We start from the raw sequence: 906,333 nt of genomic DNA on the forward strand, positions 1-906,333 counted from the left end.
GCGAAGGCCGTCACATCCGCCGGGTCGGCGACGATGCGGTTACGGGGACAGGGCACGCCCAGTTCACCGAGGCGGGCCCGCATCACGCCCTTGTCCTGGGCGTGGACGAGCGCGTCGGGTCCTGGGCGGACGGGGATGCCGTCCGCCTCCAGGGCGCGCAGATGCTCGACCGGGACGTGCTCGTGATCGAAGGTGATCACGTCGCAGCCGCGGGCGAACGCGCGGAGGGTGGCGAGATCGCGATAGTCGCCTATCACGACATCACCGACCACCTGTGCCGCGGAATCCTGCGGAGTGTCACTGAGGAGCTTGAAACGGATACCGAGGGGGATGCCCGCCTCGTGGGTCATACGGGCGAGCTGACCGCCGCCGACCATGCCGACTACCGGGAACGTCACCCTCACAGGGTATCGGGGGCGGGCGGCGGCGGAACCAGGGTGTACGGAGGGTGACATCCGCTTTGATCGCCGTTGATCGTTTTGCGGCTTGTTTCCACCGCTCGGCAACCTCTTCTGTATCTTCTTGCCCACGGGTCGGGTCCATCGACGGCGATGTCCCCGGGCATGCGGCACGACCGCTGGTTAGCATGATTGAAATGACGCTGTCAACGAGACGGGACTGAGCTCTCACTATGGGTGAACGCGGCGGAGCGTTGCGTGGGCAGCTGCACCAACTGGTGCGCGAGGTCGCCAAATTCGGGGCGGTCGGGGGCCTCGGGGTCCTGGTCAACCTCGCGGTCTTCAACCTCGTCAGGCAGACCACCGAGATCCCGGTGGTGCGGGCGTCGATCATCGCCACGGTGGTCGCGATCGCCTTCAACTACGTGGGCTTCCGCTACTTCACGTACCGGGACCGCGACAAGACCGGGCGCACCCGGGAGCTCTCCCTCTTCCTGCTGTTCAGCGTGATCGGTCTGGTCATCGAGAACGGCATCCTCTACGCGGCGACGTACGGCTTCGACTGGGACGGGCCGCTGCAGAGCAACTTCTTCAAGTTCTTCGGCATCGGGGTCGCGACGATGTTCCGCTTCTGGTCGTACCGGACGTGGGTCTTCCGGCACCAGCCGGAGCCGGTCGCGGTGGCGGAAGCCGCGGCGGAGGCGCCGGCGGGTGCGGAGACGGTACTGGCGCCGCCTCCGGGTGTACGGTCCGCCGCGCCGGGGCGGTCCTCGGCGGACCGGCTGGCGCCGCGGCGCTGACGAGCGCGGTTCGGTGGCGGCGGGGGCCGGGGGCGGCTCAGCGGACCGTGGGGGGCTCGTCCTCCTGCTTGCGCGCCACCCGGCTCAGGAAGAGCGCGAAGACCGGCGGATGCTGCTGGAGCAGCTCCAGCCGGCCGCCGTCCGCCTCCGCGAGGTCCCGGGCCACGGCCAGGCCGATGCCCGTCGAGTTCCGGCCGCTGATCGTCCGCTCGAAGATCCGCGCGCCCAGGTCGGCGGGCACCCCGGGGCCTTCGTCGGTCACTTCGATCACGGCCTGGTTCCCGACCACGCGGGTACGGATCGCGACCGTACCGCCACCGTGCATCAGTGAGTTCTCGATGAGTGCCGCGAGCACCTGCGCGACCGCGCCCGGCGTACCGACCGCGCGCATGCCCGTGCGGCCGGAGCGGACCACGGCGCGGCCCGCACTGCGGTAGGCGGGGCGCCACTCTTCGATCTGCTGTTTGACGACCTCGTCGAGGTCGAAGGCGAGCGCGGAGCCCTCCCGTGGATCCCGCGCATTGGTCAGCAGCCGCTCCACGACGTCCGTCAGCCGCTCCACCTGCGTCAGCGCGATGCTCGCCTCCTCCTTCACGGTGTCCGGGTCGTCGGTCGCGGAGATCTCCTCCAGCCGCATCGACAGCGCGGTCAGGGGGGTGCGGAGCTGATGGGAGGCGTCCGCGGCGAGACGGCGCTCGGCGGTCAGCATCCGGGCGATCCGCTCGGCACTGGAGTCCAGCACATCGGCCACCCGGTCCAGCTCGGGAACGCCGTACCGCCGGTGGCGGGGGCGGGGGTCACCGGAGCCGAGCCGTTCGGCGGTCTCCGCGAGATCCGTCAGCGGGGAGGCGAGCCGGTCCGCCTGGCGTACGGCGAGCACCACGGCGGCGACCACGGCGAGCATCGCAACGGCGCCGGTGATCAGGAGGGTACGGCCGACCTCCTCGTAGACCGCGGAGTACGGCTCCTCGACGGTGACGGTCTGGCCGTGCTCGCCCGACACCTCGGCGCGGATGACCCGGCCGGACGGCTTCTTGCCCACGGCGAAGGGGGCCTGGCCGGAGAGCTCGATGACCGCGTACCGCTCGATACGGCTCTGCTCCTCGACGATCTCGGGCGTGATCGTCTGCTCCTCGATGATCTTGCTGTCGAGGAAGCTGACGAGCTGGACCGCTTCGGCTTCGACGGACTGCTCGGCGGTGGAGGTGATGGTGCGGGTCTCGACGAGGACGAGGGAGACGCCGAAGACGGCGATGACGACGAGGACGACGGCGAGGGTCGAGTTGATCAGTCGTCGACGCACGGTGCCCTCCGGGCGGGTCGTGGTTTCAAGGGCCGGGCCCCCGAGACCCTATCCCTCCGGGGGTGGGGGTGGGGCTTGCTTGTGGGGGTGCGCCGAACCCCACGAGGGGGCGTTGCCTGCCGGGGCGCGGGCGCCTGGTCGGCGGGAGGCGTCCGGCCGGGGTCTGTCGATCGCCGGCTGACCGCCGCGGGGTGCCGGCGCACCTGGGCCGGCGGCGTGGGGCGGCGAGCGCCCGGCCGCGAGCGGTCCGCTGCCGACCGCCGAGCCGCCGGTGGGTTGCTCGCGCAGTTCCTCGCGCCCCTGATTGGCCCCCTGCGCCTGGCGGCGCGGGGACCCCGGCTCCTCAACGGGCACGGAGAGCCCCGTTGGGGGCGCTGGGGGTCCCCCATTGCCGAAGGCATAGGGGGCGGAACTGCGCGACCAGCCACCCGGAACGGTTGGGCGGCAACGGTCAGCTCCCGGCCGGGCGCTCGCCGCCCCCGTCACGGGCCCGGGGCGCAGAAGCCCCCATGGCGCGGCGTGGCGGACCCTGAGCCGGGGGCCCTGCCGGGCGGGCTAGTTCTTCTCGAAGCGGAAGCCCACGCCACGGACCGTCGCGATGTAGCGCGGATTCGCCGCGTCGTCGCCCAGCTTCTTGCGGAGCCACGAGATGTGCATGTCCAGGGTCTTGGTGGACGACCACCACGTGGTGTCCCAGACCTCGCGCATCAGCTGGTCGCGGGTGACGACGCGGCCCGCGTCGCGGACCAGGACGCGGAGGAGGTCGAACTCCTTGGCGGTGAGCTGGAGCTCCTCCTCGCCCATCCAGGCGCGGTGGGACTCGACGTCGATGCGGACGCCGTGGGTCGCGGGCGCGGGTACCGGTTCCGTGGCGCCGCGGCGGAGGAGGGCCCGGACCCGGGCGAGCAGCTCGGCGAGGCGGAAGGGCTTGGTGACGTAGTCGTCGGCGCCCGCGTCGAGACCGACGACGGTGTCCACCTCGTCGGCGCGCGCGGTCAGCACCAGGATGGGCACGGTGTGGCCCTCGGCCCGCAGCCGGCGGGCGACCTCCAGACCGTCCATACCGGGCAGGCCCAGGTCGAGGACGACCAGGTCCACCCCGCCCGCGAGCCCCGCGTCGAGCGCGGCCGGACCGTCCTCGCGCACCTCGACCTCGTATCCCTCGCGGCGCAGCGCGCGCGCCAGGGGCTCCGAGATGGATGCGTCGTCCTCTGCGAGCAGTACACGCGTCATGGGGCGATGGTAGTCCGCAAGGGGGACGCAGAGGAGCGTGATCCGCAGTCCCTGCGGGTCACAGGTTCGAGGCGGGCAACAACCTTTGAATCGGTGATCACGTTCCGGGTTCTCCTGTGATCCATCTCTCAAATCCTTCCTTATGGGCAGGTGTCATGTCGTATGGTGTCGAGTACGCCTGTAGCACTATGCGGAGACCTTTGGCCTGCCGAGCAGCAGCCCAGGGGTCTTCTCTGTGTGTGAGGACCGGGACACCGGTCCGCCGACAGTGAATGACCTGTGGACCGGGCCCCGGGCGCAATGACGCGACCGGGGTGTGGATCCCGGTGCGGACACGTCCCCGCCTTCGGCCCCCACGCCGGAGCGAACCCCTCGGGCGTGGGGCGGGACGCTCTCCCACCGGTGCCGGTCACCCCCCACCGGGCGCACTCCCGCGGACCCCGCGGCGCGTCCCGAACGCAAGGAACGACCATGGCGTCAAGCCTGACGAAGGCTCCGGGCGGCTCTGCCGAGACCGAGAAGACCTTCCTCGGCCACCCTCGTGGCCTGGCCAATCTCTTCATGACCGAGATGTGGGAGCGCTACAGCTTCTACGGCATGCGGGCGCTGCTCGTGCTCTACCTGGCCACCGAGGTGGCCGACGGCGGGCTCGGCATGAAGGACGCGACCGCGGTCGCGATCTACTCCGTGTACAACGCCATGGTGTACCTGCTCGCCCTTCCCGGCGGCTGGCTGGGCGACCGGGTCTGGGGCGCCCGCAAGGCGGTGGCGATCGCCGGCATCGTGATCATGACCGGTCACTTCCTGCTGGCCGTGCCCGCGCAGTTCTCGTTCTTCCTGGGTCTGGCGTTCATCGCGGCCGGTTCCGGTGTCCTCAAGGCCAATATCTCCACGATGGTCGGCCATCTGTACCCGGACAAGAACGACTCGCGCCGTGACAGTGGCTTCACGATCTTCTACATGGGCATCAACCTGGGTGCCTTCGTCGCGCCGCTGACGATCGGCGCGGTCGGCCAGAAGGTGAACTGGCACCTCGGCTTCGCGCTGGCCGGTGTCGGTATGGCGATCGGTCTGCTCTTCTTCTTCCTCGGCTACCGCCATCTGAACGAGGAGTCCACCCGGGTCCCGAACCCGCTGCCCGCCTCCGAGCGGACCGCGCTGGTCAAGAAGGGCCTGATCTGGCTGGGCGTGGCCGCCGCCGCGTACGCGGTCGTGGGCCTGTCGGGCAACTTCCACATCGACTGGGTGCTGTGGCCGCTGACCGTCCTCGGTCTGGTGCTGCCGGCCTGGTACCTGTTCCGGATCCGCCGCGACAAGGACCTGACGCCGGTCGAGCAGGGCCGGATGACCGGCTACATCTGGTTCTTCGTCGCCGCCGCCGTCTTCTGGGCGATCTACGACCAGGGCGGTTCGGTCCTCACTCTGTTCGCCAAGAACGACACGGAGACCGCGCTCTTCGGCTTCGACTTCCCCGAGAGCTGGTTCCAGTCGCTGAACCCGCTCTTCGTGATGGCGATGGCCCCGCTCTTCGCGATGCTGTGGGTGTGGCTGGGCCGCCGTAACAAGGAGCCCAGCACCGCGTCGAAGTTCGCCACCGCGCTGCTGCTGATCGGCGGCTCGTTCTTCGTGATGATGCTGGCCCAGGGCGTGGCCACGGGCGAGACCAAGGTCTCCCCGATGTGGCTGGTCTCGGTGTACTTCATGCAGACCGTCGGTGAGCTGTGCCTCTCCCCGGTCGGTCTGTCGCTGACGACGAAGCTGGCGCCGGAGAAGTACTCCTCCCAGATGATGGGCGTCTGGTTCCTCGCGGTCACCGCGGGCAGCTCGGTGATCGCGCTCCTCCAGCTCATCGGGGCGCCGACGGGTACGGAGGCATGGTTCGCCAGCCAGGGCGCGCTGGCCCTCCTGGCCGGTGCGGGCATCTTCATGTACCGCCGGAAGGTCAAGTCGCTCATGGGCGGCGTGCACTAGCGCACTGATGCACTGACGCACTGAGTGCAGGACATACGGCGGAGCCCCCGGCGGATCTCAGGATCCGCCGGGGGCTCCGCCGTCGTACGTCCGGGACCGGTGTCCGACCGGTCAGTCGCCGTAGATCGCGTCGATCTCCTTGGCGTAGTCCCGCATGACGACGGCCCGCTTCAGCTTCAGCGACGGCGTGAGATGGCCCGACGCCTCGGTGAACTGGGATTCGAGGATCCTGAACTTGCGGACCGACTCCGCCTTGGAGACGGCGGCGTTGCCGTCGTCGACGGCCTGCTGGATCTCGGCGAGCAGCACCGGGTCGTCGCGGAGCTGGGCCGCGGTGACCCCTTCCGGTTTGCCGTTCTGGGCGGCCCAGCGCGGCAGGAACTCCTCGTCGATGGTGACCAGCACGCCGACGAACGGCTTGCCCTCACCGACCACCATGCACTCGGCGACCAGGGCATGGGCCCGGATCCGGTCCTCGATGACGGCGGGGGCGACGTTCTTGCCGCCGGCGGTGACGATGATCTCCTTCTTCCGGCCGGTGATGCGGAGGTAGCCGTCGGCGTCGAGGGTGCCGATATCGCCGGTGTGGAACCATTCGCCGGACATGACGGCGGCGGTGGCCTCGGGGTTGTTCCAGTAGCCGGTGAAGATGTGCTCGCCCTTGAGGAGGATCTCGCCGTCCTCCGCGATCTTCGCCCCGGTGCCGGGGATCGGCTGGCCGACCGTGCCGATCTTCTGCCGGTCGAGCGGGTTGAGGGTGGTGGCCGCGCAGGATTCCGCGAGTCCGTAGCCCTCCAGAACGAGGATGCCGAGGCCGCGGTAGAAGTGGCCGAGGCGCTCACCGAGGGCGGCGCCGCCGGAGATGGCGTAGCGGGCGCGGCCGCCGAGGGCGGCGCGCAGCTTCCCGTACACCAGCTTGTCGAAGAGCGCATAGCGCAGCCGCAGACCGAGGCCGGGCCCGGACGGATCGTCCTGGGCGCGGCTGTGGGCGATGGCGGTGTCGACGGCCTTGTCGAAGATCTTGCCCTTGCCGGCCGCCCTGGCCTGGGCCCGGGCGGAGTTGTAGACCTTCTCGAAGACCCTCGGTACGCCGAGGAGGTAGCTGGGCCGGAAGGCCGCCAGCTCCGCGGAGACGTCCTTGAGGTCGCTGACGTGGCCCAGTTTGACCGCGCCCATCAGCGCGCCGATCTCGACGACCCGGCCCAGGACATGGGCCTGCGGGAGGAAGAGGAGTACGGAGGCGTCGGCGGAGAACATCTCCGGGTTGCGGCCGATGATGTTGCCGCACTCCGCGAGGAAGTTGCGGTGGGTCAGCTCGCAGCCCTTGGGGCGGCCGGTGGTGCCGGAGGTGTAGACGATGGTGGCGAGGGAGTCGGCGTCCGCGACGGCGGCCCGTTCGTCGACCCGTTCGTCGGTGACGTCGGTGCCCGAGCCGGTCAGTTCGGCGACCGCGCCGGCGTCGATCCGCCAGAGGTGCTTCAGCAGCGGGAGCCGCTCCCGTACGCCCTCGACCACGGCCTGGTGTTCCGCGGTCTCCACGATGCAGGCGACGGCGCCGGAGTCCCCGGTCACCCACTCGACCTGTTCGGCGGACGAGGTCTCGTAGACGGGTACGGAGACCGCTCCGGCGAACCAGATCGCGAAGTCGAAGAGGGTCCATTCGTAGCGGGTGCGGGACATCAGGGCGATCCGGTCCCCGGGCTGGACACCGGCGGCGATCAGGCCCTTGGCCACCGCACGGACCTCGGCCAGGAAGGCGGTGGACGTGACGTCGCGCCAGTGGCCGTGCTCCTTGCGGGCGAGGACGGCACGGTCCGGGTACTCGGTGGCGTTCCGGATCGCGATGGCCGTCAGATTGCCGTCCGACGGCACGTCGTACAGGGCCGGAACGGTGAACTCGCGCACGGTTCTTCCTCCTTCTCGGCGACGCTGTGGTGTCGGCTGAGACGCATCGGAAGAACCGGGTCCGGCGGGCTCGGACGCTACCAGCCGCTTGCGGACGCTACCAGTGGGTAAGGGAGGCGGTACAGATGCCGGACCGCTGGACTTTTCCCAAGGACCCAATATGTTTCTTGTGTCATGAAGGGGATGGTTGTGCCCGCTCTGCCGCATGGCGCTCCCCCACCGTACGGACCCGGCGGACCGCCGTCGGGCGGTGACGCGGCGGGGCGCCGGAGGCCGGGCGCGCCGGACCTGCGCGCGGCCGGGCGCTTACCCTTCGAAAGCCTTTCGTGCCGCGGACCACCGCCTCCGGGCAGGTGGTCCGGTGTTTCACGGGTCCCGGTGTCAGACCCGCTGAAGCGCCCAGGGTTTCCGCTGCCGTCGTACGGCCGCACCCGGCGGACCCGGGAGGAGTGGTGGGGCAGTCCCGGTGCGGGACCCCCGCCCGGTACTCACCGGTCCGGCCGCCGCGGTCGACGCGTACGGCGTCTTCCCCCCGCGGGCTCGTCGTCCACCGCTTTGGAGCACGGCCTCCGTCCCTCGGGCTCCGAGGGTGCAGGAGGGCTCTGTCTCGGCCCGACCAACCACCCGGTCCAGCACAGGAAGCACTCGACCGAGAGGCACCACGTTCATGCGCAGCGATACCTGGAACTCCCCATCCCCCTTTCCCGGCTTCCCCGGTTCCACCGGGCGCAACCGCCATCCCCTGGCTGCGTTGCGGACCAAGGCCGGTTACACGCACGGCGAGTACGCACAGCTGATCGCCACCACCCACGCCGAACTGGGGTTCGGTCAGATGGCCGCCCGCCGTGAGAAGGTCTCCCGCTGGGAGGCCGGGCGCGCGGTGCCGGAGCGCACCGCGCAGCTCGCCATCGCGCATATCCACGCCGTCCCGCAGGAGGAGGTCCTCAGGCTCGACTGGCCCGACTGGCTGCACCTGGCCAACGGCGACACCCGGCAGCTGGAATTACCGTGGACCCGTGCCGCGGTCCCCGAGGCCATTCTCGATGCGGTCGCCGGCCGCAAACAGCTTCAGCAGGAGTATCTGCTGGCCACCGGGTGGGCCGCCCGGTCGCTGGTGAAGAACTGGCTGGACGCGGTGAGCGAGGAGGTGTCGCTGGCTCCGACGGTCCCGCTGCGCGGGGTCGTGGGCCGGATGCCGCCCGCCGAGGCGGAGAGCGCCGAACCGGGTTCCCTGCTGGAGGCCTGTACCCGGCTGCGGACGCTGCACCAGTTCGCGGCCAAGTTCTCGGCGAGCTGGCTGGCCCCCGCGACGGAGCTGGAACTGCGGCATCTCGCCGACCACTTCCTGGCTTCCCCGGAGGCCCTGCACACCGGCCGTGAGGTCCTGGTCCTGGCCGCCGAGGGGCTGTCGGTCTGCGGTTTCATCGCCCGGGTGCAGGGCGAGCACGTCAACGCCCAGCGGTTCTACGTCGCCGCGCTGCGGTGCGCCACGGCCGCCGCCGACCCCGAGGTGGCCGCCGCCGTGCTCACCATGCACGTGGGCCAGTACCTCGACCTGGAGATGCACGAGGAGGCCGCCGAACTGCTGGCGGCGGTACGGGAACTGCTCGACCGCCATACGAACGGGACGGCCGACCCCGCGCTCCAGGCACTGCTGTACGCCCAGACCGCCCGGATCCACGCCCAGCGCGGGGACGATATGGGCCGGGTCCGGGCGATGGCGGCGGGGCGGCGGGCGCTCAGCACCCCATCGGCGGCGGGGCTGCCGATCCTGCCGCTGCGCTCCGAGTCCTGGCTGAGCTGCATCGACGCGGTGTCGCTGCTGGACATGCACCAGCCGGAGCGGGCGCTGCGGCATTTCGACCCGCTCTTCAGCCGCCAGGGCCCGGGGCTGAACCTGCCGCCGGTGGTCCGGGCGATGTATCTGCTGCGGGCGGCCGAGGCACAGCTGACGCTCGGTGATCTGGTGGGCGGAGCGGAGTCGGAGGCGAAGGCATCGGCGCTGCTGGGCGGGGTGCAGGCAGCCGCGGCGGAACGGATCCGGGTCGCGCTGCGGGCCGCCCGTCACGAGCGGCGCTGAGCCGCGGCGGGGGTGGTACGGCTCCGCCGTGCGGCGCCCCCGGAGCAGGAGCGCGGTCCGCCGGACGGGTCCGGCGGAGCCCGGGACCGTGCGGGGCATGACGCTCGCACGGTGAGGCGAACGGAGTTCCGGGGAACGGGAGACCGATGCGGGTCTTCCGGTGGTCTTCCCGGTGGCAGTACGACGGCCTGCGGCCGCCCGGCACAGGGGACGGTGCCGGGCGGCCGCAGGGCGTCCGGGTGCGGATACGGCTCCGGCCCGGGTCCGGTCCGGTCCGGGCCGCGGGGCGGTGCGGGTCCGGCCGCCGGTGGCGGAAAACAGTGTGCTCCCGGTGTGCTCCGTGCGGCGCTCGAAAGGCGAGGCACAGGCGAGGCACACCGTGCCATATGGCGAATCCGGAAACGCTGCGCCAAGACTTTATGTGCCCGAACCGGTGAACTCGGCTTCCGTCTTTGGTGGACTGAACCATTGTCGACTTCCTGCGGAACCCGGTACGGAATGGGCGGCACGATGCTGTTTTCCACGACCACCGACCGGGCTGGAGTTTGTTCATGAGCCGTTCTGTCCTCGTCACCGGAGGAAACCGGGGAATCGGTCTGGCCGTGGCCCGCAGGCTCGGCGCGGCGGGCGACCGGGTGGCGGTGGCCTGCCGGTCGGGCCGGTCTCCGCAGGAGGGGTTGCTCGGGGTGGCCTGCGACGTCCTCGACCCGGCCTCCGTCGACGAGGCGTTCGCCAAGGCGGAGGCCGCGCACGGGCCGGTCGAGGTGCTGGTGGCCAATGCCGGGATCGTCCGGGACGGGCTGCTGATCCGGATGACCGACGAGGATTTCCAGACGGTGCTCGACACCAATCTGACAGGGACGTTCCGTGTGGTCAGGCGGGCGGCCCGGCAGATGGTGCAGGCCCGGACGGGCCGGATCGTGATCATCTCGTCGACGGCCGGGCTGAGCGGGGTCGCGGGCCAGGTGAACTACGCGGCGTCCAAGGCGGGGCTGATCGGGCTGGCCCGTTCGCTCGCCCGGGAGCTGGCGCCGCGCGGGGTGACCGCCAATGTGGTGGCACCCGGGCTCACCGACACGGCGATGGCCGAGGCGCTCAGCGATGCCCAGCGTCGGCGGATCGTCGGACAGATACCGCTGGGGCGGATGGCCGACCCCGACGAGATCGCCGCCGCCGTGCAGTTCCTGGCGTCGCCCGGGGCCTCGTACATCACGGGTGCGGTCGTCCCGGTGGACGGCGGCATGGGAATGGGGCACTGACATGGAGGGGCCGGAAAAACCCGGGGAATACCCGGCCGGGACCGGATACCGGGGCAGCACCGGAACCACAAACGGAACCAGAAACGGAACCCCAGCCGGAAGCACAAACGGAACCTCGGGCAGAAGCCCTGTCGAGCACTGGTACGGAGTCGGGGACGGGCCCGGACAGGGATACGGAACGGCCGGGAATCCCGGGCCGGGAAGGAACGGCCCCCGCCGCCGGCCGAATAGGCGGGACCGGGGCACCGGGTGCCGGAATTCCCCGCTCCGGCGGCTTGACCGGAATCCGCCGACCGGGCCCGGCAGTAAACGGAATTCAGAGATCCGGGCCGGGGGCGGTTCCCGGCCCGCCCGGTCGGCCGGATCCGTCCGGTCCGTCCGCCGGGACGACCTCCGCTCCGTACCGACGCCAGGAGGCAACGGATGACACCCACCACCGAAGCGGCGGACCGCACCCCGCGGCCCGTCGTCCTCACCGGGATGGCGGTGACCACGGGGTACGGGCACGGGGTCGACGCCCTGCGCGAGGGGATCCGCTCCGGCGTCCCCGCGTTCACCCCCGTGACCCGGTTCGACACCGGCCGCTACCGGGTGGGCATCGCCGCCCAGGGCCCGGCCGAACTCGACCTGGACACCGAGCTGAAGACCCTGGCCGAGGAGGCCTGCAAACAGGCCGGGCTCTCCCCCGCCGAACGTGCGGAGAGCCTGCTGCTCGCCGCCCGGCACGCCGACCCCGCCGTCTCCCGGCTGCCCCGCGCCGAACAGCGCGAACGCCCCATCGGCGATACCGCGCGGTGGCTGGCGCAGGAGTGCGGTTTCGAGGCTCCGGGCCGGACGTACATCAACGCCTGTGTCGCGGCGGGCGCCGCGGTGGCCGAGGCGGCCGTGCTGATCGCGACCGGCCGCCGGGACCGGGTGGTGGTCGCGGCCGGGCATCTGGTCGACGCCGAGTCCTTCACCACCTTCGACGCGGGCCGGGCCCTGGCGGCCGACGGCAGGCTGCGGCCCTTCAGCGCCGGGCGCAAGGGTCTGCTGCTGGGTGACGGCGCGGGCGTGGTGGTGCTGGAGGCGGCCGGCAGCCGCAGCGGAATGCGCCCGCTGGCCCGGCTCTCCGGCTGGGGCATGGCGGGCGACGCCCACCATGTGTGCCAGCCGCATCCGCAGGGACTGGGCATGGCCCGCTCCATCGAACTGGCGCTGCGCCGGGCCGGGCTCGGCCCGGGCGACCTCGACTACGTCAACGCGCACGGCACCGGGACCCCGTACAACGACTCGGCCGAGACCGCCGGAATGCACCGGGTGTTCGGCGAGCTGGCGGAGCGGATCCCGGTCAGCTCGACCAAATCGCTGACCGGGCACGCCCTCCAGGCCGCCGGAATGGTCGAACTCGTCATCACCGTCCTGACCGTCGGGACCGGTCTGCTGCCGGTGAACTCCGGCTATCTGGGGCCCGACCCGGACTGCCGGCTCGACCTCGTCCTCGACACCACCAGAGAGCGGGAGGTCCGCCATGCCGTCAGTCTCAACTCCGCCTTCGGCGGCGCGAACACGGCGCTGGTGGTGAGCGCACCATGACCAGCGCCCCCACAGCCACGACGACCGCCGCCCTCCCGACCGCCTTGGCCGACGCCGCCACGGCCGCGGGGCTGACCGTGCTGGCCCGGGCCGGCTGGGATCCGGCCGAGCGGCCCGGCGGCCCGCCGAACCTCCCCGGCTTCACCGCCTCCTCCTTCGGCCCCCTCTTCGCCCATGTCGCCGACCGCTGTCTCACCGCCTTCCACGGCACCGCGCCCGCACCCCCCGAGGACGGCCGGGACACCGGTCTGGTGCTGGTCTCCCGGCTGGGCGACATGGCCACCGAGACCGCGGTGACCGGCTCCGTCGACCGCGGCACCAAGGCGTCGCCGCTGCTCTTCTACCAGTCGGTGCCCAGCGCCGTGCTGGGCGTGGTGTCGGCCCGCTGGGGGCTCGGCGGCCCGGTGATCTGCATCAGCCCGGCCGGGGACCCGTGGGCCGAGGGGCTGGAGCTGGCGGGGCTGCTGGCCGAGGACGGCAGCGCCCGGGACGTCCTGGTGGTGCTGGTCGAACTGGGCGTCGACGAAGGCGAACCCGACAGCGCGGAAGCGCTGCTGGTCCGGGCCGCCGCCGCGGCCCCGGGCGCGGAAGGGGTGGCGGAATGAGGGAGCGCGCCGTGGAGTTCCCGCTCTCCTCCGAGATCGCGCTGCTGCGCCGGTCGTGGTGGCTGCACGACGCCCGCTGGTACCAGGCGGTGAAGACCCGCTTCGGCCAGGAGGCGGCCAACGAACTGAACGCCGAGGTCATGCGGTTCGTGGCGCGCCGGGTCGCCACCCTCTACAGCCGCCGCAAGCCCACCCCGCCCGACAGCGGGCCGCGCGAAGTGGCCGCCGTCCTTCAGGAGCTGGCCGGGCTGATGTTCACCCGGGCCATGGTCCGGCTGGACGCCACCGAGTTCGACGAGGCCGACGGCGTCTGGGAGACCGAGGTCAGCGAGCACTTCGCGCTGAAGATGCTGGCCGCGAGCCGCTCCCTGGAGGGCTACGACTGCCCCTGTCTCGACCTGCGGGCGGGCTGGTTCGAAGGCATCGGCGTCACGGCGGACGACGAGGTCGTGGCCTGTATGCGCGAGGGCGCCGAAACCTGCCGCTTCCGCGCCTGTCTGAAGACCGCGAACTGACGGCGGCCGCGGTGGACGGCACGGAGTGCCGCGTACCGGGCCCGAGACCGCCGACCGAGACCACCGACCGACCAGGCATCGTGAGAGGAGCCGTGTGATGCCGACCGAACGAAACCGCTGCCGGACTCCGGCGCCCCCGGCCGGGGCGGCCGGTCCCCGGCGTCTGGTCGTGGCGCTGACCGGGGCCACCGGTGTGGTCCTCGGCATCCGGCTGCTGGAGGAGTTGCGGCAGCACGACGACGTCGAGACCCATCTGGTGATGAGCCGCTGGGCGCGGGCGACGCTGAAGACGGAGAGCGATCTGACCGCCCGTGACGTGGCCGCGCTCGCCGATGTCGCCTACTCCCCCGAGGACCAGGGCGCCGCGATCTCCTCCGGCTCCTTCCGGACCGACGGCATGGTCGTGATGCCGTGCAGCATGAAGACCCTGGCGTCCATCAGGACCGGCTACGCCGACGGTCTGATCACCCGCGCCGCCGATGTCACCCTCAAGGAGCGGCGCAGGCTCGTCCTGGTGCCCCGGGAGACCCCGCTCGGCGAGATCCACCTCGACCATCTGCTGACCCTGTCCCGGATGGGTGTGGTGGTGATGCCGCCGGTGCTGACCTTCTACAACCGCCCGTCGTCGGTGGACGACATGGTCGACCATCTGGTCGCCCGCGTCCTCGACCAGTTCGGCATCGCATCGCACCGGGCCCGCCGCTGGCAGGGCATGCCCCCGGCCCGCCCGGCCGGACCGGAGGCCGGGCCGTTCGTCCGGCCGTTCGCCGCGACCCCTGGAGGGGCGTCATGAAGCACCTCACCGATCTGCGGGCGTACCTCGACGCCCTCGACGCCCTCGGCGATCTGCGGACCGTCGACCGGACCGTCAGCGCCGACCTCGAAGCCGCGGCGATCACCCGCCGCTCCTACGAACTGCGCTCCCCCGCGCCGCTGTTCACCTCCGTCGCGGAGGACCGGATCGGGATGCGGCTGTTCGGCGCCCCGGCCGGGGTCGGCTCCCGGCCCGATCTGCCGCTGGCCCGGATCGCCCTGTCGGTGGGGCTGCCCGCCGATACGGGCGCGGCGGAGCTGGTGGACCATCTCGTACGGACCCGGGACGCGCCGCCGGTGCCGCCGGTGACCGTGCCGCGGGAGCAGGCGCCCTGCAAGGAGAACGTCCTGCTGGGTGCGGACGCGAACCTGGACCGGTTCGCGATCCCCCGGATCCACGAGGAGGACGGCGGCGACTACCTCAACACCTGGGGCGTCGTGATCGCGAAGACCCCGGACGGCTCCTGGACCAACTGGTCCATCACCCGCATCATGCGCCTCGACGGGCGGCGGATGACCGGTCTGGTCGTTCCGCCGCAGCATCTGGGGCTGGTGTGGGAGCAGTGGGCGGAGCGCGGCGAGCCGATGCCGTACGCACTGGTGCAGGGCGGCGCCCCGGCGATCCCCTTCGTCGGCGGGATCCCGCTGCCCGAACGGGTCGACGAGGCCGGCTACATCGGCGCGCTGCTCGGGGAGCCGCTGGAGCTGGTGCGCTGCGAGACGGTCGATCTGGAGGTGCCCGCCGGTGCCGAGGTGGTGATCGAAGGGCATCTGTCGGTGGGCCGGGACAGTCTGGAGGGGCCGTTCGGCGAGTACGCCGGATACGCCTCCACGCACACTTCCCAGCAGCCCGTCTTCTCGGTGGAGGCGATCACCCACCGGAACGAACCGGTGTGGCCGCTGGTCGCGGAGGGCCGGCCGCCGGACGAGTACCACACGGTCACCGGCACCGGGCGGGCGGCGAAGGTGCTGCACGCGCTGCGGGCCGCGGGGCTGCCGGTGACGACGGTGTGGGTGCCGTTCGCGGCCGCCATGCACTGGGCGGTGGTGACCGTCCCGGAGAACTGGCGCTCGGTGCTGCCGGGTGCCGACAGTGCGGAGTTCGTCCGGCGGATCGGTGAGGTGATGCACAACGGCGGCGGCCCCAGCGCGATGCTGCCCGTCACCTATGTCCTGGACGACGACATCGACCCGGCCGACGACCGCGATCTGCTGTGGGCGCTGGCGACCCGGCTCCATCCGCGCGACCGGCGGCAGTTCTGGGACGGCCGGGTGCTGCCGTTCATGTCGTGCTTCTCGCCGGAGGAGCGGACGGCGATGCGCGGCCCGAGCGTGCTGGTGGACGGGCTGCTGCCGGCCTGGGGCGAGGGGCGGCTGCGGCACGCGTCGTTCGCGCAGGCGTATCCGGAGGACGTACGCCGGAGGGTCGTCGAGCACTGGGACGACTGACGCCGCGTCAGCCGGGCCGCCCTTCGCACCGCCGCACCCCGCACCGGCACCGGCACCGGCACCGGCCCGTGAAGTCCCCCCGCTCCCGCGTTCCGTGCCCCTCCGGGGCCTTCGACCGAAGGAAGCGATATGCCACTCGACACCGGATGCGTCGGTACGACGTACCCACCCGCCACGCCCTATCCCGTGGAGCCGGAGACCATCCGCCGGTTCGCGCGCGCGGTGGGCGATCCGGCACCCGTCTACACCGATCCGGAAGCCGCCCGGGCCCTGGGCCATCCGGCGGTGCCCGCCCCGCCGACCTTCCCGTTCGCCGTGGTCGCCCGGGCGATGGAGGAGGTCTTCCGGTACGAGGACATCGGCTTCGACCCCACGTATCTGATCCACGGCAACCAGCGCTTCGAGTACACCCGGCCGGTCCTGGCGGGCGACCGGCTGGTGACCGTGCTGGAGATCACCGGGGCGCAGCGGCTGCGCGGCCGGGACGTGCTGACGCTCCGCGCGGATCTGGCGGACGGCGACGGGAGCCATGTCGTCACCACCCATATGACGTTCGTGGCGCTGAGCGCCGTGGAAGGAGGTGAACCCGCATGACCACGGACACGGCAGGGGCGAGGGCTTCCGCGGTGGATCCGGCCGGGGACGGAGACGGTACGGAGCTGCCGACGCTGACGGTCACCCTCACCCGCTCCGATCTCGTCCGCTACGCGGGCGCCGCTGAGGACTTCAACCCGGTCCACTGGAACCCGCGGGTGGCCCGCGAGGCCGGACTGCCCGATGTCATCGCCCACGGCATGCTGACGATGGCGATCGCCGCCCGCGCGGTCACCGACTGGACGGGCGATCCGGGCGCGGTCGTCGAGTACCGCACCCGGTTCAGCCGGCCGGTGCCGGTCCCCGACGACGCCGGGGGCGCGCTGGTCGAGGTCGGCGGGCGGGTCGCGCGGTGGCTCGGCGACGGCCTGGTCCGGATCGACCTGACGGTCACCTGCGGCGGTACGAAGGTGCTGAGCGAAGCCCGCGCGGTCGTCCGCCTGCGGGCCGAACCGCCCCCCGTACAGGACTGACAGGACCGGCTCGACCGACAGGCCGCCCCTCCCCCACCTTCCCTTCTGCCCGTGCACGGCGATCCCGAACGGAGCCCCAGGACGGATGAGCACTTCCCCGGTGTCTTCCCCGGTCTTCCTGCTCGCGCCCCGCTATGTGCTGGGCGAGACCGAGGAGCCCTATACGGCCGTGCCGGACCTCGCGGGACAGGTGGCCCGGTACGGCATCCCCATGGCGCCCGGCACCTGGGGCTGGGGCAGCTTCTTCCGTACCTCCCGGGACACCGCCGACCTCGCCGTCGCCAGCGGGACCGCGACCCTGGCCGCGGCCGGGGCGGATCCGGAGACGGTCGACGGGCTGATCGTGTGCAGCAGTTCGTTCCCGGAGGGCGTCGACGACCACGCGGGGCTCGTCGGGGCGGTCCTGCGCGGACTCGGGCTGGCCCGGACCGGCTTCACCTGCGGGGTGACGCTCAACCGCTGCAACAACCTGCTCGCCGGGCTGCGGGTGGCGGAGGCCCTGGTCCGGTCGGGGAGCAACCGGCTGGTGCTGGTGGTGACCACGGACCGGGTGCTCGACGAATCCCAGCGGCTGGAGAAGTTCGCCCTGTTCAGCGATGGCGCGGCGAGCTGTCTGGTGGGGGCGGCGGAGCAGGGTCCGGAGCGGGAGCGGCTCAGGGTGCTCGCCACCGCGTCCGCGCAGGACCCGGAGGTGCTGGGGCGGCTGGACCGGATCGACGCCCGGCTCTCGGTCGCCGTGAACGAGCGGCTGGAGCGGGCGGCGGGCGTCCCTCCGGAGAAGGTCACCGCGCTGCTGCCGGCCAATCTGGTGCGGCCGCTGATCACCATGAAGGAGCGGCAGGCCGGGTTCGGCCTCGACCGGATGCGCACCGGGAACATCGAGCGCCTCGGGCACTGCTTCGCCGCCGATCCACTGATCAACCTGGCCGATCTGCTCGCCACTGGAGAGGCGGCGGACGACGGGCTGTATCTGCTGGCGTCCAGCGTGCCGGGGGCCCGGCACGGCGTACTGCTCCGCAAGTGCCCCTGACGGGAAGGGTGTGCCGGACCATGCACCGACACGGACAGCACGACACGTACAGAACCGGGAGAGCGGGCGGGCCGGACGGCGGTGACGTTCCCGGGGACGGTGCCGGGGCCCCGGCCGCGCTGCTGCGGCTGGCCGGGGACCCCTTCGAGCTGGGGCGGCAGCACGGCGCCGCGCGGGCGGCCGGGCTGCGGGCGTTCCTCGACGACGGGCTCGCCCGGATCAACCACCTCCTCGACACCCCGGTGACGACGGCCGGTCTCGGGCCGCTGATCACGGACTTCCGCCGGGAGATAGAGACCGCGGTGCCGGAGCTGGCGGAGGAGATCCGGGGGCTGGCGGCGGGCGCGGGCATCAGCCATGAGCAGGCGCTGCTGCTCCAGTTGCGGCGGGAGATCACGGGCTACCGCGATATCCGCCGACCGGGCGGCGACTGCACGACCTACGCCCGGGTCGATCCGAACGGGCCGCATACGGTGCTGGCGCAGACCGTCGATCTCAGCGGCGATCTCGACGACCAGAGCAGGCTGCTGTCCATCGACCGGGCGGGTGGCTCGCGCCGGGTGCTGGTCCTCAGCTTCGGCGGGCTCCTCGGCTATCTGGGGATGAACAGCGACGGTCTGGCCGTCGGCATCAACCTGGTCCTCGGCGGCCGGTGGCGGCCGGGGCTGCCGCCCTATCTGGCGGTCCGCCACGTCCTGGACAGTGCGGGCTCGGTGGACGAGGCGCTGGGGGTGCTGGAGGGGCTGAAACTGGCGAGTTCGCGGTCGCTGACGCTCTGCGATCCGCGGGGCGCGGCGTGTACGGAGTTCCTCGACGGGCGGATGCACACGGTCCGGGCGCTGCGGACCGTGCACACGAACCACTTCCTGCACCGGGAGTTCATCCCGTACGACAAGCTGAACGTGTTCGCCCGCAATTCGTCGCTGCGGCGGCTGGAGGCGTGCTCGCTGCGGCTCGACGCCCTGCCGGAGGCGGCGCTGCCGGGGGACCATCTGGCGCTGCTGTCGGCGCCGCCGGTCTTCGTGCCGGGCAACGGCAACATCCGGCGGGAGCGGACGGTCGCGATGGTGGCCATGCGGCCGGCCTTCGGCGATCTGCATCTGCTGGGCTCGCGGCCGTCGGAGACCCCGCGGGTCTTCAGCGCGCGGGCGCTGACCGGGACGGCCGGGTCGTGAGCGCGGCTGTCCGGCCGCCGCGGGCGGCGGTGGAGTGCCGGCTGATCGACCTGCACGCGGCGGGCGCGGGCGGGGACGATCCGGCGGCGTGGTCGGTGCTGTCGGAGTCGGAGCGGGAGCGCGCCGACCGCTTCCGGGATCCGGCGGCGGCGGTGGTGTACGTCCGGTCGAGGGCGGCGGTCCGCCGCACCCTGGCCGGGGTGCTGGGCGGCAGTGCGGCGGGGGTGCGGCTGGCGGTGGAGCCGGGCGGGCGGCCGGTGCTGCCGGAGCATCCGGGGTGGTACGTGAGCTGGTCGCGGTCGGCGGGGGTGCTGCTGGTCGCGGTGCGGCACGGCGGGCCGGTGGGGGTGGATGTGGAGCTGGTACGGCCCGTGGGCGCGGGCGGCCGGGTGCTGGGCACGGTCTATCCGGATGCGGCCGCGCTCGGCGGGCTGGACGATCCGGAGGCGTTCTTCTCGGCCTGGACCCTGCTGGAGGCGGCGGTCAAGGCGTCGGGGCGGGGGCTGGCGCGCGGGGGCCGCGATGTGCGGCTGGTCCGCCCGCCCGGTTCGGCGCGGTGTGCCCTCGGCGGCATCCGGGGTACGGGCGGGGCGGTGTGGCGGGGCCGTACGGACCGGCTGGCGGTGGCGTCCGCAGGTCGCGGGCCGCGCGCGGCGGGCCCGTTGCCGCGGGTGATGACGGCGGTGGTGACGTGCGGTGCGACGGAGCCGCCGCGGCCGGTGGGGGTGGCCCAATGACGGAGAAGGCGGAAGGGGTACGGGTCTCCGGGGCACCCGGAGACGCCCAGCGCCCCGGCCCGGAGCGCCCGGCGGGCTCCCGCGTCCGGGACCCGGGTCCCGGACCGGATGCCCTCGGCCCGGGCCGCCGGGCGGACCACCCGGCGCCGCCGGCGGGCGACCCGGCCGGGGGCGGGAACGCTCCGGTCGCGGGCGCGGGCGGCACGTCCACCGCCGGGGAGTCCACGCCCGGCACCGGACCGGAACCGTCTTCGACGGCAGCCCGCCGTCCGGGCGCTGAGCCCACCGGCCACAACTCCGGAGGCCGGGGCGCCGGAACACCCGCAGCGGCGTCCGGCCGCCTGAGCGGGGCCGAGGGCCGTCCGGCCGGTGAACCCACCCGGCAGGGCCCCGGCGCCGGGACCGATGCGGGGTTGCTGGCGCCCGTGTGGGCCGGGACGCCGGTGGAGGGGGTGACCTCGGACGAGGCGTGGCTGGCGGCGATGGTGGAGTTCGAGGGGGCCCTCGCCGATGCGCAGGCCGAGCTGGGTGCCGTACCGCACGGGGTGGGGGACGCGGTGCGGGCGGCCGGGGCGGGCGGCGGGCTCGACCCGGTGGCGCTGGCGCGGCGGGGGCGGGAGGCCGCCAATCCGGTGGTGTTCTTCGTGTCCCGGCTCACGGAACTCGTCGCCGCCGCCGATCCGGAGGCCGCCCGGTACGTCCACGCGGCCTCCACCAGTCAGGACGTCCTGGACTCGGCGGCGATGCTCGTCGCCCGGCGGGCCCTGGAACTGCTCCACGGCGATCTGGGAAGGATCCGTACGGCGCTGGCCGCACTGGCCCGGGCGCACCGGGACACCCCGGCCGCCGCCCGTACCCTCACCCAGCACGCCGTGCCGACCACCGTCGGCCTACGGGCGGCCGGCTGGCTGACGCTCGCCTCCGACGCCCACGACCGGGTGGGCGCCCTGCTGGCGCGGGGCCTGCCGGTGTCGATGGGCGGCGCCGCGGGCACCCTGGCCGCCTACCACGACCAGCTCCGCACGGCCGGGGCGGCCGGGGACCATCCCGAGCTGCGGCTCGTGGAGCTGGTCGCCGGGCGGCTGGGGCTGGCCGCCCCCGAGGTGCCGTGGCACGCCGTCCGTACCCCCGTCGCCGAACTCGGCGCCGTACTGTCCCTGGCCGCGGGCGCGCTCGGCAAGTTCGCCGCCGATGTGCTCGTGCTGACGCGGACGGAGATCGGTGAGGTCGTCGAGCCCGCCGCCGCGGGCCGCGGCCGGTCGTCGGCGATGCCGCAGAAGCGGAATCCGGTGCTGAGCACCCTGGTGGCGTCGGCCGCCCGGCAGGTGCCGGTGTACGCGCTGGTGCTCCAGCAGTCGGTGGTCGCGGAGGACGAGCGGTCCGCGGGCGCCTGGCATGCGGAGTGGGAGCCGCTGCGGCAGTGCCTGCGGCTCACCGGCGGCGCGGCGCACACCGCGGCCGAACTCGCCGAGGGGCTGGCCGTCTCCGTCGACCGGGTGCGCGCCAACACCGCGCTGACCGGCGCCGGGCTGGTGGCCGAGCGGCTGTCGGTGGCGCTCGCCGCCGATCTCGGCCGGACCCGGGCCAAGGAGATCGTGACCCGGGCGGTACGCGGCACGGAGGACGGCATCCCGCCGGTCGAGGCGCTGCGGCTGGCCCTCGCGGAGGCGGGCTGCGCGGACGAGGTGTCCTTCGCGCCCGGCGAACTCCTCGACCCCGCGGGCTATCTGGGCGCCGCCGGGCCGCTGGTGGACCGGGCGGTCCGCCGGGCCGCCGCACCCCCGCCGGATCCGGGCCCGGCCGGGCCCGTACCGCACGAACAGCACCCACCGCACGTATCAGAGCACGACGAGGACGACGAGGATTCGGAGACCGCAGATGATGATCAGTGAAGACCTCCGGCAGAAGGTGCTCGCCGACGCGGCGCTCGGCGCGGGGAACGTGATCCACCGGCTCCCGCTGTACGGCCGCTCCCTGGACGAGGAGGTGCTGTGGCTCGACGGCACCTGGCGGGCCCCGGACGGCAGCCGTCCCGAGGTGCTGACCCTGGGCGGACTGCACGAGGTGGTCGCCGAGTACGCAGGTTTCTACACCCGGGCCGGGGTGCGGGCGAAGGACGCGGTCGCGATCGTCTCGACGTCCATCACCGACTTCGCGCTCAATCTGATGGCGCTGACCGGTATCGGCGCGATCGCCTCGCTGGTGAACGCGAACATGCCGGCCGAGACGCGCCGGGAGTACATCCGCCGTCAGCGGGTGGTCGGCATCATGACCCGCGAGCCCTGGCACGCGGATCTGCTGGCGCATCTGGACGACGACGAGCCGCCGCTGTTCGTGGCGCTCCAGTCGGAGGTGGAGCCGGGGAACCGGGAGCACCGCCCGGCCGCCTACCCGTTCCGGCACGCCCCCGGCGACCCGATCCTGATCTCCCACTCCTCGGGCACCACCGGCATCCCCAAATCGGCGTTCCACACCCACGAGACCCTGTTCCACGGCGCGCTGAGCAGGCTGGCGGACGGTCTCGACTGCTCCACCCGGAAGCGGCTGCTGGCGCTGCCGGGCCACCATGTGTCAGCGATGTCGAACACCCTGCTGGGGCTGACCCTGGGCGCGCCGGTGGTGCACTACACCGACCCCAGCGGGAAGGCCGTGCTCGACGGTATCGAGAAGCACCGTCCGACGATCGTCTTCGGCTTCACGCACACCTTCACGGAGATGGCGGCGGAGGATCTGACCGACCGGGACCTGACCAGTGTGGAGGCGTACTACGCCTCCGGCGACGCGGCCCACGCGGTCCACATCCGGCGGCTGCTGGACAAGGGCTACCACACGGCCACCGGTCCCGATCTGAAGCCGAAGAAGGTCCCGGGCGCGATCTTCATCGACATGTTCGGGTCGACCGAGATGGGCTATGTGCTCTTCGACTTCGTGCACCGGGCGGGCGGTCCGGTGATCGGCCGCTGCATCGGCCGCCCGATGCGGTTCGCGCAGGCCGCGGTGGTCGGGGAGGACGGTTCGGTGCTGCCGCCCGGGCAGGTCGGCCGGCTCGGAGTGCGCTCCAAATCGCTCACCCCCGGCTTCTGGAACGACAACGTCCGCTGGCACAAGCAGTGGCTGGGCGGCTACTTCCTCACCGGTGACCTGGCCTACCGGGACGCCGCGAACACCTTCTACCACCTGGACCGGACGACGGACGCGATCCGTACGGAGGAGGGGTTCGTCTACAGCGCCTACACCGAGGAGGTGCTGCTGCGCGAGTACCCGGAGATCCTCGACTGCACGGTGGTCGGACTGGCCGACGAGGGCGTGGAGTTCGGCTGGGAGGACGAGGGCGTGGCGACGGTGTACGCCCTGGTCAACCTGGTCGAGGGGGCGGAGGCGCCGCAGGATCCGACGGCCTGGATCAACGAGGCGCTGGGCCGGGCCGGGCTGCCGCGGGTGGCGGGCGCGGCGATCGTCACCGAGGACACCATCCCCGTCGGCATCACCGGCAAGGTCCTCAAGCGGGTGGTGCGGGCCGAGGCCCGGAAGCTGATCGGCGGCTGCTGATCCGTCCCGTACGACCGCGGCAGCGGGCCGGGGCTCGCCTGGCCTGTCCCGTACGACCGCGGCGGCGGGGCGGGGCTCCCCCGTCCCGTCCCGCGGCCCGAACTCCGGGCGTCCGGAAGGAGACTCTGCAATGAGCGTCGACTACGACGTGATCGTGATCGGAGCGGGGAACGCGGGCCTGTCCGCCGCCGCCACGCTCCAGCGCGGCGGGCAGCGGACGCTGCTGCTGGAGCGCCACAATGTGCCGGGCGGGGCGGCCACCACCTTCGTCCGGGGGCGTTTCGAGTTCGAGGTGTCGCTGCACCAGCTCGGCGGGATGGGCGGGCCCGCGCCGCTGCGGCAGGTGCTGGACGAGATGGACGTGACCCGGCGGGTGGAGTTCATCGAGGACGACCAGCTGTACCGGACGGTGGTGCCGGGGGTGCTGGATGTGACGCTGCCCGCGGACTGGCAGGGCATCACGGAGGTGCTCGACAGCCACTATCCGGGGCAGCGGGCGGCGCTGGCGGCCTTTCTGGAGCTGGTCCGGGACGTCGGGCTGTGGCAGCTCACCGCCCGCGGCAACCTCCACCGGATCGACGCGGAGATCGAACGGCTGACCGGAATGACGGAGGTCCGGCGGCACGGGCTGCGGTCGTTCCGGGAGGTCCTGGACGACTTCTTCACCGACGAGCGGCTGAAGTTCGTCCTGGCCTCGTACTGGTCGTACAACGGGCAGTTGCCGTCCCGGATGTCGTTCATGGACTTCTCCCGGATCCTGGCGCTGTTCGTGGAGACCAAGCCGTACCAGGTCGTCGGCGGCAGCCAGGCGCTGTCGTACGCGATGCTGGAGTCCTTCACCGAAGCGGGCGGGACGGTCCGCTTCCATACGGCCGTGGAGCGGATCGTCACCCGCGGCGGCCGGGCGGTCGGGGTGCGGCTGGCGGACGGTGAGACCGTGTCCTGCAAGGTCGTGGTCTCCAACGCGCCCGCCACCACCACCTACACCCGGCTCCTCGACCCGGCGGACGTGCCCCCGGCCGTCCTGCGCGATCTGGGGTCGCGGCGGATGGGCGTCTCGGCGACCGCGCTCTATCTGGGGCTCGACGCGCCCGCCGCCGAACTGGGGTTCACCACCGCCGCGAACTTCGTCCACACGGATCTGGCGGAGGAGACCGTGGCCCGGGGGATGCGCTCCCTGGACCCGGCGCCGTTCATCCTGGCGAGCTGCTACGACGTCAAGCCGAACGGCGGCGCGCCGCCCGGCGCCACCCAGCTCAATCTGATCACCCTCCAGTACACGGATCCCTGGGACGCGGTGCCCGTCGCCGACTACCAGCGGGCCAAGTACGCGTACGCCGAAACCATGCTGGAGCTGCTCAAGACGGTCGCGCCCGAGGTACGGGACGTGATCGAAGAGGCCGAGATCGCCACCCCCATCACCATGAAGCGCTATCTGAGCCAGCCCGGGGGCGCGATCTACGGCTTCGACCAGGACGTCACCGACGGCTGGCTGTTCCACGACGACGACATCAAACCCAATGTCCCCGGGGTGGTGCTGGTCAGCAACTGGGTCACCGCCGGTGGCTACAACTCGACCATCGTGACCGCGGCCCGGATGTGCCGCCGGCTGCTGGCCGTCCTCTGAACCGCCGCCCTGTCCCCTCATCCGTCTCATCCGTACTGTCCGGCTCCGGGAACGAGGTCCACTGATGCCACCGTCCGTCAATCCACTGGCCCGGCTCTTCGACGGGGCCGACGAAGTCGTCGAGGAGATCGAACGGCGGGCCGCGGCAGCCGAGAGCGCGGCCGTACGCCATCCGGACGACGCCTGGGCCGAGGCCGCCGCCTACCATCCGACGGGGCTCGCGCTGACCGTGTCCGAGGTCGTCGAGGAGACCGCGACGGCGAAGACCCTGCGGCTGCGGGCCTCCGGCGGCGGCCCCCTGCCGGCCTTTCTCGCCGGGCAGTACATCAGCCTGACGGTACGGATCGGGGAGCTGGTCACCAGCCGGGCGTTCTCCATCTCCTCATCGCCCGCCGAACGGCACCACTACGACCTGACCGTACGGAGGCTGCGGGGCGGTCTGGTGAGCAACCACCTCCTCGACACCACCGTCCCCGGGGCGGAGTTCACCAGCGACGGACCCATCGGGACCTTCTTCCACGACCCCCTGTTCCACGGCGACGACCTGGTGTTCCTGGCGGGCGGCTCGGGGGTGGCCCCGGCGATGAGCATGATCCGTGACGTTCTCGACCGCGGGCTGAACCGCCGGATGACGCTGGTGTACGGCTCGAAGCGGGCGGACGACGTGATCTTCCGCGAGGAGCTGGACCGGATCGCGCGGGAGCGCCCCGATGTGCTGACGGTCCACCATGTCGTCTCGGAGCCGGAGCCCGGGTGGACGGGGGCCGTGGGGCCGCTGGACGCCGCCCTGATCGACGAGCTGGCCGGCCCGTTGAACGGCCGGATGACGTATCTGTGCGGTCCGCCGGGCCGGTACGCCCAACTTGTCGGGCAGCTGCGTTCGCTGGGGCAGCCCCGCCGCCGGATCAGGCTGGAGGCCAACAGCGTCGCCCTGCCGCCGCCCGCGGACCCCCGCTGGCCCGCGGGGGCCGATCCGGCGGGCACGGTCATGGTCACCGTCCGGGACCGCAGCTTCGAAGTGCCGCGCGGACGGCCGCTGCTGGACTCGCTGGAGGACAACGGGCTGCGCCCGCAGGCGTCGTGCCGTTCGGGCGAGTGCGCGCTCTGCCGGGTCAGGGTCTGCTCGGGCGAGGTCTTCCATGCCGAGGAGGCGCGGCTGCGTGCCTCGGACCGCCGGTTCGGATACGCGCACGCATGCGTCGCCTATCCCCTGGAGGACGTGGAACTCGACTTCTGAGTTTCCCGGGACACCCGGGAAAACCGGGACACCCGAGAAACCCGGAAAACCCGCCACCGGAAACATAAAGCCATAAAACTTAAAAACAATCGCATACCTCTTGGTGTCCCCGCGGAAATATGCTTTGCTTGACTTCTGGCCGGATCGTTGAATCCAGGGAATGAATCAACCCCCTCGGGGATTCCCTTCCGCGCCCTTCACGGGGATTTCCTCGATAGCTCCCCGCTGCGCCAAAAACTTCGAATAGGAGGCTTATCCATGTCCTCTGACCTGCGTAAAGTCATTGTCGATGCACTGCGCGACATGCATTTCGAGGTGTCTTCGGTCACCGATGAAACCCCGCTCGGCGACGGTGGACTCGAACTGGAATCCCTCTCCGTCGCCGAGCTGGTGATGCAGCTCGACAACCAGGGCGTCACCTTCTCCGACGAGGAGATGGAGACCCTGCCCAGCCTGACCTTCGGGGAATTCGTGGCGGAGGCCGCGCGCCGTTCGGCCGGATAGGAGAAATCCACGGGCGAGCACGGGAACCACCCGAGAAACAGCGGGACAACGGGAATCGACGGGACCGGACGGACGAAGGAGAGACGACGATGCCGGAGCAGGCGGGCGCGATCTGTGTCGTGGGCCTCGGTCCGCGCGGCCTCGCGGTGTTCGAGCGGCTGTGCGCCAACCACCCTCCGGGGCGGGCCCTTGCGGTCCATGTCGTCGACCCGTACCCGCCGGGGCCGGGGCGGACCTGGCGGACCGGGCAGTCACCGCATCTGCTGATGAACACGGTGACCTCCCAGGTCAGCCAGTTCACCGACGACAGCGTGCCGTGCGCGGGCCCGGTGCGGCCGGGGCCCAGCCTGTACGACTGGCTCCGGCGGCCCGGCACCGGGGACCGTCCCGGGCCCCGGGCCGAATGGGCGGAGCCGGAGCACCTCGGACCGGACGACTACCCTTCCCGGGCCCGCTACGGCCGCTATCTGGAGTGGGTCTTCGGCCGGCTGGTGGCCGAAGCCCCGGCCGGGCTCACCGTCACCGTCCACCGGGCCACCGCCGTCGCGCTCGACGAGGACACCGGCGGCCAGAGCCTCACCCTCGACGACGGCACCCGGATCACCGGCCTCGACGCCGTGGTGCTCACCCTCGGCCACGGCCCGGCGGAACTCTCCGGCGAGGAGCGGGAGCTGGCCGCGTACGCCCGGGAGCACGGGCTGCGCTACCACCCGCCTGCCAACCCCGCCGACCTCGAAACCGGCCTGGAAGCCGTCGAATCCGGGGAACGGGTCGCCCTGCGCGGCCTCGGTCTCGCATTCTTCGACCTGATGGCGCTGCTCACGGAGGGCCGCGGCGGCAAATACGTCCCCTCCCCCGCGCCCGAGGGCGGCCTCCAGTATCTGCCGTCGGGCCATGAGCCCGTGCTGTACGCGGGATCCCGGCGCGGAGTGCCGTACCAGTCCCGCGGGGAGAACCAGAAGGGCGCGGCGGGCCGGCACGAACCGCTGTTCCTCACCCTGGACGCGGTCCGCCGGATCCGGGCCCGCCCCGGGGCGACGTTCCGGCGGGACGTCTGGCCGCTGCTGTCGGCGGAGGTCGCCACCGTCTACCACCGGGCGCTGGTCGCCCAGTGGGCCGACGCACCCACCGCCGACCGCTTCCTGGCCGAGTATCTGGCCGCGCCCGCCGCCGGACGGACCGCGGTCCTGCGCCGCTACGGGGTCCGGGCCCAGGACGAATGGAAGTGGGAGCGGGCCGAACGCCCCTGGGGCCGCCGGGTCTTCACCGACCCCGGGAAGTTCAACCGGTGGCTCGCCGCCCATCTCCGCGAGGACGTCCGGCACGCCCGCGGCGGAAACCTCGACGACCCGCTGAAGGCCGCCCTCGACGTACTGCGCGATCTGCGCAACGAGGTACGGCTCGCGATCGACCACGCGGGCATCACCGGCACCTCCTACCGCGACGAGGTCGTCCGCTGGTTCACCCCCCTCAACGCCTATCTCTCCATCGGCCCGCCGCCGTCGCGGGCCGAGGAGATGGCGGCCCTGATCGACTGCGGGCTGCTCACCGTCGTCGGCCCCCGCACCCGGGTCCGCCGGGACCCCGGCGGGGCCGGTTTCCTCTTCGGCTCCGACGCGGTCCCCGGCTCCCAGATCCGGGCCACCACCCTGGTGGAGGCCCGGATCCCCGACCCCGACCTGCGGCGGAGCACCGATCCGCTGCTGCGCCGGATGCTGGCGGCCGGCCAGTGCCGCCCGTACCGGATACCGGATCCGGACCCGGGCAGCGAGGGCGGTGACGGGTACGAGGGCTACGAGACCGGTGGTCTGGAGGTCACTCCGCGGCCCTACCGGGTGGTGGACGCGGCGGGGGTGCCCCATCCGCGCCGGTTCGCCTTCGGGGTGCCGACGGAGAACGTCCACTGGGCGACGGCGGCCGGGATCCGCCCCGGCGTCGGCTCGGTGATCCTGGAGGACGCGGACGCGGTGGCCAGGGCGGTGCTGGGGCTATGAACGACACGGTCACCAGCTTCGACCCCGAACTCCTCGAACTCCCCTTCTACGACGACGGGCACCGGCGCCTGGCCGGCGAGATCGGCGTCTGGTGCGACAGCTACCGCGAACTGTGGGACACCGTCCGGCGGACCGACCCCGACGAGGCCGGGCGGCGGCTGGTCGGAGTCCTCGGCGAGGACGGCTGGCTCTCCGGGCTCGACCCGGCCGCCGCCCCGTCCGGACTGCCCGGTGACATCCGGGCGCTCTGTCTGGCCCGGGAGGCCCTCGCCTACGCCGAGGACCTGGCGGACTTCGCGTACTCCATCCAGTCCCTGGCCGCGACCCCGATCATCCGGCACGGCACCCCCGAACAGCAGAAGCGGTTCCTGCCCTCGATGGCGGACGGCTCGCTGATCGGCGCCTTCGCGGTCTCCGAACAGGAGGCCGGATCGGATCTCGCGGCGGTCGCGCTCGCCGCCCGGCGCACCGGCGGCGGCGACTGGGTCCTCGACGGCCACAAGGCGTGGATCGCGCACGCCACGATCGCCGGACTGTACGTGGTGATCGCCCGCACCGGCGAAGGCCCGGGCCCGCTGGGGCTGACCGCCTTCCTGGTGCCCGCGGGAACGCCCGGGGTGCGCGTCGGGCAGAAGCTGGACGCGATCGCCCCGCGCTCCTTCGGCCATCTCGTCTTCGAACACTGCCGGCTGCCCGCGGACGCGGTCCTCGGCCGGCCGGGCCGGGGCTTCGTGGTCGCCGTCGAGCTGCTGGACCGGTTCCGGATCACGGTCGGCGCGGCCGCCTGCGGCTTCGGCCGCCGGGCCGCCGACGCGGCACTCGCCCGAACCCGGAGCCGCCGGGCCTACGGCGGCACCCTGTACGACCTCCAGCTGGTCAAGGCCCGGCTCGCCGATATGGAGATCGGGCTGAACGCGGCCGCCCTGCTGGTGGCGCGGGCCGCCTGGGAGTGCGACCGGGGCAGTCCGGGCTTCGGACGGCACGCGGGCATCGCCAAGGTGCACGCCACCGAGACCGCGCAGCGGGTCGTGGACGAGGCGGTCCAGCTCTTCGGCGCCGCCGGGGTCGTCAGGGGCGGCGTACCCGAGCGCCTCTACCGGCAGATCCGCTCGTTGCGCATCTACGAGGGCGCGAACGACGTGCTGCGGCTGGCCGTCGCCGACGCCCTCGACAACCGGCGGGCCGCACTGGCGGGCTGACGGCCCGGCACCGGAACCCCTGTCCGGAACCCCTGTCCGGAACCCCTGTCCGGGACCACCGCCGGGGACATCCACCGATGCGAAGGAGACGACGTTGTTCACCGCGTTCATCGCGTGCACCGCGTGCACCCCGTGCAGGGCAGCCAGCCCGTGCCGCCCGGCCGACGCGCCCCGGCCCGGCGAGGAGCAGCACTGATGGCGAGTCTGCCCGGGCTGTGGCTGCGCCACGAGACCCGCCCCACCGAGTCCCGGACCCCGCTGGTGCCCGCCGACGCCGCGCAACTGGTGGCCCGGGGCGTGCGGATCACCGTGGAGGAGTCGCCGCAGCGCGCCGTCGAACTCGGCGAGTACGTCCGGGCGGGCTGCGAGACGGCGCCCGCGGGCAGCTGGCCGACGGCCCCCGGCGACACCTACGTCCTCGGACTCAAGGAGCTGCCCGACGAACCGTACGCGCTGCGCCACCGGCACATCTTCTTCGGCCACGCCTACAAGGGCCAGCCCGGCGCCCGGGCCCTCCTCGGCCGGTTCACCGCGGGCGGCGGCGCCCTCCTCGACCTGGAGTACCTCACCGACGACGAGGGGCGCCGGGTGGCGGCCTTCGGCTACTGGGCGGGCTATGTCGGGGCCGCGCTCGCGGTGCTCCACCGGCGCGGGACGCTGAAGACCCCGCTGCGGACCATGGACCGGGTCGAGCTGGACGGGCTGCTGCGGGCCGGGCTGCCCGAGGAGTCCGGCGGCGGCGAGGCGCTGGTGATCGGGGCACTGGGCCGCAGCGGACGGGGCGCCTGCGATGCACTGGAGACCGCCGGGCTGACCCCGGTCCGCTGGGATCTGGCCGAAACCCGCGATCTGGACCGGGCGGCGCTGCTGCGCCACGGTCTGCTGGTGAACACGGTGCTGGTGACCCGCCCGGTGACACCGTTCCTGACCCCGGCGGATCTGGACGCCCCCGGCCGACGGCTCTCGGTGCTCTCGGACGTCACCTGCGACGCGGGCTCGGAGTGCAATGTCCTGCCGGTGTACGACTCCGTCACCTCGTGGGAGCGGCCGGTACGGCGGCTGCGCGGCGGGCCCCCGCCGCTGGACCTGATCGCCATCGACAATCTGCCGTCGCTGCTGCCCGCCGAGGCGAGCCGCGGCTTCTCGGCGGATCTCTGGCCGCAGCTGCTGAACCTGCCCGGGCCCGGGGCCTGGGGCAGCGCTCCGGACTGCCCGGCCTGGTCGCGCACGCTGCGCCGGTTCACCGAGGCCGTACTCGCCGCCCGTGTTGAGGAGGAATCCCGTGAACCGTGAACCGCGCAGCCGTACCCCCGAAACCCCGCCGCCCGCCCCCACGAGCGGTGTCGTCCACTGGGTGGGGACCGGTCTCTCCACCGGCCGCAGCGGGCTCGGTCTGCTCTGCGACCGGGCCCGGCAGGTGGTGCTGTGGGACCGTACGGCCGACCGGGCCGCCCGCCGGCTCGCCGCCCTCGGGCTGACCGGCCGGGCCGGGGCCCGCGGGCTCGAACCGGGCGCCCTGGCGGCCGCCGTGGGCCCCGGCGACGTGGTGGTGTCGATGCTGCCCGCGGCCGAGCACCCGGCGCTGCTGGACCTCGCGGCCGGGCGCGGCGCCCATTTCGCCTGCACCAGCTACACCTCGCCCGAACTGGACCGGGGCGCCGCGGCGGGCGCCGGGCGGGGTCTTGTGGTGCTCACCGAGGCCGGGCTCGACCCGGGCATCGACCATCTGCTGGCGCACGCCCTGGTGGACCGGGCCCGGCAGGCGGTGGGCGACCGGGCGGCGACCGCCGTCTTCACCTCGTACTGCGGCGGCCTCCCGGCCGTGCCCAACGATTTCCGCTACCGCTTCAGCTGGGCCCCTTACGGGGTGCTGGCCGCCCTCGGCACCCCGGCGCACTACGCCGAGGACGGCGCCTGGCGCACGGCCCGGCACCCGTGGCTCGCCACCCGGACGCTGACGCTGGCCGGGGAGGACTTCGAGGTCTACCCGAACCGCGACAGCGAGCCGTTCGCCGCCCAGTACGGCTTCCCGGACCACTGGCGGCTCGGCGGCTTCGTCCGGGGCACCCTGCGCAATGCGGGCTGGCGGGCGGCCTGGTCGGAGGTGTTCGACACGGTACGGGCCGGGGACGAGGGCCGGACCAGGGCGCTGGCGAAGCAGCTCGCGGAGCGGTATCCGACGACGGAGGCGGACCGGGACCGGGTGGTGCTCCATGTGGCGCTGGAGGTCACCGACCCGGACGGGACGCCCCGCTGGCGGGGCTCCCGGCTGCTGGACCTGACCGGGACGGCGGCGGAGAGCGCCATGGCCCGCTGTGTGTCGCTGCCGCTGGCGCTGGGGGTGGTACGGGTCCTGGACGGGGCGCTGCGCCCCGGGCTGAACCGGGCGGCGGAGACGCCCGCGGAGGCCGCCGCCTGGCTGGAGGCGCTCGCCGGACACGGGCTGACCGCGGCCGCGGAGGAGTCCACGGCCGCAGGCAACCCGGGCACCTCCAGCGCCCCCGACGTCTCCGGCGGCACCGCCGATCCGCTACGTCCCGCGTCCCGCACCGAGCGCGGTGCCCCGCCCGAAGGAGAGGTCCCCCATGGCGCATGAGCCCATACGCTCCGGTCCGGCCCACTACCGCTGCCTGGGAGTGGGCGCCGGGCCGGCCAATCTGAGTCTGGCGTCGCTGCTGCACGGACGCCCGGAGGTGAACCACCTCTTCGTCGACCGCAAGGAGCGGTTCACCTGGCACGACGGGCAGCAGCTGCCCGGGAACACCCTCCAGGTCTCCCTCTTCAAGGACCTGGTGACCCTGGCCGACCCGGGGAACCCGTACTCGTTCCTTTCGTACCTCCACGAGCACGGCAGGCTGTACCACTTCCTCAACGCGCAGTTCGACGCCGTCCCGCGCTCCGAGTTCCGCAACTATCTGGAGTGGGCGAGCCGGGTCAACGGCAACGTCGTGTTCGGGGAGTCCGTCCAGGAGGTGTCCTTCGACGGGGTGTTCACGGTCGTCACGGACCGGCGGACGGTCACCGCGGACAATGTCGTCGTCGGGGTCGGCAGCCGGGCGTGGGTGCCGCCCCGGGCCCGTGGCACGCTGGGCCCCACCCACTTCCACGTCAGCGACTACGCGACGGCAGGCCGCGATCTGTCCGGCCGCCGGATCGTGGTGATCGGCGGCGGCCAGTCGGGGGCGGAAGTCTTCCTGGACCTGGTCTCCCGCCCCGCCGGTGAGCTGCCGCGGCGGGTCTCGTGGATCTCCCGCCGGGACAACTACTTCCCCATCGACGATTCGCCGTTCACCAACGACTACTACATGCCGTCCTACGCCGACTACTTCTACGGTCTGGACCGGGAGACCCGGCACGCCTTCAACGAGCGGCACGTCCTCACCAGCGACGGCATTTCGGAGAGCACGCTGCGCGATGTCTACCAGCGCGTCTACCTCCACCGCTTCGTCGAGGGCAACGTCGACCTGGTCGGGCTGCACCCGGGCCGCGAGGTCCTCGACGTCGCCCCCGGCGTCTACGGGGGCTGGCAGGTGTCGGCCCGCCACAACGACCATCCGGACTCCACCGAACTGTTCGAGGCGGACGTGGTGATCTGGGCGACCGGCTTCCGGCCCACCCCGATGGACTTCCTCGCCCCGGTCGCGGACCGGCTGGAGCACGACGGCGACGAACTGCGGATCGACGAGGACTACGCGGTGTACTGGGACGGCCCCGAGGACCGGCGGATCTTCGTCCAGAACGCGGCGCGCGGCCAGCGCGGCCTCGCGGACCCCAACCTCAGCCTCAACGCCTGGCGGAGCCGGCGGATCGCGGACCGGCTGAGCAAAGTGGCGGGCAACGAGCAGATGCCGTCGTTCATCGAGTGGGCGTCGAAACCGGGCCCCCGCGCGGGAGGCGCATCGTGACCGGGCCCGGCGCCCGGCCCGGGCCCACAGCCCGTACGGACGCCTCGGCAACGGGCACATCGGCAGGTGAGACGGACGTGGCCGTGGTGGGCGCCGGGGTGATCGGCACCCTGATCGCCCGGGAGCTGATCGCCGCCGAACCCGGCACCTCGGTGACCGTCCTGGACCGGGAGCTGATCGCCGGTGGCGCCTCCCGCCGCTCGGCGGGCCTCCACTTCCCGCGCGGCGCGTCCCCCGCGGTACGGGCGATGGCCGCCGAGAGCCAGCGGTACTGGGCGGAGCTGGCCGCGGCCCGGCCGGAACTGCCCGTACACCCGCTGCCGATGACGGTGGTCGCGTCCCGCGGCGCGGAGGCCGAACTGCGGGAGGCGTATCTGCCGGAGGCCGGTCTGCGGCCGGCCCGGGGACTGCCGCCGCAGCTCACCGCGGTGCCCGAGGGGTCGGCCTGCTGGACCGGGGAGGGCTGCCAGTACGCGGACGTGCCCGCGCTCACCCAGGCCGTCGCCGCCGAACTGCGGCCCCGGGTCCGGTTCCTCGAAGGGGTGGGGGTGACCGGTGTCGCCCCGGGCCCGGCGGGAACCGTACTGACCCTGGGCTCCGGCGGGACGCTGACCGCGGCCCGTACCGTGCTGGCGCCCGGCCCCTGGACGGCGCACCCCGCCTGGCGGGAGCTGCTGGCGCCGCTCGGGATCCGGGTGAAGAAGATCGTCGCCCTCCATCTCGAACTGCCGCCGTCGCCGGACGACGGCGCGATCGTCTTCCACGACGAGGACGCGTTCCTGCTGCCGTACCGGCACCGCGGGCACTGGCTGTTCAGCTACACCTGCCGGGAGTGGGACGTCGACCCGGACGCCGTGGACCCCGGGGTGTCCGCCGTCCACCGCGCCGAAGCCGTCGCGGTGCTGCGGCGGTACGCGCCCGCTCTCGCGGACCGCTGTGTGTCGGGCCGGGTGTTCTGCGACGCCTACAACCCGGCCGGAGGACCGCTGGTCCGGCCGCTGACCGGCGACGGAACGCTGCTGTTCGCGGGCGCCGCCGGGGGCTCGGGCTACCGGCTGGCCCCGGCGATCGCCGCGGAGACCGTACGCCTGCTGACGAAACGGCCCGCGGGCCGTCCCCCGAGCACCGCCGACCTCTCCCCGAACCGGAACCAGGGGCCATCATGATCATCAGCCGTTATGACGAGAGTGTGCTGCACGAAGCGTTCGGCATCGGGATGAGCGGTGTCGAGGGGCTGGGGGTCGGCGCGGGCTGGGGCCGGGTGGCGCCCGGGCAGTCGTCGGCCGCCCACCAGCACGACGAGACCGAGTTCTTCGTGATCGTCGAGGGCCGGGGCGAGTTCACCGTCGACGGCCGCCGCCACCCCGCCGAACCGGGTGTCCTCGCCCTCTTCGAACCCTTCGAGACCCATGTCCTCACCAACACCGGCTCCACCGACCTGGTCTTCCTCACCCAGTACTGGCGGGACGCCCGACGGGCCGTCGTCTCCTCCGGCGACCGGCGGCGGACGGCCTTCGGGGACCGGCCGGTGTTCGTGTTCTCCACCCCGCCGACCCCCAACGGCGATCTCCATCTGGGCCATCTCTCCGGCCCCTATCTGGGCGCCGACGCCTATGTCCGCTTCCAGCGGATGAACGGCACGGACGCCTGGCATCTGACCGGCAGCGACGACTACCAGAGCTATGTGGTGGACGCGGCCCGGGCCCGCGGCGAGAGCCCGGCCGAGACCGCCGCCCACTACAGCGCCGAGATCCGCCGCACCCTCGCCCTGATGGACATCGTCCCCGACCAGTTCACGGTCACGGACACCGCGCCCGGCTACCGCGACGGGCTGCGGGACTTCTTCTCCCGGCTGGTCGCGTCGGGGCGGGTGTCCGTCTCCGAACGGGACGCCCTCTTCGACGCCGTCACCGGGGACTATCTGTACGAGGTCGACGTCAGCGGCGGCTGTCCGGGCTGCGGTGCGGGCACCGGCGGCAATATCTGCGAGGAGTGCGGCGAGCCCAACACGGTCGCGGACCTCACGGCGCCGCGCTCCGCGCTGTCGGAGGCGGAGCCGCTGCGCCGCCCGCAGGCCCGCTGGTCGCTCCCGCTGCACGATTTCGGTCCCGAGGTCGCCGAACACCATCGCGCGGGCCGGGTCCCGGCCCGGCTCCGGGAGCTGGCGGCCCGGCTGTTCGCCCGGCCGTCGCTGGACGTCCCCGTCAGCCACCCCGCCGACTGGGGCGTACCCCCGGCCGAACAAAGCACCGGTGCGGACGGCACCGACGGGACCGACGGGCAGGTCGTCTGGGTCTGGCCGGAGATGAGTTACGGATTCCTCCACGGCATCGAGGCCCTGGGCGGCCGCGTCGGCCGGGAGTGGCGGGCCGCCGCACCCGACGCCGACTGGAAGATCGTCCACTTCTTCGGCTACGACAACAGCTTCTACCACGCGGTGCTGTACCCGGTGCTCTACCGGCTCGCCCACCCCGGCTGGCGGCCCGATATCGACTACCACGTCAACGAGTTCTATCTGCTGGAGGGCGCCAAGTTCTCCACCAGCCGACGGCACGCGATCTGGGGCAAGGAGATCCTGACCCCCGAATCCGTCGACGCCGTCCGCTACTTCCTCGCCCGCACCCGGCCGGAGGAGGAGCGCACCGACTTCCGGCGCGCCGCCTTCGAGCAGACCGTCGACTCCACCCTGATCGGCGGCTGGCAGCGGTGGCTGGGCGGGCTCGGGGAGCGGATCGCGAAGGAGTACGGCGGCAGCGCACCCGACGCCGGGACCTGGACGCCGGAGCACTCCGCGTTCCTGGCCCGGCTCGGCGCCCGGCTCGCCGCCGTCACCGGCGCCCTGCGCTCCGACGGCTTCTCCCTCAACCGGGCGGCCGCCGAACTCGACGGGATCGTCGAGGACACCCGCCGCTTCTCCCGGCAGGAGTCCCCGACCGCGCACGACGAAGCGTGGCGCTCCGAGTCCCGTACCGCGATCGCCCTGGAACTGGCCGCGGCCCGGCTGCTGGCGCACACCGCGGTACCCGTCATGCCCCGCTTCGGAGCGAAACTGGCCGCGGCCCTGGGCCTGCCGGAGCCCGCCGACTGGCCCACCACCGTCGAACTCGTCCCGCCGGGCGCGGAGATCCGCCTCGCGGACACCGTGTTCTTCCACCCCGCCACGGCGCCCGGGGAGGGTGACCGATGACGGAGGGAACCCTGGGGCGGATCGTCTCCGGCCCCCCGGACCGCGGCGGGCACATCGCCTTCGCCCGGCTGACCCGTACGGAACGGCTCCCCCTCACCGAGCTGTACCGCCGCTCCGGGCTGGTCGCCCGGCTCCTGCTCGACCACGGCGTACGGCCCGGCGACCGGATCGGGATCCTCGCCGCCAACGGCCCGGAGTGGGTGCTGCTCGACCTGGCGGCGCTGCGGATCGGGGCGGAGACCGCGGGCTTCGAACCCGGCAAGTTCACCCCCGGTGGACTCGTCGCACGGTACGGCCTGCGGCTGCTGTTCACCGACCGGCCCGAGGCGGCGGGCGTACCCGGGGCCGTATCGACGGACGAGGTCGCGGCCGCCGCGGACGGGCCCGGCGACGGCGGCCCGCTGCCGCCCGTCACCTGGGGGCCGGAGTCCGTCACGACCGTCAAGTTCACCTCCGGCAGCACCGGCGAGCCCAAGGGCCTCGGAGCCACCGCGGGCAGCGTCGACAGCTCCCTCCGGGCCGTACAGCAGATCTTCCACCACGGGCCCGGGGACGACCTCTTCGTCTTCCTGCCGCTCTCCCTGCTCCAGCAGCGCTACTGGGTCTACTCGGCGCTGCTGCACGGGCACGATGTCACCGTCTCCACCTACGAGGCGGCGTTCGCGGCGCTGCGCCGGGTGCGGCCCACGGTGGTGATGGGCGTGCCCGCGTTCTTCGAGACCGCGAAACGGCAGATGGAGAACCGGCTCCGGCGGTCCGGCGCCACCGGCGGACAGGAGCTGCGGGACGCGGGCCGGGCCGTGTTCGGTGACCGGATCCGCTATCTGTGGACGGGGTCGGCGCCCGCGTCCCCCGGCGTGCTGCGCTTCCTCACCGAAGCCGGACTGCCGATCTACGAGGGGTACGGGCTCAACGAGACCTGCATCGTCACCAAGAACCACCCGGGGGCCCACCGGGAGGGCAGCGTCGGGCAGGTGCTGCCCGGCAAGGAGGTGCTGATCGGGCCCGACGGCGTCGTCTCCGTCCGCAGCGACCACCCCGTCAACGACCACTACGCCTATGCCGCCCCCGGCGACTCGGAGAAGATGTTCCGCCCCGGCGGTGTCGTCCGCACCGGTGATCTGGGCCGGGTCGACGAGGACGGCTTCCTCTGGATCCAGGGCCGCGCCGACGACGTCATCGTCCTCGACAACGGGAAGAAGGTCGTGGTCCGGCCGGTGGAGGAGGCCCTGCGGGCCGATCCCGCGGTCGCCGAGTGCGTGGTGTTCTGCCCCGGACAGACCGAACTGGTCGCCGTGGTCTCCCCGGCCGCGGTCCCCGCCGACCGGACCGCGATCTCCGCCCATCTGGAGCGGACGAACGCCCGGCTCGCCGCCGACGAACGGATCAGCCGGGCGGTCGTCGCGGACGAGCCGTTCTCCATCGGCAACGGCCTGCTCACCTCGCAGTACAAACCGAGACGTGCGCGGATCCTCGACGCCTACCGCGCCGCCGTCCACGACCCCTCGGAGGGAATCCATGCCCGTTGACCTCGCGTCCCTCGAATCCACGGCCCGGGAGCAGCTCTGTGCCGTACTGCTGCGGCCGCCGGCCCCCGCGGCACTCGACCTCGACGCCGACCTGGTCGGCTCCTACGCACTGACGTCGCTCAACAAGGTCCTCTTCCTGACCGAGCTGTGCGAGGCTACCGGCGTCGACCTCGCCCACTTCACCGAGGACGACCTCGAAGGGATGCACACGCTGCGACACGTCACCGAAGCACTGGCCCGACACTCGACCGAGGGGAATCCACAGGCATGAGCTGGGCGGAACAGGCGCCGGCCGTTCTGGAGAACGCGTACGTACGTCTCCACCCCGTGACCGAGGACGACCGCGAGGGCGTCCGGGCGGTCGCGATGGACCCCGCCATCTGGCGGTACTTCGTGGCCGCCGTCCACGACGACAACGATTTCAAGGTCTTCTTCGACACCGCGCTCGCCGACACCGCGGCCGGGCGCCGGATCGTGTTCGTCGTCACCGACAAGGAGTCGGGCCGGATCGCGGGCAGCATGTGCTACGGCAATCTGGCCGAGGCGGACGCCCGGCTGGAGATCGGCTGGTCGTGGCTGGGCCGCGATTTCCGCGGCAAGGGCGTCAACCGGCAGGTGAAGTGCCTGCTCCTGGAGCACGCCTTCGAGCGGCTGGGCGCGGAGCGCGTCGAGTTCAAGACCGACGTCCTCAACGAGCAGGCCCGGCGCGGGCTCGTGAACATCGGCGCGACGGAGGAGGGCGTGCTGCGGTCCTTCAACTACATGCCGGGCGGGCGGCGCCGGGACGCGGTGTACTACAGCATCCTGAAGGCGGAGTGGCCGGGCGTGAAGGAACGGCTCACCGCGGCGGACTGACCCGGCCCGGCCCCGGCCGCCCCCGCACCGGCCTGCACGGCACAGCACAGCACAGAACAGCACGGCACAGCACGGAACAGCACGACAGTCACCGGCCGTGCGCCGTACGGCCGGTCCCGACCTCCGAGGAGGCGTCCCCCTCGTGTTCGACTCCCTGCTTCTGAAGAAGTTCAACAGGATCCGCGCCCGGAACCTCGGCTACGAGTCCCCGCTGACCGGCTGGGACGCCTTCGTCGACTCCTCGGAGTACGAGGAGCGGACCTTCCGCGACGGCGAGGAGCTGAACAAGGTCGTCGAGGCGTCGTACGTCGACTTCATGGGCGGGCCCCGGACGGTCGCCGCGATGGGCCGGTTCGCCCGGCGCTTCCCGCGGACCGGGACCCGGATCCTGTCGCTGCTGACGCCGCATCTGTTCCGCTGGCTGGTAGGGCCCATGGAGCGGACGGGGCCGGACCGGATGCGGATCACGAACTGCACCTTCCTGACGAGTACGTCGCCCGGAATGTGCCACCGGCTCTGCAAGGTCCCGACGGAGAAGTACTTCACCGAGAAGGTGTTCATCCCGCTGACGCTGGTGCCCGATGTGAAGGCCGCGACCTGCGAGGTCACCTTCACCCCGTACACGCCTCCGGAGCGCCGCGCTCCGGAGGCGTGAACGGCGGCGCCGTTCAGCGGCGGCCGCGGAGCCTCGCCCACGGGGTGAAGGTGAAGACGGCGCCGCCCAGCAGGACCACCGATCCGGCGACGAGGGCGAGGGCGCGCAGGGTGCCGTGGTCGCCGCCGCCGGTGTCGGCGAGCCCGCCGCCGCTCGTGGTGGGCCCGCTGTCACCGCCGCCGGTGGTGGTGCCGCCGTCCTGCTGCTGCGTGGCCAGTTCCAGGGAGACGGCGGCGGTGCCCTTGACCGTGCAGGGGATGACGATCTTCTGGCCGCCGAGGGTGACGTCGATGGTCAGCTTGCCGGGGCTGAGGGTGGACCGGCCGGTGGCACCCGGTTGGTACGTGCCCTTCAACTCACCGATCCCGACGGGCTTCCCCGCCTGGACGGGTTCCTTGTTGGGCTCTCCGACGACGGTGACCGTCCCCCGGTCGGCGCCTTGGACGACGACGTTCATGGAGCCCTTCATGGCGCCCGCGGGCAGCGGGGCGGGGCTGTTCATCACGGAGTCGCCGGTCTTGACGGTGAGCGCGTAGTCGCCGCCCTGTTTGCGGGCGTTGACGGTGATCGGGGCCTGGATGCTCGCCGGGCCGGGGGGCGTACAGGTGTAGGTGGTCCGGACGGTCTTCCCGGGAAAGTCGACGGGCCCGGTACCGCCGCCGGTGCTGCCGCTGCTTGTCGTGGAACCGCCCGTACTGCCCCCGCTCGTCGTGGCCCCGCTCGTACTGCTCCCGCTCGTCGTGGCCCCGCTCGTACTGCTCCCGCTCGTCGTGGTCCCGCCGGAACCGGAGGTCGTACCCCCCGAATCCGTACCACCCCCGCCCGCGGTCACTCTGATCCTCGCGGCGACCGGCACGGTCTCCTTCGGGGCGCATTTGGTGTCCGTGGAGATGGGCCGGTTGACGTTGATCGTGTACTTGTCGGGGGTCAGGGTCAGCTCCCCGGCCGTCCGGAGTGTCAGCTTCGCCTTCATATCGGAGAGCACCATGGGGCTGTTCTTCGGGATCGCCGGGTTCTGCCGGGGCCCCTCCACGTTCAGCGTGCCGGTGGCCGCCCCGCCGAGCGTGATCGTGCCGCTGGGTTTGACGGTGTCCTTGCCGAGGTCGAGGACGTCGGGGTTCTTGGACGCGGCCTGGACGGTCTTCCAGACGATCTCCACCTCGTCGCCGACCTTCGCCTCCGCGGGCGCGGTGATCAGCGCCTTGGTGGTGCCCCGTACCGGTGGCAGCCCCGAGATCGCGGGCGGGATGCACTCCGTGGCGTACGCCGCCTCGGCGGCCCCGGCGGGCCCCGCGGTCAGCACGAGCCCCGCGCCGCCGAGCATCAGCGCGACCGCGGCCGCGCTCGTCCTCCGTCGACTGCTCACGATGGTCCCTTCGTCGTGGGTCGGGTACTGGACGGTGCGGAGTCGGGGGTGAACCACGGCAGGGCGCCGGGTACGGGTTCATCGGCGGCAGGGGCGGCCGGGCGCCTGCGGCGGAACAGGGCCGAGGCGGCGGCGCGGTGGCGGCCGGGACTGGTCGCGGCGGGGGCGGCCGGGCGGAACCGGTCGACGACTGCCATGCCGGTACGGAACAGGGCCGCGGGGACGACGACCGCGAGCAGCACCCAGAAGAACGTGACGCCCCACGGCCGTCCGACCGCCCACGGCTGCCCGGCGATCACCTTGCCGCCGTAGCGGACGGAGACCTCGTAGTCGCCGTGGGCTCCGGCGGAGAGTTCGACGGGCAGTTCGACGAGTGCCTTCCCGCCGGGCGGGATCGTGCCGCGCCACTGCCGCTCTTCCCACTGCGGTGCGTAGACGCCGTGGGAGGTGCCGAGGTCGAAGACGGGGTCCTTGACCGGGGTGGTGCCTAGATTGCCGACGGTGAAGACGAGCCGCCGCGACGGCGGGGCGCCGAAGAACACCAGGACACCCGAGTCCCCTTCGAGGCGGGTGGTCGCCAGGACGGCGAGGCGCCCGGTGCCGGCCGGTTCCGGGAGGGGGGCGGTGGGGTGTCCGGTGATCGCCAGTTCGGCGTCGGCGGTGGCGCGTTCACCGGTGGCCGCGGCCACGTGGACGACGCAGGGGCAGGGTTTCGGCGGTGCGGCGACGGCGAGCCGGAGGCTGAAGGCGCCGCGGGCGTCGGTGGTGACGGCCCGGCCCGCGGCGTTGGCGCAGGAGTTGGTGCCGCCGATCATGTTCTGGCCGCAGACGAGCAGGGTGAGCAGGGTGGCGGGCCGCCAGCCGGTGCCGCTGACGGTGAGTTCGGCGCCTTGGGCGGCGCGGGGTGCGGAGAGCGTCACCGCGGGTTTCTCCCGGGCGGCGGCGGGCGCGGCGCCGACGGCTGCGGCGACCAGCAGGGCGAGCAGGGCCGACAGGGCGCGCGTGGTCACGGGTTCGCCTCCGTCGCTCGCGGGCGGGTGCGGGAGCGGCGCAGGCGGCGCATCCCGACGAAGAGGAGCACGACCGTGCCGGTGAGGGCGGCGGCGAGCGCGGGCCGGGATACGAGGGTGGTGGACGCGGTGGCTTCGGCGCGGGTGCCGGGCCCCGCGGTGGCGGTGACCTGGACGGAGACGGAGTCCAGGAAGGGGCGTTCGCCCCAGGTCTCGGTGCGGGTGACGCGGTGGCCGGGGCGGAGTTCGGCGGGGGTGGTGCGGGCGGTGCGGCGGTGGGCGGTGCCGAGGAGCCCGTCGGCGGAGAGTTCCACCCGGGGCCGCAGGACGGTGTTGCCGCGGTTGACGAGGGTGTAGCGGACGGTGGGTCCTTCGGTGCTGACGTCCTCGACGGAGAGCGCGGCGACGGCGGGGCCGGTGATCCGGAGGTGGAGCCGGACGGCGGCGGTGCGTCCGGCGGGGCGGGTCGCGGCGGCGGTGACGGCCGTGGTGCGTTCACCGGGTGGTGTGCCGGGCGGGACGGTGACCGTCAGGGGGATGTCGGCGCGGGTGCGCGGGGGCACGGTGACGGTGGTCGCGGCGAGCGCCACCCAGGCGCCGGTCCCGAGCCGGACGGTCAGGGGTGCGGTGCCGGGGTTGGTCAGGGTCAGCCGGTCCTCCAGTACGGCGCCGGGCGCGCCCTCCGCGTAGACGTACGGCCGTCCGCCGCCGGGCGCGGGCGCCAGGGTCCAGTCGGGGGCGGCGTGGGCGGGCGTGCCGAGGAGACCCGGCAGCAGGACCGCCAGGGCGGCCGTGCGCAGGCGGGCCGCCATGGTTCAGGCGGCGGTGCGCCGGGCGCCGCGGCGGGTCAGCCAGAGGACTCCGGCGACACCGGTGAGGACGACGGTTCCGCCGAGGGTGGCGAGGGCGGCGGCGGAGTCGAGGGGCCCGGTCCTGGGAAGTTCACTGCCGCCGGCTGCACTGTCCTGCTCCCCGCCCCCACCGGCCGCCGTCACATCGAGTTCCAGTGCGGGCCCGGGGTTGTTGGTGGGTTTGCAGAGCGTCTTGGTGCCGAGGGCCGTGATGGTCAGTTCCCCGGCGGTGAAGGTGACCTTGCCGCTCTTCTCCGGGGTCCAGGTCCCGGTGAGCCTGCCGATGGTGATGGGCGAGTTGGCGGGCACCGCCTGCGGATTGGGCACCCCCTTGACGGCGACCTGCCCGGACCCGGCCCCGCCGACGGTGAGCCGGGCGCTCGGATTCATGGCGCCCTTGCCGAGTTCGATGGGGCTGGACGAGACGCCCTTCTCGAAGGACATGGTGATCCGGTAGCCGCTGCCGCTCTTCTCGGCCGTGATGCCGACGGGCGAGACCGCGCTCTTGACGCCGATGGGCGTTTCGCAGCGGTAGTTCACGTCGACGACGGCGGCCCGTGCGGCGGGGGCGGCGAAGAGCACCACCGGCCCGGCAACCGCGGCGACCGCGAGAGCTGTCCGTATCCGGTACATCACCTCGTGCCCCTTCCAACAGAACTGACGGAACATCAGATCGCCGGTCAAGGTACGCCCGGCACCCGATGGAAGGAAGACACAGAGCGCGCCTTGTTGACGCGCCCTCCAAAAGAATCGTTCCGACGTTCGGAAGTTGCAGCGATGGGAGCGGATCCATTCCGTCGCCGGAGGAGATCAGGCTGCACCGGCCGGGACAGGCCCACATCCCGGACACCGACCAGGAGCCATAGGCGGCTCCCCGGGTCAAGCAAGGAAGAGAGAGGCCCGCTCGTCCAACTCGTTGGCTGCGGTGACGCCGCGACTCTTGAACTGGGCGAGACTTTTACGCATGTCCTGCACCGCGCGGCGGGTCCGCACGGACCGTACCCCGGCCATGCTGTCGAGGGCCCTGCCCCAGGTGCTGCACGCCTGCTCGATTCCGCCCTCGGCGAGTTCCATCTTGGCCTGTGCGACGAGGTCGAGCGCATGGATGCGGGCGTACGTAGTGGACGGCCTGCTCGCAGCGGCTGCCGCATAATTCTCGGCGGCACCCCTGCGGTCGCCGAGCCGGGAGAAGACTTTCGCCGAGCGGGAGTTGACCGTGGCGCGGGCCGGGCCCCAGGAGCGCGCCCAGTACGGCATGTCGTCACTGTCGGCCGCGTCGAGGAGATCCCGGGCCCGTTGGACAGCCCGCACGGCGGGGCGACGCTGGTTGGTCGCGGCCAAGCCGTGAGCATGGGTGACGGTGAAAAGGGCTTCGGTCGCGGCATCCAGGCGGCCGACGACGCGTGACAACGCCGTCTCGGACAGGGCAAAGGTCTGAGAGGGATGCCGGAGCTTCATGCCCTGCTGGGCCAGGGTCCGCAGGACGAACGCGTCGTGGCCGACGATCCCGGACTCGACGGCGAGGGCGTACGACTGGTGGTAGTACCGCTGCGCGAGCCCCTGCTCCCCGGCGTCGTAAGCCTTCCATCCGGCGAGGTGCACGCCGACCGCCGCTGCCGACAGCATCTGCCGACGGTCCTCGTGGGTGCGGAACGAGCCCCGGCACAGGGCAGCCACGTCGGAACTGAGGTACTGGATCAGAGCGGAGCGTCCGTGCCGGCCTCCGTGGCGTTCGTCGATCTCGGTGAACATGCTGATCATGTCGCGGACGGCGGCGACCTCGGCGCTCCCGGCAACGGCGCCGCGGCGGACAGCGGCTGTGCGCTCGGCTCCCTCACCGACGTACTCCAGCGGCAGGTGCATGGCAGCAACGGAATATGCCGAGGTGGCAAGGAATTTACGACGGTCCAAGTCAGCCCTCCACACCCGCGCGAGGACACGCATCGGGTCGGGGCCGATGATCAGCCCGAGGCCCGGATCGGATTCGTCCATCGACCGTAACCCGAGTTCGGCAGGGGAGTAGATCCGTCCCGTCTTGCGGAACAGGGCCTCGCAGACGAACGCGGCGGTATCGCCGTCGGGTTCAGCCCCCCGCAACCACTTGTGCACCGTCGAGGGGTTCGTCCTTAGATGCACTCCGACTTCGGCCGCTGCCCGAACCACACCGCGGGCGAGTGCGTCGAACGTCATACCTGCGTCGGTGATGGCTGCCTCTAGCTGCCGGTTCGTCACGGCATTGGCCATGGCCTGTCCCTTTCTCAGTACCGGGTGGCGGTAAACACGGTAAAGACGCCGGACGCTTCTCAGCGGAGACTTCGGAAATCGAACGCCGGTTGACTTGATGTCGGCCGCCCTGGCCCGAGCCGATGCGGCTCGGGGCAACCCCCGGGTGGCTGAATCCGAATGCTGCCGCCCTGACGGCCCCCGCCGTCCGGAATCAGCAGCCCTTGCGACCGGGAGAGCGGGCCGTGACAACCCACCAACCGATCAGAAGCGTACCGATCGTGCGGCCCACGACGGTTTCGCTGCCGTACGAGCCGCAGTCCGCCTCGGCGGCCCGCCGACTCGTACGCGACGTACTCGCCGACTGGGAACTGGAGCACTTATCCGATGACGCCGAACTCGTCGTCACCGAACTGGTCTCCAATGCCACCAAGACCGGATGCCGCACCTCCATGCTGGTCAGCGCGGCACGGGTAGACAACCGGGCCGGCCGGGTCGTGCGGTTCGCGGTGCGGGACGGCTCCCGTACCCTGCCGGTCCTGATCCCCCGGGCAACCGGCGACTCCGGCCGGGGCCTGGCCCTGGTGGACCACCTCGCCGCGTTCTGGGGCGTCGACATGGAGCCCCACGGCAAGACGATCTGGGCCGACCTCCGGGTGGATCGGACGTGAGCGCCCGGCACCGGGGCGAGCAGCGCGACTCTCTCGGCGACGCCCTGACCGCCCTGGGGATCCTCGGTCACACGATCGCCCTCGGTCTGTTGACCGACCTGATCGTGAACCACGACCGGGCTGACGCCGTGGAGCGTGCTCCCTCGGCCGCCGCGCCGGACAACCCGGCCTTCTGACCGCCCCTGTTCTCCCCGCCCGCGCCGCCGCCTACAGCCTGCCGGACGGAATCCGTCGCACCGAAGGAGCTTCGCCATGCCACAAACCGCCGCACCGCCCCCGGAAGGCCCGCAGCCTCCGCCGTCGTGCCCGACCCCGTCCGTCACCATCGCGTTCAGTGGGCCGGACAACGTGGGCAAGACCAAGCAGATCGGCATCCTGGCTCGCAGGATCGGCCCGGCGGCCTGCGCCACGGGTCGGCTGGACGACTACGACCCGCGCTGGAACGCAATCAAGACCGCGGGCATGGGTGCCTGGTGGTTCGGACGCGGGGCAATCGAGGAGGTAGCCGATGTCCTGGCCTGCTCCTACCTGGAACGTTCCCGCCGGGGAGTCACCGCACCGGTACGACTGGTGGACCGGGGCATCCCCATGCTGGAAGCCTCCCTCGCCGCCACAGTCGCAGTACGCGAACGTCTGACGGCGGACCAGGCCGCCGACCGGGCACGGATCCTCCTGGAGCCCCTCCGCCGACCTACGGGCGGCGGAGGCCGTCGAGCACGGCATCGTGCTGCTCCACGACGAGGACCTCGCAATCGGAACCTCACGCAGCCTCTCCCACGAGCGACATGTCACCCCGTCCTATGCGGACTACCAGCGGCACCTGCACTTACAGATGCACCGTCTGACCGGTGAGGGCAGGTGGGGGAAGGCGGTCGTGATCGGTGAGCGCCGGGTGATGGCCGTGCAGGACGAGATCCGCCGACACCTGCACCCGCTCACACCCCTCGTCCCGCCCGGGGCGCTGGCGGGCTTGCGGGTCGTAGCCCTTGGGGGGATGTCGGAGAGTGGCAAGAGCACGGCCGGCGAGTACCTGCGGAACCGGCACGGATACGGCCGTCTCAAGATCGGATACCTGATCGAAGATGCGGCCCACCGGGCAGGCATTGCCGACCCTTACCAGATCCCGTCCGTGGTTCGGGCCGAGCTGCTGGTCGACGGCCTCGACCGATACTGCGCGGCCCACCACTTCCTGAACCAGGTGACCATCGAATCCCTGCACGACCAGGACGCGGCCTCCGAGCTACGGCGGATGCTGGGCGGCCAACTGAACATCGTCTACCTGGACACCACCCCCGAGCTCCGGGCCGAACGCGGCACCGCCGGGCCGAACGACGTCGCGGCTCGCGACGTGGTCAAGGCCCGGCGAGGGGCGGCCCAGATCGCCTCCTTCGCGCACGAGGTCATCGACAACAATGGCAGCCGCCTGCAACTGGAACGACGACTCGACGGGATCGCGCTGGCCCACCGCCGTCCACCGCGAAAGCCGACCACCGTGCCGGTGAACGCGCTGGGCTTACCCGTGCACCTGGAGTCCTATCTGTCCGCGCTGCTGGACCGCACCACAGTCCAGCAGCCACCCGTAATCGACCTGCTCGCGGTTACCGGCAGCGGTGCGCGCGGCAAGTACCAGCACGGCTGGTCCGACCTGGACGTTTTCGTCATCGCCGGCCAGGACAGCATCCCCGCCCTCCGCCGGGCTCTGGCCGAACTGGAAACCGAACTCGGCGGGGTCAAGCTCGGTCTCACAGTGCTGACCGAGGACGAGTGCCGCACCGGCGCCGTCACCTCCCGGCTGCTGCACGTTCTCGCCTTGATCGGTTCGGGCGCTCTTGCCCCGCTGTGGTGCCGTCCCGGCCTGGCTCTCCCCGTCCCGGACGCTGCCACCGACGTCGCCGCCGCCGTCGAGTCCGGGGTGCAGGCCGCTGTCGAGATCCGCCGCCAGCTCCTCAAGGGCGCCACGGACCTGCGGGCCCTGTTCAAGATCACCGCACTGCTGGCCAAGGTGATGCTCCGTTTCGAGGGCACCGAGTGCGCCTCGGACAACGACGCCCTGGCCGTCTTCCTGGACCGCGACCCGGCCGTTGAAGCCGCCCTTGGGCTCGAAGCCCGCGAGGACCGGGACAAGGCGGTGGAGCTGGCCACCATCGTGCTCGGCCACTGGCTGGCCACCCTCGCCCTCCCCACGAGCCGCGCATGAACTCCCCTGCCGCTCCGCGGCCGGTCTTCCGCAAGGCCATGGACCCGGCGAAGGCCGACGCCGAGATCCGAGGCTGGCAGGCCGTCGCCCGCGTCCTGCCGGTGCCCGAGTTACTGGGCCGCACTGAACTCCCGGACCGGCACCTGGTGGCCTACGAGGACGTGTTTGCAGGCGGCCGGTGCAGCTCTCTGCTGGGCGATCTCATCGCCACCGCCGACCGCGACCGCAAGGCCCTGCCCAAGCTCACCACGCTGATCGACGCCGTCTGCGACAGCTGGTTGGCCGGCATCTCCGACACGGGCCGGGCCGAGCCGCTGGAAGCCTGTGTGCCCGGCCTCTACCTGGACCGCATCCGTCCCGGGGGCCGGATCGACACCTGGTACCTGTCCGACCGTCTGAGCGTCCCGGCACCGCGCACCGGCACACCGATCCCGCTGAGATCCCTCACAGGCCACGACTTCGTCGTCAACACCATTCCGCTGCAGTTCGACCTCCCGGCCGCTGTTCGGCAGGCACGGGAGACTCTCACTCCGGGCAGCCGCTGGACCACCGCTCTCACCCAGGGCGACCCGACAGAGCCGAACATCGCAGACCCGCTGTGCTGGCTCGACTTCGAGTACGCCGGCCGGAACGCCGTTGCGGGGGAGATCGCCGTCCTCCTCTGGTATCTGCTCGGTATGGGCGGCTGGCTCGTGCCGACCTACCAGCCGGACATATACGACCGCACTCTGCCGCTCCACCTGCCGCCCATCGCCACCCCTCGGCTGGAACACTACGGCTACGACGAGCGCCACCACCGCCTGGAGATCCGCTACAGCTGGCTGGTCGGGACCGGGCGCCAGGCAGCGATCGCCCGTCTGCTGGAGCGCGTGCGGACCGACCTCGCACCGGCCTCCGGTCTCGGATCGGAACGCCTCCTCTCCCAGCTCCGGCACTTCCTCACCGTGCGCATACTCGGGGTGGTCCCGCCCTGCCTCCTGAGCGGCGACGACTTGCTCCTGCTGCTGGCCAAGCTGGCGGAGATCCAACATCCCGACACCGTCGGTGGAGTCTTCACCCATACCCGGCCCGTCCTGACGACCGGCCCCGGCGATTGGACAGTTGATGACGACAACCACACGGTTTGACCGGTCCATTGCCGTGCTCCCGCTCCAGGGCAGGGTCGCGCTGGTCACTGGTGGAGCCACCGGCATCGGCGCCGCAATCAGCCGGGCTCTGGCAGCCGCCGGGGCCGATGTCGCCGTCAACCACCTCGCCCAGATCTCCGAGGCACGGGCGGTCCTCGGAGATGTACACCGCGAGGGGCGCACAGGCATCGAGGTCAGTGCCGACCTCACCGACCCCGACGCCGTCATTGCGCTGGCCGATCAGATCGAATCGGAGCTCGGCCCGATCGGTGTCCTCGTCAACAACGCGGGCACTTACCCTCGTACCCCGTGGGACGAACTCGGCGAGGACCAGTGGGCCCGCGCCATCGAGTCCAACCTGACGATCCACTACCGCGCCTGTCGGGCCGTCATTCCCAGCATGGCTGACCGCCGATGGGGCCGGATCGTCAGTATCGGCAGCATCAACGCCCGCGCCGGGCGCCCAGGACTGACCGCCTACAGCACCGCGAAGGCCGGACTGATCGGCCTCACACGTTCACTGGCCAGGGAACTCGGTCCCGCCGGAGTCTGCGTGAACACTGTCCTGCCCGGCGCCATCCAGGTCGAAGCGGAGAACTGCCTGCCCGCCCACCACCGCGCCCGGCCTCAGGACCAGATCCGCCGCCAATGCGTCCAGCGCCGGGGACGCCCGGAGGACGTCGCCGCCGCGGTCGCTTTCCTCGCCGGCCCCAGTGCGTCCTTCGTCACCGGCCAGTCGTTGCACGTCGACGGAGGCTGGCTCCTCCACTGACCGGACCGTCCCCACCGAACAGAAAGCAGAGCACCACCATGCAGAAGCGAGTCCGCGCCGTTCTCATCACCCCGAACGACACCATGCTGCTGATCAAACGCGTCCGCCCCGGCATCCCCGTGTACTGGGTAACCGTCGGAGGCAAGGTCGAGCCGGCGGATGCCTGCCCTGATGACGCGCTGCGGCGCGAGGTCCGCGAGGAGATCGCCGGCGAGGCCGAGATCGTCGGTCTCCTCCACACCATCGAGACCGAAGACGAGCGACAGGACTTCTACCTGGCCAGGGTCGAGAAATGGAACTTCGACGACCGCACCGGCCCCGAGTTCAGCCAGGAAGGCCGGGGCGAATACCTGCTGGAGGAGATTCCCCTGACCACCTCGGCCGTCGACGCCGTCAACCTCCTCCCCCGGCAGTTCGCCGCCGTACTGCGTGAGGCGATCGCACTTGGCGAACTGCTGACCTGACCCCGCTGACCCCGGCGGTCGGGCCGCCGGAGCCCGCGCCCGTCGACCCGGGCCGGGAACCGGCCTCACCGGGGCGGCCTCTCCGCAGGCGCCGGTGCACCAAGAGCGCTCAGCTTCCGGGCCGCGCCAACAGGCCCTCGACCAGATGTTCCAGCGCATCCACCGCCTCCGCGCGCGCCGCATCGGGGTCGTCCGCGTGGGCCACCATCAGGGCCGCCTCGTCCAGGGCGCCGAGGAGGATATGGGCCAGGGGCGGTACGGGCCTGGGGGGCATCGCCCCGGAGGCCATCGCCGACTCCAGGGCCGCCGTGACCACCCCGAGGCCGTGCTCCTGGCCGATCTCGCGCCATCGCCGCCAGCCCAGCACGCCCGGCGCGTCCAGCAGCAGGATGCGCTCCACGTCCGGTTCAGCAAAGGCGTCGAGAAAGGCGCGCGCACCCGTCTTCAGCGCCTGCACCGGATCCGCCGCGGATGCCGTGATCCGCCCGGCGATCCGCTCGGTCAGCTCCGCCTCGACCGTCTGCACCGTGGCGTCGAACAGATCGGTCTTGTCGCGGAACTGGTGGTAGAGCGCACCCCGGGTCACCCCGGCGGCCCGGACGATCTCCTCGGTCCCCACCCCCGCGTAGCCGCGTTCGGCGAACAGCGTCCGGGCGGCGGAGACAAGAGCCGCCCGGGTCGCCCGGGACCGCTGGGTGTGCTTGGTGCCGGTCGGTTCCATCCTGCCCCCTTGAGTTCCGTACAGTCTGCATGCCACTGTACGTACATACAGTCTGTATGTAATTTTGACGCGAGGGGCGCAGCCATGCCACAGCTCACGCTCGACCAGGGAACCGTCCACTACCGGGACACCGGTGAAGGCGAGCCGGTGCTCCTTCTGCACGGCTACCTCATGGACAGCAGACTCTGGGAACCCGTCGTCGAACGGCTCGCCCCGGACTTCCGGTGCATCACTCCCGACCTGCCCCTGGGCGCCCACCGCATCCCGATGAACCCCGGCGCGGACCTCAGCCTGGCGGGGATCGCCCGGATGGTCGTCGATCTGATCGCCGGGCTCGGTCTGCCCCGGGTGACCCTGGTCGGCAACGATCTCGGCACGGCCGTCGCGCAGTTGGTCGCCGCCCGCCACCCCGAGCGGATCGGCCGTCTCGTCCTCACCAACGGCGAGTGCTTCGACAACTGCCCCTCGCCCTGGTTCAGATCACTCGGCCCCGCCTCCCGGGTGCCCGGGCTGCTCGCCCTGACCTTCCGGGGCCTGCGGTTGCGTGCGGTCCGCCGGATGCCCTTCGCGTTCGGGCTGCTGACCAAGGGTGCACTGCCCCATGAGCTGATCGACGACTGGCTGGGGGCCTTCTTCACCGACCCCGGGGTCCGGCGGGACTGCATCAAGGTCACCCGTGGGATCGTCCCCACGGCCCTGCTCGAACCGGCGGTGCGGCTCGCCTTCTTCGACCGGCCCACTCTGCTCGTCTTCGCCCGCGAGGACCGGCTCTTCCCGTATGCGCACGGCGAGCGGCTGGCCGCGCTCGTGCCCGGCGCCCGGCTGGAGACGGTTCTCGACAGCCGGACCTGGCTGATGCGCGATCAGCCCGAGCTGACGGCCCGGCTCATCGGGGACTTCATCCGCAGCACCCCCGTGGACGCGGCACCGGCGGAGATGAGCTAGACCACAGGAACGCGGTCTAGGACATCGCCAGTTCGGCCCAGACCGTTTTGCCGGGGGCGCCGGGGGTGCGGACGACGCCCCAGTCGAGGCAGAGGCGCTGGACGATGAACATGCCGTGGCCGCCGGGGCGGCCGGCCCGGTGCGGGGTGCGGGGGGCCGGCTGGCCCGCGCCCCCGTCGGAGACCTCCAGGCGCAGCACCTTGCCGTCGCAGGCGACCCGCAGTTCGTCGGGGCCCTCCGCGTGCAGGCAGGCGTTGGTGACCAGTTCGGAGACGACGAGGAGTACGTCCTCGGCGGCGGCCCGGCGGTCGGCGGATGCGGCGGGCAGCCAGCCCCAGTCGTAGAGCGCCTGGCGGGTGAAGTCGCGGGCCAGCGGCACGATCCCGGCGGCGCCGGCCAGCGCCAGCCGCCGCACCTGGCGCACGGGGCGGGCAGCACCGTGCGGTGCCGTGTCGTACGGCGCGGTGGGGGCGCTGCGCCCCCCGGCGTCGCTCGGCTCGGGGCCGAGGTCGCCCGGCTGCGGCCGGGTGGTGCTCATCGGCGCTTCACCTCACCCAATCACCAGATCGCCTGCTTGCTGGACATCAGAGTGCCCGACGGCGCACGCTCCGTGCGGGACCTGTGGAAACTCTTCTGCCCCGCGGATCAGTGACAACACTCACCCGTGCCGTCGAAGGAAAAACCTGCGGAATCGCGCGGGAGGTGCTGCTCAGCGGCCGAGGGCCGCGTCGACCGTCTCGTGGAGGGTGAAGACCGCGCCCGCTCCGGTGATCTCCAGCACCCTCGCCACCACCGGCTGCATCGCGGCCAGATGGACTCCGCCGCCGGCGGCCTCGGCTTTGAGCCGGGCGGTCAGCAGGACGTTCAGTCCGGTGGAATCGCAGAATTCGAGCTGCGAGCAGTCGAGGACGAGCCGGGAACGCCCTTCGGCGAGGGCTTCGTCCAGCGGGACGCGGAGCAGTTCGGCCGTATGGTGATCCAGCTCACCGGCCGGTGCGATGACCGCGCTGCGGCCCTCGGTCCTGACCTCGACCCGGAGGCGGCCCTGACTGACGCCGCCCGTGGCGGTACCGCGGTCCATGTACGCCCCTTCGCGCCTGTGATGTGCCCCGAACCTTACGCCTTATTGGCGCGCGCCAGCCATGCGGCACCCCCCAGAAAACTCAACAAAACAGACATAAGCCTCAATTAACATTTGCATCCACCCGGGATAACCGGGTAGGGCTTGTAAGGACAACGCAACGGGACCGTCCCACGACCGGCATTGGAGGCGCCGCTCACCGCAGCTCGCACTGGGCTTCGGCAGCCACATGCCGAGAACGATGGAGGAGACGCATGTCACCCCGGCTCGACGCAACGGTTACCCCCACCACCGCCACGTCGGCACAGGAAGCATCCGTAACACCGACCGCAGCAACGGCCACCACGGCGGCGCCCGGCACGGATCCCGTGCCCCCGGTGGCCACGGAGACCGCCGCCCCGCAGGACCCGCTCGCCGATCTCGACCTTCCCGAGGTCCCCTTCGACGAGGTCGCTCCGCTCGACGCGCGAGCCCTGTCGAAGACGCTCTTCGCCCGCCTCCAGGAGCTGGAGGAGGGCACCCACGAGTACGCATACGTCCGCAACACCCTCGTCGAACTGAACATCGCCCTGGTCAAGTTCGCCGCCTCCCGCTTCCGCTCCCGCAGCGAGCCGATGGAGGACATCATCCAGGTCGGCACGATCGGCCTGATCAAGGCGATCGACCGGTTCGAACTGGCGCGCGGAGTGGAGTTCCCCACCTTCGCGATGCCGACGATCATCGGCGAGATCAAGCGCTTCTTCCGGGACACCAGCTGGTCCGTCCGGGTGCCGCGCCGCCTCCAGGAGCTCCGCCTCGACCTCGCCAAGGCCGGTGACGAACTGTCCCAGCGCCTCGACCGCTCCCCCACGGTCGCCGAACTGGCCGAGCACCTCGGGCTCTCCCGCGAAGAGGTCGTGGAGGGCATGGCCGCGAGCAACGCCTACACGGCGAGCTCGCTGGACGCCCAGCACGAGGAGGACGACAGCGAGGGCACCCTCGCCGACCGGATCGGCTACGAGGACCACGGTCTGGAAGGCATCGAGTACATCGAGTCCCTCAAGCCCCTCATAGCAGGACTGCAGCCGCGGGACCGTAAAATCCTGTCTCTGCGCTTCGTCGCGAACATGACGCAGTCGGAGATCGGTGAGGAACTCGGCATCTCCCAGATGCATGTGTCCCGGCTGCTCTCCCGCACGCTGGTGCGGCTGCGCAAGGGACTGACGCTGGAGGAGTGACGCCGGAGACCGTCCGGCGCCACGGCCGCCGGACGGCACGGCGCGGAGCCACCCGCTCCGCCCCCGACGCGCAGGGCCCCTCCCACCCGGGAGGGGCCCTGCTCCGTCGTTGTCCGTTCGTCATTGACGGAGCGCCCGCAGTGGTCCACATTGGCGACGGGTTCTTGGGGGGACGGAAATGGCTCAAGGGGAGGGCCGGCCTTCGTCCGTTTCATCCTCGGCGCCGTACGCGGCGATCGAGGAGATGATGCGGGCCAGGCTGGGCCGTGAATGTCTGTACGTACCGTCGTGCCGGCTCGGCATGTACCTGGCGCTGCGGCACTGGGTGAAACCGGGCGGCCGGGTGCTGATGGCGCCGGTCAACGACGACGTCATCTTCTTCGTCGTGCTCGCCGCCGGACTCCGTCCGGTGATGGCCCCCGTCCACCACGAGGACGGCTCCATCGACATGGCCGCCATCCCGGACTCCACCTGGGAAGGCCTGTCCGCCGTCCTCACGGTCAATATCTACGGCAACCCCGACCCCGTCATGGAGCTGCGTTCCCGCTGCCATCTGATGGGCATCCCGCTGATCGAGGACTGCGCCCACGCCATCGGCACCAGCGTCGGCGGACGGCTCGTCGGCACCTTCGGCGAGGCGTCCACCTACAGCCTCGGCAAGCACCTCGGCGCCCGAACCGGCGGCATCCTGTCGATCGCCGACCCGTCGCAGCGCCGCGCCCTCGAAGCCGCCAGGGACGAACTGCTCTCCTCGGGAAGCTTCCTCTCCGAGCTGGCGTACGGCATCCGCCCCTACCTGGAGACGGCGGTACGGGGACTGCGGCTCACGTCGTTGGCGTGGGCCGTGGTAAGGATGCTCGGGATGGAGGAACGCGGCCCCGAGATCCGGATGCCGCTCCGCGCCGCACGGCTGGTGGAGGCCCTGAACCACACCCCGTCGCTGCTCCCCTTCAACGACTGGGTGAAGGTGGACATGCACGACTACCGGATGCGGCCCGGCCCCCTGCGGCTCCGCCGCACGGAACGCATGCTCGCCGAACTGGACACCCTGCTGCGGGCCTACCGCGAGGGGACGGCGAAGCTGCTGGCCTCCCGCTGGGCGATCAGCCGGCCCGGCCCCGTACAACCGCTGTTCCAGGTGCCGCTGCTGGTCGAGGACCGGGAGGGGACCAGGGAGCTGCTGCACCGCAACCGGATCAACACCGGCTATCTCTACGACCCGCCGCTGGACGTGTACGCCGCCGCCTTCACCGAGCACTCCCGGACCCCGGAGGCGGCCGAATGGTTCGGCCGGCACGCGATGCCCGCCGACCCGCTGAAGGCGGACCGGATCCTCAAGGTCCTCGACAAGGCCGGGGTGGCCCCCGCGCCGCCGTTCTCCCCCCGCCAGGTCACCCGGCACCCGCTGTCGACCGGCCGCAAGGTGCGGCGGCCGTCGTCGCGCACCCTCACCACCGAGGCGTTCAGCACCTTCCCCACGTTCCCCGAGGCACCGGCCGCGCCCGGCCCCGTCTCCGTCCCGGCGGACCCCCCCGACACCTCAGCCCCGGGCGTCCCGCCCGGCTACCACGAGCAGTCCACCATGCAGCTCCGCGCGGCCGATCTGTTCCCCGAGGACCACACGGTGCAGATACGGACCCCGGCCGCCCCGGGTCACTTCCCGGGCGAGCCGCGTGCCTGACACCGACACCACCCAACTGCGCATCCCGCCGGACCCTTCCGACACCATGATGCTGCGCCGGGTCCCCTGGTCCGCGGCCGTCTCCGCACCGCACCGGCCGCCCGCCGGGAAGGGCGAAGGCGACGGCGACGGCAGCGGTACGGAGGAGGACAGCGGCGGCGACTCCCTCTTCCGCAACGCCTACGCCCTGATGCTGTCGACCGCCGTGTCGGCGGCCCTCGGGCTCGGCTTCTGGCTGGTCGCCGCCCGCTTCTACTCGAAGGAGGCCGTCGGCGAGGGCTCCGCCGCCATCGCCGCGATGCGGCTGCTGGCCTCGGTCGCCGCCACCACGATGATCGGCGCGGTGGTGCGGTACGTGCCCCGCGCCGGGCGCCGCACCGGGCCGCTGGTGTGGCGGATGTACGTCGTCGCCTCCGTCGTCGTCGCGGTCTCGTCGACCGGCTTTCTGCTGACCCTGCCGCTGTGGGGCGAATCGTACGAACCACTGGGCGGGCTCTGGCCCGGACTCTGCTTTGTGCTGTCCTGCGTCGGCTGGGCGCTGCTCACCCTCCAGGACGGGGTGCTCACCGGGCTGCGCCAGGCCTTCTGGGTGCCCCTCGGCAACGCCGTGTTCTCCATCGGCAAGCTGCTGCTGCTCGCCGCGTTCGCGGGCGCGCTGCCCGTCCTCGGGATCTTCGTCTCCTGGGGCGCCGCGATCGCCCTGTCGACGGTGCCGCTGGCCTGGCTGATCTTCCGGAAGCTGATCCCCCGCCAGGCCGCCGCCGACCGGGACCGCGAACCGCCCCGGCTGAAGGAGATCGGCCGCTTCCTCGCGGGCGACTCGGTCGGCGCGATGTTCTCCCTGGCGATGATCAACCTGCTGCCGGTGATGGTCGCCGTCCGCTTCGACTCCACCCTCAACGGCTACTTCTACATCGCGTACACCGTCGGCGGCACGATGGAGTTCATGGCCATCAACATGGCCTCCTCGCTGACCGCGCACGCCTCCCACAGCCCCGAGACGCTCGCCGCCGGGGTGCGCGGCGCGCTGCGCCGGATGGCGCTGCTGCTGGTGCCGGTGGTCGGGATCCTGGTGCTGTTCGCGCCGCTGATCCTGGCCCCCTTCGGCTCGTCGTACGCGGAGAACGGCACCACCGTGCTGCGGCTGCTGGCCGCGGCGGCGCTGCCCCGGGTCGCGGTCGAGCTGTACATCGGGGTGCTGCGGGTCCAGGGCAGGACCGGCATGCTCGCCGTCGTCCAGGGGCTGATGTGCGCCATGGTGCTCGGCAGCGCCGCGATGCTGACCGGCCCGGCGGGGATCGCGGGCGCGGGCTGGGCGATGCTGCTGTCCATGCTGGTGATGGCCGTGGTGGTGGCGCCCGGTCTGCGCGGCGCGCTGGCGGGCCGGGAGCCCGAGCCGTCGAAGCTGTGGACGCGGCTGGTCGCCCGGGGCGCCGCGAAGGAGGCCGAGTACGGCACGGACTGGGCGCGGAAGACCGCCGAGCGGCGGGAGCGGGTGGCCCGGGACGAGGAGGAGTACGGCGCGGCCGCCTACGGGTGGAGCGGGCACGATACGGCGACTCCCGCGTTCGGCATCCCCGTCTTCGTACCGCCCGAGCCGAAGGAGACCACGCCCGTCACCGGCCCGGCGGCCCCGGCAGGACCCACCGAATCGCGGATCGCGCTCGCCCTCTGGCTGCTGCTGGGGCTCGCGGCGACGCTGTTCTGGGGTCCGCTGCTGTCCGCGCCCGACCTTCCCGCGGCCCAGGTGCTGTCCGGCAAGGAGCTGCTGAAGGCCCTGCCGCCGCTGACGGTGACCGCGGTGGTGCTGCTGATCGTGGTGCACAGCGCCGCGCTGTCGCTGCTCCGGCCGCGGACCGGACTGCTGTCGGCGGCGATGCTGATGACGTTCGCCGCCCTGCACACCGCGCCCGCCGCGCTGGGCTGGGAGCCGGAGCCCGCGGACGGCGTCCTGTACGAGACGGTGGCGCGCTTCCTGGGGGCGGCGGCCGGTTTCGGGGACACCGAGGGCCTGTTGCGCTGGCTGCCGACGGTCGCGCAGTTGCTGCTGCTGGTGGCCGTGATGGCCGTACTGCGGACCCTGACGGTGCCCGAGCCCGCGCAGTGGGGGATTCTGTGGGTGCTCACGGTGTGCGGCTGGGCGCTCCAGCGTCCGCTGGCCCCGGTCGCGCTGCCGCTGTACCTGGCGGTGGCCGTCCTCGCCGCGGTGCTGGTGTGGCGGGCCGTACGACGGCCCCGTGCCCCCGCCGCGGCCTTCGGACGGCCGGACGCGCGGGCGGGCGATTGACGTGTCGGAGCCGACGATGACGACGGCGGCACACCGCGGGCGGCCGTAAGACCGTGCCGTACCGAAGCCGTACAAGCCGTGCCGTACCGAAGCTGTGCCCGATAGCTGTGCCGTACTCCCCGAGCTGTGCCGAACTCTGAGCAGGACCGAGAACCATCCGAGGTGAAGCGTGCGACGACCACCCACCGAATCCGGCAGACCGGTGCCGCAGCCGGGTCCCGGCCGTCCCGACCCCGGCGGTCGGCGCCGGCGGGACGGCGGAACGGCGGGAGCCGGGGTGGACCAGCCGACCATGGGGCTCTCCGTGGCGGGTCTGCGCGCCGCGGTCGCCGCCGCGGCCCCGGCGGGCGGTGAACCGGGCGGGCCCCGGCGGCCCGGCCGCCTCCCCGGGGTGGAGATACCCGACCGCCGCACGCTGATCACCCTGGGCGGCCCGCTCGCCGTCGCCCTGCTGCTGTGGGCAATCGCGGTGGCGACCGTCGACGTCTCCGACCTCTCCGCCTTCGGCCTCACCAAGGAACTCCCGCTCGTCTACTGGCTGGGACTGGCCGTGCTGACGGGCGGCTTCTGGCACTGCGTCCGCGACCCCCTGCGCAGCAACCTCTGGCCGCTGGCGTACACCGTCGGTCTGCTGGTCTTCGAACGCGCCACCCAGGCCGTGGTCTATCCGACGCCGCTGTACGCCTGGGCCTGGAAGCACGACGCCGTCATCGAGCACCTGATCGACGCGGGGCGGCTCCAGCGCGGCCCCGAACTCGCCGAGATGGCCGTCTACGACCAGTGGCCCGGCTTCTTCGCCGCCCAGGCCGCGGTGGTCAAGCTGACCGGGGCCGAGAACGCGCTGGCGTTCATGGCCTGGTGGCCGCTGCTCTCCAGCCTGCTGATGGTGCTGCCGCTGCTGCTGATCTACCGCACCTTCACCCAGGACCGGCGGCTCGTCTGGACCGGCGTGTGGATCTTCTCCGTGGCGAACTGGGTGGGGCAGGACTACTTCTCGCCGCAGTCGATGGCGTTCCTGCTCTACCTGGGGGTGATCGCGGTGGCGCTGCGGCGGGCCGAGGCGCCCGCGCCGGGCCGCCGGGCCCGGCAGATCGTCTGGACCGCGCTGCTGGTGCCGCTGATCGCCGCGATCGTGGTCTCCCACCAGCTCACCCCCGTGATGCTGGTGGTCAGCCTGGCGGCGCTGTGCGTGATGGGCCGCTACCGCGACTGGACCCTGGTGATCGTCCTGGTCCTGGTCTTCGCCGCCTGGAACCTCACCGCCTCGCTGCCGTTCCTCCGCGAGGCCGTGCCCGACATGATCAAGTCCTTCGGCGATGTGAGCAGCAATCTGGAGCGGGGCTACGGTTCGGTGCCGACGGGCAGCGGGGCGCTCTTCGCCTCCTGGGCCGCGCGGATCCTGTCGGCGCTGGTGGTCCTGCTGGCCGCGGCCGGGGTCTTCCTCGGCGGAAAGCCGCTGCGGACCCGGGCCCGGCCGCTGCTGCTGCTCGCCGGGGTGCCGCCGCTGCTGGCGATCGCCAACGGCTACGGCAGCGAGATGATCTTCCGGGTGCTGATGTTCATGCTCCCGTTCCTGGCGTTCTTCGCGGCCGCGGCGCTGCTGCCGGTGACCCGGGCCGCCGGAACCTCCCGGGCCGCCGCGGGCGCCGACCGGCCGCGGCCCGCGACGGGCGTACGGTACGCGCTGGTCCCGGCCGTGGTGCTGACGGTGCTGACCGCGCTGTTCGTCCCGAGCTACATGGGCAAGGACCGGCTGAGCTACTTCCCGCCGGACGAGGTGAAGCTGGTCAAGGACCTGCTGCGGACGGCCCCGAAGGGCTCCATGGTGGTCGCGGCGCACCGCAACTACCCGGCCGCCTACGACCGGTACTGGGACGTGAGCCACTACTGGTTCCTCGACGACGCCAGGTTCCACGTGGACCAGATCGTGAAGGAGCCGGCGAAGACGCTGGCGAGTGATATGTCCGGGGTCCGGGCGCCGGGTGAGGCGTACTTCCTGTACACGCGCGCCCAGGTGGCGAACTCGGAGATGAACGGGCTGCTCACGGTCGAGCAGATGCAGAGCATCGAGAAGGACGTGGCGGCGTCGCCGCTGTTCGAGAAGGTCGCGAGCAACAGCGCCGGGGCCGTGTACCGGTTGAAGAGCTCGGCGGGGAGGGCGTCATGAGACCCGGCAACGGTTGGGACGACGAGGGCGACGGGGCGTCGCGGCGGCGGGATCAGGATCCGGATCGGGATCGGGATCGGGATCAGCGGTACGGCACGGGTGACGGCGACGGGGCGTCGCGACGCCCGGAGCGGGCCCCGGAGCGGGATCCGGGGCCGTACGGGACGGACGGAGGCGGCTGGTTCGCCTCCGGCGCCGGCGGCGGGCCCGAGGGCTCCGCCCGGTACGACGGTACGGGTCCCGGGCCCGGAATCCTGCCGGTCCCGCCGCGCGCGCCCGGCCGCAGGCGCCGCCCGGAATCCGCGCCCGGGGTCGGCAGCGGCACCGGCACCGGCACCGGCACCGGAGAGACGCCCCGGGCCGACGGCCTGCCCGTGCCCGGATACGGCACCGGGGCCGGGACCGGGAACCTGCCGGGCACCGCGGCCTCGCCCGGCCGACGGCACCGTCCGGGGTCCCCGCCCGGTGACGCAGAGGTCTCCAGGACCACCGGCCCGCCCACACCCGCATACGACACCGGGGCCGGGGACCTGCCGGGCAACATGCCCGTGCCCGGGGACCAACCCGCAGCCGCATACAACACCGGGGACGGGGATCTGCCCGGCGCTACGGCCGCGCCCGGCCGACGGCGCCGTCCGGGGTCCCCGCCCGGGGCCGGGTCCGACGCCGGGGACCTGCCCGTGCCCGGCCCGGAGGCCCGGCCGCAGTTCGGTCCCGGGTCCTCACCCGGGTACGGCGCCGGGGACGGAACCCCGGCCGACAGCCCGCGCGCACCCGGCCGCCGACGCCGCCCGGGGTCCCCGCCCGGTGACGCAGAGGTCTCCAGGACCACCGGCCCGCCCACACCCGCATACGGCACCGAAGCCGGAGACCTGCCGGGCAACATGCCCGCGCCCGGGGACCGGCCCGCAGCCGGATACAACACCGGGGACGGCAACCTGCCGGACACCACACCCGCGCCCGGCCGCCGACGCCGCCCGGGGTTCCCGCCCGGGGACGGGTCCGTCGCCGGGGACCTGCCCGGCCCCGAGGCCCGGCCGCAGTTCGGGTCCGGGCCCGCATCCGGCGACGGAACCCGGGCCGACAGCCCGTTCACGCCCGGCGCCGGGCCACGGCGGAACCGGCGTGCGGACCGCTTCGGCGCCGGGACCGGCGAGGTCCCCGTACCGCCGCCGTACACGCCCCCGGCACCCCCGGCGCCCCCCGTACCGCCCGTCTCTCCCCCGCCGGAGGCGACCCCGCGCCGCGCCCGCCGGGCCGCCCGCCCCGCGCCCCTGCCGGGTGAAGGGCCCGGCACGGCACCCTTCCCGGCGCCCGCCGCCGCCCCCCGCTCCCTCCCCCGGGAGTCCCCCGCCGTCCGGTTCGGGCCGGTCGCCGCCGGGCTCGTCGCCCTGCTCGCGACCCTCCTCCCGGACGGGAACCCGCTGCGCTGGCTGCCCGTCGTGCTGTTCCTCGTCGCCGGTCCCGGTATCGCCGTCCTCCGGGTCTGCGAGCCCCGGCTGCGCCGGGACAGCGCCGTCGGCCCCGAGGACGACTGGGAGCACGGTTTCAGCCGCGACTCCGACCGGCTCGAACTGCTGATGCTCGCCGTGTTCCTGAGCGTCTCCCTGGTTGTGCTCGGCGCCACCGCGCTGATCGCGCTGAAGTTCTTCAGCGGTACGGGTCTGCTGCTCCTCCTCACCGGCACCACCGCGGTCGCCGCCGCATGCCCGAGGCTTCCCGAGGGCAGACATCGGTACGAAACCCCCGCAACACCACCCCAGGAGGGGTGAATCCGCCCCGGCAGGGGCGGCCCGGACACCGAGGGAAGGCCGATCAGCGCACGTGATGAACCACGGAAGGCTGTGGGCACTGTCCACAGCCCTCGTGGGGGCTCTGCTCCTGGGCTTCGTCGCCCTGGAGGACACCACCCCGCGCACCGACGCCCGCCCGTCCCCCGATGCCCCCGAATGCCGGGTGACGGCGAAGCTGGTGCCGCCGTGCGGTGCCTGGTTCGGGGCGTACGTCCGGCACGAGAAGCCGGATCTTGAGGAGAAGGTCCTCGCCTACGAGAAGCGGATCGGCCGCAAGCTGGACATCGTGTACGCGTACCACGACATGTCCACGGACGATCTCGAAGGGCAGCTGGTCACCGAGCAGGAGCGGAAGGTCGGGCAGGAGCGGATGCTGCTGCTGTCCTGGGAGAGCAAATGGTGGGGCGGTACGGACGCCCAGCAGCCGCGCTGGACCGATATCGCCTCCGGCGCGTTCGACGAGAGCGTGATCGACGTCCAGGCGCGGCGCATCAAGGAGTACGGGAAGCCGCTGTTCCTCTCCTTCGATCTGGAGATGGACACCCGGATCCCCGACGACGGCACCCCGGAGGAGTTCACGGCCGCCTGGCGGCACATCCACGACCGGTTCCGGGAGCTGGGGGTCACCAATGTGGTGTGGACCTGGACCGTCACCGGCTATCCGGGCTACAACGAGCTGGTCCCGAAGCTGTATCCGGGGGACGCGTACGTCGATTGGATCGCGTACAACCGCTACAACTACTACCGGTGCCACGACACCGATTGGGTCTCCTTCGGGGAGACCCAGCGCGATGTCCACCGGTGGATCCGGGAGAACATCTCGGACCGCAAACCGCTGATGCTCTCCGAGTTCGGCTCGGCGGACGATCCGTCGCGGCCGGACCGGCAGGCCGAGTGGTACGCGGAGGTCCCGTCGGTGGTGAAGGAGCTGGACGGGGTGCACGCCGCGCTCCAGTGGAACTGGCGCGACCCCGGCCCGTACTGCGATCTCTCCCTGGCCCGTGACTCGTCCTGGAAGAGCCTGGGCGACGCCGTCGCGGACCCGTTCTTCCGGCAGAACCGCCCCTGGTAAAGCCACCGGGCCGCTGGGCCTCAGCCCGCGAAGACCGGTCCGCGGACGGCCGCCCTGGCCCGCCGGTACCAGCGCCAGCCGGCCGTTTTGAACGATTCGGGGAACGGCGCCACCGGCACCCCGGTCCCGGCGAGCCACGCCTCGACGTCGGCGACCGTATGCGTCCGGCGCACGATCAGCCGGGCGATGCGGTAGGTGTCGTCGGTCTGGGAGCTGAGCGCGTGCCGGACGGCGACCGCGGAGGTGTAGCCCGCGCGCAGGGCGGCCTTCCGCACCCCCCGGCTGCTGTAGCCGTGCGGATAGGCGAGATGGGTCACCTCGTGCCCGAGGAGGTCCTCCAGCACCGCGCGCGGTTCCCGCAGTTCGCGTTCGAGGGCGTCCCGGCGCAGGGTGTCGAGCTGGGGGTGGGTGACGGTGTGGGTGCCGATCTCCATGCCGTACTGCTCCAGGAGCGGCACCTGGTCGAGGGTCATCATCGGCGCGGGCGGCAGCAGGCTCCGGCCGCCGGGGGTGATCGCGCCCGTCGTCAGATAGGCCGTGGAGGGCAGGGAGCGCTCCGCGAGCGCTTCGGCCGTCGGCCCGGGCAGATCGGCGAAGCCGTCGTCGATGGTGAGGATGACCGGCCGTTCGGGCAGCGGCGCGCCGGCGGTGAGGTGGGCCACGAACGTGCCGACGGTCACCGGGGTCCGCCCGGAGGCCACGACGGCGTCGAGTTGGGCGGTGAACTCCCGGGGCGTGACGGTGAACTCGGCGATCCACGCCGGGGGGTCGTCCATGACGGCGTGGTACAGCAGGACCGGAATATACGGTCTGCCCGGCGTCGTCGGGTCGTTCATGGCTGCTCCTTGCCCCGTGGCTCCCACGGCGGCCGTACGCCCCGCACCCTGCGGCGCGCCCTGGCATAGCCGAGGGGTCCGGCGAGCATGCCCCGCCGCTCCAGCTTCGACAGCTGCCGTGGCCACGGATAGTCGTGCGTGCCGTGCGCCCCGGGCACGGCCCCGGCGCCGGAATCCCGGTGCGGACGCGGCTGGGTGTCCGCGGGTACGGAGTCCCGGTGTGCCGTGATCGTACGGGCGTGGGCCAGGCCGCGGGGCAGTTTGCGCAGCAGCGACGGCAGCAGGGAGGGGTGCCGGACCAGCAGGGCGGTCAGATAGGCGGTGAGCCCGGCGCCGTAGCCGTACGCCTGGTTCGTCAGGTCCTGCCAGGTCTCGCGGTGGTGGTGCCAGACCAGTGCCTCGGGGCTGTAGCGCAGCCGGTGGCCTGCGGCGAGGACGCTGACGAAGGCGTAGAGGTCGTCGCCGCCGCGGGCGGGGGTGCCGGTGCCGGTGGCCGGGTCGAAGCCCCCGGCGGCGCGCAGGGCGGCGGCGCGGAAGGCCATGTTGGCGCCGGAGCCGAAGCTGCCCGCGGTGAACGGGAACAGCGGTTCGTCGGCGGGCGGAAGCGCCGGATCGTACGTCTTGGCCGCGAAGCCCTTGGCGAAGCCGCCGTGGCTCTCCAGCAGGATCTGGGCGGGGGTGCCGAGCAGGGCGGGGAGGATCAGGCCGGTGGTGCAGCCGAGCCGGGGGTCGTCGGCGAAGGGCCGGGTGAGCGCGGTCAGCCACTGCGGATCGGCGATGACGTCGTCGTCGGTGAAGGCGACGATCTCGCCGTCGGCGGCGGCCACGCCCCGGTTGTGGGCGATCGCGAGTCCGGGCACGGGCTCGGTGACGTACCGCACGGGCACGTCCCGGTGCGCGTACTTCTCGACCAGATCCCGGGTCGCGGTGGTCGCGGGCGCGTTGTCGACGACGACGATCTCGTAGTCGGGGTGGTCCTGTTCGAGGAGGGAGTCGAGGGCCCGGGCGAGCTGGTCGGCGCGTTCCCGGGTGGCGACGACGACGCTGGTACGGGGCGGGGTGCCGGTGGCGTCCGGGGCGGCGGGCAGTCCGGTGCGGGCGAGCCGGGCGCGGGCATGGGCAGCGACGGCGTCGGCGGGGTTCTTGCCCGCGGGGACCGTGCAGACCACGGTGGCGACGGGCCTGCCGTGCACCCGGACCAGGGCGTAGACGTCGTCGCCGCTCTCGATGGGCACGGCGGGCGGCAGGGCGGGCCCGAAGGAGACGACCTCGCCGTCGGGTCCGGCCAGGTCGAGCTGGGCGACCCGGATCGGGGTCGGCGGTGCGGGCGCGGCGGGGGCGGCAGGCGGCGGGGGCTGGGGTGTCACGGGTGCGGGTTCTTTCTTCGGTTTCTTCGGTACGGGGCCGCTCGGCGCGGCGGGGTGTCCTGCGGACGGCTCCGGGGGTACGGCGGCGGGGCCGGGTGGTCCCGGTCCGTCGTCCGACGGACCCGGCTCGGACCGCGCCCGGGCGGTTCGGCCTCCGGTCCCGAGTGACGCCTCCGGGGCGGAATCCCGGGCCGGTCCCGGGCCGGAATCCCCGGCCCGGTTCCAGGGCTCCGGCCCCGGCGGCATCGACCGGCGCGCAGCGTCCGGTCCCTGCCCCGGGGACCGGACCACAGGTCCCGGACCGGGATCCGGGCCGGACGGCCCGCCGGCCGGAGGGCGGCCGCCGCCCCGGGCGCCCGGGCGGGACCCGGCCCGCCCCGGACCGAGGCCCGGCCCGGCATCCGGCGGGACCATATGCGTCGGTCTCATCCCCCTGGCCTCCGCGTCAGCGGCCCGCGCGGCCCGCGCGGAGCTTCCCGAGGCCGTTCAGCGTGCGCTGTGCCTGCGCCGCGAGCTTCGGGCGTTCGCGGACGAAGCCGTGGGCGCGGCGCGGCGGCTCGCGCAGCAGCCAGTGCAGCGCGGCCCCGGGCCCCGGCCGCAGTACCGCGCCCTCGTGGACCCGGAGTTCCCCGGTGTGCAGCGAATCCTTGTACTCCGCGTCGCCGCGCCCCAGGTCGAGCAGGCCGATCCCGGCCGCCGCCGCGCCCTCCGCCATCCGCAGATGCAGCACCAGGCCCGGCGAGTACTTGGCGAACGCCGGGTCGTAGGAGGGGAACCAGCAGGCGAGGAGGGTTTCGGAGCGGAGGCCGAAGTGCGCGGCGACCGGGCGGTCGGCCACGTACAGCACGGACAGCACTCCGGAGCAGCCCGGATCGTCGGAGGCGTGCAGCCGCCGGACGAGTTCGGCGATCCACTCCCTGGCGAAGCGGTCGCCGCGGCCGGTGCGGCGGTACTGCGCGGACTTCCACTCCATGAGCGTCGCCAGCGCCGCCGGGTCGCGTTCGTCGAAGACGAAGCGGACCTCCCCGGCCTGCCGGGCGAGTCTGCGCTCCTTGGCGAGGGTGGTTTTGAGGAACTTCGGCGCCCGGACCCGCAGCACGTCCTCGTAGGCCGGATAGCCGCCGGAGACGTCGATCACCGGCGAGCGAAAGGATTCGGCAGCGGGACCGGAACCGGCGGGGACGAACAGCTCCTGGCCGTCCTCCAGATTGTCGAACTCGAACACCGAGAGCCCGCAGGCGGCGAGCAGCTCGCGGCCGGTGAGCCCGAGACCGGGGGCGAGCACCGCGCCCTGGCAGTCGGAGACGCCGAGGCCGACGGCCCGGCCGCGGCCGAACGCGGAGCGTTCGAAGGGCAGGAACCCCACGGGTTCGGCCGCTTCGCCGTCTCTCCACAGAACCGCCACGCGGGTCTCCGGCCGGACCCGGCCGACGGCCAGGGTGAACCCCGGCTCCATGAAGGGACTGGCGGGCGCCCCTTCGGCGATCATGGCCCGGCGCAGTGCCCGCCAGGCCTCCAGTTCGCGCTCACCCAGCTCGGCGGGTGTCACTATCCGGACACGGACACCACGCGCGGTTCCGGTGGCGGTTGCGCCCGGCGCGTCGACGAGGCTCATCGGACCCCCGGCCTCCCCTGAGTTCTCCCGGGACAGGACGGTACCGGGCCATTGCCGACAGGATAGACAGCCCCGGCGAGGTGTGCCGTTGCTGTGAAGACTTGGGGAGGACGTTACCCCCGGGAAGTCCGTTTCCTCCCCGGGGTGGGGAACGAGCGCGCCCCGGCTTGACCAACTGATATTCGAACACGGTCGGTTGATCGTAGGATTCTTACGCTTCCGTCCCCCTGCGGGAGTCCGACGTGTCCGGGAAGGACTCTGTCTCCAGTGACCTCTTCAGCGCTCGTCGCCCATATACGTCAGATACACCAGATGCGCCAGATGCGTCCGGCATTCTCCGCGTCCGCACCGCTTTGCAGTCATGTACCCGGCTTCATGGATTCACCGGCGCCGGGCCGCAGATGGTGAGCCGGGACACCCGGGCGACCGCCCGGACCCCTTCGCCCTCTCCTTCCCCTTCTTCTTCCGCGTCCCCTTCTTCCCCTTCTTCCCCTTCTTCTTCGCCTTCGGTACGGACTCCGGTCTGGTGGCCCCTGCTGACCCTCGTGGCCGTCGCCGCGGCGGCTGCGGGCGCCGCCGAGTACACCCCCGTCGACTGGCGCCGGATCGTCACGGGTGCCGCCGCGGGCGCCGCGGTGCTGCTGTTCTTCTGGGTGCTGCTGCTGGCACGGCTGCTGCGCCGGCAGCGCCTCCGTCACGCCGCGGACCGGCGCACCGACGAGGCGCGCGCCGCCGAGGTGGCGCATCTGGCCTCCGTACGGGTCCCGGCGATCGCCGAGCGGCGGCGCGAGGGCCGCGGGCTGGACGACGTCCCTGGCCCCCTCTCACCGGCCGCCGACACCGGTGAGGACTTCGCCGCCGCGCTGGACCTGATCGTCGCCGCGCTCGGCTCGGACGAGGCGGTCCGCCGCGAGCGGGCGCTGCGCGACGCGGTCCAGGCGGCCTTCGAGTCCGTCGCCCGCCATATGCACGCCATGGCCACGGTCCAGCAGCAGGTGCTGGACGAGGTGGAGCAGAGCATCGAGGACCCCGAGCTGATGTCCGGGGTGATGAAGGCGGACCACGCCGCCGCGCAGATGACCCGCAAGGCGCAGACGCTGCTGGTGATGTGCGGGGTGTGGCCGGCCCGCCGGGAGAACCGCCCGGTGTCGCTGTACGACTGCGTGCGCGGCGCGCAGTCGCGGATCGTGGAGTTCGCCCGGGTCGAGGTGCACGGCGGCCAGTCGCTGTACGTCGTACCGCCCGCCGTCGAGGGCGTGATGCACGCGATCGCGGAACTGCTGGAGAACGCCACCGTGTTCTCGCCCTCGCGCACCCAGGTCGTCGTCACGGTCCGGGAGGTGGGCTCGGGGGCGGTCGTGGAGATCGACGACGCGGGGCTGGGGATGGCCCCGGACGTCCTGGACCAGGCCACGGCCAGGATCCGCGACGAACTCGACCTGGCGAACCTGGGCGCGGTGCCGAAGCTGGGGCTGGCGTGCGTCGGCCGCTGGACCCGGGAGCTGGGGTTCAGCGTGGAGCTTTCGGCGGCCTCGGCGTACGGCGGGACCCGGGCGGTGGCGTTCCTGCCGTACCGGCTGCTGACCGAGCCGCTGTCGCACTTCGCACAGGGCGGTACGGGCGCGGGCGCGGGCGTGGGCACGGGCGCGTACGGCCGGGGTCCGGGTGCCCGGGAGGCCGCGGGGTCCGGGGCGGGGGCCGGGATGTCCGCGGGCCGTGCTCCGGCGGCGTACGGCGCCCCGGAGGTCGGCGGGCGCTCCGCCCGTACGGCCTATCCGTACGGCAACCGCCCGCCGGAGGCGCGTTCCTGGGGCGTGTCGGACGGTCCGGCCGGGGACACCCGGGCGGCCCTGCCGCGCCGCCGCAGCAGGCGGGGCGCGGCGGTCGAGGCGGCGGCCCAGCAGGCGCTGGGCCCGCGGGTGCCGCCCGCCGAACGCCCCCTGCACCCGGCGCCGCAGCCCCCGATCCCGCCCGCGCCCGCGATGCCGGAACGGGCCGCGGGCTGGAGCCCGGAGGATGCGCGGGCTTCGGTGGCGAACGTCCTGTCGGGCACGCGCCGGGGCCGGGCGACGGTCGCGGAAGCGCGGGAGCGGGCCCGGGCGGAGGCGGAAGCATGGCCGGGGACGGGGCCGGGCGACGACGGGTACGGGGACGCCGGTTACGAGGAGGCCGCGCCCGCCGCGTACGAGCCGCCGTACGACTCCCGCACCCACCACACGTACAACACGACCTACGACACCTCGTACGACCCCCGTACGGACGGCGGCGCACCCCGTCCCCCCGAACCAGACGTCCATCATGGAGGCAGACCGTGACCGGGTTCATTTCGACACTCCCCGACGTGGGCTGGATGCTCAGGCCGTTGATCGAAATCCCGGGTGTCCGGCACGCCGTCGTCGTCTCGGAGGACGGCCTGCGGCTGGGCCACGCCTCGGCGCAGCGGCTCCGCGGCCCGGTCGGTGAGCTGAGCGTGGCGCAGGCCGAATCGCTCTCGGCGGCCTGCGCGGCGATGAACATGACGGGCAGGTCCACCGCGTCGCTGCTGTTCGGCGCGGGGGCCGGCATGCGGCAGCTGATGCTGGAGTCCGAGCACGGCTTCGTCCTCTTCTCGCAGGCCGGGGTGGGCGCGCATCTGGCCGTGGCGACGGGCACCGACGCCGACGTCGGCCTGGTCGCCCAGCAGATGCAGCTGCTGGTGGCCAAGATCGGGGCGCACTTGAGCAGTCAGCCGAGGGACCCCGTGGCCGACACACGATGACGGACCTTCCGGAGGAACGCCCCGGGCAGGGTCCGGAACAGCGGACCACCCCGGCGGTCAGGCCGTATGTGATCACCCAGGGTCGCGCGGGCACCGGTGCCGAACCGCTGCCGTGGGAGACCCTGGTGATGGCGACGGATGCCGCGTTCCCCGCGTCCCTCCAGCCGGAGCACCACATGATCCTCCGGCAGTGCCAGGGGCTGCTCTCGGTCGCCGAGGTGGCCGCGTACCTCGGGCAACCGCCCTCCGTGGTGCAGGTACTGCTGGCCGACCTCGTCGACTGGGGCCTGGTGGTGCTCCGTCCCCCCATTCCGCCGGCCGACCGCACCGATGTGACCATGCTGAGAAAGGTCCTCCATGGCCTCGAACACCGTCTCTGACCCCCGGGACCGGGACACCCCCGGTGAGCGGGGCCCGGGACACGGCCCGGGACACCGGAGCCAGTCCGCTCCCGCCGCCCTTCCCGCTCCTCCTCCTGCCCCCGCCGACGGCGACGCTCCCGGGAAGTACGTCCCGGCGAGCGTCAGGGGCGCGGCCAAGATCCTGGTCGTCGGCCCGCTGGGGGTCGGGAAGACCACGCTGATCGGCACGGTCTCGGAGATCAAACCGCTCTCCACGGAGGCGGTGATGACCCAGGCGGGGGCGGAGGTCGACACCCTGGTGCGGGCCGGGAAGACCACCACGACCGTGGCGCTCGACTTCGGCCGGATGACCATCGACGGCGCGCTGGTGCTCTATATCTTCGGCACGCCGGGGCAGCAGCGGTTCCTGCCCGCCTGGCGGGAGCTGGCCCGGGGCGCGCTCGGTGCGCTGGCGCTGGTCGACACCCGTAACCTGGCGGCGTCCTTCGACGCGCTGGGCAATCTGGAGGATCTGGGGCTGCCGTTCGCGGTGGCGGTCAACGACTTCCCGGGCAGCCCGCGCTATCCGGAGGAGGAGCTGCGCGGGGCGCTGGACCTGCTGCCGGGCACCCCGCTGGTGTACTGCGACGCACGGGACCTGCGGTCGTCCGTGGGGGCGCTCATCGCGCTGCTGGAGCATCTGATCGACGACGACGCCCCGGGCCGGGACACGGCCGCGGGCGGCCCTCGGTGACCTATCCCCCGCAGCATGCCTACCCCGCGTCCCGTACCCCCGGCGGCCGGTGTCCGGTGGCGCCGTCGCTCTACGGTCCGGAGCCGGACGGCAATGCGCTGCCCGCGTTCTACGAGGAGCTGCGGCGCGAGTACGGGCCGGTGGCACCGGTCACGGTGGCGCCCGGGGTCCCGGCGTGGCTGGTGATCGGGCACCGCGAGGTGCTCCACCTCACCCGTGAGGAGGGGGACTTCTCGCACGATCCGCGCCGCTGGTCGCTGCTGCGGGAGGGGCGGGTGCTGCCGGAGTCTCCGATCATGCCGCTGGTCGGCTGGCGTCCGGCACTGCTGTACGCGGACGGGCAGCAGCACCGGCGGATGCGGGCGGCCGTGTCGGAGGCGATCGCCCGGATCGACGGCCATGAACTGCGGCGCAGCGTACGGGCGACGGCGGAGGAGCTGATCGTGTCGTTCGCCGCGCGCGGGGAGGCGGACCTCGTCGCCCACTATGCGCAGAAGCTGCCGTCCCAGGTGATCATCCGGCTGCTCGGTCTGGACGAACGCACCGGCCAGCAGCTGATCTGGGCGATCACGGGCACGGTCGCGGCGAACGCGGACTCCGTGAACGCCAGCCGGCGGATGGGGGCGATCCTCTCCGAACTGGTCGCCGAGAAGCGGTCCCGTCCGGGCGATGACCTCACCTCCACCCTGCTGGGCCACCCCGCGCGGCTCACCGACGAGGAGGTGGTGCACAACCTGGCGGTGATGTTCCTGGCGGGCAACCACACGACGGTGAACTGGATCTCCGCGACGCTGCGCGTACTGCTCTCCGACCCGGCGTTCCGCTCCTCCCTCGCGGGCGGCCATCTGACCGTGGACGACGCCCTGGACCTGGTGCTCTGGCGCCACCCCCCGACCCAGCACTTCCCGGCCCGCTACGCCACCCGCGACCTCACCCTGGGCGGTCGCGCGATCCGCGCGGGCGACATGCTGCTGCTGGGCCTGGCGGGCGCCAACCAGGACCCGGCGATCCTCCCGCCGGACGGCGCCCCGGTGGTGGGCAACCGCTCCCATCTGGCATTCGGCGCGGGCCCGCACGCCTGCCCGGCCCAGGACCCGGCGCGCCTGATCACCCGCACGGCGGTCGACACCCTCCACCACCGCCTCCCGGACCTGCGCCTGTCCGTCCCGGAATCCCAGCTGACGTGGCTCCGCTCCCCGTGGAGCAAGGGCCTGGCGGCGCTGCCGGTGAGATTCGGGCCGAGGCGGTAGCGCCGGATCCGCGAGACCGGTCAGCTTGGCCGGTACGCCCCGTGCGCCACCGCACGCCCCCACACCGCAACGAAGGCGTCCCGGCACAGCCGGACCACGGCGGGATCGGTGACGGCTTCCTCCCCGGTCATGGTTCCGTCGCCCGCGAAGTGGTTGAAGAGGACCGTCGTACCGTCGAACAGCCAGAAGTCATTGCCGGGGAGCGCGATGTCGGACGCCTGCCGTCGCGGCAGCCAGCGCACGTCCTCACCGGCCTTGAGGTTGTGTCCCGCGGTCAGTTCGTACTCGTACCGTACGTAGGCGGAGACGGGCTCCGAGACGATGCGCGCCCGGTGCACCGCAACCCCACGGTCCACGCCTGACCGGACCAGCTCAATCCACCAGGGCCAGCGCTCCGCCGGATCGAACCGGTCCCCGCGCACCCATTCCCGGTAGTCGTCGTCCAGCCCGTAAGCGTCTCGCATCTCCAGGTGGTGAGCACTGCGCCGGGCGCCCCGGAACAGCTCCTCGAACCGTGACTCGGACACCGTGCACCTCCGGGAGAAGCCTGCGCGATCGGCAAGGACAACGAGTCCTTGCCCCGCCACGGACCGAGTACGCAGCTCCCGGATCCGACACTCGGGCCAGAGATCCCCGAACCGCACCCCGCTGACCCGGTGATCGAAAAGCGACCCACCGGGACCGATGAGTTTCGGTACGGTCCCCGGTCAGAGATCATGACTGGCGCACCACCCGAGGGTGGGCCGGACCCGAGACCCCGAGGAACCACAGATGCGCACTCTGATCAGCACCGCCTTCATCTCTCTCGACGGTGTCGTGGAGGCCCCGGGCGGCGAGCCCGGCTACCGGAACTCCGGCTGGACCTTCAAGCACACCGACTTCCTGCCCGAGGCCTTCGCCATCAAGGGCCGCGAGCAGGACGAGGCCACGGCCATACTGCTGGGCCGCACCAGCTACGAGGCCTTCAGCCAGGTCTGGCCGACGATGGAGGAGTTCGCGCAGTACAAGGAGATGCCGAAGTACGTCGTCTCCACCACCTTCGGCGAGGGCGATCTGGTGTCCAACTGGGGCGAGACCACGATCCTGCGCTCGGTGGACGAGGTCGCCGCGCTCAAGGAGACCGACGGCGGCCCGATCATCGTCCACGGCAGCGCCACCCTGAACCACGCCCTCTCGGACGCCGGTCTGATCGACCGCTACCACCTGCTGGTCTTCCCGCTGCTCCTGGGCGCGGGCAAGCGGCTCTTCAGCACGACGGACAAGGACGTCCAGAAGCTGCAGCTGGTCGAGCACGAGGCCTACGCCAACGGCCTCCAGCTCAATGTCTTCGACGTCGTCCGCTGACCGGCAGGTCCGGAGGCAGCGGGCTGCCTCGTCCCAGGGCGTCCGCAGATGTCAGGAAGCCGAGAGCGCCAGGTCGGGCATCCACGGATGCCGCAGGTACTGGCCCTCGGCGGAAATGTGCAGGGTAAAGGTATCCGGGGCCGGGTTCTCGGCCGCGTCGTAGGCGTCGAGGGTGCGCTCGATGAGCTGCCACAGCTTGACCGGCCCCCCTTCCCGCACGTCCCAATGGCCGTCTGTGGGGGTGAGGGTCGCAGCGGACCCGGTGGCAACGTCGACCAGATGCACCACGTCACCGATGGTGATCATCTGGGCGGTGGGTACGGCACTCTGCGCGAGGAAGCGGAGATGAAACGCTTCCTCACTTGCGGCATTGAGCCGATCGGGGCTGTGCCGGGCCGTGCGGGCCGCTTTCGGCAGGTCGGAGGTCCAGTGGGCGGGGTTGCCGAAGGCCGGAGCGGCATGGGTGCGGGCCGACATGAACGAGACGGTGCCCGGTAGGAGCGGGCCCTGGGCGGTGCCGTCCCCGTTCACGGTGAGCAGCACTCGGGCGTATCCGTACAGCCAGCCGGAGAGGGTGAGGAGGATCTTTCCGCCGGGGCGGGTCTGGGCGATCAAAGCGGGTGGAACATGGCGGAAGGAGCAAGCGGCGACGACGCGGTCGAAGGGGCCTTCGGGCCAGTATCCGTAGAGGCCGTCCGACGTGGCCAGCGTGGGCGTGTAGCCGAGGCCGTAGAGGGCGTTCGCCGCCTGTTCGAGGCGGTGAGGGTCGACTTCGACGCTCGTGATGCCGGCGGAGCCGAGGCGCTCACAGGCGAGCGCGGTGGAGTAGCCGGTTCCGGTGCCGATTTCCAGGATCGTCTGCCCCTCGGTGACATCGGCGTCCGCCCACATGCGCAGGACCAGGGACGGCAGGGTGGACGAGGAGGTGGGGGCGCCGCCATGTCGTACGGCGGGCTGTGCCCAGTCCGGTTCGTCGTTGTCGAATTGCGTGATCAGGGTTTCGTCGGCGTAGGCGGCGCTGAGCCACCGGACCGGGTCGAGGTCGGCCGTGACGGGCTCCCAGACCGTGAGCCCATGTACGTCGACCCGGTCGGCTGGAAGGTAGAAACCGGGAACGAAACGGTGCCGCGGCACCGTTTCCACGGCAGCCCGCCAGGCCGGATCGAGGGCTCCTCTGTCGGTGAGGATCTTTGCCATGTCCGCGCGGAGGCGTGCAGCCTCGGTCTCCAGATCGGCGGGCGTCATCGTGCCTCGTCTCCTTTCGTGCTCAGGATGTCGGCGAAGGCCTCGGCGTACCGGACCGCGTTCTCCACCCAGCGGACCGGCACCGGCGCGTAGGTGATCCGGCCGCACCGCAGACAGTTCGCCGTCAGCGGGCACGGCGCGGGACCGGTGAGCGCGGTCGCCATCACGGATACGTTTCCGGCGGTACGGACAGCTCCGCCCAGACGTACTTCCCGGGCCCCACCCGGTCCTCCACCCCCCACCGGTCGGCCAGCTCCGCCACCAGCCACAGCCCGCGCCCGCCGTCCGCGTCGGGCGCGGGCATCCTCAGCGAGGGCCGTCCGGCCCCGGTGTCATGGACCTCGATGCGCAGCCCGCCGGGGGTGCGGGCGCACCGGGTTTCGATCTGGCGCCCGGCCGCCGCACCGTACCGAACCGCGTTCGTCACCAGCTCGGAGAGAACCAGGGTGGCGGAGTGCTCGATGGCCGAGAGCCCCCAGCCCGCGAGCGCCTTGCGCAGCCCGAGCCGGGCTCTGCCGACGCTCCGGGCGTGGCGGTTCCACCGGGCGATCCATGTGCCGCCGCTGCAAGGCCCGTTCATGTCTGCGCCGCTCCTCTGAGTACCCGCACAAAAGCGGAGGAACCTCTATCAACTAACCGGAATCATCTGATCCTTAGTCGGATCAGGTGAATTGCACTGCACTTGATGGTTCCAGCATGAGGGTGCGGCGTTAGCTTCACCAGGTCGGAAGCAGTGACACCAAGGGGGTGTCACGAGGGGAGACGGCCATGGGGCGACGCCACGACAACTCCGGAGCAGCAGCGACGTCGGCGGCACTCTTCGGGGAGCTGTTGAGACACCACCGCGAGCGGGCGAACCTCTCACAGGAGCAGCTCGCGGCCCGGATTCCGTGCGACCGGTCGCTGGTCACGAGGGTGGAGGCGGGTACGCGGGTGCCTCAACTGCCGTTCGTCACCCGCTGCGACGAGCTGTTGGGTGCGGACGGGATGCTGGTGTCCCTCTGGTCGCGGGTGAACTGGTATCCCCAGGTGGACCATCCGGACTGGTTTCGTCGGCGGGCCGAGATGGACGCCCAGGCCGAGGCCGTACACGTCTACCAGAGTCAATTCATGCCGGGCCTGCTGCAATCCGACGACTACGCCCACGCCCTGCTTGCGCCGACGCTGGGCGCGAAGTTGGCCCGGGACTTGACCACAGCCCGGCTGAGTCGGCAGCAGCGCTTCTTCGTTCCCGACGGCCCGTTGCTGTTCGTCGTTCTGGACGAGAGCGCACTGCGGAACGTGGTCGGCAGCCCATCAATAATGCGGGACCAGTGCGCGTTTCTGCTGGCAGCAGGCAAACGGCCGAACATTCGCATCCAAGTGGCCCCATCCGAAAGCCCTCTGGACCTTCCTGCGGCATCCTTCTCGATGATCACGTTGCCCGGGGGTGAGCGGTGGATCTACTCCGAGTCCCTGGACCGGGGGCACTTCAGCAACGATCCGGCCGTCCACACCCGTCACGCCCGAACCTATGATGTGCTCAGGGCCGACGCCCTCTCCGCACTCGAATCCGCGGCTCTGATCACCGGCTTCATGGAAGGGTACTCAGGGGATGGACAACGGCTTCACCTCGGAAACCTGGGTCAAGAGCAGCTACAGCGGCCCCAACGGCGGCGACTGCGTCGAGGTGGCCCACGTATCCGGGGACACCGCCGCCGTCGCCGTACGTGACAGCAAGAACCCCGCCGGCCCCCGTCTCCACCTCACCCCCCGGGCCTTCGCCGGCCTCGTCGAGTACGCCAGAGGTGCCTCACTCTGAGGCGCGGGGCGTCTGCGACCTGGAGCTGTGGCCCAGTTCGCGGCCCAGGCCGAAGTAGTGGCGGAAGTTGTAGACGAGCGGGCTCCAGGCCACAGGCTCGATGTACTGGGTGCCGGGCACCGTGATGCCCGGTGCCGCGTGGACCCGCACGACATGCGCCTCGACGATCAGGAACTCTCCCTCGCCGTCGTACCGCACCGCCGCCGCCCTGGCCTCCATCTGGAGGGGACACTCCGCGACCCGCGGCGGGGCGATCAGCTCCGAGGGGACGGGCGTGAGGCCGGCGGCGGTGAACTTGTCGGGCTCGTGGGTGACCCGGCCGCGCGGGTCACCGGGAAACGGCGGGCGGCCGGTCAGTCCGCCCAGCAGCTCCACCTGCGGCCACAGCTCGGGGCCCGGCAGGCCGACGGCCAGGTCGCGGCGTCCGGCGAGCAGATTCTCACCGGTCCGGCCGTCGGGGCCCAGCCCGAGGACCAGCGTCTGCCCGAGCGCCCAGGCGGAGGAGATCGGTGCGAGGTTGTCCGTGCCGTCCTCGTTGCGGGTGGTGAGCAGGGCGACCGGGGTGCCGAAGTAGAGGATGCTGGGCGTGATCACCCGGGTGGCGGCGGCGGACTCCGGGAGTGCAGTTGTTTCCATGGCCCGAACCGTAGGCACGCGGCGTTTCGGCAGGCGCCGAAGTATCACGGGGAGAGAATCGGTGGATGGACCCCCGAGAATCCGGCCGCGACCTCGCCGCCGTCGCCTCCCTGCTCGCCGACCCCACCCGGGCGGCGATCTGTCTGGCGCTGCTCGACGGGCGGTCCTGGAGTGCGGGGGAACTCGCCCGGCATACGGGTGTGGCGCCGTCGACCGCCACCGGGCATCTCCACCTCCTGGTCGCCGCCGGACTGCTGGCGGAGCAGCGCCAGGGGCGGCATCGGTACGTGGCCCTGGCGGGCCCGGACGTCGCGGACGTGGTGGAGACCCTGGCCGCGCTCGCCCCGCAGTCCCCGCGGCCCGCGCCCCGGTCGCTGCGGTCCGCCCGCACATCCCGGGCCCTCGCCCGGGGCCGTACCTGCTACGACCACCTGGCGGGAGAACTCGGCATCGGCATCACCGACGCACTGGCCCGCCGGGGCCTGCTCGACGACCGCGGCGGTCTGGCACTGACCCCCGACGGCCGGGCATTCCTCACCGGCCTGGGCATCGACCTTCCGGTCACCCGCAGACCCGCGGTGCGGTCCTGTCTCGACCTCACCGAACGCCGTCCGCATCTCGCGGGCGCGGTCGGCGCCGCCCTCTGCCGTCATGCCTTCGACGAGGGCTGGATCACCCGGATCGACTCGACCCGGGCCGTCGCCGTCACCGAGGTCGGCGCCCGGGAGTTCCGCCGCCACCTCGGGCTCGAAACGGCGAGCGCCCGTACGGCCGCCTGACGGGGACGGCCGTACGGGCGCTCAGCGGCTTTACGTCAGGCCGAAGGAGCTGGCCTGGTCGTTCATCGCATTCCCGACATACGACGTGTCGGCGGTGTAGAACTGGCGCGCGCCCTGGAAATAGGCCGCCGAGAACAGTTCGACATAGCAGTTGCTCGCGGTCTTCAGCGAACTGGTCCGGTCATTGAAGTTGACCTGGCTGAGGTTGTCGTGATGCCCGTTCCAGAAACCGTCGTCCCGGCATCCACCGGGGCCGTAGTTGATATAGGAACTGCCACCGTAGTTGGCGTCCTCGAAGAGGATGACGCGAATGTAGTTCGCCTGATTGGCGGCCCCGAATGAACCCTTCTTGGCGGCCGAGGACTTGATGGACGCGTTGAGCTTGTTGATGAACTGCTTGTCCTTGCCCGCCTTCGCCTGGGTCGGGACGTCGGTGACCCGGCTGCCGGTCACGGCTGCGACAGCCTCGCGGAAGGTGCCGTAACAAGTAGTCGTCTGCGTACCGGAATTATTGATGCAGTGGGACTCTCGCTCCGCCTGGGGAGCCGCCACGGCCGTCGCCGGTGACATCAGAACGCCCGCGCACGCAGCGGCCACCAGTCCGGTCACAGCAGTTCTTACTCTCAAGGCTTCCTCATTTCTACAAAGGTGCGGCCAACACTCTTAACCGGTACGGCCGTTCACCCGGCGGTCCTTTCGGAACAGGAGAGGGAGTCACCACCCGGAAGGTTGCCTCGTGGTGCGGGAATCCGCCTCACATCAGCATTCAAGGATCCGGGTCGACCCATTTCCATCGGACCGGAACCGAAACGGACGAGGCTGCATCCGCACCGCTCCGGACGCCCGTCCCGACCACCGCAAGCCGCGGCCGGAGCTGCCACGGCCCGACGGCACGGTGAAGGTGCCGACCAACCTCCCCCGTAACGGACCGTTATGCGATGATCCGCTCATTCGTTCGTCTTGGAGTGCGGAAAACGGGGGTTCGCTCAATGACGGAGCTGCTGCGGGGTGCCATCTGCCCGATCCCGGTCGCGTCGCTGCGCATCGGGGTGATGCCGGAGTTGCCGGTCGGGGTGACCCTGTCCACGCCGGACGAACCCTCCGGTAGTGAGAACGCGTTCTGGGTCACCGACGAGCAGCCCGTGCACCCGTCCGGTGCCGTACGTCTGGTGGGACCGCACGACGGGGCACAGTGGCTCCAGGTCGATGTCCCCTGTCTGGACGGGGCGGTCGACACCGTCAACATCATGGGGCTGGCGGGGCCGGGCCTCGCCGAAGCAGCTATCGGGGTGGTCGCCCCCGACGACTCCCTCATCGCCCGGCACACGGTCACCGGCGCCCCCGAAGGGGACGGCCTCTTCCTGGGGCAGCTCATCCGCCGCGACGGCTCCTGGTCCTTCCGCGCCGTCGGACAGTGGCTGACGGCCGAAGCAGAGACCACGACCGCGACCGCCGAAGAGACCGAGACCGAACCGGAGACCGAGCCGGAGACCGAACCCGCCCCCGTGCCCCGGGCGCCCGACGGGTCCTGGCAGCCCGGCGCGGTCTTCGAGCCGTACACCGTCGAAGGCCGGGGCAAGGACGTGATCAACGCGCCCGCCTGGCTGCCGCCGGGGCTCGTCGTCGTCGAGCTGCAGTCCGACGACAGCAAGGGATACGCCGCCGTACGCAGCCTCGACCGGTCCAACAAGACCTCCTCCCTCTTCAGTTCGAGCAGCACCCGCAAGAGCCGCCACCGCGCCGTCACCGAAGTCCCGGTGCACGGGCGGCTGCGGCTGCTCGTCGAGGACGAACGGGCCTGGACGCTCCGGATCCTCCCGCTGTCCGCCGCCGAACGGCTCGACGGCACGGTCAAGGGCCGGGGCAATGACGTCTTCCTGTACGACGCACCGCTCGCCGACCTCACCTGCCGTTCCGACGGCCACCACTGGATCCGCCTCCACCGGAACGCGAACCGGAAGAACTACGACAGCCTCAGCGGCGACAGCGAGGAGACCAATCCGCTGCCGGACGGGCGGTTGCTGCTGACCATCGACTGCGAGAAGGCGTGGGAGCTGAAGGTCACCCCCGTCGAGGACGCCGGTGAGCGGACCGCCGACGACTCCGGGGGGAAGCCCGAGCCCCGACTCCGCGCCAAGGGCGAAGGGGAGGCTCCGGAGCCGCTCTACGCAGGGTCCGGCGACACCTGGCCCTTCGCCCACTTCGAGACCTTCACCACCGAGGGCAAGGGCGAGCAGGTGGTGTCCGCTCCCGGCGGGCTCCCCAACGGCCCGGTCCTGGTCCAATTCGAGGCCGCCGGGAAGCGTTCGTACACGAGCATCTACTCCCTCAACCGCTGGCACAAGGACGAAGACAACCTCCTCAGCTCCGAGGTCATGAACCCCTGCCACCTCTTCCTCGCCGAGGAGCCGCCGATGCGGCGCCTCCGGATGCGGGTCACCGACCAGAAGTACGAGAGCAACCCGCGGCCGTGGACCGTGCGGATCCTGCCGGTCACCGCCGCCCCGCGGCTCGATGCCGCGCCCCGGCAGGGCCGTGGCCATGCGGTCTTCCTCTACAGCGGACCGCTCGCCGATCTGCGGCTGCGGACCGTCGAGGGCGACGAGCACTACGTCCACGTCCGGGCGTACGAGAACGCGGACACCAGCGAGTCCGGCACCTGGCACTCCGTGCTCTCCGGCGACGGCGGAGGTACCGCCCCGCTGCCCGCCTGCAAGGTGCTGCTGGTGGTGCAGACCGACGCCCGCTGGGAGATCGAGGCCCGGCCCGTCACCGACTGACGCGGTGGGGAACAGAGAGACCGAAAGGTGAGGAGCAGGAGATGACGGACCTTCTCAAGGGAGCGAACTCCTTTGTGCCGTCGGTGCCGTTGCGGGTCGGAGTCATGCAGGGGCTGAACGCCTCCGTGCTGCTGGTGACCGCACAGGGACGGGTCCGGGGCGGCGCCGACCTGGTGTTCCAGGGGCAGCCCGGGCACCCGTCCGGCGCCGTACGCCATCTCGGGCCGCACGACGGCGCCGACTGGCTCCAGGTGGACCTGCCCGCGGTCGAGGCCGGGGTGGACCGGATCGTGATCGCCGCATCGTCCGGGGGCGGGCCGCTCGGCACGGCCGCGCCCACGGTGGCGGCGTTCGCGCCCGACGGCACGATGGTCGTCCGGTACGCCCTCATCGACGCGACCACCGAGACCGCCTGCGTCCTGGGCGAGTTCTACCGGCGGGCCGGCGGCTGGAAGTTCCGTGCGGTGGGGCAGGGCTGGGACGACGGACTCGCCGGGCTGGCCGCCGACCACGGCCTGGAGGCCGCCCGTACGGGAGCCCCGCCCCCGGTCCCCGCGCCCATACCCCCGCAGCCCTTCCCGCGGTCCGCGGCCCCCGTCGCCCCCGCCTTCGCCGCGCTCCTACGGCACCCGGCGAAGACCGGATACGAAGCCGCCGCCGCGCAGGTACAGCAGGTGCAGCAGCTCCGCAGCGGGCCGCCCGTCCCCCCGGCGCCCGCCCCCGCAGCGCCCACCGCCCCCGGCGGCTGGGACTTCGGCGCCGAGTTCCAGCCCTACGCCGTACAGGAACGCGGCAGCCAGGTCGTCACCGTGCCGTCGAACGTGCCGCCCGGACCGGTGATCGTCGAGTTCGAGACCAGCGGTGACGACTACATCTGCGTCTACACCCTCGACGACCGGAACAAGGACGCCGACCTCCTCGTCAACACCACCCTCAGGGACCCGCGGCACCGCGCGCTCGCCGTCGCCCCCGAGGGCCGCCGCCTGAGGATCAGGGTCTCCTGCGAACGGCGCTGGACCCTCAAGGTCCTGCCGCTGAGCGCCGCCGCGCTGCTCGACGGCCCGCTGGAAGGCCGCGGCGACGACGTCGTCCGCTACACCGGACCACTGGCCGACCTGGTCTTCCGGGCGAAGACGGACAGCAACGTCACGGTGTACGGCTACGAGGTCGGGGACGGCGGGACCGAGCTGCCGGAGAACGACATCCTGCTGGTCAACGAGATCGGCAAGGTCCGCAGCAGCAGTCCGATGCCCCCGGGGCCGCTGCTGTTGAAGCTGAGCGCGGACGGCACCTGGACCATGCGGGCACGGCCGGTGTAACCCGCGGGCGGCGCCCGGACTGCACGGTAAGCGCCGATCGCGGACACTGGCCCCGTACACCGCCGTACGCCCACCCCGCCGGAAGGACAGCCGCCATGAGCAGCACCACCCCCGCCGATTCCGGCGCCGCCCCCGTCATCGCCGTAACCGGGGCCTCCGGGCGGCTCGGCGGCCGGGTCGCCAAGGGGCTCGCGGAGCGCGGGGCGGCGGTCCGGCTGATCGGGCGGGATCCGGCACGGCTGCCCGAACTGACCGGGGGCAGCAAGGCCCGGATCGGGTCGTACGGCGACGAGGAGGGCGTGCGGCGGGCCTGCGACGGCGTCGGGACCCTCTTCCTGGTCTCCGGTCACGAGGACCCGGGCCGGGTGCGGGAGCACCAGATCGCGGTGGACTCGGCGCTCGCGGCCGGGGTGGAGCGGGTGGTGTACGTGTCGTTCCTGGGCGCCTCCCCGAAGGCGACGTTCACCTTCGCCCGCGACCACTGGTACACCGAGGAGTACATCCGCGGCTCGTCCCTGCGGTACACGTTTCTGCGGGACAGCTTCTACCAGGAGGGGCTGGCCGGGATGGCGGGGGCCGACGGGGTGATCCGGGGCCCGGCGGGGCAGGGCCGGGTGTCGGCGGTCTCCCTGGACGATGTGGCGGACGCGGCCGTCGCCGTACTGCTCGGCGAGGGGCACGACAGCGCGGTGTACGACCTCACCGGCCCGTCGGCGCTCACCCTGGCACAGGCCGCGGAGCAGCTCTCGCGGTTCTCCGGCCGGACGGTGACGTACGTACCGGAGAACCACGACGAGGCGTACGCCTCCCGTGCCTCCTTCGGCGCCCCGGAGTGGGAGGTCGAGGGCTGGGTCAGCTCCTACGAGGCGATCGCGGCGAGCGAGCTGGCCCTGGTCTCGGACGCCGTGCCCCGGCTGACGGGGCGCCCGGCGCAGTCGTTCGCGGAGTTCCTGGAGGCCCGTCCGGAGACGTACGCGCATCTGCGCTTCTGACATCCGGCGGGCCGCCGGGTTACCGAGGGGCCCCGGTGCGCGGGGCGTCCGGGACCGTGGGCTGCGTCCGAGTTCGGCTCCGAGGCCGAAGTAGTGGCGGAAGTTGCAGACCAGGGGCCCGGCCGGCCCAGCCCTCTGACCACTTCCGGCGCCTACACCCTCGGAAACGGTTGAATTCGACACGACCGACAGAGTGCGGAATGGTTATCGGGCCAGTTGGCCGGCCATCCCAGCCATTCCCTCCCCGGCGCCGCACCCACCTCCCCCTGCGTGAAGTTCCGCTTCCCCGAACATCGGCAGGCCAGTTCCTGCTCACCCCTTGAAGCGGAATTCCCCGCAGTAGCACGCAATCTCTCCCCATGACCCTTCAGGCGTGATACTCGTTGCCCTGGAAAATGCGGTTCCATAGACTCTCGGCAAGCCCGGAGATAAATCCCCGGGTCGGGCATTTGCAAGCCCACGCACCAAAAACGGAGGACGAGACACCTGTGCAGCCACATGTTCATCGACGGATAATCGCCGCGACCGGAACCGCCTTAGCGATATCGCTGATGGCGATTCCGCAATCCGCCCAGGCCGAAACCGGAACCGAGGAGCCGGCCGAGGTCTCCGCGCCGATCGGCCCCGGCCCCCATGAGCTGGCCCTGGTCCCGGAGGTCGTCGAAGGCGAGCCCCCTCCCGTATCCGGAAACAGCGCAACGAAGTGCACACCCAACGGCGACACCTGCCAGATCCTCAAAGGCTCGGGTCTCAGGGTCGACAAGTGGTGGAGCACCGCGTACCAGTTCCCGGCCGACGGACGAAAGTGCAATATCCTCGCCACGTTCAAGTACAACACGACACATCCCTCGGGACCCAACGTCTGGGCCGTCGCCATCTTCCCGGGTTGCGCGACCGCACGCCCCGGAACCTTCATCAGATGGAAGACCGATGACGTGGGACCTGTTGTCTTCAGCAGGAACACCCATGTCAACGTGTCCTGGACCAACGGCTTCGGCACCACTCCGAACGCCCACGTTCACCGCTGATCCATGATCCCGGCCATGCCGCCGCAACAGTGGCGGCATGGCCGGAACTCTTCGCCGTTTCATGGAAAAGTGAAACAATGGCGACCATGGCGAAAAAGGTATCCATCACCGGTGAAATCGTTCCGAGGACTCTGCCGAGGGAAATGATGAGGAAGGTCGCGCATCTCCCGGGCGTCTTCCACATGATCACGTGGGCCGACGCGTCCGTCCCCCTGCTCCGCAATCGGATCGGCGCTCTGGTGGACGGCCCCGCCAAGCGCGACCGTACGCCTGCCTGAGGCCGTCGAATCCGGGGCGCGGACCAGGGCAAGGGGAGCAGGTCGTGTCCGCTCCCGGCGCGCTCCCCAACGGCTCGGTCCTGGTCCAGGTCGAGGCCACCGGCAAGCGCTCGTACACGAGCATCTACTCCCTCGCGGTCGTTCGCGGAGTTCCTGGAGGCCCGTCCGGAGACGTACGCGCATCTGCGCTTCTGACGCCCGCCGGAGCCCGCCGGGGAAGCTCAGGTGAAGTGGTAGCCGTGCAGGTCGGTGATCCGGTCATAGCCGAGGCGCCGGTAGAGCGCGTTGCTGGTGGGGTTCGCCGGGTCGGTGTAGAGGACGACGTCCGTGGCGCCCGCGGCCAGCGCCGTCCTGCTGATCTCGGCCGTCACGGCCGCCGCATAGCCGCGGCCCCGGAGCGGGGCCGGGGTGTAGACGGGGTCGATCCGGACCATGCCCGCGACCATCGTCGTCGCGGCGGCTATCGAGGCGGGGGTGCCGTCCGGGGTCTCCCAGAAGGTGAAGTGCCGGTCCGCGAACCGGGTCCCGGCCCAGTTGCCGCTGTCGGGTACGGGAGTCTCCCCGACGCTCTCGCAGAACTCGCCGCACATGCGGATCACGTCCCCCAGGTCCGGTCCGCCCGCGCGGCGGCCCCGGCCCGCCGGGAAGGGATCCGGCGGTGTCAGCTCCCCGAGGCGGTAGAGGTGCCACCGCTGGTGGAGCACCGCCGTCGCGCCCGTATGCCGCTGCCAGGCCTCGGTGAAGGCGTCGGCGGTCCCGTCCTCCGCGGTGATTCCGGTGAGCGTGAGACCGAGGTCGGCCAGGTACGTGGCGAGGGTTCCGGCCTGCTCGGGCGAGAGCCGGGTGACGCCCAGACGACGGGTCGGCGGACGGTAGAGGACCGCACGGACCTCGCCGTCCGCCGTCTCCAGCCGACCGAGGAGGGTGGCCTCGGTGCCGGATTCCGGCTTTCGCAGTTTCTCTATGGTCGTCAGCGGGGTGTTGTGGAGAGCGGGGCGGGAGCGCAGGAAGTCTCCGGCCCGGTCCAGGAACTCCTCGACGTCTTCGGTGAGGTGCCATTCTTCGGATCGCATGCCACATGATCACCGACGATGCGGGGGCCCGGAGGTTCAGTACGGCTCCCGGCTTCCCTTCTCGGCGACGGTGACGGCGACGGCCCGGAGGGATCCGGTCCTGACGATCCGGCCCTCGTCGAAGGCATGCCGGCCGAGCGCCGCACCCCTCTGCGGGCATCCGGCTCCGGCCGAGCCGCCGCTCTCCGGTTCCGGCGGCGCCTCGTCTCCGCTCAACGAGCTTCCCGACGCGCCCTGTTGAGCTCCGGAAAACCTGTTGACCGGGGGCGGCGGGAGCATGAGAGCGTCGCCCTCGGCGGCATCAACGGGGGACGGTGGACGTGACCGGTACGGATGTGACGCGCGGTCTGCGGGCTGAGGACATTCCGCCCGGTCAGGGGCTGTGGACGCCGGACTTCCGGCTGTTCTTCACCGCCCGCACCGCCTCGCTGCTGGGGGACGCGATGCTCCCCGTCGCGATCACGGCCGCCGTGCTGCGGGCGGGATACGGAACGAGCGGGGTGGGGTATGCGCTCGCTGCGCTCGTCGCGCCGTTCGCCGCGCTGATCATTTTCGGCGGGGTGATGTCCGACCGCTTCGGCGCCCGGCGGCTGATGATCATCTCCGATGTCGCCCGGCTGGGCTCCCAGGGAGTGCTTGCGCTGCTGTTCCTGCTGGGCACACCGCCGTTGTGGCAGATCCTGGCGCTGCTGGCCCTGATCGGTGCGGGCAGCGCGCTCTTCCAGCCGGGTGTCGCCACCGTCACCCCGCTGATCGCCCATGACGTGCAGAAGGCCAATGCCACGCTGCGGGTCGCGGAGTCCGTCGCCGTGGTCATCGGGCCGTCCGTGGCCGGCCTCCTGCTGGTGGTCTCCTCACCGGCGGTGGTGGTCGGCGTCGACGCTCTGACCTACGCGGTGAGCGGCGTCTGCCTGCTCCGGCTCCGTTCGGTCCCGATGGGTCCGGCCGGACGGGCCGGCGCGTCGACGTTCCGGGCCGATCTGGTGGAGGGCTGGCGGGAGTTCCGGGCCAGGACCTGGCTGTGGAGTGTCATTGTCGTCTTCATGCTCTGGCAGCTGGCCGGGGCCGGGCCGACCACGACCCTCGGCAACAGCACACTCGTCACCGACCACGGGGCATCGGTGTTCGGCCTGGTCATGTCGTCCCTCGGGGCGGGAAGCGTCGTGGGCGGGCTCGTCGCGATGAGGTTCCGCCCGCGGTATCCGCTCCGGGCCGGCGCCCTCTCCATGGTCCTCTGGGTGCCGATGCCGCTGAGCGTCGCCCTCGGCCTTCCCGCGCCGCTCATCGCGGTCTGCTACGGGGTGAGCGGCGTGGGCATGGCGTTCTGGGTCGTCATGTTCCACACGAGCGTGCAGACGCATGTTCCGCACAACGTCCTCGGGCGGGTGCACGCCTATGACGCGGCCGGTTCGCTGGTGATGAAGCCCGTCGGGCAGGCGGTGGCCGGCCCGCTCGCGCTCGTCGTGGGGACCGTGCAGCTGCTGTACGTGTCCGCCGCCATGGCGCTGGTCGTCAGCGCCCTGCTGCTGGCGATCCCGGCCGTGCGCGGCCTGAAGCGCGCGCCGGGCATGCCCTGACGGAACCGGGAAGAGGCGCTCAGGTCAGGACGCCCGCCCGCCACACCTCCCGGACCAGCGGCACCCCCGGCCGGTAGGCCAGATGGACATGGCTGGGGGCGTCCAGCAGGACGAGATCGGCGCGGGCGCCGACCGCGATCCGGCCGATGTCGCTGCGGCGCAGCGCCGCCGCGCCGCCCGCGGTCGCGGACCAGACCGCCTCGTCGGGCGTCATGCCCATGTCCCGTACCGCGAGGGCGATGCAGAACGGCATGGACGAGGTGAACGACGAGCCGGGGTTGCAGTCCGTGGAGAGGGCGACCGTCGCGCCCGCGTTCAGCAGGCGGCGGGCGTCCGGCCAGGGCGCGCGGGTCGAGAACTCGGCGCCGGGCAGCAGGGTGGCGACCGTGGTGCCGTTTGCCAGGGCGTCGACGTCGGCGTCCGTCAGATGGGTGCAGTGGTCGGCGCTGGCGGCGCCCAGTTCGACCGCGAGCTGTACGCCGGGGCCGTGGCCGAGCTGGTTGGCGTGGACGCGCGGGACCAGCCCCTTCGCCGCTCCGGCGGTGAGGACGGCCCGCGCCTGGTCGCCGTCGAAGGCGCCCTTCTCGCAGAAGACGTCCACCCAGCGGGCGTGCGGGGCGCAGGCGTCGAGCATGGGGCCGGTGACGAGGTCGACGTATCCGGCGGGGTCGTCGGCGTACTCGGGGGCGACGATATGGGCGCCGAGATAGGTGGTCTCCTCGGTGTGCCGGGCGGCGATCCGCAGCGCGCGGGCCTCGTCCTCGACGGTGAGGCCGTAGCCGGACTTGGTCTCGAAGGTGGTGGTGCCCTGCCGCAGCGCCTCGGTGAGATAGCGGGTGACGTTGGCGTCGAGTTCGTCGTCGGTCGCGGCGCGGGTGGCGGCGACCGTGGTCCGGATGCCGCCCGCCCGGTAGGCGTGGCCGGACATCCGGGCGTTGAACTCGGCGGTGCGGTCGCCCGCGAAGACGAGGTGGGAGTGGGAGTCGACGAAGCCGGGGATCGCGGCCCGGCCCCCGGCGTCGTACCGTTCGTCGGCCTCGGGCGCCCGGTCCGCGGGGCCCGCCCAGACGAACCGGCCCCCGGCCATGACGACGGCGGCGTCGGGGAGCAGCCCGAGGGGGGTGGCGGCGTCGCCGGTGCCGGGGGTGTTGGTGACGAGGCTGCCGATGTTGGTGACGAGGGTGGTGGGGGCGGGAGTGGGGTTCACGGGGTTGCTCCGTTCATTCGTGGGAGGGGCGGCGGTACGGCGGCGGTATGCGCCGGGGCGCGCGTACCGCCCGTACCGCCTGCACCGGGCGCGCCGCCGTCATCTCGTCACCGCCGCGATCGCCCGCGCCAGCTCCCCCGCCGTGTCCGGTACGGTCCGGTGGACTCCCCCGGCGACCACGGTCCGGCCGCCGACCACCACGTCGCGGACGTCCGCCGCCGTCCCCGCGAAGACGACCGCTTCGGCGGCGAGCCGGGGCACCGGGCCCGCCGTCCGTACGGTGTCGAGGGCGACGGTCGTGAAGTCCGCGGGCGCGCCGGGCTCCAGTCGGCCCGCGCCGGGGCGGCCCAGCGCGGCATGCCCGTCCCCGGCGGCGGCCCGCAGCAGGGCGGCGGCCGTCCAGTGGCCGCGGGTGCGGGTCCGCAGCCGTTCGTCCAGCTCCATCGCGCGGGCCTCTTCGAGGAGGTCGATCACGGCGTGGCTGTCGCTGCCGAGGCTCAGGGGGCTGCCCGCCCGCTGGAGCGCGGCGGCGGGTCCGATGCCGTCCGCGAGGTCGCGTTCGGTGGTGGGGCACATGCAGACGCCCGCGCCGGAGCCGCCGAGGATCCGGATGTCGTCGTCGGTGAGATGGGTGGCGTGGACGGCGGTGGTGGTGGGCTTCCAGAAGCCGTGGCGGTCGAGGAGCGCCGTCGGGGTGACCCCGTGGACCGCGAGGCACGCCTCGTTCTCGGCGGGCTGTTCGGAGAGGTGGACATGGACGGGGACGCCGTCGGTGCGTTCCGCGAAGGCCGGGTATCCGTCGCTCTCGGCGAAGGCGCGGACCGAGTGGACGGCCGCGCCGACTGTGACGCGGTCGCCGTCGGCCCGCTCCCGGAGCCGGGTCCACCGCTCGTACCAGGCGTCCGCTGAGCCGTCGCCGAACCGGATCTGGGGTCCTTCGAGGGGCCGGTGGCCGTCGGCTGTGAGGCCGCCGTGGAGGTAGACGGTGTCCAGGAGGGTGATCCGGACGCCCGCGTCCCGGGCGGCTTCGATCAGCGCCTCGCCCATGGCGTTGGGGTCGGCGTACGGGGTGCCGTCGGGGCTGTGGTGCAGGTAGTGGAACTCACCGACCGCGGTGATGCCCGCGAGCGCCATCTCGGCATAGGCGGCGCGGGCGAGGGCGTGGTACGTGTCGGGGGTGAGCCGGGCCGCGACCCCGTACATGACCTCGCGCCAGGTCCAGAAGGTGCCGGAGCCGGTCTGGACGGTGCCGCGCAGGGCCCGGTGGAAGGCGTGGGAGTGGGCGTTGGCGAGCCCGGGGAGGGTGAGTCCGCGCAGCGGTACGGCGCCGGGCGGCGGCGCGTCGGGTCCGGGCCGTACGGTACGGATCAGCCCGTCGCTCCCGGTGTCGAGCACCACCCCGGGCTCGACCCGGTCCCCGAGCCACGCGTACTCGGCCCAGAAGGTCCGGCCGCCGGAGGACGGGGTCAGCGGCTCCCGCATGCCAGGCCCTCCAGTACGTCCGCCAGGGCCAGGACCCCGGCCGTGCAGTCGTCCTCGGACGCCGACTCCGCCGGGGAGTGGGAGACGCCCGTCGGATTGCGGACGAAGAGCATCGCGGTCGGTACGGAGCCGGAGAGGATGCCCGCGTCATGGCCCGCGCCCGTGCCGAGGACCGGGACGGAGCCGCCGAGCAGTCCGGCGAGTTCGTCGCGCAGGGCGTGGGCGAACTCGACGACGGGGGTGAAGGACTCCCGTACCAGCGTCACCTCGACGCGGTCGTGCGCCGCGCGCTCCCGGGCGGCGGACTCGACGGCGGCCACCACCTCGTCCAGCACCTGCGGGTCGGCGGCGCGGGCGTCCAGCCAGCCGCGGACCAGTGACGGGATGGCGTTGACGCCGTTCGGTTCGACCGCGACCCGGCCGAAGGTGGCGACCGCGCCGGTGTCCTCGGCGGCCCGGCGGGCGGCGAGCACGGTCGCGGCGAAGCCGAGCATCGGATCGCGGCGGTCGGTGATACGGGTGGTGCCCGCGTGGTTGGCCTCGCCCGCGAAGTCGAAGCGCCAGCGGCCGTGCGGCCAGATCGCGGAGGCGAGGCCGATCCGGTCGCCGGAGAGGTCGAGGGCGCGGCCCTGTTCGATGTGGAGTTCGACGAACGCGCCGATACGGGAGAGCCGTACGGGGTCGGGGCCGATGGCTTCGGGGTCGTAGCCCGCGTTCTCCATGGCCTCGGGCAGGGTGACGCCGTCCGCGTCCTGGAGCCGGTACGCGGCCTCCCTGGTGAGCACACCGGCGGTGAGGCGGGAGCCGGTGCAGGCCAGTCCGAAGCGGGCGCCCTCCTCGTCCCCGAAGTTGACGATGCCGACGGGGCGGCGGAACGCGGCTCCCCGCAGCCGGAGTTCGTCGAGGGCGGCGAAGGCGGAGACCACGCCGAGGGGCCCGTCGAAGGCGCCGCCGTCCGGTACGGAGTCCAGGTGCGAGCCGGTGACCACGGCGTTCCCGGCGGTGGGATCGCCCAGCCAGGCCCACTGGTTGCCGTTGCGGTCGGTCTCGTACGCGAGTCCGCGGGTCTCGGCCTGCTCCTGGAACCAGGTACGGCAGTCGGCGTCGGCGCCGGTCCAGGCGTGGCGCCGGTAGCCGCCGGTACGGGTATCGCGGCCGATCGGGGCCAGCTCCTTCCACATGGTGTGGAAGGAGGGGCCGACTGGGGATGCGGTCATGTCCGGTCCCCCTCGCCGGATTCCGCTGGGCCCCCGAGGTCCCCGCCTTCGCGCATCGGGATCCGTACCCCCTTCTCCTCCGCGACCGTCTCCGCCGTCCCGTACCCCGCGTCGACGTGCCGGATCACGCCCATCCCCGGGTCGTTGGTCAGCACCCGCCGGATCTTCTCCCCCGCCAGGGCCGTACCGTCGGCGACGGTGACCTGTCCGGCGTGGAGGGAGCGGCCCATGCCGACGCCCCCGCCGTGGTGGAGGGAGACCCAGGACGCGCCGGAGGCGACATTGACCATGGCGTTCAGCAGCGGCCAGTCCGCGATGGCGTCGGAGCCGTCGAGCATCGCCTCGGTCTCGCGGTACGGGGAGGCCACCGAGCCGCAGTCGAGGTGGTCGCGCCCGATGACGACCGGCGCGGCCAGCTCCCCGCTCGCGACCATGTCGTTGAAGCGTTCCCCGGCGCGGTCCCGCTCCCCGTACCCCAGCCAGCAGATCCGGGCGGGCAGCCCCTGGAACCGGACGCGTTCGCCCGCGAGTTTGATCCACCGGGCGAGGGATTCGTTCTCCGGGAAGAGGTCGAGGACCGCCCGGTCGGTCTTCGCGATATCGGCGGGGTCGCCGGAGAGTGCGGCCCAGCGGAACGGGCCCTTGCCCTCGCAGAACAGGGGCCGGATATAGGCCGGTACGAAACCGGGGAAGGCGAACGCCCGTTCGTATCCGGCGAGTTTCGCCTCGCCCCGGATGGAGTTTCCGTAGTCGAAGACCTCGGCGCCCGCGTCCTGGAAGCCGACCATCGCCTCCACATGCCGGGCCATGGACTGGCGGGCCCGGTCGGTGAATCCGGCCGGGTCCTTCGCGGCGGCGTCCGCCATCTCGCCGAAGTCCAGCCCGGCGGGGAGGTAGGAGAGGGGGTCGTGGGCGGAGGTCTGGTCGGTGACGATATCGACCGGGGCGCCCTCCGCGAGCAGCCTCGGGAGTATCTCGGCGGCGTTGCCGAGGAGTCCGACGGAGAGGGGGCGGCGGGCGTCGCGAGCCTCGACGGCCAGCTTCAGCGCCTGCTCGACGGAGTCGGCGCGGACATCGAGATAGCGGTGGGCGATCCGGCGTTCGATGGCGCGCGGATCGCAGTCGACGCAGATCGCGACGCCGTCGTTCATGGTGACGGCGAGCGGCTGGGCGCCGCCCATACCGCCCAGTCCTGCGGTGAGGGTGATGGTCCCGGCGAGGGTGCCGCCGAAGCGTTTCGCGGCGACGGCGGCGAAGGTCTCGTAGGTGCCCTGGAGGATGCCCTGGGTGCCGATGTAGATCCACGAGCCCGCGGTCATCTGCCCGTACATGGTGAGGCCGAGGGCTTCGAGGCGGCGGAACTCCTCCCAGTTGGCCCAGTCCCCGACGAGGTTGGAGTTGGCGATCAGGACCCGCGGGGCCCATTCGTGGGTCTGCATCACACCGACCGGGCGGCCCGACTGGACGAGCATCGTCTCGTCGGCCTTGAGGGTGGTCAGGGTGCGGACCATGGCGTCGTAGGAGCGCCAGTCACGGGCCGCCTTGCCGGTGCCGCCGTAGACGACGAGCCGGTCGGGGTGCTCCGCGACCTCGGGGTCCAGATTGTTGGCGAGCATGCGCAGGGCGGCCTCCTGCGGCCAGCCCGCGGCGGTCAGTTCCGTACCGCGGGCGGCTCGGACGGGCCGGGGCCCGGGTCCGGGTGCGGCTCCTGACATGGTGTGCCTCCTGTTTCCCGCTGGGGGCCCGGCGTCTCCGGCCCCGGGGCCACTGCCCTGCTCCGACTCGAACTATTCACATCCTGATCTCATGAATAGGCCTAGTCAACAGTCGCGCCCGGCCACCGGCGGATGGTTGGCTGAACCACATGACTCTCGAAGGACCTGAACGCGCCCGCCGCCGGGACGCGGCCGTACGCGCCGCCGTCGAACAGGGGCTGCTCGACGGGGACCAGATGGTCGCCGCGCTGCTCGACACCGCCGGAATACGTGCCTCCGCCGCCGCGCTGCGGTCCGCTTTCGCGGCCGTGACGGACGCACCCGTCCTGCACGCCTTCGCCGTGAAGGCCGCGCCGCTCGTGCCCGTGCTGACCCTGCTGAACGCCGAGGGCATCGGCGCGGAGGTGGCGAGCCCGGGCGAACTCGCCCTGGCCCGGGCGGCCGGGATCCCGCCGGAGCGGACCGTGCTGGACTCCCCGGCCAAGACCATGGCCGAGCTGCGCGAGGCGCTGGCGCTGGGCATCGCGCTCAACGCCGACAACGCGCAGGAGGTGGACCGGCTGGACGGTCTGGTGGCGGCCGCGGGGGCCGGCACCGTACCGCCGCTGGGTCTGCGGGTGAACGCGCAGGTCGGCGCGGGGGCGATCGGCGCGCTGTCGACGGCGACCGCGACGTCCAAATTCGGTTTCGCGCTCCAGGACGAGGGCGCCAGGAAGGCGCTCGTCGGGCTCTGCCTGGACCGGCCGTGGCTGACCCGGCTGCACACCCACTCCGGTTCGCAGGGCGTGCCGCTCGCCCGGATGGTCGCGGGCGTACGGGAGGTGTACGCCCTGGCCGAGGAGATCAACGCGGCGGCCGGGCGGCAGCAGATCGACACGATCGACATCGGCGGCGGACTGCCGGTGAACTTCGGCTCCGACGAGGAGACTCCGTCGTACGCGGAGTACGCCCGGCTGCTGCGGGCGGAGGTCCCCGGGCTGCTGGACGGGCGGTACGGCCTGGTCACCGAGTTCGGCCGGTCGCTGCTGGCCAAGCACGGCCTGATCCTCGCCAGGGTCGAGTACGCGAAGGTGTCCGGGGGCCGCCGGATCGCCCTGACCCACGCGGGGGTCCAGGTCGCCACCAGGACGGTGTACGACCCGGATTCCTGGCCGCTGCGGATCGCCGCCTACGACGGCACGGGCCGGCCCAAGACCGGGCCCGAGGTGGTGCAGGACGTGGCGGGACCGGCCTGCTTCGCCGGGGATCTGCTGGCGCGGGAGCGGGCGCTGCCGGAGCTGGCCGCGGGGGACGTGGTCGCCGCGCTGGACACCGGGGCGTACTACTTCTCGAACCACTACGGCTACAACAGCCTGCCGCGGCCGGGGGTGTACGGCTTCCGGGAGACGGGGCCGGACGGGCGGGTGTCGTTCGCGACCGTACGGGAAGCACAGACGGTGGCGGAGATCGTCGCGGAGTCGGGCGGGGCGCACCGGGACGCGCTGCTGTAGGCGCGGGGCTCGGCGGGGCGGGCACTCTATCGGTCCCGGGCATGTTCCGTTGGAAAATGCCGCAACTCCCGCCGGGGCCCACCACGTTGCGTAGTGTTCTGGTCACTGTCGTGCCGTGGCGCGCGGACCCGCGCGCGGGGAGGAGACGACTGGTGGCAGCCGAGGAGAACGTACTCGACGAACTCAGACGGCTGAGACTGCGCATGCCACAGCTCACCGGGGCCCTCGCGGCAGGCACCAACGGCCTGGTGCTCGGGGCCGACGCGGGGAACCCGGAGGGTGTGGCCGCGCTGACCGCCGCGGCGCTCGGGGTCTGCGTCCGGCTCACCGAGGCGGGCGGCCAGGGCCGGTTCCAGGAGCTGCTGGTCCGCGGCGAGCGGGGGTACGTCGCCAGCTATGCGGCGGGCTCGTCGGCGGTCCTGACCCTGCTGGCCGGGCCGCGTGTCAACATCGACCGCCTCCACCGGGAGGCCCGCCGCTCCGGCGCCCGCATCGGCGACCTGCTCGACGGGCGCACGCACCGCGCGTGCCCGGGCCCATGAGGGGCAGGCGCCGCGAAAGGCGGCCGACCTCGACGAACGCGAGCCGCGAAAGGCAACGGGCCGTGACGATCACGCACCGCGGAAGGCGACCGGCCGTGAGGGGCAGGCGCCGCGGAAGGCGGCTTGCCCTGACGGTCGCGTGCCGCGGAGGGCGACCGGCCCTGACGGTCCTCCGCTGCGGAAGGCGGGTCCGATGACCGCGGGAGGGGGTCTGGGCGACCGCCGCGCGGACTGGGTGGACCCCCGCTACGGGGAACTGGCGGAGCACGTGGACCGCGAGATCAGCCGCGCGTTCCGCAGACCCGACCCGACACCGTGCCCCGAATGCGGCGCGCTGGGCGTCCACGTCCTGCTGACGGAGGGCACCCGGGGGCCGGTCTCGGTCCCCTGCCTGGCGTGCTGAACGGCGGCGCCGCCGGGACGGCCGGCGGGCGCACGGACCGGCCCCGGGGAGCAGGCGGAAGGGGTCAGCGGCGCTTCGGCGCGGCCGTCCGGCGGCGGGCGCCGCCCGGGACCGCGTCGCCCGCGGCGATGCCCGTCGTACGGAAACCCTTCGCCTGCTTGCCGACCGGGCCGCGGGACATCCAGTCCGTACGGACCCAGAGCAGCGTCTCGGTGTCCCGCTCCCGGCGGCCCAGCCAGAGCGCCTTCGTCCACAGGCCCGCACCGGCTCCGGCCAGCAGCAGGCCCAGCGTGCCGGGCAGGGCGAAGGAGCTGACGACCGCCGCGGCGAAGGCGCCGAGCAGCCACCAGCGCAGGGCCCGGCGGCGCAGCTTCAGCGTCACCGCCCGGTCCTGGAGGACGTCGGAGCGCCCGGCGCGGGTCGCCGCGTCCGCGAAGTGGGTGTAGCGGCTTCGGCGGGCGACGGAGGTGACCGCCAGGGCCACCAGGAACAGCGCGGCCCCGGCCAGCAGGCCGATCCGGCGGCCCGTCAGACCGGGCACCAGGCCGCCGACGGCCGCGCCGAGCAGCCCGAGCCACCACAGGGGCGCCGCTCCCGCCCGTACGACGACCGCCACTCTCGCCAGCGACTGCGCCCCGCGTCCCACTCCGTACCCCTTCCACCGCCGTGCCTCTGCCGTTGCTTCCGGGGGAGGTTAGCGGCGGTTTCTGAGCGCCGCCTGAGAACGCCGGTTTGCCCCTTTACTGCCCGCCGGGCTATTCCACGAAGAGGCCGCGGGCCGCCGCGCCCGAGTCGAACTCCTCCAGCCGCGCCTGGGCGTCCGGCAGCTCGTCGCACATGGCCTCCAGCAGCACCCGGCCGAGCAGCATGGGGGCGCAGGCGGTGTCGAAGGAGAGGCCGGTGCCCACGGCGGCGGGGATCAGCACCTCGCTGACGGCGGCGACCGGGGCGAACGCGGAGTCCGCGACGGTGACGACGGTCAGCCCGGCGGTACGGGCGTGCCGGAGGGCGTCCACCACCTCGCGGGGGTGGCGGGGCAGCGCGAAGCAGAGCAGGGCGGTGGCGCCCGCGCGGCGGGCGTGGTCGATCCGGTCGGTGAGCAGGGAGCCGCCCTCGTCGAGGAGGCGGACGTCGGGGTGGACCTTGGCCGCGAAGTAGGCGAAACCGCGGGCCTGGGCGGCGGCGGCCCGCAATCCGAGGACGGGCAGCGGGCGGGAGGCCGCGAGGAGCCGGGCGGCGCGGACCACGGGCGACGGGTCGGCGAGGAGTTCGCCGAGGTGCTTCAGGTTCTCGATTTCGGCGCGGACCGCCTGCTGGTACTCGTTGAGGTCGTCCCCGGCGGGACCCGGGCCGGGCGGGACGATCTCGCGCAGATACTTGCGCAGCGCCGGATAGCCGTCGAAGCCGAGCGCGACGGCGAACCGGGTGACGGAGGGCTGGCTGACCCCGGCGACCTCGGCCAGCTCCACACTGGACAGGAAGGGCACGTCGGCGGCGCGGCGGACCATGCTGTGGGCGATCCGCCGCTGGGTGGGGGTGAGCCGGTGCCCCTCGAAGAGCTGCTGCAGCCGCGCGGCGGGACTGCCCGTCGCACCCGTCGCACCCGTCGTGCCCGTCATGCCCATGGTCCTCGTCTTCTGCTGGTCTCGTGGCGCGCGGATCCGTCCGGGTGCCCGCCGCGCCGCCGCGGTCGCGGTCCATCATGGGCCGCCGGGCACCGGTGATGCGGCCGGACGGCGGGATCCGGACTGCGTGATACGGGCTCCGCCGACCAGCGGGCCGGTCCCCGCACCCGCTCCGCTATTCAGCCACACCCCCCACTGAATGACCATATACAGCAGCCCGGCCGGGTACGGCACGGGTACGGTCCGGGCCCGGCCTTCCGGGAGCCCCGCCCGGGAAGACGGGGGTTACCCCCACTGACGCGTGCGGGGCGGGAACGTAGCGTGGTGGGCATGGAAGCCCGCGACCCAGAGCTGAAAAGAGAACTCGACGCGACGCTGCACGCGCGCCGCGAACTGGGCGAGGAGTACGAGTCCGCGCTCGTCGACTCGTTCCTGGAGAAGGTGGAGCAGCGTGTGGACGGTACGGTCGACCGTCGTGTCCGCAGACAGCTGGCGGAGCAGCAGATGGTCGTGGCGCGCGGCGCCCGCCCCCAGCAGCCGGTCGACTCGAACTTCGGCGAGCGGTTCGGCTTCGGGATCATCTCGATGATCCTGGCGGTGCCGCTGACTGCGATAGGCGTGGTCAACGCCGGGTTCAAGGGCCTGGTGGTGGCGTGGCTGGGCATTGTCGGGGTGAACTTCGTCCATGCGGCCCGGGGCAGCTTCCCGTGGCGCCGCCGGTCGGACGGGGACCGGGGCAAGGACGGTTCGGGCTCCGGCTGGGAGGGCTGACCGGCACCCGCCCCGGCACCCGGGCCCGGTCCCGGCACCCCTGCTTCGGGGCCGTTCACGGGTGGGAGGCGCGCCACCGGTCCCCGTACGAGCACGGGCGCCGTACGGGAGCTGTGAGAAGTACGCGGGGGCCGCCGCACACCCCGGGCCGCCTGCCCGGGGGCGGGACGACGGCGGTCCCCGCGTAGGACGCGGCCGGACCGGGCCGTTTCCGGCCGGTCACCACCGCGTCGGGCGCCTACGGGTCCGGGAGCCGCTCCGGAGGATCCAAGACGCCGGCTTGGCGTCGGCGGGGGCCCACCTGGCCAGGCCCCCGAGCCGACACCTCCACTCTCCCCGATCAGTGTTAACCGGGTGCTGCGGCGGTGTGAAAGCCGTGTTCCAGCCCGGTGAACCGGCCCGGCGGATCCCCGGGTACGGCACCGGCCTCCCGCTGCCGCCTCCTGCTACTTCGCGCCGTCCGCGAGGAAGGAGAGCAGGTCCTGGCGGCTGACGACGCCCATGGGCTTCCCCTCCACCAGCACGATCGCCGCATCCGCCGCGCTGGCGCTGTCGCTCAGCACCGCCATCAGGTCCGATACCGGCTCCCCGGAGCCGACCTGCGGCAGCGGGGCGCTCATGTGCTTCTCCAGCGGGTCGGTGAGGACGGCCCGCCCGGTGTAGAGGGCGCCCAGCAGCTCCCGCTCCACCACCGAACCGATGACCTCGGCAGCCATCACGTCCGGATGACCGGCGCCCGGCTTGACGATGGGCATCTGGGAGACCGCGTACTCCCGCAGCACGTCGATCGCCTCGCCCACGGTCTCCTCCGGGTGCATATGCACCAGGCTGGGGATCTTCCCGCGCTCCTTGTGGCGCAGGACGTCGCCGACGGAGGCGGCGGGACCGGCCTCCTCCAGGAACCCGTAGTCGGCCATCCACTCGTCGTTGAAGATCTTCGACAGATAGCCGCGCCCGCTGTCGGGCAGCAGGACGACCACCACGTCGTCGGGGCCGAGCCGCTCCGCGACCCGCAGCGCCGCGACCACGGCCATCCCGCAGGAGCCGCCGACCAGCAGGCCCTCCTCCTTGGCGAGGCGGCGGGTCATCTGGAAGGAGTCCTTGTCGGAGACGGCGACGATCTCGTCCGTCACCGTCGCGTCGTAGGCGGTCGGCCAGAAGTCCTCACCGACGCCCTCGACGAGGTACGGACGGCCCGAGCCGCCGCTGTAGACCGAGCCCTCCGGGTCGGCGCCCACGATCCGGACCCGGCCGTCACTGGCTTCCTTGAGATAGCGGCCGGTGCCGGAGATCGTGCCGCCGGTACCGACGCCCGCGACGAAATGGGTGATCTTTCCCTCGGTCTGTTCCCAGAGTTCGGGACCGGTGGTCTCGTAGTGCGAGCGGGGGTTGTTCGGGTTGGAGTACTGGTCGGGCTTCCAGGCCCCCGGGGTCTCCCGGACCAGCCGGTCGGAGACGTTGTAATACGAATCCGGGTGCTCGGGGTCGACTGCGGTGGGGCAGACGACGACCTCGGCACCGTAGGCCCGCAGCACGTTGATCTTGTCCGTGGACACCTTGTCCGGGCAGACGAAGATGCACTTGTAGCCCTTCTGCTGGGCCACGATCGCCAGGCCGACCCCGGTGTTTCCGCTGGTCGGCTCCACGATCGTGCCCCCGGGCAGCAGGGCGCCGCTCTCCTCCGCCGCTTCGATCATGCGCAGCGCGATCCGGTCCTTGACCGAGCCGCCGGGATTGAAGTACTCGACCTTGGCCAGGACGGTCGCCCGAATGCCCTCGGTCACGCTGTTCAGCTTCACCAGCGGGGTGTTGCCGACCAGGCTGATCATCGAATCGTGGAAGCGCACAATTGTTCTCCGGGATCTCCGACTGAGGGGTGCTGAAGGGCAGCCCATTGAGGGTGCGGTAAAGCGTATGCGGAGGTGACGGTGATTGGGCGGTGCCGGTTACCGGGCAGTTAGCTCTTTGACGACAGGAGGTGGGCGGTGTCGGGAGCGAGAGTGGCACGGCGGATCGCCGCGGGCGCGGCCTACGGCGGGGGCGGCGTCGGCCTGGTCGGTGTCGCCGCGGTGGGTGTGCTGCTGGCGGAGGTCCAGCTGGCGAAGCGCTCGGTCGGCGGTGGTGTCGCCCCGCTGCCGCCGCGCGGCGACGGGCTGTACGGCCTGGCCTTCGGACGGTCCCGGCCACTCTTCCTGGGACTGCTCGGCGACTCCACGGCGGCCGGACAGGGCGTGCGCCGGGCCGGACAGACCCCGGCGGCCCTGCTGGCCTCCGGTCTGGCCGCGGTCGCCGAGCAGCCGGTGGACGTGGTCAATGTCGCCCTGCCGGGGGCCCGCTCCGACGATCTCGACCGCCAGGTGACCCTGCTGCTCTCGGACACCTCCCGGCTGCCCGACGTCTGCGTGATCATGATCGGGGCCAATGACGTCACGCACCGGATGCCGCCGACGGAGTCCGTCCGGCATCTCGCGGCGGCGGTCCGGCGGCTCCGTACCGCGGGCGCGGAGGTGGTCGTCGGCACCTGCCCGGATCTGGGCACCATCGAGCCGGTGTACCAGCCGCTGCGCTGGCTGGCCCGCCGGGTCTCGCGCCAGCTGGCCGCGGCCCAGACGATCGTGACGGTCGAGCAGGGCGGCCGGACGGTATCGCTGGGGGATCTGCTGGGGCCGGAGTTCGCGGCGAATCCGCGGGAGATGTTCTCCGTCGACAACTACCACCCCTCGGCGGAGGGGTACGCGACGGCGGCCATGGCGATGCTTCCCACGCTCTGCGCGGCCCTCGGCCTCTGGCCGGAGCCGGACCGGCCGGACGCATCGCGGGACGAGAGCGTCCTCCCGGTGGCCCAGGCGGCGGCCACCGCGGCCAGGGAGGCGGGCACCGAGGTCACCCCGTCCCGCGCCCCCTGGGCCCTCCTCAAACACCGCCGCCGCCGTCGCCTCCCGGAGGAGTCCGCGGCGGCCGGGGAAGCCGGGGAAGAAGCGGAATCCGCCGGGCCCGCGGCCGGTCGCCCCGGCGCGGCCCCCTCCGCCCACCGGTCGGGCTTCCGGGTGCACCGCCGCTGAACCCGGAGCATGCGGTGAGCGGGCGCTTAGAATTGAGGTGACCGTCACACTCCGGCACCCGTGACCCTGTGGCTACCTAGCGGTAGCTTCCATCCCGTCCGCCCTCTTCACCTGGAGCCGTGATGCCCGAAGCCGTCATCGTTTCCGCCGCCCGCAGCCCGATCGGCCGGGCCTTCAAGGGCTCCCTGAAGGAGCTGCGGGCCGATGATCTGACCGCGACGATCATCGGGGCCGCCCTGGCGAAGGTGCCGGAGCTGGACCCCGCCGAGATCGACGACCTGATGCTCGGCTGCGGTCTGCCCGGCGGCGAGCAGGGCTACAACCTCGCGCGGATCGTCGCCGTCCGGATGGGCCTGGACCAGCTCCCGGGCTGTACGGTCACCCGCTACTGCTCCTCCTCCCTGCAGACCTCCCGGATGGCGCTCCATGCCATCAAGGCCGGCGAGGGCGACGTCTTCGTCTCGGCCGGGGTCGAGATGGTGTCGCGCTTCACGAAGGGGTCGTCCGACGGCCTGCCGGACACCCAGAACCCGGTCTTCGCCGAGGCGCAGGCCCGTACCGAGAAGGTCGCGGAGGGCGGCGCCGACGGCTGGCACGACCCGCGCGAGGACGGGCTGCTGCCCGACCCCTATATCGCGATGGGCCAGACCGCGGAGAACCTGGCCCGCCTCAAGGGCGTCACCCGCCGCGAGATGGACGAGTTCGGCGTACGGTCGCAGAACCTCGCGGAGGCGGCCATCGCGGCGGGATTCTGGGAGCGCGAGATCACCCCGGTGACCACGCCCGACGGCACGGTCGTCAGCGCCGACGACGGCCCCCGCGCGGGCGTCACCCTGGAGGGCGTCGAGGCGCTGAAGCCGGTGTTCCGGCCGGACGGCCTGATCACCGCGGGCAACTGCTGCCCGCTGAACGACGGCGCCGCCGCGCTGGTGATCATGAGTGACACCAAGGCCCGGGAGCTGGGGCTGACCCCGCTGGCGCGGATCGTCTCCACGGGCGTCTCGGCGCTCTCGCCGGAGATCATGGGGTACGGCCCGGTGGAGGCGTCGAAGCAGGCGCTGGCCCGTGCCGGGCTGACGATCGGCGATATCGACCTGGTCGAGATCAACGAGGCCTTCGCCGCGCAGGTCATCCCCTCCTACCGGGACCTCGGGGTCGACCTCGACAAGCTGAACGTCAACGGCGGCGCGATCGCGGTGGGCCACCCGTACGGAATGACGGGCGCCCGGATCACGACCACCCTGATCAACAGCCTCCAGTTCCACGACAAGCAGTTCGCGCTGGAGACGATGTGTGTGGGTGGGGGGCAGGGAATGGCGATGGTGCTGGAGCGGCTGAGCTGAGCGGCAGCGGAGGGTAGGGGTCGTCCGAGGAACGAGGACGGCACCTGCCTGCAGCGAACGCGAAGCTCAACGCGACCAACTAAACCGGCGGATGAGCTGAGCGGCAGCGGAGGGTAGGGGTCGTCCGAGGAACGAGGACGGCACCTGCCCGCAGCGAACGCGAAGCTCAACGCGACCAACAAAACCGGCGGCTGAGCTGAGCGGCAGCGGAGGGTAGGGGTCGCCCGAGGAACGAGGACGGCACCTGCCCGCAGCGAACGCGAAGCTCAACACGACCAACAAAACCGGCGGCTGAGCTGAGCGCGGAACCCGGGAAAACCTGCGGAGAACCGGCGGGGAAGAGTTCGCGCCGGAATCGGGCAAAGGCCCGGTTTCCGGCGCCTTCCCTCTCCGGGACCGGAAAATGAGGCACGTTCTCCAGCCGTGATAGAAACAGCCCCAGGCTGTGATCTAACCCCTCCCTCTGCTACATTTCCGCAGGTCAGCAACGTCTGCACGGTAAACCCCGGGCCAAAAGTCCTGTCCAATTCGTGACGTATTGCACTGACAGGACCGGCATCCCCCTTGCAAGCTGATGTAGGAAGTCGGGGGTGTCGACGAAACCGGGAGTACGTCAGTGAGCGCTCTGTCACTTGCTCTGCTGCTGACCACGGCCGCTGCCACGGTCGTGGGCGCCGCGTCCCTGCACGCCGCCCGCGGCCTGCGCCGCCAGGTCACCGCCCTGCGCACCGAGCTGTCCGCCGCCACCGTCGCCGCCCGGGCCACCACGGCCGCCGCGACCGCCGCCGCTTCCGTACCGCAGGCACGGCACACCCCGGCCGCCGAGATACGCGCGGCCGTCGCCGAGGCACTCGCCGAGGAGCGTGAGCGCGAACTGGCGGAGGCCAGGGCGTTCTGGGCCGCCCAGGAGGCGCGGGACGCCGCCGATGCGCCCGCACCGCTCGTGGGCGGGGTGTCGGCGCCCGCTCCGGCCGGCGCTCCCGGCGACGAGCTGCCCTTCTACGTACCGCGGCAGGCGGATCTCGTGGGCCTGGAGGCCCTGGAGGCCGTCGACTACGACATGGCGGAGGCGCTGGACGAGCTGGCGGACCTGGCCGATATCGCCGACGGGCCCGACGCCCTCGACGCCACCGACGCCCTCGATGCCACCGAGTATGCAGAGGACTCCCCCGAGCTGGCCGCCGCCCGCCGCCGGCACCCTTCGCACCCCGATTTCGTCCCGGCGCAGTCGCCGGTCTCCACGGACCACGAGCGCACGGTGGCCCGGCTGGAGGAGCTGGCCGACTCCGGGACCGAACTGGCCGACGTACGGCCCGGACCGCTCGGCACCCTCGACGTGTACGTCTTCGTGGACGGTACGACGCTCTGCATGACCCCCGGCCACCGGGAGACCGCCGAACGCCTCGCGCAGGCCCTGCGCGACGGTGACACGCCCTTCCTGCTGGGCGGCTCCGGGGTCTCCGGGGCGTACGCGCTGACCTTCCTCTGCGGTGACGAGCCCGTCTACATCCTCGCGGACCGGGTCATCGCGTCCCTCTGAGCCGGCCCTCACGGCCCTCACGGCCCTCAGGGAAAGGCGCGGCGCTTCGCCGCGACGATCAGTGCCACGGCCTCGTCCAGGTCCGCCGCCCCCGCGGCGGCCCCCGCGGACGGGGCCGTTCTCAGTGCCTCGGAGAAATCCGTTCCGGCCACGAGCAGTTGGTCCGCGACCGCGAACAGTCCCGCGTCCGGCAGGGTCCGCGGCGGCCGGGCGGGCTCTTCCAGGAGCTGGGCACGCCGTGCCAATTCCCTGGCCAGCCCGAGGCCTTCCGCCGCCGCACCGCGCGCGAGGCGGCTCTGCGGGGCCGCGCGCAGGGCGTCGGCGAAGCGGTCGAGGGCATCGAGCAGGGGGGTCGTATCGAGCACAGCGCAGCCTATGCACACTCCGCGGACTGTTGCCAATACGCGAACCCTCGGGCACGGTGTCGGGAAGGAGCACACGCGCAACGCGTCCGGAGGCGCCCATGTCCCCAGCCCCTGTCTTCTCCGAAGAGACCCATCGGAATCTGCTCTCCCGTATCCCCCATTGCACCGGCCGTGAGATCGCGGAATGGCTGCACACCGTCGAGGAAGGCCCTTCTCTCCTCCGTTTCGAGGAGAAGGTGAGCTGGCTCCGGAGTGAGCACCACCTGTCGTACGGCCATGCGAAGGCGATCATCCACGAGTACGACCTGCGGCGGGCCGCGCGCAGACTGCTGTAGACCGTGGCCATGGAGCGGGACCCAGGAACCGATGGAACGGATAGAGCGGACAACGGGGGAAACGGAAAGGGCCCGCAGGCGCGATGCCCGCGGGCCCTTCGTCACCGGCCGGGTGCGGTACCCGGCCGGTCCGTCATCGGATGATCAGGGACTGATCAGTCGTCGCCCTGGAGGATCGACAGCACCCGGAGCATCTCCAGGTAGATCCACACCAGCGTCATCGTGAGGCCGAAGGCGGCGAACCAGGCCTCCCGGCGCGGAGCGCCGTAGGTGATGCCGTCCTCGACCTGCTTGAAGTCGAGGGCGAGGAAGCAGGCACCGAGGATGATGCCGATGACACCGAAGAGGATGCCGAGGCCACCGCTGCGCAGGCCCAGACCGTCGCCGCCGCCGATCAGGGCGACGAGGAGGTTGACGGCCATGAGCAGCATGAAGCCGATCGCGGCACCGATCACAAAGCCGTAGAAGCGGCGGTTGACCCGGATCCAGCGCATCTTGTACGCGACCAGCACTCCGGCGAAGACCGCCATCGTGCCGAGCACGGCCTGGGCGACGACGCCCGGGCTGATGTAGGTGCTGACGGCGTTCGAGATCACACCGAGGAAGACGCCCTCGAAGGCCGCGTAGGCGAGGATCAGCGCCGGGACCGGCTTGGCCTTGAAGGACTGGACCATCGCGAGGACGAAGGCCACCAGCGCGGCGCCGATCGCGATGCCGTACGACTTGCCGAGGTTGTTCTCGTCGACCGGGAGCAGCATCCAGGCGAGCGCGGCGGTGACCACGACGGTACCGAGCGTCATCGCGGTCCGCGAGACGACGTCGTCGATGGTCATCGCGCCGGAGCGCGTCGGCTGACCGCCGTCGACCGGTGCGGTGGTCGGGGCGTACGGGTTGGTGGCGTACGGGTTGCCCGTGACGGTGCCCTGGGCGTACGGGTTGGTTCCTACGGCGGCGCCCCCGGCCTGCGGCTGCGCGTTGAAGCCCGCCATGCCGTTGTCGCGGCTGAACCCCCGTCGCGAGAAGACCGGGTTACTGCTCCTCATTTCACTCCTTCATGGCCGCCCTGCGCGGCCTTAGCGACAAGAGTAATCGGAGGGCAAAGATCCGGCCCTCGTGCCAACGGAGGATCTTTCCGGATCGTGACCCTTTTCTCAGATCGTTTTGACCTGCCGGGGGCCCTTTCGGTGCCGTACGGCGGCATGCCGTGCCACCGGGCCCGGCAGACGGACCGGCCGGGGCGATCACACGGACGGGTCGCGGTGATCGCACGGACCTGCCGGGGGCGATCGGGGGAGGCGGCCGGGCGGGTCCGGCGGGGTGCGGACAGGGCGGCGGCAGGGGCCCGCGGACGGAGCGGCGGGCCCGGCGGCGCGGGGCCGGCCGGACCGGGGTTCGGCCCCGGCTGACCGTTCGGAATTCAACGAGTTTTCCGCTCCCCGAGGGCGGCTGTGCCCGGAGCCGGACTCGAACCGGCACGCCCTCGGAAGGGGCAGCGAGGTTTAAGCTCGCCGTGTCTACCGTTCCACCATCCGGGCCTGGCGAGCGGCTTCGCTACGGGGGATGAGCCTAGCCTCGGACGACCCGTCAGCGGCCGTGCCATGGCCCGATGTTGTCTGATTTCATTACCGTCTGAAAGAACGTCAGTGCAGGTCAGGGCGGCGCGTCTGTACATGTCCCGACAGATGGTCACTCTCACGACTTCATGCGATTGACGGAAAGTCGACGCCCGTGCCCCTTACCGGCGCACGGCCGTCCTCGCGGTGCCCCGGAAGTGCGCCGCGCGCCCCCCTGCGTCTCTCCTGTGTCTCCGCTGTATCCCTCCTGTGTCCGCCCGACGGCCGACCGGCCTCGGGGGCGGGGTCATACCCAAGGAGGAGAACCGGGGCCCGGGGTGCGACCCAAGAGGGCCCCGGGAACGGGCACCGGGACTGACGTACGGGTACCGGGGCAGGCGAGACGATATTGACGTCCCGATCGACATCGAACAGGAGCCTCCCCTCGTGACCACCATGCACCTCACCCACCGCGCGGCCGCCGTCGCCGCGCGCGCCACGGACCTGTCCAAGGTGTACGGACAGGGCGAGACCCAGGTGGTCGCGCTGGACAAGGTCAGCATCGACTTCCGTCAGGCCGAGCTCACCGCGATCATGGGCCCCTCGGGCTCCGGCAAGTCCACGCTGATGCACTGCGTGGCCGGCCTCGACACCTTCAGCGCGGGCTCCGTCCGGATCGGGGACACCGAGCTGGGCAGCCTCAAGGACAAGCAGCTCACCCAGCTCCGCCGGGACAAGATCGGCTTCATCTTCCAGGCCTTCAACCTGCTGCCGACGCTGACCGCCCTGGAGAACATCACGCTCCCCATGGACATCGCGGGCCGCAAGCCGGACCAGGCGTGGCTGGAGAACGTGATCAACATGGTGGGTCTGTCCGGGCGCCTCGGCCACCGGCCCACGCAGCTCTCCGGCGGCCAGCAGCAGCGCGTCGCCGTCGCCCGTGCGCTGGCCTCCCAGCCGGAGATCATCTTCGGTGACGAGCCCACCGGAAACCTCGACTCGCGCTCCGGTGCCGAGGTGCTGGGCTTCCTCCGCAACTCCGTCCGTGAGCTGGGCCAGACCGTGGTGATGGTGACCCACGACCCGGTGGCCGCCTCCTACGCGGACCGGGTCGTCTTCCTGGCCGACGGCCGGATCGTCGACGAGATGCTCAACCCCTCCGCCGACGGCGTACTCGACCGGATGAAGGCCTTCGACGCCAAGGGACGGACGAGCTGACCCTGGCCGCCTCCCCGCCCGGCTCTCACCACAGGACTGAATGACAATGCTCCGTACCGCACTGCGCAATGTTCTTGCGCACAAGGCCCGGCTGCTGATGACCGTGCTCGCCGTCATGCTCGGCGTGGCCTTCGTCTCCGGCACCCTGGTCTTCACCGACACCCTCGGCAACGCCTTCCGCAAGCAGTCCGCGAAGGGCTTCGAGAAGATCGCCGTCCAGGTCGAAAGCCCCACCCGGGGCGAGGGCGACACCGAGACCGGCCTGCCGGCCGGCGCGCTGGCCCGGATCCAGGGCCTGCCCCAGGTCGCGGAGGCCACCGGCCGGGTCACCGGCTTCGCGGGCGTCGCCGACCAGAAGGGCAAGCTGATCGGCAACGGCTGGTCCAACACCGGCAGCAACTTCGCCCCCGGCAAGGACGGCAAGGACCCCTCCTACGACTTCACCGAGGGCAACGGCCCGGCGAACGCCGGGGAGATCGCCCTCGACAAGGACACCGCGAAGAAGGGCAAGTACCAGGTCGGCGACACCGTCCGGGTCGCCACCAGCGGCCCCGTCGCCGAGTACACCCTCTCCGGCGTCTTCACCACCGAGCTGGGTTCGGTGAGCGCGGGCGGCAGCATGGTGCTCTTCGACACCGCCGTGGCCCAGAAGCAGTATCTGAAGCCGGGCCTCTACAGCACCTTCACCGTCACCGCCAAGGGCTCCGCCACCGACGATCAGGTCCTCGCCGCGGTCAAACCGCTGCTGCCGAAGGACGCCGACGCCGAGACCGGCACCAAGCTGGCCGACGACGAAGCCGACATGATCAAGCGCGAGCTGAGCGGCCTGAGCACGATGCTGCTGGCCTTCGCCGGGATCGCGCTCTTCGTGGGCATCTTCCTGATCGCCAACACCTTCACCATGCTGGTCGCCCAGCGCACCCGTGAGCTGGCCCTGATGCGCGCCGTCGGCGCCTCCCGCCGCCAGGTCAAGCGCTCGGTGATCCTGGAGGCCGGCCTCGTCGGCGTCCTCGCCTCCACCGTCGGCTTCGGCCTCGGCCTCGGCCTCGCCGTCGGCCTGCGCTCGCTGATCGGCTCCATCGGCGCCAAGATCCCCAACGGTCCGCTGGTCATCTCCCCGACCGCGGTGATCTCCGCGCTCGCGGTCGGTGTGGTCGTCACCGTCCTGGCCGCCTGGCTGCCCGCCCGCCGGGCCGCGAAGATCCCGCCGGTCGCCGCCATGAGCAGCGTCCACGCGGTGGCCTCCGCCAAGTCCCTGCTGATCCGGAACATCATCGGCAGCGTCATCACCGCGGGCGGCCTGGCGCTGATCGGCGCCGGTGCCGGGTCGAGCGACGGCAGCACCGGCCGGATCATGATCGCCGTGGGCGCGTTCTTCGCCCTCATCGGTGTGATCGTGCTGATCCCGCAGCTCTCCCACCCGCTGATCGCCCTGGTCCGCCCGCTGCTGGTCCGCTTCTTCGGGGTCTCCGGCAAGCTCGCCGCGCAGAACGCAGTCCGCAACCCGCGCCGTACCGGCGCCACCGCCTCCGCACTGGCGATCGGACTGACCCTGGTCACCGGTCTGACCGTGATCGGTGTGACCGTCGGCCAGGCCATCGACCGGATGACCACCGACAACATCCGCGCCGACTATCTGGTCTCCATGTCCAGCGGTACGCCGCTCGACGTCTCGGCCGTGGACGCGCTGCGCAAGGCCAAGGGCGTCGAGGGCCTCTCCCGCAAGCAGATCGGCTCCGCGGAGGTCAAGGGCTCCGAGCAGATGATCACCGGGGTCGACCCGGCGGACTTCGACAAGGTCTTCAGCATCAAGACCCTCTCCGGGTCCCTGGACACCCTGAACCAGGGGCAGCTGGTGGTCGAGGAGAAGACGGCGGAGAAGCAGAAGTACAAGGCCGGGGACCAGCTGCCGCTCGTCTTCGAGCGCGACGGCAAGAAGACCACCAAGACCCTGACGGTCGGTGCGGTCATCGCCGAGAACGAGCTGTTCTCCTCCTACGTCGTCGACCACAAGGTGCTCGACCCCTTCGAGGAGAAGCCCTACCTCCCCGAGGTGTGGGTGAAGATGGCGGGCGGTGAGACCAAGGCCAACGAGCAGGCCCTGGTCGACTCCCTCGGCAACAACCCGGCCATGAGCGTCATGGACAAGCAGGACATCCGCAACTTCTTCGGCGGCATGATCAACACGATGCTGAACATCATGTACGGTCTGCTCGCCATGGCGCTGATCATCGCGATCCTCGGAGTCGTCAACACCCTGGCGATGTCGGTCTTCGAGCGTCAGCAGGAGATCGGCATGCTGCGGGCGATCGGCCTGGACCGGCGCCGGGTGAAGCGGATGATCCGTCTGGAGGCCGTGGTCATCTCGGTCTTCGGCGCGGTGGTCGGCGTCGGCCTCGGCTCCTTCCTCGGCTGGGCCATCGGCGAGACCTTCCGCAGCTCCATCCCCAACTACGAGCTGGTGATCCCGTACGGCCGGATCGCGATCTTCCTGCTGCTGGCCGGAGTGGTGGGCGTGCTGGCCTCGCTGTGGCCCGCCCGCAGCGCCGCGAAGCTGAACATGCTGACGGCCATCAAGACCGAATAGCAGCACCGAGCAGTCGCCGGGCGGTACGGCGCAGGGCCCCGGGATCCCAGGATCCCGGGGCCCTTCCCGTACATCCGGGGCCTTCCCCTGCCTCAGTTCCAGGTACGGGTCCTCAGCGGCAGGCCCGAGGCGCCGTCGGCCGGGGTCCGGACCGCGAGGACCTGGTTCACCCCGATCCGGTTCCGTTCGAAGGAGAGCGCGGACGCGGCCATATAGAGCCGCCAGACCCGGGCCCGGCCGGGCGAGGTGAGCCGTACCGCCTGCTTCCCGCCGTCCTCCAGCCGCGCCACCCAGCGGCGCAGCGTCAGGGCGTAGTGCTCCCGGATCGACTCCACGTCCCGCACCTCGAACCCGGCGGACTCCAGGGCCGTCACCGTGGACCCCAGCGGCGACAGCTCGCCGTCGGGGAAGACGTAGCGGTCGATGAACTCGTCCACGTGATAGGCCGATTCGTCGGCCTCGGGGCGGCGGGCAATCTGGTGGTTCAGCAGCCGTCCGCCGGGCTTCAGCAGCGTGTGCAGCCGGGCGGCGTACTCGCCGTAGCGGACCGCGCCGACGTGCTCCGCCATCCCGATGGACGAGATCGCGTCGTACGGCCCGTCCGTGACGTCCCGGTAGTCCTGGACCCTGATCTCCACCCGGTCCGTCAGTCCGGCCTCCGCGATCCGTTTACGGGCGTAGGCGGCCTGTTCCCGGGAGAGCGTGACGCCCGTGACGTACGCCCCGTACTCCCGGGCCGCGTGGATCGCCATCGAACCCCAGCCGGAGCCGACGTCCAGCAGCCGGTCGCCCTCCCGCAGTCCGAGCTTCCCGGCGACCAGGTCGAGCTTGGCGTGCTGGGCCTCCTCCAGGGTGGTGACGCCGTCGCCCCAGTAGGCGCACGAGTAGACCATGGACGGTCCGAGGACCAGCTCGTAGAAGTCGTTCCCGACGTCGTAGTGGTGGTGGACGGCCCGGCTGTCGCGGCGCCGGGTGTGCGAGCGGCCGCGCCGGTGGCGGTCCTCCTCCGGGGGCGGCGGCGGGGGCGGGAGGAGCCCGCCGGTGAGGAACAGCTCCCGCACGGCGGACCGGACCCGGGGGTCGCGGAGCTGCCGCAGTCCGCCGGGCCGGGGAGCGGCGCCGTCGGCCGGGGTCACGTCCCACACCACCCCGGCGAGCCGGTCCAGCGCCGTGTAGAGGTCGCCCTCGATATCGAGGTCTCCCGCGACCCAGGCGCGGGCGAGGCCCAGCTCGCCCGGCCGCCAGAGCAGCCGCCGCAGCGCCCGGCGATGCCGTACGACGAGGACCGGCCCGCCGGGCGGCCCGGACTCCGAACCGTCCCAGGCCCGGATCCGCAGGGGGAACGGGGCGTCCAGCAGGGATTCGGCGAGGGCGGCCAGCTTCGGCGCGACCGGGGTCATGCACACACCTCCGTGGGGTCCCGCGTCCGGTGTCCGCGGACGCTGGATTGCCGGGTCGTCGTCCGCCACAACAACCCGCCTACGGTGGGTGCTTCCCCGCTCGTCCGCCGGACGACCGGAAATGGGCCCTCCGGCCACCCCTTCGCACCGTGCCGAAGCGTCCGCATGGCCCCCTGGGTCGTCTCTTTCGGATCTTGCCGGGCTCGCGTGCCCTGGCACGCCCGCTCGCCGCGTTGTCGTCAGTCGCCGACGCTCCGCGTGGACTCCCTCCTCCGCCTTGCGATCGAACGCACCAGACCCCGCTCACTCATCCGGCCTGATCCGAAAGAAACTCCCTGGTACCCGCCCGTGCGGGCGCCCCGGAACCCACGGCACGCGGGTACGACAGAGGGGCCGCCCGCACCACGGAGGCGGGCGGCCCCTCTGTCAGGGTGCCGGTGAAGAGGCCGGAGTCAGGAAGCCTTGGCCTTCTCGGGGGCCGCGGTCGCGGCCGGCGCGGGCGCCGGCTTGGCGGCCTCGTAGAACTCCTCGCGCGGGGACTGGATCGCGCCGAGCGACACGACCTCGCGCTTGAGGAACATCTGGAGCGTCCAGTCCGCGAAGACCCGGATCTTCCGGTTCCAGGTCGGCATGGCCAGACCGTGGTAGCCGCGGTGCATGTACCAGGCGAGACGGCCGCGGAGCTTGATCTTCATCTTGCCCATGACGATCATCGCGACGCCCTTGTGGAGGCCGAGGCCGGCCACGGCGCCCTTGTTGGCGTGGCTGTACTCCTTCTGCGGGAAGCCCCGCATACCGGAGATCACGTTGTCGCCGAGGACCTTGGCCTGGCGCAGCGCGTGCTGGGCGTTCGGCGGGCACCAGGCGTTCTCCACCCCGGCCTTGCGGGCGGCCACGTCCGGGACCTGGGCGTTGTCGCCCGCGGCCCAGATGTAGTCGGTGCCCTGCACCTGGAGGGTGGTGGAGGTGTCCACATGGCCGCGGGGGCCGAGCGGCAGGCCGTAGCGGGCCAGCGCCGGGTTCGGCTTCACACCGGCGGTCCACACGATGGTGTTGGAGTCGACCTCCAGGCCGTTCTTCAGCACCACGTGGCCGTCGACGCAGGAGTCCAGCGACGTCGAGAGGTAGATCTCGATACCGCGGCCCTCCAGATGCTCCTTGCCGTAGGCGCCGAGCTTGGGCCCGACCTCGGGGAGGATCTTGTCGGCGGCGTCGACGAGGACGAAGCGCATGTCCTCGCGCTTGACGTTGCGGTAGTACTTGGCCGCGTCCCTGGCCAGGTCCTCGACCTCACCGATGGTCTCGGCACCGGCGAAGCCGCCGCCGACGAAGACGAAGGTCAGGGCCTTGCGGCGGACCTCTTCGTCGGTGGTGGAGTCGGCCTTGTCCAGCTGCTCCAGAACGTGGTTGCGCAGGCCGATGGCCTCCTCGATGCCCTTCATGCCGATGCCCTGCTCGGCGAGGCCGGGGATCGGGAAGGTACGGGAGACCGCGCCGAGCGCCACGACGAGATAGTCGAAGGGCAGCTCGTAGGCCTCGCCGACGAGCGGGGCGATCGTGGCGACCTTGCGGTCCTGGTCGATCGTGGTGACCCGACCGGTGAGCACCTCGGCCTTCGGCAGCACGCGTCGCAGCGGTACGACGACGTGCCGGGGCGAGATGCTGCCGGCGGCGGCTTCGGGGAGGAAGGGCTGGTACGTCATGTACGAACGGGGGTCGACGACCGTGACGGTCGCCTCGCCGTAACGCATCTTCTTCAGAATGCGCCGGGCCGCGTACAGGCCAACGTACCCACCGCCTACGACGAGGATCCTGGGACGCTCCGTGGTGCTCATGCCATCGAGTATCCACCCCCTTCCGAGGGGGTGCTCGTGAGCCCCTTCACAAGAACTGCGGGTACCTCTGCTACACTGCGCGGCCCCCGTGATCCAGATGACACCCCGAAGAGGGAACCCGGCCGGTGGTCCAGTCGTTGGGAACCCGCCGTGAGCTGGACGCTTGGGCCCGGCCGAGGCGATTGCCCCCCATCTGGTTCACACGCCCGAAACAGGCCGAAGTCCCCTTTGTAAGGGTCCCGTCGGGCCCTTGGACCGGACGGAACGGGCCTTTCGGCCCCCCAGGGCCCCCATCAGGCCCTTTTTCCTTGTGAAGAACTTCACGAACTTGCTGTACGGGCCCCCGCGCGGCGCTGCGGGGGCCCGCTTTATACGAGCCTTATGCCGGATTTATACGAGGGACCAGGCGATGCCGTCGAGGATGTCGTGCTCGCTGACGACGACCTCCCGGGCCCCCGTCCGCTCCATGATCCCGAGCAGGACCAGGGCACCCGCGACGATGACGTCGACCCGGCCGGGGTGCATCACCGGGATCGCCGCGCGCTCGTCGTGCGTGGCGGCGGCGAGGGTACGGGTGATCCCGGCGACGGTCTCGAAGGGGATCCGGGAGTGGTGGATGGCCTCCCAGTCATAGCGGTCGAGCCCCAGCGCGATCGCCGCGACCGTGGTCACCGAACCGGCCAGCCCGACCAGGGTGGCCGCGCTCCGCAGCGGAACGGTCTCCTCGGCCAGGTCGAGGGCGGCCTCGACGTCCGCGCGGACCGCCGCCAGCTCGGCCTCGGCCGGCGGATCGCTGCGGATGTGCCGCTCGGTCAGCCGTACGCAGCCGATGTCGACCGAGCGGGCGGCCGCCACGTGCTCGCGGCCGGTGACGAACTCGGTGGAGCCGCCGCCGATGTCGACGACCAGCCGCTCCTCGTGGCCGGGCAGCTCGCGGGTGGCGCCGGTGAAGGAGAACTCCGCCTCCTGCGCCCCGGTCACCACCTCGGGCTCGACACCGAGGATGTCCAGGACGCCCCGGACGAACTCGTCGCGGTTCTCGGCGTCGCGGGAGGCGGAGGTGGCGACGAAGCGCACCCGCTCGGCGCCCAGCTCCTCGATGACGGCGGCGTACTCGCGGCAGGCGGCGAAGGTGCGCTCCAGCGCCTCGGGCGCCAGCCGTCCGGTGCGGTCCACGCCCTGGCCGAGCCGGACGATGGTCATCCGCCGGTCCAGTTCGGTGAGCACCCCGGTCCCGGGGTCGAGATCGGCGACCAGCAGGCGGATGGAGTTCGTACCGCAGTCGACGGCTGCGACCCGGGTCATGCGGAGGGCTCCGCGGCCGGGGTGCAGGGGGTCACGCACGGGCCCTTGGCCCACCACTCGGGCAGCATCGCGATGGCCTCGTCGCCCAGCGGGTTCACCCCGGGCCCGGCGGCCAGGGAGTGGCCGACCAGGACGTGCAGGCACTTCACCCGGTCGGGCATACCGCCGGCGCTCGGGAAGCCCGTCAGCTCCTCGATCTCGTCGCGGCGGGCAATGTAGTCCTCGTGGGCCGCCCGGTAGGCGGCGGCCAGCTCGGGATCGGCGGCCAGCCGCTCACTCATCTCCTTCATCACGCCGTTGGCCTCCAGCGTGCCGATCGCGGAGGCGGCACGCGGGCAGGTCAGGTAGTAGAGCGTGGGGAAGGGGGTGCCGTCGGGCAGCCGGGGCGCGGTCTCGACCACATCGGGCAGTCCGCAGGGGCAGCGGTGGGCGATCGCGCGCAGCCCGCGCGGCGGCCGCCCGAGCTGCTCCTCGAAGGCCGCGATATCGGCGTCCGTGGGGGCGGTGTGCTCGGTGGTGGGAGGAGGGGTTTCCATGCCTGCCTTGGGTCCGGGTCGTGCCTGCTGGTGCTGCTGTTGCTGCTCTTGTCGGGGGGGCGGTACGGGACGGCCTACTCGCGGTCCGCGGTGTCGACGCCCTCCCAGACGTTCGAGTACCAGGGCCGGTCGGCCGAGCCCTGGTCGGTGCGGCGCTTCTCGGCCGCCTCGGGGTCGATCATCGTATAGCCGGTCTCGCCGGGCTCCACGTAGTGCAGATGCTCCCGGGCCAGCTTGCGGATGTACCGGTCGTCCTGGAGCCGGGCCTTCTCGTCGCGCAACCTCTCGACCTGCTCCTCCGCGTCCTTCCGCCGCTCCTGCTGTTCGGCGATCTCACCGCGCTGGGAGACGTACTGCCGCATCGGGTAGGCGAGGGCGACGACGAGGGAGCAGACGATCAGGGCGAGGAAGGCGGCGCGGCCGGTGAGCCGGGAGCGGCGGGCCTGGCGCTTGTTCTGGGAGCGGTAGACCCGGGCGGCGGTCTGCTCGCCGAGCAGACGCAGCCGGGTCGCCGTGGAGAACCGGTCGCCGCCGGATCCGGCACTCTTCCGGGCCATGCCGTCCGCCTCCCCTGCTCCGTGTGTACGTGCGCACGTCCCCGGACACGGTACGGGACCGCGGCCGGGGACGTGGCGTACGACGGGCTGGCGAACCCTACGGGCTCGGTCGCCCTGGGATTCTGAGGGAATCAGCCCTTGAAGCGGGGGAAGGCGCTGCGGCCCGCGTAGACGGCGGCGTCGTCGAGGATCTCCTCGATACGCAGCAGCTGGTTGTACTTGGCGACGCGCTCGGAACGGGCCGGGGCGCCGGTCTTGATCTGACCGCAGTTGGTGGCGACCGCCAGGTCGGCGATGGTGACGTCCTCGGTCTCGCCGGAGCGGTGGGACATCATGCACTTGAAGCCGTTGCGCTGGGCCAGCTCGACGGCGTCGAGGGTCTCGGTCAGGGAGCCGATCTGGTTGACCTTGACCAGGAGGGCGTTGGCGGAGCCCTCCTCGATACCGCGGCCGAGGCGCTCCGGGTTGGTGACGAAGAGGTCGTCGCCGACGATCTGGACCTTGGAGCCCAGCTTCTCGGTGAGCGCCTTCCAGCCCTCCCAGTCGTCCTCGAACAGCGGGTCCTCGATGGAGACCAGCGGGTAGGCGGCGACCAGCTCCTCGTAGTACGAGGTCAGCTCGGCGGCGGAGAGGCTCTTGCCCTCGAAGTGGTAGGCGCCGTCCTTGTAGAACTCGGAGGCGGCGACGTCGAGCGCCAGCGCGATGTCCTGGCCGGGGGTGTAGCCGGCCTCCTTGATGGCCTCCAGGATCAGGTCCAGGGCGGCACGGTTGGAGTCCAGGTTCGGGGCGAAGCCGCCCTCGTCGCCGAGACCGGTGGAGAGACCGCGGCCCTTCAGCACCTTCTTGAGGGTGTGGTAGACCTCGGTGCCCCAGCGCAGCGCCTCGGAGAAGGACTCCGCGCCGATCGGGGCGATCATGAACTCCTGGATGTCGACGTTGGAGTCCGCGTGGGAGCCGCCGTTGAGGATGTTCATCATCGGAACGGGCAGCAGGTGCGCGTTCGGGCCGCCGAGGTAGCGGAAGAGCGGCAGGTCGGAGGCCTCGGAGGCGGCGTGCGCCACGGCGAGGGAGACACCGAGGATGGCGTTGGCGCCCAGCGACGACTTGTCGGGGGTGGCGTCCAGGTCGAACATCGCCTGGTCGATCAGGCGCTGCTCGGTGGCGTCGTAGCCGACGAGCTCCGGGCCGATCTGCTCGATGACGGCGAGGACGGCCTTCTCCACGCCCTTGCCGAGGTAGCGGTTCGGGTCCCCGTCGCGGAGCTCCAGGGCCTCGAAGGCGCCGGTGGAGGCACCGGAGGGCACGGCGGCGCGGCCGGTGCTCCCGTCGTCGAGGCCGACCTCGACCTCGACCGTGGGGTTCCCCCGGGAGTCGAGGATTTCCCGGGCTACGACGACGTCGATGGACGGCACGAGCATCTCCTTCTGGGATGTGACGCGTGGGGTGCGGGTCTCTTGAGCCTTGCGCCAAGAGCCTAACCGGACGGGGGGCGCCGCCCCGCCGATGCCCGCCCCCTGGGACGAAAAAGAGTGCGAAGAACTGCGGTGGTGGGCAAAAGCCGCGTTCCTACCGATGGGTAACAGTTCTCAGCTGGGCATCTGCTCGCTCAGACGGGTGCACGGGGGCGGTTTTCCGGGGCCGTACGGAGCAGTCGGGGGCGGCAGACGGAACCCCGGACCGGCGCGTACGGGGGAAGCGCGCCGGCCCGGGGTGCGGGGGGTCGGACCCGTGGGGGGGGTGGACCGCAGGGGGGAGCCGCGGTCCGGGGTCCGGGAGGGGGCAGGTCCGGTGAGGGACCGGCCCGGGGGTGCGGTTCGTTGGGGAGCCGCAGGTCCGTCAGCCGAGGTGGAGCTGCTGGCCCGGGAAGATGACGTCGGCGTCGTCGACGGTGTCCTTGTTCAGCTCGAACAGCTTCTGCCAGCCGCCCTCGACCTGCTCGGCCTCGGCGATCTTGCTGAGCGTGTCGCCGGACTTGACCTCGTACTCGCCGTCGCCCTTCTCGAAGCCCTTGGCCGGAGCCGCGGACTTCGCCGGAGCCGGGGCCTGGGCGCGCTCGGAGCGGGTGGTCGGAACCTCGGCGCGCTCCTGCTTCGGCTGGGCGGGCTGGGCCTGCTGCTTCGGCTGCTCCTGCTTGGGCTGGGCCGGGGCCTGCTCGGCGGCGGCACCGCCGTACGGGGTGTTCGAGAGGCCGACACCGCACTTCGGCCAGGCGCCCTTGCCCTGGCCCGCCAGGGTCTTCTCGGCGATTTCGATCTGCTGCGCCTTGGTGGCGAGGTGCGCATTGGGGGCGTACTTGGTGCCACCGAAGGCGGCCCAGGTGGAGCTGGAGAACTGGACGCCGCCGTAGTAGCCGTTGCCCGTGTTGATGGACCAGTTGCCGCCGGACTCGCACTGGGCGACCTTGTCCCACTCGGCGGCGGTGGCGGCGGAGGCCGAGGTGGCGCCCATGATCGGGGCGGCGACGGCGACGGTGGTGATGCCTGCGAAGGCGGCGAAGCGGGCGGCCTTGGACGGGCGGCGGTGCTTGCCCTTGCTGGAAAACAGCATGGAGGTTCTCCTCACCGACGCCTACGAGGTGAGCTGTCGGGTTCGGGCGCAGTGAGTTGCCCGGCCGTACGACCTGCGTCGTACGGCTTCACCCCAAGCCGGTCGTCCACCGCCCTCACGGGCTTTCGGACGGGACCGGCACAAACCTGGGTCCCCCGCTCCTGCCTTCGGCGCTTTCGCGACGACAGTTCCCCCCGACCGACGGCAGGATTCGGCGTGACGGTCAGTGGTGCCCGCTTTGGCGAGCGGTCCAGACCGTAGTCACAGGCGTCCCGCTTCTTCAACGACGGAACATCGTGGGCAAATCGCCCATCCCACCCCTCCGGAAACTCGCGTTTTCGCAGGTGGCGTGCGGAATGCGGGATTCCGGAAGAGTGGGGACCACGGCCGGACCGAAGAGACTCATGTCTCACTTACACAGAAAGGGACATATCCCAGCAAAATAGGGCGTCAATTTCGATGCTCCGGAGGCTACTTCGCCTGGAGATCAAGGCTCTGGCCAGGGAGGATCAGATCGGGATCAGCTCCGACCAGCTCCTGGTTGGCCTCATAGAGCGCCGGCCAGCCCCCGGGGACCTTCTTCTCTTCCGCGATGGACCAGAGGTTGTCGCCGGAGCGGACCGTGTACGTACCGGAGGGCTGCCCGGCTTCGCCCGTACCGTCCGTGGTGTCGGTCTTGGCCGGAGTGCCCGTACCGCCCTGATCGCCCTGGTTCAGGGCATCGGAACGGGCATCGGTCTCGGACCGGGAGGTCCGGTCGGGGCCGGAGGCGCGGGACGGGTCGGCGGTTTCGGCGGGCGGGGTGCCGGTGCCCTCGGGGGTGCCGGTGCCGGTCGCGCCCGAGGGGGTCTCCTTGGCGGTCTCCTCCGCGGCGGGTGCGCCGCGGTGCTTGCCGACGCCCTCGGCGGGCTTGGCCGCCGTCTCCTTCTTCTCCGCCTTTCCGGCGGAGGGGGAAGGGGACGCGGCGGCGTCCGGCGCCTTCTCCCCCGCCTTGCGCGGCTCCGCCGGGAGGTCGCCCGCCTTCGCCTTGTCCGCCGGGCGTCCGGCGGCCGGACCGCTGGGCACCGGATCGGCGCCGCCCGGGCCGGTCGCGGTGCCCGCGGCACCGCCGAGGCCCGACGCGATCCCGCAGGACGGCCACGCCTTGGGCCCCTCCGCGGCGAGCACCTTCTCCGCCACGGCTATCTGCTGGGAGCGGCTGGCCAGATCCGGCCGGTCGGCGTACTCCCGGCCGCCGTAGGTGTTCCAGGTCTCCTGGGAGAGCTGGAGCCCGCCGTAGTAGCCGTTGAGGTTGTTCACGGTCCACTGCCCGGCGCTCTCGCACTCCGCGACACGGTCCCAGGTTGCGGAGTCGGCGGCGGACGCCGAGGTGGCGCCGAGGAGCGGGATCGCAATCGCGGACCCCGTCACCCCCGCTGCGACGACCAGGGCCGGGGCCTGGCGAGGACGGCGATGTCGACCATTCCCGGAGAGCATGCGGTGCTGCCTTTCGCGTGACGGCTGAGACGGGGGTGAACGTAGCCGCACTCGAACGTCTGTCACAAGTCGATGCAGCGGAGATCACGCGCACATCACGAATATGACGGGCCGTCAATTTCAGCGGGCGTGAACTCCACCGGAAGGGTGCGCAGTCCACGCATGATCAGGCCGCCGCGCCAGCGCAAATCGTGATGATCCACCGCCAGTCGCAGGTCGGGAAGGCGGCGCAACAGGGTGGCGATCGCGGTCTGTCCCTCCAGCCGGGCGAGCGGCGCACCCAGGCAGTAGTGGATGCCGTGCCCGTAGCCGAGGTGCTGATTGTCACGCCGCGCAAGGTCCAGAACGTCCGGCCGGCCGAACCGCTCCGGGTCCCGGTCGGCCGCCGCCAGCACCACGAGCACCGGATCGCCCGCGGCCACCTCCTGACCGCCGATGGTCAGCGCTTCGGTGGCGTACCGCCAGGTCGCCATCTCCACCGGGCCGTCGTAGCGCAGCAGCTCCTCCACGGCCGTCACCAGCAGCGAGGTCTCCCCCGCGGCGAGCGACTCCTGGAGCCGGGCGTGCTGCACCGGATGGCACATCAGGGCATAGAGCCCGTTCCCCACCAGGTTGATGGTCGTTTCGAAGCCCGCGAACAGGAGGACGAAGCACATGGCGACGACCTCGTTCTCGGTGAGGTGCTCGCCGTGGTCGCTGGCCCGGATCAGACCGGAGATCAGATCGTCCGTGTCCTCGTCGCCGAGGTTCTCCCGCTTGCGGTGGATCAGCTCGGCGAGATAGCCCCGGATCCGCTTCACCGCCCGGGCCACGCCGCCGCGCGGTCCCCCGCCGTGACGGATCATCATGCCCGCCCAGTCCCGCAGATCGTCCTGGTCCTCCGGGGGCACGCCCAGCAGATCGCAGATCGCGTAGATGGGGAGCGGGAACGCGAACTCGTGGATCAGGTCCGCGCTCCCCCGCGCCGCGAACCCGTCGATCAGCCGGTCGGTCAGCTCCTGCACCCGCGGCTCGAACGCCGCGACCCGGCGCGGTGTGAACGCCTTCGCCACGAGGCGGCGGAGCCGGGTGTGGTCGGGCGGGTCGATGTTCAGCAGATGCGTCATCAGCCCGGCGCTGCGCTCGCCCGGGATGCCGGTCTTGCCGCGGGCGTGCGCGGGTTCGTCGTGGTGCACGGGGTTCTTCGACAGCCGGGCGTCGGCGAGTGCCTGCCGGGCATCGGCGTACCGGGTCACCAGCCAGGCGTCGACGCCGCTGGGGAGGGTGGTCCGGTGCACGGGCGCGTGTTGGCGGAGCCAGGCGTAGGCGGGGTAGGGGTCGGTGGCGAACTCCCAGGTGAAGAGTTCGGGAGCGGGCCCCGGCCCGCCGGTTTCATGGGGGTTGCTGCTCACCCCATGACGCTATCCCCTGCCGGGGCGCCGGGCCGCGGGCCCCTCGGGGGTATCCGCCTTCCCCCTCCAGGGTGGCTCAGGTGAAGGCCCTCGGGGGCGCGCCCCGCCTCCCCCTCCAGGCCGGTCAGGTGGACACCTTCAGGGGTGGGCCCGTCTCCTACCAAGACGGCTCAGGTGGAGCACCTAGGGGCGCGGGGAACTGCGCGAACGGCCCACGACGGCCCGCGGTCGACGGTACTGCCGGACCGGCAACGGTCTCCCTTCGCTGTACGGCGAAGGCGGCGGCCCCCCTGGCGGGGAATCCGTAGGGGTTGCTGAAGCGCGGTCCACCGCGGGCCGTCCCGGGTTGCTCGCGCAGTTCCCCGCGCCCCCAAGCACTTCGCCTCAGGCCTTCTCGCGGAAGGCGGGAGCACCCTGGGCAGCCCTGCCGGGGCTCTCGGTAGGAGGCAGGCGCGCCCTCAAAGACCTCCGCCTGGTCCACCCTGTGGAAGGCGGGCACGCCTAGGTGCTCCTTCTGAGCCCACCCGTGGGCGACGGGCACCCGGGGGCCCGGGTGTCTACGGGGCAGCGTGCTCCTTGGTGCGGATCGCCGCGTGGTACGCGCGGGCCGCCGCCCGCAGCGCCGCCTCCGGGTCCGCCCCCTCCGCCTCCGCCGCGACCGCCAGCGCCAGCAGCTCGTACCCGACGCCCTCCCCCGCCGGCAGCGGCACGTCGAGTCCGGCGGTACGGACACGGGACGCCAGCTTCGCCGCCAGCGCAAGGCCCGGCTGCCCCAGCGGGATGCCGTCGGTGACCGAGTCCCGCGCCTTCTCCTCCGCCTTGGTGCGCAGCCAGATCCGCCGTACGTCCTCCGGCGTCGCCGCCTCCTCGTCACCGAAGACGTGGGGATGCCGGTGGATCAGCTTCTCCACGATCGTCGCGGCGACGTCGTCGACGGAGAACGGCTCCGCCGGGTCCTCCTCGGCGATCCGCGCGTGGAAGACGACCTGGAGCAGCACGTCGCCCAGTTCTTCCCGCAGCTCGTCGCGGTCGCCGTGTTCGATCGCCTCGACCAGTTCGTACGCCTCCTCGATGGCGTACCGGGCGAGGTCCTGATGGGTCGGTACGGACGACCACGGGCATACGTCGCGGATCCGGTCCATGATCTGGACCAGGTCGAGGAGCCGGGCGCCGGGCAGATCGTACGAGCCGGGGAGCAGCTCCAGATCGGGCATTCCGCCGCGGCCGGATCCGGCGAGCCGGGCGAGGCCGTCGGTCAGGGCCCGGTCCCCCTCGCCGGAGACGAGGACGACGGCGGTCGTCCCCCCGGCGCACAGCTCCACCAGTTCCCGCGCTCCGGGGTCCGCGATGTCCACGTCCACCCCGGCGTCGCGCAGATACGGCAGCTGGGGGTGGCCGGGGTCGGCGCAGAGCACCCGGCCCGCCTCGTGCAGGGCGCGCCACGCGGGCCAGGACAGCAGTCCGGGGGCGACCCGGTGGCTCGTGGTGAGGAGGACGATGCGCCCGGCGGAGGTATTCGTGGTGGTCACCCCTCGAACCTACCCCGGGCGGGATCACCCCCGGCGGGCCCGGCCGCCCCGCGGCGTCAGGCGGTCGGCACCTCGTTGGCCGGCGCCGGCTGCTTGGTGAGCTGGGTGATCCACGGCGCCTTGTAGTCGCCGAGGACCAGCTTCTGGTTGTCCCAGGTCCCGTAGCGGGGGTTCACGTCGATGTCGAGGGACTTCGCGGCGGCGGTGAAGACCGCGTTGAGCTTCTGCTGCCCGTCCGGGGTGTTGGCGGCGCCGATGGACTCGGCCAGTTTCCCGATCAGCACTTCGCGTTCGACGACCCCGTCGACCTGGTCGGGGGCGACCCCGCGCTGCTGGAGGAAGGTCGCGGCGAGGGCCTGCTCGCCGCCCGCCTGCGCGGTGTAGGCGGCCTGGGCCTGCTGGAGCTCCTTGCGGGTGACGGTGATGCCCGCGTCGTCGGCGGCCTTCTTCACGACCCGGTCGACGATCAGGTCGAAGAGCTTGGCCCGGCCGAGCTGTCCGGTGTCCGCGATCATCTGCTGCCCCTCGGGGGCCTTCGCCTGGGCGGCGCGGACGTCCGCGACCTGGGCCTGGAGCGTGGACACCTCGACCCGCTGGCCGCCGATGACGGCGGCGGCGCCCGGGTGGGCCTCGCTGCCGCAGGCGGTGAGAAGGGGTGCGGCGGCGAGCAGTACGGCGGAGACGGAGATCGCGGTGCGACGACGGCGGTGCAAAGGAGCCTCCAGACGAGGTTTGTGCGACGAGTCACAAAGTCCTGCGGTGACCGATGGTAGGCAGTCGGCGGGGCGGGGGCCACTACTTCACCGCGACTGTTTTGGTCCAACGAGACGCCCGATGCGGGAGATACGGACGATGCCGCCCGGAACCCGGGACCCGGGCGGGCCCGGCATCTGCACCGGCACCGGCACCGGCACCGGCACCGGCACGGATTCACCGGCCTGCGGCCGAACCGCAGCGGACGCCGGTCGGCTCACCCCGGCCGGTCCGCAGGTGCAGCGGCCCGCGCAGGTCCGGAGGTCCGGAATCCCGCCGCGGCAGCGGCGTCAGCGGCGCTCGGAGGAGCCCACCGGCTCGGACGGCTCCTGCTCGCCGCGCCCGCCCGGCTCCGGGCGGAGCATGATCATGCGGGAGACCACGAAGGTCGCGGGGATCGCCGCGGCGGCCGCGATCAGCGGTGCGTACCGGTCGTCGAATTCCAGCACGTCCACCAGCAGATAGACGCCGCTGGTGGTGACCGTGAAGTTGGTGAGGTTGGAGAGCGGGAAGAGGAAGAACTTCCGCCACGTCGGCCGGGTCCGGTAGGTGAAGTACGTGGTGAGGAAGAAGGAGCCGACCATGCTGAGCACAAAGGCCAGGATGTGCGCGGCGACGTACGGCAGCACGTTCAGCAGCAGCAGGTACAGGCCGTAGTAGGTGCCCGTGTTGACCGCACCCACGAGGGCGAAGCGGACCAGCTGGCCGCGGATCGTCGTCTTCTCGCCGGTCACTCGGTCTCTCGGTCTCTCGGGTGGCTCAGGGGCTGGAGCCGGGTGCCGCGCCGCGGCGGGCACGGCCGCTCCCCGGGAAGCGTACGGCATGACGGCCCCCCGGCCCGGACCCCGCGGGGCGGGCCCCGGCAGGCGTCAGCGGTTGAACTGGCGCTGGCGTTCGAGGGCCCGGCGCAGTTCGACGGGGAGCTGGTGGTACGGCCCGTGGACGCGCTCGGTGTCGTACAGCAGGGCCTGCAGCTCGTGCCGGGCCCCGGCGTGGTCACCGACGGCGAGCAGCAGGTTCCCGATGCGCTGCCGGACGTCGAAGGCGCGGCCGGTGTCCCCGGCGTGCTCGTAATAGGGGAGGACCGCGCGGTACTCGGCGATGGCCGCGGCGGCCTCTCCGAGCTGTTCCAGGCACTGGGCGGCGTCGTGGCGGAACTGGAGGGTCTGGGGGTCGGCGGGCCCGGCCTCGGCGGCCCGGTCGTCCGCGAGCCGCCGCAGTTCGGGCAGGGCGCGGCGGTACTGGCCGTCGTCCATCAGGGTGGTCGCGTACTGCTTGCGCAGGATGCGGACGACCGGGGAGTGCTCGCCGTGTTCGGCGGCGGCGGCCGGGAGGATGCCGCCGAGGATGTCCACGGCGCGGGTGATGCTGCCCTCCCCGAGGGCCTTCTTCACCTCGTCGACGGCGGCGGCCACATCGGGTCCGCGGCCGCCGTGCGGTGCGGCCTCGGGGGGCCGGGGCGGGGGCGGCGGGGTGACGGCGGCCCCGGCGCGGTCGGGCCAGGGGGCGTGCGGGCGCAGGAAGGGGCGGGTGGGGTCGAGGGGTCCGCCGGGGTTGCCGTGCCGGGGCAGCAGCGGTGCCAGCGCCGCGTACACCTCCTGCGCTCCGGAGGGCCGGTGCTGGGGGTCCTTGGCGAGCAGCCGCAGGACGAGCTGTTCCAGGGGTTCGGGGATCTCGGGGCGGACCCGCCGGACCGGCAGCGGGGGCTCGTAGAGATGGCGGTGGAGCACGCCGAGCGCGGTGGAGCCCGCGAAGGGGACGTTTCCGCTGAGGAGTTCGTGCATCAGCACACCGAGGGCGTAGAGATCGGTGTACGGGCCGACGGCGCCGCCCATGGCCTGTTCCGGGGCCATGTAGGCGGGGCTGCCGATGGGGGATCCGGTGTGGGTGAGGCGGGTGGTGTCGGTGTCGATGACGGAGGCGACACCGAGGTCGAGGACGGTGACCGTACCGTCGGGTTTGACCATCACGTTCCGCGGTTTGAGGTCGCGGTGGACGATCGGGACGGCGTGGACGGCGGCGAGCACCGCGCAGAGCTGGGCGGCGACGCTGACGGTCCACTGCCAGGGGTACGGCTCGTGTTCGGCGAAGTGGTCGGCGAGGTCGGCGCCCTCGACGTACTGCATCACCAGGTACAGATCGTCGCCGTCGCTGCCGGCGTCGTGGACGGTGACCAGACCGGGGTGGGTGACCTGGGCGGTGACGCGGCATTCGCGGACGAAGCGGCGGCGCATCTCGTCGGCGCCGGTGCCCTGGGACATGCGGTCGGGGCGGAGGAGTTTGACGGCGACCCGGCGGTCGAGGCGGTCGTCGTAGGCGGTCCAGACCTGGCCCATACCGCCCTGGCCGATGACGGTGGAGAGTTCGTACCGGTCCGCGATGACACGTCCGTTCACGGGTTCTGCTCCCGGCGGTCCTTGCGGAGGTAGTCGCTCAGCTCGTCGAGTTCGGCGCGGACCTGGTCGATCCGGGGCGCGGGCCCGGCCGGTGCGGGGGGCACCGGATTCACGCGGTGCGCGGGGTGCGCGGGGTTTACGGGGTGCGCCGGGTTCACCGGGGGATATCCGTAGCCGGGGCGCTGGGGCGGATAGCCGTAGCCGGGGGCGGCGGGGCCCTGCGGGGGCGGGCCGAATCCGTAGCCGGGGCCCGCGGCCGGGCCGCCCTGGTAGGGCTGCGCGGACGGCCCCCGCTGCCGCTCCGCCTGGAAGCGCGCGTCGACGACGAGGTAGTAGACGGCGACGGTGAGGGCGACGGTGAGGAGTCCGAGGCCGGTCAACAGGTCGACGGTGTTGCCCTCCGTCGAGTCCGGGTCGGAGCCCCAGAAGCCGACGGTGACGAACAGGCCCATGGTCACCAGGCAGCAGACCACGAACAGCAGCCAGTCGACGCCCCGCCGCAGGAGGAGGGCGATCCGCAGCATGGTGAGCCAGGCGAGGGTGCCCCAGGAAGCGACGGCAAGCAGCACAAAGAAGATGCGCAGCATCACGACCGACGTTGTCGAACGCGGTTTCGCACGCGGTGGGCCGTAGCCGGGGCCGTGCATTCCTGCTCCTGGGGACGAGGGCCTGGTACGGACGAGGGTATACACCGGCGGCGGCACCGTCCCGGGGTATCGGGGCACGGAGTGCCGGGCCGGGCCGCGCTGTCGGTTCCGGGCGGCCGCCGGGGCGCCGGGGCGGGCCCGGCGGGAGTTACTGCCCGCGTTCCGGTTCGACCGTGCCGTCGGTGAGTCCGTCGTACAGGCCCTGGACGAGCTGCTCCCCGAGCCGTCCGGCGAGCCGCAGGGCGTCCTCGAAGGCGGCCAGGGCGCGGAACCGGTCGCCGTAGCGGCGCTGGTCGGGGAGGGGGACCCGGGGCAGTTGCAGCCTGCGTACGTCGAGCCGGGTCGCGGTCGATGCGTAGCTGCTGGCCTGCCGGGTGTTGGCGGTGCCGCGCAGGAATCCGGCGAGGAACCAGGGGTCGAGGGCTTCCGGTGCGGGGCGCAGGAGCTGGAGGTTGCGGCCGAGTACGGCCCCGGCGGTGGTCTCGTCGACGACGCGGACGACGGAGGCGCCGCCGAGTACGGGGATGACGACGTCTCCGGCGCGGGTGCGGACGGGCTCGTCGTCGGGGGTGTCGGGCAGGACGCCGGTCGGCGGGGTGCCCGCGATGACGTCGTGTTCGGTGAGGACGGTGTCCCGGGCACCCTGCGGGGTGCGGCCGTGGTGGCCGCCGCCGGGCAGGGCGGAGCCGGTTCCGGCGCGGATGGTGAGGGCGCCCGCGCGGGCGAGTTCGCCGACGGTGGTGGAGGGCCAGGGCGCCGGGTGGGTGGGGGCGGCGGGTGAGGGCGTCAGCTCGCCGGTGAGGCGCAGGGTGTCGGTGAGGCGTTCCCGTACGCGCTCCAGCTCACCGGCGTCGCCGCCGGTGGCGGCGGGCGGCACATGGCGGGCGGGGGCCAGGTCGACGTCGTCGTCGAGGAGTTCGATGACGGGGACGGCGCGGCTGATCCCGGCCCGGTCGGCGCTTCCGTCGGCGCTGCCGTTCTCGTCGAAGGGCTGCCAGATGTCGAGGACGGTGTTGTGCACGGCCTGCCAGTCGACGCGGTCGCGGCCGCCGCCGGTGCCGCCGATCTCGACGGTGTCGACGACGAGGAGTGCGGCGGGGGGCAGCCGGCCGGGTTCGGGCCTGCGGAGCACCCAGAGGTGGAGCGGGATGCCGTACGGCGGGGCGGCGCCCGCGGGCAGGGCGATGACGGCCCGCAGGGCGCCCCGGCGCAGCAGTCCGGCGCGGATCCGGCGGCCTGAGCGGCGGGAGGCGGCGGCGGGCGGCATCAGCAGGACGGCGGTGCCGCCGGGCCGGAGGCGGGCGAGGGCGTGCTGGACCCAGGCCAGTTCGGATTCGGTACGGGCCGGGAAGCCGTACTCCCAGCGGGGGTCGTACCCCAGCTCGTCGTGGCCCCAGTTCCGCTCGTTGAACGGCGGATGGCAGAGCACGGCGTCGGCGTGGGTGTCGGGGAAGGCGTCGGCGCGCAGGGTGTCCCCGGCGCGCGCGGCGACGGTCACCGGGGGTTCGCTGTGGAGGGCCAGCCGGAGTGCGGTGAGGGCGGTAAGCGCGGGGTCGCTGTCCTGGGCGAGCAGGGCCGCGGGGTGTTCCACGGCGCGCAGCAGGGTGCCGGTCCCGGCGGCGGGGTCGAGCACGGTGGCGCCGCGGGCGGTGTCCGGGGGTACGGCGAGGGCTGCCATCAGGGCGGCGGGCCCGGGCGGGGTCGGTGTGTACTGGCGGATGTTGGCGTCGAGGAAGCGGCCGAGGAGGAACTCGTACGTCTGGCGCGGTCCCAGTTCGGCGGCGAGTTCACCGACGGAGCGCAGGAAGGGCATGGCGGCGGGGGCCGGGGTCCGGCCGCCGCGCAGGGCCGGGGCGAGCGCTTCGAGCCGGTCGTCGCCGAAGCGCTGGGCCAGGAGCTGTTCGACGGCGGTGGGCAGCAGTTCGGCCATCCGCCGGTCGTCTCCGGTGATCAGTTCACGCCAGAGGGCGGGCCGGTCGCGGACCAGGAGGAGGACGACACCGGCGCCGGTGAGATCGGCGGCGGCGGTCGCGGGGTGGTCGGCCAGTTGTTGCCAGACCCGTTCACGGAGCGGGACTTCGGCCAGTTTGCCCTGGTCGCGCAGCCAGCGTTCGACGTCGGAGAGCGCGAAGGAGGGGCTGGTCTCGGTGCCGCCCACGGGCTTGGGGAAATCGGGATGGCGGCGGCGCCAGTTGCTGACGGCGGCCCGCCCCACCCCCGCGAGCCGGGCGATTCCGGCCGCGGTGACTTCGCTTGCGCTCTCGGGCACCTGACGGCCTCCGTGATGATCCGTTCCGACGGTCCTCGGAACCGGCTGTTGTGTCGCCGATCATACCGAGCCCCACACGAGAGCCCCCTTCACATGGAGCAAAAACCACTTCAACACTTTTCCTGTTGACTCGGTTCACAGGCTCTGTTCTTATTGACCCAGCACTTCACGGCCGCCTCGGTCCGCCTGGAGCGCGGCGTGAACACCGCCGTTCCTGTTCGTGTTCGGCGCCGCTCGTCGTTGATCCGCCACCACCACCCGGAAGGGCACGCCCATGCCGTATGACACCCAGCAGCCTCCGCTCGGCGCGACGGCCCGCGCGGCCCGCTCCGCGACCGACCCCGACTGGGAGCCGGGAGCGGAGCCGGGGTGGGGCGGCGCTCCGGGCCGGGGTCCGGCGGCGCCGTAAAGCAGGGCGGGGGTGCGGCGAGTACGGGGGTCCCGCCGCGCCCCGCCCTTCCCTCACCACCACCACTGTGTTGCCGTTGCCACGATCGGGAGAATCACCATGCCGCTTCTGCCTCACCACCGCCGTCGCCCGATCGCGGTGACGGCCCTTGCCGCGGCGCTCGCGCTGACCGCGACCGGCTGCCTCGGCGGTGACGACAAAGCGAAGGGCCCCTTCGACGGCAAGCCGGACCGGGAGATCATCGACACGGCGATCGCGGCCACCAAGTCCGCCCGGTCCCTGACCCTCACCGCGGAGGGGTCGATAGCGACGACCCGGGCGAAGAAGAAGGAACCGATGAAGTTGCGCGTCGCCGTCCACCAGGGCGGCCGGTGCAGCGGCACGATGTCCGTCGCCGGCCAGGGGAGTGTGGAGTTCGCCGGCAACGGCAAGGACACCTATCTGCGCCCCGACGAGCAGTTCCTGCGCTTCCATTTGAAGCAGCCCGACGAGGACGGCCCCGGCGTCTCGGGCCCGGAAGCCGACGGCGTCGTCAAGTTGATGAAGGGAAAGTGGCACAAGGCGGACCCGGCGGAGCCCGACTCCAAGGAATTCACCGAGTTCTGCGATGTCGACAGCCTGCTGGCGGACTTCGGCTCCGGGACCAGCGCCGGGGTGAAGCAGGCCGGTGAGGCCGCGGTGGACGGGCGGAAGACGCTCAAGTTCACCCAGGGCGCGAAGAACGAAGAGGAACTGCACGTCGCCACCGAGGGCAAGCCCTATGTCCTCAAGCTCACGGGCGCCCCCGAGGACGAGAAGGACGGCGAGCTGATGACGGCCGTGCTGTCCGACTTCGACAAGGCCCCGCTCCCGAAGATCCCGGCCCCGGCCGAGATCGTGGACCCGGACAAGCTGGGCTGAGCGGAGCCGTAGGAGACCGGAAGGTCTCGCCATGGACGGGAGCGGGGTGCACCACGACGGGGAGGTCGTGGTCCACCCCGCTCTCCCGTGTCCGGCACGGGTCAGCCCCCGCTCAAGAGCCGCACTGCTTCAGCATCATGTTCCGGTCCGGGGCCGTGACCGGCAGCGCGTACTCCTTCGCCACCTGCGCGAACCGCACCGCGTACGCACAGCGCACCCCCTTGTTCGGCGGCAGCCAGGACGCCGGGCCGGAATCCCGTTTGGCCTGGTTGGCCCGGCCGTCGACCGGCAGCAGATTGAGCGCGTCATTGGCGAATCGTTCCCGCTTGTCCGCGGGCCAGCGCGCGGCGCCCATCCGCCAGCCGTACGCCAGCGGCACCACATGGTCTATCTGCACCTCGGCGGCCTTCGCCTTCTTCCAGACGATGTCCTTGCCGGTGTACGGATCGGCGAGGGTCATCGCGACGACGACGCAGTCCGAACCGTCCCGGAACCGCAGTTCCCGCCCGTCGCGGCGGAGGAGGTCGTTCCGGGTGTCGCAGCCGTTGCGGGCCAGCGGCACGCCGTCGGCGGTATCGCTCCAGGCCCGGCCGAACTTCTCCCGCTCGTAACCCGTCCCGGGCCCGCGGCCCTTGGTGGCCAGCGACCCGATCAGCTTCCGGGCCGCGGCCCGGTCCCCGTCCGCGACGGGCGCGAGCCCGGGGCGCGTACCGTCGGGATTGGCGAGCGGCCCGACCGCGCCGGGTCCGCTCCCGCGCGCCCCCTCCGCATCCGGCGACGTATCGCTCTCGCATCCGGTGAGCAGCACGGCCGCGCCGAGCAGGGCGATCGCATACGTTATGGGGGTCTTGCGACTGTTCTCCACCTCCGCAGCGTACTGACGGCGGCAGCCTGGTGACGCCCCTGGCAGCGGCATTGTCGGTGCCCCGTGTCACGATCGGACCGAGCACATATCAGGGGCGGGGCAGGCACGGTGACGCGCCGGCCCCCAGGGGAGGGACAGCACCATGGGCGCCTGGGACATCGGACCCTTCGACAACGACACGGCGGCCGACTTCTCGGGCCACCTCGACGACGCGGAGCCGGAGCAGCGGGAGGAGCTGATCCGCCGCACCCTCACGGAGGCCGCGAACACGTCCGTATCGGACTACCTCGACAGCTACGAGGGCAACCGCGCGGTCGCCGCGGCGGCGCTGGTCGCGGCGCAGTGCCCGGAGGGCGAGACGGTCGACCCGAGCTACGGCCCGAAGAAGCCCGTCCCGGTCCTCTCCCCCGACCTGCGCCCCTTGGCGGTCGCGGCTCTGGACCGGATCACGGCCCCGGATTCGGAGTCCGCGGACCTGTGGGAGGGCGAGGACGCGGTGGAGTGGCGCAAGCAGGTGGCCGGGATGCGGGCGATCCTGGTGGCGGAGCCCGCGCAGTAGGGACGGGGAAGGGCCCGGCGCGGTTTCTCCGCCGGGCTCCGTCGCGCGCCCGTGCGCAACTCCTCGACCCCACCTTTGCATATTGACCGGGCTGCGCGACGCCGGAAGCATGGCCGCGGAGTGACCGGCAACAGGAGAGGAAGCCATGGGCGGGCCGTTACAGCAGAGTTCCGGAGAGAATTCTCTGCTCACAGGCGAGGATTTCGGACGCCTTTTCGATACCTTCGAGCAGACGGCGTTCCGTCTGGAGACCCTGGACGAGTACGACGTCGAAGAGGAACGCGAAGAGATCGCCCGGTTCATGGCCGGGGAAGACATGGGCCCGGAGTGGGCAGACAACCCTTGGGTACGGTCGATGACCGACAAGGGCAAACAAGTCTCCCGCGTTCATGTGCTGAAGTCTCCGCTCACCGACTACCTCCGGTACGAGCTGTCCGCCTACCCCGGGAACATCACCGCCGGGGAGACCATCGGCATCATCGACCAGTCGGAACAGACGGTCTCAGGACTGCCCGGGCACGATTTCTGGCTTTTCGACGACCGGCATGTCTACCGGATGCACTACACCGAAGCCGGAGCGTTCATCGGCGGTGAGCTGCTGCCGGTGGAGGTACTCCCGGAATACCGGGGATATCGCGACCGGGCTCTGGCCGCTGCCGTGCCGTTCGCCACCTACTGGGAGCGCCACCGCTGACGGAGTTCCCGGGGAGCAGTCGCGCAGGGCTCTGCGGAACGTATCCCGTGAGCCCTGGGCGAAACGTCAGATGCCGGTCTTGGTGGTGATCCAGGATCGGTAGGCACCGGTGTTGGTGTAGACGGACGGGTACCTTCCGTTGCAGCTGCTCACACCCCAGCTCACCACGCCGATCACCCGGCCGTTCCGGGCCAGCGGGCCGCCGCTGTCGCCCGAGCACGCCGACAGGCCGGCCTCCCTGTCGAAGGTGCAGAGGTGGTTCACCAGGCTCAGGTTCTGGCCGTACCAGCGCAGCCGGCATTCGCTCATGGCCAGGACGGTCACCGTGGCCTGCTGGAGCATGTTCGGTGATTCACCACTGCCATTGCGTCCCCAGCCGGTCAGCGTGGCACTGCTCCCGGCGGGAACCTCCGGCGAGTCCGGGAGCGCGATCGGCTGGACCAGCGAGGTGAAGGCAATCGGCGTGCTCACCTTCAGGAGCCCGATGTCGTTCGGCGTGCCTGCGGCATTGCCGTTGTAATCCTCGTGGCGGATGGTTTCCTGCACGGGATATGCGGTGCCCAACGGGGCCAGGGTGTTCGACCCCACCACGATGCGCATTCTGCTGGCGGGTGAATCCAGACAGTGGGCCGCGGTCAGCACCCACTGGGGTCCGATGATCGACCCGCCGCAGCTGTGGTACCACTGGCCGCCGCTGAGGCGCTGCAAGGAGACCTGGTACGGGTACGCCCCCGCCGGGGCATCCGTCCCGCCGACCACCTGGACAACCGGCGGCTCCGGTTCCGCCGACGCCGTACCCGCTCCTCCCAGCAGACCGGAGGCCAGCAAAACGCCCACCAGAGCCGAAGCTATCCGTCCGAACCAGCCGCCCGTTCGTGCCATGCGCACTCCCCTTCCCGCCGCGTCTCAGCCCGGGCCGTACCCCCACCAGCACACGAACAGACCGTTCCAGCGGCGAAACCACACAACAGAGGTACGACAGGTGACCGATTACGGGTCGAGCTCCTCGTCCGGAGTGGGCCCGGCTCCGTGCTTCAGCGCGCACGGCGGGCAGGCGTAGTACACGACCGGGGGCCCACTGGCCCGCTCGACTGAGCCGACGGCGACGGGTATGCACGTCTCGTTCCCGCAGTGGACGCACCGGGCACCGAAGGGCTCCGGCGCCTGAGACAGGAGCGCGTCACGTGTCATCCGTACACCTCTCTCCGTCCCTGCCGCCGTCACAGCGAGGGCTGCGATTCGGGCCGGTGGCCGAACTCCTCATGTCGGCGGCGGAGAACACGGCAGTCGGCGGCACGGGAGTGGTCACCCGCGCGTTCCGCCCGCTCCTCCTCGTCCGCCAGCTCGCGGCAGGTCTCGCACGCTGTGGTTTCGGAGTCCGTCATGCGGGCTCTCCTTTGCTGCTGCGCTGGTTGGCCTCGGCCACGGCCGGGGCGAGGACATCGGAGGCGGTCGCCGGCCGCAGGTCGTCGGGGTGCGCGTCCCATTCGCATCCACCGTTCAGCGGGCGCAAGTAGTAGCGGGACCCGAACCGGTCCATCACCCGGCCGATCCGCTTCAGGGCCGTATCCCTCACGGTGTCTCCGATCCGCGGCTTCCAGGGGGCGGTGGATTCTTCGGTGCGCGCAAGGTCATGGGCAGCGGGCATGACCGCTCCTTTCCGTAGCGTTTCCACTACACGGAGCTTCAGAGTTGCCTAGAGTGAAAACTCCTTCAACTTGCGCCAAGCGAAGGAAGGGACGGTTTGTTGCGCCATGAATCTCAAGGAACTGAACCCCGAGAGCAGCCCGCAAGCGGCATTCGGCGCCCGATTGCGCAGCGCGCGAGAAGCACGCGGCTGGACGCAGGAGGAGCTTGCCGAGCGGACCGACTACTCCAGTCAGCATGTCTCCGCGGCCGAAACCGGCCGCAAACCGCCGACTCTGCGGTTTTCGAGAGGTCTTGATGTCGCCTTCGGATTCGAAGGGACAACCGAATCATTCGAACGCGCTTGGGGCGAACTCCGGAACGGTGTGCTTCTGGAGGGGTTTCCGGAGTTCGTCGGCTACGAGTCGCGTGCCGTGGAAATCCGGCTCTACGAGATCGGGATCGTCCCGGGTCTGCTGCAGACGCCGGAGTACGCCCGCGTACTGGTCGACGCCGCTGTGCAGCGGGGCAGCATCACGCCGGAGTTGGCCGAGGAACGGATCTCGTTCCTCACGGAACGGCAGACGGCACTGATCCGCCCCCGGCCACCGATGGTGATCGTGGTGATGGACGAGAGCTGCATCCATCGGCAAGTGGGCGGCCCTGCGATCATGGGCGCACAGCTGGACCGGCTGGTCCAGTTCGCCGAGGCCCCGAACAGCATGGTCCAGATCGCGCCCTACGCCATCGGGGAGCGCCGCCCGTTCAACTATCCGCTGACCGTGCTCACGCTGCAGGACCGGTCCGTGGTCGCCTATGCGGAGTCCCAGACTCAGGGCCACTTCGACCGCCATGCGCCTTCCGTACTGCCGCAGTTGACGGCCTACCATCAACTACAGGCCGTCTCAGCCTCACAGGCGGAATCCGTGGCCATGATCAACGAGGTACGAAAGGGCATCCCGTGACGTCCACGACCGAATCCCCCCGCTGGTTCACGTCCTCCTACAGCGACAACGGAGGCCAGTGCGTCGAGGTGGCCGCCAACCTCGCCATAACCGACGGCATCGTCCCCGTCCGCGACTCCAAAAACCCCACCGGCCCCGCGCTCGCGCTCCCGACAAGTGCCTTCGCCACCTTCGTGGAGGGCATCAAGAGCGGGGACCTGGACACCGTCTGAGGAAGGGGCTCGCCATGACCGAACCGCAGTTCTTCACGTCCTCGTACAGCGACAACGGCGGCAACTGCGTCGAGGTCGCCGCCAACCTCGCCATAACCGACGGCATCATCCCCGTCCGCGACTCCAAAAACCCCACCGGCCCCGCCCTCGCCCTCCCCGCGAGCGCCTTCGCCGCCTTCGTCGCGGGTGTCAAGCGCGGGGAGTTCCGGGTCGGCTGACCCCGTACGCGTACCGCAGTGACACGGCCCCGCCGCCCCGGATCCCGGGGCGGCGGGGCTTCACCGTGTCAGTCCACGATGATCTCGAAGGACACCCGGGCCTCCTGGTCCTCGGTGGCGGCAGTCACCAGGAACGCGCCCTGGACGCTGCCCGCCGTGAGGGCGGGGGCGGTGGCCCGGCCGTCGGCGTCGGTGACCACGGTGGCCGTGGTCGCGCCGCCGGGGAAGGTGAGCTTGTCACCGGGGGTGGTGAAGGTGATCGTCGCCCCCTCCACCGGACGGAAGTCCGAGTCGAGCGCCCGGGCCGTCAGGGCCTGGGCAACCGGCTGGCCGGGGGCGACGTGCTGGCTGTCGCCCGCGACGGCCCGGAGGTAGTTGACGGGTACGGCGGCCGGGGCCGCCATGGAGGCTGCGGCCGGGGTGGCCGTCGACGGAGCGGCCGCCGCGCCGAGGAGCAGGGCGCACGCGGTGGCTGCCACAACGGCCGTGAGGCGGGCCGGTGGTCTGTACATCTGGGTGGGCCTTTCGGTGGAGTGGGGGTCAGCAGACCCGGAACGACTTGAGCCCGTGCCAGGTCCCACCGCCGAAGGGGGCGATCGGAACCTCGGCTCCGCCGTAGTTGGGCTGGGGGTATCCGCAGTAGCGCAGCAGCGTGTTGTTGGTGTTCGAGTCCGCGCTGGCGATGCTTCCTCCGCCGCTGAACTTCAGCGCGCCGACGTCGGGGACGTCGGTACCGGGCAGCACGGCGAAGGAGAACCACTTGTGCTGTGCGGCGTGGTAGAAGCAGAACCAGCCGACCGGGCAGGACGGGCCGTTCTCACCCTGCTCGTTGAGGATGTAGACACCCGGCGGGTTGGTGGCCGCGGCCGCCGCGTCGGCGGTCGGCAGGGCGATGAGCGCGAGGGTCCCGAGGGTGACCCCGGCGCGCCGGACGAGAGTGGCGACAGGGGTCACTTCTTGGCCTCCAGGGGCGGGAGCGCTACGGCCCAGTCGGCCTTGCCGACACCGGGCACCTCGACGGTTACCGGGCCCACGCGCTGGTACCGCTGGGCGGGGGTGTCGCAGCCGAGGATGCGCTCGTAGTAGCCGGTGACCTTGACGATGTCCAGGCCCACGTAATAGGTGAAGCCCTTGCCGGGATCGACCTTGTAGTGGACCTGCGTCTCCTTTTCGATGGAGTTCGTCTGGGTCATGTTGAAGCTGTACCGGGTGGTCAGCGTGGTGTTCATCTCGGCGAAGAACGCCTTGAAGCCGGCGGTCACCTCCAGGCCGATCTCCATCGAGTGGCTGAAGGTCCGGGTGAGGGACTCCTTCACCGTCTCGGTCCGTTCGAGGTCGACGTTGCCCGCACGGTTGTCGTAGACGAACTTGTCCGCGACTACCCGCTCGTGGATGGGCTCACCCACCTGGTCGAAGTGCCACTGGTCGTCGCACTCCACGTCCCACGGCTCGGCGGCGGCAGGCGCGGCGGGCGTCAGCAGGGCTGCCGCCAGGGCGCAGATGCCCAGCGCGGTACGGGAGCGGCGGAAGCCCGCGCGGGGACGGTTCACGAGTTCCACGGCGACCCCAGCAGTGACATCGAGGCGGCCTTGTCGGCCGGATCGGTGGTCCAGAAGACCAGGGAGTTGGCGTTGGCGAGCTGGAGGTCGGCGGAAACGGTCTGCTTGGATTTGATCTGCCGCCAGACCAGGTTGTACGTGGCCTTCATGCCTGCGACACAGGCGTTCCAGTCGTCCGCGGTTCCGCTGTCGCAGTCGTAGATCACCACGGAGATGTCCCGCTGCGCGCGATTCGTGTTGGTGAAGGTCAGGCGCTGGAACTCCTCGCCGTCCCGCGTCACTCGGCAGGTGCCGATGGTGCCGCCGGTCACGGCGAAGGTCGTGGGGGTGGTGCACGTCGGCTCCGCGACCACCGCTGCCCGGCCCCCGCCCGGAGACCCCGAGGCGGAGGCGGGCGCGGCACTGATCAGAGTGGTGACGCACAGCGGTACGGCCAGGAGCGCGGCCGTACGGCCGCCACGTTTTGTCCGCGCAGCGGACAGCAATCTGGACATGATCCTCCCAAGGGGAAGCGGGGTGGGCGATGGGCTCCGCGCGACAACGGCCGGTGCAAAAGGCATCCCGGCCGTCCGGTCGTCGCGGACGCCGATCAGAAGAACTCACCACCGATCACAAATGATCATGACGCGGCCGTGCGAACACCCGGATGGCCCGCACCTGTTCCCCGGGCGGCTCCATACGAAGGGGCCCGTACGGCCGCCCGGAAGCGGTCGTACGGGCCCCGGAAAAACCCTTCTAGCTGCCCAGAATCGTGGTCAGGAATTCACCCGTCCACGCCAGCAGCTCCCTTCCCACCACCGGCTTTCCGCCGATCTTGCCGGTCGTCGGGCGCGGGACCAGGATCTGGTTCATGGCCGGCTTCACCACCGTCCGCGGATAGAGCCGCATCAGGCGCAGCTCCTGCGATTCCCGCAGTTCCACCGGGGCGAAGCGGATGTTGTTGCCCTGGAGGACGATCTCGCCCACGCCGCAGGCGCGGGCCAGCATCCGCAGACCGGCGACGAGGAGGAGGTTCTCCACCGGCTCGGGCAGCTTGCCGTAGCGGTCGGTCAGCTCCTCCCGTACCGCCTTGACGTCCTCCTCCGAATTGGCCGCGGCGATCGACCGGTAGGCCTGGAGACGGAGGCGCTCGCCAGGGGCATAGTCATGCGGAACATGCGCGTCGACCGGGAGTTCGATCTTGACCTCCAGCGGGGGCTCCTCCTCCGCGCCGCCCTCCAGGGACGCCCGGTAGTCGGCGACCGCCTCGCCCACCATCCGTACGTACAGATCGAAACCGACGCCCGCGATATGGCCGGACTGCTCGCCGCCGAGGAGATTGCCCGCGCCGCGGATCTCCAGGTCCTTCATCGCCACGTACATGCCCGCGCCCATCTCGGTGTGCTGGGCGATGGTGGCGAGGCGTTCGTGGGCGGTCTCGGTGAGCGGCTTCTCCGGCGGGTAGAGGAAGTACGCGTACCCCCGCTCCCGGCCCCGGCCCACCCGGCCGCGCAACTGGTGCAGCTGCGACAGTCCGAAGTTGTCGCCGCGCTCCACGATCAGGGTGTTGGCGTTGGAGATGTCGATACCGGACTCGACGATCGTCGTCGACACCAGGACGTCGAACTTCTTCTCCCAGAAGTCGACGACGACCTGTTCGAGTACGTTCTCCGACATCTGGCCGTGGGCGGTGGCGATCCGCGCCTCCGGCACGATCTCCCGCAGCCGGGCCGCCGCCCGGTCGATGGACTCGACCCGGTTGTGGATGTAGAAGACCTGGCCCTCGCGGAGGAGTTCGCGGCGGATCGCGGCGCCGATCTGCTTCTCCTCGTACGGGCCGACGAAGGTGAGGACGGGGTGCCGCTCCTCCGGCGGGGTGGTGATCGTCGACATCTCGCGGATGCCGGTGACGGCCATCTCCAGGGTCCGCGGGATCGGGGTCGCGGACATCGTCAGTACGTCGACGTTGGCGCGGAGCTTCTTCAGCTGCTCCTTGTGCTCGACGCCGAACCGCTGCTCCTCGTCGACGATGACCAGCCCGAGGTCCTTGAACTTGGTCTCGGACGAGAACAGCCGGTGGGTGCCGATGACGACGTCGACCATGCCGTCCCGCAGTCCCTCCAGGGTGGCCTTGGCCTCGGTGTCGGACTGGAAGCGGGACAGGGCGCGGACGTTCACCGGGAACTGCGAGTACCGCTCGGAGAAGGTGCCGAAATGCTGCTGCACCAGCAGGGTCGTCGGGACGAGGACGGCGACCTGCTTGCCGTCCTGGACGGCCTTGAACGCGGCCCGTACCGCGATCTCCGTCTTGCCGTAGCCGACGTCGCCGCAGATCAGCCGGTCCATGGGGACCGACTTCTCCATGTCCTCCTTCACCTCGGCGATGGTGGACAGCTGGTCGGGGGTCTCCGCGTACGGGAAGGCGTCCTCCAGCTCCCGCTGCCAGGGGGTGTCGGGGCCGAAGGTGTGGCCGGGGGCCGCCATCCGGGCCGAGTAGAGGCGGATCAGATCGGCGGCGATCTCCTTGACGGCCTTCTTCGCCCGCGCCTTGGTCTTGGTCCAGTCCGCGCCGCCGAGCCGGTGCAGGGTGGGGGCCTCGCCGCCGACGTACTTGGTGATCTGCTCCAGCTGGTCGGTGGGGATGTAGAGCCGGTCGCCGGGCTGGCCGCGCTTGGCGGGGGCGTACTCGACGACGAGGTACTCGCGGGTCGCGCCCTGGACGGTCCGCTGCACCATCTCGATGTAGCGGCCCACGCCGTGCTGCTCGTGGACGATGTAGTCGCCGGTCTCCAGGGTCAGCGGGTCGATCGTCTTGCGGCGGCGGGTCGGCATCCGCCGGCCGTCCTTGCCCGCGGCCTTCTGGCCGGTGAGATCGGTCTCGGTGAGGACGGCGAGGCGGAGCCCGGGGTCGATGAAGCCGTAGTCGATGGAGCCGGTCGCCACCTGGACGACTCCGGGGGCGATCTCGGTGAGGTCGGTGTCGAGCCGGGCCGGGACGCCCTCGCCGCCGAGGACCTCGACGGTGCGCGCGGCCGGGCCGTGGGCCTCGGTGACGAAGACCGTACGCCAGTTGTCCGCCAGCCAGCCCTTGGTGTCGGCAAGGGCGCGGGCGGTGTCGCCGCGGTACGAGTCCGGGGCGTGCATCCCGAGTTTGACGGTGTCCTCGGACAGCTCCTCGTCGGCGGCGAAGGGCGCCACCGTCCACCACATCATGTCCAGTTCACGGGCCCGGTCGCGGACGTCCGCGATGCTCCACAGCGACGCGGCGCCGACGTCGATGGGCGCCTCGCCGCCGCCCGCGGTCGCGGCCCAGGAGGCGTGGAGGAACTCCCGCGAGGTGGCGACCAGGTCGGCCGCCCGGGTCCGGACCCGCTCGGGGTCGCAGACCAGGGTCATCGCACCGTCCGGGAGGACGTCGAGCAGCAGCTCCATATCGTCGACGAGGACCGGCGCAAGGGACTCCATGCCCTCGACCGCAATCCCCTCCGCGATCTTGCCGAGGAGTTCGCCCAGCTCGGGGTGGGCCTCGGCAAGCGCGGCGGCCCGCTCCCGGACCTGGGGGGTGAGCAGCAGCTCACGGCAGGGCGGCGCCCACAGACCGTGCTCGGCAACCTCCAGCGACCGCTGGTCAGCGATCTTGAAGTAGCGGATCTCCTCGATGTCGTCGCCCCAGAACTCCACCCGGAGGGGGTGCTCCTCGGTGGGCGGGAAGACGTCCAGGATGCCGCCGCGGACGGCGAACTCGCCGCGCTTCTCGACCAGCTCCACCCGGGAGTACGCGGCGGCGGCGAGCGCGTCGACGACCTCGTTCAGATCGGCCTGCTCGCCGGTGCGCAGGGCCACGGGAACCAGCTCGCCCAAGCCCTTGACCTGCGGCTGGAGTACGGAGCGGATCGGGGCGACCACAACGGAGACGGGCCCTGTGGCCGGGTCGTCGGCGGAGGGGTGGACCAGCCGGCGGAGCACGGCGAGCCGACGGCCCACCGTGTCGGAGCGGGGCGAGAGGCGCTCGTGGGGCAGGGTCTCCCAGGCGGGGTACTCGGCCACGGAGTCCTCGGGCAGCAGGGAGCGCAGGGCCGCGGCCAGGTCCTCGGCCTCGCGGCCGGTCGCGGTGACCGCGAGGACGGTCCGCCCGGCGTCCCTGGCCAGCGCGGCGACGGCGAAGGGCCGGGCGGCGGGCGGCCCCACCAGATCCACGTGCATCCGTCCCGCGCCACGGGCGGCCTCGACGGCCTCGGCGAGCGCGGGGTCACGTACGACTGCGTCCAGCAGACCGTGCAGGCTCATGAAAGACGTTCCATCCCGGTGATGCGATCCGACGGGTACGGGCAGCGCTGCGGCTAACGGGCAACGCGAACGACCCGGCACGTGCGACGGGCCGGGGTCTCCCCAGCCTACGCCCGCGCTCCGGGCCCCGCGCGCCCGGCGACGGGGACCGGCCACGGTCCGTGACGGGTTGCTGACGACGTCCCGCAGGCCCCGGCAGCCCAGGGCGTCCCACGGCCCGGAGGCAGCGCGGCAACGGGCCCGGTGGCCGAGCGGAATGCTCGGTCACCGGGCCCGGTCACTGCCGACACCGCCGGGGGCTACTCGCTGGCGATCGCGTTCAGGACGTTCATCCGGCCCGCGCGGAACGCCGGGACCAGCGCCGCGAAGAGGCCGACGAACGCGGATCCGACGAAGACCGTGACGATCGTGGGCCAGGGGATCTCCAGGACCCCCAGTCCTTCGAGCGCCAGCAGCTTCTGCGCCGCGGTGCCCCAGCCCATGCCGAGACCGAGGCCGAGCAGTGCGCCGAAGAGGGCGATGACCACGGACTCCAGGCGGATCATCCGGCGGAGCTGGCGGCGGGAGAGTCCGATGGCCCGCATCAGACCGATCTCACGGGTCCGCTCCACCACCGACAGCGCCAGGGTGTTCACCACACCGAGGACGGCGACGACGATCGCCAGGGCCAGCAGACCGTAGACGAGGTTCAGCATCTGGCCGACCTGGTCCTTCAGGTCCTCCTTGAAGTCGGCCTGGTTGGAGGCCTTGTACTGCGGATACGGCTCCAGGGAGGTCTTCAGCGCCTCGTACGCCGCCTTGGCCCGGCCGTCCTTCGCGGAGGCGAAGAGCATGAAGTTCTGCGGCAGCTTCTCCGCGGGTATGTGGCTGCGGGCGGTCTCCGTGCTCAGGATGATCGCGCCCTGCTCCATGGCACTGTCGTCGGAGGTGATCGCCCGTACGGTCAGCTTTGCGGGCTGCGCGCCGCTGAAGGCGACGGTCAGCTCGGAACCCAGCTTCAGTCCGTGCTTCTCGGCGTACTCCTCGCCGACCGACAGGGAGTCCTTGCGGTAGGCGTCCGACTGCTTGCCCGCGACCATCTTCTTCCGGAGGTCCTTGGCGTACGTCGGGTCGGTGGCGACCAGCGTCATCTTCGCGGAGGTCCCGTCAGGGGCGGTGACCTTGGCGGGGATGTCGCGGTACTCGGTGACGTAAGCGATGCCTTCCGTCTTGCGCACAGCCTCCAACGCCTTGGGCACGACCGGCTGGCCCGGCTGCGCCTGGATGATGAAGTCCGCGCCCACCGACTTGTCCAGCTCCTCCGTCGCGGAGGCCACCATCGACGAGCCGACCACCGAGAGGCAGGCGACCAGCGCGAGCCCGATCATCAGCGCGGCGCCGGTGGCACCCGTACGGCGCGGATTGCGCAGGGCGTTGCGCTCGGCCATCCGGCCGACCGGGCCGAAGGCGCGGAGCACCACCACGCTGAGGGCGCGGACGACCACACCCGCCAGCAGCGGGCCGATCACGATGAAACCCAGCAGGGAGAGCACCACACCGCCGGCGAGGATCATGGAGCCCTCGGACGCCTTGTCGGCCTGGGTCGCCGCGATCAGACCCAGGGCACCGCCCGCGGTGAGCAGCAGCCCGACGGCGGCCCGCACCCAGCCGGACTTGCCGTCGGCCGGGACGCCGGTCTCGCGGAGCGCGGCCATCGGGGAGATCCTGCTCGCCCGGCGGGCCGGAACGTACGCGGCGACGATCGTCACGACGACTCCGAGGACCACGCCGACGACCGGGGTCGTCCACTTCACCGTCAGATCGTCGGTGGAGAGGTTCATCCCCATGCTGCCCATCAGCTTCATCAGACCGACGGCGATACCGACACCGGCCGCGACGCCGAGGGCGGAGCCGACGATGCCGAGCAGCACGGCCTCGATGAGAACGGAGCGGTTGACCTGCTTGCGGCTGGAGCCGATGGCCCGCATCAGGCCGATCTCACGGGTGCGCTGGGCGACCAGCATGGAGAAGGTGTTGACGATCAGGAAGATGCCGACGAGGAGAGCGATCCCGGCGAAGCCGAGCATCGCGTACTTCATGACGTTGAGGAAGGAACCGACGTCCTTGCGGCCCGCGTCGGCCTCCTCGTCCGCGGTCTTGAGGTCGTAGCCCGCGCCGAGGGCGGCGATGAGGTTCTGCTTGGCCCGGACATCGGAGACGCCGTCCTTCGCGGTCACCGCGATCTGGGTGAAGAGGCCTTCCTTGCCGAGCAGTTGGCGCTGCGCGGTGGCGGTGTCGAAGACCACCATGGCGGCACCGGGGTTGGTCACCTTGAAGGCCATGATCCCGCTGATGGTGGCGGTGAAGTCGCCGTCCACCGTGATGGTGCGGATCGGGTCACCGATCTTCAGCTTCTTCTTCTTGGCGGTGTCCTTGTCCACCATGACCTGCGTGGGGCCGCGCGGGGCCTGTCCGGAGCTGATGTCGAAGGTCTTCAGATCGACCTTGGTCCAGTTGCCCGCGATGGTGGGGCCGCCGCCGGTGGCGCCGATGTTCTTGTTCTTCTTGTCGACGATGGTCACGGCCGTGGTGTGGACCATGCCGATGGCTTCCTGGACGCCCTCGGCCGAGCCGGCCTTCTCCACCAGCGACGCGGGCAGGGTCTCGGGGCGGCCGGTGGCCGGGGCGTCTTCGTCCTCCTCCGCCTCCTTCGGGGAGACGGTGACATCGGACGAGGTGACCGCGAACAGCTTGTCGAACGTCGTGTTCATGGTGTCGGTGAACACGAGGGTGCCGCAGACGAAGGCCACCGACAGGAGCACGGCTACCGCCGACAGCGCCATCCGCCCCTTGTGGGCGAAGAAGTTTCTGAGGGACGTCTTGAACATGGTCACGAGGTACGCCCCCGGGCGTCGAAGTCCTTCATACGGTCCAGCACGGCCTCGGCGGTGGGCCGGAACATCTGGTCGACGATCCGGCCGTCCGCGAGATACAGCACCCGGTCCGAGTACGAGGCGGCCACCGGGTCATGGGTGACGATCACGATCGTCTGACCCAGCTCGTCGACCGAGCGCCGCAGGAAGCTCAGCACCTCGGCACCGGCGCGGGAGTCCAGATTTCCCGTCGGCTCGTCCCCGAAGATGATGTCCGGCCTGGCGGCCAGCGCCCGGGCGACGGCCACGCGCTGCTGCTGTCCACCGGAGAGCTGCGTCGGCCGGTGCTTCAGCCGGCCGGCCAGACCGACGGTCTCCACCACCCGGTTCAGCCAGGCGCCGTCCGGCTTGCGGCCCGCTATGTCCATGGGGAGCGTGATGTTCTCCAGGGCGTTGAGCGTCGGCAGCAGATTGAACGCCTGGAAGATAAAACCGATCCGGTCCCGGCGGAGCTGCGTCAGCTTCTTGTCCTTCAGGCCGGTGATCTCCGTGTCGTCCAGGTAGATCTGACCGGACGTGACGGTGTCCAGCCCGGCGAGGCAGTGCATCAGCGTCGACTTGCCCGAACCCGAGGGGCCCATGATCGCGGTGAACTGCCCGCGGGCGATGTCCACGTCGACCTGGTCGAGGGCGACGACACGGGTCTCGCCCGAGCCGTAGGCCTTGACGATCTGCCGTCCGCGCGCGGCGACGGCCGAACGCTCTCCGGTGGCCCCGTGGGGCGAAATGGTCGTGGCCGTAGTCACGGTCGGTCTCCTCGATCGGTGAGCGGTCTGCTGTCGCCAACTGCCTTCGTGATGAGTCTGTCGGCGGAGCGGCGTCGGCGCGCTGGTGCGAGTCACCGTGTTGATGCGGGGGTTTACCCCACCCCCGTGCGCCGTAAGACCAAGTTAAAGACCGGAGGCCGGAGGGTTCGTCGTCCCTCGGAACGAATGCGGCAGGCCGTGCTCTAGGGCGCTACCCCTAGGGCCTCTCCACCCAAGGGTGGAGGCGCCCCCTAGGAGGACGGGCCGCGGATGCCGGGGTTACCCGGGGCCGGGTGTGGGGCGCGCCGGGCGCCGTGCCGGGCGGCGTGCGCCGTGTCTTGTCCGGGGAGCGCCGTGCCCGGCGGGGCTGTGTTCCGGCTGCGGGCCGGATGTGGCTTGTCGCGCAGTTCCTCGCGCCCCTGGGTTACCTGCCTCGCCGCCCCTGGAGAGTAAAGCTCCCGCGGCAAACAGAGACCCTTGGGCACCTGATCATGTCGGGATCACGTGGGAGGGGGGTGCAGGGTCGCCCCCGCAGTGGACCTGCGACAAGACCGGACGCGCTTCGGGGCAGTGCATCGCAGGCCGCGAGGAGGTGAGCCCGGAGGCCACCGACCCAGCCGCACCCGACAAGGTCGGCGACCTACGCCACGGAGTGACGCGACTCGACCGCCGGAGAAACCCGCAGCCCCCGGGCCGGGTGCCCCCAAGCCCCCCGGGCCGGGTGCCCCCGAGGGGCCCGGCTACTCCCCAGCCGGAGGCGTCACCGTCGGGAGGGTGTCCTGGAGGAGCTTCAGCGGGGCCAGCGCCTCCTCGCGCTGCGTCGCGTGCGCCGACAGGATGCGTTCCGTTTCGCGGGTCACCGCCTCCGCCTCCCCCTGCGCCCCCGCCCGCAGCGCCTCCGCCCGCGCCTCCGACTCCTCGTTCGTCCGGCGCGCGTACTCCTCCGCCTCCGCCAGCTCCCGCTCCGCCTCCCGCAACAGTGCCTCCGCCCGCTCCTCCGCGCCCGCCCTCCGCTCGTCCCCCGCGGCCGCCCGGCGTTCGGCGTCGCGGTCCACCTCCGCCCAGCGGTCGGCCTGTTCGGCCTCCAGCGCGGCGAGCATGTGCTCGGAGCGTTCCCGCATCGACTCCCAGACGACCGTCGCCTCGGCGCGCGCCGCGGTGGCGTCCCGGCGGGCGTCCATCAGGAGCCGGCCGCCCGCGGTCCTGGCGGCGGTGGTGAGGCGCCGGGCGTGTTCCTCGGCCTCGGCCAGTACGGCTCCGGCCTCCGCTCCGGCCTCTTCGGCGAGGCACCGGGCCGCTTCCTCCGCGTCACCGGTGGTGCGTGCGGCTTCGTCGCGGGCCGAGGTGCGGACGTGGTCGGCGGTCTCCCAGGTGACCGCGAGCAGTTCGCGGGCGGGGGCGCCGAGGGCTTCGTACGTCTGCGGCGGGGCGTCCTGCGCGGTCTCGCGCAGCCGGGTGAGGTCCGCGTCCATCCGCCGGGCGAGCACGGTCAGCCGGGCCACCCGCTCCCAGGCGGCGTCGCGCTCGCCGGAGAGCGTGTCGAGGTGCTCATCGGCCTGGTCGGGGCGGTAGCCGCGGCGTACGACGTCGAAACCGCGGGCGGAGACCGTGGGCGGTACGGAGGGCGGGGCGGGCGTCGAGGGAGGGTGTGGCGTGCGGGCTTCTGTGATGGTCATCCTGCGACCCCTTCGTCTCCCGTGACCGATGACATGACGAACAGCACGAACAGTTCACATATCATCCGCGATACGGACTAAGTGGTCACATGACGACACTCGGAACGGCCGTCAAGGGGACCGAAAAGACGAACGGGGCGCCGGTTCCGGAGAACCGGCGCCCCGTTCAAGGCGCCTCGCAGAAAAACGTACGACCGCTACAGCAGGCCGTCCCACATCTGTTCCAGCAGGACCGACCACCAGCTCTCCGGCGAGGCCAGGGCCGCCGGGTCGAGGGCGGCCAGATACGCCTGGAAGTCGACGGTCCAGCGGCCCGCCTGCTCCGGGTTGAGCCCGTACCGCAGCCGCCACATCTGCCCCAGCAGGGCCATGCAGCGGACGAACTCCGGCAGTCCGGTGTTGACGAACTGCGGCGCGGTCGGCGCTCCGCCCGGACCGGCTTCGACCGGGACGGCCACGATGTTCGCCGTGCCGTACTGCACGCAGATCGCCCGGCCGAAGTCGCTGCCGACGACCAGGTACGAGTTGGCGTCCGGCGCGGCCTGCACCTGCCGCTGGGCGGCGAGTTCGGCCAGGGTGGGGATGACCGGCTGGGCGGGCTGGGCCCAGAAGAAGGGGTTGAAGTCCCCGGGCAGCCCGGCGTACACGAGGGTCGCGGCGACGACGTCCGGTACGCCCTGGCGGGAGACCGCCCGCTGGTCGAAGCGGAGGATGCCCTGCGGTCCGAAGGCGTTGAGCAGCTCGTGGGCGACGCCCTGCGGCGGCACCGGCGGCGCGGCCTGGACCTGCGGCAGCGGAACCCGGACCGGCGCGGGCCTGGCGGGCCCGTCGGCGACGTGGTGCAGCTCTCCCTGGTGGGTGATCAACTGCCGCATGCCGTCCTGCCGTCCGGCGTGGTCGCGGCCGTACGGGGCGATGCTGGTGATCCGCGCCTGCGGCCAGGTCTCCCGGATCATGCGGGCGCAGTAGCCGCCGGGCAGCTCGCAGGACTCCAGCTCGGTGTGGAGCCCGAGCACCTGGTTGGGCGGGACGTTCATGGCGCGCAGCTCGTGGAGGATCTGCCACTCCGGGTGGGGAGTGCCGGGGGCGCTGCGGCGGATGATCTGCGCCTCGGAGCCGTCGGGGGCGCGGTAGCGCAGGACGGCCTGGTAGCCGGGGCCGACAGTCGGCACGCCGGACGGCTGCTGGGGGTAGCCGTAGGCACCCGGTGCGGGCGCGCCCGGTGCCGGGGGCGGCGGGCCGGGGGGCGCGGGCGGACCGGCCATCGGGGGCCGTCCGGGCGCCGGGGGCGTACCGGGGGATCCCGGCGGCGGAGGCGTGGCACCGGAAGCTCCGGCGACACCAGGGGTGCCGGGAACACCGGGTGCGCCCGGGGGCGGTGGGGGCGCGCCGGGGCCGAGCGGGTTCGGCCCGGCGAGCATGGTCGCCGCGTGGTGGACCTCTCCCCCGGGCCCCGGGGGCGCGGGCGGAGGGCCGGGCGGCGGAGTCGGGTCGGGGGTCACCTGGGAGACGAGCTGGGTGGGGATGTATCCCCCCACCGACTGCCCGGACTGTCCCGGTTGGCCGGGCGGACCGGGGGGCGGCGGCGTCGTCGGAGTAGTCGGGGTAGCCGAAGGGCCGCCGGGGCGCCGCGGGGGCGCGGCCTTGGCGGTGGCGGCATCGGCGATATCGGCGGCGCCCGCCGCGGGACGTACCAGGGGAGTCGCCGGAGTCGGGGTGGCTCCCGGCAGCGGTCCGGGCGGTCCGGGCGGTCCCGGAGGTACGGGCGGGGGCGTGGCCGAAGCCGGGGTTTCCGCTACGGAGGGGGGTGAGGCGGGCGTGGCAGCGACGGGCTTCATCGCGCTCTCGACGGCTGTGGGCGGGAGTTGGCTGCCGCCCTCCATCAGCGCGGTCGGCAGCTCGGCGTCGGCCGCGTCCCCTTCGGGATCGGCGGGCGATTCGAGCACGGTCACGGGCAGCGGTACGGACCCGTCACCGGCCCCGGCGGCCGGACTGCCCTGGCTGGGCGTGGGCCAGGCACTCCCGGCGGTGTCCGCGGGGGTGTCCCCGGGGCGGGCGGACGGGGTGCTTCCGCCCCCTGGAGCACCAGCACCCGGAGCACCGGCACCCGGCACGGCGTCCGCAGGCCCGGCCCCCGTACCGGCACCGGCACCGGCGGGCACAGCACCCGGAACGGTGTCCTCCGGCGGCGATGCGTTCCCGGTTCCGGAGAGCGGTACGCGGCCCGGCGCGGAGTCGCCCGGCGCAGGCACGGCCCCGGCCACGCCCCCGGGACGGGGAGCGGACCCCGGCACCGCATCGGCGGGTACGGCTCCCGATGCACCCGGTACGGCGTCCTCGACGGCGCCCCGGGTGTCCGCGGCACCGGCGCCCGGCACGGCATCGGCAGGCGCAGGCCCCGGCACCGCGTCGGCGACAACGGGCACAGGACCGGGCGACGGGGCATCACCGGCCGTATCCCCGGCACCCCCGGCATCCGGCACAGCACCCGGCCCGGGAGCCGCGCGGTCCGCGGCCTCCTGGAGCCACTCCGGCGGGGTGATCAGGAACGACGTCTGGTTCAGGTCGATCCGCCGCGGGCGCTCGGGCGCGGCGGGCGGCGGTGCGTCGGCAGGGCCGCCGTACTCCTCCTCGTACCGCCGGATGACCTCACCGACCGGCAGTCCGGGCCAGAGCGTGGTCTCCCCGCCGGCCCGGGCGATGACCATCCGCTGGTTGCCGCCGCCCGAACGGACACCGCCCTCGCGGTCCTCCGCCCACACCACGAACCCCAGGTCGAACTCCCGTACCCGCACCTCGCGGTGCTGGTAGGCGGGGACATCGCCGTTGATCCACTCCTCGGCGCGCTCCTGCGCCTGCGCGAACGTCACCATCGCCGCGTCACTCCCCATCCGGTGCATCGGTCGCGGACACGGGCACGGCCCGGGCGAAGCCGCCGTCGACCATCAGGCCCGCCACGGTCTCCAGCTCGGGCGGACTGCCCGCGAGCCGCCCGAGGAAGGCGTCGAAATCGTCGCCGCAGGGCTGGAGCAGTCGCTCCACCCGCTGGTCGGCGGGCTCGCCGTCCCGGTCGCGGATATCGTCGTACGCGCAGAACCGGACCGAACCGGTCGCCGTGCCCCGTACCTTCAGGGCGAGCAGCCCGCCCTGGACGTAGGCGATGCCGAGGTAGTCCTTGGTGAGGTGGTCGCGCAGGCACTTGTTGACATAGACGAGATCGTCTCCGACGGCCGCGTCGCGGATCGTGAAGAACGGCTGGTCGACCAGGAGCCCCAGTTCGGGGTCGAGGGCCGGCCCCACGGGGGCGCAGCCGCCCGCGGCCTTCAGGAAGTCGCGGTAGGCCCCGGGAAGGCGGTAGCCGAGGTCCTCCTCGACGCCGAGGAGTTGCGGTTCGGCGACGGCGGTGCCCCGCCGGGGCAGGCGCAGATGGGCGGGGCGGGTCTCCTGGAGCGGGCGGGTGCCGCGCTTTCCGTGGTCGACGGCCGCGGTGGCGAGACCGCCGTGGTGCCGCAGCAGTGCCTTGACCTCGACCGGTATCAGCTCCATCCGGCGGCTGCCGCGGACGTGGTGCCAGGTCCAGCCGTGCGGGGTGGCGACGGGGGACAGGCCGTCCCAGAATTCGTGGCCGTCGGCGTGGAGGGCGGCGTTCGCCGATACGTAGTCCGTCAGGCGCAGCTCGTCGATGCCGAAGCCCTCGGGCGGTTCCGCGATCTCCGCGGCGGCGCGGGCGTACGGGGAGAAGTCCGGGTAGCCGTCGGCGTCCACGCGCACCCCCCGGGGATGGCGGGCGGCCCGGACCGGATCCGGGAAGTGCACGACCTGACCGGCGTAGGCCGCGTTCGGCGGCCCGGCGGGCAACTGGGCATCGGGGCCCGGGGACGGGGCCCCCGGCCCCTGCCGACCTGTCGTCCCTGTCGTCATGGGATATGCGCCCCCTGCTGGCTACTGACTGTCCGGGACAGCCTATGCGGTGGGGTCGGCGGCGTCGCCCGGCGCTTCCCGGCCGCTGCCGTACCGCTGCGCCGGTCCGCAGGGCGCTCCGCCGGGCCGCCGGGATCCGTGCCCGACCTCGTCGCAGATGCTCACCAAGTGTCACGACCGAGTGACCGAACGCCGACGGGAAAGCACGTTTCATCGCCCCAGCTTCCCCAGTAAGCACAGCATTTGGCAGGCTGTTACCTGCTCGGGGGGAGTGCACTGGAGGGACCACGGCACCATGCACACAGCGCAACCGTTTACACAGAGCAACACGGGTGATCCTCGTCTCAGCTGGAGCAGCGACGAGGGAACGCACACACCGGTGCTCGGTCACCGCCGCGACGGCATTCTGCCGACGGTCGCGGCGGCGCTCTCCGTTCGCGGTACGGTCCTCACCTCCACCGCCGCGAAGGCGGACCGCGCGCCGGTCCTGCACCCCCTCGTACAGGACTTCCTCGACACCCTCACCAGCAGCCAGCGGGAACGATTCACCGGACGCTGCGCCGAGGCCCTGCTGCTGTCCCGGCAGCTCACCGAGGCCGACGGGAAACGCTCCAGACGGTCCCAGCGCAAGCCCATGACGTACGGCGAGGCCAAACGCGCCCTGAAGAACGCCCGGCTGACGGCGCGCCGGATCCGCGAGGACGGCGACCCGCTGCACGGCAGCTACGCACCGCCGTGCCGGTCCTGTACGGCGATGCTCGACCACTTCGGCGTACGCGCCGTCGATCCCACCGCCCCCGAGAACGGCTGACCCTCCGCCCATGTCCGACAGACTGAGTACGACACGCTTCCCCGTCGGCGTCGACGCCGCGCTCCGGAACGCGGGCTGGCTGCCCGGCCGCTGGGACATCAAGCTGGCCGAACACTGGGCGGACACGCTGCGGGCGTACGAGTCGCCCGCGGGGCACCGGCACGCGGTGTTCCCGGCGGCGGTCGAGGCCTGGGCCGAATTCGGCGGGCTGCGGATCTCGGCCCCGGCGCCCGGCCGTCAGGTGGCGCCGCCGGATCTGCGGATGGACCCCCTGTACGGGCTCCACCTCGCCCGCACCCTCGGCGATCTGGGGCGCGCGCTGGACACGGAGCTGGCGCCGCTGGGCGCGGAGGGGGAGGACCAGGCGGTCCTCGCGGTGGATGTACGGGGGCGGGTGTACAGCGTGGACCACACGGGCGACTGGTACGTGGGGGCGAGCGTGGACGCGGCGCTCACCCATCTGCTCTCGGGCCGCGTCCCGGACCGGCTCGCCCCGGAGCACCGCGCGCCGGGGTAGCCGGGCCTGGAGCGCCTCCCGCCGCGGGGCAGCGGGACGCCCGAGGGGCCTGGAGGCGGCTCACCTGTTGCACCCAGGTGCGGATGGCCCAGGAAGCGCCGTGCCTGGCGGGGCTGTGCTCCGCGGCTGCGGGCCGGATGTGGCTTGTCGCGCAGTTCCTCCCCCTATGCCTTCGGCAATGGGGGGACCCCCAGCGCCCCGTTTTGCCCTTACCCGCCTTGAAGAGGTGCGGCCCCTGGGACTGGGTCCCGCCCTGCGGCGGGGATAAAACGGGGCCCTCGTGACTGTGGGCAAGTCGGGGTCACGTGGGAGGGGGGTGCAGGGTCGCCCCCGCAGTGGACCTGCGACAAGCACAGCTCGCCGGAGGGCAGTGCATCGCAGGCCGCGAGGAGGTGAGCCCGGAGGCCACCGACCCACCCGCACCCGGCAAGGCCGGTGACCTACACCACGGAGTGACGCGACCCGACCGCCGGAGAAACCCGCACCCCGGAGCCACGATGACTCCGGCTTCTTGAGCCCCGCCGGCGATTGAGGCGCAGGAGCAGCCCGCACCCCGCGGGCAACCGAGCCCCGGGCCCCGGGCTACCCCACAGCGGGAGGCGCAACCGTCGGGAGGACCGCCGAGACGCGGAAGCCTCCCGCGTCCGTCGTGCCCGAGACGAAGACGCCGCCCAGGCCGTGGACCCGTTCCCGCATGCCCACCAGGCCGTTGCCCCCGCTGGGGAGGTCCGCGCCGGGGGCGCCGCCGCCCGCCGCGTCCGGGGCGCCGTTCTCGACCTGCATGGCGACCTCCTCCTCCCGGTGCGCCAGCCGGACCAGGACCTTCGCCCCGGCCGCGTGCTTGTGGACGTTGGTCAGCGCCTCCTGCACCACGCGGTAGGCGGTCTGCTCGACCTCGGGGGCGTAGCCGCGGGCCTCGCCGTGGACCAGGTACTCGACGACCATCCCCGCCTGCCGGGACTGGCCCACGAGGCCCTCGACGTCCGCGATGCAGGGTCCGTCCGTGTCGCTGCCGGCCGCCGCCGCTGCCGCCGCGGCCGCCGCGACGCCCACCGCGGCCAGCGGTACCACCGCGCTCCGGGGCCGGTCGGCCTCGCCCGCCCGCAGCACCCCGAGCATCTCCCGCAGCTCGGTCAGCGCCTGGCGCCCCATGTCTCCGACGAGGGCGGCGTTCTTGACGGCCTTCGGGGGGTCCTTGAGCGCGACGGCCTGGAGGGCGGCGGCGTGGACGACCATGAGGCTGACCCGGTGGGCGACGACGTCGTGCATCTCGCGCGCGATCCGGGTGCGTTCTTCCGTACGCGCCCATTCGGCGCGCTCCTCCGCGCGGTCGGCGAGGAGGGACAGTTCGGCCTCCAGGCTGTCGGCACGCTCCCGGAGGCTCTCCATCAGCCGGCGCCGGGCGCCTATGTAGAGGCCGAAGAGGACGGGTGGCAGGGACAGGCCGACGGCGACGAAGGAGGACATGGCGGGGACGAACCAGGCGCCGGGGTCGCCGAAGTCCTCCGGCGCGTCCCGTACGTCCTGTGCCATCTGGACGTAGGCGACGATGAACATGGCGACCAGCGACATGCTCGTCAGCGTGGCCGTGATCCGCTTGGGGATCTCGGACGCGGCGAGGGTGTAGAGGCCGACGAGGGTCATCAGCCAGCCCATCTCGGCGGGCGTGATCGCGATGCCGACGAGTACGACGGCGATGGGCCACCGGCGCCGTACGACGAGCACGGATCCGGCCAGCACTCCGAACAGCACCCCGAGCGGCAGCGGGGCGCCCGCGCCGTTCGCGAATCTCGCGCCTTCGAAGGCGCACTCCACCGCGGATACCAGGGCGAGCCCCACGTCCAGCGCGGCGCTCCGCCGGCGTTCCCACCACCCCCGGACGCGGGGCTTCGTGCCCTCGGCGTCCCGGTGTGCCCCCGTTATGGTCATGCCGTCCACCCTACGGGCGGCGGGCGCCGAACACCCGGGGTGTTTTCCGCGATTCCCGGGGATACCGGGGCCCCCGGGCCGGTTCCGGCCGCCCGCCGCGACCGGGCGCGGGGAGCGGGTGCCGGAGCCCGGCGGGGCCGGTGCCTAGGGGCCGGAACCCGGTGCCGTCAAGGCCGGATCGGGGCGGGCTGCGGGACAGGCCGGGGATCGGGCGCCTTACACCGTCGCGGGGGAGGCTGCCCGTACGGCATAGTAGGGGCTGCCCAGGTGCTCCCCGGTCATGAGACCCGTATCACCTCGGGTTGGCGATCCCAGGTCGTCTAATGGCAGGACAAATGGTTTTGGTCCATTGAATGAGGGTTCGATTCCTTCCCTGGGAGCCGTAACCGCCGCGGGAGCCTCACGGCATCCGCAGGCAGGGGGCGCGGGCCCCGGCCGTGACGGCCGGGGCCCGCGTCCGTTTCCAGAGGTTCCGGAGCTTCCGAGGGTTCCGGGTTCCGGAAGCCCGTACCGGAACCGCTCCGAGCCACGCCCGGGAACGCGCTCGGGAACGCAGCCCGGACATTTCGCCACGGCGCGCACCGCCCGGCGGCTCTTGGGCGGATCTTGGGTTTCCCTGGTCATTTCGCTGGTCAGACGCCCCGGTATCCTTCGGATGTCCACCACCCGAAGCCGAAGGGCATACCCGTGAGCGCCAACCGCCCGGCAGCCGTCGTCGTCCTCGCAGCGGGTGAGGGCACCCGCATGAAGTCCAAGACCCCCAAGGTCCTCCATGACATCTGCGGGCGGTCCCTCGTGGGCCATGTCGTCACCGCGGCGCGCGAGCTGGACCCCGAGCACCTCGTCGTGGTCGTCGGCCACGCCGCGGAACAGGTCCGGGGCCATCTGACGGAACGGTACGCCGGTACCCGTACCGCCTTCCAGGCCGAGCAGAACGGCACCGGGCACGCGGTCCGGATCGCCCTCGAAGAGCTGGGGCAGTCCGTTTCGGGCACGGTCGTCGTGGTCTGCGGCGACACCCCGCTGCTCTCCGGCGAGACGCTGACCGCGCTGGCCGCGACCCACGCGGGCGACGGCAACGCGGTGACCGTGCTCACCGCCGAGGTCCCGGACTCCACGGGTTACGGCCGGATCGTGCGCGACAGCGCGTCCGGCGCCGTGACCGCGATCGTGGAGCACAAGGACGCCTCCGAGGACCAGCGGGCGATCCTGGAGATCAACTCCGGGGTGTTCGCCTTCGACGGGCAGCTGCTCGCGGACGCGCTGGGGAAGGTCCGTACGGACAACAGCCAGGGCGAGGAGTATCTGACCGACGTCCTCGGCATCCTGCGGGAGGCCGGGCACCGGGTCGGGGCGTGCGTCGCCGCCGACCACCGGGAGATCCTCGGCATCAACAACCGGGTCCAGCTCGCCGAAGCCCGCAGGCTGCTCAACGCACGGCTGCTGGAACGTGCGATGCTCGCCGGGGTGACGGTCGTCGACCCGGCGTCGGTCCAGGTCGATGCGACCGTCGTTTTCGAGCCGGACTCCATCGTCCACCCGGGCACCCAGCTGCTGGGGGCCACCCGTCTCGCCGAAGGCGCCGAGGTGGGGCCCAACACCCGGCTCACGGACACCGTCGTGGGCGCGGGCGCCCGGGTCGACAACGCGGTCGCGGACCGCGCGGAGATCGGAGACGGCGCCTCCGTGGGGCCGTTCGCCTATCTGCGTCCGGGCACCAGGCTCGGAATGAAGGCCAAGGCCGGTACCTATGTCGAGATGAAGAACGCCACGATCGGTGAGGGCACCAAGGTCCCCCATCTGTCGTATGTGGGCGATGCCACGATCGGTGATTTCACCAATATCGGCGCGGCCAGCGTCTTTGTGAACTACGACGGTGAGGCAAAGCACCACACCACGATCGGCTCCCACTGCAAGACCGGTTCGGACAATATGTTTGTGGCTCCTGTCACGGTCGGGGACGGCGCCTATACCGCGGCCGGCTCGGTGATCACCAAGGACGTGCCGGCCGGTTCGCTGGCCGTCGCACGGGGCCAGCAGCGGAATATCGAGGGCTGGGTGGCCCGCAAGCGGCCGGGGAGCGCCGCTGCGCAGGCTGCCGCGGCGGCGTCGGACAAGGCGCCCGTCGAGAACTGACCGGAAACGGGTGCGCCAAAGACGGCGTACCGTGATACGTGCACACATTCGGCTGGCTCGCGATTTCCCATGTCCGCGGCCAGAGAACACCCTCTGAGGAGACAGTGCTGTGACCGGGATCAAGACGACCGGCGAGAAGAAGCTCATGCTCTTCTCCGGCCGCGCCCACCCCGAGCTGGCCGAGGAAGTCGCGCATCAACTGGGTGTCAGCCTGGTTCCGACCAAGGCTTTCGACTTCGCGAACGGCGAGATCTACGTCCGCTTCCAGGAGTCCGCGCGCGGTGCCGACTGCTTTCTGATGCAGAGCCACACGGCTCCCATCAATAAGTGGATCATGGAACAGCTGATCATGATCGACGCTCTGAAGCGGGCCTCCGCCCGGAGCATCACCGTGATCGTGCCGTTCTACGGCTATGCCCGGCAGGACAAGAAGCACCGCGGCCGTGAGCCCATCTCGGCCCGTATGATCGCCGACCTGATGAAGACCGCGGGCGCCGACCGCATTCTCACGGTCGATCTGCACACCGACCAGATCCAGGGCTTCTTCGACGGCCCGGTGGACCACCTGTTCGCCCTGCCGGTGCTGGCGGACTACGTGGCCGCGAAGGTCGACCCGTCGAAGCTGACCGTGGTCTCCCCCGACGCCGGCCGGGTCCGGGTCGCGGACCGCTGGTGCGACCGGCTCGGCGCGCCGCTGGCCATCGTCCACAAGCGGCGCGACAAGGACGTCGCCAACCAGGTGACCGTCCACGAGGTCGTCGGCAACGTCGAGGGCCGGGTCTGCATCCTGGTCGACGACATGATCGACACCGGTGGCACGATCTGCGCCGCGGCCGACGCGCTCTTCGCCAACGGCGCGGAGGACGTCATCGTGACGGCGACGCACGGTGTGCTCTCCGGCCCGGCGGCGGACCGCCTGAAGAACTCCAAGGTCAGCGAGTTCGTCCTGACGAACACGCTGCCCACGCCGGGCGATCTGGAGCTGGACAAGATCACGGTGCTGTCGATGGCGCCGACGATCGCCCGCGCGGTACGCGAGGTCTTCGAGGACGGTTCCGTCACCAGCCTCTTCGAGGAGCAGGCCTAACTTTTAGGGCTCGGTTCGCCTCCGGGGGGCTTTAGTCGTCGTCTTCAGTCGATCGTGCTCGACCGCTCGTTCCTCGCGGCCTGCGCGCGTTCTCCTTCCAGACCACGACGCCCCCCTTCGGCTCACTCGCCATAGGTTCACCGGGGCTAGCCCTCGGGGTCGGGCGGGTCCGGGTCAGTGGATCAAGGGGCCGTGTTCTCCGTTTCGGGGAGCACGGTCCCTTCGCGTAGACTGCTGGGGTTGCTCGGCGAGGGAGGCCGTACCGGAAGCGGTACGGCGGTCCGTTATCGACGCGCTCTTCGCATCAGGCGTAGCAGGCCGTTCGCGGCCGGGTGACCATCCGTATCCGTCTGTTGTGCGAGGAGTGCACATGTCCGAGGTGAAGCTCGCCGCGAGCATCCGTACCGAGTTCGGCAAGGGCGCCGCCCGCCGCGTCCGCCGTGACAACCGGGTTCCCGGTGTCCTCTACGGCCACGGCACCGACCCGGTCCACCTGACCCTCCCGGGCCACGAGCTGCTGCTGGCGCTCCGTACCCCGAACGTCCTGCTCTCCCTCGACCTCGAGGGCAAGAACGAGCTGGCGATCCCGAAGGCCGTGCAGCGCGACCCGCTGAAGGGCCACCTGGAGCACGTCGACCTGCTGCTGGTCAAGCGCGGCGAGAAGGTCACGGTCGAGGTTCCGGTCACCGCCGAGGGTGAGCTGGCCGCGGGCGGCAACCTGCTGGAGCACGTGCTGAACACGCTCTCCGTCGAGGCCGAGGCCACCCACATCCCCGAGGCCTTCACGGTCTCCGTCGAGGGCCTGGAGGCCGGTGCCTCCGTCCTCGCCAAGGACATCGCGCTGCCGTCCGGCGTGACCCTGGCCATCGAGGGCGACACGGTCGTCCTCCAGGTCCTGGCCGCGCAGGCCGAGGAGCCCGCCGCCGAGACCGCCGAGGGCGAGGCGGCCGCGGAGGCGTAAGCACTCCCGGCGTCACTGCTTGTACGGTCGCCGCCCGCACCCCGCCGGGGAGCGGGCGGCGACCGCGTTTCCCGGCCCGGGCGCCCGATGCACCGCAGCCGGGCCCGCCGGGCCCGCGCCCACGCCGCCCGCCTCCGCTGTCCCCCGTGTTCCCGGACGCTCCGGATACGGCCCGCCCCGCCTCCCGCCACCCCCGACGGAGAGAATCACCCCATGACGACCACCGACGCGACGACCGGCACCAACGCCCCCTGGCTGATCGTGGGTCTCGGCAACCCCGGCCCCGGCTATGCCGCCAACCGCCACAACGTGGGCTTCATGGTCGCCGATCTGCTCGCCGACCGGATCGGCGGCTCCTTCAAGCGCGGCCAGAAGGCCCAGGCCCAGATCGTCGAAGGCCGGCTCGGCAGCCCCGGGCCCGGCAGCCGCCGGGTGGTGCTGGCGAAGCCGATGTCGTACATGAACCTGTCCGGCGGCCCGGTCACCGCACTCCGGGACTTCTACAAGATCCCGGTGGCGAACATCGTCGCCGTCCACGACGAGCTGGACATCGACTACGGCGTCCTGCGGCTGAAGATCGGCGGCGGGGACAACGGCCACAACGGCCTGAAGTCGATCACCAAGTCGCTGGGCCCCGAATACCACCGGGTGCGGTTCGGCATCGGCCGCCCCCCGGGCCGGATGCCGGTCGCCGACTTCGTTCTGAAGGACTTCTCGGGCGCCGAGCGCAAGGAGCTGGACTACTTCGTCGACCGGGCGGCCGACGCGGTGGAAGCCCTGGTCATCGAGGGTCTGGAGCGGGCGCAGAGCACGTACAACTCCTGACGGATCGTCAGAGCAGGGGGGTCCGCCGGGGACGACGGTTGACGCGGTGTGCCCCCATGGCCAAAGATCCGGGCTCATGCCGTCCGTGAACCGCGCGCTCCTGGGTGCCCTCCGAGCCGCCATGGGAGCCGTCGCCGTGCTGCTGCTGGTGGCCGGATTCCGGGCCTCCTGGGACTCCGCCCAGCATGTCGTCCTGGCCAAGGGCCGTGAGCACGGCACCCTGACCGTCGCCGACTGCGGCGAGGACACCTGTACGGGCCCCTATGCCCCGAAGGCCCCCGCACCGGCCAGGACCGGGCTGACCATCGAGAAGTCGATCGCGGTCGAGAAGGGCGCGGTGCTGAAGGTGGTCCTCAAGCCCGGTACGAAGGAACTCGTCCGCACCGGCCCGGCGGGCGCCCTCCACGCCTGGCTCCCGTTCGCGGGCGCGCTGCTCCTCGCGTCGATCGTCATCGCGGGCGGTTTGGCACTCCCCCGGGTGGCCGCGGCGACGGCCGCGACGGGGGCGGCGATCGCCGTGGCGACGTTCACTCTGCTGTAGGGCGGACCGGGGGGAGCGGAATCTCCAGGTCGATCGCAATCTCGTAAGGGACATCCAGTTTGAGCCGGTCGCGGTGCATTCCCGCGTGCACATAGCTCCTGGTGGTTTGATCCAGCTCGAATACATGGACCACCGGCTGCTCGTTCCCCGTCTGCTCCACCCGCCAGAAGTGCGGAATGCCGGCGGCAGCGTACTTGTGCGGCTTGGTGTCCCGGTCCCTCGACATCGACTCGGGTGAGACCACCTCGATCGCAAGAACGACGTCCGAAGCCTGGAAGCGCGATTGATTCATGGCCGTCAGAGCCTCGGCCCGGATCACAGAAACATCGGGCTCCGGTCCGTTGCGCCGGTCGATGATCACGGTCATCTCCCTGACGATCCAAAGATGCTCCGGCAGCGTGAGCTGGAGCCCGTTCTCCAAAAGCTTGATCACCGCATAGTGGAAGTAACGCTGCGGACTCACCAGAACCAGACTCCCGTCGATCAACTCCGTATGCGGCGGGAGGCCGGGCAGCGTCAGCAGATCATCCACGGTGTATCCGTCCAGGGGCGGCACAGGCCAGTGCTGCACGGGCTCAGCAGTCATCGTTCCTCCCATGGACGGGATCATGGCCTACCCCGTCCACGGTAGCCGGACACTTCCGGCTCCGTCCCCCCATCGGGTGGCGGAGCCGGAAGCGTCTTGACGGACCGTGGCCGGAGGCCGGTGTCAGCCGGTGTTGCGGAGGCCCGCGGCGACGCCGTTGACCGTCAGCAGCAGGGCGCGGGCGAGCAGCGGATCGGGGTCTTCGCCGCGGGCCGCGGCCTCGCGCTGGCGGGCGAGGAGGGAGACCTGGAGGTACGAGATCGGGTCCAGGTAGGCGTCGCGGATGGCGAAGGTCTGCTGGAGCACCGGGTGGGAGTCGAGGAGCCGCTCACCGCCGGTGATCCGGAGCACCTCGCGGACGGTCAGCTCGTGCTCGGCCTCGATGTCCCCGAAGACGTGCTTCAGCTCCTCGGGGACCAGGGTGTCGACGTAGTGGCGGGCGATCCGCAGGTCCGTCTTGGCGAGCGTCATCTCGACGTTGCCGAGGAAGTTGCGGAAGAAGTGCCACTTCTCGTACATCTCCTCCAGCACGGTGTCCAGACCGGCCTCGCGGAGCGCCTTGAGGCCCGAGCCGACTCCGTACCAGCCGGGGACGATCTGCCGGGACTGGGTCCAGCCGAAGACCCACGGGATGGCCCGCAGCCCGTCGAGCCCGGCCCCCGAGTCGGGGCGGCGGGAGGGGCGGGAGCCCAGGTGGAGGTCGGCGAGCTGGTCGACCGGGGTGGAGGCGAAGAAGTACGCGGGCAGGTCCGGGTCCTCGACGAGGCTGCGGTACGCCGCGTGGGCCGCGTCCGACACGGTGTCCATCGCCGCGTCCCAGCGGGCCAGGGACTCCACCGACTGGCGGGGGGCGGTGTGCAGCGCGGACGCCTGGAGGGTGGCGGCGACCGTCAGCTCCAGGTTCTCCCGGGCCAGCGACGGGATCAGGTACTTGTCGGAGATGACCTCGCCCTGCTCGGTCACCTTGATCTCGCCGTCCAGCGTGCCCCACGGCTGGGCGAGGATCGCGTCGGCGGTGGGGCCGCCGCCGCGGCCGACGGTGCCGCCGCGGCCGTGGAAGAGCCGGAGCCGTACCCCGTGCCGGTGGGCGACGTCGCGCAGCCGGCGCTGGGCCCGGTGGATCTCCCACTGGGAGGTGGTGATGCCGCCGAACTTCGACGAGTCGGAGTAGCCGAGCATGACCTCCTGCACATCGCCGCGGAGCGAGACCAGCCGGCGGTAGGAGGGGTCGGACAGCATCTCGTCGAGGATGACGTCGGCGGCGCGCAGCTCGTCCGTGGTCTCCAGCAGCGGCACGATGCCGATCTTCGCCCAGCCGCCGTGCAGGTCGAGCAGTCCGGCCTCGCGGGCCAGGACGGCGGCGGCGAAGACGTCGTCCGCGCCCTGGCACATGGAGATGATGTACGACTCGATGACCTCGGGCCCGAAGCGTTCGAACGCCTCGCGCACGGTGTGGAAGACCCCGAGCGTCTTCTGCCCCGCGGCGTCCAGCGGTGCCGGGGTGGGTGCCAGCGGGCGGCGCGAGCGCAGCTCCTTGGCGAGCAGCTTCTGCCGGTAGTCGCGCGGCATGTCCGCGTACCGCCAGGACTCCTCGCCGAGCCGGTCGAAGAGCTGGCCGAGGGCGTGGTGGTGGGCGTCGGCGTGCTCGCGGACGTCCATGGTGGCGAGCTGGAGCCCGAAGGCGGCCAGGGTGCGGATGGTGCGGTCCATCCGGCCGTCGGCGAAGAGCCCGCCGCGGTGGGCGCGGAGCGACGTCTGGATGAGGGTGAGATCGGCCAGCAGGCCCGCGGTGCCGAGGTAGTCGCGGCCGGGCTCGTGGGCGGTGCCCTTGGCGAGTCTGGTACGGGTGTTCTCCAGCTTCTGCTGGATGCAGGTGGCCTTGAGGCGGTACGGCTCCTCGGCGTTGAGCCGCTTGTAGCGGGGGCTGATCTCCGGCAGCAGCTCCAGATCGGTGTCCAGCGACGCGAGGAGTTCGTCGGTGGCCCCGGCGTAGCGGATGGAGTTGGAGAGCAGCCCGCGCAGCGAGTCGACGAGCGCGAGGGCGTCGGTGATGCCGTGCTCGTGCTGGAGGATCAGGACGTCACGGGTGACGGCGGGGGTGACGTTCGGGTTGCCGTCGCGGTCACCGCCGATCCAGGTGCCGAAGGTCAGCGGCCGGGTGCCGGCGGGCAGCTCGACGCCGACCCGCTCCAGTTCGGCGGCGAGGTCCTCCAGGACGTCCCCGACGGCGTTCGCGTGGAGTTCGTCGAGGTAGTAGATGGCGTTGCGGGCCTCGTCGGCGGGCTCGGGCCGGACCACCCGCAGTTCGTCGGTCTGCCAGACGAGGTCGATGTTCTCGGCGAGCCGCAGATCGCAGCGGCGCCGCTCGGCGGGCCCGCCGGACCCGGCCCCGTCGGCCTCCAGCAGCTGGGCGATCCGCCGGAGCTTGTTGAGCACCGAGCGCCGGGCGGCCTCGGTGGGGTGCGCGGTGAAGACGGGCCGGACGTTGAGGTTGCGGACGGTGGCCGCCAGATGGTCGGGGTCGGCGTCCTTGAGCCGGTCGGCGGTACGGGCCAGCAGCCCGCCCTCGGCGGCGCGCCGCTCGCGCATCTCCCGGCCGCGGTGCACCTGTTCGGTGACGTTGGCGAGGTGGAAGTAGGTGGAGAAGGCGCGGACCAGCTTGCCGGCGGTCGGCAGGTCGATATCGCCCAGGAGTGCTGCGGCCGCTTCCCCGTCGCTGCGGGTCAGGGCGCGTACGCGCTCGACGAGGTCCAGGAGGTCGGGTCCCTCCTGACGGACGATGGTCTCGCCCAGGAGGTCGCCCAGTCGGCGGATGTCGGCCCGGAGTTCTGCGCTGGCCGTGGGTGTCTGGTCGGCACTGCTCACAGGTGCTGCTCCTTGCGGTGTTTGAGCACGTCTGGAGGGGTTCTGGAGTCGGCGGACCGCGCTGTCCGGCAGCTCCCAGGATAGGTGTCCGCCGCCCCGGTGCCGCTAGGAGGGGCTCTTGCCCCCGGGCCGTGCGCTGCCATACTTACGTCGCCGTAGGTTACGCAGCCGTAGCTCGACCGGACGACGGCTCGACCGCGGACACACCGCTCACTCCTTCACCCCCCAGGGGACCCTTCATGACGACTAGCCCCGACCTGCTCGACGACGTCCCGGGCCCGGGCACCCCACCGGACGAGGAGCCCGGCGACGGCTCCGCCGCGGGGAGCGCCCCCGGCGGGGAGTCCGGCGCTCTGCCCTCCGCGACGCTGGGCGGTGACGAGAAGCGGACCCTCGAACAGATCGCCCTGATGCTCTTCATCGCCGTCCCCTTCCTGGCGCTGATCGCGGCGGTGCCGCTGGCCTGGGGCTGGGGGGTCAGCTGGCTGGACCTCGGGCTGCTGGTGTCGATGTACTTCATCGCCTGCCACGGCATCACCGTCGGCTACCACCGCTATTTCACCCACGGCTCCTTCAAGGCGAAGCGGCCGCTGCGGATCGCGCTCGCCGTCGCGGGTTCGCTGGCCGTGGAGGGTCCGGTGGTCCGCTGGGTCGCCGACCACCGCAAGCACCACAAGTTCTCGGACGCCGAGGGCGACCCGCACTCCCCGTGGCGGTACGGCGAGACCGTGCCCGCGCTGATGAAGGGCCTGTGGTGGGCCCATATCGGCTGGATGTTCGACGAGGAGCAGACCTCGCAGCACAAGTACGCCCCGGATCTCATCAAGGATCCGGCGATCCGCCGCGTCTCCCGCCACTTCGTCTTCTACACGCTGCTCTCCCTCTCCTTCCCGGCCGTGGTCGGCGGTCTGGTGACCTGGTCCTGGTGGGGTGCCTTCACCGGTTTCTTCTGGGGGTCGCTGGTCCGGGTCGCGCTGCTGCACCATGTCACCTGGTCCATCAACTCCATCTGCCACGCGGCCGGGAAGCGGCCGTTCCGATCACGTGATCGGTCGGGCAATGTGTGGTGGCTGGCGGTGCTGTCGTGCGGCGAGTCCTGGCACAACCTGCACCACGCGGATCAGACGTCGGCCCGCCACGGAGTGCTGCGCGGCCAGGTCGATTCCAGTGCGCGGGTGATCCGCTGGTTCGAACAGCTCGGCTGGGCGTACGACGTCCGCTGGCCCAGTGACGACCGGATCGCCGCCCGGCGGGCGACGTCCCCCGGGAACGCCGAGGCCGTCGACACGGCATGATGGACGACGTGGCGACCGAAGGCAGCAGTACCCATACCCAGATAGACGCAGCGAACGCGGCGGGCCCGGCGACTGCGGCGGGCGCCGCGAAGAGCCGGCCCTCGGCGCGGCGCGGGCGCCGGGTGCGGATGACCGGCGCCGAGCGCCGCGAGCAGTTGCTGGACATCGGTCGCACGCTCTTCGCCGAGAAGGGTTTCGAGGGCACGTCGGTGGAGGAGATCGCCGCGAACGCGGGGGTGTCCAAGCCGGTGGTGTACGAGCACTTCGGCGGCAAGGAGGGCCTGTACGCGGTGGTGGTCGACCGCGAGATGCGCCAGCTCCTCGACATGGTGACGGGCGCGCTGACCGCCGGGCATCCGCGGGAGCTGCTGGAGCAGGCGGCCTTCGCACTCCTCGACTACATCGAGACGTACACGGACGGTTTCCGGATCCTGGTCCGGGACTCGCCGGTCGCCCAGTCGACGGGCACCTTCGCCTCGCTGATCAGCGATATCGCCACGCAGGTCGAGGACATCCTGGGTCTGGAGTTCAAGCATCGCGGCTTCGATCCGAAGCTGGCGCCGCTCTACGCCCAGGCGCTGGTGGGGATGGTCGCCCTGACGGGTCAGTGGTGGGTGGACGCCCGGCGGCCCGAGAAGGCCGAGGTGGCGGCGCATCTGGTGAATCTGGCCTGGCACGGTCTCGACGGTCTGGAGCAGAAGCCCCGGCTGATGGGCCACCGCAAGAGCTGAGAGGGGCGGCGGGCCCTGCATGAGGCCGGCGTGGCGATCCCGTACCGCCCGGCCGGTCCCGCCCGGCCCTGTAGGGCGGTCGCGGGGGGGGCTCGGCCGGTCCGCCCCGGCGCCGGACCGGGCGGAGCAGCGACCGGCGGGCTCCGTCCGGGACGATCGGCCCGGCGGACCGGTCGGTACAGGGTCCGTCCGGTCACGGGCCGGTCGGACCACCAACAGGTCAGGGGCGGGTCAGGGGCGGTCAGAGCACCGGCTTTGTCGCGACCGCGAAGATCCGGCGGAACGGGAACACCGTCCCCCGCGGCCCCGGCGGATACGCCTCCCGCAGCAGATCCCGGTACTGCCCGAGGAAGGCGCCGAGCGCCTCCTCGTCGTCCCCCAGCTCGGTCAGCACGGGCCGCAGCGTGGTGCCCTTGACCCAGTCCAGGACCGGATCCTCACCGCTCAGAAGCTGGTGGTACGTGGTCTCCCAGACCTCGGCCGCGCAGTCGAGGCCGGTCAGCCGCTCCAGATAGTCGGCCGGGGCCAGCACATGGGCTGAGCCCCGCCAGTGCTCACCGATCCGGTCCCGCCACTCCGGCCGCCCGCACAGGGTGCCCAGCAGGGTATGGCTGGGTGCTCCGTGGTTGCCGGGGACCTGGAAGGCGAAGGTGCCGCCCGGTGTGAGGGCCGCGGTCCAGCGGGCGAAGGAACCGGCGTGGCCGGGCACCCACTGCAGCGCCGCGTTGGAGACGATGAGGTCGTACGGCCCGTCGGGCGTCCAGTCCACGGCGTCGGCTGCCCGGAAGTCGAGCCGGCCGCCGCCCGGGGTGGGCCCGGCGTGCTCCTTCTCGGCGAGGGCGAGCATCTCGGGCGAATGGTCGAAGCCGGTGATCTCGGCGGTGGGCCAGCGGTCGGCCAGCAGCGCGGTGACGTTCCCGGGCCCGCAGCCGAGATCGGCGATCCGGGGCGGCCGGCCTTCGGCCGCCGGGGCGGCCGGATCGGGGATCCGGGCGAGCAGGTCGAGGAAGGGGCGCGCCCGGTGACCCGAATGGCGGAGGTACTGGCGGGGGTCCCAGATCGGTGCGGAATTCACGGCGCGGCTCCCTCACGGCAACGGACGACAGCAGCAGGGCGGGCGTCCCGCCCGTCCCTGCCCCACCATCCACCACATTATCTCTTGACGTCAAGAGACTTCATATCGAGGGACCCTCTACACTGATCGTCATGGAGGACGAGGTCGATCGACTGGTCGCAGCTTGGCGCCGCGAGCGCCCGGACCTCGACGTGGAACCGCTTGAGGTGCTCAGCCGCGTCTCCAGACTGGCCCGCCATCTGGACCGGGCCCGGCGGCTCGCCTTCTCCGAGCACGATCTGGAGCCGTGGGAGTTCGACGTACTGACGTCGCTGCGGCGCGCGGGTGCGCCCTATCAGCTCTCGCCGGGACAGCTCCTCACCCAGACCCTGGTGACCTCCGGCACGATGACCAACCGGATCGACAGACTGGCCAAGAGGGATCTGGTGGAGCGGCTGCCGGACCCATCGGACCGGCGCGGAGTGCTGGTCCGGCTGACCCCCGAGGGGCGCGATCGCGCGGACCGCGCGCTCGCCGGGCTGCTCGCCCAGGAGCGCGCGATCCTCGCGGAGCTGTCCCGGGCGCAGCGGGCGGAGCTGGCCGCCCTGCTACGCCAGTTGACCGCCCCGTTCGACAACATTCCCGGCTAGTCCGCCGGAGAGCTTCACCGCCGGATCGGCGGGGCCGACCCCGGCCCGGCGGGCGAGCGCCACGGCTGCGAGGGTGGAGTGCACCCCGAGTTTGCCGAGGACGTTCTGCATATGCGTCCGGACGGTGTGCGGGGAGAGGAAGAGGCGCTCGGCGACCGCCTTGCGCCCCAGTCCCGCGACCATGCACCGCAGCACCTCGCGCTCGCGCGGGGTGAGCGACTCCACCAGCCGTTCGCTCTCGGTGCGGTGCTTGCGCGCGGCGGTCAGCTCCCGCAGGACGCCGGTGAGCAGCGCCGGCGGCAGATGCGTCTCGTCGCGCAGCACCCCGCGGATCACGGCGAGAAGTCGCTGGAGTGAACAGTCCTTGGCAACCCAGCCGGAGGCGCCCGCCTGGAGGGCGAGGGCCGCGCGGCGCGGATCGTCCTTCTCCGCGAGGACGACGCAGCGGACCGCGGGCTGGCCGGATCGCACCCCCGCGACCAGGCTCAGTCCGTCCACAAGACCGTCCAGCGCATCGCCGCCCTCGTCGGGCACGGCGCGCGGGACCGGCGCCCTGGCGCCCGGCCCGGGAGCGACGGCGGCCCCCAGGTCGGCGTCGACCAGCATCACGTCGAACGGCCGCCCGTCGGCGACCGCGCGCTCCAGACATCGCAACGCGGCAGGCCCGCTGCCCGCGGCGCCGACGTCCACATCGGGCTCGGCAGCCATGGCGGCGGCGAGCGACTCGGCGAAGATTCGGTGGTCGTCCACCACCAGGACCCGGATACGGATCACAGACACACCCCCTGTGTCGGAGGACGGCTCGGTGCGAACAGAGCGCCCGAGACGGACTGTCAGCCTCGCCCGGCCGTCGCCGTGCTGTGACTGAAATACCCCACCCCGGGCGTCGTACCCCGCTGTCTCGTCCCCTGATCAACACCGGCCCCCACCGGCGTTGAGCATCAGAGTACGGACGGCGGGCAGAAGCGGAAGCGTATTTGCAGAACTGATGACCAGCTCTGGGGAATGAGTTGTACCTCGAAGTTACTCAGGGGTTGGGTGGGAAGGATGGGGAGAACGGTACACGGCGGAGCCCGGTCGGGCACGGGGTGACCATCGCAGGGCAAGGGCCCGTCCGTCGAGAACCGGAAGCCGCCCGTTCGGCCGGATCCGGTCCCCGGGCCGGATCCGGGGAGCCCCGCCCGGCCCGGTGCGGCCGACCGTCCGGGGGTGTCAGACGAGGGCCCGGGTACGGGCGAACTCCCAGGCGTCGGAGACGATATCGGTGAGTCCGGGGCGGGCCGGGGTCCAGCCGAGCCGTTCGCGGGCGACGGTCGCGGAGGCGACGAGGACGGCCGGATCCCCGGGGCGGCGCGGTGCGAGCGTCTCGGGCACCGGATGCCCGGTGACCTTCCGTACGGCCGCCACGACCTCGCGGACCGAGAAGCCGCTGCCGTTGCCGAGGTTGCAGATCAGCTGCTCGCCGGGGCGAGCCGCGGCCAGCGCCAGTACATGCGCCTCCGCGAGATCCGCGACATGGATGTAGTCGCGGACGCAGGTGCCGTCGGGGGTGGGGTAGTCGTCGCCGTAGACCGCGATCGACTCGCGGCGGCCGAGGGCCACATCGAGGACGAGCGGGATGAGGTGCGATTCGGGTTCATGGCGCTCGCCGTGCCCGCGGTACGCCCCGGCGACGTTGAAGTAGCGCAGACAGACCGCGGCCAGGCCGTGGGCCCGCGCCTCGCCGCCGATCATATGGTCGACGGCGAGTTTGGTGGCGCCGTAGGGGCTGGTCGGTGCGGTGGGGTCGGATTCGGTGACGGGGCTGCGGACCGGTTCGCCGTAGGTCGCGGCGCTGGAGGAGAAGACGAGCTTCCGGACTTGGGCCGCGCGCATGGCGGCGAGCAGGGCGATGGTGCCGCCGACGTTGTTCTCCCAGTACTTCCCGGGGTCGACGACGGACTCACCGACCTGGGAGTACGCGGCGAAGTGCAGCACGCCGTCGAAGGACGGGTCCAGCCAGCGGGCCGCGTCCCGGATGCAGCCCTCGACGAGGACGGCGCCCGCGGGGACGCCGTCGCGGAAGCCGGTGGAGAAGTCGTCGAGGACGACCACCTCGTGCCCGGCCGCCAGGAGCCGACGGGCGACGGCCCCGCCGATGTAGCCCGCGCCCCCGGTGACGAGGTACTTCCGTACGGGGGTGGGGGTGTTGGGGCCTTGGGGGCTTGCGGTCATGTGCTCGTCGCCTCTCGCGGTCGCCGGGCCGCGGGCCGGGGCGGGGCCCGGGGCGGGTGGGCGTCCACGCATCCCACGGGGCCGGTTCCGCGGGGCGCAGGCGCGCCGGTCGGTCCCCGCGTTTCACCCGTGGGTGTCCCCGGGGAGCCCCCGGGCCCCGCGCCGGGGCCGCGCCCGGGGCGGGGCGGCCCCGCCGGGGCAACGCCTATGGCCCAGCCGGGTGCTGAGCTTCGCGGCCTCGGCCCGTGGGTGGCCGTTCGCGCAGTTCCCCGCGCCCCCAAACCCCCCTGCATCGCCCGCCAACGGGACCGGCGCCGCACAAAGGGGCTGGAGCCGAGTACCTAGGGGCGCGGGGAACTGCGCGACAAGCCACCCACGGGCCGCGGCCGCAAACGTCAATACCCGGCTGGGCGGGGGGCGCAGCCCGTGCGGCGGGGCGCTTGGGGGACGGGTACCCCCGGGCGGGGCGCCACGCGGGGGCGCCCGGGCTCCGGGGCGGAGCAACGGGCCCCGGGGGCAGGGCCCCGGGACCTACCCCCGCCTCAGCGGAGCGCCGCGCGGTCCAGGAGGCCCGTGCGGGCTGCCAGCGCCGCCGCCTCCAGGCGCGAGCCCACGCCCAGCTTCATCAGCACCCGCTGGACATGCGTGCGCGCCGTGCTCGGGGCGATGCCCATGCCCGCCGCGATCAGCCGGGTGTCCTCACCCTCCGCGACCCGGACCAGCACCTCCACCTCCCGCGGGGTCAGCAGCCGCAACAGCCGCTGGCCCTCGTCGTCCGGCTGCGAGACCGGGTTGAGCAGCTCCGCGAAGGCCCCCTGGAGCAGGGCGGGGGCGACCACCGCCTCCCCCGCGCGGGCCTTGACCATGGCGCGCTCCACACCCTCGATGCGCTCGTCGTGACGGACATAGCCCGCCGCGCCCGCCGCGAAGGCCGCCGCTATGCCCCAGGGGCTCGGCACCGGCCCCAGGACCACCACCGCGACCTGGGGGCGCTCCCTCCTGATCCGGACGATCGGGTCGAAGACGCCCGGCTCCGCCGGGGACGCGGTCCCCAGAAGGCACACCTCGGGCGCCCGGGTGACCACCAGGTCCGCCGCGCCCGCGACGGGCGCCGTCGCGGCCAGCACCCGGTGTCCCCGTAGTTTCAACGCCGAGGCGAGCGCCTCGGCGTGCAGTCGGTGATCGTCGACCACCATGAGCCGCACGCCCATCGAGCAACTCCCATCCCCCCGGTGCAACCTGCCCCGGCAAGCTACACGCCAGTTCGACAACGTGTGCCCCGAGTCGGCAGAAGTACCCAAGACTGCCGAATGTGCCGCGCATCAGGGTCACTTATGACCATGGCATGACCGCCGCATGACCAAAAGGCGGCGGCCCGGTACGGGAACTCCCCGTACCGGGCCACTACTGTTCCGCGAATCAGGCTTCACCGCAGCAGTACCCGGGGGGCTCTAGGGCGAAAACCGGTCGCGTTTTCAACTTTCTGTCGTAAATGCAACCGCCAGATAACTTTTGTACGTGGAAGTGCCCGCGCCGCTCATCAGTTCCTCGCTCAGATAGAGCCGCCCGTCGGCATAGAGATACTCGGAGCCGCCCACGAGGAACTTCCGCTCCTTCTCGACGGACTGCTCGTCCGACGGATTCTCCATCAGCAGCGTCGCCGTGAGGGCGGTGCCGTCGAGGCTGACGACCTGGCCGCCCTTGCGGTACGGCGGCTGCTTGTAGGCGATCACGGCATTGCCGTCCATCCGCAGCGGCAGGATCGTGTAGCCCTCGCCCGCATCCGCGCGACCCGGCAGCGGCTTCCCGGTGGTCAGGTCGTACGACACGATCTCGTTCGTCCGCCCGTAGCCTCCGCCGCTGCCCTCGTGCGGCGAGGTCGCCAGATAGAGCCGTCCGTTGCCGACGGCGACGTTGCTGCACGATTCGACGTCGGTGGCCCCGCAGCGCGCCTCGAAGCGGTCGCCGGTCGCGGAGACCTTCGCCAGCAGTCGGCCGCGGTCGTCGATGGAGAAGAAGTCGGAGATCCCGTACTTCCCGGTGTCACCGACGTCCGCCGCGACGACCAGCGGCTTGGTGTTGACGATGCTCGCGTAGTCCACGCCCTTCGGCATCTTGTACGAGAACTGGGGGCGTCCGCTGACCGGGTCGACCGGCTGGATGGTCAGCTGCTCGTTTCCGTAGGTGCCGCAGGCGCGGACCGCGACGAGCGCGGGCCCTCCGGCGTAGCCGCGGTCCTCGCAGTCCGCGTCGGACGAGGTCGGCTTCCAGCGCACGGCACCGGTGTCGAGATCGAAGGCGGCGCCGCCGCTGAGGCCGCCCGCGGCGACCGTGGTGCCGCTGAGCGTGACCTCCTCGAAGCTGATCGGCCGGTCGCCCCGGAGGGGGGAGGTGACGGACTTCCGCCACAGCAGCTTGCCGCTCGCCAGATCGACGACGCCGACTTCGGAGCACTGCTGGTAGCGGCCGGTGCCCGAGGCGGCGCGGGGTGCGGGCTCGAAGAGGATCGCCGTCTTCTGGTCGGCCGACTTGTGGCGCGAGGCACCGCAGGTCTGGCCCGGGAGCGGGATCCGCCAGAGCACGGTGCCCTTGTCCCGGTCGTAGCCGGTCAACTCGTGCACACCGGGCTTCACGAACGCCTTGTCCGTGACCCAGGAGCCCTTGAAGGAGGACACCTCCTTGTTCGCCGGCTGGTCCAGGGTGAAGGCGAGCCGGGACGCGGTGTCCTCGGGGACCTTCTCCGTACCGCCGCCGCCCTTGCCGCCGCTCTTCCCGCCGTCCTTCCCGCCCTCGGTGCCCCCGCTGCTCGCGGTGGTTTCCTTCTTGCCGGTGTCGTCGCCGGTCGCGGCGTACAGCACCCCGCCGCCGACGATCAGGACGACGGCGGCGGCCGCGGCGATGACGATCTTCGCCTGGGTGCCGAGCTTCTTCCGGGGCGGCTGCGGTCCGCCCGGGGGCACGGCGCCCTGGGGCTGGGTCGGATAGCCGTACGGGGCCTGCGGGACGCCGTAGCCCTGGGGCTGCGCCGGGTAGCCGGGCGGCGGCGGGGGTCCCCATGCGCCCCCGGGCTGCGGAGCCTGCTGCGGATAGCCGTAACCGGCGGGCGGCGGCCCCTGCGGCGGGCCGAAGCCGCCCGGCGGCGGATCCACGGGCGCGCCGAAGCCGCCGCCCTGCGGGGGCGGTCCGGACGGCGGTGGGGGAGGAGGAGGCGGCTGACTCATGACGGAACACCTCGTCGGCGAGGAGAAGCAGGAACGGAAAGAAGGGAGGGAAGGGAGGGCGGGAAGGGAAGGAGAGAAAGGGGGAGAAAGGGGGCAACTGCGCGAGCAGCGCGAAGGGTGAAGACGGGCGGCGGGGGCGGGACCGACGGGCCCGCCCCCCTGGCGGTCAGGGGCCGAACGCCAGCATCGTCGGGGTCTTCAGTTCTTCCCTGTCGTTCGCCGCGCTCACCCGGCGCGCCGCCAGATAGACGGAGCCGGCCTCGTAGAGGACGTTCACCGAGTAGAGGGAGTTCTCGGTTTTGGCCGCGGACCGGGGGTGGCGCAGCAGCGTCTTCGGCGGACCGCCCGCGGGGGCGATCGACGCGACGGCTCCCCCGGAACCGTACGACGGCTCCCGGTAGACGATCAGATTGCGGCCGTCCATGCGCACCGGCACCGCGGCGGTTTCCCCGCCGGAGGGCGCCCGCCATGTGGGGCGGCCGGTGTTCAGGTCGAAGGCGACAATCTGGTTTCCGCCGCCGCCGGTGCCGCGGACGGGCTCGGTGGCCAGGTAGAGGGTGTTCGGGTCGGCGACGACGCCCTGGCAGCCCTCCAGATTCTGTCCGAAGATCACGAAGGAGCCGCCGCAGCCGACGCGGAACTTCTCCTTGCCGCCCGCGATGGGGGCGCGGAGCGTGCCGTCGGGCTTGAGCGCGACGACGGTCCACGATTTGGGCTCGCGCTTGACGAGGGAGACCACGACGGGGTCGGCGGAGTAGACCTTGTCGATCTCCCAGCCCGCGGGTGCGTTGAACGTCCAGCGGGCCTTGCCGGTGGCCGGGTCGATCTGCTGGAGCTGGTGCTTGGGCTTCTTGTAGTCGCCGGTGGGGCAGCTCACCGCGGCCAGCAGCCGGGCGCCGCCCGCGTACGCGAAGGGCTTGCAGCCGCTCCGGGGCCCGGTGAAGAGCTGCTTGCCGTCCTTCAGGGAGAAGCCGTACGACACCCCGGTGGCGCCCGCAGCGAGGGTGTTGCCGCTGATGGTGAGGGTGTGGTCGGAGAGTCCGAGGAAGCCTTTCTCCTCGGGGATCTGAGCCTTCCAGATCACCTTGCCGGTGCCGAGGTCGATGCTCCGCAGATCGCGGCAGCGGGCCCCCGAGCCGATGCGGTCCTTGATGCCGACGACGATCGTGCCGCCCGCGGACGGGCGGGGTGTCGCGGAGCAGATCTCCCGCTCCAGCGGCACGGTCCACTTCTTGCCGCCGTCGGTGGCCGAATAGCCGACGACCTGCTTGTACATGGCCTTGGCGATGGTGCCGCCGTAGCTCCACGGGCCGTGGACCTCGGCGCCGCCGCGCGGCAGGTCGACGTCGTTGCGGGTGACGAAGAGGGCGCGGGCCTCGCCGGGCGCACGGTCGGCGTTGAGGTCGTCGGCGCTCGGGTCGCGGTCCGTCTCGCCGCCCCGGCCGCCGGTCGCGGTGCCGCCGCCGTCGTTGTCTTCGGGTGATGCGCTGTTCGTGGGGGCGGGGGCGGTCGGTTCACCGGTGCTGGTCTTCCGGCCGTCCTTGCCGTCGTCGCTGCCGACGACGGCGTACGTACCGGCTCCGGCGACGAGGAGGGCGGCGACGCCCGCGGCGATCAGGATCGGCGTGCGCCGTTTGCCGGGGCCGCCGGGCGGGGGCGGGGGGACCGAACCGTACGCGAACGCCTGGCCGCCGTGCTGCGTGCCGCCGGCATACGGGCCGGGCTGCGTGCCGCCGGCGTACGGGCCGAACTGCTGGGCGCCCGGGTACGGCTGGGCGGCGCCGGGCTGGTGGTACGGCCCCGGAGCCCCGCCGTCACCGGCGCCCTGGCCGGTGCCGTACGCCGGGAAGGGACCGCCCTGCGCCGGGCCGGGCTGCCCGGGCCCGGTGCCGTACGCGGGGAACTGGCCGTCCTGCGCCGGGGGTACGGGCGGCGGTCCGGGCGGCGGTCCGGGCGGCGGCGGGGGTATGTACGGCGGCCCGCCGCTCCCGGCGGCGGGCACCGGCGGCTGCGCCGGACCCCCGCCCTCATACGGGTCCCGGCCCTGGTCCTGGCCCTGTTCCTGACCCTGCTCCGGATATCCGTAGCCGGACCGGGGATCCCACGGGGAACCGGTGTCCTCCGGCCACGGCCGGCTGGGCGGCTGAGACATTCAGCGCATCCCCCTTCGTGCGTCCGTAGGTCCGGCGGCCTCCCCCGTGATTCCGGGACGCGCACGGCGCGCCGACGGCCGGCGCCCGTGTCCCGGAAGGAGCGTTCCGAACCTGGAGCCGCGGCTTCGCGGCAGTCGAGCGGAGCCTCTTTCTATCACTCGGGTCAGTTCCCGAAAGGGGCCGGTCCGCCCCCGTCACTGGGCCGACCGGCTTGTGACGGCGCCGTGATGAAGACCGCGGCCGGGCCTCCCCGGCCCGGGGGCGGCGGGCGCGGCTCAGACGTCCTCGGCCAACTCCATCCAGCGGCCTTCCAGTTCCTCCCGCTGCCCGGCGAGGGCCCGCAGTTCGGCGTCGAGCCCCGCGACCCGTTCGAAGTCGGTGGCGTTGGCGGCGATCTCGTCGTGGACCGCCTTCTCCTTCTCCGCGAGCTTGTCGAGCTGCCGCTCGATGCGCTGCAGCTCCTTCTGCGCGGCCCGCAGCTCACCGGCCGACCGGGTCTTCGTCTCCGGTGCCGCGGCGGCGGACTTCGCGGGGGCGGGCGCCGGGGCGGCGGACTCGACGGCGTCGCGCCGCCGCTCCAGGTACTCGTCGATACCGCGCGGCAGCATCCGCAGGGTCTTGTCCCCGAGCAGGGCCAGCACCCGGTCCGTGGTCCGCTCGACGAAGAACCGGTCGTGCGAGATGACCACCATCGACCCGGGCCAGCCGTCGAGGAGGTCCTCCAGCTGGGTGAGGGTCTCGATGTCGAGGTCGTTGGTCGGCTCGTCGAGGAAGAGGACGTTCGGCTCGGCCATCAGCAGCCGCAGCAGCTGGAGCCGGCGGCGCTCACCGCCGGAGAGGTCGCCCACCGGCGTCCACTGCTTCTCCTTCACAAAGCCGAACTGCTCGCACAGCTGCCCCGCGGTCATCTCCCGGCCCTTGCCGAGGTCGACACGGTCCCGGATCTGCTGGACGGCCTCCAGGACCCGCAGCTGGGCGGGCAGCTCGGTGACGTCCTGGGAGAGATAGGCCAGGCGTACCGTTTTGCCGACCGTGACCCGCCCGGCGGCGGGCTGTGCCTCGCCGTCGGTCTCGGCGGCCTCCGCGAGCGCCCGCAGCAGGGACGTCTTCCCGGCGCCGTTCACCCCGACCAGACCGATCCGGTCGCCGGGGCCGAGCTGCCAGGTCAGATGCTTCAGCAGTACCTTCGGCCCGGCCTGGACGGTCACGTCCTCCAGATCGAAGACGGTCTTCCCGAGCCGGGCGGACGCGAACTTCATCAGCTCACTGGTGTCCCGCGGCGGCGGTACGTCCGCGATCAGCTCGTTGGCGGCCTCGATGCGGTAGCGGGGCTTGGAGGTACGGGCGGGGGCGCCGCGCCGCAGCCACGCCAGCTCCTTGCGCATCAGGTTCTGCCGCTTGGCCTCCTCGGTGGCGGCGATCCGCTCCCGCTCGGCCCGGGCGAAGACGTAGTCGCTGTAGCCGCCCTCGTACTCGTAGACCGCGCCGCGCTGCACATCCCACATCCGGGTGCAGACCTGGTCGAGGAACCAGCGGTCGTGGGTGACGCAGACCAGGGCGGAGCGGCGGTTCCGCAGATGCTCGGCGAGCCACGCGATGCCCTCGACGTCGAGGTGGTTGGTGGGCTCGTCGAGGACGATCAGGTCCTGCTCGTCGATGAGCAGCTTGGCCAGTGCGATCCGGCGGCGCTCACCGCCGGAGAGCGGGCCGATGACGGTGTCGAGGCCCTCGGGGAACCCGGGCAGCGACAGACCGCCGAACAGGCCGGTGAGGACGTCGCGGATCCGGGCGCTGCCGGCCCACTCGTGGTCGGCGAGATCGCCGATGACCTCGTGGCGGACGGTGGCCGCCGGGTCGAGGGAGTCGTGCTGGGTGAGGACCCCGGTCCGCAGCCCGCCGCTCTGGGTGACCCGGCCGCTGTCGGGCTCCTCCAGTTTGGCCAGCAGCCGGATGAGGGTGGTCTTGCCGTCGCCGTTGCGCCCGACGACACCGATGCGGTCCCCTTCGGAGACGCCGAGGGACACGGAGTCGAGCAGGGCACGCGTTCCGTACACCTTGCTGACTGCCTCGACATTGACCAGATTGACGGCCATTTTTCTCCCGAGTAGGGGCGGGTGGATCGACCTACCAGGGTAGTCGGGCCGCGGCGGCCCCCGCGGCGGCCGGTCGGCGCCGCGGGCAGGGGCCTCCGGGCCGGGGACCGGCGGCCGGGCCGGTCCCCGGAGGGGGCGGGCTCAGATCACCGGGGGGCGGCCCAGCCGGGTCATGCGCCACACGGTCCGCCAGCGCATCGGGCGGCGCGGCGGGCAGGGCGTCCTGACGCCTTCGGCGAAGCCGCCGAACCAGGCCCGCAGACCGCTCGCGGACCGGGTCCGCAGCAGCGTCAGCGCGGTCCACACACCCAGATAGAGCGGGACCAGCAGGGCCGGGAGGTGGCGTTTGGCCAGCCAGACCCGGTTGCGGGCCACCATGCGGTGGAAGACGGCGTGCCGGGTGGGCGAGGTCCAGGGGTGCCGGAGGACCAGAGCGGGCTCGTAGAGGATCTTCCAGCCGTGGTCGAGGGCCCGCCAGGCGAGGTCGGTCTCCTCGTGGGCGTAGAAGAACGCGTCGGGCCAGTCGCCGGTCTCGTCGAGCATCTTCATGGAGATGCCGTGGCCGCCGCCGAGGAAGGTAGTGACATAGCCGCGGCGCATCGGGTCGCTCGCCCGCAGCCGCGGGACGTGACGGCGGGCGGTGCGGCCCTGCTCGTCGGCGATCCGGAAGCTCACGACGCCGAGGGCCTCGTCCTTCTCGTACAGCCCGACCAGCGTGGTGAAGACGTCGGTGTCGATCAGCAGCCCGTCGTCGTCGAGGTCGACGAGGATGTCGACGTCCCCCAGTTCGCGCAGTTTCGCGATGGCCGCGTTGCGTCCGCCGGTGACACCGAGGTTCTCGGGCAGTTCGACGCCGGTGACCCCGTCGGGGAGCGGCGGCAGGGACACGCCGTTGCCGACGACCACGATCCGGCTCGCGGGGGTGTCCTGCTTCGCGACCGATTCGAGCAGCTCCCCCAGTTCGGCGGGGCGGTTGCCCATGGTCAGAATCGCGACGCCGACGCGTGGTTGACGCACCAATGAACTCTCCACTCATCAAGGGTGATGCGTTCGGATGCTAACCGTTGGCGGCCCGGGGCCGGACATGCGGAGGGGCTCCACCGGCCCGGCAGGCCGGTGGAGCCCCTCCTGTGCGCAACGGCGCCCGCGGTCAGCGGGTGCCCGCGACGCCTTCGAAACCGCCGCCGGACGTGGTGTCCGTGGCCCAGCCGAAGGCGAGGCCCGAGGCGTAGGAGTGCGCCGTCTCCGCGAAGCCGTACACCTCGCCCGCCGCGAAGATGTTGTGCGGCTCGCCGGAGGCGACGTACTGGCCGCCGCCGCCCGCGGTCACGGGCTCGTGCGCCTGCGCGGGGGCCGCGACGGCTGCCAGGGCCAGTGCGGCACCGGCGGTCACCAGCGCCTTGCCCAGGATGCTCTTCATGAGTTCCTCTCCGAGCCCGGTCATCGGAACGGGGCTCGGGCCCAATCGACCACGGGGCGGCGGGTGCTGACGGCACCCCACACCGGGCGCGCCGCGCCGATCACCCGAAAAGATTCCGGCGCGGTACGGCCCATGGACGCACGCACGTCCGGAGGGTGTACCGCGTCCGGAGGCTGCCGGGGCCGGTTCCGGGGCGGCCCGGGGTCAGCGGACGGTTGCTCCCGGCGCGGGCGACGAGGCCGTACGGGCCGTACGGCAGGTGCCGGAGGCCTCCAGTACGGCGGCCACGGATACGGCCGACTCCTCGTCCTTCACCAGGAACGCGGTCGTCGGTCCGGAACCGGAGACGATTCCGGCGAGGGCGCCCGCCCCCAGGCCCGCGTCGAGCGTCGCGCGCAGCGCCGGGCGGAGTGAGAGCGCCGCTGGCTGGAGGTCGTTGGCGAGCACGGCGGCCAGCGCGGGGGCGTCGCCCGAGCGCAGGGCGGCGAGCAGGGCCGGGGACGCCTCGGGGGCGGGGACGTCCGTCCCGGCGGTGAGCCGGTCGAACTCGCCGTAGACCGCCGGGGTCGACAGTCCGCCGTCGGCGAGCGCGAACACCCAGTGGAAGGTGCCGCCGGTGTCGAGCGGGGTGAGCCGCTCGCCGCGGCCGGTGCCCAGGGCGGCCCCGCCGACGAGGCTGAAGGGGACGTCGGAGCCGAGTTCGGCGCAGATGTCGAGGAGTTCGGCGCGGGGGGAGTCCAGACCCCACAGGGCGTCGCAGGCGAGCAGGGCGCCCGCGCCGTCGGCGCTGCCGCCCGCCATACCGCCCGCGACGGGGATGTCCTTGGCGATGTGGAGGTGGACGGCGGGCTCGATGCCGTGGCGGGCGGCGAGCAGCAGGGCGGCCCGGGCGGCGAGGTTGGTGCGGTCCAGGGGCACCTGGTCGGCGCCGGGGCCCTCGCAGGTGACGGTGAGGGTGTCGGCGGGACGCGCGGTGACCTCGTCGAAGAGGGAGACGGCGAGGAAGACGTTGGCCAGGTCGTGGAAGCCGTCCGGGCGGGCGGCGCCGACGGCGAGCCGGACGTTGACCTTCGCGGGGACGCGGACGGTGACGGACCCTGCGGGGCTCATGCGGTCACTCCGGCGGGCTTGGCCTCGGCGATCCGGGCGAACTCCTCGACCGTCAGGGCTTCGCCGCGGGCCTGCGGCGAGACGCCCGCCGCGACCAGGGCCCGCTCGGCGAGCGCCGGGGAGCCGGCCCAGCCCGCGAGGGCGGCGCGCAGGGTCTTGCGGCGCTGCGCGAAGGCCGCGTCGACGACGGCGAAGACCTCGCGTTTGGTCGCGGTCGTCTTCGGGGGCTCCCGGCGGACCAGGGAGACGAGTCCGGAGTCGACGTTGGGCGCGGGCCAGAAGACGTTCCGGCCGATCGCCCCGGCGCGCTTGACGTCGGCGTACCAGTTGGCCTTGACGGAGGGCACCCCGTACACCTTGTTCCCCGGATCGGCGGCGAGCCGGTCGGCCACCTCCGCCTGCACCATGACGAGGGTCCGCTCGATGGTCGGGAAGCGGTCGAGCATATGCAGCAGTACGGGTACGGCGACGTTGTACGGGAGGTTGGCGACGAGCGCGGTGGGCGGCGGCCCGGGCAGCTCGTCCACGAGCATGGCGTCGGAGTGCACCAGCGAGAAGCGGGGGGCCCGCTCCGGCATCCGGGCCAGGATCGTGGCCGGCAGGGCGGCGGCCAGCACGTCGTCGATCTCGACGGCGACGACCTGCTCGGCGGCCTCCAGCAGGGCGAGGGTGAGGGAGCCGAGCCCGGGGCCGACCTCGACGACGGTGTCGTCGGGCCGGACGCCCGCGGTGCGGACGATCCGGCGGACGGTGTTCGCGTCGATGACGAAGTTCTGCCCGCGCTGCTTGGTGGGCCGCACACCGAGCGCGGCCGCCAGTTCGCGGATGTCGGCGGGCCCGAGAAGGGCATCGGGGCTCCCGGCCGCCCCGGAGTCTCCGGAGACGCCGGAATCGCCGATTCCGTCGGTGCTGTCGGGGGCGTCGGGCTCAGTGCTGCTCACCGCTACAGCCTAAGCCTCCACGGGGGCGGACCCGTCCCGCCGGGGCGGGCCCACGCGCCCTTCAGATCTTGACCACACAGACGCCGGGGCCGCACAAGGCCGACAGGTCCTCGGGGTCGGAGGTGAGAACCGTCACCGGAGGCGGCGACGCCAATGCCGTTGCGGCGACGATGGCGTCGATCGCGTACTTGTGTCCGTGCAGCCCGGCATCAGCGAGAAGCTTGCTCGCGTGGCGGGCGATGGTTTCGGTGGGCGGAACCACGTTCGCTCGGGAGACTGCGTAATCGAACCGGGCCTGATGCGTCCTGGGGTCTCGGGCTTCGACGAGCGTCACCGAACTGATGACGACGCGTATGTCTTCCGCTTGGGCGGCACCCAGCCACTCCATGAGTCCGGGCGCACGCTGGACCATCTGGGAAAGACCCTCGCAATCGAGGATGACCGTGCCGCTCACGCTGCGTCTGCCGAGGCACTCGACTCGCCGCGGAGGATGGCCCGTTTGGCCTCGACTGCCGCCGGGTCGAGCGGCCCGTTGACTGCTTCGGCGTCTTCGATGAGTTCGCGAAGCCGTTCACGTTCCAGTTGACGCTGCACCAGGGCCTCGACATAGGCGGACATGCCTCGCCTGCCGGTTCGGGCCTTGAGCGCTGCGATTGTGCCTTCGTGAAGCGAGACCGAGACGGGCCGGATGGGCCCTTCACCGGGATTCGGGGGGTATCCATGGCTCCAGTTTAACAAAACCCTTAGTAACTTGAGATGGAAATACACCCCCTACAGCCGACGGCCGCAGTGCGGCCAGGGGGCCGCGCCGCGTTGGACGTAGAGCTTCTTGGCGCGGAAGGTCTGCTCCGACGCCGGGGCGTCCTGGGGGCGGCCCCGGCCGCCCAGGGAGCGCCAGGTGAAGGGGTCGAACTGGTAGAGGCCGCCGTAGGTGCCCGAGGGGTCGACCGCGTCCGGGCGGCCGCCGGACTCGCAGCGGGCGAGGGCGGACCAGTTGAGACCGTCGGTGCCCGCGACCGACCGGGGCAGGGGGCGGGTGCCGTAGCGGATGCGCTGGGTGACCGGGCGGCGTACCAGCTCCTCCGCGACCTTCCGCGGCTTCTCGCGGACGCCGTTCACCGTCCGCAGGGCGTACGTCACCCTCCGGGTGCCCGGGCGGCCCTGCTGGACGACGGTCTCCGTGCCCGCGAAGGCGCGGGGGTCCGCCGTGCGCACGGTGCCGTACGGGACGGGCTCCTCCCGCACCTGCCGCGAGCCGGTGATCCGCAGCACCGTGATCGTCTGGCCGTCCCGCGGGAAGGCGTCGAGCGGTACGGACGCGGTGTCCTCGCCGTGGAGCGCGATGCCCGCCTCCGCGAGGGCCTGGGCGACCGTCGCCGCGTTCGTCCGCAGGGTGCGGGCGCGGCCGTCGGCGAGGACGGTCACCGCACGCTCCGTACGGACGTCGAGGGCGAGCCCGGCGCGGGTGATCCCGGCGGAGCGGGACGCCGACAGATAGGCGCCCTCCGCGCGGACGCCGAGCTGCCGCAGCGCGTCCTCCACGGTCTCCGCGGTGGTCCAGATCGTGCGGCGGCTGCCGTCGAGGGTGAGGGCGATCGGCCGGCCGTACCGGACGACGACCTCGTCGCCGCTGGCCAGTGCGGCCGCCGGGCCGGGCGCGACGATGTCGTGGCCGCCGACGGCCACCCCCTCGGCTTCGAGCAGCTCCCCGACGTCGTCGGCGAAGGTGTGCAGGGTGCGCGGTACGCCGTCGACCGTGAGGCGGACGGCCTTGTCGCTGACGAGGAAGGCGGAGGTGCCGCCCGCGAGGAAGACGACGACGAGGGCCTGCGGGAGCAGCTTCCGCAGCAGCTCGGTCCGGGCGGGGCGGGCCCCCGCGGGCCGCCGTCGCCGCCGGCCCCGGCCCGGGGCGAGGGCGGGGGCGGGGGCGGGAGCCGGTGCGGGCTCGTCGGGCGCCGGTCCGTCCCGGTCGGTGTCCGGCCCCGGGGCCGCGGTGGGCGCGTACTGCCCCGGTGCGTCCCGCAAGGCGTCCGGGTCCGGGTCCGACCGTTCGGGGGCGGCACGGAAGGCGTCCGGGCCGGGATCCGGCCAGGCCGGTACAGCCCGGAACGCGTCCCGGTCCTGCTCGACGGAGCCCGGCCATCCCGGCGCACCCCGGTCCGCAGGCGTAGCCACGCTCCAGGGGCCGGTCCGGGGGCGGGGGGTGCGGCCGCCGGTTCCCGTGTCCGCCGCGACCGCATAGGCCCAGGTACCGGGCAGCGGTTCCGGGCCGCCGGACGTGTCCCGGCCCGCCGCCCCGCTCCCGTACCGCCCGGTGCTCGCGCTGGTCTCTTCGCTCACGACGCGCTCCGTCCGACGCCCGCTCTGTGGTGCGCCGGGACGCTAGCCGAGCCGCGATCACTCTCCAAAGCCATCCGGTCACACCGTGTGGCGAGTCGTGCGCGCGCCGACCCCGTACGGGCTACGGAGCGTTACCGGTCCGTGATCCTTCAGTAGCCGAAGGCCTCCGCCGTATTGGCCGCCACCGCCGCTGCCAGCGTGTCCTCGTCGAGCCCCTTCACCACGGCCATCGCCCGCAGCGTGACCGGAATGAGATACGGGGCGTTAGGCCGTCCGCGGTACGGCGCGGGCGTCAGGAAGGGCGCGTCGGTCTCGACGAGGATCAGCTCGCGCGGGGCGGCGGCGAGAGCGTCGCGCAGCGGCTGGGCGTTCTTGAAGGTGACGTTCCCCGCGAAGGACATGTAGTAGCCCGCCTCCGCGCACACCTTCGCCATATCGGCGTCGCCGGAGTAGCAGTGGAAGACGGTGCGTTCGGGCGCGCCCTCCTCCGCCAGGACTCGCAGGACGTCCGCGTGGGCGTCCCGGTCGTGGATGACCAGCGCCTTGCCGTGGCGCTTGGCGATCTCGATATGGGCGCGGAAGGACCGCTCCTGGGCGGCGATGCCGTCCTCGCCCGTACGGAAGTAGTCGAGCCCGGTCTCGCCGACGGCCAGCACGTGCGGCAGGGCCGCGAGCGCGTCGATCTCGGTGAGTGCGGCGTCGAGGGCGGCGTCCCCGCCGGGGGGCCGTACGGTCTGCCGCGGGCCGCCGTTCCCGGGGTCGCCGAGGACGATCCGGGGGGCTTCGTTGGGGTGGAGGGCGACGGCCGCGTGGACGGCGTCGTGCGCGGCGGCGGTACGGGCGGCCCAGCGGGAGCCCTCGATATCGCAGCCGACCTGGACGACGGTGGTCACTCCCACGGCGGCCGCCCGGGCCAGTGCCTCATCGACGGTGCCCTCCTGCATGTCGAGGTGGGTGTGCGAGTCGGCGACGGGGACCCGGAGGGGCTCGGGCAGCGGCGGCGGGGCGGACTTCGAACTCATGGACGCGATCCTACGGACCGGGCGAGACGGCGATCCGGCCGTCCGGCCGTCCGGCCCGGTCCGTGGACCGGGCGCGGCGGGTCCGGGGGTCCGGACCCGCCGCGCCCGTGAACCGGATCCCGGGGCGGGCCGCCGGGAGGGTGGACCCGGCGGCGCGGGGCCACCGGATGGTGTCACCACCTTCCACGGCCGCCCGGGTTCCGGGTCCGGGTTCCGGTATCGCCCCCCGCCGGGGACGGTCCGGCTCCGGACGGCGGACGGAGCCGGACCTCCGGAGCACGGCCCCCGCGGCGCCCCGGCGCAAGCGGGCCGGCGGGCTACCGGTTGCGGTGGTGGCGGAAGGGGTGGAGCAGATCCGACAGATGCCAGTGGTGGGATTCCTGGTGCGGTGGGTCCGGCTGCGGCGGCAGGGCGCCCGGGTCCGTCACCGGCTCCAGGCGGTAGTCCGTCGCGCCGATCGGCCCGGCGATCGGGACCGTCCGCTCTTCGACGACCCGGCCGGAGCGGCCCGCTCCGGCGGCCCGGTCCAGCACGGACGACACCTGCCCCGCGCGCATGATCCTGACGACGTGCCCCCCGCAATTGCCGCATGTGGGGCTCGACAGCGGGGACGGCACCCGGACGCCGTCGGCCCGGTAGACCACGTACTCCCGCCCCTCCGCGTCGAGGTGGTGTTCGATCTCGTACGCCTGTTCCCAGCCGTGTCCGCAGCGCATGCACGCGAAGGCATACGCCTCGTGGACCCTGGCCGCGCCGGTGATCTCACTCATGCCAGCTCCTCTCCACTGATCCAGTGGACGCCCATTCCGGCGGGAGCGCATCAGAGCCTGTCGAAAGATGGAGCGGACTTGGGACTTCCCATGCCGGGGAGCCCCCGGACGCGGTCCCCGCTTTGCCCTTCCAGGTTAGTCCTTTACCGACCCCGGACCCGGGCCCGTCAAGGAGCGCCGGGGACCGCCGGGGACCGGTCAGCGGTTCTCGTTCTTCGCCGCCACCACCGCGTCGAAGACCTCGCGCTTGGGCACCCCGGCCTCGGCGGCGACCGCCGCGATGGCCTCCTTGCGCCGCTCCCCCGCCTCCTCCCTGGCCCGCACCCTGGCGACCAGCTCGGCGGGGGTGAGGTCGCCGGGCCCGGGGGCCGGGGCGCCCTCGACGACGACCGTGATCTCACCGCGTACCCCGTCCGCCGCCCAGGCCGCAAGATCGGCCAGGCCGCCGCGCTTGACCTCCTCGTACGTCTTGGTCAGCTCCCGGCAGACGGCGGCACGCCGGTCGGCGCCGAAGACCTCGGCCATCGCGGCGAGGGTCTCCTCGATGCGGTGGGTGGCCTCGAAGTAGACGAGGGTCCGGCGCTCCTGCTCGTTCTCGCGGAGCCTGGCCAGCCGTTCGCCCGCCTTGCGCGGCAGGAAGCCCTCGAAGCAGAAGCGGTCGACGGGCAGTCCGGAGAGCGCGAGCGCGGTCAGCACGGCGGACGGGCCGGGGACCGCGGTCACCCGGATGTCCGCCTCGACGGCGGCGGCGACGAGCCGGTAGCCCGGGTCGGAGACCGACGGCATGCCCGCGTCGGTGACCAGCAGCACCCGGGCGCCGCCCGTGAGCGCCTCGACCAGCTCGGGGGTGCGGGCGGCCTCGTTGCCCTCGAAGTAGGAGACGACCCGGCCCGTCGGCTGGGCGTCCAGGGTCTGGGTGAGCCGCCGCAGCCGCCGGGTGTCCTCGGCGGCGACGATGTCCGCGGTGCGCAGCTCGGCGGCGAGGCGGGGCGGGGCGTCGCCCGGGTCGCCGATGGGCGTCCCGGCGAGGACGAGGGTTCCGGCAGTCGTTCCGGTGGCCGGTCCGGCGTTCTGAGTCACCCGTTCATTGTCCCGTGCGGCGGCGGGGACACGGCCACAGGGGATGTCCCTACGATGGCGCGGTGACCAGTACCGCGCCATCGCCCCTGAAGCGCGGGGCCGACGACCCGCCGCCCCCCGCCGCCTGGCCCGCGCGTCTGCGGCGCTTCGGATACACCCCGCGGACGGTGATCGGGCTGCGGGAGCGGCTCGTACCGCCGTACGCCCGGCCGTCCGCGAAGATCTGGCCGGTACTCGGTGTCCCCCCGCACCGCGTCGAACCGCTGCTGCGGATCTCCGCCTGGGCGGGCCCGCTGCTGGTCGCCCTGTTCGCCGGGGTGATCCGGTTCTGGAACCTGGGCAAGCCGCATGCGGTGATATTCGACGAGACGTACTACGCCAAGGACTCCTGGGCGCTGATCAACCAGGGGTACGAGGGCAACTGGCCCAAGGACGTCGACAAGCGGATCCTCCAGGACCCGTCGTCGGTGGCGATCCCCGTCGATCCGGGGTACGTGGTCCATCCTCCGGTCGGCAAGTGGGTCATCGGCCTGGGCGAGAAGCTGTTCGGTTTCGAGCCGTTCGGCTGGCGTTTCATGGTGGCGCTGCTCGGCACGCTGTCGGTGCTGATGATCTGCCGGATCGGCCGGCGGCTGTTCCGCTCGACGTTCCTCGGCTGTGTGGCGGGTCTGCTGCTGGCGGTGGACGGGCTGCACTTCGTGATGAGCCGTACCGCCCTGCTCGACCTGGTGCTGATGTTCTTCGTCGTCGCGGCCTTCGGCTGTCTGCTGGTCGACCGGGACCGGGCCAGAGCCCGGCTGGCGGGGGCGCTGCCGGTGGACGCCGACGGGCTGCTGCGGCCGGACGCGACGGTGGCGCGGACGCTGCGGCTCGGCGCGCGGCCCTGGCGGATCGCGGCGGGCGTGATGCTGGGCCTGGCCGCCGGGACCAAGTGGAACGGTCTGTACATCCTGGCCGCCTTCGGTCTGCTGACCGTCCTGTGGGACGTGGGCGCGCGCCGTACGGCGGGCGCGGTGCGGCCGTACGCGGCGGTGGCGCGGCGCGATCTGGTGCCCGCCTTCGTGGCGACGGTGCCGGTCGCGGTGGTGACGTACATCGCCACCTGGTCCGGGTGGATCTTCACGGACAAGGGGCATCTGCGGAACTGGGCGTCGACGGGACCGGGCCGGGAGACCGCCTGGCCGTTCCTCCCGGACTGGCTGCGCAGCCTGTGGCACTACGAGACCGAGGTGTACGAGTTCCATGTGAACCTGACCTCGGGCCATACGTACCAGTCCAACCCGTGGAGCTGGATCGTGATGGGCCGCCCGGTCTCGTACTACTACAAGGATCCGAAGCCGGGCACCGGCGGCTGTCCGGCCGAGACCAGCGGCAACTGCGCCTCCGAGGTGCTGGCGCTCGGCACCCCGCTGCTGTGGTGGGCCGGGTGCGCGGCGATCGTCTACGTGCTGTGGCGGTGGCTGTTCCGGCGCGACTGGCGGGCGGGCGCGATCGCCTGCGCCATCGCGGCGGGCTGGGTGCCGTGGTTCTTCTACCAGGAGCGGACGATCTTCGTCTTCTACGCGGTGGTCTTCGTGCCGTTCCTCTGTCTGGCGGTGGCGATGCTGATCGGGGCGATCCTGGGGCCGCGGGGGGCGACCGAGTCCCGGCGGGCGGTGGGCGCGATCGGCGCGGGTGTCCTCGTCCTGCTGATCATCTGGAACTTCATCTACTTCCACCCCCTGTACACGGGTGCGGTGATCCCGATGAGCGAATGGCAGGACCGGATGTGGCTGGACACCTGGGTGTAACCGGCCCGACCGGCCCCGGTGGTTCGGCCGGACCGGGTGCAGAGGGCACGCATATCACCGGCGGTCCGCGTGATGCTTGGTCCCGGCCCCGTAACAGAACAGCCGTTCGGCTTCCGTTGCGGCCTACTGTCTGAGGGCACGCAACGGGGATTCGAGGAGGGCGCGGAGCATGCGCAGCGGAGCGAAGACCGCCGTCGTCGGCGGGGTGTTTCTCGTCGTGGCCGGAGGAGTCGCGTACGGAGGCTGGAACCTCTACGAAGGGATCAGCGGCGACGGCACGGGGAAGCAGAGCGCCAAGCGGACCGGGCCGCCGAGCCCGGAGGAGATCGACGGGACGGCGCGGGACTTCCTCGCCGCCTGGGCCAAGGGCGACGCGGAGACGGCCGCCGGGCTCACCGACAACGCGGCGGAGGCGCGGGCGCTGATATCCGGCTTCCGTACGGAGGCGAAGGTGTCGGCCGCCGAGATCGTTCCGGGGCCTGCGGTGGGCGCGGCGGTGCCGTACACGGTGCAGGCGACGGTGGTGCACGAAGGGGTGAGCAAACCGCTGACGTACCGGTCGCAGCTGACGGTGGTACGCGGGCAGACCTCGGGCCGGGCGCTGGTGAACTGGCAGCCCGCCGTCGTCCATCCGCAGCTGACGAAGGGCGCGAAGCTCACCACGGGCCCGGCGTCCGCCCCGCCGATCACGGCGGTGGACCGCAACGGCCGGGAGCTGTCGAAGGAGCAGTACCCGTCGCTGGCGGCGGTCGTCGACGGGCTGCGGAAGCGGTTCGGCGAGGCCACGGACGGCAAGCCCGGCGTGGAGCTGATGGTGGAGTCCGCGAGTGAGAGCGTGCCGGACCGGACGCTGCTGGTGCTCGCCCCGGGGAAGCCGGGCAAGCTGAAGACCACGATCGACGCCCGGGTGCAGGCCGCGGCGGAGAAGGCGGTGAAGGGCTACGGGCAGGCGTCGGTGGCGGCCGTCCAGCCCAGTACGGGCGAGATCCTGGCGATCGCCAACTCGCCCGCGGGCGGCTTCAACACGGCGCTGATGGGCGCCCAGGCCCCCGGGTCGACGATGAAGATCGTATCGGCGGCGATGATGCTGGAGCACGGTCTGGTGACCGGCGCGGACAGCAAGGTGGAGTGTCCGAAGACCGTGCAGTGGGACGGCCGGACCTTCGAGAACCTGAAGCAGTTCGAGGTGCCGAACGCCACCTTCCGGCAGGCGTTCGCTCGCTCCTGCAACACGACCTTCATCAAGGCGATCAAACCGCTGACGGAGAAGGGTGTCGCGAGCTCGGCCCTGGGCGATACGGCCCGCAAGTACTTCGGCATCGGGCTGGACTGGAAGACGGGCGCGTCGACGCACGACGGCAATGTGCCCGCTTCGTCGGGTACGGAGACCGCCGCTTCGTACATCGGCCAGGGGAAGATCACGATGAACGCGCTGAACATGGCGTCCGTGTCGGCGACGGTGAAGAACGGCGCCTTCAAGCAGCCCACGCTGGTGCCGCGGTCGGTGAACGACGCGGACTTCGCGACGGCGGAGCCGCTGCCCCCGGCGATGGCGGACACGCTGCGGTCGCTGATGCGGGCGGACGCGAGCGGCGGATCGGGCAAGCAGGCGATGGCGCCGGTCGGCGGCGACAAGGGGTCGAAGACCGGTTCGGCGGAGGTCGGCGACCAGGCCAAGAGCAACTCGTGGTTCACCGGGTTCGCCGGGGATGTGTCGGCGGCGGCCGTCGTGCAGGCGGGCGGCCGGGGCGGGGTGGCCGCGGGGCCGGTGGTGGCGAGCGTGCTGAACGCGCGCTGAGCGGATCCCGGGCCGGTGGTGCGGGTGCGGGTCCCGTCCTCCGCCGGGGTTCCCTTCGGGTACGCCGGTCGCGGCGCGGCCCGCCCCGGCACGGGGGCAATTCGGGTCGCCCCCGCCGTCCGGGCGCCAGTAACGTGCCCGGGCATGAGCACTCATGACAGCACCGCATCCGACGCCCATCCCCGTTTCGCCGCCGCGCTGAAGGAGTTGGGGCTCGACGTCCCGGTACGCCGCTTCCCGGACGCCACCCGGACCGCAGCCGAGGCGGCGGCCGCCATCGGCTGCGACCCGAGTGAGATCGTCAAGTCGCTGATCTTCGCGGCGGACGGGGAGCCGGTGCTGGTGCTGATGGACGGGGCGTCGCGGGTGGACGTCGAGCGGGTACGAGCCGAGCTGGGGGCCGGGACAGTCAAACGCGCCGACGCCGATCTCGTGCGGGCGACGACGGGGTACGCGATCGGCGGGGTGCCCCCCTTCGGGCATCTGACCCGGACCCGGGTGCTGGCGGACCGCGGGCTGCTCGCCCACGACGTGGTGTGGGCGGCGGCCGGGACCCCGCACACGGTCTTCCCGCTGGACCCCGGGGCGCTCGTCGAGCACGCGGGCGGCACACTCGTCGATGTGCGGGAGCGTACGGAGTAGCGGCACCGCCGCCGGGGTTCACAGGGTCCGCCGCAGGGCGCGTTCGCGGCGCTCCGCCACGTTCGAACCCGATTCGCGGCGGGCCGTCCGGCGCAGTACGACCGGCGCCACCAGCAGCCCCAGGGCCGCCCAGAGCCCCAGTACCCCGGCGGCCTCCCACAGCCGCCAGGAGCCGTCGATCTCGGCTGCCGCCGCCTCGTCGGGCAGGAAGACGGAGCGCATCGCCAGGCCCAGCCAGTAGACCGGGGTCGCCTGGGCGGTCCACTGGAGCCATTCGGGCAGTGCGGTGACGGGGTGGAAGATCCCCGAGATTGCGATCATGCCCAGGACCGGGAGCTGGACCAGGCCCTGGGCGCGGGCGGAACCGGCGAGGGAGCCCAGGACGGCGCCGACCGGCAGGGTCGCCAGCATGCCGAGGACCAGGGCCCAGAGCAGGGTGAACCGGTCGCCGGTGCCGTCGACCGCGAGGCCGTCCACCAGGAACAGCCCGGGGACGAGGAGGATCGCCAGATCGGCGAGGAGCCCGCCGCCGACGGAGACCACCTTGCCGGTGATGAAGCCGCGGACGCCGTAGGGGGTGGCGCGGGCCCGCAGCAGGGTGCCGTCCTCCCGGTCGGCGGTCAGGATCTGGCTCATGGCGACCATGCCCATGGCGATGTTCATCCCGAAGATGCCCGGCAGGGCGAAGGTGGCGAACGGGATCCCGTCGGCGCCGGACTCGCGGTCCCGCAGGAAGAGCAGGACGGCCAGCAGCAGCACGGGCCAGAGGAAGTGGGCGACGAGGTCGGCGCCGTTGGTGAAGGACTGGCGCAGTTCGATCAGGCCCCGCTGCCATCCGGCGCGGAACGCGGCGCGGCCGGGCCGCGCCGCGGGCCCGCGGGCGGCTGCGGATACCGGGCTCACCGGGCGCCCCCGGGCCCGCCGGGGAGCCGCTGCCCGGTCTCTTCGGCGCGGCGGACCAGGGCCGTGTACGTATCGGCGAGGGACGCCCTGCGGACCTCCAGCTCCCCGAGGTCGTCGCCGTGGCGGTGGAACAGCCGCCGGGCGAAGGCGGTGGAGTCGGAGGTGGCGGCGATGTGCCGCCGGCCGCCCGCCGTCCACCGCACCTCGTCCTCGACGGCGTACCGGCGGGCGAGTTCGGCGGAGGTGCCGTCGGCGACGATCCGGCCCCCGGCGAGGACGAGGATCCGGTCGGCGAGCCGGTCCGCCTCGTCGAGGTCGTGGGTGGTGAGCAGGACCGTGGTGGCGTGCTCGGCGGCGAGCCGCCGGACGAGGGTGTGGAACGCGGCCCGGGCCTCGGGGTCGAAACCGGTGGTCGGCTCGTCGAGGAAGAGCACCTCGGGGCGGCCGACGAGTCCGACGGCGACGTCGAGGCGGCGCCGCCGGCCGCCGGAGAGGGTACGGATCTTCCGGCCCGCGTCCCCGGTGAGGCCGACGGCGGCGATCAGATCGTCGGCGTCCCAGGGCCGGGGGACGGCGGGGGTCGCGTAGGACGCGTAGTACGAGCCGAGGTGGGCGAGGAGTTCCCGTACCCGCCACTTGCCGTGGTCGCGCCAGGACTGGAGGACGATCCCGGTACGGGCCCGCCACCGTTCGCCGCCGAGCGCCGGGTCGGTGCCGAGGACCTCGGCCCGTCCGGCGGACCGGGCCCGGAAGCCTTCGAGGATCTCCACCGTGGTGGTCTTGCCCGCGCCGTTGGGGCCGAGGAGGGCGAGGACCTCCCCGCGGTGGGCGCGGAAGGTGACGTCGTGCAGGACGTCGTGGGTGCCGTACCGCATCCGCAGCCCGGCGACGTCGAGGACCACGGGCGGCTGCTGCCCGGGTTCCCAGTCCTGTCGTTCGTTCATTGCACTGCCCTTCTCTTCACAGTGCGCTGAAAGCTACGTTGCGTTCCCTCCCGGTCAACACCTTCCAGGGGTCCGTATTCGGCACCAAGCAGCCTTGTGCGGCGGATTGTTGCAACGGCCTTGCCGGTGAACGCATCGGGCCTTCCCGGCCGTACGTTGCAATGGGCTGTGGGTGAACGCATACTGGCGCCCGGCGGGAAAGGGGTGGTGTCCGGTGCCGGGAGGGAGACTGACCGAGGACGAGCGGCGGTCGATCGCGGGCTGGCTGTCCGAGGGGATCGGGTACGCGGAAGCGGCGCGGCGGCTGGGGCGGCCGACGTCCACGGTGAGCCGGGAGGTCGCCCGCAACGGCGGGCCGGGGGCCTATCGCGCGGACCATGCGCACCGGGCCACGGCCTGGCGGGCCCGCCGCTCCGGCAGCCGTACCGCCGCGGCGTCCGGCGGCGGCCGGGGCGCGGAGTCCGGGGAGGCCCGGCTCTTCTGGGAGCAGTTCGCGGCGGCGATGGCGGCGACCGGGCTGCCCCGGATGGCCGCCCGGGTGCTGACCGAGCTGTTCACCACGGACACCGGGAGTCTGACGGCCGCCGAGCTGGTGCACCGGCTGCGGGTCAGCCCGGCCTCCGTCTCCAAGGCGGTCGGCTATCTGGAGGGGCTCGGCACGATCCGGCGCGAACGGGACCACGGTGGACCCCCGGCGCGACGGCGGCGCGACCGGTACGTCCTGGACGACGATCTGTGGGTCTCGGCCTGGACTTCGGGCGCGGACTCCACCGCCCGGTGGGCGGGGACCGCGCTGCGCGGCGCGGAGCTGCTGGGCCCGGAGACGCCCGCGGGGGCACGGCTGCAGCAGACCGCGCTGTTCTTCCAGCGGCTCGCGGCCGATATGGATGCCGGGCCGGTTCCGGCGGCCGACGGCGACCGGGTGCTGACCGTGCTCGCGGCCCTGGTCGAGGCGGGCGGCCCGCGGACCACGGACACGCTGGCGGCGGCCCTGGGCTGGCCGGAGGGACGGGTCGCGGCAGCCGTGGCGACCGCCGTACGGCATCCGGAGCTGACCGATCCGCTGGCGCTGCGGGAGGCCGCCCCCGGGCTCTGGACGGCGGCCGCCCGGCCCGGCCGGCTGAGCCCGTCCCAGCAGACGGCCCTGACAACAGACCAGGCGGACCAGGCGGACCAGGCAGCGCAGGCAGCCCCGACGGCCTCGCGAAGGGCGTGAACCCCTCTCGAACGCGTGGCCGCGCCGCCCGTTCGACGGGATCGTGCGTTCGAGCGCGGCTCGTACCGCCCGTACGCTTCAGGCCAGTTGACGTACGCTCCACGGCGTGCACGCCCCGGCGCAACAACAATGTGCGCATGCCTGATGACTGGAAGCGACGGATCGACCGGCTGCACGAGAATCTGGTGAAGCTCGACGACCCGGCGGCCTGGGTGACCGAGGCCGACGCCGTCGAGGCCTCGTACCGCTACCCCGATCTCCTGGTGCGCGGCCCGGCGTTCGGGCTCGCCGCGCAGAACACCGGCGGGCACGGTGAATCCCCCGGGGCCGCGGCGCAGCCCTGGTGCGACGGCGGGGAGAACGGCACCTGGCGGCTGCTGCGGCCGGTGGCCAGCGGCACCCCGCAGGAGGCGCGGGACAGCCTCAACTCCTTCCTGTGGTTCCGGGCCAAGGACGAAACCGGTGATCCACGGGTGCGCCGCCGACTCCTCGACGCGGTCGGCATCCTGGAGAACGAGCCGGTGAACGAGGTCGAGGTGCTCGGCTGCCGCTACCGGGTGGTCCGCGCCGACGGGTTCGCCCGCCGCGGCGACGAGGGCATGGAGCCGCCGCGGCCCACCGACCCCGACCCGGGCCACGACCACGCGTGGGAGAGCGACCGCCGCCGCCGGTGGCCCGAAGTCGGCCTCGTCATCGACCCCGACCGGGAGGAGGGGCTGATGGCGGGCGCGATGAAACTGGGCCTGCGGTCCTTCACGTACAGCGGCACCCTCTACCCCGACCAGGTGCGCCGGGACTCCGAACTGGCCGTCGAGCACTACCCCGAGATCGCCCTGTTGCCCGTCGGTTTCAGCCTGGCGGAGCTGGCGGACGGCCGGTGGACGCCCCGGGGCGCGCTGCTGCCGTCGCCGCACGACGCCCGGCGGGCCCTCTTCGACGGGATGAACGAGTTCTGGCCCGTGATGTACCGCTTCAACGCGGCCGAGCGGGCGGCGCACGCCCTGGCGGCGGCCGAGTTCAGGGCGGCGGGGCGGGCGGACGAGGCACGGGTCGGGGACACCCTGTACCGGGTCTGCCGCATCGAACGCGCGATCCGCTGCGGCCCGGACGGCCCCGAGACCCCGCGCGCCTCCGACCTCGACAGCTGGGGCCCGATGAAGCTCCACCCGACGATGGACGACGACGGGACGCTGCACTACGAGGAGGGGTGAGGGCCCGGCCCCGGCGGGAGCGGGGGCGGGGCGAAGGGGAGAATGCGGGGATGATCCGTAAGACGAGGCTCGTCCACCGCGAGGCGGACGGCCGCCGCATCCCGGGCACCTGGCGCCATGCGTTCATCAACAACGGCGGCCGGTACTTCCTGACCGATCTCTTCATCTACGCGGACGGCATCGTCGACGCGTGGGAGCCGGTCACCCTGGAGGAGTTCGAGCAGAAGCTGGCCTCCGGCTGGGTGGCGACGGAGCTGCCCGAGGGCGGCCGGGCCTCGGGACACCATCTGGCGGAGTGGACGTTCGGGACGCCCCGCACCTGGCATACGGCGGAGCAGCTGCTGGCCGAGGTCCGCGACACCGTCGACGAGCTGAACGGCCGCCCGGACTCGACGGACCGCTGTCTGGCCGCGGTCGACCGCTTCATGGCCGACCGCACGGAGGCCAACCGGCTCGCGGTCCGGGAGACGTACTACGCGATCCCGGAGACCGTGCGCCACTACGCACTCGGCGATATGGACCTCAAGGACTGGCCGCTGCGGATCCTGGCGGCGGGTCCCGGCGGCACGGACGAGGTGGCGGAGGAGGAGGTCGGCCGGGAGGACTACGAGGAGGCGATCGCCTACTTCGCGGACGGCGCGGGGTGGGGCCCGGCCGCCGGGCCCGCCGCCGACGCATGCCCGCCGTCGCTCCATGTCCCGCACTGCTTCCCCGCGGCCTCGGACACTCCGGACAAGACCGCGCTGCGGAACACGTACCCGGCGCCGATCGTCTACGAGGGCACGGTCCATCCGACGGTCGTGCACGCCTACTGGGCGCTGTCCACCCTCGATCCGGCGGCCCGCGCCGCGATCACGGCGGCGGACAGCCCGTTCACCGCGAAACGCCTGGGCGAGGAGGCGGTACGCCACGGGGACTGGGAGCGGACCCGTACGGCGGTGCTGGGCAGGCTGCTGCTCGCGAAGTTCACCCAGCATCCCGAACTGGCGGCCGTACTGCTCGCGACCGGGACCGCGGCGATCCTCTACGACGATATGGACGACCCGTTCTGGGGCGACAACGGGGGCCGGGGCCGGAACTGGATGGGCCGGCTGCTGGAACTCACCCGCGCGGAACTGCCCGCCCCGGCCGGGCCGGAGCCGGTACGGCGGGCACCGGCTGGTAGGTGAACGCCATCCGCTCCGTAAAGCCCGGCTCGCGGCGGGCCCGGCAGGTGGTGCAGTACCAGCGCCACTGATCGGGCCGGTCGGGGGTGGCGGTCGTGGTGTCCTTCCACAACCACGGCCGCGCGGGGCAGGTGGGGCACCTCGGGGGCTCAAGTCCGGCCATGGCGCGCAGCGTAGCCACGCGGACGGGGCGGGGCGGGCACCGTTGCCCCGTCCGGGTGAGGGCCCACCCTCGAAAATTGGGTAAGGAAAGCGTAAAAACTGCTGGTACTGTCCAAGGTTCGGCACCCGACCCCGCTCAAGGATCCCGCATGACCATGCCCACCCCTCCCGGCGACGAGAGCTCCACTCCCCCGGCCCCTCAGCCGCCTCAGCCGTGGGCCGAGACCCCGCCGCCCTGGTCCCGGCACCCCGCCCCGCCGCGGCCGCCCCGCAACGGAATGGGCGTCACGGCCCTGGTCCTCGGCATCATCGGGATCATCCTGGGCCTGGCCGTCATCCTCTTCTGGCTGTCCTGGCTCCCGGCCCTGCTGGCGCTGATCTTCGGCATCATCGGCGTGAGCCACGCCCGCAAGGGGACCGCGACCAACAAGGGCATGGCCCTGGGCGGTGTGATCATGGGCTCGGCCGGTCTGCTGCTCTCCATCGGCGGCGGTCTGCTGACCGTGTTCTTCGTCAACGAGGCCAACGACACCGCCGAGGACCGGATCCTGCAGATCGAAGCCTCGGCCGAGGCCGAGGACCGCGAGGCGAAGAAGAAGGAGGCGGCCGCGGCCGCCGCCCGGAAGCTCTCGTTCGGCGAGCCCTTCCTCTTCGAGAACGGTCTGAAGGTCACGGTCCACAAGCCGAAGCCGTACGCCCCGGACTCGTTCGCCAGCGGCCATGCGAAGGGCAACAAGGCGATCGAGGTGACCGTCACCGTCCTCAACACCAACAAGGTACGGATGTCCCTCGAATCCGGCCTGCCCACGGTCTACGACACCGAAGGCGCCGACACCGAGATGATCATCGACGCCAGTGACCGTCTGAAGTTCATGAACGACTTCGTCCTCCCCGGCAAGCAGGCCGTCGGCCGCTACGCCTTCTCCCTGCCGCCCACGGCGGCGACCACGGCCGAGGTGGAGTTCAACCCCTCGCTCGCGGACCTGGACGGCGCCCGCTGGTCGGGCTCCCTCTGATCCTTCGGCCTCCGAACCTCGGCGTCCCCCGGTGCCTCGCACCGGGGGACGCTTCGTTGTGCAGCCGCGAGGCGGGGCCGGGCTCAGTCCAGGATGCGGCCCCCGTGGTAGCGCAGCTCGTACGCCCGTATCCCCGACGGAACCGTGATGTGCTCCACGCCCCGGAAGCGGGTCACATCGCCCGTCGTCTCGTCCGTGTACGTCAGTCCCTCGACCGTGTACCGGAAGCCGCCGAGGAACCGGCCTTCCCGGTAGAGCGCGGACAGCGACGCGGTGACGACCCGGCCGGCCACCCCCGCGTCGATATCGTCGTGGAGGACGTACCCGTAGTAGTTCATGCCCCACAGCGGGCGGTCGCCGAGGTGGACCGTCTCCTGGCCGAGGAAGTCGGTGCCGCCGAAATAGCTGTCCCGGTAGACCAGTTCGCCCTCGCGGTACTCCAGATCGTGCGACGAGACGCGGACGGAGGGGATCTTCCCGCCGCCGCCCGCGTAGGTCGCCGCCTTCGCGCGGACCACGAAGGATTCCAGTGCGGCCGGTTCCATGCATTCCATGCCTGTCGTACTCATGAAGACCGTTGTAACCGGCCGGTCCGACAAACGAGAGGCTAGCCTTCCACTTCCGCTGTGATCTCAGCGAACATCCGGTTCACCGCCAGCAGTCCGCCGTCCACCCGCAGCACCGTCCCGGTGATCCAGGACGCGTCCCGCGACGCCAGGAACGCCACCGCCGCCGCAATGTCGTCCGGTTCACCGACCCGGCCCAGGGGGTAGGCGCGGCTGCCCAGGGCCGAGAGGACGGCCTCGCGGCCGTCCCAGTTCGCGGTGCGGATCGTGCCCGGGTTGATCTGGTTGACCCGGACGCCGCGCTGGGCGACGTCCCCCGCCAGGGTCCGCGTCAGCGATGCCAGCCCCGCCTTGGCCGCGCTGTAGGCGTGGTTGCCGAAGTCCGCCTCCGCGTTCACGGAGCCGATGTTGACGATCGCGCCCCGGCCGTCCGCCTCCGCCAGGCGCGGCAGCGCGGCCCGGGCGCAGCGGACCGCCCCCATCAGGGTGATGTCGAGGTCGAGCCGCCAGGTGGTGTCCGGCTCGTCCTCGAAGGCGTCCATGTCCAGTGAGCAGGCGAACGCGTTGTTGACCAGGACGTCCAGCCGGCCGAAGGTGTCGACGGCGAAGGCGACCGCCGCGTCCGCCTGCGTCTGGTCGCCGACGTCGCACACCAGATGGGCCGCGCCCGGTATGTCCGCAGCCGTCTTCGCCACTGCCTGTTCGTCGATATCGGTGAGCAGCACGCGTGCGCCTTCGGCCGCCAGCCGGCGCGCGGTCGCCGCGCCGATGCCGCGGGCCGCGCCCGTGATCAGGACCCCGTAACCCTCGAAGCGATTCATAGCGCCGAACGTACCGCTCTGACCAGCGCTTGGGCACGGGGATCCGCGGTCACTCCCTTGCGGAGCCCGTTGGTGACATAGCCGAAGGCGATGCCCGCATCCGGGTCGGCGAAGCCGAGGGAGCCGCCGCGCCCGGGGTGGCCGAAGGAGCCCGGGCCGAGCAGGGGCGCCGCCGGGCCGTGGAGCATGAAGCCGAGGCCGTAGCGGGTGGGGACGACGAGGACCCGGTCGGGGCCCGCGGACTCCTCGGTGCGGGCCAGGGTCAGCGTCGCGGGCGCGAAGAGCCGGGGACCGCCGTCGACCGCGCCGATCGTCGACGCGTAGAAGCGGGCCAGCGCCCGGGCCGTGGAGATCCCGCCGGACGCGGGCAGTTCGGCGGCCCGGTACTCCGGGGCGTTCTCGTCCGGCAGCGGGGCGATCACCCCGAACGCCCGGCGGGTCAGCGAGTCCGGGTCCCGGTAGGCGTCCGCCACCGACCGTTTGGGCCGCAGCGTCAGCCCGCCGCTGCGCACCGGCGGCGGCTCCTCGACCGGCCCGATCCGCCCGACCCGGTGCGCCTCCTCCGCCGGGAGCCCCAGCCAGAAGTCCAGGCCGAGGGGGCGGGCGATCTCCTCCGCGACCCAGCGGCCGATGCTCCGGCCGGTGACCCGGGGGACCAGTTCGGCCAGCAGCCAGCCGTAGGTCTGCGCGTGGTAGCCGTGGTCCGTGCCCGGCTGCCAGGCGGGGGCCTGTGCCGCGAGCGCCGCCGGGCCGCTGACCCCGTCGATCGCCTCGGTCGGGGTCAGCGGGCGGTCCAGGGCGGGGAGCCCGGCGCGGTGGGAGAGGAGATGGCGGACGAGGACCCGCTCCTTGCCCGCCGCCTTGAACTCGGGCCAGTAGGTGCCGACCGGCGCGTCCAGGTCGATCCGGCCCCGCTGGTGCAGCAGCAGGACGACGGCCGCGGCCACGCCCTTGGTGACCGAGCGGACGATCTGCGCGGTGTCGACCGCCCACGGTGCCCCGGGCGGGGATCCGGATGGAGATGCGGATGGAGATCCGGGCGGGGCGCCGGGCGGGGTCCCGGCTTCGGAGCCGGAGGCGTCTCCTGCTCCCGCGGGGCCCGGCCCGCCGTCGACGTCCCGGGTCCCCGCCCACAGGTCGACCACCTTGTGCCCGTCCCGGTAGACCGCGACCGCCGCGCCCCGCTCCCCGCGCTGTTCGAAGTTGCGCACGAATGCTTCCCGTACCGGCTCGAAGCCGTCCGCCACCGTGCCCCGTACGTCCGTCATGGCCCCGCCCCTCCGCTTCGCCGGCTGCGTCCGTCCTCCATGGTGCAACGTCGGCCCGCGGGGAAGACTTCCAGGTCAGTCGGGGCGGGCGGGGAGCGGGGCGACGGCCGCCGGGTCGAAGCCGTACGGCAGTTCCAGCCGGTGCGCCCGCAGCAGGGCGCCGTCCGCCAGCAGTTCGCGGGTCGGCCCGTCCGCCGCGATCACCCCGTCGCCGAGCACCACCGCCCGCGGGCACAGCTCCAGTGCGTACGGCAGATCGTGGGTGACCATCAGCACGGTGACGTCCAGCGACCGCAGCAGTTCGGCGAGTTCACGGCGGGACGCCGGGTCGAGGTTGGAGGAGGGTTCGTCGAGGACGAGGATCTCCGGCTCCATGACGAGGACGGTCGCCACCGCGACCCGCCGCCGCTGTCCGAAGGACAGGTGGTGCGGCGGCCGTTCCGCGTGGGCGGCCATGCCGACGCGTTCCAGCGCGGCCGTGACCCTCCGCTCCAGTTCGGGTCCGCGTACCCCGGCGTTGGCCGGGCCGAAGGCGACGTCCTCCCGGACGGTCGGCATGAAGAGCTGGTCGTCGGGGTCCTGGAAGACGATGCCGACGCGGCGTCTGATCTCCGCGAGACGGCCGCGTTCGACGGGCAGCCCGCCGACGGCGACCGTGCCCGCGCCGCCGCCGAGGATGCCGTTGAGATGGAGGACGAGGGTGGTCTTCCCTGCGCCGTTGGGGCCGAGGAGGGCGACGCGTTCGCCGCGTCCGACCGTCAGATCGACGCCGAAGAGCGCCTGGTGGCCGTCGGGATAGGCGTAGGCGAGCCCGGCGATGTGCAGCGAGGGCGGTACGGCGGTGGAGGTCACAGGGGGTTTCCTCCCAGGAGGCGGACGGCGAGCGCGGCGGCGGGCAGGGCTGCGGCGTACGTCCACTGGGCCCGGGTCGCCGCGGCATCCGGCCTGAGTGCAGGCATCGTGCCCGTATAGCCCCTGCTCAGCATCGCGAGATGCACCCGCTCGCCGCGTTCGTAGGTACGGATGAAGAGCGCGCCCGCCGTTTTCGCGAGCACGCCCCAGTGGCGGGGGCCGCGCGCCTCGAAACCGCGCGAGCGGCGGGCGACCGCCATCCGCCGCAGATCGTCGGCGACCACATCGCCGTAACGGATCATGAAGGAGGCGATCTGGACCAGCAGCGGGGGCAGCCGGAGCCGCTCCAGGCCGAGGAGCAGGGCGCGGATCTCGGTGGTGGCGGCGAGCAGGACGGAGGCGGCGACGCCGAGGGTCGCCTTGGCGAGGATGTTCCACGCGCCCCACAGCCCCGGTTCGCTCAGCGTCAGTCCGAGGACGGTGACGCGCTCCCCCGGCCCTGCGGGCACCGTGAACGGCAGCAGCAGGGCGAACACGACGAACGGCGCCTCGACGAGCAGCCGGGTGAGTACGGTCGCGGGCGGGATCCGGGCGACGGCGGTGACGGCGGCCAGCAGGGCGGCGTACAGGACGAAGGCCCAGACCGCCCCGCCCGGCGTCGTGACGACGACGAGGACGAAGCAGAAGACGGCGACGAGTTTGCAGTGCGCGGGCAGGGCATGGACGGCTGAGCGGCGGGGGATGTGGAGCCGGTGGGTGGGGCTGTGGCGGTGGCCCGCGCCCATGCCGGGGTCAGTCCCGCCCGGCCGGGGGTGCGGCGGACGGCCCCGGGGGTTCGAGGGGTGCGGAGGGGTCGGGAGGCGTCGGTACGGGCCGCGGGGTCCCGGTCGCGTCCGGGGTATCCGCCCTCGGGGACGGCACGGTTGCGGCGGGCCCGGCCGCCGACCGGGAAGCGGGCCCCGCAGTCCCGGTGCCGGACCCGGCGAGCCCGGCGGCCGACCCGGAATCCGCGGCACCCGGCTCCCCGGGCCCGGTCTGCCCGGTGGCTGCCCGCGCGTCCGGGCGCGGGGCGCCCGCCCGCGCGGAGCGGCGTGCCGACGCGGCACGGAGGAGCAGGGTGCCCGCGACGACCGTCGCGCCGACGCCGATGACGCCCGCGAGCCCGCCCGACAGCCGGTCGTCCGCGATATCGGCGACGCCGTAGTCCGCGAGCGGCCAGTCCACGGTCGCGTGGTCGTCGGCGGAGTCCGCGAAGCCCTTGTCGATGGCGACCCGCTCCAGGCCGTCGGGGCTGGCTGAGGCGTAGAAGGAGACGAAACCGGCCAGTACGACGGCGACGGCGAGGCCGGTGAGCGCGACGGCCCGGGACGGGCGCCGCGGGGCGGGCCGGGGGCCGTCGGCGGGCGGGGCGGTGGGCGCGGCGGGTAGGTCTGTGAGTTGCCCGCCGACCCGCAGCTTCAGCGGTACGGCCACCCGGTCCCGGGCCCCGTACACCAGGTCGGGCCGGACGGCGAGCACCGCACCGACGGTTGCCGTGGTGATCAGCGCCTCCCCGATGCCGATCAGGACGTGCACGCCGGTCATGGCGGCCAGCACGGTGCCGAACGGCACGTCGGTGGTGCCGCCGATCCCGTACAGCAGGGTGAAGGCGACCGCGGACACCGGTACGGAGACCAGCGCGGCGACGAAGGTCGCGGCGGTGATCGCGCTCCGGCGGCGCGGCAGCACCGCGAGCAGCCCCCGGAACAGTCCGTACGCGACGACGACGGTGACGACCCCGATCAGGGTGATGTTCACACCGAGCGCGGTGAGGCCGCCGTCGGCGAAGAGGACGCTCTGGAGCAGCAGGACGACGGCGAGGCAGAGCAGACCGGTGTACGGGCCGACGAGGATCGCCGCCAGCGCGCCGCCGAGGAGATGTCCGCTGGTCCCGGCGGCGACCGGGAAGTTCAGCATCTGTACGGCGAAGACGAACGCGGCGACGAGTCCGGCGAGGGGCGCGGTGCGCTCGCCGCCGGGGTCGGCGCCCGCCCCGGGGGCGTCCGTCTCGCGGCGGGCCCCGCGCAGACCGGCCGCGACGGCGGCGACCGCCACGGCTCCGGCGGCGGCCGACACGGGTGCGTTGATGAAACCGTCGGGAACATGCATGGCGGGCTCCGGATCGGAAAGGCGACGGATGGAGCGGACGCGCGGACTGCGACGGGCAGCACTGATTGTGCTCTTCTGCGCATGGCTTGCAAGAGCGCCTCCTGCTCAAGAAAGGGCAAAGCGCCATCGAACCCTCGACCAAAATATGGGACATTAGAGGGCAAAGAAGACGTTGCGAGGAGCGAACGATGTCCGCCACCACCGTCGAAGATCACGTCTGGGGCCGGATCGTCACCGACGCTCCCCAGTACCGGCCGGTCCGCGTCTCGATGTCGTACGAGCCGGAGGGGGATCCGCGGGCGGTCCGGTTCGCCTTCCCGGGCGGCACCGGATGGACCTTCCCGCGGGAGGTCCTGGAGAGCGGGCTGCGGAAGCCGGTGCGCAGCGGTGATGTGGAGGTCTGGCCGTGCGGCCGGGCGCAGGCCGTCGTGGAGTTCCACTCGGCGGAGGGCGTGGCGGTGGTGCAGTTCGACTCGAACGTGCTGAACCGCTTCCTCCAACACACCTACGCGGCGGCGGTCGGCGGCAGCGGCGCAAGTACGGAGCCGGGGGCGGGGACCGCACAGGCAGGCACGGCAGGCGCTGCAGGCACGGAAACGGAACCGGCGTAGGCCGGGTGGTGCGGGTCGCGCAGAGCGGCCCGCGAGGCGCTACGGGTTCCCGCCGCCGGACCGGGTGGGCCACTCGAACGGCGTAACGCGACCGGCGGCGTCCGACGAAGCCGCCGGGACCCGGCCCGGGCCCGTACCCCCGACCGAACCGGCCGACCGGCGGCACCGCGTAGTACCAACGGCCGACGGGCCGCACCCCCGCGGGGGTGCGGCCCGTCGCCGCTCAGCTCCGGAGTCCGGTCCGGACTCCCGTCCCGGCGCCCCCCGGAGGGGGCGCGGCGCGTCAGACGCCGACCAGGCGCCGGTCCTCGTCCGGGTCCTGCGGCCGGTGGGCCAGCTCCTGCTGGAGCTTCTCGCCCTCCACGTCCACGTTCGGCAGCGCCTTGTCCAGCCAGCGCGGCAGCCACCAGGCCTTCTCGCCGAGCAGGGCCAGCACCGCCGGGACGATCGCCATCCGGACGACGAACGCGTCGAAGAAGACCGCGATCGCCAGGCCGAAGCCCATCATCATGACCATCTGCTCGCCCGCGCTCATGAAGCCGGCGAAGACACCGATCATGATGACCGCGGCGGCGGTCACCACCCGGGCCCCGTCGCGGAAGCCGGTGACGATCGCCTCGGCCGGGCGCTCGCCGTGGACATGCGCCTCGCGCATCCGGGTGACGAGGAAGACCTCGTAGTCCATGGCCAGACCGAAGACCACACCGATCATGAAGATCGGCATCATCGACATGATCGGGCCGGGCTGTTCGACGTTGAACAGGCCGGACATCCAGCCCCACTGGTAGACCGCGACGACCGCGCCGAGCGCCGCCACGACCGAGAGCAGGAAGCCGAGCGCCGCCTTCAGCGGGACCAGGATCGACCGGAAGACCAGCACCAGCAGCAGGAACGCCAGTCCGACGACGAGCGCCAGATACGGCACGAGGGCGTCGTTCATCTTCTGCGAGAAGTCGATGTTCAGGGCGGTGGCGCCGGTGACCAGGACCACCGCGCCGGTGTCGGCCTTGAACTTCTTGCTCTCGCCGCGGATCTTCTCGACCAGCTTCTCCGTCTTCACGGACGACGGCCGGTCCTCGGGCACCACGTTGATCATGCCGGCGTCACCGGCCTTGTTCAGACCCCCGGCGACGGAGGCGGCCACACCGTCCATCTTGCCGATGGCGGCGGCGACCTCGTCGACGGCGGCCTTCGGGTCCTTGCTGTCCTTGACGTCGGCGACGAGGGTCAGCGGACCGTTGAAGCCCGGGCCGAAGCCGTCGGAGAGCAGGTCGTACGCCTTGCGCTGGGTGGATGCCGGGGAGGACGAACCCTCGTCCGGCAGGCCGACCTGGAGCGAAGCGGCCGGGATCGCGATCAGACCGAGGCCGATCACGGAGGTCAGCAGGACGGCGACCGGGCGGCGCAGCACGAAGCTCGCCCAGCGGACACCCGCCTTCTGCTTTCCGCCCCGCGTGCCCTGGTCCAGGTCGCGGCCGGCCTTGCGGGCCTTGCGCATCTTGCGGCCGAGGATCTTGTCGCCCGCGAAGCCGAGCAGCGCCGGGATCAGGGTGATTGCGATGACCACGGCGATGACGACGGTGCCCGCGGCGGCGAAGCCCATCTTGGTGAGGATCGGGATATTGACGACCGCGAGTCCGGCCAGGGCGATGACCACGGTCAGACCGGCGAAGACCACCGCGGAGCCCGCGGTGCCGACGGCCCGGCCCGCCGCCTCCTCGCGCTCCCGGCCCTCGGCCAGTTCGGCGCGGTAGCGGGAGACGATGAAGAGGGCGTAGTCGATGCCGACCGCGAGGCCGATCATCATCGCCAGCATGGAGGTGGTGGTGCCCAGGTCGAGCACGTTCGCCAGGGCGGTGATGGTGGAGATGCCGACGCCGACGCCGATCAGCGCGGTGAGCAGCGGCAGACCGGCGGCGATCAGCGAGCCGAAGGTGATGACCAGCACGATCGCGGCGATCAGGATGCCGATCATCTCGCTGGAGGCGGCGTGCTCCTCGGCCATCGTCGCGTCACCGCCGAGTTCGACGGTCAGCCCGGCGGACCGGGCGTCCTTGGCGACGTCGGTCAGCGATTCCTTGCTCTTGTCGGCCAGCTCCATGGAGTTGACCTTGTAGCTGACCGAGATATAGGCCGTGCTGCCGTCCTCGGAGACGGCGTCCTCGGCGTACGGGTCGGCAACCGACGAGATCTCGGTGGAGCCCTTCTTCAGAGCCCCGATGACCTCGTTGACCTCGGTCTTGTTCTTGGCGTCGGTCATCTTCTGGCCGGCCGGGGCCTTGAAGACGATCCGCGCGGTGGCACCGTCGGCGCCGCCGCCCGGGAACCGCTCCTCAAGAAGGTCGAAGGCCTTCTGGGATTCGGTGCCGGGCAGGGCGAAGCCGGGGTCCTTGGGCGTGGCGGCGGAGGATGCCGCGACACCGGCGAATACGAGGAGGGCCACCCATATCAGGGCGACGAGCTTGCGGCGCCTGAAGGCGGTCCGCCCGAGTTTGTAGAGGAACGTGGCCACGAGGGCGTTCTCCCGTTGGTGAGACGAACAGGGCAGGGGGAGTCGGCCCGACGGACGAGAGCGGCGCGCGTCAGGTACGGGTGCTGCTGGTGGTACGGGTCGTGCCGGTGGTGGATCCGGTGGTGGTGGATCCGGTGGTGTCGCTGATGGTTCAGGTGATGCTGGTGGTGCTGGTGGTGCTGGTGGTGCTGGTGGTGCTGGTGGTGCTGGTGGTGCTGGTGGTGCTGGTGGTGCTGGTGGTGCGCAAGCGAATGGGGAGGTGGTGGGGAAGAGTCCGCGGTGGTCCGGGGTGGGAGTCCGGTTCCGCGGAAGTCCGGGAAAGGCGGGGAACCTCTCGGGGCTGGGGACGCCTCGGGTTCATCACCTGGTGATGGGCCGCCCCGGAGGTGGTCGGCGGGTGAGGGCGGCACCACGTCGTACCGCCGTGGGATCCGGGCGCCCGGGCCCGGCGGGGGGCCGGATCATCGGGCCTCCAGCGCGGGCAGGACGACCGCGTCGACGTACCGCGTCATGAAGTCCACGGTCGGGATCCGGTCTTCGATCATCTGGACGGCGAAGAACAGGCCGAAGAGCATATGGGGCACGAACTCCCTGGCCGGGTTGGACGCGCTGATCTCGCCCCGCTCCACCGCCCGGTCGATCACCGTCCGCAGCGCCGCCTCTTCCGGTGCGATGACCTTCGTGCGGAGCGCGTCGTACAGATCGGGGTTGGTGTGGACCGCGTGGACCAGGGCCCGCAGCAGTGCGGAGTCCTTCTCCATCTCCTTGGCGTTGGTCTGCGCCAGCATGGCCCGGAAGTCACCGCGGAGACTGCCGGTGTCGACCTGGTTCGCGCCGGGGCCTGCGCCGTGCTGGAGCGCGGTCGCCACCAGCTCGGGCTTGCTGTGCCACTGCCGGTAGAGCGTCGCCTTGCTGGAGCGGGTCCTGGCCGCCACGGCGTCCATCGTCAGGGAGTCGTATCCGACTTCACACACCAGTTCGAGCACGGCTTCGAACAGTTCGGCCTCGCGCTCGGGGGTCAGTCGGCTGCGGGACATCGGTCGCCCTCCCTTCCACTGGTCCGCCTCGGCCGCCGCCGGGGTTCTCACCACGACCGTTCCAAACGAAACGGTTTCGTACTCCCATGAGGGTAGGCGACGCCCCGAGCGAAACGTCTCCGTTTCGCTTGTGGCTTTCCTCACCCGGTACGGACTCAACCGTGCCCCTCCGAATCGGGTTCGTCCCGGCCCACGAGTTGCCCCGGGCCCGTCGGGTGGAAAGCATTGGGGGGTGAGCGACGACGTGGCGTACCTCCGATACCCGCACCTCCACGACGACTTGGTGTGCTTCGCCGCCGAGGACGACCTCTGGGTCGCGCCCCTCGCCGCGGCGGGCGCCGAGCCGGGCCGCGCCTGGCGGCTCACCGCGGACCGGACCCGGATCGGACATCCCCGCTTCTCCCCCGACGGCGGTCTCATCGCCTATACGACCTGGCGGAGCCTGGACCCCGAGATCCATATCGTGCCGGTGGCGGGCGGCGAGTCCCGACGGCTGAGCTACTGGGGCTCCTTCGACACCCGGGTCTGCGGCTGGGGGCCCGACGGTCATGTCCTCGCCGTCTCGTCGCACGGTCAGCCGTTCTCGTACTTCTCCTGGGCGTACAGCGTCCCCCTGGACGGGGAGCCGGGCGGCAGGCTGCCGTGGGGGCCGGTGTCGGACATCGCGGTCACGGACGTCGACGGCGAGCGGCGCACCCTGCTGCTGACCGGGAAGCCGCCGCACGAACCCGCCGCCTGGAAGCGCTACCGCGGCGGGGCGACGGGCCGCCTCTGGCTGCACGGGAAACGGCTGCTGGCCGGACTGGAGGGCCATCTCGACTGCCCGATGTTCGTCCGCGGCCGGATCGCCTTCCTCTCCGACCACGAGGGCATCGGCAATCTCTACTCCTGCCGCCCCGACGGCTCCGATCTGCGGCGCCACAGCGACCACGACGCCTTCTACGCCCGGCACGCCTCCAGCGACGGCGAACGGGTCGTCTACCAGTGCGCGGGCGAGCTGTGGATCGTCGACGATCTGACGGTGCCGGACGCGGTGCCGCGCCGGGCCGCGGTACGGCTCGGAGGGCCGCGCACGGGCCGGAGGACGTACCAGATCCCGGCCTCCGACCATGTGAACGCGATCTCGGTGGACGCCACCGGACGGGCGAGCGCGGTATCGGTACGGGGCAGTCTGTACTGGCTGACGCACCGCGACGGACCGGCCCGTACGATCGCCGACCGGCCGGGGGTACGGGTGCGGATGCCGGTCATGCTGGGGACCGGCGGCCGGGTGGCGTATGTGACGGACGCGGGCGGCGCGGACGCGGTGGAGATCGCCTATCTGCCGCGGGCGACCGGGGAGCGCGAGCCGCGCACCCTGGCCCCGGGGCAGCTCGGGGTGGTGCGGGAGCTGGTGTCGGACCCGCAGGGGAACCGGCTGGCGGTGGCCTCGCACGACGGCCGGCTGCTGCTGCTGGACGCGACGGACCCCGAATCTGCGGAGTCGGAGGCGGGGGGCGGGGACGGGGCTGCGACGACTGCGGCTGCGAGCGGTGAGACGGACGGGGCGGCCGAGGCGGCCGAGGCGGCCGGCAGCGGGACCGACGCCGACGGGGACACCGGTGGGGACGAGGGCGGCGCGGATGTCGTCCGTCTTGTCCGCTCCCTCAACGGCCCCGTCGCCGATCTCGCCTTCTCCCCCGACGGCGCCTGGCTCGCCTGGTCCCAGCCGGGCGTGGGCCGCAGTCTCCGCCAGATCCGCATGGCGCGGATAAAGGACCGGACGATCATCGACGTCACCAACGGCCGCTTCGAGGACGAGAACCCGGTCTTCACCAGCGACGGCCGCTATCTGGCCTTTCTCTCCTGGCGCGGTTTCGACCCGGTGTACGACGTCCACACCGGGGACCTCTCCTTCCCGCTGGGCTGCCGCCCCTATCTCGTACCGCTGTCGTCGGCAACCCCGTCACCCTTCGCGCTGCTGCCCGACGGACGCCCGGCGGCCGGTGGTCTCGACCCGCTGAACGAGCCGGACACCACACCGTCCGCCGCGGGCGGGGACGGCTCCGGCGACGACACCGGCGCCGACACGGATACGGATCCGGGCGCGGCCTCCGGACCGCACACGGTCGTCGTGGAGACCGAGGGGCTGGAGAGCCGGGTGACGCCGTTCCCGGTGGCCGCCTCCAAGTACTCGGCGCTCCATCCGGTCAGCGGCGGCGGGCTGGTCTGGCTGCGCTGGCCGATCTCGGGCGCCCTGGGCGAGACCTTCGTGAACCCCGCGGACACCTCGGGCCGCCCCACCCTCGAACACTTCGACATCACCAAGGCCCGCCGCACCGAACTGGTCGACCATCTCGACTGGTTCGCGGTCAGCGGCGACGGCACCCGGCTGGTCGTCGTCGACGAGGGCGAGCTGCGGGCCCAGCCGGCCACCGAGTCCGGCGACGGCGACGCGACGGTCTACATCGACCTGCGGCGGATCCACCACGAGGTGGAGCCGCCCGCGGAATGGCGGCAGGCGTACGCGGAGGCGGGCCGGCTGATCCGCGCGTACTTCTGGGATCCCGGCATGAGCGGCGTCGACTGGGACGGGATCCTCGACCAGTACCGGCCGCTGCTGGACCGGGTGGCGTCCCCGGACGAGTTCGCCGACCTGCTGCGGGAGGTCGTCGGCGAGCTGGGCACCTCGCACGCGTACGTCACCCCCGCCCGCCGCAACGAGGGCCCGCCGCACTACCAGCGGCCGATGGGCCTGCTGGGGGCGAATCTCGTCCGCCGGGACGAGGGGTGGGTGGTGCGGCGGATCCTGCCGGGCGACTCGTCGGACTCCAAGGCCCGCTCCCCGCTGGCGGGTACGGGCATCCGCGAGGGCGCCGTCCTCACCTATGTCGACGGCCGCCCGGTGGATCCGGTGGCGGGCCCGTTCCCGATGCTGTCGGCGGCGGGCGGTACGACGGTCGAGCTGACGTTCCGTACGGCGAACGGCGTCTCGGGCCCGCCGGGCACGGCCGCGGCCTCCCGGCGCGTCGCGGTGGTCCCGCTGATCGACGAGCGGCCGCTGCGCTACCAGGACTGGGTCGCCAAACGCCGGGGGGTCGTACGGGAGCTGAGCGACGGGCGCTGCGGCTATCTGCACATCCCCGATATGGGCGGTTCGGGCTGGGCCCAGTTCAACCGGGACCTGCGCCTCGAAGTGTCGCGCCCGGCGCTGATCGTGGACGTCCGGGGCAACGCGGGCGGGCACATCAGCGAGCTGGTGGTGGAGAACCTCACCCGGAAGATCATCGGCTGGGACCTCACCCGGGACGCCGAGCCCGTTTCGTACGCCTCCAACGCCCCCCGCGGACCGGTCGTCGCCCTCGCGGACGAGGCGACCTCGTCGGACGGCGACATGATCACGGCCGCCTTCAAACTGCTGGGCATCGGGCCGGTGGTAGGGACCCGGACCTGGGGCGGGGTCGTCGGCATCACCGGGCGGCACCGGCTGGGCGACGGGACCGTCATCACGGTGCCGATGAACGCGGCCTGGTTCGACGGCTACGGCTGGTCGGTGGAGAACCACGGCGTGGAGCCCGATCTGGAGGCGCTGAGGACACCGCTGGACTGGGCGGAGGGCCGGTTCGCGGGGCTGGACGACGCGGTACGGCTGGCGCTGGACATGCTGGAGAAGCGCCCGGCGGCGGCTCCCCCGGGCTACGGCGACGTCCCGGACCGCAGCCGCCCGCCGCTGCCGCCGCGGCCGGGCGGCTGACCTTCCCGTACGGGACCTGGGCCGCCGGTTTCACCCGAATGGACGTCCGAAAGCCGGAATACCCGTGCGGGACACGCCCGTTGAACCCTCCATGACCTTCACTTCGGATTCTGGGAAGCTCGGCCGCGTCGGCGTCTGGACGATACTGCTGCGCGCGGCCCCCGGCGCCCCCGCCCTGTCGGCGGAGCACGCGGAGACCGTCGCCGAACTGGACGAACTGGGTTACGGCACGCTGTGGGTCGGCGGCAGCCCCTCCCTGGCGGAGGTCGCGCCGGTGGTGACCGCCGCGCGCCGGATCCGGGTCGCGACGGGCATCCTGTCGATCTGGCAGCACACCGCGGAGGAGGTCGCCGCGGACACGGCCCGTATCGAGGAGTCCGCGCCGGGCCGGTTCTTCCTGGGACTCGGCGTCAGCCATGAGAAGTTGACCCCACAGTACGCCAGGCCGTACGCGACGATGGTGGAGTACCTCGACGCGCTGGACGCGGCCCCGGTGCCCGTCCCGGCAGAACGGCGGCTGCTGGCCGCGCTGGGTCCGAAGATGCTCGCCCTCTCGGCCGCCCGGGCCGCCGGGGCCCACCCCTATCTGGTCACCGCCGGGCAGACGGCCGAGGCCAGGGAGATCCTGGGCCCGGACGCCGTCCTCGCGCCCGATCTGAAGGTCGTGCTGGAGCCGGACCTGGAGCGGGCACGGGAGATCGCCCGCGAGGGTCTCGCGCTGTATCTGCAACTCCCGAACTACCTCCGCAGCTTCGAACGGTCCGGGTTCACGGCGGCGGACTTCGCGGACGGCGGCAGCGACCGGCTGCTGGACGCGGTCTTCGCTCTGGGCGACGCCGACCGGGCGCGGGAGCGGATCCGGGAGTATCTGGACGCGGGCGCCGACCATGTGGCGCTGAACGTGATGACCGCCGATCCGGGCACCCTGCCGCGGCGGCAGTGGCGCGAACTGGCGGAGGCGCTGGAACTGGGGTGAGGGGTGAGGCGGCGAGGGCGGGGGGCTCGGGTCGAGGGGTACGGGGCCGGGGCTCGGGTGCCGGGCGGGGACTCGGTTCGCGAGGTACGGGGCCGGGGGCGGCGGGGCCCTCCGGGGCTCGGGTGCAGGGGGCAGACCTGGGCCGGGGCGGACCTGGGCCGGGAGCCGCGGGGCGTCAGCCCGGGCCCGGGCTCCGTCCCGTACCCTCGCCGGATCCACCGTCCGCCACCGCGCGCTTCACCGGCGCGCGTTCGGCTTCGTCGGCGGCTCCGCCCGCGCCGACCAGCCCCCTCCGCACGCTCCTCAACCGCTCCTCGAACCGCCGCATCTCGCGTCCGGCGGCGAGCCCGGTGAGCGCCGGGAGGACCCCTCGTACGGGCAGCGTCCCGCGCAGCCACCCCTGCGCGTACACCTGGGCCGAGCGGCGTTCGATACCGGTGACGAGGCGTTCCACGGCCGGGCCCGGCGGATAGGTGCGGTTCGCGGGCCACGGCAGGCGCTGCCGCAGTTCGCGCATCACCTCGTCCGCGTCCGCGCCCCGGACCATATCGGTGTCGGTCCACGACAGATAGCCGACCCCGACCCGGACGCCCCGGTGGCCCACCTCCGCGCGCAGGCTGTGCGCAAACGCCTCGACGCCCGATTTCGCGGCGCAGTACGCGGTCATCAGCGGGACGGGCACGACGGCCGCGAGGGACGCGATCTGGAGGAAGTAGCCGCGGCTCGCCAGCAGGGCGGGCAGAAAGGCCCGGCAGGTGATCGCGCTGCCGATCAGATTGACCTCGACCACGCGCCGCCAGGCGGTGAGCGCGGGATCGTCGTCGGCAAAGGTGCCGCCCAGGGCGACGCCCGCGTTGGCGACGACGGCGTCGACCCTTCCGAACCGTTCGGCAACCTCGGCGGCGACCCGGGCCATGGCGTCGGCGTCGGTGACGTCCGCGTACCACCAGGCGCCCTCGGTGTGCAGCCGGGCGCAGACGTCCCGGAGCCCGTCGGGTTCCAGGCCGACGAGGGCGACGCGGGCACCGCGCGCGGAGAGCTTACGGGCCAGCAGTGCACCGATGCCGCGGGCGGCGCCCGTGACGACCACGACCTGCCCTTCGAGGCCGGTGCCGCGCCCGCCGGACCACCGCCGGGCCGCGGGGCCGGTGCCGCGCCCGCCGCTCATGCGGTGCTCTCCTTCTCTCCCGCGTCCCCGACCGGGGCCTCTTCCCGTCGCAGGGTCGCAGCGGGGGCCGGGCTCTCCGGGTGGCCGGGGCCCAGGAACTGCGCCACCAGTGAGCGCAGTTGCGCGGTGACATCATCGGGCCGCTCGACGGGTGTCATATGCCCGGCGCCGTCCAGGACGACGAGTCCGCGGCAGTCGGGCAGGTTCGCGGCGAGGCGGTGGGAGTGCACGGGCGGAGTGAGCCGGTCGGCGCTGCCGACGAGGACGACCGCGGGCAGGTCGAGCACCCGTACGGACTCGGTCAGGTCCAGGGTTTCGAGCACCTGGGCCCAGGCGGCGCGGGGGATCCGGGGGCAGGCGTGCACGATCCTGGCGCAGGCGGCGACCTGCGCCCGGGTGGCGGCCGGGCTCAGGGCGACGCGGCGCAGCACCGGCAGGCCGAGCGGGGTGACCGGTCCCAGGGGCAGCGGGGACCGCAGGACGGCCCGGGTCGCCCGGGTCCGCGGTCCGCCGCGCCGTCCGGGCAGGACGGTGCACTCCTCGACGAGATGGGAGGCGGCGGTACTGCACAGCAGCAGGGCCGCGGCGTGCTCGATGAGCGCGGGCCGGCCCGCCGCGGCCACGATGGTCATGGCGCCCATGGAGTGCCCGGCGACGACGGCCTGTTCACCGGGGGCGAGGACGGTGCGGAGCACGGCTTCGAGATCGTCGGCGAGGACGCCGGTGGAGACCCGGCCCATGGGGGTGCGGCCGTGGCCGCGCTGGTCGTAGACGACGACGCGGAAGTCGGCGGACAGCGCCCGGATCTGGGCGTCCCAGAAGCGGGTGGAGCAGGTCCAGCCGTGGGAGAGGACGAGGGCCGGGGCGTCACCGGGGCCGTGGATCTCGATGTGGAGGGCGGTGCCGTCGGCCGATTCGGCCGTCGTGATCCGGGGGTCCCGGGCCGGGTCCGGGGCCGAGTGGTTGCGGTTCCTGCTCATGCGGCGGCCTCCGGGGCGGGCGCGGTGGTGGACGGCACGGCGGCCGAACCGGAACGGCCCGGGGCGGCGGGGGCGGTCGGGGCGGTGCGGAGGATCTCGTACTCCCCGAGGTCGACTTCGCGCAGCAGCCTGCGGAACTCGCCCGTGGTGCCGGGCCAGAGGGTCGTGTTGCGGCCGAACCGGTCGAGGTACCAGCTCCGGCAGTTGCCCGTGTTCCAGATGCTGTGCTCCAGGCGCCGTTCGACGAAGTCCCCCCAGGAGGCGACCGCCTCGGGCCGGGGGGCCAGTGCGGTGGGCCCGCCGAGGATCCGCAGCTGGCGCATGAAGTCCGCCAGATAGTTCAGCTGAGATTCGATCATCAGGATCATGGAGGAGTTCCCGAGGCCCGTATTGGGGCCGATGATCGTCAGGAAGTTGGGGAAGCCGTCGACGGCGATACCGCGCAGCGCGCGCATGCCCTGGCCCCAGCTTTCGGCGAGGGTCGTCCCGCCCGCGCCGACGACCCGTTCGGCAACCGGCAGGTTGGTGACCCGGAAGCCGGTGGCGAAGACGATCACGTCCGCCTCGGTCGCGGTGCCGTCGTCGGCGATCAGGGTGGAACCGCGGACCTCGGCCAGCCCGGATGCCACCACGGTGGTGTTCGGCCTGGTCAGCGCCGGATAGTAGTCGTTGGAGAGCAGGATCCGCTTGCAGCCCATGCGGTAGGAGGGCGTGAGGGCGGCCCGGAGCGCGGGGTCCTTCACATGCCGGGCCAGATGGGCGCGGGCGATGGCCTGGGCGGCGCGCAGCTCGCCGGTGCCGCGGGTGAAGGCCCGTACCTGGAGTTCGCGTACGGCCCAGAGCGCGCCCCGGCGGGCGGCGGCGGTCAACGGAACGTGCCGGTGCAGTAGCCGTTCGGCCGCGGTGATGGGCCGGTCCAGCTTGGGGAGCACCCAGGGCGGGGTGCGCTGGAAAAGGGTGAGCGCGGCGGCCGCGGGCTGGACCCGGGGCACGATCTGGGCGGCGGAGGCTCCGGTTCCGACGACGGCGACGCGTTGGCCGCTCAGCTCGGTGCCGTGGTTCCAGCGGGAGGAGTGGAAGACCTCGCCGGGGAAGCCGTCGAGCCCGGGGACATCGGGGACGACGGGGTCGGAGAGCGGGCCGGTCGCGGAGACGACGACATCGGCCGTGAAGTCGGCGCCGGTCGTCTCGATGCGCCAGAGCAGGGCGGCACCGTCCCAGGTCAGACGCTGTACCTCATGACGGAGGCGAAGGTGCGGCCGGATGCCGAAGACCTCCGTCACATGCTCGGTGTAGGCGCGGATGTCCGACTGCCGCGAGAAGGCGCGCCGCCAGTCGGGGTTGGGGGCGAAGGAGTACGAGTAGAGGTGGGACGGGACGTCGCAGGCGGCGCCCGGATAGGTGTTGTCGCGCCAGGTGCCGCCGACCGCGTCGCCGCGTTCGAGGACGACGAAGTCGGTGATGCCCTCCTGGCGCAGGCGTACGGCGGCGCCGAGCCCGCCGAAACCGGAGCCGACGATCGCGACCCGGACGTGCCGGGGCGGTCCGGCCCCCTCCTTCCGCTGCTCCGTGCCGTGGTGCGCCTGCCGCTGCCGGTCCATATCGCCTCCTGGGGCGAACGTACGTAAGGGCGTCGTGCATGTGGTGCGATCGCGCGGATCACGCGTGTTCTGTTGTACCGAGCCGAGCCGAGCCGAGCCGCGCTGTGGCATGGGCCGTGCCGTACCGTGCGTGCTCGCGTACCGGCCGTCCGTCAGCAGAGTCCCATCTCATCGCGCCAGTAACCGCTGGCGCAATGGGAGAATAGGGCAGGGTCCTACCGGGCGGTAGCCCGGCCGTGCGGGGAAACCGGAGGGCCGCCGCGGGGCCGTCATAGGCTTCGCCCGTGGCAGATGGACGCGAATACCGCATGGCGGAGCTGGCCGAGAAGGCCGGGATCACGGTACGCACCGTGCGCTTCTACCGTGAGCGCGGACTGCTGCCGCCGCCCCGCAGGGAGGGCCGGATCGCCTGGTACGACGACCATCACCTGGCCCGGCTGCGGACGATCGCGGCCCTGCTGGAGCGCGGCCACACGCTGACCGGTATCGCGGATCTGGCGGCCGCGTTCGAGAGCGGGCGGGACGTCCGGGAGATCCTCGGCCTCGACGGGCCCACGGAGCAGACCCCGGTGCGGCTCACCCCGGAGGAGCTGGCCGACCGCTTCGAGGGGAGGTTCACCCCCGAGGATCTGGCCACCGCGCTGGAGCTGGGCTATCTGGCGGTGGACGGGGAGGAGATCGTGCACCTCAGCCGGCAGCTGCTGGAGGTGTCGTCGGCGCTGGTGCGGGAGGGCGTACCGCTGTCGGCCGTACTGGCGGCGGCGCGGCGGATCCGGGTCCACGCGGACGCGCTCGCCGAACTCTTCGTCGGTATGGCCCGGGAGCATGCGGTGGGCGGGGCGCAGGACCCGGCCGCCGGGGTCGACAGGCTGCGCCCGCTGGCGAGGAGCGTCGTGGACGCGGAGCTGTCGATGGCCCTGGACCGGGCGCTGCGCACCTGACCCGTCGGCTCTGCCCCTACGGCTGGAAGACGGCTGTCACCGGAGCGTGGTCGCTCCAGCGCTCGGGGTGGCTGTCGGCCCGTTCGACGTATGCCTTAACCGCGCGGCCGGCCAGCCCGGGGGTGGCGACGAGGAGGTCGATGCGCCAGCCGGTGTCGTTGTCGAAGGCCCGGCCGCGGTAGGACCACCAGGAGTAGGGCCCCTCCTGGTCCGGGTGGAGGGCGCGGACCACGTCGACGTATCCCGCCTCCTCGTACACCCGGGTCAGCCACTCCCGCTCCTCGGGCAGGAAGCCCGAGCTCTTCCGGTTGGCGCGCCAGTTCTTCAGATCGGCTTCCCGGTGGGCGATGTTCCAGTCGCCGCAGACCACGACCTCCCGGCCGTCCGCCGCCGCCCGGGCCCGCAGGTCGCGCAGATATGGCAGGAACTCATCCATGAACCGGTACTTTTCGTCCTGCTTGTCCGTTCCGACCTCGCCGGACGGCAGATAGAGGCTCGCGACGACGACACCGGGGAGGTCGGCCTCCAGATAGCGCCCGCTGCCGTCGAACTCCGCCGAGCCGAAGCCGGTCCGGACGGCGTCGGGCTCCCGCCGGGTGTAGAGGGACACCCCGGCACGCCCCTTCACGGAGGACGGCGCGTGCGCGGTGAACCAGCCCTCCGGGCTCCGTACGCCCTCCGGGAGCTGCTCCGGTTCGGCCCGCACTTCCTGGAGGCAGACCACGTCGGCTCCGGTCGCGGCGAGCCATTCGACGAAGCCCTTCTTGGCGGCCGCGCGGAGGCCGTTCACGTTCACGGAAGTCACGGTCAGCATCCCGGCAGCCTAACCCGGCGCACTGACAGCCCGGCCTCTCCCCGGCCGCCGCCACCACCCGGGCCCGCCCCGCCACCGGGGACCCGAACCGTACGATGAGCTGCATGAACATACGACAGGTGGGCTTCGACCACCCCGACGCCGTACGACTCAGCGACGAGGTGCTGCTGGAGTACGTGGAGCGGTACGGCCCCGAGGACAACGGCGACGCGACCCCTCTCGACCCGTCCATGTTCGCCCCGCCGCAGGGGCTGTTCCTGATCGCCTACGACGAGACGGGAGAGCCGCTGGCGACCGGTGGCTGGCGCGCCCAGGACGACAATCCGGAGGGCTATGCGGACGGCGACGCGGAACTGAAGCGGATGTACGTCGTCCCGCAGGCGCGCGGCCGCGGGCTGGCCCGCAGGATCCTGGCGGCCCTGGAGGACGACGCGAAGGCCGCGGGCCGGAGCCGGATGGTGCTGAGCACGGGCTCGGAACAGCCCGAGGCGATCGCGCTCTACGCCTCGTCCGGCTATCTGACCGCACCCACCACTTTCGGCCACTACCGGGACCACGAAGACGTCCGCTGCTTCGCCAAGCCCCTCGCCTGATCCGCCCCTGCACCAGGCTGCCTCCGGCCTCTGCCGTGTGCCGTGGCGGCCCGAGGCACGGACCCGCCGGAGGGCCCCCGGCCCTGAGACCCTGCGGCCCTGCCGCGCCTCCCGCACCGGGCCGCCCCCGCAGTGGCCCGGCGGCGGGGCACTGTGACGGCCGGGCGGCTCAGTCCCCGGCCGGGCGCAGCGGTCTGCTCGGATGCACCTCGCGCTCGACCCGCGGCAGGATCTCCGGAAGGTAGACGTCCTGGATGGCGGCGCCGGCGTCGTGGGCCTCCCAGTGACCGCGGCTCGCCCAGCGCTCGACGAGGACGAAGCATCCCGGCTCCTCCTCCGACCGGTACGCCTCCCAGCTCAGGCAGCCGTCCTCGGCGAGGCACATCGGACGCATCCTGGTGAGCGCGTCCGCGACCGCCGGTATGTCGTCGCCCGCCCGCACCCGGATGATGACGATGAGATCGAACACGTGCCGTCCCCCGCTTTCCTGTCTTCCTGAACTTCCCCGACGTTCCGGGCTCCCCCGACGTGCCCGGGCGTGCCCGGCCTTCGCGGGGCTGCCCGCCCGGCGGGGCGCCCTTTCCTGCTCCCGCTACGCCCGCAGATAGGCCAGTACCGCGAGCACCCTGCGGTGGGAGTCTTCTGCGGGTGGCAGGTCGAGCTTGGTGAGGATATTGCCGATGTGCTTGCCGACCGCGGCTTCCGTGACCACCAGCTCACGGGCGATCGCCCCGTTGGACCGCCCCTGCGCCACCAGCGCCAGTACCTCCTTCTCCCGTGCCGTCAGCTTCTCCAATGGATCCCTGCGGCGTCGCAGCAGCTGCCGGACGACCTCGGGGTCGACGACCGTGCCGCCGTCCGCGACCTTCCCGAGCGCGTCGACGAACTCCTCGACATGACCGACCCGGTCCTTGAGGAGGTAGCCGACGCCCGAACCGTCGCCCGAGTCCAGCAACTCGGCCGCGTACGACCGCTGCACATACTGGCTGAGCACCAGCACCGGCAGCCCCGGCCGCAGTTCCCGCAACCGGACCGCGGCCCGCAGCCCCTCGTCGGTCAGCCCCGGCGGCATGCGCACATCCGTGACCACGACATCCGGTGCATGCCCGGTGGCGGCCGCGAGCAGCGCCTCCGCATCCCCGACGGCCGCGACGACCTCGTGGCCGCAGCGGGTGAGCAGAGCCGTCAGACCGTCCCGGAGCAGCACGCTGTCCTCGGCCAGCACTACCCGGAGGGCTCGGTCCACTCGCACGGGATCTCCACACGCAACAAGGTCGGCCCACCTGGCGGGCTGGACAGGGAGAGTCTGCCATCCAGTACGGCCACCCGGTCCGCGAGCCCGGTCAGCCCCGTACCCCTCCGCACCGCGGAATCCGCACGGGCCCCGGCACCGATACCGACACCGGCATCCGCACCCGCGGCCCGGGGGGCCGCGTCCGGGTCCGGTCCGACCCCAGAACCGGCACCGGCACCGGCGCCCGTCGCCGCTTCCGCGCCGCCGCACCCGTCGTCGCGTATCTCCAGCCACAGCCGGTCCACCAGATATCCCCCGGTGATCACCGCCCGGGAAGCCCCGCTGTGCCGGTCCACATTGGTCAGCGCCTCGCAGACGACGAAGTAGGCGGCCGACTCCACCGGTTGCGGCAGCCGCCCCGGAAGACCCAGCTCGATGTCGACCGGCACGACCGCCCGGTCGGCCGCGTCCGCGACGGCCGCCGGAAGGCCGTAGTCCGTGAGCACCTTGGGGTGGATTCCGTGGATCAGCTCCCGCAGTTCACCGAGCGCCAGGCCCGCCTCCGTATGTGCCGTGGCCAGTTGCCCGGCGAGCGGCCCCGGCGGGGCGTCCAGCCGGGCCAGCCCCAGCGTCATCGTCAACGCGACCAGCCGCTGCTGGGCGCCGTCGTGGAGATCGCGCTCGATACGGCGGCGCTCTGCCTCGAAGGCGTCGACCAGCCGCGCCCGTGAGCTGGTCAGTTCGGCGACCCGCACACCGAGTTCGGCGCCTCCGGGCTCGCGCGGGGCCAGCAGCAGTCTCGCCGGCTCGGCGCGGGCCGCCGCGTACACCCCCACCGCGTAGAGACCGGCGGCCAGCAGCAGCACCCCCAGCGCGGCGACCGCGAACGCCACCGGCCACGAGGTGACCGTCCACTGCTTCAGCACCGACGCCTGCGCACCGCCCCCGGCCGTCGCCATCAGCACCGGCACCGCGGCGAGCCCCGCGGGCACCCCCAGGGCCAGCACCACCACCAGGGCGTCCAACGGCCACAACAGCCCGGCGAGCAGCACCGCATAGCCCAGTTCACGCCAGGTCGCCCCCTCCCGGTACCGCGTCCGCACCCAGGCCCACAGGCCGGGCGTCTCCGGCTCCTCGTGCGGATCGGCCACCGGCGGACCGCCGACCAGGGCGAGCCTTCTCCGCTCCCAGCGCCCGACCGGCAGCCCGGCCAGCCCGAGCGCCGGGAGCAGCGGCAGCCCCACCACGACCACCGCTCCCGCGCCGGCGACCACGACCGCCAGGGTCAGCCCGACGAGCACGAGCACGCCCACGACGGCGCCCGTGAGCACGTACAGCACGGCGCGCCACGGCCACACCGAGCGGAGAAAGCGGGGACAGGCGACCGCCTGCCAGAGGGTTCGATCAGGCATACGAGAACGGTAGGAGGCCGGGCCGTCACCCCGCCATGCCTGTGGACAGAGCCTCCCGACACCCTGTGGACAGACCCCGGAAGGTAGGGCAGGCCCTACCCCGGAACTCGGCCCTGCCCTCCTGCGCTCCCATGCGTCCGCCGGGTTGGCTGAACCCATGACGACCAGCAGGAATACCGGCGCGGACCCCCGCCGCCGCAACGGCCGAAGGCCCCCGGGGCAGCACCTCGCGGACCCCGCCCACCCCACCGATCCGATCATCACACCGGCCTGGGGCTCCATGGATTCCGGACACGCCGCCCCCGACCCCGACCGTGCCCCCGGCCCTGCCCCCGCCCCCGTCCTCCGGCTCCGCTCCGTCTCCCGCATCCACGGCTCCGGCGACCGCGCCGTCACCGCGCTCCACAATGTCAGCCTGTCCTTTCCCCACGGCTCCTTCACCGCCGTCATGGGCCCCTCGGGCTCCGGTAAATCGACCCTGCTCCAGTGCGCGGCCGGGCTCGACCGCCCCACCTCCGGCTCGGTCCGCCTCGGCGCCACCGAGCTGACCGGCCTCGGCGAACGGCGGCTCACCCTGCTGCGCCGCAGCCGTATCGGCTTCGTCTTCCAGTCCTTCAACCTCCTGCCCGCGCTGACGGCGGAGCAGAACGTGGCGCTGCCGCTCCGCCTGGCCGGGCGCAGACCCGGGAAGGAGGACGTGCGGGCGGCGCTCGACCGGGTGGGCCTCGCGGACCGGGCACGGCACCGGCCCGCCGAACTGTCGGGCGGTCAGCAGCAGCGGGTGGCGCTCGCCCGGGCCCTGATCACCCGCCCGGACGTCCTCTTCGGCGACGAGCCGACCGGCGCCCTCGACACCCGGACCGGCCACCGGGTCCTCGGCCTGCTGCGGGAGACCGTCGACCGGGACGGCCGGACCGTGGTCATGGTGACGCACGATCCGGTCGCGGCCGCCCGCGCCGACCGGGTGGTGTTCCTGGTCGACGGCCGGATCACCGGCGAACTCGCCACCCCCGATGCCGAGTCCGTGGCCGCCCGGATGACGGGCCTGGAGGCAGCCGCGGCACGGAAAGCGACAGCACAGTGCTGAGCATCGCACTGCGGAGCCTGCGTCTGCGGTGGACCGGTTTCCTCGGCACCTTCACCGCCCTCGCACTCGGCACCGGGATCATCACCACCATGGGGCTGGCGCTGGCGGCAGCGGCGGACGCCCCGGTCCAGGGTCCGCAGCGGTTCGCGAAGGCGCCGACCGTCGTCCGGCCGGTGGACGAGCTGTCCGTCCGTACCCCTGTCGGAATCCGCACCGCGCCACTCGCCCACCCCCGGCCCCTCACCCCCCGCCAACTCGTGCAACTGGCCGCGCTCGGCCGCACGGTCGTGGACCGCTCCTTCCCGGTCCGGATCGGCACCGGCCCCGAAGTCCTCACCGGCCACCCCTGGTCGACGGCGGCCTTCGCCCCGTACACCCTCACGTCGGGGCGCGCACCGAAGGCCCCCGGCGAGGTCGTCGTGACCGGCACCCGGGCCCGGCCCGGTGAGGTCCTCCGGACGGCAGCGGGCCCGGTCACGGTCGTCGGCACCGTACGCGACCTGGGTTTCGAGGACGCCGTCTTCTACACCGACCGCCGGGCCGCCGCGCTCTCGCCGCGCGTCGACCACGTGGTCGTCGACGCGCCCCCGGAGGCCGTACGCGCAGCGGTCGCCGTGATCGCACCCCGTACCGCCGACCCCGGCTCACCCCCCGCACTCCGAGTCCTCACCGGTGCGGACCGCCGTCTCGCGGACCCCGATCCGGACCGCGAGGAACAGGCCGTCGTCGCCCTGTACGCGCTGCTGGGCACGGCCGCCGGAATCACCGGTTTCGTCTCCGTGCTGGTCACCGCGTCCGCCTTCGCGTTCGCCGTGGTCCAGCGGCGCAAGGAGTTCGCCCTGCTGAGGACGGCGGGCGCCACCCCGGGCCAGATCCGCAGGATGCTGTTCGCCGAGGCTCTCGCCGTGGGAGCGGTGGCAGCCGCGGCAGGCTGTCTGCTGGGTTCCCAAGGCACCCCGCAGCTGGCCCGCCATATGGTGGCGAACGAGGTCGCACCGGTCTGGTTCACCGGTGCCGTCACCGCCACGGGCAGTGTCTGGCCCTACCATCTCGCCTTCTGGACCGGTCTGGTGGTCGCGTTCGCGGGCGTCGTCGCCGCGTCATGGCGAGCCGGCCGTACGGATCCGCTGGAGGCGCTGCGCGACGCGTCGGCCGACGCCCGTACACCTCCGCGGGGGCGGTACGCCGGGGGCGTCCTGGTGCTGGCGGCCGCGGCCGGGACACTGGCGTACGCCCTGGTGAGCGACCCCGGCGAACTGCTGCACCGCAAGACCTACACCAGCCGCCCGCTCCTGCTGATCACCGCGTTCGCGCTGCTGGTCCCGGCCTTCGTGCGGCCGCTGGCGAGGCTGCTGACATGGCTGCCGGCCCGGCGGCCGGGTGCGGGCGGACTGCTGGTGCGCGCACACGCGTCGGCCCGGGTGCGGCGTACGGCGGCGGTGGCCGCGCCGGTCCTGGTGACCGTCGCCCTCGCGGGCTCACTCCTCGGCACCGTCGCCACCCTCGACGGGGCACGGGCCGCCGAGATCCGCTCCCGTACCGCCGCGGACCACATCCTCACGACCACCGCCTCCGGCGGTTTCGCCGCGGACACGGTGGACCGGCTGCGGGCGGTGCCCGGGGTCCGGGTCTTCCCCTCGGCAGCCTCCGCGGTCTTCGTACGGGAGGAGGGCGCCGCCCTGATCCGTTCCGACGCCCGCGCCACCGACCCCGCGGCCCTCGCCGCCACCGTCCGTCTGCCGCTCGTCGCGGGCGACGCCGGCCGTCTCGACGACCGTTCGATCATCGTCGACGACGCATGGGAGCAGCACACCGTCGGTGACACGGTCGACCTGTGGCGGGGCGACGGCTCCCGGGCCACCCTGCGCATCGCGGCCGTCATGCGCGCGGGCACCGGCGACAACGGCGTATACCTCACCCCCCGTAACGCCCCCGGATCCGCTGTCGACCGCATCGACGTCGCCATCACCCCCGGCGCGGACCGGGCGGCGGTCGGCGAGGCACTGCGCCGGACGGCCGCGGCGATCCCCGGCACCGAAGTACGCAGCCGTACGGAATGGGTGGCCGCGGCCCGCCCGGAACCGGACCGGCGGACCCTGGCGGGCTATGCCGTGGTGCTCGGTATCGCCCTCCTCTACACCGCGATTTCACTCGCCAATACGCTGCTCATGGCCGCCCCGGAGCAGACCCGTGAACTGGCACTGCTCCGGCTCACCGGGGCGACCGGCCCCCAACTGCTGCGGCTCGCAGCCGCGGAGGCGGTAACGGCGGTCGCCGTCGGCGCGATCCTCGGCGCGGTGGTGACGGCTCTCAATCTGGCCGGGATACACGGCGCTCTGGCGGTGCTCGGCGTACCGCACTCGCCTCCGGACATCCCCTGGGAAGCACTCGGCGCGACGACGGCGGCGTGCGGACTGATCGCTGCGGGGTGCGCGGCGGCCACTGCGGCGGTGAGCCTGCGCGGACCGGTGGTGCGCCCCTGACCGTAGGCCCCGGATCCGTACACCTCGGACCGTACGCCCCCGACCCACACGCCCCGTTCTGTACGCCCTGGACCGTGCGCCCCGGACCGGTCGCGCCGCCGGACCACCCCTGATCAGGCGGCCGAGACCTCGGACCGTGCCTCCCGCTGCGAGCCGCCGACCGCCAGCAGCCCGGCGAGGGCGCTGCGGCTGTCCTGAAGCACGGCTATCCGGTCGTCGAGACCGCGGAGCTGCTCCTCCAGCGCCCCCGCGGCGCACCCGTGCACGGCGGGCCCGGGGCCCTCCACACAGGGAAGCACCTCCCGAATGACCCGGGTGGGCAGCCCCGCGTCGAGGAAGGCCCGGATATGGCCGACGACCTCGGGAGCGTCGTCGGCATAGCTGCGGTGGGTGCCCACGCGCCGCGGCGTCAGCAGCCCCTGCTCCTCGTAGTACCGCAGAAGCCTCGGGCTGACCCCGGTCAACCGGGCCAGTTCACCGATCTTCATGCTCATGCCGTACCAGCCCCCGTCCGTCCGATGCCGCACCGGCGTGACGTACACCACTCCGCTTGAATCTCACACCGGTGTGAGGTCCTACCTTTCCAACATGACTACCGAGCCGAATAGTTCCCCTGGTTCCCCGTATCTCACGCATCTCAACGGGCGTCCGGCCACGGCCGGGGAGCTGGCGCCGCTCGCCTTCGCGGGCCATGCCCACTTCACCGCCATCCAGGTGCGCGACGGCCGGATCCGCGGCCTCGACCTGCATCTGGACCGGCTGCGGTCGGCCTCCGATGAGCTGTACGGCCGGGCGCTGCCGGACGACCGGATCCGCGAACTGCTGCGTGCCGCCCTGGCCGGGGGCCCCGCCGATCTGTCGCTGACGGCGACGGTCTACTCCCGGGAGGGCGAGTTCACCCCCGCCGACCCCGGCGCCGAACTGGACGTCCTGGTGTCCACGTCCCCGCCCGCGAACGGCCCCGGCGGACCGCTGAGCCTGGCGACCGTCCCGTACGAGCGCCCGCTGCCCGGCATCAAGCACGTCGGTGAGATCGCCAAGACGTACTATCCGCGCCGGGTCGCCCGGCTCGGCTTCGACGACGCCGCGTTCCTCGACGGCAAGGGCCGGTTCAGCGAGGCATCCATCTGGAATCTGGTGTTCTGGGACGGTACGTCCGTCGTCTGGCCGGTCGCGGAGATACTGCGCGGCACGATGCTGGGCACCGTACGGAGGCAGCTCGACCGCCTCGGTGTCCCCCAGACCGACCGGGAGGTCACCCCCGCCGATCTGCCGTCCCTGGCGGGCGCGGCGGTCATGAACTCCTGGACCCCCGCGGTCCCGGTCCACCGCATCGACACCACACCCGTCCCGGCGGCCCCCGATTTCACCGCCCTGCTCCGCCGCGCCCACGAAGCGGAACCGCCCGTCGCCCCCTGAGCACGGTTCCGGCGGGCACTGTTCACCCGACCGTGCCCGAAGCCGGTGCGACCGCGGTCCGCGCATAGTGTTCGGCGATCTCGTCGCTGGTGGTCAGCCAGGTGCCGGGATGCCCGGCGACGTACTCCAGGGCCTCGTCCAGATACCGGCTGCGGAACGGCTGGCCGATGACGAAGGGGTGCAGGGCCAGCGCCATCACCCGGCCGCTGTCGGCCGTGGAGTCGGCGTGGAGACGGTCCAGCTGGTCCTTCACGATCCGGACGAAGTCGGGGCCGGTCATGCCCTTGCTGACGAACAGCCCGATGTCGTTCAGTTCGACCGAGTACGGCACGCTGAGCATGCCCGGCACGTTCAGCCGGTACGGCTGGTCGTCGTTGGTCCAGTCGAGGACGTACGAGAGTCCCAGCTCGGCCAGGAGCTCCGGGGTGCGGAAGGTCTCGGTCAGCGCGGGCCCCATCCAGCCGCGCGGCCGCCGGCCGGTGGTCCGCTCGATCGTGCCGACGATCTCCGCCAGGACCCGCCGCTCCTCGTCGGCGGTCAGACCGGCGTGGAAGGTCGAGTTGTCCCGGCCGTGGGCCAGCCACGCCCAGTCCCGGTCCCGTCCGGCCTCGACGAGCTGCGGATACCGCTCCCCGGCGGCGGAGTTCAGCAGGGCACTGGCCCGGATGCCGTGGCGGTCGAAGCTTTCGATCACCCGCCAGATGCCCACCCGGGGCCCGTAGTCCCGCCATCCGTAGTTCAGCGGATCCGGCACCAGCCCGGCCGTACCCGGAAACGTACTGGTCGAAGGCGCGTCGAGCAGATAGTGCTCGACGTTCAGGCCCACATAGAAGGCGACCCGGGCACCACCCGGCCAGCGGAGCGGTTCCCGCTCGGTGATCGGGCTGTAGTCGTAGAGCTTCTGATCCGTCATCACGGCACACCTCGTGCAGGTCGGGACCCGTTCCCGGGCCGTCGCGGCTTCCGGCACCTAGACTCGAACCCTCACATCAATGTGAAGGTCAACCCGCCCCGGAATGAGGTGGATCACATGCGGATCGGAGAGCTGTCGCGGCGTACGGACACCTCGCCCAGGCTGCTGCGCTACTACGAGGAGCAGGGCCTGATCGCCGCCGCCCGTTCCCCGAACGGCTACCGCGACTACGAGGACGGCACGGTGGACCGGGTGCTCCAGGTCCGCGGCCTTCTCGACGCCGGACTGCCGACCCGCATCATCCGCCGCATCCTGCCCTGTCTGGGCACCCCGCGGACGATCTACTTCCCGGACCCGACCCCGGAGATGCTGTCCACGCTGGAACGGGAGCGCGACCGGATGACGGAGCGGATCGCCGTACTGAGCCGTAACCGGGACGCCATCGACGGCTATCTGACCACGGTCCGGCGGAACGACGCCGCGAACGCTACACCGGCAGGGCGCCCGGAGGATGTCCGTACCGGCGGCCGTACGGAGTGAGGGCGAGAACGCCGGAGCCGGTGACCGTGGTCCGGGCGCCGAGGGAGGACGGGTCGACCGAGAGCCGGGCGGCGACGACCGTGGCCCGGCACGTCCGTCCGCGTAACTCCCCGCGGCCGGGCGGCTCGTGCGCGGGCCGGTACCCGTACTCGGCACCGTGCGCGGGCCCCTGGTCCGCGCCCCGTACGGCGTCGAACACGTCGTAGTAGCGCACCACTTCCGCGCCCTGCGCTATGCACCACGCGGTCCAGGCGCCGCCGCAGCTCTCCCCGTACCACTGGGCGGCCCCGAACCGCTCGCCCAGGGCCGAGCAGCGCGCCCGGACGATCTCCCGCACCGGCCCGCAGCCGGCCCCGCAACCGGCGTCCCACCGGATATGCCGCCGGTCGTCCGACGAATGGCCGAAGACCAGGGTCCAGCCGTCGAGCCCGGGGCTCACGAAGACCCGGGCCGAGGAGGGGCACTCGGCGTCCCGCGTCCGGCTGTGCCGGTCCCGGCTCCAGGCGGCCGCCCCGGTCCGCAGGGTGACCGGCTCCGCGTCCCCCAGCCCGAAGGCGTCGAGCACGGCGGACTGGTCGAGCGTCGGCAGCGCGTACCAGAAGCCGCAGAGGGCGAACGGCTCCGGCACCTCCGTCCGCAGTTTGATCCGCCGCAGCCGCCGGACCGCCGCCAGATCGGCCGGATCCAGCGCCCCGGGACCGCCGATCTCGGCCAGCGCCTCCAGCGCCCCGGCCCGCACCCACGGCCCTCCCGCGGACGCCCGCCGCACCCGGCGCAGCACGGGCACGGCACCGCACCCGATCCCCTGGAACGCCAGCACCGCCCGGCGCCGCACACCGGGATCGGCGTCCCCCAGCAGCAGCGTCAGCCGTTCGCTGTACGCGACGGCAGCCGCGCCCCGCCGCTGGAACTCCACGAGCGCGTTCTCCCGCACCCGGGGATCGGGATGGCCGAGCAGCAGCGCACAGGCGTCCAGATCGCCGCAGGCCATCCGCGCGAGAGCCCCGGCCAAGGTCTCCCACGCCCCACCACCCCGTCCCCGCTCCATGCCGCGCACCCTAACCGCCCCCACTGACACCAGGACGTCCCGAGGCCGGGAGCTCCGGAAAACCGGTGACCTGTATGGTGACCCGGTGGTGGGCGCAGCGGTCGGTGACGAGGGGGCGAAGGGCCGGCGGATCCGCGGTCTGGACGCCGGGGAGCGGCGGACCAGACGCCGCGAGGATCTGCTGGACTCGGCCCTGGACCTGTTCTCCGCCCAGGGCTACCAGGACACGTCGATCGAACAGATCTGCAAGCACGCCTATGTCGGGACCAAGAGCTTCTACGAGGTGTTCACCGGCAAGGAGGCCCTCTATCTGGCGCTGCTCGACCGGATCGTCGCGGATGTGACGGGTCGTCTCGTCTCGGCGCTCGAAGCCCTGGAGCAGGGCCGGGACGAGCGGGAGGCCGCCCGGTCGCTCATCCGGCTCTTCGCGGATGCCTTCGTGGACGATGTGCGGGTGGCCCGGGTGACGTTCGGCGAGGGCCGCGCGGTGACACCACCGGCCGAGGCACACCGCCGTCGTAACCGGCGGATGGCGGCCTCGTTCGTCGAAGAGGCCTGGCGGCGGCTCGGCGTGGCGACGGGTCCGCAGGTCCGTGTGGTCGCCATGGGGCTGATCGGCGGCCTCTTCGACATCATCTCCGACTGGCTGCTGGACGCGGACACCGAACGCCCCGCCGACCGCAGGTCGCTCCAGGAGGGCCTCGACCGCTTCTACACGGCGGTCAGCTCCGGACTCGCCTCCTCCTGAAGCACTCCCCACTGAAGCACTCCCCACTGAAGCACTCCCTCCCGAAGCGCGCCCCGGGGTCGGGGTCCATCGGCACGAGTTTTTTGGAAACGGCTCCTTGTTCCTAACAAGTGCCCGTGCTCTACTTCCGGGTAACCCTCCTCGAACAGGGAGTTGCCCCCATGGCCAAGCTCCGCACGTTCCTGACAGCGCTGCTGCTGTCCGTCCTCGCGTCCACCACTCTCGCCCCGACCGCGGCGGCCGCCGCTCCGCCGCGGTCGGGGTGGAACGACTGGTCCTGCCGTCCCAGCGCCGCCCACCCCGAACCGGTGGTCCTCGTCCACGGCCTCGGCGCCAACGACCTGGTCAACTTTGCGACCCTGGCCCCCACGCTCCGCTCGGCCGGCTACTGCGTCTACTCGCAGACCTACGGCAAGACTGTGCTGGGCGGACTGTCCGGCGGGCTCGCCCCGATGGCGGAGAGCGCCGCCGAGGTGGGCGCGTTCGTCGATCGCGTACGCACCGCGACCGGAGCGGCGAAGGTCGACATCGTCGGCCACTCCGAGGGCAGCACCGTCCCGGCGTACTACCTCAAGTACCTGGGCGGGGCCACGAAGGTCGACGACTTCATCGGCTTCGGGTCCAACTTCCGCGGCACCACCCTGAACGGCCTGGCGACCCTGGCCGCCGCCCTGAAGCTCCAGGGCCTGCTGACCGGCGTCGGCTGCGGAGCCTGTACGGACTACCTGCCCGGTTCGACGTTCCTCGCCAAGCTGAACGACGGCCCCGTGGCCGTACCCGGGCCGACGTACACCAGCATCGTCACCCGCTACGACACCGTCGTCACGCCCTACACGAGCGGCCTGCTCACGGGCGACAACGTCACCAACATCGTGCTCCAGGACAAGTGCCGCTGGGATTCGGCCGGCCATCTCGGTCTGGCCGTCGACCCGAACGTCGCCCAGCTCGTCCTGAACCGGCTCGACCCCGAGAACTCCAAGCCGTTCCGGTGCCTCCCCTTCACCACGCTCGGCATCTGACCCACAGCCCGTGCCCCCTCGGAAGGAGGTCCGCCTCCCGAGGGGGCACGACCCCTCCGTAGGCCGTCCTTCGCCGGGTGTCAGGCCAACAGCCGGGCGAACGCGGCCATTTCGTTCTCCGGGTCCACCACGGGGTGGATCACCAGTTCGTCGACCCCTGACTTCGCCAGCGCGTCGATCCGCTCGACGAGCTCGTCCCTGGTGCCGACCAGGCCGAATCTGTCGACCAGGGAGGGCACGATGAGCTCGCGGTCCTCGGGGGACAGCCGTCCCAGATAGTTGCGGTAGAGCGCCTGATGGAACCGGGGATCGGCGGGATCGGTGCCGCGCAGCCGGAGCAGACGGTCGACAGCCGCGGCCTCTTCCAGCGGGAAGGCCTCGCGGAAGTCGGGGTTCTCCGCGCTGAGGATCAGTGCGCACAGCGCGATGTGGCCCATCGAGTCCTTGACGGGATCGCCGTAGCGGTCCTCGCCGTCGGCAAGGATGTGCACGGAGGTCATGAGGTACGAACGGGACTGTTCGGCGCTTCCCGCGTCCCCCGCCGCCGCCTGCCGGGCCCGGCCGAGGGCGGACCAGGCGGCGGGGTCGTGCATCCCGAAGGAGATCAGTCCCGCGCCGAGCCGCCCGGCGACCGCGGCGGCCTTCAGGCCGAACGCCGCCACCACGAACTCCACGGGAGCCTCGGTGTCGACATACGGCCCGACGTGCAGGAATCGCACCCTGCTGGACCGGGGCCCCTCGCGGTAGTCCGCCTCGCGGCCCGCAGTGAGTTCCTGCAGTGCGGCCGTGAACGACTCCAGCTCCGCCATCGTCGTGGGCCGCATGCCGAGCGTCCGGCGCGCCGTGTTGCCGGTGCCGACCCCGCAGACGATACGGCCGGGGGCGAGGGCGTTGAGGCTGCTCACGGCCGCCGCCGCGGCGGGCGCGGAACGCAGTGCCGGTGAGGTGACACCGATGCCGAGCCTGATCCGGTGGGTGGCCTTGGCGCAGAGCGCGAGACTCATGAACGGATCACCGTGAACCATCGGTGTGTCGTACACCCAGAAACTGTCGAAGCCGAGTTCCTCCGCACGGACGGCCAGGTCTTCCACACCCGGCTTTGCCGTCATGACGATTCCGGTCCGCATGGCGACTCTCCTCGCCGTCGAGTGAGCTGGCAGGGCCGCTCCGGCCGCAGTCCCCTGTGGTCCGCGGTCGGGATCAGGGCCGTTGAACCGGGCCGATGCCCCCGCCGTGGAGATCCCTTGCCGGGCTACCGGTGATGGTGCCCCGATGGGTGTGGCTTCAGTCCCACCAGAAGTCCCAGGCGTGGCTGTCGACGAGTCGCTCGGCATACGAGGCGAGGCTCTGGGCGAGGGAGTTCTGCCAGATGTTGTCAGGGCAGAACGCGAAGTGCTCGGCGGCGACGAGGAGGGCGTCCTCTTCCCGTATCGGAGGGGTGGCAATGCTGAGGTGCAGGGTGTCGAACCCGACGGCGACCACTCGTGCCCCGAAGCGCTGTTCCCAGGTCCGCAGCACGGCGGAGAACTTCGCGGTGTCGTTGTCGTAGTTGACGGGCCCTTCCCATCCGGCGACGGCGAGCGCGTCGGCGCCCGAAGCGGCAGCAACCAGTCCGAGCCGCAGGTGCGGCCGGAGGGAGCCGAAGAACCCCGCGTACTCGTCGGCCTCCTTGCCGGGATCGGCCCCTGCGGGACGGCCGGGCGCAAGACCGGGCCACCGCTGCCCGAAGGGCGCGGTGACGGCCGCCCGCCCACCGGCCGGGAGCGCTTCGTCGCCCTCCTCGTCGGCGGTGTGGTCCCGCCACCACTGCGCAAGAAGCCCGGCCGGGTCGTGGGCCTCCGGCGAGGACATGTCTTCGGGAGACAGTTCGCCCGAGGCCCAGGGCCGGAGTTCGCTGTCGTCGGGATCGCGGGAGTCGAGCAGAAGGGGCCACAGCCCGGTACGGGCGTGCTCGGCGCGTATCCGCGCCCACAGCCCCGGGGCGGCGGGGCCGTCACTCAACCAGAGGGCCCCCTCGCCGCCCTGGGCGGAGGCGACCGGCCGACCGGGCGGCAGGGGGGTGTCGAGGAGCGTACGGGGATCGAAGGTCACGCACGGATGCTAAGTCCGGGGTCCGACACTCGGGTGCGGACGGCCGGTTCGGCCGGTCGTTCAGAGGTCGGCCACGAGAAGCCGGTAACCCGCATCAAGAGCTTCACGGTCGAGCAGATCGGCATGGCGCCGGTGCCACCGGCCGGAGCCCAGGCCGTCGGAGAGCCGGGCCAGACCCGGCTGAAGGATCTCGTCACCGGCCTGGGCGAGCAGCGAGATCCCGGCCCGCACGATCGGGGCGCCGGGTACCGGCGTAGGTCGTACCGATGGTGTTGTAGGTCGCCACAACGCGCAGTATGCGCTTGGCGGCAGGGCCTGAACGGGGTTACGGCTCTTCTCCGCCACGGTGGGATCGCTTTCCGCCGCCCGAGCGGTGGTGGCACCGGCTGTCGTGGCGACCATCCACCGCGGTCGTTCCCGGCTCCCACGGTCGGAGATGCCGGTGATACGCCTTGTTGGCAATGCGCCAGCCGCTGTCGGCCCGGATCAGCAGGAAGACGTCGGTGAACGTGTCCGCGCCGTGCGCGAGTGTCATGGTGGCGGTTGCGACGGTGCCGTGGACATCGGCGGAGTCGATACGGCGGGTGCGTGCCTCCTCGTCCGGGGCCGGCCGGCCCGGGAAGAGGGCGCAGTACTCGTCCAGGTGCCAGGAGACGAATGCGCCGTCCCGGATCCCTTCGATACGGGCGGTGGGAAGGAACGCGCCCCGGAAGTGGGCGGGATCGCCGGTGGCGTGTCCTCGGACGTAGGCGCGGAGCGGTTCCAGTACGGCCTCCTCGACGGCGGGGACCGTGGCGGCGACGGCAACATCGGCCTCCGCACCGGCCGCGGTGAGGGCCAGGCCCGTCGCGCTGTGCAGCGGGAGGTCCGACGCGGCGGCGAGCAGAGCCATGTCCTTGGCGAGCGCGCCGATCGTGAACTGGGTCGTGGCTGCGACCGGCTCACCGAGGAGGAAGGGGCGCTTACGAGCCACGAGCCCGCCGAGCTGGCCGAGTTCGAGGACGTCCAGCACCTGGTCACGGGGCAGTCCGAGGGCATCGGCCTGCCGCAGGGAGTCGCGCAGCGCCAGGACGGCTCCGGTGAGGCTGTTGTTGGCAATCAGCTTGAGGGCGGCGGCGGTGGCGGCGTCGCCCAGGGGCCGGACGGTGCCCAGCGTCTCCAGGACGGGCCGAACGCGGCCGAGCGTGCCCCGGTCCGCGGCGGCGAGGATCTCCAGCGCACCGGCGGCGGCCGCCGGGACCGAGCCGAGCAGGGGCGCGTGGACGTACGCCGGGCCGAGCCGCCGGGCCAGCTCCGCTGCCTCGGCGGGCGCGATGGTGCTGGTGTTGAGCACGATCGTGTCCGCCCGCAGCGAGCCGTGCACGCGGTCGAGGACTTGGCGGCAGGCCGCACCGTCGAAGAGCGCCAGGACGACGAGGTCTGCCCGGGCCACGGCCTCGTCCGGGTCATCGGTCGTCTTGACGGTGTCTGCGGTACGCCCCGAGCGCGTCCAGCCGACGACGTCCCGGCCCTGGGCAGCCAGACGCGTCGCGATGGCGCCGCCCATACGCCCCAGGCCGAGAACAGCGATGGTGTGCGGTGTGCTCATGCAGGCGACAGTGGCGCACCTCAGGCAGTGCGACAAGCGCAGATCTGGCAGCTCTGCCCTGCATCACCCGCATACCACCTGGTCATAATGGCTTCATGGACCTGATGGTGTGGCGTGCCTTCGTCACCGTATGCCGGGCCGGATCGCTTTCGGCCGCTGCGGCCGAGCTGAACCACACGCAGTCGGCCGTCTCCCGGCAGATCGCCGGACTGGAGCGGCAGCTCGGCGTGCCACTGGTGGAGCGCCATGCCCGCGGTGTCCGCCCGACCCCGGCCGGTGAGGTTTTCCGGCGCCATGCCCTGGCCACGCTCAACGAGGCCGACCGCGCCGTCCGCGCGGTACGGGACCTCCGTGACGGGGTGTGCGACCGGCCCCTGGCCATCGGAGCGACGCCGTCCCTCGCCGCGGGAGTCGTCCCCGAGGCCGTACGGGACCTGCTGAAGCAGACCGGTCCGGTGCGGTGGAGCCTGCTCCCCGGCCTGAGCGCGCAGCTGCACAGCCGTGTGGTCGCCGGCGACCTGGATATCGCCGTCGTCACCGACGCCCCGCCGGGGCTGCCCGCCGATCCGCGGACCGAACGCCGACTGCTGGGTCTGGACGAGATGGTCGTCGTACTCCCGACCGCCCACCCCCTGGCCGGGCCCGGACCGGTGCCCATCCAGGCGCTCGCCGACCAGGTCTGGGTCGAGGACAACGAAGGCTCCGCGACACTCCTGCGCCAGCACGCCGCCCGCGCCGGAGTCGCCGCACGTATCGACCTCACCGCGGCCGACCTCCCCGGCAAACTGGCCTTGGTCGCCACCGGCCACGCCATCGCGCTGATCCCCGGCGTGCTGACCCGGGCACTGCGGGCCGACGTCACCACGATGCCGCTGGTCGATCCGCCGACCCGCGGCATCTACGCCATCACCCCGCGCCGCGACCCCCACCCCCGCGCGGCACCGCTGCTGGACCAGCTCGCTGCGTTGCTGTAGAAACAGCGGATCCGTCGCCCGCCGGACCACCGCCGCGCAGCGGACCCGACGGGCGATGGCGGCCGGATCTCGCGCGGCAGGGCGAACGGACCTGTCAGAGCTGCAACTTGAAGCCCACGTGCGAGCCCGTGAAACCCAAGCCCTCGTAGAAGCGGTGGGCATCGGTGCGGGCCGAGTCCGAGGTGAGCTGCACCAGTTGGCAGCCCTGGCGACGGGACTCGTCGACGGCCCACTCGATGAGCCGGGCGCCGAGGCCCTGGCCGCGCGCGGAGCTGTGGACCCGTACGCCCTCGATGACCGAGCGGGTCGAGCCTTTGCGGGACAGCCCCGGAATGATCGTGAGCTGGAGGGTGCCGACGACCTCGCCGCCACGATCGGCGACGACCAGCAGCTGGTTCGGATCGTTTTCCAGTCGCTCATAGGCCGACCGGTAGGGAGTCAGATCGTCCGGTGACTCACGGGTGGCGCCCAGCGCGTCGTCCGCGAGCATGGCAACGATGGCCGCAATGTCGTCCCGCACAGCGAGCCGGATGCTGAAAGTGGTCATACGGCGCATGCTAACCAGACGCCCCCTGCAGCAACCGGCTGCCCGACCAGATGCGAATCCAACCCGTTCCGACCCGGTTCACCTCGGAAAGCGCCCAGGCGGCAAACTCACGAGCCCGGTGAGCGTTGGATAGCCCACAGGGCTGGGCCGCCTCGAAGCCGAGGTCCGCGGCGCCCTCGGAAACGACGAAATCCCGCCCGATCTCAACGATCTGACGGGATTTCGTTACCACTCCTGAGCCGACTCAAGAACGGCCTTGCTGTGGGATGTTCACGAACGCCCCTGACCAGGCACTCCAGAGGCGGATGAAGATCGCTTCCCAGACTGCCGGAGATCGTTTCCCACTCCGGCGACAGGGGCGTCCTCCGCTGTCAGAGGCAGAGGCGAGGATGTGCGGCATGACGACTGCGGGTAGCTGGACGCTGCTGATCGAGCCAAACGGCTACCTCGGAGTCACCGAAGATCGAGCCCCTGCCGGCTTCTGCCGGCACAAGGTGGATTTCTCACTTCGTCAACATCAACGCCGTCGGCACATTCCTCTGGGCGGTCGGGATGCTGTCATCTTGATGGCGGGCCGGGGTCCGCCCCGGTAAGTTGGCAATCTTCGGGCGGTGCCAACCCCCGGAGTCCTCGAAGGCGAACGTCCATGATGAACCTCGACCGGTCCCGAGCCCGACTTCGCCTCGACGCCGCATTGGATGGCCTGGCAGCCACCTTTGGTGGGATGACCGCTCACCCCGGCGAGCACAACTGCGAATGCCACTGGGGCAGTGCGGAAGACCTCGCCCAGCTCAAGGTGGCGGACACGGAGCTGGACCCCGACCTCCTGCAGCGCACATGGGCGGCCATCGACTGGAGCGATCACGCATCCGTCCTCCGCAGGATTCTGCCCCAGTTCGCGACGACCCTCGTCAGCGGCCTCATCGAGCCTCCCTTCGGCATGGAAAGGGTCGGGCGCTCGTTCGCACTCGGCCACTGGCAGCAGTGGCCTGCTGAACAGGCCGCGGCGGTCGAGGAATTTCTGCACGCCTGGTGGGCGCACACGCTCACCGATCCGGATCCCGCCGTACCCGCGTACGAGGTCCTCGTACTGAGCGCCGAGGCATCGGGCGCGCTGAGTCCGTGGCTCCACACCTGGGAAGCACTGATCGGACCCGCGGCCGACCAGCACTTGGCCGAAGCGGCGGCACAGTGGGAGTACGAACTGCTCGGTGACCAACTTCCCTGGGACGCTTGGGAGAACGGGGAAAAGATGCGCGCCGAGCTGACTGTCTGGCTGGCCCGCCATGCTCCAACCCGGCTACGTGCCATCGGTGCATCCGAAGAACTACTCCACCGGATACGGCTGCTCGGGGTCACCGGCCCTGACCGCTGGGAGGACCCGCACTGGCCCGGCCACCGCCGGTAGAGACCCGGACGGTGATCACCCGCAAGTGGCACACCACCACCGAGGTCGCCGCCATGCTCGCCTTCGTTCTCTCCAAGACGAAGATCCGCGTCCTCGCCGGTGAGATCCGCTCCGTGAAGGTCGGACGCAACCGCAGGATCCTGGCTGCCCGGGTCGACGACTATGTTCGGCGCGTCACCGCAGAAAAAAGCACCTGGGCGCTCAAGATCCAAAATGGTTGCTGTACTTTGCTGCTTGCACAGCCAAAGAGCCCCCGGCGGGAATCCCCGCCAGGGGCTCTGAGCTGCTGTGGACCTGAGGGGATTCGAACCCCTGACCCCCTCGATGCGAACGAGGTGCGCTACCGGACTGCGCCACAGGCCCTTGCAACGAGTGAAACCTTAGCACCCCGATCGGAGTGCTTGGAAATCCGTTCCTTCGCAGGTCACTCGTTGGCTGCGCGGGGGCGGTCGTCGTCCGCGTACTGGTCGAAGAGGGGGGTGCGGCCGTGGTCGCGCGAGGGGCGGCGGGGTGGGGGTGGGGGGGCCGCGGAAGGTGGTGTGGGGTCCGCCGTCGACGAGCGGGCCGAGCTCCAGGTCTCCGGGTCGTTCATGTCGATGCCGCTCGTGGCGCGCGGGGCGACCGGGGCGGTGACGTAGGTGGGGAGCGGGACGGGGACCGGGTCCCAGCTCTGGCCGGAGGCCGGGCCGCGGTCGCGCTGCTGGTCCACCCATTCGGCGTGATCGGTCTGCTCGACGAGGGCGCGGCGGCCCGCCTCCTGGGGGGAGACCGGGGCCGGCTCGGGCTCGGGGCGGGGCTCCGGGGCCGCGGGCTCCGGGCGGGGGTCGGCCGCCGGGGGCTGGTGGCGGTGGTGGCGGGTCTCGCGCAGGCGCTGGGCCGCGGCCTCCGCCCGGCGCCGGTCCATGACCACCACGAAACGCCGCCGCTCCTGGGTGCGGAGGTAGGCGATATAGGCGCTGAGCATCACCGCGGGTACCGCGGGCGCCCACAGGAAGCCGAGGCCGCCGACCGCGGCGACGACGGAGCCCGCCGTGAACGTCAGGAAGAGCAGCACCGTCGTGCGCCGGCGGCGGGCCAGCGCCTTGCTGCGGCGGGCGCGCTCGGCGGCGGCCCGGCTGGGGCGCGGCCGCGGGCGGCGGGCCGGGATCCGGTCGGCCTGGTCCTGGGCGGGCCGGGGCGCCGGATCCGGTGCGGGCCGGGGCGGCTGCGCCGGGTCCGGAGCCTGGGCCCGGACCTCGGTGCGGGGCGCGGCGAAGGCCCGGACGTCCACGGTGCTCAAATGCTCCGTGGCCGCGTCCGGGTCGACGTCGGATTCGGGCTGCTCCGGGCTGCGGTCCAGCAGCTCCTTGGCGTACCGGCGCTCCATCGCCCCGCGTCCGGACAGCAGCCGGATGGCGGTGGAGAAGCGTTCCGTCGGACGTGCCTCGTTCAGCTCGTCCTGCCTGCGGAGCCACATCGGCACCAGGTAGGCGGCCCAGGCCCCGACGATGACTGCGTAGATGAGGCCGCTGCTGCTCACGGTCACACCGTAGAGGGATTCTCGCAAGGACATCCGCCAATTGGGCCGGTGTGTCGCCCGATCCCGCTGATATGACTGACTTTTTTTGCGATTGTTCGGATCATCACACGGCCCAAGGGAGATTGAATTCGAACAGATTTTTCATTTGTGAGGCGTCTCGGGACGGGTGCGGCGGTGCCAGCGGCTGAGCAGGCCCTCCGGGACCTCCTCCGCGGTCAGCGCGAACACGAGATGGTCCCGCCAGGCGCCGTCGATGTGGAGATAGCGGGGACGGAGTCCCTCCTCGCGGAATCCGAGTTTCTCCACGACCCGCCGGCTCGGTCCGTTCTCGGGCCGAATGCACACCTCCATACGGTGCAGTCCGACCGTGCGGAAGCAGTGGTCCGTGGCCAGTGCGACGGCCGTCGGCATCACTCCGCGGCCCGCGACCTCGCGGTCCACCCAGTACCCCACGTGCCCCGAGCACATGGACCCCCAGGTGATCCCGGCGACCGTCAACTGGCCCACCAGCCGCCCCTGGTACTCGATGACGAACGGCAGCATCCGGCCCGCGTTCGCCTCGGCCCGCAGATGGCGCACCATCTGGCGGTACGTCGGACGCTGTGCGAGCGGCGCGCCGGGCGCGGGCGGCGGGATCGTGGCCTCCCAGGGGCGCAGCCAGTCGCGGTTGCGCCGGTTGACCTCGCGCCAGACGCGCTGGTCGCGCAGCCTTATCGGGCGGAGGACCACATCGCCGTCCGCCAGGACCACCGGCCAGGGGGCGTTCAGCTCCGACTCCCTGAAGGTCTGGTGCCGTCCCGGTGTGCCACGGACGGGTCCGGGGCCGGGTCGGGGCCCGGGGTGGTGTGGTCCGCGCCGCGGAGCTGGTCGACCGCGTGCGGCAGCACCTTCTCCAGCACGGCCAGGCCGTCCCGTACGCCACCGGGCGAACCCGGAAGGTTCACCATCAGCGTACGGCCGGAGACACCCGCCAGGCCTCGGGAGAGGGCCGCCGTCGGGACCTTCGCGGCGCCGTGGGCGCGGATCGCCTCCGGGATGCCGGGGATCTCGTAGTCGAGGACCGCGCGGGTCTGCTCGGGGGTGCGGTCGGTGGGTGACAGGCCGGTGCCGCCGGTCGTGAGGATCACGTCGTACGCTGCGGCGATCCCGTCGCGCAGCGCCCGGCCCACCGGGTCGCCGTCGGGGACGACCAGCGGGCCGTCGACCGTGAATCCGAGCGCGGCCAGGCCCGCCGCCAGCAGCGGGCCGCCGCGGTCCTCGTAGATTCCCGCCGACGCCCGGTTGGACGCGGTGATCACCAGGGCGCGTCCGCGGGGGGCCGGGGCGGGCTCCTCCGGAGCCGTACGGTCTGCGGGGTGGGCGGGGTGCGCATGGCTGCGGACCTCGCCGCCGCGGCTCACGGCCGGCTCCAGTCGCCGGACTTCCCGCCCGTCTTCTCCTCCACCCGTACGTCCGTGATCACGGCCGCCTTGTCGACCGCCTTGACCATGTCGACGACGGTCAGCGCCGCCACCGTGACCGCGGTCAGGGCCTCCATCTCCACGCCCGTGCGGTCCGTGGTCTTCACGGTCGCGGCGATCTCGACCGCGTCGTCGGCGACCGCGAGCTCGACCTTCACTCCGGAGACCGCCAGCGGATGGCAGAGCGGGATCAGCTCCGGGGTCTTCTTGGCGCCCATGATGCCCGCGATCCGGGCCGTGGCCAGTGCGTCGCCCTTGGGGACGCCCTCGCCGCGCAGCAGCCCGACCACCCGGGGCGACACCAGCACCCGGCCCGAGGCGCGTGCGGTCCGCGCGGTGACGTCCTTCGCCGAGACGTCGACCATACGGGCCGCCCCCGACTCGTCGATATGCGTGAGTCCGCCGGCTTCTGTACTCATTCGCTGTTCGCCGCTCCCGGTCCGGGCTGGGGGTGTCGGTGGGTGTCGTCACGGCGCGTACGGGCCCGTGTGCGCAGCCACCGTACCGTCAGAGGCGCCTGGTCAGCCCAGGAGGACCACCTCGACGTCCGCGCCGGGTTCGAGGGAGGTGTCCGCCTCGGGGACCACGATGAGGCAGTCGGCGTGGGCGAGCGCGGCCACCAGATGGGAGCCCGTGCCGCCGACCGGGGTGACCGCCCCGGCATCGGGGTCGTACGTCCCCCGGAGGAACTGTCTGCGCCCTTCGGGCGACCGCAGCGGCGCATCGGCCTTGAGCCGGGCCCGCACCCGGGGCCGGTGGACGTCCGGCATTCCCATCAGGGTCCGGATCGCGGGCCGGACGAACAGCTCGAAGGAGACGTACGACGACACCGGGTTGCCGGGCAGGGCGAGCAGCGGGGTGTGGTCGGGGCCGACGGTGCCGAAGCCCTGCGGCTTGCCGGGCTGCATCGCGAGCGTACGGAAGTCGACCCCGCTGCCCGATCCACTGCCCGGCCCGCTGCCGTCGTCGCCGCCCTCCGTCTCACCGACTTCCGAGAGCGCCTCTTTCACCACGTCGTACGCCCCCACGCTCACTCCGCCCGTGGTGACGACGAGATCGGCGCGGACGAGCTGGTCCTCGATGGTGGCCCGGAGGATTCCGGCGTCGTCGGTGACCGCGCCGACCCGGTAGGCGATGGCTCCCGCGTCGCGCGCGGCGGCGGCCAGCGCAAAGCTGTTGGAGTCGTAGATCCGGCCCTCGCCGAGCGCCTCACCGGGCTGCACCAGCTCGCTGCCGGTGGAGAGGACGACCACCCGCGGGCGGGGCCGCACCCGCACGGCACCGCGGCCGATCGCGGCCAGCAGCCCGATCTGGGGCGGTCCGAGAACCGTGCCGCGGGCGAGCGCGAGGTCTCCGGCGCCCACATCGCTGCCGCGCTCGCGCACATGCGCGCCCGCAGCGGCCGGGCGGTGGATCCGGACCTCTCCGCCCGCCGCCGCGGGCTCCGACCCGGCCGGGAGCATGGTCGTCGCCGCACCGCCGCCCGTACCCCCGTCGGTCCACTCGACGGGGACGACGGCCTCGGCTCCCGGCGGCAGCGGCGCGCCCGTCATGATCCGCGCGGCCTCGCCGGGACCCACGGCCGGCAGGTCGGCGCCGCCCGCGGCGATATCGCCCACGACCGTCAGCACGGCGGGGAACTCCTCCGTCGCGCCCTGGACGTCGGCGACCCGCACCGCGTACCCGTCCATGGAACTGTTGTCGAAGGGGGGCAGGGCGACGGGCACGGTGACGTCCTCGACGAGGACGCAGCCCTGCGCGTCGGCCAGGTGCAGCTCAATCGGGTCGAGCGGCCGGATCGCCGCGAGAATGTCCTCAAGGTGGTCGTCGACCGACCAGATCGTGCTGCTCAACGCGCTCAATTCGGCTGCATCTCCTCGGTCACATAGCTCCGGAGCCAGTGCCGGAACTCCGGTCCCAGATCTTCACGTTCGCACGCGAGTCTGACAATCGCCCGCAGATAGTCCCCGCGGTCGCCGGTGTCGTACCGCCGCCCCTTGAAGATCACCCCGTGCACGGGGCCGCCGATCTTCTCGTCCCCGGCCAGTTTCTGGAGGGCGTCGGTCAGCTGGATCTCGTTGCCGCGGCCCGGTTCGGTCTCGCGGAGTATCGCGAAGACGGCCGGGTCGAGGACGTAGCGGCCGATGATGGCGAGGTTGCTGGGGGCCTCGGACCGCTCGGGCTTCTCGACGAGCTGGGTGACGCGTACGACGTCGGATTCGGCGGTCGTCTCGACGGCGGCGCAGCCGTACTGGTGGATCTGGGCGGGTTCGACCTCCATGAGGGCGATGACGCTGCCGCCCTCGCGCTCCTGGATCTCCACCATGCGCGCGAGCAGCGGATCGCGCGGGTCGATCAGGTCGTCGCCGAGGAGTACGGCGAAGGGCTGGTCCCCGACGTGCGGCGCGGCGCACAGCACCGCGTGGCCGAGGCCGCGCGGATCGCCCTGGCGGACGTAGTGCATGGTGGCGAGGTCGCTGGACTCCTGAACGGTCTTCAGCCGGTGCTCGTCGCCCTTGCGGGAGAGCGCCTCCTCCAGCTCGTAGTTCCGGTCGAAGTGGTCCTCCAGCGGGCGCTTGTTGCGCCCTGTGATCATGAGTACATCGGAGAGCCCGGCGGCAACGGCTTCCTCGACCACATACTGGATCGCCGGTTTGTCGACGACAGGCAGCATCTCCTTGGGAGTGGCTTTGGTGGCCGGGAGGAAGCGCGTACCGAGGCCGGCGGCGGGAATGACCGCCTTGCTGATCCTGGGGTTCGACTCAGTCATGCCCGGCACAATATCCGGTGCATATGCGGGGAAGATCAGGCTCCGGTTGAGTTCTCGCTGGTTAAAGCGCATACGAGGGGTTTGTGAGCGGCGAATGAGGCATGAACGTTCCGGTGGGCTGTCCGAAAACGGAGCGGGTACGGGCGGGGCAGCGGGCGCCCCGGCGGAGGGGGGTCGGGAGCCTCGGGAAGTAGGAGAAAGCGGGGGTGTGGGGGGTGTCAGAAACGACAGTGACACCCGGGACTCCAGGGAAAGCGGAACCGGTAGCCCAGCCGCGCATCCCGCCGCTTCCGCCCCGCCCGCGGACGGGAAGCGGGCCCTCCGCCGCACCCTGCTGGACGCCCGCGCCCGGCTCACCCCCGAGGAGACCGGGGCCGCCGCCCGCGCCCTGACCCGGCACGCCCTGGAGCTGCCCGAGCTCACCGGCGCCCCGACCGTGGCCGCGTACGTCTCCGTGGGGCGTGAACCCGGCACCCGCGCTCTGCTCGACGCGCTGCGCACGCGGGGCGTACGCGTCCTGCTGCCCGTCCTGCTCCCCGACGACGATCTCGACTGGGGCGAGTACGAGGGCGCGGACCGGCTGGTACGCGCCGGACGCGGGCTGCTGGAGCCGGACGGCCCCCGGCTCGGGCCCGGCGCCGTACGGGAGGCGGAGGCCGTACTGCTGCCCGGGCTGGCCGTGGACGGGCGCGGGATGCGGCTGGGGCGGGGAGGCGGTTCGTACGATCGCGTACTGGAGCGGCTCGCGGCCGTCCCCGTACCGCCGTGCCTGGTGGTGTTGTTGTACGCGCACGAGGTGGTGGCGCAGGTACCGGAGGAGGCGCACGACCGGCCCGTGCACGCCGTCGTCACTCCGGACGGCGTACGGCGATTCACGCGCGCCTGAAACGGAGGCCCGCGCGCGCCGCGGCCAGGGGTGCGGAACGGCGCGGGGCCCCGGCCGTGATCCCGGCCGGGGCCCGCGTACCGCATCTCCGGGCGTCAGCAGCCCCGGGGAATCCGGTTACTGCTGCGATTCCGTCGTTTCCGCGGAGTCCGGTGCCTCCGCCGAATCCGTCGAATCGGGTGCTTCCGATTCTTCCGACGGGACGAGGGTCAGGGTGTCGACCGTGTTCTCCTCCACCGCCTTCTCGGTGAAGGACCAGTCGAGCAGCTCGCCCTTGGCCCATTTGTCCGTCTGGTCGGTGTAGTGCGCGCTGTACGCGTGCCCCGACGCACCGGTCAGGTTGATCCAGCGCGACTTGTCCCAGTCGCCGACGTTGACCACCATCCGCATGGACGGCACCCAGACGACCTCGTATCCGGAGGCAGCGTTCCAGCCGGTGGCGTTCACCGTCGCCTCGCCGCCGCCCAGATTCCACGGGCCGCGGTTCAGCAGATGCTGGAGCAGGCCGGGGCCCTCCTTGCCGAGCGTCTGGTTCTTCAGCGTCAGCTGGTGCAGCCGGCCCCAGTTCCAGGTGTCCATGTCCTTGCCCAGCTCGGCCGTCAGCTCCCAGCGGGCGTCCTCCATGGCCCGGGCGAACAGCTCGTCACGGGTCTTGGTCGCCTTGTCCGTACGGCTGGCGGGCGAGGTCCACCAAGGGTTGTCCTCGTCCTTGTAGATGCTCTGGACCACCTCGAACCAGCGGTCTCCGCCGTCCGGCTGCGCCGAGTCGCCGTCCCGCTCGCCGCACTCGATGACCGGTTCGATCCGGTCGTCGGGCCCGGTCGCACCGGCCGGGGCAATGCTCAGGCAGTCACCCTCGGCGCGCAGCTCCTTCGGCAGCTTGTTGCCGAAGGCGAGCTTGAGGATGTTGCGCCAGACGGCGTTGAAGTACGCGGCGGCGGCCGAGTCCGGCTCCTGGCTGTAGTCCCAGCCCTCCAGCAGCTTCTGCGCCTCGCGGACGTTGGGGTCCTTGATGTCGAGCTTGATGAGGATGGGGTTCAGCAGCGAGGCGATCTCGCTCCTGTTGTCCATCTGCATCGTCCGCATGTCCTCGGTGGAGATCTTTCCGCCGTCTTTGATCTTCTGCTCGATCATCTGGTTGATGCGCTGGCTGCGGGCGCCGTATCCCCAGTCCTTGGTCAGCAGATGCGGGTACGACTCGTCGATGACGGCCTGGTTGGCGGTGACGATGTAGCCGCGCTCCGGGTCCTCCTCGTACGGCATCTCCTCGAAGGGGACGGGGTCCTTCTTCCAGTAGTACGCGGGGTCCCAGCCGGGCGCCGGACGGGTGCCGTCGCCCGTGGCGCGGACCGGGATCCGTCCCGGGGCCTGGTAGCCGATCTTGCCGGTCTTGTCGGCGTAGATCAGGTTCTGGGACGGCACCTCGAAGTTCTTGGCGGCCGCGCGGAAGGTGCGGAAGTCCTTGGCGCGGTTCAGGGCGAAGACGGCGTCCATGGACTTGCCGGGCCGGAGCGCGGTCCACTGGAGGGAAACGCCGTAGCCGGTGGCGCGGTCGGGGGCTTCGTCGTCGACCGGGGCCTTCACGCCGACGTTCTCCAGTTCGGTGGAGCGGTCGGAGATCAGGGGGCCGCGCTTGGTCTCCCGGACCGTGATCGTCCGGGGCTTGCCGCCCGCGACCTTGATGACCTCCCTGCGGACGGTCAGCTTCTCCTCGCGGTCCTGCTTGGTGTCGGTGACGTAGCTGTCACCGGAGACCTTCTCCAGATAGAGGTCGGTGACGTCGGCACCCAGATTGGTCAGACCCCAGGCGATGTCCTGATTGTGTCCGATGATCACACCGGGCATACCGGAGAAGGTGAACCCTGCGGTGTCGAAGGTGCAGGTGCTGGAGAGCTTCCGGCAGTGCAGGCCCATCTGGTACCAGAGCGACGGGAGCTGGGGGGCGAGGTGCGGATCGTTGGCGAGCAGCGGCTGGCCGGTGGTCGTGAAGCGGCCGGAGACGACCCAGGAGTTCGAGCCGATGCCGTCGCCGTTGGGGCCCAGCAGGGCGGGGATGCCGTCGAGGCTCTCGGCGATACCGGCGAGCTGGGTGTTCACACCTTCGACGGCGTCGGCGGCGTCGGTACCGCCGGTGAAGCCGTCGCCGGGGCCGCTGTTGCCGACGAGACCGGAGCCCTCGCCCGTACCACCCTGTCCGGAATCGGAACCGGATTCGGTGTTACCGCTGCCGTTGCCGTTGCCGTTTCCGCTGTCGAGCTGGGAGCCGCTGCCTTCGTTGTTGTCGCCGTCGCGCTTGTTGTCGGAGGGGTCCGCCTTCGGGTCGAAGACGCCCTCGGACTCGTCGACGGCGCCGTTGCTCATGATCGGCTTGTTCGTGCCGTGCCGATAGGCCGGATACAGCTGGTTGATCTGCGGGGTGTCCAGACGGGACTCCATCAGAGCGCGGTCGATCTCGTCCTGCATATTGCCGCGCAGGTCCCAGGCCATCGCCTTGAGCCAGGCCACCGAGTCGACCTCGGTCCACGGCTCCGGCTTGTAGTCGTTGGTGAGGGCGAGGGCCGCGTACTCGACCGAGAGCTCCTTGCCCTCCTTGCCCTTCAGATAGGCGTTGACACCGTCGGCGTACGCCGTCAGGTACGCCTTCGTGTCCGCCGAGAGCTCGGTGTCGAACTCCTTCTGCGCGACCTTTCGCCAGCCGAGCGTACGGAGGAAGGCGTCCGTCTTGACCTGCCCGGAGCCGAACATCTCGGAGAGCCTGCCGGCCGTCATATGACGCCGTACATCCATCTCCCAGAAGCGGTCCTGCGCCTGGACGAAGCCCTGGGCGCGGAAGAGGTCGGCGTCGCTGTCCGCGTAGATCTGCGGGACGCCGTAGTCGTCGCGTTTGACCTCGACCCGGCCCTCAAGGCCCGGAATGTCGATCTCGCCGGTCGTCTGGGGGAAGGAGGCGCGGACGGCGTCGACGCCCCAGTAGCCGCCGTAACCGATGCCGCCGAGCAGTGCGAGCACCAGGACGATCACGAGCAGGCGGCCGCGTCGCCCCTTCTTCTTCTTGGGGGAAGAGGCCGTTGTGTTGGAGGGCATCGCTGTCCTTCGAGGCGCAAGCTGGTCCTGGAGTGCTGGAGCAACCATAGGCGCAGCGGCCCCACGCCCCCGACGCGGTATCCGTCAGTGCCCGACCGGAGCGCCACCTTGCGCCCCATTCACGGCAGTTGGCGAACGGGAACAACTATGTGGTCACAGGCGTCAAGAAAACGTTAAAGATTAGGTAAGGTAACGAAGTGTCGCCGCCCGGAATCACCGTCCGGCACGTAGAGGCGCGAAGGGAAGGATCGGCCACTGACTGTTCACGACCTCAACGAGCTCCTGTTCAGCGGCGCTCTCGTCCTGCTGATCGCCGTCGCTGCGGTACGCATCTCGTCCCGTAGCGGGCTCCCCAGCCTGCTGCTGTATCTGGGCATCGGGGTGGCCATCGGCCAGGACGGCATCTTCAATGTCACGTTCAACAACGCCGAACTGACGCAGGTCATCGGTTATGCCGCCCTTGTGGTGATCCTTGCCGAGGGCGGCTTGGGCACCAAATGGCAGGAGATCAAACCTGCGTTGCCCGCGGCCGTCGCCCTGTCGACCGCCGGTGTCGCGGTGAGCGTGGGCATCACGGCTGCCGCGGCGCACTATGTCGTCGGTCTGGAGTGGCGTCAGGCGCTGATCATCGGTGCGGTCGTCTCGTCGACGGACGCGGCGGCAGTCTTCTCCGTGCTGCGGAGGGTGCCCCTGCCGTCGCGGATCACCGGTGTGCTGGAAGCCGAGTCCGGCTTCAACGATGCGCCCGTGGTCATCCTGGTCGTCGCCTTCTCGACGGCGGGACCGGTGGACGACTGGTACGTCCTCGTCGGGAAGATAGCGCTGGAGCTGGCGATCGGCGCGGGCATCGGCCTCGCGGTGGGCTTCGTCGGGGCCTTCGGGCTGCGGCATGTGGCGCTGCCCGCGTCCGGTCTGTACCCGATCGCCGTGATGGCCATCGCGGTGATCGCGTACGCGGCCGGGGCGATGGCCCACGGCAGCGGCTTCCTCGCCGTCTATCTGGCCGCCGTCGTCCTCGGGAACTCCGGGCTGCCGCACGCCCCGGCCAGCCGCGGTTTCGCCGAGGGGCTGGGCTGGATCGCGCAGATCGGGATGTTCGTCCTGCTGGGTCTGCTGGTCACCCCGCACGAACTGGGCGACGACCTGGTCCCGGCGCTGCTCATCGGTCTGGTGCTGACGATGGTGGCCCGGCCGCTGTCGGTGCTGTTCAGCCTGATTCCGTTCGGCATTCCCAAACGGGAACAGGTGCTGCTGTCCTGGGCCGGGCTGCGCGGGGCCGTGCCCATCATCCTGGCGACGATCCCCATGGTGTCGGGGGTCGCGGACAGCACCCGCGTCTTCAACATCGTCTTTGTGCTGGTCGTCGTCTACACCCTGGTGCAGGGGCCGACGCTGCCGTGGCTGGCGCGGGCCCTGAAGCTGGGCCCGGGCGCGCCCTCCGATCTGGGCATCGAGTCCGCGCCGCTGGAGCGGCTGCGGGGGCATCTGCTCTCCGTCGCCATTCCGGAGGAGTCGAAGATGCACGGTGTGGAGGTCGCCGAGCTGCGGCTGCCCGCCGGGGCTGCGGTGACGCTGGTCGTCCGGGACGGGAAGAGCTTCGTACCGCTGCCGTCGACGGTGCTGCGGCGCGGGGACGAGCTGCTGGTGGTGGCGACCGATCCGGTACGGGACGCGACCGAGCGGCGACTGCGGGCCGTGGGCCAGGGCGGCAAGCTGGCGGGCTGGCTGGGGACGGCGCGCTAGGCAAGGGGGTACGGGGGCGGTACGGGGGCTGCTGAGGCAGCCGGAAGCGGTCGGCCACCCAGGCCCGACCGCTTCCGGCGGGCGGGTGCGGTCGGTAGCGGCCGCGCCCGCCCGCCTTGCCCGGCCGGGAACAGCCGGGCAAGACCGGGAACCGCCCGGCAAGGCCGGGAACGGCCGGGCAGCCGGTACGGCCGGGGTGCGAGCCGCCGGAAGCGCACCCGCCCGGCTCCGGAAGGCGCTGTTCCGGGTGCCTCCCGGAACGAGCGGCTACGATGAGGGCACACCTTTGATCGACCACCTCTGCCTGACGCAGAGCTGGCGCGACCGTATGGCGGCCGCGGTGTCTCGGACGTCCCCGCTGTGGACCGGGCCCCGGTATCTACCGCAGTTCTGCGCGAGTGGACAGCTCTCGGCGGCCCCATAAGGCTCACAGCCCGTGGGAGCCGCTACCAGGCGGCAGAAAGGCACGGACCGTGGACTCCGCGGTCACCGACACCGGCGACGGCCGCCCTCAGGGCCCGACCGGCCGCCCCGGCGGCGGAAATGCCGACACCGCCTCCGGCAACACCACCGGCAGCCCTTCCGGCTCGCCGAAGGACGGCGGCCGTCCCGGGTACGGGCAGCTGCTGCGTACCCCCGGCGTCTGGACGTTCCTGCTGCCGGGCTTCGCCGCCCGGCAGCCGTTCGCGATGCTGACCATCGGCATCATCCTGCTGGTCCAGCACACCACCGGTTCGTACGGCAGCGCCGGCGCGGTCGCCGCGGCGGCCGGTGTCTCCATGGCGCTGTTCGCGCCGCAGAGCGGCAGGCTGGCCGACCGCTTCGGGCAGCGGGCCGTCCTGCTGCCGGGTGTCGTCGTGCATGCCGCGTCCGTCTCCGCGCTGATCGCCCTGGCGCTCGCCGACGCTCCCTTGTGGGCGCTGTTCACCGCGGCGGTCCCGACGGGTGCCTCCGTACCGCAGATAGGGCCCATGGTCCGGGCCCGGTGGGCGGCCAAGCTCGACGGATCGCCGCTGATGCCGACGGCTGCGGCGTTCGAATCGGTGACGGACGAGTTCACCTTCGTCGTCGGCCCGGTGCTGGCGACCGCGCTGTGCACCGGAGTGCACCCGGCCGCCGGTCTGATCGCCGAGGGCATCCTGACCCTGGTCGGCGGCCTCCTGTTCGCCGCTCAGCACCGTACGCAGCCGCCCGTCCTCCGGCCCGGCGGTGCCACCGGTACCACCGGCGGAGGGCGTGCTTCCGCGCTCTCGGTGCCCGGTGTACGCGTCCTGGTCGTGGCCTTCCTCGGTATCGGCTCCGTCTTCGGCGGTATGCAGGTCTCCCTGACCGCGTTCACCGAGGAGATCGGCAATCCGGGCGTGAACGGCGTCCTGTACGGCATATTCGCCGCGGGCAACATGCTGGCCGGGATCGCCTGCGGAGTCGTCGCCGCGAAGAACGGGCCGCTGCGGCGCATGGTCATCGGGTACGTGGGCCTGGCCCTCAGCGTCTCCGTGCTCTGGTCGCTGCACTCCGTGATCCTGCTCGGCGCCTTCGGCCTGCTGGTCGGGCTCTGTATCGCACCGGCCCTGATCAGCGGATACACCCTGGTGGAGAGCCTGGTGCCGGCTTCGGCACGTACCGAGGCGTTCACCTGGCTGACCGCGGCCGTGGCGCTCGGGCAGGCGGTCGCGGTGACCTCGGCGGGGCAGCTGGCGGATGCGCACGGCGCGAGCGCGGGATTCCTCGTTCCGCTGGTGGGAACCGTACTGGCGCTGGCCACCCTGCTGGCGCTGCGCACCCGCCTGATGCCCGGCGGCGGACGGACCGCGGGGCGGATAGCGGCCCGCGGAACGGCCCCGGAGGCCAGTGGCGAGGATCACCGCTCGCCGGTGCCGGTGGACTGAAACGTTGGAATAGGTCACTATAGACCGTCGTTAGCACTCACTGAGTGAGAGTGCCAGGAGGAAGACAAGTGCCGACCTACCAGTACCAGTGCACCGAATGCGGCGAGGGCCTTGAGGCGGTGCAGAAGTTCACCGATGACGCCCTGACCGTATGCCCGAGCTGCGACGGACGCCTGAAGAAGGTGTTCTCCGCGGTCGGCATCGTCTTCAAGGGTTCCGGTTTCTACCGGAACGACAGCCGCGGCGCGTCGTCGAGCTCGTCCCCGGCGACCTCGTCGAAGGGCTCCGGCTCGGAGAAGACGGCAGCGTCCTCCGGTTCTTCGGACTCCTCCGGTTCCTCTTCGTCCTCCTCCGCTTCGTCCTCTTCCTCGTCGTCGGCGGCGTCTTCGTCTTCTTCGTCGTCGTCGACCGCGAGCACTTCGGCCGCCTGAGGCCGTACGAGAGGCTCCTGGACCCCGTCCGCCGTGTGCGGCCGGGGTCCTTGCCGTACCCCGGGCCGCGGGTCCCGGGCTCCGGTTCCATGGCGGATTTCCGGGGGTTCCGGCCCGCCCGCGCGTCGATAGTGTGATCGGTATGGCGAACACCAACGCAGAGATCGGCGTGATCGGCGGCTCGGGGCTGTACTCCTTCCTGGAGGACGTCACCGAGGTGACCGTGGACACGCCGTACGGCAGCCCGAGCGACTCTCTTTTCCTGGGCGAGGTGGGCGGCCGGAAGGTCGCCTTCCTCCCCCGACACGGCCGGGGTCACCGGATTCCGCCGCACCGCATCAACTACCGCGCCAATCTGTGGGCACTGCGGTCCGTCGGCGTACGGCAGGTGCTGTCGCCCTGCGCGGTGGGCGGACTGCGCCCGGAGTACGGGCCGGGCACCCTCGTCGTACCCGATCAGCTCGTGGACCGTACGAAATCCCGGACCGAGACGTACTTCGACGGGGAGACACGGCCGGACGGCGCCGTGCCGAACGTGGTGCACACGACCTTCGCCGATCCGTACTGCCCGGCGGGGCGGGCCGTGGCGATGAAGGCGGCGCGCGGCCGCGACTGGGAGCCGGTCGACGGGGGCGCGCTGGTCGTCATCGAGGGGCCGCGGTTCTCGACCCGGGCCGAGTCCCGCTGGTTCGCGTCCGAGGGGTGGTCGATCGTGGGGATGACCGGGCACCCGGAGGCGGTCCTCGCCCGCGAGCTGGCGCTCTGCTACACGGCGCTGGCACTGGTCACGGATCTGGACGCGGGAGCGGAGACCGGTGAAGGCGTCTCGCACACCGAGGTGATGCGGGTCTTCGGCGAGAACGTGGGGCGGCTCCGGGAGGTGCTCTTCGACGCGGTGGCGGCGCTGCCGGCGGAGGTGGAGCGGGACTGTCTGTGCGTGGGCGCGCACGACGGCTGGAACCTGGGGATCGACCTGCCCTGACAGGGCGGGACGGGGTCGGGTCGGATCGGGGTACGGGCTCGCCGGATGCGGGCCGCCGGGCGGGCGGCGGGACACGGGAATGGTGGAGGAGTGGGCCGGTGGGGGGTGTGTGGGTGAGGAAGTTGTCCACAGTCGGCGGCCTGTCCACAGGCGTCAGCGGGATGCCGGCGGAAGGCGGATCGTGAGGGCATGCGGCCGGTGACGGCCGGGTCCGGTCTTCGACGACAGGCGGTGCCCGACGATGTCCGTTCTCCCTCCTTCCCCTTCCTCCTCGTCCCCGTTCTCTCCTCTTTCTCCTTCTCTTTCTCCCTCTCCTACGGGGTCTTCGCCTTCGAGGTCTTCGCCTTCCGGGTCTCCCCCGCATCCCGCGGGCTCGTTCCTTCCGCCGCCGTCCGTCCCGGGCCCCCGGAGCGTGCCGGAGTTCCCGCCCCTGCGGGTACGGGGCGGGACGCACCGGCTCCGGAGGGCGTTGCGGCGGCGCGGGCGCGTGCTTGCGGCCGGGCTCGCGGTGGTCGCGGCTGCCGTGGCCGCATCGGGTGCCCGGAGCGCTGTGGGGACGGACGGTGCTCCGTCGTCCGCCGGTGCGGCTGCGCGTGGCGGGCCGGGGGCCGTGGGGACGGCCGGACCCCCGGTGCGGATGGTGTCGGCTCCCGTGCGGATCGCCGATGCGGAGACGGTACGGCTGCTGCGCCCCGGCGACCGGGTCGATGTGATCGCGACGTCCGGCCCGTCTTCCGGGCCGGGCTCGGGGCCCGGTCCGCGGGCGGGCGCGGGCTTCGGGCCGGACAGCGGGACGGACGCCGGAGCGGAAGACCGGGCGGACCGTCGGACGGGCGATGCCCGGGTGGTGGTGTCCGGTGTGCGGGTGACCGCGGTTCCCGAGCCGCCGGAGGGGCCTGAAGGGCTTGAAAGGCTTCAAGGCGACGGCGACGGCGGGGCGCTGGTGGTGCTCTCCGTGCCACGGGCGTCGGCCGCCGAGCTCGCGGGTGCCGCGGCCACCTCCCGTCTCGCGGTGACGGTGTGCTGACGGCAGCGGGACGTGCCCTCGCGTACGGCACCGCCCCTGCTCCGTCCCTGCAGGCGGCCCCGGTTCGTACTGGCGTACCTTCGTTGCGTCTCCCGGTCACCCGGAATTGGACAGCGCGACCACTGTGTGCCGTAGGTTGCGGAGCGCTTAGCTCCGAATACCGCGTTCGCAACGAAAGGCTCAGTGGTGACCGAGAAGAAAGTCAGCGTCCTGGAGGGCTTCAAGACCTTCCTGATGCGCGGCAATGTGATCGACCTGGCGGTTGCCGTCGTCATCGGCGCGGCGTTCACCCAAGTGGTGAACTCCGTTGTGAAGGGGATCATCAACCCTCTGGTCGGCGCCTTCGGCACCAAGGACCTCGACGCCTACAGCTCCTGCATCAAGGGCACCTGCCAGGTGGTGAACGGCGAGGTGCAGGGCATCAAGATCCTCTGGGGTTCGGTGCTCGGCGCGACGCTGAGCTTCCTGATCACGGCCGCGGTCGTCTACTTCCTGATCGTCTACCCCCTGGCCAAGTACCTGGCCCGCAAGGCGGCCCGGGACGCGGCGAAGGAAGGCGCGAAGGAGGTCGTCGAGCTGTCGGAGCTGGAGGTCCTCAAGGAGATCCGCGACGCGCTGGTCGCGCAGTCCCGGGGCAACGGGACGGCGGGCGGATCTGCGGGGCGGCCCCTGCCGTAGCCGGTCTGTCGGCCGGAGGTCTCCGGGCTGCGGGTCAGAGGTGGTGGGGCGGCTTCTCGTCGAAGAAGCGCGCGAGGTCGTCGGCGCTGCCGCCCGCCGGAGGCCGCTCACCCCACCCGCGGTCCGTGTCGTCCGAGGACTGCCGGTCCAGCGGATCGTCGAAGATCAGGGCCGGGGCAGGGTTCGTGCGCCCGGGGTTCTTCGCGTCTCGCGGGCCGGGGGCGGGGGCGGTGCTCATGTCTCCAGGGTACGGCGGGTGGCGGTGGGCGTCAGCGGTCCTTCGGGCCCAGCGCCCACAGGCCCAGGACGACGAAGAACGACAGACAGAGGAAGGCCACCCCCCACCAGGCGGTTCCGGTGCGGCCCGCCATCCAGGCGTCGACGACCACGGTCAGGCCCCACAGCTGTCCGGCGACTGCCGTCAGGACGAGGACCAGACGTGCGGTGAGCCCCGCGGCCCGCTCCGGGTCCTGCTCCCCGCCGGCGCCGGGCCCCGGGCCGGTGTGGCGGATCCGGGGGTCCGTCCAGCCGCTGGTCGGTCTGATCTGCGGATACCGCTCCCGGACGGGCCGGTTCAGCCGGGGGTCCGCGCTCCCCGGACGGTACGAGGGCATGGGTGGCGGCCGGTCGTCGGGTCCGGGGGGCGGTCCGGGGGGCTGGGGGGTTCCGGCGGGTGTCATACGCGGTCCCTCGGGGGTACCGCCCCGGGGCAGCCGATCTCCAGGGCCCGCTCGGGCGCGATCTCGGCGAACTGGCGGCACCAGGCGTCCTTGTCGCTCTCCCCCGAGCGCGTGGTGGCGAGGGCCCAGATGCTGCCGTCGAGATCCTCGGTGACGATGACGCGGGGCAGCGGACGTGGCGGCGGACCGGCCGTGACCTCTCCGGTGCGGACGTTGAAGACCCCTTCGTGGCAGGGGCAGAGCAGCTCGCCTTCCTGACCGCGGTCGGCCCGGAACAGCACGGCGCAGGCGAGGTGCGTACAGACCGCGGAGTAGCCGACGAGGGTGCCGTCCGCGAGCCGCACGGCGACGGCCCGGTCCTCGTCGCCGGGGTAGGTGAAGGCGAGGGACTCGCCGGGGGCGAGCGTGTCGGCGATCTTCCGGGGCTCGGGGACCCCTTCGACGTCGTTGTGGCGGTGGAGGATGCCCGCGGCGACTCCGATGCCGCCGAGGGCGAGGCCGCCGGAGACGGTGGTGACGATCCGGAGGTAGTCGCGGCGGGTGGTGAGGGCGTCGGCCGCGATCCGGTCGTGCAGGGCCTCCCTCGCACCGCCCGGGACGCCTTCCGGCGGGCCGCCGGGCCCTTCGCCGCCGGAGCCGGGCGGAGCGCCGCTGTTCCCCGGCGGGCTTCCGGGTGGTCCGTCGCCGGGGCCCGAGGGCGGGGGCGCGGTCAGGCTCATCGGGGGTCCGCCTTCCGTACGTCGACTCCGTTCACCTCGACGACGGGCAGCCCGCCCGGGAGGGGGCGGCGGCCCCGGTCGGCGGGGACGACGGTGGCCACCCCGGTCCGTACGGTCGTGCCGCCGAAGGCGAAGGCGTCCACGACCTCGACGCCGGGCCGTTCGGCGCGCAGCTCGTCGAGGGTGCCGTAGAAGAGGGCCCCGGTGGGACAGACGGTGGCGCACATGGGGGCGAGTCCGGCGGAGGTGCGGTCGTAGCAGAGGTCGCACTTCATCTGGAGCTTCGCCGCGAGGTCGATCTTGGGGACGCCGAAGGGGCAGGCGTTGACGCAGTTGGCGCAGCCGATGCAGCGGGAGGTGTCGGCGGTCTGTACGACCCCGTCGACGGTGACCAGGATCGCGTCGGCCGGGCACACCTCGGCGCAGGGCGCGACGGGGTCCTCGCAGTGCATGCAGACGGTGGGAAGGGAGGCGACGGAATGGCCCTCGTCGGGGTAGTCGAGGTGGATCATCGACTTGCCGCGGTGCGAGTCGCATTCGCGGCAGGCGGAGACGCAGGCCTGGCAGCCGATGCAGCGGCCGGGGTCGATGAAGATCGTTCTGCCCATCATGGCGGGCGTCAGCTCCTCTCCGCGGTGCCGCGGCCCTGGGGTGCCGTGGGCGGCAGGGGATCGGTCCGGGCGGCCTGGGCCTTCGGGGGGTATGCGCTGCGGCCGGGCGGAGTGGGCGGCGCCGGGACCTCGTCGAGGTGTTCGGCGCGTTCGAGCCGGCAGGCGCAGACCTTGTACTCGGGGATCTTGGAGCGGGGGTCGAGTGCGGCGTTCGTCAGGGTGTTGGCCGCGGTGGGGATCGGCCAGTGGTACGGGACGAAGACGGTGTCGGGCCGGATCGCCTCGGTGACCAGGGCGGGCAGGACGGTGGCGCCGCGGCGGGTGACGACCCGGACGGGGTCGCCGTTGCGGAAGCCGTGCGCGGGGTGCAGTTCCACCCAGGGGCGCGGGGTCTGCTCGACCAGGGCGCCCAGTCTGCGGGTCTGGTTGCCGGACAGGAAGTGGGCGACGGTCCGGCCGGTGGTGAGCGACAGCGGGTATTCGTCGCTGTACGGATCCGCCGGCGGCCGCCACTCCACCCGCTGGAGGTGGATCAGCCCGTCCGGGTGGTGGGTCCGGCCGTCCTCGAAGAGCCGGGGCGTGCCCGGATGGTCGGTGGTGGGGCAGGGCCAGGCGATACCACCGGTCTCCTCCAGACGTTCGTAGGTGATGCCGTAATAGTCGTTGACCGTTCCGGCGGAGGCGATCCGGAGTTCCTCGAAGACGTCACGGGAGCCGGTGAAGGCGAACTTGTCGCCCGCGCCCAGCAGCTGGGCGAGGCGGCACATCACCCAGGTGTCGGTGCGTACTCCGGGGGGTGGTTCCTGGGCCTTGTTGTGTTTGACGACCCGGGCTTCGGCGTTGGCCATCACGCCTTCGTCCTCGGCCCAGGTGGTGACCGGGAGGACGACGTGTGCGTTGGCGGCGGTCTCGGAGAGGAAGAAATCGCATTGGACGTGGAAGTCGAGGGTGTCGTAGGCCGCTGTGACGGCCGGCAGGTCCGGAAGGGAGACGAAGGGGTTGTTGCAGATGCCGAGCAGACCGCGGATCTCACCGCGCCGCATCTGGTGGACCATTTCCACCATGGAGGTGCCCGCCCGGGGCAGTTCGGCCTCGTCGATGCCCCAGATCCGGCTGATCTGGCGGCGGTGCTCGGGATCGTTGATGGAGCGGCCGCCGGGCAGGAGGTCCGACTTCTGGCCGTGCTCCCGGCCGCCCTGTCCGTTGCCCTGGCCGGTGAGGGTGCCGTATCCGGCGCCGGGGCGTCCGATGTTGCCGGTGGCGGCGCAGAGGTTGATGACGGCGAGGCAGTTGTCCACGCCCTGGGTGTGGTGTTCGATACCGCGGGCGTGCCAGGCCATGGCCTTGTCGGCGGTGCCGAAGACCCGGGCGACCTCGGCGATCTGCTCGGCCGGTACTCCGCAGATCTCCGCCGCCCGCCGGGGCGGGCAGTCGGCGGCCGCGGCCCGGGCCTCCTCCCAGCCGCTGGTGCGCGTGGCGAGGAATGCCTCGTCGGTGAGGCTTTCTTCGACGACGACGTGCAGGACGGCGTTGAAGAAGGCGGCGTCCGTGCCGGGCCGCAGTGCCACGTGGATGTCGGCGGTACGGGCCACCGCGGTCTCGCGGGGGTCGACGACGATGAGCTTGGCCCCCCGGTCGCGTGCTCCCCATACGTACTGGGTCAGTACGGGGAAGCACTCCCCGACGTTGGCTCCGGCGATCAGCAGACAGTCGGTGAGGAGGATGTCGGAGAAGGGGTTGCCGGCCCGGTCGATGCCGAAGGCGAGTTTGTTGGCGCCCGCGGCGGAGACCATGCAGAGACGGCCGTTGTAGTCGACGTGCCGGGTCTTCAGGGCGATCCGGGCGAACTTGCCGACCAGGTAGGTCTTCTCGGTGAAGAGGCTGGCCCCGCCGAGCATGCCGAAGGCGTCGTTGCCGTGGCGGGCCTGGACGGCGCGGATCCCGGCGGCGGTGACGGAGAGGGCTTCGTCCCAGGAGACTTCCCGGAAGGGTTCGTCCCGGGAGCTGCGGACCAGGGGCGCGGTGAGCCGGTCGGGGTGGTTGACCTGCTGGTAGGCGTTGATGCCCTTGGGGCAGAGCCGCATCCGGTTGATGTCGTGGTTGCGCGGCTCGACGCCGAAGACGGTGCCGGTGCGGTCCACTCTGAGATATATGCCGCACTGCACCCCGCAGAAGCAGCAGTGGGTGGGGACGAGGGTCTCGCCGTCCCGGGCGCCCCGCCAGTTCCCGGCGGGCAGCCCTCCGGCGTCCCGGAAGGCGGTGGTGCCCGGCGGTGCGAGCGCCGGGTCCAGCGGCAGACGGTCGTCCGTGGCGGGCGGGCGGGGGGCGCTGGTCACCGGAAGCCCTTCTTGACCTCGGAGAGGTATGCGGAGCCCCGCAGGACCCGCTTGCAGCGGGGGCAGTACTCGGCCCAGTCGCCGAAGTCGAGTTCCAGATCACGCAGGGTGCCGCGGACGGTGTCGATGGACGGGGTGGTGTCGACGGGCTCCGAGCAGCGGCGGCAGACGAGGACCTCCGCGTCCTGTCGGGCCGTGTACTTGACCAGTTGCATACCGACGGCGGCCGGCCGCTGGACGATGTGGAAGAACTTGCCGAAGGGGATGTACACCAGCGTCAGCACGACCACGGCCATGTGCAGGACGGCCAGGAACTGGTATCCGCCGCCGTCGAGGAAAAGCGACGAGAAGGTGAGGAGGAGACCTGTGACGGCGATGACGATCAGGGCGATCAGCGGAACGAGATCGTAGGCGAACCGCTGCCCGGCGACGGTTCCCCGGTTTCTCGTGCGGCGCCACAGGAAATAGGAGGCGCCCGCGATGACCAGGACGGCGGCGAGGTCGAGGCCGTGGAACATGATCCAGCCGAAGGCGCTGAGGGCGTTGAAGCCGAGGACCTTGAATCCCCAGATCCGCATCTCGTAGCCGGGTCCGGAACCGCTGGCCGAGGTGAAGGTGAACCAGCCCCAGGTGAGGGGGAAGGTGATCAGAGCGGCGAGTACGCAGCCCCAGAACATCGACTGGTGGGCGATCCACCGGGCCCGGGAGCGGGCGCCCAGGAACTTCTGGAAGCCGAGGTAGGTGGCGATCATCCGGGGCACGGCGGTGGGCGCCCGGCGGAAGTTGGCGACCGAGAAGAAGGCGCGCCATCCCTGACGGAAGAGGCGGTGGGCGCCCGGGGAGGAAATCCAGACGGTGTAGCGGTAGGCCACACCGAAGGCGAGGAAGACCGTGGCGACGGCATAGGGAAGGAGGGCCGAGTCGAAGTTGTGCAGCATCCTGCTGCCGAGCACGATCGCCAGGATCAGCAGCCCGGAGACGATCGCCCCGACGAGCACGGCACGTGCCGCCACGGACCCGGACGTCTCGGGCGGGCGGGGGGAGAGGGAGGGGGGAGCCCCCCGGGGAGGTGGGTCGTCGGGAGGCGGCGGCGGGGCGGTCACGCGGCCACCGTAGGCAGCACCGGTGGAATGCGCCCTTTGTGGCAGATTCCTGTCAGGCGGTGGGGTGACGGCTTAGGCCAGTCGGCCCGTGCCCCGGATAGGGAGGGGGCCGGGCGCGGGAAGGGCCTCGTATGACGATGCCCCCTGCCGGAGACGGCCCCGAAGACAGGTCCGGGTCAGAGGCCGGTGGCGGGGCGGGCCCCGGGTCCGGGTCCGGGTCCGGGTCCGGTGCCGAGGCCGGGACGGGGTCAGGTGCGGGGGCCGAGCCCGGGGCCCGACCCGGAGCCGAAGCCGGGGCGGGGCCAGGGGCCGAGGCAGGGGCGGGTGGCGGGGAGTCCGGGGTGCTGCCAGGGCACGGGGTTGCGCCCTGGCGGCGCATGCTCCCCCGCCGTACCGACGAGCCGCACCGTGCCGCGACCCCGCTGGAGCTGTTCTTCGACCTCTGCTTCGTCGTGGCCGTGGCGCAGGCGGGCGTGCAGCTCGTGCACGCGGTCGCCGAGGGGCATATCGCGCAGGGCGTCGCCGGGTACGGGTTCGTCTTCTTCGGGGTGTGGTGGGCGTGGATGAACTTCACCTGGTTCGCCTCCGCCTACGACTGCGACGACGTGCCGTACCGGATCGCGACGCTGGTGCAGATCGCCGGGGTGCTGGTCTACGCGGCGGGGGTCCCGCGGGCGTTCGACGCGAACGACTGGAGCATCGCGGTCGCCGGGTATCTGATCATGCGGCTCGCGCTGACGACGCAGTGGCTGCGGGCCGCGGCTTCGGAGACCGGCGAGGCACGGCGTACGGCGCTGCGGTACGCCGGGGGGATCGCGCTCTGCCAGCTGGCGTGGGTGGCGCTGCTGTTCGCGCCGGACGACACCAAGCGGTGGCTGTTCCTGGTGGTGATCGCGGGCGAGCTGGCGGTGCCGCTGTTCGCGGAGTTCCGGCACCGGACGCCGTGGCATCCGCACCACATCGCGGAGCGGTACGGGCTGTTCACGCTGATCGTGCTCGGGGAGACGATGTCGGCGAGCACGATCGCCGTCCAGTCGGCGCTGGACGAGCACAAGGCGGTGGCCGAGCTGCTGCCGCTGGCGGCCGGGGGCCTGCTGATCATCTTCTCTGCCTGGTGGATCTACTTCGCGGTCCCGGAGCACGAGCATCTGACGTCCAACCGGCGGGCGATTCCGTGGGGCTACGGCCATGTGCTGGTGTTCGGTTCGGCCGCGGCGATCGGCGCGGGCATGGAGGTGGCCGTGGAGCACGCGGTCGGCCAGGCGCGGGTGTCGGACGCGGCGGCCGCGGCCTCGGTCACCGTGCCGACGGCGGTCTTCCTGCTGACGGTGTGGCTGCTGCACTCCCGGCATTTCAAGCGGGGTGCGGCACAGCAGTCGGTGCTGCCGCTCGCGGCAGCGGCGGTACTGGGATGCACCTTCGGCGGTGACTGGGCGGTTCCGGCGGCCGGTCTGGTGGCGGCGGGGGCGGTGGCGGTCGGGGTGGTGCTGTCGGAGCGGACGCGGGGCGCGGCGCTGCCCGCGTGATCCCGCGTGATACGGAGACCCCATGAGTGATGCGAGTGATGCGACGGGCGTACGGGACGGGCTGACGGATGTGGCCGGGCTGCGGGTGGGCCATGCGGAGGTACCGGGCCCGGGGGCGTTGAGCGGAACGACGGTGGTGCTGGCGCCGGAGGGGGGTGCGGTGGCGGCGGTGGACGTCCGCGGCGGCGGCCCGGGCACGCGGGAGACGGATGCGCTGGACCCCCGCAATCTGGTGCAGCGGGTGGAGGCGGTGGTGCTGACCGGCGGCAGTGCGTTCGGGCTGGACGCGGCGGGCGGGGTGATGGCGTGGCTGGAGGAGCGGGGGCGGGGGGTGCCGGTGGCGCCGGGCCGGGTGGTGCCCGTGGTTCCGGCGGCCTGTGTGTTCGACCTGGGGCGCGGCGGGGACTGGGGTGCGCGGCCGGGGGCGGCGACGGGCCGGGCCGCGGTGGAGGCCGCGGAGGCGTCGGGCGAGGGCGCTCCGGTGGCGGAGGGGAACGTCGGCGCGGGCCGGGGTGCGGTGGCCGGTGGGCTCAAGGGGGGTGTGGGGACGGCGAGTGCGGTGCTGCGGGGCGCGGGGGCGGACGGTGCGGATGTGACGGTGGCGGCGCTGGTGGTGGCGAATGCGGCGGGGTCGGTGGTGGATCCGGCGACGGGGGTGCTGTACGGGCAGTACGTGCACGGGACGGGCGGCGGTGCGCCGGGGGCCGCCGGTGCGGGGGCGGAGTGGATCCGGTTCCCGGAGCCCGCGGTGCACGCGGCGGCGCTGCGGCGGCTGGAGGAGGCGCGGGAGGCGAGCGGTCCGCCGCCGTTGAACACGACACTGGCGGTGGTGGCGACGGACGCCGATCTGGTACGGGCGCAGGCGCACAAGCTTGCGGGTACGGCGCACGACGGTATCGCGCGCGCCGTACGTCCGGTGCATCTGCTGAACGACGGCGACACGGTGTTCGCGCTCGCCACGGGGGCGGTCGCGCTGCCCGCGGAGAGTCCGCTGGCGCTGAACGGTGTGCTGGCGGCGGGCGCGGACGTGGTGTCGCGGGCGCTGGTGAAGGCGGTGCTGGCGGCGGAGTCGGTGGCGGGTCCGGGCGGGGTGTATCCGGCGTACCGCGATCTCTACCGGTAGCCCCACCGCAGCCGTCGTACGCCCGGCCGAGGACATCAACTGACATGCCAGATATGCACCGTTGACAGCGGGCGGGAACTTCCCCAAGAGTTCCTACGTTTTCGGTAAGGCTGGACGCGGTGTCGGAAGCAGGGGCTACTTTTAGCAATCAACGTGTTACTTGTGGCGACGGCCAGGAGACCCACTTTGAACGATCCGTACGAGACAACCGAGACGCACCTCGCGCGACTCCTGGGTCGGGCGCTCAACTCCTTCGACCTGCCGGATGCGACGGTCGAGAGACTGTACTCGGCTCTGGCTCACGCGAGTTCGCTGCACTCTTCGCACCACAGCGCGGATCTGGACCGTGCCACGTACCGTCATGCGTATCTGCTCGCCGACGGTTCCTCGGTGGTGCTGTGGGAGCTGGTGCACAATTCGGGGCCCGGCAGTTCGGAGCAGCACGAGGTGTACGCGGACGAGTCGGAGGTGCGGCTGGCCGCTTCCCGGCTGCCGTCGGGCTTTCCCGGTTTCGCGGACCCGGGTCCGGCCGGCCGTCCGGATGCGGGTTTCGGTGCCGTCCGCGGTTCCGGCAGGGGCGGCGGGCACGGCAGCCCGGGCGCGGGGGCCGTTGGTGCGGGTGCTGCCGGGGCCGAGGCGTCCGGTGGCGAGTACGGCGTACCGGACGCGGCGGACCGGGGTGCGCTCGGGCCCGCGGGTCTGGGTTCCGATCCCCTTCAGGGCGGGGATTTCGGTCCCGTCCCCGGTCCGGGGTTCGACAGCGATATCGACCTGCTCGCCGGGCTGCTGGCGGCGCCGCCCGCCCCGCTTCCCCGGATGTACGTCCCGGACAACTCCGCCGACCACGCCCGCCGGGTGCTGCGCCGCGCGGAGAATGCGGACGGTCCCGGTCCGGAGACGGCGGAGTTGCTGCGCAGCGCCTTCGCCCACCACATCACCCAGGTCTTCGGCCGTCAGTGCCGGGTCGGTGACCGGGAGGCCGGGTTCACCCTCTACGAGCATGCGTTTCTGCTGATCGACGGGGCGGAGGTCTCCCTCTGGGAGGTCGAGCACACGGCGACTCCCGACGGCAGGCATATGTGCGAGGTGTATGTGTCGGAAAGTGATGCGCGAGGGGCGATGGAATCGCGCGGGCGGGGTCGTTCGGTGCCGCGCGCCGGTCTCTGACAGAGCTTCCCGCATCCCGTCCCGGTGCAGGCAAGGGCCGAGGGCCCCGGGGTGTGTCTCCCGGGGCCCTCGGTTCGTTCTGTTGCTGCCAGTGCCCTCAAGGACTACTGCCCCGAGGACTGCTGCTTCAGGGGGTCAGCGCGGTTTCCCTGACCTTCTCGGTGTTCGCAGCGGCCTGCGGGTCCCCGGCGTTCTCCTCCGCCCCGGCTCCGGTGGCCGTGTCCCGCGGCTCGCCGGGGAGTTCGCCGCCGCCGCCCTCCAGATGCTGGGCCGGGCGGGCGGGCAGCGCGAACATCAGCAGGAAGATCACGCCCAGGACCGCGACGATCCACCACAGCGACCCCTGGAAGGCGTCCGAGAAGGCGGTTCCGGTGGTGCTCGGGGTGAGCCGCTCCTCGTCGATGGCGCCGAAGAAGACGACGGCGACCAGTCCGAGTCCGAGGGCGGTGCCCATCTGCTGCACGGTGCTGATCAGCCCGGACGCGGATCCGGCGTGCTCGCGCGGTACGCCGGACAGGATCGCGTCGGTCAGCGGGGCCACGATCAGGCCCATTCCGGCGCCCATCAGGACCAGCGGGGCGATCATCTGCCAGGTGGTGATGGCGGTGCCGTAGCGGTCGGCCTCCCAGATGTAGAGCAGAAGTCCGGCGATCATCGTCAGCGCACCGGCCTGGAGGACCTTGCGGCCGTACTTCGGTACCAGCTTCTGGACCGAGATCCCCGCCGCGACCGAGACGGCTATCGAGAACGGGACGCCCGTCAGCCCGGCGCGCAGCGCGCTCCAGCCCAGACCGGTCTGCATATAGATCGTCCAGACCAGGAAGAAGACACCGAGGGCGAGGCCGAAGACGAGCTGGACCGAGATTCCGGCGGCGAAGGACTTGACCGAGAAGAGGGAGAGTTCGATCAGCGGTGAGCCGTCCTTGCGGGCCTTGTACCGCTCGTAGGCCACCAGGGCTCCGAAGACCGGCAGGCTGCCGGCCATGCAGACGTAGCCCCAGACGGGCCAGTCCAGCTCATGGCCGCGGGTCAGCGGATAGACCAGCATCAGCATGGCGGTGGTGACCAGGACGACGCCGACGAAGTCGAGCCGGAGCGCCTTCGGTGCCTTGGACTCGGTGATGTACTTGCGGCCCAGGATCAGCCCGGCGATGCCGACGGGCAGGTTGATCAGGAAGATCGGGCGCCATTCGAGGCCGAAGAGGTTCCACTGGGTGAGCAGGGCGCCGAGGAGCGGTCCGGAGACCGCGCCGAGTCCGACGATGGCGCCGAAGAGTCCGAAGACCTTGCCGCGTTCATGGGCCGGGAAGGTGGCGTGGACGATGGAGAGCACCTGGGGGACCATCAGGGCCGCCATGGCGCCCTGGAACAGCCGGGCCGCGATGAGCATCTCCGGGTTGGCGGCCAGACCGCAGAGCGCGGAGGCGACGGTGAATCCGCTGATGCCGATGAGGAAGAGGCGCTTGCGGCCGTAGATGTCGCCGAGCCGACCGCCCGTGATCAGACCGGCCGCGAAGGCCAGAGCGTATCCGGCGGTGATCCACTGGATGGCGCCGAAGGACGCGTCGATGGTCCGCTCGATGCTGGGGATCGCGATATTGACGATGGTGACATCGACGAGGTCCATGAACGCGGCCGTCATGATCACGGCGAGGGCGATCCAGCGGCGCCGGTCGGCCTCTCCTCCGGCGGCGTTCTCACCGGCGGTGGGACCGGAGAGGCCGTCGGACTCGTCGGCCGGGGACTCCGGTGCACTGCTCTGGGCTGGCTTTGAGGTCATGTAAGGACAGTAGGAGGCCACTAGGACAAAAGCAGTCCTAGTTGGGGTCATCCTGGGAAACATGACGGACACTCCAGTACGCCTGTTGAATCTTCTCTCCCTCCTCCAGACGCCGCGCGAGTGGCCGGGCAGCGAGCTGGCCGACCGGCTCTCGGTGAGCACCCGGACCATCCGCCGGGATATCGACCGGCTGCGGGATCTGGGCTATCCGGTGGAGGCCACGAAGGGTGCGGTCGGTGGATACCGGCTGGTCGCGGGGGCGGCGATGCCTCCGCTGCTGCTCGACGACGAGGAGGCGGTGGCGATCGCGGTGGGGCTGCGGGCGGGGGCGGGGCATGCCATCGAGGGCGTCGAGGAGGCGTCCGTACGGGCTCTGGCCAAGCTGGAGCAGGTGCTGCCGAACCGGCTGCGGCACCGGGTGTCGGCCCTGCAGAACGCGACGATCCCGCTGGTCCGCGGCGACGGGGCGACGATCGACCCGCGGACGCTGACCGTGATCGCGGGTGCGGTGAGCGGGCGGGAGAAGCTGCGCTTCGGCTATCGCGCCGGGGACGGTGCGGAGACGAAGCGGCTGGTGGAGCCGTATCGGCTGGTGTCGACCGGGTGGCGCTGGTATCTGGTGGCGTACGACCTGGGCCGGGAGGACTGGCGGACCTTCCGGGTGGACCGGGTGTCGGAGCCGTTTGCGACGGGGGCGCGGTTCGAGGTCCGGGAGCTGCCGATGGGCAGTGGGGCGGAGTTGCTGAAGGCGACGATGTCGAGGCGGTCGCGGAACGAGTACGACGTGGAGGTGGAGTTCGAGGCACCGGCGGAGTTCGTGGCGGCCCGGCTGCCGGCGCATCTGGGGGCGCCGGTACCGACCGGGGACACGAGCTGCCGGCTGCGGCACCGCTCCACGGACTCGGTGGAGTGGCTGGCGGTACGGCTGGCCCTGGTGGACTGCGAGTTCACCGTCCGTGCGCCGGTCGAGCTGGTGGAGTACGCGAGGGATCTCGGCGCCCGTCTGACGCGGTCCACGGCGGTCTGAGGGGAAGCCCGCGCCGGGACGGTACGCCGACGGGCCCGCGCGGCACGGCACGGCGCGGGCACGACACGGCGCGGCGCGGGAAAGCGCAGGCACGGAAAGCGCAGACGCGGGAAAGGACCGGCACAGCACGACACAGCACGGACCGGCGCCGGCAAGCACCGGCGGGCGCGGACAGGACCCGTGGGGACCCGCGCAGGGAAGGACCCCGAGGCCGGGGGGAGGGCCTCGGGGTCCGCTCGGTGGGGGCCTGTTCGGCCCCGGGTGGCGGGGTCCCGCCCACGGGACGCGCCGCCGGTCGGGCGTTGGTACGGGCGGTGGTACGGCGTCCGGATGACCGGCCGCCGCCCCGGTCCGCTACGCCGGTACGGCCTACGCCGCCTCGTCGAAGCCCGTGTCCCGCGCCATGCGCTTCAGCTCCACCAGCGCGTGCTTTTCGATCTGGCGGATGCGCTCCCGCGTCAGGCCGTGCTCCTTGCCGACCTCGGTCAGGGTGCGCTCCCGGCCGTCGACGATTCCGTACCGCATCCGGATGATGGAGGCGGTGCGCTGGTCGAGCTGTCCGATCAGATCGTCGAGGCCTTCGCTGCGCAGCAGCGTCAGCACGGACTGCTCCGGCGAGATCGCGGAGGTGTCCTCCAGCAGATCACCGAACTGGGTCTCCCCGGCGTCGTCCACGGCCATGTTCAGGCTGACGGGGTCGCGGGCCCAGTCCAGGACGTCGGTGACGCGCTCGGGGGTGGACCCCAGCTCCTGCGCGATCTCGGCGGCCTCGGGCTCCCGGCCCTTCTCCCGGTTGAATTCGCGCTGCACCCGGCGGATCCGGCCCAGCTCCTCCACCAGGTGGACGGGGAGCCGGATGGTGCGCGACTGGTCGGCTATGGAGCGGGTGATGGCCTGGCGGATCCACCACGTCGCATAGGTGGAGAACTTGAAGCCCTTCGCGTAGTCGAACTTCTCGACCGCGCGGACCAGGCCCGCGTTCCCCTCCTGGATGAGGTCGAGCAGCGGCAGTCCGCTGCGCGGATAGCGGCGGGCGACGGCGACGACCAGCCGGAGATTGGAGCGGATGAACTCGTCCTTCGCCCGCTCGCCCGCGGCGGCCAGCGCCTCCAGCTCCTCGCGCCCGGCTCCGCCCGCCTCGCCCTCCACCTCGCCGTCGAGGATCTGCCGGGCGTAGACCCCGGCCTCGATGGTCTGGGACAGCTCGACTTCGCGGGCCGCGTCGAGCAGCGGCGTACGCGCGATTTCGTCGAGATACATGCCGACCAGGTCGCGGTCGGCGATTTCTCCGCCGGAGGCGCGAGCGCTGCTGGCCCGGCCAGTGGTCCCCTTGGTCTCGGACTGGCGACGGGCGACGGCACGGGTGGCCATGCGAGCTCCCTTGCTGAGTAGGTCGCGACACCCTTCCGGGTGCCCTGCTTCCGATGGAATCAACGATTGCAATCCGGACAGAATTCCCGTGGGGCCCGGCATTTTTTATGATCTTGCAGTACCCTGTCCGGCCACATGAGGAGGTTGCATGATCCGCTCCGGGCGGAAGCCAACAGAGCTGCAGGTCAGAGCGGGTAGGGAGGGTGATCTCGCGGAGCTGACCGCGCTCTACAACCACTATGTCGTGGAGACACCCATCACGTTCGACACCGCTCCCTTCACCACCGAGGAGCGGCTTCCGTGGTTGCGCTCCCACCCTGAAGACGGCCCTCACCGTCTTCTGGTTGCCCGGGACGCCGGAGAGGCCCTGCTCGGCTATGTCACCACCAGCCCGCTGCGGCCCAAGGCCGCGTACGCGACCTCGGTCGAGGTCAGCATCTACTGCGCCCCCGACGCGGGCGGCAAGGGCGTGGGCACGGCGCTGTACGAGCAGCTGTTCAAGGAGCTGGAGGGCGAGGACGTCCACCGGGCGTACGCCGGGATAACCCAGCCGAACGCGGCGTCGGAGCGGCTCCACACCCGCTTCGGATTCCGCCCCGTGGGGACGTACACGGAGGCGGGCCGGAAGTTCGGCCGCTACTGGGACATCACCTGGTACGAGAAGCACCTCGGCCCCGGCACGGCCTGACCCCGGCCCCCTGCACCCGCCGGGCGGCCCTGCCGCGCCCGGAGACGTAGGACCGAAGGCGGGGGCCGAGTGGGGCCACGGCCCGTTACGGCCCCCGCGAGGCCCCGCCTAGGGTCCGGACCATGACGACCCAGCCTCCCGGAACCTCCCCCGCCCCGGACGACGACCACCCCGTCGCCAGCGGTCGGACCACGCCCACGGGCATCACCGACACGGGTACCGCCGACACCACCGGCATCCTCGACGAGGCCCTCGGACGCATCCATGTCTCCGGCCCCGAGCGCAACGGCTGGCTCAGCAATCACGCCCCGATGGCCGTCGAGGCCCTGGTCCACCACGGCAGCTCCGCCACGGTCCACCGCTGGCTGGACCGCTACCGCGACAACCTGGAGGAGATGCCGGCCCCTTACGCCCCGATCACCGCCGGCACCTGGCGCGAAGCCCTCGGCGACCCCCGCCGCATCGCGGACTGGGCGCTCCACTTCGAGCGGGAGACCGCGGAGCGGCCGTGGCGCGAGGTACTGGCCGAGTGGTGGCCCCGGCTGCTGCCGGGCATCGCGGGGGGTGCCACGCACCCTGTGATCCGGGTGGGTCACGCCGTACGGACGCTGCTGACGACCGAGGAGACCGCGCCCCGGCTCACGGAGTTCGCGCACGCCCTCGGCTACTGGACGGCGCGCCACGCCCCGCTGCCGGACGTCCTGCGGTTCACTGACTCCCCCGCGGCGGCGACCGCGGCGCTCGGCGCGGTCGCGCCCGTACCGGACCAGTCCGGCGGCATCGTGTCGCGGCTGGCACAGCTGACCGAACTTCCCGGCTGGGCGGGCGCTCCCGCCTCCCCGGAGGAGGCGGAGGCGCGGCTGCGCGAGCTGGTGACCGCGGCGGTGCACCGGTACGCGACCCACGGCCACGCCGAGCCGGTGATGCTGGTCCACGCGGCGACCGCGCCCAATGCCGTACTGCGGACGCTGCCCGCGCTCCCCCGGGAGCTGTGGGCGCCGAGCCTGGGGGCGGCGTGGGCGGCGTCGGCGGCCGTGACCGCCGTGTACGTGCCCGCGGGGCTGGCGCCGTGGGAGGGTACGGCCGCGGACCGGACGCCGGAGGAGATCTTCGAGGCCGCCGCGGCCCACGGCGACGACCACACCGTCAAGTTCACGGACACGGCGCTGGACATCGGGGACGCCGGGGCGCTGACGGCCGCGGTCCGCTCCGTCGAGCTGAACGAGCCGTTCCTGTAAGCCCGCACCGGCACCCCCACCCGCACCCCCACCCGCTTCGGCTCAGCCGAACTGCAGGGACCTTTTGGCGAGCCCCCACCAGAAGCCGTCGATCACACTGCGCCCCCGGTCCAGCTCGCCCTCCGACGCGCCGAGGGCGACGAACAGCGGTGCGAAGTGTTCCGTACGGGGGTGGGCGAGCCGCCCGGCCGGCGCGGCGTGCTCGAAGTCGAGCAGCGCGTCGACATCGGCGGCGGCGAGCGCCTCCCGCCCCCAGTCGTCGAACTCGACGGACCAGCCCGGGATGCCGTCGTGCCGGAGGGCGGCGAGGTTGTGGGTGAAGAATCCGCTGCCGACGATCAGCACGCCCTCGTCGCGGAGCGGTGCGAGCCTGCGCCCGATCTCCATCAGCCGCTGCGGGTCGAGCGTGGGCATCGACACCTGGAGGACCGGAATTGCGGCGTCCGGATACATCTCGACCAGCGGTACGTAGGCGCCGTGGTCGAGCCCCCGGTCCGGCACGTCCTGGACCGGCGTACCGGCCCGGCGCAGCAGTTTCCGTACGGATTCAGCGAGGGCGGGCGCACCGGGGGCCGCGTACCGGACGCCGTAGTAGCGCTCGGGGAAGCCCCAGAAGTCGTACACCAGCGGCACGGTCGTGGTGGCGCCGAGGGCGAGGGGCGCCTCTTCCCAGTGGGCGGAGACGACCAGGATCGCCGTGGGCCGGGGCAGCCCGGCCGACCAGGCGGCGAGCTGGCCGGGCCAGACGGGGTCGTCGGCGAGTGGGGGCGCGCCGTGGGAGAGGTAGATCGCGGGCATGCGTCCCGCCGGGGGTGTGCCGGACGGGCCGGTGACGGTGGTCATGGGGGAGGCTCCGATCCACTTGAAAGTTCAAGCTACCGGCTACCCTAAACCCGATTTAGTTCAACTTTCAAGAATGGGTCGTAGAGTAGAGGTATGAACACGGCATCCACGGCGCCCGTCGCCGAAGACGCAGGCGAAGGCGGGGGCGGAGTCACGAGCGGAGGCGGCCGGGTGCCGCGCTGGCTCAGCGATGACGAACAGCGCGTCTGGCGCGCCTATCTCCATGCCACCACCCTCTTCGACGACCACCTCGACCGCCAGTTGCAGCGCGATGCGGGGATGCCGCATATCTACTACGGACTGCTGGTCCAGCTCTCGCAGGCGCCGCACCGCCGCAAGCGGATGACCGATCTGGCGATCGACGCCAAGATCACCCGCTCGCGCCTCTCGCACGCCGTCGCCCGGCTGGAGCAGAAGGGCTGGGTACGGCGCGAGGACTGCCCCTCCGACAAACGCGGCCAGAACGCGGTGCTGACGGACGAGGGGTACGCGGTGCTGGAGGAGGCCGCGCCCGGCCATGTCGACGCGGTACGCCAGGCGATGTTCGACCGGCTGTCGCCCGAGCAGGTCGAGCAGCTCGGCGAGATCATGCTGATCATCGCGGACGGCCTCCAGCCCTCGGACTCGGGCGCCGACCTGCCCTGGCTGCGCTGAGCCCCTCGGCTCCCCGGCCCGGATATGCGGAAGGGCCCCGCCGGATCTCTCCGGCGGGGCCCTCCGCCCTCCGCGTCACCGCCCGCTCTCCCCGGTGGAGCAGGCGGTGCACCCGCGGTGGTTCCGCGGCCGTCCGGCCGCGAGGCCTCCGGGCCGTGCCCGGAGCCCGCTGAGCCCTTGGGGGCCCTTGGGGGCCCTTGGGGCCGGGGGTTGAACGCCCCCGCCCGGCTCAGTGAGCGATGACGGGAATCTTCACCTCGGCGTCCGCGCCCTCGCCGCCGGACGCGGCACCGGCCCCGTCCGCTCCCGGCTTGCCCGCGTTGATCATCACCAGGGCGATCGTGGCGGCGACGACCAGGATGGCGACCGCCCACCAGATCGCGGTGGTGAAGCCGTGGACCATGCCCTGGAACTGGAGCAGCTGGGGATTGGTCGCCCCGGCCGCGCGGTCGGTGATGAACGAGGTGGTGGCCGAGGCCGCGATGGTGTTGAGCAGAGCCGTACCGATGGCGCCGCCGACCTGCTGGGAGGTGTTGACCATCGCGGAGGCGACTCCGGCGTCCGTCGGCCGGACCCCGTGGGTGGCGAGTGCCATCGCGGGCATGAACGCCGTACCCATGCCCAGACCGAGCAGCAGCTGCGCGGGCAGGATCAGTGCGGTGTACGAGCTGCCGATCTCCAGCTGGGTCAGCAGCAGCATGCCCACCGCGGCGACCAGGAAGCCGGGGCCCATCAGCCAGCGCGCCGGGAGGCGCGTCATCAGACGGGTACCGATCTGGGTGGAGCCCACGATCATGCCGACGATCATCGGCATAAAGGCGAATCCGGTCTTGACCGGCGAGTATCCCTCGACGACCTGGAGGTAGATCGTCAGGAAGAGGAACAGGCCGAACATCGCGATGATCGCGAGACCAAGGGAGAGGTACACCCCGCCGCGGTTGCGTTCGGTCAGCACCCGCAGCGGCAGCAGCGGCGCCTTGACCTTGGACTCGGTGACGACGAAGGCGCCCAGCAGCACCACGGACGCGACGAACATGCCGATGGTCAGACCGTCCGACCAGCCGGAGTGCTCGGCGCGGGCGAAGCCGTAGACCAGCGCCACCAGACCGAGGGTGGAGAGGATGACACCGGGGACGTCCAGCGCGGAGCGGTTACGGGCGCCCGCGGGCTCCCGGATCACCAGATAGGCACCGACGGCCGCGACGACCGCGAAGGGGATGTTGACGTAGAACGTCCAGCGCCAGTCCAGGTACTCGGTGAGGAAGCCGCCGAGGATCAGACCGACGGCGCCACCCCCACCGGCGATCGCACCGTAGATACCGAAGGCCTTGGCGCGCTCCTTGGCATCGGTGAACATCACGGCGAGCAGCGACAGCGCGGCGGGCGCGAGGAGCGCGCCGAAGGCGCCCTGGAGGGCCCGGGAACCCAGCATCATCGCCTCGCCGGTGGCGGCACCGCCGAGCGCGGAGGCCACGGCGAAACCGATGAGGCCGACGATGAACGTCCGCTGCCGGCCCCACAGGTCGGCGATCCGGCCGCCGAAGAGGAGGAGTCCGCCGAAGGCGAGCGCGTAGGCCGTGATGACCCACTGGCGGTTGCCATCGGAAATGCCCAGGTCCTCCTGGGCGGTGGGCAGGGCGATGTTCACGATGGTGGCGTCGAGGACGACCATCAGCTGGGCGAGCGCGATGAAGACGAGCGCCTTCCACCGCGCCGGATCGGCACCGGCAGGGCCGGTATCCGCGAGGGCGGTGTCGGGAAGAGTGCGGTCGGTTTTTGACATGGCTGGGGCCACCTAGGAGTGCGAAGGGTTCACCAAGGGTGAAAAAGGGCGGACGGTCTGCGCGGCGGCCCGGCCCGGTACCGGTCGGTTGATCAGCAGGTCCGGTCGGTCCGGTCGGTCGGCGTCGGCGGAACGGTTCGCACGGCTCGGCTCGGTCCGTACGGGTCAGGTCGGTTCACAGGTACGGATCGGATCGGGTCGTACGGGCTCGGGCTGTCGGGCTCGTCCGGTCGAAGTCGGTGCGGTCTGTACGGGCTTGCGGTCGGTGGGCTCTGGGGGGCGGGTGGGGTCAGTGGTTGCGCAAATCCTCCAAGGTGGCTGGTCTGCCGGGGAGTTCGGAGCGGGCCGGGGCCTCGACACCGTCCAGGAAGAGCTGGAGATGGCGGTGGACGAAGCGTTCGCTGCTGTCACGGCTCGCGCCCGGCAGGGGGCGGGTGAACTGGCCGATGACCACCATGAGATCCCCGGCGCCGACGTCGCGGCGCATCCGGCCGGCCGACTGGGCCCGTTCGATCAGGGCCGACATCTCCGCCTCCAGGCGGGTCCGCCGGACGACCAGCTCGGGATGGTCCCGGTCGAAGGTCTCCCGGATCATCGGGCAGAGCGCCCCGGTCCGTTCGTCGGCCGCGCCGTGCGCGAACCGGCGGACGGCGTCGAAGGGGTCGCTCTCCTCGGCAGCAGCCCGAACCGCCAGCTCACAGGTGCGGTCCAGGACCGAGAGGACGACCTCGTGCACCAGGGAGGCGCGATCGGGGAAGTGGCGGTAGAGCGTGGCATTGCCGACACCCGCGCCACGGGCGATCTCGTCGAACGATACCTCGGGACCGATGGCCGTGAACATATCCCGGGCGGTCCGGACGATCCGTTCGCGGTTCCGCTGGGCATCCGCCCTGGGCCGGGTGCGCGGCGCCCGGCTCGGAGCAACATGGGCACAGCCCGGCGGGGCGGCCTCCACAGGAGCCTCCCCGTCGGCGGTACCGGCGGCCATGCACACGATCCCACTCCCTGTCCGTCGCCTTCCGGCGTCTTCCGTCGCGTCCGTCGCATCCGTACGAGGCGACCGATCGCCCCGGACGAATCCCCGGGCGGTCCCCGGATGTCCGTTCCGCCGGAAGTGGGGACCGGTTCCCCGTTTTCCTGCGGCACTGAGTGCAAACGGGGAGACCGTCCCCGCTTATTTCCCGGATCGGATGTGACCTGTGTCATCTCCGGCGCTCCTCCGGGCAGCCCCGCCGACTGCTCCTGCCGACGCGCCTCGGGCAGCGCCCGCGCCCGCCCCGGACGGCGAGGGGCGGCCTCCCTCCAACGGCCCCGCTCCGCGAGCGTCGCGCAGGCGCCCGCCGGAGGCTGGGCCCATGCACCACGAGCGCCGCCGGATACGCCCGACCAGCCGGATATCCAGCCGGAAGACCGGCCCGACGCCGGACCCGACGCCGGACCCGACGTCAAGTCGGCCGTCCGGTCGGCAGCCCTGGTCCACGGGACGTATCCGGATCACGGACTCGCTTCTCTCGCCGGCCGCCGCCACCGGCCGCAGACGCCTCAGGACGGGCCGTCTGGTACGGGTCACGGGCCGCGCCCACCCGCGCCGGATCGGCGGTATCGCCGCCGTACTCGCCATCGCCATCGCCGCGCTCACCACGGCCAGCGACCCGATCCCCGCGCCCAGCCGGGCGTCCGCGGGCCCGGCCGCCGCCCCCGACGCGAGCGGTCTCGGCCCCTGCCATCTGCCGGCCGCCCTCGGTATCCAGATGTCCGAGGGTCTGCCGACCCCGCCCGGCTACTCCCCCTCCACCGGCCAGGTCCGCGCCCTCAACCTCATGATCGACTTCCCGGACGCGGTCGGGGAGGGCACGGCGATGGACCGCCTCGGGGAGTTCTTCCCGCAGACCTCGGACTGGTTCAGGACCAGTTCGTACGGCCGTCTCGACTACCTCCCCCAGGCCCCGGTGACGGGCTGGCTGCGGATGCCGCTGCCGTTCAGCGCGTACGGGATAGAGCGCGGCTCACCGTACGAACCGGCCTACCGCGATCTCGTCGAGGACGTTGTGAAGGTCGCTGACCCGCAGGTCGACTTCAGCACCTACGACCTGGTCAACATATTGGTGACGCCCAACGCGGGCCCTTCGGCGCTGGACACGGTGCTGTCGGTGACGTTCTCCGGAAACCCGGACGCGCCCATCGCGGACGGCGTACCCCTCGCGAACACGTCGTTCGTCTACAGCCGCCAGGACGACGGCTCCGGCTCGTACGCGGAGACCGGGTTCCGGGTGCTGCCCCATGAGAACGGCCATGTCTTCGGGCTGCCCGACCTCTACACCGTCGACGGCGGCGGCACGGTCGGGCACTGGGACATCATGTCCGAGGACTGGGGGGCCAACAACGACCTGCTCGGCTGGCACAAGTGGAAGCTGGGCTGGCTGGACCCGGAGCAGATCCACTGTGCGGCCTCGCCGGGCACCGCCGAGTACCGCCTGACGCCCCTCGCGGTCTCCGGCGGCGCGAAGATGACGCTGGTGCCGGTCTCCGCCGATACGGGGTACGCGGTCGAGGTCCGTACCCAGGAGGGCAACGACGACGCCGTCTGCCGCCCGGGCGTGCTGATCTACCGCGTACAGGCGGATGTCGACACCGGTCAGGGCCCGGTGACGGTCTCCGACAGCCATGCCGACAGCGGGGGCTGCACCAAGCGTCCGAATGTGCACGCCGAACTGTCGGACGCGCCGTACCGGCCGGGCCAGACCTTCAAGGACCGCAAGAACGGGGTGGAGATCGCGGTGGTGTCGGAGGAGAAGGACGTCTACACGGTCCGCGTCACCCGCTCCTGACGCCCAGCCGCACCACCCCCGCCGACTCCCGCAGCTCCCGTTTGGCGATCTTGCCGGTGGCACCGCGCGGTACGTCCCCGAACACCACGTGCGCGGGCACCTTGTACGCCGCGAGCCGGGCCGCCGCGTGCTCCCGCAGGGCCCCGCCGGTCAGCGCGGCGCCGGGCCTGAGGCGTACGACGGCCGCGACCTCCTCCCCCAGTACGGGATGCGGTACGCCGACGACGGCCGCGTCGGCCACCGCCGGATGGTCGTGGAGCACGCCTTCCACCTCGGCGCAGTACACGTTCTCGCCGCCGCGGACGACGATGTCCTTGATCCGGTCGACGACCGCGATCCGCCCGTCGTCGCCCATCACCGCGAGATCACCGGTCCGGAACCAGCCGTCGGGCGTGAACGCGGCGGCCGTGGCGGCCTCGTCCCGCCAGTAGCCGCGGATCAGCGACTGGCCGCGCAGCAGCAGCTCGCCGTGTTCGTCCGTCCGTACCTCGACGGCGGGCGCCGGAATCCCGGCGGCGGCGGGGTCGGCGCGGTAGGCGTCGCCGAAGTGGGCGAGCACACCGCCGCTGGTCTCGGTGAGCCCGTAGCCGGTACGGGGCTCGACCCGGGCCCCGTACCGCTCGCCCAGCCGGGCCGTCAGCGCGGGCGGCGGCGCGGCCCCGCCGGTCGACAGCTGGGTGAGCGTGGCCAGCGGGTTCCCGGCGCGCTCGGCGGCGTCGAGGAGCTGGAGGGCGGTCGCGGGCACCCCGGACCAGTGGGTGATCCGGTGCCGGTCGATGAGCCGGACCGCGGTGTCGGCGTCCCATTTGGGCATCAGGACGACCGTGCCGCCTGCGGCCATCACCGCGTAGAGGTGTGTGAAGGCGGCGACGTGGAAGAAGGGGTACGTCATCAGGGCGACGGGCGCCGGCCCGGTGCCGGGCACCTGCCCCCGGGCGAGGGCGGCCACGGCGGCATGGAACCGGGGATGGACGGCGGCCCCGGCCTGCGCGAGCTGGGTGGCGACGGCACCCTTGGGGCGGCCCGTGGTGCCCGAGGTGTAGATGATCGTCGCATCGTCCTCGGGCCGTACCTCCACGGCGGGCGGCGCACCGTACGGATCGGGGGCGGGGAAGTCCTCGTACCGCTCGACCCCCTCCTCCGCGTCCCCGTCGAACACGACGGCCCGCGCCCCGTGCCGCCGCGCCCACCCGCGTACCGTCTGCCACCGCTCCCCCTCGACCAGCAGCACGGCCGGGGTGCAGTCGTCGAGGACGTACGCCAGCTCGCCCTCGGTCCACCAGGCGTTCAGGGGCACGGCCACCAGCCCGGCGAACTGGGCGGCCCAGAAGGCGACCTGCCACTCGGGCCGGTTCCGCATGAGCACCGCGGCCCGCTCGCCGGGCGCCAGCCCGTACTCCTCGGTGAACCGCCGGGCGAGCGCGGTGGCGGCCGCGAAGAACTCCCGGTAGCTCCAGACCACCTCCTCGGCGACCAGGAACGGCCGGTCGCCGTGGGCCCAGGTGGCTTCGACGAAGTCGACGAGGGTCCGGGGAGCATTCACGTATTCGAGCGCCCCGCTCTCCCCTCTGACCACCTCGAACGGCCCCCCACCCGCCACAAGCCCCGCACCCCGCACCGCAACCCCTCCACTCCCGGCCTCGCCCTTCCGGCGCGGACGCTAGGCCCGCCTCCCGCGCACGTCAACCCACCCCCGCCCGCACGGCATCACCACGGTGATCCACCACCCGCTACACTGTCGGCGGCGGTACGGGTCTCCACGCCCCGCACCAGCCAGGACTGCCGGACCTTCCGGCCGGCCGTCCCGCCCCGCCTTCGTAGCTCAGGGGATAGAGCACCGCTCTCCTAAAGCGGGTGTCGCAGGTTCGAATCCTGCCGGGGGCACAGCGGAAAAGCAGGCGAGAGGCCCTTCTGTCCATGGGACGGGAGGGCCCTCGTATGTGCGCCAGGGTCGGCTGGACCCGCGCCTCAAGCTGTCGACTGCTCGCACCGGCTCGGTTCGGTGATGTCCCGGCGGAACCGGGGCTCGCCCTCAGGCCGCGTGCGGAGTGAAGGTGACGCGGGAGTCACCCTCGTCAATGGCCAGGTTCAGAGTGCCGTCGAGAGCCTTGGCCAGGCGTCGCAGCAGCGGGAGGGTAGGGACGGTGTCGCCGCCTTCCATCCGGGACACCTGCGGCTGTGTCATCCCGGCCCGCTCGGCCAGTTCGGCCTGCGACAGACCGAGCTCGACCCGACGGTCATGGACCGCCTGCCCGAGATCGCCGGCCAGCCGCGCGTCGACGTACTCCTGGTCGTACTCCACCGCCTCACCCGCAAGCTGCCGGGCCCGGCGCGTTCTCCACGTGCTGTGGTTCATCAGCTCTCCTTGTGCCGATCGTAGGTGTGCTCGGCACGGCCGTGCTCGGCCTCGCAGACCTTCTGGGCCTGATGCGCCCGCTCGACCTCCGCCGCCTCACGCATCCTCGTCTTACGGAACACCGTCAGCAGAACGATCCGCTGCCCGGGGGCCAGCCAGTACGGGATGCGCACGGCCTCGCCGTCCAGCTCGAACCGCAGTTCACGCAGCTTGCCGCCCAGATGACGCGAGTACGGCTCGCCAAGCGTGGTCGGCTCGTCCAGGAGACGGTCCGTCTTGTCCTCCACTCGCCGGTAGAGGCGGAACGGAAGTAACTCCAGCCAATCCCGTACCTCGGGTTCGATCTCGACCTGCCACCGCTCCGTCATGCAATCAACGGTATATACCTCCAATTGCATGGCGCAAGCGTGTGACGCAGAGCAAGGCCACCCCGGAGCACCGCGGGGCATCCGACCCAAGACCATGGGCGGGCCGTCCCTTGCCGACGAGAGTCGGGAGATCACCACTGGTGATGGAGCAGAGCACCTGGCGGGGCGGTCGGGGACCGGGCCCGGTCGGGGCGCTCCGGTAGCATCGGCGGCTCCGAGTGGGCCATGCACGGGGGATGTTGATGGTCGCCAGGTACGTCGTCTCGCAGCGTGGTGGCCGCCGCGCCCACCCCACCGTGTCGTCCGCGCTTGCCGCCGCGGCGCGGCAGCGGCGGCCGGCGGTGGTGGAGATCGCGCCGGGGCCGTACGGGGAAGCTCTCACCGTCCGGGGCGATGTCCAGCTGGTCGCGGCCGGGGCTCCGGGGTCCGTCGTGGTGGGCACGGGACACGGCATCGTGCTGGACGCCGCCGGGGCGGTCCGGGTGCACGGGCTCACTTTCACCGGGCGGAACGCCGATGTCGTCACCTGTCACGCGGGCACGCTGCTGATGGAGCAGTGCGAGGTCCGGGCGGTCGACGGGGTCGGTGTCCATGCGCGGCCCGGGACCTCCGTCATCCTGCGGAGCAGTACGTTCCGCCAGGGGCGGGTGCTCTTCACCGGCTCGGGCGGCCTCGTCGAGCGGTGCCGGTTCGCCGACGCCGCCGACAATGCGGTCGGGGCGATCGAAGGCGCCCGGATCGCGGTCCGGGACAGCTGGATCGGCGGCAGCCTGATCCACGGGATCCGGGTGAGCGGGGCGCGGGCGGAGATCACCGGGTGCGAGCTGACGCGCACCGGGAAGGCGGCCGTGGTGGCGGACGCGCAGGGCGAGCTGGTGGTGACCGGCTGTTCGATCACGAGCGTCCAGGAGGAAGGGGTGCTCTTCATCGAGCAGTCCCGGGGCTCCGTCACCGATACGCGCGTCGTCGACGCACAGCACGGAATCGCGGTCCTCGGCGGCGCGGACCCGCTGGTGCGCGGCTGTGTGTTCACCGAGTGCCGTGACACCGGAATCAACGTCCAGGGCCCGGGCCGGGGCAGGTTCGAGGAGTGCGAGGTCTCCGGCGCGGGCAATGTCGCGGTGTTCTCCACCCTCGGCGGCGCCCCCGAGGTCTACGGCTGCCGTATCACCGGGGGCAAGACCGGCATCGCCGTCACCGAGGCGGCCCGGGGCCGCTTCACCCGGATCCGGGTCCGGGACACGGCCGGTCCCGCGCTGCGCGTCATGGGCAGTTCCCGGGCCGTGTTCGAGGACGTCGAGACGGAGGACTGCCCGGGTGGGCTGGAGACCGCGGGGGACGGCGGCACCACGGCCGAGGTCGTCGGCGGGACGTTCCGCGGTTCCTCGTTTGCCGCAGCGACGGCCCAGGGCGAGTCCTGGGCCACGCTGCGGAACGTCTCCGCGCACGGCGGTACGGTCGGCTTCTGCGCCGGGGACTCCGCCCAGCTGTTCCTGTACGACTGTGCGGCCGAGGCGACGGACGGCGGCGGGGTCGGTGTCATGGACAAGGCGCGGCTGGTCGCCCGGAACCTCAGGGTCAACGGTTCGGAGGGGGCGGGTCTCGTCGGGCGGGGCTCCGCCCATCTCGACGTCGTGAACGCCGTGTTCGACGACTGCGCGGCCGCGGGAGCGGTCTTCCAGGACACCTGCTCGGCACGGCTGGCGGAGTGTTCCGTGACGGGGGAGCGCGGTGTCGCCGTCGTCCACCACGGCGGGATCGCCCTCGACGGGCTGAGCACATCGCTGCGGATCGTCGAGCGGCCCCCGGATGCGCTGGGCGGCAGTCCGGCGACCGTGAACAACTACCACGGGCCGGTCTTCCACGCCGAGGCCCATGGGATCCAGCTGGCCTGGCAGAACGGCCGGGTCGATCAACAGCAGCGGAACGAAGGCGGTTCTTCCTCATGAGCGATGCGCAGGGCGTCAACAACTACCACGGCCCGGTCTTCAATGCCGGTTCCTCGGGGAACCAGTTCGCCTGGAACAACGGGACCGTCACCCAGAACCAGCAGCACAACACCGCTGTCGCCCCCGGCTACGAGGAACTCGCCTCGGTCGTCGGCAACCTCCTCGGGGAGCTGCCCCGGGCGGGGCTCGGCGAGACCGAGCGGGCCGAGACCGAAGCGGCCGCCCGGGGCGTCCTCGCGGAGATCACCGGGGCGGATGCCCCCGAGGAGGGCAGGCTCCGCAGCGCCCTCGGCAGGCTGGACGGATCACTGGCGCCGGTCGCGACCGGTGTGGTGGCCGGTGTGGCGGTGGGGGCGCAGGAGTGGGCCAGGGCCGCGATCGAAGCGCTGGCCGGTCTGGTCTGAGCACAAGGTGGTGTTCGCCCGGCGGGGGGACTTCGCGGGCCCGGCCGCGCCGACCGCCGCCGGGCCACGGGTGCGTCGCGGATGTCCGCGGCCGAGGCCGGACACGGCCCGGAGGTGCGCTATACGATCAGCCGTCGGCTGTGGGTCGCTTGCGCGGTTTGGGGAGGCAGGGTGTACGAGCTGGTACTGCGCGTGGACGCCGGGGACGAGGCGTCGGCGGAGCAGGTGGAGCGTCAGGTCAGGTCGTTGTACAAGGACTTGCGGGCGTTCGGGCGGTACAGCGTGGCCCGTAAGGAGACGCCCGCCCCGGAGGGGTCGATGGCCTCCGCCGGGTACGAGATCGGGGCGCTGGTCGTCAGTGGTGCGCTGTCGGCCGCCGGGCTCAAGGCCCTCAGCAATGTGCTGACGGCCTATCTCCAGCGGTCCAGGGCGCGGGCCGTGAAGTGGGAGTTCGAGGGGAACAGCGGGGAGTTCCGGGCGCTGTCCGCGAAGGACCAGAGCAGGCTGGTCGACGTGGTGGCGGCCCGGATCGCCGCGGGGGGCGAGCCGGACGGCGGGGACGGCGGGAACAACGGGGATGGCGGGGATGGCGGGGCGCCGGATCGCACTGCTGGTCGCAACTGACGGGTACGTCGACCCGGGGCTCAACCAGCTCCGGTCGCCCGCCCGTGGCGCCGACGAGCTGGCGGCCCTGCTGAAGGACGAGGCGGTGGGCCGCTTCGATTTCGTCCGTACGCTCACCAACCGCCCCAAGGAGGAGATCGAACGCGAGATCGAAGCCCTGCTGAGCCATCGTGCTCCGGGCGATCTCGTCCTGCTCTACCTCGCCTGCCACGGCATTCGGAACGACACCGACCGGCTGTTCTTCGCGACCATCGGGACGGATCTCAACCGTCCGCACACCACCGCCGTCCGGGCCGACCTCATCCATCAGCTGCTCGACGAGTGCGAGGCCCGCACCAAGATCGTGCTGCTCGACTGCTGCTACAGCGGGCTGTTCCACCGGGCCACCCCGATGTCCCCGGCGCCCGTCGACGTCGAGGCTGCGCTCGTCGGCCGCGGCACCTTCGTCATCACCGCTTCGACGGCGCTGGAGTACGCCTACGAGGGCGAGCAGCTCACGATGGACAACGCGCGGCCCGTGTCCCGTTTCACGGCCGCCCTCAACGAGGGCCTCGGCACCGGCTACGCCGATCTCGACCGCGACGGCGTGATCACCCCCGACGAGCTGTACACCTATGTCCACGACGCGGTCGCCAACCAGAGCGGCCCGGAGCAGACGCCCACCAAGTCCGGGCAGTACGAGGGCCATGTCGCCATCGCCTACGCGGCCCCCGCCGATCCGGCCACGGGGCTGCCCCGGCAGAGCGCGAAGCGGGACCAGCTGGTGCTGGGCTCCCTGCTGCCGCCGCCCGTCGACACCCCCGACCGGGGGTTCATCTGCGATGCGTGGGAGGGCGCGTCCCGGCTGCTGGTGCCGATCGGCCGGACCCCCGCGGCCTCCGGCGGGGACCTCACCTGTCTGGACCTCTCCAGCCGCAGCGGGAACGTCGCCGTCATCGGCCGGCTCGGCAGCGGGAAGACCACGCTGCTGCGGTCCCTGACGATGTCGCTGACGCTGACCCACACCCCGCACGAGGCCGAGTTCTACCTGCTGGAGGGGGCCGTCAACCGGCTCGGGGTGCTGCGGTCGATGCCGCATGTGAAGGAGCTGGCCGCGGCCCATGAGCACGAGGCCGTCGGTCGGGTCCTCACCGCGGTCAAGGACGCCGTCGCCATCCGCCGGGCCCTCTTCCGCGATCTCGGCATCGACTCCGTCGAGGAGTTCCGCGAACTGCGGGCCGCGGGCCGGCTTCCGTACGACGGCGGCAGCGACGTCTTCCTCGTCGTCGACGGCTGGCTGGACTTCGACTGGGAGATGGCGGACTTCGCCCAGGAGGTGCACCGGATCACCAACGCGGGCCTCAACTACGGCGTCCATCTCATCGCCTCCGCCCGCCGCTGGTCCGATTTCGGCCCCAGCCTGCTGGGCCTCCTCGGCACCCGGGTCGAAATGCCCCTCGACGATCCGGCCGAATCCCAGATCGACACCGTCCTCTCCGGCGGTCTCGGCATCGGCTGGGGCCTGTCGCACCGGCGGCGGTTCCAGGTGGCCGTACCCCATCTGGAAGAGGTCTCCGGCGCCGCGGAGGCCCGCCGTTCGCTGGCCGAGACGATCCGGCGGATGCGGGAGCGCTGGCTGGGCGTACAGCCGGGTGCGGCGGCCCCGCCGCGTACCGACATCCCCTTCACCGAGCTGTACGGCATCGAGGACGCCGAAGCGTTCGACGCGGACGCCGCCTGGTCGCCCCGGACCCCGCAGGACCGGCTCCGGGTGCCGATCGGGGTCGGCGAGGACGGCCGGCCCGTGCTGCTCGACCTGAAGGAGTCCGCGCAGGGCGGGACGGGACCGCACGGCCTCTGCATCGGCGCGACCGGCTCCGGGAAGTCCGAGCTGCTGCGCACCCTCGTCCTGGGGCTCGCCGTCACCCACTCCCCCCGCGCCCTGAACTTCGTCCTCGCCGACTTCAAGGGCCGGGCGACCTTCGCCGGTACGGAACGGCTGCCGCATCTGTCGGCCCTCATCACCGGTCTCTCGGAGGATCCGGCCCTGGTGGACCGGATGAGCGGAGCCCTCGGCGGCGAACTCCGGCGCCGTCAGGAGCTGCTGCAGAGCGCGGGGTACACCAGCGCCGAGGGCTACGAGGAGGTGCGCGCCGCCGGTGCGCCGCTGGCCCCGCTGCCCTCGCTGCTGGTCGTCGTCGACGAGGTCTCCGAACTGATCTCCGTACGGCCCGACTTCCTCGAACTCCTCGTCATGATCGCCCGGGTCGGGGGCTCCCTCGGGGTGCATCTGCTGCTGGCTTCGCACCGGTTGGACGAAGGGAGGCTGCGCGGTCTGGACACGTACCTCTCGTACCGGATCGGCCTGCGCACCTTCTCATCGGCGGAGTCCCGGCGGGTGATCGGAGTGCCGGACGCCTACCATCTGCCGGCGCTGCCGGGCTCCGGTTATCTGCAGTACGGCGACGGCCGGACGGTCCGTTTCCGGGCGGCGTACGTCTCCGCTCCGCAGGCCCGGACCTCCCTCCCGGAGCTTCCGGAGCATCCGGAGGCCCCGGTGACCGCCGTACCCGCGCGGTCGGAACCGGAGGAAGAGGCGGACACCGAGGTGGGTTTCGGGGCCGGTCCCCCGGTGATTCCGCAGCCGGGGTCCGCATGGCAGGTACCGCAGGAGATGCCGCAGGAGATGCCGCAGGAGATGCCGGTGGGGGCGGCGCCCGGGGGCACGCCCTCCGTACCGCCGCAGGAGTCCGGGGACGCGGTGCCCGACCACCGGGACGCCGCCGGAGCTGCAATCGCTGCCGGGATCATTGCCGCCGGAACCACTGCCGCTGCTCATATCGGGGCCCTGATCCGAACCGATGCCGATACCCCCGACGGTACGCCCGGAGAGCATCCCGGCTCCGCCGCCCCCGGCGCACCCGCCGCCTTCGGCGACAGCCTGCTGGATGTGCTGGTCCGCCGCACCGCCGGGCAGGGGCCGCCCGCGCACCAGGTCTGGCTGCCGCCGCTCGGCGATCCGGTCTCCCTCGACGTCCTGCTGCCGCAGCTGGAGACCACACCGGAGCGCGGTCTGCACCCCCCGCGCTACGCCGCCCTGGGCCGGCTGCGGGTCCCGGTCGGGCTGGTCGACCGGCCCGACCAGCAGCGCCGCGAACCGCTGGTCCTCGACTTCTCGGGCACCGGCGGGGACGGGCTGATCGTCGGCGCGCCCCAGTCCGGCAAATCCACTCTGCTGCGGACCGTCGTCCTCTCCCTCGCCCTGACCCACACCCCGGCCGAGGTCCAGTTCTACTGCCTCGACTTCGGCGGCGGCGGGCTCCAGCAGCTCGGCGGGCTGCCGCATACGGGCGGTGTCGCGGGCCGGCTCGAACCGGACCGGGTACGCCGCACCGTCGCGGAAGCGACGGAGATCCTCGAACAGCGCGAGGCGTTCTTCGCGGCCGAGAACATCGAGTCCATGGCCGCCTACCGCCGGGACCGGGCCCGGGGGCGGTGGCCGGACCAGCCGTGGGGCGACGTCTTCCTGATCGTCGACGGCTGGGCGGGCTTCAAAACCGACTACGAGGAGCTGGAGGGGGCCCTCGCCGACCTCGCCGCCCGCGGCCCGGCCTTCGGCATCCATCTGCTGCTGACGGCCGTCCGGTACGCGGAGGTGCGTCCGGCGCTCCGCGACCGTCTCGGCACCCGGGTCGAGCTGCGTCTCTCCGACCCCGTCGAGTCGGAGATCTCCCGGAAGGCGGCGCAGGGCGTCCCGATCGGGGTCCCCGGGCGCGGTCTGACCTCCGACACGTTCCACTTCCTGGCCGCCGTACCGAGGCTGAGCGACCTGTCCGCGCCCGATACGGGTCTCGCGGAGGCCACGGCACGCCTCGTCGCCGCCGTCGGCCTGCAGTGGCCGGGCCCGTCCGCGCCGCCCGTGCGGGTGCTGCCCGCACTGCTGCCGGACAGTTCGCTGCCCGCCGAGTCCGGCCGTTCGAGCGGGGAGATCCTGCTCGGTCTGGACGGGACGACGCTCCAGCCCTTCGGCATCGACTTCGAGACCGACCCCTGGCTGGTGGTCTTCGGGGAGTCGCAGTCCGGCAAATCGTCCCTGCTGCGGCTGCTGGCGAACCGGATCGCCGAACGCTACACGCCCGCGCAGGCGCAGCTGTTCGTCGTCGACTACCGGCGGTCGCTCCTCGGCGAGCTGCCGCCGGAGCACGTGGTGCAGTACGTCCCGTCGACGGGCCTCCAGCCGCATGTCGCGGCCCTCGCGGACCTCGCGCGGCGGCGGCTGCCGACGGCGAACGTCACCCCGGACGAGCTGCGGAACCGGTCCTGGTACTCCGGGCCCGATCTGTTCCTGCTCGTCGACGACTACGACCTTGTCGCGACCGGGTCCGGCAATCCGCTCTACCCGCTCCTCGAACATCTGCCGTTCGCCCGGGACGTCGGCCTGCGCCTGGTGCTGTGCCGGAGTTCGGCGGGGGCGGGCCGGGCGCTGTACGAGCCGCTGCTCCAGTATCTGCGCGATCAGGGCGCGCCCGCGCTGATGCTCTCGGGCGACCGTTCCGAGGGGTCCCTCTTCGGCTCGGTCCGGCTGTCCCGGCAGCCCCCGGGCCGCGGGACCCTCACCGGCCGCCGCGACCGTCCCCGTCAGGTCCAGCTCGCCTACCGGCAGCCCCGGGAGGGCTGACAGGGCGGCAGGAGGGACGCGGGGGCGCGGGGGTGCCGGGGTCCGGTGCGGCGGTACGGGGGCGGGGCACGGGTCCCGTCGTCGCGGGGCTCACCCGATCACGCGCTCCATCACCGGGGCCGTCTTCAGTGCCGAGCCGGTGAGGACGACGACCGTGGTCTGTCCCGGTTGGATCACCCCGCGGCGGGCGAATCCGGTGACCGCCGCGGCCGCGGTGGCGCTGGTGGGTTCCGCGTACAGCCCCTTCCTCGCCAGGCCCCGGACGGCCTCCTCGATGCCCTGTTCCGGGACCGCGAGCAGGTCGCCGCCCGAGGCGCGGATCGCGCGCAGCACCTCCGGGAGGCGGACGGGGTGCCGGATCGCGGTGCCTTCGGCGATCGTCGGGGCGGTCTCGACGGGGACCTCCGTCTCCGCTCCGGCGCGGAAGGCCGCGTACAGCGGGGCGCAGTTGGCGGGCTGGGCCACCAGCAGGCGCGGCAGCCGTTCGATACGGCCCGCCGCCAGGAGTTCGCCGAAGCCGATGGCGCAGCCGAGGACGGTGCTGCCCGCGCCCGCGACGGTGACCACGTTGTCGGGGGCGCGGAAGCCGAGGTCCTCCCAGATCTCGTAGGCGAGGGTCTTGGTGCCCTGGAGGAAGAAGGGGTGCCAGTTGTGGCCCGCGTAGACCGCGCCGGCCCCGGCCCGGCGCAGCGCTTCGGCGGCGGTGGCTTCGCGGTCGCCGGGGATGCGTTCGATGTCGGCGCCGTACGCCCGGGTCTGGAGGATCTTGGCGGGTGAGGTGTGTTCGGGGACGAGGATCCGGGCGCGGATGCCCGCGGCGGCGCAGTAGGCGGCGATCGACGAGCCGCCGTTGCCGGAGCTGTCCTCGATGATCTCGGTGATGCCGTGGTGGGCGAGGTAGGAGACCAGCAGGCTGGCGCCGCGGTCCTTGAAGCTGCCGGTGGGGTTGGCCCATTCGGCCTTGTAGGAGACCGGTACGCCGTCCCATTCGCCGTCGAGGAGCGGGGTGCAGCCCTCCCCCAGGGTGACGGGGGCCAGGGGCAGCGGGAACGCGGCGCGGTAGCGCCAGAGGGAGCGGCGGGCGGTGTCCACGTCGACGGGGGCCGGGCCGGGCAGCGGGGTGACGGTCAGCGGGGCTCCGTCGTCGCCGCGCCAGCGGTGCGGATCGGTGAGGGGGTAGCGGCGGCCCGAGCGTTCGTCGAGATAGGCGGGGGCGGGGTGGGCGGTCGTCGCGGCGGACTCAGCGGACTCGGCAGCAGACATGATCGACAGATTTTCCAGAACCGGATTCTCTGTCAAGAACGGCTGGGGTGCGGTTTACGGGTACGGGTGCGGAGGGGCCGCCGGTCGGCGGACGACGGCTCCCCGGGGTCCCCGCCGCGGCAGGAGCGGGCCTCCGTCAGCGGCCGATGACGCGGCCCCTTGCCTGTTTGAGGATCTCGCCGGGCGCGATGCCGAGGGACCGGTTCAGCCGGTTGCGCATGTGCTCGTAGACGTCGAGCGCCGCGACCCGCATACCCGCCGCCGTGAGCGCTTCCATCAGCAGCGCGTGCGAGGACTCGTTGAAGTGGTCCTCCTCGCAGGCGCGCCGGGCCGCGACGATGGCCTCGCGCGGCCTGCGGGCGTCCAGCGCCGCCCGGGCCAGGTCCTGGAGGTGGCCCGTGTGCTCCAGCATCAGCGACTGCTGGGCCTGGTGGTCGACGCACTCGGGCGGGATGCCCTCCAGCAGCCTGCCGCGCCACAGGGAGTGGGCGTGTTGGAGGTGGCGCAGCCTGCTCTGCGGGTCGGCGAGTTGGCGGGCGCGTTCGGTGGCGTGCCGGAAGCGGGCGAGGTCGGTCGGCATATCGCCGCCGGTGAGGGCGTATCCCGAGGGCTGGGTGACCACGCCGAGGCCGCCGTCGGTGGCGTTCAGCAGCCAGGAGCGGAGCCGGTGGGCGCCGGTGTGCAGGCACTGCCGGGCCTGGGGTGCCGTGCGGTCGGGCCAGAGGCGGGTGGCGAAGGTGTCGGCGTTCACCGGGAGGGGATGGGCCAGGGCCAGGCTGCCCAGCAGGGCGCGGACGACGGATCCGGAGGGTGCGGTGGGGCCGTCGGGGCCGAAGAGGACGACCGGGCCGAGGATGCCGACGCTGTGGACCGGCCCGGCCTCCGGTTCGTCGGCGGGGTCGTCTGCTGGGTCGCCTGCGGGGGCGCCTGCGGTGTCCGCCGGGCCGGGTCCCGCGGGGCTGCCGTGGGCGGTGTGCCGCTCGTAGGCGGTGAGGGGCGCGGCCGGCCGGTGGCGGGCGCCCGCCGGGTCGTGGAGTCCGGGGGCGGTGCCGGGCGGGGCGGGGACCGCGGACGGGTAGGGGGCCGACGGCCCGTGCGGGACCGGCGGCTGGTGGGACACGGACGGGCCGTGCGGAGTGGTGGGCAGGGTGTGGGGTACGGAGGGTGGGTGCGGGAGCGGCGGGCCGTAGGGCGCCCTCGGGCCGTACGACGTCTTCGGATCGTTCTTCGGATCGTACGAGCCCCGCCGCACGGGCCGCGGCTTCCCCTCCGCGCCCGCTCGTCCGCCCGCCACGGCCCGCTCCCCCGGACGGGTCGGCGGCGCGTCGGTGGTGGCCGGCCAACCGCGGCTCTGGTCGAGGAGCCCCGGGTCGATGTCACCGGCTCTCTGCATGGTGGAACCCCGATTCGTCGATGGTCGGTGTCACGTGGGTCCGTCGGTTCAGCGGAGCAGTACGGTGCTGCCCCCGAAGGGAAGGACCTCTCCGATGACCGGATGACCTGGCAGCTCTCCGGCCAGAAGCAGACCGCCCGAGGTCTGGGCGTCGGCCAGCAGGAGGGCCGTGGTCTCGTCGGCCGCGGTGAGGTCGGCGTGGGGCGCCACCCAGTCCAGATTGCGGCGGCTGCCGCCGCTGATGCTGCCCCGGGCGGCCGCGGTGCGGGCGGCGGCGAGGACCGGCACCCGGGCGGTGTCGATGGCGAGGGTCACCCCGGAGGCGCGGGCCACCCGGTGGGCGTGGCCGAGGAGTCCGAAGCCGGTGACGTCCGTTCCGGCCCGGATCCCGGCGGCGACGGCGGCGGCCGACGCGTCCCTGTTGAGGGTGGTCATCACCTCGACGGCCTCGGGGAACACCTCGCCGGTGGCCTTGTGGAGGGTGTTGAGGACGCCGACACCGAGGGGTTTGGTGAGGGTGAGGGGGGTGCCGGGGGCGGCCCGGTCCACGGTGATCAGCCGGGCGGGGTCGGCGGTGCCGGTCACCGCCATGCCGTAGAGGGGTTCGGCGGAGTCGACGCTGTGGCCGCCCGCGACGGCGCAGCCCGCGGACCTGGCGGCGTCCAGACCGCCGCGGAGCACCTCGCGGGCGAGGTCCATCGGCAGCGTCTCGCGCGGCCAGGCGAGGAGGTTGACCGCCATGACGGGCGTGCCGCCCATCGCGTACACGTCGGACATGGCGTTGGTGGCGGCGATCCGGCCCCAGGTGTAGGGGTCGTCGGCAACAGGGGTGAAGAAGTCGGCGGTGGAGATCACGGCCAGGGGGCCGTCGACGCGGACGGCGGCCGCGTCGTCGCCGTGTTCCGGCCCGACGAGGAGGGCGGAGGCGCCGGGCCGGCCGTCGGCGGACGGGGATCCGGGCACGGCGGGCGCCGCGTCGGTGAGGCCGTTGAGTAAGGTCTCCAGTTCACCGGGCGGGATCTTGCAGGCGCAGCCGCCGCCCCGCCCGTACTGGGTCATCCGCAAGCCGGTCATGTGCTGTTCTCCCTTGTGAGGCGGGTGGGGCACAGGGTGCGCCGATCATCGGGGCCGCGCCGGGTGACTCCGGTGCGGTCGAGATGCTCGATGAGTGGGAGGGCAATCCGGCGGGGTACGTTCCACCGGATCCGCGCCTCCGAGACGGTGAACGGATTTTCGGCCAGGGGGGTGAGGGCCTCGGCCGCGCGCTCCGGGACTCCGGGGGCGACATGGACGGTGTCGGAGAGCCGGACGAGCCGTCCTGACCTGACGGCGAGCGCCAGTTCGCGGCGGCCGATGCCGAGCGCGGCGAGTTCGGCGGGGGTCGGTGCGAGGAACTCGCCCCGGGCGAGCCCCGCTTCGAGTGCGGCCACCAGGGCGCGGGCGGCCGCGGGGAGGGGGTCGGCGTGGTCGGCGCGGACGATCCGGCCCTCGCGCAGGGCCCGTTCCGCGGGCAGCAGCGCGGCCAGCAGGGCCCGGTCGGGCAGTCCGAGGCGCTGGATCAGGCTGTTCGCGTCGGCGGGTTCGCCGTCGGCGGTGGCCTCGGCCACGGCGCCGGTGATCCGGCGGCGTTCGGCGGCCGAGACCAGCCAGTCGCCCGCGACGGGGGCCGCTCGGGTGCAGTCGACGCCGATCCGGCTCAGGGTGCCGGTGCGGACCAGGCCGCGGACCGCGGTCTCGTGTCCGAGGTCGGGCGTGCCGGGGTGGGCGGCGAGGGTCTCGGCCCGCAGTCCGCCCGCGCGGCGCGGTCCGACGTACGGCGGTACGGGGTCGAGGACGAGCGCGCTGCCGACCACCCGCCGGTGTTCGGTGACCACCATCCGGTCACCGATCCGCAGCGGCAGCGGGCGGCCGAGGACGAGCCGGGCGGTGCCCCGGCCGAAGCGGCGGACCTCGGCGGGGACGGCGGCGGAGCCGATGTGCACGGTCAGCCGGGGCGAGGTGCCGCGCAGTACCGCACCGGCCAGGCGGACGTCGGCGGTGCCGGTGAGGGTGAATGTCCCGGGTGCGCAGAGCGCCGTACCGCGCAGTCCTTCGCGCGGTGCCTCACCGCGCAGGCTGAGGGCCACCCGGGCGGGGCCGGTGGAGCGTCCGGTCGCGCGGCCCAGTTCTTCGAGGCCGCGGACGGTCAGGGACGGCCCGTCGGGGCCGGTGTGCAGGACGTCGCCCCGGGCGATGCTGCCCTCGGTCAGGGTGCCGGTGGCGACGAGGCCGTGGCCGGGGCGGGCGAAGGCGCGGTCGGCCCAGAGCCGTACCGGCGCGTCGGTACGCGGCGCGGGCAGCCGGTTCCGTAAGGCGGCGACGGCGGTACGGAGTTCACCGAGGCCCTGTCCGGTGCGGGCGCTGACGGCGACCGCGGGCAGCTCCGCGAGCCCGGTCCCGGCGAGCGCGGTCCGGGCGCGGGCGAGCGCGGGGCCCGGGTCGGCAAGGTCGCAGCGGGTGACGACGAGCAGCCCTTCGCGGACGCCGAGGGCGTCGAGGGCGGTGGCGTGCTCCTGGGACTGGGGCATCCAGCCGCCGTCGGCCGCGACGGCGAACAGGACGGCGGGGACGGGTCCGGCGCCCGCGAGCATGGTGGCGAGAAAACGTTCGTGGCCGGGGACGTCGACGAAGGCGACCCGGTCGTCGGAGGCGACCCGGTCGTCGGAGGCGACCCGGTCGTCGGAGGCGACCCGGTCGTCGGAGGCGACCCGGTCGTCGGAGGCGGGTCCGCAGGCGCTGCGGGCTTCGGCGCCCTCCGCGCAGTCCGGGATCGTCGTCCAGACATAGCCCAGGTCGATGCTGAGGCCCCGCCGCCGCTCCTCCTCCGTACGGTCCGGCTCCATTCCGGTCAGCGCGCGCAGCAGCGTCGACTTGCCGTGGTCGACGTGGCCCGCGGTCGCCAGGACCATCATCGGGCGGCTCCCGTACCGCACTCCCCGCCGCCCGACCTGCGCTCCCACGCCCTGAGCACCGCACGGGCCACTACCTCGTCGTCCTCGTCCGGGACCGAGCGCAGGTCGAGCAGGAGACGGGACTTGTGGACGCGGGCCAGGACGGGGACCGGGACGGCGGTACGGAGGAGGGGCGCCAGGTCCGCGGGGAGCGCGACGGCCGCCGACGGGAAGGTGACACCGGGCGCCCCGCCCCCACCGACGACCGATGCGGAGGGTTCCGAGGTCGCGTCGACGCCCGCCGCGCGCAGCCGCCGGGTCAGCGAATCGGCGCGGGCGACGAGCTCGGCCGACGGCCGGGTCAGGGCGGTCTCCAGCGGGGAGGCCGGGCCGCGCAGGGTGGCCTCCAGCGCTGCCAGGGTCAGCTTTCCGGTGCGCAGGGCGCGGGCCAGCGGATGGCGGCGCAGACGTTCGACGAGTCCGGCGTCACCGAGCAGCAGCCCGGCCTGGGGGCCGCCGAGGAGTTTGTCGCCGCTCGCGGTGACCAGGGCGGCGCCCTGGGACAGGGCCGTACCGGCGTCGGGTTCGTCGGGCAGCAGGGGGTGCGGGGCCAGCAGTCCGGAGCCGATGTCGACGACCAGGGGGCGGCCGAGCGCGGCGAGTCCGGCGATCGGCGGGGTGCTGACGAACCCGGTCATGGCGAAGTTGGAGGGGTGGACCTGGAGCAGGAACGCGGTGTCGTCACCGATGGCGCGGGCGTAGTCGTCGACCGTCGTTCGATTGGTCGTACCAACTTCCCGTAACCGTGCTCCCGTGCTCTCCAGCAGCTCCGGGAGGCGGAATCCATCGCCGATCTCGACCAGTTCGCCCCGGCTGACGATGATTTCCCGGCCGGTTCCGGCGAGGGCGGTGGCCACCAGGACGAGCGCTGCGGCGTTGTTGTTGACCACATGGACGCCGCCCGCCGCGGGCACGGCGGCGCGCAGGGCGTCGAGCGCACCCCGGCCGCGCTCTCCCCTGCGGTTCTGTTCGAGGTCGAGCTCCAGATCGGAGGTGCCCGCGAGATGCGCCACCGCGTCGACCGCGGCTCGGGACAGGGGCGCCCGGCCGAGGTTCGTGTGCACCAGCACACCCGTGGCGTTGACGACCCGCCGGTGCCGGGTGGGCGCGGGCGGCAGTCCGGCGACCACCTCGGCAACGGCGTCGGCAACGGTACGGAGGGGATCGGGGGAACGGGTGGGGTGCACGGTTCCGGAGGACGTACCGCAGTTGAAGGTTTCGGTTTCGGTCCCCGAACCGGGCCCCTCCCCGGAATCCGCGATCCGTCCGGCCCGTAAGGAGCGCTGCACCCGGCGCGCCGCCTCGCGCGCCTCCGCCGGACCGAGAGACTCGGCCGCGTCCCGCAGCCGCGGATCGTCCATGATCTCCCGCACCGACGGTATCCGCCCGGGGGCGCCGGTCTTCCTCATCTCACTCCTGACGCTGTCCCGGGCAGAGGCGCCGGCGTGCTGACGAATGGGACGGAGGTGGACGGGAGTCGAACCCGCTGACGCGTAAGGGACAACGTCCACCGGTTTTGAAGACCGGGACCGGCACCGGCCGGCGGACACCTCCGGACAAGATCTTCCAAGCCGGGCTCTGCTCTGTCAACGAACGCAAACGCTAAAACCCGCACGTCAGGGGGGTGTAAGCGAAGTGTCAGCCGAGGGCGAGAGGGCCGTCCGGCGGAAGCAAGCGGGGCGCGACCGGCTCCCCAGTGGCAGTACAGCGCCCCGGAAGCCGTAACACAGCGGCCTCACAGCACCACTGCAGCAACTCCGCAGCACCGTCACAGCCGGCCCGCAGCAGATCCGCAGCAGCACCTCAGCGGCACCGCAGCAGCCGCGCAGCGAAGGGGCAGCGAACGGGCAGCACAGGCACAGCAGCCCGTCAGAGAACGGACAGAAGCGGGACAGAAGGGTCTTCTACGGTGTCTTCCGGGCGCACTTCCCACGGCCCTCAGGACCCTCATGGGCCCGTGGCGCGGTCTGCCCGGAACAGGCCGTACGTCCCGCTCCTGACGAACTTCGATTACTGGAGGTCTCATGCAGGCCACGTTGCAGACCGCGAAGGCACTGGCGCCCAACGGGCGCTGGGTGTCCTTCGCCTGCCGCGCCCGCTCCGTGCAGGAGGACTGGTTCTGGCACTTCCGCCTCACCGGTCCGTCGCTCGGTGTGGGCATCAGTATCACCGACCGCGGCTACCCCGCGGGGCTCATCGAGGTCCACAAGTCGCGGGTGGTCCAGGAAGTCACCTACGACGGCCGGCCGCTCCAGCTGCTGGCCAATGCCGACAGCAGCGGCTGGCAGGGCATATGGACCGGCCCGCACCACTGTCTGATCATGGAGTTCTCCGGCAACCGGGTCGACGCGGGCGCGGTCACCCAGGTTCTCGACCGGCTCTCCCTCACCGACACCAGGGCCGGTCTGGTCGTCAAGCCGCGCTCCCGCGATCTGCGGGCGTGGAGCATGTACGGCGTCAAGTTCACCTCCGGCGGCTCCGTGACGATCTACCCCGCCGACGACGCCACCCAGCTGGTGCCGGAGAGCGCGGGCAAGTCCGTGGAGAACGGCGAGGTGTGGGTCAAGACGATGGGGATCGCCGGGGTGACCCGGGGCCGGAAGTTCCTGCACTCCGGGCCCAAGGCGGTCTGCCTCGTCGACGACGACGCCTCGGCCGATATCGGGGTCTCCACCGCCGACCAGGAGGAGCTGCTCCAGTCGCTCGACGTGCGCTGGGGGGCGTGAGGCGTGCAGAGCCTTCTGTGGGCCCTCCTGATCCTCGCCTGGGTCGCCGTGGTCTTCCTGACGTTCGGTTATGCCGGGCTCGTCGCCAAGGTGCGGGAGCTGGAGGTGAACGGCGGCGGGTCCGGGTCCCCGGCGAACGACCGGTCGCGGCAGTGGCCCGATCTGGCCGCCCCCGACACCGCGCACCGCACGCTGGCGCTGGTGGTCTCCTCCACCTGCCCCACCTGCGAGGAGGTCGCACCGGCCTGGTCCGGGCTGCGGGGCGCCCTCACCGCTGCCGGACACCGCGCGGTCCTGGTCGACATCGACGGCTCGGGCACCTGGGACTCCATCGGCGCCGGTGAGATCGCCTCCGGCCCGGGGCTGTCCTCGCCGCTGCTGCTCGCCTACCAGCCGGCCCTGCTGGTCCTCGACGCGGACGGTTCGCTGCTGGCGGCGGAGCCCGTCGGCTCCGTCGAATCGCTGACCGCACTCACCGAGGAGTACTCCGGCGGCACCACCCCGCCGTCCACCACCTCTTCCCTCACGACGGGAGTCGCATCATGAGCAGTGCCTTCCTTCAGTCCATCCCCGAAGTGACCACGACGCCCACCTCGGGCGACCTGCGCTCCACCGCGCCGGTGCCGTCCCCCGCCCCGGCCGTGAAGACCTCGGGCGGTTTCGGCCGCCGGACCTTCGTACGGACCGCGATGGCGGGCGCGGCGACCCTGGCGATCACCGGTCTCGGCTGGGTCGGCGGCACCCCGTCCTGGGCCTTCAGCCGTACCTCGCGCCACCCGGCGCACTGCATGAACGTCGATGTCCCCGGTGACACGCCGTGTTGGGGCCGCCAGTACATCAGCTCGGTGTACTGCGCCTCGGACGGCTACCACCGCACCGACACCGAGACCCACCAGTGGTACACCCGCAAGTACGGCTGGGAGGCCGCCTGCGGCGGCTACGCGGGCTGGTACTGGCGGATGGCGAACGGTTCGACCGTGCACTGCTGGGACGGCTACTTCGAGGACATCAAGCCCGGCCACTCGGCGCGTTTCACCACGAGCTGCAAGAGCGGCTGAGGCACCGCCCGGCCCGGACGCCCGGCGCCGCGGGGCACCCCGGCCGCCGTCGCTCCTCCCGCGCGACGGCGGCCGGCGGACCGCGTCGCCGCCGACCGGGAGACCGCACCGGTCTCCCGGGGCCGTCCGGGCCCGGCACGCCTCCCGAGCCCGCTCGTATCCGAAGAGGTCCTGTCCGGGCGGTCCCGGGTCCGCCGAGACCGCCCGGACAGGGCCCGGGCCAAGGACACCCGAGGACACCTGAGGACACCTGACGACATCTGAGGACATCTATGGCGCTCACGCATCCGCCGGAAACCCGGCGCCCCAGCACCCCCGGAGTCTCCGCACTCGTCGCGGGGACGGTCGGCCTGTTCATGACGGCCGTCGCCGCCGCCGGGGCGGCCTGGGGCCCGGCCGCCCTGCACGGGGTGCTCACCGCGGTCGCCGCCTGCGCGGTGGCCGTACTGGCCGGCTATTCGCTCTCGGGATCCGTTTGAAGCCACAACTCAGCGGGTCTGCTGACCTCGTCGGTCTGGCGGGGAACGAGAAACGTGCAGTACTTCGTCCGGGGACTGTTCCTCGGCGGCTTCGCCACCGGGCTGCTTCTGCTGCTGCCCGCGGCACTGGTCCAGGCAGTGGCGCCCGATACGGTGCGCACGGCCGCCTTCACGGCGGCGGCGGTCGTCTTCCTCGCCATCGAGATCCGGCTCCTGCCGTTCCGCATGCCGCAGAACGCCCGGCTGGTGCCCAGTGACATCGTGGTCCGCACGGACGGCAGCGGCGCGCTCCAGTTCGGCTTCGAGATGGGGACCGGTCTGCGGACCTTCGTACCGTCCCATCTGCCGTACGTGGCGATCGCGGCGCTCCTGTTCGCGGGACCGTGGTGGGCGACCCCGCTCGGCGGGCTGGCCTTCGCGCTGGGGCGGGCGCTGATGGTGCGCTCGTCGGTCCGCTCGGGCGACGCGTCCGCGTGGGACGCGGCCTTCGTCGAGCGGCGGCGGCGAATCCTGTGGCTGCTGTGGGTGATCGCGGTCTGCGCGGGCACGGTGGCGGTGCTGATCCGGCACGGGAACCTGCCGTGGTGACACGGACCGGATGATTCCGCCCTGTCCGCCCTGTCCGCCCTGTCCGGCTCTGTCGGCGGGGCGGGGCCGGACGGAGAAACGCCCGGCCCCGGGGGAGTGACCCCGGGGCCGGGCTCCGCCGTGTACGGGCCCCCTGCGCCCCGCCCGTTGCAGAATGGGCCGGTGCGCCCGCCCGGGGCGGGCGCGGGAGTTCCGTCCCGTCCCCCGAGGAGAACAGTGATCCCTCTGACCCTGGCCGAGATCGCGGAGTCGACCGGCGGCACGCTTCACCGGATCGGCGATCCCGCGGCCCGGGTGACCGGCCCGCTGTCCTTCGACACCCGGGACATCGCGCCCGGCGGGCTCTTCGCCTGTCTGCGCGGCCGGTCCGCCGACGGGCACGACTACGCGGACCGGGCGGTGGCCGAGGGCGGCGCGGTCGCGGTGCTGGCGGCGCGCCCGGTCGGCGCGCCCGCAGTCGTCGTCGACGACGTCCTCGACGCTATGGCCCGGATCGCGCGGCTGGTCGCCGCCCGGTACCAGGGCACGGTCGTCGGGATCACCGGTTCGGCGGGGAAGACGTCCACCAAGGACGTTCTGGAGACGGTCCTGGCCGCGCACGGTCCGACGGTCGCGAACGCCCGCAGCTTCAACAACGAGATCGGCTTCCCGGTGACGGTCTCCCGGGTCGAACCGGACACCCGCTTCCTGGTGCTGGAGATGGGCGCGCGGGGGAAGGGCCATATCGCTGAACTGTGCGGGGTCGTCCGCCCGCGGGTGGCGACCGTCCTCAATGTCGGCTCGGCGCATCTGGGCGAGTTCGGCAGCCGGGAGGCGATCGCGGACGCAAAGGCGGAGATCGTACGGGCGCTGCCGCCGGACGGTGTCGCGGTGCTCAACGGGGACGATCCCCTGGTGGCGGCCATGGCCGGGGAGACTGCGGCCCGGGTGCTGACGTTCGGCACCGCACCGGGGTGCACGGTACGGGCGGAGGACGTCCGGACCGCATCGGGGCATCCCGCTTTCACGCTGTCGTACGGTGCCGAGCGCGCCGGTGTCGTCCTGCACGGCATCCACGGCCGCCACCACGTCACCAACGCACTGGCCGCGGCGGCGACGGCGCTGGCGGCCGGCGTGCCCTTCGCTACGGTCGCCGCCGGACTGCCGCGGGCCCGGATCTCCTCCGGCGGCCGGATGCAGGTCCTGGAGCGGGGCGACGAGGTGACCGTCGTCAACGACGCCTTCAACGCCTCCCCGGAGGCCGTGCTCGCCGCCCTCGACGCGCTCGCGGACATCGCGGGCCCGGCGCGCCGCAGGGTCGCCGTCCTCGGTGAGATGGCGGAACTCGGGCCGGACGCGGGCGACTGGCACGACGCGGTCGCCCGCAAGGTCGTCGCGACGGGCGTCCACCGCACGATCGGCGTCGGCGGCGAGCTGGCGGCCCGGATGGTGACGGCGATCCGCGCGGCGGGCCTGGACGCCTACCACGCCGAGGGCGCCCGCGGCCCGGCCCTGACGGACCGGGTCCACGGCGAACTGCGCCCCGGGGACGTGGTCCTGGTGAAGGGAGCGAACTCGCTGGGCCTGGAGGGCGTCGCCAACGATCTGGCGGGGCGGGCGTAGCCCGTACACGCAGCCGTCAGCAGGCCGTGGGCGTACCGTCCAGCATCGAGTACGCGTCCACCTCCACCTGCTTCCTCACAGGGTCCGCGCGCGCCGAGTTCACGGGTGCGAAGCCGACGGTCACCACCACGTCCCCGTTCTTCAGCCGCTTCTCGAAGCAGAGGTCGGCGGGGTCGTGGGGATCGTCCCCAGCGCTCACGACCGGGCGGCGCGTCCAGCCGTCCCGCTCCGCGACGGCGCGCAGCCGGTCGGCGACGTCCTGCCGGTCCCCGGTGAGCCGGAACACCGTGTGGCCCGTGACGAGTTCGTCGCCGCTGTCGTCGAGGCAGCCCGCCGAGGCGCCGGGGGTCTCGAAGCCCTTGACCGGCGCGGTGCCGGGCGGGGGTCCGGCGAAGAACGGCAGGGCGTCGATCTCCCGCTCCAGCGGGCCGGTCGCCGCACAGTCGTCGAAGGTGTTGAGGAATCCGGTGTCGAGATAACGGAGGATCCGCTCCTTCGTGGTGACCCCCAGGGCGAGCAGCAGCGCGACCGCCGACAGCACGGCCATGACCTTCTGCCGCTCCCGGTTGCGCTGCACCCACATGCCGCCACCCGCCCCACTCGGTTATCGGAGATCGAACATACACAGGATTAAACAGCCGTACGATCCCCAGAGACTTCCCCCAACTCCCCCACTCTTGTGGCTTGTTGAGCCACCGGAAGGCGGTACGGCACCATGCGCCTGGCGCTCCGGCACCTCTCCCTGACCTCCGTCGCGGCGGTCGTCACCACCGCGCTCGCCCTGACCCCCGCTCCGGCGACGGCCGCGCAGGCCCCGCACGGGGACGGCGGCTGGGCGGCTTCCTGGGGGGTGTCGCACAAGTATCCGGGCGCGCCCGCGGGGTGGCCGCCCAACTGGTCGTCCGACGGCTTCACCGACGAGAGCGTCCGCCAGGTCCTGCGGGTCTCGGCGGCGGGCTCCCAGGTCCGGCTGCGGGTGTCGAACCGGTACGGCACCAGGCCGCTCGTGGTCACCGCCGCGACGGTCGCCCGCAGCGGGGAGGGGGCCGCGGTCCGGCCCGGCACGGTACGGACCCTGCGGTTCCAGGGCGGTCGGGGGCTCACCGTACCGGCGGGGAAGGACGCCGTATCGGACGCGGTGGCCCTGCCCGTACGCCCGCTGGAGAAGCTCACGGTCACCCTGCACTTCGCACCCGGTGGCACCGGCCCCGTCTCGTACCACCCCGAAGGGCTGACGGCGAGCTACCGGGCGGCGGGCGATCGGACCCGCGACACGTCCGGGCAGCCCTTCGCGGGTGACTCCAGTTACGCCTACTACGTGATCTCCGGGGTCGAGGTCTCCGGGCGGCGGACGGAGGGCACCGTCGTCGCGTTCGGGGACTCCATCACCGACGGCGCCGGCTCCACACCGGGCGCCGACAACCGCTACCCCGACCAGTTGGCGGAGCACCTGCTCGCCGCCCGGTCACGGCTCTCGGTGGTCAACGCCGGAATGAGCGGCAACACGCTCCTGACGGACTCGCCCTGCTTCGGCCAGAAGGGCGTCGACCGCTTCCGCCACGATGTGCTGGACCGGCCGGGCATCCGTACCGCCGTCGTCCTGATCGGCATCAACGACATCGGCGCGGGCGGCGGACCGGACTTCGGCTGCGGTGTCGCCCCCGAGGTCACCGCCCGGGACGTCATCGACGGCCACCGGGCCCTGATCCGGATGGCGAAGGCCCGCGGGGTGAAGATCGTCGGCGCGACCATCACCCCCTTCAAGGGCATCCAGTACGACGGCTACTACTCGGAGGCCAAGAACGCGGTCCGCAAGGAGGTCAACCAGTGGATCCGCACCGGCGGCGCGTACGACGCGGTCGCGGATCTGGACCTGGCCCTCCGCAACCCCGCCGACCCGGACACCCTGCTCCCCGCCTACGACTCGGGCGACCGGATCCACCCGGGCGACGCGGGCATGGACGCGATCGCCCGGACGGTCCTGCCGCAGGTGACCGGCGAGGAGTGACCCGGAAGGGCGGCCCGGTCAGTCGTCCCCGTCGTCCCCTTCACGGTCTTCGCGGTCTTCCCGGTCTTCGCCCCACTCGCGATCCCAGCCACGGTCCCAGCCGCGGTCCCGGTCCCGGTCCTTGCCCCGGACGCCGTCGGGACGCGTGGTCGGGCGGGGGTCGGGGCGGGGCGTGGGGTGGGCTGCGGGGCGGGGGGTGCTCCGTGGGGGCGGCGGGGCGGCCGCGGGGCGGGCGGGTGCCGCAGCGGGTTCGGCGGCCGCCGCCGGGCCGCCGATGGGCGGCTGGTGGGTACGGGGCGGCGCCGGGGGCTCGGTGCGCGGTGCGGCCGCGGGGGCCGGGGCGGCGGCCGGCGCCGGGGGCTCACCGAGGTCGAGATCGGCCGAGCCCGCGTTCCGGTCGTCGGCGCGGGCGCCGGTGCCGTCGTCCTGCGCGAGGAGCGCCGTACTCGCCACGCCCGCGCTGAGGGTCAGCGCCACCCCCGTACCCAGCAGTGTCCGCCCGACCCGCGACAGCGGGGACAGCGGTGTCTCGTCGGTCAGCCATATGCCGTCCCCCGCACGGTGACGGCCCTTCGTCCTGCGCACCATGGCGGACACTATGCAGTACCCGCGCGCCTCCGGGCAGGGGTCTTCACAGAACGCGACCGTTGCTCCGTGCACCCACCCGGCCGCCCGGGGCCGCGGCTACTTCAGCTCGTCGGGGCAGGGCGTGCCGCGCGGTACGTCGTAGGGGCCGGCGATCCGGTAGGTCCCGGCGTGCGGGGCGAGCAGTTCCGTCCACTCGTCGCCCTCGGTGTCCTTCTCGGTCTTGATGAGACAGCCGTTGACGTTGGTGAAGCTCTTCGGTTCGCCGTCCCCGCGCTGCTTGGACTCCTCCGTCTCCTCCGGGCCCTTCATCCGCTTGCCCTTCTCGTCGACGATGCTCAGCCAGGGCGAGTAGGGGATCCGGATGAGGACCCGGCCGGGGTCCTCGACGGTGATCCGCAGCTGGTCGGCGCCGGTGTACTCGACCTTCGCGGGGGTGTCGGCCAGCGGCACCGGGTCCTTGACGGCGAAGATCTGCCAGTTGGCGTCGCCCCAGACCCGGGTGAGATACGGCAGCCCGCTCTTGACCAGCTCGGCCTCCTGCTTGGCGCCCACGTCCGGGGTGCCTTCGGGCAGGACCACGTAGCGCACGGCCCAGCGGTCCAGCCAGGCCCGGTAGTCGGCGGCGGTGAGGGTCTTCTCGTTGTCGTAGAAGAGGGGGTTGCGCTCCATATCGGCCTGGCGGTTCCAGCCGCGGGCCAGGATGACGTACGGGGCGAGCGCGGAGGCCTCGCGGTGGCTGCGGGCCGGGACCACCTCGACCCGGCCGCGTTCGGCGTCGAGATCCTTCAGCTTGTCGACCAGCGGTGCCAGCTCGAAGTTCCAGGAGGCGGTCGGCGCGGTGCGCACGACGTCGTCGACGGCCTTGAAACCGATCCAGAAGTTCAGCCCGGCGAAGGCGACGACCAGCGCGTACCAGCGGCGCGAGCGCGGTACCGCGTAGGGCAGGGCGGCCAGCAGCACGACGCCCGCGAAGAGCATCGCGAGACGGGTGATGTTCGAACCGATCTGCGAGTCGATCACCCAGGTCAGTACGGTCCCGAGGGCGTAGACGGCGGACGCGGTACGGACCGTGCGCCACTCCTTCGGGACCAGCACGAACACCAGCACCGAGAAGATGAACGGCAGCGACACCGTCCCCAGCGACATGGGCTGGGTGCCCGAGAAGGGGAACAGCCAGGAGGAGAGGGCGACGACCGCGACCGGTGCCAGCCCCAGTGCGTAGGAGCCCGGGCGGCGTTTGTTCAGGAAGAGCGCCGCAGCGACGACTCCGAGGAAGAGCCCGGCGACCGGGCTGGAGGCGGTGGCCAGTCCGGCCAGCGGGGCGGCGACGGCGGCCTTCGCCCAGCGCTTGGTGCGCCAGCGGTGCGGCCAGCAGAAGACCGCGGCGACCGCGCCGATCGCGAACATCATGCCGAGCCCGAAGGTGACCCGGCCGGAGAGCGCGTTGCACAGGAAGGCGAAGACCCCGGCGAGCGCGCAGGGCAGCGGATTGCGGACCGCCCTGACCCGGACCAGGACCAGCGCGGTCAGCGCGGCGGAGACCGTACCGGCGACCATCATCGTGGGCCGGACGCCGATGATGGACATCAGATAGGGGGAGACCACGCTGTACGAGACCGGGTGCATCCCGCCGTACCAGGCGAGGTTGTACGCGGAGTCGGGGTGGCGTCCGACGAACTCGGCCCAGGCGTCCTGGGCGGCCAGATCGCCGCCGGTGTTCGCGAAGAAGAAGAACCAGACCAGATGGCCGACCGCGGCGACCGCGGTGGTGACGACGACCGGGCGGCGGGTCAGCCGGTCCCAGAGGTCGGCGAACACCCCGGGCCGGGTGCCGGAGGGGCCGGGGAAGCCGGAGGGCCCCCGTGATCCCGCAGCACCCGCAGCACCCGATGATCCCGCAGATCCCGACGGTCCGGACGCATCCGCCGGAGCGGATGAACCGGACTTTCCGGACGGTCGGGGTACGAGGAGTGAGCCGGACGATTCGGTCCCGTCCACGGGCGGGCGCCGTATTCGCGACCCCGTCCCGGGTCCGCCGCCGTCGGTCCTGACCGGCTCCGCGGTGCTCACTGCAGCTCTCCCCGTCTGTCGTGTCACGGTGTGATCGTGACGGTCGTGGTCCGTGGGACCGCTGTGGTCGGTCTACCGACGGTACCCGAGAGGGTCGTCCTTCCATCAGGACGCCGGACCGGGCGGCCGGGGTTGCCCCGCCCGGGCGGGTCCCGGCCCCGGCGGCTCCGGGACGCTAACACGGGGGCGCCCCGGAATCCGGGACACCCCCGTGGCCGCTCCCCGCCCGGACAGGTACCGAGGCGGGAGCTCCCGCCGTCAGCCCAGGCGGGTCAGCTTGTCGGTCAGGCTCGGCTCGGTCAGATTTTCCCGGAGGGCGACCGGCACGATCTCCCTCGCCGGTCCCGAACCGATCGACAGCTCGCCGATCACATCGCCCGCGTTGCCGGAGCGCGGCAGGTCACCCTTTTTCATGGTGAGGTTCAGCCGCAGCTCCAGACCGCCCCAGCCGACCGCCTTCAGATCCTTGGTGGCGACGACGGGCACCCGGCCGCCGAGGCCGTTGTCGAGATAGCCGACGGGCTCGCCCTTCTTCACGATCGTCGCCCCCGCCAGACCCTTACGGGCCGCGTTGATCATCGCAACGCTGTAGTCGATCGCCTTCTGCGTCTTCTGGTACGGCGAGTCCCCGCTCCGGGCGTTCATCGCGATGCCGTTGACCCGGTAGAGCGTGCCGTCGATGGGCTTCACGAACGACCAGAGGAGATTGCCGCCCGCCGGGGTGGAGGAGCCGGTCTTGATGCCGTCGACACCGTCGAGCAGCAGCGCCCGGTCGTTGCCGTTGCGAATCGACCCGGCACCCGGGACATCCGTCATGGTGGTGTTGGTGATCTCCCGCAGCACCTCGTCGTTCATCACCGCTTCGGCCAGCTTGAGCTGGTCCTCCGGGGTGGAGGTGGTGGTCTTCTTGAAACCGCTGGGGTCGGTGTAGACGGTGCTGTTCATGCCGAGGCTCTTCGCAGCCTCGTTCATCTTTGCGACGAAGGCCGCCTCGGAACCGGAGTGCCAGCGGGCGAGCAGCCGGGCGGCGTTGTTCCCGGACGGGATCATCATGAGCTGGAGCATCTGCTTCTGCGTGTACTCCTGCCCTTCGGAGAGCTCCGCGACGGACTCGGAGTCACGCCGCTTGGTCTCCTCCGCCGCCTGCTTGTCGACCGTGATCTTCTTCCCCTCCTGGCCCTTCTTCAGGGGCCGGTCGCGGAGGACGACGTACGCGGTCATGGCCTTGGCGACGCTGGCGGTCGGGGCGACCTCCTGCGGTCCGTAGGTCCCGATGGTGCCGACGCCCTCGACGGCGACGGCGCCCTGACCGTCCGCCGGGAACGGCAGGGTGAGCTTGGCGCCCTTGAAGGTGAAGGTGGGCTGCGTGGACAGCTCCAGGTCCGGCGGCGGCAGCGGGCGCAGTATCTGCGCCACCGCGCCGACGACCATGAGCAGCAGCACCAGCGGGGTCCAGATCTTGAACCGCCGGGCCACCTTGCGCATGGGGGTGGGCGGGGTGTTCGTCAGCTCGGCGAGCAGGTCCATCGGCGGCAGCGGCGGCATCGGCTGCTGACGGGTCCGCTCGGCCTCGGCGAACGCGGCGGCCTCCGGGACGGGCGGCGCGGCGGCCGGAACCGGGGCCGGGGCCGCGGCCGGGGGTACGGCGGGGGCGGGCTTCGGCTCGGTGGTCTTCAGCGGTACGAAGGTGCTCGCCCTGCGGTCGGCCCCGTCACCGGCCTTGTCGTCACCCTTGTCACCGCCCTTGCCGTCGCCCTTGTCACCGCTCTTGCCGTCGGGCTCGGCGTCGGACTTGCTGCCGGTCTCGGCGTCCGCGGCGGCCGGGTCGCTCTCCGGGCGGGGCGCGGGGGGCAGCTTCAGTGCGGTGGTGGGGCTGTCCACGGCGGGCGCGCCCGCGACCGGCTTGCGCAGGGAACCGAGAACGGCGGTCGGCGTGTCGACGGCCGGCTTGTCGTCGCCCTTGCCGTCACCCTTGCCGTCACCCTTGCCGTCGTCTTTCTCGTCGTCTTTCTCGTCACCGCTCTCGTCCGCGTCGTCGTCCGCGTCCGCATCGGCGGCGTCGCCGGCGTCCTCATCGGCATCCTGGTCCGTATCGGACCCGGCCTCGGGCTCCTCGCGCGTCACGGTGGCCACTGCGCCGCGGCCACCGTCACCTTCGCCCTCGTCCGCGCCCACCGTCGCGGCCGCGGAACCTGCCGCAAGGACGGTCGTCGCGCGGTCCACCGAACCGGTTCCGTCCTCGTCGGCCGCGACCTCGTCGGTGGCGTCCGCGGCATTCCGGGGTCCGCCCTCGTCGCTGCCGCCGTCCGCGACGGCGTCCGGTGCGCCCTCAGCGGCCTCCGTGGCCTCTTCCGCATCCTCGGGAGCCTCCGGGGCCTCCCGGGGCTTCTCCGGAGCGCTCAGCGTCAGCGCGGGTACCACCGCGGTCACTTCGGCGGTGGGAGCGTCCGCTCCGGCCGCCAGTGCGCGCAGCCCGGCCTCCCGTACTGCCGCGTCCTCGTTCTCGTTCTCGTCCGCGTCGGTGTCGGTGTCGGTGTCGGAGTCGGAGTCGGAGTCGGCCTCAACATCGGCATCGACATCGGCATCGGCGGAGGCATCGGCGTCCGGACCGGCTTCCGACTCGCTGCCGGTGTCCCCGTCCGTCTCCCCGTCCGCTTCCGCGTCCGGATCGGGCGGCAGGGTGAAGACCGCCGTCGGCTGGTCGGGGTGGACCGCCGTCGCAAGCCGAGGGTCGCGCTCACCCGGAGCCGTCTCCCCCGACGACTTCCGCTGCTCCGACTTGTCGGGGGACTCGCCCGCCACCGTGCCTCCTCGATGAACCATGAACGTCGCTCTGCACCTGCCGCCGGGAACCGCAGCCGCCCGTACGTCCGTCGGACGATCCGGTGGGTGGTCCAGCAGAAGATCCTTCAGAAATACAGGCGGTCGCTGCGCTCCGCCCAACCGGGGCCCGTGTTGTCCGAACCATCTCTCAGTGTCCTGTGTGAGAACACGTTCCCTGCCCCTAGACGAGAACGACATACCTACTGGTTCCCGTACAAAGCACTCAGGCACTCTCGACAGACCAATGTGAGAGGGGTCACCCTGTCATTCATCCACGCGGGGAGGCATGGATGGGCAGGAGCCGCAGAACACTTCCGGAAGAGCTGCTGCTGCTCGCTCTGGACCCGGCCACGGGTACCACAGCGCAGCCGCAGTCGCTCGACCTCGGCCTTGCCGGAGCCCAGCTTGTGGAGCTGGCTCTGGCGGGACGGATAGCCCCGGACGGGGATCGTATCGCCGTGGTGATGCCACGGCCGACAGGAGATCCGACACTGGACTCCGCACTGGAGTTGCTGCGCCGCCGCGGCAGCCCGGTCCGGGCGGTCCATTGGATCGGCGGACCCCGGCTGGGTCTCCGTCAGATCTACCTCGCGCATCTGGAGCGCTGCGGCATGGTCCATGCCGTCGCGGGCCAGATGTGCGGCGTACTGCCGACGACTCGCTACCAGGCGACGGACACGGCGATCAGCCGCGACATCAGGGCCCGGCTGGACAGTGCGATCCGCACCGGTGTGCCGCCGGACCCGCGGACCGCGGCGCTCGCCGCGCTGGCCCATGCGGTCGGGCTCGGCAAGCATCTGTACCCGGGCAACGAGGGCCGCTCGTCACGTTCCCGCCTGCGGGACCTGATCAGGCACGACCCGATGGGCGGTCTCGTGGCGCACGCCGTGATGGACGTCCAGAACGGCGCGGCCGTGCAGCCGCGCCGGGCCCCGGGTACCCCGGGCGGCAGCAACCGGCAGAGCGCGAGTGTCGCGATGCCGGCGCGCCGCTCCGGGATGGCACGGGTCGCCGCGCACTGACACGTACGGACCGTGCCGCCTCGTAACGGCGGCGCGGGTCCGCGACGTTCGGGAGCCGCACGAAGGATGCGCGGGGCCGGCCGTGGGCCGCCCCGCGCATCCCCCTGTCCCGGCCCGCCGCCCGCCCGACCCCATAGCAGGCCGTCGCCCGTGTGGCCATTTCGCAGCGCACCGGCATCCGTTGGTGGCAATCTGCTGAGCAGTAAGTACGCTCAGCTACTTCAGCGGAGGTGCTGTTCCGTGGCATCCAACGTCAACCCCACCGTCCGGCGGCGCCGTCTGGGCCAGGAGCTGCGCCGGCTGCGCGAGCTCCAGGGCATGACGGCGGAGGAGGTGGCCGATCGTCTCCTGGTCTCCCAGTCGAAGATCAGCAGACTGGAGAACGGCCGCAGGTCCATCAGTCAGCGGGATGTCCGGGACCTCTGCGGGGTGTACGCGGTCGAGGACCACCGGGTCGTCGAATCGCTGATGCAGATGGCCAAGGACTCCCGGCAGCAGGGCTGGTGGCACGCCTTCGGCGATATCCCGTACAGCGTCTACATCGGTCTGGAGACCGACGCGGCCAATCTGCGGGTGTACGAACCGCAGGTGGTGCCGGGGCTGCTGCAGATCCGGCCGTACGCCGAAGCCGTCGTCGCGGGTGCCGCGCCGGAGAACAGCCAGGCCGAGATCGACAAACGGGTCAACGTCCGGATGCGCCGCCAGGGCCGGGTGAAGGACGATACGCAGCCGCTGCGCCTGTGGGCGGTGATCGACGAGGCGGCGCTGCGCCGGGTCATCGGCAGCCGGCATGTGATGCAGGAGCAGTTGGAGTATCTGGTCGAGATGGGCCAGCTTCCGCATGTGACCGTGCAGGTGCTGCCGTTCGACATGGGCGCCCACCCCGGGATCAACGGGCAGTACGCGATTCTGGAGTTCCCGGACGCGGCCGACTCCAGCGTCGTCTACATCGAGGGCGTCACCAGCGATCTCTATCTGGAGAAGAGCGGGGACGTCCACAAGTACACGGTCATGTACGAGCACCTGCGGGCGCAGGCGCTGAACGTGGAGCAGTCGCGGGCCTTTATCGAGGGCATCGCGAAGGAGTACGCGCGCAGGCCCTGAGGCCGTTCCGCCCGGGGCCGTAAAAGTGGCCTCCGGAAGGGAACTGCGGAAGATACACCCCTGTCTGCGCGTGGCGGAAGGGTCGGATGGAATATGCCATCCGACCGAGTGAATGGCGGCTCCGCCCTCGGGGTCCGGCGAGTAGCGTCGAAGACGTCAACGGTTCACCAACAAAGCACCAACACAGCGTCAACGGAGGGCACGGGAGCACTCGCTTCCACCGCACGTTGTCGGTGCTCGGTCCCCTTACTCACTGCCGGAATTTCCGAAGCGGAGACAATCATGGCCATCATTCAGGGCGCCACCGACAGCTGGACCAAGTCCTCCTACTCCGGGGGCAACGGTGCCTGCGTCGAGGTGAAGTCCCCCGTCGCCGCCGAGATCGCGGTCCGCGACTCGAAGGTGCCCGCGGGCCCACGGCTGACGTTCGTGCCCGATGCGTGGAACGCCTTCGTGTCCGAGGCCGGCCGGGGCGCCTTCCGTACAAGCTGAGCCCCCTCGGAAGAATGACCTCCCCGGGCGGCCGGACAGCCGCCCACGGCACGAAGAGCACCAAGCGCACGAAGCATGCGTGAAGAGCACGAAGAGCCCTCTCGACTGGTCCGCCGTCCCGGCCGAGGGGGCTCGGCCCTTTCCGGCAGACCGCCTGCCGCCGTCTCGTCTCGGCCGGCTCATCTCAGCCGGTCGACATAGCGGTCCGTCCCGGGGACCGTGGGGACGAACGGCGCCACCAGTTCGACCCGGCCGAGGCCCGTGGCCGCCACCGCTTCACCGAGGCCGCCGAACCGCTCCTCCCACTGGTCGCGGGGGTCCTCCTCCAGGAACCAGAGCAGGGTGAGCCGGGTGTCCACCCCCTCGACCTGTTTCACATAGGTCATCCGGTCGCCGGGCAGCGGGGTGGGCCGGAAGACGGTCACCATGGCGGCAGCGGAGCCCCGGAGCCGCCCGGGCAGCCGCCGGGTCCGCAGCCACTCCAGCAGGGCGTTCCGCCGCTCCGGCCCGGCCGCGTCGACGACTTCCAGCACGAGCCCCGCATAGGGGTGGTCCAGTGCGTGGTGATCGCGGGGACCGGCGGCGCCGTCGCGGTAGACGGTCGCCGCATGGTCGTGGAAGGCGGTGAAGACATGGGTCCGCCCGTGGTGGACGCGGCCGTCCCGGTTGAGGCGCCGGTTGATGCCGACGGTCCACTTCATATGCTCGTCGTAGCGGCCCTCCGTGATCCAGTACGTGGAGAGGTAGCAGCCCGCCGTGACCGGGGAGGCGACCGCGGAGTCCGCCGGATAGCGGAGCAGTTGCAGGTCCCGGGGGGCGACCCAGCGCCGTCCTGCGTAGATCCACGGCATGGCCATGGCCCCGGCGATGTAGTGGTCGTCCTCGTACCAGCGGTTGTAGGAGTACTCGTGGCCGGGGTGCGGTTCGACCATGGTGATCAGGGCGTGGCCGGGGCGGACTCCGTACGGCCCCACCGAGGCCAGCTCCGCGTAGTCCGCCGCCCGGGTGTCCGCCGGATCCGGCTCCCCCGGCTCCCCCGTACCGTCCGCCTCCGCCCCGCCGCCGCCGTTCTCGGATCGCATCGCTTCTCTCCTCCCTGAGTCTCTGAGTCTCTGAGCCGCCGAGCCCCTGAGCCCGTCCGGGTGCGGTCTTCCCTCCTCCGGTGAACCCCCCTACTCTGACGGTCCGTCAGGTAAGCCGCCAGTACCGGGAGGGATCCGGATGCCGCTCCGGGACAGGACCGTCGTCGTCTCGGGCGTGGGTCCCGGCCTGGGGCACCGGGTCGCGGCGGCCGTGATCCGCGACGGCGGGCGGGCGGTCCTCGGCGCACGGACCGGGGACCGGCTCGCCGCGACGGCCGCCGCCGTCGATCCGGCCGGGGACCGTACGGCCTGGCGGCCGACCGACATCACCGACGAGGCGCAGTGCGCGGCCCTCGCCGCACTCGCCGTCGAACGCTTCGGCGGGATCGACGCGGTGGTCCATGTCGCCGCGCTCGACCGGCACTTCGGCGGGCTCGACGACGCCGACTTCGCCGTCTGGGCCCGGGTCGTCGACGTCAATCTGCTGGGCACCCTCCGGATGACCAGGGCCTGTCTGCCCGCGCTGCGCGTCCGCGGCGGCTCGGTGGTCCTGATCGGCACGCAGTCGGCCGTGGCGGCCCCCACCCGGGTGCGGCAGACCGCCTATGCGGCGTCGAAGGGTGCGCTGACCTCGGCGATGTACGCGCTGGCGCGGGAGCTGGGACCGGACCGGATCCGGGTGAACACCGTACTGCCGGGGTGGATGTGGGGTCCGCCGGTGGAGGCGTACGTCCGGGGCACGGCGCGGGCGGAGGGCGTACCGGAGCCGGAGGTACGGGCCCGGCTCACCGAGCGGATGGCGCTGCCGGAACCGGCGACGGACGGGGACGTCGCCGAAGCGGTGGTCTTCCTCGCCTCCGACCGGGCCCGGTCCATCACGGGCCAGTCGCTGCTGGTGAACGCGGGCGAGCTGATGCGCTGACGGACCGGCCGGTCACGGGCTCAGGCTCCGGCCGGACGGGGCGCGCTCCACGTGTAGTCCGTCGACCGCCCGTACATCACGGTCAGATGCGACGGCAGGGCGGACGGCAGCAGATAGTCGCCCTCGGGGATCACCAGCGTCCGCAGGCCGGGGAAGGCGTCGAGCCACCGCCGCTCCGAATGCAGATAGCCCTCCCGCAGCCAGAGATGGGTGAGCAGTCCGGGGTCGAGGTTCTCGGTGAGGTCGTGGGGGAGGTACGGACCGGCGATCTGGACGCGGGACCGGCCGCCCAGCTCCCGCAGCGCCAGCAGATGGTCGAGGTTGTGGGCGGTGAAGTAGAGGCCGTCGGGGTCGAGGTGGGCGATGATCTCCCGGGCGTACCGCTCGGTGTCGAACCGGTCCCACGACCACACGAGCTGCCGCCGCACCCGGCGGGACGGGTGGCCGCGGTAGCGGACCAGCACCGAGAGGGCGGCGTCGGTGCCGATGTGCGTGGCGGTGGTGACCACGTTCAGCGCCTGCTCGTGGGTGAGCCCCTCGGGTCCCGGCAGCATCCGCGGCACCAGTGGTCCGCCGGCCTCGGCGAGCATCCGCGCAAAGGGCGCGCTGGGCGGCGGCAGCAGCTCCGACACCAGGCCCTTGACCCGCTGGCTGACGTCGGGGTCGATCTCGACGGCCTGGTCGAGACAGGAGGCGGCGAGCAGCAGGCTCCGTACCGTACGGGAACCGAGGCCGCGCTCCCCTCCGACATAGCCCAGCAGCCCCTTGATGACCCGCTTCCGCTCGGCGGGGCGGCCCAGCGCCACCGCCATCCGGACCACGTCCTCCCACTGGTCGTTGAGGGCGTTGTCCAGCAGCAGCGGGAAGTCGCCCTCCTCGACCAGCGCCTTGGCGGCCAGATAGTCCTGGAAGGTGCGGTGGACGAAATCGAGCCGTCCGGCGGCGGGTTCGCGCAGCAGCCCGGAGCGTTCGATGAGATGGCGCAGCACCCGCTCGGGCGCCTCCTGCACATGGCCCATAAAGCCGAGGGTGCGCTCCAGCTGGGCGAGGGCGTCCTCGTGGGACATCTCCAGCCGGTTGTTGCGGATCATCCAGTGCGCCAGCTTCTGGAGCAGGGCGATGCTGGTGTCGGTGGAGAACCGCAGCTCGTTCTCCGTCACTACGCCGCGCTCCACGTCGCGCCGTTCCAGCAGCATGCGCAGGGCGGCCTCGTACAGCTCCTTGCGGCCCTGCGGGAGGAAGCCGCGGCGCTCCCGGTGCAGCGCGCACAGCAGTCCGCACATCAGGGGGTTGACGGCGAGCCTGCCGAGGTCGTCGTTGGTGTGGATGGCGTCGATCAGCGCATCGCCGAGGCCCTCTTCGGCGCGGGCCGCGGTATGCCAGCGGCGGACGAAACGCTCGACCTCGGTGCGCTGCATCGCGGAGAGGTTCAGCTCGGTGAACTGCTCCCCGGTCAGCCAGCCTTCGCCCACGGACGAGGGGCGGGTGGTGACCAGCCACAGATTGCCGGGGAACTCCGCCATCAGCTCCCGCATCCAGCGGCGGGTGGCTTCGCGTTCGTACCGCGGGATCTCGTCCATGCCGTCGACGAGGAGGAGGGCGCGGCCCGCGCGCAGCACCCGGTCGGCCCAGCCGGCGGGCTGGGCGCCCGCGACGGTGCTCCGCACGGCGTGCAGGAAGGTGTCGGGCGTCGGCGGTTCTCCGTCGCGCATCACCCGGCGCAGCGGGAGGACGAACGGGACCCGGCCGACGAGATGGCTGAGCCGGCCGCCGAGTTCGTCGAAGTTCTGCCGGGCGGTGGCGACGGCGAGCCACTGCACCAGGGTCGTCTTCCCCGATCCGGCCGGTCCGCGCAGCAGCACCCGGTCCCGGCCGGAGAGGGCCCGCTCGGCGGGCAGCGGGACGGGGATGTCGTCGGGCCCCGCGGTGGTGGCCTCCAGGGAGACGTACGCGGCGTCGAGCGGCCACTCGCGGGCGTGGTTGAGGTCGAGGCCGTAGATCGTCAGCTCGCCGTACTTGTGGCGGACGTGCTCGGCGTACCGCTGCTCGAAGCGGGTGTCCTCGGCGAGCCGGGACGGAATCCGGTCGAGGAGCAGATCGGTGGCGGCGATCAGCCGGTCGATGGCCCGGGTCTGCTCGACGAGGGTGCGCGGGACGAAGGTGGAGCGGGTGCTGAAGAAGTTGAGGATGTGGAGGCAGGCGGTCTCCAGGAGGGGGTCGAAATACGCCTCGGTCTCCGCGGCCATCGCGCGGGGGCGGGTGAGCCGGGCGGCGAGCGCCTCGGGCCCGAGCGCCACGGCCTGGACGTCCTCCATGTCGAGGTCGCCCAGGCTGTGGAGGGCGACGACGAGGGCTTGGATGAGCTGGTGGCGTACGAAGACGGGCATGGCCTCGTGCGGCCCGCGCTCCTGGACCGCACGGGCGACCAACTCGGTCGCGAGAACCCGCAGATGGGACTCCCCGAGCGTGGCCTGCTCCTCGCCGCGGAAGGAGACCAGCTTCGCTATCCGCACCGGCCGGTCGGTGAGCCCGGCCCCCGCGGTCCCGGGCACGAAAAGCTTCTTGACCAGGGGGGCGATGGCACTGGACGCGATACGGACGGTGACGGCGGAGGCATCCATGGCCCGATGCTAGCCAACACCCCCGACAACCGGTCCGGTTGACGGAGTTGCCCGAAGTGGAGCGGGCGGGCCGCTGATCCGCGGCCCGCCTCCGCGGCCGCCGCCTTGGGGGCGGCGAGGTCAGCGGGGGGCGCCCGCCGTCATCCGGCTGACCAGGTTGGCCGTCGCCCGCCGGATCTTCGCCTTGGTGACGGCGTTCGCCTTGACCGCGTTCCGGGCGTAGATGTCGTCGTCGACCAGGGTCAGCGGCCAGTGGAAGGTGCCCGCCATGAACACCATCCCGCCGCCCGCGTGTTCCGTGACGGCGGTCTGCTGGATTTTCGTCTTCGCCTGCTTGGAGTCCTGGTAGCGGGACTCCGCGAGGAGCGTACGGCGGCCCTCGGGCGCCGGGGAGGCCGCGTCGTACCCGTCGGCCTCCACACCGACGAGACGGGGGAACTGCTCGCCGTCCCGGACCCCGGTGCCGCGCCACAGCCAGTGGCCGGGCTGCCGCACCACGAGCGGCGTGGGCTCCTTCACGATGCCGTTGAACTGGATGCCCAGCAGCCGCTGCTCGGCCAGCGACCGGTCGGGGCGGATCGACCGCCAGATGGTGGTGGGTCCCGCCTCGTCGGGCGCGGGGTCCGTGGTCGTCTTGTAGCAGGCCATGAGCCGGTCGGGGCGTCCCTGCGGGGAGCGCTCCATCCGCACGTGGTAGTAGACGTTGTTGGCGCCGAGGAAGGCGAGGTTGCGTCCGGCGGCGACGGCACGGCTCGCGGAGGCGTACATCGGCTCCGACCAGTACTCGTCGTGGCCGGGGAAGAACACCGCACGGTAGCGGGCCGGGTCGACCGTACCGTCGTGCAGGTCGAGACTGCTGGCGTAGGTGATGTCGTAGCCGCGTTCCTCGGCCCAGCGGACGAAGGCGGTGTCCATGTTGAACCACGCCGGGGCGCCGGAGCCCGCGTACGGCCGGTCGAAGGAGACCTTGAGGGCCCGGGTGGCGGTGCCGCCGATCGCCCCGGTAGGGAGGTAGCCGCGGTAGAGGTCCTTGCCGGTCCTCCCGTCCTTGGGCCACATGTTGTACGCCTGGTACGTGGTGAACGGGATCACGCACAGCAGCGCCGAAGCCCGCTCCGGCTCCCGCACCGTGAACGGCGTACTGCTGCGATAGCCGTCATCGGTGGTGAACACCGCCTGGTAGAGACCGGAACGCCAGCTCGCGGGGATGCGGATGCTCCAGGAGCGGGCCCAGGAGCAGCTGATCGCACCGGTCGCGGCATCCGTCACCGGCGCCGCCTGGCGGCGGCCGGTCAGAGCGGCGCTGGTGGTCATCAGCCGGGCCCCGAGACCCCCGTAATGGCCGATCCGGAAGACCGACACCCGGTACGTCCGGGCACTGCGCACCGAAATATGGAAGTCGACGGTCTCCCCGTGCCCCGCGGAGGTGGTGGAGGCGTACCCCATGATGTGCCCGTAGCCGTCGGCGGAGGCGCGGCGGATGTTCTGGTCCGGAATCCAGTTCCGGGAGCCCGGGAGCCGGTTCTCCTCGCTGATGCTCGGGAGCTGGGCGGTGACGTTGGCGAGGGGCTCGACCGCTTCGAGCGGTACCGGCGCCTCGGCGGCGAGCCGGCCGGGGCGGAGCAGCTTCTCGCGCAGCGTGTGGGCGGCGGCCACGGTACCGGCGGTGGCCAGGGCGAACATGGACAGTACGGCGCGGCGCGGAACTCTTGATGACATGGGTTTCTCCTGGGGTTTCACAGAAGGCAGATGCACGGGGCGGGTGCCGGGTTGCACCGGATGTGCGCCGTGTGGCCCGCGCCACGGTCGGGTGCCGGAGGGTCTGCCGGGTGCCGGTCGGCCTGCCGGGGTCAGCGCGGTGACGGCTTCGTGAGGCGGTTGACCAGGTTGGCCGTGGCCCGCCGGATCTTCGTCCTGGTGGCGGTGTCGATGTTCAGTTCCTCGGTGTAGGGGTCGCCGTCGACCAGGGCGAGCGGCCAGTGGAAGGTGCCCGCCATGAACACCTGTCCGCCACCCCGGTGTTCGGTGAGGGCGGTGTGCTGGACCTGCGGTACGGTGCGCCGGTCGTCGTGGTAGCGGGAGTCGGCGAGGAGGGTGCGGCGGGCGCCCCGCGGGTCCGGGGACTTCGCGTCATGGGCGTCGGCCTCCACTCCGACGAGGTCGGCGAGCTCTTCGCCGTCCCGGACTCCGGTGCCGCGCCACAGCCAGTGGCCGGGCTGCCGCACCACGAGCGGCGAGGGTTTCTGCACGATGCCGTTGAACTGGATGCCGAGCAGCCGCTGCTCGGAGAGTGAGGCGTCACGGCGGATCTGCCGCCAGCGGGTGGTGGGCCCGGCGGCGCCGGGGGCGGGGTCGTCGTACGACTTGTAGCAGGCCATGAGCCGGTTGGGCCGGCCGTTCGCGGACTTCTCCATCCGAACGTGGAAGTACACGTTGTTGGCGCCGAGGAAGGCGAGATTGCGTCCGGCGGCGACGGCTCGGCTCGCGGAGGCGTACATCGGCTCCGACCAGTACTCGTCGTGGCCGGGGAAGAACACCGCACGGTAGCGGGCCGGGTCGACCGTACCGTCGTGCAGGTCCAGGCTGCTGGCGTAGGTGATGTCGTAGCCCTGTTGTTCGGCCCAGCGGACGAAGGCGGTGTCCATGTTGAACCACGCCGGGACGCCCGCTCCCGCGTACGGCCGGTCGAAGGACACCTTGGACGCGCGCCGGTCGAAGCCTCCGACGGTGCCGTCGCGGAGGTAGCCGCGGTAGAGGTTCTTGCCGTTCTTCCCGTCCTTGGGCCACATGTTGTACGCCTGGTACGTGGTGAACGGGATCACGCACAGCAGCTCCGAGGCCCGCTCCGGCTCGCGCACCACGAACGGCGTACTGCTGCGGTAGCCGTCGTCGGTGAGGAACACCGCCTGGTAGAGCCCGGAACGCCAGCCCTTGGGGATCCGGACGCTCCAGGAGCGGGCCCAGGAGCAGACGACGGCGCCCGTCTTCGGGTCGGTCTTCGGGGGCGGCTGCCGGTAGCCCTTCAGCGGGGTGCTGATGGACATCAGCCGGGCGCCCGCGCCCATGTAGTGGCCGATACGGAAGATCCCGACCCGGTAGGTACGGGCGCTGCGCACCGAGACATGGAAGTCGACGACCTCGCCGTGCCCCGCCGAGGTGGTGGAGGCGTATCCCATGATGTGGCCGTAGCGGTCGCTGGAGGCGCGGTTGGCGCTCTTGTCCTTCAGCCAGTCCAGGGAACCGGGCAGCCGGTTCTCCTCGGCGATGCTCCCGGTCTGCGGAGCGGAGGACACGGGGGGCTCGGTCACCGGCGGCGGGGTCGGTGCGGCGGTGGGCCGGGCCGGACCCGCTTCACCGCGGAGGGAGCAGGCGGCGGCCCCCGTACCGGCGGTGGCGACGGCGATCAGGGACAGCAGGGCACGGCGGCGGGTTCTCGGTGACACGGGTTCCTCCTGGGAGCTCACAGGAGGTAGGTGCGGTGGGCCGGAGGTTGCGTTGCAGGGGATTTGAGGGCCGGGCGCCGCGGGCCGGGTGAGGCTTTCCGGGCACGGCCTACGCTGGGCGCATGCGATTCGGGGTGCTGGGACCGCTTGCCGTCTGGGACGGGGACGGGGAGCCCGTCGGGGTGACCGGGGCCAGGGTGCGCGGGCTGCTGGCCCGGCTGCTCGTCGCGCCGGGCCGGGCGGTGTCGGAGGAGAGACTCGTCGACGGCCTGTGGGGGGATACGCCGCCCGACCATCCGCGCAATACGCTCCAGGGCCAGGTCTCCCGGCTGCGGTCCGCGCTGGAGCGGGCCGTCGGGCCCGGGGGCCGGGGGCTCGTGGTCCGCGACACGGCCGGATACCGGCTGCACGCCGACGCGGAGGACGTGGACGCGGAGGTGTTCCTGCGCTTGGTGCGGCGGGCGCGCGGGACCGGCGATCCGGAGGCCCGCGGGGCCCTGCTGTCGGAGGCGCTCCGGCTGTGGCGCGGCCCCGCGTTCGCCGGGTACGCGGACGAGCCGTTCGCGCTCGCCGCGGCCCGGCGGCTGGAGGAGGAGCGGCTCGGCGCCGTGGAGGAGGAGCTGGCGGTACGGGCCGGGCTCGGTGACCCCGCCGCACTGGCCGCGGAGCTGGAGGCGCTGGTCGCCCGGCATCCGCTGCGCGAACGCCTGCGCGTCGTCCAGTTGCGGGCGCTGTACGCGGCGGGCCGGCAGACGGACGCGCTCGCGGTGTACGAGGGGTTCCGGCGGCGGCTCGACGAGGAGCTGGGCCTGCTGCCCGGCCCGGAACTGGTGGCGCTCCAGCAGGCGGTGCTCCGCCACGATCCGGACCTCGGTAAGCCTGCGGAGCGGGAAGCCGTACCGCACCCGAAGCCACCTCCGGACGCGTCCGGCCTGTCCGCCCCGGCGGGGAATCTGCCGAGCCCCGTCGCCGCGCTCGTCGGCCGCGACGGCGCCGTCTCCGAACTGGCGGAGCTGCTGGCGCACTCCCGGCTGGTGACCCTCACCGGCCCCGGCGGCGTCGGCAAGACGCGGCTCGCGCTGGAGGCCGGGCACACGCTCCGGGAGCGGTTCCCCGACGGGGTGTGGCTCGTGGAGCTGGCGGGGCTGCCCGCGGGGGACGCAGCAGCCGTACCGGGGGCGCTGACCTCGGCCCTCGGTGTACGGGAGACCTCCGTCACCGCCCTCGCCCGCGCCCTGCGGGACCGCAGGCTGCTGCTCGTCCTCGACAACTGCGAGCACCTCGTCGAACCCGTCGCCGCCGCGCTGGCCGCGCTGCTGCCCGCCGTACCCGGGCTGAGCGCGCTCGCCACCAGTCAGGAGGCCCTCGGTGTGCCCGGGGAACTGCCCCGGCCCGTGGCGCCCCTGGAGACCGCCGACGCGGTCCGCCTGTTCCTGGCCCGGGCCGCCGTACCGCCCGCCGAACTGGACGCCGTCGCCGAACTCTGCGCCCGGCTCGACGGGATCCCGCTCGCCCTGGAGCTCGCCGCCGCCCGGGTCCGCGCCCTCGGGGTGCGGGGGCTGCTGGCCCGGCTCGACGACCGGTTCGCCGTGCTGTCCGGCGGCGGGCTGCGCGGACTGCCCGCCCGGCAGCGCACCCTGCGCGCGGTGATCGACTGGAGCTGGGGGCTGCTGACCGGCCCCGAACGCCTCGTACTGCGGCGGCTCGCGGTCCAGGCGGAGGGGCTGACTCAGACGGCGGCGGTAGCGGTGTGCGCGGGCGGCGAGGTCCGCCCGGAGGACGTACCGGAGCTGCTGGGCCGGCTCGCCGAACGGTCCCTCGTCGTCCTGGTGGACCGTGCAGAAGGGCCCGTGCACCGGCTGCTGGAATCGGTGAAGGAGTACGCCCGCGAACAGTTGGCGGCGGCCGGGGAGGCACGGGAGGTACGGGCCCGGCATCTGGTCCACCACAGCGAACTGGCGCTCCGGACCGCCCCGCTGCTCCACGGGCCGGGTCAGGCCCGGGCGCTGGAGCTGCTCGACGGCGCGGCGGCGGAGCTGCGGCTCGCGCTGGACACGGCCCTGGACCCGGCGGCGGGCGATCCGCTGCGGGCGCTGCGGACGGTGGACGCGCTGGCCTGGTACTGGGTGCTGCGGGGGCGCGCGGTCGCGGCCCGGGATCTGCTCGACCGGGCCCTGGCGTACGGCGTTGGCACTGGGACTGGCACTGGCACTGGGACTGGCAGGGACGTGGCCCGGGAGCGGGCGCGGGCGGTGGTCTGGCGTACCGGCATCGGCCTGATGGAGGGCGAGGTCACCGGGGCCGCGGACCGGATCCGGGCCGCGCTCGCCCCGTACGGTACGGGAGCCGTCGACGACCCCGAGGGGCACGCCCGCGCCCTGTGGTTCCTGGGCGCCGCGCAGCTCGGTGCCGGTGACACCGGTACGGGCGAACAGCTGCTGGAGCGCGCCCTCGACGCGTACGCGGCCGTCGCCGGTCCGCAGGGGAGCTGGGGGACGGCGGCGGCGCTGAGCGTACGGTCCCGGCATGCGCTGGCCCGGGGCGATCTCGGCGCCGTCCGCGGCGACGGCGAGGAGAGCGCCCGGCTGTTCGCGGCGCTCGGTGACGCCTGGGGCAGGCTCCAGACCGTGTTCCCGCTGGCGGCGCTCCACGAGATCGCGGGCGAGTACCAGCGGGCGGGTGATCTGCACCGCGACGGCCTCGCCCTCGCCGAACACCTCGGGCTGCCCGTCGAGGCCGCCAAACGCCATACCGGCCTCGGCAGGCTCGCCCTCCTCACCGGCGATCCGGCCCGGGCCCGCGCCCACCACGAACGGGCCCTGCGGATCGCCCGGGAGCAGGACTTCCGCTCCGGCGAGGCCGATGCCCGGCTCGGGCTGGCACTCGGCGCCCGCCGCGAGGGCGACCTCGACGGCGCGCAGGCGCATCTCCACGAACTGCTGGCGTGGTTCCGGGAGACCGGTTACGGGCCGGGCCGGGCGCTGGTCCTGGCCGAGCTGGGGTTCGTCGCGGAGGAGCGCGGGGACGCGGCGGCCGCGTACGAACGCCACGCGGAGGGGCTGGAGACGGCGCGCGATCTGGGCGACCCGCGTGCGGTCGCCCTCGCCCTGGAGGGGCTGGCGGGAGCGCATGCCCTGGCCGGGGAGCCGGAGCGGGCCGCCGCGCTGCTGGGCGCTGCGGCGGCGGCCCGGGAGTCGGCGGGCGCACCGCTGCCCGCGGGTGAACGGCGGGATGTGGAACGGGTGTCGGCGGCGGCCCGGGCGGCGCTGGGCGACGGGCGGTACGCGGCGGCGTACGCGGGGGGACCGGAATCGCCGGGATTGCTGGGATTGCCGGAGTCGCGATCGGCACTCGGCGGCGGCGCCGGGCCCGCGGCGGCCGGGGAAGCGCAGGAGGTACGGGTACGGGGCCGGGCGCTGCCGCCGGGAGGCCCGTCCTGACGGACCAGCGCCCCTGGGCCGTGCCCGCCTGGGCTCCCCCGGCCCGGGTCTATTCGCTGGTGGAGCGGGGGCGGCCCGGGCACGGTGGGCGCATGTCTTCCGAGCCCGCGAGCACCTCCCGCACCCCGGACACCTCAGGGCCCTCCGGACCCGCCGTCTCCTCCGCGCCTCCCCGTACCCCCGAACCTCCGTCCTCCCCTCGTCCCTCGTCTGCCTCCCCTCCCCCGCCTGCTTCTCCTCCCCCGGCTGAAAGCCTCTGGCAGGACCGCGATTTCCGGACGTTCTTCTCCGCCGTCGTCCTCAGCCAGCTCGCCACCCAGGTCAACTTTGTCGCCATACCCCTGATCGCGGTCCTCGCGCTCGGCGCCGGGCCCGGAGAGGTCGGGCTGCTGGCGACACTCGGCACGGTGTCGTTCCTGCTCATCGGGCTGCCCGCGGGGGCCTGGCTGGACCGGCTGGACCATCGCAGGGTGATGATCTGCGCCGAACTGGTCCGGGGGACGCTCTTCCTCTCCCTGCCCCTGGCCTGGGCGCTGGACGTGCTCACGCTCTGGCAGCTGGCCGCGGTGACGCTGCTGACCGGATGCGCGATGGTCTTCTTCGACGTGGGAACCCAGAGCATGCTGCCGACGCTGGTGGGCCCGGCGCGGCTGGTGCAGGCGAACGCGGCGGTCGTCGGTCTCCAGGCGGCCGGGCAGATCGCGGGGCGGGGCGGGGCCGGACTGGCCGTCCAGGTGTTGTCGGCGCCGGTGGCGGCGGTGGCGACCGGACTGATGTTCCTGGGCTCCGTACTGCGGCTGACCGCCGTCCGCGTCCCGGCCGCCACCGGAGCGAGGAAGCCGCCCGGCAAGGGTCCCGGGCTGGCCGGGCAGATCGCGGAGGGGCTGCGGCACGTCCTCGGCTCGCGCGAGTTGCGGGCGCTGGCGGCCGTGGGCGTACTGTCCAATCTGGGCGGAACGTTTCTGATGACGCTGATGCCGGTGCTGTTCACCCGTGAACCGGGGCTGTCGGCGGGGACGCTGGGCCTGTTCTGGTCGGTCGGCGGCGTCGGGATCTTCCTGGGCTCCCGGTTCGCGCGGCGCTGGGGCGAGCGGTACGGCTACGGGCGCACGATCACGGTGTCGGCGCTGGTCCTCTCCCCCGGCGCCCTGCTGATGCCCCTGGTCGGCGGCGGCTGGTGGCTGGCCGTGGCGATCGCGGGCCTGCTGCTGGACACGGTCCGGCTGGGCGCGTTCAACGTGCTGGCTGTGACCCTGCGCCAGAGCCTGACCCCGGTGGAACTGCTCGGCCGGATGAACGCCACGTTCCGGTTCCTGCTGTTCGGGGCGATGGCGGTGGGTGCCGCGCTGGCGGGCGTGGTCGGCCAGTACGCGGGCATCCGTACCGCGATGTGGATCGGGGCGGGCTGTCTGATGCTGACGTTCCTGCCGGGACTGACCGGGCTGCGGGGCGGGCGGTGGTGGCGGGGCGCACCGGGGCGAACTCCGCTGCGGTAAGGGCTCCGGCGGGCGGCCAGGGATGTGATGCGGTGGCCGGATCGCGCGGGGCGGGATCACCGGGATCACCGGTCTCGGCCGCTTCGGCGGTTCCCACGGGATTAAACGCGGGGCGCGCATGTTGTCGACTACATGCCCACTTCGCAGCCGCCCTCCGGAAAGCCGTTCCCGCGCTCGTATGCTCGAACCATGACAGAAGACCAGGTCGGACGCCCCACCGCCAACGCCATGCGGCGTGCTCTCCGGCGTGCCAGGGACGGGGTCGCCCTCGATGCCGGTGAGGCGGCCGTGCTGTTGCAGGCGCGCGGCGAGGATCTGACGGATCTGTGTGCCTCGGCGGCCCGGGTGCGGGACGCGGGCCTGGAGGCCGCCGGACGGCCCGGGGTGATCACGTACTCGAAGAGCGTGTTCATTCCGCTGACCCGGCTCTGCCGGGACAAATGCCACTACTGCACCTTTGTGACCGTGCCGGGGAAGCTCCGGCGGGACGGGCACGGGATGTTCATGTCGCCGGACGAAGTGCTGGCCGTGGCGCGGCGGGGGGCCGAGCTGGGGGTCAAGGAGGCCCTGATCACCCTCGGGGACAAACCGGAGGACCGGTGGCCCGAGGCGCGGGAGTGGCTGGAGGCCGAGGGATACGACTCCACCATCGACTACGTCCGGGCGATGTCCGTCCGGATCCTGGAGGAGACGGGCCTGCTGCCCCATCTCAATCCCGGCGTGATGAGCTGGACCGACTTCCAGAAGCTGAAGCCCGTGGCCCCCTCCATGGGGATGATGCTGGAGACCACGGCGGTCCGGCTCTGGAGCGAACCGGGCGGTCCGCACCACGGTTCGCCCGACAAGGAACCCGCCGTGCGGCTCCGGGTGCTGGAGGACGCGGGCCGCAGCTCCGTGCCCTTCACCAGCGGGCTGCTCATCGGGATCGGTGAGACGTACGAGGAGCGGGCCGAGTCCCTGTTCGCGCTGCGCCGGATCTCCCGGGCCTACCACGGTATCCAGGAGCTGATCCTGCAGAACTTCCGCGCCAAGCCCGATACGGCGATGCGCGGTATGCCGGACGCCGAGCTGGACGAGCTGGTCGCCACGGTCGCCGTCGCCCGGCACATCATGGGGCCCTCGGCCTGTCTCCAGGCCCCGCCGAATCTGGTGGACGGCGAGTACGCCCGGCTGATCGCGGCCGGGATCGACGACTGGGGCGGGGTCTCCCCGATCACCATCGACCATGTCAATCCGGAGCGCCCGTGGCCCCGGATCGACACCCTCGCGGAGCAGTCCGCCGCGGCCGGCTTCCGGCTGGAGGAACGGCTCTGCGTCTACCCCGAGTTCGTGCTGCGCGGCGAACCGTGGCTCGACCCCCGGCTGATGCCGCACGTCGCCGCGCTCGCCGATCCGGAGACCGGTCTCGCCCGGCCCGAGGCCCTCCCGCAGGGGCTGCCCTGGCAGGAGCCCGACGAGGCGTTCACGGCCTTCGGCAGCGGCCGTACCGATCTGCACCGCACCATCGACACCGAGGGCCGTACCGGCGACCGGCGCGACGACTTCGACGTGGTGTACGGGGACTGGGAGGCGCTGCGGGAGGCCGCCGTGCCCGGGATGGTGCCCGAGCGCATCGACACGGACGTCATGACCGCGCTGCGGACCGCCGCCGACGACCCGACCCGGCTCACCGACGGCGAGGCCCTCGCCCTGCTGCACGCGGACGGCCCCGCGCTGGACGCCCTCACCCGGATCGCGGACGAGCTGCGCCGGTCCGTCGTCGGCGACGACGTCACCTATGTCGTCACGCGGAACATCAACTTCACCAACGTCTGCTACACCGGCTGCCGGTTCTGCGCCTTCGCCCAGCGCCGTACGGACGCCGACGCCTACACCCTCTCCCTGGACCAGGTCGCGGACCGGGCCGCCCAGGCGTGGGACGTCGGCGCGGTGGAGGTGTGCATGCAGGGCGGTATCCACCCCGATCTCCCCGGCACGGCGTATTTCGACATCGCCCGCGCGGTGAAGCAGCGGGTCCCCGGTATCCATGTGCACGCCTTCTCCCCGATGGAGGTCGTCAACGGCGCCTCCCGTACCGGGATGTCCATCGAGGACTGGCTGACCGCCGCGAAGGAGGCGGGCCTGGACTCCGTCCCGGGCACGGCCGCGGAGATCCTCGACGACGAGGTCCGGTGGATCCTCACCAAGGGCAAACTGCCCGCCGCGACCTGGATGGAGGTGATCTCCACGGCGCACCGGCTGGGACTGCGCTCCTCGTCGACGATGATGTACGGCCATGTCGACCAGCCTCGCCACTGGCTGGGCCATCTGCGGACGCTGGCCCGTATGCAGCAGGAGACGGGCGGCTTCACCGAGTTCGTGACGCTGCCGTTCATCCACACCAACGCGCCCGTGTATCTGGCCGGGATCGCCCGCCCCGGCCCGACGGTCCGCGACAACCGCGCGGTGACCGCGATGGCCCGGCTGCTCCTCCACCCCCATATCACCAATATCCAGACCAGTTGGGTCAAACTGGGTGCGGAGGGTGCGGCGGAGATGCTCCGCTCCGGGGCGAACGACCTCGGCGGCACCCTGATGGAGGAGACCATCTCCCGGATGGCGGGCTCGCGTTACGGCTCCTACCGCTCCATCAAGGACCTGGTGTCGATAGCGGAGCTGGCGGGCCGCCCGGCGAAGCCGCGGACCACGCTCTACGGGGAGGTCCCGGAGGAGCGGGTGCGGGCGGCGGAGGCCTCGGACGGCCATCTGCCGAAGCTGCTGCCGCTGACCACGGACTGACATCGGGCGGGGTCCACGGCCCCGCCGGTCTGCCCGGGGAAGCCCGGGCACCCTCGCCCGCCGGTCCGGAGCCGCCTGCGCGACCCCAGGCGCCGGACCGGCGGACTCCCCGGTCCCGGATCCCGACCGAGCGGCCCCCGTGCCCGGGCGGTGCTCCGGGCCCCACGCGCCGCCGCCGTACGGACCGGCACTCCAACCGCACGCCGAGGAGTCGTCGCGGGGTGGGGCGCATGGGGCGCACAGAGGCGTGCGCCTGTCGGCGGGCGGGGCGTGGCTGGAAGACTGGGCGCTCCAGCGGCGGGAGGCAGTGGTTCATGAGGGATCGGGCGGGCGTGGCACCGGCGGGCCGCGACGAGGAGGCCCGGGCCGACCTCGACCGGGCACCGGAGCCGGACCGGGACCTGGCGGAAGCGTGGTTCCTCCGGGCAGGGGTACGGGACCGCAACGGCGATCCCGAGGGGGCGTACGAAGACCTCGACACCGTGCTGGCGATCGACCCGGACCATGTGGGCGCGCTCCTCGCCCGCGCCGGAGCCGACTTCACGGCCGGGCGGTACGAGGCCGCGCTCACCGATCTCGACCGGGCTCTCTTCGAAACGGACGACCCGTCGGCGGTCCTGGGGCTCCGGGGCCGGGTGCTGCACGGTCTGGGCCGTACGGCGGAAGCCCTGGAGGATCTGGCGCGGGCCGTCGAACTCGACCCGTCCGCAGAGCGCATCGTGCTGGAGCCGGCGGGGCTCCACCCGGCCGAGGACCGGCCCCTGGGGGCCCTGGCCCCGCTCGTCCGCGACACCGGCAGCACCGACGGCCACGGCGAGGCCCTGCTCCTGCGGGCCCGGGCGCAGCTGATCCCGGGCGATACGGCCGCCGCCCTCGCGGACATCGAGCGGGCGGCGGCCCTCGGGGAACGCGCGGGCGCCCGCGCCGTCCTGGCGGATCCGGCGCTCGCCGCCGTACCGGAAGCGCGTGTTCTGAGTCACGGGCTTACGGATGCGAGCGGGGGCTCGGGGACGTGAGCCGGATCCCTTCCCCGCCTGCCGGGCGGTGCGTTCGATTACAGTGCTGGGCCGGGCGGGCCGTCGACGGGGACGGCCGTACGGGACCGATCGCGGGCGACGTCGAAGGGGACGCGGAGTGAGCGCAGCGGCCACGGGCGTCTGGGGACGCGCCGAACAGCAGGACTTCCGCTCCCGGGTGCGCGGCGCCCTGCTCGGTGCCGCTGTCGGGGACGCGTTCGGCGCGGGTGTCACCGCGGCCGCCACGGCAGCGCCCACGGTGGCAAGCGGCGAGATCCCCGGCCCGGACGGGGTCACCGAACTCGTTCCGGCGCACGGCCGGCGGGGCGCGGTGACCGCCGTGACCCAGCTGACCCTGTTCACCGTGGACGGGCTGATCCGGGCGCAGGTCCGCCGGGACACCGGCGCCTGGCATCCGCCGACCGACGTCCACCGGGCCTATCTGCGCTGGGCGGCCACCCAGCGCGACTGGGGGCCCGACGAACGCCGCAAGGACAACGGCTGGCTGGCGTGCGAGGAGTGGCTCTACGTCCGCCGGGACCCCGACAGGGCGAGCCTCCTCGGTCTCGCCGACGACCTCATGGGCACCCTGGACACCCCGAAGAACCCGACTGCCGGTGACGGCGGGGCGCTGGCCCGTTCGGCGCCGTTCGGTCTGCTGGTGGGCTGGGAGCCTCAGCTCGTCTGCCAGTTGGCGGTCGAGTGCGCGGCCCAGACCCACGGCGCACCCGCCGCCTGTGTCGCAGCGGGCGCCTTCGCGGTGATCGTCCACGGGCTGGCGCGCGGCGGGACGCTGGAGTCCGCCGTCCACCGCGCCCTCGAACTGATCGCGCCCCGCCCCGGCCACGAGCCCGTCACCGACGGCCTGCAGGGCGCGCTCGACGCCGTACGCCAGGGGGTCCCCGGCCCGGAACGGGTCGCGGCCCTGGGCGACGCCCACCGTGCCGAAGGCGCCCTCGCGGTCGCCGTCTATGCCTCCCTGGTGGCCGAGGACATCCGCCACGGCCTGCGTCTGGCGGCCAACCACGGGGGCCCGTCCGCCACGACGGCGTCCCTGACCGGCGCGCTCCTGGGCGCCCTGCACGGCGAGACGGCCCTCCCCCCGGCCTGGCTGGCCGAGCTGGAGGGCCGTCCGACGGTGCTGGAGCTGGCCGACGACTTCGCGATGGAGATGACGCAGGGCCCGGCGCTGCACAGCCCTACGCACTCGTCACCGGGTTGGCTGGCCCGCTACCCGCGCGCCTGAGTCAGCGCCGCCACCAGGCCGCCGAGGTGTCGCGCAGGGTGTTGGTGCCGCAGTGCACCTCGCCGCTGCCCAGGTGGTACGGGTAGTAGTCGTCGATGTACGAGACCTTCATCCCGGCCCCGCTGTAGGCGGCGGAGACGGCGGTGGTGAAGATGTCCTTGCCGCCGATGACGGGACCCCACTGCTTGGGCGCCAGGTAGCGGTCCTTGCCGAGCAGCAGACCGTTCACAGCGCCGGGCACATAGGCGCTGGTCGGCTCGGGTGCCGCGGCGGAGCGGCGGGCACTCGCGGCGCCTTCCCGGGCCGCTTCGGGCAGGGCTGCGCTCCGCTGGTCGTACGTGCGGGCGCTGTCGGACGACGCGTCGGGGGAGGCCCCCAGCCGCGACAGGCGGCCGGCGTCTCCGCCCCACTTGCTGGCGCGGCTGAACAAGGCCGGGACCCGCACGATCTCGGCGTCCGTGATCCCGGTCTCGCGCTTCAGGACCTCGACGTTCTCCGCGATCTTCCGGGCGGCGAGTTCGTTGTCCTCACGGAGCTGCTTCGAGGCGAGCACCTGGTCGATGCTGTCCTTCGGCGAGGGGTAGCGGCTGCGCTCGGGCCGGGAGAACATCCGGGTCCCGCCGTGCCCGGCCTGCTGGGCGTCCTTCAGCAGCTTCGTCCCCAGCTCCGGGTCGGCCACCGCCATCCGCCAGCCGCGCGGGGTGTCCGCGGGCAGGAACTGCACGAACTCGTCGACGTGGCCGACGTGCAGCCAGCCGGTGTCCAGCAGCAGCGGGCTCTGCATGCCCTGCGAGGCGAGCATCGTCCGCATCGACTTGGCGGGCTTGGCCCGCTCCACCGGGTTCTCGCCCATGATGATCCGCCCGGCGGGGTACGCCTTGCCGTTGTGGGCGTGCGGCGGGACGGTCTCCAGGTTGCCCATGGAGTTGAGCGTCGCCTCGTACGGGTTGGTCAGGCTGCCGCCGGGGAGCTGGACCCCGCCGACACCGGGGCCGCGCAGATGCGTGAAGACCTGGCGGCCCGCGGTCCGCCACGACTGGGCGGAGCGGATCATGACACGTATCGCCTGGGGACGTCCCCCGGGGCCGGTCATGCTGGTGTAGCCGGGCTCCAGGAAGTCCTGGGTCCAGATGTCGTCGTCGCCGTCGAGGATCTTCATCCCGGGCAGCTTGGCGGCCTGGTTGTGGCCCGCCAGGTCCTTGACGAACTTCTGCTGGGCCTTGGAGTCGACGTCCTTGCCCTTGACCCGGGTCACCAGGACCCGCTGGGTCTTCTGGGCGTGGTGGTGGGTCAGCAGCGGGGCGACGCGGAGGGTGACGTCGTCGGTGGAGCTCTTCCCCCCGGAGACGACGGTGAGCCGGACGACGGCCCGGCCGTCCCACACGGCCCGGTCGCGGATGATGTCGAGGCCCTCGATGCCCAGCTCCACCCCGGCGCGCAGTTCGGCGGCGGTCAGCTTCGTCTTGGGTGTGACGGGGCTCCACTTCCCGGCCCGCTTGATGTGCAGCCGGGTGTACTTGGCCCCGGTCACGATCCGGACCCCGCCGGTCGCCCCCTTGGCCAGGTTCTTGACGGGTACGGTACGCAGCCGCGCGAGGTCGTCCGCGTCGGCCGCGCCGTTGATCACGGTGTCGGCGGCGTCGTTGCAGCGCGCGAGCTGGGCGTCGGAGAGCTTCTTGCCCTTCGGCCCGGTGGTCGGACAGCGCTTGGTGTCGTCGTCGATATTGGGCAGGAAGACCGCGCCGCGGCCGGTGGACCAGGTGTCCTCGCCCGCGGTGTCGGTGGTGCCTGTGGTGTCCACGGTGCCGTCGCGGTCGACGTCGGCCCGGAGATCGGCGGCCGGCGGAGCGGCGGCGTGGACGGGAGAAGCCAGGGTGCCTGTGGTCAGCAGGGCGGTGGCCGCGGACACAACGAGTGCGGCTCGTCTGGCGGTGGGGATGCGCACGGGGGGTGTTTCCCTTCGTGGTGCTGCATGGTCACCGGGGAGGACGGGACACCTGTGCTGAAGCGTTGCTTCTGGGGCGAACGGGGCTGAAACCAGGTGTCGACTGTCCGGTTTGCAGCGCGTTCGCCGGATATTCCCCTACCGGGGAGGGGTGTTCGTCCCCGGTGGTCCCACCTGATCGGGAGAAGGCTCTAGGCCGTGTCTGACAAATAGCATCGTCCGCCCGTAGGGCGGGGCCTGCGGCGGTCGGTGCGTGCAATCGCAAGGCGGAGGGTTTCCCTCGTACTGGACGTACTCGGGAAATCCCGACAACGCTGGGGGCACCTCCCGTGCCCGAAGGGCACAGGGGGAGAGTGTGCGTGCCGAGCGTCGCGGGCCAGACGGGATTTGTCAGACACGGCCTAGGGGGTGCCCCCGCCGTCGCCCGTCTCCCTGTGGGCGTTCATGGCAGCAAGCCGGATGGACCACTCGCGTTCGGCGACGGTGAAGGCATGCTCCAGCGTCTCGACGAACGAGGTCCGGCTCACCGTTACCACCGCTGATGCCCGCGGAGCCGTTTGACCGCGTACCCGGCAGGCGAGGTGGATCCGGTCCCCGTCGGGGAAGGCGAACGCCAGCACATCGTTGGTGCACTCGCCCCAGTCCAGGATCTCGCAGTCCGCGAACTCGGCCCCGAAGGCGTCTCCGGTCCCGGCGTCGCCGTACGTCCAGACCGCCTCCGCGACGCGAAAGGCCTCGGACGGCGAGCCGAAGCCGACCGGCGGCGCGGCCGGAGTACGGAAACGCCGAAGCTCGTCCCCGAGCTTCTTGACCAGGAGGGGTGGGTAGAACGCGTTGTCCCAGGAGTTCACATGGAGCCCGCCGACGAAGATGTCGAGGCACAGCAGCCCCGGGTCCCGTTCGATATGGAACTCCAGGCCGAATCCGGCCCGCGACCCCAACACCACGACGCCCCTCTCCGTACTGACGCTACGCCTGTCCCCAGCACACCCTGCGGTCCCTCGCCCCTGCGCTGCCGGTCGCCACCCGGAGCGGCCCTGCCCTTCTTCACCCTGCTTCGGCACGGAGCCGGCTGCGGGTACGCATCAGGATCCGGCCGAGCATGTTCTTCCCGGTCCCGGTCCTGCCGCGGCCCCAGTAGTGGTCGGTGCCGGTGTCCTCGACGATCTCCTGGTCTCCGGTGGACAGCAGGATGCCGCGGATATCGGCATGCGCCCGGAACTTGGCGCCCACAGCCTGCCGCATCACCTCGTCCTTGACCCGCTCCCAGTCCCGCCGCAGCGGCCGGGACGGGTCACGCCCCAACTCGGCGGCGCGCAGCGGCGTACGGGCCCGGCGGACGAGCTCCGCATGGCGGGTGCCGATGAACTTCTGGGCCTGGAAGTAGTGCTCCGAGGTCGGCCACAGCTGCCCGTCGAGTTCCATGTCATGCGCGGAGAAGTTGGAGAAGCAGCCGTAGGGAACATCGTCCGCGCCGTAGAAGTAGATCGTCATCCGGGCCTCGTCGCAGTTGCGGGAACGGCACGATCCCAGGCACCGGGCGCCGGCCGCAACCCGGATTCGACCGATGGAGCCGGTCGCGGCGCCGGCCCGCCCGTTCGGCCTCCGCTCTCTCGGTATCCGCCATCTCGGTATCCGCTCTTTCGGTATCCGCTCTTCCGGGGTCCCGGTCGTCCGCATCTCCCGGCGGAACGGGACCGCTGCCTCATGTGCCCGGGACACCGGGACCAGCAGCATGAGACTCGTCAACGACCACCGCAGGGGCCGGATCCACGACGGGCCCGGCCGTCCCTGCGTGGATTCTCCGGGGAGGACAAATGTCCGGCACCTTACGCCGACGTGCCACGATCGGCGCGATCAGCCTGATCCTGGCCGTGCCGCTGGGCCTCACGGCCCCCGCCGCCGGGGCCGCCGAGAAGCCCGCGAAGAACACCACTGCGGCCATGACCGTCGCGCAGCTTCAGCAGAACTACGGCGACCTCAACGGTCTCCGGCTGCAGAACGTCGACGGAACCAGTGGCGTCTGGGTCGTCATCGACGGCAAGCGCCACGGGGTCCCCGACATGTGGACGTACAACAACCTGTTCGCCAACTGGAAGATCGTCACGCTGTACGACCTCTACAACATCCCGTACGGCGGGCACCTCACCCACGATGCCCATCTGATCACGTCCCCGTCATCGGACACGGTCTGGCTGCTCACCAACAACGAGAAGCGGGGGATCACGGGCCGGGCCTTCGCGAAGTACGAGTTCGACGGAAACAAGATCCAGTCGGTGCGCGACATCGTGCTCAATGCGATCCCGCGGGGCCCGAACATCGACCTCTGACCCCGTGCGCGGGCACCGGACCGCATCCGCATCGGGTTTCCCTCGGGCCGGAACGTGACGGAGCCCGGGAGCATGTCCAGCTCCCGGGCTCCAGCTTGCCACCCATTTGCGCACACCGACGGCGTTTAAGAACCGCGGGTCATATTGAGATCGACGTGTTCTGCCTTTGAACTACAGCGCCACGAGAGAGGCGCCGGGGGGACTTGAACCCCCATCCGTCGATGTTCGCCCACGTTCGGTCGATCCGGTGTTCGGCGGCGAATACTGAGACTGGAGCGAGAATCTGAGTTTGACGGGGCCGCCTCTGCCGGGCTTGGGCCACCCCCGCATGTGGTGCGGGGAGAGGGATTCGAACCCCCAACTGACACCCCTTCTTCAGCTTCAACATCAGTTTCAGCTTGCGCTCATCGCGCACCCTCCGCTCGTAACGGAGGGCGTATACGGGGGCTACCGGAAGAGGTAGCCGAATACCGCGTCGCCGACCCGCTGGTCGGTGACCTCGGTGTTGTTCGCCTCCTCGCGGGCGAACTTGACGGACTGCTGGAGCTTCTCGACGCGGTCGAGGAGTTCGTTGACCCGCCGGGCGGGCAGCGCGCCGGAGAACTTCACCGTGGTCCAGTAGCCGACCGGGACGTCCTCGTAGTACACCTCGACCTGCGCCGGGTGCTTCTCCGTGGCCTCGGCCTTCACGTGGTTGCGCGGAACCTTCTTCGTGCGGATGGTCCGCACCGGGTCGGTCTTCCACGAGTCCGTCGAGGGGTCCAGGTTCCACGATTCGGAGGCGTCGAGCACCGGCAGCTTGCGCACGAAGGTGTGCAGATCGGTGAGCTGCTTCTCCAGGAACAGCAGGTACGGGACGGGCACCTGGGGCAGCAGCACCGTGCCGTCGACCACCACGTCCGCGGCTGCGGACCGGTTCGCCCAGTCCTTCGTCGCGGTCACGTCGAAGAGGCGCGTCAGCGTCCCGGCGGTCGTCCGCAGAGCGTCCTCGGCCTTGATCTGCACCCGCGTGGACTCGGGCGGCAGCTGCTCGCCCTCTTCGTCCTTGGGCTGGTAGGTCCGGGAGATACCGGCCAGCAGGGCGGGCTTCTGCACGTCCTGGTGGGCCTGGGTGAGCTCTTGGAGAGCCTTGGACTTGACGCCCTTTTCGACTGCGATGATCTGATTCAGCTTCGGCACACGGCGAACCTAACAACCCCGCGCCGCAAGCACATCCGATTAATTGCGCGAGGGATGGAGGAACCTGTGCGGGACGGTTTTTCCGATGGTTTCTCTACGCGGACGGCGCACGCCACCCACCGGTGGACCTGATGTGCCCTTCCGGCACCTGAGCCGGCACGTCCGCAGGGGGGCACGGCGGTGGTGAGGGTACGGCGCCGTCAGCGCCGCTCCTTCTCCCAGGCGGCCACGCCCAGCTTTCCGGTGGTCCCGAGGTCCAGCTCCGGAATCAGCATCACCGGGCTCGCACCCGGCTTGGCGACCAGCCGCACATAGGGCCCGTTCGCCGCCTTGCCGAAGCCCTCGTGCGTGTTCCGCCACATCAGACTGCTCCGGGCCGCCTCGCCCGGGGCCAGGCTGAGCCGGCGCGGGCTCGTGGTGCCGAGACCGGTCGAGATCTCCGCGCCGCCGCGCAGCACCCGGACGCCGGTGAGCGGCCGGTGCTGCTCGTCCAGGGGGGTCACCCGGGGATATCCGTCGAGTGCGTACGGCCGGGTCCCGCAGTTCTCCAGCCGTACGCCGACGGCCCGCAGCCCCATCGCCGCGTCGCCCTGGTCGGCCGTCACGCGCACACCGGACCGGGGGCAGGGCCCGGCCGGTGAGCCCAGTTCGTCCACGGGAACGCTCCGCACCTTGAAGATCTTCACCCCGGCCGTCCCGGCGGAGTCCGGGCCCTGCGCGGGGGTGGCCGTAAAACTGGTCCTGACGGTCGCGCCGCCCGGTACGGAGGGCACCGCCACCGGGGTGCTCTCGTACGCCTGCCCGGCCGCGTCCGTCACCGAGAACGTGACGGTGTAGGCGTACGGCTCCTTCTTGGGGCTGGTCACCTCGAAGGCGACGGACGCCACCCCCGACGAACAGCCGGGCGTGCTCGCCCCGAGGCCCTTGGTGCCGGTGATCCGGACGCCGTCCTTGGCCTCCCCGAGCGGCGGCCCGGCCTCCCGGCACTTCTCCGTCTCCTCTTCCGCCGCTCCGATCGGCGCGGTGTCGCTGCCGCAGCCGGTCAGCAGAAGGAGGCCCGCGAAGACGGCCGCGGCCAGGGGCAGTGGGGTACGGGGACGGCGCATCGGGCCACCTCAGCAGGGCGGGCTGCTGGGCGCTATGACCGGCGCCACATCACCGTGTCCCGGCCTGCGGACCGGACCGACAGCGGACCGGCAGCCGACCGACAGCGCCCGCCGCCAACCTGATCCCACCAACCCCCGAAAGGACCACCCGCCATGACCACCACCTCTTCTTCCACCTCCGTCTCCGTGATCGGGCTCGGCAACCTCGGTCAGGCGCTGGCCGGGGCGTTCCTCGACGCGGGCCACCCGACGACCGTCTGGAACCGCAGCGCCGCCAAGGCGGACGCGCTCGTCGCCCGGGGTGCCGTCCGGGCGGCCACCGCGGCCGAGGCAGTCGCCGCGAGCGACCTGGTCGTGGTCGCCGTCATCGACCAGGACACCGCGCGGACCGTCCTGGAGTCCGCGGCGTCCGCGCTTCCCGGCCGTACCGTGGTGAACCTGACCACCTCGACCCCTGAGCCCGCCCGTGCCCTGGCGGACTGGGCGACCACCCAGGGCGCCGACTACCTGATGGGCGCGGTGTACGCCGTACCGCAGACCATCGGCACGGACGACGCGTTCATCCTCTACAGCGGATCGGCCGACGCCCACGAGCGCTTCCGCGCGCCGCTCGGCCTGCTGGGCGGCGACACGTTCGTCGGCAGCGACCCGGGTCTGGCGTCGGTCCACGACGTGGCGATCCTCAGCGGGATGTACGGCCTGTTCTCCGGCTTCTTCCAGGCGGTGGCCCTCGGCCGCTCCGAGGGCATCAAGGCGGTGGACCTCACCGGCCATCTGAACCGGTGGATCCAGGGAGTCCTGGCGGTCCTGCCCGAGTTCGCGGCGGAGATCGACGCGGAGTCGTACGAGACGGAGGCGTCCAGCCTGGACATGAACGCGACGGGCCTGCGGAACATCCTGGCGGCGACGGAGGCCCAGGGCCTGAGCACGGACCTGCTGTCCCCGCTCCAGCGCCTCCTGGACGACCAGGTCGCCCAGGGCCACGCCCGCAAGAGCCTGTCGCGGGCGGTGGAGTCCCTGGAATCCCGGAAGCGGTGATCAGGACGCTCTTCATAGGATCGCGCCATGACAGCCGACGCACGTGTGACGCGGGCCCTGTTCTCCCGCCGCCTCAAGCCGATATCCAAGCCCAGGCCGCTGTCCCAACTGCCGGAGCGCCTCTGGTCCGACGAGGACTGGGACCGTATCCAGCGCGGTTATGCGGCCCGGGACATGGACGAGAAGTGGAACGTCTTCACCGAGGACGAGACGGTCTTCCTGCACCGCAGCTGGACCGGCCACGGGGTCTTCGAGGCGACCTTCGCCCCGGTGGACGGCGGCGGCCGGCGGATCTCGGGTGCGGTCGTGGAGCGTCATTCCAAGTTCTACGGCAGCACCGACGACGCGTACGACTGCGTGATGCTGGAGCTGGTGCTCAGCTCCATCGTCCTGGGCGAACCCTCGACGGGCCTCCGCACCCGGCTGGTCGAGACGGCACAACTGCGTTCTCCCGACGCCCCTCCCGGAGTCCTCCTGCACAGCCACCTGGGGCAGCGCACGGACTCCTGACCGCCCCACCGAAGGAGCCCCGCCCCATGCACAACAGGGCGGGGCTCCTCGGGGTCTGCTGTACGTCAGCTCAACTCAGCAGCCCGGGCCAGCGCCACAAGCCCCGCAAAGGCACCAGCGGACATCGTCAGCACGGGACCGCTCGGCCGCTTACTGTCCCGAACCGGGACTATGCCGGTGCCGGATACATGCTCGGGCGCCCATTCAATGCATTCGCCCCCGTTCGGAGCGCTGTAGCTGGACTTCACCCAACGCATCTGGGAAAAGCTGGGGATGGTCGTCATGGGATGCCCCTTCGCACCTCGTCGATCGTGGGTACAGAGCCCGCCTGCGAAGCTGCTTCGGCTTGATGGCTGATGGCGGGCTCTTCGTCCCATCAAAGGGTCAACTCAGGTCCACGGCCCGGGCCAGCGCCACAAGCCCCGCAAAGGCGCCAGCAGACACCATCAGCACGGGACCGCTCGGCCGCTTACTGTCCCGAACCGGAACTATGCCGGTGCCGGATACATGCTCGGGCGCCCATTCGATGCAATTGCCGCCCTGCTGACTGTAGGAGGACTTCGTCCACTCGGCGGTCGCCAGGTCAACGCTCATCGTGAAGTTCCTTCCGGACAGCTCTGATCAGGTCAAGGGAGGACGCCGGGGACAGTGCGCCCGCCTGAAGTTGATCGTATGCCCTCTCCCAGACCTCCAAGAGGTCCTCTTCGCGCTCCAGATATCCGCGACTGGCAGACTCCGTGTAGCCCACCAGGGTCCGGTCACGCATGGTCAGCAGAATCGCCGGAAGCAACAAGGGCCTTAGGTTCCCGAGGCTGAACGGGACAAGCTGAACCGTGACGGACGGCAACGTGGCAATGTCGGCGAGGTGGTCGAGCTGTTCGACCATGACACGCCGTCCGCCGACCAGACGACGCAGGCAGCTTTCGTCAAGCACCGCGTAGACCAGTGGTGCATCCCGAGCATGCAGCAGGCGCTGCTGGCGCGTCGCCAGAAGGCCGACGCGCTCTCCGGCCATGTCTGCCGTGATGGCCCCCCGTTCCATGTCTGCGCGGGCAAGGGCCTCGGCATAGCAGGTCGTCTGGAACACACCCGGGATCACGCCCAGCTCGAACGTGCGGAACCTGGCTGCCTTGAGCTCCTGTTGCAGGTACTCCGGGAAGCCCTCCAGAAGCACTGTGTCCCGGATGGCCTGCCACATGACTTCGAAGGTAGCGCCCGCGCCGAGTGCCAGATCGGCCTTCCTCGCGAAGTTCAACGAGGGGGATTTGCGGCACGTTTCCACAGCAGAGACATGCGTTCCGGAGTAGCCCATACGTTCGGCTAATTCGTCCTGAATCCAACCATGCATCTCGCGTGAGCTGCGAAGTTGCACAGCGAACGCTGCTTGCGGGGAGGACTTCGGATCAACCTCTTTACGATTCATGATCTTCGTCGAATCCTCTTGATCTTGGGACAGGTTGAAGACTCATCGACTCTAGGCCAGTCTGATCCGCCCTGGCAGTGAAACCGCTACAGAGCGGAGGAATGGCATGGGCAGAGGCAGCTCGGAGACTCCCCATCAACCGTACGGAGGTTCGGACCTGAACCATGATTCGGAATGCCGAAAGTGCGCGAACCTTCGTGCGGGGCTGAAGCGGGCGGTACGGCGCGGAAATGCATCCCGCGTCATCGACTACCGCGTACTTCTCCGGCGGCATCCGCAGCACGACGGCGTCCCCGTCCCAGCCACGGAGACGAGCACATGACCGCCGGCTTCCGTGACTGGGTACTGAAGCAGGTGCCGTCCCACGGCGTCAGCGTCCGTGTCCAGTGCGCGGCAGAGAAGTGCGGTGCCGAACCGCCCGCGCCCGCCAATGCCCGGGACGTCGATCACGACTACGCCGAGATATGGACGGCGTATCACTTTGAGCGGACCGGTCACCGGGACTACTGCCGTGGCGTCGACGACACGGTCCGGTGGTACCCGCCCACCAGCGACGAGTTCCTGAGCCTTCCGAACGCGTCGCAGTAACGACAAGAACGCCCCGACGGACCGACGCAACCGGTCCATCGGGGCTCCCGCCGATCAGCTTTTGGGAGCTGAACCGACATGCGAAACCTTATCGTCCAGGCGTTCTCATGGGTGCTGCATCAGTTACTTCCCGCCAGGGGACGACACCGTGCACCCGTCCGCTCCGTGCCCACCCCAACCCACTCCACCTGTCCCTCAGCCTGGTCCCGCCCGTGGACCGGGCCGAGTTCGGACACCGCGCGCACGATCTTCACCGCGGAAGAGGCCCGAGGGCTCACCGACGAGCAGTGCGAACGCTTCTACGCGACCGCATGGGCGGAACTCGGCTGGGACTACCCGTACACCGCCGAGGGTGTGCACCAGGTCTCCGCGGAGGTGCGCGCATGACCCGCGAGGCCCTGCTCAACACTCCGGAGCCGTTCACCCCACCATGCGTCCGCTGCGGACGCGCCACTGCCGCGCCGGTTGTCGTCGGAGTCACCGAACGCGCCAGCGGACCTCCGATGGTCCAGTACGCATGCCCGCAGGACGCGACCCGCTACGGCGCGGGCCCGAGCCCCGACGACGAGATCGGGCAGCTCCCGCCCGGCCGACTGGCATGACCACGCCTCCAGAACGCAGCTCGTGCAAGGAGGCGCAAACCGCTCGAACCGCAGACGTCCACAGCACTACGGTTCAGCGGGTCCAACGCATCCCGTGAGCGTGGCAACCCACCGGAAAGCTACTCCGTGCAACCCCGTGAAACCTGGAAGGTCCGACTCATGTCCGCGTCCCGGTCATCCAACGCTCAGACCGCCCGCGAAGCCATCGCCGCTCGCCTTGGGACCATCCGGCGGAATGCGGAGTTGACCGGACAGGAGCTGGCTCTCCGGTGCGGCTGGAGTCCGGCCAAATCTTCACGTATCGAGCGGGCCAGGACTCCCGCCTCCGATGCCGACATCCGTGCATGGTGCAAGGCTTGCGGAGCGGAGGATGAGACCGTCGACCTGATCGCGGTGAATCAGCAAGCCGATCAGATGTACGTGCACTGGCAGAAGCTTCATCGCCATGGCATGCGCAGAGCTCAGGAGGAAGCCGTCCCCCTCTACACAGGAACACGTCGCTTCCGCGTGTACTGCTCGAACGTGATCCCTGGGATTCTCCAGACCGAGACGTACGCGGCGGCCCTCCTGTCCACGATCGCAGCGTTCCAGGGGACGCCGGACGACTCGAAATCGGCAGCCACCTCCCGAGTCGAGCGCTCGCGTGTCCTCCATGAGGGAAACCGCCGGCTCGCCCTGCTTCTGGAAGAAACCGTGCTCCGTTACCGCATCGGCAACGATGCAACCATGGTCAGCCAACTCGGCTATCTGCTAGCGGTGATGGCACTTCCGAACGTGAGCCTCGGGGTGATCCCCTTCACTGCCCAGCGCCGCGTCTGGCCGTTGGAAGCCTTCTATCTCTTCGACAACCGACAGGTGAGCGTCGAGCTGCTCACGGCCGCCGTCAACGTCTCTGCGCCCAGTGAAGTGGCAACGTACGCGCAGGCCTTCTCCGAACTGTCCGAGATCGCCGTTCATGGAGCCGCTGCCAGGGCTCTGATCTCGGAAGCAATCAACTCCATCGGGTAGTTCGCATGCAAGGTCATGCAAGAACGTGGATCCCTCGCCGACGCCCTCTCTAACGTCGACCTCGTGCTCGCAGCCAACACATCGAGCACCGGACGCACGCCCTATGGGCGGGCACGGCCGACTCCCGCTCGGCCGTACAGCAGATCAGGAAGGACCACGATGACCGACCTGTACGCACTCGACATCGACGCAGTCGCCTTCTCCAAGGCTTGCGGCGGCAACACTCATCCGGACGGCGAGGCGTGCGTGACCCTCGCCAGGATCGGCCCGGACGCCTGGGCCATGGGCGACAGCAAGCGGCCGGACGCCGAGCCGCTCAGGTTCACCACAGCAGAGCTGGACGCGGCGGGCATCGACCCCGCCCGGTTCGACCTCTCCGCCTGAACCCAGAGCACCACCGGACCGACGGCCCCGCCCGCACGCCGACCGGCGGGGTCGTCGGCATTCCCCGAGACGGAGCGGCAGTGCACCACCACGGTTACGCATGGGCCGGGGAGAAGAAGGCCTTCGACAACGAGGCACTGCGGCGACCCCCGCATCCGACTCCGCCTCCTCCCGCCTCCAGGGAGGACGCGGCCGCTCAGCGGCTGGCGGACCGCTACCGGGAAGTGGTCGCGGAGTTCGGCATCACGAACCTCCCGCCTCTGCAGACCGCCCACTGGCTGATGAAACCGGCCGGCGCGGTCAGGGGCACCTGGGAGGAGCCCAAGGAGGCCGGGGAGTGGCTCGGTCTCCAGCTTGCCGAGGCCGCTCCCCGGTTCGCCTCGGAAGCGGACCGGGACGCGACCCGGCTGGTCCTCCTGGTGACGGCTGCGGTGGAGCGGCTCGCCTGGGGCGGGGACGTGTCCCTGGGGCACTACCTGACCGGCACGCTCTTCCACTCCGTCGCCCTGGTGACCTGCTCCCCGAACCGCTCCGGCCCCGAACTGCCCTGCCCTCTCGCATAGAGGTGCAGCCGCCGCCCGCGCCTCGGGGCCAGGCGCGCGATCAGCCCCGGCAGACAGCCGGGTCGAACAGGACGGCCGAGTCCCCGACGGGCCTGTCGGGGACGCCATAGCCGGTCAGGGTCAGGAAGTCCGCCTCCACGGGCGCCAGTTCCGCGCACAGCTCGTCGAGTGGATACGTGTCGACGAAACGGGCTCGGGTGCCGGTGACGAGCAGCACCGCAAGGGGCTTGTGGCCGGGCATCGGGAGGCCGGGGTCGATGTCTCCGCCCCAGTACATGACCGGCTCCTCGGTGCCGGAGTGCGCGAAACGACCCGCTCCGGCCAGCATCAGCAGCTGGGTCTGCGTACTGGTCGGCTCCCCGTGGTAGTCGTACAGATAGACCTCAAGCGCACCGTCACGGTGTCGGAGCAGATCGCCGCCGTCCACACCGCGCGGGGCGAGCAGCTGCCGGGGAGTCTTCTCCCGGTCGGCACGGATCCCGGCCACCGCCTGCGGGTAGTGGGCGGCGATGCCGGTCAGGTCCCAGTCCGGATCGGTGCCGTCCGCGGCCCACCCCGCGTACATCGCGGACGGGTTCTCGATGAGGTCGAGACCCGGCAGGGGCGTGCTCAGCCACTCGTCGAAGCCGTCGCGCGCCATCGGTATCCGTGCCGCCAACATGAACGAACGAGCGCCCATCAAATGCCTCCTCGGGAAAAGTGCCTTGCACGATAGCCCGACCGGTGACGCCACCCGCTCCGGCGCGGGGCGTTTCCCGCCCTCCGGTAGGTGATGCCTCGGGTCGGCCAGGCCCAGTCCACCGCCCAACTGTCCTCCGTGCCGACGAGGAGGTTGCCGGGCGCCACGTCCCCGTGAATGAGGCTGTCGCCCCGGAAGAGTCGAGCTTCCGATGCGTCGGCCGCGAAGGCGTCCCACCGCGTTTCATGCCAATCCGCGACCAACGTCGGCAGGGAAATCTCCCCGATCCGGCCGAGCAGGTCCAGCACCGCCGGGAGGTCCGGGGAACCGGGCTCGAAGCGGCTCGGCCGGCCTCCCACCTGTTCGAATCCCAGGGCCATCCAGCGGTCGTTCTCCGTGTGCCGGCACAAGCGGGGCGAGACCGGCCGAACGAATCTGTTGATCAACCGCTCACGGACCAGCGAGTCCCGACGCCCCCCTGCGCGGTTCATGACCCCTTTGACGAAGAAGCGTCCAAGGCAACCGTCGATCAACACCAGAACATCGGACATGAACCCGCGTTCGGTGGGCCGCACCTCCTTTACGGGGCCGGTGAAGGGCTCCACCAGGTCCAGGAAATCAGGGTCGGGGAGGCGTTCGGTCATATAAGTCGGCTACCTTGCGGGCTAAGGCCTGTTAGTGCTGGTCACAGCCATTCGTTGATGGCCCCGATCAGCACGGTCACTTCGTAGCGGACGGCGAGTCCGTCGTATCTGGTGGCGACGGCGGTGGCGCTTGAGCCGGTGCATCCCGCATTCGACTGCGGGCAACGGCTCCAGCCGATTCCACTGTTCTCGTCCGTCAGGTCTCCCCGTCTCACGCAGGCCGGCCGACACACCGCGCCTTCTCGTTCCGCCTTTGCCCCAGGCCAGTTTCGGGGCCGGAGGATGGCAGGTCTCCCCTGGCTCCAGCCAGCCGCAGCCGCCACCTCGCAGATTTCACACATGCACAATGTTGCGACGTGTGCGACACATAGGCAGTGGCAGGCCTCTTCCGAAGTCGGATCGACCGATTGTCCAATTGATGTGTGCCTCCTGGCCGCCAACCCCGGCCGGGCACAGCGTTCAACGGTACATGGGTGACGGCCGACCGCTGGTGTGCCTGGCCGCGGTGAGAACGACGCCCTGATGGCTCGTCCCTCTTCTGAGAAACGCACCCCGACCGCTCCGGACGAGAATGCTCATGATCATCCGCCCCGCCACAGCCGCGGTGTACCGCGGTCCGGGTCCGGTCCGTCCTCGGATAACCGGCCTACCCGGCGGCTCCCACGACCACGGCCCCCGCCGCCGCCGATGGGGACGGCCGTCAGCTATGTGCCGTCCGGGCAGAGGCACCCCCCCTTGCCATACCCGCAGTCTCAGCCGCGCTGCGCCTGGCCTGCCCGGGCCTTCGGGGGCCGTTGCTCCGGCGGCCTTGCGTCGATCCGGGCAGGCCAGGCACAGCACCCGAGTCGTCCGGGATCCGAGATCCCCGTGCCACGACGTCCGCCACCTGCTGCGGACGAGTCCGGCCCTGCACACGCCCCATACGTTCCTCATGGAACGAGGGGCATCCATTCCCGGAGGGAACAAATGATTGAGGTACCGCCGTTCTGGTGCCCCCTGCCCATTGCGATCCATCCCGCGGCCGACCAGGCGGAGAAGGATGCCCGGGCGTGGGCGGAGCGGTACGGCGTGCGACTGAGAATCGCGGACCAGGTACAACCGGGCCGGCTGGGGGCCTACTGGGCTCCTCATGGCACCTATGAAGGCATGCTGGCCGTTGGCTGCTGGAACTTCTGGGCCTTCGCGTTCGACGACCATCTCGACGAACCACTCCCGCTCGACGTCCCCGTCACCACCAGTCTCGTCCAGCAAGCCGTCGACATCCCCAGCCCGCCGATCACTGATGACCCATGGGCGGCAGGAGCCCAGGCCGTCTTCAACATGTTCCGCGACCTGGCGACGCCGACCCAAGTGCGGTACTGCGCAGACAACCACCGCCGGTGGCTGCACGGCGCCTGCTGGCGCCACAGCAACCACGTCAACCGCCGACTGCCCCCGCTCGCCGAGTACATCCCGCTGCGGATGCAGGATGCGGCAGCTCAGGCAACCTGCCTGATCGCCGTTCTGATCGGCTCGGACATCAGCGTGCCCGAACAGGAGATGGACTCGCCACGGGTGCGCGCGCTGCTGGAAACCGCGAGCTGGACCGCGACCATCGACAGCGACCTGCACTCCTTCCAACTTGAGGACACGCAGCGCCCGGTCTCGCAGCACATCGTCTCCGTCCTGATGCACGAACGCGGGATCGGCGTGGACGAAGCACTCAGGCAGAGCGTCGCACTCCGCGACCGCTTCATGACACGGTTCCTGCACCTCCAGCAGGAATGCGCACGGACCGGTAGCAGCGAACTGGCACGCTTCGCCCACACACTCGGATACGTCATCAGCGGCTACCTCCAATGGGCCGTCGACACCAGCCGCTACGGACAGACAGAAGCCACATTCAGCTTCACCGACACTCCCCGGGACGACACCCCGGAACCACCTCCCGGCATCCCCTCGGTTGAATGGCTGTGGACGCTATGACCGGCGTCACATCCTCATCCGCGGTCTCGTCTGTCAATCGCAGCATTAAGGACGGAGTGAATTGAACGTCAACGAACATCCGCCCTGCTCGCTCTCAAAGAGGAACATGAAGGGGACCGTCGCGCTGTCGTCGATGAAACGGCAAGGTCCCGCACACCTGCCTTACCCGGACGGCTGGTTCGCAGTGGCATTCAGCCGTGACATTCCCCCAGGGCGAGTGCTGTGCCAGAAGTTCATGGGTGGCGAGGTCGTCATCTACCGTACGCGCAGCGGGTTACTTCGGGTTACGGAACCCTACTGCCCCCACCTCGGGGCGCATTTGGGCCACGGGGGGACGGTGGAGGCGGAGAACCTGGTCTGTCCTTTTCATCATCTCGCCTTCTCCCCTGCCGGAGAATGTGTGGGCGCAGGGCGTCGCGTATCGCCGCCACGGAATGCACGTCTGACCCTGCTGGAATCGCGTGAAGTCGATGGCATTGTGATCGTGTGGCATCACGCACAGGGTGCGCCGCCCACCTGGGAAGTGAAGTCCGATGCGGGACGAGAGCTGATGGAACCGGTGCATCACCTGTTCACTCTCACCGATCACCCACAGGAAGTTCTGGAGAACGGGGTAGATCTGGGTCACTTCCCAGTCGTTCATGGAACCACCCTGGAATACACGGAAGAGCCCGTCTACGACGGTCCGTCCGTGAGGAGCAAGGCTGTCTTCACCCCCAGCAACCCCAGGTTCGGAGGGTTGCTGTCATCCGTCCGGGTCGAGGCGGAGGCCACCTTCCACGGCCTCGGCTGGCTGTCGGCCAACGTGCGGCTGCCCGCGCTCCGGCTGTCCATCCGGATCTGGGTGCTGCCTACTCCCATCGACCCCCACCACACGGAGGTCCAGCTCGCCGTGAGCATGCCGCGGCCTCGGCGCCGACTGCGCACGCTGCCACCCGTGGGCAAGGTTCTGCTTTCCAAGGTGTTCCTCTCGCTGGCGCTCCGAGGGTTTTGCTGGGACTTCAGAAAGGACATCGACCTCTGGGCGAACAAGATCTATCTGGAACGCCCCAGGCTCACCTCCTGCGACCGGATGGTCATGCCGTTCCGGCGCTGGGCCAAGCAGTTCTACAGCACCACTCCGCAGCAGGGGACGCCTGTCTGAGCTTCCCAGGAGTGCATTCATCGGCGTTGTGGCGGTCTGTCATACGGCAGATAGGCCAAGAGTATTAGGGCGGAGAGGGTCGACATGCGAATGCGTCAGCACGCAAAGTACAGCCGGGCAGATCGAACCAGGCCTGCGAACGAACTCCTCCGGCCAGGACTCCCTCACCCCAACGGCTGGTTCTGCGTCGGGTTCAGCCGGGAATGGCAGCCCGGTACGGTCCGCAGCCGGCCCTTCATGGACGGCGAGGTAGTGATCTACCGGACCCGCAGCGGACTCCTGCGGGCCACCCGCCCGTACTGCCCACACCTCGGGACGCACCTGGGCGTCGGCGGTACCGTCGACGGAGAGTATCTCGTCTGCCCGTTCCACAGCTTCGCCTTCTCTCCCGAGGGCCCCTGTGTCCGCACTCCCTACGGTCCACCGCCGAAGGCTTCACTCAGCCTGCTGCCCGTGCGAGAAGCGAACGGAATCGTGTGGGTCTGGAACTCCCACGACGACACGCCACCGGACTGGGAAGTGCCCGAGCTCACCACTGTCGGACGCGCACTCTCGTACCGGACGGCCGACTTGGCCGGCTACCCCCAGGACATTGCAGAGAACGCCGTGGACTTTGGACACCTCCCCGAAGTCCACGGCGTCAGCGTTCTCGAAACGCCCCCGAAACCCACAAGCGACGGCCCCTACTACCACGTGGAAGGCTACGTCGGACGCCCCGTCCCCCTCCTGGGGACCATCGCCTCTCGAACCCGCCTCCACTTCGTCGGCCTGGGGGGCACCCACCTCCTCTTCGAATTTCCGCAGGTCGGTGTGCGTGCCTCCGCATGGCTGCTGGTCACTCCGATCGGCCCGCTGCGCATCCGCTGGTGGACGGTGGTGAACGCCGCGCCGAACGATCCACCACGCGTGCTCATGCCACTGCATCGTCTCCTTGCGCGCCCCCTGGAGCAGGCACTCAGCCACGCCATCTGTCTATGGACCCACAAGGACGTGGAGAGAGACCTCGTCATCTTCAACCACAGGCAGTATCTGCCGCACCCCAGGCTCAACAGCAAGGAAGGCCCTATCGGGTCGCTACGGCAGTGGGCGCGACAGTTCTACCCTCCGACGCAACCCTCCTGACGTGGTTGGAGGCGCACGGCCGGAGGCCCCCAGTCCGACCCGGATCCACCCGTCGGGACGGGCAACTTTCGAAACACGCGCCAGTTCCTCGGAGTACAACTGGAGCCAGGACGCCCTGGGCCGCACTCCTCGGGGACGGTTCCTGGGTTGCACTGGTTTCCCCAGTAGTCATCGGCTCGGACATCCGGTCCGAGTAGTACGGGAAGGCCGGCATGGTGGCTTCGTGCTGGAAGATCACCCACCACTCGTTCGTGACGGGCAACACTACGAAGGCCTCGGGCTCTGATCAGGTAGGGATCACGTGGGAGGGGGTGCAGGGTCGCCCCTGCTGGGGTCAAGGCAGCTTTGGGGGAGATTGAGGCGCAGGAGCTGCCCGCACCCCGTGGGCAACCGCGCCCCCGCCGGACGGCGATCCGTCAGGATTCGAGAAGCCTGGCCCCCTCCGACCCGCCTAGCGTGGGGAGCACTCCGGAGGCTCCGCCCCAGTGATCAAAAATGTCACTGTTTGAACGAATTGGTGCGGGTTGCGATACTGGGACGCCGCGCCCGCGGGCCCTGCCCCGGACCCCGGACCCAGGCCCCGTAGGGAGATCGACATGACCAAGGCAGCCAGGCCACGGCGGCCCGCCGCCGTGCCCGCCGAGCCGCACGCCGCCGACAGCCATGAGCTGATCCGCGTGCACGGCGCCCGTGAGAACAACCTCAAGGACGTCAGCATCGAGATCCCCAAGCGCCGGCTCACGGTGTTCACGGGCGTCTCCGGGTCCGGCAAGAGTTCCCTGGTCTTCGACACGATCGCCGCCGAGTCGCAGCGGCTGATCAACGAGACGTACAGCTCCTTCGTTCAGGGCTTCATGCCGACGCCCGGCCGCCCCGAGGTCGACGTGCTCGACGGGCTGACCACCGCGATCATCGTGGACCAGGCGCGGATGGGCGCGGACCCCCGCTCCACCGTCGGGACCGCGACCGATGCCAACGCGATGCTGCGGATCCTCTTCAGCCGGCTCGGCAAGCCGCATATCGGCCCGCCGAGTGCCTACGCCTTCAATGTGCCGTCGGTACGGGCCAGTGGGGCGATCACCGTCGAGCGCGGCAACCAGAAGGCGGTGAAGGCGACCTTCAACCGCACGGGCGGCATGTGTCCGCGCTGCGAGGGCCGGGGCTCGGTCTCGGACATCGACCTCGCCCAGCTCTACGACGACTCGAAGTCGATCGCGGAGGGCGCTTTCACCATCCCGGGCTGGAAGTCGGACAGCTTCTGGACCGTACGGCTGTACGCGGAGTCCGGTTTCCTGGACCCGGACAAGCCGATCCGCAGGTTCACCAAGCGGGAGATGCAGGACTTCCTCTACCGGGAGCCGACGAAGGTCAAGGTCGAGGGCGTCAACCTCACCTACGAGGGCCTGATCCCCAAGATCCAGAAGTCGTTCCTCTCGAAGGACAAGGAGGCGATGCAGCCGCATATCCGCGAGTTCGTGGAGCGCGCCGTCACCTTCACCGCCTGCCCCGACTGCGACGGGACCCGGCTCAGCGAGGGCGCCCGGTCCTCGAAGATCAAACGGATCAGCATCGCCGACGCCTGCGCGATGCAGATCAGCGATCTGGCGGAGTGGGTGCGGGGGCTCAGGGAGCCGTCGGTGGCGCCGCTGCTGACCGCACTGCAGCGGACCCTGGACTCGTTCGTCGAGATCGGTCTCGGCTATCTCGCGCTGGACCGGCCCGCGGGCACCCTCTCGGGCGGCGAGGCGCAGCGGGTGAAGATGATCCGGCACCTCGGTTCGTCGCTCACGGATGTGACGTACGTCTTCGACGAGCCGTCCGCCGGGCTGCACCCCCATGACGTCCAGCGGATGAACGGCCTGCTGCTGCGGCTGCGGGACAAGGGCAACACGGTGCTGGTGGTGGAGCACAAGCCGGAGCTGATCGCGATCGCCGACCATGTCGTCGATCTCGGCCCCGGTGCCGGTACGGAGGGCGGCACGGTCTGTTACGAGGGTTCGCTGGAGGGTCTGCGGGCGGCCGGTACGGTCACCGGGCGCCATCTCGACGACCGGGCGAAGGTCAAGGAGTCCGTACGGAAGCCGACCGGCGTGCTGGAGATCCGCGGCGCCACGGCGAACAATCTGCGGAAGGTGGACGTCGATCTTCCGCTGGGGGTGCTCACGGTCGTCACCGGAGTCGCCGGGTCGGGGAAGAGTTCGCTGGTCCACGGGTCGATTCCGGCCGGTGCGGGTGTGGTGTCGGTCGACCAGAGCCCGATCCGCGGTTCCCGGCGCAGCAATCCGGCGACGTACACCGGTCTGCTGGACCCGATCCGGAAGGCGTTCGCCAAGGTCAACGGGGTGAAGCCGGGGCTGTTCAGCGCCAATTCGGAGGGTGCCTGCCCGACGTGCAGCGGCGCGGGCGTGATCTACACGGATCTGGCGGTGATGGCCGGGGTCGCGATCCCCTGCGAGGACTGCGAGGGGCGGCGGTTCCAGGCCTCGGTGCTGGAGTACAAGCTCGGCGGCCGGGACATCAGCGAGGTGCTGGCGATGCCGGTGGCCGAGGCGGAGGAGTTCTTCGGCGGCGGCGAGGGCGGGGGCGAGTCGCATATCCCTGCGGCGCACCGGATCCTGGACCGGCTCTCCGACGTCGGGCTGGGCTATCTCACCCTGGGCCAGCCGCTGACCACGCTCTCGGGTGGTGAGCGGCAGCGGCTGAAGCTGGCGACGCATATGGCGGACAAGGGCGGGGTGTACGTCCTCGACGAGCCGACGACCGGTCTCCATCTGGCCGATGTGGAGCAGTTGCTGGGGCTGCTGGACCGGCTGGTCGACTCGGGGAAGTCGGTGATCGTCGTGGAGCACCACCAGGCGGTGATGGCGCATGCGGACTGGGTGGTGGATCTGGGGCCGGGTGCCGGTCACGACGGCGGCAAGGTCGTCTTCGAGGGCACCCCGGCGGAGCTGGTCGCGGCCCGCTCGACGCTGACGGGCGAGCATCTCGCGGAGTACGTCGGCGGGTGAGCGGGCACGCCCGGGCGGAACGCCACGGGGGTGCGTTCCGCCGGGCGGGTACGGCGCAGGGTCCCGGAGGCCCTGCGCCGTACCCGTACGTCTATGCGCCCTCCGGGCCCGCGCTGCCGCCCACGATCCGGTCCACCGCCGCCGTCACCAGCGCGTCCCGGTCCTCCGCCGGGTAGAGGTCCGGCAGCGTGAGCTGTTCGAAGATCAGCCAGTTGAGGGTCAGTATCAGCAGCCGGACGGCCGTGGCGTCCCCGGGCAGGCCGGACTGTTCGTGGTAGGCGACGTTCGCCTCGACATCGGCCCTGATCCGTTCCGTGAGCACCTTCCGCAGCTCGGGGCGGCGCACGGCCTCCAGCCGCAGCTCCAGGAGGGCGAGATAGCCGGTGCGGAAGGACGCCACGCGCTCGACGAGTTCGCGCATCAGCTGTGCGTACGTCTCCCGGTCGCGTCCCGCCGTCTCCGTCCTGGCGACGGTGGCCTCGTCGGGCTGGTACCGCTCGTAGACCCGGGCCCCGGCCTGGGTGAGCAGATCGTCGCGGTTGGCGAAGTAGTTGGAGGCGGTCCCGCCCGGGACCCCGGCTTCGGTGTCCACCGCCCGGAACGTCAGTCCCCGCGCACCTTCGCGGGCCAGTACCTCGATCGCGGCGTCGACGAGTGCGGCCCGCCGTTCGTCGTTCCTTCTCACCATGGGCTTCGCACCGGACTTCCCACCATTGACACCACTCCATGTGTAGTACTACGTTCTGACCACTCCACACAGAGTACTACGGAAGGACTGCTCAGATGCGAAAGCTCGTGTACTACGTCGGCGTGACCCTCGACGGCCGTATCGCCGGTCCCGGCGGTGAGTTCGACTTCTTCCCCGCGGGTGACGAAAAGCAGGATGCCGCGTACACCGCCTGGATGGCCGCGGCCTATCCGGAGACGGTTCCGACCGCCTTCCGGGCCGCGTCCGGCGTCGCCGACACACCGAACCGCACCTTCGACACCGTCGTGATGGGGCTCGGCACCTGGCTGCCGGGCCTGGCGGTGGGGATGACCAGCCCGTACGCCCATCTGCGGCAGTACGTCGTCTCCAGCACTCTCGACCCCGCCACCGATCCGGCGCTCACCGTCGTACCGGACGATCCGCTCGGCCTGGTACGGAAGCTCAAGCAGGAGGAACAGGAGGAAAACAGCCTCGATATCTGGCTCTGCGGGGGCGGCAAGCTGGCGGGGGCGCTGCTGCCCGAGATCGACGAGCTGGTCTTCAAAAGCTATCCGGTGGTCGCCGGTGCGGGGATCCCGGCCTTCGACGGCGGTTTCGATCCGACGGCCTTCGACGTCGCCCAGCGGACGACGTTCGACAACGGGGTCTGCGTCACCCGCTTCGTACGCCGCTGAGAGGGCGCGCCCCGGGGTGCGGGGAAGGCCCCGGGGTGCGGGGAGGGAGGGCCCTCGGCCCCTCGCCCCTCCCCGCACCCCCGTATCGCCTCAGTCCAGATACCGCGCGAAACCGTCGAGCGCCCGCAGCATCCCGTCCCCCTCCTCCGCGGGCATCAGCATCACGACCTCCTCGATGCCCAGTTCCGCGAAGGTGTCCATCCGCTCGGGCGTGGGGGTGACCGCGTACGGCACGACCTGGAGCGCGGCCGGGTCACGGCCGGCGTCCTCCCAGGCGGTACGGAGGACGGGCAGCGTCTCCCGCAGGCCCGAGCCGTTGAGGGGCAGCCAGCCGTCCCCGTACTCCACGATGTGGGAGAAGAGCTTGGGCCCGGCCGCGCCGCCCAGCATGGTCCGCGGGGCGCCGCCGCGTACCGGCTTCGGATGGGCGAAGGACGCGCTCACCGAGCCGAACACCCCCTTGTACTCGGTGGGCTCGTCCGCCCAGAGCGCCCGCATCAGGCGCATCCGGTCCAGGACCAGCTCCCGGCGGCTCGACCATGCGACGCCGTGGTCGGCCGCCTCCTCCCGGTTCCAGCCGTAGCCGACGCCGAGGGTGAACCGGCCGCCGGAGACATGGTCCAGGCTGGCGGCCTGTTTGGCGACGACGATGGGGTCGTGCTGGGCGAGCAGCAGGACCCCGATGCCGAGGTGCAGCCGGGAAGTGACGGCCGCGGCCTGGGACAGGGCGACGAAGGGGTCGATCAGCCTCCCGTACCAGCGGGCGACCTCCCCCCTCTCGTCCGCGTACGGGAAGGGGGTGGCGCGCTCGACGGGGATATGGGTGTGCTCGGGTACGTAGAGTCCGTGGAAGCCGCGCTCCTCCAGCTCCTGTGCCAGTCCGATCGGCGTGATCGTCTCGTCGGTCAGGGCGGCGGTCACCGCGATGCGCATCCCAGCTCCTTCGTGGTCGACGGTCGGGCTGTGTGCGACGCCGCGGCGGGCCGTACGGTGTGCCGTTCCCGTTCCCCGTCCCCGCCCGCCCCGGCGGCACCACTGGTCAACGGCAACACCGTTGCCGTAGCTCTTCCTTCCCACGGCGGCGGAGTCCGAACAGTCGTTCACGGCGCGGTCGGGGGTGCCGGAGCGGGGCCGGGTACGCGGAAACGGGCCGGGCCCCCGAGGCCCGGCCCGTTTCCGGTGCCGGTATCGCTGTCGGTGTCGGTGTCGGTGTCGGTGTGACGGTGGCGTACGTCAGTCGTCGATCACCAGCGACGGCGTGTCCCGCTTGAGGACCTCGCCACGGAAGAACGCCGGGCTCGTGCGGCGCATCACCAGCATGATGACCAGGCCGAGGAGGAGCAGGCCCACGCCGATGACGAAGACCGTGCCGACGCCGCCGACGGAGGAGCCGCTGTAGGACGGGTCCCACATGTCGTAGAGGGTCTTCGCGAAGACCGCGGCGAGCATCAGTCCGCCGAGGACCGGGAAGAGGCCCTTGTAGACGAAGTCGCGGCCGGTGCGGAAGATCTCGCGACGGAAGTACCAGGCGCAGGCGAAGGCCGTCAGCGAGTAGTAGAAGCAGATCATGAGGCCGAGGGCGTAGATGGTGTCCGTGAGGACGTTCTCGCTGAGGAGCGTCATGACGGTGTAGAAGGCGCCGGTGCCGACACCGGCCACGACGGTCGCCAGGCCGGGGGTCTTGAAGCGCGGGTTGACCTTCGAGAAGGAGGCCGGGAGCGCCTCGTACGCCGACATCGCCAGCACGGTCCGGGCGACCGGGATGAACGTGGTCTGGAGGCTGGCGGCGGCGGACGCGAGGACCGCGACGAAGAGCAGGACGCCGAGGCCGGTGCCCATGATCGGGCCGGCCAGTACGGCGAAGACGTTGTCGGAGGTCTCGGGGTTGGCGAGGCCGAGGCCCGTGTCCCCGGAGCCGACCGCCATCTGGGCCACGACACCGGTGACGAGGTACGAGCCGACGAGGACGACCATCGCGATCAGCGCGGCCCGGCCGGGGGTCTTGCCGCTGCCGGTGGTCTCCTCGTTGGCGCTGAGACAGGCGTCCCAGCCCCAGTACATGAAGATCGACAGGGAGAGTCCGGCGGTGAAGGCGGCGAAGGACTCGATGGCGAAGGGGTTCAGCCATTCGGCGGAGAAGGAGAGGGAGGTGTCGAACTCCCCGGCCTTGCCGAGCGCCATCACGACGAAGATCGCGAGCACCAGGAGCTGGAGCCCGACGAGGGCGTACTGGACGCTCTTGGTGGCCGTCATGCCCCGGTAGCTGATCGCGGTGGCGATCGCGATCAGGGCCAGGACGGTGAGGATGTGGACGGCCTTGTTGTCGTTGAGCGCGGCCACCGAATCACTGCCGGTGATCTCGCCCGCGAGCAGCCAGAAGAAGGAGGTCGCGACCCCGGCGAGATTGGAGAGCACGATGATCGTGGCGACGACCAGGCCCCAGCCGCACATCCAGCCGATCTTCGGCCCGAAGGCCTTGACCGTCCAGGTGAAGGAGGTGCCGCAGTCGGGCATGACCCGGTTCAGCTCACGGTAGGCGAAGGCGACCAGCAGCATCGGCAGGAAGCCGGCCAGGAAGACCGCGGGCATCTGGAGGCCGACCTCGCCCGCGGTGGAGCCGAGGGTGGAGGTGAGGCAGTAGACGGGCGCGACGGTGGAGATGCCGATGACGGCGCTGCCCATCAGCCCGACGGAGTTGCCGCCGAGCCCTTTGCCGCGTACGCCACCGCCCCCGCCGGGGGCGGCGCCCCTTACCGTGTCTCCGGCCTGCGGCCGGGCTTCCAACTGAGTCATGGACAGGACGGTAAACGCTGCGGTTTCCACATCCGGAGGCCATGCGTCCGGATATCGAACCCTTGATTTCGGGGGCAAGTCCGGCTCATTGCCTGCATATGAAAGCTTGATGACGATCGTCAAGCGCAGCATGTAAGGCCTGACGGCGTTTTTACGGAGTACGATAACCGCAGCCCTGCCCGTTTTGCACCTTTTGAAATTTTCCACTGAGCCCTCAGCGAACACCTGTCCGGGGCGCCTCCGCCCCGGACAGGGCGGCTAGCGCCCCGGCCAGACCAGGGACTGGATCTCGCTGTACGCGTGCAGGGCGTACGAGCCCACGTCGCGGCCCACTCCGCTCATCCTGAAGCCCCCGAACGGCGCCTCCATATGGCGGGCGACCGTGTTCACGCCCACGCCTCCCGAGCGCAGCAGGCCCGCGACCCGGAACGCCCTCGCCGGGTCGCCCGACCAGACGTAGTCGATCAGGCCGTAGTCGCTGTCGGACGCCAGGGCGATGCCCTCCTCCTCCGTATCGAAGGGGAGGACCACGACCACCGGCCCGAAGATCTCCTCCCGGACCACCCGCATCCCGCTCGTACAGTCCGCGAGGAGCGTCGGGGCCGTGTAGCAGCCGCGGTCCAGGGCGCCGCCGGTCGGGCGTTCGCCGCCCGTGACCAGCCGGGCGCCCTCCTTGCGGCCCAGTTCGACGTACGACTCCACCCGGTCCCGGTGGGCGGCGGAGATCAGCGGGCCGACGACCGTCGCCGGGTCCGCCGGATCGCCGACCGGGAGCTTCGCCGCGTACGCCGCCAGCATGCCGGTGATCCGCTCGTACACGCCCCGCTGCGCGAGCACCCGGGTCGGGGCCGTACAGATCTGCCCGCTGTAGAAGGAGAACGTCGTCCCGATCCCGGCGACCGCCGCGCCCAGGTCGGCGTCGTCGAAGACCAGGGCCGCGCCCTTGCCGCCCAGCTCCATCAGCTGGCGTTTCATCCCGCGCCCGCAGACCTCCGCGATCCGCCGGCCGACGGCGGTGGAGCCGGTGAAGCTGACCATGTCGACGCCGGGGGCTTCGACCGCCGCCTCCCCGGCTTCCGGGGACGAGCCGGTGACCACGTTCACCACGCCCGGCGGGACGCCCGCCTCCGCCAGGGCCGCCGCCAGCCGGAACACCGACAGCGGATCCTGCGGGGCGGGTTTGACGACGACCGTGTTCCCCATGGCCAGCGCCGGGGCGATCTTGCCCGCCGGATTGGCCCACGGGTTGTTGTAGGAGGTGATGCAGGTGACGACGCCGACCGGGCGGCGGACCGCGAGCGCGCCCAGCAGCCCGCCGCCGCCCATCGGCCCGGCGGGGGTGAGCTGCGGCGGCAGGGGCTGTTCGACCGGTTCCAGGGCGCCCCTGGCATAGCGGCGGAAGCGGGCCGCGGCGACGCCGACCTGCATGGCCCGCGCGGTCCCGGTGGTCGCCCCGCTCTCCCGCCGGGCCAGCTCCGCCGATTCCGCGGCGTCCCGCTGGATGATCCCGGCGGCCGTGTCCAGGATCCGGGCGCGCTCCTCGGGGCGGGTGCGCGACCAGGGCCCGAAGGCGTCCCGGGCGGCCGAGACCGCCTCGTACACCTGGGCGCGGCTCGCCTCCGGCGCGGACCCGACGGTCTCCCCGTTCGCCGGGTCGGTGATGGCGTACTGCCCGCCGTCGGGCTCCACCCACTCCCCGCCGATGAACAGCCGACCCGCCACGGGAGGGCCCTCCGGGCCCCTGGTGCCGGTCACCGGGTCGGCACCGTTCTCGTGTCCCGGCCGGACCGCAGCACGGTCCCCGGTACGGCTCCGGTCACCCGGTCGTCGCGGATCGTCTCGACCCCGTTGACCCGCACCGACACCACCCCGATCGCCTTCGCATCGAGCCGGGGGCTGCCGCCGGGCAGATCGTGGACGAGCTGTGCGGGCCCGGCGTCGATCCGTTCGGGGTCGAAGAGTACGAGGTCGGCGTGGTGGCCCTCGGTGATCCGGCCGCGTCCGCGCAGCCCGAACAGGCGGGCGGGATCGTCGGTGAGCATCCGGACCGCCGTCTCCAGCGGCACCAGCTTCCGGCCGCGCAGACAGTCCCCGATGAAGCGGGTGGTGTACGGGGCTCCGCACATCCGGTCCAGATGGGCGCCCGCGTCGGAGCCGCCGAGGAGCACGTCCTCGTGCTCCCAGGTGCGCCGCCGCAGCTCCCAGGAGGCGGGGTCGTTGTCGGTGGGCATCGGCCAGAGCACGGTCCGCAGTCCGTCGCGGGCGCAGATCTCGACCAGGCAGTGGAAGGGGTCCTGCCCGCGTTCGGCGGCGATATTGGCGACGACCCGGCCGGTGAGCCCCTCGTTCTCGGTGCTGTACGTGTCCCCGATGACGTACCGGGCGAAGTCCGCGAGCCGCCGGAACACCCCGGCCTCCGGGGAGTCGGCGCGGCGCAGCAGCTCCGCCCGTACCTCCGGATCGCGCAGTCGCGCGATCCGCTCCGGCACCGGGAGGCCGAGGACCTCGCCCCAGCCGGGGATCAGGTTGAGCGCGCAGAAGGTGCCGAGGGACATGTTCATGGGGGCGAGGATCGGCATGGTGAGGGCGACGATCCGGCCGCCCGCGGCCCGGGCCCGTTCGCTCGCCAGCAGCTGCCGGGGCACCCGGTCCGGGACGGCGGCGTCGACGGTGAGGACGTTCCAGTTGAGCGGGCGTCCGGCCGCTGCGGTCATGGCGACGAAGAGGTCGATCTCGTCGTCGCTGAAGCGGTCGAGGCAGCCGGCGACGATCGCCTCCAGCTGGGTGCCTTCGTGTGCGCCGACGGCCCGGGAGAGCGCGAGGAGTTCGTCGGGGCGGGCGTGGCGGGAGGCGACGGGCCTGCCGTCCCCGTCGGAGTGGGTGCCGGACTGGGTGGTCGACAGTCCCCAGGCACCGGCGCGCAGAGCGTCGTGGAGCAGGTCCACCATCGCCGTGAGCTGTTCGGCGGTGGGCCGGCCGCCGATCGCGTCCTCGCCCATGACGTGCCGCCGCAGCGCGCAGTGGCCGACCATGAATCCGGCGTTGACGGCGATCCGGCCCTCCAGCGCGTCGAGGTATTCGCCGAAGGTGTGCCAGTTCCAGGGCGCGCCCTCTTCCAGGGCGATCAGGGACATGCCTTCGACGCGGGCCAGCATCCGCCGGGTGTAGTCGGCGTCGGCGGGGCGGGCGGGGTGGAGGGGGGCGAGGGTGAAACCGCAGTTGCCGCCCGCGACGGTGGTGACGCCGTGGTTGAGGGACGGGGTGGCGTAGGGGTCCCAGAAGAGCTGGGCGTCGTAGTGGGTGTGCGGGTCGACGAAGCCGGGGGCGAGCACCAGACCGGCGGCGTCCTCCGTGGTGCGGGCCGTCTCGGTGACGGTGCCCGGCGGGGCGACGACGGCGATCCGGCCGTTCCGCAGGCCGACGTCGGCGGGGTACGCGCTCGTTCCGGTGCCGTCCACGACGGTCGCGGACCGGACGAGGTGGTCGAGCATCGTCTCTCTCCTCCCTGGGGCGCGGTCGCCTAGGCGGAGCGGCCGCGGGTCTTGACCTCTCGCTCCCGGTCTCTCCCGGGCGGGCGGCGGGCCGTCCCGCCCCGGCACCCGGCGGGCCGGGGGGCCCGGCGTTCCGGCCGCCGGTGGACCCGGCGGACCCAGCGGACCTGGTGGGCCCGGCGGTTCCGGCGGTTCCGGCCGCCGGTGGGCCCGGTGGACCCTGCGGTTCCGGCCGCCGGTCCGGGCGCGCCGGACACATCAGACGGCCGGACGGCTCCGGCGGAGCACGTCGGGCCCGTCAGACGGCGGGACCGCTCCGGCGCGGCGCGGCGGTCACGCCGCTCCGGTCGCCGTCTGCCGGAAGCGGGTGGTGCGGTGCACCGGATCGGTGTCGATATGCGGGATCACGTGCTCACCGATCAGCCGGATCGTGGTCATGGTGTCCTCGTACGAGATGCCGATCGGCAGCCCGAAGGACAGCTGGTCGGCGCCCGCCTGCTCCCAGCGCTTGCACTGCCTGCGGACCTCGTCCGGGTCGCCGCAGATCATCAGCTCCTCTGCGATGAGGAGTTCGACGATCTCGGCGGTGTAGTCGGGCAGCAGCTCGGGCCATTCGGGGATGCCCTCGGGGCGCGGGAACGTGTCGTGGTAGCGGAAGAGCAGCGACTGGAGGTAGTTGAGCCCGCCGGAGACGGCGATCTCGACGGCCTTGTCGTGGGTCTCCGCGCAGATCGCGGTGGAGGTCACCATGACGTTGTCGTTGACGAAGGCGCCGACGGGCTCCGCCTCTCCGACCGCCGTCTTGTAGGACTCCAGGACCCACTCCATATCGGAGACCTTCTGGACGCTGAAGCCGAGGACGCCGAGGCCCTTCCGTCCGGCCATGGCGTACGAGGGCGGCGAACCCGCCGCGTACCACATGGGCGGATGGGCCGCCCCGTACGGCTTGGGGAGCACCTTCCGCGGCGGCAGGGACCAGTGGCGGCCGGTGAAGCCCTCGTATTCGTCCTGCAGCCACATCTTCGGGAACTCCGCGATCGTCTCCTCCCACATCTCCTTGGTGTGGTTCATATCGGTGATGCCGGGGAGGAAGCCGAGGATCTCGTGGCTGCCCGCGCCGCGTCCGGAGCCGAATTCGAACCGGCCCTCGGAGAGGTGGTCGAGCATCGCGACCTTCTCCGCGACCTTGACCGGGTGGTTGACGGGGGCGAGGGGGTTGAAGATGCCGGAGCCGAGGTGGATGCGGTCGGTGGCGTGGGCGAGGTAGCCGAGGAAGACGTCGTTGGCGGAGAGGTGGGAGTACTCCTCCAGGAAGTGGTGCTCGGAGGCCCAGGCGTATTTGAAGCCGGCCCGGTCGGCGGCGACGATGTACTCGGTCTCCTCCATGAGCGCCTTGTGCTCGGCGAGCGGGTCGGTCTCGGCGCGCTTTCCGACGTATCCCTGTACGAAGATCCCGAATTCCACGGGTGGTTCACCGTCCTCGGTTCTGGAGGTTCTGGGTCCCGGCGGGGTTCGTGCGCGATGGTGTCGGCTCCCGGGCGCTCTCGTTCCGGGCCTTCCCGGTGGTGCGGCGGCCCGGCGCTCCGGCATCCGCCGCATCCATCCCCGACCCACCACAACTGACACATCGTCAGATAACTGCGGTCGACTGTTCCACCGCCCCTCCGCGACGTCAATAGCTGATGGTGCGTCAGATACATTCGGTACGGGACGGGGTCAGACCGCGGTGACCCCGGCCAGCCAGCCCCCGTCGATGACGATCGGCTGCCCGGTGATGTACGAGGAGTCCTCGCAGCTCAGGAAGAGCACCAGCCGGGCGATCTCCTCCGGCCGCCCGGCCCGGCCCAGCGGCACCAGCTTGCGGTAGAGCGCCGCGGCCGACTCACGGGCCTCCTCGGGATCGGCGCGCGGGTTGAGCACGGTCGGGTCGGTCATCGGGGTGTCCACCGCCCCCGGGCAGACCGCGTTCACCCGGATACCCTTGGCCGCCAGTTCCAGTGCCGCGACCCGGGTCAGCCCGATCACCGCGTGCTTGGAGGCGGTGTACGCGCCCAGATATGCCATGCCCGTCATACCCGCGTACGAGGCGATGTTGACGATCGTGCCGCCGCCGGCCGCCTCGATCTCGGGCGCCACGGCCTTGATGCCGAGGAAGACCCCGACCTGGTTGACCTGGGTGATCTCCTGGAACTCGGCCGCCGGGGTGCGGACCAGTCGGTTGAAGCGCGATACGCCCGCGTTGTTGACCAGTCCGTCGATCCGCCCGAACCGGTCCTTGGCGGTGGCGACGGCGGCCGCCCAGTCCTCCTCCCGGCTCACGTCGAGCCGGACGTAGACCGCGGTCTTCTCGCCCAGGTCGGCGGCGACGGCCGCGCCCTGCTCGTCGAGGATGTCCCCGAGGACGACCCGGGCGCCCTCGGCGGCGAAAAGCCGGGCTTCCGCCTCGCCCTGTCCGCGCGCGGCCCCCGTGATCAGCACGGTCCGCCCGGCCAGCTTCCCGCCGCCCGCGCCCCCGCCCGTATCCGTACCCGCGTCCGTACCCGTACCCGCGTCCGTACCCGTACCGCTGCTCATCGGCCCATCTCCCAACGTTTCCTCAAGGGTTCAGCTGCGGGGCGACCTCGGCGGCGAAGGCGGCCATCTGGTCGGTCAGCTCACGGCAGCTACGGCTGCGGAACCGGACCTGTATCTGCGTCACGCCCATATCGGCGTAGGCGCGCAGCGATTCCGCGAGCTCCTCCGGCTTCCCGCTCAGGGTCCGCCGCCCCACCGGCCAACCGGGCTCGCCCACGTACAGCGGTTCCGCGATGGCGCCGATCTCGGCGGGCGCTTCGATACCGGCCGCCTCCCGCAGCCGCCGCAGCCGGGCGATCTTCGCGGGCAGTTCGGCGCGGGGGTCGCCCTGCGGCAGCCAGCCGTCGCCCTTGAGCGCGGCCCGGCGCACGGCGGCGGGCGATGAGCCGCCGACCCAGAGCGGTACGTGCTCCTGGGCGGGCCGGGGACGCTGGCCGAGCCCGGAGAAGGCGAACAGTTCACCCCGGTGCTCCGGGAACTCCTCGGCCCCCAGGGCCGCGCGCAGGGCGTCGATCGTCTCGTCGAGCACCCGTCCGCGCCCGTCGAAGTCGGCGCCGACCGCCTCGAACTCCTCCCGGACGTGCCCGGCCCCGACCCCGAGGACCAGCCGTCCGCCGGAGAGGTGGTCCAGGGTGGCGTACTGCTTGGCGGTGATCAGCGGATGGCGCAGCCCGGCCACCGCGACATGGCTGAGCAGCCGGACCCGGCGGGTGGCGGCGGCCAGGAAGGAGAGCGTGGCGACGGGGTCGTACCAGACGGTCGACATGGCAGCGGCGAGCCGCCGCGGGACAGCGATGTGGTCGCAGACGGCGATATAGGCGAAGCCGGTGCGATCGGCGGTACGGGCGACCTCGACGAGCTCCTCGGCCCCGGCGCGGTCCTCCCACGGCTCGGCGTACAGGGTGCTCTGGGACTGGACGGGAAGCTGCATCCCGTACGAGAGCAGTCCTCGGGGCAGGGTGGGCAGGGTCCGCGCAGGCATCCGGCGGCCTCCTCGGCGTGAATCTGACGGTACGTCATATCTCGGCTGGAGCCATCGTGATACCTGGCGGCGCGGGAGACAAGGCCACGCCGCACTCCGGCCGGGCCCGGGTGCGGGACCGGAAGGAGACGGCCTCGCCCTACTCCTCCTCGTCCGGTCCGAGGAAAAGCTCCAGCGCCTCCTCCGTACGGGCCCTGACATAGGCCACGCTGTCGCCCCTGACCAGGAGATCCGGGCCCGCGTACCAGCGGGTGGGCCGGGCGTCGCCCGGCGGATAGTCCGGGAACGGCAGCCGGACGAGGCCCTCCTCGGCGGCGAGGTCCCCCACCTCCCCCACCTCCCCCACCTCGCCTTCGTCGTCGACGAGCATGGCCGTCAGCTCCTCCGGCTCGTGGACCGATTCCGCGAGCACGATCTCCACGAAGCAGTGCGACACCCGCCCGAGCCACGGCTCCCACCGCTCCTCCGACGTGTCCTGGAGGTCGAGCCGGACCACGACCGGCGGGTCGTCGGGGTCCGTACCGTCGGCACCGCCATCGGCTGCGCGCTCCGGGTCGGCCAGGAGGATGCCCCAGCGGCACACGCCCTGGTTCTCGTCGCGGAAGACCAGCGCCGTCCCCCGCTCGTCCGTCTCCACCTCCAGCTCCGCGAGCGGGCGCAGCGCGTCGTGGTTGTCGGTGAGGTCGGGCCGCTGCCCGAGCAGGGCGTACGCCTCTTTGAGCGCGGCCGGGAGCGGCAGCCCGAGCCGCACTTCGGCCGCCGCGATCTCCCCGGCACCGCAGCCGTCCCGCTCGGTGAGCGGCGCGGCGCTCCACTCCGCCGCGAAGGCCCGGATGAAGTCCCACGCGGCGGCGCGGCCGGCGACCGCGTCCCGTATCCCCGTCACCATGTCCATACGCGCGACGGTACCGGCCACCACCGACACTCCCCCTGACCACCGGAAACCCGGGAGCCCGGTGGCCCCCGGCAGGACCGGGACACATTCCCGAAACACTCCCCGGTGACAATTCCGGCATGAACTTCACGATCAAGGACGTGCCCTGGTCCGATCCCGACGCCGTCGCGCTGCGGGACGCCCAGCGGGCCGAGATAGCCGCGATGTACGGCACACCCGACAGTGAGCCCGGCGCACCACCGTCGGCGGCCGACATCGCCGCCTTCGTGCTCGCGTACGCCCCCGACGGCACCCCCGTCGCCTGCGGCGGGCTGCGGGCGCTCGACGCCGTCACGGGCGAGGTGAAGCGGATGTACACGACCCCTGCCGCCCGGGGCTCCGGCGCCGCGGCCGCCGTGCTCGAAGCCCTGGAGTCCCGGGCCCGTGACCTCGGCTGGAGTGCGCTGCGGCTGGAGACGGGCGACCGCCAGCAGGCCGCGGTCCGCTTCTACACGCGCTCCGGCTACACCCCGATCCCCGCGTTCGGACCGTACCGGGACGCCCCGGAATCCCTCTGCTTCGAACGGGCCCTCTGACCACTTTGTGGGCAGCCGCCCGGGCGGGCGCACCGGAACAGTGACCGCGCCGCGGGGCGTTGTGCCCACCCGTTCCGCCCCGCGGAATGCCTGCCCACAACGGGGGGGCGAATCCGCATGAGCTTGCGTACGGGTCCCCCGTTGGAGCGGTCATCGCCCTCCGCCCTCGCACCGGCCCCCGCGCGCCCGGGACCCTTGCCCGGGGACGGGGGTACGACCGGATAACCGGACAACCGGGACAAGGGGGGCGGCAACGCCATGACGGAACGGGAATCGGGACCGGACAGCGGGTGGCCGGGGCCCGCACGGGACGTGGAACCGGACGAGGAGTTCGCGGAGCAGGTGGTCCTGGTGGCCGCCGGGCTCGCCGATCTGGTGCTGAGCACGGTCGGTACGGCGGTCGGCACCGCCGTCGACACCGCGCGGGGCCTGCTGCGCCGCTCCGACACCGGGGATCTCGCGGCCGAAGCGGGCCAGGACCTCAGGGCCCGGGGCCGGCTCGCCCTGGACCGCTACACCACCCGGCCACCGGCCCATCTGGAGCTGCTGGCCCGGCAGTCCCGGTACGCGACCGGCGCCCATGCCCATGACGGCTGACCGCTACGACCCCGGGGCCTTCAAGCTCCGGGTCGACGGTGCCCTGCGCAGCTTCGTCGCCGGGGAGGCGGACCGGCTCGTCGCCATCGACCCCGATCTGGCGCCCGTCGCCGAGCAGGTCGAGGCCGCCGTCGCGGACGGCAAGCGGCTGCGCGCCGCCTTCTGCTACTGGGGCTGGCGCGCGGCCGGACAGCCCGACAGCGATGCGCTGCTGCTGGCCGCCGCGTCGATGGAGCTGGTCCATGCGGCGGCCGTGGTGCACGACGATCTGATCGACGACAGTCCGCTGCGGCACGGGCGGCCCACCGTCCATATCGCGCTCCGCTCCGGGCTGCGGCAGCGGCAGCGGACGGCGGGTGCGGCCCGGTCGCTGGCGATGCTGGTCGGGGATCTGCTGATATCGCTGGCCGGGCAGTTGTTCGCCGGCAGCGGGCTGCCCGCCGCCTATCTGGCCCGGGCCCGCCCCCTGTGGTCGGCGCTGGCCAGGGAGCTGATCGCGGGCGAGTGCCTGGAGATCCTCCGTACCGGCACCCCGCCCGATACGGCGACCTCGCTGAAGGTGATCCGCTACAAGACCGCCAAGTACACGGTCGAGCAGCCGCTGCTGATCGGCGGCGTGCTCGGGGGTGCGGGCGAGCGGCTGCGGGCGGGCTTCTCGGCGTACGGGCTGCCGCTCGGTGAGGCCTTCCAGCTCCGGGACGATCTGCTGGGCCTGTTCGGCGACCCGGCCAGGACCGGCAAGGCGGCCCCGGACGATCTGCGGACGGCCCGGCCCACCGCGCTGCTGGCGGAGACCTGGCGGGCGGCGGACGCGTCCGAACGGGCCGAGCTGCGGGCGCTGCTGGGCCGGGGCCGGTCCCTGGACGCGGCCGGGGTCGATTCCGTACGGACCCTGATGAACCGGCTCGACGCGCCCGGCCGGATCGAACGGATGATCACCGCCCGGGTCGAGGAGGCCACCCGCGCCCTGGACGAAGTCGCCGTACCGCGTCCGGCGGCGGCTGCGCTGGCGGCCCTGGCGCATTCGGCGGCGGTCCGCCAGTTCTGACACCCCCGCGGCCCGCCCCGGTGCGGCCCGGCGCCGGACACGGACACGGACACGCACACCGGACAACGGACAACGGACACGAGAGGCAGGACGCCCGATGCCGTACCCCTATACCGAAGAGTCCCTGAAGGAGCTGCGCAACACCGGTGACGAACTGGCGGACGCCACCGTCGCCGCACTGTTCGAGAGCGGTGACGTCGGGACGTTCAACACCCTGATGCGGTACGTCTCCACCGCGGGCTCCCCGCTGCCGGAGGGGCTGCCGGACGTGGCCCGCGAGTATCTGGCGGCGACCGCCGCGCCGCCCGCGTGGGTCGACTGGGGCGAGATGGAGAAGGCGCGGCTCTTCTTCATCGACAACAACGTCCATATCTCCACGGCGCTGTCGTTCGCCTCGATGCCCGCCTGCTACGTCGTACCGCGGGTGGCGAAACTGCTGTCGGCGACGCATTCGCTGGCGTATCCGTCGAAGCGGATGGCGGAGACCGGGCAGTTCGTGGTCTATCTGATGCGGCCGGACGCCTTCGAGGCGGGCAGCCGTTTCGTACCGGCGGCGCAGAAGGTACGGCTGCTGCACGCGTCGATCCGCCACCATCTGCTGCGCGAGGGCCGCTGGGACACGGAGACCGACGGGGTGCCGATCTGCCTGGAGGACATGATCGGCGGGCAGATGTTCTTCTCCATGCTGGTGCTCGACAGTCTGCACCGGCTCGGCGTCCATATGAGCAACGAGGGCGCGGACGCCTACTACTACGCGTGGCGGGTGGTCGGCGCGATGCTCGGGGTCGACCAGGAGGCGGTGCCGAAGACCCTGGAGGAGGCCCGGCAGTTCTCCGATCTCTATATGACCCTGCACATGGGCCCCTCGGAGGACGGCGTCAATCTGACCCGGCAGCTCGTCGAGATGTACGAGGAGGTGGTCCCGGGGACGCTCTTCGACCCGATCGTGGGCGCCTTGGTCCGCCATCTGGTCGGGGACACCTGCGGGGACTGGCTGGGGGTGCCGCGCACCCCGTGGGACACGGCGGTGAAGGCGGTCCCGCATCTGCTGGGGGTGCTGGAGACCGTCGAGGACCGTTCGCCGTACGGGGCGTGGGCGCTCGACAAGCTGGGGGATCTGGTGTCGGTCTTCGAACTGTCGGCGCTGACCCGGGGCCGGGTGATGCACTACGCGATCCCGGAGCAGCTGAAGAAGGAGTTCGGGGTGTCGGGCGGGGTGCCGCCGAAGAAGCGCTGGAGCCCGCCGCCGGTGACGGTCGGCTGAGCCCCGGGGGCGTACGGCCCCGGAGTGCGCCGTGCGCGGGACCGCCGCCTCGCGGCCCGTTCGAGGGTTCAGGCGCCCGGAGGCAGCAGCCGGGACAGTCCGTAGTGGAAGCGGTCGTCGAAGGAGTCCGTGACCATGAGGTGCTCACCGATCCGGGCGAGGGCGGGGTAGCTGCCGGTGGCGACGAGGTCGTGGAACGAGCCGCGGGAACCGTCGGAGGGGGTCTGCTGCTCCTGGGTGAGGCCGAGGGTGAAGTAGACGATGGACCAGCAGAGGCGGGCGGCGTCCGGTTCGGGGTGTCCGGCGTCCAGCAGGGCGCCGACGATGGTGTCGGCGACCCGCAGGGTCTTGCCCGTACCGCTGAAGGTACCGGCGACCAGGCGGCCGCCGTCGCGGTGGGCGAGCAGGGCGTCCCGGTAGCGGGTGGCGACGGTTCGGGCCCGCTCCACGGGTTCGTCGGGCAGGTGGGTGACGTCGACGGAGCCGACGATGTGGTCGGCCATCGTCTCGATGAGTGTCTGCTTCGTCTTCACGTACGAGCTCACCGAGTTGAGGTGGGAGCCGAGGGTGCGGGCGACCCCGCGCAGCGTCAGCTTGTCGAGGCCGTCGGCTTCGAGCGTGGTGAACGCGGCCGCGATCACATCGTCCAGCGTCCAGCGCATCCTCGTGTCCCGTTCCGCTCTCCGTCACCCACCGGTGATCCGGCGGCTCATGGTACAAGCGGCCTGACCAGGGCGTAGGGCCTGGGAGGTCCTGCTCAGGGCCCGCCCCGTACCGGCTCAGGGCCTGCTCAGTACCGGCTCAGGGCCTGCTCAGGTGCCGGACGCCGCCCGGGAGACCGCGTCCCAGCGCTCCCACTCCTCGATACGGGACGCGTACTCCGCCCGGATCACATCGAGCGGCCCGTTGCCGAAGAAGATCCGCAGGGGCGGCTCGTCGGCGTCGACGACGGTGAGGATCGCCTCGCGGGTGGCGGTCGGCTCGCCGCGCACTCCGGCCGGGCGCTGCATGGCGGCGCGGAAGCCGTCGTAGGCGGGCAGGGGTTCGGCGTGGACGGCGGAGGGCCCGGCCCAGTCGGTGGCGTATCCGGCGGGTTCGACCAGGGTGACCTTGATGCCGAAGCCCCGGACTTCCTTGGCGAGGCTGGCGGTGAATCCCTCCAGGCCGAACTTCGATGCGTGGTAGCCGCCGAGGCCCGGCAGCGAGAAGACGCCCGCGATGGAGGAGACCTGGATGATGTGTCCGCCGCCTTGGGCGCGCAGGTGCGGCAGCGCGGCCTGCGTGACCCACAGCGGGGCGAGCAGGTTGACGTCGATCTGCGCCCGGGCCTGCTCTTCGCTGATCTCCTCGACCATGCCGAACAGGCCGTAGCCCGCGTTGTTGACGACGACGTCGAGGCGGCCGAATCGGTCGGCGGCCCGGCGCACGGCGGCGTGGACGGCGGCGCGGTCGGTGACGTCCAGCCGGAGCGGCAGCAGCTTGTCGCCGTGGGAGGCGACGAGATCGTCGAACGCGCCGGGGGTACGGCTCGTCGCGGCGACGCGGTCACCCCGTTCCAGGGCGGCTTCGGCCCACTGCCTGCCGAAGCCCTTGGAGGCTCCGGTGATGAACCAGGTCTTCGTCTCCGTGGTCATGTCGTGCTCCTGTGTTCTTCGGTGGCGGCCGGTTCCTGCCGACCGTGCGGAGTGAGCCGGGATGACGGGGGGACGACCGCCAGGCCGTCGACCTCGATCAGCCATGCGGGGTGACCGAGGGCCTGGACGCCGATGAACGTGCTCGCCGTGCGGGGCCAGTGGCCGCCGAAGGCCCGCCGCCCGGCCGCGAAGATCGGCTCGACCAGTTCGGGGCGGTGCCCCACGACGTGGATGGTGTGCTGCAACAGGTCGCGCGGACCGCAGCCGACCGCGGCCAGCGCGGCGGCGACGTTACGGAACGCCTGTTCGGCCTGGGCCGCGTGATCGCCCTCGCCGACGAGACGGCCCTCGGAGTCCAGGGCGATCTGGCCCGCGATCGCGACGACGGATCCCGAGCGGACGATCGCGAGATGGTGGTAGAGGCCTCCGATCGGCGGGGCCAACGCGGGCGGGTCGACATGTTCGATCACGGCCGGGTCCTCTCGTATGGGGCGTGGTCGGGCACCGTTCACCACCTTCGATTTTGGTCATTGACCAACTTTCCCTCTCAGTAAAGTTGGTCAATGACCAAAAATCAACACCCTGAGCCGACGCGAGCACGGCCACCTCCCCTCCCCCTTCCCTTCAGGCCCCTCCACGCTCTATTGTTCTAGTAGACATAGAACTAACCGAACCGGTTGGAGGGTGAAGTGAGACGATCAGCGACCCAGGCCCCCACGCCGGAACCGTCCGCCGGGACCCGTGCCGCGCGGCTGCGGCGCGGGTGCGTCCTGGCCGCACCGCCGGTCGTGGCCGCCGCGGTCTTCCTGGCGGTCTTCGCTTCCGTACGGAACGAACTCCCGGCCCAGTTGGCCACGCATGTCGGGGAGGACGGCCGCGCCGACGACTTCACCGGCCGGGGCACGTTCGTTCTGGCCGCCGTGCTCTCCCTCTTCGGGCTCGGCGCCCTCTTCGGTGCGACGGCCCGCTTCACCTCGGGTGTCCGGCAGGCGACGGCCGCGCCCCGGCTGCTGCTCGCGGTCGGCGCGGGCACGATCGCGCTCGTCGGCTATCTGGCGGTGATGCTCCTCTTCGCCAACTCCGGCGCCGCCGATCCCGCCGCCGTCCGCTTCTCCGACTGGCAGATAGCCGCCGCCGCGGCGACCGGTGCCGCGGCGGGCGCGCTGGCCTGGTTCACCGCCGGGCCGGACCCGGTCGCGGCGGACCAGGACATACCTGCGGGCGAGGGCGAGCGGCTTCCGCTCCGCCCCGGGGAGCAGATCGTCTGGACCCGGACGGTCACCGCGCCGGGGATGTGGGCGGCGGGCGCGATCACCTGCGCCGGGCTGACCGCGCTGGGTGCGTTCGCCGGCTGGTGGCTGCTGGCCCTGGCCATCCCCCTGGGCCTGCTGTTCGCCGCGACCGGCCGGGTCCGGGTGACGGCGGACGCCCGCGGGCTGACGGTCACCCCGGCGGGACTGCGAGCCCCGCGCGTCCACGTCCCCTTGGCGGAGATATCGTCCGCCGCGACCCGCCCGGTCAGCGCCGTACGCGACTTCGGCGGCTGGGGCTACCGGGCCCGGGCGGGGGCGCGCGGGGTGATCCTGCGGTCGGGTGACGCGCTCGCCGTCAGCCAGGCATCGGGCGGTACGTTTCTGGTGACCGTGGACGACGCGACGACCGCGGCGGCGACGCTGAACGCCCTGGCCGACCGGGAGCGCCGCCCGACGGCCGGCTGACCCGCCCCTACCCCCGTCCCCACCCCAATCCATCCCACCCTGAGAGCGAGACATGCTCTTCCGAATCGACCACCAGTCGCCGCTCTCCCTCAGCGACCAGGTCGCGGCCTCCGTCCGGCGCGCTCTCGCCGACGGCTCCGCCGGACCGGGAGAGCGGCTCCCCGCCGCCCGCGAGCTGGCGACGTCCCTGGAGATAAACCTCCACACCGTGCTCCGCGGCTACCAGAAGCTGCGCGACGAGGGCCTGGTGGAACTCCGCCGCGGCCGGGGCGCGGTAATCAGCGACGGAGCCGGCCCCGGCCACGGCCGCCTCATCGAACGCATCCATGAACTCGCCGCGGAGGCGCGTGCGATAGGCCTCTCCGACGAGGAACTCCTCACCCTGATCCGCGGCACCCTCAGCCCGGACAGCACCCGCTGACCGGGCCCTGACCCACCCCGCCCCACCCCGGAGACCCTCTCCCGCTTCCACAGCCCGCCCGGCACCATTCGGCGGTTCCGGGTCCGCGGCGTGACAAAAGCACTCGGAATGTACGGCTCTGCTCGAACAGTCGCGCCATAAAGACCGGCCATTACCACGTGATATCCATGGGAACTCGCCAAATCCCCTGGAACATTCGCTTCCGTGCTCCCCGTGCAGGAAGGTCTGGAGAAACCCGCTCACATCAGTCAAAGATCTCTAACGGGGTGATCCACGTGAGCAGAATCAAGATAACCAAGATCCTGGCCGGCGCCACGGCGACCGGAATGATCGCCACTCTCGGAGTCATGGTCAGCGCGACACCCGCATCGGCCCATAAGATCACATGTTCCTGGAACAAGGGTGTGGGTACGCCCTGGTCCACGAGCGGCAAGAACGCCAAGGGCTTTGTGCAGGTCAAGTGCTCCGACAACCTCGACAAGGCGAATACCAGCGCACAGATCCAGCTGTACCGCAGCGGTAAATGGCGGAACCAGGGCAAGAAGGTCATCAGCTACTCCACCGCCAAGACCATCCATGTCAATGACTCCGCAGCCAAGCGGATCGGCGGGTACCACTACCGCACCAAGGGAACCCACTTCGGGCAGCACGGCAATATCTTTGCGCTGCCGACGTATTACTCTCCCACCCGCTACCTCGTCCGCAACGGCTGATACGGCCGGCCCGGACCGAACCTGGGGGCGCGTGGTACTCCGGCCGGAGTACCGCGCGCCCCGCACTGACGAGGAGGAAAAATGCGGGAACTGGAACCGCAGGCAGTCCAGTTGCTCAACCTCGCCCAAGAGGTCTGCCGGGTCCGCCACGGCCGGATGGTCACCCCGCAGGACATCGTCTTCGCCTATGTGGTGCGGCAGTTGACGCCTCCGGACGAGTCCCCCGGATATGCGGCCCAGGACAGCGCCTCCCCGGAACACGTCCTGTTGGGTCCCGAAGTCCATGCCGTGCTGACGCTGGAGACGGACGAACCGGTCGTCCTGGGTGAACTGGTGGATCTGGCGGCCGCCCACTCCAAAGAGCTGATCGGATACCTGGGAATCGAGTGAACCGGCGGCGGTCGACGAGGTACGGAACCCTCGCCCTGCTTCTGGCGGTGGCGGGGTGCACAGCCACGGAGCGGGGCGGTCTCGACGGCGCGGGCTGGAAGAGGGAATCCGTCCTCAGCGGTGCGGAAGCCACCCTCGGCCAGGTCTCACCGGCCTCGTGCCGGCCCCTTGTGGAGCTGCTGGACCGTCGTGCTCCCGAGGACGAGGTCACCGGATTCCGCCATGAGAAGCGCGGTTCCTATCTCCTGCTCCGCGAGTTCACGGGGACCACCGCCTTTCCCCGGCGGATTCTGGACGCGGCCCGGGCCTGCCCTGCGATGACGATGGGATACGACTCCACCACCCTCTCCTACACCGTCACCGTCGTCGCCCAGGGCGAACGGGAGACCCGGCTGCTGCTGGCCGCCCAGGAGTCCGGCACTCCCTTGACCGAGATGCTCGTATCCGCGGTGGAGCGGAACGGCCGACAGTCGCTGATCCGGGTCATGCGTCCCGAAGGCATCGGCGACACCGAGCGGACGGGCGCGGATCTGGCGGTGTCCACCGGCTGACCCGGGCACCGACACCGGTCGCGGTTCCGGGCGGTTCGTATCCGGCGGAGACCGGGGTGGTCATCCGCCGTGAGCCTCCGTGAGGGTGGTTCCGGCGGGCCGGTCCGTCGCCGGAACGTCGCTTCCGGGGTGAGGTTCCGGGAGCTTCGCGCCCGCGGCCTGGCGTTCTTCCAGTTGCCGCACGCGTCGGGACAGTTCCTGCACGGCAGCGATCAGCACGCCCTGGGCATCGACGGGTTCGATGACCGTATTACGCCTGCCGTAGCCGTAGGCGGCCCACCAGTCCTGGGCCATGGGGCCGAGGTGGAGGCTGTCGGGATCCCAGTCGTAGCGCCATTCGCTGATGGGGAGTTCGTCGAGAAGGGCGAGGATCTGCGCCCGGGTGAGGGGTTCGGCTCTCTCGGTCCGCGGAGGGCGGGGTGCGAAGAACGCTGATTTGATACCGCGGATGGTGGCGATGATGCGCATATGCACTCCAGCCGGTGAGCGGAGTTTCCCCGCTCACCGGCAACAGGGGGTCAACGGATTCAGGAGATGGGCTTGATGTCGTGCTTCACATCACGGTCGCTGAGCGCCGTGACGAGAGGGACGACGATGGGTTCGAGAACTTGGACGATGCGCAGAATCTCGTCAAGGTTGGCCATGCCGATCCCTTTCGGTTGAGTACTCCAGCCGGTGAGCGGAGTCGGTCAGCTCACCGGCAACAGGGAGCGGCGGTTTCAGGAGATGGGCTTGATGTCGTGCTTCACATCGCGGTCGCTAGCCGAGATGAGAGGGATGATGATGGGTTCGAGAACTTGGACAACGCGAAGAACATCGTCGAGCCAACTCATGGCGGTCCTTTCGGTACCGGGAGGCTGATGTGGTCATCATGGAAACGACCCGGCCGAGGCGTTCGCCACGAATGATCGAAAATGACCACCCGCTCGGCCCAGCACATGCAATTCCGGCCCACTCCCGCCCCACACCTGTCGAAAGAACGGCATCTCCTGACAACCTGCATCCACCAGTCAATCCCTCTCGCCCGCATGGCCGGTCGCCCGTGCCGCGCGCAGCGCCGCCTATCACCCCTGGAATGTCCTGGCGCGATACACGCATCCCGTGTGACGATCCGAACGGTCGGATGCGGACCCGGTCCGGCGGCCGGGGCCGGGGAACAAGCGTGCTGATCAGGGGGACACCTTGCGCAGGATGAAGACCTTCGTGCTGATGCTCGTCGCGTTGCTCGCCCTGCCCGCCGGGGCGGTGCCCGCTGTGGCCTCCCCGGCGGCGCCCGGCACGGCCACGTACCGGATCTGGCACTGGAACGTCGCCGGTCACGCCAACAACTTCGGGTCCACGGCGAACGGCCTCGTCGACGCGATCCTGGGCTCCCTGAGCCACCGGAACCCCGACTTCATCTCCCTCAACGAGGTCTGCCCCGACCAGTACCAGGCCGTCCTCAAGGGCCTCCAGGCCGCCGGCTGGCCGCAGAGCGCGACCAACTTCGCCCGCTTCGAGCCCATGCCCGATGCGAACGCCGACCTGTGCGGCAACGACGGCGGCGGACCCGACCAGGATCCGTACGGGGTGGCCGTGTTCAGCCGGTTCGCGCCGACCGGCACCGACCGGATCACCCTGCCCTACGACGGCGACAAGGCCCGCAAGCTCCTCTGCGTACCCGTCGCCGGACAGCCCGGCGGCCTCCGGTTCTGCACCACGCACATCACCTTCAACGCCACCTACAAGACGGCCCAGCTCAACACCGTACGGACCCGGATGCAGGACTGGACGACCACCGGCGGCACGGTGATCACCGCCGGGGACTTCAACGTCCAGCCCCATGACGGTCTGCTCGACGACTGGTACGCGCCCTCCGTCGCGAGCGCCCACAACGGGAACAACAGCGGGATCTTCCGCGAACTCGACGACCTCGACCCGCTCTGCCCCGGCTGGGGCGAGCAGACCACCGAAGGCACCCTCGCGGGCAAGTGCGGGCAGCCCGCCAAGGTCGACCTGGTGTTCGTCGCGGAAAGCCGGCTCGTCTCCTACCAGGCCGACGCCCTCCCCGTCGCCCGCGACCGCTGCGTCAACCGCTCCGGCACCTTCATCCCCTGCTCCGACCACCGCATCGTCGACGCCACCGCCACTGTCACCACCCCGTAGGGACGGGGACCGGCTGCCGTCGGCGGGCGGCTCGTCGGCGTGTCGGTTGGCCCTCCCCCGTACTCCGGAAGATGCTCCCCAGCAGGGAAACGTCGACGGTGGAGGGGGACCCGGTGGGCAGTCGCTCGCGTGCGGCCGCGCTGGCCTTGTGTGCCGCCCTGCTGGCAGCCGCCTGCTACCCCCCGCCGGACACGACGGCCGGACCGGCCCGGGCCCAGGATGCGCCGTCGTGCCGCGGAACCCTGGTCGGCGTGGCCCACCCCGACGACGACGTGTTCTTCCTGACCCCGGAGATCAGGCACACCATCCGCGCCGGATGCCGCGTCGACACCGTCTATCTGACCGCGGGCGACGACGGCAAGAAGAACCGGCTGAAGGCAGTGGAGTACGTCGACCGCCGGGAGTACGGCGTACGGGCGGCCTACGCGGAGATGGCGGAGGCCTCCAACGACTGGAAACGGGCCGATGTGCAGGCGGACGGCGTACGGGTCCGGTCCTATCTCCTCGCCGACAAGGACCGGGACACCGATGTACGGCTGACCTTCCTCGACCTCCACGACGGACTCCCCCAAGGCGGGAGCCCGAACAGCCTCCTCAAGCTCTTCGAGGGGAACAGGAACAGCATCGAGCCGTTCCAGGGCGGCAGCGGGAGCTATACGGAGAGCGAACTGCTCGCGACGGTCTCCGCCCTGACCCGGCTGAGCGGCGCCGAACGCATTCTGACCATGGACCACGACAACGCCTCGTTCGCCTTCGGCCTCGGCGGGGGCGTCGACCACAGCGACCACGGCATCACCGCCCGGTACCTCAGGAAGGTCGGCTACGCCCTCGGGATCCCGGTGTCCTCCTACCTCGGCTACACCATGTCCCCGCTGAAGCCGAACCTCACCGCCGCCGAGTCCGCCGAGAAGGACGAGGTGGCCCGCTGGTACATCGCCAACCGGAAATGCCGTGCCACGGGGACGTGTGCGAACGTCGCCCCCTTCAAGGGCCCGCTCAAGAAGGACTGGAGCCTGTGGATCCACCGCCAGTACCAGCAGACCCCACGGGACCCGCGCGCCGGTGAGCTGATGGGAGACATCGGCCGCACCACGTTCTTCACGAGCCGCAGTCCGGAGCAGTGTCTCCACGCCGACTCCGGCAAGGTCGATATCCGCGCCTGCGACGGGTCGGCCTCACAGAAGTGGGATCTGGGCCATGACAAGACGATCCGGCTCCGGAGCGACCGGGGCTCCTGTCTGACCGCGTCGGAGGGGTCTGCCCGGCTCACGTCGTGCAAGCCCGGCGACCCGGACCAGCAGTGGACCCGGATGCCGTGGCAGAGCACCTCGTGGAAGCGGACTGCCTGGCAGATCTCGGGGAGCGGGAATCGCTGTCTGTACCAGGACGACCGCGAACTCCCCGCCCACTGGGACGCCCGCGACCGGCAGAACCCGCAGTTGAAGCTCTCCGCCTGCGGGAAGCAGCCGATGCCGGAGCTGTACTGGCGGTGGGGTGGGTGATGGCCATCGGGGTGCTCCCCTTGCTGGAGAAGAGGAGCACCCCAAAGCGGTCTTACAGGCGCGGTGCCCGGGCGGCGAAGGTCACGAAGGAGGACCAGGCAGCGGTGGGGATATGGAGAGCCGGACCGTCCTTGACCTTGGAGTCGCGGATACCGATGTGGGTGGCGAGGTCAGCGACCTCGACACAGTTGTTGCCGGTTCCGTCACTGTACGAGGACTTGAACCAGGCGGCCTCGACGCACTCGTTCCCCGTGCCGTCGCTGTAGGACGACTTGAACCACGGACCGGCAGGGATCAGCTCTATCGCGGAGTGAGTATTGATGGCTCTACTACCTTCTCGCTAGTTCCGTCACAAAGGCGATGGTTTCCTCGACCCCGAGGGCCACACCCACCATCGAATTGAACCGACGCATGAACCGGCTCACCTCTTGCGGTTTGTCCGAGGTGGAGATCGCACCCCATGCGTTGTCCGTCTGTACCCGGGATGGCAGGTCCCCGAGATCGAGGATTCGGAAGTCGTGGACGGCACGGTACCCACGACGGAACGGGAGAACCTGTATCGAGACGTGATCCAGGCTCGCCAGCCGGATGATCTCCTCGTACTGGCCACGCATTACGTCATGGTCACCCACTGGGATCCGCAGCGCCGCTTCACCCAGGATGATTCGAAGCCGTACTGGTTTCTCCCGTACCAGAACCCTGCGCTTGCGCTCCATTCGGAGTTCAACATTGCGGTTGACGAACTCTGTAGTGGTGTCTTCTACCGGGCGGCTCATCTCGTAGATGGCCTTGGCGTACTCCGCAGTCTGGAGCATCCCGAACACCACCGTCGGGTGGTACGCCGTGATGGCGACCGCCTCTGCTTCAAGCCCCACGTAATGCGGCATGCCAGGTGGCATGAAACTGCGGTACTGCGTCAGCCACTCCTCGTTCGGCGCCTCCCGGTTCAGCGCGACCAGCTCCTCAACGAGTTGCTCGTCCGTCACGCTGTACCGCTTCAGCAGCGTCCGCAGTACCCCGACGTTTCGTCGGAAGTTGAGTTCACCGAGTTCGATCCTCGTGAGGGTCGCCTCGGAGAAGTCCTTCAGCCCCCGAACGGCCTCCTTGCGGCTCATGCCTCTGCCACCGGCCCGCTCGACGGGCGGACAGTTCTCCCGTAACTGCCGGAGTTGAATGCCTAGTTCCAGGCGACGGCCCGTCGCCCCGCGTTTGGCTCCCACCTGCGCACCCCTCCAGGGCCCGTGTGCGTGTTCAGTATGCCGCTGTGCAGGTCCGTCGCGCCTCTGTGCAGGCGCCGACGGCCGTTGAGCACGCCCCCGCATAGTCCACTTTGGCCACTCGCAGGGTATTCAGCGGTGTTCGTATTGCGACTCGTTCAGTCCCGCCGTCACGGTAGTTGAGGCAGCACACGCAGGCACGACCTTGCCGCAGAACCACTCTGCAAGGTGGCGATTCGCACGCCTGCACGACAACCCAACGGGCTTGCGAGAGGGACTCGTCATGAGCACCATCACGACCGAACCGGCTCCGGTACCCGCGGCCGGATTTGAAGTGCGGTTGAACCGGTCCGGGAAGGCCGGTGATCCGCTCACCGACGAGGACCGGCTGTGGCCCGGACTCATGCGGTACGCGGCTCAGGCCCACACCCGGCTGTGGCGGCTGGACCATCTCACCGATGCCGTGGATCTGATCGTCTCCGAGCTGGTGACCAACGCGCTCGTGCACGGCGAGGGTGCCGTGGACATCCGGATGTGGCGGACGGACAAGCGGTTGTTCGTGGAGGTGGGGTCGGCCAGTCCGCGGGTGCCCCGGATGCGGGAGTCCGGGCCGCTCGACGAGAACGGGCGGGGGCTGCATCTGGTGGCCGTACTGGCGGACGGGTGGGGGGTGACGGCCGGAGGGGCCTGGTGTGCGCTGCGGGTCGACCGGGAGGCGGCGTGAACGGGCAGCGACCCACAGAGGCAGGTACGCGCCTCCCCGCGAGGCCGCTGAATCTGCTGGAAGCGTGGCCGGACGTCGTCATACTGCCGAGCAGCCTCGCCCGGGGGCTGGTCGTCACGGAGCCGCCGTACTGGGAGCCGCTCTCCGGCCATCACGCGGTGGGTTCGCCGGGAAGGGCGCCGAGGGGTGCGAGGATCCCCTTTCGTGGCGGCAACCGCGCCGTCGCGTCACCGCCGGCGAAAGGGCCGATCGTGTCCGAGCAGCAGCCGATGTCACCGTCGGAGTTCAACCAGAAGATCATCGAGGAGTTCCGGGGGAACGCGGGCCGGGTCGGCGGGATGTTCGAGAACCTTCCGCTGGTGCTCCTCACCACCACCGGCGCCCGCACCGGGAAGGTGACGACGACCCCGCTGGCGTACACGCAGGACGGCGACCGGGTGCTGGTCTTCGCGTCCAACGGTGGCGCCGACCGGCACCCCGCCTGGTACTGGAACATCTCCGCGCACCCCAGGGTGACCGTGGAGGTCGGGACCGGGAGCGGTGAGGTGGAGACGTACGAGGCCACCGCGGTCGCCCTCCAGGGCGAGGAGCGCGACCGGCTGTACGCGGCGCAGGCCGAGCGGGTCCCGGCCTTCGCGGAGTACCAGGCCGGGACCAGCCGGGTGATCCCCGTGGTCGCGCTGGAGCGCACAGCGCCGTAGAGCCGTAGGGCCGTAGAGCTGCAGAGCGTAGGGATCAGCCCGCCCAGAGGCCATCCGCCGTCAGGCCCAGCAGGTCGATCGCATTGCCCCGGACGATCCGCTCCACCACGTCCGGGGCGAGGTGGCCCATCTGCGCCTCACCGACCTCGCGGGATTTGGGCCAGGTCGAATCGGAGTGGGGGTAGTCCGTCTCGTACAGCACATTGCCGGCGCCTATCGCGTCGAGATTGCGCAGCCCGAAGGGGTCGTCGAAGAAGCAGCCGTAGATGTGCTCGGCGAAGAGTTCGGACGGCGGGCGCAGCACCTTGTCCGCGACCCCGCCCCAGGCGCGGTTCTCCTCCCACACCACGTCGGCGCGTTCGAGGATGTACGGGATCCACCCGATCTGGCCCTCCGCGTACATGATCCGCAGGCGGGGGAAGCGTTCGAACTTGCCGCTCATCAGCCAGTCGACCATCGAGAAGCAGCAGTTGGCGAAGGTGATGGTGGAGCCGACGGCGGGCGGGGCGTCGGCGGAGGTGGACGGCATCCGGGAGGACGAGCCGATGTGCATGGCGATGACCGTTCCGGTCTCGTCGCAGGCGCGGAGGAAGGGGTCCCAGTCGTCGCTGTGGACGGAGGGCAGTCCCAGGAACGGGGGGATCTCCGAGAAGGCGACCGCGCGCACGCCCCGGGCGGCGTTGCGGCGGACCTCGGCGGCGGCGAGTTCCGCGTCCCAGAGGGGGACGAGGGTGAGGGGGATCAGCCGCCCCGCCGCCTCGGGGCCGCACCACTCCTCGACCATCCAGTCGTTGTAGGCGCGGACCGAGAGCAGGGCCAGTTCGCGGTCCTTGGCCTCGGTGAAGGTCTGGCCGCAGAAGCGGGGGAAGGTGGGGAAGCAGAGCGCGGACTGGACGTGGTTGACATCCATGTCCGCGAGGCGCTCCGGGACGCTGTAGGAGCCGGGCCGCATCTGCTCGTAGGTGATCACTTCGAGCCTGATCTCGTCGCGGTCGTAGCCGACGGCGGTGTCGAGGCGGGTGAGGGGGCGGCGGAGGTTCTCGTAGAGCCACCAGTCACCGATCGGGCCGTCGTCCCCCTTCTCCCCCATGACGGGCGCGAACTTTCCGCCGAGGAAGGTCAGCTCCTTCAGGGGGGCGCGGACCACGCGCGGGGCGGTGTCCGCGTACTTCGACGGGAGCCGGTCCCGCCAGACATGAGGGGGCTCCACCGTATGGTCGTCCACCGAGATGATCTTCGGGAAGGTCTCCATGGATTCACGGTAGCGCCGATCTGACGGTTCGTCAGCAAGCTGGTTCACCGGCGGTACGGCACCGGAGCGACGGGGCCGGACCGGCAAGGCGGGCGCCCTGGCCGGACACACCCCACCAGCCACACGGGCCTCTCCAGCACCCCGGGGAACCACGACCCCCTCCGCCGCGTCCTTCCCTGTGCCCCCGCCGAGCGCGCCGCACGCCGTGTGTAGTGTGCAAGCGGAAGTGACCGCTCCAAAAAACCCAGGGGGATCCCCGTCATGCCCGCCACCAGGAGGAACGTCCGTCTGGCAGCCGCCGCGGCGCTCGTCGCACTCGCCGTGCCCGTACTCGCGGGCTGCGGTATGGAGACCACCGCGCCCGCGACCGCGCGCGGGGACGCGAAGGGCGAGCCGGCTCCGGGGACCACCGACTGCGAGAAGGTGAAGTGCATCGCGCTGACCTTCGACTCCAGCCCGGGCAAGAAGACCCCCCAGCTGCTCGACTACCTCAAGAAGGAGAAGGTCCCGGTGACCTTCTTCGTGATGGGCCGGAACCATCTGACCAAGTGGCCCGAGGTGGTGAAACGATTCTCCGACGAGGGTCACGAGGTCGCCAACCACACCTGGACCCACCCCCGGCTCGACAAGCTGAAGAAGGACGAGATCCGCGAGGAGCTGTCCCGGACCAATGTCGAGCTGGAGAAGATCACCGGGCGCAAGCCCACCCTGATGCGGCCGCCGCAGGGGCGGATCAACGACGACGTGACCGCCGTGTCGAAGGAGCTGGGGCTGGCCCAGATCCTCTGGAACGCGACCGCCAAGGACTACTCGACCAACGACTCCGCACTCATAGAGAGCCGCATACTCAAGCAGGCCAAGAAGGATGGAATCATTCTTTTGCATGACATCTACGACGGGACGGTTCCCGCCGTTCCCGGGATTGTCACGGAGCTGAAGAAGCGCGGCTACACCTTTGTCACGGTGTCCCAGTTGCTGGCCCCCGCCAAGGCCAACCCTGGTGAAATCTACCGGCCTTGACGCTTCGGCCCGGGGCGACAAGGGAAAGCGGAGGAACGATTGCCGGATGTGGCGGAAGATCGCCATGGGGCGTTACGGGCCCCGGGGGCCGGGCATTGAGCCGAATGAAGCGCTCCGCCTGCTGACGGGGCCGTCGTACACAAGGCAGACTGTCGGATGCGAACCGGCAGTTGGGGGCAGGGGGCAGCATGGACCGTGACAGCGGGCCTCGCGTACCGGAGCAGCGCACTCCGGCGCCCAACGAGGCCAGTGGAGCCAACGACGCCGTCGACCTCCGTTTCAGCGTGCTCGGTCCCGTGCGGGCCTGGCGCGCCGGGCAGCCGCTCCCGCCGGGCTCCCCGCAGCAGCGGGCCCTCCTCGCCGCGCTGCTGCTGCGCGACGGCCGGACGGCGACCTCGCACGAGCTGATCGACGCGATCTGGGGCGAGGAGCCGCCGTCCCAGGCACTGGCCGCCATCCGGACCTATGCGCACCGGCTGCGCAAGGTGCTCTCCGCGTCCACCCTGGTCTCCGAGTCCGGCGGTTACGCCCTGCGGATAGAGCGGGATGCCCTCGATCTCTCCGTGGCCCAGGAGCTGGCCGCCGCGGCCGAGAAGGTCCGGGCCGCCGGGGATCCGGGCCAGGCCCGGATGATGATCAACAAGTCCCTGGGGCTGTGGGACGGCGAACCGCTGGCCAATGTCCCCGGCCCCTACGCGGAGAACCAGCGCACCCGGCTGGACGAGTGGCGGCTCCAGCTCATGGAGACCCGGCTCGACCTGGACCTGGAGGTCGGGGCCCACGCCGAGGCCGTATCGGAGCTGACGGCCCTGACCGCCGCCCATCCGCTGCGCGAGCGGATGCGGGAGCTGCTGATGCTCGCCCTCTACCGCAGCGGCCGCCAGGCCGAGGCCCTCGCGGTCTACGCGGACACCCGGCGGTTGCTCCTGGAGGAGCTGGGCGTCGACCCCAATCCCGAGCTGTCGCAGCTCCAGGAGCGGATCCTGCGGGCCGACGCGGCGCTCGCCGCGCCCGTCGAGCACCATCCGGCGCCGACGCCGCTCGCCCAGCCCGCGCAGCTTCCGGCGACCGTCCCGGACTTCACCGGCCGGGCCGCGTTCGTCCGGGAGCTGAGCGAACAGCTCGCGACGGCCGAGGGCTCCGTGATGGCGGTGTCCGCGCTCGCGGGCATCGGCGGCGTCGGGAAGACGACGCTCGCCGTCCACGTCGCCCACGAGGCCCGCCCCCGCTTCCCCGACGGCCAGCTGTACGTCGATCTCCAGGGCACCAGCACCCGCGCCGCCGAGCCCGAAGCGGTCCTGGGCGCCTTCCTGCGCGCCCTGGGTCTGCCCGAGGCCGCCGTCCCGGACACCCTCGACGAGCGGTCCGCGCTCTACCGCTCCACCCTCGCCGGGCGCCGGGTCCTGGTCCTGCTGGACAACGCCCGCGACGCCGCCCAGATCCGCCCGCTGCTGCCCGGCACCGCGGGCTGTGCCGCGCTGGTCACCAGCCGGGTGCGGATGGTCGACCTCGCCGGGGCGCATCTGGTCGACCTCGACGTGATGTCCCCGGAGGAGGCGCTCCAGCTCTTCTCCAGGATCGTCGGCTTCGAGCGGGTCTCGGCGGAGCGGCAGTCGTCGCTGGACGTGGTCGCCGCCTGCGGCTTCCTGCCGCTGGCGATCCGGATCGCCGCCTCCCGGCTGGCCGCGCGCCGCACCTGGACCGTGTCGGTGCTGGCCGAGAAGCTCGCCGACGAACGCCGCCGCCTCGACGAGCTGCAGGCCGGCGATCTCGCGGTGAAGGCCACCTTCGAGCTGGGGTACGGCCAGCTGGAGCCCGGCCAGGCCCATGCCTTCCGGATGCTGGGGCTGGCGGACGGTCCCGATATGTCCCTGGCCGCGGCGGCCGCCGTCCTCGGGCTCCCGGTCCAGGAGACGGAGGACCTGCTGGAGGCCCTCGTCGACACCTCCCTGCTGGAGTCCGCCGCCCCCGGCCGCTACCGCTACCACGACCTCGTCCGGCTCTACGCCCGGTCCTGCGCCGAACGCGACGACACCTCCGAGGAGGGCGAGGCGGCCCTCGCCCGGCTGCTGGACTTCTATCTCGCCACCGCCGCCCGGGTGTACGGGATCGAACGCCCCGGCGACCGCCTCGTCGACCACGTCGGGCCGGTGAATCTCGAAGGGGTGGTCTTCGCCGACCGCCGCCGCGCCCAGGACTGGCTGTACGCGGAGGCGAACTGCCTGCTGGCGAGCGCCCGGCAGGCGGCGGGCGGGCGGCGGCTGAAGCTCGCCGCCGATCTGCTGTGGGCCGCGCAGGGGCTGGCCGAGTCCGGGGCCAACTCCAAGCTGTACGAGCTGGCCGCCCTCGCCGTGCGGGACGCCGCCCGGGCAGCCGGGGAGCTGCGGACCGAGGCCCGGGCCCGGGTGTCGACGACCAATGTGCATCTGATCGCCGGGCGTTACGAGGACGCGGACGACGAGGCCCGGATCGCGGCCGAGCTGGCCCGCGCCGTCGGTGACGCCGCCCCGCAGTACTGGTCGGACAACGACCGGGGCATCATCGCCTTCAACCAGGGGCGCTACGAAGCGGCGGAGGGCTTCCTGTGCAGCGCCTCCGAGGGCGCCCGGCTCGACGGCAGCTTCTCCAGCGAGGCCAGCGCCCTGTGCAACCTCTCCCGTACCCAGCTCGCCCTCGACCGGGTGCCCGAGGCGATCGACCTGGCCCGGCAGGGCGTCGCCATATACGAGCGGATCAACCACACCCTCCGGCTGGCCAACGCCCGCTATGCGCTGGGCGTCGCCCTCACCCAGGCGGGGCGGCACGCGGACGCGCTGGAGCAGCTGGCCGAGGCCCTGGACCTGTTCGAGGCCAACCGGCAGCGGCTCTGGGAGGGCACGGCCCATTTCCGGATCGCGCAGGTCCATCTCTCGGCCCGCCGCGCGGCCCGCGCCGCCCAGCACTGCGAACAGGCCCTCGCCATCGGCTGCATCGGCGGCGACCGGATCCGGGGCATCGTGCTGATCACCCTGGGCCGGGCGCTTTCGGCGCTGGGCCAGGCGGACCGCGCCCGGGTCTGCTGGGTGGAGGCCAGATCCCTTCTGGAAGCGGCGGGAGCACCGGAAGCGGAAGAGGCCAGAGCGCTGCTCTCACCGCTGAGCACGCTCTGACGGCCCGGCGGTCCGGCCCCGGCCCCTGCGGTCCGCCGGGCCGGCCCGGCGCGGGATCCACGGGCGCGGGATCCGCGGGCATCGGCAGCCCGGTGCCAAGCGGAAGGGCGGCCGGGGACAGAACGGAGGGAAAACAGAGCGGGCGTCAGGGGGCCGCAGCGGACCCGAATCCGGGGGCGTGAAGGCGCTCGGATGCGATTTCCGGGGGCGCACTCTCGAACACGCTCGACGCGACTGCCCGGCGGGCAGCCGCGTTTCCCCTGCTGAGAGCAGTTGTGACCGCTTTCTGTCTCGACGTTCATCGAATGTTTATGCCGGTCCGACATGCTCGTCAGCAGTCGATCCGTCGCAACGGGGGGCAGACGGATCACGCGGGACCTGCTCCTCTCCGGGGGGTCAGGAGCAGGTCCCCCGGCCTTCCGTCCGGGAACCCTCGGGGGAGTCCCCGGCCGGAAGGCCCCTTTCGTTATCCGGCACCGACACATGGGGGACAGGAAAGATGACACAGAACAGTTCGAACGATTTCATCGCACGGGGCGCCGCGCAGGCGCCTTCCGCGCCCGAGGGCATCCTGCCCCGCGAGCGCCACACCCCGGCGCCGCCCGCTCCGGGTCCGGTCACGCCGCCCGTCGTCCCGGCCGAGTCCGGCACCGGCACCGGCACCGGTCAGCCGCAGCCGCCCGTACCGCCGGTCGGCAACGACCCGGTCGGGGCACCGCAGGGCGAGACGAAGGCTCCGGTCCCGCCCGCCGAGGGCATCCTGCCCCGCGAGCGCCACACTCCGGCTCCTCCGGCGCCCGGCCCCGTCACCCCGCCCACCACGTCCGAGGCTCCCGTCACTCCGCCCGTGACGCCTCCGGCCACCACGGGCGACGGCGCCCCGGCGACGGCGGACGGCGCTGCCACGCCGCCCGTCCCTTCGCCCGAGCCCACGGTGAACGAGGAGATCGTCACGATGGAGCGCCACACTCCGGCACCGCCCCGGCCCAAGGACTGAGGCCCAGGCCTCGGCGCCGAGGCCTGGGGCCGAAGCTCCGTCTCCGGCCCCAGGCCTGAGCCCCCCGGGGCCGGAGACGGCCGAGACGGCCAAGACGGCCAACAAAGCGAGGTACGGCCGCGGCTTCCGGGGGGAGCGCCGCGGCCGTACCGTTCCGTCCGGACCCGACGGGCCGATGACCACCACCTTTCACCAGCGAAAACAGCCATCACAGCGTTCCCACACGTCACTTGAGTCCACTCCAACCCCATAGAGGTCAATCCCGGACATAAGTGGCCGATCATTAAAACAAGTTCACAAATTCTTCCCGGGGCCCCTCCCGCAACCGATCACTAACGGTGTGTACTTGAGCGGTCGTCGACGACGACACCAGAACCACCACCCTCCCCAGAGGTTTCGATGATCGAGATACCGGAGCTGGCCGCCGCGGGCCTGGCCGCCGGGACCCTGTCGGCCCTCGTCCTGGGAGGTGGCCTGCTGCGGGCCCGGCGTACGGGGGCCCGGCGGGCCGCCGAGATCGAGACGCTGCGGACCCATCTCGCCGTCGCCCGCGAGGAAGCCGACCGTACGGCCGGGGCCTGTACGGCCGAGGCCGCCCATCTCGCGGAACACAGGCTTCCGGCCACCGCCACCCGTGCCGTCCACCCCCATGTCCGGGTCCCCGGCCCGCTGCGCCCCGAGGTCGCCACCGGCGAACTGGGCACAGCCCTGGACAGCATCCTCACCGGTGTGGGCACCGCTCTCGACCAGGAGCGGAAGCGGGTCGACGCCGCGGCCCGGGCCGTGATGCGGGGGGCGACCCGAGAGGTCCAGGCCGGGCTCTACCGCCTCCAGGACGATCTCCGCGCCCTCCAGCAGCGGTACGACGACCCCGAGCTGGCCCGCACGCTCTACGCCCTCGACCACGAGAACGAGCAGTCGCTGCGCCGGGCCCAGGTCGCGTCCGTGGTCTGCGGCGCCTGGGTCGGTCTGGCCCGTGAGGACTCGCACCTGGTCGACGCGGTGACCGGCGGACAGTCCCGGCTCGTCGGCTACGAACGCGTCGAGATCGGCAACCATCTGGAAGACGGCACCGCACTCGTCTCGCACGCCGTCGAACCCGTGGCGATCATCGTCGCGGAGCTGCTCGACAACGCCCTGCGCCACTCCTCCTCCGACACCCGGGTCATGGTCCATCTGGAGCGGGCGCACCACGGCGTCACCGTGACCGTGGACGACGCGGGCGTCGGCATGGGCAGCGACGAACGGGCCTACGCCCAGCGGATGGCGGCAGGCAGCGAACCGATTCTCCTCTCCGAACTCGGTGATCCGCCGCGGATGGGCCTGGCCGCCATCGGCCAGCTGACCCGGCAGTTCGACCTGTCGGTGGACCTGTCGTCGCCGTCCCCCTACGGGGGTGTCCGCGCCGTACTGCTGATCAAATCCCATCTCCTCAGCCGGATCGACCCCGTCGAGCAGCCCCCGGCCGCCAGCGCCCCGCGCTCCACCCGGGGCGCCGCGGAGGCAGCGGCGCAGGAACGGTCCGGCCGCCATCTGCTCACCGATCTGCACGGACTGCCCGTCCGGCAGAGCCGCCGCCCCGCCCCGGCCGCGCCCGCCCCGGCACCGGCCTCCGGTACGCCCGCCGACCTGCCCGCCGAACGGCCCGCAGACGCGTCGGCGGATGTTTCCCCGGCCGCACCGCCGCGGCAGCCGGACCCGGCACCGGCACCGGCGGCCGAACACCCCCAGCACCACCGGCCGGAAGGCGACGCGCTCCCCCGGCGCCGTCGCCGGGTCCGGCCGGACGGAACCGACGGAACGGGGGCGGCCCCCGCCCGCCCCCGTCCCCCCGTGCGGACCCCGGAGGAGGCCGCCGCCGCCCTCGGCGCGCTCCAGGCCGGCACCGCGGCCGCACGCAACGCCGCCGAATCCGGCGCCCTCGACCCCGGCGCCGGCCCCACCGAAGGGAACGACCCCCGATGACCACCCGTACCTCCCGCGACTCCGGCGACACCGCGTGGGTGCTCGACCCGATCCTGGAGATCCCGCATGTACGGGCCGCCGTCCTGCTGACCCTCGACGGCCTGGTCTCCGGCTACTCCGACCGGCTGTCCCGGCCGTCGGCCGAACGCACCGCCGCCATCATCAGCACCGTTCAGGGCGCCTGCCGCAGCGCCGCGGCGACCTTCGCCGACCGGGACACCGCCGAGGTGCGCCAGGTCGTCATCGAGTCGGACCACGGATACATCCTGGTCGCGCCCACCCGCCACGGCACCTGTGTCGCCGCCTACGGCGACCCCGAGGTCCGGCTCGACCTGCTGGCACACCGGGTCCACTCCCAGGTCGCCCGGCTCGGCGAGAAGGCCATGTCCGCGGCGCCCCGCGGGACCGATGGCGACGTCACTGCCGGATGACGGCCCGCCGGGGCGGCCGTCCCCTGGTCCCGGCGTATCTGTCGACGGGTGGTCAGACCAGTCCCGGTACGGACTCCCTGGAACGGCTGTCGATCCTCACGGGCCTGGTCGCACCGGGCGGCGGTACGGACCCGGACCCCGGGAACGAACCGCCGGCCCCCGAAGACCCGCACCCGGCGGGGTCGGCGGGGTCGGCGGGTACGACGCCGGTACGGGCACCGGCGCCGGATCCCGCGGACCGTAACACCCCTGACACCCCTGAGCACGGCGTGCCGTTACCGCTGCCGGCCGGTCCCGCCCCGGGACTGCCGCCCGGACTCCCCGCGGCCGAATGGGCGCTGCTCGACATCCTCGACGGCGGTTCCCTCACGGTCGTCGAGGTGGCCGCCCTCCTCGGGCTGCCGGTGTCCGCCGTCCGCGTGCTCGCCGCCCGGCTCATCGACCGGGGGCTGGTCCGCGCCCGCCCGCCCATCCCCTGCGCAGCCATGCCCGCGCCCGATCTGTTGAAGAGAGTCGTCGATGGCCTCCGCGCCCTCAAGCTCTAGCCACGGCTCCGGCGGTATGCATCTGCCGGACGATACCCGCGAACTGGTGAAGATCCTGGTCGTGGGCCCTTTCGGGGTCGGCAAGACCACCCTGATCGACTCGGTGTCCGAGATCCGTCCGCTGCATACCGAGGAGCAGCTCACCGAGGCGTCGGTGGCGGTGGACGATCTCGCCGGACTCCGGGACAAGACCACCACGACCGTGGCGATCGACTTCGGCCGGATCTCCCTCGCCGGCGGCATCGTGCTCTATCTGTTCGGCACCCCCGGGCAGGAACGATTCAGGACCCTGTGGGCAGACATCGCGTACGGGGCGCTGGGCGCGCTGGTGCTGGTGGACACCCGTCGGATCGACGCCTCGTTCGAGGTGCTCGGGCTGGTGGAGGAGAGCGGTCTGCCGTACGCGGTGGCGCTGAACACCTTCCCGGACTCCCGGGACCACTCCGAGGAGGAGTTGCGGCGGGCGCTGGACCTGGAGCCGGCGACCCCGATGGTGCGGTGCGACGCCCGGGACCGCAACGCCTCCGTCGACGCGCTCCTCGCGCTCGTCGAGCATCTGCTGACGCTGACGCCCTCCGGCGGTGCGCCGTACGCGCCGCCGGAGCACACCCTCGCCACCAGCCCCCGGACGGAGAGCCAGTCCCGGTGAACCAACCCCCCACCTCCTCCCCCGAGCCCCCGCACCCCTGCCGCACCTTCCTCACCGAACACACCAGCCACACAGGCCATACAGGCCATACCGGTCACGGCGAGGGTGTCGAGCGCGCCCGGGCCGTGCGGAGCCGGGAGCCGGAGCCCGTCCGCCTCTGGGAGGACGGCTTCGCCGCCGATCCGCACACCTACTACGCCGCGCTGCGCGCCCAGGGCCCGGTCGGCGTCGCAGAACTCGGCCCCGGTGTCCCCGCGTACGTCGTCACCGACCGCCGGGCCGCCCTCGACCTCCTCCACGACGACGCGACCTGGTCCCGCGACCCCCGCCCCTGGGAGGCCACGGTCCCGGAGGACCACCATCTCCTCGGCATGATGCGCTGGCGCCCCAACGCGCTCTTCGCGGACGGCGCCGTACACGTCCGCTACCGGCGGGCGCTGGTCGACTCCTTCGGCCTGGTGGAGCCCCACGATCTGCGCGAACGGGTGCACAGGGCCGTCGACATACTCGTGTCACGGATCGGGCCCGCGGGCCGCGCCGATCTGGTGTCCGAATTCTCCCGCCCCCTGATGTCGCTGATCTTCAACAATCTCTTCGGGCTCCCGGACAGCTCCAGCGACCGCCTCCACACCTCCCTCGCCAAACTCATGGAGGGCGGGGAACGTTCGGCCGAAGGGGAGGCCGAATACGGCGCGTACGTCTTCGAACTCATCGCCGCCAAGACCGCCCGGCGCGGTGACGACCTCACGAGCTGGCTGCTGGACCACCCCCTCGGCCTGAGCCGGGAGGAGGTCACCTGGCAGGTCTTCCTCTCCCTGGGCGCGGGCCACGAGCCCACCTCCAACCTGGTCTCCAACGCGCTCTCCCGGATCCTCGGCAACCCGGACTACTACACGACCCTGACCAGCGGTTCACGGCCGGTGATGGACGCGGTGCTGGAGGTGCTGCGCTACGAGACGCCGCTCGCCAACTACGGCATCTACTACGCCAGGGAATCAGTCGCCTTCCACGGGGTATGGGTACGTGCGGCGGTGCCCGTCGTCGTCTCGTACGGCGCGCTCGGCCATTTCGCGGAACGGGAGCACGGGGGCACCCACCACCCGCACGACGCCTCCCACCTGTCGTGGTCGGCAGGTGAGCACGCCTGTCCCGTGAAGCAGCACACGCTGCTCATCGCCACCGAGGCGATCGAACGGCTGACCCAGTGGCTTCCGGACCTCGACCCCCTGCTGCCCCGCTCCCGGCTCACCTGGCGCCCCGGCCCCTTCCACCGTTCGCTGACCGCGCTGCCCGTCCGCTTCTCGCCGCGGACACCCGACACCGAACAAGAGCGCACCCTGCGGATCCCCCGTACCCCGGCCTCCGCGGACGCCTCCCCCCGTGCCGCCCGAACCGGCACCCCGTCCGACGGCGTCCCCCACTCGGGCGCCATGCCCTCCCGTGCCGCCCGCACCGGCACCCCCGGCCCCACGCACACCGACGCACCTCACGAGTCAGGAGTCTGAGGATGACCGCGACCCAGACCGGGACCGAATCCCCGGCCGAACAGCTCCCCGTCGCCATCGACCCCTTCGGCGCCGACATCAGGGCCGAGAGCGCCAGGCTCCGCGCGCTCGGGCCCCTCGTCCCCGTCGAGCTGCCCGGCGGCATTCCGGCCTGGGCTCCGACGTCGTACGACATCCTCCGGACCCTCATCCTGGACCCGCAGGTCAGCAAGGACCCGCGGAAACACTGGGCCCGGTTCGGGGAGATCGCGGACCGGCCGTCCTGGGGGTGGATCCTGAGCTGGGTCGGGGTGATCAACATGCTGTCGACGTACGGCCCCGACCACACCCGGCTGCGGAAACTGGTCGCGCCGAGCTTCACCGCCCGCCGGACCGAGAAGATGCGCCCGCGCGTCGAGGCCATCACGGAGGAGCTGCTCACGGCCCTCGGCGAGGCGGCGGAGCGCAGTGAGACGGTCGATCTGCGGTCCGGGTACGCGCAGGCGCTGCCGATGCGGATCATCTGCGAGCTGTTCGGGGTGCCGGACCAGCTCGTGGGCGACGTCGGCAGGCTGATCACCGCGATCATCAACACCAGCGATCAGAGCCCGGAGCACGCGGCTTCGGTGCAGCGGCAGATCGGTACGGTGCTGCCCGCGCTGATCGCCTACAAGGCGGAACACCCCGGCGACGATCTGACGACGGAGCTGATCCGGGTCCACGACGAGGACGGCGACCGGCTCAGCGACGAAGAGCTGGTCCACACGCTGCTGCTGGTGATCGGCGCGGGGTACGAGACGACGGTCAATCTGATCGGGAACGCGGTGGTGCTGCTGCTGAGCCACCCGGAGCAGTTGGCGGCCGTCCGGTCGGGCGAGATCGGCTGGGACGCGGTCGTGGACGAGGTCCTGCGGGTGGCGCCGTCGATCGCCAGTCTGCCGCTGCGGTTCGCGGTCACCGACATCGACATCGCGGGCGTCACCATCCCGGCGGGCGACGCGATCCTGACGACGTACGCGGCCGCGGGATCCGACCCGGCGCACTACGGGGACGAGGCGACGGCCTTCGACGCCCGCCGCGGCGCGGACGACTCCCTTGCCTTCGGCATCGGCGTGCACCGCTGCATCGGCGCGCCGCTGGCGCGGGTGGAGGCCCTGACCGCGCTGCCGCGCCTCTTCGAGCGCTTCCCGGGGATGCGGCTCGCGGTGCCGGCGGAGGAGTTGCAGCAGGTGCCGTCGTTCATCGCGTACGGCTGGCAGGAGATCCCGATCGTGCTGGGCTAGTGACCTGAGTCGGGCGCGGGTTCCGGTGGGCTGCCGGGGCCCGCGGCCGCGGCGCGGCGCAGTTCGCCCTTGAGGACCTTGCCCGAGGCGTTCCGCGGCAGTTCGGGGACGAACTCGACCTGCCGCGGCACCTTGTAGTTGGCCATCTCCCGCCGGGCCCAGGCGATGAGGTCGTCGGCGGTGAGGCCGGTGCCGGGGCGGCGGACGGCGTAGGCCTTGCCGACCTCTCCGAGGCGGGCGTCCGGAACGCCGATCACGGCCACGTCGACGAGGTCCGGATGGGCCCCGATGAGCTGTTCGATCTCGGCCGGATAGGCGTTGAAGCCACCGACGATGAACATGTCCTTGATGCGGTCGGTGATCCGGAGGTTGCCGTCGGCGTCGAGGATGCCGATGTCTCCGGTGTGCAGCCAGCCGTCCGGATCGACGGCGGCGGCGGTCGCCTCGGGGTCCTCGAAGTAGCCGCTCATCACGTGGTATCCGCGCACCAGCACCTCCCCCGGTTCGCCGGGCGCGGCCAGGACCCGGACCTCCGTGCCGGGCAGGGCGCGGCCGGAGGTGCGGGCGATGGTGCCGGGGTCGTCGCCGCGGCGGCACATGGTGACGAAGCCGCCCGCCTCGGAGAGTCCGTAGGCGGTCAGTACGGTGCCGATGTTCAGTTCGGTACGGAGCCGTTCGACGAGCTGAAGCGGGACGACGGCGGCGCCGGTGACGACGAGCCGCAGCGTCGACAGGTCGTGGGCGTCGCGGGACGGGTGGTCCAGCAGGGTCCGGTGGAGGGTCGGCGGCCCGGGCAGGACGGAGATCCGTTCGGCGGCGATATTGGCGAGGACGGTGTCCGTGCCGGAGACCGGCTGGGGGACCATCGTGGCGCCACGGGTGAGGCAGGCGATGATGCCCGCCTTGTAGCCGAAGGTGTGGAAGAACGGATTGACGACGAGGTAGCGGTCGTCGGCGCGGAGTCCGGCGAGTTCGCTCCAGAGGTCGTAGGCGCGCAGGGTCTGCGCATGGGTGATGACGGCGCCCTTGGGGCGGCCGGTGGTGCCGGAGGTGAAGATGATGTCGGAGGGGTCGCCGGGTTCGACGGTGTCGGCCCGGGCGCGTACCTCGTCGGGGTGGACGGCGGCTCCGGCGGCGAGGAAGTCGCGCCAGGTGAGACAGGATTCGGGCGCGGTGTCGTCGAGGACGACGATCTGCCGCAGCTCGGGGAGTTCGGGGTCCGCGCGGCGCAGGGACGCGATGTAGGAGGTGCCGAGGAAGGTGCCGGTGACGAAGAGGAGCCGGGCTCGGCAGCGGCGCAGGACGTAGGCGGCCTCGGCGCCTTTGAAGCGGGTGTTGAGGGGGACGAGTACGGCCCCGGCGGTGACGGCGCCGAGGGCGGAGACGATCCACTCCGGGGTGTTGGGTGCCCAGACGGCGACGCGGTCGCCCTTGCGGACGCCGGAGGCGATACAGGCGGCGGCGGCGCGTTCGACCTGCCGGCCGAGTTCGGCGTAGCTCACGCGGGTACGCCCGCCGTCGGCGACGACGGCTTCGCGGTGCGCGTGCTCGGCGGCGGCATGCCGGACGAGCCGGGGAATGGTCCCCCAGACGAGATCCCCACGGGGGTCCCATGCAGGTGCGGGCCCGTGCGGGTCCGCACCCGCGGGTCCGTGCCGGGGAGGGGCGTAGGGCGCAGGGTCCGTACCGCGTGCAGGGCCCTGCGCGGGGCCGGATACGGGCCCGGATACGGCGGTGTCCATCGGCGCAGGACCCTGCGCCTTGCCGGGGCCGGACGCGGGATCCGTACGGCCTGCGGGTACGGGCTCCCGCCCGGCCGCAGATACGGCGCCCGGTGCCGCACCGGCCTCCGGCACCGGGTCCCTACCGCTCGCCTGGCCCGGCGCAGGCACCGGGCTCTGTCCGGGCGGGGCGGTCGGGGACGTACCACCTGCCGGTGCGGGTCCCCGCCCGACCCGTGCCGGGTTCGTGTCCATCGGGCGTGATTCCGTCATCCCGTGCCTCCCGTCACCACCACCGCACCACACGGAGCTGACTATCCGTCAGATTAGCGGTAGCCTGACGCGCTGTCAGCAGTCGGCATCGAACAGCGGAGGGGCCCGTGGCCGGTCTCAAGGACGCGACGGCAATCGCCGGCATCGGCCGTACCGCCTTCGCGAAACAGCTGCCCGAATCCGAACGGACCCTCGCCTGCCGGGCCATCGTCGCCGCCCTCGACGACGCCGGTATCGCCGCCTCCGAGGTGGACGCCTTCGCCTCGTACACCATGGAGGAGACCGACGAAGTCGAGATCGCCAAGGCGATCGGCGCCGGAGACGTCACCTTCTTCTCCAAGGTCGGCTACGGCGGCGGCGGTTCCTGTGCCACCCTCGCCCATCTCGCGGCCGCCGTCGCCACCGGACAGGCGAGCGTGGGCGTCGCCTGGCGGTCCCGCAAACGCGGCAGCGGCCCCCGCCCCTGGCGGAACACCGCCGTCCAACTGCCCACCCCCGGCCAGTGGACCCGCCCCTTCGGGCTGCTCCGCCCCGCCGACGAGATCGGTATGCTCGCCCGCCGCTACATGCACGAGTACGGCGCCACCCGCGACCACTTCTTCAACGTCGCCCTCGCCTGCCGCAACCGGGCCAACCAGAACCCCGCGGCGATGATGTACGACCGCCCGCTCACCCGCGATATGTACATGACCTCGCGCTGGATCAGCGAGCCGCTCTGCCTCTTCGACAACTGCCTGGAGACCGACGGCGCCCTCGCCTGCGTCGTCGTCTCCGCCGAACGCGCCCGCGACTGCCGCCAGAAGCCCGTCTATCTCCACTCCGTCGCCCAGGGCCTGCCCGCCCAGCACCACGGCATGGTCAACTACTGGAACGACGACCCGCTCACCGGCCCCGCCTGGACCGCCGCCCGTCAGCTGTGGAAGACCGCCGACTTCGGCCCCGACGACGTCGACGTCGCCCAGATCTACGACGCCTTCACCCCCCTGATCCCGCTCTCCCTGGAGGGCTACGGCTTCTGCGGCCGCGGCGAGGGCGCGGCCTTCACCGAGGGCGGGGCCCTGGAGATCGGCGGCAGGCTGCCGCTCAACACGGCGGGCGGCGGCCTCTCGGAGGCGTACGTCCACGGCTTCAACCTGATCACCGAGGGGGTGCGGCAGCTGCGCGGCACCTCCACCGCCCAGGTGCCGTCCGCCTCGACCTGCCTGGTCACGGCGGGCGAGGGTGTGCCCACCTCGGCCGTACTGCTGAGGAGCTGACCGATGAGCCTGCTGAGTCCGGTCGTCGACGGCGACGGCGCGCCCTTCTGGGAGTACGCCTCCCGCGGCGAACTCCGCGTCCAGACCTGCGCCGACTGCGCCGAGCCGCGGTTCCCGCCCCGGCCCTGCTGCCCGTACTGCCAGTCCTTCGACTCCGATTGGCGGCCGGTGAGCGGGCGGGGCCGGATCTGGTCGTACGTCGTACCGCATCCGCCGCTGCTGCCCGGCTACGCGGAACTCGCCCCGTACAACACCGTCCTCGTCGAACTCACCGACGCGCCCCGGATCCGGCTCGTCGGCAATGTGGTGACGGCCGCCGACGCCCCGCTGGACTCCGTCGACCCGGCGAGGCTGCGGATCGGCGCGGGCGTACGGGTGGTGTTCGCGCCCCCGGACGAACAGGGGCTGCGGCTGCCGCGCTGGCTGCTGGAGCGGCCGTGACGGACCTGCCCGGGCAGACCGCCGGGGCCGGGGTGCGGATCGACCGCGACGCCGTCGCGGACACCGGGGTCGCGGTCGTCGTCCTCGACCGGCCCGACCGGCTCAACGCCCTCGACCTGCCCGCGGCCGCCGCGCTCGCCGCCGCCTGGCGCGCCTTCCGCCGCGACGACTCCGTCCGGGCCGTCGTCCTCACCGGCTCCGGCACCCGGGCCTTCTGCACCGGGATCGACCGCTCGGTCCGGGTGCCGCAGCCCACGTCCCCGTACAGCATCGACGATCCGCTGCTCACGATCGGCCCCAAGGCCAACGACCTGTGGAAACCGGTCGTCGCCGCGGTCGAGGGCATGGCCTGCGGCGGGGCGTTCTATCTGCTCGGGGAGTGCGAGTTCCTGATCGCCTCGCGCGAGGCGTCGTTCTTCGACCCGCATACGGCGTACGGCATGGTCAGCGCGTACGAGTCGGTGCTGCTGGCCCAGCGGATGCCGTACGGGGAGGCGGCCCGGCTGGCGCTGACCGGCACGGCGGAACGGCTTTCCGCGGTACGGGCCTACGAGACGGGGCTGGTCTCCGAGCTGACGGAGCCCGGCGGGGCGCGGGCCGCCGCGCTCCGGGTCGCGGCGGTCATCGCAGCCCAGCCGCCGCTCGCGGTCCAGGGCACGGTACGGGCGGTCTGGGCCGCCCGGGAGGCCGCGCGGTCCCATGCCCTCGCCCTGGCCCCGCATCTCATCGCCCTGGGGAATCTGCCCCCGGAGGAACAGGCGCGGCTGTTCGAAGCGCGGAAGGAGGGGGCGCCCCCGGAGCACCGGCTGCGGTGAGGGCCGGGGGCGCGGCCGGGGTCACCGGCGGGCCGCGTACTCCCAGAAGCCGCGCATCAGCGGGGGTGCGCTCGGGCCGGTCAGCGCGGTGTTGGTGAGCAGTACGGCGACCGTGCCGGTCGACGGTACGAGATGGGCGGAGGTGCCGGTGCCGCCGATCCACCCGTACCGGCCGGGAACGTTCCACGGCGCGGAGGGTTCGACGTCGACCGAGCCGCCGAAGCCCCAGCCCTGTCCGTCCAGGAACACCGCCCCGGCCTTGCGCTGGTCGGCGGTCAGATGGTCGGTGGTCATCAGGCCGACGGACTCCGGGGTCAGGATCCGGCGGCCGTCCGGGCCGTCGCCGCGGGCGAGCAGCATGGTCAGGAAGGCGCGCAGATCCCCGGCGGTGCCGACCAGACCGCCGGAGCCGGAGGCGAACGCGGGCTCCCGGCTCCACATCCCGTCGGGGGCGTCCCAGAGGGAGAGCCCGCCGCCCTGCTCCGGTTCGCCGTCGCCCGTTCCGTCTTTGTCCGTTCCGCCGTTGCCCGTTCCGTCGTCGTCCGTTCCGTCGCCGTCCGGACCGCCGTGGTCCGGTTCGTCCGGCCGGTAGAGCGCGGTGAAGCGGTCGAGCTTCGCCGCCGGGACGCTGAACGCGGTGTCGGCCATCCCCAGCGGTTCGAAGAGCCGCTCGGCGAGGAACTCCGCGAACGGCTGTCCCGTAACCCGGGCGACCAGCACGCCCTGGATATCGGAGGTGGTGTTGTAGAGGAACTGCTCGCCGGGCTGGTGGAGCAGGGGGATCCGGGCCAGGGCCGCCAGCCAGGTGTCGGGTGCCGGGATGCCCGCGGGCTCGGGCGGGTTCTGCGGCAGCCCGGCGGCGAGCGCCCGGACGGCGGGCAGCGAGAAGTCCGCGGGGTAGCCCCAGCCGGCGCGGGCGGTCAGCAGATCGCAGACGGTGATGGGCCGGACGGCGGGGAGGACGTCACCGGCGGGCGCGTCCGGGGTCCGTACCACCATCGGCGCGGCCAGTTCGGGCAGCCAGCGGGCCACCGGATCGCGGAGGGCGATCCGCCCCTCGTCGACGAGGAGCATCACGGCGGCGGCGGTGACCGGTTTGGTGAGGGACGCGATCCGGAAGATGCTGTCGGGGGCGATGTCGTCGGGGCCGCCGAGGGTGCGGCTGCCCGTGGCGGCGATCTCGGCGGTGTCGCCGCGGGCGACGAGCCCCACGGCCCCGGTCGCCTGCCCCCGGCGCACCCCGTCCGCCAGCAGGGCTCGCAGCCCGGTCTCCGGTGCCTCGGTCATCACGGTCTTCCTTTCGCCGTCGCGGTCGCCGCGGTGGTCGTGGCCGCGGCGGTACGGGAGGGTGGACTCCCGCGGGCGCGGATCCTCATCGGAGGAGCGGGCGGCGCGTGCGGTACCCGGCCGACCCGGCCCGCGCTCGGCACCGTACCGCCGGATCGGGTACGGGCTCGCGCGCCGCGGCGGGGACACGGCCGTGATCGGGCCGGGGGCATGGTCCGGGGCGGCCGGGGTGCGGCCGCGGGCGCGAACCGCCGCACCCGGTACGGGCTCGCGCCACGCGTCCCCGCACGGCGCCGCTCCCCCGGGCGGACACCGTCCGGCCCGCCCGGATGCGCGCGCCGGCTGTCGCGAACCGCTCAGGACCGTACCGCCTCGGGTACGCGCGCCGCAGCGGGGAAACAACCCGAACCGGACAAAGGCCTGCACGGCACCGCTCCCCCGGGCGGACACCGTCCGGCCCGCCCGGATGCGCGCGCCGGCTGTCGCGAACCGCTCAGGACCGTACCGCCTCGGGTACGCGCCCACTCAGCACGGCCGGGACGGCCGCAGGGCACCACTCCCGGCGGCACGGACCGCCGAACGCCCCGCGCCCCCGGGCGCGGTCAGCGGCGGCCCGTCGCCGTGCCCTTCACCGCGTCCAGCGCATACACGCAGCGGTCCTTGCTGCACGCGTACACGACACCGTCCCTGACCACCGGGGAGCCGGTGATCTCACCGCCCGTCGCCAGTTTCCACCGCAGCTGACCGCCCGTCGCGTCGAGCGTGTACAGCACATGGTCCGCGGAGCCGAAGTGGACCCGGCCGTCCGCGGCGACGGGCGCGCCGACGACCTCGCCGCCCGCCGCGAACCGCCACAGCGGGGTCCCGGCGACGGCATCGAGGGTGTAGAGCGCGCTGCCGCTGCCCACATGGACGTTGCCGCCGGTGACCAGGACCGGTTCAGTGGACTGGCGGGCCTCGGTGGCGATCCGCCAGCGGTCCTTGCCGGTGGTCGCGTCCAGGGCGTACACCGTGCCCAGATAGTCCGCGAGATAGACACCGCCGCCCGCGACCGCGGGCCCCGCGGCGAAGGCGGGTGGGGAGAGGAAGACCGCGGGCGCCTCGAAGTGCCAGCGGACCCGGCCGGTCGCGATGTCGAGGGCGATGACGCGGGTACCGGCGGAGACATAGACGAAGCCGTCGGCCGCCGGATGGACCCGGACCGGGACATTGCCGCAGGACGCCGCGTCACCGACGGGATAGGACCAGCGTTCCGTGCCGGTACGGGCCTCCAGCGCCCGCAGCCGCGCCTCCTTCCAGACGTACACCGTGTCCCCGGCGATGACCGGACCGCCCTCGACGGTCTCGAACTCGGACTGGGCACCGGTCAGCTCCCACAGCTTGTCGCCGCCCGACGCCTCCCAGGCCTGGACGCCGCCGCCGCGGGTGCCGGTGAGGACCGTGCCCCGTTCGGCCTGGAGGGAGTAGACCCAGGAATCGGTGGACAGCCGCCACCGCTCCCGGCCGTCCGCGGCGTCGAGGGCGTAGAGACTGGGCCCGTCGGAGGCGTGGATACGGCCCGCTTCGAGCGCCATCGACCAGGCCACGTCACGGGTCTTGAACTGGCGGCGGCCGGTCCCCGTATCGAGGGCGTGGACCTCGAAGGAGGTGACGTAGAGCAGACCGCCGTCGACGATCGGAGTGCCCCAGACGTCGTTGGACATCCGGAACCGCCAGGGCCGCCAGCGGCCGGTGCCGTCGGGCAACAGCGACGGCGACGAAGGGGCCGGCGGGGCCGGGGGCGGCGCGGGGGCCGGAGCCGTACCGCCCGTCTGCCCGGCCGGGCGGCGGACCCAGCCCGTCCCGGGCGGCGAGCCGGGGAGCGGACCCACGGCGTCCGCCACCCTGAGGCCGGGACCGATCGGAGCGGCCACCCCCGGCAGCTGTACGGAGACGGCGGCAGCGACCGGCGCGGCGGCGCCCGTGCGAGGGTCCTCCGACGGTCCGCGGGCCCAGCCCGGATTGCCGCGCGGCGGCTGCGCGGGCTGCGGCGGCACCAGCTGCGGACCGGCGTGCCGTCCCCCGTGCCGGGGCCCGCCCTGCGGCCCGTGGCCGGGCGGCGCGGACGGCGGCGGGCCGGGCGGCCGCGGCGGGGCCGCCGCGGGAAGCTGCGTCGTCCGGCCGCCGCGCCGGGTCTCGATCATGGCGACCGCCAGCGGGGGCAGCCACGCGGACGCCGTACCGCTGTCGTCGCCGCCGGAGGCGAAGAGATGCGGCGCGAGCAGGGCCTGCAGATCCTCCGGCGAGGGGCGGCCCGTCGCGTCCATGCCCATGCAGGACTCGATGAGGGGCCGCAGCTCCGCCGGCAGACCCTCCAGATCGGGGCCCTCGCGCAGCAGCATGAACACGGTCTCCACCGGGTTCGCGCCGTGGAAGGGCGCATGCCCCGTGGCCGCGAAGACCAGGGTGGAGCCCAGCGAGAAGACATCGCTGGCCCCGGTCACGCTACGGGAGTCCCTGGCCTGTTCGGGCGACATGTAAGCGGGCGTGCCGACGGCCACGTTCGTCATGGTCAGCCGGGTGTTGGAGACCCCCGACGCGATCCCGAAGTCGATCACCCGGGGTCCGTCCTCGACGACCAGGACGTTCGACGGCTTGAGATCGCGGTGGACGAGCCCGGCGCCGTGAATGGACTGCAGGGCCTCCGCGATACCCGCGGCCAGCCAGCGCACCCCCCGGGCGGGCAGCGGCCCGCACTCGTTCACTATCTCTTCCAGCGACGGCGCGGGCACGTACGCCGTGGCCAGCCAGGGCACCGCGGCCCGCGGATCGGCATCGACGACGGCCGCCGTGTAGAAACCGCTGACGGCCCGCGCCGCCTCCACCTCACGGGTGAAACGGACCCGGAAAAGCTGGTCCTCGGCGAGTTCGGTACGGACGGTCTTGATGGCCACCCGGCGGCCCGACGCCGACCGGGCGAGATAGACCAGTCCCATACCACCGGCACCGAGCCGGCCCAGCACCTCGAACGGACCGATCCGTCTCGGGTCATGCTGAGTAAGCTGCTCCATCCCTGCCACCTCCCCGTACGGGCCCCGGCTCCATCGGGCCCGTCCTCACCAGCCCTGCACGGCGTCTCACCGCCGAGCCCCGCAGCGGTCGCGCACACCGATTCTTCCTGTCGGAGGCGGCGGTGGCGAACCCGGGGGCGGATCGGGGTGTCTCGCCCGGATCAGGGCACGTCGGGCATGCCGGAACCGCTCCGTCCCGCATCTCCGTACCCCTCCCGATCCGCCCCGTACCGCTTCCGCCGTGCGATTCCCCGCACTTTCCCCGCTCCACCGCACCCCGATTGTCGGTGAGTACGACGATTCGTCCAGGATGCGCATCACACCACCCCGACCCGATCAGGCCGGATCACGCCCAACCGGAACCCGCGGACAGCACGAACACCCTCCCCTGATCCTTGACGCAGAAATAGGAAAAAGGGATGAGGGGACACCCGGAAGACGGCGGATCAAAGCTCCTACCAGGGCCGGCTCCGCTCGAACGCACATTCCCGGGCCGTGCGTCCGCCCGCCCGACCCCGCCCCCCCGGCAGCGCACACCCCATTTGCAGTCGGCCGAATCGCGCGCCGATCACCCGTCGGTAAGCTGACGGCATGACAGGACAAGTACGCACTGTCGACGGCCGAGTGGCCGGACGACGCGGCCAGGCCACGCGGCAGAAGCTGCTCGACTGCCTCGGCGAGATGCTCAGCTCATCGCCGTACCGGGACGTCAAGGTCATCGACGTCGCCCGGAAAGCGGGAACCTCCCCCGCCACCTTCTACCAGTACTTCCCCGACGTCGAAGGCGCCGTCCTCGAAATCGCCGAAGAAATGGCCAAAGAAGGCGCCGCCCTCACCGGCCTCGTCGCCGGACGCTCCTGGGTCGGCAAAGCCGCCTGGCAGACCTCCGAAGAACTCGTCGACGGCTTCCTCGACTTCTGGCGCCGCCACGACGCGATCCTCCGCGTCGTCGACCTCGGAGCCGCAGAAGGCGACAAACGCTTCTACAAGATCCGTATGAAGATCCTCAACTCGGTCACCAACTCCCTCACCGACGCCGTGAAGGAACTCCAGACCAAGGGCCGCGTCGACAAAGACGTCAACCCCGCAGCCGTCTCCGGCTCCCTCGTGGCCATGCTCGCCGCAGTCGCATCGCACCAGAAGGGCTTCACCACCTGGGGCGTCAAACAGGCCGAACTCCGCCCCAACCTCGCCCTCCTCGTCCACCTCGGCATCACCGGCAAAAAGCCCCTTAAATAGGGGCTCGTTCGCCTCCGGGGCGCTTAAGCCACGGTCTTCAGTCGATCGTGCTCGATCACTCGTTCCTCGCGATCTCCGCGCGTTCTCCCTCCAGTCCCCCTACGCCTTCGGCGTGGGAGGTGCCCCCAGGCGCGCCCCTTCGGCTCACTCGCCGGTCCTGGGGGACGGGCGGGTCGTGAGCAGTGGGCGTTTTTCACGCCTCGGGCGCAGCCACCGGAACGCCTCCGCTGCGGCGCGGGCAGGTCGTGAGCAGTGGCCGCTTTCGCCCCTCGGGCACAGCCACCGGAACGCCTCCGCGGAGCGGATATCGCGGACATCACGGACGTCGCGAGGCCCCCGGCCGCTCCCCTCGGCCCCATCGCGTCCCCGTCGCATCCGGTCGCGTCCGGGCGTCAGCCCTCGGTGCCCGGCTTCACGCCCCATATGTAGATCGCGTCGTCGATGTCCAGCAGATCCCACAGCTCCGCCGCGTCCGCCAGCTTCAGATTGACGCAGCCCGCCGAGCCGCCGCCGTCGTACAGGTTGTCGAGCCGGCCGTGCAGCGCCTGCCCCCCGTCGAAGAACTGGGCGTACGGCATGGGAGCGTCGTCGTAGATCGTGGAGACGTGGTCGCGGCTGCGCCAGTAGATCGCGTGCCAGCCGAGACGGGTCTCCTCGGTGTCCCGGCCGGTGCGGATCGGCACCGGGTCGAAGACGACGGTCCGGCCCCGCTGCACCCACAGCAGCTGCCGGTCGAGGTCGATGCAGGTGACGCGGTAGTCGCGGACCGGGCAGCTGCCCGCAGCGTTCGGATTGGCCCGCGCCTTGACGGCGACCATCGTGCGGTACGTCATCAGACTCGCGTAGCCGTCGGTGGGAACGATGTCGTTCGCGGCCTGGAAGTTGCGGATGGCCACGCAGTCACCGGCCGACTGGACCCCGTCCACGGGCCGCTTCAGATACTCCTCCAGAGCCCGCTGGTACGGCCCCGTACCCGCCGTGCAGCCGTCGGCAAGGGCGGGTGCCGCCTCCGCCGCCGGGGCGCCGCCGGGGCCGCCCAGGGCGAGCGTCCCGGCCAGCAGCGCCACCGCGGCGGCGCCGGCTATGCCCGTGCGCTTGCTGCCGCGCTCCCCTGTCGTCTTCCGTCGCATGCGGAACTCCGTCCTCGTGCGTTCCCCCATAGGTCCCCAGACCACTGTTATCAGCGGTTGTCCGCCCGCGCCTCGGACGGGCGTCCGAAGAGGTGAGGCGGGGGCCGCACGCGAGGACGCGGACGCCCCGGTGGTGTCCGGTGCGTCCGCGTCCCCGTTCCGCTCGGTCTTCAGTTGTGTGTCTTCAGTTGTGTGGTGCGGCGGTGGCTACTTCTTGCCGCCCTTGCCCTTGCCGGGCTCGCCGCGCTTGTTGGCGACCTCGACCTGGACCGGCTGGTCGGCGTTCTCCGCCGTGATGGTGAACGGCCCCTTCACGGGGTTGTCCGGCAGGACGTACCCCTCGGGCACATCCGTCTCCAGCAGGTAGTACGTCCCGAGCGCCAGCTCGTCGAACGTGCAGTTGCCCTCGTTGTCCGTGGCGCAGCCGGGGCCGACCATGGTGTCGGGCGGGGTGCCGTTCAGCGCCCTGGTCTGGAGACCGGCGACGCCGTTGGTCTCCTCCCACAGCTCGAACACCGCGCCCGCGAGGGGCTTGCCGTTCTTGGCGTCGGTCTTGTGGAGGTCGATCTCGCCGGTGGGCGGGGTCGGCGTCGCGGTGTTCTCGGCCGTGACCGTGACACCGCCCGGGATCTCGCCCTCGGTGAGGACGACCGGGAAGACCGGGTTCGCCGGAAGGTCGTAGCCCGCCGGAGCCGCGGTCTCACGCCAGTAGTACGTACCCGGGACGACGTCCCGGCTGCACCGGCCGTTGGCACCCGTCGTGCAGTCCGGCGCCAGCCGCGTGTCCGGGTTCCCGCCCGTGGTCTGGAGACCGGGAATCCCGTTCGTCTCCTGCCAGAACTGGAACACCGCACCCGCCAGCGGGTCACCCGTCACCGAGTCGACCTTCTCCACCGTGACCGGCGCCTCACCGGGCGGGGTCTTGATGTTGGCCGCGGTCACCGTCACACCGTCGGGGATGTCCTGCGCCGTCAGAGTGATCGGGAAGACCGGGTTGACCGGAAGGTCGTAGCCCGGCGGGGCCGCAGTCTCCTGCCAGTAGTACTGACCCACCTCGACGGTCTCGGTGCACGTACCGTTCGCAGGCGTCGTGCAGGGAGCACCGACCTCCGTGTCCGGGTTGGCGCCCGCGGTCTGGAGACCGGGGATCCCGTTGGTCTCCTGCCACAGCTGGAAGACCGCACCGGCCAGCGGAGCACCCGTCACCGAGTCCTCCTTGACCACGGACACGTTGCCCGTGACCGGAGGGGTCTTGGTGTTCTCGGCCGTGACCGTGACACCGCCCGGGATCTCGCCCTCGGTGAGGACGACCGGGAAGACCGGGTTCGCCGGAAGGTCGTAGCCCGCCGGAGCCGCGGTCTCACGCCAGTAGTACGTACCCGGGACGACGTCCCGGCTGCACCGGCCGTTGGCACCCGTCGTGCAGTCCGGCGCCAGCCGCGTGTCCGGGTTCCCGCCCGTGGTCTGGAGACCGGGGATTCCGTTGGTCTCCTGCCAGAACTGGAACACGGCACCCGCGAGCGGGTCGCCCGACTCGGAGTCGACCTTCACCACCGTGACCGGCGCCTCGCCGGGCGGGGTCTTGATGTTGGTCGCGGTCACCGAGACCCCGCCGGGGATGTCGGCGGCGGTGAGGGTGAGCGGGAAGACCGGGTTGACGGGGAGGTCGTAGCCCGGCGGGGCCGCGGTCTCCTGCCAGTAGTACTGACCCACCTCGACGGTCTCGGTGCACGTACCGTTCGCAGGCGTCGTGCACGGGCTGCCGATCGTGGTGTCCGGGTTGATGCCGATGGTCTGGAGACCGGGAATCCCGTTCGTCTCCTCCCACAGCTGGAACACCGCACCCGCCAGCGGAGCACCCGTCACCGAGTCCTCCTTCACCACGGACACATCGCCCGTGACCGGAGCCGTCTTGATGTTCTCGGCCGTGATCTCGACACCCTCGGCGGCGTTCTCCTCGGTCAGGACCAGCGGTCCGAAGACCGGGTTGACCGGGAGGTCGTAGCCGGGCGGGGCCGCGGTCTCCTGCCAGTAGTACTCGCCCACCTCGACCGTCTCGGTGCACGTACCGTTCGCAGGCGTCATACACGGGCTGCCGACCGTGGTGTCCGGGTTGATACCGATGGTCTGGAGACCGGGAACCCCGTTCGTCTCCTCCCACAACTGGAACACCGCACCCGCCAGCGGAGCACCCGTCACCGAGTCCTCCTTGAGGACCGAGACGTCACCGCGGGCCGGGGGCACCGGCGTCTTCACGTTCTCCGCCGTCACCGAGACCCCGCCGGGGATGTCGGCGTCGGTGAGGGTGAGCGGGAAGACCGTATTGGCCGGGAGGTCGTAGCCGGGCGGGGCCGTGATCTCGACCCAGTAGTACGTACCGGCGACGACGTCACGGCTGCACTGTCCGTCCGTGCCGGTCGTGCAGTCCGGGTTGACCTTGGTGTCCGGGTTCGCGCCCGAGGTCTGGAGACCGGCGATCCCGTTCGTCTCGTGCCAGAACTGGAAGACGGCGCCCGCGAGCGGGGCGTCGGTCTCCGAGTCCACCTTGACGACGGTCACCGGGCCCTCGCCCGGCGGTACCGGGGTCTTGGTGTTGGCGACGGTCACGCTCACGCCGACCTGGGCGTTCTCCTCGGTGAGTACGAGCGGGAAGATCGTCTCGGCGGGGAGGTCGTAGCCCGGGGGCGCGGAGACCTCACGCCAGTAGTACGTGCCCGTGGGCACGATCCGGGCACACTCGCCGACCACGTCGGTGGTGCAGTCCGGCGGGAGCTGGGTGTCCGGGTTCGGGCCGGTGACCTGGAGACCGGTGATGCCGTTGGTCTCCTCCCACAGCTCGAAGATCGCACCGGGCAGGGCCGCCTGCGTATCGGCGTCGACCTTGTCGACCGACACCTCGCCCGTGACCGGAGTCTTGCTGTTGTCGGCCGTGACCGTGACACCCGCGGGGATGTCGTCGGCGGTGAGGACGACCGGGAAGACCGGATCGGCGGGGAGGTCGTAGCCGGGCGGGGCCGCGGTCTCCTGCCAGTAGTACGTACCGGGGTCGACGGTCTCCGAGCACGAGCCGTCGGCGCCGGTCACACAGGGCGAACCGATCTTGGAGTCGGGCGAGGGCCCGGACGTCTGGAGACCGGCGAGGCCGTTCGTCTCCTCCCACAGCTGGAAGGTGGCCCCGGCCAGCGGGGTGCCCGTGGTCGCGTCCTGCTTCACGACCTTCACCGGCGCGGTCGGGACCACGACGGAGCAGTCGGGCAGATCCCCGTTGAAGGGGTACGCGTGGAACTCCTGGCCACCGCCCCCGCCGGCGGCACCGTGCGTGATGCTGCCCGTGGAGAAGAAGCGGCCGTTGATACCGGGCAGGGTGACCGTCGTACCCGACGACTGGTTGCCGACCAGGACGCTGCCCTGGAACTGGCCGGTGCCCTTGAGGGTGACCGTGGAGGCGTCGGGGAAGTTCCACAGCAGCCGCTCGCGCAGCTGGTTCAGCGGGTCCGTGTCGAACGGGCTGCCGCTGTAGGTGTTGATGGTGCGGTTCGCGCCCAGCACGTTCACCAGGATCGTGGCGTTCGCGGGGATGTTGTTGAAGACGAGCCCCTGCTGCCCGCCGGTCCCACCCTGCATGTCGAAGTCGACGTTGAAGACCTGGAGCGCGGAGGTGCCGTCACCCGTGAAGGTGGTCTGGCCGCCGCTGTTGACCGCGGTCCCGGTGGCCGGGCGGTTGGCGCCGGTCTCCGTTCGCGCATAGCACTGGCTGGAGGCGGTCAGCTCGTCGCGCAGGGCCGTGTAGGGGGCCGCCGCGTTCGGGTCCTGGATGAGGGTGCCGGTGACCGTGCCGGTCAGGGTGCCCGCGTACCGCACATTGCCGCCGTCGGCGAGCAACCGCTCCCCGGCCGCGACAGTGACATTGGCACCGGTGGTGAGGAAGTCCGTACCGTCGTCCGGGGGGACCCTGGAGCCGACGCCGACGATGCCGACGTTGTAGATCGCGCTGGCGCCGGCGGCCTTGTCCTGGTCGAAGCTGCCGAGGACGACGACCTTGCCTTCGGCCTCCGCCGCACCGCCCCGGACACTGAAGTTCCCGCCCGCGAAGATATTGATGTTGTTGTCACGGCCCGCGATGGGGCCGTTGTTCAGCGGGGGGTACGGATTCGGGCACGGCGGGGTGCCGGGGATGCAGGGGCCGAGCCCGCCGGGGAGCGGGGCACGACGGAGCTGGGCCTTGTGGGGCTTCTGGGGCTTGAAGCCACGGGCCTTGTTCTTCGCGGCCTTGCTGCCGCTCTGACTCCTGTTGCCGGTCGCGCTCCGGGTCCCGTCCCGGTCGGGGGTCGCCGTGGCGGCGACGCGCTCCTCCTGGGAGGACGGCGGAGCCGGGGCGGCCCAGACCGTCCCCTGCCCCAGCACGAGCGCGGGTGCGGTCGCCGCGAGGACCGCACAGGCCACGCCTGTCGTCCGGGAGCGTTGTCGCAGCCGCGCGAGAACTGCTCGCATCACATCGACTTCTCTCGTTAGGTGAGGTGATCCCGAGACGGGAATCCCCAGGACAGGCTGCGGAGAGGGGTCGTGCGGGCGCGGTAGACACTCCCCGGGCGTCGCCCGGAAAGATCGGACTATCACCCGGGGGTGGTAGCGGGTTTGGACCCCCTGGCCGTAGGGCCTTTCCCGGGGATCGGACAGGGATCGGACGGGAATCCGAGTGGGATCCGAGTGGAATCGGGCCCGGATCCCCGCCGGGCGCGCGTGTGGGCTCGCGTGCGGTGACCGGCCGGGGGATCCGGGCCGGACGGCGGACCCGGCGGCCGGGCCGGAAGCGGGCCGGGCCCGCGGAGCGGACGGCCGGGCCGGGCGCAACCGAAATTCGCTGGCGCACAGGGGGCTGCGAAGGCAGGCTCGCGCGTGGATGCGGTGGCCTGGGACAGGTCCCCCGTTCCGACCGCCATCCTCCCCCGACCAGGAACGGCACCCCCATGCACCAGCCCGCGGCGCTCGGCGCCGACGCCGTACGCACCCTGCTCTCCCTGGAGGGCACCCCCGTCCGGCGGGTGGCGGAGGGAAGTGAGCACGCGACGTGGTTCATCGGCGACGACCGGGTGCTGCGCCTGGCGGCGGACGAGGACGTGACCCTGCGCCAGCGGCGGGAGGTCGCGCTGCGGGACGCGCTGCGCGGACGGCTTCCGGTGCCGGTTCCGGAGAGCCTGGCGAGCGGCGAATGGGCGCCCGGGCTCGCGTACACCCTGGACCACAGGCTCCCGGGCCGGTCGGCGGAGGAGCGGCAGGTGTCCGGCGCGGGGGAACTGGACCTCGCGGGGCTGCTGGCCGCCCTGCGGTCGTACGGGCGGACGGAGCCCGGTGACCCGGCCGGTGCGGCGGCGGCCGGGGGCGGGTCCGGTGCCGGTACGGGGCCTGTCGCCCTGCCCCGGGAACCCGTACGGGACCCGGCCGGGCTCCGGGAGGAGGCCCTGCGCGCGGCCGAACGGTCGGCGGATCCGGCCCTGGACCCCGGGCTCGTCCTGCGGCGGCTCGCCGTCCCGCCGCCGCCCGCCGCGCCGGACACGGCCGTACTCCTCCACAACGACCTCAAGGGCGAGCATCTGCTGATCGGGGACGACGGCGAGATCACCGGGGTCCTCGACTGGACGGACGCGGCGCTGGGCGATCCCGCCGAGGACATCGCCGGACTCGCGATCTCCATCGGCGCCCCGGCCGCCGTCCGGGCCGCCGCACTCGCCTCGTACGGACCGGAGGTCTGTCTGCGCGGGCTCTGGCTGGCCCGCTGCGACACTCTGGTCCGGCTGGCCGAACGGCTCCACGGCTCCGACGACGACAGCCCGCTGCCCCTGCTGCGGACCCAGCGCCGCCGCGCCTGGCAGCTCACCCCTCTTGACCTGTAGGAACGTTGCGGTCCTGCCCCGTTGTCAGTGGCGTAGTGCACCATCGGAACACGATCGGGAACCCGATCGGGCACAGCAGCACACCAGCAGAGCAGTATCGGGGCAGCGGAGGGACGGCAGGCATGGCGATCACGAACGAGAAGGTGGCCGGATACGCCTTCTTGGAGAAGCTCTTCGGCGACTCGTACTACCCGCAGGAGCTGATCGCCGAGGGCCGGACGATCCTGCTGGAGCTGTGCGAGCGCATCGAGCGGCAGCGCCCGGCGGACCTCGCCGCGCTGTACGCGCTCACGGCGGTGGCCACCGAGCGGTTCAACGAGCTGGACGGGAAGATGCGGGACGCGGGCAGCGAAATCGAGACCGTGGCCCGGGACGAGATAGCCGTGGACTTCCACTTCGTGGCGAAGGCGTACGGCTTCCCGGAGGCGGACATCGAGGAGCTGGTGGCGGAACGCGACTGGTAGCCGCCCGGTAGCCGGGGGAGGCTGCCGCTCAGCGGCGGGTCAGCCGGAAGAGCCGGATACGGCGCTCGGTGCGTTCCTGGTAGACGGCGTACGGGGGCCAGAAGTCGAGCAGTTGCGCCCAGGCGCGTTCCCGTTCCCCGCCCTCCAGCAGCCGGGCGCGGACGGGGATGTCCCGGCCCCGCCAGTTGATCTCGGCGTCCGGATGGGCGAGGAGGTTCGCGGACCAGGCGGGATGTCCGGCCCGGCCGAAGTTGGAGCCGACCAGCAGCCACGATTCGGTGTCGGTCGCGGTGTGCGTGCTTTTACCGGGGCCTGTGCCGGGGCCTGTGCCGGTCTGGTGGAGGGCCGCGAGGGGGAGCGTTCTCGGGAGTCCGCTTCTGGCGCCCCGGGCGGTGAGGACGACGCCGGGCAGCATCTGCGCGCTGGGGAGCACCCGGCCCCTGGTGAGCCGGTGGACCGCGTGGTCGACGGCGGGCAGGACGCGCGGGGCGACCCGGGCGAAGGCGCGGGTGGCGGACAGCCGCTGGACCGTGCGGTGAAGCGTTCCATGGCGGTTCATCGGGCGACGTCCTCTCCGGCCGGGTCCGTACTCCTTCTCCTTCTTGTTCCCTGCGCCGTGTCCGCCGGGTCCGTGCCGTCCCCGGCGGCGAACAGGCCCGGGGAGAACAGGCCCGGGGAGAACAGGCCCGCCTGTTCCGCCGCATGGGCCCGCAGCCGGTGGACCGGTCCGAACAGCAGCTCGTCGGCCGCCGCCCGTTTGAAGAAGAGGTGAGCGTCGTGTTCCCAGGTGAAGCCGGTCCCGCCGTGGAGCTGTACGGTCTCCGCCGCGACCGTGCGCAGCGCCTCCAGCGCCTGCGCGAGCGCCAGACCCGCATCGTCCGGATGGCGGGCGGCCCAGGAGGCCGCCGAGCGGGCCGCGCGGACCCGGACGTACAGATCCGCGAGCCGGTGTTTCACGGCCTGGAAGGAGCCGATCGGCCGCCCGAACTGCTCCCGCTGCCGGACGTGTTCGACGGTGCGTCTCAGTGCGCTCTCCGCCGCGCCGATGGCCTCCGCGGCGATGAACACGGCCGCCCGGGCACCCGTCGCAGCGAGCGCGGCGGCCACCGGGGCACCGGTGTCGGCGGAGTCGGGGGCGCCCAGGAGTGCGGCGGGGCAGTCGCGCAGCTCCAGCCGGGCCTGGGGACGGGTCTCGTCCAGGGTGGTGCGGCGGGTCCGGGTCAGACCGGGTGCGCCCGCGGGGACCAGGAAGAGGAGCGTACGGCTGCGCGGATAGCCGCCGGTGTGCGCGGCGACCAGGAGCAGTCCGGCGCTGTGGCCGTCGAGGACCTGGTCGGCCTCTCCGTAGAGCAGCCAGCCGCCGGGGGGTGATTCCGTCCGCCGGGCCTGAATCCCGCCGGCGCGTCCGCCGCCCGCCCAGCCCGGGGATGTGTTGCCCGGCCCGGGGGCGGGGACCAGACCGAGGGCGGTGGACAGGGCGCCGCCGGGGACGGCGAGGGCGCAGGTCAGTGAGCCGTCGGCGAGGTCCGGCAGCAGGGCGGCGCGCTGCCCGGGGGTGCCGAGCGCGGTGACGAGGGGGGCGGCGAGCCCGGCGGTGGCGAGCAGCGGGGACGGCAGCAGGACCCGTCCCGTCTCCTCGGCGGCGACGGCGAGTTCGGGCAGCCCGCACCCGACGCCCCCGTACTCCTCGGCCAGGGCGAGCCCCGGCAGCCCGAGCTGCCCGGAGAGTGCTGCCCAGAGCCCGGAGTCGTAGCCCTCGGGGGTCCCCACGGCGGCCCGGTTCCGCGGCCCGGTCGCGCGCTTCTCAAGGAGGTCGCGCAGGGTGCGCCGGATCCCGGCGTGCAGGGCGGCGGTCTCGTCCACGCTTCCGGCGGATCCGGCTCGGTCGGGGGCGGGGCTGCCGGTCGCAGGACCGTCGGGGCCGGGACGTACGGCGGCAGGCGGGGCTCCGGGCGGCTCCGGCGACGCGGCAGCGACACTGCCGGGTCCCGGACCGGGCACGCCCGGGCCACCCGTACCGGAAACCTGCGTACCGGAAACCTGCGCACCGGAGCCGGTGCCGGAGCCGTCCGCAGCCGGGCCGCGTCCCGGACCACCGGCGACCGGCGGGGCGCCCGGCGGTGCGGGGGCCACGTCCCCGGCCACCGGCGTACCCGTGCTCTCGGCCGCACCGGCGACGGCGTCCGTATCCATGGGAGCCCCCTCTCCTGACGGGCCGTCATATTAAGACCGGCCACCATGGATGGACACCCCCGAGCCCCCCTCCGTCCCGAAATTCGCACCCTCCCCCGAAACCCCCATCTGATGTACCGTCAGATTCATGGCTGTCTCGACCACCCCCGGCGCCCGGACTCGCCACCGGCCCGCCCGGCGGACCGCCGTCGCCGGAATCGCCCTCGCGGACTGCGGCCGGAGCAGTCCGCACCAGGGCCCCACCCCGTACGCCCTGCACGCCCAGGCCGCCCGCCGGGCGCTCGTCGACTCCGGGCTGGACCGCTCCGTGATCGACGGCTTCGGCTCCGCCGGGCTCGGCACGCTCGCCCCCGTCGAGGTCGCGGAGTATCTGGGCCTGCGGCCGCGCTGGGTGGACTCGACCTCCGTGGGCGGGGCGACCTGGGAGGTGATGGCCGCCCATGCCGCCGACGCCATCGCGGCCGGGCACGCCAACGCCGTCCTCCTCGTCTACGGTTCCACCGCCCGCGCCGATATCAGGGCCGGGCGCCGGACCGCCGGGCTCGCCCTCGGCAACCGGGGGCCGCTCCAGTTCGAGGCGCCGTACGGACACACTCTGATCGCCAAGTACGCGATGGCGGCCCGGCGCCATATGCACCGCTACGGGACCACGCCCGAGCAGTTGGCCGCCGTCGCCGTCCAGGCCAGGGCGCATGCCGTCCGCAACCCGGACGCCATGTTCCGTACCCCCCTCACCGTGGACGACGTCCTCGGCGCGCCGATGATCGCTGACCCGTTCACGAAACTGCACTGCTGCATCCGCAGCGACGGCGGCTGCGCGGTGCTGCTGGTCGCGGAGGAGTATCTGGCCGACAGCGCCCGGGCCCCGGTGTGGATCCTCGGCACGGGCGAGTACGTCTCGCACGCCGCGATGTCCGAGTGGGAGGACTTCACCGTCTCCCCGGCCGCCGTCTCCGGGCGGCTCGCCTTCGAACGGGCCGGGCTGTCACCGGCGGAGATGGACCTCGCCGCAATCTACGACGCGTTCACCTATATGACGCTGGTGACCCTGGAGGACCTGGGGTTCTGCGCCAAGGGCGAGGGCGGCGCGTTCGTCGAGAAGGGGCGGATCGGCCCGGACGGCGAACTGCCCGTGAACACCGACGGCGGCGGGCTCTCCGCCTGCCATCCGGGGATGCGCGGACTGTTCCTGCTGGTGGAAGCGGTACGCCAACTCCGCGGTGAGGCGGGTCCGCACCAGGCCCGGGGGCGGGACGGCGGCGTTCCGCGGCTGGCGGTGGCGTCCGCGACCGGGGGCTGGTTCTGCTCGTCGGCCACGGTGGTCCTGGGCCGCGACTGACCGGCCCGGGGATCCGTACCGTCCGTCACTCCCGGGCCCGCCGCCTGGGACGATCACCCCCATGGACATGCATGCCCAGGACCCCGTACCGGCACCGCAGGATTTCCAGGAGGCCTTCCGCGCACTGCTGCACGCCCAGCGCGTCTGGGAGCACCCGCTGCCCGCCTTCGATCCGGAGGCGGCCCCCGGCGAACCGCTGCCGCTGTTCCACCGGTGGTTCGCTGAGGCGGTGGCGGCGGGGCAGCCCGAACCGCACACCATGTCGCTGGCGAGCGTCACCGCGGACGGCAGCCCGGACGTACGGATCGTGATGCTGCACGACGCCGACGAGCGCGGCTGGCATTTCGCCTCCCACGCCACCAGCGCGAAGGGCCGCCAGCTCGCCGCCCGCCCGGACGCGGCCATCGGCTTCTACTGGCCGGTGCAGGGACGCCAGATCCGGCTCCGCGGCCGGGTCACCGCGCTGGGCGCCGGGGAGAGCCTGGCCGATCTCCACGCCCGTTCGACGGGCGCCCTCGCCGCGGCCCTCACCGGCCGCCAGAGCGAACCGCTGCCGGACCTCGCCACCCTGGCCGCCGCCTCGGGAGCCGCCTGGGACCGCGCCCGTACGGAACCGGACGCTCCCGTCCCGACCTGGACCCGCTACGTCCTGGCCCCGGACGAGGCGGAGTTCTTCCAGGGCGCCGGGGACCGCCGCCATGTCCGCCTTCGCTACCGCCGCACCCCGGGCGCCGCGGCGGGCTGGGCGCGGGAGCTGCTCTGGCCGTAAGGCCCGCGACACCCGCGACACCCGTGACAGCGGTACGGGAGCGGACCGGCGCCACCGTCACCGCGCCGATCCGCCCCGGCGGGACCGCGTCACCTCACGCGATCCCGCTGCGCCTCACCGCCCGGGCACCCCGAGGGTCGTCTGGACCGACACCCCTATACAGCCCTCACCCTTGAGACCTCCGCCCGGCGACGACTCGGCCCTGCCCCTGCCCTTGGCCAGCTGCATCCAGGTCTTCTCGCCGTCGTAGGAGACGACGATCTCCCGCATCGTCTGCGGCAGCAGCTCCAGCCCGTCCCAGGAGATGTACACCATCGCGTTCTTGCCACTGGAGATCGCCTGCAACCACCTGTCCAACGCCTGGCGGTTCTTGCGGAAGTGCTTCTCGTCCTTGAACGCCTCGGGGTCGCCGTCCGCAAACCTCACGAGGTCAAGCGTCTTGCAGCTCACCTTCGACCCGTCCTTCACCAACCGGCGCGACGGCGGATCCGCCTTCCGCTCCTCCCGGGGCGCCGGCCTCTCGTCCGCAGCGGCGCCCGGCCGTTCAGCGACCGTCCGGTCAGCGGCCGGCTTACGGTTCTCCGCGACGGCCGTCGACGCCGTCAGCCCGGCGGTCATGGTCACCGCACAGGCCGAGGCCGCCAGCACCGTGCCCGCCTTCTTCCACTTCGTACGCAAAGCTCCTCCATCTCCTGGAACGCCGGAGAGCCCGGGCGTCACTTCTTCTCCGCCCAGACCTGGCCCAACACGGCCGTCACGCAGTCGTACCCCTGCACCCCGGAGGCCTGCGGCGCACCGGCGGCCTTCGCCCCCGCCGGGATGCGCGCCTCGGACTCCCCGCCCCGGACGGCGAGTCGCTTCCAGGTCCGCCCGCCGTCATAGGAGGCGGCGACATTCCGGATAGTCTCGGCCCGCAGCTTCGGCCCTTCCCAGGTCATGACCAGGATGGCCTGCTTCTGGCCACCCGCCACAGCCTTCCGGATCCACTTCGTCTGCGCCTTGTCGCGCTCGGCATCCAGCATGCGGCCCCAGCGGCCATCCTTGAATTCCTGCCACGGCGCGCCATTCGCCACCGCAACCTTCTTCGCGGGCTTGGGCACCTTGCACATCCCGTTCACCCCGGGCACCACAGCCCGGCCGGACGCGTCGGCGTTCCGGGCACGGGCCTCGGCCAGTTGCTTCCCCTCAAGCTCCACATAGGAGTAGGCCGACTTGGCCCGGGCCGGTTCGTACTCCTTTGCATAGCCCGGTTTCTCTTCCTCCGCGACGGCCGTCGACGCCGTCAGCCCGGCGGTCATGGTCACCGCACAGGCCGAGGCCGCCAGCACCGTGGCCGCCTTCTTCCACTTCGTACGCAAAGCTCCTCCATCGAGGGATCAGAGAAGCCGCCCGTCACGACTCCAGCTGAACTGCCTTACTTGTTACGGGCGTTCGTCCACACCCGTCCGTACAGTTCAGTGCTCCCGACCGGCCGAAGGGTTGCGGAACCATCGGCACCACCCCGGATGAGCGCGGCTCGCGCGGCTCGCACCGGGCGGTGGCGGTACGGCTCAGAGGCTCCGCCCGGCCGGACGGAAGACCGGCACGGCCACGCCCCCTCCCCCGGGCTCCGCCGCCTCCTCCCGGAACACCACCTCCAGCCGCATCCCGACGCCCAGCCGCCCCTCGGGGCACTCCACCACCTCGGTCATCAACTTGGGCCCCTCTTCCAGTTCGACGACCGCGGCGACGTACGGCACCCGGCGGTCGAAGGGCGGGAGGTCGTTGCGGTGGACGACGGACCAGGTGTAGAGGGTGGCGCGGCCGGTGGCGGGCTCCCACTCCCCGTCCTCGCTCCAGCAGTACGGGCAGAACTCCCGCGGATAGTGGTGCGCCCGGCCGCAGGCGCGGCAGCGGCGGACGAGGAGGGTGCCCGAGGCGGCGGCGGTCCAGTAGGGGCGGGTGAAGTCGTCGATATCAGGGGTGGCTGCGGTCACCGGACGCGGTCCTTCCTTCAACGGATCTGACAGTATGTCAGTTGACTTCGTCCGGCCCGAACACGCAAGGGGCACCGGCGGCGGCCGCCGCCGGGACCGCGTGATCAATTCGCAATGGATTCCCGTCTGGACCGAGACCCATCCGGTGACCGCGCGATTACGCTCACGTGTTATGGACCTCGACCGCACCCCCGACATGCCCGTCTATGTCATCGGGGGCGGTCCGGCCGGACTGGCGACCGCTGCCGCGCTGCGGGAGGAAGGCGTCCGTGCGGTGGTGCTGGAGAAGTCCCCCGCGGTCGGCGCGTCCTGGCGCGGCCACTACGACCGGCTCAGACTGCACACCACCCGCCGCAAGTCGGCGCTGCCGGGGCTGCCGATGCCGCGGTCCTTCGGCCGCTGGGTCTCCCGCGACGACGTCGTCCGCTATCTGGAGAAGTACGCGGAGTTCCATGAACTCGACGTGGTGACGGGGGTGGAGGTCACCCGGGTCGAACCCGTACCGGCCGCCCCCTCAGGAGCGGTACCGACGCCCGGATCCGCACCCGCACCCACGCCCGGGAAGAGACGGAGGCGGCAGCCCGCGCCGGCCGCGTGGCTGCTGCACGCCACCGGCGGACGGCGGCTCCTCGGCCGCGCGGTCGTCGTCGCCTCCGGCTACAGCCACACCCCCCGGCTGCCCGACTGGCCGGGCAGCCCGTCCTTCACCCGGCCGCTGCTGCACGCCCGCGAGTACCGCGACCCCGCCCCGTACGAGGGGATGGACGTCCTGGTGGTGGGGGTCGGCAACACGGGCGCGGAGATCGCGGTCGATCTCGCCGATGGCGGCGCGGCGCGGGTACGGCTGGCGGTCCGCACGCCCCCGCACATCGTGCGCCGCAGCACCCTGGGCTGGAGCGCGCAGCACAGCGCGATAGCGGTGCGGCGGCTGCCGGTCTTCCTGGTGGACCGGCTCGCCCGCGCCCAGTCGGCACTGGCCGTACCGGACCTCTCCGCCTACGGGCTGCCGCGGCCCGCGAAGGGCCTGTACACGCGGGTCGGGGAGGGCGCGCTGCCGGTGCAGGACACAGGGCTGGTCCGGGCCGTGCAGCGGGGGGCGGTGGAACCGGTCGCGGCGGTGGAGTCCTTCGACGGGGACACCGTGGTGCTCGCGGACGGCGAGAAGCTGTCACCGGACGCGGTGATCGCGGCGACGGGGTACGAGCGCGGGCTCGGCGGCATGCTCGGCCATCTCGGCGTGCTCGACGACCGGGGACGGCCGCGGGCCCGGGGGCGCCGCTGTCCGGCCGGGGCACCCGGCCTGTACTTCACCGGGTTCACCAATCCGCTGACCGGGATGCTGCGGGAGATCTCCCTCGACGCCGGGCGGATCGCGAAGGCGATCGCCCGTCACTGACCCCGGCGCCGGGGTGGGGCGAGAGCGTCCGGCGCCGGCCGCGTCCGGCCCCGGTTCACTTTCACCGTTCTTTACTTTCTTGACTCTTCACGCTTCCGCACCTCTCCAGAGGCGCGGACGACCGCCCCGGTCAGCGGGCGAGACCAGGCTCCCAGTCGGGGTCGACGGCGATGACACCCGGCTCCCAGTCGGGGTCGACGACGCCCGCACGGAAGCCGTTCACGCAGATTCCGGCCAGCGCGAACCCCGCGCGTCCGTTCACGATCTCCATAGCGATACCTCCGGATTTCTCGCAGGGGTGCGACCATGCGCCATCCGACGGTCCCCACCCCGTTCTGCCCAGCCAGCGCATCGTACGTGAGTACGGCTCATCACCTCTCCTTTATTACGGTGCAGCTCAGCGCGCCGGCGAGGGCAGAGAACGGGGTTGCGCGCCACCGAAATACACCGGGCCGGGGCGGGCTGCGGCGGGCGCCGACGACACCGGGACGGGCGGCGGCGGGCGGCGGCGGGCGGGCCCGCGGCGGCACGCCGGGAAACGACTTCAGGCCATCTCGTACGGTCCGGGCCGAGGTTGCGACACGCGTGCGGTACAGGGGCCGGACGGGCGGCGGGCGGGTTGCAGGGCCGGACGGACGAGTCCGAATATCGGCGTCTGAAGCGGAAATGAAAGGGTAAAGAAATGGCAAGGGCCAGGACGGAGCCGTAGCACCGGCCTTTCTTCGCAGACCTGTTTCTGACATGACGTCAGGTCTGTAAGCTGACTATGTGTCAGCTTTGGGGGCCGGCCGAGACGAGACGGAAGCAGGCGCGCCCGCACGCCCGGCGGCACCCGGTGCCGGGCCGTGAGCGCGCGCCCTCGACCCGCCGCCCACCACCGGCAACGAGAGTCGGACCAACGAAACGAGCAGGGAGCGGAGCTCACCGATGCTTGGATCTACTCACGGCACCCTCACCTCCGGACTCCGTGCGCGCGTCGTCGCCTGCGGGGAGCCCCCGCACGACACCGTCCACGACGCCGCGTCCGTCGTCGCTTCCGCCGGGGACACGGACGTCAGCGGCCGCCCCCTGTATGCGCCCGTGCCCGACCTCGACCGCTTCTTCCGTCCGTCGTCCGTGGCCGTCGTCGGGGCGTCCGACGCGGAGGGCCGCCCGAACACGGGCATCACCCGGCAGCTGGTGGCCTGGGCCGGGCGGGTGGGCGCCCGGCTCCATCCCGTGCACCCCTCGCGCAGCGAGGTCTTCGGCATCCCCTGCGTACCGCGGATCGGCGCCGTGGCGGAGCCCGTCGACCTCGCGGTGCTGCTGGTCGGCGATCCGCTGCCACTCGTCGACGAACTGGCCGAGGCGAAGGTGAAGTTCGCCGTCGCGTTCGCCGCGGGCTATGCGGAGACGGGCGAGGACGGCGCGGCGGCGCAGGCACGGCTGGCCGCCGCGGTGGAGCGGGCGGGGATCCGGCTGCTGGGGCCGAACACCAACCTCAACGCCTTCGAGGAGTTCCGCGACGATCTCGACGGGCCCGCCATCGCCCTGATTACCCAGTCCGGTCACCAGGGGCGCCCGGTCTTCACCCTTCAGGAGCTGGGGATCCGGCTCTCCCACTGGGCGCCGACGGGCAACGAGGCCGATCTGGAGACGGCGGACTTCATCTCGTACTTCGCGGAGCGGCCCGAGGTGGGCGCCATCGCCTGCTACGTGGAGGGCCTCAAAGACGGCCGGGCGTTCCTCCTCGCGGCCGACCGGGCGGCGCGGCGCGGGGTGCCGGTGGTCGCGGTCAAGGTGGGGCGGACGGAGACCGGGGCCCGGACCGCCGCCTCGCACACGGGCAAGCTGACCGGCGCGGACCGGGTCGTCGACTCGGCGATGCGGCAGTACGGGGTGATCAGGGTCGACGGCCTCGACGAGCTCCAGGACACCTCGGCGCTGCTGGCGAGGGCGCGCGCACCGCTCGCCGACGGGGTGGTGGTGTATTCGATCTCCGGCGGCACCGGGGCGCATTTCGCGGACCTCGCCACCGCGGCCGGGCTGACGCTGCCCCGGCTCTCCGCCGCCAGGCAGACCGAGCTGCACCAGTGGATCCCGGACGATCTGAACGTGGCCAACCCCGTGGACAACGGCGGTCATCCGGTGGGCGACTGGCGCGGCCGGAAGATCATCGACGCAATTCTGGCGGATCCCGCGGTCGGGGTGCTGATCTGCCCGATCACGGGCCCGTTCCCGCCGATGAGCGACCGGCTGGCCCAGGACCTGGTGGACGCGGCGGAGCGGACCGAGAAGCTGGTGTGCGTGGTGTGGGGGTCCCCCGTGGGCACCGAGGCCGCCTATCGGGAGACCCTCCTCGGATCCTCGCGGGTGGCCACCTTCCGTACGTTCGCGAACTGCATCACGGCGGTCCGGGCGTATCTGGACCACCACCGGTTCACCACCGGCTACCTGTCCCCGTTCGACGAGGCGCCCCGCAGCCACTCGCCGTCGTTCCGCAAGGCGCAGGCGCTGCTGAAACCGGGCGCCCGGCTCAGCGAGCACGGCGCCAAACAACTGCTCCGGGCGTACGGGATACGGGTCCCGCGCGAGCAGTTGGTGACCAGTGCGGCGGCGGCCGTCCGGGCGGCGGGACAGGTGGGCTATCCGGTGGTGATGAAGGCGTCCGGAAGCCTGCTCGCCCATAAGACGGAGCTGGGCCTGGTGAAGATCGGGCTGACCTCGGCCAGCCAGGTCAGGGACGCCTACCGGGAGCTGACCGAGATCGCCCGGTGCGAGGGCACCGACCTGGACGGGATCCTGGTCTGCCAGATGGTCGAGCGGGGTGCGGAGATGGTCGTGGGCGTCACCCAGGACGCCCTCTTCGGCCCGACGGTCACCGTGGGTCTCGGCGGGATCCTGGTGGAGGTGCTCCGGGACACCGCGGTCCGCGTCCCGCCCTTCGGTGAGGTCCAGGCCCGGGCGATGCTGGCCGAACTCCGCGGCCGGGCCCTGCTCGACGGGGTGCGCGGCGGTCCCCCGCTGGATGTGGACGCCCTGGTGGAGGTGATCCTGCGGGTGCAGCGGATGGCGCTGGAGCTGGGCGGCGAACTGTCCGAGCTGGACATCAACCCCCTGATGGTCCTGCCGCGCGGCCAGGGCGCGGTGGCGCTGGACGCGCTGGCGGTCTGCCGGTGACCGCGCCCGAGGTGCTGCACCGGGTGGAGAACGGGGTGTCGTGGCTGACCCTCGACCGCCCGGAGGCGATGAACGCCCTCACCCCGGCCCAGCGGGAGCGCCTGATCACCCTGCTCTCCGAAGCCTCCGCCGATCCGGCGGTCCGCGCGGTCGTGATCACCGCCACGGGCAGCGCGTTCTGCGCGGGAGCGGACCTGCGTGCCGCCCCGGGCGGCGGGGAGCGGGTGGCGGGTGATGTCGCCCGGCTGATCCGCGGGGGCGCGCAGCGTCTCATCGCCTCCGTGCTCGACTGCGAGAAGCCGGTGATCGCCGCGGTCAACGGCACGGCGGCGGGCCTGGGCGCGCATCTGGCCCTGGCCTGCGATCTGGTGATCGCCGCGGAGGAGGCTCGCTTCATCGAGGTCTTCGCCCGCCGGGGCCTGGTCCCGGACGGCGGCGGCGCCTATCTGCTGCCGCGCCTGATCGGCCCGCAGCGGGCGAAGGAGCTGATGTTCTTCGGCGACGCGCTGCCGGCCCGCGACGCCGAACGGTGGGGCCTGGTCAACCGGGTGGTCCCGGCGGAGGAGCTGGAGAAGACGGCCCGCGCCTGGTCCGACCGCCTGGCAACCGGCCCGACGAGGGCGCTGTCCCTGACGAAGCACCTGGTGAACGCGGCCCTGGACACGGACCGCGCCACGGCATTCGCGGCGGAGGCGGCGGCGGTGGAGCTGGCGATGACGACGCAGGACGCGAACGAGGGGGTGACAAGCTTCCGGGACCGCAGAAGCCCCCGCTTCCAGGGCCGGTAACCCAGCTCAGGGGCGGAAAGCGAAAGACAGAACGACAAGGGAAGATCCGAGGTAGGATAGGTGTCATGGGCGAGCCTACCAGCAAGTACTCGATCACAATGCCGCGCGATATCGCAGAGGCCGCTAAAGCCAGGAGCGGACCTTCGGGCTTGTCCTCCTACGTGGCGGCCGCCGTTGCCCGCCAAGTCGAACGGGACAACCTCAACGAACTCATCCAGGTCGCCGAAGCCGAGCACGGCCCTGTCACCGCAGAGGAAGTCCAGCACTTGCGCGAGCAGCTCGAGCGGGCCCGGCGCGAGCAGGCTCGGGGCGGAGCCAACGCCGCGTGAGCCGCCCCCCCGCCACTCCCGGTGGCACCCTTGTCCTCGACAGCGAGGGACTGGCCAAAGCCGTGCTGCGGGATCGCACGGTAACCACATGGCTCACCCTGGCTCGCACCGACGATCTCCGAGTCATCACATCGGCAGCCACCCTGGTGGAAGTGGTCCACCCCCGCATCAACCGCCCCGCCCTGGACTGGGCCCTCTCCCGTGTCGTGGTCGAGCCGATCACCGAGGCCGTGGCCCGCCACGCTGTGGCGCTGCTCACGGACGCTGGACTGCACGGACACAAGTACGCCATCGACGCAATGCTCAGCGCCACCGCGCTCGCCGCACCGGGCCCGGTTACCGTCCTGACATCCGACCCCGAGGACCTCGTCGCGCTCTGCGGCAGCCGGGTCACCGTGATGAAGATCTAAACAATCACACCCTGCCCCAAAACAACGCCGTCAGCACGAGGGGCTCCGGGAAGCGCATACCAGGACAGAGCATGGCGGACATGGGTTACGGCGCGGCCATGGCGGCGAAGCCGATCACGACCGTCAGCAGCCACAGCGCCGCGAATCCCCAGAGCCACGGGGCGAGCCGGGTACGGGAGGCCCCGGCCGGACCGTTGCGGTGGGCGCGGTCCGCGGCGCGCAGCGGCAGTACGGCGGAGAGGGCCACCAGACCCCAGGCCTGGAGGTAGTCCGCCGGGCTGCCGAAGCCGAACGGGACGGCGTACAGGGCGCCGAGCCCCAGGAGGAAGGCGGCCCGCCACCACCGCACGGCCCCGCCCCGGTGCGCGGCGGCCCGGTCCGCGAGGGCGATCACGGGCAGGACGTAGGCCAGGGCGATCAGCGCGCCGAAGACCAGGGCGATGGCGGGGGCGTGGAAGACGGCGGCCATGGTGAGCAGGGCGGTGAACCCCGCGCTGCCCTGTCCGATGCCCAGCGCCAGGGACCCTGCCAGGACCACGACGGCCAACTGCGCGGCGGCGGGCAGGAACGCCGCACTCGCCAGGGGCAGATAGCGCTCGGCGTACCCGGACGAAACCCTCGATGAGGATACGGACGAGGATGCGGACGAGGGCTGAAGCATGGACATGGCGGCGAGACCCCCCCAGTTCACCGAGAACCCGTGACAAAGGGACGATACGCCTGGCCGAAGCGGTCGGACGGGTCGAACGACGGAGTGACCCCGTGATCCGCCTCACCGCGCACCGGCCCCGAGGGAGGGGCCATCACCGGCCGCCGCCCCACCCGCCACCTGGTCACGGCAGGTCGTCCCGGTGCACCATCGAGGGGCCTGGTCGACCGCCCCCGCGCCACCTCAGACAATCAGGAGTTCTGAGATGCGTTACAGTCACCGCCGGCTCGTCGCCTCCGAGACCGCCGCCGCCTCGGCCGCCGCCGCGTCCGCCGCCGAGACCGCAGCCCGCCGCGCGGCCGCGCTCGCCGATGCCATCCGTACCGAGTGCGACACCATCGACACCGCCACCACGGACCCCGCCGTCCGCTCCGCGCTCACCCGCATCCGCGGCGCGCTCGACGGCACGCCCACGGACACGCTCGACCTCGCCGCCCACCTCCACGACGGCGGCACCGTCACCCTCGTCTACGACAGCGGACGGGCCGCCTCCGACGGCCCTGCGGCCGACCCCGGCTACCGCGCCACCGCGACGGCGATCGACGGGAGCACGACGGCCTGGGCCCGCGGTGCCGGCATCGACGAGGCCCTGCTGCATCTGCGCCGTTATCCGCAGGACTACTGGCCGGACGAGGACTGGGACGACTTCGTCTCCGACCCGGGCTTCTGACCGCAGGAACCGCGGGGACAGCGGGAACCGCGGGACCGACACCAGCAGCCACTTCCTATCTGACGATCCGTCAGTTTGAATGGAGAGATGATGGGACACGCGGGCATGGCCGCCGCCGCCGTCCGGTATCTGCGATCCGTGGGAGCGGCGCCCACGAACCAGCCGCCCGAGGCATCGGAGCCGTACGACCCACACCCCCGCGCCGAGCTGCGTGCCGTAGGGGAGGACGAACGCGTGCCCGTCGAGAGCGGGGAGTTCCGGCGGGTCATGGGGCGGTTCGCCAGCGGGGTGACCGTGATCACGGCGCGGGACGCAAAGGGGCCCGCCGGGTTCGCCTGCCAGTCGTTCTCGTCGCTGTCGCTGGACCCGCCGCTGGTGGTGTTCATGGTCGCGCGGACCTCGACGACCTGGCCCAGGATCGCCCGCGCCGGGGTCTTCTGCGTCAATGTGCTGGGCGAGGGGCAGGGGGAGCTGTGCCGGGGCTTCGCCGTGCGTGGGGGCGACAAGTTCGCCGGGGTGGCGCACCGGCCCGCGCCGGTCGGCGGGGCGCCGCTGCTGGAGGGGGCGACCGCCTGGGTCGACTGCGCGGTGCACGCCGTGCACACGGGTGGCGACCATCTGATCGTCGTCGGCCGGGTCCGGGCGCTGGGCGCGGACGGCGACGGGGATCCGCTGATCTTCCACGAGGGACAGTTCCGGCGTCTGGAATGACCAGGACACGGCCCGGGTCCGGGGGAAATCCGGATGCCCGGCGGGCCGCGGGCCGGTTACCGTCGAAGGATGGAACCGCTCACCGACCAACAGATCCGTGGCTCCTTCGTGAACTGCACGAAGGGCGAGGCCAAGCGGCTCCGGCTCCCCACGGACTTCGGCGAGACCCCCTGGGGGGATCTCGACTTCCTGGGGTGGATCGACCCGGGCGCGCCCCAGCGGGCGTATCTCGTGGCCCCCGGCCCGGACGGCACCCCGATCGGGCTGAGCCTGCGCGTCCCGGCGACGACCAACAGCAGCGCGTTCAAGTCGAGCATCTGCAATATCTGTCTGACCGGGCACGCGTCGTCGGGTGTGACCCTGCTGGTGGCCCCGCTGGCGGGCCCCCGGGGCCGCGAGGGGAGCACGGTCGGGATCTACTTCTGCGCCGACCTCGCGTGCTCCCTCTACATCCGGGGCAAGCGTCAGCCGAAGCTCCGCACCCGGCAGCACGAGGAGAGCCTGACCCCGGACGAGAAGGCGGCCAGACTGCTGGACAACCTCCGCGCCTTCACGGAGAAGGTCACCGCGGACATCGCGGTCGGCTGACGCGCGGACGACCGCGGGGTCCGTCCCGGAGGAAGACCTATTCGGGGATGTACGCCACCGCGTCGATCTCCACGAGCGCGCCCGGGCGGGCGTGCCCCGAGGTGGAGACGACCGTGACGGCCGTGCGGTGGTCTCCCCACACCGATCGCGACGCCTCGTATCCCACCCGTGCGTCGATCCCGTCGACGAGGTAGATGTTGAGTTTGGCGACGTGCTCGGGACCGGTGCCCGCGGCCGCAAGCACGGTCAGCACGTTCCGCATGGCCTGAGCGGACTGCGCCTCGATGCCGTCGAGCAGGTTTCCGGCGCTGTCGGTGCCGAGCTGGCCGCCGACATGCACCGTCCGGCCCGCGGGGATGATCACCCCCTGGGTGAAGGCGGGGTTGCTGGGCAGCTCTTCGGGGTCGAGGTGTGTCGTCTTCGCGGTCATGGCCCCACCCTGACACCCGTTGCGGTCAGGTCCGGTCCGCAACTCCCGCGGCCACGGGCCGTACCGCGCTCAGGCGACGAGTGCCGCGTGCGCCGCGTCGAACGTCTCCCACAGCTCCCCCGCGGGCACCGGGCCGAGCTCCAGCTGTACGCAGCACGCCTCGTCGTGCCCGTTAGGCGTCAGGCGGACGAAGAACGCGTACCCGTCGTCGACGCGCTCGGCCTTCAGCGTCAGCGGATTGTTGCGGGCGGGGGTCACCGCCGCGGAGAACCGGCCGCTCAAGGGGTCGCCGACACGGGACCGCATCCGCTCGGTGAAGTCCACGGCCTCCTCGACGCCGATGAAGGCGGTGAAGTCGGCCGTCAGGCTGGAGCACCAGTCGGCGGTGATCCGCCAGTGCTCCTCGTCGGTCCGCTCCAGCTCCAGCCATGCGTCGTCGCCGCCGATCCGTATCCGCACCTGCTCCATCGCCGTCCTCCGCCGTCTTCCGCCGTCCGTGTCCGGGCCGGCAACTCTATGAGACGGCACCCCTGTCTATGAGACGGCACCCCGGCCCAGTCAAGGCGCCGCGGCCTTCACCGGAGTCCGGCGGATCACCAGCGCCATCAGTGCCGCGGCCGCGCACAGCGCGCCCGAGGCGTACCAGACGACGTCGTACGAGCCGAAGGCGTCCCGCGCCACCCCGCCCGCGAAGGCGACGACGGCCGCGCCCACCTGGTGGGAGGCGAGGACCCAGCCGAAGACGATTGCGCTGTCGTCGCCGTAGTACTGGCGGCAGAGGGCGATCGTCGGCGGGACGGTGGCCACCCAGTCCAGTCCGTAGAAGACGATGAAGAAGATCATCGGCGGCCGGATATCGGGCGCGAGCAGCATCGGCAGGAACATCAGACTGATGCCTCGCAGCGCGTAGTAGACGGCGAGCAGCCTACGGGTCTCGTAGCGGTCGGTCAGCCAGCCGGAGCAGACCGCACCGATGATGTCGAAGACGCCGACCAGCGCGAGCAGGGACGCGGCAGCCGTGACCGCCATGCCGTGGTCGTGGGCGGCCGGGATGAAATGGGTCTTCATCAGGCCGTTGGTGGTGGCGCCGCAGATCGCGAAGGTGCCGACGAGCAGCCAGAAGGGTCCGGTACGGGCCGCGTCGAACAGCACCGTCACCGCTCGCCGGGCGGCGCCCTTCGCGGGTGGCGGCTTGGGGGTGAACTCCTCCGCGCCGTAAGCGGCGAGTCCGGCGTCGGCCGGATGGTCGCGCAGGAGCAGCCAGACAAAAGGGACGACGGCGAGGGCGGCGAGGGCGACGGTGATCGCGGCGGGCCGCCAGCCGCGCTCCTCCACCAGCCAGGAGAGGAGGGGGAGGAAGACGAGTTGGCCGGAGGCGCCCGCGGCGGTGAGGAGGCCGGTGACCAGTCCGCGGCGGCGGACGAACCAGCGGTCGGTGACGGTGGCGGCGAAGGCGAGGGCCATCGAGCCGGAGCCGAGGCCGACGAGGACGCCCCAGAAGAGGACGAGTTGCCAGGCCTCGGTCATGACGACGGTCAGGGCCGAGCCGAGGGAGATCACGGTCAGGGCGGCGGCGACGACCCGCCGGATGCCGAAGCGGTCCATGAGGGCGGCGGCGAAGGGCGCGGTCAGCCCGTAGAGCGCGAGGTTGACCGAGACGGCGAAGCCGACCGTGCCGCGGGACCAGCCGAACTCGTCGTGCAGCGGGTCGAAGAACAGGCCGGGCAGGGAGGCGAAGCCCGCCGCGCCGATGATCGTCACAAAGGTGACGGCGGCGACGAACCAGGCGCGGTGCACGCGGCGCCGGGGGCCGGGCGCGGGAGGCACGGCCGAAGGCAGGGCCGGGGCGGGTCTACGGGTCAGATCGGTCACGGACCACAGTCTTCGGCCGGTCCGGTTTCCCCATCGAGTGGCCCGAGGGACATGGTTCGCTAGGATCGGGCCATGTCTGCTGACCGGAGCCGTACGCCGCATCGTGTGGCGGTCCTCGCCCTGCCGGACGTCATCCCGTTCGAACTGGGCATCCCGCACCGGATCTTCGGCCGCACCCTCGACGCCTCGGGCGAGAAGCTGTACACGGTCGTGACCTGCACTCCCGTCCCCGGACCTGTCCCGGCCGACGCGGACTTCACCCTCCAGGTGGAGCGGGGCCCGGAGGAGCTGGAGCGCGCGGACACGGTGATCGTCCCGGCCGCGTACCACCCCGCGGAGGTCTATGAGCACGGCAGACTCCCGGACCAGCTGGCTGAGGTCTTCGCCCGGATCCGGCCGGGCACCCGGGTCGCGTCCATCTGCACGGGCAGCTACTTCCTGGCCGCCGCGGGACTCCTCGACGGCCGTCCCGCGACGACGCACTGGTGGTGGACGGACCACTTCCAGCGGCTGTTCCCGACGGTACGGGTCGACCGGGACGTGCTGTACGTGGACGACGGCTCCGTCCTGACCTCGGCGGGGGTCGCGGCGGGCCTGGACCTCTGTCTCCATATGGTCCGCCGGGACCACGGCACGGCCGTCGCCAACGACACCGCGCGCCGCAATGTGGTCCCGCCGCACCGCGCGGGCGGCCAGGCGCAGTACGTGACCCGCCCGGTCCCCGACTCGACGGCCCCGACGACCGCGGCGGCCCGCACCTGGGCCCTGAGCCGCCTCCACGAACCGCTCCAACTCCGCGATCTCGCCGAACGCGAGTCGATGAGCGTCCGCACCTTCACCCGCCGCTTCCGCGACGAGGTCGGCGTCAGCCCGGTCCAGTGGCTGACCGCCCAGCGGGTGGAGCGGGCCCGCCAGCTGCTGGAGTCGACGGAGCTCTCGATGGACCAGGTGGCACGGGACTCGGGCTTCGCCACGGCGCAGTCGATGCGTGCGCATGTCCAGACGGTGCTGGGCGTCTCCCCGACGGCGTACCGCAGAACCTTCCGCGGCCGGACCCCCTGACGACCGTCCGGGCGCTGCCCGGCCGCCTGGGGCGGCGGTCCCTTCACCGGACGCCGGGTCTCCCGGGGGGCGGTTCTTCTGGAGCGCGCGGGTCACCCCTGCGAGGCGCTGTTCCGCAAGGAGCACCCGGCGGGCGTCGCCTCAGCAGGTCGGAGGCTGTACGGGGGTCCGAGGGTCGGCTGATTCCCCGGCTCGGAGCGCGATGGCCGGCGGCCTGGGGCTTTACTGTCGCCCGGACCGGATCAGGCGCCGCGTACCCGTCGCGTGCCCGATGGGTTCGGCCGCTCTTCCCGCCCGCCCGGGCACGCGGCGTCACCGGTCGGCCCTCGGGCCTCAAGCAGAAACAGACCGCCGACGCAGGGCACCCGGGTGTACCGGCCGGACAGGGAGGCGGTGGAGCCGTGACCCGTCGCAGGGAGCCGATCGAATCGGCTCCTGGCCATGCAGGCGGCGAGCGTGACGGCCCTCACAGCGACATCGTCCCGAGTCCGCGGGCCATGCGTTCGAACGCCCGCACCATGGGGCTGTCGTCGTCGGACCGCCGGACCAGACCCCATTTCAGGAGGGGAAGACCACGGACAGGGACGTACGTGACATCGGGGCGGGCGTAGTAGCGGGTGACCTGGTTGCCCAGGAGGTGGATGACCTCCCCGTCGGCAACGAGCGTGTACATCTGGTCCAGCGTCGTGACCCGGAACTTCCGTTCGATCGCACGGTTGCTGGGGGCGGAGAAGGGCACGAAGGCATCTTCGAAGTAGTCGGGCTGGGGCCCGTCCGGCCCCACGACACCATGGTCCGCGAACGCTTCCACCGTCACCGACGAGCAGCCGGCCAGCCGATGGTCGGTGGACACCAGGGCGACCCTGGGCTCCATGAAGAGCACCGGCCCCACGGTCAGGTCGGGCTCTTCCACCGGGAGCCACGACAGCAGCAGGTCGATCTCACCGTTGCGCAGCCGCGCGAACGGGTCCATATAGCCGTTGTGGCTCAGCCTCAGCCCCCACTGCGGGTGCTGCGAGCGGAAGGCGTCCCAGAAGTGCCGCAGTTCATGGCCGTTGGTCACCATCAGGCCGATCTTCAGGACATCCGTCTTGCCCTGGGCGGTGAGCCGCGCCCGGTCCACGCTCGTCTTCAGGTTCTGGAACACCGGCCGCAGATCACCGCGCAGCTGTTCGCCGACCGGCGTGAGCTGTACCCGGCGGCTGGTCCGCTCGAAGAGTTTCGCCCCGATCGAACGTTCCTGCTTCTTGATCGCCTGACTGATCCGGGCCGCCGACACATGCAGCCGCTCGGCGGTCCTGCCGAAGTGCAGCTCCTCCGACAGCGTCAGAAAGATCTCGATGTCCCGGAGCTCCACGCGCCTCCACGCCTCACCTGTTCGTAAACCCCCGAATTAACCAACGTTGCATGATCGACCATTGATCGTCGCCTTGTCCATACAGATGCTTAGTGCATGAACGTCGTCGCTACCAAGGTGTCGCTGACCGTGGAGGACATCGGCGCTTCCAGCCGGTTCTTCACCACTCATCTGGGCTTTCGTGAAGTCGAGTCGGGGAACGGCTATGTCTGCCTCCGCCGGGACGACACCTCCGTAGAGATCGCCCTGTCCGAACGCGACCCCGAGCTGCCGCCGCGCCCCAGGAAGGGTCAGGGACTGGCCGATCTCGTCGTCACCCTGACCGTCACGGATGTCGTGGCCGAGCACGCACGGCTGCGCCGCGAGGGGGCCGCCGTCAGCGGCCGGATCCACCACGAGCCATGGGGTGAGCAACTGTTCCGGCTCGTCGATCCGAACGGTGTCGTGGTCCAGCTCACCGAATGGGTGCCGCCGGCCGGAGCCCCCGAGCACAGGTAACCGAAGGGCAGCGGCTTTCGCGGACGAAACGCAGAGAGCCGCTTCCAGAACCCGCCCGTACCGACGGAGATCCCGCGCAACATCTTCGTCCGTGAATCCCGAATTCAACGTTCCTCGTCCTGTTTCGACAACCACGAGCTCAAGGAGAACACCATGCAGAAGTTCGACACCTCCGGCACCATCGCCGCCGTTCTGGACATCCCTGCGGGCCGTCTCCGGTTCATCGCCGCCGACCACACCGACACCACCGTGGAAGTCCTGCCCGCAGACGCTTCGGAGCGCCGCGATGTGGAGATGGCTGAGGAGACCACGGTCGAATACGGTGACGGCATCCTGTGGATCACGGCCCCTGCCGCGAAGAACCAGCTCCTCGGCGACCCGGGATCCGTCGAGGTGACCGTCCGGCTGCCGGCCGGCTCCCACATCGAGGCGAAGGCGGCAGCCGCCGATTTCCGGGGGGCCGGAAGACTCGGAGACATCACCTTCGAGGCCGCGCAGGGCAAGGTCGAGCTCGACGAGACCGAGAGCGGCCGGATCACCCTTCTCACCGGCGACGTCTCGGTCGGCCGCCTGGGCGGTCCCGCCCGGATCAGCACCCGGAAGGGCGCCATCCACATCACCGAGGCCATGGCCGGCACGGTCACCCTGAGCACCGAGCACGGCGCGATCTCCGTCGGGGCCGCCCGCGGGGTCACCGCCTCACTGGACGCCGGCACCGGCTACGGCCGGATCCACAACTCGCTCCGCAACACCGGTGGTGCCGCCGGCCTGAACATCCACGCGACCACCTCCTACGGCGACATCACCGCCCGCAGCCTCTGACCCCGCAGCCACAGCAACCGTACGCGGGCACCTCATCCCAGCCGTGATGGCGACACCGTGGCCCCGCCCCACCCCAGTACCGACATCTCAGAAGCCGGACGCCCAGTGCGCCGGAACCCACCAGAGCCCCTCCGGGCACCGAAGGAAGGTAAGGACAATATGACCGACTCGCTGCAGGGCGCCGCGTACTTCCCCGCGATCGAGAAGAAGTACGGCCGCCCGATCGCGGAGTGGAAGGGCCTCATCCGGTCCTCTCCTCTGACCAGGCACATGGAACTCGTCTCGTGGCTCAAGTCCGAGCACGGCCTGGGCCACGGCCACGCCAACGCGCTGGTCGCCCACACTCTCGCGGAGGACAAGGCGAAGTAGCCGCACAGCGTTCCCACTGCCGCGAACGACAGGGATTCCACCGGCGTGGAGCCGGTACGGGCGTCCTTCCGCCTTCGGCACCTCATCCGGCCCAGCCGGCCAAGTCCGACCGCTTCACCGCCGGGCGGGAGCGACCGCGCTCCACCGGCGTGGAGTCGACGATCCAGTGGGGGTCCAACCAGTCGATCTTCACGGACAGTGCCGTCAGGAGGGCGTCCAGGTTGTTCGTCACACAACGATCTTGGACGCCCTGTCTACGTTCCCGGACACACCATCAGCATTCGGAGCGGCTCGTCTAGGATCCGGCGGCTCCTGGGACAGGGCTGTCCGTGGACCAGAACCGGGATCGCACATTGGGGTACGGCACATCGCCGTGGGAGTAGTCCTGCCCCTTGGCCCTGACGGCAGGGTCCGGGACCTCGGACTTCTTGACGCAGGGCGTGGCGACCTCGAAGAAGGCCTGCCCCTTGTCACCGATGGTGACACTGATGGCGAAGCCGTCCCCGGAGCGGGCGAAGATCGCCGGGTGGTCCTTGTCCTTGTTGACCGAGACGATCTCGTATCCGCTCTTCTTCCAGAACCGTTCGGTCACTCCGAGGAAGTTGCCGCGCCGCTGCTCGGAGATGATCGTCATCACGGTCCGGTAGCGGATCAGATCGCAGTCCCCCGCCGTCGTCAGATCGTTCGTCCACTCCACCTCGGGAACGAATGCCGCCATCGTGCTGTCCAGCATGGCGTCCGCTTTCTCGGCGGCTTCCCTCATCGTGATGTCCATGCCTGCGGCCTCCTGACCCCTCTCGTTCTGGAACAGTCCGCACCCACTGAGCACCATCCCTACCAGGATCGCCATCAGTGCCGTGCGGGTCGCGCTGCTCGTGCGTCTCACCGGTGCCTCTCAGTCGTGATTCCGTACTCCCCCGAGACGACCCGGGCGATGTTGTCGGCGGACACCCGGTCCGTTTCCGGGGTGAAGTACTGGGAGTGCGCCGCAATGGGTTCGCCGTCGAATACGGGGTGCGGCCCGTCGTCGACGGCGAAACGCCGGGCCCCGAACGCCTGGCTTGCCGGGTCCTTGCCGAAGTAGATGTCGTCGCCGCCGGGATCCGAGAGGACCCCGGGAACGGCCATCCTGAGTCCGGCTCCGACAGCCCCCACCACCGCCTCCGGCACGGTCGGCAACTTGGTCACGATGTCGTTGTCGGCCGCACCCACGTATACCCGTTGGGGCGGCACACCGAGATCCGCCGCCTTGTCGACACCGACACCGGGGCTGCCGACCAGAACGATGTCGTCCACACCGGGGATTCCCCCCGACTGCCGTGCCGCCGTGCCGACCGTGAGGGATCCGTAGGAGTGGCCGATGGCCGTCACATGCGGATCGTCGTGCTCGTTGGTCGCTGCCAGACCGGCCATGAAACGGTTGTAGGCCGGCGCGCCCTTCTCCGCATCCGCAGTGGACATGACGTCGATGCTCTGCGGGGCGTCGTAGCCCAGCCAGACGATCGACGCCGTTGACTTGTCGTAGCGTTGCGCGCCGACGGCTGTGTCGAGTGCCCGCTTCACCGTGCCTCCGCCGAACTCGGCATCGAGTTTGGTGCCCAGCCCGGGAACGTACGCGGACACGTTGCGCGCGGTGTCGGGGTTCCCGAAGGAAATGATGGCCCGGCCGTTTCCCTCCCCGCTGATCCCGAGAAGGAACATGGGGACCTTGTGGGGCTCCAGCAGGCGCTCCTCAATCTTCCGCAGCCCCTCCAGCATGGCGGGGTCGTCCCCGGTGCGCTCCAGCTCCGCGATCAGGGACGGCAGGTGGTTGCGGTTGGCCTCGTCCCTCACTGCAGCAGGGATGCCGTCCAGCATTCCGATCAGATCGGGCGCGATATCCAGATACTCCCGCCGCTGGTCCTCGTCGAGCCCCTCCCACCACGTCTTGTACTCGGCCGGGGAGGCGTCCTTCGGCATCGCAGCGACCAGGTAGCGGGCGGTAGCGGTGCGGACAGCGGCCGCGTCCTGGTGCATGTCACCCAGCGTCGCTTCCGTCACGTCCAAACCCTGTGCCGCCTTGAGGCCGTTCAAGGTCTTGGTGTACCGAGCATCCACCTCCGCGGCCGACCGGACCGCACGTGCGATGCGGTCCGCGATGTCCCGTGCTTTCTTCGCATGGGGATTCACGTGGAGGTCGCCCCGGAAACGGTCGCCCTGCGGATCGTGCAGATCAACGCGCGGCGGCTTCCCGTACTCCCCGGAGCCGGGCGGTTCCAGCGGGCCTCGTGAGCTGCCTTGTACGGTTCCGCCGGAAACGCACTGCTCGGCCCCGGCGGAGCCGACGCTCGCAGAGGGATAGGTGACCGAACCATCGGACTCGACCGTGTACGCCAGCGACGCCGCTTCGTCCAAGGCCTGCCGTAACTGCCTCTGTGGCTCCGCAAGATCCGCGGACAAACCGTTCAGCGCTGTTCGAATCAACCCGCATTCCGTCGACAGGTAGTCGTAGTTACGGATGAGACGCCCCAGACGCCTGACGGCGCCCTGTGCCGCTTCACTCTCCTGGGTTTCGATGAGCTGGGCCGACATGGCCCTTCTGGCGGTTTCGCGGTCAGCGGCGGAGCGGGTGGACATCCGGTGCCAGGCATCCGCAGCCTCCTCGAACTCGGCGCGCTTGACGTCCCTCAGTTCCTGCCAGGTCAGAAAGTCCGCCGTCATCGGTTCTCGTCCTTCATGCGCGCGGACGATCCCATGGACCTTTCCACCTCCAGGTCCACGCCCGATAAGTCGTCGGCGACCCTCAACAGGGCCCCGCCGAGGTAGGCGCACTCGTCGCGTACGGAAGCGACCCGCTCCTCCCACGAAACGAGCACGGCCTTCAGGACAGGCACACTGCCCAAACCGGCGTTGCCCTGTTCGATGCCCCGATGGCCGGAACCGAGTGCGCGCCTCCCCTGGTCGGCACTCATCCTCAGGCCGTCCGCCGCTGTGGCTGCCCGGCGCCAGGGAGTGCTGCCGTGGAGCAGTCTGCCCAGACCACCCCCACCGTTTCCCGGCGCGGCCGACGAACCCGTCCCTCCCGGGCCGAGTGGCGCGGCCGAGGCCAGGGTCATGCTCACCTCGTCCGCTGCCGGAGCGACGGACTCCGACGGCGGAATGCCGAACATTTCCTGCCATCGCTGCGCATTGAATTCCGGCATGCTTGCACATCCCCTCCCGCTCATAGGCGGCGCCACAAAAGACACCTGGTGAACGCCGTCGATCAGCGTAGGGCGCAGTCGGCGCGCGTCACCACTCAAGCGGAAGAGACCGGCAATAAAGTTCACCCGGTCGATATCACGACAGAATGACCGGAGCAAGAGTAGTCGCCCCTACGGATACGGAACTCCGAAGTGAGTAGGGCGAGTCGTCAAGGGGACGCGGCCTGCCGGTCGGTCTCTGCACGAACTCACCGGGGGCATCCTGACGGAGACGCTCCGGGCATCCGCGGCGGAGTGGAGCGTCTCGGGCGGGGCCGATTCCGATGACGGAGCCCCTCAGAACGTCAGCACCACCCTCGCACCCCGCCCCTTCCCCTCCCCCATGGCCTCCGCCGCCCTCGCGAAATCCTCCACCGGGTGGGTTTCCGAGACCAGTTCGTCGAGGAGCAACTCGCCCCTCGCGTACAGGTCCGCGTAGAGCGCGATGTCGTGCTGCGGGCGCGAGGTGCCGTAGCGGCAGCCCAGGATGGATTTGTCCAGGAACATCCCGGCCGGGGCGAACGTCGCCTCCGCCGACGGGGGTGTCATGCCCAGCAGGATCGCCTGGCCGCCGCGGTCGAGGAGGTCGATCGCCGTGCGGATCAGGGGCGGGCGGCCCACGCATTCGAAGACGTGGTCCGCGCCCGTCGGGAGGACGTCGCGGACGGCTTCGGCGGACGGCAGGAAGTGGGTCGCGCCGAAGCGCAGCGCCAGGGGTTCCTTCGCCGGGTCGGTTTCGATCGCGACGATCCGGGAGGCGCCCGCCAGGCGGGCGCCCTGGAGGACGTTGAGGCCGATTCCGCCGGTGCCGATGACGACGACCGTGTCCCCGCGGCGCGTCCTCGCCCGGTTCAGTACGGCTCCGACTCCCGTCAGCACCGCGCAGCCCAGGACGGCCGCCGAGGTCAACGGGAGGTTCCGGGGGATCCGTACCGCCTGGACGGCCGTGACGATCGTGCGCTCCGCGAACGCCGAGTTCGCGGCGAACTGGTACAGCCGCTCGCCCCGGCGCGAGAAGGGCCGGCCCGGGCGGCCGATCGCCGTCCGGCAGAGGGTGGGGCGGCCGCGGTCGCAGTCCGCGCAGGTGCCGCAGTTGCGGAGGGTGGAGAGCGCCACATGGTCCCCGGGGGCCACATGCCGCACCCCTTCCCCGACCGCCTCCACCACGCCCGCGCCCTCGTGGCCGAGGACCACCGGCACCGGGAAGGGGATCGTGCCGTCGATCACCGACAGATCGCTGTGGCAGAGTCCGGCCGCGGCGATCGCCACCAGGACTTCGCCGGGGCCCGGGTCCCGGACCTCCAGATCGTCCACCGGCTCCGGCCGCCTGCCGTCGAAGACGACTCCCCGCATGGGCAGTTCACCCCTTCGGTTCCTTCGGGAGGCCGAGCACCCGCTCGGCGATGACCGTGCGCTGGATCTCGTCCGAGCCGCCGTAGATCGTGTCGGCCCGGCTGAACAGGAACATCCGCTGGTCGGGGGAGAGTTCGTACGGCGCGTCCGCGCGCCACTCCCCCGGTCCGGCCGTCGCCGCCGCGCCCCGTACGGCCATCGCCAGCTCGCCCAGGGTGCGGTGCCAGTTGCCCCAGAGGAGTTTCGTCACGCTCGGCGCCCCGGGATCACCTCCCGGCTCCGGGTCCGCGAGGGCGTTCCAGCGCAGGGCCCGCAGCCCCGCCCACTGCCGGACGAGCCGTTCCCGGATGACGGGGTCGTCCGCCGCGCCCGTCGCCACGGCGGTACGGACGACCTCCCGCAGCTCCGCCTCGAAACCGATCTGCTGGGCGAGGACGGCCGCTCCGCGCTCGTCGGCGAGGAGGGCCATCGCGACGGCCCAGCCGTTGCCTTCACCGCCGACGACCTGCCCGGCGCCGACCGCCGCCCCGTCGAAGAACACCTCGTTGAACTCGCTGGTGCCCGTCAGCTGCCGGATCGGCCGTACCTCGATACGGCCCGGCTGGTCCATCGGCACCAGCAGCAGCGACAGCCCCCGGTGCCGCCGGGAACCCGGCTCGGTGCGGGCGAGGACGAAGCACCAGTCGGCCTCCCGGGCCAGCGATGTCCACACCTTCTGGCCGGTGACCCGGTAACCGGCGCCGTCCCGCACCGCGCTGGTACGGACGGCGGCGAGGTCCGAGCCCGCGCCGGGTTCGCTGTAGCCCTGGCACCACAGCTCCTCGCCCCGGGCGACCGGCGGCAGGAACCGGTCCTGCTGCTCCCGCGTCCCGTACCGGATCACCGTCGGCGCCAGCAGGTTCTCCCCGATGTGCCCGACCCGGCCGGGCGCCCCGGCCCGCGCGTACTCCTCCGCCCACACCACCTGAAGGTCCCGCCCGACGGACCGGTTGCCCCAGCGCGCCTCGGGCCAGCCCAGGCCGATCCACCCGCCGCACCCCAGCGCGCGCTCCCACTCCCGGCGTACCGCGACGCCCTCGTGCTCCCGCCCGGGGCCGCCGCCCGCGCTCCGGTGCGCGGCGGTGAGATGCCCGGCCAGCCAGGCCCGCACCTCCGCCCGGAAGCCCACATCGTCGGAGCAGGCCACAGCTGCCTCACCCATGGTGTACGCCTCCCCCGGCTCAGGTGTTGGGGCGTTCGCCGGCCTTCGCCGCCCGCGTCATCTCCGTGAGCGCGGCCAGCATCGGCATCGGATCGGTGCCGACCGTGCCGGGCAGGAAACCGGCGATCTTCTCCGGCGTCCAGCCGCCCTCCGCGTACCCGGCGCGCAGCTCACGCGGCTGCGCCCAGACCGCGATCTTGGGTCCGGCGATCGTGTAGACCTGTCCGGTGATCTCCCGGGCCCGGTCGGAGAGCAGATAGACCACCAGGGCGGCGACGTCCTCGGGTTCCCCGATCTCCGTCAGCTCCATCGGCACCCCTGCGGACATCCGGGTCCGGGCGACCGGCGCGACGGCGTTCGCGGTGACGCCGTACCGGTGCAGTCCGAGCGCGGCACTGCGGACCAGCGAGATGATCCCGCCCTTCGCCGCCGCGTAGTTGGCCTGGGACACCGAGCCCTGGTGGTTTCCGCTGGTGAAGCCGATCAGGGTGCCCGAACCCTGTTTCCGCAGGACGGCGGAGGCGGCGCGGAAGACGGTGAAGGTGCCCTTGAGGTGGGTGGCGACGACGGGGTCCCACTCCTCCTCCGTCATATTGAAGAGCATGCGTTCGCGGAGGATTCCGGCGACGCAGACGGCGCCGTCGATCCGCCCGTACGCGGCGAGCGCGGTGTCCACGAGCCGCTGTCCGCCCGCCATGGTGGAGATGTCGTCCGCGACGGCGACCGCGCTGCCGCCCGCCGCTTCGATCTCCTTCACCACGGCGTCCGCGATCTCGGAGGCGGGTTCGGCCCCGTCGACGGACACGCCGTAGTCGTTGACGACGACTTTCGCGCCTTCGGCCGCCGCGGTGAGGGCGACCGCCCGGCCGATGCCCCGGCCCGCGCCCGTGACGGCGACGACCTTGCCTGCCAAGAAGTTCCCCACGCCCGGCCCCTTCCCACAGTTTCTGACGGACCGTTAGATTCTAGGCCGGTCCGGACGCCCGGCACAGCCCCCGTACCGCAACCGCGAGCCGGGGCTCCGGACCGCCGGACGCCTTGAGGAGGTCGGTGCGCGATGCCGCTGCCGCGCGAGTTCCACGAGATCGCCGAACGCGTGAACAACTGGGGCCGCTGGGGGGACGGCGACGAGATCGGCACCCTCAACCTGGTGACCGATGCGGTGGTACGGGCCGCGGCGGGCACCGTCCGCTCCGGCCGGCGCGTCGCGCTCGCGCTCCCGCTGCACCGGGACGGGCTCCAGACCGGGCTGGTCCCCGGCCGGACCAACCCCTGCCACACCATGCTGCAGATCAACTACGAGATGTTCGGCCCGGGTACGGTCGCCACCAGCGACGACACCGTGACCATGGCGCTCCAGGCGGCCACCCACTGGGACGCGCTCACCCATGTCTCCCACAGCGGCACGCTCTACAACGGCCGTCCGGCGAGCACGATCACCCCGCACGACGGATCGCGGTTCAGCGGGATCGACAAGATCCCGTACGTGGTCTCGCGCGGGGTGCTGCTGGACGTGGCCCGCGCCAAGGGCGTCGAACGGCTCGGCGCCACCCACGCGGTCACGCCCGAGGACCTCGACGAGGCCGCGGAGTTCGGCGGGGTGACCGTCGGCGCGGGTGATGTGGTGCTCGTACGGACCGGCCAGATGCGCCTGCTGCTGGCCGGGGACAAACACGCCTACGGGTTCCCGTCGCCCGGGCTCTCCGTCCGTACGCCGGAGTGGTTCCACGCCCGGGACGTGGCCGCCGTGGCGACGGACACGCTCCCCTTCGAGATCGTCCCGCCGGAGATCGACGATCTATGGCTGCCGGTGCACGCGCTCCATCTGGTCGAGATGGGCCTGCTCCAGGGCCAGAACTGGGATCTGGAAAAGTTGTCCACAGCCTGTGGAGAAGAACGCCGGTACACGTTCCTGCTCTCGGCCATGCCGGAACCGTTCGTCGGCGCCACGGGCACACCGGTCGCTCCGGTCGCGGTCTTCTGAACCGCCGAATCGGGTCTGGTGGGCTGCCGGATCGCGGCGCCCCTCAGCGGCGGACTGCTGCCAGTTCGACGGGTGTACCAGTACGGGCGGCTCCGCCGCGCGCACCGTCCCGCGCCCCTCCGGCGCCGGTGCCCGGCTCCCGTACCGCCACCGTCCCCGGCTGGCGGACGGCGACCGTGCCCGGGTTCCGTACGACCACGGTGCCCGTACCGCGGGCCGCCTCCCGAGCCCCCGCCGTCGCGCTCTCGCGCGCGGTGCCGCCGAGCGGGCCGGAGTACGTGCCGCGGGCGCCGCGCGTGTCGTCCGGATACGGCGCCCCGACGGGCACACCCCGGTCGATCTCGCACCAGATCGCCTTGCCGTTGCCCTCCTGGGACCAGCCCCAGCGGTCGGCCAGACCGTCGACGAGTTCCAGACCGCGGCCGTTGGTCTCGTCGTCCTCCGCGGTACGCCGCCGGGGCGGCCGGGCACAGCGGTCAGCGACTTCGACCCGGACCGTGCCCGCCTCCTCCTTGCCGAAGCCGAAGAGCATCCGCAGCACGGCGGGGCAGCCCGTGTGGACGACCGCGTTGGTCACCAGCTCCGAGATCAGCAGGATCAGCGTGTCCGCCAGCGGCTCGTCGTGCTCTATCCCGGAGCCGACGAGCCGGGACCGCGCCCATCTACGGGCCCGCCCCACCTCCGCGGGATCGGGACCGACCTCCAACTGAACCTGGAGCACCTGCACCGCTCACACCATCCGAACCGGCGGACACAACGCCTCGCGCCTCGACTGGGTCTTTCCCGGCAGGGTCACTGCCTGTGACTCCCGTGCGGGACAGCATGGTTGACGTACAGTCACCGCAACAAGCGCTTCGGGCATATTCCAGCACGAAGGAGTACTCGGGGTGAGTGCTGTGCGACACCTGCCGCGGCGAGTCGAACAGGGGCTCGCGGCCCGCTCACCCGTGGTGTGAGCGGCGCGCATTTCCGGGCACGGGGACACCGCAGGGGCGTCACCGCGGCCGTCGTGCCTCGGTACGACTCGCATTTCAGGGAGCGTACCGGAGTGAGCGGCCGACGACGGCCCGTGACGAGTCATCCGAAGGACACAACCCGATATCGACGCAACGTGACACGCGATGGTGCTATAGCGACGGGCGCGGCGCGGGGGGCCCGGCGGATGCGGCCAGGGCGCGGGCCGCGGCCTCCTCCGCCTCGGCGGCGACGGGCCGGGTGCGGGCCCGCAGCCAGGCGCGTTTGAGGTGGAGATGGATGTCCGCCTCCCAGGTGAAGCCCATACCGCCGTGGATCTGGACGCAGTCGCGGGCGTTGGCGACGGCCGCGTCGTCGGAGATGAGTTTGGCCCCGGCGGTCTCGGCCGGGTCGCCGGAGAGGGCCGCGGCGTAGACGGCGGCCCGGGCGAGTTCGGTACGGACCAGCATGTCCGCGCAGAGGTGTTTCACCGCTTGGAAGGATCCCACCGGACGGCCGAACTGCTCACGCTCCCGGGCGTACCGGACGGCCAGCTCGGTGACGCGGCCCGCCGTGCCGAGCTGCTCGGCGGCGGTGAGGAGGGCGGCCGAAGGGTCCCAGGGGCCGGGGTCGGCCGGTGCCGGGACGCGGTGCAGGGGGGTGAGCGGATCGACGGACCGCAGGGGTACGGCTCCGGGGAGCCCGGGGCCGGGGGGCAGGGCGACCGGCGGTACGGCTCCGAAGGCCCCGGCGCCCGGGGATTCTGCGCCCGGGGGCCCGACTCCGGAAGGCCCAGCTCCGGAAGGCCCGGCCCCGCCCCCCGTCCCGTACCCCTCCACCACGTCCGCCTCCGCCAGCCAGGCCACCAGCCCGCCGTCCGCCCGCGTCACCACCGTCTCCCCCGTCGCCGCGCCCGCGACCCGGCCCGCCGCCAGATGGGTGGCGGCCAGCGGCCCGGGGACGAGCGCCCGCCCCAGCTCCTCGAAGACGAGTACGGCCTCCGGCGCCCCGAGACCGACGCCCCCGGCGTCCTCCGGCAGCCGCAGCGCGAACACCCCGGCCTCCGCGAGCGCGGCCCACACCACCCGGTCGAGCCGCGGGGGCCCCGCGCCGTCGGCCATGGCCCGCAGGGCCTTCGGCGGGCAGACGCGTTCGAGGAGTCCGCGGGTGGCGGACTGCAGCGCCCGCTGGTCTTCGGTGAGCCTGAACCGCATCTCAGGCACCGCCTTTCGGCAGGCCGAGCAGCCGCTCGGCGATGATGTTCCGCTGAATCTGGGAGGTCCCGGCGGCGATCGTGTACGAGAGGGACGACAGCCGGTCGACCGCCCACTCCCGCCCGAGGTCGAGCGCGTCGGGCCCGAGGACCTCGGCGGCGGTCTCGTACAGCTCCTGCCGGGCCCCCGAGTAGCGGAGTTTGAAGACGGAGCCGCCCGGGCCGGGGACCGTGCCGCCGGTCCTGGCCTCGCTGACGTTCCACTGGACCAGCCGCCACAGCGCGGTGAACTCGGCGTGCAGCCTGCCCAGCCTGCGCCGGAGGACCGGATCGTCCCAGCGGCCGGTCTCCCGGGCCGCGGCGGCGAGAGCGGCGAGGGTACGGCGGCAGGCGACGACCTCCCCGGCGAAGGCGGTACCGCGTTCGAAGGAGAGGGTGACCATGGTGACCCGCCAGCCGTCGTTCTCGGCGCCGACCCGGTGGGCGGCCGGGACCCGTACCTCGTCCAGGAAGACCTCCGCGAACTCGGCCGTTCCCGCCAGCGTGCGCAGCGGCCGGACGGTGATCCCGGGCGCGTCCATGGACAGCGCCAGCCAGCTGATCCCGCGGTGCCGGGGGGCGGCGGGGTCGGTGCGGACGAGGAGTTCGCACCAGTCGGCGACCTCGGCGTGCGAGGTCCAGATCTTGGAACCGGTGACGACGTACGCGTCGCCGTCGCGGACGGCCCGGGTGCGCAGGGCGGCGAGATCGGATCCGGCGCCGGGTTCGCTGAAGCCCTGGCACCAGATCTCGTCGCCGCGCAGGATCGGGCCGAGCCACCGTTCGCGCTGTTCGGGCGTGCCCTCGGCGGCGATGGTGGGCCCGGCGTGGAGGAGGCCGACGAAGTTGGCGCCGACGTAGGGCGCGCCGGCGAGTTCGGTCTCCTCCAGGAAGACCAGCCGGAGGCCGGGATCCGCGTCCCAGTGGAGCCGGCCGTACCCGGCGTCGTACAGCATGCGCTGCCAGTGGGTGTCGTACGCGCGGCGGCCGGGCCAGTCGTCCGGTGAGGGCTTCGGGGGGAGCCGGGGCAGGGCGGTGGCCAGCCAGCTCCGCAGTTCCGTGCGGAACGCCGCTTCCTCTTCCGTCGGGCCGAAGTCCATGGAGCCCGGTCACCCCGCCTTCGCCGTACCGAATCTGACACTCCATCAGATATGTATCGGCCCCAGGCTAGCCCCGCCCCCGACCGCCCACAAGCAGCCCCGCACCTACCCCCGCAACCGTATCTGACGTACCGTCAGTTCACTTGTCACCGTCCCGAACGGAGGCGTACGGCCATGGAGTCCACGCGTACGGAACCGGGGCAGCCGGCCGAAGGATCCACCGCCGCCCGGGAGCTGGGCACCGCCCGCACCCTCTGGGAGCTGATCGACCGCCGCGCCGCGCTCACCCCCGACCGCCGGGTCCTCCTCCAAGGCGACCGCGTCCTCACCTTCGGCGGACTGCGGGACGCCGCCGAACGGACCGCGGCCGGACTGCACGGTCTGGGCGTCCGCCCCGGCACGGTCGTCGCCTGGCAGCTCCCCACCACGGTCGAGACCGTCGTCCTGGCCGCCGCCCTGGCCCGTATCGGCGCCGTACAGTCCCCGGTCATCCCCTTCTACCGGGACCGCGAGACCGGTTTCGCGCTCCGCGCCTGCGGGGCGGAGTACTTCGCCGTGCCCGGAGAATGGCGCGGTTTCGACCATACGGCGATGGCGGTACGGCTCGGTGCCCGCGGAGTGTTCGAGGCGTACGGGAGCCTTCCGCAGGGCGATCCGGCCGTTCTGCCCCCGCCGCCCGCCGACGGCACGGCGGTCCGGTGGATCTACTGGACCTCGGGCACCACCTCCGATCCCAAGGGCGTCCGCCACACCGACCGCTCCCTGATCGCCGCCGGATCCTGTCTCGCCCACGCCCTCCGGCTCACGCCGGACGATGTCGGCTCCATCGCCTTCCCCTTCGCCCATATCGGCGGCGCGGACTATCTGGTGATGCTGCTGCTGTACGGGTTCCCCGCCGTCCTCTTCGAGAAGTTCGCGCTGCCCGACGTACTGCCCGAGTACCGCCGCCACGGCGTCACCACCGCCGGGGGCTCCACCGCCTTCTACGCGATGTTCCTGGCGGAACAGCGGAAGCTGCCGCCGGGCGAGAAGCTGATCCCCACGCTGCGGCTGCTCGCGGGCGGCGGCGCGCCGAAACCGCCGGAGCTGTACCACGCGGTCGTCCGCGAACTGGGCTGCGCGCTCACCCACGGCTACGGCATGACCGAAGTCCCCATGATCACCATGGGGTCCCCGGACGACTCCCCCGAGGCTCTGGCGACCACCGAGGGACGGCCGCCGGAGGGCATGGAGATCCGGATCGTCGACGGGGAGGTACGGCTCCGCGGCGAGGCGGTCTGCCGGGGCTATCTCGACCCCGCCGAGACCGCGGCCGCCTTCGACGAGGACGGCTTCCTCCGCACCGGCGACCTCGGGCACCTCACCCCCGCCGGGCATCTCGTCCTCACCGGCCGCTGCAAGGACGTGATCATCCGCAAGGGCGAGAACATCTCCGCGAAGGAGGTGGAGGATCTGCTCCACACCCATCCCGCCGTCGCGGACGCGGCGGTGATCGGGCTGCCGGACGAGGAGCGGGGCGAGCGGGTCTGCGCGGTCCTGGAGCAGCGGCCGGGCACGGCTCCGCCGACCCTGCCCGAGGTGACGGCCTTCCTCAGGGGCCTCGGCCTGGCCCCGTACAAGATCCCCGAACAGGTCGAGGTCGTCGACGCGCTGCCGCGGAACGAGACGCTGCGGAAGGTGCTCAAGTACCAGCTGCGGGAGCGCTACGCCTGACGGCCCTTGCCCCGTTCGGGCGCCCACCCCTGCGACGCGCGGCGGTCTTCACCCCTGGAGCGTGCGGCCCCGGCGTACGGTCGCGTCGAACCGGCCACCGGTGAGCGGCGACGGGCGAAGGGGCGGCAACGGCAGTGGACGACGCGAGCGGCACATCGGAAGTCGGCGTGGGGCAGCCGGGGCGCGGGCGGCGGTGGGCCATGCTGTCGGTGCTCTGCCTCAGCCTGCTGATGGTGGCGCTGGACGCCACCATCCTCAATGTCGCCCTCCCCTCCCTGATCGCGGATCTCGACCCCGACGCCCTCCAGCAGCTGTGGATCATCGACGTCTACGGGCTGATCCTCGGCGGGCTCCTCGTCACCTCCGCCGGGGTCGGGGACCGCTACGGCCGCAAGCTCCTCTTCCTGTCGGGCGTCGCACTCTTCGGCGCCGCGTCCGTCGTCGCCGCCACCTCGGAATCCTCGGCGCAGCTCATCGCCGGACGGGTGCTGCTCGCGATCGGCGGCGCGATGGTGATGCCCTCCACGCTCTCCCTGATCCGCAATATCTTCCACGACCCGCGCGAGCGCACCCTCGCGATCGGGGTGTGGGCGGCGGTCGCGGGCGCGGGTGCGGCGATCGGGCCGCTGGTGGGCGGGGTGCTGGTGGAGGAGTACGGCTGGGCTGCGGCGTTCTGGGTGAACATCCCGGTGGTCGTGCTGACCTTCGCGGCCGGGGTGTGGCTGCTGCCCGAGTTCAAGGACCTGGGGCACGAGCGCCTGGACTGGCTGGGCGCGCTGCTGTCGGTCGCCGGGATCATCGCCCTGGCCTGGGGCATCAAACACCTCGCGAAGAGTGGTGTGGACGCGCCGGGGCTGCTGGTCCTCCTGGCGGGCCTCGGCCTGCTCGCGCTGTTCGCCCGCCGTCAGCTCTCCCTGCCGGATCCGCTGCTGGACGTCCGGCTGTTCCTCAGCCGCCCGTTCACGGCGGCGGCCGTCGGCACGCTGATGGCGATGATGGCGATCGGTGCGGCGCTGTTCCTGCTGTCGCTCTGGTTGCAGTACGTCCACGGCTACTCGCCGTCCCAGGCCGGCCTGCGCACCCTGCCCGCGGCCCTCGCCGCGCTCGCGGGCTCCCTGACGGCGCCCTGGGTAATGCGGCATGTGAGCGTCCGGGCGGCAATGACCACGGGCCTGGCGTGCATGGTCGCGGGCTTCCTGGTGCTGGCACTCTCCCCGGAGCCGACGACCTATCCGTACGTCGCCGTCGTCTTCGTCGCCCTGGGCCTCGGGGACGGCCTCGCCATCACCACGGCGGCGGCGGTCCTGGTCTCCGCGGTCCCCGCCGAGCGGGCGGGCCAGGCGGGAGCGGTCTCCGAGACCTCGTACGAACTCGGCGTCGGCCTCGGCGTCGCGCTCCTGGGCTCCATCCACGCGGCGGTCTACGCAAGCGACATGGCGGGCCGCCCGTCCGCCGCCCGGGAGTCGATCGGCCAGGCGGCGGAGCTGAACGACCCGACCGTCCTCGCCGCCGCCCGCACCGCGTTCGACTCGGCGCTGACGACGACGGCGTGGGTGTCGGTGGGCTTTGTGGCGGCGGGGACGGTGCTGGTGGCGTGGCTGGTCCCGAAGGACTTCACCGCGACGTCAGCGCATTGAGGCCGGGTGCCTGTCAGTGGGTGCCGAACCCGCCGGTCCTGACGCCCGCGACGAGCCCGGCGAAGGCGGACACGGAGACCAGGAGCACGGGCCCGTCGGTGCGCTTACTGTCACGGACGGGGACCGTGCCGGTGGCGGACGCGTACTGAGGGGCCCACTCGACGCAGGCGCCACCGTTGTCGCTGTACGAAGACTTGGTCCAGTCGAGGCAGTCGTACGTCACGGTGGTTCCTCTCGTCAGTTGGTGCCCAGATCTCCGGCCTTGACGCCGACCACAAGTCCGGCGAAGGCGCGGGCCGAGACTATGAGAACCGGTCCCTCAGCGCACTTGCTGTCGCGGATCGGGACGATGCCGGTGGCGGACACGTGTTCAGGGGCCCACTCGACGCAGGACCCACCATTGCCGCTGTACGAGGACTTGATCCAATTGAGGTCGTCGGTCGTCATGAGATTCCCTCTCGCACCTGATTGAGCATGGCAACAGACTCTGCCTGTGACGGCGCTTCCGTCTGTAGTTGATGGTAGGCCCTGATCAGCGGCAGCACCGAAGTGATCTCACGTTCCAAGTGGCCCTGGAGCTGGGACTCTACGTAGGCCAGCACAGACCGGTCCGCCATGGTCAACAGGTTCACGAGACGGTCGAAGGGGCGCCGCTCGCCCATCTCGAACGGAACGATCTGAAGCGCCGTGTTCGGCTGCTCGGCAAATCCGATCAGGCTCTCCAACTGGGCGCTCATGATCTTGGGGCCCCCAATGGGCCGACGGATGCAGCTCTCGTCCAGCACGGCGAAGACGAGAGGGGCCAGGGGGCGACGAGCCAAGGCGGCTTGCCGCTCTATCAGGAAGTCAACCCTCTCGCCCGCCTGCTCCACGGTGAGAGTGCCGCGTTTGACGTTGATGGCCTCAAGAGCCGTCGCGTACTCACGTGTCTGAAGAGGCCCAGGAATGACGCCCACTTCGAACAGGCGGATCTCCGCTGCCCGCCCCTCGTGTCCGACGTATTCCGGGAAGCCTTCCAGGAGCACGCCATGTCGGATCTCCCGCCATTGACGCTCGAACGTGTCTACGGATCCTTCGAGGCCAAAAATGGTGTCAGCACTCTGCGCAAAACGGCGTGTTGGCGGCCTGCGTCCTGTTTCGACCGCCGAGATGTGCCGCCCCGAGTATCCGATCCGCTCGGCCAAGTCGTCCTGAGTCCAGCCCCTTGCCTCTCGTAAGCTGCGCAGCCGTGCGCCGAAGGCCTCTTCCGGGCTTCCATCGGGGTTCAGCTCCTTGCGATTTACCAATGTGCCCTCCAAGTTTTGTCTCGTTGAAGAGATTCCAACCCTAGGCAACTCTGAAGCTCCTTGTAGTGGAAACGCTACGGAGAGGAGCGACCCATGCCCGCTGCCCACGTCATCACCCCCACCCTCACCCCCACCCCCCAATCCCAACTCGACGCCCTGATCAGAGCGGGCGGGTTCTGGGGGCTGGCGCCCGACTGGGTTCCGCGGGGCGGATACGCCTGCGACCGCGGCACCCTCGTCGCCGCCCTCGCGGCCCTCCGGCGGCTCGCGCAGAACGAGGCGATCCGGCTGCGGAGGGGGCGGTCCCATGTCCACTGACGCAAGTGCAACGCCCTGGCGGCCGGAGATCGGCGGGACGGCCAGGGACACCGTGCGCAACAAGGTGGGACGGGTCATGGACCGGACGCATACGCGCTACTGGCTGCGGCCCCTCGGCGGCGGCATCGAATGGGACGTACCCGCGGCCGATCTGCGGCCCGTGACCGCCTCCGAACTCCTCAGCACCGCCGTCACCGAGGCCAACGAACGCAGCAAGGGGGCGACGGCGTGACCGCGACCGTCTGCGCGCGGTGCCGCGAACTGGAGGACGAGGAGCTGGAGGCCAGGGGGACCGGGGACCAGTCCCGCGCGGCCGACTGCCGTGTACTGCGCCGCCGCCACGAGGAAGCCGGCCATCCGCCCGCGCCTCCCGAGTCCTGACCCCACCCGGAAACACCAGCACCCGGCGGACCGCCCCAACGGTCCGCCGGGGCCCGGAGGTGACCATGACACGCGACGCCCTCGTCGCAAAGGCACGGCGGCCCTTCGACGCCGTCTGCGTCCGCTGCAAGGCCGAAACCTGCGCCCCGACCGAGGTCGGTTCGGTGGAGCGCGCGAGCGGTCCGCCGGTGGTCCTCTACGCCTGCCCCCGCTGCGTGCTCGGCACCGGCGCGGGCCCCACCCCCGGCGAGGACATCAGCCCGCCGAGAGCCCCGGCAGGGGCTACGGGTGCTCCGGAGTGACGTAGTACGCCGCGAACGCCTTCAGTGCGTCGTCCTCGCGGATGCGGCCGTCGCCGTCCGGGTCGAGGGCGCGGGACGCCTCCGCGGCGATCGCGGGGGAGACGCCCAGGACGGTCAGGACCCGCTCCGCCGCGCCCGTCGTCACGCCCTCGCCGTCGGTGTCCGCGACGGCAAGCACCGCGTGCAGGAACGGGCGGGCGATCTCCGCGAAGCGCTCCGGGTTGTCCCGGAGGCGCTTGACCGCCCCGGTGACGAACTCCTGGCGGCTGACGCGCTGGTCGCCGTCGACGTCGGCGATCCCGGCCATGCCCTGCCAGAAGGCCTCGGCACCGCTGTAGAGCGCCTGGCCCTTGTCGCAGCGGGGAGTCGTGGAGAACTCGGCGAGCAGCCTCGCGGCCGCCCCGCTGAAGTCCTCACGGTCGATGAAGCCGTTGCCGTCCTGATCGAATGCGGCGAACCGAGACGCAATCTTGCGCTCGTACTCTGCGCTGTCCATGCGGGGAGCGTAAGGCCCCGAGCGGCTGACGCGTGCAACTACCCGCCAATTGACCCAGCGCGAACGGAAAACCAACCGCCGGTGACGGGCCGATGAGCCCCCACCGCTCCCCCGCCACCAGCGGTGACCTGCGGTAACGGGCGCACCTGCACAAGCCCCATACCACCTCGACCCGCCCCTGGGGGCGCACTTGGCGCAAAGGGGCGTACCCAGCAGGGTGCGCGCACTAGATTCGGGGGGAGGGGTAGGCGTACACGACGGAACAGCGGAACACAGCGGACAGAACAGCGGACGAGACAAGGGCAGGGCGGACAGGGTTGGGGGCCGGGACCGATGGCTAAGGACACGCAGCTGCGCTGGGACCGCCGGATGCAGCAGCGGCTGGCCCGGGGCGAGGCCGCGGCGCTCGGTGAGCTGTACGACAAGTTCGCGTCCCTCGTGCACAGCCTGGCCCACCGGGTGCTCGACGACGACGAGGCGGCCGACCAGGTCACCCGGGACGTCTTCGGCTATCTCTGGGAGAACCCCGACGCCTACGACCCGCGGCACGGCTCGATGCGCTCCTGGGTGGCCCGGGTGACCAACCGGCACGCCGTGGACCGGCTGCGGCGCACCGGAGCGGCCGCGCTGGCCCGGGGTGCCGACGGCACCACGGAGCAGTTGGAGCAGCGGGTGCTGCGGGCCGCGGCCGAGGCCCGTGCCGACTACATACGCACCTCCATGCCGGCCCCGCTGCGCCAGGCGCTGGAGCTGGCCTACTTCGAACGGCGGGACTACCGCCAGACCGCCGCCGATCTCGGGGTGACCGAGGACGAGGCCCGGCGCAGGCTCCGGCTCGGGCTGCAGCTGCTGTCGACCGCCCACAGCCGCCCGGTGGAGGGCGGCGTACCGCCCGGTCATGGACGCTCCCTGTGAACGGCCCGGCGGCAGGGGAAGGGGACGACGAACCCGAGGAGGTCCGAGGGGCGCCGCGGACGCCCGGCTCACGGCCGACCGGTGACGACCACCGGCCCCCGCCGGGGCCGTCCGCGGTGCCCCGCCCGGCGACGAGTCCGGGAGAGAGTCCGAAGCCGTGCGGCCCCGCGCACGGCACCCCGCCAGCCGACCATCCGGCCGAGGCCGATATGCCCCGTACACCAGACCGACCGATCCACGCCATGGACGGAGGAGACGACTCCGAAGGGCCGTTCCCCCACCGCGTCCTGAAGTCCCTGCTCGGCGCGTGGGCGCTGGCCGCCTGCTCTCCCGAGGAGACCGCGGCCGTCGACGCGCACCTGACCGGATGCGCGCCCTGCGAGGACGAGGCGCGGCGGCTCCGCGGTGCGGTCGAGCTGCTGCACACCGAACGGGACCTCGACCTGCCTGCGTCGCTGCGGTTCCGGGTGCTGGAGAACTGCCTGGTCCGCAGGCCGCCCCGGATCCCGGTGCCGGACTGGGCCGCTCCGTACGATGCGGAGACGGCACGGCTCGACGCCCTGCTCCGCGACATCGGCGGACGGGACTGGGACGTCCCGGTCCCGCTGCGCTGGTTCGACGGACAGCGGGCGGTCGAGGAGTGGACGACCGTCAGCCGGGTGATCGGGCATCTGATGAGCATCGACGGGCTGGTGGCGAGTGCCCTCGGGCTCGACGACCCGATCGGGCGTGAGGCGCCGAGGGGTCCGGCGGAGCGGACGGAGAAGTTCTGGCGGGCCGAATCGGGTCCCCGCGGCCGGTCCGTCCACCCGCCGTGGCGGGAGCAGAGCCACACCCTGATCCGTACGGTCTCCTTCGCCGGTCCCGGCGCCGCCGATCTGTCGGTGTCGTACGGCGACTTCTCGCTCCCGCTGCGGGACTCGATGATCGACCGGGCCTTCGAATGCTGGATCCACGCCGACGACATCGCGGGCGCGGTGGCCTATCCGTACGATCCGCCGCGCGGCCCGCATCTGAACCGGATGATCGACCTGGCGGCCAGGCTGCTGCCCGCGGCGCTCGCCGGACGGCGGCGGGCCGGTCTGGCCGGGCCCGTACGGCAGCTCGTCACGGCAGGCGCGCCGGGGCGCTCCGTCCATCTGGAGGTGGAGGGCGCGGGCGGCGGGAACTGGTACATCGCGCTGGACTCCCCGGCAGCGCTCGGTTCACCCGACCACACGGTGGCGCAAGTGGCGCTGGACGCGGTGGAGTTCTGCAAGCTGGTCGCCGGTCATGTGCCGCCGGAGGACGCGGCGGCGGGCCAGGACGGGGACCGGGAGGCGATCCGGGATCTGCTGTTCGCGGCGGCGTCACTGAGCAGGCTCTGACCTCGCCGCCGCCGGAACGCAACCGGCGGCGACGGCGGTCTTGGAGTAAGGGCTCAGAGGTCAGGGCTCAGAGGTCAGGGTCAGGCGAAGACGACGGTACGGTGCCCGTTCAGCAGGATCCGGTGCTCGGCGTGCCACTTCACCGCGCGCGCCAGCGCCTGGCACTCCACGTCCCGGCCCACCGCGACGAGCTGGTCCGGGGTGACCTCGTGGCCGACCCGCTCCACCTCCTGCTCGATGATCGGGCCCTCGTCGAGATCGGCCGTCACATAGTGCGCGGTCGCCCCGATCAGCTTCACTCCGCGGGCATGCGCCTGGTGGTAGGGCTTGGCGCCCTTGAAGCTCGGCAGGAAGGAGTGGTGGATATTGATGATCCGGCCGCTGAGCTGCTTGCACAGATCGTCGGAGAGCACCTGCATATAGCGGGCGAGGACCACCAGCTCGACGTCCTGCTCCCGGACCAGCTCCAGCAGCTCGGCCTCGGCCTCGGGCTTGTTGTCGCGGGTCACCGGGATATGGCGGAAGGGGACTCCGTACGAGCCGACCAGCGCTTCGAAGTCGCGGTGGTTGGAGACGACCGCGGCGATCTCCACCGGCAGCGCGCCGATCCGGGAGCGGAAGAGGAGGTCGTTGAGGCAGTGACCGAACTTGCTGACCATCAGGACGATCCGCATGGGCTCGTCGGCGCGGTGGATCTGCCAGTCCATCTGGAAGGAGTCGCCGACGGCGGTGAAGCTGGCCCGCAGCTTGTCCACCGTCACCGGCTGCTCGGCCGAGAACTGGACGCGCATGAAGAACAGACCGGTGTCCTGGTCACCGAACTGGCGGCTGTCCTCGATATTGCAGCCGGTGATGAAGAGGTAACTCGACACAGCGTGCACAATGCCCTGTTTGTCCGGGCAGGACAGCGTCAGTACGTACTGTTCGGTCATCCTCGTAGGGTGCCACACCGGCACCCCGCGACGCGGGAATCGTCCGCAGAACGGACGCCGGGCACGCCCCCCGGGACTAGGCCGTGTCGTCAAAATCCCGCCTGGCCCGCGACGCCCGGCACGCACACTCTCCCCCTGTGCCCTTCGGGCACGGGAGGTGCCCCCAGCGTTGTCGGGATTTCCCGAGTACGCCCAGTACGAGGGAAACCGCCCCCTGGCTTCGCCGGGGGGACCCCCACCGCCTTGCGATTGCACGCACCTGGGGGTCCCCCCAGCCGCAGGGCTGGGGGAGCCGCAGGCCCCGCCCTTCGGGCGGACGGCGCTATTTTGACGACACGGCCTAAGCAGACCGGGTCATGATCCGCAGTACGTCCAGCGACCTCGGCGGGGCGTCCGGGTCCTCGGCGTCGTTCCCCGCGAGCCGTACATGCGCCTCGCGCGCCGCCCGTACCGCATCCGGCCAGCCGGGATGCTCCAGATACGCGGACACCGGCGCGTCCGGCCCGACCTGGTGCATGATCCGCAGCACCCGCAGCACCGCCGCGTCCACCAGCGCGGCCTCGGCCGCGTCCCGGAAGATCGTCCCGACGTACTTCTCGGCGGACCAGTTGTCCAGCCAGGTGTCCTCGACCAGCCGGTAGACGGCGTCGGTCACATCGCCGTAGCCCTCCCTCCCCGCCAGCCAGGTCTCCTGGTGGAAGGCGGGGTCGGAGAGCATGTGCAGCACCGAGCGCACATTGAGGCGCCAACGCCACCAGGGCATGTCAGTGAGCGGCATACCGCCCATGGTGGAGGAGCGACGTACGCGACGGGAAGGGGGATTCGGGGCGGACTGCACGCCGTCGATCGTACGTTCCCGCCCCGCGCACCCCACCCGCCCCCCGGTGCACGCTGTTCATCCTTCTGCCATCTTCCCGCCGACAACCCACACTCCGCCGTTACCCCGGTGGCGGAAACGTGATGGTCCATGACGGACAGCAGGCGCCACTCCCCCGCCGCCGGAACCGCCTCCGGAGCCGCCCCCCGAATCGCCCGCGGGCCGGAAAGCGACCGGACCGGCGCCCCGGCACCAGCGCTCCGCGCACCCCGCGCCCGCGGCGGGCCGGCCGCCGCCGCGGCCCTCGCCGGGACCCTGCTCCTCACCGGCTGCGGCGCGCTCCCCGGCGTGGGGGACGATCCCGACCGGATCACCGTGATGACCTTCGCACCCGAGGGCACCGACGCCACGAACATGCCCGGCATGCCCGCCATGGCCAAGGCGTACGCCCGCTGGGCCAATGCCACCGGCGGCATCGACGGCCATGAACTGCGGGTCATCACCTGCAACGAGGGCGACACCCCGCGCGGCGCGTCCGACTGCGCCCGGCAGGCGGTACGCGAGAAGGCCGACGCGGTCGTGGGCTCGTACAGCCAGCACGGCAACGCCTTCCTGGCCCCGCTCCAGGCCGCCTCCATCCCCTATATCGGTGGCTACGGCATCTCCGACGACGAGTTCTCCTCGGTCGTCTCCTACCCCGTCAACGCCGGGCAGGCCGCGCTCCTGGCCGGACAGGGGGTCCAGCTCGCCGACGAATGCCGCCGGGTCGCGATCGTCCGGCCCGACACCGCCGCGGGCGACTCCCTGCCGCAGCTCCTGGGCGCCGGGCTCGCCCATGCCGGCCGGCCCGCCCCCAAGGACGTCCTCGCGCCCGACAACGCCACCGGCTACGCCCGGGAGGCCGCCCGGGCCCGGGACCTGGCGGGCGCCGGAGCCGAGGGTAGCTCCGACGAGCGGCCCGGCTGTGTCACGGCGGCCCTCGGGGAACGTACCGAGACCTTCGTCGACTCCTACCGCAGACTTCCCGACGACGGCCGCGAGATCAGGTTCTCGTCGGTGAGCGGCAGCGTCGACCAGCCCCTGATCAACCGTACGGGCGGACGTCAGGGGCCCTACGAGGGCGCGTTCGTCACCGGCTGGTACCCCGGCACGGACGATTCCCGCTGGGACCTCATGAAGAAGGTCATCGGGGAACACGCCTTCGGGGACGACCGGATCGACCCGGCCGACGCGGGCGTCCAGACCACGTGGATCGCCTACTCGGTCCTCGCCTCCGCGATCCGGGCCGTCAACTCCGACACGGTCGACTCACGGCGCATCATCCAGGCCCTCGACTCCGGCACCGAGGTCACCACCGGAGGCCTCACTCCCACCCTGAACTGGCGCTTCACCGACCTGACCGGTTTCGCGGGCTATCCGCGGGCCGCGAACCGGTCGGTCACCTTCCATGTCGTACGCGGCGGACGCCTGGTCTCCCAGGGCAAGGGCATCGACGACATCAGCAAGATCCTCTAGCGCCCCGGCTCCCCCGGCTCCCCCTCTCAGAGCTGTTCGGCGCGGCGCTCGGTCAGCTCGTGCTCCTCCGCGATCGCGTTCCACATCCCCGCCGCCTGCCGCTTCGCGTCGGTGGCGGCGGCGCTGGCCCGGTTCCCCTCCACCGCCCGGCGGGTGGTCCGGGCCCGGCCGTCCCGGCAGCCCCGCTCGCCCTGGACCTGCTCGGCCCAGGACGCGTAGTGGTCGTCCGCGGCGGCCGACGACTGCCACGCCCTGATCAGGGCGGCGCTCAGCTCACCGCCGCGCGGCAGCCGGTCGACACCGAGCGACTGGAGCCGGGCGACCAGAATCCGGCGCTGTTCGGCCGCGCCCCGCAGATCGGTGGCCGCCCGGCCCAGCTCCTGGCACTGCCGGATGTTGGCCACCGAACGCACCACGGCGTCCCGGCTGTTGTTGCTGTCGGCCAGCAGCCTGTCGAGCGCCTCCGCCTGGGTGCGGGCGGGGCCGTCGGGCCGGTCCTCCTCCTCGGAGGCGCTCGGGCTGGGCTTGGGCGGCGGGGGCGGGGGCGGGGCGGCCGACCTCGCGGGCGCGGAGGTGCCGGGGGTATTGGCGGCGGCGGAGGGCGGCGCGTCGTCCTTGCCCGTATCGTCCCCGCCGTAGATCGCGGCGCTCAGCCCGAGCCCCAGCACCGCACAGGCGACGACCACCGCCCCCATCACCGCGAGCTGCGAAGCCTTCTGCCGCTCCGCCTCGCGCTCCTCCCGGACGGCCCGGGCCCGGGGGCTCTCGGGGCGGTCGCCGTCCTGCCGGAAGAGGCTCTCGAACGCGTCTGCCTCCGGCGGGGGTACGGGTGGGAGGAGCCGGGTCTCGTCGTGACCGCGTTCCCGGGGTACGGGCGGGATGAACCGGGTCGCATCGTCCGCGCCCTCGGGCGGTACGGGCGGGATGAACCGGGTCGCGTCATCGGCACCGTCCGGCGGCACCGGCGCGAGGTTCATGGTGGCGTCTTCCTGCGGTACGGGCGCCGGGCCCCAGGGGTCGCCCCACGGCTGCCCGGGGGCGGGCGTGTCGGGTATCCAGGAATCACCGGGGCGGCCGCCCTGACCTTGCCCGTGCCCACGTCCGCTGTGCGTCACCGGAACCTCCATCCAAGGCGCGCCGCGCTCTCCAACCGCCCCAAACTACCGGGTCGCCTCCCCCTGGGGGCGGGGGGCGTGGGGAGCGCCGCTGGTGGCCGGGGATACGTGTCCGGCCGCGGGCCGTGGGTGGCTTGTCGCGCAGTTCCTCGCGCCCCTAAGCGCCTTCCTCTCCGCCCCTGCTAGGAATGACTCCACGCGGGTTGGAGCCCCCCCTCCCGTGACGCGCAACGACACCGAGGACCTTGGGCGACTGATCATGCGGGGATCACGTGGGAGGGGGGTGCAGGGTCGCCCCCGCAGTGGACCTGCGACAAGACCGGACGCGCTTCGGGGCAGTGCATCGCAGGCCGCGAGGAGGTGAGCCCGGAGGCCACCGACCCAGCCGAACCCGGCAAGGTCGGCGACCTACACCACGGAGCAACGGTCACCCATCTTTTAAGCCCCGCCGGCGCTTGAGGCGCAGGAGCAGCCCGCACCCGCGGGCAACGCCCACCCCGGGGGCCCGGGGCCCGACGCCGGAGGCGCCCCCGCGGGCAACCCCGCCCCGGGGCCCGAGGCCCAAGGCCCCTGAGAGGGAGGCGCCTACGCTGCCTGGAGTTCCAGCCGCGCCCCGAACTCCCTCACCGGCGCCTCGTCCGCGTACGGCTCCAGCCGCTGCTGGAGGTCGTCCAGATACTCCGCGCCCCGGCTGGACCGCAGCGTGCCGAGGAGTTCCAGCGCGCGGGTGCCGCTGTGGCAGGCCTGTTCGACCTCGCGCTGCTGGACCTGCGCGGTGGCGAGGAGGGCGTAGCCGATGGCGCGGCGCCGGGCCCGGGTCTCGGGATGCCCTTCGAGCGCGCCCGCCGCGTGGTGTGCGGCGGCTTCGGACTGGCCCAGGTCGCGGTAGCAGTGGGCGAGTTCGTCGGAGAGGTAGGCCTCGTCGAAGTGGCCGATCCACACGGGGTCGTCGCCGCATTCGGGTTCGGCGCGCTCCAGGGCGGCGATCGCCTTGCCCGCGACGGCCTGGCAGGTGCGGGCGTCGCCGAGGAGGGCGTGCCCGCGGGCTTCCGCGGCGTGGAACATGGCCTGGGCGCGGGGGGTGACCTGGCCGCGGGCGCCTTCCTGCGCGGCCCGGGCGAGTTGGGCGATCTCGCGGGGGTTGCCCAGCTGGGCGGCGAGGTGGCTCATGGAGGCGGCGAGGACGTATCCGCCGTAGCCCCGGTCGTCGGCGGCCTGGGCGAGGCGGAGGGCCTGGATGTAGTAGCGCTGGGCGAGTCCGGGCTGTCCGGTGTCGACCGCCATGTATCCGGCGAGTTCGGTGAGCCGGGCGACGGCGGCGAAGAGTTCGCGGCCGACGGATTCGCGGTAGGAGCCGGAGAGCAGTCCGGAGACGACGGAGTTCAGGTAGTGGACGACGACGGGCCGGATGTGCCCGCTGCCGAAGCGGTGGTCGAGGTCGGTGAGGGCGTGGGTCATGGCGCGTACGGCTTCGACGTCGGCGCTGCCGACCCGCGCGCCCGCGTTCCGGGCGACCTGTGCGTCGGCGCCGGTGATCAGCCAGTCTCGGCTGGGTTCGACGAGGGCGGACGCGGCGACGGAGGCGCCGGAGAGGAAGTCGCGGCGGCCGACGTCGCTGCGCCACAGTTCGCAGACCTGCTCGATGGCGCCGAGGACGGTCGGGGAGAACTGGAGTCCGACGCCGGAGGCGAGGTTCTTGCCGTTGGCCATGCCGATCTCGTCGATCGTGACCGTGCGGCCGAGTTTGCGGCCGAGTGCTTCGGCGATGATCCCGGGTGCCCGTCCGCGCGGCTGCTGGCCGCGCAGCCAGCGCGCCACGGACGTCTTGTCGTAGCGCAGGTCGAGCCCGCGTTCCGCGCCGACCATGTTGACGCGGCGCGCGAGCCCGGCGTTGGAGCACCCGGCTTCCTGAATCAGCGCCTGCAGCCGTTCGTTGGGCTGGCGGGCGACAAGTGGCCTGGCTGCCATTGGATGTAACCCCCTGAGGGCCGCGGGTGATCGAACGCGTTGACCCGGCACGCCTTGGTCGGGCAACGCCTTGATCACTGTCCGGCGGATATACGGAGAATGCAGACTTGGGAGTGCTTATGAGAGTTGGTCGAGTTGGTCGGGTTTCTCCAGATGCTGGAGGCATCCGGGGATCCGTACGTCCAGAATTCCGGAAGTCCCCCCGAAAGATGCCCCCGGTGGCACCGGACCAGACCGGACTGAAGCACTCCGATTTCGCGCGCCCCGGCACGGCCACCGGGCCTCCCTGCCCGGTGGGACGCGCTCTCCCGCACAGCCGTCCCCTTCCATGGTGATACCCGATTCCCTGACCGATGTGTGTACGCGCCCCCGCATGTGCATCCATGCGCCCCATATGCGGGATCATGATCCCGGGGGCGGCCCGTAGGGGGCCCGTAACCCCCGGTGACCACGGGAGTTGAGAGGGTCGTGGAAGAGACCATCGGAGTCGCAGAAACAGCGCAGATCCCCCAGCAGCGGGGGGAGCAGTTGGTGGACCACGCTGTGCGGTACGCGGAGGAACGGCACTGGGACGTGTTCCCCGGGACCTGGCTGGAGGCGGCCGACGGCAGGGAGTTCTGCTCGTGCGGCGACGCCGCCTGCGCCGCCCCGGGTGCCCATGCCGTACGCCCGGACTGGACGAATCAGGCCACGGGGAGCGCGGCGGGGGCCCGCCGGCTGTGGGGCAAGCATCCCAAGGCGTCCGTTCTGCTGCCCACGGGCCGGACGTTCGACGTCCTCGACGTCCACGAGTCGGCCGGGTTCCTCGCGCTGGCCAGGATGGAGCGGATGGAGCTGCCGCTGGGCCCGGTCGCTTCCACTCCCGACCGCCGGACGCTCTTCTTCGTCCTGCCGGGCGGTGCGGCCAAGGCGCCCGCGCTGATCCGCGATCTGGGCTGGGCGCCCAGCTCCCTGGACCTCGTCCCGCGCGGCCAGGGTCACTATGTGGCCGCCCCGCCGACGCGGATCGGCGGTATGGGCCCGGTGCAGTGGGTGCGGCGCCCCACCGCGGAGAACCGCTGGCTGCCCGATACGGAGGAGCTGATCAGCCCCCTCGCGTATGCCTGCGGACGCGAAGCCGCGGCCGCCCGGGCCCGCCGGTAGAGCCCTGTCCGCTCCGGAGGCCGTTAGTGCGGCCTCCCGCGACCGCCCAGCAGGAACCCGTCCCCCCGGTGCCCCACCGCCGGGGACCGGACCGGCACCCATACCCGGCCACACCTCGCCCCCTCCCCCGCTCCGAAACCCGGCCCCACCTGCGACGTTCCCCCCTCCCTCGTCGCCCTCTCCCCGCCCCTCCCCCCGAAGAATCGTTTCGCCTGCTGTTTAGGCTGGACCCGTACTGACGCGGCACCGCGGCCGTCCGGCGTTCCCGTCGCCCGGCCCCCGTACGCGTACGGCCCCGGGGACCCGAAGGAGCACGACCATGCCGGAGCAGCGGACCACGGCCACGGACCGGCCCGTGGCGGCGGACGAGGGAGCACCGCCCGCCGTGCGGGTGGAAGGACTGTGGAAACGGTTCGGCGAGCAGATCGCCGTCTCCGGTGTCGATCTCGTCCTGCCCGCCGGGCGGTTCATCGGACTGGTCGGCCCCAACGGCGCGGGGAAGACCACGACGCTGTCGATGATGACCGGACTGCTCCGCCCCGACCAGGGCCGGATCGACATCGCGGGCCATGACGTCTGGGCCGATCCGGTCGCCGTCAAATCGCGGATCGGTGTGCTGCCCGAGGGGCTGCGGATGTTCGAGCGGCTGTCGGGGCGCGAACTGCTCGCCTACAGCGGCCGGCTCCGCGGGCTCCCCGGCGACCAGGTCGACAAGCGCGCCACCCAGCTGCTCGACGTCCTGGGCCTGGCGGGCTCCCAGCACAAGCTGGTCGTCGACTACTCGACCGGTATGCGGAAGAAGATCGGTCTGGCCTCCGCGCTGCTGCACAACCCCGAGGTCCTCTTCCTCGACGAGCCCTTCGAGGGCGTCGACCCGGTCTCCGCGCAGACCATCCGGGGCGTGCTGGAGCGCTACACCGCGTCCGGCGCCACCGTCGTCTTCTCCAGCCATGTGATGGAGCTGGTGGAGTCGCTGTGCGATTGGGTCGCGGTGATGGCGCAGGGCCGGATCCGGGCCCAGGGCCCCCTGGCGGAGGTCCGCGGCGACGCGCCGAGCCTGCAGAGCGCCTTCCTGGAACTGGTCGGCGCGCAGGGCGCGGACGCGGGCGAGTCCCTGGACTGGCTGGGCGGCGGAAACGGGGCCGCCCGATGACCGCGACGGACGCCGCGGCCGGTGCCGCGGCGGTCACCGGCCCGGCGGGCGGAGCCGTACCGCGCGAACTGTCCACGGGCGCGCTGGCCGCCGTCTTCGTACGGCTGAAGCTGTCGCTGCTCCGCAACGGGCTGCGCCAGTCGACCGCGCGCAAGACGGTCTTCGTGATCTCGCTGGTGCTGGCGGTGCTGTTCGCCGTACTCCAGCTGCTCGGCTTCGTCGCGATGCGCGGCTCCGAGAACGTGATGATCGCCGGGGTGCTGTACGCGGGCGTGCTGGCACTGGGCTGGGCGGTGATGCCGCTCTTCTTCCCCAGCGGTGACGAGACCCTGGACCCGACCCGGCTGGTGATGCTGCCGCTGCGGCCCGGTCCGCTGGTGACGGCGCTGACGGCCGCGTCCCTGGTGGGCACCGGGCCGCTGTTCACCTTCTGTGTGCTGCTGGGCGCCGGGATCGCGGTCGCCCACAGCTGGGCGGCGGCCGCGGTGGCCGTCGTCGCCGTACCGCTGGCGCTGCTGGGCTGTATCGCCCTGGCCCGGTCGGTCGCCGCGGCCAATATCCGGCTGCTGACCTCCCGCAAGGGCCGTGATCTGGCCCTGCTCAGCGGGCTGGTGATCGCGGTCGGCCTCCAGGCGGTCAATCTGGGCTTCCAGGAGCTGGGCCGCTCCGAGGAGGGGCTGGGCGCGCTGGCGCCCGCGGCCGACGTCGTCCGCTGGGTGCCGATCGCGTCCGCGATCGCCTCGGTCGACGCCACGAGCGACGGCGCGTACGGCACGGCCGCCGCGCAGCTCGCGCTCTCCGCCGCCGCCCTCGGCGGGCTGCTGTGGTGGTGGCGCCGGATCCTCACGGGGCTGATGACCGCCCCCGACGGCTCCACGATCGCGGCGGCCTCCGAACGCGAAGTGGGCCGCGGGGGCCGCGGGCTGAACCGTTTCCTCCCCGAGGGGCGTACGGGTGCCGTGATGCAGCGCGCCCTGCGCTATCTGTGGCGCGATCCGAAGACCAAGGCCGGTCTGGTGTCGGCGCTGGCGATCGGTGCGCTCATCCCGCTGGTCAATGTGGTCCAGGGCACCGGCTCGGTGTACTTCGCGGCCTTCGCGACCAGCATGCTCGGCATGCAGATGTACAACCAGTTCGGGCAGGACACCTCGGCGTTCTGGATGGTTCTCCAGACGATGTCCACGACCCGGGACGCGTACGAGGAGCTGCGGGCCCGCGCCGTGGCGCTGCTGCTGATCGCCCTGCCGTACACGGTGCTGGTCACGGTGGGGATCGCGTTCGCGGTCGGCGACCTGGACGGGCTGGTGCCCGCGCTGGGTCTCTCGCTGGCGGTGCTCGGCGCGATGCTGGGCACCGGCGCCTACGGCTCGGCCCGCTATCCGTACTCGATTCCGCAGGACAGCGCGTACAAGAACGTCGGGGCGGGGCAGGCGTCGCTGGCGTGGATATCACTCGGGGGCGGTGCGATCGTCTCGGCGCTGCTGTGCTCGCCGCTGATCGTCGCGGTCGTGATGATGAAGGACTCGGACGCGCGGGGCGATATGTGGCTGCTGCTGCCCGCGGGGGCGCTGTACGGGGCGCTGCTGGCCTGGGCGGGTCTGAAGCTGGCCGCGCCGCTGACGGCCCGGCGGGGGCCGGAGATCCTGGCGGCGGTCAGCAAGGGCTGACCCCGTCTCCGTACCGCCGCGGGACACCGTGTCACCGCATCCGCCCGGACTCCGGCGGCCCGAACCGGCCGCGGGGCTCCGGGCGGAGCCGTACCCGGAGCCGTCCCGGGCCCGTACGCGGGCCTGCGCCTGGTCCGTGCGGGGCCCGCACCCGCGCCGACCTGCGATGACAGACATACGGGGCGGGGCCGTCGGTGGTGTGCCGTAAGTTGCTGGGTATGTCGACGCCGCCGCCACCGCATCCCCAGTCCCCGCAGCACGACCCCCAAGGGGGGTACGGGCAGACCGGTCCGGGACCGTACGGGGATCCGTACGCCCAGCAGCCCGCGCAGCCTCCGTACCACGACCCGTACGGCGGGCAGCAGTATCCGCCGCAGGGACAGCCGGGGTACGGGGCTCCACCGCCGCCCGCCTACGGGGCGCCCGATCCCCAGCAGCCTCCGCCCGGTTACGGTGCCGGGCAGCCCTACGGCTATCCACAGCAGGGACAGCCCGGCGCCGGGCCGGACCAGACCGGTCCCATACCCCCGGCCCCGGCCTTCGGCGGGCCGCCGCCGGGCCCCCAGGGGCCCCATGTTCAGGGGACTTGGGGCGCTCCGCAGCCGCCGGCGCCGAAGCAGCGGCGGCCGGGCCGGACGATCCTGGTGGTCACCGGGGTCGTCACCGGTCTGCTGGTGCTGTCCTGGCTGGGGAACACCGTCTTCAGCGGCGACGGCGACGGCGACAACAAGGCCGACAAGGGCTCGGAATCCGCGTCGAGTACGGGCGGTTCCGGTACGGACCCCGGCGCCGGTACGGACCCGGGCACCGACTCGGACGGTTTCCCCGAGGCCCGGTACAAGCTGGTGCTGCCGCCCACCCTGGTCGCCCAGAAGTACAAGTTCACCGACGATATGTCCGAGCTGGGCGAGAAGGCCGTGCAGGCCCGCGACCCGCTGGTGAAGAACCCCAAGGCGATCGTCGGCCAGTACACCTCGGCGGGCGGCCCGCAGAACGGCGGACTCGTCGTCTCCGGGATGTACGCGCAGATCAAGCAGCCGGACATTTCCCGCAAGGCGATGCTGCGGGGCAGCGCGTCGGAGCAGAACTCCCGGCTCGCCGTCCCGCCCAAGGACTTCAAGCCGGCCGGATCCGACACCACGATCAGCTGCCAGGTCATCGTGGCCACCAGCGCGGGCACCAAGGTGACGATGCCGGTCTGCGCCTGGGTGGACGGCAATACGGGTGCGACGGTCGGGCTGATCGACGGCAAGTCGACCAGCATCAGGCCCGAGGCGGTCGATCTGGCGCAGGCCGCCGAGACGACGGCGAAGGTCCGTACGGAGATGCGCCAGCCGATCGGCTAGCCACCCCGCCTCCGGGCTCGGACCGTTCGAACGAGGGCCCGCGGGGGCCGCGCGGCGGCGGTTTCCCGTCGAAGCGGGTTGGCTGAAGGAACGTACCGCCTGAGCATCCACGCAGCTCAGGCGGTTCTTTCCGTTGGGACCGGCAGAGATCGTCCGGATGGTGGAACGTGTCCGCTCGGCGGCCGCACCCCGCGCGAGCTGCCCGAACGACCATTCGGTCACCCCTTTCGGGGGACGCCCGACCGGAAACCGGCGCCGGACATGCGCTCACCCTGCGCTTACGCAAGACTCCCGTCCGCAGTCGCACCACCCTCAATGCGACCTCGAAGCGAAGGAGTTCTCTCCATGCGTCCTCTGTCTCCGCGGAGCCTGTTCGTCTCGGCCGCCGCGCTCATGCTGGGCGTCGCCGGGACCGCCATGAGCACGGCGGCCGCCCAGCCGACGGCCGGGGCGCCCGCCCTGTACGCGCCGTCCGCCCTCGTCCTGACCGTGGGGCAGGGCGAGACCCGGACCAAAACCACGGCCGAGCGCGCGGTGACCCTGTCCTGCGCCCCGCGCGCGACCGGAACCCACCCGGCGGCGGCCGACGCCTGCCGTGAACTGCGCGCCGTGGGCGGCGACTTCCGCGCCCTGCCGTCGGAGCTGCCGCAGACCCTGTGCACCCGGGAGTGGGCGCCGGTGACGGTCACGGCCGACGGGGTCTGGGAGGGCCGCCGGGTCGCCTGGTCCGGCACGTACAACAACTCCTGCGAGATGGCGGCGACGCTCGGGATCGTCTTCGAGTTCTGATCCCGCGCGCACGCGGGCGTACCGACCACCGCTCTCCTCAAGCGGGTGTCGCAGGTCCGAGCCCGCGCGCACGCGAGGCGTACGGCGTACGAGGAGGGGCGGCCCGGTCGGTGTCGGTCATCGGCTGCCCCTTCCCGTGCCGTCACACCTCCGGCGCGGGGGCGGTCTCCGTCACCTCGGCGAGGAAGGGCGCGATCGCGGCGTACCAGGCGTCGGGGCGGTCGTAGTGGAGGAGGTGGCCCGCGTCGGGCACCTCGGCGTAGCGGCCGCGGGGCAGGACGCGGACCATCTCCTGGGCCTCGGCACGGCCCAGATCCCCGTCGGGGCCGCGGACGACGAGCGCCGGGCAGCGGACCCGGGCCAGTTCGTCCCAGTGGGCCTCGTGGACGATGGACTCGCGGAGCTTCAGCATCTGCCGCCGGGAGAACACCGGCCGCCAGCCGTCCGCGCGCTCGGCCATCACCTCGGCGTAGAAGTCGCCGCGCGCCGGATGCGGGCGCTCCGCCCACGGATCGTCCTCGCCGAACCACTTCCGTACGTCCGCGAGGGTGGCGAACGGCACCGGCCAGGCCCGGAGCCAGGCCTCCCACACCCGCTGGGACGCGGCGCCGGGCGGGGCGGCCCGCATATCGCAGACGATCAGCGCCCGCACCAGATCGGGCCGTTCGGCGGCGAGCTGCCAGGCGGTGAGGGCGCCCGTGGAGTGACCGATCAGGACCGCGGGGCCCAGGTCCAGCTGTTCGACGGCGGCCGCAGCGTCGGCGACGAAGGACTCCGGGGTGAAGGGACCGGCGGCGGGTTTGTCGCTGCGGCCGTGGCCGCGCTGGTCGAGGGCGACCGCCCGGTGCCGGCCGGAGAGCCGGCGCGCGGCGGCCGCCCAGTGGGAGGCGCGGCCCGTCAGACCGTGGAGCAGCAGCACTCCGGGGGCGCGGGCGTCGCCGCGGGGCTTGGGCGGGTCCGCGTACTCCCAGGCGGCCAGACGGGCGCCCGCAGTTCCGGTCACGTCGATGCGCCGCACCATGTGCCCGGCACCCCCTTCTGTCACCCGTTCGCCGATATGCTCAGCCTATCGAAGGTTTCGAACCTACGTTCGAATGGTGGGCCCTGCCCAGCAGACGGCGGGCAACACCCCACCTTCGAGTGACCGAAGGCCAGGATTGGCCGCGTCCGGCCCGGGGAGATCTTTTGCGGGAGGCGGGCCGCTCGGGGAAGACGGTCCGACGGGAATGACCCTGAGAGCTCGGGGCTCCGGGTCATGACAGGGGAGGAAGGGCCCCGGCATCCGAGGATGCCGGGGCCCGCCCCTTGAACAGCGCGGGCCCCACAGACTGCGCAGACTGCGCAGACTGCGCAGACGGTGCGGGCGGCGCGGGCTGCATGCGCTGCGGCGCGGACCGTCCGGGGCTCCGCGGGAGCGGCCAGGGAGCGCGGACGGGAGGTGCGGGACGTGCGAGGGGCGCATCGGCCTGGTCCCTCCACGGCGACGGGCACGGCGGCGAGTCAGCGGTGGACCACCGCACAGGAACCACCCGAAGGGCGGCCACCGGACGGTGAGTCATATGCCTCATGCACAGCGTGACATGCGATCCGCCCGGCCGTCGCCGTTCCGGACGAAATCCTCCCCGTCGCGGGGAGGGAGGAGGGGGCGGATCCGGCTGCCCCGCTGCACCGCGGAGGCGGACCGGCCCCGGGAAACGGGCACGCGGAGCACGGGCCGGGCTCCGGAAAATCGGAGCGCGAGCCGACCCCCGGGAAATCGGAGCACGGACCGGGCGCCGGGAAGGCCGGGCTCGGACCGGGCTCCGGAGAAACGGAGCGCGGGCCGGGCCCCAGGAGGTCAGCGCTTGGCGACGAAGACGTGGGAGGCGACATCGGAGTCCAGCTCCGCCGCCTCGCCACCGCTGCCGACCAGGACGCCGCCTGCGGATTCGGTGACGCTCACCACCGAGCCGGGCTGGACGCCCGCGCGGCGCAGCGTGTACATCAGCTGGGCGTCGGTCTGGATGGGCTCGCCGATCCGGCGGACGACGACGGTCTTGCCGTCCGAGCCCGGGTCCAGCTCGGCGAGGGAGACCATCCCGGCGTCCAGGAACGGGTCGGCCTCGGCCTTCTCGCCCAGCTCCTCCAGGCCCGGGATGGGGTTTCCGTACGGCGACTCCGTCGGGTGGCGCAGCAGCTCCAGCACGCGCCGCTCCACGGCTTCGCTCATCACGTGCTCCCAGCGGCAGGCCTCGGCGTGGACCTGCTCCCATTCGAGGCCGATCACATCGACGAGCAGACATTCCGCGAGGCGGTGCTTCCGCATCACGCGGGTCGCCAGCCGACGGCCCTCCTCGGTCAGCTCCAGATGGCGGTCCCCGGCGACCGTCACCAGCCCGTCCCGCTCCATCCGGGCCACGGTCTGGCTGACCGTCGGCCCGCTCTGGTCGAGCCGCTCGGCAATGCGGGCGCGCATAGGAACCACACCTTCCTCTTCGAGCTCCAGGATGGTGCGGAGGTACATCTCCGTGGTGTCGATCAAACCGGACATACGTGCCCCTCGAAGAATCGTGCGGTGCGGCCCCGGACTCAATTCTTACGCATCCCGCTGACAACCGTGCCGCGCCGGGGAAAGCCGGTGCCGGAACGGGCTCCCGGAGCATCTCCGCGAGCGCCTCGGAAGGTGCCCGGGATCCGTCTCGGGCGACCTGCGCCACGCAAACCCGGGCGAACCCGAAAGCGTGCCCGGAGCACCGACACGAAACCCTCGCGAAAACCGCACACGACCGCCGGACGAGTGTCGGGTGACCGTATTGACACGGGAATGGTCCAGACCGCACCGTGATCCGCGGCCCGGGCATTCCCCGGTGCTTTCCCCGGTGCCGGGACACCCGGACGCGCGGCTGCCGCGCTCCGCCCCCGCCACCGAATTTCCCGGACTTTCTCCCGAAAGGGCTCGGCGATGAGCGAGAGCAAGCTGGCCGGTCGATTTTTCGACGCGGCGATCGAACTGCTGGCACGCGTGCGGAACGAGGAGTCGGAGAGCATCGCCGCGGCCGGTGCGGCGATCGCCGACACCGTTGCCGACGGCGGCCGGCTCTTCGCCTTCGGTGCCGGGCATTCCTCCCTCGCCGCCCAGGACGTGGTGTACCGGGCGGGCGGCTTCGCCGTGATGAACCTGCTCGCCGTGCCGGGCGTCGTCGGCGTGGACGTGATCCCCGCGACCCTCGGCTCCGCGCTGGAGCGGGTCGAAGGCCTGGCCGGGGCGGTGCTGGACACCAGCCCGGCCCGGTCCGGCGACGTACTGGTGATCATCTCCCTCTCCGGGCGGAACGCCCTGCCGGTGGAGATGGCGATGAACGCCCGCGCGCTGGGGCTGAAGGTCATCGGGGTCACCTCCGTCGCGTACGCGGAGGAGACCAGGTCCCGGCATGTGTCGGGCACGTTCCTCAAGGACCACTGCGACGTCGTCCTGGACTCGAAGATCGCGATCGGGGACACGGTCCTCACGCACGAGGGCGTGGAGGCCCCGTTCGCCCCCGCGTCCACGGTGGTCACCAGCGCCCTGATGCAGGCGATGATGGCCGCGGCGGCGGAGAACCTGGCCGACCGGGGGGTGGAGCCGCCGCTGCTGCGGTCGGGGAACGTGGACGGCGGCCACGAGTGGAACGGCCGGGTGATGACGGACAACCGGGACCGGATCTTCTACCGCCACGGCTGAGCCGGGCGGCGGCCCCGGGGGACCGGCTCTCCGGGGCGGTGCCGGGGTCCGCACCGAAGGCCGAATCCGCTCCCGGGGCCGGAAATTAATTCGCTGGACCCGGTCGCGGGGGCTTTCTAGTGTGTGGTTCACACGAGAGAGGAGGTGGTTCGGCGAATGTATGCATACCGGACGCGTGAGGTGACTGCGGGCTGACGCCTGCCAGTCGCACTCTGTGCCACTCGGCAGGCCACCTGCCGTAATTCAAAGCAGTCACCGACCCGCGGGCTCGCCGGTACGTCCGGCCGGCCCCTCCGCAAGGAGGGACCCGAGCCCGCGGGTTTCTGCGTTCTTCTGGGACCTGCTGCGTCGGCCCCGCGGGGCCGCCCGGCCGGTCAGGGGGCGAGGCGTTCGACGCGCCAGTGGACCTCGGCGGCGCCGCCCTCCGCATCCGCGGCGCGCTCCTTCTCGTAGACGTACCGCAGCCGGTCGTGGAGCCGGTTCTCGTGGCCCTGCCAGAATTCGACCGTGTCCGGGACGACCCTGATCCCGCCCCACTCCGGCGGCACGGGCACCTGCTCGCCCTCGGGGTAGCGGGCGGACAGTTCGGCGTAGACGCTGAGCAGTTCCTCCCGTGAGCCGATCACCGACGACTGGGCGCTCGCCCAGGCGCCGAGCTGTGAACCGTGCGGGCGGCTGCGGAAGTAGACGGCCGTCTCGTCGCGGCCGATGCGGGCCGCGGTGCCGGTGACGACGATCTGGCGGGCGATGGGATGCCAGGGGAAGAGCAGCGACACCGAGGGGTTGGCGGCGATCTCACGGCCCTTGCGGGAGCCGTAGTTGGTGAAGAAGACGAAGCCCCGGGCGTCGTACTCCTTCAGCAGCACGGTCCGGGACGACGGCCGGCCGAACGTACTGGCCGTGCCGACGACCATCGCGTTCGGCTCCTGGAGCCCGGCGACGGCGGCGTCGTGGAACCAGGTGGCGAACTGCTCCATGGGTGTCGGGGCGAGCTCGGACTCCCGCAGCGGCGTCGAGCGGTACTGCTCGCGCATCACGGCGGGGTCGGGGGCGGCGGGGTCGCGATCGGTCACATGTCCATCCTGCCGCAGCGGACCGGTCGGGCGACGGGCGGCCGCCACCGCAAAAACTCCCGTGTACGACCCACACATACGGGGTGGAGTCTGCCCGGCACGCAGTGCCGCCAACCCTGTTCGCCGGACCGGCGGACTGTGCGAGTCATCACGCTGACCCCGGCCCCGACCTGCGGATATCGTGTCGCCTCCCATCGAACGGGCACCGCGAGGATGGCGACCCGCCGTACGGGGCATTACCGGAATGAACGACTGATCCCGTCGTACGCGCCGCCTCCGCCATCGGCGCGTCCTGTACGTGAGGAGCCGCCCGATGTCCGACTTCGTACCCGGTCTCGAAGGAGTCGTCGCGTTCGAGACGGAGATCGCCGAACCCGACAAGGAAGGCGGGGCACTGCGCTACCGCGGTGTCGACATCGAGGACCTCGTCGGACACGTCTCCTTCGGCAATGTGTGGGGACTGCTGGTCGACGGGGCGTTCGAGCCGGGGCTGCCGGCCGCCGAGCCGTTCCCGATCCCGGTGCACTCCGGGGACATCCGGGTCGACGTCCAGTCCGCGCTGGCGATGCTGGCGCCCGTCTGGGGCCTGCGCCCGCTGCTGGACATCGACGAGCGGCAGGCCCGCGACGATCTGGCGCGAGCGGCCGTGATGGCCCTGTCGTACGTGGCGCAGAGCGCCCGCGGCCAGGGGCTGCCGATGGTGCCGCAGCGCGAGATCGACAAGGCGCGGTCCGTGGTCGAGCGGTTCATGGTCCGCTGGCGGGGTGAGCCGGACCCGCGGCATGTGAAGGCGGTCGACGCGTACTGGACCTCGGCGGCCGAGCACGGCATGAACGCGTCCACGTTCACCGCCCGGGTCATCGCGTCCACCGGCGCGGACGTGGCGGCCGCGCTCTCCGGCGCGGTCGGGGCGATGTCCGGCCCGCTGCACGGCGGAGCGCCCTCCCGGGTCCTCGGCATGATCGAAGAGATCGAACGGACCGGCGACGCGACGGCCTATGTGAAGCAGGCGCTCGACAAGGGCGAACGGCTGATGGGCTTCGGCCACCGGGTGTACCGCGCGGAGGACCCGCGCGCGAGGGTCCTGCGCCGTACCGCCAAAGAGCTGGCCGCACCCCGCTTCGAGGTGGCGGAGGCCCTGGAGCGGGCGGCCCTGGAGGAGCTGCACAACCGCCGCCCGGACCGGGTGCTGGCGACGAACGTGGAGTTCTGGGCGGCGATCGTCCTGGACTTCGCGGAGGTCCCGGCGCACATGTTCACGTCCATGTTCACCTGCGCCCGTACGGCGGGCTGGTCGGCCCACATCCTGGAACAGAAGCGCACGGGCCGCCTGGTCCGCCCCTCCGCCCGCTACACGGGCCCCGCGGCCCGCGACCCGCGGGCGGTGACGGGGTACGGGGACCTGGCGCCCTCGCGGTAGGCGCCGGGCCCGCCCATCGTGGGACCACAATGCCAGCATTGGGACTACAATGATGGCATGGCTACGGTTCACATTCGCGATGTACCGGAAGACACGCTCACCACGCTGAAGGTCCGTGCGGCCCGGCGGGGTCAGTCGCTCCAGGCCTATCTGCTCGGGCTGATCAGAGATGAGGCCGATCTGCTGACTCCCGCCGAGGCCGCGGAAGAGGCTCGTGCGATCGCCGCGGGTGGCCGTGTCACGATCGACGACATCGCCGAGGTCATGGCCGAGGTGCGCGAGGCCCGCGCGTGAGCCTGCTGGTCCTCGACACGTCTGCCCTCGTCTCGTTCCTGGTCGGTCAGGACGATCTGGCCGACCGGGTCCGGCATACCACCGCGGGCCACAGACTCGCCGCTCCGCACGCCGTGGATCTTGAGTGCGCATCCGTCCTCCGCGGGCTGACCCGCGGAAAGAAGCTCTCCGACGCACAGGCCGAGCAGGCCCTGGAGGTACTGGGACGGATGGCCCTGCGGCGGTACGACCACACACCGCTGCTTCCTCGCATCTGGCAACTGCGCCACAACATGTGGCCGTACGACGCGTCCTTCATCGCCTTGGCCGAGCAGATCGGTGCCGACCTCGTCACGGCCGACGCCAAGCTGACGGGTGCTCCCGGCCTCAAATGCACCATCAGGAATCTCCGCGCCTGAGGGGCCTCGCTGCGGTGCGGCGTCATGGAGCCGAGGGCTCCGCTCCGGCAGCGCCCTCCTTCTCCGTATTCCGCCCGGCACGCTTCGTCCGCTTCGGTCGTTCCGCCCTGCCCGCCTGGGTCCGGACCGCTCCGACGCTGGCGGCGATCACCAGGGCGATGGCGAGGGCGTCGGTCACCGAGAGGGCCTGGCGCAGGACGAGGAACCCGGCCAGACAGGCCACGGCCGGCTCCAGGCTCATCATCACCGCGAAGGTGGAGGCCGGAAGGCGGCGCAGGGCGAGGAGTTCGAGGGTGTACGGGAGGACCGACGACATCAGCGCGACGGCCAGCCCCAGCCCGATGACGACCGGGTCGGCGAGCAGGGTGCCCGCGCCCGCGATCCCGAACGGCAGGCTGAGCACCGCCGCGACACCGAAGGCCAGCGCCAGCCCGTCGGCCTGCGGGAAGCGGCGGCCGGTGCGGGCGCTGAAGACGATGTACGCGGCCCACATCGCTCCGGCGCCGAGCGCATACGCCGCGCCGACCGGGTCGAGCCCGTCGACTCCGCCGCCGCCCAGACCCGGGAACATCCCGCTGAGCAGGAACACCCCGGCGAGCGCGAGCGCGGCCCAGACCAGGTTCACCAGCCGGCGGGAGACGATCACGGAGAGGGCGAGCGGTCCGAGGACCTCCAGGGTGACGGCCGGACCCAGCGGGATCCGGTCGACGGCCTGGTAGAAGAGGATGTTCATCCCGCCCATGGCGAGGCCGAAGGCGATGACGGTGCCCCAGTCCGCGCGGGAGTGGCCGCGCAGCCTCGGACGGCAGACGGCGAACATCACCAGCGCCGCGAGGACCAGCCGGAGGGTCACCACACCCGTCGGCCCCACCTCGTCCATCAGCAGTACGGCGACGGCCGCCCCGAACTGCACGGACAGCGCGCCCGCGACGACGAGCCCCACGGGCCCGAGCTGCCTCCGGGTGCCCCGCCCCGACCGGCCCGCAGCGGCCGGATCCGTACCGGAACCGGGACTCGATGCCGGACCGGGGCCCGTACCGGAACCGGGACCCGGCGCAGGGCCGGCACCCGGACCCGTACCGATGCCGGAACCCGTTCCCGTACCGGAATGCGGACCGGCGGTGGATATCCCCACCCCGGCCTCGGCCCCGGCCCCGCTCCCGCTTCCGCTCTCCGCAGCTCTGTCCACGGATCCACGCTAATGGCCGACACGCATCCCGTGAAATGCCTCATGCGCTGCGGTTATGCTCCGGATGCATGAGCATTGAGCTGCGCCACCTCCGCTGCTTCCTGGCAATCGCCGAGGAGTCGAGCATGACCAGGGCCGCGGCACGGCTGCGGATCACCCAGCCCGCGGTGTCCCGTTCGCTGGCGACGCTGGAACGGCATCTGGGCGTCCGGCTCGTGGACCGCTCGACCCACCATGTGACCCTGACCCCCGAGGGCCGGGCCTTCCGGGAGCGTGCGGCGTCCGCTGTGGGTGCCTTCGACGACGCGCTCGACTCGGCGGGCCGGCCGGTCCGCCCGCTGCGGCTGGGGCACGCCTGGGCGGCGCTCGGCCCGTACACCACCCCGCTGCTGCGCCGCTGGAAGCGCGAGCAGCCGGATGTGCCGCTGGAGCTCCTCCGGATCGACGACCGTTCGGCGGGCCTGCTGCGGGGTTCGGTCGATGTGGCGGTGGTACGCGGCCCGGTCACCGAACCGGGTCTGGTGGTGACGCCGCTGTTCAGCGAGCCGCGGGTGGCCGCGGTCACCGCCGACGGCCCCTTGGCCGCCCTGGCCCGGCTGACCCTGGCGGATCTGGCGACGGCACCGCTGCTGGTGAATTCGGTCTCCGGGGTCACGGCCCCCGAGCTGTGGCCGCCGGACGCCCGCCCCACGACGACGATCACGGTCACCAACACCGACGACTGGCTGGCGTCGATCGCGGCGGGCCGGGGGGTGGGGGTGTCGGTGGCGTCGACGGCGGAGATCCACCCGCATCCTGACGTGGTCTACCGGCCGCTGCCCGCGCTGCCGCCGGTGCCGGTCCATCTCACCCACCACGCCCCGCCGTCCCATCCGGCGGTCCCGGCGCTGGTCGCCCTGGCGGTGGCGGTCACGGGCGGGGGAAAGCCGCAGGGCGGCAAAGCCGTGGAAGGGAAGGCGTAGCGGGGAGTCGTCCGGGCGGAGGGCTCAAGGACTCAGTCCGTCCGCCAGTACCTCCGCCAGATGCCGGGCCTTGCGGCCCGTGAGCTGCGCCAGCTGGGTGCGGCAGGAGTAGCCGTCCGCCACCAGCAGGGCGTCCGGCGGCGCGGCGGCCACCGAGGGCAGCAGCCGGTCCTCGGCGCAGGCCACCGACACCTCGTAGTGGCCCTTCTCGAAGCCGAAGCTGCCCGCGAGTCCGCAGCAGCCGCCCGCGAGTTCGCCGCGGAGCCCGGCGCGGGCGCGCAGGGACCGGTCGGCGGCGGGGTCGAGGACCGCGTGGTGGTGGCAGTGGGTCTGGCCGGCCGCCGGGCGGTCGAGGTGCGGCGGGTCCCAGTCGGGGGCGTACTCGGCCAGGGTGCCCGCGAAGGTGCGGACGGAGGCCGCGAGACGGGCCGCCCGTGGGTCGTCGGGGAGCAGTTCGGGCAGATCGGTGGTGAGGGCCGCGGCGCAGCTCGGTTCCAGGACGACGAGGGGTGCCGTGCCGAGCACCGTATCGAGCAGGGGTTCCATGGTGTCGAGGGTGCGGCGGAGTACGGCGCGGGCCCGGGTCAGCTGTCCGGTGGTGAGGTATGTCAGCCCGCAGCAGACCCGGCCGGGTGGCAGGGCGAGCCCGAATCCGGCGGCTTCCAGGACCTTGACGGCGGCCCGGCCGACTTCCGGTGACAGATGTTCGGTGAAGGTGTCGGGCCAGAGCACGGCCGCCGCCTTCGACCCGCGGCCCTGCTTGCCCCCTAGCCCACTGCCCAGCCCGCCGCGCGCCCATCGGGTGAAGGGGACGGATGCCAGGGCGGGCAGGGGCCGTTCGGGGGTGATTCCGGCGGCCAGCTTCGCCAGCGACGCGAGGGGCGGGATCCGGGCGAGGGCGTTGAGCCCGGGGGCGAACGGGGCGGCCGCGCGCAGCCATCCGGGCAGCCGGCCCAGGGTGTAGTGGGTACGGGGCCGGATCCGGCCCGTGTAGTGGTGGTGGAGGAACTCGGCCTTGTAGGTGGCCATGTCGACGCCGACGGGGCAGTCGCTGCGGCAGCCCTTGCAGGAGAGGCAGAGGTCGAGCGCGTCGGCGACCTCCCGGGACCGCCAGCCGTCCCGGACGACTTCCCCGGCGAGCATCTCGTGGAGCAGCCGGGCCCGGCCGCGAGTGGAGTGGGCTTCTTCGCCGGTGGCCCGGTAGGAGGGGCACATCACACCGGGCCCCGGGCCGGTGTCCCGGCATTTGGCGACGCCGACGCAGCGGCGGACGGCGGCCCGGAAGTCGCCGCCGTCCTCCGGGTAGCCGAAGACGACGTCGACGGGTTCGCGGGGCAGGACGGCGAAGCGGATGTCCTCGTCTAGGGGTGCGGGCCGGACCAGGGTGCCCGGGTTGAGGCCGCCCGCCGGGTCCCAGACGTCCTTGAAGCGGGTGAAGAGGTCGACGAGTCCGGGGCCGTACATCTTCGGCAGGAGTTCGGCGCGGGCCCGCCCGTCGCCGTGCTCGCCGGAGAGCGAACCGCCGTGGGCGACGACGAGCGCGGCCAGATCCTCGGAGAAGGCCCGGAAGGCCCGTACCCCGGCCGTGGTGATCAGGTCGAAGGAGATGCGGATATGGACGCAGCCCTCGCCGAAGTGGCCGAAGGGCGCGCCGCGCAGCCCGTAGGAGTCGAGCAGGGCGCGGAAGTCGCGCAGATAGGCGCCGAGTGCGGCGGGCGGTACGGCGCAGTCCTCCCAGCCCGGCCAGGCCTCGCCGCCGCCGGGCAGCCGGGTCGCGGTCCCGGCCGCGTCCTCCCGGATCCGCCACAGCGCCCGCATCGCGGCGGAGTCGGAGACCACGGCCGTGTCGAGGGCTCCCGCCGCCCGGACGAGGGCTTCGGCGCGGGCCCGGGCCTCGGCGGGGGTTCCGCCGCCGGTCTCCGCGAACAGCCAGGCACGGCCGCGCGGCAGCCCGTTCCGTCCGGGCGGCGGTACGAGGTCGTCGGCCATGCCCTCGACGGTGAGCGGGCGGTACGGGAGCAGTGTGGGGGCGGCGTCGGCGGCCGCGGTCTCGTCGGCGTACCCGAGGACGGCGAGGGCGCGGGCGGCGGGCTCCTCGACCAGCCCGACCAGGGCTTCGGTGACGACACCGAGGGTGCCCTCGCTGCCGCAGAAGGCGCGGGCCAGGTCGGCGCCGTTCTCGGGGAGCAGTGCGTCGAGGGCGTATCCGGAGATCCTGCGGGGCAGTCCGGGCGGATAGCCGGTACGGAGGAGGGCGAGGTGGCCGTTGATCAGTTCGCGGGCGGCGGTGAGCAGGGGTCCCGGCGGATCGGGCCAGCCGCGGGCGAGCCGGAGGGCCGTACCGCCGTAGGTGAGGACGGCGAGTTCGCGGACGTTGTCGGCGGTGGTGCCCCAGGCCACCGAATGCGCTCCGCAGGCGTTGTTGGCGATCATTCCGCCGAGGGTGCAGCGGGCGTGGGTGGAGGGGTCGGGGCCGAAGGTGAGGCCGTGGGGGCGGACGGCGGTGCGGAGGGTGTCGAGTACGGTGCCGGGCTGGACGCGTGCGGTACGCGATCCGGGGTCGACGTCCAGGACGGCGTTCATCCGGCGGGTGAAGTCGAGGACGATTCCGGTGCCGGTGGCCTGTCCGGCGATGGAGGTGCCCGCGCCGCGGGGGACGACCGGGACGCCGTGCGCCCGGCAGACCTCCAGGGTCGCGGCGACGTCGTCCGCGTGGCGGGGGGTGACGACACCGAGAGGGACGCGGCGGTAGTTGGAGGCGTCCATGGTGGTGAGGGCGCGGGCGGTGGCGGAGAAGTCGGCGGCACCGGGCGGCAGGGCGGCGGCCAGCGCGGACTTCAGATCCGCGAGGTCAGCGAGGTCTGCGGGGTCTGTGCGTGGCCGCCGGGCGTCCGTTCCGGGCGGGGTGCCGGTGCCGCCCCCGGGGTCGTTCTCCGGTCCGCCGCCGCCCCCGCTCCGCTGTTCAACCATGGCTCCAGCATGCCCGCGTCGTGCACGTCACACCGGGGGGAAACCCGGGGAAACGTCCCAGGTGAGGCCATTAGGGTCCTTGGACTCTTGGCAAAGCCTTGACTTGGCGCCCAAAGTGATCGCCAACTCTCCTATAGTGACGACCACTTGATCAGGAACCTTCGGCTCCAGTTCTGCCCCCGCCACCCCTCGGAAGGCAAACACTCGATGACCGGCACCGCTCCCCGCCGATGACCCGCGCCCCGCGCACGGTCGCTCCGGAGGACACACCGGCGGACTCCCTGAGGACCGCCGAGAACGCGCTGAAGATCGTCGTCGTCGGCGGCTTCGGTGTCGGCAAGACGACCATGGTCCGCTCCGTCAGCGAGATCCGTCCGCTGCACACGGAGGAGACGATGAGCCCGGCGGGCATGCTGCTGGACGATCCCAGCCGGGTCTCCGCCCGTAAGAGCGCCACGACGGTGGCGTTCGACTTCGGGCGGATCACCATCGACGAACGCGCCGTCCTCTATCTCTTCGGCGCCCCCGGCCAGGAGCGCTTCTGGTTCCTGTGGGAGCGGATGCTCTCGGGGACCATCGGCGCCGTCGTCCTCGTCGACACCCGCCGGCTGCCGGAGGCCTGGTACGCGCTGGACCGGCTGGAGCACCACGGGGTGCCGTTCATCGTCGCGGTCAACGACTTCGGCGGGCCGTTCCACACGGACGCCCAGATCCGGCATGCGCTCACCCTGGACGCGGATGTGCCGATGGTGGAGTTCGACGCCCGGGACCACTCGTCCAGCAAGTACGTCCTCATCGCCCTCGTAGAACATCTTTACGATCTCGCGCTGCACCGGAAGACCTGACCGGAGCCCCCGGCCGTCACCCTGGCCGTCCGCCCGTCGGGCGGGCCGTCTCAAGCGCCGGACCGGGCCGCGCCCGTCCGGCCGTACCCGATACGCTCCGATACGTGGCTGAGATCCAGATTCCCGCTGACATCAAGCCCGCCGACGGCCGTTTCGGCGCGGGCCCGTCCAAAGTGCGGACGGAGGCGCTCGACGCCCTCGCCGCCACCGGCACGTCCCTCCTCGGTACCTCCCACCGCCAGGCCCCGGTCAAGAGCCTGGTCGGCGAGGTCCGCCGGGGCGTAGGCGACCTCTTCTCGCTCCCCGAGGGCTACGAGGTGATCCTGGGCAACGGCGGCTCCACCGCCTTCTGGGACATCGCGACGCACGGTCTGATCGAGAACAAGTCGCAGCATCTGTCGTTCGGTGAGTTCTCGTCCAAGTTCGCCAAGGCCGCCAAGCTGGCGCCGTGGCTGGCCGAGCCGAGCATCGTCGCCTCCGATCCGGGTACCCACCCGGAGCCGGTGGCCGAGGCCGGGGTCGACGTCTACGCGCTGACCCACAACGAGACCTCGACCGGTGTCGCGGCTCCGATCCGCCGGGTCGCGGGCGCCGACGAGGGCGCGCTGGTCCTGGTGGACGCCACCTCCGGCGCGGGCGGTCTGCCCGTCGACATCACCGAGTCGGACGTCTACTACTTCGCCCCGCAGAAGTCCTTCGCCGCCGACGGCGGTCTGTGGATCGGCGTCTTCTCCCCCGCCGCCCTGGAGCGCGCGGCCCGGGTGCACGCCTCCGGGCGTCATGTGCCGGAGTTCTTCAGCCTGCCGACCGCGATCGACAACTCGCTGAAGAACCAGACGTACAACACCCCGGCGCTGTCCACCCTGTTCCTGCTGAACGAGCAGCTCAAGTGGCTGAACGAGCAGGGCGGTCTGGACTTCGCGACCGGTCGCACCGCGGCCTCCGCGCAGGCGCTGTACGGCTGGGCGGAGGCGTCCAAGTACGCCGACCCGTTCGTCGTCGACCCGGCGAAGCGGTCCCAGGTCATCGGCACCATCGACTTCGCGGACGAGATCGACGCGGCCGCGGTCGCCAAGGTGCTGCGGGCCAACGGCATCGTGGACACCGAGCCGTACCGCAAGCTGGGGCGCAACCAGCTGCGGGTGGCGATGTTCCCGGCGATCGACCCGTCGGACGTCGCGGCGCTGACGGCCTGCGTGGACTATGTGATCGAACGCCTCTGACCGGACGGGCTGCACTGCCAAGGCTTTACGGATACGGCTTTACGGATACGGGGAAGGGCCCGGCGGATTCGTCCGCCGGGCCCTTCCCCGTATGCCTGCTTGCCCCGTATCCCCCGACTTCACCGGCTCAGCTTCTGGAAGCGGCGCACGGCCAGCGGCAGGAAGATCGCCGTCAGGACCAGCGGCCACGCCACTGCCATCAGCACCGCGTTCTCCTGGATCCAGCTCCCGTCGCTGGCGACCGGATTGCCGAACAGCTCACGGGTCGCCCCGGCCGTGGAGGAGATCGGATTCCAGGCCGCGACCGTACCCAGCCAGTCGGGCATCGACGAGGTTGGGACGAAGATGCTGGAGACCATCGTCAGCGGGAACGCCACGGCGTAGAGACCACCGGCCGCCTCCGCGTTCGGGACGATGAGGCCGAGCCACACCCCGATCCAGATCAGCGAGAACCGCAGCAGCACCAGCAGCCCGAACGCGCCCAGCGTGCCGAAGAAGCCGCCGTCGGAGCGCCAGCCGATGAGCACCGCGGTCACGGCGAGGATCGCCAGTTCCGCGACGGCGACGAGGATGTCGGTCACCCCGCGGCCCGAGACCACGGCCGACGGCGCCATCGGCATCGAACGGAAGCGGTCGATGACGCCCTTGGTGGAGTCCGCGACCACGGTCATCGCGGTGCCCATGAAGCCGAAGGCCATCGTCATCACGAACATGCCGGGCATCAGATAGTCGCGGTAGTCGCCGCCGGGCGACTTCATGGCCCCGCCGAAGACATAGGCGTACAGCAGGACGGAGAGAATCGGGAAGCCGAGCTGCCAGACGATGTTGATGGGCTGGCGCTGGTAGTGGGTGAGACCGCGGCGCACCACGTTCCAGCAGTCGGCGACCGCCCAGTAGAGACGGCGTTCACGGCCGTCGGCGTGGACGGTCAGGACGACCGGGCCGGGGCCGGCCGGGGCCGGGGTCTGCTCGCGGGTGCTCACGTCCCGTACGGCGGTGTCGCTCATGCCGCCACCTCTTCCTTCTGCTTCCGGTCCTGCTTCTGGCCCTGCTTCCGGTCGTGCTTCCGGTCGTGCTTGTCGTCCTGCTGCGGGTCGCCGTCGCTCCGGGCGCTCTCGGTGCGGTGGCCGGTGAGCCGGAGGAACACGTCGTCGAGGCTCGGCCTGCGCAGACCGATGTCCTCGACCGCGACACCCTGGTCCTGGAGAGTGCGGGCCACCTCGGTCAGCGCGGCGACCCGGTCCGCGACGACCGCGTGCACCCGCAGCTCGTCGCCGTCCACCTCCGGAGTGCCGGACGCCACCCGGGCCACGGCCTGCACGGCCGCGTGCAGCTCCGTACGGTCCGCGACGACGACCTCGACCCGGTCACCGCCGGCGGTGCTCTTCAGCCCGTCCGGGGTGTCGTCAGCGATCGCCCGGCCGCCGTCGATCACCGTGATCCGGGAGGCGAGCTTGTCGGCCTCCTCCAGATACTGCGTGGTCAGCAGGACGGTGGTGCCCTCCGCCACCAGACCCCGCACGGTCTCCCACACCTCGCCGCGGCCGCGCGGGTCGAGGCCCGTCGTCGGCTCGTCGAGGAAGAGCACCTCCGGGCGGAGGATCATCGACGCCGCGAGGTCGAGCCTGCGGCGCATACCGCCGCTGTAGGTACCCGCGCCCTTGTCGGCGGCCGCCGCGAGGTCGAACTGCTCCAGCAGCTCGGCCGCGCGCAGGCTCGCCCGGCGTCCGCCGAGATGGAAGAGCCGGCCGAACATCTCCAGGTTCTGGCGGCCGGTCATCACCTCGTCCACGGCCGCGTACTGGCCGGTGAGCCCGATCCGGCGGCGGACACCGCGCGGATCGCGCACCACGTCCACCCCCGCGACCTCGGCATGTCCTGCGTCGAACTTCAGCAGCGTCGCCAGCGACCGGACCGCGGTGGTCTTGCCGGCGCCGTTGGGACCGAGAACGCCGTGGACGGTGCCCCGGCGCACGGTCAGGTCGAGGCCGTCGAGGGCGCGCTTCTCCCCGTACCTCTTGTGCAGACCCTCGGCGCGGACCGCGTACTCACCGCGGCCGCCGGATGCGTTCACACTCACGTTTCCTCCATCGCTGTCACGGGACTGCCATCACCCACTACGGGCCGCGGCAGCTCGCGCCACCACAACCGCGTACAGTGTACCCATAAAAAGGGTACACCGTACGCGGTTTATTTCGGCGGCCTTCTCGCGGTTTCCGGGAACCGGCCGTGGACAGGCTCCGGACGGGCTGCGGACAGGCCCCGGGCAGGGTCCGGAGCTGGAGGAATAAGGTGAGGTCATGACGACCGAGACGACCGGCAGCGGCGATATCGCCCGCACCCTGGAGCTCATGTGGGGCCTGGGCGAACGTCCCACCAGGGGCCCCAAGCCGGGGCTCACGCTCGACGCGATCGTGAACAAGGCCATCGCGGTCGCCGACGCGGAGGGCCTGGCCGCCGTCTCCATGCGCCGGATCGCCAATGAGCTGGGCACCGGCACCATGTCGCTCTACCGGTACGTCCCCGGCAAGGCCGAGCTGCTCGACCTGATGCTGGACAAGGTCAGCGACCCCGGGGACTGGGAGACCGCCCCCGACCAGGAGGAACCCGGCTGGCGGGAGTCGCTGGAAGAGATGGCGCGCGGCTATCTCACGCTGTACCAGGAACATCCCTGGCTGCTCCGGATCAACCAGGCCCGGACGGTGCTGGGGCCGAGCACCGTCCGCAGTCTGGACGCGGCGCTCTACACCCTGCGGGACATGCTGCTGACCGACCCCGAGAAGATCTCGGTGATCATCTCCGTGCAGAGCCTGGTGGCGGGCGTCGCCAGAATGGCCGCCGATGCGGAGGAGGCCGCCGAGCAGACCGGCCTCAGCCATGCCGACTTCTGGGGCGCCCAGGAGCCGTTCCTCGACGTGGCGATGGAGAGCGGCAGATTTCCGCTGGTCGCCGCGTTGAGCGAAGACACGTTCACCCAGGAGTTCGACCATCTCGCCTTCGGCGTCCAGCATCTGCTGGCCGGCCTCGAAGCCCTGATGCGCGCACGCGAGGCCGCGGGCTGGCAGAACCCCGACACGACTTCCGGCCAGGACCGGGATTAGGGCCGGGGGCGGCTTCGGGCCTCAGGCGCCCCGGCGGAACAGCCGCTTCAGCAACAGCAGGACCGCGAGGGCGCCCGCGCCGACGACCACCGCGGTCGTGAGGTCCACGGAGCTGTCGCCGTCCCCCGAAGCCGTACCACCGCCGCCACCGCCGTCCGACGACGCCTTGCCGCCACCGGGCGCGGGCCCCGCGCCCTTGCCCGCGTCCTTGAGGTCGACCCGCCGCACCTCGGCGCCCGCGCCCTCCGAGCTGAACATCAGCGCCCTGCCGTCCGCGGTGTACGACACGCCCTCCGACTGGCCCTGGATGGGCGCCTTGACCCGGTCGTCGGAGCCGAGCCGCCCCTCCGGCTTCCACTCGTAGCCACGGGCCGAGAAGTACGAGCGGAGCACCAGCCGCTTCCCGTCGGGGGAGAACGAGCCGTCCGTCACCCACGGCACCTCCCCGATCCGCCGGAAGACATTGGTGCCGGAGCTGCTCAGCTTCGCCGGGGCCTCGTACAGCCCGCCGCCGTCCTCGTTCTTCGAGGCGATGTAGACCCGGCCGGTCTTCGGGTGGACCATCAGCGCCTCGGCGTCGCGCGGCCCGTCCTCGTACTTCACGGTGTACTGGGTGGCGCGCACGGTGGTGTTCCCCAGCTGCGCGGGCTCGGGGAAGCTGTAGATCCACACGTGCTTCCAGGTGCCGTTCCTGTTGTCGCCGATATCGCCCACGTACACCCGGCCGTCGGAGCCGACGGAGATCGCCTCCATATCGCGGGGCGTCCCGACGCCCGTCATGGTCACCGTCGCCACGGTCTTCCCGGTGCGCGAGTCGACGGCGAAGACCCGCGGCCGGTCCTGGTCGTTGTGCGTCCAGTAGATCCCCGGGTGGGCCCGGCTCGCCGCCAGCCCGCTGGACTCGGTGATGCGGTCGTCCTGGAACGAGAAGTTCGAGTCGGGCCCGTCGGCGGCGGCCGGGGCGGCGGCCGCCAGGGCGAGCACGGGAGCCAGCGCGAGGGCGGCGGCAACGGTGGCACCGGAGACCGCGGAAACGGCGGACGAGACGGCGGAGGGGACGTACGGGAACGAACGCATGGCACCAGCCTGCCATCCCGGCCGTAAAGCATCCGTGACCTGTGGAAAACTCCTGCCGACTCCCGACAACTCCCGCCCGACGGAACGCTTCTGTGGACAACCCCGTCACCCACCGGCGGCGCCGGGTCGGGCCGGTCCCCCGCCGGAACACCGCACCGACGCGTCATGGGCGAAGACCACCCGGCGCGGCCCGAACTCCCCGACCCGGTCCAGCCAGGCCGGGTACGGCGGCAGCGGGGGCGCGGCACCGTCGGCGGCGGCCGTCCGGGCCAGCAGGCCGCGGGGGTGGCGGACGAGGTACGCCAGGGCGGGTTCGACCCGGGGGTACGGCAGCCCGGCCTCGGCCGCGGGCCGGATGAAGTACCCGAGGTCGAGCCGGGTGACGGTGACGGTGTCCCGGGCGCCCGCCCCGTCCGCACCTGCCGCCGTACCACCGGGTCCGGCGGCCGTGCCCTCCCCGTGGCCGTTGTCACATCGCGGCACCCCGCCGGCCTCGGACATCATGACTCCCATGCGTTTTCTGTTCGTCGGCGACTCCATGACCATCGGACGTGCCGGCGACTGCACCTGGCGCTACCGGATGTGGCAGCACCTCTCCTCCCCTTCCTTCCCCGGTGACCACGAGATCGTCGGCCCCCGCAGCTCTCTGTACGATCCGGCCGCCGACGCCCCGGTCTCCGCGGCGTACGCCGATCCCGCCTTCCCCGCCGAAGCCCGCCGCCATCTCGCGGGCTGGGGCGAGGGCTGGCTGCACATGGCCCCGGTGATCGGTGAGACGGTGGCCGTGCACCGGCCGGACGTCCTGCTCGTCTCCCTCGGGCTGATAGACCTCGGCTTCTACACCGACAGCGGGCAGACGGCCGCCAACGTCCGCCGTTTCGTCGCCGCGGCCCGTGCCGCCTCGCCGCGGGTCCGGATGGTGCTGCTGCCGGTGATCCCGAACGTCCGGGCCCGTACGGACGCCCCGTTCGCGGCCGAGTGCGACCGCTTCAACGAGCTGCTCGCCAAGGCAATCGCCGATCTCGACGAGCCGTCGTCCCCGCTGCTCCTGGCGCCCCCGCCGCGCGACTGGGCCCTGGACGCCGACACCTACGACGGCACCCACCCGGGCCCGAGCGGCGAACACCGGCTGGCCGAGGCCTTCGCGACGGCCATGCATCAGGCGTGGGGCCTCGGCGGCCCCTACCGCGCACGCTGAGCCGCGACCGCGGGGCCGGGACGGGACCGGGACCGCGCGAACCGTAACAACGCCAACCGGCCCCGCGCAGCGCAAAGGGGGGCGGGGATCTGCCCCCGCCCCCCTTCCGCGCCGTGCAGCGGCGTCAGTCGCCCTGGAAGGTCCGCGCGTACGTGACCCGGTCCAGCTTGTAGTAGTCGGCGGCGCACTGCGCGGGCCAGGCCCGTGTCCCGTTCCTGCTGTACGGCTCCAGCATCCGGGAGATCTTCGTCGGGGTGTACGGCATCACCTTCTCGCCGCGGGCCGCGCCTTCACGCAGATACGCGTCCTGGCGGTCCCACTTCACCGCCCGCGCCCGCATGTCGTCTCCGAGCTTCAGCACTCCGGAGCCCAGGGAGCCGACGGTGACGGCGCAGACCGCGGCGGCGAGCGCCACGGCCAGGGTCCCGGTCCGCCGGGGGGCCGTCACGGTCGTACCCGCGGTGAACCGCAGGCTCAGCCACCGGCCCAGGAACGCGCCTGCCGCGACCAGCAGGAACGCCCACAGCAGCAGATAGTCGTTCCAGGTCCGCTCGGTGGTGACGACCTTGGCGCCGAAGACCGGATAGGTGATGACCGTGCAGAGATAGCCGGCGATCAGGAACGCCGCAGCGCCCAGGCCCAGCAGGACCCCGGGGCGGACCGGGAGCAGTACCCGGGGCGCTTCCGGGTCGCGCCGCGCCAGCAGCCCGATCACCACGCCCGCGGCGACCGCCCCGACGTACTGCCAGGTCGTCACGACCGTGCCGAGGATCTCGGCGAAGCCCTTCGCCGAACCCCACAGCGATTCCGGCGCCAGCATCGACACGTTCTCCGCGCCGAAGCGGCTGCGGCGGTTGCGGGAGCCCGGGGAGGTCACCAGGATGATCGTCCCGATGGCGATTCCGGCCATGCCCGCCAGCGCCCAGATCCGCGCCGGGCGGCGGTAGCGCTCGACGAGGAGCAGTCCGGCGAAGAGGACGACGCCGGAGAGCACGACGAGCGCGACGACCGACGCCTCTTCGGAGAGGGTGCCCATGAAGACACCCGCGAGGACGACGACCACCAGGGCGGCGATCCGGCCGCGGCGTCCGCGCGCCCGCAGCAGCGGGACCGCGGCGGCTGCCGCGAGCACCGGGGCCAGGGTGTGCGAGACGGAGGCGGCGGGCCAGTAGAAGGTCTTGTACGTGTTCGGGGTGGCGAACAGGAAGACCGCGGTGATCATCCCGGCGGCCAGCAGCGGCACCCCGCGCGGCACCCGGGTCCCGGTCCGGCGCAGCAGCGTCGCCACCACCGCCCAGAGCAGCAGGATCATCAGGGCGCCGCTGATCGGCCCGTACCACTGGTGTCCGGCAACGGGGAACTTCGTATAGGCGCCGACGAGGATGCCGTTGGCGACCCGGCCGTTGTCGGTGAAGTAGAAGGTGTGGACCAGGCCCCACATACCGTCCTCGCGGACGTCCGGGATGAAGCACCACTCGTCGGCGCTGGGCCGGACATGGCGTCCGAACCACATGGCGAGCGCGAGCAGTCCGAGGGGCAGTGCGGCGAGGGCGAGCGGCCAGTACTCCGCCCACCCCCTCTTCTTCCCGGGCCCGCCGGGCTCCGGCGCGGGGGCGTCCTCGGGCGGCTGGGCGGGTAGGTCGATGCTGGTGGCCAAGGTCAGGGCTGCCTCTCGTGCAGCCCGGCGCCGGCCGTGGCCTTGGGGGTGGTGGGCATGGTGGTCTCGTCCGTCTCCCGGATCACGTAGTGGGGCCTGCGCTTGGACTCGTGGTAGATCCGGCCCACGTACTCGCCGATCACACCGAGGGTGGCGATCTGGATGCCGCCGAGTCCGACCATCGCGGCGATCAGGGTCGCATAGCCGGGGGTGTCGACGCCGCTGACGAGGACGTTGACGACGATCCACACGGCGTAGGCGAGGGCGGAGAGCACCAGCCAAAGACCGGTGTGGATGGCCAGGCGCAGCGGTCGGCTGTTGAAGGAGAGCAGGCCGTCGATGCCGTAGTTGATCAGCCTGCGCCCGCCCCACTTGGACGATCCGGCGGCGCGTTCGACGTTCTCGTAGGTGAAGGTGACGGTGTCGAAGCCGATCCACGAGAACAGGCCCTTGGAGAAGCGGTTGCTCTCGGGGAGCGTCAGCAGGGCGTTGACGGCCCGGCGGGACAGCAGCCGGAAGTCCCCTGCGCCGTCGATGACTTCGACGTCCATCGCCCGGCGCACCAGCTTGTAGTAGGCCTGGCTGACGGTGGCCCGGATCAACCCCTCGCCGCTGCGGTCGCGTTGGGCGATCACCTGGTCATAGCCGTGGCCGTGCAGCTCCAGCATCCGGGGGATCAGCTCCGGCGGGTGCTGGAGGTCGGCGTCCATGATGACGACGGCGTCGCCCCGGGCCATGCGCAGCCCGGCCAGCATCGCGGACTCCTTGCCGAAGTTGCGGCTGAAGGAGGTGTAGCGGGCCCGGACGTCCGTCTCGGTGAGCTTTCTGAGGCGCTCGCGGGTGCCGTCGGTGCTGCCGTCGTCGACGTAGCAGATCTCGTACGCGTCGCGGTCGGCCGCGGACCCGCCCTGGGAGTGGGCCGGGAAGAGAGCGGCGTCCAGCGTTTCGACGAGCGTGGTGTGGAAGGTCTCGATCACCTCGTTCTCGTTGTAACACGGAACGACGATGGAGATCTTGGGCATCGGAAAACGGCTTCTCTCGTCGGCTGTCAGGCAGTCAGAGCGTTTCCGCGGGGTTTCGGTTGGCTCCGTTTTGTTGTGACGTCGGTCACAATCGTCCAGCGCGGGCGCTCAGGATCGCGAGATTCGCCCCATTTCGTCAACCCGAGAACCACCCGTGCGTGCAACGGCGGGACGTGATGGCAGGTCACGGCGGTGCGGCCGGGCCGACCGGATCGGCGGACCCCCGTCCCCCTGCGGCTGCCCGGGACCGGGCTCGGTATCCCCGGCCCCCGGCGGCCGCAACCTTGTGTGGAGCGCGCCCGGGCGGACTATGTATGGACCCATGGAGTACACGCAACTGGGACGCACGGGTCTCAAGGTCAGCAGGATCGTCCTCGGGACGATGAACTTCGGCCCCTACACCGCCGAGGCCGACAGCCATACGATCATGGACGCGGCGCTGGACGCGGGCGTCAACTTCTTCGACACGGCCAACACCTACGGCGGCCCCGGCGACCGGGGCCGGACCGAGGCGATCATCGGGAAGTGGCTCGCGCAGGGCGGCGGGCGGCGGGACAAGGTCGTCCTGGCCACCAAGGTGTACGGCGCCGTGCACAACGAGGACGGCCCGGTCTGGCCCAACCACGAGAAGCTCTCCGCCTACGGCATCCGCCGCGCGGTCGAGGCCAGCCTGAAGCGCCTCGGCACCGACCACATCGACCTGTACCAGTTCCACCACATCGACCGGGCCACCCCGGTCGACGAGATCTGGCAGGCCGTCGACACCCTGATCCAGCAGGGCAAGATCCTCTACGCGGGTTCGTCGAACTTCCCCGGCTGGAAGATCGCGCAGATGAACGAGGCCGCGGCCCGCCGCAGCTCGTACGGCCTGGTCAGCGAGCAGTGCCTCTACAACCTCTTCGAGCGGCGTTCGGAGCTGGAGGTGATCCCCGCGGCGCAGGAGTACGGCCTCGGCGTCATCCCCTGGTCCCCGCTGCACGGCGGGCTGCTCGGCGGGCTGCTGCGCAAGGAGCGGGAGGGGCAGCTCTCCCCCCGCTACACCGGCCACGGCGCGTCACTGCTGGCGCGGCCCGGGGTACGGGAGCAGATCGCGGCCTACGAGGACCTGCTCGACAAGCACGGTCTGGAGCCGGGCGAGGTGGCCCTGGCCTGGCTGCTGACCCGCCCCGGGGTCACCGGCCCGATCGTCGGCCCGCGCTCGGCCGAGCAGCTCGACAGCGCCCTGCGGGCGGCGGAGCTGACGCTGGGCGACGAGCTGCTGACGGCGCTCGACGAGCTGTTCCCGCCGGTGGGCGCGGCGCCGGAGTCGTACGCCTGGTAGCAGGGGGTACGGGAGCGGGTGCCGTACGCCGCGGGCGGCGGCACCCGTAACACCCCCGGTGGCTACCCTCCGACGACGGAAGCCACCGCGATGATCGCGAACATGAACACGAGCGCACCGGCCATGATCCGGTTCCTGGTCTTGGTCTTCACCCCACGAGACTAACCCGGCGGTTCATTTTCCCAGCGGCCAGGTGGCGAGGGTCTCGTACCAGGAGTCCTCGCCCCGGCTCGGCGGATGGCTGCGGATCAGCGAGAACTCCGCCACCCGCCAGGGCGTCCCGGTAAAGCCGTCCAGCTCCGCCGCGTATGCCGCGAGTCCGGCGGCGGGCGGGGCGGCGGGGGAGGCCCCGCGCCGGGTCCTGGCGAGGGTGAGATGCGGGGTCCAGTGCCGCCGCTCCTCCATGACGATCCCGGTGCGGCGGGCGGCGGCGTCGGCCCGCTCGGCGAGCCGCCGCAGGGCCGCGACGTCGTCGTCCTCCCCGGCGGCCCCGGCCCAGAGGATCCCCTGCCCGAAGTGCCCGCCGCCGCTGATCGCGACCCGGAACGGCACACTGCGGCGCGCGCCACGGCGGAACCGTTCCTCCAGCTCGGGCAGGAGCCCTTCGTCCACCTCCCCGAGGAAGGCGAGGGTGTAGTGCCACCCCGCCGGGCGGGTCCACCGCAGGGCGTCCGCCCCGGGCGCCGCCTGCCGCAGCCGCGCGACGGCGGCGGCCAGCTCGTCGAGCTGCGCGGCGGGCGGGACGACGGCGGTGAAGAGTCTCATGGTGCTGATGCTGCCAAAGGGGCGGTACGGGTGGGGGGAATCCCGCTCCCGGACGGGAAATCCCGTGGCCGGGCGGGATTCCCGCAGCCGGGCCCTGCGGGCGCGGGGCTACCCCGCCCGGGCCGGGCTCTCCTTGTGCGAGACCGGGCCCTGCTGCTTGGGGACCAGGGCCAGATGCGGGTGGCCCCGGCGCAGGTCGAGCTTGAGGCGGACGCCCGCCGCGCGGGTGAGCATCAGCCCCACCCCGATCGCGGCCAGCAGCGAGACCGCGCCGCCCGCCGCGAAGCCGATCCGGGGGCCGTAGACGTCGGTGATCCAGCCGACGAGCGGCGCGCCCAGCGGCGTACCGCCGACGAAGACCATCATGAACAGGCTCATCACCCGGCCGCGCACGGCGGGGTCGGTGGCCATCTGGATGCTGGAGTTGGCCGTCACGTTCACCGTGAGGCCGAACATGCCGATGGGGACGAGGAGCACCGCGAACAGCCAGAACGACGGGGCGAACGCGGCGACGACTTCCAGGGCGCCGAAGAGGACCGCGGCGCCCACGAGTATGGACAGCTTCGACACGCCACGGCGGGCCGCGAGCAGCGCGCCCACCAGGGAACCGACCGCCATCAGGGTGTTCAGCAGGCCGTACGTCTCGGCGCCGGAGTCGTACACGTCGTGGACGAACGCGGTGAGCCAGATCGGGAAGTTGAAGCCGAAGGTGCCGATGAAGCCGACGAGCACGATCGGCCAGATCAGTTCGGGGTGGGAGGAGACATAGCGCAGGCCCTCCCGCAACTGCCCCTTGGCGCGCGGGGCGCGGTGGGACGGATGCAGCTCGGAAGTGCGCATCAGCAGCAGGCTGGCGATGGTGGCGAGGAACGACAGTCCGTTGAACAGGAAGGCGTAGCCGGTGCCGACTGCGGTGATCAGCACACCGGCGACGGCGGGGCCGACGAGCCGGGCGGACTGGAAGTTGGCGCCGTTGAGGCTGACGGCGTTGGCGAGTTGGTCAGGACCGACCATCTCGTTGACGAAGGTCTGCCGGGCCGGATTGTCGACGACGGTGACGAGGCCGAGCAGGAACGCGGTCAGATAGACGTGCCAGACCTGGACCTGTCCGGTCAGGGTGAGGACGGCGAGCCCGAGTCCGGTCGCGGCCATCGCGGACTGGGTGAACAGCAGCAGGGCCCGCTTGGGCAGCCGGTCGGCGAGGACTCCGCCGTACAGACCGAAGAGGAGCATCGGGAGGAACTGGAGCGCGACCGTGATGCCGACGGCGGACGCGGAGCCGGTGAGCGTGAGCACCAGCCAGTCCTGGGCGATGCGCTGCATCCAGGTACCGGTGTTGGAGACGACCTGGCCGATCGCGTAGAGCCGGTAGTTCCGGATCTTCAGCGAGCTGAACATGGTGGTAGGAGCGGGTGCGGGTGCGGAGTCTGCTCCGGGTCCCGTACTCAAAAGGGTTCGCCTCCTCGGCCGTCGGTTACAGGTGGGCGAGCTTCTCCAGGACGGGGGCGGCGGCGCGCAGCTTCTCCCACTCGTCTTCGTCGAGACCGTCGGCAAGCTCCGTCAGCCAGGCGTTCCGCTTGCTGCGGCTCTCTTCGAGCATGGCCTCGGCCTGCTCGGTCTGGCTGACGACCTTCTGCCTCCGGTCGTCGGGGTGCGGCTCCAGCCGGACCAGTCCCTTGGCCTCCAGCAGCGCGACGATCCGGGTCATGGACGGCGGCTGTACGTGCTCCCGCCGCGCCAGCTCCCCGGGGGTGGCCGAGCCGCAGCGGGCGAGGGTGCCGAGCACCGACATCTCGGTGGGGCTCAGCGACTCGTCGACTCGCTGGTGCTTGAGCCGTCGGCCCAGCCGCATCACGGCCGAGCGCAGCGCGTTCACCGCGGCCTGGTCGGCGTCGCCGCCGTGCGGGGCCCCGGTGTCACCATGGGACAGGTCTGACATGTTTGTTAGCATAACTCATTACTCTGTCTAAATACCAGTCGGACGGCAGAGGCCCTTGTGGTGGTGCGGGGCAAGCCCTCATCACCCGTACGAGTGATCACCGCATGAAAAGTGACGCCGGGGCGGCGGCCGTGGGGCAACCCTGGCGGCATGAACGGTGGGAAATCAGCTGTCCTCAGCCTGCGCATAGACGCGGACCTGCTGGAACGTATCCGCGGGCATGCGGCCAAACGCGGAATGAGCGTCCAGGACTATGTCGTCCGGACGCTCATTCGCGATGACTTCGACGAACGGTTCAAGGTGGCGGTGGAGGAGACGGAGGAGTTCTACGGGCGGACCTGAACCCCTCCCCCGCGTCGCCGCCGCCGGGGTGTCAGCCCGCGGTTCCGCGGCGTCCGCCACTGCGGCGGCGCTCGCCGCCGCGGGCGGAGGGGGCGCCCGGAGCCGTACCGGAACCGCGCGGGGACCGCCCGGAACCGGAAGCCGTACCGGAAGCCGAACCGGAGCCGCGGCCACCGCGGCCGCCTCCGCCGGAGGCCGTACCCGACCGGCCGGAAGCGGAAGCGGAAGCCGTACCGGAACCGCGGCCGCCACGGCCGCCCGCGCCGGAGGCCGTACCGGAACCGCGCGAGGACCGGCCGGAACCTTCGCCCTCGCCCCCGCCGGCACCCTGCGGGCGCCGGCGCCGCGAACGCTCACCGGACTCGCCGCCTCCGCCGCCCTGGCGCCCCCGACGGGCCGCCTTCGGCTGCGTGGGCGCGGGCACCTCTATGGTCACCGCGACGCCCGAGGGCTCCCTGGCACCGGTGACGGTGGCCAGTTCGGCGTCGGTGGAGGTGACGGCGGCCGTACGGGGGCGGATGCCCGCGTGCGACATGAGCCGGGTGAACTCCCGCTTCTGCTCGGGCAGCACCAGCGTGACCACGCGGCCGGAGCCACCGGCCCGGGCGGTGCGCCCGCCGCGGTGGAGGTAGTCCTTGTGGTCGGTGGGCGGATCGACGTTCACGACCAGGTCGAGATCGTCGATATGAATGCCGCGGGCCGCGACGTTCGTCGCCACAAGCGCGGTGACCTGGCCGTTCTTGAACTGGTCCAGGGTGCGGGTGCGCTGCGGCTGGGAGCGGCCGCCGTGCAGCGCGGACGCGCGGACACCGACGGACAGCAGCCGCTTGGTGAGCCGGTCGGCGGCCCGCTTGGTGTCGATGAAGAGGATGACCCGGCCGTCACGGGCCGCGATCCGGGCGGTGACGGCCTTCTTGTCGGTCTCGTCCTGGAGGTGGAGGACGTGGTGCTCCATGGTGGTCACGGCGCCCGCCGAGGGGTCCACCGAGTGCACGACGGGGTCGGTCAGGAACTGCTGCACCAGCTTGTCGATGTTCCGGTCCAGGGTGGCCGAGAACAGCATCCGCTGCCCGTCCGTCCGCACCTTCCGGATCAGCTTGGTGATCTGCGGCAGGAAGCCCATGTCGGTCATCTGGTCGGCCTCGTCGAGGACCGTGATCCGGACGTCGCCGAGGACGCAGTCACCACGTTCGACGAGGTCGTTGAGGCGCCCGGGGGTCGCCACGACGACCTCGGCGCCGCGCCGCAGCGTACCGGCCTGCTTGTTGACGGACAGCCCGCCGACGACGGTCGCCATCCGGAGGTTCACGGACGTGGCGTACGGCGTGAGGGCGTCCGTCACCTGCTGGGCCAGCTCCCGGGTGGGGACCAGGACCAGCGCGAGGGGCGCCTTGGGCTCGGCGCGCAGCCCGGCCGTACGGGCCAGCAGCGCAAGCCCGAACGCCAGGGTCTTCCCGGAACCCGTCCGCCCCCGGCCCAGCAGGTCACGCCCGGCCAGCGAATTGGGCAGGGTGGCGCCCTGAATGGGGAACGGCGAGGTCACGCCCTGTGCGGCGAGGGTCTTGAGCAGCGCCTCGGGCATATCGAGGGCGGCGAAGTCCTCGACGGCCGGCAACGGCGGCGTCTTGGACTCGGGGAGCTTGAAATCCTTGGGCGCCGCCACGGCGGGCGGGCCCGAAGGGGCACGACGATTCGACTTCTGGGGCCTGCGGGACATGCGGTGTCCGCCTTCCTGCTTCCTGGGCACGATGTCCCGGCACAACGCGAAACGGGGTCCGCACCACGACGGTGCGGACCCCGTTGAGCGGATACGCGTCCGGTGATCGGACTCTGGAGGCCAAGGCCCCGTCCGGAGCTGCCGGAAACAAACGAAGCGCCTGAGGAAGATGTGGATCTCGCAATATCTGCCAGGCGCACGGGTTCATGGTTGCTACAACTACAGCCTAGGAACCCTAGCACACCCCCTCCCTGCGGGTGGCGGGGGTCCGGGGAGCGGGATGCCGCAGCGGGCCGGGGCCGGGGGCCGGGCGAGCGCCCGATACCGGCCAAGGCGGGGCGGACGGGGAACGCTCCGCCCGTACCGTTGTTACTTTGCGCAACGGGCACGTTCCGTATCCGGGAGATCACTTCGGCGGTCGACCTGCCGCACCCCCGGCCTGCTCTGCCCGTCCCCGGCCCGGAACACCCTTCGAGCACCCGCTCAAGAGAAGGAAGACGGGAAGGAGCACGATGATGTCCGATGCGCATGTCCATATCCCCGAAGGGGCCTAGGACCGGCTCGCCGCGGCAGCTGCCGCAGAAGGGTTGTCTCTGCGCGCCTACCTGACCCGCCTCGCCGAGACCCGGCCGCCCCCGGCCGAGCGTGCCGATCGGGCGAAGGAAGCAAAGGCCTCGCTGGAGCCGTGGAACGGCTACGCCCCGTCCGCTTCCGAGGAAAAGGAGCTGGACGGCGAGCTGGACCGGCGGCTCGCACAGGCGAGCCGCCGATAGGTGAAGGGGCATCATCACCATGACCACAAAGGCCGGGGCGGGGACCGTGCAGCCGCTCCGGTCGATGTCCCGGACGGAGCCTGCCTGGATCAGGAAGCCGACCGCCAGGAGCGCGGGGCGGGCCCTGGTCGGCGGCGGCGCCTGAGGGGGCGGGCCGGTGGGTCAGGACCAGTGGATGACGACGTAGCCGTCGGTGCCGGCGGTTCCAGGGTCCCCGGGACTGTTGGTACCGCCCAGGTGCCCACCGTTCCCTCCAATGGCACGACCGGCGGGGTTGCTCGTGCCGACGGTCGCAGGGTTTCCGCCGCCCCCGCCTCCGTACCCGGAACTTCCCTGCCCGTTCTCGCCCGGGCGAACGAAGCCCCCGCCGCCCAGCGCGGTGTCGGCGGGAGCGGTACCACCGCCACCGGCGCCACCCGAACCGAAGAAGGTGCCTCCGGTACCGCCGCCGGCGGTCACATGGACGGTGCCGCCGTACTCGATGGTGGTGTCGCCGCCGTTGCCTCCCGCCGCTCCATCACCGTCTACGGCGCCTCCCGCGCCGCCTGCGCCACCCGTCCCGATCGTGATGGTGATCGTCTCCAGTGGAACGACGGTGATCGCGCCGCGCACATAGCCGCCCGCTCCACCACCTCCGCCGGGCCTTGCTCCCAAGGCGTTCCCGCCGCTGCTCCCGGAACCGCCGCCGCCCGCTCCCCAAGCGTCGATGTGGAGGCCGGTCACATCCTCCGGGACGGTGAACGTGGCGGTCGTGGTGAACTCGCGGACTCCCGCGGTGACCGCCTGGGACGGCGCCGCCGCGGCGGTCAGTGCCGAACCGGTCAGCGTCAGCACCGCGGCGCAGGACGCCAGCCGGGCGGTCCATCGGCCGGGGGTACGGGTCGGGGGGAGCGTGGACGTACGTGTCATGGGGGTCTCTCTTCGCTCGGTGCGGGCAGAGAGCGGCGCGCGGGAGCGGTCCGGCGCCCGGCCCCGGCGAACGCGGACGGGCAGGTCGGCAGCTCACGGGTCCGCCACGGCGTGGACACGCCTGACCGGCGGTTTCAGGGGCCGACCTGGGGCGCTCACACCTGCCTGATGCGTACCCGCCGCGCGCGGCCGGACGGCCCGGAGCGGAAACAGACATCCGTTCGGCCCCACTCAGGGAAACGACAGGGCCGCCCCGGAACGGTCGGTCGTCCGGGGCGGCCCTGTCGTACGTTCGCGCGTACCGCTACTTCGCCAGGCCCAGTGCCGGCATCGCGTAGTAGAAGACGAAGACCGCCGACACCACGTACATCGCGATCGGCACCTCACGGCCACGGCCCGCCGCCAGGCGCAGGACGCTGAAGGCGATGAAGCCGATGCCGATGCCGTTGGTGATGGAGTAGGTGAAGGGCATCATCACCATGGCCAGGAAGGCAGGAACGGAGACCGTGTAGTCGCTCCAGTCGATGTCCCGGATGGAGCCCGCCAGGATCAGGAAGCCGACCGCGAGAAGAGCGGGGGTGGCCGCCTGGGAGGGGACCATCGTCGCCAGCGGGGTGAAGAAGAGCGCCAGCGTGAACAGACCGCCGGTGACCACCGACGCCAGGCCCGTACGGGCACCCTCACCGACACCCGCCGTGGACTCCACGAAACAGGTCGTGGCCGAGGACGAGGTCGCACCGCCGGAGGCGACCGCGATGCCGTCGACGAACAGGACCTTGTTGATGCCCGGCAGGTTGCCCTTCTTGTCGAGGAGCTTGGCCTCGTCACCGACGCCGAGGATCGTGCCCATGGCGTCGAAGAAGCAGGACAGCAGGACGGTGAAGACGAACAGGGTGCCGGTGAGCAGTCCGACCTTCTCGAAGCCGCCGAACAGGCTGACTTCCCCGACCAGGCCGAAATCAGGGGTGGAGACCGGGCTGCCGGGCCACTTCGGGGTGGTCAGACCCCAGCTCGGGACCTTGGCCACCGCCTCGATGATCATGGCGATGATCGTCATCACGACGATGGAGATCAGGATCGCGCCCGGCACCTTGCGGATGATCAGCACCAGGGTCAGCAGCGCGCCGAGGACGAAGACCAGGACCGGCCAGCCGTCGAGGTGACCGCCGGTGCCCAGGGTCAGCGGGACGGTGGTCTGGGCGACATCCGGGATCCGGGACACGAAGCCCGCGTCCACCAGGCCGATCAGCATGATGAACAGGCCGATACCGATCGCGATGCCCTTGCGCAGACTGCGCGGCACCGCGCTCATCACCCGTTCCCGCAGTCCGGTCGCGACCAGCAGCATCACCACGAAGCCGGCGAGGACGACCATGCCCATCGCGTCGGGCCACGACATCTTGGGCGCGAGCTGGAGCGCGACGACCGTGTTCACGCCGAGGCCGGCGGCGAGCGCGATCGGGACATTGCCGATCACACCCATGAGGAGGGTGGAGAAGGCCGCGGTCAGCACGGTGGCGGTGACCAGCTGGCCACCGGCGAGCTGGTTGCCGTACATGTCCTTCGCGCTGCCCAGGATGATCGGGTTCAGCACGATGATGTAGGCCATCGCGAAGAAGGTGGCGAACCCTCCGCGGATCTCACGGGGCACGGACGAACCGCGCTCGGAGATACGGAAGTACCGGTCGAGGCCGCTGACGGGCCCCTTCGGCGGGGTGCCGGGGGTTCCGGAGGTGGCGGTGGGAGCCGAGGGGGTCATGCGGTCCTCAACAAGCGGAATCGGGGGAACCAGGGAACCGGGGCGAATCGGGGAATTCACTCCGGTGCGGATCTTCAGCCTGACTGCTTTTGGAGATTCATACGAATAGAACCGGCCAGAAGCAAACCGTTTCAGTATGAACATATAAGGGCGAGAGCGCTATCTCCGCGCGTAGACCGCGTGTGCTGCGGGGCGGCTCGGGGCCGGGCGGGGCGCCCGGAGGGCGCACCTACACTGATCACATGGCGAAGTGGACACCCAGGCACGAGGCGCCCGAGCCCCTGGAGGGGCCCGTCGTCGCCACCATCACCGGCGGCACGATCATCTGGTTCGCCCTCTTCCTCGTGCAGATCCCCTTCTACAGCTGGTTCGCCGACCGCGATCTGATGTGGTGGGTCTGGACCTGCCTGGCCGGTGGCGGACTCGGGCTGATCGGCATCTGGTACGTCCGGCGGCGGGACGCCGCACTGAAGCGGGCGGCGGCGGACGCTCAGGACGAGGCTCCGCGCGAAGACGCGTAACCGCGGGGGCGCGGGCTCCGGGGCGCGTGGGGCCGTAGCCCCTCCCTAGCCGTACAGGCCCTGGTGTGAAGGTTCCGCCGACGGGCGCGACACCCGCGAACGGGGTTATCCACAGCGGGAGGCGGGCCCGCGCCCGCGGCCGTACCGTACGAACCATGACCCAGTCGGCGAGGATCGAACCGGACGAGCACGGACCCGACCACGACCACTCCAACAACAGCGACAGCGCCCGCGACCGGCGGCCCGCCGACCACCCGGCCATCGACGCCGGATCCGAACTCGACCCCGTGCATCCCGTGCGGCCACCCACACCCGCGCCCGCCACCGGGCTCAGCTCCGCACAGGTCGCGGAGCGCATCGCGCGCGGCGAAATCAACGACGTCCCGGTCCGGTCCTCCCGCTCCACCGCCGACATCATCCGGGGCAATGTCTTCACCCGGTTCAACGCGATCATCGGCGTCCTCTGGGCGATCATGCTGATCGTCGCGCCCATCCAGGACAGCCTCTTCGGCTTCGTCATCATCGCCAACACCGGCATCGGCATCATCCAGGAGCTGCGGGCCAAGAAGACGCTGGACGGGCTCGCCGTAATCGGAGAGGCCAAGCCGACCGTGCGCCGCGACGGCAAGCCCGCCGAGATCTCCACCTCCGAAATCGTCCTCGGGGACCTCGTCGAACTCGGGCCCGGGGACAAGGTCGTCGTGGACGGCAAGGTCGCGGAGGCCGACAGCCTGGAGATCGACGAGTCGCTGCTCACCGGCGAGGCCGACCCCGTGCTCAAACGCCCCGGCGACCCCGTGATGTCCGGGAGCTTCGTGGTCGCGGGCGGCGGCGCGTTCACCGCGACCAAGGTGGGCCGGGAGGCGTACGCCGCTCAGCTGGCCGAGGAGGCGTCCCGCTTCACCCTGGTCCACTCCGAGCTGCGCAGCGGTATCAGCACCATCCTCAAGTACGTCACCTGGATGATGGTCCCCACCGCGATCGGGCTGATCATCAGCCAGCTCGTCGTCAAGAACGCCGACCTCAAGGACTCCATCGCCCGGACCGTCGGCGGCATCGTGCCGATGATCCCCGAAGGGCTGGTGCTGCTGACCTCCGTCGCCTTCGCCATCGGTGTCATCCGGCTGGGCCGCAAGCAGTGCCTGGTGCAGGAGCTGCCCGCCATCGAGGGCCTCGCCCGCGTCGACGTCGTCTGCCTCGACAAGACGGGCACGCTGACGGAGGGCGGTATGGACGTGGCGGAGGTACGGCCGCTGGGCGGGGCGGACCCCGCGTACGTGGCGCGGGTGCTGGGCGCGATCGGCACGGCCGACCCCCGGCCCAACGCCTCCCAGAAGGCCATCGCGGAGGCGTATCCCGACGGTCCGGGGTGGCGGGTCCTCGACGCGCTGCCCTTCTCCTCGGCGCGCAAGTACAGCGGAGCGCGGTTCGCGGAGAACGCGGAAGAAGCGGCAGGCGCGGGCGGGCCCGGCGGCTCCGGCTCCGCGGGCCCGGGCGGCCCTGCGGGGCCTGGCAGCTCGGAGGGCTCCGCCTGGCTGCTGGGCGCGCCCGATGTGCTCCTCGCCCCCGGCGACCCCGTCCTCGGCGAGATCGACCAGCTCAACGAGCAGGGGCTGCGGGTGCTGCTGCTCGCCCGCGCCGGCTCCCTGGAGGACCCGGTGGGAGCCCGCGCCACCGCGCTCGTCGTCCTCGAACAGCGGCTTCGGCCCGATGCGTCCGACACCCTCGCCTACTTCGCCGACCAGGACGTCACGGCCAAGGTGATCTCCGGCGACAACGCGGTCTCCGTCGGCGCGGTCGCCGCCAAGCTGGGCCTGCCCGGCGCCGAACAGACGGTGGACGCCCGCACCCTGCCCACCGAGCGCGATGCCATGGCCGAGGCGCTGGAGTCGGGCGCCGTCTTCGGCCGGGTCAGCCCGCAGCAGAAGCGCGACATGGTCGGTGCGCTCCAGTCCCGGGGGCACACGGTCGCCATGACCGGCGACGGAGTCAACGACGTCCTCGCCCTCAAGGACGCCGACATCGGCGTCGCCATGGGCTCCGGCTCCGAGGCGACGCGCGCGGTCGCCCAGATCGTGCTGCTCAACAACAGCTTCTCGACCCTGCCGTCGGTGGTCGCCGAGGGCCGCCGCGTGATCGGCAACATCACCCGCGTCGCGACCCTCTTCCTCACCAAGACGGTCTACTCGGTACTGCTGGCGATCCTGGTCGTCATCAGCCAGGTGGAGTACCCCTTCCTCCCCCGCCATCTCACCCTGCTCGCCACCCTCACCATCGGCGTCCCCGCCTTCTTCCTGGCCCTGGCGCCCAACAAGGAGCGGGCCCGGCCGCACTTCGTCCGGCGCGTCATGCGGTACGCGATCCCCTCCGGGATCATCGCGGCGGCAGCCACCTTCACCACCTACCTGCTGGCCCGCTCCCACTACAGCGGTACGGACGCACTCGACGCGGAGACCAGCGCGGCGACGCTGACACTGTTCCTCGTCGCGCTCTGGGTGCTGGCGATCGTCGCCCGCCCGTACACCTGGTGGCGGATCGCGCTGGTCGCCACGATGGGGCTCGGGTTCCTGATCGTGCTGGTGGTGCCATGGCTGCAGGAGTTCTTCGCGCTGAAGCTGGTGGGGACGGCCATGCCGTGGACGGCGGTGGGCATCGCGGCCGGGGCGGGGGTGCTGCTGGAGGTGGCGTGGCGGGTGGTGGACCGCAGAGTGCCGGCGTAGGGCCGGGCCCGGGGGCGGGGCCGGAGGCGGCTTCCGTTGCGGCCGGGCCGCAGGCAGGTGCCCGGTCCCTGCGGTTACGCCTCCCCGCGGTTACGCATCCCCGCCCCGCAGCAGGGGCAGATCGTCGCCCCACGCGTCGAACACCGGCCCGTGGCCCCAGGCCCGCGCGTGCGGTTCGAGTTCGGTGACCAGCCGCCGTATCGCCGCCGGGCCCCGCGGGCCCAGCACCTCGCCCAGCAGCGGCAGCAGCCGCTCGGCCGACCACTCCGGGCGGCTCAGCGGATGGTGCCGCAGCTCCCAGGCCAGATACTTGTTGTAGGGCCGCACCCGGTTGTGGGCCGCGAAGACATAGCTGAGGAAGTACGGCACGGCCTCGGCCGCGTCCAGCCCGGCCGCCAGCGGCTGCCCGTCCCGGTCACCCTTGAGGGAGCGGTAGGCACTGCTGAGGAAGGCATCGAGCTGCTCGGGCGCGAGGACGGTGCTCTCGTCCCGCCCGAGGGTCCCCTTCGCCGCGACGAGATCACCGATCAGCCCGTCGGCCGTGTCCATCTCGACCTTGGCATGCGCGAACGCGTACCGGTTCCACTCGGTCCCGGAGCCCGGCAGCGCATGCACCCGGAACTCCGCCAGCGGCAGCACCATCACATTGATCAGGACGTCCGGCCGGATCAGCGCGGCGGGCAGCGTGTCGCTTCGCGCGGCGTCCTCGACCACGAGATACACGTCATAGCCCGAATGCTCGGTCGCCAGCTCCTCCCGGGTCCGCGAGCCGGTGAGAACGAGCCCGAGCACCCGGTGGTCCCTGCGGACCCGGTTGAGCAGCGCGGCGTACTCCTCGGCAGCCGCGGCGGCTGAGGCGATAGCGGTCACCCGGCCACCCCATCACGCCGGGGCGCGGGTTCCAACCCACAGTCACCCACCAAACACGCGTGCGCGTGGCTCGGGGGTTTGCCCGGGGGTTCCGTCTCCCCCATGGCCCGAGGCCGTCGGGCCCCGGGCCCCGGCCCGGGGGTGCCGTTGCCCGCGGGGTGCGGGTGTGTTGGGCCCCCGGGCCCCGGGGTGGGCGTTGCCCGCGGGGTGCGGGCAGCTCCTGCGTTGGGCCTCGGGCCCCGGGGGGCGGGGGTTGCCCGCGGGGTGCGGGCTGCTCCTGCGCCTCAAGCGCCGGCGGGGCTGAAAGATTGGGTGACCGTTGCTCCGTGGTGTAGGTCGCCGGTCCTGCCGGTGCGGGTGGGTCGGTGGCCTCCGGGCTCACCTCCTCGCAGACTGCGATGCACCGCCCGAAACACGTCCGGTCTTGTCGCAGCCTGCTGCGGGGGCGACCCTGCACCCCCCTCCCACGTGATCCCCGCACGATCAGTCGCCCAAGGTCCTCGGTGTCGTTGCGCGTCACCGGGGAGGCGAAACTCTCCTGATCACCGCCCCCGGAAGACACCACCCTCTCGGGGCACAGGCACCCCCTGATCTGCGGGGACCACGTGATGGGTGACTGCGCGAACTCCGTTCTCCCCGGGATCAAGTCGGGTGTCTCGGGAGGGGGGTGCAGGGTCGCCCCCGCAGCGGACCTGCGACAAGCACAGTTTGCCCAAGCACAGTGCATCGCAGGCCGCGAGGAGGTGAGCCCGGAGGCCCACGACCCGGCCGCACCCGACAAGACCCCGCGCCTACACCACGGAGTAACGCGACCCGACCACCGGAGGACCCGCACCCCGCAGGGGCAGCACCTCAAGCCACAGAGCCTGCACACCGCAGGTGACCCGCCCCGGGGCACAGGGGCCCGAGGCCCCCCGGCTCAGCCCCCTGCGGTCGCGGCGGGCGGCGGGCCGTCGAACCAGCGGTCGCGGGCCAGTTCCTCCGTGCGCGAAGAGTCCTCCAGCAGCGCCGCGACCTCGAAGCGGCGCGGCCACTGGCCCGCCGCCCAGGCCAGGCCCGCCGCCACGCCCTCCAGCGTCGCCGCGTGGACCACCCCGTCCGGCGTACGCCGCCAGTCCAGTTCCACCCCGCCCGCCACCAGCTCCTCGTGCTCGACGTACGTCCGCGGCGTCGCCGGGCCCAGCAGCACCCGTACCGGCTCCGGTACGTCGTGCTCCTCACCTTCCGTCGTCACCTCGGCCCGCACCGTCTCGCTGAGCCGCCGTACCTGGAACAGGTCCGCCAGCTCCGCCGCCCGCTCCGGGCGCACCGGGAGCAGCGGCAGCCCGCCCGTCAGCGGGATCAGGTCCGGTACGTCCGCGACGACCGCGTCCGCCGCGTCCACGACCCGCACCTCGCCGTCGACGACCGCCCGCAGCTCGTCCGGGAGCGTCACCTGGTCCGGGTCCAGGTCGGCCAGCGCCGAGTACAGGCCGTGGAGCTGTGCCGCGCCCACCGGCCGGTCCGGGTCGGCCAGCCGGCCCAGGAGTTCCGCGCCGCCGCCGGGCTCGTCGATGAGGGCCGCGACCGAGGTCCGTACCCCGAGGGCGCGCAGCACCTGCGCATCGTCGAAGCCGGTCGCGTCGACCGCCTCGTACAGCCCGGCCAGCAGGGGGTCGCCGCCCGCGGCGCGCAGTCCCGCCGGGCGCCGGCCGTCGAGCACCGGATGGTCGCGGAGCCACCAGGCCGTGTAGGGCCGTACGGTCTCGGTCGTCCCGTCGGGCAGCAGTACCCGGACCGGCTGGGTGAGCGCGTCCCGCAGCGGCGGCAGGGCGAGCAGCGCCAGGGCCTGCGGCCAGCAGTCGTCGTCGACCAGGTCCAGATCGCGTACGGCGACGATCTCGGTGGCCACCGGCGGGACCGGGGTCTCCGGCAGCCGGTCGAGGACGTCCTCGCACCAGACGTCGACGGCGTCCAGCAGGCCCGCGTCGTCCGGTTCGGCCCAGTCCCCGTCGCGGGGCTCCAGCTCGTCCGGGTCGAGGACCACGTCCGTGGCCCGTACCAGGGTGAAGTTCGCCAGCACCCCGCAGGCAGCGAGCGGCTGCTCGCCCCACCGGTCGGCCAGTTCGGTGTCGACGTAGGCGAGCGCGTCCTCCCGCATGACCGCAGCGAAGGGGCTGCCGGGGAGCACCAGCTCGCCCGCCGGGGCGGTCTCGCCGTCCTCGTCGGGCAGGGCGAGGGCGCCCAGCCACGGTTCGTCGCCGGGCTCCAGCTCCGCGTCCCGGGCGAGTCCGAGGACGGTGTCGGCGAGTTCGTCGGCGTCGAGGGCGTCCGGCGCGTTGTCGTCCCAGATCTCGCCCGCTTCCAGGGAGCCCGCGACGGCGGCCCGTACCTGCGGGGTGGTCAGCACGGCACGCGGGGAGGCGGGCAGTGCGCCCAGCTTCTCCAGCAGCGGGTGCGCGGCGTCCGCGTGGGCGACCTTGAGTCCGAGGCGGGCGAGGCGGTCCCGGATGCCGGGGGCGGTGTCCGGGAGGGGCAGGAGGACCTGCCGGGGTCCGATGACCGTACGCCCGTCGGCGAGCGGCACCGGAAGGCCCGTCAGCCGGTCGGGGTCGACGCCCGCGAGGCTGTCGTACAGCCGCCACCACCAGCCCGGCTCCCGCTCCAGGCCCGCGAGCCGGTCGATGGCCTCCGTCAGCGGCACCCGGGCCACACCGACGGTCCGCAGCTCCACCCGCCGTTCGAGACCGGCGGGCAGCAGGGTGGGCAGGACGTCGGACAGGACGCGTACGGTGTCGGCGCCCGCGCCCTCCAGCACCTCGGCCTCCACGGGCCGCAGCGCACCCGGGCGGTCGGCCTCCGGCAGCCCCGTCTCCTCGCCGTCCGGCACTTCCGGGCGCGGCGCGGCGGGCTGCAGGAACGCGGTACGCGGCAGCAGCTTCAGGATCTCCGCCCGCAGTGAACCGTCCAGCTCGCCCTTGCCGAGCGGGCCGGGCACCAGGTCGATCGTGCCCGTCGACACCGGTTCCCAGGTGCCGAGCAGTTCGGCGTACGCCTGCGCGGCCCGCTCGACGAGGAAATCGGTCAGCGGTCCGGGCGCGGGGTGGCGGCGGGCGGTGTCCAGCGGCAGGGAGGCGATGAGCAGTGCGGGTACGCCGAGGGGTTCGTCCGTCGGCGTCGGCGCGTGCACCACGGGTTCGGTCGCCGGGCGTACGGGGGTGCCGTCGCCGTCGACCGGTACGGCCCAGGTCACCGACCAGTAGGGGCGCAGCCGCTCCTCGACCGGACGGTCCTTCAGGAGGGCGGGGTCGGTGGCGCCGTGGTGGCTGACGGTCCGCCAGCGGCGCGTGCCGTTCCCGGAGCCACCGGAGTCTTCGATACGGACGTACGGCCCGTCGGCGGCGCGGGTGAGGGTCCGTACGCCGTCCGGGGTGTCGATCACGATCTCGGCGAGGCCGGTGAGGGTAAGGAGGAGGGCGTCGTCGACGGTACGGAGGAGCTGCCCGACGAGGTCGGCGGCCGCACCGTCGCGGAGCGGGAGCACGACGACGGTGTCGTAGCCGTCGGGTGCGGTGCCCTCGGCGGGCAGCGGCAGCCGGAGCGTCGGTACGTGACCGTCGCGGCGCTTCAGCTCTTCCGCGAGAGCGGTGTTCCGGTCCGCCGCCTCCTCCGCAAGCGCCCGGGCCTCCGCGAGGGACCAGCGAACACCGCCGTGCCGCCCGAGGACGGCGGGCTCGTCGCTGACCGCGAGCACCGCGGCGAACCCGACACCGAACCGTCCGACGGTGCCGCTGTCGTGGGCCTCGTCCCGTTTGGCGGAGGCGCGGAGGGTGCTGAGGGACTCCACCCCGGCCGCGTCCAGGGGGGCGCCCGTGTTGGCGGCAGCGAGCGTGTTCTCCCGGAGCGTCAGCCTGAGCCGGCCGGGGGTACGGGCGCGGGCCGCGGCGTCGGCGGCGTTCTGCGCCAGCTCGACGACGAGGCGGTCGCGGTAGCCGCCGAGGACGAGGTCCTCCTCCGCGTTCGCGTCCTCCCGGAACCGTGCGGGCACGGCGGCCCAGGCGTCGAGGACCCCGCGCCGCAGACGTGCGGTGCCGAAGGGGTCGGGGGTGCCGGGCGCCGCTTCGCTCACGCTGCTCACGGTGTGACTCCGCATCTGTCGTCGGTTGCGCCGAAGGTACCGTGGCGCCTCCCCCTGGGGTTCCTCGCCCCGGGGTCCCCGGGGTCCCGTTTCCCGCGGGGTGCGGGCTGCTCCTGCGTTGGGCCTCGGGCCCCGGGGCGGGGTTGCCCGCAAGGTGCGGGCGCTCCTGCGCCTCAAGCGCCGGCGGGGCTGAAAGATTGGGTGACCGTTGCTCCGTGGTGTAGGTCGCCGGTCTTGTCGGGTGCGGGTGGGTCGGTGGCCTCCGGGCTCACCTCCTCGCGGCCTGCGATGCACCGCTCCACGGGGAGCCCTGCTTGTCGCAGGCCACTGCGGGGGCGACCCTGCACCCCCCTCCCACGTGATCCCCGCATGATCAGCCCCCAAGGTCCCGGTGATGTCGCGCGTCACCGGGGAGGCGAAACTCTCCTGATCACCGCCCGGGGAGATATCCCCTCCTCGGGGCACAGGCACCCCCTGACCTGCGGGGACCCCGTGATGGGTGACTGTGCGAACTCCGTTCTCCCCGGGATCAAGTCGGGTGATCTCCGGAGGGGGGTGCAGGGTCGCCCCCGCAGACGGTGGCGACAAGCAGGGCTCCCCGTGGAGCGGTGCATCGCCGCCGGCGAGGAGGTGAGCCCGGAGGCCCACGACCCGGCCGCACCCGACAAGACCCCGCGCCTACACCACGGAGCAACGCAACCCGACCACCGGAGGACCCGCACACCGCAGGAGCGAAGAGAGCAAGAAAGGGGCGCGAGGAACTGCGCGAACAGCCACACACGGCCCGCGGCCGGACACGCAGCCGAAACCACCAACGGCGCACCCCGTACCCCGAGGCCCCGCGGGAGGCGCTACGCGTGGCCGAGGTCCGCGTCCTCCGGCTCCTCCTCGCGCAGCGAGAACGCGTCCGGCGCGACGGAGTCCAGCACCGGCGGCGCCGGCTGCGGCGGCTTCGGCATGACCGCGGCCTCGGAGTGCCCCCCGCAGCCGTACGACAGGGACACGACGCGCCCGTCCGCCGGGGAGAACTCGTTCGCGCAGATCCCGAACGCCTGGGACAGGGAGCCCGTGATCGGCACCAGGAATCCGCAGGAGACACAGGACGCGGGGGCGGCCTGGGCCATCGGGGTCTTCGCGCCGAAGGATTCGTCCCAGCGGTCGGCCGCGGTGTGGAGCCCGTAGCGGGACAGGACCCGGGCTCGCCGCATGCCCAGTTCCTCCGCGAGGGAGGCGATCGCGCCGCGCCCGTTGAGGACGGTGTCGGCGGGGCGCCGGTCGGTCAGCTCGGCGTCCTCCTCCTCGACGCGTTCGGCGAGGTCGTGGGAGGTCCCGGTGAGGACGGAGTTCGGCGGTGGGGCGTCCTCGCCGGAGTAGCCGGGCTCCAGTCGGAGATCGTCGGCCTCGGTGGGCAGCAGATCGCCGGGGCCGAGGTCGCCGGGGCGGAGCCGTTCGCTCCAGGGCACCCATTCGGGTGCCAGGAGGGCGTCGGGTCCGGGCAGCAGAACGCTCTCGTCGAGGGTGACGACCTTGGCGCGGGAGGCGCGGGCGACGGTCACGGCCCAGCGCCAGCCCCGGTAGCCGGGCTCCTTGCATTCGAAGAAGTGCGTGACGACCCGGTCCCCGTCGGCGACGAGGGACAGGTGCTCGCCCACTACTCCTGGGGCAGCGGTCTCCTCGGCGGCCGCCCTGGCAAGTTCCACCGCCTCGGCGCACAGACGGTCGGGGGTACGGCTTCTCGTCGTCGCAGCACTCACAGGTCTCGTTCTCTCCTACGCCGTCTCACGGGGTGCGCCGGCCGTTGCGCAGGGCGGACACGAGCAGCGGGCGGAGCGGACCAGGGGGCCGCATCGACGTCCGCGCCCGGACCGGTCCGTCACGGGCACACCTCCCGCCATCCATTCTGCGGGATGCCGAAGAGGCGCGCGGCCGAGAACAATCGCCGGTGGCGCGCTACGCACGCTACCTCCTTCGCCGCCGCCCGCCCACCTGCGCGCCCCAACGGGGAGCTAACAACCCGGCATCACCCGCCGTCGGCGACCGCCTTCAGGCAGTATGGCGTGGTGGCCGCAGCCAGTTCGTCGGACGACGGTTCCGCAGCGCGCAGGGCACTCGGGACGCTCGGCCGGGCGTGCCGGGCGGTGGCGCGTGCGCTGCACCTGCCGTTTACGGGTACGGCGCGGTCGATTCGCCGGGCGACCCATGCGAACGGGGCGGGCGAGTCGGGCCTCGGCAGGCTGATCGAACTGCATGCGGTCAACGGCGCGGGCGATGTGATGATCACGGTGGCGCTGGCGTCGACGGTGTTCTTCTCGGTGCCGACGGACGAGGCGCGCGGGCGGGTGACGCTGTATCTGGCGATCACTCTGGCACCGTTCGCGCTGCTGGCGCCGGTGATCGGTCCGCTGCTGGACCGGATTCCGCACGGCCGCCGGGCGGCGATGGCGACGGCGATGCTGACGCGTGCGGTGCTGGCGGTGTCGATGTCGGCGGCGGTGGTGACGGGCTCGCTGGAGCTGTATCCGGCGGCGCTGGGGGTGCTGGTGGCCTCCAAGGCGTACGGGGTGGTCCGCAGCGCGGTCGTGCCGCGGCTGCTGCCGTCGGGGTTCTCGCTGGTCAAGGCGAATTCGCGGGTGACGCTGGCCGGGCTTCTCGCGACCGGGATCGCGGCGCCGATCGGGGCGGGGCTGCATCGGATCGGTCCGGCGTGGACGCTGTACGGGGCGTGTGCGCTGTTCCTGCTGGGGACGTTCTGGGCGCTGCGGCTGCCGCCGAAGGTGGACTCCGCGAAGGGTGAGACGAATGTTCGGGTGCTGACTCACGGCGGGAAGCGGCCGAGTCTGCGGTCGGTCGGCCCGGCGGTGATCCACGGGCTGCAGGCGAATGCGTCGCTGCGCTGTCTCTCCGGGTTTCTGATCTTTTTTCTGGCGTTCCTGCTGCGGGAGCATCCGCTGGCGGGCCAGAGCGCGGCGGTGTCGCTGGCGATAGTGGGGATCGCGGCGGGGGTGGGCAATGCGGCGGGTACGGCGGTGGGCGCGTGGCTGAAGGCCCGCGGCCCTGAGGTGATCATCGCGAGCGTGCTGGGTCTGGTGATCAGTGCGGCGGTGCTGGCGGCGGTGTTCTTCGGCGCGGGCGTGGTTGCGGTTCTCGGGGCTACGGCTGGTTTCTGCCAGGCGCTGGCGAAGCTGTCGCTGGATGCGCTGATCCAGCGGGATGTGCCGGAGTCGGTACGGACGTCGGCCTTCGCCCGTTCGGAGACGTTGCTCCAGATGGCGTGGGTGGTCGGTGGTGCAATCGGGATCGTGCTGCCGCTGAACGGTGTGCTGGGGATGGCGGTGGCGGCGACGATCGTGACGACGGGCGCGGCGGCGTCGATCCGCGGCCTCCTGGCGGCGAGCCGCCGCGGCCCCCGCCCGGGCAGCCGCCCCCGCGTTGCGTAATCAAGACCGTCACGGCGTACAGGCCTGGGCCGATGGTCCACTGTTCACGACCCGCCCACCCTCAGGTGCCGTCGAGTGAGCCCAGGGAGCGCGACAAGTTCTGGGAGGGGACCCTAAAAGGCCACCATGGCGCATACGCCTCGGGCCCAAGGGTCCACTGCTCACAACCCGCCCGCCCCCGGGTGCCGGCGAGTGAGCCCGGGGAGCACGACAAGTTCTCGGAGGGGACAGGCCCCAGGCCACCATGGCGCCTGTGCCCTTGGGCCAACGGGTCCACTGCTCACGACCCGCTCAACCTCATGCTCCGGCGAGTGAGCCGAAGGGGCGCGTCTGGGGGTCCCCCCACGCCGGAGGCGTAGGGGGACTGGAGGGAGAACGCGCGCAGGCCGCGAGGAACGAGCGGCCGAGCACGATCGACTGAAGAACCCGGCTTAAGCGCCCCGGAGGCGAACCGAGCCCCAAAAAAAACAGCGACCCGCCCCGGAGGGGCCCCCGCGTGGACGGGGAGGCGGGGACAGATAGCCTTCGGGCATGACCGTTGCGTTCTTGTCCGGGACCCGCCGCCGGGCCACCGCCGCCGTCGCCATCGTCGGCGCCGGGCTTCTGACCCTGTCCGCCTGCGAAAAGCCGACTCCGGTCGCGACTCTGACGATCGGGTCGGAGTCGGTCAACACGGAGGCTGCCTGCTACAACGACGGCAAGCCGCTGGCCAAGGACGTCTATGACGCGTGCATGAAGGAGACGGGTAAGACCCTTGAGGTCGATCCGGATCTGCCGCTGCGCATCGGTGTGGACCCGGCGATTGCCGAGAACGGCTGGGTGCTGGGTGTCGAGGGCTCGCTGTCGAACGAGGCGGAGGAGTCCAAGAAGACGTACCAGTCCGTCAACAGCCGTGCTTTCTTCCCGCCGGGTGGGCAGGACAAGCTGCGTCTCCAGATCGTCGAGGTGAAGGACCAGCAGCCTGTCGGTGTCTGGCAGTTCCAGCTGAAGAAGCAGGGCTGAGGCCGGGGCGGCGTACGGTGACGGCGGCCGGGGCCGGAGGCCGGTGAGGTGCGGGTACTGGTCGTGACCGCGGTCGCGCCGGAGGCGGAGGCCGTCGGCGCGGCGGACTGCGGTGCGGAGGTGCTGGTCGGCGGGGTGGGTCCTGCCGCGGTCGCCGCGCGCACGGCCGTGGCGCTGGCCGCCGGGCCGGATCGGCGCGGCCCGTACGACCTGGTGGTCTCCGCGGGTATCGGCGGCGGCTTCGCCCCGTATGCCCCTGTCGGTTCTCTTGTCGTCGCGGAGACGATCGTTGCCGCCGATCTGGGGGCCGGGCTGCCGGACGGCGGCTGGCTGGCCGTCGACGAGTTGGGTTTCGGCCGGTCCGGGCACCGGCCGCCGCCGGAGCTGGCGCGGGCCGCCGTGGAGCTGACGGGTGCGTTGTACGCGCCGGTGTTGACGGTGTCGACGGTGACGGGTTCCGCCGCCCGGGCCGCTGAGCTGACCGGACGTCATCCGCGGGCGGGTGCCGAGGCGATGGAGGGGTTCGGGGTCGCGGAGGCCGCGGACCTGCACGGGCTGCCGGTGCTGGAGATCCGCGCGATTTCCAACGCGGTGGGCCCGCGGGATCGGGACGCCTGGCGGATCAAAGACGCGCTGACGGCTCTGACGGAGGGTTTCCGCAGGCTGCGCCCCCTCTTCGAGGGGCCCGTACCGCGGTCGGCTCTGTCGCCGTCGAAGGAGAGCTGAGATGGACATCGCGTACTCCCCCTGTCCGAACGACACGTTCGTCTTCGATGCCTGGGCGCACGGCCGGGTCCCGGGCGCGCCGCCGCTGGATGTCACCTTCGCGGATATCGACGTCACGAACGGTATGGCGGAACGCGGCGAGGGCACGGTCCTGAAGGTGTCGTACGCGGTGCTGCCGTGGGTGCTGGACGAGTATGCGCTGCTGCCGTGCGGCGGGGCGCTGGGCCGGGGCTGCGGCCCTCTGGTGCTCACCCGCGCCGGCGCGGACGGCGGTACGGCGAAGCCCGAGGGGCTCGCGGGGCGTACGGTCGCGGTGCCGTCCGAGCGGTCGACGGCGTATCTGCTGTTCCGGCTCTGGGCGGCGGACCGGGTGCCGGGCGGGGTGGGTGAGGTCGTGGTGATGCCGTTCCACGAGATCATGCCCGCGGTTCGGGACGGTGTGGTGGACGCGGGTCTGGTGATTCACGAGGCGCGGTTCACCTACCAGGACTACGGGCTGGTGAAGCTGGCCGATATGGGCGAGCACTGGGAGGAGACGACCGGGCTGCCGATCCCGCTGGGCGCGATCATCGCCAAGCGGTCGCTGGGCGTGGAGACGCTGCGGCGGCTCGCGGAGTCGGCGCGGGCTTCGGTACGGATGGCCTGGGACGATCCGGAGGCTTCGCGGCCGTATGTCCGGGAGCATGCCCAGGAGATGGATCCGTCGGTCGCGGACCGGCATATCGGGCTCTATGTGAACGAGTTCACGGCCGATTTGGGGCCGGACGGCTATGCGGCGGTACGCGGGTTGCTGACCCGCGCGGCGGCCGAGGGGCTCGTACCGCCGATTGCGCCGGGTGCGCTGGACTTTCCCGCGGCCGCGTAGCTGCCCGGGCGGTCGGGCAGTCGGGCAGTCGGGCAGTCGGGCAGGCCACCGCAGCTCCGGCGCGGTCGGGGCCGCGGGGGCGCGTACGAGGCGTACGGGCGTGAAAAAGGCCGAGAGGCTCTGTCACCGCCTCTCGGCCCCATGCGCCGGGCTCATCCGAACGGGCGAGCGCCCCCTGCGCCGTACGGCCGCGTGCCGCTGTGCACCGGGACGCGCCGTCGTACGGCTCAGACGTCGAGCTGGTCCGCCACCGCCCGCAGCATGCCCGCGATCTTGGCGCCGTGCGCCTTCTCCGGGTACCGGCCGCGCTCCAGCTGCTGGGTGACGTTCTCCAGGAGGGTGGTCAGGTCCTGGACGATCGACGCCAGCTCGTCGGGCTTGCGGCGCTGGGCCGCGGCCACCGAGGGCGTGGGGTCGAGGATGACGACGGAAAGCGCCTGGTCACCGCGTTGACCTGCGACGACACCGAACTCCACCCGCTGGCCCGGCTTGAGCACATCGACACCGTCGGGCAGCACTGACGAGTGAACGAAGACGTCGCCGCCGTCGTCGCGGGAGAGAAAGCCGAAGCCCTTCTCGCTGTTGAACCATTTGACCTTGCCGGTAGGCACGTCTGTCCTCGTCCTTGTACTCGTCGGGGCGATTCGTCGGGCGCTCGTGCGCCGGAGAACTCAGAAACGTCAGAAAGTTCAGAAGGTTAACGAAATCAGTGAAAACGATCCGGATAGCAGTGCGGGCGGGTCCTCCGACCCGCACCACACCCAAGGCTAATGGTCCAGGGGCTGGTGACAAGACGTTGCCGAACGGTTCGTCCCCGAAGGGAACTACCCTGGCCGGATGACTGCTACTCCTTCCGCGCCGGGCGACGGACTGGTCCGGGCCGGCGCGATCGTCTTCGTCGTCGGCGCGGTCGCCACGCTCATCACGTTCGCTCCGCTGTTCCTGGGGACGGATCCGTTTCCGCCGGTCGCCTATGCGGTGTGCATGCTGATGGGCGTCGGATTCATGATCTCGGGCGCCGGGGTGCTGCGTTCGATCGCGGCCCAGCGGCGGACGGCGAAAGCCGTGACGCAGTGACTCGGTGATGCGGTGGCGGAAGCCGTGACGGCGCCATGGCGTGACGGCTCGGTGACGCGATGGCGTGATGGCGCGATAGCGGCGCCGGGGCGGTTCTAACCGCCCGCGGTGAGGGACGGTGCGGTCCGGCGCAGCCAGGCGGGGAATTCCGTGAGGTCGTCGAGGACCACATCGGCTCCGGCGGCCCGCAGTTCGGCGGCGTCGCAGGGGCCGGTGGGCACGCTCACGGCCAGTGCCCCGGCCGTGTGCGCTCCCCGGACGTCGCCGGTGTGATCGCCGACGTACGCCCCGGCGCCGTACTCGCGCAGGGCTTCCGCCTTTCCTTCGGCCCACAGCCAGCCGATCACCGCGTCCGGGGTGATGCCGAGCCGGTCGAGGTGGAGTTTGGCGTTGGGCTCGTGCTTGGCGGTGACGACGATCGCCCGGCCGCCGCACTCCTGGACGGCCCGCACCGCTTCGTGGGCGCCGGGCAGGGCGCGGGTGGGCCCGATCGCGTACTCCGGATAGATCTCGCGGTAGCGGTCGCCCATGGCCTGAATCCGATCATCGGGAAACCAGTGGGCCAGCTCCTGCTCCAGGGGCGGGCCGAGCCGGGTGACGGCGAGGTCGGCGTCGATCCACACCCCGGTCTCCTCGGCGAGCCTGCGGTACGTCGCGCGGATCCCGGCCCGCGAGTCGATCAGCGTCATATCGAGATCGAATCCGACGGTGAAGGCGGGGCGAGGGGCCGACGGGTCGTCCCCGGGGGCGGCTGCGGGCGCGTTCATGGCCCCATTCTGCCCATGATTGCCCCGTACACGCTTCTCCGGCCGCACGGGCGGCCTCTCGCGACGGTTCCGCCGCGCGGACGAGGTCCGGCGGCGGATCCGGGGTGACCGCCCCGGCGGTGCCTCATACCTTCCGCGCCCGCCAGATCAGATACAGCGCGGACGCCACCGCGGCGCCCCGCAGTACCCAGGGGCCCGTCTCCAGGAAGGCGTCCCGCATCGCTTCGTCCGGCAGGGGGGTGCCCCAGCGGCCCGTGGAGCGGCCCCACAGCCAGGTGCAGCCCGCCGCCACGGCCGCGCCGGGGATGACGAAGACCGCGACCTTGGTCTGGGCCGGGCCGAGTCTGCGGGAGGCATAGGCGATCAGCCAGCCCGCCGCGAACGCGATCCACGTGCCGAAGACGGCACCGCCGATCAGCAGCAGTGCGGCCAGCAGCAGGAGCGGGCTGCCGAGACCGGCCGCAACGGCCGTGGCGGCCGCCTTCTCCGGGTCCTTCGCCCGGCGGGCGAGCAGCTTCGGCAGCAGACCGGGGGGCGGGGCGGACTCCTCCTCCGGCTCGTCCTCGGCGTCTTCGCCGGCCTCGGGTTCGTCCTCGTCGTCGCGCGGCGGATGCAGTATTTCGGGGACCTCGACGCCGCCGGTGAATCCGCCGACCCGTTCCCCCGCCCCGTACGGCCGCGGCTGGACGGTCCACCAGTCGCCGTCGCCGCCGATCCCGTCGAGGTCGGGGCCCGAACCCCGGGACGAGCCCAGTTCGTCGAGGCCCGCGAGATGCGGCGGCAGACCCGGCGGGGACGCGGGCGGCGGGGGGACCGCCGGGGCCGCGCGGTCCTTGCGGGGGCGCGGGATCAGCTTCCGGACCCGCGGGGCGGGAAGCGGCAGCCGGTCCGGGGCCGCGGGTTCCACCGGTACGGGGCGGGGGGCGGCGGTCCCGGGCGACCCGCCCGCCTTCTTGACGAGTTCATCGGGTGTGCCGAGCCGGCCCAGGATCCGCCGAACGGACGCGGGGCTGTCCGACGGTGCCTTCGCCCGCTCCTGTTCGATCCGGCCGCGCACCGACGCCACCAGCTCCATCCGCTCCCCGGAGGAGAGTTGGCGCTGCTGGGCGAGGTCCCCGACCCGGCTCAGATAGTCGTAGACGAGCTGTTCGCTCTCGATCCCCACGGACGGTTTCCCCTCGCACGCTCCCCGGACCCGGACCGGCTCCGGACGGCCCGGATCCGATCCCGGCAACGACGGTAGCGCGGTGGGGGGACGTCAGCGACTACCGTGGGGCGGATGGGGACGAAGCCCGAGGAACCGCGCGGCGCGCACCAGGACGGACCGAACGGCACGGAGCCTCAGGGCGCGGGCCGGGACGAACGGGCGCGCGGTGTACCGCGCACGCTCGCAGAGGCACTGCGCGCCGGGGGTGACGAGGAGCTGGCCGCACTGCTCCGGGCCCGCCCCGATCTGCTGAATCCGGTGCCGGGCGATCTGACCCAGCTCGCCACCCGTGCGGGCACCCGTGCCTCCGTCGTACGGGCCCTGGAGCGGCTGGACCGGTTCGCCCTCCAGACCGCGGAGGCCCTGGCGGTGGCGCCCGATCCGGCGCCGTACGAAAGCCTGCTCACCCTGCTGACCGGCGACAACGGCGGTGACGACAGCAGTGGGAGCGTCGTCGCCGCCGCGCTGCCGGGCGCGGTCGCCGCGCTGCGGACCCAGGCTCTGGTGTGGGGCGCGGACGACCGGCTGCGGCTGGTGCGCACCGCGCGCGAGCTGCTGGCGCCCTCCCCCGCCCGCCCTTCCCCGACCGGTCTGGGCCCGACCGTCGCGGAGGCCACGGCCGGGATGTCCCCGGGCCGGATCCAGGAGATCGTCGCGGCGGTGGGCCTGCCGTCGACGCACGACCCGGTGTCCGCCGTGGCATCGCTGACCGCCCTGTTCACCGACCGCGACCGGATGGCGGCCCTGCTGGACACGGCACCGCCGGAGGCCTCGGCGGTGCTGGACCGGCTGGTCTGGGGACCGCCGTACGGAGAGGTCACCGCAGACCCGACGCCACCGGTCCGCTGGCTGCGGGACCGGGGGCTGCTGCTCCCCGCCTCACCGCGCACCGTCGTGCTGCCGCGCGAGGCTGCCCTGCATCTGCGGGCGGGCCGGGCCCATCGCGTACCCGAACCGCAGCCGCCGCGGCTGGAGGCCGCCGCTTCGGTGCTGGCCGCCCGTCCACAGGTTGTGGACGGCGCCGCGGCCGCGCAGGCGCTGACGGCGCTGTCGACCGTCGAAGATCTGCTCCTGGACTGGCACGAGGGCGGGCCGCCGGTGCTGCGCGCGGGCGGGCTGGCCGTACGCGATCTGAAGCGCGCGGCGGTCGCCCTGGACACGGACGAGCCGACGGCCGCGTTCTGGCTGGAGCTGGCGTACGCGGCGGGGCTGCTGGCCGCGGACGGCGAGGCGGACGAGGCGTACGCCCCGACGCCCGCGTACGACTCCTGGCTGGAGCTGTCCGCCGCCGAACGCTGGGCCCGGCTGGCGGACGCCTGGCTGACGGCGACCCGGACCGCCGGGCTCGTCGGCTCCCTCGACGGAAAGGGCCGGGCGCTCTCCGCCCTGGGCCCCGGTCTCGACCGGTCCGCGGCGCCGGAGGTACGCCGCCGGGTCCTCACGCTCATGGGCGAACTGCCGCCCGCGACCGCGCCCACCCCGGACAGCCTGCTGGCCCGTCTGCGCTGGGAACGGCCGCTGCGGGGGCCCGAGGGTGCCTCGTACGGTGCCACCCCCGCGACGGGGCCGTACGGTGCGGCGGCGGCCGGTACGTCCGGGACCCTGGCGACCGATCTGCGGAGCCGGCTCGCGGTCTGGACCCTCACCGAGGCCGAATCGCTGGGCATCACCGGCCGCGGGGCGCTCTCGACCCACGGCCGCGCCCTGCTCGGCACGGATACCGCTGCCGCTGCCGCTGCCGCTGCCGCGAGGGATACCGCCACGGCACCGGACCGGGCCGGGCGGCTGCGGGCCGCCGCCGACGCCCTCGCGCCGATGCTGCCCGTACCGCTCGACCACGTACTCCTCCAGGCCGATCTGACGGCCGTCGCCCCCGGCCCCCTCCAGCGGCACCTCGCCGAAACCCTCGCCGTCCTCGCCGACGTCGAATCGAAGGGCGGCGCGACCGTCTACCGCTTCACCCCCGGATCGGTCCGGCGGGCCCTGGACGCCGGACGGACCGCCGCCGAACTCCACTCCTTCCTCGCCCTGCACTCCCGCACCCCGGTCCCGCAGCCGCTGAGCTATCTCGTCGACGACGTCGCCCGCCGCCACGGGCATCTGCGGGTCGGCGGAGCCTCCTCGTACCTCCGCTGCGACGACGAGGCACTCCTCGACGAGATCACGGCCGACCGGCGGTCGGAGGGGCTCGGGCTCCGCCGGATCGCCCCGACCGTCGTGTCGTCCCTCGCCGATCCCTCGACGCTGCTCGCCGGGCTGCGGTCGATGGGCTACGCCCCGGCCGCCGAATCCGCCGAGGGCGATGTGCTGATCGCCCGCGCCCATGCCCGCCGCACCCCGCCCCGCACTCCCCCGGCCCCGCAGCCCGAGGGCCCGCCGTCGCCGGACGCGACCCTGCTGGGCGCGGCGGTACGGGCGATCCGGGCGGGCGATCTGGCCGCGACGGTCGCCACGAAGCCCGTCCCGGCCGCGGACGGCACCCGTGCCCCGGCCGCGCCGGGCAACCTCCCGCGCACCACGGCCGCCGAGACCCTGGCCACGGTCCAGGCAGCCGTGATGACTGGCTCCGCCGTGTGGATCGGCTATGTGAACGCGGAGGGCGCGGCCAGCCAGCGGGTGATCGCGCCGGTCCGGGTCGAAGGCGGCTTCGTCACCGGCTTCGACCACACCGCCGACGAGGTCCGCACCTACCCCCTGCACCGGATCACGGGCGTCGCGGAACTGGCGGACGACTGAGCCGCGCCACCCGCTGAGGCCCCTCACCGTCCGCCGATACGGCAGACTGGAAGTTTGGCTGCCCGGATCCGGGGAGCAGCCGCCTGCCGGAAGGGATGCACGCCAGGTGAACGGGCCGCTGATCGTCCAGAGCGACAAAACTCTCCTGTTGGAGGTCGACCACGAGCGGGCCGACGCCTGCCGTCGTGCCATCGCGCCCTTCGCCGAGCTGGAGCGGGCGCCCGAGCACATCCACACGTACCGGATCACGCCGCTCGGGCTGTGGAACGCCCGGGCCGCCGGGCACGACGCCGAGCAGGTGGTGGACGCCCTCGTCGAGTACAGCCGGTATCCGGTGCCGCACGCGCTGCTGGTGGACGTGGCCGAGACCATGGCCCGTTACGGGCGGCTGACCCTCAGCAAGCACCCCGTGCACGGGCTGGTCCTCACCAGCACCGACCGGCCGGTGCTGGAGGAGATCCTGCGGTCGAAGAAGGTGCAGCCGCTGGTGGGCACCCGGATCGACGCGGACACGGTGGCCGTGCACCCCTCCGAGCGGGGCCAGATCAAGCAGACCCTGCTGAAGCTGGGCTGGCCGGCCGAGGACCTCGCCGGGTACGTGGACGGCGAGGCGCACCCGATCGACCTCGACGAAACGGGCTGGGCGCTGCGGCCGTACCAGAAGCAGGCGGTCGAGGGGTTCTGGCACGGCGGGTCGGGCGTCGTGGTGCTGCCGTGCGGTGCGGGCAAGACGCTCGTCGGCGCCGGGGCGATGGCCCGCGCCAAGGCGACCACGCTGATCCTGGTCACCAACACGGTCTCCGCCCGGCAGTGGAAGCACGAGCTGGTGAAGCGGACGTCCCTGACCGAGGACGAGATCGGCGAGTACAGCGGGACGAAGAAGGAGATCCGTCCGGTCACCATCGCCACCTACCAGGTGCTGACGACCAAGCGGAAGGGCATCTACCCGCATTTGGAGCTGTTCGACTCCCGGGACTGGGGGCTGATCCTCTACGACGAGGTGCATCTGCTGCCCGCCCCCGTCTTCAAGTTCACCGCCGATCTCCAGGCCCGGCGGCGGCTCGGTCTTACGGCGACGCTGGTCCGGGAGGACGGCCGCGAGTCGGACGTCTTCTCGCTGATCGGGCCGAAGCGCTTCGACGCCCCCTGGAAGGAGATCGAAGCGCAGGGCTATATCGCCCCGGCGGACTGTGTGGAGGTACGGGTCAATCTGACCGACTCGGAACGGCTCGCCTACGCCACCGCCGAGACCGAGGAGAAGTACCGCTTCTGCGCCACCACCGCGACCAAGCGGAAGGTGACGGAGGCGCTGGTGGCGAAGCACCGGGGGGAACAGACCCTGGTCATCGGGCAGTACATCGACCAGCTCGACGAGCTGGGCGAGCATCTGGACGCGCCCGTCATCAAGGGCGAGACGTCGAACGCCCAGCGCGAGAAGCTCTTCGACGCCTTCCGGCAGGGCGAGATCTCGGTGCTGGTGGTGTCGAAGGTGGCGAACTTCTCCATCGACCTGCCGGAGGCGACCGTCGCCATCCAGGTGTCGGGCACCTTCGGCTCCCGCCAGGAGGAGGCCCAGCGGCTGGGGCGGGTGCTGCGGCCCAAGGCGGACGGCCACGAGGCCCGCTTCTACTCGGTCGTCGCCCGCGACACCATCGACCAGGACTTCGCCGCGCACCGGCAGCGGTTCCTGGCCGAGCAGGGGTACGCGTACCGGATCGTGGACGCGGACGAGCTGCTGAGCGGCGGGCGGTAGGTCGTACGGCGTGGCGGGGCGGGCCGGGCTCAGCCGTCGGCCGCGACCAGGACCGGCGACAGGAGGATCAGCGCGTACTGGAGCGCCACGAGCCGGCCGCGCACGGTGTTCGACATGCCGTCGCGCGGCAGGGCCGCGGCGAACAGCCCGAACAGGCCCGCCGGGAGCAGCACCAGCAGTCCGGCTCCGACCAGGCCCCCGGCCCGGCCGTCGGTCTCGTGGGCGTCGACCAGGGCGAGCAGGCCCGAGAACACCAGGGCGCCGAAGGCCAGCAGCAGTCCGAGGCCCGCGATCACACGGAGCGCGCCCGCCGAGGAGTCCGGGGCGGGGGAAGGGGCAGAGGAAGGGGCGGCGGGCGGCGGGAAGGGCGCGGCCGCGGTCGGTGACCCGGCGGGCGCTGCACTCCGCGGGGCCCGCGGTTCGTTCTCGTTCGGCGTGGGTCGCAGGGGTCGCATGGGTCCATTGAAGGACGCCGGGTGGTCGCCGCGCCTCCGTCGGGGCGCTCAACTCACCGTGCGGGGAGAGTGGGTACGGATACTCAGGCGGTACGGCGCTGTGCGGGACCGCCCGGGTGCGGGCCGGGTTCCGGTACGGGTCCGTGCGAGTGGTACCGGTGCGACAGGTGAGGGATGTGTCCGGTGCGGATGCGTCCGGCGCGGGGCGGGTTCCCTGCGGGGCGTGCTGCGGTACGGCTCCGGGGGCTGTGGCCGCGGGCGGCCGTCAGCGGCGGCGGACCCCGGCCGCCTCCGCGTCGTAGTCGCCCGTGACCGCGACGCTGAAGAGCGCGGAGGCGAACACCTTCACCGCGTGCAGCGCGCCGCCGGTGCGGTGCGCGGCGTGTGCGCCGACCGCGCCGGACGCCGTGCCGCGGGGGCCGGGGAGCTGGACCGAGGGGGTGAGAGTCGTTGTCGTCATGTGTTCAATGATGTGGTTCCACCCCAGGTCAGCGCATCGGCCGCACGTTGGAACCCGGCCCGCTCCCGCCTACGACTCCAGGCATAAGGGACCCCTCGGAAGGACAGCACCTGCGGAGGAGAACCATCTGCCCCGCGTCATACTTCAGTCGATCTCCCTCCTCCTCCAGGAGGGCAACCGGCCCTGAGCCGCGCCTCGGGACCCGGGCCCGGAGAAAGGGTTCGCCGTCCGCGGGGCCGCGCACTAGACTGCCGCGTCTGCCCGCCTCCGCCCCAGGAGCGCCGCCGCCCGGACGGAAACCGGCCGGTGTCCCGCGTACCCGGCCCGACCAGGCGTCCTTCGCCCGTGACCCGGTGCCCGTACGCCCGTCTGCCCGTCCGTCCGCGGCCTTCCGCCGCGTCCGCCGCAGCCCTGTGGAGGCCCGTCGTGCCCGCGCCCGTCCCCCCTTCCGTACCGGATTCCGCGCCCCTGAGCGGGCCGGGTGCCGGGTCGGGGTCCCCCGCTCCGTCCGGTGACGACGCCCTCGTCCGCGAGAAGGCCCATCTCGCCGCCTCGCGCTCGGCCCTGAGGACGATGCGCAAGGAGGTGGAGGCGCTCGACATCGCGGACGTCACGGCGAACTGGGTCAACAAGCAGGCGCTGGAGGCCCGTACCGAGCAGCGGATCAGGGAGCTGGCGGATCTGGCGCACACACCGCTCTTCTTCGGGCGGCTCGACTACGGCGGCGGTGCCCACGAGGGCCACCACTTCTACATCGGCCGCCGCCATGTGCACGACGCGGTGGGCGAGCCGATGGTCCTGGACTGGCGGGCGCCCGTGTCGCAGCCCTTCTACCAGGCGTCCAGGACCGTCCCGCTCGGCGTCGACCTGCGGCGGCGCTTCGGCTACACGGGCGGTGAGCTGACCGCGTACGAGGACGAGCGGCTGACCGGTCCGGCCGGTCCGGACGCGGCGCCGCGCACCAGCCGACTGCTCCAGGAGGAGATCGAACGGCCGCGCGTGGGCCCGATGCGGGACATCGTCGCCACCATCCAGCCCGAGCAGGACGAGATCGTCCGCTCCGGTCTGGGCGGCACGGTCTGCGTCCAGGGCGGCCCGGGCACCGGGAAGACGGCGGTCGGTCTGCACCGGGTGGCGTATCTGCTGTACGCGCACCGCGAGCGGCTGGCCCGTACCGGCACTCTCGTCATCGGCCCCAACCGCTCCTTCCTCCACTACATCGAGCAGGTGCTGCCCGCGCTCGGTGAGCTGGAGGTGGCCCAGGCGACGGTGGCCGATCTGGTCGCGCACGTCGAGGTGCGGTCGGTGGACGCGCCGACCGCGGCACTGGTGAAGGGCGACGCCAGGATGGCCGAGGTGCTGCGGCGGGCGCTGCGCTCGTACATCACCCTGCCCACCGAGCCCGTGGTCGTCGAGCGCGGCTCGCGGCGCTGGCGGATCCCGGCGTACGAACTGGCCGAGATCGTCACCGAGCTGCAGGAGCGCGAGATCCGTTACGGGGCGGCGGGCGAGGCCCTGCCGCAGCGCATCGCGCATGCCGTCCTGGTCCGGATGGAGGAGGCGGGCGAGGCCCCCGACGACCGGGTGCAGGACGCGGTGGCCCGCCATCACGCGGTGAAGGCGGCGGTGAAGGCGGTCTGGCCGCGGGTCGATCCGGCGAAGCTGGTGCTGCGGCTGCTGTCCGAGCCGGAGTTCCTCGCCGCCCATGCCGAGGGGCTGCTCGGGGCGGAGGAGCAGCGGGCGATCGTCTGGGCGAAGCCCGCGCGGGGCGTGAAGTCCGCGAAGTGGTCGGCGGCGGACGCCGTGCTCATCGACGAGGCGCAGGATCTGGTGCAGCGCACGCCATCCCTCGGGCATGTCGTGCTGGACGAGGCGCAGGATCTGTCGCCGATGCAGTACCGGGCGGTGGGGCGGCGCTGTTCGACGGGGTCCGCGACGGTGCTGGGGGATCTGGCGCAGGGGACGACGCCGTGGGCGACGGCAGGCTGGCGGGAGGCGCTGGCGCATCTGGGGAAGCCCGATGCGGTGGTGGAGGAGCTGACGGCCGGGTTCCGGGTGCCGCGGGAGGTGATCTCGTACGCCTCCCGGCTGCTGCCCCATATGTCACCGGGGCTGCGGGAGGTGTCGTCGGTCCGTGAGGCGCCGGGGTCGCTGGACGTGCACCGGGTGCCGGGCGGGGCGGAGGACGGTGCCGGTACGGCCGATACAGAGGGCAGTGCGGAGGACGGCTCAGAGGGCGGCTCGCAGGGTGGTGCGGAGGACGGTGCAGCCGGGGGCGCGTTGGACGCTGCGGTGGTCGGCGCCTGCCGTACCGCGCTGCTGCGGGAGGGGTCGATCGGCCTGATCGCCGCGGATGTCCGGATCCCGGCGCTGGCCGCGGCGCTGACGGCGGCCGGGCTGCCGTTCCTCGACCCCGGCCGGGAGACGACGGCGGAGTCCCGGCTCACGCTGGTGCCCGCGTCGCTGGCGAAGGGTCTGGAGTACGACTACGTGGTCCTCGACGAACCGGCGGCGGTCGTCGACGGCGAACCGGACGAGCGGACCGGTCTGCGACGGCTGTACGTGGTGCTGACCCGGGCGGTCTCCGGGCTGACCGTGGTGCACCGGCGGCCGCTGCCCCACCAGTTGGCGGCGCCCGGGCCCCGGGAAAGTACCCTCTGAGCTGCGCGGAAGCCCCGGACGCCGAACCCCGGCGGTGCAGTGAAGCCAACCCGTCACCAATTACTCTGTAAAACCTGTTCACAGAGCCCGGGTTGAATGCAACCATTTACATCACTCGGGGGTCCCTACTCTCGGAACACAGACTCGGGCTCCGTGGGCGGAGCCGTGCGCGCCGACGCGCGCCCTCCCCCACCGCGCCCTGGAATGAAACTGGGGAACACATGCGCACACGTGCAACCATCGCCGCCGTCACCGGCGCACTGGCCCTGGCCGGGCTCGTCGCCCCGACCGCCGTGGCCGACGACGCCCCGCGCCGGGACTCGTCCCGTCCGGTCCTGGAGAAGTTCCAGCAGGCCAAGAAGCCTTCCGCCCGCTCGTCGAAGGCGGCCGCCCCGGTCATCAGCAACGTCGTGGTGAACGGCGGCAAGCCGTTCGTCGTCGGTATCGCGGACAAGCCGATCCGCGCGGTCTTCAACGTGAAGTCGCCCGGCGGCATCGGGGACGCGTACAGCGAGATCTGGCACGGCACCACGTACAACGAGAACACGCCCTTCATCCCGATGGACGGCGTCAAGGGCTGCGCGGGCACCTGGGTCAACTGCACCGCCGACTTCCTGGTCATGCCCTCCATCGACCTGACCAGCAACGCCCGTGCGGGCAAGTGGAACATCGGGGTCGCCGTGGCCGACGCCGGTTTCCTGAACGAGACGGTCAACGAGAAGGCCGGCAGCGTCACCATCCTGCGGGAGTCGCGTCTGACCACCGACGCCACGCCCGAGGGTGTCAAGAAGGGCAAGCCCCTGACGGTCAACGGCAGCCTGCGGATCGTCAACTGGAACGCCCAGAACTTCGGCGCCTACGCCAACCAGACCGTGCACCTGGAGTTCATGAAGAAGGGCGCGACGGCCTACAGCCGCGTCAAGACGCTGAAGACCGACAAGGCGGGCAACGTCAAGACGACGGTCACCGCCTCGGCCGACGGCTACTGGCGCTACGTCTACCCGGGTGTCGCCTCGGCGATCGCCCCGAAGACGTCCGTCGCGGACTTCATCGACGTCCGCTGACGTCGGTCGGCGCTCCGCCACGCCACGGCCGCTTCCCGGTGGTACGCCACCGGGCGGCGGCCGTTCGCGCGACTGCCGCCCCCCGCCACAACCTTTCCCCCGGCTCCCTTGTCTGCACCGGCAGACGATCCGTCAGCAACGGGTCACCCCGAGAAGACTCAGGGAAGCGGGTACTCATGCGCATCCGCACATCGGCTTCGGCGTCCGCCCTCGCCGCCGCACTGCTTCTGACCGCTCTCGCGGCGCCTTCGGCCGGGGCAGTCCCGGATCTCGTACCGACCGGCGCGGGGGGAGGCCACCCCCCGGGGTACTCGAACCCCGCACTCAACAACGGAAAGCCGGTCGTCATCGGCCTGGGCATCGCAAGATTCCCGGCAGCCTTCGATATCGACGACCGCAACGGCGGGGTCCAGAACACCGCGATGATCTGGCACGGCTGGGGCTACGCCGACCAGGAGAACGCCTTCTACGCGGAGGGCGTGGAGAACTGCGGCGGCCATATGCGGTGCAAGGGCACCTTCCATGTGAACCACAAGTACGTGAAGAACAGTCAGGCGGGCATCTGGCATCTCACCCTCGCGGGCTCCATCCCCGACGGCCCGGGCACCCTCCTGAAGAGCACCCTCAGGTTCTCCGTGCTGCGCAAGACGGCGCTGACCGTGAACGCGGCCCCCGAGCCGGCACGGAAGGGCGGCACGATCGGCGTCACCGGGACGCTGACGGCGGCGGACTGGGAGCGCGGCCGCTACACCGGCTACCAGAGCCGGAAGAAGGTGCAGCTGGAGTTCCGCGCGGCGGGCTCCGGCACGTACCGGACCGTGGGGCGGGCCTACCCCGACCGGTACGGCAAGGTGGCCTTCAAAGCGAAGGCGGCCGCCGACGGCTACTGGCGGCTGCGGTACCCGGGCGATACCGCGACCGCGCCCGTCCTCACGTACGGCGACTTCGTCGACGTGCGCTGACGCCACCGGCCGGCCGGTCCCGGTCCCGCCGGAGCCCCCTGCGCGCCGGACGCGCAGGGGGCGATACGCAGGGGCCCGAGCCCGCCGGGGGCGGGAGGCCGGTCAGGAGTCGACGGCCGTGCGCCACTCCCGTACCGCATCCGCGCTGACCGGTCCCGTCCAGCCGTGCGGACGCGCCGCGCCGCCGATGTGGAAGGCGTCGAGCCCCGCCGCGCGCAGCGCGGGCACATGGTCGAGGCGGAGACCGCCGCCGACCAGCAGGTTCTGCTCGTACCCCGGTTCGGTACGGCGTCCGGCCTCGGCGATCAGGGTGTCCAGCCCGGCGTCGACGCCCGCCGCGGAGCCCGCGGTCAGATAGGTGTCAAGGCCGGGCAGGTCCGCGAGCTGCTTGCGCAGCGCGTCCCGGTCCGCCGCCCGGTCGATCGCCCGGTGGAAGGTCCACGAGCAGCCGGAGATCACGGCCAGCAGCCGCTCCACGGTCACCAGGTCCGGGCGGCCCTCGGCGTCGAGAAAACCGAGGACGAACTCGTCGGCACCCTCCTCGCGCAGCCCGGCCGCGGCCGCGACCAGCGCCTCCACATCCGCCGGGGTACCGGCCGAGAATCCGTCGGCGTGCCGCAGCATCACCCGTAGCGGGATATCGACCGCTGCCCGGATGGCGGCGAACGTCTCCCGGGGCGGGGTCAGTCCGTCCGCCGCCATATCGGTGACCAGTTCGAGCCGGTCAGCTCCGCCGGACTGGGCCGCGACCGCGTCCGCGGCATCCAGAGCGATCACCTCCAGAAGCGCACGGTTGCTCATGTGACCCCAATCCTCCTGGTGATGGCGGTGACGGCTGGACCCCTAACAGGTCTAGTCCAATAGCTCAGCCTAGTCCGCGGTCCGGCGGGGCGCATCAGCGGGCGGATGAGAGAACGATGTGAGGCGTATGGATCAGGACAGTCCGGCGTCAGGGTGCTGTCAGCAGGCGGTCAGGGCGGGGGCGGAGCCGCGGTTCGGGGCCGCACCCCTTGCGTTTGATACCCAGGGGGGGTATACATGGACCCAGAAGGGATACCCTGTAGGGGTATCAAGGTGTCGGACCGGGAGGAAGTCATGGCGCACACGGCCACCCACCCCCAAGAGGTGGAACTCGCGATCGGCGGCATGACCTGCGCCTCCTGCGCGGCCCGTATCGAGAAGAAGCTCAACCGCATGGACGGTGTCGAGGCGACCGTCAACTACGCCACCGAGAAGGCGAAGGTCACCTTCAGCGACGACATCTCCGTCCAGGATCTGATCGGCACGGTCGAGGCGACCGGCTACACCGCCGCCCCGCCCAAGCCGAAGCAGCAGTCCGCCCCGGCGGGCGACGGCGGTACGGGCGGCGGCGCGGACGCCGAGGAGGAGGACGATCCGGAGCTGAAGACGCTGCGCGAGCGGCTGATCACGGCCGTCGTCCTGGCCGTGCCGGTGATCGCGATGGCGATGATCCCGGCGCTCCAGTTCCAGTACTGGCAGTGGCTCTCGCTGACGCTCGCCGCCCCGGTCGTCGTCTACGCGGGCTGGCCCTTCCACCGGGCCGCCTGGAAGAACGCCCGCCACGGCGCCGCCACCATGGACACCCTGATCTCGGTCGGCACCATCGCCGCGTTCCTCTGGTCCCTGTACGCGCTCTTCTGGGGCCACGCCGGAATGCCCGGCATGACCCACCCCTTCGAACTGACCATCGAACGCGGCGACGGCTCCTCCAACATCTATCTGGAGGCCGCGGCCGGAGTCACCGCGTTCATCCTCGCCGGGCGCTACTTCGAGGCCCGTTCCAAGCGCAAGGCGGGCGCCGCGCTGCGGGCCCTGATGGAGCTGGGCGCCAAGGAGGTCACCGTCCTGCGGGACGGCGAGGAGGTCCGCGTACCCACCGCGGAGCTGAAGGTCGGCGACCGCTTCCTGGTCCGCCCCGGCGAGAAGATCGCCACCGACGGCATCGTGGTCGAGGGCTCGTCCGCCGTGGACGCGTCCATGCTGACCGGCGAGTCCGTGCCCGTCGAGGTCGCTCCCGGCGACGGAGTCACCGGAGCCACCCTCAACGCCGGCGGCCGGCTGGTCGTCGAGGCGACCCGGATCGGCTCCGACACCCAGCTCGCCCGGATGGCCAAGCTCGTCGAGGACGCGCAGACCGGCAAGGCGGCGGCCCAGCGGCTCGCCGACCGGATCTCCGGTGTCTTCGTACCGATCGTGATCCTGCTGGCCATCGGCACCCTGATCACCTGGCTGGCGCTGGGCGAGGGCTGGGCGGCGGCGTTCACCGCGGCCGTGGCCGTACTGATCATCGCCTGCCCCTGCGCCCTGGGCCTGGCCACGCCGACCGCGCTCATGGTCGGTACGGGCCGCGGCGCCCAGCTCGGCATCCTGATCAAGGGTCCCGAGGTCCTGGAGACCACCCGCAAGGTCGACACCGTCGTCCTGGACAAGACCGGAACCGTCACCACCGGCAAGATGACACTGCTCGCCGTGCACACCGCGGACTCGACGGACGAGACCGAGGTGCTGAAGCTGGCCGGTGCGCTGGAGAACGCCTCCGAGCACCCGATCGCCCAGGCCGTCGCCACCGGCGCGGTCCAGAAGGTCGGCGCCCTCCCGGCGCTGGAGGACTTCGCCAATATCCCCGGGCTCGGCGTCCAGGGTGTCGTCGAGGGGCACGCGGTGCTCGTGGGCCGCGAGAAGCTGCTGGCCGAGTGGGAGATCCGGCTCCCCGATGAGCTGAAGCGGGCGAAGGACACCGCGGAGGCGTCGGGCCGGACGGCCATCGCGGTCGCCTGGGACGGCGAGGCGCGGGCGGTGCTGGAGGTCGCGGACGCGGTGAAGGAGACCAGTGCCGAGGCCATCACCAAGCTGCGGGCCCTGGGGCTCACCCCGATCCTGTTGACCGGTGACAACGAGGCCGTCGCGAAGGCGGTCGCGGCGGAGGTCGGCATCGACGAGGTCATCGCGGAGGTCATGCCCGAGGACAAGGTCGACGTGGTCAAGCGGCTGCAGGCCGAGGGCCGGAGCGTCGCGATGGTCGGCGACGGTGTCAACGACGCCGCCGCGCTGGCCCAGGCCGATCTGGGCCTGGCGATGGGCACGGGCACGGACGCGGCCATCGAGGCCAGTGACCTGACCCTGGTCCGCGGCGATCTGCGGGCGGCGGCCGACGCGATCCGGCTGGCCCGCCGGACGCTGGGCACGATCCGGTCCAACCTCTTCTGGGCCTTCGCCTACAACGTGGCGGCGCTGCCGCTGGCCGCGCTGGGACTGCTGAGCCCGATGATCGCGGGTGCGGCGATGGCGTTCTCGTCGGTCTTCGTGGTCGGCAACAGCCTGCGGCTGAGGCGCTTCAAGGCCGTGGCCTGAAGGGACCGAGAGGGAGGGTGATACGGGAGGGGCCCGGGCGCATGAAGCGCCCGGGCCCCTCCCGTATCGGTGTCGGTGTCGGGTGTCCGGGGCGGGGCTCAGCCGCCGAGGCCGCCGCTGCCGAAGGATCCGCTGTGGGTGTTCCGCCCGTGCTGGGGCCGGTCCTCCCGCCCCTTGCCCGTGCTGTGGCTGCTGTGGGTCCGCAGGTTGTACGGGAGCAGCCGGCCGCCGTCGTGGGGGAAGGAGTCCGGTCCGTCCTCCTCGCGGATCTCCTCCACGTGCTCGCGGTGCTCGGGCTGCTTCGGCTGCTCGTCGGGGCGCGGCGGGACGATGGCCGCCCGGCGCCGCCCGTCCCACCACATCGCCGCGCAGAGCATGCCGACGAGTACGAGTCCGAGAATGATCAAACCGGCCATGGGGGCCTCCGTAGGACGGGACGCCCGGAACGGGTCCGGGGTGTCTGTCTCGCCTTCCAGTGTCACCCCACCGGGCAAATCCGCGCTTCGGGACCGGTATCGGCGCAGGTCAGCGCAGGTCAGCGCAGGTCAGCGCAGGTCAGCGCAGGTCAGCGCAGGTCGGCGCAGGCGAGGGGGCTCCGTGACCCGGATCAGGTGAAGAACGCCAGGTCCGCCTCCTTGGCGCCGGTCAGCTCGTACCGCTCCCCGGCCGTCGAACGCCCCGTGACCAGCCTGATCAGCGTCTTCGCCGGACCGGTGTAGACGGCGGGCTCGGGGCTGTCCGCGCCGAGGACCAGCGGTGCGCCGTGCCCGTCCAGCTCCGCCAGCAACGGCTCCGTCCGCCGGGCCCTGCTGTACGCGGCGAGCAGCGCGAGCGCGTGGGGCAGTCCTTCGCCCTCGTACGCCCCGGGCTCACCGAAGGCCTCCCGCAGGTCCCCGGCGTGCACCCACTCACCGAACGCGACCGCGTCGAGCCGGCCGTGCCCGGCCGCGGCGATCATGGGCCCGGCGTCGGTGAGCCCGCGCTCCAGATCGTCCACGAGTTCCCGGTTCGAGCGGTCGGAGAGTGCGGCGATATCGCGTTCGTTGGACTCGGGCGAGAAGACGTCCTTCTCGTAACGGCTCTCCACGACGCGGTTCAGCACGGCGGCACAGTGCGCGACGACATGGCGCACGGTCCAGCCGGGACAGCAGGTGGGCAGCGCGAAATCGGCCTCGGGCCGGGACCGGAGCAGGGGGACCAGCGCGTCCCGTTCGGTACGGAGAAGAAGGCCGGGCAGCTCGGGATCGCGTACGGAATCGGTGTCGTTGACCATGGTCCCAGCCAAGCGCACGGGGCGGGTGAGGGCCAGGGGGCGATCCCGGCCCGTCTACAGTCGGCGCATGAGCGCTGCGGACGGTTCCCTGTACGACCCTGATGCGCCGGGCCCCGGTCCGGACCCGGCGACGGGCGAGGGGCTGCGGGCCCGCTGGGTGCGGGCGCTGGCGGGCGCAGGCGCGGGCCGGACCACGGCCGCCTCGGTCGGCGCCCCGTCGGCCCCGGACCCGCTCCCGTACGCCGAGAATCTGCTCGCCCGCTGGTCGGAGCCGCAGCGCCGCTACCACACCACCGATCATCTGGCCGCCGTGCTCGACCGGATCGACCTGCTCGCGGACCGGGCCGCCGACCCCGATCTGGTCCGGCTCGCGGCCTGGTTCCACGATGCGGTCTACCGCCCGGACCGCTCCGAGAACGAGGAGCGTTCGGCCGCACTGGCGGAGCGGGCCCTGCCGGAAGCCGGACTGAGCGCGGCGGCCACCGCGGAGGTCGCCCGGCTGGTGCGGCTGACCGTCACCCACGCGCCCGAACCCGGCGACGCCAACGGTGCGGTGCTGTGCGATGCGGACCTGGCGATCCTGGCGGCGCCCCCGGAGGCGTACCGCTCCTATGCGCGGGCGGTGCGCGAGGAGTACGCCTTCGTCCCCGACGACGCCTTCCGGCAGGGCCGGGCCGCGGTGCTGCGCCAGTTGCTGGCGCTGCCGAGGCTGTTCCACACCCCGTACGGAGCACGGGAATGGGAGGCTCCGGCCCGGGCGAACATGACGGCGGAGCTGGAGGAACTGGAGCAACTGGAACAGCCGGGCTGAGGGCGCCGAGGTGCGGCCATCGGCGGGTCGACAGGGCCGTGGCCGGTCGCGGCGCCGGGGCTGTGTCCGGGGCCGATGTTGCAGCTCTGTGTCGGTTTGCCGTTCTTCCCGCACGGCGGGAATGCGGTCCGCCGACGGCGGGGTTGCCCTGGTCATGCCCGACTCCGCTCCCGTACCGAACCCTGCCCCCGCCCCCGCCTCTGCCCGCCCCCGGATGCCGCTCGCGGTCTACATCCTCGGACTCTCGGTCTTCGCCCTCGGCACCAGCGAGTTCATGCTCTCCGGCCTGCTGCCGCCCATCGCCGACGATATGGGTGTGTCGATCCCCCAGGCCGGCCTGCTGATATCCGCCTTCGCGGTCGGCATGGTGGTGGGCGCGCCGCTGCTCGCGGTGGCCACCCTCAGGCTCCCCCGCAAGGCCACCCTGATCGCCCTGATCTCCGTCTTCGGCCTGGGTCAGGTGGCGGGCGCGCTCGCCCCGACGTACGAGATCCTCTTCGCGTCCCGCGTCGTCAGCGCCCTCGCCTGCGCCGGTTTCTGGGCGCTCGGCGCGGCCGTGGCGGTCGCGATGGTGCCGGTGAACTCCCGGGCCCGGGCGATGGCCGTGATGATCGGCGGGCTGTCGATCGCCAATGTCCTCGGTGTTCCGGCGGGCGCCTTCCTCGGTGAGCACCTGGGCTGGCGCGCGGCCTTCTGGGCGGTGGCCGTGTCGTCGGCGGTGGCGCTGGTCGGTGTGGTGACCCGGATCCCGAGCATCCCGGTGCCCGCCGAGAAGCCGCAGCTCAAGCGGGAGCTGTCGATCTACCGCGACGGTCAGGTGTGGCTGGCGGTCTTCACCACGGCGCTCGCGGGCGGCGGCGTGTTCTGCGCCTTCTCGTACTTCGCCCCGCTGATCACCGATGTCGCGGGCATCGGTGAGGGCTGGGTGTCGACGGTCCTCGCGCTCTTCGGTATCGGTGCTCTCGTGGGTACGACGGTGGGCGGCCGGATCGCGGACGCGCACCTCTTCGGCGTGATGATCAGCGGTATCGCGGCGTCGACGGTCTTCCTGGCGGCGCTGGCGGTCTTCGCGGCGGTTCCGGCGGTGGTCGTCACGCTGGCGTTCCTGCTGGGCGTGTCCGCCTTCTACACCGCCCCGGCGCTCAACGCCCGCATCTTCAATGTGGCGGGTGCGGCCCCGACGCTCGCGGCGGCCACCACGACGGCGGCGTTCAACATCGGCAACACGGCGGGCCCGTGGCTCGGCGGCACGGTCATCGACGCGGACCTCGGCTACGAGTCCCCCGCCTGGGCGGGAGCGGCGATGCTGATCGTGGCGCTGGCGCTGGTCACGGTGTCGATGCGGATGCAGGGCCGGTCGAAGGTGGTGACGGGTTCGGCGGTCACCGCGGCCGCGGACGAGGCCGCCCGGGTACCGTCTCCGGCGGTCGCGGAACGGGCCTGACGCCCGACGCGGTTCCCGGCGGGTGCGTCAAGGAAGAAACGACGCGCCCGCCGTCAACCTTGCCCTTGTACGTTCATTCGATCGTGGGATGCTGGCACAAGTGGACGATGACCGCCGCGCCACCTCCCTACGCTCGCCGCGTTAGGCCATGGGGAAGGGAGTCGCGATGACAGCCGCGATGGCCGAGAGGGTCCAGATGTCGCATGACGAGCCGTGGGACGCGCTTCTGGAGACATGGCGAGGGCTGGACGTGCCCGAGGGGTGGCACGCGGAAATCAGCGAAGGACAGATCCACGTGGTTCCACCACCTCATGCACAGCACAACCGGATCACGGCCAAGCTGCAGCGGGCCCTGCTGACCGTCCTCCCCGACGAGTGGGAGGTCTTCCAGACCCTCGGTATCCAGATCGTGGCCTCCGAGAAGCTCTACATTCCGGATCTGGTCGTCATGCCCGACGACGTGGTCGCCGCCGTCCCGGCGAACGTGAGCACGCCGATCGACGCGGGCGAGGCCCTGCTCGTCGTCGAGGTCACCTCTCCGTTCAACGCGGCCGACGACCGGGTGAAGAAGCGGGGAGCGTATGCCCAGGCCGGGATCCCCGTTTACCTGCTGGTCGACCGCTTCGACCCGCACGGCCCCACCTCGACGCTGTACACCGACCCACTGAACGGCGCCTACCGGCTGGCCCGCCGGGTTCCCTTCGGGGAGCAGCTCCAGCTGCCCGAGCCCTTCGACCTCAAGATCGACACCTCGGCGTTCCCCGTCTGACCCACCGCCCGGCCCCCGGCGGGAACATCCGACCGGTCAGGTGGGCCGGCTCTTCCTCCGGCGCAGGCCCGCTGCCAGCAGCAGGCGGACAATCTCCCGGCTCCTGACCTCGACCGCGCCCGCCGCGACCGCGTCGGCGTAGCGGTGGGACGGGACGTCGTAGTGGTCCCGGTCGAAGGCGCGCGGCGGGCAGCCGATCGCGGCGGCGAAGGCGTGCAGCTCCGCGTAGGAGACGTCGCTGATCAGATGGGACCACTTCCGGCCGTGGCCCGGCCAGTTCGGCGGGTCGATGTAGACGGCCATCAGGCGCCCGGCGCCCCGGTCCCGCCCCAGAGTCCACCGCCCGCGCCACCGCCCGTACCCTCGTCCGGTTCGGAGTCCGCCGCCGAGTCCACCGCGGGTGTGCCGCCGCCCAGCGCCCCCACCCGGGCCACCACCACGCCCGCCTTTCCGCAGACCCAGTGCGGGTCCGTGCCCAGTTCGGGTTCGACGTCGAGGGAGTGCGGATCGCCCGCGTCGCAGACGGGGCAGAGCGGCCAGCGGCCGTGCCGCTCCAGCAGGGCGTCCTGGACGTCCTGGGCGACGAGCCCGGTGACGTACGCGACGCCCTCCGGCCACTGCTCCACCCACCAGCGGCGGTGCGTGACGGACTCCTCGACGAGGGACACCACCCCGGCGTCGGCCACATCGCGCGCCGCGAGATCGGCGAGGATCAGGGCGCGGGCGGTGTGGAGGGCCTGCTCCAGCGGGTCGGCGTCGTCCATGACAACCATTGTCCCGCATCGCCCGTGGAGCCCCGGGGGCCCCTCGCGCACCGGTCGAACACCGGTTCACTCATCGTCCATACGCCCGCGAGCTGCTGTTTCCTTGCCCGCGCTATACCAACGGGATACCGACGGGATACCGGCGAGGGTCTTGACCAGCCCCATGATGTGAAAATAGCTTTCATACCATGGGTAACCAAGTGAAGGAAATTTTCAACAAGGGGGCTGCCGCCAGCGACACACCGCCCGCCCCCGCCGCCCTCGCCGCGAAGGTGCGCACGCTCGCCCCGTCCATGACCCGTTCGATGCAGCGCGTCGCAGAAGCCGTCGCCGACGACCCGGCGGGCTGTGCCGCGCTCACGGTCACCGGCCTCGCCAACCGTACGGGCACGAGTGAGGCGACCGTCGTCCGCACCGCCCGGCTCCTCGGCTACCCCGGATACCGCGATCTGCGGCTCGCCCTCGCGGGGCTCGCGGCCCATCAGCAGTCCGGCCGCGCGCCCAGCGTCACCGCCGACATCGCCGTCGACGACCCGATCGCTGACGTCGTCTCCAAACTGGCCCACGACGAACAGCAGACCCTCGCTGACACCGCCGCCGGGCTCGACATCTCGCAGCTCTCCGCGGCCGTCGCCGCCGCCGCGACCGCCCGCCGGATCGACATCTACGGAGTCGGGGCCTCGTCCCTCGTCGGCATGGACCTGGCGCAGAAGCTGCTGCGCATCGGACTGATCGCCCACGCCCATGCGGATCCCCATCTCGCCGTGACCAACGCGGTGCAGCTCCGCCCGGGCGATGTGGCCGTCGCCATCACGCACTCGGGCTCCACCGGCGACGTCATCGAACCGCTCCGTACCGCCTTCGAACGCGGTGCGACCACGGTCGCCATCACCGGCCGCGCCGACGGGCCGGTGACGCAGTACGCGGACCATGTGCTGACGACGTCGACCGCGCGGGAGAGCGAGCTGCGGCCCGCCGCGATGTCGTCCCGTACGGGGCAGCTCCTCGTCGTGGACTGCCTGTTCATAGGCGTGGCGCAGCGGACGTACGAGACCGCGGCGCCCGCGCTGGCCGCCTCCTACGAGGCCCTCGCACACCGGCACACCCCCCGGACCCCCCACAGATGAGGACACCCATGACGCCCGCCTCCCCCGCGTACCGTGAACTCCGCGACCAGTTGGCGACCCTGACGACCGAGGCGTTCCGGCCCGATCTCGCGGAGATCGACCGGCTGCCGACGGCCGAGATCGCCCGGCTGATGAACGCCGAGGACCGCACGGTCCCGGAAGCCGTCGCCGGGCAGCTTTCCGCGATCGCGTCCGCCGTCGACGCGGCGGCGGAGCGGATGGCCCGCGGCGGCCGGCTGATCTATGCGGGAGCGGGCACGGCGGGCCGGATGGGCACCATGGACGCCAGCGAGTGCCCGCCGACGTTCAACACCGATCCGTCGCGGGTCGTGGGCCTGATCGCGGGCGGCCCCGCCGCCTTCGTGACCGCCGTGGAGGGCGCGGAGGACCGCAAGGACCTGGCGGCGAAGGACCTGGAGGACATCGCGCTGGGCCCCGAGGACACGGTGGTCGGAATCTCCGCCTCCGGCCGTACGCCCTACGCGGTCGGCGCGGTGGAGTACGCCCGCGGCCTCGGCGCCCTGACGATCGGTCTGTCCTGCAACGCGGGCAGCCCCCTCGCGGCGGCGGCCGACCACGGCATCGAGGTGGTCGTCGGCCCGGAGCTGCTGAGCGGCTCGACCCGGCTGAAGGCGGGCACGGCCCAGAAGCTGGTCCTCAACATGATCTCGACGATCACGATGATCCGCCTGGGCAAGACGTACGGAAACCTGATGGTCGACCTGCGGGCGTCGAACGACAAACTGCGGGCCCGTTCGCGTCGGATCGTCTCGTACGCCACGGGTGCGACGGACGAGGACGTCGAGGCGGCGCTGGAGGCGACGGGCGGCGAGGTGAAGCCCGCGATCCTGACCCTGCTGGCCGATATCGACGCTCCGACGGCGGAGAAGCTGCTGGCGGAGTCGGGCGGCCACTTGCGGGATGCGCTGGGGGCGGCGGGCTGACGCGGTTCGGGGGCGGGACGCTCTGCCGGGCGCCCCGCCCCCGTGGTCAGCTCTCGCAGTTGAGGGCTCCGGACAGCGGGACACAGATGTCCGTACCGCCGTCGCCGTCGAGGATCCCGGCGTTGGCGGTGCCGGTCGCCCCGCTACCGCCGCCGGGACCCGTGCTGCCACCGGGACCGTGCCGTCCGCCCGCGCCGCCTCCGCCGCCGGGACCACCCTTGGCGGTGAGCCGGTCGTCTCCGGTCCCGCCCAGCAGAGAGGCGCCGACCGCGTTGCCCACGCCGCCTCGGCCGCCGGTGCCACCACGGCCCGAGGTCTGGTTCCCCGGGGCCCTTCCGCCCTGGCCACCGGTGCCGCCGGTACCGCCGCCGGCGGTCACGGTGTCCTGTCCCGCCCCGCCGTCGAGGGTTCCGGCGTTCCCCGCCCCGCCTTCGCCGCCCACGCCGCCGGGCTGGAAGTAGCCGCCCTCTCCGCCGGTGCCTCCTGTGCCGCCGGTCGACGAGAGGACGTCGTCCCCGTCACCGCCGCTGACGGTTCCCCCGTTCCCGGCGCCACCCACACCACCGGGGTTTCCCGGCGTCCCGGTGATGGGAAGACTGTTGGAAAGGCTGCCTTCGCCTACCCCTCCGACACCGCCTCGGGAGCCCCGGGTGGTGATGGTGTCGTTGTCACCACCGCCGTCGATGGTCCCGGTGTTACCGATGGCCCCCGCTGCTGACGCACCGGGAGTCGTATCGTCGTTGGCGGCACGCAGCGTGTCCTCTCCCGCCTGCCCTTCGATGGTCCCGGTGTTGCCGGGGCTTCCGTCCCGTCCGGCGGCGGTGACGGTGTCGTCGCCCGGACCGCCCAGAATCGTCCCGGCATTTCCCGCGCCGCGAGTGCCCCCGTAGCCGCGCGAGCCGCGGGCGGTGACGGTGTCGTCGCCGTCCCCCGCGTCCACGACCCCGCCGGGACCCACCCCCGAGCCATTCGCCCTGGCAGGCACCTCGTTGACCGTCCCCAGCGGCACCGCGGAAAGGGCGGCGATCCGGTCGGCGCCCGCCCCGCCGTCGACGGTGCCCAGCACCCCGTGGCCGGACGTGTCCCTCGAAGAGCCGCCCGCGACCGTGAGGACATCGTCACCGTCGGCCCCTGTCACCGTGGCATTGGCCTCCAGTCCGGCACCACCGGACCCCTGCGCGAAGTTGTAGATGCTGAACCTGCCGGGCCAACGGCCGAAGCCACCACCGGACAAGCCGTCCTCGGCGGCCCCGCCCTTCACCTCGATGGTGTCGCCGTCGGCACCGCCGTCGACCACGGCCCCGGACCCGGCGCCGGCACCCCCACCGACGTCCGACCCCCTCTGGTACCCCGCACCGCGCACACCACCGCTGACCCGGAGCGTGTCGGTCCCGAGAGCGCCACGGACCGTACCCAGAGCACCGACGCCACCTGCCAGAGCCTCGCCGGCGACGGCTCCCCCCTTACCGCCGGTGATCGTCACCCGGTCGGCCCCGGGCCCGGCGTCGACCGTTCCGTCCGCCCCCACCCCGACCCCGCCCGCACGCCCCGTGCCGGTACCGCTCACCCCGGTCACGGTGATGGTGTCGTCGCCTTCTTGGCCGTTGACCGTGCCCTGTACCTCACCGGTGATGGTCACGGTGTCGTTCCCCGGCCCGGCGTCCAGCACCTGACCGGCCGGGATGCCGTCCGTGCAGGTGATGGTGTTGTTGCCGTCGAGGGTGGCAACCGTGCATCCCGGCGGTACGGCGGCGTGCGCGACACCCCCGAGCGGGAACTGGACGACCCCGGCGAGCACGGTGACCGCGACGGCGGTGACGGACCGGCGGGCACCTGGTCTCCGGGCGGGTGGCGAAAGCGGCATGAAGCACTCCTGACGAGGGGAAGGCCGAGGAGCGCGGCACCGGAACGCACCCGCTCCAGCCTCACCGTCGAACCACCCGGCCCACCCCGCAACACCAGGCGCCAGGCGGCACACCCATCCGGTGACCCCGGCCACCCGTACGTACTCCGGGACCTCACCGGACGGCGCCGTGGCTCCCCCTACTGTTCCCCTCGCAGGAACTCGTCCGCAGCGGCCAGCAGATAGGACCTGGCGTCGGAGCCGGTGAGCGCGTGGTCCAGGAAGACGGCGAACAGGTCGAGATGATGGGCCACGTCCCGGGGGTCGCGCAGGACAACCTCCCCTGAGAACAGCTCGACGGTCACCAGCCGCTCGTCGTAGACGACGAAGATGTTCATCGGAATCGCGGGCACCTCGGCGGCCCGGGGCACGATGGCGATCTCCACGTTCTTCTTCTGCGCCACCGCCGCCATATGGGAGCACTGCGCTGCCATCACATCGGCGGGGGCCCGGCGCCATGTCACGGCCTGCTCGGTGAGGAGGAAGGTGAAGGAGCGCGAGGGGTCGTCCAGGATCGCCTGCCGTTCCATCCGGGCGTCCACAGCGCGCCGTACGTCTCGGGCCGGGTCGCCCGCGACCGTACGGGACAGGGTCCGCTCCGCGTACTCCCGGACGTGCAGAAGCCCCGTGGGCACGGCGGGCAGGAAATGCCGCATCACGCGCGAGGACCGTTCGAGGGCCCGCAGCTCGGTCTGCTTCTGATGGAGCCCGACCCGTGTGTGGGTCCGCCAGGACGCGTACTCCACGGTCGGCCGGTGGTCGTTCCTGCACCCGTCGTCACCAGTGCCACATGCCCCTTCACCAGACCCCATCAGCTCCATGAGAACCTCTCCTTCCGGTAAGGCAAGGACCGCAAAGAAATCAAGCGCGCCTTCTCACCGAGTTCACATCCGATACAGCCCGGGGCGCATCGCCACCTGATCGGACGCCATGCCGGCTACGGTCAAATCACCGGTCCACAGCCCATATCTGTTGCAGTACGCGTCAGCGAACCGAACACGATGACCGTCCGGTCCGAGCTTCCAGGTACGGGAGTCGTAGTGGCCGATTCGCCCGCTGCCACAGACGAATGCCCGAGTGGCTTGGAGCAGGATCCAGCGCGCCAGTTTGTCGCGTGACGCACCTTCGGTGTTCATCGCGGCAGCCATCCTCCACAGTTCCTGCCAACTGACGCCCGGCGTCAGCGGGCCAACCACGCCGATGTCACCAAGTCGCCTTTCATCCATATGATGAGTTGTGTATCCGAACACCACCGTAAACATATGGAAGACGGTGACCCGCCCTCGCCCGTCCAACCCCTTGCCGATCTCCGCCATCGCAGATACTCCTGCCACAGGAGGGCGGTCCGGGAGCCCTGACCGCGCCCGGACCGCGCAGTTCGCCGTCTCCCCTCAGCAGCAGGGGCCGTCACCGCAGCACGTGGGCGGGTTGCAGTCCGCTGCCGCACCCCAGAGCCGTTCTTCGACCACGAATCCGGCGGCCCGGATCCGCCCGGTGACGGCAGTCATCAGATGCTGCGTCCGGATCTTCGAGTTCGGTGCATGGTGTACAAAGAATCCGAACGTCGACTCACACCAGTCCGCGTACTCCTGCGTGTGGAGCATGAAGGCGTGCCAGCCGGGATCCACGAGTCGGCTCGGCGCCAGTTCATACGCCCGCTCATGACCGACGACGTACACGAAAGACAGAGCCTGGTCGATCACCTTTTCCGCCACCAGGCGTTCCACGCCGTACTCGTCTGCACAGAATTGGGCCAGCCGGTGAAACAGTTCCGGGCTGACCAGGTCTCGCCCATGCCGTAAGACGGCTGTGGTCCCGATCACGGTCGCCACGATCGCCTCCCATCAGAGTTCGGGGTGACGTTCACGTTAGGGACGACCCCGACCGGGGCTCCAGCGACTTGCATCCGATTGCACGCCGATCACCCGAGCACGTCCCGCGCCCCCGAGATCAGTCGGCGGGCTGCCGCGCCATGCACCGCCATAGACGCCAGTTCGGCGAATCGGGATGCATACATAGCGACCTCGCCCGAACGGGTTAGGGTGAGATAGCCGGACACCAACTCCACGTTGACCTGAGCGGCGTCGTAAATCCAGAACCCCTCGACCGGCATGCAGGAACGATCCGCGGTCATGGGCAGGACACCCAAGCTGACGTGAGGCATGCCTCCGACGTCCAAGAGCCGGTCCAATTGTTCGGCCATGACGACGGGGCCACCCATGCCGTTCCTCAGCACCGACTCCTCCATGAGGAGCGCGAAAGTGCGGCCCCGCTCGTGGAGAATGCGCTGCCGGTCCATCCGTACCCGTACAGCACCTTCGACATCGTCGACAGGAACCCGTCGCCGTTGCACAGCCCGCAGCACTTCGGCGGTGTAGGCACGCGTCTGGACCAGTCCGGGCACCAGCCATGAGGAGTACGAGCGGAAGCGCCGGGTCTGCTGGAACAGTGGGAGTACGGACTCCTGGGCCCGGCGCAACCCCGTACGCTCCAGCCGACGCCACTCGACGAACATGCCCTCCACGGTGCGCAAGGACTCCACCAGGTCGTCCGCCTGGTCTTCAGCCCCTGTGGCGGCACACCAGGCGCGGATGTCATCAGTCGACGGTACGGTGCGCGCGTTCTCGATGCGCGATGCCTTCGACGGATGCCAGCCGCAGGCGTGGGCGAGTTGCTGTCCCGTGAGCTGCGCGTCCCTGCGCAGCTCACCGAGCCGGTCTGCGAGAACCTTCCGGGCAGCCCGAACACTGGATAATCCCGAACCGGACATTGTCTACACGATCACTCAGGCTTGTACTCCGCGTGTGGAGTGGCATGCTCCCATACAGCGGCGAATGCGGATCTGCACAAGTCCACAACCGACTGCTCAGCAGTGATCTCCTTCCCGACGGGCTCGCCCCTGCCGTTGAAGTGGTTGAAGATCACCGTGGCGTCGTCGAACAGCCAGAAGTCGTTGCCGGGAAGGGCTATGTCCGAGGCCTTCCGGCGAGGCAGCCAGCGCACCTGCTCACCGGCGGACACGTTGGCAAAGGTGAAGTCGTGCTCGTAGCGGATGTAGTCGGAGACGGGCTCGGAGACGATCCGCGCCCGCCTCAGAACGACGCCCCGCCCCACAGCCTCCGTCACGACCTCGTGCCACGGCCACCACCACTCCGGAAGTGTGTCGGGCGTGCGGCGCCTTCCGCTCAGCCACTCCAGAAAGTCCGGGTCGTCAGGTGTGTAGCTGTCCCGCATCTCCAGATGGACGGCGGAACGGCCGGCCCGGGCGAGCAGCTCACGTACGGGGAACTTCACCGCTGTCTCCTGCCGGACGGGGCATGTACTGCAGCATGACCTGCGGCAGCCTGACGATCGTCTCGTGAGCCGGAACGTCGGTGGAGTGACCGGGAACCGAACCAACCGCCCGGCACGCCTCGACCTCCGTGTCAGTGGCCTTGTAGGACTGGATGAGGAGGTCCCCTGTCTCCTCGTCCACCCAGATCGTGGGCGAGTCGTCCGTAGGGGTGTTCGGAATGATCCCGAGAAAACGAAGCTGCATGTTCTCTCCCTGCGAGTCAGGACGGTGCTCTGCCTGTCACAGGGTCGTGGCTGCGTCCGTCCACGTCCACCGCGCATGATGGGGCGCTCGGGGTGCGGACCCCGGGGCCGGGTGACCCCTCCGTGGCCTAGCCGAAGGGGACGGCGTCCTTCGCGGAGGTGTGCCAGTTGGTGACGATCGGCTTGTCGACCCGAATCGGGCCGGTCTTCAGCTCGACCGGGTCGGAGTCGTTGTTCTCCGGCGCGACGATGATGAAGTTCAGCTCCTTGTAGGAGTCCGTGTTCGTGGTCTTCGGGTTCACTCCGGCGTACGCGGTCTTGTTCCCGCTCAGCGTGATCGCCTTGCCGAGCGACTGCTCCGCCGGGCCCGCCTCGGTGCCGTCGGAGCCGAAGGCCACGACCGGGTGCTTCTCCGGCAGGACGCAGGTGATTCCCGGCTTCGCCTTCGCCATCACCAGGATGTAACCGCCGGCCTGGGACTCGGAGCGGGTGCTCCACGAGAGGTCGTTGGCGCCGCAGCTCTGCTGGACCGGCACCCGAACGCCGTCGCCCCGGTCGACGCCGGAACCGTCCCGGCCCTGGCCCGAAGCGCCGCCCTTGTCACCGCCGTTGTCGGTGCTCTTGTCCGTGCCCTGGCCGGAGGAGCCCTTGTCCGATCCCTTGTCGGCGCTCTTCTCGGAGCCCTTGTCGGAGGTCTCGGCCGTCGAGCCGTTCGGGGTCGCCCCGGCCGCGTTCCCCGCCGGAGCGGCGGCCGCCGCGTCCTTCGCAGCACCGGTCCCCGCCGCCTTGTCCGATTCCCCGCACGCCGTCATCAGCAGCGCGCCGCTGACGAGGGCTGCGGAGACGAGAAGAGCCTTACGACGGGTGCCGGACATGAAATCCCCCTGGTGGATTGGCGTTCGGGCCGAAGTTCTTTCGGCCGCTCGGTGCCTGCTCACTCACTATGAGGGGGCTGCGAGACGTGGGGATAGCGACGTCGCCGGGCCCGGACGACGTTGTCATGGTCCGGTGACATGGTCACGAAGTGTTGTGATGCGGCAACGGATGGAACGGCTGCACGCATACGAACGGGCCCGGCGGGGGATCCGCCGGGCCCGGACGGGCGTGCTGTGGGTCAGGAGGGGAGGCTGCCCTTCTTGACCGCCGTGACGAAGGCGGACCAGTCGCCGGCCGGGAAGACCAGGACCGGGCCGTCGGGGGTCTTGCTGTCACGGACCGGGACGACGGCGGGGAGGTTCGCGGCAATCTCGACGCAGGCGCCGCCGTCCGAGTTGCTGTAGCTGCTCTTGAACCAGTCGGCGGCGGTCAGAAGGCCGTCGGAGACCTCCAGGCAGGCGCCGCCGTCGGGATTGCTGTAGCTGCTCTTGCGCCAGGTGACGGCACTCAGGTCGAAGGTGGGGCGTCGTCGCATGGCACTTCCTCCAACATCCGCAGGATGAATGTCCGCGACTGGGCCGGGGACAGCGCCAAGTCGCGTACGGCATCGTATGCGACCTGGAGACGGTCAACGGATGTGCTTTCTTCGATGAGTTCGCCCCGGTGAGCGTTTTCCGTGTAGGCCACGGACTGGCCGCCGGGAAGCCGCAGGAACATCACGTCCGTGCTGTCGAGACCGTGCACACCCGCGGTCTGGAGCAGCACCTGGAGGGTGATCCTCGGGTGATCCGCCATGGCGAGGAGGTGTTCCAACTGGGCCCGCCATTCCTGAGGGTCTGCCAGTGGAGTACGGAGCACCGCCTCCGACAGGATCGTGCGGAAGTGCGGTACTCCGTCGCCCATCAGCAGCGCCCGTCGGCTCGCTCGCGCCTCGACCTGCTGGCTTAATTCCACACCGCTGGCGCCGCCCGCCGACAGTACGGCGGTGGCATAGCCGTCGGTCTGGAGCAGGCCGTGAATGGTGCTCACCGAGAAGTGGCTGAGGCTGGCAGTCTCTGCCTCCAGCTTCATATACCTGCGGTACTGCTCCTTGAACTGCGTGGAGTCCCCCAGCGCCAGCTCCCACAGCGCCAGCAGCCCACCCTTCATCCCATAGTGCTGGTCCAGCGCCAGCGCGACCTCCGGGCCGCCGATCGTCTCTCCGTTCTCCATCTTGCCGAACAGGGACCAGTCCCAGCCCATCCGCTCGGCCAGCCTGCGCAGGCTCTCGCCCGACTCGACTCGCAGGGCCTTCAACTCCTCTGCGAACCGCCGACGCGGTGACTGACTCCGGCCCGTTGTCGCTTTTCTCGGTGGCATGACGCCCCCTTCCAACCGTGTGGAAGTTGCCCCGGACGGTGTGGAAGGAGCATCCGTCTACGTTGTTCGCGCGCAAGGTCCGGGCCCAAGCTCGGTGACGCTCGGGATACGCACCGTAGCTCAACTCCCGTATGACATACAGGCAAACGGGGGAAATATCAGGATAGGAGCGACCACGCATGGCGAAGGACAGGGACCAGCAGCGCATCGCTGCGGCGGAGAAGATCAGGGCGGCCGAGGAGGCCTTCGACACCCTCGGGGAGGCACTCGCGCGGGCCGGAGTGCGGCTGCCCTCACTCGGGGTCGACCCCTGTGCGTACGCCGCCACCGATCCCATCCCGCTCGTCGAGCTGGGGCGCTGTATGCCCGATGTCGCGCTCGCCCTCGCGGCCGTCATCGACCGGGGCGTCGAGCACCGGCGGGCATGTCAGGGGTGAAGCGGGCCGGCGCCGCGCGCTTCCCCTGGCGGGAAGCGTGGCCCGGCCCCGCCCGTACCGACGACGGCCATGCCTGGACCACCGGCGACTGCTGGCTGTACTGCCGCCGTGCCGGAGTCCGTGTCCTCTGGGTCGGCTCGGTCCACACGCCCGCCGCCACCGGCGATCTGTACGCCTGCGGGGCCTGCATCGCGGAGATCGCGAGCCGGGTCCGCACCCAGGTCATCGCCCGCGACACAGCCGTCTGAACAGCAGAAACGGGCAGACCCCCGCGACGCGCCAACGTCCGGGGGCACGGCCCATCAGCCGTCTCTCACCAAGGAGCTGATGAACGTGACGGACCCTATCCCGGACGTGTTCGCGCGTCTGTGCGTTTCCCGGATGACGGCCGGAACGAAGGGGGTCGGGTGATGACCCGGGAAGGGCTCACCGAACTGCCCCCGCCCGCCCGGAACGCCATCTGCTGCGACTGCGGGCGGCCGACCTACGCGCCCGTCCCCGTCCGGCATATCGAGCGGGGCAGCGGCCCGGGGTACACGGTGTACGCATGCCCCCGCTGCGCCCCGGACGTAGCGCCCGGGCCCCTCCCCGGGGAGGTAGCCCCCTCCCCGTCCTCCTGACGCTTGGGTCACAGGCTTGTCGGGAAAAGCACTCATGGCGGCCGCGTCCGGCCGGTTAGGGTCGGTGGCCGATTCAGCGCAATGCACGTGTCGTCAGGGGGACGCATGTCATTCGAGGAAGAGTGGGCACAGCTGAAGCAGGACGCGCTACGGCGGCGCGAGGCCGCCGCCGGTATGCAGCTCGCGTCCGCCGGGCCCGGCTCGGGGCCTGGGCCCGCCGCCGGGGATCTCGGGCTTCAGGACGGGCCGATCCGGGCGAAGACGTCACAGCTCTACACCGTCCAGGCCGAGGCACAGGGAAAGTCGCAGCTCGACGATGCCGTCGCGGTCGGCCGGGTGCACTCCGGCTGGGAGGCCGGCGGCGCCAGCAATGTCTGTGTCGAGGCCTGGCAGAAGCGGCTCAGGGAGCTGGCGCGGATGGCGGAGAACGCGGCGAACTCGGTCACCGCCGCCATGGACCAGCTGATCGGTGACGATGTCTCCGTCGCCACCCGGATCCGGCTCAACGCCGAGCTGCTGGAGGAGTCCTGATGGTCTCCGTACAGGAACTCGACACCGCTCAGCCGCAGAAGTGGCGTGACGCCGCCGCCGATGTGATCCGCGCGGCCCAGCAGTGCGAGGCGCTCGGCGCGTTCGCCCGGGACGAGATCGGACAGACGCTGAAGAAGTGCTGGTCCGGGGATGCGGCGCGCGGGGCCCGCGATGCCTTCCACCGGAACGCCGGGGACTACGAGGCCGCGGCGGTCGCGCTGCGGGCCCTGGCGAAGACGTACGACGGGCTGGCGGAGACGATCACGACGGCGCAGCGGGACCTCCGCAGCGGCGTGGACTACGCGGTCCGGAACGGGCTCACGGTTCAGGAGAGCGGGCGCGTTGTGCCCGGCGTCGACAAGCCGGGCGTTTCCCAGGAGGAGGTACAGAAGGCGGTGGACAGTGCGTCGACCACCATCTCCGCTGCGCTGGCCCTGGCGAGCCTCGTCGACCGGAACGCCGCCCGCGATATGCGGACCTTCGAGGGGATGACGAAGCTCGGCGACGCGAACATGGCGCGGGAGGCGCTGAACCCGAACAGTCCGCTGGCGATCGCCCTGCGGTTGTCCGGAGGGCTGGACGGCGTCCATCCCCTCAATGTGCCGCCGAGCGTTCTGGCCTCCGTCGACCGGGCGGCAAGGGAAACCGGCATGTCCCGGAAGCTGCTGCTGGCGATCCTCTGGCAGGAGCAGCAGTGGTACCAGAACTTCAACCCGAGCGGCCGTGGCATCTGGTCCGAGTTCGGGCGGTTCGCCAACTGGGCCGCGATCGCGAGCGGCCAGGTTCAGGACAAGTCTTTGGGGATCGTGCACATCAAGCCGGATTCGGCCCGCCAGGTCGCCATCGACAATCCGGGAAAGTTCATGCTGACCGACGACCGCGACATCAAGGATCTCTCCAACCAGGAGTTGGCCGTACTCATCGAGAACGACCCCGAACTCAGTGTCCGGCTCGCCGCCTACCATCTGGCGGCGCTGAAGGAGAACGAGCACGGCGCGGCCACCGACAAACATCTCTTCCTGCTCTACGCGGCGGATACTCCGCAGATGCGGGACAGCAACGAGCGGTACGGCGACGAGTCGGACCAGCGCGGCGGCGCCATCAAGCCACGGGCCAACAACTGGGACCGGATCGAACCGCAGCTCGACGATGCGATGGCGTGGAACGCCCTCACCCCCGAGCAGCGCGCCCAGGCCTTCGATCAGGTGAAGTCGCAGGCTCCCGCGGGCACGGACGTCTCCGTGGACTCCGTCATCCGCCCCGACAGCGCCGACGGCAAGGGCACGGGCGAGCGTGAACCGGTCGTCTACGAGCCGGGGCTGATGCCGCCGCCGCCGACCAAGGACCAGATGTACGACAACCCCTGCCCGCCCACCCCGGAGCCGAGTCCCGGCCCTTCGCCCACACCCCGCCCGGGAGGCTGATTCATGAGGAGGACCGCGCGCCTTGCGGTCGGCCTTCTGCTCGTGTCCGTGCTCACCGCCTGCGGTCTCGACGACGGTCCCGCCGACAGCCCACCCGTGCCGATTCCGTCGAACGTGCCCAGGGACGTCCGGTACGTCTCCGCGGACGAGGTCGTGGCGGCCCTGGTCACGGCCGGCCTGGACTGCAAGGTGCAGTACCGCGGGGAGCTGCCGAGGAACGGCGGCAGCAATGCCCGCTGCACCTTCGAGGACGACGGCAGGACCATCGAGAACGAGATCTCGGTGTACAACACCGAGGTCATCGGCGCGGACGATATCGGAGACGCCATCTTCTCCCGGCGTGATCCGCCCTTCCCCCAGACCCTTGTCGCCGGAGGGAACTGGTTCGTCCGGGTCGTCGTCGGCGACACCACGCGCTATGCGCGGAAGGTCGCCGAGGCGACCCGGGGCAGGGTCCTCCCGCCGCTCCGGAAGCTTCCGGAGATCCCGGTGAAACCGCAGTACACCGATCTGGAAGCCCTGGCCGCCGCCGTCGACCGGGCCGTGGGCTGTACGGGACGGAAGAAGGTCGACGACGGGATCGCGTGCCGGTCCCGGGCCTGGAAGACCGACGATCCGTGCGACGCGCACAGGGACGACTACGACATCAGGCTGGTCCACTACCGGACGGCCGCGGACCGCGAGTACGGGCTGCTGATGAAGCTCGCGGAGGAGGACATCCCGTACCGCATCGCGACCGCCGGGAACTGGATCGTGCAGTTCCGGTACACCGAGACCCGGGACGAGGCCGCCCGGGCCCTCGGTGCCGCCGCGGTGAACGGGGTGGAGTCGGGGGCGCCGGTGGCCGTGAAGCCGCCCTGCGATCCCGACCGCCTCCCCTGACCCGGCCCTGACCCGGCTCGGGAGACCCCTCAGCCCAGGATCACGCTCCGCGTCAGGTTCCGCGGCCGGTCCGGGTCGTACCCCTTCGCCTCCGCCAGGGCGACCGCCAGGCGCTGGGCGCGGATCAGGTCCGCGAGGGGGTCGCAGGGGGCGTTGGCGACCAGGGTGCCGCCGACGCCCGCGACGTCCGCCGCCAGGCCCTCGGGGAGCGGGCCGAAGGTCCAGGTGACGCGGCCGGGGGCGGTGATGGAGATGGGGCCGTGGCGGTACTCCATCGCGGGGTACGCCTCGGTCCACGCGCCCGCCGCCTCCCGCATCTTCAGCGCCGCCTCCAGGGCCAGCCCGTAGGTCCAGCCCCGGCCCAGGAACGTCCACTGCTCGGCGGCCACGACCGCCTCCGGCAGCGGTTCGGTCAGGGCCAGTTCGGCGTCGACCGCCGCGTCCGCGACGGGCTTCACGCCGAGCCCGGCGGGGAGTTCACCGAGTCCGGCCCGGAGGAACGCCAGCGCGGTGGTCGCGAACCGGGTCTGGACCACGGACTCCTCGTCCGCCCAGTCGAGTACGGCGACGGTGTCGGCCGCCTCCATGACGGGAGTCTCCGGGTCGGCGGTGATCGCCAGGGTCGGGATCCGGCCCTTCAGCGCGGTGAGCAGCTCCAGCACCTCCGTCGTCGTACCGGAGCGGGTGATCGCGACGACACGGTCGTACGTCCGGCCCGCCGGGAACTCCGAGGAGGCGAAGGCGTCGGTCTCACCGAGGCCCGCGGCCTCGCGCAGGGCCGCGTAGGCGATGGCCATGAACCATGACGTACCGCATCCGGTGACCGCGACCCGCTCACCCGCCCGCGGCAGCCCGCCGAAACCTTCGGCGGCCCCGGCGGCACGGCGCCAGGAATCGGGCTGAGTCGCTATCTCGGCGGCGGTGCGGGAGGGGGCGGCGGACGGCGGGGTCGTACGGGACATGCGTCGGGCTCCTTGCGCATAGATGACCACTCGGCACTCCGTGCATAGCAGCAGGTCGGCCCGGGCGGCAACGGTGTCGCGGAGTGTCCCCGCAGGTCGTCGAATTGGTCTGGACCGGTGGCCCGGACCGGTGACCCACCCGTAGCCGAAAGGAGACCCTGTGGCATAGACCTCTGCAAAGACTTGGTGAACAATCGCACGTCATTCCGGGCGAGTTCGAAGGGACCGAGAGGCTCCCGCGAACCGTGTGCCCCCCGGAACAGGAGACCGCGCGAAGCAGCGCGAGCGGCACCTCACCTCGGCCCGCGGCCGTACCCGCGGCGGGCTCCGGCAACCAGATGGGGAACCCTCTGTGCGACAGCACCTCTTCCGAAACGGACGCCGGCCAGGATTCCGGTACGGCCGGACGGCGGCCGCGGCCGTGGCCCTGGGGCTGACCGCCGGCCTCACGGGCTGCGGGTCCGACGGGCCCTCCCACACCACGCTCACCCTGGTCGCGGCCGACTACGACGTGGACGGCGGCCAGAGCAGCAAGGAGTACTGGGCGAAGCTCGCGGCCCGCTTCGAGGAGAAGAACCCGAAGATCGACGTCGATGTGCACATCGAGCCCTGGACGAACGTGGACCGCAAGGTCCAGGACATGGTCAAGGCCGGGAAGGCGCCCGATATCGCACAGATCGGCGCCTATGCGGACTACGCCGCCGCGGGAAAGCTCTACAACGTCGACCGGATGCTCTCGCTGCAGACCGCGGCGAACTTCCTGCCGCCCCTCGCCAAGGCCGGAGAGCACCGCCGGACACCGTACGGAATACCCTTCGTCGCCTCGACCCGGCTGCTCTTCTACAACAAGAAGCTGTTCGAGGAGGCGGGCATCGAGAAGGCCCCGGCCTCCTGGGACGAACTCCGCGACGCAGCGGAGAAGTTGAAGGAGAAGACCGATGCCGAATACCCCTTCGCGCTGCCCCTCGGGCCCGAGGAGGCCCAGGCCGAGACCATGAACTGGCTGCTCAGCGCGGGTGAGTCGTACACGGTCGGCGGTGGCAGCTACGACATCAACTCCGCGCGGAACATCCAGACCGTCTCCTGGGTGAAGACGAACCTCGTCGACCGGAAGCTGACCGGGCCCGTCGCCCCGGCCGAACTCAACCGGAAGATGGCCTTCGCGGCGTTCGCGCGGGGCGAGGTGGGGATGCTGAACGGGCATCCGTCGCTGCTGCGGATCGCCCGGAAGGCGGGAGTCGACCTGGGTACGGTGCCGATACCGGGGCCCAAGGGCACTCCGTACAACGCCATGGGTGTCGCCGACTGGATCATGGCGTTCAAGGAGAACGGCAACCGCGTCCAGGCCGGGAAGTTCCTCGACTTCGTCTTCAGCGACGAGAACGTACTCGCCTTCGCCGGGCAGAACAATCTGCTGCCGGTGACGGTGTCCGCGTCCCAGGCCATGGAGGACGATCCGAAGTACGGGGATCTGAAGAACTTCCTGGAGCCGCTGCCGAAGTCCGTCCTGCCGCCGGTCGGCAAGACGTCGTGGGCGGCGGTCAGCGCCGAGATCAAGCAGTCCATCGGGAAGGCGGTCGCCCCGGGCGGCAATCCGAAGGCGGTGCTGGACGCGATCGACCGGGTGGCGGAGCAGGCGGACATCAAGAGCGGCGAGTAGGCGAGGGAAGGCGAGCAGAAGACGGGGAGGGGAGGGCGGGGCGTGCTCCCGCAGGCCGGAAGGCCGGGGTCCGCTCCCGCAGGCCGGGATGCCGGGTGTCGGACCCGGGGCCTATGTTGGATCGTATGAACGACCCCGCCGCTCCCCCTCCGGACGCCGCAGGCTCCCCGGCTCCCGGCCTCCCGGACCGCGACCGGGCCGTCCTCGCCATGGAGCGGCGGTCCTGGAGCGGGCCCGGTGCCAAGGAGCGGGCCGTGCGGGAGCAGCTCGGGATGTCGCCCGTCCGCTACTACCAGTTGCTGAACGCCCTGCTCGACGACCCCCGGGCGCTGGCCCACGACCCGGTGACCGTCAACCGGCTCCGACGTGTCAGAGACGAGAAACGCACACGCCGATAGGGTCTGTCGCATGGGTAGCTCTCCGCACTTCCCGGATGCTTCACCGTCACCCGGCCACGGTCTGCCGCGGCCGTCGACCCCGGCCGGCCGGGACGGGCTCGCCGCGCTGCTGGCCCGGCCCGAGAAGGCCGTGATCGCCCTCGACTTCGACGGCACCCTCGCCGAGATCGTCCCCGATCCGGAGCAGGCCCGGGCCCATCCGGGCGCGGCGCCCGCGCTCGCCCGGCTGGCGCCCCTGGTCGGCGATGTCGCCGTGGTGACCGGCCGTCCGGCCGGTGTCGCGGTGCGGTACGGCGGCTTCGCCGGGGTCGACGGGCTCGCGCATCTCGTCGTACTCGGGCACTACGGCTCCGAACGCTGGGACGCGGTCAGCGGTACGGTCAACACCCCGGCCCCGCATCCCGGTGTGGCGGCGGTCCGCGCCGAACTCCCCGGCTATCTCGACCGGTTCGGCGCCTGGCACGGCACGTGGATCGAAGAGAAGGGGCAGGCGGTCGCGGTCCACACCCGGCGGGCCGAGGACCCCGCGGCCGCGTTCGAGGCCCTGCGGGAGCCCCTCGCGACCCTCGCGGCCCGGCACGGACTGGTCCTGGAGCCGGGCCGGATGGTCCTGGAGCTGCGGCCGCCCGGGATGGACAAGGGCGTCGCGCTCGCGGAGTACGTCCACGAGGTCGGCGCGGAGTCCGTGCTGTACGCGGGGGACGATCTGGGCGACCTGCCCGCCTACGCGGCGGTGGAGAAGCTCCGCTCGGACGGTCTCGCGGGTGTGCTGGTGTGCAGCGGGAGTACGGAGGTCACCGAGCTGGCGGACCGCGCCGACCTGCTGCTGGCGGGTCCGGCGGCGGTCGTCTCCTTCCTGTCGTCCCTGGCGGACGCGCTGGGACCTCAGGGCTGAGCCCCCGGGGCTATGCCTCCGGGGCCAGCGCCTCCAGCTGGTCCAGGAACCACCGCTGCGGCGGGAGGGCCGTCGCGGCGGCGGCGAGGCGGGCGGTGCGGTCCGCCCGTACCTGCGCGGGAAGGGTCAGCGCCTCGTGGAGCGCCGCCGCCGTCGCGATCACGTCGTACGGGTTCACCACCAGCGCGTCCGCGCCCAGTTCCTCGTACGCCCCGGCCTCCCGCGACAGCACCAGCGCACAGCCCGCGTCCGAGACGACGGGGATCTCCTTCGCGACGAGGTTCATACCGTCGCGGATCGGGTTGACCAGGGCCACGTCCGCGAGCCGGTAGGCGGCCAGCGAACGGGCGAAGTCGTCCTTCACATGGAGCACGACCGGGGTCCAGCCGGGCGTCCCGTACTCGTCGTTGACCGCGTCGGCGAGGCGCTGCACCTCCGCCGTGTAGTCGCGGTAGACGGCGAGGTCCTGGCGGGACGGGTAGGCGAAGGCGACATGGACGACCCGTTCGTGCCATTCGGGGCGGGTCGCCAGCAGATGCCGGTAGGCCAGCAGACCCCGGACGATGTTCTTCGACAGCTCCGTACGATCCACCCGGACGATCGTCTTCCGGTCGGGGCCGCCGATCTGCTCGCGCAGGGCCGTCATCCGTTCCTCGACGTCGGGGCGGTGGGCCCGCTCGCGGAGGAAACCGGCGTCGGCGCCGAGGCCGTGGACCCCGATCCGGGTGCCCTTGAGCGCGTCGGGGCCCAGCACCTCCGTACAGCAGGCGGTGAAGGCGTCGGCCCAGCGGCGGGTGAGGAAGCAGGTGCGGTCGGCGCCGAGGAGTCCGCGCAGCAGCTGCTCCGCGATGTCGTCGGGGAGCAGCCGGAAGTAGTCCGGGGGTGCCCACGGGGTGTGGGAGAAGTGGCCGATGCGCAGGTCGGGGCGGAGTTCCCGGAGCATTCCGGGGACCAGCGCGAGGTGGTAGTCCTGGACGAGGATGGCCGCGCCGTCGGCGGCCCGGTCCGCGAGCGCTCGGGCGAAGGCGCGGTTGTACGTCTCGTACGACCGCCACTGGCGGCGGAACCCGTCGTCGAAGACGGGCTCCAGCGGGGTCTGGTACAGCAGATGGTGGATGAACCACAGCACCGAGTTGGCGATTCCGTTGTACGCGTCGGAGTGGACGTCCGGGTCGATGTCGAGCATCAGGACGCCGTCCTCGCCCCGGCCGATGCCGCGCCGGACGGCTTCGCGGTCGCCGTCGCCGAGGGCGCAGCAGACCCAGAGGGCGTCGTCGCGGGCTCCGATGGCGGAGAGTCCGGAGACGACGCCCCCGCCGCCGCGTTTCGCGTCCAGCGTGCCGTCGTCGCGCAGGGTGTAGGAGACGGGTCCGCGGTTGGACGCCACGAGCACCCGGGCGGAACCGGGGGCGGGTGAGCGGTCGCGGGCAGCGTCGGCCGGGGCGGCGGGGGGCTCGGGGACCATGTCGCAACACCTAGCCTTCCGGGCGCCGGCTCAAACGTCCGTTCGCCCGTCGTGGCGCGGTTCACGCCGTCCGCGCGCCGCGACGACGGCGATCGCCCCGGCCGCGGCGAGGGCGGTGGCGAGGCCGCCGAGCAGCCAGATCCGCTCGCCGTCGCGGCTGCGGCCGGTGGGTGCGAGGACCGGTGCCCCGGGGGCGCCGACGGCCGGAACCGCTCCCGCGACGGTGATCCGGGGGACCGGGGTCACGGCGCGGGGCGCCCGGTGGACCGGGACGGGCCGTCCGCCGGGGGCGGTCCCCGCGGCGGGGGCGCGGGTGGGATAGAAGGCGGGGCGAAGCTCGGCGGCGGGGCCGGGTGCCGCGGCGGGCGCCGGAACCGTCTCGGCCCGGGCGGCGGGACCGGGCGCCGCTACGGGTCGGGCGGCCGGGCGGGGCGCCGTCCCGGCCTGTCCCTCCCGGCCGGACACCGCGTCCGTGACACCGGCGGGACCGGGCGCGACGGCGCGGCCCGGGTCCGGAAGGACCCGTACCGCTTCGGTCCCGGCGGCCGGGCCCGGCGTGTCCGCGCGGGCGATCGGGGCCGCCGGGACCACCAGGACCACCAGGGCCAGCAGTCCGGCCAGCTTCACCGCGCGGCCCCGGACCCGTCCGGGGCCGCGCCTGCGGCCCGGGCGCCGTGCGGGCGGTCTGCGGTACGGGGCACGGCCGCGTGGGATGTGCGGACGTACGGAGACGGGCGCCGCCGCCGGGGCCGAGGGACGCCGGGGCTGCGCAATACGGGTATAAGTCATACATAAGATATTCAGCCCTTTGACTGGGAAACCGGCGCTTATGCCGCGCGACGCGCCGCATACTCACCGATCTCGCGCATCGGCGGCCGCTCCTCCGTGTCCACCGCATGGGTCCGCGGTACGAACCCGTCCGCCCCCCGCTCGAACTGCGTCAGCACCGGCCGCACCAACTGCCCCCGGGACAGCCGCAGTTGCGCCGTCCGGTAGATCGCCGCCGCCATCCGGCCCAGCGCCCGTCCGTCCTGGTGACGGTGCTTGCGGGAACCCACGTCCACCTGGGCCAGCGCATCCAGACCCACCGTGTGCAGCGCGTCGACGAGCAGCGCCAGCTCCACCCCGTAGCCCACGGGGAAGGGCAGCCGCTCCAGCAGGGAGCGGCGGGCCGCGTACTCACCGCCGAGCGGCTGCACCACCCCCGCCAGCTGCGGCCAGTGCAGATTGAGCAGCGGCCGCGCCACCAGCTCGGTAACCCGGCCACCCTGGCCTGCGGCTTCACCCAGCGGCCTGTCGTACATCGCCTTGACGAACTGCACCTCGGGGTCGGTCAGCAGCGGGCCGACGATCCCGGAGACGAAATCCGCCGAGAAGTCCCGCAGATCGGCGTCGACGAAGCAGACGATGTCACCGCGGGTGACCATCAGGGAGCGCCACAGCACCTCCCCCTTGCCCGGCAGCGCGGGTATCCGCGGCAGGATCGCGTCCCGGTGGACCACCCGCGCCCCGGCCGCCGCGGCGACCTCCGCGGTCCGGTCGGTGGAGCCCGAGTCGATCACCACCAGCTCGTCGACCAGCGGAACCTTCTCCATCAGCTCCCGGCGGATCACGGTGACGATGTCACCGACCGTCGCCTCCTCATCGAGCGCGGGCAGCACGACGCTCACCGTCGGTGAGGGCGCGGCCGCCCGTTTGGCCGCGAGCAGCGCCGGAAGCGGGCGGTCCGCCGCCGACCAGGAACGCGTCGCCAGCCAGCGCTCTACCTCTTCGAGCACGTGCTCTACTCCTCAACCGTCGGGATGCCTCCCACGTCCTTCCGGGCGTACGGGAGGGGGGGTCCGGGTGCCTTCCGTGCGCGTCCGGACGCGCCCGTGTGATCCATCTCGCGGTACGGACGACTATCTCAACCGTCCGGACCTTCAGTTACAGTCTTGAACAACGCGGATGACCGTCGCATGTCGGGGTCCGGCGTTCAACTTGCTCAACAATCAAATACCGCTCATCCAGAGGGGCAGAGGGAAACGGCCCGTTGAAGCCCCGGCAACCCTCCAGCCGGTCTCCGTCGTGACAGTGCGATCCGCAGCAGCGGACAGCGCCCGTCCACGCCGCGAGGCTCCCGGCTAGGGAAGGTGCCAAATCCGTCTCATGGCGAGATGCGCCATGAGGAAGATGAGGAGAAAGGGCCTCGCCTCCATGGCTGCGCAGACCGTCGCAAGCACCACCGACACCACCACCGCCCCCGCCGCCCCCTCAGTGGATCTCGGTCCCGCCGTCGCGCTCTCCTGTCGCGAGTGCGGAGAGCGCACCCCGCTCAGTCCGAGCTTCGCCTGTGCCTCCTGTTTCGGTCCCCTGGAAGCCGCCTACGAGCTGCCCACCGGAGACCCGGAGGCGCTGCGCAAGGCCATCGAGGCCGGCCCGGAGAGCATCTGGCGTTACGCGCCCCTGCTGCCCGTCCCCGCCGACGTGGCCGACAAGCCCAATCTCAACCCCGGTTTCACCCGGCTCGTGAAGGCCGACCGGCTCGCCGCCGAGCTGGGCGTCACCGGTGAGCTGTATGTGAAGGACGACTCCGGCAACCCGACCCACTCCTTCAAGGACCGGGTCGTGGCCATCGCCGTCGAGGCCGCCCGCGCCTTCGGCTTCACCACCCTCTCCTGCTCCTCCACCGGCAACCTCGCGGGCGCCGTGGGCGCCGCCGCCGCCCGCGCCGGGCTGCGGTCCTGCGTCTTCATCCCGCACGACCTGGAGCAGGGCAAGGTCGTCATGGCTGCCGTCTACGGCGGCGACGTCGTCGCCATCGAGGGCACCTATGACGACGTGAACCGTTTCTGCTCCGAGCTGATCGGCGACCCGATCGGCGAGGGCTGGGGCTTCACCAACGTCAATCTGCGGCCGTACTACGCGGAGGGCTCCAAGACCCTGGCGTACGAGATCTGCGAGCAGCTCGGCTGGCGGATCCCGGACCAGATCGTCGTCCCGGTGGCCTCCGGCTCCCAGCTCACCAAGATCGACAAGGGGCTCCAGGAGCTCATCAAGGTCGGTCTGGTCGAGGAGAAGCCGTACCGGATCATCGCCGCGCAGGCCGAGGGCTGCTCGCCGGTCTCCGCCGCCTACAAGGCGGGCCACGACGTGGTCCGGCCGGTGAAGCCGGACACCATCGTCAAGTCGCTCGCCATCGGCAACCCGGCGGACGGTCCCTATGTCCTGGACATCGCCCGGCGCACCGGCGGTGCGGTGGAGGACGTCACGGACGAGCAGGTCGTCGAGGGCATCAAGCTGCTCGCCAGGACCGAGGGGATCTTCGCGGAGACCGCGGGCGGCGTGACGGTCGGGGTGGCGAAGAAGCTGCTGGAGTCGGGGGTGCTGGACCCCGCCGCGACCACCGTCGTCATCAACACGGGCGACGGGCTCAAGACGCTGGACGCGGTCGCCGCGACCAGCGGCCCCACCGCCACCATCCGGCCGAGCCTGGACGCGTTCCGCGCGGCGGGTCTCGCCACCCACTGACCGGCCGCAGTCCCGGCAGCGCCCCGGCCGCTGACCCGCCGGGGCCGTCCGGGACCTCCCGCCGCCGCTTCCGACCGCCGAGCCGTCCACCGAGCCCGGGCCACCGCCCGAGGAAGGCACCACCCATGAGCGTCAACGTTCGCATCCCGACCATCCTGCGCACCTACACCGGCGGACAGGCCGAGGTGGCCGCCGAGGGCGCGACCCTCGCCGAGGTCATCGCCGATCTGGAGAAGAACCACGCGGGGATCTCCGCCCGGGTCCTGGACGACCAGGGGAAGCTGCGCCGCTTCGTCAATGTGTACGTCAACGACGACGACGTCCGGTTCGAGCAGGGGCTGGAGACCGCGACCCCCGACGGCGCCGGAATCTCGATCATCCCGGCAGTCGCCGGCGGCTGACCGCCCGGCTCCGCACGCGGGCGTACGCCCCCGCCGGCGGCCCCGGGCCCCGCGGTCCGCGGCGCTGACCCTCGGTCATCGAAATGGCCCCCTCCGTAAGACAAACGGAGGGGGCCATTCTGCATGGTTGAACACGCTAGAGTTGGGGAAGGCCCGGTGATCATCCACCCATGGCCAGGTATGAGAATGCGCCCGGGCTCGATAAGAAGCAGCCAATGTGCAGGCGCACTCTGTCTCATAGATTCCTTTTGTCCGGTCGGACTTGCCCCGGAATTTCCTGAATTCAGGAGAATTACCCGATAGTAGCCTTCCGGATTTCCCGCCCGATTGCCCTGTTGCAGAGGGCAGTTGTGCAGATACATTCAGCCGCGGTCGACGCGTTCCGGCGCACACCTGTGAGGTCGGGTGAGCTCAGACCCGGGTCCGCGAGGTGCGGTCCTGTGCAAGGGCCAGTAATAGGGGAGTTAGGCATGGCTCAGGGCACCGTCAAGTGGTTCAACGCGGAGAAGGGGTACGGCTTCATCGCGGTCGACGGTGGTGCGGATGTTTTCGTCCACTACAGCGCGATTCAGATGGACGGCTACCGCACCCTGGAAGAGGGGCAGCGGGTCGAGTTCGAGATCTCGCAGGGCCAGAAGGGCCCGCAGGCCGATATGGTCAAGCTCTCGGCCTGACCGACTCTTCCTTCCGCGCGCTTGCGCGTCGACGCACGCATACGCTCGCACGCAGACGCATTCAATAGGGTCCGCATCCCGCTCACCGGGGTGCGGGCCCTGCGCGTTTCCCGCGACTGGAGCGCCGTTCCGCCCGCCGCCGGACCCCGCCGCCGGAGCCTCGCCCGCACCCGCCCCGGACCCCGTCCGCACCCGCCCCCTCGGGCGGTACACCAGGAGCGGCCTTGCACTCTCGGGTGCCGAGTGCTAATCATTGGCGTTAGCACTCTCCCAGTGAGAGTGATAACAAAGGGCCGAGTCGGTGAGGCTCGCCGGGCGTGCGGCGCATGGAGCGGCACGGTCCGGCAGGCCGTCCGTCGCGGGCGCAGGCGCGGTCCGAAGAGCTTCCTACTCCAGTCCGTGGAGGACACTTCACATGGCAAAGATCATCGCGTTCGACGAGGAGGCACGGCGCGGTCTCGAGCGCGGGATGAACCAGCTCGCCGACGCCGTCAAGGTCACCCTTGGCCCCAAGGGCCGCAACGTCGTCCTCGAGAAGAAGTGGGGCGCCCCCACGATCACCAACGATGGTGTGTCCATCGCCAAGGAGATCGAGCTGGAGGACCCGTACGAGAAGATCGGCGCCGAGCTGGTCAAGGAAGTCGCCAAGAAGACGGACGACGTCGCCGGTGACGGTACGACCACGGCGACCGTTCTGGCCCAGGCGCTGGTCCGCGAGGGCCTGCGCAACGTGGCCGCCGGTGCCAACCCGATGAGCCTGAAGCGCGGTATCGAGAAGGCCGTCGAGGCCGTCTCCGGTGCCCTCCTCGAACAGGCGAAGGACGTGGAGACCAAGGAGCAGATCGCCTCCACCGCCTCCATCTCCGCCGGCGACACCCAGATCGGCGAGCTGATCGCCGAGGCCATGGACAAGGTCGGCAAGGAAGGCGTCATCACCGTCGAGGAGTCCCAGACCTTCGGTCTGGAGCTGGAGCTCACCGAGGGTATGCGCTTCGACAAGGGCTACATCTCGGCGTACTTCGCCACCGACATGGAGCGTATGGAGGCCGTCCTCGACGACCCGTACATCCTCGTCGTCAACTCCAAGATCTCCTCGGTCAAGGACCTCCTGCCGCTGCTGGAGAAGGTCATGCAGTCCGGCAAGGCGCTGCTGATCATCGCCGAGGACGTCGAGGCCGAGGCCCTGTCGACGCTGATCGTCAACAAGATCCGCGGCACCTTCAAGTCCGTCGCCGTCAAGGCTCCGGGCTTCGGCGACCGCCGCAAGGCGATGCTGAACGACATCGCCATCCTCACCGGCGGCACGGTCATCTCCGAGGAGGTCGGCCTCAAGCTGGAGAACGCGGGCCTCGACCTGCTGGGCCGCGCCCGCAAGGTGGTCATCACCAAGGACGAGACGACCATCGTCGACGGTGCCGGTGACAGCGACCAGGTCGCCGGGCGGGTCAACCAGATCCGCGCCGAGATCGAGAACTCCGACTCGGACTACGACCGCGAGAAGCTCCAGGAGCGCCTGGCGAAGCTGGCCGGCGGCGTGGCCGTCATCAAGGCCGGTGCCGCGACCGAGGTCGAGCTGAAGGAGCGCAAGCACCGCATCGAGGACGCCGTTCGCAACGCGAAGGCGGCCGTCGAGGAGGGCATCGTCGCCGGTGGTGGCGTGGCCCTGCTGCAGGCCTCCTCGGTCTTCGACAAGCTGGAGCTCGAAGGCGACGAGGCGACCGGTGCCAACGCCGTGAAGCTCGCGCTGGAGGCCCCGCTGAAGCAGATCGCCGTCAACGCCGGCCTGGAGGGCGGTGTCGTCGTGGAGAAGGTGCGCAACCTGACCCCCGGCCACGGTCTGAACGCCGCGTCCGGCGAGTACGTCGACATGATCGCCGAGGGCATTCTCGACCCGGCGAAGGTGACGCGCTCCGCGCTGCAGAACGCCGCGTCGATCGCCGCGCTGTTCCTGACCACCGAGGCCGTCATCGCCGACAAGCCGGAGAAGGCCGCTGCGGCCGCTCCGGGCGGCATGCCGGGCGGTGACATGGACTTCTGATCCCGGGATCTCCCAGGATCGGCAAGGCCGAGTCGGCGAGTGAGCCGAAGGGGCGCGTCGTGGTCTGGAAGGAGAACGCGCGCAGGCCGCGAGGAACGAGTGGCCGAGCACGATCGACTGAAGAACACGGCTGAAGCGCCCCGGAGGCGAACCGAGCCGTAAAAGCGGAGGGCGGTACCCCCACTCCCAGGGGGGTACCGCCCTTCGGCGTTGCTGCTGTGCTCCGGGGCCGGTCCGGGTGGTGCCCGGACCGGCCTGCCGGTTCAGCGGACGTCGACGTAGTCCGAGGCGCCCGCGGCGTCGTAGTGCCGGGAGCTGCCGGTGTAGGTGAAGCGCCAGTAGCCGTCGGCCCCGGCGCGGACCTTCATGACGGCCTTGCCCTTGGCGTCCGCCCGGACGTGTCCGGCGATGGACCACTTGGTGCTGCCCTTCGGGAGGAAGGACAGCGTCGCCCAGTGCTGGGCCAGGGGCCGCCAGGTGCTGCCGCTGCGCTCGGTGAGCGTGGCGGCGACGGTGAGGGTCGCGCCCTTCTTCACCGGCTCGGGGGTGGCGTTGGCGGTGGTCAGCCGGGTGGAGATCCGGGACAGCGGTACCGGGGACGTCGCTGTGCCGACGAACTCGGCACTGGTCGATGTGGCCAGCCGGTAGTAGCCGTTGCCGCCGCGTGCGGTGAAGTTGAAGGTGTTCCACTGCGAGGAGCTGATGGAGACCTCGCGGCTGGCGAGGGTCTTCCAGGTCCGCTTGTCCGCCGAGTGCTCCAGCCGCAGGATCTGCGAACCGTAGGCGTGCTCGCCGGTGATGTAGGTGGTGCGGAGCGTGCCCTTCGCCGTCACCGTGCCGTTGCTCGCCAGCGAGAGGCCCGGCCGGATGGTGACCTCCTGCGGCACCTCCAGGTTCCCTCGGGTGGAGCCGTTCTCGTAGACCCCGTCCCCGTAGACGGACCAGGGCGAGTTGTACTCGGCGCCGGGCGCCGGGGTGAGGGTGACGCTGAAGTTGCCCTGGGCATCCGTGGTCATGGGGGCCCGGTTCCCGGTGACGGTCGCCTGGAGGTCGATCCCTCCGGCGGGCCGTCCCTCGTGGGTCGCCCGGCCGGTGAGGGTGACCTTCTGCCCGGGCAGGACCCGCTTCTTGTCCGGGGCGGCGGTGATGTCGATGGTGCGCCAGTCCGGGGAGATGAATCCGCTCTCCGCGGTGAGGGTGTCGTCGACCCCGTTCTCCCGCATGGTGTGCCGCAGGTTCACCACCCTGTTGTACCGGGCGATCGGGAGGAGGGTGCTGAAGGTTCCGTCGGCACCGGTGGTAACGGTGCCCGCCGGGTCCGGAGTGGTGTCGCCCGAGTAGTCCCCCAGGGACAGGCCGATCTCCCGGCCGGGGAGCGGAACCTGGTCGTTGGAGCCGGGCTGCACGGCGACCAGGGTGCCCTTGACCGTGGTGCCGCGGGTCTCCCAGGTGGGCCGGGCGCTGCTCAGCCCGGCGGCGTGAAGCCGCATGGTGAAGTCGAGGGTGCCCGCGTTCTGCCGGGTCGACCGGGTGCCGGTGCTCTCCTCGGCCGTGACGTCGATGGCGTACCGGCCGAGTTGCGGGATGGTGCCGTCGTCCTCGGTGAGCTTCAGCAGCCCGGCGGCGGGGACCTGGTAGCGGCCGGAGCCGGGGGCGGTCTCCGCCAGGTCGGGGACCTCCGCGACGACGGTGCTGCCGTCGCGGACGACCGCCGACACCTTGGTGATGGTGGCACCGGGGGTGTCCGTCCAGGCGCCGACGGTGAACGAGCCGCGCTGCTGCGGGTCCGTGACGGCACTCCCGATGCCGGGAGCGGCGGCCGCCTGGGCGGCCACGGCCGGGGCGGCGCCCGCCGCCAGGGCGAGCGCGGCGGCGGAGGCGACGAGGGAGAGCGCCATGGGCCGGCGCGTGATCAGATCAGCGCGCGTCAATGTAGGTGTCCTTGGTCTCGGAGTAGAAGTAGCCGTTCATGGGCTCGGTGACGGCGGCCCAGGTCCCGTCGCTGTAGACCGGCGCCTTCAGGCTGTAGACGCCCTTGCTGTTGGTCTTGCCCTTGACGGACCAGTACCACTGGTCCTGGCCCTTGGGCTTGACGAGGACCATCACCTTGGCGCCGGGGTGCGCGATCCACTTGCCGTTGACCTGGCGCTGGACCGTACCCGAGACCGTCATGCTGCCGTTGATCTTGGGGCGGGTGGTCGAGTACTTGTGGCCCACGAACCGGGTGAGGTAGCGGCTGAGGAACTTGGGTGCCGCCGAAGCCGCGACGAACCGGTCGGACTCGATGTGGAAGAAGCGGTAGTAGCCGCGGACGTAGCCCTCGGTCTGGAGGCTCACCCGGCACTCGTTGGTGGTGTAGTGACCGGCGGTGACGCCGGTCATGTTGTACCAGGTGCGGCCGTCGGGCGAGTACTGGAAGGCCACGCTCTCGCCGCTGCAGTCGGCGCCGTAGACCCTGGCGCTGGCCGTCACCGTGCCGAACGCGTCGATGCTGTACGCGGGAGAGCCCAGGGTGATCTTCTCGGGTACGGCGATCGCGCCGGTGTCCGCGGCGTCGGACGGCACATGCGCCGACGGCCTGACATAGGTGTAGAGCTCACCGGAGAAAGTGGCCTTCGCGGTGTACGAGAAGGAGCCGTCGGCAGCGGACTTCCCTGTGCCGAGCGGTGTCTTGGCGTACGAGTCCCAGTACCAGGGCGCCGACAGCGACGACAGCACGGGGGCGTCGGCGTAGGGCTTCCAGCCCTCGTTGGTGAGCTTCTCGACCCGGCCCTTGACCGTGAACGCCTGGCCCTTGTGGACCCGCCGCTTGTCACTGTCCGCCTGGATACGGACCTTGGTCTTCTCGGCCCAGACGGAGGGCAGGGCGGCGGCGGGATGGGCGACGGTGTCGGTGACGCCCGTCTCCAGGTACGCCTCGCCGCCGGTGATCCGGCCCTCGGGCGCGACGTTGACGGAGAACTTCCCCTGGGCGTCGACTTCCGGGCGGTACTCCAGAGTCACGGGCTTGGTCGGCCACTCGCGATCCACCTTGACCCGCACCTGCACCGGCATGCCCTGGCGGGCGGGCCCGGTGGTACCGGTGGACGGGTCGAAGGTGGTGGCGGTGCCGGACAGCACGGTGACCGGGTTGTTGAGGTCCGTGCTGGTGCGGTCGAAGGCGACCGTGGCGACCTTGGCACGCTTCAGATAGGCGAAGGTGCCGATGGTCTGCTGCTGGAGCGTGCCGCCGGGCAGCCGGTAGTCCACCCGGACCGGGTAGTTCCCGAAGGCGGTGCCGTCCGGGAGCTTGAGCGCCTCCCGGCTGGTCCAGGTGTTGCTGCCGTCGTCCGCGAGCTGCTCGTCCTCCAGCAGGACGGCCGCGTCGGGCTGCGTGGACGCGAGGACGGACGCCTTCACCCAGATCGCGTTGGACGGCAGTCCGACGGCGAGCTTTCCGTCGACCGTGGTGGTGACGGAGGACACCGCCGCATGGGCGGCAGGTGCCGTGACGACGACGGGCACGGCGACGCCCGTCGAGAGTGCGATGACGGCTGCCGTACGTACGAAAGCACGCGGCAGCTTGCGCGTTGAGCGCGACAAGGGACCCCCCACAGGTCAGCAAGAGGCGGCGGGCCGCCGGGGGCCGGCCGCGGGGCGACCGCGCGAGAGTGCTGCGGATCGCTAGGAAGCACGATAACGGTGTGCTGAAAGTGTTTTACCGGCAAGGGTGCCCCGGTGACCAGCCCTTAAGGCCGGTAATGGGCCCCTGAGACCGGCCGGTTTCCGCTGCATCCGGAGAATGACGGCCGGTACGGGGCCATGAGACCGCAGACAGACACAGGGTCGGCTCCCCGGATGATTCGCAGTCATCACCGGGTCGGGCAGGGTCGTTCGTGTCCCGAACCCCTGCGGAAGGAACCTTTCCGTGAAGGCAAGACGCCTGGCCCCCGCCGTGGCGGCGGCGAGCGCGCTGGTGACCCTGGCCCCGGCTGCGGCCGTCGCCGCCCCGGGCGGCGCCCGCCCCTCCCCGGCGGCCGCGCCCCTGTCCGTACCGGTGTCGTGGCAGCGCTGCGGCCCCGACAGCCCGGCCGACTTCGAGTGCGGCACCGTACGGGTGCCCCTGGACTACCGGAATCCGGCCGGGAAGAGGATCGACATCGCGGTCTCCCGGATCCGGGCAGCCGACCCGGAGAAGCGGCGCGGGGTGCTCCTCATCAACCCCGGCGGCCCGGGCGGCGAGGGTCTGCAGATGCCCGTGCAGTTCCGGCGCGCGCTGCCGCGGTCCGTCCTCGACTCCTACGACCTCGTCGGCTTCGACCCGAGGGGCATTGGGCGGAGCACACCCGTCGCCTGCGGTCTGAACGAGGAGGAGACCCACTGGCCCCGCCCGTACGGTACGAAGACCTTCGCCGCGGACACGGCGCGTTCGCGCGGCACCGCCGACAAGTGCCGGGCGGGGTACGGCACGGACCTGAAGCACTTCACCACCCGGAACACCGCCCGCGACATGGACGCCGTCCGGGCCGCGCTCGGCGAGCGGAAGATCTCCTACCTCGGCTACTCGTACGGCACCTATCTGGGCTCCGTCTACACCCAGTTGTTCCCGCGGCGCGCCGACCGGTTCGTGCTGGACAGCGCGGTCGACCCGGGGCTCGCCTGGCGGGAGAACTTCCGCAACTGGGGTGCCGCGGTCGGTCCCGCGTTCGAGCGGTGGACCCGCTGGACGGCCGCCCGGGACGGCCGTTACGGGCTCGGCGCCACCCCGGAGGCGGTCTCCCGCACCTTCTGGGACCTCGTCCGCGGGGCCGAACGGAAGCCGATCAGGATCGGGGACGACCTCTTCGGCGGCGACGCGATACGCGACGAGATGCGCGGCCTGTTCTTCGGTGTCGAGGATGCGGCCGAGACGGTCGTCATGCTGAAGGACGCGGCGGCCGGAAAGCCGGTGCCGCCCCTCCCGGAGGAGCCGCCGCCCTCCGACAACGAGGCGTCCAGCCAGTTCGCGATCCTCTGCGGGGACGCTGCCTGGCCGCGGAATCCGGGGACGTACGCCCGGGATTCCGTACGCGACGGGAAGCGGTATCCGCTCTACGGCGACTTCGCCTCCAACATCACCCCATGCGCCTTCTGGGACCGGCCCGTCGAGCCGCCGACGAAGGTGGACAACCGGGTCCCGGCGCTGATCCTGCAGAACGAGTGGGACTCCCAGACCCCGCTGAACACCGCACGCGGCATGCACCGGGCCCTGAAGGGCTCCCGCATGGTCACCGTCGACGAGGGCGAGGGCCACGGGGTCTACCTCTTCGGCGGGGCGTGCGCGAACACCGTGGCCACGGAGTATCTGACGAGTGGTCGGCTGCCGGCCGGCGATGTGATCTGCCGGGCCGAACCGGCGCCGCGGCAGCGCTCCGGCGCGGTCGCGCCACCGGCGCCGAAGGGACCGCCGGGAGCGGCCTCGCCCGGCCGCTTCGGCGCCCGCCCGTAACACAGGAGCCTGTGAATCACCCCATCACCGGGTGATGAGCCCGGCCGCCTCCCCCGCCTCCCGCCGCACCGGCCGACCCCCGGCGCGTACGACGAACGGAAGGAACGACCCCGTGCAGGCAAGAAGACGTACGGTCCCGCTGCTCGCGGTGAGCGTGCTGGCGACGCTCGCCCCCGCCCTGGCCACGGCCCCTGCCGCCGCCTCACCTGCGCCTCCGGCCGCGCAGCGGCCCGTATGGCGCGACTGCCCGACCGAGCGGGCACCCGATCTGCGGTGCGCAACCCTGAAGGTACCGCTGGACCACGCACGGCCCGCGGGCGAGAAAATCGACTTGGAGATCTCACGGCTGCGGGCCGCCGACCCCGGAAAGCGGCGCGGAGTTCTCCTGGTGAATCCCGGCGGGCCGGGCGGACCGGGACTGACCCTGCCCGGGGCGTTCCGTGACGCGCTTCCCGCGGGTGTCGTGGACGCCTACGACCTGATCGGATTCGACCCGCGGGGAGTTGGCGCGAGCACGCAGATACGATGCGGCCTGACCCCCGGGGAGATCGCCTTCGAGCGTCCGTACAAGAAGGCGTCGTTCGCCCGTGACACCGCGCTGACGCGGTCCTTCGCGGAGAAGTGCCGGGCGAAGTACGGCGACGGGCTCAAGCACTTCAACACCCGTAACACCGCGCGCGATATGGACGCGATCCGGGCCGCGCTCGGGGAACGGAAGATCAACTACTTCGGCATTTCGTACGGCACCTATCTGGGCGCGGTCTACACCCAGCTGTTCCCGCACCGCTCCGACCGGTTCGTGCTCGACAGCGGGGTCGATCCCGCACGGGTCTGGAAGGAGGACTTCCGGCTCTGGGCGCAGGAGACGGAGAAGGCGTTCGACCGCTGGGCGGAGTGGACGGCCGGGCGGAATGCGCAGTACGGGCTCGGTGCCACGCCCGAGGCGGTCTCCGCTGCGTTCTGGAAGATCATCGCCCGGGCGGACCGCAAACCGCTGAAGCTCGGTGACCGGCTGTACGACGGCGCCATGATCCGCGCCGGGATGCGCTCCGCGTTCTTCACCCGCTCCCTCGCCGCCGAGTACATGACCCAGCTCAGGGACGCGGTGGCCGGGAAGCCCGTCCCCGGCCCGCCGGTCTATGACTTCGGTGAGGACTTCGTCTCCAGCATGTGGGCCGTGACCTGCGGCGACGAGAACTGGCCGCGGGATCCGAAGGTGTACGCCCGTCAGGCCGCCCGCGACGCGGCCCGCTATCCGCTCTACGGGGACTACGTCTCCAACATCACCCCGTGCGCCTTCTGGGACGACACCGCCGAGCCGACGACCACGGTCGACAACGAGGTCGGGGCGCTGATCCTGCACAACGAGTGGGACTCGCAGACCCCGCTCCCGGACGGTCTCGGGCTGCGCAAGGCCATGAAGGGCGCCCGGCTCGCCCTGGTGAAGGACGGAGAGGGCCACGGGGTCTACCCGGGCGGGGCCAGTTCCTGCGCCAACCGGCTGGCCGACACCTATCTGCTGACGGGGCGGCTGCCCGCGCGGGACGTGCGCTGTGCGCCGGACCCGGTGACGGCCGGACAGCAGAAGAAGCCGGCCGAAGTGCCGTTGGTGACACCGGGCGCCCGCGGCGGGGCTACGGCCCGCGCGTTGATCCAGTAGCTTCCGTACAACCGTCGTTCGCACAACCGTCCCAACTCCCGTTCAGAGAAACGTTTTTACGCTTCGAGAAAGGACTCCCGTGCAGTCAGCACGACGCTTCGCACCCATGGCCGCGGTCAGCGCTCTGGCGACCCTGGCGCCCCTGGTCGCCGTCGCCGCACCGGCCGCCGCAACGCCCACCGCACAGCAGTCGCAGACGCAGACGCAGCAGCCGACCTGGCAGCGGTGCAGCCCCGACCAGCCCGCCGCGTACGAATGCACCACGCTGAAGGTGCCGCTCGACTACCGCGCCCCCGGCGGCAAGAAGATCGACGTCGCCGTCTCCCGGGTCAAGGCGGCCGATCCGCAGCAGCGGCGCGGGGTGCTCCTGTTCAACCCCGGCGGCCCCGGCGGCTCCGGACTGGGCGATCCGCTGGACTGGGGCGGCCGACTGCCGCAGTCGGTGCTCGACCGCTACGACCTGATCGGCTTCGACCCGCGCGGGGTGAACAAGAGCACTCCCGTCGAGTGCGGTACGGCCCCGGCGGAGCGGACGGTGCTGCGCCCGTTCAAGCCGGGAAACTTCGCCTCCGACGTGGCCTGGGCGAAGGGCATCGCGGACAAGTGCCGGGCCAAGTACGGCGCGGATCTGCAGCACTTCACCACCCGCAACACGGCCCGTGACATGGACGCCATCCGGGCCGCACTCGGCGAGCAGAAGATCAACTACGTCGGGGTGTCGTACGGCACCTACCTCGGCGCGGTCTACACCCAGATGTTCCCGCACCGCTCCGACCGGATGATCCTGGACAGCGCCGTCGACCCGAAGCTCGCCTGGCGCGGCATGCTCCAGTCCTGGGCGAAGGCGGCCGAGCCCGCGTTCGCGCGGTTCACCGAGTGGGCAGCCGCGCGGAACGACGAGTACGGGCACGGCGCCACCCCGCAGGCGGTCGCGAAGGGCTTCCGGGACCTCGTCGCCCAGGCCGACCGCAAGCCGGTCAGGATCGGGGAGACGTACTACAACGGCGCCGCGATCCGGTCGGTGATGCGCCCGCTGTTCTTCTACCGCACGGAGGGGGCCTACTTCCTCGGCATCTTCAAGGACGCGGCGGCGGGCAAGCCGGTGCCGGACTTCCCGAGCTGGTACCCCGGCGACAACGACATATCCCTGTTCAACGCCGTCGCCTGCGGTGACACCGGGAACTGGCCGCGGAATCCGCAGCGGTACGCCGTCGAGGCGGCCGTCGACTCCGTGCGGTTGCCGGTGTTCGGGGACCACGCCTCCAACATCACCCCCTGCGCCTTCTGGGACCGGCCCGTCGAGCCCGCGACGAACGTCGACAACCGGGTCCCGTCGCTGATCCTGCAGGCGGAGTGGGACTCCCAGACCCCGCTGTTCACCGCGCAGGGCATGCACCGGGCGCTGAAGGGCTCCCGGATGGTGACCGTGGACGAGGGCGAGACCCACGGTGTCTACCGGTACGGGATCAGCTCCTGCGCCGACGATGTGGCGACCGGCTATCTGGTGACCGGGAAGCTGCCCGCGAAGGACGTGACGTGCGCGGCGGACCGGCCCTCGGGCGCGGCGGCGACGGAGCGGGGCGAGCGGAAACTGCCGGCGCTCCCGAACCGCTTCTGACCGCTTCTGACCGCTTCAGCAGCCTGACCCGAGTGCCCTCCCGCCCCCGCGGCGGGAGGGCACTCCCGTATCCGCCCGCCTCCCGCCCACGGCTGCCCGGCGAAAACGGAGTGCGTAATTCCCGCCGGAATCGCAGACTCGTTCCCATGACGGACAAGCACGAGACCACGACCGAGACCGAGCACGAGACCGCAGGCATCGACCGCATCAACCCCGAAGGGCTCCACGCCACCCCCGGCTACCACCACATCACCGTCGTCGAGGCGGGCCGTACGGCCTATCTCTCCGGACAGTGCCCCCTCGACCTCTCCGGCGAGGTCGTCGGCAAGGGCGATCTCGACGCCCAGATCGACCAGGTCGCGGCCAATGCCCTGACCGCCCTGAACGCCGTGGGCGCGGGCCCCGAGCATGTCGTCCGCTCCCTGATCCACGTGGTCAGCTCGGACGAGAAGGTGCTGGCCCGGGCCTGGGACCGGCTGAACGAATCCGTCATCGCGTCCGCGTTCTCCACCGCCAGCACCCTGATCGGTGTGGCCCAGCTCGGCTACCCCGGGCAGCTCGTCGAGGTCGACCTGACGGCGGCGCTCCCGCGCTGACCCCACCGGCCGCCGTCCGGCGGGCGGGTCACGACCTTCGTCGTCGCGACCGGCGACGAACGGTGGACGCGGCGCCCGTCCGCCACCGGGAAGTCTGTACTCCGGAGACGACAGGACGCCGGACGACGGGAACCCCCCATGGCACAGCCACAGCCACAGGCACAGGTCGACATCGGCTGGAAGGTGATCGGGATCCTGGGCGCCGCCTGGGGGGCCACCGACACGAACGCCATCGGCAGCGAACACCTGCTGGCCGCGATCACCGACACCAAGGGCCCGGCCAGGGAGGCGCTCGCCGCCGAGGGCGTCACCCGGACCGGAGTGCTGGCGATCCTCCGGGACCGGCAGGGCCGCCCGGACGCGGTGCCGTGGGCCGGTGACGACGACGTCGCGCACAGCGTCTCGTCGCGGTCCGTCCTCGGCGACGACGGGGACGAGCGGCGGCTGCTGACGGGCAACGCCCGGTGGGCCTTCGAAGCAGCGCTCCACCTGGCCGAGACGGAGGCTCGCGGCGAGAAGACGGGCATCGCCCGGCTGCGGCCGGAGCATCTGCTGCGGGGGCTGCTCCAGGAGGAGGAGACCCGCTGCGCCGAGCTGCTGGCGATCTGCGGGACGACCGCCGCGGCGGTACTGGCCCGGCTCGACGGCGAGGAGCCGTCGGCCGGCGGGGACGGGGCGGGCTCACCGGGTACGGGGGTCCCGGAGAGCCTGCTCGACCCGCTGCTGCACCGGACCAGGGACCTGCTGCTGGGCAACCGCCACTACCCGATGGCGTTCTGGAAGCGGTGGCTGGTCAGCGGGGTGAACTGGGCGACGCGGCCCGGGTTCTGGGTGTTCTGGGAGACACACGAGCAGGCCCGTGGACTCGGGCACCGGCGACTCGGCACCGAGCACATCCTGCTGGCGGTGCTCGCCACGCACGAGGTCGCCATGGCCCACCCCCATCTGGCACGGGAGGGGCTGTCCGGTACGGGCGCACGCTTCCGGGGCGGGGAGCGTCTGGCGGCCATGGGCCTGGACTACGCAGGCGTACGGCGGGCCCTGGCGTCCGCCCCGGATCTCGGCGCCGATCCCACTCCCGTTGAGCAGATCTTGACGGCCGCCCGGGCGGACGACGGAACCGGCCCCCTGGTGGAAACCCTCCTGCAGGACGGAACGCGCGCCGGGCGGCTGATCCGGCATATCCGGGGCGCGGACCCGCGGCAGCCGACCACTGCCGAGTAGACGTCACATCCCCAGGGGAAGCTCCTTGTCCAGCCACGGCACCGCCCGCTCGCACCCCCGTTCCGCCCGGCTCGTACTGACCGCCGCCGTCACCGCCGGGGTGCTGGCCGCCGGGGTCGCCCCGGCGAGCGCCCACAGCACCTCCGCGCCCCCGGCCCCCTCCTCGTACTCCCAGCTCCTCCCGCTCACCACGCTCTCCGCCGAACGGCTCGCCACGGCCGATCTCGTCGCGGCGGCGAAATGGGGCACGGACAGCCCGATCGACGATCCCGCGCGGGAGCAGATCGTCCTCGAATCCGTCCGCCGGCTGGCGCTGGAGGCGGGCACCGACCCGAAGACGACCGTCGCGATCTTCCGCGACCAGATCGAAGCGAACAAGCTCGTCCAGCGGGGGCTGCACGCGCTGTGGACCGCGGACCCGTCGAAGGCACCGGCCGAACGCCCCGACCTGACGGAGGTCCGCAAGGAGATCAACCGCATCAACGCCGAACTGGTGCGGGCCGTCGCGGGCTCTGAGCGGGCGCGGGCCGCCTGGTCGTGCCGCGGGGTGCTGGCCGTGACCGCCGTGCACGTACGCCACGAGAAGCAGCTCGACCAGCTGCACACGAGGGCGCTGGTGCGGGCGGTCCCGTCGGTGTGCCCGGCGCGCTGACCGCTCCCCGTACCGGATCCGGGGGCCGTGTCGTCCGCTCTGCCGCCGGGACCTGTTGTCAGTGGCCCCGTCTACGGTGGCATGCACCAACACCGGCCGGACGGAGATCGTGAGGGACTCGCGGCCATGGGGGGTGGGTGTGTCCCCGGCAGCCTGCCCGGGACCGATGGATTCCGTGCCCCACCCCCCACTTCCGCCCTCAGGCGACGGCCTCCTGTCCCCTCCCCCGGTCGTGTTCGGCGAGCATGGTCCGGGTGAAGCCGAACCAGTAGGTGGCGGCGAACCCGACCGCGTACCCGGTGAGCAGCCCGCCCCCGTAGACGGCGGCTGCGGCGGCGGGCCCCTGGTTGCCGTGGAGCAGGGGGAAGAGGGCCCAGCCGGAGGGGCCGATGGCGGTGGCGCCGACCCGGTCGCCGAGCATCGAGAACAGCCCGACGAAGCCGCCGCCGAACGCGCCGCCGACGCACGCGGTCACGAAGGGCCGCCCCAGCGGCAGCGATACGCCGTAGATGAGCGGCTCCCCGACGCCCAGCAGCCCGGCGGGGAGGGCGGAGCGGACGGTCGTGCGGATCGCCGGATTGCGGGGCAGCCGGGCGTAGACGGCCATCGCCGCGCCGACCTGCCCGGCGCCCGCCATGGCGAGCATCGGCAGCAGCACGGTCGCGCCCTGCTGCTCGATGAGGGTGGCGTGGATGGGGATCAGGGCCTGGTGCAGCCCGAGCATCACGAGCGGCAGGAACAGCCCGCCGAGCAGGAAGCCCGCGCCCGCGCCGCCGCTCTCCAGCAGCCGGTCGGCGGCGGTGCCGATGGCGGCGGCGACCTTCCCGGCGGCGTACATCAGCCCGTACAGGGTGATCAGCCCGGCGACGAGCACGGTGACGGCGGGCGTGACGAGGACGTCGAGCGCGGCGGGCACGCGTCCCCGTACCCACCGCTCGGTGTACGTCGCAACGAGCGCGGCGGCGAGCGCGCCCAGGACACCGCCCTGCCCCGGGTGGAGCGGCTGCCCGAGGACTTCGACGCGCTCGACCCCGGGAAAGACGATCACGGCGGCGACGGCGCCGCCGAGGACGGGCGTACCGCCGAACTCCTTGGCGGTGTTCCAGCCGACGAAGACGGCGATGAGCGCCATGAAGCCGCCCGCGACGGCGGCGAGCGCGGGGGTGACACCGGGCGCGACCCCGAGATTGGTGAGCACCCCGGCGAGCCCGGCGACGACGCCGCAGCCGACGAGGGCGGGAATGAGCGGCACGAAGACATTGGCGACGCGCCGCAGCCCGCCTTTGACCCCTCCGCGCTCGGGCTTCTCCCTCAGCTGCGCTTCGAACGCGGCGGCCACGAGGTTGACCGTGCCGGGCCCGAGGACGATCTGGTACGAGTCCCCTTCCTCGACCACCCCGAGCACGGCGGGATCCGCGCGCAGCTCCTCGTCCCGCACGGCCCCCCGGTCGGCGAGCCGCAGCCGCAGCCGGGTCATGCAGTGCGCAACGTCCAGCACGTTCCCGGCACCGCCGACATGGCCGAGGAGGGTGCGGGCGATCGCCCCGGCGCCGGTGGTCTTCTGTCCCGTCATGCCCGGATGTGTACCCCGGGGATGTCCGGGGGCCGCACAAGGTCGGTCATCCGGGGGACGGCGACGGGACGCCTTCGTGGGCGACCGGCCCGGGGGCGACCGTGGTGGCGTGCTCGGGGCAGGCGTACAGCGTCGTATCGGGCGGGATGTGCCGGACCTCGACGGGTGCGGTGGTCGGCCGGCCGCAGAGGCAGCAAGGGGCGGTGAGGCAGCCCGGGGGCCGTTCGGCGAGCAGGCTCTCCGGGGTCATGAGGGGAGCCGGGGCGGAAGGTGCATCCCATGGCTGATGACGTAGAGCCGCCTGCGCCGCCTGCGCAGGATTGCCTGCGCCTCTTCCTTGGAGGGGCTGGTCCAGGGCCGCGCCCAGGGGTCGACGGCCGCCACCGGATGCCGTACGGCAACGGCCGGAGCCCTGCGGGGAAGCAGCGCGAGAAGGAGTTGTACGAGGTGGTGCATGCGCACTCCAGGGGGCCGGTGCCCCGGCCCGCCGCGGGGGGTCCGGCGGGCCGGGGCGGTCTCGTGGGGTCAGCGCCGGACGGCGGACCCGCAGTCGGGGTGCGCGTAGAGCGCGGGACGGGCGCCGGAGGCGGAGAAACCGTCGAAGACCTCGGTCTCGGGGGTGGCTTCGACAGGGCGCCCGCAGCGGACGCACTCTTCCGCGCGGGGGCCGTCCGGGCAGATGTCCGCCCCGCACTTGCACGGCGGCCAGTGGAGAGCCGAGCGGACGACCGGCGCACCCTCTGCCGGCACGAATGCATCTGCGGCACCCGGTTCGGCACCGTTGCCGATCAGAGGTAGTGACCCCTGATACGCCCGCTTGATGCGGCTCCGTGCTTCGAGGTCCATGGCATCCCCATTCCCGCTACGCTGAGTTGAATTGCTGTTACGCAAAGACCCTAGGAATCGGTGGTCGGCGCCAGAAGGGACCAGCAGTACGGGTACACCCGGGGGCAGCAGCGGCACAGAGGACACCATGAGCAGAACAAGCCCAACCGCCCTGACCGGCGGTAAGGGATGTGCCCGTCATCGCGGCGGGATCATCTCCGGCTACGTATTTCGCCTCTTGCGCGAACAGTTGGGACACACCCAAGAGAGTCTGGCCACTTGCCTCGGCCTCTCGTCCGACACGATTGCCGGTTGGGAAGCCGGACGCCGCCCGCTGACCGCAGTACCGGTCGCACACATGGTCGAATACCGGTATCGGTTCCTTCAACTCGGCACCGTGCCTGCACTGCTCTCGGTTCTGGAACGGGCCCTGGAAGCAGACGTACTGCTCTGCCGTCTGCTGGAGCCCGACCCATCGCCGCCGAACCACCCGCTGGGTTCCTGGGTACTCCAACGTGACCTCGTCGAAGTGCTCTCCTGGCCGCTCAGTAAGACACCACCAACCCCTCTCAGAGGCCTGCCGCCGTCTCCGCGCCCCCGCAGAGGCCCAGTCCCTCAGGCACCTGAACTCGCACGAGAGGACCAGCTGCGCTTCTTCGCCGTCATGCGGCGCACCGCTGAAGAGGCGAACGGCCGTGAGAACTTCCTCCTTCGCCGCCAAGCGCTCTACTTGTCGGGGTACGACAACACTGCCGACACAGCGGACTGGCTTGTCGCCCAGCAGAGAACCGCGCGAGGCAAGGACTGGTTGACCCAGTGGCTCGGCGCTCGGTCCCTCGCAGCCGTTGCGGCCCGGCAAGGGGATCGCGACCGCATGGAGCACTTTGTCGCGATAACGCTCGTTGACGATGACGCGGGAGAAGCCGCCAACCTCAACTACTGGGCCAATTGGGTCGGTGAGACAGATCGCGAGTTGTCGGACGACTTCATCGCCTCAGGTATGGGCATCTGGCCGGGGAACCGGCTGATGCAGCACCTGGTTCAGGGGCTCGACCCAGTCCACGGATTCTTCGAGCTGAACGTCCATACGCTCTGGGCCCTCCTCACCGCCCGGAAAGACCTCCTCATCCGCGGTGTCCCATCAGTAGACGTCCTGCGGGAACGCATCCCCGTGCTGTTGGATTACCCAGGGCTCTCGGCACGAGCACGTCGCGAGCTGGAGGACCTCCGATACGCGATCCGCCTCGCCGAGGCGTGAAAGGAGACAGCACCCCGTGGCTGAAGACCTGTCCGCCGTAGCGCGCTTCCTGTACGAGTCGGGGACGCTCAAGCACGCCCGCCGTACCGGCTGGTGGATGGCCGGGGTGCGCGACCCCGAGAGCGTGGCCGAACACTCGTGGCGGACATCGCTGATCGCCTCCGTGATCGCGAAACTGGAAGGGGCCGACCCGGCGCGGGCCGCGTTCCTCGCGGTCTGGCACGACTCGCAGGAGACGCGGACCGGGGACGTGAACCACCTGGGGAAGAAGTACGCGGACGGTGCCGACCCGCTTGCGGTGACGGCGGACCAGACCGCCGGGATGCCCCAGACCCTCGCGGACACCGTGCGCGAGCTGGTGGCGGAGTACGAGGCCAACGAGTCACGCGAGGCGGTCTGCGCCAGGGACGCCGACAAGCTGGAGTGCATGCTCCAGGGCATCGAGTACCAAGCGCAGGGCTACCGGGGCACTCAGCGGTGGATCGACAACAGCCGCAAACGATTGGTGACCGAGTCGGGACAGCGGCTGGCCGACGAGCTTCTGACACAGGACCCGCTCGACTGGCTCAACACAGCGATGCGCCGTCCGAACTGACCTGGCGGCGCTCCCCCGGACCGGGAACGAGGAAGCCGTCGAGATCGCCGTTTTTTCGCCGTAGGCACGTCCTGACCGAGCTGGAGGCCCTGTATGGACCCAAGTCGTGATCGAAGCCCTGTGACGGAGCCGGAGCGGGTGCCAGAATTCGTGGACGGGGCCGGCTTCCGCCGTCTCTTCGAAACCTTCAAGCACACCGCCTGGCGGCTGGAAACACGGCGCGGCTACGCGTCCGACCGTGAGGATCCCGACTTCCAGGCGTTCCTGGCCACCGGGTCCTCGCCCTGCGATCCCGACGAGCCCTGGTTCATCAACATCAAGGCCCAGACCGAGGCGGGCAAGACGGTCGGCCGGGTGCGCGTCGCGGACAGCCCGCCCACCACAGAGCAGCGGTTCCTCCTCGACTACGCCCGGCACAACGCGGCCGTGGGCGAGGACATCCGCTACCTATGGCGTGCGGACGCCGACCGCGCAGAGCTGCCCGCCGAAGATTTTTGGCTCTTCGACTCGCGCTTGGTGGCGCTGCTGCACTTCGACGATGCCGACAACCTCGTCAACATCGAACTGATCACCGAACCGGCCAAGGTCGTCCGCTACTGCATGGTGCGTGACGCTGCGATGCACAACGCATTCTCGTGGGACGAATTCGCCGCGCAGGTAGCCGGGGCGGACAGTGTGCGGAACGGGTGAGCAGCGACTACCAGTAAGCCCGGGCTCCGGGCCCGCACGATCGTGGCCGACGAGATCCGCAAGCACGGCGCCTTCACCATCACCTGCCTCGGTGGGCTGCTGATCTGCCGCCGCTAGTCACCGCACGGGGGTCAGCCCACCACCCGCTCCTCCCGGTCCAGCCACACCCGCTCGCCGTCCTCCGAGACCGTGATGCCGAAGCGGGCGCGCTCCGGGGTGCCCCAGCCTTCCCACTGCCGGAAGGCTTCTTCGGCCGTCTCCCAGAGCCGCTCGGGGCCGTACTGCTCCACCAGATACTCCCGTTGGCCGGGTAGATAGTCGACGGACGCCCAGGACGCGCGGTCGTCCGCGAGCAGCCACAGGGTCGCCTCACCGCTGCCGTCCTCCGCCCGGACCCAGTGGTACCAGGCGCGGGGCAGCGCCAGGCCGACGGCGAACAGCGCGTCCGGGGTCCGCAGGAGGCGGCGGGGGTCGAGGGTCGTCGCCGTTGCCTCGGCTTCGGTGGTGTGGTGGAGGAAGTCCCCGAGCCGGCCGCGGTACGGGCGGTTGTTGCGGGTCCGCATGAACGACGGGTGGCCGTGGAACCTGCCCCGGCCCACTCCGTCCGCGACATCCAGCACGGCGAAGCTCGCGTGGAAGAAACTGCCGCCCCAGGGGGCGACGATCCGGCCGTGCGGGGTCTGTTCGATCCACGCGTACGGGATGCGGGGCACGGTGTACGTGGCGATCAGGCGGTCGTACGGAGCATCCTCCGGCCGGCCCCGGTCCGCGTCGCCGCACACGATCCGGGGGCTCGTTCCGGCCGCCGCGGCGTTCCGCGCGGCTTGTTCCGCCAGCAGCGGGTCGATATCGACGGAGACGACGTTCCCGCCCCCGAGCCGATGCGCCAGCCAGGCCGCGTTGTAGCCGGTGCCCGCCCCGGCCTCCAGCACCCGGTGGCCCTCTTCGGCCCGCAGCAGCGACAGCATCTCCAGCATCACCGACGGCATCGAGCTGGACGAGGTGGGGAGCCGGTAGGCGCCCTCGGGGGCGGCGCGGCCGTCGTCGAGCTGGGTGGTGAGCGCGAGGTCCCCGTAGACGCACTCCAGCCAGCGCTCCGGCTCCCGGTCGCGGGAGACCGTCCGGCCCCCGGTCTCGAAACTGTCCGGCAGGAACAGCTCCCGCCGGACAGCAGCGACGGTCTCCTCCCAGCCCGGGGGAATCGCCCCCTTCCGGGTCAGGATCTCGACCAGGCCTTCCGGTGTGCCCACCTCAGTCCTCGTCGGGATCCGCCGGAGGGATCGGCCGGTCCCACTGCCCGTCGGCCTCCCTCGGCGGCTGCTGCTGATCGCCCTCGGCGCCGCCCTTGCCGTCCCCGTGCTTCCCCATGGCCTCCGCCCCTTCCTTCCGGTACGCATGCGGTCCGTATCCGCAGTGTGGCGGTCCGGGGACAGGCCTGTGAGGGCGCTTTCCGGCCCCCGCCGACCCGGTCGGTGCACGGCGCCGATGGTGCGCCCGGGGCGCGCGTTCGTCAGCGGTGACGGGCTCGGGCGCACGGCGGCGGGCGGCCCGGGCTCACGCCCGGCCCAGCACCATCCACTTCCCCGGCTCCTCCAGCGGTGCGAAGCCCGCCCTCGCATAGACCTCGTGCGCGTCCGCCGTGGCCAGCATGATCCGGTACACGCCCAGCGCGGCGACCTCGTCGCGGACCGCCGCCACCAACCCGTTGCCGAGACCACGTCCGCGCAGCTCCGGAGCGACGTACACATCGCACAGCCACGCGAACGTGGCCCGGTCCGTCACCACCCGGGCATAGCCGACCTGGGAGCCGGTCGCCGTCTCGTACACCCCGAAGTTCAGCGAGCCCTCGATGGCCGCCTCCTGCAGCTCCCGCGGGCGGCCCACGGCCCAGTACGCGTCCGTGGACAGCCACCGGTGGATCAGCGCACGGTCGAGGCGGTCGGGGGAGGACGAGATCTCGTAGCCCTGCGGGAGCGAAGGTTTCATGCGCGCATCGAACCAGCCGGGGGCGGGGCCGGCCACCGAGTTCCCGTGGAGGAACAGACGGAGGAACGGACGGGGGGACAGACGGGGGGACAGACGGGGGTGCCGGACCGCGCGGGCGGGCCCCCAAGCACCCTCCCGCACCCGCCCCACGGGGAAAGCGCTTGCTGGAATCGCACCACCTGTGGCCGGAGGGCGACCCTCCCGTGGTGCTCTCCAGAAGGAACAGGGAGGCGAATCGCACCGGCGAAGCGGCATATATCCCGGCCAACCACCCGCCTCTAATTTGTATGACTCCGCAACAATTAGATGTAGTGGACTAGACCTATCCCCCGGTCGACCGCCAAACTGTCGGGGTGAGACACGTCATCGCCCTCGATGTGGGCGGCACCGGCATGAAAGCCGCCCTCGTCGGGGTGGACGGCACGCTCCTTTACGAGGACCGGCGGGCGACGGGGCGCGAGCGCGGAGCCGATGCCGTCGTGCAGTCGATCCTCGACTTCGCGGAGGAGCTCCTGGACTACGGGGTGGCCCAGTTCGGGCGGAGCGCCCTCGCCGCCGGGGTCGCGATCCCCGGGATCGTCGACTCCGCGCAGGGGATCGCGGTCTACGCCGCCAACCTGGGCTGGCGCGACGTCCCCATGCGCGATCTGCTCAGCCGCAGACTGCGCGGGATCCCCGTCGCCCTCGGGCACGACGTCCGCACCGGCGGATTCGCCGAGGGGCGGATCGGTGCCGGGCGCGGCATCGACCGGTTCCTGTTCGTCCCGCTCGGCACCGGCATCGCGGGCGCCATCGGGATCGCCGGCACCATCGAGGCCGGGGCGCACGGCTACGCGGGCGAGATCGGGCACGTCGTGGTCCGCCCCGACGGACCCGACTGCGGCTGCGGTCAGCGCGGCTGTCTGGAGACCCTCGCCTCCGCCTCCGCGGTGACACGTGCCTGGGCGGAGGCCAGCGGCGATCCGTACGCCGACGCCGCCGACTGCGCCAAGGCCGTCGAGTCCGGCGACCCGAAGGCGACCGCCGTCTGGCAGGACGCGGTGGACGCCCTCGCCGCCGGTCTCGTCACGGCGCTCACCCTGCTGGACCCCCGCACGCTGATCATCGGTGGCGGGCTCGCCGAGGCGGGGGAAACGTTGTTCACACCGCTGCGGGCGGCCGTCGAGGAGCGCGTCACGTTCCAGAAACTGCCCGCCATCGTCCCGGCCGCCCTCGGGGACACCGCAGCGTGCCTGGGTGCCGGGCTGCTCGCCTGGGATCTGATCGCCACCGACTCGGAGGTAACCGCCTAATGGCCGCACGCGCCGTACTCGCCCACAGCGCAGCGGGCGCCGCTCGCGCCGACAGCACGATCCTCACCGGAGCCCGGGTCGTCCTGCCGAACGGGGCCGTCGAGAACGGGACGGTCACCGTCGAGGGCACGAAGATCACCGCGGCGGAGGCGGGCCCGGCGCCCGCCGGCGCACCCGTCCGCGATCTGACCGGGCACTGGATCGTTCCGGGCTTCGTCGATCTCCACAACCACGGAGGCGGCGGCGCCTCCTTCACCGGCGGCACCGCCGACGAGGTGCTCCAGGGCGTCCGTACCCACCGCGAGCACGGCACCACGACGCTCGTCGCCTCCCTGGTCACCGCCGACACGGACTTCCTGGCCAGACGGGCCGCCGAACTCGCCGAGATCGTCCAGCAGGGCGACCTCGCGGGCGTCCACTTCGAGGGCCCCTTCATCTCCCCCTGCCGCAAGGGCGCGCACAGCGAGGAGCTGCTGCGCGACCCCGACCCGGCCGAGGTGCGCAAGCTGATCGACGCCGCCCGCGGTACGGCGAAGATGGTCACCCTCGCCACCGAGCTGCCCGGCGGGCTGGACTCCGTACGCCTCCTCGCCGACCACGGCGTGATCGCCGCGATCGGCCACACCGACGCCACGTACGAGCAGACCGTCGAGGCCATCGACGCGGGCGCCACCGTCGCCACCCACCTCTTCAACGCCATGCCGCCGCTGGGCCACCGCGCCCCCGGGCCGATCGTGGCGCTGCTGGAGGACGAGCGGGTCACCGTCGAGCTGATCAACGACGGTACGCACCTCCACCCCGCGGCCCTGGAGCTGGCCTTCCACCGGGCGGGCGCGGGCCGGGTCGCCTTCATCACCGACGCGATGGACGCGGCCGGCTTCCGGGACGGCATCTACCAGCTCGGCCCGCTGGCGGTCGATGTCACCGACGGCGTCGCCCGGCTGGTCGAAGGCGGTTCCATCGCCGGTTCGACGCTGACCCTGGACACCGCCTTCCGGCGGGCCGCGACCGTGGACCTGCTCCCCGTCGAGGACATCGTCCAGGCCATCTCGGTGAACCCGGCGAAGCTGCTGGGCCTGTACGACCGGATCGGGTCGCTGGAGCCGGGCAAGGACGCGGACCTGGTGGTCCTCGATGCCGAGTTCGCGCTCAAGGGCGTGATGCGGCGCGGCGAGTGGATCGTCGAGCCCAAGTAGCCGTACGAGGTCGTCGCACCGGCACCGGACCGGGTCCGAACAGGGCGTTTTCCGGCTCGAACAGCGCAAGGCGGTTGGCCCGGGGGGTGGGCCAACCGCCGACCTTTTGGCATGATCAGGACCGTACCCGGACGACGACCGAGGCCGAAGGGGCGGTGCCCGCCATGGTGATGCTGACCGTCACCCTCAACGCCGCCCTCGATGTGACCTACCGGGTCCCCGCCCTCGCCCCGCACACCACGCACCGCGTCTCCGACGTCCGCGAGCGCCCCGGCGGCAAGGGCGTCAACGTCGCCAGGGTGCTGGCCGCCCTCGGCCACGAGACCGTGGTCACCGGCTTCGCCGGAGGCCCGGCGGGAACGGTTCTGCGCGAGCTGCTCGCACCCCTCGCCCCGCACGACGCGCTGGTGCCCGTCGACGGCGCGACCCGGCGGACGGTCGCCGTCGTGGACGCCGCGAGCGGCAGCACCACCCAGTTCAACGAGCCCGGACCGGCCGTCTCGCCCGCCGAGTGGGCCCGTTTCCTCGATGCGTACGACGCCCTGCTCAGGGACGCCCGCGCGGTCGCCCTCTGCGGCAGTCTGCCGCCCGGTATCCATGTCGGCGCCTATGCCGAGCTGGTCCGCCGGGCCCGGGCCGCCGAGGTGCCCGTCCTGCTGGACAGCGACGGCGAACCCCTGCGGCGCGGTATCGCCGCCCGCCCCGATCTGGTCAAGCCCAATGCGGACGAGCTGGCCCGGCTGACCGGCGCCCGCGATCCGGTGCGCGCCGTGCTGGGCGCCCGGCGCCGCGGTGCCCGTGCGGTGGCCGCGTCCTTCGGCCCCGACGGGCTGCTCGCCGCCACGCCCGACGGCGTCTGGCAGGCCACGCCGCCCGCGCCGGTCCGCGGCAACCCGACCGGTGCCGGTGACTCCGCGGTCGCCGCGCTGCTGGCGGGGCTGGTCGAGGGGCTGCCGTGGCCGGAGACGCTGGCGCGGGCCGTGGCCCTGTCGGCGGCGACCGTGCTGGCTCCGGCCGCGGGCGAGTTCGACGCGGCCGCGTACGAGCGGCTCCTCCCCGACGTCTCCGTCACCGAACGCACGGAGCACAGCTAGCGCAGAAGCTCAGGGGGAACCATGCCGATCGTTCATACGCGGGAGCTCGTCGAGGCGGCCGTCGCGGCCGGGACCGGTGTCGCCGCGTTCAATGTGATCACGCTGGAGCATGCCGAGGCGGTCGCCGCGGGGGCGGAGCGCGCGGGGCGGCCCGCGATCCTCCAGATCTCCGAGAACGCCGTACGGTTCCACGGCGGCCTGCTCTCCCCCATCGCCGCCGCCACGGCGGCCGTCGCCCGTGCGTCCACGGCGCCGCTGGGGCTCCATCTGGACCATGTGGTGACGCCCGGGCTGCTGGAGGCGGCGCCCGGTGAGGGCTTCGGCTCCGTGATGTTCGACGCGTCGGTGCTGCCGTACGACGAGAACGTCGCCCTGACCGCCAAGATGACCGCCTACGGGCATCGGCACGGTATCTGGGTGGAGGCCGAGCTGGGCCGGGTCGGCGGCAAGGAGGGCGAGCCCGCGCTGGACGCCCATGCTCCGGGGGTACGGACCGATCCGGACGAGGCGACCGGCTATGTCGCGCAGACCGGGGTGGACGCGCTGGCGGTCGCGGTCGGCTCTTCGCATGCGATGACGGAGCGGACGGCGGCTCTGGACCACGGGCTGATCCGGCGGCTGCGGGAGGCGGTACCGGTGCCGCTGGTGCTGCACGGCTCCTCGGGGGTGCCGGATGCCGAGATCCGGGCCGCGATCGCCGCCGGGATGGTGAAGATCAACGTGGGGACGGCGCTGAACACCGCGTTCACGGCGGCGGTACGGGAGTCCTTGGCAGCCCGCCCGGACACGGTCGACCCCAGGAAGCACCTCGTCCCGGCTCGCGAGGCGATGGCCGGGACGGTGGCGGACTTCCTGGGGCTGCTGCCGGTGGTGTAAGCCGGGAGACAAAGGCCGCGCGTCGTGATCCGGCGCGCCAGCCGGGGCACTGGTTCACTGCTCACGAATTCCCCGGCCCGTGGGACCGGCAAGTGAGCCGGGCTCACCCCAGGGGCCCACTGGCCCACTGCTCACGACCCGCCCGCCCCCAGGACCCGGCGAGTGAGCCGAAGGGGCGCGCGGATTTCTGGAAGGAGAACGCGCGCAGGCCGCGAGGAACGAGCGGCCGAGCACGATCGACTGAAGAAATCTGCTAAGACGCCATTTCACTTGGTGAGTCTGCGATGACATATGAGGGTCGCGGCGATGGCAGTGAAGGCGAGGAAGTGTTCCGGCTTGCGCTCATAGCGGCGGTGGAGGCGTCGGCATCCGGACAGCCACGACACGGTCCGCTCCACGACCCAGCGATGACGGCCCAGGCGCCGGGATGACTCGACGCCCTTACGGGCAAGACGGTGCCGGATGCCTCGGGAGGCGAGCCATCGCCGCAGGTGGCGGTAGTCGTATCCCTTGTCGCCATGCAGCTTGCCGGGTCGGCGACGTCGCGGGCCGCGACGTGAGCGGATGGGCGGGATGCCGCAGACCAGCGGGATGAGGGCCTGGCTGTCGTGGAGGTTGGCGGCCGAGATGCCGACCGAAAGGGGCAGGCCCCGGCGGTCGACGATGAGGTGGATTTTCGATCCGTTCTTGCCACGGTCGGTCGGATTCGGTCCTGTCAGCCGCCCCCTTTGAGAGCCCGGACGCTGACGGAGTCGATCGCGCACCGCGACCAGTCCAGGTCGCCTCGGGAGCCGAGTTCGTCCAGGACCAGGCGGTGGAGCTTGGCCCACACCCTGGCCTCGGTCCACTCGGCGAACCGGCGGAAGGCCGTCACCCCTGACAGCCCGAAGCCCGGCGGGAGCTGGTTCCAGGTACAGCCCGAGGTGGCCACGAAGATGATCGCGGCCAGCACCTCACGATCCCCCCGACGACGATGCCCACCACCCTGCGGACGTTGCGGGGCCGGCGGCACCACCCGCTGGAACAACTCCCACAAGTCCTCAGGCGCCAACCGTTCGACAAGCGCAGCAGCCATCACCCCAGACTGCCGCAAGATCACGCCAACTGAAATGGCGTCTAAAGCGCCCCGGAGGCGAACCGAGCCCTCAAAAAATCAGCCTCGGCGGACCTCAAGCCAGTCGAGGGTCACATCGCACTGGTTTCCGGTCTCGCAGGAGATCTTGATTTCGTTCTGGCCCTTCTGGAGGTTCATCTGGGTCCAGGTGGTCTGCCAGTTGTTCTCCAGCGCCGGGTCCGTCGAGCCCCGGAAGTTGTGCAGCCGGATCGCGTTGGAGTTGGGCTTGCCGTTGATCGAGAGGGTGGCGTTGGCGTCCTTCATGGGGATCGTGTAGCGGATGTACAGCTTGTACGTGCCCGCTTCCTTGATGCCCGCCTTCCAGGTCACCGAGGCGCCGACCTGGTTGAAGTTGGTGACGTAGGCGCCGCCGGTGCCTTCCGCGCCCTTGATTCCGGTGCCGGATTCCGCCGCGCCGCCCAGCTTCAGGGTGACCGCGTCCTGTTTGGGCAGTTTGTCGGAGTCTTCGCCGTCCTCGCCCTCCTTGGGCTCGGTCGGCTTGTTGTCCGGGTCCTCCGCGGAGGGGCTGGGACCGGTGTTGTTGGTGTTCTGGCTGTCGGTCGTGTTGTTCTTCTTGTCGTTCTCGTTGGAGAGAACGGCGACGGTGATTCCGGCCACCACGACCGCGACCACGGCGAGGGCGCCGATCAGCAGGCCCTTGTTGTTGGGGCCGCGGCCCCGCCCTCGGCCGCCGCCCGAGGCGACGGTGTCGGGACCGCTGCCGGGGTGGCCGGGTGCTCCGCCGCCGGGGTAGGTCTCCGGTGCCGCGTACTGCGGGTTCGGCTGGGCGTAGGGCTGCTGCTGGTGCTGGGTGTACTGCTGCTGTCCGTAGCCGGGGTGCGGGGCGCCCTGGTGGTGACCGTACTGGCGCTCTCCGACCGCGCGCACCTGGTTGTACGACGTCCTCGGGACGCCCGGCTGTGCCGGTCCCGGGTAGCCGTAGCCTCCGCGCCCCTGGCCGCCGCCGGGCCGGGTCGCACCCGCGGCCTGCCCGTCCTCGTACAGGTAACCGAACGGGTCGTCGTCCTCGGGCGTGCTGCCGTTCGGCGCGCTACCGCCGTTGTTCGCGGCCGTCATCCCTGTCACTCCTCACCATGTCGCCGGCGGTACGCCGACGCGGGCGAGCCTACCCGGTTCGAATGAACCGATCCGTCGGTGTTGACCGTGATCGTACGGACCGGGGGGCGCCCGGCCGGGGCCCGCGTACCCGCTTCTCCCTCAGAGCGTACGGCTGTTGGATACCGGGTCAATGAGGGGTTGGGCACAGGAGTGATACAGACGCGGCGCAAGTGGCATACGGAGCGCGCCGGATGGTATGGGCCGTCCCCGAGGCCGTCCCCCGGGCCGCGGGTGTCCGCCGGGTCAGCCCGCACGCCGGTGCACCTTCGAACGGGACCGCTTCTCCACGTACATCCTCTCGTCGGCCGAGGTCAGCACCGCGTCCACGGTCATTCCGCAGCTCGCCCAGCCGATGCCGAAGCTGGCGCCGACCCGGACCGCGCGGCCGCCCGTCCGGATCGGCAGGATGATCGCGTTCCGCAGGCGGGCGGCGAGGTCGGCCGCGTCCGCGACGCCGAGCCCGTCCGCCAGGACCACGAACTCGTCTCCGCCGAGCCGGGCGACGGTGTCGCCCTCGCGGACCCCGGTCGTCAGCCGCCGGGCGACTTCGATCAGCACCTCGTCGCCCGCCTGGTGACCGAACCGGTCGTTGATCGACTTGAAACCGTCGAGATCGCAGAAGAGGACCGCGAGGCCCTTGGTGCCGTCGTCGTCGCTCTCGGGCGCCACGACGTGGACGTGGTGGTCGTAGGGGTTGCCCGAGTGGCCGAAGGAGTAGCCCTCGGAGTTGAAGATCGCCTCGGTGTCGGCCTCGTAGTCGTATTCGTACTCGTAGGAGCCGTCGAACTCGTAGTCGTACGGGCCGGGGCCGGTGCCCGGCGGGGGTCCGGCCGACGGGACCCGGACCGTCCCGGGCCGTTCGCAGAGCTTGGCGCTCAGCCGGGACCGCAGCTCGGCGCTGTTCGGCAGGCCGGTGAGGGCGTCGTGGGAGGCGCGGTGCGCGAGGGCCAGCTCATGGCGTTTGCGGTCCTCGATGTCCTCGACATGGGTGAGGAGGAAGCGCGGGCCGTCGGCGGTGTCGGCGACGACGGAGTTGCGGAGGGAGACCCAGACGTAGGTGCTGTCGCGGCGGCCGAGGCGTATCTCGGCCCGGCCGCCCTCGGCCGAGGTGCGCAGCAGGGTTCCGACGTCCTCGGGGTGGACGAGGTCGGCGAAGGAGTAGCGGCGCAGTACGGAAGCGGGGCGGCCGAGGAGGCGGCAGAGCGCGTCGTTGGTGCGCAGCAGCCTGCCGTGCTGGTCGCCGCCCATCTCGGCGATGGCCATACCGCTGGGCGCGTACTCGAAGGCCTGGCGGAAGGACTCCTCGCTGGAGCGGAGCGCCTGCTGCTCGCGCTCCAGCCGGACCAGCGCCCTTTGCATATTTGCTCGGAGCCGGGCGTTGCTGATCGCGATGGCCGCCTGGGAGGCGTACATCTGGAGGGCTTCCTGGCCCCAGGGACCGGGGCGGCGGCCGTTGCGGGGGCGGTCGACGGAGATCACACCGAGGAGTTCCCGGCCGCCGCCGGAGCCGTACATGGGCGCGTAGAGGCGGTCGCGGGGGTGCCATTCGTCCTCGAACCGGGGCTCGGGGCCCTCGGTGTGCCACTGGGGGACGTCGTCCTCGATGAGGACCCAGCCCTCGGTGTGCGGGATGAACCGCAGTTCGCCCCAGGCCTCGCCCATGGAGAGCCGGCGGTCCCAGGAGGCGCGGGGGCCGACCCGGCCGGTGATGAGGGCCTCGGCGGCCGCGCTGCCCGCGAAGGCGGCGACGACGAGATCGCCGTCGGAGCGGACGAGGTTGACGCAGGCGAGCTCGTAGCCGAGGCCGGTCACCACGCCGTCGGCCACGTTCTGGAGCGTGTCGGCGAGGCTGCCGGCTCCGTTGAGCTCGGCCACCACCTTGTGCAACTGCCGCAAGGTCGCAAGGCGGACGTAGGGCTCCGACTCGGTCTCCATGCTCGCTCTCCCCGAGACCTCGACAGCAGACTCCAGGTATCTCTTCGGCCTTCGTATAGCGGTGTGCGTACGGTCGTCCGCGCCCGGTCCTTGGCACGGTTTCCCGGCCACTGAATCACAGCGAGCTGTCCACTCGGTACACAGGGTCAACAAATACCGCCCTCTGTGACTCAAGTCACATTGTCGGTTGAGAGTATCCGGCTTGTGCGGGGATGTGCTTTTGGCTCTTACCAGCGTTTTCAGAACGCAAATCAGCCAACTGTGCGGAGGGTGAGAAGGGGGTACGGGAGCGTGCCCGAGGGCGCGGCGGGGGCGCGTGGACCACGGTCGTACCGGCGGTGCACCGCTGGTACAGAGGGGGTTCTGGGGGCGTTTGGAGGGGGTTCGGGGCCGGCCGGCGGGGCGGTCCGGCGGACGGGCCCGGAGCGGTCGGCGGGCAGCCGGGTGCGGTTGGGGAGCGGTCGGGAGCGTACGGTTTCCGGACGCCGGGGCGGTGGGCCGGGCGGACCGGCGACGGGCCGGGCGAGTGGTTCCGATCGGTCGGGGGAGGGTCCGCGGACGGCACTGCGGAGGGCGGCGGACGGTCTGCGGCGTCCGGGGACGGACTGGAGACGGACTGGAGACGGCCCGGGGACCCCTGATGGCGGTGTACGGATGGGGCCGGAGGGCCGCGCGGGTCTGCCGTGACCCCTGGTTCAGGCCGCTGAGCTGCGGCGGGACCTTGGTCCTAGGACCAAGGCAGCCCCCGGGGGCCGATGCGGGGCACCGGGGTGGCCGGTTAGCGTTCCGTGTGTGCTGCAGACAAACCCCGCGACTGCCGCGGCCTCCGCTTCCGGGCCCGTTCCCGCCCCCGGCATCCCGCATGCTGAGGGGGTGAGCAACGACGACTTCCGCGCCGCCATGGCCAAGCTGGCCGCGGGCGTGGTCCTGGTGACCGCGTTCGACGAGGACGCCGGGCCGCACGGCGAGGACGCCGGAATGACGGCCACCGCGTTCGTCTCGGTATCGCTGGACCCGCCGCTGGTGATGGTGAGCCTGCGCAACGGCTCCCGGATGGACGATCTGCTGGCCGAACAGCCGCTCTGGGCCGTCTCGGTCCTCTCCGAGAGCCAGCGGCACATCGCGGGCCGGTTCGCCATGAAGGGCCGGCTCAGCGACCGGCTGCTCTTCGAGGACATCCCGTACCGGCGGGGCACCGTCAGCGGCGCCCCGCTGGTCGGCGGCGCCCTGGCGACCCTGGAGTGCCGCACCGAGCAGCGCGTGCTCGCCGGGGACCACACGCTGGTGATCGGCCGGGTCCTGGAGGTCGGCGTGCCGAGCGCGGAGGGCGGCCCGCTGATGTACTTCCGGGGCCGCTACCGGCACCTGGGCTGACCCCGCCGGGTGCGGCGGCGGCACGGCCGGAGCCGTACCGGCCGGTCCCTTGCCGCCGGGTGCCGCGTCGGCCGGAGCCGTACCGTCAGGGCAGCTCGTGGTCCTGGCCGGACCGCACTCAGGACCAGTCCCGGCCCGTACGGCCGCGTTTGGTCTCGGCGCGCTGCTTCTTCTCCCGCAGCCGCCGCTCGTTGATACCGCGCGGAATGCGCGTCGCCCGGCGCGGCTTCGGCGGCGGGGCCGTCGCCTCCGCCAGCAGCGCGGCCAGCCGCACGGCCGCCGTCTCGCGGTTGCGCCACTGGGAACGGTGCTCGGACGCGCGGACGGAGATCACCCCGCCGACGAGCCGCCCCGCGAGCCGCTCCAGCGCCCGGTCCTTCCAGACCTGCGGCAGCGCGTCCGTGGCCGCCAGGTCGAAGCGCAGCTCCACCTGGGAGTCGCTGGTGTTGACGTGCTGGCCGCCCGGGCCCGACGATCTGGAGAAACGCCACATCAGCTCGGCCTCCGGCAGGGAGACCGAACCGCGGATGACATAGGGCCCGGACATGACCCCATGGTCTCCCGCGCACCGGGTCCCCGTCACCCCGGTTTCCCGCCCGCGCCCGGTCGCGTACCGCCGCTCCCACTGCTCCCACCGACTCCGCCGCTTCGGTCCCCGGGGCCCCGCGCCCCCGGAAACCCGGGCGGGCACGGAACCCGGCACCGGTCTCCCGGCGTTATGGGGGTTGGGGGTAGCTTCGGGCACGAGGCTCAGCCCAAGCGGCCCGGACCCGGCGGTCTGGGACCCGAGACTCGGCAACGACGCGAAACAAAGGGGATGTCCCAATGGCAGTAAGCCTGACCAAGGGCGGCAACGTCTCGCTCACCAAGGAGGCGCCGGGCCTGACCGCCGTCACCGTCGGCCTCGGCTGGGACGTCCGCACCACCACCGGCACGGACTTCGACCTCGACGCCTCCGCGATCGGGGTCAACGCGGCGGGCAAGGTCGCATCCGACGCCCACTTCGTCTTCTTCAACAACCGCTCGACGCCGGACCAGACCATCGTCCACACCGGCGACAACCGCACGGGTGAGGGCGGCGGGGACGACGAGCAGATCAACGTCAACCTCGCGGGCCTGCCCGCCGATGTCGACAAGATCGTCTTCCCGGTCTCCATCTACGACGCCGTCACCCGCACCCAGAACTTCGGCCAGGTGCGGAACGCCTACATCCGGATCATCAACCAGGCGGGTGGCGCCGAGATCGCCCGGTACGACCTCAGCGAGGACGCCGCCGTGGAGACCGCCATGGTCTTCGGCGAGCTGTACCGCAACGGCGCGGAGTGGAAGTTCCGTGCGGTGGGCCAGGGTTATGCCGCCGGTCTGGAGGGCATCGCCCGCGACTTCGGCGTCAACCTCTGATCCGAGCGGTGTCCGCCGGGGCCGGGCCCCGGTGAAACGTTTGGCCCCGGCAGTGGTTCCGGTCCTCGGACGGGAACGGCCGCCGGGGCCGTTCGCTGCCCGGGGCCGTTCACTGCCCGGGGCGGGGGGTGCACGGCGGGAGCCTCAGGGCCGGGCCGGGCGCTTCTTCCCGTACAGCCAGACGTCCCAGATCGCGTCCAGGTCCTTCCCCGTCACCGCCTCCGCATAGGCGGTGAAGTCGGCGGTCGAGGCGTTGCCGTGCCGGTACTTCTCCGGCCAGCCCCGCAGCAGCGCGAAGAACGCCCGGTCACCGGCCGCCTGCCGCACCTGGTGGAGCACCATCGCGCCCCGCCCGTACACCGGGGCGTCCGAGATCCGGGCCGGGCCGGGCGGATCGGCGGGCGGGAAGGCCCAGTTGTCGTCGGAGGCGAAGGCCTCGTCGAAGGCCCGCCCGGCGGGGACCTTCTCCCGGTCCTCCGCCCACAGCCACTCCGCGTAGGTCGCGAAGCCCTCGTTGAGCCACATGTCGCGCCAGGCGGCAGGGGAGACGGAGTTGCCGTACCACTGGTGGGCGAGTTCATGGACGACGGTGGGGACGTCGTACATCCCGGCCGGGACGACCGGGCGGCTCTGCGTCTCCAGGGCGTAGCCCGCGTCCCCGTCCCGTACCGCGATCGTCCCCGCGGAGGAGAAGGGGTACGGGCCGAAGCGGCCCGCCGCCCAGGCGAGGAACTCCGGGATCCGGTCGGTGACCGCGCGGGTCGGCCCCGCCACGGCCGGATCGGCGGCGGAGACGACGGGCAGTCCGTCGGGGGTGCGGGTGCGGATCAGCTCGTACGGCCCGATCGCGACGGTCGCCAGATAGGACGCCATCGGCTCGGCGGACCGCCAGACGAAGGTGGTCGCGCCGCGGGCGGTCGTGGTCTCCCGGACGAGTTCGCCGTTGGAGACAGCCTTCAGCCCCCGCGGGACGGTGATCGCGAGGTCGTAGCCGGCCTTGTCGGAGGGGTGGTGGTTGCCGGGGAACCAGGCGGCCGAGCCCGCGGGCTCCCCCAGCGCGAGCGCCCCGCCGCGGGCGGGCAGCCAGCCCTCTTCGGAGCCGTCGGCGTCGGTGACGGTGCGCGGGGTGCCGGAGTAGCGGACGGCGGTACGGAAGAGGGCACCCCGGCGGATGCCGTCGCGGGGCCGGATCGTCAGTTCGTCACCGCTCCGGTTCACGGCGGCGGCCGTCCTGCCGTCGACGGTCACCTCGTCGACGTCGAGCCCGTGCAGGTCGAGATTGAAGGCGCTCAGCTCCTGCCCGGCGCGGGCGAGGATCTCGGCGGTCCCGGAGAGCCGCCGGGCGGCGGGGTCGTAGTCGAGGGTGAGGGTGTAGTGCCGTACGTCGTAGCCGCCGTTGCCGAGCCGCGGAAAGAGGGCGTCCCCCAGCCCGGCGGCCCCGGGCCGCCCGGTCCCCTGCGGGGTGCCGGTGCAGGCGGTGAGGGCGAGCGCGCCCGTCACGGCACAGACCAGGGCGGACCGTCGGAGCGCGGACACGGGCCGGGGCAACCGGGGCATGGGCCGATCCTAGGTCGTGTCGTCGCGGGCCGGGCAGGACTTTCCGGTCGCAGCACCGGGGTCCGCGCACCTCACGGCCGAGCCACCGGCCGCGAGCCCGAGGTGTCAGGGCGCTCCCCTCGGCCGAGGGGCCGGGGGATCATCTGTTGCGCTTCTCCGACTCGTGCCGGCGTTCCGCGTGTTCGATCGCGCCCCATGTCCGCGCGCGCTCGAAGTGGCAGCCGCTGCGGTCCGCGCCTTCCCGTCGGCCGACATGGCTGATGTAGCTGACAAGGGCGAGCTGAACTGCTTCGCTCTCCGTCCTGACCTTCGACAGGGTCAGGGCACGGGCAAGAACCTCGGCGTCGATGTCGATGCGGATCACGGTCATGACGCCGACCCTAGGCCGTGTCGTCAAAATAGCGTCGTCCGCCCGTAGGGCGGGGCCTGCGGCGGTCGGTGCGTGCAATCGCAAGGCGGTGGGGCCCCCCGGCGAAGCCAGGGGGCGGTTTCCCTCGTACTGGACGTACTCGGGAAATCCCGACAACGCTGGGGGCACCTCCCGTGCCCGAAGGGCACAGGGGGAGAGTGTGCGTGCCGGGCGTCGCGGGCCAGGCGGGATTTTGACGACACGGCCTAGGGACCTGCGGCAGCAGCCATCCGGTCCCGCCCCCGGGGAAGGGCGGGACCGGATGACGGGCGGTTGGGGTGCGTCAGCGGCCCAGGGCTGCGATGCCCGCCTTTGCGAACTCCTCGTCCTGGGCGCCGGACGGGGCGCCCGCGACGCCGATGCCCGCAATGGGGGCGCCCTTGGCCTGGACCGGTGCGCCGCCGCCCAGGAAGAGGGTGCCGGGGATGTCCTTCAGGTTCGGGGTGCTCTCCAGCCGCTTGACCAGCTCGGAGGTCGGGGCGTTCCAGGAGACCGCGGTGAACGCCTTCTTCTCGGCCGACTCGTAGGACTGCGGGCCCGCGCCGTCGCCGCGGAGGGTGACGATCGTGTTGCCGTTGCGGTCCACAACGGCGACCGTGACCCGCTGCCCGGCGCGCTCGGCGGCGTCCAGCGACGCCTGCGCGGCCTTGGTCGCGGCGTCGATCGTCAGGTGCGTGGTCTGCTGAAGGTTGCGGTTGTGGGTGTCGGCCTTGACCGCGGCGCGGGATTCGGCGGCGGGGGCCGAGGCGCTCGCGGACACCGCGCCGAACGTCCCGGCGCTGACCGCGACGGCGGCGACGGTACCGGCGACGACACGGGCGCGGATCGACATCTTCTTCATGGTCGTAGCTCCTGGCTGCGGTGGGGTTCCTGCGGTTCCCGGGTCGGCTCGACCCGTCTGCATTCGATCCTGGTGCCGGTCACGGGCCGCGACCGTCGGCATACCGGCTCGTCACCGCGTGCATGATGGATGACGGGAGGGTCGGCCGATCGGCTGATGCGGGGCGTCCCCGCGCGGGTCACGATGCGGGGACAGGGACCGGTTCACCCCCGGCACGTACGTAAGGACGACCGAACAGCATGAAGCGCGACGCCGCCGCGGAACCGGCCCCGCCGACAGCGTCCGGGGCCGCCGGACCCGGGAACCGGGCCGATGCGGAGCGCGGCGCCCGCCGGGACGACCGGTGGCTCGACACCCTGATGAACGTCGCCTTCCTCACCCTGCTGTGCGGCGCGCTGCTCCGCTTCCTGATCAACCACCCCGACAGCCCGCGGCTGCCCTGGGTGATCGGGTTGAGCGCCGCGCTCGCCGTGCTCCAGCTCGCCGGGCCCCGGCTCACGCCCCGGCTGAGCCGTACCGGGCCGCGCCGGGCCGAGCTGCTGCGGTTCGGGCTGAGCGTCGGCTGCTGGGTGGTGGTGGTCCTGCTGGCGCCCAGTTTCGCCTGGTGCGCCGTCCCGCTGATCTACACCGGGCTGCGGGCCCTGCCCGAGCGCGGCGCGCTCGCGCTCGTCGCCGTACTGAGCACCCTCGTCGTCTACGCGGAGTGGCAGCTGCGCACCGGTATCGACCCCAATCTGTTCCTGCTGCCGCCGACGGTGGCCGCGCTGGCGACCGGGGTCTTCCTCTATATGCGCCGCCAGGCCGACCGGCTGCGGGCCCTGGTCGACGATCTGATCAGGACCCGGCGCGAGCTGGCCGCGACCGAGCGGCGCGAGGGCACCCTCGCGGAGCGCCAGCGGCTGTCGATGGAGATCCACGACACCCTCGCGCAGGGCCTGTCCAGCCAGCAGATGCTGCTGCAGGCGGCGGAGCGGACCTGGGACAGCGATCCGGCGACCGCGCGCGGCCATGTCCGTACCGCCGAGTCCATCGCCGAACGGAGTCTCGCCGAGGCCCGCCGCTTCGTCCACGATCTGGCCCCGGCGGACCTGGCGGAGGGCGGCGGTCTCGCGCAGGCCCTGCGGGCGCTCGCGGGGCGCGAATCCGACGGGGCGCTGCGGGTCCGGGTGCTGGTCGACGGGGCTCCGGCGGCGCCGCTGCCGGCCCGGGTCCAGTCGGAGCTGCTGCGGATCGCGCAGGGCGCGCTGGCGAACGTACGCGAGCATGCGGCGGCGTCCCTGGCCACGATCACCCTGACCCATCTGGGTGATCAGGTCCTTCTGGACGTCGCGGACGACGGCCGGGGCTTTCCGGCCGCGGAGCTGCCCGCCGCCACGCCCGGTCCTGCGCCCGCCGCCGGGTCCGGCCCCGTGCCCGTCACCGCCACGCCCGGTGCCCCGCCCGGGCACCGCGGCCACGGCATCGCCGCGATGCGGGCCCGGGCCGGCCGGCTCGGCGGGGTCCTGACCGTCGAGTCCACCCCCGGCGAAGGCACGGTCGTGTCCGCCGCGATCCCCCTGGAGCGGAAGTGACCCCTGTACGGATCCTGCTGTGCGACGACCACGCCGTGGTCCGCGCCGGACTGCTCGCCCTGCTCGGCAGCACTCCGGACATCGAAGTCGTCGGGGAGGCGGGCAGCGGCGAGGAGGCCGTCGCGATGGCGGCGAAACTGCTTCCGGACGTCGTCCTGATGGACCTCCAGCTCGGCGCGGGCATCGACGGTGTCGAGGCGACCCGGCGGATCGCGTCCGCGCCGTCGATGCCCGGGGTGCATGTCCTGGTGCTGACGACGTACGACACGGACGCGGACATCACCCGTGCCATCGAGGCGGGCGCGACGGGCTATCTGCTGAAGGCGGAGCGTCCGGAGGAGCTGTTCACCGCGATCCACTCGGCGGCCCGGGGCCGTACGACGCTCTCCGCACCGGTCGCCACCCGGGTCATGGACCAGCTGCGCGGCGCGGGCCGCCCCTCGCTGACGGACCGCGAGACGGACATCCTGGGCCAGCTGGCGCGGGGGCTCGGCAACCGGGACATCGCGCGGGCGCTGTTCATCAGCGAGGCGACGGTGAAAACCCATCTGGGCCGGATCTACGCGAAGCTGGGCGTCGACACCCGGGCGGGCGCGGTGGCGGTGGCGAAGGAGCGGCGGCTGCTGCCGTAGCGCGCGGGGCGCGGGCGGTACGGACCGGCTCGTGCTGTGACCGCCCCCGGGGCAGGTCGCCCCGCCCCGGGACCGGCCGTCAGCCGAACTGGCCGACCACGTAGCCGCCCGCGGGCTGCTGCGTCATCACCTGCATCCGGTTCGCCGCGTTGATCATCGCGATCAGGGTCACCAGACCGCTGAGCTGTTCCTCGTCGTAGTGCTTGGCGGCGTCCGCCCAGACCTCGTCCGGCACTCCGCCGGCCGCGTCGGCGATCCGGGTGCCCTGCTCGGCCAGTTCCAGGGCCGCGCGTTCGGCGTCGGTGTAGACCGTCGCCTCCCGCCAGACCGCGACCAGGTGGAGGCGCTGGGCCGTCTCCCCCTCCGCGGTCGCGTCCTTGGTGTGCATGTCGACGCAGAAGCCGCAGCCGTTGATCTGGCTGGCGCGGATCAGCACCAGTTCCTGCGTCGCACGCGGCAGGCCCGAGGCCGAGATCGTCTTCGAGATCGCGCCGAAGGTCTTCGACAGCTGGCGGGCGACCGGGCTTTCGGCCATGTTCACGCGGGGATTCATGGGTGGGTCCTCCGTCTTGGGTCCGGCGTTGTGCCCATAGGACGGCTGCCGCGCCTGCCGGTGTGACAGCTCCGGCCTGTGACGGCCGTCTCTCTCCCCCCGTTACCGGGCCGTACGGGTTTCGGCGCTGCCTCGCGCAGGGGATCTTGGACTGATGGGAACTCAACGGCAGGCAGTGTCTTCGGGCTCGCCCTTCGAAGCGGAGATCGGATTCTCGCGTGCGGTCCGCAAGGGCGACTACGTCGTGGTGGCCGGTACGGCTCCGATCGCGGCCGACGGGACGACGGCGGCCCCGGGCGACGTGTATGCGCAGACCGTGCGCTGTCTCGATATCGCCGAGGCCGCACTGGAGGCGGCGGGTGCGTCCACGGCCGATGTCGTACGGACGCGGATCATGCTCACGGATGTGACGCGCTGGCGGGAGGCCGCGCGGGCGCACGGGGAGCGGTTCTCGGAGATCCGCCCGGCGTGCACCTTCGTGGAGGTGTCGCGGTTCATCGAGCCGGACTGGCTGGTGGAGATCGAGGTCGACGCGGTCCTCGGCGGAGCCGGGGGCTGACCCGCCCCGGCGCTGCCCGCTCGGAGCCCGGGAACGGACTGCTGGGGCCGGGCTCCGGATGGACCGTTCGGGCCCGGAAAGCCGGAACGGACCACGCCGGGCCCGGCACTCACCGGTCTGCGACGGCGGTCCCCCACCGGCCGGAACCGCCCGCACCCCGGCCCGTCCCGCGCCCCAACTCCCCTATCTCCACCCCGCCCGAGCTGCGAAAAAAGCCGGATGCAGAATGCATCTATGGCAATCGAGCACATGCCGCAGTCGGCCACCGCCGACGACGCGGCGGCGATCAGTGTTTCCCTGGCCCGCGCCTTCGACACCGACCCGATGATGCGCTGGTTCTTCCCCGAGGACGCCTCCCGCGAGGAGACCCTCGGCCGCTACTTCAGCACGATCTTCACCCGCCAGTACGCCGTGAACGCCGTCTGCGAGCGGACCGCGGACGCCGCCGCCTTCTGGGTGCCGCCGGAGGCGCAGGACAAGGCGGTGCCGGACGGTGAGACCATCCGGCAGCTGACGGAGCTGCTCGGCGACCGCGCCGGGCTGTTCAAGGATGCCGTCGAGACGGCCGCGCAGCACACCCCGCAGGAGCCGCACTGGTATCTGGCGCTGATCGGCGCCGATCCGGCCGCCCAGGGCACCGGTCAGGGCGGCGCGCTGATGCGCTCGGGTCTGGCGAAGGCCGACGCGGCGGGTCTGCCCGTGTATCTGGAGTCGTCGAAGCCCGAGAACCTGCCCGTCTACGAGCACTTCGGCTTCTCCGTCCGCCATGAGCTGGAACTGCCGGGCGGCGGGCCGAAGCTGTGGGCGATGCGGCGCGAGCCGCAGGGCGCGTCCGGCGTCTGACCGTCGTGCGGACGGCCGTACCGGTGGGGGCGCCCCCACCGGTACGGCCTCACTCACCTCACGGCAGGCTCCTCGGCAACTACCTCAGGCCGAGCTGCCGTTCGAGCCACGGCGTGGTCTCCGCATCGGACTGTTCGAGCACGGTGAAATGATCCGCCGTCGGATACTCGCGGTAGATCACCTTCGAACCCGCCTTCTTCACGTCCGCGGCATAGGCGGCGGTGACGGGTGCCTGCACGATCTCGTCCTTGGCACCCTGAACGATCATGACCGGCCGGTCCAGCTTCACGACCGGGGTGTCCACATGCTCACGCATGGCGTTCATCAGGGCCGGTACGGTCTCGGGGCGCTGCTTCCAGAAGGTGCGGTCGTTCAGCCCCAACTGCACTATCTGCGCCACGATGGCGTCCGAGCACTCGTTGCGGGCCGTCGGGATCAGTTGGCGCGCCCGGTCGGAGTAGAGGTGCGTGAAGTCGAGGTCGGGGTCGATCGCCAGCAGGCCGTCCACCACCAGCGGGTAGAGGGACGTCCGGCTGATCCGCTCCTCCGAGGGGGAGTCCGAGCGGTCCCGCACCAGGCTCGACATCTTCGTCGGCGGCGCGGTGGCCAGGGCGCCGCGGAAGTCCAGTCCGGGTGCGTAGCGGGTGGCGTACACGGCCGTGTTGACCGCCGCGTGCCCGCCCTGGGAGTGGCCCATCACGGCCCAGGTCCGCGACAGGCCCACCTTGGCCTGCCGGGCGGCGTGCACGATGTCGATGGAGCCGTAGGCGGCGCTGCGGGCGTGGAGGTAGGGGTGCGGTCCCGGGGTGCCGAGGCCCTCGTAGTCGGTGGCCACGATCGCCACTCCGCGGTCCAGCCACCTCCGTATCTCCGGGTCGTTGACGAAGGTCGACGCCTCCGTGCGGCTGGGCGCGCACTGGTCCGCGTTGCCCACGGTCCCGTGGGAGAGGGAGATCGTCGGCCAGCCGCCCTTGGGCGGTTTCCCGGCCGGGGCGAACATCATCCCGGACACGGTCACCAGGCTGCCGTTCGCGCCGGTGGACGTGTACTCGATGACCTTCCCGGGCCCGCCGTGCGGCCGTGCCGAGGCCGGCAGGTCCACCGCTTTGGTGAGCCGGCCGCTGCCGGGCGCGGGGCGGACCGCGGTGTCGTGGCGCTCGGCCCCGGCGGAGGTGTTCCGCGGCTTGTCGCGGTCCGGTCCCGACGCGGCGGCCCTGTCCGTGTCCGTGTCCGTGTCCGTGAAGGCGGTGAGGGTCGCCGTGAGCGCGGTGACGGTCGCGGCGGTGACGGCGATGGCAGCAGCCCGGCGTGCAGTTCGGCGTTTGCGGACTGGTCGTGCTGTGGTCACAGGGGTCCCTTTCACAAGGAGACGTACGAGTTCCCCGGCAGACGTGCCGTCCACGGGCGTACGACCCGGTGCGGACGGCGGGCGCGGGGAGTGATCTTCGCGCGATGTACCGAAAGGTAACCGGCGGACGGGGTACGGCTGAAGGCACCCGGAGACCGATTCGGAGGCTACTTCCCGACGATGAGAAAACCGCTCTTCTCGTCCTTCGGGCGCACAACCGGAACCCCTGGATTCCCCTCCCCGCGCCCGCCCGCGCGGGGCCCGTCATCGCTTCAACTGCCCCCGGAGTAGCCTGCGTCGGGAGCGGGCCCGGTCCGCCCGGGCCCCGGGGAAGGGCGAGCGCATGGCGGTACGGAACGTCCACGAACGCCGGATCGCGGCACCGCCGGAGCTGATCGGCGCGCTTCTGGACGGTCTTGCTTCGGAGGACGACCCGCTGTGGCCCGTGGCGGACTGGCCGGGGATGCGGCTGGAGCCCGGGCTCGCGGTCGGTGCCGCAGGCGGGCACGGACCGGTCCGGTACACCGTCGTCGCCTACGAGCCGGGCCGTGAGGTGCGGTTCCGGTTCACCGGCCCTTCGGGCTTCGACGGCCACCACGAGTTCACCGTCCACCCGGCGGGCGACGGGACGACGCTGCTCCGCCATACCCTGCTGCTGGTCCCGCACGGACCGGCCCGTCTGACCTGGCCGCTGTTCTTCCGCCCGCTCCACGACGCCGTACTGGAGGACGCCCTCGACCGGGCCGAGCGGGCGGGTACGGGAACGGTCGCGCGGCCCGCCCGGTGGAGCCCGTACGTCCGGCTGCTGCGGACGGCGGCCCGCAAGGCCCGGCGACGCCCGGCCGAGCACGGCTCCTGACCGCCCGGGCGTACAGCTCCTGACCGGGCAGGCCTCCTGACCGGTCGGGCACGGCTCCCGACCGGCGGCGGAACGCACTGAGTGCGGGAGATGGTGCCCTGTGCGCCGGGGCCGCCCGTACCCCCGTATCGGGCGGACCCGGCGCACGCGCGGTCTCTCCGGGACCGCGGTCCTTCACGCCGCCAGCAGGCCGCCCAGCTCCGCGTCCGGGTCCTGGGCCAGGGTGCCGCCCATGTCCACCCACGACCCGTGCCAGGCATGGCCGTTCCGGGGGCCCGTCTGCCAGGTGTGGGTGGTGCGGCCCTCCGGGTCGCGGCCGAAGACCGAGAGGTCGCCGCCCGGTCCCAGGACCACCGACGGGTCGGCGCTGAGCCGGCCGCCGAGGGGGCTCCAGTCCGACCACGGGCCGCCGGTGCCGGTCTGCCAACGGTGGTGCAGGCCCCCGTCCGTACCCCGCGCGAACAACACCATCCCGCCGTCCCGCCCCACCAACACCACCGGACGCCCCACCACCGCGCCGCCCATATCCACCCACGACCCGTGCCACGCGTGGCCGTGCTCCGCACCCCGCTGCCACGTATGCGTCACCCGGCCACCCGGATCCCGCGCGAACACCGACAGCGCACCGTTCGGGCTCAGGACGGCAGCAGGGTCACCGGCCTGGCGGCCACCAAGGGGACCCCACCCCGACCACGGGCCCCCGGTGCCCGTCTGCCAACGGTGGTGCAGGCCCCCGTCCGTACCCCGCGCGAACAACACCATCCCGCCGTCCCGCCCCACCAACACCACCGGACGCCCCACCACCGCGCCCTCCAGGTCCACCCACGACCCGTGCCACGCGTGGCCGTGCTCCGGACCCCGCTGCCACGTATGCGTCACCCGGCCACCCGGATCCCGTGCGAACACCGACAGCGCACCGTTCGGACTCAGGACCACCGACGGGTCGCTCGCCAGCCTGCCGCCCATCGGCACCCAGTCCGCCGCCCAGGCGCCCGATTCCGACTGCCAGGTGTGCCAGAGCGCGCCGTCCGTACCGCGGACGAACGCCGCGAGCCTGCCGTACCGGCCGACCAGGACGTACGGCCTGCCGTACGCGCCCGGCCCCGGACGCCCCAGGCCCGTCCAGGCGAACCACGGGCCGCCGGGCGCGTTCTGCCACCGGTGGGCGACGGCCCCGGTGGGCTCGGTCGCGCAGACGACCATCCCCGAACCGTGGTCGACCACGGTCGGGACCCCGGCGCTGACGCGCGGCACCGGCCGCGCCCCGCCCCGCCGGGTCCACCACGTCGTCTCCCGGCGCGCCCCCGCCCAGCCGAAGCTGAAGTGGACGTGGTCGGTGTGGGGGTTGGGGCCGGTGTAGGCGGTCCAGCCGCGGTCCGCCCGATACGCCTCCCAGATGCGGCGGTTCCAGATGATGTACATGATCCCGAGGCGCCGGGCCAGCGCATGCGGGTTGCCGTGCCGGTCGGTGCCGAGCAGCAGGCCGATCATCTCGTCCGCGAGGTGTGCCTGCCCGTGCAGGCTCACTCCCCAGTCCCAGGCCCGGCCCTCCTTGTGCTCGCTGCGGCCGCCGCTGCCGCACTCGCGGCCGATGCCCATGTTGGTGGTGCCGGGGTACGCGGCGAGGACGAGGTCCTTGAACTCGGCAACGCCCGGCTTCGCCGCCGGGTCGCACCGGCCCTGCCCCTCGTAGGGCGCGTAGTCGTCGATCTCGGGACCGAAGTCCGGGGTGGTGGGTGGCACAGCGCCGCTCCTTCGTCTGGTGGTGTCGGTTGCCGTCCGGTGCGGATCCGCCGTTACGTCAAGGGGTCCGTCACTCCTTGGGGTTGGGCCCGGCCGCGCCCGCCCCGCCCGCCGCCTCCGTTCCGTAGCGTCACGGCACGGAGCACGGCGTCGCACCCAGGGTTTCGGCCCCGGGGGCGAGGGGTGAAGGAGGTGACTGTCGCCTTGTCCGAAGGCAACCGGGAAACAGCGGCCGACCTGCACGGACTGCCCGGGCAACAGCGCGCGGGGGACGAGTCCTTCGGGGAGCGGCTGCGGCGGCTGCGCACCGAGCGCGGTCTCTCCCTGGCGGATCTCGCCGGGCGCGCGCACTACAGCCGCGGCTACATCAGCAAGGTCGAGAACGGCCGGAAGCCCGCCACCTACGATTTCGCGCGCTGCTGCGACGAGGCGCTGGAGGCGGACGGACTGCTGCTCGCGCTCGCCCCGGGGGCCGGGGGGAAGGGGGCGCCGTCGCCCTGCCCGTATCCGGGGCTGGCCGCTTTCCGTACGGAGGAGGCGGCCTGGTTCTTCGGGCGGGAGCGGGTGACGGCCGAACTGGTGGCCCGGCTGGCGGAGAAGGCGCGGGAGGGCGGCGCCGGAACGGGAGCGGTGCACGCGCCGGCCCGGGGGACAACGCCCGTACCCGCGCCCGCACCCGCCCCGGGGACCGCACCCTTCGCGGAAGCCGCGCCCGCCCCGCAGACCGTGACCGGCACAGGGGCCCCGGCCCCGGGGACCGCGCCCGCCCCGCAACCCGGGCCCGGGCCCGGGCCCGTGATCGTCGTCGGGCCCTCCGGCGCCGGGAAGTCGTCCCTGCTCCACGCCGGGCTGCGGCCCGCCGTCGCCCGCGGCGCCCTGCCCGTACCGGGCTCGGCCGACTGGCCCGTCGCCGCCCTCACCCCCACCGCCCGCCCCCTGCACGCCCTCGCCCACGCCGTCGCCCGCGCGCTCCCGGCCGCTACCGGCGCCCGCCGACGGCCGCCGGCCGACCCCGATGCCGTACTGCGTGCACTGCACGACGGCACGTTCCCCGACGCCGTACGGAACACCGCGCCCGCCGGAATCCTCGTCGTCGCCGACCAGTTCGAGGAGGTCTTCACCCTCTGCCCCGACCCCGCCGAACGCCGCCGCTTCATCGCCGCACTCTGCGCACTGCCCCCTCCCGCCCTCGTCGTCCTCGGCGTCCGCGCCGACTTCTACGGCCGCTGCCTGGAACACCCCGAACTGGTCGACGCCCTGCGCCGGTCCCAGCTCCCGCTCGGCCCGATGAGCCCCGCCGAACTGCGCGCCGCCATCACCGGCCCCGCCGAACAGGCCTCCCTCACCCTCGAACCCGGGCTCGTCGACGTCCTGCTGTACGACGCCGGGGTCGACGACGCCGGCCCCGGGCCCGGCGGCGCCCACGCCCTGCCCCTGATGGCCCACGCCCTGCTCACCACCTGGCAGCAGCGCGAGGACGACCGGATGACGGTGGCCGCGTACCGCCGGACCGGCGGCATCCGCGGCGCCGTCGCTGCCAGCGCCGAGCGGGTGTACGAGGGCCTCGACGCGCCCGGCCGGGCGGCCGCCCGCCACCTGCTGCTCCGCCTGGTCCGGGTCGGGGACGCGGCGATGGAGCCGGGGACCGGCGGCGACGGCGGCCACCACGACACCCGCCGCCGCGTCGGCCACGACCGGCTGCGCCTCCTGCTGCCCGATCCGGACCGTGCGGAGGACGTCATCGCCGCCTTCGCCGGTGCCCGGCTGCTGTCGCTCGGCGCGGACGGGGTGGAGATCACGCACGAGGCGCTGCTGTACGCCTGGCCGCGGCTGCGGCAGTGGATCGACGCGGACCGGGCCGGACTGCGCGGCCGGCAGCGGCTGGTGGAGGCGGCGGACGCCTGGGAGAAGGCGGACCGGGATCCGGCGCTCCTCTACCGGGGCGCCCAGCTCGAACTGGCCCTGGACTGGCTGGACATCCGCCGCGGGGAGAGGGTGGAGAGTGAGGACCACGGGATGCACGGAACGCACAGGACGCACGGGACGCACAGGGTGCACAGGGCGGAAGGGGCACACGGGGGCCGCGGGAACCACCAGGGCCGCCAGGACCGCCAGGGCCGCGGGGAACAAGAGGATCTCCGGGAGAAGGGCCGGTCCGGAGCCCGGGACCGGAGCAACGACAGAAAGCAGAACCGGGACGGAGCCAACGGCGGAGCCCCCGGCGGGCAGCCTCCCGCCGCCACCCCCGAACGCCGCTTCCTCGACGCCTCCGTGGCGCACCAGCAGGCCGAGGCGGCGGCCGCCCGCCGCCGTACCCGACGGCTGCGCCGGCTGGTCTCCGCCCTCTCCGCACTCTCCCTCCTCACCGGCGCGGCCACCGCGTTCGCCCTGTTCCAGCGCTCGGCCGCGCTCGCCGAACGCGATGTGTCGGCGGCCCAGGTCGCGGTCGACCACGCGGAGCGGCTGCGCCAGGCGGACCCGTCCCAGGCGATGAAGCTCAGCCTGGCCGCGTACCGGCTGGTGCGGACCCCGGCCACCCGCGGCGCCCTGCTCGCCTCCTCCGGCAGCGTGTTCTCGACCCCCGCCGGGGGCCACCGCTGGTCCGTCAACCGGCTCGCGTTCACCGCCCGCCCCGGGCGGACCTCGGGCGACGAACTCCTCGTCAGCGCGGGCGACGAGGGCACGGTCCATACGACCGACGTCCGCGATCCGGCCCGCCCGCTCCGCACCGCCGTGATCACGGAGCCGCAGCCCGGTACCCGCTCCGCCGTCACCCCGGACGGACGGCTCCTCGCCACCGGCGGCGACGACGCCACCGTCCGGGTCCGCGATCTGCGGTCCGGGCACGCCCTCCTCCTCACCCTGCCGACCGGGACCCCGGTGACCGCCCTCGCCCTCAGCCCCGACGGCCGCGGACTGGCCGCGGGCGGCAAGGACGGATCCGTGCGGACCTGGCGGCTCGACGGCGCCCGTACCCGCCCGGCGGCCCGCGCGGACCGCGGCCACACGGCGCCCGTGACCGCGCTCGCCTACCGGCCGGACGGCGCCGTCCTCGCTTCCGCGAGCGACGACTGCACGGTTCGGCTGTGGCGTACGGCGCCCGGCGGCGGTGCGCCCCGCCCGGCCGCCGTACTCGAAGGCCATCGCGCCCAGGTCCGTACCGTCGCCTTCTCACCGGATGGAAAGCTGCTGGCCAGCGGCAGTTTCGACCGTACGGTACGCCTCACCCCGGTCGCCGATCCCGGCGATCCGAGCTGGGGCCGGGAGCTGACGGGGCACCAGGGTCTGGTCAACAGCGTGGCGTTCCGCGGTGACGGACGGCAGCTCGCGAGCGCCGCCGACGACCAGACGACCCGGCTGTGGGACGTGCCGTCGGGCCGGGCGGTGCTGACGCTGCCGCAGCCGAATCCGGTGCGCTCGGTGGCGTACGGAAACGGCGGACGGACCCTGGCGACCGGCGACGACGAGGGGCGCAGGCTGCTGTGGCATCTGCCGCCGCCGGTCCTCCTCGGGCCGCCGGGCGGGGCCCCCGCGGTCCACACCGTCCCCGGCGGGCGGCTGCTGGCGGCGACCGGCGGCGACGGATCCGTCCCGCTGTGGCGTACGGCCGCCGGGGGTCCCGGCGGCGAGACCCCGGTGGCCGTACTGCGCGGCCACACCGGCGCGGTCACCGGTCTGGACAGCGACGCATCGGGGCGGCTGCTGGCGACCGGCGGCGACGACGGGACGGTCTGCCTCTGGGATCTGCGGGATCCGCGCCGCCCGGCCCGGCTCGCCCGTATCGACCGGCACCGGAACATGGTGTACGCGGTGGCGCTCGGCGCGGACGGGCGGCTGCTGGTGACGGCGGGCGAGGACCGCCGGGCCCGGGTGTGGGACGTCTCCGATCCGCGCCGCCCGGTCCTTCTGTCGACGCTGACCCGCCACACGGACCGGATCAACGGGGTGGCGCTGGGCGGCCCCGGTGACCGGACCCTGGTCACCGCGGGCGGCGACTACCAGGCACGCGTCTGGGATCTGCGCGATCCGCGGCGGCCCGTGCTGCGGGCCACCCTGCCGCATCCGAACCAGGTCAACCGGGTCGCGCTGGCGCCCGGCGGCCGGTTCCTCGCGACGACCAACGACGACCGGCGGGTCCGCCTCTGGGACCTGGCCCGGATCGGCGGCGGGGCACCCGCCCCGGTGACCCGGCCCGTGGCGGTGCTCGTCGGGCACCGGGAGGCGGCGCGGGAAGTGGCGTTCTCACCGGACGGCGGCACGCTGGTGACCACCGGCGACGACCGGACCGCCCAGCTGTGGAGCCTGGCCGATATCCGGCGCCCGGTGGTGCTGACGGCCCTGCCGGGCCATACGGGACCGGTGACCGGTGCGGCGTTCAGCCCGGACGGCCGCACGCTGGTGACGGCGGGCACGGAGGGCACGGTCCGGTTCTGGAGCCATGACACGGCGGCCGTCGTACGCCGTATCTGCGCCCTGGACGGGCCGGGCTTCGACCGGGCGGAGTGGGCGGAACACTTCCCCGGCCAGCGATACCGGCGCTCCTGCCCCTGAGGCGCTGTGTTCAGAAGCCCTCCGCCGCATACGCCGCGAACGACTCCGGCGGGGCCGTGTCCGCCTGGCAGGGCGCGCCCCGGCGCAGCGGCCACTGGGTCAGGAACAGCACCTCCCGGTCCGCGTCCCGCATCGCGCGCCGGATCCCGGCGGCGGCTTCCGGATCGTCGTACCAGACCTCCCCGACGATCCACGGCTGCCGGTAGCCGATCGCGTCCATCGCGGCGTCGGTGTCCATGAACTGCCGGTACTCGTCGCCGTCGCCGGGCTTTCCGTAGAAGTGGACCTCGTGCACGGGCGGCGGGCGGTCCCCGTAGACCTCGGGGAGCTGCGGCACCCGGCCCGCCGACCAGACCGTGAGGGAGAAGCCGACGGTGTCGGCAGTGCCGTGGTCGCGGGTGTAGTCGGCCCAGAGCCTGCGGTCGTAGGCGAGCAGTGCCGCGTACTCCGGCCCGGGCGGCGGGGCGCCCTCGTTGACCAGGTCGACGACGTACGGAAGACCCGAACGGACGACGATGTCCCGCACCTGCCGGACGACGGACAGATTCTCGGCGTACAGGGATTCGTCGACGGCGGTCCAGAGCATGGGGTCGTTGGCGTCCTTGGGGAAGAACGCGATCTCGACGGCCGCGAACCCGGCGTCCCGTACCGCCTCCAGCAGATCGGTGAGGTTGCGGGTGTTCTGCTCGGAGAGGGTGCCGCCGGTGGAGTCCATGACGGTGCCGGAGTCGGGGCCCCGGTGGTGGAAGACGGGGATCCGGAGCCGCTGCTGGCCCGCGCGGGCCATCGCGGCGAGCTGCCCGGCGATCAGGGCGGGGGCCCGGTCGTAGCTGTTGACCACGCCGTACGGCTCCCGGTGGCAGCCTTCGAGGTGGTAGACGAAGTAGTTGGAACCGCCGCGCGCGGGGCCTGCGGCGGCGGGGGCCGCGGGCGGCGCGGCGAAGGCGAGGGTCATGGTCAAGGTCAGGGGGAGGGCGAGCACGACGGCTCGCGTCCGCAGGTGCATGCCGTCCATGACACCATCGGCTGGTGCTCGACATCGGCTACTCCCTCTCCCGCCGCTTCCCCGATCCCCCGCAGACGGACTACCGTCGCGCGGAGGTGACGGCCCTGCGCCACGACCTCTTCTGCGGTGATGTCTACCTCGCCGACACCGAGGCCGACCGGGAACTGTCCACAGCCTGGGGATGGGTGCCGGTCCTCGACTTCGCCTGGGCGCTGTGCGATATCGCCGAACGGCTCGACCGGGATCCGCTGGGCAGCCGGGCCTCCCGCCCCCAGCACGCGGAGCTGGACTTCACCGAATCGGCGGACCGGATGCTCTTCGAGCGGCGGTTCGGCTGGGTGGATGTGGAGGCGGACTGGATGCCCGGGGACGAGGCACCGCTCACCTTCGCCCACGGCGAGCTGCGGCGGGAGGCCCGGGACTTCCTGCACGATCTGATCGCGGACCTGTGCGAACTGCACGAGCCGCTCGCCGACAACCCGGTGATCTGGGACCTTCAGGCGCGCTTCCCCCGCGTCCCCTCCTGACGACCGCGGCCGCCCCGCCCGGAGAGCCGTGTCCCTGTCACATTCCCGGGGGCTGTGCCGTCCCCTTTCCGACGGCGCCTCGACCGGACGCCGTCAGGACCGGGAAGGGACGGAACCATGACGGACCACGCAGTCGGCCGCAGTCGGCGGGACGACCGGATCACCGTCGTCGGCGGCGGGCTCGCCGGGCTGACCGCCGCGATCTCCGCGGCCGAGGCCGGGGCGGAGGTCGTACTCCTCGAAGCCCACCGCACCCTCGGCGGCCGGGGCCGGACGGCCGACGGCCCGTACCGGACCAGCGACGGCCCCCATGTCTTCTACACCGGCCCCCTGTGGTCCTGGCTCCGTCAGCGGGGGCTGACCGGCCCCGAAGGGCGGGTTCCGGCGGCGGACGCGCTGCGGTTCCGCTTCCGGCTCGGGGGCGCCCTGCGTTCGCTGCCGCCGCGCGGGCTGCTGAAGCTGAGCCGGGTCCCCGTGGAGCGGGCCCCGGCCGATGTCCCCTTCTCCGACTGGGCCATGGGGATCGCCGGTGCGGACGCGGCCCGGGCGGCCGCGCACTTCTCGGGTGTGGCCCTGTTCCACCACGACCCCGGCTCACTGTCGGCGGCCTTCGTCCAGGAGCGGCTGCGCCGGGCGGCCGCGCTGCCGCCGCAGGCCCGCTTTCCGCTGGGGGGCTGGGGGCAGGTGCTGGACCTGATGGCGGACCGGGCCCGGGAGCTGGGCGTACGGGTCGAGACCTCGGCGCGGGTGGACGAGCTGCCGGCCGGGCGCGGGCCGGTGATCGTCGCCGTCTCCCTCGCGGCGGCGCGGAAGCTGCTCGGGGACGACACGCTGCACTGGACCGGTGGCCGTACGGTCCTGGTGGATCTGGCGGTACGCCGCAGCCGCAAGGACGCGTTCGTCGTCTCCGACCTGGACGCGCCGGGCTGGGTGGAGCGCTTCTCGGCCCCGGCGCCCGGGCTGGCCCCGGCCGGGGTCTCGCTGGTCCAGGCCCAGTTCCCGATCGCCCCTGACGAAGGGAAGGCGGCCGGTTCGGCGCATGCCGAGGCTCTGTTCGACCTGGGGCTGCCTGGCTGGCGGGAGCGGGTGCTGTGGCGGCGCGACGCGCTGGCCGTGGACCGTACGGGGGCGCTCGACCTGCCGGGGACGACGTGGCGGGACCGGCCGGCGGTCGACCGGGGCGACGGAGTGTTCCTGGCAGGCGACCAGGTGGCGGCGCCGGGGCTGCTGGGCGAGGTGTCGTTCGCGAGCGCACTGACGGCGTCGACGCTGGCGCTGCGGGCGCTGCGGAAGGCTCGAACGGCGCGGACGGCGCGGACGGGAGGCTGATCCCACCGCGGAGGACGCCGAACGGGACGGACGCCCGGACCTCTCCGGAGGGCATCCCCCGGGCGCCGCGCTCCCGCAGGGCCCGGCGTCTTTCGTCCTCCGTTCCAGCCGCCGCAGCAATCCGGGCGGCCCTCCGGTCGTCAGCACTGTCCCCGGGCCCGGCTACCGCAGCCTCCAGGCCCCGGCCGGCCTTGACCTCAACCTTGGTCGAGGTGTGAGGCTCGGGTGTGTCCGGCCCCGTACGGCTCCTGGTGCGCCCCAGCGCGCCACGGCCGCCGTCCGGGCCGTACGGACCACCGCGACCGCACACCGCCCAGGGGGATCCGCAGATGCACGCCGTCCGACTCCACGCCTTCGGGCCCGCCGAGAACCTGACCTACGAGGAGGTGCCCGACCCCGATCCCGGCCCCGGCCAGGTGCGGATCAGGGTCGCCGCCGCCGGGGTGCACCTCATCGACACCGCCCTGCGGGCGGGTGAGCGGGGCCCCTACCCGGAGCCGGTCGCGCTGCCCACGATCCCCGGCCGGGAGGTCGCGGGCACCGTCGACGCGCTCGGCGAGGGCACCGACCCGGTGTGGCTCGGCCGCCGGGTCGTCGTCCACCTCGGGATGAACCCCGGCGGCTACGCGGAGTCCGTCACCACCGGGGCGGAGCGGCTCCGGAGCCTCCCTGAGGGTCTCGGCGCGGCGGAGGCCGTCGCCATGATCGGCACGGGCCGTACCGCGCTGGGCATCCTCCACCATGCGCGGCTCGGCCCGGAGGCGATCGCGGTCGTCTCGGCCGCCGCGGGCGGCATCGGCACCCTTGCCGTGCAGTACGCCAAGAACGCCGGAGCCACCGTCATCGGGCTCGCGGGCGGACCGGCGAAGGTCGCCCGCACCCTGGCCAACGGCGCCGACCTGGCCGTCGACTACACCGGTCCGGCCTGGCCGGACGAGGTCCGCGCCTACCTCGGCGAGCGGCGCGCCACCGTCTATCTGGACGCGGTCGGCGGCGCTGTCGGGCGCGCCGCCGTCGGTCTGCTCGGCAAGGGCGGCCGCCATCTCGTCTACGGCTGGGCGGGCGACGGCGGCCCGTACAGCGGCGAACCGCTGCTGCTCACCGAGGAGGAGCAGACCGCCCGGGGCATCGAGACCGTCCACCTCCTGGGCCCGCGCCTGCTGGAGCAGGTGGGCGGCGACGTACGGCTGCTGGAGGACCGGGCGCTCGAAGAGGCCGCGACGGGCCGGCTGGCCCCGGCCGTCCAGCGCTTCCCGCTCGCCCGCGCGGCCGACGCGCACCGGGCGCTGGAGACGCGGGCGTCGATGGGCAAGGTGGTCCTGGTGCCGTAGGGGCCGGACCTCTACTGTCCGTACGCCGCGAGCTCCTCCAGCTCCGCGTCCGTCAGCCGGAACACCTTGCTGTCCTCCAGCGGACGGGCGCCCAGGGAGCGGTAGAACGCGATCGTCGGCACCAGTTTGTCCAGTACCGACCACTCCAGGCGCTGGTAGCCGCGTTCGGTGCAGGTCCGGGCGAGCGCGGCGATCAGCGCCTTGCCGTGTCCGCCGCCGCGCCGGGCGGGGTCGACGTACAGGTCCTCCAGATAGATGCCGTGGACCCCGCGCCAGGTCGAGTAGGTGAGGAACCAGAGCGCGAAGCCGGCGAGCGCCCCGTCCTCGTCGACGGCGACGAAGGCGTGGACGGCCGGGGCGGCGCCGAACAGGGCCTCGCGCAACTGCTCTTCGGTGGCGCGGACCTCGTGGCGGTAGCCCTGGTGTTCGGCGAGGGCGAGGATCATCCGGTGGACTTCGGGCACGTCGGCCGGCTGTGCGGTACGGATCATGCCGTCAGCATGCGGTCCGCGCACCCGCCCCCGCCACCGCGTTTCACCTTCCGAGCAGGGCGTTCGCGATCGTCACCGGAATCCCGTCCAGCACCTCGGCGCCGTCCTCGACGTCCCAGAGGCAGTACTGGAGCACCCGCCCCAGGGTCCAGGCCCGGGCCCGTTCGCGGTCGCCGTCCCGGCCGATCGCCTCCGTCAGCAGGTCGAAGCGGAGGCGGATCGCGGCCGGGTCCGGATCGAAGCGGTTGGTGAGCGCGGGCAGCAGCTCGAATCCCGGGTCCCCGGCGAGCGGTTTGGGGTCGATCGCCAGCCACGGTTCCCGTGCGGAGCCGAGGACGTTGTCGTAGTGCAGGTCCCAGTGGAGGAGCCGGTCCCCGGGCTCGCCCGCCACTTCCCGTACCGCGGCCGCGCAGTCGAGCAGGAGCCGCCGCTCGCCGTCGTGGGCGAGGGCCGCGGCGGCCCGCGGCGCCCGCTCCAGCAGGCCCGCCGCGAGGTCACCGAGGCGCCGCAGCCCGGCGGGCGCGGGCCGGGCGCCCAGCCGGGCGAGGAGGGTGCCCAGGATGCGTACCGCCTCCACGGTGTCGGGGACGGCGGAGAGCGGGCGGGCCGCGTCGAGCCGCTCCAGCAGCAGGGTCCCGGTCGCCGGATCGTGGTCGAGGAGGCGGACGGCTCCGTCGCCGTCCCAGGCCCGCAGCGCGTCCGGTTCGCCCACCGTCTCGTCGTCCACAGGCTGGAGTTTGAGTACGGATTCCGTACCGTCCGAGCCGATCACGGGCAGGACGAGGGCGACGACACCGTGCATCGGTTCCCCGGCGGGGGTCAGCTCCCAGCGCTCCAGGAACTCCTCGGCGCGGGCCGCGACCCCCGCGATGAAGGCCCGGGAGGCCTCCGTGCCATGGGCGCGGTGGGCGGCGGCCAGCGGCTCCGGAACCGTGATCATGCGGCCGATCGTACGTCCCGGCGGATCAACGGATTCCCCCATTTCCAGGCCCCCACCCGCGTGCATACAGTCGTACCGATCGCACCATCCCCGCGGAACGGCACCAGGGACGACATGAGCACGACGAGCAGCACCGGCACGGTCAACGGCGGTATCTCGTTCTGGTACGCGCAGGACGGGATCGCCGCGCCCCGCGAACCGCTGCCGGGCGATGCCACGGCGGACGTCTGCATCGTCGGCGGCGGCTATACCGGGCTGTGGACGGCGTACTACCTGAAGAAGGCGGTGCCGTTCCTCAACATCACCGTCCTGGAGGCCGCGTTCTGCGGCTACGGCGCCTCCGGCCGCAACGGCGGCTGGCTGTACAACGGCATCGCGGGCCGCGACCGCTATGCCCGCCGCCACGGCCACGAGCCCGCCGTCCGCCTCCAGCGGGCCATGAACGAATCCGTCACCGAGGTCATCGACGTCTGCGCGGCCGAGGGCATCGACGCGGACGTCCACCGGGGCGGCGTCCTCGAAGTCGCCCGCTCCCCCGCCCAGGCGGCGCGGCTGCGGGCCTACCACTCGGTGGAGGTCGCGTTCGGAGAGACCGACCGGGTGCTGCTGGGCGCCCGTGACACCGCGGACCGGATCCGGGTCGCCGGGGCGGTCGGCTCCACCTGGACCCCGCACGGCGCCCGGGTGCACCCGGTGAAGCTGGTGAAGGGCCTGGCGGCGGCCGTGGAGGCGCTCGGCGTGACCGTTCACGAGTCGACGCCGGTCACCGAGATCCGGCCCAAGCACGCGGTCACCCCGTACGGAACGGTCCGTGCGCCCTATGTACTGCGCTGTACGGAGGGGTTCACCGCGGGCATCAAGGGCCAGCGGCGCACCTGGCTGCCGATGAACTCGTCGATGATCGCCACCGAACCGCTGCCGGAGCGGGTGTGGGAGTCGATCGGCTGGTCGGGCCGGGAGATGCTCGGAGATATGGCGCACGCGTATGTGTACGCGCAGCGGACGGCCGACGACCGGATCGCGATCGGGGGGCGCGGGGTGCCGTACCGCTACGGCTCGCGCACCGACAACGACGGCCGTACGCAGCCCGCGACGATCGCGGCGCTCCACGAGATCCTGCTCCAGTTCTTCCCGCAGGCGGCCCGGGCGCGGATCGACCACGCCTGGTCGGGGGTGCTGGGCGTACCGCGCGACTGGTGCGCGACGGTCACCCTGGACCGGGCCACCGGCCTCGGCTGGGCGGGCGGCTACGTCGGCTCCGGTGTCACAACGGCCAATCTCGCCGCGCGGACGCTGCGGGACCTCGTACAGCAGGACTCGGGCCAGGGCGGGGCGACGGAGCTGACGTCCCTGCCGTGGGTGGGCCACCGGGTCCGCGCATGGGAGCCCGAACCGCTGCGGTGGCTGGGGGTGCAGGCGCTGTACGCGGCCTACCGGGGCGCGGACCGGCGCGAGGCGGCGGCGCGGTCGGCGGAGACGGACCGGGTGGCGAAGCTGGCGGACCGGATCTCGGGCCGCCACTGAGCAGCGGGGGCGCGCGCCGGCCTCCCCTTCCGGCGCGCACCCCGGGGCCGTACCCCGCGCAGGCGACCTGCGCAGGCACCCCCGTTGACTACCCCCCCTGCGAGGCGAGTTCCTTCGCCGCCTCCGTCAGGTCCTTCGCGGTGTCGATGGCACGCCAGTACGCGCCCTGCGGCAGCGGGAACCCGGCGAGGCGCCGTTCGCGCGCGAGCCCGGGGAAGGTGGTGCGCTCGTGGTCGCCGATGTCCGGCAGCAGATCGCGGAAGGCCGCGGAGAACACGTACACACCGGCGTTGATGAGGAACGGCGACGGCGGCGACTCGATGAAGTCCGTGATGTGCCCGAAGGCGTCGGTCTCGACGGCTCCCCAGGGGATCCGCGGCCGGGCCAGGGCGAGGGTCGCGGTGGCGTCGCGCTCGGTGTGGAACTCCGCCATGGCGCGGAGGGAGAACCGGGTCCAGATATCGCCGTTGGTGGCGTACCAGGGCTGGTCCGGGTGGGGCAGGTGCGCGGCCGCGTACTTGAGTCCGCCGCCGCGGCCCAGCGGCTCGGTCTCCACGACGGTGGTGACGGAGAGCGGGAGGTCGGTGCTCTCCAGCCACTTCTGGAGCACCTCGGCGAGATGACCGCAGGAGACGACGACGTCGGTCACGCCCTCGGCGGCCAGCCAGGCCAGCTGATGGCCGATGATCGGGGTCCCGGTGCCCGGGATCTCGACCATCGGCTTGGGACGGTCGTCGGTGTACGGGCGCAGCCGCGAGCCCTGGCCACCGGCCAGGATGACGGCCTGCGTCGGATACGTGGGCATATGCATGCCACGCACCCTATGCGGACCGGCGTGCGACGGACCCCGTGGGGAGCGGTCGGGACGCGGAGGACCGGATTCAGCTCCCCTGGGAGCGCTGGGCGACCCCGGCGGCGAAGGACGTGTCGCAGACGGGCTTGGAGTACTGCTGGGCGCGCGTGGGGCCGAAGCGGTCGACGGCGGCACGGCCGAGGGCGCGGGCGATCGACATGCAGTGCCTGCCGAGCGACGGGCGGGCCTCCACCTCGCGCTGGAGCTGGGTGAGGACGGTGCCGGGGTCCTTCGCCCGGAGGTCGGCGAGGAGCCGGTCGCGCAGGACGTCCTGCGGTGTGCGGGTGACGGCGGGCACCGACACGTTCTGGGAGGAGGCGGTGAGCATGCGCGAGTCGCCGGCCCCGCCCGCCCAGGGGACGCTGGTGACCGCGAGGGTTCCGGAGAGCACCAGGACGACGGGCAGGACGAAGGCGAGGGAGCGGCCGATGCGGCGTACTGAGTGGGTCACGGACGCGAGCGTAGCGGTCAGTGATGATTTGGAGACATTTCGTCACCCCCTCGGGGGAAGCCCGGGAGAAGGTTCTAGGAAGTCTTTCGAATCCTGCGCGGTCCAAACCCCCTTCAGGGCACGGAAAACGGCCCCGGGGATCCCGGGGCCGTTCTCGTCAAAGCGGTGGGGCCTGAGCGTCAGTCGGTGAGGCGCTCGCCCGTCGAGGTGGCGAAGACGTGGATCTCGCCCGGCCGCGGCACGACGTGCAGCTCGGCGCCCTTCTCCGGGGCGGACCGGCCGCCGACGCGGACGACCAGGTCCTTGTGCTCGCCGCCGACGCGGGCGGAGCCGTAGACGAAGCTGTCGGAGCCCAGCTCCTCGACGACGTTGACGGAGATCGCGAGCCCGGCGGGGGCGTCGGCGCTCTCCTTGGAGAGAGACTTGGCGGCGCCGCCGCCCAGCTCGACGACGTCGAAGTGCTCGGGGCGGACGCCCACGGTCACGGTGGTGTCACCGCGGTCGGCGGCGGCACCCAGGGCCTCGCGGGAGACGGGCACGACGCTGTTGCCGAACTTCACACCGCCGTCGGTGATCGGCACCTCGACGAGGTTCATCGCCGGGGAGCCGATGAAGCCGGCCACGAAGAGGTTCGCCGGACGGTCGTACATGTTGCGCGGGGAGTCGACCTGCTGGAGCAGCCCGTCCTTGAGGACGGCGACCCGGTCGCCCATGGTGAGGGCCTCGGTCTGGTCGTGGGTGACGTAGACCGTGGTGATCCCGAGACGGCGCTGGAGGGACGCGATCTGGGTACGGGTGGAGACCCGGAGCTTGGCGTCGAGGTTCGACAGCGGCTCGTCCATGAGGAACACCTGCGGCTCACGCACGATGGCCCGGCCCATCGCCACGCGCTGACGCTGACCGCCGGAGAGCGCCTTCGGCTTGCGCTCCAGGTACTCGGTGAGGTCGAGGATCTTCGCGGCCTCTTCGACCTTCGCCCGGATCTCCGCCTTGTTGACCCCGGCGATCTTGAGCGCGAAGCCCATGTTGTCGGCGACGGACATATGCGGGTAGAGCGCGTAGTTCTGGAACACCATGGCGATGTCCCGGTCCTTCGGCGGCAGGTGCGTGACGTCGCGGTCACCGATGCGGATCGCACCGCCGTTGACGTCCTCCAGACCGGCGAGCATCCGCAGCGAGGTGGACTTGCCGCAGCCGGAGGGACCGACGAGGACGAGGAACTCCCCGTCCGCGATGTCGATCTCCAACTGGTCGACGGCGGGCTTGGTGGACCCCGGGTAGAGCCGGGTGGCCTTGTCGAACGTTACGGACGCCATGGTGCGTCTCCCTCCACCGGCAGGAACGTGCCGGACGATCCGAGTAAAGGATTGGTGTAGTCCACTCGCGCGAACTGCTGCGACGCTACCCCGCGGCCTCCCCGTCTGTCAGCAGTGGTACCGAACTGATATCCACACCGATATCCACCCCCCTCTGTGATCACCGAGCCCCGAACCCCGGACTCCGAACCCCGCCCCCGCGCCGGACCCGCTGTGTAGAGTGGAACCTCCGCACGGGGCCCGCCGCCCCGCTGCCGTTGCCTCCTTAGCTCAGATGGCCAGAGCACCGCACTTGTAATGCGTAGGTCGTCGGTTCAAATCCGACAGGGGGCTCTTTTCATGCCCAGGCCAGACCATGTCTGACCTGGGCATCGTCGTTCAGCGGACGCGGCGACGGCGGCGTGCCCGCGCACTCCGGCTGTCTGTGGTCTCAGTTCTGGTCTCAGTAGGGCCCTGCGGTGAGGGCATGAGGCTGTCACCGATGCGCTTCATGGCGTCCCGGGTGAGGGTGGACCGGCCCTTCACGTAGCGGCGGGTCTGGCTGATCTGGGTGTGCCGGAGGATCTCCATGATCGTCGGCATATCAACGCCCAGCTCGTTCAGGATGGTGCCCGCGGTGTGGCGGCTCCCGTCGTACAGCCGCCGGTCGTCGATCCCGGCCTCCGCCAAGAGTTCCTTGAACTCACCCCAATCCCGACGAGGGTCCAACGGCCGACCGTCCGGCCGGGCGAACACCACGTCGTTCTCCTGCCACAACTCCCCGGCCGCTTCGCGCGCCTTCTCCTGCTGGACACGGTGGTCCCGAAGGTAGGGGATGAACGGCGGTGGGATAGGAACCGGGTTGCGGCTCTTCTTGGTCTTGGGCCGGGTGAAGGTGAGCCCGCCCTCGGTGCGGTCGGGGCAGATGCTGGCGTGCCTGGTGCAGCCCGGCGGGCAGGGTTTGGGGCAACCTCGCGTGTAGCTCTTGTGACGTGCACAACTGGACGGGCAGGCATCGAATCGGTGGCGGCGTTCGCCGCACGCGTGTGGGTCGGTGCAGCCGTGTCGCCAGGTAAGACGCTGAAGCTGCCACTGCGGGTGGAACATCTCGCCGTCGAGATCGACGTACTTCCACCGCAGCCCCAGGGTCTCCCCCTGCCGGAAGCCCATGCCGACGCCGACGATCCAGCGCATGAAGGTGGGCCGCCGGGACGCTGCTTCGAGAAATGCCTTCGCCTCGTCGGTGGTGAAGGGATTGGCCTCCGTCTCGTCGACGGACGGCGGGTCCACGAGGGTAGCCACATTCTCTGAGATCATGCGGCGCCGGTGCGCGATCTTCAGCGCACGGGAGAGGATCCGGTGGACCTTGAGCACGTGCGACGGCGCGTGGCCTTCGTCGAGCATCCTCCGGTACATCCGCTCCAAGTGCTCCGGCCTGAGCTTGTCGAGCCGATGGCGGCCCACGCCGGGGACGATGTCGTTGCGGGTCTTGGACCAGTAGTCGTCGAGGGAGCGCGGCTTGAGCTTCAGGCTCGCGATGTCGGTGAGGTAGGTCGTCATCCACCCGGCGACGGTCGGGACACGGCCGGCCGCCGTGGCGGTCCCCTCGTCCCGCTCCTTCTCCAGCGCTTTCACCTTGCGCTTGATCTCGGGTTCGGTGCGGGCCCGGCGGTGGCGTCGGTCAGGGCTGCCGTCGTCCTTCACACCCATCGTGACCCTGCCGTGCCACCAGCCGTCCGAGCCGAAGTAGACGGACGACTCGTTGTTCGCTTTGCGGGGGCTCATCTGTTCCTCTCACAAGCGATGCGGCCCCGGGAACTACCCGGGGCCGCATCGGTGATCACGCTGGTTAGTCGGATGCAGGGGTGAGGCTGTTCACGAACTCCTCAAGGTCGCGGCGCCGGATCCGGCGGATGCGGCCGACCTTGATGTACTTCACGATTCCTTCAGCCATCAGCTCGTAGAGCGTGGAGCGGCCGATGGAGAGGACGTCGGCAGCGTCCTCGGGCTTGTAGAGGAGCCGGTCGCCCGGCACAGCAGACAGTGCGCTCATGGTGATCCCTTCACGGGCTCCGTCAGGGGCTTCCCAGATGTCCGCTACTGCCGCTACCGCCGCTACCGTGCAGGTCAGGGGCCTGTTTGTGGTAGCGGATGGGGTAGCGGTAGCGGATGGGTCCGGGCTTCCGCTGGTGGTGCGGGAGCCCGGACCGGGGGTGGGTCAGGTGGCGGAGGTAGCCGCTACCTCGGTTCCGTCCGCTACCGGCACGGTGCCGTTGACCTGGGTGGTAGCGGCGGTAGCGGCGGTAGCGGAGTCCGGGGAGAGGGGCGGGCAGTACCTCAGCCACGCGTCCGCGAGATCGGCCGCGTAGTACCCCTTGGAAACCGTGCGCGCCCCCGTCTTGATGTTGCGGGACCGGATCGGGGTGTTGTCGGCGGTGACGTAGTCCCCGAGCAGCCGTGCGAGCGTTCGGGGTGTGAGCGGCTTGCCGTCGAGGTCGGCCCAGGGGGCGTCGTCGAGGGCGGTGAGCCGGTCTACGAGGTCGGCGCTCAGCAGTCGTTCGGCGTCCCCGAACGCGTCCCTCAGATCGGACAGGAGTCGGATGCCGACGCTGGCTTTGTCTCCGGCGGTGGCGGCGGCCACGAGGGCGAGGCAAGCAGCGCGGGCCCGCTCGGGCCAGTCACCGCCGGCCACGTCGGCGACAGCGAGCAGGGGTTCCCAGACGTCGGCGGGTCGGTCGGTGATGCCCTCGGGCATCTCGGGCCAGGCTCCGGCGACATGGTCGCGAACGGTGTCCGCCCAGGCAGCGAGCCGGTCGCGCAGGACGTTGCCCTCGGCCACGTTGACGCGCTCCCGGAACGGTTCCACGCGCTCGTTCGGGGCCCGCCTCCTCATCCGGATCACGACGGAGCGGGTCAGGATGGTGTCGGGCAGGTCCCCGAGTCCGGCGGTCGCCAGGGCCGCGTAGACGGGGAACGGCTGGACGACCTGGGTGGAGCCGTCGCCGACGCACCGGTAGACGACGCCGGACCGGCGGTGGCCCGCGTTGATCAGTCCGCGCAGGTCCTCGTTGCCGGAGGCGCGGGGGCCGAACACGGTGTCGATCTCGTCGAGCAGCACGACCGGCCGGGCGTCGGTGTCCGAGACGGACCGGAAGAGGGCGGCCGGACTGACGTCGTTGGTGATCATCGGGCGGGGTACCAGGGTCTGGATGATCTCCAGTGCCCGCGTCTTCCCGCTGCCCGGCTCCGGGGACAGGAACGCGAGCCTCGGCGTCGACTCGAACGCGTCGAGCATGTGCGTGTGGGCGTCCCACAGTACGACGGCGGTGAACGCGTCCTCGTTCGGGAACGCGTTGAACCGCCGGTGGAACTGCTCGACGTCGGCGAGCACTGCGGCTCCGTCGATGGTCGCGGTCATGCGGCGGCCCTGCCTTCCTGGGGGTGCTGGTGCGGGCACACGGTGCGGTGGTGGGTGTGGTCGTCGATCAGCGCGAGCACGCGGCGGTGGCCGATGGCGGAGCGGTCCCGGCCGCAGGCGCACCACGAGGTGGCGGTGGGGTCGGTGCCGCGGGGGGCGGTGACGCGGAGTCCGCCGACGATCCGGCGGCCGTCCGTGGCCGGGTGCGGGTCAGGGAGAAGAGCAGAGGGGACGCCTTCGGCGACGCCTTTCGGCGCGCTACGGCCCTCGCTGGCCGGGGCTGGTTCGGCGGGGCGGGGGCCGCCGGGGCTGCTGGTGATGCTCTTCAGGGAGGGGCGGGGATCGCGGGTGCTCATGCCGCCGCCCGGTCGGCCGTGTTGCGGGCGATGGACCAGTTGAGGGCGGAGCGGATGGTGGAGCGGCACTGGTGTGCCGGGAGTCCGGCCGCCTCCCCCGCCCCCTGAAGAGCATCCTCCACCACCGACCGGGCAAGGTCGCCGGACGCGATCAGCCGCCCGAGTGCCCGCGCGGCCCGGAGAAGCGTCGTATCCCGCGAACCCTCGGTGGCGCTCTCGACGTTCCGCGTCTCGTTGGCGAGTGCTACGTCAGCATATCGACGCTTGCGCCCCGCTACGGGACCTGAGGGACCCTGTGGGGCCCCAGGGGCCGGGGTCAGGATGGTTTGGAGCCATGCGGGCAGTGGGGCCGCCTCAGGGGCGCTCAGAGCCTCGTAGGGTCCGGCGGGGGTGATACTCCCGGCGGCGACGACCTGTCCGCCCCATGCCCGGGTGTCCACCAACGGGGCGATCGTCTTGGCAGTGTTGGTGAGGCGGACGCCGGGCGGGACGGTGAAGTACAGGTGGGTCCCTCCGCCCGCGGTCCGGACCCAGTAGGTGTAGGGGACGGCGTACCCGGCGCGCTCGCAGAGCGCCTTGAAGTTCGTCGCCCCGCAAGAAGCGCCCTCATTGTTCTTGGGCTTGTCCAGGTCGACCACGAGCAAGGACGCGGGCCCCGTCGCGATGCCGACGTTGTAGGGGGCGTGGGCCCATGCGGCGCGGATCCGTGCCGGGTCGGTCGTCGCGCGGGTCTCCCATTTGCGGTGGCCGGTGGCGCACTCTCCGGTCCGCGGGCACGCGTTCTCGCCGTGGAGGGCGGGGCGTTTGGTGCCGGGCCGGAGCGGGATGACGGGCCAGCCGCGGCCGGCCGCATCGAGGGCGGCCCGTAGCAGTACCGGGCGTGGGTCGTGCATGCTGGATACCTCCAGTCGCTGTGACTGTGCTGGATGAGGGCGGCCCCGGTTCTTGGTCGGATGGGGGCCGCCTTCGTTTGTGCGGGTGGTTAGGTGTTGAGTGCGGGCGGGATGGCGGTGGGTGGGATTTCGGTGCGGATGTAGGCGCGGGCCCGGCCGGGCGTGCGGGAGGAGTAGACGCGGACCTCGGGGCGGCCGGGAAGAGCGGCGGCGATCTGTCCGGCGAGGTGCTGGGCGAGTCCGGTGCGGGCGATCAGCCGGATTTCCACGGTCTCCGTCCCCGGTTCACGGTCGGGGGTGCGTCGGGCGGGGGTGCGTGTCATGGAACGGGGCTCCCTCGGTGGGTGGTCAGGCTTCGGTGGTGGGGGCGGGGTAGACGCCCATGGCGCCGTTGAGGAAGGTCCGCTTGAGCGGGGCGCCAGTGAGGATGGCGTGGACGACGTCGGCCACGGCCTGCGGGTCGGCGGCGTCTGCGTGGATCCACTCCGGGTCGGGGCAGTAGCCGCGGATGTAGATGCCGTGCGCCCACAGGCCGTGGAAGTTCGGCTTCACCAGGGACCATTCCTCGCCGTCGTCGAGCCCGGGGGCGGCGATGGTGATGGCGCTCTCGTGGGCGTCGTCGATGGTGTGGCCGTGGGCCTGGAGGGCGTGGGTGAAGGCGGTGAGCCACGCTTCGGGGATCTCGTCCCATTGGGTGGGGTCGCCGTAGGGCAGGGCGGTCATGTGCACCTCTGAATCTGGTGGGAAGGGGTGTTGGGAAAGGGCGGCCGTACCCCCATGACCCCCATGACCTTGCAGGTCAGGGGGCATGACCTGCCCCATGACCGGGGTCATGGGCCCCCGTGACCGGACCGCCCCTGGTGGATGCGGTCCGGCAGGGGTTCGGGTGGGGTGGCGCGGGGGGTGTGGGTCATGGGGACCCCCATGACCCGGGGCCGGTTCAGCGGCCGGCGGCGAGGAGGAGTTCGGCGGGGACGGCGTCTTCGATGTCGCGCCGCTGGTACCCGGCGAGCGCCTTGCCGTTGATCTTGACCTGCTTGGCGGAGCGCTTGACCCCGGCCGCCTCCAACTCGCTCGCGAGGGTTTCGGCGTTGAGGTCGCCGTAGGTGTCCTCGTCAAGGTTGACCAGGGCGGTCAGCAGGTCGGTGGTGTACATCCGAGGCGAGTGCCGCATGACGTCGAGGACGTCGGAGACGATCGGGGCGACGGTGATCCCGGCCGCGTCGGCGGCAGCGGTGACGTCCCCAGCGGCGTCGCCGGTGAGCTGCCCGGCCTGCTCGCGCAGGGCTCGGCCCTTGCGGCAGACGGCGGCGAAGGCGGGGCCGTCGAGGTAGTCGGCGCGGACGGTGACGTAGGACGCGGGGCCGGTGACCAGGACCCCGGTGCCCTTGTGCTCCTCAGACAGCACCGAGGCGTCCGCGCCCTGGGCGGCCTTGCCCTTGCCCAGCACCATGTCGCTGCTGGTGCGGTCGACGACCTGGGTGGAATAGCGGATGGTGATGATCTCCCGCAGCTTCGCCGGGACCGACTCCGCATCGGGCCGCTGGCTCGCGAAGTTGGAGATGAACCCGGCCGCCGGACCGCGGCGGGCGATGCGGCACAGGTCGTTGATGACCTGCTCGCGGTCCTCGCGTTCCATCGCGGTGAAGTACTCCTGCAACTCGTCGATGGTGACGAAGATGACGGGCAGGTTGTAGCGGGCGACGATCTCGGGGGTGAGCTTGCCCTCCGGGCACACCGACGTCGGCAGATCCCGCAGCAGCGCGAAGCGGCGTTCCATCTCTGCCAGCAGCTCGGCAAGCATGGCCTTGAGCGCGGTGATGGCGTCGTCCTCGGCTCCCATGACGAGGCGGTGGGCGACGGCCTTCATCGGCATCCAGTCGGCGCCGCCCTTGCCATCGGCCACGTAGTGCCGCACGTAGGCGTCCAGCAGCCCGGCCGCGGTCAGCAGCCGCTGAGTGAACGTCTTGCCCCGCCGGGGCAGTCCGCCGAAGAACATCGACTGCCACATCACCGGCACATGCACCCGGGTCCCGCGGGCGTCCTGCCCGAACGGGACCGGCTCCCAGATCGAGAACGTCTCGGCCGTCTCCAGCGGCGACGGGTTCGGCGTCCCCAGGTACGGGTCATCGTCCGCCACCCACATCGAGACGCGGCCGGCGTTGCCGCCCTTCGCGGCACGGACGCGGGACATGATGACCTGGATCTCATCCACCCCGAGTTCCTGGGCGATGACCTCCCGCTTTGCGAGGACGTCGGAGGCGGTCTTGCCCCCGCCCCTGGGGAGGTCGAAGATCACGGCCCAGCCGCGGCCGTCACGAACCGGGCCCATGCTGCAAGACACCTTCGGCCCGTCCTCGTCGCTCTTGCCGCTTTTGAGGAGGCTGGCGGCGCGCAGCGCTTCGTTGAGCTGCTGGGCGGACATGTCCACCCGCAGCGGAGGGGCGCCCTGGTCCAGCAGCCGGGTTTCCTTGCCCCGTCCGAGGTGGGCCAGGGGCACGATGACCGCGGCCCCCACCCCGGCCTGGGCCAGAGGGGGGAGGAGCGCGACACCGACGACGGCGGCGGCGACGGCGGTCGCGGCGGCGCCGAACCGCCACCGGCGGGTGTGAGTGCGAGCGGCGTGCGCGATCTGGAGCCGCACGGCGAGGTCGACGTCCTCCGGCTTCGCCTTCGACTGCGCCCGCAGCGCCTTCACAGCGGCCGTGTGGTCCTGCGCGGACAGGGTCGGCCACAGGCCCCAGGCCGCACGGAAGAACCCCCGCGCGGCCAGCGCGACGGCCTTCACCAGATACTTCGGGGCCCTGACCCCGTGGTAGCGGGCATGCCACCACGTCAGCCGCCCCAACGCGGCAACATTGGCGATGACTGAGGCGCGGGAGCGGGCCCACGCGGGCAGCACCGGTACATCCGGGACGGTCAGCCAGTCCACCAGCGGGTTGTCCGCCCGGTCCACCGCCTCCACCACACCCGGCGAATCGGCCGGCACATCCACCGGCCCCGGGCCGTGGTCGGCGGCCTTCACGGCCCGCCGTTTGTCCAGATCATGAACTACCGCTTCTTTCACACACTCCGTCATGCTGAACACATCTCCTCTCCCCACCCGCCCCATAAGGCGGATGGGATCAACAGGGGTGATGGGCCCGGGGCGGCCTGTTTCCTTGGCCGGGTCGGCCGCCCCGGGGCGCACCTACTTCCTTCGCCCGGACCGCCCGTCCCGCTCCTCACGGAGCCGGGCACGCTCGATGATCCGCTCGACCTTCTTTTCCAGGTCGCCCTGGTCGATCCGGCCGCCGTACTGCCGGTCATCGGCCAGTCCACGCTTCGCCATCCGCACTACCAAGAGCGCGACCTGCGTCTTCTCTCCCACGGTGAGGCGCGGCTCGCGCTCGTCTGCCTGGTACTTCGCCATGCCGGATCTCCTTCTCAGGCCTTGGTCCGCTTGGGGTTGGTTTCCTTCGCGGCCCTGGCGAGCGCGGCCATGTTTTCGTCGTACGTGCCGGAACCCTCCATGGCCGCGTAGTGGACGATGTCCGCTGCCTTCTCGGGCTGCCCCGACTGCACCGCGGCCCGCGCGGACTCCGCGGCCTTCCTCATGAACCCCATGTCTGGCCCTCTCCATCGGGTACCGGGGCTGTCCCGGCTCCCCGCCCCCGCCCGACCGTGCCGGGCGGGGACAGGCAACTGGTCAGATCCGGGCGGCGGCGGCGCGGATGATGTCGGCGTGGTCGAACGCCAGCGGGGGCAGGGCGTCCAGGGGCCACCAGCGGGCGGCGCGGGCGTCGTCCCCGGCCTGCGCGGTCGTGCCCTCGGGCACCGTGGCGAGGTAGGCGATGGTGACGTACCGGCCGCGCGGGTCGCGGTCGGGTTGGTCCCAGACGCCGACCTGCCGCAGACCGGCCACGGCCACGGAGACGCCGGTCTCTTCAACCAGTTCCCTTGCGGCCGCGTCCTGGGACGTCTCCCCCGGGTCGACATGCCCGCCGGGCAGAGCCCAGCAGCCTTCGAAGGGGTCCCAGCCGCGTTCGATGAGGAGCACACGCTCGGCGGGGTCGATGGCGACGACATCCGAGGTCAGCCGGATGGTCTCGAACGTTTCGATCTCGGTCATCGCTTGCGTTCCTTTCCCGGCCGGGGCTGTCCCGGCTCCCCTCACCGCCCGTACGGGACGGGCGGATCGGGCAGCCGTTCAACGTTTCCGGGCGCGGGCGATGTTCTTGGCGGCGGCGGTGCCTTCGGGACCGCCGATGCTGCGGACGACGGTGACGACGCCCCACGCGCACACCACGGCGAGGAACGTGAGGATGAGCAGGTTGGCGGCGATCGCGGTCAGTGCGCCGACCAGCAGGGGGCCGAAGTAGACCCCGGCCGCCACGGTCCCGGCGCCGACGCCGGACCCGAGCGCAACGCGCTGGATGGTGCGGTCCGGGGGCGCCTGGTGGATGTGCTGGTGGACGACTTGGGGCATCGGGGGCGCGCCGGTCGGGTGCTGGACGGCGGGCAGGGTGCTCGGGGCGTAGGTGTAGGTGCCGTCCGGGAGCCGGACGACCACAGGATGCTGCTGAGGCTGTGCGGGCAAGTAGTCCACGGTTCCTCCCGGGTCAGCCGGTGGGGGCGCAGTCGAGGCAGGTCGGGTCGGTGCAGTAGTCGATGCGTCCGCACCGGATCGCCCACGAGATGTGGTTGGCGATCCGTTCGCCGCGGGTACCGGCGAGGGTCCGCCCGATGGTCTGGAGGCGGCGGCAGATCCGCTCACGGACACACGGGCCCGTGCCGATCTTGGTCTTTTCGTGTTCGGACATGGCAAGTCCTTTCAGGCAGCGGTGGTTTCGGGGGTGGGGTAGGCGCAGGTCACGCAGGTGCCGAGGGACCGGGGGATGACGTATCCGGCGTCGGTCCGGCACTGCGGGCAGGTGCGGCGGGCCAGCATCGCCAGCGCCAGGGCACCCCACTTGCGCGACGTCATCGGCCGTACCGGTCGGGCCAGGTCGACCCGGTAGAGGTATGCGACCGTCACGCCGCCGGGGCGGCGCGGGGAGCGGCGCATGAGCTGGGCCGCGACCGGCTGTCCGCCGGGCCGGAGTCCCTCCGCGCGAAGTTGGCGGCGGGTGGCGTAGCCGGGCGGGGCAAGGCGCCACGGGTAGGTGGGTATCCCGTAGCAGGCGCCGGACGGGTCGTAGCAGCGGCCGTAGGCGGGGCTCACGAAGCCACCCGCTTCCACGCGGCCCGCAGCCGCATCTCCGACGCGGAGTGCCCGGACGCCCGGAACTGGCTCGCCATGTCCCGGTACGAGAGCGGGGGTGTGACGCTGTGACGGATCCCGTCGACGAGGGCGTCGAGGGCGTCGTCCGACAGGACCGGGCCGGACTCCAGAGCGGGGGCCGTCACCGGCTCGACCGGGCCCCAGACCGGGAGCTCCCATGAGGGTGTGACGGCCGTCGTGTCGGCCGTGACGGGGGTCGTCACGCAGGTCAGGGCCCTGCCCGCGTCCCCCTGCCGGGCGTTCTCCAGCGCCGTCCACGCCTCGGTGAGAGCCTGCGCCGTCTTGGCCTGTACGCGGGCGACGCGGGCTCCGGCCGCCGTCACGGCGGTGAGCCGCGTTGTCTCCGTGGCCGCATGGGCGGTGAGGCGGGCCCGGGCCACGGCCGCTTCGTCCCGGGCGGTCTGCTGAATGCCCCGGATCGTCCCCAGCGCGGCCTCGGTGAGCGCGGTGCGCTCCCACAGGCCGTGCACCAGCCACAGAAGCTTCGCGGCGATCGGCAGCCATGCCACGGCCAGCCACGCGCCCGGGGCGTCCTCGGTGAGGGCGTGGCCGACGAGGACGGCGGTCGCGACGGCGCCGAAGGCCCAGCCGACCGCAGTCACGGCAGTCGACCGGTCGCCCTGGGCGGCGAGGCGCCGCTCATAGGCGAGGGTGGCGAGCCAGCCGCCGTCGATCCCGAGACCGACCACCAGCGCGACCGGCCAGGGCACTACAGCTCCGAGCCAGAGCAGCACCACGGCCAGCGTCAGCACCATCGACACGGCCGTCATCGCCACGGCCGGAGCGGTGGTCGCCACCGCCCGCCGGGTCATGAGGCACCACCGATCGGCCGCACGTCGACGGCGGCGATCAGGATGACCGTGGTCCGGTCGTCATCGGGGTCCGCGGAGTCCTCGCACCACTCCCACCGGCCGCCGGGCACCGGCTCGAACCCGAGCCCGGCCAGCACGGCCCGGCGGCGGTCCACGGTCGGGACGTCCAGCCCCCGCGCCGGAGGCCAGTCGTAAGAGGGCCATTCCGCCACCAAGCCCATCTGGGCGACGAACAACCGCCACCGGCCCGCCTGCATCGCCAACTGCGCCCGGGGCCTCACACCGCACCACCGATCGCGGTCACGCCGCACCGCCGCTCAGCCCCAGGAAGGGGCGGTTCGCCAGCGCGGTACGGGCCGCCAGCGCCCGGGCCGCCGCCCGCCGCAGCCGCCGCTCGTCCAACTCGCTCGGGGTCCGGTCCAGGACCGTGATCTGTGCGTCCAGCAGGTCAATCTCTGCCACGATCAGCGGCATCTCCCGCTCGATCGCGTCCAGCTCAGCCGCCGACGGCTCACCGCCGAACGGCATGGCCGTAACAGCCATGAGGGGTACGTCGATGGACTTCATTGGGTCGTGCTCCCTTCAACAGGAACGGCCCTTGCGGCCCCGGGGAGGCACCCCCGGGGCCGCGCCGTTGGAGCGGGCTCTCAGCTCCCCCCGCCCCGCCCGGACGGCCAGCGGCCGTACGGGCGGGAAGAGGCAGCGCAGAGACCGTTGGTCAGGCAGCGGCAGCGGCGATCAGTGCCGCCTCCGCGTCGATGGCGCGCAGCCGCGCCGCGTCGAGGGCGCCCCGGTCGGCGGCGCCGCGCAGGTCGTACGTCGCCTGCGCCGCCTCGTGGGCGGTGGCGGTCAGGGCCGGGGCGAGGATCGCGAGCGTCGCCAGTGGGCCCGTCAGTGCGGCCCGCGTGGCGTGCGACTCGGCCCGTGCGGCGGCGTAGGCGGTGTCAGCCGCACCGGCCAGCCGCAGATCCTCACGGACCCACATCGCCCGGCGGTGCGCAGACAGAGCAGCCGCCAGGGCGGCCACCGCCACTACCCGCTCCCGGCGGTCCTGATCCGCACGGACCGTCCGCCGGTCCGCCCGCAAGGCCCGGTACTGCAACAGGCCCGTGGTCACTGAGCCCAGAAGCGTTCCGATCACAGCAATCAGAGCAACCAGCATGAGTCGAACCCCTCGGTGGGTCGATCGGCTCCGGACTCTCCGGCTCCCCTCAGCGCTGCTCGTACGAGACGAGCAGCGGAGGCAACCGGCCGCCGCAACCGCGGCGGACTGTCGAAACGCGCTGTACTCACGCACGGGGCCAGAACCCGCACGCGCCACCCGCTTGCTTGCCAAGGCGGGGTGGTGAACCTCGAATCAACACTCTGTTGAATTTTCAAAGAACACTCGCTGCCTTCAGGCCCGTCTCACGGGGCCCTCCGGGCGCACAGGAGCTGGGGCACACCAGGGCAGGCGGCGGTACCGCCTTCCCCGGCGCGAACCGGCATGACATGACCGTATCGCTATTCGCGAAAGGCGGCAAGGTTGAGATGTCCGTGGCGACGCTTACTGTGTAAAGCAGCAAGGTTCGCGATCGGCGAAGGAGGAGGGTTCATGCCTGGTCATGGCGACTGGACGCACACATCTGCGCCGTACCTGAAACCCCGTGCGGCCGGACAGACAGATGCCTGGACGGCGGAAACCGCGGTCAAGGGCCGCAAGGGAACGCAGCGAATCGTCCACGCCGGTGAGGTTCAGGCACCACAGGAGGTAGCGACCCTGCTGGGATTGCCCGTCAGCGAGACGGTCGTCGTACGCCAACGGATCATGCTCCTTGATGGGGAAGCGACGGAGTTGACGAACACCTACTTCCCGGCGAGCGTCGCCCGGGGCACGCGACTCGCGGAGACGTCCAAGATCCCCGGCGGTGCCGTCACGCTGCTCGCCGAACTTGGGCACGTCGCCAACGTGGTCCGGGAGGAGGTATGCGCCCGCATGGCTGACGACCAGGAGCGGGAGCTGCTGTCACTCGGCCCGCAGGAACCTGTCCTGACGCTCACCCGCGTCGTCCTCGACACAAAGGACGAGCCGTTTCAGGTGGACATGACGGTCTTCCCAGCGGCGTCCCAGCGACTCAAGTACGAGATGAGGATGCACTGACATGCCCAAGTCGGATGACGAAACCCTTGACCGGCGTCCTCTGCATGAGCGCATGGCCGCTGATCTCCGCGACGAGATCATGTCTGGCGACCTGCCCCCTGCGTCCAGCTTGCCGTCGACTCAGCGCCTCAAGGACCGGTTCGGAGTATCGAACGCCACCGTGCAGAAGGCGTTGCAGATCCTGAAAGACGAGCGCCTCGCCATTGGTCGTGCTGGCGCCTCGGTGACCGTACGCGAGCATCAGCAGGAGACGGTTCGGCCGGCCGATTTCGGCAAGCCTGCGGAACCGGGCGAGTCATACCCGTGGCTCACCGAGGCCACGAAGCGCGGCAAGCGCGGCAGCATCCACCTGCTTAGCGTGGGCGAGGTACGTCCCCCGCGTGATGTCGCCCATCGGCTCGGGCTGTCGGAGGAAGGGACGGCGATCGTTCGCGAGCAGGTGCTCTCCCACGACGGTGAACCTGTCGAGCTGGTCTCGTCCTACTACCCACTCGAACTAGCGCAGGGAACTGCGTTGGCGGAGCCTCGGAAGATCCGAGGGGGCACACCTGCCCTGCTTGCCGAGATGGGACATCGGCCCCGGCTGACCGTCGACCGGGTATCGGCCCGCGTACCCACACAGAAGCAGTACGAGGCGCTGCGCCTGCCCACAGACCTGCCGATCCTGCGAACTCTCCGAGTCGTCTACAGCGACGGCGACCGGCCGATCGAGGTAACGGTGATGGCGAAGGCCGGGCACCTGTACGAGTTGCAGTACGAGTTCGAGTGACGGTCTGCAAGGACTGACCGGGGTTGACGCAGTGCGTCGGCCCCGGTCTCAATTGCGGTCTCAGTCGGGACTATTTCCGCCCTGGTCCACGAGCGTCCGGAGACGTCCAGCAGCCCCTCCGACCAGCAGCGCAAGGAGGGGGCGCGGACGTCTGCGGACGCTCACGGAGCAAGGTCGGACAACTTGTAATGCGTAGGTCGTCGGTTCGAATCCGACAGGGGGCTCTTTTCATGCCCAGGCCAGAACCTTCTGACCTGGGCTTTTTCTGTTTCGGGGCGGTGCAGGCCGCCGGGGTCGCTCCCGGCGCACGCCGGTCGCTGGCACCCGGCGCCTGCACCGTCCCTCTCGCCGCCCCTTTGGTCAGACGCTCACGACGGGCCTTCCACCGGCCAGTTCGAGGCGGCTCCCGGTGAACCGCTCCCGCATGAGCCGGTCGTGGGTGACCACCACCAGCGCGCCCTCGTACGACATGAGGGCCTGCTCCAGTTCCTCGACCAGGGCCGGGGAGAGATGGTTCGTCGGCTCGTCCAGGAGCAGCAGATCGACCGGCCGTGTGACCAGCCGGGCCAGTTCGATCCTGCGCCGCTGGCCGTACGACAGCTCCCCGATCCGCAGCCGCAGGTCGGCGGGCCGGAACAGGCCGAGGGAGAGCAGCAGGTCGCGCTGTTCCTCCCGGTCGCCGGGCCGGTCGTGGGCGAAGGCGCCGAGCACGCTCAGGTCCGACGGCCACGGCACCTGCTGCTGTCGCAGGATCCCCACCTTCCCGGACACCCGCACCGTGCCGCGCTGCGGCCGGACCTCGCCCGCGAGGATCCCGAGCAGAGTGGACTTGCCCGCACCGTTCGGCCCGGTGACGAGCAGCCGCTCTCCTGGGGCGAGCGACAACTGCGGCAGGTCGAGCCGGTTGTCCAGATGGACGTCGACGAGCTCGGCGGCGGCCTCGCCGTTGGCCGTGCCGGTGGGCACCGATGCGGCGAACACCAGTGGATCCGATGGCAGTTGGACCGGAGCGGCGGTCAGCCGGGCGACCCGCTCCTTCGCGTTCCGGATCCGGGCCATCGCCCCGTGGCTGCGGTCCCGGGCGCGGAACGCGCCGTGCCCGAACTTCGCCATCGGCACCTTGTGCGGGATCGCCCCGAGCCGTGCCCCGTTCGACTCGGCCAGATGACGGCTGCGCGTGAGCTCGTCGCGCCAGTGCTGGTACTCCTGGAGACGGCGGCTGCGCTCGGCGGCCTTCGCCGTGCGGTAGCCGGCGTAGCCGTCGCCGTACCGAGTGATCCTTCCTGCTGCGACCTCCAGGATCGTGCTGGTCAGGTTGGCCAGGAAGGCGCGGTCGTGGGTGACCGCGACCACCGTGCCGCGGTGCTCGCGCAGGTGCGCTTCGAGCCAGCCGACGGCCTGGTCGTCCAGGTCGTTGGTCGGTTCGTCGAGCAGCAGCAGCTCCGGCCGGGCCGCGAGTGTCGCGGCCAGCGCGAGCCGGGACCGCTCACCGCCGGAGAGCGAACCGAGCAGGCGATCGCGCGCCAGTCCGGGCAGGCCGAGCCCGTACAGGGCGATGTCGACGCGATCCTCGGCCCGGTAGCCGTCGCGCGCCTCGTACAGGGCGAGATGCCGCTCGTAGGCCGTGAGAGCGGATTCGAGAGCGGGGCCCTCACCGGCCGTCTCCAGCCGTTCCGCGTCGCAGCGCAGCTGGGCTTCCAGGGCTCGCAGTTCGGTCAGTGCCAGGTCGATCGCGTCCTGGACGGTGGCGTCGGCGGGCAGGTCGAGCGCCTGCGCGAGATAGCCGACGCCGCCGGGCGCGCTGACGGTGACCTCGCCGCTGTCGGGCCGTTCATGGCCGGTCAGCAGCTTCAGCAGTGTGGACTTCCCCGAGCCGTTGTCCCCGATCACTCCGACCTTCTCGCCGGGCCGGACGGAGAGATGGACGTGGTCGAGGACGAGCTTCTCGTCGTAGCGCTTGGTGAGGTCGTGCACGGCAAGTTGGGCAGTACGGGTACGCAAGACAGGGCCCCCTTCGGCAATGACGGACAGGTGGCGGTGCGCCCACGGCGGAGCGAGGCTCTACGCGGTGGCGCGGGCTGTCATCACAGAGTTCCCATATGCAAGAAGGTACGGGACGACGACGCCTCTGTCAAGACGGTACGTCTCGTCTCGTAAAAGTGGCGGCAGCGCACGTCAGGGCACCTCACGAGCCCGGGACCGCCGGTGTGCGCCCCCGATGCGCCATGGACGGCCCGCCCGGCCGTCGGGACGATGGGCAGTGCGCCGACGTGATGCCTGCCGCGACCCCGCCTCGGCCCGAAGTGCCACTCCTCGTCCCGTACCTGCCGTTCGAGAACCGGAGTGCCGTGGACCTCAACCTCACGTCGAAGACGGCGGTCGTCACCGGCGCCGGACGGGGCATCGGACTCGCCACCGTCCGGGCCCTGACCGCCGAGGGCGTCCGTATCGTCGGTGCCGCCCGCACCCTCACCCCCGAACTGAAGGACACCGGCGCACACACCGTGTCGGCCGACCTGAGCACCGCCGAAGGCGTCGCCGCCCTGATGGACGAGGCCTTCGACGCACTCGGCGGCATCGACCTGCTGGTCAACAACGTCGGCGCCGGGGACGATCTGGACCCCCGCGGATTCCTCGACACCGACGACGGGCACTGGTCCCGGGTCTTCGACCTCAACCTGCTCAGTGCCGTACGCGCCACCCAGGCCGCCCTGCCCAGCCTGATCGAACGCCGCGGGTCGATCGTCAACGTCTCGTCCATCAGCGCCCGGCAGCCCACCACCGGCCCGGTCGCCTACGCCGCGGCCAAGGCGGCCCTCACCGTGCTGGGCAAGTCCCTGGCGGAGGAGTTCGGGCCCCTGGGCGTACGGGTGAACACCGTCTCCCCCGGAGTGGTCCGCACCGCCGTCTGGGCGGACCCCGACGGCTTCGGCGGCAAGATCGCGGCCCGGGCCGGGATGGACCACGCCACCTTCCTGGAACAGATGCCACCGGCCTTCTTCGGCATCACCTCGGGCCGTATCACCGAACCGGAAGAAGTCGCGGCCCTGATCGTCTTCCTCCTCTCGGACATCGCCCGCAACATCACCGGCGCCGACCACATCATCGACGGCAGCACGGTCAAAACAGCCTGAGGGCGGTCAGCCGTCGCCGATCCGGTGGGCGGCCCAGAACGGGGTCAGATCCTCGGCGGTGGCGGCCTGCGCGGCGGCCTTGAAGGCGGACGTGGTGCTCACGCCGTAACGGTGGGTGCGGACGTAGTCGCGGAGCAGGCGGGTCATCGCGTCGGGCCCGATCGTCCGGCGCAGGTCGTGCAGCGCGCAGGCGCCGTAGAGGTAGACGACGTCCTCGTACCGATCGGGATGTTCGTCCCAGTACGCCATGCCGTTGGTGATCGACTCCTGCGGTGTCGACCACTCGACGGCTTTCCAGCAGCCCGAGCCGTCGCGGCCGAGGGCGAGTTCGGTGGCGTACTCGGCGAAGGACTCGTCCAGCCAGGGCTGCTGGTACTGGTCGTCCCCGACGATGCCGTACCACCACTGGTGGGCGATTTCATGGAGGAGGGCGGAGGTCTTCACCCGGTTCAGGACGAACCCCGGGTACTCCATGCCGCTGAACCAGAGGTCGTTGTCCACGACGACATCCAGCTCGGCGTAGGGGTAGGCGCCGAACGCGTGGGCGTGCGTGTCCAGCCCGGAGACGGCGGTGGCCAGCATGGCCCGGGCATCCGCGTCCGCGATACCGGCCCCGCTGTGGACGTTGATCGCGACCCCGCCTGCGGAGACGTGGGACACGGTGTCGAACGGGCCCGCGGACCAGGCGAAGTCGCGCACCTTGCGGGCCGTCACCGTGGTCACGGTCCGTCCGGCGGTCCCCGGGGTGCCGGTCGCGGTGCCGGTGGCGGGCACCTTGAGCGCGGCCGGGTGGTCCAGCACCACGGTGAAATCGGCGGCCAGGGTGTAGAAGGACTCCCCGGTATCGGTGAACGGGTCGAGATGCCAGCCGGCTCCGTCCCGTACCGCGAGCACCGGCAGGGCGTTGCCGAAGTGGCTGTACGCCCCGTGGCGACCGAACCTGCCGGACGCGTCCGCCAGTTCGGGGGCCCGGACGGTGAGGTCGAAGCCGATCGTGTGGCGCTCGCCGGGGCCGAGCGGCTCCGGCAGGGCGATCCGCAGCGTCGTGCACCCGTCCCGGAGGCCGTCCACGGTGGCCCCGACGAGGTGCGTCACCGTGACCGCCGGTGCCGAGCAGCCCCCGGGGGCGTTGCCCCACAGTCTGAGGTAGACCTCCCGGAGCGGATCCCCCGAGACATGGGTGAAGCTCACGCGCTGGCGCCCGGACCACTGGCCTCCCGATGAGTCACCGGCCAGCTCGACCGTGTAGGCCGCAGAGGCCGGTGTCCGGGCCGGGTCGGCAGGCCGCCCGTTGCCGGACGGTGTGCCGCCCGGCAGGGGGGCCAGCAGCGCAAAGCACCCGAGAAGGACCGCCAGGAGCCGGGCGGACCTGCTCAAGCATCCTCCTGCGGAGTCCGCGCGGTCGTCTCGTACGGGTGGATCGGACGGCTGCCGTTGCGCTCCCGCTGCCGCCGGACCGCCAGGTCCACTGCCCGGTCGACGGCGGGCAGACACGCCGCGATATCCGTATGGACCACGTACTCCACCGACGCGACCGTGTGCAGGCCCTGGACCAGGAAGGTGTACTCGTGTTCGCGCTCCAGCAGCAGGACGATGGGCTTGCCGAAGGCGCTGGCCCATCCGATCTCGATATGGGTGCCCGGGGAGGCCGGATGGCCCGGCAGGGCCACAAAGACATCGGCCTTGCGGATCTCGTCCTGGTCGAGTTTGGTGCACTGCTCCGGACGCATCAGTTCGGCCCCCCACGCCTCGCGGCGGTGGGCGTTGTGCACGGAGAGCCCCTGTGCCTCGAAATGCTTGATCAGCACGTTGAACGGGCCCCGGGCTGCGGCCGGCATCCTTCCCGTCTCGGGGTCCAGGAGCTGGATGAACGGGCCCGCGAGGAAGACGGAGCGGATGCCCGGGTCGGGACGGGAACCGGAGAGGTCAAGGGAGTCAGGGGACGGGGTGACGGCCATGGGAGTGCCTCCGTGGTGACGCTGGTGCACGGTGTCGGGTGGCGGGCGGTCGGGTGACGGGGGGCGGGCCGGGTCAGTCCTTGAGGAAGCACTGGATGAAGGCGTCGCCGGTGGTGCCGCCGTGGGTGTACTCGGTGGTGTCGTAGGCGGCGAAAGGGTGCCGCTCGACCCGGATCCGGCGGAAGTGCGGGAGGTACTGCCAGCGCAGCTCCGGCTTGGTGCTGAAGAACGGGATGAAGACACCGCCGGGGCGCAGCACCCGGACGACCTCCGGCACGACGCGGCCCCACAGCTCGGCGTCCGTCCAGACCTCCAGGTCGAGGGCCGGGTCGAAGAACATCCCGTCGATGCTCTCCGACGGCAGTTCGAAGATCCGTTGGAAGAAGTCGCCGCGCTCGATCGTGAGGTTGTCGGGTAGGTGGGGGTGCCGGGCCCGGAACAGGTCTTCGACCTCGCCGAAGAGTTCCAGCACGGTGTGGCTGCGGGTCGCGGGGTTGGCGGCGATGCGCAGCGCGGACAGGCCCAGGCCCAGCCCGACCTCGTAGAAGTCCTTGCCGTATTCGCACAGCATGTCGGCACTGGCCCACATCAGGTCCCGCTCCCAGGCCTGCATGGCCTGCTCGCCGCCGATGCTGAGGGTCACCTGGCCGTTCTGTTCGATCAGTTCGATCGTCGGCCGGTCCTGGGGCGCGGTGTCCGGCTCCGAAACGGTGGGGGTTTCCATGGCTTTCTCCCTGTGAGGTGATGGCGGGTCGGGCGCAAGGGGCGGTCAGACGGTTCGGGGTACGACTCCGAAGTGGCGCCGGGCCGTGGAGACGGCGAGGTCCTGTACGGCGAACACGGTGAAGTAGTAGGCCTGCGGGGCGGTGCCGGGGGCGAAGCGCACACGGAACGCGACGTCCTCGCCCCGTCCGCCGCTGAGCCGGCGCCGGATGACGGCGGGTTCCACGGTCGCGTCCTCGCGCAGATAGGTCGGTACGAACAGGCCCAGCCGGACCGGGCCGGTACGGGCCGCGGTGACCGTGGCCCGTACCTCCAGTACCTCCCCCTGCCCGACCGTGTCCGCGGCATGGGCGAGCAGGGCGGGCGCGTCCGGAATCCGGAAGGTGACATCGCCGCACCGCATGCAGACGGCACACGTGGTGTCCAGGACGTACGGGAGCAGACCCCGCCGGGTGAACTCCTGCGCGGGACGCCCGCAGTGGCAGGTGACCTCCTGGACCCGGGGGTCCAGGGTGCTGCGGTCACCGAAGTGCGCCGGGTAGTTCATCAGCTCGGTCTCGGGGTCGGCCGAGATCTGCTCGGTGATGACGTGATCGAGGGACTGCAGGTCCGCCGTGAGCGAGGCCGTGATCTGCTCGGGCGACTGATCGGCCGCATGGGTGGGCCTGGCCGTCCAGAGGTCGACCTTCCGGGCCAGTTTGGTCAGCCGGGGCCTCAGCGCGTGGTGGTGCGGCAGCAGGTCCGAGGCGAGGTAGGCGGTGAGGCGGCTGCCCACGGTCAGGAGCAGCGGGTCCGGACGGTGGTCCGCCGGAGCGGGCGGTGCCGGTGTGTCCTCCGGTGCCTCCGGCAGTCCGAAGCGCATGAACGCCGGGTAGGGGTGGGAGCCCGCCAGGCTGGCGTTGAGGGTGTCGACGGAGTCCGCGCCGATGAGGGCGCCACGCATCCAGGCGACGTTCTCCGGCCGGTCGGAGTCGTGTACGGATACGGCCGAGACCACCGTGCGGGCCGGACCGTCGAGGGCGTTCAGCAGCAGCTGGTACTTCGGGTCGTACAGGGCGAGGTCCGCGAGCGGGCCGCTGTTGCACGCGCTGAGCACCAGCTCCACGGCCTCCACCCGGTTGAGGGGGACCAGCTTGTCCTCCGGCTTGTAGCAGGGCAGTCCGTACGCGCAGCGCGGGCCGAGGAGTCCGGGCACGGCCGGGGCGGAGGGGCTGAGGCCGCAGATGGTGAACTCGCCGAGGTTGACGCTGTCGTCCTTGCCGTGCCCCTGGAAGCCCACCCGCAGCCATCGGGTGCCCAGGATCTCGGCCTGGATGTCCGTATTTTCGAAGTCCCGGTCGTCGAAGACCCGGACGCCGGGCAGCCGGGGCGGCCGGTCGGTGTCGGTGAAGAGGCCCAGCGCGTCGACGCCGGGAGCGGGCTGTGCGTACTGCTTGGCGACGTTCCAGCAGACCGATGTGCCGTCGCGGCCGCTCAGCAGCGTGAGTCCGTGCCGCGCGCCGCGGTAGGTCGCCATCAGCAGGGCTCGTACGGGGTCGAGGGTGAGCCGGTCGTAGCAGCCGACGATCAGCAGCGAACCGCCGTGCCGGGCCCTGAACGCGGCGATGTCCGCGAGTTCTTCCTCGTCGGCCCAGGTGCGGCCGAGCGGACGGGCCAGTTCCGCGAGCCCTTCCGGGAGGTGTGCCGCGCCGAGGACGATGCCGGTGTCCAGCGGGTGCGGCCGCCGCAGTCCGCCGTACAGGCGAGCGGCGAGATCGACGCTCGCCGTCAGATCGGGGCGGCCCTCGGTCGGGACCGGCACCGGCAGGTGCCGGGGGCGGTCCAGGAACTCCCGGACGGCTTCGGGGAACTCCTGCCGGGTGACCGGACGGAACAGGGGGGCCTGCCCGGACGGCCGGTCGGCTCGCTGGTGGGTGAGCGCGGCGTTCATGGTGGACACCTCGTAAGGCCCGAGTCCGGGCGTGGGGGAAGGGGGCGGGGAGTGGGAAGGCATGGGAGCGGCTCGTACCGCAGATACGTGAACAGGCCTACGGGGGCGCGGGGGACGGGCACGGAGGTCATACCGCGCACTTCACCGTCGGCGCCGCCCGCCGGGTCAGCAGCCCCCGGAAGGTGAAGGCCAGCCCGGCGGCGGCCAGGGCGGTGGCGGTCGCCACCGCGAATACCGCCCGGGGCCCGAACGGGTCCATCAGCAGCCCGCCGGCCTGCTGGCCCAGCGCATCGCCCAGGACGGTGGCCAGTGACGCCCAGGTGAACGCTTCTGCCATGGAGCGTCCGTCGGCGATGCCGCTCACCAGGCTCATTTCGGTGGCGGCGACCAGGGCGATGGGTGCGCTGCCCACCGCGAGCGCCACGGCCAGGCCCACTTGGGAATCCGCGAGCAGCGTCAGCCCGGTGCCGACGGCGTAGGCCAGCAGCAGGCGGGGCAGGCGTGTCTGGGGGGCGACCTCGGACTGGGACCGGCCCAGCCAGATGGCACCCAGTGCGCTGCCGACACCCCAGCAGGCGTACACCACGCCCGCGCCGCCCGGCGCGCCGTGCAGGTCGGTGAAGGCCGGGATGGCGAGGGTCAGCAGTCCGATGGGGACCGCGGAGGCGGCCATGACGAGGGTCAGTGCCAGCAGGGCCGGGTCCCGCAGCGGGCCCAGCGGGTGGCGTCGGCCCTGCGTCGGCGGCGGCGTCGGCGCGCCGTCGGTGCCGTCCGGCAGCCGGGTGTACGCGAGCCCGAGGGTGCCCAGACCGCCCAGCACCGCGACCACGGTCAGCGCCAGGCCCGCCGAGCCGGCCAGCATCAGCGCCGCCAGCATCAGCGGCGCCCCGATGACCAGGATCTCGGCAAGCAGTGCTTCCCAGAGGTAGGCCGTCTCCCGTTCCTCCTTGCGGAGCGGCAGCCGCGCCCACAGCGACCGCATGCAGGCGTTCGCCGGAGGCAGCACCACCCCTGCGGCGAACGCCGTCACCGGCTGCGCCCAGCCACCGGGGCGGGTCGCCCACACCAGGACGGCGAGTGCGGCCGGGTAGGCGACGGCGGTCGCGGTCAGCACGACCGTCCGGCCGCTGCGGTCGAGGCGGCGGGCGATCAGCGGGCTGCCCAGGGCCATCCCGAACGTGTACAGGGCGGCGGCCAGACCGGCTTGGGCATAACTGCCGCCTTGTTCACGGACGGTCAGGACGAGGGCCAGTGACATCAGGTAGACCGGCAGTCTGGAGACGACGCTCCACCAGGCCGCCCCGGCCACCCGGGGGCGTGTGAGCAGGTCGACGAAGCGACGGGGCAGGCCGCTGGTCACGTATCGGTCTCCGTTCCGATGGCCGCGGGGCGGCCGGTTCGCATGCCCGGCCGCTGTTCGGGCGGAAGGCGGGGGCGGCGTTCAGAGGGGGGCGACAGGGGCCTCCCGTGCCGTCACCTCGATGGTGAAACGGGCGAGCACCTCACGCATACGGCTCTCCACTTCCCCGATCGAAGCCCCGACGACATGGGCGTACCCGGAGGCGTTGTGCGAGGCCCGGCGGGCCGTCACCGTGTCGCCGGCGCGGACCTTGAGCACCGCGTCGATGACTCCGGGTATCTCCAGCAGTTCGTCCCGTGAGGTGATCCGCCCGACCAGTCCGCTTCCGGGCAGCGGCAGCAGCAGGTCGCCGGCGCAGCGGCGCTCCCGGTAGTCGAGGTCCGGGCGGCGGCCCGTATAGACCGCCAGCGTTGCGCCGAACACGTCGAAGCCGTACGCGTGGCCGTGGTTGGCGGGGATCTCGCAGCCCGCGAGCCGTACGCCGATCTCACCGGCGTACACCTCGCCGTCGATCAGGAAGAACTCCATGTGGATGTAGCCGTGGTCGATGCCCATGCCGGTGACGATGCGCTGGACGAGCGCCCGCAGGTCGACCGGCGGGCCTTCACCGGTGGCGACGCTGATGTTGGCGTTCATGGCGCCGTCGACGATGTCCAGCGGACGGCAGGGCATGGCACTGGGCCATGCGTCGAGGACTTCGCCGCCGAGGACGATCGCGCAGACTTCCCACTCGGTACCGCCGAGGTAGGCCTCCACCATCCAGTCCCGTGCCCCGAGGTCGATCCCGGCGCAGCCGTCCGGCCCGTCGAGCCGGTAGGTGTCCAGACAGGCGAAGGAGTCCACCGGCTTGAGCACCACCGGCCAGCCGTGCCGCCCGGCGAACCTCTCGATCTCGGCGCCCGATCGTACGCGTGCGAACTCGGCTGTCCGCAGTCCCAGTTCGCGGAAGCGCGACTTCATGACGGCCTTGTCCCGGACCAGGGCCACCTGCCGTTCGGTCAGATGCGGCAGGCCGGCCAGCTCCGCGAACCGCTGGGCCGTGGCCTGCCGGGGTTCCGAGGGGTTGCAGAACCTGGTCGGCGGCACGGGCAGCCGGGCGGCCCAGTCCCGGTACCGCCGGGCCTCATCGGCCGGCGTGGCGCCGTCGCGCACCCAGAAGACGGGCAGGTGCGCGGTCTCCCGCAGATAGTCCTCCGGCAGGTCGGTGCGGGAGTCGGCGAACCGCAGCAGGACCAGCCGGCCGGCCGGTTCCCGGGCCGCGTAGCGGGTGAAGGACGACGGCCGGTCGTCCACCATCAGCAGCACTTCGGCGTCGCTCATACGGCCTCCAGCACCCGGCGGACGGCTGCGGCCGCGAGGGCCTGTTCCTGCTCCGGGAGTTCCGGGGAGAGCGGCAGGCACAGGGTCCGGTCCAGCAGGTCCCTGGTCCGGGCGAAGCCGTCGCGGCTGAGGGTGAGGAGTCCTTCGGGGGCGTGGTTCCAGGGAAAGCCGTCGCGGTAGAGCGACCGACGGCCGGTGAGCACCGGATGTTCGGGCAGCAGATACTTCCCGAGCGTCCAGTTGGCGATGCCGGCCGCGGTGAGCGCGGCCACCGCGGCATCGCGCAGCTCTCTGCTCTCGCAGCGGAACCGCAGGCTGACCTTGACGTCGCCGGCGGCCCGGGGCAGGGCTTCCAGGTCGGTCCGGCCGGGGAGTCCGGCCATGGCGATCGCGTACATCCGCTCCAGTCCGCCGAGCAGCTCGTCGAGATGGCGGAACTGCTGGCACTGGACGGCCGCGACCTGCTCGCTGGTGACGAAGTTCTCCCCGAAGTGGGCGTCGTCGTTCCACGTCGGGTACTGGCCGGGCACCCGTGCCGAGCCGTGGTCGTGGTAGCGGCGCATGGTCGCCCAGGCCTCGTCGGAGCCGGTGACGACGAGCCCGCCCTCGCCCGAGGTGAGGACCTTGTTGTGGTGGAAGCTGAACGTCCCGGCGTAGCCCGCCGTCCCGACGTACCGGCCGTCGGGGAAGCGCGCGCCGAGGGACTGCGCGCAGTCCTCGACGAGGTACGGCACCCCCTCGGGCAGCGGTGCCACGGTGCCCTCCATATGGGCCGTGATCACCCGCTGCGCGTCCGACGGCAGCAGCGTCGGGTCCATGGAGAGCGAGTCGTCGGCGTCCACCAGCACCGGGATCAGGCCGCACGACAGCACCGCTCCGGCGACCGCGACGAACGTCACCGCCGGGATGTGCACCAGGTCGCCCACGGCCGGGCGGGTGGAGATGAGTGCCAGCCGCAGCGCCTCGGTGCAGTTGTGCACGGCCAGCGCATGGCCGGTGCCGAGGCGTTCGGCGACGGTCCGCTCCAGACGGGATGCCATGCTCTCGGTCTCGGTCTGGTACCGGAACAGGACCTGGTGCTCGATCACTTCCTGCAGTTCCGACATGTCGGACCAGTCGAGGTAGTTCGCTCCGTAGGGCAGGAAGCGCTGCCCGAGCCGTTTGTCGAGTGTGCTCATCGTGTGCCCGGCTCCGAGATCGGCTGCGCGTCACCGCCGACGACCATTTCCTGGCCTCGGTAGTTGCGGAGCAGCAGGCCGTCGGGAGTGGGGGTGAAGGAGGGTTGCGCAATCGGGATCTTGCCGATTTTGGTGGTCAGGACGTACTGGGGGACGCCGAACCCGGTGATGTGGCCCTGGAGGCCGTCCATGATCTCCCAGCCCTTCTCCACCGTGGTCATGAAGTGCGAGACCCCGGTGACGTTGTCGCAGTGGTAGAGGTAGTACGGCCGGACCCGGATGCGCAGCAGCTCGGTCATCAGGGTGCGCATCGTGGGCACGTCGTCGTTGATCCCGCGCAGCAGCACCGTCTGGTTCCCGACCGGGATGCCGTGCCGGAGCAGGCGGTCCACGGCGGCCGCGGCCTCCGGCGTGATCTCCTTCGGATGGTTGAAGTGGGTGTTCAGCCAGACCGGGTGGTAGCGGGAGAGCATCGAGCAGAGTTGTTCGGTGATCCGCTGCGGCAGCAGTACGGGGAACCTGCTGCCGATCCGGATGATCTCCACACTGGGGATCGCCCGCAGCCCGGCGACGATCTCCTCCAATTTGCCGTCCTGGTAGGACAGCGGGTCGCCGCCGGTCAGCAGGACGTCCCGGATCTCGGGGTGGTCGGCGATATAGCGCAGGTCCTCGTCGAAGGAGCCGCCCTCGTCGTCACGGAAGTAGGTGCCGTCGACGTCGGTCGTGTGGAACTTGCGCGTGCAGTGGCGGCAGTAGACGGGGCAGGCCTCGGTGATCAGCATGATCACGCGGTCCGGGTACTTGTGCACGACCCGGTTGGTCTTGCGGTAGTAGGTGTCCCCGACCGGGTCGACCTCCGCCCCCGGGAATTCCGCCAGTTCACCGAGTGCCGGCACCGCCTGCAGGCGGACCGGGCAGCCGGGGTCGTCGGGGTCCATCAGGGAGGCGTAGTACGGCGTGACGCTCCAGCGGTACTTGCCCGCCACTCCGGCGATGGCCTCTTCCTCGTCGGCGCTGAGGTTGATCCACTGCCTGGCCTTCTCGACGTTGGTGATGCGTCGGCGCATATGCCAGCGCCAGTCGTCCCAGTCGGTCTCCGGGACCCTGGGGCGGATCAGTTCGGGGCGGGCGGGTACGGGTTTGCGGACGGTGTGGGACATGGCAGCTCCTGCGCGACGCGGACGCTGTGGGTGAGATGGCCGGAACCGGAGGGGCCGGACCGTCGGTTCGACGGGACGGTGGGAACGGGAGGCGCCACGGGCCCGCGGGGAGCGGAGCTCACAGCGGCGCGAGCGCGAGTTGGCGGAGGGTACGTGCGACCCGCTGCGCACCGCGCAGGTCGTCCAGCCCCGGGTCGAGCAGATGCCACGGCCCGGCTGCGGCCTCGGGTGACCAGAGGCCCGGATCGTCGGGATCGTCGGCCGAGGGCAGCGGCAGGATCTCGCGGACCTGTGCGGCGAGGGCCCGCTGGTGGGGCCCCAGCGGTGGCAGCAGGGCCAGGGGTGCCCGTCGTGCCTGCGCGAGGGCGATCGCCCCGAGGACCGGCGAGGCGAGGAGTACGGCGGCGTCGGCGTGGAGGGCGTCCGGGTCGGCACCGGCGGCCCGGAGCACCCGGACGCCACGATGTTCCGCCAGGGCGGACCGTACGAGTGCGAGCCCGGTGTCGGCGACCACGGTGCAGCTTCCGGTGCGCCGCAGCGCGGCGGCGACCAGCTCCCGCAGTGCTTCGGACGCGAAGGCCTCCGCTTCGGCCGGGGGAACGCCCCACAGGGACAGCAGCACCAGGGTGCCCGAGCGGTTCGGGCTTCTGCCGGTGCGCCGCGGCGCGAGGACTCCGGTGGGCCGGGCGCCTCGGGCCGGGGGCCCGGGCAGCGGCAGCCACCCCGGCCGGTGCACCCGTACCAGCACCCGCCCCGGCAGCGCTTCACCGGCGGGCCCCGACTGCAGGTGCACCACGGGCACGCCCAGGGTCAGGAGCCGCTCGGTGGCGGTCACGTCGTCGCAGACCAGCGCCGCGACCGGCGGAGGTTCGGGCTCGGACCGGTCGGTCCGGCGGAGGTCGCCGAGGTGGGCGGCCACCCGGCCGAGGGCGAGGGTCGAGTCGAGCTGGTCCTCGCGGGCGCTCAGCAGCACCCGGGGGCCGGGTGCCGCACCACCGGCCGGAGGCGCCCCGGCCCGGTTCAGTAGTGCCATGCCCCCACCGCCCCGAGCCGGGCCACGTCGTCGCTGTATCCGGCGGCGGTGGTGGAGCAGCCGTTGCACACCGTGGGGCCGCGCTCGCGGAAGTAGTCGGCGTGCGTACGGAACACGGGGGTGTCGAGCCGGATCACCCCCTGCTCCCGCAGCGGCGCGCCACCGGGCCCGTCGTCGCCTTCCCGGTGGGGGATGCAGCTGCACGCGTACATCCGTCCGTACTTGCCGTCCACGTAGATGACGTCGTCGGCGACGTGGCACAGCGGTTCGGAGGCGCGCGGTGTGACGGACCCGGTGAAGTAGCGCTCCTGTTCCTGCGGGGTGTCCCCGTAGAAGCGTTTGCCCATGGGGACCAGCAGGGCGGCCGGGTCGGCGTTGTAGATCGGATCGCAGACGCTGCGGACGTGGTCGGTGTCGGGGTAGGTGATCGTGCGGTCGAGCTTGAGCGCGGACAGTTCCCACTGCTGTACGCCCGCGTCCGTCAGGACCTCCTGGAGCCGGGGCATCTCGGTGTAGTTGTGCGGCCCCACCACGGTGTTGACCCTCGGCAGGACACCGAGCGCGGAGGCCTCCCGCAGGCCGCGCAGCCCGCTGTCGAACATGCCGGGAGAACGCCGGTACACATCGTGGGTGGCGCCCGAGGCGCCGTCCAGGCTGACGATCACCTGGGCCAGACCGGCCTCGGCCAGGGACGGCGCCATCCGGGGCAGCAACGAGCCGTTGGTGATGAGGGACATCTTCATTCCGGCGGCCGTGCCCGCGCGCACCAGTTCCACCACGCCGGGGTGCATCAGCGGTTCGCCCCCGGTGAACCGGATATAGCCCACACCTGCGTCCCTGGCCTTGGGCAGCAGGTCGTCGAAATCCTCGGTGGAGAAGCGGAATGCGTCGCGAGAAAGGGCGAACTCGCACATGAAGCAGTCGGCGTTGCAGGCTTCCAGAATTCTGATGAAGAGGTAGCGATCGCGTGTACGCACGGGTGGAGACCTTTCAAGGGACTCACGGGGCGTTTCAGGGGTTCACGGGGCAGGGGGAACGGTGCGAGGGGTACGACGCCGAGTGTTTTCCGCACCGGCCGCGACGCGCGGCTCGGGCAGTTCGGGAGAGTGGCCTGCCGCGCCGAGGACTTCGAGCAGCGCGTCGGCCACCTGGGCCGCGCCACCGGTGCCCACCGCGGTGGTGAGGGCGTCCCACCGGCTGACGTGGGCGGCCCGGCGCAGAGCGGCCAGGACACCGTCGGCAAGGGCGTGGCCGACGTCCTGCCGGTCATCGCCCAGTGCGGCGGCCCGGATCGCGCTGTAGATCCGTTCCAGTGCGTGGTCCTCACCCTCGGAACGGAGCGCCAGCGCCTCGTCCTCGTCGAGCACGTCATGGGGCCAGAGCACGCGCAGCTCGGCTCCGAGGGCTTGGCTGTGATAGCGGCCGTTGAAGATCTGGCTGAGGTTCTGCGGCGGCAGGCAGACGGTGGGGACACCCGATCCGCCCGCTTCGAGCAGGGTGGTCAGGCCGGGCGAGGTGAGCAGCACGTCGCAGTCGTCCAGCCGGTCCAGGAAGGCGCCGTGTCCGAGCGGGCCGGCGGTTGTTCGCGGCGGGGCGGTGGACGAGTCGACGAGACGGTCCGCCAGGTCGCCGGGCAGATTGCCGGCGATATGCGCCTCTTCGATCCCGTAGGCGGTGAGTGCCTGGAGAACGGCCGGGACGACCAGGCGCGGGTAGTGCTCCGGGTCGATGAGACCGGGCGCCCGCAGACCGCCCAGGCTGACCAGCGCCCTGCGGTACGGCCGGCCCGCGTCCCGCCGGGCGCCGCGTTCCGGCTCCGAGGTGCGAGGCCGGGCGATGACGGCCTCGACCCAGCGCAGCCCCCGGGCGTCGGCCAGAACGGCCCGGCACTCGGGTGGCAGTTCGATGGATTTCTGAGCGCAGTACACCGTCGCGTTCAGCGGCAGCGCGGCCCGGTCGCCCTCGGACCAGAGGAAAGGCAGGCTGTCGAGGAAAACGGTGGGTACGCCGTGGGCCAGCAGTGCCGTTGCCGCCGCGCCGTCGAGGACGACCAGGGCGGCCCGCACGGCCTGTGACCGCACGATCTCTTCGACCGCGACGGGCATCCGGCCGGGATCGTCCGGCAGGTCGTACCAGCCGTCGACCGGATGCTCGGCAAGCACGGGCCGCCCCAGCCCCGACGCCATTCCGATGAAGCGCAGGGGAGGTGTCGACCGGTCCTGCAGCGCGGAGAGGACCGCGCTCAGTTTGCCCGAGCTTCCCCATCCGAATTCCGCTCCGACGAGCGCGACGGTGACGGGATCAAGTGCTGTGGCAGGGGCCACGGAGTGCATGTCGGCAAAGGACGGCATCGGTAACTCCCGGATCGTCAAGGAGAGGTGGTATGCCTGCAACGGAGGGCGAGTGCCGCAGGGGCATCCGCATCACGCAGTTGCACAGTTGCCCCGGGCGAGATCGCGCGCCTCTCCCGAAGCCCCTTACGAGCACAAGGCTGACATGCACCGGTTTATGGGCGCAAGGAATTGCCGCGACATGAAAACCGGAGAGTTAATAGCCCGATCAGCCGACATAAGTATCACCGGATGAGCGATATCCGGAGGCCCACTGCAGGATTCGAATTCCATGAGAAGATCACCGGACTGATCATTTCCCGGATTCCCCGTCGGCGGTATCGGATCCACGGGCCGCCTCGAATCCGCGTCCCCCGATCATCTGCTCCCCGGTGGCCGCAAACTATCCCATAGCCCCTGATTCTGGAAATCATCAGGGCAGCCGGTATCCGTGGTCACCGCGGGGCCCGATCCTCGGGAGTACTGAACGGGGCACCGGCGGGGCCCGGTCGTCAGAGGGCCGCCAGCAGATCGTCCAGCGGTGCCGGTACGCGGTCGGGGGCGAGGGCCTCGACCAGAGCGCGGCCGTAGTGGATCTTGCGGCCCTTCTTGGTGCCGAGGAAGCGCCGCAACTGCTGCTGCGCGGTGCGGTCCTGCTGGGCGGGCTGGTGGAGGAAGGTCCGCAGGGCGCGGTGGTCGCCCTCGTCGTGGACGAGTTCCCGGACCCGGTCCGGGCCCAGGGCGCGGATCAGTTCGTCCTCCAGATCGGCCGCGCAGACGAAGATGCCCTCCGGGGCGGCACCGGCCCGTTCCCAGCCGCGGACGTAGTACGGGTGCTCCGCCTCGTCGCAGAGTCCGGTCAGGCGCAGGCCGAGGCCGGACGGCCCGAGGAGGGCGGCGAAGCGTCCGACGCTCATCGCCCCTCCCATCGACAGCACGCAGACCCCCTCGGCCGCCAGGTCGCGGCCGCGGCGGGCGGCCAGGGCGTCGACCGCGGCGGTGTCGCTCAGTCCTTCCAGGAGGACGACCGTGCGGACCGGCAGCAGCGCGGCGAGTTCACGCGCGACACCGGCCGGATCACCGGGTCCACCGGGTACGCCGGGTACGCCCGGCCCCGCGGGCGCGGCGGCCGCCGCCCATGCCGTCACCGCCGCCCGGAATGCTTCCATCTCGGCCATGAAGGCGAGTCTTCGCCCTCACCGGCCGCCGTGCCAGGGGTTTTTCCACGCCCGGCCGGTGCTCCGTACCGCGGTCGGCGCTCCCGTACCGCGGCCGTGGAACGCCCCGTGGACGGGATAAGTCCAGGCCCGATTCCGGCCCCGGTGTTGATCTACGTGCCGGGCCGCGGACCCCGGCGGGCGGCCGGACCGGGGCGGAAAGCGGAACCGCCCGCTATCGGTGTAGACGGCCTACGCCTCTGCACGTCGGCGCGGGGTCCCCGCGGACACCGCCCGACGGAATGAGAGATACCGGTTAATTCCCGGGATCTGTCTCCGTCAACTCACGAACCACCCCATGTCCCGCATATCACCTTGGCCCATTTGATCGCTTACTTCTGCCAACTCGCCAGCCTAGATTCTCGTTTCATGAAAGAAACGGAAAAGAAAGAGTCAACCGGGTCGCAAGCCTCAGCAAATTCATTGGCGAGCAGCCGACGTGGTCTGCTAAGGGGACTGGCCGCAGGCGGCCTGGTGGCCGGAGCCGGGCTGTCCTTAGGCGCCGGACCCGCCACCGCCGCATCGCGGCGGATCGCGCGGCAGAGCGCATCCTGGACACCGCCCAACAGCCCGAGCCAGGCGGAGCAGGAGCTCTTCGTCCACGGCAACGACCGCTGGAAGATGCAGGCCCAGCTCCATCCCCGCGAGTACGCGGACACCCGCACGCCCCTGGTCGCCGCCCAGCACCCCTGGGCGATGATCGTGAGCTGTATCGACTCCCGCGTACCGCCGGAGCTGATATTCGACCAGGGTCTCGGCGACCTCTTCGTCAGCCGGACCGCCGGACAGGTCCTGGACGGCGCTGTGCTCGGCAGCACCGCCTACGCCGCCACCAAGTCGTACGTGAAGCTCATCGTCGTCCTCGGGCACCAGGGCTGCGGCGCGGTGCAGTCGGCGATCGAAAGGAAGGACAACCCCGGGACTCCCAACTTTCCCCCGCGCCTTGAGTTCCTCACCGACCGCATCAAGGACGCGATCCCTCCCGCCGGCACTCCGAACCGGGAGAACCTGGCGATCAACGAGAACATCCGGCGGATCCGGAACCAACTGCTCCAGGAGCCCCAGATATCGCCCCGGGTGGCGGCGGGAACCCTGAACGTCATCGGCGCCCGCTACGAACTGGACACCTGGATCGCCCACAAGATCAACTGATCCCGCCGGGCCGGACCGCCCGCGGCCCGCACCTCCCCCCACGACCGCCCGTCTCCCTGCGCCCGGGAGGCGGGCGGTGCCCGTATCTGGCTCCCTCGGGAGACCGGGCGGCGGGCCCGATCACCGGGCGTTCGAAAATTTCCGGCGCCCGCAGGCAACCCAACCGGGCCCCCGACCCCTTCCTCCTGTGTGGGACAGCACGCGCGAGACGGCGGAGCGGTACGGGAAGGACAGGGTCAGCAGGATGGGGTTGCCTGGCGACGACGCGGGCTTCGAGGCGTTCGTCGCCGCACGGGGTCCCCGGCTGCTGCGCACGGCATGGCTGCTGACCGGCGACGCCCATCTGGCCGAGGACCTGTTGCAGACCACCCTCGCCAGGGTGTGGCCCAAGTGGCCACGGATCGCCGGGGAGCATCCGGAGGCGTACATCCGCAAGACACTGGTGAACACCTACACCGAGTGGTGGCGCAGACGCTGGCGGGGCGAAGTGCCCCACGCCGAGCTGCCGGACGCCCCCGCCGGGCCCGACGAACGGCCGAACGACCCGTTCGCCCGGGTGGATCTGGAGCAGTCACTGGCCGCGGCGGTACGGGCACTCCCCAGGCGCCAGCGGGCGGTCGTCGTCCTGCGGTTCTTCGAGGATCTGAGCGTGGCGGAGACGGCCGCCACCCTGGGCTGCGCCGAGGGCACCGTCAAAAGCCAGTCCGCCAAAGCGCTGAAGACCCTGCGGTCGGTGGTGCCGGTCTCTCTCGCGGCAGGGGGTGAGCCCTGTGGCCGAGCCGCATGACGGACCGCCCGCCGACGCGGCAAAGGACCGGGACGACGACACCGCGGCGGAGCACGAACTGCGGGTGATGCTGGCCCGTACCGTGCCCAATCTGCCGACCCCGCTGGACCGGATGGGCCAGGTGAAGGAGCGGGTACGGCGCCGCCGGCGCAGGCAGCGGGCCTGGGGCGCCGCGCTGGCCTTCGCCGTCCTCGCCGGTGGCGGGCTGCTGCTCCCGCAGGCCCTCACCGGGGAGGGCGGGGACCCCCGGCCGCTCGTGGCCGAGACCGCGGAACGGGAAAGCGGGCCGGTGACACCCGCCGCACCGCGCCGGGCGCAGCGGACGGTCGTGCATCCCGGACTGGCCGGGATGGAATTGAGCGTTCCGGTGGAATGGCAGACTCTGACCATGCCGGACGTACCCGCCTACAGGGGAATAGTCGGCAACAACACCCTGTATCTGTCGACCCAGCCCCTCGCCCGATTCCCCACCCCGTGCAACGGCAGGACCCGCTGCACCCCCGTGGAACAGCTCCGGCCCGACGGTGTGCTGGTGCAGTTCCAGATGGCTTTCGGCGCCCAGGTCCCCGAGAAGACCAGACAGCTCGGAAAGCCGCTCATCCGCAACGACGAGATGTACACGGCCTGCAAGGACATCGGCGGCGCCTACGACTACAGCGGCGCCATCGGCGGGGTTCCGCACCCGGACAGTCCCGTCTTCGTCTCCGTCTGCGCGGGCCCCGATATGCCGGAGGGCCGGCTGCAGGAGATCACCGGGTTCATGGCGAAGGCGGTCTTCCGCGGCACCGGCAAACCCTCGGCCGCGGAGCGGGACGCCCCTCCCCCGGCCGGCACCGCCCTCGACGACCCGGCGACGCAGACCTCCGACCGGCCCGGAACCCGGGCACCCGCCCCACCGGGGACCGGGAGCACCGCCCCACCGGAGACCGGGAGCGCTGACCCACCGGGGAGCCGGCACGCCGACCCGCCGGGGACCCGGCACGGTGTTCCATGATCGTCCGGAGGTTCGGTTACAAGATCGTCGATATTCCGTCACCGGGACCACTCCCGCGATCAGGGACAATTTCCTTCCGGACTCCGGACAGAACCACATTGGATCAACGCCATGCCATTGAAGCGCTCGGGCGGGGGCCGCTCGGCGACCCGCCAGGCCGCCACGTTCCTCGGTATCAGCATGCTCTCCGGAGCGGTCCTGGCGGGCATTGCCCTGCCGGCGGCCGGTGCGCTGGGGCTGGCCGCCAACGGGACGGTCAAGAAGTTCGACGAGATACCCGCCAATCTGAAGACCCCGCCGCTCAGCGAGCGCACGAGGATCCTCGATGCGAAGGGCGGCACGATCGCGACGGTCTACTCACGTGACCGCACCGTCGTCGCACTCGACGCGATATCCCCGTACATGCAGAAGGCGATCATCGCCATCGAGGACTCGCGCTTCTACGAACACGGCGCGATCGACCTCAAGGGCGTGCTGCGCGCCCTCAACAAGAACGCCCAGGAAGGCGGGGTCGCCCAGGGCGGTTCCACGCTGACCCAGCAGTATGTGAAGAACGTCTTCGTCGAGGAGGCGGGCGACGACGTCGACAAGGTCGCCGCCGCCATCCAGCAGACCCCCGGCCGCAAGATCCGCGAGATGAAGTACGCGATCCAGGTCGAGGAGGAGCTGGGCAAGAAGAAGATCCTGGAGAACTACCTCAACATCACCTTCTTCGGACAGCAGGCCTACGGCATCGAGGCCGCGTCCAAGCGGTACTTCTCCAAATCGGCCAAGGACCTCAAGCTGGAGGAGGCCGCGCTGCTCGCCGGGCTCGTCCAGTCCCCCAGCCGCTACGACCCGGTCCGCAACCTCGACGTCGCCACCCAGCGCCGCAATGTGGTGCTGACCCGGATGGCGCAGGTCGGAGCCGTACCGAAGGCGGACGCCGACCGGGCGAAGGCCACCCCCGTCGCACTGAAGGTCAGCAAGCCCCAGAACGGCTGCATCACCGCCGACAACGGCGCGGCCTTCTTCTGCGACTACGTCCGGAACGTCTTCCTCCAGGACGAGGCCTTCGGCAAGACCCGCGAGGACCGCGCCAAGCTGTGGAACCGCGGCGGTCTGACGATCCGCACCACCCTCGACCCGAAGTCGCAGAAGGCGGCACAGGACTCCATCAAGCGGTACGTCTACAAGAGCGACAAGGTCGCCACCGCCGTGACCATGGTCGAGCCCGGCACCGGGAAGATCCTGGCGATGGGCCAGTCCAAGCCGTACGGCTTCGGCAAGAACGAGACCCAGATCAACTACTCCGTCGACAAGAAGATGGACGGATCGAACTACGGCTTCCCGGTCGGCTCGACGTTCAAGCCGTTCGTCGCCGCGGCCGCGCTGGAGGAGGGCCGCTCCGCCGGGCAGGTGTACTCCTCGCCGTACGAGATGAAGTACCCCGACCGGATCGCGACCTGCGACGACAAGGCGTGGGTCAACACGTCGAACGAAGACCTGACCAATGAGATGGAGTCCGAGAAGGGCCCCTATCCCCTCAAGACGGCGATGGAGCTGTCGGTCAACACCTACTTCGTGCAGATGATCGCCGATATCGGGCTCTGCCCGGTGAAGAAGATGACCGACAAGCTCGGTCTGGTCGTCGGCAACGGCAAGAAGCTCCAGATGTCGCCCTCCGGTCTGACGCTGGGCTCCGAGGGCATGTCGCCGCTGACCATGGCGTCGGCCTATGCGACCTTCGCCAACCGGGGCACCTACTGCACCCCGGTCGCCATCGAGACCATCGAGACCACCGACGGCCGGAAGATCACCCCGCCCCGGTCGAAGTGCTCGCGCGCCATGACCGAGAAGACCGCCGACACGATCAACGGGCTGCTCAAGGGCGTCGTCTCCGACCAGGGCACCGGCAGCAACGCCGGTCTGCCGGGGCGGGACAACGCGGGCAAGACCGGTACCACCGACGGCCGGAAGAACGCCTGGTTCGTCGGCTACACCCCGAACCTCTCCGGCGCGGTATGGGTGGGCAGCGCCTCCCAGCAGGTGGAGATGTTCAACATCCGGATCGGCGGCAAGTTCAAGGCGAAGGTCTTCGGCGGTGAGGTGCCGGGTTCCGTCTGGCGGGACGCGATGCGCGACGCGCTCAAGGACAAGGACCGCCCGAAGTTCGCGCCGGTGACCATCCCCAACCCGAACCCCAAGGCCGGAAACGACGGCGAAGGTGAAGGCGAGGGCGAGGGCGACCGCGGTGAAGAAGGCGAAGGCGGCAACCGCGGTCCCGGAAACGGCAACGAGAACGGGAACGGCAACGGGAACGGGAACGGCAACGGTGGCGGCAGGCCGGGCGGTGGCGGCGGCGACGGCAACCAGGGCGCCAACCCGGGCAACGGCGGCGACGGCGGCGGTGGCGGTCGCGAGGACTGACGGCTGACGCCTCACCCGTACCCGTAGCGCCGTATTCCGTACGGCAGAACGGCAGAACGGCCCGGCCCCCGGAAGGCACCGCCTCCGGGGGCCGGGCCGTTCCCGTTCCCTCACTCCCCCGCGTGCACCACCGTCCGGCCGTCCGCCGCGGTGATCTCCACCCCGGACAGGTCGAGCCGCCGGTCCGCCGCTCCCGCCAGGCGCACCGCGTCGGCACCCCGGCCCTCCGCCCTGATCCCGCCGCCCGCCGTGAGACGGTCGAGCGCACCGTCCACGTCCACGGTCACCACCCCGTCCCCACTGCCGGCGATCCGGCCGCCGACCGTCATCCTGCCGATCCGGCCGCCGGGTTTGACGCTCAGCGCGGTCGCCGCCAGGTCCAGCTGCACCCCGCGCACCAGACTGCTGCCGATCCCGCCGGCCGTGACCAGGTCGCCCCGGATGTCGAGATACGGCAGGTCCTTGCTGACCTGCACCCCGACCGCGCCGTCCCCGGTGGTGGTGATGGAGTCGAACGCGGCGTGCCGCAGCGTCCCCTCGTACACATTGAAACCGCGCGCCCCGACGCCGTGGGTGGTCAGCGGCGCCCGTACGTCGAGCCGGTCGATATCGCCGAAGTTGACGAACCCGATCCCGCTCGGGCCCTTGGAGGTGACGGGCGCGGTGGCCTCCCAGTCGACGACCTGCCCCCAGTTGTCGAGGACCATGTCGTTCTGGCCGTAGGTGGTGACGGAACCGGCGGTGTGCACCTTCTCGACCCGGGCCCCGGAGATCACGAAGACCCCGCCGCTGATCAGGTCCGGAGTGCCCTCGGGGATCCCGCCGTCGGTGTGGATCTCGCCCGTGCGCAGCAGGCCGACGCGTACGGTGCCGCCGTCGCCGGTCCCCTCCCAGCTGCCGTGGCCGCCGACGAACACCCCGCTGCCGCGGACCGGTTCCGCGGCGCTGCCCGCCGCGATGTCGAGCAGTTCGGCGGTGATGACGGCGGCGGGGTCGGCATGGAGGTTCCAGAGGGTGAAGGCGCCCTGGAGGGCGTCGACGCCGAAGCCGTGCGGCCGGGCGGCCCGGCCGCGCAGATCCGCCGCCTCGACGGTGAGGCCCTCGACCGCGACATGCCCCGAGCGGACGTCGTCCGCGGCCAGCAGCAGCACCTGGCCGCGGGTGCGGACCCGGCGCAGCGTCAGCGTCCCGAGCCCGGCGGCGCCCGCTCCGCCCGTATTGCCGACGGCGATCTCGTGGTCGGGGCAGTGGACGGTCACGTCCTCCAGGGTGTTGTCGCGGGTGAGCCGCAGGCCCCGGGCGCCGAAGACGAGGGTGCCGCCGCGCAGCCGTACCCCCGGCGCGAGGGTGAGCATCGGCATGCCCCGGAGCGTGCCGTCGACGTGGATCGCCGGGGCCTCGTCCCGGACCGCGTCCATCAGCTCCGCGGCCGTCGTCACCCGGGTCCACCGGGTCCCGCCGTCGCCGTCCGTCATGGCCGCCACCTTCCGCTCGTCCGCGCCCACCAGGCCCTTTCTCACCGTACGACCGCGTCCGCGGTACCGCACGGTGCCCGGAGCGCGAGCGGGCCCCGGGCCTCGTACCCTCGAAACGGCAGACGTCCCCCGAGCGGGAGGTTCCGGATGCGTGCCGCCTGGTACGAGGAGCAGGGCCCGGCCGCCGCCGTACTGCGGACCGGTGAGCTGCCGGGGCCGGTGCCCGGGCCCGGCGAGGTGCGGGTCAGGGTCGCGGTCTCGGGCGTCAATCCCGGCGATACCAAGAAGCGTGCCGGCTGGCTCGGCTCGCGCATGCCGTACCCGAGGGTGATCCCCCACAGCGACGCGGCGGGTGTCGTGGACGCCACGGGCGACGGCGTGGACGCGCGGCGCACCGGGGAGCGGGTGTGGGTGTACGGGGCGCAGTCGTACCGCCCCTTCGGTACGGCCGCGGAGTACACGGTCGTCCCCGCCGACCAGGCCGTACCGCTGCCCGCGCACGTCCCCGACGATCTCGGTGCCTGTCTCGGCATCCCCGGGATCACCGCGCACCGCGCCGTCTTCGCGGACGGCCCGGTCGACGGCCGGACCGTGCTGGTCCACGGCGTCCTCGGCGCGGTCGGCTCGCTGGCGGCGCAGCTCGCCCGCTGGGGCGGGGCGACGGTCCTGGGGACGGTGGTGCGGACCGGGGACCTTCCGGAGGTCGACCGGTCCGTCGTGGACGGTGCCGTCGCGCTCGACGGGGAGGATCCGGCGGCGGCGCTGCGGGCGTATGCGCCGGGCGGGGCGGTGCACCGGATCGTGGAGGTGGCGCTCTCCGACAACGGGCCGCTGGACGTGGCGGTCGCGGGCAACGACACGGTGATCGCCGCGTACGCGACCCGGGCCGATCCCACTCCCCTGCCGTTCTGGGAGCTGCTGTTCAAGAACGTCACGCTGCGGCTGCTCGGCAGCGACGACTTCCCGCCGGAGGCCCGCCGGCAGGCCGCCCGGGACCTCACGTCCGCGGCGGCGTCGGGCGCTCTCGCCGCCCCCGTACGGGAGCGCTTTCCGCTGGATGCGATCGCCCGCGCGCACGACGCGGTCGACGCGGGCGGCCGGGGCCGGATCCTGGTGACGCTGCCGCAGGACTGACGGGCCGGGGCGCGGGCGGCGTACCGTACGGCCGCGGGAGTACGGCATCGACGGGCGCGGAACCAGCAGACGGCGCCGCACCCCGCCGTGGCGGCGGCCCGGGCGGCGTACGCCCCGTAAAAACGGAGCCCGGCCCGGGCGGCGGGTGCGGTGCCGCCGCCCGGGCCGGGCGCTGTACGGGGCCGGACCGGGCCCCTGGCCGGGATCAGCCCAGCAGACCGCCGAGGACCCCCTTGCCGCCGCCCGAGTCGCCGCCGCTGCCGCCCGGGGCGCCCGATGAGCCACCGGAGCCCGCCGGGGCGCCCGACGAGCCGCCGGAGCCGGAGCCGCCGCCCGTCGACGAGGGGCCGGAGGAGCCTGACGGGGCCTTCGCCGGGCCCGAGGTGTCCGGAGCCGACCGGCGGCCCGTGGTGCCCTGCGTCTGGCTGGGCCGGTCGCCTACCCGGCCCGTCTCGCGGACCGTCCCGCTCGGCGGCGCGGACTTCTTCTCCTCCGGCTTCTCCTCCGCCTTCCGGCTCGCGGCAGGCGCAGGCTTGCGGTCCTCGCCGCCCTCCGGGCCCGCGGACGTCTTGCCACTGGTCGGCCGGTCCTGCGGAAGCGACGAACCCGGCAGGTGGTTGGTCGGGTCCTGGCCGGGCCGCGGCACATTGACCACGGTCTGGGAGCGGACCGCCCCGCCGAGCACCGAACCGATCAGCAGCGTCAGGCCGATCACGACCGCCGTGATCACCGCACCGCGCCGCAGCACCCGGCGGCGCAGCTCCCACAGCTCGGACCGGGGCCCGAGCCGCCGCCAGGCCTCGCCCGCGAGATGGCCGTCGACCGAGTACACCGGGGCGCCCGCGATGATCAGCGGGGACCAGGCGGCCAGATAGACGATGTCGGGCGCGTCGTACGCGGGAACCGTCTTCCAGCTCACGGTCAGGATCAGCGCCGCCGACAGCAGCGCCCCGACGACCGCGGCCACCCGCTGCCAGAGGCCCAGCACCGTCAGCACGCCCACGACGACCTGGAGGAAGGCCACCGTGAGACCGGCGCCGACGGGGTGCGAGAGGGCGAAGTCCCGCAGCGGTTCGGCGAGCGCCCACGGATGGAGGGAGTTGAGCCACTTGACCATGGACCCGCGCTCGCCGCCGTCGAAGTAGACGGGGTCGCAGAGCTTGCCCATGCCCGCGTAGATGGAGATGAAGCCGAGGAAGACCCGGAGCGGCAGCAGCACCACGCCCAGGTTCATCCGGCGGCCCGGGTAGTACGCGTGCCGGACCGCGTCGTTGCCGTGCCGCTGGGGGCGGCCGGTGGTGATGGTCTGGTCGAACTCGTCCTCGTCGTCCGCCCCGTCGTACGCGCCGTCCCGGCGGTCGTACGAGGTGGAGGAGGGGTACGAGTCGTAGGCGCCGACCGCCCGGCGCATGGGCGGCAGCAGCGGGGTGACCGGCACGGGCGCAGTGTCTGCGGTGGCGGTGTCGACCGCGACGCGCGGGATGACCTGGGTCGCCCCCGTACCTTCGTAGCCGTCGTAGCCGGGGGCGTGCGCTCCGCGCTCGGCGGTGGCCGTACCGGTGGAGTTGCGCACGGCCTGGAGCAGGCCCGAAGCGGCCGTGTCACCGGGCGCGGACCGGCCGCTCCACACGACCGGCGGACGCCGCCGCGCGGCGGCCGGGGGGCGGGCGCCGCCCGCCGTGGATCGTACGGGGCGCGGCCGCGCGCTCGGGGCGAGCTGCACCCGGAAGCTGGCGTGGTTGACGATGACCTGAGCGGGGTCGGAATGAACCTTCACCATGCTCAGCGCAGGCTGATCATCGAACCCGGACCGGGGCGTTCTGGTGTCCACACTCATCTAACCGAGTGACATCGCGTTAGGACACTGCCGCGATCCGGCTTTCCTGTCCGAGGCCCGTCAAGCGCAGGTGAGAGCGCCGGAAGCGGCCGGAGCGGCGGGCGCAAGTCCGGCGCGCCGGGCGTGTCGCAGCATCACCCGTTCAGTACGTCCGGGCCACCGCTCCGGGGGCGTACCCCGGAGCGGTCCGCCACGGCTCAGACGCGGCGGCGCGCCGCCTCGTACAGCACCACGCCCGCCGCGACACCCGCGTTCAGCGATTCGGCACCGCCCGGCATCGGGATCCGGACCAGGAAGTCGCAGGTCTCACCGACCAGCCGGGACAGGCCCTTGCCCTCGCTGCCGACGACGATGACGACCGGGCCGCCGAGCGCCTCCAGATCGCCGACCTCGTGCTCGCCGTCCGCGGCGAGGCCGACGACCGTCAGACCGGCCTTCTGGTACGACTCCAGGGCGCGGGTCAGATTGGTGGCACGGGCGACGGGGGTACGGGCGGCGGTACCGGCCGAGGTCTTCCAGGCACCGGCCGTCATCCCCGCGGCGCGGCGCTCCGGCACGACCACGCCGTGCCCGCCGAAGGCCGATACGGAACGGACGACGGCGCCGAGGTTCCGCGGGTCGGTGACCCCGTCGAGGGCGACGATCAGGGCGTCCTCGCCGTCCTCGGAGGCGGCGGCCGCGAGGTCCTCGGGGTGGGCGTACTCGTACGGCGGGACCTGGAGGACCAGACCCTGGTGGTTGAGCCCGTTCGTCATCCGGTCCAGCTCGGGCCGGGGGGCTTCCATGATGTTGATGTTGCCGCGGCCGGTGGCGAGCTGGAGGGCCTCGCGGACCCGCTCGTCGTTGTCGATGAACTGCTGGACGTACAGCGTCGTCGCGGGCACGCCGTCGCGCAGCGCCTCGAAGACCGGGTTGCGGCCGACGACCATCTCGGAGGTGCCCTTGCCGCCGCGGCGGGCGACGGGGCGCCGCTGGGCCTGCTTGGCCTTGGCGTTGGCGACGCGGTTCTTCACATGGCCCTTGCGGGCGGACGCGGGCGGGGTCGGGCCCTTGCCTTCGAGGCCGCGGCGTCGCTGGCCACCGCTGCCGACCTGCGCACCCTTCTTGTTGGATGTGCGGCGGTTCCTGCGCTGGCTGTTCCCGGCCATGACACTCTGCTTCCTGCTGTTACTGCTGCGTCTACGTCTCTATGTCAGTGTGCCGCCCGCGGGAGCGGGCGGCACATCACCGGCGGTGCCGGCAGGGGCTCAGCGGGTGCCGAGCGTCCACCGCGGTCCGTCGGGGCTGTCCTCGATGACCAGTCCGGACTGCTGGAGCTGGTCGCGGATCGCGTCGGCCGTGGCCCAGTCCTTACGGGCGCGGGCGGCCTCGCGCTGCTGGAGCACCAGCCGGACCAGGCTGTCGACGGCGCCGTGGAGGTCGTCGCTGTCGTCGGCCTCGCCCGCCCAGTGCGGGGCGAAGGGGTCGAGCCCGAGAACGCCCAGCATGGCCCGCACCTCGGCGGCGCGGGCGATCGCGGTCTCCTTGTCGTCGGCGGCGAGCGCCGAGTTCCCCTGGCGGACGGTGGTGTGGACGACACCGAGGGCCTGCGGGACGCCCAGATCGTCGTCCATGGCCTCCGCGAAGGCGAGCGGCACCTCGGACGCGGGCTCCACCGTCGTACCGGCCTTCTCGCAGACCCGGGTCAGGAAACCGGTGATCCGGGCGAACGCGGAGGCCGCGTCGTCCAGCGCCTCCGGGCTGTACTCGATCATGGAGCGGTAGTGCGGGGTGCCCAGGTAGTAGCGGAGGACGATCGGTTTCCAGCGCTGGACCATCTCCGAGACGAGGACCGAGTTCCCGAGGGACTTCGACATCTTCTCGCCGGACATGGTGACCCAGGCGTTGTGCACCCAGTACGTGGCGAAATCGTCGCCGTACGCCTTGGCCTGCGCGATCTCGTTCTCGTGGTGCGGGAAGATCAGGTCGATCCCGCCGCCGTGGATGTCGAAGGCCGGGCCCAGGTACTTGTGCGCCATGGCGGAGCACTCCAGATGCCAGCCGGGGCGGCCGCGGCCCCAGGGGGTCTCCCAGTCGGGCTCGCCGGGCTTGCTGGCCTTCCACAGGGCGAAGTCCCGCGGGTCGCGCTTGCCGGTCTCGCCCTCGCCCGCGGGCTGGCGCAGCTCGTCGAGGTCCTGGTTGGAGAGCTCCAGATAGCCGGGGAACGACTTCACGTCGAAGTAGACGTTGCCGTCGGCGGCGTAGGCGTGGCCGCGCTCGATGAGACCGCGCATCATTTCGATCATCTCGGGCACATGGCCGGTGGCGCGGGGCTCGTAGGTCGGCGGGAGGCAGCCCAGGGCGTCGTAGCCCGCGTTGAACGCGCGCTCGTTCTCGTAGCCGATGGACCACCAGGGGCGGCTCTGTTCCGCCGACTTCTTGATGATCTTGTCGTCGATGTCGGTGACGTTGCGGATGAACGTGACGTCGTAGCCGCGGTAGGCGAACCAGCGGCGCATGATGTCGAAGTTCAGCCCGGACCTGATGTGCCCGATGTGCGGGGCGGCCTGCACGGTCGCGCCACAGAGGTAGATCGAGACACAGCCCGGTGTGAGCGGGACGAAGTCACGGATCTGCCGGGCGCTGGTGTCGTACAGGCGAATAGTCACCCCCCCAGGGTAGTGGGCGTGCGATAGTGCCCCGCTCCTTCCCGGCCACCCGGCCGGCCCACGGGTCCGCCCGTCCCCTCCCGTACCTCCGTACCGTCCCGGGGGCGCCCCCGGCCACCCGGGACGCGGGCGGCCGGAAGCTGCGGGGTTCAGATCCGGCCGACGACCTTGCGCGGGGTGATCCGGACGACGACCCGCTGGGCGTCCTGCGCCGCGGTCGGGTTGAACTCTGCGTACGACTTGCCCACGTACTTGACGGCCAGCTCGTCGATCAGCTCCGGGCCGCCCTCTTCGGTGATCTCCACGGTGCCGCGGATCTCGGCGTAGGTGTACGGGGCGTCGAAGGGCTGGACGACCACCGTGACGCGGGGATCGCGGCGGAGGTTCTTCTCCTTCTGCCGCCCGATCGTGGTCGAGATCAGCAGATCGTCGCCGTCGCGCTTCACCCAGACCGGGGACACCTGAGGGCTGCCGTCGGGCTGGATGGTGGCGATGTTGACGAAGACCGGGGAGTCGAGAAGGGCCTTCAGTTCGTCCGAGAGCTGGGCAGACATGGTGTTGCCTTCCTGGTCCGGGGGGCCACTGTGGGTGCAGGGCGGGTGTCCGCGCGTCACGGACGCCCGCCGGGTGAACCATGCCACACGGAGAGGTATTTCCGGTCGTTCGTTACACCCGGATGAACGTTACGGCCGGACGCGCGTCCCTGCGGGATTCAGGCGGAGGTACGCGCGTCCGCGGCGGGATCCGTACCGGCGGATGCTCCCGCGGGTGTTCCCGTACGGAAGACGAGCGCGGTGGCGATCGCGGCCAGCCCCTCCGCCCGGCCGGTCAGCCCCAGTCCGTCGGTCGTCGTCCCGGAGACCGAGACGGGCGCCCCGACGGCCGCGCCGAGCGCCTTCTGCGCCTCGTCCCGGCGCTTGCCGACCTTGGGCCGGACACCGATGACCTGGACGGCGACATTGCCGATCTCGAAGCCCTCGGCGCGGACGATACGGGCCGCCTCGGCCAGCAGCGTGACACCGGAGGCCCCGGACCATTCGGGCCGGCCGGTGCCGAAGTGCGCGCCGAGGTCGCCGATGCCCGCGGCGGAGAAGAGCGCGTCGCAGGCGGCGTGCGCGGCGACGTCCCCGTCGGAGTGGCCGGCCAGCCCGGCGCTCTCGCCCTCCCAGAGCAGCCCGGCGCACCACAGCTCGCGCCCGGGCTCGAAGGCATGGACGTCGGTGCCGATGCCGACCAGCGGCAGCGGGACCGCGGGGCGGGCGGCGGGGCTTGCGGCGGCGGGGTCAGAAACCATCGTTGGCCCTCCTGCGGGCGAGTACGGCCTCGGCGAGGACGAGGTCGAGCGGACGGGTCACCTTGAAGGCCTCCTCGTGCCCGGGGACCACGACGACCGGCTCCCCGAGCCGCTCCACCAAGCCCGCGCAGTCGGTCGCGCCCTCGCCGTCGGCGGGGACGGTGTCATGGGCGCGGACCAGGGTGGCCCGGTCGAAGCCCTGCGGGGTCTGGACGGCCCGCAGCCTGGCGCGCTCGGGTGTGGCGACCACCGGCTCCGGCTCGCCCTTCCCGCCGGGCACCACCTCCTTGACGGTGTCCGCGAGCGGCAGCGCGGGGACGACCGCGGGTGCCCCGTCGCGTACCGCCTCGATGACGGAGTCGACGGTGTCGACCGGCACCAGCGGGCGGGCGGCGTCGTGGACGAGGACGACCGGGACGTCGTCGGGGACGGCCGCGAGACCGAGCCGTACGGACTCCTGGCGGGTTTCGCCGCCGGGGACGACGACCACCTCGGTGCGGTCCGGCAGGACGAGGTCGGCGAGGAGGTTGCGGACCCCGGGGGTGTCCTCGGGGGGCGCGACGACCACGACGAGGACGACGGCGTTGGACGCGGCCATGGCGCGTACGGCGTGCACCAGCATGGGCGTCCCGTTGAGCGCCCGGAGCGCCTTGGGGGCGCCGGGGCCGAGCCGTACCCCCCGTCCGGCGGCCGGGATCACCGCTGCGGTGCGGGGTGTGAGCGATCGGTCTGACATCGGTTGCACTCCGGCAGGTTTGTTTCCTCGGCCCTTTTGGGTATGGCCTCAGCGTGCCGGGCGCGACGCCTTGACGGACCCTTCCGTGACGACGGTCTGCGCCAGCCGCCCGGGCCCGGCACACCAGGGCTTGGCCTCCCGTCGGGGGCCGGGCCTCCTGGGTGAGGCTGTGAGTTGTGACAGTAGACGGCTGCGGTACCGCACGACTGCGACACGGGACAAACGTGCCGCAGTGCCCGGCAACAGGTCAGTGATCAAAGGGGATCACATCGTGTCGGCGGGCACCGCGGCAGTTGTGTATACGTTCGGCCGGGCCGGTTCCGCTCTGGGCGGGCCGGGCAGCGGCCGGGCGCGTCAGGACGCGAGAACCTCGTCGAGCAGGGCCTCGGCCTTGTCCTCGTTGGTGTTCTCCGCGAGGGCGAGTTCGCTCACCAGGATCTGGCGGGCCTTGGCGAGCATCCGCTTCTCACCGGCGGAGAGTCCGCGCTCCCGCTCACGGCGCCACAGGTCGCGCACGACTTCGGCGACCTTGATGACATCGCCGGAAGCGAGCTTCTCCAGATTTGCCTTGTAGCGGCGGGACCAGTTCGTCGGCTCCTCGGCATACGGCGCGCGCAGCACCTCGAAGACCCGGTCGAGCCCGTCCTGACCGACCACATCGCGTACGCCCACGAACTCCGCATTGTCCGCCGGCACGCGCACCGTCAGGTCGCCCTGGGCGACCTTGAGCACCAAGTAGGTCTTGTCCACGCCTTTGATCTGGCGAGTTTCGATGGCCTCGATCAGCGCGGCCCCGTGATGGGGATAGACCACGGTGTCGCCAACCTTGAACGTCATGTGACAGGTACCCCTTCCGTGGCTATCCAGGGTAACACGGATACAGCTTCTTCTGAATGGCGTTTTCGCAGGTCAGAGCATATCTCGGGGCTTGACAACAGTGACGGGAACGTGCTGCGAGCGGCTTCCGGAACACGGTATTCGCAGGTCGGAGCGGCTCTGCGGACAGGTGGAAACACGGCCGTCGCACCTGGCCGGAGGCCCGCCACGGCGTCCGAACGTCCCGATTTGCCGGGTTCTCGTGGTGAACTTCCCCTACTCCGTTCGGACCTCGGTCACCCGTACGGACGGGCGGCGCGGAACAATCATGAATTGATCTTCGAATGCCCATCGGTATTCATTACCGTCTCATCCGCACCACCCGTCCATGACTTCCCGTGACGGCGGCGGCCCGGAATTGATCACCCCGCCGATAGCGGATTTACGAACAGCAGGTGAATCCCGGTCCCGGCCGGGGAAACGCAGCGGCGAATCCGGGCTCCTTCGGCGGCCGGGTCCGGACCGACCGGACCGACCTGACTGACCGGACCGACCGGACCGACCGGGCCGATCCGCGGCGGGTCTCTCCGCCCGGGCTTCCGGTCGGGGTTCCGGTCGGGCTTCCGGGGCGCGGCGGCGCGTCCGGGCAGGCCGGGGCGGGTGGAGCCCGAGGGGCGAAGGGCCCGTAAGGGGCGGGTCGGGTGCGGGCGCGAAGGGAGGGCTCTGTAATCTGTGGACGAACTGACGCGGGCACGGCCGCCATTGCGCCGGTTCAGCAGAAGCAGAGCAGAACCAGAACAGTCCCGATGCCAGATCCGTTCGTGCAAGGAGATGCCGCGCCGTGAGCCTCCCCCTTACTCCGTCCGGGGGCGCTACTCGCCTTCGCCGCGGCGCCGTCGCCGCGACCGCAGTCGCGCTGTCGTTCGCCGCGCTCACCGCGTGTGGCGCGGGCAACAACGCGCAGTCGCTCGGCATCAAGCCGGACACCGCGACGGCTTCCGTGGACAACATCGCCATCCAGAACGCGAATGTGATCACCCAGTCGAAGACGGGCGAGGCCGGTCCCGCAGTCGTCTCGGCGACGATCTTCAACAAGGGCGCGACCGAGCAGACCCTGGACTCCATCACCCTGCCGGGCGGTGCGGGCACCGTGAAGCTCACGGGCGCCTCCGGCTCCGGCGGCGTCACCGTTCCCGCCCAGGGTTCGATCGTCATCGGCGGCAAGGGCAACGCCTCGGCGGTCATCGAGGACGGCACCGCGCTGACGAAGAAGATCGGCGGCGTCCAGGACGTCGTCTTCAAGCTCAGCAAGACGGGCGACGTCAAGCTGGAGGCCTTCGTGGTCCCGTCGTCGGCCGACGGCTACGCGGACTTCGGCCCGGGCAGCGCGCCCGCCCCCGCGGCCTCCCCGTCCCCGTCGGGCCAGCCGGGCGCAGAGGGCACCGAAGGTGCTGAAGGTGCCGAGAAGCCCGAGGGTGGCGAGAAGCCCGAGGGCGCGGACGCGTCGAACGCCCCGGAGACGCCCGCGGGCTGAGCCCCGCGCCGTACCGTACGAACGCAGAGCGAAGGCGCCCCGCCGTGACCGGTGGGGCGCCTTCGTACATCCGCCGCCGCCGGACGTTCGTCGTACGTCCGGCGGCGGGCGGGGCCGTCTACGGCTCGAACTTGTAGCCGAGACCGCGGACCGTGACGAGATAGCGCGGGGCGCCGGGGTCCGGTTCGATCTTGGCGCGCAGCCGCTTGACGTGGACGTCGAGGGTTTTGGTGTCGCCGACGTAGTCCGCGCCCCAGACCCGGTCGATGAGCTGCATCCGGGTGAGCACCCGGCCCGCGTTCCGCAGCAGCATCTCCAGCAGGTCGAACTCCTTCAGCGGAAGGTCGACCTTGCCGCCGGAGACGGTGACGACATGGCGGTCGACGTCCATCCGCACCGGGCCGGCCTCCAGCGCGGCCGGGGCGGCCTCCTCCGGCTCCCCGCGGCGGCGCAGCACCGCGCGGATCCGGGCGACCAGCTCGCGCGAGGAGAACGGCTTGGTGACGTAGTCGTCGGCGCCTATCTCCAGGCCGACGACCTTGTCGATCTCGCTGTCCTTGGCGGTCACCATGATGACCGGCACGTTCGAGCGGCCGCGCAGCTGGCGGCAGACCTCGGTCCCGGGGAGCCCGGGCAGCATCAGGTCGAGAAGGACGAGATCGGCGCCGTTGCGCTCGAACTCGTCGAGCCCCTCGGGTCCGGTGGTCGCCACGGCGACCTCGAAACCCTCTTTGCGGAGCATGTAGGAGAGAGCGTCGCTGAACGATTCCTCGTCCTCGACGACGAGCACTCGGGTCACGGAAGGACCTCCGGGGCAGGGATCTCGAAATGCGGATCGGTGGGGGGAGTGGGCCGGTCGGCGTTGTCGGCGCGATCCGGTTCGGTGGTGCGGGAGCGGTGGCGTACGGATCCCGCTTCCGGGAGTCGCAGGGTGAAGGTGGAACCCTGGCCCTCGGAGCTCCAGACCGTGACCTCCCCGCCGTGCGAGGCGGCCACATGTTTGACGATCGCCAGCCCGAGGCCGGTGCCTCCGGTGGCGCGTGAACGGGCGGGGTCGACGCGGTAGAAGCGTTCGAAGACCCGCTCGCGGTCCTTCTCGGAGATGCCCATGCCCTGGTCGGTGACGGCGATCTCGATCAGGCTTCCGCCCGGGGCGGGGACGCGGCGGGCGGAGATGCCGACGCGGGTGCGGGCCGGCGAGTAGTTGACGGCGTTCTCGACCAGGTTACCCAGTGCGGCGGCCAGCTGACCCCGGTGGCCCCAGATGTGCAGTCCGTCGGTGCCGCCGGAGACCATGGTGATGTTCTTGGTGGAGGCCGGGTGGCGGGAGCGGTCGATCGCCTCCGCGACCAGTTCGTCGACCCGGACCGGCTCGGCGCCGTCCAGCGGATCGTCGTTCTGGACCCGGGAGAGGTCGATCAGCTCCTGGACCAGGCTGGTCAGCCGGGCGGCTTCGATCTGCATCCGCCCGGCGAAGCGGGAGACCGCCTCCGGATCGTCCGACGCGTCCATCACGGCCTCCGCGAGCAGGGAGAGCGCGCCGACGGGCGTCTTCAGCTCATGGCTGACGTTGGCGACGAAATCCCGGCGTACGGCTTCGATGCGGCGGGCCTCGGTGAGGTCCTCCACCAGGAGGAGGACCAGCCGGGAGCCCAGGGGCGCGACCCGGGCGGAGACGGCGAGCGCCTCGCCCCGGCCGGTGCCCCGGCGCGGGAGGTCCAGCTCGACCTGGCGGATCTCGCCGTCGCGTCGGGTGTCCCTGGCCATCTTGAGCATGGCGTCGACCGTCAGTTTTCCGCCACGGACCAGCCCGAGGGCGTACGCCGCGGAGCTGGCCTTCACCACGGAGTCGCTCTCGTCGAGGACGACCGCGGAGGAGCGCAGTACGGAGAGGACCGTGTCGACGCCGGGCGGCAGCACGGCGTCCGTGTGCAGCGACGACCGGGTGGGCCGGCGCTGCTCACGTTCGCTCCAGCGGAACGCCAGCACGGCGAAGACGCCGGTCAGCAGACCGCCGATCGCCGCCACTGCGGCGACCGCCGCGTTCACGTCCATGCCTCAAGGTTAGGCATGGTCATCGCATTGGTCTCGGCCGAAGGGGTGACCGGGAGGACTCGTCGCCCAGAGTTCACCCGGGGGACCGGGCCGGTTCATTTGGGAAGGTGGGGGTCGACTCCTTGGCCGCGGACCGTGGGAGCGTGGGGGTCCACGGACCCCATCCGGGCCCCGGTCGCCGCGACCGGACCACGGTCACCGAGAGAGGGAACTCCATGCGGGACGCGTACCACGAGGAACTGGACTCCATCAGCGAGAGTCTGGTCGAGATGGCCCGGCTGGTCGGGTCGGCCATAGGGCGCGCCACGACGGCGATGCTCGACGCGGATCTGAAACTGGCCGAAAGTGTGATCGCGGCCGATCAGAAGGTCGACGATCTCCAGCACGATCTGGAGGGGCGGGCGATCGCCCTGCTGGCGCGCCAGCAGCCGGTGGCCACGGATCTGCGGATCGTGGTGACATCGCTGCGGATGAGCGCGGATCTGGAGCGTTCGGGTGATCTGGCCCAGCACGTCGCGAAGCTGGCCCGGCTGCGCTTCCCGGAGTCGCCGGTGCCGCGGGACCTCCAGGCCACGATCCTGGAGATGGGCCAGCTGGCGCAGCGGCTGATGGCGAAGGCCGGAGAGGTGATCATCACCAAGGACGTCGATCTGGCGCTCCAGCTGGAGACCGACGACGACGAGATGGACCTGCTGCACCGGACGCTGTTCCAGCATCTGATGGACGACCGCTGGAAGCACGGCATCGAGACGGCGGTGGATGTGACGCTGCTCGGCCGCTACTACGAGCGGTTCGCGGACCATGCGGTGTCGGTGGCGAAGCGGGTGGTGTATCTGGTGACGGGCGAGCACGCGGACGATCTCCAGCCGGACACGGTGGACCAGGCGGATGCGGTGGAGGCCTGAGGGGATCGTGTGACCCGGGGTGCCCTTGGGGGACGGGCGCTCCGCAGGGCCCCTTGCCACGCTCCGTACCGATGTCTCCACGCGCTGTTGACGCGCCTGCCTCTGCGGGCATCGAATGGCAGGAGGCGGCATGTGGTGCACGCCGTGCGCGAGCATGCCTCCGTATCCGATGAGGAGGAACCATGGCCGATTCCCCGACCCCGGACACCCAGCAGGAGTCCGCGGCCGAAGCACAGCGCGATGTGATGCGCCTTCCGCTGCTGGGCAGCTGCGGCTGCGGCTCGGGCTGCGGCTGCGGCTGCAAGTCGGGGTCGCCGTGCCAGTGCAGCGGCGGCTGCGGCTGACACGCGTTCGTACGGACGCCGCAAGGGCCGGGGCCCGCCGGCCGGGACGGCCGGCGGGCCCTGCCGTGTCCTGGTGCGCGTCCGCCCCGGTTCAGGCGGCGCTCTTCGCCTCCGCGCCCTTCACCACTCCCTGTGCTTCCCGTCCGTCCGGCGCTCCCGGCTTGGTCTCCTCCCCCAGCCTGCGCAGCAGCAGCCAGAAGCCGGCCGCGGCGGCGGTGCCGAGGACGGCGCAGAGGGCCCAGAGCCAGTCGGCGCCGAAGCGGTCGATCATCTGTCCGGCCATCAGCGGGGCGACGAGGGTGGCGACGGACCAGGTCAGGGAGTGCACGCCCTGATAGCGGCCACGGCCGTGGAGCGGGGAGAGCCGGACGACCAGACCGGCCTGGGTGGGGGCGCTGAGGATCTCGCCGAGGGTCCAGACGGCGACCGTGAGGGCGTAGAAGGCGATGGAGCCGGCGAAGGCGGTGAGCCCGTATCCGTACCCCGCGAGCAGGGAGGCGACGACCAGCAGCAGGCGCGGGTCGCGGTGGGTGATGACATGGGTGAGCGGGATCTGGAGGATCACGATCAGCAGCCCGTTGAGGGCCATGACCATGCCGAAGCTGGACGGGGAGAGCCCGGAGTCGCCCATGGCGAGCGGCAGGCCGATATAGCCCTGGGTGAAGATCAGCGCGAGGAGGAAGGAGAGGGTGACCAGGCTCATGAAGCGCCCGTCGCGCAGCACGGTCCCCATGCCGACCTGCGGTTCGGGGCCGCTGTCCGGCCCGGTGCCCGCGGGGTGCTCCGGCCGGGACTCGGGGAGCTTGACGAAGATGATGACCGCGCAGGCCAGGGTCATCACGGCCTCGCCGAGGAAACCGATGAGGAAGCTGTACTCGGCGACGAACCCGGCGGCGGTCGCGGAGACCGCGAAGCCGAGGTTGATGGCCCAGTAGTTGAGGGAGTACGCGCGGACCCGGTCCTCCGGGGGCACGATATCGGCCATCATCGCCTGAACGGCGGGGCGCGAGCCGGTGGTCGCGGCGCCGACGACCGCGGCGACGGCGGCGATGGCGGCCGGGTGCTGGACGAAGCCGAGGACGCCGACGGCGACGGCGGACAGGGCCTGGGTGATCAGCAGGGTGGGCCGCCGCCCGATCCGGTCGGCCAGGATCCCACCGCCGATGGACCCGGCGACGCCGCCGAGCCCGTAGAGGGAGACGACCAGTCCGGCGTACGAGGCGGAGTGCCCCTCCTCGGCGGTGAGGTAGAGCACGAGGAAGGTGGAGACGAAGGCGCCGAGCCGGTTGACCAGGGTGCTGGTCCACAGCCACCAGAACTGGCGGGGCATCCCCGCCGTGCTTGCCCGTGCGGCTCTGTACAACCGGCCCGAACCCATGCCGACTCCCCCACCTCATGTAAGTGTCCCAAACCTTTAGCGCACATTACATCCGGTGGGGTTCGCTGACCACTCGTTTGACGGCAGCCGTCAAACGTCCCGAGCGCGGCAGGCGGGGCGGGGTCCATTAGGCTCGTACGCATGGCCGACGCACCGTACAAGCTGATCCTCCTCCGCCACGGCGAGAGCGAGTGGAACGCAAAGAACCTGTTCACCGGCTGGGTGGACGTCAATCTCACCGAGAAGGGCGAGAAGGAGGCGGTCCGCGGCGGCGAGCTGCTGAAGGACGCCGGGCTGCTGCCCGACGTGCTGCACACCTCCCTCCAGAAGCGCGCCATCCGCACCGCGCAGCTCTCCCTGGAGGCCGCGGACCGCCACTGGATCCCGGTCCACCGCTCCTGGCGCCTCAACGAGCGCCACTACGGCGCCCTCCAGGGCAAGGACAAGGCCCAGACGCTCGCCGAGTTCGGCGAGGAGCAGTTCATGCTCTGGCGCCGCTCCTACGACACCCCGCCGCCCCCGCTGGCGGACGGCTCCGAGTTCTCCCAGGCCGGCGACGCCCGCTACGCCGACATCCCGCCGGAGCTGCGCCCGCGCACGGAGTGCCTGAAGGACGTCGTGGCCCGCATGCTGCCGTACTGGTACGACGGCATCGTCCCCGACCTCCTGGCCGGCCGCACCGTCCTGGTCGCTGCCCACGGCAACTCGCTGCGCGCCCTGGTCAAGCACCTGGACGGCATCTCGGACGAGGACATCGCGTCCCTCAACATCCCCACCGGCATCCCGCTCGCCTACGAGCTGGACGCCGATTTCAAGCCGATCGTCCCGGGCGGCACGTACCTCGACCCTGACGCGGCGGCGGCGGCCATCGAGGCCGTGAAGAACCAGGGCAAGAAGAAGTAACTCCCTGCCCGAAAGCCCCCGACCTGCATTTTCCTCGCAGGGCGGGGGCTTTTTGCTGGAGCTGGGCCGTCTCCGGGCCGTCAGCGGCATTCCGGCCGCTTCCAGAGTTGCGCTGGTATCCCGGGTAACTGCCTTTGCTAGCGGTATGCTTGGCCCGCCTCACCTGAACCTCCCCTGAACTCCGTGCGAATGCATGCGAGTTCCAAGGCTCCGGCCCGATATGCGGGTCGGCTGGAGGATAGGGGAGGTGGTAGAGAGGTGAGTCTTGAGAAGGGCAAGCCTCGTAGCTGGACCGATGCCGAGAAGTGGCAGGTCTGGCTTACGGGGATCGGCCTGTTGACAACCATCGCTGCCAGCGTGATGCAGTTCGCTCGATGAGCGACTCACGCGCGAGAACGGTCGGGATCGGGTGCTGCACATGCAGCGAGCCCGGTCTGCTGCTACGCGACCGGGCTCGCTGACTGCATGAGGGCCTGGGTCTGGTTGCCGCCGGATCCAGGTCCTCGTTCGTTCCAGAGTCTTCGTTAGCTCTAGAGGTAACTAGAGCTATCTAGAGCTAACTAGAACTAACTAGAGCTATCTAGCAGCCGGAGTCTCTCACGACGTAGCTAATACCCTCAAGTTTTGCGGGGTAGACTCCGCCCTCATTTCGAGCTTACGGTTCGCGACGATTTGCGTCGTTCATTGATCGGCTTGTCCTGTGGGAGAAGTCCGTCCGTCATCTCACCTGTACGCCCTCTGCCAGCAAACACCGAGGCCACAGCCTTGCGCGTGCGCTCTCTGCTGGAGGGCATGAGATGCGCGTACACCCTGAGCGTCAGGCCGGGGTCGGAGTGGCCCAGGTACTCGGCGAGCGCCTTGACGTTCTCCCCCGCGTCCAGGAGGACGGAGGCATAGAAGTGGCGGAGGGCGTGCATACCGTTCTCGCGCGACTCCGAGTAGGGCTCGCCGGGTTCGGGGACCGGGATCACCCCGGCCGCGGCGAGCGCTGGCTTCCACGCGTCGTCGTTGAGCGACGTCCGCCAGACATGGCCGCCACGCGGTGCCGTGAAGACCAGCCGCTTGGTCATGGGCGGGCCGTCCGCAATCTTCCACGGCAGAGTGATCTCCGCGGGCGGGAGGCCCTGGATTCTCAAGCTTGGTGCCTTCGACGCTGTGGCCCGGGCACGACGAAGCCCCGGGCGCCCGTGTTGGGGCACTGGCGACCGGGGCTGGGGGAGGGGAGCCGACCAGGCGTCGTTGACGGTCCGTGGGTGGCTTCCCCTTTGGTTGGGCGGGGCTATGCGGTGTGGGGGTAGGTCAGGTCTTCGTCGAGGGTGGGGCCGTGGGGGACCGTTGGGGCGCAGTGGGGGCAGGCGTAGAGGGTGGTGCCGGGGCCGCTGGGGCTGGGGAGCCAGCGGATGTGGACCGGGGCCGTTGTTTCCGTGGCGCATTGGATGCACCTGGCGGTGAAGGCCTTGGGTGGGGGTGAGGTCAGGGCGTCGGTGGTCATGAGGCGGCGCCCGGGTGGAGGCGGAGTTGGAGGGTGGTGTCCAGTGGGGCGTACGGGCGGACCAGGGGGATGTCCTCGCCGTTGAAGGGGCGTTGGCGTTCGAGGACGTGTGCGGGGGTGGGGGTGGTCCACGGGGTCATCCAGAGCGTCAGCGGCATGCGGGTCGGCGCCGGGGTTTGGCGGTGGCGGCCGTGGGCGGGGAAGAGTGTTTTCAGGGCGCGGTGGATCAGTTGGACAATATGCTTGGGCATACGTTGGTCAGCTCCTTGGAAGCTGGGTGGCGAGCCTCGGCGGGCCGGTCCTACGCGGACCGCCGGGGCGTTTGTTCGGTGGCGAGGTGGTCGGCCAGTTCGAGGGCGAGGCCGGTGACGAGCGCCTGTGCAAGGAATTGGGCAGCCTCGGGGCGCACTTGGCCGAGGCAGACGAGGCCGTCGCCGTATACGTTCACGTCGGCCTTGAGTCCGGGGAAGTCGCTGTCGAGGCCCAAGGCGCGGAGCCGGTCTGCGAAGGCGGCTGTGCCTCGGTGGGCACGGGACCAGCCGCGTACGTAGGAGATGCCGGGCGCGAGTTCTTCCGCTCGCCTTGCGATCACACCTCTGCGGTCGGTCATGTCGGCGTCTCCTCTCCCCGGTCGGTGTGGGTGTTCGATGCGGCTTGGCGTGCGCAGGTGGCGTCGCCGGGCCATTCGCAGGACAGTGCGCGGTCGAGGAGTGCGGCCAGTCGCTCGGCCGTCTCCGGCGAGACGCGGCCTAGTTCGACGAGGCCGTGCCCGAACGCGTTCATCTGGGCCTGGAGGTAGGGGAAGTCCTTCTCCAGGCCGGCCGAGACGAGGACGTCCCGCAGGGCGGCGGTGGCGTCCCGGGCCGCGTACCAGGGTTCGCTTTCGGCGGGTGACCAGTGGGCGAAGTCATGCCCCATCGGTCGTCTCCTCCGGCCATTCCTCCGACTCAAGGTCGAGGAACTCCGAGCCGTAGCGGTCGAACCGGTTGAGCAGCCGCGTGGTCGCGACGATCACGACCGCCAAGGCGACCGCTCGCAGCGGAGAGCCCTCCACAGGGCGAGCCGGGGCGGCGATCCACTGGTAGCGGTCGCCGGACAGGGGCATGGGGCCAGGGATCATGACGGATGAGCCCTTGGCCAGGTAGGAGTAGCCGGGCCGGTCGCCGTACTCCGATTCCGTGGCCACGGTCCGCTCGAAGCGCTTGCGCGAACCGGCGTTGAGGAGAAAGCCGACCTCGCTGCTGCCCAGGTCGGACAGGACGGGCCCGCACGGCATGCCCCGCTGCTGGAGTTGGTGGAAGACCTCCAGCCCTGTCCGCTGCTCTACAACGACCACGTCGAAGTGAAGCCCTGCCGGGAACAGGTGAGGGGCGCGGGGGTCGTCGGCCCATACGGAGCGGCATTTCTCCGGATCGTCGGCGGCGTCGGACAGCCACTGCCTGCCGCGCCTCGTCATCTTCTGCACGTCGGTTCACCTCAATCGGTCCACGGCGACCGCTGGGAGTCGTCGTGCTCCCAGATTTGTGGTGAAGGCCCTGTTCAGGGCAGATGACGAGGGGTGACATGGGGTGACGAGGGGCGTCACCCCGGGGTGCCGTCCCGAGCATTCCTTCGCGCGAATTCCCCTCCTCCGAGGGCGCGTAGTAGTCGCGTGTTCCTTATATTCACTTTGCGGCAGCTACAGCCACGGGGGAGGTGGGCACCATGACCGGTACACAGCAGATGGGGACGCAGCTTCTCAGTGCGCGGCGGAGCCGGGGGTGGAGTCAGGCGCGGCTCATCCGGGAGTTACGGACCGCAGCGGGCCGCAAAGGGCAGGCCCTGCCGGCCGACGCCAGCGTGAAGCGGCGGATCGCGAGCTGGGAGAACAACCACGGGGTTCCGGACGAGTTCTACGCGGGGTTGCTGTGCGAAGCACTCGGGCTGGCCCCGGGGGATCTCGGGATACGGGATCACGAGGTTCACGGACTCCCGGATCTGAGGTATCCGGAGAGCGTGGGTGCCGCGATCGGGGCGGTCGGGCCGTTATGGCTGGCCGACCTTGCCGGTGACACATCGCTGCTCACGGCAGATGCGTTGGACGGCCCCTGGCACGAAGCCTCGTTGCAGTGGCTCGTAGCACCCGACACCCGACCCTGCGCCGCCCCGGCGGACGCGTGGCCCCGAGTCGGTCTCACCGACGTCGCAATGATCAAGACGACCGCCGATATGTTCGCCCAGCTCGACGACCGCTTCGGCGGGGACCACGCACGGCACAGCCTCATCCAGTACCTCAGCCGCGATGTCGCTCCACTGCTGTCGGGGCAGTACACCGAAGCCGTCGGGCGGGCCCTGTTCTCCACGGTTGGCGAAGCCTTGCGCCTGGCCGGCTGGATGTCGTACGACGCCTGTCACCACGGACTTGCCCAGCGGTACTTTGTGCATGGGCTGCGACTGGCCCAGGACAGCGACGACCGGCGGCTTGCCGGGAGCATCCTCTCCGCCATGAGCCACCAGGCCACCTTCCTCGGCCGCTACACCCAGGCCGCCACCCTGGCCCGCGCCGCACGGATGGGTATCTCCCGCGTTGCGACACCGACCCTGCTGGCCCAGTTCCACGCGATGGAAGCCCGCGCCCTCGCCCGCACCGGAGATACCCGCGCCTGCGAACTCGCCCTCGCGGAAGCCACCACCGCGCTGGACCGAAGGAACAACGACGACGAGCCGGAGTGGATCACCTACTTCGACGATGTCGAACTCGCCGCGGAGGCCGCACACTGCTTCCGCGACGTCAGCAGCGCCCGCCGGTCCGTCGCCCACGCCGAGAACGCAGTCAGCGGCACGCACGTCCGCAGCGACTTCTTCGCCACCATGGTCCTCGCCGATGCCCAGATGCACGCAGGCAACCCCGAAGAGGCATGCCGGGTCGCAGCCGATGCGCTCGACCTCGGAGAGCAGCTCAGATCAGCGCGCTGCGTCAGCTACCTTGCCGAGTTCCGGCAGAATCTCGCACAAGCATCGACCACGACCGCCGTACGCGACTTCCACGAACTGGCCGCCGAACACCGGCTCTGGCGCGAGGCAGCGGGCATGGAGTGAACGCTCAGAACGCCTGCCAGTCCTTGCGGCTTCCACCGGTACGCAGGGCGTGCACCCGCCGGGCGAACTCTTCCGCCGCCTCTTCGCTCGTGGTGACCTGATGGCCGATCCACAGCGTCATCTTCAGCTCGCGCAGATCTGCAAGGACCGGGTAGCCGGGCCAGTTCATCAGGTCGAAGCCGTAGTGGTAGACGAACGACTCGTACTCGGTACGGGTGTGCCAGCCGAACCGCTCGTAGTACAGCGAAGTCAGTACGAGGTCCCACTCCCGCTGCCCCAGCGAGAAGCCGTCCAGGTCGATCAGCAGCGGCCGGCCGTCCCGGTCCCGGATCGCGTTCCCGACGTTGGCATCCCCGTGGATCATGCCGAAGTCGAGAACCCAGTCCAAGCGGTCGTACTCCTTCTGTATCCGCTCCGCCCGCTCGTTCAGAAACGCCACATCGTCGCCGGGAACGCCACCCAGAGCGCGGAGGGTGTCCCACACCTCCTGGAACGGGTCGTAATAAGGAAGGGCCAGCGCCCCCGGCTCCTCCAGCCAGTGCAACCGCCGCAGCAAGTCACCCAGCTCCCGCAGGTCGGCATAGACCTCCGTGTCCTGCGCACTGGCCCAGAACGTCACCACCCTGCCGTCCACCACCAGCGGCTGCTCCAGACCCGCAACCACCCGCGTCGCGGCGAACCCCTCACCCTCCAGCCACCGGGCCACCCGCACCGCGCGCGTCATATCCGCCAGCGAACCGGGATCCCGGGCGATCCGTACGATCACCGGCGAGCCGGCCAGCCGGTACACGGCATTGGAACCGAGCCGCAGCAGCTCCGCACCAGCCGGATCGAACCCGGCCGCCCGGCACGCCGACACCAGGACTACCCCCGCCGCTTCCTCCGTGAACACACCGCCAACACCCGCGCCCGAAGTCATACTCCGACGCTACAGGCACCGTCTCCGACGGTCTGCTGTACAGCAGTGAAGTACAGCAACCCGCCCGGGCAACTGCGCCGCGACCGTGGGGCCCTGCCCGCAAAACGGCTGAGACTCGGGCCGTCTCTGGGCCGTCCGAGGCTGCCCAGAAGGGGCGAAGGACAGCCGACAACGACCACCAGATGTACTCCATCACCACGCCTGAGCAGCAAAGACGCAGGTCATCAAGATCCCCGACAAGAACAATTAAACGACATTAACTCAAGCCCCCTTCCTGCAGGTTCACCGAGGGCAGGGGGCTTGGTGCTGCATTGCCTCTCCGAACAGCCAGGCGTTCAACGATCGCCCCGGAGACGGCCTACGAATGCCCCCCGGATGACAACGCGAGGTCCACTTAGACCCGCAGCGCCAGCCGACTCCACCGAAAGGAGCTGTGATAACCGCTGACTAGCCGGGGGACTTCCCCCATCCAGCGCCACCCGATAATACAATGAATCACAGGAAAATTATATCCGGAAATTCAATCCCGCTCCCCCACATTTGATCGGAGCGGCAGATAAGCCCTACCATTTGACCATGTCGCGAACACCGGTCCAGTCGCGGTTGATCTCCGCACTGAAAGCTGCCCGAACAAGCGAGCCTTACCCTGTATGGGTTACATGGCTGACGCTCAGCAAACAAGTTTACGGGCGCTCAGCAGAGCGCAATGTACTGAACCTGAGGCGCGTCGCAACAAACGCCGGCCTAGAGGGATTGAAATACACGGACGGGAAATGCGCCGGGGCGCGCATTCCCCTTTCGCGCGAAGAAGACTGGCTCCTCGACTGGACTCTGAAAGTTACCGGACGAGGGAATTATTCAGCCGACTTCTCCAAGTACACAGCTCCAACAAAAGAGGAAATTCTACTAGCCCTCCGTACCGGCCTAGCGCAGAGACGAACCCCACTGCGGCTCGACGTGGCGAAAGCCGTAAAAATCGTCAACAGGCACTGCGGGACAAATTTCGATCCAGGGGAAACGGCCTGGTCGGTTGTCGACTACCAAAGAAGGTGGAACGATAGACGAGCGGAGCTCATGCACCGAATCGCCGGAGGGATGCAGGAACTGCACAACCTGGTCTCCCAGCGGGAAGCAGAGCAGCGCATGGTCAGCGTCGGACCCTTCCTTATTGACCCGACCTCGCAGCGGAGATGCCCCTGCTGCCAGCAGGATGTCTTGAATGGCATTCCGATTTCCGGGGTGACCTGGATTGCATAGGCCTGCTGGAGCGGGTCGTAGAAGGGAAGGCCGGCAACCCCAGCCCTCCAGGCAGTGCAACCGCCGCAGCAAGTCACCCAGCTCCCGCAGAACGGCATAGGCCACCGCGTCCTGCACACTGCCCCGAACACGACCACCCGGCCGTCAACCGCCAGAGGCTGCTCCAGACTCGTAAGGCCGGACCAGCCGTGCCGCGGGCGCGGGGCGTACGCACAGGGCTGAGGCCTGGCCATGGAGTAACAGAGCCCCGGCCGGGGCCTCCCCGGCCCGCCCGAGCCCGCTCCACCGCACCCGGGTTCGCCAACCACCGCTGCAGGACAGGCCACTTGGCTACTCTTTGAAACCATGACCAATGCGCAGCCCGCCGGCTTCTGGAGCTACACCCATCGTGATGATCAACTGGACTCGGGACGGATCGCCCGTCTGTCGGAGCGCATAGCCAACGAGTTCGAGATCATCACCGGCGAACCTCTTGAGATCTTTATGGACAAGAGGTCGATCGAGTGGGGCGACGCGTGGCGAATGCGTCTCGACTCCGCGTTGACCGGAACCACCTTTCTCATACCTGTCATCACACCGAACTTCCTGAAGAGTCAAGAGTGCAGGCGCGAGGTCATCAGGTTCTCCGGCCACGCGGCCAGCCTGGGGCTGGACGAGCTACTGCTGCCGATCCACTATGTGAATGTTCCCCAACTCACGTACGGATCCGACGATCACCCTTCGGATGAAGTCGTCCAGCTCATCGCGCGGCGACAGTGGGTGGACTGGCGTGAACTGCGGCTCGAAGACGAGGCGTCGCCTGTGTATCGGCAGGCCGTGCACAAACTGGCGTTGAAGATCTCGGAGGTGCTGGAGTCGGCACCGCCCGCCAGGCCAGTGGAGATGGTCCACCAGGGTCTCATTGCCGATGATGAACCACCGGGTTTTCTGGAGCTCATGGCAGAGGCCGAGACCGCACTGCCCGTGTGGGTGGGGATCGCACAGAAGTTCCCGGAAGTCATCTCGGCCATCGACCATGAGACCTCCTGGGCAGCCGAAGAAATGGTCAAGTCGGACGCCCGGGGTGGAGGGTTCGCCGGTCGGATGCGTGTGACCGAGCAGCTTTCCGAGCGGCTCGCCGGACCCGTGGCACAGGTGGAAACGCTGGGAGGGCAGTACTGGGCAGCCCTTGCTTCCATTGACCCGGGCATCCAGGGGTTTATCAGACGAGCGGGTGAAGAGGATCTTCCTCCGGAAGACCAGCAGGCCGTTCGCGAGTTCTTCCGGCAAATCCAGGCGCTGACGTTGACATCCAGTGCTACGACCACGCAGCTTCAAGGATTCTCCGACAGCATGGAAGGAGTTACCCAACTCAGCAGCCACTTGAAGCCGCGACTGAGGACCATCCAAGCTGCCGTGCAGAAAATGATCGACGGCCATACGGTGATCGACGAGTGGAGTCGTCTGATCGGCGAGACCGACCTCGGGGACGACGCGCCTTCCTAGCAGGTGGGCTGAGTGGGGTCAGTCCTCAAGGCGTTGCAGGATCTGCGTGAACTCGCCGTTCTCGACCAGACCGGTGAGGACTTGAACCATGTTGCTGATGCCGGCGTCGCGGACGATGAGTCCGTCCGAGCACCAGTAGTAGCGTCCTCCCAGAGCTTCACCGCTTGCCGCCCACCGCTTCATCAGCGTCTCAACGTAGCCAACTGTGCACATGGTTGCACTCCATCGGGATCCGTCCTGCAGCCGCACCTCGACGTCAATGTCGTACACCGCTTCGAGGTCCTCGCCTGCGTCCGGCAGGAACGCGGCTTCGAAGTGCTCGGTGTGGACGCGGTACCAGGGTTCATCCCAGCTGCCCGGTGGTGTGCCATGGCTCATCGGGCGAGCCTGATGGGCAGATGCCCGCTCGGCAACTGCTTTGTTCCGACACGCTTCCGGCGTGAACAGCGATCTTGTGCCCGATGGCTCGTAGGAGCGGGCAGGCCCGCTGATCCCGCCCCGGCCACCGCGACGGCATCGGCTTCCCGGGCGTAGGCCATTCGACGCTCGTCGAGCTGCGGCATGTCGAGCTGTTGGACCTCTGGCCACTACAGGCGGGTGGCCGGACCGCGCAGGCCGTACTCTGCCCGGGTGACCCGGTTGGTCGTGGCAGCGGGCGGAGGGGGCGACGCGGTCGCCGCAGCGATGCTCGACGCTGCCCTGTACGGCCCGGAGAATCCGGCGGTCGTCCTCACCTATGCCTGGGACCGCCTCCTGGTCGACCCGGTCCCCGGCCCCAGAACACCGGCGGACTTCACCTCACTCGGTCGTATGGCGCCGGGTGTCCCCGCCATTACCGCCTCTACCGAACCCGTCCCACCGGCGGGCTCCACACTCCCCCGCTTGGCACGCGAACTCCCCCAGACCTTCGCGCTGATCGACCCGCGCCACGGCGTGCAAGGCGTCACCGGGCAACTGGCCGAACTGGTGGAACAGCTCCACCCCGAGTCCGTCGACCTGCTGGACGTCGGCGGCGACATCCTCGCCCACGGCGACGAACCCGCCCTGCGCAGCCCCTTGGCGGACGCTCTGACGCTGGCCGCCTGCCACCGGCTCGGTGCCCCCGTACGTCTGCTCGTCGCCGGCCCCGGCCTCGACGGCGAACTAACCGCCGAGACCCTCCGCCCCCTGCTCGGCCGGCTCGTCACCACCTTCACTCCGGAGCACGCCGCCGCAGTCGACCCGGTCCTGGAGTGGCACCCCTCGGAGGCCACGGGCATGCTCGCGGCCACCGCCCGGGGGATCCGCGGACTGTGCGAAGCCCGCGACACCGGCTTCCCCGTCCCCCTCACCGACGAAAGCCCCACCGTCCACGAAGTCGACATGGACGACGCCTTCAAGCGGAACAGCCTGGCCCAGGCCATCACCACGACGACCACCCTCACGGCCGCGGAGGCACTCAGCCGGGAGATCTGCGGCTTCTCCGAGATCGACTACGAGCGCGACAAGGCCACCGGGTTGGCCTCCGCCCCGCCGAAGTCTTTCGAACCCGAATCCACCCTCACGCGCGTGGCCTCGTACGAGCACCAGGCTCGCGCCCGAGGGGTCACTCACACGACGTTCCGCCACCTCACCGAAGTGCTCAACCTCCCCGGCACCCACCGCGACATCCTCAAAGCCCTGCTGCTCACCCACTGCCCCGAGCAGTACACCCCACCCCTCTGGCATATCCCGCCGACAACCTGAGCTGCACCCCGGTCATGCCACGGGCGGCTCCCGGCGGGCCCGCGCGCGGTCGAAGGACCACGCCGCGATGCCGACGAGGACGGCCACCGCAGCCGCGTACGCCGGGAGCCAGCGGGTCGTCGTCGAGGAGAGGCAGTCGGCCACGGCCTCGTGGGACTGGGCGCGTTGGGCCGCGGCGAGGGCCGTCGGGCTGAAGCCCGGAGTGGCCGACAGCGCCGCCGCGGCCTGCTCGGAGGCGTACACACCGAGCTTCGGGCAGGACCCCCGGGTGCCCGGCATCGGGAAGAGCCACGACCAGCGTTGCAGCGCGGGGGCCAGGGTGATGGCCACGCAGAGGCCGACCACCATCGAGTACGCCGTCAGATTGCGGAAATATGTGGCGCCTGAGCCCGGGGTCCGGCGCGGGAGGCGGTAGAAGCAGACGATCAGGGCCAGCAGCGTCGCCCCGATATAGGTGGAGAACCACTGCCACGAGCCCTGGGCCAGTACGGCCGCCAGTACGCCGCCGAGCGCGATGCCGATGACGCCCGCCTGACTGCCGGAGTCGGGGGCGGCGGGCGGGGCGGGGTGGGGCATGGTCCGGCTCCTGAAGGGTGGGGACCCCAGGATCCGGGGCGGTGCCGTCCGGGTACGGCACCGGGCGGCAACCGGCGGGCGGGCTCAGTCTTTCGTGGGCGGGGCGTCCGTCAGGTGGGCGAACGCGTCCAGATTGCGGGTCGATTCGCCGCGGGATACCCGCCACGCGTACTCCTTGCGGATCGCGCTCGCGTAGCCCAGCTCCAGCAGCGTGTTGAAGGCGCCGTCCGACGCCTCCAGGACCGAGCCCAGCAGGCGGTCCACCTCCTCCGGGGTGATCACGGAGAGAGGGAGGCGGCCGGTCAGGTAGATGTCGCCGAGCTGGTCGATCGCGTACGCCACCCCGTACAGCTTGAGGTTCCGCTCCAGCAGCCAGCGGTGGACCGCGGCGTCGTTCTCGTCGGGGTGGCGGATGACGAAGGCGTTCACGGAGAGGGAGTGCGCGCCGATGCGGAGGGCGACGTTCGTCGCGAGTTTGCGGGTGCCGGGGAGGGCGACGACGTACGAACCGGGCTCCGGGTTCTCCCATTCCAGGCCGGCCTCGCGCAGGGTCGCTTCGATGACCTCGGCCGGGGATGTGCGTACGGCGTCGTCAGACATGGTGGGAGCGTACCCGGCGGCGGTAGTCGTGCAGGGCCGCGCTGTAGACGTCCGCCGTGGTGGCGGCCGCCGCGTCCCAGCCGAAGGACCGCGCGTGCAGGGCCGCCGCGGCGCCCATCCGGGCCTCCAGGACGGGGTCGTCGATCAGTCGGCGGAGCGCGGCGGCGTAGTCGGCGGGGTCGTGGCCCCGGACCAGGAAGCCCGTACTCCCGTCGCGTACCGCCACCGGCAGGCCGCCGACCGCCGCCGCGACCACCGGGGTGCCCGTCGCCTGGGCCTCGATGGCGACCAGGCCGAAGGATTCGCTGTACGAGGGCATGACCAGCGCGTTCGCGGCGTGGAACCAGTCGGCGAGCCGGTCCTGGCCGACCGGCGGGTGGAAGTGGACGACATCGGCGGTGCCGAGGCGGGCGGCGAGTTTCTGGAGGCCCTCGGGCCGGGCGAGGCCGCTACCACTGGGGCCGCCGACGACGGGGACGTAGAGCCGGGAACGGAGTGAGGGGTCGCGTTCCAGGAGCCGGGCCACCGCGTGGAGGAGGACATCGGGCGCCTTGAGGGGCTGTATCCGGCCGGCGAAGAGGGGGACGAAGGCGTTCCGGGGGATGCCGAGCCGGTCGCGGGCCCGGTCGCGGGCGGTGTCGGCGCCGTGTTTGCCGGGGTCGGGGCGGAAGCGGTCGAGGTTCACCCCGGGGTGGACGACCGCGACCTTCGCCGGGTCGGCGTCGTAGAAGCGGACGAGCTCGGCCGACTCCTCCGCGGTGTTCGCGATCAGCCGGTCCGCGGCGTTCACGATCTGTGTCTCGCCGATGACCCGGGACGGCGGTTCGGGGGTGTCGCCCTCGGCCAGCGCCGCATTTTTGACCTTGGCCATCGTGTGCATGGCGTGGACCAGCGGGACGCCCCAGCGTTCGGCGGCGAGCCACCCGACGTGGCCGGACAGCCAGTAGTGGGAGTGGACGAGGTCGTAGTGGCCGGGGCGGTGGCGGGCCCAGGCGCGCATCACTCCGTGGGTGAAGGCGCAGAGCTGGCCGGGCAGGTCTTCCTTGGCCAGTCCCTCGTACGGGCCTGCGTCCACATGCCGTACGAGGACTCCGGGCGCGAGTTCCACCGTGTCGGGCAGACCGCCGGCGGTCGAGCGGGTGAAGATCTCGACCTCGATGTTGATGGCGGCGAGCCGCCGGGCCAGCTCGACGATGTAGACGTTCATCCCGCCCGCGTCGCCCGTGCCGGGCTGGTGGAGGGGCGAGGTGTGCACGCTGAGCATGGCGATACGGCGCGGCTTGCGGGGGCCCCCGGGGAATCTGAGGCGGGGTGCCAGACCGGTGGAGATGCGGGAGACGTACTGGCTCACGCGAAGACCCTCCTCGTTCCGGGCATGGCAAAAGGCGGACTGCTCTCGGCCTTCCGCCACCGCACAACAGCGGACTGGCCCCTTCCATTTCCCGCTGCCCACCACTTTGCCAAATCGTGATGGGGAGGGGCGGCGGGAGGGGGCCGGGGAGGGACGGCAGGGAGGGGTCCAGCCAAGGTGAGCCCAGAAGGGGCAGTGAGACGATCTTGAAGGCGTGAGCCCGCGTTCCGGGCCTGCCACCGAGGGCTTGGCCCTGTCCCGGGTTCCGCTGTTCTGATCCTTCACCGGCGCTGACGCCGCGATGATCCCGCGCGGACGTGTACGGCGCGTCCGGCAGGGGCTGGGCATCGGGTGGGGTGGGGATGACTTCGATCGAGCGGACTGCGTATCCGCGGTTCAAGCGGCTGATCACCGCGCGCGAGCTGCGCCGAAGCAGCCGCCTACGTCTAGCGCCAGGCCCGCCAGGCCCGCCAGGCCCGCGAGGCCGAAGAGGCACGCCGCCGGGCCGAAGCCGAGGAACAGCGGCGTCTGGCCGCGCTGTCCGCCGACTGCGACCGGGTGCCGGGCGGGACGGAGGACGGTCCGGCCCGGCCCGCAGCCGCCCCACCGGCAAGTACAGGGACTTCAACGAGTTCGAGATCCTCGCCCGGATCCGGCCCGCCGGTGCGTGGATGCCCCAGGAATGACTCTCGCCGTCGAACGCCCGAGCCAAGAGTTTCGACCGAAACTCTTCCGGCCGCGAGTCAGCGCCGAGGGGCGGCCTCAGCGGTTGCGCCGGGACAACCCCTTCGGCGCGCTGCTACGGGGTCGCTCGGTTGAGCAGGGTCGGTCCAACACCCATCCAGCGGGGCACGGGCCTGTCAGCGAGCTCCGGCTGGCCGGAGTCCTCGGGGCGATGCCGATCAGCCGCCGTACCTTGTCGCGCTCGGGCTCGGACGCACGGACCCCGGACTGGACGTCGGCCATGATCAGCCGGAGCGGATGGGCCTCTACGCGGACACGGCCTCGCTGGTGCTCGGTGAGGTGCCGCCTCGCGATGTAGAAGTTGTCCGCGCAGTCCAAGCCCGCAGCGAGTGCGGTCCGGTCGATGCGGTCGCCGAGCTGGTGGCCTCCGGCGGTCCAGGCGTACCAGATCCGGCAGGAGCCGTCCGGCCGGTAGAACACCGTGTACAGGAACATCTCCGGGCCGAAGTCGGCGGCGATGCCGTCGACCACGGCCTTCTCCACCGGGGTCGGGTCGCCGGTCGGCGTGAGAATGACCGGTGCCGTGGGCGAGAGCGTAGGCAACATCGTGGCTCCTCCTCAGAACCAGTGGGGGCGGTAGGCGCCGCCCGCGCGGGTGGGGCAGTCGTCTCCAGGCCGCAACGGCAGGTTCCCGGCCTCGTACGCGGCGTCGATCTCGTCCTTCGTCAGCTCGCGGTTTCCGACAGCGGTGAACTCCCACTTGCTGGACTCGACCTCGCTCCAGCCGTCCGGGTCGAGTTCGTAGACGCGGCGCACGAGGCCGTCCACGGCCACGATCGCGTACTGGGCCTCAGCACGGACCCTCTTGCCAATGGGCCAGATCCCCCGGTCGCTCGCGTACTGCCCGGCGTCGCCGACTTCGCCGTACGCGCCGCGCAGGTCGGCGGGGTCCTCCCGAACCCGGTCCCGCCGCGAGATCACCGCGGCCACCTTCTTGCCGTGGCGGACATGACCGAAGCGCTGCTCGGCGGCCTGTCGGCTGGTGCCGAGCGCGTCGCCGACGTCGGCGAACGTAGTGTCTGGCAAGAGGCGCCCCCGTTCTTCTCGGCCGACTGCGGGCCGCCCGCCCGGCGGCCCTCCGCTTCGCCGGGCCCCGCCCGCACCCCGGGCGGCAGCGGCGCGAGGTCCTGGGACCCCCTTCCGTCCCGGCTGTGATTCACGTCACTGCCGGCGCCTCGGTGCAGCACCCGGCCCCGTTCCGCCGTCATGGGGGCAGTGATCGGGACGGGACGAGGAGAGGAGGTCGGCGGGTGAGGTTTCGCAGGAGCGGTCCGGGCATCGGATTCACGGAGTTCGTCGCACAGCGGTCGGGAGCGTTGTTCCGCACCGCGTATGCGCTGACCGGTGACGTGCACGTGGCCGAGGATCTGGTGCAGGAGACGCTGGAGCGGGCGTGCCGACAGTGGCGGAAGGTCGCGGTGGCGGACTCGCCGGAGGCGTACGTGCGCAAAGTGCTGGTCAACCTGGCCAACGACCGCTGGCGGCGGCTGTCGCGCCGGGGCGAGCGCCCCGGGCTGTCGGGGGTGCCCGAGACGGCCGACCCCCGGGACCGGTTCGGGCAGGTGGATCTGCGCGCGGAACTGATCGAGGCACTGCTCGGGCTGCCGATGGGCATGCGCAGCGTGGTGGTCCTGTACTACCTGCACGATCTGGACGCCCGGCAGGTCGCCGACGTCCTGGACATCTCTTCGAGTGCGGTGAGGTCCCAGCTCGCCCGCGGCCTGGCCAAGCTGCGCGATTCCGTATCGGGCGCCCAGGCGCCGCACACGCCGTCGGCCGCTTTCGGAGGTACGAAGTGAGGAACACGTCGTCCGGACCGGCCCCGTTCGAGCCGGGCCTCGAAGCCGAGCTGCGTGCCGCGGTGGCCTCCTTCGCCGACGGGCCGACGGCGCCGGTCGTCGACGCGGCCGCGATCGAGCGAGCCGTCAGCCGCAGCCGCACCCGCCGGGCGCTCCTCGGCACCGCTGCGGCGTGCTGCGTGCTGGCGTGCGCCACGGTGGGGTTCTTCGCGCTGAAGCCCGTGCCGCCCGCGCCCGGCGCCTCCCCGTCCCTGTCCCCACCGGCGAACGGGGCGTGCACCCCGCTCGCCACCGGCACCCCCAAGAGCGGAAGCGCCGATGCGACTCCGACACAGGAGCAGGAGCAGACCGCGGGAGCGGGCATCGCGCTGCCGGACCTGGCCGGCATGCCGGTCGAACAGGCCGGAAGCCTGCTGCGCGGACTCGGACTGAGCTGCACGATCATGCGGCACACGGACTGGAACGCTCCCGCCGGGCAGGTGATCAGCAGTCAGCCCCGGGGCGGCGCAAAACCGGTGGCACCGGGCTCGTCCGTCCTCCTGCTGGTCTCGACGGGCAAACCCGGCGGAACCTGAGCGACCGGGCCCTTCGGCCCGCGCACCGGCCGAGTGACCCAGGGGCCGGTGCCGGGCAGTCCGTCGACCGCGGCGCACCGGCTGGACGCCCGCCCCTCCGGGCCGCTGCTGGACTTTTCCGAGGGGCGCGTGCGGGGAGAGGAGTGAGGGGGGAGGCCTTCCCGGCGCCGGGGCCACGTCCTCCCGGGTGCCGGAGCCGGTCGTACCGGAGGGGCCATACCCTCGACGTATGAGCACCCGTCCCGTCGGTACCGCCACCCGCGGGACGACCAATCCGAACCGGCTGCGCCGCATGGACCGCTGGATTGCGGCCGCGCACGGGCGCGCGCTGCGGGCGAGCGGGCGTCCGCTGGCCGTGGACCTCGGGTACGGCGCGGCTCCCTGGACCACCCTGGAACTCGCGCGGCGGCTGCGCGCCGAGGCCGATCCGCGCTGCGAGGTGGTCGGCATCGAGATCGACCCGGAGCGGGTGGCGGCGGCGAAACCGTACGAGGAGGCCGGGCTGAGCTTCCGGCACGGCGGTTTCGAGGTGCCGGTCGAGGTCCCGCCGACGCTGATCCGGGCGGCGAATGTGCTGCGGCAGTACGAGGAGGGGGAGGTCGCCGCCGTATGGGCGCGGCTGTGCGGGCGGCTGGCGCCGGACGGGCTGCTCGTGGAGGGGACGTGTGACGAGATCGGGCGGCGTCATGTGTGGGTGGCGCTGGGGCCCGAGGGGCCGCGTACGGTCACCTTCGCGGCCCGGCTCGGCTCCCTGGACCGCCCCTCCGACCTGGCGGAACGGCTGCCGAAGGCGCTGATCCACCGGAATGTGCCGGGTGAGCCGGTGCATGCGTTCCTGCGGGACTTCGACCGGGCGTGGGCGGCGGCCGCGCCGTACGCCTCGCTGGGGGCGCGTCAGCGGTGGATCGCGGCGGTGGGGGCGCTGGGGGCGGACTGGCCGCTGCGGGACGACCGGCGGCGGTGGCGGCAGGGCGAGGTCACGGTGGCCTGGGAGGCGCTGGCGCCCGGTGGAGGCGGCTGAGGCCGCAGGGCAGCTGTGCCCGTTTTCGGTCACTGGTTCGAGTGAACGTGTATCCGGGCAGGGAACCCGGGGGCCGGGGCGGACGTATTGAGGGTGATACGCCGGGCGCGTGATGGACCGAGGGGGACGTGATAGGCCGAGGGACCCTGTCGATTTGGGCGGGGCCATGACACCATCACCGCAGCTCAAAAAGTTACTGACGCTTCATCAGATCATTGGATAGTTGCCGCTGTTGCACGGGGTGCGGGAGCTGAAGGAGGGGGAATCGTGACGCGACGACACTGGGCCGCCGCCGCGATCGTTCTGGTCTGCGCGGTGACGCTGTCGGCGGTTCCGGCCACCACCGCCTTCGCGGCGCCGGGTGAGCCCACGCCTCCGGTGGCTCCACCCCTGGGGACGGCAGGGACGGCAGGGACGGCAGGGACGGCGGGCACGGCTGCCGGTTCGGCCGGTGCTGTCGGTTCGCCTGTTGCGGGCGGGAAGACGCTGGAGCAGGTCCGGCTGGAGATAGAGGACCTCTACCACCAGGCCGTATCCGCCACGGACGCGTACAACCTCGCGGAGGAGCAGGCCGATCGGCAGTCGTCGGAGATCGTGCAGCTGGCCAAGGAGGCCGCCCGCGCCCAGCAGCGCATCGACGATCTGAAGGACGCCGCGGGCACCGCCGCCCGCGCCCAGTACCGGACGGGCGGACTGCCGTACGAGGCGCGGTTCATGCTGACCGACGATCCCCAGCTCTTCCTCGACAACGCGAGCAGACTGGCCCAGGGGCAGAAGGCGACGAAGGACCTGCTGCGCGATCTGAAGCAGGCCCGGTCCGAACTGGACACCTACGCGCAGAACGCCGGCACCCACTGGAAGTCCCTGGAGGCCCAGCGCCAGCGCATGGCGGACGCCAAGAAGCGCGTCGCCACGAAGATCGCCGAGGCGGAGAAGCTGGAAGCCCGGCTGGAGAAGGAGGAGAGGGCCCGGCTGCTGCTCCTGGAGAAGCAGGCCGCGGAGCGGGCCCAGACCGCCTGGCTGCAGTCGGGCGCCCTGAAGGAGGTCAAGGGCACCGTCAGCGCCGAGGGCGGCAAGGCGGTGGAGTTCGCGCTTGCCCAGGTCGGGTTGCCGTACGCATGGGGTGCGGAGGGCCCGAAGTCGTACGACTGCTCGGGGCTGACGTCGAAGGCGTGGGCGGCGGCCGGCGTGACGATACCGCGCACCTCGCAGGAGCAGTGGCGGCAGTTGCGGCGGATCGACATGAAGGAGATGCGGGCGGGCGACCTGATCATCTACCACGCCGACGCGAGCCACGTCGGGATGTACATAGGCGACGGCAAGATAGTCCACTCCCCGCGCCCCGGCCGCACGGTCACCGTCACGGGTGCCGGAGCCAACAAGATCCTCGGAGTGGTCCGCCCCGGCGCCTGAGCCGGGGCTCGCGGGGGCCGAGGAGGCCGGGGGCCGGGGATTCGGGGCCGGGGATTCGGGGCCGACCGGCCGGTCGCCGCGGCGGGAGTCCGCGCTCGGGCATCCGGCACGGCCGCGCTGTGCTCCCGGGGGCCGCAGGGGCCGGTGTCAGGGAGCCGAGGCGGCCCCCGGGGGTGTGAGCCCGCGCCGGGGCGTCCGGCGCGGGCGCCCGGTGTGCGTTCGGTCACGCGGGCCGGGGGCGGCGGTGGAACCGGGCCGGGGGTGAAGGGCCCCGGGCGTGGCGGGTGGAAACCGGGTGGAGGGCCGCGGGAGGGTGGCCGAGTCGGTCACGGCGGGAGCGGAAGCGCATTCCGTTGGACCGCACCGGAGCGCTATGGTCCCCGTCGGCGGGTCGTCGATCGGCGGTCCTCCGCGCCCTCGGGGGAGGGAAAGGAACCGGACCCATGGCCGTACCCGTACCGCGACAGAGGAACTCCTCCGTCACGGGAGCCGAAGCAGACGCCTCGGCGCCCGCAGCCACCAGCGCCGCCGCTGCCGCCGAACCCACGGTCGGCGGGGCCGCCGCTCCCGCCGCCGAGCCCGCGCAGCTCACGCTCCTGGTCATCGAGGACGACCCCACCGGGACGTTCACCGTCCCCGAGCTGACCGAGTCCGGTGGTGGCACGGCGACCCGGGTCCGGATCAGGACCGCCCGCAATCTGACCGAAGCGGAACGGCTCCTCACCGACGATGTGCACTGCGTCCTGCTCGACCTCGCCCTCCCCGCAGGCAACGCAGGCGCCGCGGACGGGCTGGGTCCGCTCCGGCACGTCCTGCGGCTCGCGCCCCGCCATGCCGTCCTCGCGCTGACCACCTCGGGCGATACCGAGCGCGCGGCCGAGGCGGTGAAGCTGGGCGCCCAGGACCATCTCTTCCGGGACGAGCTGGACGGGCGGCTCCTGAGCCGTACCGTGCGCTACGCGGTGGAGCGCAAGCGCGCCGACACCGCGCAGCGGAAGCTCGCCGAGTCCAAGCTGCGGGCCCAGGAGAACGCCCGGCTGGAGCGCGGGCTGCTGCCCACTCCCCTGCTGGAGGGGTCGGAGCTGCGGTTCGCCTCGCGCTATCGGCCCGGCCGCTCCCGGGCGCTGCTCGGCGGTGACTTCTACGACACGGTCCGCACCCCGGACGGCACGGTCCACGCCATGATCGGCGATGTCTGCGGTCACGGCCCGGACGAGGCGGCGCTCGGAGTGGAGCTGCGGATAGCCTGGCGCGCCCTGACCTTCGCGGGACTCTGCGGGGACGAGCTGCTCTCCACGCTCCAGCGGGTCCTGGAGCACGAGCGCGAGAGCGACGAGATCTTCGCAACGCTCTGCACGATCGACATCGCCCCGGACGGGCGCCGGGCGGGCCTCTGCCTGGCCGGGCACCCCTCGCCGCTGTTCATCCGCGGCGGCCAGGCGGCGCAGCTCCTGCCGCACGAGGGTGGCGGTCCCGCGCTCGGTCTGCTGCCGCGGGCCCGCTGGCCGCGCCACCAGATCGACCTGGGCGGGGCCTGGTCGCTGCTGCTCTACACGGACGGGCTGATCGAAGGCCGGACGGGACCGGGCGAGAAGCAGCGGCTGGGGCAGGAAGGCCTCCAGTCGATGATCACCCGTCTGCTGGCCTCGGGGCAGGAGGGCGAGGCGCTGCTGGAGTCGGCGGTCGTCCAGGCGCGCGAGCTGAACGGCGGCGAGCTGACGGACGATGTGGCGGTCCTGCTGCTGAGCCGCGGCTGACCGACCGGACCGCCGGGAAGGCGGCAGGCGCCGAGGGACCCGCCGAAGACAGCCGGCGCGGGGCAGGGGGCGGTCGGCACGGGGCACAGACAGCCGGCGCGGCGCCACGGATGGTCGGTGCGGAGGGTCGTCACGGGCAGTGGCCGCGGAGACCGGAAACGTATCCGGACCCGCGCCCGTCCTGATAGGCGTTGGTCCGGACAACCTGCGGCCCCGCCCCGGGAAGGGGAAGGGCGGCCGCCGGTGCTTACCGGCCGCCGTTGTACGGGCCGTACGGACCGTCGCTGCTGGAGCCGCCGCGGCGCTTGCCGCCGCCGCTGACCTGCCTGGTCGCGGGGCGGACGTCCACGAAGAAGACGATCGTCGCGACCAGCCCGAGCAGGGACAGGAAGAGCATCGGGATCAGCAGGTTCACCAGGACCGTGATACCGAGGATGATCAGCCAGAAGGGCTTGGTCTGCTTGTCGGCGGCGCGGAAGGCGTCCTCGCGGGTGAAGGCGGCCATCAGCAGCGCCGCCACGGACGAGACCGTGAAGACGAGGAAGAGGAGCAGCGACAGCGAGAAGTCGAAGTTCTCACGCAGCATGGTGGCACCGCCTAGGGGGTCGATGATGGAACGCCCTCACCGGAAACGGTACCCGGCATGGACGGAGAACGGACCGGACGCCTGAAAGGTGCCCGGTCCGCGCTCTTGCACTCCTCCGAGCGCCCGCGCGATCACTTAGCGGGCGGGTTCGTCTTCTTCGCGGCCGTCCGGCGGGCGGCGGGCGCCCGCCGCGGGGCGGGGGTCTTCTTCGCGGCGGCCTTCGGCTCGGCCTTGGGCTCCGTACCGGCCGCGGCCTTGTTCCCCGCGGCTCCGGCAGCGGGCTTGGCGGCCCGCGTCCGGGCCTTCGCCGCGGTCTTCGGCTCCCGCTTCGGCGCGGACGCGGGCGCGGACCGCGGGGCGGGCGCGGGCTCCGGCTCGACGGCGACCGCGATCTCGGTGATCTCCTCGGCGGCCTCGCCGCGCCAGGTTCGGACGGTCTGCTCGCCGTGCTCGGCGACGCGCTCGTACGTCTCCCGGGCCTTCACCGCGTACTCGGCGGCGACGCCGACCCCGCGGAGCGCCAGGTCCTGGGCGGTCTCGCCCAGCTTCTTCAGATCGTCGCCGTCGAGGCCGCCCAGCCCGGCGAAGACCTCGTTGACCTTGGCGGAGACGGTGGCCTGGGCCTCCTTGGCCTGGCCCGTCACCCGCTCCTGGACAGCCTTGGGGTCGGTGTTCCGCAGTTCGTTCAGATCGCTGCGGATCCCCTCGATGCGCTCCGGCGCCTCGGCGGCCAGCTGCTCCAGCAGCGCGGGGACCTTCAGTGCCTGCTGCACGGCGAGGTCGGCCGTACCGGCGGCGAAGTAGAGGGGGGTGGGGTCGCTGAGGTTCTTGCGCAGTTCGCGCAGGTCATCGGTGATGGCCATATCGGTGGTCCTCCCGTGGGACGCGGTTCAGTCCGAGCTCTGGGGCGTACCGGCGGCGCTGTCGCCGTGCCGCCCGCCCTTCCGGCTCTCGTCTGCATCGGCTTCGGCGGGCTTCTTCTGCGCGCCCCGCGGCTCCCGCGGGCCGTCCGGCCCTTCGGGGTCCTGCGGGGGCCGCACGACGTCCGCGCCCGTCGAGGCGTCCGTCGCGGCGGGGTCCGCGGCAGCAAAGCCGTCCGAGACCTCGTATCCGTTCTCCTTGCGGAAGGACTCGTAGATCTGGAGCAGAACGGCCTTCTGCCGCTCGTTTATGGAGGGGTCGGCGATGATGACCGCCCGGGTCTCCAGCTCCTCCCGGTCCCGCTCGTCGAGGATCCCGGCCCGCACATAGAGCGTCTCGGCGGAGATCCGCAGCGCCTTGGCGACCTGCTGGAGCACTTCCGCGCTCGGCTTGCGCAGCCCGCGTTCGATCTGGCTGAGATACGGATTGGACACCCCGGCGGCATCCGCGAGCTGCCGCAGCGAAAGCTGCGCACTGCGCCGCTGTTCGCGGAGGTACTCACCGAGATTGCCGACGTTGAGCGATGCCATGCCCCGATCGTGCACCAGCCCTGCTAACTATTGCAAGCAGATGCTTGCAATAGTGCGCTACACAACACGACTGCCGCGCGTCCGGGTGGGAGAAGGGCCGACCCGGCCTGCGGTACGGACTGCGGTACGGCCGGTGGCCGCGGCCCGGCCGGGCAGTGGCGGCCACCCCTCGGGCCCCGGCCGGAGGGGTGGCGCACGCACTGCCCGACGGTTCGAAGAGCCTCAGACGATACGAACCGGATCACATGTCACTGGCCGGCATCCTGCTGCGCCAGCCAGGTGGTCATCGCCCGGTTCGTTTCCTCCGGCTTCTCCTGTTGGATCCAGTGACCGCAATCCAGGTTGACCACCTCCACCCGGGGCACGAACTCCGCGAGTTTCTCGGACTTCCGGACCACATCCCGGTCGCCGTAGATCATGAGTGTGGGCTGCCGGATAATCGGGTCGGCGGCCGCCAGCACGTGCCAGTTGCGGTCGAGGTTCCGGTACCAGTTCACACTGCCCGTAAACCCCGTCGATGCGAAGGCGGAGACGAAAACGGCCAGTTCGCTGTCGCTCATGACGGGATCACCGAGTGGTGTTTCCGCCCTGGCGAGGTCGATCAGGGCCATACCCGGCCGAGGCTCGGCGGGGGGTACGTTCTTCCGGTAGAGATTGCGGAGGAACCGGAAGGTGTTCTCGTCGAAAACGGCGTCCGCGACGCCCGGCTGCCGATTGAAGTGGACGAAGTAGAAATCGCCGCCGAGCGCAGCTTCCATGACCTCGACCCAGGGCTTCGGGCCGCGCTCCTGGTAGGGCAGGCTCAGGTTGATCACCTTGTTCACACGGTCCGGATGCAGCAGGGTCAGCCCCCAGACGACCATGGCACCCCAGTCGTGACCGACGAAGGTGGCGTCCTGGTATCCGTAGTGGTCGAGCAGTGCGACGAGATCGCCCGTCAGGTGTTCGATGTCGTAGTCCGTCACTTCGGCCGGCCGGGACGAATTTCCGTAACCCCGCTGGTTCGGGACGATGACGTGGTAGCCCGCTGCGGCAAGGGCGGGAATCTGGTGGCGCCAGGAATAGGCGTGCTCCGGCCAGCCGTGACAGAGCACCACGGGCTTTCCTCCCTTTCGGGGGCCCGCTTCGAAGACTTCGAGTTCCACACCGTTGACCGGAACAAGGGTGGGCTCGGGGAAATCGGCTGGATTGAACATGACTTTTCCTCTCGTCTCTTCGGGGCGATCGGTCGACGAAGGTTCCCGAAGACGGTATCGGCGCAGCCCTGACAGGCCGAGGGGCGATACGAGTGTGGGCAGTGGACCTGTCGGTGAGGTCGTGTTGCCATCCTGCCGACCGAAAGCGGTCACCCCATGACCGGTTTCCGTGGAAGCGTTGCCGTTGTGCGAACCGACCGGCTGGTGGCCGTCCTCCTCCTGCTGCAGCGGCGCGAGCAGGTGACAGCGGCAGAGGTCGCCCGTGAGCTGGAGGTCTCCGAGCGCACGGCCCGCCGCGACCTCGACGCCCTGGCCATGGCCGGGGTGCCCGTGTACTCCGTGCAGGGCCGGGGCGGCGGCTGGCGGCTCGTGGGCGGCGCCCGTACCGACCTGTCCGGGCTGACCGCGAGTGAGGCCCGCGCCCTGTTCCTGGTCGCCGGCCCGGCCTCGGCTGCGACACCGGCCGTGAAGGCGGCTCTGCGCAAGCTCGTCCAAGCCCTGCCGGAGCCCTTCCGGGTGCAGGCCGAGGCGGCGGCTTCGTCGTTGGTCAGGGACCCGCAGCGATGGGGGTCGACCCGGGTCGAACACCCGCCGCCCCGCTTCCTCGACGAACTCCAGGACGCGGTGATCCGCGGCGTCCGGGTGCGCCTCGGCTACGTCGACCGCGAAGGCGCCGGGACCGAGAGGACCGTCCATCCGCTGGGCATTGTCGCCAAGGGTCCGTCCTGGTACCTCGTTGCCGGCACCGCGGCCGGCCGGCGGACCTTCCGTATCGACCGTGTGTCGTCCGTCGACCCGACCGGCGATCCCGTGGTCCGGCCCGAGGGCTTCGACCTTGCCGAGAGCTGGCGCGCGATCGCCGACGAGGTCGACCGCAGGCGAACGCCCCTCGAAATCCGGGCGGTCTGCGTGCCCCACGGGCTGGACGTGCTCCGGATGGCTTTCGGTGACCGGCTGGAGGTGGGAGGTGCCACGGCCGACGGCCGCATCGAGGTCGTGATCCGCGGCACCAACGAGTACGTCGGCGCCGGCGAGCTCGCCGGGCTGGTCGAATGGCTGGAGGTGACCGGCCCTCCCGGCGTACGGGACCGCTTGGCGTCGATCGGCAGGGCGCTCGTCGCGCGGTACGGCTGAGACCGTGCCGCCGTGCCGCCGTGCCGTAGCGCCGCCGTGCCGTAGCGCGAATCCCGGAGACGCCCTCGCGGACGGTTTCCCGGACCGGCCGAAACGGGCACGGCCGAGACGGTCACGGCCGAGTCGGGCACTCCAGGATCCGGCCGTCGACGGTCCCGATGAGCAGGTGCCCCCGGGGCGCCACGGCAAGGGACAGGGCCGTGGTCGGTGCCCCGTCGACCTTCAGCTCGGTATGCCAGCGCACCGAGCCGTCACCGGCATCCAGTGCCGTCAGGGCGCCGGAGTTGTAGGCCACGTAGACGGTGTCCCCGTCGGTGTCGAGGGCGGTGGCCTGATGATCGGTGCGGTGCTGCCACTCGACCGAGCCGTCCGGGGATCGCCGTACGACATAGGCGCTACCGGGTGGGAACCCCTGATGACGGTGGACGGCGCCGGCATGGACCAGGGACCGGCCCATTTCGACCGCGGGCCCCCCGTAGTGATGCTCCTCCGGTACCCAGGAGTGCGGGAAGAGCCGTCGCAGCGTCCCGTCGGCTTCCAGGGCGGCGACCCACTTGTCCCGGTGCGGCTGGTCCGGGACGGTGCCGACCAGGACGTACGGGCGGCTCGCGCGACGGACCGGGAACGGGTGGTTGAACAGGTCGAAGTGCCCGACCTTCGGACCGTTCACCGGACCGGCCTCCGGACCCTTCACCGGACCGTCGAGGTCGAACATCAGCAGCCGTTGCGAAAGCTCGCGGCGGCCGTCCAACCGTCTGAGGACCGTCCTGCGGCCGGCCGCGACGAGAACCGTGAACGTACCGGGGTTCAGGGTCTCCAGCACCTGCCCCGTGTCGACGGAGATCCGGGCCGTCCGGGGTGCGGACACCTCCCGGCCGCCTTCCGGCTTGAGGCGACCGCGGCGTTCGGCGTTGGTCCAGACCGATACGCCGTCGGGGGCCGGAATCAGCTGCCGACCGCCCTCCTCGTCCTCGACCGCCCACTGCAGGTCTCCCGACGGCAGCCACGACTCCGCCAGAACCCCGTCCAGAGCGGCCAGCACGCGGCCGTCCTCCGTACCTTCGACGGCCCACACCCGCCGGCGTACGGACCACTGCCGGCCGGCCGAGGTCGCGAGGTCCGCGAGGAACCGGCGGGCCGCCGCGCTGTGGTCCTGCCGGACGGCCGGTTCCGCGGGCACGGCCAGCTCCGCGGAACCGATCGTCCCCTGACCGACGGCACGCCAGTCCGAGCGGGTCACAACGACCGTATGGCCCTCCTCGGATGCCCGCGGGTTGTCCCAGTCGTCCCACGGCGCCAGGACCAGACGGAGTGCCGTCTCGCTGCGCCATTCCACATCGAGCACCTCCCGCGGGTACTTCAGGGCGGACACCGGTTCGCCGGAGTCGAGGTGTATCAGCAGCAGTTCGCCTGTGAAGAAGTAGCCGCCGTCGTAGGACCCCGTACCAACGGCCAACAGGGGAAGGGCCGGGTGGAAGGCGAGAGACCGGACGGGGTACCGGGACCGCACCAGGGTCCGGCATCGCAGCCCGTCCTGCTCATAGACACCGATCCGGTGCCCCGTCCATCCGGAGTCCGCGGTCCCATTGCCACTCCACTGGATATGCCCGAGGTCCCCGCCCACGGCGACCGTCCCCGAACGCTCGTCGGTGACGGCCAGAGCAGGTTCTCCGATCTCGGCGAACGGGCCGCCGCCGAGGACGCGTCGGACTGTCGGAGCAGGGGTCATACAGGGTTCCTCCCAGGGGCGGCGTCATGAGCTGCCGCCGTTCCGGGCCCGGTACGGCGGCAGCTCATGATCCCGCCGGGCGACGGGGGCGGACCAATGGATTTCAGCCGGGCAAGGCCCTGAACGCTCCCGGTGGGTGAGCGCGGCGAGCCGGCGGCATCGCAGACACGCGGTAACGCAGACACGCAGACACGAGGACGGATCCCGCGGTTGACCTTCCCCCTGGGGGAGCCCGCAGCATCGGTGGTGCCGGGCGGAGCGCCCGGAACGAGAAGGGGCGGGCATGGAGTTGCTGACCATCGGGGCGTTCGCGAAGGCGTCCCGGCTGTCACCGAAGGCGCTGCGTCTGTACGACGAACTCGGCCTGCTGACTCCCGCTCGCGTGGACCCGGTGACCGGCTACCGCCTCTACGCACCGGAACAACTGGATCAGGCCCGGCTGGTTGCCTGGCTCCGGCGGCTGGGGATGCCCCTCGCCCGCATCCGGCAGGTCTGTGCGCTGGAGGGCGGCCCGGCAGCCGAGGAGATCCGCGCGTTCTGGGCCCGGGCCGAAGCCGAGACCGCCGCACGGCGGGACCTGGCCGCCTTCCTCGTCGACCATCTCTCCCGAAAGGACCCCGTCATGTCCCCGGTCACCGAGCCCCTGGGCATCCGTTACGCCGCCCTTTCCGACCCCGGCCTGGTCCGGCAGAGCAACCAGGACACCGTCTACGCGGGGTCCCGGCTGCTCGCCGTCGCCGACGGCTACGGCAGCGGAGGTGCCCCCGCGAGCGCCGCCGCCGTCGAAGCGCTCAGAAGCCTCGAAGACGGCAGCATCCCGGCGGCCGGTCTCCTCAACGCCCTCGAAGACGCCGTCGACCGGGCCCGGCAGGCCGTGCGGGGCGTCTCCGGAGTCGACCCCGCTCCCGAAGACGCCGGGACCACGCTCACCGCGATGCTGTGGACCGGATCGCAGCTGGCCCTCGTCCATATCGGGGACTCCCGCGTCCACCTCCTGCGGGACGGGGAACTGTTCCAGATCACCCACGACCACACCCTGGTGCAGTCGATGGTCGACGAGGGGCGCCTTCGCCCGGAGGAGGCCGCCTCCCACCCCCAGCGGTCCCTGCTGATTCGCGCCCTGGGCCGGGGAGCGGACTCCACCCCCGATATGCGCCTGCACGACGCCCGGCGGGGAGACCGCTATCTGCTCTGCTCCGACGGCCTGTCCACCGTCGTGCCGGCCGAGGAGATCCGCCGGGTGCTCTCCGAAATCGCCGAGCCCGAGCAGGCGGTACGGGAACTCGTCGCCCTCGCCAACGGCTCCGGCGGCCCCGACAACGTCAGCTGTGTGGTTGCCGATGTCCTGGGGTGTCGGCCGTAGGTGCGAGCGGCCCACCCGCAGGCGCCCGGGACAGGTCAGCGGCGCCGTTCCCGGTCGGTGCGCAGGAGTTCGTACTCGACCTCGCCGTGTTCGGAGCCGGGGACGGCCTCCGGCCAGTCGCCGGTGAAGGTGCGGAGGAAGGAGAGTCCCGACTTCTCCATCACGCGCCGCGACGCCCGGTTGACCGCCATCGTGTTCGCGGTCACCCGCTCGACCGCGAGCCGGGTGAAACCGTGGTCGACGAGCGCGCGGGATCCCTCGGTGGCATAGCCGCGGTCCAGGAGAGCGTGCACGCGGCGATCCTGACCGGCGCGGCGGGGACCGTGCCACCGCGTTTCCCAGCGGTACGTTCCCAGCGGTACGGCCCCGGCCACGCGCGGGCCCGCCCGATCACGGGCCGTACCGATCGCGGGTCGTACCGCCTGCGCCCTGTCGGTACCGTGGAGAGCATGTCGCACGTGCCCCTGCCCGACCTCGTCCGGCTGCGCCGTGCCCGGGACACCATGGACCGCGACTACGCCCGGCCGCTGGACGTCCCGGCGCTGGCGCGGATCGCGCTGATGTCCGCCGGGCACTTCTCCCGCACGTTCCGCGCCGCCTACGGGGAGACCCCGTACAGCTACCTCATGACCCGCCGGATCGAACGGGCCAAGGTGCTGCTGCGGCGGGGCGACCTGTCCGTGACGGAGGTCTGTATGGCGGTCGGCTGTACGTCGCTGGGGTCGTTCAGCTCCCGCTTCACCGAGCTGGTCGGGGAGAGCCCGAGCGCCTATCGGGCCCGGGACCACAGCGCCGGCGCCGCCGTCCCCGGCTGTGTCGCCATGGTCCACAGCAGACCGGTCAGGATTCGAGAAGCGGGACCCGGCGCCGGTCCGTAGCGTGAAGTGCATGGACATCGAGCTTGCACAGTGCTTCATCGCCGTCGACGACACCGACAAGGCGCTCACCTTCTACCGCGACGCGCTCGGACTGGAAGTCCGCAACGACGTCGGCTGGGAGGGGATGCGCTGGGTGACCCTCGGGGCGCCCTCGCAGAACGTGGAGGTCGTCCTCGAACCGCCGCTCGCCGACCCGGGCGCCTCCGAGGCCGACCGGAGGGCCGCCGCCGAACTGCTGGCCAAGGGCATGCTGCGCGGGGTGAACTTCCGCACCGACGACGTCGACGCCACCTTCGAGAAGATCCGCTCCGCGGGCGGCGAGGTGCTCCAGGAGCCCATGGACCAGCCGTACGGCGTCCGGGACTGCGCCTTCCGCGATCCCGCGGGGAACATGATCCGCTTCAACTCCGCCACCCGGAAGTAGCAGACCGGAAGCAGCAGACCGGAAAGACACCACGGGCAGCACGGGCAGCACGGACAGCTCCCGACGCCTTGCGAAGGCCCCGCCAAGGGCATCCCGCAAGGCGTCGTGGCGTTTCAAACACGCATTTCTCGCCATTCACCACGCACGCCGGGCGCACTCCGGGCGGCCCCGGATGCGCCTGGCGGAGTGATACGTCTGTTGTGCACCGCGCGTACGTAGCCGAGTGCGCCGCCCGCCGCTCCAAGTGCCCGTGTTTTCTACGCCATTCGCCGCGCCCGTCCACATGCCGTGGCGCAATTCTCACCCTGCGCAACCTTCGCGCAACCCCCCGGCGGATAGGGCCGCCCACCACCGCTCCCCCGTCCGCCACCCGGCCGCCCCGACCATCGCCATCAGCGGATTCATCCGCTCCGCGGGCCGGATCCACCGGGCGCGAGATGCACGCGACGGCTCCGATTCCCCGCGATCGCCGCCGCAGCACCCCGTACGCCGCCTGGCCGGATGGCAGAAAGCGGCCGTTGGATGCCTATCGCACCGACAGTACTATCCAACATAGTTGATCTATACACATAACCCCCCGCACATCTTCGTGTACACAGTGGTCGCATTCCGCAAAGAGGTGATCAAGCGTGGGGCCTCAGTTGACCGTTCCGCCGATCTACGCCCCGATTCCCCCGGCAATCCATCCACGGCACGCCGTGATCGAGGCACGGACGGCGGCTTGGGCGGAGTCCTTCCGCATCGGCTCCCCGGAGCTGCGCGGCAGACTCGTCCGCCATGACATCGGCACCTTCTCCGCCCGCATCCTGCCCGAAGGGCGGCAGGAGGTGGTCGAGCTCCTCGCCGACTTCGTGCTCTGGCTGTTCGGCGTGGACGACGGCTACTGCGAGGAGAGCGACCTCGGCCACCGCCCCGGCGATCTCGTCGGCGTGCTCCACCGGCTGCTGCGCGTCGCCCAGGACCCGGGCGGGCCGTTCCTCCGCTCGGACCCGCTCGCGGCGGGGCTGCGCGATCTGCGCGCCAGGATCGACCGCTTCGGTACGTACGCCCAGTCCACGCGCTGGGTGGACGCACTGCGCGAGTACTTCTTCTCCGTCGTCTGGGAGGCCGATCACCGGCGCGCGGGCACCGTACCCGATCTGAACGACTACACCCTGATGCGTCTGTACGACGGCGCCGCGACGGTGGTGTTCCCGCTGCTGGAGATGGGGCGCGGCGACGAACTGCGGCCCCAGGAACGCGACCATCCGGCCACCCGCGCCCTGTGCGAGATGACCTCGTTCATCATCAGCTGGGACAACGACATCTTCTCGCACCACAAGGAGGCCTCGGGCAAGGGTTTCTACCTGAACGCGCTCCGCGTCCTCCAGCACCACGAGCAGCTGTCGCCGGACGCCGCCCTGGCCACCGCGATCCGCCAGCGGGACCGGGTGATGTGCCTCTTCCTGCGGCTCGCGGAACGGCACCGGCGCGGCGGGAGCCCCGAGCTGTGCCGCTATCTGGACGGACTGCGGCACTTCGTCCGCGCCACCCAGGACTGGAGTGTCAGCTCCCTGCGGTACACGACGCCCGACAACCCCGCGGCGTTCCCCAGCACGTTCCGGACCACGCCCACCGACGACAGCACCGAGCCGCTGGACATCCCGGTGATCCGCTGGTGGTGGACGCTGATACCGGAGGAGCACGCGACCGGGGGACGGGGTCCGGAGTCCGGTGTGCCGGAGGAGGTGCGTCGTCCCGAGCGGGCGGCGGCCTGCTGACCAGGGGGACGGCCCGGGGCGGGTTCAGTCCCGGCCGGTGTCCGTCAGCTGGGGCGGGAGGGGGCGTTCGTGCAGGACGTCCAGCCGGGAGACGGCCCGGGTGAGGACCACGTACAGCCGGTGCAGTCCCCGCTCCTCCGCCGCCGCGATCGCCGCGGGCTCGACGACGACCACATGGTCGTACTCCAGCCCTTTGACGGCCGTGGCGGGCAGGACGGACAGCCGCTCCCCCGCCTCGGCCGCCAGCGGACCGAGGGCGGTCCGCAGCCGGTCGGTGTCCGGCCCGGCGGCGATGACCGCGACCGTTCCCTCCCGGGTCAGCGCGGACCGTACCGCCGCCACGGTCGCCGCCGCGAGGCCGGTCACCCGGCGGACGGTCAGCTCGCCGCCGTACCGCAGGGACCGGGCCGGCGGTACGTCGACACCGAGCGACGGCAGCAGTCCGTTCGCCAGGCGCACCACCGCGCGCGGCATCCGGAATCCGGTCGTCAGTACGGTGACGGGGGTGCCGGCCCGGCCCAGCAGGGCCAGTTGCCGGGGCCAGTCACGGGCGGCCCACGGTGTGGTCCCCTGTGCCAGGTCGCCCAGCACGGTCAGCGAACCGAACGCGGCGCGGCGGGCGATCGCCCGGCACTCCATCGGCGACAGGTCCTGGGCCTCGTCGACGACGATATGGCCGTAGCCCGGGGGCCGTTCGATCAGTCCGGACAGTTCGTCGAGGAGGACGAGGTCGGCCGCGGTCCACCGTACCGAGCGGTACGCCCGCGGGGACGAGCCGCGGGGCGGGCCCGGGCGCCGGATCGCGTCCCGCTCCCCGGGGTCGAGCGCGGGGTCCGCCGGGTCGGCCAGGAAGGCGGCGAGCGCCTCCTCCGGCGATACCTGCGGCCAGACGGCGTCCAGGAACGCGCCCACCGGACGCGAGCGTTCCGTCCGCCGTACCCAGCCGGCCCCGCGCGGCCCCGACCGGCGTTCCGCGGCGAGCTGCACCTCCCGGACCACCCGGCTGCGGACCCGTTCCCGCCCGGTCGCGTACGGCGGCTCCTCCTCCCGTACGCCCGCGACGATCCCGGCCAGCACCTCGGCGTCGAGCCGCCACCGGTAGGAGCCGTCCGGGACGGTGAGCGCGGTCCCGGCCGCGCCCGCCGCAGCCCCGGCGGGTACGGCCGCCACCCGGGAGTACAGCGCGCGCCGCAGGACGTCCGCCATCCGTGCGTCGTGCTTCACGGCCGCGGCCCGCGGGGTGTCCTCGGCCCCCACCGCGTGCCGGGCGATCTCGTCGACGAGGGTCGACTGGCGCACCCCGGTCTCGCCGAGCGACGGCAGCACCCGTTCGATGTACGAGAGGAAGGCCCGGTCGGGGCCGATGACCAGGAGTCCACCGCTCCGCAGCTTCCCGGGGTGGGTGTAGAGGAGGTACGCGGCCCGGTGCAGGCCCACGGCCGTCTTGCCGGTCCCGGGCGCGCCCTGGACGCAGAGGCTGTCGGCCGCGGCGGAGCGGACGAGGTCGTCCTGCTCGGGCCGGATGGTGGCGGTGATATCGCGCATCGGGCCGATGCGGGGGCGCTCCAGTTCGGCGGCGACGATCGCGCTCAGCGCCCCGCCGGAAGCGTCGGCGGGACCGGGACCGGGACCGGGCGCGTCGAGGTGCTCGTCCTCGAAGCCCGTCAGTTCGGCGGGGTCCCCGGTGCTGAAGGGTGCCCAGCCGTGGCGGCGGCGGATCCGGACGCCCCGCGGATCGCGCGGCCCCGCCTGGTAGAAGGTGCGGGCCAGCGGGGCACGCCAGTCGACGACCAGCGGGATCCCCGCCTCCGGGCCGGGGCCCGTGATCCGGCGCCGTCCCAGGTAGTAGCGGCGAGCCCGGTGGTCCCCGGCGTCCTCGCCGTCACCGAAGTCGAGCCGGCCGAAGAAGAGGGGGCCGCCGGGGTCGTCCGCGAGTTCGCGGGCCCGGCTGCGCAGCTCGTACCCGAGCACCTCGGCGTCCGCTCCCGAAGCGAAGGCGTGCTCTCCGACGGCGATCTGCTCGACGGCGCCCGCGGCCATCGCGGTCAGGGCGGCGCGGCAGCGGTCGTGGTGGGCCCGCTCACGGGCCAGCTCGGGATCGGGTCCGCCGACGGGTCCGCCGACGGGACCATCGGCGGGGCCATCGGCGGGACCATCGGCGGGACCATCGGCGGCAGCGGGCAGGGCAACAGCGGGCTCGGGCAGGGCAGCGGCGGGCTCGGGCAGGCTCATTCCCCGGAGCGTAATGCAACTCGGTCTCATTTTTAACCGAGTTACGATTTACCGCGGTCGCAACCGGAATCGTGGCACCCGGAACGGCGGTTGCCGGCGAACCGGTCCAGAAGATCCGCGCCCGACCGGTCCAGTCGCCCTACCGGTCGCGGTCTAGCGTTCCGGCCATGCCCGAACTCAACCATCTGATGCATGTCACACCGCCGTTCGTCCCCGACGGTGCCGAGGCCATGACCATGACCGTCGAGCTCCCGCCGGGCGATCCCGGCACACCGCCGCACCGGCACTCCGGCCCGGTCTTCGGCTACCTCCTCGAAGGAGAGCTGGTGTTCGAACTCGAAGGGGAACCGGAGCGCATCGTCCGCGCGGGCGAGGCGTTCTGGGAACCCGGCGGCGACGTCATCCACTACCAGGCGGGCAACAACCTCGCGGACGGGTGGACGCGTTTCGTCGTCGTCATGCTCGGCGTCCCGGGCGAGCCCATGCTGACACTCGTCGACCGGGCGGAACTCGACGACCGGCGGCACCTGCGGGCGCCGCGTCCCGCGACCGGCGGGAAGGCGTGACCGTGCACGTGTTCCTTGCCGGTGCGACCGGCACCATCGGACGTCAGGTACTGCCCCTGCTGGCCGCCGACGGCCACCGGGTCACCGCGCTGACCCGCAGTGAGTCCGGTGCCGCCGCCGTCCTCGCCGCGGGCGGCACCCCCGTGACCGGAGACGTCTACGACGCCGCCCGCCTCGCACACCTCGTCCGCGCCGCGTCCCCGGACGCGGTGATGCACCAGCTCACCGACCTCGGCCGCGGCAACCTCGCGGACAACGCCCGGATCCGCACCGCCGGCACGCGCAACCTGGTGGACGCCGCCCTCGCCGCCGGTGTGCGGCGCATCGTCGCGCAGAGCATCTCGTGGGTGTACGAGGGGGGACCGGACCCCGCAGGCGAAGAGACCCCGCTCGACACCACGGCCCCGGAGCCGCGCAGGACCACGGTCGCCGGCGTCGCCGCCCTGGAAGGTGCGGTACGCGAACTCCCCGAGTGGGTCGTGCTGCGGTACGGGCTGCTCTACGGCCCCGGGACCTGGTACACCCGCGACGGGTCGGCCGCCGACCGGGCCCGCGCCGGGGAACTCGCCGCCGACGACGAGGTCGCGAGCTTCGTGCACGTCGCGGACGCCGCGCGGGCCGCTGCGCTCGCGCTGTCGTGGCCGTCCGGTGCGACGGTCAACATCGTCGACGACGAACCCGCCCCGGCACGCGCGTGGGTTCCGGTGTTCTGCGAGGCAGTCGGTGCGCCGCCGCCCGCCGCACTGCCCGCGGGCGGCCGGAACGGATGGGCGCGCGGCGCCGACAACAGCCGCGCCCGCCGGGACCTCGGGTGGCGGCCGGAGTTCGCGTCGTGGCGGACGGGTTTCCTCGCCTGAAAGAGCGTCTCATCCCCGACCCGGACCGAGTCCGTCCGTCCCGCTACGCGGCGGACGGCGACCGGGCGTCGTCGGCGAGCCTGATGAGCGCCAGCGCGGAGCTGTACTTCTCGGCGGAGTAACCCAAGGGCCGGTCACCCGTCCTCTCGGTCTCCTCGTACAGCTCCCGCTGCGTCTCTGCGTAGGACCGGAGGACGGACCGGGCCCGGCCCGTCGTCACGTCCAGCGCGGCCGCCACCTCGTTCCAGGTGGCACCCCACCTCATAGCGTCGTGCACGAACCAGGAGCGGTCCCGGAAGAGCATGCGGTGCATGCTCTCACCCAGGGCGAGGACCGCGAGCGCGTCGTCCGCGGTGGCGGTCTCCCCGGGGTGGCAGCCGGAGGGCAGGTGCCGGTCCACCAGGCGGTGGTGGTGCGCGAAGTACTTCTCGGCCAGCCACGGCAGCAGGACCCCGTACCCCACGTCGTCCGGCCTGCGGATCACCCGGGCCCGCCACTCCTCGTGCGAGCGGGGCGAGTCGACGGGAGGGGCGGCGGAGGGCCGCGACCGCGCCGGTTCCGAGGGGGTACGTGTCCCACCGGTCCGCGCGCCGGGCGCGGCCGTGTCCGGCGCCGGGACGCCATCACGGGAAGCCCTCCGCGCGGCGGACCGGGCCAGAAGGGCCACCACGGCCAGTGCCCCCAGGTGCGCCCCGGCTCCCGCGAGCAGGAACCACCAGGGTGACCCGCCCCGGTCCGCCGCGTCGAGGCCGAGCCCCACGGACGCCACCAACGCCACGACCAGGCCGATCCACGGCAGCAGGACCATCGCCACCGCCCACGTCCTGACCGGCTGTTCGACGTTGACGCACACCCAGAGCGCGATCAGGTTGACCAGGAACCCGCACCCCGCGAGGACGGCTACCACGCCCAGGTAGAGCATCGGCCACTCCTCCGACGCGCAGGAACCGCCGCTCGCGTGCTGCATGAGTGCGTTCATGGGCTCCCCGCCGTCCGGTCCGCTCGACCACCACCCCCGACGGTACGAGGAGTTCGGCGCCCCGCCCTGAGCACTCGCACTCAGCCGGACCCGGCCCGCTACTCAACCGGCCCGCCCGCGCGCACCAGGACGGTCAGCGGTGGTACCAAGCAGAGTGCTCCTCGTTCCACCGCTCCACGGCCCGGGCCCGCTCCACCTCGGCGTCCGGACACTCGATGCGCGTTCCGTCCCCGATGCGGACGTCGGCGTGCGACGAAGCAGCGTGGTGGGCCGCGGCCGGTCCGGCTCAGGGCGCCGTCGTGGCGAGGAGTTCGGTGAGGGTGTCGAGGGCGCCGCGCCAGGCGTGCGGGGGCGGTGTGGCATAGCCGAGGACCAGTGCGGCCGGGCGGTCGTCGGAGGTTTCGTACCAGTATCCGGCGGTATGGAGGCCGCCCAGGATCAGTCCGGCGTACCGGCCCACGGCGACCGCCCGTCGTTCGGCTTCGGCGGACTCGACCGGGACGAGGGCGTGCAGTCCCGCCTCCACCCCGGCCGGCGGGACGGGAAGGCGTGCCGCGAGTTCGCTGCGGCGGCGCCGGTAGGCCGGCCGGGCCTGTCGGATGTGCCGGTCGTAGTCACCGCGTTCCAGGAGGTCGGCGAAGGCGAGCTGGTCGACGGCCGGGGGTTCCGCGCCGAGGTCGCGGACCGCGCGGAGCACCGGATCGCGCAGGGCGGCGGGCACGGCCAGCCAGCCCAGGCGCATGCCCGGGGCGAGGGCCTTGCTGGCGCTTCCCGCGAAGACGACGTGATCGGGGGCGTGCGCCTGCAGGGCGCCGACGGGCCGCCGGTCGTAGCGGAACTCGCCGTCGTAGTCGTCCTCGATGAGGTAGACGCCGCGGCGGCGGGCCAGGTCGAGGAAAGCGGCGCGTCGACGGGGCGCCAGGACCACACCGTACGGGTGCTGGTGCGCGGGAGTGAGGAGTGCGGCCCCCGCATCGTCGGGGAGGTCCGCCGGATCGGCGCCCGCAGGGTCGACGCGCAGAGGCGCGAGGGCCAGGCCGGCGGCCCGCAGCAGGTCCCGGTGCCGGACGAGCCCGGGATCCTCGGTGGCGACGCGGCGGACCCCCGTACTGTGCAAGGCGCGTCCGAGGACGGCCAGGGCGTGGGAGAACCCGGAGGTGACGACGATCGCGTCGGCGTCGGCGCGTACGCCGCGGGTGCGGGCCGTGTACGCGGCGACGGCCGCCCGCAGTCTCGGCTGTCCGGCGGGGTCGCCGTAGTCCCAGGCGTGGTCCGGGGCGGCAGTGAGCGCGCGGCGGAGCGCCGAGGCCCACATCGTTCTCGGGAAGGAGCTGAGATCGGGCCGGCCGGGCCGCAGGTCGATGGTCGGGCGCGGTGACACCGGGTGGGCGGGCACGGCCTCCGCCGCGGCACCGGCACCTGCGGCGGGGCGGTTCGGGGGCGGCGGCCCCACCGGGGTGTCCGCGACCCAGGTACCGGCTCCGACCATGCCGGTCAGCCAGCCTTCGGCGATGAGCAGGCCGTAGGCCTCGACGACGGTACCGCGGGACAGTCCGAGGTCCTTCGCGAGGCTGCGGGTGCCGGGGAGCCGGGTGCGGGGGGCCAGCCGCCGGGAGCGGACCGCTTCGCGGAGTGCCTGGGCGAGGGCCCGGCCCACCCCTGGTCCGCGGGTCACGTCGAGGTGCAGGTCCAGCCCGGTTCCACGTGCTTCGGCCACGTCCCGACCCTAAACGGAGCCGGTCGGGGCACCGGTCGGGCCCTGCGGTACGGCGAGGACCGCCACCGCCGGAGTACGTATCCGGACACTCCCTTCAGAGATCCGCCCCGGGCCCGGGGCGCCCTACAGCCCGTCCGGACCGTCCAGCCCGTTCAACCCGTTCAACCCGTCCAGCCCGTCCAGCCCGTCCAGCCCGTTCCGCAGCAGCGCGAACGCCGCGTCCACCGCCGCCCGTGCCCCCGGCCGTACCGCGTCCGCGCTCTCCCCGGCGGCGATCCGCCGCCCGTTCTCCTCCGCCAGCACCCGCAGCACCGCCACGATCTGCGCGGCGGCCGGGCGCGCCGCCGGGCCGCCGCCCAACGCCTCGGCCAGCGCCGCCTCCGAGCGCCGCTGGTACGCGTACATCCCGGCGACCAGGCACGGCGTCCCGTACAGCAGCTTCAGAAAGGCGGGCACCTCCGGCGCGTCGCTGATCCCGGTGACCGGGTCGGACCGGTCGAGGCCCTGGTGCACATGGCGGCGCAGCGCCTCCAGCGGCGGCTCCCCGGCCCGGCGAGCGGCGGCCACGACCCGCGCGGGCTCGTCCTCGTGGTCGGCGAACCGGTACAGGACCAGGTCCTCCTTGGCCGGGAAGTACCGGAACAGGGTCGGCTTGGAGACCCCGGCGGCCGCGGCGATCTCGGTGACCGGGACGGCGTCGAAGCCGCGCTCGACGAAGAGCGCGATCGCGGTGTCGGACAGGGCACGGCGGGTGCGCTCCTTCTTCCGCTCCCGCAGCCCGGAGGCGTCGCCACCGCTCCCCCGCGCCCCGGAGGCGTCACCGCCACCTCCCGGCAGGCCCGCCGGGGCCGTACCCCTGCTCCCGGTGCTCATCCGCCCGTCCTCCCGCCTCCGCCACCACCGCACCGCGCCGCGCCCGTCGCGCGCCACCGCCGCCGCCGGAGCAGAAAACGGCCCCCGGGCGGCGGACCATCTTAGGTCGCCTCACCCCGGGGGCCGGGCATTCCCCACGGACCGGCACCGACCGGCACCGGACACCCGCACCGGCCTCAGAAGATGTCGGGGCACCACGGCCTGCGGGCCGTGCGGAACAGGCGCTCCGCCGTCGCCGCCGCGCCCGGACGCTCCTCGCGCACCGCACCCAGGGCCGCCAGCCGCAGCGGCGACGCGTCGCCGAGATAGCAGGCGCCCAGCTCCCGGACGTCCAGCGACAGCTCGGCCGGGGCGTCCGTCGGGACACAGCGCGCGCCCTGCGGCCCGGCCTCCAGCAGGAACCGGCCACCGGCCAGGCCGAGAGCGTCCGTGACGTCGAGGACCAGCGCGCCCTCGCCCTCGTACCCCCGCGCCTCCAGCGCCCGGACGGTGTCCAGGATCCGTACCCACAGCATGTCCACGTCCACGTGGATCCGGGCGGCGCGCGGGTCCGGGAACAGGTCGGGCAGCAGGCTGTCGGGGGCGCGCTCACCGCTGCGGACCCGGGACGTCCAGTCCAGCGAACAGACGTACTCCCACAGGGCGCGCTCGGCCGCCGGGGAGACGGTGAAGAGGTGCTGGACCGTGACCGTGCCCCCGGGCTGCTTGCTGTCGTCCCACTTGCGGTCGGTGGCGTACGCGACCAGCCCCTCCAGCTCGCCGGACGCCGTCCGGTAGGCGGCCCAGAAGGGCTCCTTCCACTCCCGGCTGGGAACGGTGATCCGGCCCGTCTCCAGATCCCACCAGCGGTCGTCGCGCGAGACCGCGCCCGGCTGCCCGGCGAAGAAGCGGGCGTGCAGCTCGGGGCCGATCTTGCGGATCTCGTCGAGCGGGACCATTTCCACCCGGCCGCCGTCGCGCGGCCCGGACGGCCGTCCGCCGAGGCCGGTACGGGTCAGGTCGACGGACCAGACCGCGGAACGGGTCGCGGGGCCGAAGCCGAACCGGCCGTAGATCGGGTACTCGGCGGATATCAGCGTCGACAGCGCATAGCCCCGCTCCTTCGCCGCCGCCAGGTCCGCGGTCATGAGCCGGCTGAGCAGCCCCCGGCGGCGGTGGGTGGCGGAGACGGTGACGTTGGTGACCGCGCTCGACGCCAGCACACCGCCGCCGGGCAGCGAGAGCTGCTGGTCGAAGGTGCGGTACGTGGCCACGCAGGTGTCGCCGTCATAGGCGCCCAGCGCGCGCTCCGGGTCGATACCGCCGCGGCGGCCCTCCAGCTCCGCATCGGACACGGACGGAGCCTGCATGAAGCCGACGCCCACCGCCCGCAGCCAGTCCGGGATCCCGGCCTCGGTGAGGGGCCGGATCTCGATATCGGAACGGGAGGGGGCGGGCGGACGGGCGGTTCCGGAGGCGGCGGGGGCGGCGTGGTCGAGGGTCATACCACCACGCTAGGCAGACCCCTCTCAGAAAGTCGCTTCAATTTCACCGACCTCGGCCCCGCCGCCCAGCAGCGGCGCCCGGCGGATCCGCGCCACCACCGGATCGTCCACGCCCATCAGCTCCAGCGCCCGCCCCAGCACCGGCCCCAGGGCCCGGGCCGCACCGTCGTCGATCTTGAAGGCGAGGGCCCGGCCGTCGGCGAGGGCGACCGCCTGCACCGCCTCGGCACCCATCTTCGACAGCGTCCCCGGCACCGCCTGCATCAGCCAGGTGTCGGCCCGGCGGGTGCCCGCCACATATTCGGGGTGCGCCCGCATCGCGTCCGCGACCCGCCGCCCGGCGGTGCCCGGGTCCGCGAGGACGAGGGAGCGGTAGGAGCGGGCCAGACCGGTCAGGCTGACCGCCATCAGCGGCGCCCCGCAGCCGTCGGTGCCGACCGCCGCGACCGGCTCGCCCGCGGCCTCCTCCACGGCCTCGCGCACCAGGCGCTGCACCGGGTGGCCGGGGTCGAGATAGCCCGCCCGGTCCCAGTTGTTGAGCGCGCAGGCCGCCAGCCAGGCGGTGTGCTTGCCGGAACAGTTCATCGTGACCGGCTCGCGGAGCCGTCCGGCCGCGAGGTACGCCTCCGCCTCGACCGGGTCCAGCGGCAGGTCGGCGGGGGTGCGCAGCTCGTCGGAGGCTATGTCGTACTCGGTCAGCATCTTCCGTACGAGGTCGAGGTGAAAGCTTTCTCCGGAGTGGCTGGCGGCGGCCAGGGCCAGCCGCTCCCCGGCCAGGTCGAGCCCGGCCCTGAGGGTGGCCACGGCCTGCATGGGCTTGCCCGCGGAGCGGGGGAAGACCGGGGCGGTGACATCGCCGATGGCCAGCTCCACGCTGCCGTCGGGGGCCAGGACGACCAGCGAACCGCGGTGGCGGCCCTCGGTGAACCCCGACCGGACGACCTGCGCGAGGACCGGTGACGCGGTGGCGGGGGTCCGGGGGGTGGGGGTGCTGCTCATCGCGGGGGTGGCCTTCCGACGGGGTGGTGCCGGCCCGCCGCCGGAAGGATCTCCTCAGGTCAGCAGGTCGTCTACTTGTGCTTCACCTTCACGGTACCTGCGGGTGATCTCGGCGCTGCAATCGTCGGCTGTACGTTGCAACAGTTGCCGCCGCCGGGAGACCCGCTGCTCGTAGCGGACGAGCCGCGCCATCGCCGCGTGCAGCTCGTCATCAGTACGTGCCTGGAGGTCGGAGAGTTCGACGTCCGCGAGCATGTCGGCGGCGAGACGGCCGTACTTCTCGCTGTGCGGCGGGGCGACCGTCACATGGCGGGCGGAGCTGCGGTGGGTGGAGGGGGCGTCGGCGAGGATCTCGGAGAGCCGGTCCACGACGGAGGCGGCCACCGGGACCACCGCGGGCGCGGCCGGGGTACGGGAGCCGGGCGGGGCCGCGGGGGGCACCGAAGCGGAGCCGGTGGCAGCGGCGGTGGGGGCGGCGGGCCCGGTGACCGCGGGGGCCTCCGCGGCTCCGGTGCCCCCGGCCCCTGCCGGCTCACGCTCACGTTCCGTCGTTCCCGGCCCTTCCAGCCCCTCCGGCTCTTCAGGCTCTTCCAGCCCTTCCAGCCCTTCAGGCCCTTCCGGCCCGGCACCGGCCGCTGCGTCCCGGCCCGGCACCGCCCCTGCCCTCGGCCCTGTTCCCGCAAGCGCTGCTGTCACCGCTCCCGGCCCGGACCGCCGGGCCAGCTCCGCCCGGAGGATGTCGATCCGCCCCTGGAGCAGCCGCCGCACATAGCTCAGATCGGCCTCGTCCTGCTGCGAGCTGCGCCGCAGGGTCCGCAGCTCCGGCAGGAGCAGCGCGGGCAGCTCGTACCGCGGTGGATCGGGGAAGTGGTCGGCCGCCCGGCACTCCCGGCCGCCCTCGCGCTGCTGGGGTGGGCGGGCGGTGGCGGGGCCGGCGGGGTCGGCCGTCGTGTGCCCGGTGCCCGAAGTACTCATGTCCTACCGTCCGTCCCCTTGACCGGCGCGGAGCTCTCCCCCGGGCCCCGAATCCGGGTACGGGCCGGGACCGCGCCGCCTTCGTGCATCGTGCCATTGGGGAACCGTTCCACGCAGGCGCTCTGCACCCGTTCAGCCCCGATAGGTTGGGCTGTATGCGTGCAGTGGTACAGCGGGTCGACGGCGCGAGCGTCGACGTGACGGACGAGTCGGGCACCCGTACGGTCGGGGAGATCACCGGGGAGGGGCTCTGCGTTCTGGTGGGGGTCACCCATGAGGACACCGCGGAACAGGCGGAGCGGCTGGCCCGCAAGCTCTGGTCGCTGCGGATCCTGGAGGACGAGAAGTCGTGCTCCGACGTGAACGCCCCGCTGCTGGTGATCTCCCAGTTCACCCTCTACGGCGACGCCCGCAAGGGGCGCCGCCCCACCTGGAACGCGGCGGCCCCCGGCCCGGTCGCCGAACCCCTCGTCGACGAGGTGGTGGCGCGGCTGCGGGCGCTGGGGGCGCGGGTGGAGACGGGCAGGTTCGGCGCGAGCATGCGGGTGTCGCTGACGAACCAGGGCCCGTTCACGGTGCTGCTGGAGGTCTGAGCCGTAGTCGTAGCCGCGGCTACGGCTCGACGACCGTCTCCTGGGCCGCTGCCGTGTTCCCCGCCAGCAGTTCGGCATCCACCGGAACGTTCCGCTTGACCAGTGCCAGCGCGATCGGCCCCAGCTCGTAGTGCCGGGCGGATGTGGTGACGAAGCCGAGCTGCCGTCCGCCGTCGCCGTCCTTCGCCAGCGTGAGCGGGGTGCCGGGGCCCGGCAGATGCACCTCGCTGCCGTCGAGGTGGAGGAAGACCAGCCGCCGTGGCGGCTTGCCCAGGTTCTGCACCCGGGCGACGGTCTCCTGGCCCCGGTAGCAGCCCTTCTGCAGATGGACGGCCGTGCCGATCAGGCCCAGCTCGTGGGGGATGGTCCGGTGGTCGGTCTCGAAACCGACGCGGGGGCGGTGGGCCTCGACGCGCAGCGCTTCGTACGCCAGCATTCCGGCGAGCGGCCCGTGCTCGGTCGCGTACGCCTCCAGATCGGCGCGGGGCAGGAACAGATCGCGGCCGTACGGGGTCTCCCGGACGACGACGACGCCGTCCGGCGCGGGCGCGAGGGAACCGGCGGGGAGGTGCACCAGCGCGATGTCACCGGTCCGGTCGGCCACCTCGACCCGGTAGAAGAACTTCATCGACTCCAGGTAGTCGATCAGTGCGCCCTGGGTGCCGGGCTCGACATGGACCCAGACGGTCTCCCCGTCGTCGACGAGGGACAGACCGTATTCGATATGTCCGTTCGCGGAGAGGATCAGTGCCTCGGTGGCCTGCCCGGGCGGCAGGTCGGTGACGTGCTGGGTGATCAGCAGATGCAGCCAGGCCAGCCGGTCGGAGCCGGTGACGGTGATCACCCCGCGGTGGGAGAGGTCGACCAGGCCGGTTCCGTCGGCGAGGGCGGCCTGCTCGCGGAAGATATCGCCGTAGTGGGCGGCCACGCCTTCGTCGACCCCTTCCGCGGGGACGGCACCGGGGCGGGACAGCAGGGGGCTGCGGGGAACCTTCGGGGTCTTCACTTCGGTCGCATCGGCCATGGGAAAAGCCTACGACTCGGCCGGGGAACCCTGACCGGCCGTGGCGTCCCCGGGCTCGGCCGCGCAGCTCCCGCAGCGGCCGAAGATCGCGAAGTGCTTCATATCGGTGTCGAAACCGAAGGTCTGCCGGAGCGTCTCGGTGAATTCGGCGGCGATCCCGACGTCGGCCTCGATGACGCAGGAGCAGTCCCGGCAGACCAGATGGAGATGGTGGTGCCGGTCGGCGAGATGGTAGGTCGGGGCGCCGTGGCCGAGATGGGCGTGGGAGACCAGCCCCAGCTCCTCCAGCAGCTCCAGCGTCCGGTAGACGGTGGAGATGTTCACCCCGGACGCCGTCTTGCGCACCTCGCACAGGATGTCGTCCGGAGTGGCGTGCTCCAGGGTGTCGACGGCCTCCAGCACGAGCTGCCGCTGCGGGGTCAGCCGGTAGCCGCGCTTGCGCAGGTCGCTCTGCCAGTCGGTGGTCACCACGCTCCCAGTGTAGGGAGTGCCGGACCGAATGACGGGGGGCCTGCGTAAGGCGCCGGCCTACTTGAAGAAGGCGATGCCGTCGTCGGGGAGGTCGCCCAGGTCCTTCGCCCATTCGGCGACTTCCTCGGGCGTGACCGTCTTCTTGAGATGCGCCGACATGTACGGCCGCAGGGGGACCTCGGGGGTGGCCTTCTCGCCCACCCACATCAGATCGCCCTTCACATAGCCGTAGAGCCGCTTGCCGCCGCTGTACGGGCCGGAGGCCGCGGTGCGGGCGACGGCGTCGGTCACCAGGTCGATCTGCGGCTTCTTGTCGGCCAGCTCGCCGTACCAGATCTCGACGATGCCCTGGTCACGGACCATGACGACCTCGACCTTGCGGTCCTTGTCGATCCGCCAGTAGCCGTGCTCGCTCTCCAGGGGGCGGACCTTGTTGCCCTCGGCGTCGAGGACCCAGGTGTGCGACGCGTACTCGACGACGTCACGGCCGTCGTGGGAGAAGGTGACGGACTGGCCGAAGTTGCACTTCTCGGAACCCGGGAAGTCGGAGACGCCCGCGCCCTCCCAGGTGCCGAGGAGGAAGGCCAGGGGGACGAGGTCCGGGTGGAGGTCGGACGGGATCTCGATCATGAGCTGATTTCCGTGGTGGGAGCGGGGATTCCGGACGGGCGGGGGATGGTCAGCGCTGGCCCTGGTACAGCTTCTTCACGGCCAGTACGGCGAAGGCGGTGACGCCGATGCAGACCAGGACCAGAAGGGCCTCGAAGAATGCCTCAAGCACGGAGTGCTCCTTGTTCAGGTGCGAAGGAAACAGCGGACCTACCGGGCCCCAGCCTAATGGGTGGGGCCCGGACGGACCGCCGGGGGCCGCCGGGGCGTGCCGGGGGCGGGGCCGCGCCGCGGCCCGCCCGGGTGGGCGGTTCCCGGTCAGCTCAGGAGCTGGCTCTGGAGCACCGTGGTCTGGTGGAAGGGGACGGTGGCCGTCCCGCCATTCCGCTTCTGAATGATCACAGCCAGGGTGTCGCCTGAGAGGACGTAACCCTGGCGGCTCGGGTAGGGACCGTCACCGCTCTCCGTCTCGCGGTAGAGATAGGAGTAGACGGAGGACCTGGCCGTGCCGTGCCAGTCCTGGTCCACCTGGAAGCGCGTCGTACCGTCCAGGGTCACATCGGGCGAGTTGTCGCCGGTGGCATCAAGGGTCACCGAACTGAAATCGTCCGCGGCCTCGGCCGAGCCGAAGCGCAGCAGATAGACCCGGGACTCCGTACCGTCCGGCATGCTCCAGCCGCGGGCAGCGACATGCCGGAGCCCCTGATCGGCGAGGCCGAGTTCGATATCGGCCCGCTCTTCCTCCACATACTCGGACGCGAAGCGTTGCGGCGTGGTCCAGCCACCGGACAGCTTCGGGTCCTGCCGGGCGCCCTTAGGCGCGGGCAGCAGCAGTTTCCGCAGGTCGGCGTGGTGGATCCCGTCCTCGTTCTGTTTGCTGAAGGGTCGCGGGGTGCCCTCCGGGAGCGCGGGCAGCGAGAGTCCCGGGTACTCCCAGCGCCCGTCGCTCTCGGTGGCAAGGCCGGGGAGTTCGCCGCGGTCCAGTGAGGTGATGCCGGACGCGGTCCCGGCCCCCAGCCCCAGACAGAGGACCGTGGCGGCGCTCCAGCGCCCGACGGCGCGCAGCACCCGGCGGTCGCGCGGGGGTGCGGGCTGTGGATCGTGCGGCTGCGGCTCGGTCATACGTACTCCCCCGGGGATGCGATGTGGTCCAGTTGCTTCTTGACGAACTCGGCCACGACCGAGGGGTAAAGGGTCCAGTGACCACTGAACTCCACGGAGACGACGGTGTCGGCGCGGTAGGCGTGGCAGACGAAAACGGTCAGATCGCTGCCCTCCTGCGGACCGCCGGGGGCGCCCTTGAAGCACGAGACATTCCGGTGGCCCTCGACCACCGGCCCCTTTTCCAGCTCGACGATCTTCAGCAGGCCGGTCTGCAGCGCGTACAGGGTCCGGGCGCCCTTCCCGTCCTTCAACCGGACGATCTGCACCTTGGCAACGTCTTGGCCGACCTCCCTCCGCACGTAGGTGCGCCAGACCATGCCTTGAAGCCCCATGCGGTCCACCGCCGTCTCGAACTGCCGACGCCCGGTAACCGTCAACCCTTGTTGCTGCTGCTTCATCAGGCGGACGGTGCCTCGGGCGTCGAGTTCGCCGTCGTTGTCGTCGAACGGCACCGGTTCGGGGCCCAGGCGATGGGTCTCGGGCACGGGGAGCAGCATTCTCCGCAGCGGGGTGTCGGTCCGCCCTCGGTCGAGGTCCCCCGCCGGGTCGTCGGTCAGTTCGGCGGGCAGGCCCTCGGCCCAGAGGTCGGTCTCCACCGTGCGGTCGGCACCTTCAGCGCTGACCGCGCTGTAGGTCACCGAACCGGCGACCGCCAGCAACGCCACCGCCGCGGACAGTGCGATCCTTATCGCTGCGCGTGTCACAGTCGCTCCAACTGACGCTCGGCCAGCATCCGGATGTCCCTCTTGCTGATGGGTGAGGTGTCCCAGATGCTGAGGTCGGCAACGATGTCACCGCGCTGAACAACCGCCCGCGCCTCGTACACCGGCTTGTATCCGGGCTCACGCACCGGCTTGAGGAGGTAGTAGCGACCGTTGCCGCTGCCCGCAAGAGCATCGCCGCTCAGCCCCTGGTCATCCTGTTCCACCCCCACCAGATACGCCTTTACGTCGTCGGCGATCTCCGTAGCACCGCGGGAGCTGCGGAACTGGAGGAGGTGGATGTCGTAGGCACGGTCACCTTTCTCCCAGGAGGCGGCCGCGATCCGGCGCACTTCCTTCTGGAGCACGCTGAAGAACAGGGAACCGGCTTCTTCGTACTGATCGGCGTAGAACGCGATGTCTGCCCAGTTGTCGTCGTGCCAGTCCGCAGGCACGTTCCTGGCACCCGCGGGCCTGGCCACCAGCAGCTTGCGCAGATCGCCGTTGGTCCGGACCCCGCGGTCCTCGGCCGCGGAGAGCGCGGGCGGGCGTTCCCCGGCGGGCAGTGGCTTCGCCGGGTACGCCAGCCCCGCCTGGCTGAGCGCGGGCAGCGGCTCGGGCTCGCGCCCGGCTTGGACGCCGTAGCCGACGGCGGTGCCCGCGCTGATGCCGACCACCGCGGCGACGGCGAGGAGCAGCGCGGTCGCGCCACGGGGCCGTACCCGGGCGGGCGCATCGGGCACCACCAGCTCCGGCACATCCGGTACATCCGGCGCATCGGGTGCGGACGGCTCCGGCGCGGCGGGTGCCGGCCGCCCGTCGTCCATGGGCTGTTTCTTCAAGGTGAGGGTCCCCCTGAGACCTGAATCGTGACGCGGTGTGCGTTGTCACGTGTAAGCCAGACAGATAGCCGGGAGGGGGAGTTGTCCGCATCCGGATTACAGTTCGGCCATGGCCAAGAAGCTCGTGATCAAGGTGACCGCCGGGGCCGATGCGCCCGAGCGGTGTTCGCAGGCGTTCACCGTCGCCTCCGTAGCCGCCGCCAGTGGGGTCGAGGTGTCCCTCTGGCTGACCGGCGAGTCCTCGTGGTTCGCGCTGCCCGGACGGGCCGCCGAGTTCGAGCTGCCGCACGCCGCGCCGCTGCCCGATCTGATCGACGCCGTACTGGCGACCGGCAGCATCACCCTCTGCACCCAGTGCGCGGCCCGGCGTGACATCACCTCGGACGATGTGCTCGCGGGCGTACGGATCGCGGGGGCGCAGGTCTTCGTGCAGGAGGCGATGGGGGACGGCGTCCAGGCGCTCGTCTACTGACGGAGCCCGTACAACGCCATGTCACGTCACTGGTCGCCGGAGCGGTCCGGACGGTCGTCGGAGCGGTCGTCCGGGTTGTTCGGACGGTCCGGCCGGCGCGGGCGGCGTTTGCCGTCGAGTTCGTCCCACCATGCGTCGGACTCCGGATCGCCGGTCGGATCGTCCCACCAGCGGTCGTCCGGGCCGCGCCGGTTGGCGACCATCGCGGCGATCGGCGGGATGACCATGGCGACCACGCACATCGCGACGGCGGCCGGCACGGACCAGAGGCGTACGAACGCCCAGGCGGATACGAAGAGAACGAGGCATCCGCTCATCATCAGGAAATAGGCACGTCGCCGCCGTGCATACATAAGTCCAGGGTACGGCGGGGGCGCGCCCGGCGCCCCGGGTGCGGACGACCGGAGGGCCGCACCCCGGACCAGTGGCGTCCAACCCCCGGGGTGCGGCCCTCCGGCCCGCTGTGTTTCCGTACGCGCCGGTTCGTCCCGGCCGTACGGAAGGCGGCACGCGGCCCTACCGCGTACCGCCCGTCCGCTCGGCTCAGACCGCGATCGCGACCTCGGCGAGCCCGCCCTGCTGGGCGACGACCGTACGGTCCGCGGTGCCGCCGGGCACCAGGGCCCGCAGGGTCCACGTGCCCTCGGCCGCGTAGAACCGGAACTGACCGGTGGCCGAGGTGGGCACCTCGGCGGTGAACTCGCCGGTCGAGTCCAGCAGCCGGACGTAGCCGGTCACGGGCTCGCCGTCACGGGTCACCTGGCCCTGGATGGTGGTCTCGCCGGGCTTGATCGTCGAGGCGTCGGGCCCTCCGGCCTTCGCTCCACACATACTGCTCTCCTACTGCTGCTTGCCGGGGTCGGACCAGAAGTGTTGCGGGGTTACTTGGCGGCGCCGAGCTCGATCGGAACGCCGACGAGGGAGCCGTACTCGGTCCACGAACCGTCGTAGTTCTTGACGTTCTCCACGCCGAGCAGCTCGTGCAGGACGAACCAGGTCAGGGCGGAGCGCTCGCCGATCCGGCAGTACGCGATGGTGTCCGTGGCCAGGTCGACCTGCTCGTCGGTGTAGAGCTTGGCGAGCTCCTCGTCCGACCTGAACGTGCCGTCGTCGTTGGCGTTCTTGGACCAAGGGATGTTGCGGGCGCTGGGCACGTGGCCGGGGCGCTGCGACTGCTCCTGCGGCAGGTGGGCCGGGGCGAGCAGCTTGCCGCTGAACTCGTCGGGGGAGCGGACGTCGACCAGGTTCTGGGTGCCGATCGCGGCGACGACGTCGTCGCGGAAGGCGCGGATCGACAGGTTCTGCGCCTGGGCCTTGTACTCGGTGGCGGCGCGCTCGGGCACCTGCGAACCGTCGACCAGGTCGCGGGAGTCCAGCTCCCACTTCTTGCGGCCGCCGTCGAGGAGCTTCACGTCCTGGTGGCCGTAGAGCTTGAAGTACCAGTAGGCGTAGGACGCGAACCAGTTGTTGTTGCCGCCGTAGAGGACCACGGTGGTGTCGTTCGCGATGCCCTTCGCCGAGAGGAGCTTCTCGAAGCCCTCCTGGTCGATGAAGTCGCGGCGGACCGGGTCCTGGAGGTCCTTCGTCCAGTCGATCCGGATCGCGTTCTTGATGTGGTTCTTGTCGTACGCCGACGTGTCCTCGTCGACCTCCACGATCGCGACCTTCGGGTCGTCGATGCGGGCCTCGACCCAGTCGGCGTCTACGAGGACGTCGCTGCGGCTCATGTTCCTTCTCCTCCGGGGCAGTTACGGCGGCTTCGTGCCGGGGGTGGCCCGGGGGTCGCGCCGGGATGCGGTGCGGTGCCGGGCCGGTGGTGCGGTTGCTGGACTGTGCGGTGCGATGCGGTGCGGCGTACGGACGACGAACGGCGGCGGCCTGCGGTGCCGGCCGGTGACGGACGGTGTGGCGACACGGAACGACGGGCGACGGACGCGGGCACGGGTGCCGCACAGTCTGCGGCGGCCCTGATCAGCGGTTCAGCGGTCGAAGGGCCAGGGGTGCCGGGAGCGAGCTCCCGCTCAGACGGCGCGACAGAGCATGGCGGCGACGCGGCACAGGTCTACTGCCCGCCGCTTCGTGAGATCCGCCTGTCGCTGCTTCATGCGTCCGATCGTAGGGACGTACCGGGCATGCTGTCACCGGTGTGTCATATGGTGAGACCCGATCGTCCATGATACGGAATCATGGTCATACGGAGCAGGTCCGGAGGCCGTCCCGGCGAGCTCCCGAAGCCTCCCCTTCTGACCGGTGGACAGCACCGTCTCAGCATGCGGCCCGCCATGGACGGCTGTGGATACATACAGGCCGTTCTGGAGTGGACGTTCTATCCAGTGGCAGTAGATTGGGTGGGATGAAGACCAGGGCACAGCACCGCGCGACCACCGCCCCCTCCTCCGCCGGGGACTCCGCCGGGAACTCCCCCGGGGCGCCCGCGGAGGCCCCCGGCACCCGGGAGCGGATCGTCCGCGCCGCGTCCGCGCTGATGCAGCGCCAGGGGTACGACGCCACCGCGATCAAACAGATCTCCCAGGAGGCCGACGCCACCCTGGGCTCCGTCTACCACTTCTTCCCGGGCGGGAAGCAGGAACTCGCGGTGGCCGCGGTCCACCGGGGCGACGAGGAGTTCAGCGGGATCCTCCGGGAGATCCTCGACGCCGAACCGGACCCGGTGGCGGCGCTCACGGCCCTGACCGACAGCCTCGCCGAGGGGCTGCGGGACTCCGACTGGGCCGACGGCTGCCCGGTGACGGCGACCGCCCTGGGAACGGCCGGACGGCTTCCGGACATCCAGCGGGCGGCGGCCGCGGCCTTCGACCGCTGGCAGGGGCTGGTACGGGAGAAGCTGACGGCATCCGGGGTGCCCGGGGACGAGGCCGCCGACCTCGCCTGCACGGTCATCAGCACCCTGGAGGGCGCCGAACTGGCGGCCCAGGTCACCCGGGACGACCGGCCGCTGCGGCTCGCGGGCACGCATCTCGCCCGGCTCGTCTCCCTCTCCCTGGACCGATAGCCTCCCTGCACCGACAGCCGGGCTCTCCCGGCGGGCGGGCTCAGCCGACCAGGGAGACTCCCCGGCCCGTCCCGGAGAACTTCAGCCCCTCCTCCTCCGCGGCGACCCGGTCCAGGGTCACCGGCTTCGGCAGGCCCGCCAGCTTGAGGTCGTAGTCGAGGACGTCGCGGAGCATGCCGTCGAGCCCGGGGACCGACAGACCGGGCAGGGTCTCGGTCCGCAGCCGTACCGTTCCGCCCTCGCGGAGTTCGACCGAGCTGTAGACGGTGAGGTCCTGCTTCAGCAGGGATGCGAACCGGCTGTCGGGGTTCTTGCCCGCGCCCTTCAGTACGTCGTACAACGAGCCGCTGACCTTCACCTGGCCCTTGGCGGCGCGCTCGGGGCCCGCGTAACCGATGGTGGCGCCCTGGGGCGCGGCCCGGGTGAGGTCCTCGTACGAGATCCGGCCCGAACCGTCCGCGGTGCCCGCGACGGCCGACGAGAAATCGCTGTTGATCTTCACATCGCCGAGTTCGGCCCGCACGTCGGTGATGTTCACCGGGCGGCCGTCGGCGGTAGCGGTGACGCTCTTCAGGGTGACGTCGACCCCGTCGAGCTTCTTGCCGGCGACCTGGGTCAGGAAGGGAAAGCCGTTGATGGAGACCTCGGGCGTTCTGGCCAGGCCCTGACTGGTTTTAACCCGTTCCGCCACCTCGGACTCGGCCATGTTCACGGCGACGCGGTCGGCGGCGACGAACAGGCCGCCGAGGACGACCGCGGTGATCAGGGATATTCGCAGCGCGCGCACGATCCGGTGCCCCTCCTCGTACGGACTCGCCCGGCCGGCGAGGCGACCGAAGACGAACGGCCCCGGGGAACGGGGCTGCTAGTCAACGACGTACGGCCGGGGACGATGGTTCCGGTGGGGAGGGCGGGGTGGTACGGCTCACCCCCGCACCCGGCGGGCCGGGGTACGGGGGTGAACAGGGGGTGAGGGGCGCGGGGTCAGACCAGGATGCGTCCGACGAGATAGACCGCGGGGGCCGCGAGGGTCAGGGGCAGGGCGACCCCGGCGGTGAAGTGGACGAACCGCGACGGATAGTCGTAGCTCGCCACCCGCAGGCCCACCAGCGCGAGCCCGCCCGCCGCCAGGCCGAGCAGCGCGCCCTCGGCACCGAGGCCGGTCAGCCCGCCCGCCGCGACACCCGCACCGGCCGCGGCCAGCAGGGCGAGTACGACGGAAGCGGCCGGCGGGACGGGCAGCGCCCGGGCGACCACGGCCACGGCGACCGCGATCCCGCCGACGACGGCCGCGTCGGCGGAGGCCGCGAGATGCCCGGCCGCGAGTACGGCGAACGCGGCGGACGCGACGGTCGCCATCAGGCCCTGCATCCGCTCGTCCGGCGGGGCGTGGCTGCGGAGCTGGAGCACGACGGTGATCAGCACCCAGACCCCGAGGGTGCCGAGGATCGCGGCCGGCCCGTGCTCCCGGCCGACGGCCAGCAGGACGGCGTCGGCGACGAGCCCTCCGGCGAAGGCGAGGGCGATGCCCTGGCGGGCGGGCCACATGCCATTCAGCCGGAACCAGCCCGCGGCGGTGACCGCCTGGAGCAGGACCAGCGGAACCAGGAGTCCGTATGGGCCGATGGCCGCACCGGCGGCGAGCAGCAGGCCGAGCAGCGCGGTGAGCCCGGCGGGCTGGATACCGGGCGGGATGATCGGCGACCGGCCCTCGGCGCGGGCGCGCTGGGCGTCGGTGATCCGGGCGTTCCCGGTGGTCGTGGGCGGGCTGTAGCCGCCGGACGGGGCCCCGGCGGGTGTGGGGGCCACGGGTGCGGCGGGTGCGGCAGGTGCGGCGGGAGAGGTGCCGGGCGTGATGCCCACCCGCCGGGCCCGCCGCCCGGTCGGCGCCTCGGGCGGCAGGGGGTGGGCGCCGCTCTGCGCGTCGGCGGGGGTGCCGTACCCGGGGGCGGCGTGGGCGGGCGGGTAGCCGTAGCCGGGGGCGGGCGGGTTGCCCCCCGGGCCCGGCCCCGGGCCGGACGGCACCGGCGGCAGGTAGGCCGTCTCGGCGGCGGCCGAAGCGGGCGCGGGCGGCGGCCCGGGCGGCGCGGCGGGGCCACGGCCCGAGGGTCCCGGCGGTACGGGCGGGAGGTACGCGGTCTCCGCGGCGGCGGACGCGGGCGGTACGGGGGGCAGGTAGGCCGTCTCCTCCGCGGCGCTCGCCGGGGCGGCGGGCACGGGCGGCAGATAGGCGGTCTCCGCGGCGGCGGACGCGGGCGGGTAGCCGTAGGAACCCGCGCCGTTTCCAGGGCCGGTGCCGTTGCCGGGGTATCCGGTGGAAGAGGGGGCGGGCGGTACGGGCGGGAGGTAGGCGGTCTCGTCGGCGGGCCCGGGTCCGTAGCCCGACCCCGCACCCGGATGCGTACCGGCGCCAGGACCGTAGCCCGGCCCCGCACCCGGACCGAAGCCGGTACCTGCCGGGGCCGGGGCTCCGTGACCGGGTCCGTAGCCCGGTCCCGTACCGGCGCCCGGGCCGTAGGCCGCACCCGCACCCGCGCCCTGCCCCGTACCGGCAGCCGGACCGAAGCCGTTGCCGTTGCCGTTGCCGTTGCCGTTGCCGTACGGAGCTCCGGCACCCGTGCCGGGCCCGTAACCGGAACCCGAACCGGGTCCGTAGCCGGTCCCGGTGGGCGCACCGAAACCACCGGACGGAGCACCGGCGCCCGGACCGTAACCCTGACCGGGGCCGTAGCCACCGGACGGCGCTGCGGGTGCTCCCGCCGGGGGGACCGGCGGAAGCAGTGCCGTTTCCTCGGCCGGGACCGCGCCGGAGGCGGCCGGCGGTTCGTTCAGCGTCGGCAGGCCCGGCTGGTACTGGGTGTCCCAGGTCTCGCCCTCCCAGGTCTGCGCGGGCTGCTGCGGCTGCGGGGCCTGCGGATACCCGTAGCCCCCGGAAGCAGGCTGCTGCGGCGGATAGCCGTAGCCCTGCGCCGGGCCGTCCGGGTTCGCGTCGTACGGCTCGCCGCCCGGTCCGGTCCGGCGCGGCGCGTACGGGTTGCTGGGATCGTACGGATACTGCTGGTCGCTGCTCATGCTGTCCGGATTCACCCTCCTGCGAAGGGCGGCAGCACCTCGACCGTGCCGCCCTCCGCAAGCCGTACGGTCTGATGGTCACGCGTCCCGACGGGCGCGCCGTCGACGAGGAACGAGCAGCTCTTGAGCACCCGGGTCAGTTCGCCCGGGTGGCGTTCGCGCACCGCGTGCAGCGCGTCGGCCAGCGTGCCTGCCGTGTACGGCTCCTCCGCGACCCCGGCCGCAGCCTTGGCCGCCGCCCAGTAGCGGATGGTCCCCGCCGGCATGCGCAGCTCCCCTCGTCACCGTCTGGTCGTCTGGTCCGTCCTTCGTGGGCCTCCATCATGGGCCATCGGCGGACGCGGCACGGTCCGTGAGCCAGACCGCGAGGCGTTCCAGCAGGTCGTCACCGGCCGCGCTCTCCGCATGGCCCATGCCCGGTTCCAGCCAGAGTTCGGCCGGTCCGGCGGCGGCGAGCATCCGGGGGTGGTCGACGGGGAAGTAGGCGTCGCGGTCGCCGTGGACGATCAGCAGCGGGGTGGGGGCGATCAGCGGGACGGCCTCCACCGGGGAGAGGGGGACGGGATCCCAGTCGCGCTCGTCGATACGGGTGCGGAGCCCGTAGCGGCCCACGGCCCGGCCGAGGGGGTGGGAGATCATCCACTGGACCCGGCGCATCGGGGGCGTACCCCGGTAGTACCAGCGCGCGGGAGCACTCACGGCGGCCACTGCGTCCGTACGTGCCTCAGTGCGCCCCCCGCGTCCGGCGGAGTAGAGGGCCGCATGGCGGAGCACCACCGAGCCGCCCAGGGAGAAGCCGACGGTGGCGATCCGCGGATGGCCCTGCGCCCGGGCCCAGCCGATGGCCGCGGCCAGGTCGAGCACCTCCCGGTCGCCGAGCGTGGAGCGGCCGCCGGAACCGCCGTGACCTCGGAAGGAGAAGGTCACGACGGCCGCGTGGGCGGCGAAGGCAGCGGCCGCCCGGCGGACGGCGGGGCGGTCGAGGGAGCCGGTGAACCCGTGCGCGACGACGATGGCGGGACCGGGTTCCGGGGGACTCCCGGCCGCCCTCGGGCGGCGATACGGTTGATAAAACGCCTCAATACGGACACCATCGGAGGTCCGGAGCTGCGCGCGCCGGACCCCGGACGTGACCGGATCGACGTCCACAGTGTGAAATCGGCCCTCTGGCTCGGAGCGCATGTGGGCTATTGTGCTGGGAATGAGGATCCGGGCGATGCAGCCCCCGGGTCCTTTTGCGTTTCCGGCCTGTTGTTACGAGCAGGTGAACCGGCAGGCCGCCGGAGCCGCACGACCGCGTCCTCGCAGGGACCGAGGAGGAAACCGACGTCATGGACGAGCGAACCGCGCACGACCGGAGTACGAGCGGGACCGACCGACCCGCCGGAGCACCCGCCGTGACGGGCGGCCCGCGCCGGGCCCGGGCGGGTGAGGCGCGATGAGCTCCCTGCTGCTTCTGACGAACGCCCTCCAGCCGTCGACGGAGGTGCTGCCCGCGCTCGGGCTGCTGCTGCACAACGTACGGGTGGCTCCGGCCGAGGGTCCGGCGCTGGTGGACACCCCCGGCGCGGACGTGATCCTGGTCGACGGGCGGCGCGATCTGCCGCAGGTGCGGTCGCTCTGCCAGCTGCTGCGCTCGACCGGTCCCGGCTGTCCCCTGGTGCTGGTGGTGACCGAGGGCGGTCTCGCGGCGGTGACCGCGGACTGGGGCATCGACGACGTCCTTCTCGACACGGCGGGCCCGGCGGAGGTCGAGGCCCGGCTGCGGCTGGCGCTGGGCCGGGCGCAGGCCGGTGCCGACGACTCCCCGATGGAGATCCGCAACGGTGATCTCTCGGTCGACGAGGCGACGTACAGCGCGAAGCTGAAGGGCCGGGTGCTGGACCTGACCTTCAAGGAGTTCGAGCTGATCAAGTATCTGGCGCAGCATCCGGGGCGGGTCTTCACCCGGGCCCAGCTGCTCCAGGAGGTCTGGGGCTACGACTACTTCGGCGGTACGCGGACGGTCGACGTCCATGTGCGGCGGCTGCGGGCGAAGCTGGGGCCGGAGCACGAATCGCTGATCGGCACCGTCCGGAATGTGGGCTACCGCTTCGTGGTGCCGGAGAAGGTGGACCGGGAGGCGGCGGCCGCGGCCGCGGAGACCGGCCCGGACGCCCGTACCGCGGCCCGCGGCAAGGCACGGACGCAGCCGACGGCCCCCGCGGGCGCCGGTACCGGAGAGTAATCACCGGCTTGTGCGGGCCGGGTCCGTCCGGCCTGTGAGAAACCCCGGACGACCTGCCCAGAAGGGGGTCACCCCGCGTAGACTGCCGCGCGTGGCCAAGGTGACGCGGGACGACGTTGCGCGACTGGCGGGGACTTCGACCGCCGTCGTCAGCTACGTCATCAACAACGGACCCCGGCCGGTCGCCCCGGCCACGCGCGAGCGCGTCCTCGCCGCGATCAAAGAGCTGGGGTACCGCCCGGACCGGGTCGCCCAGGCGATGGCTTCGCGCCGTACCGATCTCATAGGGATGGTCGTCCCCGACGCCCGGCAGCCGTTCTTCGCGGAGATGGCGCACGCGGTCGAACAGGCTGCGGCGGAGCGCGGGAAGATGGTCCTGGTCGGCAATTCGGACTACCGCCGTGAGCGCGAGGTCCACTATCTGCGGGCGTTCCTCGGGATGCGGGTCTCCGGGCTGATCCTGGTCAGCCAGGGCCTGACGGAGAGCGCGGCGGCCGAAATCGAGGCGTGGGAGGCGCGGGTCGTGCTGCTGCACGAGCGCCCGGAGGCCATCGACGACGTCGCGGTCGTCACGGACGACATCGGGGGCGCCCAGCTCGCGACCCGCCATCTGCTGGAGCACGGCCACCCGTATGTCGCCTGCCTCGGCGGCCCCGACACCACGCCGCCCGTCGGCGACCCGGTCACCGACCACGTCGAGGGCTGGCGGCGGGCGATGCTGGAGTCCGGAAAGCCGGTGGAGGGCCGCCTCTTCCAGGCGCCCTTCAACCGCTACGACGCCTACCAGGTCGCCCTGAAGCTGCTGTCGGGCCCCGACCGCCCGCCCGCGATCTTCTGCTCGACGGACGACCAGGCGATCGGTGTGCTGCGAGCGGCGCGGGAGCTCCGGATCGACGTGCCGGGGGAGCTGGCGGTGGCCGGCTTCGACGACGTCAAGGAAGCGCATCTGACGGACCCGCCGCTGACGACGGTCTCCTCGGACCGCCCGGCGATGGCCCGCGCGGCGGTCGACCTGGTCCTGGACGACAGCCTCCGCGTCCCGGGTTCGCGCCGTGACCGGGTGCGGCAGTTCCCTTCGGGGCTGGTCATCCGGCGGTCCTGCGGCTGTACGTGAGGGGGCGGGGCGGGTTCCTCCACGGGTAGCGCGGGCTGGGGAGCCCGCCCCGGAACCGGTGCTGTCGGTCAGCGGTTGAGCGCGAGTGCCAGTTCGCGGACGCCGGGCGTGTAAGGGTGCCGGGTGGACAACGAGTCGACGATCGTACGGATGGAAGGGCGGTCGCGGACCTCGGCGGGGCTGACCCGAAGTGCGGCGAGGAGTTCCCGGGCGGTCTGTTCCGGTTTGCCGTACTGCCACCAGGCGCGGGCGAGGTCGGTGTGCATCCGGCTGGTGCGTTCAGGGGTGGGGAACTGGCCGGGCCGCAGGTGCCGCCCGGCCTCCAGCGCGGCGCCGGCGTCACCGAGAGCCCAGTGGACACCGACGGCGTAGAGATCGACCGCAGCGGGTGAGATGCGGAAGAGGCGGTCCTTCGGCGCGGTGGCGGGGAGCCGCCGGGCGGCCCGCCGGGCCTCGGTGATCATCGCCAGGGCCTGGGTGTCGTCCCCTCCCCGGGCGGCGGTGTAGGCGGTGGTGCACAGCATCTGCGCGTACGCCGCCGTCTGCGCGCCAGTGGTCAGGCCGGTGGCCTCGACCTCGGCGAGCGCAGCCAGGACCAGACGTTGGGCGGCGGCGGGCTGGTCCTGGTGGCGCAGGACGATCGACAGCTCGCGGGCGGCTGCGGCGGAGGCGATGGGAGAGCCGGACAGATCGGCGTAGGTGGTGGCGCGGTCGGCGGTGAGCCGGGCCCGTTCGTAGCGGCCGATCTTCCCCAGCACCTGGGTGGCGAGGCTGTAACAGGCGGAGAGCCGGGCGTGGTCCACGCCGGTTTGCGTACGGGCGGCCTGGTGGGCGTCACCGAGCAGGCCGGGCAGCTCGGCCAGGAGTGAGGTGTGCCGACCGGTGTCCCACAGATGCCGGGCACGGGCGAGGCGGAGGTCGACCGGCGTTGGTTCACCCGTGGGCGCGGGGGTGAGTGCGAGGGCGTCGTCGATCGCCAGAAGCAGGGAGGCGGGCACGGCCGTGCCTGCGGCGGTGAGCAGGGTACGGCGGCGCATGGGGTCCTCCTCGGTGGGCGGAGCGTGCGGCGCCACTCTAGTGGGGCGGGGATCGGCTCCGGTGGTGATGCCGGAGCTACCCGCGAGGCGCGCAAACACGTCGAACGCCGTGCCCCCGGCCGCCTCGTCCGGCTAGGACGACAGCGCCACATCTCGTAGCTAGCTGCCGAGAGGAATGCGGGCGTACGGCTCCCATTCGTACATCCGGCGGTCTCGGTGGATGACGATCAGCTCGGCGTGGGTGATCCGGGCGCGGGCTTCTTCGATGTCGGCGCGTGCGAGGACGGTCGCGAAGGAGGCGGTCGGTCCGGTGTCGTTGCTGTAGCCGAGAGAGACGTGTGGGATGAAGCCGTCGGCGCGTTCGGGGACCTCGCGCACGTCCCCGATGGCCGCCCGTACCGCGTCACGTACTTCGTTGACCGCGTCGGCCGGACGGGCCGGGACGAGGATGGCCTCCCGGTCCACGACCGGTGCCCCCAGGACGAGGTCGAACGACGGAACAGCAGCGAGCGGCTCCCGCGCCGCGTCAGCGATCGCCCGTACCTCCTCCTCGGGCACTTCTCCCACAAAACCGACGCCCTGCATGGTCAGGTGCAGCCATCGGTCAGGTACCGGGGCGAGCCCTCCTGCCGACGCGAGAAGTGCCCGGTAGGCACCGGCGAACCGGTGCACGTCCGGCTGGCCGTCGAAGGTCAGGTGCCAGGTGTAGAACCGGCGCCCTGTACTCCAGCCGGGCCGCCACCACCAGTGGTCACGCATCCGCTCGGGCGCTGTTGTCGCCATCCGTCCGATTCCTTTCAGTTCGCAGCGTCCCCCGGAAGGGCGTCCGGCCCCTGTCTCAAGTCGGTTGATGTCTGTTCCGTGCTGTACCGATGGTGGTGAAGCATGAGGAGGGCCGCGACAGTGTTGGCCGACCGGATCTCTCCTCGTGCTACCAGTACCGGTACGCGGCTGAGGGGGACCCATTCTCGGCGCGCGGACTCGAAGCCGTCGCGAGGCTCACCGATCCGTTCGGCCCGGTCGCTCCAGTAGACGCGGTGGTGGGAGGTGGAGATCCCGGGCATCGGGTCGACCGCGAGCAGCAGTCGCATCGGGCCCGGCCGCCAGCCGGTCTCCTCTTCGAACTCACGGGCCGCCGCGTCCCCGGGGTCTTCGCCTTCGGCGGTTCCTCCCGAGGGGAGTTCCCAGCCCCAGGCGCCGGTGATGAACCGGTGCCGCCACAGCAGAAGCACCTCGTCGGCATCGTTGACGACGGCGGCGACGGCGACCGGCCTGAGGCGGATCACGGTGTGGTCGAGATGCCGGCCGTCCGGCAGGACGACATCGGCCATGCCGACCCGCACCCACCTGTTCTCGTACACAGTGCGCTCGCTGAGCGCCTTCCACTCGGACACAGCACGTCCTTCCACCAGGTGCACTCAGCCCAGAGCATCTCGCGGCATTCACCGCTCGGGCGCCGACGGATCGTGGCGTACGGCTGCTTCTGCAGCGGCCAGCGCGATGTCCCAGGGGTAGGGGTGGCGTTCGCCTGGCGGGTTGGGTACGAAACCGCCGTCGCCGTACAGGACGGTGACCCCCATCTCGCGGAGTTCGGTGATGCTGCGCTCAACCCGTCGGTGGGCGGCGTAGGCGGCGTTCACGCACGGCATGGCCACCACAGGGATTCCCTTGCCGATGCCTTCGGCTACCACTCCGATGACGAAATTGGACGTCAGACACAGAGCCCAGGACGAGAGGGAGTTGGCGGTGACAGGGGCGAAGAGGATCACATCGGCACGCGGCCAGACATCCGGTTCACCTGGTCGCTTGTAGCGTGAGCGCACCGGGTGTCCGGTCAGCTTCTCCAGACCTGGCAGGTCGTCGTGCAGCCACTCGGCGGCGGCCGGAGTCAGCCCCAGACAGACGTCCCAGCCGCGTTCTCGTGCCGATGCGATCACCTCGGCACTCTGGATGACCGGCGGGGCGGCGGACCCGAACAGGTACATCGTCTTCATGAGGGCGATCCGATCACATGCCCCCGATCGTGGAGGTCGGCATGAAGCAGGAGCCACTGCCTCTTGTCCGCGGAGGCCGTAGACAGTCGTCCCCGGGTTCGGCCCTACGGAGCCCGGCACCCATCCGGCGAGGCCGTGACCAGGGCGCTCTTCCCGACCGGAGCCCACTCCGGGTTTGTCGACGAAGCCGGGAGAAGCGGCGTGCTGTTCCGGGCCGGAGGCCGGACTGGAATGCTGAGGTTCGACAGCGTGATCGGTTTCGTCGATCGGCGGTGGTGTGGTGGAACGGTGGCAGTTCATCCGGTTCGGGCACGAGGGCCGGGTGCGGTTCGGCCGTGTCGCGGCGGGCGCGGACGGCGCAGCGTTCGTGGAGGTGCTGTCCGGTGATCCGGTACGGACGGATGCCGGGGTCACGGGTGAGCTGGTGCCGGTGAGTACGGTGCGGCTGCTGGCGCCTGTGGCGCCCGGGAAGATCGTGGCCGTGGGTCGGAACTATGCCGATCACATCGCGGAGATGGGTATGGGTGAGCCGACGATCCCGCGTCTGTTTCTGAAGCCGCCGTCCGCTGTCACCGGCCCGGGTGCCGAGATCCGGTACCCGGCCCAGTCGCGCGAGGTGGAGTACGAAGCGGAGCTGGCGGTCGTGATCGGCCGCAGGGCCAGGAACGTGAACACAGCGGACGCTCTGGCGTACGTCTTCGGATACACGTGCGCTAACGACGTGACCGCGCGGGACATCCAGCGGGCGGACGGGCAGCCGTCGTGGGCGAAGGCGTTCGACACCTTCTGCCCACTGGGTCCGTGGATCGTCCCCGGTCTCGACCCCACGAACCTCGGTATCCGCAGTACGGTCAACGGCGCGCCGCGCCAGGGGGCGAACACCGGCATGATGCTCACCCCCGTTGCCGACCTCATCGCCTACATCACCGCCGCGCTCACCCTTGAACCGGGCGATGTCGTTCTGACCGGCACCCCGTCCGGAGTCGGCCCGCTGAAACCCGGCGACACGGTCAGCGTCTCCATCGACGGCATCGGAACACTCGAAAACCCGGTGATCTCAGGCGTGGAGTAGCTCGGTGAACTGCCGCCCGGCGGGCAGCTCCGACCGTCCCACGACCGCAGCAAAGTCGCTTGCATACCGCATGACCATGCCGGTTCGGTGCTCGGTGGGGAGGGACGTGATCGCACCGCCGGCAATCCTGTATGCCTCTTCCGGTTCACCGGCACGGGCCAGAGCAGTGGCGCGGTCGATCCGGATCAGGGCGGGGTCGAGACGCTCAGTCGGTGCATATTGGGCAAGGGCGCGCCGCTGAACGGTCCACGCTTCCTCCGTGCGCCCCAGGTGCGTCCATGCGTTCCCCAAGTGGAAGAGGAACTGTCGTTCCGTGTAACCGAGGGCGATGTCCTCACGATCCTGCGAGCTGAGCTTTCCGAACATGTCTTCCGCTTGCCGCAACAACGGCAGTGCCTCGTCACCTCGCCGCATCCGGGCCAGTGCCCGAGCTTCGACAACCAGAGACCTGGCGGACGCGGGACCGACAGCAGACCGCAACCGTTCCCGGGCACGGGCGGCATGGGTGTAAGCGGCAGCCGGGGTGCCGTAGTACAGGGACACGATCGCCGACCTCACAGCGAGAGTTCCCTCCAGATGGGCGTCTCCGGCTTCGGATGCGGCCAGCTTTCCCGTGTGGAACCAGTTCCGCGCTTCCCGGTGTGCGCCCAGTGCCGAGGTGAAAATTCCAGCCAGTGCGGCAAGTTGCGCCACGACACGACAGAGGCGGCGTCGATGCCGTATCGGCTGATGCGCCTCCAGCATCTGCTGCACCTCGTCGATATCCGCCAGCAGGTCAGCAAGGAGTTCCTGCGGGGGCAGAGTCTGATAGGCCCGGGCGTATTCGTTGGCGATCTCCTCCCAGCGTTCCAGGGTCGCCGTGCTGTAGGAAGACGACTCGATGGCGGCATCGAGCCGGGCCCGAGTCGATGCCATGATCTCAAGTGCCGCGGGACCGAGCCCGAGCCCGGCTCCGACCACACCCAGAAGGGCCCTGCGCTTCAGTACCTCGTCTGCTTCCACTGCCACCTTCTCCTTGTGCAGAGGCGGCCGTTGATCAGCGGGTTGGAGCAGTTCTCGTACTGAATAGCCCGGGAACATGCGCTCCAGAATCTGGGTGGCGTCGTCCCGTGGTGTCGTCTTCACTCGTCCGGCAATGCGCCAACGGTCGAACTGCCTTCGCTGTGGGGCGTCTGCATTCACGTTCAGCTCTCGCGCCACGGAGACGAATTGGCGGGCAAAGCGTGCGTAGGTCGCGCCCTGCTCTTTGAGCAAGGCACCGAAGTTCGTCAACTCGGACATCGGATTTCTCCCGTGTCGTCGATGGGCCGATGTTCCCGATGGTGAACCACCACGCGACGTGATGCGGGCGTTCGGCACCAGCAGGTCCAAGAAGTCCATGAAATGACCAAGGCCCGTCCAGTCCAGGTCAGAGAAGTCCGTGATGTGTACGTATCTAAGGCCATGGGCCCTGGGCCAGCATGCGAGAAAGCGCTGATGCCAGCGCCTCACATCTCAGGGAGCACGCCAGTGAGCGACCCGGAACGAGAACGGTCCGCCAGGCCCTGCGACCTGTGCCGGGGCGCGGGGGCTGATGCCTGCATCCGCATGGTGTCGGGCATGCCCGGTCAGCGGCAGCGGCCGGTGTACGGGCACGCCGACTGCGCGCGGGAACGCGGGATCATCCCGCTGTACCACCTGGTAGTCCCGGGCAGCGCCCGATGACCGGCACCCCGAGCGTCCGCGAACCCCTGCCCGAGTACTGCGTCTACTGCGACCGGCCCGTCGAACGGTCCGAGGAGAACCTCGTGATGCTCGGGTTCTCCGCATCCGGGGCGCGGCCCTCCCTCTACGCTCACCCCGACTGCCCGGCCCCGCGCAAGATCCCCCAGCGCACCGGGCGTTGAAGGCTCCCGTACGCGCCGCAGCCCCAAATGCCCCGCGTACGGGAACGGTCCCGGCCCCGCAGACGACCCCCGGCACGGGGCCGGGACCACCCAACAGAAGCGCCCCGACAGACCGCAGCAACGGTCCATCGGGGCTCAACCGACCAGCTACGCAAGGAGCTGATCCGTCGTATGCGGAACCTTATCCACCAGGTCCTCAATCGGTTACGGACTTTCCTCAACCCGCCGACCCTCGTCGTCCTCGCCCCGGCACCGCCGCCGCGTACCGACCCCTGGACCCGGCCCTGGACCAGCCCCGACCAACACCAGGCACAGGCCATCCTCCAGGCCCGGGCTCGCCGTCGCAGGGTCATCGTCGCGCCCCACGGAATCCGGCTCGACCAGCCCGTCGCCGTACGCGCATCCCGGCCCGGTCACGCCTGGACGTGGGTCGGGTGACCCTCGAAGGGCTGCTGGCCAAGACCCCGGAACCGGTCACCGCCCACTGCTGCGTCTGCGGGCGGGCCACCACCGCGCCCGTCGAAGTGCGGCCCGGGCACACCACCTGCCCCGAACACATCACCGACGCCCTCACCACCGCACCCGGAGCCAACCCGTGATCTGCGAAGCCTGCTGGAACACGACCGTCGCCACGGTTCGGAACACGACCGAAGGGCGCGACCTCCTCTGCGTGCCCTGCGCCGACAGCAACTACCCGGCCCGGGTAGTGCTGTTTCCTCCCCTCGGGATCTACCGGCTCACCGAGCGGAGGCTGGACCTGGGCAAGCACGGGAAGCCGAAGCCCCAGCTCCCGCCCGACCCCGGGCCTCATCCGCCCAAGCCCACTCCCAAGTCCCCGCCCGGCACCCCGCCCGTCTGATCCCTAGGTCGTCTCTTTCGGATCTTGCCGGGCTCGCGTGCCTCCCCCAGCTACCGCTGGGGGTGCCCCCAGCCACCGCGCCTCGCCGCGTTGTCGTCAGTCGCCTACGCTCCGCGTGGACTCCATCCTCCGCCTTGCGATCCACGGCACCAGACCCCGCTCGCTGATCCGGCCTGATCCGAAAGAAACTCCCTAACCCCGGTCCATGAAGCTCTGGCGCAGCTCCTCCAGGATGTGGACCGCCTGGTCCAGGTCCGCCTTGCGGCAGCGGGCTATCGCCGTCGTCAGGCGGGCGATCGCGTCGTCCCGGCGTTCCAGGCCGTTGCCCTCGATGAGGGCCGCGATCCGGATCGCCTCCGCGCGCGGGGCCTCGGCCGCATCGCCGCCCTCCTCGTGGGCCGCGATCGCCGCCTCCGCCTCCGTGAGGGCCTCCGGGAAGCGTTCCGCCCCGGCCAGGATGCGGGCCCGGCGGTAGTGGGTGCTGCCCCGTTCGTACCAGGCGGTGAGATCGTCGGCAGCGGCGGTGGCCACGACCTCGTCCGCGCGCTCCAGATGGGCAAGCGCGTCCGTCAGGCCCTCGTCGCCCCGGGACTCCACCGTGAGGCGGGCGAACTCCCGCAGCATCTCCGTCATCAGGGGCGGGTTCGGTGCCTCGGCGTGGGCCGCCAGGGCCCGTTCGTACGCCGTGGCCGCCGCGTCCCAGCGGTCCGCCAGCGCCAGCGTGACGGCCGCCTCGCCCGCCACCAGGGTGTGGATCTCGCGGTCGTCCTCCCAGCCGGCGACGGCGTCCGCCAGCAGCAGGAACTCCTCGGCCGCTGGCCGGAACTCGCCCAGTTCCCGGAGTCCGCGGGCGAGGTTCAGCCGGGCCTGGGCGAGCACCCGCTCGTCGAGCGTGACGCCTTCGGCACCGGACAGTACGGACTCCATGACGGCGACCGACTCGTCCGGCCGGCCGGACTCCGCCAGGACGTCCGCCAGTTGGAGCCGTACCGCCGCGGCGTCGTCGTGTTCGGCGTCCCGGTCGTGCCGGGCGGCCGCCTCCGAGAGATGGCGTACCGCGCCGCCGTGGTCACCGAGGTGGGACACGGCGTGCCCGAGCACCGTGTACGCGGACGCGAAGGCGAACTCGTCGTCGCCGTAGCGGGCAGCCTCGGTGATCGCCCGGTGCAGCAGCTCGGCGGCCTCCTCGTGCCGCCCGTCCCCCATCAGACCCCGGGCGAGCTGGAGCCGCGGCCGGCCGCCGCGCCAGGGGCGTTCGGAGGCGGCCACGTCCTCCAGCGCCGCCCGCAGCTCCTTCTCCGCGCGGGCCGTGTCGCCGCTCCTCGCGGCCACATCGGCCAGGAACTGGCGGGCGTTGGCGCTCTGATGCGGCAGCGACAGGCGCTCCGCCTCGGCCCGGAGGGTGCCCGTGTGCTCCTCCAGCTTCGCGGTCGCCGTCTCGCCGGGCTCCGGGAACTGCAGCATGACCGACCGGTACGCCGTGAAGGCCAGGCCGAACAGGACGCCGCCGTAGCAGAGGGTGCGTTCGACGGCCGCGTCGGCGCCGAGGAAACCCTCCGCCTCGGACGGGTTCCCGCCCGTCAGCGGGACCCGGTCCAGCAGGACCTTCGCCTCCTGGACGAGCTGTTCCATCGCCGCGACCCGGTCGGAGCCGTCGTCCGCCCCTTCGGCGCCGGTCGTGTCCCCCGGGCCCCAGGTGATCACCCGCGCCCGGGCGCTCAGCGCCTGCCAGTGCAGCCCCAGGTCCTCGTACAGCTCGGTCGCCCGCTCCAGCTCCACGACGGCCCCGGCCGTTTCGTCGTCCCCCAGCAGCCGGTTGGCCCTCTGCTCGGCGAGTTCCGCCTCCAGCAGTTCCGCCGGGCCGATGCCGTCCGCGTGCGGGGTGTTCCCGCCCGCGGCCAGGCGTTCCGCGACCTGGGTCCACAGCCCGCCGGACGCGGGGTGGCCGAGGGCGTCCTGTCTGCGGGCCTCGCGCACCAGACCGGCGAAGTCGGCCGGGGCGGAGGGCGCTTCCACGGACACCGGCGGTGCCGTGGTCCGGGCGACGGAGGTCCGCAGGCCGAGCGGCAGCGGCTCGTCGAGCAGGGGGCTCCGGTCGAGCCGGGTCCGCCGCCGGTCGCCTACCGCGGTGGTGCCGTTGCGGGCGTCGAAGGCGGCGGCCAGCCGGTCCGCCTCGGTACGGACCTCGGCAAGAAGCGCCTCCACGGTCCAGTTCCGGCCGGGCGGACCCGCGACGGGGGTGTCGCCGTGCCCGTCGGCGGCGAGCCGGGCGAGCAGCAGCTCCGTACCGGTGAGGAAGCCCAGCCGGGACAGCGGCGCCCCGGCCGCCTCGAACAGCGGCCGGTTCTCCGCGAGGATCTCCAGCCCGCGCCCCTCGTTCCGGGAGAGTGCGCAGAACTCCAGGTGCAGTCCGACCTCCTCCAACATCCCGGTGTTCCCGCGGACCTGCCGGTAGCCGCTGAGGTGGTGGGAGCGGGCCTCGTCGGCGCGGCCGGCGCGGAGCAGCGGCAGCAGGGCGAGCGCCCGGGTCATCGCGGGCTCCTCGGTGCACTCGGCGGAGCCGTCCAGGACCGGCCGCCAGCTGTCGAGGGCGGCGGTGTCGTCGCCGGCGAGCAGCCGGTGGGCGCCGATACGGCGCAGTTCGCACGGTCCGCAGTCGCTGTGTTCGGTACGGGGCCGGGTGGCCCAGAGGTCGTACGCGTCGTCCGCTCCGGTGCCGGTGTGCGCGGCGATCTGGTAGCGGGCGGCGGCCACCGGCTGGAGGCCGTGCCCGGCGGCGGTGAAGCGTTCCCGCGTCTGCGCGACCCAGGCGTCGACGGTGGCCAGCGGCACGTTGGGGACCTGGAGCAGGGAGAGCGTGACCCAGAAGGACCGGTGGTGGATCTGGGCCGCCTCCCAGTCGCTGAACTCGTCCGGGTCGCTCTCCCACAGCTTGAGCAGCCGGGCGAAGGCGACGGGCGATTTACGGTGCTCGCCGGTCACGTCGTACGCCGTCATCAGCTCCATCAGGGCCGTGACGAGGACATCGGGCTTCTCGAACGCCCCGGCCGCCTCGACGAGTTCCTCGGCGGTGACGGTGCGCTGGAGTCCATGGGGCCGACCGCTGTTCTCGCGCAGCGCCTCGACCACGGCCTCGGGAGTGTCCAGCATCTACAGTTCCTTCCGGGGCTCGGAGCCGGGTGCCGCCGTGCCCGGATGGTGCATGGCGTGGGTGAGCAGGCCGGTGAAGGCCCGGGTGAGCAGCGCGTTTTCACTGGCCCGCAGCGGGCGGCGGCTGAGCAGCAGCGCCTGGCCGTAGAGGGCTTCGGCAGTGGTGACCGCGAGACCGCGTTCGGTGATCGTCACGGCCTGCCGTACCAGCGGGTTGAGATGGTTGAGCACGAGCTGTGCGGGCGGCGTCTCCTGGCGCAGCGAGCCGAGGATGTCGGCCCACAGCCCGTCGCTGTCGGCGGCCAGTCCCGACCGGGTCCGCTCGTGGCGGGCCTCCCGGTTGTCGATGAGCAGGACGGGCGCGGTGACGGGCTGGAAGTCGCGGAGCACGACATCGCAGTCGTGGGCGCCGACGGTCTCCCGGGCGACGGTGAGGAAGGCGGCGGCGCGCAGTTCGGCGGCCGGGTCGACGGCGTCGAGATGGGCGGTGACGGTCAGCGGGTCGAGGTCGGCGACGGCGGTGCCGGGGCGGATCTCGGGCAGCCGGTGCACCAGATCGCGGTCGTAGGTGTAGCCGCCGTTGACGACGCCCATGCCGACGGCGGACGCGATGGGCGCGACCTGCCGGAACTCCTCCACGCTGCGGGTGACCAGGACCGTGGCGTGGGTCCTGGTGAAGACCTCCAGGGTGACCTGGCCGTCCGTGGTCTCGAACGGCAGCCACGGCAGCACGATGCGCAGCAGTTCGTCGTCGTAGCGGGCGAGCGCCTTGACCGCGAGGTGGTGGACGTCGATGAAGCGGTGCAGCAGGGCGGGGTCGCGGGCGGCGAGCCCGGTGAGCCAGTCGCGGATCCGCTCGCCGAGGGCGTCCCGTACGGCGGAGAGGGTGCCGTCCTCGTAGAGCGCTTCCCGGGACGCGGTGGGCCGCAGGCTGGTGGTGTCGATGACACAGCGGACGAAGAACGCCCATTCGGGGAGGAGCTCCGGCGCCTGGTCGCTGAGGAGCATGCCCTTGAGGTGGACCCGGTGGCCCGCGTGCCGGCCGGGGACGACGGGCGTGGGCAGGACGTAGGCGACGCCGCGCAGTCCGGCGGCGGGGAGGTCCAGTTCGATCGTGTCGAGCGGGGTGAAGTCGAAGAGGTCGCGGCAGTGGGCGGTGAGGGCTTCGCGGCGGGCCAGCGGGGAGGCGTGGGCCCGGTTCCAGGGCGGGGTCTCGTCGACCCGGTGGGTCTCGCCGCGGGCGTCGGTGACGGTGACCCGGTACGGCAGCAGGGCACCGTAGTGGCGGGCCAGGGAGACCACGCGGCCGGGTTCGGTCCACTCGGCGTTGTCGGCGCGGGGCACGAGCCGGACGGTGGTGCCGGGCTCCGGGACGGCGGAGGCGGGCAGGGTACGGATGGTGTAGCGGCCGTCGGCGTGGCCGCGCCACTCCACGGCGGGTGCCGCCGGGTCGGCGGCGGAGCGGCTGAGGACGGTGATCTCGTCGGCGACGACGAAGCAGGCGAGGAGACCGATGCCGAACTGGCCGATGAAGTCGCCGCGGTCCGCGTCGATCCCGGCGCCGTCGACACCGCCGCCGGAGGTCCGCTTCGAACTGCGACCGATGGTGGCGAGGAAGCGGTGGACATCGGCCTCGGTCAGCCCGATGCCGGTGTCGGTGACGGTGAGGACGTCCCCGGTCCTGACGGTGATCGCGGCGGGTGCGCCGGGGGTCGCCCGCTGCCGTGCGGTGATCGCGTCGACGGCGTTCTGGAGCAGTTCGCGGAGGTAGACGCGGGGGCTGGAGTAGAGGTGGTGGGAGAGCAGGTCGACCAGACCGCGCAGGTCGACCTGGAAGGTGTGGGACGTCGGGGAGTCGGTCACCTGTGCAGTGTCTTTCCGTGAATCGGGGCGTCGTACGTCGTCTCGGGGCGTCGCAGGGCGTCGTGGGGCGTTGGCACGGGCACGGGTACGAGTACGAGTACGGGCCTGCCCCGGCCGTACCGGCAGCAGGGGAGCGTCCGCCGTCCGGTACGCGGCGGGCTCGCGCTCAGCGTCCGACGGCCGAGCGCATCCTCTTGTAGGCACCCACGGGGTCGTCGCCGTCCATGTAGTACCAGGGGGATTCCGTGACGCGCCCCTCGGTCGCCGCGAACGCCTCCCGGGCCTCCTCCAGGGACTCGGTCAGCGAGAACGCCATGGCGAAGGAGTTGAGCACATCGACACCGGGGCCCTCGGGGTCGAAGTCGGGGTGCCGGTAGGAGTGGTCGGCGGCCTCGTTCAGGGAGGCCATCACCTCGGGGCTCATGATGTACGCGTTGTCCGCGCCGCGTTCGAGGTGGAGCCACTGCTCGATATGCGCGTCGGCAACCAGCCCGCCGAGCCACGTCCCGGCGGGGGCCTTGAGGGCCGCCGTCCGCGCGAACTCGTGCATGGCCTCGTGGGAGCCGCCCCACTTCTCGCAGACCTGCTGCAGATGGGACGTGTGCACACCGAAGTGGTGCGGATCGCGCCGGGTCGCCGCCTCGAACCGGCGGTGGGCCACGGTCTGCCCCACCTGGAGGGCGCGTCCGGTGGTCAGCAGGCCGTGCCAGGGCGCGACCCAGTCCGGTTCGCGCTCCGCCGCCTCGAACAGCCACTCCTCGCCGGTCCGCAGCCGGGCGTGGAAGATCTCGAACTGCTTGCGCGACACATCCTTGGCGCGGGCGCTGGTCCGGGCCTCCCAGCCCCAGCTGATCTGGCGGAAGCCGCCGACGACCCGGGGCAGTGCCGCTTCGGGCTCGGCCTCGATGATCTTCGGGATCCACCGCTCGACGCCCGCGGTGTCGGCGACGGCCCAGATCAGCCGGGACCGTCCGTCGTTCTCGGCCCGTCCCAGGACCATCTGCTGCACCAGGTCCCAGTCGGCGGCCGCCGCGGCTTCGCGCACCACCGGCAGCTCGGGATCGTCGTAGTCCTTGACCAGCCGTGCGGGCGCTCTGCCCGTCAGCTTCCCCAGCGTCCGGCCCATGGCCCGGAGCACCGCCATGCTTCCCCACCTCTTGCTTGTATGTGATCGACGGAGCGGCCGTCGATCACGCCCCCTCGTGGAGGTAGTGACTATCACGGTTGTCCGACAATCACCCACTTCATTGGCCGGTGATCACCGGTCGGCGGGCCGTCCCGTACGGGACGCGGCCGTCCTTATACCGGGCATACGGAACTCTGCGCCCCTTCTCACCGCGCCCTCAGATCCTTCTCAGACTCCGCGGGGACAGTCGGTGACATGAGCGACCAGTACCGTGACGACGCCCCGCACTCCGTACCTCCGCCGCCTCCGTACGCCCCTTGGCCCCCGCGGCCGGAGCCCGAACCCGGGCCCCGGGCGCGGGCCCGCAAGAAGGCGCGGGGGTCCATCGCCCTGCTGGTCGCCGTGGCCATCGGGGCGGCGACCGTCGGCGGGGCCGCCTCCACCGTGCTGGGGCAGCTCACGGACGACCGGGCGAGCCGGTCCTCCGCCGGTGTCCAGGGGACCAACGTCTCCGCGAACCGGTCCGCCGGAAGCGTCGCCGGGGTCGTGGAGGCGGTCGCCCCCAGCACCGTGGAGATCCGGGCCGCCCAGGGCACCGGGCAGTCCACCGGATCCGGCGTGATCATCTCCTCGGACGGGGAGATCATCACCAACAACCATGTGCTCGCCGGGGCGAAGACCGTCCAGGTCCGGCTCAGCGGCGGCAAGACCTACACCGCGGACGTCGTAGGGACCGCCCCCGACAAGGACCTGGCCCTGATCAAACTGCGGGGCGCGAGCGGGCTCAAGGCGGCGCAGCTCGGGGACTCCGGCAGTCTGCGGGTCGGCGACCAGGTCGTCGCCATCGGCTCGCCGGAAGGGCTGACCGGGACGGTGACCAGCGGCATCGTGTCCGCGGTCGACCGGGACGTCACCGTCCCCAAGGGCTCCGACCAGCCCCGGCAGCCGGACCGGAACTGGCCCTTCGAATTCGGCGGGCAGCAGTTCAACGGAGGCGCGGGCGAGTCCACGACCACGTACAAGGCGATCCAGACCGACGCGCCCCTCAACCCCGGCAACTCCGGCGGGGCGCTGATCGACATGCAGGGCCGGATCATCGGCATCAACTCGGCCATGTACGCGCCGAGCAACGGCAACGGGGCGGCCGCCGGGAGCGTGGGCCTCGGCTTCGCGATCCCCGTCGACACGGTGAAGAGCACGCTGGACGACCTCCGCGCAGGCGCGGGTGCGGGCAGCGGCACCGGTGCCGGTGTCTAGAGCGGCCGGGCCCGGGGACGGGGACGCACCCGCGCCAGGGTCCGCCGGAGCACCCGGGCCTGAAGGCTCCTGGACCGTGCCCGGGCCCCGCGCCGCCGAGGTCCTTTTCGGGGGCGGGCCGTGCGAGGCTGGCGGTATGACCGAGAGCCGCGACCAGAACCCGTACGCCGACCGTGTACTGATCGTCGACGACGAGCCCGCCGTGCGCGACGCCCTCAAGCGCAGCCTCGCCTTCGAGGGGTACGACACCGAGGTCGCCGTGGACGGGCTCGACGCGCTCGGCAAGGCCGAGACGTACGCCCCCGATCTGATCGTGCTGGACATCCAGATGCCCCGGATGGACGGGCTGACCGCGGCCCGCCGGATCCGGGCCGGCGGCTCCACCGTCCCGATCCTGATGCTGACCGCCCGGGACACCGTCGGTGACCGCGTCACCGGTCTCGACGCGGGCGCCGACGACTATCTGGTGAAGCCGTTCGAGCTGGACGAGCTGTTCGCCCGGATCCGGGCCCTGCTGCGCCGCAGCGCCTACGCCGTCCCCGTACCGCTGGACTATGCGCTCGACGAGCCCGGGGACGTCCTGGAGTTCGGGGATCTGTCGATGAACCTCAGCACCCGCGAGGTGTACCGCGGCGAGCGCCCGGTCGAGCTGACCCGTACCGAATTCACCCTGCTGGAACTGCTGCTGACCCATCCGCGGCAGGTCCTCACCCGCGAGCAGATCCTCAAGGCGGTCTGGGGCTTCGACTTCGAGCCCAGCTCCAATTCGCTCGATGTGTACGTGATGTACCTGCGCCGCAAGACGGAGGCGGGCGGGGAGCCGCGGATCGTGCACACCGTACGCGGCGTGGGCTATGTGCTGCGGTCCGCCGGGGGCGAGGGGTGACCCACCACCCCGGGACCGCACAGCACCCCGCCCCGCCCCCGATGCCCGCCCGGCCGCCCCGCGGACCCCGCGGGCTGCCCGGTCTGGTCCACCGCTACCGCAGGCTGCCGCTGCGCTCCCGGCTGGCGCTGCTGGTCGCCGTGGCCGTCGCCGCCGCCGTCGCCGCGGTCGCCGTGGTGTCGTGGGCGCTGACCCGCAGCCAGCTGAACGCCGAGATGGACCGGTCGCTGGAGAACACCCGGGCGCCCAAACAGGTCGTCCTGGACGCGCTGAAGAAGTGCGCGGGCGCCGACGACGGAATCATCGTGGGCACGAAGGCGACCGAGTCGTTCGCGTACACGCAGATGGTGGCACCGGACGGTCAGCGCTGCGTCGCACCGTACAGCCGCCCGGTGAAGGTCACCCCGCTGGACGTCGCCGTCGCCGACGGCCGGTCCGAGAGCGCGCTGCACAGCAGTGTCACGGACAGCGGCCAGCAGGTGCGGGTGCACACCACCGTGCTGCGGACGGAGAGCGGGGACATCGCGGTCTCCGTCTCCCGGCCCCTCGACGAGATCAGCACCTCCCTCAACCGGCTGGCGCTGATGCTCAGTCTGCTCGCGGGCGTCGGGGTGCTGGGCGCGGGCGCGGCCGGGCTCTGGGTGGCCAGGGCCGGGCTCCAGCCCGTCGACCGGCTCACGGACGCGGTCGAACACGTCGCGCGTACGGAGGATCTGACCGTACGGATCCCCGCCGACGGCGACGACGAGATCGCCCGGCTCTCCCGCTCCTTCAATGCGATGACCGAGGCGCTGGCGTCGTCCCGGGACCGGCAGGCCCGGCTGATCGCCGACGCGGGCCATGAACTGCGCACCCCCCTGACCTCCCTGCGGACCAATATCGACCTGCTGGCGCGCAGCGAGCGCACCGGCCGGGCGATCCCGCCCGCCGACCGGCAGGCGCTGCTGGCCAGTGTGCAGGCGCAGATGGCGGAGCTGGCGGCGCTGATCGGGGACCTCCAGGAGCTGTCGCGGCCGGACGGGCCGCAGGACGGCGACGGGCCGCTGAAGGTCGTCGCGCTCCACGAGATCGCGGGCACCGCGCTGGGCCGGGCCCGGCTGCGCGGTCCGGAGCTGGTCTTCACCGACGACCTGGCGCCCTGGTACGTACGGGCGGATCCGGCCGCGCTGGAACGGGCGCTGGTCAACGTCATGGACAACGCGGTGAAGTTCTCGCCGCCGGGCGGGACGGTCGAGGTGCGGCTGCGCGGCGGCGAACTGACCGTGCGCGACCACGGACCCGGGATCCCGGCGGAGGAACTCCCGCATGTGTTCGACCGGTTCTGGCGCTCCCCGTCGGCCCGGGCACTGCCGGGCTCCGGGCTGGGCCTGTCGATCGTGGCCCGGACGGTACGGGCGGCGGGCGGCGACGTCCGGCTGGAACCGGCGCCGGGCGGCGGCACGATCGCGGTCCTGCACCTGCCGGGAGCGACGGCCCCACCGCCGGGGACACCGGGCACGGGCTGAGGCGCCGGGCGGGGGCCGAGACGGCGAGGACGGGCGTACGGGCGCCGGCCGAAACACCGGGTCCGTGTTCCCCGAGCTGTCCAGCGCGCTGGAGAGGCGGCGCGAGGGCGGTCCCCTACCAGCCCTGCTGGCGCGCGCCCAGGACCTCGCTCCCGATGTGCGCGGCGAGTTTCTCGGCCCGGGGCAGATCCCCGGACTTGTACACGCTGACGAAGACGGTGTGGTGCCCGGTCCACTCGCCCCACTGGGCTTCCTCGCCGTGGAACACGACTTGGACCCCGTCGTATCCCCACGACCCGCAGCAGTCCGTTTCGGGGTCCTCGGGCCACTGGCCCGACCAGTTGACCGCGGCCTGGCCGGAGCCGAGAGCCGCCACGAAGTCCCGCTCCACGCTTCCCCGCGGCACCTCCGTCATCACGCTCATCGGCAGATGCGGCTCAAGGGCCGCGTCGTCGGATGCCGCGATGTCGAGGTCGAAGCGGAGCTTCTCGCCCGCCGGGCCGGTCCGGTGGCCCCGGTGGTCGAAGTCCGCTTCCGGCAGAACCGCGGCCACCCGCCGCAGATCGGGGACTGTACGGAACTCGGCGAAGAGGTCGACCTCCTCGTCGCATACGGCCAGCAGCGCGGCCAGCCGCTCGGCCTGTGCGAAGGCCATGGCCGGGTCGGTGGTCCGGAAGACGGGATAAGCCGCTGCGATGCCCATGCGCAGAAGGATCACATCCCCGGTCCGGGGCCGCCCGGAATTTCCGGACACCGCCGCCCGGGGGCACCGGACCGGCCCGGGTGGGCAAGGGCCCCGATGCGCCGGAAGGTGCCGGACCGGCGTCGTACCGAAGGGCCCTGGCGTGCCGAGGGGGCGGCGGCCCGGCCGGGCCGCCGCCCCCTCACTCACTGTCCTTTACTTCACGACCGTGATGCGGCCCGTCGCCGGCGGCACCAGCGGCGAAGCCGCGCTGGAGTTCGCGCCCAGGTGGCCGATGAACACATCCAGGTCCGACGCGCCGACCAGCTTGTTCTTGTGCTCCTTCAGCACCGCGAAGCCGTCGCCGCCGCCCGAGAGGAACTCGTTCATCGCGACCCGGTAGGTCTTCGCCGGGTCGATCGGCTCGCCGTTCAGCCGCACCGAGTCCGTGACGATCCGGTCCGCGCCGGTCTTCGTCAGGTCGAGGGTGTACGTGAAGCCCTTCGACACCTGAAGGATCTTCGGCGACGCCTGGTTGGAGCCGCTGACCTGCTGGCGCAGGGCCGTCAGGAGCTGCGCGCCGGTCAGGTCGACCACGTTCATCATGTTGGTGAACGGCTGGACGGTGAACGCCTCGCCGTAGGTCACGACCCCGTCGCCCTCGGCGCCGGACGCCTTGTGGACCAGGGGTGCCCGGATTCCGCCCGGGTTCATCAGGGCCAGCTGCGCGCCGCCCTTGTCGGCCGGGGAGAGCGCGGCGAGCTGGGCGTCGGCGATCAGATTGCCCAGCGGACGCTCCTCGGCCACCGGGTTGTCGATGTCCGCGGCGATATGGCCGACGGGACGGTTCGCTATCGGACCGGCCAGGGTGTTCCAGCGGTCGATGAGCGCGGTGATGTCCGGCGCCTTCGGCACATCGCGGGTGACGACGTGGTTGGTGGCGCCGACCGAGGTGCGGACGATGTCCTTGGTGCGCCGGTCGTAGGTGAGGGTGGTCTCGGTGAACAGCCGTCCCGCGGAGGACGCCGAGGTGACCGTGCGCGGCTTGCCCGCCGGGTCCGGGATGGTGCAGGCGTACGCCTGGTGGGTGTGGCCCGTGACCAGCGCGTCGACCTGCGGGCTGACGTTCTTGGCGATATCGACGATCGGGCCGGAGATACCGTCGCCGGCACCCGGGCTGTCGCAGTTGTAGTTGTACGAGGAGGAGGCCGGGAAGCCGCCCTCGTGCAGCAGCGCGACGATCGACTTGACGCCCTTGCGCTCCAGGATCTTCGCGTACTTGTTGATCGACTCGATCTCGTCGTTGAACTTCAGGCCCTTGATGCCCTCGGCGTTGACGATGTCGGGGGTGCCTTCGAGGGTCACCCCGATGAAGCCGATCTTGACGCCGTTGCGCTCCCAGACGAAGTACGGGTCCAGCAACGGCCGGCCCGACTTCTCGTGGGTGACATTGGCGGTCAGATAGGGGAAGTCGGCGCCCTTGAACTTCTTGCCCGGCTCGAAACAGCCCGCGGTGGGGTGGCAGCCGCCGTTCTGGATCCGGCCCAGCTCCTTGGCGCCCTCGTCGAACTCGTGGTTGCCGACGGAGGAGACGTCCAGACCGAGCTTGTTCAGCGCCTCGACGGACGGCTCGTCGTGGAAGAGCCCGGAGAGCATCGGGGTGGCGCCGATCAGATCGCCCGCGGCGGCGGTGACCGTGTACCGCTTGCCCTTGCGGGCCTCGCGCAGATGCGTGGCCAGATACTCGGCGCCGCCCGCGTCGATGGTGCGGGTGGTGCCGTCGGGGTTGGTGTGGGTGACGCGGCCGCCGGAGCCCGACGGGGGCTGGAGGTTGCCGTGGAAATCGTTGAAGGAGAGCAACTGCACATCGACCGTGCGGCCGTGGCCGTGGCCCTTGCCGCCCCGCTCCGCCCGGTCCTGCTCATGGGCGCCCGCGGTACCCGGCAGCGCGGCCAGCAGCGCGCCGACGGTGGTCAGTCCGGCGACGGCCCCGAGCAGCCGCCGGTTCCGGCGGGTGCGGTGCGCACGGTTCGGTCTGCTGAGGGCACCCCGGCCCTCCGGCCCCTCGGGGCTCGTTCCCTGCGGAATGGCTGACATCTTTCCCTGATTTCCCCTCGGTCGGCGCGACTGCGGCGAAGGCTGCCCCGGCAGCCTAGGGTCAACGCGCGTAGCGCGAACAGAGGGTCGAGGGTCACAACTCGGCCATCGTGATCCCGCTATCAACCCTCGGTACCCCTTCTGTGGTCATTTCCACCGATGACCAGTCGGCAGCACCAGCAAGGAGCGCGCGCATGACGGTGACCAGGGTGGCAACGGATACGGGTGGGCAGCGGGCAGGGGCCCGGCGGAGAGCAGCCCGTACGGGCGTGGTCGCCCTGCTCGCGGGGGCCGTGGCGGCCGGAGCACTCGCCGCCCCGGCACAGGCCGGAGACCGGACCCCGGCCACGGCGGTGGACGCGGCGGTGGCCGAAAAGCACTCCCGTCACGCGGCCACCCAGCAGGCGATCGAAGCCTTCGTGGCGACCGGCACGCCCGGTGCCACGGTCACCGCCACCGACGCGCACGGCGTCTGGCGGAGCGCGGCGGGCATCGGCAATCTGGAGACCGGCAAGAAGCGCGGCGCGAACGACCTCTTCCGGGTCGCGTCCATCACCAAGACCTTCGTGGCCACCGTCCTGCTCCAGATGGAGGCGGAGGGGAGGCTGAGCCTCGACGACACCGTCGACACATGGCTGCCCGGTCTGATCCGCGGCAACGGCAACGACGGTCGCAAGATCACCGTACGCCAGCTCCTCAACCACACCAGCGGCATCTTCAACTACACCTCGGACCCGGACTACGCGCGGAAGTACCTCCTTGAGGGCTATCTGGAGAACCGCTACGAGAACGTGCCGCCGGAGTACCACATCAAGGTGGCTCTGTCGCACCGGCCGGACTTCGCGCCCGGCACCGGGTTCAGCTACTCCAACACCGGATACGTCCTCGCCGGCATGATCATCGAAAAGGTGAGCGGGCGGACGTACGAGCACGAGGTACGGAAGCGGATCATCAAGCCGCTGAAGCTGCGGTCCACCTCCAACCCCGGCGACACCGTCGAACTGCCCCAGCCCAGCAGCCGCGCCTACTCCAAGCTGACGCAGACCCCGGACGCCCCGGCCGCGAAGATCCACGACGTCACCGACATCCACGGCTCCCAGGGCTGGGCGGACGGCGACATCACCTCCAGCGCGGCCGACCTCAACCGCTTCTACAGCGCCCTGCTGCGCGGAAAGCTGCTCTCCCCGAAGCAGCTGAAGGCGATGAAGACGACGACCACCGCGTCCAACGGGTGGTACGGGCTCGGGCTCTACAAGACCGCGCTGAGCTGCACCACCGTCTGGGGCCACGGCGGCGGCGCGGCCGGCAGCCTCTCCGAGGCGACGACCACCGAGGACGGCCGCCACCAGATCGCCTTCAACATCAACGGCGACTGGGCGGCGAGCTACGACCAGTTCACCGCCGTACTCGAAGCGGAGTACTGCGGAAAGAAGCCCGGGGCCGCGAAGCCCGGGGCCGCAAAGGCCGCACAGGACACGAAGGCAGCACAGAGGGCGCAGGACCGGTTCGGTTCCGCCCGTAACACCCTCGTGAACAGGGGCTGATCGACATGCCGAAGACTCCGGGCAGATCCGCCCACCGCAGCATCATCCCGCGCCGCCCCGCCCGCCCCACCGGGCGCAACCGGGACACGGCCCGGCGCCACCGTCTCCGTACCACCACGATCGCCCTGGTCACCGGCGCCCTGGCGGCCACCGCCTTCGCCGCGCCCGCCCGCGCCCAGGACGGCCCCGCGGACCGCGGACACCACCGGGCGACCCAGCAGGCGCTGGACGCCGTCGTCGCGGGCGGACTGCCCGGGATCACCGCCGCCGCCACCGACCGGCACGGGCTGTGGCAGGGCGCATCCGGTATCGGCGACCGGCGGACCAAGGCCCCCCGCGGGGTGAACGACCGCTTCCGGATCGCGTCCATCACCAAGACCTTCGTGGCCACCGTCCTGCTCCAGATGGAGGCGGAGGGGAAGCTGAGCCTCGACGACACCGTCGAGAAATGGCTGCCAGGAGCCGTCCGGGGCAATGGCAACGACGGCCGGAAGATCACCGTACGCCAGCTCCTCAACCACACCAGCGGTATCTACGACTTCCTCGAAGACCCCGCCTACATCGCCAAGTACATGTCCGTCTCGGGCTTCCTCAAGCACCGCTACGAGTACCGCAGCCCCTGGGTCGCGGTCGTCGCCGCGATGCGCAACGCCCCCACGTCCCCGCCCGGCACCCGGCAGCAGTACTCGAACACCAACTACGTGCTGGCGGGGCTGATCCTCCAGAAGGCGGGCGGCCGGTCCTACGAGACGGAGGTACGGAAGCGGATCATCGAACCGCTGAAGCTGCGCGCCACCACCGTCCCCGGCAACAGCAGCCGGATGCCGGAGCCCAGCAGCCGCGCCTACTCGAAGTTCTCACTCGACCCGGCGGCGACGAAGGTCTACGACGTCACCTTCCAGAACGCCTCCCAGAGCTGGGCCGAGGGCGACATGATCTCCAGCGCGGCCGACCTCAATCGCTTCTACAGCGCCCTGCTGGGCGGAAAGCTGCTGCCGCCGGAGCAGTTGAAGGCGATGAAGACCGTGATCCCGGACCCGGACGATCCCTCGACGGGGTACGGGCTCGGTCTGCAGAGCTTCAACACGAGCTGCGGCACCGTCCTGTGGGGCCACACCGGCGGCTGGTTCGGATCGCTGTCGGTGGCGGTGACCACGGAGGACGGCCGCCACCAGCTCGCGTTCAACACCAACGGGGACTGGCGGGGCAACGAGCTGGGCCTGCCCATGGACGCGGAGTACTGCGGTACGGCACCGGCGGCGGCATCCGGCCGAGCTGGAACCGAGGCCGGGACCGGGGTCCTCGGCGCCGAACGGAAGAGCCGGACGGGCTTCTGACGGCGGGCGGTACGGGCGCCGGGCGCCGAGCCGGGCGTCAGCGCCCCGGTTCGCCGCTACGGGCTCCGTACGGGCCGAGCGGCCGTACGGAGCCCGGGCCCGGACCGGACCGGGGCGTTCCGGGGTGTTCGGGGGCCCGTCAGGGGCTCCCGCACTCCTCCGGCTCCCCGCCGCCCTCTCCCGTACCGTCCTCCGGCTCGGGCACCACACGCAGCGTGGCCATCAGCTCGTCCGCCAGCCGCGTCACCTTCTCCGTCTGCGCCATATTGCGCCAGGTGAAGGACGCCAGGACCAGGCTTCTGACACCCGGCGGCAGCACCGCGTAGGTGAGCGAACCGGTGTCCTGCCGCCACAGCCCCAGGAGTTGCCGGGTCCGGACCTGCGACCCGACCCGGACCGCGGGCCCGGCCGGGAGGTCCGGATAGGTCACATCGGGACCGGCCGCGGTGCCCGGGGCCGACCGGTCGAGCAGCAGCGCCCGGGCCTCGTCGAGTCCGGGCCGCGCCGGCCCCTCCCGATCCTCCGCGTCGGCCGCCGCCGGCTCGGACCAGGTGTCGAGATAGGTGTCGATCACAAAGTCGGCGACGGCCTCGCCGGTGCCGGAGTAGAAGGCCGCGGCCATCACGGGCGCCTCGGCGTTGAGCGCGGCGGCCCGGTCGGCCACATCGTCGAAGAGCGCCTTCTCGTCGATCCGCAGCCCGCGCGGACCGTAGAGCTCCACGGTCCGCCGGGCCAGTGCCTCCGCCTCGGTACGCGCACCGGTGGCCAGCGTCAGATCGACCCATCCGGGGCCGAGTTCGACGCAGCACACCAGGTCCTCGACCGGGGGAGCTTCCTCGTCCTGTGCGGTCACGTCTCGTTCCTACCAGAGGGGACCGGGCGCTGTTCGCGGTTGTGCGATTCAGGGCCGTACCGCCGGGGAATCCGGGGCCCGCGCGGGCCCCGGACCGGTGGGTTCACAGCACTTCGGCCGTGGATGTCAGGTGATATCGGCTGCTGTCCCCGGCTGCCGGTAGATATCGGCAGGTGTCCGAAGGGATCGGGTAAGGGGCGGCCGCGGGCCGGGCCCCGCCGTACCGTGCCCGCCCCGCCGTAGGCTTCCCCCATGACGACAGACGCAGTGACCCCGGAGTCCGGACGGCGGATCGAGAGCCTCGACGCCCTCACCCCCGACCGGGCCGAAGCCGTCCTCGCCCTGCTCGACGCGGCCGCGGCGGCCGACGGGACGCAGGCCGTCTCCGAGCAGGGACGGCTGCAACTGCGCGGCGGCAAGCGGGAGGGCGTCCGGCATCTGCTGCTCAGCTTCGGCGGCGAGCTGGTCGGCTACGCACAGCTCGAAGACACCGATCCGGTCGAGGCGCCCGCCGCCGAGCTCGTCGTCCACCCCTCCCACCGGGGCCGCGGCCACGGCCGGGCGCTCGGCAGCGCCCTGCTCGCCGCCTCGGGCAAGCGGCTGCGGGTCTGGGCGCACGGCGGCAAGTCCGCGGCCCGCCATCTGGCGCAGGTCCTCGGGCTGACGCTCTTCCGCGAACTGCGGCAGATGCGCCGCCCGCTGGCCTCCCCCGACACCGCGGGCGAGGCGCCCGCGGATCTGCCGGAGCCGGTCCTGCCGGCCGGGGTCACCGTCCGCACCTTCGTCCCGGGCCGGGACGACGAGGCGTGGCTCGCGGTGAACGCCGCCGCCTTCGCCCACCACCCCGAGCAGGGCGCGCTCACCCAGCGCGACCTCGACGACCGGAAGAACGAGCCCTGGTTCGACCCGCGCGGTTTCTTCCTCGCCGAACGCGGGGGCGAGGTGATCGGCTTCCACTGGACGAAGGTGCACGCCGCGGAGCAGCTCGGCGAGGTGTACGTCGTCGGGGTACGGCCCGATGCCCAGGGCGGCGGCCTCGGCCGGGTCCTCACCGCGATCGGGCTGCGGCATCTGGCCGCGCAGGGCCTGCCGACGGCGATGCTGTACGTCGACGCCGACAACACGGCGGCGGTACGGGTCTACGAGCGGCTCGGCTTCCGCACCCACGAGGTGGACCTGATGTACCGCACGGAGTCGTAGGGGAGCCGTACGACTACGGCTTCCTCGGAAGCGGGGCGCGCGCGGACCGTATGCGCCCGTACCCCCTCCGTACCCCTTTCCCGGCGGCCCGGCCCTCACCCGAACGGGGGAACACCCGGCGGGTGCCGGGTCCGGGCCCCGCCGTACCGTCCGGCCTGCGATTCCGGGACGTCATGTCCTCGTTACCGGGCATTCAGACGGCGCTGGGACCCTCACCCAATGCAGCCAGCCGTACCCGGCCCCGTACCCGAGCCCGTGCCGGATCGCGTACCGCACCGGGTACGGATCATCACACCCCCCTCCGACGCGCCCATCGCCCCCCTGACGCGGAAGAATGGGTTCATGAGTCAGCAGCCTGCCGAGGCATCGGTCCAGCACCCGCAGCCGTCCGTCGGTTCCATAGCCGCCCACCGGCCCCACACCGTGGCCGCCACGGTGTCCGATCTGGAACCCGATCTCGACGCGGACCTCGACGCGTACGAGGAGGACCACCCGGGCAACGGCACCGAGCTGCCCGCAGGCCGCTTCCTGGACCGGGAGCGCAGTTGGCTCGCCTTCAACGAACGGGTGCTGGAGCTGGCCGAGGACCCGGCGACCCCCCTGCTGGAGCGGGCGAACTTCCTCGCCATCTTCGCCTCCAACCTGGACGAGTTCTTCATGGTCCGGGTCGCCGGACTGAAGCGCCGCATCGCCACCGGGGTCGCGACCCGCTCGGCGTCCGGCCTCCAGCCGCGCGAGGTGCTGGACCTGATCTGGAACCGCTCCCGCGAGCTGATGGCCCGGCACGCCGCCTGCTTCCAGCAGGACGTGTCACCGGCGCTGGCCGAGGAGAGCATCCACCTCATCCGCTGGCCGGATCTGACCGAGAAGGAGCAGGCGGGGCTCTTCACCCTGTTCCGGCAGCGGATCTTCCCCGTGCTGACCCCGCTCGCCGTGGACCCCGCGCACCCCTTCCCGTACATCTCCGGGCTCTCCCTCAACCTGGCCGTCGTGGTGCGCAATCCGGTCAGCGGCCACCGCCACTTCGCCCGGGTCAAGGTCCCGCCGCTGCTCAACCGCTTCCTGGAGGCGTCCCCGCAACGGTATGTGCCGCTGGAGGACGTCATAGCGGCCCATCTGGAGGAGCTGTTCCCCGGGATGGAGGTGCTGGCGCACCATATGTTCCGGGTCACCCGCAACGAGGACCTCGAAGTCGAGGAGGACGACGCCGAGAACCTGCTCCAGGCCCTGGAGAAGGAGCTGATGCGGCGGCGCTTCGGACCGCCGGTACGGCTGGAGGTCGAGGAGTCCATCGACCCGTACGTCCTCGACCTGCTGGTCCGCGAACTGAAGATCACCGACGCCGAGGTGTACCCGCTGCCCGGGCCGCTCGACCTGACCGGTCTGTTCGGGATCGCCGCACTGGACCGGCCCGAGCTCAAGTACGCCAAGTTCATCGCGGGCACCCACCGCGATCTGGCCGAGGTCGAATCGGCGTCCGCGCCCGATATCTTCATGGCGCTGCGCGAACGGGACGTCCTGCTCCACCACCCGTACGACAGCTTCTCCACCTCCGTCCAGGCCTTCCTGGAACAGGCAGCGGCCGACCCGGACGTCCTCGCCATCAAGCAGACGCTGTACCGCACCTCCGGCGACTCCCCGATAGTGGACGCGCTGATCGACGCCGCCGAATCCGGCAAGCAGGTCCTCGTCCTGGTCGAGATCAAAGCCCGCTTCGACGAGCAGGCCAACATCAAATGGGCGCGGAAACTGGAGGAGTCGGGCTGCCACGTCGTCTACGGCCTCGTCGGGCTCAAGACGCACTGCAAGCTGTCGCTGGTGGTCCGCCAGGAGGGCGAGATCCTCCGCCGCTACTCGCACGTCGGCACCGGCAACTACCACCCCAAGACCGCCCGGCTCTACGAGGACCTCGGACTGCTGACCGCCGACCCGCAGGTCGGCGCGGACCTCTCCGACCTCTTCAACCGGCTCTCCGGCTACTCCCGCCGGGAGACCTACCGCAGGCTGCTGGTCGCCCCCAAGTCGCTCCGCGACGGACTGGTCTCGCGGATCAACAAGGAGGCCGCGCACCATCGCGCCGGACGTCCGGCGTATGTACGGATCAAGGTCAACTCGCTGGTCGACGAGGCCATCATCGACGCCTGCTACCGGGCGGCGATGGCGGGCGTACCGGTCGACATCTGGGTCCGCGGCATCTGCGCCGTCCGGCCGGGCGTCCCCGGGCTCTCGGAGAACATCCGGGTCCGGTCCGTCCTCGGCCGCTTCCTGGAGCACTCCCGGGTCTTCGCCTTCGGCAACGGCGGCGAACCCGAAGTGTGGCTCGGCAGCGCCGACATGATGCACCGCAACCTCGACCGCCGTATCGAGGCGCTGGTACGGGTCACGGACCCGGCCCACCGCGCCGCCCTCACCCGCCTCCTGGAGACGGGCATGTCCGACACCATCTCCTCCTGGCATCTGGGCCCCGACGGCTCCTGGACCCGGCATTCGACGGACGCCGACGGCCAGCCGCTGCGGAACGTGCAGGAGATGCTCATCGACGCGCGGAGGCGCCGGCGTGCACAACCCTGACCCGACGGCGACAGCACCCCCACCCCCACCACTGCCGGCCCCGGACCTGGCCCGCCCGCCGGAGCCCGCGGCACCCCGGGGGGCGGCCCCGGCCGGTCCCGCGGCGCTCGCGGGCGAGGCCGTCGCCGGATATCTCCACGAGCACGCCGCCGACTTCCTCCGCAGCCTGAAACTGCACGGGGAGAGCGGCGCCGACACCGCCGCCGCCGACCGGGCCGCGCGCGCCCTGCGACGGTCCGCGCGGCGTATCGGTGGCACGCTCCACACCTTCCGGCCGCTGCTGGACCCGGACTGGGCCGACGGGCTCCGCACCGAACTGGACTGGCTCTCCACCACCCTGGCGCAGGAACACGCCTGCACCTCCCGGCTCACCCTGCTGCTCGACGCCCTCGCCCGGCTGTCGGGCACCGCCCCCGTACCGCACCAGACCACCGGCGCCACCGCGACCGCCAGCACCACCGTCGCCGGGCCGCTCCCGGCGGGCGCCGCCCGGGCCGGAGCCCTGCTGGAACGCCAGCTCACGCTCGCCAGGACCCGGGCGCACTCCGCCGCGCTCGGCGCCCTCGGCTCGGCCCGGTTCCACGCGCTCGCCGACGCCGTCACCCTCCTCTCGTCCGATCTGCCGCTGCGCCCGCTCGCCGCCAGCCGCGCCGACGACATCCTGCTGCCCGTCGCCGCCGACGCCGAACGCCGGCTTCTGGAAGGCGCCGCGGCCCTCCCGCTGGGCCGCGCCGGGCATCCGTACAACGCCGACGCCCTGGTCCCCCTCCTGGCCGAGCCCGGCCCGGCGTCCGGCGAGGAGGCCCAGGACGCCCCCTGGCACCGGGTCCGCCGACTGCTGCGGCTGCACCGCTACGCCCTGGAGGTGCTGGAGCCCCTGCGCCCCGGCGGCACCCCGCCCGCCCTCACCCGCGCGGGCCTGCTGCTCGACCGCCACCGGGACGCGGCCGAAGCGGCCGGGGCCGCGGCCGTCGCCGCCCGTACCCCCCGGATCGCCCCGGCCACCGCCTACGCCCTGGGCATCCTCCACGCCGACCAGCGCCATGAGGTCGAAGCCGCGCGCTTCGCCTTCCAGGAGGTCTGGCCCGGCTCCCTCGCGGTCCGGACGCGCACCCCGTGACCGGCCCCGCCGCCCCCGGCACCCCGCCCCCGGATCCCGGCCCCGTGCTTGCCGCGGGCTGTGTCCTGTGGCGCGCGGCAGCGGACGGCACAGACCCCGGCGACGTGGAGATCTGTCTCGTACACCGCCCGAAGTACGACGACTGGTCGCATCCGAAGGGCAAGCTCAAACACGGCGAAGAGGCGTACGCGGGCGCACTGCGGGAGACGCTGGAGGAGACCGGTATGGAGTGCGCGCCGGGGGCGCCGCTGCCGACGGTCCGCTATCTCGTCGACGGGCGCCCCAAGGAGGTCCGCTACTGGGCCGCCGAGGCCACCGGAGGCGCCTTCGTGCCCAACGACGAGGTGGACCGGCTGGTCTGGCTGCCGCCCGCCGCGGCCCGGGCCCGGCTCAGCCAGGAGAGGGACCGGGAACTGGTCACGGCCCTGCTGGCCGCCCTGCGCGGCTGATCCGGCCCGCCCCCGCGGCGAACACGCACGACACACCGGCCGAACCCGGCGCCGCCCGGCGCGGGTACGGGGGCGAGAACGCGCCCCGGTGGCCCGAACGCGTACCACCCGTACGGGTAACGGCCCCCACGGCGCCCCCGTTCGCGCGCTAGGTTGCGCACCGTGGGGTGACCGGCGGTCACCGTCCGTCGCCCCGCCCGGACCCCCGTACGCCGACCAGCCCCCGTGAACCCGTGCGTCTCCCCCGCCCCGTAACAGCACTTCTCCCGACCCCCGCCCCGCGCCGGGCCCCGCCCCGGCCGCTGCCACCCAGCCGCCCGGCACGGTTCACCTGCCGTTCACCCACCCCCTCGGGTCACTTCACCTGTTCTGCCTAATTTCGGCCTTACGTGGTGACCGGCACCCGGCCGGCTCCCCCCACCCCCGACCCACGCCGCCCAGCGTCCCGGCATCCGCCGGCGGGCCCGGCGGCTTCTGGAAGGAACACCCGAAAGTGAAGCTTCAGCGCAAGAACGGGCTTCGCGCCACCGCACTCGGCGCCCTTGCCGTCACCGGGGCCCTGGTCCTCACGGCGTGTGGTTCGGACGACAACACGAGCAGCAACGGCACCGGCGCCGGCAAGGCCACCGCCGCGTCGAACATCTCGTGCGAAGGGGCCAAGGGCAAGCTCCTGGCGTCCGGTTCCAGCGCGCAGAAGAACGCCATGGACCTGTGGGTCAAGAACTACATGGCCGCCTGCTCGGGCGTGGAGATCAACTACAAGTCGTCCTCGTCCGGTGAGGGCATCGTCGCCTTCAACCAGGGCACGGTCGGCTTCGCGGGCTCCGACTCGGCGCTGAAGCCCGAAGAGGTCGCCGAGTCGAAGAAGATCTGCAAGAGCGGCCAGGGCATCAACCTCCCGATGGTCGGCGGGCCGGTCGCGATCGGCTACAACCTCTCCGGCGTCGACGATCTGACGCTGGACGCCCCGACCATCGCCAAGATCTTCAACAACAAGATCACCAAGTGGAACGATCCGGCGATCGTCAAGCTCAACGAGGGCAAGTCCCTGCCGGACAAGGCGATCCAGGCCTTCCACCGCTCCGAGGACTCCGGGACGACCCAGAACCTCGGCAAGTACCTGGGCGCCACGGCCAAGGCCGACTGGCCGTACGAGGCCGAGAAGAAGTGGCCCGCCCCCGGCGGCCAGGCCGCCTCCGGCTCCTCCGGTGTCGCGGCCCAGGTCAAGCAGGTCGACGGCGCGATCGGCTACTTCGAGCTGTCGTACGCCACCTCGCAGTCCATCCCCACGGTCTCCATCGACACCGGTGCCGCCGCCCCGGTGAAGGCCACCTCGGAGAACGCCTCCAAGGCCATCGCCGCCGCCAAGGTCAAGGGCACCGGCAAGGACCTGGCGCTGGAGCTGGACTACGCCACCAAGGCCGAGGGCGCCTACCCGATCGTCCTGGTGACCTACGAGGTCGTCTGCGACAGCGGCAACAAGTCCGACACCCTGAGCACGGTCAAGTCCTTCCTGACCTACACGGCGAGCGACGAGGGCCAGAAGGTCCTCTCGGACGCCGGCTACGCCCCGATCCCCGTCGAGATCAACGCCAAGGTCCGCGAGACGGTCGCCGGCCTGAACTGACGCCGACGGCGCACGGCGGCCCGCACCGGGCGCGGACCGGCCCCGTCCGGGCGGGCCGCCCCGCCGGGCCGCCGCCCCGGCCGCCGGGGCCCGCCCGGTGCGCCCCGTGACCCCCGCGCCCCGCGGCCCCGCCCCCGGTCCGGCCCGGAACCCCCTGCTACGTCCCTGTCCGTCCGCCCATCCGGTGCACCGCCGCCAGGGGAGCCACCCCTCCCCCACACAGACCGGAAAGACCATGGTTTCCACGACACCCATAGAACCGATGGACTCCCCGCCCCCCGGACCCGCCGGGGCGGTCACCGGCGCACTCGCCGCCAGGAGCGCCGGTACCGGCCGCGCGGGCGACAAGGTGTTCCTCGCCCTGTCCCGCGGCTCCGGCATCTTCCTGCTGGTGCTGATGGCGTCGATCGCCGTCTTCCTCACCTACCGCGCGGCGATCGCCCTCGCGGAGAACGAGGGGAACTTCCTCACCACCTTCGACTGGAACCCGGCGGGCAATCCGCCGGTCTTCGGCATCGCGGTCCTCCTCTTCGGCACGGTCGTCAGCTCGGTCATCGCCATGGCGATCGCCGTCCCGGTCGCCGTCGGCATCGCGCTGTTCATCTCGCACTACGCGCCCCGCAAACTGGCCGGGCCGATCGCGTACGTGGTCGATCTGCTGGCCGCCGTGCCGTCGATCATCTACGGCATCTGGGGCGCGCTCTTCCTCGTCCCGTATCTGGAGGGCCTCAACCTCTGGCTGGACCACTTCTTCTCGTGGACGTACATCTTCGAGAAGACCCAGATCGGCGTCGCCCGTTCGCTGTTCACCGTGGGCATCCTGCTGGCGATCATGATTCTGCCGATCGTGACCAGCGTGAGCCGGGAGGTCTTCCTCCAGGTCCCCAAGGCGCACGAGGAAGCGGCACTCGCCCTCGGGGCCACCCGCTGGGAAGTGATCCGGATGTCGGTGCTGCCGTTCGGCCGCTCCGGGGTGATCTCGGCGTCGATGCTGGGCCTCGGCCGCGCACTGGGCGAGACGATGGCCGTCGCGACCGTACTGTCCCCGAGCTTCCTGATCTCCGGGCATCTGCTCAATCCGGGCGGCGGCACCTTCGCCCAGAACATCGCCGCCAAGTTCGACGAGGCCAACGAGCTGGGCCGGGACGCGCTGATCGCCTCCGGTCTGGTGCTGTTCGTCCTCACCCTGCTGGTGAACGGCGGCGCCCGCATGATCATCGCCCGCCGCAAGGAGTACTCGGGGGCCAACGCATGAGCCAGACAGCGACCAAGGACAGCATCCCGGCGCCGGCGTCCGCGCCCGCCGCGGCCCGGCTCACCGGCCGCTCCCTCCCCCGCTGGGCACCCGCGGGCTTCGCCGCCGCGGGCATCGCCCTGGGCTGCGGGCTCGGCGCCGCGGCGGGGTGGCACAGCAAGGTCCAGTGGGCGCTGCTGTCGGCCCTGTTCTTCATGGTGATCTCGTACGCCGTCACCTCGGCCGTCGAGAACCGCCGGCAGGCCCGGGACAAGGTGGCCACCAGCATCGTCTGGGTCTGCTTCGTCCTCGCCGTGATCCCGCTGTTCTCCCTGATCTGGGTGACCGTCAGCCGGGGCATCAAGGTCCTCGACGGCTACTTCCTCACCCACTCCATGGCCGGGGTCCCCGGCTTCGAGGCGGGCGGCGGCGTCTACCACGCCCTGGTCGGCACCCTCCAGCAGGTCGGCCTCGCCGCCCTGATCTCGGTGCCGGTCGGCCTGCTGACCGCGATCTACCTGGTCGAGTACGGCCGGGGCGCACTGGCCAAGGCGGTGACGTTCTTCGTCGACGTCATGACCGGTATCCCGTCGATCGTCGCGGGCCTCTTCCTGCTCTCCATCATGCTGATGTTCGAGCTGCAGCCGTCCGGTCTGATGGGCGCGCTGGCGCTGGCGATCCTGATGCTGCCGGTCGTGGTCCGGTCCACGGAGGAGATGCTCAAGCTCGTACCGAACGAGCTGCGCGAGGCGTCCCTGGCGCTCGGCGTGCCGAAGTGGCGCACGATCCTGAAGGTCGTCGTCCCGACCGCGCTCGGCGGCATCACCACCGGTGTGATGCTGGCCGTCGCCCGGATCGCGGGCGAGACCGCCCCGATCATGCTGCTGGTCTTCGGGAGCCAGCTCATCAACACCAACCCGTTCGAAGGCGCCCAGTCCTCGCTCCCCTTCTACATCTGGGAGCAGTACCGGGTCGGCAGCGAGGCGTCGTACGACCGCGCCTGGGCCGCCGCTCTGGTCCTGATCGCCTTCGTCATGCTCCTCAATCTGGTGGCCCGCGGCATCGCCCGCTGGAAGGCCCCGAAGACCGGCCGCTGACCGCGGCGACTGGGAAGTGAAGTGAACTCATGGCCAAGCGAATTGACATCAGCGGACTGACCGCCTACTACGGGAGCCACAAGGCCATCGAGGACATCTCGATGACCGTGGAGCCCCGCTCGGTGACGGCCTTCATCGGCCCCTCCGGCTGCGGCAAGTCCACCTTCCTGCGCACCCTGAACCGGATGCACGAGGTGACCCCGGGCGGCCGGGTCGAGGGCAAGGTGATGCTGGACGACGAGAACCTGTACGGGTCCTCCGTCGACCCCGTCGCCGTACGCCGCACGGTCGGCATGGTCTTCCAGCGCCCCAACCCCTTCCCCACCATGTCGATCTTCGACAATGTGGCGGCGGGGCTGCGGCTCAACGGCTCGTACAAGAAGAACGAGCTGAACGAGGTCGTCGAGAAGTCGCTGCGCGGCGCGAACCTCTGGAACGAGGTCAAGGACCGGCTGAACAAGCCCGGCTCGGGCCTCTCCGGCGGCCAGCAGCAGCGGCTCTGCATCGCCCGGGCGATCGCCGTGGCACCGGACGTCCTGCTGATGGACGAGCCCTGCTCGGCGCTCGACCCGATCTCCACCCTCGCCATCGAGGATCTGATCGGTGAGCTGAAGGAGCGTTTCACCATCGTCATCGTCACGCACAACATGCAGCAGGCGGCCCGGGTCTCGGACCGTACCGCCTTCTTCAATCTGTCGGCGGTGGGCCAGCCGGGCAAGCTCGTGGAGATCGACGACACCGAGCGGATCTTCTCCAACCCGTCCGTCCAGGCGACGGAGGACTACATCTCCGGCCGCTTCGGCTGAGCCGCCGTCTGCTGTACGGCGCGGCGCGCGCCCGCGCGCCGCGCCGTACCCGAACCGTCCTGCGGTGCTGCCTGGCGGTGCCACCGCACGACGAAGGGCCCGCCCCTCCACTTCCCGGGGGCGGGCCCGCGCTCTTTTCTGTGGGGCGGGGTCAGCGCGCGTCTGCGTCGCGTCCGACCAACTGCGTCAGCAGCTCGACGATCCGGGCCTGATGCTGGTCGATCTTCTGCTCCAGGCCGCCGAAACGGGTGTCCAGGCCGTCGAATCGGTTCTCAAGCCCGCCGAGACGGGCGTCCATCCCGTCCAGGCGGGTCTCCACACCCCCAAGACGGGTATACATCCCGTCCAGGCGGGTCTCCACACCCCCAAGACGGGTATCCATCCCGTTCAAGCGGGTATCCACCCCGTCGAATCGGGCACTGACTCTCGCGAATCCATCGCGGACCTCGCGACGGAGCGCGGCCTGCCCCTCGATAACAGCCGCGAAGTTGCCGCCGGTCTGGACCTGGAGCGACTCGACACGGTCCTCGACGGCCTCGACGCGGCGCGTCAGCGCGTCGATTTCGCCCTGGGTGATGGGATCCTCGGGCACAGGCCCTCCTGCACGATCATGGAATAAAGCGGTCATCGCACCCCTCACGATAGCGCTTTCACCACCCCCGGGACGGGCCTTCCGGGAACCCGTCCCCGCCGTCAGGCGAAGGCCAGCCAGATCACGCCGTAGCCCGCGGCGGCGACCGCCGCTGCGGCCGGCATGGTGATGAACCAGCCCAGGACGATGTTCTTGGCGACACCCCAGCGGACCGCGTTGACCCGCTTCGTCGCGCCCACGCCCATGATCGCCGAGGTGATGACATGGGTGGTGGAGATCGGCGCGTGGAAGAGGAACGCCGAGCCGAACATGATCGACGCGCCGGTGGTCTCGGCGGCGAAGCCCTGCGGCGGGTCCAGTTCGATGATCTTGCGGCCGAGGGTGCGCATGATGCGCCAGCCGCCCGCGTACGTCCCCAGGGAGAGCATCACCGCACAGGCGATCCGCACCCAGACCGGGATCTCGTCCCCGGACTGCTGGACATCCGCGATCACCAGGGCCATCACCACGATGCCCATCGTCTTCTGGGCGTCCTGGAGGCCGTGTCCCAGCGCCATCGCCGCCGCGGAGACGGTCTGCGCGATCCGGAAGCCGCGGCGCGCCTTGTTGGGGTTGGCCCGGCGGAAGATCCACATGATGGCGACCATCACCAGATAGCCCGCGATCAGCCCGACGAACGGGGAGACGAACATCGGGATGATGATCTTCTCCAGGACGCCGGACCAGATGACCTCCGTACCGCCCGCCAGTGCCGCGCCGACCATGCCGCCGAAGAGGGCGTGCGAGGAGGACGAGGGCAGGCCGAAGTACCAGGTGACGAGGTTCCAGACGATCGCGCCGAGCAGGGCGGCGAAGAGGATGCTCATGCCTCTGCCGCCGGACGGCGGGGTCTCGATGATCCCCTCGCTGACCGTCTTGGCGACGCTCTGGCCGAGGAAGGCGCCCGCGAGGTTCATCAGGGCGGCCATGACGAGCGCGATCCGCGGGGTGAGGGCCCGGGTGGAGACGGAAGTCGCAATGGCGTTCGCGGAGTCGTGGAAGCCGTTGGTGTAGGTGAATCCGAGCGCGACACCGATGGTCACGATCAGCGCGAAGGTGTCCACGGAGGTTCAGGACTCCTTGACCGCGATGGTCTCCACGGTGTTGGCGACGTGCTCGAAGGCGTCCGCCGCCTCCTCCAGGACGTCGACGATCTGCTTGAGCTTCAGCACCTCGATGGCGTCGTACTTGCCGTTGAAGAGGGTGGCCAGCAGTTTGCGGTGGATCTGGTCGGCCTGGTTCTCCAGGCGGTTGACCTCGATCCAGTACTCGGTGAGGTTGTCCATGGTCCGCAGGTGCGGCATCGCCTCCGCGGTCAGCTCCGCCGCCCGGGCCAGCACTTCGATCTGCTGCTCGACGCCCTTGGGCAGCTCTTCGACCTGGTAGAGGACGACGAGGTCGACGGCCTCCTCCATGAAGTCCATGATGTCGTCGAGGGAGGAGGCCAGGGCATAGATGTCCTGCCGGTCGAACGGTGTGATGAACGAGGAGTTGAGCTGGTGGAAGATGGCATGGGTGGCGTCGTCACCCGCGTGTTCCGCGGCCCGCATCCGCTCCGCGATCTCGCTCCGCGACGACGCGTCGGCCCCGAGCAGTTCCATGAGGAGCTTGGAGCCCGTGACGATGTTGTCCGCGGAAGCCGCGAACATGTCGTAGAAGCTCGTCTCCCTGGGGGTCAGACGAAATCGCACGTGGGGTCCCTGGGGTGCTTTGGATTCGGACAGGCTGATGCTAGGCGCATTCATCCGGCCACGGCCAACCGGTGTTCCTCAGTGTCGCCGATGGGCGCCCGGATCAGCAGGGGCCCGTCCGGTGCAGGTTCCGGGACCCCTGCGGTCCCGGCGGACACGACGACCGCGGCGGGCACGGCCGGGACCTGCGGCCGGGGACGCCCACCGGGTGCCGGGCACCCACCGGGGGTCCGTACCGCGTCCTCTCCCAGGGGGCCCGGGGGACTTTCCCCCGTGATCGGGCCCCAGCCGGTATCATATACCCATGAGGGGTATACGAACCCCGATCTGAACGGCGTATCCGTACAGAGCAGTACACGCGGTATCACTCCGCGTATCCACGACAACGGGAGGACCCGATGACGACCACCGAGGCGGCCGGCCCCCCGGTCACCGCGCCCTCCGCCGCCGAAGCGCCGGTCACCGACCACGACCACGGCATCCACGGCTACCACAAGCAGAAGGACGAGCACCTCAAGCGCCTGCGCCGGATCGAGGGCCAGATCCGGGGCCTCCAGCGCATGGTCGACGAGGACGTCTACTGCATCGACATACTCACCCAGGTCTCGGCATCGACGAAGGCGCTCCAGTCCTTCGCCCTCCAGCTGCTGGAGGAGCACCTGCGGCACTGCGTCGCCGACGCGGCCGTCAAGGGCGGCGCCGAGGTCGACGCCAAGGTCGAAGAGGCGACGAAGGCGATCGCCCGGATGATGCGTACCTGACCGGACCGCCGGCCGGGCCCTCCCGTAAGAAGCGCCGATGGGCAGGAGCGTGTGGCGTTCCTGCCCATCGGCGTATCCGTGCAGCCGGGCCACCGCGCACCCGGGGATCCTTTCATCCGCGGGTCCGCCCGGCCGGCTGCGCCGGACCCCACCGTTTCGCGCCCTTGCTCCCGCGGCGCGCGGCGCGCACCGCCGTCCCGGACGGCTCAGCGGATCCCGGGCCGCCCCGGACCGCTCTCCGTCGTTTCCGGGTGTCCCGGCGTTCCGGTCCACCACCGTGTGTTCCGGTGTTCCGGTGTCTCCGGTGGACCGGTGTTTCCAGGACCTTGCGCCGTGCTGACCGTGCTGTCCCCGGCCGGGCGGCCCCATGACCGCCCGGTCGGCCGGTCCGCTGTCAGTCCTGCCGCGGGAGCGCCGAGCGCTCCGCCGCGACCTTCAGCACCTCGTCGATACGGGCCGGACTCAGCCGCTCCCCGTCCGCGGCGGACGCCGCGATGATCAACTCGCCACACAGTTCGATCTCGGCGAGGGCCACGTGGTCCTGGACCAACGTCGTACTGGGCGGAGCCACGTGCGTTCACCTCTTCCTCCGGTGTCGGCTTCCTAGCGTAGGGAGTGCTCCACGGACCGCGCATGGCACGTCCGGACCATTTAGCTCCTGATCCTTCCGGAGTAAATATCGCCCGGATCGGGCAGCCGTACCGTGACCGGCGTTCCGAAACCGAAGAGCACCGTAGTAGAGGTGACCGCGGCGCTCTCGGTTCCATTGCTGAAGCTGAACCGGTGCTTCACCTTCCGCAGCCGTCCCTCGTCGTCCACGTAGGCGTCGAACGGCACAGTCATCGTGGTGAACCCTTTCGCCGCCGCCGCGAGCGCCCCGCGCGCATGCGGACGGGCGCGCCGGGCGGCGTACGCGATATCGGCGGTGCCCCGGAAGTGGCGGACCGTCGCGCCCTCGTACCTCTCGTGCCCGACGAGCCGCGCGGTGCGCGCCCCGCGGAGCAGTTCGGCCGCGGCCAGCGGGTCGGTCGCCCCTCCGGTGACGAGATTGCCGTCCTCCAGGGTCGTCGTGTCGATCCGTACCCACTTGTCGGCGGGCACCCCGGCGCCGCGGTTCTTCATGTAGAGCGCGCCGGGGGTGAGCAGCTCGGTCACCGGAAGGTGCTCTTCCGCACCGGCGGGGTCCCTGGGGAGCACCACGGTGAGCCGGCCCATCCGGCGCCGGAAGTCATAGCCGCCGTCGCCCTGGATGGTGACGCGGGTGCCGCCGGTGACGGTCTCCATGGAGGTCCGGGCCAGGGCGCTGCCCGCGGCGATGAGTCCGTCCACGGCGGCGGCGAGCACCGGGTGGCCGCCGCCGGGCCGTTCGTCCACGCCGTCCGGTGCCTGCGGGCCGCCCCCGCCGCCGGAACAGCCGGTGGCCACAACGGCCCCGAAGACGACGGAGACGACGGCGGCCGCCCCGCCCCTGTGTCCGTGCCGCTGCACCACCATGCTCTGCCAACCCCCAACACCGGACCCGCCGTCCGGCCACGAGAGACGTCCGCCCGCCCCGTTCAACGACCACCGGAGCCCGCCGACACGGCTGCCGCGCCCGGCCGGGGGCGCCCCGGGAGCACACGTACTCCCCCGGTGCGAGCCGCCCGCAAGCTCTCCGCGCGCCGGAGCGCACCACGGCGGACGGCCGGTCGGCGACCGCCCCGGGACGGCCCTCCGGCGCCCCGCCGGGCGGCCTCCCGTGGGCGGGGCCGTACCGGGCGGGCGCCGAGCGCCCCACGCGTATCCCGTGCGGACCTGCGGCAGTACGGTGGGAAGGTGCCCCCGCATGCCCCCACGGACGACGGTCCCGCGCCCGCCCCGGCGCACCACCCCCACACGACGACCACCGCGGAACGCGGCTCCTTCGCCCTGGCCCGCTGCACCTGCGGCTGGTCGGGACCGGCGCGGCGCTCGCGCGACCGCGCCCGTACGGACGCCGCGTCCCATGCGGCTGAGGCCGCGACAGGACTCTCTGCATAAGGCCTCCCGCCGCCCGAGTCGGTGGCAGTTGAGACGGCCGGACCGCGGGTACGTATCCCCGTAGTACGCATCCTGCTCCCGGAAGCGGGCGGACCCGACGACACGACGGCCGGGAGGCCCCTTTGGACCGGCGCGCACTCCTCGGCTCACTGGCGGCCGTCCTGGCCGCCGGTGCCTGCTCCCCCGACCGCAGCCGGGTACCCGCTCAGCGCTCCGCGGGTACGCATACGGGCCCGTCCACCACGCCTTCCGGCCCGTCGCCCGGGCACGGCGGCCGTCCCTCCCGCGCCGGAGCCGCCGCCTGGCGGTCCCTCGGCAGCGGACTCGACGGCAGGCTGATCCTCCCCGGTGACGCCGACTACGCCACCGCCCGCAAGCTCTACAACACCCGCTTCGACGGGCTGCGCCCCGCGGCCGTCGCCTATGTGAACGGGCCCGCCGACATCCAGGAGTGCCTGCGGTTCGCCCGGGCCCACCGAGTGCCCGTCGCCGTCCGCAACGGCGGCCACTCCTACGGCGGCTGGTCCTCGGGGGACGGCCGGCTCGTCATCGACGTCTCACCGATGGACTCCGTCACCCCGGACGGCCGGGACGCAGCGGCGGTCGGTGCGGGCGCCCGGATCATCGGCCTCTACCACGGCCTCGACCGGGTGGGCAGGACCGTGCCCGCCGGTTCCTGCGCCTCGGTCGGCGTCACGGGCCTCACCCTCGGCGGCGGCCATGGGGTCACCTCCCGGGCGTACGGGCTGACCTGCGACAACCTCACCGCGGCAACGATCGTCACGGCCGACGGACGGATACGGGAGGTGAGCGCGGAGCGGGAACCCGCGCTGTTCTGGGCGCTGCGGGGCGCGGGCGGCGGCAACTTCGGCGTCGTCACCGCGCTCCGGTTCCGTACCCATCCGGCACCGGAGGTGGTCGTCGGCCATCTGTCCTGGCCGTGGTCGCGGGCCGCGGCGGTGCTGACGGCCTGGCAGGGGTGGGCGCCCGGTCTGCCGGACGAGATCTGGTCCGGCTGCCATCTGGTCGCCGGTCCCGGCGGCGAGCCGACCTTCTCGGTCTCGGCGCTCTCGCTGGGCACGGAGGGCGGGCTGCGCAACGCCGTCGACCGGCTCACGGACCGCGCGGGGGCCTCCGCGGCCCCGGTGTCCTCGGTGTCCCTGCGTCCGCGCCCCCATCTCGACGCCATGCTCGGCTACGCGGGCTGCGGCGGGCTGGAGGAGGACCAGTGCGCGCTGCCGGGCGCGCTGCCGGGGCGCAGCCGGGCGGGGGTGCTGCCGCGGGAGACGTACGCGTCCGCTTCCGACTTCTTCGACCGGGAGCTTCCGGCGGCGGGGGTACGGGCGCTGATCACCGCCGTCGAACGGTTCACCCGGCTCCCGGCGGGCCGCGCCGAGGGAGCGGTGCTGCTCACGGCGCTCGGCGGGGCGGTCAACCGGGTCCCGCCGTCGGCGACGGCGTTCGTGCACCGCCGCTCCCGGGTCCTGGCGCAGTACACCGCTTCGTGGGCGGCCGGGGCGGCGGGGGCACCGCAGCGCGCGTGGCTGCGCGGAACGCATGGGGCGCTGCGGAGCTGGGCTTCGGGGGCCGCGTACCAGAACTATCCGGACGCCGGACTGCGGGACTGGCGCCGCGCCTACTACGGTCCGGCGGCGGCGCGGCTGGGGATGCTGAAGGCGCAGTACGACCCGGAGGGGATCTTCGGTTTCCCGCAGGGACTGTGAGGGCGGGTCGCTCCAACGGGGGCCGCCGGATGGCCGGGCCGGGGCGGGGCGGGTGAGGTGGGCAGTGGGGCGGGGGTACGCGGCCGGTGCTCCGGTGCCGTACCTCCGTGCCCCGATCCCCGTAACGAAATCAGCCGAAGAGGTCCTCATGCCCGGATTCCCGGCCGCCGCGGCCCGAATAGCCACGGCCACGACCATCACCGCTCTCGCGGTCGTCCTGCCCCCGACCGCCGCGAGCGCCCTGCCGACAGCCGCACCGCCGGGGCCGTCCGTGGCGTCCAAACCGGAGGGCCCGATAGAGAGCACGCTGTCCGTGGGCGCGACGGGAATCGTGGCCGCGGCGGCCACCGTCCTGATAGTCCGCCGCCACGAACGCCGCCGCAGGCGCCGCCGCTGAGGCGGGCCCGGGGGGCCGGGCAGCAGGGTCTTCGCAGCGGCGGACGTGCCCATGGGCTTGCGGCCCGTCGGGCGTCGACCGTGCGGGCCAGTGACCGGGTACAGAGCCACCCGGAAAGACCGGCCCTGTCCGTCGTGCCGACCGGTCTCACGGTTCTGGTTCTCCCATGGCCATGAGACCGGCGGGCACCGGACGATCGGGCACCCGGCACCGCGCACCGGGTCCGGTGCTGCCGGGCCGGGCCCGGGGGCAACTGCAACCTCGGCCGTCAGACCGTCACACCGTCAGGCCGCCAGGCCCTTCTCGCCCGTGCCGTCGGCGCGCGGCTCCGGGATGCCCAGGGGGGCCGAGCGGCCGGTGGACGGGTCTTCGGGGGCCGCCTTGGAGCGCACCATCCAGCGGCCCTTCGCGGACCCGGCGATCGCCCGCGTCACCGGGGTGAGCAGCAGTTGGGCCAGCGGGGCGAGCAGCAGGGTCACGGCCGTACCGAGGGCGAAGCCGCCGATCACGTCGGTGGGGTAGTGAACACCCATGTAGATACGGAGGAAGCCCTCGGCGAAGGCGAGGCCGAGCGCGGCCCAGCCGAGCCTGCGGTGGGCGAGGAAGATGCCGACGGCGATCGCCATCGCCATCGTCGAGTGGTCGCTGACGAACGAGTAGTCCGTCTTCCCCTGGACGAGGACCTCCAGCGACTTGTCGTGCACGAACGGCCGCGGTCTCTCCACGAAGCCGCGGATCGGGATGTTGATCACCAGGGCGACGGCGGCCGACAGCGGCGCCCAGACCAGTGCGGAGAACCCGGCGATCGAGTCCTCCGCCGTACCGCGCTTGCGGAGGGACCACCAGGCCCAGAGGCCGACGACGACGAGCCCGAGCATGATCCCGTACTCGCCGATGAAGCCCATGATGCGGTCGAACCACGGCGGGGCGGCCTTCGCCAGGCCGTTGATGTCGTGGAGCAGGCCGACATCGGCCCCTGCAGCCCCTCCCGACTCCGCCAGGGACACCGTCCCCACCGAAACCGTCTCCGACGCCGCCGGGGATACCCCTGTGGCGAGTCCAGCCATCTGCTGCGGCCCCTTGCCTTCCATCGGCCCTTGTACGGCCTTCGATTGCCCTGTTGTCAACGGCGGCGCGCCCGCGCACGGCGCGCACCGTCAGCCCCCGTTGTGCCGCTGTCCCGCTGCCCTGCTCATCCTGCTTGTCCTGTTGTTCCGGGCACGGTCCACCGGCCGGTGTGCGTGCGGCACACCGCCGTACGGCGCCGGAACGGTGCGCCCGGCACCGGAACAGTGTCCGACGCCCGCACGGTGTCCGACGCCCGCCGGCCGGTGCCGGTTCCGGTCACGGCCCCGGTCCGGTGGCCTGCGCCCGGTCGCCCGGGCCGCTCCGTTCAGGGAACGGCCCGCCGAGCGCTTGCGTTCCGCTCTCCACCGAACGATCACCATGACGTTATCGAAGAGAAACACGTCATCGCAGCTCAGTGCCGTCTCCGGGCCCTCGGCCGGGCTGTCCCGGGCGCTCCCGGCCGGGGCTTTTCGGCCAGCGTCCCGGGGTGCGCCCGGCGGTCCGGGGGCGCGCCGGGAGCGGTCGGGGGAGCGGTCGGGGAGGGCATCAGGCGGACGGCGGATGCTTCGGCAGCGATTTCGCGCCATCCTCGGTGACTCTGGTCGCCCCGAAGTAGTCCGGGGTGTCGATCTTGTCGAACCGGATCACGGCACCGGGTCTCGGGGCGTTGATCATGTAGCCGCCTCCGACGTAGATGCCCACGTGCCGGATGGCCCGCGAGTTGGTGAGGTCGTCCGAGAAGAAGACCAGGTCACCGGGGAGCAGCTCGTTCCGCGGGGGGTGCGGTCCGGCGTTGTACTGGTCGTTCGCCACCCGCGGCAGTTCGATCCCGACGGTCCGGTACGCGGCCTGGGTCAGACCGGAGCAATCGAACCGCCCGTCCTGCTCGGGGGTGCCGTTGCCGCCCCAGAGGTACTTCTTGCCGAGCTGCTGCTGGGAGAAGTTGATCGCGCCCGCCGCCTGCCGGGACGGGTCGACCCGGCCGACCGGGCGGGCGAAGCTCTTCTCCAGGGTGCGGATGATCCGTACATAGTTCTGGGTCTCCTTGTACGGCGGCACCCCGCCGTACCTGATGACCGCGTACGCCCCCGCGTTGTACGCGGCGAGCATGTTGTTCGTCGGATCCCCGGGCGCCCTCTTCACATATCCGGCGATCTTGCAGTCGTAGGTCGCGGCGGACGGGATCGCGTCGGCGGGGTCCCAGACGTCCCGGTCGCCGTCGCCGTCGCCGTCCACACCGTGCGCGGCCCAGGTGCCGGGGATGAACTGGGCGATGCCCTGCGCCGCCGCATGGCTCTGGGCCCGCGGGTTCCAGCCGGACTCCTGGTACAGCTGGGCGGCCAGCAGCGCCGGGTTGATGGCCGGGCAGAGATTGCCCCACTTCTGCACGAGGGCCTGGTAGCGGGCCGGTACGGCGCCCTTGGCGAGCGCCACCCGGCCGCCGCCCGAGCCGCCGAAGCCGGTCGCCCCGGCGGTCAGCGAGTAGGTGCCGACGACGAGCAGGGCGAGGAAGGCCGTACACCCTCCGATGGAGATGCCGGCGACGAGCCACGCCTTACGCACCGTCAACCGCCCTTCGCCCTGCCGAGTTTCCCGGGTCCGGGCCGGAATTCCGGAGCCCGACGAGCGCCAGTGTAGGTGGGTGACGGCCGGTTCAGCAGGTGGACGGGGACGCGCGCCTCGGCACGGCGGCCCGCGCCCCTGCGCCCGCCGGGGCCCGGTTCCGTACCCCGGCGGAGCCCACGGCCCCGGCCGGGCGGCCCCTCCCTCCCTGCGCTCCCCGTGCGCCCTGTTCCGGGCCGTGACCCGCCGTCAGCATGGCGGCACACGTGCCCCGGCCCGTCCGAAACGTGAGGAGCGCCCCAAAGGTGGAACAACGACAGTCATTGCCCGGAGTCACGCAGCGTGATACACAGAGTGACGGTACGGGCTCCTCGCGGTGAACCCGATCCGCTTCACCGCAGGTCAGGGCGGCAGCGATCGGTCATACGTGCGGAGATCGGGTAAAGAGACCCGCCAAGTCGGCATACGCGGGCGGTTTCATCAGCGAAGATAGAGCGATGGCCCATGCCGAGGGGCACGGGCGGCGAAAAACCCGACAGGGGCGGTGAGTTACACATGATCCTGGCAGCCGAAAAGGGCGACATCAACACCATCATCGGCGGCATCGCGCCGAACTGGGGCCCGTTCGGGAGCCTGGGGAACGAGGCCCGGGTGATGATCGAAGTGGTGATGGCGATCGCCATTCTCATCTGCCTCGGCATCGCGATCTGGGGCGCGGCCAAGCAGCGCATCGGAGCGACCGCGCTCCGGGACACCTTCAGTGCCGAGCAGGGCAAGGGCCTGATCGTGGCGGGGCTGACCGGAGTCTTCATCATCGGGTCACTGGGGACCTTGTTCACCATCGTGTACGGGATGGCCGTCTGACCCGACCCCTCCCCCGTACGTACTGACCCACCCGTTCCGCCAGCCGACCGAGAGCCCGGACCACCCTCAGAGGTTGCGACCCCCCGATGCCCCTCATGCCCCCGCCGTTCCCGTCGCACCGGCCGTACCGGCCGCTCCGGTCGCGCCCGGCACCGTCGGCGTGCCCCGAGCGCGCCGCGCGCCGCGTGCACTTGACGGCCGGTCACCGCCCGGCCGTCCCGTACGGCACCGGGCGGCGGCCTTCGACGCCCGCCGCGGAGTGCCGGGGCCACCGGGGGCACGAGGGGAAGGCGGCGCGATGACCCCCGCCGACGACCACGGCCCCGACGACCCCTACGGCGGCTCGGGCCGGACCCGTACCCGCCTGCCCGGCGCCTACGACGACGACCTCGACGGCACTCCCCGCCGCCCGGCCCGCCCCTCGCGCTCCCTCATCACCGTCGTCGGCATCGTGGTGCTCCTCATCGCCGCGATCGCCTTCGCCAACCAGGGCGGCAACGACGGCGGCCCCGAGGGCGGCGGCGGTGCCACGGGCGCCAAGGGCACCTCCCCGACGGCCCCCACCGGCGTCGACCCGGTCAAGGGCAGGACGGACGGCATCCCCACCGGCTATGCGCGCAACGCGCAGGGCGCGCAGAGCGCGGCCGCGAACTACGCGGTCGTCCTCGGCTCCGACGGCATGTTCCGCACCGAGAGCCGCCGCCGGATCGTGGAGGCCCTCTACGCCCCCGGCGTCGTGGAGAGCCTGCTGAGCACCATGGCCAAGGCCTACTCTCCGCAGTTCTTCGGCACCGTCGGCCTCAAGGAGGACGGGACCGCCCCGGAGGGCCTCACCTTCGTCTCCCGTACCGTCCCCGTGGGCACGAAGGTCACGGAACAGAAGGGCGACACGATGACGGTCGAGGTATGGAGCACCGGCCTCATCGGGTTGGCCGGCCCCAACTCCACCAAGCCGGTCACCTCCTCCTGGTTCACCCTGACCCAGAAGCTCACCTGGGCCGACGGCGACTGGAAGATCGCCTCGACGTCGCAGCGCGAGGGCCCCACACCGATCAACGGTGACAACCGCGCCTCCTCGGCCGAGGAGATCGCCGGTGCAGTCGCGGGATACGGAGGCTTCACCCATGCCCGGTAGCCACTCTCCCCTGACCAGTCGACCCGGCGACTCGCGCCGGAGCACCGGGGCCATCGCACGGACTCCGGCCCGTCACCGCCCGGGCCGCGCCCGGGCAGCGGCGCTCCTCGCGGTCGCCGTCCCCGCTTCCGTACTGCTGCTCGCGCCTTACGCGGCCGCGGAGCCGACCCCCGCGACCACTCCCAGCCCACGGCCGAGCAACAACGAGTGCGACGCCATCAGCGGGCAGGCCCGTGACCTGTGCAACGGCGAAGGCTCCGCCGGAACCACCTCCACCCCCGGTGACATCGCCGACTCCCCCCTGATGATCCTCGGGCGCGGCTGCGCCGAAGCCGCCGCCTGGACCGTCGACACCCTCGCCAAGGCCGTGAAGTCCACCGCGACCGTCGACTTCACCAACCCCACCTTCCTCTCCCAGTACGCCGTCGTCTTCGCCGCCGCCACCATCCTCACCCTGATCATCTGGCTGCTGGCGGTCGCCAAACGCGCCATCCGCGGCGTCCCGCTCCTCACCGCGATCTCCGAGGCCGTCGGCTTCCTCTGGCTCACGGTCCTCGCCTCCGCCTTCACCCCCCTCCTCCTCTACACCTTGGTCTCCGCCACCGACGGAATCTCCGAGGTCATCGCGGGCGGCACCAAGGACGAGACCGAACAGTTCTTCGGCTCCTTCTCCGAGGCGCTGAAGCGGGGCAACGACATCGGCGGCGGCCCGATCATGCTGATCGTCGTCTCGATGGTGACGATCCTGGCCGCCGGAGTGCTCTATCTGGAGCTGTTCATCCGCGCCGTCCTGCTGTACGTCGGCGCCCTCCTCGGCGTCGTCGTCTACGCCGGTCTCGTCGACAAGAACATGTGGGGCCACGTCCGCCGCTGGGCCGGTCTGATGATCGCGATCATCCTGGTCAAACCGGTCATCCTGATCGTCCTCGGGCTGGCAGGCGCCCTCGCGGGCGACGACGGCCCCGACGCCTTCTCCGCCGTCGTCTCCGGACTCGCCATCGTGATCCTGGCGATCGTCGCCTCCGCGATGATCTACCGCTTCGTGCCCGGCTTCGGCGACGAGATCGTCGCCGCCCGCAACAACCGGCTCCAGGGCGGCGTCGAGAACCGCGCCGCCGCCGTCATCAGCTCCCCCGCCGCCCTGGTCTCCCAGGGCATCAAGACCCACAGCGCCCGCAGCACCCCCGGCGGCGAAAGCTCCGGCAGCGCCGCGGCCCGCCCCGCCAACCCCGTCGGCGGCGGAGTCGCCGCCCACGGCAGCCGCCCCACCGGCGGCGGTACGGGCGGAGCCGCCGCGCCCCCGCCCCGTAGCAGCGCCCCCAGCACCAACACCCCGCACAGCAACCGCAACAGCACCGGCACAGGAGGTGGAGGGCGTTGACCACCCAGTCCCATCCCATCGCGCCCCGCCGCACGTATCTCATCGGCCGGGCCCGGCCGAACGCGATCATCGGCAAGAACCGCGAAACCGGCGAGATCGCCCTGATCATCGCCGGTGCGTTCCTCGGCATGATGAGCGGACTGCTGGTCCCCTATCTCGTCCCGCGGATCGCCCTGCTGATGGGCTTTCCGCTGATCGCGCTGGCCGCCGTCTACCTCCCGTACAAACACCGCACCTTCTACCGCTGGTTCGAGATCAACCGCAGCTTCAAGCGGACCCTGCGCTCCGGTACGGTCTACCGCTCCACCGCCGCCGAAGCCGGCACCCGCCTCGACGGCCGCGAGGTCGAAATCGGCCCGCCGCCCGGTATCGGCCGCATCAGCTGGCTCTCCGCCCCCTTCGGCCCCGACGAGATCGCCGTACTCCTCCACGCCGACCGCCGTACCGTCACCGCCGCCATCGAAATCGAAGGACCCGGCGTCGGACTCCGCGACAGCGAGGACCAGGAAGCCCTGGTCGACCGTTTCGGCACCCTCCTCAAGCACGTCGCCAACGGAGACGGCTTCGTCACCCGCATCCAGATGCTGGCCCGCACCCTGCCCGCCGACCCCGACGCCCACGCCAAGGACGTCGCCCAGCGCGGCGACGAACGCTCCCCCGCCTGGCTGCGCGACTCCTACGACCAGCTCCAGTCGATGGTCTCCACCTCCAGCGAGCAGCACCGCGCCTATCTCGTCGCCTGTATGCACTACACCCGGGAACTGGCCGCCGAGGCACAGGCCATGGCCCGCGCCTCCCGCCACACCAACAAGGGCCGCAAGCTCGACAAGGACGCCGGGCTCGCGGTCGTGATGGCCCGTGAGCTGACCGATATCTGCGCCCGCCTCGCCGAGGCCGACATCCGGGTCCGCCAGCCCCTGGGACAGGGCCGCCTCGCGTCCCTGGTGCACTCGATGTACGACCCGGACCACCCCATCGACCACATCCAGGCCATGACCAAGCGGAACGCCTGGCCCGCCGAGCTCGACGCCATGGAGCCCACCTATCTCCAGGCCAAGACCCGCGAGTCCGCGACCCGCGCCCCCTGGTGCCACGCCACCGCCTGGGTGAAGGAGTGGCCGATGACCCCCGTCGGTGTCAACTTCCTCGCCCCGCTCCTCGTCCACACCCCGGACGTGATCCGTACCGTCGCGGTCACGATGGACCTCGAACCCACCGAGGTCGCCATCGAGCGCATGCTCACCGAGAAGACCAACGACGAGGCCGACGCCAGCCGCGCCGCCAAGATGAACCGCACCGTCGACCCCCGGGACATCGCCGCCCACGGCCGGCTCGACCAGCGGGGTGAAGATCTCGCCTCCGGCGCGGCGGGAGTCAACCTCGTCGGGTACATCACCGTGTCGTCCCGCTCGCCCGAGGCCCTGGCCCGGGACAAGCGGACGATCCGGGCGTCGGCCGGCAAGTCGTATCTGAAGCTGGAGTGGTGCGACCGCGAGCACCACCGGGCCTTTGTGAACACGCTGCCGTTCGCGACCGGCATCCGCCGTTAGGGGCCACTGTGCGAGATCCGCTGTCCAGCGTCACCGAGGCGTTCACCTCCTTCGTCTTCGGCAAGGTCGAGACCACCCGGCTGCCCGTGCGCACCTCCACCGGCCAGGCCCAGGCCGTCTATCTGCCGACGGCCGCACCCGGCCTCGGAGACTCCGGTGTGATCATCGGCCGGGAGGTCTACAGCGGCAAGGGCTATATCTACGACCCCTTCCAGCTGTACGGGCAGCAGCTCCCCGCCCCCCACTGGCTGGTCCTCGGCGAGTCCGGGAACGGCAAGTCGGCCCTGGAGAAGACGTACGTCCTGCGGCAGCTCCGGTTCCGCGACCGCCAGGTCGTCGTCCTCGACGCCCAGGGCGAGGACGGTGTCGGTGAGTGGAACCTCGTCGCCGAGCAGGTGGGCATCACCCCCATCCGGCTCGACCCGATGACCGCGCTCGACGGCGGGATCCGGCTCAATCCGCTGGACCCGGCGATCACCACCACCGGCCAGCTCGCCCTGCTGCGGACCATCATCGAGGTCGCGATGGGCCACGGTCTCGACGAGCGTTCCGGTTTCGCGCTGAAGGTCGCCCACGCCTACGTCAACGAGACCATCACCGACCGGCAGCCCGTCCTCACCGACATCGTGGAGCAGCTGCGCCACCCGGAGGCCGAGTCCGCCGAGTCGATGAACGTCGACATAGACGACGTCCGGGCCTGGGGCCTCGATGTCGCCCTCGTCCTCGACCGGCTCGTCGACGGTGACCTCCGCGGTATGTTCGACGGCCCGACGACGGTCGGCATCGACCTCGACGCCCCACTGATCGTCTTCGACCTCTCCCATATCGACCGCAACTCCATCGCCATGCCGATCCTGATGGCGATCGTCGGGGTCTGGCTGGAGCACACCTGGATCAGGCCCGACCGGAAGAAGCGCATCTTCCTGGTCGAAGAGGCCTGGCACATCATCAACAGCCCCTTCGTCGCCCAGCTGTTCCAGCGGCTGCTGAAGTTCGGCCGCCGCCTCGGACTCTCCTTCGTCGCCGTCGTCCACCATCTCTCCGACGTCGTGGACGGCGCCGCCGCGAAGGAGGCCGCCGCGATCCTGAAGATGGCGTCGACGAGGACCATCTACGCCCAGAAAGCCGACGAGGCCCGGGCCACCGGACTGGTCCTCGGCCTGCCCCGCTGGGCCGTCGAGATCATCCCGACCCTCACCCCCGGTATCGCCGTCTGGGACGTCAACGGCAATGTCCAGGTCGTCAAACACCTGGTCACCGAGGCCGAACGACCACTGGTCTTCACCGACCGGGCCATGACGGAATCGTCCCGGCCGCTCCCCGAGGAGATCGAAGCCGCGGAGTGGGAGGCGGAGCAGCGGGCGGCCCTGATCGAACGGCGTCGCAGGCAGTACGACGACAGCGCGTCCTCCGAGTCGACGGTCGCCTGACGTGCGGCACCACCCTCAGCACGGCCCCGGAGCCGGCGGGCACGGCTACGGCCCGCCGGGGCCGGGCGGCGCCGCCCGCCGGCCCGGCGGCGGGGTCCCCGACGGACTGATCGCCGGGCTGATCGGCGCCGCGGCCGCCGCGCTCTTCCTGGTCTGGTCGTCGACGGGCCTCGCGGGCCTGCTGGCGCACGGCTCGTGGCCGTCGGGGGTCTCCTTCAGCCGTGCGCCCCGGGCCCTGCGCTCCCTGATCGGCGCACCGGACGAACTGCCGCCCGCCTGGCCCGAAACCCCACCGGGAGAACTGTCCGGGTACGGACTGTTCTGGGGCCTCGTCATCGGCCAGGTGATGATCCTGTTCGTGCTGGCCGTATTCACCGTCGGCACGCTGGCCCGCTGGAAGGCGGTCCGCAGGGCCCGGCTCGACGAGCGGACGCGGCAGCAGGAGGAGGAGCGGCGGAGCCCGTACGGGTACGAGGACACCATCCCGCCCGCCGTACCGCACCAGCAACACCCGCAACCGGCCACCCCCTCCACCCCCCTCGACCTGGGCAAGCCTGCCCCCGAACCGGAACCCCACCGGGAAGCGGAACCGCCCGCCCCGGCCCGGGAGACGGCCACCGCGGACCCGGCCGTCCCGGCCCCCCGCCCCGCCGTCTTCTTCGGCGGCCCCGACGCCCGCCGCCCCACCGCCCTCGGAGCCGTCCGGGACGCCGAAGGCCCCCTGCTGGTGGTCACCTCCGACCCGTCGGTCTGGGCCGAGACCAAGGACGCCCGCGCCAAACTCGGCCCGGTCCACGTCTACGACCCGGGCCATCTCTGCGACACCCCCGCCCGGCTCCACTGGTCCCCCACCGCACACTGCGAGGACGCACCGACGGCCCGGGACCGGGCCGTCGCCCTGCTCGCCCCCGTCCGCCCGCACGCCCGGATCGACGCGGCCATGGCCGACACCGCGGAGACCCTGCTGCACTGCTGGCTGCACGCGGCCGCCGTGGACGGCCGCCCCTTCAAGCAGGTCCACCGCTGGGCCCAGGGCATCAACACCCAGGAGTCCGTACGGATCCTGCGCACCCACACCAAAGCGACCGCCGGACTCGCCGGTCTGCTGGAAGCCGCGCTCACCGCCCACCCCGAACGCCGCGAGATCGCCCAGCAACTGGTCGCCCGCGCCCTGTCGTCGCTCTCCTCCATCCATATCCGCGAGGCATGCACTCCCAATCGAACTGATGCCCTCGCCTTGGAATCATTTATCAACGAAGGGGGAACCCTTTATCTGGTGGGAGAACCCCAGGAAGACCCCAGGGCCCACCCCGGAGCGATGCCACTGCTGACGGCACTGGCTTCAGACGTGGTCGAGCACGGCCGCCGCATGGCCGCACGGTCATCCGCCGGCCGGCTCGACCCACCACTGACCCTCGTCCTCGACGACGCGGCGGCCGTCGCCCCGCTCCCCCAGCTCCCCGCGCTCCTCGCCTCGGGCCCGGCCACCGGCCTGCCCGCGTACGTCCTGCTCCGCTCCCCCGAGCAGGCCCGGTCCCGCTGGCAGGACACCCTCCCCCGCTGACCCCTACAGCGCCGCGCAGTACGTAGTACCGGGGTGGTACGCCCCCGCCCCGGATACCGTCCACGGTCGGACGATCAGGCACCCGCCACGGACCAGCATCGGTCATATGATCGAAGCCCAGGGACTCACCAAGCGGTACGGCGGCCGAGGGCGCCGCCCCGGCCGCTCCCGTACCCCTTCCCCCACCTCTTCCCGTACTTCTTCCCGTACGAAGACCGTCGTCGACGACCTCAGCTTCACCGTCCGCCCCGGCAGCGTCACCGGTTTCCTCGGCCCCAACGGGGCCGGCAAGTCGACCACGATGCGCATGATCCTCGGCCTGGACGCGCCCACCTCGGGCCGGGCCACCGTCGGCGGCCGGGCCTACGCCGACCACCGGGCACCGCTCACCGAGGTCGGCGCCCTCCTCGAAGCCCGCTCCGTCCACCCCGGCCGCAGCGCCCGCAACCATCTGACGGCCCTGGCCCACACCCATGGCATCCCGCCCCGCCGGGTCACCGAAGTCCTGGACCTCACCGGACTCACCGAGGCCGCCGACCGGCGCGTCAAGGGTTTCAGCCTCGGCATGGGGCAGCGCCTCGGTATCGCCGCCGCCCTCCTCGGCGACCCGGCGACCGTGGTCCTCGACGAACCCGTCAACGGCCTCGACCCCGAAGGCGTGCTGTGGATGCGGAATCTGCTGAAGTCCCTGGCCGCCGAAGGCCGTACCGTCCTCGTCTCCTCCCATCTGATGAGCGAAACGGCACTGACCGCCGACCATCTCGTCATCATCGGCCGCGGCCGGCTTCTCGCCGACACGACCGTCACCGACTTCGTCCGCACCGCGGGCACGGCCTCGGTGAAGGTCGTCACCCCCGAGGCCACCAGGCTCGCCGGACTGCTGACCGGCCCCGGAATCCGGATCGCATCGGACACCCCGGGAACGCTGACCGTGCAGGGCACCGAAGCGGAGCACATCGGCCGCACCGCGGCCGCGCACTCCCTCCCGCTGTACGAACTCACCCCGCAGGCCGCCTCCCTGGAACAGGCCTTCATGGACCTCACGCGGACCTCCGTCGAATACCAGGCGGGCAGCCCCGCCGCCGCGCCCGCCGCCCCGGAAGGAATCCCTGCATGAGCACCGCCGCCCCCACGGCCCCCGCGGCCGCTTACCGTCTGACCAGCGCCCGGGTCCTGCGCGCCGAATGGCACAAGCTGTGGACGGTCCGCTCCACCTGGATCACCCTGCTGACCGCCGTCGTCTCCACGATCGGCCTCGGGGTCGCGATCGGCGCCACCTACGAGAACGGCGGCGACGACTCCGATATGGACACCGTCTTCCTGACCCTGGTCGGCTTCCAGTTCGCCCTGATCGCGCTCGCCGTCCTCGGCATCCTCGTCACCGCCGGGGAGTACTCGACGGGCCTGGTCCGCTCCTCGCTGACCGCGGTCCCCCGCCGGACACCGGTGCTGTGGGCGAAGACCGCGGTCTTCGGGGCGGTCGTCCTCGCCACCACCCTGACTACCGCCTTCGTCACCTTCTTCGCCGCGCAGGCGTTCTACGCCGACACCGACCAGGCCGCCTCCCTCGGCGATCCCGGCATCCTGCGCGCGCTCCTCGGCAGCGCCGCCGGGCTGACCCTGCTGGCCGTGATCGCCCTGGGCATCGGGGCCCTCGTCCGCTCCGTCCCGGGCGCCATCGGCGGATTCATCGCCCTGATCCTGATCCTGCCGAGCGTTCTGACGATGCTTCCGTACGACATCGTGGACGACCTCGTCGACTACTTCCCCGCCGAGTCCTTCAACTCCCTCAACACCGCGCGGCCCGCGGCCGATGCGGCCGCGCCCGGGGAGGCCCTGCTCGCCCTCGTGCTGTGGGCAGCGGCCTTCCTGGTCTCGGCGGCGGCCCTGCTGAAGCGGCGTGACGTATGACCTGTGGCCGTACGAGGATGGCGGGGTGACGGGGGAACAGGGAGAAGCAGGCCGGATACGGGGCCGGGGCCCGGGCGGACGCGGTACGTGTCCCCCGGCCCCCACCGGTACGGCGTACGGCCCCGGGACTCCCGAACGGCCGGACAGCCGGCACCCGGCCACCCTTCTCCTGATCCGCCTCACCCACCGGATCCGGTCCTTCGACACCCGGCGGCCCTGGGTCTGGGACACCGCCCTCACCGGCTTCTGGCTGACGGCCGCCCTCATCGACATTAGCAGCGGCGGCTGGCGCCGTATCCCCGGCAACAACGACACGGTCCCGCTCTGGCTGGTGGTGGCCATGTCCGCCGGTTTCGCGGCCCCTCTGCTGATCCGCCGCAGCCGCCCCCTCGGGGCACTGCTGCTGATGCTGCCCTTCCTCCTGCTCAACGCCTGGACGGGCGCCCAACTCCAGGCCGCGCTTCTCCAGATGGTCGTCTTCTACGGCATCGCCCTGCGGCTGCCCCTGCGGACGCTCGCCCTGGTCCTCGGAGTGCTCTCGGTACCGCTGGCGATCGGCGCCGTACGCCATCCGGTGGGCAGTTGGGACCAGACGATCGTCCCACCGCTGTACGCCCTCCTCATGGTCGCCCTGCTCGGCATCGCCGTCCGCTCCCGCAAGGAGTACACCGCCTCCCTCGTCGAACGCGCCCGGCGGCTCGAAGTCGAACGCGACCAGCAGGCCCGGCTCGCCACCGCCGCCGAACGCACCCGGATCGCCCGGGAGATGCACGACATCATCGGCCACAACCTGTCGGTGATCACGGGACTCGCGGACGGCGGGCGGTACGCGGCCGCCGCATCGCCCGAGCGGGCGGCCCAGGCCCTCGACGCAATCGCCGACACCAGCCGCGGCGCGCTCACGGAGCTGCGCCGGGTCCTGGGCGTCCTGCGCGAGGACTCTCCCGGCCCGCACTCCGGCTCCGGCGGCGGCGACCGGGCCCCGCAGCCCGCCCTCACCGACCTGGACCGCCTGATCGAAGGCGTCCGGGCGGCCGGGCTCCCGGTCCGTACGACCGTCCACGGCCCCGGGGCTCCGCTGCCCGCGGGACAGCAGCTCACGGTCTACCGGATCGTGCAGGAAGCCCTGACCAACGCCCTCAAGCACACCCCGCCCGGCACCACGGCCGCCGTCGAGCTGGCCCATACCCCCGGGGTCCTGACCGTCACCGTCACCGATACGGGCCCGCCCTCCACCACCCGGCCGCAGAGCGGTGGCCGGGGCCTCACGGGCATGCGGGAACGCGCGGCCCTCTACGACGGAACACTCGACTCCGGCCCGCTGCCGGGCGGCGGCTGGCGCGTCCGCCTCCGCCTTCCCGTCCCGCCTCCCGTTCCCGTTCCCGTTCCCGTTCGCGACAAGGGCTCCGCATGACCACCGTGCTCATCACCGACGACCAGCCCATGCAGCGTTTCGGATTCCGGATGCTGCTGGAGAGTCAGGACGATATGACCGTCGTCGGGGAGGCCGCGAACGGCTCCGAGGCCGTCCGGCTGGCGGCCGGCCTCCATCCCGATGTCGTCCTGATGGATATCCGTATGCCGGGTCTGGACGGTATCGAGGCCACCCGCAGGATCGTCGCCACCGGCGACCGCACCCGGGTGCTGATTCTGACCACGTTCGACCTCGACGAGTACGCGTACGACGCCCTGCGCTCCGGCGCCTCGGGTTTTCTCATCAAGGACGCCTATCCCGAGGAGCTGCTCGCCGGGATCCGTGCGGTGGCCTCCGGTGATGCCGTCGTCGCCCCGAGCCTCACCCGCCGGCTGCTCGACACCTACGCCCACCGACTACCGGCCGGAGACACCGGCCCGGACGCCCCGGCTGCTCCGGACACCAGAATCGCGTCCCTGACGGAACGGGAACGGGAGATCCTCACGGTCGTCGGCCAGGGCTGGACGAATACGGAGATCGCGACCCGCTTCCAGTTGGCGGAGTCCACGGTGAAGACCCATGTATCGCGCATTCTGGCGAAGACGGGCGCCCGCGACCGGGTCCAGGCCGTCATCCTCGCCTACGACACCCAGCTGGTCCGCCCCCGGTAACCCGGACCGGGCCCCTCTCCTGGGAAAGGGGCCCGGTCCGAAATATCTGTCCGGAAATGCAGAAAGGCCCCGCACAATGTGCGGGGCCTTCCCATCAAAAATTGTTCGGCGGCGTCCTACTCTCCCACAGGGTCCCCCCTGCAGTACCATCGGCGCTGAAAGGCTTAGCTTCCGGGTTCGGAATGTAACCGGGCGTTTCCCTAACGCAATAACCACCGAAACACTATGAAACAAACAAACCGGAATCAACACGGTCGTTGCCTCAGAACTAACACAGTGGACGCGAGCAAATATGGACAAGCCCTCGGCCTATTAGTACCGGTCACCTCCACCAGTTACCTGGCTTCCAGATCCGGCCTATCAACCCAGTCGTCTACTGGGAGCCTTAACCCCTCAAAGGGGGTGGGAGTCCTCATCTCGAAGCAGGCTTCCCGCTTAGATGCTTTCAGCGGTTATCCTTTCCGAACGTAGCCAACCAGCCATGCCCTTGGCAGGACAACTGGCACACCAGAGGTTCGTCCGTCCCGGTCCTCTCGTACTAGGGACAGCCCTTCTCAAGACTCCTACGCGCACAGCGGATAGGGACCGAACTGTCTCACGACGTTCTAAACCCAGCTCGCGTACCGCTTTAATGGGCGAACAGCCCAACCCTTGGGACCGACTCCAGCCCCAGGATGCGACGAGCCGACATCGAGGTGCCAAACCATCCCGTCGATATGGACTCTTGGGGAAGATCAGCCTGTTATCCCCGGGGTACCTTTTATCCGTTGAGCGACGGCGCTTCCACAAGCCACCGCCGGATCACTAGTCCCGACTTTCGTCCCTGCTCGACCCGTCGGTCTCACAGTCAAGCTCCCTTGTGCACTTACACTCAACACCTGATTACCAACCAGGCTGAGGGAACCTTTGGGCGCCTCCGTTACTCTTTAGGAGGCAACCGCCCCAGTTAAACTACCCATCAGACACTGTCCCTGATCCGGATCACGGACCCAGGTTAGACATCCAGCACGACCAGAGTGGTATTTCAACAACGACTCCACAACCACTGGCGTGGCCGCTTCAAAGTCTCCCACCTATCCTACACAAGCCGAACCGAACACCAATATCAAACTGTAGTAAAGGTCCCGGGGTCTTTCCGTCCTGCTGCGCGAAACGAGCATCTTTACTCGTAGTGCAATTTCACCGGGCCTATGGTTGAGACAGTCGAGAAGTCGTTACGCCATTCGTGCAGGTCGGAACTTACCCGACAAGGAATTTCGCTACCTTAGGATGGTTATAGTTACCACCGCCGTTTACTGGCGCTTAAGTTCTCAGCTTCGCAACCCCGAAAGGTCACTAACCGGTCCCCTTAACGTTCCAGCACCGGGCAGGCGTCAGTCCGTATACATCGCCTTACGGCTTCGCACGGACCTGTGTTTTTAGTAAACAGTCGCTTCTCGCTGGTCTCTGCGGCCACCCCCAGCTCACATCGTAAAGACGATCACCAGGAATGGCCCCCCTTCTCCCGAAGTTACGGGGGCATTTTGCCGAGTTCCTTAACCATAGTTCACCCGAACGCCTCGGTATTCTCTACCTGACCACCTGAGTCGGTTTAGGGTACGGGCCGCCTTGAAACTCGCTAGAGGCTTTTCTCGACAGCATAGGATCATCCACTTCACCACAATCGGCTCGGCATCAGGTCTCACCCTTAATGTGTGACGGATTTACCTACCACACGGGCTACACCCTTACCCCGGGACAACCACCGCCCGGGCTGGACTACCTTCCTGCGTCACCCCATCACTTACCTACTACCACCTCGGTTCAGCGGCTCCACCACTCCCCATCACTCCGAAGAGATCAAAGGCGGCTTCACGGCCTTAGCATCAGAGGATTCGATACTGGGCGCTTCAAAGCGGGTACCGGAATATCAACCGGTTGTCCATCGACTACGCCTGTCGGCCTCGCCTTAGGTCCCGACTTACCCTGGGCAGATCAGCTTGACCCAGGAACCCTTAGTCAATCGGCGCACACGTTTCCCACGTGTGTATCGCTACTCATGCCTGCATTCTCACTCGTGTACCATCCACCACTCGCTTACGCGGCGGCTTCACCCGGCACACGACGCTCCCCTACCCAACCCAACGGGCGTTGGCCCTATTGCTGGATTGACACGACTTCGGCGGTACGCTTGAGCCCCGCTACATTGTCGGCGCGGAATCACTTGACCAGTGAGCTATTACGCACTCTTTCAAGGGTGGCTGCTTCTAAGCCAACCTCCTGGTTGTCTCTGCGACTCCACATCCTTTCCCACTTAGCGTACGCTTAGGGGCCTTAGTCGATGCTCTGGGCTGTTTCCCTCTCGACCATGGAGCTTATCCCCCACAGTCTCACTGCCGCGCTCTCACTTACCGGCATTCGGAGTTTGGCTAAGGTCAGTAACCCGGTAGGGCCCATCGCCTATCCAGTGCTCTACCTCCGGCAAGAAACACACGACGCTGCACCTAAATGCATTTCGGGGAGAACCAGCTATCACGGAGTTTGATTGGCCTTTCACCCCTAACCACAGGTCATCCCCCAGGTTTTCAACCCTGGTGGGTTCGGTCCTCCACGACCTCTTACAGCCGCTTCAACCTGCCCATGGCTAGATCACTCCGCTTCGGGTCTTGAGCGCGCTACTAAATCGCCCTATTCGGACTCGCTTTCGCTACGGCTTCCCCACACGGGTTAACCTCGCAACACACCGCAAACTCGCAGGCTCATTCTTCAAAAGGCACGCAGTCACGAGAACGCAAGGCAAACCTCACGCTCCGACGCTCCCACGGCTTGTAGGCACACGGTTTCAGGTACTATTTCACTCCGCTCCCGCGGTACTTTTCACCATTCCCTCACGGTACTATCCGCTATCGGTCACCAGGGAATATTTAGGCTTAACGGGTGGTCCCGCCAGATTCACACGGGATTTCTCGGGCCCCGTGCTACTTGGGTGTCTCTTAAACGAGCCGCATGAATTTCAGCTACGGGGGTCTTACCCTCTACGCCGGGCCTTTCGCATGCCCTTCGCCTATCCATACGGTTTCTGACTCGTCCCACGGCCGGCAGACCGCAGAAAAGAGATCCCACAACCCCGCATACGCAACCCCTGCCGGGTATCACACGCATACGGTTTGGCCTCATCCGGTTTCGCTCGCCACTACTCCCGGAATCACGGTTGTTTTCTCTTCCTGAGGGTACTGAGATGTTTCACTTCCCCTCGTTCCCTCCACACTGCCTATGTGTTCAGCAGCGGGTGACAGCCCATGACGACTGCCGGGTTTCCCCATTCGGAAACCCCCGGATCAAAGCCTGGTTGACGACTCCCCGGGGACTATCGTGGCCTCCCACGTCCTTCATCGGTTCCTGGTGCCAAGGCATCCACCGTGCGCCCTTAAAAACTTGGCCACAGATGCTCGCGTCCACTGTGCAGTTCTCAAACAACGACCAGCCACCCGTCACCCCACCACCAACGTGGCAGGAACACCGGGGCCGGCACCGAAGACACTCAGACTCTCGTCCGTGCCCTCAGACACCCAACAGCGCGCCCAACACCCGACCATGATCCCCAGAAGCTTTCCACGCCGAAGCAGTACTCACCCTGTCAACCATGACCGTGTGCCGAATAATCAACGTTCCACCCATGAGCAACCAGCACCGGACACTCGCCGGTGTACTGGCCCCTGACCGGCAAAAACCGGCAAGAAGTGCTCCTTAGAAAGGAGGTGATCCAGCCGCACCTTCCGGTACGGCTACCTTGTTACGACTTCGTCCCAATCGCCAGTCCCACCTTCGACAGCTCCCTCCCACAAGGGGTTGGGCCACCGGCTTCGGGTGTTACCGACTTTCGTGACGTGACGGGCGGTGTGTACAAGGCCCGGGAACGTATTCACCGCAGCAATGCTGATCTGCGATTACTAGCAACTCCGACTTCATGGGGTCGAGTTGCAGACCCCAATCCGAACTGAGACCGGCTTTTTGAGATTCGCTCCGCCTCACGGCATCGCAGCTCTTTGTACCGGCCATTGTAGCACGTGTGCAGCCCAAGACATAAGGGGCATGATGACTTGACGTCGTCCCCACCTTCCTCCGAGTTGACCCCGGCGGTCTCCCGTGAGTCCCCAACACCCCACAAGGGGGCTTGCTGGCAACACGGGACAAGGGTTGCGCTCGTTGCGGGACTTAACCCAACATCTCACGACACGAGCTGACGACAGCCATGCACCACCTGTACACCGACCACAAGGGGGGCACTATCTCTAATGCTTTCCGGTGTATGTCAAGCCTTGGTAAGGTTCTTCGCGTTGCGTCGAATTAAGCCACATGCTCCGCTGCTTGTGCGGGCCCCCGTCAATTCCTTTGAGTTTTAGCCTTGCGGCCGTACTCCCCAGGCGGGGAACTTAATGCGTTAGCTGCGGCACCGACGACGTGGAATGTCGCCAACACCTAGTTCCCAACGTTTACGGCGTGGACTACCAGGGTATCTAATCCTGTTCGCTCCCCACGCTTTCGCTCCTCAGCGTCAGTAATGGCCCAGAGATCCGCCTTCGCCACCGGTGTTCCTCCTGATATCTGCGCATTTCACCGCTACACCAGGAATTCCGATCTCCCCTACCACACTCTAGCCTGCCCGTATCGAATGCAGACCCGGGGTTAAGCCCCGGGCTTTCACACCCGACGTGACAAGCCGCCTACGAGCTCTTTACGCCCAATAATTCCGGACAACGCTTGCGCCCTACGTATTACCGCGGCTGCTGGCACGTAGTTAGCCGGCGCTTCTTCTGCAGGTACCGTCACTCTCGCTTCTTCCCTGCTGAAAGAGGTTTACAACCCGAAGGCCGTCATCCCTCACGCGGCGTCGCTGCATCAGGCTTTCGCCCATTGTGCAATATTCCCCACTGCTGCCTCCCGTAGGAGTCTGGGCCGTGTCTCAGTCCCAGTGTGGCCGGTCGCCCTCTCAGGCCGGCTACCCGTCGTCGCCTTGGTAGGCCATCACCCCACCAACAAGCTGATAGGCCGCGGGCTCATCCTGCACCGCCGGAGCTTTCAACCTTCAAGGATGCCCCCGAAGGTATTATCCGGTATTAGACCCCGTTTCCAGGGCTTGTCCCAGAGTGCAGGGCAGATTGCCCACGTGTTACTCACCCGTTCGCCACTAATCCACCACCGAAGCGGCTTCATCGTTCGACTTGCATGTGTTAAGCACGCCGCCAGCGTTCGTCCTGAGCCAGGATCAAACTCTCCGTGAATGTTTACCCGTAATCGGGTCGACACATCACGAGAGCGGGACAGCCGGAGGAATAATCCGACCGTCCACAGCGTCCTCGCTGTATGTGTTTCTTCAAAGGAACCTCATCCCCCAGCCACAAGGGCTCGGGAACGGGGTATCAACTAATCTGGCGTTGATTTTTGGCACGCTGTTGAGTTCTCAAGGAACGGACGCTTCCTTCAGGCCCTTTTCACCAGGCCCTCCGGGCTTTTCCCTTCGGTCTTGCGTTTCCGACTCTATCAGATCCTTTCGGGCCTGATTCCCGGTCGAAACTCGGGTTTGTCTTTCCGGCCCTGCGGCCGTTCCGACGTTTCAAACTCTAGCGGATTTCCCGTCCGACTCATAATCGAGTCTTTCGCAATGGATTTCGGCATGCCGATATCCACCCCATCCGGGGATCGTGCTGAGTTTGGGTGCCGCTTTCGCGGCGGGAGTGGCTGCCGCAGAACCGTTCCGGTCCGCGACAACTTGAGGAACCTTACGAGCGCATGAAGGGCGTGTCAACTTCCCGTGGCGCCGGTTCGCCAAACATCCGCCATCCGGCCAACTGACTGGCCTGTTCCCGTCCGTTCCCTGCCTGTTCCCTGCCTGTTCCGGGCGGGGAACGCGGTGGATCAGTCCAGGTCGGTCAGCCGGCCGCCCGCGTCGGGCTGGGCGTGCTCGACCCGGCGCAGGAGCCGGATGAGCAGTTCACCGAGGACCCCGCGCTCCGCACCGGTGAGATCGCAGAGCAGGTCTTCCTCGAAGGCGCTGGCCATCCGCATGGCCTCCAGCCACTTCGTACGGCCCTCGTCCGTCAGCTCGACGATCACGCGTACGCGGTTGTTCTCGTCGCGGTCGCGGGTGACCAGGCCTTCGCTCGCCATGCGGTCGATGCGGTGGGTCATGGCGGCCGGGGTGAGGCCAAGGCGCTTGGCCAGTTCGCCGGGGCCCATCCGATAGGGGCTGCCGGCCAGGACCAGGCTCTTGAGGACCTCCCACTCGGCATTGCTGATGCCGAGGGCGGCGACCTGGCGGCCGTACGCGACGTTCATCCGGCGGTTGAGCCGACCGAGGGCCGAGACGACCTGTTCGACCTGGGGATCGAGCTCTCCGTACTCCCGCTGGTAGGCGGCGATCTGCTCGTCGAGGGTCGGCTCCTGCGGCGCGGCGGCGGCGTCCTGGCCGGTCACGGCAGGGCCCTCGGGGGTCGCGGTAGGCATACGCCGCAGTATGGCACGCCGTTCATTGGCATTGAAGTCCTTCGACATGTATTGTTAAGGCTCTAACTTTACTGTTGAAGTCTTCAGGCTTCAGTCCTTCAGAGCTAACAAGGCAGGTGAGTGTGGCCAGGCAGATGGGCGCGGCGATGCGCCGGATCCAGGCAGGTAGCGCGCTGAGCGCGTTCGGACTCGGTTTTACGGTGCCGTTCCTCTACATCTACGTGGCCTACACACGTGATCTGGGGACGACGGCGGGTGGTCTCGTCATCGGCGTGTTCGCCCTGGCCGCCCTGATCGCCCTGCCGTTCGTCGGACGGGTGATCGACCGGCGCGGGCCGAAGCCCGTGGTGGTCGGCGCCTCGGTGGTGGCCGCCGTCGGTGCGGTGCTGTTCGGGCTCTCCACGAACATCGTGACCGTGATGCTGTCGGCCGCGCTGCTCGGCGCCGGTACGGCGGTGGCGCAGCCCGCGCTCGCGACGATGATCGTCTGGGCTTCGGAGGCACACGCCCGGACCCGCGCCTTCGCCTTCCAGTTCTTCCTGCAGAACATCGGGCTGGGGCTCGGTGGTCTGATCGGCGGCAATATCGTCGACAAGAGCCGGGCGAGCAGCTTCACCCTGCTCTTCAGCATCGAGGCCGTGATGTTCCTCGTGCTGGCCGCGATCATCGTGTCCGTGAAGCTGGCCCGTCCGCAGCCGGTGGCCGGTGCGGCCGCCGAGGGCGCCAAGGGCGGCGGCTTCAAGGTGCTGCTGCAGGACAAGGCGATGGTGAAGCTGCTGGTCCTGGGCTTCATCCTGTTCTTCGCGGTCTACGGGCAGTTCGAGTCGGGGCTCTCCGCCTACGGCACGGAGGCCGCCGGTATCGAGCCGTCGATGTTCGGTACGGCGCTGGCCGCGAACACCGCGGTGATCGGTATCGCGCAGTTCGTGATCCTGAAGTACGTCGACCGCTACAAGCGGACCCGGGTGATAGCCGCGGTGGGTCTGATCTGGGCCGTGGCCTGGGCCATCGCGGGTTACGCGGGGCTCGGCGCGACCAGCCAGGCGATGGCGACGGCCGCGTTCATCTCCACGTACGCCCTCTTCGGGCTGGGTGAGGCGATGCTCGCGCCGACCGTGGCACCGCTGGTGGTCGATCTTGCGCCGGAGTCGATGGTCGGCCAGTACAACTCGGCGTTCGCACTGGTCAAGCAGTTGGCGCTGGCGCTGGGGCCGGCGATCGGCGGGCCCATGGGGGCCGCGCTCCACGCTCCGTACATCGTGACGTTCGTGCTCTTCTCGCTGGCGGTCACGGTGCTGGCGGTACGGCTGGGGCGGATGCTCACCCCCGTACAGAATCAGCCGATGCTCGTGGCGACGCCGTCGCGGGTGGTGGCTCAGTACACGCCGGGTGAGAAGGCCGAGAAGGCCGAGAAGATCGGCACGGCGGCCTGACGGTCGCCGTCAGGAGGCGGTCGGTGCGGGTGCCGGGAGGGCGAACTCGCACCAGACCGCCTTGCCGCCGCCGGGAGTACGGCGGCTTCCCCAGTTGGAGGCGATGGCCGCGATGATCGAGATACCGCGGCCCGTTTCGTCCTCGGTCTCCGCGCGGCGGCGCCGCGGGAGGTGGTCGTCGCCGTCGGTGACCTCGATGATCAGCCGCCGGTCGGTGCGGCGCAGCCGCAGCTTCATGGGCGGGGTGCCGTGCTGGAGGGAGTTGGCGACCAGTTCGCTGGTGGCCAGGACGCCCAGATCGTGCAGCTCCGGTGAGAAGCGCCAGGAGGCGAGGACTCCGGAGGCGAAGGCGCGGGCGCGCGGGGCCGCCTCGATGCCGCCGAGCAGGTCGAGGGCCGCGTTGTGGAAGAGTTCGGCGGCCGTGCCGGAGCGGGCGGGGTGCTGGACGAAGAGGACGGCGACGTCGTCGTCGTGGTCGGCGGTGATGCCCATGGCGCGGATCAGGCGGTCGCAGACGATCTGCGGGGTTCCGGTGGCGCCCGACAGGGCGCGTTCGAGGGCGGCGACGCCTTCGTCGATGTCCTCGTCGCGCCGCTCCACCAGACCGTCCGTATAGAGGACGGCGCCGGAGCCGGGCGGCAGGCCGATGGTGCCCGAGGTGTAGAACCAGCCTCCGGTGCCGAGCGGGGGTCCGGTGGGGTTGGCGGCGCGGTGGACCGTGCCGTCCTCGTGCCGGACGAGGATCGGAAGGTGGCCTGCGGAGGCGTAGACCAGTCTTTCCTCGTTGGGGTCGTGGACGGCGTAGACGCAGGTCGCGATCTGGCTGGCGTCGATTTCGGAGGCCAGTCCGTCGAGGAGCTGGAGCACTTCGTGCGGGGGCAGGTCGAGGCGGGCGTAGGCGCGGACGGCGGTGCGCAGCTGGCCCATGACGGCGGCGGCGCGCACCCCGCGGCCCATCACATCGCCGATGACGAGGGCGGTGCGTCCGCCGCCGAGGGTGATCACGTCGTACCAGTCGCCGCCGACGGCCGCGTCCTCGCCGCCGGGCTGGTAGGTGGCGGCGACGGTGAGGTCGTCGGGCTGTTCCAGTTTCTGGGGAAGCAGGGAGCGCTGGAGGGTAACGGCGGTGGCGCGCTGGCGGCGTTCGCTGGCGCGGAGGCGTTCGGCGGCTTCGGCGTGGTCGGTGACGTCGGCGGCGAAGACCACCACCCCGCCGGGGCCGGTCGGATCGCCGTCGCCGTCGTCGTCACCGTCGGTCGTGGGGTGGTCGACGGGGATGCAGGTGACCGTGTAGGAGCCGCCGGAGTGGACCTTGCGGGATTTGACGGTACGGGGCGTTCCGCTGCGCAGCACCTGGTCGATGAGCGGGTTGAGGCCGAGGTCGGCCAGTTCGGGGCAGGTGTCGGCGGCGGGGCTGCCGAGGGGGCGGGGGCCGAAGGCCGCGGTGTAGGCGTCGTTGACGTAGGCGATGCGGTGCTCGGGGCCGTACAGCAGGGCGACGAGACCGGGGAGGCGGCCGAGCAGTTCCCGGACCGGGAAGTCCTCCAGGGCGGGGGGCTCGGGGTCGGCCGGGCGGTCCGGGGCGGTGTCCGGGGCCGGCGGGCCGTCGGCCCGGGCGGCGGGGACCGCGCCCTCGTCGTGGGGGTGGGGGCGGGCGCCGGGGGTCTCCTCGCCCCGGTCGTCCGCTCTGCCCTCGCCCCGGCGGGGCGGGCGGGGGGAGAGGGAGAGTCCGCGGTCGGTCCTGCGCGCCGCGGCGCGGCGCTGCGTCCCGGGGAGCCGTGCGCTCCATCGCGTGAAGTTCACTGACGTTCTAGCCTCAAAGATTGTCGCCAAGGGTCACGAGGGTCACTCTGTGCAGATGTGAGCCCACCTATGGTCACACGTCCAGTGTGGCCGAAGGGACTGACCGCCGGTGTCGGCCGGATGTCGACCGGGCGATCGGCCGGTGTCGTACGGGTGCGGTACGGGTGCGGTGCGTCAGTCCTGCTCCGGACCGGGGGACCCGGTGTCGCCGGTGTTCTCGGTGCGCTTGGTGTCGGTGTTTCTTGTGGTGCCGGGGCCCTTCTCCGGGGTCCGGCCGGGGGTGGCTCCGGCGGCGAGCGCGAATTCGGCGCGCGGGTGTTCGAGGGAGCCGAGGGAGACGATCTCCCGTTTGAAGAGTCCGGAGAGCAGCCATTCACCGAGGATGCGTGCCTTGCGGTTGAGGGTCGGCATGCGGCTGAGGTGGTAGACGCGGTGCATGAACCAGGCGGGGTACCCCTTCAGCTTCCTTCCGTATACATAGGCGACGCCCTTGTGGAGGCCGAGGGAGGCGACGGAGCCCACGTACTTGTGGGCGTACTCCTTCGCCGGGCGGTCGTGCAGGGACGCGGCGATGTTCTCGGCGAGGACCTTGGCCTGGCGGACGGCGTGCTGGGCGTTGGGGGCGCAGAGCGCGCCGGGTTCGGCGGAGGTGACGTCGGGGACGGCCGCGGCGTCTCCGGCGGCCCAGGCCCGGTCGGTGCCCTCGACGCGGAGTTCGGGGGTGCAGCGCAGCCGGCCGCGGTCGTTGAGGGGCAGGTCGGTGGCGGCGAGGACGGGGGCGGGTTTGACGCCTGCGGTCCAGACGATGGTCCGGGACGGGAAGCGGCTGCCGTCGCTGAGGACGACGAGCCGGTTCTCGCAGGAGTCGAGGCGGGTTTCCAGCCGTACGTCGATATTGCGGCGGCGCAGCTCGCGGATGGCGTAGCGGCCCATCTCCTCACCGACCTCGGGGAGGATCCGGTCGCTGGCCTCGACGAGGACCCATCTCAGGTCCTCGGGCTTGACGTTGTGGTAGTAGCGGGCCGTGTAGCGGGCCATGTCCTCCAGTTCGCCGAGGGCCTCGACGCCCGCGTAGCCGCCGCCGACGAAGACGAAGGTGAGGGCGGCGGCGCGGATCGCGGGGTCGCGGGTGGAGGAGGCGATGTCCATCTGCTCGATGACGTGGTTGCGCAGGCCGATGGCCTCTTCCACGGTCTTGAAGCCGATGCCGTAGTCGGCGAGGCCGGGGACGGGGAGGGTGCGGGAGATGGAGCCCGGTGCGATCACGAGGTGGTCGTACGGGATCTCCACGGCGCCGGTGCCCTCTTCGGCGGTGGCGAGGGTGGAGACGGTCGCCGTGCGCTTGGCGTGGGTCACGGCGGTGATCTCGCCGATGAGGATGGCGCATTTGTCGAGGACCCGCCGGAGGGGGACGACGACGTGGCGGGGCGAGATGGAGCCCGCGGCGGCCTCGGGGAGGAACGGCTGGTAGGTCATATAGGGGTCGTGGGAGACCACGAGGATCTCGACGTCGCCGCGGGCCAGCTCGGGTCTGAGCAGCTTCTGGAGGTGCAGCGCCGTATACATCCCGACATAGCCGCCGCCCGCGACGAGGACACGGGTGCCGCGCGCCGGTCCGGTGAAGCGGTTCTTCTGCGGGGTGCCGGGGGTCTCGCCCCGGGAATGTGCAGCCGTCACCATCCCATGAGGCATCGGGTCCCGTCGTTTGTCCACAGGCCCGGCAAATTGTGTGACCGGAGGCGGGCGGCGGCGGAGTGCCGGACGGGTTACGGAAGGCGGGGAAGGTGCCCAGGTCAGGGGCGGCGGGCGGGGTGGCGTGCGGGGGCGCAAACGGGAGCGTTCAGGTCCTTGCTCCGATCGGGGGGCGCTCCGTGCGGAACTACCCCCTTCTGAATTGACCCGGGCTCAACTATGTTCGTACCTCGTCGGGGTGCGGGGACGCGGTACTCCGGCTGACCAAAGTGGGGAGGTCTCCGGGGGGAGACACAGTGACCGGGGGAACAGGTATGACCATTCAGGATTCGCACTGGCAGGCCGCCGTCTCACCGACCACTGAGGGGCATGGCGTGCCGGGCGTTCATCTGGGTACGACGGACGCGAACGGGCGGCCGGGGACGGGCGGGGCCAGCCGCTCGGCGCCCCTCAGGGTCGATGCGCAGCGGAATCTGGAGCATGTGCTGCGGGCCGCGCGTGAAGTCTTCGGCGAGCTGGGTTACGGCGCGCCGATGGAGGATGTGGCGCGCCGGGCCAGGGTGGGTGTGGGGACGGTGTATCGCCGCTTTCCCAGTAAGGACGTCCTGGTGCGGCGAATAGCCGAGGAGGAGACCTCCCGGCTGACCGATCAGGCGCGGACGGCGCTGGGCCAGGAGGAGGAGCCCTGGTCGGCGCTCTCCCGGTTCCTGCGGACGTCGGTGGCGTCGGGCGCGGGGCGGCTCCTTCCGCCGCAGGTGCTGCGGGTGGGGGTGGATCCCGCCGAGGAGGAGGCAGCCGCCGCCGGTGTTTCCGCCGAGGGGCGGGACCAGACGCGGGTGCCGCATCAGCGGGCGGTCGACGCCGTTCCCGGTGTTGCCGCCGCGGGGATCGTCGGTGGTGAGCTGCGGGTCGTCGAGCAGCGGTCCGGGGCGCCGGTTCCGGGGGCTGCGCTATCGGCGGGCTCGTCGCTGCCGGGGGCGGACGATGCCGGGGCGGCCGATCTGCTTGAAGTCGTCGGGCAGTTGGTCGACCGTGCGCGGGCGGCGGGTGAGCTGCGGGGCGATGTGACGGTGGCGGATGTGCTGCTGGTGATCGCCACGGCGGCTCCGGCGCTGCCGGATCCGGCCCAGCAGGCGGCGGCGTCGGCACGGCTGCTGGACATTCTGCTGGAGGGCCTGCGCCCGAGGTAGGCGGTTCGGCGTGCGGCTGTGGTCCGGCCCCGGGCGCGGACTCCTCCGGGGTCCGGGCTTCCGGTGGGCTCCGGGGGTTTCCCGGAGCCGGTTTCCGCGGGCCGGACGGCAGTGCGCCGCATGGCCGGGGCTGATCGGCCTTCGGGGGCGTATGGGCGGCCGCGGTTCGACTGGGCGCGGCAGCGGGCTGTCCCGGCCGTTACGCGCCGCGGGCCGGCTGGTGCTGCCGTCGGCGCCGGGGCATTTGACGGTCCGTTGTGCGCCGTCGGGCGGTGACGGTGCGCCGTTCGGATGTGCCCGTTGCGCCGGTCGGCCGCTCTGTCCGGCCCGGGCGCCCGATGGTTGATGCACACTCCGGGAGGAACGGCTCTTAGCGCACGGATTCGACGGAACTCCCCGGATGAGTGGTTGGCGCAAAGCGGCGTCCGTCGGCGCCGACACCGTATGGCACGCTGGCTCGGTGTTCGAGTCTGAGCGTGCTGACGGGAGCGTCCGCGATGAACGAGGGCTTCCTCGACGAAGGCTTCCTCGATGAGCGGTGACGGGCGCGGTAACGCCCCCGGCGGCGGCGCCGAAGACGCCGAGGGCGGCGCGCTGCCCCCGCGGCAGGTGCCCGAGCAGTTCCAGGGCGAGGAACCGGGGTCCGGTCAGCTGTCGGGGCAGGTCCCGGAGCAGGCGGCGGGGGGTGCGTCGGGGCAGGTCCCCGGGCAGGGCGCGGGGCCCGAGCAGGCGTCGGGGCACGGGCCGGGGCAGTTGTCGGGTCAGGTGCCAGGGCAGGGCGGGCCCGGTGGGCTGTGGCCCGGGGCCGGATGGAGCGGGACGCCCGCGCGGGGCGATCAGAGCACGGGTGCGGGCGGGGCCGGGCCTTCCGTGCCCGCCCAGGGCACCAGCGGTGTCCGTGCCGACGATGCGGAGGACACGGGCTGGGCGGACTCCGTTCCGGGGGCGGGGAGCCCTTCGGGAACCACTCGTACGGGTGGTTCGGGGGCAGGGAGCGAAAGTCACGCGGTGCCGTCGCAGCGCGAGGGCGGGGTGAGCGGTTCCGTACTGCCGCCGCCGCGGGATACCCCGCCGTCCGACGCGGATCTGATCGCCCGGATGCGGAGCGGCGACGACGGGGCGTACGAGGAGCTGTTCCGGCGGCACTCGGAACCGGTGCGCCGGTATGCACGGACCTGCTGCCGGGACTCGCACACCGCGGACGATCTGACGGCCGAGGTGTTCGCCAGGACCCTCCAGGCGGTCCGGTCCGGAGCGGGCCCCGAGTACGCGGTACGGGCCTATCTGATGACGACGGTCCGGCGCGTGGCCGCGACCTGGACGAACAGTGCCAAGCGGGAACAACTCGTCGAGGATTTCGCGCTGTTCGCGACGGAGGCCGCCCGGAGCACGGAGGGCTCGCCCGACCGTACGGCGGAACTCGGCGCGGATGTCCGGGCCATGCACGAGGCGGAACGGTCCCTGGCGATGCAGGCGTTCCGTTCGCTCCCGGAGCGCTGGCAGGCGGTGCTGTGGCACACCACCGTCGAGGAGGAGTCGCCGAGCGAGGTGGCGCCGCTGTTCGGGCTGACCGCGAACGCGACGGCGGTGCTGGCGAGCCGGGCCCGGGAAGGCCTCAAACAGGCCTATCTGCAGGCCCATGTCAGTTCGGCGCTGACCTCCGGCGGGGACTGTGCCCGCTACGCCGACCGGCTGGGGGCCTATGCCCGCGGCGGGCTGCGGATGCGGGCCGAGCGGGGGCTGCGCAAGCATCTGGAGGAGTGCGCGAAGTGCCGGCTGGCGGCGGGTGAGCTGAAGCACGTCAACGCCGGGATCCCGGCGCTGCTGCCGGTCGCGGTCATCGGCTGGTTCGCCGCGGGCTATTCGCTCAAGGCGGCGGGCGTCGTCGCCGGAGGAGCAGTCGGCGCGGCCGGGGCGGGTGCCGCCGCGGCGGCGACCGGCGTGGGCGCGTCCGGAGGAGCGGGCGCCGGAGCTGCCGGGGCGGCGGCGGGAGGAGCGGCCGCATCGGAGGGGCTCGGCGCCCCGGCGAAGGTCGGCATCGGTGCGGCGCTCGCCGTCGCCACGGCCGCGGGTCTGGTGTGGGCGTTCGCCGGGGATCCCGCGCCCGCGAAGCCCGCGGCGAAGCCGTCGGTGGCCCGGTCCGTCACCCCGGTGCCGCAGGACCCCAAACCGCCCGCTCCGAAGCCCGAACCGGCACCGGTGGTGCCCGAGCCCGAACGGCCCGTGCCGAAACCGGCCGTAAAACCGAAGCCGAAGCCCGAGCCGGTGCCCTCACCGTCCGCGACCCCGCCGAAGCCCCGGCCGAAGCCGCCCGCGGCCACTCCGCCCGAGCCGAGGCCCAGCCCGTCGAAGGCGAGCCCCAAGCCGACGCCCAAACCCCCCGCCCCACCCCGCGATTACCAGCTCAACCGCCTCAAATACAGCGTCTTCGGCGACGGCACGGGGCCGGAGGTCGCGATCGGGGAGAGCAGCTGGCTCTGGCAGCGGTGGGGGCTGCGGATCGGTGGCCAGGAGTATGCGCACGGGGTCACCGTGCGGTCGCGTTCCTCCGTGACGATCAACCTGAACCGGCCGTGCACCACGTACTCGGCCATGGCCGGGGTGGACGATCTGACCCTGGGGCGCGGTGCGATGACGTTCTCCGTCTACGCGGACGGGGCCCTGCTATGGCGTTCGCCGGTCCTGCGCGGCGGCGAACCCGCGGTCCCGGTGCAGGTCCCGCTGGACGGCCGCAAGAAGCTGCGCCTGGTCGTCGAACCGTACTCCCACTGGGACGGGGCGGCGCTGGGGGACTGGGCGGCGTCAAAGATCGTCTGCCGGTAGGCCCTGCGGGCGCGCAAGAACGGCGCGGCCGGGTGCGTACCCGACCGCGCCGTACCGACCCTGCCCCGGGCCCGATTCCGGTCCCGGACTACGCCGCGGTCACCGGCCGGTAGGTGCACACATGCACACCCGTGCCGCTGACCACGGACGAGACCAGCTCAAGCGGGCGCAGTCCGCCGTCGTCCGGGTAGATCGTCTTCCCGCCGCCGAGCAGCACCGGCATGATCATGAGTCGGAGCTCGTCGACCAGCCCTTCGGCCAGGAGGGTGCGGGCGAGCGACAGGCTGCCCATCACCGCCAGGTCCCGGCCCTCGGTTCCGCGGAGCTTCCGGATCTGCTCCAGCGCCTGGTCCCCGGGGATGAGGGTGGTGTTGTTCCAGGTCAGATCGGAGTCTTCCAGGGTGCTGGAGACGACGTACTTGGCGACCGAGTTCATATGGTCGGCGAAGGGGTCACCCGCCCGCCCGGGCCACGCGGCGGCCATGACCTGCCAGGTGCGGCGCCCGTAGAGCAGCGCATCGGTGTCGGCGGCCCATTCGGCGAGGGCGCCGCCCATCACCTCCGGGTCGAAGAACGGGTGCGTCCAGCCGCCGTGGGCGAATCCTCCGTCGGTGTCCTCGTCCGGGCCGCCCGGAGCCTGCATGACCCCGTCCAGGCTGACGAATTCTCCCAGCACAATACGCATCGAACTGTCTCGCTTCCTTGCTTGGTTACTTGCGTTACTCGGTTACGTGGTGGCTTGGTTGCTTGGTTGCTCGGTCGATGACCGGTCATCGCATCCGGCGGGCGATGTCTCAGGCGGTGCGGCGGTAGTGCAGGGCGACGTACGCGAGCAGGGCGAACATCACGGTCGTGCCGGTGGCTATGGTCACGGGGCCGGCCGCGCCGCCGCTCATGGCCCAGGCGTCACCGGTCAGCTTCACGGTGGCGGCGACGCGGCAGACGACGGCCAGCCGCCGGTTCCCCAGCCGGGAGAAGTGCCGGCCGAGCAGATACCCGGCGGCGATCAGTGAGAAGAAGGTGACCGACCCGGCGGCCATATGCCCGTAGGCGTGCCAGCTCATCGACTCCGGGATGCCGTCCGGCGTACCCACGGGGAAACCGTCCGCGGGGTCCATCGTCAGCAGCCCGGCGGCGATCATGCCGACGCCGATCGTCCGGACCAGCCGTGGCACCGCGACACCGCCGGCCGTCCCCCGCATGACCCGCCGCAGCCCGGTCGCACCCGCGGTGGCCAGAATCCCGGCGATGACGAAGTTGGTGATCTGCAGCCAGCCCAGTGAGCCGGTGGCCAACTGGCTGAGCGGGTGCCGGGTCGGTTCGAAACCCTCACGGGTGAGTACCTGGGCGACCGACACGGCCACCCACAGCGGACCGGCGACGGCTGCGCAGGCGAGCAGCGTACGGGTGTCGGTCGCGTTGGAGTGGACGGCGGTACGGGCCCGGCCGGTGGTGGCTGCGGTGCGCGGGGGGCGGGTGGTGGTGGTCACGGCGGGCTCCTTCGAGGGGCGGGCGGGCCTCGGACTCTTTCCGTGGGGCTCACCCCTGCGTCGATCCACCGATGCGACAGGGAATGCCTGTGTGGGAATGCCTGTGTCTCTGTCGCATCGGCCGCCGCGTGCCCGCTGTGCTCCGGTGACCCGTTCGGCCGGGACCCGCCGGGGGGAGCAGGTCAGAGGCTGCGGGTGGTGATGTCGCCGTGGGAGGTGGTGGCGCGGATGTCGAGTTCGGCCGTGCCGTTGTTCTTGAGGGTGTTGCTGACCCGGCCGTAGGTGGTGGCGGCGTCCAAGGCGGCCGATACGCCGGAGGCGGCGGCGACCGTGATGTCGCCGGACCGGGTGCCGAGCACGACCGTGCCGCCCAGGGCCTCGGCGATCCGGATGTCGCCCCTCGCCGTGCTGATCTCCGCGGCCCCGCCCAGCCGGCCGACCTCGACATCGCCGTCGACCGCGGTGAGGCGGAGGCTTGCGGCCTCGTCCAGCTTGACCTGGTGGTACGCGCCGTCGAAGGCGATGTCGCCGAGGCGGCCGACGGTACGGAGTTCGGCTCCGGCCGTCTTGGCCTCGACCCGGGAACCGGCGGGCAGTTTGACCGTCACCTCGACGGCTCCGGAGGGGCCGGGGCCCTGCTTCTCCGCCGGGCCCGCGACGGACGCCGCCGCGAGCGCTACGCCGTCGACGACGACCTCTGGTACGAGGCGATGCGCCGCAGCGCCCGGGCCAACGACCGGTTCATCGAGACCGCGCGGCAGGGCGTCGGTGTCCTCGGCCGCGGCACCCCGGCCGCGAACCGCCTCGAAAACGCCGCCCGCTTCCTCGACTTCGTCAGCGAAGCGCTGATGCAGGCCGCGGAGCAGGCCCGCGAGGTCCTCCACACCAGCACCGCGACGCCTCCGGACGGCACCGCCGAAGCGACCTGAAAAGAGACGACCTAGCGGGGTGCGACCAGGCCGTGGTCATAGGCGTGGATGACCAGCTGGATACGGTCGCGGGCCGCCAGCTTCGTCAGGAGCCGGCCCACATGGGCCTTCACCGTCGCCGGGGTGATGAACAGCTCCGCCGCGATCTCCGCGTTCGACAGTCCGCGGCCCACCAGGACCAGCACCTCCCGCTCCCGCCCGGTGATGCCGGTCAGGGGCGTTGCCGCTGCTCCGGGTGGTGCGGCGGGGCGGGCGGCGAACTCTTCGATCAGGCGCCGGGTCACGCTCGGCGCGATCAGGGCGTCTCCCGCGGCGACCACCCGGATCGCCGCGAGGATGTCGTCCATGTCCATGTCCTTCACCAGGAACCCGGACGCGCCCGCGCGCAGCGCGCCGTACACGTACTCGTCGTCGTCGAAGGTCGTCAGGACCAGGACCCTGGTGTCCACCGGATCCGGGGCCCCGGTGATGAGCGCCGTCGCGTCGATGCCGTTCGTGCCGGGCATCCGGATGTCCATGACGACGACATCGGGCCGGAGCCGGGCGGTGAGCCGGACGGCTTCGTCGCCGGTGCCCGCCTCCCCCACGATCTCCAGATCGCCGTGGTCGGCGATCAGGACCCGCAGTCCGGCGCGGACCAGGGGCTGGTCGTCGACGAGGAGTATCCGTACCGGCGCGGCGGTCATGACCGGGCCGCCGGGACCGGCAGGGCGGCCGTCACCCGGAAACCGCCGTCGGGCCGGGGCCCGGCGGTGAATCTGCCGTGGAGCAGTACGGCCCGTTCCCGCATGCCGGTGAGGCCGTATCCGGAGCCCGCCGTGGCCGCCGCCGCGCCCCGCCCGTCGTCGGTGATCTCCACGAGGAGTTCGTCCTCCCGGTAGTCGACGACGACACGGCACCGGTCGGCGCCCGCGTGGCGCACCACGTTGGTGACGGCCTCCTGGACGATGCGGAACGCGGAGAGTTCGACCTCGGCGGGCAGCTCCCGGTGCTCGCCCCGCCGGTCGAGGTCGACCCGTACCCCGCCGTCGCCCGTGATCTCCGCCAGCCGTTCCAGGTCCCCGAGCCCGGGTGCGGTGGTCAGCGGTACGCCCTCCGGATCGGCTCTGCGCAGCGCGCCCAGCATGCGCCGCAGCCCGGCGAGGGTGTCGCGGCTGGTGGTCTCGATGACGGCGAGCGCCTTCCGGGCCTCGTCGGGCTGGGTGTCGATGACCCGGCGGCCGGTGCCCGCCTGGATGGCGATGATCCCGATGCTGTGGGCGACCATGTCGTGCAGTTCGCGGGCGATCCGCAGCCGCTCCGCCATCACCGCCTGCGCCGCCGTCTGGGTGCGTACCGTCTCGGCGTGGTCGCGCCGTTCGCGGACCATGGAGCCGGTCATCCAGGCGAGGGCGAGAACCAGGGTGAGAAGGAGCAGGTGGGAGACGAGGAGTTCCGATCCGGCGCGCTGGTGGAATACGGCCGCCACCTGGACGGCGAAGGTCATGACCGCGGCGGCGGCCGCGGTGCGGCGCGGCCGGCCTGCGGCGATGCAGGCGACGGCGATATCGGTCAGCAGGGCCTGGAGGTAGCCGAACTGCGCCGTCTGCGGCGATCCGGGGGCCGGCCACGGCAGCGGCTGTCGATCCGCGGCCAGCAGCGCGGTGAACGAGCCGGTCAGCATCAGCGCCAGGGCGGGCAGCGGCCGCCGCCTCAGCAGCGGGAACGGCAGCACGGCCAGCAGCAGTGACGGCAGCAGCCGGGTGCCGGTGAGCTCCGGCTCGTTGCGGACGGCGAAATACAGGAGTACGGGGTACGCGAGGGCCCCGGCCCAGCTCAGGGCGGTCACCGCGGTCGGCCCGGGGCGCCGCGGGCGGGCGGTGCGGGGCTGCGGTTCGACGGTCATGCCGGGATCATAGGGACGGTTCGGTGCAGGGGGCATCGGGCGGCGGGCGTACGCCTGTGGGCTACCCGCCGCTCCCCCGGTTGTGGTCCGCGGCCCGATGCCACGCGGTCCCGGTGCACGGGACGGTGAACCGGTGATCGAAGCAGATGAACTGACGAAACGTTACGGGGCGGTGACCGCCGTCGACGGGCTGAGCTTCACCGTCCGGCCCGGTGTGGTCACCGGCTTTCTGGGGCCCAACGGCGCGGGCAAGTCCACCACCCTGCGCCTGATCCTCGGACTGGGCGGCCCGACCGCCGGCACCGTCACCGTCGACGGGCGCCCGTTCGCCGGCCGGCCGCGCGGACTGCGGTACGCGGGAGCGCTGCTGGACGCCCACGACGTGCACGGCGGCCGCACTGCGCGGGCGCATCTGACGGCGCTGGCGCTGAGCAACGGGCTGCCGCGGCGCCGGGCCGGCGAGGTCCTGGAGGAGGTGGGCCTGGCGGCCGCGGCCCACCGCCGGATCGGGGGCTTCTCGCTGGGCATGAAACAGCGGCTCGGCATCGCGGCCGCCCTCCTCGGCGATCCGCCCGCACTCCTCTTCGACGAACCGCTCAACGGACTCGACCCGGACGGGGTGCTGTGGGTGCGCGGCCTGTTCCGGCGGCTCGCGGGCGAGGGCCGGACGGTCTTCGTCTCCAGCCATCTGATGCGCGAGATGGAGCAGACGGCGGAGCAGCTCGTCGTCATCGGACGGGGAAGGCTGATCGCCGCGGAGAGCCTGGCGGACTTCGCCGCACGGGGCACGCGGCGGAGCGTGACCGTCCGCACGCCGGACGGGGCGGCGCTGGTGTCCGCCGTGACGGCGGAGGGCGCGGAGATCACCCGCGAGGACGGCGGCCGGTACACGGTGACGGGGCTGGAGCCGCGCCGGATCGCCGAACTGGCCCGGGGCCGCGGGGTGCTGCTGGACGAGCTGACACCGGTGTCGGCTTCGCTGGAGGAGGCGTTCATGGAACTCACCGCGCGGAGCGTCGAGTACGGGGCGGGGGAAGCGTCATGAGCGCGACAGAGGTACGGGCTGCCGCCGCGACCCCGCGGACGGTCCGCGTCCGGTTCCGGGATCCGCTGCTCGCCGAGTGGATCAAGTTCTGGTCGCTGCGGTCCACGTACGCGGTCCTCGCGGGCGGCGCCCTGACCGTCACCGGGATCAACGTCAACTCCGCCCGGGTCAACGCGGACCGGCTCACGAAGAACCCCGAGCCGCCCCTGGACGACCCCGCCGGCCTGCCGTTCGTGTTCGACCCGCTGGCGGCGGCGTTCACCGATCCGGCGTGGCAGCTCTTCATGGTGTTCACCGCGTGCGTCGGGGCGGCGGTGGTCTTCGGGGAGTACGGCAGCGGTCTGATCCGTACGACCTTCACCGCCGTACCCGCGCGGCGGACGGTGGCGGCGGCCAAGCTCACGGTCGTGGTGGCGGTGGCGCTCGGCTACGGCGCGCTGGTGTCGGGTGCGTCGTTCGGGCTGACGCAGGCGATCCTCCGGGACCACCACGGTCTGTCGATCGGTGACCCGGGCGCGCTCCGGGCAGTTGTGGCGTCGGCGCTGCTGGCGCCGGTGTGCGCGCTGGTGGGCATGGCGCTGGCGGTGCTAGTGCGGCATGCGGCGGGCAGTGTGGGGGCGGTCGTCGGGGTGCTGGTGCTGCTGCCGGGGCTGTTCAACGGGGACACGTACCGCTGGGTGCGGGAGATCGGCAATGTGATGCCGGTGAACGCGTGGCGGGAGCTGGTGAAGAACCCCGAGCGGGCGATCGGCGCCGCGAAGTACCCGATCACGCCGCTGGAGGCATGGCTGGCCCTCGGGGGCTGGGCGCTGGTGGCGGGGGTGCTGACGGTGCTGGTGATGGGGCGGCGGGAGGTCTGAGCGCGCCGGTCTCCGGTCCTCAGCGGGTCGGGCCCTGTCGTTTCCTCAGTGGGTCGCGCCCCCGCGCAGGGACGGGCGCGGCGGGACCCCGGTGGAGACCGCGCGGGAGCGGGGGGCGGCCGAACCGGTCCAGCAGGTGCCCCGGCGCGACAGCAGCCGGCGCAGCCACAGCTCGGTGGAGACCAGGTCCGCCAGTCCGTCCAGGGGTACGGGTTCGCCGTCGGCCGCGCCGCGCAGTGCCTTGCGGACGACCCGGGCGTCGATGAGACCGGCGTCGGCGAGGAGCGGCGCGTCGAAGAGGGCGAGCAGGGTGGGGAGGGCGGCCCGCAGTCCCTTGTGGGCGGTGACGGTCTGCGGGGTGAGGGGGGTGGTGCCCCAGCCGGGGGGCAGTTCATGGACGCCTGCGCCCGCGAGCACGGTACGGAGGATTTCGGCGCGGGCCCCCGGCCGTACCCGGAGGGCCTCCGGGAGGTCGCGGCAGGCGCGGACGACCTGGTTGTCGAGGAAGGGGGCGTGGACGCGCTGGCTGCGTACCTCCGCGGCCTGTTCGAGGATCCGCTGGTCGAAGGCGTGCCGGGCGAGGGCGGCGCGGGCCCGGGCCTCCCCGGGCCGCTGGACGGGCGCCGCGCGGGTGGCGACGCCCGTGAGCCGTACGGCGACGTCCGCGAGCGCCTCGCCGGTCAGCCAGCGGGCGGCGGGCCCGGGCCGGGACCAGGTGAGGGCGGCCAGGGAGGCGTCGAGGGGGCCGAAGGCGGGGAGCCGGCCGCCGCGGTTGGCCTGGAGCAGCCGGTCGGCGGCGGTTTCGAGGCCGGTGCGGTACGGCGTACGGGCGAGGCGGCGCGCGGCCCGGTAGACCGTGAGGGGTGCCAGCAGCGACTGCGTCGACGGCCCTTCGGCACGGGCGAGCGCGGTCACCGGCCGGAACAGATGGCGGCGTCTGCGGTCGATGAGGAGGTCGGCGAGGCGGGCCGGATGGGCGTCGAGTACCTGGCGGGCGCCCGCGCCGGTGATGTGGTCGGCGCTGCCGGACGCGAGGCGGACCCGGTGGCGTTCGGCGGTGACGAGGCTGGGGGCGGGTTCGTCGGTGAGCGGCCCGTTCTCCAGATTGGCGTACGGCAGGCCCTCCTCCCCCGCGGTGACGACGAGGTGGTGCAGCCGGGGGTCGGCGGCGAGGGCGCGGGCGCGTTCCAGTTCGGGTTCGAGGCCGGGTTCGGTGAGGTCGTTGAAGGTGACGGCGAGGAGGCGTTCGCCCGCGCCGGTCGCGCCGTGGCCGGCGAGGGTGCCGGGGCGGCCGGGCAGTCCGGCGGCGAGCAGCGCCAGGGTGGCGGAGGCGCTGCCGCCGGAGAGGTCGGCGCCGATACCGGGGACGGGGGCGCCGCGGCGGGCGCGCCGGTCGGCGGGGCCCATACCGGGGACGGGCCCGGGGTCGGGGGGCGCGGTCTCCGGGGCGTGCCGCGGGGCGGTGAGCCGGGCGCGTACGGCGTCGACGAGTGCGTCGCGGACACCGTCGACGGCCCGGTCGGCGGCCATCTGGGGGCCGGCGACGGCAAGGGAGGCGACGGGTTCGTAGCCGGTGATCTCGCGGGAGCCCTCGCGGAGGATCAGCGCATGGCCGGGCGGGATGCGCTTGACCCCGTCGTAGGGGGTGGCGTCGCGCAGGGCTTCGGGGGTTTCGGGGCAGGCCAGCAGGGCGGCGAGATAGCCGATGTCGAGCTGGGCCTCGATGAGGTCCGCGAGGGGGAGCGCGGCGGTGGCGAACGCGGTGCCGTTGGCCCAGGGGGTGTGGAAGACCGGGCGGGCGCCCGCGAGATCACCGATGACGGTGATCCGGCGGCCCGACCGGACGACGACGGTGTAGCTGCCGGGCCACGCGGTGAGGTGGCGCAGGGCGCCGCCGCGGGCGGAGAGCAGTCCGGTGCGGAGTTCGGCGTCGGACGCAGCGCAGCAGCCGAGGACGGCCATTTTGGTGAACTCGTCGGCGGCGACGACGCGGATCTCGTCGGGGCGCCAGTCACCGACGGCCCAGAGGGGGTCGGGGTCGCCCCACAGGAGCTGGGAACCGACGGGGTGGACCGTGCGGCCCTCGTCGGCGGCGCCGACGGCCCCGGCCGTACCGAAGTTCGCGGCGATACTGCTCCAGCCCACCAACCACCGCATCGCCGTTTTCGCCTCCACAGGCTGTGGACAACCGGGCCGGGGCCCGGGCCGTTCGGGAACATGCTGCCACGAAGGAGACGCACGGGACGGGCCCCGGGTCGCACGAGCAAAAAGTGAAAGAGCCTGCCCGGGGCCTGATATGGCGGGGCGTCATGAGGCCTGTGAGAGATCGCGTCAACCGCATATGGGGTGAAAGTCCATGAGAAGGACAGTCGACATTCAGCCATTCTCATGACATCGGTGGAACCGGGGGCGGGCACGGAGAGCTTCCGGACCGGTGGCTCTCCGTCCGCTTTTTGCTCCGTTTTTCCCTCCGCTCCGGTCCGTCCGTTGCCCGTCGGTTGCCCGTCCGCCGCCGGTTCGTCGCCGGTTCGTCGCCGGTTCGTCGCCGGTTCGACGTTGCTTCGCCGTCTGCTCGGCGTCTGCTCGGCGTCGTTGCGGGGCGGGTTCGGTGCCGGTACGGGCCCGATGCGGCGGAGGTACGGGGACGGTCCGGCGCCCTTGCGGGGGCGGGGCCCGTGGTGGGCCGGGGTCCGGCGGGGTGCCGCAACCTGCGGGCCGGAAGGCCCGTGAACCGGGCGGTTCGGGGCGATTCCGGGCGGTTGGGACGGGTTGTCCGGCTGCAGGCTCGGGAGGAAGCGACCGCGACCGTACGGGTACGGCGCGCGGCGCCGATGCCCGGCCCGGGCCCGCGGCGTCCGGCCCCGTACACCCGTCCGTACGGCCGCCGGGCGGAACCGCGCCCGGATATGACAGTCCGGGAGGCGCCACACGCCTCCCGGACCGTCCGCCGCCCGCGGGGATTGAAGGCGGCGGTGTCCCCCAGCCCACTGGTTCCACTACCAGCGGGCCGACCCACGCGGTTCTCATGGAAAACCTCGGGGAACCCCCCGGCCAGAGCGCACGGGCGGGCGCACGGCCACACACCCGGAGCACGCGCGCCGCCCCTGCGCCCCGGCGCGGGAACGGCCGCCGCACCCCGGCGGCGACCGGGGCACAAGGGGGGTACGTGCCCCTCGGGCTCCCCCGCACGCGCCCCCGGGCGGGCGGGTTCGGGGCCTCGCGCGGGGGCACGCTCCGACCGCAGGGCCGGGGCCGGGACAGGGCCGAGTCGGGGGCGAATCGGGGCCGAATCGCGGGTATTGCGGCGGCCCGCGGCGGGGGTTTCACCGCCGCTCCGGACGCGGCCCGCGAGACGGCCGGGGTCGGCCCCGGCGAGGCGGCGCGCCGGTGGCTCCGGCAGGTGGCCGGGCCGTGGTCCGGGCCCCGTCCAGGGATGGTTCGGCGGTACGCGGCCGGACCCCGGCCACCGGTCCCGCCGGGAGCGGTGGCGAGGACCCGCCACCGGTGGCGCGTTCACGGTGCGTCCACAGTGCGCCCCGGCGGAGTTCGCTCGCACGCACAACAATCCCGCCATAGGGAACACCGCCCCTTAACGGTCGGGATCCGGCGAACTACGCTGGGTTTGCTGATGTTCTGAACTGATGGGCATATTCCGGAGGGCTCGGCCAGACGCTTTTGCAGCCGGGACCGACCGGCCCGGTGGCAGCCGGGTTCCGGAGCCGTGCCGTCGGGACGGGACGTCGCTACGCATGCCGGACGCGAGGCAGCGTCACGGCGGCCGTCGGCGTGTCGAGGGGTGGGGCGCATGTCCAGGGAGCAACGCGGGCCGAACGAGAAACTCGGCACCGTCCTCGCCCTCGCGGGAATCAGCAACGCCGGGCTCGCCCGGAGGGTCAACGACCTGGGCGCACAGCGCGGTCTGACCCTCCGCTACGACAAGACGTCGGTGGCGCGCTGGGTCTCCAAGGGCATGGTCCCGCAGGGCGCCGCCCCCCATCTCATCGCCGCCGCGATCGGCTCCAAACTGGGCCGGCCCGTACCGCTGCACGAGATCGGCCTGGCCGACGCCGACCCGGCCCCCGAGGTCGGGCTGGCCTTCCCCCGCGACGTCCGGGAAGCGGTGAAGTCGGCGACCGACCTCTACCGGCTCGACCTGGCCGGCCGACGGGCGGGCAGCGGCGGGATCTGGCAGTCCCTGGCCGGTTCCTTCTCGGTCAGTGCCTATGCGACACCCGCGTCCCGCTGGCTGATATCCCCCGCCGACCCGTCGGTGGAGCGCCCGGCGCCGGCCTATATGACCCGCAGGGCGGCCGATATCTGCGGCCCCGACGAGGCTGATGGGATAGACGGGGCCGAGGGCACGAGAGCGACCGGGGAATCCCCGGGGACCGGTGGGCCGGGCGGGGGAAGCGGAAGCAGCGGGGGCGAAGGGGGCCTCGGGGACGGTGGTCGTGCGCCCGCGCGCCCGCCCGCGCACCCCGGCCTGCCCGGGACGGCCCCGGGCTCCGGTTTCGGATCCGGTCCGGGCCCTGCTCCGGGCTCCGGTGGCACCTCCGGTTCCGGTTCCGCTTCGGTCTCCGGTTCTGGTTCCGGTTCCGCTTCGGTTGCCGGTTCGGTTTCTGCTTCAGTTTCTGCTTCGGTCGTCGGTGCCGGTGCCGGTGCAGCCGTGCTCCCGGGTACGGCCCCGCCCGGCCAGGCGCCCGGACACCCCGGCCACCCCGACGACACTGCCACCCGCGTCGGCCACAGCGATGTGGCCAAACTGCGCGAGGCCGCGGAGGACGCCCGCCGCTGGGACTCCAAGTACGGCGGCGGGGACTGGCGCTCGTCGATGGTCCCCGAATGCCTGCGCGTCGACGCCGCGCCGCTGCTCCTCGGCTCGTACTCGGACGAGGTCGGCCGCGCGCTGTTCGGCGCCACCGCCGAACTGACCCGGCTGGCCGGATGGATGGCCTTCGACACCGGGCAGCAGGAGGCCGCCCAGCGGTACTACATCCAGGCGCTGCGCCTGGCCCGCGCCGCCGCGGACGTACCGCTCGGCGGATATGTCCTGGCCTCCATGTCCCTGCAGGCCGTCTACCGCGGCTTCGCCGACGAGGGCGTCGACCTCGCGCAGGCGGCGCTGGAGCGCAACCGGGGGCTCGCGACCGCGCGCACGATGAGCTTCTTCCATCTGGTGGAGGCGCGGGCGCACGCCAAGGCGAGCGACGCATCGGCCGCGGGCGCCGCGCTGAAGGCGGCCGAGGGCTGGCTGGAGCGGTCCCGCGACGGCGACCCCGACCCCTCCTGGCTGGGTTTCTACAGCTATGACCGGTTCGCGGCGGACGCGGCCGAGTGCTACCGCGATCTGAAGCTGCCCCGGCAGGTGCGGCGCTTCACCGAGAAGGCCCTGTCCCAGCCGACGGACGAGTTCGTCCGCTCGCACGGGCTGCGGCTGGTGGTGGGCGCCTTCGCCGAGCTGGAATCGGGCAATCTGGACGCGGCCTGCGCCGCGGGGGCCCGGGCGGTCGAGGTCGCGGGCCGGATCTCGTCCGTACGGACCACGGAGTACGTACGGGATCTGCTCCACAAACTGGAGCCGTACGGGGACGAGCCCCGGGTCGCCGAGCTGCGCGAGCGGGCCAGACCGCTGCTGATGGCCCCGGCGTAGCGCGGTCGCGGAGGGCACTGTCAGTGGCGGGGTGCAGTATTCGGATGGGGCGGACGCGACATCGGGGTACGGCATCGGGGTGCGGCATCGGGGGTACGACAGCCGGGTACGGCATCGGCACAGGGCCGGAGCACAGGGGCAGGGCAGCGGGGCACGTCAGCGGGGATTCCCGGGTGAGCGGGCGGCGGGAGGTGGAGTGATGACGAGGACCGGAAGACGGCGGGTCGTGAGCGGGTTCGACTGCGACGTGCTGGTGATCGGCGGTGGGATCGTCGGCCTGTCGACGGCGTATGCCCTCACGCGTTCGGCACCCGGCACCCGGGTGGTCGTGCTGGAGAAGGAGGAGGCCCCCGCCCGGCATCAGACCGGCCGGAACAGCGGTGTGATCCACAGCGGGATCTACTACCGCCCCGGCTCCCTCAAGGCGCGGTACGCCGTCACGGGCGCGGCCGAGATGGTGAAGTTCTGCGCCGAGCACGGACTGCCCCACCGGGTGACGGGCAAGCTGATCGTCGCCACCCGGCGCGACGAGCTGCCCCGGCTGCACTCCCTGGTCCAGCGCGGCCGGGAGAACGGGATCCCGGTGCGTGAGCTGGGCCCCGCGCAGATCGCGGAGTACGAGCCGGGGGTGCGCGGTCTGGCCGCGATCCACGTCGGCACGACGGGGGTGTGCGACTACGGCGCGGTGGCGGAGCAGCTCGCCGTGCTGGCGGGCGCGGCAGGCGCGGAGGTGCGCTGCGGGGAGGAGGTCGTCGTGGTGGACCGCCGGCCCTGGGGCGTCGCGGTGCGCACGGCCTCCGGGACGGTCCTGCGGGCCCGCGCCCTGGTGAACTGCGCGGGACTGCACTGCGACCGGGTGGCCCGGCTGACCGGCGACGACCCCGAGATGCGGATCGTCCCCTTCCGCGGGGAGTACTACGAACTGACGGATCCGTCGCTGGTCAGGGGCCTGGTCTATCCCGTGCCGGATCCGGCGTTCCCCTTCCTCGGGGTCCATCTGACCCGGGGGATCGACGGCTCGGTCCACGTCGGGCCGAACGCGGTCCCGGCCCTCGCCCGCGAGGGGTACGGCTGGGGCGTGGTCCGCCCCGGTGAGCTGGCGGCCACCCTGAGCTGGCCCGGCTCCTGGCACATCGCCCGCCGCCACTGGCGTTACGGCGCGGGCGAGCTGCGCCGCTCGCTGTCGAAGGAGGCTTTCGCCCAGGAGGTCCGGCGGCTGCTCCCGGCGGTCACGGAGGAGGCCCTGCGGCCCACGGACGCGGGGGTGCGCGCCCAGGCCGTGCTCCGGGACGGCACCCTCGTCGACGACTTCCTGATACGGGAGACCCGCCAGGTCGTCCATGTGCTGAACGCTCCTTCCCCGGCGGCGACGGCGTCCCTCCCGATCGGCCGTGAGGTGGCCCGCCGGGTGCGGGCGATGCTGTAGGGCGTCCCGGCGCGGGCACCGGCGTACCCCCGTAGAATTGGTCCCACTGTGTCGACACCGCGCCCCCACACCCCCGAATCCCCCGCCCCCGGCTCCGGCTCCGAACCCGCCTCCGGGTCCACGGCCGATTCCGGCTCCGCTTCCGCTCCCGGCTCTGCTTCCGGTTCTGCTTCCGGGTCCGGCCGGGCGCGGCGTGAGCCGAGGTTCCCCGGAGGGCCGGCGGCCGATCCCGCGGGCTCGCACCACGAGCGGCGGATCCGGAGCTTCCAGCCCCGCCGCAGCCGGGTCACCACCGGCCAGGGCGATGCGCTCCAGCGGCTCTGGCCGGTCTGGGGCCTCGATATCGACGGACGGGAGCGGCTCGACCTCGCCGCGATGTTCGACGGGCTGCCGGTGGTGCTGGAGATCGGCTTCGGCATGGGCGAAGCCACCGCGGCCATGGCGGCCGCCGATCCCGCGACCGGGATCCTCGCCGTGGACGTCCACACCCCGGGTCAGGGCAATCTGCTCGGCCTCGCCGAGCGGAACGGGCTGACGAACGTCCGGGTGGCCAACGGGGACGCGATCATCCTGCTGCGGGAGCAGCTCGCACCGGGCGCCCTCGACGGAATGCGGGTGTACTTCCCGGACCCGTGGCCGAAGAAGCGCCACCACAAGCGGCGGCTGATCCAGCCCGAGTTCCTGACGCTGGCCGCCGGGGCCCTGAAGCCCGGTGCGGTGCTGCACTGCGCGACGGACTGGGAGCCGTACGCGGATCAGATGCTGGAGGTGCTGACCGCGCACCCCGACTTCGAGAACACGGCCGAGGACGGCGGCTTCGCCCCCCGGCCCGACTTCCGGCCCCGGACCCGCTTCGAGGGCCAGGGCCTGGACAAGGGGCACATCGTCCGCGATCTCCTCTTCCGCCGGGTCTGACCGCGGGGCTCCGGAGCGGACCTTCCGGACGCCCCGACCGACCTGAACGCCGTATCCCCGTCGCGTGTTGTCGGTGGAGGTCGTTAGTGTCGACAGGTGTCAGAGCCGTCGCCCCCGCAGCCCGATCCCAGCCCGCAGCCGCCCCGCCCGGCGGGCGCGGCACCCTCGGAGCCCCTCCCGTATGCCGTGGATACGGATACGTCGGGGCATTCCACACCCCTCGGGGAGGCCGGACGCCGGGCGACGCCTCCTGAACCCCGGCCCGCGCCGTCCGCCCCAGGACCTGGCGCACCCGCCACCCCCGGCGGCGATGCCGGGCCCACCGGGCCTGCCGTCCCCGCCTACGCCGCGGAGCCGGTGTTCGACGCGCTGCCCGAGCGGTCGCGCTGGCGCTACCAACCGCGCGCCTCCCGGATCTGGCGCAGCAAGGTGCTCCGGGCCGGGGTGCTGATCGTCCTGCTCGCGCTCTGCGCCCTCGCCATCCTCGCGACGGTCCGCGACGAGACCGGCACCCAGGGCTTCCTGGTCGGTCTCGGTCTGGCCACCCTCCCGGTCCCCCTGCTGCTCGCCGCCTTCCGCTGGCTGGACCGGGTCGAACCGGGCCCCTGGCGCAATCTGGCGTTCGCCTTCGCCTGGGGCGCCTTCGCCGCCGCCCTGATGTCGATCACGGCGAACACCTTCGCCATCCAGTGGATCGCCAACAGCACCGCGGACCCGACCGACGCGGACAACCTCGGCGCGACGGTGGTCGCGCCGATCGTCGAGGAGACCGCGAAGGGCGCCGCGATCTTCCTGCTCTTCTTCTTCCGGCGCCGGCACTTCACCGGTCTGGTCGACGGCATCGTCGTCGCCGGGTTCACCGCCACCGGCTTCGCGTTCACCGAGAACATCCTCTATCTCGGTACGGCCTTCGACGGCGACCGGCTGCCGGGCGAGTCCGGCCTCGTCTCGGTGACGGCGACGTTCTTCGTACGGATCGTCATGTCGCCGTTCGCGCATCCGCTGTTCACCGTGCTCACCGGTATCGGTCTGGGTCTCGCCGCGTCGGCCGCACGCCGCCACCGGTTCCGGAGGTTCGCCTTCCCCACGCTCGGGCTGCTGCTGTCGATGGGTATGCACGCCCTGTGGAACGGCTCGGCGTCGTACCTCGGCCCGATCGGCTTCTATCTGGTCTACGGAATGTTCATGGTCCCGGTCTTCGCGCTGCTGACCTGGCTGACGATCTGGTCCCGCCAGCGCGAGCTGCGGACGATCTCGGCCGCCCTGCCGCCGTACGCCACCGCCGGCTGGCTGGCACCGGCCGAACCGGCGGCGCTGGCCTCGATGCGGGCCCGTAACGAAGCCCGGAACATCGCCCGGCGCACCCATGGACCGGCCGCGGCACACGCGGTCGCGGAGTACGTCCGCTTCGCGACGTCCCTGGCGTTCCTGCGCGACCGGGCGCAGCGCGGCACGGCGGATCCGGACTTCACGGCGCGGGAGCAGGAGTTGCTGCACCATATGTGGCTGCGGAAGCCGGTGGCCGGTCCGGCGCTGGCCTATGCGGCCAGGGCGAGCGGTGTGGTCTCCGTACCGCCGCCGTACCGGGACTACGAGGGGTACAACCCGTACCGCGTCTGATCCGGCCGGTACGAGCACGGCCGGGGAAAAGAACCGGCAGCCCTGACGTCGGGGGGTTGGTGCGTCAGAGCTGCCGGTGGTCGTGAAGGCCAGGACCCGCCGTCCGTTGGACAGCGGTCTCCCTGGATCCCGGAGTCCGGGACCGCGGGAGCTTCAGGGCCGGGCGGGATGCACCGGTGGCGGGAACCCGCGATTCACCGGTTGCGGACCGGCCGGTGCCCGGCCGGTCCGGAACCCGCGGGCGTCAGGGCCGCAGACCCTTGCTGCGCAGCCAGGCGCCGGGGTCGATGGTCGTACCGCCGGGCGTCTTGACCTCCAGGTGGAGGTGGTTGCCGGTGGAGTTGCCGGTGGAGCCGACCCGTCCGACCATATCGCCCGCGACGACCTTCTGGCCCACGTTGGCGTTGATCGACGAGAGGTGGGCGTACATGACCTCGGTGCCGTCGTTCAGCTCGATGACGACCTGGTAGCCGTACGAGCCCGCGTAACCGGCGGACTTGACGGTGCCCGCGCCGACGGCCTTGACCGGGGTGCCCGCCGGGGCGGCGAAGTCCAGACCGGTGTGCTGGCCGGAGGACCAGAGTCCGCCGGACGAACCGAAGGTCGAGGTGATGTTGTACGAGGAGGTGGGGAGCGCGAAGCTCTTCGCCAGCTTGGCGAGGCGCTCGGCCTCCGCCTTCTTCTTGGCTTCCTCGGCGGCCTTCTTCTTCGCCTCGTCCGCCTTCTTCTTGGCGTCGGCGGACGCCTTCAGCGCATCCGCGGCGGCGGCTTCGGCGGCGGCCTTCTCGGCCACGGCCCGGCGCTCCGCCTCGGCCTGCGCCTGCTGCTGCTCGGCCTGCTGGAGGATCCGGGAGCGCAGCGCCTCACCCGCGTTGTCGTCGGCCTTGGACTGCTCGCCCGCCTCGGTGACGGTGTCGCCCATGGTGGCGAGGCCGGCGTTCGGCGCGCCGTCCTCGGTGCCGCCGAGCCCGTCGGGGAGGGAGATGGTGATGGGGGCCTTGTCCTGCGCGGTGGCGATGCCGCCCGCGCCGACCGCGGCGATCACACCGACACCGAGGACGGTGGAGCTGCGGGCGAAGGCCCGGCGCTGCTGCCGCAGCACGCGGTGGCGGCCACGGTTCGGGAGAAGCGTTTCCGCGCTGGGGTTCCACTCACCGGTGGACGGCTCGGCACCACCGTCTTCGCCGAAGCGGGTGCCGTTGCTCATGTACCCGGGCCCGGCGGGGGCTTGCGGGGCAGGACTGTTGGACGCCACTGAGGCGTACTCCTTTCCTTCCTTCTCGCCTACCGGGTTAGCTGACGGGTTCGGAGCAGGAAGGTCTCCTACGGAGTCTCCGCAGGCTGCGGAGGCATCCGATTCACCCCAAGAAGTGGTTCCCCGGTTCCCTTGCGGGATTCGGCGCATGAGCACGGAGCCACCCTGACGGCGACTGGGACGACCGCGCTGCGTTATCGAACGTTAATAGACACGGGGAATGTTTTCCAAGTGTTCCTGATGATCGTTAAACCCGGACGGCGAACCAACTGGGACAGAAGGCTTCCAAATCGGGCGAGTTACCCGCCCCTGAGACCTGTTCAGGGCCTCTCCGCCCCCTCCACACCCCTGATGGTTCGTCAGATGTTATGGCGACAGCGATGGTTCGATCACGCACCGTGCAGAAAACGGCAGTGCAATGGCACATAGCCCCCAGCACTTGGCCAATCGTTGGTCAACTCTTTATCCATCGGCCCGGAGAGGCGGCTGTTCCGACGGCCGGCCCCCCGCCCCGGCCCCGTTGACCTCAGCGGTCCCGACGGGACCACCCGGACCACTGCCTCCAGCCGGGCGGGTGACCGCGAGCAGCGCCATATCGTCCGTCGATCCGCCGCCCGTATGCCGTCGTACGTCGTCCACCAGCGCGTCCAGCAGCTCCCCCGGCCCCGGGAACGACCGCCCGTCGAGCTGCTCCTCCGGGTCGTAGAACACCCCGGCCGCGTTCCGCGCCTCCGAGAGCCCGTCCGTGTAGAGCAGCAGGGTCGACCCGTCGGGCATCGGATGCGATTCGGCCCGCCCCGGCCAGTTCCCCAGCTCCTTCATGCCCAGCGGCAGCGCCGCCTCGTCGGGCGGCAGGGTGCGCAGCCGCCCGTCGGCGTGGAGCAGCAGCGGCTCGGGGTGCCCCCGGTTCAGCAGGCGTACGGCCCCGAAGCCACGCGGGATCTCCGCGAACACGGCGGTCGCGAACCCCTCGAAATCGTCGAGATCGCCCGCTCCGCGCCGTAGCGCCTCCCGGACGAGCGCCTGCTCCAGCCGGTCGGCGACGCACTCCAGCGTGGCCTCCCGCTCGGCCGCCTCCCGGAAGGCCCCGATCAGGATGGCCACGGCCTCCACGGCCCCCAGACCCTTGCCCCGGACGTCCCCGACCACCAGCCGTACACCGTGCGGAGTGTCCTGTACGGCGAAGAGGTCGCCGCCGATGAAGGCGTCGGCGAGGGCCGCCTCGTACCGTGCGGCGATCCGCAGCCCGCCGATCTCCTCGGCGGGCGTGGGCAGCACGGCCCGCTGCGCGGCCTCGGCGATCACCCGGGCCGAGGCCAGTTTCTGGTTGCTGCGGGTGATGACCCGGTTGATGAAGAGCGCCAGGGCGGAGACGGTGACGACCGTACTCAGCTCGGTATAGGCCTGGGTCTGGCCGAGGGAGCGGTTGTAGATGTCCAGACCCAGCTCGGTCAGGACGGCGAAGGCGCCCGTCGCCAGCGTGACGGCGAAGGAGAAGAAGGGGGCCGCGATCAGCGGGGCGGCCGTGAACATGGGCACGGCGGTGAACTTCGCGGGGGTCGTGAGGTCGTACACCACCCCGAAGACGATCATCAGCGACGGCAGCATCCGGGCGAAGCGCCGGGCACCGCCGTATCCGTTCCGCTGTGTCTGCTCCGCCACAGGTGCTCTCCTCCCCTCCCAGCCTCACGGCGGCGGGTGCACGGGGCGAGCCGCGCTGGACCGGCCGGGTGACCCCCCGGGCCCCTGCCCGGCCTCCGGAGACCGCGAGCCCCTCACGGAATACGACAACAGCCCGGTGCTCTCGTAGAACGAGAGCACCGGGCCGTGTCTTCAGTAGCGGGGACAGGATTTGAACCTGCGACCTCTGGGTTATGAGCCCAGCGAGCTACCGAGCTGCTCCACCCCGCGTCGGTAAACACAACCTTACGCCATCCGGAGCACCTCTGGTGACCACTTCCCCACGAGTTCCCCCGCGACTTCCCCCGCGACCTCGCCGGGAGGTCCTTCCACCCCCGCCGGAAGCCCCGTTTTCCGGCCGGTCAGTCGGTGAGGTGACGCTCCGCGTACACCCGCATCGCGTCCCGGACGAAGGCCGCCGTACCCACCCCGTACTTGTCGTAGTTGTCGCCGAAGCGCGGGTCCGCGGCGAACATCTCGCCGAGCCCCGTGAAGTGGGACTTCGACGGCGGGGCCAGCAGCGACTGCCAGGCGTACATCCGCCGGGTGATCGCCTGGACGGTCTCGTCACCGGGCGCGGCGCCGTCCTTGAGGGCCCGGGCGTAGTCGCGGGCGATCGTCTCGTGGTCCAGCAGATGCGCCCGCCGCTCGTCCTCGCCGAGCTGCTGCCACCGCCGGCTGCTCGCACGCCAGGCGTCCGCGCCCCAGCGCTCCGTGACCTCCTTCTCGTACTTCCTGTTGTCGAAGCCGTCGAGTACGTCTTCCGCCATGAGTTCCTCCCCTAGTTCGGTCTTGCGGAGAGTGGTCCGCACGGACGCGATCCGGCGGGCAAGCCGGTCCCGCTCAAGCTCCAGCAGCTCCAGATGGGCCCGGAGCGCCGCGGTCGTGTCCTGCTGGCCCGCCAGCACCTCGGCGATGGCGGGCAGCCCGAGACCCAGCTCGCGCAGGAGCAGGATCCGCTGGAGGCGCACCAGCTCGTCCGGCCCGTAGTAGCGGTAGCCGTTGGCCCCGATCCGGCGGGGTGCCAGCAGCCCGATGTCCGCGTAGTGCCGCAGGGTGCGGCTGGTCGTCCCGGCACGCCGGGCGACCTCTTGGATCGACCACTCCATGACCTGAACGGTAGAAGTTGACGTTGCGTAAAGGTCAACCCCATTGAAAAACGGCGTAAAGGTCAGTACGCCAGGTAGGGGGCGATCACAGCATCAGCGGGCAAGGCGGGCGGCGCGGGCGCGCAGATAGCGGGCCTCCGGAGCGCTGAGGGTGCCCGCCGCGGCCTTCTCGTACGCCTCCCGGGCCGCGGCCCGCTCCCCCGCCTCCTCCAGCAGATGCGCCCGGACCGCGTCGATCCGGTGGTGCCCGGGGAGCCGGTCCGCCAGTGCCGCCACCTCCGCGAGCCCGGCCGCGGGCCCGTGCACCCGGGCCACCGCGACCGCCCGCCCCAGCCGGGCCATCGGCTCCGGGGCGCGGGCGACCAGGAGGTCGTACAGCGCGAGGATCTGCGGCCAGTCGGTGTCCTCGGCGCGTCCGGCCTCGTCGTGCAGGGCCGCGACGGCCGCCTGGAGCTGGTAGACCCCGGCCGGTCCCTGTCCGAGCGCCGCCTCGACCAGGGCGGTGCCCTCGGCGATCGCCGTACGGTCCCAGAGCGTCCGGTCCTGCTCGTCCAGCGGGATCAGCTCGCCGTCCGGCCCACTGCGGGCGGGCGTGCGCGCCTCGGTGAGCAGCATCAGCGCCAGCAGCCCGGTGACCGCGCCTTCGCCGGGCAGCAGCAGCTGGACCCGGCGGGTCAGCCGGATCGCCTCCCGCGCCAGGTCGGCGCGGTGGAGGTGCTCGCCGGACGAGGCCGTGTAGCCCTCGTTGAAGATCAGGTACAGCACTTCCAGTACGGCGGCGAGCCGCCGGTCGCGGTCCTCGGGCCCGGGCGGGACGAACGGCAGCCCTTTGATCCGCTGCTTGGCCCGGCTGACGCGCTGCGCCATGGTCGCCTCGGGGACGAGATGGGCCCGGGCGATCTCGGCGGTGGTCAGCCCGCCGACGGCCCGCAGGGTCAGCGCGATCTGCGCGGCGGGCGTGAGGTCGGGGTGGCAGCAGAGGAAGAGGAGGGTGAGGGTGTCGTCGTCGGAGGGGGCCCGGCCCTCGCCGGGCGGCGGTGCGGTGAAGGAGTCGCGCGGGGCGAGGTTCGCGGCGCTCTCCTCCCGGCGGCGGCGGGCCTCCTCGGCGCGGAGCAGATCCGTGAGCCGGCGCGCGGCGACCTTGATCAGCCAGCCGCGGGGGTTGGCGGGGAGGCCCTCGGCGGGCCACTGCCGGGCGGCGGCGAGCAGCGCTTCCTGGACGGAGTCCTCGGCGAGGTCGAAGTGTCCGTACCGGCGTACGAGAGCGCCGAGGACCTGCGGCGCGTGGCGGCGCAGCAGGTCCTCGACGGTGTCGGCACCGGGGCCGCCGGTCGTCCCGGCGGCCCGGGGGGTGCCGGTGGTCCCGGCGGCCCGGGGGGTGCCGGTGGTCCCGGCGGTGTCGGCGGTCCCGGCTGTGTCGGCGGTCCCGGCTGTGTCGGCTGTGTCGGCTGTGTCGGCGGTGGGATCGGAGTCGGAGTCGGCAGGGGCGTTCTTACGGCTACGGCTCATGCCGCTGTACGTATCACGGCCCCGGGCCGCACCGTACGGCTCCGGGCCGCTCCCGCGCCGTACCGGAACCGGCCGACGGGCTCCGGCGGGCGCCCGGACGGGTCCCCGTCAGGCTTCGGGACCCGAGTCGATCGGGCGGATCACGACCGGCGAGGGGGTGCTGCCCTCCGGCTCCGGACAGGCGACGACCCGGGCCGCGATCTCGGTCACCCGCTCCAGGCTCGCGCAGTCGACCACCCAGTAGCCCGCGAGGACCTCCTTGGTCTCGCCGTAAGGACCGTCGGTGATCACCGGCTTGCCGTCGGGCCCCGCCAGAACGGTGCGGCTCTGCGCGGGAGCGGCCAGCCCGTTCCCGTCGACCAGCTCGCCGGTCTCGGCGAGGTCGTCGTTGATGGCACCCATGTGCGCGAACATCGCGGCGAGGTCGGCTTCGCTCCAGACCGGGTTGCCCGGGGAGGGCCTGCCCTCCATCGCGTCGTAGGAGGCCTGGGTGCCCTGGATCATCACGAGGTACTTCATGGGGTCCACTCCCTGCGGTCGCTGTTCCTCGGGGCGGGGTCCTCCCCGCCGCTGCCCGTCGTGGGCAACTTTCACAGGGGACGTCGGAGCCGGTGCCGGGTTCTCGACACCGGTCGACGGATTTCCCGGAAGTTTTTTCCGGCAGGCCTTCCCCGGGGCGGAGGCAGAGGCGGAGGCGGTACGGGCGGTACGGGCGGTACGGGCTCCGGGCCCGGCGACCGGCCCGGTGGTTACTGAAGGGCGCCCGCGACCTGGGCGACCGGGCCGATCAGCGGGGCCAGGTGGTTGGGAACCTCCATCAGCTGGTTGAGCTGGTTCAGGTCCTTGATGCCGCCGTTGATGGCCTCCACCCCGTCGGCGAGGGACGTCGCGCCCTGCGGCGCCTGCGTGCTGTGGTGTCCGTTCGCGGCGGCGGCGGAGACGGAGAGGGCGGAGGCACCGGCGGCAAGGGCGACGGCAGTGAGGATGCGCTTCGTCTTGGTCATGCCGGGACAACGCCCCCGCGGCGGAGCGGGTCACGGGCGCGGAACCCCGGCAGGGGGCCGCCCGGCTCACAGAAACGTTTCCCCGGTGAACACGCGCCTCCATTCGGCCCAGTGAGCCGATTCATCGCATCGCGAAGGAGTGAATGCCACGTACTCAAGTTGACGTGATCAACCACGCGAACCACACAGACCGCACCAGGCACTCCTCGGGCCGCGGGCGTCTCCGGCGGGCTGCCACGGCCGCCGTCCTCGCCCTCGTCCCCCTCGTCCCTCTCACCGCCGGCACCGTGCCGGCGACGGCAGCCGCCGCCGTACCGGCTCCGACGGCGGAGACCGCGCCCGCGCCCGCGGCCGGGAACTCACCGGCTCAGCAGGCCGAGGCCCCCCGGGCGGCCGCCGAGACCGTGCCGATCCTCGTCGCCGTCGCCGGCCTGTCCGTCGCGGACGAGAGCCGCGCGGGCTACAACCGGGACCTCTTCAAGCACTGGAACGCGGGCCTGAACCTCTCCGACGGCTGCAACACCCGCAACGAGGTGCTGATCTCCGAGGCGGTCACCGCGCCGGCCGTGGGTGCCCGCTGTGCGCTGACCGGCGGCCAGTGGTGGTCGTACTACGACGACACGTACGTCACCCCGGCGGGCTCGCTGGACATCGACCACATGGTTCCGCTGGCCGAGGCCTGGGACTCCGGGGCCTCCGCCTGGACGGCGGCGCGGCGCGAGGCGTACGCGAACGACCAGGGCCAGGCCGCCTCCCTGGTCGCCGTGACGGCCAAGTCCAACCGGGCCAAGGCGGACCAGGACCCCGCCCAGTGGCTGCCGCCCGCGGCGGACGCCCACTGCCGCTACACCTCGGAGTGGCTGGCCACCAAGCTCCGCTGGGGCCTGAGCATCGACGAGACCGAGCAGAAGGCGCTGTACCGGCTGGCCGCGGACTGCCAGGGTGACAAGGTCACGTACACCGTGGCCCCGTAAACCCGTCCACGGAGGTCAACCGCCCGTCCCTGCACCGCCGGTCAGGGGCGGGCCGCCGGGATCCCGGCCGCGGCCGCGGGGATCTCGGCCACGACGACGTACAGCGTCACCGATGCCAGGAAGGGTCCTTCGGAGGCCAGGTCCGCCAGGAGCCGCTCCCCCTGCTCCTCGGTCAGATATCCGGCGGCGACCGCGCGCCGGGTGTTGCGGTGGAGCCCGAGGACCTCGTCCGCGGCCCTCACGTCCCGGAAGACGGAGGTCGTCGCGGTGACGCTCGGTACGACGAAGCCCGCTTCCCGGACGAGCCGCGGCAGCTGCCGTCCGATGATCCCGTTGCGGACGATCCGGTCCGTGATGTGCCGGGTATAGGCGCGGGCGGCGTCCAGGTCGGTGTGGTCCAGGGCGAGGGAGTCCCAGTCGGGTTCGGCGAGCACCAGCCGCCCGCCGGGCCGCAGCACGCGCCGCACCTCGGCGAGGACGGCGGCCGGGTCCTCGACGTGCTGGAGGACCCGGTCGGTACGGGCCCGGTCCGCGCCGGCGTCCGGCAGGGGCAGCCGGTGGATGTCCGCGAGCCGTACGTCGACCGTGGCCAGCCCCTCGGTCCGCTCCCGCGCCAGCTCCACCATCTCGCGGCTGGCGTCGATCCCGATCACCGCGCCCCCGGGCCCCACGGATCCGGCGAGGGCCGCCAGATCGGTGCCGGGGCCGCAGCCGAGGTCGAGGACGGTGTGACCGGGTCCAGCCCGGAGTTCGTACCGCGCGACGTGCTTGTACGTCCGGCCCGCGCCGGTCGCGGCCACCCGGTCCAGATACTGCACCTCGTCGGGGGTCACGGTCTCGAAGACCTGCCCGCTGACCCGCTCCATGGTCCGGGCCTCGCGCGCCAGCAGCTCCCGGCCCCGACCGGTGATCCGGTACGGCCGCCGGCGGCCCTCGACGGCCAGGGCCTCGACCAGCCCCTTCTTCTCCAGCCGGGCGAGGGCACCGTAGAGACTGCCCGCGCCGAGCGGGGCGCCGGAGAGCTTCTCGACGGCGGCGTTGACGGCGTAGCCGTGCAGGGGGCCCTCGGTGAGCGCGGTCAGAACGAGGGTCTGGGCGTCATGGGTGTGCATGCCGGGGATAGTACACAGCGCGTACTACGCGGCACGAGGCATTCGCCGTACGGCTGTTCACCCGCATATCCCGGTACGGGGCGGGCAGCAGCCCGTCAGGCCCCGCCGCGCTCCCCCCCCTCACGGCGGGGCCCGTCGCTCTTTCGTTCGCCTGGCCCGAAACTCCCGTACGAAGCCCAGGAATTCGAAGGAAACCCCTTCCCCGCTCGCCATATTTCCTTCACTCACCGCAGGATCGTTTCCCCCTGGACCGGACCCGGAAAACAGGCCTCACGAAGCATTTGCATCTCCACAGACCTGCCATGACCTGCGGCTACTTAAGGCGTACCGGAGGCGGCGCACTCTTCGCACACCCCTGGCGAAACAGGCGCCCGGGGGCGTTGATTATCGCCGCCGAGCCAAAACGCGCCGCCGCTCCGGGCTTGGCGCGCGGACCGATCAACGGGAAATTCATCGAGCGGGAAATATGCCCGCCGTTCCGGTCGATCCGGTCCGGTCCGGCCTCGTTTTCCGTGTTCCCGTGTCCCCGTTTCCCTGCGTATTCACGGAGGTTCCATGTCAGCCTTGCGTGCCTGCACCACCGCCGTCGCCGGGGCGCTCGCCCTCGCCGCCACCTGCGCCGCCCTCGCCGCGCCCGCCCAGGCGGCGGCGCTCAGCCGCTTCGACGACGGCAGCTTCGAGTATCCGGTCGCCCCCGCGAACTCGTTCAGCACCTTGACGAACGGGCAGTCCCTGGGCCCGTGGCGGGTGACGGCGGGCTCGGTCGACCTCATCGGCAGCGGCTTCTGGCAGGCGGCCGAGGGGAACCAGTCCGTCGACCTGAGCGGTGGCGGCCCCGGTACGGTCGCCCAGACCTTCACGACGGTGCCCGGAACGACGTACTCCGTCAGCTACTCGCTGGCCGGCAATATCGACGCCGCGTCGCAGCCGGCCGTGAAAACGGGCCGGGCGCTGATCGACGGCCAGGTCTTCCAGGACTTCACCTTCGACATCACCGGCAAGACCCGGCCGAACATGGGCTATGTGAACCGCCAGTTCACCTTTGTCGCCTCGGCCGCGTCGACCACGCTCGCCTTTGCCAGCACGACCGCGGGCGCGCACGGCCCGGTACTGGACAACGTGCAGGTCAAGGCCGCGTGTTGCGGCTGTTCGGCAAGCTGCTGAACGTCTCGCGCACGGTACGGGCCCCGCGTCGCACGGGGCCCGTACCCCTTTCTCACCCCAGGCTGGTGACCGGGTCGCGGTCGGTGAGGCAGTACGTCCCGCCGGCCGGATCACGCATGACGGTCCAGTGGTCGAACACCTCGACCACGGTCGCCCCCAGCTTCTCGTGCGCGGCGGCGGCACCGGCCCGGTCGGCGGCGGAGAAGTCCAGATGCGCACCGGTCGCCCGGGGCTCGTCGAGCCGCTGGAGCAGCACCCGTACCGGCAGACCCGCGGGCCCCTGCACGGCGCGGTACTCGGAGCGCGGCGCGTACAGCAGCGGCCAGCCGGTCAGCGCACTCCAGAACTCGGTCTCCACCTCGTACGACTCCGGCGGAACGTCCACGCACATCTGGTCGAGCCGGGTGCCGTCGAACGGATCGGGGCGCCGGGACTCGCCCTGCCAGGGCACCGCGCAGAAGGCCTGCCCGGCGGGGGACGCGAACACGACGCAGCCGTCGAACTCCGCGACGATATCGGCGCCGACGGCGACGGCGCGGGCCGCGAACGCGGACACGTCGTCGACGGAGAAGTCGATATGGGACCCGCGCAGCCCGTTGTCCCAGGAGTGGAGGCCCTGGAGCTTCAGATACGGATCGGCGGCCTCCGGGTCCGGCAGGAAGGTCGCGTACTCGCCGTACTCGCTGCGGCGCGGGGAGAGTTGCGTCCCCGTCACCGCCGTCCAGAACTCGGCGGCCACGTCCATCCGCTCCCGCGGCCGGTCCACGAACACACACACCCAGCGGATCATTCCGTGCTCCCCTCCACCGATGATTCCTGCGCTCCGCAGCCTAGGCTTTCGGCTTCGATCACGCGGGGCGCGCCGAAGCGGGCCTCAGGGACTCATGGGATTCCGGACCGTCCCGATCCCGTCGACGGCAACACCGACCCGGTCCCCGGCGCGCAGCGGTACGGCCCCGGCCGGGGCGCCGGTCAGGACGGTGTCGCCGGGTTCGAGGGTGATCCTGGCGGTGATGTGCGCCAGGAGTTCGGCAACCGGCATCAGCATGGAACGCGCACTTCCGCGCTGCCGGTACACACCGTTAGGGAGGGCAGAGGGGCGGCCAAGGCCTGTAGGCAAAGCCACCGTATTCGCCATATGTTGCTGTCGTGGCGACGACCGAGGTGGCGTGGGCGCATGCTCTGGCGGAGTGGCTGTTGGCGGGGACCGTTCCGCGGAGGTGGAGGCACTCCCTCGGGGTGGCCGCCTGCGCCAAGCGGTTGGCACCGGTCGTGGGGGTGCAGGCGCCACTCCTGGAGGCTGCCGCGGTACTGCACGACATCGGATACGCGCCGTCCCTCGTCGACACCGGATTCCATCCGCTCGACGGAGCGCGTCATCTGAGAGATGCGTACACGGTAGATCAGCACGTTACCCGTCTCGTGGCCAACCATTCCTTCGCCCTGCTGGAGGCGGAGGAGCGAGGTCTCCGCTCCGAGCTGGCGGACGAGTTCCCGTTGCTCGGTGATCCGCTGCTGGTCGACGCATTGGTCTACTGCGACATGACCACGACGCCGAACGGAGAGCGTACGACGTCGCGGGCGCGTGTGGACGAGATCCTCAGACGCTACGGGGAGGACGGCATCGTCGGGCGGTTCATCCGTCGGGCCGAACCCTTGATCCACGAAAGCGTGGATCGCATCGAGGCCGCAGCGACCGAAGCGGGCGCGGCCCTCTGAGACCTATCCCAGGTAGGGGTAGTCGCCGGTCAGATAGTGGCCGATCTGTTCGCGCATGCTCGGGTGGATATCGAGGGTTCCGAAGTCCTCAGGCCGGACCCACCGGACGCCGTCCGCCTCGTCGTTGACCGTGGGGGATCCGCCGACGGGGCGGCCGATGTACACGGCCTCGTACTGCTGCCGGATCTCACCGTCGGTGTACTCGATGATGTGCCGCGGGTTGGAGTAGACGCCGAGGAAGCCGGTGACCTCGGCGACGATGCCGGTCTCCTCCTCGCACTCACGGACCGCGCACTGCGCGGGGCTCTCCCCGATGTCCTGGGCGCCGCCGGGCAGCGCCCACTGTCCGGTGTCGCGCCGCCGTTGGAGCAGGACGGCGCCGTCGTCGTCTATGACCAGCATGTTGCTCGCGGGGATCAAGGTGTTGGCCTTGGGCGCCTTGGGGTCGTGGTAGTACTCAGTCCTGCCCATGGTGGTACTGCTCCTGACTGTCGGGCACCCACGGGCGCGCGGTTGACCACACGGCGTCGAAGCTCTCGCCGTACCGCTCGAACCATTCGCCACCGGGCGTACGCCTGAGCTGGAGGAGCGGGTTCGCGCTGGCCGGCAGGCCCCAGATGTGCGGGTTGGCCATGAGGTGGTCGTCGTACCGGAAGATCGAGGTGTAGAGCGTGGTGTCGTGGAGACGCACCTCGCAGCCCGGATGGCCGACGAGGTCCCGGTAGTACGTGAGCGACGCCCTGATCTTCGCGGCCAGGGTGTCCCCGATGCCTTCCTCCTCGCCTCGGATCCGGACGGCTTCGCCTTCGGGGTCGCCGAAGCAGAGCCGTACCCGGACTCCCGCCTGCGCCCGCTCCTGGAGCATGCGCGTGATGTGCGGGTTGGTCTGGGCAAAGAAGGTCCCCGAGAAGACCAGGACGTCGATCTGTTTCATCGCTCCTGACAACAGGGACATCCAGATATCACGCGGCACACTCGCCCGGTTCGCGTAGGTGTCCACCAGTTCCGACTGAGCGGCGCCCAGCCGGGACGTCCGCTGCCCTGTTTCCGGCCAGAGGTACGCCTCGTCGATCTTGAGAAGGTTGGCCACGGTCCAGCGGTTCCGACGGTGTGGAACCCGGCCGGCCACCCATCGGCTGGCGGTCTTGGGATCGACCTCACAGGCCGCGGCCACCTCATCCACGGTCAGCCCGCGTTGCACGAGCGCAGAACGAAGTCGCTCATTCACCTGGACACCCAACCCGACACGACAGCCGGGCCGCAAGTGCGTCAGGCGGTGCCCTATCGACCTGGCCGGAATCGGTGGGCGACATAGGCTGGCCGTGTGCCACTCATCGTGCTCTGGGACGTCGACCACACCCTCATCGAGAACTCCGGTGTGAGCAAGGAGATCTACGCCGCGGCCTTCGCCGCCGCCACGGGCCTCGACGCTGCCCGGCCGGCTCGCACGGAGGGAAGAACTGACAGGCTGATCCTCGCCGAGATGTTCCGGGACCATGAGGTGAACGCTCCGGAGTGGGAGACGGTCAACCGAGCGCTCACGGCCGCGGGGGCCGCACGCGAAGGCGACCTCAGTCGGCGGGGACGCGTCCTTCCCGGTGCGCGTGAGGCCCTTGTCGCGGTCGCAGCGGAACCCGCCATGGTCTCGTCGGTGCTCACCGGGAACATCTACGCCAATGCTCGGGTGAAGCTGAGGGCCTTCGGCCTGGACACACTCGTCGACATGGGCTGCGGGGCCTACGGTGCGGACGCGACGGACCGTGCGGCCCTGGTGGACATCGCCCGCCACCGGGCACGTACGGCCTACGGCCTTCCTGCCCACACCCCGGTCGTCCTGATCGGCGACACCCCACGTGACGTCCGTGCCGCCCTCGATTCCGACGCTCACGTCGTCGCCGTGGCATCCGGTATCCACGGTGCCGACGAACTCCGGGAAGCCGGAGCCACCGTCGTTCTCCCCGACCTTCTGGACGGGCCGGCGTTGATGCGCCACCTGCGAACGCTGGCGCCCAGCACCGTGTAAACGTCCCAGGACGTCCTTTGGAAGTCCCGGGGTGAGGTTCGACGTCCCGTCGACCGACGGCAGTCTCATGCCTGCCGTCGTCGGCGGGTCCCCTCGGACCGCCGACGACGCGCCTTCCCACCCCTCCGGATGGAGTGAGCGCATGACGGCCTTACTCAGCGGACCGCCCGGCGCGGTCTCCACGCTCGCAGCATGGGAACGCCTTGCGATCCGGTACCGCGTCCCCGTCGAGGACGCGTTGCTCATCGCGATCAACCTTCACGGCATCGACGCGCAGCCGCCGCGCCACCGGGCCCGCGTACAGGTGAGGCTGTCGAGTGCCCCGACGGTTCCGTGGCAACTGATCGTCCCGCTGAACGCCACCGGTTCCCCGTTCCGGCTCGACGAGGGCAGCCTGACGCTCGGTGGTATGCCGATCGCCACCGTCGAACGCGTCGACGCGGATGACGCGGTGGGCGGGTACTTCCGGAACGGCGGTGCCGCCGCGACGCTCAACCCGAACGCGCGCAGCCGGTGTGTGGGCTGCGCCTTCTGCCCCAACACCCTGGAGGCCGCGGCAGACCCGCGGCTCTCCGAGGAGAGAGACCTCCGTGAGCTGTTCTCGGCGCTGCGCGAGCAACACCCACGACGTGACCTGACGGAACTACGCGAAGTGACTGTGTCGACAGGCTGCTTCGAACGGGAAGCCGCGGCCATCGACCACATCCGTGCGCTGCGGAAGGTGCTCGGCGATTACGACATCGCAGCCCGGGTCAGCTTCCTGACCTCAGTGCTCCAATCCCAGGAGGCCTTCTACTCACTCGCCGAGGAGGCCGTGCCCTTCGTCCTGCGTCTGACAGCGGAGTGCTTCACGCGGCGGGATCTTCTGCTGAAGGCCAGCAAGGCCCGCCTGGCCGCCCAGGAGATGCCGGAGGTGCTCCAACGGGCGCTCAGCACCGGCCACGGCACATCGTTCACCTACATCGTCGGCCTGGACGACCTCGATGCCCTCCGTTCGGGGGTCGGCGCTCTGGCGCCGTTCGTCACCGAGTTCCCCAACTTCCAGGTCTATCAGGCGCACAACTCCGTCATGACCGGTCTGCGTACGGCTGGAGCGGGTGATCTGGAGTACTACCTTCGTGCCCGTGAGGTGATCGAAGAGATCACCGGACCGTCCGGGCTCCGGCCGGCGGCGTGGGAGTGCTACCGCCCGCTCTGGTACTTCACCTTCGCCGACGAAGCCTTGGTCGACCCGTGATGCCCGATTCCGCCCTGCTGGCGGACGCACTGTGGAGGGCCATCTGCTACGCCTCCGTGTGCCAGATCCATCTGCGGGACAACGTACTGCTTCGCCGACGGTTGACCACCCGGCATGTGAAGGAGCGCCCGAGCGGCCACTGGGGAACGGTCCCCGGCACCGCGTGGGCCCTGTCGCACCTCGCCCTGGCGACAGGGCGTCCGGACGGTGTGGACCTCGTCCCGCTCCTCGGTGCCGGGCACGCGGGCGTCGTCCAGCTCTCGGCCGCGTGGGTCACCGGCGAGCTGGGGAGAGTCCGGCCGCGGTTCAGCCCGGACGCCGAGGGCCTTCGGCAGTTGGCCCGCTCCTTCCCCGACGTGGAGGGAATCGGAGCAGAGGTCCACCCGGCGCTACCCGCCGGAGCTTTTCTCGGCGGCCGGATCGGTGGCTGCCTCGCCTTCGCGCAAGGCGCTGCCCTGGACTCGCCGGGCAGGATCGTGGTGCCCGTCATCGGCGACGGCGAGTGCGAGACACCCACGACCGCGGCGAGCTGGCCGGCACAGCGGCTCCTTCCGCACGCGCCGGTCCTGCCTCTGGTGCACGTGAACGGCTTCCGCATGGCCGCCCGGTCCCTCCTCGGAGCCATGGACGACGACACGCTTCGTTCGTACTTCGGCGGCTTCGGCTGGGAGGCACAGGTCGTGCACATCACCGGCTCCCTGGCGGACCACACCGCCTTCGGGGCCGCGCTGGGGAATGCGGTGGAGTCAACGCTCGACCGTCGCCCCACGGCCCTTGTGATGCGGTGCGTGAAGGGGTGGAGCGGCCCCGCCTCCCTGGCCGGCCGTGGTCTTCTCGGCACCCCCGAGCTGCACAAGACGCCACTGATCAGCCCACGCACCGAGCCGGAACACCTGACGCAGCTGGCCCTCTGGTTGGCGTCCTACCGCCCCGCAGACCTCTTCGACGAGAAGGGACGGCCGAAGGGCATGCTCGCCGAAGCCGTGGCCGAGACCCGATGGGGTTCCCTCCCTTCACCTCTCCCGATGCCGAGATCGACCACGGTGTCCGGCGGCCGTGCCACCACATTCACCGACGCCGTCGCAGGCGTCGTACGGAAACACGGCGCACACGGCGACTTCCTCCTCGTGAGCCCGGACGAACTGGCATCCAACCGACTCGCCGAGCTCGCGGATGAGCCCTGGGCCCATGAACTCCTGGCGGAAGAGGTGCTGCTGGAGTGGCTGGCCGGATGGACCGCAAGCGGGCGTCGAGGCGTACTGGTCTCGTACGAGGCTTTCGCCCCACTGTTCACCAGCGGCCTGGTGGGACACATCAAGCAGCGACGGCTCGTCGGGGCGCAGGGGCGGCCCAGTCTCAATCTGCTTCTCACCTCGTACGGCTGGCACAACGTCCACACGCACGGGGATCCTTCCCTCGCCACCGCGCTCCTGGCCCTGTGCGCCCCGGCGGTCCGGGTGCTGACACCGGCCGATCCGGCGAGGGCGGCCACCGTCCTGGACGACGCCTTCGACTCCTTCGACCGCGTCAACCTCGTCGTCGCCGGAAAGCACAGCCGCACCGTTCACCCTGCCGATCCGATCGCCGAAGAACACCAGCGCGGTCTGGCCATGTGGGCCCATCTCAGCGACGAGGGCGAGCCGGACCTGACCGTCATCACGGCCGGAGACATTCCGGCCGCCGTCGCCACCGATGCCGTGGGCCACGTACGGCACCGCCACCGATGCCGCGTACGGGTGGTGAACCTGCTCGACCTCACCGTCCTCGGCGACCCCTCCCTCTGGCCACGCGGACTGAACGCCCAGGAGATCGACCACTACCTGGGCGCCCATGCCCCGGTTCTCGTCCTCACCCTCGGGCATCCGGCAGCCGTCTGGGGCCTCCTGGCGGGTCGGCTGCGGCGCCCTGTCGATGTCATCGGGTGGCACGAACCGGCCGGCCCTCTGTCTCAGGAACGTCTGGCCCGGACCCTGGGGATGGACCGGGCGGGGGTCGCGCGGGCCGCCGGAGTCCTCCTGGCCGCGCGCGAGGTGGTCCGATGAGCCCGTGGACCGTCGAGAGCATGGACGTCGTCGAAGCGGAGCAGCCCGTCCACCCCGGTGACGACGCGCACTTCGTGGTCGTACGAGGCTCAGGGCAGGCCGGCTGCTACGGCCCGGTCGGCGAGCGGATCGCTCGCTTCGCGGAGAGCTCCCTGTCGGCTGCGGTGATGGGGGCATGCGTCACGGACCACTGCGGGATGCTGGACCGACTGCGCGCTGCAGCCCGGACGACACCGTCGGACATCGCCTCGTGGGCCGTCGGCACGGTCGACTGCTCAGTCTGGGACCTCCACGGCCGGCTGGCCTCCCGTTCCGTCGCCGGCCTGCTGACGACGGAGAGGCCGCGTTCGACCGTGCCGGCCTACGCGTCGTGGCTCTCCCGGGACCTCGTCCGTGTCCACGACCTCGGCGAGTTGCGCGATGTCGCCGCGGACGGCTGGAGCTTCACCAAGTGGGGGCTTCGCCGTGATCCAGCCGAATCACCCGCGACGGCCGCCGCGCGAATGGCCCAGGCAGTGAAGCGCTGCTCTCAGGCCATCGGTCGCCCGGTGGCAGTCGATGCGGTCGGCACCTGGACCCCGCGGGTGGCCATGCTGTTCGCGCAGACCTGCGATCCGTCCTGCCTGCTATGGCTGGAGGACCCGCTGCCCCAGCACGACCTGGACATGTACGAGCTCTTGTCCGCGACATGGATGCCCTTGGCGGTCGGAGAGCGAGCGCACTGTGACGAGGACCCCGGCGGACTCGTCCACTACGTCAGACCGAGCGCGCTGACGTTGGACGTCGTGGGCTGCGGCGGTCTGACCCGTGCGACGCAGATTCTGCCCATCGCCCGCCGGCAGAACATCCCGCTCTACCCGCACGGGCGCTCGTTCCTGCCCGGCCTCCACCTTTCAGCCGCTTTCCCCGACGCCGTACCCGCTGTCGAGTACCGACTCCAATGGGAACCAGGTCGCCGGCGGCTCTATGACGAACCCCTCCGGCCCGAGGGCGGGCACATCGAACTGCCGGACTCCCCCGGTCTCGGCACTACCCCCAGGAGGGCATCATGCCCGGCACCGCCGTGACCATCCGTGTCGATGGCGTGGTCAGCCCAGGCGTGGACGGACCACTGCTGGTCCTGTCCGAACGGCTCGACGGTCACGACACCTTCCTGACCGGAGCTCTGAACATCGGTGGGACCGCCTTCCCTGTCCGCATCCTGACCTTGGACGACGTCACCGTGCTGCGTCCAGTGGAGGACCTGCCCGCACTGGCTGAAGGCACACGGTGGCAGGGAACGCTCCACCTACCGCACGGGACGCGCCCACGCAGCGCCCCACCGGACCTCCGCGAGGCGGCCGCACGGAAGGGACGGTTCCTCGACGGGCTCGACGACGCCGAATTGCGTTACGTCCTGACCTTCCTCTCCGAGGCCACGACGGCCGCCATCCGGCAGGCCCGCATCCAGGCCGTCGTCTCCGCCCTTCCAGCAGCCGTGGGAAGTGCCCTATGACCCCACCACAGCTCACGCTCCTGGTCACCGTCGATGTCGGCGGAACCTTGGGAACCGCCGAGGGGCCCGGACTGGCCATGAGGCTTGCCAAGGCGTCCCCGCTGCCGGGGGCTCGTGCCCGCGAGATCATGCGGTCCACCCTCCACACCTACCCCTCCCTCACGGAGTCCGTGGTCACGGAGGTGTGCCAAGCGCTCCAGGTCTCGCCGGAAGACTTCCCCCGTGACCTCCGCCCGGCGTCGTTCGTCCTCTTCCCGGGCACGGTCGAAGCGCTGGAGAGGATCAGTGGCGTAGCGATGGTGGTGACCCTGTCGAACGTCACGTGCGTCGACGCGGACACCGACGGTCTTCGAGCCCTCCTCTCGCCGTGGATCAGCGACTTCTTCCCCTCGTGCCGCATCGCGCACAGCAAGCCCGACCCACGTGCTTTCCACGCCGTGGCCGAGTACTTCGACACCGCGCCTGAAGTCCTGGTCCATGTCGGTGACGACTGGAACTGCGACATCGTGGGTGCTGTCGAAGCCGGGGCCAAGGCCGTGTGGATCTCGCGGGGGCGGAAAATCCCGGACGAGTCCCTGGTCGTTGACCACGGCGTGCATGTCGCCCACGACCTGGCGGCAGCCGCCGTACACATCCAGTACCTCGCAGCACGGAGCGATACATGAACCTCTTCGCCGGAACGTCCACGTACTACCGTCAGTTCCGTCCCGGCGTTCCCCGGGAAGTCGCCGACATCCTTGACCGAGCGGCCCCCACGCGTCCCGGTGGGCATCGGCGGCTCTTGGACATCGGCACAGGGACCGGGCTGGTGGTCGAAGCACTGCTGGGCAGGTTCGACGACATCATCGCCGCCGACAACGACGCCGAGATGCTCGCCACTGCCGAGTCGGTGCTTCGTCCGAAGCTTCCCGGGGACTCCCGGCTGATGCTCGTGGAGAGTGCCGCCGAGGATTTCGTGCCCCCGGCCGGCTGGACGGCCGACCTGGTCACGATCTGCCGCGCGTTCCACTGGCTGGACCAGGCCACCGTCCTGTGCCTGCTGGACAGTCAGGTTGCCCCTGACGGTGTCGTCGCCGTCTTCGGCGACAACAGCTTCTGGGCCGCGGGCAGCCCCTGGAAGGATGCTGTACGCGACGTCATCAAGTCATTCCTCGGCGAAGAACGCCGCGCGGGCACCGGCACCTTCCAGCACCACGACCGTCCTTACAGCGAGATCATGGAAGAGTCCCCCTTCGACCAGGTCGAGGAGGTCCGTGTGCCCGTCCACCGCACATGGACCGAGGAGGGCATCCTGGGCTATCTGTACTCGACCTCCTTCGCGGCCCCACACCTCTTCGGAGACCGGCTCAAGGAGTTCGAGTCCACGGTGCGGACCAGGCTCGCCGACTTCGGCGACGATGCCTTCCCCGAGGACAACGAGTTCCTGATCCGTATCGGGCGGCGGAGCAGGACATGATGAGCGACAGCTCCTGGCGTTCGTACGGAAAGCTGACAGCGCCTCGGGTCACGGCCGAACTGAACGAACGATCCGTCCTCTGCCTACCGGTGGGCTCACTCGAACAGCACGGCCCCCATCTGCCGCTCGACACCGACACCGTCATCGCCGAGGGCCTTACGCTGCGCCTGGCGGCACACGTCGCGAACCGGCACGACCTCTGGGTCGCGCCACCCATCCCGTACGGCCTCTCCCCGGAGCACGCCTGGGCACCCGGCACCGTAACCCTGGGACTCGCCCAGTACGCCGGCCTGATCACCACGCTCTTGGAGGAGTACCTCCGAGCCACCCCCGTTCGCACGGTGATCATCGTCAACGGGCACGGCGGCAACAGGGGGGTTCTAGAGGGTCTGGTGCACCAGTTCAGGCACATCCACGGTGTCGCCGTCTGCGCATGGCACCCCAGCTCCCTCGGCCGGGGCACGGTCGGCAACGCCCTGCCGGAAGTCCACGCGGGCATCCACGAGACGTCGCTGATGCTCGCCCTGGCCCCGGACCACGTACGAATGGACCTCCTTCCCGCCGAAGCGCCCCCGGTCCGCCACCAGCGGGAGACGATCCGACGTCTCGTCCTCGACCGGGGGGCCACGTGGCCGTGGACATCGGACGACCCGACGCTGGCCACGCACGGGGTCATCGGCGGTGACCCGCGCCAGGCCGGTCCGGAACTCGGTGAGGGACTCATCGCCGCGGCGCTGAACACCGGCACGGCTGTCCTCGACCGGCTGGCATACCCCGGCCCGGCCGAACCGATCACCTCACGGAGGACTCATGCCCCTCACGGTTGAGGAAAAGGCCACGTTCAAACGGGATGGAGTACTCATCTGCCGAGGACTGGTCGCCCCATACCTGACCAGGCGCGCCATACCCCTTATCGACACCTGGTACCGCCACCGTCTGGCCCCGGGCAACATCTCGGCGTACTCACAACGCACCTTCGCCCCGGAGCTGGGAACCCACCGCGACATCCTCGCCCTCTACGCGGAATCCGAGGCTGCGGTCATCGCCTCCGACCTGCTCGGCGAATCCGCTCCCGTCACCACCGCCCAGATACAGATCCGCGTACCCGAATCCGAACATCCCGGTGTGCAGCCCGAGAAGCCGATGCACGTCGACGGCGTCTCCTGCCCCCACCTCGATCCACAGGAACTGCGCACCTTCTCCCTGCTCGTCGGCGTGATCCTGTCCGAGATCAACGACCCCCGAGACGGCGCATTGCGATATCTGCCCGGTGGGCACCGCACGATGGCCGAGTGGTTTCGTGACCAGTGGTCGCTCGGGATCACGGAACAGGTCCCACCGAAGGTGGACCGCGGGCACGGGGTCCCCTTTCTCGGTGCGCCCGGAGACGTACTCCTGATGCACCACCTGGTCCCCCACGCCGTCGGGCTGAACCTCGCGCCGTACCCGAGGGTGACGGCGTACTTCCGGATTTCTCATCCGGAGCACCGTAGTCGTCGGCTCGATGCCCTACGCGATCCGTGGCTCGACTACCCGGGCCTCGCGTTCGCCCCGCCCACCCCGGACTCCAAGGAGTAGCCGCGTGCGCACCGTCAGCCCTCAGGACCTCGGTCTCGCGGTCCGGGCGGTCGAGTCCGGAGAACTCGTTGTGATCCCGACGACTCGCTGGTACATGATCTGCGCAGATGCCGGCAACGCCCAGGCGTGCGAGAGCATCTTCATGGGGAAGCGTCGTCCCGGCGCCAAGTCCCTTGCCTATGTCGCCCAGTCGCTGAGCGCCTGCCGGGACCGCTTCCACCTCAGTACCGAAGCCGAACGACTCGCTACCGCTTTCTGGCCCGGAGACCTCGCGCTGCTCCTGCCCTGGCGGGACCCGGAGGAGGCTGCCAAACACTCAGCGGTCGGCTCCCCCTCGCTCACGACGGTGGCGCCCGGCACCCTCGGGAAACTCGCGGCGGTGTCGACGGTGCCGATCGCCGCCACCACGGCCAACATCTCCGGCGACGCCAGTCCTGAAGACCCCGGCCCCGCCGTGACCATCGCCGAGGTACACCGCTTCCTGACAGCCTCCGGCTTGAAGCCCTCCGTCATCGTCGACGGCGGTGTGTGCCCCGCCGCCAATCACATGACCATCGTGGACTGCTTCACTCCGGAGGCGAGACTCATCCGTACAGGCCTTGTTCACCAGAGATCTGTCTCGGCGGCTCTCGGACGCGAGGTTCAAAGCATCTGAGGTCCCGAAGGAAGAAGCCCCCCAACACCGAAGCGCCCCACCCGGCTGATGCCAGGTGGGGCGCTTCTTCGCAGGTCACGGGCCAGCGCCCGCCCCCGCACTCGGTAGGCCGCGTGGGACTCGAACCCACAACCAACGGATTAAAAGTCCGCTGCTCTGCCAATTGAGCTAGCGGCCCTCGGCCGAACCACACCTGAGCATAGCCGGACCCGGCGCAAGAGCCGATCGGGTATCCCGTGGTAGCGGTGTGGCGTCGGACAAAGAGGGCCGTCGCCGGGGTGCGGGAGCGCCCCGGCGACGGTTCCCGGGGTCAGTGCAGGGACGTGTACCGCTGCCAGCCCGTACCCACCTGGGTCGCGGCCGAAAGCGTGCCCTTGCCCGTGCCCAGGTGCTGCCACAGACGGCCCGCGGTGTCGCGCGAGACCAGATCCGCGTTGCCGTCACCGTTGAGGTCACCGACACCCGAGAACGTTTTACTGGTCACCGCCCAGTCCTTCTGGACCAGAGTTCTGACACCGAGGGTCTTCTTGCCGGTGCCGTTGTAGCGCCACAGCTCGCCGCCCGCGTCCCGCGCCAGCAGATCACCGTGGCCGTCACCGTTCAGATCCCCCGGGGCGATCAGGGTGAGGCCCTTGAAGGAGCCGCTGAGGATCCCGGCCGAGCGCAGGGTGCCGGTGGGGGTGACCGCGTACAGATACAGCTTCCCGTCCGGCTTGCGGCCCAGCAGGTCGCCCTGGCCGTCTCCCGTCAGATCACCGGCGGGCAGGATCGTGTCGAAACCGGCGAAACCTATACCGATCCGGACCTTGGTGGAGGTCGGGCCGGGCAGCCCGGCGCACGCACCCTCGTACCGCCACAGCTCCCCCGCCGTGTTGCGGACCACCAGGTCGTCGCAGCGCTGGTTGTTCATGTCCCCCATGGGCAGGACAGCGGTGATGTTCTTCCAGCCCTTGGACACCCGCTGCACCGCGCCGCCCGTGGCCGCCTTGGTGAGCCCCTGGTGGGCGACGAGGTCCGCGCCGAGGCGGGTGACGACCTCGGGGATACCGTCCGCGAGGTAATCGCGGGGCACATCCGGGCCGCCGGACACGGTGATCCACTGGCTGGTGGCCACCCGTCCGTCGACGGTCAGGGTCACCCCGTACTTGCCGTTGCGCACGGTCCGGCCGGCCGAGTCCCTCGTATCCCACGCTGCCGCGAGCTGGGCACCGGTTTGCGGTATCGAGTTCTGTGCCAGGGTGCGTACGACGTTGCCCGCCGCGTCCTTGACCGTGATGGACCAGGAGCCCGCCGGGCGGCTGAGCTGCCAGCGCCCCTCCCATCTGCGGCTCTGAGGGGCATTGACCAGCTGGGAGGGGGCGTCCCCGGACTCGATGACCGCGACGGGGCTGCGGGGCACATCCACCGTCCGAACCCTGATCGCCTGCTCGGCATCCACGTACGCGAGATGGCCGCCGAACTTGTCGACCGCCCACTTCGCGTTCGCCGGGACCGTGGCGACCGGGGCCGTAACCCCGGTGTGCAGGTTCGTCAGCGCCAGCTTGCCGCCGTCCTCGCGGACCACGAAGCCGTCTCCCAGCTTCGTCTTCCCGCCCGCCGTCACCGGAAGGTTCTTCGCCGCGGTGCGGTCATACACCCCCGCATCGGTGGTGCCGCAGGCCCAGTACAGCCAGCGGCCCACGGCCTGAAGGTGGTCCGGTGCACAGCCGGAGCCCGTGTTGAGCTCGGCACCCGACTTCTTGGTCTTCAGGTCGTACGGGACGACGCTGCCGGCCTTCTTGCCGGGGGTCCACAGAGTGCTGCCCCAGACCGACGCGGCGGTCGCGGGCCGTTCATGGGCGATGAGGCCGGAGCTCCATGTCCGGCTGTCCTGAATGTACTGCCAGTGGGGGTAGTCGCCGTCGGTCAGGATGGCGTACCGACCGGTGGCCTCGCTCAGTGACGGCGGCGTCCCCGGGGCGTACTGGCTCGCGGAGCGACCCGGCTCGACGGTCTGCATTCCGGCCCCGTTGACGAAGGCACTGCGGCCGTCGCCGGGGGAGTGCAGCTCGCCCTTGACCGGACTGAGCAGCTGGGCGGGTGCAAGGCGCGCACCGATAACCGGGGTACCGGTGTCCGTGGCAGAAAGGTCATGACTGTAGACGGCCCGCAGGGGGGCGCCGTCGGTGTGCACGGCATAGCTGAGCCTGCCACCGCCGATGGCGAGGCCCTCGATGGGCGCGACCGTCTTCGGTATGCCGCGTGCGACGGCCATCTCCAGGGTGCCGTCGGCTGCCGCGGTGACCCGGCGCACGGCCCAGTCCTTCGGTCCGGTGCCCCCGGTGAAGAGCACGCTGCCGTCGGGAGCCGGGGCGAATTCACCGGTCGCGTATGGAAGCAGTTCCCGAGGCTCGCCGGTGTTGCCGATGGGGACCGCGAGCAGCTTCGTCCCGGGCCGGGTCAGCCGCCTGGACGAGTCACCCCCGCGGTTGACCAGGATGGAGTCGCCCACCACGGCGAGTTCGGCGTAGTAGCTCTCGAAACGCTCCTGTGCGGGGAGGTCGGTCACCACGGGAGCCGCGTCCGGTGTGCGCGTATCGAGCGTGGTGACCTTCTGGGTGACATGGTCGTACGCGGTGATCACATGATGCCGTCCGAGCTGGTAGCCGTACGGTCCGGCCTCGGGCACCCGGGTGAGCCGCGCGGTGGTGAAGTCGAGGTGCCACTTCGCCTGGGCGCCGGACCAGATGCTGATGACGGCACCGAAGCCGGTCTGGACGGCGGACGGGTGGCGCGGCAAGAATTTGCTGTTCGCCGGCACACCGGTGACCGCGGTCTCCTCGGTGGTGCCGTCGGCGGCCCGCCGCAGGATGGTCATCGAGGTGACGTACTGCGAGGCATCCCACCGGAAGACGACGATCGCGTCATGGGTGAACAGCCCCGTGTAGAAGGCACCCTGGGGCAGGCTGTGGAGAGTCCTCTCACCTGTGGCCTGGTTGGTGACGGCGACGGCCCGGGTCCCGTCCGGGGCCGTTGTCTGGGCGGCGTACAGCCCGGAGTGTCCGGCGTAGTTGCCGATGCTCCGGGTCTCGCCCGTCGCGAAGTCGGTCCAGAAACGGTTGTTGCTGCCCGGCAGGGAAGCCGAGTAACCGGTGGGGCCCGCCTCGTGCAGGGTGATGTGGTCGGGCAGGACCGGATTCTGCGGCGGCAGTACGGCCTCACCGGCCGCAATGCCCTGCAAAGTCGTGGCCGTCGCGGCGGGTGCCACGGCGGTGACCAGGCCCGCGCCCAGGGCGACCGTGACCGCCGTCGCCACGGAGCGACGGATGGCCGTACGGGAACGGCCGTTGTGGTGCTGCAAGGAATCCCCTCCCCTGGAACCGTCGTACCGCACAAGCCAATACGGCGGATCCGTCCTGCATCAGTGACCCACGGACAACGGGAGGAGCGGACGGGAATCGGCCGCTGCCGGCGAGAAACTCCCGTCCCGGGTGGCGGACATCGTAGCAACGGGATAGATGCCATGAGCAGCTATTACGAGGGGGATTCGGGCCGGTACGGGACAGGGCCCGCCCCCCTGTCAGGAGTGCGGGCCCTGTCCTCGGAAAGGTGTCAGTGCAGAGACGTGTACCGCTGCCAGCCCGTACCCACCTGGGCCGGTGCCGAAAGGGTGCCCTTCCCCGTGCCCAGGTGCTGCCACAGACGGCCCGCGGTGTCGCGCGAGACCAGGTCCGCGTTGCCGTCGCCGTTGAGGTCACCGGTGCCCGAGAACGCCTTGCTGGTCACTGCCCAGTCCTTCTGGACCAGGGTCTTGGCGCCCAGCGTGCCCTTACCGGTGCCGTTGAAGCGCCACAGCTCACCACCGGCATCACGGGCCAGCAGATCACCGTGGCGGTCGCCCGTCAGATCACCCGCGGCGATCAGCGTCAGACCCTTGAAAGACCCGCTGAGGATCCCCGCCGAACGCAGCGCACCGCCCGAGCTGACCGCGTACACGTACAGCTTCCCGTCCGGCTTGCGCGCCAGCAGATCACCACGGCCGTCGCCCGTCAGATCACCCGCGGGCAGGATCGTGTCGAAGGACCCGAACCCCGTACCGATCCGGACCTTCGCCGACGTCGGCCCCGGCAGCCCGAGACGGCTGCCCTCGTAGCGCCACAGCTCACCCGCCGTGTTCCGGACCACCAGATCGTCGTAGCCCTGGTTGTTCATATCGCCCATGGGCAGGACGGACGTGATGTTCTTCCAGCCCTTGGAGACCCGCTGCACCGCACCGCCCGCGGCCGTCTTCACCAGACCCTGGTGGGCGACGAGGTCCGCGCCGAGGCGGGTGACGACCTCGGGGATACCGTCGGCGGTGTAGTCGCGCGGCGCGTCGTGGCTGCCGTGCAGAGTGAGCCAGCTGCTGGCGAGCGGACGCCCGTCGACGATCAGAATCACCCCGTACTTGCCGTTGGGCATGGCCCGGCCGGCCGCGTTCTTCCCGTCCCAGACGGCGCTGATCCGGGCGCCTATCTGCGGTACGGAGCCCTGCGGCAGGGTGCGTACGACCGTGCCCGCCGCGTTCTTGATCGCCACGGACCAGGAGCCGGCCGGGCGGCTGAGCTGCCAGCGGCCGTTCCAGGTGCGGTCATCGAAAGCGGCTGCGAGCGTGAAGGACCCGTCGATCTCGGATTCGGCGACGACGAGGGGGCTGCGCGGTACGTCCACGGACGGGACCCTGATCGCCTGCTCGGCGTCCACGTACGCGAGATGGCCGCCGAACTTGTCGACCGCCCACTTCGCGTTCGCCGGGACCGTGGCGACCGGGGCCGTAACCCCGGTGTGCAGGTTCGTCAGCGCCAGCTTGCCGCCGTCCTCGCGGACCACGAAGCCGTCTCCCAGCTTCGTCTTCCCGCCCGCCGTCACCGGAAGGTTCTTGGCCGCGGTGCGGTCGTACACGCCCGCCTTGGTGGTTCCGCAGGCCCAGTACATCCAGCGGCCCACGGCCTGAAGGTCGTCCGGTACGCAGCCGGAGCCCAGCTTCAGTTCGGCACCGGCCTTCCTGGTCTTCAGGTCGAACGGGAGGACATGGCCCACCGTCTTGCCGGGCGTCCACAGGGTGGTGCCCCAGACCGACGCGGCCGTCTTGGCCCGCGACAGCACGACATTGCTGCTGTAGTTCGTCCAGACATCGACAATGTTCTGCCGGTTGTCGCCGTCGTTGACGATCGCATAGCGGCCGCTCGCCTCGCGCAGCTCCGGCCCTGATACCCGGAAGCTCTTGTTCCGCGGGCCGATGACAGGCGTACCCGAACCCGTGATGTCATGGCTGTGGCTGTTCCACCACTGGCCTGTCTCCGTCTGCGCCGTATAGGTGAGCCTGCCGCCGCCGAGTGCGAGACCGTCGATCGCCGCGGTGGTCGCCGGGATCCGGTGAGCGGTGGTCAGCTTGAGGCTGCCGTCCGCTTCCGCGGTGACCCGGCGGACGCCCCAGTCCCGGGACGTACTGCCGCCCGTGACGAGCACGCTGCCGTCGGGAGCCGTGGCGAACCGGTCGATCGAGTGCGGCAGCAGTTCCCGCGGCTCGCCGGTGTTCCCTATGGGGACGGCCATCAGCCTCGCGCCGAGCACGGGGGCCTTGTCGTGCGAGTAGACATCACGGCTGACGAGGATCGTGTCACCGACCACGGCGAACCTGGGCGTCCACCCCTCGGCACCCTGCCGCAGGGAGATATCGGTCACCACGGGCGCCGCGTCGGGATTGCGCAGGTCGACGGTGGTGATCTTGTCGGTGAAGCGGTCGAAGCCGGTGATGACCTGGTGCCGGCCGGGCTGCTGGCCGCTCCAGCCGGGCACCTTGGTGAGCCGCGCGGTGGCGTAGTCGAGGTGCCAGTAGACGTTGCTGCTGCTGCCGTTCTTGGCGGCGATGAAGGCCCCGAAGCCGCTCTGCCCCTGCGGATAGGAGACCAGGGAGGTACTGATCCCCGGGACACCGGTCACCGGGGTCTCCTCGGTGGTGCCGTCGGCGGCCCGCCGCTGGATGCCCAGCGATGCGACGAGACCTTCGGCGTTCTTCCGGTAGACGACGATCGCGTCGTGGGTGTGGGCCAGGGTGTAGAAGACGTCCGGGGGCAGGCTGTAGACCGTCTTCCCGCCCGTGGCCAGGTCGGTGACGGTCACGGTCCGGGTGCCGTCCGCGCCCGTCGTCTGGGCGCTCCGCAGTCCGGAGTGGCCGGAGACGTTGTCGGCGGGCTTGGTCTCGCCCGTCGCGTAGTCGGTCCAGAGGCGGGTGCCGGAACCCTCGACCTCGGCCGTGTAGCCGGTGGGTCCCGCCTCGTGGAGTGCCACGCGTTGGGGCATCAGACGGTCCTGCGGCGGCAGTACGGCCTCACCGGCCGTGATGCCCTGCGAAGTCGTGGCCGTCGCGGCGGGTGCGACCGCCGTGACCAGGCCCGCGCCCAGGGCGACCGTGACCGCCGTCGCGACGGAGCGGCGGATGGCCGTACGAGGACGGCCGTTGTGGTGCTGCAAGGAATCCCCTCCCCTGGAACCGCGGCACCTGCAAAAGCGGTACGGCGGATCCGTCCTGCATCAGTGAACCCACGGACAACGGGAGGAGCGGACACGAATCGGCCGCTGCCGGTGAAAACACACTCCCGTCCCGGGTGGCGCACATCGTAGCAACGGGATACATGGCATGAGCAGCTGTTACGGGCCGGATACGGGACGGGGCCCGCGCTCCTGTCCGGAGTGCGGGCCCCTTCTCGGGAAGGTGTCAGTGCAGGGACGTGTACCGCTGCCAGCCCGTACCCACCTGGGTTGCGGCCGAAAGCGTGCCTTTGCCCGTGCCCAGGTGCTGCCACAGACGGCCCGAAGTGTCCCGGGAGATGAGATCCGTACGGCCGTCGCCGTTGAGGTCGCCGACTCCCGCGAACGCCTTGCTGGTCACCGCCCAGTCCTTCTGGACCAGGGTCTTGGCGCCCAGCGTGCCCTTACCGGTGCCGTTGTAGCGCCACAGCTCACCACCGGCATCGCGCGCCAGCAGATCACCGTGGCGGTCGCCCGTCAGATCCCCCGGGGCGATCAGCGTCAGGCCCTTGAAGGAACCGCTGATGATCCCCGCCGAGCGCAGCGCACCGGCGGAAGTGACCGCGTATACGTACAGCTTGCCGTCCGGCTTGCGCGCCAGCAGATCACCACGGCCGTCGCCCGTCAGATCACCGGCGGGCAGGATCGTGTCGAAGGACCCGAACCCCGTACCGATCCGGACCTTCGCCGACGTCGGGCCGGGCAGCCCGGCGCACGTACCCTCGTGCCGCCACAGCTCCCCCGCCGTGTTCCGGACCACGAGGTCGTCACAGCCCTGGTTGTTCATATCGCCCATGGGCAGGACGGACGTGATGTTCTTCCAGCCCTTGGAGACCCGCTGGACTCCGCCGCCCGTCGCCGCCTTCGTCAGGCCCTGGTGGGTGACGAGGTCCGCGCCGAGACGGGTGACGACCTCGGGGATGCCGTCGGTGATGTAGTCGCGCGGCGCGTCATGGCTGCCGGAGAGGGTGATCCACTGGCTGGCGGCCACCCGTCCGTCGATGGTCAGCGTGACGCTGTACTTGCCGTTGCGTACGGTCCGGCCGGTGTTGTCCTTCCCGTCCCAGGCAGCCGTGAGCTGGGCGCCCTTCCCGGCCGGGGAGGTCTGGGCCACGGTCCGTACCGCATTGCCCGCCACGTCCTTGATACCGATCGACCAGGAGCCGGCCGGGCGGCTGAGCTGCCAGCGGCCGTCCCAGGTGCGGTCCTGGGAGGAGGCCGCGACCGTCAGCGACGCGTCGGTCTCGGACTCGACGACGGCGAGCGGACTGCGCGGTACGTCCACGGGCCGGACCCGGATCGCCTGCTCGGCGTCCACGTACGCGACCTGGCCGCCGAACTTGTCGACCGCCCACTTCGCGTTCGCCGGAACGGTGACGAACGGGCTCGTGACTCCGGTGTGGAGGTTGGTCAGCGCCAGCTTGCCGACGCCGTCCTCGCGGACCACGAAGCCGTCTCCGAGCTTCGCCTTGCCGCCCGCCGTCACCGGGAAGGCCCGGCCCGTGGTCCGGTCGTAGGCGCCCGCGGCGGTGGTTCCGCAGGCCCAGTAAAGCCAGCGGCCCACGGCTTGGAGGTCGTTCGGTACGCAGCTCGGGTTCAGCTTCAGCTCGGGCTGCGACTTCTTGGTCTTCAGGTCGTACGCGACGACACTGCCGGCCGTCTTGCCGGGCGTCCACAGGGTGGTTCCCCAGATCGACGCGGCCGTCTTGGCCCGGGACAGCACGACATTGCTGCCGTAGTTCATCCGGACATCGCCGATGTACTGCCGGTTGTCGCTGCCGGTGAGGAGCAGATAGCGGCCGCTCGCCTCGTTCACCGTCGGGGGACCGGGCACATTGACCGTGCTGAAGCTGCCTTCCGGGTTCGGCACCTGGAGCCCGGACGCGTTCACGAAGGCGGTCCGGCCGTCGCCGAGGGAGTGCAGCTCGCCGGTGGCCGGGCCGGGGCTCCGGAAGCCCTTGTCCCGCGGGCCGATGACGGGCGTGCCCGAACCGGTGACGTCGTGGCCGTAGAGGGCCCGCCCCTGGCTGCCCTCGGTCTCGGCCAGGTAGCCGAGTCTGCCGCCGCCGAACGCCAGGCCCTCGATGGTCGCGGGCGGGGACGGGAGTTGGTGTGCGGTGGTCAGCTTCAGGGTGCCGTCCGCATCGGCGGTGACCCGGCGCACGGCCCAGTCGCCCGTCCTGTTGCCGCCCGTGACGAGCACACTGCCGTCGGGGGCCGGGACGAGGTGTTCGGTCGTATAGCGCAGCAGTTCGCGCGGTTGGCCGGTGTTGCCGATCGGGACCGCGTACAGCTTCGCCCCAGGCACCGTGGCTCGTGCGTGCACGTTGATCCGGCGGCTGACGAGGATCGTGTCACCGATGGCGTAGACCCCGCCGAAGCTCTCCTCCGGGCCCTCCGGCTTGGGGATGTCGGTCACCACGGGTGCCGCGTCCGGTGTGCGCGGGTCGAAGGTGGTGATCTTGTTGGCGAAGAAGTCCCTGTCGGTGATCACAGGGCCCTGGCCGGGCTGGTAGCCGCCCCCTCCGACGTTGCGGGGCAGCTTGGTCAGCCGGGCGGTGGCGTAGTCGAGCAGCCAGTCCGTGGAGAAATCGCCGTAGCGGCTCCAGATGTTGAAGGTGGCCGCGAAGCCGGTCTGGCCTTCCGGACCGGCGAAGGGGAACCTGCTGTTCTCCGGGAAACCGGTGATCGCGGTCTCTCCGGTGGTGCCGTCCGCGGCCTGCCGCAGGATGCTCATTCCCACAAGCGTGCCTTCGGCGTCGATCCGGAAGACGACGATCGCGCCGTGGGTGTAGGCACCGGAGTAGTACACGCCCGAGGGCAGCTTGTAGACGGTGTTGCCGCCCGTGGCCTGGTCGGTGACGGTGACGGTCTGGGTGCCGTCCTCGGCCTCCGTCTTGGTGTCCCGCAGACCGGAGTGCCCGGGCTGTCCGGGCTCGGTGTCGATGGGCCGGGTCGCTCCCGTCGCGAAGTCGGTCCAGACGCGCTTGTTGCCGGCTCCCGCCTTGGCCCCGTAGCCGGTGGGCCCCGCGTCCTGCACCTCGACGGGATCGGGTACGAGACGGTCCTGCGGCGGCAGTACGGCCTCACCGGCCGCGATGCCCTGCGGAGTGGTGGCCGTCGCGACGGGTGCCACGGCGGTGACCAGGCCCGCGCTCAGGGCGACGGTGACGGCCGTCGCGACGGAGCGGCGGATGGCCGTACGGGAACGGCCGTTGTGGTGCTGCAAGGAATCCCCTCCCCTGGAACCGCGGCACCGGAAAAAGCGGTACGGCGGATCCGTCCTGCATCAGTGAGCCCGCGGACAACGGGAGGAGCGGACACGAATCGGCCGCTGCCGGCGAAGTACTCCCGTCCCGGGTGGCGCACATCGTAGCAACGGCATGAGTGGTACGAGCAGTTATTACGGGCGGGATATGTGGGATATGCAGGCTGTCGGGCCGGGTACGGGACAGGGCCCGCGCCCCTTCCGGGGTGCGGGCCCTGTCGCCTGCTGCTGGTGCTGGGATGACGCTCGGTCAGCCGTTGCGCTTCCAGCGCGGCTTGTCGTCGCGGCGGCCGAACGAGCTGGAGCCGGAGCCGGAGCCCGTGCCGCGGTGGTCGTCACGGCGGCCGTACGGACGGTCCGAGGAACCGGAGCGGAAGCCGCCCGAGGGGCGGTCGTCACGGCGGTCGCGGTTGAACGGACGGTCGCTGCCGCGGTGGCCGCCGCTGGGGCGGTCGTCCCGGCGGAAACCACCCGAGGGGCGGTCGTCACGGCGGTCGCGGTCGAAGGACGGACGGTCGTCGCGGCGGAAACCACCGGACGGGCGCTCGTCGCGACGGTCACGGTTGAACGGACGGTCGTCACGGCGGTCGTCGCGGCGGAAACCACCCGAGGGACGGTCATCGCGACGGTCGTCCCGGCGGAAACCACCCGAGGGGCGGTCGTCACGGCGGAAACCACCGGACGGACGGTCATCGCGACGGTCGTCCCGGCGGAAGCCGCCCGAGGGACGGTCGTCACGACGGTCGTCCCGGCGGAAACCACCGGACGGACGGTCGTCACGACGGTCACGGCGCTCGAAGTTGCCCCGGTCGTCACGGCGGTCGCGGTCGCGGTCGAAGGACCGCTCCTCGCGCTCCTTCTTCGCGGCGGCGGCAGCAGCAGCAGCCTCCGCCTCCAGCTCGGCCTCCACCGCGCCGGCGACCTCGGCCACCGCGGCCTCGGGGTCATCGCCCCGCTCGCGCGCGGCCCGGGCCACCAGACGGTCGGCCTCGTCGCGCAGCTCGACCGCGCGACGCTGGACCCGCTCCAGCTGCCGGGTCAGGTCGGCGACCTCGCGCTCGGCCTGCTTGGCGGCGTTGTTCGCGGAGTCGGCCTGCACCTCGGTCAGCGACCGGGCGCCGGTGATCTCGGCGACCTCGGGGTCGAAGGCGCCCGCGCCGCCCACGATGTGGCGGGAGGCGTCCACGCCCGCGTCCTCCATGAGCCGGAAGATCTGGCGGCGCTGGTGGGGCAGGGAGAGGGAGACGACCGTGCCGGACTTGCCCGCACGGGCGGTACGGCCGGAGCGGTGCAGATAGTCCTTGTGGTCACCGGCCGGGTCCACGTTCAGGACCAGGTCGATGCCGTCGACGTGGATACCGCGGGCGGCGACGTCGGTGGCGACGAGCACATTGACGTACCCGTCCTTGAAGTCGGCGAGGGTGCGGGTCCGCGCGCCCTGCGTCATACCGCCGTGCAGCGCGTCGGCCTTCACACCGGACTCGCGCAGCTGCTCGGCGACGCGGTCGGCACCGAGCTGGGTGCGGACGAAGATGATCGTACGGCCCTTGCGGGCGGCGATCGCGGCGGTGACCGGGGCCTTGTCCTTCGGCTTCACGACGAGGACGTGGTGGGTCATGGTGGTGACGTTGCCCTGGGCGCTGTCGACCTCGTGGCTCACGGGGTCGTTGAGGTAGCGCTTCACCAGGGTGGTGATCTCGTTCTCCATGGTGGCGGAGAAGAGCATCCGCTGGCCGCCCTGCGGGACCTGGTCCAGCAGCTCGGTCACCTCGGGCAGGAAGCCGAGGTCGGACATCTGGTCGGCCTCGTCGAGGATGGCGACCTGGACCTGCTCCAGGGAGCAGGCACCGCGGTTGATCACATCGCGCAGCCGGCCCGGGGTGGCGACGAGGATGTCGACGCCGCGCTCCAGGGCGTAGATCTGGTTGCCCATGGACGTACCGCCGCAGACGACCTTCATCTTCAGGCCGAGGACGTCACCGTACGGCTGGAGGGCGTCGGCGACCTGCATCGCCAGCTCGCGGGTCGGGGTCAGGATGACACCGCGGGGCTTCTTCTTCTCCGTACGGCCGCCGGAGAGGGTCGCCAGCAGCGGCAGACCGAAGGAGAGCGTCTTGCCGGAGCCCGTACGGCCACGGCCGAGGATGTCCTTGCCGTCCAGGGCGTCCGGGATGGTCGCGGCCTGGATCGGGAAGGGGGTCGTGACGCCGTTCTGCGCGAGCTTGCGCACGATGCCCTCGGGGAGACCGAGGTCACCGAAGGTGATACCGGGCTCGGCGGAGTCGGCCGGAGCCTCGTCGTCGTCGATGTCGGCGTCGGCAGCCAGGTCGGCGTCAGCGTCGTTGTCGATGGCAGCGTCGGTGTCGGTGTCGATGGCAGCGTCGACGGCAGTGGTCGTCTCGGCGGTGGCGACAGCGGTCTCCACGGCTTCTACGGCCTCAACGGCCGCCGCGGACTCGTCCTCGGACACGACGATCTGATCAGAAGAGAAAGTGGACATGCGAAATGCGAAACCTTCCGGAGTCTCGGCACGCGCCCAGCTCCGTGATTTCACAAAAGACCGCCTCGATGCGGTCGGCCACGGCAAGGGAGATACGCGCCACACGGCGCGCTCTTTTGGCGCCGGGCAATGGGATCAAACGATCTACCACCATACGCACCCTCCCCCTCCCGAGGCAAACCGCGATCGCGTGACCCCCGTTACACGGCGGCGACCGCCGGTGACCGGTCGCTCACCCGTACGTCACATCCGTCCCGCAGCACACAGTTCTCACGCGGAGCACACGGAGCACACGGAGCCGCCCGGTCAGGCCGGTCACGCCGGTCCCGGCTGCGGCGATGCCGTCGGCCGCCCCCGCATCCCCCGCCCGTCGGCCTCCACCAGCCGCATCGCGCCCGCGTGCACCTCCGGCGCCGACGAGGCCGACGGCGGATCGGTCGGCTGCGGCGGCTCCGAGACAGGCGGGTCGACGGGCTCCTCCACCGGCGGATCCACCGGAGGCGCCGGCTCCTCCGCCGACGGCGTGGGCCGGGGCGCGGGCGGCTTCGGCGCACCCGGCTGCGGCGGCTGGGGCCGCTCCGCCCCCGGTCCGGGCCGGTCGTCCTCGGGCGCCGCGGATGCGCCGGGGCTCGGCGACAGCTCGGGCTTTCCGCCCTTGCGCCCGCCCCCGCCGGGCTTCCCCGAATCCGCGTGCCGACCACCGCCGCCCGCATGCCGGCCACCGCCCGGGCGCTCGTAGCCGCCGTCCGGGTCCGCGACGGTGTCGCGCCGGTCGGGCGAGCCGCTGGGTGCGGGCTTGGCCCGCTCGTCGTCGCCGACACTCATGCACCCGGCCGATGCGGCGAGCGCGAGCGTGACGGCGAAGGCGGCGGCCACACGGCCGGGGACGGACGACTGGCGCACGGGGGCACCTCCGGAGCAGGACGGGAACAGGGGCGCGCAAAATGCGCCCGGGCGCCCGGACACGAGTCGCGCACCGCGCGCGGGGCTCGTTCCCGTACGCGGCTCTCCCTGCCCAACTCCCGTCGGGCCGCCGGGGACACGCCCCGCGCTCTGACAAGTACACGACCGTGCCCCTGGCTTCTGCGCCCTGTGCGCCCCCGGACCGCCACCGCCGTGCTCCCGTTACCCCCGCACCACCCCCGCCAGCTCCGCCCCGAGGACCAGCGCTCCCGTACCCACCAGCACGGAAGCCACGGCATTCGCCGCCGCAAGGGGCCACCGTCCGGTCTCGGCGAGCCGCAGGGTCTCGTACGAGAAGGTCGAGTACGTGCTGAGCGCTCCGCACAGGCCCGTGCCCAGCAGCGCGTACAGCTCGGTGGAGACGGCGGCGCCCGCGGTCGCGCCGAGGACCAGGCACGCGACGGCGTTGACGGTGAAAGTGCCCCAAGGGAAGGCCGATTCGTGCCGGGACTGCACCGCCCGGTCGGTCAGATACCGCAGCGGTGCGCCCACGGCGGCGCCGAGCGCCACCAGCAGCCAGGTCAACGGCCCGCCCCCGGCCGCCCGAACACCCGCCGTGTCAGCGTGACGGCCGCCCAAACCGCGCCCAGAGAGCCCAGGAGCGTCCCGGCCACATAGCCGAAGGCCGCCGCGCCCTCCCCGCGCTCCAGCAGGTCGCGGGCGTCGAGCGCGTACGCGGAGAAGGTGGTGAACCCGCCCAGCACCCCGGTCCCGGCGAACGGCCGCAGCAGCGGATGGGGAGTGCGGCGGCCGTGGCCCTCGGCGACCGGCACCATCAGCACGCCGATCAGGAACGAGCCGAGGACGTTGATCCCGAGCGTGACGAGCGGGGCGGAGGCCGGATCGCCGGGCCACGCGCGGACCGCCGCGTAGCGGGCGAGCGCACCGATGATCCCGCCCGCGGCGACGGCGGCGAGCACCAGCAGGACATGTGCCCCGGCGGTCTCGGCGCGCTGGGCGGGGACGTGCAGATCGACGTCCGGGTCGATCGGGACCGGCTCGTCCCGTCCGCCGCCGGACGAGGTCACGGCGCGCTCCCGGCCGTACGGCCTCTCCGCACCCCGGGCCACGGCACCGGAAGCAGGACGGGCAGGGGAACCACGGGGCGGCGGCAGGCTCTGCGGGTCGGCACAGAACATATTCTTCCGCGCCGGGGGCCTCGCGGACCGCCCGGAACCGCCCGGGGCGGAGGTCCCGCAGAATGGCCGTGTGCTGGAGATGACGCGTGAGGCGTTCGAAGAGCTGGTGAGCGAGGCGCTGGACTCGATCCCGCCGGAGCTGACCCGGGTGATGGACAACGTGGCCGTGTTCGTGGAGGACGAACCCGACCCGTCCGATCCGGAGCTGCTGGGGCTGTACGAGGGCACCCCGCTGACGGAGCGCGGCGAGTGGTACGCGGGGGTGCTGCCGGACCGTATCTCCATCTACATGGGCCCGACGCTGCGCTACTGCGAGACCCCGGAGGACGTGGTCCACGAGGTCGCGGTGACCGTGGTCCACGAGATCGCCCACCACTTCGGCATCGAGGACGACAGACTCCACGAACTCGGCTGGGGCTGAGGGGCCCTCCCTGGGCCGGGTCGCGGGGGTTCCGGGCCCGCCCGTAACCTGCCCGGCCGCTCAGGCCCCACCCGTACCGCCTCCGCAGACCCACGGCCCGTGCCACGCCCGCCCCCACCCGCATAGGGGCGGTCCCGGCCGGGCATACGGGCCCAATGACAGGCCCATCGGCATCTGCCCGGCAGTTCCGGCACCGCGCCCTGCGCGCGCTGCGTACTCTCCACGGGCGGGCCGAACCGGCCCGGCCGCGCACCCGCGCGCGGCGGCGGGGGCGCGGCGCCCGGATCCGCACCGTCACAGCCGCCCGGCGGCGACCCGCCGCACCCTCTCTCGCCCCCGCACCCCGCCCCTGGGTCCGGGCCCTCGGGCTGGCCGTCGTCGCCGGGCTCGGGGCATGGCTCGGGCTGCTGGTCGTCGGGAGCGTGCATACGCAGGTCGGGCCGATGGAGACGAGCATGACCCTGCGGCCCGATCTGACCGGCGGAACCCGGATCAACGTCTCCCCCCTCGGCGCGCTGGAGCTGGCGTCCCACACCGCGCCCCTGCGGCTCGACGTCGACGTGGAGCAGCTCGACCCGGTCCGCTCCACTGCGCTCGTCGAGCATCCGGAGCGGCTCTCCGGTCTGGAGGACGAGGTCGCGTCCGATGTCGTCGCCGGTACGACGGAGCTGGCCGTACGGTCCTGCGCCGCCGTCGTCGCGGGTGCCACCGCCCTCGGGCTCGTTGTCTACCGCCGGCCGCGCCGGGCCCTGGCCGCCGGGGGTCTCGCGCTCGCACTGCTCGCCGCCTCCACGGCCACCGCCGCCGCGACCTGGAACCCGCGGTCCGTGCTGGAGCCGCGCTATTCGGGGCTGCTGACCAGCGCACCGTCCCTCATCGGCAACGCCCGGTCGATCGTCACCGAGTTCGACGTCTACCAGCAGGAGCTGGCCCGGCTGGTCACCAATGTCACCAAGCTGTACGACGCCACCTCGACGCTGCCCGCGTTCCGGCCGGACCCGGGCAGCATCCGGGTGCTCCACGTCTCCGACCTGCATCTCAACCCGGCCGCCTGGCACATCATCGCCTCGCTGGTGAAGCAGTACCGGATCGACGTGATCGTCGACTCGGGCGACACCATGGACCACGGTTCGGCCGCCGAGAACGCCTTCCTGGACCCGATCCGCGATCTGGGCGCGCCCTATGTGTGGGTGCGCGGCAACCACGACTCCCGGACCACCCAGGCCTATCTGTCGCGGATGAAGAACGTGACGGTCCTCGACGAAGGCCGGGCGGCCACGGTCGGCGGGCTGCGGATCGCGGGCACCGGGGATCCGCAGTTCACCCCGGACCGCTCGGTGGTGGCCCAGGGCGCGCCGGCGGAACGGATGGCGGGCATCCGGCTGGCGTCCGCGATCCGCGACCAGGCCCGGGCGGGCACGCCGGTGGACCTCGCGGTGGCGCACAACCCGGACGCGGCCCGGGAGACCGACGGCACGGTCCCCCTCGTACTCGCCGGGCATCTGCACCGGCGGCAGGTGGAGGTGATGAAGTTCGGCACCCGGCTGAAGGTGGAGGGGTCGACGGGCGGCGGCGGTCTGCGGGCGGTCCAGAACGAGAAGCCGGAGAAGGTCCGGGCCTCGGTGCTCTATCTGGACCGGGCGACGAAGCGGCTCCAGGCCTGGGACGAGATCACGCTCGGCGGTCTCGGACTGACGACGGCCGAGGTCGGCCGCCATCTGCCGGAGGAGAACAAGCCGGGCGCGAAACCGTCCCCCGAGCCCTTCCCCAAGGCCTCGCCGGCCACTCCGGCGGCCCCGTCCCGGGGGCCGTCCGGACCCGCTCGTTCCCCGGTGCCGTAAACCGTTTTGGCGATACCTCCCGCCATCCCATATGCTTCTCACGTCCCCGAGGCGCTGCGAAGCGCCCAGGCGGGCCCTTAGCCCTCATCGTCTAGTGGCCCAGGACGCCGCCCTTTCAAGGCGGTAGCACGGGTTCGAATCCCGTTGGGGGCACGCAACACCTGTGCGAGAATATCGCTCGCGCAGCTGCATTACCTGGTCCTGTGGAGCAGTTTGGAGTGCTCGCCACCCTGTCAAGGTGGAGGCCGCGGGTTCAAATCCCGTCAGGACCGCTACAGCTCGTGCGAACCGCACAGTTGTTTGGCTGGGTAGCTCAGTTGGTACGAGCGATCGCCTGAAAAGCGATAGGTCGCCGGTTCGATCCCGGCCCCAGCCACAGCTTCCCGCTCAGGCCCCGTCCTCCAGGACGGGGCCTGAGCCGTTTCCGTACCCCTACACCTCCTGTGCCTCCTGCACTTCTTTTGCGCCGGGGGTACGGCGGCGGGCGGCGCGGACCGCGAGCACGGCACCGGCCACCGCCACCACCCCCACCAGCAGCACCCAGTCCGGCACGGCGGCCCCCACCTCACCGGCCCACTGCTCGGCCTCGAAGGAGCGGTCCACGGAGACCAGCCCGGGCAGGGCGGTCGCCCCGTCGAAGACCAGGAAGAGCACCCCGAGGAGCACGAAGAACAGCCCGGAGAGCAGTGAGGTGGTGTGCAGCCGGAGCCGGCCCACCGAGAAGCCCCGGCCGCGCAGCCAGCGCCGCCGGCCCAGGTCGAAACGGTCCCAGAGCAGGGCGAGGAAGAACAGCGGTACGGCCATCCCCAGGGCGTACACGGCGAGCAGCAGCCCGCCGTAGACCGGGCTGCCGCTGAACGCGGAGACCGTGAGCACGCTGCCGAGGATCGGCCCGGCGCAGAAGCCCGCGAAGCCGTAGACCAGGCCGAGGGCGTAGACCGGGGCCGCCGTGGTGGGGCGGATCCGGCCGGAGAGCGCGGCGAGCCGGCGGGAGGCGAAGCCCAGGCCGAGGAGCTGCGCCACGCCCAGCGCGATGATCAGCCAGCCGCCGACGGCGACGAGCAGATCGCGGTTGCCGTAGAAGAAGCGGGCGGCGTACGAACCGGCGACGCCGAGCGGGACGAGGGTGGTGGCCAGTCCGGCGTAGAAGATGCCGGTACGGGCCAGCAGCCTGCCCGTCGAGTCGAGGGAGTAGGCGAAGAAGGCCGGGAGCAGCAGGGCGCTGCACGGGCTGATCAGGGCGAGCAGACCACCGAGGAAAGCGGCCAGATAGCCGATCTCGGTCATGAGCCCGATCCGTCCCCCGGTCCGGCGGGGACGCCGGACTTCGCGGCTCCGGTGCCGCCCGCGGTCTTCAGGGCGGCCTCGATGGCGTCCGTGAAGGCCTGCTCGGGCTGGGCGCCCGCGATCGGGCGGCCGTTGATCAGGAAGGAGGGGGTGGAGGTGGCACCCAGGGCGTAGGCCTCGTCCTGGTCCCGCTTGACGGACTGCTTCGCCGCGTCGCTCTCCATGTCCTCGGCGAACCGGTCCGCGTCGGGCACGCCCGCCTGCTTCGCCAGCTCCTTCACCCGGTCGGCGGAGAAGCCCTTCTCCTTGGAGCCCTTGGCGTAGGCGGCGGCGTGGAACTCCCAGAACTTGCCCTGCCGGGAGGCGGCCCAGGCGCCGCGGGCGGCGTTCTCGGAGGGTTCGCCGAAGATCGGGAAGTTGCGCCATTCGATACGCAGCTTGCCCTGGTCGACGTACTTCTTGATGAGCCCGGGCTCGGTGTCGCGGGCGAACTTCCCGCAGAAACCGCACTGGAAGTCGGCGTACTCGATCATGACGACGGGCGCTGTGGCGCTGCCGATCGCGAGCCCGTCGCCGGCCTCGCGGCGGGCGAGCCGCTCCAGCTCGGGGTAGGCGCCGGTCTTCTCCTCGGCGGTCGCGGGGGCCTCACCAGGCCGGGAGGCGGTGTCGGTGGGGGCGGTGGCCTTGACCGTGGCGGCGGGGTCGTCCGGGCGGGTCGCGGTGTACGAGGCGAGGCCGAGCACCAGCGCGGCGGTCAGCACGCCCGCACCGATCAGCAGCGGCTTGCGCTGGGTGGCGGGGATCGACGGCATAGGGGAACGCTCCTGAACGAAAGACGGGAAGAATGGGGGCAAAGGCCCCGGTCAGCGACGTACCAGGGCATGACATGGCTTCCCGGCCTATACGCGCAGGATCGACCGTTCCTCCGAAGAGAGGGGTATCGGCGGCGGACGCCCGTCCGCGACCGGCCCGGCCACGGCGGCGGTGCGGCCGTGCGGAGCCGTACCGCAGTGGAGGTCGTACGAGGGTGCGGGCGGCGGCTCGTGGGACGCGGCACCGCGCGGCGGGGTGGCGGGCTGTGCGTCGCGCTCCCCGGCACCGGAGCCGTTGCCGCAGCCCGCGGCGCCCTCCGGGGCCGTCACCACGGGCCGGTCCGCGCGCTCCTGCGCCGCACCCGCGGCACCCAGAGCGGGACAGAGCACCAGCAACACGGCCGCCAGCACACCCAGCACACCGGATGCACCGCAAACACCGTGTACACCTCGCAGCGCCCCGGCCTGCCGTGGACGCGACCGGGCACGGCCCGGGCGCAACGGCTGCGGCGGCATGGCGGCTGGTCCCCCTTGGGTCGCGTCCGGTGGCGTCCCGCCCGGCGACGGTCGTGAACGATCACTCCATACTGCACCAAAGACCGGAAGAGCAGTGAAATGCGTTAGCCCTCCGTTTCCCGGGGGTGCGATGCTGGAGACCGTATGTCTACTTCCTTCGCCGACCTTCAGACGCTGCTGGCCGGGGCCCCGCTGCGGGACGCCCACCGGCTCGGCCGCCGACTCGAAGGCGCTCGCCGCATCCGTAAGCCCGAGGCGCGGCAGGCCGTGCTGGACGAGATCGCCGCCGAGGCGGAGAAGGCGGCCGCCCGTACCGCCGCCCGCCGCGGCCGGGTGCCGGAGGTGACGTACCCGGAGCAGCTGCCCGTCAGCCGTAAACGGGACGAGATCCTGGAGGCGATACGGGACCACCAGGTCGTGATCGTCGCGGGTGAGACCGGCTCCGGCAAGACCACCCAGATCCCGAAGATCTGCCTGGAACTGGGCCGGGGCGTCCGGGGCATGATCGGCCACACCCAGCCGCGCCGGATCGCGGCCCGTACGGTCGCCGAACGCGTCGCGGAGGAGCTGCGCACCCCGCTCGGCGAGGCCGTCGGCTGGAAGGTCCGCTTCACCGACCAGGTGAACCAGGACGCGACCTTTGTGAAGCTGATGACGGACGGCATCCTGCTCGCCGAGATCCAGACCGACCGCGAGCTGCGCGCCTACGACACGATCATCATCGACGAGGCGCACGAGCGTTCCCTCAATATCGACTTCCTTCTCGGCTATCTGGCGCAGCTGCTGCCCCGGCGGCCCGATCTGAAGGTGGTCATCACCTCCGCGACGATCGACCCCGAGAGGTTCTCCCGCCACTTCGGGGAGGCGCCGATCATCGAGGTCAGCGGGCGGACCTATCCGGTGGAGGTCCGCTACCGGCCGCTTCTGGAAGAAGATGCCGACGATGCGGCAGAGAGCGACCGCGACCAGATCACCGCGATCTGCGAGGCCGCCGAGGAGCTGATGGCCGAGGGGAAGGGCGATATCCTCGTCTTCCTCTCCGGCGAGCGCGAGATCCGTGACACCGCGGACGCCCTCAACAAGCGGAACTACCGCTTCACCGAGGTGCTGCCGCTCTACGCCCGGCTCTCCCACGCCGAGCAGCACCGGGTCTTCCAGCCGCACACCGGCCGCAGGATCGTTCTGGCGACCAATGTCGCCGAGACCTCGCTGACCGTGCCCGGCATCAAGTACGTGATCGACCCCGGCACCGCCCGGATCTCCCGCTACAGCCACCGCACCAAGGTCCAGCGGCTGCCGATCGAACGGATCAGCCAGGCCAGCGCCAACCAGCGCAAGGGCCGCTGCGGCCGTACCTCCGACGGTATCTGCATCCGGCTCTACTCCGAGGACGACTTCGACGCCCGGCCCGAGTTCACGGACGCCGAGATCCTCCGCACCAATCTGGCGTCGGTCATCCTCCAGATGACGGCCGCCGGACTCGGCGATATCGAGAAGTTCCCCTTCATCGACCCGCCGGACCACCGCAATATCCGCGACGGCGTGCAGCTGCTCCAGGAGCTGGGTGCCTTCGATCCGGCGCAGAAAGCCCCCAGAGGGAAAGAGGGGCAGAAGCTCACCCCCCTCGGGCGGAAGCTCTCCCAGCTCCCCGTCGACCCCCGGCTGGCCCGGATGGTCGTCGAAGCCGAGAAGAACGGCTGCGTCCGCGAGGTGATGGTGATCGCCGCCGCGCTCTCCATCCAGGACCCGCGGGAGCGCCCCGCCGACAAGCAGACCCAGGCGGACCAGCAGCACGCCCGCTTCAAGGACGAGACGTCCGACTTCCTCGCCTTCCTCAACCTCTGGCGGTACGTCCGCGAGCAGCAGAAGGAGCGCGGCTCCTCCAGCTTCCGCCGGATGTGCAAGCAGGAGTATCTGAACTTCCTGCGGATCCGCGAATGGCAGGACATCTACTCCCAGGTGCGGCAGGTCGCCAAGTCCATGGGCATCCATGTCAACGAGGAGGACGGTCCGGAGTCCGGAGTCCATGTATCGCTGCTGGCGGGGCTGCTGTCGCATATCGGGCTCAAGGACACCGATGCGAAGAACGAGTTCCTGGGGGCACGCGGCGCCAAGTTCGCCGTCTTCCCCGGCTCCGCGCTCTTCAAGAAGCCGCCGCGGCTGGTGATGTCCGCCGAGCTGGTGGAGACCTCCCGCCTCTGGGCCCGGGTCAACGCGAAGATCGAACCCGAGTGGGTCGAACCGCTGGCCCAGCACCTGCTGAAGCGGACGTACTCGGAACCGCACTGGGAGAAGGACCAGGCCGCGGTGATGGCGTACGAGAAGGTCACCCTGTACGGCGTGCCGATCGTCGCCCAGCGCAAGGTCAACTACGGCCGGATCGACCCCGAGACCTCCCGTGACCTTTTCCTTCGCAACGCCCTGGTGGAGGGCGACTGGCGGACCCACCACAAGTTCTTCGCCGACAACCGCCGGCTGCTGACCGAGGTCGAGGAGCTGGAGCACCGGGCCCGGCGCCGGGACATCCTCGTCGACGACGAGACCCTCTTCGACTTCTACGACCAGCGGGTGCCCGCGCACGTCGTCTCCGGCGCGCACTTCGACTCCTGGTGGAAGCAGAAGCGCCAGGAGGAGCCCGAGCTGCTCGACTTCGAGCGCGAGATGCTCATCAACGAGAAGGCCGGCGCGGTCACCAAGGACGACTATCCGGACTCCTGGCGCCAGGGGCGGCTGAAGTTCCGCGTGACGTACCAGTTCGAGCCGGGCGCCGACGCGGACGGTGTCACCGTCCATATCCCCGTCCAGGTCCTCAACCAGGTCACCGACGAGGGCTTCGACTGGCAGATCCCCGGACTGCGCGAAGAGGTCGTCGTCGAGCTGATCCGCTCCCTGCCCAAACCGGTGCGCCGCCACTACGTGCCCGCACCGAACTACGCGAAGGCCTTCCTGGAGCGGGCCGTGCCCCTCCAGGAGCCGCTGACGGCGACCCTGGCCCGGGAGCTGAAGCAGATGGTCGGCGTCCCGGTCCACCCCGACGACTTCGACCTCTCCAAGGTCCCCGACCACCTCAAGATCACCTTCCGGATCGTCGACGAACGGCGCCGCAGGCTGGCCGAGGCGAAGGATCTGGAGTCCCTGCGGCTGAAGCTGCGCCCCAAGGCCCGCCAGGCCCTCTCCGAGGCCGCCGCGGGGGCCGCGGGGCCGACGGGGGAGTCCATCGAGCGCACGGGCCTCACGGACTGGACCATCGGCTCCCTGACGAAGGTCTTCGAGACCCGGCGGGCCGGACAGCCGGTGAAGGCGTACCCCGCGCTCGTCGACGACGGCGACACCGTCTCCGTACGCCTCTTCGACACCGAGGCCGAGCAGCGGGCCGCCATGTGGCGGGGCACCCGCAGGCTCATCCTGCGCAACATTCCCGTGAACCCTGCCAAGTTCGCCTCGGACAAGCTGACCAACCCGCAGAAGCTGGCGCTCTCCGGCAACCCCCACGGCTCCGTCCAGGCCCTCTTCGAGGACTGCGCGACCGCGGCGGCCGACAAGCTGATCGCCGACCACGGCGGTCCCGCGTGGGACGAGGAGTCCTACCGCAAGCTGTACGACGCCGTCCGCGCCGACCTCGTCGACACCACCGTCCGCACGGTCTCCCAGGTACAGCAGGTGCTGGCCGCCTGGCAGGCCTGCGAACGGCGGCTCAAGACCACCACCAGTCCCGCGCTGGCGGCGAACACCGCGGACGTGCGCCGCCAGTTGGACACGCTGATGCCGGCCGGATTCGTCACCCTCACCGGACTGGGCAGGCTGCCCGACCTCATGCGCTATCTGGTCGCCGCGGACCGGCGGCTGACGCAGATGCCGTCCGGGGTCCAGCGCGACACCTCGCGCATGGAGAAGGTCCAGGACATGCAGGACGAGTACGCCTGGCTGCTGGAGCAGCTCCCCCAGGGGCGGCCGGTGCCGAAGGACGTCCTCGACATCCGCTGGATGATCGAAGAGCTGCGCGTCAGCTACTTCGCGCATGCGCTGGGGACGGCGTATCCGGTGTCGGACAAGAGGATCGTGAAGGCGATCGACGCGGCGGCGCCGTAGCGGCGGGGGCCGCGGGAGCTGTGACGGTCCCGTCACCGACGGCGAGTTCGACCGGAGCGGCAAAGCTGCTGTAGAGTCTCTTCTCGCAGCCCAGCGCAGGAATCGGGCCGCGAATCTGGTCCTGTGGAGCAGTTTGGAGTGCTCGCCACCCTGTCAAGGTGGAGGCCGCGGGTTCAAATCCCGTCAGGACCGCGTTGTTTCTCCGAAGGGCCCGCGCCACTTGTTGGTGCGGGCCCTTCGGCGTACCCGCCGCCCCCGCGCCGTTTCCAAGTCCCTTGAGTGTCGCCTGCGGCCCGCAGCGAGTTGCTCGCGCAGTTCCTCGCGCCCCTAGGTACTCGACCTGCCCGCGCCTGCTGGATTGAGCGCCTGAGGGCCGCATATCAAGGTCGGCGAGGCGAAGGTGTCAGGGGCGCTGGGGGTCCCCCCATTGCCGAAGGCATAGGTGGGGGCACCTCCCACGCCGCCAGGCGTAGGGGGAGGAACTGCGCGAGCAACCCGCCGACGGGCAGCAGTCGAACGACTCGCGGTGGAGGCACCTCCATAGGCACCCGGGGCGGCGGGCCTGCCCGCAGGGGCGGGACCTTGGTCCCGGAGGTGGGGGACCTCGGGGGCATGGCGGGGAGCGGCGGAAGATGACACGCTCGACGTTGGCAAGGGTTGCAGCATGTGACGGGTGTCACCGTATAGGTTTTGCGTAGACAGGTTTTTAGGCCTCGTTTACAACCAACCAATTTAATATGTGCAATTGCACTGCCCCGATAACCTCCCCGCTCACCCCCCAAAAAAATCGCGCCGGACTCGGCGGAGTCCAGCGCGATCGGTGACCGACGGCCCGTTGGGGCGGGCGCCCGTCGTATGGAGCTATGGGGTGGGCTTACCGGAATGGGGGTCCCGGAACGCCCTGATCCGGAGAGGCCGCCGAGCAGTGGCCGGCCTCGCCGGGACGAGGCTTATGCCTCGCTGCGCTGCTGCGGAATACCCGCCAGCAGTGCGCGTACTTCCGCCTCGCGGTAGCGGCGGTGGCCGCCGAGCGTGCGGATCGACGTGAGCTTCCCTGCCTTGGCCCAGCGGGTGACCGTCTTCGGGTCCACACGGAACATCGTGGCGACCTCAGCCGGGGTCAACAGCGGCTCGGCGTCAGGGGTGCGAGCGGTCATGAGCGGCCTCCTCGGGAGAACCGAACCTTCTCGGTTCTTTCCTCTAAATTCTGCACCTTGACCCGCGTTGCCCGAAATGGCGTATGCGGGTTGAGTCGGTTATAGGACGAACGGCTTGTCCTCGGCACTACAACTACACCATCTGTCCAGCCGCCACGGCCAAACCGTTGGAATTGCCCTCCGAGGTGTTCATCAGTGGCGGAACTCCGATGGACCATGCCATAGCGGACAGTTACACCACAGTGACGATCAGTCACAGAGCGATCAGGAGCCACCAGACCCCCCATAGAGCACAATGCCGAGCGTTCCGCCCTCACTTGGACGGAAGGAACCCTCCCCGGACTCCTTGTCCTATTTTGACACGAGGGTAGGCGTTGGGCGCAAGAGCCCTGTTAGTGCAGTCCGTCACGCTTGACACAAAGGCCCGGATCGGGACCTAGGACCCGCCCCTTTCGGCCCCGTGGTCAGTTCGCGGACTGGAGGCTCCGTACGGCCGTCCACCGCTCGGCCAGCCGGGCGTAGGCGATCCGGGCCCCCTCCGCGTCGCCCGCCCGCAGCGCCGCGATCCCCGCGGCCACATCCGCCGCGGAGTGATCATCGGCGAGCGCCGGACCGGACAGCGCGTGCACCAGTCCGCCGTAGTCCAGTTCGACGAGGGAGCGCGGATGGAATTCCTCCAGCCACTTCCCTACATCTACCAAACCCGCCGCGAGCTGCTCACCGTCCTGGGACTCCCGCAGCGCCTTCAGCGCCCGGGCGACCCGCCGCCGGGCCTGGGCCATGGGGGTGCGGTAGCGGAGTCCGGGCGGACCGGCAGGACTGTCAGGACTTTCAGGACTGCCAGGACTGTCAGGACCGGCGGCTCCGCCCGGTACGTACTCCCGCTCCTCGTCCCCGAAGAGGGTGAACCACCGGACCGGCACCTGCCACACCGCCGTACGGATCCAGGGGCGCGCGTCCGGGTTCCGCTCCCGCCAGTGCTCCCAGTCCGCCGCGGCCTCCTTCCGCACCACCGGCGGCAGGGCCGCGTCCAGCAGGGCCGCCGGAAAACGCTCGGGCGCCTCCTGGAGCGCCAGCCGGCTCCTGAGCTTGGTCCGCCAGGGGCAGATCAGCACCACACCGTCCACTTCCGTCACGAACGCCTCGGTACTTTCGTGCACCGGGACGGGAACGGGCGGTGTGGGCACCAAGTCCGCCAGCGAGCGGCGGAGTTCGTCCTGGGCCGTGGGAGCCTCTCCACGGGCCGCGTAGCGCGTCCAGTGGGCCCTTTCCGGCTCCGGGAAGGCGGCCAGGGGCTCGTACACCCGCAGATAGGCCGCATAGGGAACGATCACCGAGGACACCGCAGGCATACCGGAAATACTTCCACGCCCGGGCCGTCCTGCACCCCTCACCCGGGTGATCCTCCGCACGGAGGCCGATCTACGCCTGCGTAGGACTTACCCTCGTGCCGTCTGGGGGTTTCCCCCACCCCGGGAAACCCACCCGCCGCTTCGTACTTGGGAGTCACCACCGTGACCGACATGACCGGCGCCGCCGCCCCCGTGCTCCACACCCTGTTCCGATCCGACCAGGGCGGGCACGAGCAGGTGGTCCTCTGCCAGGACCGCGCCTCCGGCCTCAAGGCCGTGATCGCCATCCACTCCACCGCCCTGGGCCCGGCCCTCGGCGGTACCCGGTTCCACCCCTACGCCTCCGAGGAGGAGGCCCTCGCCGACGCGCTGAACCTGGCGCGCGGGATGTCGTACAAGAACGCCATGGCCGGACTCGGCCACGGCGGCGGCAAGGCCGTGATCATGGGGGATCCGCAGACGCTGAAGTCGGAGGAGCTGCTGCTGGCCTACGGCCGGTTCGTGGAATCCCTCCGCGGGCGCTATGTGACCGCCTGCGACGTGGGGACGTACGTCGCCGATATGGACGTCGTCGCCCGGGCCACCCGCTGGGCCACCGGCCGCTCCCCCGAGAACGGCGGCGCCGGCGACTCCTCCGTACTCACCGCCTACGGGGTGTACCAGGGCATGCGCGCCAGCGCCCGGCACCTCTGGGGCGATCCGGGGCTCGCCGGGCGCACGATCGGTGTCGCGGGCGTCGGCAAGGTCGGCCATCACCTGGTGAAACACCTGGTCGACGAGGGTGCCCGGGTGATCGTCACAGATGTCCGCGAAGAGTCCGTACGCCGGGTACTCGACCGCCACCCCCAGGTCACCGCCGTCCCCGACACCGCCGCCCTGATCCGCACCGAGGGACTGGACGTCTACGCGCCCTGCGCACTCGGCGGTGCACTGGACGACCATTCGGTACCGGTGCTCACCGCGGCGATCGTCTGCGGCGCGGCCAACAACCAGCTCGCCCACCCGGGCGTGGAGAAGGACCTCGCCGACCGCGGGATCCTCTACGCCCCGGACTATGTGGTGAACGCCGGCGGTGTCATCCAGGTCGCCGACGAGCTGCACGGCTTCGACTTCGACCGGTGCAAGGCGAAGGCCGCGCTGATCTACGAAACCACCCTGGAAATCTTCGCACACGCAAATTCGGAGGGTGTTCCGCCGGCCGTGGCGGCCGACCGGATCGCCGAGCGGAGGATGGCCGAGGGGCACCGCCCCGAACACGGCTGAGGGTCGGCTCGACAGCGGCCGGCCGGCTGCGGTTCCGAACGGGGCCGCTCCCGCTCCCGCGCTCCGGCCGGAGCCGTCCGCCCGTTCGCGGGGGTCCGGAATGACGAGACTCACCCCGGACGGGCGGGCCCACCGCCAAGAAGAGGTTAATATCGCAGATGACCAGCGAGGACGGGGCTCCTCGCGGGTTCTGCGACGTGGCACGTCATGCGGGCGGCGTACCGTATGGCCGCGGAAGCAGGTACCGTTGAAGCCCTACGGGCCGGTCTCCCCACGGGGAGTCCGTTCCGACTCATGAACGCGTGTCAAGACTCTGGGGCCGTCGAGCCCCGTCACCGAGGGGGTCGAGCCATGGGGCGCGGCCGGGCCAAGGCCAAGCAGACAAAGGTCGCCCGCCAGCTGAAGTACAACAGCGGCGGTACAGACCTGACACGACTGGCCACTGAGCTGGGCGCATCGACTTCGAGCCAGCCGCCGAACGCGGAGCCGTTCGAGGACGAGGACGAAGAAGACGACCCGTACGCACAGTACGCGGAGCTGTACAACGACGACGAGGACGAGGACGACGAGTCCGGTCCCGCGTCGCAGCAGCGCCGCGGCGCTTGACGCTGTACTGACACCGACCCGGTCCGGGGGCGAAAGCTCCGGGACCGGGTTCCGTGCTGTGCGGACCGTGCCGTGAACCCGGTCGGCGGCTGCCGGAGCGGGCCCGGGCCGCGGCGGGCGGTGCGGCCCGGGGCCGTACCGCCACTGCCTCCGCGTTTGTCTGGTCCACCGCCGGATCCGCTACGGTGCGTCGCCGCGCCCGTACGTCAGACCGCGTAGTCGCCGACGAGTGCGGCCCCCGTGGTGTGCTCGCCGCGTTCGGTGATCTCACCGGCGACCCAGGCCTCCACACCGCGGTCCGCCAGTACCGTCAGGGCGGTGTCGGCCGACTCCTGCGGCACCACGGCGATCATGCCGACGCCCATGTTCAGGGTCTTCTCCAGCTCCTCCCGCTCGACCTGTCCGGCCCGGCCGACCAGATCGAAGACCGGGCCCGGGGCCCAGGTGGAGCGGTCGACGACCGCGTGCAGCCCGTCGGGGACGACCCGCGCGAGGTTGTTCGCCAGACCGCCGCCGGTGACATGGCTGAAGGCGTGGACCTCGGTGGTCCGGATCAGCGCCAGACAGTCGAGGGAGTAGATCCGGGTGGGCTCCAGCAGCTCCTCGCCGAGCGTCCGGCCGAACTCCTCGACCTGCTGCTCCAGCGCCATGCCCGCCCGGTCGAACAGCACGTGCCGGACCAGCGAGTACCCGTTGGAGTGAAGGCCGGACGACGCCATCGCGATCACCGCGTCACCCGTACGGATACGATCCGCGCCCAGCAGCCGGTCGGCCTCGACCACACCGGTGCCGGCGCCCGCGACGTCGAACTCGTCCGGGCCGAGCAGCCCGGGGTGCTCGGCGGTCTCGCCGCCGATCAGGGCGCAGCCGGCCAGGACACAGCCCTCGGCGATGCCCTTGACGATGGCGGCGACCCGCTCCGGGTGGACCTTGCCCACACAGATGTAGTCGGTCATGAAGAGGGGCTCGGCGCCGCAGACGACGATGTCGTCGACGACCATGCCGACCAGGTCGTGGCCGATGGTGTCGTAGACGCCGAGGCGGCGGGCCAGATCGACCTTGGTGCCGACGCCGTCGGTGGCGGAGGCCAGCAGCGGGCGCTCGTAGCGCTTGAGGGCGGAGGCGTCGAAGAGTCCGGCGAAGCCGCCGATACCGCCGAGGACCTCGGGGCGGCGGGTCTTCTTCACCCACTCCTTCATCAGCTCGACCGCGCGGTCTCCGGCCTCGATGTCGACACCCGCGGCCGCGTAGCTGGCACCGGTGAACTCAGTGGTCATGACAGGGGGCTTTCTGGTTCTGAGGGCGGCGCCGTCGCCGTCGACGGCATCCAGGAGGCCGGGAGGGACAGCGGCGGCGCGGCGATCATCAGGGGCGGCGCAGCGCGTCGGCGGCGTCGGCGCCGCCCGCCAGCTCGGTTTCGAGGAGCTGCTTGCCGAGCAGCTCGGGATCGGGCAGCTCCATCGGGTACTCGCCGTCGAAGCAGGCCCGGCAGAGGTTCGGCTTGGGGATCGTGGTGGCCGCGATCATGCCGTCGATGGAGATGTAGGCGAGGGAGTCGGCCCCCAGGGAGGCGCCGATCTCGTCGATGGTCATGCCGTTGGCGATCAGCTCGGCGCGGGTGGCGAAGTCGATGCCGAAGAAGCAGGGCCACTTCACGGGCGGTGAGGAGATCCGTACATGGACCTCGGCGGCGCCCGCCTCGCGGAGCATCTTCACCAGGGCGCGCTGGGTGTTGCCGCGGACGATGGAATCGTCGACGACGACCAGCCGCTTGCCCCGGATGACCTCGCGCAGGGGGTTGAGCTTGAGGCGGATGCCGAGCTGGCGGATGGTCTGGGAGGGCTGGATGAAGGTCCGGCCGACATAGGCGTTCTTGACGAGTCCGGAGCCGTACGGGATGCCGCTGGCTTCCGCGTAGCCGATGGCGGCGGGGGTGCCGGACTCCGGGGTCGCTATGACGAGATCGGCGTCCGCCGGGGCCTCGGCGGCCAGTTTCCGGCCCATCTCGACCCGGGAGAGATAGACGCTGCGCCCGGCGATATCAGTGTCGGGGCGGGCCAGGTAGACGTACTCGAAGACACAGCCCTTGGGCTTCGCTTCTGCGAATCGGGAGGTACGGATCCCGTTCTCGTCGATGGCGATCAGCTCGCCGGGCTCGATCTCGCGGACGAAACCGGCGCCGCAGATGTCGAGGGCGGCGGATTCGCTGGCCACGACCCAGCCGCGGTCGAGGCGGCCGAGGACCAGCGGGCGGATGCCCTGCGGGTCACGGGCCGCGTAGAGGGTGGTCTCGTCCATGAAGACGAGGGAGAAGGCGCCCCGGACGCCGGGCAGGACCCGGGCGGCTGCCTGCTCCACGGAGAGCGGTTTGCCGTCGTCGTCGGTCTGGCCGGCGAGGAGGGCGGTCACCAGATCGGTGTCGTTGGTGGCGGCGACCTGGGTGGCACGGCCGTCCTGGCGGGGCAGCTCGGCGACGAGCGCGGCCAGTTCCGCGGTGTTGACCAGATTGCCGTTGTGGCCGAGGGCGATGGAGCCGTTGGCCGTGGCGCGGAAGGTGGGCTGGGCGTTCTCCCAGACCGAGGCGCCGGTGGTGGAGTAGCGGGCATGTCCGACGGCGATATGTCCCCTGAGGGAGCCGAGGGAGGTTTCGTCGAAGACCTGGGAGACCAGTCCCATGTCCTTGAAGACGAGGATCTGTGAACCGTTGCTGACCGCGATACCCGCGGATTCCTGGCCTCGATGCTGGAGGGCGTAGAGCCCGAAGTAAGTGAGCTTTGCGACCTCTTCTCCCGGGGCCCAGACCCCGAAGACGCCGCAAGCGTCCTGGGGGCCCTTCTCGCCGGGAAGCAGATCGTGATTGAGTCGACCGTCACCACGTGGCACGGCACCGAGTGTAGGCGAGATCGACCACTGGTCCGAATTGGCGAAGGTCACATCGCGGACTCGCCTTCGGGCGGGGTGGTGGACCGGGCCCGGGACCGTACCGATCGCCGCCGGGCCGGACGGTGCCGCGGGGCCGCTGCCGGGACGGTGCAGGACGGGGGCCGGCGGGGGTCGGCGGGGGTTCCGTGGGAGTTTCGGTCAGCTTGCGGTGGCGCGCAGACCGCTGCCGTCGGCGCCGGTCAGGGTGAGGCTGCGGCCGTTGACGGTGTACGCGACCTTTCCGGCCAGCACCTTGGACAGATGCTGCTCGACCTCTCCCCTGCCGCCGTCGCAGAGCATTTTGGTCCCGGAGACCGGGCCGACGGCGAGCGCGGTGCCGGTGTCCTTCGCCGTGGCCGTGAAGCGGTTGCAGCCGAGGCTGCCGCGGAGGGTGCCGTCGTCGCCGAGGGTGAAGTGGGCGGCCTTCTCGGCGCCGGGGGGCAGGTCCCGGGTGGTACCGGCGGCGGTCAGCGCGGTCACGGTCCAGGTGGTGCCGGTCAGCGGTTCGGGCGAGGGCTCGGTGGTGACCCTGGCGGCGGGCGGCTGTCCGTCGCCGTTCTTGCCGGCCCCTCCCTCCCGGTCGGAGGCCTTCTCGCTGCCGCATCCGGCGGCGGCGAGCAGCGCGAGGAGCAGCAGGGCGGTCGTGGGGGTGCTCGGGTGCCTGGGCATGCTCCTGGGACGTGACCGGGCCGCGACCGGTTCCCGGGCCGGGGAACCGGTGACCGGTTCCCCGGGCCGGGGGCTTGTGGTCGGGCCCGGCCAGGGGCGTCAGCCGAGGACGGGCAGAACGGCGGAGAGGTCGGCCCGTTCGCCGCTGGCACCGGCCTTCGCGGACTCCACGGCCGCCGCCCAGTCCAAGCGGCCGGTGGCCAGCCGGATCCAGGTCAGCGGGTCGGTTTCGACGACATTGGGCGGGGTGCCGCGGGTGTGCCGGGGGCCCTCGATGCACTGGACGACCGCGTACGGCGGCACCCGTACCTCGACGGAACCGCCGGGTGCCGCGCTCGCCAGGGCGTCGGCGAGGAGCCGGGTGGTGGCGGCGAGCGCGTCCCGGTTCAGGGGCAGTTCGATTCCGGCGGGGGCGAGGGCGTCGTTGAGGTCGTCGGTGTGGACGGTGAGTTCGACGGCCCGGGTGACCAGGTAGTCCGGGAAGCGCATCGGCCCGACCCTGGTGACGACCCGCCGTTCGTCGGGGGTGCCGGACAGGGCCGCGTCGAGTTCGCCGGCGAGTTCCCCGTACGCCTCGGGGAGCGGACCGTCGGCCGCCCGCTGCCGGGCGTCCTCGCCGATCGGCCCGGCGTGGGCGCGGATGGCGTGGGGCCACTCCTCCAGGGCGAGGGTCGCCTCGGCGCGGGGCGGTTCGGGCGCGGTGGTGACGGTGACGATGTGCCGGGACGCCAGGAGGATGTGCGCGGCCAGCTCCCGGACGGTCCAGTCGCCGAGCCGGGTGGGCAGCGCCGACTGCTCGGGCGTGAGCGCGGCGACGGCGGCGCGGAGGGTGCCGTACTGGCCGAGGACGGCGGCACGGAGCTTGGCGGAGTCGTAACGGCGGGGACGCTTCTTGGCCGGTGGCATGGGCGCGAGCTTAGGCCGTGTCGGCCGCCGCGACGGGGGCGGTGTCCGCGGACGCGGACTCGGTTCCGTGGTGCGGTGGTACGGGCTCCGCCGGGGAGGCCGCGGCGGGCTCCGGGCCGGTGCCGGGCTCGGGCACCGTGAAGATCTCCTTGTTCGCGGGCAGGCCCACCCCCCGCCAGCGGAACGGGACACCCCGGGCCGCCTCGGGATCCGGCCCGTCCATCAGCTGGAAGTGGACGTGCGGTTCGGTGGAGTTCCCCGAGTTGCCGCAGGCGCCGATGATCTGTCCCGCGCTGACCCGGTCGCCGTCCTTCACGGTCAGGGAACCGCGCTTGACGTGCGCGTACAGGGCGTATGTGCCGTCCCCGAGGTCGAGCACCACATGGTTGCCGATGATGCCCCACGGGCCGCGCAGGGAGCGGACGAAGGCCTCCACGAGCATCAGATAGACGATCATCGGCAGGGAGTTGCGGCTGAGGTGGTCGCGCTGCCCGTCCCGGGCCCGGACGACGGTGCCGTCCGCGACCGCCAGCAGCGGGACGCCGAAGGCCGGGAAGGCGGAGCTGCGCCGGACCGGCGGCCACACCCAGCGGAAGGCGGGGGACTTTGGGCCGTCGGCCGGAGCGGCGACGATGTCGATGGCGTACGACTGCGCGAGCTGGTGCGTGCCGTGGCTCGGGACCTTGTCGGCCGGGCTGTTGTGGGCCAGCCAGCGGCCGCTGACGGGGGCGTCGACGAGGACCGCGGCCGGTGTTCCGGCGTCCCGGTGCCCGAGGGTGTCGAACCGGGAGCGGAGCAGGTCGAGCGCGATGGCCACCGCGGCGGGGAGGAACGGCAGCCACCAGCCGCCGGGCCGGTTCAGGAGGATGTCCAGGAGGATCAGGGCGATGACCAGCCACCAGCAGACCCGGGCCCCGACGGCGACGCCTTTGTGCAGACGGCCGCGGCTGCGGCGCGCCGCGGGCGGGGTGACGGGCTGGTGCTGGGGCTCGGTCATGGCGGTCTCCCGGGTCCGGGGGCGATCAGGGCTGGGCGGCGGTGAGCGCGACCAGCAGGGGCACGGTCCGGGCCGGCGGTACGGCGTACCGGCCGCGGCCCGTGGTGTGGAGCCAGCCCGCGGAGCTGAGCTGGCGGAGGTGGTGGTAGATCTGGCCGGAGGTGCCGAGGCCGTCGAGTTCGGCCAGTTCGGCGGCGGTACGGCGGCCCCCGAGGATCTCCCTCAGCAGCCGGAGCCGGACCGGATGGCCGAGTGCGGCGAGCGCGTCGGCCGATGCGGTCCAGTCCCGGTCCAGCAGTACGTCCGCGAGAAGGCCGAACTGCCACTCGTACCGCTCGCCGGTCGGCAGGGCGACGTCCCCGGTGAACAGCACCCCGCCGGTGTCCGCGCCGAGGCCGGCCAGCTGCTCCTTCAGACCCTTCAGGGCCCAGAAGGACTCCTGTCCGGGGTCCTCGCCGGGCCGGCCGGCCGGGCTGAAGGCTTCCCTCTCCTCCAGTGCGGCCAGCCGGAGTTCCAGCTCGGCGACGCGCTGCTCCAGGTCCATGACACCCATCCTACGTAGTTACGAAATTACGTGCAAGCATCGTTCGGGGACGGGCCGGGGAACGGCAGAGCCCCCGCCCGCGCGAACGCGGACGGGGGCTCGGAAGGGCCGTTCGGGCCGGACCGTCAGGCCAGCAGCGCCGGGATCGTCCCCTCGTACGCCGTACGCGCCTCGTCCAGCGGGATCGTGAACTCCCCCTGCACCTCCAGCGCATCGCCGTCGACCACACCGATACGGGTCACGGGCAGCCCGCGCGCCCCGCACATATCGGTGAACCGCAGCTCCTCGCTGCGCGGTACGGAGACCACCGCACGCCCGGCCGACTCGCTGAACAGGAAGGTAAAGGCGGAGAGACCGTCCGGGACGACCAGCCGCGCGCCGTGCCCGCCGCGCAGGGCCGACTCCAGGACCGCCTGCACCAGACCGCCGTCCGACAGATCGTGCGCCGCGTCGATCATCCCGTCGCGGGAGGCCGAGATCAGGATCTCGGCCAGCAGCTTCTCCCGGTCGAGGTCGACCGCCGGGGGCAGCCCGCCGAGGTGGTCGTGGACCACCTGCGACCAGGCCGAACCGCCGAACTCCTCCTTCGTGTCCCCGAGGAGGTACAGCAGCTGCCCCTCCTCGGCGAAACCGATCGGGGTACGGCGGTTGACGTCGTCGATCACACCGAGCACGGCGACGACCGGCGTCGGGTGGATCGCCGTCTCCCCGGTCTGGTTGTAGAGGGAGACATTGCCGCCGGTCACCGGCGTACCGAGGTGCAGACAGGCGTCCGCGAGACCGCGCGTGGCCTCCGCGAACTGCCACATCACGCCCGGGTCCTCCGGCGAGCCGAAGTTCAGGCAGTCGGAGACCGCCAGCGGCCGGGCACCCGAGGCGGCGACATTGCGGTACGCCTCCGCGAGCGCGAGCTGGGCGCCCGCGTACGGGTCGAGCTTGGCGTACCGGCCGTTGCCGTCGGTCGCCATCGCCACACCGAGGTTGGTCTCCTCGTCGATCCGGACCATGCCCGCGTCCTCGGGCTGCGCCAGGACCGTATTGCCCTGGACGAACCGGTCGTACTGGTCGGTGATCCACGCCTTCGACGCCTGGTTCGGCGAGGAGAGCAGCCGCAGCACCTGCGCCCGCAGCTCGGCGGAGTCCGCCGGCCGGGGCAGCGCACCCGCATCGTCCGCCTGGAGGGCGTCCTGCCACGCGGGGCGGGCGTAGGGACGCTCGTACACCGGGCCCTCGTGGGCGACGGTCCGCGGCGGTACGTCCACGATCTGCTCGCCGTGCCAGAAGATCTCCAGCCGCTCGCCCTCGGTGACCTCACCGATGACGGTGGCGATGACGTCCCACTTCTCGCAGATCTCCAGGAAGCGGTCGACCTTGCCGGGCTCGACGATCGCGCACATCCGCTCCTGCGACTCGCTCATGAGGATCTCCTCGGGCGAGAGCGTGGCATCGCGCAGCGGAACGGTGTCGAGGTCGATGTGCATACCGCCGGAACCGGCGCTGGCCAGCTCGCTGGTCGCACAGGACAGTCCGGCGCCGCCCAGGTCCTGGATGCCCGCGACGAGCTTCTCCCGGAAGATCTCCAGGGTGCACTCGATGAGCAGCTTCTCCTGGAAGGGGTCGCCGACCTGGACCGCGGGCCGCTTGGCGGGGCCGGTGCTGTCGAAGGTCTCGGAGGCCAGCACGGAGACGCCGCCGATACCGTCGCCGCCGGTCCTGGCGCCGTACAGGATGACCTTGTTGCCGGGGCCCGAAGCCTGCGCGAGATGGATGTCCTCGTGCTTCATGACCCCGATACAGCCCGCGTTGACCAGCGGATTGCCCTGGTAGCAGGGGTCGAAGACGACCTCGCCACCGATATTCGGCAGACCGAGGCAGTTGCCGTAGCCGCCGATGCCCGCGACCACGCCCGGCAGGACGCGGCGGGTGTCGGGGTGGTCGGCCGCGCCGAAGCGGAGCGGGTCGACGACGGCGACCGGGCGGGCACCCATCGCGAGGATGTCGCGGACGATGCCGCCGACTCCGGTGGCCGCGCCCTGGTAGGGCTCGATATAGGAGGGGTGGTTGTGCGATTCGACCTTGAAGGTGACCGCATAGCCCTGGCCGACGTCGACGACGCCCGCGTTCTCCCCGATGCCGACGAGCATCGCGTCGTTCTCGGGGGCCTTCTCGCCGAACTGCCGGAGATGGACCTTGCTGGACTTGTACGAGCAGTGCTCGGACCACATGACCGAGTACATGGCCAGCTCGGCACCGGTCGGACGGCGGCCGAGGATCTCGCGGATCCGGGCGTACTCGTCCTGCTTCAGCCCGAGCTCGGCCCAGGGCTGTTCGGCGTCGGGCGTGCCCGCGGCGTGCTTGACCGTGTCGAGGCTCATGCTGCCACCAGCTTCTTGATGATCGACGTGAAGAAGGGGAGGCCGTCGGTGCGGCCGGTGCCGATCAGCGGCTCCACGGCGTGCTCCGGGTGCGGCATCAGCCCGACGACATTGCCCTCGGCGTTGGTGATGCCGGCGATGTCGCGCAGCGAGCCGTTGGGGTTGGTGCCGAGATAGCGGAACGCCACCCGGCCCTCCGCCTCCAGTTCGTCGAGGACCCGCTCGTCCGCGACGTAACGGCCGTCGATGTTCTTCAGGGGTACGGAGATCTCCTGGCCCGCCGAGTAATCGGAGGTCCATGCGGTCTCCGCGTTCTCCACCCGGAGGCGCTGATCCCGGCAGATGAAGTGGAGATGATTGTTCCGGAGCATGGCACCGGGCAGCAGATGCGACTCGGTGAGGATCTGGAAACCATTGCAGATACCGAGAACCGGCAGACCGGCCCTCGCCTGTTCGATGATCGTCTCCATCACCGGCGAGAAGCGGGAAATGGCACCGGCCCGGAGATAGTCGCCGTAGGAGAACCCACCGGCGAGGACGACGGCGTCCACCTGGTGGAGATCTTTGTCACGGTGCCAGAGGGAGACGGGTTCGGCGCCGGCGAGACGGATCGCCCGAAGGCTGTCCCGGTCGTCGAGCGTGCCGGGGAACGTGACGACCCCGATACGAGTTGTCACGACTCGTCTACCTTTACAACGAAGTCTTCGATGACGGTGTTGGCGAGAAACGTCTCGGCCATCTCATGGATACGGGCGAGGGCGGCGTCGTCGACCGGCCCCTCGACCTCCAGCTCGAAACGCTTTCCCTGACGTACGTCCGCGATGCCGTCGAATCCGAGGCGGGGCAGTGCGCGCTGCACCGCCTGCCCCTGCGGGTCGAGGATCTCGGGCTTGAGCATGACGTCGACTACGACGCGTGCCACGGGCACTCCCGGGGTGATGTGGTGCGAAGGCGGTCCGCTCAGCGTACCCGGCCGGAAAATCTACTCGCGTAGATATCCAACAGGTCGCACCGGGGAACACGGCAGGAACATCCGGGGCGGCAAACGGTGGAAATCCAGCAGAATTTCCCGGGCACTTTGCCGGACTCCGGTGTGTTCCGGTGGGGCGGGTGGTGCGAACCGGAGGGGGAACCGCGCTCCGGTCCCGCCCGAAACGCACCCTGCATCCCGGCAACGCCCCCCGGCCCGCTCCCGTTCGTCTTCGGGTGCCTCAGTACGGGTTCGGTCACGGAAGACGCGCGGGCAATTGCCCGCTCTTCACAATGCCCGGTCGGTCGCTGTACAAAGGAATACGTAACCCTCATTGCCGGAAAGTCGGTATCACCATCCGGAGCCGGTGACGGAACCGGCTGCCCCCTTACCCGGCCCATCGGCCGGAGGATGCGATACCGCGGGAAAGGACCGATATCCGTGGCTCAGCGAGTAGTGGTCGCGCTCTTCGACGACATCGACGGAGGCGAAGCGGCGGAAACGGTCACGTTCGGCCTGGACGGGAAGTCGTACGAGATCGACCTCAATACCGCGAACGCCAGGAAACTGCGTTCGGCGCTCGCGCCCTACCTGACGGCCGGGCGCAAGCAGCCCGCCGGCGGCCGGCGGCGGCCGGCCAGGACCACGTACAAGCACACCACGCTGGAGCCGTCCCCGGCCGCCGTACGGGCCTGGGCGCAGTCCAACAAGATGGAGGTGCCGGCCCGGGGCCGGATTCCCAAGGCGGTGTACGAGGCCTTCCGCAAGGCGAGTTGAGCGGTGGCGGCGGGGCCGGAGGGCGGGGCCGGGTCCGTACCGCCGGAACGCCGTGATCGACAGTGATCGGCCATGATCGAAGCGCCGCTCCGGCCGAGCCTCGGCCGCACTCCGGCTGTCCTACGGGCCCGCTCGGGGCCCGCTCGGGGCGCAAGATCCACTCGTGAACCGGCCCGGCCCGGTTCCGAGTTGCACAACCCCCCGGGGAGTCGGCTAAAGTCTGAGTCACGCCGAGGGGCGAGGCCGAAAATCCCACCTCAGCAGCGTGCGGGTGTAGTTCAGTAGTAGAACATCCCCCTTCCAGGGGGAAGGCGCAGTGTGCAATCCCTGTCACCCGCTCTCATCACTGTCATCGACCACTCCGGTGGATCGGGTACAGTGGTGTTCGCACCGCAGGCGAAAGCCCAGCGGGAGCATGCGGACGTAGCTCAGTTGGTAGAGCGCAACCTTGCCAAGGTTGAGGTCGCCAGTTCGAACCTGGTCGTCCGCTCAGCGATAAGGCCCCGGTCGAAAGACCGGGGCCTTTCGCATTCTCTGAGCTTCCTTCCCGGGGCTTCCGCCATGACAAATGTCATCGGGGCCGGTGACAGCCCGCACTGCCCGCGGCCACCCGGCGGCGGAAGTCTTGAGGCATGACCACTGACCAGTACGTGATCACCGCCGAGGACCTGCGGCGCAGTTATGCGGGAGGCTTCGAAGCCGTACGCGGAGTCTCCTTCTCCGTGGCCCGCGGCGAGATCTTCGCCCTGCTCGGGACGAACGGCGCCGGCAAGACCTCGACGGTCGAGCTGCTCGAAGGGCTCGCCGCCCCGTCCGCCGGATCCGTACGCGTCCTCGGCCACGATCCGTACCGCGAACGCGCCGCCGTCCGCCCCCGCATCGGGGTCATGCTCCAGGAAGGCGGCTTCCCCTCCGACCTCACGGTCACCGAGACCGCCCGGATGTGGGGCGACTGCACCAGCGGGGCGCGTCCGGTCGCCGAGGCGCTGGAGCTGGTCGGGCTGGCGGCGCGGGCCAAGGTCAGGGTCAGTCAGCTCTCCGGCGGCGAACGGCGCCGGCTCGACCTGGCGCTGGCGCTGATCGGCCGCCCCGAGGTCCTCTTCCTCGACGAGCCGACCACCGGTCTCGACGCGGAGGGGCGGCGGGACACCTGGGATCTGGTGCGGGCGCTGCGGGACACCGGGACGACCGTCCTGCTGACCACGCACTACCTGGAGGAGGCGGAGACGCTGGCCGACCGGCTGGCGATCATGCACCAGGGAGTGATCGTCACCACCGGCAGCCCCGCCGACGTCACGGCCGAGCGCCCGGCACGGATCCGGTTCCTGCTGCCGCCGGACGTACCGGCCGCCCGGCTGCCGCTCTCCCTGAAGGCCGGGGCCGCGGGGCGGCACGTGGAGATCCGCACCCATGAACTCCAGACGGCCCTGGAGGAACTGCTGCGGTGGGCCCGCGAGAACCGGGTGCAGCTGGAGGGCCTCGACGCCCGTGCCGCCTCCCTCGAAGAGGCATTCCTTGAAATAGCTCAGACCGAAATGGCGGGTATGTGACATGGCGGCAACGGTGCTGGACGGTTCGGGTACGGGAGCGGGCACGGCCCGCCGGACCACGGTGGCGCAGCGGCTGACCGCCCTCGGCCGGGCCGAGCTGATCCTGCTGCTGCGGAACCGGACCGCGCTCTTCATGGCGCTGGCGATGCCGCTCGCGCTGGTGCTGACGATGCAGGCATCGCTGAAGGAGATGGACCTCGGCAAGGCCGGGATGAGCATCGCCGAGGCCGCGGTGATCGGCGGAACCGGCTTCATCCTGCTGCTGGTCGTCCATGTGAACCTGGTCTCGGCCTATGTGGCGCGGCGCGAGGAACTGGTCCTCAAGCGGCTGCGCACCGGGGAGATCTCCGACCGGGAGATCCTCGCCGGGACGGCACTGCCCTCGGTGGGGCTGGCGCTGGCCCAGGTCGGGCTGCTGCTGGTGGCGGCGGTGGTGTTCCTCGACCTCCGCGCGCCGCAGCGGCCGGATCTGCTGCTGGCCGGGGTGGTGCTGGCGCTGGCGGTGCTCGCCTCGCTGGCCGCGCTGATCTCGGCGTGGACCCGGACCGTGGAGAGCTCCCAGCTCACCGTGATGCCGATGCTGATGATCTCGTCGATCGGTTCGGGGCTCTTCGTACCGGTCGAGCTGATGCCGGACAACATCCGCGCGGTGGCGGAGCTGCTGCCGATGACCGGGGCGATGACCCTGATCCGCGACGGCTGGCTCGGGGTGTCCGACGGTAAGGACCTGCTGGGGGCCGCACTCACGGCCTTGGCGTGGGTGGCGCTCTCGGTGTTTGCTGTGAACCGGTGGTTCCGCTGGGAGCCGCGCCGCTGACCTGTAGTTTTGCCGGTGAGAGCCAGGGGGTTGCTGTGCGTGTGAAGGGCTGGAGCGGGCGCGGCAAGCTCGCCAAGATCAATATCTACTCCCGCGGCACGGTGTACTTCACCCACTGGGTCAATGCGGCCTTCTTCGTTCTGATGATCGTGATCGAACCCATCAGGGAGCGGACTCCCGCGATCGCTGTGACCGGGGTACTGACCGGCACCGTCTCGGCCTTCGTCTGCGCCCGGCTGCTCCGCCGTGCGATGGACGCCTATCTGGGGCAGGGCGAGGTCTCCCGGGTCCTGCTGGTGGCGGGCGGCGCGTTGGGTGCGGTGAACGCCGGTCTCGGACTGATCGTCGCCATGACCGGGGTCGTCGGCCGGCGCGACGAGGGTCTGGTGTATCTGGCCGTCGGCGGACTGATCCCCTTTCTGCTCGTGCACAGCCTCTTGGTGCCGGTCCGGACCACAGTCCTGGTCCAGGGTTCGCTGGTGACCGGGATCACCGGGCTGCTGGCGCTCGGCGGCGCCCCGTGGTCCACCCTGGTGGGCACCTTTCTGTCCGCCGCGTTCATGACCGGGTGGATGGCCTTCGCCGTGATCGCGTCCATGTGGGGACTGAAGGTCGTCGGAGAGCTGCGGGACGCCCGGGATGTCCGGGCCCGGCTGGCGGTCGCCGAGGAGCGGCTGCGGTTCGGGCGGGATCTGCACGATGTCCTCGGCCGGAATCTGGCGGTGGTGGCGCTCAAATCGGAGCTGGCGGTGCAGTTGGCCCGGCGAGGCCGTGCCGAGGCCGTCGACCAGATGGTCGAGGTGCAGCAGATCGCCCAGGACTCGCAGCGCGAGGTGCGCGAGGTGGTCCGGGGCTACCGGGAAGCGGATCTGCGGGTCGAGCTGGAGGGGGCCCGGTCGGTGCTGGGCGCGGCCGGAATCATCTGCAAGGTCATCGCGGACGAGGTGGACGAGCTGCTGCCGGCACCGGCGCGGTCGGCGCTGGGGTGGGTGGTCCGGGAGGCGACGACCAATGTGCTGCGGCACGGGGACCCGCGGCGCTGCACGATCTCGTTGGGAGCCGTCGGCGGCGCGGTCGTCCTGGTGGTGGAGAACGACCGTGCGGATACGGCGTCGCTCCGCCCGGACGGCGGCGGCTCCGGCCTCGCAGGCCTGCGGGAGCGGCTGGCAGCGGTGGGTGGCACCTTGGAGGCGGCCCCGGTCCGCGGCGCCCGTTTCCGGGTGACGGCCCGGATCCCGGCGGCGGGTGTTCCGGCGGCGCGCGGGGCAGGGCCGGACGGGGGCGCCGGGGCGAAACAGGAGGCGCCGGGCCGGGAGGCCGTGGCCGGTGGGGAGGATGTGGCATGACCGCCGTACGCGTACTGCTCGCCGACGACGAGCATCTGATCCGCGGTGCCCTGGCCGCGCTGCTCGCCCTGGAAGACGATCTGGAGGTCGTCGCCGAGGCCGCGTCCGGCCCCGAGGCCCTCGCCATGGCCCGGATCCACCGGCCCGATGTCGCCGTACTGGACCTGCAGATGCCGGGGGCGGACGGTGTGAGTGTCGCCACATCCCTGCGGGCCGAACTGCCCGGCTGCCGGACCATGATCGTGACCAGTCATGGTCTGCCGGGCCATCTCAAACGCGCCCTGACCGCCGGGGTCCGCGCCTTCGTCCCCAAGACGGTCAGCGCTCAGCGGCTCGCCGAGATCATCCGTACCGTCCACGAGGGAAATCGCTATGTCGACCCGGAGTTGGCCGCGGACGCGATCTCCGCGGGCGACTCCCCGCTGACCGCTCGCGAGGCCGAGGTGCTGGAGCTGGCGGCGGACGGGGCGCCGATCGCGGAGATCGCCCGGCGGGCCGCGCTCTCCCAGGGCACGGTCCGGAACTATCTCTCCTCGGCGGTTTCGAAGCTGGGCGCCGAGAACCGTCACTCGGCGGCCCGTCTCGCCCGCGAGCGCGGTTGGGTATAGTAGGCAGCGCGCAACGGCGCAGTGCGGACGTAGCTCAGTTGGTAGAGCGCAACCTTGCCAAGGTTGAGGTCGCCAGTTCGAACCTGGTCGTCCGCTCGGTGAAAAGACCCCGGTCCTCCTCGGAGGGCCGGGGTCTTTCACGTATGCCCGCGGACCGCCCCGGGCTCCCGTCCGCCGGGAGCCCGGGGCCCGGCCTCACCAGGTCTCGCCGGTCAGCATCTCGTACGCCTCCACGTACTTCGCCCGGGTCGCGGCGGTGACCTCGGGCGGCAGCGGGGGCGGCGGCTGCTCGCTCCTGCGGTCCCAGCCCGACGCCGGGGACGTCAGCCAGTCACGGACGTACTGCTTGTCGTACGACGGCTGGGCGCGGCCCGGCTGCCACTGGTCGGCCGGCCAGAAGCGGGACGAGTCGGGTGTGAGGACCTCGTCCGCGAGGACCAGCTGCCCGGCGTCGTCGTAGCCGAACTCGAATTTGGTGTCGGCCAGGACGATGCCCCGCTCGCGGGCGATGTCCCGGGCCCGGCCGTAGACCGCGAGCGTCGTCTGCCGCAGCAGCGCCGCGGGCTCGGCGCCGATCCGCCGGGCGACCTCCTCGTAGGGGACGTTCTCGTCGTGGTCCCCGACCTCGGCCTTGGTGGCGGGGGTGAAGATCGGCGCGGGCAGTTCGGAGCCGTCGACGAGTCCTTCGGGGAGCGCGAGCCCGCAGACCGTACGCGTCTCGTTGTACTCGGCGAGCCCGGAGCCGGTGAGATAGCCGCGGGCGACCGCTTCGACGGGGATCATCCGCAGCGATTTGCAGACCAGGGTGCGGCCTTCCCAGTCGGCGGGGGCCCCGGCGGGCGGCTCGGTGCTCAGGACGTGGTGGGGGATCAGGTCGGTGAGGCGGTCGAACCACCACAGCGAAAGGCGGGTGAGGACCCGGCCCTTGTCGGGGATCTCGGTCGGCAGCACCCAGTCGTAGGCGGAGATGCGGTCGGTCGCGACCATCACGAGGTCACCCGCGTCGTTGCGGTACAGCTCCCGCACCTTGCCGGTGTGGAGGTGGACCAGCCCCGGCACCTGCGGCGCCTCGGGCTTTTCGACGAATCCGGACACGGCTGCTCCTGGTGGTTTCCGACGTGCGTGGCTGGGGCCGATTGTCTCAGCAGGGGCCGGGCGTCTGCCTGACGGGCCGCCCGTGACTCCGGTCGCGCTCGGGGCGGGCGTCCCCGCGCCGGGCGCGTCTGCGCCGGTCGCGTCTGCGTCAGTCGCGTCTGCGTCAGTCGCGCTTGCAGATCCGGTCGAGGAGATTGGCGGTGGCCCGCTGGATCCTCGGGTCGGCGTGGCCGGGCCGGTCCAGCGCGGGTGACCAGGCGAAGGTGCCGGACGCGAAGACGAGGGCGCCGGACGGTGCGCGGTAGAGGGAGGTCTCCTGGTGGCGCAGCACCCCCGCGCCGTCCGGGTAGGGGGAGTGGGCGAGGAGGATCCGGCGGCGGTGCTCGGGCAGCGGGGTGCGCGGGAAGTAGCGGTCGGCCTCGCCCGCGACCAGGCCGGGCAGTTCGTCGCCCTCCCCCGCGCCGGTGGCCTCCCAGAGCCAGTGGTCCGCGTTCCGTACGACCAGCGGATGCGGTTCGGGCACCCGGCCCTCGTACTGGATGCCGAGCAGCTGCTGCTCGGCGCGGTCGGCCTCGCGCCAGAGCGCCGATCTGCCGGGGCCGCGGCGTTTGCGGCAGGTCAGCAGGCGGTTCTCGGCGCCGGAGGGGGAAGGGCCCAGCTCGACCTGCCAGTAGAGGGTGTTGGCGGAGAGGAAGACGAGGGAGGTGCCCCGGTCGCGGGCGGCCTCGGCGGCGCGGCGCATGGGGACGGACCAGTACTCGTCGTGGCCGGGGAAGACCAGTCCGCGGTAGGTGGTCGGGTCGATGCGTCCGGCGTGCAGATCGCGGGTGTCGGCGTAGGCGAGGTCGTAGCCGTACCGCTCGGCCCAGCGGATGAAGTCGTAGGCGTGGCCGACGTGCAGCGGCAGTCCGGAGCCCGCGTACGGCCGGTCGAAGGAGAGCGTGGTCGCGGCGGAGTCCTCGCCGAGCAGCCGGCCCTCCTCGTCCCAGGCGTGGTAGAGGCTGGCGCCGGTGCGGCCGTCCTCGGGGTAGAGGTTGTACGCCTGCCAGGTGATGTCGGGGAGGACCAGCAGCAGATCGGCGGCGCGGTCGTCGCGGACCGTGAAGGGGATGTGGGAGCGGTAGCCGTCGGCCGTGGTGAGGACGGCGACATAGGCGCCGACGGCCCAGTACGAGGGGATCTGGAGGCGCCAGGAGAGCCACCAGTGGTGGCAGGAGACCGTGCGGCCGGCGGTGAGCGGGGGGTGCTGGACGATGCCGGAGAGCCGGGGGCTGGTGGTGACCTTGAAGGCGCCGTGTCCGGCGTAGTGGCCGATGCGGTAGACGTCGACGAGGAACTGCTGCGGCGGGTCGACGGTGATGTGGAAGTCGATGGACTCGCCCGGGGCGACCGGGCCGTTGGAGACGAAGCCTTTGATCTGCCGGTGGACGTCGTCGGCGGTGCGGGGGGCGCGGGTGCTGCGGCCGCGGTCGGGGTCGGCGTACCAGGGGACGGCGCGGCCGGTGTCGTCGAGGTACTGCTCGCTGCTGCGGAGCCAGGGCAGCGGGCCCTGGCCGAAGGGGTCGGTCACGGCGTGGGCGAGGGCACCGGACTCCCAGCGGGGGACCCGGGGCGGGGGCGTGGCCGCGGTGGGGCGGGGGGAGCGGTGCGCGTCCCGCGGGGCGCCCGGACCGGGCGTGGGGTCCGTACGGCTCGCGGTGTCCGTACGGCTCGCGGGGGCAGGGCGGTTCGCGGTGTCCGTACGGTTCGCGGGGTCGGCACCATCCGCACCGCTCGCACCGTGCGTACCGTGGCCGGCGTGCGTACCGCTCTCGGCGTCCTCCGCCCCGCCGGTCGGCGCTCCGGTGGCGGTGCGGCCGCGGCGGGAGCCGTTCCCGGTGGTCCCCCTGCTCTCCATGGGCCCCGTCTCCCCCATACCGTCGCGCCCCTTCTCGTACGTCCGCTTCTCCGTACGCCGCGCCCGTGTCCCGGTGCGGCCGGGGTGTGCTCGTGCCGGTGCGCGCCGCGCCCGGCGCCGTACGCCGTCCGGTGTCCTGAGGCGTACGGCACGGCTCGGTGGACCGTCGACGGCAGCCTCGGTACGCCGCCCGGGGGCGCAACCCCAGCACATCACATTACGCGCTCGGCCCGTCACCCTTCGTCGTGAAAATGTGTCCGGTCGGGCAGCGGTAAGCCGGTTTTGCCGGGGTTTCTACGGGAAGGCGGACGGCCGTGGCCAAGGCCACTGGGGCGTCACGGCACGAGCGCCCTGCACTACACCAGGCGTACGGGCTTCTCCGCCCGGACACCCGTGGCCGCGAGCCAGGCGCGCAGCGGTCCCGGGTCACCGTCCTCCGTCAGGGCGAGGACCCCGGAGGAGAGATCGGCGCACCGCTCCTCGTGCAGCAGGAGGACCGGGCCGTCCAGCCAGTCGAGGCCGGGGAGGGCCCCTGCGGTGTCGACGGCGGCGCAGCAGACCATCGCGGTGACATGGTCGGCGAGGAGGTCCCGGCCGGTGCGCGGCGGCTGGAGGGGGAAGAGGGGCAGCGGGTCGGCGCCCCAGCCGTGGGGCGCGTCGACGGCCGCCGGGGCGGCGGCCCCCTGGTCCGGTCCCGTCGCGCCCGGGCCGCCGCCCCGGTGGGTCCGGGCCGCCTCCTCGCGGGCGACGGCGGCGGTGATTCCGGCCGCGAGCCGGTCGACGGCTTCCGGGCGGGGCCCCGAGAGATGGGCCAGGATCCGTTCGAGGGTGGGATCGTCGTCGGATCCGGCGGCGGTGGGCTCCGATGCGTCGAGTACATGGTGGAGGCGGGCCGCCTCCGTACGCCATTTGCGGTCTACGACCTCTTCCGGATACTGCCGCCAGTCGACGGGGGACCAGTCGGGTCCGGGTTGGGCGGGGCCGCCGTGGAAGAGGCGGGCGGCGAGGAGGGACGTGGCCTCGTCGACGGCACCCGGCTCCTCCAGCAGATCGCAGGCGGGCCGCTCGCCGAGCCGGGAGGCGAAGCCCTCGGCGAGCCGGTCGCGGCGGGACAGCTCGGTGAGCGCGGACACCACTCCGGCGTCCAGCCGGGAGGGCCAGCGACCCATGCGCCAGGCGGGCAGCGCGACGCGGGTCAGCAGCCGGTCCCAGCCCGCGTACGCCAGGCCGACCTGCTCCTGGGCGACGATCCGCAGGCCGTAGTCGACGGACTGGGCGCGTTCGGACGCGGCGGCGGCGACTCCGCGCTCCATCTCCGCAGCATGCACCCGGCAGCTCCGCAGCAGAAGGCGGGCGATCCGGCCGGTGAACCCGAGGGCGATCCGGCGGGGCAGCCCGAGAAGCCTTTTCGGGGCGAAGGCGCGCCGGCCGGGGGCGGGCCGGGCGGCGAGGGCCACCGCGGCGTCCAGACCCCGGACGAACCGGCGCGCGGTGGCTATGTCGGGCTGGGCCGCCGATGCCGTACCGGCGACGACGGGGGCGAGCAGGGCGCGCAGCTCGGCCACCCGCATCCACCAGAGGAACGGGGAGCCGATGACCAGGACGGGTGCCCGGTCGCTGCGCCGCAGCCGGCTGCCGGGATGGCTGGGACGGCCGGGAGGAGTGTGGGCCGGGTGGGTGCGGTCCTCCAGCCAGCTGTCGCAGTCGGGGGTCAGCGCGACCGCGGAGGGCGCGGGCACGTCGAGCCGCTCGGCGAGATCCCCGACCAGGCGGTAGAGATCGGGGGCCGACCGCTCGGACAGTTCGACGGTCGGGCTGAGCGCCGGCTCGGCGCGTGCGATCACCGCGGCGACGGCGAGCGCGGCCGCCGCGGTGACGACGGCGGCCACCGCGGCGACGGTGCGGGCGGCATCCCAGCCCCCGCCGGTCATATGGCCGGAGAAACCCCCGGCGAAGAGCACCACGGCCACGGCCGCGGGAAGGATCGCGACGGCGACCGCCCGGCCGCGGATCCGCAGCACGGCCAGCGCTCGTGCGCGCGCGGCCCGCGCGCCGATGGACTCATTGATTCCGGTCATGGACACGGTCGGTCCTCACCCCCTCTGCCCCGCGACGGTGGACGGTGTAGGTGCACTCCCACTGTGGCACCCGCCACCGACATCGCAATGCCGGTGGGCCAAGTGCCGGAACGCCCTCGCCGCACCATAGTTGGGGCGGTCGCGGGCGTCATCCGGATGGCCGAGCGTCACTCGATGGAATGGCCTTGGGCAAAGGTGCTGACGAATGGGTGGGCGGTGTGAGTTCCGTGTGTAGACGGCGTGAATGCGCTGTTCCGGGTGGGTAGGGCGGTGCGGAACGGGCCCGTATCGGGGGCGGTGGCGCCGGGGTACGTACCGCCGGGTACGGAAACGGGCCGGGCCCGGGGAGCTGCCCCGGTCCCGGCCCGTTTCCCTGCGTATCTCGGCAGGCGCCCCGTGTCTATGCGGACTCGGCGGCGTCGCGGGCGATGTCCGTACGGTGGTGGGAGCCGTCCAGGCCGATCCGGCCGACGGCGGCGTACGCACGCTCCCGGGCCTCGCGCAGGTCCTTTCCGGTCGCGGTGACCGAAAGCACCCGGCCGCCCGCGCTGACGACGGTGTCGCCGTCCTGCCGGGTACCGGCGTGGAGGACGTACGCGTGCGGCGCGTCCTGCCCCGCGACCTCCGCGAGCCCGGTGATCGGGTCGCCGGTACGCGGGGTGTCCGGGTAGTTGTGGGAGGCGACGACGACGGTGACGGCCGCGTCCTCGTGCCAGCGCAGCGGCGGCTCGTCGGCGAGGGTGCCCTTGGCGGCGTGGAGCAGGACGCCCGCGAGGGGGGTGCGCAGCCGGGCGAGGACGACCTGGGTCTCCGGGTCGCCGAAGCGGGCGTTGAACTCGATGACGCGGACGCCGCGGGAGGTGATCGCCAGGCCCGCGTAGAGCAGTCCGGCGAACGGCGTACCGCGGCGGCGCAGCTCGTCCACGGTCGGCTGGAGGACCGTGGACATGACGTCGTCGACGAGCTTGGGATCGGCCCAGGGCAGCGGGGAGTAGGCACCCATACCGCCGGTGTTGGGGCCCTCGTCGCCGTCGAGGGCGCGCTTGAAGTCCTGGGCGGGGGTGAGCGGGACGACGGTCTCGCCGTCGGTGATCGCGAAGAGGGAGACCTCGGGGCCGTCGAGGTACTCCTCGATGACGACGCGGTCGCAGGCGAGGGCATGGGCCCGGGCGGTGGCGAGGTCGCCGGTGACGACGACGCCCTTTCCGGCGGCCAGACCGTCGTCCTTGACGACGTAGGGGGCGCCGAAGGCGTCGAGGGCCTCGTCGATCTCCTCGGCGTTCGTGCAGACGTAGGAGCGGGCGGTGGGCACTCCGGCCGCGGCCATGACGTCCTTGGCGAAAGCCTTGGAGCCTTCGAGCTGTGCGGCTTCCCCGGAGGGGCCGAAGCACGGGATCCCGGCGGCGCGGACGGCATCGGCGACCCCGGCGACGAGCGGTGCCTCCGGCCCCACGACGACGAGACCGGCTTCCAGATCGGCCGCGAGGCGGGCGACGGCGGCACCGTCGAGTGCGTCGACCGGGTGCAGTTCGGCGACCTCGCCGATGCCCGCATTGCCGGGCGCGCAGTGCACAGCGGTGACGTCGGGGTCGAGGGAGAGAGAGCGGCACAGGGCGTGTTCGCGGGCGCCGCCGCCGATGACGAGGACCTTCACGGGCGCCAGCCTAACCGGCCGGGAGCCGTGCCCTTCTGTACGGGCCTCCTAAGCGGCCGCTCTACTCGTTCGTATATTCCTCCAGGATGGTGGCGCCCAGCTCGCGCACGATCAGGTCGTGGCCGGAGAGCGCGGAGTCGACGAGGTCGGGGTCGTCGTCCTCCGGGATGTCGTCCTCGGGGGCGACGGGCGGGGGGCCGCTGTACGCCTCGGGGGCCGGCGGCGGGGGCTGCGCGGCCGGGGGGCGCTCGGCGGGCGGCTGCTGCGCGGGAGCCGACGGGGCCTGGGCGGGAGCGGGCGGGGGGCCGCTCGGGGTGGCGGGGGCCGCGGGGCGCTGGGGGGTGGCGGGGGCCTGGGAGGGCCTGCCGTAGCCACCGCTTCCGCCGCCGCCGGGGCCCGAGGGTCCGCCGGCGCCGCCCGTGGGGTCGACGATGGCTTCGATCTTCCACTGGACGTGGAACTGCTCGGCCAGGGCCTGGCGGAGGACTTCTTCGCTGCCGCTGGTCGCGAAGTTGTCGCGGGCGCCGGGGTTGAGGAAGCCGATCTGGAGCGTGGTGCCGTCGAACCCGGCGACCTGGGCGTTCTGGCTGAGGAGAATCCAGGTGAAGCGGCGGCGGTTCTTCACGGCCTCCAGGATCCCGGGCCACATGTTCCGCACCTGGGCGGCGCCCTGCGCCATTCCGGGCGCGGCGGGGGCGGGGGCTTGGGACGACTGGGGCTCCGGAACCGGCGCGGACGGCGCGGCGGGCGCCGGCGCGGGCCGGGTGCCCTCGCCGGGCGCGGTGGCGGTGGGCCAGCCGCCGGGCCGCCGGCCGCCGTCGCCCGCGGAGGAACCGGCGCCGGGCCAGGCTCCGGGCCGCTGCTGGGAGGGCTGGGCAGGGGCCTGCTGCTGGGCGGGCTCGGGGGCGGCGGGCGGGCCCTGCGGCGCGGCGGGAGCGACGGGGGCGACGGGCTCAGGGGCGGCGGGTACGGCCTGGGGGGGGTGCGCGGCGGAGGCCGCTCCCCCGCCTCCGTACCCCATGGGCACACCGCCGGGCGCGGGCGCGGCCAGCCCGGCGGAGAAGGTCGCACCCGCGGCGACGCCGCGCTCCAGCCGGTCGAGCCGGGCCTGGAGCGAACGCTCGTCGTCGAAGGCGCCGGGCAGCAGCACTCGGGCGCAGATCAGCTCCAGCTGGAGCCGGGGCGCGGTGGCCCCGCGCATCTCGGTGAGCCCGGTGTTGACCAGGTCGGCGGCGCGGCTCAGCTCGGCGGCGCCGAAGACGGAGGCCTGCCCCTGCATCCGCTCGACGACATCGGCGGGGGCGTCGATGAGGCCCTTCTCGGCGGCGTCGGGGACGGCGGCCAGGATCACCAGATCGCGCAGCCGCTCCAGCAGATCGGCGACGAAGCGCCGGGGGTCGTTGCCGCCCTCGACGATCTGGTCGACGACCTCGAAGGCCGCGGCGCCGTCACCGGCGGCGAAGGCGTCCACGACGGAGTCGAGCAGGGAACCGTCCGTGTACCCGAGGAGGCCGGTGGCCATGGCATAGGTCACACCCTCCTCGGTGGCCCCCGCCAGCAGCTGGTCCATCACCGACATGGAGTCCCGCACGGACCCGGCACCGGCCCGGACGACCAGCGGCAGGACCCCGTCGGCGACGGGGATCTTCTCCTGACCGCACACCTCGCCCAGATAGTCCCGCAGGGTCCCGGGGGGGACGAGCCGGAACGGGTAGTGGTGCGTACGCGAGCGGATGGTCCCGATGACCTTCTCCGGCTCGGTGGTCGCGAAGATGAACTTCAGATGCTCCGGCGGCTCCTCGACCACCTTCAGCAGGGCATTGAAGCCCTGCGGGGTGACCATATGGGCCTCGTCGATGATGTAGATCTTGTAGCGGCTGCCCGCCGGCCCGAAGAACGCCTTTTCCCGCAGGTCACGGGCGTCGTCCACACCGCCGTGCGAGGCCGCGTCGATCTCGATGACATCAATGGACCCGGGCCCGTTGCGCGCGAGGTCCCGGCAGGACCGGCACTCTCCGCAGGGGGTCGGCGTCGGCCCCTGCTCGCAGTTCAGACAGCGGGCCAGGATCCGCGCACTGGTCGTCTTGCCGCACCCGCGCGGCCCGCTGAACAGGTACGCGTGATTGACCCGGTTGTTCCGCAGGGCCTGCTGCAACGGGTCAGTGACATGCTCCTGCCCGATGACCTCGGCGAACGATTCCGGGCGATAGCGGCGGTACAACGCAAGCGACGACACACCTACGAGGCTATCGGTCCCCACCGACAACCGTCCCCCACTGCCCCCACCCGCACCCCCGCACAACGCAAGCGCCCCCCACGCACCCGCCAGAGCCGACCTACCCTTGCTGCCTTCCGGCCCTGGGGGAGTTCAGTCAGATAGCGCCACGTGAGGGGCTCCGCACAGGGTACCCGATCCCGGGGGGTGGGAACGAGTTCGCGAGCACTGCTCAGCGTCTTGTATTGTTTGCCGCGGAGGATTCGCCTAGAGGCCTAGGGCGCACGCTTGGAAAGCGTGTTGGGGGCAACCCCTCACGAGTTCGAATCTCGTATCCTCCGCCAGTGCCTCACCGGGCACTAACGTCGAAGGCCCCGCTGCTTGCAGCGGGGCCTTCGACGTGCATGGTTCCCATGCCTGGCTATAGCCGTTGAGGACGGCCCAGCACACGCCGCGGTACTGGCCGCGTTTCGCCCGTGCCTCCGCATCAGCTCGCGAAGAAGCCGGGCATCACTGACGAACCAGCTGTCTTCGCCTGCGCGGCGGCTCCGGTCGATCTCCTGGTCGGCGAATCCGAGCCGGGCCTCAGCTTCTGCGAGGACTTGGAGGCGGAAGATCCGTGGGTCCCAGTCCGGACCCGTGGAGATCAGCAGGTCATGCGGCCCTTCCCAGCGGCCCATGGAGGCGTCTTCGAGTGCGCGCCGCACTGCCTCACCACCATCGGGCCGGGTGGATGTCCAGAGATCGGCCAGGCATCATTCCCGCTCCCACCGCCCTGGGCCCGTCCCGCCATGGTTGTCGTGCGGCGCCGGACCACCCGATGGGACATTCCAAGATCGCGTCCAGACCAGTCCCCCAAGCCATCCGGGGACGTATGTGATTGCGAGCGCGGGCGCCCGGTCCGTATCCTGCTGGGCAACGCGTTGACGGAGACGAGTAACCAGGGTTCACGCGAGCAGAGAGAGCCGCCGGTAGCTGGGAAGGCGGTCTCGCGCCCCGAGGCGAAGACCCTCCTGAGCGCGGGGAGGAACGGCCACGTCCGATGGCCCCATGCCCCGCCGGCTGACCCCCGTGACCGGGTACGAACGAGGCCGCCACCTGGGTGGCGGCGAAAGTGCGGTGGTACCGCGAGTTCCCCTTCTCGCCCGCACTCCCAAGGGATCATGACGAAGTCCTTCGGAGGACCGAAATGATCCACAGCCGCGTACACGTCTCCGACCTGCGAGAACACGTTGGCCGTACCGTCTCCGTCTGCGGATGGGTGAACACCCTCCGGCTGCAGAGCAAGATGCAATTCGTCGTCGTACGGGACGGCACCGGCATGGTGCAGGTGACCCACCGGCGCGACGGCGGACCGCTGGAAGCCCGGCTCGAATCCCTCACCCCCGAGTCCGCCGTCCGCATCACCGGCCGCGTCGTCGACGCCGCCCAGGTCAAGCTCGGCGGCCTGGAGATCGTCCCCGAAGCAGTCGAGATCCTGAACCTGGCCGCCACCCCGCTGCCGATCGACGAGCACACCGGTCTGGAGCAGCGCCTGGACTGGCGCTTCCTCGACGTACGCCGCCGGCCCGCCACCCAGCTGATGTTCGCCGTGCAGACCACCCTGGAGCAGGGCATGCGCGAGTACGCCTACGCGCAGGGCGCCACGGAGATGCACACCCCCAAGCTCATGGGCACCGCCTCCGAGTCCGGTGCGGAGGTCTTCAAGCTCGGCTACTTCGACCGCAGCGCCTATCTGGCGCAGTCGCCGCAGTTCTACAAGCAGATGGCGATCTCCGCCGGGATCGACAAGGTCTTCGAGATCGGGCCGGTCTTCCGTGCCGAACCGTCGTTCACCTCCCGGCACGCGACCGAGTTCACGGGCGTCGACGTCGAGCTGGCGTGGATCGACGGCGTTGAGGACGTGATGGCGTTCGAGGAACAGATGCTCGCCCATGCCATCGCCAAGGTCGCCGACGCGCACGGTGAGGCGATCGCCGAGCACTTCGGTGTCGAGGTCACCGTCCCCACAACGCCCTTCCCCCGCATCACCATGGCCGAGGCGCACAAGATCCTGCGCGAGGGCGGCTGGGACCCGGAGGGGATCAAGGAGGACCTGGACCCGGAGGGCGAGCGGAGCATCTCCGCCCATATCAAGGAGGCCACCGGGCACGAGTTCGTCTTCATCACCCACTACCCGGTGGGCATCCGGCCCTTCTACCACATGCGGCCGGCCGACGACCCGAGCGTGACGCTCAGCTTCGACCTTCTCTGGAAGGGCCTGGAGGTCACCACCGGTGCCCAGCGTGAGCACCGGTACGACGTGCTGCTGAAGCAGGCCGCCGAGAAGGGCATGAGCCCCGAGCCGCTGCAGGACTACCTGAACGCGTTCCGGTACGGATGCCCGCCGCACGGTGGTCTCGGCATGGGGCTCGGACGGGTGCTGATGGTGATGCTCGGCCTGGACTCCATCCGTGAGGCCAGCTTCCTCTTCCGGGGACCGAACCGGCTCACCCCGTAATCGGGCGGGAGCCGGGTCCCACGGCACGGAGCGCCCGCTCGTGCCGTGGGACGCGGTCTCAGTAGCGGACATGGCGCAGATCATGCGTCCACGCCTCGCCGGGGCTCTTGTCCCAGTAGGACCGCAGCGCGAGCTCGCGCTCGGAGAAGCGGCCCCGGTGGCACAGCCCGCCGTGGGAGATGGTGACGCTCATGGCGAGCGCCGACTCGGTGGTGACCCAGTGAGGCGTCAGGGCGTGACTCCACAGCTGGTCACCGGGTCGCATCGTGATGGACTGGCGGTCCGCCCGATCATGCTCGGGCGGGTCCTCGGCGGTGGTCTCCCCGATGACGGCCGCCTCGGCCGGCAGATGTTTGTCGGGGGCGAGGTAGCTGTGGAAGGTCTTGGTGCCGTGGACCTGCCAGACCAGGCCGTGTGAGTTGTCGTTGTGGTAGGTCGAGGACGCGCCTTCGGTGGAGAGGAACAGGATCGGCGCCAGGCGCTGCCAGGTGAAGCCCCGGGCGGACAGGTGGGTGCGCCAGGGGATCATGACGTCTTCCTGGAAATCCTCCACGAGGTCGCCGTAGAAGCGGCTGAGGTTGAAGTGCACCAGCCGGAACGGCCAAGTGACGATCTCCTCGATCGGCGCGGCACGGAAGGCGGCGGTGCGGTCCATCCGTACCTGCCAGTCTTCGTCCCCGAGGATCGTGAACCGGACTTCCTCGTCTCGCCGGAGGTGGTCGAGGAAGTCGACAGCGGGCAGGAACAGGTAGTCGAAGCGGAGGTCGAGCGGGAAGTTCGGCGGCTGCCGCCACTGCTGGGTGAAGTCTTCGGGCGTCGTGATCGTCATCGGTCGGTCCAGGGAGTCGTGGTGGTTCGGTCCCGTGCTCACGCGGGCACGCTGCACGGCGCTTCGCGGTCGTCGGGCGTGGCGGAGGGGCGGCATATGGCGGCGCAGTCCGGGGTCACCCGGTCCTGCGCCGGATCGGTCAGAAACTGTCCGATCGCGGCACGGGGTGCGAGGACGCTGACCGACGCCTGACCGTAGGGACAGCGCCGGATGCGGCCGTCAGCGGATACGTACGCGGTCGCCGAGCAGCACGGTCGGCGCTCGCCCTCGGCGGGCAGTTGAAGATCCCGCAGCTCATCGAGATAGCCCCGGTACCGATCGGACAGGTCGAAGTAATGTCCCAGTACCTCGGCGTCGAGCCACTGCCTTGCCAGATACTCCTGGACCGGCATGTCGTCGCGGCGCAGGGCGTTCTCGTCGAGAACGACGGGGCTGAACTGGACCTCCACCCCGGCCTCGGTCACGAGGCCGGCCAGGGCCCGGCACTCGCTGTCGCTCAGGTTCCAGCAGGTGACGTGCAGGATCTTCGTCTCGGTGCTGATGGCGCGCAGCGTGTCGATACCCGAGGCCGCCGTACGGGTGGTGCGTCCCAGCAGCATCGCGCCCCGGGAATCCGCGGAGACGGTCACATTGGCCAGAAGATCCGCCACGTGCGAGAGGCGGATCACGTCGGTCATGGTGCGGGCCGAGGTGACCATCGACACCGACATGCCGAACTGGTGGGCCAGTCGTACGAGCTGCCTGAGCTGCGGATGGTGGGTCGGCTCGCCGCCGGTCAGACACACCCCGTCCACGCCCGTCTCCTTCAGCCGGGACAGGGTGCGGGTGTACGTCGGAGTGTCGAGGAAGCCGTGGGCCCGGTCGGCCCGGAAGCAGAATCCGCAGGCCACCTTGCAGTGTCCGGCCGTGGAGATCAGCGCGGTACGGACGTGGCTGCTCATTGCACCCCCGTGTTGTCCCAGACGGCGATCTCCACGGTGCTCGTGTAGAAGGCGCACATCTCGGGGTCCGGGGTGCTGCCGCCGATGAGGGCCTGTTCGTTGCGGGACGGTCCGCCGCAGATCGCGAGCGCCGGGCAGTTCCCGCACTCGGGGATCGGCGTGACCCTCTTCGCCACGCCGGCCAGGAGTCCGGGATCGGCCCGTAACTCGTCGAGGGTGTGCAGGAACGACGGCTCGGTGAAGTTGATGTCGCACAGGCTGACCCGGTTGCCGGGCAGCAGGGCGGCGTTCAGGCTGCGGTCGCCCTGCATGTGGTCGAACAGCATCGGACGCCGGGTGTCGAGGGCCTGGAAGGCGCGGTCCAGTACGGAGAACAGCATTCCGCCCCGTGTCAGAGCGGCCTGGCGGGCCTCGTACAGCTCCCTTGCCAGGTCGGTGCCGTTGACCTGCCAGCGGCCCGCGGTCGGGATGGGCGTGTTGACGTAGATGAACTTCAGCCCGAGGTCGTCGATGATCCACCGGACGGTCTCGGCGAGGCGTCCGATGTTCGCGGCTGTGGGGGTGAGGTTGCAGCCCACGTGGAGCCCGTCTGCCTCTATGAACCGGGCGACGTTGCGGCGGATCCGGTCGTCCGCGGGCTGTCCTCCGAGGAGGAGCCGGTGCGCGGAGTTGATGCCCGGTGGTCCGTCGATGGAGATGCCGACTCCGTACTCGTAGGCGACGAAGTGGTCGAGAGCTTCCTCGGTCAGGCGGGCACCGTTGGTGACCACGGTGCGGCGCACCCTGGCCACGTCGTAGCGGTCGGCGAGGGTGTCGGCAAGCTGGTCGCCGTACCTCATGAGGTCGAAGCGGATGGTCGGCTCGCCGCCGAACCACTGGATGGACACCTCTTCCTGGCCGGCGTTCTGCTCGAACAGGAACTCCAGACCTGCCGAGAGCTCTTCTTTCGTCAGGTCCGGCTCGCCGCTGTTCGTATCGACGAAGCAGTAGGTGCAGGCCATGTTGCAGCGGTCGGTGAGAACCACGCGCAGGCCGCTGATACGGCTGGGGGCGCGGTCGAGGCCGAGGAGTCGAAGACGGTGTTGGAGTGCTTCGCGCCGGTCGGCCGCAGGGCCGCCGGGGGTGAAGCCGAGCCCGGCGAGGGCTTCATGGGTCTCGGTCGGGGGGACCCCGGCGAGGTCGTGGACCTCGCCGGAGTCGATGAACACACTGTCCAGCGCGACCGGGTCGAGGAGAACCGCTTCCCCGTCCCGTTCGTACTGGAAGTACTTCCCCCACAGCATCCGGGGGACGGCCATGGTGGTCAGGCCGCCGCTTCCTCTTCGGCTATCCCGAGCTCGCCCATGACCGCGCGGACCGTGTCCTCGGCGGCGGCCTGGAGCTTCGCGGAGGTGGCCGGTGAGCCGCCGTCGGCGAGGACGATCACGCCGGGCAGCGTCGGGTTCGGCGCGATGACGGTGATACCGGCCGGGTCGGCGCTGATGACCATGATCGCGTCCTTCAGCTCGACCCAGTCGGCCCGCTCCTTGAGGGCCTCGACGATGCGGCCCTGCTTCTCCTGGAAGGAGGCCCGCTCGCCCATCCACACGCCCGCCTTGGACTTGGAGTCCACGACGTCCGCGTAGATCAGGTGATCCTTCTTCTCTCGCCTGGCTTGAGGCATGGCTGATCCCTTCTGTGTGCTGGATGCGCTGAACCGACCCCTTGGATATGCAGGGTCGGACGGTCACGAGCTCGCTGCGAGCTGGACGGACCGGTACTGGACGCCTTGGTGGGCGCCGGTGCGTGGCATCGGCCGCAAAGATCACTGGCACCTTGCTGCGACACGGCTTCAGTGCGACGCGGTGACATCATGTCGATCGACCGAAGTCCCCTTCGAGGACTCGGAGCGGTCATCAGAAGGACTTCCAAAGGACCTACTTGATTCCCGGCGAAGGTTTCTCGCCGCCATGAGGACATCGCATGGCACGCTGGGACGAGAGCTCGCCACGGAGGAGACCATGCCCCGCCCTGCAGGCAACACCAGGCTCAAGGCCGCTCGCCTGGCCGCCGGATACAACTCCCAGCAGGCCCTGGCCGACGCCATTACCGAGACGGCGCTGACCCTCGGCATCAGAGGTCTGGCCGTCGGCGTCCGACAGGTCAGGCGCTGGGAGTCCTCCACTCCTCCCTGGCCACAGCCCGATGTACACCGGGTTCTCACCCATCTTCTGGGCCAGAGCATGGAGGACCTCGGATTCGCTCCGCCGTGGGGCAGCGCACGGCCCCAGCCCGGCAGAGCGACCGGGAACACGCTGCGGGCGTCGCAGCCTGGGGCGCGGTTGGCCCCCGTCCCTCTTGAGGGCATATCCGCGAAGCAGCCGGCCACCGTCGGAAGGGATTTCGGGGCCGTCACCCGCTCGCACCGGCACTTGTACTGGTCCGTCGCCCCTGCCGTGCTGCACCCGTCGGTGCTGGAACACACTCGTCTCGGGTGCGCACTCCTCCCGGAGACGGCGAACCCCGCCCGCCAGGCGCTCGCAGCAGCGCTGGCCGAGTCCTACCTGCTGGCCGGCCGCATCGAGTTCTTCGATCTACGGCAGCCGGACCGGGCTTCCGAAACCCTTCTCCGCGCCCTCCAGGCGGCGGGGGAAGCCGACGATCCACTGCTCGGAGCGGCCATCCTCGCCCATATGGCCTTCATCCCGGGATGGGCGGACGATCGGGAGGCGGCGATCGAGCGGATGACTGCGGCCCGTACGTACGCCCGTCGTGGAACGGCACCGGCGGAGTTCTGGGCCTGGCTGGACGCAGTCGAAGCGGAGTGCGAGACCCGCTGCGGCGATCCTCACACGGCGCTGAGACTGATCCACCGCGCGGAGGACACGCTCTCCGCGGGCGCCGAGCACGCCAGCCCGGAGTGGATGGACTGGTTCAGCCCCGTGCGCCTGTCCGCGTTCAAAGGGAACACTCAGCTGAAGGCCGGGCACCTACCGCAAGCACGGCAGACGCTCCACGACGTGCTCGACAGGCTGCCACCCGAATCCGCCAAACAGAGCACCGTCATCCTCGGAGATCTCGCCGCGGTCGAAGCCTTTGACGGAAGGCCTGTGGAGGCGTGCCGCTATGCCATCCAGGCCCTCGACCAGCTGGCGCTCACCTGGTACGCGACCGGCATGGACCGCGTGCGTGAGGTCCAGCGCATGCTCGCTCCCTGGCAGAACGAACCGTGCGTCCGGGACCTCGACGACCGTCTCTACGACTGGGGCACCACGGTCAGCGCTCTCCAGCGTTGAACTTGGCGATCTTCTCCGGCAGCTCCGCCAGCGAGTCGATCCGCATCGTCGTGATCGCGTCGGCGTCCGGATCGCGCTGTTGGATCGTGCCCCAGGGGCCGCGCCGGATGAGGGCTGTCAGGAGCCCCGCCTGTACGGCCGGGCGGATGTCGTTGTCGAGCCGGTCACCGACGTAGAGGATCTCGCCCGGCTCGGCAGGCGTGGCGTCGATCACCCGCTCGAAGAACTCCACGTCAGGCTTGGACGCCCCCCAGTCGTCACTGGTGGCGATCAGGTCGGAGGGCAGCTCCAACCCGCGCAGCAGGCCGCCGGCCCGCACGGTCTGGTTTCCCGCGATGCCCACCCACAGCCCGGCGTCCCGCAGCGCCGCGAGCGTCGGCCGTACATCCGGGTAGAGATCGTCTTCTCCGAACCACTCCGGCTTCCCGGCCGCCGCGCGCTTCTCCCGCTGCTCGGTGAGGTCGAATCCGGGCTGGAACTCCTGGAACGTCTCGCGATAGTCGCGTCCCTGCGCAATGACCGCCCCGAACATGGCCGCGAAGGTATGCCGGGGCACCCCCAGCCAGTCCGCCCAGGTCCCGTACTCCCTGGTCTCGTCCACCAGGCACTCACCGACGTCGAACACCACAGCACGAATCATGCTCGGCAGGTTAGACGGTGCCGAACGAGGCAGTGGCGGCGGCTGAAAACAGCCGCCAGCGGGATGTGCCGTCCGGCTTCACCGTCTAGGGGCCGGTCGTTCCAGCGGGTACTCGGGGCCGAATCCTGGTCTCAGTACGGGTCTCATTCGCCCTCGTCCGCGCTGGTCCGGACGGAGCCCGTCCGAAAGCTCCGCCGCAGGTCAGGACGTATCCGAACCCAGCCGGACCGCCGTACGAACATTTGGAAAGCGTGTTGGGGGCAACCCCTCACGAGTTCGAATCTCGTATCCTCCGCCAGTGCCTCACCGGGCACTAACGTCGAAGGCCCCGCTGCTTGCAGCGGGGCCTTCGACGTTTTTCCGTCCGGCTCGGCCCAGGCCGAGCGCCGGGACACTCGGGAGATATACTCGATACACGAGCTGATATCCCAGGAGGTGCATGGATGAGTCGCACAGTGATCGACCTGGACGACGAGCTGCTTGCCGACGTGGCGCAGGCGCTGGGAACCAGCACCAAGAAGGAGACGGTCAATACCGCCCTGCGGGAAGTACTGGAGAACCGGCGCCGGGCTCTCGCTCTGGCCCGGCTGCGCGCGGCGGCGGCCGACGGGGGCTTCGACCTGGACGTCTTCGACGACAAGCAGAGCTACCGGCGGTGAGCGCGGCGCAGTTTCTGATCGACACCAGCGCGCTCGCCCGATTCCTCCGCGGGGACGCCGAGCAGTACGGCTGGGACCAGGCAGCAGCAGCCGGGCTCATCGCGACCTGCCCCATCACCGAGCTGGAGTTCTTCTACAGCGCGCGATCAGCCGAGGATCGCGCCCGGGGCGTCGAGGATCTGCGGATGATCTTCGGCTGGGTCCCCGTCGACGACCGCGCCTACGATCGCGCCTGGCAGGTCCAGGAACTGCTGACTCGGCGCGGACAGCACCGCAGCGCCGGCCCGGTTGACCTCGTCGTCGCCGCCACAGCGGAGTTGCAGGGCCTCACCCTCCTGCACCGCGACCGCGATTTCGACTGCATCGCCGCCGTCACCGGTCAGGCCCTGCAGTGGTTCGGCCCCGATCCGGGCAAATGAACAGTCCCTCTCGTGGTCTCGGTTCCGGTCTCGTTCAGCGGCGTTCAGCAAGGTTCGCGGACACCTCGGCTCGTCGTTCCGCCAAAGGTCAGGAACCCTCACGAGTTCGAGTCTCGTACCCTCCGCCAGTGCCTCACCGGGCACTGACGTCGAAGGCCCCCACCGGCAAGGTGGGGGCCTTCGACGTTTCTCCGTCCCAGCCCCGGCCGGGCGCCGCAGCAGTACGGCCCCGAGGCGGGTGACCGAGCGGCCCGGTGCATGGTCCCGGTTCAGGTGTTGCGGGCAGCGGTTCCCGGCGGTGCTGGAAACCGAGGTCCCCGAACCCGACCCAACCAACACATAGAGTGACGATTCATGTCACTGGGCAACCGTGGCGTGCGGCGTATTCGGGCACGCGGTGTGCCGCCCGGGAGCGGCCGCCCGGACGGTGGCCGTCGTCCCTGGTGAGGAGTACGGATGAGCCAGTGGGGTGTGGTGGTGGCCGGTGGCGTGGTCATCGGTTACGGGGTGCTCTCGCGGCGGCTGGCGACAACCGTGCTGTCCGGGCCCATGGTGTTCGTCGCGTGCGGACTGGCGATCGGGCCGCTGGGCCTGGACCTGTTGGACGGGGACCGGGATCTGGAGCTCACCCGGACCCTGCTGGAGAGCGCGCTGGCCCTCGTGCTGTTCACGGACGCGGCGGCGATCAGGATCCGCGATCTGCGCAGGGAACGGTTCTTGCCGTTGCGACTGCTCGTGGCCGGGCTGCCCGTCACGATGGCACTGGGGTGGCTGGTGGCCTGGCCGCTGCTCCCCGGCCTGACCGTGTGGGAACTGGCGCTGGTCGGCGTCATCCTGGCACCGACGGATGCCGCGCTCGGGCAGCAGGCTTTCTCCAACAAGCGGGTTCCGGCGCTGGTCCGGGGCGGACTGGGGGTCGAATCGGGTCTCAACGACGGCCTGGCTCTGCCGTTCTTCGTGCTGGCGCTGGCGGCGGCGGGCGAGAGTGAGGGGCATCCCGGCGTCGTCACGACATTCCTGCACGCGCTGCTGCTGAGCGGCGCGATCGGGATCGCGGCGGGCTGGGCCGGGGCGGGCGTCTTGCGCTGGTCGGTCGCTCGGGGCTGGAGCAGCCCCGACTGGCGGCAGTTCGTGACGCTCGCCGTCCCCGTGATCACCTACGCGGTGTGTTCCGGTGTCGAAGGCAGCGGCTTCATCGGCGCCTGGGCCGCCGGGCTGGCCTTCGGCAGCCGGCTGCGTGGCTCCTCGTCGGACCGGAGCACTCGCACCGGCGGCCCGGATCCCGCACGGAGCGCCGAGTTCACCCGGCAGCTCGGGCTCCTGCTCTCCTCGCTGAGCTTCCTGGCCTTCGGCGCGGTCATCCTGGGACCGGCCCTCCAGCATCTGACGTGGCGGATCGTGGTCTACGCGCTGCTCAGCCTGACCGTGATCCGGATGCTGCCGGTCGCGCTGGCCCTGGTCGGCACCGGTCTGCGGGCCGCCTCCGTCGCCTACATCGGGTGGTTCGGTCCGCGCGGGCTCGCCTCTCTGGTCTTCGGCCTGCTCGCCTTCGAGGAGCACCTGCCCGCCATGACACAGCTGAACGGCGTCATCGCCGTGACCGTGGGCCTCAGTGTCCTTCTCCACGGTGTCACGGCCCCGTTCCTGGGAGACCGTTACGGCGACTGGTTCGCCAGGAAGGTCCGCGCCGAACCGGACCTTCGGGAGAACGCGCTCGCGGCCGGCGACGCCCCCGCTGTCCAAGGCCCACGCGGCCCCTGAAGAACACGGGCGCCCGCGCCGCCCGCGGCAGGCGGGCCTCAGCCGACGGCCGGCCGCTTCCCCGCCGCACCGTGAGGACATCACGGCCGGTACGGCGGCGGGGCCCGGCCCGGCTCCGCCGGGCGGGTCGGGGCCGGGGGATCCGGTGGGGCCATCGTTGCCGTGAAGGTGCGGAACGCCCCCACAACGCTTGCCGAGCCGTACTCTCGCCATCTGGGCGAAGGCTTACGGGAGCTACGGTTCGCCGTGGGGCACGACGGCAACGCCATTCGTCTGACCTACTGGCTCGCACCCGGCCGCCGGATCGTGTTCCTGACCGTGTTCCGCAAGACACGGATGCGGGAAGACGCCGAAGTACACCGCGTCCAACAGGCGCGGAAGCTCTGCGAGACGGAGCGCCACACAGTCCACGACGAGTTCACTCGCGAGGTATCGAGAGGAGAGGGCTGATGAACCACACTCGCTGGAGGCTCGCGCGTGAACGCGCAGGCATCGCAGGCCGGCAGGAGCCGTCGGAGGTCGAGGCGATGCGCACCGAGATCCGCATGGCCTTCGACCTCGGGCAGGCCGTGTACGACCGTCGAACCGAACTGGGTATCTCCCAGAGTGAGCTCGCCAGGCGGGCGAACATGACCCAGCCGCAAGTATCGAAACTGGAGCTCGGCGGGACCATTCCGACGCTGCCGCTGCTGGCCCGTCTCGCAAAGGCCCTCGACGCTTCCCTGAACATCGCGCTGGACGGCGACATCTCGACTGTCGTGTTCTCCGGGCACGCCGCATAGCCGGGGCCGGGAGTCTCACCGCCCGCGCGACCCGCGCCCCCGCCCGGTGCTCCTGGCGCTCCTGGCGCTCCTGGCGCTCCTGGCGCTCCTGGCAGGAAAGTACCCAGTGATGTCTTTTCCGACACTCGGCACGGCGTGGGCGGGCGGTCAGGCTGGGTCCATGACGACAGCACAGAACATGCCCGGCTACGTCTGGTCCGCCGTCGACGACGCCCCCGTGCGGGAGATCTTCCCCGGTATCCGCCTCCGTCCCCTCTGGCAGGGGGAGCGCGGGGCGTCGGCCCAGGTGGTGGAGATGGATCCGGGGTCCTGCTGGGAAGGGGTCGATGTGCACGAGCCCGGGCCCGAGGAGGTCTTCGTGGTCTCCGGGGTCTTCAACGACGGATACCGGGACTATCCCGCCGGGTCCTTCATCCACGCGCCCGCCGGGTCCTCGCACATTCCGCAGACGGCGGCCGGCTGCACCCTCTTCGTCTTCTATCCGGAGGGGTGACCGGCGCACGAAACCCCGAAGGGCCCCACCGGATGCGGTGGGGCCCTTCACGGATCGCGGGTCAAGGAAGGTCAGAAGAGGTCAGAAGAGGTCAGAAGAGGGCAGGGGAGGGCAGGGGAGGGCAGGGGAGGTCAGGGGAGGTCAGGAGAACTGGCCGACCCGGTAGCTTCCGGCGGGCTGCTGGGTCATCACGTTCAGCCGGTTGAACGCGTTGATCGTGGCGATCAGCGAGACCAGCCCGATGAGCTGCTCCTCGTCGTAGTGCTTGGCGGCGTCCGCCCAGGCCTCGTCGGTGACTCCGCCGGACGCGTCGGCGATCCGGGTGCCCTGCTCGGTCAGCTCCAGCGCGGCGCGCTCGGCGTCGGTGAAGACCGTCGCCTCCCGCCAGGCCGCGACCAGGTGCAGACGGGTCGTGTCCTCCCCGGCCGCCGCGGCCTCCTTGCTGTGCATGTCGAGGCAGAAGCCGCAGCCGTTGATCTGGCTGGCGCGGATCTTCACCAGCTCCTGCGTCGCCACGGGCAGTCCGGTCGCGGAGACCACTCCGCCCGTCGAGGCGAGGCTGTTGATGACCTTGTTCGCGGTCCGGTTGCCGAAGAGGGTCAGTCGGGCGTTCATGGCGCGGGCTCCTCTGCCGTTGTCGTTGGCTACACCCCTATGACCGGCGGGGGCCTGCGGATGTGACAGAGGCGGATGTGACCTGCGTCTCAGGACCGGGCGCCGCCCCGGCGGAGCTCCCGGGCCCCGTGCGCGATCACCACGGTCACGCTGATCAGCAGCGCCCACGACGCCCATTTCGTCACCGGCACCGGCGACCAGGCGTCGAGCTGGTGGGGGTAGGACCAGGCGCCGAGGTACGTGGCCAGGTTCTCGGCGACCCAGAGGAAGAAGCCGATCAGTACGAAGGCGAGCGCGAGCGGCATCCGGAGACGGATCGTGCCGACCGTGTACGCGACCCGGGTTCCGCCCGTGGCCAGGAGCAGCAGCCCGGCCAGCACCCAGCGGGCGTCCGGCAGCCAGTGATGGCTGAGGAAGTTGAGGTAGACGAGGGCGGCGAGCACGGCCGTCGCGCGCGGACGGTAACCGGACAGCTCCAGGTCGAACAGGCGCCATGAGCGGCAGACGTAGCTCCCTACCGCCGCGTACATAAAACCGCCGTACAGCGGGACACCGGCGACCTTGGTGAGCGCGTCCTCGGGGTACGTCCACGAGCCCACCTGCACCTTCACCACCTCGAACGCGAACCCGAGCAGATGGCAGACCGCCACCACCGCGACTTCCCGGCCCGTCTCCCAGCGCATCGCGTATCCCAGGGCCGTGATCGCGACGCCGTAGAGGAGCAGCAGGTCGTAGCGGGACACCGGCAGGCCGTCGGGGAGCGCCTCGGCCGCCGCCATGCCGAGGAAGAGCGCGGCGGCGAAGACGCAGGCCCGGGTCTGGATCCAGCCGAAGACCAGCAGATGGCGGGTGAAGGCGAGGAGCCGACGGGGGAGGGCGGGGAGCGCAGGGGACGGAGAAGCGTTCATGAGTCCTTTCCAGGCCGGGAGAGAGGGAGGAGAGGGGAGAGGGGAAGGGGAGAAGGAGGAACGGGGCGTCACCGCGTTCACGTTCCGGCGGGGCCTCCCCGTTGCGCCCTTGCGGATCATGTGGGGCACATCACGCAACATGCAGCCGATGGGGCAGAAGGGGAGAATGGGATGGAGTGGGTGGTGGTGCTGCCGCGTCCGCCCCTGCGCCGGCTGGAGGTGTCGTGGCATATGGCTGACCGACGATCCCGGCATGGAACCGGAGAGCGCGACCGTTACGGCGCCCGCCCGCTCCCCACCCCACAAGAGCGCGCCGAGCGGGGCCGTGCGGCCCGTAAGACCGCGTCCCGCTCCTCGCACGCGGCCTACGATCCCGCCCCCGACCGGCCCGACCCCGTCGGCATCATCGAGACCCAGTCGGCGTCCCGGGTGCCCGATCTGGTGCCCGTACGGTACGGGCGGATGACCGAGTCGCCGTTCCGGTTCTACCGGGGCGCCGCCGCGATCATGGCCTCCGATCTGGCCGCCGCCACGCCCGCGTCCGGGCTCACCGCCCAGCTCTGCGGCGATGCCCACATGATGAACTTCCGGCTCCTCGGCTCCCCCGAGCGCCGGCTCGTCTTCGATATCAACGACTTCGACGAGACCCACCCGGGTCCCTGGGAGTGGGACGTCAAACGGCTCGCCACCAGCCTGGTCATCGCGGGCCGGGAGAACAACTGGCCCAAGAAAGAGCGGACGGCGATCGTCCGGTCGGCTGTCCGCGTCTACCGGCAGCGGATGCGGGCGTACGCGGGCCTGGGCAACCTGGACGTCTGGTACGACCGGGGCGATATGGAGCAGGTGCAGGCCCTCGCCGACGAGCGGCTCGACCAGCGCGGCCGGCTGAGGCTGGCCGAGACGATGGCGAAGGCCCGTACCCGCGACAGCATGAAGGCCTTCGAGAAGCTGACGGAGATCCGCGACGGCGGGCGCCGGTTCACCGCCGATCCGCCGCTGGTCGTGCCGGTCGACCAGCTTCTCGACGGTGCGGACCTCGACCGGCTGGTCGGTGAACTGCACACCCTCGTCGGCCACTACGGCCGCAGTCTCTCCATGGAGCGCCGGCATCTGCTCTCCCAGTACCGGGTCGTGGACATCGCCCGCAAGGTCGTCGGCGTCGGCAGTGTCGGCACCCGCTGCTGGATCCTGCTGCTGCTCGGCCGGGACGACACCGATCCGCTGATCCTCCAGGCGAAGGAGGCCGACCGCTCGGTGCTGGAGCCGTACACCGACCAGAGCGGGTACGAGAACCAGGGGCAGCGGGTCGTCGCGGGCCAGCGGCTGATGCAGGCCGTCGGTGACGTGTTCCTGGGGTGGGACCGGGTCACGGACGTCGACGTGCCGTACCGCGACTTCTACATCCGGCAGTTGCACGACTGGAAGGGGATCGTCGTACCGCAGGCGATGGTGCCCAAGGGCATGCGGCTCTTCGCCGAACTCTGCGGCGCCACCCTGGCCAGGGCGCACGCCCGCTCCGGTGACCGGATCGCGATCGCCGCCTATCTGGGCGGCGGGGACGCCTTCGACACGGCGGTCTCGGAGTTCGCCGAGGTGTACGCCGACCAGAACGAAAGGGACCATGCGGCGCTGGTCGCGGCCGTACGGGAGGGGCGCGTGAAGGCGGCAGAAGCGTAAGGGAGTAGGGAGGGAGGGCGCGGCTACTTCCAGGGGATGTTCAGCCAGGGGCTCGCCGGGTCCGTCGTCAGGATCCGGTGGCAGGCGAGCGCGTTCTCGTACCAGTCGCCGAACTCCTCCTCGTCGAAGTGGAGACAGCGGCCGAGGATGTACGCGGCGGAGAACTCCTCCCAGGAGCGGTAGTTCGCCCGGGCCACGCTGCTCGCCCGTACCACCGCCGCCTCGGTCTCCGCGAGGGTGCCGAAGCGGGCGGCGAGGCCCCAGCGGGCCATTCCGGAGGCCCGGCCGTAGTCCCAGGCCTCCAGGGTGCGGATGAACCGGCCGTCCTCCAGCAGTCCGTCGGCGCGGAACCGGGCCTCGTAGCGGGCGATCCGGCCGATCAGCCGCCGTACCCCGGCGGCCTGGGCGGACACCTCGCCCTCGTCGGCGGGGGTGCCGGGGGTGACGCCTTCGGGGGTGATCCGGGGCTCGGCGGCGCGCTCCGCGTTCCGGCGGACGACGCGTTCGGCGACGGTCCGCCAGTGGTCCAGTTCGACGGCGCCGCCGAAGTCGAGGGCGAGGCCGCGGCGGACCCGGAGTGCGAACTCCCAGACGGGGCTGACCATTTCCGCGGAGAGCAGCCGTTCGAGCGTGTCGCGCCACTCCTCGGGTGTGGTGATGTCCCACCACTCCTGGAGCCGGGTGCGTTCGCGCCGGTAGCCGCGGCCGTGGTAGCCGAGGGCGTTCCACAGTTCGCCGTTGTTGACGGAGAGCAGGGCTCCGCAGGCGAGGCCGTGCGCGACCGTGCCGTGCAGGGCGCCGCCGACGTGGAGGGCGCGCAGCCGCAGTCCGGGGCGGATCTCGGCGGCGGTGTGGCGCTTCCACCGGGCGCGGTGCTCGGGTGTGGTGAGGAAGTACGCCTCGGAGGGTGTGCCGGGGTTGACCGCCAGCCACGGCGGATCGGTCGGGTCCCAGGCGTCCGCGTACCAGGACAGGGATGCCGAGGAGTAGACGGGGTCCGCGACGGGCGCGGGGAGTACGCCTTCGGTGAGGACGGTCAGGCACACGCCGCCGACCTGCGGCGAGAAGTGCGGCAGGAACTGGACCTCGCCGGGGTGGGCGTCGAGGAAGGCCCGGCGCTGGGCCGTGTAGAGCCAGTTGCGGCCGAGGACGTCGAAGTAGCCGGACCAGTCGCCGCGGGTCTTGGCCTCGTACAGCTGCCGTTCGACGGGGCTGGGGGCCTGCCAGCGGGCGGGCGGCGGTACGGGCGGTGCCGGAGTGCCGTACGGCCCCGGGGGCGGGCCCGCCGGGCGGGAGCCGGGGGGCGCGAAGGGGTTGCCGTGGTACTCCGGCGGCCCGAAGCCGTCCGGGACACCGCCGTCGCTGTTCCCCCACCCCGTCCCCGTACCCATGCAAAAACTCTAAGCGGTGCCCGCGCGGCGGTGTCGTCCGCCCGGGGGGTCCCGGTGGACACCCCCCGGTTCCTAGGCCGGGCGGGGGACGGCGGGGCGGGGCTTCGCGTGGCGGGCGGCCCGGAGGCGGGCGGGTACGGGTTGAGTACGGGAGCGGCCCGGGGGACGCCGCCGCCCGGTCCGGCAGGGCGGACGAGACCAGATGACCGCTGCACCACACAGCACAGCCCGGCACCGCGCGGATTCCGGGGCCGTACCGCGCCGGAGAGAGGGAGACGACCGTGCCCGTACCGTCCTTGCCCGACCAGCACGCCACCGGCTACAGCCTGCCGCACGCCTACTGGATGGCCCGGGCCGCGAAGCTCGCGTACGCGAACCAGGGCGAGGTCCTGCGGCAGGCGCGGGAGTGGGGTTTCGACCGGGTACGGCACCACGAGTCGCTCTTCGAGCCGCCGTTCGCCCTGGAGGACACCCAGGCGTACACGCTGGCCGGGGAGCGGATGATCGTGACCGCCTTCCGCGGCACCGAGCCCGTGCAGATCCGGGACTGGCTGTCGGACGCGAGCACTCCGCCGTGGCCGGGACCGGCCCGTACCGGCTATATGCACTACGGCTTCGCCGAGGCCCTCGACTCCGTGTACCCCGGGGTCCGGGACACGATCGCCGAACTCCGCGACAACGGGCAGACGGTGTGGTTCACCGGGCACAGTCTGGGCGGGGCGCTGGCGATGCTCGCGGGCTGCCGGATGTATCTGGAGGAGCCGCGGCTGCGGGCGGACGGGGTCTACACCTACGGACAGCCGCGGACCTGCGACCGGATCCTGGCCGCGGCCGTGAACAAGGGCTTCCCCGACAAGGTGTTCCGCTTCGTCAACAACAACGACATCGTTCCGCAGCTGCCGCCGGAGCCCGCGTACACGCATACCGACACGGTCCGCTACTTCGATGCGAAGGGGCGGCTGCATACGTCGATGCCGCTGCTCGGGACGGCCGTGGACCGGGCGCGGGGGCTGACGGCGGACGCGCTGGCCCCGGCGGCCGACGGGGTGCGCGACCACTTCATCGACAGCTATCTCGCGGCGCTGGAGCGGAATCTGGGCTGAGGAGCGTCGGGCGGGGGACGCGGGAAGGCCCCGGGGTACGGGCCGGGAGCCGCAGGAAAGCCCCGGGGTACGGGCCGGGAGCCGCAGAAAGGCCCCGGGGTACGGGTCGGGGGCCGCTCAGGATTGAGCGGCCCCCGGCCCGTACCTCCGTACGGTCAGTGCGCGACCGTCTGCTCCGGCCCGGCAGCGGACGGCTCCGCGGCCGTCGGCTCCGGGTCGTTCGGCCCGGCCTTGGCGGGCTCGCGGCCCTGGAGCAGCACCGCGGCCAGGACCGCGGCGGCCACCACTCCGATACCGCCCGCCACGAAGCTGTTCGACATCGCCTGGGTGAAGGCGTCCCGCGCGGCGTCCGCCAGACCGGGGAGCTTCAGCGCCACCGCCACCGACTCCTTCGCGGCCTCCGGGGCCTCGCCCGGCAGTTCGTTCCGGTACGTCCCGGAGAGCACCGCGCCGAGGATCGCGACACCGAGCGCCGCGCCCGCCTGCTGGATGGTGTCGTTGAGCGCGGAGCCGACCCCGGCGTGCTCCTCGGGCACGGCGCCCATCAGCGCGGCGATCGCCGCGGGCATCGCGAGCCCGCCGCCGGCCCCCATCAGCAGCATGGCCACCGACAGCAGGCCCCAGCCGTCACCGGCGGAGAGGGTGGCCAGCGCGCCGAACCCGGCGGCGATGGTGAGGAGTCCGACGACGGCCATGACGCGGTTGCCGGTTCGGGGCAGCAGGGCGGCGCCGATGGTGTTGAAGGCGATCACGGCGACGGCCATCGGCGCGAAAGCGAGCCCGGTCTCGGTGGCGCTGTAGCCGACGACGAACTGGAGGTACTGAGTCAGCACCAGCATCAGACCGCCGTTGGCGAAGGTCAGCAGGACCAGGGAGAAGCTGGCACCGGTGAAGACCTTGTTGCGGAACAGCTCGACCGGGACCATCGGGGCGTCGGTCCGCGACTCCCAGACGGCGAAGGCGACCAGGGAGACGGCGGCGGCGATCGCGGCGGTCAGCGTGAGGGGGTCGCCGAGGCCGGTCTTCGGCGCCTCGATGATCGTCCAGACCAGGGCGGTCATACCGGTCATCGACAGCAGCATGCCGGGGACGTCGGGCTTGCGCCACGGGCCCTTGGACTCGGGCATCAGCAGCAGGGCGGCACCGATGGCGAGCGCGGCGATCGGCACGTTGATCAGGAAGACGGCACCCCACCAGAAGTCGGAGATCAGCGCACCGCCGAGGACCGGGCCGCCGACCAGGCCGACCATCGCGACCGCGGACCAGGCGGCGATCGCCTTGGGGCGCTCGTCCTCGTCGAAGACGGTGATCAGGATGGAGAGCGTGCTCGGCATCACCAGCGCACCGCCGACGCCCATCAGGACCCGGGCGGCGATCAGCATCTCGGGGCTGCCCGCGTAGGTCGCGACGAGTGAGGCGGCTCCGAAGAGCGCAAGGCCCAGGATCATCACCTTCCGGCGGCCGAAGCGGTCGGAGAGGCTTCCGGCGGTGAGCAGCAGTCCGGCGAAGACCAGGATGTACGACTCGATGATCCACTGGACGTCGGTGGTGCTCGCGTCCAGATCGTCGGTGATCGCGGGGACGGCGACGGTCAGCACCATGTTGTCGATCACGAGCACGAGGGTGCTCAGGCAGAGCACGACCAGGATCCACCAGCGCCGCGGATCACGGACCGGGGGCCGGTCGTCCCGGTCCCGAACCTGCTGCCCGTCCGCGCGTCCGGCCGCCCCGGGCTCGTGCTGAGGCTCCCACTCCATGGTCTTCCCCTCCGAAAGGTCGTACGGCGTCGTCCACGCTCCGCCGTACGGCGTGCGCTCTGTCGAACACTGTACGGAGACCGAACACTGTGCGCAAGAGCGTACGGCGTGCGGAGCCTGCGCTAGGGTGAGGCGGAGAACGGGCACGGGACCCGCCGGGGGCCCGCTCAGGACACGCTCGGGACACGGGAGAGGAGCCGGAGACATGGCGGTCGAGGAGCGCACGGACACGCCCGCGGACGCGGCGAAGGCGGCGGGGCAGACGGCGGACGAGGGGTTCCCCTCCGTCTGGACCCGCCCCCGGCGCCGCAGGCGGGAGCAGCCCGCGCTGAGCAGGGACCAGATCGTCGCCGAGGCGCTCGCTCTGCTGGACAGCGACGGGGTCGAGGCGCTGAGCATGCGGAAACTGGGCGCCCGGCTGAAGGCGGGCGCCACCTCCATGTACTCGCACGTCGCGAACAAGGAGGAGCTGATCGAACTCGTCGTCGACGAGGTCTTCGGCGAGATCGACGTTCCCGAGCCCGCCGGGCCGGACGACTGGCGCCCCGCGCTGGAGCGGCTCGCGCACAGTTTCCGGGACGCGATCCTGCGGCACCCGTGGATGGCCTCGGTGCTGGGCGAGGTCGGAATGTCCTATCTGGGGCCGAACATGATGCGGCTCTCCGACCGGGTGCTGGGCATCTTCGAAGCCGCGGGCTGCGACGACGTCGAGGCGGCCGACACCTACAGCAGCACGCTCATCGCGTTCGTCCTGGGCACCGCGCTGACCGAGGCGGCCTATCTGACGACCCTGGCGCGCAGCGGCCGGACCGAGGAGGAGTGGGCGGCGAGCGTACGGCCCGCGATGGTGGCGGCGGCGGAGCAGTTCCCCCGGCTGCGGAAGCGGTACGCGATCCTGGCCACCGGCACGCAGGAGGTGGAGAGCACCCGGGGTTCGGCGTTCGAGCAGGGGCTGGCGTGTGTGATCGACGGGATCGCGGTACGGCTGGGGGTGTAGCGGGTACGGGGGCGGGTCGGCCTCTTGACGGGCGCCCCGCCCCGTACCGGCTACCGGTCACCGCCCGACCGCAGCCGCTCCAGCGCCGCGTCGAGATCGGCCCGGGCGGGCCGGTTGTGCGGCAGCTTCGCCAGTACGGCGGCCATACCGCAGGTGTTCGTCAGGGCCGAGAACACCAGCCCGCCCGCGATCCCGCCGGACAGCAGCAGCCACGCCGGATGCAGGGCCGCCCCGAGGACCGTGCCCAGCAGGACGAGGATGCCCGCCGTGAAGCGGACCTGGCGCTCCATCGCCCAGGTACCCCTGGGGACGGCGCACGCGCCCGGCGCCGTACCGTCGCCGCCCGGACGCTCCAGGGGGTATCCGCGCCCGGCCCATGCCTGCGTACCGCCGCTCAGGCTCGCCGCCCGGACCCCGCGCCCGGCCAGCAGTTCGCAGGCGCTGCCCGACCTGGCGCCGGAGGCGCAGACAATCAGCACCTCTCCGCGCCCGGCCGCCCCGGCGATCTCCGGGACCGCCCGTCGCACCTGGTCGAGCGGGATGTTGACGGCGCCGGGGACATGGCCGGACGCGTACTCGCCGGGGGTACGGACGTCGATGACGGTCAGCGAACCGATCCGGGCGCGGACCTGGTCGGCGTCGTGGAGGTCGTGGGTCGGGCTGTTGCGGTGCATCGGTGATGCCTCCTTCGGAGGGCGAAGGGGGTAAATTACCCCCAGGGGTATATGAACGGCCGGGGTGGTACCGGGAGAGGAGTGGATGTCGTGGAGTTGGATCTGGCGGCCGCCGAGATGAAGGCCGTGCTCAACCGCCTGCGCCGGGCGCAGGGTCAGATCACCGGGGTGATCCGGATGATCGAAGAGGGCCGGGACTGCGAGGAGGTCGTGACCCAGCTGGCCGCCGCGTCGCGGGCCCTGGACCGGGCCGGGTTCGCGATCATCGCCTCGGGGCTCCAGCAGTGTCTGGCCGAGATGGAGCCGGACGGCCGGAGCGGACGGAACGATCAGGACGGCCAGGACGGCACCGGTCGGGCCGCCGGTCGGGAGACCCCGGAGCAGATGCGGGCCAAGCTGGAGAAGCTCTTCCTGTCGCTGGCCTGAGCGCGGCCCGGGCGCGCGGCCGGCGCGGCCCGGGGGTCACAGCGCCCCCACCGCGTCCGCCGCCATCACGGCCGCCACCGCGGCCAGTGACCAGGCGAAGGCCTTCCGCAGCGCACCGGAACCGACCCGGTCGGCGAGGCGTTTGCCGTCCCACGCGCCCAGCACCGCCGCACCTGCGAAGGGGGCGATCAGTCCCCACTCCAGCCCGTGCGCGGTGCCCGAGCGGGTCGCCAGGGCGGCGATGGAGTTGACGGTGATGACAAGGAGTCCGGTGCCGACGGCCGCTCGCATGCCGAGGCCGATGGTCCTGGTCAGCGCCGGTACGACGAGGAAGCCGCCGCCCACGCCCAGCACCCCGGTCAGCGCGCCGAGCCCGGCGCCCGTCCCGGCCGTGGCGCCCGGACCGCGTACCCGTTCGACCGGCTCGCCGCCGGACCGCAGCATCCCGGCCGCCACCACGGCCGCTATCACCGCGAACGCGCCGGTCAGCACGGCGTCGGGCAGTTGCGCCGCCGCCGCGCCCCCGAGGGCCGCAGGCACCACCCCGGCCGCCGCGACGAGGGCACCCGTACGCCAGCGGACGTGTCCGTCGCGGGCGTGCGCGTACAGCGCGGTGGCGGAGGTGAGCGCGACGATCACCAGGCTCGCGGTCGTCGCGGCGGCGGCGTCGAAGTCCAGGAGGTAGATCAGCGCGGGGACGGCGAGCACGCTGCCGCCCCCGCCGAGGGCGCCCAGGGCGATCCCGACGACGGCGCCCGCGACGAGCGCGAGCAGCACGGCGCCGCTCATGCGCCCGGGGCGGACGTACAGGAAGCGCCGCCGTCCGCGCTCGTACCGGAGACGCCGCCGGTGCCGCCCGTACCGGAGATGCCGTCGGCGCCGCTTGCACGGGAGCCGCCGGTGCTCGTGACCGCCAGGCCCGCCGCCTCCGCCGCGGCGAACGCGTCGTCCACGGCCACGACCTCCCGCCCCGCCGCGTCCAGCAGCGACGCGCCGATCGCGGCCCGTAGACCGCCCGCGCAGTGCACCCAGACGGTCCCCGCGGGTATCTCGGACAGCCGCGACCGCAGTTCGTGCAGCGGTACGGGGACGGAGCCCGCGATCCACCCCTGACCCGCGCGCTCCGAGTCCCGGCGCACATCGACCACGACGAACGGATCCGCGGCCGCCGACGCGTGCGCCGCCGCCAGATCGGCGAAGGTCGCGCGGCGGAAGGAGCGGGCGGTGTCGCCGTCGCGCAGCCAGTCGCCGACCTCCCCGGTCGCGGCGGCCGCGGGCCGGTCGATACCGACGCGGACCAGCTCCCGCTGGGCCTCGGCGAGCTGCCCGGGGGTCTCCGCGAGCAGGGTGACCGGCCTGCCCCACGGCACCAGCCAGGCCAGATGGGTCGCGAGCTGCCCGTCCGCCTCGACATTGACCGTTCCGGCGACATGGCCCGCCGCATAGGCGGTGCGGCTGCGCAGATCGACCACCCACTCCCCTTCGGCCAGCCGGGCCGCCAGTTCCGCGGCGTCCGCGACGGCGGGCGGGGTGAGGTCGACGGGCGCCGGGCCGCGGGCGTTCAGCGGACCCATGTGGACGTAGTAGGCGGGGACGTCCTCCAGGGAGGCGAGGAGCCCGGCGACGAAGGTGTCGGCGTCCTGGAGCAGGGCGCCGTTGCCGCGCCGCTCGGCGCCGATGGTGCTGCCGGCCGCACCGGCGGCGCCCGGCCCCGAGGAGCAGAAGCTGCCGAAGCCGTGGGTGGGCAGCACGGCGGCGGAGTCGGGCAGCTCACCGGCGAGCCGGTGCACGGACGCGTGCTGGGCGCGGGCGAGGTCCTCGGTGAGCCGCGGTTCGACCAGGTCGGGACGGCCGACCGCACCGATCAGCAGCGATCCGCCGGTGAACGCGGCGACGGGCGTGCCGGTCTCCTCCAGGACGTACGCGGTGTGGTGCGGGGTGTGCCCGGGGGTGGCGACGGCGCGCAGGACGAGGTCCGTGTCGATGTCCGTACGGTCGCCGTCGGCGACGGGCATCCGGGAGTACGAGACCCGGGCCCCGGCCGGAACGTGGTAGGCGGCGCCGGTGAGCCGGGCCAGTTCGAGACCGCCGGTCACATAGTCGTTGTGGACGTGCGTCTCGACGACATGGGCGATGCGGACGCCGCGCCGGGCGGCCGCGCCGAGGACGCGGTCGATGTCCCGGGGCGGATCGACGACGACGGCGGTACGGGCGCCGCCCGCGAGATAGCCGCGGTTGCCGAGCCCGGGCACGTCGATGGTGTCGATGAAGAACACTGGTGATCCCTTCGCGCTCCGATTACCCCCCGGGGTATATCTGCGACCGTACCAAATTACCCCGGGGGGTATTCAAGGGGGTGTGAAGGACCTCATGGGGGGGCGGGGTGCGGGGGTTTCCCTGCGGCTGTTCTACGGCTGCTCCTCCGGCCGCCGGGGACGACCGCCCGGGCGGGATCAGTCCTGCCGTACCCCTGTGACCAGGTACGACACAAACTCCACCTGGGCCGAACCGTCCCCCGTCGTCCAGGGTGCGAGCAGTTCGCGGATCCGGGCCGCGGCCCGGTCGAGGTTGTCGGGGCGGGCCTCGACGAAGGCCTGGCCCCAGGGGGTCACGGTGAGGAAGCCGGGGACGAACGCGGCCAGCGGCGGCAGGGCGACATCCGCGATGACCTCGTGCGCGGTGATGGCGGTCAGCCCCGCGTCCCGCAGCAGACCGGTCGGTCCGGCGGCGCTGCCGCTGAAGGCGGAGGCGTACCAGTCGGTGATCCCGGGGCCGCCGAACTCCTCGAAGGCGCGCTGCTGGGCGGCGAAGAAGGGCGAGCGGTCCATCGGTGCCCAGACCGTGGCGGCGATCAGCCCGCCGCCCGGGCGGACGACCCGGACCGCCTCGGCGACGGCCGCGGGCGGGTCGGGGAAGAACTGCAGGCCCTGCTGGCAGACGACGGCGTCGAAGGTGCCGCCCGCGTACGGAAGGTCGACGGCGTCCGCTTCCTGCCACTCGATGACGACGCCCTCGGCGGCGGCGCGGGCCGCGGCGGTGTCCAGCATTCCGGGCACCAGGTCGACCCCGACGATCCGGGTGCCGGTGCCCGCGGTCCGCCCGGCGGCGGTCCTGGCGGTGAAACCGGTCCCGCAGGCGAGGTCGAGCAGCGCCTGTCCGGGCGCGAGCGCGACCGCGTCCAGAAGGGCGGCGACGAAGGGCGCCATAACGGGTGCGGCGTACCGCTCGTACCGCTCGGGAGCGCGGTCGGTGAGGCGGAAGCCCCGTTCGTCTCCCATAGGTCGACCATAGGTTCGGCGGAGGGACGGCGCACGTCGGTGGGACCCCCCGGGCCCGGGTGGAGAAGGCTCTCGGCCCGCGGAAGGAGGCCCCGCTACATCCTTCGGTGCAGCCGTCTTTCGTCTTCCGCTACGACGATCCGGCGGCGGGCCGCCGGGACGATGAACACATGACCACTCAGACCCTGTCCTCCGCACCGCCCGCGGCCGGCACCGCCGGCGCCGGTGGCCGGCTTCCGCTTCTCGACGTCCTGCGCGGTGCGGCGATCCTCGGCACGCTGATGACCAATGTGTGGATCTTCGCGGCGCCGGGTTCGGAGTGGGGCGTTCTGACGGGCGCCACGGGCAGTCCTTCCTTCGACTCCTTCCCGCAGGCGGTGGAGTCGGTGCTGCGGCTGCTGGCGAACGGAAAGTTCCTGGCGCTGCTGACCGTGCTGTTCGGTGTCGGCCTGGCCATCCAGTACGCCTCCGCCGAGCGGCGCGGACAGCCGTGGCCCGGGCGCTACAACCGGCGGGCGCTGTTCCTGTTCTTCGAGGGGACCGTCCACTTCGTCCTGATCTTCGCCTGGGACGTGCTGATGGGGTACGCGGTCACCGCACTGCTCGTCGCCCGGCTGCTCACCCGGTCCGTGACGGCGCAGAACCGGGTGATGTGGTGGCTCGGCGGTCTGCATGTGACGGTGATGCTCGCGGCCACCGCGTTCGTCCTGGCCGACAGCGGTACCGACGGTGACGGCGGCGGGGCTGTGCTCGACGACGGCGTACGGGAGCTGTACGCGCACGGCAGCTGGGGCGAGCAGATCGTCTTCCGGCTGGAGAACGCCCTGGCCCTGCGGATGGAGCCGGTCCTCACCTTCCCGCTGCTGGTCTTCCTGTTCCTGCTGGGAGTCCGGCTGTTCCGGGCGGGCGCGTTCGGCCCCGACGCCACGGGCCGCCGCATCCGTGCGCGGCTGCTGGTCTGGGGGCTGGGCCTCGGCCTTCCGATCAGCGTGCTCTCGTCCGTCGCGGGCCCCGAACTCTTCCTGCTGGACCGGTACATCGGCGGACCGCTCACGGCGCTGGGCTACCTCGGTCTGATCGGCGCGATCGTGGACCGCATCCGCCGCCCCGGCCCCCTGATGAACGGCCTGACCTCCGTGGGCCGTACCGCACTGTCCGGTTACGTCCTCCAGAACGTCCTCTGCATGCTGGCCGCGTACGGACTCGGCCTCGGCCTGACGGAGCGTCTGGGCGGCGACTGGCACCCGTGGTGGGTGATCGCCCTGTGGACGGCGGTCTGCGCAACCCTGATGCTCGGCTCCTCCTGGTGGCTCCGCCGCTTCTCGCACGGCCCGCTGGAGCAGGTGCAGCGGTGGGCGCTGCGGCGCTGAGGGCCGTCAGGCGCCCCGGGGATCATCCGGCGGGCCCGCGCCGCGGGTCAGTTCCGCCGCGCGCAGGCCCGCCTGGAACCGGGTCCGCGCGCCCAGGACGTTCATGATCCGGCGCATCCGGCGCTCCACCGTGCGCTGGGCGACCCCCAGTCGGCGGGCGATCGCCCGGTCCGTCAGCCCGGATGCGGACAGTGCCAGCAGCCGCCCGTCCTCGTCGGAGAGCCCATGGGCTCCGCGGGCCGCCGGTACGAGGGGTACGGCGCGTTCCCAGAGCAGTTCGCCGAGTGCCAGCACCCCGTCGAGCAGCGCCGAGGGGCGCAGGACGAGCGCCGTCGCCCCGTCCCGTACCAGCGCTGTCGTACGGTCCACCGCGAGCAGCACCATCGGCACCTCCGCCAGCACCCGGCTCTGCTCCCCCAGCCCGGCCGCGGCCTCCCGGGCGGCGGCCAGCCGCTCCGGCGAGTCCAGCCAGGCGTGGTCGTAGACCGCGCGCCGCCGGATCCCGGGCCCGGCGGCGGCGGGCGGCGGCGGGGCACCGAGCACCAGCACCTCCTGCCGGGCCGAGGCCTGGAGGCGTAACGCGAACCGGTCCACCGCCTCCGGGCCGCCGCCGAAGGTCTCCACCACGGCCCGGCCCCCGGAGCGGAACCCGTCCGCCAGCGCCGCCGCGACCAGCCGGGCGCGTTCGATCTCCTCCCGGCGCCGCAGGGCCAGCGCCTCCAGGGCCGGACCTGGCGGGGCCGGACCGAACCGGGCCGGGCGGCCGGGGAGCCGGACCAGCAAACCCCACCGCTCCAGCGCCAGGGCGCGGCGGCGCACCCGGGCCGGGTCCCAGCCGGTGGCCGCGGCGAGTTGGGCGACCGTCGCTCCGGGGCGGGCCAGCGCCGCGCGGTAGAGCGCCTCCTCACCGGCGGGGACACCGAGCGGGCCGAGCCCGCACGGAAAACCGGGCCCGTCCGAAGCCGCTGCTCCGGGGTCCCGCTCCCCGCCCTCCCCCGCCATCCCGCCTCCTCCGCACCTCGTGCACCGACCGGCCGCGCCGACGGCGTTGCCACACCCCGCGCCATGAGCGCCCCGGGCCCCGGTCCCGGGCCCGTACGCACGGAAAGGTACAGACCACTTGGCGCCACGCCTACCCGCCCGCGACGGGATGCCGACAGTGGCGGAAAGCCGCCCCTCCCGGGCACCTTCCGCACTGGTCCAGACCAAGTAGCTTGGGAGGTTGATCGTCCTGAGCACGGCCACGCACCCCTTACCCCACAGGGAGAGCCATGTTCAAGAACATCCGCAGATCCCCCCACCAACGCCCCCACGAACACCCCCGCAGAACCAAGCGCCCCCACCGCACCCTCCGCAACCGCATCGCGGCCTTCGCCGCCGCGCTGCTCCTCCCCCTCGCCGGTCTCACCGGGCTGAACGCCTCCCCCGCGCAGGCCGCCGGAACCCTCACCGCCACCTTCACCACCGAGAGCAACGGCTCCTGGTGGCGCGGCATCTACACCATCCGCAACAGCGGCACCGTGGCCGTCAACGGCTGGACGCTCCAGTTCGACCTCCCCGCCGGGGTCACCGTCACCGGCCACTACCACGGCGACGCCACCGTCAGCGGCAATCGCGTCACCGTGAAGAACGCCCACTACAACGGCACCATCCCGGCCGGCGGCACCAGCAACCCCTGGAGCTACTGGTTCATCGGCAACGGGCCCGTCGGCACGCCCACCGGCTGCACGGTCAACGGCGACAAATGCGACGGCACCCCCGATGTACCGCCGACCGCTCCCGGCGCGCCGACCGTCACCACGGTCACCGCCCGGACCATGACGCTCGGCTGGCCCGCGTCCGCCCAGGGCGACTATCCGGTCGCCTCGTACGACGTCTTCGTCAGCGGCGCCCTCAAGACGAACACCACCACCACCACCAGCGCCACCGTCGACGGGCTGATGCCGAACACGGAGTACGTCGTCACCGTGCGGGCGAAGGACACCCGCGGCAACAACGGTCCGTTCGGCCCACCGCTCACCGTCCGCACGTACAACCCGGCGAACGATCCCGTGCCACCCACCGCGCCGGGCAATCTGCGCACCACCGCGAAGACCGCCTCCACGGTGAGCCTGGCGTGGAACGCATCGACCGACAACGTCTCCGTCGCCGCCTACGACGTCTACCGCGGCCAGATCCTGGTCAAGACGGTCACCACCACCTCGGCCACCGTCACCGGGCTGTCGCCCGCCACCGCTTACACCTTCACCGTGAAGGCGCGCGATCTCGCCGAGAACTCCTCCCCCGCCTCCAACTCCCTCCCCGTCACCACCGACGACGTCGCCGGTCCCGGCAACTACTACAAGGTCGGCTACTTCATCCAGTGGGGCCTCTACGGGCGCCAGTACTTCGTGAAGAACCTGGACACCTCCGGCGCCGCGGCCAAGCTCGACGTCGTCAACTACGCCTTCGAGAACATCGACCCGGTCAATCTGACCTGCCAGGCCGGGGTCACCAAGGGCATCTCCGGCAATCCGCAGGACCCGGACGAGGGCACCGGCGCCGGTGACGCCGACGCCGACTACGGACGGCCCTTCTCCGCCGCCCAGTCCGTGGACGGCGTCGCCGACGACGGCTGGGGCAAGCTCCGCGGCAACTTCAACCAGATCAAAAAGCTGAAGGCCAAGCATCCGCACCTCAAGTTCGTCGTCTCGCTGGGCGGCTGGACCTTCTCCAAGTTCTTCTCCGACGCGGCGGCCACCCCGGCCTCGCGCGAGAAGTTCGTCCGCTCCTGCGTCGACATCTGGATCAAGGGCAATCTGCCGGTCTACAACGGCGCGGGCGGCCCCGGCACCGGCCTCGGGGTCTTCGACGGCATCGACATCGACTGGGAGTGGCCCGGTGCCGAAGGACACGCGGGCAACCGCTGGGGTCCGCAGGACAAGGACAACCTGACCGCGCTGCTCGCCGAGTTCCGCAGGCAGCTCGACGCCCTCGGCGGCGAGCACAAGCTGCTGACCGCGTTCACCCCGGCCGACCCGGCGAAGATCGCGGCCGGCTGGGATCTGACGAAGATCTTCGACTACCTCGACTTCGCGAACGTCCAGGGGTACGACTTCCACGGCGCGGGCAGCGACAACTCGTGGGAGCCCAACCGCACCGGGCACCAGGCGAACCTCCACCGGGACGCCCAGGACCCGTACCCCTTCGACTTCAGCATCGAGAAGGCCGTCCAGACCTATCTCGACGCCGGGGTCAATCCACGGAAGCTGACCGTCGGCTTCCCGTTCTACGGCCGCGGCTGGAAGGACGTGGCGGCGGGCGCACCGGGCGTCAACGGCGAATGGCAGACCGCGAACGGCGCGGCACCGGGACAGTTCGTGGAAGAAGCGGGGATCCGCGGCTACCAGAACATGATCACCAGCTATCCGAATATGACCGTCTACCACGACACCCAGTCGATCTCGACCTACGGATACACCGGGCCCGGCGGTACCTGGTGGAGCTTCGACGACGCCTGGTCCATCGGGAAGAAGGCCGAGTGGATCAAGTCCAAGGGGCTGCTCGGCGGGATGATCTGGGAGATGTCCGGTGACACCCCGACCGGCACGCTGATGAACGCGCTGCACGCCGGGCTGCCGTGACGGGCCCGGCCGCAGGTCATCGGGCATAGGGCATAGGGCATAGGCCGTCCGTCGGGATCCCGCCGACGGACGGGAACGCACAGAGATGTACGGGGATGTACGGGGGCGGTCGCGGAACGTACGGCTCCGCGGCCGCCACCCGCCCGGCCGTACCCCGCACCGCGCCTCGCGCGCCGTACGCACGCCGTCGGCTGCGGCGTACGTACGGCGCTCGGGCGCGCGTACGGGCGTACCGCCCCCGCCCCGGCGGGGACTTTGCACCCGGACGGGTGGGTGGAGCCCGGCCCCGCGGGCCGCACGCCCCCGGCACCGCTATCAACGGGGCATGAACCCTCACCGGAAGAAGCGCATCCGTGGCACGGCCGCCGCCCCGCCGGCGCTCGCCCTGATGCTCGTACTGGCCCCGCTCGCCACCGCCCCCGCCGACGCCACACCCGCAGCACCCGCCGCCCCCGCTTCGTCGTACGAGATGTACCAACTGGAGGACGCCATCTCCCTCCTCGTCGAGGCGGACGAGGACCGGACCGGCTACACCTCCTCCGCCTTCCCCCACTGGAACGCGGGCCTCGACCCCGCGGACCGCTGCGACACCCGGCACGAGGTCCTGCTCTCCGAAGCCCTGGAGGCGCCCGACGCCTCCGCGGGCTGCGCCCTGAGCGGCGGCCGCTGGCACTCGTACTACGACAACCAGTCCACGTCCTCGCTGCGGGACCTCACGGTCCTCCACGCCGTACCGCTCGCCGAGGCCTGGGGTTCGGGCGCCCGGAACTGGACGGCCGAGCGGCGCGAGGCGTACGCCAACGACCAGGGCGCGACCGGCAGTCTGAACGTGGTGCTGACCAGGACCGCCCGCGAGCGCGGCGACCAGAACATCAACCAATGGCATCCACCGGCCGACAGTGCCCTGTGCCGCTACGCCAAGGACTGGGTGGCGACCAAGCTCCGCTGGGGTCTGACCGTCGACAAGAACGAGAACGAGGCACTGAAGTCGCTGGCCGACAACGATCCCTGCGAGTCCTTCTGGGTCATTTACCGCCCGGCGCCCGCCTGATCACCATCCGCCCCTCCTGAACCCCGAGCGCCCCCATTTTTCCTACCGCCGAACGAGTGAATTGTGTGCTCGGCTGCTCGTACGCCGTGTCCTGGAGGCCCGTCCGGTGGATACACCCCGTGAACGGACCGAGACGGGCCCATCAAGCCGGAGGCAAGATGACCAGCGCGACACGCCGTACGGGGCAGCAGAACCGGGGCGGCGGGGCACGGCGGACCCGGCTGCTGCTGACCGCGCTGGGCGCGACGGCGCTCGCGGGCACCGTACCCGCCCAGCAGGCCGCCGCCGACGAGACCCGCACCGGGCACCAGCTCACGCTGGTCTCCATCGGCCAGATCGACGACCCCGCGGAGGACGTTCTGGAGCACGCGGTCATCCTCAAGAACGCCCAGCTCCTGCCGACCACCCACAACCACTACCACTGAGAGCGGGGGCCGCCGCCGTGTACGGCAGGCCCCCGCCACGGACCACCGGGGCCCTGCCGTACACGGCGGCGGGGCCCCGGTGCCGTACCCGCACCCCTGCCCCGCACCGGGGCGGACCCGGCGCGCCGCTGGCGGCCCGCCGTCGGCCGGGTGACCATCGGAACCATGAGTTCCAGGAGCGACACCCCCGCCGCCGAGCTGCACCTCGCCCAGCAGCCCGAGGCCGACGCGCTGCTCAGCCGCAGCCCGCTCGCCACCCTCGTCGGCATGCTGCTCGACCAGCAGGTCCCGATGGAGTGGGCGTTCTCCGGCCCGTACACCATCGCCCGGCGCATGGGCCGGGACGATCTCGACGCCGCCGAGATCGCCGCGTACGACCCCGAGGCCTTCGCCGGGCTGCTGAAGCAGAAACCGGCCGTTCACCGCTATCCGGGCAGCATGGCCCAGCGGATCCAGACGCTCTGCCGCTATCTCGTCGACGAGTACGGGGGCGATGTCACCGCCCTCTGGCAGGACGCCGCGGACGGGCCCGAGCTGCTGGCCCGGCTCAAGGCGCTGCCCGGTTTCGGGGAGCAGAAGGCGAAGATCTTCCTGGCCCTGCTGGGCAAGCAGCTCGGGGTCCGGCCCCGGGGCTGGCGCGAAGCCGCAGGGGACTACGGCAAGGCGGGCTCCTACCGCTCGGCGGCCGACATCACGGGCCCCGAATCCCTGGCCAAAGTGCGGGCGCACAAACAGGAGATGAAGCGAGCGGCAAAAGCCGCGAAAACGCCGTAGCCGATCCTGCGACACACGCGTCCCCATCCCCGTCCGCCTCACCCACTCGGGCGAAACATCCGCGCCCGGGCACAAGGAACAAGCCATTCCGGGAAAGGAGAAGTATGGCAATGCCACGACATGGGAAGTGAGTTGGGGCACAGGCGTTCCCAGGGACACTCCGTCCCCGCTAGCTTCCCGTTCGACATGTCCATTACGGGAAGGAACTCTGTGAAGGCAACCCGTCGCAGAGCCGTGGCCACCCTGGCCGCCGCCGCACTCGCGACCCCGCTGCTGCTGGCCTCCGCGTCCCCCGCCACGGCCGACCGCCACACGCCCGGTCAGCGGGACGCATCGAATGCCGCAAAGCTGGCGGCCAAGCTGGTCAAGAAGTCGTCCGCGGACGATGCCTTCGACCACCTGGAGAAATTCCAGCAGATATCCGACACGACCGGCAATCGCGCCGCCGGAACCCTGGGATACGACGCCTCCGCGGCGTATGTGTTCAAGGAGTTGAAGAAGTACGGCTACAACGTTTCGTACCAGCCGTTCACGTTCCCCTACATCGAGACGCAGGCCGAGTCGCTCGCCGTCGTCTCGCCCTCGCCCCGCACCGTCGGGGTCGTGGCGATGGACTACACCAAGTCCACCCCGGTCGGCGGGATCACCGCCGACCTCGCGGCCGTCCCGGCCGACGCCACCACCGGCTGCGAGCCCGCCGACTACGCCTCCGGCACCTACACCGGCAAGATCGCCCTGATCAAGCGCGGCGGCTGCACCTTCGCGCAGAAGCAGGCCACCGCCGCCGACGCCGGCGCGATCGGCGCCCTGATCTACAACAACATCGAAGGCTCCATGGGCGGCACCCTGGGCGACCCGGCCGGGGTGAAGATCCCCACCGGCGGGATCGTCCTGGCGGAGGGCGAGAAGTTCGCCGCCGAGCTGGTGAACGGCCCGGTCCGCGTCACCCTGGACGTCCGCCAGCTCCAGGAGACCCGTACCACCCGCAACATCATCGCCGAGACCAAGCACGGCAACGCCGCCAACACGGTGGTACTGGGCGCCCACCTCGACAGCGTCTCCGAGGGCGCGGGCATCAACGACAACGGCTCCGGCTCGGCCGGTCTGCTGGAGGTCGCCCAGGAGCTGGCGAAGGCGGAGAAGCGGCCCACCAACAAGATCCGCTTCGCCTGGTGGGGCGCCGAGGAGAACGGCCTGCTCGGCTCCGAGGCGTATGTCGCGAGCCTGACCTCCCTCGGCAAGAAGGAGATCAAGGCGTACCTCAACTTCGACATGATCGCCTCGCCGAACTACGGCATCTTCCTCTACGACGGTGACGACTCGGACGGCGTGGGCGCGGGCCCCGGCCCCGAGGGCTCCGCCCAGATCGAACGCGATATGCAGAAGTTCCTGGACGGCCGCGGCACCCCGCACGAGGGCACCGACTTCTCCGGCCGCTCGGACTACGGCCCGTTCATCGAGATCGGCATCCCGGCCGGCGGCACCTTCACGGGCGCCGAGGTCAAGAAGACCGAGGCACAGGCGGCCAAGTTCGGCGGTACGGCCGGGGTCGCGTACGACCCCAAC

813 protein-coding genes, 16 tRNA genes, 3 rRNA genes, 1 other RNA gene, 13 pseudogenes and 3 riboswitches (2 of these 849 only partly in view) are annotated in these 906,333 nt (G+C 71.7%); of the genes and pseudogenes, 408 read left to right on the forward strand and 438 right to left on the reverse strand.

Annotated features, from left to right (window positions below; translation table 11 throughout):
* Positions 1 to 398, reverse strand: the 5' end (the start) of a protein-coding gene (locus tag B7R87_RS11070; protein WP_100249197.1) for a 5-(carboxyamino)imidazole ribonucleotide synthase. The gene continues 742 nt to the left of window position 1, outside the view; the window shows 398 of its 1,140 coding nt (coding positions 1–398); its start codon is at positions 396 to 398; its stop codon lies beyond the left edge, outside the window.
* A 233-nt stretch (positions 399 to 631) separates the two neighbouring features.
* Here B7R87_RS11070 and B7R87_RS11075 point away from each other — a divergent pair, with 233 nt between their 5' ends.
* Positions 632 to 1,198 carry a GtrA family protein gene (locus B7R87_RS11075; RefSeq protein WP_006348946.1) on the forward strand — a complete coding sequence of 189 codons (567 nt, stop codon included), beginning with the start codon at positions 632 to 634 and terminating at the stop codon, positions 1,196 to 1,198.
* A gap of 37 nt (positions 1,199 to 1,235) precedes the next feature.
* Here B7R87_RS11075 and B7R87_RS11080 read toward each other — a convergent pair whose 3' ends face one another.
* A complete protein-coding gene (locus tag B7R87_RS11080) occupies positions 1,236 to 2,501 on the reverse strand; it encodes an ATP-binding protein (RefSeq protein WP_006348945.1) in 1,266 nt (421 codons plus the stop codon).
* A gap of 555 nt (positions 2,502 to 3,056) precedes the next feature.
* Positions 3,057 to 3,734 (reverse strand): response regulator transcription factor, encoded by a 678-nt coding sequence (locus tag B7R87_RS11085; protein WP_006348944.1) that lies wholly within the window; start codon positions 3,732 to 3,734, stop codon positions 3,057 to 3,059.
* Positions 3,735 to 4,205: 471 nt separating this feature from the next.
* Here B7R87_RS11085 and B7R87_RS11090 point away from each other — a divergent pair, with 471 nt between their 5' ends.
* Positions 4,206 to 5,705 (forward strand): peptide MFS transporter, encoded by a 1,500-nt coding sequence (locus B7R87_RS11090; protein ID WP_006348943.1) that lies wholly within the window; start codon positions 4,206 to 4,208, stop codon positions 5,703 to 5,705.
* Between the two features lie 111 nt (positions 5,706 to 5,816).
* Here the strand turns inward: B7R87_RS11090 and B7R87_RS11095 are convergent, their stop codons facing one another.
* The gene (locus tag B7R87_RS11095; protein WP_006348942.1) at positions 5,817 to 7,610 is read right to left on the reverse strand and encodes an AMP-dependent synthetase/ligase; all 1,794 of its coding nucleotides are present in this window, start codon (positions 7,608 to 7,610) and stop codon (positions 5,817 to 5,819) included.
* A 667-nt stretch (positions 7,611 to 8,277) separates the two neighbouring features.
* On the opposite strand from B7R87_RS11095, the gene B7R87_RS11100 reads away from it, so the two are divergent.
* The 28 genes from B7R87_RS11100 to B7R87_RS11235 all read left to right on the forward strand — a co-directional run bounded on the left by B7R87_RS11100 (position 8,278) and on the right by B7R87_RS11235 (position 40,156).
* Positions 8,278 to 9,690, forward strand: a complete 1,413-nt coding sequence (locus tag B7R87_RS11100; RefSeq protein ID WP_006348941.1) for a transcriptional regulator — start codon at positions 8,278 to 8,280, stop codon at positions 9,688 to 9,690.
* 551 nt (positions 9,691 to 10,241) lie between these two features.
* On the forward strand, positions 10,242 to 10,949 hold the full coding sequence (fabG, locus tag B7R87_RS11105) for a 3-oxoacyl-ACP reductase FabG (protein ID WP_006348940.1): 708 nt from the start codon (positions 10,242 to 10,244) through the stop codon (positions 10,947 to 10,949).
* Between the two features lie 423 nt (positions 10,950 to 11,372).
* The gene (locus tag B7R87_RS11110) at positions 11,373 to 12,524 is read left to right on the forward strand and encodes a beta-ketoacyl-[acyl-carrier-protein] synthase family protein (protein ID WP_006348939.1); all 1,152 of its coding nucleotides are present in this window, start codon (positions 11,373 to 11,375) and stop codon (positions 12,522 to 12,524) included.
* The gene (locus B7R87_RS11115) at positions 12,521 to 13,129 is read left to right on the forward strand and encodes a beta-ketoacyl synthase chain length factor (RefSeq protein WP_006348938.1); all 609 of its coding nucleotides are present in this window, start codon (positions 12,521 to 12,523) and stop codon (positions 13,127 to 13,129) included. The genes B7R87_RS11110 and B7R87_RS11115 overlap by 4 nt, the downstream gene beginning before the upstream one ends.
* Complete coding sequence (locus B7R87_RS11120; RefSeq protein ID WP_040916100.1) at positions 13,126 to 13,644, forward strand: hypothetical protein; 519 nt, start codon at positions 13,126 to 13,128, stop codon at positions 13,642 to 13,644. Before B7R87_RS11115 ends, B7R87_RS11120 begins: the two co-directional genes overlap by 4 nt.
* A gap of 97 nt (positions 13,645 to 13,741) precedes the next feature.
* Complete coding sequence (locus tag B7R87_RS11125; RefSeq protein WP_006348936.1) at positions 13,742 to 14,437, forward strand: non-oxidative hydroxyarylic acid decarboxylases subunit B; 696 nt, start codon at positions 13,742 to 13,744, stop codon at positions 14,435 to 14,437.
* Positions 14,434 to 15,906 (forward strand): UbiD family decarboxylase, encoded by a 1,473-nt coding sequence (locus B7R87_RS11130; RefSeq protein WP_006348935.1) that lies wholly within the window; start codon positions 14,434 to 14,436, stop codon positions 15,904 to 15,906. The genes B7R87_RS11125 and B7R87_RS11130 overlap by 4 nt, the downstream gene beginning before the upstream one ends.
* A 129-nt stretch (positions 15,907 to 16,035) precedes the next feature.
* Positions 16,036 to 16,500 (forward strand): FAS1-like dehydratase domain-containing protein, encoded by a 465-nt coding sequence (locus tag B7R87_RS11135; RefSeq protein WP_006348934.1) that lies wholly within the window; start codon positions 16,036 to 16,038, stop codon positions 16,498 to 16,500.
* Positions 16,497 to 16,973 carry a MaoC family dehydratase gene (locus tag B7R87_RS11140; protein WP_006348933.1) on the forward strand — a complete coding sequence of 159 codons (477 nt, stop codon included), beginning with the start codon at positions 16,497 to 16,499 and terminating at the stop codon, positions 16,971 to 16,973. Before B7R87_RS11135 ends, B7R87_RS11140 begins: the two co-directional genes overlap by 4 nt.
* Positions 16,974 to 17,058: 85 nt before the next feature.
* Positions 17,059 to 18,003, forward strand: a complete 945-nt coding sequence (locus B7R87_RS11145; RefSeq protein WP_040916099.1) for a beta-ketoacyl-[acyl-carrier-protein] synthase family protein — start codon at positions 17,059 to 17,061, stop codon at positions 18,001 to 18,003.
* Positions 18,004 to 18,023: 20 nt separating this feature from the next.
* Positions 18,024 to 19,178, forward strand: a complete 1,155-nt coding sequence (locus tag B7R87_RS11150; RefSeq protein ID WP_006348931.1) for a C45 family autoproteolytic acyltransferase/hydolase — start codon at positions 18,024 to 18,026, stop codon at positions 19,176 to 19,178.
* Complete coding sequence (locus B7R87_RS11155; RefSeq protein WP_130585037.1) at positions 19,175 to 19,915, forward strand: 4'-phosphopantetheinyl transferase family protein; 741 nt, start codon at positions 19,175 to 19,177, stop codon at positions 19,913 to 19,915. The genes B7R87_RS11150 and B7R87_RS11155 overlap by 4 nt, the downstream gene beginning before the upstream one ends.
* Positions 19,912 to 21,807 (forward strand): lyase family protein, encoded by a 1,896-nt coding sequence (locus B7R87_RS11160; RefSeq protein WP_233168810.1) that lies wholly within the window; start codon positions 19,912 to 19,914, stop codon positions 21,805 to 21,807. Before B7R87_RS11155 ends, B7R87_RS11160 begins: the two co-directional genes overlap by 4 nt.
* A complete protein-coding gene (locus B7R87_RS11165; protein ID WP_006348928.1) occupies positions 21,794 to 23,464 on the forward strand; it encodes a class I adenylate-forming enzyme family protein in 1,671 nt (556 codons plus the stop codon). Before B7R87_RS11160 ends, B7R87_RS11165 begins: the two co-directional genes overlap by 14 nt.
* A 130-nt stretch (positions 23,465 to 23,594) precedes the next feature.
* Complete coding sequence (locus tag B7R87_RS11170) at positions 23,595 to 25,091, forward strand: phytoene desaturase family protein (protein ID WP_006348927.1); 1,497 nt, start codon at positions 23,595 to 23,597, stop codon at positions 25,089 to 25,091.
* A gap of 64 nt (positions 25,092 to 25,155) precedes the next feature.
* A complete protein-coding gene (locus tag B7R87_RS11175) occupies positions 25,156 to 26,328 on the forward strand; it encodes a 2Fe-2S iron-sulfur cluster-binding protein (protein ID WP_006348926.1) in 1,173 nt (390 codons plus the stop codon).
* A gap of 258 nt (positions 26,329 to 26,586) precedes the next feature.
* Positions 26,587 to 26,832, forward strand: a complete 246-nt coding sequence (locus B7R87_RS11180) for a hypothetical protein (protein WP_040916097.1) — start codon at positions 26,587 to 26,589, stop codon at positions 26,830 to 26,832.
* A gap of 89 nt (positions 26,833 to 26,921) precedes the next feature.
* Positions 26,922 to 28,826, forward strand: a complete 1,905-nt coding sequence (locus B7R87_RS11185) for an FAD/NAD(P)-binding protein (RefSeq protein ID WP_006348924.1) — start codon at positions 26,922 to 26,924, stop codon at positions 28,824 to 28,826.
* Entirely contained in the window at positions 28,823 to 30,025 is a 1,203-nt protein-coding gene (locus B7R87_RS11190) for an acyl-CoA dehydrogenase family protein (RefSeq protein WP_006348923.1), read from the forward strand. Before B7R87_RS11185 ends, B7R87_RS11190 begins: the two co-directional genes overlap by 4 nt.
* Before the next feature lie 195 nt (positions 30,026 to 30,220).
* On the forward strand, positions 30,221 to 31,318 hold the full coding sequence (locus B7R87_RS11195; RefSeq protein ID WP_006348922.1) for a saccharopine dehydrogenase: 1,098 nt from the start codon (positions 30,221 to 30,223) through the stop codon (positions 31,316 to 31,318).
* Positions 31,308 to 32,621 carry a saccharopine dehydrogenase C-terminal domain-containing protein gene (locus tag B7R87_RS11200; protein WP_130585038.1) on the forward strand — a complete coding sequence of 438 codons (1,314 nt, stop codon included), beginning with the start codon at positions 31,308 to 31,310 and terminating at the stop codon, positions 32,619 to 32,621. Before B7R87_RS11195 ends, B7R87_RS11200 begins: the two co-directional genes overlap by 11 nt.
* Positions 32,611 to 33,930 (forward strand): lysine N(6)-hydroxylase/L-ornithine N(5)-oxygenase family protein, encoded by a 1,320-nt coding sequence (locus B7R87_RS11205; RefSeq protein ID WP_006348919.1) that lies wholly within the window; start codon positions 32,611 to 32,613, stop codon positions 33,928 to 33,930. Before B7R87_RS11200 ends, B7R87_RS11205 begins: the two co-directional genes overlap by 11 nt.
* A gap of 77 nt (positions 33,931 to 34,007) precedes the next feature.
* Entirely contained in the window at positions 34,008 to 35,096 is a 1,089-nt protein-coding gene (locus tag B7R87_RS11210) for an NAD(P)/FAD-dependent oxidoreductase (protein ID WP_006348918.1), read from the forward strand.
* Complete coding sequence (locus B7R87_RS11215) at positions 35,093 to 37,117, forward strand: class I tRNA ligase family protein (protein ID WP_006348917.1); 2,025 nt, start codon at positions 35,093 to 35,095, stop codon at positions 37,115 to 37,117. The genes B7R87_RS11210 and B7R87_RS11215 overlap by 4 nt, the downstream gene beginning before the upstream one ends.
* Positions 37,114 to 38,646 carry an AMP-binding protein gene (locus tag B7R87_RS11220; RefSeq protein ID WP_006348916.1) on the forward strand — a complete coding sequence of 511 codons (1,533 nt, stop codon included), beginning with the start codon at positions 37,114 to 37,116 and terminating at the stop codon, positions 38,644 to 38,646. Before B7R87_RS11215 ends, B7R87_RS11220 begins: the two co-directional genes overlap by 4 nt.
* Complete coding sequence (locus B7R87_RS11225; RefSeq protein WP_006348915.1) at positions 38,636 to 38,917, forward strand: hypothetical protein; 282 nt, start codon at positions 38,636 to 38,638, stop codon at positions 38,915 to 38,917. The genes B7R87_RS11220 and B7R87_RS11225 overlap by 11 nt, the downstream gene beginning before the upstream one ends.
* On the forward strand, positions 38,914 to 39,501 hold the full coding sequence (locus B7R87_RS11230) for a GNAT family N-acetyltransferase (protein ID WP_006348914.1): 588 nt from the start codon (positions 38,914 to 38,916) through the stop codon (positions 39,499 to 39,501). Before B7R87_RS11225 ends, B7R87_RS11230 begins: the two co-directional genes overlap by 4 nt.
* A gap of 142 nt (positions 39,502 to 39,643) precedes the next feature.
* Positions 39,644 to 40,156, forward strand: a complete 513-nt coding sequence (locus B7R87_RS11235; RefSeq protein WP_006348913.1) for a beta-carotene isomerase domain-containing protein — start codon at positions 39,644 to 39,646, stop codon at positions 40,154 to 40,156.
* A 13-nt stretch (positions 40,157 to 40,169) separates the two neighbouring features.
* Here B7R87_RS11235 and B7R87_RS11240 read toward each other — a convergent pair whose 3' ends face one another.
* The 5 genes from B7R87_RS11240 to B7R87_RS11260 form a co-directional block, all read right to left on the reverse strand.
* On the reverse strand, positions 40,170 to 41,480 hold the full coding sequence (locus B7R87_RS11240; RefSeq protein ID WP_006348912.1) for a hypothetical protein: 1,311 nt from the start codon (positions 41,478 to 41,480) through the stop codon (positions 40,170 to 40,172).
* 38 nt (positions 41,481 to 41,518) lie between these two features.
* Complete coding sequence (locus B7R87_RS11245) at positions 41,519 to 42,532, reverse strand: neocarzinostatin apoprotein domain-containing protein (RefSeq protein ID WP_006348911.1); 1,014 nt, start codon at positions 42,530 to 42,532, stop codon at positions 41,519 to 41,521.
* The gene (locus B7R87_RS11250; protein ID WP_130585039.1) at positions 42,529 to 43,344 is read right to left on the reverse strand and encodes a hypothetical protein; all 816 of its coding nucleotides are present in this window, start codon (positions 43,342 to 43,344) and stop codon (positions 42,529 to 42,531) included. Before B7R87_RS11250 ends, B7R87_RS11245 begins: the two co-directional genes overlap by 4 nt.
* Positions 43,345 to 43,347: 3 nt before the next feature.
* Positions 43,348 to 44,016: a hypothetical protein gene (locus tag B7R87_RS11255; protein WP_006348909.1), complete on the reverse strand. Its 669-nt coding sequence runs from the start codon at positions 44,014 to 44,016 to the stop codon at positions 43,348 to 43,350.
* Positions 44,017 to 44,262: 246 nt separating this feature from the next.
* Positions 44,263 to 45,627 (reverse strand): hypothetical protein, encoded by a 1,365-nt coding sequence (locus B7R87_RS11260; RefSeq protein WP_006348908.1) that lies wholly within the window; start codon positions 45,625 to 45,627, stop codon positions 44,263 to 44,265.
* Positions 45,628 to 45,887: 260 nt separating this feature from the next.
* Between B7R87_RS11260 and B7R87_RS11265 the strand changes: the two genes are divergently transcribed.
* The 6 genes from B7R87_RS11265 to B7R87_RS11290 all read left to right on the forward strand — a co-directional run bounded on the left by B7R87_RS11265 (position 45,888) and on the right by B7R87_RS11290 (position 50,837).
* On the forward strand, positions 45,888 to 46,277 hold the full coding sequence (locus B7R87_RS11265) for an ATP-binding protein (protein ID WP_006348907.1): 390 nt from the start codon (positions 45,888 to 45,890) through the stop codon (positions 46,275 to 46,277).
* The gene (locus B7R87_RS11270; RefSeq protein ID WP_040916090.1) at positions 46,274 to 46,453 is read left to right on the forward strand and encodes a hypothetical protein; all 180 of its coding nucleotides are present in this window, start codon (positions 46,274 to 46,276) and stop codon (positions 46,451 to 46,453) included. The genes B7R87_RS11265 and B7R87_RS11270 overlap by 4 nt, the downstream gene beginning before the upstream one ends.
* A 548-nt stretch (positions 46,454 to 47,001) precedes the next feature.
* Positions 47,002 to 48,474: a DEAD/DEAH box helicase family protein gene (locus tag B7R87_RS11275; protein WP_006348906.1), complete on the forward strand. Its 1,473-nt coding sequence runs from the start codon at positions 47,002 to 47,004 to the stop codon at positions 48,472 to 48,474.
* Entirely contained in the window at positions 48,471 to 49,601 is a 1,131-nt protein-coding gene (locus tag B7R87_RS11280) for a hypothetical protein (RefSeq protein ID WP_006348905.1), read from the forward strand. The genes B7R87_RS11275 and B7R87_RS11280 overlap by 4 nt, the downstream gene beginning before the upstream one ends.
* Complete coding sequence (locus B7R87_RS11285; RefSeq protein WP_045853056.1) at positions 49,579 to 50,373, forward strand: SDR family NAD(P)-dependent oxidoreductase; 795 nt, start codon at positions 49,579 to 49,581, stop codon at positions 50,371 to 50,373. Before B7R87_RS11280 ends, B7R87_RS11285 begins: the two co-directional genes overlap by 23 nt.
* A 38-nt stretch (positions 50,374 to 50,411) precedes the next feature.
* Positions 50,412 to 50,837: an NUDIX hydrolase gene (locus B7R87_RS11290; protein ID WP_006348903.1), complete on the forward strand. Its 426-nt coding sequence runs from the start codon at positions 50,412 to 50,414 to the stop codon at positions 50,835 to 50,837.
* A 109-nt stretch (positions 50,838 to 50,946) separates the two neighbouring features.
* Here B7R87_RS11290 and B7R87_RS11295 read toward each other — a convergent pair whose 3' ends face one another.
* Entirely contained in the window at positions 50,947 to 51,558 is a 612-nt protein-coding gene (locus B7R87_RS11295) for a TetR/AcrR family transcriptional regulator (protein WP_006348902.1), read from the reverse strand.
* A gap of 84 nt (positions 51,559 to 51,642) precedes the next feature.
* Here B7R87_RS11295 and B7R87_RS11300 point away from each other — a divergent pair, with 84 nt between their 5' ends.
* Complete coding sequence (locus B7R87_RS11300; protein WP_006348901.1) at positions 51,643 to 52,503, forward strand: alpha/beta fold hydrolase; 861 nt, start codon at positions 51,643 to 51,645, stop codon at positions 52,501 to 52,503.
* A gap of 16 nt (positions 52,504 to 52,519) precedes the next feature.
* Here B7R87_RS11300 and B7R87_RS11305 read toward each other — a convergent pair whose 3' ends face one another.
* Together B7R87_RS11305 and B7R87_RS11310 are read right to left on the reverse strand one after the other, a co-directional pair.
* Positions 52,520 to 53,041 (reverse strand): ATP-binding protein, encoded by a 522-nt coding sequence (locus tag B7R87_RS11305; RefSeq protein ID WP_130585040.1) that lies wholly within the window; start codon positions 53,039 to 53,041, stop codon positions 52,520 to 52,522.
* Positions 53,042 to 53,212: 171 nt separating this feature from the next.
* Positions 53,213 to 53,584, reverse strand: a complete 372-nt coding sequence (locus tag B7R87_RS11310; protein WP_006348899.1) for an STAS domain-containing protein — start codon at positions 53,582 to 53,584, stop codon at positions 53,213 to 53,215.
* Between the two features lie 254 nt (positions 53,585 to 53,838).
* Here B7R87_RS11310 and B7R87_RS11315 point away from each other — a divergent pair, with 254 nt between their 5' ends.
* The 6 genes from B7R87_RS11315 (at position 53,839) to B7R87_RS11340 (ending at position 63,801) form a co-directional block, all read left to right on the forward strand.
* Positions 53,839 to 54,801 carry an RNA polymerase sigma factor SigF gene (locus B7R87_RS11315; RefSeq protein WP_078902332.1) on the forward strand — a complete coding sequence of 321 codons (963 nt, stop codon included), beginning with the start codon at positions 53,839 to 53,841 and terminating at the stop codon, positions 54,799 to 54,801.
* A gap of 178 nt (positions 54,802 to 54,979) precedes the next feature.
* A complete protein-coding gene (locus tag B7R87_RS11320; protein ID WP_233168813.1) occupies positions 54,980 to 56,482 on the forward strand; it encodes a DegT/DnrJ/EryC1/StrS family aminotransferase in 1,503 nt (500 codons plus the stop codon).
* A 49-nt stretch (positions 56,483 to 56,531) separates the two neighbouring features.
* A complete protein-coding gene (locus B7R87_RS11325) occupies positions 56,532 to 58,769 on the forward strand; it encodes a lipopolysaccharide biosynthesis protein (RefSeq protein WP_045853055.1) in 2,238 nt (745 codons plus the stop codon).
* Between the two features lie 277 nt (positions 58,770 to 59,046).
* Positions 59,047 to 60,936 carry a glycosyltransferase gene (locus tag B7R87_RS11330; protein WP_233168814.1) on the forward strand — a complete coding sequence of 630 codons (1,890 nt, stop codon included), beginning with the start codon at positions 59,047 to 59,049 and terminating at the stop codon, positions 60,934 to 60,936.
* Positions 60,933 to 62,708: a hypothetical protein gene (locus B7R87_RS34075; RefSeq protein ID WP_269847451.1), complete on the forward strand. Its 1,776-nt coding sequence runs from the start codon at positions 60,933 to 60,935 to the stop codon at positions 62,706 to 62,708. The genes B7R87_RS11330 and B7R87_RS34075 overlap by 4 nt, the downstream gene beginning before the upstream one ends.
* A 94-nt stretch (positions 62,709 to 62,802) precedes the next feature.
* Positions 62,803 to 63,801, forward strand: a complete 999-nt coding sequence (locus B7R87_RS11340) for a glycosyl hydrolase (protein ID WP_233168818.1) — start codon at positions 62,803 to 62,805, stop codon at positions 63,799 to 63,801.
* A 20-nt stretch (positions 63,802 to 63,821) separates the two neighbouring features.
* On the opposite strand, the gene B7R87_RS11345 is transcribed toward B7R87_RS11340, so the two are convergent.
* From B7R87_RS11345 to B7R87_RS11355, 3 genes are all read right to left on the reverse strand, one after another.
* Complete coding sequence (locus B7R87_RS11345) at positions 63,822 to 64,637, reverse strand: polysaccharide deacetylase family protein (RefSeq protein WP_006348892.1); 816 nt, start codon at positions 64,635 to 64,637, stop codon at positions 63,822 to 63,824.
* On the reverse strand, positions 64,634 to 66,004 hold the full coding sequence (locus tag B7R87_RS11350; RefSeq protein WP_006348891.1) for a glycosyltransferase: 1,371 nt from the start codon (positions 66,002 to 66,004) through the stop codon (positions 64,634 to 64,636). Before B7R87_RS11350 ends, B7R87_RS11345 begins: the two co-directional genes overlap by 4 nt.
* A gap of 445 nt (positions 66,005 to 66,449) precedes the next feature.
* Positions 66,450 to 67,619 carry a GNAT family N-acetyltransferase gene (locus B7R87_RS11355; RefSeq protein ID WP_006348890.1) on the reverse strand — a complete coding sequence of 390 codons (1,170 nt, stop codon included), beginning with the start codon at positions 67,617 to 67,619 and terminating at the stop codon, positions 66,450 to 66,452.
* Positions 67,620 to 68,164: 545 nt separating this feature from the next.
* On the opposite strand from B7R87_RS11355, the gene B7R87_RS33485 reads away from it, so the two are divergent.
* The 5 genes from B7R87_RS33485 to B7R87_RS11380 are packed head-to-tail and all read left to right on the forward strand — an operon-like array spanning position 68,165 to position 72,722.
* Positions 68,165 to 69,934: an ATP-binding protein gene (locus B7R87_RS33485; protein ID WP_233168819.1), complete on the forward strand. Its 1,770-nt coding sequence runs from the start codon at positions 68,165 to 68,167 to the stop codon at positions 69,932 to 69,934.
* On the forward strand, positions 69,931 to 70,377 hold the full coding sequence (locus B7R87_RS11365) for a roadblock/LC7 domain-containing protein (protein ID WP_006348888.1): 447 nt from the start codon (positions 69,931 to 69,933) through the stop codon (positions 70,375 to 70,377). Before B7R87_RS33485 ends, B7R87_RS11365 begins: the two co-directional genes overlap by 4 nt.
* The gene (locus B7R87_RS11370; RefSeq protein ID WP_006348887.1) at positions 70,374 to 70,757 is read left to right on the forward strand and encodes a DUF742 domain-containing protein; all 384 of its coding nucleotides are present in this window, start codon (positions 70,374 to 70,376) and stop codon (positions 70,755 to 70,757) included. The genes B7R87_RS11365 and B7R87_RS11370 overlap by 4 nt, the downstream gene beginning before the upstream one ends.
* A complete protein-coding gene (locus B7R87_RS11375; protein WP_006348886.1) occupies positions 70,735 to 71,472 on the forward strand; it encodes a GTP-binding protein in 738 nt (245 codons plus the stop codon). Before B7R87_RS11370 ends, B7R87_RS11375 begins: the two co-directional genes overlap by 23 nt.
* Positions 71,469 to 72,722, forward strand: coding sequence for a cytochrome P450 (locus tag B7R87_RS11380; RefSeq protein WP_006348885.1), 1,254 nt, complete (start codon positions 71,469 to 71,471; stop codon positions 72,720 to 72,722). The genes B7R87_RS11375 and B7R87_RS11380 overlap by 4 nt, the downstream gene beginning before the upstream one ends.
* 20 nt (positions 72,723 to 72,742) lie before the next feature.
* On the opposite strand, the gene B7R87_RS11385 is transcribed toward B7R87_RS11380, so the two are convergent.
* Positions 72,743 to 73,249, reverse strand: coding sequence for a DUF6879 family protein (locus B7R87_RS11385; RefSeq protein WP_006348884.1), 507 nt, complete (start codon positions 73,247 to 73,249; stop codon positions 72,743 to 72,745).
* 244 nt (positions 73,250 to 73,493) lie between these two features.
* On the opposite strand from B7R87_RS11385, the gene B7R87_RS11390 reads away from it, so the two are divergent.
* A complete protein-coding gene (locus tag B7R87_RS11390; protein WP_006348883.1) occupies positions 73,494 to 74,066 on the forward strand; it encodes a dihydrofolate reductase family protein in 573 nt (190 codons plus the stop codon).
* 51 nt (positions 74,067 to 74,117) lie between these two features.
* Here B7R87_RS11390 and tgmC read toward each other — a convergent pair whose 3' ends face one another.
* From tgmC to B7R87_RS11405, 3 genes are read right to left on the reverse strand one after another with little or no spacing between them, the layout of a single operon-like run.
* Positions 74,118 to 75,311, reverse strand: coding sequence for an ATP-grasp peptide maturase system methyltransferase (gene tgmC, locus B7R87_RS11395; protein ID WP_006348882.1), 1,194 nt, complete (start codon positions 75,309 to 75,311; stop codon positions 74,118 to 74,120).
* Positions 75,308 to 75,475 carry a hypothetical protein gene (locus B7R87_RS11400; RefSeq protein WP_157997776.1) on the reverse strand — a complete coding sequence of 56 codons (168 nt, stop codon included), beginning with the start codon at positions 75,473 to 75,475 and terminating at the stop codon, positions 75,308 to 75,310. The genes tgmC and B7R87_RS11400 overlap by 4 nt, the downstream gene beginning before the upstream one ends.
* Positions 75,475 to 75,891 (reverse strand): ATP-binding protein, encoded by a 417-nt coding sequence (locus tag B7R87_RS11405; protein WP_006348881.1) that lies wholly within the window; start codon positions 75,889 to 75,891, stop codon positions 75,475 to 75,477. Before B7R87_RS11405 ends, B7R87_RS11400 begins: the two co-directional genes overlap by 1 nt.
* Positions 75,892 to 76,079: 188 nt before the next feature.
* Here B7R87_RS11405 and B7R87_RS11410 point away from each other — a divergent pair, with 188 nt between their 5' ends.
* Together B7R87_RS11410 and B7R87_RS33490 are read left to right on the forward strand one after the other, a co-directional pair.
* Complete coding sequence (locus B7R87_RS11410) at positions 76,080 to 77,024, forward strand: helix-turn-helix domain-containing protein (protein ID WP_006348880.1); 945 nt, start codon at positions 76,080 to 76,082, stop codon at positions 77,022 to 77,024.
* Positions 76,981 to 77,112: a DUF397 domain-containing protein gene (locus B7R87_RS33490; protein WP_233168820.1), complete on the forward strand. Its 132-nt coding sequence runs from the start codon at positions 76,981 to 76,983 to the stop codon at positions 77,110 to 77,112. The genes B7R87_RS11410 and B7R87_RS33490 overlap by 44 nt, the downstream gene beginning before the upstream one ends.
* Here the strand turns inward: B7R87_RS33490 and B7R87_RS11420 are convergent.
* Positions 77,104 to 77,748 carry a flavin reductase family protein gene (locus B7R87_RS11420; RefSeq protein ID WP_006348878.1) on the reverse strand — a complete coding sequence of 215 codons (645 nt, stop codon included), beginning with the start codon at positions 77,746 to 77,748 and terminating at the stop codon, positions 77,104 to 77,106. The two genes, B7R87_RS33490 and B7R87_RS11420, sit on opposite strands and share 9 nt — an antisense overlap.
* Before the next feature lie 65 nt (positions 77,749 to 77,813).
* Between B7R87_RS11420 and B7R87_RS11425 the strand changes: the two genes are divergently transcribed.
* Positions 77,814 to 78,527, forward strand: coding sequence for an ArsR/SmtB family transcription factor (locus B7R87_RS11425; RefSeq protein WP_130585042.1), 714 nt, complete (start codon positions 77,814 to 77,816; stop codon positions 78,525 to 78,527).
* 30 nt (positions 78,528 to 78,557) lie between these two features.
* On the opposite strand, the gene B7R87_RS11430 is transcribed toward B7R87_RS11425, so the two are convergent.
* Positions 78,558 to 79,154, reverse strand: a complete 597-nt coding sequence (locus B7R87_RS11430) for a hypothetical protein (RefSeq protein WP_040916069.1) — start codon at positions 79,152 to 79,154, stop codon at positions 78,558 to 78,560.
* 362 nt (positions 79,155 to 79,516) lie between these two features.
* On the opposite strand from B7R87_RS11430, the gene B7R87_RS11435 reads away from it, so the two are divergent.
* The 5 genes from B7R87_RS11435 to B7R87_RS11455 all read left to right on the forward strand — a co-directional run bounded on the left by B7R87_RS11435 (position 79,517) and on the right by B7R87_RS11455 (position 84,924).
* Positions 79,517 to 81,307 carry a TerD family protein gene (locus tag B7R87_RS11435; protein ID WP_006348874.1) on the forward strand — a complete coding sequence of 597 codons (1,791 nt, stop codon included), beginning with the start codon at positions 79,517 to 79,519 and terminating at the stop codon, positions 81,305 to 81,307.
* A gap of 41 nt (positions 81,308 to 81,348) precedes the next feature.
* Complete coding sequence (locus B7R87_RS11440) at positions 81,349 to 82,626, forward strand: TerD family protein (protein ID WP_006348873.1); 1,278 nt, start codon at positions 81,349 to 81,351, stop codon at positions 82,624 to 82,626.
* 95 nt (positions 82,627 to 82,721) lie between these two features.
* Positions 82,722 to 83,618 (forward strand): SDR family oxidoreductase, encoded by an 897-nt coding sequence (locus B7R87_RS11445; RefSeq protein WP_006348872.1) that lies wholly within the window; start codon positions 82,722 to 82,724, stop codon positions 83,616 to 83,618.
* Positions 83,619 to 84,169: 551 nt separating this feature from the next.
* Positions 84,170 to 84,646: a hypothetical protein gene (locus B7R87_RS11450; RefSeq protein WP_006348871.1), complete on the forward strand. Its 477-nt coding sequence runs from the start codon at positions 84,170 to 84,172 to the stop codon at positions 84,644 to 84,646.
* Positions 84,647 to 84,732: 86 nt separating this feature from the next.
* Complete coding sequence (locus B7R87_RS11455; RefSeq protein WP_130585043.1) at positions 84,733 to 84,924, forward strand: hypothetical protein; 192 nt, start codon at positions 84,733 to 84,735, stop codon at positions 84,922 to 84,924.
* Positions 84,925 to 85,145: 221 nt separating this feature from the next.
* On the opposite strand, the gene B7R87_RS11460 is transcribed toward B7R87_RS11455, so the two are convergent.
* The gene (locus B7R87_RS11460) at positions 85,146 to 85,997 is read right to left on the reverse strand and encodes a GNAT family N-acetyltransferase (RefSeq protein WP_006348870.1); all 852 of its coding nucleotides are present in this window, start codon (positions 85,995 to 85,997) and stop codon (positions 85,146 to 85,148) included.
* Between the two features lie 36 nt (positions 85,998 to 86,033).
* Positions 86,034 to 86,213 (reverse strand): hypothetical protein, encoded by a 180-nt coding sequence (locus B7R87_RS11465; RefSeq protein WP_040916065.1) that lies wholly within the window; start codon positions 86,211 to 86,213, stop codon positions 86,034 to 86,036.
* Positions 86,214 to 86,332: 119 nt separating this feature from the next.
* Here B7R87_RS11465 and B7R87_RS11470 point away from each other — a divergent pair, with 119 nt between their 5' ends.
* The gene (locus tag B7R87_RS11470) at positions 86,333 to 87,574 is read left to right on the forward strand and encodes an MFS transporter (RefSeq protein ID WP_052704637.1); all 1,242 of its coding nucleotides are present in this window, start codon (positions 86,333 to 86,335) and stop codon (positions 87,572 to 87,574) included.
* Between the two features lie 19 nt (positions 87,575 to 87,593).
* Here B7R87_RS11470 and hutI read toward each other — a convergent pair whose 3' ends face one another.
* From hutI to hutU, 4 genes are all read right to left on the reverse strand, one after another.
* A complete protein-coding gene (gene hutI / locus B7R87_RS11475; protein WP_006348868.1) occupies positions 87,594 to 88,781 on the reverse strand; it encodes an imidazolonepropionase in 1,188 nt (395 codons plus the stop codon).
* Between the two features lie 99 nt (positions 88,782 to 88,880).
* Positions 88,881 to 90,263, reverse strand: a complete 1,383-nt coding sequence (locus B7R87_RS11480) for a formimidoylglutamate deiminase (RefSeq protein WP_130585044.1) — start codon at positions 90,261 to 90,263, stop codon at positions 88,881 to 88,883.
* Positions 90,248 to 91,480 carry an allantoate amidohydrolase gene (locus tag B7R87_RS11485; RefSeq protein WP_006348865.1) on the reverse strand — a complete coding sequence of 411 codons (1,233 nt, stop codon included), beginning with the start codon at positions 91,478 to 91,480 and terminating at the stop codon, positions 90,248 to 90,250. Before B7R87_RS11485 ends, B7R87_RS11480 begins: the two co-directional genes overlap by 16 nt.
* The gene (gene hutU, locus B7R87_RS11490) at positions 91,477 to 93,195 is read right to left on the reverse strand and encodes a urocanate hydratase (protein ID WP_006348864.1); all 1,719 of its coding nucleotides are present in this window, start codon (positions 93,193 to 93,195) and stop codon (positions 91,477 to 91,479) included. Before hutU ends, B7R87_RS11485 begins: the two co-directional genes overlap by 4 nt.
* Before the next feature lie 149 nt (positions 93,196 to 93,344).
* On the opposite strand from hutU, the gene B7R87_RS11495 reads away from it, so the two are divergent.
* From B7R87_RS11495 to B7R87_RS11505, 3 genes are all read left to right on the forward strand, one after another.
* The gene (locus B7R87_RS11495; RefSeq protein ID WP_006348863.1) at positions 93,345 to 94,685 is read left to right on the forward strand and encodes a type III PLP-dependent enzyme domain-containing protein; all 1,341 of its coding nucleotides are present in this window, start codon (positions 93,345 to 93,347) and stop codon (positions 94,683 to 94,685) included.
* Between the two features lie 152 nt (positions 94,686 to 94,837).
* Positions 94,838 to 95,227: a roadblock/LC7 domain-containing protein gene (locus tag B7R87_RS11500; protein WP_006348862.1), complete on the forward strand. Its 390-nt coding sequence runs from the start codon at positions 94,838 to 94,840 to the stop codon at positions 95,225 to 95,227.
* 193 nt (positions 95,228 to 95,420) lie between these two features.
* Positions 95,421 to 95,630 carry a hypothetical protein gene (locus tag B7R87_RS11505; protein ID WP_006348861.1) on the forward strand — a complete coding sequence of 70 codons (210 nt, stop codon included), beginning with the start codon at positions 95,421 to 95,423 and terminating at the stop codon, positions 95,628 to 95,630.
* A gap of 64 nt (positions 95,631 to 95,694) precedes the next feature.
* Here B7R87_RS11505 and B7R87_RS11510 read toward each other — a convergent pair whose 3' ends face one another.
* On the reverse strand, positions 95,695 to 96,276 hold the full coding sequence (locus B7R87_RS11510) for a hypothetical protein (protein ID WP_130585045.1): 582 nt from the start codon (positions 96,274 to 96,276) through the stop codon (positions 95,695 to 95,697).
* Positions 96,277 to 96,385: 109 nt separating this feature from the next.
* Complete coding sequence (locus B7R87_RS11515; RefSeq protein WP_006348859.1) at positions 96,386 to 97,249, reverse strand: MurR/RpiR family transcriptional regulator; 864 nt, start codon at positions 97,247 to 97,249, stop codon at positions 96,386 to 96,388.
* Positions 97,250 to 97,585: 336 nt separating this feature from the next.
* Here B7R87_RS11515 and B7R87_RS11520 point away from each other — a divergent pair, with 336 nt between their 5' ends.
* Complete coding sequence (locus B7R87_RS11520) at positions 97,586 to 98,026, forward strand: hypothetical protein (protein WP_006348858.1); 441 nt, start codon at positions 97,586 to 97,588, stop codon at positions 98,024 to 98,026.
* Positions 98,027 to 98,472: 446 nt separating this feature from the next.
* Here the strand turns inward: B7R87_RS11520 and B7R87_RS11525 are convergent, their stop codons facing one another.
* On the reverse strand, positions 98,473 to 99,873 hold the full coding sequence (locus tag B7R87_RS11525) for a cystathionine beta-synthase (protein WP_006348857.1): 1,401 nt from the start codon (positions 99,871 to 99,873) through the stop codon (positions 98,473 to 98,475).
* A 153-nt stretch (positions 99,874 to 100,026) separates the two neighbouring features.
* On the opposite strand from B7R87_RS11525, the gene B7R87_RS11530 reads away from it, so the two are divergent.
* From B7R87_RS11530 to B7R87_RS11540, 3 genes are all read left to right on the forward strand, one after another.
* Entirely contained in the window at positions 100,027 to 101,088 is a 1,062-nt protein-coding gene (locus B7R87_RS11530) for an SGNH/GDSL hydrolase family protein (protein WP_006348856.1), read from the forward strand.
* Positions 101,089 to 101,210: 122 nt separating this feature from the next.
* The gene (locus tag B7R87_RS11535) at positions 101,211 to 102,431 is read left to right on the forward strand and encodes an acetyl-CoA C-acetyltransferase (RefSeq protein ID WP_006348855.1); all 1,221 of its coding nucleotides are present in this window, start codon (positions 101,211 to 101,213) and stop codon (positions 102,429 to 102,431) included.
* 616 nt (positions 102,432 to 103,047) lie between these two features.
* Complete coding sequence (locus tag B7R87_RS11540) at positions 103,048 to 103,971, forward strand: hypothetical protein (protein ID WP_130585046.1); 924 nt, start codon at positions 103,048 to 103,050, stop codon at positions 103,969 to 103,971.
* A gap of 26 nt (positions 103,972 to 103,997) precedes the next feature.
* Here B7R87_RS11540 and B7R87_RS11545 read toward each other — a convergent pair whose 3' ends face one another.
* Positions 103,998 to 104,336, reverse strand: a complete 339-nt coding sequence (locus B7R87_RS11545; protein WP_006348853.1) for a hypothetical protein — start codon at positions 104,334 to 104,336, stop codon at positions 103,998 to 104,000.
* 98 nt (positions 104,337 to 104,434) lie between these two features.
* On the opposite strand from B7R87_RS11545, the gene B7R87_RS11550 reads away from it, so the two are divergent.
* The gene (locus B7R87_RS11550) at positions 104,435 to 104,671 is read left to right on the forward strand and encodes a DUF4287 domain-containing protein (protein ID WP_006348852.1); all 237 of its coding nucleotides are present in this window, start codon (positions 104,435 to 104,437) and stop codon (positions 104,669 to 104,671) included.
* 155 nt (positions 104,672 to 104,826) lie between these two features.
* On the opposite strand, the gene B7R87_RS11555 is transcribed toward B7R87_RS11550, so the two are convergent.
* Both B7R87_RS11555 and B7R87_RS11560 read right to left on the reverse strand, forming a co-directional pair.
* Positions 104,827 to 105,714 carry a Bax inhibitor-1/YccA family protein gene (locus tag B7R87_RS11555; RefSeq protein WP_040916054.1) on the reverse strand — a complete coding sequence of 296 codons (888 nt, stop codon included), beginning with the start codon at positions 105,712 to 105,714 and terminating at the stop codon, positions 104,827 to 104,829.
* 406 nt (positions 105,715 to 106,120) lie between these two features.
* Positions 106,121 to 106,206: transfer RNA gene (locus B7R87_RS11560), tRNA-Leu, on the reverse strand.
* 474 nt (positions 106,207 to 106,680) lie between these two features.
* Between B7R87_RS11560 and B7R87_RS11565 the strand changes: the two genes are divergently transcribed.
* Both B7R87_RS11565 and B7R87_RS11570 read left to right on the forward strand, forming a co-directional pair.
* Entirely contained in the window at positions 106,681 to 107,442 is a 762-nt protein-coding gene (locus tag B7R87_RS11565) for an ABC transporter ATP-binding protein (RefSeq protein WP_040916051.1), read from the forward strand.
* 46 nt (positions 107,443 to 107,488) lie between these two features.
* Entirely contained in the window at positions 107,489 to 110,029 is a 2,541-nt protein-coding gene (locus B7R87_RS11570; RefSeq protein WP_006348849.1) for an ABC transporter permease, read from the forward strand.
* A 92-nt stretch (positions 110,030 to 110,121) separates the two neighbouring features.
* Here the strand turns inward: B7R87_RS11570 and B7R87_RS11575 are convergent, their stop codons facing one another.
* From B7R87_RS11575 to B7R87_RS11645, 15 genes are all read right to left on the reverse strand, one after another.
* Positions 110,122 to 111,429 carry an SAM-dependent methyltransferase gene (locus tag B7R87_RS11575; protein WP_130585047.1) on the reverse strand — a complete coding sequence of 436 codons (1,308 nt, stop codon included), beginning with the start codon at positions 111,427 to 111,429 and terminating at the stop codon, positions 110,122 to 110,124.
* 452 nt (positions 111,430 to 111,881) lie between these two features.
* Positions 111,882 to 113,264 carry an NAD(P)/FAD-dependent oxidoreductase gene (locus B7R87_RS11580; RefSeq protein WP_006348846.1) on the reverse strand — a complete coding sequence of 461 codons (1,383 nt, stop codon included), beginning with the start codon at positions 113,262 to 113,264 and terminating at the stop codon, positions 111,882 to 111,884.
* A 390-nt stretch (positions 113,265 to 113,654) separates the two neighbouring features.
* Positions 113,655 to 114,569 carry a Ppx/GppA phosphatase family protein gene (locus B7R87_RS11585; RefSeq protein ID WP_006348845.1) on the reverse strand — a complete coding sequence of 305 codons (915 nt, stop codon included), beginning with the start codon at positions 114,567 to 114,569 and terminating at the stop codon, positions 113,655 to 113,657.
* Positions 114,566 to 115,105: a DUF501 domain-containing protein gene (locus tag B7R87_RS11590; protein ID WP_006348844.1), complete on the reverse strand. Its 540-nt coding sequence runs from the start codon at positions 115,103 to 115,105 to the stop codon at positions 114,566 to 114,568. Before B7R87_RS11590 ends, B7R87_RS11585 begins: the two co-directional genes overlap by 4 nt.
* Before the next feature lie 74 nt (positions 115,106 to 115,179).
* Positions 115,180 to 115,662: an FtsB family cell division protein gene (locus B7R87_RS11595; RefSeq protein ID WP_006348843.1), complete on the reverse strand. Its 483-nt coding sequence runs from the start codon at positions 115,660 to 115,662 to the stop codon at positions 115,180 to 115,182.
* 131 nt (positions 115,663 to 115,793) lie between these two features.
* Entirely contained in the window at positions 115,794 to 117,080 is a 1,287-nt protein-coding gene (eno, locus tag B7R87_RS11600; protein WP_040916048.1) for a phosphopyruvate hydratase, read from the reverse strand.
* Between the two features lie 418 nt (positions 117,081 to 117,498).
* Positions 117,499 to 118,209 carry a transglycosylase family protein gene (locus B7R87_RS11605; RefSeq protein ID WP_006348841.1) on the reverse strand — a complete coding sequence of 237 codons (711 nt, stop codon included), beginning with the start codon at positions 118,207 to 118,209 and terminating at the stop codon, positions 117,499 to 117,501.
* Between the two features lie 3 nt (positions 118,210 to 118,212).
* A riboswitch (cyclic di-AMP (ydaO/yuaA leader) is annotated at positions 118,213 to 118,392 on the reverse strand.
* Between the two features lie 288 nt (positions 118,393 to 118,680).
* Complete coding sequence (locus B7R87_RS11610) at positions 118,681 to 119,685, reverse strand: LysM peptidoglycan-binding domain-containing protein (RefSeq protein WP_130585048.1); 1,005 nt, start codon at positions 119,683 to 119,685, stop codon at positions 118,681 to 118,683.
* 95 nt (positions 119,686 to 119,780) lie between these two features.
* On the reverse strand, positions 119,781 to 121,076 hold the full coding sequence (locus B7R87_RS11615; protein ID WP_006348838.1) for a cytochrome P450 family protein: 1,296 nt from the start codon (positions 121,074 to 121,076) through the stop codon (positions 119,781 to 119,783).
* Positions 121,077 to 121,633: 557 nt separating this feature from the next.
* The gene (locus tag B7R87_RS11620; protein WP_006348837.1) at positions 121,634 to 122,605 is read right to left on the reverse strand and encodes a nucleoside triphosphate pyrophosphohydrolase; all 972 of its coding nucleotides are present in this window, start codon (positions 122,603 to 122,605) and stop codon (positions 121,634 to 121,636) included.
* 56 nt (positions 122,606 to 122,661) lie between these two features.
* Positions 122,662 to 123,318, reverse strand: coding sequence for a SurA N-terminal domain-containing protein (locus B7R87_RS11625; protein ID WP_006348836.1), 657 nt, complete (start codon positions 123,316 to 123,318; stop codon positions 122,662 to 122,664).
* Positions 123,319 to 123,648: 330 nt separating this feature from the next.
* Positions 123,649 to 124,092, reverse strand: a complete 444-nt coding sequence (locus tag B7R87_RS11630) for a GtrA family protein (protein ID WP_006348835.1) — start codon at positions 124,090 to 124,092, stop codon at positions 123,649 to 123,651.
* A 135-nt stretch (positions 124,093 to 124,227) separates the two neighbouring features.
* Complete coding sequence (locus tag B7R87_RS11635) at positions 124,228 to 125,754, reverse strand: serine/threonine-protein kinase (protein ID WP_130585049.1); 1,527 nt, start codon at positions 125,752 to 125,754, stop codon at positions 124,228 to 124,230.
* The gene (locus tag B7R87_RS11640; protein ID WP_006348832.1) at positions 125,751 to 126,341 is read right to left on the reverse strand and encodes a hypothetical protein; all 591 of its coding nucleotides are present in this window, start codon (positions 126,339 to 126,341) and stop codon (positions 125,751 to 125,753) included. The genes B7R87_RS11635 and B7R87_RS11640 overlap by 4 nt, the downstream gene beginning before the upstream one ends.
* Before the next feature lie 208 nt (positions 126,342 to 126,549).
* The gene (locus B7R87_RS11645; RefSeq protein ID WP_130585050.1) at positions 126,550 to 128,670 is read right to left on the reverse strand and encodes an N-6 DNA methylase; all 2,121 of its coding nucleotides are present in this window, start codon (positions 128,668 to 128,670) and stop codon (positions 126,550 to 126,552) included.
* Positions 128,671 to 128,944: 274 nt separating this feature from the next.
* Here B7R87_RS11645 and B7R87_RS34080 point away from each other — a divergent pair, with 274 nt between their 5' ends.
* Positions 128,945 to 129,079 (forward strand): hypothetical protein, encoded by a 135-nt coding sequence (locus tag B7R87_RS34080; protein ID WP_269847452.1) that lies wholly within the window; start codon positions 128,945 to 128,947, stop codon positions 129,077 to 129,079.
* Positions 129,080 to 129,178: 99 nt separating this feature from the next.
* On the forward strand, positions 129,179 to 129,979 hold the full coding sequence (locus B7R87_RS11650) for a hypothetical protein (protein WP_006348829.1): 801 nt from the start codon (positions 129,179 to 129,181) through the stop codon (positions 129,977 to 129,979).
* A 112-nt stretch (positions 129,980 to 130,091) separates the two neighbouring features.
* On the opposite strand, the gene B7R87_RS11655 is transcribed toward B7R87_RS11650, so the two are convergent.
* On the reverse strand, positions 130,092 to 130,844 hold the full coding sequence (locus tag B7R87_RS11655) for an HNH endonuclease family protein (RefSeq protein WP_006348828.1): 753 nt from the start codon (positions 130,842 to 130,844) through the stop codon (positions 130,092 to 130,094).
* A gap of 142 nt (positions 130,845 to 130,986) precedes the next feature.
* On the opposite strand from B7R87_RS11655, the gene B7R87_RS11660 reads away from it, so the two are divergent.
* A complete protein-coding gene (locus B7R87_RS11660; protein WP_006348827.1) occupies positions 130,987 to 131,403 on the forward strand; it encodes a DUF4259 domain-containing protein in 417 nt (138 codons plus the stop codon).
* A gap of 145 nt (positions 131,404 to 131,548) precedes the next feature.
* Complete coding sequence (locus B7R87_RS11665) at positions 131,549 to 132,097, forward strand: DUF6879 family protein (RefSeq protein WP_006348826.1); 549 nt, start codon at positions 131,549 to 131,551, stop codon at positions 132,095 to 132,097.
* A gap of 66 nt (positions 132,098 to 132,163) precedes the next feature.
* On the opposite strand, the gene B7R87_RS11670 is transcribed toward B7R87_RS11665, so the two are convergent.
* From B7R87_RS11670 to B7R87_RS11675, 3 genes are all read right to left on the reverse strand, one after another.
* Positions 132,164 to 132,979 (reverse strand): S1 family serine peptidase, encoded by an 816-nt coding sequence (locus B7R87_RS11670; protein WP_045853049.1) that lies wholly within the window; start codon positions 132,977 to 132,979, stop codon positions 132,164 to 132,166.
* A 338-nt stretch (positions 132,980 to 133,317) separates the two neighbouring features.
* On the reverse strand, positions 133,318 to 133,482 hold the full coding sequence (locus B7R87_RS33100) for a hypothetical protein (protein WP_164516015.1): 165 nt from the start codon (positions 133,480 to 133,482) through the stop codon (positions 133,318 to 133,320).
* Entirely contained in the window at positions 133,479 to 133,745 is a 267-nt protein-coding gene (locus tag B7R87_RS11675; protein ID WP_006348823.1) for an H/ACA ribonucleoprotein complex subunit GAR1/NAF1, read from the reverse strand. The genes B7R87_RS33100 and B7R87_RS11675 overlap by 4 nt, the downstream gene beginning before the upstream one ends.
* Before the next feature lie 106 nt (positions 133,746 to 133,851).
* Between B7R87_RS11675 and B7R87_RS11680 the strand changes: the two genes are divergently transcribed.
* Genes B7R87_RS11680 through B7R87_RS11690 form a run of 3 tightly spaced genes read left to right on the forward strand, consistent with a single transcriptional unit; the run spans position 133,852 to position 135,118 of the window.
* A complete protein-coding gene (locus B7R87_RS11680; protein WP_040916036.1) occupies positions 133,852 to 134,688 on the forward strand; it encodes a helix-turn-helix domain-containing protein in 837 nt (278 codons plus the stop codon).
* Entirely contained in the window at positions 134,685 to 134,900 is a 216-nt protein-coding gene (locus B7R87_RS11685) for a DUF397 domain-containing protein (protein ID WP_006348821.1), read from the forward strand. Before B7R87_RS11680 ends, B7R87_RS11685 begins: the two co-directional genes overlap by 4 nt.
* A gap of 14 nt (positions 134,901 to 134,914) precedes the next feature.
* Positions 134,915 to 135,118, forward strand: a complete 204-nt coding sequence (locus B7R87_RS11690) for a DUF397 domain-containing protein (protein WP_006348820.1) — start codon at positions 134,915 to 134,917, stop codon at positions 135,116 to 135,118.
* 68 nt (positions 135,119 to 135,186) lie between these two features.
* Here B7R87_RS11690 and B7R87_RS11695 read toward each other — a convergent pair whose 3' ends face one another.
* The 10 genes from B7R87_RS11695 to B7R87_RS11740 all read right to left on the reverse strand — a co-directional run bounded on the left by B7R87_RS11695 (position 135,187) and on the right by B7R87_RS11740 (position 150,198).
* A complete protein-coding gene (locus B7R87_RS11695; RefSeq protein WP_006348819.1) occupies positions 135,187 to 135,597 on the reverse strand; it encodes an Ig-like domain-containing protein in 411 nt (136 codons plus the stop codon).
* Positions 135,598 to 135,658: 61 nt separating this feature from the next.
* A complete protein-coding gene (locus tag B7R87_RS11700; protein ID WP_006348818.1) occupies positions 135,659 to 136,072 on the reverse strand; it encodes a hypothetical protein in 414 nt (137 codons plus the stop codon).
* Positions 136,069 to 136,668, reverse strand: coding sequence for a hypothetical protein (locus B7R87_RS11705; RefSeq protein ID WP_164516016.1), 600 nt, complete (start codon positions 136,666 to 136,668; stop codon positions 136,069 to 136,071). Before B7R87_RS11705 ends, B7R87_RS11700 begins: the two co-directional genes overlap by 4 nt.
* Positions 136,665 to 137,171, reverse strand: coding sequence for a hypothetical protein (locus tag B7R87_RS11710; RefSeq protein WP_040916034.1), 507 nt, complete (start codon positions 137,169 to 137,171; stop codon positions 136,665 to 136,667). Before B7R87_RS11710 ends, B7R87_RS11705 begins: the two co-directional genes overlap by 4 nt.
* A 241-nt stretch (positions 137,172 to 137,412) precedes the next feature.
* Complete coding sequence (gene mfd / locus B7R87_RS11715; RefSeq protein ID WP_006348815.1) at positions 137,413 to 140,943, reverse strand: transcription-repair coupling factor; 3,531 nt, start codon at positions 140,941 to 140,943, stop codon at positions 137,413 to 137,415.
* Between the two features lie 299 nt (positions 140,944 to 141,242).
* A complete protein-coding gene (locus B7R87_RS11720; protein ID WP_006348814.1) occupies positions 141,243 to 143,816 on the reverse strand; it encodes an ABC transporter permease in 2,574 nt (857 codons plus the stop codon).
* The gene (locus tag B7R87_RS11725) at positions 143,813 to 144,601 is read right to left on the reverse strand and encodes an ABC transporter ATP-binding protein (RefSeq protein ID WP_006348813.1); all 789 of its coding nucleotides are present in this window, start codon (positions 144,599 to 144,601) and stop codon (positions 143,813 to 143,815) included. The genes B7R87_RS11720 and B7R87_RS11725 overlap by 4 nt, the downstream gene beginning before the upstream one ends.
* 740 nt (positions 144,602 to 145,341) lie before the next feature.
* A complete protein-coding gene (locus tag B7R87_RS34085; protein WP_006348812.1) occupies positions 145,342 to 146,277 on the reverse strand; it encodes a cellulose-binding protein in 936 nt (311 codons plus the stop codon).
* Between the two features lie 197 nt (positions 146,278 to 146,474).
* A complete protein-coding gene (locus tag B7R87_RS11735) occupies positions 146,475 to 149,150 on the reverse strand; it encodes an SUKH-4 family immunity protein (RefSeq protein ID WP_130585109.1) in 2,676 nt (891 codons plus the stop codon).
* 7 nt (positions 149,151 to 149,157) lie between these two features.
* Positions 149,158 to 150,198: an SMI1/KNR4 family protein gene (locus B7R87_RS11740; protein ID WP_040916029.1), complete on the reverse strand. Its 1,041-nt coding sequence runs from the start codon at positions 150,196 to 150,198 to the stop codon at positions 149,158 to 149,160.
* A gap of 295 nt (positions 150,199 to 150,493) precedes the next feature.
* On the opposite strand from B7R87_RS11740, the gene B7R87_RS11745 reads away from it, so the two are divergent.
* Together B7R87_RS11745 and B7R87_RS11750 are read left to right on the forward strand one after the other, a co-directional pair.
* Positions 150,494 to 151,009 (forward strand): YwqJ-related putative deaminase, encoded by a 516-nt coding sequence (locus tag B7R87_RS11745; protein ID WP_040916027.1) that lies wholly within the window; start codon positions 150,494 to 150,496, stop codon positions 151,007 to 151,009.
* Positions 151,010 to 151,019: 10 nt separating this feature from the next.
* Positions 151,020 to 151,526: an SUKH-3 domain-containing protein gene (locus B7R87_RS11750; protein ID WP_006348807.1), complete on the forward strand. Its 507-nt coding sequence runs from the start codon at positions 151,020 to 151,022 to the stop codon at positions 151,524 to 151,526.
* Positions 151,527 to 152,108: 582 nt separating this feature from the next.
* Here the strand turns inward: B7R87_RS11750 and B7R87_RS11755 are convergent.
* A complete protein-coding gene (locus B7R87_RS11755) occupies positions 152,109 to 153,455 on the reverse strand; it encodes a sensor histidine kinase (protein ID WP_130585051.1) in 1,347 nt (448 codons plus the stop codon).
* Between the two features lie 309 nt (positions 153,456 to 153,764).
* Between B7R87_RS11755 and B7R87_RS11760 the strand changes: the two genes are divergently transcribed.
* The 6 genes from B7R87_RS11760 to B7R87_RS11785 all read left to right on the forward strand — a co-directional run bounded on the left by B7R87_RS11760 (position 153,765) and on the right by B7R87_RS11785 (position 159,005).
* Positions 153,765 to 153,835: transfer RNA gene (locus B7R87_RS11760), tRNA-Gln, on the forward strand.
* Positions 153,836 to 154,142: 307 nt separating this feature from the next.
* The gene (gene glmU / locus B7R87_RS11765) at positions 154,143 to 155,591 is read left to right on the forward strand and encodes a bifunctional UDP-N-acetylglucosamine diphosphorylase/glucosamine-1-phosphate N-acetyltransferase GlmU (protein WP_006348805.1); all 1,449 of its coding nucleotides are present in this window, start codon (positions 154,143 to 154,145) and stop codon (positions 155,589 to 155,591) included.
* 109 nt (positions 155,592 to 155,700) lie between these two features.
* Complete coding sequence (locus B7R87_RS11770; RefSeq protein ID WP_006348804.1) at positions 155,701 to 156,678, forward strand: ribose-phosphate diphosphokinase; 978 nt, start codon at positions 155,701 to 155,703, stop codon at positions 156,676 to 156,678.
* 370 nt (positions 156,679 to 157,048) lie between these two features.
* The gene (locus tag B7R87_RS11775; protein WP_006348803.1) at positions 157,049 to 157,639 is read left to right on the forward strand and encodes a 50S ribosomal protein L25/general stress protein Ctc; all 591 of its coding nucleotides are present in this window, start codon (positions 157,049 to 157,051) and stop codon (positions 157,637 to 157,639) included.
* 213 nt (positions 157,640 to 157,852) lie between these two features.
* On the forward strand, positions 157,853 to 158,464 hold the full coding sequence (gene pth / locus B7R87_RS11780) for an aminoacyl-tRNA hydrolase (protein WP_006348802.1): 612 nt from the start codon (positions 157,853 to 157,855) through the stop codon (positions 158,462 to 158,464).
* Between the two features lie 76 nt (positions 158,465 to 158,540).
* Complete coding sequence (locus tag B7R87_RS11785; protein ID WP_006348801.1) at positions 158,541 to 159,005, forward strand: hypothetical protein; 465 nt, start codon at positions 158,541 to 158,543, stop codon at positions 159,003 to 159,005.
* Here B7R87_RS11785 and B7R87_RS11790 read toward each other — a convergent pair.
* Positions 158,992 to 159,591 (reverse strand): Uma2 family endonuclease, encoded by a 600-nt coding sequence (locus B7R87_RS11790; protein ID WP_040916022.1) that lies wholly within the window; start codon positions 159,589 to 159,591, stop codon positions 158,992 to 158,994. The genes B7R87_RS11785 and B7R87_RS11790 overlap by 14 nt on opposite strands.
* Before the next feature lie 123 nt (positions 159,592 to 159,714).
* On the reverse strand, positions 159,715 to 162,456 hold the full coding sequence (gene ppc, locus B7R87_RS11795) for a phosphoenolpyruvate carboxylase (protein ID WP_006348799.1): 2,742 nt from the start codon (positions 162,454 to 162,456) through the stop codon (positions 159,715 to 159,717).
* A 239-nt stretch (positions 162,457 to 162,695) separates the two neighbouring features.
* Between ppc and B7R87_RS11800 the strand changes: the two genes are divergently transcribed.
* Together B7R87_RS11800 and B7R87_RS11805 are read left to right on the forward strand one after the other, a co-directional pair.
* Positions 162,696 to 163,751, forward strand: a complete 1,056-nt coding sequence (locus tag B7R87_RS11800; protein ID WP_006348798.1) for an acyl-CoA desaturase — start codon at positions 162,696 to 162,698, stop codon at positions 163,749 to 163,751.
* Positions 163,748 to 164,482, forward strand: a complete 735-nt coding sequence (locus tag B7R87_RS11805; protein ID WP_130585052.1) for a TetR/AcrR family transcriptional regulator — start codon at positions 163,748 to 163,750, stop codon at positions 164,480 to 164,482. Before B7R87_RS11800 ends, B7R87_RS11805 begins: the two co-directional genes overlap by 4 nt.
* Before the next feature lie 241 nt (positions 164,483 to 164,723).
* Here B7R87_RS11805 and B7R87_RS11810 read toward each other — a convergent pair whose 3' ends face one another.
* Complete coding sequence (locus B7R87_RS11810) at positions 164,724 to 165,557, reverse strand: trans-aconitate 2-methyltransferase (protein WP_006348796.1); 834 nt, start codon at positions 165,555 to 165,557, stop codon at positions 164,724 to 164,726.
* A 131-nt stretch (positions 165,558 to 165,688) separates the two neighbouring features.
* Between B7R87_RS11810 and B7R87_RS11815 the strand changes: the two genes are divergently transcribed.
* Positions 165,689 to 166,186 carry a MarR family winged helix-turn-helix transcriptional regulator gene (locus B7R87_RS11815; protein WP_006348795.1) on the forward strand — a complete coding sequence of 166 codons (498 nt, stop codon included), beginning with the start codon at positions 165,689 to 165,691 and terminating at the stop codon, positions 166,184 to 166,186.
* Here B7R87_RS11815 and B7R87_RS11820 read toward each other — a convergent pair.
* The 4 genes from B7R87_RS11820 to B7R87_RS11835 form a co-directional block, all read right to left on the reverse strand.
* Positions 166,145 to 166,960 (reverse strand): LuxR C-terminal-related transcriptional regulator, encoded by an 816-nt coding sequence (locus B7R87_RS11820; RefSeq protein WP_006348794.1) that lies wholly within the window; start codon positions 166,958 to 166,960, stop codon positions 166,145 to 166,147. The two genes, B7R87_RS11815 and B7R87_RS11820, sit on opposite strands and share 42 nt — an antisense overlap.
* Before the next feature lie 438 nt (positions 166,961 to 167,398).
* Positions 167,399 to 168,400: a UDP-glucose 4-epimerase GalE gene (galE, locus tag B7R87_RS11825; RefSeq protein ID WP_006348793.1), complete on the reverse strand. Its 1,002-nt coding sequence runs from the start codon at positions 168,398 to 168,400 to the stop codon at positions 167,399 to 167,401.
* Between the two features lie 542 nt (positions 168,401 to 168,942).
* The gene (locus tag B7R87_RS11830; RefSeq protein WP_130585053.1) at positions 168,943 to 169,611 is read right to left on the reverse strand and encodes a response regulator transcription factor; all 669 of its coding nucleotides are present in this window, start codon (positions 169,609 to 169,611) and stop codon (positions 168,943 to 168,945) included.
* 264 nt (positions 169,612 to 169,875) lie between these two features.
* Entirely contained in the window at positions 169,876 to 171,621 is a 1,746-nt protein-coding gene (locus B7R87_RS11835; protein ID WP_130585054.1) for an outer membrane protein assembly factor BamB family protein, read from the reverse strand.
* On the opposite strand from B7R87_RS11835, the gene B7R87_RS34090 reads away from it, so the two are divergent.
* Entirely contained in the window at positions 171,620 to 171,742 is a 123-nt protein-coding gene (locus B7R87_RS34090; protein WP_269847453.1) for a hypothetical protein, read from the forward strand. The genes B7R87_RS11835 and B7R87_RS34090 overlap by 2 nt on opposite strands.
* A 45-nt stretch (positions 171,743 to 171,787) precedes the next feature.
* Here the strand turns inward: B7R87_RS34090 and B7R87_RS11840 are convergent, their stop codons facing one another.
* The 12 genes from B7R87_RS11840 to rsmI all read right to left on the reverse strand — a co-directional run bounded on the left by B7R87_RS11840 (position 171,788) and on the right by rsmI (position 184,550).
* Entirely contained in the window at positions 171,788 to 173,773 is a 1,986-nt protein-coding gene (locus B7R87_RS11840; RefSeq protein ID WP_130585055.1) for an outer membrane protein assembly factor BamB family protein, read from the reverse strand.
* Between the two features lie 276 nt (positions 173,774 to 174,049).
* The gene (locus B7R87_RS11845; RefSeq protein WP_006348789.1) at positions 174,050 to 175,867 is read right to left on the reverse strand and encodes an ABC-F family ATP-binding cassette domain-containing protein; all 1,818 of its coding nucleotides are present in this window, start codon (positions 175,865 to 175,867) and stop codon (positions 174,050 to 174,052) included.
* A gap of 141 nt (positions 175,868 to 176,008) precedes the next feature.
* On the reverse strand, positions 176,009 to 176,884 hold the full coding sequence (locus tag B7R87_RS11850) for a glycosyltransferase family 2 protein (RefSeq protein ID WP_040916011.1): 876 nt from the start codon (positions 176,882 to 176,884) through the stop codon (positions 176,009 to 176,011).
* 133 nt (positions 176,885 to 177,017) lie between these two features.
* On the reverse strand, positions 177,018 to 177,287 hold the full coding sequence (locus B7R87_RS11855; RefSeq protein ID WP_130585056.1) for a hypothetical protein: 270 nt from the start codon (positions 177,285 to 177,287) through the stop codon (positions 177,018 to 177,020).
* Positions 177,288 to 177,491: 204 nt separating this feature from the next.
* Entirely contained in the window at positions 177,492 to 178,397 is a 906-nt protein-coding gene (locus B7R87_RS11860; RefSeq protein WP_006348786.1) for a 4-(cytidine 5'-diphospho)-2-C-methyl-D-erythritol kinase, read from the reverse strand.
* Positions 178,394 to 179,296, reverse strand: a complete 903-nt coding sequence (gene rsmA, locus B7R87_RS11865) for a 16S rRNA (adenine(1518)-N(6)/adenine(1519)-N(6))-dimethyltransferase RsmA (RefSeq protein WP_130585110.1) — start codon at positions 179,294 to 179,296, stop codon at positions 178,394 to 178,396. Before rsmA ends, B7R87_RS11860 begins: the two co-directional genes overlap by 4 nt.
* Positions 179,297 to 179,399: 103 nt before the next feature.
* Positions 179,400 to 179,792, reverse strand: coding sequence for a type II toxin-antitoxin system VapC family toxin (locus B7R87_RS11870; RefSeq protein ID WP_006348784.1), 393 nt, complete (start codon positions 179,790 to 179,792; stop codon positions 179,400 to 179,402).
* Positions 179,789 to 179,956, reverse strand: coding sequence for a hypothetical protein (locus tag B7R87_RS34390; RefSeq protein ID WP_006348783.1), 168 nt, complete (start codon positions 179,954 to 179,956; stop codon positions 179,789 to 179,791). Before B7R87_RS34390 ends, B7R87_RS11870 begins: the two co-directional genes overlap by 4 nt.
* Positions 179,957 to 180,109: 153 nt before the next feature.
* The gene (locus B7R87_RS11880; protein WP_157997840.1) at positions 180,110 to 181,363 is read right to left on the reverse strand and encodes a ubiquitin-like domain-containing protein; all 1,254 of its coding nucleotides are present in this window, start codon (positions 181,361 to 181,363) and stop codon (positions 180,110 to 180,112) included.
* Between the two features lie 464 nt (positions 181,364 to 181,827).
* A complete protein-coding gene (locus tag B7R87_RS11885) occupies positions 181,828 to 182,700 on the reverse strand; it encodes a TatD family hydrolase (protein WP_006348779.1) in 873 nt (290 codons plus the stop codon).
* Between the two features lie 317 nt (positions 182,701 to 183,017).
* Positions 183,018 to 183,470, reverse strand: a complete 453-nt coding sequence (locus tag B7R87_RS11890; protein WP_006348777.1) for a hypothetical protein — start codon at positions 183,468 to 183,470, stop codon at positions 183,018 to 183,020.
* Positions 183,471 to 183,668: 198 nt separating this feature from the next.
* The gene (rsmI, locus tag B7R87_RS11895; RefSeq protein WP_006348776.1) at positions 183,669 to 184,550 is read right to left on the reverse strand and encodes a 16S rRNA (cytidine(1402)-2'-O)-methyltransferase; all 882 of its coding nucleotides are present in this window, start codon (positions 184,548 to 184,550) and stop codon (positions 183,669 to 183,671) included.
* Between the two features lie 62 nt (positions 184,551 to 184,612).
* On the opposite strand from rsmI, the gene B7R87_RS11900 reads away from it, so the two are divergent.
* The 3 genes from B7R87_RS11900 (at position 184,613) to B7R87_RS11910 (ending at position 188,780) form a co-directional block, all read left to right on the forward strand.
* Positions 184,613 to 186,340: a dolichyl-phosphate-mannose--protein mannosyltransferase gene (locus B7R87_RS11900; protein ID WP_130585057.1), complete on the forward strand. Its 1,728-nt coding sequence runs from the start codon at positions 184,613 to 184,615 to the stop codon at positions 186,338 to 186,340.
* A gap of 169 nt (positions 186,341 to 186,509) precedes the next feature.
* Positions 186,510 to 188,138: a penicillin-binding transpeptidase domain-containing protein gene (locus B7R87_RS11905; protein WP_006348773.1), complete on the forward strand. Its 1,629-nt coding sequence runs from the start codon at positions 186,510 to 186,512 to the stop codon at positions 188,136 to 188,138.
* 144 nt (positions 188,139 to 188,282) lie between these two features.
* Positions 188,283 to 188,780 (forward strand): YbaK/EbsC family protein, encoded by a 498-nt coding sequence (locus tag B7R87_RS11910; RefSeq protein WP_006348772.1) that lies wholly within the window; start codon positions 188,283 to 188,285, stop codon positions 188,778 to 188,780.
* 18 nt (positions 188,781 to 188,798) lie between these two features.
* Here B7R87_RS11910 and B7R87_RS11915 read toward each other — a convergent pair whose 3' ends face one another.
* Positions 188,799 to 189,683, reverse strand: a complete 885-nt coding sequence (locus B7R87_RS11915) for an ABC transporter permease (RefSeq protein WP_130585058.1) — start codon at positions 189,681 to 189,683, stop codon at positions 188,799 to 188,801.
* Positions 189,680 to 190,627 (reverse strand): ABC transporter ATP-binding protein, encoded by a 948-nt coding sequence (locus tag B7R87_RS11920; RefSeq protein WP_130585059.1) that lies wholly within the window; start codon positions 190,625 to 190,627, stop codon positions 189,680 to 189,682. The genes B7R87_RS11915 and B7R87_RS11920 overlap by 4 nt, the downstream gene beginning before the upstream one ends.
* A gap of 214 nt (positions 190,628 to 190,841) precedes the next feature.
* Between B7R87_RS11920 and B7R87_RS11925 the strand changes: the two genes are divergently transcribed.
* The 4 genes from B7R87_RS11925 (at position 190,842) to B7R87_RS11940 (ending at position 195,398) form a co-directional block, all read left to right on the forward strand.
* Positions 190,842 to 191,843 (forward strand): GbsR/MarR family transcriptional regulator, encoded by a 1,002-nt coding sequence (locus B7R87_RS11925; RefSeq protein ID WP_130585060.1) that lies wholly within the window; start codon positions 190,842 to 190,844, stop codon positions 191,841 to 191,843.
* A gap of 137 nt (positions 191,844 to 191,980) precedes the next feature.
* The gene (locus tag B7R87_RS11930) at positions 191,981 to 193,054 is read left to right on the forward strand and encodes a DUF5954 family protein (protein WP_006348767.1); all 1,074 of its coding nucleotides are present in this window, start codon (positions 191,981 to 191,983) and stop codon (positions 193,052 to 193,054) included.
* 50 nt (positions 193,055 to 193,104) lie between these two features.
* A complete protein-coding gene (locus tag B7R87_RS11935) occupies positions 193,105 to 194,223 on the forward strand; it encodes an NADAR family protein (RefSeq protein ID WP_006348766.1) in 1,119 nt (372 codons plus the stop codon).
* A 308-nt stretch (positions 194,224 to 194,531) separates the two neighbouring features.
* The gene (locus B7R87_RS11940) at positions 194,532 to 195,398 is read left to right on the forward strand and encodes a DUF4190 domain-containing protein (protein ID WP_040915998.1); all 867 of its coding nucleotides are present in this window, start codon (positions 194,532 to 194,534) and stop codon (positions 195,396 to 195,398) included.
* A gap of 83 nt (positions 195,399 to 195,481) precedes the next feature.
* Here B7R87_RS11940 and B7R87_RS11945 read toward each other — a convergent pair whose 3' ends face one another.
* From B7R87_RS11945 to B7R87_RS11970, 6 genes and pseudogenes are all read right to left on the reverse strand, one after another.
* A complete protein-coding gene (locus tag B7R87_RS11945; RefSeq protein ID WP_198965073.1) occupies positions 195,482 to 195,967 on the reverse strand; it encodes a DUF5680 domain-containing protein in 486 nt (161 codons plus the stop codon).
* 38 nt (positions 195,968 to 196,005) lie between these two features.
* Positions 196,006 to 196,785: an SDR family NAD(P)-dependent oxidoreductase gene (locus B7R87_RS11950; protein WP_006348763.1), complete on the reverse strand. Its 780-nt coding sequence runs from the start codon at positions 196,783 to 196,785 to the stop codon at positions 196,006 to 196,008.
* On the reverse strand, positions 196,782 to 198,053 hold the full coding sequence (locus B7R87_RS11955; RefSeq protein WP_006348762.1) for a serine hydrolase domain-containing protein: 1,272 nt from the start codon (positions 198,051 to 198,053) through the stop codon (positions 196,782 to 196,784). The genes B7R87_RS11950 and B7R87_RS11955 overlap by 4 nt, the downstream gene beginning before the upstream one ends.
* A 75-nt stretch (positions 198,054 to 198,128) precedes the next feature.
* Entirely contained in the window at positions 198,129 to 198,905 is a 777-nt protein-coding gene (locus B7R87_RS11960) for an energy-coupling factor ABC transporter ATP-binding protein (protein WP_006348761.1), read from the reverse strand.
* Entirely contained in the window at positions 198,902 to 199,690 is a 789-nt protein-coding gene (cbiQ, locus tag B7R87_RS11965) for a cobalt ECF transporter T component CbiQ (RefSeq protein WP_006348760.1), read from the reverse strand. The genes B7R87_RS11960 and cbiQ overlap by 4 nt, the downstream gene beginning before the upstream one ends.
* A 262-nt stretch (positions 199,691 to 199,952) precedes the next feature.
* Positions 199,953 to 201,053: pseudogene (locus B7R87_RS11970) on the reverse strand (energy-coupling factor ABC transporter permease); the annotation flags it as partial.
* Positions 201,054 to 201,241: 188 nt separating this feature from the next.
* Here B7R87_RS11970 and B7R87_RS11975 point away from each other — a divergent pair.
* Positions 201,242 to 201,571: pseudogene (locus B7R87_RS11975) on the forward strand (SsgA family sporulation/cell division regulator); the annotation flags it as partial.
* Positions 201,572 to 201,947: 376 nt separating this feature from the next.
* Here B7R87_RS11975 and B7R87_RS11980 read toward each other — a convergent pair.
* Positions 201,948 to 204,176, reverse strand: coding sequence for an MMPL family transporter (locus B7R87_RS11980; protein ID WP_006348758.1), 2,229 nt, complete (start codon positions 204,174 to 204,176; stop codon positions 201,948 to 201,950).
* A gap of 80 nt (positions 204,177 to 204,256) precedes the next feature.
* On the opposite strand from B7R87_RS11980, the gene B7R87_RS11985 reads away from it, so the two are divergent.
* Positions 204,257 to 204,547: a hypothetical protein gene (locus tag B7R87_RS11985; RefSeq protein ID WP_006348757.1), complete on the forward strand. Its 291-nt coding sequence runs from the start codon at positions 204,257 to 204,259 to the stop codon at positions 204,545 to 204,547.
* 90 nt (positions 204,548 to 204,637) lie between these two features.
* Here B7R87_RS11985 and B7R87_RS11990 read toward each other — a convergent pair whose 3' ends face one another.
* Entirely contained in the window at positions 204,638 to 205,213 is a 576-nt protein-coding gene (locus B7R87_RS11990) for a TetR/AcrR family transcriptional regulator (RefSeq protein ID WP_006348756.1), read from the reverse strand.
* A 232-nt stretch (positions 205,214 to 205,445) separates the two neighbouring features.
* Here B7R87_RS11990 and B7R87_RS11995 point away from each other — a divergent pair, with 232 nt between their 5' ends.
* The gene (locus tag B7R87_RS11995) at positions 205,446 to 208,946 is read left to right on the forward strand and encodes a S41 family peptidase (protein WP_006348755.1); all 3,501 of its coding nucleotides are present in this window, start codon (positions 205,446 to 205,448) and stop codon (positions 208,944 to 208,946) included.
* A gap of 91 nt (positions 208,947 to 209,037) precedes the next feature.
* A complete protein-coding gene (locus tag B7R87_RS12000; RefSeq protein ID WP_006348754.1) occupies positions 209,038 to 209,922 on the forward strand; it encodes an LLM class F420-dependent oxidoreductase in 885 nt (294 codons plus the stop codon).
* Positions 209,923 to 210,097: 175 nt separating this feature from the next.
* Here B7R87_RS12000 and B7R87_RS12005 read toward each other — a convergent pair whose 3' ends face one another.
* From B7R87_RS12005 to B7R87_RS12015, 3 genes are read right to left on the reverse strand one after another with little or no spacing between them, the layout of a single operon-like run.
* A complete protein-coding gene (locus B7R87_RS12005; RefSeq protein ID WP_130585063.1) occupies positions 210,098 to 211,090 on the reverse strand; it encodes an SDR family oxidoreductase in 993 nt (330 codons plus the stop codon).
* Entirely contained in the window at positions 211,087 to 212,070 is a 984-nt protein-coding gene (locus B7R87_RS12010; RefSeq protein WP_130585064.1) for an alpha/beta fold hydrolase, read from the reverse strand. The genes B7R87_RS12005 and B7R87_RS12010 overlap by 4 nt, the downstream gene beginning before the upstream one ends.
* Positions 212,067 to 213,671: a flavin-containing monooxygenase gene (locus B7R87_RS12015; protein WP_006348752.1), complete on the reverse strand. Its 1,605-nt coding sequence runs from the start codon at positions 213,669 to 213,671 to the stop codon at positions 212,067 to 212,069. Before B7R87_RS12015 ends, B7R87_RS12010 begins: the two co-directional genes overlap by 4 nt.
* Before the next feature lie 308 nt (positions 213,672 to 213,979).
* Between B7R87_RS12015 and B7R87_RS12020 the strand changes: the two genes are divergently transcribed.
* A complete protein-coding gene (locus tag B7R87_RS12020) occupies positions 213,980 to 214,612 on the forward strand; it encodes a MerR family transcriptional regulator (protein ID WP_006348751.1) in 633 nt (210 codons plus the stop codon).
* 16 nt (positions 214,613 to 214,628) lie between these two features.
* Here B7R87_RS12020 and B7R87_RS12025 read toward each other — a convergent pair whose 3' ends face one another.
* On the reverse strand, positions 214,629 to 215,426 hold the full coding sequence (locus tag B7R87_RS12025; RefSeq protein WP_006348750.1) for an exodeoxyribonuclease III: 798 nt from the start codon (positions 215,424 to 215,426) through the stop codon (positions 214,629 to 214,631).
* A gap of 104 nt (positions 215,427 to 215,530) precedes the next feature.
* On the opposite strand from B7R87_RS12025, the gene B7R87_RS12030 reads away from it, so the two are divergent.
* Positions 215,531 to 216,019 carry a GNAT family N-acetyltransferase gene (locus B7R87_RS12030; protein WP_006348749.1) on the forward strand — a complete coding sequence of 163 codons (489 nt, stop codon included), beginning with the start codon at positions 215,531 to 215,533 and terminating at the stop codon, positions 216,017 to 216,019.
* A gap of 169 nt (positions 216,020 to 216,188) precedes the next feature.
* On the opposite strand, the gene B7R87_RS12035 is transcribed toward B7R87_RS12030, so the two are convergent.
* From B7R87_RS12035 to B7R87_RS12050, 3 genes are all read right to left on the reverse strand, one after another.
* Entirely contained in the window at positions 216,189 to 216,488 is a 300-nt protein-coding gene (locus tag B7R87_RS12035) for a putative quinol monooxygenase (protein ID WP_006706118.1), read from the reverse strand.
* Positions 216,489 to 216,611: 123 nt separating this feature from the next.
* A complete protein-coding gene (locus tag B7R87_RS12040; RefSeq protein WP_006706117.1) occupies positions 216,612 to 217,244 on the reverse strand; it encodes a response regulator transcription factor in 633 nt (210 codons plus the stop codon).
* Positions 217,244 to 218,665: a sensor histidine kinase gene (locus tag B7R87_RS12050; protein ID WP_045853044.1), complete on the reverse strand. Its 1,422-nt coding sequence runs from the start codon at positions 218,663 to 218,665 to the stop codon at positions 217,244 to 217,246. The genes B7R87_RS12040 and B7R87_RS12050 overlap by 1 nt, the downstream gene beginning before the upstream one ends.
* A 157-nt stretch (positions 218,666 to 218,822) precedes the next feature.
* Here B7R87_RS12050 and B7R87_RS12055 point away from each other — a divergent pair, with 157 nt between their 5' ends.
* Positions 218,823 to 219,752: an ABC transporter ATP-binding protein gene (locus tag B7R87_RS12055; RefSeq protein ID WP_006706115.1), complete on the forward strand. Its 930-nt coding sequence runs from the start codon at positions 218,823 to 218,825 to the stop codon at positions 219,750 to 219,752.
* Positions 219,746 to 222,235 carry an FtsX-like permease family protein gene (locus tag B7R87_RS12060; RefSeq protein WP_130585065.1) on the forward strand — a complete coding sequence of 830 codons (2,490 nt, stop codon included), beginning with the start codon at positions 219,746 to 219,748 and terminating at the stop codon, positions 222,233 to 222,235. The genes B7R87_RS12055 and B7R87_RS12060 overlap by 7 nt, the downstream gene beginning before the upstream one ends.
* 113 nt (positions 222,236 to 222,348) lie before the next feature.
* Here B7R87_RS12060 and B7R87_RS12065 read toward each other — a convergent pair whose 3' ends face one another.
* The gene (locus tag B7R87_RS12065; RefSeq protein ID WP_040915985.1) at positions 222,349 to 222,723 is read right to left on the reverse strand and encodes a MerR family transcriptional regulator; all 375 of its coding nucleotides are present in this window, start codon (positions 222,721 to 222,723) and stop codon (positions 222,349 to 222,351) included.
* Positions 222,724 to 222,823: 100 nt separating this feature from the next.
* Here B7R87_RS12065 and B7R87_RS12070 point away from each other — a divergent pair, with 100 nt between their 5' ends.
* Positions 222,824 to 223,654 carry an aminotransferase class IV family protein gene (locus B7R87_RS12070; protein ID WP_006348746.1) on the forward strand — a complete coding sequence of 277 codons (831 nt, stop codon included), beginning with the start codon at positions 222,824 to 222,826 and terminating at the stop codon, positions 223,652 to 223,654.
* A 22-nt stretch (positions 223,655 to 223,676) separates the two neighbouring features.
* On the opposite strand, the gene B7R87_RS12075 is transcribed toward B7R87_RS12070, so the two are convergent.
* The gene (locus B7R87_RS12075) at positions 223,677 to 224,567 is read right to left on the reverse strand and encodes a polysaccharide deacetylase family protein (protein ID WP_006348745.1); all 891 of its coding nucleotides are present in this window, start codon (positions 224,565 to 224,567) and stop codon (positions 223,677 to 223,679) included.
* Positions 224,568 to 224,684: 117 nt separating this feature from the next.
* Here B7R87_RS12075 and B7R87_RS12080 point away from each other — a divergent pair, with 117 nt between their 5' ends.
* Positions 224,685 to 225,107, forward strand: coding sequence for a MerR family transcriptional regulator (locus B7R87_RS12080; protein ID WP_006348744.1), 423 nt, complete (start codon positions 224,685 to 224,687; stop codon positions 225,105 to 225,107).
* On the opposite strand, the gene B7R87_RS12085 is transcribed toward B7R87_RS12080, so the two are convergent.
* Complete coding sequence (locus B7R87_RS12085) at positions 225,055 to 226,155, reverse strand: HEAT repeat domain-containing protein (RefSeq protein WP_130585066.1); 1,101 nt, start codon at positions 226,153 to 226,155, stop codon at positions 225,055 to 225,057. The genes B7R87_RS12080 and B7R87_RS12085 overlap by 53 nt on opposite strands.
* Positions 226,156 to 226,240: 85 nt before the next feature.
* Between B7R87_RS12085 and B7R87_RS12090 the strand changes: the two genes are divergently transcribed.
* On the forward strand, positions 226,241 to 226,903 hold the full coding sequence (locus B7R87_RS12090; protein ID WP_100249189.1) for a TetR/AcrR family transcriptional regulator: 663 nt from the start codon (positions 226,241 to 226,243) through the stop codon (positions 226,901 to 226,903).
* A 161-nt stretch (positions 226,904 to 227,064) separates the two neighbouring features.
* Positions 227,065 to 227,922: a lipase family alpha/beta hydrolase gene (locus tag B7R87_RS12095; protein WP_006348741.1), complete on the forward strand. Its 858-nt coding sequence runs from the start codon at positions 227,065 to 227,067 to the stop codon at positions 227,920 to 227,922.
* A gap of 80 nt (positions 227,923 to 228,002) precedes the next feature.
* Here the strand turns inward: B7R87_RS12095 and B7R87_RS12100 are convergent, their stop codons facing one another.
* From B7R87_RS12100 to B7R87_RS12115, 4 genes are all read right to left on the reverse strand, one after another.
* The gene (locus B7R87_RS12100) at positions 228,003 to 229,049 is read right to left on the reverse strand and encodes an LLM class flavin-dependent oxidoreductase (protein ID WP_006348740.1); all 1,047 of its coding nucleotides are present in this window, start codon (positions 229,047 to 229,049) and stop codon (positions 228,003 to 228,005) included.
* Between the two features lie 157 nt (positions 229,050 to 229,206).
* Positions 229,207 to 230,013: a DUF4253 domain-containing protein gene (locus B7R87_RS12105; RefSeq protein WP_006348739.1), complete on the reverse strand. Its 807-nt coding sequence runs from the start codon at positions 230,011 to 230,013 to the stop codon at positions 229,207 to 229,209.
* Positions 230,014 to 230,073: 60 nt separating this feature from the next.
* Positions 230,074 to 230,244: a hypothetical protein gene (locus B7R87_RS12110; protein WP_006348738.1), complete on the reverse strand. Its 171-nt coding sequence runs from the start codon at positions 230,242 to 230,244 to the stop codon at positions 230,074 to 230,076.
* A gap of 94 nt (positions 230,245 to 230,338) precedes the next feature.
* Positions 230,339 to 231,601 carry a nuclear transport factor 2 family protein gene (locus tag B7R87_RS12115; RefSeq protein ID WP_130585067.1) on the reverse strand — a complete coding sequence of 421 codons (1,263 nt, stop codon included), beginning with the start codon at positions 231,599 to 231,601 and terminating at the stop codon, positions 230,339 to 230,341.
* A 95-nt stretch (positions 231,602 to 231,696) separates the two neighbouring features.
* Here B7R87_RS12115 and B7R87_RS12120 point away from each other — a divergent pair, with 95 nt between their 5' ends.
* Positions 231,697 to 232,575 carry a LysR family transcriptional regulator gene (locus B7R87_RS12120; RefSeq protein WP_006706110.1) on the forward strand — a complete coding sequence of 293 codons (879 nt, stop codon included), beginning with the start codon at positions 231,697 to 231,699 and terminating at the stop codon, positions 232,573 to 232,575.
* A 94-nt stretch (positions 232,576 to 232,669) separates the two neighbouring features.
* Here the strand turns inward: B7R87_RS12120 and B7R87_RS12125 are convergent, their stop codons facing one another.
* Positions 232,670 to 233,122 (reverse strand): GNAT family N-acetyltransferase, encoded by a 453-nt coding sequence (locus tag B7R87_RS12125; RefSeq protein ID WP_006706108.1) that lies wholly within the window; start codon positions 233,120 to 233,122, stop codon positions 232,670 to 232,672.
* 724 nt (positions 233,123 to 233,846) lie between these two features.
* Between B7R87_RS12125 and B7R87_RS12130 the strand changes: the two genes are divergently transcribed.
* Positions 233,847 to 234,530, forward strand: a complete 684-nt coding sequence (locus tag B7R87_RS12130) for a hypothetical protein (RefSeq protein WP_006706106.1) — start codon at positions 233,847 to 233,849, stop codon at positions 234,528 to 234,530.
* A 289-nt stretch (positions 234,531 to 234,819) separates the two neighbouring features.
* Here B7R87_RS12130 and B7R87_RS12135 read toward each other — a convergent pair.
* From B7R87_RS12135 to galU, 7 genes are all read right to left on the reverse strand, one after another.
* Positions 234,820 to 234,893: transfer RNA gene (locus tag B7R87_RS12135), tRNA-Ala, on the reverse strand.
* A gap of 61 nt (positions 234,894 to 234,954) precedes the next feature.
* Entirely contained in the window at positions 234,955 to 236,049 is a 1,095-nt protein-coding gene (gene sepX / locus B7R87_RS12140; RefSeq protein ID WP_130585068.1) for a divisome protein SepX/GlpR, read from the reverse strand.
* Between the two features lie 141 nt (positions 236,050 to 236,190).
* Complete coding sequence (locus B7R87_RS12145; RefSeq protein ID WP_006706101.1) at positions 236,191 to 236,799, reverse strand: GNAT family N-acetyltransferase; 609 nt, start codon at positions 236,797 to 236,799, stop codon at positions 236,191 to 236,193.
* A 14-nt stretch (positions 236,800 to 236,813) separates the two neighbouring features.
* The gene (locus B7R87_RS12150) at positions 236,814 to 237,449 is read right to left on the reverse strand and encodes a MogA/MoaB family molybdenum cofactor biosynthesis protein (RefSeq protein ID WP_006706099.1); all 636 of its coding nucleotides are present in this window, start codon (positions 237,447 to 237,449) and stop codon (positions 236,814 to 236,816) included.
* Positions 237,446 to 237,928 carry a cyclic pyranopterin monophosphate synthase MoaC gene (moaC, locus tag B7R87_RS12155; protein WP_006706096.1) on the reverse strand — a complete coding sequence of 161 codons (483 nt, stop codon included), beginning with the start codon at positions 237,926 to 237,928 and terminating at the stop codon, positions 237,446 to 237,448. Before moaC ends, B7R87_RS12150 begins: the two co-directional genes overlap by 4 nt.
* A 102-nt stretch (positions 237,929 to 238,030) precedes the next feature.
* Positions 238,031 to 239,362, reverse strand: a complete 1,332-nt coding sequence (glp, locus tag B7R87_RS12160) for a molybdotransferase-like divisome protein Glp (RefSeq protein ID WP_130585112.1) — start codon at positions 239,360 to 239,362, stop codon at positions 238,031 to 238,033.
* A gap of 5 nt (positions 239,363 to 239,367) precedes the next feature.
* Positions 239,368 to 240,279: a UTP--glucose-1-phosphate uridylyltransferase GalU gene (gene galU, locus B7R87_RS12165; protein ID WP_006706093.1), complete on the reverse strand. Its 912-nt coding sequence runs from the start codon at positions 240,277 to 240,279 to the stop codon at positions 239,368 to 239,370.
* Between the two features lie 208 nt (positions 240,280 to 240,487).
* Here galU and B7R87_RS12170 point away from each other — a divergent pair, with 208 nt between their 5' ends.
* On the forward strand, positions 240,488 to 241,165 hold the full coding sequence (locus B7R87_RS12170; RefSeq protein ID WP_006706090.1) for a 5-formyltetrahydrofolate cyclo-ligase: 678 nt from the start codon (positions 240,488 to 240,490) through the stop codon (positions 241,163 to 241,165).
* Positions 241,166 to 241,282: 117 nt separating this feature from the next.
* Here the strand turns inward: B7R87_RS12170 and B7R87_RS12175 are convergent, their stop codons facing one another.
* A complete protein-coding gene (locus B7R87_RS12175) occupies positions 241,283 to 244,249 on the reverse strand; it encodes a penicillin acylase family protein (protein ID WP_006706089.1) in 2,967 nt (988 codons plus the stop codon).
* A gap of 255 nt (positions 244,250 to 244,504) precedes the next feature.
* Between B7R87_RS12175 and B7R87_RS12180 the strand changes: the two genes are divergently transcribed.
* The 6 genes from B7R87_RS12180 to mscL all read left to right on the forward strand — a co-directional run bounded on the left by B7R87_RS12180 (position 244,505) and on the right by mscL (position 250,999).
* Entirely contained in the window at positions 244,505 to 245,992 is a 1,488-nt protein-coding gene (locus B7R87_RS12180) for a potassium/proton antiporter (RefSeq protein WP_187144632.1), read from the forward strand.
* A gap of 623 nt (positions 245,993 to 246,615) precedes the next feature.
* Positions 246,616 to 247,881 (forward strand): MFS transporter, encoded by a 1,266-nt coding sequence (locus tag B7R87_RS12185; protein WP_045853040.1) that lies wholly within the window; start codon positions 246,616 to 246,618, stop codon positions 247,879 to 247,881.
* 68 nt (positions 247,882 to 247,949) lie between these two features.
* Positions 247,950 to 248,312, forward strand: a complete 363-nt coding sequence (locus B7R87_RS12190) for an FmdB family zinc ribbon protein (RefSeq protein WP_040915965.1) — start codon at positions 247,950 to 247,952, stop codon at positions 248,310 to 248,312.
* A 142-nt stretch (positions 248,313 to 248,454) separates the two neighbouring features.
* Complete coding sequence (locus tag B7R87_RS12195) at positions 248,455 to 249,294, forward strand: S-methyl-5'-thioadenosine phosphorylase (protein WP_006706085.1); 840 nt, start codon at positions 248,455 to 248,457, stop codon at positions 249,292 to 249,294.
* A 652-nt stretch (positions 249,295 to 249,946) separates the two neighbouring features.
* On the forward strand, positions 249,947 to 250,321 hold the full coding sequence (locus B7R87_RS34270) for an RcpC/CpaB family pilus assembly protein (protein WP_332903344.1): 375 nt from the start codon (positions 249,947 to 249,949) through the stop codon (positions 250,319 to 250,321).
* Between the two features lie 186 nt (positions 250,322 to 250,507).
* Positions 250,508 to 250,999 (forward strand): large conductance mechanosensitive channel protein MscL, encoded by a 492-nt coding sequence (gene mscL / locus B7R87_RS12205; protein WP_040915962.1) that lies wholly within the window; start codon positions 250,508 to 250,510, stop codon positions 250,997 to 250,999.
* Between the two features lie 34 nt (positions 251,000 to 251,033).
* Here mscL and B7R87_RS12210 read toward each other — a convergent pair whose 3' ends face one another.
* The 6 genes from B7R87_RS12210 to B7R87_RS12235 are packed head-to-tail and all read right to left on the reverse strand — an operon-like array spanning position 251,034 to position 256,448.
* Positions 251,034 to 251,237: a hypothetical protein gene (locus B7R87_RS12210; RefSeq protein WP_006706081.1), complete on the reverse strand. Its 204-nt coding sequence runs from the start codon at positions 251,235 to 251,237 to the stop codon at positions 251,034 to 251,036.
* A gap of 31 nt (positions 251,238 to 251,268) precedes the next feature.
* Positions 251,269 to 251,679 carry a hypothetical protein gene (locus B7R87_RS12215; RefSeq protein WP_040915961.1) on the reverse strand — a complete coding sequence of 137 codons (411 nt, stop codon included), beginning with the start codon at positions 251,677 to 251,679 and terminating at the stop codon, positions 251,269 to 251,271.
* Entirely contained in the window at positions 251,676 to 252,398 is a 723-nt protein-coding gene (locus B7R87_RS12220; protein WP_006706079.1) for a QcrA and Rieske domain-containing protein, read from the reverse strand. The genes B7R87_RS12215 and B7R87_RS12220 overlap by 4 nt, the downstream gene beginning before the upstream one ends.
* On the reverse strand, positions 252,395 to 253,009 hold the full coding sequence (locus tag B7R87_RS12225; protein ID WP_006706078.1) for a 4Fe-4S dicluster domain-containing protein: 615 nt from the start codon (positions 253,007 to 253,009) through the stop codon (positions 252,395 to 252,397). Before B7R87_RS12225 ends, B7R87_RS12220 begins: the two co-directional genes overlap by 4 nt.
* Before the next feature lie 8 nt (positions 253,010 to 253,017).
* Complete coding sequence (locus B7R87_RS12230; RefSeq protein WP_006706077.1) at positions 253,018 to 255,345, reverse strand: molybdopterin oxidoreductase family protein; 2,328 nt, start codon at positions 255,343 to 255,345, stop codon at positions 253,018 to 253,020.
* The gene (locus tag B7R87_RS12235) at positions 255,342 to 256,448 is read right to left on the reverse strand and encodes an MFS transporter (RefSeq protein WP_391116586.1); all 1,107 of its coding nucleotides are present in this window, start codon (positions 256,446 to 256,448) and stop codon (positions 255,342 to 255,344) included. Before B7R87_RS12235 ends, B7R87_RS12230 begins: the two co-directional genes overlap by 4 nt.
* Positions 256,449 to 256,825: 377 nt before the next feature.
* On the opposite strand from B7R87_RS12235, the gene B7R87_RS12240 reads away from it, so the two are divergent.
* From B7R87_RS12240 to B7R87_RS12250, 3 genes are all read left to right on the forward strand, one after another.
* Positions 256,826 to 257,974, forward strand: coding sequence for a low temperature requirement protein A (locus B7R87_RS12240; protein ID WP_006706076.1), 1,149 nt, complete (start codon positions 256,826 to 256,828; stop codon positions 257,972 to 257,974).
* Between the two features lie 22 nt (positions 257,975 to 257,996).
* Positions 257,997 to 259,097, forward strand: a complete 1,101-nt coding sequence (locus tag B7R87_RS12245; protein ID WP_130585070.1) for a P1 family peptidase — start codon at positions 257,997 to 257,999, stop codon at positions 259,095 to 259,097.
* Positions 259,098 to 259,283: 186 nt separating this feature from the next.
* Entirely contained in the window at positions 259,284 to 260,264 is a 981-nt protein-coding gene (locus B7R87_RS12250; protein ID WP_006706067.1) for a DUF6227 family protein, read from the forward strand.
* 127 nt (positions 260,265 to 260,391) lie between these two features.
* Here the strand turns inward: B7R87_RS12250 and B7R87_RS12255 are convergent, their stop codons facing one another.
* Positions 260,392 to 262,044: an MFS transporter gene (locus tag B7R87_RS12255; RefSeq protein ID WP_006706066.1), complete on the reverse strand. Its 1,653-nt coding sequence runs from the start codon at positions 262,042 to 262,044 to the stop codon at positions 260,392 to 260,394.
* A gap of 61 nt (positions 262,045 to 262,105) precedes the next feature.
* Between B7R87_RS12255 and B7R87_RS12260 the strand changes: the two genes are divergently transcribed.
* Positions 262,106 to 263,071 (forward strand): helix-turn-helix transcriptional regulator, encoded by a 966-nt coding sequence (locus tag B7R87_RS12260; protein WP_040915951.1) that lies wholly within the window; start codon positions 262,106 to 262,108, stop codon positions 263,069 to 263,071.
* 369 nt (positions 263,072 to 263,440) lie between these two features.
* Here B7R87_RS12260 and B7R87_RS12265 read toward each other — a convergent pair whose 3' ends face one another.
* Positions 263,441 to 264,442, reverse strand: a complete 1,002-nt coding sequence (locus B7R87_RS12265) for a sigma-70 family RNA polymerase sigma factor (protein WP_006706064.1) — start codon at positions 264,440 to 264,442, stop codon at positions 263,441 to 263,443.
* A gap of 148 nt (positions 264,443 to 264,590) precedes the next feature.
* Here B7R87_RS12265 and B7R87_RS12270 point away from each other — a divergent pair, with 148 nt between their 5' ends.
* Together B7R87_RS12270 and B7R87_RS12275 are read left to right on the forward strand one after the other, a co-directional pair.
* The gene (locus B7R87_RS12270) at positions 264,591 to 265,130 is read left to right on the forward strand and encodes a GNAT family N-acetyltransferase (RefSeq protein WP_006706063.1); all 540 of its coding nucleotides are present in this window, start codon (positions 264,591 to 264,593) and stop codon (positions 265,128 to 265,130) included.
* A 122-nt stretch (positions 265,131 to 265,252) separates the two neighbouring features.
* Entirely contained in the window at positions 265,253 to 266,368 is a 1,116-nt protein-coding gene (locus B7R87_RS12275; protein WP_006706062.1) for a questin oxidase family protein, read from the forward strand.
* A 42-nt stretch (positions 266,369 to 266,410) separates the two neighbouring features.
* Here B7R87_RS12275 and B7R87_RS12280 read toward each other — a convergent pair whose 3' ends face one another.
* Positions 266,411 to 267,211, reverse strand: a complete 801-nt coding sequence (locus B7R87_RS12280) for a dioxygenase family protein (protein WP_006706061.1) — start codon at positions 267,209 to 267,211, stop codon at positions 266,411 to 266,413.
* 93 nt (positions 267,212 to 267,304) lie between these two features.
* Between B7R87_RS12280 and B7R87_RS12285 the strand changes: the two genes are divergently transcribed.
* Positions 267,305 to 267,865, forward strand: coding sequence for a MarR family winged helix-turn-helix transcriptional regulator (locus B7R87_RS12285; protein ID WP_006706059.1), 561 nt, complete (start codon positions 267,305 to 267,307; stop codon positions 267,863 to 267,865).
* A gap of 229 nt (positions 267,866 to 268,094) precedes the next feature.
* On the opposite strand, the gene B7R87_RS12290 is transcribed toward B7R87_RS12285, so the two are convergent.
* Entirely contained in the window at positions 268,095 to 269,648 is a 1,554-nt protein-coding gene (locus tag B7R87_RS12290) for an MFS transporter (RefSeq protein WP_006706057.1), read from the reverse strand.
* Between the two features lie 289 nt (positions 269,649 to 269,937).
* On the reverse strand, positions 269,938 to 270,636 hold the full coding sequence (locus B7R87_RS12295; RefSeq protein WP_006706055.1) for a TetR/AcrR family transcriptional regulator: 699 nt from the start codon (positions 270,634 to 270,636) through the stop codon (positions 269,938 to 269,940).
* 367 nt (positions 270,637 to 271,003) lie between these two features.
* On the opposite strand from B7R87_RS12295, the gene B7R87_RS12300 reads away from it, so the two are divergent.
* Positions 271,004 to 272,476 (forward strand): M6 family metalloprotease domain-containing protein, encoded by a 1,473-nt coding sequence (locus B7R87_RS12300; RefSeq protein ID WP_006706054.1) that lies wholly within the window; start codon positions 271,004 to 271,006, stop codon positions 272,474 to 272,476.
* Here the strand turns inward: B7R87_RS12300 and B7R87_RS12305 are convergent.
* Entirely contained in the window at positions 272,463 to 274,076 is a 1,614-nt protein-coding gene (locus B7R87_RS12305) for a class I adenylate-forming enzyme family protein (RefSeq protein ID WP_391116597.1), read from the reverse strand. The two genes, B7R87_RS12300 and B7R87_RS12305, sit on opposite strands and share 14 nt — an antisense overlap.
* Positions 274,077 to 274,287: 211 nt before the next feature.
* On the opposite strand from B7R87_RS12305, the gene B7R87_RS12310 reads away from it, so the two are divergent.
* Positions 274,288 to 274,360, forward strand: a tRNA-Arg gene (locus B7R87_RS12310).
* 148 nt (positions 274,361 to 274,508) lie between these two features.
* Here the strand turns inward: B7R87_RS12310 and B7R87_RS12315 are convergent.
* Positions 274,509 to 274,832: a helix-turn-helix domain-containing protein gene (locus B7R87_RS12315; RefSeq protein ID WP_006706052.1), complete on the reverse strand. Its 324-nt coding sequence runs from the start codon at positions 274,830 to 274,832 to the stop codon at positions 274,509 to 274,511.
* Positions 274,832 to 275,200, reverse strand: a complete 369-nt coding sequence (locus B7R87_RS12320) for a type II toxin-antitoxin system RelE/ParE family toxin (protein WP_006706051.1) — start codon at positions 275,198 to 275,200, stop codon at positions 274,832 to 274,834. Before B7R87_RS12320 ends, B7R87_RS12315 begins: the two co-directional genes overlap by 1 nt.
* 242 nt (positions 275,201 to 275,442) lie before the next feature.
* Between B7R87_RS12320 and B7R87_RS12325 the strand changes: the two genes are divergently transcribed.
* From B7R87_RS12325 to eccCb, 4 genes are all read left to right on the forward strand, one after another.
* Positions 275,443 to 277,149, forward strand: coding sequence for a right-handed parallel beta-helix repeat-containing protein (locus tag B7R87_RS12325; protein WP_006706050.1), 1,707 nt, complete (start codon positions 275,443 to 275,445; stop codon positions 277,147 to 277,149).
* Positions 277,146 to 277,553 (forward strand): hypothetical protein, encoded by a 408-nt coding sequence (locus tag B7R87_RS12330; protein WP_006706048.1) that lies wholly within the window; start codon positions 277,146 to 277,148, stop codon positions 277,551 to 277,553. Before B7R87_RS12325 ends, B7R87_RS12330 begins: the two co-directional genes overlap by 4 nt.
* 171 nt (positions 277,554 to 277,724) lie before the next feature.
* A complete protein-coding gene (locus B7R87_RS12335; protein ID WP_233168822.1) occupies positions 277,725 to 278,177 on the forward strand; it encodes a hypothetical protein in 453 nt (150 codons plus the stop codon).
* Positions 278,131 to 282,834 carry a type VII secretion protein EccCb gene (gene eccCb, locus B7R87_RS12340; RefSeq protein WP_006706045.1) on the forward strand — a complete coding sequence of 1,568 codons (4,704 nt, stop codon included), beginning with the start codon at positions 278,131 to 278,133 and terminating at the stop codon, positions 282,832 to 282,834. The genes B7R87_RS12335 and eccCb overlap by 47 nt, the downstream gene beginning before the upstream one ends.
* A 90-nt stretch (positions 282,835 to 282,924) precedes the next feature.
* On the opposite strand, the gene B7R87_RS12345 is transcribed toward eccCb, so the two are convergent.
* The 6 genes from B7R87_RS12345 to B7R87_RS12370 all read right to left on the reverse strand — a co-directional run bounded on the left by B7R87_RS12345 (position 282,925) and on the right by B7R87_RS12370 (position 290,034).
* Entirely contained in the window at positions 282,925 to 284,097 is a 1,173-nt protein-coding gene (locus tag B7R87_RS12345) for a threonine synthase (protein ID WP_006706044.1), read from the reverse strand.
* A 136-nt stretch (positions 284,098 to 284,233) separates the two neighbouring features.
* Positions 284,234 to 285,490, reverse strand: a complete 1,257-nt coding sequence (locus B7R87_RS12350) for an AfsR/SARP family transcriptional regulator (RefSeq protein ID WP_130585071.1) — start codon at positions 285,488 to 285,490, stop codon at positions 284,234 to 284,236.
* Positions 285,491 to 285,538: 48 nt separating this feature from the next.
* Positions 285,539 to 286,564, reverse strand: coding sequence for a selenide, water dikinase SelD (selD, locus tag B7R87_RS12355; RefSeq protein WP_006706040.1), 1,026 nt, complete (start codon positions 286,562 to 286,564; stop codon positions 285,539 to 285,541).
* Positions 286,561 to 288,441, reverse strand: a complete 1,881-nt coding sequence (locus tag B7R87_RS12360; protein WP_130585072.1) for a SelB domain-containing protein — start codon at positions 288,439 to 288,441, stop codon at positions 286,561 to 286,563. The genes selD and B7R87_RS12360 overlap by 4 nt, the downstream gene beginning before the upstream one ends.
* Positions 288,438 to 289,889, reverse strand: coding sequence for an L-seryl-tRNA(Sec) selenium transferase (gene selA / locus B7R87_RS12365; protein WP_006706035.1), 1,452 nt, complete (start codon positions 289,887 to 289,889; stop codon positions 288,438 to 288,440). The genes B7R87_RS12360 and selA overlap by 4 nt, the downstream gene beginning before the upstream one ends.
* Positions 289,890 to 289,941: 52 nt before the next feature.
* Positions 289,942 to 290,034 (reverse strand) — tRNA-Sec (locus B7R87_RS12370).
* Positions 290,035 to 290,504: 470 nt separating this feature from the next.
* Here B7R87_RS12370 and B7R87_RS12375 point away from each other — a divergent pair.
* The 6 genes from B7R87_RS12375 to B7R87_RS12400 all read left to right on the forward strand — a co-directional run bounded on the left by B7R87_RS12375 (position 290,505) and on the right by B7R87_RS12400 (position 294,933).
* Positions 290,505 to 291,206 carry a hypothetical protein gene (locus tag B7R87_RS12375; RefSeq protein ID WP_006706034.1) on the forward strand — a complete coding sequence of 234 codons (702 nt, stop codon included), beginning with the start codon at positions 290,505 to 290,507 and terminating at the stop codon, positions 291,204 to 291,206.
* 3 nt (positions 291,207 to 291,209) lie between these two features.
* A complete protein-coding gene (locus B7R87_RS12380) occupies positions 291,210 to 291,752 on the forward strand; it encodes a hypothetical protein (protein ID WP_006706033.1) in 543 nt (180 codons plus the stop codon).
* Positions 291,749 to 292,264 carry a hypothetical protein gene (locus B7R87_RS12385; protein WP_006706032.1) on the forward strand — a complete coding sequence of 172 codons (516 nt, stop codon included), beginning with the start codon at positions 291,749 to 291,751 and terminating at the stop codon, positions 292,262 to 292,264. Before B7R87_RS12380 ends, B7R87_RS12385 begins: the two co-directional genes overlap by 4 nt.
* A 272-nt stretch (positions 292,265 to 292,536) precedes the next feature.
* Positions 292,537 to 292,743 (forward strand): hypothetical protein, encoded by a 207-nt coding sequence (locus tag B7R87_RS12390; protein WP_006706030.1) that lies wholly within the window; start codon positions 292,537 to 292,539, stop codon positions 292,741 to 292,743.
* A gap of 54 nt (positions 292,744 to 292,797) precedes the next feature.
* Positions 292,798 to 293,331, forward strand: coding sequence for a hypothetical protein (locus B7R87_RS12395; RefSeq protein ID WP_006706027.1), 534 nt, complete (start codon positions 292,798 to 292,800; stop codon positions 293,329 to 293,331).
* Between the two features lie 216 nt (positions 293,332 to 293,547).
* Positions 293,548 to 294,933, forward strand: a complete 1,386-nt coding sequence (locus B7R87_RS12400; RefSeq protein WP_006706025.1) for a UDP-N-acetylmuramoyl-tripeptide--D-alanyl-D-alanine ligase — start codon at positions 293,548 to 293,550, stop codon at positions 294,931 to 294,933.
* A 16-nt stretch (positions 294,934 to 294,949) separates the two neighbouring features.
* Here B7R87_RS12400 and B7R87_RS12405 read toward each other — a convergent pair whose 3' ends face one another.
* Positions 294,950 to 295,516: a hypothetical protein gene (locus tag B7R87_RS12405; protein ID WP_006706024.1), complete on the reverse strand. Its 567-nt coding sequence runs from the start codon at positions 295,514 to 295,516 to the stop codon at positions 294,950 to 294,952.
* 132 nt (positions 295,517 to 295,648) lie between these two features.
* Between B7R87_RS12405 and B7R87_RS12410 the strand changes: the two genes are divergently transcribed.
* Complete coding sequence (locus B7R87_RS12410; RefSeq protein ID WP_006706023.1) at positions 295,649 to 296,941, forward strand: SGNH/GDSL hydrolase family protein; 1,293 nt, start codon at positions 295,649 to 295,651, stop codon at positions 296,939 to 296,941.
* An 18-nt stretch (positions 296,942 to 296,959) separates the two neighbouring features.
* Here the strand turns inward: B7R87_RS12410 and B7R87_RS12415 are convergent, their stop codons facing one another.
* The 3 genes from B7R87_RS12415 to B7R87_RS12425 form a co-directional block, all read right to left on the reverse strand.
* Positions 296,960 to 297,529 carry a hypothetical protein gene (locus B7R87_RS12415; RefSeq protein WP_130585073.1) on the reverse strand — a complete coding sequence of 190 codons (570 nt, stop codon included), beginning with the start codon at positions 297,527 to 297,529 and terminating at the stop codon, positions 296,960 to 296,962.
* 96 nt (positions 297,530 to 297,625) lie between these two features.
* A complete protein-coding gene (locus B7R87_RS12420) occupies positions 297,626 to 299,599 on the reverse strand; it encodes an MFS transporter (protein ID WP_391116611.1) in 1,974 nt (657 codons plus the stop codon).
* 258 nt (positions 299,600 to 299,857) lie between these two features.
* Positions 299,858 to 302,401: a D-alanyl-D-alanine carboxypeptidase family protein gene (locus B7R87_RS12425; protein ID WP_130585113.1), complete on the reverse strand. Its 2,544-nt coding sequence runs from the start codon at positions 302,399 to 302,401 to the stop codon at positions 299,858 to 299,860.
* 311 nt (positions 302,402 to 302,712) lie between these two features.
* Here B7R87_RS12425 and B7R87_RS12430 point away from each other — a divergent pair, with 311 nt between their 5' ends.
* From B7R87_RS12430 to B7R87_RS12440, 3 genes are all read left to right on the forward strand, one after another.
* Positions 302,713 to 303,444 carry a GOLPH3/VPS74 family protein gene (locus B7R87_RS12430; protein WP_006706015.1) on the forward strand — a complete coding sequence of 244 codons (732 nt, stop codon included), beginning with the start codon at positions 302,713 to 302,715 and terminating at the stop codon, positions 303,442 to 303,444.
* Between the two features lie 240 nt (positions 303,445 to 303,684).
* Positions 303,685 to 304,548 carry a helix-turn-helix domain-containing protein gene (locus B7R87_RS12435; protein WP_006706014.1) on the forward strand — a complete coding sequence of 288 codons (864 nt, stop codon included), beginning with the start codon at positions 303,685 to 303,687 and terminating at the stop codon, positions 304,546 to 304,548.
* A gap of 282 nt (positions 304,549 to 304,830) precedes the next feature.
* Positions 304,831 to 305,040: a DUF397 domain-containing protein gene (locus B7R87_RS12440; RefSeq protein WP_006706013.1), complete on the forward strand. Its 210-nt coding sequence runs from the start codon at positions 304,831 to 304,833 to the stop codon at positions 305,038 to 305,040.
* A 179-nt stretch (positions 305,041 to 305,219) separates the two neighbouring features.
* Here the strand turns inward: B7R87_RS12440 and B7R87_RS12445 are convergent, their stop codons facing one another.
* Entirely contained in the window at positions 305,220 to 306,122 is a 903-nt protein-coding gene (locus B7R87_RS12445; protein ID WP_006706012.1) for a hypothetical protein, read from the reverse strand.
* A gap of 139 nt (positions 306,123 to 306,261) precedes the next feature.
* Between B7R87_RS12445 and B7R87_RS12450 the strand changes: the two genes are divergently transcribed.
* Entirely contained in the window at positions 306,262 to 307,044 is a 783-nt protein-coding gene (locus tag B7R87_RS12450) for an SDR family oxidoreductase (protein WP_006706011.1), read from the forward strand.
* Between the two features lie 20 nt (positions 307,045 to 307,064).
* Here the strand turns inward: B7R87_RS12450 and B7R87_RS12455 are convergent, their stop codons facing one another.
* The 3 genes from B7R87_RS12455 to B7R87_RS12465 form a co-directional block, all read right to left on the reverse strand.
* On the reverse strand, positions 307,065 to 309,665 hold the full coding sequence (locus tag B7R87_RS12455; protein WP_006706010.1) for an NACHT domain-containing protein: 2,601 nt from the start codon (positions 309,663 to 309,665) through the stop codon (positions 307,065 to 307,067).
* A gap of 120 nt (positions 309,666 to 309,785) precedes the next feature.
* Positions 309,786 to 311,384 carry a N,N-dimethylformamidase beta subunit family domain-containing protein gene (locus B7R87_RS12460; protein WP_040915934.1) on the reverse strand — a complete coding sequence of 533 codons (1,599 nt, stop codon included), beginning with the start codon at positions 311,382 to 311,384 and terminating at the stop codon, positions 309,786 to 309,788.
* 131 nt (positions 311,385 to 311,515) lie between these two features.
* Positions 311,516 to 313,108, reverse strand: a complete 1,593-nt coding sequence (locus tag B7R87_RS12465; RefSeq protein WP_006706008.1) for a N,N-dimethylformamidase beta subunit family domain-containing protein — start codon at positions 313,106 to 313,108, stop codon at positions 311,516 to 311,518.
* A 122-nt stretch (positions 313,109 to 313,230) separates the two neighbouring features.
* Here B7R87_RS12465 and B7R87_RS34095 point away from each other — a divergent pair, with 122 nt between their 5' ends.
* From B7R87_RS34095 to B7R87_RS12490, 5 genes are all read left to right on the forward strand, one after another.
* Positions 313,231 to 316,548 carry an AfsR/SARP family transcriptional regulator gene (locus tag B7R87_RS34095; RefSeq protein ID WP_130585074.1) on the forward strand — a complete coding sequence of 1,106 codons (3,318 nt, stop codon included), beginning with the start codon at positions 313,231 to 313,233 and terminating at the stop codon, positions 316,546 to 316,548.
* A gap of 92 nt (positions 316,549 to 316,640) precedes the next feature.
* Entirely contained in the window at positions 316,641 to 318,044 is a 1,404-nt protein-coding gene (locus tag B7R87_RS12475; protein ID WP_006348735.1) for an MFS transporter, read from the forward strand.
* 189 nt (positions 318,045 to 318,233) lie between these two features.
* Complete coding sequence (locus B7R87_RS12480; RefSeq protein ID WP_006348734.1) at positions 318,234 to 320,822, forward strand: bifunctional FO biosynthesis protein CofGH; 2,589 nt, start codon at positions 318,234 to 318,236, stop codon at positions 320,820 to 320,822.
* 314 nt (positions 320,823 to 321,136) lie between these two features.
* Complete coding sequence (locus B7R87_RS12485) at positions 321,137 to 321,838, forward strand: tetratricopeptide repeat protein (protein WP_107069942.1); 702 nt, start codon at positions 321,137 to 321,139, stop codon at positions 321,836 to 321,838.
* Positions 321,839 to 321,956: 118 nt separating this feature from the next.
* Positions 321,957 to 323,084, forward strand: a complete 1,128-nt coding sequence (locus tag B7R87_RS12490; RefSeq protein ID WP_006348732.1) for an ADP-ribosylglycohydrolase family protein — start codon at positions 321,957 to 321,959, stop codon at positions 323,082 to 323,084.
* 1 nt (position 323,085) lies between these two features.
* Here B7R87_RS12490 and B7R87_RS12495 read toward each other — a convergent pair whose 3' ends face one another.
* The 3 genes from B7R87_RS12495 to B7R87_RS12505 all read right to left on the reverse strand — a co-directional run bounded on the left by B7R87_RS12495 (position 323,086) and on the right by B7R87_RS12505 (position 326,523).
* Positions 323,086 to 325,029, reverse strand: a complete 1,944-nt coding sequence (locus B7R87_RS12495) for a protein-arginine deiminase domain-containing protein (RefSeq protein WP_040915924.1) — start codon at positions 325,027 to 325,029, stop codon at positions 323,086 to 323,088.
* Positions 325,030 to 325,430: 401 nt separating this feature from the next.
* Entirely contained in the window at positions 325,431 to 325,976 is a 546-nt protein-coding gene (locus tag B7R87_RS12500) for a hypothetical protein (RefSeq protein ID WP_006348730.1), read from the reverse strand.
* A 100-nt stretch (positions 325,977 to 326,076) separates the two neighbouring features.
* Complete coding sequence (locus B7R87_RS12505) at positions 326,077 to 326,523, reverse strand: NADAR family protein (protein WP_040915923.1); 447 nt, start codon at positions 326,521 to 326,523, stop codon at positions 326,077 to 326,079.
* 323 nt (positions 326,524 to 326,846) lie between these two features.
* Here B7R87_RS12505 and B7R87_RS12510 point away from each other — a divergent pair, with 323 nt between their 5' ends.
* Positions 326,847 to 327,359, forward strand: coding sequence for a hypothetical protein (locus B7R87_RS12510; RefSeq protein ID WP_006348728.1), 513 nt, complete (start codon positions 326,847 to 326,849; stop codon positions 327,357 to 327,359).
* Between the two features lie 447 nt (positions 327,360 to 327,806).
* Here the strand turns inward: B7R87_RS12510 and B7R87_RS12515 are convergent, their stop codons facing one another.
* Both B7R87_RS12515 and B7R87_RS12520 read right to left on the reverse strand, forming a co-directional pair.
* The gene (locus tag B7R87_RS12515) at positions 327,807 to 328,538 is read right to left on the reverse strand and encodes a DUF7873 family protein (RefSeq protein ID WP_006348727.1); all 732 of its coding nucleotides are present in this window, start codon (positions 328,536 to 328,538) and stop codon (positions 327,807 to 327,809) included.
* A gap of 200 nt (positions 328,539 to 328,738) precedes the next feature.
* Positions 328,739 to 329,644: a DUF4232 domain-containing protein gene (locus B7R87_RS12520; RefSeq protein ID WP_006348726.1), complete on the reverse strand. Its 906-nt coding sequence runs from the start codon at positions 329,642 to 329,644 to the stop codon at positions 328,739 to 328,741.
* 153 nt (positions 329,645 to 329,797) lie between these two features.
* On the opposite strand from B7R87_RS12520, the gene B7R87_RS12525 reads away from it, so the two are divergent.
* Complete coding sequence (locus B7R87_RS12525) at positions 329,798 to 330,682, forward strand: NAD(P)-dependent oxidoreductase (RefSeq protein WP_006348725.1); 885 nt, start codon at positions 329,798 to 329,800, stop codon at positions 330,680 to 330,682.
* A gap of 27 nt (positions 330,683 to 330,709) precedes the next feature.
* Positions 330,710 to 331,192 (forward strand): hypothetical protein, encoded by a 483-nt coding sequence (locus B7R87_RS12530; protein WP_006348724.1) that lies wholly within the window; start codon positions 330,710 to 330,712, stop codon positions 331,190 to 331,192.
* A gap of 65 nt (positions 331,193 to 331,257) precedes the next feature.
* Here the strand turns inward: B7R87_RS12530 and B7R87_RS12535 are convergent, their stop codons facing one another.
* The 3 genes from B7R87_RS12535 to B7R87_RS12545 form a co-directional block, all read right to left on the reverse strand.
* Positions 331,258 to 331,476 (reverse strand): DUF397 domain-containing protein, encoded by a 219-nt coding sequence (locus B7R87_RS12535; RefSeq protein ID WP_078902309.1) that lies wholly within the window; start codon positions 331,474 to 331,476, stop codon positions 331,258 to 331,260.
* A gap of 100 nt (positions 331,477 to 331,576) precedes the next feature.
* Complete coding sequence (locus B7R87_RS12540) at positions 331,577 to 331,786, reverse strand: DUF397 domain-containing protein (protein ID WP_006348722.1); 210 nt, start codon at positions 331,784 to 331,786, stop codon at positions 331,577 to 331,579.
* A complete protein-coding gene (locus B7R87_RS12545) occupies positions 331,776 to 332,615 on the reverse strand; it encodes a helix-turn-helix domain-containing protein (RefSeq protein ID WP_078902308.1) in 840 nt (279 codons plus the stop codon). Before B7R87_RS12545 ends, B7R87_RS12540 begins: the two co-directional genes overlap by 11 nt.
* Positions 332,616 to 332,933: 318 nt before the next feature.
* Between B7R87_RS12545 and B7R87_RS12550 the strand changes: the two genes are divergently transcribed.
* From B7R87_RS12550 to B7R87_RS12575, 6 genes are all read left to right on the forward strand, one after another.
* Positions 332,934 to 333,203 carry a hypothetical protein gene (locus B7R87_RS12550; protein WP_006348720.1) on the forward strand — a complete coding sequence of 90 codons (270 nt, stop codon included), beginning with the start codon at positions 332,934 to 332,936 and terminating at the stop codon, positions 333,201 to 333,203.
* 165 nt (positions 333,204 to 333,368) lie between these two features.
* Positions 333,369 to 333,590, forward strand: a complete 222-nt coding sequence (locus tag B7R87_RS12555) for a hypothetical protein (protein WP_006348719.1) — start codon at positions 333,369 to 333,371, stop codon at positions 333,588 to 333,590.
* On the forward strand, positions 333,587 to 333,805 hold the full coding sequence (locus B7R87_RS12560) for a hypothetical protein (protein WP_006348718.1): 219 nt from the start codon (positions 333,587 to 333,589) through the stop codon (positions 333,803 to 333,805). The genes B7R87_RS12555 and B7R87_RS12560 overlap by 4 nt, the downstream gene beginning before the upstream one ends.
* A 159-nt stretch (positions 333,806 to 333,964) precedes the next feature.
* On the forward strand, positions 333,965 to 334,813 hold the full coding sequence (locus B7R87_RS12565) for a helix-turn-helix domain-containing protein (protein WP_006348717.1): 849 nt from the start codon (positions 333,965 to 333,967) through the stop codon (positions 334,811 to 334,813).
* A 159-nt stretch (positions 334,814 to 334,972) separates the two neighbouring features.
* Entirely contained in the window at positions 334,973 to 335,197 is a 225-nt protein-coding gene (locus tag B7R87_RS12570) for a DUF397 domain-containing protein (RefSeq protein WP_006348716.1), read from the forward strand.
* Positions 335,198 to 335,277: 80 nt separating this feature from the next.
* Positions 335,278 to 335,760, forward strand: a complete 483-nt coding sequence (locus B7R87_RS12575; RefSeq protein ID WP_006348715.1) for a hypothetical protein — start codon at positions 335,278 to 335,280, stop codon at positions 335,758 to 335,760.
* Between the two features lie 40 nt (positions 335,761 to 335,800).
* On the opposite strand, the gene B7R87_RS12580 is transcribed toward B7R87_RS12575, so the two are convergent.
* The 3 genes from B7R87_RS12580 to B7R87_RS12590 are packed head-to-tail and all read right to left on the reverse strand — an operon-like array spanning position 335,801 to position 337,298.
* The gene (locus B7R87_RS12580; protein WP_130585075.1) at positions 335,801 to 336,439 is read right to left on the reverse strand and encodes a hypothetical protein; all 639 of its coding nucleotides are present in this window, start codon (positions 336,437 to 336,439) and stop codon (positions 335,801 to 335,803) included.
* Positions 336,439 to 337,083 carry a hypothetical protein gene (locus B7R87_RS12585; protein ID WP_006348713.1) on the reverse strand — a complete coding sequence of 215 codons (645 nt, stop codon included), beginning with the start codon at positions 337,081 to 337,083 and terminating at the stop codon, positions 336,439 to 336,441. Before B7R87_RS12585 ends, B7R87_RS12580 begins: the two co-directional genes overlap by 1 nt.
* Before the next feature lie 41 nt (positions 337,084 to 337,124).
* Positions 337,125 to 337,298 (reverse strand): hypothetical protein, encoded by a 174-nt coding sequence (locus tag B7R87_RS12590; RefSeq protein ID WP_006348712.1) that lies wholly within the window; start codon positions 337,296 to 337,298, stop codon positions 337,125 to 337,127.
* A gap of 751 nt (positions 337,299 to 338,049) precedes the next feature.
* Here B7R87_RS12590 and B7R87_RS12595 point away from each other — a divergent pair.
* From B7R87_RS12595 to B7R87_RS12610, 4 genes are all read left to right on the forward strand, one after another.
* Positions 338,050 to 339,048 (forward strand): tsukubadiene synthase, encoded by a 999-nt coding sequence (locus B7R87_RS12595; protein ID WP_006348711.1) that lies wholly within the window; start codon positions 338,050 to 338,052, stop codon positions 339,046 to 339,048.
* A 61-nt stretch (positions 339,049 to 339,109) separates the two neighbouring features.
* Positions 339,110 to 340,192, forward strand: a complete 1,083-nt coding sequence (locus B7R87_RS12600) for a Rieske 2Fe-2S domain-containing protein (protein ID WP_130585076.1) — start codon at positions 339,110 to 339,112, stop codon at positions 340,190 to 340,192.
* A gap of 90 nt (positions 340,193 to 340,282) precedes the next feature.
* Positions 340,283 to 341,314 carry a Rieske 2Fe-2S domain-containing protein gene (locus tag B7R87_RS12605; RefSeq protein ID WP_045853030.1) on the forward strand — a complete coding sequence of 344 codons (1,032 nt, stop codon included), beginning with the start codon at positions 340,283 to 340,285 and terminating at the stop codon, positions 341,312 to 341,314.
* A 596-nt stretch (positions 341,315 to 341,910) separates the two neighbouring features.
* Positions 341,911 to 344,322 (forward strand): ATP-binding cassette domain-containing protein, encoded by a 2,412-nt coding sequence (locus tag B7R87_RS12610; protein ID WP_006348707.1) that lies wholly within the window; start codon positions 341,911 to 341,913, stop codon positions 344,320 to 344,322.
* A gap of 91 nt (positions 344,323 to 344,413) precedes the next feature.
* Here B7R87_RS12610 and B7R87_RS12615 read toward each other — a convergent pair whose 3' ends face one another.
* Positions 344,414 to 345,010 (reverse strand): TetR/AcrR family transcriptional regulator, encoded by a 597-nt coding sequence (locus B7R87_RS12615; RefSeq protein ID WP_006348706.1) that lies wholly within the window; start codon positions 345,008 to 345,010, stop codon positions 344,414 to 344,416.
* 95 nt (positions 345,011 to 345,105) lie between these two features.
* Between B7R87_RS12615 and B7R87_RS12620 the strand changes: the two genes are divergently transcribed.
* Complete coding sequence (locus tag B7R87_RS12620; protein ID WP_006348705.1) at positions 345,106 to 345,705, forward strand: dihydrofolate reductase family protein; 600 nt, start codon at positions 345,106 to 345,108, stop codon at positions 345,703 to 345,705.
* A 90-nt stretch (positions 345,706 to 345,795) separates the two neighbouring features.
* On the opposite strand, the gene B7R87_RS12625 is transcribed toward B7R87_RS12620, so the two are convergent.
* The 8 genes from B7R87_RS12625 to B7R87_RS12660 all read right to left on the reverse strand — a co-directional run bounded on the left by B7R87_RS12625 (position 345,796) and on the right by B7R87_RS12660 (position 356,440).
* A complete protein-coding gene (locus tag B7R87_RS12625; RefSeq protein ID WP_006348704.1) occupies positions 345,796 to 346,638 on the reverse strand; it encodes a TIGR03619 family F420-dependent LLM class oxidoreductase in 843 nt (280 codons plus the stop codon).
* 300 nt (positions 346,639 to 346,938) lie between these two features.
* Positions 346,939 to 348,498 (reverse strand): APC family permease, encoded by a 1,560-nt coding sequence (locus B7R87_RS12630; protein WP_040915921.1) that lies wholly within the window; start codon positions 348,496 to 348,498, stop codon positions 346,939 to 346,941.
* Positions 348,499 to 348,756: 258 nt separating this feature from the next.
* Positions 348,757 to 350,220, reverse strand: a complete 1,464-nt coding sequence (locus tag B7R87_RS12635; protein WP_006348702.1) for an aldehyde dehydrogenase family protein — start codon at positions 350,218 to 350,220, stop codon at positions 348,757 to 348,759.
* A gap of 29 nt (positions 350,221 to 350,249) precedes the next feature.
* On the reverse strand, positions 350,250 to 351,989 hold the full coding sequence (locus B7R87_RS12640) for an N-acyl-D-amino-acid deacylase family protein (RefSeq protein ID WP_006348701.1): 1,740 nt from the start codon (positions 351,987 to 351,989) through the stop codon (positions 350,250 to 350,252).
* Positions 351,990 to 352,322: 333 nt separating this feature from the next.
* Positions 352,323 to 353,453 (reverse strand): LLM class flavin-dependent oxidoreductase, encoded by a 1,131-nt coding sequence (locus B7R87_RS12645; protein ID WP_006348700.1) that lies wholly within the window; start codon positions 353,451 to 353,453, stop codon positions 352,323 to 352,325.
* Between the two features lie 252 nt (positions 353,454 to 353,705).
* On the reverse strand, positions 353,706 to 354,563 hold the full coding sequence (locus B7R87_RS12650; protein WP_006348699.1) for an SDR family NAD(P)-dependent oxidoreductase: 858 nt from the start codon (positions 354,561 to 354,563) through the stop codon (positions 353,706 to 353,708).
* A 22-nt stretch (positions 354,564 to 354,585) separates the two neighbouring features.
* Entirely contained in the window at positions 354,586 to 355,545 is a 960-nt protein-coding gene (locus tag B7R87_RS12655; protein ID WP_006348698.1) for an LLM class F420-dependent oxidoreductase, read from the reverse strand.
* Between the two features lie 139 nt (positions 355,546 to 355,684).
* Complete coding sequence (locus B7R87_RS12660) at positions 355,685 to 356,440, reverse strand: hypothetical protein (protein ID WP_045853029.1); 756 nt, start codon at positions 356,438 to 356,440, stop codon at positions 355,685 to 355,687.
* Between the two features lie 119 nt (positions 356,441 to 356,559).
* On the opposite strand from B7R87_RS12660, the gene B7R87_RS12665 reads away from it, so the two are divergent.
* From B7R87_RS12665 to B7R87_RS12680, 4 genes are all read left to right on the forward strand, one after another.
* A complete protein-coding gene (locus B7R87_RS12665) occupies positions 356,560 to 357,015 on the forward strand; it encodes a GNAT family N-acetyltransferase (protein ID WP_006348696.1) in 456 nt (151 codons plus the stop codon).
* A gap of 258 nt (positions 357,016 to 357,273) precedes the next feature.
* Positions 357,274 to 357,612 carry a hypothetical protein gene (locus B7R87_RS12670; RefSeq protein WP_006348695.1) on the forward strand — a complete coding sequence of 113 codons (339 nt, stop codon included), beginning with the start codon at positions 357,274 to 357,276 and terminating at the stop codon, positions 357,610 to 357,612.
* Positions 357,602 to 358,660, forward strand: a complete 1,059-nt coding sequence (locus B7R87_RS12675; protein WP_006348694.1) for a polyprenyl synthetase family protein — start codon at positions 357,602 to 357,604, stop codon at positions 358,658 to 358,660. Before B7R87_RS12670 ends, B7R87_RS12675 begins: the two co-directional genes overlap by 11 nt.
* Positions 358,661 to 358,757: 97 nt before the next feature.
* Positions 358,758 to 359,924: an oxygenase MpaB family protein gene (locus B7R87_RS12680; RefSeq protein ID WP_006348693.1), complete on the forward strand. Its 1,167-nt coding sequence runs from the start codon at positions 358,758 to 358,760 to the stop codon at positions 359,922 to 359,924.
* 68 nt (positions 359,925 to 359,992) lie between these two features.
* Here the strand turns inward: B7R87_RS12680 and B7R87_RS12685 are convergent, their stop codons facing one another.
* The 3 genes from B7R87_RS12685 to B7R87_RS12695 all read right to left on the reverse strand — a co-directional run bounded on the left by B7R87_RS12685 (position 359,993) and on the right by B7R87_RS12695 (position 362,028).
* Positions 359,993 to 360,586 carry a TetR/AcrR family transcriptional regulator gene (locus B7R87_RS12685; RefSeq protein ID WP_006348692.1) on the reverse strand — a complete coding sequence of 198 codons (594 nt, stop codon included), beginning with the start codon at positions 360,584 to 360,586 and terminating at the stop codon, positions 359,993 to 359,995.
* A gap of 150 nt (positions 360,587 to 360,736) precedes the next feature.
* On the reverse strand, positions 360,737 to 361,558 hold the full coding sequence (locus B7R87_RS12690) for an SDR family NAD(P)-dependent oxidoreductase (protein ID WP_006348691.1): 822 nt from the start codon (positions 361,556 to 361,558) through the stop codon (positions 360,737 to 360,739).
* Positions 361,555 to 362,028 carry a RidA family protein gene (locus tag B7R87_RS12695; RefSeq protein WP_006348690.1) on the reverse strand — a complete coding sequence of 158 codons (474 nt, stop codon included), beginning with the start codon at positions 362,026 to 362,028 and terminating at the stop codon, positions 361,555 to 361,557. The genes B7R87_RS12690 and B7R87_RS12695 overlap by 4 nt, the downstream gene beginning before the upstream one ends.
* A gap of 219 nt (positions 362,029 to 362,247) precedes the next feature.
* On the opposite strand from B7R87_RS12695, the gene B7R87_RS12700 reads away from it, so the two are divergent.
* The 5 genes from B7R87_RS12700 (at position 362,248) to B7R87_RS12720 (ending at position 365,351) form a co-directional block, all read left to right on the forward strand.
* On the forward strand, positions 362,248 to 363,276 hold the full coding sequence (locus B7R87_RS12700; protein ID WP_006348689.1) for a hypothetical protein: 1,029 nt from the start codon (positions 362,248 to 362,250) through the stop codon (positions 363,274 to 363,276).
* A 52-nt stretch (positions 363,277 to 363,328) separates the two neighbouring features.
* A complete protein-coding gene (locus B7R87_RS12705; RefSeq protein WP_006348688.1) occupies positions 363,329 to 363,697 on the forward strand; it encodes a GntR family transcriptional regulator in 369 nt (122 codons plus the stop codon).
* A gap of 275 nt (positions 363,698 to 363,972) precedes the next feature.
* Positions 363,973 to 364,410 (forward strand): hypothetical protein, encoded by a 438-nt coding sequence (locus B7R87_RS12710; protein WP_130585077.1) that lies wholly within the window; start codon positions 363,973 to 363,975, stop codon positions 364,408 to 364,410.
* 81 nt (positions 364,411 to 364,491) lie between these two features.
* The gene (locus B7R87_RS12715; protein WP_006348685.1) at positions 364,492 to 364,800 is read left to right on the forward strand and encodes a hypothetical protein; all 309 of its coding nucleotides are present in this window, start codon (positions 364,492 to 364,494) and stop codon (positions 364,798 to 364,800) included.
* A gap of 47 nt (positions 364,801 to 364,847) precedes the next feature.
* Positions 364,848 to 365,351: a hypothetical protein gene (locus B7R87_RS12720; protein WP_130585078.1), complete on the forward strand. Its 504-nt coding sequence runs from the start codon at positions 364,848 to 364,850 to the stop codon at positions 365,349 to 365,351.
* Between the two features lie 60 nt (positions 365,352 to 365,411).
* On the opposite strand, the gene B7R87_RS12725 is transcribed toward B7R87_RS12720, so the two are convergent.
* Positions 365,412 to 365,819: a hypothetical protein gene (locus B7R87_RS12725; RefSeq protein WP_006348683.1), complete on the reverse strand. Its 408-nt coding sequence runs from the start codon at positions 365,817 to 365,819 to the stop codon at positions 365,412 to 365,414.
* A 723-nt stretch (positions 365,820 to 366,542) separates the two neighbouring features.
* On the opposite strand from B7R87_RS12725, the gene B7R87_RS12730 reads away from it, so the two are divergent.
* On the forward strand, positions 366,543 to 367,496 hold the full coding sequence (locus tag B7R87_RS12730) for an endonuclease/exonuclease/phosphatase family protein (protein ID WP_006348682.1): 954 nt from the start codon (positions 366,543 to 366,545) through the stop codon (positions 367,494 to 367,496).
* Between the two features lie 113 nt (positions 367,497 to 367,609).
* Positions 367,610 to 368,998: a ricin-type beta-trefoil lectin domain protein gene (locus tag B7R87_RS12735; protein WP_233168823.1), complete on the forward strand. Its 1,389-nt coding sequence runs from the start codon at positions 367,610 to 367,612 to the stop codon at positions 368,996 to 368,998.
* A gap of 52 nt (positions 368,999 to 369,050) precedes the next feature.
* Here the strand turns inward: B7R87_RS12735 and B7R87_RS12740 are convergent, their stop codons facing one another.
* Both B7R87_RS12740 and B7R87_RS12745 read right to left on the reverse strand, forming a co-directional pair.
* Complete coding sequence (locus B7R87_RS12740; RefSeq protein WP_391116759.1) at positions 369,051 to 369,320, reverse strand: DUF397 domain-containing protein; 270 nt, start codon at positions 369,318 to 369,320, stop codon at positions 369,051 to 369,053.
* A 7-nt stretch (positions 369,321 to 369,327) separates the two neighbouring features.
* A complete protein-coding gene (locus tag B7R87_RS12745) occupies positions 369,328 to 370,113 on the reverse strand; it encodes a DUF5753 domain-containing protein (RefSeq protein ID WP_006348679.1) in 786 nt (261 codons plus the stop codon).
* A 385-nt stretch (positions 370,114 to 370,498) separates the two neighbouring features.
* Between B7R87_RS12745 and B7R87_RS12750 the strand changes: the two genes are divergently transcribed.
* Entirely contained in the window at positions 370,499 to 370,939 is a 441-nt protein-coding gene (locus tag B7R87_RS12750) for an ATP-binding protein (protein WP_006348678.1), read from the forward strand.
* Positions 370,940 to 371,190: 251 nt separating this feature from the next.
* On the forward strand, positions 371,191 to 371,640 hold the full coding sequence (locus B7R87_RS12755; protein ID WP_006348677.1) for a nitroreductase family deazaflavin-dependent oxidoreductase: 450 nt from the start codon (positions 371,191 to 371,193) through the stop codon (positions 371,638 to 371,640).
* A 34-nt stretch (positions 371,641 to 371,674) separates the two neighbouring features.
* Here B7R87_RS12755 and B7R87_RS12760 read toward each other — a convergent pair whose 3' ends face one another.
* Positions 371,675 to 372,892 carry an amidohydrolase family protein gene (locus tag B7R87_RS12760; protein ID WP_006348676.1) on the reverse strand — a complete coding sequence of 406 codons (1,218 nt, stop codon included), beginning with the start codon at positions 372,890 to 372,892 and terminating at the stop codon, positions 371,675 to 371,677.
* Between the two features lie 261 nt (positions 372,893 to 373,153).
* Here B7R87_RS12760 and B7R87_RS12765 point away from each other — a divergent pair, with 261 nt between their 5' ends.
* The 9 genes and pseudogenes from B7R87_RS12765 to B7R87_RS12805 all read left to right on the forward strand — a co-directional run bounded on the left by B7R87_RS12765 (position 373,154) and on the right by B7R87_RS12805 (position 384,415).
* Positions 373,154 to 373,912 carry a polysaccharide deacetylase family protein gene (locus tag B7R87_RS12765; RefSeq protein ID WP_006348675.1) on the forward strand — a complete coding sequence of 253 codons (759 nt, stop codon included), beginning with the start codon at positions 373,154 to 373,156 and terminating at the stop codon, positions 373,910 to 373,912.
* 188 nt (positions 373,913 to 374,100) lie between these two features.
* Positions 374,101 to 377,061 (forward strand): AfsR/SARP family transcriptional regulator, encoded by a 2,961-nt coding sequence (locus B7R87_RS12770; RefSeq protein ID WP_006348674.1) that lies wholly within the window; start codon positions 374,101 to 374,103, stop codon positions 377,059 to 377,061.
* A 499-nt stretch (positions 377,062 to 377,560) separates the two neighbouring features.
* Positions 377,561 to 378,058 (forward strand): hypothetical protein, encoded by a 498-nt coding sequence (locus B7R87_RS12775; RefSeq protein WP_130585079.1) that lies wholly within the window; start codon positions 377,561 to 377,563, stop codon positions 378,056 to 378,058.
* A 399-nt stretch (positions 378,059 to 378,457) separates the two neighbouring features.
* On the forward strand, positions 378,458 to 380,023 hold the full coding sequence (locus tag B7R87_RS12780) for an ATP-binding protein (protein ID WP_130585080.1): 1,566 nt from the start codon (positions 378,458 to 378,460) through the stop codon (positions 380,021 to 380,023).
* Positions 380,020 to 380,454, forward strand: coding sequence for a roadblock/LC7 domain-containing protein (locus B7R87_RS12785; protein ID WP_006348672.1), 435 nt, complete (start codon positions 380,020 to 380,022; stop codon positions 380,452 to 380,454). The genes B7R87_RS12780 and B7R87_RS12785 overlap by 4 nt, the downstream gene beginning before the upstream one ends.
* A 305-nt stretch (positions 380,455 to 380,759) precedes the next feature.
* Positions 380,760 to 380,999, forward strand: a pseudogene (locus B7R87_RS33510) (DUF742 domain-containing protein); the annotation flags it as partial.
* The gene (locus B7R87_RS12795) at positions 380,974 to 381,648 is read left to right on the forward strand and encodes a GTP-binding protein (protein WP_078902302.1); all 675 of its coding nucleotides are present in this window, start codon (positions 380,974 to 380,976) and stop codon (positions 381,646 to 381,648) included. The pseudogene B7R87_RS33510 and the gene B7R87_RS12795, both read left to right, overlap by 26 nt.
* Positions 381,649 to 381,773: 125 nt before the next feature.
* A complete protein-coding gene (locus B7R87_RS12800) occupies positions 381,774 to 383,153 on the forward strand; it encodes a cytochrome P450 family protein (protein ID WP_045853024.1) in 1,380 nt (459 codons plus the stop codon).
* A gap of 2 nt (positions 383,154 to 383,155) precedes the next feature.
* On the forward strand, positions 383,156 to 384,415 hold the full coding sequence (locus B7R87_RS12805; RefSeq protein WP_006348668.1) for a cytochrome P450 family protein: 1,260 nt from the start codon (positions 383,156 to 383,158) through the stop codon (positions 384,413 to 384,415).
* Here the strand turns inward: B7R87_RS12805 and B7R87_RS12810 are convergent.
* Entirely contained in the window at positions 384,412 to 386,157 is a 1,746-nt protein-coding gene (locus tag B7R87_RS12810; protein ID WP_078902301.1) for a FadD3 family acyl-CoA ligase, read from the reverse strand. The two genes, B7R87_RS12805 and B7R87_RS12810, sit on opposite strands and share 4 nt — an antisense overlap.
* 359 nt (positions 386,158 to 386,516) lie before the next feature.
* Here B7R87_RS12810 and B7R87_RS12815 point away from each other — a divergent pair, with 359 nt between their 5' ends.
* The 3 genes from B7R87_RS12815 to B7R87_RS12825 are packed head-to-tail and all read left to right on the forward strand — an operon-like array spanning position 386,517 to position 388,921.
* Complete coding sequence (locus tag B7R87_RS12815) at positions 386,517 to 387,665, forward strand: lipid-transfer protein (RefSeq protein ID WP_006348666.1); 1,149 nt, start codon at positions 386,517 to 386,519, stop codon at positions 387,663 to 387,665.
* A 3-nt stretch (positions 387,666 to 387,668) separates the two neighbouring features.
* Positions 387,669 to 388,106: a Zn-ribbon domain-containing OB-fold protein gene (locus tag B7R87_RS12820; RefSeq protein ID WP_006348665.1), complete on the forward strand. Its 438-nt coding sequence runs from the start codon at positions 387,669 to 387,671 to the stop codon at positions 388,104 to 388,106.
* 5 nt (positions 388,107 to 388,111) lie between these two features.
* Positions 388,112 to 388,921 (forward strand): enoyl-CoA hydratase/isomerase family protein, encoded by an 810-nt coding sequence (locus B7R87_RS12825; protein ID WP_233169046.1) that lies wholly within the window; start codon positions 388,112 to 388,114, stop codon positions 388,919 to 388,921.
* A 21-nt stretch (positions 388,922 to 388,942) separates the two neighbouring features.
* Here the strand turns inward: B7R87_RS12825 and B7R87_RS12830 are convergent, their stop codons facing one another.
* Positions 388,943 to 390,208, reverse strand: coding sequence for a serine hydrolase domain-containing protein (locus tag B7R87_RS12830; protein WP_006348663.1), 1,266 nt, complete (start codon positions 390,206 to 390,208; stop codon positions 388,943 to 388,945).
* Positions 390,209 to 390,810: 602 nt separating this feature from the next.
* On the reverse strand, positions 390,811 to 393,258 hold the full coding sequence (locus B7R87_RS12835; protein ID WP_130585081.1) for an outer membrane protein assembly factor BamB family protein: 2,448 nt from the start codon (positions 393,256 to 393,258) through the stop codon (positions 390,811 to 390,813).
* A gap of 591 nt (positions 393,259 to 393,849) precedes the next feature.
* Between B7R87_RS12835 and B7R87_RS12840 the strand changes: the two genes are divergently transcribed.
* Positions 393,850 to 394,497, forward strand: coding sequence for a TetR family transcriptional regulator (locus B7R87_RS12840; RefSeq protein ID WP_040915903.1), 648 nt, complete (start codon positions 393,850 to 393,852; stop codon positions 394,495 to 394,497).
* A 392-nt stretch (positions 394,498 to 394,889) separates the two neighbouring features.
* On the opposite strand, the gene B7R87_RS12845 is transcribed toward B7R87_RS12840, so the two are convergent.
* Positions 394,890 to 395,627 carry a L,D-transpeptidase gene (locus B7R87_RS12845; protein ID WP_130585082.1) on the reverse strand — a complete coding sequence of 246 codons (738 nt, stop codon included), beginning with the start codon at positions 395,625 to 395,627 and terminating at the stop codon, positions 394,890 to 394,892.
* A gap of 207 nt (positions 395,628 to 395,834) precedes the next feature.
* The gene (locus tag B7R87_RS12850; protein WP_100249181.1) at positions 395,835 to 400,118 is read right to left on the reverse strand and encodes a SpaA isopeptide-forming pilin-related protein; all 4,284 of its coding nucleotides are present in this window, start codon (positions 400,116 to 400,118) and stop codon (positions 395,835 to 395,837) included.
* Between the two features lie 476 nt (positions 400,119 to 400,594).
* Between B7R87_RS12850 and B7R87_RS12855 the strand changes: the two genes are divergently transcribed.
* On the forward strand, positions 400,595 to 401,518 hold the full coding sequence (locus B7R87_RS12855; RefSeq protein WP_130585083.1) for a phosphotransferase family protein: 924 nt from the start codon (positions 400,595 to 400,597) through the stop codon (positions 401,516 to 401,518).
* 122 nt (positions 401,519 to 401,640) lie between these two features.
* Positions 401,641 to 401,982, forward strand: coding sequence for a DUF5713 family protein (locus B7R87_RS12860; protein ID WP_006348656.1), 342 nt, complete (start codon positions 401,641 to 401,643; stop codon positions 401,980 to 401,982).
* Between the two features lie 28 nt (positions 401,983 to 402,010).
* On the opposite strand, the gene B7R87_RS12865 is transcribed toward B7R87_RS12860, so the two are convergent.
* Positions 402,011 to 402,541 (reverse strand): nitroreductase family deazaflavin-dependent oxidoreductase, encoded by a 531-nt coding sequence (locus B7R87_RS12865; RefSeq protein ID WP_006348655.1) that lies wholly within the window; start codon positions 402,539 to 402,541, stop codon positions 402,011 to 402,013.
* Positions 402,538 to 403,845, reverse strand: a complete 1,308-nt coding sequence (locus tag B7R87_RS12870) for an acyl-CoA dehydrogenase family protein (RefSeq protein WP_006348654.1) — start codon at positions 403,843 to 403,845, stop codon at positions 402,538 to 402,540. Before B7R87_RS12870 ends, B7R87_RS12865 begins: the two co-directional genes overlap by 4 nt.
* Positions 403,846 to 404,302: 457 nt before the next feature.
* On the opposite strand from B7R87_RS12870, the gene B7R87_RS12875 reads away from it, so the two are divergent.
* Positions 404,303 to 405,514, forward strand: coding sequence for a thiolase C-terminal domain-containing protein (locus tag B7R87_RS12875; protein WP_006348652.1), 1,212 nt, complete (start codon positions 404,303 to 404,305; stop codon positions 405,512 to 405,514).
* A gap of 61 nt (positions 405,515 to 405,575) precedes the next feature.
* Positions 405,576 to 406,283, forward strand: a complete 708-nt coding sequence (locus B7R87_RS12880; RefSeq protein ID WP_006348651.1) for a pyridoxine/pyridoxamine 5'-phosphate oxidase — start codon at positions 405,576 to 405,578, stop codon at positions 406,281 to 406,283.
* Between the two features lie 114 nt (positions 406,284 to 406,397).
* Here the strand turns inward: B7R87_RS12880 and B7R87_RS12885 are convergent, their stop codons facing one another.
* The 3 genes from B7R87_RS12885 to B7R87_RS34100 form a co-directional block, all read right to left on the reverse strand.
* Positions 406,398 to 406,961 (reverse strand): hypothetical protein, encoded by a 564-nt coding sequence (locus B7R87_RS12885; protein WP_040915900.1) that lies wholly within the window; start codon positions 406,959 to 406,961, stop codon positions 406,398 to 406,400.
* A gap of 38 nt (positions 406,962 to 406,999) precedes the next feature.
* Complete coding sequence (locus tag B7R87_RS12890; protein ID WP_006348649.1) at positions 407,000 to 407,641, reverse strand: hypothetical protein; 642 nt, start codon at positions 407,639 to 407,641, stop codon at positions 407,000 to 407,002.
* A 192-nt stretch (positions 407,642 to 407,833) separates the two neighbouring features.
* Positions 407,834 to 408,259, reverse strand: coding sequence for a Zn-ribbon domain-containing OB-fold protein (locus B7R87_RS34100; RefSeq protein WP_006348648.1), 426 nt, complete (start codon positions 408,257 to 408,259; stop codon positions 407,834 to 407,836).
* A gap of 172 nt (positions 408,260 to 408,431) precedes the next feature.
* Here B7R87_RS34100 and B7R87_RS12900 point away from each other — a divergent pair, with 172 nt between their 5' ends.
* Positions 408,432 to 409,655 (forward strand): flavin-containing monooxygenase, encoded by a 1,224-nt coding sequence (locus B7R87_RS12900; protein ID WP_006348647.1) that lies wholly within the window; start codon positions 408,432 to 408,434, stop codon positions 409,653 to 409,655.
* A 130-nt stretch (positions 409,656 to 409,785) separates the two neighbouring features.
* On the opposite strand, the gene B7R87_RS12905 is transcribed toward B7R87_RS12900, so the two are convergent.
* On the reverse strand, positions 409,786 to 409,926 hold the full coding sequence (locus tag B7R87_RS12905; protein WP_157997778.1) for a hypothetical protein: 141 nt from the start codon (positions 409,924 to 409,926) through the stop codon (positions 409,786 to 409,788).
* Between the two features lie 656 nt (positions 409,927 to 410,582).
* On the opposite strand from B7R87_RS12905, the gene B7R87_RS12910 reads away from it, so the two are divergent.
* From B7R87_RS12910 to B7R87_RS12925, 4 genes are all read left to right on the forward strand, one after another.
* Entirely contained in the window at positions 410,583 to 412,814 is a 2,232-nt protein-coding gene (locus tag B7R87_RS12910; protein WP_006348646.1) for an acetate--CoA ligase family protein, read from the forward strand.
* Between the two features lie 68 nt (positions 412,815 to 412,882).
* Positions 412,883 to 413,602, forward strand: a complete 720-nt coding sequence (locus B7R87_RS12915; protein ID WP_233169047.1) for an enoyl-CoA hydratase/isomerase family protein — start codon at positions 412,883 to 412,885, stop codon at positions 413,600 to 413,602.
* A gap of 65 nt (positions 413,603 to 413,667) precedes the next feature.
* Positions 413,668 to 413,931: a hypothetical protein gene (locus B7R87_RS12920; protein ID WP_006348644.1), complete on the forward strand. Its 264-nt coding sequence runs from the start codon at positions 413,668 to 413,670 to the stop codon at positions 413,929 to 413,931.
* Positions 413,928 to 414,341 (forward strand): PIN domain-containing protein, encoded by a 414-nt coding sequence (locus B7R87_RS12925; RefSeq protein ID WP_040915896.1) that lies wholly within the window; start codon positions 413,928 to 413,930, stop codon positions 414,339 to 414,341. The genes B7R87_RS12920 and B7R87_RS12925 overlap by 4 nt, the downstream gene beginning before the upstream one ends.
* A gap of 85 nt (positions 414,342 to 414,426) precedes the next feature.
* On the opposite strand, the gene B7R87_RS12930 is transcribed toward B7R87_RS12925, so the two are convergent.
* Positions 414,427 to 415,008: a hypothetical protein gene (locus tag B7R87_RS12930; protein ID WP_045853018.1), complete on the reverse strand. Its 582-nt coding sequence runs from the start codon at positions 415,006 to 415,008 to the stop codon at positions 414,427 to 414,429.
* Positions 415,009 to 415,255: 247 nt separating this feature from the next.
* Between B7R87_RS12930 and B7R87_RS12935 the strand changes: the two genes are divergently transcribed.
* The 3 genes from B7R87_RS12935 to B7R87_RS12945 all read left to right on the forward strand — a co-directional run bounded on the left by B7R87_RS12935 (position 415,256) and on the right by B7R87_RS12945 (position 417,019).
* The gene (locus B7R87_RS12935) at positions 415,256 to 415,720 is read left to right on the forward strand and encodes a hypothetical protein (RefSeq protein WP_006348641.1); all 465 of its coding nucleotides are present in this window, start codon (positions 415,256 to 415,258) and stop codon (positions 415,718 to 415,720) included.
* An 87-nt stretch (positions 415,721 to 415,807) separates the two neighbouring features.
* Positions 415,808 to 416,431 carry a flavin reductase family protein gene (locus B7R87_RS12940; RefSeq protein WP_006348640.1) on the forward strand — a complete coding sequence of 208 codons (624 nt, stop codon included), beginning with the start codon at positions 415,808 to 415,810 and terminating at the stop codon, positions 416,429 to 416,431.
* A 69-nt stretch (positions 416,432 to 416,500) separates the two neighbouring features.
* The gene (locus tag B7R87_RS12945) at positions 416,501 to 417,019 is read left to right on the forward strand and encodes an FBP domain-containing protein (RefSeq protein WP_006348639.1); all 519 of its coding nucleotides are present in this window, start codon (positions 416,501 to 416,503) and stop codon (positions 417,017 to 417,019) included.
* 37 nt (positions 417,020 to 417,056) lie between these two features.
* Here the strand turns inward: B7R87_RS12945 and B7R87_RS12950 are convergent, their stop codons facing one another.
* From B7R87_RS12950 to B7R87_RS12960, 3 genes are all read right to left on the reverse strand, one after another.
* Positions 417,057 to 417,449: a RidA family protein gene (locus B7R87_RS12950; protein ID WP_006348638.1), complete on the reverse strand. Its 393-nt coding sequence runs from the start codon at positions 417,447 to 417,449 to the stop codon at positions 417,057 to 417,059.
* Positions 417,450 to 417,518: 69 nt separating this feature from the next.
* Positions 417,519 to 417,917 carry a hypothetical protein gene (locus B7R87_RS12955; protein ID WP_006348637.1) on the reverse strand — a complete coding sequence of 133 codons (399 nt, stop codon included), beginning with the start codon at positions 417,915 to 417,917 and terminating at the stop codon, positions 417,519 to 417,521.
* Between the two features lie 90 nt (positions 417,918 to 418,007).
* Positions 418,008 to 419,288, reverse strand: coding sequence for an MFS transporter (locus B7R87_RS12960; protein WP_045853022.1), 1,281 nt, complete (start codon positions 419,286 to 419,288; stop codon positions 418,008 to 418,010).
* Between the two features lie 105 nt (positions 419,289 to 419,393).
* Here B7R87_RS12960 and B7R87_RS12965 point away from each other — a divergent pair, with 105 nt between their 5' ends.
* Positions 419,394 to 420,383 carry a GlxA family transcriptional regulator gene (locus tag B7R87_RS12965; protein WP_040915894.1) on the forward strand — a complete coding sequence of 330 codons (990 nt, stop codon included), beginning with the start codon at positions 419,394 to 419,396 and terminating at the stop codon, positions 420,381 to 420,383.
* Positions 420,384 to 420,849: 466 nt separating this feature from the next.
* Here the strand turns inward: B7R87_RS12965 and B7R87_RS12970 are convergent, their stop codons facing one another.
* A complete protein-coding gene (locus tag B7R87_RS12970; RefSeq protein WP_006348634.1) occupies positions 420,850 to 421,740 on the reverse strand; it encodes a LysR family transcriptional regulator in 891 nt (296 codons plus the stop codon).
* 96 nt (positions 421,741 to 421,836) lie between these two features.
* On the opposite strand from B7R87_RS12970, the gene B7R87_RS12975 reads away from it, so the two are divergent.
* From B7R87_RS12975 to B7R87_RS12985, 3 genes are all read left to right on the forward strand, one after another.
* On the forward strand, positions 421,837 to 422,238 hold the full coding sequence (locus B7R87_RS12975) for a VOC family protein (protein WP_006348633.1): 402 nt from the start codon (positions 421,837 to 421,839) through the stop codon (positions 422,236 to 422,238).
* A 153-nt stretch (positions 422,239 to 422,391) separates the two neighbouring features.
* Positions 422,392 to 423,060, forward strand: a complete 669-nt coding sequence (locus tag B7R87_RS12980; protein ID WP_006348632.1) for a DUF4097 family beta strand repeat-containing protein — start codon at positions 422,392 to 422,394, stop codon at positions 423,058 to 423,060.
* A gap of 159 nt (positions 423,061 to 423,219) precedes the next feature.
* Entirely contained in the window at positions 423,220 to 423,429 is a 210-nt protein-coding gene (locus tag B7R87_RS12985) for a DUF4287 domain-containing protein (RefSeq protein ID WP_006348631.1), read from the forward strand.
* 85 nt (positions 423,430 to 423,514) lie between these two features.
* Here B7R87_RS12985 and B7R87_RS34505 read toward each other — a convergent pair.
* The 7 genes and pseudogenes from B7R87_RS34505 to B7R87_RS13020 all read right to left on the reverse strand — a co-directional run.
* Positions 423,515 to 423,661: pseudogene (locus B7R87_RS34505) on the reverse strand (IS982 family transposase); the annotation flags it as partial.
* A 63-nt stretch (positions 423,662 to 423,724) separates the two neighbouring features.
* Positions 423,725 to 424,315 (reverse strand): hypothetical protein, encoded by a 591-nt coding sequence (locus B7R87_RS12995; protein WP_006348629.1) that lies wholly within the window; start codon positions 424,313 to 424,315, stop codon positions 423,725 to 423,727.
* The gene (locus B7R87_RS13000) at positions 424,312 to 426,129 is read right to left on the reverse strand and encodes an alpha/beta hydrolase (protein ID WP_006348628.1); all 1,818 of its coding nucleotides are present in this window, start codon (positions 426,127 to 426,129) and stop codon (positions 424,312 to 424,314) included. Before B7R87_RS13000 ends, B7R87_RS12995 begins: the two co-directional genes overlap by 4 nt.
* Positions 426,126 to 426,611: a hypothetical protein gene (locus B7R87_RS13005; RefSeq protein WP_040915893.1), complete on the reverse strand. Its 486-nt coding sequence runs from the start codon at positions 426,609 to 426,611 to the stop codon at positions 426,126 to 426,128. The genes B7R87_RS13000 and B7R87_RS13005 overlap by 4 nt, the downstream gene beginning before the upstream one ends.
* A gap of 336 nt (positions 426,612 to 426,947) precedes the next feature.
* Positions 426,948 to 428,003 (reverse strand): Zn-dependent alcohol dehydrogenase, encoded by a 1,056-nt coding sequence (locus B7R87_RS13010; RefSeq protein WP_006348626.1) that lies wholly within the window; start codon positions 428,001 to 428,003, stop codon positions 426,948 to 426,950.
* Positions 428,004 to 428,010: 7 nt separating this feature from the next.
* Positions 428,011 to 429,204 (reverse strand): acyl-CoA dehydrogenase family protein, encoded by a 1,194-nt coding sequence (locus B7R87_RS13015; protein WP_045853017.1) that lies wholly within the window; start codon positions 429,202 to 429,204, stop codon positions 428,011 to 428,013.
* 19 nt (positions 429,205 to 429,223) lie between these two features.
* A complete protein-coding gene (locus B7R87_RS13020; RefSeq protein ID WP_006348624.1) occupies positions 429,224 to 430,129 on the reverse strand; it encodes an SDR family oxidoreductase in 906 nt (301 codons plus the stop codon).
* A gap of 132 nt (positions 430,130 to 430,261) precedes the next feature.
* Here B7R87_RS13020 and B7R87_RS13025 point away from each other — a divergent pair, with 132 nt between their 5' ends.
* Positions 430,262 to 431,188 (forward strand): cyclase family protein, encoded by a 927-nt coding sequence (locus B7R87_RS13025; protein ID WP_006348623.1) that lies wholly within the window; start codon positions 430,262 to 430,264, stop codon positions 431,186 to 431,188.
* A 319-nt stretch (positions 431,189 to 431,507) separates the two neighbouring features.
* Here B7R87_RS13025 and B7R87_RS13030 read toward each other — a convergent pair.
* From B7R87_RS13030 to B7R87_RS13040, 3 genes and pseudogenes are all read right to left on the reverse strand, one after another.
* A pseudogene (locus tag B7R87_RS13030) lies at positions 431,508 to 431,915 on the reverse strand (ATP-binding protein); the annotation flags it as partial.
* Between the two features lie 400 nt (positions 431,916 to 432,315).
* A complete protein-coding gene (locus tag B7R87_RS13035) occupies positions 432,316 to 433,356 on the reverse strand; it encodes an acyl-CoA dehydrogenase family protein (RefSeq protein ID WP_130585085.1) in 1,041 nt (346 codons plus the stop codon).
* A gap of 1 nt (position 433,357) precedes the next feature.
* Complete coding sequence (locus tag B7R87_RS13040) at positions 433,358 to 434,494, reverse strand: acyl-CoA dehydrogenase family protein (protein WP_006348620.1); 1,137 nt, start codon at positions 434,492 to 434,494, stop codon at positions 433,358 to 433,360.
* A 174-nt stretch (positions 434,495 to 434,668) separates the two neighbouring features.
* On the opposite strand from B7R87_RS13040, the gene B7R87_RS13045 reads away from it, so the two are divergent.
* Positions 434,669 to 436,207 (forward strand): class I adenylate-forming enzyme family protein, encoded by a 1,539-nt coding sequence (locus B7R87_RS13045; protein WP_006348619.1) that lies wholly within the window; start codon positions 434,669 to 434,671, stop codon positions 436,205 to 436,207.
* 134 nt (positions 436,208 to 436,341) lie between these two features.
* A complete protein-coding gene (locus B7R87_RS13050; RefSeq protein ID WP_006348618.1) occupies positions 436,342 to 437,844 on the forward strand; it encodes an MFS transporter in 1,503 nt (500 codons plus the stop codon).
* A gap of 13 nt (positions 437,845 to 437,857) precedes the next feature.
* Here B7R87_RS13050 and B7R87_RS13055 read toward each other — a convergent pair whose 3' ends face one another.
* From B7R87_RS13055 to B7R87_RS13065, 3 genes are read right to left on the reverse strand one after another with little or no spacing between them, the layout of a single operon-like run.
* Positions 437,858 to 438,067, reverse strand: a complete 210-nt coding sequence (locus B7R87_RS13055; RefSeq protein ID WP_006348617.1) for a DUF397 domain-containing protein — start codon at positions 438,065 to 438,067, stop codon at positions 437,858 to 437,860.
* Between the two features lie 14 nt (positions 438,068 to 438,081).
* Positions 438,082 to 438,291 (reverse strand): DUF397 domain-containing protein, encoded by a 210-nt coding sequence (locus B7R87_RS13060; protein ID WP_006348616.1) that lies wholly within the window; start codon positions 438,289 to 438,291, stop codon positions 438,082 to 438,084.
* A complete protein-coding gene (locus tag B7R87_RS13065; protein WP_233168825.1) occupies positions 438,288 to 439,142 on the reverse strand; it encodes a helix-turn-helix domain-containing protein in 855 nt (284 codons plus the stop codon). The genes B7R87_RS13060 and B7R87_RS13065 overlap by 4 nt, the downstream gene beginning before the upstream one ends.
* 81 nt (positions 439,143 to 439,223) lie before the next feature.
* On the opposite strand from B7R87_RS13065, the gene B7R87_RS13070 reads away from it, so the two are divergent.
* From B7R87_RS13070 to B7R87_RS13080, 4 genes are all read left to right on the forward strand, one after another.
* A complete protein-coding gene (locus B7R87_RS13070; RefSeq protein WP_006348614.1) occupies positions 439,224 to 439,448 on the forward strand; it encodes a hypothetical protein in 225 nt (74 codons plus the stop codon).
* Positions 439,438 to 439,680 (forward strand): hypothetical protein, encoded by a 243-nt coding sequence (locus tag B7R87_RS13075; RefSeq protein ID WP_040915887.1) that lies wholly within the window; start codon positions 439,438 to 439,440, stop codon positions 439,678 to 439,680. The genes B7R87_RS13070 and B7R87_RS13075 overlap by 11 nt, the downstream gene beginning before the upstream one ends.
* On the forward strand, positions 439,677 to 439,829 hold the full coding sequence (locus B7R87_RS33105; RefSeq protein WP_164516017.1) for a hypothetical protein: 153 nt from the start codon (positions 439,677 to 439,679) through the stop codon (positions 439,827 to 439,829). The genes B7R87_RS13075 and B7R87_RS33105 overlap by 4 nt, the downstream gene beginning before the upstream one ends.
* Positions 439,830 to 439,894: 65 nt before the next feature.
* Complete coding sequence (locus tag B7R87_RS13080) at positions 439,895 to 440,131, forward strand: hypothetical protein (RefSeq protein ID WP_006348612.1); 237 nt, start codon at positions 439,895 to 439,897, stop codon at positions 440,129 to 440,131.
* Here B7R87_RS13080 and B7R87_RS13085 read toward each other — a convergent pair.
* Complete coding sequence (locus B7R87_RS13085) at positions 440,112 to 440,627, reverse strand: EF-hand domain-containing protein (protein WP_006348611.1); 516 nt, start codon at positions 440,625 to 440,627, stop codon at positions 440,112 to 440,114. The genes B7R87_RS13080 and B7R87_RS13085 overlap by 20 nt on opposite strands.
* 333 nt (positions 440,628 to 440,960) lie before the next feature.
* Between B7R87_RS13085 and B7R87_RS13090 the strand changes: the two genes are divergently transcribed.
* Positions 440,961 to 441,542, forward strand: coding sequence for a sigma-70 family RNA polymerase sigma factor (locus B7R87_RS13090; RefSeq protein WP_006348610.1), 582 nt, complete (start codon positions 440,961 to 440,963; stop codon positions 441,540 to 441,542).
* Positions 441,539 to 442,909: a maleylpyruvate isomerase N-terminal domain-containing protein gene (locus tag B7R87_RS13095; protein ID WP_233168826.1), complete on the forward strand. Its 1,371-nt coding sequence runs from the start codon at positions 441,539 to 441,541 to the stop codon at positions 442,907 to 442,909. The genes B7R87_RS13090 and B7R87_RS13095 overlap by 4 nt, the downstream gene beginning before the upstream one ends.
* An 80-nt stretch (positions 442,910 to 442,989) precedes the next feature.
* Here the strand turns inward: B7R87_RS13095 and purU are convergent, their stop codons facing one another.
* Positions 442,990 to 443,841 carry a formyltetrahydrofolate deformylase gene (gene purU / locus B7R87_RS13100; RefSeq protein WP_006348608.1) on the reverse strand — a complete coding sequence of 284 codons (852 nt, stop codon included), beginning with the start codon at positions 443,839 to 443,841 and terminating at the stop codon, positions 442,990 to 442,992.
* 340 nt (positions 443,842 to 444,181) lie between these two features.
* Positions 444,182 to 444,628 (reverse strand): SCO4402 family protein, encoded by a 447-nt coding sequence (locus B7R87_RS13105; protein ID WP_040915886.1) that lies wholly within the window; start codon positions 444,626 to 444,628, stop codon positions 444,182 to 444,184.
* Between the two features lie 378 nt (positions 444,629 to 445,006).
* Here B7R87_RS13105 and B7R87_RS13110 point away from each other — a divergent pair, with 378 nt between their 5' ends.
* The gene (locus B7R87_RS13110; RefSeq protein WP_006348606.1) at positions 445,007 to 446,173 is read left to right on the forward strand and encodes an ABC transporter substrate-binding protein; all 1,167 of its coding nucleotides are present in this window, start codon (positions 445,007 to 445,009) and stop codon (positions 446,171 to 446,173) included.
* A gap of 26 nt (positions 446,174 to 446,199) precedes the next feature.
* On the opposite strand, the gene B7R87_RS13115 is transcribed toward B7R87_RS13110, so the two are convergent.
* Positions 446,200 to 447,150 carry a hypothetical protein gene (locus B7R87_RS13115; RefSeq protein WP_006348605.1) on the reverse strand — a complete coding sequence of 317 codons (951 nt, stop codon included), beginning with the start codon at positions 447,148 to 447,150 and terminating at the stop codon, positions 446,200 to 446,202.
* Between the two features lie 723 nt (positions 447,151 to 447,873).
* Positions 447,874 to 449,256, reverse strand: a complete 1,383-nt coding sequence (locus B7R87_RS13120; protein ID WP_006348604.1) for a hypothetical protein — start codon at positions 449,254 to 449,256, stop codon at positions 447,874 to 447,876.
* A gap of 468 nt (positions 449,257 to 449,724) precedes the next feature.
* Between B7R87_RS13120 and B7R87_RS13125 the strand changes: the two genes are divergently transcribed.
* The 5 genes from B7R87_RS13125 (at position 449,725) to B7R87_RS13145 (ending at position 455,354) form a co-directional block, all read left to right on the forward strand.
* Positions 449,725 to 450,399, forward strand: coding sequence for a bifunctional DNA primase/polymerase (locus B7R87_RS13125; RefSeq protein WP_040915882.1), 675 nt, complete (start codon positions 449,725 to 449,727; stop codon positions 450,397 to 450,399).
* A gap of 319 nt (positions 450,400 to 450,718) precedes the next feature.
* The gene (locus B7R87_RS13130; RefSeq protein WP_006348602.1) at positions 450,719 to 451,552 is read left to right on the forward strand and encodes an ABC transporter ATP-binding protein; all 834 of its coding nucleotides are present in this window, start codon (positions 450,719 to 450,721) and stop codon (positions 451,550 to 451,552) included.
* Entirely contained in the window at positions 451,549 to 453,219 is a 1,671-nt protein-coding gene (locus B7R87_RS13135; protein WP_006348601.1) for a hypothetical protein, read from the forward strand. The genes B7R87_RS13130 and B7R87_RS13135 overlap by 4 nt, the downstream gene beginning before the upstream one ends.
* 218 nt (positions 453,220 to 453,437) lie before the next feature.
* A complete protein-coding gene (locus B7R87_RS13140) occupies positions 453,438 to 454,565 on the forward strand; it encodes a hypothetical protein (protein WP_130585087.1) in 1,128 nt (375 codons plus the stop codon).
* Between the two features lie 345 nt (positions 454,566 to 454,910).
* Entirely contained in the window at positions 454,911 to 455,354 is a 444-nt protein-coding gene (locus B7R87_RS13145) for a subtilase-type protease inhibitor (RefSeq protein ID WP_006348599.1), read from the forward strand.
* A 142-nt stretch (positions 455,355 to 455,496) separates the two neighbouring features.
* Here the strand turns inward: B7R87_RS13145 and B7R87_RS13150 are convergent, their stop codons facing one another.
* Together B7R87_RS13150 and B7R87_RS13155 are read right to left on the reverse strand one after the other, a co-directional pair.
* Entirely contained in the window at positions 455,497 to 456,375 is an 879-nt protein-coding gene (locus B7R87_RS13150) for an alpha/beta fold hydrolase (RefSeq protein WP_006348598.1), read from the reverse strand.
* Between the two features lie 816 nt (positions 456,376 to 457,191).
* Positions 457,192 to 457,884: a metal-dependent transcriptional regulator gene (locus B7R87_RS13155; protein ID WP_006348597.1), complete on the reverse strand. Its 693-nt coding sequence runs from the start codon at positions 457,882 to 457,884 to the stop codon at positions 457,192 to 457,194.
* Between the two features lie 411 nt (positions 457,885 to 458,295).
* Between B7R87_RS13155 and B7R87_RS13160 the strand changes: the two genes are divergently transcribed.
* On the forward strand, positions 458,296 to 459,054 hold the full coding sequence (locus B7R87_RS13160; RefSeq protein ID WP_006348596.1) for an SIS domain-containing protein: 759 nt from the start codon (positions 458,296 to 458,298) through the stop codon (positions 459,052 to 459,054).
* A 374-nt stretch (positions 459,055 to 459,428) separates the two neighbouring features.
* Here the strand turns inward: B7R87_RS13160 and pdxH are convergent, their stop codons facing one another.
* Complete coding sequence (pdxH, locus tag B7R87_RS13165) at positions 459,429 to 460,088, reverse strand: pyridoxamine 5'-phosphate oxidase (RefSeq protein WP_202488606.1); 660 nt, start codon at positions 460,086 to 460,088, stop codon at positions 459,429 to 459,431.
* A 352-nt stretch (positions 460,089 to 460,440) separates the two neighbouring features.
* On the opposite strand from pdxH, the gene B7R87_RS13170 reads away from it, so the two are divergent.
* The 3 genes from B7R87_RS13170 to B7R87_RS13180 are packed head-to-tail and all read left to right on the forward strand — an operon-like array spanning position 460,441 to position 462,239.
* The gene (locus B7R87_RS13170) at positions 460,441 to 461,547 is read left to right on the forward strand and encodes a citrate synthase 2 (RefSeq protein WP_006348594.1); all 1,107 of its coding nucleotides are present in this window, start codon (positions 460,441 to 460,443) and stop codon (positions 461,545 to 461,547) included.
* A 57-nt stretch (positions 461,548 to 461,604) separates the two neighbouring features.
* Positions 461,605 to 461,841 carry a FitA-like ribbon-helix-helix domain-containing protein gene (locus B7R87_RS13175; protein WP_006348593.1) on the forward strand — a complete coding sequence of 79 codons (237 nt, stop codon included), beginning with the start codon at positions 461,605 to 461,607 and terminating at the stop codon, positions 461,839 to 461,841.
* Complete coding sequence (locus B7R87_RS13180; RefSeq protein WP_006348592.1) at positions 461,838 to 462,239, forward strand: type II toxin-antitoxin system VapC family toxin; 402 nt, start codon at positions 461,838 to 461,840, stop codon at positions 462,237 to 462,239. The genes B7R87_RS13175 and B7R87_RS13180 overlap by 4 nt, the downstream gene beginning before the upstream one ends.
* 22 nt (positions 462,240 to 462,261) lie before the next feature.
* Here the strand turns inward: B7R87_RS13180 and B7R87_RS13185 are convergent, their stop codons facing one another.
* A complete protein-coding gene (locus B7R87_RS13185; protein WP_045853016.1) occupies positions 462,262 to 463,323 on the reverse strand; it encodes an EamA family transporter in 1,062 nt (353 codons plus the stop codon).
* Between the two features lie 173 nt (positions 463,324 to 463,496).
* Here B7R87_RS13185 and B7R87_RS13190 point away from each other — a divergent pair, with 173 nt between their 5' ends.
* Positions 463,497 to 464,390, forward strand: a complete 894-nt coding sequence (locus B7R87_RS13190) for a LysR family transcriptional regulator (RefSeq protein WP_006348590.1) — start codon at positions 463,497 to 463,499, stop codon at positions 464,388 to 464,390.
* 24 nt (positions 464,391 to 464,414) lie between these two features.
* Here the strand turns inward: B7R87_RS13190 and B7R87_RS13195 are convergent, their stop codons facing one another.
* Positions 464,415 to 467,360 carry an FAD-binding and (Fe-S)-binding domain-containing protein gene (locus B7R87_RS13195; protein ID WP_130585088.1) on the reverse strand — a complete coding sequence of 982 codons (2,946 nt, stop codon included), beginning with the start codon at positions 467,358 to 467,360 and terminating at the stop codon, positions 464,415 to 464,417.
* A gap of 230 nt (positions 467,361 to 467,590) precedes the next feature.
* On the opposite strand from B7R87_RS13195, the gene B7R87_RS13200 reads away from it, so the two are divergent.
* Together B7R87_RS13200 and serC are read left to right on the forward strand one after the other, a co-directional pair.
* Positions 467,591 to 468,205 (forward strand): GTP-binding protein, encoded by a 615-nt coding sequence (locus tag B7R87_RS13200; RefSeq protein WP_006348587.1) that lies wholly within the window; start codon positions 467,591 to 467,593, stop codon positions 468,203 to 468,205.
* A 104-nt stretch (positions 468,206 to 468,309) separates the two neighbouring features.
* Positions 468,310 to 469,428: a phosphoserine transaminase gene (gene serC / locus B7R87_RS13205; protein WP_006348586.1), complete on the forward strand. Its 1,119-nt coding sequence runs from the start codon at positions 468,310 to 468,312 to the stop codon at positions 469,426 to 469,428.
* Between the two features lie 119 nt (positions 469,429 to 469,547).
* On the opposite strand, the gene B7R87_RS13210 is transcribed toward serC, so the two are convergent.
* Together B7R87_RS13210 and B7R87_RS13215 are read right to left on the reverse strand one after the other, a co-directional pair.
* A complete protein-coding gene (locus tag B7R87_RS13210) occupies positions 469,548 to 470,435 on the reverse strand; it encodes an ABC transporter permease (RefSeq protein ID WP_006348585.1) in 888 nt (295 codons plus the stop codon).
* Positions 470,432 to 471,502 carry a daunorubicin resistance protein DrrA family ABC transporter ATP-binding protein gene (locus B7R87_RS13215; protein WP_006348584.1) on the reverse strand — a complete coding sequence of 357 codons (1,071 nt, stop codon included), beginning with the start codon at positions 471,500 to 471,502 and terminating at the stop codon, positions 470,432 to 470,434. Before B7R87_RS13215 ends, B7R87_RS13210 begins: the two co-directional genes overlap by 4 nt.
* Before the next feature lie 226 nt (positions 471,503 to 471,728).
* Here B7R87_RS13215 and B7R87_RS13220 point away from each other — a divergent pair, with 226 nt between their 5' ends.
* Complete coding sequence (locus B7R87_RS13220) at positions 471,729 to 472,529, forward strand: TetR/AcrR family transcriptional regulator (protein WP_006348583.1); 801 nt, start codon at positions 471,729 to 471,731, stop codon at positions 472,527 to 472,529.
* Between the two features lie 21 nt (positions 472,530 to 472,550).
* Here the strand turns inward: B7R87_RS13220 and B7R87_RS13225 are convergent, their stop codons facing one another.
* Together B7R87_RS13225 and B7R87_RS34400 are read right to left on the reverse strand one after the other, a co-directional pair.
* Positions 472,551 to 473,606 (reverse strand): hypothetical protein, encoded by a 1,056-nt coding sequence (locus B7R87_RS13225; RefSeq protein WP_006348582.1) that lies wholly within the window; start codon positions 473,604 to 473,606, stop codon positions 472,551 to 472,553.
* Positions 473,607 to 473,876: 270 nt separating this feature from the next.
* Positions 473,877 to 473,963, reverse strand: a pseudogene (locus B7R87_RS34400) (N-acyl homoserine lactonase family protein); the annotation flags it as partial.
* A 154-nt stretch (positions 473,964 to 474,117) separates the two neighbouring features.
* On the opposite strand from B7R87_RS34400, the gene B7R87_RS13235 reads away from it, so the two are divergent.
* Positions 474,118 to 474,804: a GDSL-type esterase/lipase family protein gene (locus B7R87_RS13235; protein ID WP_006348580.1), complete on the forward strand. Its 687-nt coding sequence runs from the start codon at positions 474,118 to 474,120 to the stop codon at positions 474,802 to 474,804.
* A gap of 124 nt (positions 474,805 to 474,928) precedes the next feature.
* Here the strand turns inward: B7R87_RS13235 and B7R87_RS13240 are convergent, their stop codons facing one another.
* Together B7R87_RS13240 and B7R87_RS13245 are read right to left on the reverse strand one after the other, a co-directional pair.
* Entirely contained in the window at positions 474,929 to 476,461 is a 1,533-nt protein-coding gene (locus tag B7R87_RS13240; RefSeq protein ID WP_006348579.1) for a DUF6056 family protein, read from the reverse strand.
* Positions 476,462 to 476,463: 2 nt separating this feature from the next.
* A complete protein-coding gene (locus tag B7R87_RS13245; RefSeq protein WP_006348578.1) occupies positions 476,464 to 477,483 on the reverse strand; it encodes a glycosyltransferase family 2 protein in 1,020 nt (339 codons plus the stop codon).
* A gap of 322 nt (positions 477,484 to 477,805) precedes the next feature.
* On the opposite strand from B7R87_RS13245, the gene B7R87_RS13250 reads away from it, so the two are divergent.
* Entirely contained in the window at positions 477,806 to 478,804 is a 999-nt protein-coding gene (locus B7R87_RS13250) for an aldo/keto reductase (RefSeq protein ID WP_006348577.1), read from the forward strand.
* A gap of 174 nt (positions 478,805 to 478,978) precedes the next feature.
* Here B7R87_RS13250 and thpR read toward each other — a convergent pair whose 3' ends face one another.
* The 3 genes from thpR to B7R87_RS13265 form a co-directional block, all read right to left on the reverse strand.
* The gene (gene thpR / locus B7R87_RS13255) at positions 478,979 to 479,569 is read right to left on the reverse strand and encodes an RNA 2',3'-cyclic phosphodiesterase (RefSeq protein ID WP_130585089.1); all 591 of its coding nucleotides are present in this window, start codon (positions 479,567 to 479,569) and stop codon (positions 478,979 to 478,981) included.
* Positions 479,570 to 479,677: 108 nt separating this feature from the next.
* Positions 479,678 to 481,018, reverse strand: a complete 1,341-nt coding sequence (locus tag B7R87_RS13260; RefSeq protein ID WP_040915875.1) for an MFS transporter — start codon at positions 481,016 to 481,018, stop codon at positions 479,678 to 479,680.
* Positions 481,019 to 481,043: 25 nt separating this feature from the next.
* A complete protein-coding gene (locus B7R87_RS13265) occupies positions 481,044 to 481,508 on the reverse strand; it encodes a MarR family winged helix-turn-helix transcriptional regulator (RefSeq protein ID WP_006348574.1) in 465 nt (154 codons plus the stop codon).
* Between the two features lie 150 nt (positions 481,509 to 481,658).
* Between B7R87_RS13265 and B7R87_RS13270 the strand changes: the two genes are divergently transcribed.
* On the forward strand, positions 481,659 to 481,850 hold the full coding sequence (locus B7R87_RS13270; RefSeq protein WP_040915874.1) for a CopG family antitoxin: 192 nt from the start codon (positions 481,659 to 481,661) through the stop codon (positions 481,848 to 481,850).
* A gap of 31 nt (positions 481,851 to 481,881) precedes the next feature.
* Here the strand turns inward: B7R87_RS13270 and B7R87_RS13275 are convergent, their stop codons facing one another.
* Complete coding sequence (locus tag B7R87_RS13275) at positions 481,882 to 483,567, reverse strand: DEAD/DEAH box helicase (RefSeq protein WP_130585090.1); 1,686 nt, start codon at positions 483,565 to 483,567, stop codon at positions 481,882 to 481,884.
* Between the two features lie 515 nt (positions 483,568 to 484,082).
* Between B7R87_RS13275 and B7R87_RS13280 the strand changes: the two are divergent.
* Together B7R87_RS13280 and B7R87_RS34105 are read left to right on the forward strand one after the other, a co-directional pair.
* Positions 484,083 to 484,340 (forward strand): annotated as a pseudogene (locus B7R87_RS13280) (hypothetical protein).
* 19 nt (positions 484,341 to 484,359) lie between these two features.
* Positions 484,360 to 484,485: a hypothetical protein gene (locus B7R87_RS34105; protein ID WP_269847454.1), complete on the forward strand. Its 126-nt coding sequence runs from the start codon at positions 484,360 to 484,362 to the stop codon at positions 484,483 to 484,485.
* 17 nt (positions 484,486 to 484,502) lie between these two features.
* Here the strand turns inward: B7R87_RS34105 and B7R87_RS13285 are convergent, their stop codons facing one another.
* A complete protein-coding gene (locus B7R87_RS13285; RefSeq protein WP_006348570.1) occupies positions 484,503 to 485,249 on the reverse strand; it encodes a glycine-rich domain-containing protein in 747 nt (248 codons plus the stop codon).
* 304 nt (positions 485,250 to 485,553) lie between these two features.
* Positions 485,554 to 487,008: an NCS2 family permease gene (locus B7R87_RS13290; protein WP_006348569.1), complete on the reverse strand. Its 1,455-nt coding sequence runs from the start codon at positions 487,006 to 487,008 to the stop codon at positions 485,554 to 485,556.
* A 242-nt stretch (positions 487,009 to 487,250) separates the two neighbouring features.
* Here B7R87_RS13290 and B7R87_RS13295 point away from each other — a divergent pair, with 242 nt between their 5' ends.
* Both B7R87_RS13295 and B7R87_RS13300 read left to right on the forward strand, forming a co-directional pair.
* Complete coding sequence (locus tag B7R87_RS13295; RefSeq protein ID WP_006348568.1) at positions 487,251 to 487,529, forward strand: DUF2530 domain-containing protein; 279 nt, start codon at positions 487,251 to 487,253, stop codon at positions 487,527 to 487,529.
* Positions 487,530 to 487,684: 155 nt separating this feature from the next.
* Positions 487,685 to 490,249, forward strand: a complete 2,565-nt coding sequence (locus B7R87_RS13300; RefSeq protein ID WP_006348567.1) for a cation-translocating P-type ATPase — start codon at positions 487,685 to 487,687, stop codon at positions 490,247 to 490,249.
* A 90-nt stretch (positions 490,250 to 490,339) separates the two neighbouring features.
* Here the strand turns inward: B7R87_RS13300 and B7R87_RS13305 are convergent, their stop codons facing one another.
* From B7R87_RS13305 to B7R87_RS13315, 3 genes are all read right to left on the reverse strand, one after another.
* The gene (locus B7R87_RS13305) at positions 490,340 to 491,119 is read right to left on the reverse strand and encodes a hypothetical protein (protein WP_006348566.1); all 780 of its coding nucleotides are present in this window, start codon (positions 491,117 to 491,119) and stop codon (positions 490,340 to 490,342) included.
* A 919-nt stretch (positions 491,120 to 492,038) separates the two neighbouring features.
* Positions 492,039 to 495,251, reverse strand: coding sequence for a sacsin N-terminal ATP-binding-like domain-containing protein (locus B7R87_RS13310; protein WP_040915870.1), 3,213 nt, complete (start codon positions 495,249 to 495,251; stop codon positions 492,039 to 492,041).
* An 836-nt stretch (positions 495,252 to 496,087) separates the two neighbouring features.
* Positions 496,088 to 496,990: a DUF3027 domain-containing protein gene (locus tag B7R87_RS13315; protein ID WP_040915868.1), complete on the reverse strand. Its 903-nt coding sequence runs from the start codon at positions 496,988 to 496,990 to the stop codon at positions 496,088 to 496,090.
* A gap of 306 nt (positions 496,991 to 497,296) precedes the next feature.
* Here B7R87_RS13315 and B7R87_RS13325 point away from each other — a divergent pair, with 306 nt between their 5' ends.
* From B7R87_RS13325 to B7R87_RS13340, 4 genes are all read left to right on the forward strand, one after another.
* A complete protein-coding gene (locus tag B7R87_RS13325; protein ID WP_130585091.1) occupies positions 497,297 to 498,673 on the forward strand; it encodes an MFS transporter in 1,377 nt (458 codons plus the stop codon).
* 531 nt (positions 498,674 to 499,204) lie between these two features.
* Positions 499,205 to 499,675 (forward strand): DUF2771 family protein, encoded by a 471-nt coding sequence (locus B7R87_RS13330; RefSeq protein ID WP_130585092.1) that lies wholly within the window; start codon positions 499,205 to 499,207, stop codon positions 499,673 to 499,675.
* A gap of 48 nt (positions 499,676 to 499,723) precedes the next feature.
* Complete coding sequence (locus B7R87_RS13335; RefSeq protein WP_130585093.1) at positions 499,724 to 500,401, forward strand: futalosine hydrolase; 678 nt, start codon at positions 499,724 to 499,726, stop codon at positions 500,399 to 500,401.
* Between the two features lies 1 nt (position 500,402).
* Entirely contained in the window at positions 500,403 to 501,266 is an 864-nt protein-coding gene (locus B7R87_RS13340) for a 1,4-dihydroxy-6-naphthoate synthase (RefSeq protein ID WP_006348561.1), read from the forward strand.
* A 227-nt stretch (positions 501,267 to 501,493) separates the two neighbouring features.
* Here B7R87_RS13340 and B7R87_RS34110 read toward each other — a convergent pair whose 3' ends face one another.
* Entirely contained in the window at positions 501,494 to 501,877 is a 384-nt protein-coding gene (locus tag B7R87_RS34110) for a cold-shock protein (protein WP_006348560.1), read from the reverse strand.
* Between the two features lie 226 nt (positions 501,878 to 502,103).
* On the opposite strand from B7R87_RS34110, the gene B7R87_RS13350 reads away from it, so the two are divergent.
* Positions 502,104 to 502,343 (forward strand): hypothetical protein, encoded by a 240-nt coding sequence (locus B7R87_RS13350; RefSeq protein ID WP_006348559.1) that lies wholly within the window; start codon positions 502,104 to 502,106, stop codon positions 502,341 to 502,343.
* Positions 502,344 to 502,438: 95 nt separating this feature from the next.
* On the opposite strand, the gene B7R87_RS13355 is transcribed toward B7R87_RS13350, so the two are convergent.
* Positions 502,439 to 503,110: an HAD family hydrolase gene (locus B7R87_RS13355; protein ID WP_006348558.1), complete on the reverse strand. Its 672-nt coding sequence runs from the start codon at positions 503,108 to 503,110 to the stop codon at positions 502,439 to 502,441.
* Between the two features lie 124 nt (positions 503,111 to 503,234).
* The gene (locus tag B7R87_RS13360; RefSeq protein ID WP_006348557.1) at positions 503,235 to 504,275 is read right to left on the reverse strand and encodes a hypothetical protein; all 1,041 of its coding nucleotides are present in this window, start codon (positions 504,273 to 504,275) and stop codon (positions 503,235 to 503,237) included.
* Between the two features lie 114 nt (positions 504,276 to 504,389).
* Here B7R87_RS13360 and B7R87_RS13365 point away from each other — a divergent pair, with 114 nt between their 5' ends.
* Together B7R87_RS13365 and B7R87_RS13370 are read left to right on the forward strand one after the other, a co-directional pair.
* Positions 504,390 to 507,053, forward strand: coding sequence for a helicase C-terminal domain-containing protein (locus tag B7R87_RS13365; RefSeq protein ID WP_130585094.1), 2,664 nt, complete (start codon positions 504,390 to 504,392; stop codon positions 507,051 to 507,053).
* 106 nt (positions 507,054 to 507,159) lie between these two features.
* Complete coding sequence (locus B7R87_RS13370; protein WP_006348553.1) at positions 507,160 to 508,806, forward strand: DNA repair helicase XPB; 1,647 nt, start codon at positions 507,160 to 507,162, stop codon at positions 508,804 to 508,806.
* Between the two features lie 29 nt (positions 508,807 to 508,835).
* Here the strand turns inward: B7R87_RS13370 and B7R87_RS13375 are convergent, their stop codons facing one another.
* Together B7R87_RS13375 and B7R87_RS13380 are read right to left on the reverse strand one after the other, a co-directional pair.
* On the reverse strand, positions 508,836 to 509,261 hold the full coding sequence (locus tag B7R87_RS13375; protein WP_130585095.1) for a hypothetical protein: 426 nt from the start codon (positions 509,259 to 509,261) through the stop codon (positions 508,836 to 508,838).
* A 265-nt stretch (positions 509,262 to 509,526) separates the two neighbouring features.
* Complete coding sequence (locus B7R87_RS13380; protein WP_006348551.1) at positions 509,527 to 509,721, reverse strand: hypothetical protein; 195 nt, start codon at positions 509,719 to 509,721, stop codon at positions 509,527 to 509,529.
* Between the two features lie 573 nt (positions 509,722 to 510,294).
* Here B7R87_RS13380 and B7R87_RS13385 point away from each other — a divergent pair.
* The 3 genes from B7R87_RS13385 to B7R87_RS13395 all read left to right on the forward strand — a co-directional run bounded on the left by B7R87_RS13385 (position 510,295) and on the right by B7R87_RS13395 (position 514,408).
* Complete coding sequence (locus B7R87_RS13385) at positions 510,295 to 512,382, forward strand: HelD family protein (protein ID WP_006348550.1); 2,088 nt, start codon at positions 510,295 to 510,297, stop codon at positions 512,380 to 512,382.
* Positions 512,383 to 512,603: 221 nt separating this feature from the next.
* The gene (locus B7R87_RS13390; protein WP_006348549.1) at positions 512,604 to 513,446 is read left to right on the forward strand and encodes a hypothetical protein; all 843 of its coding nucleotides are present in this window, start codon (positions 512,604 to 512,606) and stop codon (positions 513,444 to 513,446) included.
* Between the two features lie 176 nt (positions 513,447 to 513,622).
* Positions 513,623 to 514,408 carry a hypothetical protein gene (locus B7R87_RS13395; RefSeq protein ID WP_006348548.1) on the forward strand — a complete coding sequence of 262 codons (786 nt, stop codon included), beginning with the start codon at positions 513,623 to 513,625 and terminating at the stop codon, positions 514,406 to 514,408.
* A gap of 102 nt (positions 514,409 to 514,510) precedes the next feature.
* Here the strand turns inward: B7R87_RS13395 and B7R87_RS13400 are convergent, their stop codons facing one another.
* Positions 514,511 to 515,209, reverse strand: a complete 699-nt coding sequence (locus B7R87_RS13400; RefSeq protein WP_006348547.1) for a copper homeostasis protein CutC — start codon at positions 515,207 to 515,209, stop codon at positions 514,511 to 514,513.
* 294 nt (positions 515,210 to 515,503) lie between these two features.
* Here B7R87_RS13400 and B7R87_RS13405 point away from each other — a divergent pair, with 294 nt between their 5' ends.
* The gene (locus B7R87_RS13405; protein ID WP_040915864.1) at positions 515,504 to 517,780 is read left to right on the forward strand and encodes a heavy metal translocating P-type ATPase; all 2,277 of its coding nucleotides are present in this window, start codon (positions 515,504 to 515,506) and stop codon (positions 517,778 to 517,780) included.
* A 98-nt stretch (positions 517,781 to 517,878) separates the two neighbouring features.
* Here the strand turns inward: B7R87_RS13405 and B7R87_RS13410 are convergent, their stop codons facing one another.
* A complete protein-coding gene (locus B7R87_RS13410) occupies positions 517,879 to 518,196 on the reverse strand; it encodes a DUF6479 family protein (protein WP_006348545.1) in 318 nt (105 codons plus the stop codon).
* Between the two features lie 191 nt (positions 518,197 to 518,387).
* Positions 518,388 to 519,053 carry a maleylpyruvate isomerase family mycothiol-dependent enzyme gene (locus B7R87_RS13415; RefSeq protein WP_006348544.1) on the reverse strand — a complete coding sequence of 222 codons (666 nt, stop codon included), beginning with the start codon at positions 519,051 to 519,053 and terminating at the stop codon, positions 518,388 to 518,390.
* A 67-nt stretch (positions 519,054 to 519,120) separates the two neighbouring features.
* Between B7R87_RS13415 and B7R87_RS13420 the strand changes: the two genes are divergently transcribed.
* The 3 genes from B7R87_RS13420 (at position 519,121) to B7R87_RS13430 (ending at position 522,077) form a co-directional block, all read left to right on the forward strand.
* Positions 519,121 to 519,864, forward strand: a complete 744-nt coding sequence (locus B7R87_RS13420) for an HD domain-containing protein (RefSeq protein ID WP_130585096.1) — start codon at positions 519,121 to 519,123, stop codon at positions 519,862 to 519,864.
* Between the two features lie 214 nt (positions 519,865 to 520,078).
* Positions 520,079 to 521,308 (forward strand): Cmx/CmrA family chloramphenicol efflux MFS transporter, encoded by a 1,230-nt coding sequence (locus tag B7R87_RS13425; protein WP_040915857.1) that lies wholly within the window; start codon positions 520,079 to 520,081, stop codon positions 521,306 to 521,308.
* 166 nt (positions 521,309 to 521,474) lie between these two features.
* The gene (locus B7R87_RS13430) at positions 521,475 to 522,077 is read left to right on the forward strand and encodes a Uma2 family endonuclease (RefSeq protein WP_040915856.1); all 603 of its coding nucleotides are present in this window, start codon (positions 521,475 to 521,477) and stop codon (positions 522,075 to 522,077) included.
* Positions 522,078 to 522,113: 36 nt separating this feature from the next.
* Here the strand turns inward: B7R87_RS13430 and B7R87_RS13435 are convergent, their stop codons facing one another.
* Both B7R87_RS13435 and B7R87_RS13440 read right to left on the reverse strand, forming a co-directional pair.
* Complete coding sequence (locus B7R87_RS13435) at positions 522,114 to 522,380, reverse strand: DUF4031 domain-containing protein (protein WP_006348540.1); 267 nt, start codon at positions 522,378 to 522,380, stop codon at positions 522,114 to 522,116.
* Positions 522,380 to 522,841 carry a hypothetical protein gene (locus tag B7R87_RS13440; protein ID WP_006348539.1) on the reverse strand — a complete coding sequence of 154 codons (462 nt, stop codon included), beginning with the start codon at positions 522,839 to 522,841 and terminating at the stop codon, positions 522,380 to 522,382. The genes B7R87_RS13435 and B7R87_RS13440 overlap by 1 nt, the downstream gene beginning before the upstream one ends.
* 188 nt (positions 522,842 to 523,029) lie before the next feature.
* Between B7R87_RS13440 and B7R87_RS13445 the strand changes: the two genes are divergently transcribed.
* Entirely contained in the window at positions 523,030 to 523,968 is a 939-nt protein-coding gene (locus tag B7R87_RS13445) for a MurR/RpiR family transcriptional regulator (protein ID WP_130585097.1), read from the forward strand.
* A gap of 8 nt (positions 523,969 to 523,976) precedes the next feature.
* Complete coding sequence (gene murQ, locus B7R87_RS13450) at positions 523,977 to 524,912, forward strand: N-acetylmuramic acid 6-phosphate etherase (RefSeq protein WP_130585098.1); 936 nt, start codon at positions 523,977 to 523,979, stop codon at positions 524,910 to 524,912.
* 46 nt (positions 524,913 to 524,958) lie between these two features.
* Here murQ and B7R87_RS13455 read toward each other — a convergent pair whose 3' ends face one another.
* The 10 genes from B7R87_RS13455 to B7R87_RS13500 all read right to left on the reverse strand — a co-directional run bounded on the left by B7R87_RS13455 (position 524,959) and on the right by B7R87_RS13500 (position 532,587).
* A complete protein-coding gene (locus B7R87_RS13455; RefSeq protein WP_006348537.1) occupies positions 524,959 to 526,776 on the reverse strand; it encodes a hypothetical protein in 1,818 nt (605 codons plus the stop codon).
* Between the two features lie 179 nt (positions 526,777 to 526,955).
* Entirely contained in the window at positions 526,956 to 527,561 is a 606-nt protein-coding gene (locus B7R87_RS13460) for a DUF5753 domain-containing protein (protein WP_006348536.1), read from the reverse strand.
* 138 nt (positions 527,562 to 527,699) lie between these two features.
* Entirely contained in the window at positions 527,700 to 528,131 is a 432-nt protein-coding gene (locus B7R87_RS13465) for a hypothetical protein (protein WP_006348535.1), read from the reverse strand.
* Positions 528,132 to 528,206: 75 nt separating this feature from the next.
* Positions 528,207 to 528,647: a glycine-rich domain-containing protein gene (locus B7R87_RS13470; RefSeq protein ID WP_187144559.1), complete on the reverse strand. Its 441-nt coding sequence runs from the start codon at positions 528,645 to 528,647 to the stop codon at positions 528,207 to 528,209.
* An 89-nt stretch (positions 528,648 to 528,736) separates the two neighbouring features.
* A complete protein-coding gene (locus B7R87_RS13475) occupies positions 528,737 to 529,585 on the reverse strand; it encodes a helix-turn-helix domain-containing protein (protein WP_006348533.1) in 849 nt (282 codons plus the stop codon).
* A gap of 11 nt (positions 529,586 to 529,596) precedes the next feature.
* On the reverse strand, positions 529,597 to 530,109 hold the full coding sequence (locus B7R87_RS13480; protein WP_006348532.1) for a DUF6879 family protein: 513 nt from the start codon (positions 530,107 to 530,109) through the stop codon (positions 529,597 to 529,599).
* Positions 530,090 to 530,353 carry a hypothetical protein gene (locus B7R87_RS13485; protein ID WP_006348531.1) on the reverse strand — a complete coding sequence of 88 codons (264 nt, stop codon included), beginning with the start codon at positions 530,351 to 530,353 and terminating at the stop codon, positions 530,090 to 530,092. The genes B7R87_RS13480 and B7R87_RS13485 overlap by 20 nt, the downstream gene beginning before the upstream one ends.
* Positions 530,354 to 530,480: 127 nt before the next feature.
* Positions 530,481 to 531,227: a DUF4232 domain-containing protein gene (locus B7R87_RS13490; protein ID WP_006348530.1), complete on the reverse strand. Its 747-nt coding sequence runs from the start codon at positions 531,225 to 531,227 to the stop codon at positions 530,481 to 530,483.
* A 239-nt stretch (positions 531,228 to 531,466) separates the two neighbouring features.
* The gene (locus B7R87_RS13495) at positions 531,467 to 531,763 is read right to left on the reverse strand and encodes a DUF397 domain-containing protein (protein WP_006348529.1); all 297 of its coding nucleotides are present in this window, start codon (positions 531,761 to 531,763) and stop codon (positions 531,467 to 531,469) included.
* Complete coding sequence (locus tag B7R87_RS13500; RefSeq protein ID WP_040915855.1) at positions 531,736 to 532,587, reverse strand: helix-turn-helix domain-containing protein; 852 nt, start codon at positions 532,585 to 532,587, stop codon at positions 531,736 to 531,738. The genes B7R87_RS13495 and B7R87_RS13500 overlap by 28 nt, the downstream gene beginning before the upstream one ends.
* Before the next feature lie 179 nt (positions 532,588 to 532,766).
* Here B7R87_RS13500 and B7R87_RS13505 point away from each other — a divergent pair, with 179 nt between their 5' ends.
* From B7R87_RS13505 to B7R87_RS13525, 5 genes are all read left to right on the forward strand, one after another.
* The gene (locus B7R87_RS13505) at positions 532,767 to 533,024 is read left to right on the forward strand and encodes a hypothetical protein (protein ID WP_006348527.1); all 258 of its coding nucleotides are present in this window, start codon (positions 532,767 to 532,769) and stop codon (positions 533,022 to 533,024) included.
* Positions 533,012 to 533,272, forward strand: coding sequence for a hypothetical protein (locus B7R87_RS13510; protein WP_045853012.1), 261 nt, complete (start codon positions 533,012 to 533,014; stop codon positions 533,270 to 533,272). The genes B7R87_RS13505 and B7R87_RS13510 overlap by 13 nt, the downstream gene beginning before the upstream one ends.
* Before the next feature lie 477 nt (positions 533,273 to 533,749).
* Positions 533,750 to 534,175: an apurinic/apyrimidinic endonuclease family protein gene (locus tag B7R87_RS13515; protein ID WP_006348525.1), complete on the forward strand. Its 426-nt coding sequence runs from the start codon at positions 533,750 to 533,752 to the stop codon at positions 534,173 to 534,175.
* Positions 534,175 to 535,599, forward strand: coding sequence for a hypothetical protein (locus tag B7R87_RS13520; RefSeq protein ID WP_006348524.1), 1,425 nt, complete (start codon positions 534,175 to 534,177; stop codon positions 535,597 to 535,599). The genes B7R87_RS13515 and B7R87_RS13520 overlap by 1 nt, the downstream gene beginning before the upstream one ends.
* Positions 535,600 to 535,602: 3 nt before the next feature.
* Positions 535,603 to 536,481: a hypothetical protein gene (locus tag B7R87_RS13525; RefSeq protein WP_006348523.1), complete on the forward strand. Its 879-nt coding sequence runs from the start codon at positions 535,603 to 535,605 to the stop codon at positions 536,479 to 536,481.
* 29 nt (positions 536,482 to 536,510) lie between these two features.
* Here B7R87_RS13525 and B7R87_RS13530 read toward each other — a convergent pair whose 3' ends face one another.
* Positions 536,511 to 537,443 (reverse strand): SIS domain-containing protein, encoded by a 933-nt coding sequence (locus B7R87_RS13530; RefSeq protein WP_006348522.1) that lies wholly within the window; start codon positions 537,441 to 537,443, stop codon positions 536,511 to 536,513.
* Positions 537,444 to 537,795: 352 nt separating this feature from the next.
* Between B7R87_RS13530 and B7R87_RS13535 the strand changes: the two genes are divergently transcribed.
* From B7R87_RS13535 to otsB, 3 genes are all read left to right on the forward strand, one after another.
* Complete coding sequence (locus tag B7R87_RS13535; protein ID WP_100249175.1) at positions 537,796 to 539,103, forward strand: ABC transporter substrate-binding protein; 1,308 nt, start codon at positions 537,796 to 537,798, stop codon at positions 539,101 to 539,103.
* A 125-nt stretch (positions 539,104 to 539,228) separates the two neighbouring features.
* A complete protein-coding gene (locus tag B7R87_RS13540; protein WP_006348520.1) occupies positions 539,229 to 539,501 on the forward strand; it encodes a DUF3263 domain-containing protein in 273 nt (90 codons plus the stop codon).
* Between the two features lie 10 nt (positions 539,502 to 539,511).
* The gene (gene otsB, locus B7R87_RS13545) at positions 539,512 to 540,396 is read left to right on the forward strand and encodes a trehalose-phosphatase (RefSeq protein ID WP_006348519.1); all 885 of its coding nucleotides are present in this window, start codon (positions 539,512 to 539,514) and stop codon (positions 540,394 to 540,396) included.
* Between the two features lie 10 nt (positions 540,397 to 540,406).
* On the opposite strand, the gene B7R87_RS13550 is transcribed toward otsB, so the two are convergent.
* From B7R87_RS13550 to B7R87_RS13560, 3 genes are all read right to left on the reverse strand, one after another.
* Positions 540,407 to 541,861 (reverse strand): alpha,alpha-trehalose-phosphate synthase (UDP-forming), encoded by a 1,455-nt coding sequence (locus tag B7R87_RS13550; protein ID WP_006348518.1) that lies wholly within the window; start codon positions 541,859 to 541,861, stop codon positions 540,407 to 540,409.
* Positions 541,862 to 541,891: 30 nt separating this feature from the next.
* Positions 541,892 to 542,488, reverse strand: coding sequence for a hypothetical protein (locus B7R87_RS13555; protein ID WP_130585099.1), 597 nt, complete (start codon positions 542,486 to 542,488; stop codon positions 541,892 to 541,894).
* A gap of 200 nt (positions 542,489 to 542,688) precedes the next feature.
* Positions 542,689 to 543,639, reverse strand: coding sequence for a glucosyl-3-phosphoglycerate synthase (locus B7R87_RS13560; protein ID WP_006348517.1), 951 nt, complete (start codon positions 543,637 to 543,639; stop codon positions 542,689 to 542,691).
* 221 nt (positions 543,640 to 543,860) lie between these two features.
* Positions 543,861 to 544,040: riboswitch (SAM riboswitch) on the forward strand.
* Positions 544,041 to 544,057: 17 nt separating this feature from the next.
* On the opposite strand from B7R87_RS13560, the gene thrC reads away from it, so the two are divergent.
* The 4 genes from thrC (at position 544,058) to groL (ending at position 548,484) form a co-directional block, all read left to right on the forward strand.
* The gene (gene thrC, locus B7R87_RS13565) at positions 544,058 to 545,371 is read left to right on the forward strand and encodes a threonine synthase (protein WP_006348516.1); all 1,314 of its coding nucleotides are present in this window, start codon (positions 544,058 to 544,060) and stop codon (positions 545,369 to 545,371) included.
* 125 nt (positions 545,372 to 545,496) lie between these two features.
* Positions 545,497 to 545,772 carry a MoaD/ThiS family protein gene (locus tag B7R87_RS13570; RefSeq protein WP_006348515.1) on the forward strand — a complete coding sequence of 92 codons (276 nt, stop codon included), beginning with the start codon at positions 545,497 to 545,499 and terminating at the stop codon, positions 545,770 to 545,772.
* Between the two features lie 470 nt (positions 545,773 to 546,242).
* Complete coding sequence (locus tag B7R87_RS13575; RefSeq protein ID WP_006348514.1) at positions 546,243 to 546,446, forward strand: cold-shock protein; 204 nt, start codon at positions 546,243 to 546,245, stop codon at positions 546,444 to 546,446.
* A gap of 415 nt (positions 546,447 to 546,861) precedes the next feature.
* Positions 546,862 to 548,484, forward strand: a complete 1,623-nt coding sequence (gene groL / locus B7R87_RS13580; RefSeq protein WP_006348513.1) for a chaperonin GroEL — start codon at positions 546,862 to 546,864, stop codon at positions 548,482 to 548,484.
* Between the two features lie 263 nt (positions 548,485 to 548,747).
* On the opposite strand, the gene B7R87_RS13585 is transcribed toward groL, so the two are convergent.
* The gene (locus tag B7R87_RS13585; protein WP_130585100.1) at positions 548,748 to 550,415 is read right to left on the reverse strand and encodes a hypothetical protein; all 1,668 of its coding nucleotides are present in this window, start codon (positions 550,413 to 550,415) and stop codon (positions 548,748 to 548,750) included.
* Positions 550,402 to 552,066, reverse strand: coding sequence for a hypothetical protein (locus tag B7R87_RS13590; RefSeq protein ID WP_130585101.1), 1,665 nt, complete (start codon positions 552,064 to 552,066; stop codon positions 550,402 to 550,404). The genes B7R87_RS13585 and B7R87_RS13590 overlap by 14 nt, the downstream gene beginning before the upstream one ends.
* Before the next feature lie 325 nt (positions 552,067 to 552,391).
* On the opposite strand from B7R87_RS13590, the gene B7R87_RS13595 reads away from it, so the two are divergent.
* The 6 genes from B7R87_RS13595 to aroQ all read left to right on the forward strand — a co-directional run bounded on the left by B7R87_RS13595 (position 552,392) and on the right by aroQ (position 559,701).
* Positions 552,392 to 553,951 carry an alpha/beta hydrolase gene (locus B7R87_RS13595; RefSeq protein WP_233168829.1) on the forward strand — a complete coding sequence of 520 codons (1,560 nt, stop codon included), beginning with the start codon at positions 552,392 to 552,394 and terminating at the stop codon, positions 553,949 to 553,951.
* 112 nt (positions 553,952 to 554,063) lie between these two features.
* Positions 554,064 to 555,611 (forward strand): alpha/beta hydrolase, encoded by a 1,548-nt coding sequence (locus B7R87_RS13600; RefSeq protein WP_233168830.1) that lies wholly within the window; start codon positions 554,064 to 554,066, stop codon positions 555,609 to 555,611.
* Between the two features lie 106 nt (positions 555,612 to 555,717).
* Positions 555,718 to 557,229 (forward strand): alpha/beta hydrolase, encoded by a 1,512-nt coding sequence (locus tag B7R87_RS13605; protein ID WP_006348508.1) that lies wholly within the window; start codon positions 555,718 to 555,720, stop codon positions 557,227 to 557,229.
* Positions 557,230 to 557,375: 146 nt separating this feature from the next.
* Positions 557,376 to 557,825 (forward strand): RidA family protein, encoded by a 450-nt coding sequence (locus B7R87_RS13610; protein WP_006348507.1) that lies wholly within the window; start codon positions 557,376 to 557,378, stop codon positions 557,823 to 557,825.
* A 138-nt stretch (positions 557,826 to 557,963) separates the two neighbouring features.
* Positions 557,964 to 559,049, forward strand: a complete 1,086-nt coding sequence (locus B7R87_RS13615; RefSeq protein WP_006348506.1) for a Clp protease N-terminal domain-containing protein — start codon at positions 557,964 to 557,966, stop codon at positions 559,047 to 559,049.
* A 25-nt stretch (positions 559,050 to 559,074) separates the two neighbouring features.
* Positions 559,075 to 559,701 (forward strand): gamma subclass chorismate mutase AroQ, encoded by a 627-nt coding sequence (gene aroQ / locus B7R87_RS13620; protein ID WP_006348505.1) that lies wholly within the window; start codon positions 559,075 to 559,077, stop codon positions 559,699 to 559,701.
* A 199-nt stretch (positions 559,702 to 559,900) separates the two neighbouring features.
* Here aroQ and B7R87_RS13625 read toward each other — a convergent pair whose 3' ends face one another.
* The 4 genes from B7R87_RS13625 to B7R87_RS13640 form a co-directional block, all read right to left on the reverse strand.
* Positions 559,901 to 561,274 carry a PTS transporter subunit EIIC gene (locus B7R87_RS13625; RefSeq protein ID WP_006348504.1) on the reverse strand — a complete coding sequence of 458 codons (1,374 nt, stop codon included), beginning with the start codon at positions 561,272 to 561,274 and terminating at the stop codon, positions 559,901 to 559,903.
* A gap of 46 nt (positions 561,275 to 561,320) precedes the next feature.
* Entirely contained in the window at positions 561,321 to 561,524 is a 204-nt protein-coding gene (locus tag B7R87_RS13630; protein WP_006348503.1) for a hypothetical protein, read from the reverse strand.
* Positions 561,521 to 561,730 carry a hypothetical protein gene (locus B7R87_RS13635; protein WP_100249173.1) on the reverse strand — a complete coding sequence of 70 codons (210 nt, stop codon included), beginning with the start codon at positions 561,728 to 561,730 and terminating at the stop codon, positions 561,521 to 561,523. Before B7R87_RS13635 ends, B7R87_RS13630 begins: the two co-directional genes overlap by 4 nt.
* 69 nt (positions 561,731 to 561,799) lie before the next feature.
* On the reverse strand, positions 561,800 to 562,024 hold the full coding sequence (locus B7R87_RS13640; protein WP_130585102.1) for a hypothetical protein: 225 nt from the start codon (positions 562,022 to 562,024) through the stop codon (positions 561,800 to 561,802).
* Between the two features lie 223 nt (positions 562,025 to 562,247).
* Here B7R87_RS13640 and B7R87_RS13645 point away from each other — a divergent pair, with 223 nt between their 5' ends.
* From B7R87_RS13645 to B7R87_RS13655, 3 genes and pseudogenes are all read left to right on the forward strand, one after another.
* A complete protein-coding gene (locus tag B7R87_RS13645; RefSeq protein WP_040915845.1) occupies positions 562,248 to 563,357 on the forward strand; it encodes a helix-turn-helix domain-containing protein in 1,110 nt (369 codons plus the stop codon).
* Positions 563,358 to 563,373: 16 nt separating this feature from the next.
* Positions 563,374 to 563,952 (forward strand): HD domain-containing protein, encoded by a 579-nt coding sequence (locus B7R87_RS13650; protein WP_006348500.1) that lies wholly within the window; start codon positions 563,374 to 563,376, stop codon positions 563,950 to 563,952.
* 126 nt (positions 563,953 to 564,078) lie between these two features.
* Positions 564,079 to 564,642, forward strand: a pseudogene (locus tag B7R87_RS13655) (DUF6879 family protein); the annotation flags it as partial.
* 131 nt (positions 564,643 to 564,773) lie between these two features.
* On the opposite strand, the gene B7R87_RS13660 reads toward B7R87_RS13655, so the two are convergent.
* Together B7R87_RS13660 and B7R87_RS13665 are read right to left on the reverse strand one after the other, a co-directional pair.
* On the reverse strand, positions 564,774 to 565,892 hold the full coding sequence (locus B7R87_RS13660) for a methyltransferase domain-containing protein (protein ID WP_006348498.1): 1,119 nt from the start codon (positions 565,890 to 565,892) through the stop codon (positions 564,774 to 564,776).
* Between the two features lie 304 nt (positions 565,893 to 566,196).
* On the reverse strand, positions 566,197 to 566,628 hold the full coding sequence (locus B7R87_RS13665; protein ID WP_040915847.1) for a GNAT family N-acetyltransferase: 432 nt from the start codon (positions 566,626 to 566,628) through the stop codon (positions 566,197 to 566,199).
* 353 nt (positions 566,629 to 566,981) lie between these two features.
* Here B7R87_RS13665 and B7R87_RS13670 point away from each other — a divergent pair, with 353 nt between their 5' ends.
* The 4 genes from B7R87_RS13670 (at position 566,982) to B7R87_RS13685 (ending at position 571,086) form a co-directional block, all read left to right on the forward strand.
* Positions 566,982 to 567,920: an ROK family protein gene (locus tag B7R87_RS13670; RefSeq protein ID WP_006348495.1), complete on the forward strand. Its 939-nt coding sequence runs from the start codon at positions 566,982 to 566,984 to the stop codon at positions 567,918 to 567,920.
* On the forward strand, positions 567,920 to 569,116 hold the full coding sequence (gene nagA, locus B7R87_RS13675; protein ID WP_006348494.1) for an N-acetylglucosamine-6-phosphate deacetylase: 1,197 nt from the start codon (positions 567,920 to 567,922) through the stop codon (positions 569,114 to 569,116). Before B7R87_RS13670 ends, nagA begins: the two co-directional genes overlap by 1 nt.
* Before the next feature lie 167 nt (positions 569,117 to 569,283).
* Positions 569,284 to 570,210 (forward strand): 1-phosphofructokinase family hexose kinase, encoded by a 927-nt coding sequence (locus B7R87_RS13680; RefSeq protein WP_130585116.1) that lies wholly within the window; start codon positions 569,284 to 569,286, stop codon positions 570,208 to 570,210.
* A 21-nt stretch (positions 570,211 to 570,231) separates the two neighbouring features.
* Positions 570,232 to 571,086, forward strand: coding sequence for a class II fructose-bisphosphate aldolase (locus tag B7R87_RS13685; RefSeq protein WP_006348491.1), 855 nt, complete (start codon positions 570,232 to 570,234; stop codon positions 571,084 to 571,086).
* A gap of 266 nt (positions 571,087 to 571,352) precedes the next feature.
* On the opposite strand, the gene B7R87_RS13690 is transcribed toward B7R87_RS13685, so the two are convergent.
* From B7R87_RS13690 to cdgB, 3 genes are all read right to left on the reverse strand, one after another.
* Positions 571,353 to 572,161, reverse strand: a protein-coding gene (locus B7R87_RS13690; protein WP_198965074.1) for an IS5 family transposase whose coding sequence is annotated in 2 segments (ribosomal slippage) — positions 571,353 to 571,811 and positions 571,814 to 572,161 — 807 coding nt in all. Because the reading frame shifts where the segments join, the coding sequence is not laid out codon by codon here.
* A gap of 78 nt (positions 572,162 to 572,239) precedes the next feature.
* A complete protein-coding gene (locus B7R87_RS13695; RefSeq protein ID WP_006348490.1) occupies positions 572,240 to 573,277 on the reverse strand; it encodes a CBM35 domain-containing protein in 1,038 nt (345 codons plus the stop codon).
* 285 nt (positions 573,278 to 573,562) lie between these two features.
* A complete protein-coding gene (gene cdgB / locus B7R87_RS13700) occupies positions 573,563 to 575,254 on the reverse strand; it encodes a diguanylate cyclase CdgB (protein ID WP_006348489.1) in 1,692 nt (563 codons plus the stop codon).
* A gap of 795 nt (positions 575,255 to 576,049) precedes the next feature.
* Between cdgB and B7R87_RS13705 the strand changes: the two genes are divergently transcribed.
* Entirely contained in the window at positions 576,050 to 576,628 is a 579-nt protein-coding gene (locus tag B7R87_RS13705; protein WP_202488804.1) for a flavin reductase family protein, read from the forward strand.
* Between the two features lie 118 nt (positions 576,629 to 576,746).
* Here B7R87_RS13705 and arfB read toward each other — a convergent pair whose 3' ends face one another.
* A complete protein-coding gene (gene arfB, locus B7R87_RS13710; protein WP_006348487.1) occupies positions 576,747 to 577,175 on the reverse strand; it encodes an alternative ribosome rescue aminoacyl-tRNA hydrolase ArfB in 429 nt (142 codons plus the stop codon).
* A 278-nt stretch (positions 577,176 to 577,453) separates the two neighbouring features.
* Between arfB and B7R87_RS13715 the strand changes: the two genes are divergently transcribed.
* Complete coding sequence (locus B7R87_RS13715; RefSeq protein WP_006348486.1) at positions 577,454 to 578,029, forward strand: TerD family protein; 576 nt, start codon at positions 577,454 to 577,456, stop codon at positions 578,027 to 578,029.
* Between the two features lie 144 nt (positions 578,030 to 578,173).
* Here B7R87_RS13715 and B7R87_RS13720 read toward each other — a convergent pair whose 3' ends face one another.
* The 3 genes from B7R87_RS13720 to B7R87_RS13730 form a co-directional block, all read right to left on the reverse strand.
* Positions 578,174 to 579,586 (reverse strand): M1 family metallopeptidase, encoded by a 1,413-nt coding sequence (locus tag B7R87_RS13720; RefSeq protein ID WP_040915843.1) that lies wholly within the window; start codon positions 579,584 to 579,586, stop codon positions 578,174 to 578,176.
* Positions 579,587 to 579,725: 139 nt separating this feature from the next.
* Positions 579,726 to 579,956, reverse strand: a complete 231-nt coding sequence (locus B7R87_RS13725) for a type II toxin-antitoxin system VapB family antitoxin (protein ID WP_006348484.1) — start codon at positions 579,954 to 579,956, stop codon at positions 579,726 to 579,728.
* 322 nt (positions 579,957 to 580,278) lie between these two features.
* Positions 580,279 to 580,836 (reverse strand): GlcG/HbpS family heme-binding protein, encoded by a 558-nt coding sequence (locus tag B7R87_RS13730; RefSeq protein ID WP_006348483.1) that lies wholly within the window; start codon positions 580,834 to 580,836, stop codon positions 580,279 to 580,281.
* A 239-nt stretch (positions 580,837 to 581,075) separates the two neighbouring features.
* Between B7R87_RS13730 and B7R87_RS13735 the strand changes: the two genes are divergently transcribed.
* Together B7R87_RS13735 and B7R87_RS13740 are read left to right on the forward strand one after the other, a co-directional pair.
* Positions 581,076 to 582,407, forward strand: a complete 1,332-nt coding sequence (locus tag B7R87_RS13735) for a sensor histidine kinase (protein ID WP_130585377.1) — start codon at positions 581,076 to 581,078, stop codon at positions 582,405 to 582,407.
* Positions 582,404 to 583,039: a response regulator gene (locus B7R87_RS13740; protein ID WP_006348480.1), complete on the forward strand. Its 636-nt coding sequence runs from the start codon at positions 582,404 to 582,406 to the stop codon at positions 583,037 to 583,039. The genes B7R87_RS13735 and B7R87_RS13740 overlap by 4 nt, the downstream gene beginning before the upstream one ends.
* 79 nt (positions 583,040 to 583,118) lie before the next feature.
* Here the strand turns inward: B7R87_RS13740 and B7R87_RS13745 are convergent, their stop codons facing one another.
* Positions 583,119 to 583,592, reverse strand: coding sequence for a carboxymuconolactone decarboxylase family protein (locus tag B7R87_RS13745; RefSeq protein WP_006348479.1), 474 nt, complete (start codon positions 583,590 to 583,592; stop codon positions 583,119 to 583,121).
* A gap of 154 nt (positions 583,593 to 583,746) precedes the next feature.
* Here B7R87_RS13745 and B7R87_RS13750 point away from each other — a divergent pair, with 154 nt between their 5' ends.
* Positions 583,747 to 584,151 (forward strand): RidA family protein, encoded by a 405-nt coding sequence (locus B7R87_RS13750; RefSeq protein ID WP_040915840.1) that lies wholly within the window; start codon positions 583,747 to 583,749, stop codon positions 584,149 to 584,151.
* A 234-nt stretch (positions 584,152 to 584,385) separates the two neighbouring features.
* A complete protein-coding gene (locus B7R87_RS13755) occupies positions 584,386 to 584,994 on the forward strand; it encodes a GNAT family N-acetyltransferase (RefSeq protein WP_006348477.1) in 609 nt (202 codons plus the stop codon).
* 79 nt (positions 584,995 to 585,073) lie between these two features.
* On the opposite strand, the gene B7R87_RS13760 is transcribed toward B7R87_RS13755, so the two are convergent.
* On the reverse strand, positions 585,074 to 586,342 hold the full coding sequence (locus B7R87_RS13760; protein ID WP_006348476.1) for an alpha/beta hydrolase family protein: 1,269 nt from the start codon (positions 586,340 to 586,342) through the stop codon (positions 585,074 to 585,076).
* Between the two features lie 343 nt (positions 586,343 to 586,685).
* Here B7R87_RS13760 and B7R87_RS13765 point away from each other — a divergent pair, with 343 nt between their 5' ends.
* A complete protein-coding gene (locus tag B7R87_RS13765; protein WP_006348475.1) occupies positions 586,686 to 587,201 on the forward strand; it encodes an SRPBCC family protein in 516 nt (171 codons plus the stop codon).
* Between the two features lie 174 nt (positions 587,202 to 587,375).
* Here B7R87_RS13765 and B7R87_RS13770 read toward each other — a convergent pair whose 3' ends face one another.
* Positions 587,376 to 588,944, reverse strand: coding sequence for a hypothetical protein (locus B7R87_RS13770; protein ID WP_006348474.1), 1,569 nt, complete (start codon positions 588,942 to 588,944; stop codon positions 587,376 to 587,378).
* A gap of 204 nt (positions 588,945 to 589,148) precedes the next feature.
* On the opposite strand from B7R87_RS13770, the gene B7R87_RS34115 reads away from it, so the two are divergent.
* Entirely contained in the window at positions 589,149 to 593,495 is a 4,347-nt protein-coding gene (locus tag B7R87_RS34115) for an nSTAND1 domain-containing NTPase (RefSeq protein ID WP_269847455.1), read from the forward strand.
* Positions 593,496 to 593,505: 10 nt separating this feature from the next.
* Here B7R87_RS34115 and B7R87_RS13780 read toward each other — a convergent pair whose 3' ends face one another.
* Entirely contained in the window at positions 593,506 to 594,510 is a 1,005-nt protein-coding gene (locus tag B7R87_RS13780) for a hypothetical protein (protein WP_006348471.1), read from the reverse strand.
* Positions 594,511 to 594,524: 14 nt separating this feature from the next.
* On the opposite strand from B7R87_RS13780, the gene B7R87_RS13785 reads away from it, so the two are divergent.
* The 3 genes from B7R87_RS13785 to B7R87_RS13795 all read left to right on the forward strand — a co-directional run bounded on the left by B7R87_RS13785 (position 594,525) and on the right by B7R87_RS13795 (position 597,688).
* Entirely contained in the window at positions 594,525 to 595,028 is a 504-nt protein-coding gene (locus B7R87_RS13785) for a hypothetical protein (protein ID WP_006348470.1), read from the forward strand.
* A gap of 117 nt (positions 595,029 to 595,145) precedes the next feature.
* Positions 595,146 to 596,357 (forward strand): NAD(P)-binding protein, encoded by a 1,212-nt coding sequence (locus tag B7R87_RS13790; RefSeq protein WP_006348469.1) that lies wholly within the window; start codon positions 595,146 to 595,148, stop codon positions 596,355 to 596,357.
* 329 nt (positions 596,358 to 596,686) lie between these two features.
* On the forward strand, positions 596,687 to 597,688 hold the full coding sequence (locus B7R87_RS13795) for a zinc-binding dehydrogenase (protein WP_006348468.1): 1,002 nt from the start codon (positions 596,687 to 596,689) through the stop codon (positions 597,686 to 597,688).
* 11 nt (positions 597,689 to 597,699) lie between these two features.
* On the opposite strand, the gene B7R87_RS13800 is transcribed toward B7R87_RS13795, so the two are convergent.
* The gene (locus tag B7R87_RS13800) at positions 597,700 to 598,179 is read right to left on the reverse strand and encodes a GNAT family N-acetyltransferase (RefSeq protein ID WP_006348467.1); all 480 of its coding nucleotides are present in this window, start codon (positions 598,177 to 598,179) and stop codon (positions 597,700 to 597,702) included.
* A 43-nt stretch (positions 598,180 to 598,222) separates the two neighbouring features.
* On the reverse strand, positions 598,223 to 599,161 hold the full coding sequence (locus B7R87_RS13805; protein WP_391118706.1) for an aminoglycoside phosphotransferase family protein: 939 nt from the start codon (positions 599,159 to 599,161) through the stop codon (positions 598,223 to 598,225).
* 72 nt (positions 599,162 to 599,233) lie between these two features.
* Here B7R87_RS13805 and B7R87_RS13810 point away from each other — a divergent pair, with 72 nt between their 5' ends.
* Positions 599,234 to 600,643 carry an NAD(P)/FAD-dependent oxidoreductase gene (locus B7R87_RS13810; protein ID WP_006348464.1) on the forward strand — a complete coding sequence of 470 codons (1,410 nt, stop codon included), beginning with the start codon at positions 599,234 to 599,236 and terminating at the stop codon, positions 600,641 to 600,643.
* 88 nt (positions 600,644 to 600,731) lie between these two features.
* Here B7R87_RS13810 and B7R87_RS13815 read toward each other — a convergent pair whose 3' ends face one another.
* The 3 genes from B7R87_RS13815 to B7R87_RS13825 form a co-directional block, all read right to left on the reverse strand.
* Positions 600,732 to 601,448, reverse strand: coding sequence for a nucleotidyltransferase family protein (locus B7R87_RS13815; protein WP_006348463.1), 717 nt, complete (start codon positions 601,446 to 601,448; stop codon positions 600,732 to 600,734).
* Between the two features lie 76 nt (positions 601,449 to 601,524).
* Positions 601,525 to 601,947, reverse strand: coding sequence for a hypothetical protein (locus B7R87_RS13820; RefSeq protein WP_006348462.1), 423 nt, complete (start codon positions 601,945 to 601,947; stop codon positions 601,525 to 601,527).
* A gap of 179 nt (positions 601,948 to 602,126) precedes the next feature.
* Positions 602,127 to 603,263: an ABC transporter ATP-binding protein gene (locus B7R87_RS13825; RefSeq protein WP_006348461.1), complete on the reverse strand. Its 1,137-nt coding sequence runs from the start codon at positions 603,261 to 603,263 to the stop codon at positions 602,127 to 602,129.
* A 259-nt stretch (positions 603,264 to 603,522) separates the two neighbouring features.
* Between B7R87_RS13825 and B7R87_RS13830 the strand changes: the two genes are divergently transcribed.
* Positions 603,523 to 603,596: transfer RNA gene (locus B7R87_RS13830), tRNA-Thr, on the forward strand.
* Between the two features lie 45 nt (positions 603,597 to 603,641).
* Here B7R87_RS13830 and B7R87_RS13835 read toward each other — a convergent pair.
* From B7R87_RS13835 to B7R87_RS13920, 18 genes are all read right to left on the reverse strand, one after another.
* Complete coding sequence (locus B7R87_RS13835) at positions 603,642 to 605,027, reverse strand: tyrosine-type recombinase/integrase (RefSeq protein WP_006348460.1); 1,386 nt, start codon at positions 605,025 to 605,027, stop codon at positions 603,642 to 603,644.
* A gap of 64 nt (positions 605,028 to 605,091) precedes the next feature.
* On the reverse strand, positions 605,092 to 605,295 hold the full coding sequence (locus B7R87_RS13840) for a helix-turn-helix domain-containing protein (RefSeq protein ID WP_040915833.1): 204 nt from the start codon (positions 605,293 to 605,295) through the stop codon (positions 605,092 to 605,094).
* A 165-nt stretch (positions 605,296 to 605,460) separates the two neighbouring features.
* On the reverse strand, positions 605,461 to 606,660 hold the full coding sequence (locus tag B7R87_RS13845; RefSeq protein ID WP_006348458.1) for a DUF3631 domain-containing protein: 1,200 nt from the start codon (positions 606,658 to 606,660) through the stop codon (positions 605,461 to 605,463).
* Entirely contained in the window at positions 606,657 to 607,016 is a 360-nt protein-coding gene (locus B7R87_RS13850) for a hypothetical protein (RefSeq protein ID WP_006348457.1), read from the reverse strand. Before B7R87_RS13850 ends, B7R87_RS13845 begins: the two co-directional genes overlap by 4 nt.
* On the reverse strand, positions 607,013 to 607,909 hold the full coding sequence (locus B7R87_RS13855) for a bifunctional DNA primase/polymerase (RefSeq protein ID WP_006348456.1): 897 nt from the start codon (positions 607,907 to 607,909) through the stop codon (positions 607,013 to 607,015). The genes B7R87_RS13850 and B7R87_RS13855 overlap by 4 nt, the downstream gene beginning before the upstream one ends.
* A gap of 89 nt (positions 607,910 to 607,998) precedes the next feature.
* Positions 607,999 to 608,232: a hypothetical protein gene (locus B7R87_RS13860; protein WP_006348455.1), complete on the reverse strand. Its 234-nt coding sequence runs from the start codon at positions 608,230 to 608,232 to the stop codon at positions 607,999 to 608,001.
* Positions 608,233 to 608,257: 25 nt separating this feature from the next.
* Positions 608,258 to 608,632 carry a hypothetical protein gene (locus tag B7R87_RS13865; RefSeq protein WP_006348454.1) on the reverse strand — a complete coding sequence of 125 codons (375 nt, stop codon included), beginning with the start codon at positions 608,630 to 608,632 and terminating at the stop codon, positions 608,258 to 608,260.
* 217 nt (positions 608,633 to 608,849) lie between these two features.
* Positions 608,850 to 610,988: an FtsK/SpoIIIE domain-containing protein gene (locus B7R87_RS13870; RefSeq protein WP_040915835.1), complete on the reverse strand. Its 2,139-nt coding sequence runs from the start codon at positions 610,986 to 610,988 to the stop codon at positions 608,850 to 608,852.
* Between the two features lie 111 nt (positions 610,989 to 611,099).
* On the reverse strand, positions 611,100 to 611,321 hold the full coding sequence (locus B7R87_RS13875) for a DUF6257 family protein (RefSeq protein WP_006348452.1): 222 nt from the start codon (positions 611,319 to 611,321) through the stop codon (positions 611,100 to 611,102).
* Positions 611,322 to 611,335: 14 nt separating this feature from the next.
* The gene (locus B7R87_RS13880; RefSeq protein WP_006348451.1) at positions 611,336 to 611,515 is read right to left on the reverse strand and encodes a hypothetical protein; all 180 of its coding nucleotides are present in this window, start codon (positions 611,513 to 611,515) and stop codon (positions 611,336 to 611,338) included.
* A gap of 82 nt (positions 611,516 to 611,597) precedes the next feature.
* Entirely contained in the window at positions 611,598 to 612,020 is a 423-nt protein-coding gene (locus B7R87_RS13885) for an NUDIX domain-containing protein (RefSeq protein WP_006348450.1), read from the reverse strand.
* A gap of 78 nt (positions 612,021 to 612,098) precedes the next feature.
* Complete coding sequence (locus B7R87_RS13890) at positions 612,099 to 612,497, reverse strand: DUF6251 family protein (protein ID WP_040915832.1); 399 nt, start codon at positions 612,495 to 612,497, stop codon at positions 612,099 to 612,101.
* A gap of 13 nt (positions 612,498 to 612,510) precedes the next feature.
* Entirely contained in the window at positions 612,511 to 612,711 is a 201-nt protein-coding gene (locus B7R87_RS13895) for a hypothetical protein (protein WP_006348448.1), read from the reverse strand.
* A gap of 11 nt (positions 612,712 to 612,722) precedes the next feature.
* Positions 612,723 to 613,112, reverse strand: a complete 390-nt coding sequence (locus tag B7R87_RS13900; RefSeq protein WP_006348447.1) for an RRQRL motif-containing zinc-binding protein — start codon at positions 613,110 to 613,112, stop codon at positions 612,723 to 612,725.
* Positions 613,109 to 613,984, reverse strand: coding sequence for a hypothetical protein (locus tag B7R87_RS13905; protein WP_006348446.1), 876 nt, complete (start codon positions 613,982 to 613,984; stop codon positions 613,109 to 613,111). Before B7R87_RS13905 ends, B7R87_RS13900 begins: the two co-directional genes overlap by 4 nt.
* Positions 613,981 to 614,265, reverse strand: coding sequence for a DUF6303 family protein (locus B7R87_RS13910; RefSeq protein WP_006348445.1), 285 nt, complete (start codon positions 614,263 to 614,265; stop codon positions 613,981 to 613,983). Before B7R87_RS13910 ends, B7R87_RS13905 begins: the two co-directional genes overlap by 4 nt.
* Before the next feature lie 19 nt (positions 614,266 to 614,284).
* Positions 614,285 to 614,551 carry a DUF6284 family protein gene (locus B7R87_RS13915; RefSeq protein WP_006348444.1) on the reverse strand — a complete coding sequence of 89 codons (267 nt, stop codon included), beginning with the start codon at positions 614,549 to 614,551 and terminating at the stop codon, positions 614,285 to 614,287.
* Between the two features lie 151 nt (positions 614,552 to 614,702).
* The gene (locus tag B7R87_RS13920) at positions 614,703 to 615,146 is read right to left on the reverse strand and encodes a hypothetical protein (protein WP_006348443.1); all 444 of its coding nucleotides are present in this window, start codon (positions 615,144 to 615,146) and stop codon (positions 614,703 to 614,705) included.
* Positions 615,147 to 615,578: 432 nt separating this feature from the next.
* Here B7R87_RS13920 and B7R87_RS13925 point away from each other — a divergent pair, with 432 nt between their 5' ends.
* Both B7R87_RS13925 and B7R87_RS13930 read left to right on the forward strand, forming a co-directional pair.
* Positions 615,579 to 616,124 (forward strand): GntR family transcriptional regulator, encoded by a 546-nt coding sequence (locus B7R87_RS13925; protein WP_040915823.1) that lies wholly within the window; start codon positions 615,579 to 615,581, stop codon positions 616,122 to 616,124.
* A gap of 1 nt (position 616,125) precedes the next feature.
* Positions 616,126 to 616,893 (forward strand): GntR family transcriptional regulator, encoded by a 768-nt coding sequence (locus B7R87_RS13930; RefSeq protein ID WP_006348441.1) that lies wholly within the window; start codon positions 616,126 to 616,128, stop codon positions 616,891 to 616,893.
* Between the two features lie 360 nt (positions 616,894 to 617,253).
* Here the strand turns inward: B7R87_RS13930 and B7R87_RS13935 are convergent, their stop codons facing one another.
* A complete protein-coding gene (locus B7R87_RS13935; RefSeq protein ID WP_040915822.1) occupies positions 617,254 to 618,894 on the reverse strand; it encodes a TlrC/CarA/OleB/SrmB family ABC-F type ribosomal protection protein in 1,641 nt (546 codons plus the stop codon).
* 347 nt (positions 618,895 to 619,241) lie between these two features.
* Here B7R87_RS13935 and B7R87_RS13940 point away from each other — a divergent pair, with 347 nt between their 5' ends.
* Entirely contained in the window at positions 619,242 to 620,027 is a 786-nt protein-coding gene (locus B7R87_RS13940) for an oxidoreductase (protein WP_040915831.1), read from the forward strand.
* A gap of 6 nt (positions 620,028 to 620,033) precedes the next feature.
* Here the strand turns inward: B7R87_RS13940 and B7R87_RS13945 are convergent, their stop codons facing one another.
* The 12 genes from B7R87_RS13945 to B7R87_RS14000 form a co-directional block, all read right to left on the reverse strand.
* Entirely contained in the window at positions 620,034 to 621,404 is a 1,371-nt protein-coding gene (locus B7R87_RS13945; RefSeq protein WP_006348438.1) for a M1 family metallopeptidase, read from the reverse strand.
* A complete protein-coding gene (locus tag B7R87_RS34120) occupies positions 621,401 to 621,985 on the reverse strand; it encodes a nucleoside 2-deoxyribosyltransferase (RefSeq protein ID WP_006348437.1) in 585 nt (194 codons plus the stop codon). Before B7R87_RS34120 ends, B7R87_RS13945 begins: the two co-directional genes overlap by 4 nt.
* A 73-nt stretch (positions 621,986 to 622,058) precedes the next feature.
* The gene (locus B7R87_RS13955; protein ID WP_006348436.1) at positions 622,059 to 622,709 is read right to left on the reverse strand and encodes a class I SAM-dependent methyltransferase; all 651 of its coding nucleotides are present in this window, start codon (positions 622,707 to 622,709) and stop codon (positions 622,059 to 622,061) included.
* A 45-nt stretch (positions 622,710 to 622,754) separates the two neighbouring features.
* Positions 622,755 to 624,638, reverse strand: coding sequence for a hypothetical protein (locus B7R87_RS13960; protein ID WP_006348435.1), 1,884 nt, complete (start codon positions 624,636 to 624,638; stop codon positions 622,755 to 622,757).
* A gap of 127 nt (positions 624,639 to 624,765) precedes the next feature.
* Positions 624,766 to 625,998 (reverse strand): MFS transporter, encoded by a 1,233-nt coding sequence (locus tag B7R87_RS13965; protein WP_006348434.1) that lies wholly within the window; start codon positions 625,996 to 625,998, stop codon positions 624,766 to 624,768.
* A gap of 81 nt (positions 625,999 to 626,079) precedes the next feature.
* Positions 626,080 to 627,318: an ATP-grasp domain-containing protein gene (locus B7R87_RS13970; protein WP_006348433.1), complete on the reverse strand. Its 1,239-nt coding sequence runs from the start codon at positions 627,316 to 627,318 to the stop codon at positions 626,080 to 626,082.
* On the reverse strand, positions 627,315 to 628,496 hold the full coding sequence (locus B7R87_RS13975; RefSeq protein ID WP_006348432.1) for a DegT/DnrJ/EryC1/StrS family aminotransferase: 1,182 nt from the start codon (positions 628,494 to 628,496) through the stop codon (positions 627,315 to 627,317). Before B7R87_RS13975 ends, B7R87_RS13970 begins: the two co-directional genes overlap by 4 nt.
* Positions 628,493 to 629,656, reverse strand: coding sequence for an arginine 2,3-aminomutase (blsG, locus tag B7R87_RS13980; RefSeq protein ID WP_006348431.1), 1,164 nt, complete (start codon positions 629,654 to 629,656; stop codon positions 628,493 to 628,495). The genes B7R87_RS13975 and blsG overlap by 4 nt, the downstream gene beginning before the upstream one ends.
* 118 nt (positions 629,657 to 629,774) lie before the next feature.
* Entirely contained in the window at positions 629,775 to 630,689 is a 915-nt protein-coding gene (gene blsF, locus B7R87_RS13985) for a CGA synthase-related protein (protein WP_078902281.1), read from the reverse strand.
* Positions 630,677 to 631,666 carry a cytosylglucuronate decarboxylase gene (blsE, locus tag B7R87_RS13990; RefSeq protein WP_006348429.1) on the reverse strand — a complete coding sequence of 330 codons (990 nt, stop codon included), beginning with the start codon at positions 631,664 to 631,666 and terminating at the stop codon, positions 630,677 to 630,679. Before blsE ends, blsF begins: the two co-directional genes overlap by 13 nt.
* A gap of 42 nt (positions 631,667 to 631,708) precedes the next feature.
* Positions 631,709 to 633,040 (reverse strand): hydroxymethylcytosylglucuronate/cytosylglucuronate synthase, encoded by a 1,332-nt coding sequence (locus B7R87_RS13995; RefSeq protein ID WP_006348428.1) that lies wholly within the window; start codon positions 633,038 to 633,040, stop codon positions 631,709 to 631,711.
* A gap of 491 nt (positions 633,041 to 633,531) precedes the next feature.
* Entirely contained in the window at positions 633,532 to 634,197 is a 666-nt protein-coding gene (locus B7R87_RS14000; RefSeq protein WP_006348427.1) for a TOPRIM nucleotidyl transferase/hydrolase domain-containing protein, read from the reverse strand.
* Positions 634,198 to 634,710: 513 nt separating this feature from the next.
* Here B7R87_RS14000 and B7R87_RS14005 point away from each other — a divergent pair.
* The 4 genes from B7R87_RS14005 to B7R87_RS14020 all read left to right on the forward strand — a co-directional run bounded on the left by B7R87_RS14005 (position 634,711) and on the right by B7R87_RS14020 (position 639,578).
* Positions 634,711 to 635,388 carry a carbonic anhydrase gene (locus B7R87_RS14005; RefSeq protein WP_006348426.1) on the forward strand — a complete coding sequence of 226 codons (678 nt, stop codon included), beginning with the start codon at positions 634,711 to 634,713 and terminating at the stop codon, positions 635,386 to 635,388.
* A 244-nt stretch (positions 635,389 to 635,632) separates the two neighbouring features.
* A complete protein-coding gene (locus B7R87_RS14010; RefSeq protein ID WP_006348425.1) occupies positions 635,633 to 636,175 on the forward strand; it encodes a SigE family RNA polymerase sigma factor in 543 nt (180 codons plus the stop codon).
* Entirely contained in the window at positions 636,159 to 637,169 is a 1,011-nt protein-coding gene (locus B7R87_RS14015; protein ID WP_006348424.1) for a hypothetical protein, read from the forward strand. The genes B7R87_RS14010 and B7R87_RS14015 overlap by 17 nt, the downstream gene beginning before the upstream one ends.
* Positions 637,170 to 637,280: 111 nt before the next feature.
* Positions 637,281 to 639,578: a transglycosylase domain-containing protein gene (locus tag B7R87_RS14020; RefSeq protein ID WP_040915819.1), complete on the forward strand. Its 2,298-nt coding sequence runs from the start codon at positions 637,281 to 637,283 to the stop codon at positions 639,576 to 639,578.
* Positions 639,579 to 639,688: 110 nt separating this feature from the next.
* On the opposite strand, the gene B7R87_RS14025 is transcribed toward B7R87_RS14020, so the two are convergent.
* On the reverse strand, positions 639,689 to 641,053 hold the full coding sequence (locus B7R87_RS14025) for a hypothetical protein (protein ID WP_040915825.1): 1,365 nt from the start codon (positions 641,051 to 641,053) through the stop codon (positions 639,689 to 639,691).
* A 147-nt stretch (positions 641,054 to 641,200) separates the two neighbouring features.
* Between B7R87_RS14025 and B7R87_RS14030 the strand changes: the two genes are divergently transcribed.
* Entirely contained in the window at positions 641,201 to 642,187 is a 987-nt protein-coding gene (locus tag B7R87_RS14030) for an NADPH:quinone reductase (protein ID WP_130585381.1), read from the forward strand.
* 205 nt (positions 642,188 to 642,392) lie between these two features.
* Here B7R87_RS14030 and B7R87_RS14035 read toward each other — a convergent pair whose 3' ends face one another.
* The 7 genes from B7R87_RS14035 to B7R87_RS14065 form a co-directional block, all read right to left on the reverse strand.
* The gene (locus tag B7R87_RS14035; RefSeq protein ID WP_130585382.1) at positions 642,393 to 644,024 is read right to left on the reverse strand and encodes a DoxX family membrane protein; all 1,632 of its coding nucleotides are present in this window, start codon (positions 644,022 to 644,024) and stop codon (positions 642,393 to 642,395) included.
* A gap of 197 nt (positions 644,025 to 644,221) precedes the next feature.
* Complete coding sequence (gene rlmB / locus B7R87_RS14040) at positions 644,222 to 645,172, reverse strand: 23S rRNA (guanosine(2251)-2'-O)-methyltransferase RlmB (protein ID WP_006348419.1); 951 nt, start codon at positions 645,170 to 645,172, stop codon at positions 644,222 to 644,224.
* 99 nt (positions 645,173 to 645,271) lie between these two features.
* A complete protein-coding gene (cysS, locus tag B7R87_RS14045) occupies positions 645,272 to 646,672 on the reverse strand; it encodes a cysteine--tRNA ligase (RefSeq protein ID WP_006348418.1) in 1,401 nt (466 codons plus the stop codon).
* Between the two features lie 149 nt (positions 646,673 to 646,821).
* Positions 646,822 to 647,226, reverse strand: a complete 405-nt coding sequence (locus tag B7R87_RS14050; RefSeq protein WP_006348417.1) for a PPOX class F420-dependent oxidoreductase — start codon at positions 647,224 to 647,226, stop codon at positions 646,822 to 646,824.
* A gap of 158 nt (positions 647,227 to 647,384) precedes the next feature.
* Positions 647,385 to 647,966, reverse strand: a complete 582-nt coding sequence (gene ispF / locus B7R87_RS14055; protein WP_006348416.1) for a 2-C-methyl-D-erythritol 2,4-cyclodiphosphate synthase — start codon at positions 647,964 to 647,966, stop codon at positions 647,385 to 647,387.
* Entirely contained in the window at positions 647,956 to 648,702 is a 747-nt protein-coding gene (gene ispD, locus B7R87_RS14060; protein WP_040915813.1) for a 2-C-methyl-D-erythritol 4-phosphate cytidylyltransferase, read from the reverse strand. Before ispD ends, ispF begins: the two co-directional genes overlap by 11 nt.
* 354 nt (positions 648,703 to 649,056) lie before the next feature.
* Entirely contained in the window at positions 649,057 to 649,539 is a 483-nt protein-coding gene (locus tag B7R87_RS14065) for a CarD family transcriptional regulator (RefSeq protein ID WP_003953493.1), read from the reverse strand.
* A gap of 820 nt (positions 649,540 to 650,359) precedes the next feature.
* Between B7R87_RS14065 and B7R87_RS14075 the strand changes: the two genes are divergently transcribed.
* Complete coding sequence (locus B7R87_RS14075) at positions 650,360 to 651,052, forward strand: hypothetical protein (RefSeq protein ID WP_045853005.1); 693 nt, start codon at positions 650,360 to 650,362, stop codon at positions 651,050 to 651,052.
* 118 nt (positions 651,053 to 651,170) lie between these two features.
* On the opposite strand, the gene B7R87_RS14080 is transcribed toward B7R87_RS14075, so the two are convergent.
* Both B7R87_RS14080 and B7R87_RS14085 read right to left on the reverse strand, forming a co-directional pair.
* On the reverse strand, positions 651,171 to 651,851 hold the full coding sequence (locus B7R87_RS14080) for a response regulator transcription factor (RefSeq protein WP_006348412.1): 681 nt from the start codon (positions 651,849 to 651,851) through the stop codon (positions 651,171 to 651,173).
* Positions 651,848 to 653,107, reverse strand: a complete 1,260-nt coding sequence (locus B7R87_RS14085) for a sensor histidine kinase (protein WP_006348411.1) — start codon at positions 653,105 to 653,107, stop codon at positions 651,848 to 651,850. The genes B7R87_RS14080 and B7R87_RS14085 overlap by 4 nt, the downstream gene beginning before the upstream one ends.
* Positions 653,108 to 653,322: 215 nt before the next feature.
* On the opposite strand from B7R87_RS14085, the gene phoU reads away from it, so the two are divergent.
* Together phoU and B7R87_RS33110 are read left to right on the forward strand one after the other, a co-directional pair.
* A complete protein-coding gene (gene phoU, locus B7R87_RS14090; protein WP_006348410.1) occupies positions 653,323 to 654,012 on the forward strand; it encodes a phosphate signaling complex protein PhoU in 690 nt (229 codons plus the stop codon).
* 182 nt (positions 654,013 to 654,194) lie between these two features.
* On the forward strand, positions 654,195 to 654,356 hold the full coding sequence (locus B7R87_RS33110; RefSeq protein ID WP_164516026.1) for a hypothetical protein: 162 nt from the start codon (positions 654,195 to 654,197) through the stop codon (positions 654,354 to 654,356).
* Between the two features lie 91 nt (positions 654,357 to 654,447).
* On the opposite strand, the gene B7R87_RS14095 is transcribed toward B7R87_RS33110, so the two are convergent.
* The gene (locus B7R87_RS14095) at positions 654,448 to 655,686 is read right to left on the reverse strand and encodes an MDR family MFS transporter (RefSeq protein ID WP_006348409.1); all 1,239 of its coding nucleotides are present in this window, start codon (positions 655,684 to 655,686) and stop codon (positions 654,448 to 654,450) included.
* Between the two features lie 189 nt (positions 655,687 to 655,875).
* Between B7R87_RS14095 and B7R87_RS14100 the strand changes: the two genes are divergently transcribed.
* On the forward strand, positions 655,876 to 656,637 hold the full coding sequence (locus B7R87_RS14100) for a phosphoglyceromutase (protein ID WP_006348408.1): 762 nt from the start codon (positions 655,876 to 655,878) through the stop codon (positions 656,635 to 656,637).
* Positions 656,638 to 657,281: 644 nt separating this feature from the next.
* Here B7R87_RS14100 and B7R87_RS14105 read toward each other — a convergent pair.
* The 6 genes and pseudogenes from B7R87_RS14105 to B7R87_RS14130 form a co-directional block, all read right to left on the reverse strand.
* Positions 657,282 to 657,755: pseudogene (locus tag B7R87_RS14105) on the reverse strand (tyrosine-type recombinase/integrase); the annotation flags it as partial.
* 161 nt (positions 657,756 to 657,916) lie between these two features.
* Entirely contained in the window at positions 657,917 to 658,129 is a 213-nt protein-coding gene (locus tag B7R87_RS14110; RefSeq protein ID WP_078902279.1) for a hypothetical protein, read from the reverse strand.
* Complete coding sequence (locus B7R87_RS14115) at positions 658,126 to 658,380, reverse strand: hypothetical protein (protein WP_006348406.1); 255 nt, start codon at positions 658,378 to 658,380, stop codon at positions 658,126 to 658,128. The genes B7R87_RS14110 and B7R87_RS14115 overlap by 4 nt, the downstream gene beginning before the upstream one ends.
* Positions 658,381 to 658,430: 50 nt before the next feature.
* Positions 658,431 to 658,739 carry a hypothetical protein gene (locus tag B7R87_RS14120; protein WP_006348405.1) on the reverse strand — a complete coding sequence of 103 codons (309 nt, stop codon included), beginning with the start codon at positions 658,737 to 658,739 and terminating at the stop codon, positions 658,431 to 658,433.
* A complete protein-coding gene (locus tag B7R87_RS14125; RefSeq protein WP_006348404.1) occupies positions 658,736 to 659,047 on the reverse strand; it encodes a hypothetical protein in 312 nt (103 codons plus the stop codon). Before B7R87_RS14125 ends, B7R87_RS14120 begins: the two co-directional genes overlap by 4 nt.
* Positions 659,037 to 659,585, reverse strand: a complete 549-nt coding sequence (locus B7R87_RS14130) for a bifunctional DNA primase/polymerase (RefSeq protein WP_202488215.1) — start codon at positions 659,583 to 659,585, stop codon at positions 659,037 to 659,039. The genes B7R87_RS14125 and B7R87_RS14130 overlap by 11 nt, the downstream gene beginning before the upstream one ends.
* Positions 659,586 to 659,833: 248 nt before the next feature.
* Here B7R87_RS14130 and B7R87_RS14135 point away from each other — a divergent pair, with 248 nt between their 5' ends.
* Positions 659,834 to 661,207 (forward strand): hypothetical protein, encoded by a 1,374-nt coding sequence (locus B7R87_RS14135; RefSeq protein ID WP_006348402.1) that lies wholly within the window; start codon positions 659,834 to 659,836, stop codon positions 661,205 to 661,207.
* Between the two features lie 4 nt (positions 661,208 to 661,211).
* Here B7R87_RS14135 and B7R87_RS14140 read toward each other — a convergent pair whose 3' ends face one another.
* Positions 661,212 to 662,126 (reverse strand): phosphotransferase enzyme family protein, encoded by a 915-nt coding sequence (locus B7R87_RS14140; RefSeq protein ID WP_040915811.1) that lies wholly within the window; start codon positions 662,124 to 662,126, stop codon positions 661,212 to 661,214.
* 576 nt (positions 662,127 to 662,702) lie between these two features.
* Here B7R87_RS14140 and B7R87_RS14145 point away from each other — a divergent pair.
* Positions 662,703 to 663,383, forward strand: coding sequence for a hypothetical protein (locus B7R87_RS14145; RefSeq protein ID WP_130585383.1), 681 nt, complete (start codon positions 662,703 to 662,705; stop codon positions 663,381 to 663,383).
* A 345-nt stretch (positions 663,384 to 663,728) separates the two neighbouring features.
* Positions 663,729 to 664,868 (forward strand): toll/interleukin-1 receptor domain-containing protein, encoded by a 1,140-nt coding sequence (locus tag B7R87_RS14150; protein WP_006348400.1) that lies wholly within the window; start codon positions 663,729 to 663,731, stop codon positions 664,866 to 664,868.
* Between the two features lie 18 nt (positions 664,869 to 664,886).
* Here the strand turns inward: B7R87_RS14150 and B7R87_RS14155 are convergent, their stop codons facing one another.
* Positions 664,887 to 665,246 carry a hypothetical protein gene (locus tag B7R87_RS14155; protein WP_006348399.1) on the reverse strand — a complete coding sequence of 120 codons (360 nt, stop codon included), beginning with the start codon at positions 665,244 to 665,246 and terminating at the stop codon, positions 664,887 to 664,889.
* Positions 665,247 to 665,498: 252 nt separating this feature from the next.
* Here B7R87_RS14155 and B7R87_RS14160 point away from each other — a divergent pair, with 252 nt between their 5' ends.
* The gene (locus B7R87_RS14160; RefSeq protein WP_233168831.1) at positions 665,499 to 666,593 is read left to right on the forward strand and encodes a DUF1152 domain-containing protein; all 1,095 of its coding nucleotides are present in this window, start codon (positions 665,499 to 665,501) and stop codon (positions 666,591 to 666,593) included.
* A 12-nt stretch (positions 666,594 to 666,605) separates the two neighbouring features.
* Here B7R87_RS14160 and B7R87_RS14165 read toward each other — a convergent pair whose 3' ends face one another.
* The 5 genes from B7R87_RS14165 to B7R87_RS14185 all read right to left on the reverse strand — a co-directional run bounded on the left by B7R87_RS14165 (position 666,606) and on the right by B7R87_RS14185 (position 670,890).
* Positions 666,606 to 667,169: a hypothetical protein gene (locus B7R87_RS14165; RefSeq protein ID WP_006348397.1), complete on the reverse strand. Its 564-nt coding sequence runs from the start codon at positions 667,167 to 667,169 to the stop codon at positions 666,606 to 666,608.
* 84 nt (positions 667,170 to 667,253) lie between these two features.
* Positions 667,254 to 667,769 (reverse strand): type III secretion system chaperone family protein, encoded by a 516-nt coding sequence (locus B7R87_RS14170; RefSeq protein ID WP_006348396.1) that lies wholly within the window; start codon positions 667,767 to 667,769, stop codon positions 667,254 to 667,256.
* Complete coding sequence (gene mshA / locus B7R87_RS14175; protein WP_006348395.1) at positions 667,762 to 669,120, reverse strand: D-inositol-3-phosphate glycosyltransferase; 1,359 nt, start codon at positions 669,118 to 669,120, stop codon at positions 667,762 to 667,764. The genes B7R87_RS14170 and mshA overlap by 8 nt, the downstream gene beginning before the upstream one ends.
* Before the next feature lie 762 nt (positions 669,121 to 669,882).
* Entirely contained in the window at positions 669,883 to 670,410 is a 528-nt protein-coding gene (locus B7R87_RS14180) for a hypothetical protein (protein ID WP_006348394.1), read from the reverse strand.
* Positions 670,411 to 670,422: 12 nt separating this feature from the next.
* Positions 670,423 to 670,890, reverse strand: a complete 468-nt coding sequence (locus B7R87_RS14185; RefSeq protein ID WP_006348393.1) for a hypothetical protein — start codon at positions 670,888 to 670,890, stop codon at positions 670,423 to 670,425.
* A 251-nt stretch (positions 670,891 to 671,141) separates the two neighbouring features.
* Between B7R87_RS14185 and B7R87_RS14190 the strand changes: the two genes are divergently transcribed.
* From B7R87_RS14190 to B7R87_RS14210, 5 genes are all read left to right on the forward strand, one after another.
* Entirely contained in the window at positions 671,142 to 671,663 is a 522-nt protein-coding gene (locus B7R87_RS14190; RefSeq protein ID WP_073785247.1) for a SigE family RNA polymerase sigma factor, read from the forward strand.
* Positions 671,660 to 672,238: a PASTA domain-containing protein gene (locus tag B7R87_RS14195; RefSeq protein WP_006348391.1), complete on the forward strand. Its 579-nt coding sequence runs from the start codon at positions 671,660 to 671,662 to the stop codon at positions 672,236 to 672,238. The genes B7R87_RS14190 and B7R87_RS14195 overlap by 4 nt, the downstream gene beginning before the upstream one ends.
* A 229-nt stretch (positions 672,239 to 672,467) precedes the next feature.
* A complete protein-coding gene (locus B7R87_RS14200) occupies positions 672,468 to 673,259 on the forward strand; it encodes a methyltransferase domain-containing protein (protein ID WP_006348390.1) in 792 nt (263 codons plus the stop codon).
* A gap of 267 nt (positions 673,260 to 673,526) precedes the next feature.
* The gene (locus B7R87_RS14205) at positions 673,527 to 674,672 is read left to right on the forward strand and encodes a C40 family peptidase (RefSeq protein WP_006348389.1); all 1,146 of its coding nucleotides are present in this window, start codon (positions 673,527 to 673,529) and stop codon (positions 674,670 to 674,672) included.
* 443 nt (positions 674,673 to 675,115) lie between these two features.
* Complete coding sequence (locus B7R87_RS14210; protein ID WP_006348388.1) at positions 675,116 to 676,429, forward strand: PP2C family protein-serine/threonine phosphatase; 1,314 nt, start codon at positions 675,116 to 675,118, stop codon at positions 676,427 to 676,429.
* 247 nt (positions 676,430 to 676,676) lie between these two features.
* Here B7R87_RS14210 and B7R87_RS14215 read toward each other — a convergent pair whose 3' ends face one another.
* From B7R87_RS14215 to B7R87_RS14230, 4 genes are all read right to left on the reverse strand, one after another.
* Positions 676,677 to 677,015 carry a DUF2516 family protein gene (locus B7R87_RS14215; RefSeq protein ID WP_006348387.1) on the reverse strand — a complete coding sequence of 113 codons (339 nt, stop codon included), beginning with the start codon at positions 677,013 to 677,015 and terminating at the stop codon, positions 676,677 to 676,679.
* Between the two features lie 131 nt (positions 677,016 to 677,146).
* Complete coding sequence (locus B7R87_RS14220; RefSeq protein ID WP_130585385.1) at positions 677,147 to 677,878, reverse strand: hypothetical protein; 732 nt, start codon at positions 677,876 to 677,878, stop codon at positions 677,147 to 677,149.
* 27 nt (positions 677,879 to 677,905) lie between these two features.
* A complete protein-coding gene (locus tag B7R87_RS14225; protein WP_006348384.1) occupies positions 677,906 to 678,466 on the reverse strand; it encodes a helix-turn-helix domain-containing protein in 561 nt (186 codons plus the stop codon).
* Positions 678,467 to 678,714: 248 nt separating this feature from the next.
* Positions 678,715 to 679,662 (reverse strand): alpha/beta fold hydrolase, encoded by a 948-nt coding sequence (locus tag B7R87_RS14230; RefSeq protein WP_006348383.1) that lies wholly within the window; start codon positions 679,660 to 679,662, stop codon positions 678,715 to 678,717.
* 186 nt (positions 679,663 to 679,848) lie between these two features.
* Between B7R87_RS14230 and B7R87_RS14235 the strand changes: the two genes are divergently transcribed.
* Positions 679,849 to 680,796, forward strand: a complete 948-nt coding sequence (locus B7R87_RS14235; protein WP_006348382.1) for a helix-turn-helix transcriptional regulator — start codon at positions 679,849 to 679,851, stop codon at positions 680,794 to 680,796.
* Positions 680,797 to 680,908: 112 nt separating this feature from the next.
* On the opposite strand, the gene B7R87_RS14240 is transcribed toward B7R87_RS14235, so the two are convergent.
* Positions 680,909 to 682,525, reverse strand: a complete 1,617-nt coding sequence (locus B7R87_RS14240) for an outer membrane protein assembly factor BamB family protein (protein WP_006348381.1) — start codon at positions 682,523 to 682,525, stop codon at positions 680,909 to 680,911.
* A gap of 283 nt (positions 682,526 to 682,808) precedes the next feature.
* Here B7R87_RS14240 and B7R87_RS14245 point away from each other — a divergent pair, with 283 nt between their 5' ends.
* Positions 682,809 to 683,888 (forward strand): protein phosphatase 2C domain-containing protein, encoded by a 1,080-nt coding sequence (locus tag B7R87_RS14245; RefSeq protein ID WP_006348380.1) that lies wholly within the window; start codon positions 682,809 to 682,811, stop codon positions 683,886 to 683,888.
* Between the two features lie 35 nt (positions 683,889 to 683,923).
* Here B7R87_RS14245 and B7R87_RS14250 read toward each other — a convergent pair.
* Positions 683,924 to 684,163: pseudogene (locus B7R87_RS14250) on the reverse strand (GNAT family N-acetyltransferase); the annotation flags it as partial.
* A gap of 174 nt (positions 684,164 to 684,337) precedes the next feature.
* Between B7R87_RS14250 and B7R87_RS14255 the strand changes: the two are divergent.
* The 3 genes from B7R87_RS14255 to B7R87_RS14265 all read left to right on the forward strand — a co-directional run bounded on the left by B7R87_RS14255 (position 684,338) and on the right by B7R87_RS14265 (position 686,950).
* The gene (locus tag B7R87_RS14255; RefSeq protein ID WP_040915804.1) at positions 684,338 to 684,766 is read left to right on the forward strand and encodes a helix-turn-helix transcriptional regulator; all 429 of its coding nucleotides are present in this window, start codon (positions 684,338 to 684,340) and stop codon (positions 684,764 to 684,766) included.
* 10 nt (positions 684,767 to 684,776) lie between these two features.
* Entirely contained in the window at positions 684,777 to 685,190 is a 414-nt protein-coding gene (locus B7R87_RS14260) for a VOC family protein (RefSeq protein WP_006348377.1), read from the forward strand.
* 629 nt (positions 685,191 to 685,819) lie between these two features.
* Positions 685,820 to 686,950: a selina-4(15),7(11)-diene synthase gene (locus B7R87_RS14265; protein ID WP_040915798.1), complete on the forward strand. Its 1,131-nt coding sequence runs from the start codon at positions 685,820 to 685,822 to the stop codon at positions 686,948 to 686,950.
* 24 nt (positions 686,951 to 686,974) lie between these two features.
* Here the strand turns inward: B7R87_RS14265 and B7R87_RS14270 are convergent, their stop codons facing one another.
* Entirely contained in the window at positions 686,975 to 688,990 is a 2,016-nt protein-coding gene (locus B7R87_RS14270) for a HelD family protein (RefSeq protein ID WP_006348375.1), read from the reverse strand.
* Between the two features lie 359 nt (positions 688,991 to 689,349).
* On the opposite strand from B7R87_RS14270, the gene B7R87_RS14275 reads away from it, so the two are divergent.
* Positions 689,350 to 689,748: a cupin domain-containing protein gene (locus tag B7R87_RS14275; RefSeq protein WP_006348373.1), complete on the forward strand. Its 399-nt coding sequence runs from the start codon at positions 689,350 to 689,352 to the stop codon at positions 689,746 to 689,748.
* A 2-nt stretch (positions 689,749 to 689,750) separates the two neighbouring features.
* Positions 689,751 to 690,605, forward strand: coding sequence for an NAD-dependent epimerase/dehydratase family protein (locus B7R87_RS14280; RefSeq protein ID WP_040915802.1), 855 nt, complete (start codon positions 689,751 to 689,753; stop codon positions 690,603 to 690,605).
* A gap of 43 nt (positions 690,606 to 690,648) precedes the next feature.
* On the opposite strand, the gene B7R87_RS14285 is transcribed toward B7R87_RS14280, so the two are convergent.
* From B7R87_RS14285 to B7R87_RS34275, 6 genes are all read right to left on the reverse strand, one after another.
* Entirely contained in the window at positions 690,649 to 691,584 is a 936-nt protein-coding gene (locus B7R87_RS14285) for a hypothetical protein (protein ID WP_006348371.1), read from the reverse strand.
* A gap of 286 nt (positions 691,585 to 691,870) precedes the next feature.
* Positions 691,871 to 693,301, reverse strand: coding sequence for a MocR-like pyridoxine biosynthesis transcription factor PdxR (pdxR, locus tag B7R87_RS14290; protein ID WP_130585386.1), 1,431 nt, complete (start codon positions 693,299 to 693,301; stop codon positions 691,871 to 691,873).
* Positions 693,302 to 693,424: 123 nt separating this feature from the next.
* Positions 693,425 to 694,174 carry a TetR/AcrR family transcriptional regulator gene (locus tag B7R87_RS14295; RefSeq protein ID WP_130585387.1) on the reverse strand — a complete coding sequence of 250 codons (750 nt, stop codon included), beginning with the start codon at positions 694,172 to 694,174 and terminating at the stop codon, positions 693,425 to 693,427.
* 176 nt (positions 694,175 to 694,350) lie between these two features.
* Positions 694,351 to 695,658 carry a GNAT family N-acetyltransferase gene (locus B7R87_RS14300; RefSeq protein ID WP_006348368.1) on the reverse strand — a complete coding sequence of 436 codons (1,308 nt, stop codon included), beginning with the start codon at positions 695,656 to 695,658 and terminating at the stop codon, positions 694,351 to 694,353.
* A 24-nt stretch (positions 695,659 to 695,682) separates the two neighbouring features.
* Entirely contained in the window at positions 695,683 to 696,657 is a 975-nt protein-coding gene (locus tag B7R87_RS14305; protein ID WP_006348367.1) for an asparaginase, read from the reverse strand.
* A 54-nt stretch (positions 696,658 to 696,711) separates the two neighbouring features.
* Positions 696,712 to 697,632 carry an RsiG family protein gene (locus tag B7R87_RS34275; protein ID WP_332903348.1) on the reverse strand — a complete coding sequence of 307 codons (921 nt, stop codon included), beginning with the start codon at positions 697,630 to 697,632 and terminating at the stop codon, positions 696,712 to 696,714.
* A 155-nt stretch (positions 697,633 to 697,787) separates the two neighbouring features.
* Between B7R87_RS34275 and dtd the strand changes: the two genes are divergently transcribed.
* Positions 697,788 to 698,225, forward strand: coding sequence for a D-aminoacyl-tRNA deacylase (gene dtd / locus B7R87_RS14315; protein WP_040915790.1), 438 nt, complete (start codon positions 697,788 to 697,790; stop codon positions 698,223 to 698,225).
* 19 nt (positions 698,226 to 698,244) lie between these two features.
* Here dtd and ygfZ read toward each other — a convergent pair whose 3' ends face one another.
* The 6 genes from ygfZ to B7R87_RS14350 form a co-directional block, all read right to left on the reverse strand.
* Positions 698,245 to 699,249, reverse strand: a complete 1,005-nt coding sequence (gene ygfZ, locus B7R87_RS14320; protein ID WP_006348363.1) for a CAF17-like 4Fe-4S cluster assembly/insertion protein YgfZ — start codon at positions 699,247 to 699,249, stop codon at positions 698,245 to 698,247.
* 9 nt (positions 699,250 to 699,258) lie between these two features.
* Positions 699,259 to 699,720 carry a Fur family transcriptional regulator gene (locus B7R87_RS14325; RefSeq protein ID WP_040915788.1) on the reverse strand — a complete coding sequence of 154 codons (462 nt, stop codon included), beginning with the start codon at positions 699,718 to 699,720 and terminating at the stop codon, positions 699,259 to 699,261.
* Positions 699,721 to 699,777: 57 nt separating this feature from the next.
* Positions 699,778 to 700,350 carry an FABP family protein gene (locus tag B7R87_RS14330; protein WP_006348361.1) on the reverse strand — a complete coding sequence of 191 codons (573 nt, stop codon included), beginning with the start codon at positions 700,348 to 700,350 and terminating at the stop codon, positions 699,778 to 699,780.
* A 297-nt stretch (positions 700,351 to 700,647) separates the two neighbouring features.
* The gene (locus tag B7R87_RS14340; RefSeq protein WP_006348359.1) at positions 700,648 to 701,451 is read right to left on the reverse strand and encodes a hypothetical protein; all 804 of its coding nucleotides are present in this window, start codon (positions 701,449 to 701,451) and stop codon (positions 700,648 to 700,650) included.
* A complete protein-coding gene (locus B7R87_RS14345) occupies positions 701,448 to 702,197 on the reverse strand; it encodes a hypothetical protein (RefSeq protein WP_130585388.1) in 750 nt (249 codons plus the stop codon). The genes B7R87_RS14340 and B7R87_RS14345 overlap by 4 nt, the downstream gene beginning before the upstream one ends.
* Entirely contained in the window at positions 702,194 to 703,021 is an 828-nt protein-coding gene (locus tag B7R87_RS14350; RefSeq protein ID WP_006348357.1) for a hypothetical protein, read from the reverse strand. Before B7R87_RS14350 ends, B7R87_RS14345 begins: the two co-directional genes overlap by 4 nt.
* 124 nt (positions 703,022 to 703,145) lie before the next feature.
* Here B7R87_RS14350 and B7R87_RS14355 point away from each other — a divergent pair, with 124 nt between their 5' ends.
* Positions 703,146 to 703,508: a DsrE family protein gene (locus B7R87_RS14355; RefSeq protein ID WP_006348356.1), complete on the forward strand. Its 363-nt coding sequence runs from the start codon at positions 703,146 to 703,148 to the stop codon at positions 703,506 to 703,508.
* Positions 703,509 to 703,603: 95 nt separating this feature from the next.
* Here the strand turns inward: B7R87_RS14355 and B7R87_RS14360 are convergent.
* From B7R87_RS14360 to B7R87_RS34405, 4 genes and pseudogenes are all read right to left on the reverse strand, one after another.
* Positions 703,604 to 703,861: pseudogene (locus B7R87_RS14360) on the reverse strand (DUF3099 domain-containing protein); the annotation flags it as partial.
* A 190-nt stretch (positions 703,862 to 704,051) separates the two neighbouring features.
* Entirely contained in the window at positions 704,052 to 704,339 is a 288-nt protein-coding gene (locus B7R87_RS14365) for a DUF1416 domain-containing protein (RefSeq protein WP_006348354.1), read from the reverse strand.
* Between the two features lie 50 nt (positions 704,340 to 704,389).
* Entirely contained in the window at positions 704,390 to 705,235 is an 846-nt protein-coding gene (locus B7R87_RS14370) for a sulfurtransferase (protein ID WP_006348353.1), read from the reverse strand.
* A 294-nt stretch (positions 705,236 to 705,529) separates the two neighbouring features.
* Positions 705,530 to 705,613, reverse strand: coding sequence for a putative leader peptide (locus tag B7R87_RS34405; RefSeq protein ID WP_350807544.1), 84 nt, complete (start codon positions 705,611 to 705,613; stop codon positions 705,530 to 705,532).
* A gap of 248 nt (positions 705,614 to 705,861) precedes the next feature.
* Between B7R87_RS34405 and B7R87_RS14375 the strand changes: the two genes are divergently transcribed.
* Complete coding sequence (locus B7R87_RS14375; protein ID WP_006348352.1) at positions 705,862 to 706,521, forward strand: TetR/AcrR family transcriptional regulator; 660 nt, start codon at positions 705,862 to 705,864, stop codon at positions 706,519 to 706,521.
* A 40-nt stretch (positions 706,522 to 706,561) separates the two neighbouring features.
* Here B7R87_RS14375 and B7R87_RS14380 read toward each other — a convergent pair whose 3' ends face one another.
* The 4 genes from B7R87_RS14380 to B7R87_RS14395 all read right to left on the reverse strand — a co-directional run bounded on the left by B7R87_RS14380 (position 706,562) and on the right by B7R87_RS14395 (position 710,775).
* Positions 706,562 to 707,308 (reverse strand): LmeA family phospholipid-binding protein, encoded by a 747-nt coding sequence (locus B7R87_RS14380; RefSeq protein WP_006348351.1) that lies wholly within the window; start codon positions 707,306 to 707,308, stop codon positions 706,562 to 706,564.
* Between the two features lie 197 nt (positions 707,309 to 707,505).
* Positions 707,506 to 708,696: a hypothetical protein gene (locus B7R87_RS33565; RefSeq protein ID WP_391118722.1), complete on the reverse strand. Its 1,191-nt coding sequence runs from the start codon at positions 708,694 to 708,696 to the stop codon at positions 707,506 to 707,508.
* Between the two features lie 908 nt (positions 708,697 to 709,604).
* The gene (locus tag B7R87_RS14390; RefSeq protein WP_006348348.1) at positions 709,605 to 709,859 is read right to left on the reverse strand and encodes a MoaD/ThiS family protein; all 255 of its coding nucleotides are present in this window, start codon (positions 709,857 to 709,859) and stop codon (positions 709,605 to 709,607) included.
* Positions 709,860 to 709,914: 55 nt separating this feature from the next.
* Positions 709,915 to 710,775, reverse strand: a complete 861-nt coding sequence (locus B7R87_RS14395; RefSeq protein WP_040915776.1) for an alpha/beta hydrolase family protein — start codon at positions 710,773 to 710,775, stop codon at positions 709,915 to 709,917.
* 256 nt (positions 710,776 to 711,031) lie between these two features.
* On the opposite strand from B7R87_RS14395, the gene B7R87_RS14400 reads away from it, so the two are divergent.
* Complete coding sequence (locus B7R87_RS14400; protein ID WP_006348346.1) at positions 711,032 to 711,820, forward strand: response regulator transcription factor; 789 nt, start codon at positions 711,032 to 711,034, stop codon at positions 711,818 to 711,820.
* 91 nt (positions 711,821 to 711,911) lie between these two features.
* Positions 711,912 to 712,934 carry a LacI family DNA-binding transcriptional regulator gene (locus tag B7R87_RS14405; protein ID WP_006348345.1) on the forward strand — a complete coding sequence of 341 codons (1,023 nt, stop codon included), beginning with the start codon at positions 711,912 to 711,914 and terminating at the stop codon, positions 712,932 to 712,934.
* Positions 712,935 to 713,002: 68 nt separating this feature from the next.
* On the opposite strand, the gene B7R87_RS14410 is transcribed toward B7R87_RS14405, so the two are convergent.
* The 4 genes from B7R87_RS14410 to B7R87_RS14425 all read right to left on the reverse strand — a co-directional run bounded on the left by B7R87_RS14410 (position 713,003) and on the right by B7R87_RS14425 (position 715,965).
* Entirely contained in the window at positions 713,003 to 713,971 is a 969-nt protein-coding gene (locus B7R87_RS14410) for a hypothetical protein (RefSeq protein ID WP_006348344.1), read from the reverse strand.
* A 159-nt stretch (positions 713,972 to 714,130) separates the two neighbouring features.
* A complete protein-coding gene (locus B7R87_RS14415) occupies positions 714,131 to 714,730 on the reverse strand; it encodes a 2'-5' RNA ligase family protein (RefSeq protein ID WP_006348343.1) in 600 nt (199 codons plus the stop codon).
* Positions 714,731 to 714,768: 38 nt separating this feature from the next.
* Positions 714,769 to 715,365 carry an NUDIX domain-containing protein gene (locus B7R87_RS14420; protein ID WP_006348342.1) on the reverse strand — a complete coding sequence of 199 codons (597 nt, stop codon included), beginning with the start codon at positions 715,363 to 715,365 and terminating at the stop codon, positions 714,769 to 714,771.
* A gap of 48 nt (positions 715,366 to 715,413) precedes the next feature.
* A complete protein-coding gene (locus B7R87_RS14425; RefSeq protein ID WP_006348341.1) occupies positions 715,414 to 715,965 on the reverse strand; it encodes a flavoprotein in 552 nt (183 codons plus the stop codon).
* Between the two features lie 277 nt (positions 715,966 to 716,242).
* Between B7R87_RS14425 and B7R87_RS14430 the strand changes: the two genes are divergently transcribed.
* Positions 716,243 to 717,037: a fumarylacetoacetate hydrolase family protein gene (locus B7R87_RS14430; protein WP_006348340.1), complete on the forward strand. Its 795-nt coding sequence runs from the start codon at positions 716,243 to 716,245 to the stop codon at positions 717,035 to 717,037.
* Here B7R87_RS14430 and B7R87_RS14435 read toward each other — a convergent pair.
* The gene (locus tag B7R87_RS14435; protein WP_130585390.1) at positions 717,023 to 718,318 is read right to left on the reverse strand and encodes a hypothetical protein; all 1,296 of its coding nucleotides are present in this window, start codon (positions 718,316 to 718,318) and stop codon (positions 717,023 to 717,025) included. The two genes, B7R87_RS14430 and B7R87_RS14435, sit on opposite strands and share 15 nt — an antisense overlap.
* Positions 718,319 to 718,737: 419 nt before the next feature.
* Between B7R87_RS14435 and B7R87_RS14440 the strand changes: the two genes are divergently transcribed.
* From B7R87_RS14440 to B7R87_RS14455, 4 genes are all read left to right on the forward strand, one after another.
* Positions 718,738 to 718,923: a hypothetical protein gene (locus B7R87_RS14440; RefSeq protein WP_006348337.1), complete on the forward strand. Its 186-nt coding sequence runs from the start codon at positions 718,738 to 718,740 to the stop codon at positions 718,921 to 718,923.
* 171 nt (positions 718,924 to 719,094) lie between these two features.
* The gene (locus B7R87_RS14445) at positions 719,095 to 719,361 is read left to right on the forward strand and encodes a hypothetical protein (RefSeq protein ID WP_040915772.1); all 267 of its coding nucleotides are present in this window, start codon (positions 719,095 to 719,097) and stop codon (positions 719,359 to 719,361) included.
* Positions 719,358 to 719,522, forward strand: a complete 165-nt coding sequence (locus B7R87_RS14450; RefSeq protein WP_157997779.1) for a hypothetical protein — start codon at positions 719,358 to 719,360, stop codon at positions 719,520 to 719,522. Before B7R87_RS14445 ends, B7R87_RS14450 begins: the two co-directional genes overlap by 4 nt.
* Entirely contained in the window at positions 719,519 to 719,782 is a 264-nt protein-coding gene (locus B7R87_RS14455; protein WP_006348336.1) for a hypothetical protein, read from the forward strand. The genes B7R87_RS14450 and B7R87_RS14455 overlap by 4 nt, the downstream gene beginning before the upstream one ends.
* 192 nt (positions 719,783 to 719,974) lie before the next feature.
* Here the strand turns inward: B7R87_RS14455 and B7R87_RS34125 are convergent, their stop codons facing one another.
* The 3 genes from B7R87_RS34125 to B7R87_RS14470 form a co-directional block, all read right to left on the reverse strand.
* Entirely contained in the window at positions 719,975 to 722,932 is a 2,958-nt protein-coding gene (locus tag B7R87_RS34125; RefSeq protein ID WP_006348335.1) for a tetratricopeptide repeat protein, read from the reverse strand.
* Positions 722,933 to 724,795 carry an HSP90 family protein gene (locus tag B7R87_RS14465; protein ID WP_006348334.1) on the reverse strand — a complete coding sequence of 621 codons (1,863 nt, stop codon included), beginning with the start codon at positions 724,793 to 724,795 and terminating at the stop codon, positions 722,933 to 722,935.
* A 166-nt stretch (positions 724,796 to 724,961) separates the two neighbouring features.
* On the reverse strand, positions 724,962 to 725,939 hold the full coding sequence (locus B7R87_RS14470; protein WP_006348333.1) for a hypothetical protein: 978 nt from the start codon (positions 725,937 to 725,939) through the stop codon (positions 724,962 to 724,964).
* A gap of 237 nt (positions 725,940 to 726,176) precedes the next feature.
* Between B7R87_RS14470 and B7R87_RS14475 the strand changes: the two genes are divergently transcribed.
* The 3 genes from B7R87_RS14475 (at position 726,177) to B7R87_RS14485 (ending at position 729,569) form a co-directional block, all read left to right on the forward strand.
* The gene (locus tag B7R87_RS14475) at positions 726,177 to 727,178 is read left to right on the forward strand and encodes a S1C family serine protease (protein WP_006348332.1); all 1,002 of its coding nucleotides are present in this window, start codon (positions 726,177 to 726,179) and stop codon (positions 727,176 to 727,178) included.
* Between the two features lie 136 nt (positions 727,179 to 727,314).
* Positions 727,315 to 728,064 carry a response regulator transcription factor gene (locus B7R87_RS14480; protein WP_006348331.1) on the forward strand — a complete coding sequence of 250 codons (750 nt, stop codon included), beginning with the start codon at positions 727,315 to 727,317 and terminating at the stop codon, positions 728,062 to 728,064.
* Positions 728,065 to 728,105: 41 nt separating this feature from the next.
* Positions 728,106 to 729,569 carry a sensor histidine kinase gene (locus B7R87_RS14485; protein WP_187144628.1) on the forward strand — a complete coding sequence of 488 codons (1,464 nt, stop codon included), beginning with the start codon at positions 728,106 to 728,108 and terminating at the stop codon, positions 729,567 to 729,569.
* Between the two features lie 115 nt (positions 729,570 to 729,684).
* Here the strand turns inward: B7R87_RS14485 and B7R87_RS14490 are convergent, their stop codons facing one another.
* Both B7R87_RS14490 and B7R87_RS14495 read right to left on the reverse strand, forming a co-directional pair.
* Positions 729,685 to 730,272, reverse strand: a complete 588-nt coding sequence (locus tag B7R87_RS14490) for a hypothetical protein (protein WP_006348329.1) — start codon at positions 730,270 to 730,272, stop codon at positions 729,685 to 729,687.
* A gap of 195 nt (positions 730,273 to 730,467) precedes the next feature.
* The gene (locus tag B7R87_RS14495; protein ID WP_006348328.1) at positions 730,468 to 732,348 is read right to left on the reverse strand and encodes a bifunctional metallophosphatase/5'-nucleotidase; all 1,881 of its coding nucleotides are present in this window, start codon (positions 732,346 to 732,348) and stop codon (positions 730,468 to 730,470) included.
* Positions 732,349 to 732,542: 194 nt separating this feature from the next.
* Here B7R87_RS14495 and B7R87_RS14500 point away from each other — a divergent pair, with 194 nt between their 5' ends.
* Positions 732,543 to 733,892 (forward strand): serine hydrolase domain-containing protein, encoded by a 1,350-nt coding sequence (locus B7R87_RS14500; RefSeq protein WP_045852994.1) that lies wholly within the window; start codon positions 732,543 to 732,545, stop codon positions 733,890 to 733,892.
* 5 nt (positions 733,893 to 733,897) lie between these two features.
* A complete protein-coding gene (locus B7R87_RS14505) occupies positions 733,898 to 735,229 on the forward strand; it encodes a serine hydrolase domain-containing protein (protein WP_006348326.1) in 1,332 nt (443 codons plus the stop codon).
* Positions 735,230 to 735,368: 139 nt separating this feature from the next.
* Here the strand turns inward: B7R87_RS14505 and B7R87_RS14510 are convergent, their stop codons facing one another.
* On the reverse strand, positions 735,369 to 736,082 hold the full coding sequence (locus B7R87_RS14510) for a hypothetical protein (protein ID WP_006348325.1): 714 nt from the start codon (positions 736,080 to 736,082) through the stop codon (positions 735,369 to 735,371).
* 252 nt (positions 736,083 to 736,334) lie between these two features.
* Between B7R87_RS14510 and mshD the strand changes: the two genes are divergently transcribed.
* From mshD to pstB, 8 genes are all read left to right on the forward strand, one after another.
* Positions 736,335 to 737,282, forward strand: coding sequence for a mycothiol synthase (gene mshD / locus B7R87_RS14515; RefSeq protein ID WP_040915767.1), 948 nt, complete (start codon positions 736,335 to 736,337; stop codon positions 737,280 to 737,282).
* A 342-nt stretch (positions 737,283 to 737,624) separates the two neighbouring features.
* Complete coding sequence (locus B7R87_RS14520; RefSeq protein WP_006348323.1) at positions 737,625 to 739,853, forward strand: RNA degradosome polyphosphate kinase; 2,229 nt, start codon at positions 737,625 to 737,627, stop codon at positions 739,851 to 739,853.
* Complete coding sequence (locus B7R87_RS14525) at positions 739,840 to 740,973, forward strand: CHAD domain-containing protein (RefSeq protein WP_391118635.1); 1,134 nt, start codon at positions 739,840 to 739,842, stop codon at positions 740,971 to 740,973. Before B7R87_RS14520 ends, B7R87_RS14525 begins: the two co-directional genes overlap by 14 nt.
* A complete protein-coding gene (locus B7R87_RS14530; protein ID WP_006348321.1) occupies positions 740,970 to 741,422 on the forward strand; it encodes an NUDIX hydrolase in 453 nt (150 codons plus the stop codon). The genes B7R87_RS14525 and B7R87_RS14530 overlap by 4 nt, the downstream gene beginning before the upstream one ends.
* 493 nt (positions 741,423 to 741,915) lie before the next feature.
* Positions 741,916 to 743,049 (forward strand): phosphate ABC transporter substrate-binding protein PstS, encoded by a 1,134-nt coding sequence (gene pstS, locus B7R87_RS14535; RefSeq protein ID WP_006348320.1) that lies wholly within the window; start codon positions 741,916 to 741,918, stop codon positions 743,047 to 743,049.
* Between the two features lie 235 nt (positions 743,050 to 743,284).
* Positions 743,285 to 744,304 carry a phosphate ABC transporter permease subunit PstC gene (gene pstC, locus B7R87_RS14540; RefSeq protein WP_040915760.1) on the forward strand — a complete coding sequence of 340 codons (1,020 nt, stop codon included), beginning with the start codon at positions 743,285 to 743,287 and terminating at the stop codon, positions 744,302 to 744,304.
* Entirely contained in the window at positions 744,301 to 745,380 is a 1,080-nt protein-coding gene (gene pstA / locus B7R87_RS14545; RefSeq protein WP_006348318.1) for a phosphate ABC transporter permease PstA, read from the forward strand. The genes pstC and pstA overlap by 4 nt, the downstream gene beginning before the upstream one ends.
* Positions 745,381 to 745,409: 29 nt before the next feature.
* Positions 745,410 to 746,186, forward strand: a complete 777-nt coding sequence (gene pstB, locus B7R87_RS14550; protein WP_006348317.1) for a phosphate ABC transporter ATP-binding protein PstB — start codon at positions 745,410 to 745,412, stop codon at positions 746,184 to 746,186.
* A 151-nt stretch (positions 746,187 to 746,337) separates the two neighbouring features.
* Here the strand turns inward: pstB and B7R87_RS14555 are convergent, their stop codons facing one another.
* The 3 genes from B7R87_RS14555 to B7R87_RS14565 form a co-directional block, all read right to left on the reverse strand.
* Complete coding sequence (locus B7R87_RS14555; protein ID WP_006348316.1) at positions 746,338 to 746,778, reverse strand: hypothetical protein; 441 nt, start codon at positions 746,776 to 746,778, stop codon at positions 746,338 to 746,340.
* A gap of 101 nt (positions 746,779 to 746,879) precedes the next feature.
* Positions 746,880 to 747,881, reverse strand: coding sequence for an inorganic phosphate transporter (locus B7R87_RS14560; RefSeq protein WP_006348315.1), 1,002 nt, complete (start codon positions 747,879 to 747,881; stop codon positions 746,880 to 746,882).
* A gap of 6 nt (positions 747,882 to 747,887) precedes the next feature.
* Positions 747,888 to 748,508, reverse strand: a complete 621-nt coding sequence (locus B7R87_RS14565) for a DUF47 domain-containing protein (RefSeq protein WP_006348314.1) — start codon at positions 748,506 to 748,508, stop codon at positions 747,888 to 747,890.
* Between the two features lie 398 nt (positions 748,509 to 748,906).
* Between B7R87_RS14565 and B7R87_RS14570 the strand changes: the two genes are divergently transcribed.
* A complete protein-coding gene (locus tag B7R87_RS14570; protein ID WP_006348313.1) occupies positions 748,907 to 749,269 on the forward strand; it encodes a metal-sensitive transcriptional regulator in 363 nt (120 codons plus the stop codon).
* 394 nt (positions 749,270 to 749,663) lie between these two features.
* Here the strand turns inward: B7R87_RS14570 and B7R87_RS33115 are convergent, their stop codons facing one another.
* Both B7R87_RS33115 and B7R87_RS14575 read right to left on the reverse strand, forming a co-directional pair.
* Positions 749,664 to 749,840 (reverse strand): hypothetical protein, encoded by a 177-nt coding sequence (locus B7R87_RS33115; protein ID WP_006348312.1) that lies wholly within the window; start codon positions 749,838 to 749,840, stop codon positions 749,664 to 749,666.
* 80 nt (positions 749,841 to 749,920) lie between these two features.
* Entirely contained in the window at positions 749,921 to 750,763 is an 843-nt protein-coding gene (locus B7R87_RS14575) for a hypothetical protein (RefSeq protein WP_006348311.1), read from the reverse strand.
* A 321-nt stretch (positions 750,764 to 751,084) separates the two neighbouring features.
* On the opposite strand from B7R87_RS14575, the gene B7R87_RS14580 reads away from it, so the two are divergent.
* The 3 genes from B7R87_RS14580 to B7R87_RS14590 all read left to right on the forward strand — a co-directional run bounded on the left by B7R87_RS14580 (position 751,085) and on the right by B7R87_RS14590 (position 753,409).
* Positions 751,085 to 751,288, forward strand: coding sequence for a hypothetical protein (locus tag B7R87_RS14580; RefSeq protein ID WP_130585391.1), 204 nt, complete (start codon positions 751,085 to 751,087; stop codon positions 751,286 to 751,288).
* A gap of 122 nt (positions 751,289 to 751,410) precedes the next feature.
* The gene (locus B7R87_RS14585; protein WP_006348310.1) at positions 751,411 to 753,012 is read left to right on the forward strand and encodes an FAD-binding oxidoreductase; all 1,602 of its coding nucleotides are present in this window, start codon (positions 751,411 to 751,413) and stop codon (positions 753,010 to 753,012) included.
* Between the two features lie 148 nt (positions 753,013 to 753,160).
* Entirely contained in the window at positions 753,161 to 753,409 is a 249-nt protein-coding gene (locus B7R87_RS14590) for a hypothetical protein (RefSeq protein WP_006348309.1), read from the forward strand.
* 284 nt (positions 753,410 to 753,693) lie between these two features.
* Here B7R87_RS14590 and B7R87_RS14595 read toward each other — a convergent pair whose 3' ends face one another.
* Entirely contained in the window at positions 753,694 to 754,476 is a 783-nt protein-coding gene (locus B7R87_RS14595; RefSeq protein WP_078902272.1) for a phosphatase PAP2 family protein, read from the reverse strand.
* A gap of 547 nt (positions 754,477 to 755,023) precedes the next feature.
* Positions 755,024 to 756,040 carry a C40 family peptidase gene (locus B7R87_RS14600; protein WP_006348307.1) on the reverse strand — a complete coding sequence of 339 codons (1,017 nt, stop codon included), beginning with the start codon at positions 756,038 to 756,040 and terminating at the stop codon, positions 755,024 to 755,026.
* A gap of 555 nt (positions 756,041 to 756,595) precedes the next feature.
* On the opposite strand from B7R87_RS14600, the gene B7R87_RS14605 reads away from it, so the two are divergent.
* From B7R87_RS14605 to B7R87_RS14650, 10 genes are all read left to right on the forward strand, one after another.
* Positions 756,596 to 756,904, forward strand: a complete 309-nt coding sequence (locus B7R87_RS14605) for a hypothetical protein (protein ID WP_006348306.1) — start codon at positions 756,596 to 756,598, stop codon at positions 756,902 to 756,904.
* 298 nt (positions 756,905 to 757,202) lie between these two features.
* Positions 757,203 to 758,039: a hypothetical protein gene (locus tag B7R87_RS14610; protein ID WP_006348305.1), complete on the forward strand. Its 837-nt coding sequence runs from the start codon at positions 757,203 to 757,205 to the stop codon at positions 758,037 to 758,039.
* On the forward strand, positions 758,029 to 759,420 hold the full coding sequence (locus B7R87_RS14615) for a hypothetical protein (RefSeq protein WP_006348304.1): 1,392 nt from the start codon (positions 758,029 to 758,031) through the stop codon (positions 759,418 to 759,420). The genes B7R87_RS14610 and B7R87_RS14615 overlap by 11 nt, the downstream gene beginning before the upstream one ends.
* Positions 759,417 to 760,970, forward strand: coding sequence for an SCO6880 family protein (locus B7R87_RS14620; protein WP_006348303.1), 1,554 nt, complete (start codon positions 759,417 to 759,419; stop codon positions 760,968 to 760,970). The genes B7R87_RS14615 and B7R87_RS14620 overlap by 4 nt, the downstream gene beginning before the upstream one ends.
* An 8-nt stretch (positions 760,971 to 760,978) precedes the next feature.
* Positions 760,979 to 762,400 carry an ATP-binding protein gene (locus B7R87_RS14625; protein ID WP_006348302.1) on the forward strand — a complete coding sequence of 474 codons (1,422 nt, stop codon included), beginning with the start codon at positions 760,979 to 760,981 and terminating at the stop codon, positions 762,398 to 762,400.
* Between the two features lies 1 nt (position 762,401).
* On the forward strand, positions 762,402 to 763,964 hold the full coding sequence (locus B7R87_RS14630) for a type VI secretion protein (protein WP_391118622.1): 1,563 nt from the start codon (positions 762,402 to 762,404) through the stop codon (positions 763,962 to 763,964).
* Between the two features lie 106 nt (positions 763,965 to 764,070).
* A complete protein-coding gene (locus B7R87_RS14635) occupies positions 764,071 to 765,081 on the forward strand; it encodes an ATP-binding cassette domain-containing protein (RefSeq protein WP_006348299.1) in 1,011 nt (336 codons plus the stop codon).
* Positions 765,078 to 765,875 (forward strand): ABC transporter permease subunit, encoded by a 798-nt coding sequence (locus B7R87_RS14640; protein ID WP_006348298.1) that lies wholly within the window; start codon positions 765,078 to 765,080, stop codon positions 765,873 to 765,875. Before B7R87_RS14635 ends, B7R87_RS14640 begins: the two co-directional genes overlap by 4 nt.
* A gap of 25 nt (positions 765,876 to 765,900) precedes the next feature.
* On the forward strand, positions 765,901 to 767,289 hold the full coding sequence (locus B7R87_RS14645; RefSeq protein ID WP_391118618.1) for a sensor histidine kinase: 1,389 nt from the start codon (positions 765,901 to 765,903) through the stop codon (positions 767,287 to 767,289).
* A complete protein-coding gene (locus B7R87_RS14650; protein ID WP_006348296.1) occupies positions 767,286 to 767,960 on the forward strand; it encodes a response regulator in 675 nt (224 codons plus the stop codon). The genes B7R87_RS14645 and B7R87_RS14650 overlap by 4 nt, the downstream gene beginning before the upstream one ends.
* Before the next feature lie 103 nt (positions 767,961 to 768,063).
* Here B7R87_RS14650 and rrf read toward each other — a convergent pair.
* The 4 genes from rrf to B7R87_RS14670 form a co-directional block, all read right to left on the reverse strand.
* Positions 768,064 to 768,180 (reverse strand): 5S ribosomal RNA (rrf, locus tag B7R87_RS14655).
* 72 nt (positions 768,181 to 768,252) lie between these two features.
* Positions 768,253 to 771,380: ribosomal RNA gene (locus B7R87_RS14660) — 23S ribosomal RNA — on the reverse strand.
* Between the two features lie 310 nt (positions 771,381 to 771,690).
* Positions 771,691 to 773,221, reverse strand: a 16S ribosomal RNA gene (locus B7R87_RS14665).
* Together the 16S, 23S and 5S rRNA genes form the textbook arrangement of a ribosomal RNA operon.
* A 634-nt stretch (positions 773,222 to 773,855) precedes the next feature.
* Positions 773,856 to 774,443, reverse strand: a complete 588-nt coding sequence (locus tag B7R87_RS14670) for a MarR family winged helix-turn-helix transcriptional regulator (RefSeq protein ID WP_045852990.1) — start codon at positions 774,441 to 774,443, stop codon at positions 773,856 to 773,858.
* A gap of 134 nt (positions 774,444 to 774,577) precedes the next feature.
* Here B7R87_RS14670 and B7R87_RS14675 point away from each other — a divergent pair, with 134 nt between their 5' ends.
* Positions 774,578 to 775,876 carry an MFS transporter gene (locus B7R87_RS14675; protein WP_006348294.1) on the forward strand — a complete coding sequence of 433 codons (1,299 nt, stop codon included), beginning with the start codon at positions 774,578 to 774,580 and terminating at the stop codon, positions 775,874 to 775,876.
* A gap of 9 nt (positions 775,877 to 775,885) precedes the next feature.
* Here B7R87_RS14675 and B7R87_RS14680 read toward each other — a convergent pair whose 3' ends face one another.
* Together B7R87_RS14680 and B7R87_RS14685 are read right to left on the reverse strand one after the other, a co-directional pair.
* Positions 775,886 to 777,679: an ATP-binding SpoIIE family protein phosphatase gene (locus B7R87_RS14680; RefSeq protein ID WP_130585007.1), complete on the reverse strand. Its 1,794-nt coding sequence runs from the start codon at positions 777,677 to 777,679 to the stop codon at positions 775,886 to 775,888.
* A gap of 174 nt (positions 777,680 to 777,853) precedes the next feature.
* Positions 777,854 to 779,359 carry an NAD(P)/FAD-dependent oxidoreductase gene (locus tag B7R87_RS14685; RefSeq protein WP_006348292.1) on the reverse strand — a complete coding sequence of 502 codons (1,506 nt, stop codon included), beginning with the start codon at positions 779,357 to 779,359 and terminating at the stop codon, positions 777,854 to 777,856.
* Positions 779,360 to 779,685: 326 nt separating this feature from the next.
* On the opposite strand from B7R87_RS14685, the gene B7R87_RS14690 reads away from it, so the two are divergent.
* Both B7R87_RS14690 and B7R87_RS14695 read left to right on the forward strand, forming a co-directional pair.
* Positions 779,686 to 780,561, forward strand: coding sequence for a TetR/AcrR family transcriptional regulator (locus B7R87_RS14690; RefSeq protein WP_006348291.1), 876 nt, complete (start codon positions 779,686 to 779,688; stop codon positions 780,559 to 780,561).
* Positions 780,562 to 781,092: 531 nt separating this feature from the next.
* Complete coding sequence (locus tag B7R87_RS14695) at positions 781,093 to 783,384, forward strand: sigma-70 family RNA polymerase sigma factor (RefSeq protein ID WP_078902269.1); 2,292 nt, start codon at positions 781,093 to 781,095, stop codon at positions 783,382 to 783,384.
* 88 nt (positions 783,385 to 783,472) lie between these two features.
* Here the strand turns inward: B7R87_RS14695 and B7R87_RS14700 are convergent, their stop codons facing one another.
* The 3 genes and pseudogenes from B7R87_RS14700 to B7R87_RS14710 form a co-directional block, all read right to left on the reverse strand.
* A complete protein-coding gene (locus B7R87_RS14700) occupies positions 783,473 to 784,069 on the reverse strand; it encodes a dihydrofolate reductase family protein (RefSeq protein ID WP_006348289.1) in 597 nt (198 codons plus the stop codon).
* Positions 784,070 to 784,178: 109 nt separating this feature from the next.
* Positions 784,179 to 784,874: a DUF998 domain-containing protein gene (locus tag B7R87_RS14705; protein WP_006348288.1), complete on the reverse strand. Its 696-nt coding sequence runs from the start codon at positions 784,872 to 784,874 to the stop codon at positions 784,179 to 784,181.
* A 182-nt stretch (positions 784,875 to 785,056) separates the two neighbouring features.
* Positions 785,057 to 785,512: pseudogene (locus B7R87_RS14710) on the reverse strand (DUF4097 family beta strand repeat-containing protein); the annotation flags it as partial.
* Between B7R87_RS14710 and B7R87_RS33575 the strand changes: the two are divergent.
* Positions 785,504 to 785,803 (forward strand): annotated as a pseudogene (locus B7R87_RS33575) (MarR family transcriptional regulator); the annotation flags it as partial. The pseudogenes B7R87_RS14710 and B7R87_RS33575 overlap by 9 nt on opposite strands.
* An 11-nt stretch (positions 785,804 to 785,814) precedes the next feature.
* Here B7R87_RS33575 and B7R87_RS14715 read toward each other — a convergent pair.
* Both B7R87_RS14715 and B7R87_RS14720 read right to left on the reverse strand, forming a co-directional pair.
* A complete protein-coding gene (locus B7R87_RS14715; protein WP_006348285.1) occupies positions 785,815 to 786,489 on the reverse strand; it encodes a response regulator in 675 nt (224 codons plus the stop codon).
* Positions 786,486 to 787,688, reverse strand: a complete 1,203-nt coding sequence (locus B7R87_RS14720) for a sensor histidine kinase (RefSeq protein WP_006348284.1) — start codon at positions 787,686 to 787,688, stop codon at positions 786,486 to 786,488. Before B7R87_RS14720 ends, B7R87_RS14715 begins: the two co-directional genes overlap by 4 nt.
* 133 nt (positions 787,689 to 787,821) lie before the next feature.
* Here B7R87_RS14720 and B7R87_RS14725 point away from each other — a divergent pair, with 133 nt between their 5' ends.
* Positions 787,822 to 788,733, forward strand: coding sequence for an ATP-binding cassette domain-containing protein (locus B7R87_RS14725; protein ID WP_040915735.1), 912 nt, complete (start codon positions 787,822 to 787,824; stop codon positions 788,731 to 788,733).
* Entirely contained in the window at positions 788,730 to 789,593 is an 864-nt protein-coding gene (locus tag B7R87_RS14730; RefSeq protein WP_006348282.1) for an ABC transporter permease, read from the forward strand. The genes B7R87_RS14725 and B7R87_RS14730 overlap by 4 nt, the downstream gene beginning before the upstream one ends.
* A 45-nt stretch (positions 789,594 to 789,638) precedes the next feature.
* On the opposite strand, the gene B7R87_RS14735 is transcribed toward B7R87_RS14730, so the two are convergent.
* A complete protein-coding gene (locus B7R87_RS14735) occupies positions 789,639 to 791,750 on the reverse strand; it encodes an asparagine synthase-related protein (protein WP_130585006.1) in 2,112 nt (703 codons plus the stop codon).
* A gap of 1,648 nt (positions 791,751 to 793,398) precedes the next feature.
* Here B7R87_RS14735 and B7R87_RS33580 point away from each other — a divergent pair.
* From B7R87_RS33580 to B7R87_RS14760, 4 genes are all read left to right on the forward strand, one after another.
* A complete protein-coding gene (locus B7R87_RS33580) occupies positions 793,399 to 795,243 on the forward strand; it encodes a hypothetical protein (protein WP_006348279.1) in 1,845 nt (614 codons plus the stop codon).
* 199 nt (positions 795,244 to 795,442) lie between these two features.
* Positions 795,443 to 796,669, forward strand: a complete 1,227-nt coding sequence (gene lhgO, locus B7R87_RS14750; protein WP_040915725.1) for an L-2-hydroxyglutarate oxidase — start codon at positions 795,443 to 795,445, stop codon at positions 796,667 to 796,669.
* Positions 796,670 to 796,717: 48 nt separating this feature from the next.
* Entirely contained in the window at positions 796,718 to 797,584 is an 867-nt protein-coding gene (trmB, locus tag B7R87_RS14755; protein ID WP_006348277.1) for a tRNA (guanosine(46)-N7)-methyltransferase TrmB, read from the forward strand.
* A gap of 357 nt (positions 797,585 to 797,941) precedes the next feature.
* Positions 797,942 to 799,204 (forward strand): PrsW family intramembrane metalloprotease, encoded by a 1,263-nt coding sequence (locus tag B7R87_RS14760; protein ID WP_006348276.1) that lies wholly within the window; start codon positions 797,942 to 797,944, stop codon positions 799,202 to 799,204.
* A gap of 244 nt (positions 799,205 to 799,448) precedes the next feature.
* Here the strand turns inward: B7R87_RS14760 and B7R87_RS14765 are convergent, their stop codons facing one another.
* From B7R87_RS14765 to B7R87_RS14795, 7 genes are all read right to left on the reverse strand, one after another.
* Entirely contained in the window at positions 799,449 to 800,459 is a 1,011-nt protein-coding gene (locus tag B7R87_RS14765; RefSeq protein WP_040915724.1) for a M23 family metallopeptidase, read from the reverse strand.
* A gap of 11 nt (positions 800,460 to 800,470) precedes the next feature.
* Positions 800,471 to 800,616, reverse strand: a riboswitch (cyclic di-AMP (ydaO/yuaA leader).
* Positions 800,617 to 800,921: 305 nt separating this feature from the next.
* Positions 800,922 to 802,121 (reverse strand): PP2C family protein-serine/threonine phosphatase, encoded by a 1,200-nt coding sequence (locus B7R87_RS14770; RefSeq protein WP_006348274.1) that lies wholly within the window; start codon positions 802,119 to 802,121, stop codon positions 800,922 to 800,924.
* Between the two features lie 175 nt (positions 802,122 to 802,296).
* Positions 802,297 to 802,370 (reverse strand) — tRNA-Met (locus B7R87_RS14775).
* Positions 802,371 to 802,501: 131 nt separating this feature from the next.
* On the reverse strand, positions 802,502 to 803,248 hold the full coding sequence (locus B7R87_RS14780; protein ID WP_006348273.1) for a MerR family transcriptional regulator: 747 nt from the start codon (positions 803,246 to 803,248) through the stop codon (positions 802,502 to 802,504).
* Between the two features lie 93 nt (positions 803,249 to 803,341).
* Positions 803,342 to 804,757, reverse strand: a complete 1,416-nt coding sequence (locus tag B7R87_RS14785; protein WP_233168833.1) for an RNA polymerase sigma factor — start codon at positions 804,755 to 804,757, stop codon at positions 803,342 to 803,344.
* Between the two features lie 108 nt (positions 804,758 to 804,865).
* On the reverse strand, positions 804,866 to 805,276 hold the full coding sequence (locus B7R87_RS14790; protein ID WP_040915718.1) for a YciI family protein: 411 nt from the start codon (positions 805,274 to 805,276) through the stop codon (positions 804,866 to 804,868).
* A 230-nt stretch (positions 805,277 to 805,506) separates the two neighbouring features.
* On the reverse strand, positions 805,507 to 805,761 hold the full coding sequence (locus tag B7R87_RS14795) for a hypothetical protein (protein WP_006348270.1): 255 nt from the start codon (positions 805,759 to 805,761) through the stop codon (positions 805,507 to 805,509).
* Between the two features lie 287 nt (positions 805,762 to 806,048).
* Between B7R87_RS14795 and B7R87_RS14800 the strand changes: the two genes are divergently transcribed.
* A complete protein-coding gene (locus B7R87_RS14800; protein ID WP_233169054.1) occupies positions 806,049 to 806,735 on the forward strand; it encodes an HNH endonuclease family protein in 687 nt (228 codons plus the stop codon).
* 41 nt (positions 806,736 to 806,776) lie between these two features.
* Here the strand turns inward: B7R87_RS14800 and B7R87_RS14805 are convergent, their stop codons facing one another.
* A complete protein-coding gene (locus B7R87_RS14805) occupies positions 806,777 to 807,847 on the reverse strand; it encodes a methyltransferase domain-containing protein (RefSeq protein WP_006348268.1) in 1,071 nt (356 codons plus the stop codon).
* Between the two features lie 555 nt (positions 807,848 to 808,402).
* Between B7R87_RS14805 and B7R87_RS14810 the strand changes: the two genes are divergently transcribed.
* Positions 808,403 to 809,011: a choice-of-anchor C family protein gene (locus B7R87_RS14810; protein ID WP_040915706.1), complete on the forward strand. Its 609-nt coding sequence runs from the start codon at positions 808,403 to 808,405 to the stop codon at positions 809,009 to 809,011.
* Between the two features lie 52 nt (positions 809,012 to 809,063).
* On the opposite strand, the gene B7R87_RS14815 is transcribed toward B7R87_RS14810, so the two are convergent.
* Both B7R87_RS14815 and B7R87_RS14820 read right to left on the reverse strand, forming a co-directional pair.
* Positions 809,064 to 809,801: a VOC family protein gene (locus B7R87_RS14815; RefSeq protein ID WP_006348266.1), complete on the reverse strand. Its 738-nt coding sequence runs from the start codon at positions 809,799 to 809,801 to the stop codon at positions 809,064 to 809,066.
* An 84-nt stretch (positions 809,802 to 809,885) separates the two neighbouring features.
* Positions 809,886 to 810,149, reverse strand: a complete 264-nt coding sequence (locus tag B7R87_RS14820) for a fumarylacetoacetate hydrolase family protein (RefSeq protein ID WP_078902267.1) — start codon at positions 810,147 to 810,149, stop codon at positions 809,886 to 809,888.
* 11 nt (positions 810,150 to 810,160) lie between these two features.
* Here B7R87_RS14820 and B7R87_RS14825 point away from each other — a divergent pair, with 11 nt between their 5' ends.
* Entirely contained in the window at positions 810,161 to 810,730 is a 570-nt protein-coding gene (locus B7R87_RS14825) for an HD domain-containing protein (protein ID WP_006348264.1), read from the forward strand.
* Between the two features lie 3 nt (positions 810,731 to 810,733).
* Here B7R87_RS14825 and B7R87_RS14830 read toward each other — a convergent pair whose 3' ends face one another.
* On the reverse strand, positions 810,734 to 811,201 hold the full coding sequence (locus B7R87_RS14830) for an NUDIX hydrolase (protein ID WP_006348263.1): 468 nt from the start codon (positions 811,199 to 811,201) through the stop codon (positions 810,734 to 810,736).
* Positions 811,188 to 811,958: a helix-turn-helix domain-containing protein gene (locus tag B7R87_RS14835; RefSeq protein ID WP_040915713.1), complete on the reverse strand. Its 771-nt coding sequence runs from the start codon at positions 811,956 to 811,958 to the stop codon at positions 811,188 to 811,190. Before B7R87_RS14835 ends, B7R87_RS14830 begins: the two co-directional genes overlap by 14 nt.
* Before the next feature lie 96 nt (positions 811,959 to 812,054).
* Between B7R87_RS14835 and B7R87_RS14840 the strand changes: the two genes are divergently transcribed.
* The 10 genes from B7R87_RS14840 to B7R87_RS14885 all read left to right on the forward strand — a co-directional run bounded on the left by B7R87_RS14840 (position 812,055) and on the right by B7R87_RS14885 (position 821,216).
* Positions 812,055 to 812,753 carry an HAD family hydrolase gene (locus B7R87_RS14840; RefSeq protein ID WP_006348261.1) on the forward strand — a complete coding sequence of 233 codons (699 nt, stop codon included), beginning with the start codon at positions 812,055 to 812,057 and terminating at the stop codon, positions 812,751 to 812,753.
* A gap of 142 nt (positions 812,754 to 812,895) precedes the next feature.
* Positions 812,896 to 813,990 (forward strand): hypothetical protein, encoded by a 1,095-nt coding sequence (locus tag B7R87_RS14845; protein WP_006348260.1) that lies wholly within the window; start codon positions 812,896 to 812,898, stop codon positions 813,988 to 813,990.
* Positions 813,990 to 816,032 carry a phosphoketolase family protein gene (locus tag B7R87_RS14850; RefSeq protein ID WP_006348259.1) on the forward strand — a complete coding sequence of 681 codons (2,043 nt, stop codon included), beginning with the start codon at positions 813,990 to 813,992 and terminating at the stop codon, positions 816,030 to 816,032. Before B7R87_RS14845 ends, B7R87_RS14850 begins: the two co-directional genes overlap by 1 nt.
* 20 nt (positions 816,033 to 816,052) lie before the next feature.
* A complete protein-coding gene (locus B7R87_RS14855; protein WP_157997780.1) occupies positions 816,053 to 817,099 on the forward strand; it encodes an enolase C-terminal domain-like protein in 1,047 nt (348 codons plus the stop codon).
* Positions 817,081 to 817,527 carry a hypothetical protein gene (locus B7R87_RS14860; protein WP_006348257.1) on the forward strand — a complete coding sequence of 149 codons (447 nt, stop codon included), beginning with the start codon at positions 817,081 to 817,083 and terminating at the stop codon, positions 817,525 to 817,527. The genes B7R87_RS14855 and B7R87_RS14860 overlap by 19 nt, the downstream gene beginning before the upstream one ends.
* Positions 817,524 to 818,192 (forward strand): HAD family hydrolase, encoded by a 669-nt coding sequence (locus B7R87_RS14865; protein WP_006348256.1) that lies wholly within the window; start codon positions 817,524 to 817,526, stop codon positions 818,190 to 818,192. Before B7R87_RS14860 ends, B7R87_RS14865 begins: the two co-directional genes overlap by 4 nt.
* Before the next feature lie 116 nt (positions 818,193 to 818,308).
* Positions 818,309 to 818,983: a class I SAM-dependent methyltransferase gene (locus B7R87_RS14870; RefSeq protein ID WP_233168834.1), complete on the forward strand. Its 675-nt coding sequence runs from the start codon at positions 818,309 to 818,311 to the stop codon at positions 818,981 to 818,983.
* A complete protein-coding gene (locus tag B7R87_RS14875; protein ID WP_078902266.1) occupies positions 818,980 to 819,810 on the forward strand; it encodes a creatininase family protein in 831 nt (276 codons plus the stop codon). Before B7R87_RS14870 ends, B7R87_RS14875 begins: the two co-directional genes overlap by 4 nt.
* Positions 819,794 to 820,561 (forward strand): phytanoyl-CoA dioxygenase family protein, encoded by a 768-nt coding sequence (locus tag B7R87_RS14880; RefSeq protein WP_006348253.1) that lies wholly within the window; start codon positions 819,794 to 819,796, stop codon positions 820,559 to 820,561. Before B7R87_RS14875 ends, B7R87_RS14880 begins: the two co-directional genes overlap by 17 nt.
* 4 nt (positions 820,562 to 820,565) lie before the next feature.
* Positions 820,566 to 821,216, forward strand: coding sequence for an L-threonylcarbamoyladenylate synthase (locus tag B7R87_RS14885; protein WP_006348252.1), 651 nt, complete (start codon positions 820,566 to 820,568; stop codon positions 821,214 to 821,216).
* A 105-nt stretch (positions 821,217 to 821,321) separates the two neighbouring features.
* Here B7R87_RS14885 and B7R87_RS14890 read toward each other — a convergent pair.
* The 8 genes from B7R87_RS14890 to B7R87_RS14925 all read right to left on the reverse strand — a co-directional run bounded on the left by B7R87_RS14890 (position 821,322) and on the right by B7R87_RS14925 (position 835,566).
* Positions 821,322 to 821,394 (reverse strand) — tRNA-Lys (locus tag B7R87_RS14890).
* A gap of 132 nt (positions 821,395 to 821,526) precedes the next feature.
* Positions 821,527 to 824,556 (reverse strand): FG-GAP-like repeat-containing protein, encoded by a 3,030-nt coding sequence (locus B7R87_RS14895; protein WP_052704628.1) that lies wholly within the window; start codon positions 824,554 to 824,556, stop codon positions 821,527 to 821,529.
* Positions 824,557 to 824,807: 251 nt separating this feature from the next.
* The gene (locus B7R87_RS14900) at positions 824,808 to 827,708 is read right to left on the reverse strand and encodes a FlgD immunoglobulin-like domain containing protein (protein ID WP_006348250.1); all 2,901 of its coding nucleotides are present in this window, start codon (positions 827,706 to 827,708) and stop codon (positions 824,808 to 824,810) included.
* 244 nt (positions 827,709 to 827,952) lie between these two features.
* Positions 827,953 to 830,994, reverse strand: a complete 3,042-nt coding sequence (locus B7R87_RS14905) for an FG-GAP-like repeat-containing protein (RefSeq protein WP_006348249.1) — start codon at positions 830,992 to 830,994, stop codon at positions 827,953 to 827,955.
* A gap of 289 nt (positions 830,995 to 831,283) precedes the next feature.
* On the reverse strand, positions 831,284 to 833,533 hold the full coding sequence (locus tag B7R87_RS14910) for a DEAD/DEAH box helicase (RefSeq protein ID WP_006348248.1): 2,250 nt from the start codon (positions 833,531 to 833,533) through the stop codon (positions 831,284 to 831,286).
* 315 nt (positions 833,534 to 833,848) lie between these two features.
* Positions 833,849 to 834,436 (reverse strand): hypothetical protein, encoded by a 588-nt coding sequence (locus tag B7R87_RS14915; protein WP_130585004.1) that lies wholly within the window; start codon positions 834,434 to 834,436, stop codon positions 833,849 to 833,851.
* 222 nt (positions 834,437 to 834,658) lie between these two features.
* Complete coding sequence (locus tag B7R87_RS14920; protein WP_006348246.1) at positions 834,659 to 835,021, reverse strand: fluoride efflux transporter FluC; 363 nt, start codon at positions 835,019 to 835,021, stop codon at positions 834,659 to 834,661.
* Positions 835,018 to 835,566: a fluoride efflux transporter FluC gene (locus tag B7R87_RS14925; RefSeq protein ID WP_006348245.1), complete on the reverse strand. Its 549-nt coding sequence runs from the start codon at positions 835,564 to 835,566 to the stop codon at positions 835,018 to 835,020. Before B7R87_RS14925 ends, B7R87_RS14920 begins: the two co-directional genes overlap by 4 nt.
* Before the next feature lie 139 nt (positions 835,567 to 835,705).
* Between B7R87_RS14925 and B7R87_RS14930 the strand changes: the two genes are divergently transcribed.
* The 5 genes from B7R87_RS14930 (at position 835,706) to B7R87_RS14950 (ending at position 838,273) form a co-directional block, all read left to right on the forward strand.
* A complete protein-coding gene (locus B7R87_RS14930) occupies positions 835,706 to 836,056 on the forward strand; it encodes a metallopeptidase family protein (RefSeq protein WP_006348244.1) in 351 nt (116 codons plus the stop codon).
* 155 nt (positions 836,057 to 836,211) lie between these two features.
* Positions 836,212 to 837,897: a metallophosphoesterase family protein gene (locus B7R87_RS14935; RefSeq protein WP_130585003.1), complete on the forward strand. Its 1,686-nt coding sequence runs from the start codon at positions 836,212 to 836,214 to the stop codon at positions 837,895 to 837,897.
* A gap of 80 nt (positions 837,898 to 837,977) precedes the next feature.
* Positions 837,978 to 838,050: transfer RNA gene (locus B7R87_RS14940), tRNA-Glu, on the forward strand.
* 44 nt (positions 838,051 to 838,094) lie between these two features.
* Positions 838,095 to 838,169, forward strand: a tRNA-Asp gene (locus B7R87_RS14945).
* Between the two features lie 30 nt (positions 838,170 to 838,199).
* Positions 838,200 to 838,273 (forward strand) — tRNA-Phe (locus tag B7R87_RS14950).
* Between the two features lie 56 nt (positions 838,274 to 838,329).
* On the opposite strand, the gene B7R87_RS14955 is transcribed toward B7R87_RS14950, so the two are convergent.
* The 3 genes from B7R87_RS14955 to B7R87_RS14965 all read right to left on the reverse strand — a co-directional run bounded on the left by B7R87_RS14955 (position 838,330) and on the right by B7R87_RS14965 (position 840,416).
* Complete coding sequence (locus B7R87_RS14955) at positions 838,330 to 839,184, reverse strand: cytochrome c biogenesis CcdA family protein (protein WP_006348242.1); 855 nt, start codon at positions 839,182 to 839,184, stop codon at positions 838,330 to 838,332.
* The gene (locus B7R87_RS14960; RefSeq protein WP_006348241.1) at positions 839,181 to 839,996 is read right to left on the reverse strand and encodes a DsbA family protein; all 816 of its coding nucleotides are present in this window, start codon (positions 839,994 to 839,996) and stop codon (positions 839,181 to 839,183) included. The genes B7R87_RS14955 and B7R87_RS14960 overlap by 4 nt, the downstream gene beginning before the upstream one ends.
* Before the next feature lie 87 nt (positions 839,997 to 840,083).
* Positions 840,084 to 840,416 carry a hypothetical protein gene (locus tag B7R87_RS14965; RefSeq protein WP_130585002.1) on the reverse strand — a complete coding sequence of 111 codons (333 nt, stop codon included), beginning with the start codon at positions 840,414 to 840,416 and terminating at the stop codon, positions 840,084 to 840,086.
* A gap of 240 nt (positions 840,417 to 840,656) precedes the next feature.
* Between B7R87_RS14965 and hrpA the strand changes: the two genes are divergently transcribed.
* Positions 840,657 to 844,601 carry an ATP-dependent RNA helicase HrpA gene (hrpA, locus tag B7R87_RS14970; protein WP_006348240.1) on the forward strand — a complete coding sequence of 1,315 codons (3,945 nt, stop codon included), beginning with the start codon at positions 840,657 to 840,659 and terminating at the stop codon, positions 844,599 to 844,601.
* A 117-nt stretch (positions 844,602 to 844,718) separates the two neighbouring features.
* A tRNA-Asp gene (locus tag B7R87_RS14975) sits at positions 844,719 to 844,793 on the forward strand.
* Positions 844,794 to 845,551: 758 nt separating this feature from the next.
* Here the strand turns inward: B7R87_RS14975 and bldC are convergent.
* Positions 845,552 to 845,758 carry a developmental transcriptional regulator BldC gene (bldC, locus tag B7R87_RS14980; protein WP_003949541.1) on the reverse strand — a complete coding sequence of 69 codons (207 nt, stop codon included), beginning with the start codon at positions 845,756 to 845,758 and terminating at the stop codon, positions 845,552 to 845,554.
* Between the two features lie 464 nt (positions 845,759 to 846,222).
* Positions 846,223 to 847,110 (reverse strand): hypothetical protein, encoded by an 888-nt coding sequence (locus tag B7R87_RS14985; protein WP_006348239.1) that lies wholly within the window; start codon positions 847,108 to 847,110, stop codon positions 846,223 to 846,225.
* A gap of 162 nt (positions 847,111 to 847,272) precedes the next feature.
* Between B7R87_RS14985 and B7R87_RS14990 the strand changes: the two genes are divergently transcribed.
* Entirely contained in the window at positions 847,273 to 848,373 is a 1,101-nt protein-coding gene (locus tag B7R87_RS14990; RefSeq protein ID WP_006348238.1) for a Leu/Phe/Val dehydrogenase, read from the forward strand.
* Positions 848,374 to 848,724: 351 nt separating this feature from the next.
* Positions 848,725 to 848,979, forward strand: a complete 255-nt coding sequence (locus B7R87_RS14995) for a DUF3073 domain-containing protein (protein ID WP_006348237.1) — start codon at positions 848,725 to 848,727, stop codon at positions 848,977 to 848,979.
* Between the two features lie 206 nt (positions 848,980 to 849,185).
* On the opposite strand, the gene purM is transcribed toward B7R87_RS14995, so the two are convergent.
* The 9 genes from purM to purS all read right to left on the reverse strand — a co-directional run bounded on the left by purM (position 849,186) and on the right by purS (position 858,314).
* Positions 849,186 to 850,256, reverse strand: coding sequence for a phosphoribosylformylglycinamidine cyclo-ligase (gene purM / locus B7R87_RS15000; protein WP_006348236.1), 1,071 nt, complete (start codon positions 850,254 to 850,256; stop codon positions 849,186 to 849,188).
* An 88-nt stretch (positions 850,257 to 850,344) separates the two neighbouring features.
* Positions 850,345 to 851,862, reverse strand: a complete 1,518-nt coding sequence (gene purF, locus B7R87_RS15005) for an amidophosphoribosyltransferase (protein WP_040915695.1) — start codon at positions 851,860 to 851,862, stop codon at positions 850,345 to 850,347.
* 198 nt (positions 851,863 to 852,060) lie between these two features.
* Entirely contained in the window at positions 852,061 to 852,570 is a 510-nt protein-coding gene (locus B7R87_RS15010) for an META domain-containing protein (protein ID WP_006348234.1), read from the reverse strand.
* Between the two features lie 99 nt (positions 852,571 to 852,669).
* Positions 852,670 to 853,476 (reverse strand): maleylpyruvate isomerase family mycothiol-dependent enzyme, encoded by an 807-nt coding sequence (locus B7R87_RS15015; protein WP_006348233.1) that lies wholly within the window; start codon positions 853,474 to 853,476, stop codon positions 852,670 to 852,672.
* A gap of 10 nt (positions 853,477 to 853,486) precedes the next feature.
* Positions 853,487 to 854,473 (reverse strand): M23 family metallopeptidase, encoded by a 987-nt coding sequence (locus B7R87_RS15020; protein WP_006348232.1) that lies wholly within the window; start codon positions 854,471 to 854,473, stop codon positions 853,487 to 853,489.
* 25 nt (positions 854,474 to 854,498) lie between these two features.
* Entirely contained in the window at positions 854,499 to 855,017 is a 519-nt protein-coding gene (locus B7R87_RS15025) for an ArsR/SmtB family transcription factor (RefSeq protein WP_040915683.1), read from the reverse strand.
* 125 nt (positions 855,018 to 855,142) lie between these two features.
* Complete coding sequence (gene purL / locus B7R87_RS15030; protein ID WP_006348230.1) at positions 855,143 to 857,392, reverse strand: phosphoribosylformylglycinamidine synthase subunit PurL; 2,250 nt, start codon at positions 857,390 to 857,392, stop codon at positions 855,143 to 855,145.
* Complete coding sequence (gene purQ / locus B7R87_RS15035) at positions 857,389 to 858,069, reverse strand: phosphoribosylformylglycinamidine synthase subunit PurQ (RefSeq protein WP_006348229.1); 681 nt, start codon at positions 858,067 to 858,069, stop codon at positions 857,389 to 857,391. Before purQ ends, purL begins: the two co-directional genes overlap by 4 nt.
* Entirely contained in the window at positions 858,066 to 858,314 is a 249-nt protein-coding gene (gene purS / locus B7R87_RS15040; protein ID WP_006348228.1) for a phosphoribosylformylglycinamidine synthase subunit PurS, read from the reverse strand. The genes purQ and purS overlap by 4 nt, the downstream gene beginning before the upstream one ends.
* A gap of 489 nt (positions 858,315 to 858,803) precedes the next feature.
* On the opposite strand from purS, the gene B7R87_RS15045 reads away from it, so the two are divergent.
* From B7R87_RS15045 to B7R87_RS15080, 8 genes are all read left to right on the forward strand, one after another.
* Complete coding sequence (locus tag B7R87_RS15045; protein WP_187144556.1) at positions 858,804 to 859,139, forward strand: histone-like nucleoid-structuring protein Lsr2; 336 nt, start codon at positions 858,804 to 858,806, stop codon at positions 859,137 to 859,139.
* A 267-nt stretch (positions 859,140 to 859,406) separates the two neighbouring features.
* A tRNA-Gly gene (locus B7R87_RS15050) sits at positions 859,407 to 859,478 on the forward strand.
* A gap of 78 nt (positions 859,479 to 859,556) precedes the next feature.
* Positions 859,557 to 859,629 (forward strand) — tRNA-Gly (locus B7R87_RS15055).
* Positions 859,630 to 859,771: 142 nt separating this feature from the next.
* Entirely contained in the window at positions 859,772 to 860,689 is a 918-nt protein-coding gene (locus B7R87_RS15060) for an ABC transporter ATP-binding protein (protein WP_006348226.1), read from the forward strand.
* Between the two features lies 1 nt (position 860,690).
* Positions 860,691 to 861,506 carry an ABC transporter permease gene (locus B7R87_RS15065; protein WP_006348225.1) on the forward strand — a complete coding sequence of 272 codons (816 nt, stop codon included), beginning with the start codon at positions 860,691 to 860,693 and terminating at the stop codon, positions 861,504 to 861,506.
* Between the two features lie 35 nt (positions 861,507 to 861,541).
* Positions 861,542 to 862,852 carry a sensor histidine kinase gene (locus B7R87_RS15070; protein WP_006348224.1) on the forward strand — a complete coding sequence of 437 codons (1,311 nt, stop codon included), beginning with the start codon at positions 861,542 to 861,544 and terminating at the stop codon, positions 862,850 to 862,852.
* On the forward strand, positions 862,849 to 863,460 hold the full coding sequence (locus tag B7R87_RS15075; protein WP_006348223.1) for a response regulator transcription factor: 612 nt from the start codon (positions 862,849 to 862,851) through the stop codon (positions 863,458 to 863,460). The genes B7R87_RS15070 and B7R87_RS15075 overlap by 4 nt, the downstream gene beginning before the upstream one ends.
* A gap of 23 nt (positions 863,461 to 863,483) precedes the next feature.
* Positions 863,484 to 863,556 (forward strand) — tRNA-Gly (locus B7R87_RS15080).
* Positions 863,557 to 863,655: 99 nt separating this feature from the next.
* Here B7R87_RS15080 and B7R87_RS15085 read toward each other — a convergent pair.
* The 6 genes from B7R87_RS15085 to ffs all read right to left on the reverse strand — a co-directional run bounded on the left by B7R87_RS15085 (position 863,656) and on the right by ffs (position 872,583).
* Positions 863,656 to 864,555 carry a phosphoribosylaminoimidazolesuccinocarboxamide synthase gene (locus tag B7R87_RS15085; RefSeq protein WP_006348222.1) on the reverse strand — a complete coding sequence of 300 codons (900 nt, stop codon included), beginning with the start codon at positions 864,553 to 864,555 and terminating at the stop codon, positions 863,656 to 863,658.
* A 163-nt stretch (positions 864,556 to 864,718) separates the two neighbouring features.
* Positions 864,719 to 866,452: a N,N-dimethylformamidase beta subunit family domain-containing protein gene (locus B7R87_RS15090; RefSeq protein WP_006348221.1), complete on the reverse strand. Its 1,734-nt coding sequence runs from the start codon at positions 866,450 to 866,452 to the stop codon at positions 864,719 to 864,721.
* A 356-nt stretch (positions 866,453 to 866,808) separates the two neighbouring features.
* A complete protein-coding gene (locus tag B7R87_RS15095; protein WP_130585001.1) occupies positions 866,809 to 868,536 on the reverse strand; it encodes a hypothetical protein in 1,728 nt (575 codons plus the stop codon).
* Positions 868,537 to 868,930: 394 nt separating this feature from the next.
* Positions 868,931 to 870,184, reverse strand: coding sequence for a phosphoribosylamine--glycine ligase (gene purD / locus B7R87_RS15100; protein ID WP_006348219.1), 1,254 nt, complete (start codon positions 870,182 to 870,184; stop codon positions 868,931 to 868,933).
* A 61-nt stretch (positions 870,185 to 870,245) separates the two neighbouring features.
* Complete coding sequence (locus tag B7R87_RS15105) at positions 870,246 to 872,420, reverse strand: DNA polymerase III subunit gamma and tau (RefSeq protein ID WP_130585000.1); 2,175 nt, start codon at positions 872,418 to 872,420, stop codon at positions 870,246 to 870,248.
* A 64-nt stretch (positions 872,421 to 872,484) separates the two neighbouring features.
* Positions 872,485 to 872,583: signal recognition particle sRNA small type (gene ffs, locus B7R87_RS15110), an RNA gene on the reverse strand.
* Positions 872,584 to 872,655: 72 nt separating this feature from the next.
* On the opposite strand from ffs, the gene B7R87_RS15115 reads away from it, so the two are divergent.
* Positions 872,656 to 872,743, forward strand: a tRNA-Ser gene (locus B7R87_RS15115).
* Positions 872,744 to 873,588: 845 nt separating this feature from the next.
* On the forward strand, positions 873,589 to 874,899 hold the full coding sequence (aspS, locus tag B7R87_RS15125; RefSeq protein WP_006348216.1) for an aspartate--tRNA(Asn) ligase: 1,311 nt from the start codon (positions 873,589 to 873,591) through the stop codon (positions 874,897 to 874,899).
* A gap of 58 nt (positions 874,900 to 874,957) precedes the next feature.
* Here aspS and B7R87_RS15130 read toward each other — a convergent pair whose 3' ends face one another.
* Genes B7R87_RS15130 through B7R87_RS15145 form a run of 4 tightly spaced genes read right to left on the reverse strand, consistent with a single transcriptional unit; the run spans position 874,958 to position 878,332 of the window.
* On the reverse strand, positions 874,958 to 875,770 hold the full coding sequence (locus tag B7R87_RS15130; RefSeq protein ID WP_130584998.1) for a cupin domain-containing protein: 813 nt from the start codon (positions 875,768 to 875,770) through the stop codon (positions 874,958 to 874,960).
* On the reverse strand, positions 875,767 to 876,669 hold the full coding sequence (locus tag B7R87_RS15135) for a radical SAM protein (RefSeq protein ID WP_006348214.1): 903 nt from the start codon (positions 876,667 to 876,669) through the stop codon (positions 875,767 to 875,769). The genes B7R87_RS15130 and B7R87_RS15135 overlap by 4 nt, the downstream gene beginning before the upstream one ends.
* The gene (locus B7R87_RS15140) at positions 876,666 to 877,967 is read right to left on the reverse strand and encodes a radical SAM protein (protein WP_006348213.1); all 1,302 of its coding nucleotides are present in this window, start codon (positions 877,965 to 877,967) and stop codon (positions 876,666 to 876,668) included. The genes B7R87_RS15135 and B7R87_RS15140 overlap by 4 nt, the downstream gene beginning before the upstream one ends.
* A 5-nt stretch (positions 877,968 to 877,972) precedes the next feature.
* Entirely contained in the window at positions 877,973 to 878,332 is a 360-nt protein-coding gene (locus tag B7R87_RS15145) for a hypothetical protein (protein WP_006348212.1), read from the reverse strand.
* Positions 878,333 to 878,669: 337 nt separating this feature from the next.
* On the opposite strand from B7R87_RS15145, the gene B7R87_RS15150 reads away from it, so the two are divergent.
* Entirely contained in the window at positions 878,670 to 879,944 is a 1,275-nt protein-coding gene (locus B7R87_RS15150) for a hypothetical protein (protein ID WP_040915674.1), read from the forward strand.
* Here B7R87_RS15150 and B7R87_RS15155 read toward each other — a convergent pair.
* Positions 879,925 to 880,584 carry an HAD family hydrolase gene (locus tag B7R87_RS15155; RefSeq protein WP_040915657.1) on the reverse strand — a complete coding sequence of 220 codons (660 nt, stop codon included), beginning with the start codon at positions 880,582 to 880,584 and terminating at the stop codon, positions 879,925 to 879,927. The genes B7R87_RS15150 and B7R87_RS15155 overlap by 20 nt on opposite strands.
* A 443-nt stretch (positions 880,585 to 881,027) precedes the next feature.
* On the opposite strand from B7R87_RS15155, the gene B7R87_RS15160 reads away from it, so the two are divergent.
* From B7R87_RS15160 to B7R87_RS15185, 6 genes are all read left to right on the forward strand, one after another.
* Positions 881,028 to 881,243 (forward strand): type II toxin-antitoxin system VapB family antitoxin, encoded by a 216-nt coding sequence (locus B7R87_RS15160; RefSeq protein ID WP_040915655.1) that lies wholly within the window; start codon positions 881,028 to 881,030, stop codon positions 881,241 to 881,243.
* A complete protein-coding gene (locus tag B7R87_RS15165; protein WP_006348208.1) occupies positions 881,240 to 881,662 on the forward strand; it encodes a PIN domain nuclease in 423 nt (140 codons plus the stop codon). Before B7R87_RS15160 ends, B7R87_RS15165 begins: the two co-directional genes overlap by 4 nt.
* A gap of 456 nt (positions 881,663 to 882,118) precedes the next feature.
* Positions 882,119 to 883,423, forward strand: coding sequence for a cation:proton antiporter (locus B7R87_RS15170; protein WP_006348207.1), 1,305 nt, complete (start codon positions 882,119 to 882,121; stop codon positions 883,421 to 883,423).
* A gap of 168 nt (positions 883,424 to 883,591) precedes the next feature.
* The gene (locus B7R87_RS15175; RefSeq protein WP_045852982.1) at positions 883,592 to 883,873 is read left to right on the forward strand and encodes a type II toxin-antitoxin system RelE/ParE family toxin; all 282 of its coding nucleotides are present in this window, start codon (positions 883,592 to 883,594) and stop codon (positions 883,871 to 883,873) included.
* The gene (locus B7R87_RS15180) at positions 883,873 to 884,205 is read left to right on the forward strand and encodes a helix-turn-helix transcriptional regulator (protein ID WP_006348205.1); all 333 of its coding nucleotides are present in this window, start codon (positions 883,873 to 883,875) and stop codon (positions 884,203 to 884,205) included. Before B7R87_RS15175 ends, B7R87_RS15180 begins: the two co-directional genes overlap by 1 nt.
* Positions 884,206 to 884,365: 160 nt before the next feature.
* Positions 884,366 to 884,698 carry a cupin domain-containing protein gene (locus tag B7R87_RS15185; RefSeq protein ID WP_198965075.1) on the forward strand — a complete coding sequence of 111 codons (333 nt, stop codon included), beginning with the start codon at positions 884,366 to 884,368 and terminating at the stop codon, positions 884,696 to 884,698.
* A 141-nt stretch (positions 884,699 to 884,839) separates the two neighbouring features.
* On the opposite strand, the gene B7R87_RS15190 is transcribed toward B7R87_RS15185, so the two are convergent.
* Positions 884,840 to 885,313, reverse strand: a complete 474-nt coding sequence (locus B7R87_RS15190; protein WP_006348203.1) for a carboxymuconolactone decarboxylase family protein — start codon at positions 885,311 to 885,313, stop codon at positions 884,840 to 884,842.
* A gap of 89 nt (positions 885,314 to 885,402) precedes the next feature.
* Entirely contained in the window at positions 885,403 to 886,221 is an 819-nt protein-coding gene (locus B7R87_RS15195; RefSeq protein WP_006348202.1) for a DUF817 domain-containing protein, read from the reverse strand.
* A gap of 231 nt (positions 886,222 to 886,452) precedes the next feature.
* Between B7R87_RS15195 and B7R87_RS15200 the strand changes: the two genes are divergently transcribed.
* Entirely contained in the window at positions 886,453 to 887,898 is a 1,446-nt protein-coding gene (locus tag B7R87_RS15200) for a DUF2252 domain-containing protein (RefSeq protein WP_040915669.1), read from the forward strand.
* A gap of 23 nt (positions 887,899 to 887,921) precedes the next feature.
* On the opposite strand, the gene B7R87_RS15205 is transcribed toward B7R87_RS15200, so the two are convergent.
* Entirely contained in the window at positions 887,922 to 889,289 is a 1,368-nt protein-coding gene (locus tag B7R87_RS15205; protein WP_006348200.1) for a DUF1266 domain-containing protein, read from the reverse strand.
* A gap of 281 nt (positions 889,290 to 889,570) precedes the next feature.
* On the opposite strand from B7R87_RS15205, the gene B7R87_RS15210 reads away from it, so the two are divergent.
* The gene (locus tag B7R87_RS15210; protein WP_006348199.1) at positions 889,571 to 890,392 is read left to right on the forward strand and encodes a lipase family protein; all 822 of its coding nucleotides are present in this window, start codon (positions 889,571 to 889,573) and stop codon (positions 890,390 to 890,392) included.
* A gap of 155 nt (positions 890,393 to 890,547) precedes the next feature.
* On the opposite strand, the gene B7R87_RS15215 is transcribed toward B7R87_RS15210, so the two are convergent.
* A complete protein-coding gene (locus B7R87_RS15215; RefSeq protein ID WP_006348198.1) occupies positions 890,548 to 892,149 on the reverse strand; it encodes an MFS transporter in 1,602 nt (533 codons plus the stop codon).
* Between the two features lie 205 nt (positions 892,150 to 892,354).
* Here B7R87_RS15215 and B7R87_RS15220 point away from each other — a divergent pair, with 205 nt between their 5' ends.
* Positions 892,355 to 893,146, forward strand: coding sequence for a TetR/AcrR family transcriptional regulator C-terminal domain-containing protein (locus B7R87_RS15220; protein ID WP_006348197.1), 792 nt, complete (start codon positions 892,355 to 892,357; stop codon positions 893,144 to 893,146).
* Positions 893,147 to 893,196: 50 nt separating this feature from the next.
* Here B7R87_RS15220 and B7R87_RS15225 read toward each other — a convergent pair whose 3' ends face one another.
* On the reverse strand, positions 893,197 to 893,820 hold the full coding sequence (locus tag B7R87_RS15225; RefSeq protein WP_006348196.1) for a rhodanese-like domain-containing protein: 624 nt from the start codon (positions 893,818 to 893,820) through the stop codon (positions 893,197 to 893,199).
* 90 nt (positions 893,821 to 893,910) lie between these two features.
* Between B7R87_RS15225 and B7R87_RS15230 the strand changes: the two genes are divergently transcribed.
* On the forward strand, positions 893,911 to 894,246 hold the full coding sequence (locus B7R87_RS15230) for a metal-sensitive transcriptional regulator (RefSeq protein ID WP_006348195.1): 336 nt from the start codon (positions 893,911 to 893,913) through the stop codon (positions 894,244 to 894,246).
* A 36-nt stretch (positions 894,247 to 894,282) separates the two neighbouring features.
* On the opposite strand, the gene B7R87_RS15235 is transcribed toward B7R87_RS15230, so the two are convergent.
* From B7R87_RS15235 to B7R87_RS15245, 3 genes are all read right to left on the reverse strand, one after another.
* Positions 894,283 to 895,035 (reverse strand): sulfite exporter TauE/SafE family protein, encoded by a 753-nt coding sequence (locus B7R87_RS15235; protein WP_130584997.1) that lies wholly within the window; start codon positions 895,033 to 895,035, stop codon positions 894,283 to 894,285.
* Complete coding sequence (locus B7R87_RS15240; RefSeq protein WP_006348193.1) at positions 895,032 to 896,522, reverse strand: MBL fold metallo-hydrolase; 1,491 nt, start codon at positions 896,520 to 896,522, stop codon at positions 895,032 to 895,034. Before B7R87_RS15240 ends, B7R87_RS15235 begins: the two co-directional genes overlap by 4 nt.
* Before the next feature lie 177 nt (positions 896,523 to 896,699).
* The gene (locus B7R87_RS15245) at positions 896,700 to 897,524 is read right to left on the reverse strand and encodes a class I SAM-dependent methyltransferase (protein WP_006348192.1); all 825 of its coding nucleotides are present in this window, start codon (positions 897,522 to 897,524) and stop codon (positions 896,700 to 896,702) included.
* 170 nt (positions 897,525 to 897,694) lie between these two features.
* Here B7R87_RS15245 and B7R87_RS15250 point away from each other — a divergent pair, with 170 nt between their 5' ends.
* A complete protein-coding gene (locus B7R87_RS15250) occupies positions 897,695 to 898,894 on the forward strand; it encodes a DUF418 domain-containing protein (RefSeq protein ID WP_078902261.1) in 1,200 nt (399 codons plus the stop codon).
* Between the two features lie 6 nt (positions 898,895 to 898,900).
* Here B7R87_RS15250 and B7R87_RS34130 read toward each other — a convergent pair whose 3' ends face one another.
* Positions 898,901 to 899,896, reverse strand: a complete 996-nt coding sequence (locus B7R87_RS34130; protein ID WP_130584996.1) for a helix-turn-helix transcriptional regulator — start codon at positions 899,894 to 899,896, stop codon at positions 898,901 to 898,903.
* A gap of 269 nt (positions 899,897 to 900,165) precedes the next feature.
* Here B7R87_RS34130 and B7R87_RS15260 point away from each other — a divergent pair, with 269 nt between their 5' ends.
* From B7R87_RS15260 to B7R87_RS15280, 5 genes are all read left to right on the forward strand, one after another.
* Positions 900,166 to 902,517, forward strand: coding sequence for a glycosyl hydrolase family 18 protein (locus tag B7R87_RS15260; protein WP_006348188.1), 2,352 nt, complete (start codon positions 900,166 to 900,168; stop codon positions 902,515 to 902,517).
* A gap of 325 nt (positions 902,518 to 902,842) precedes the next feature.
* Positions 902,843 to 903,568: a GmrSD restriction endonuclease domain-containing protein gene (locus B7R87_RS15265; RefSeq protein WP_006348187.1), complete on the forward strand. Its 726-nt coding sequence runs from the start codon at positions 902,843 to 902,845 to the stop codon at positions 903,566 to 903,568.
* A gap of 158 nt (positions 903,569 to 903,726) precedes the next feature.
* On the forward strand, positions 903,727 to 903,993 hold the full coding sequence (locus B7R87_RS15270; RefSeq protein WP_006348186.1) for a hypothetical protein: 267 nt from the start codon (positions 903,727 to 903,729) through the stop codon (positions 903,991 to 903,993).
* Between the two features lie 165 nt (positions 903,994 to 904,158).
* The gene (locus B7R87_RS15275; RefSeq protein ID WP_006348185.1) at positions 904,159 to 904,767 is read left to right on the forward strand and encodes an HhH-GPD-type base excision DNA repair protein; all 609 of its coding nucleotides are present in this window, start codon (positions 904,159 to 904,161) and stop codon (positions 904,765 to 904,767) included.
* 234 nt (positions 904,768 to 905,001) lie between these two features.
* A protein-coding gene (locus B7R87_RS15280; RefSeq protein WP_006348184.1) for a M28 family metallopeptidase crosses the window boundary here: on the forward strand, positions 905,002 to 906,333 show its 5' portion. It continues 198 nt past the right edge of the window; 1,332 of the gene's 1,530 nt are visible here — the first part of the coding sequence; its start codon is at positions 905,002 to 905,004; its stop codon lies beyond the right edge, outside the window.

It is taken from the genome of Streptomyces tsukubensis (genome assembly GCF_003932715.1).
Lineage (GTDB): Bacteria > Actinomycetota > Actinomycetes > Streptomycetales > Streptomycetaceae > Streptomyces > Streptomyces tsukubensis.

Excerpts from the sequence above, each read along its gene's own strand:
- B7R87_RS11075 (WP_006348946.1), top strand. The coding sequence starts at position 632 with ATGGGTGAACGCGGCGGAGCGTTGCGTGGGCAGCTGCACCAACTGGTG.
- B7R87_RS11085 (WP_006348944.1), bottom strand. The coding sequence starts at position 3,734 with ATGACGCGTGTACTGCTCGCAGAGGACGACGCATCCATCTCGGAGCCC.
- B7R87_RS11090 (WP_006348943.1), top strand. The coding sequence starts at position 4,206 with ATGGCGTCAAGCCTGACGAAGGCTCCGGGCGGCTCTGCCGAGACCGAG.
- B7R87_RS11100 (WP_006348941.1), top strand. The coding sequence starts at position 8,278 with ATGCGCAGCGATACCTGGAACTCCCCATCCCCCTTTCCCGGCTTCCCC.
- fabG (WP_006348940.1), top strand. The coding sequence starts at position 10,242 with ATGAGCCGTTCTGTCCTCGTCACCGGAGGAAACCGGGGAATCGGTCTG.
- B7R87_RS11110 (WP_006348939.1), top strand. The coding sequence starts at position 11,373 with ATGACACCCACCACCGAAGCGGCGGACCGCACCCCGCGGCCCGTCGTC.
- B7R87_RS11115 (WP_006348938.1), top strand. The coding sequence starts at position 12,521 with ATGACCAGCGCCCCCACAGCCACGACGACCGCCGCCCTCCCGACCGCC.
- B7R87_RS11120 (WP_040916100.1), top strand. The coding sequence starts at position 13,126 with ATGAGGGAGCGCGCCGTGGAGTTCCCGCTCTCCTCCGAGATCGCGCTG.
- B7R87_RS11125 (WP_006348936.1), top strand. The coding sequence starts at position 13,742 with ATGCCGACCGAACGAAACCGCTGCCGGACTCCGGCGCCCCCGGCCGGG.
- B7R87_RS11130 (WP_006348935.1), top strand. The coding sequence starts at position 14,434 with ATGAAGCACCTCACCGATCTGCGGGCGTACCTCGACGCCCTCGACGCC.
- B7R87_RS11135 (WP_006348934.1), top strand. The coding sequence starts at position 16,036 with ATGCCACTCGACACCGGATGCGTCGGTACGACGTACCCACCCGCCACG.
- B7R87_RS11140 (WP_006348933.1), top strand. The coding sequence starts at position 16,497 with ATGACCACGGACACGGCAGGGGCGAGGGCTTCCGCGGTGGATCCGGCC.
- B7R87_RS11145 (WP_040916099.1), top strand. The coding sequence starts at position 17,059 with ATGAGCACTTCCCCGGTGTCTTCCCCGGTCTTCCTGCTCGCGCCCCGC.
- B7R87_RS11150 (WP_006348931.1), top strand. The coding sequence starts at position 18,024 with ATGCACCGACACGGACAGCACGACACGTACAGAACCGGGAGAGCGGGC.
- B7R87_RS11160 (WP_233168810.1), top strand. The coding sequence starts at position 19,912 with ATGACGGAGAAGGCGGAAGGGGTACGGGTCTCCGGGGCACCCGGAGAC.
- B7R87_RS11165 (WP_006348928.1), top strand. The coding sequence starts at position 21,794 with ATGATGATCAGTGAAGACCTCCGGCAGAAGGTGCTCGCCGACGCGGCG.
- B7R87_RS11170 (WP_006348927.1), top strand. The coding sequence starts at position 23,595 with ATGAGCGTCGACTACGACGTGATCGTGATCGGAGCGGGGAACGCGGGC.
- B7R87_RS11175 (WP_006348926.1), top strand. The coding sequence starts at position 25,156 with ATGCCACCGTCCGTCAATCCACTGGCCCGGCTCTTCGACGGGGCCGAC.
- B7R87_RS11180 (WP_040916097.1), top strand. The coding sequence starts at position 26,587 with ATGTCCTCTGACCTGCGTAAAGTCATTGTCGATGCACTGCGCGACATG.
- B7R87_RS11185 (WP_006348924.1), top strand. The coding sequence starts at position 26,922 with ATGCCGGAGCAGGCGGGCGCGATCTGTGTCGTGGGCCTCGGTCCGCGC.
- B7R87_RS11190 (WP_006348923.1), top strand. The coding sequence starts at position 28,823 with ATGAACGACACGGTCACCAGCTTCGACCCCGAACTCCTCGAACTCCCC.
- B7R87_RS11195 (WP_006348922.1), top strand. The coding sequence starts at position 30,221 with ATGGCGAGTCTGCCCGGGCTGTGGCTGCGCCACGAGACCCGCCCCACC.
- B7R87_RS11205 (WP_006348919.1), top strand. The coding sequence starts at position 32,611 with ATGGCGCATGAGCCCATACGCTCCGGTCCGGCCCACTACCGCTGCCTG.
- B7R87_RS11215 (WP_006348917.1), top strand. The coding sequence starts at position 35,093 with ATGATCATCAGCCGTTATGACGAGAGTGTGCTGCACGAAGCGTTCGGC.
- B7R87_RS11220 (WP_006348916.1), top strand. The coding sequence starts at position 37,114 with ATGACGGAGGGAACCCTGGGGCGGATCGTCTCCGGCCCCCCGGACCGC.
- B7R87_RS11225 (WP_006348915.1), top strand. The coding sequence starts at position 38,636 with ATGCCCGTTGACCTCGCGTCCCTCGAATCCACGGCCCGGGAGCAGCTC.
- B7R87_RS11230 (WP_006348914.1), top strand. The coding sequence starts at position 38,914 with ATGAGCTGGGCGGAACAGGCGCCGGCCGTTCTGGAGAACGCGTACGTA.
- B7R87_RS11240 (WP_006348912.1), bottom strand. The coding sequence starts at position 41,480 with ATGCTCGGCGGCGCGGGGCTCGTGCTGACCGCGGGGCCCGCCGGGGCC.
- B7R87_RS11250 (WP_130585039.1), bottom strand. The coding sequence starts at position 43,344 with ATGGCGGCCCGCCTGCGCACGGCCGCCCTGGCGGTCCTGCTGCCGGGT.
- B7R87_RS11255 (WP_006348909.1), bottom strand. The coding sequence starts at position 44,016 with ATGTACCGGATACGGACAGCTCTCGCGGTCGCCGCGGTTGCCGGGCCG.
- B7R87_RS11260 (WP_006348908.1), bottom strand. The coding sequence starts at position 45,627 with ATGGCCAATGCCGTGACGAACCGGCAGCTAGAGGCAGCCATCACCGAC.
- B7R87_RS11280 (WP_006348905.1), top strand. The coding sequence starts at position 48,471 with ATGAACTCCCCTGCCGCTCCGCGGCCGGTCTTCCGCAAGGCCATGGAC.
- B7R87_RS11285 (WP_045853056.1), top strand. The coding sequence starts at position 49,579 with ATGACGACAACCACACGGTTTGACCGGTCCATTGCCGTGCTCCCGCTC.
- B7R87_RS11290 (WP_006348903.1), top strand. The coding sequence starts at position 50,412 with ATGCAGAAGCGAGTCCGCGCCGTTCTCATCACCCCGAACGACACCATG.
- B7R87_RS11295 (WP_006348902.1), bottom strand. The coding sequence starts at position 51,558 with ATGGAACCGACCGGCACCAAGCACACCCAGCGGTCCCGGGCGACCCGG.
- B7R87_RS11300 (WP_006348901.1), top strand. The coding sequence starts at position 51,643 with ATGCCACAGCTCACGCTCGACCAGGGAACCGTCCACTACCGGGACACC.
- B7R87_RS11305 (WP_130585040.1), bottom strand. The coding sequence starts at position 53,041 with ATGAGCACCACCCGGCCGCAGCCGGGCGACCTCGGCCCCGAGCCGAGC.
- B7R87_RS11310 (WP_006348899.1), bottom strand. The coding sequence starts at position 53,584 with ATGGACCGCGGTACCGCCACGGGCGGCGTCAGTCAGGGCCGCCTCCGG.
- B7R87_RS11315 (WP_078902332.1), top strand. The coding sequence starts at position 53,839 with ATGTCACCCCGGCTCGACGCAACGGTTACCCCCACCACCGCCACGTCG.
- B7R87_RS11320 (WP_233168813.1), top strand. The coding sequence starts at position 54,980 with ATGGCTCAAGGGGAGGGCCGGCCTTCGTCCGTTTCATCCTCGGCGCCG.
- B7R87_RS11325 (WP_045853055.1), top strand. The coding sequence starts at position 56,532 with ATGCTGCGCCGGGTCCCCTGGTCCGCGGCCGTCTCCGCACCGCACCGG.
- B7R87_RS34075 (WP_269847451.1), top strand. The coding sequence starts at position 60,933 with ATGAGACCCGGCAACGGTTGGGACGACGAGGGCGACGGGGCGTCGCGG.
- B7R87_RS11345 (WP_006348892.1), bottom strand. The coding sequence starts at position 64,637 with ATGAACGACCCGACGACGCCGGGCAGACCGTATATTCCGGTCCTGCTG.
- B7R87_RS11355 (WP_006348890.1), bottom strand. The coding sequence starts at position 67,619 with ATGAGCCTCGTCGACGCGCCGGGCGCAACCGCCACCGGAACCGCGCGT.
- B7R87_RS11370 (WP_006348887.1), top strand. The coding sequence starts at position 70,374 with ATGACGGACCTTCCGGAGGAACGCCCCGGGCAGGGTCCGGAACAGCGG.
- B7R87_RS11375 (WP_006348886.1), top strand. The coding sequence starts at position 70,735 with ATGGCCTCGAACACCGTCTCTGACCCCCGGGACCGGGACACCCCCGGT.
- B7R87_RS11390 (WP_006348883.1), top strand. The coding sequence starts at position 73,494 with ATGCGCACTCTGATCAGCACCGCCTTCATCTCTCTCGACGGTGTCGTG.
- tgmC (WP_006348882.1), bottom strand. The coding sequence starts at position 75,311 with ATGACGCCCGCCGATCTGGAGACCGAGGCTGCACGCCTCCGCGCGGAC.
- B7R87_RS11400 (WP_157997776.1), bottom strand. The coding sequence starts at position 75,475 with ATGGCGACCGCGCTCACCGGTCCCGCGCCGTGCCCGCTGACGGCGAAC.
- B7R87_RS11405 (WP_006348881.1), bottom strand. The coding sequence starts at position 75,891 with ATGAACGGGCCTTGCAGCGGCGGCACATGGATCGCCCGGTGGAACCGC.
- B7R87_RS11410 (WP_006348880.1), top strand. The coding sequence starts at position 76,080 with ATGGGGCGACGCCACGACAACTCCGGAGCAGCAGCGACGTCGGCGGCA.
- B7R87_RS11420 (WP_006348878.1), bottom strand. The coding sequence starts at position 77,748 with ATGGAAACAACTGCACTCCCGGAGTCCGCCGCCGCCACCCGGGTGATC.
- B7R87_RS11425 (WP_130585042.1), top strand. The coding sequence starts at position 77,814 with ATGGACCCCCGAGAATCCGGCCGCGACCTCGCCGCCGTCGCCTCCCTG.
- B7R87_RS11435 (WP_006348874.1), top strand. The coding sequence starts at position 79,517 with ATGACGGAGCTGCTGCGGGGTGCCATCTGCCCGATCCCGGTCGCGTCG.
- B7R87_RS11440 (WP_006348873.1), top strand. The coding sequence starts at position 81,349 with ATGACGGACCTTCTCAAGGGAGCGAACTCCTTTGTGCCGTCGGTGCCG.
- B7R87_RS11445 (WP_006348872.1), top strand. The coding sequence starts at position 82,722 with ATGAGCAGCACCACCCCCGCCGATTCCGGCGCCGCCCCCGTCATCGCC.
- B7R87_RS11450 (WP_006348871.1), top strand. The coding sequence starts at position 84,170 with ATGGCGATTCCGCAATCCGCCCAGGCCGAAACCGGAACCGAGGAGCCG.
- B7R87_RS11455 (WP_130585043.1), top strand. The coding sequence starts at position 84,733 with ATGGCGAAAAAGGTATCCATCACCGGTGAAATCGTTCCGAGGACTCTG.
- B7R87_RS11460 (WP_006348870.1), bottom strand. The coding sequence starts at position 85,997 with ATGCGATCCGAAGAATGGCACCTCACCGAAGACGTCGAGGAGTTCCTG.
- B7R87_RS11480 (WP_130585044.1), bottom strand. The coding sequence starts at position 90,263 with ATGCGGGAGCCGCTGACCCCGTCCTCCGGCGGCCGGACCTTCTGGGCC.
- B7R87_RS11485 (WP_006348865.1), bottom strand. The coding sequence starts at position 91,480 with ATGACCGCATCCCCAGTCGGCCCCTCCTTCCACACCATGTGGAAGGAG.
- hutU (WP_006348864.1), bottom strand. The coding sequence starts at position 93,195 with ATGTCAGGAGCCGCACCCGGACCCGGGCCCCGGCCCGTCCGAGCCGCC.
- B7R87_RS11495 (WP_006348863.1), top strand. The coding sequence starts at position 93,345 with ATGACTCTCGAAGGACCTGAACGCGCCCGCCGCCGGGACGCGGCCGTA.
- B7R87_RS11505 (WP_006348861.1), top strand. The coding sequence starts at position 95,421 with ATGACCGCGGGAGGGGGTCTGGGCGACCGCCGCGCGGACTGGGTGGAC.
- B7R87_RS11515 (WP_006348859.1), bottom strand. The coding sequence starts at position 97,249 with ATGACGGGCACGACGGGTGCGACGGGTGCGACGGGCAGTCCCGCCGCG.
- B7R87_RS11520 (WP_006348858.1), top strand. The coding sequence starts at position 97,586 with ATGGAAGCCCGCGACCCAGAGCTGAAAAGAGAACTCGACGCGACGCTG.
- B7R87_RS11535 (WP_006348855.1), top strand. The coding sequence starts at position 101,211 with ATGCCCGAAGCCGTCATCGTTTCCGCCGCCCGCAGCCCGATCGGCCGG.
- B7R87_RS11550 (WP_006348852.1), top strand. The coding sequence starts at position 104,435 with ATGTCCCCAGCCCCTGTCTTCTCCGAAGAGACCCATCGGAATCTGCTC.
- B7R87_RS11555 (WP_040916054.1), bottom strand. The coding sequence starts at position 105,714 with ATGAGGAGCAGTAACCCGGTCTTCTCGCGACGGGGGTTCAGCCGCGAC.
- B7R87_RS11565 (WP_040916051.1), top strand. The coding sequence starts at position 106,681 with ATGCACCTCACCCACCGCGCGGCCGCCGTCGCCGCGCGCGCCACGGAC.
- B7R87_RS11570 (WP_006348849.1), top strand. The coding sequence starts at position 107,489 with ATGCTCCGTACCGCACTGCGCAATGTTCTTGCGCACAAGGCCCGGCTG.
- B7R87_RS11575 (WP_130585047.1), bottom strand. The coding sequence starts at position 111,429 with ATGACCCCGGTCGCGCCGAAGCTGGCCGCCCTCGCCGAATCCCTGCTG.
- B7R87_RS11580 (WP_006348846.1), bottom strand. The coding sequence starts at position 113,264 with ATGAGCACCACGGAGCGTCCCAGGATCCTCGTCGTAGGCGGTGGGTAC.
- B7R87_RS11585 (WP_006348845.1), bottom strand. The coding sequence starts at position 114,569 with ATGACCCGGGTCGCAGCCGTCGACTGCGGTACGAACTCCATCCGCCTG.
- B7R87_RS11590 (WP_006348844.1), bottom strand. The coding sequence starts at position 115,105 with ATGGAAACCCCTCCTCCCACCACCGAGCACACCGCCCCCACGGACGCC.
- B7R87_RS11595 (WP_006348843.1), bottom strand. The coding sequence starts at position 115,662 with ATGGCCCGGAAGAGTGCCGGATCCGGCGGCGACCGGTTCTCCACGGCG.
- eno (WP_040916048.1), bottom strand. The coding sequence starts at position 117,080 with ATGCTCGTGCCGTCCATCGACGTCGTCGTAGCCCGGGAAATCCTCGAC.
- B7R87_RS11605 (WP_006348841.1), bottom strand. The coding sequence starts at position 118,209 with ATGCTGTTTTCCAGCAAGGGCAAGCACCGCCGCCCGTCCAAGGCCGCC.
- B7R87_RS11610 (WP_130585048.1), bottom strand. The coding sequence starts at position 119,685 with ATGCTCTCCGGGAATGGTCGACATCGCCGTCCTCGCCAGGCCCCGGCC.
- B7R87_RS11640 (WP_006348832.1), bottom strand. The coding sequence starts at position 126,341 with ATGCTGCGCATCTTCTTTGTGCTGCTTGCCGTCGCTTCCTGGGGCACC.
- B7R87_RS34080 (WP_269847452.1), top strand. The coding sequence starts at position 128,945 with ATGCCGTATGACACCCAGCAGCCTCCGCTCGGCGCGACGGCCCGCGCG.
- B7R87_RS11650 (WP_006348829.1), top strand. The coding sequence starts at position 129,179 with ATGCCGCTTCTGCCTCACCACCGCCGTCGCCCGATCGCGGTGACGGCC.
- B7R87_RS11660 (WP_006348827.1), top strand. The coding sequence starts at position 130,987 with ATGGGCGCCTGGGACATCGGACCCTTCGACAACGACACGGCGGCCGAC.
- B7R87_RS11665 (WP_006348826.1), top strand. The coding sequence starts at position 131,549 with ATGGGCGGGCCGTTACAGCAGAGTTCCGGAGAGAATTCTCTGCTCACA.
- B7R87_RS11670 (WP_045853049.1), bottom strand. The coding sequence starts at position 132,979 with ATGGCACGAACGGGCGGCTGGTTCGGACGGATAGCTTCGGCTCTGGTG.
- B7R87_RS33100 (WP_164516015.1), bottom strand. The coding sequence starts at position 133,482 with ATGACGGACTCCGAAACCACAGCGTGCGAGACCTGCCGCGAGCTGGCG.
- B7R87_RS11675 (WP_006348823.1), bottom strand. The coding sequence starts at position 133,745 with ATGCCCGCTGCCCATGACCTTGCGCGCACCGAAGAATCCACCGCCCCC.
- B7R87_RS11680 (WP_040916036.1), top strand. The coding sequence starts at position 133,852 with ATGAATCTCAAGGAACTGAACCCCGAGAGCAGCCCGCAAGCGGCATTC.
- B7R87_RS11690 (WP_006348820.1), top strand. The coding sequence starts at position 134,915 with ATGACCGAACCGCAGTTCTTCACGTCCTCGTACAGCGACAACGGCGGC.
- B7R87_RS11710 (WP_040916034.1), bottom strand. The coding sequence starts at position 137,171 with ATGTCCAGATTGCTGTCCGCTGCGCGGACAAAACGTGGCGGCCGTACG.
- mfd (WP_006348815.1), bottom strand. The coding sequence starts at position 140,943 with ATGAGCCTGCACGGTCTGCTGGACGCAGTCGTACGTGACCCCGCGCTC.
- B7R87_RS34085 (WP_006348812.1), bottom strand. The coding sequence starts at position 146,277 with ATGACCATCACAGAAGCCCGCACGCCACACCCTCCCTCGACGCCCGCC.
- B7R87_RS11735 (WP_130585109.1), bottom strand. The coding sequence starts at position 149,150 with ATGGTGACGTTCGCGCAGGCGCAGGAGCGCGCCGAGGAGTGGATCAAC.
- B7R87_RS11740 (WP_040916029.1), bottom strand. The coding sequence starts at position 150,198 with ATGACGACAGGGACGACAGGTCGGCAGGGGCCGGGGGCCCCGTCCCCG.
- B7R87_RS11745 (WP_040916027.1), top strand. The coding sequence starts at position 150,494 with ATGCACACAGCGCAACCGTTTACACAGAGCAACACGGGTGATCCTCGT.
- B7R87_RS11750 (WP_006348807.1), top strand. The coding sequence starts at position 151,020 with ATGTCCGACAGACTGAGTACGACACGCTTCCCCGTCGGCGTCGACGCC.
- B7R87_RS11755 (WP_130585051.1), bottom strand. The coding sequence starts at position 153,455 with ATGACCATAACGGGGGCACACCGGGACGCCGAGGGCACGAAGCCCCGC.
- B7R87_RS11775 (WP_006348803.1), top strand. The coding sequence starts at position 157,049 with ATGTCCGAGGTGAAGCTCGCCGCGAGCATCCGTACCGAGTTCGGCAAG.
- pth (WP_006348802.1), top strand. The coding sequence starts at position 157,853 with ATGACGACCACCGACGCGACGACCGGCACCAACGCCCCCTGGCTGATC.
- B7R87_RS11785 (WP_006348801.1), top strand. The coding sequence starts at position 158,541 with ATGCCGTCCGTGAACCGCGCGCTCCTGGGTGCCCTCCGAGCCGCCATG.
- B7R87_RS11790 (WP_040916022.1), bottom strand. The coding sequence starts at position 159,591 with ATGACTGCTGAGCCCGTGCAGCACTGGCCTGTGCCGCCCCTGGACGGA.
- B7R87_RS11800 (WP_006348798.1), top strand. The coding sequence starts at position 162,696 with ATGACGACTAGCCCCGACCTGCTCGACGACGTCCCGGGCCCGGGCACC.
- B7R87_RS11805 (WP_130585052.1), top strand. The coding sequence starts at position 163,748 with ATGATGGACGACGTGGCGACCGAAGGCAGCAGTACCCATACCCAGATA.
- B7R87_RS11815 (WP_006348795.1), top strand. The coding sequence starts at position 165,689 with ATGGAGGACGAGGTCGATCGACTGGTCGCAGCTTGGCGCCGCGAGCGC.
- galE (WP_006348793.1), bottom strand. The coding sequence starts at position 168,400 with ATGACCGCAAGCCCCCAAGGCCCCAACACCCCCACCCCCGTACGGAAG.
- B7R87_RS11830 (WP_130585053.1), bottom strand. The coding sequence starts at position 169,611 with ATGGGCGTGCGGCTCATGGTGGTCGACGATCACCGACTGCACGCCGAG.
- B7R87_RS34090 (WP_269847453.1), top strand. The coding sequence starts at position 171,620 with ATGACGGAACACCTCGTCGGCGAGGAGAAGCAGGAACGGAAAGAAGGG.
- B7R87_RS11835 (WP_130585054.1), bottom strand. The coding sequence starts at position 171,621 with ATGAGTCAGCCGCCTCCTCCTCCCCCACCGCCGTCCGGACCGCCCCCG.
- B7R87_RS11840 (WP_130585055.1), bottom strand. The coding sequence starts at position 173,773 with ATGTCTCAGCCGCCCAGCCGGCCGTGGCCGGAGGACACCGGTTCCCCG.
- B7R87_RS11845 (WP_006348789.1), bottom strand. The coding sequence starts at position 175,867 with ATGGCCGTCAATCTGGTCAATGTCGAGGCAGTCAGCAAGGTGTACGGA.
- B7R87_RS11855 (WP_130585056.1), bottom strand. The coding sequence starts at position 177,287 with ATGAAGAGCATCCTGGGCAAGGCGCTGGTGACCGCCGGTGCCGCACTG.
- B7R87_RS11860 (WP_006348786.1), bottom strand. The coding sequence starts at position 178,397 with ATGAGCCCCGCAGGGTCCGTCACCGTCCGCGTCCCCGCGAAGGTCAAC.
- B7R87_RS34390 (WP_006348783.1), bottom strand. The coding sequence starts at position 179,956 with ATGTCCGCCTATGTCGAGGCCCTGGTGCAGCGTCAACTGGAACGTGAA.
- B7R87_RS11885 (WP_006348779.1), bottom strand. The coding sequence starts at position 182,700 with ATGAGTTCGAAGTCCGCCCCGCCGCCGCTGCCCGAGCCCCTCCGGGTC.
- B7R87_RS11890 (WP_006348777.1), bottom strand. The coding sequence starts at position 183,470 with ATGAGTGAGATCACCGGCGCGGCCAGGGTCCACGAGGCGTATGCCTTC.
- B7R87_RS11905 (WP_006348773.1), top strand. The coding sequence starts at position 186,510 with ATGCGCAGCGGAGCGAAGACCGCCGTCGTCGGCGGGGTGTTTCTCGTC.
- B7R87_RS11910 (WP_006348772.1), top strand. The coding sequence starts at position 188,283 with ATGAGCACTCATGACAGCACCGCATCCGACGCCCATCCCCGTTTCGCC.
- B7R87_RS11920 (WP_130585059.1), bottom strand. The coding sequence starts at position 190,627 with ATGAACGAACGACAGGACTGGGAACCCGGGCAGCAGCCGCCCGTGGTC.
- B7R87_RS11930 (WP_006348767.1), top strand. The coding sequence starts at position 191,981 with ATGCCTGATGACTGGAAGCGACGGATCGACCGGCTGCACGAGAATCTG.
- B7R87_RS11935 (WP_006348766.1), top strand. The coding sequence starts at position 193,105 with ATGATCCGTAAGACGAGGCTCGTCCACCGCGAGGCGGACGGCCGCCGC.
- B7R87_RS11940 (WP_040915998.1), top strand. The coding sequence starts at position 194,532 with ATGACCATGCCCACCCCTCCCGGCGACGAGAGCTCCACTCCCCCGGCC.
- B7R87_RS11945 (WP_198965073.1), bottom strand. The coding sequence starts at position 195,967 with ATGAGTACGACAGGCATGGAATGCATGGAACCGGCCGCACTGGAATCC.
- B7R87_RS11950 (WP_006348763.1), bottom strand. The coding sequence starts at position 196,785 with ATGAATCGCTTCGAGGGTTACGGGGTCCTGATCACGGGCGCGGCCCGC.
- B7R87_RS11955 (WP_006348762.1), bottom strand. The coding sequence starts at position 198,053 with ATGACGGACGTACGGGGCACGGTGGCGGACGGCTTCGAGCCGGTACGG.
- cbiQ (WP_006348760.1), bottom strand. The coding sequence starts at position 199,690 with ATGGGCGCGGGCCACCGCCACAGCCCCACCCACCGGCTCCACATCCCC.
- B7R87_RS11990 (WP_006348756.1), bottom strand. The coding sequence starts at position 205,213 with ATGTCCCGCAGCCGACTGACCCCCGAGCGCGAGGCCGAACTGTTCGAA.
- B7R87_RS12000 (WP_006348754.1), top strand. The coding sequence starts at position 209,038 with ATGACCTTCACTTCGGATTCTGGGAAGCTCGGCCGCGTCGGCGTCTGG.
- B7R87_RS12005 (WP_130585063.1), bottom strand. The coding sequence starts at position 211,090 with ATGAGCGGCGGGCGCGGCACCGGCCCCGCGGCCCGGCGGTGGTCCGGC.
- B7R87_RS12010 (WP_130585064.1), bottom strand. The coding sequence starts at position 212,070 with ATGAGCAGGAACCGCAACCACTCGGCCCCGGACCCGGCCCGGGACCCC.
- B7R87_RS12015 (WP_006348752.1), bottom strand. The coding sequence starts at position 213,671 with ATGGACCGGCAGCGGCAGGCGCACCACGGCACGGAGCAGCGGAAGGAG.
- B7R87_RS12020 (WP_006348751.1), top strand. The coding sequence starts at position 213,980 with ATGGCGGAGCTGGCCGAGAAGGCCGGGATCACGGTACGCACCGTGCGC.
- B7R87_RS12025 (WP_006348750.1), bottom strand. The coding sequence starts at position 215,426 with ATGCTGACCGTGACTTCCGTGAACGTGAACGGCCTCCGCGCGGCCGCC.
- B7R87_RS12030 (WP_006348749.1), top strand. The coding sequence starts at position 215,531 with ATGAACATACGACAGGTGGGCTTCGACCACCCCGACGCCGTACGACTC.
- B7R87_RS12050 (WP_045853044.1), bottom strand. The coding sequence starts at position 218,665 with ATGCCTGATCGAACCCTCTGGCAGGCGGTCGCCTGTCCCCGCTTTCTC.
- B7R87_RS12055 (WP_006706115.1), top strand. The coding sequence starts at position 218,823 with ATGACGACCAGCAGGAATACCGGCGCGGACCCCCGCCGCCGCAACGGC.
- B7R87_RS12065 (WP_040915985.1), bottom strand. The coding sequence starts at position 222,723 with ATGAAGATCGGTGAACTGGCCCGGTTGACCGGGGTCAGCCCGAGGCTT.
- B7R87_RS12070 (WP_006348746.1), top strand. The coding sequence starts at position 222,824 with ATGACTACCGAGCCGAATAGTTCCCCTGGTTCCCCGTATCTCACGCAT.
- B7R87_RS12075 (WP_006348745.1), bottom strand. The coding sequence starts at position 224,567 with ATGACGGATCAGAAGCTCTACGACTACAGCCCGATCACCGAGCGGGAA.
- B7R87_RS12080 (WP_006348744.1), top strand. The coding sequence starts at position 224,685 with ATGCGGATCGGAGAGCTGTCGCGGCGTACGGACACCTCGCCCAGGCTG.
- B7R87_RS12085 (WP_130585066.1), bottom strand. The coding sequence starts at position 226,155 with ATGGAGCGGGGACGGGGTGGTGGGGCGTGGGAGACCTTGGCCGGGGCT.
- B7R87_RS12095 (WP_006348741.1), top strand. The coding sequence starts at position 227,065 with ATGGCCAAGCTCCGCACGTTCCTGACAGCGCTGCTGCTGTCCGTCCTC.
- B7R87_RS12100 (WP_006348740.1), bottom strand. The coding sequence starts at position 229,049 with ATGCGGACCGGAATCGTCATGACGGCAAAGCCGGGTGTGGAAGACCTG.
- B7R87_RS12115 (WP_130585067.1), bottom strand. The coding sequence starts at position 231,601 with ATGAGCACACCGCACACCATCGCTGTTCTCGGCCTGGGGCGTATGGGC.
- B7R87_RS12120 (WP_006706110.1), top strand. The coding sequence starts at position 231,697 with ATGGACCTGATGGTGTGGCGTGCCTTCGTCACCGTATGCCGGGCCGGA.
- B7R87_RS12125 (WP_006706108.1), bottom strand. The coding sequence starts at position 233,122 with ATGACCACTTTCAGCATCCGGCTCGCTGTGCGGGACGACATTGCGGCC.
- B7R87_RS12130 (WP_006706106.1), top strand. The coding sequence starts at position 233,847 with ATGACCGCTCACCCCGGCGAGCACAACTGCGAATGCCACTGGGGCAGT.
- moaC (WP_006706096.1), bottom strand. The coding sequence starts at position 237,928 with ATGAGTACAGAAGCCGGCGGACTCACGCATATCGACGAGTCGGGGGCG.
- galU (WP_006706093.1), bottom strand. The coding sequence starts at position 240,279 with ATGACTGAGTCGAACCCCAGGATCAGCAAGGCGGTCATTCCCGCCGCC.
- B7R87_RS12175 (WP_006706089.1), bottom strand. The coding sequence starts at position 244,249 with ATGCCCTCCAACACAACGGCCTCTTCCCCCAAGAAGAAGAAGGGGCGA.
- B7R87_RS12195 (WP_006706085.1), top strand. The coding sequence starts at position 248,455 with ATGGCGAACACCAACGCAGAGATCGGCGTGATCGGCGGCTCGGGGCTG.
- B7R87_RS12210 (WP_006706081.1), bottom strand. The coding sequence starts at position 251,237 with ATGAGCACCGCCCCCGCCCCCGGCCCGCGAGACGCGAAGAACCCCGGG.
- B7R87_RS12215 (WP_040915961.1), bottom strand. The coding sequence starts at position 251,679 with ATGACACCCGCCGGAACCCCCCAGCCCCCCGGACCGCCCCCCGGACCC.
- B7R87_RS12220 (WP_006706079.1), bottom strand. The coding sequence starts at position 252,398 with ATGAGCCTGACCGCGCCCCCGCCCTCGGGCCCCGGCGACGGACCACCC.
- B7R87_RS12225 (WP_006706078.1), bottom strand. The coding sequence starts at position 253,009 with ATGATGGGCAGAACGATCTTCATCGACCCCGGCCGCTGCATCGGCTGC.
- B7R87_RS12240 (WP_006706076.1), top strand. The coding sequence starts at position 256,826 with ATGCTCCCCCGCCGTACCGACGAGCCGCACCGTGCCGCGACCCCGCTG.
- B7R87_RS12245 (WP_130585070.1), top strand. The coding sequence starts at position 257,997 with ATGAGTGATGCGAGTGATGCGACGGGCGTACGGGACGGGCTGACGGAT.
- B7R87_RS12255 (WP_006706066.1), bottom strand. The coding sequence starts at position 262,044 with ATGACCTCAAAGCCAGCCCAGAGCAGTGCACCGGAGTCCCCGGCCGAC.
- B7R87_RS12260 (WP_040915951.1), top strand. The coding sequence starts at position 262,106 with ATGACGGACACTCCAGTACGCCTGTTGAATCTTCTCTCCCTCCTCCAG.
- B7R87_RS12265 (WP_006706064.1), bottom strand. The coding sequence starts at position 264,442 with ATGGCCACCCGTGCCGTCGCCCGTCGCCAGTCCGAGACCAAGGGGACC.
- B7R87_RS12270 (WP_006706063.1), top strand. The coding sequence starts at position 264,591 with ATGATCCGCTCCGGGCGGAAGCCAACAGAGCTGCAGGTCAGAGCGGGT.
- B7R87_RS12275 (WP_006706062.1), top strand. The coding sequence starts at position 265,253 with ATGACGACCCAGCCTCCCGGAACCTCCCCCGCCCCGGACGACGACCAC.
- B7R87_RS12280 (WP_006706061.1), bottom strand. The coding sequence starts at position 267,211 with ATGACCACCGTCACCGGCCCGTCCGGCACACCCCCGGCGGGACGCATG.
- B7R87_RS12285 (WP_006706059.1), top strand. The coding sequence starts at position 267,305 with ATGAACACGGCATCCACGGCGCCCGTCGCCGAAGACGCAGGCGAAGGC.
- B7R87_RS12290 (WP_006706057.1), bottom strand. The coding sequence starts at position 269,648 with ATGTCAAAAACCGACCGCACTCTTCCCGACACCGCCCTCGCGGATACC.
- B7R87_RS12295 (WP_006706055.1), bottom strand. The coding sequence starts at position 270,636 with ATGGCCGCCGGTACCGCCGACGGGGAGGCTCCTGTGGAGGCCGCCCCG.
- B7R87_RS12300 (WP_006706054.1), top strand. The coding sequence starts at position 271,004 with ATGCACCACGAGCGCCGCCGGATACGCCCGACCAGCCGGATATCCAGC.
- B7R87_RS12315 (WP_006706052.1), bottom strand. The coding sequence starts at position 274,832 with ATGAACCACAGCACGTGGAGAACGCGCCGGGCCCGGCAGCTTGCGGGT.
- B7R87_RS12320 (WP_006706051.1), bottom strand. The coding sequence starts at position 275,200 with ATGACGGAGCGGTGGCAGGTCGAGATCGAACCCGAGGTACGGGATTGG.
- B7R87_RS12325 (WP_006706050.1), top strand. The coding sequence starts at position 275,443 with ATGGTCGCCAGGTACGTCGTCTCGCAGCGTGGTGGCCGCCGCGCCCAC.
- B7R87_RS12330 (WP_006706048.1), top strand. The coding sequence starts at position 277,146 with ATGAGCGATGCGCAGGGCGTCAACAACTACCACGGCCCGGTCTTCAAT.
- eccCb (WP_006706045.1), top strand. The coding sequence starts at position 278,131 with ATGGCGGGGATGGCGGGGCGCCGGATCGCACTGCTGGTCGCAACTGAC.
- B7R87_RS12345 (WP_006706044.1), bottom strand. The coding sequence starts at position 284,097 with ATGTCTGCTGCCGAGTCCGCTGAGTCCGCCGCGACGACCGCCCACCCC.
- B7R87_RS12350 (WP_130585071.1), bottom strand. The coding sequence starts at position 285,490 with ATGCAGAGAGCCGGTGACATCGACCCGGGGCTCCTCGACCAGAGCCGC.
- selD (WP_006706040.1), bottom strand. The coding sequence starts at position 286,564 with ATGACCGGCTTGCGGATGACCCAGTACGGGCGGGGCGGCGGCTGCGCC.
- B7R87_RS12360 (WP_130585072.1), bottom strand. The coding sequence starts at position 288,441 with ATGATGGTCCTGGCGACCGCGGGCCACGTCGACCACGGCAAGTCGACG.
- selA (WP_006706035.1), bottom strand. The coding sequence starts at position 289,889 with ATGAGGAAGACCGGCGCCCCCGGGCGGATACCGTCGGTGCGGGAGATC.
- B7R87_RS12375 (WP_006706034.1), top strand. The coding sequence starts at position 290,505 with ATGCAGGCCACGTTGCAGACCGCGAAGGCACTGGCGCCCAACGGGCGC.
- B7R87_RS12385 (WP_006706032.1), top strand. The coding sequence starts at position 291,749 with ATGAGCAGTGCCTTCCTTCAGTCCATCCCCGAAGTGACCACGACGCCC.
- B7R87_RS12390 (WP_006706030.1), top strand. The coding sequence starts at position 292,537 with ATGGCGCTCACGCATCCGCCGGAAACCCGGCGCCCCAGCACCCCCGGA.
- B7R87_RS12405 (WP_006706024.1), bottom strand. The coding sequence starts at position 295,516 with ATGTGGGTGCAGCGCAACCGGGAGCGGCAGAAGGTCATGGCCGTGCTG.
- B7R87_RS12410 (WP_006706023.1), top strand. The coding sequence starts at position 295,649 with ATGCGCCTGGCGCTCCGGCACCTCTCCCTGACCTCCGTCGCGGCGGTC.
- B7R87_RS12415 (WP_130585073.1), bottom strand. The coding sequence starts at position 297,529 with ATGGTGCGCAGGACGAAGGGCCGTCACCGTGCGGGGGACGGCATATGG.
- B7R87_RS12430 (WP_006706015.1), top strand. The coding sequence starts at position 302,713 with ATGGGCAGGAGCCGCAGAACACTTCCGGAAGAGCTGCTGCTGCTCGCT.
- B7R87_RS12440 (WP_006706013.1), top strand. The coding sequence starts at position 304,831 with ATGGCCATCATTCAGGGCGCCACCGACAGCTGGACCAAGTCCTCCTAC.
- B7R87_RS12445 (WP_006706012.1), bottom strand. The coding sequence starts at position 306,122 with ATGCGATCCGAGAACGGCGGCGGCGGGGCGGAGGCGGACGGTACGGGG.
- B7R87_RS12450 (WP_006706011.1), top strand. The coding sequence starts at position 306,262 with ATGCCGCTCCGGGACAGGACCGTCGTCGTCTCGGGCGTGGGTCCCGGC.
- B7R87_RS12455 (WP_006706010.1), bottom strand. The coding sequence starts at position 309,665 with ATGGATGCCTCCGCCGTCACCGTCCGTATCGCGTCCAGTGCCATCGCC.
- B7R87_RS12460 (WP_040915934.1), bottom strand. The coding sequence starts at position 311,384 with ATGTCATCAAGAGTTCCGCGCCGCGCCGTACTGTCCATGTTCGCCCTG.
- B7R87_RS34095 (WP_130585074.1), top strand. The coding sequence starts at position 313,231 with ATGCGATTCGGGGTGCTGGGACCGCTTGCCGTCTGGGACGGGGACGGG.
- B7R87_RS12475 (WP_006348735.1), top strand. The coding sequence starts at position 316,641 with ATGTCTTCCGAGCCCGCGAGCACCTCCCGCACCCCGGACACCTCAGGG.
- B7R87_RS12480 (WP_006348734.1), top strand. The coding sequence starts at position 318,234 with ATGACAGAAGACCAGGTCGGACGCCCCACCGCCAACGCCATGCGGCGT.
- B7R87_RS12485 (WP_107069942.1), top strand. The coding sequence starts at position 321,137 with ATGAGGGATCGGGCGGGCGTGGCACCGGCGGGCCGCGACGAGGAGGCC.
- B7R87_RS12505 (WP_040915923.1), bottom strand. The coding sequence starts at position 326,523 with ATGACGATCTACTTCTACGGCGCGGACGATGTTCCCTACGGCTGCTTC.
- B7R87_RS12510 (WP_006348728.1), top strand. The coding sequence starts at position 326,847 with ATGTCCGGCACCTTACGCCGACGTGCCACGATCGGCGCGATCAGCCTG.
- B7R87_RS12520 (WP_006348726.1), bottom strand. The coding sequence starts at position 329,644 with ATGCGCCGTCCCCGTACCCCACTGCCCCTGGCCGCGGCCGTCTTCGCG.
- B7R87_RS12525 (WP_006348725.1), top strand. The coding sequence starts at position 329,798 with ATGACCACCACCTCTTCTTCCACCTCCGTCTCCGTGATCGGGCTCGGC.
- B7R87_RS12530 (WP_006348724.1), top strand. The coding sequence starts at position 330,710 with ATGACAGCCGACGCACGTGTGACGCGGGCCCTGTTCTCCCGCCGCCTC.
- B7R87_RS12535 (WP_078902309.1), bottom strand. The coding sequence starts at position 331,476 with ATGACGACCATCCCCAGCTTTTCCCAGATGCGTTGGGTGAAGTCCAGC.
- B7R87_RS12540 (WP_006348722.1), bottom strand. The coding sequence starts at position 331,786 with ATGAGCGTTGACCTGGCGACCGCCGAGTGGACGAAGTCCTCCTACAGT.
- B7R87_RS12545 (WP_078902308.1), bottom strand. The coding sequence starts at position 332,615 with ATGAATCGTAAAGAGGTTGATCCGAAGTCCTCCCCGCAAGCAGCGTTC.
- B7R87_RS12550 (WP_006348720.1), top strand. The coding sequence starts at position 332,934 with ATGACCGCCGGCTTCCGTGACTGGGTACTGAAGCAGGTGCCGTCCCAC.
- B7R87_RS12560 (WP_006348718.1), top strand. The coding sequence starts at position 333,587 with ATGACCCGCGAGGCCCTGCTCAACACTCCGGAGCCGTTCACCCCACCA.
- B7R87_RS12565 (WP_006348717.1), top strand. The coding sequence starts at position 333,965 with ATGTCCGCGTCCCGGTCATCCAACGCTCAGACCGCCCGCGAAGCCATC.
- B7R87_RS12570 (WP_006348716.1), top strand. The coding sequence starts at position 334,973 with ATGACCGACCTGTACGCACTCGACATCGACGCAGTCGCCTTCTCCAAG.
- B7R87_RS12580 (WP_130585075.1), bottom strand. The coding sequence starts at position 336,439 with ATGGGCGCTCGTTCGTTCATGTTGGCGGCACGGATACCGATGGCGCGC.
- B7R87_RS12585 (WP_006348713.1), bottom strand. The coding sequence starts at position 337,083 with ATGACCGAACGCCTCCCCGACCCTGATTTCCTGGACCTGGTGGAGCCC.
- B7R87_RS12595 (WP_006348711.1), top strand. The coding sequence starts at position 338,050 with ATGATTGAGGTACCGCCGTTCTGGTGCCCCCTGCCCATTGCGATCCAT.
- B7R87_RS12605 (WP_045853030.1), top strand. The coding sequence starts at position 340,283 with ATGCGTCAGCACGCAAAGTACAGCCGGGCAGATCGAACCAGGCCTGCG.
- B7R87_RS12610 (WP_006348707.1), top strand. The coding sequence starts at position 341,911 with ATGACCAAGGCAGCCAGGCCACGGCGGCCCGCCGCCGTGCCCGCCGAG.
- B7R87_RS12615 (WP_006348706.1), bottom strand. The coding sequence starts at position 345,010 with ATGGTGAGAAGGAACGACGAACGGCGGGCCGCACTCGTCGACGCCGCG.
- B7R87_RS12620 (WP_006348705.1), top strand. The coding sequence starts at position 345,106 with ATGCGAAAGCTCGTGTACTACGTCGGCGTGACCCTCGACGGCCGTATC.
- B7R87_RS12625 (WP_006348704.1), bottom strand. The coding sequence starts at position 346,638 with ATGCGCATCGCGGTGACCGCCGCCCTGACCGACGAGACGATCACGCCG.
- B7R87_RS12630 (WP_040915921.1), bottom strand. The coding sequence starts at position 348,498 with ATGACTCAGTTGGAAGCCCGGCCGCAGGCCGGAGACACGGTAAGGGGC.
- B7R87_RS12640 (WP_006348701.1), bottom strand. The coding sequence starts at position 351,989 with ATGCTCGACCACCTCGTCCGGTCCGCGACCGTCGTGGACGGCACCGGA.
- B7R87_RS12650 (WP_006348699.1), bottom strand. The coding sequence starts at position 354,563 with ATGAGCAGCGGTACGGGTACGGACGCGGGTACGGGTACGGACGCGGGT.
- B7R87_RS12655 (WP_006348698.1), bottom strand. The coding sequence starts at position 355,545 with ATGCCTGCGCGGACCCTGCCCACCCTGCCCCGAGGACTGCTCTCGTAC.
- B7R87_RS12660 (WP_045853029.1), bottom strand. The coding sequence starts at position 356,440 with ATGGACATGGTGACGGGGATACGGGACGCGGTCGCCGGCCGCGCCGCC.
- B7R87_RS12665 (WP_006348696.1), top strand. The coding sequence starts at position 356,560 with ATGAACTTCACGATCAAGGACGTGCCCTGGTCCGATCCCGACGCCGTC.
- B7R87_RS12670 (WP_006348695.1), top strand. The coding sequence starts at position 357,274 with ATGACGGAACGGGAATCGGGACCGGACAGCGGGTGGCCGGGGCCCGCA.
- B7R87_RS12675 (WP_006348694.1), top strand. The coding sequence starts at position 357,602 with ATGACGGCTGACCGCTACGACCCCGGGGCCTTCAAGCTCCGGGTCGAC.
- B7R87_RS12680 (WP_006348693.1), top strand. The coding sequence starts at position 358,758 with ATGCCGTACCCCTATACCGAAGAGTCCCTGAAGGAGCTGCGCAACACC.
- B7R87_RS12685 (WP_006348692.1), bottom strand. The coding sequence starts at position 360,586 with ATGCGCTGGACGCTGGACGATGTGATCGCGGCCGCGTTCACCACGCTC.
- B7R87_RS12690 (WP_006348691.1), bottom strand. The coding sequence starts at position 361,558 with ATGACCACGGAGACGAAGACCTGGTTCATCACCGGAGCCTCCAAGGGC.
- B7R87_RS12705 (WP_006348688.1), top strand. The coding sequence starts at position 363,329 with ATGCTCTTCCGAATCGACCACCAGTCGCCGCTCTCCCTCAGCGACCAG.
- B7R87_RS12715 (WP_006348685.1), top strand. The coding sequence starts at position 364,492 with ATGCGGGAACTGGAACCGCAGGCAGTCCAGTTGCTCAACCTCGCCCAA.
- B7R87_RS12725 (WP_006348683.1), bottom strand. The coding sequence starts at position 365,819 with ATGCGCATCATCGCCACCATCCGCGGTATCAAATCAGCGTTCTTCGCA.
- B7R87_RS12730 (WP_006348682.1), top strand. The coding sequence starts at position 366,543 with ATGAAGACCTTCGTGCTGATGCTCGTCGCGTTGCTCGCCCTGCCCGCC.
- B7R87_RS12745 (WP_006348679.1), bottom strand. The coding sequence starts at position 370,113 with ATGAGCCGCAAGGAGGCCGTTCGGGGGCTGAAGGACTTCTCCGAGGCG.
- B7R87_RS12750 (WP_006348678.1), top strand. The coding sequence starts at position 370,499 with ATGAGCACCATCACGACCGAACCGGCTCCGGTACCCGCGGCCGGATTT.
- B7R87_RS12760 (WP_006348676.1), bottom strand. The coding sequence starts at position 372,892 with ATGGAGACCTTCCCGAAGATCATCTCGGTGGACGACCATACGGTGGAG.
- B7R87_RS12765 (WP_006348675.1), top strand. The coding sequence starts at position 373,154 with ATGCCCGCCACCAGGAGGAACGTCCGTCTGGCAGCCGCCGCGGCGCTC.
- B7R87_RS12770 (WP_006348674.1), top strand. The coding sequence starts at position 374,101 with ATGGACCGTGACAGCGGGCCTCGCGTACCGGAGCAGCGCACTCCGGCG.
- B7R87_RS12775 (WP_130585079.1), top strand. The coding sequence starts at position 377,561 with ATGACACAGAACAGTTCGAACGATTTCATCGCACGGGGCGCCGCGCAG.
- B7R87_RS12780 (WP_130585080.1), top strand. The coding sequence starts at position 378,458 with ATGATCGAGATACCGGAGCTGGCCGCCGCGGGCCTGGCCGCCGGGACC.
- B7R87_RS12785 (WP_006348672.1), top strand. The coding sequence starts at position 380,020 with ATGACCACCCGTACCTCCCGCGACTCCGGCGACACCGCGTGGGTGCTC.
- B7R87_RS12795 (WP_078902302.1), top strand. The coding sequence starts at position 380,974 with ATGGCCTCCGCGCCCTCAAGCTCTAGCCACGGCTCCGGCGGTATGCAT.
- B7R87_RS12805 (WP_006348668.1), top strand. The coding sequence starts at position 383,156 with ATGACCGCGACCCAGACCGGGACCGAATCCCCGGCCGAACAGCTCCCC.
- B7R87_RS12810 (WP_078902301.1), bottom strand. The coding sequence starts at position 386,157 with ATGGACACCGCCGTATCCGGGCCCGTATCCGGCCCCGCGCAGGGCCCT.
- B7R87_RS12820 (WP_006348665.1), top strand. The coding sequence starts at position 387,669 with ATGAGCCTGCTGAGTCCGGTCGTCGACGGCGACGGCGCGCCCTTCTGG.
- B7R87_RS12830 (WP_006348663.1), bottom strand. The coding sequence starts at position 390,208 with ATGACCGAGGCACCGGAGACCGGGCTGCGAGCCCTGCTGGCGGACGGG.
- B7R87_RS12835 (WP_130585081.1), bottom strand. The coding sequence starts at position 393,258 with ATGGAGCAGCTTACTCAGCATGACCCGAGACGGATCGGTCCGTTCGAG.
- B7R87_RS12840 (WP_040915903.1), top strand. The coding sequence starts at position 393,850 with ATGACAGGACAAGTACGCACTGTCGACGGCCGAGTGGCCGGACGACGC.
- B7R87_RS12845 (WP_130585082.1), bottom strand. The coding sequence starts at position 395,627 with ATGCGACGGAAGACGACAGGGGAGCGCGGCAGCAAGCGCACGGGCATA.
- B7R87_RS12850 (WP_100249181.1), bottom strand. The coding sequence starts at position 400,118 with ATGCGAGCAGTTCTCGCGCGGCTGCGACAACGCTCCCGGACGACAGGC.
- B7R87_RS12855 (WP_130585083.1), top strand. The coding sequence starts at position 400,595 with ATGCACCAGCCCGCGGCGCTCGGCGCCGACGCCGTACGCACCCTGCTC.
- B7R87_RS12860 (WP_006348656.1), top strand. The coding sequence starts at position 401,641 with ATGGCGATCACGAACGAGAAGGTGGCCGGATACGCCTTCTTGGAGAAG.
- B7R87_RS12865 (WP_006348655.1), bottom strand. The coding sequence starts at position 402,541 with ATGAACCGCCATGGAACGCTTCACCGCACGGTCCAGCGGCTGTCCGCC.
- B7R87_RS12875 (WP_006348652.1), top strand. The coding sequence starts at position 404,303 with ATGGCTGTCTCGACCACCCCCGGCGCCCGGACTCGCCACCGGCCCGCC.
- B7R87_RS12880 (WP_006348651.1), top strand. The coding sequence starts at position 405,576 with ATGGACATGCATGCCCAGGACCCCGTACCGGCACCGCAGGATTTCCAG.
- B7R87_RS12900 (WP_006348647.1), top strand. The coding sequence starts at position 408,432 with ATGGACCTCGACCGCACCCCCGACATGCCCGTCTATGTCATCGGGGGC.
- B7R87_RS12905 (WP_157997778.1), bottom strand. The coding sequence starts at position 409,926 with ATGGAGATCGTGAACGGACGCGCGGGGTTCGCGCTGGCCGGAATCTGC.
- B7R87_RS12910 (WP_006348646.1), top strand. The coding sequence starts at position 410,583 with ATGCTTGGATCTACTCACGGCACCCTCACCTCCGGACTCCGTGCGCGC.
- B7R87_RS12915 (WP_233169047.1), top strand. The coding sequence starts at position 412,883 with ATGAACGCCCTCACCCCGGCCCAGCGGGAGCGCCTGATCACCCTGCTC.
- B7R87_RS12920 (WP_006348644.1), top strand. The coding sequence starts at position 413,668 with ATGGGCGAGCCTACCAGCAAGTACTCGATCACAATGCCGCGCGATATC.
- B7R87_RS12930 (WP_045853018.1), bottom strand. The coding sequence starts at position 415,008 with ATGTCCATGCTTCAGCCCTCGTCCGCATCCTCGTCCGTATCCTCATCG.
- B7R87_RS12935 (WP_006348641.1), top strand. The coding sequence starts at position 415,256 with ATGCGTTACAGTCACCGCCGGCTCGTCGCCTCCGAGACCGCCGCCGCC.
- B7R87_RS12940 (WP_006348640.1), top strand. The coding sequence starts at position 415,808 with ATGATGGGACACGCGGGCATGGCCGCCGCCGCCGTCCGGTATCTGCGA.
- B7R87_RS12945 (WP_006348639.1), top strand. The coding sequence starts at position 416,501 with ATGGAACCGCTCACCGACCAACAGATCCGTGGCTCCTTCGTGAACTGC.
- B7R87_RS12950 (WP_006348638.1), bottom strand. The coding sequence starts at position 417,449 with ATGACCGCGAAGACGACACACCTCGACCCCGAAGAGCTGCCCAGCAAC.
- B7R87_RS12955 (WP_006348637.1), bottom strand. The coding sequence starts at position 417,917 with ATGGAGCAGGTGCGGATACGGATCGGCGGCGACGACGCATGGCTGGAG.
- B7R87_RS12965 (WP_040915894.1), top strand. The coding sequence starts at position 419,394 with ATGTCTGCTGACCGGAGCCGTACGCCGCATCGTGTGGCGGTCCTCGCC.
- B7R87_RS12975 (WP_006348633.1), top strand. The coding sequence starts at position 421,837 with ATGAACGTCGTCGCTACCAAGGTGTCGCTGACCGTGGAGGACATCGGC.
- B7R87_RS12980 (WP_006348632.1), top strand. The coding sequence starts at position 422,392 with ATGCAGAAGTTCGACACCTCCGGCACCATCGCCGCCGTTCTGGACATC.
- B7R87_RS12985 (WP_006348631.1), top strand. The coding sequence starts at position 423,220 with ATGACCGACTCGCTGCAGGGCGCCGCGTACTTCCCCGCGATCGAGAAG.
- B7R87_RS13000 (WP_006348628.1), bottom strand. The coding sequence starts at position 426,129 with ATGACGGCGGACTTTCTGACCTGGCAGGAACTGAGGGACGTCAAGCGC.
- B7R87_RS13005 (WP_040915893.1), bottom strand. The coding sequence starts at position 426,611 with ATGCCGGAATTCAATGCGCAGCGATGGCAGGAAATGTTCGGCATTCCG.
- B7R87_RS13010 (WP_006348626.1), bottom strand. The coding sequence starts at position 428,003 with ATGCGGGGAGTCGTCTTCGACGGCAGGCGGCCGGAGCCGGTGGACGAT.
- B7R87_RS13015 (WP_045853017.1), bottom strand. The coding sequence starts at position 429,204 with ATGGGTGAGGCAGCTGTGGCCTGCTCCGACGATGTGGGCTTCCGGGCG.
- B7R87_RS13025 (WP_006348623.1), top strand. The coding sequence starts at position 430,262 with ATGCCGCTGCCGCGCGAGTTCCACGAGATCGCCGAACGCGTGAACAAC.
- B7R87_RS13035 (WP_130585085.1), bottom strand. The coding sequence starts at position 433,356 with ATGCGGTTCAGGCTCACCGAAGACCAGCGGGCGCTGCAGTCCGCCACC.
- B7R87_RS13040 (WP_006348620.1), bottom strand. The coding sequence starts at position 434,494 with ATGGACTTCGGCCCGACGGAAGAGGAAGCGGCGTTCCGCACGGAACTG.
- B7R87_RS13045 (WP_006348619.1), top strand. The coding sequence starts at position 434,669 with ATGGAGTCCACGCGTACGGAACCGGGGCAGCCGGCCGAAGGATCCACC.
- B7R87_RS13060 (WP_006348616.1), bottom strand. The coding sequence starts at position 438,291 with ATGACGACCGACGACCTCAATTGGATCAAGTCCTCGTACAGCGGCAAT.
- B7R87_RS13070 (WP_006348614.1), top strand. The coding sequence starts at position 439,224 with ATGCCCGCTGCCCACGTCATCACCCCCACCCTCACCCCCACCCCCCAA.
- B7R87_RS13075 (WP_040915887.1), top strand. The coding sequence starts at position 439,438 with ATGTCCACTGACGCAAGTGCAACGCCCTGGCGGCCGGAGATCGGCGGG.
- B7R87_RS13080 (WP_006348612.1), top strand. The coding sequence starts at position 439,895 with ATGACACGCGACGCCCTCGTCGCAAAGGCACGGCGGCCCTTCGACGCC.
- B7R87_RS13085 (WP_006348611.1), bottom strand. The coding sequence starts at position 440,627 with ATGGACAGCGCAGAGTACGAGCGCAAGATTGCGTCTCGGTTCGCCGCA.
- B7R87_RS13090 (WP_006348610.1), top strand. The coding sequence starts at position 440,961 with ATGGCTAAGGACACGCAGCTGCGCTGGGACCGCCGGATGCAGCAGCGG.
- purU (WP_006348608.1), bottom strand. The coding sequence starts at position 443,841 with ATGACCGAACAGTACGTACTGACGCTGTCCTGCCCGGACAAACAGGGC.
- B7R87_RS13105 (WP_040915886.1), bottom strand. The coding sequence starts at position 444,628 with ATGGGCGGTATGCCGCTCACTGACATGCCCTGGTGGCGTTGGCGCCTC.
- B7R87_RS13115 (WP_006348605.1), bottom strand. The coding sequence starts at position 447,150 with ATGAACCTCGCGCCGGTGCCGCCGGACGGTGCCGATGACGCGACCCGG.
- B7R87_RS13120 (WP_006348604.1), bottom strand. The coding sequence starts at position 449,256 with ATGGCAGCCAGGCCACTTGTCGCCCGCCAGCCCAACGAACGGCTGCAG.
- B7R87_RS13130 (WP_006348602.1), top strand. The coding sequence starts at position 450,719 with ATGCCGGAGCAGCGGACCACGGCCACGGACCGGCCCGTGGCGGCGGAC.
- B7R87_RS13135 (WP_006348601.1), top strand. The coding sequence starts at position 451,549 with ATGACCGCGACGGACGCCGCGGCCGGTGCCGCGGCGGTCACCGGCCCG.
- B7R87_RS13140 (WP_130585087.1), top strand. The coding sequence starts at position 453,438 with ATGTCGACGCCGCCGCCACCGCATCCCCAGTCCCCGCAGCACGACCCC.
- B7R87_RS13145 (WP_006348599.1), top strand. The coding sequence starts at position 454,911 with ATGCGTCCTCTGTCTCCGCGGAGCCTGTTCGTCTCGGCCGCCGCGCTC.
- B7R87_RS13150 (WP_006348598.1), bottom strand. The coding sequence starts at position 456,375 with ATGGTGCGGCGCATCGACGTGACCGGAACTGCGGGCGCCCGTCTGGCC.
- B7R87_RS13155 (WP_006348597.1), bottom strand. The coding sequence starts at position 457,884 with ATGTCCGGTTTGATCGACACCACGGAGATGTACCTCCGCACCATCCTG.
- B7R87_RS13160 (WP_006348596.1), top strand. The coding sequence starts at position 458,296 with ATGAGCGAGAGCAAGCTGGCCGGTCGATTTTTCGACGCGGCGATCGAA.
- pdxH (WP_202488606.1), bottom strand. The coding sequence starts at position 460,088 with ATGCGCGAGCAGTACCGCTCGACGCCGCTGCGGGAGTCCGAGCTCGCC.
- B7R87_RS13170 (WP_006348594.1), top strand. The coding sequence starts at position 460,441 with ATGTCCGACTTCGTACCCGGTCTCGAAGGAGTCGTCGCGTTCGAGACG.
- B7R87_RS13175 (WP_006348593.1), top strand. The coding sequence starts at position 461,605 with ATGGCTACGGTTCACATTCGCGATGTACCGGAAGACACGCTCACCACG.
- B7R87_RS13190 (WP_006348590.1), top strand. The coding sequence starts at position 463,497 with ATGAGCATTGAGCTGCGCCACCTCCGCTGCTTCCTGGCAATCGCCGAG.
- B7R87_RS13195 (WP_130585088.1), bottom strand. The coding sequence starts at position 467,360 with ATGGTTGAACAGCGGAGCGGGGGCGGCGGCGGACCGGAGAACGACCCC.
- B7R87_RS13200 (WP_006348587.1), top strand. The coding sequence starts at position 467,591 with ATGACCCGCGCCCCGCGCACGGTCGCTCCGGAGGACACACCGGCGGAC.
- B7R87_RS13210 (WP_006348585.1), bottom strand. The coding sequence starts at position 470,435 with ATGAGCGACACCGCCGTACGGGACGTGAGCACCCGCGAGCAGACCCCG.
- B7R87_RS13220 (WP_006348583.1), top strand. The coding sequence starts at position 471,729 with ATGACGACCGAGACGACCGGCAGCGGCGATATCGCCCGCACCCTGGAG.
- B7R87_RS13225 (WP_006348582.1), bottom strand. The coding sequence starts at position 473,606 with ATGCGTTCGTTCCCGTACGTCCCCTCCGCCGTCTCGTCCGCCGTTTCC.
- B7R87_RS13235 (WP_006348580.1), top strand. The coding sequence starts at position 474,118 with ATGCGTTTTCTGTTCGTCGGCGACTCCATGACCATCGGACGTGCCGGC.
- B7R87_RS13245 (WP_006348578.1), bottom strand. The coding sequence starts at position 477,483 with ATGCCCAAGATCTCCATCGTCGTTCCGTGTTACAACGAGAACGAGGTG.
- B7R87_RS13250 (WP_006348577.1), top strand. The coding sequence starts at position 477,806 with ATGGAGTACACGCAACTGGGACGCACGGGTCTCAAGGTCAGCAGGATC.
- thpR (WP_130585089.1), bottom strand. The coding sequence starts at position 479,569 with ATGAGACTCTTCACCGCCGTCGTCCCGCCCGCCGCGCAGCTCGACGAG.
- B7R87_RS13265 (WP_006348574.1), bottom strand. The coding sequence starts at position 481,508 with ATGTCAGACCTGTCCCATGGTGACACCGGGGCCCCGCACGGCGGCGAC.
- B7R87_RS13270 (WP_040915874.1), top strand. The coding sequence starts at position 481,659 with ATGAACGGTGGGAAATCAGCTGTCCTCAGCCTGCGCATAGACGCGGAC.
- B7R87_RS13275 (WP_130585090.1), bottom strand. The coding sequence starts at position 483,567 with ATGTCCCGCAGGCCCCAGAAGTCGAATCGTCGTGCCCCTTCGGGCCCG.
- B7R87_RS34105 (WP_269847454.1), top strand. The coding sequence starts at position 484,360 with ATGACCACAAAGGCCGGGGCGGGGACCGTGCAGCCGCTCCGGTCGATG.
- B7R87_RS13285 (WP_006348570.1), bottom strand. The coding sequence starts at position 485,249 with ATGACACGTACGTCCACGCTCCCCCCGACCCGTACCCCCGGCCGATGG.
- B7R87_RS13290 (WP_006348569.1), bottom strand. The coding sequence starts at position 487,008 with ATGACCCCCTCGGCTCCCACCGCCACCTCCGGAACCCCCGGCACCCCG.
- B7R87_RS13295 (WP_006348568.1), top strand. The coding sequence starts at position 487,251 with ATGGCGAAGTGGACACCCAGGCACGAGGCGCCCGAGCCCCTGGAGGGG.
- B7R87_RS13300 (WP_006348567.1), top strand. The coding sequence starts at position 487,685 with ATGACCCAGTCGGCGAGGATCGAACCGGACGAGCACGGACCCGACCAC.
- B7R87_RS13310 (WP_040915870.1), bottom strand. The coding sequence starts at position 495,251 with ATGCGGAGTCACACCGTGAGCAGCGTGAGCGAAGCGGCGCCCGGCACC.
- B7R87_RS13330 (WP_130585092.1), top strand. The coding sequence starts at position 499,205 with ATGACCGTTGCGTTCTTGTCCGGGACCCGCCGCCGGGCCACCGCCGCC.
- B7R87_RS13340 (WP_006348561.1), top strand. The coding sequence starts at position 500,403 with ATGGACATCGCGTACTCCCCCTGTCCGAACGACACGTTCGTCTTCGAT.
- B7R87_RS13350 (WP_006348559.1), top strand. The coding sequence starts at position 502,104 with ATGACTGCTACTCCTTCCGCGCCGGGCGACGGACTGGTCCGGGCCGGC.
- B7R87_RS13355 (WP_006348558.1), bottom strand. The coding sequence starts at position 503,110 with ATGAACGCGCCCGCAGCCGCCCCCGGGGACGACCCGTCGGCCCCTCGC.
- B7R87_RS13365 (WP_130585094.1), top strand. The coding sequence starts at position 504,390 with ATGGGGACGAAGCCCGAGGAACCGCGCGGCGCGCACCAGGACGGACCG.
- B7R87_RS13375 (WP_130585095.1), bottom strand. The coding sequence starts at position 509,261 with ATGCGACCCCTGCGACCCACGCCGAACGAGAACGAACCGCGGGCCCCG.
- B7R87_RS13380 (WP_006348551.1), bottom strand. The coding sequence starts at position 509,721 with ATGACGACAACGACTCTCACCCCCTCGGTCCAGCTCCCCGGCCCCCGC.
- B7R87_RS13385 (WP_006348550.1), top strand. The coding sequence starts at position 510,295 with ATGCGCAAGGAGGTGGAGGCGCTCGACATCGCGGACGTCACGGCGAAC.
- B7R87_RS13390 (WP_006348549.1), top strand. The coding sequence starts at position 512,604 with ATGCGCACACGTGCAACCATCGCCGCCGTCACCGGCGCACTGGCCCTG.
- B7R87_RS13395 (WP_006348548.1), top strand. The coding sequence starts at position 513,623 with ATGCGCATCCGCACATCGGCTTCGGCGTCCGCCCTCGCCGCCGCACTG.
- B7R87_RS13400 (WP_006348547.1), bottom strand. The coding sequence starts at position 515,209 with ATGAGCAACCGTGCGCTTCTGGAGGTGATCGCTCTGGATGCCGCGGAC.
- B7R87_RS13405 (WP_040915864.1), top strand. The coding sequence starts at position 515,504 with ATGGCGCACACGGCCACCCACCCCCAAGAGGTGGAACTCGCGATCGGC.
- B7R87_RS13410 (WP_006348545.1), bottom strand. The coding sequence starts at position 518,196 with ATGGCCGGTTTGATCATTCTCGGACTCGTACTCGTCGGCATGCTCTGC.
- B7R87_RS13415 (WP_006348544.1), bottom strand. The coding sequence starts at position 519,053 with ATGGTCAACGACACCGATTCCGTACGCGATCCCGAGCTGCCCGGCCTT.
- B7R87_RS13420 (WP_130585096.1), top strand. The coding sequence starts at position 519,121 with ATGAGCGCTGCGGACGGTTCCCTGTACGACCCTGATGCGCCGGGCCCC.
- B7R87_RS13425 (WP_040915857.1), top strand. The coding sequence starts at position 520,079 with ATGCCGCTCGCGGTCTACATCCTCGGACTCTCGGTCTTCGCCCTCGGC.
- B7R87_RS13430 (WP_040915856.1), top strand. The coding sequence starts at position 521,475 with ATGACAGCCGCGATGGCCGAGAGGGTCCAGATGTCGCATGACGAGCCG.
- B7R87_RS13435 (WP_006348540.1), bottom strand. The coding sequence starts at position 522,380 with ATGGCCGTCTACATCGACCCGCCGAACTGGCCGGGCCACGGCCGGAAG.
- B7R87_RS13440 (WP_006348539.1), bottom strand. The coding sequence starts at position 522,841 with ATGGACGACGCCGACCCGCTGGAGCAGGCCCTCCACACCGCCCGCGCC.
- B7R87_RS13445 (WP_130585097.1), top strand. The coding sequence starts at position 523,030 with ATGGGTAACCAAGTGAAGGAAATTTTCAACAAGGGGGCTGCCGCCAGC.
- murQ (WP_130585098.1), top strand. The coding sequence starts at position 523,977 with ATGACGCCCGCCTCCCCCGCGTACCGTGAACTCCGCGACCAGTTGGCG.
- B7R87_RS13455 (WP_006348537.1), bottom strand. The coding sequence starts at position 526,776 with ATGCCGCTTTCGCCACCCGCCCGGAGACCAGGTGCCCGCCGGTCCGTC.
- B7R87_RS13465 (WP_006348535.1), bottom strand. The coding sequence starts at position 528,131 with ATGGCGGAGATCGGCAAGGGGTTGGACGGGCGAGGGCGGGTCACCGTC.
- B7R87_RS13475 (WP_006348533.1), bottom strand. The coding sequence starts at position 529,585 with ATGTCCGGTTCGGGATTATCCAGTGTTCGGGCTGCCCGGAAGGTTCTC.
- B7R87_RS13485 (WP_006348531.1), bottom strand. The coding sequence starts at position 530,353 with ATGCAGCTTCGTTTTCTCGGGATCATTCCGAACACCCCTACGGACGAC.
- B7R87_RS13490 (WP_006348530.1), bottom strand. The coding sequence starts at position 531,227 with ATGTCCGGCACCCGTCGTAAGGCTCTTCTCGTCTCCGCAGCCCTCGTC.
- B7R87_RS13495 (WP_006348529.1), bottom strand. The coding sequence starts at position 531,763 with ATGCGACGACGCCCCACCTTCGACCTGAGTGCCGTCACCTGGCGCAAG.
- B7R87_RS13500 (WP_040915855.1), bottom strand. The coding sequence starts at position 532,587 with ATGCCACCGAGAAAAGCGACAACGGGCCGGAGTCAGTCACCGCGTCGG.
- B7R87_RS13505 (WP_006348527.1), top strand. The coding sequence starts at position 532,767 with ATGGCGAAGGACAGGGACCAGCAGCGCATCGCTGCGGCGGAGAAGATC.
- B7R87_RS13510 (WP_045853012.1), top strand. The coding sequence starts at position 533,012 with ATGTCAGGGGTGAAGCGGGCCGGCGCCGCGCGCTTCCCCTGGCGGGAA.
- B7R87_RS13515 (WP_006348525.1), top strand. The coding sequence starts at position 533,750 with ATGTCATTCGAGGAAGAGTGGGCACAGCTGAAGCAGGACGCGCTACGG.
- B7R87_RS13520 (WP_006348524.1), top strand. The coding sequence starts at position 534,175 with ATGGTCTCCGTACAGGAACTCGACACCGCTCAGCCGCAGAAGTGGCGT.
- B7R87_RS13525 (WP_006348523.1), top strand. The coding sequence starts at position 535,603 with ATGAGGAGGACCGCGCGCCTTGCGGTCGGCCTTCTGCTCGTGTCCGTG.
- B7R87_RS13530 (WP_006348522.1), bottom strand. The coding sequence starts at position 537,443 with ATGTCCCGTACGACCCCGCCGTCCGCCGCCCCCTCCCGCACCGCCGCC.
- B7R87_RS13540 (WP_006348520.1), top strand. The coding sequence starts at position 539,229 with ATGAACGACCCCGCCGCTCCCCCTCCGGACGCCGCAGGCTCCCCGGCT.
- otsB (WP_006348519.1), top strand. The coding sequence starts at position 539,512 with ATGGGTAGCTCTCCGCACTTCCCGGATGCTTCACCGTCACCCGGCCAC.
- B7R87_RS13550 (WP_006348518.1), bottom strand. The coding sequence starts at position 541,861 with ATGGTCCCCGAGCCCCCCGCCGCCCCGGCCGACGCTGCCCGCGACCGC.
- thrC (WP_006348516.1), top strand. The coding sequence starts at position 544,058 with ATGGCTGCGCAGACCGTCGCAAGCACCACCGACACCACCACCGCCCCC.
- B7R87_RS13570 (WP_006348515.1), top strand. The coding sequence starts at position 545,497 with ATGAGCGTCAACGTTCGCATCCCGACCATCCTGCGCACCTACACCGGC.
- B7R87_RS13575 (WP_006348514.1), top strand. The coding sequence starts at position 546,243 with ATGGCTCAGGGCACCGTCAAGTGGTTCAACGCGGAGAAGGGGTACGGC.
- groL (WP_006348513.1), top strand. The coding sequence starts at position 546,862 with ATGGCAAAGATCATCGCGTTCGACGAGGAGGCACGGCGCGGTCTCGAG.
- B7R87_RS13605 (WP_006348508.1), top strand. The coding sequence starts at position 555,718 with ATGGCCGCGGTCAGCGCTCTGGCGACCCTGGCGCCCCTGGTCGCCGTC.
- B7R87_RS13610 (WP_006348507.1), top strand. The coding sequence starts at position 557,376 with ATGACGGACAAGCACGAGACCACGACCGAGACCGAGCACGAGACCGCA.
- B7R87_RS13615 (WP_006348506.1), top strand. The coding sequence starts at position 557,964 with ATGGCACAGCCACAGCCACAGGCACAGGTCGACATCGGCTGGAAGGTG.
- B7R87_RS13625 (WP_006348504.1), bottom strand. The coding sequence starts at position 561,274 with ATGACGGGACAGAAGACCACCGGCGCCGGGGCGATCGCCCGCACCCTC.
- B7R87_RS13630 (WP_006348503.1), bottom strand. The coding sequence starts at position 561,524 with ATGACCCCGGAGAGCCTGCTCGCCGAACGGCCCCCGGGCTGCCTCACC.
- B7R87_RS13635 (WP_100249173.1), bottom strand. The coding sequence starts at position 561,730 with ATGCACCACCTCGTACAACTCCTTCTCGCGCTGCTTCCCCGCAGGGCT.
- B7R87_RS13645 (WP_040915845.1), top strand. The coding sequence starts at position 562,248 with ATGAGCAGAACAAGCCCAACCGCCCTGACCGGCGGTAAGGGATGTGCC.
- B7R87_RS13665 (WP_040915847.1), bottom strand. The coding sequence starts at position 566,628 with ATGAAACCTTCGCTCCCGCAGGGCTACGAGATCTCGTCCTCCCCCGAC.
- nagA (WP_006348494.1), top strand. The coding sequence starts at position 567,920 with ATGGCCGCACGCGCCGTACTCGCCCACAGCGCAGCGGGCGCCGCTCGC.
- B7R87_RS13685 (WP_006348491.1), top strand. The coding sequence starts at position 570,232 with ATGCCGATCGTTCATACGCGGGAGCTCGTCGAGGCGGCCGTCGCGGCC.
- B7R87_RS13695 (WP_006348490.1), bottom strand. The coding sequence starts at position 573,277 with ATGACGGCCGCGAACAACGGCGGTAGCGCGCCGAACGGCAGCACGCCC.
- cdgB (WP_006348489.1), bottom strand. The coding sequence starts at position 575,254 with ATGGAGACCGAGTCGGAGCCCTACGTCCGCCTTGCGACCTTGCGGCAG.
- arfB (WP_006348487.1), bottom strand. The coding sequence starts at position 577,175 with ATGTCCGGGCCCTATGTCATCCGCGGTTCGGTCTCCCTGCCGGAGGCC.
- B7R87_RS13715 (WP_006348486.1), top strand. The coding sequence starts at position 577,454 with ATGGCAGTAAGCCTGACCAAGGGCGGCAACGTCTCGCTCACCAAGGAG.
- B7R87_RS13720 (WP_040915843.1), bottom strand. The coding sequence starts at position 579,586 with ATGCCCCGGTTGCCCCGGCCCGTGTCCGCGCTCCGACGGTCCGCCCTG.
- B7R87_RS13725 (WP_006348484.1), bottom strand. The coding sequence starts at position 579,956 with ATGACCGTGATCCGCATCGACATCGACGCCGAGGTTCTTGCCCGTGCC.
- B7R87_RS13730 (WP_006348483.1), bottom strand. The coding sequence starts at position 580,836 with ATGAAGAAGATGTCGATCCGCGCCCGTGTCGTCGCCGGTACCGTCGCC.
- B7R87_RS13735 (WP_130585377.1), top strand. The coding sequence starts at position 581,076 with ATGAAGCGCGACGCCGCCGCGGAACCGGCCCCGCCGACAGCGTCCGGG.
- B7R87_RS13745 (WP_006348479.1), bottom strand. The coding sequence starts at position 583,592 with ATGAATCCCCGCGTGAACATGGCCGAAAGCCCGGTCGCCCGCCAGCTG.
- B7R87_RS13750 (WP_040915840.1), top strand. The coding sequence starts at position 583,747 with ATGGGAACTCAACGGCAGGCAGTGTCTTCGGGCTCGCCCTTCGAAGCG.
- B7R87_RS13755 (WP_006348477.1), top strand. The coding sequence starts at position 584,386 with ATGGCAATCGAGCACATGCCGCAGTCGGCCACCGCCGACGACGCGGCG.
- B7R87_RS13765 (WP_006348475.1), top strand. The coding sequence starts at position 586,686 with ATGGCGGTACGGAACGTCCACGAACGCCGGATCGCGGCACCGCCGGAG.
- B7R87_RS13780 (WP_006348471.1), bottom strand. The coding sequence starts at position 594,510 with ATGGACGGCATGCACCTGCGGACGCGAGCCGTCGTGCTCGCCCTCCCC.
- B7R87_RS13790 (WP_006348469.1), top strand. The coding sequence starts at position 595,146 with ATGACGGACCACGCAGTCGGCCGCAGTCGGCGGGACGACCGGATCACC.
- B7R87_RS13795 (WP_006348468.1), top strand. The coding sequence starts at position 596,687 with ATGCACGCCGTCCGACTCCACGCCTTCGGGCCCGCCGAGAACCTGACC.
- B7R87_RS13800 (WP_006348467.1), bottom strand. The coding sequence starts at position 598,179 with ATGATCCGTACCGCACAGCCGGCCGACGTGCCCGAAGTCCACCGGATG.
- B7R87_RS13805 (WP_391118706.1), bottom strand. The coding sequence starts at position 599,161 with ATGGGGGAATCCGTTGATCCGCCGGGACGTACGATCGGCCGCATGATC.
- B7R87_RS13810 (WP_006348464.1), top strand. The coding sequence starts at position 599,234 with ATGAGCACGACGAGCAGCACCGGCACGGTCAACGGCGGTATCTCGTTC.
- B7R87_RS13815 (WP_006348463.1), bottom strand. The coding sequence starts at position 601,448 with ATGCCCACGTATCCGACGCAGGCCGTCATCCTGGCCGGTGGCCAGGGC.
- B7R87_RS13825 (WP_006348461.1), bottom strand. The coding sequence starts at position 603,263 with ATGGCGTCCGTAACGTTCGACAAGGCCACCCGGCTCTACCCGGGGTCC.
- B7R87_RS13835 (WP_006348460.1), bottom strand. The coding sequence starts at position 605,027 with ATGAGCCCCCGCAAAGCGAACAACGAGTCGTCCGTCTACTTCGGCTCG.
- B7R87_RS13840 (WP_040915833.1), bottom strand. The coding sequence starts at position 605,295 with ATGAGCGCACTGTCTGCTGTGCCGGGCGACCGGCTCCTCTACAAGCCC.
- B7R87_RS13845 (WP_006348458.1), bottom strand. The coding sequence starts at position 606,660 with ATGACCGCGACCATCGACGGAGCCGCAGTGCTCGCCGACGTCGAGCAG.
- B7R87_RS13850 (WP_006348457.1), bottom strand. The coding sequence starts at position 607,016 with ATGAGCACCCGCGATCCCCGCCCCTCCCTGAAGAGCATCACCAGCAGC.
- B7R87_RS13855 (WP_006348456.1), bottom strand. The coding sequence starts at position 607,909 with ATGCACGACCCACGCCCGGTACTGCTACGGGCCGCCCTCGATGCGGCC.
- B7R87_RS13860 (WP_006348455.1), bottom strand. The coding sequence starts at position 608,232 with ATGACACGCACCCCCGCCCGACGCACCCCCGACCGTGAACCGGGGACG.
- B7R87_RS13865 (WP_006348454.1), bottom strand. The coding sequence starts at position 608,632 with ATGACCGCCCTGCCCTACGGCGACCCCACCCAATGGGACGAGATCCCC.
- B7R87_RS13870 (WP_040915835.1), bottom strand. The coding sequence starts at position 610,988 with ATGACGGAGTGTGTGAAAGAAGCGGTAGTTCATGATCTGGACAAACGG.
- B7R87_RS13875 (WP_006348452.1), bottom strand. The coding sequence starts at position 611,321 with ATGGCGAAGTACCAGGCAGACGAGCGCGAGCCGCGCCTCACCGTGGGA.
- B7R87_RS13880 (WP_006348451.1), bottom strand. The coding sequence starts at position 611,515 with ATGGGGTTCATGAGGAAGGCCGCGGAGTCCGCGCGGGCCGCGGTGCAG.
- B7R87_RS13885 (WP_006348450.1), bottom strand. The coding sequence starts at position 612,020 with ATGACCGAGATCGAAACGTTCGAGACCATCCGGCTGACCTCGGATGTC.
- B7R87_RS13895 (WP_006348448.1), bottom strand. The coding sequence starts at position 612,711 with ATGTCCGAACACGAAAAGACCAAGATCGGCACGGGCCCGTGTGTCCGT.
- B7R87_RS13905 (WP_006348446.1), bottom strand. The coding sequence starts at position 613,984 with ATGACCCGGCGGGCGGTGGCGACCACCGCTCCGGCCGTGGCGATGACG.
- B7R87_RS13915 (WP_006348444.1), bottom strand. The coding sequence starts at position 614,551 with ATGAAGTCCATCGACGTACCCCTCATGGCTGTTACGGCCATGCCGTTC.
- B7R87_RS13920 (WP_006348443.1), bottom strand. The coding sequence starts at position 615,146 with ATGCTGGTTGCTCTGATTGCTGTGATCGGAACGCTTCTGGGCTCAGTG.
- B7R87_RS13925 (WP_040915823.1), top strand. The coding sequence starts at position 615,579 with ATGCCTGGTCATGGCGACTGGACGCACACATCTGCGCCGTACCTGAAA.
- B7R87_RS13930 (WP_006348441.1), top strand. The coding sequence starts at position 616,126 with ATGCCCAAGTCGGATGACGAAACCCTTGACCGGCGTCCTCTGCATGAG.
- B7R87_RS34120 (WP_006348437.1), bottom strand. The coding sequence starts at position 621,985 with ATGGCCGTCACCCCGTCCCCTGACTCCCTTGACCTCTCCGGTTCCCGT.
- B7R87_RS13955 (WP_006348436.1), bottom strand. The coding sequence starts at position 622,709 with ATGGAAACCCCCACCGTTTCGGAGCCGGACACCGCGCCCCAGGACCGG.
- B7R87_RS13960 (WP_006348435.1), bottom strand. The coding sequence starts at position 624,638 with ATGAACGCCGCGCTCACCCACCAGCGAGCCGACCGGCCGTCCGGGCAG.
- B7R87_RS13970 (WP_006348433.1), bottom strand. The coding sequence starts at position 627,318 with ATGAGCGACGCCGAAGTGCTGCTGATGGTGGACGACCGGCCGTCGTCC.
- B7R87_RS13975 (WP_006348432.1), bottom strand. The coding sequence starts at position 628,496 with ATGAGCACACTCGACAAACGGCTCGGGCAGCGCTTCCTGCCCTACGGA.
- blsG (WP_006348431.1), bottom strand. The coding sequence starts at position 629,656 with ATGTCCCACACCGTCCGCAAACCCGTACCCGCCCGCCCCGAACTGATC.
- blsF (WP_078902281.1), bottom strand. The coding sequence starts at position 630,689 with ATGGCACTACTGAACCGGGCCGGGGCGCCTCCGGCCGGTGGTGCGGCA.
- B7R87_RS13995 (WP_006348428.1), bottom strand. The coding sequence starts at position 633,040 with ATGCCGTCCTTTGCCGACATGCACTCCGTGGCCCCTGCCACAGCACTT.
- B7R87_RS14000 (WP_006348427.1), bottom strand. The coding sequence starts at position 634,197 with ATGGCCGAGATGGAAGCATTCCGGGCGGCGGTGACGGCATGGGCGGCG.
- B7R87_RS14010 (WP_006348425.1), top strand. The coding sequence starts at position 635,633 with ATGGGGTTGCCTGGCGACGACGCGGGCTTCGAGGCGTTCGTCGCCGCA.
- B7R87_RS14020 (WP_040915819.1), top strand. The coding sequence starts at position 637,281 with ATGCCATTGAAGCGCTCGGGCGGGGGCCGCTCGGCGACCCGCCAGGCC.
- B7R87_RS14025 (WP_040915825.1), bottom strand. The coding sequence starts at position 641,053 with ATGACGGACGGCGACGGCGGGACCCGGTGGACCCGGGTGACGACGGCC.
- B7R87_RS14030 (WP_130585381.1), top strand. The coding sequence starts at position 641,201 with ATGCGTGCCGCCTGGTACGAGGAGCAGGGCCCGGCCGCCGCCGTACTG.
- B7R87_RS14035 (WP_130585382.1), bottom strand. The coding sequence starts at position 644,024 with ATGAGTGTGGACACCAGAACGCCCCGGTCCGGGTTCGATGATCAGCCT.
- rlmB (WP_006348419.1), bottom strand. The coding sequence starts at position 645,172 with ATGGCCGGGAACAGCCAGCGCAGGAACCGCCGCACATCCAACAAGAAG.
- B7R87_RS14050 (WP_006348417.1), bottom strand. The coding sequence starts at position 647,226 with ATGTCTGCCCAGCTCTCGGACGAACTGAAGGCCCTTCTCGACTCCCCG.
- ispF (WP_006348416.1), bottom strand. The coding sequence starts at position 647,966 with ATGGTTTCTGACCCCGCCGCCGCAAGCCCCGCCGCCCGCCCCGCGGTC.
- ispD (WP_040915813.1), bottom strand. The coding sequence starts at position 648,702 with ATGTCAGACCGATCGCTCACACCCCGCACCGCAGCGGTGATCCCGGCC.
- B7R87_RS14065 (WP_003953493.1), bottom strand. The coding sequence starts at position 649,539 with ATGACGTTCAAGGTTGGCGACACCGTGGTCTATCCCCATCACGGGGCC.
- B7R87_RS14085 (WP_006348411.1), bottom strand. The coding sequence starts at position 653,107 with ATGGACGTGAACGCGGCGGTCGCCGCAGTGGCGGCGATCGGCGGTCTG.
- phoU (WP_006348410.1), top strand. The coding sequence starts at position 653,323 with ATGCGGGACGCGTACCACGAGGAACTGGACTCCATCAGCGAGAGTCTG.
- B7R87_RS33110 (WP_164516026.1), top strand. The coding sequence starts at position 654,195 with ATGGCCGATTCCCCGACCCCGGACACCCAGCAGGAGTCCGCGGCCGAA.
- B7R87_RS14095 (WP_006348409.1), bottom strand. The coding sequence starts at position 655,686 with ATGCCCCGCCAGTTCTGGTGGCTGTGGACCAGCACCCTGGTCAACCGG.
- B7R87_RS14100 (WP_006348408.1), top strand. The coding sequence starts at position 655,876 with ATGGCCGACGCACCGTACAAGCTGATCCTCCTCCGCCACGGCGAGAGC.
- B7R87_RS14110 (WP_078902279.1), bottom strand. The coding sequence starts at position 658,129 with ATGACCACCGACGCCCTGACCTCACCCCCACCCAAGGCCTTCACCGCC.
- B7R87_RS14115 (WP_006348406.1), bottom strand. The coding sequence starts at position 658,380 with ATGCCCAAGCATATTGTCCAACTGATCCACCGCGCCCTGAAAACACTC.
- B7R87_RS14120 (WP_006348405.1), bottom strand. The coding sequence starts at position 658,739 with ATGACCGACCGCAGAGGTGTGATCGCAAGGCGAGCGGAAGAACTCGCG.
- B7R87_RS14125 (WP_006348404.1), bottom strand. The coding sequence starts at position 659,047 with ATGGGGCATGACTTCGCCCACTGGTCACCCGCCGAAAGCGAACCCTGG.
- B7R87_RS14130 (WP_202488215.1), bottom strand. The coding sequence starts at position 659,585 with ATGACGAGGCGCGGCAGGCAGTGGCTGTCCGACGCCGCCGACGATCCG.
- B7R87_RS14135 (WP_006348402.1), top strand. The coding sequence starts at position 659,834 with ATGACCGGTACACAGCAGATGGGGACGCAGCTTCTCAGTGCGCGGCGG.
- B7R87_RS14140 (WP_040915811.1), bottom strand. The coding sequence starts at position 662,126 with ATGACTTCGGGCGCGGGTGTTGGCGGTGTGTTCACGGAGGAAGCGGCG.
- B7R87_RS14145 (WP_130585383.1), top strand. The coding sequence starts at position 662,703 with ATGTCGCGAACACCGGTCCAGTCGCGGTTGATCTCCGCACTGAAAGCT.
- B7R87_RS14150 (WP_006348400.1), top strand. The coding sequence starts at position 663,729 with ATGACCAATGCGCAGCCCGCCGGCTTCTGGAGCTACACCCATCGTGAT.
- B7R87_RS14155 (WP_006348399.1), bottom strand. The coding sequence starts at position 665,246 with ATGAGCCATGGCACACCACCGGGCAGCTGGGATGAACCCTGGTACCGC.
- B7R87_RS14165 (WP_006348397.1), bottom strand. The coding sequence starts at position 667,169 with ATGCCCCACCCCGCCCCGCCCGCCGCCCCCGACTCCGGCAGTCAGGCG.
- B7R87_RS14170 (WP_006348396.1), bottom strand. The coding sequence starts at position 667,769 with ATGTCTGACGACGCCGTACGCACATCCCCGGCCGAGGTCATCGAAGCG.
- B7R87_RS14180 (WP_006348394.1), bottom strand. The coding sequence starts at position 670,410 with ATGTTGCCTACGCTCTCGCCCACGGCACCGGTCATTCTCACGCCGACC.
- B7R87_RS14200 (WP_006348390.1), top strand. The coding sequence starts at position 672,468 with ATGAGCACCCGTCCCGTCGGTACCGCCACCCGCGGGACGACCAATCCG.
- B7R87_RS14210 (WP_006348388.1), top strand. The coding sequence starts at position 675,116 with ATGGCCGTACCCGTACCGCGACAGAGGAACTCCTCCGTCACGGGAGCC.
- B7R87_RS14215 (WP_006348387.1), bottom strand. The coding sequence starts at position 677,015 with ATGCTGCGTGAGAACTTCGACTTCTCGCTGTCGCTGCTCCTCTTCCTC.
- B7R87_RS14220 (WP_130585385.1), bottom strand. The coding sequence starts at position 677,878 with ATGGCCATCACCGATGACCTGCGCGAACTGCGCAAGAACCTCAGCGAC.
- B7R87_RS14225 (WP_006348384.1), bottom strand. The coding sequence starts at position 678,466 with ATGGCATCGCTCAACGTCGGCAATCTCGGTGAGTACCTCCGCGAACAG.
- B7R87_RS14230 (WP_006348383.1), bottom strand. The coding sequence starts at position 679,662 with ATGTTCAATCCAGCCGATTTCCCCGAGCCCACCCTTGTTCCGGTCAAC.
- B7R87_RS14240 (WP_006348381.1), bottom strand. The coding sequence starts at position 682,525 with ATGACCCCTGCTCCGACAGTCCGACGCGTCCTCGGCGGCGGCCCGTTC.
- B7R87_RS14245 (WP_006348380.1), top strand. The coding sequence starts at position 682,809 with ATGGAGTTGCTGACCATCGGGGCGTTCGCGAAGGCGTCCCGGCTGTCA.
- B7R87_RS14255 (WP_040915804.1), top strand. The coding sequence starts at position 684,338 with ATGTCGCACGTGCCCCTGCCCGACCTCGTCCGGCTGCGCCGTGCCCGG.
- B7R87_RS14260 (WP_006348377.1), top strand. The coding sequence starts at position 684,777 with ATGGACATCGAGCTTGCACAGTGCTTCATCGCCGTCGACGACACCGAC.
- B7R87_RS14270 (WP_006348375.1), bottom strand. The coding sequence starts at position 688,990 with ATGGCCGCGGGCGCCGTCGAGCAGATCGCCGTCGGAGAGCACGCCTTC.
- B7R87_RS14275 (WP_006348373.1), top strand. The coding sequence starts at position 689,350 with ATGCCCGAACTCAACCATCTGATGCATGTCACACCGCCGTTCGTCCCC.
- B7R87_RS14285 (WP_006348371.1), bottom strand. The coding sequence starts at position 691,584 with ATGAACGCACTCATGCAGCACGCGAGCGGCGGTTCCTGCGCGTCGGAG.
- B7R87_RS14295 (WP_130585387.1), bottom strand. The coding sequence starts at position 694,174 with ATGAGCACCGGGAGCAGGGGTACGGCCCCGGCGGGCCTGCCGGGAGGT.
- B7R87_RS14300 (WP_006348368.1), bottom strand. The coding sequence starts at position 695,658 with ATGACCCTCGACCACGCCGCCCCCGCCGCCTCCGGAACCGCCCGTCCG.
- B7R87_RS14305 (WP_006348367.1), bottom strand. The coding sequence starts at position 696,657 with ATGAGCAGCACCCCCACCCCCCGGACCCCCGCCACCGCGTCACCGGTC.
- B7R87_RS34275 (WP_332903348.1), bottom strand. The coding sequence starts at position 697,632 with ATGAGTACTTCGGGCACCGGGCACACGACGGCCGACCCCGCCGGCCCC.
- dtd (WP_040915790.1), top strand. The coding sequence starts at position 697,788 with ATGCGTGCAGTGGTACAGCGGGTCGACGGCGCGAGCGTCGACGTGACG.
- ygfZ (WP_006348363.1), bottom strand. The coding sequence starts at position 699,249 with ATGGCCGATGCGACCGAAGTGAAGACCCCGAAGGTTCCCCGCAGCCCC.
- B7R87_RS14330 (WP_006348361.1), bottom strand. The coding sequence starts at position 700,350 with ATGATCGAGATCCCGTCCGACCTCCACCCGGACCTCGTCCCCCTGGCC.
- B7R87_RS14340 (WP_006348359.1), bottom strand. The coding sequence starts at position 701,451 with ATGACCGAGCCGCAGCCGCACGATCCACAGCCCGCACCCCCGCGCGAC.
- B7R87_RS14350 (WP_006348357.1), bottom strand. The coding sequence starts at position 703,021 with ATGGACGACGGGCGGCCGGCACCCGCCGCGCCGGAGCCGTCCGCACCC.
- B7R87_RS14355 (WP_006348356.1), top strand. The coding sequence starts at position 703,146 with ATGGCCAAGAAGCTCGTGATCAAGGTGACCGCCGGGGCCGATGCGCCC.
- B7R87_RS14365 (WP_006348354.1), bottom strand. The coding sequence starts at position 704,339 with ATGTGTGGAGCGAAGGCCGGAGGGCCCGACGCCTCGACGATCAAGCCC.
- B7R87_RS14370 (WP_006348353.1), bottom strand. The coding sequence starts at position 705,235 with ATGAGCCGCAGCGACGTCCTCGTAGACGCCGACTGGGTCGAGGCCCGC.
- B7R87_RS34405 (WP_350807544.1), bottom strand. The coding sequence starts at position 705,613 with ATGAAGCAGCGACAGGCGGATCTCACGAAGCGGCGGGCAGTAGACCTG.
- B7R87_RS14375 (WP_006348352.1), top strand. The coding sequence starts at position 705,862 with ATGAAGACCAGGGCACAGCACCGCGCGACCACCGCCCCCTCCTCCGCC.
- B7R87_RS14390 (WP_006348348.1), bottom strand. The coding sequence starts at position 709,859 with ATGCCGGCGGGGACCATCCGCTACTGGGCGGCGGCCAAGGCTGCGGCC.
- B7R87_RS14395 (WP_040915776.1), bottom strand. The coding sequence starts at position 710,775 with ATGCGCTCCGAGCCAGAGGGCCGATTTCACACTGTGGACGTCGATCCG.
- B7R87_RS14400 (WP_006348346.1), top strand. The coding sequence starts at position 711,032 with ATGAGCTCCCTGCTGCTTCTGACGAACGCCCTCCAGCCGTCGACGGAG.
- B7R87_RS14410 (WP_006348344.1), bottom strand. The coding sequence starts at position 713,971 with ATGCGCCGCCGTACCCTGCTCACCGCCGCAGGCACGGCCGTGCCCGCC.
- B7R87_RS14415 (WP_006348343.1), bottom strand. The coding sequence starts at position 714,730 with ATGCGTGACCACTGGTGGTGGCGGCCCGGCTGGAGTACAGGGCGCCGG.
- B7R87_RS14425 (WP_006348341.1), bottom strand. The coding sequence starts at position 715,965 with ATGAAGACGATGTACCTGTTCGGGTCCGCCGCCCCGCCGGTCATCCAG.
- B7R87_RS14435 (WP_130585390.1), bottom strand. The coding sequence starts at position 718,318 with ATGTCCGAGTTGACGAACTTCGGTGCCTTGCTCAAAGAGCAGGGCGCG.
- B7R87_RS14440 (WP_006348337.1), top strand. The coding sequence starts at position 718,738 with ATGACCGGCACCCCGAGCGTCCGCGAACCCCTGCCCGAGTACTGCGTC.
- B7R87_RS14445 (WP_040915772.1), top strand. The coding sequence starts at position 719,095 with ATGCGGAACCTTATCCACCAGGTCCTCAATCGGTTACGGACTTTCCTC.
- B7R87_RS34125 (WP_006348335.1), bottom strand. The coding sequence starts at position 722,932 with ATGCTGGACACTCCCGAGGCCGTGGTCGAGGCGCTGCGCGAGAACAGC.
- B7R87_RS14470 (WP_006348333.1), bottom strand. The coding sequence starts at position 725,939 with ATGGCGGTGCTCCGGGCCATGGGCCGGACGCTGGGGAAGCTGACGGGC.
- B7R87_RS14475 (WP_006348332.1), top strand. The coding sequence starts at position 726,177 with ATGAGCGACCAGTACCGTGACGACGCCCCGCACTCCGTACCTCCGCCG.
- B7R87_RS14480 (WP_006348331.1), top strand. The coding sequence starts at position 727,315 with ATGACCGAGAGCCGCGACCAGAACCCGTACGCCGACCGTGTACTGATC.
- B7R87_RS14485 (WP_187144628.1), top strand. The coding sequence starts at position 728,106 with ATGCCCGCCCGGCCGCCCCGCGGACCCCGCGGGCTGCCCGGTCTGGTC.
- B7R87_RS14490 (WP_006348329.1), bottom strand. The coding sequence starts at position 730,272 with ATGGGCATCGCAGCGGCTTATCCCGTCTTCCGGACCACCGACCCGGCC.
- B7R87_RS14495 (WP_006348328.1), bottom strand. The coding sequence starts at position 732,348 with ATGTCAGCCATTCCGCAGGGAACGAGCCCCGAGGGGCCGGAGGGCCGG.
- B7R87_RS14500 (WP_045852994.1), top strand. The coding sequence starts at position 732,543 with ATGACGGTGACCAGGGTGGCAACGGATACGGGTGGGCAGCGGGCAGGG.
- B7R87_RS14505 (WP_006348326.1), top strand. The coding sequence starts at position 733,898 with ATGCCGAAGACTCCGGGCAGATCCGCCCACCGCAGCATCATCCCGCGC.
- mshD (WP_040915767.1), top strand. The coding sequence starts at position 736,335 with ATGACGACAGACGCAGTGACCCCGGAGTCCGGACGGCGGATCGAGAGC.
- B7R87_RS14520 (WP_006348323.1), top strand. The coding sequence starts at position 737,625 with ATGAGTCAGCAGCCTGCCGAGGCATCGGTCCAGCACCCGCAGCCGTCC.
- pstC (WP_040915760.1), top strand. The coding sequence starts at position 743,285 with ATGGTTTCCACGACACCCATAGAACCGATGGACTCCCCGCCCCCCGGA.
- pstA (WP_006348318.1), top strand. The coding sequence starts at position 744,301 with ATGAGCCAGACAGCGACCAAGGACAGCATCCCGGCGCCGGCGTCCGCG.
- pstB (WP_006348317.1), top strand. The coding sequence starts at position 745,410 with ATGGCCAAGCGAATTGACATCAGCGGACTGACCGCCTACTACGGGAGC.
- B7R87_RS14570 (WP_006348313.1), top strand. The coding sequence starts at position 748,907 with ATGACGACCACCGAGGCGGCCGGCCCCCCGGTCACCGCGCCCTCCGCC.
- B7R87_RS14575 (WP_006348311.1), bottom strand. The coding sequence starts at position 750,763 with ATGGTGGTGCAGCGGCACGGACACAGGGGCGGGGCGGCCGCCGTCGTC.
- B7R87_RS14590 (WP_006348309.1), top strand. The coding sequence starts at position 753,161 with ATGCCCGGATTCCCGGCCGCCGCGGCCCGAATAGCCACGGCCACGACC.
- B7R87_RS14595 (WP_078902272.1), bottom strand. The coding sequence starts at position 754,476 with ATGGCTGGACTCGCCACAGGGGTATCCCCGGCGGCGTCGGAGACGGTT.
- B7R87_RS14605 (WP_006348306.1), top strand. The coding sequence starts at position 756,596 with ATGATCCTGGCAGCCGAAAAGGGCGACATCAACACCATCATCGGCGGC.
- B7R87_RS14610 (WP_006348305.1), top strand. The coding sequence starts at position 757,203 with ATGACCCCCGCCGACGACCACGGCCCCGACGACCCCTACGGCGGCTCG.
- B7R87_RS14615 (WP_006348304.1), top strand. The coding sequence starts at position 758,029 with ATGCCCGGTAGCCACTCTCCCCTGACCAGTCGACCCGGCGACTCGCGC.
- B7R87_RS14635 (WP_006348299.1), top strand. The coding sequence starts at position 764,071 with ATGATCGAAGCCCAGGGACTCACCAAGCGGTACGGCGGCCGAGGGCGC.
- B7R87_RS14640 (WP_006348298.1), top strand. The coding sequence starts at position 765,078 with ATGAGCACCGCCGCCCCCACGGCCCCCGCGGCCGCTTACCGTCTGACC.
- B7R87_RS14650 (WP_006348296.1), top strand. The coding sequence starts at position 767,286 with ATGACCACCGTGCTCATCACCGACGACCAGCCCATGCAGCGTTTCGGA.
- B7R87_RS14670 (WP_045852990.1), bottom strand. The coding sequence starts at position 774,443 with ATGCCTACCGCGACCCCCGAGGGCCCTGCCGTGACCGGCCAGGACGCC.
- B7R87_RS14675 (WP_006348294.1), top strand. The coding sequence starts at position 774,578 with ATGGGCGCGGCGATGCGCCGGATCCAGGCAGGTAGCGCGCTGAGCGCG.
- B7R87_RS14685 (WP_006348292.1), bottom strand. The coding sequence starts at position 779,359 with ATGGTGACGGCTGCACATTCCCGGGGCGAGACCCCCGGCACCCCGCAG.
- B7R87_RS14690 (WP_006348291.1), top strand. The coding sequence starts at position 779,686 with ATGACCATTCAGGATTCGCACTGGCAGGCCGCCGTCTCACCGACCACT.
- B7R87_RS14695 (WP_078902269.1), top strand. The coding sequence starts at position 781,093 with ATGAGCGGTGACGGGCGCGGTAACGCCCCCGGCGGCGGCGCCGAAGAC.
- B7R87_RS14700 (WP_006348289.1), bottom strand. The coding sequence starts at position 784,069 with ATGCGTATTGTGCTGGGAGAATTCGTCAGCCTGGACGGGGTCATGCAG.
- B7R87_RS14715 (WP_006348285.1), bottom strand. The coding sequence starts at position 786,489 with ATGACCGCCGCGCCGGTACGGATACTCCTCGTCGACGACCAGCCCCTG.
- B7R87_RS14720 (WP_006348284.1), bottom strand. The coding sequence starts at position 787,688 with ATGACCGTCGAACCGCAGCCCCGCACCGCCCGCCCGCGGCGCCCCGGG.
- B7R87_RS14730 (WP_006348282.1), top strand. The coding sequence starts at position 788,730 with ATGAGCGCGACAGAGGTACGGGCTGCCGCCGCGACCCCGCGGACGGTC.
- B7R87_RS14735 (WP_130585006.1), bottom strand. The coding sequence starts at position 791,750 with ATGCGGTGGTTGGTGGGCTGGAGCAGTATCGCCGCGAACTTCGGTACG.
- B7R87_RS33580 (WP_006348279.1), top strand. The coding sequence starts at position 793,399 with ATGTCCAGGGAGCAACGCGGGCCGAACGAGAAACTCGGCACCGTCCTC.
- lhgO (WP_040915725.1), top strand. The coding sequence starts at position 795,443 with ATGACGAGGACCGGAAGACGGCGGGTCGTGAGCGGGTTCGACTGCGAC.
- B7R87_RS14780 (WP_006348273.1), bottom strand. The coding sequence starts at position 803,248 with ATGGAGTGGTCGATCCAAGAGGTCGCCCGGCGTGCCGGGACGACCAGC.
- B7R87_RS14785 (WP_233168833.1), bottom strand. The coding sequence starts at position 804,757 with ATGAGCCGTAGCCGTAAGAACGCCCCTGCCGACTCCGACTCCGATCCC.
- B7R87_RS14790 (WP_040915718.1), bottom strand. The coding sequence starts at position 805,276 with ATGAAGTACCTCGTGATGATCCAGGGCACCCAGGCCTCCTACGACGCG.
- B7R87_RS14795 (WP_006348270.1), bottom strand. The coding sequence starts at position 805,761 with ATGACCAAGACGAAGCGCATCCTCACTGCCGTCGCCCTTGCCGCCGGT.
- B7R87_RS14805 (WP_006348268.1), bottom strand. The coding sequence starts at position 807,847 with ATGCACACCCATGACGCCCAGACCCTCGTTCTGACCGCGCTCACCGAG.
- B7R87_RS14810 (WP_040915706.1), top strand. The coding sequence starts at position 808,403 with ATGTCAGCCTTGCGTGCCTGCACCACCGCCGTCGCCGGGGCGCTCGCC.
- B7R87_RS14815 (WP_006348266.1), bottom strand. The coding sequence starts at position 809,801 with ATGATCCGCTGGGTGTGTGTGTTCGTGGACCGGCCGCGGGAGCGGATG.
- B7R87_RS14820 (WP_078902267.1), bottom strand. The coding sequence starts at position 810,149 with ATGGCGAATACGGTGGCTTTGCCTACAGGCCTTGGCCGCCCCTCTGCC.
- B7R87_RS14830 (WP_006348263.1), bottom strand. The coding sequence starts at position 811,201 with ATGGGCAGGACTGAGTACTACCACGACCCCAAGGCGCCCAAGGCCAAC.
- B7R87_RS14845 (WP_006348260.1), top strand. The coding sequence starts at position 812,896 with ATGACGGCCTTACTCAGCGGACCGCCCGGCGCGGTCTCCACGCTCGCA.
- B7R87_RS14850 (WP_006348259.1), top strand. The coding sequence starts at position 813,990 with ATGCCCGATTCCGCCCTGCTGGCGGACGCACTGTGGAGGGCCATCTGC.
- B7R87_RS14855 (WP_157997780.1), top strand. The coding sequence starts at position 816,053 with ATGGACGTCGTCGAAGCGGAGCAGCCCGTCCACCCCGGTGACGACGCG.
- B7R87_RS14860 (WP_006348257.1), top strand. The coding sequence starts at position 817,081 with ATGCCCGGCACCGCCGTGACCATCCGTGTCGATGGCGTGGTCAGCCCA.
- B7R87_RS14865 (WP_006348256.1), top strand. The coding sequence starts at position 817,524 with ATGACCCCACCACAGCTCACGCTCCTGGTCACCGTCGATGTCGGCGGA.
- B7R87_RS14875 (WP_078902266.1), top strand. The coding sequence starts at position 818,980 with ATGATGAGCGACAGCTCCTGGCGTTCGTACGGAAAGCTGACAGCGCCT.
- B7R87_RS14880 (WP_006348253.1), top strand. The coding sequence starts at position 819,794 with ATGCCCCTCACGGTTGAGGAAAAGGCCACGTTCAAACGGGATGGAGTA.
- B7R87_RS14910 (WP_006348248.1), bottom strand. The coding sequence starts at position 833,533 with ATGTCCACTTTCTCTTCTGATCAGATCGTCGTGTCCGAGGACGAGTCC.
- B7R87_RS14935 (WP_130585003.1), top strand. The coding sequence starts at position 836,212 with ATGACAGGCCCATCGGCATCTGCCCGGCAGTTCCGGCACCGCGCCCTG.
- B7R87_RS14955 (WP_006348242.1), bottom strand. The coding sequence starts at position 839,184 with ATGACCGAGATCGGCTATCTGGCCGCTTTCCTCGGTGGTCTGCTCGCC.
- B7R87_RS14960 (WP_006348241.1), bottom strand. The coding sequence starts at position 839,996 with ATGCCGTCGATCCCCGCCACCCAGCGCAAGCCGCTGCTGATCGGTGCG.
- hrpA (WP_006348240.1), top strand. The coding sequence starts at position 840,657 with ATGTCTACTTCCTTCGCCGACCTTCAGACGCTGCTGGCCGGGGCCCCG.
- bldC (WP_003949541.1), bottom strand. The coding sequence starts at position 845,758 with ATGACCGCTCGCACCCCTGACGCCGAGCCGCTGTTGACCCCGGCTGAG.
- B7R87_RS14985 (WP_006348239.1), bottom strand. The coding sequence starts at position 847,110 with ATGCCTGCGGTGTCCTCGGTGATCGTTCCCTATGCGGCCTATCTGCGG.
- B7R87_RS14995 (WP_006348237.1), top strand. The coding sequence starts at position 848,725 with ATGGGGCGCGGCCGGGCCAAGGCCAAGCAGACAAAGGTCGCCCGCCAG.
- purM (WP_006348236.1), bottom strand. The coding sequence starts at position 850,256 with ATGACCACTGAGTTCACCGGTGCCAGCTACGCGGCCGCGGGTGTCGAC.
- B7R87_RS15010 (WP_006348234.1), bottom strand. The coding sequence starts at position 852,570 with ATGCCCAGGCACCCGAGCACCCCCACGACCGCCCTGCTGCTCCTCGCG.
- B7R87_RS15015 (WP_006348233.1), bottom strand. The coding sequence starts at position 853,476 with ATGCCACCGGCCAAGAAGCGTCCCCGCCGTTACGACTCCGCCAAGCTC.
- B7R87_RS15020 (WP_006348232.1), bottom strand. The coding sequence starts at position 854,473 with ATGACCGAGCCCCAGCACCAGCCCGTCACCCCGCCCGCGGCGCGCCGC.
- B7R87_RS15025 (WP_040915683.1), bottom strand. The coding sequence starts at position 855,017 with ATGGACCTGGAGCAGCGCGTCGCCGAGCTGGAACTCCGGCTGGCCGCA.
- purL (WP_006348230.1), bottom strand. The coding sequence starts at position 857,392 with ATGAGCCTCGACACGGTCAAGCACGCCGCGGGCACGCCCGACGCCGAA.
- B7R87_RS15060 (WP_006348226.1), top strand. The coding sequence starts at position 859,772 with ATGACCACTGACCAGTACGTGATCACCGCCGAGGACCTGCGGCGCAGT.
- B7R87_RS15065 (WP_006348225.1), top strand. The coding sequence starts at position 860,691 with ATGGCGGCAACGGTGCTGGACGGTTCGGGTACGGGAGCGGGCACGGCC.
- B7R87_RS15075 (WP_006348223.1), top strand. The coding sequence starts at position 862,849 with ATGACCGCCGTACGCGTACTGCTCGCCGACGACGAGCATCTGATCCGC.
- B7R87_RS15090 (WP_006348221.1), bottom strand. The coding sequence starts at position 866,452 with ATGGAGAGCAGGGGGACCACCGGGAACGGCTCCCGCCGCGGCCGCACC.
- aspS (WP_006348216.1), top strand. The coding sequence starts at position 873,589 with ATGATCCACAGCCGCGTACACGTCTCCGACCTGCGAGAACACGTTGGC.
- B7R87_RS15135 (WP_006348214.1), bottom strand. The coding sequence starts at position 876,669 with ATGAGCAGCCACGTCCGTACCGCGCTGATCTCCACGGCCGGACACTGC.
- B7R87_RS15140 (WP_006348213.1), bottom strand. The coding sequence starts at position 877,967 with ATGGCCGTCCCCCGGATGCTGTGGGGGAAGTACTTCCAGTACGAACGG.
- B7R87_RS15145 (WP_006348212.1), bottom strand. The coding sequence starts at position 878,332 with ATGCCTCAAGCCAGGCGAGAGAAGAAGGATCACCTGATCTACGCGGAC.
- B7R87_RS15150 (WP_040915674.1), top strand. The coding sequence starts at position 878,670 with ATGCCCCGCCCTGCAGGCAACACCAGGCTCAAGGCCGCTCGCCTGGCC.
- B7R87_RS15155 (WP_040915657.1), bottom strand. The coding sequence starts at position 880,584 with ATGATTCGTGCTGTGGTGTTCGACGTCGGTGAGTGCCTGGTGGACGAG.
- B7R87_RS15160 (WP_040915655.1), top strand. The coding sequence starts at position 881,028 with ATGAGTCGCACAGTGATCGACCTGGACGACGAGCTGCTTGCCGACGTG.
- B7R87_RS15170 (WP_006348207.1), top strand. The coding sequence starts at position 882,119 with ATGAGCCAGTGGGGTGTGGTGGTGGCCGGTGGCGTGGTCATCGGTTAC.
- B7R87_RS15180 (WP_006348205.1), top strand. The coding sequence starts at position 883,873 with ATGAACCACACTCGCTGGAGGCTCGCGCGTGAACGCGCAGGCATCGCA.
- B7R87_RS15185 (WP_198965075.1), top strand. The coding sequence starts at position 884,366 with ATGACGACAGCACAGAACATGCCCGGCTACGTCTGGTCCGCCGTCGAC.
- B7R87_RS15190 (WP_006348203.1), bottom strand. The coding sequence starts at position 885,313 with ATGAACGCCCGACTGACCCTCTTCGGCAACCGGACCGCGAACAAGGTC.
- B7R87_RS15195 (WP_006348202.1), bottom strand. The coding sequence starts at position 886,221 with ATGAACGCTTCTCCGTCCCCTGCGCTCCCCGCCCTCCCCCGTCGGCTC.
- B7R87_RS15200 (WP_040915669.1), top strand. The coding sequence starts at position 886,453 with ATGGCTGACCGACGATCCCGGCATGGAACCGGAGAGCGCGACCGTTAC.
- B7R87_RS15205 (WP_006348200.1), bottom strand. The coding sequence starts at position 889,289 with ATGGGTACGGGGACGGGGTGGGGGAACAGCGACGGCGGTGTCCCGGAC.
- B7R87_RS15215 (WP_006348198.1), bottom strand. The coding sequence starts at position 892,149 with ATGGAGTGGGAGCCTCAGCACGAGCCCGGGGCGGCCGGACGCGCGGAC.
- B7R87_RS15220 (WP_006348197.1), top strand. The coding sequence starts at position 892,355 with ATGGCGGTCGAGGAGCGCACGGACACGCCCGCGGACGCGGCGAAGGCG.
- B7R87_RS15225 (WP_006348196.1), bottom strand. The coding sequence starts at position 893,820 with ATGCACCGCAACAGCCCGACCCACGACCTCCACGACGCCGACCAGGTC.
- B7R87_RS15235 (WP_130584997.1), bottom strand. The coding sequence starts at position 895,035 with ATGAGCGGCGCCGTGCTGCTCGCGCTCGTCGCGGGCGCCGTCGTCGGG.
- B7R87_RS15245 (WP_006348192.1), bottom strand. The coding sequence starts at position 897,524 with ATGGGAGACGAACGGGGCTTCCGCCTCACCGACCGCGCTCCCGAGCGG.
- B7R87_RS15250 (WP_078902261.1), top strand. The coding sequence starts at position 897,695 with ATGACCACTCAGACCCTGTCCTCCGCACCGCCCGCGGCCGGCACCGCC.
- B7R87_RS34130 (WP_130584996.1), bottom strand. The coding sequence starts at position 899,896 with ATGGCGGGGGAGGGCGGGGAGCGGGACCCCGGAGCAGCGGCTTCGGAC.
- B7R87_RS15260 (WP_006348188.1), top strand. The coding sequence starts at position 900,166 with ATGTTCAAGAACATCCGCAGATCCCCCCACCAACGCCCCCACGAACAC.
- B7R87_RS15265 (WP_006348187.1), top strand. The coding sequence starts at position 902,843 with ATGAACCCTCACCGGAAGAAGCGCATCCGTGGCACGGCCGCCGCCCCG.
- B7R87_RS15270 (WP_006348186.1), top strand. The coding sequence starts at position 903,727 with ATGACCAGCGCGACACGCCGTACGGGGCAGCAGAACCGGGGCGGCGGG.
- B7R87_RS15275 (WP_006348185.1), top strand. The coding sequence starts at position 904,159 with ATGAGTTCCAGGAGCGACACCCCCGCCGCCGAGCTGCACCTCGCCCAG.